The sequence below is a fragment of the Geomicrobium halophilum genome (assembly GCF_014207655.1).
Taxonomy (GTDB): Bacteria; Bacillota; Bacilli; order Bacillales; family Marinococcaceae; genus Geomicrobium; species Geomicrobium halophilum.
In genome coordinates, this window is the sequence record NZ_JACHHJ010000001.1 from 403,701 (window position 1) to 1,326,446 (window position 922,746).

885 protein-coding genes, 6 tRNA genes, 1 other RNA gene, 17 pseudogenes and 4 riboswitches (2 of these 913 running past the window's edge) are annotated in these 922,746 nt (G+C 42.9%); of the genes and pseudogenes, 588 read left to right on the forward strand and 321 right to left on the reverse strand.

Annotated elements, in window-relative coordinates; translation table 11 throughout:
* Positions 1 to 3, reverse strand: partial view of a TAXI family TRAP transporter solute-binding subunit gene (locus HNR44_RS01925; RefSeq protein WP_184402435.1) — the beginning only. The gene continues 1,098 nt to the left of window position 1, outside the view; only the first 3 of its 1,101 coding nucleotides appear in the window; it begins with the start codon at positions 1 to 3; its stop codon lies off the left edge, out of view.
* Positions 4 to 548: 545 nt separating this feature from the next.
* On the opposite strand from HNR44_RS01925, the gene HNR44_RS01930 reads away from it, so the two are divergent.
* The 6 genes from HNR44_RS01930 to HNR44_RS01955 all read left to right on the forward strand — a co-directional run bounded on the left by HNR44_RS01930 (position 549) and on the right by HNR44_RS01955 (position 4,885).
* Positions 549 to 1,637: an AI-2E family transporter gene (locus tag HNR44_RS01930; protein ID WP_184402436.1), complete on the forward strand. Its 1,089-nt coding sequence runs from the start codon at positions 549 to 551 to the stop codon at positions 1,635 to 1,637.
* Between the two features lie 25 nt (positions 1,638 to 1,662).
* Positions 1,663 to 2,025, forward strand: a complete 363-nt coding sequence (locus HNR44_RS01935) for a rhodanese-like domain-containing protein (RefSeq protein ID WP_184402437.1) — start codon at positions 1,663 to 1,665, stop codon at positions 2,023 to 2,025.
* 98 nt (positions 2,026 to 2,123) lie between these two features.
* A complete protein-coding gene (rbsK, locus tag HNR44_RS01940; protein ID WP_184402438.1) occupies positions 2,124 to 3,005 on the forward strand; it encodes a ribokinase in 882 nt (293 codons plus the stop codon).
* 196 nt (positions 3,006 to 3,201) lie between these two features.
* Positions 3,202 to 3,528 (forward strand): hypothetical protein, encoded by a 327-nt coding sequence (locus HNR44_RS01945; protein ID WP_184402439.1) that lies wholly within the window; start codon positions 3,202 to 3,204, stop codon positions 3,526 to 3,528.
* 106 nt (positions 3,529 to 3,634) lie between these two features.
* A complete protein-coding gene (locus tag HNR44_RS01950) occupies positions 3,635 to 4,480 on the forward strand; it encodes a YitT family protein (RefSeq protein WP_343069328.1) in 846 nt (281 codons plus the stop codon).
* A gap of 27 nt (positions 4,481 to 4,507) precedes the next feature.
* The gene (locus tag HNR44_RS01955; RefSeq protein ID WP_184402440.1) at positions 4,508 to 4,885 is read left to right on the forward strand and encodes a BsuPI-related putative proteinase inhibitor; all 378 of its coding nucleotides are present in this window, start codon (positions 4,508 to 4,510) and stop codon (positions 4,883 to 4,885) included.
* Positions 4,886 to 4,962: 77 nt separating this feature from the next.
* Here HNR44_RS01955 and HNR44_RS01960 read toward each other — a convergent pair whose 3' ends face one another.
* Positions 4,963 to 5,415 carry a GNAT family N-acetyltransferase gene (locus HNR44_RS01960; RefSeq protein ID WP_184402441.1) on the reverse strand — a complete coding sequence of 151 codons (453 nt, stop codon included), beginning with the start codon at positions 5,413 to 5,415 and terminating at the stop codon, positions 4,963 to 4,965.
* A gap of 411 nt (positions 5,416 to 5,826) precedes the next feature.
* Here HNR44_RS01960 and ctaG point away from each other — a divergent pair, with 411 nt between their 5' ends.
* From ctaG to fabF, 13 genes are all read left to right on the forward strand, one after another.
* On the forward strand, positions 5,827 to 6,753 hold the full coding sequence (gene ctaG / locus HNR44_RS01965) for a cytochrome c oxidase assembly factor CtaG (protein ID WP_184402442.1): 927 nt from the start codon (positions 5,827 to 5,829) through the stop codon (positions 6,751 to 6,753).
* A 14-nt stretch (positions 6,754 to 6,767) separates the two neighbouring features.
* Entirely contained in the window at positions 6,768 to 7,370 is a 603-nt protein-coding gene (locus tag HNR44_RS01970) for an SCO family protein (RefSeq protein WP_184402443.1), read from the forward strand.
* Positions 7,371 to 7,724: 354 nt separating this feature from the next.
* Positions 7,725 to 8,759, forward strand: a complete 1,035-nt coding sequence (argC, locus tag HNR44_RS01975; RefSeq protein ID WP_184402444.1) for an N-acetyl-gamma-glutamyl-phosphate reductase — start codon at positions 7,725 to 7,727, stop codon at positions 8,757 to 8,759.
* 18 nt (positions 8,760 to 8,777) lie between these two features.
* The gene (argJ, locus tag HNR44_RS01980; RefSeq protein WP_184402445.1) at positions 8,778 to 10,010 is read left to right on the forward strand and encodes a bifunctional ornithine acetyltransferase/N-acetylglutamate synthase; all 1,233 of its coding nucleotides are present in this window, start codon (positions 8,778 to 8,780) and stop codon (positions 10,008 to 10,010) included.
* Positions 10,007 to 10,780: an acetylglutamate kinase gene (gene argB / locus HNR44_RS01985; RefSeq protein WP_184402446.1), complete on the forward strand. Its 774-nt coding sequence runs from the start codon at positions 10,007 to 10,009 to the stop codon at positions 10,778 to 10,780. The genes argJ and argB overlap by 4 nt, the downstream gene beginning before the upstream one ends.
* Positions 10,781 to 10,791: 11 nt before the next feature.
* The gene (gene argD / locus HNR44_RS01990) at positions 10,792 to 11,967 is read left to right on the forward strand and encodes an acetylornithine transaminase (RefSeq protein WP_343069330.1); all 1,176 of its coding nucleotides are present in this window, start codon (positions 10,792 to 10,794) and stop codon (positions 11,965 to 11,967) included.
* 15 nt (positions 11,968 to 11,982) lie between these two features.
* On the forward strand, positions 11,983 to 13,065 hold the full coding sequence (locus HNR44_RS01995; protein ID WP_184402448.1) for a carbamoyl phosphate synthase small subunit: 1,083 nt from the start codon (positions 11,983 to 11,985) through the stop codon (positions 13,063 to 13,065).
* Positions 13,058 to 16,228 (forward strand): carbamoyl-phosphate synthase (glutamine-hydrolyzing) large subunit, encoded by a 3,171-nt coding sequence (carB, locus tag HNR44_RS02000; RefSeq protein WP_184402449.1) that lies wholly within the window; start codon positions 13,058 to 13,060, stop codon positions 16,226 to 16,228. The genes HNR44_RS01995 and carB overlap by 8 nt, the downstream gene beginning before the upstream one ends.
* 5 nt (positions 16,229 to 16,233) lie before the next feature.
* Positions 16,234 to 17,193, forward strand: a complete 960-nt coding sequence (gene argF, locus HNR44_RS02005; RefSeq protein WP_184402450.1) for an ornithine carbamoyltransferase — start codon at positions 16,234 to 16,236, stop codon at positions 17,191 to 17,193.
* Between the two features lie 236 nt (positions 17,194 to 17,429).
* Positions 17,430 to 17,594 carry a hypothetical protein gene (locus tag HNR44_RS02010; RefSeq protein WP_184402451.1) on the forward strand — a complete coding sequence of 55 codons (165 nt, stop codon included), beginning with the start codon at positions 17,430 to 17,432 and terminating at the stop codon, positions 17,592 to 17,594.
* Positions 17,595 to 17,673: 79 nt separating this feature from the next.
* Complete coding sequence (locus tag HNR44_RS02015; protein WP_246406925.1) at positions 17,674 to 17,982, forward strand: penicillin-binding protein; 309 nt, start codon at positions 17,674 to 17,676, stop codon at positions 17,980 to 17,982.
* A 145-nt stretch (positions 17,983 to 18,127) separates the two neighbouring features.
* Positions 18,128 to 19,063 carry a beta-ketoacyl-ACP synthase III gene (locus HNR44_RS02020; RefSeq protein WP_184402452.1) on the forward strand — a complete coding sequence of 312 codons (936 nt, stop codon included), beginning with the start codon at positions 18,128 to 18,130 and terminating at the stop codon, positions 19,061 to 19,063.
* 49 nt (positions 19,064 to 19,112) lie between these two features.
* Complete coding sequence (fabF, locus tag HNR44_RS02025) at positions 19,113 to 20,351, forward strand: beta-ketoacyl-ACP synthase II (protein WP_184402453.1); 1,239 nt, start codon at positions 19,113 to 19,115, stop codon at positions 20,349 to 20,351.
* A 345-nt stretch (positions 20,352 to 20,696) separates the two neighbouring features.
* Here fabF and HNR44_RS02030 read toward each other — a convergent pair whose 3' ends face one another.
* The 3 genes from HNR44_RS02030 to HNR44_RS02040 form a co-directional block, all read right to left on the reverse strand.
* Complete coding sequence (locus HNR44_RS02030) at positions 20,697 to 21,257, reverse strand: M15 family metallopeptidase (RefSeq protein WP_184402454.1); 561 nt, start codon at positions 21,255 to 21,257, stop codon at positions 20,697 to 20,699.
* Between the two features lie 175 nt (positions 21,258 to 21,432).
* The gene (locus HNR44_RS02035) at positions 21,433 to 22,380 is read right to left on the reverse strand and encodes an LCP family protein (protein WP_184402455.1); all 948 of its coding nucleotides are present in this window, start codon (positions 22,378 to 22,380) and stop codon (positions 21,433 to 21,435) included.
* Positions 22,381 to 22,448: 68 nt separating this feature from the next.
* Positions 22,449 to 24,989 carry a CBS domain-containing protein gene (locus HNR44_RS02040; protein ID WP_184402456.1) on the reverse strand — a complete coding sequence of 847 codons (2,541 nt, stop codon included), beginning with the start codon at positions 24,987 to 24,989 and terminating at the stop codon, positions 22,449 to 22,451.
* On the opposite strand from HNR44_RS02040, the gene HNR44_RS18140 reads away from it, so the two are divergent.
* Together HNR44_RS18140 and HNR44_RS02050 are read left to right on the forward strand one after the other, a co-directional pair.
* A complete protein-coding gene (locus tag HNR44_RS18140) occupies positions 24,969 to 25,286 on the forward strand; it encodes a YuzI family membrane protein (protein WP_484494486.1) in 318 nt (105 codons plus the stop codon). The two genes, HNR44_RS02040 and HNR44_RS18140, sit on opposite strands and share 21 nt — an antisense overlap.
* Before the next feature lie 83 nt (positions 25,287 to 25,369).
* Positions 25,370 to 26,119 carry a DUF3603 family protein gene (locus HNR44_RS02050; protein WP_184402458.1) on the forward strand — a complete coding sequence of 250 codons (750 nt, stop codon included), beginning with the start codon at positions 25,370 to 25,372 and terminating at the stop codon, positions 26,117 to 26,119.
* Positions 26,120 to 26,424: 305 nt separating this feature from the next.
* Here HNR44_RS02050 and trpS read toward each other — a convergent pair whose 3' ends face one another.
* Positions 26,425 to 27,402, reverse strand: coding sequence for a tryptophan--tRNA ligase (trpS, locus tag HNR44_RS02055; protein WP_184402459.1), 978 nt, complete (start codon positions 27,400 to 27,402; stop codon positions 26,425 to 26,427).
* Positions 27,403 to 27,524: 122 nt separating this feature from the next.
* The gene (locus tag HNR44_RS02060; protein ID WP_184402460.1) at positions 27,525 to 27,698 is read right to left on the reverse strand and encodes a hypothetical protein; all 174 of its coding nucleotides are present in this window, start codon (positions 27,696 to 27,698) and stop codon (positions 27,525 to 27,527) included.
* 47 nt (positions 27,699 to 27,745) lie between these two features.
* Here HNR44_RS02060 and HNR44_RS02065 point away from each other — a divergent pair, with 47 nt between their 5' ends.
* Positions 27,746 to 28,258, forward strand: a complete 513-nt coding sequence (locus tag HNR44_RS02065) for a peroxiredoxin family protein (RefSeq protein ID WP_184402461.1) — start codon at positions 27,746 to 27,748, stop codon at positions 28,256 to 28,258.
* Between the two features lie 241 nt (positions 28,259 to 28,499).
* On the opposite strand, the gene HNR44_RS02070 is transcribed toward HNR44_RS02065, so the two are convergent.
* On the reverse strand, positions 28,500 to 29,468 hold the full coding sequence (locus HNR44_RS02070; protein WP_184402462.1) for a sodium:calcium antiporter: 969 nt from the start codon (positions 29,466 to 29,468) through the stop codon (positions 28,500 to 28,502).
* A 211-nt stretch (positions 29,469 to 29,679) separates the two neighbouring features.
* Between HNR44_RS02070 and HNR44_RS02075 the strand changes: the two genes are divergently transcribed.
* From HNR44_RS02075 to pepF (HNR44_RS02105), 7 genes are all read left to right on the forward strand, one after another.
* On the forward strand, positions 29,680 to 29,964 hold the full coding sequence (locus HNR44_RS02075; RefSeq protein WP_184402463.1) for a YciI family protein: 285 nt from the start codon (positions 29,680 to 29,682) through the stop codon (positions 29,962 to 29,964).
* Positions 29,965 to 30,033: 69 nt separating this feature from the next.
* Positions 30,034 to 30,312 (forward strand): putative glycoside hydrolase, encoded by a 279-nt coding sequence (locus tag HNR44_RS02080; RefSeq protein WP_343069410.1) that lies wholly within the window; start codon positions 30,034 to 30,036, stop codon positions 30,310 to 30,312.
* Between the two features lie 310 nt (positions 30,313 to 30,622).
* Positions 30,623 to 31,018 (forward strand): transcriptional regulator SpxA, encoded by a 396-nt coding sequence (gene spxA, locus HNR44_RS02085; protein ID WP_184402464.1) that lies wholly within the window; start codon positions 30,623 to 30,625, stop codon positions 31,016 to 31,018.
* A 586-nt stretch (positions 31,019 to 31,604) separates the two neighbouring features.
* The gene (gene mecA, locus HNR44_RS02090) at positions 31,605 to 32,267 is read left to right on the forward strand and encodes an adaptor protein MecA (RefSeq protein WP_184402465.1); all 663 of its coding nucleotides are present in this window, start codon (positions 31,605 to 31,607) and stop codon (positions 32,265 to 32,267) included.
* A gap of 124 nt (positions 32,268 to 32,391) precedes the next feature.
* A complete protein-coding gene (gene cls, locus HNR44_RS02095) occupies positions 32,392 to 33,903 on the forward strand; it encodes a cardiolipin synthase (RefSeq protein WP_343069332.1) in 1,512 nt (503 codons plus the stop codon).
* 198 nt (positions 33,904 to 34,101) lie between these two features.
* Positions 34,102 to 35,247: a competence protein CoiA gene (locus HNR44_RS02100; RefSeq protein WP_184402466.1), complete on the forward strand. Its 1,146-nt coding sequence runs from the start codon at positions 34,102 to 34,104 to the stop codon at positions 35,245 to 35,247.
* A gap of 46 nt (positions 35,248 to 35,293) precedes the next feature.
* Positions 35,294 to 37,126 (forward strand): oligoendopeptidase F, encoded by a 1,833-nt coding sequence (pepF, locus tag HNR44_RS02105; protein ID WP_184402467.1) that lies wholly within the window; start codon positions 35,294 to 35,296, stop codon positions 37,124 to 37,126.
* Between the two features lie 124 nt (positions 37,127 to 37,250).
* On the opposite strand, the gene HNR44_RS02110 is transcribed toward pepF (HNR44_RS02105), so the two are convergent.
* From HNR44_RS02110 to HNR44_RS02130, 5 genes are all read right to left on the reverse strand, one after another.
* Positions 37,251 to 37,421: a hypothetical protein gene (locus tag HNR44_RS02110; protein WP_184402468.1), complete on the reverse strand. Its 171-nt coding sequence runs from the start codon at positions 37,419 to 37,421 to the stop codon at positions 37,251 to 37,253.
* Positions 37,422 to 37,576: 155 nt separating this feature from the next.
* Entirely contained in the window at positions 37,577 to 38,476 is a 900-nt protein-coding gene (locus HNR44_RS02115) for a ClpXP adapter SpxH family protein (protein WP_343069411.1), read from the reverse strand.
* A gap of 21 nt (positions 38,477 to 38,497) precedes the next feature.
* On the reverse strand, positions 38,498 to 38,884 hold the full coding sequence (locus HNR44_RS02120; protein WP_184402470.1) for a globin domain-containing protein: 387 nt from the start codon (positions 38,882 to 38,884) through the stop codon (positions 38,498 to 38,500).
* A gap of 179 nt (positions 38,885 to 39,063) precedes the next feature.
* A complete protein-coding gene (locus HNR44_RS02125) occupies positions 39,064 to 39,756 on the reverse strand; it encodes a lytic transglycosylase domain-containing protein (RefSeq protein WP_184402471.1) in 693 nt (230 codons plus the stop codon).
* A gap of 232 nt (positions 39,757 to 39,988) precedes the next feature.
* On the reverse strand, positions 39,989 to 40,591 hold the full coding sequence (locus HNR44_RS02130; RefSeq protein ID WP_184402472.1) for a CYTH domain-containing protein: 603 nt from the start codon (positions 40,589 to 40,591) through the stop codon (positions 39,989 to 39,991).
* Between the two features lie 83 nt (positions 40,592 to 40,674).
* Here HNR44_RS02130 and HNR44_RS02135 point away from each other — a divergent pair, with 83 nt between their 5' ends.
* From HNR44_RS02135 to HNR44_RS02150, 4 genes are read left to right on the forward strand one after another with little or no spacing between them, the layout of a single operon-like run.
* On the forward strand, positions 40,675 to 41,046 hold the full coding sequence (locus HNR44_RS02135) for a UPF0738 family protein (protein ID WP_184402473.1): 372 nt from the start codon (positions 40,675 to 40,677) through the stop codon (positions 41,044 to 41,046).
* Positions 41,047 to 41,059: 13 nt separating this feature from the next.
* Complete coding sequence (yjbM, locus tag HNR44_RS02140) at positions 41,060 to 41,698, forward strand: GTP diphosphokinase (RefSeq protein ID WP_184402474.1); 639 nt, start codon at positions 41,060 to 41,062, stop codon at positions 41,696 to 41,698.
* Positions 41,699 to 41,715: 17 nt separating this feature from the next.
* Positions 41,716 to 42,510, forward strand: a complete 795-nt coding sequence (locus HNR44_RS02145; protein WP_184402475.1) for an NAD kinase — start codon at positions 41,716 to 41,718, stop codon at positions 42,508 to 42,510.
* On the forward strand, positions 42,503 to 43,447 hold the full coding sequence (locus HNR44_RS02150; RefSeq protein ID WP_184402476.1) for an RluA family pseudouridine synthase: 945 nt from the start codon (positions 42,503 to 42,505) through the stop codon (positions 43,445 to 43,447). Before HNR44_RS02145 ends, HNR44_RS02150 begins: the two co-directional genes overlap by 8 nt.
* Here the strand turns inward: HNR44_RS02150 and HNR44_RS02155 are convergent.
* Complete coding sequence (locus HNR44_RS02155) at positions 43,411 to 43,839, reverse strand: hypothetical protein (protein ID WP_184402477.1); 429 nt, start codon at positions 43,837 to 43,839, stop codon at positions 43,411 to 43,413. The genes HNR44_RS02150 and HNR44_RS02155 overlap by 37 nt on opposite strands.
* 5 nt (positions 43,840 to 43,844) lie before the next feature.
* Positions 43,845 to 44,627, reverse strand: a complete 783-nt coding sequence (prpE, locus tag HNR44_RS02160) for a bis(5'-nucleosyl)-tetraphosphatase PrpE (protein ID WP_184402478.1) — start codon at positions 44,625 to 44,627, stop codon at positions 43,845 to 43,847.
* A 129-nt stretch (positions 44,628 to 44,756) separates the two neighbouring features.
* On the opposite strand from prpE, the gene fabI reads away from it, so the two are divergent.
* Complete coding sequence (gene fabI, locus HNR44_RS02165; RefSeq protein WP_184402479.1) at positions 44,757 to 45,539, forward strand: enoyl-ACP reductase FabI; 783 nt, start codon at positions 44,757 to 44,759, stop codon at positions 45,537 to 45,539.
* Between the two features lie 522 nt (positions 45,540 to 46,061).
* Positions 46,062 to 46,289: a DUF7667 family protein gene (locus HNR44_RS02170; RefSeq protein ID WP_184402480.1), complete on the forward strand. Its 228-nt coding sequence runs from the start codon at positions 46,062 to 46,064 to the stop codon at positions 46,287 to 46,289.
* Positions 46,290 to 46,343: 54 nt separating this feature from the next.
* Here the strand turns inward: HNR44_RS02170 and HNR44_RS02175 are convergent, their stop codons facing one another.
* The gene (locus tag HNR44_RS02175; protein ID WP_184402481.1) at positions 46,344 to 48,023 is read right to left on the reverse strand and encodes an ABC transporter substrate-binding protein; all 1,680 of its coding nucleotides are present in this window, start codon (positions 48,021 to 48,023) and stop codon (positions 46,344 to 46,346) included.
* Between the two features lie 342 nt (positions 48,024 to 48,365).
* Between HNR44_RS02175 and HNR44_RS02180 the strand changes: the two genes are divergently transcribed.
* The 4 genes from HNR44_RS02180 to HNR44_RS02195 are packed head-to-tail and all read left to right on the forward strand — an operon-like array spanning position 48,366 to position 52,312.
* Entirely contained in the window at positions 48,366 to 49,259 is an 894-nt protein-coding gene (locus HNR44_RS02180; RefSeq protein ID WP_184402482.1) for an ABC transporter permease, read from the forward strand.
* A gap of 13 nt (positions 49,260 to 49,272) precedes the next feature.
* Positions 49,273 to 50,193 (forward strand): nickel ABC transporter permease, encoded by a 921-nt coding sequence (gene nikB, locus HNR44_RS02185; protein WP_184402483.1) that lies wholly within the window; start codon positions 49,273 to 49,275, stop codon positions 50,191 to 50,193.
* 59 nt (positions 50,194 to 50,252) lie between these two features.
* The gene (locus HNR44_RS02190) at positions 50,253 to 51,287 is read left to right on the forward strand and encodes an oligopeptide/dipeptide ABC transporter ATP-binding protein (protein ID WP_184402484.1); all 1,035 of its coding nucleotides are present in this window, start codon (positions 50,253 to 50,255) and stop codon (positions 51,285 to 51,287) included.
* A 5-nt stretch (positions 51,288 to 51,292) separates the two neighbouring features.
* The gene (locus tag HNR44_RS02195; RefSeq protein WP_184402485.1) at positions 51,293 to 52,312 is read left to right on the forward strand and encodes an ABC transporter ATP-binding protein; all 1,020 of its coding nucleotides are present in this window, start codon (positions 51,293 to 51,295) and stop codon (positions 52,310 to 52,312) included.
* 188 nt (positions 52,313 to 52,500) lie between these two features.
* On the opposite strand, the gene HNR44_RS02200 is transcribed toward HNR44_RS02195, so the two are convergent.
* Entirely contained in the window at positions 52,501 to 52,590 is a 90-nt protein-coding gene (locus HNR44_RS02200) for a YjcZ family sporulation protein (protein WP_184402486.1), read from the reverse strand.
* Between the two features lie 366 nt (positions 52,591 to 52,956).
* Between HNR44_RS02200 and HNR44_RS02205 the strand changes: the two genes are divergently transcribed.
* A complete protein-coding gene (locus tag HNR44_RS02205) occupies positions 52,957 to 53,613 on the forward strand; it encodes a CotO family spore coat protein (protein WP_184402487.1) in 657 nt (218 codons plus the stop codon).
* Positions 53,614 to 53,628: 15 nt separating this feature from the next.
* On the opposite strand, the gene HNR44_RS02210 is transcribed toward HNR44_RS02205, so the two are convergent.
* Positions 53,629 to 54,147 (reverse strand): CotY/CotZ family spore coat protein, encoded by a 519-nt coding sequence (locus HNR44_RS02210; RefSeq protein WP_184402488.1) that lies wholly within the window; start codon positions 54,145 to 54,147, stop codon positions 53,629 to 53,631.
* 238 nt (positions 54,148 to 54,385) lie between these two features.
* Between HNR44_RS02210 and HNR44_RS02215 the strand changes: the two genes are divergently transcribed.
* On the forward strand, positions 54,386 to 54,619 hold the full coding sequence (locus HNR44_RS02215; protein ID WP_184402489.1) for a hypothetical protein: 234 nt from the start codon (positions 54,386 to 54,388) through the stop codon (positions 54,617 to 54,619).
* 130 nt (positions 54,620 to 54,749) lie between these two features.
* On the opposite strand, the gene HNR44_RS02220 is transcribed toward HNR44_RS02215, so the two are convergent.
* Positions 54,750 to 55,172, reverse strand: a complete 423-nt coding sequence (locus HNR44_RS02220) for a GNAT family N-acetyltransferase (protein ID WP_184402490.1) — start codon at positions 55,170 to 55,172, stop codon at positions 54,750 to 54,752.
* A 13-nt stretch (positions 55,173 to 55,185) separates the two neighbouring features.
* The gene (locus HNR44_RS02225) at positions 55,186 to 55,914 is read right to left on the reverse strand and encodes an alpha/beta hydrolase (RefSeq protein WP_184402491.1); all 729 of its coding nucleotides are present in this window, start codon (positions 55,912 to 55,914) and stop codon (positions 55,186 to 55,188) included.
* A 162-nt stretch (positions 55,915 to 56,076) separates the two neighbouring features.
* On the opposite strand from HNR44_RS02225, the gene HNR44_RS02230 reads away from it, so the two are divergent.
* Positions 56,077 to 56,259 (forward strand): hypothetical protein, encoded by a 183-nt coding sequence (locus tag HNR44_RS02230; RefSeq protein WP_184402492.1) that lies wholly within the window; start codon positions 56,077 to 56,079, stop codon positions 56,257 to 56,259.
* 38 nt (positions 56,260 to 56,297) lie between these two features.
* Here HNR44_RS02230 and fumC read toward each other — a convergent pair whose 3' ends face one another.
* Positions 56,298 to 57,686, reverse strand: coding sequence for a class II fumarate hydratase (gene fumC, locus HNR44_RS02235; protein WP_184402493.1), 1,389 nt, complete (start codon positions 57,684 to 57,686; stop codon positions 56,298 to 56,300).
* Positions 57,687 to 57,860: 174 nt separating this feature from the next.
* On the opposite strand from fumC, the gene HNR44_RS02240 reads away from it, so the two are divergent.
* The 3 genes from HNR44_RS02240 (at position 57,861) to HNR44_RS02250 (ending at position 59,111) form a co-directional block, all read left to right on the forward strand.
* Complete coding sequence (locus HNR44_RS02240; protein WP_184402494.1) at positions 57,861 to 58,421, forward strand: NADPH-dependent FMN reductase; 561 nt, start codon at positions 57,861 to 57,863, stop codon at positions 58,419 to 58,421.
* A 275-nt stretch (positions 58,422 to 58,696) separates the two neighbouring features.
* Positions 58,697 to 58,846, forward strand: a complete 150-nt coding sequence (locus tag HNR44_RS02245; RefSeq protein WP_184402495.1) for a hypothetical protein — start codon at positions 58,697 to 58,699, stop codon at positions 58,844 to 58,846.
* 7 nt (positions 58,847 to 58,853) lie between these two features.
* Positions 58,854 to 59,111 (forward strand): UPF0158 family protein, encoded by a 258-nt coding sequence (locus HNR44_RS02250; protein WP_343069412.1) that lies wholly within the window; start codon positions 58,854 to 58,856, stop codon positions 59,109 to 59,111.
* 138 nt (positions 59,112 to 59,249) lie between these two features.
* On the opposite strand, the gene pdxK is transcribed toward HNR44_RS02250, so the two are convergent.
* Positions 59,250 to 60,083, reverse strand: a complete 834-nt coding sequence (pdxK, locus tag HNR44_RS02255) for a pyridoxine/pyridoxal/pyridoxamine kinase (RefSeq protein WP_184402496.1) — start codon at positions 60,081 to 60,083, stop codon at positions 59,250 to 59,252.
* 141 nt (positions 60,084 to 60,224) lie between these two features.
* Between pdxK and HNR44_RS02260 the strand changes: the two genes are divergently transcribed.
* From HNR44_RS02260 to cobA, 9 genes are all read left to right on the forward strand, one after another.
* Entirely contained in the window at positions 60,225 to 60,707 is a 483-nt protein-coding gene (locus tag HNR44_RS02260; protein ID WP_343069334.1) for a glutathione peroxidase, read from the forward strand.
* Positions 60,708 to 60,896: 189 nt separating this feature from the next.
* A complete protein-coding gene (locus HNR44_RS02265; protein ID WP_246406929.1) occupies positions 60,897 to 61,514 on the forward strand; it encodes an SCO family protein in 618 nt (205 codons plus the stop codon).
* 293 nt (positions 61,515 to 61,807) lie between these two features.
* On the forward strand, positions 61,808 to 62,821 hold the full coding sequence (locus HNR44_RS02270) for a class I SAM-dependent methyltransferase (RefSeq protein ID WP_184402497.1): 1,014 nt from the start codon (positions 61,808 to 61,810) through the stop codon (positions 62,819 to 62,821).
* Between the two features lie 128 nt (positions 62,822 to 62,949).
* A complete protein-coding gene (locus HNR44_RS02275; RefSeq protein ID WP_184402498.1) occupies positions 62,950 to 63,303 on the forward strand; it encodes a DUF1516 family protein in 354 nt (117 codons plus the stop codon).
* A 217-nt stretch (positions 63,304 to 63,520) separates the two neighbouring features.
* Entirely contained in the window at positions 63,521 to 64,288 is a 768-nt protein-coding gene (locus tag HNR44_RS02280; RefSeq protein ID WP_184402499.1) for an alpha/beta fold hydrolase, read from the forward strand.
* 156 nt (positions 64,289 to 64,444) lie between these two features.
* Complete coding sequence (locus HNR44_RS02285) at positions 64,445 to 65,182, forward strand: phosphoadenylyl-sulfate reductase (protein WP_184402500.1); 738 nt, start codon at positions 64,445 to 64,447, stop codon at positions 65,180 to 65,182.
* A complete protein-coding gene (sat, locus tag HNR44_RS02290) occupies positions 65,179 to 66,324 on the forward strand; it encodes a sulfate adenylyltransferase (protein ID WP_184402501.1) in 1,146 nt (381 codons plus the stop codon). The genes HNR44_RS02285 and sat overlap by 4 nt, the downstream gene beginning before the upstream one ends.
* Before the next feature lie 27 nt (positions 66,325 to 66,351).
* Complete coding sequence (gene cysC, locus HNR44_RS02295; RefSeq protein WP_184402502.1) at positions 66,352 to 66,951, forward strand: adenylyl-sulfate kinase; 600 nt, start codon at positions 66,352 to 66,354, stop codon at positions 66,949 to 66,951.
* A gap of 54 nt (positions 66,952 to 67,005) precedes the next feature.
* Positions 67,006 to 68,406 carry a uroporphyrinogen-III C-methyltransferase gene (gene cobA / locus HNR44_RS02300; RefSeq protein WP_184402503.1) on the forward strand — a complete coding sequence of 467 codons (1,401 nt, stop codon included), beginning with the start codon at positions 67,006 to 67,008 and terminating at the stop codon, positions 68,404 to 68,406.
* A gap of 26 nt (positions 68,407 to 68,432) precedes the next feature.
* Here the strand turns inward: cobA and HNR44_RS02305 are convergent, their stop codons facing one another.
* The gene (locus tag HNR44_RS02305; RefSeq protein ID WP_184402504.1) at positions 68,433 to 68,966 is read right to left on the reverse strand and encodes a TraR/DksA C4-type zinc finger protein; all 534 of its coding nucleotides are present in this window, start codon (positions 68,964 to 68,966) and stop codon (positions 68,433 to 68,435) included.
* A 280-nt stretch (positions 68,967 to 69,246) separates the two neighbouring features.
* Complete coding sequence (locus HNR44_RS02310) at positions 69,247 to 70,674, reverse strand: aldehyde dehydrogenase family protein (RefSeq protein WP_184402505.1); 1,428 nt, start codon at positions 70,672 to 70,674, stop codon at positions 69,247 to 69,249.
* A 208-nt stretch (positions 70,675 to 70,882) separates the two neighbouring features.
* Here HNR44_RS02310 and HNR44_RS02315 point away from each other — a divergent pair, with 208 nt between their 5' ends.
* Entirely contained in the window at positions 70,883 to 71,353 is a 471-nt protein-coding gene (locus HNR44_RS02315) for a YndM family protein (RefSeq protein ID WP_184402506.1), read from the forward strand.
* A gap of 380 nt (positions 71,354 to 71,733) precedes the next feature.
* The gene (locus HNR44_RS02320; RefSeq protein WP_184402507.1) at positions 71,734 to 73,269 is read left to right on the forward strand and encodes an AbgT family transporter; all 1,536 of its coding nucleotides are present in this window, start codon (positions 71,734 to 71,736) and stop codon (positions 73,267 to 73,269) included.
* Between the two features lie 177 nt (positions 73,270 to 73,446).
* On the opposite strand, the gene HNR44_RS02325 is transcribed toward HNR44_RS02320, so the two are convergent.
* Positions 73,447 to 73,626, reverse strand: coding sequence for a small acid-soluble spore protein H (locus tag HNR44_RS02325; RefSeq protein ID WP_184402508.1), 180 nt, complete (start codon positions 73,624 to 73,626; stop codon positions 73,447 to 73,449).
* Positions 73,627 to 73,744: 118 nt separating this feature from the next.
* Between HNR44_RS02325 and purU the strand changes: the two genes are divergently transcribed.
* The 4 genes from purU (at position 73,745) to HNR44_RS02345 (ending at position 77,979) form a co-directional block, all read left to right on the forward strand.
* The gene (gene purU / locus HNR44_RS02330; RefSeq protein WP_184402509.1) at positions 73,745 to 74,614 is read left to right on the forward strand and encodes a formyltetrahydrofolate deformylase; all 870 of its coding nucleotides are present in this window, start codon (positions 73,745 to 73,747) and stop codon (positions 74,612 to 74,614) included.
* A 120-nt stretch (positions 74,615 to 74,734) separates the two neighbouring features.
* Positions 74,735 to 75,949, forward strand: a complete 1,215-nt coding sequence (locus HNR44_RS02335; RefSeq protein ID WP_184402510.1) for a Bcr/CflA family efflux MFS transporter — start codon at positions 74,735 to 74,737, stop codon at positions 75,947 to 75,949.
* A gap of 165 nt (positions 75,950 to 76,114) precedes the next feature.
* The gene (locus HNR44_RS02340; protein ID WP_184402511.1) at positions 76,115 to 77,047 is read left to right on the forward strand and encodes an alpha/beta hydrolase; all 933 of its coding nucleotides are present in this window, start codon (positions 76,115 to 76,117) and stop codon (positions 77,045 to 77,047) included.
* 203 nt (positions 77,048 to 77,250) lie between these two features.
* On the forward strand, positions 77,251 to 77,979 hold the full coding sequence (locus HNR44_RS02345) for a metallophosphoesterase family protein (protein WP_184402512.1): 729 nt from the start codon (positions 77,251 to 77,253) through the stop codon (positions 77,977 to 77,979).
* An 83-nt stretch (positions 77,980 to 78,062) separates the two neighbouring features.
* Here the strand turns inward: HNR44_RS02345 and HNR44_RS02350 are convergent, their stop codons facing one another.
* A complete protein-coding gene (locus HNR44_RS02350; protein ID WP_184402513.1) occupies positions 78,063 to 78,971 on the reverse strand; it encodes an acetamidase/formamidase family protein in 909 nt (302 codons plus the stop codon).
* A gap of 735 nt (positions 78,972 to 79,706) precedes the next feature.
* Here HNR44_RS02350 and HNR44_RS02355 point away from each other — a divergent pair.
* From HNR44_RS02355 to dinB, 3 genes are all read left to right on the forward strand, one after another.
* Complete coding sequence (locus tag HNR44_RS02355) at positions 79,707 to 81,059, forward strand: GntT/GntP/DsdX family permease (RefSeq protein ID WP_184402514.1); 1,353 nt, start codon at positions 79,707 to 79,709, stop codon at positions 81,057 to 81,059.
* A 24-nt stretch (positions 81,060 to 81,083) separates the two neighbouring features.
* Positions 81,084 to 82,232, forward strand: a complete 1,149-nt coding sequence (gene dgoD, locus HNR44_RS02360) for a galactonate dehydratase (RefSeq protein WP_184402515.1) — start codon at positions 81,084 to 81,086, stop codon at positions 82,230 to 82,232.
* A 112-nt stretch (positions 82,233 to 82,344) separates the two neighbouring features.
* On the forward strand, positions 82,345 to 83,454 hold the full coding sequence (dinB, locus tag HNR44_RS02365) for a DNA polymerase IV (protein WP_343069336.1): 1,110 nt from the start codon (positions 82,345 to 82,347) through the stop codon (positions 83,452 to 83,454).
* A gap of 29 nt (positions 83,455 to 83,483) precedes the next feature.
* Here dinB and HNR44_RS02370 read toward each other — a convergent pair whose 3' ends face one another.
* The 4 genes from HNR44_RS02370 to HNR44_RS02385 form a co-directional block, all read right to left on the reverse strand.
* Positions 83,484 to 84,239 (reverse strand): ABC transporter permease, encoded by a 756-nt coding sequence (locus HNR44_RS02370; RefSeq protein ID WP_184402516.1) that lies wholly within the window; start codon positions 84,237 to 84,239, stop codon positions 83,484 to 83,486.
* Positions 84,236 to 85,087 carry an ABC transporter ATP-binding protein gene (locus HNR44_RS02375; RefSeq protein WP_184403517.1) on the reverse strand — a complete coding sequence of 284 codons (852 nt, stop codon included), beginning with the start codon at positions 85,085 to 85,087 and terminating at the stop codon, positions 84,236 to 84,238. The genes HNR44_RS02370 and HNR44_RS02375 overlap by 4 nt, the downstream gene beginning before the upstream one ends.
* Positions 85,088 to 85,220: 133 nt before the next feature.
* Positions 85,221 to 85,661 carry a YaiI/YqxD family protein gene (locus tag HNR44_RS02380; protein WP_184402517.1) on the reverse strand — a complete coding sequence of 147 codons (441 nt, stop codon included), beginning with the start codon at positions 85,659 to 85,661 and terminating at the stop codon, positions 85,221 to 85,223.
* A gap of 64 nt (positions 85,662 to 85,725) precedes the next feature.
* A complete protein-coding gene (locus HNR44_RS02385; protein ID WP_184402518.1) occupies positions 85,726 to 86,895 on the reverse strand; it encodes a GYF domain-containing protein in 1,170 nt (389 codons plus the stop codon).
* 349 nt (positions 86,896 to 87,244) lie between these two features.
* Between HNR44_RS02385 and HNR44_RS02390 the strand changes: the two genes are divergently transcribed.
* The gene (locus HNR44_RS02390) at positions 87,245 to 87,916 is read left to right on the forward strand and encodes a YkyA family protein (protein ID WP_184402519.1); all 672 of its coding nucleotides are present in this window, start codon (positions 87,245 to 87,247) and stop codon (positions 87,914 to 87,916) included.
* Positions 87,913 to 89,187 (forward strand): putative glycoside hydrolase, encoded by a 1,275-nt coding sequence (locus tag HNR44_RS02395; protein ID WP_184402520.1) that lies wholly within the window; start codon positions 87,913 to 87,915, stop codon positions 89,185 to 89,187. Before HNR44_RS02390 ends, HNR44_RS02395 begins: the two co-directional genes overlap by 4 nt.
* Positions 89,188 to 89,238: 51 nt before the next feature.
* On the opposite strand, the gene HNR44_RS02400 is transcribed toward HNR44_RS02395, so the two are convergent.
* Both HNR44_RS02400 and HNR44_RS02405 read right to left on the reverse strand, forming a co-directional pair.
* Positions 89,239 to 89,442 carry a hypothetical protein gene (locus HNR44_RS02400; protein WP_184402521.1) on the reverse strand — a complete coding sequence of 68 codons (204 nt, stop codon included), beginning with the start codon at positions 89,440 to 89,442 and terminating at the stop codon, positions 89,239 to 89,241.
* Between the two features lie 427 nt (positions 89,443 to 89,869).
* The gene (locus HNR44_RS02405; protein WP_184402522.1) at positions 89,870 to 90,535 is read right to left on the reverse strand and encodes an SOS response-associated peptidase; all 666 of its coding nucleotides are present in this window, start codon (positions 90,533 to 90,535) and stop codon (positions 89,870 to 89,872) included.
* Positions 90,536 to 90,878: 343 nt separating this feature from the next.
* On the opposite strand from HNR44_RS02405, the gene HNR44_RS02410 reads away from it, so the two are divergent.
* Both HNR44_RS02410 and HNR44_RS02415 read left to right on the forward strand, forming a co-directional pair.
* The gene (locus HNR44_RS02410) at positions 90,879 to 91,079 is read left to right on the forward strand and encodes a hypothetical protein (protein WP_184402523.1); all 201 of its coding nucleotides are present in this window, start codon (positions 90,879 to 90,881) and stop codon (positions 91,077 to 91,079) included.
* Positions 91,080 to 91,353: 274 nt separating this feature from the next.
* Positions 91,354 to 91,710, forward strand: coding sequence for a peptidoglycan bridge formation glycyltransferase FemA/FemB family protein (locus tag HNR44_RS02415; RefSeq protein WP_343069413.1), 357 nt, complete (start codon positions 91,354 to 91,356; stop codon positions 91,708 to 91,710).
* Between the two features lie 147 nt (positions 91,711 to 91,857).
* On the opposite strand, the gene HNR44_RS02420 is transcribed toward HNR44_RS02415, so the two are convergent.
* Entirely contained in the window at positions 91,858 to 93,318 is a 1,461-nt protein-coding gene (locus HNR44_RS02420; protein WP_184402525.1) for an alkaline phosphatase family protein, read from the reverse strand.
* Between the two features lie 210 nt (positions 93,319 to 93,528).
* Between HNR44_RS02420 and HNR44_RS02425 the strand changes: the two genes are divergently transcribed.
* From HNR44_RS02425 to HNR44_RS02475, 11 genes are all read left to right on the forward strand, one after another.
* The gene (locus tag HNR44_RS02425) at positions 93,529 to 93,687 is read left to right on the forward strand and encodes a hypothetical protein (RefSeq protein ID WP_184402526.1); all 159 of its coding nucleotides are present in this window, start codon (positions 93,529 to 93,531) and stop codon (positions 93,685 to 93,687) included.
* Between the two features lie 144 nt (positions 93,688 to 93,831).
* On the forward strand, positions 93,832 to 94,389 hold the full coding sequence (locus tag HNR44_RS02430) for a spore coat protein (RefSeq protein ID WP_184402527.1): 558 nt from the start codon (positions 93,832 to 93,834) through the stop codon (positions 94,387 to 94,389).
* Positions 94,390 to 94,550: 161 nt separating this feature from the next.
* The gene (locus HNR44_RS02435) at positions 94,551 to 96,608 is read left to right on the forward strand and encodes a catalase (protein ID WP_184402528.1); all 2,058 of its coding nucleotides are present in this window, start codon (positions 94,551 to 94,553) and stop codon (positions 96,606 to 96,608) included.
* 762 nt (positions 96,609 to 97,370) lie between these two features.
* A complete protein-coding gene (locus tag HNR44_RS02440) occupies positions 97,371 to 98,996 on the forward strand; it encodes a BCCT family transporter (protein WP_184402529.1) in 1,626 nt (541 codons plus the stop codon).
* 196 nt (positions 98,997 to 99,192) lie between these two features.
* Positions 99,193 to 99,813 (forward strand): TetR/AcrR family transcriptional regulator, encoded by a 621-nt coding sequence (locus HNR44_RS02445; protein ID WP_184402530.1) that lies wholly within the window; start codon positions 99,193 to 99,195, stop codon positions 99,811 to 99,813.
* Positions 99,791 to 100,945, forward strand: coding sequence for a thiolase family protein (locus HNR44_RS02450; RefSeq protein ID WP_184402531.1), 1,155 nt, complete (start codon positions 99,791 to 99,793; stop codon positions 100,943 to 100,945). The genes HNR44_RS02445 and HNR44_RS02450 overlap by 23 nt, the downstream gene beginning before the upstream one ends.
* Positions 100,946 to 100,958: 13 nt before the next feature.
* Positions 100,959 to 101,726, forward strand: coding sequence for a 3-hydroxyacyl-CoA dehydrogenase (locus HNR44_RS02455; RefSeq protein ID WP_184402532.1), 768 nt, complete (start codon positions 100,959 to 100,961; stop codon positions 101,724 to 101,726).
* A gap of 18 nt (positions 101,727 to 101,744) precedes the next feature.
* Positions 101,745 to 102,881, forward strand: coding sequence for an acyl-CoA dehydrogenase family protein (locus HNR44_RS02460; RefSeq protein ID WP_184402533.1), 1,137 nt, complete (start codon positions 101,745 to 101,747; stop codon positions 102,879 to 102,881).
* Between the two features lie 76 nt (positions 102,882 to 102,957).
* Positions 102,958 to 104,496 (forward strand): class I adenylate-forming enzyme family protein, encoded by a 1,539-nt coding sequence (locus HNR44_RS02465; protein WP_184402534.1) that lies wholly within the window; start codon positions 102,958 to 102,960, stop codon positions 104,494 to 104,496.
* A 23-nt stretch (positions 104,497 to 104,519) separates the two neighbouring features.
* Positions 104,520 to 105,665 (forward strand): CaiB/BaiF CoA transferase family protein, encoded by a 1,146-nt coding sequence (locus HNR44_RS02470; RefSeq protein ID WP_184402535.1) that lies wholly within the window; start codon positions 104,520 to 104,522, stop codon positions 105,663 to 105,665.
* Complete coding sequence (locus tag HNR44_RS02475; protein WP_184403518.1) at positions 105,665 to 107,266, forward strand: long-chain fatty acid--CoA ligase; 1,602 nt, start codon at positions 105,665 to 105,667, stop codon at positions 107,264 to 107,266. The genes HNR44_RS02470 and HNR44_RS02475 overlap by 1 nt, the downstream gene beginning before the upstream one ends.
* Positions 107,267 to 107,533: 267 nt before the next feature.
* Here HNR44_RS02475 and HNR44_RS02480 read toward each other — a convergent pair whose 3' ends face one another.
* From HNR44_RS02480 to HNR44_RS02495, 4 genes are all read right to left on the reverse strand, one after another.
* Positions 107,534 to 108,448, reverse strand: a complete 915-nt coding sequence (locus HNR44_RS02480) for a manganese catalase (RefSeq protein WP_184402536.1) — start codon at positions 108,446 to 108,448, stop codon at positions 107,534 to 107,536.
* Positions 108,449 to 108,516: 68 nt separating this feature from the next.
* The gene (locus HNR44_RS02485; protein ID WP_184402537.1) at positions 108,517 to 110,085 is read right to left on the reverse strand and encodes a gluconokinase; all 1,569 of its coding nucleotides are present in this window, start codon (positions 110,083 to 110,085) and stop codon (positions 108,517 to 108,519) included.
* Between the two features lie 15 nt (positions 110,086 to 110,100).
* A complete protein-coding gene (gene gnd, locus HNR44_RS02490) occupies positions 110,101 to 111,000 on the reverse strand; it encodes a phosphogluconate dehydrogenase (NAD(+)-dependent, decarboxylating) (protein ID WP_184402538.1) in 900 nt (299 codons plus the stop codon).
* A gap of 83 nt (positions 111,001 to 111,083) precedes the next feature.
* Complete coding sequence (locus tag HNR44_RS02495) at positions 111,084 to 111,932, reverse strand: MurR/RpiR family transcriptional regulator (RefSeq protein WP_184402539.1); 849 nt, start codon at positions 111,930 to 111,932, stop codon at positions 111,084 to 111,086.
* A gap of 283 nt (positions 111,933 to 112,215) precedes the next feature.
* On the opposite strand from HNR44_RS02495, the gene HNR44_RS02500 reads away from it, so the two are divergent.
* Positions 112,216 to 112,350 (forward strand): YfhE family protein, encoded by a 135-nt coding sequence (locus HNR44_RS02500; RefSeq protein WP_184402540.1) that lies wholly within the window; start codon positions 112,216 to 112,218, stop codon positions 112,348 to 112,350.
* 130 nt (positions 112,351 to 112,480) lie between these two features.
* On the opposite strand, the gene HNR44_RS02505 is transcribed toward HNR44_RS02500, so the two are convergent.
* Positions 112,481 to 112,753, reverse strand: a complete 273-nt coding sequence (locus tag HNR44_RS02505; RefSeq protein ID WP_184402541.1) for a hypothetical protein — start codon at positions 112,751 to 112,753, stop codon at positions 112,481 to 112,483.
* Positions 112,754 to 112,971: 218 nt separating this feature from the next.
* On the opposite strand from HNR44_RS02505, the gene HNR44_RS02510 reads away from it, so the two are divergent.
* Together HNR44_RS02510 and HNR44_RS02515 are read left to right on the forward strand one after the other, a co-directional pair.
* On the forward strand, positions 112,972 to 113,748 hold the full coding sequence (locus HNR44_RS02510; protein WP_184402542.1) for a gluconate 2-dehydrogenase subunit 3 family protein: 777 nt from the start codon (positions 112,972 to 112,974) through the stop codon (positions 113,746 to 113,748).
* A 48-nt stretch (positions 113,749 to 113,796) separates the two neighbouring features.
* Positions 113,797 to 113,988, forward strand: coding sequence for an FAD-dependent monooxygenase (locus tag HNR44_RS02515; RefSeq protein ID WP_184402543.1), 192 nt, complete (start codon positions 113,797 to 113,799; stop codon positions 113,986 to 113,988).
* Positions 113,989 to 115,199: 1,211 nt separating this feature from the next.
* Here HNR44_RS02515 and HNR44_RS02520 read toward each other — a convergent pair.
* The 3 genes from HNR44_RS02520 to HNR44_RS02530 all read right to left on the reverse strand — a co-directional run bounded on the left by HNR44_RS02520 (position 115,200) and on the right by HNR44_RS02530 (position 119,211).
* Positions 115,200 to 116,114, reverse strand: a complete 915-nt coding sequence (locus HNR44_RS02520) for a proline dehydrogenase family protein (RefSeq protein ID WP_184402544.1) — start codon at positions 116,112 to 116,114, stop codon at positions 115,200 to 115,202.
* A gap of 37 nt (positions 116,115 to 116,151) precedes the next feature.
* Complete coding sequence (gene pruA / locus HNR44_RS02525; protein ID WP_184402545.1) at positions 116,152 to 117,699, reverse strand: L-glutamate gamma-semialdehyde dehydrogenase; 1,548 nt, start codon at positions 117,697 to 117,699, stop codon at positions 116,152 to 116,154.
* A 138-nt stretch (positions 117,700 to 117,837) separates the two neighbouring features.
* Complete coding sequence (locus HNR44_RS02530) at positions 117,838 to 119,211, reverse strand: sigma-54 interaction domain-containing protein (RefSeq protein ID WP_281381339.1); 1,374 nt, start codon at positions 119,209 to 119,211, stop codon at positions 117,838 to 117,840.
* A gap of 541 nt (positions 119,212 to 119,752) precedes the next feature.
* Here HNR44_RS02530 and alaS point away from each other — a divergent pair.
* The 9 genes from alaS (at position 119,753) to HNR44_RS02575 (ending at position 127,909) form a co-directional block, all read left to right on the forward strand.
* Positions 119,753 to 122,392: an alanine--tRNA ligase gene (gene alaS / locus HNR44_RS02535; protein ID WP_184402546.1), complete on the forward strand. Its 2,640-nt coding sequence runs from the start codon at positions 119,753 to 119,755 to the stop codon at positions 122,390 to 122,392.
* A gap of 103 nt (positions 122,393 to 122,495) precedes the next feature.
* On the forward strand, positions 122,496 to 122,768 hold the full coding sequence (locus HNR44_RS02540) for an IreB family regulatory phosphoprotein (RefSeq protein ID WP_184402547.1): 273 nt from the start codon (positions 122,496 to 122,498) through the stop codon (positions 122,766 to 122,768).
* Positions 122,765 to 123,187 (forward strand): Holliday junction resolvase RuvX, encoded by a 423-nt coding sequence (gene ruvX, locus HNR44_RS02545; protein ID WP_184402548.1) that lies wholly within the window; start codon positions 122,765 to 122,767, stop codon positions 123,185 to 123,187. Before HNR44_RS02540 ends, ruvX begins: the two co-directional genes overlap by 4 nt.
* Before the next feature lie 11 nt (positions 123,188 to 123,198).
* Positions 123,199 to 123,522 (forward strand): DUF1292 domain-containing protein, encoded by a 324-nt coding sequence (locus tag HNR44_RS02550; RefSeq protein ID WP_184402549.1) that lies wholly within the window; start codon positions 123,199 to 123,201, stop codon positions 123,520 to 123,522.
* Positions 123,523 to 123,847: 325 nt separating this feature from the next.
* Complete coding sequence (gene mltG, locus HNR44_RS02555; RefSeq protein WP_246406933.1) at positions 123,848 to 125,005, forward strand: endolytic transglycosylase MltG; 1,158 nt, start codon at positions 123,848 to 123,850, stop codon at positions 125,003 to 125,005.
* Positions 125,002 to 125,640 carry an O-methyltransferase gene (locus HNR44_RS02560; RefSeq protein WP_184402551.1) on the forward strand — a complete coding sequence of 213 codons (639 nt, stop codon included), beginning with the start codon at positions 125,002 to 125,004 and terminating at the stop codon, positions 125,638 to 125,640. Before mltG ends, HNR44_RS02560 begins: the two co-directional genes overlap by 4 nt.
* Positions 125,641 to 125,805: 165 nt before the next feature.
* Positions 125,806 to 126,279 carry a transcription elongation factor GreA gene (gene greA / locus HNR44_RS02565; RefSeq protein ID WP_184402552.1) on the forward strand — a complete coding sequence of 158 codons (474 nt, stop codon included), beginning with the start codon at positions 125,806 to 125,808 and terminating at the stop codon, positions 126,277 to 126,279.
* Positions 126,280 to 126,401: 122 nt separating this feature from the next.
* The gene (locus HNR44_RS02570; RefSeq protein WP_184402553.1) at positions 126,402 to 127,151 is read left to right on the forward strand and encodes a DUF1510 family protein; all 750 of its coding nucleotides are present in this window, start codon (positions 126,402 to 126,404) and stop codon (positions 127,149 to 127,151) included.
* 68 nt (positions 127,152 to 127,219) lie between these two features.
* The gene (locus HNR44_RS02575) at positions 127,220 to 127,909 is read left to right on the forward strand and encodes a 5'-methylthioadenosine/adenosylhomocysteine nucleosidase (RefSeq protein WP_184402554.1); all 690 of its coding nucleotides are present in this window, start codon (positions 127,220 to 127,222) and stop codon (positions 127,907 to 127,909) included.
* Positions 127,910 to 128,136: 227 nt separating this feature from the next.
* Here the strand turns inward: HNR44_RS02575 and HNR44_RS02580 are convergent, their stop codons facing one another.
* Entirely contained in the window at positions 128,137 to 128,760 is a 624-nt protein-coding gene (locus HNR44_RS02580) for an NUDIX hydrolase (RefSeq protein WP_184402555.1), read from the reverse strand.
* 93 nt (positions 128,761 to 128,853) lie between these two features.
* Between HNR44_RS02580 and HNR44_RS02585 the strand changes: the two genes are divergently transcribed.
* Positions 128,854 to 129,048, forward strand: a complete 195-nt coding sequence (locus HNR44_RS02585) for a hypothetical protein (protein ID WP_184402556.1) — start codon at positions 128,854 to 128,856, stop codon at positions 129,046 to 129,048.
* A gap of 36 nt (positions 129,049 to 129,084) precedes the next feature.
* Here the strand turns inward: HNR44_RS02585 and HNR44_RS02590 are convergent, their stop codons facing one another.
* Both HNR44_RS02590 and HNR44_RS02595 read right to left on the reverse strand, forming a co-directional pair.
* Positions 129,085 to 131,064, reverse strand: coding sequence for a S9 family peptidase (locus tag HNR44_RS02590; protein WP_246406936.1), 1,980 nt, complete (start codon positions 131,062 to 131,064; stop codon positions 129,085 to 129,087).
* A gap of 19 nt (positions 131,065 to 131,083) precedes the next feature.
* Positions 131,084 to 131,386, reverse strand: coding sequence for a HesB/YadR/YfhF family protein (locus HNR44_RS02595; RefSeq protein ID WP_184402558.1), 303 nt, complete (start codon positions 131,384 to 131,386; stop codon positions 131,084 to 131,086).
* 399 nt (positions 131,387 to 131,785) lie between these two features.
* Here HNR44_RS02595 and HNR44_RS02600 point away from each other — a divergent pair, with 399 nt between their 5' ends.
* Together HNR44_RS02600 and HNR44_RS02605 are read left to right on the forward strand one after the other, a co-directional pair.
* Positions 131,786 to 132,586: a GAF domain-containing protein gene (locus HNR44_RS02600; RefSeq protein WP_184402559.1), complete on the forward strand. Its 801-nt coding sequence runs from the start codon at positions 131,786 to 131,788 to the stop codon at positions 132,584 to 132,586.
* The gene (locus HNR44_RS02605; RefSeq protein WP_184402560.1) at positions 132,583 to 132,780 is read left to right on the forward strand and encodes a hypothetical protein; all 198 of its coding nucleotides are present in this window, start codon (positions 132,583 to 132,585) and stop codon (positions 132,778 to 132,780) included. Before HNR44_RS02600 ends, HNR44_RS02605 begins: the two co-directional genes overlap by 4 nt.
* Positions 132,781 to 133,245: 465 nt before the next feature.
* Here HNR44_RS02605 and HNR44_RS02610 read toward each other — a convergent pair whose 3' ends face one another.
* From HNR44_RS02610 to HNR44_RS02625, 4 genes are all read right to left on the reverse strand, one after another.
* Positions 133,246 to 134,577 (reverse strand): N-acetylmuramoyl-L-alanine amidase, encoded by a 1,332-nt coding sequence (locus HNR44_RS02610; protein WP_184402561.1) that lies wholly within the window; start codon positions 134,575 to 134,577, stop codon positions 133,246 to 133,248.
* Positions 134,578 to 134,837: 260 nt separating this feature from the next.
* On the reverse strand, positions 134,838 to 136,181 hold the full coding sequence (locus HNR44_RS02615) for a S8 family peptidase (RefSeq protein ID WP_184402562.1): 1,344 nt from the start codon (positions 136,179 to 136,181) through the stop codon (positions 134,838 to 134,840).
* A gap of 268 nt (positions 136,182 to 136,449) precedes the next feature.
* On the reverse strand, positions 136,450 to 137,772 hold the full coding sequence (locus HNR44_RS02620) for a nucleotide sugar dehydrogenase (RefSeq protein ID WP_184402563.1): 1,323 nt from the start codon (positions 137,770 to 137,772) through the stop codon (positions 136,450 to 136,452).
* Between the two features lie 450 nt (positions 137,773 to 138,222).
* Complete coding sequence (locus HNR44_RS02625) at positions 138,223 to 139,368, reverse strand: glycosyltransferase family 2 protein (protein ID WP_184402564.1); 1,146 nt, start codon at positions 139,366 to 139,368, stop codon at positions 138,223 to 138,225.
* 365 nt (positions 139,369 to 139,733) lie between these two features.
* Here HNR44_RS02625 and HNR44_RS02630 point away from each other — a divergent pair, with 365 nt between their 5' ends.
* The 5 genes from HNR44_RS02630 (at position 139,734) to HNR44_RS02650 (ending at position 143,335) form a co-directional block, all read left to right on the forward strand.
* Positions 139,734 to 140,054: a hypothetical protein gene (locus HNR44_RS02630; RefSeq protein ID WP_184402565.1), complete on the forward strand. Its 321-nt coding sequence runs from the start codon at positions 139,734 to 139,736 to the stop codon at positions 140,052 to 140,054.
* A 15-nt stretch (positions 140,055 to 140,069) separates the two neighbouring features.
* Entirely contained in the window at positions 140,070 to 140,285 is a 216-nt protein-coding gene (locus HNR44_RS02635; RefSeq protein ID WP_184402566.1) for a hypothetical protein, read from the forward strand.
* 182 nt (positions 140,286 to 140,467) lie between these two features.
* Positions 140,468 to 141,481, forward strand: coding sequence for a S8 family peptidase (locus HNR44_RS02640; protein ID WP_184402567.1), 1,014 nt, complete (start codon positions 140,468 to 140,470; stop codon positions 141,479 to 141,481).
* Positions 141,482 to 141,787: 306 nt separating this feature from the next.
* The gene (locus HNR44_RS02645) at positions 141,788 to 142,822 is read left to right on the forward strand and encodes a TAXI family TRAP transporter solute-binding subunit (RefSeq protein WP_246406939.1); all 1,035 of its coding nucleotides are present in this window, start codon (positions 141,788 to 141,790) and stop codon (positions 142,820 to 142,822) included.
* 63 nt (positions 142,823 to 142,885) lie between these two features.
* Positions 142,886 to 143,335, forward strand: coding sequence for a sodium:solute symporter family transporter (locus HNR44_RS02650; RefSeq protein ID WP_184402568.1), 450 nt, complete (start codon positions 142,886 to 142,888; stop codon positions 143,333 to 143,335).
* 230 nt (positions 143,336 to 143,565) lie between these two features.
* Here the strand turns inward: HNR44_RS02650 and HNR44_RS02655 are convergent, their stop codons facing one another.
* Complete coding sequence (locus HNR44_RS02655; protein ID WP_343069340.1) at positions 143,566 to 143,967, reverse strand: adenine nucleotide alpha hydrolase family protein; 402 nt, start codon at positions 143,965 to 143,967, stop codon at positions 143,566 to 143,568.
* A 521-nt stretch (positions 143,968 to 144,488) separates the two neighbouring features.
* On the opposite strand from HNR44_RS02655, the gene HNR44_RS02660 reads away from it, so the two are divergent.
* The 8 genes from HNR44_RS02660 to mnhG (HNR44_RS02695) all read left to right on the forward strand — a co-directional run bounded on the left by HNR44_RS02660 (position 144,489) and on the right by mnhG (HNR44_RS02695) (position 151,086).
* On the forward strand, positions 144,489 to 145,046 hold the full coding sequence (locus HNR44_RS02660; RefSeq protein ID WP_184402569.1) for a tyrosine-type recombinase/integrase: 558 nt from the start codon (positions 144,489 to 144,491) through the stop codon (positions 145,044 to 145,046).
* Between the two features lie 229 nt (positions 145,047 to 145,275).
* A complete protein-coding gene (locus tag HNR44_RS02665) occupies positions 145,276 to 147,699 on the forward strand; it encodes a Na+/H+ antiporter subunit A (RefSeq protein ID WP_184402570.1) in 2,424 nt (807 codons plus the stop codon).
* The gene (locus tag HNR44_RS02670; protein WP_184402571.1) at positions 147,696 to 148,145 is read left to right on the forward strand and encodes an MnhB domain-containing protein; all 450 of its coding nucleotides are present in this window, start codon (positions 147,696 to 147,698) and stop codon (positions 148,143 to 148,145) included. Before HNR44_RS02665 ends, HNR44_RS02670 begins: the two co-directional genes overlap by 4 nt.
* Complete coding sequence (locus HNR44_RS02675) at positions 148,145 to 148,483, forward strand: Na(+)/H(+) antiporter subunit C (RefSeq protein ID WP_184402572.1); 339 nt, start codon at positions 148,145 to 148,147, stop codon at positions 148,481 to 148,483. The genes HNR44_RS02670 and HNR44_RS02675 overlap by 1 nt, the downstream gene beginning before the upstream one ends.
* Positions 148,476 to 149,963, forward strand: coding sequence for a Na+/H+ antiporter subunit D (locus tag HNR44_RS02680; protein WP_184402573.1), 1,488 nt, complete (start codon positions 148,476 to 148,478; stop codon positions 149,961 to 149,963). The genes HNR44_RS02675 and HNR44_RS02680 overlap by 8 nt, the downstream gene beginning before the upstream one ends.
* Positions 149,964 to 149,968: 5 nt before the next feature.
* Positions 149,969 to 150,457, forward strand: coding sequence for a Na+/H+ antiporter subunit E (locus tag HNR44_RS02685; protein WP_184402574.1), 489 nt, complete (start codon positions 149,969 to 149,971; stop codon positions 150,455 to 150,457).
* Positions 150,447 to 150,725: a monovalent cation/H+ antiporter complex subunit F gene (locus HNR44_RS02690; RefSeq protein WP_221434192.1), complete on the forward strand. Its 279-nt coding sequence runs from the start codon at positions 150,447 to 150,449 to the stop codon at positions 150,723 to 150,725. Before HNR44_RS02685 ends, HNR44_RS02690 begins: the two co-directional genes overlap by 11 nt.
* Positions 150,712 to 151,086: a monovalent cation/H(+) antiporter subunit G gene (gene mnhG / locus HNR44_RS02695; protein WP_184402575.1), complete on the forward strand. Its 375-nt coding sequence runs from the start codon at positions 150,712 to 150,714 to the stop codon at positions 151,084 to 151,086. Before HNR44_RS02690 ends, mnhG (HNR44_RS02695) begins: the two co-directional genes overlap by 14 nt.
* 534 nt (positions 151,087 to 151,620) lie before the next feature.
* Here the strand turns inward: mnhG (HNR44_RS02695) and HNR44_RS02700 are convergent.
* Positions 151,621 to 151,845, reverse strand: coding sequence for a hypothetical protein (locus tag HNR44_RS02700; protein WP_184402576.1), 225 nt, complete (start codon positions 151,843 to 151,845; stop codon positions 151,621 to 151,623).
* 359 nt (positions 151,846 to 152,204) lie between these two features.
* Between HNR44_RS02700 and HNR44_RS02705 the strand changes: the two genes are divergently transcribed.
* The 7 genes from HNR44_RS02705 to hutH all read left to right on the forward strand — a co-directional run bounded on the left by HNR44_RS02705 (position 152,205) and on the right by hutH (position 161,295).
* Positions 152,205 to 153,671: a helix-turn-helix domain-containing protein gene (locus tag HNR44_RS02705; RefSeq protein WP_184402577.1), complete on the forward strand. Its 1,467-nt coding sequence runs from the start codon at positions 152,205 to 152,207 to the stop codon at positions 153,669 to 153,671.
* 194 nt (positions 153,672 to 153,865) lie between these two features.
* The gene (hutU, locus tag HNR44_RS02710; protein WP_425489436.1) at positions 153,866 to 155,539 is read left to right on the forward strand and encodes a urocanate hydratase; all 1,674 of its coding nucleotides are present in this window, start codon (positions 153,866 to 153,868) and stop codon (positions 155,537 to 155,539) included.
* Positions 155,539 to 156,813: an imidazolonepropionase gene (hutI, locus tag HNR44_RS02715; protein ID WP_184402579.1), complete on the forward strand. Its 1,275-nt coding sequence runs from the start codon at positions 155,539 to 155,541 to the stop codon at positions 156,811 to 156,813. Before hutU ends, hutI begins: the two co-directional genes overlap by 1 nt.
* A complete protein-coding gene (locus HNR44_RS02720) occupies positions 156,810 to 157,796 on the forward strand; it encodes an agmatinase family protein (RefSeq protein ID WP_184402580.1) in 987 nt (328 codons plus the stop codon). Before hutI ends, HNR44_RS02720 begins: the two co-directional genes overlap by 4 nt.
* 48 nt (positions 157,797 to 157,844) lie before the next feature.
* A complete protein-coding gene (locus HNR44_RS02725) occupies positions 157,845 to 159,104 on the forward strand; it encodes a YjiH family protein (protein WP_184402581.1) in 1,260 nt (419 codons plus the stop codon).
* Between the two features lie 135 nt (positions 159,105 to 159,239).
* Positions 159,240 to 159,683 carry a histidine utilization transcription antiterminator HutP gene (gene hutP / locus HNR44_RS02730; RefSeq protein WP_184402582.1) on the forward strand — a complete coding sequence of 148 codons (444 nt, stop codon included), beginning with the start codon at positions 159,240 to 159,242 and terminating at the stop codon, positions 159,681 to 159,683.
* Between the two features lie 112 nt (positions 159,684 to 159,795).
* On the forward strand, positions 159,796 to 161,295 hold the full coding sequence (hutH, locus tag HNR44_RS02735) for a histidine ammonia-lyase (RefSeq protein ID WP_184402583.1): 1,500 nt from the start codon (positions 159,796 to 159,798) through the stop codon (positions 161,293 to 161,295).
* 52 nt (positions 161,296 to 161,347) lie between these two features.
* Here hutH and HNR44_RS02740 read toward each other — a convergent pair whose 3' ends face one another.
* Both HNR44_RS02740 and hisD read right to left on the reverse strand, forming a co-directional pair.
* Positions 161,348 to 162,667: a GntP family permease gene (locus tag HNR44_RS02740; protein WP_184402584.1), complete on the reverse strand. Its 1,320-nt coding sequence runs from the start codon at positions 162,665 to 162,667 to the stop codon at positions 161,348 to 161,350.
* Positions 162,668 to 162,752: 85 nt separating this feature from the next.
* On the reverse strand, positions 162,753 to 164,030 hold the full coding sequence (hisD, locus tag HNR44_RS02745; RefSeq protein ID WP_184402585.1) for a histidinol dehydrogenase: 1,278 nt from the start codon (positions 164,028 to 164,030) through the stop codon (positions 162,753 to 162,755).
* 190 nt (positions 164,031 to 164,220) lie between these two features.
* Here hisD and HNR44_RS02750 point away from each other — a divergent pair, with 190 nt between their 5' ends.
* Together HNR44_RS02750 and HNR44_RS02760 are read left to right on the forward strand one after the other, a co-directional pair.
* Entirely contained in the window at positions 164,221 to 165,222 is a 1,002-nt protein-coding gene (locus HNR44_RS02750; protein ID WP_184402586.1) for a LacI family DNA-binding transcriptional regulator, read from the forward strand.
* Positions 165,223 to 165,583: 361 nt separating this feature from the next.
* The gene (locus tag HNR44_RS02760) at positions 165,584 to 165,847 is read left to right on the forward strand and encodes a hypothetical protein (RefSeq protein WP_184402587.1); all 264 of its coding nucleotides are present in this window, start codon (positions 165,584 to 165,586) and stop codon (positions 165,845 to 165,847) included.
* Between the two features lie 464 nt (positions 165,848 to 166,311).
* Here HNR44_RS02760 and HNR44_RS02765 read toward each other — a convergent pair whose 3' ends face one another.
* The 6 genes and pseudogenes from HNR44_RS02765 to HNR44_RS02785 all read right to left on the reverse strand — a co-directional run.
* A complete protein-coding gene (locus HNR44_RS02765; RefSeq protein ID WP_184402588.1) occupies positions 166,312 to 166,482 on the reverse strand; it encodes a hypothetical protein in 171 nt (56 codons plus the stop codon).
* 38 nt (positions 166,483 to 166,520) lie between these two features.
* Positions 166,521 to 166,766 carry a GntR family transcriptional regulator gene (locus tag HNR44_RS17795; RefSeq protein ID WP_184403523.1) on the reverse strand — a complete coding sequence of 82 codons (246 nt, stop codon included), beginning with the start codon at positions 166,764 to 166,766 and terminating at the stop codon, positions 166,521 to 166,523.
* Positions 166,752 to 167,514 (reverse strand): annotated as a pseudogene (locus HNR44_RS02775) (SDR family oxidoreductase); the annotation flags it as partial. The pseudogene HNR44_RS02775 and the gene HNR44_RS17795, both read right to left, overlap by 15 nt.
* A 92-nt stretch (positions 167,515 to 167,606) precedes the next feature.
* Positions 167,607 to 167,846, reverse strand: a complete 240-nt coding sequence (locus tag HNR44_RS17555) for a cupin domain-containing protein (protein ID WP_246406942.1) — start codon at positions 167,844 to 167,846, stop codon at positions 167,607 to 167,609.
* Entirely contained in the window at positions 167,836 to 168,078 is a 243-nt protein-coding gene (locus HNR44_RS17560) for a cupin domain-containing protein (protein WP_246406946.1), read from the reverse strand. Before HNR44_RS17560 ends, HNR44_RS17555 begins: the two co-directional genes overlap by 11 nt.
* Before the next feature lie 44 nt (positions 168,079 to 168,122).
* Positions 168,123 to 168,743 (reverse strand): annotated as a pseudogene (locus HNR44_RS02785) (SDR family NAD(P)-dependent oxidoreductase); the annotation flags it as partial.
* Between the two features lie 436 nt (positions 168,744 to 169,179).
* Between HNR44_RS02785 and HNR44_RS02790 the strand changes: the two are divergent.
* The 31 genes and pseudogenes from HNR44_RS02790 to HNR44_RS02940 all read left to right on the forward strand — a co-directional run bounded on the left by HNR44_RS02790 (position 169,180) and on the right by HNR44_RS02940 (position 199,002).
* Entirely contained in the window at positions 169,180 to 170,304 is a 1,125-nt protein-coding gene (locus HNR44_RS02790; protein WP_184402589.1) for a UxaA family hydrolase, read from the forward strand.
* Between the two features lie 15 nt (positions 170,305 to 170,319).
* The gene (locus tag HNR44_RS02795) at positions 170,320 to 170,643 is read left to right on the forward strand and encodes a UxaA family hydrolase (RefSeq protein WP_184402590.1); all 324 of its coding nucleotides are present in this window, start codon (positions 170,320 to 170,322) and stop codon (positions 170,641 to 170,643) included.
* A complete protein-coding gene (locus tag HNR44_RS02800) occupies positions 170,640 to 171,797 on the forward strand; it encodes a UxaA family hydrolase (protein WP_184402591.1) in 1,158 nt (385 codons plus the stop codon). The genes HNR44_RS02795 and HNR44_RS02800 overlap by 4 nt, the downstream gene beginning before the upstream one ends.
* Positions 171,798 to 171,839: 42 nt before the next feature.
* Positions 171,840 to 172,551, forward strand: a pseudogene (locus HNR44_RS17565) (SDR family NAD(P)-dependent oxidoreductase).
* Between the two features lie 34 nt (positions 172,552 to 172,585).
* The gene (locus tag HNR44_RS02815; RefSeq protein ID WP_184402594.1) at positions 172,586 to 173,485 is read left to right on the forward strand and encodes a fumarylacetoacetate hydrolase family protein; all 900 of its coding nucleotides are present in this window, start codon (positions 172,586 to 172,588) and stop codon (positions 173,483 to 173,485) included.
* A gap of 22 nt (positions 173,486 to 173,507) precedes the next feature.
* Positions 173,508 to 174,266 (forward strand): SDR family NAD(P)-dependent oxidoreductase, encoded by a 759-nt coding sequence (locus tag HNR44_RS02820; RefSeq protein WP_184402595.1) that lies wholly within the window; start codon positions 173,508 to 173,510, stop codon positions 174,264 to 174,266.
* Between the two features lie 35 nt (positions 174,267 to 174,301).
* Positions 174,302 to 175,330, forward strand: coding sequence for a zinc-dependent alcohol dehydrogenase (locus tag HNR44_RS02825; RefSeq protein ID WP_184402596.1), 1,029 nt, complete (start codon positions 174,302 to 174,304; stop codon positions 175,328 to 175,330).
* 45 nt (positions 175,331 to 175,375) lie between these two features.
* On the forward strand, positions 175,376 to 176,350 hold the full coding sequence (locus HNR44_RS02830; protein WP_184403524.1) for an NAD(P)-dependent oxidoreductase: 975 nt from the start codon (positions 175,376 to 175,378) through the stop codon (positions 176,348 to 176,350).
* Between the two features lie 114 nt (positions 176,351 to 176,464).
* Entirely contained in the window at positions 176,465 to 176,617 is a 153-nt protein-coding gene (locus HNR44_RS02835) for a hypothetical protein (protein WP_184402597.1), read from the forward strand.
* Between the two features lie 417 nt (positions 176,618 to 177,034).
* The gene (locus tag HNR44_RS02840; RefSeq protein ID WP_184402598.1) at positions 177,035 to 177,559 is read left to right on the forward strand and encodes a TRAP transporter small permease; all 525 of its coding nucleotides are present in this window, start codon (positions 177,035 to 177,037) and stop codon (positions 177,557 to 177,559) included.
* An 11-nt stretch (positions 177,560 to 177,570) separates the two neighbouring features.
* Positions 177,571 to 178,851 (forward strand): TRAP transporter large permease, encoded by a 1,281-nt coding sequence (locus HNR44_RS02845; RefSeq protein ID WP_184402599.1) that lies wholly within the window; start codon positions 177,571 to 177,573, stop codon positions 178,849 to 178,851.
* A 102-nt stretch (positions 178,852 to 178,953) separates the two neighbouring features.
* Complete coding sequence (locus HNR44_RS02850) at positions 178,954 to 180,048, forward strand: TRAP transporter substrate-binding protein (RefSeq protein ID WP_184402600.1); 1,095 nt, start codon at positions 178,954 to 178,956, stop codon at positions 180,046 to 180,048.
* A 263-nt stretch (positions 180,049 to 180,311) separates the two neighbouring features.
* Positions 180,312 to 181,325 (forward strand): annotated as a pseudogene (locus tag HNR44_RS02855) (mandelate racemase/muconate lactonizing enzyme family protein).
* Between the two features lie 110 nt (positions 181,326 to 181,435).
* Positions 181,436 to 182,440, forward strand: a complete 1,005-nt coding sequence (locus HNR44_RS02865; RefSeq protein ID WP_184402603.1) for a C-terminal binding protein — start codon at positions 181,436 to 181,438, stop codon at positions 182,438 to 182,440.
* Positions 182,441 to 182,460: 20 nt separating this feature from the next.
* Entirely contained in the window at positions 182,461 to 183,378 is a 918-nt protein-coding gene (locus HNR44_RS02870) for a dihydrodipicolinate synthase family protein (RefSeq protein ID WP_184402604.1), read from the forward strand.
* Between the two features lie 21 nt (positions 183,379 to 183,399).
* Positions 183,400 to 184,653: a nickel pincer cofactor-dependent isomerase, group 22 gene (locus HNR44_RS02875; RefSeq protein WP_184403525.1), complete on the forward strand. Its 1,254-nt coding sequence runs from the start codon at positions 183,400 to 183,402 to the stop codon at positions 184,651 to 184,653.
* A 39-nt stretch (positions 184,654 to 184,692) separates the two neighbouring features.
* The gene (locus HNR44_RS02880; RefSeq protein ID WP_184402605.1) at positions 184,693 to 186,906 is read left to right on the forward strand and encodes a dihydroxy-acid dehydratase domain-containing protein; all 2,214 of its coding nucleotides are present in this window, start codon (positions 184,693 to 184,695) and stop codon (positions 186,904 to 186,906) included.
* A 185-nt stretch (positions 186,907 to 187,091) separates the two neighbouring features.
* Entirely contained in the window at positions 187,092 to 187,853 is a 762-nt protein-coding gene (locus tag HNR44_RS02885; RefSeq protein ID WP_184402606.1) for an IclR family transcriptional regulator, read from the forward strand.
* Between the two features lie 24 nt (positions 187,854 to 187,877).
* Complete coding sequence (locus HNR44_RS02890; protein ID WP_184402607.1) at positions 187,878 to 188,777, forward strand: fumarylacetoacetate hydrolase family protein; 900 nt, start codon at positions 187,878 to 187,880, stop codon at positions 188,775 to 188,777.
* A 76-nt stretch (positions 188,778 to 188,853) separates the two neighbouring features.
* Positions 188,854 to 190,305 carry an aldehyde dehydrogenase family protein gene (locus HNR44_RS02895; protein WP_184402608.1) on the forward strand — a complete coding sequence of 484 codons (1,452 nt, stop codon included), beginning with the start codon at positions 188,854 to 188,856 and terminating at the stop codon, positions 190,303 to 190,305.
* A gap of 90 nt (positions 190,306 to 190,395) precedes the next feature.
* Positions 190,396 to 191,544 carry a galactonate dehydratase gene (dgoD, locus tag HNR44_RS02900; protein ID WP_184402609.1) on the forward strand — a complete coding sequence of 383 codons (1,149 nt, stop codon included), beginning with the start codon at positions 190,396 to 190,398 and terminating at the stop codon, positions 191,542 to 191,544.
* A 116-nt stretch (positions 191,545 to 191,660) separates the two neighbouring features.
* Positions 191,661 to 191,852 (forward strand): hypothetical protein, encoded by a 192-nt coding sequence (locus tag HNR44_RS17570; RefSeq protein WP_246406950.1) that lies wholly within the window; start codon positions 191,661 to 191,663, stop codon positions 191,850 to 191,852.
* A 154-nt stretch (positions 191,853 to 192,006) separates the two neighbouring features.
* A pseudogene (locus HNR44_RS17575) lies at positions 192,007 to 192,592 on the forward strand (enolase C-terminal domain-like protein).
* Positions 192,593 to 192,968: 376 nt separating this feature from the next.
* Positions 192,969 to 193,487, forward strand: coding sequence for a TRAP transporter small permease (locus HNR44_RS02910; RefSeq protein WP_184402610.1), 519 nt, complete (start codon positions 192,969 to 192,971; stop codon positions 193,485 to 193,487).
* Entirely contained in the window at positions 193,484 to 194,767 is a 1,284-nt protein-coding gene (locus HNR44_RS02915; RefSeq protein ID WP_184402611.1) for a TRAP transporter large permease, read from the forward strand. Before HNR44_RS02910 ends, HNR44_RS02915 begins: the two co-directional genes overlap by 4 nt.
* A 132-nt stretch (positions 194,768 to 194,899) precedes the next feature.
* A complete protein-coding gene (locus HNR44_RS02920; RefSeq protein ID WP_184402612.1) occupies positions 194,900 to 195,925 on the forward strand; it encodes a TRAP transporter substrate-binding protein in 1,026 nt (341 codons plus the stop codon).
* Positions 195,926 to 196,154: 229 nt separating this feature from the next.
* Positions 196,155 to 196,451, forward strand: a complete 297-nt coding sequence (locus HNR44_RS17580; RefSeq protein WP_246406953.1) for an alcohol dehydrogenase catalytic domain-containing protein — start codon at positions 196,155 to 196,157, stop codon at positions 196,449 to 196,451.
* 909 nt (positions 196,452 to 197,360) lie between these two features.
* A complete protein-coding gene (locus tag HNR44_RS17585; protein WP_246406956.1) occupies positions 197,361 to 197,561 on the forward strand; it encodes an SDR family oxidoreductase in 201 nt (66 codons plus the stop codon).
* Positions 197,512 to 197,860: pseudogene (locus HNR44_RS17985) on the forward strand (SDR family oxidoreductase); the annotation flags it as partial. The gene HNR44_RS17585 and the pseudogene HNR44_RS17985, both read left to right, overlap by 50 nt.
* A gap of 39 nt (positions 197,861 to 197,899) precedes the next feature.
* A complete protein-coding gene (locus HNR44_RS02935) occupies positions 197,900 to 198,043 on the forward strand; it encodes a hypothetical protein (protein WP_184402613.1) in 144 nt (47 codons plus the stop codon).
* Between the two features lie 5 nt (positions 198,044 to 198,048).
* Positions 198,049 to 199,002: a pyridoxal phosphate-dependent aminotransferase gene (locus HNR44_RS02940; RefSeq protein WP_343069416.1), complete on the forward strand. Its 954-nt coding sequence runs from the start codon at positions 198,049 to 198,051 to the stop codon at positions 199,000 to 199,002.
* An 89-nt stretch (positions 199,003 to 199,091) separates the two neighbouring features.
* Here the strand turns inward: HNR44_RS02940 and HNR44_RS02945 are convergent, their stop codons facing one another.
* The 6 genes from HNR44_RS02945 to HNR44_RS02970 form a co-directional block, all read right to left on the reverse strand.
* Positions 199,092 to 200,258 carry an iron-containing alcohol dehydrogenase family protein gene (locus tag HNR44_RS02945; RefSeq protein ID WP_184402615.1) on the reverse strand — a complete coding sequence of 389 codons (1,167 nt, stop codon included), beginning with the start codon at positions 200,256 to 200,258 and terminating at the stop codon, positions 199,092 to 199,094.
* 45 nt (positions 200,259 to 200,303) lie between these two features.
* Positions 200,304 to 200,753, reverse strand: coding sequence for an RraA family protein (locus HNR44_RS02950; protein WP_281381367.1), 450 nt, complete (start codon positions 200,751 to 200,753; stop codon positions 200,304 to 200,306).
* Positions 200,754 to 200,780: 27 nt separating this feature from the next.
* Positions 200,781 to 200,948: a hypothetical protein gene (locus HNR44_RS02955; protein WP_184402617.1), complete on the reverse strand. Its 168-nt coding sequence runs from the start codon at positions 200,946 to 200,948 to the stop codon at positions 200,781 to 200,783.
* Positions 200,949 to 201,081: 133 nt separating this feature from the next.
* The gene (locus HNR44_RS02960; protein ID WP_343069342.1) at positions 201,082 to 202,161 is read right to left on the reverse strand and encodes a TRAP transporter substrate-binding protein; all 1,080 of its coding nucleotides are present in this window, start codon (positions 202,159 to 202,161) and stop codon (positions 201,082 to 201,084) included.
* Positions 202,162 to 202,315: 154 nt separating this feature from the next.
* Positions 202,316 to 203,260 carry a U32 family peptidase gene (locus HNR44_RS02965; RefSeq protein ID WP_184402618.1) on the reverse strand — a complete coding sequence of 315 codons (945 nt, stop codon included), beginning with the start codon at positions 203,258 to 203,260 and terminating at the stop codon, positions 202,316 to 202,318.
* A 47-nt stretch (positions 203,261 to 203,307) separates the two neighbouring features.
* Positions 203,308 to 204,075 carry an IclR family transcriptional regulator gene (locus HNR44_RS02970; protein WP_184402619.1) on the reverse strand — a complete coding sequence of 256 codons (768 nt, stop codon included), beginning with the start codon at positions 204,073 to 204,075 and terminating at the stop codon, positions 203,308 to 203,310.
* A 213-nt stretch (positions 204,076 to 204,288) separates the two neighbouring features.
* On the opposite strand from HNR44_RS02970, the gene HNR44_RS02975 reads away from it, so the two are divergent.
* The 26 genes and pseudogenes from HNR44_RS02975 (at position 204,289) to HNR44_RS03105 (ending at position 229,863) form a co-directional block, all read left to right on the forward strand.
* A complete protein-coding gene (locus HNR44_RS02975) occupies positions 204,289 to 204,441 on the forward strand; it encodes a hypothetical protein (protein WP_184402620.1) in 153 nt (50 codons plus the stop codon).
* Between the two features lie 267 nt (positions 204,442 to 204,708).
* Positions 204,709 to 205,167, forward strand: a pseudogene (locus HNR44_RS17990) (DUF1670 domain-containing protein).
* A 110-nt stretch (positions 205,168 to 205,277) separates the two neighbouring features.
* Positions 205,278 to 205,669: pseudogene (gene tnpA / locus HNR44_RS02990) on the forward strand (IS200/IS605 family transposase).
* 411 nt (positions 205,670 to 206,080) lie between these two features.
* The gene (locus HNR44_RS02995; RefSeq protein WP_184402622.1) at positions 206,081 to 206,851 is read left to right on the forward strand and encodes a DeoR/GlpR family DNA-binding transcription regulator; all 771 of its coding nucleotides are present in this window, start codon (positions 206,081 to 206,083) and stop codon (positions 206,849 to 206,851) included.
* Positions 206,852 to 206,855: 4 nt separating this feature from the next.
* Positions 206,856 to 208,142, forward strand: a complete 1,287-nt coding sequence (locus HNR44_RS03000) for a four-carbon acid sugar kinase family protein (protein ID WP_184402623.1) — start codon at positions 206,856 to 206,858, stop codon at positions 208,140 to 208,142.
* A gap of 18 nt (positions 208,143 to 208,160) precedes the next feature.
* A complete protein-coding gene (gene pdxA, locus HNR44_RS03005; protein WP_281381341.1) occupies positions 208,161 to 209,168 on the forward strand; it encodes a 4-hydroxythreonine-4-phosphate dehydrogenase PdxA in 1,008 nt (335 codons plus the stop codon).
* 873 nt (positions 209,169 to 210,041) lie between these two features.
* Positions 210,042 to 211,049, forward strand: a complete 1,008-nt coding sequence (locus tag HNR44_RS03010; protein WP_184402624.1) for a 4-hydroxythreonine-4-phosphate dehydrogenase PdxA — start codon at positions 210,042 to 210,044, stop codon at positions 211,047 to 211,049.
* Positions 211,050 to 211,068: 19 nt separating this feature from the next.
* Positions 211,069 to 212,013: a tripartite tricarboxylate transporter substrate binding protein gene (locus HNR44_RS03015; RefSeq protein WP_184402625.1), complete on the forward strand. Its 945-nt coding sequence runs from the start codon at positions 211,069 to 211,071 to the stop codon at positions 212,011 to 212,013.
* A 39-nt stretch (positions 212,014 to 212,052) separates the two neighbouring features.
* Positions 212,053 to 212,559, forward strand: a complete 507-nt coding sequence (locus HNR44_RS03020) for a tripartite tricarboxylate transporter TctB family protein (protein ID WP_184402626.1) — start codon at positions 212,053 to 212,055, stop codon at positions 212,557 to 212,559.
* 36 nt (positions 212,560 to 212,595) lie between these two features.
* Positions 212,596 to 214,098 carry a tripartite tricarboxylate transporter permease gene (locus tag HNR44_RS03025; RefSeq protein ID WP_184402627.1) on the forward strand — a complete coding sequence of 501 codons (1,503 nt, stop codon included), beginning with the start codon at positions 212,596 to 212,598 and terminating at the stop codon, positions 214,096 to 214,098.
* A gap of 201 nt (positions 214,099 to 214,299) precedes the next feature.
* A complete protein-coding gene (locus HNR44_RS03030) occupies positions 214,300 to 214,998 on the forward strand; it encodes a FadR/GntR family transcriptional regulator (RefSeq protein WP_184402628.1) in 699 nt (232 codons plus the stop codon).
* A gap of 129 nt (positions 214,999 to 215,127) precedes the next feature.
* A complete protein-coding gene (gene kdgD / locus HNR44_RS03035) occupies positions 215,128 to 216,057 on the forward strand; it encodes a 5-dehydro-4-deoxyglucarate dehydratase (protein WP_184402629.1) in 930 nt (309 codons plus the stop codon).
* 12 nt (positions 216,058 to 216,069) lie between these two features.
* Positions 216,070 to 217,083, forward strand: a complete 1,014-nt coding sequence (locus HNR44_RS03040; protein ID WP_184402630.1) for a mannonate dehydratase — start codon at positions 216,070 to 216,072, stop codon at positions 217,081 to 217,083.
* Between the two features lie 27 nt (positions 217,084 to 217,110).
* Entirely contained in the window at positions 217,111 to 217,608 is a 498-nt protein-coding gene (locus HNR44_RS03045) for a tripartite tricarboxylate transporter TctB family protein (RefSeq protein ID WP_184402631.1), read from the forward strand.
* 18 nt (positions 217,609 to 217,626) lie between these two features.
* Complete coding sequence (locus HNR44_RS03050) at positions 217,627 to 219,144, forward strand: tripartite tricarboxylate transporter permease (protein WP_184402632.1); 1,518 nt, start codon at positions 217,627 to 217,629, stop codon at positions 219,142 to 219,144.
* Between the two features lie 222 nt (positions 219,145 to 219,366).
* Entirely contained in the window at positions 219,367 to 220,431 is a 1,065-nt protein-coding gene (locus tag HNR44_RS03055) for a tripartite tricarboxylate transporter substrate binding protein (RefSeq protein ID WP_184402633.1), read from the forward strand.
* Positions 220,432 to 220,514: 83 nt separating this feature from the next.
* A complete protein-coding gene (locus HNR44_RS03060) occupies positions 220,515 to 221,258 on the forward strand; it encodes an HpcH/HpaI aldolase family protein (RefSeq protein WP_184402634.1) in 744 nt (247 codons plus the stop codon).
* A 30-nt stretch (positions 221,259 to 221,288) separates the two neighbouring features.
* A pseudogene (locus HNR44_RS03065) lies at positions 221,289 to 222,159 on the forward strand (5-dehydro-4-deoxyglucarate dehydratase).
* Positions 222,160 to 222,211: 52 nt separating this feature from the next.
* Entirely contained in the window at positions 222,212 to 223,954 is a 1,743-nt protein-coding gene (araD, locus tag HNR44_RS03070) for an L-arabinonate dehydratase (RefSeq protein WP_184402635.1), read from the forward strand.
* Positions 223,955 to 224,067: 113 nt separating this feature from the next.
* Positions 224,068 to 224,913 (forward strand): enolase C-terminal domain-like protein, encoded by an 846-nt coding sequence (locus HNR44_RS17595; protein ID WP_281381368.1) that lies wholly within the window; start codon positions 224,068 to 224,070, stop codon positions 224,911 to 224,913.
* Positions 224,819 to 225,160, forward strand: coding sequence for an enolase C-terminal domain-like protein (locus HNR44_RS17995; protein WP_425489445.1), 342 nt, complete (start codon positions 224,819 to 224,821; stop codon positions 225,158 to 225,160). The genes HNR44_RS17595 and HNR44_RS17995 overlap by 95 nt, the downstream gene beginning before the upstream one ends.
* A 21-nt stretch (positions 225,161 to 225,181) precedes the next feature.
* Positions 225,182 to 226,339, forward strand: coding sequence for a mandelate racemase/muconate lactonizing enzyme family protein (locus tag HNR44_RS03085; protein WP_184402637.1), 1,158 nt, complete (start codon positions 225,182 to 225,184; stop codon positions 226,337 to 226,339).
* A gap of 135 nt (positions 226,340 to 226,474) precedes the next feature.
* Positions 226,475 to 227,722, forward strand: a complete 1,248-nt coding sequence (locus HNR44_RS03090; protein ID WP_184402638.1) for a nickel pincer cofactor-dependent isomerase, group 22 — start codon at positions 226,475 to 226,477, stop codon at positions 227,720 to 227,722.
* Between the two features lie 42 nt (positions 227,723 to 227,764).
* A complete protein-coding gene (locus HNR44_RS03095; protein WP_184402639.1) occupies positions 227,765 to 228,715 on the forward strand; it encodes a dihydrodipicolinate synthase family protein in 951 nt (316 codons plus the stop codon).
* Positions 228,716 to 228,870: 155 nt separating this feature from the next.
* Positions 228,871 to 229,176, forward strand: coding sequence for a hypothetical protein (locus HNR44_RS03100; protein ID WP_184402640.1), 306 nt, complete (start codon positions 228,871 to 228,873; stop codon positions 229,174 to 229,176).
* Between the two features lie 423 nt (positions 229,177 to 229,599).
* A complete protein-coding gene (locus HNR44_RS03105) occupies positions 229,600 to 229,863 on the forward strand; it encodes a hypothetical protein (RefSeq protein ID WP_184402641.1) in 264 nt (87 codons plus the stop codon).
* Between the two features lie 39 nt (positions 229,864 to 229,902).
* On the opposite strand, the gene HNR44_RS03110 is transcribed toward HNR44_RS03105, so the two are convergent.
* From HNR44_RS03110 to HNR44_RS03150, 9 genes and pseudogenes are all read right to left on the reverse strand, one after another.
* Complete coding sequence (locus HNR44_RS03110; protein WP_184402642.1) at positions 229,903 to 231,096, reverse strand: hydroxyacid-oxoacid transhydrogenase; 1,194 nt, start codon at positions 231,094 to 231,096, stop codon at positions 229,903 to 229,905.
* Between the two features lie 29 nt (positions 231,097 to 231,125).
* Positions 231,126 to 232,562, reverse strand: a complete 1,437-nt coding sequence (locus tag HNR44_RS03115) for an aldehyde dehydrogenase family protein (protein ID WP_184402643.1) — start codon at positions 232,560 to 232,562, stop codon at positions 231,126 to 231,128.
* A gap of 35 nt (positions 232,563 to 232,597) precedes the next feature.
* Positions 232,598 to 233,587 (reverse strand): annotated as a pseudogene (locus tag HNR44_RS03120) (Ldh family oxidoreductase).
* A gap of 40 nt (positions 233,588 to 233,627) precedes the next feature.
* Positions 233,628 to 234,572, reverse strand: a complete 945-nt coding sequence (locus tag HNR44_RS03125; protein ID WP_184402644.1) for a Bug family tripartite tricarboxylate transporter substrate binding protein — start codon at positions 234,570 to 234,572, stop codon at positions 233,628 to 233,630.
* An 89-nt stretch (positions 234,573 to 234,661) separates the two neighbouring features.
* A complete protein-coding gene (locus HNR44_RS03130) occupies positions 234,662 to 235,078 on the reverse strand; it encodes a gamma carbonic anhydrase family protein (RefSeq protein WP_184402645.1) in 417 nt (138 codons plus the stop codon).
* Between the two features lie 24 nt (positions 235,079 to 235,102).
* Positions 235,103 to 235,900, reverse strand: coding sequence for an enoyl-CoA hydratase/isomerase family protein (locus HNR44_RS03135; RefSeq protein ID WP_184402646.1), 798 nt, complete (start codon positions 235,898 to 235,900; stop codon positions 235,103 to 235,105).
* Between the two features lie 24 nt (positions 235,901 to 235,924).
* Positions 235,925 to 237,142, reverse strand: coding sequence for a CaiB/BaiF CoA transferase family protein (locus HNR44_RS03140; protein ID WP_184402647.1), 1,218 nt, complete (start codon positions 237,140 to 237,142; stop codon positions 235,925 to 235,927).
* Positions 237,143 to 237,261: 119 nt separating this feature from the next.
* Positions 237,262 to 237,912 (reverse strand): GntR family transcriptional regulator, encoded by a 651-nt coding sequence (locus tag HNR44_RS03145; protein WP_246406959.1) that lies wholly within the window; start codon positions 237,910 to 237,912, stop codon positions 237,262 to 237,264.
* 477 nt (positions 237,913 to 238,389) lie between these two features.
* A complete protein-coding gene (locus tag HNR44_RS03150; protein ID WP_184402649.1) occupies positions 238,390 to 239,244 on the reverse strand; it encodes a helix-turn-helix transcriptional regulator in 855 nt (284 codons plus the stop codon).
* 139 nt (positions 239,245 to 239,383) lie between these two features.
* On the opposite strand from HNR44_RS03150, the gene HNR44_RS03155 reads away from it, so the two are divergent.
* The 24 genes from HNR44_RS03155 (at position 239,384) to HNR44_RS03270 (ending at position 264,779) form a co-directional block, all read left to right on the forward strand.
* Entirely contained in the window at positions 239,384 to 240,157 is a 774-nt protein-coding gene (locus HNR44_RS03155; protein WP_184402650.1) for an SDR family NAD(P)-dependent oxidoreductase, read from the forward strand.
* 70 nt (positions 240,158 to 240,227) lie between these two features.
* Positions 240,228 to 240,434, forward strand: a complete 207-nt coding sequence (locus HNR44_RS03160; protein WP_246406960.1) for a hypothetical protein — start codon at positions 240,228 to 240,230, stop codon at positions 240,432 to 240,434.
* Between the two features lie 99 nt (positions 240,435 to 240,533).
* Positions 240,534 to 240,740 carry a hypothetical protein gene (locus HNR44_RS03165; RefSeq protein ID WP_184402652.1) on the forward strand — a complete coding sequence of 69 codons (207 nt, stop codon included), beginning with the start codon at positions 240,534 to 240,536 and terminating at the stop codon, positions 240,738 to 240,740.
* 71 nt (positions 240,741 to 240,811) lie between these two features.
* On the forward strand, positions 240,812 to 241,282 hold the full coding sequence (locus HNR44_RS03170; RefSeq protein ID WP_184402653.1) for an enolase C-terminal domain-like protein: 471 nt from the start codon (positions 240,812 to 240,814) through the stop codon (positions 241,280 to 241,282).
* Positions 241,283 to 241,333: 51 nt separating this feature from the next.
* Positions 241,334 to 242,353, forward strand: a complete 1,020-nt coding sequence (locus HNR44_RS03175; protein ID WP_184402654.1) for a C4-dicarboxylate TRAP transporter substrate-binding protein — start codon at positions 241,334 to 241,336, stop codon at positions 242,351 to 242,353.
* 104 nt (positions 242,354 to 242,457) lie between these two features.
* Positions 242,458 to 242,943, forward strand: a complete 486-nt coding sequence (locus HNR44_RS03180) for a TRAP transporter small permease (protein WP_184402655.1) — start codon at positions 242,458 to 242,460, stop codon at positions 242,941 to 242,943.
* 3 nt (positions 242,944 to 242,946) lie between these two features.
* Positions 242,947 to 244,227, forward strand: coding sequence for a TRAP transporter large permease (locus tag HNR44_RS03185; RefSeq protein WP_184402656.1), 1,281 nt, complete (start codon positions 242,947 to 242,949; stop codon positions 244,225 to 244,227).
* Positions 244,228 to 244,832: 605 nt separating this feature from the next.
* The gene (nikA, locus tag HNR44_RS03190) at positions 244,833 to 246,407 is read left to right on the forward strand and encodes a nickel ABC transporter substrate-binding protein (RefSeq protein WP_184402657.1); all 1,575 of its coding nucleotides are present in this window, start codon (positions 244,833 to 244,835) and stop codon (positions 246,405 to 246,407) included.
* 4 nt (positions 246,408 to 246,411) lie between these two features.
* Positions 246,412 to 247,359, forward strand: coding sequence for a nickel ABC transporter permease (nikB, locus tag HNR44_RS03195; protein ID WP_184402658.1), 948 nt, complete (start codon positions 246,412 to 246,414; stop codon positions 247,357 to 247,359).
* Positions 247,352 to 248,167 (forward strand): ABC transporter permease, encoded by an 816-nt coding sequence (locus HNR44_RS03200; RefSeq protein ID WP_184402659.1) that lies wholly within the window; start codon positions 247,352 to 247,354, stop codon positions 248,165 to 248,167. The genes nikB (HNR44_RS03195) and HNR44_RS03200 overlap by 8 nt, the downstream gene beginning before the upstream one ends.
* Before the next feature lie 12 nt (positions 248,168 to 248,179).
* The gene (locus tag HNR44_RS03205) at positions 248,180 to 248,959 is read left to right on the forward strand and encodes an ABC transporter ATP-binding protein (protein WP_184402660.1); all 780 of its coding nucleotides are present in this window, start codon (positions 248,180 to 248,182) and stop codon (positions 248,957 to 248,959) included.
* Positions 248,959 to 249,705: an ABC transporter ATP-binding protein gene (locus HNR44_RS03210; protein WP_184402661.1), complete on the forward strand. Its 747-nt coding sequence runs from the start codon at positions 248,959 to 248,961 to the stop codon at positions 249,703 to 249,705. The genes HNR44_RS03205 and HNR44_RS03210 overlap by 1 nt, the downstream gene beginning before the upstream one ends.
* Positions 249,706 to 250,159: 454 nt before the next feature.
* Positions 250,160 to 251,251: a 2-keto-3-deoxygluconate permease gene (locus tag HNR44_RS03215; protein WP_184402662.1), complete on the forward strand. Its 1,092-nt coding sequence runs from the start codon at positions 250,160 to 250,162 to the stop codon at positions 251,249 to 251,251.
* A gap of 19 nt (positions 251,252 to 251,270) precedes the next feature.
* Positions 251,271 to 252,536: a nickel-dependent lactate racemase gene (larA, locus tag HNR44_RS03220; protein WP_184402663.1), complete on the forward strand. Its 1,266-nt coding sequence runs from the start codon at positions 251,271 to 251,273 to the stop codon at positions 252,534 to 252,536.
* 12 nt (positions 252,537 to 252,548) lie between these two features.
* Positions 252,549 to 253,367, forward strand: a complete 819-nt coding sequence (gene larE / locus HNR44_RS03225; RefSeq protein ID WP_184402664.1) for an ATP-dependent sacrificial sulfur transferase LarE — start codon at positions 252,549 to 252,551, stop codon at positions 253,365 to 253,367.
* A gap of 10 nt (positions 253,368 to 253,377) precedes the next feature.
* Positions 253,378 to 254,061, forward strand: a complete 684-nt coding sequence (gene larB / locus HNR44_RS03230; RefSeq protein ID WP_184402665.1) for a nickel pincer cofactor biosynthesis protein LarB — start codon at positions 253,378 to 253,380, stop codon at positions 254,059 to 254,061.
* Complete coding sequence (larC, locus tag HNR44_RS03235) at positions 254,058 to 255,299, forward strand: nickel pincer cofactor biosynthesis protein LarC (RefSeq protein ID WP_281381342.1); 1,242 nt, start codon at positions 254,058 to 254,060, stop codon at positions 255,297 to 255,299. Before larB ends, larC begins: the two co-directional genes overlap by 4 nt.
* A 318-nt stretch (positions 255,300 to 255,617) precedes the next feature.
* Positions 255,618 to 257,363 (forward strand): sigma-54-dependent Fis family transcriptional regulator, encoded by a 1,746-nt coding sequence (locus tag HNR44_RS03240; RefSeq protein ID WP_184402666.1) that lies wholly within the window; start codon positions 255,618 to 255,620, stop codon positions 257,361 to 257,363.
* A 173-nt stretch (positions 257,364 to 257,536) separates the two neighbouring features.
* Positions 257,537 to 258,514 carry a 2-keto-3-deoxygluconate permease gene (locus tag HNR44_RS03245; RefSeq protein ID WP_184402667.1) on the forward strand — a complete coding sequence of 326 codons (978 nt, stop codon included), beginning with the start codon at positions 257,537 to 257,539 and terminating at the stop codon, positions 258,512 to 258,514.
* An 85-nt stretch (positions 258,515 to 258,599) separates the two neighbouring features.
* Positions 258,600 to 259,895, forward strand: a complete 1,296-nt coding sequence (locus tag HNR44_RS03250; protein WP_184402668.1) for a four-carbon acid sugar kinase family protein — start codon at positions 258,600 to 258,602, stop codon at positions 259,893 to 259,895.
* Positions 259,892 to 260,887 (forward strand): 4-hydroxythreonine-4-phosphate dehydrogenase PdxA, encoded by a 996-nt coding sequence (gene pdxA, locus HNR44_RS03255; RefSeq protein WP_184402669.1) that lies wholly within the window; start codon positions 259,892 to 259,894, stop codon positions 260,885 to 260,887. Before HNR44_RS03250 ends, pdxA (HNR44_RS03255) begins: the two co-directional genes overlap by 4 nt.
* 804 nt (positions 260,888 to 261,691) lie before the next feature.
* Entirely contained in the window at positions 261,692 to 262,039 is a 348-nt protein-coding gene (locus tag HNR44_RS03260) for a ribosomal eL19 family protein (RefSeq protein WP_184402670.1), read from the forward strand.
* A gap of 939 nt (positions 262,040 to 262,978) precedes the next feature.
* Complete coding sequence (locus HNR44_RS03265; RefSeq protein ID WP_184402671.1) at positions 262,979 to 263,830, forward strand: pirin family protein; 852 nt, start codon at positions 262,979 to 262,981, stop codon at positions 263,828 to 263,830.
* A gap of 340 nt (positions 263,831 to 264,170) precedes the next feature.
* A complete protein-coding gene (locus HNR44_RS03270; RefSeq protein WP_184402672.1) occupies positions 264,171 to 264,779 on the forward strand; it encodes a Uma2 family endonuclease in 609 nt (202 codons plus the stop codon).
* A 355-nt stretch (positions 264,780 to 265,134) separates the two neighbouring features.
* On the opposite strand, the gene HNR44_RS03275 is transcribed toward HNR44_RS03270, so the two are convergent.
* Positions 265,135 to 265,314: a hypothetical protein gene (locus HNR44_RS03275; protein WP_184402673.1), complete on the reverse strand. Its 180-nt coding sequence runs from the start codon at positions 265,312 to 265,314 to the stop codon at positions 265,135 to 265,137.
* Positions 265,315 to 265,503: 189 nt separating this feature from the next.
* The gene (locus HNR44_RS03280) at positions 265,504 to 265,977 is read right to left on the reverse strand and encodes a hypothetical protein (RefSeq protein ID WP_184402674.1); all 474 of its coding nucleotides are present in this window, start codon (positions 265,975 to 265,977) and stop codon (positions 265,504 to 265,506) included.
* Positions 265,978 to 266,320: 343 nt separating this feature from the next.
* Here HNR44_RS03280 and HNR44_RS03285 point away from each other — a divergent pair, with 343 nt between their 5' ends.
* Entirely contained in the window at positions 266,321 to 266,521 is a 201-nt protein-coding gene (locus HNR44_RS03285) for a hypothetical protein (RefSeq protein ID WP_184402675.1), read from the forward strand.
* A 262-nt stretch (positions 266,522 to 266,783) separates the two neighbouring features.
* Here HNR44_RS03285 and pdxR read toward each other — a convergent pair whose 3' ends face one another.
* Positions 266,784 to 268,187, reverse strand: a complete 1,404-nt coding sequence (gene pdxR / locus HNR44_RS03290) for a MocR-like pyridoxine biosynthesis transcription factor PdxR (RefSeq protein WP_184402676.1) — start codon at positions 268,185 to 268,187, stop codon at positions 266,784 to 266,786.
* A gap of 125 nt (positions 268,188 to 268,312) precedes the next feature.
* Between pdxR and gabT the strand changes: the two genes are divergently transcribed.
* The 13 genes from gabT to HNR44_RS03355 all read left to right on the forward strand — a co-directional run bounded on the left by gabT (position 268,313) and on the right by HNR44_RS03355 (position 281,461).
* Positions 268,313 to 269,602: a 4-aminobutyrate--2-oxoglutarate transaminase gene (gene gabT / locus HNR44_RS03295; RefSeq protein ID WP_184402677.1), complete on the forward strand. Its 1,290-nt coding sequence runs from the start codon at positions 268,313 to 268,315 to the stop codon at positions 269,600 to 269,602.
* A gap of 22 nt (positions 269,603 to 269,624) precedes the next feature.
* Positions 269,625 to 271,037 carry an NAD-dependent succinate-semialdehyde dehydrogenase gene (locus tag HNR44_RS03300; protein ID WP_343069417.1) on the forward strand — a complete coding sequence of 471 codons (1,413 nt, stop codon included), beginning with the start codon at positions 269,625 to 269,627 and terminating at the stop codon, positions 271,035 to 271,037.
* Between the two features lie 61 nt (positions 271,038 to 271,098).
* Positions 271,099 to 272,040 (forward strand): agmatinase, encoded by a 942-nt coding sequence (gene speB / locus HNR44_RS03305; protein ID WP_184402679.1) that lies wholly within the window; start codon positions 271,099 to 271,101, stop codon positions 272,038 to 272,040.
* A 50-nt stretch (positions 272,041 to 272,090) separates the two neighbouring features.
* Positions 272,091 to 273,461: a YjiH family protein gene (locus tag HNR44_RS03310; protein WP_184402680.1), complete on the forward strand. Its 1,371-nt coding sequence runs from the start codon at positions 272,091 to 272,093 to the stop codon at positions 273,459 to 273,461.
* Positions 273,462 to 273,534: 73 nt separating this feature from the next.
* A complete protein-coding gene (locus tag HNR44_RS03315; RefSeq protein WP_184402681.1) occupies positions 273,535 to 274,893 on the forward strand; it encodes an APC family permease in 1,359 nt (452 codons plus the stop codon).
* 5 nt (positions 274,894 to 274,898) lie between these two features.
* Positions 274,899 to 276,176, forward strand: coding sequence for an ArgE/DapE family deacylase (locus tag HNR44_RS03320; RefSeq protein ID WP_246406961.1), 1,278 nt, complete (start codon positions 274,899 to 274,901; stop codon positions 276,174 to 276,176).
* A 351-nt stretch (positions 276,177 to 276,527) separates the two neighbouring features.
* On the forward strand, positions 276,528 to 277,106 hold the full coding sequence (locus tag HNR44_RS03325; protein WP_184402683.1) for a TetR/AcrR family transcriptional regulator: 579 nt from the start codon (positions 276,528 to 276,530) through the stop codon (positions 277,104 to 277,106).
* A 59-nt stretch (positions 277,107 to 277,165) separates the two neighbouring features.
* Entirely contained in the window at positions 277,166 to 277,513 is a 348-nt protein-coding gene (locus HNR44_RS03330; protein ID WP_184402684.1) for a DMT family transporter, read from the forward strand.
* 3 nt (positions 277,514 to 277,516) lie between these two features.
* Positions 277,517 to 277,831 (forward strand): DMT family transporter, encoded by a 315-nt coding sequence (locus HNR44_RS03335; protein ID WP_184402685.1) that lies wholly within the window; start codon positions 277,517 to 277,519, stop codon positions 277,829 to 277,831.
* A 202-nt stretch (positions 277,832 to 278,033) separates the two neighbouring features.
* Entirely contained in the window at positions 278,034 to 279,167 is a 1,134-nt protein-coding gene (gene aguA / locus HNR44_RS03340) for an agmatine deiminase (protein WP_184403530.1), read from the forward strand.
* A gap of 142 nt (positions 279,168 to 279,309) precedes the next feature.
* Complete coding sequence (locus HNR44_RS03345; RefSeq protein WP_184402686.1) at positions 279,310 to 279,978, forward strand: adenine nucleotide alpha hydrolase family protein; 669 nt, start codon at positions 279,310 to 279,312, stop codon at positions 279,976 to 279,978.
* Between the two features lie 72 nt (positions 279,979 to 280,050).
* The gene (locus HNR44_RS03350) at positions 280,051 to 280,614 is read left to right on the forward strand and encodes a GNAT family N-acetyltransferase (protein WP_184402687.1); all 564 of its coding nucleotides are present in this window, start codon (positions 280,051 to 280,053) and stop codon (positions 280,612 to 280,614) included.
* A gap of 238 nt (positions 280,615 to 280,852) precedes the next feature.
* Positions 280,853 to 281,461: a DUF3298 domain-containing protein gene (locus tag HNR44_RS03355; RefSeq protein WP_184402688.1), complete on the forward strand. Its 609-nt coding sequence runs from the start codon at positions 280,853 to 280,855 to the stop codon at positions 281,459 to 281,461.
* Positions 281,462 to 281,922: 461 nt separating this feature from the next.
* Here the strand turns inward: HNR44_RS03355 and HNR44_RS17600 are convergent.
* The 3 genes and pseudogenes from HNR44_RS17600 to HNR44_RS03375 form a co-directional block, all read right to left on the reverse strand.
* A pseudogene (locus HNR44_RS17600) lies at positions 281,923 to 282,516 on the reverse strand (2-phosphosulfolactate phosphatase).
* Between the two features lie 24 nt (positions 282,517 to 282,540).
* Positions 282,541 to 283,596 (reverse strand): phosphotransferase family protein, encoded by a 1,056-nt coding sequence (locus tag HNR44_RS03370; RefSeq protein WP_343069346.1) that lies wholly within the window; start codon positions 283,594 to 283,596, stop codon positions 282,541 to 282,543.
* Complete coding sequence (locus HNR44_RS03375) at positions 283,596 to 284,786, reverse strand: acyl-CoA dehydrogenase family protein (protein ID WP_184402691.1); 1,191 nt, start codon at positions 284,784 to 284,786, stop codon at positions 283,596 to 283,598. Before HNR44_RS03375 ends, HNR44_RS03370 begins: the two co-directional genes overlap by 1 nt.
* A 143-nt stretch (positions 284,787 to 284,929) precedes the next feature.
* Here HNR44_RS03375 and HNR44_RS03380 point away from each other — a divergent pair, with 143 nt between their 5' ends.
* From HNR44_RS03380 to HNR44_RS03515, 28 genes and pseudogenes are all read left to right on the forward strand, one after another.
* A complete protein-coding gene (locus tag HNR44_RS03380; RefSeq protein ID WP_246406962.1) occupies positions 284,930 to 286,387 on the forward strand; it encodes a sigma-54 interaction domain-containing protein in 1,458 nt (485 codons plus the stop codon).
* A gap of 325 nt (positions 286,388 to 286,712) precedes the next feature.
* Entirely contained in the window at positions 286,713 to 288,269 is a 1,557-nt protein-coding gene (locus HNR44_RS03385) for a class I adenylate-forming enzyme family protein (protein ID WP_246406963.1), read from the forward strand.
* 27 nt (positions 288,270 to 288,296) lie between these two features.
* Positions 288,297 to 289,052, forward strand: a complete 756-nt coding sequence (locus HNR44_RS03390; RefSeq protein ID WP_246406964.1) for an SDR family NAD(P)-dependent oxidoreductase — start codon at positions 288,297 to 288,299, stop codon at positions 289,050 to 289,052.
* 234 nt (positions 289,053 to 289,286) lie between these two features.
* Positions 289,287 to 290,249: pseudogene (locus tag HNR44_RS03395) on the forward strand (carbon-nitrogen hydrolase family protein); the annotation flags it as partial.
* 258 nt (positions 290,250 to 290,507) lie between these two features.
* Positions 290,508 to 291,881, forward strand: coding sequence for a solute carrier family 23 protein (locus HNR44_RS03400; protein WP_184402693.1), 1,374 nt, complete (start codon positions 290,508 to 290,510; stop codon positions 291,879 to 291,881).
* Positions 291,882 to 292,223: 342 nt separating this feature from the next.
* Entirely contained in the window at positions 292,224 to 292,811 is a 588-nt protein-coding gene (locus tag HNR44_RS03405) for a hypothetical protein (protein ID WP_184402694.1), read from the forward strand.
* Between the two features lie 699 nt (positions 292,812 to 293,510).
* On the forward strand, positions 293,511 to 293,744 hold the full coding sequence (locus HNR44_RS18000; protein ID WP_425489446.1) for a sigma 54-interacting transcriptional regulator: 234 nt from the start codon (positions 293,511 to 293,513) through the stop codon (positions 293,742 to 293,744).
* Position 293,745: 1 nt separating this feature from the next.
* Positions 293,746 to 293,892: pseudogene (locus HNR44_RS18145) on the forward strand (AAA-type ATPase lid domain-containing protein); the annotation flags it as partial.
* A gap of 24 nt (positions 293,893 to 293,916) precedes the next feature.
* Positions 293,917 to 294,072 carry a helix-turn-helix domain-containing protein gene (locus HNR44_RS18150; protein WP_484494490.1) on the forward strand — a complete coding sequence of 52 codons (156 nt, stop codon included), beginning with the start codon at positions 293,917 to 293,919 and terminating at the stop codon, positions 294,070 to 294,072.
* 195 nt (positions 294,073 to 294,267) lie between these two features.
* Positions 294,268 to 295,120 (forward strand): annotated as a pseudogene (locus HNR44_RS03425) (alanine/glycine:cation symporter family protein).
* Between the two features lie 157 nt (positions 295,121 to 295,277).
* Positions 295,278 to 296,825, forward strand: coding sequence for an L-glutamate gamma-semialdehyde dehydrogenase (gene pruA / locus HNR44_RS03430; protein WP_184402698.1), 1,548 nt, complete (start codon positions 295,278 to 295,280; stop codon positions 296,823 to 296,825).
* Positions 296,826 to 296,850: 25 nt separating this feature from the next.
* Positions 296,851 to 298,056 (forward strand): ornithine--oxo-acid transaminase, encoded by a 1,206-nt coding sequence (locus HNR44_RS03435; RefSeq protein WP_184402699.1) that lies wholly within the window; start codon positions 296,851 to 296,853, stop codon positions 298,054 to 298,056.
* A gap of 80 nt (positions 298,057 to 298,136) precedes the next feature.
* Complete coding sequence (locus HNR44_RS03440; RefSeq protein ID WP_184402700.1) at positions 298,137 to 299,414, forward strand: Glu/Leu/Phe/Val family dehydrogenase; 1,278 nt, start codon at positions 298,137 to 298,139, stop codon at positions 299,412 to 299,414.
* A gap of 141 nt (positions 299,415 to 299,555) precedes the next feature.
* Entirely contained in the window at positions 299,556 to 300,962 is a 1,407-nt protein-coding gene (locus HNR44_RS03445; RefSeq protein WP_184402701.1) for a sigma-54 interaction domain-containing protein, read from the forward strand.
* A gap of 244 nt (positions 300,963 to 301,206) precedes the next feature.
* Positions 301,207 to 302,805: an amidohydrolase gene (locus tag HNR44_RS03450; RefSeq protein WP_184402702.1), complete on the forward strand. Its 1,599-nt coding sequence runs from the start codon at positions 301,207 to 301,209 to the stop codon at positions 302,803 to 302,805.
* A gap of 92 nt (positions 302,806 to 302,897) precedes the next feature.
* Positions 302,898 to 304,071 (forward strand): annotated as a pseudogene (locus HNR44_RS03455) (amidohydrolase).
* Positions 304,072 to 304,233: 162 nt separating this feature from the next.
* Positions 304,234 to 304,977, forward strand: coding sequence for an SLC13 family permease (locus tag HNR44_RS03460; RefSeq protein WP_184402703.1), 744 nt, complete (start codon positions 304,234 to 304,236; stop codon positions 304,975 to 304,977).
* Positions 304,978 to 305,022: 45 nt separating this feature from the next.
* Positions 305,023 to 305,523, forward strand: a complete 501-nt coding sequence (locus tag HNR44_RS03465) for a Na+/H+ antiporter NhaC family protein (protein WP_184402704.1) — start codon at positions 305,023 to 305,025, stop codon at positions 305,521 to 305,523.
* Between the two features lie 742 nt (positions 305,524 to 306,265).
* A complete protein-coding gene (locus HNR44_RS03470; protein ID WP_184402705.1) occupies positions 306,266 to 307,285 on the forward strand; it encodes a LacI family DNA-binding transcriptional regulator in 1,020 nt (339 codons plus the stop codon).
* Between the two features lie 138 nt (positions 307,286 to 307,423).
* On the forward strand, positions 307,424 to 308,437 hold the full coding sequence (locus HNR44_RS03475) for a Gfo/Idh/MocA family protein (RefSeq protein ID WP_184402706.1): 1,014 nt from the start codon (positions 307,424 to 307,426) through the stop codon (positions 308,435 to 308,437).
* 49 nt (positions 308,438 to 308,486) lie between these two features.
* Positions 308,487 to 309,317: a TIM barrel protein gene (locus tag HNR44_RS03480; RefSeq protein WP_184402707.1), complete on the forward strand. Its 831-nt coding sequence runs from the start codon at positions 308,487 to 308,489 to the stop codon at positions 309,315 to 309,317.
* A 17-nt stretch (positions 309,318 to 309,334) separates the two neighbouring features.
* Positions 309,335 to 310,159 carry a sugar phosphate isomerase/epimerase family protein gene (locus HNR44_RS03485; protein ID WP_184402708.1) on the forward strand — a complete coding sequence of 275 codons (825 nt, stop codon included), beginning with the start codon at positions 309,335 to 309,337 and terminating at the stop codon, positions 310,157 to 310,159.
* A 109-nt stretch (positions 310,160 to 310,268) separates the two neighbouring features.
* Positions 310,269 to 311,444: a Gfo/Idh/MocA family protein gene (locus tag HNR44_RS03490; protein WP_246406965.1), complete on the forward strand. Its 1,176-nt coding sequence runs from the start codon at positions 310,269 to 310,271 to the stop codon at positions 311,442 to 311,444.
* Positions 311,445 to 311,470: 26 nt separating this feature from the next.
* The gene (gene iolX / locus HNR44_RS03495; RefSeq protein ID WP_184402709.1) at positions 311,471 to 312,487 is read left to right on the forward strand and encodes a scyllo-inositol 2-dehydrogenase; all 1,017 of its coding nucleotides are present in this window, start codon (positions 311,471 to 311,473) and stop codon (positions 312,485 to 312,487) included.
* A 30-nt stretch (positions 312,488 to 312,517) separates the two neighbouring features.
* The gene (gene iolE, locus HNR44_RS03500) at positions 312,518 to 313,441 is read left to right on the forward strand and encodes a myo-inosose-2 dehydratase (protein ID WP_184402710.1); all 924 of its coding nucleotides are present in this window, start codon (positions 312,518 to 312,520) and stop codon (positions 313,439 to 313,441) included.
* Positions 313,442 to 313,458: 17 nt separating this feature from the next.
* Positions 313,459 to 313,743 carry a hypothetical protein gene (locus HNR44_RS03505; RefSeq protein WP_184402711.1) on the forward strand — a complete coding sequence of 95 codons (285 nt, stop codon included), beginning with the start codon at positions 313,459 to 313,461 and terminating at the stop codon, positions 313,741 to 313,743.
* 13 nt (positions 313,744 to 313,756) lie between these two features.
* Positions 313,757 to 315,163 carry a sugar porter family MFS transporter gene (locus HNR44_RS03510; RefSeq protein ID WP_184402712.1) on the forward strand — a complete coding sequence of 469 codons (1,407 nt, stop codon included), beginning with the start codon at positions 313,757 to 313,759 and terminating at the stop codon, positions 315,161 to 315,163.
* A gap of 124 nt (positions 315,164 to 315,287) precedes the next feature.
* Positions 315,288 to 315,701, forward strand: coding sequence for an MFS transporter (locus HNR44_RS03515; protein ID WP_184402713.1), 414 nt, complete (start codon positions 315,288 to 315,290; stop codon positions 315,699 to 315,701).
* A 215-nt stretch (positions 315,702 to 315,916) separates the two neighbouring features.
* Here the strand turns inward: HNR44_RS03515 and HNR44_RS03520 are convergent, their stop codons facing one another.
* Positions 315,917 to 316,678: a DeoR/GlpR family DNA-binding transcription regulator gene (locus HNR44_RS03520; protein WP_184402714.1), complete on the reverse strand. Its 762-nt coding sequence runs from the start codon at positions 316,676 to 316,678 to the stop codon at positions 315,917 to 315,919.
* A 213-nt stretch (positions 316,679 to 316,891) separates the two neighbouring features.
* On the opposite strand from HNR44_RS03520, the gene HNR44_RS03525 reads away from it, so the two are divergent.
* From HNR44_RS03525 to sigK, 21 genes are all read left to right on the forward strand, one after another.
* Positions 316,892 to 318,364, forward strand: a complete 1,473-nt coding sequence (locus tag HNR44_RS03525; protein ID WP_184402715.1) for a CoA-acylating methylmalonate-semialdehyde dehydrogenase — start codon at positions 316,892 to 316,894, stop codon at positions 318,362 to 318,364.
* A gap of 2 nt (positions 318,365 to 318,366) precedes the next feature.
* Entirely contained in the window at positions 318,367 to 319,185 is an 819-nt protein-coding gene (gene iolB, locus HNR44_RS03530; RefSeq protein WP_184402716.1) for a 5-deoxy-glucuronate isomerase, read from the forward strand.
* Positions 319,186 to 319,188: 3 nt separating this feature from the next.
* Positions 319,189 to 320,148, forward strand: coding sequence for a 5-dehydro-2-deoxygluconokinase (gene iolC / locus HNR44_RS03535; RefSeq protein ID WP_184402717.1), 960 nt, complete (start codon positions 319,189 to 319,191; stop codon positions 320,146 to 320,148).
* Positions 320,149 to 320,154: 6 nt separating this feature from the next.
* Complete coding sequence (iolD, locus tag HNR44_RS03540) at positions 320,155 to 322,074, forward strand: 3D-(3,5/4)-trihydroxycyclohexane-1,2-dione acylhydrolase (decyclizing) (protein ID WP_184402718.1); 1,920 nt, start codon at positions 320,155 to 320,157, stop codon at positions 322,072 to 322,074.
* Between the two features lie 51 nt (positions 322,075 to 322,125).
* A complete protein-coding gene (locus tag HNR44_RS03545) occupies positions 322,126 to 322,986 on the forward strand; it encodes a class II fructose-bisphosphate aldolase (protein ID WP_246406966.1) in 861 nt (286 codons plus the stop codon).
* 447 nt (positions 322,987 to 323,433) lie between these two features.
* The gene (locus HNR44_RS03550) at positions 323,434 to 324,756 is read left to right on the forward strand and encodes an extracellular solute-binding protein (protein WP_184402719.1); all 1,323 of its coding nucleotides are present in this window, start codon (positions 323,434 to 323,436) and stop codon (positions 324,754 to 324,756) included.
* 75 nt (positions 324,757 to 324,831) lie between these two features.
* On the forward strand, positions 324,832 to 325,782 hold the full coding sequence (locus tag HNR44_RS03555; RefSeq protein ID WP_184402720.1) for a carbohydrate ABC transporter permease: 951 nt from the start codon (positions 324,832 to 324,834) through the stop codon (positions 325,780 to 325,782).
* The gene (locus HNR44_RS03560) at positions 325,783 to 326,583 is read left to right on the forward strand and encodes a carbohydrate ABC transporter permease (protein WP_184402721.1); all 801 of its coding nucleotides are present in this window, start codon (positions 325,783 to 325,785) and stop codon (positions 326,581 to 326,583) included.
* Entirely contained in the window at positions 326,571 to 327,602 is a 1,032-nt protein-coding gene (locus tag HNR44_RS03565; RefSeq protein WP_425489447.1) for an ABC transporter ATP-binding protein, read from the forward strand. Before HNR44_RS03560 ends, HNR44_RS03565 begins: the two co-directional genes overlap by 13 nt.
* A 697-nt stretch (positions 327,603 to 328,299) precedes the next feature.
* Positions 328,300 to 329,313 (forward strand): Gfo/Idh/MocA family protein, encoded by a 1,014-nt coding sequence (locus tag HNR44_RS03570; RefSeq protein WP_184402722.1) that lies wholly within the window; start codon positions 328,300 to 328,302, stop codon positions 329,311 to 329,313.
* A 62-nt stretch (positions 329,314 to 329,375) separates the two neighbouring features.
* Positions 329,376 to 330,410, forward strand: coding sequence for an inositol 2-dehydrogenase (iolG, locus tag HNR44_RS03575; protein WP_184402723.1), 1,035 nt, complete (start codon positions 329,376 to 329,378; stop codon positions 330,408 to 330,410).
* Positions 330,411 to 332,005: 1,595 nt separating this feature from the next.
* Complete coding sequence (locus tag HNR44_RS03580; RefSeq protein WP_184402724.1) at positions 332,006 to 333,022, forward strand: TAXI family TRAP transporter solute-binding subunit; 1,017 nt, start codon at positions 332,006 to 332,008, stop codon at positions 333,020 to 333,022.
* Positions 333,023 to 333,039: 17 nt separating this feature from the next.
* Positions 333,040 to 335,031, forward strand: a complete 1,992-nt coding sequence (locus HNR44_RS03585; RefSeq protein WP_184402725.1) for a TRAP transporter permease — start codon at positions 333,040 to 333,042, stop codon at positions 335,029 to 335,031.
* A 237-nt stretch (positions 335,032 to 335,268) separates the two neighbouring features.
* Positions 335,269 to 336,417 (forward strand): acyl-CoA dehydrogenase family protein, encoded by a 1,149-nt coding sequence (locus HNR44_RS03590; RefSeq protein ID WP_184402726.1) that lies wholly within the window; start codon positions 335,269 to 335,271, stop codon positions 336,415 to 336,417.
* Positions 336,418 to 336,421: 4 nt separating this feature from the next.
* Positions 336,422 to 338,026: a long-chain-fatty-acid--CoA ligase gene (locus HNR44_RS03595; RefSeq protein ID WP_184402727.1), complete on the forward strand. Its 1,605-nt coding sequence runs from the start codon at positions 336,422 to 336,424 to the stop codon at positions 338,024 to 338,026.
* A gap of 2 nt (positions 338,027 to 338,028) precedes the next feature.
* Positions 338,029 to 338,895: a 3-hydroxyacyl-CoA dehydrogenase family protein gene (locus tag HNR44_RS03600; protein ID WP_221434195.1), complete on the forward strand. Its 867-nt coding sequence runs from the start codon at positions 338,029 to 338,031 to the stop codon at positions 338,893 to 338,895.
* A 15-nt stretch (positions 338,896 to 338,910) separates the two neighbouring features.
* A complete protein-coding gene (locus HNR44_RS03605) occupies positions 338,911 to 339,687 on the forward strand; it encodes an enoyl-CoA hydratase/isomerase family protein (RefSeq protein WP_184402728.1) in 777 nt (258 codons plus the stop codon).
* Positions 339,688 to 339,702: 15 nt separating this feature from the next.
* Positions 339,703 to 340,890, forward strand: a complete 1,188-nt coding sequence (locus HNR44_RS03610; RefSeq protein ID WP_184403540.1) for a thiolase family protein — start codon at positions 339,703 to 339,705, stop codon at positions 340,888 to 340,890.
* A 99-nt stretch (positions 340,891 to 340,989) separates the two neighbouring features.
* Entirely contained in the window at positions 340,990 to 341,835 is an 846-nt protein-coding gene (locus tag HNR44_RS03615; RefSeq protein ID WP_184402729.1) for a 3-hydroxyacyl-CoA dehydrogenase, read from the forward strand.
* 273 nt (positions 341,836 to 342,108) lie between these two features.
* Positions 342,109 to 343,320 (forward strand): threonine synthase, encoded by a 1,212-nt coding sequence (locus HNR44_RS03620; RefSeq protein ID WP_184402730.1) that lies wholly within the window; start codon positions 342,109 to 342,111, stop codon positions 343,318 to 343,320.
* A 482-nt stretch (positions 343,321 to 343,802) separates the two neighbouring features.
* Positions 343,803 to 344,513 (forward strand): RNA polymerase sporulation sigma factor SigK, encoded by a 711-nt coding sequence (gene sigK / locus HNR44_RS03625; RefSeq protein WP_184402731.1) that lies wholly within the window; start codon positions 343,803 to 343,805, stop codon positions 344,511 to 344,513.
* 70 nt (positions 344,514 to 344,583) lie between these two features.
* On the opposite strand, the gene HNR44_RS03630 is transcribed toward sigK, so the two are convergent.
* From HNR44_RS03630 to HNR44_RS03670, 9 genes are all read right to left on the reverse strand, one after another.
* Positions 344,584 to 344,859 (reverse strand): HU family DNA-binding protein, encoded by a 276-nt coding sequence (locus tag HNR44_RS03630; RefSeq protein WP_184403541.1) that lies wholly within the window; start codon positions 344,857 to 344,859, stop codon positions 344,584 to 344,586.
* A 168-nt stretch (positions 344,860 to 345,027) separates the two neighbouring features.
* Positions 345,028 to 345,411 carry a monovalent cation/H(+) antiporter subunit G gene (gene mnhG / locus HNR44_RS03635; protein WP_343069348.1) on the reverse strand — a complete coding sequence of 128 codons (384 nt, stop codon included), beginning with the start codon at positions 345,409 to 345,411 and terminating at the stop codon, positions 345,028 to 345,030.
* Positions 345,383 to 345,664, reverse strand: a complete 282-nt coding sequence (locus HNR44_RS03640) for a Na(+)/H(+) antiporter subunit F1 (RefSeq protein ID WP_184402733.1) — start codon at positions 345,662 to 345,664, stop codon at positions 345,383 to 345,385. The genes mnhG (HNR44_RS03635) and HNR44_RS03640 overlap by 29 nt, the downstream gene beginning before the upstream one ends.
* Positions 345,664 to 346,140: a Na+/H+ antiporter subunit E gene (locus HNR44_RS03645; RefSeq protein WP_184402734.1), complete on the reverse strand. Its 477-nt coding sequence runs from the start codon at positions 346,138 to 346,140 to the stop codon at positions 345,664 to 345,666. Before HNR44_RS03645 ends, HNR44_RS03640 begins: the two co-directional genes overlap by 1 nt.
* A 5-nt stretch (positions 346,141 to 346,145) precedes the next feature.
* A complete protein-coding gene (locus tag HNR44_RS03650; protein WP_184403542.1) occupies positions 346,146 to 347,627 on the reverse strand; it encodes a Na+/H+ antiporter subunit D in 1,482 nt (493 codons plus the stop codon).
* Positions 347,620 to 347,958, reverse strand: a complete 339-nt coding sequence (locus tag HNR44_RS03655) for a Na(+)/H(+) antiporter subunit C (RefSeq protein WP_184402735.1) — start codon at positions 347,956 to 347,958, stop codon at positions 347,620 to 347,622. The genes HNR44_RS03650 and HNR44_RS03655 overlap by 8 nt, the downstream gene beginning before the upstream one ends.
* A complete protein-coding gene (locus tag HNR44_RS03660) occupies positions 347,958 to 348,386 on the reverse strand; it encodes a Na(+)/H(+) antiporter subunit B (protein ID WP_184402736.1) in 429 nt (142 codons plus the stop codon). The genes HNR44_RS03655 and HNR44_RS03660 overlap by 1 nt, the downstream gene beginning before the upstream one ends.
* A complete protein-coding gene (locus tag HNR44_RS03665; RefSeq protein WP_184402737.1) occupies positions 348,383 to 350,794 on the reverse strand; it encodes a Na+/H+ antiporter subunit A in 2,412 nt (803 codons plus the stop codon). The genes HNR44_RS03660 and HNR44_RS03665 overlap by 4 nt, the downstream gene beginning before the upstream one ends.
* Positions 350,795 to 351,126: 332 nt before the next feature.
* Positions 351,127 to 351,264 carry a sporulation histidine kinase inhibitor Sda gene (locus HNR44_RS03670; RefSeq protein WP_184402738.1) on the reverse strand — a complete coding sequence of 46 codons (138 nt, stop codon included), beginning with the start codon at positions 351,262 to 351,264 and terminating at the stop codon, positions 351,127 to 351,129.
* 401 nt (positions 351,265 to 351,665) lie between these two features.
* Here HNR44_RS03670 and HNR44_RS03675 point away from each other — a divergent pair, with 401 nt between their 5' ends.
* The 8 genes from HNR44_RS03675 to HNR44_RS03710 all read left to right on the forward strand — a co-directional run bounded on the left by HNR44_RS03675 (position 351,666) and on the right by HNR44_RS03710 (position 356,779).
* The gene (locus HNR44_RS03675) at positions 351,666 to 352,190 is read left to right on the forward strand and encodes a YqeG family HAD IIIA-type phosphatase (protein ID WP_184402739.1); all 525 of its coding nucleotides are present in this window, start codon (positions 351,666 to 351,668) and stop codon (positions 352,188 to 352,190) included.
* Positions 352,183 to 353,298, forward strand: a complete 1,116-nt coding sequence (yqeH, locus tag HNR44_RS03680; protein ID WP_184402740.1) for a ribosome biogenesis GTPase YqeH — start codon at positions 352,183 to 352,185, stop codon at positions 353,296 to 353,298. Before HNR44_RS03675 ends, yqeH begins: the two co-directional genes overlap by 8 nt.
* A gap of 62 nt (positions 353,299 to 353,360) precedes the next feature.
* Positions 353,361 to 354,206: a shikimate dehydrogenase gene (aroE, locus tag HNR44_RS03685; RefSeq protein ID WP_184402741.1), complete on the forward strand. Its 846-nt coding sequence runs from the start codon at positions 353,361 to 353,363 to the stop codon at positions 354,204 to 354,206.
* The gene (gene yhbY / locus HNR44_RS03690; RefSeq protein ID WP_184402742.1) at positions 354,190 to 354,483 is read left to right on the forward strand and encodes a ribosome assembly RNA-binding protein YhbY; all 294 of its coding nucleotides are present in this window, start codon (positions 354,190 to 354,192) and stop codon (positions 354,481 to 354,483) included. The genes aroE and yhbY overlap by 17 nt, the downstream gene beginning before the upstream one ends.
* 15 nt (positions 354,484 to 354,498) lie before the next feature.
* The gene (locus HNR44_RS03695; protein WP_184402743.1) at positions 354,499 to 355,077 is read left to right on the forward strand and encodes a nicotinate-nucleotide adenylyltransferase; all 579 of its coding nucleotides are present in this window, start codon (positions 354,499 to 354,501) and stop codon (positions 355,075 to 355,077) included.
* A complete protein-coding gene (yqeK, locus tag HNR44_RS03700; protein WP_184402744.1) occupies positions 355,067 to 355,642 on the forward strand; it encodes a bis(5'-nucleosyl)-tetraphosphatase (symmetrical) YqeK in 576 nt (191 codons plus the stop codon). The genes HNR44_RS03695 and yqeK overlap by 11 nt, the downstream gene beginning before the upstream one ends.
* Positions 355,643 to 355,999 carry a ribosome silencing factor gene (gene rsfS / locus HNR44_RS03705; protein WP_184402745.1) on the forward strand — a complete coding sequence of 119 codons (357 nt, stop codon included), beginning with the start codon at positions 355,643 to 355,645 and terminating at the stop codon, positions 355,997 to 355,999. It begins immediately after the preceding gene.
* 24 nt (positions 356,000 to 356,023) lie between these two features.
* Positions 356,024 to 356,779: a class I SAM-dependent DNA methyltransferase gene (locus tag HNR44_RS03710; RefSeq protein ID WP_184402746.1), complete on the forward strand. Its 756-nt coding sequence runs from the start codon at positions 356,024 to 356,026 to the stop codon at positions 356,777 to 356,779.
* A 34-nt stretch (positions 356,780 to 356,813) separates the two neighbouring features.
* Here the strand turns inward: HNR44_RS03710 and comER are convergent, their stop codons facing one another.
* Positions 356,814 to 357,632 (reverse strand): late competence protein ComER, encoded by an 819-nt coding sequence (gene comER / locus HNR44_RS03715; protein WP_184402747.1) that lies wholly within the window; start codon positions 357,630 to 357,632, stop codon positions 356,814 to 356,816.
* A gap of 105 nt (positions 357,633 to 357,737) precedes the next feature.
* Here comER and HNR44_RS03720 point away from each other — a divergent pair, with 105 nt between their 5' ends.
* From HNR44_RS03720 to HNR44_RS03730, 3 genes are all read left to right on the forward strand, one after another.
* Entirely contained in the window at positions 357,738 to 358,361 is a 624-nt protein-coding gene (locus HNR44_RS03720) for a helix-hairpin-helix domain-containing protein (RefSeq protein WP_184402748.1), read from the forward strand.
* 215 nt (positions 358,362 to 358,576) lie between these two features.
* Positions 358,577 to 359,857 carry a homocysteine synthase gene (locus tag HNR44_RS03725; protein ID WP_184402749.1) on the forward strand — a complete coding sequence of 427 codons (1,281 nt, stop codon included), beginning with the start codon at positions 358,577 to 358,579 and terminating at the stop codon, positions 359,855 to 359,857.
* Between the two features lie 11 nt (positions 359,858 to 359,868).
* Positions 359,869 to 362,187 carry a DNA internalization-related competence protein ComEC/Rec2 gene (locus HNR44_RS03730; RefSeq protein ID WP_184402750.1) on the forward strand — a complete coding sequence of 773 codons (2,319 nt, stop codon included), beginning with the start codon at positions 359,869 to 359,871 and terminating at the stop codon, positions 362,185 to 362,187.
* A gap of 50 nt (positions 362,188 to 362,237) precedes the next feature.
* On the opposite strand, the gene HNR44_RS03735 is transcribed toward HNR44_RS03730, so the two are convergent.
* Positions 362,238 to 362,378: a YqzM family protein gene (locus HNR44_RS03735; RefSeq protein ID WP_184402751.1), complete on the reverse strand. Its 141-nt coding sequence runs from the start codon at positions 362,376 to 362,378 to the stop codon at positions 362,238 to 362,240.
* Between the two features lie 431 nt (positions 362,379 to 362,809).
* On the opposite strand from HNR44_RS03735, the gene holA reads away from it, so the two are divergent.
* Positions 362,810 to 363,844: a DNA polymerase III subunit delta gene (gene holA, locus HNR44_RS03740; RefSeq protein ID WP_184402752.1), complete on the forward strand. Its 1,035-nt coding sequence runs from the start codon at positions 362,810 to 362,812 to the stop codon at positions 363,842 to 363,844.
* A gap of 294 nt (positions 363,845 to 364,138) precedes the next feature.
* On the opposite strand, the gene rpsT is transcribed toward holA, so the two are convergent.
* The gene (gene rpsT, locus HNR44_RS03745) at positions 364,139 to 364,408 is read right to left on the reverse strand and encodes a 30S ribosomal protein S20 (RefSeq protein WP_184402753.1); all 270 of its coding nucleotides are present in this window, start codon (positions 364,406 to 364,408) and stop codon (positions 364,139 to 364,141) included.
* 159 nt (positions 364,409 to 364,567) lie between these two features.
* On the opposite strand from rpsT, the gene gpr reads away from it, so the two are divergent.
* The 12 genes from gpr to mtaB all read left to right on the forward strand — a co-directional run bounded on the left by gpr (position 364,568) and on the right by mtaB (position 377,797).
* Complete coding sequence (gpr, locus tag HNR44_RS03750) at positions 364,568 to 365,659, forward strand: GPR endopeptidase (protein ID WP_184402754.1); 1,092 nt, start codon at positions 364,568 to 364,570, stop codon at positions 365,657 to 365,659.
* Positions 365,660 to 366,156: 497 nt separating this feature from the next.
* Positions 366,157 to 366,282: a stage II sporulation protein P gene (locus HNR44_RS03755; RefSeq protein WP_425489437.1), complete on the forward strand. Its 126-nt coding sequence runs from the start codon at positions 366,157 to 366,159 to the stop codon at positions 366,280 to 366,282.
* Between the two features lie 18 nt (positions 366,283 to 366,300).
* Positions 366,301 to 366,567, forward strand: a complete 267-nt coding sequence (locus tag HNR44_RS03760; RefSeq protein WP_184402756.1) for a DUF3679 domain-containing protein — start codon at positions 366,301 to 366,303, stop codon at positions 366,565 to 366,567.
* Between the two features lie 139 nt (positions 366,568 to 366,706).
* Positions 366,707 to 368,530: a translation elongation factor 4 gene (gene lepA / locus HNR44_RS03765; protein WP_184402757.1), complete on the forward strand. Its 1,824-nt coding sequence runs from the start codon at positions 366,707 to 366,709 to the stop codon at positions 368,528 to 368,530.
* A gap of 20 nt (positions 368,531 to 368,550) precedes the next feature.
* A complete protein-coding gene (gene hemW, locus HNR44_RS03770) occupies positions 368,551 to 369,690 on the forward strand; it encodes a radical SAM family heme chaperone HemW (protein ID WP_184402758.1) in 1,140 nt (379 codons plus the stop codon).
* Positions 369,691 to 369,789: 99 nt separating this feature from the next.
* Positions 369,790 to 370,824 carry a heat-inducible transcriptional repressor HrcA gene (gene hrcA, locus HNR44_RS03775; RefSeq protein WP_184402759.1) on the forward strand — a complete coding sequence of 345 codons (1,035 nt, stop codon included), beginning with the start codon at positions 369,790 to 369,792 and terminating at the stop codon, positions 370,822 to 370,824.
* Between the two features lie 62 nt (positions 370,825 to 370,886).
* Positions 370,887 to 371,453 (forward strand): nucleotide exchange factor GrpE, encoded by a 567-nt coding sequence (grpE, locus tag HNR44_RS03780; RefSeq protein WP_184402760.1) that lies wholly within the window; start codon positions 370,887 to 370,889, stop codon positions 371,451 to 371,453.
* Between the two features lie 42 nt (positions 371,454 to 371,495).
* Positions 371,496 to 373,349 (forward strand): molecular chaperone DnaK, encoded by a 1,854-nt coding sequence (dnaK, locus tag HNR44_RS03785; protein WP_184402761.1) that lies wholly within the window; start codon positions 371,496 to 371,498, stop codon positions 373,347 to 373,349.
* A gap of 211 nt (positions 373,350 to 373,560) precedes the next feature.
* Positions 373,561 to 374,679, forward strand: a complete 1,119-nt coding sequence (gene dnaJ, locus HNR44_RS03790; protein WP_184402762.1) for a molecular chaperone DnaJ — start codon at positions 373,561 to 373,563, stop codon at positions 374,677 to 374,679.
* Between the two features lie 67 nt (positions 374,680 to 374,746).
* On the forward strand, positions 374,747 to 375,685 hold the full coding sequence (prmA, locus tag HNR44_RS03795) for a 50S ribosomal protein L11 methyltransferase (protein WP_184402763.1): 939 nt from the start codon (positions 374,747 to 374,749) through the stop codon (positions 375,683 to 375,685).
* A gap of 10 nt (positions 375,686 to 375,695) precedes the next feature.
* On the forward strand, positions 375,696 to 376,448 hold the full coding sequence (locus tag HNR44_RS03800) for a 16S rRNA (uracil(1498)-N(3))-methyltransferase (protein ID WP_184402764.1): 753 nt from the start codon (positions 375,696 to 375,698) through the stop codon (positions 376,446 to 376,448).
* A gap of 5 nt (positions 376,449 to 376,453) precedes the next feature.
* Entirely contained in the window at positions 376,454 to 377,797 is a 1,344-nt protein-coding gene (gene mtaB / locus HNR44_RS03805) for a tRNA (N(6)-L-threonylcarbamoyladenosine(37)-C(2))-methylthiotransferase MtaB (protein ID WP_184402765.1), read from the forward strand.
* Between the two features lie 179 nt (positions 377,798 to 377,976).
* Here mtaB and HNR44_RS03810 read toward each other — a convergent pair whose 3' ends face one another.
* A complete protein-coding gene (locus HNR44_RS03810) occupies positions 377,977 to 378,906 on the reverse strand; it encodes a Na/Pi symporter (protein ID WP_184402766.1) in 930 nt (309 codons plus the stop codon).
* Between the two features lie 215 nt (positions 378,907 to 379,121).
* Between HNR44_RS03810 and rpsU the strand changes: the two genes are divergently transcribed.
* From rpsU to HNR44_RS03925, 23 genes are all read left to right on the forward strand, one after another.
* Positions 379,122 to 379,295 (forward strand): 30S ribosomal protein S21, encoded by a 174-nt coding sequence (gene rpsU, locus HNR44_RS03815; protein ID WP_184402767.1) that lies wholly within the window; start codon positions 379,122 to 379,124, stop codon positions 379,293 to 379,295.
* 367 nt (positions 379,296 to 379,662) lie between these two features.
* On the forward strand, positions 379,663 to 380,982 hold the full coding sequence (locus tag HNR44_RS03820) for an NfeD family protein (RefSeq protein ID WP_184402768.1): 1,320 nt from the start codon (positions 379,663 to 379,665) through the stop codon (positions 380,980 to 380,982).
* A gap of 36 nt (positions 380,983 to 381,018) precedes the next feature.
* A complete protein-coding gene (gene floA, locus HNR44_RS03825; RefSeq protein ID WP_425489438.1) occupies positions 381,019 to 382,026 on the forward strand; it encodes a flotillin-like protein FloA in 1,008 nt (335 codons plus the stop codon).
* A gap of 29 nt (positions 382,027 to 382,055) precedes the next feature.
* Entirely contained in the window at positions 382,056 to 382,601 is a 546-nt protein-coding gene (locus HNR44_RS03830) for a hypothetical protein (protein WP_184402770.1), read from the forward strand.
* 126 nt (positions 382,602 to 382,727) lie between these two features.
* Positions 382,728 to 383,012 carry a sporulation protein YqfC gene (gene yqfC, locus HNR44_RS03835; RefSeq protein ID WP_184402771.1) on the forward strand — a complete coding sequence of 95 codons (285 nt, stop codon included), beginning with the start codon at positions 382,728 to 382,730 and terminating at the stop codon, positions 383,010 to 383,012.
* Between the two features lie 9 nt (positions 383,013 to 383,021).
* Entirely contained in the window at positions 383,022 to 384,224 is a 1,203-nt protein-coding gene (gene yqfD, locus HNR44_RS03840) for a sporulation protein YqfD (RefSeq protein ID WP_184402772.1), read from the forward strand.
* 5 nt (positions 384,225 to 384,229) lie between these two features.
* Positions 384,230 to 385,204 (forward strand): PhoH family protein, encoded by a 975-nt coding sequence (locus HNR44_RS03845; RefSeq protein ID WP_184402773.1) that lies wholly within the window; start codon positions 384,230 to 384,232, stop codon positions 385,202 to 385,204.
* Positions 385,205 to 385,239: 35 nt separating this feature from the next.
* Entirely contained in the window at positions 385,240 to 387,366 is a 2,127-nt protein-coding gene (locus tag HNR44_RS03850) for an HDIG domain-containing metalloprotein (RefSeq protein ID WP_184402774.1), read from the forward strand.
* Entirely contained in the window at positions 387,363 to 387,821 is a 459-nt protein-coding gene (gene ybeY, locus HNR44_RS03855) for an rRNA maturation RNase YbeY (RefSeq protein ID WP_184402775.1), read from the forward strand. The genes HNR44_RS03850 and ybeY overlap by 4 nt, the downstream gene beginning before the upstream one ends.
* 61 nt (positions 387,822 to 387,882) lie before the next feature.
* The gene (locus HNR44_RS03860) at positions 387,883 to 388,206 is read left to right on the forward strand and encodes a diacylglycerol kinase family protein (RefSeq protein ID WP_425489439.1); all 324 of its coding nucleotides are present in this window, start codon (positions 387,883 to 387,885) and stop codon (positions 388,204 to 388,206) included.
* Between the two features lie 28 nt (positions 388,207 to 388,234).
* The gene (locus HNR44_RS03865) at positions 388,235 to 388,627 is read left to right on the forward strand and encodes a cytidine deaminase (RefSeq protein WP_184402777.1); all 393 of its coding nucleotides are present in this window, start codon (positions 388,235 to 388,237) and stop codon (positions 388,625 to 388,627) included.
* The gene (gene era / locus HNR44_RS03870; protein WP_184402778.1) at positions 388,620 to 389,519 is read left to right on the forward strand and encodes a GTPase Era; all 900 of its coding nucleotides are present in this window, start codon (positions 388,620 to 388,622) and stop codon (positions 389,517 to 389,519) included. Before HNR44_RS03865 ends, era begins: the two co-directional genes overlap by 8 nt.
* Before the next feature lie 424 nt (positions 389,520 to 389,943).
* Positions 389,944 to 390,105, forward strand: a complete 162-nt coding sequence (locus HNR44_RS03875) for a YqzL family protein (protein ID WP_184402779.1) — start codon at positions 389,944 to 389,946, stop codon at positions 390,103 to 390,105.
* Between the two features lie 222 nt (positions 390,106 to 390,327).
* Complete coding sequence (recO, locus tag HNR44_RS03880) at positions 390,328 to 391,086, forward strand: DNA repair protein RecO (RefSeq protein ID WP_184402780.1); 759 nt, start codon at positions 390,328 to 390,330, stop codon at positions 391,084 to 391,086.
* 393 nt (positions 391,087 to 391,479) lie between these two features.
* Positions 391,480 to 392,370 carry a glycine--tRNA ligase subunit alpha gene (gene glyQ, locus HNR44_RS03885; protein ID WP_184402781.1) on the forward strand — a complete coding sequence of 297 codons (891 nt, stop codon included), beginning with the start codon at positions 391,480 to 391,482 and terminating at the stop codon, positions 392,368 to 392,370.
* Positions 392,367 to 394,445 carry a glycine--tRNA ligase subunit beta gene (glyS, locus tag HNR44_RS03890; protein WP_184402782.1) on the forward strand — a complete coding sequence of 693 codons (2,079 nt, stop codon included), beginning with the start codon at positions 392,367 to 392,369 and terminating at the stop codon, positions 394,443 to 394,445. Before glyQ ends, glyS begins: the two co-directional genes overlap by 4 nt.
* A gap of 130 nt (positions 394,446 to 394,575) precedes the next feature.
* Positions 394,576 to 395,226: a transcriptional regulator CcpN gene (gene ccpN, locus HNR44_RS03895; protein WP_184403543.1), complete on the forward strand. Its 651-nt coding sequence runs from the start codon at positions 394,576 to 394,578 to the stop codon at positions 395,224 to 395,226.
* The gene (locus HNR44_RS03900; RefSeq protein ID WP_184402783.1) at positions 395,223 to 396,038 is read left to right on the forward strand and encodes a pyruvate, water dikinase regulatory protein; all 816 of its coding nucleotides are present in this window, start codon (positions 395,223 to 395,225) and stop codon (positions 396,036 to 396,038) included. The genes ccpN and HNR44_RS03900 overlap by 4 nt, the downstream gene beginning before the upstream one ends.
* Before the next feature lie 424 nt (positions 396,039 to 396,462).
* Positions 396,463 to 398,394, forward strand: coding sequence for a DNA primase (gene dnaG, locus HNR44_RS03905; protein ID WP_246406970.1), 1,932 nt, complete (start codon positions 396,463 to 396,465; stop codon positions 398,392 to 398,394).
* A 317-nt stretch (positions 398,395 to 398,711) separates the two neighbouring features.
* Entirely contained in the window at positions 398,712 to 399,827 is a 1,116-nt protein-coding gene (rpoD, locus tag HNR44_RS03910) for an RNA polymerase sigma factor RpoD (protein WP_184402784.1), read from the forward strand.
* A 203-nt stretch (positions 399,828 to 400,030) separates the two neighbouring features.
* Entirely contained in the window at positions 400,031 to 400,378 is a 348-nt protein-coding gene (locus HNR44_RS03915) for a c-type cytochrome (protein ID WP_184402785.1), read from the forward strand.
* A gap of 123 nt (positions 400,379 to 400,501) precedes the next feature.
* Complete coding sequence (locus HNR44_RS03920) at positions 400,502 to 401,218, forward strand: tRNA (adenine(22)-N(1))-methyltransferase TrmK (RefSeq protein ID WP_184402786.1); 717 nt, start codon at positions 400,502 to 400,504, stop codon at positions 401,216 to 401,218.
* On the forward strand, positions 401,215 to 402,336 hold the full coding sequence (locus tag HNR44_RS03925) for a Nif3-like dinuclear metal center hexameric protein (RefSeq protein ID WP_184402787.1): 1,122 nt from the start codon (positions 401,215 to 401,217) through the stop codon (positions 402,334 to 402,336). The genes HNR44_RS03920 and HNR44_RS03925 overlap by 4 nt, the downstream gene beginning before the upstream one ends.
* A 229-nt stretch (positions 402,337 to 402,565) precedes the next feature.
* Here the strand turns inward: HNR44_RS03925 and HNR44_RS03930 are convergent, their stop codons facing one another.
* The gene (locus tag HNR44_RS03930) at positions 402,566 to 403,525 is read right to left on the reverse strand and encodes a 4-hydroxy-3-methylbut-2-enyl diphosphate reductase (protein ID WP_184402788.1); all 960 of its coding nucleotides are present in this window, start codon (positions 403,523 to 403,525) and stop codon (positions 402,566 to 402,568) included.
* 108 nt (positions 403,526 to 403,633) lie between these two features.
* Positions 403,634 to 404,095, reverse strand: a complete 462-nt coding sequence (locus tag HNR44_RS03935; RefSeq protein ID WP_184402789.1) for a hypothetical protein — start codon at positions 404,093 to 404,095, stop codon at positions 403,634 to 403,636.
* A gap of 733 nt (positions 404,096 to 404,828) precedes the next feature.
* On the opposite strand from HNR44_RS03935, the gene HNR44_RS03940 reads away from it, so the two are divergent.
* Together HNR44_RS03940 and HNR44_RS03945 are read left to right on the forward strand one after the other, a co-directional pair.
* Positions 404,829 to 406,124: a DEAD/DEAH box helicase gene (locus HNR44_RS03940; RefSeq protein ID WP_184402790.1), complete on the forward strand. Its 1,296-nt coding sequence runs from the start codon at positions 404,829 to 404,831 to the stop codon at positions 406,122 to 406,124.
* On the forward strand, positions 406,121 to 407,032 hold the full coding sequence (locus HNR44_RS03945; protein WP_184402791.1) for a deoxyribonuclease IV: 912 nt from the start codon (positions 406,121 to 406,123) through the stop codon (positions 407,030 to 407,032). Before HNR44_RS03940 ends, HNR44_RS03945 begins: the two co-directional genes overlap by 4 nt.
* Positions 407,033 to 407,172: 140 nt before the next feature.
* Here the strand turns inward: HNR44_RS03945 and HNR44_RS03950 are convergent, their stop codons facing one another.
* Positions 407,173 to 407,427: a DUF2624 family protein gene (locus HNR44_RS03950; protein ID WP_184402792.1), complete on the reverse strand. Its 255-nt coding sequence runs from the start codon at positions 407,425 to 407,427 to the stop codon at positions 407,173 to 407,175.
* A 388-nt stretch (positions 407,428 to 407,815) separates the two neighbouring features.
* Here HNR44_RS03950 and HNR44_RS03955 point away from each other — a divergent pair, with 388 nt between their 5' ends.
* Positions 407,816 to 409,174: a two-component system sensor histidine kinase NtrB gene (locus HNR44_RS03955; RefSeq protein WP_184402793.1), complete on the forward strand. Its 1,359-nt coding sequence runs from the start codon at positions 407,816 to 407,818 to the stop codon at positions 409,172 to 409,174.
* A 2-nt stretch (positions 409,175 to 409,176) separates the two neighbouring features.
* On the opposite strand, the gene HNR44_RS03960 is transcribed toward HNR44_RS03955, so the two are convergent.
* Positions 409,177 to 410,703 carry a Ppx/GppA family phosphatase gene (locus HNR44_RS03960; protein ID WP_184402794.1) on the reverse strand — a complete coding sequence of 509 codons (1,527 nt, stop codon included), beginning with the start codon at positions 410,701 to 410,703 and terminating at the stop codon, positions 409,177 to 409,179.
* Positions 410,704 to 411,033: 330 nt separating this feature from the next.
* Here HNR44_RS03960 and HNR44_RS03965 point away from each other — a divergent pair, with 330 nt between their 5' ends.
* From HNR44_RS03965 to HNR44_RS03980, 4 genes are all read left to right on the forward strand, one after another.
* On the forward strand, positions 411,034 to 411,807 hold the full coding sequence (locus tag HNR44_RS03965) for a metal ABC transporter ATP-binding protein (RefSeq protein WP_184402795.1): 774 nt from the start codon (positions 411,034 to 411,036) through the stop codon (positions 411,805 to 411,807).
* Positions 411,804 to 412,673, forward strand: coding sequence for a metal ABC transporter permease (locus tag HNR44_RS03970; protein WP_184402796.1), 870 nt, complete (start codon positions 411,804 to 411,806; stop codon positions 412,671 to 412,673). Before HNR44_RS03965 ends, HNR44_RS03970 begins: the two co-directional genes overlap by 4 nt.
* Positions 412,674 to 412,728: 55 nt before the next feature.
* Positions 412,729 to 413,163: a Fur family transcriptional regulator gene (locus tag HNR44_RS03975; protein ID WP_184402797.1), complete on the forward strand. Its 435-nt coding sequence runs from the start codon at positions 412,729 to 412,731 to the stop codon at positions 413,161 to 413,163.
* 144 nt (positions 413,164 to 413,307) lie between these two features.
* The gene (locus HNR44_RS03980) at positions 413,308 to 413,751 is read left to right on the forward strand and encodes a DUF308 domain-containing protein (RefSeq protein WP_184402798.1); all 444 of its coding nucleotides are present in this window, start codon (positions 413,308 to 413,310) and stop codon (positions 413,749 to 413,751) included.
* A gap of 58 nt (positions 413,752 to 413,809) precedes the next feature.
* Here the strand turns inward: HNR44_RS03980 and ispG are convergent, their stop codons facing one another.
* The gene (ispG, locus tag HNR44_RS03985; RefSeq protein ID WP_184403545.1) at positions 413,810 to 414,928 is read right to left on the reverse strand and encodes a flavodoxin-dependent (E)-4-hydroxy-3-methylbut-2-enyl-diphosphate synthase; all 1,119 of its coding nucleotides are present in this window, start codon (positions 414,926 to 414,928) and stop codon (positions 413,810 to 413,812) included.
* A gap of 139 nt (positions 414,929 to 415,067) precedes the next feature.
* The gene (locus HNR44_RS03990; protein ID WP_184402799.1) at positions 415,068 to 415,406 is read right to left on the reverse strand and encodes a hypothetical protein; all 339 of its coding nucleotides are present in this window, start codon (positions 415,404 to 415,406) and stop codon (positions 415,068 to 415,070) included.
* A gap of 139 nt (positions 415,407 to 415,545) precedes the next feature.
* Here HNR44_RS03990 and HNR44_RS03995 point away from each other — a divergent pair, with 139 nt between their 5' ends.
* Positions 415,546 to 416,448, forward strand: a complete 903-nt coding sequence (locus HNR44_RS03995; protein ID WP_184402800.1) for a DUF1002 domain-containing protein — start codon at positions 415,546 to 415,548, stop codon at positions 416,446 to 416,448.
* Positions 416,449 to 416,647: 199 nt separating this feature from the next.
* Positions 416,648 to 417,274, forward strand: coding sequence for an NfeD family protein (locus HNR44_RS04000; RefSeq protein ID WP_184402801.1), 627 nt, complete (start codon positions 416,648 to 416,650; stop codon positions 417,272 to 417,274).
* 29 nt (positions 417,275 to 417,303) lie between these two features.
* On the opposite strand, the gene HNR44_RS04005 is transcribed toward HNR44_RS04000, so the two are convergent.
* Entirely contained in the window at positions 417,304 to 418,089 is a 786-nt protein-coding gene (locus HNR44_RS04005) for a DUF1189 family protein (RefSeq protein ID WP_184402802.1), read from the reverse strand.
* A 206-nt stretch (positions 418,090 to 418,295) separates the two neighbouring features.
* Here HNR44_RS04005 and HNR44_RS04010 point away from each other — a divergent pair, with 206 nt between their 5' ends.
* From HNR44_RS04010 to HNR44_RS04105, 19 genes are all read left to right on the forward strand, one after another.
* Positions 418,296 to 419,918, forward strand: coding sequence for a Na/Pi cotransporter family protein (locus HNR44_RS04010; protein WP_184402803.1), 1,623 nt, complete (start codon positions 418,296 to 418,298; stop codon positions 419,916 to 419,918).
* A gap of 63 nt (positions 419,919 to 419,981) precedes the next feature.
* Positions 419,982 to 420,467: a DUF456 family protein gene (locus tag HNR44_RS04015; protein ID WP_184402804.1), complete on the forward strand. Its 486-nt coding sequence runs from the start codon at positions 419,982 to 419,984 to the stop codon at positions 420,465 to 420,467.
* Between the two features lie 70 nt (positions 420,468 to 420,537).
* Positions 420,538 to 420,614 (forward strand) — tRNA-Met (locus HNR44_RS04020).
* Between the two features lie 18 nt (positions 420,615 to 420,632).
* Positions 420,633 to 420,708: transfer RNA gene (locus HNR44_RS04025), tRNA-His, on the forward strand.
* A gap of 3 nt (positions 420,709 to 420,711) precedes the next feature.
* Positions 420,712 to 420,788: transfer RNA gene (locus HNR44_RS04030), tRNA-Ile, on the forward strand.
* A gap of 328 nt (positions 420,789 to 421,116) precedes the next feature.
* Positions 421,117 to 421,725 carry a superoxide dismutase gene (locus HNR44_RS04035; RefSeq protein WP_184402805.1) on the forward strand — a complete coding sequence of 203 codons (609 nt, stop codon included), beginning with the start codon at positions 421,117 to 421,119 and terminating at the stop codon, positions 421,723 to 421,725.
* A 304-nt stretch (positions 421,726 to 422,029) separates the two neighbouring features.
* Positions 422,030 to 423,313, forward strand: coding sequence for an MFS transporter (locus tag HNR44_RS04040; RefSeq protein ID WP_184402806.1), 1,284 nt, complete (start codon positions 422,030 to 422,032; stop codon positions 423,311 to 423,313).
* Positions 423,314 to 423,405: 92 nt separating this feature from the next.
* Positions 423,406 to 425,460 carry a peptidoglycan D,D-transpeptidase FtsI family protein gene (locus HNR44_RS04045; RefSeq protein ID WP_184402807.1) on the forward strand — a complete coding sequence of 685 codons (2,055 nt, stop codon included), beginning with the start codon at positions 423,406 to 423,408 and terminating at the stop codon, positions 425,458 to 425,460.
* A gap of 124 nt (positions 425,461 to 425,584) precedes the next feature.
* A complete protein-coding gene (gene rpmG, locus HNR44_RS04050; protein ID WP_142086354.1) occupies positions 425,585 to 425,734 on the forward strand; it encodes a 50S ribosomal protein L33 in 150 nt (49 codons plus the stop codon).
* A gap of 106 nt (positions 425,735 to 425,840) precedes the next feature.
* Positions 425,841 to 426,392 carry a 5-formyltetrahydrofolate cyclo-ligase gene (locus HNR44_RS04055; RefSeq protein ID WP_184402808.1) on the forward strand — a complete coding sequence of 184 codons (552 nt, stop codon included), beginning with the start codon at positions 425,841 to 425,843 and terminating at the stop codon, positions 426,390 to 426,392.
* Positions 426,393 to 427,154 (forward strand): DUF92 domain-containing protein, encoded by a 762-nt coding sequence (locus HNR44_RS04060; protein ID WP_184402809.1) that lies wholly within the window; start codon positions 426,393 to 426,395, stop codon positions 427,152 to 427,154.
* 370 nt (positions 427,155 to 427,524) lie between these two features.
* Positions 427,525 to 429,093 carry a rhomboid family intramembrane serine protease gene (locus HNR44_RS04070; RefSeq protein WP_184402811.1) on the forward strand — a complete coding sequence of 523 codons (1,569 nt, stop codon included), beginning with the start codon at positions 427,525 to 427,527 and terminating at the stop codon, positions 429,091 to 429,093.
* Positions 429,094 to 429,351: 258 nt separating this feature from the next.
* Positions 429,352 to 429,843, forward strand: a complete 492-nt coding sequence (locus HNR44_RS04075; protein WP_184402812.1) for an LTA synthase family protein — start codon at positions 429,352 to 429,354, stop codon at positions 429,841 to 429,843.
* A 9-nt stretch (positions 429,844 to 429,852) separates the two neighbouring features.
* Positions 429,853 to 430,053 (forward strand): YqgQ family protein, encoded by a 201-nt coding sequence (locus HNR44_RS04080; RefSeq protein ID WP_221434199.1) that lies wholly within the window; start codon positions 429,853 to 429,855, stop codon positions 430,051 to 430,053.
* 35 nt (positions 430,054 to 430,088) lie between these two features.
* A complete protein-coding gene (locus HNR44_RS04085; RefSeq protein ID WP_184402814.1) occupies positions 430,089 to 431,045 on the forward strand; it encodes an ROK family glucokinase in 957 nt (318 codons plus the stop codon).
* A gap of 54 nt (positions 431,046 to 431,099) precedes the next feature.
* Entirely contained in the window at positions 431,100 to 431,993 is an 894-nt protein-coding gene (gene rocF / locus HNR44_RS04090; protein WP_184403546.1) for an arginase, read from the forward strand.
* 19 nt (positions 431,994 to 432,012) lie between these two features.
* Positions 432,013 to 433,422, forward strand: coding sequence for an aspartate ammonia-lyase (aspA, locus tag HNR44_RS04095; protein WP_184402815.1), 1,410 nt, complete (start codon positions 432,013 to 432,015; stop codon positions 433,420 to 433,422).
* A gap of 477 nt (positions 433,423 to 433,899) precedes the next feature.
* Positions 433,900 to 434,535 carry a thiamine phosphate synthase gene (gene thiE / locus HNR44_RS04100; RefSeq protein ID WP_184402817.1) on the forward strand — a complete coding sequence of 212 codons (636 nt, stop codon included), beginning with the start codon at positions 433,900 to 433,902 and terminating at the stop codon, positions 434,533 to 434,535.
* The gene (locus tag HNR44_RS04105) at positions 434,532 to 435,113 is read left to right on the forward strand and encodes a hypothetical protein (protein WP_184402818.1); all 582 of its coding nucleotides are present in this window, start codon (positions 434,532 to 434,534) and stop codon (positions 435,111 to 435,113) included. Before thiE ends, HNR44_RS04105 begins: the two co-directional genes overlap by 4 nt.
* Positions 435,114 to 435,221: 108 nt before the next feature.
* Here HNR44_RS04105 and HNR44_RS04110 read toward each other — a convergent pair.
* Positions 435,222 to 435,296, reverse strand: a tRNA-Gln gene (locus HNR44_RS04110).
* A 131-nt stretch (positions 435,297 to 435,427) separates the two neighbouring features.
* Between HNR44_RS04110 and comGA the strand changes: the two genes are divergently transcribed.
* From comGA to HNR44_RS04160, 11 genes are all read left to right on the forward strand, one after another.
* Positions 435,428 to 436,456: a competence type IV pilus ATPase ComGA gene (comGA, locus tag HNR44_RS04115; RefSeq protein WP_184402819.1), complete on the forward strand. Its 1,029-nt coding sequence runs from the start codon at positions 435,428 to 435,430 to the stop codon at positions 436,454 to 436,456.
* Complete coding sequence (comGB, locus tag HNR44_RS04120; protein ID WP_184402820.1) at positions 436,449 to 437,495, forward strand: competence type IV pilus assembly protein ComGB; 1,047 nt, start codon at positions 436,449 to 436,451, stop codon at positions 437,493 to 437,495. The genes comGA and comGB overlap by 8 nt, the downstream gene beginning before the upstream one ends.
* A 16-nt stretch (positions 437,496 to 437,511) precedes the next feature.
* Complete coding sequence (locus HNR44_RS04125; protein WP_184402821.1) at positions 437,512 to 437,697, forward strand: hypothetical protein; 186 nt, start codon at positions 437,512 to 437,514, stop codon at positions 437,695 to 437,697.
* Positions 437,694 to 437,996 (forward strand): competence type IV pilus major pilin ComGC, encoded by a 303-nt coding sequence (comGC, locus tag HNR44_RS04130; protein ID WP_184402823.1) that lies wholly within the window; start codon positions 437,694 to 437,696, stop codon positions 437,994 to 437,996. Before HNR44_RS04125 ends, comGC begins: the two co-directional genes overlap by 4 nt.
* Positions 437,993 to 438,439 carry a competence type IV pilus minor pilin ComGD gene (gene comGD / locus HNR44_RS04135; protein WP_184402825.1) on the forward strand — a complete coding sequence of 149 codons (447 nt, stop codon included), beginning with the start codon at positions 437,993 to 437,995 and terminating at the stop codon, positions 438,437 to 438,439. The genes comGC and comGD overlap by 4 nt, the downstream gene beginning before the upstream one ends.
* Positions 438,417 to 438,740 (forward strand): type II secretion system protein, encoded by a 324-nt coding sequence (locus HNR44_RS04140; RefSeq protein WP_184402826.1) that lies wholly within the window; start codon positions 438,417 to 438,419, stop codon positions 438,738 to 438,740. Before comGD ends, HNR44_RS04140 begins: the two co-directional genes overlap by 23 nt.
* Positions 438,719 to 439,186: a competence type IV pilus minor pilin ComGF gene (locus HNR44_RS04145; protein ID WP_184402827.1), complete on the forward strand. Its 468-nt coding sequence runs from the start codon at positions 438,719 to 438,721 to the stop codon at positions 439,184 to 439,186. Before HNR44_RS04140 ends, HNR44_RS04145 begins: the two co-directional genes overlap by 22 nt.
* Positions 439,165 to 439,554, forward strand: coding sequence for a competence type IV pilus minor pilin ComGG (gene comGG, locus HNR44_RS04150; protein ID WP_184402828.1), 390 nt, complete (start codon positions 439,165 to 439,167; stop codon positions 439,552 to 439,554). The genes HNR44_RS04145 and comGG overlap by 22 nt, the downstream gene beginning before the upstream one ends.
* A 514-nt stretch (positions 439,555 to 440,068) precedes the next feature.
* Positions 440,069 to 440,143, forward strand: a tRNA-Gln gene (locus HNR44_RS04155).
* A 338-nt stretch (positions 440,144 to 440,481) separates the two neighbouring features.
* Entirely contained in the window at positions 440,482 to 440,670 is a 189-nt protein-coding gene (locus HNR44_RS18155; protein ID WP_484494487.1) for a YqzE family protein, read from the forward strand.
* 109 nt (positions 440,671 to 440,779) lie between these two features.
* The gene (locus HNR44_RS04160; protein WP_184402830.1) at positions 440,780 to 441,022 is read left to right on the forward strand and encodes a DUF2626 domain-containing protein; all 243 of its coding nucleotides are present in this window, start codon (positions 440,780 to 440,782) and stop codon (positions 441,020 to 441,022) included.
* Between the two features lie 36 nt (positions 441,023 to 441,058).
* Here the strand turns inward: HNR44_RS04160 and HNR44_RS04165 are convergent, their stop codons facing one another.
* Entirely contained in the window at positions 441,059 to 441,691 is a 633-nt protein-coding gene (locus HNR44_RS04165; RefSeq protein ID WP_184403547.1) for an MBL fold metallo-hydrolase, read from the reverse strand.
* Between the two features lie 163 nt (positions 441,692 to 441,854).
* On the opposite strand from HNR44_RS04165, the gene HNR44_RS04170 reads away from it, so the two are divergent.
* Positions 441,855 to 442,025 carry a DUF2759 domain-containing protein gene (locus HNR44_RS04170; RefSeq protein ID WP_184402832.1) on the forward strand — a complete coding sequence of 57 codons (171 nt, stop codon included), beginning with the start codon at positions 441,855 to 441,857 and terminating at the stop codon, positions 442,023 to 442,025.
* Positions 442,026 to 442,138: 113 nt separating this feature from the next.
* Here the strand turns inward: HNR44_RS04170 and HNR44_RS04175 are convergent, their stop codons facing one another.
* Both HNR44_RS04175 and HNR44_RS04180 read right to left on the reverse strand, forming a co-directional pair.
* Positions 442,139 to 442,924 (reverse strand): YqhG family protein, encoded by a 786-nt coding sequence (locus HNR44_RS04175; RefSeq protein ID WP_184402833.1) that lies wholly within the window; start codon positions 442,922 to 442,924, stop codon positions 442,139 to 442,141.
* Complete coding sequence (locus tag HNR44_RS04180; protein WP_184402835.1) at positions 442,902 to 444,551, reverse strand: DEAD/DEAH box helicase; 1,650 nt, start codon at positions 444,549 to 444,551, stop codon at positions 442,902 to 442,904. The genes HNR44_RS04175 and HNR44_RS04180 overlap by 23 nt, the downstream gene beginning before the upstream one ends.
* 124 nt (positions 444,552 to 444,675) lie before the next feature.
* A riboswitch (glycine riboswitch) is annotated at positions 444,676 to 444,765 on the forward strand.
* 159 nt (positions 444,766 to 444,924) lie between these two features.
* Between HNR44_RS04180 and gcvT the strand changes: the two genes are divergently transcribed.
* Genes gcvT through gcvPB form a run of 3 tightly spaced genes read left to right on the forward strand, consistent with a single transcriptional unit; the run spans position 444,925 to position 448,898 of the window.
* Complete coding sequence (gcvT, locus tag HNR44_RS04185; protein ID WP_184402836.1) at positions 444,925 to 446,019, forward strand: glycine cleavage system aminomethyltransferase GcvT; 1,095 nt, start codon at positions 444,925 to 444,927, stop codon at positions 446,017 to 446,019.
* Positions 446,020 to 446,034: 15 nt separating this feature from the next.
* Complete coding sequence (gcvPA, locus tag HNR44_RS04190) at positions 446,035 to 447,384, forward strand: aminomethyl-transferring glycine dehydrogenase subunit GcvPA (RefSeq protein ID WP_184402837.1); 1,350 nt, start codon at positions 446,035 to 446,037, stop codon at positions 447,382 to 447,384.
* A 41-nt stretch (positions 447,385 to 447,425) separates the two neighbouring features.
* A complete protein-coding gene (gene gcvPB, locus HNR44_RS04195; protein WP_184402839.1) occupies positions 447,426 to 448,898 on the forward strand; it encodes an aminomethyl-transferring glycine dehydrogenase subunit GcvPB in 1,473 nt (490 codons plus the stop codon).
* A gap of 148 nt (positions 448,899 to 449,046) precedes the next feature.
* Here gcvPB and HNR44_RS04200 read toward each other — a convergent pair whose 3' ends face one another.
* A complete protein-coding gene (locus tag HNR44_RS04200) occupies positions 449,047 to 449,448 on the reverse strand; it encodes a rhodanese-like domain-containing protein (protein WP_184402841.1) in 402 nt (133 codons plus the stop codon).
* 130 nt (positions 449,449 to 449,578) lie between these two features.
* Between HNR44_RS04200 and HNR44_RS04205 the strand changes: the two genes are divergently transcribed.
* Positions 449,579 to 450,415, forward strand: a complete 837-nt coding sequence (locus HNR44_RS04205) for a lipoate--protein ligase family protein (RefSeq protein ID WP_184402843.1) — start codon at positions 449,579 to 449,581, stop codon at positions 450,413 to 450,415.
* A gap of 74 nt (positions 450,416 to 450,489) precedes the next feature.
* Here HNR44_RS04205 and HNR44_RS04210 read toward each other — a convergent pair whose 3' ends face one another.
* On the reverse strand, positions 450,490 to 451,893 hold the full coding sequence (locus tag HNR44_RS04210) for a YfcC family protein (protein WP_184402844.1): 1,404 nt from the start codon (positions 451,891 to 451,893) through the stop codon (positions 450,490 to 450,492).
* A 132-nt stretch (positions 451,894 to 452,025) separates the two neighbouring features.
* Between HNR44_RS04210 and HNR44_RS04215 the strand changes: the two genes are divergently transcribed.
* Together HNR44_RS04215 and HNR44_RS04220 are read left to right on the forward strand one after the other, a co-directional pair.
* Positions 452,026 to 453,201: a M20 family metallopeptidase gene (locus HNR44_RS04215; RefSeq protein WP_184402845.1), complete on the forward strand. Its 1,176-nt coding sequence runs from the start codon at positions 452,026 to 452,028 to the stop codon at positions 453,199 to 453,201.
* Between the two features lie 48 nt (positions 453,202 to 453,249).
* Positions 453,250 to 453,750: an alpha-hydroxy-acid oxidizing protein gene (locus tag HNR44_RS04220; RefSeq protein WP_246406973.1), complete on the forward strand. Its 501-nt coding sequence runs from the start codon at positions 453,250 to 453,252 to the stop codon at positions 453,748 to 453,750.
* Between the two features lie 210 nt (positions 453,751 to 453,960).
* On the opposite strand, the gene dat is transcribed toward HNR44_RS04220, so the two are convergent.
* Positions 453,961 to 454,818, reverse strand: coding sequence for a D-amino-acid transaminase (dat, locus tag HNR44_RS04225; protein WP_184402846.1), 858 nt, complete (start codon positions 454,816 to 454,818; stop codon positions 453,961 to 453,963).
* 174 nt (positions 454,819 to 454,992) lie between these two features.
* On the opposite strand from dat, the gene mntR reads away from it, so the two are divergent.
* Positions 454,993 to 455,412, forward strand: coding sequence for a transcriptional regulator MntR (gene mntR, locus HNR44_RS04230; RefSeq protein WP_184402848.1), 420 nt, complete (start codon positions 454,993 to 454,995; stop codon positions 455,410 to 455,412).
* Positions 455,413 to 455,582: 170 nt separating this feature from the next.
* Here the strand turns inward: mntR and HNR44_RS04235 are convergent, their stop codons facing one another.
* Positions 455,583 to 455,720: a YjcZ family sporulation protein gene (locus HNR44_RS04235; protein WP_184402849.1), complete on the reverse strand. Its 138-nt coding sequence runs from the start codon at positions 455,718 to 455,720 to the stop codon at positions 455,583 to 455,585.
* A gap of 189 nt (positions 455,721 to 455,909) precedes the next feature.
* Here HNR44_RS04235 and HNR44_RS04240 point away from each other — a divergent pair, with 189 nt between their 5' ends.
* The 3 genes from HNR44_RS04240 to HNR44_RS04250 all read left to right on the forward strand — a co-directional run bounded on the left by HNR44_RS04240 (position 455,910) and on the right by HNR44_RS04250 (position 458,214).
* Positions 455,910 to 456,116 carry a hypothetical protein gene (locus tag HNR44_RS04240; protein ID WP_184402850.1) on the forward strand — a complete coding sequence of 69 codons (207 nt, stop codon included), beginning with the start codon at positions 455,910 to 455,912 and terminating at the stop codon, positions 456,114 to 456,116.
* Positions 456,117 to 456,334: 218 nt separating this feature from the next.
* Positions 456,335 to 456,874, forward strand: coding sequence for a spore coat protein (locus HNR44_RS04245; RefSeq protein ID WP_184402851.1), 540 nt, complete (start codon positions 456,335 to 456,337; stop codon positions 456,872 to 456,874).
* Between the two features lie 455 nt (positions 456,875 to 457,329).
* The gene (locus HNR44_RS04250) at positions 457,330 to 458,214 is read left to right on the forward strand and encodes a patatin-like phospholipase family protein (RefSeq protein WP_184402852.1); all 885 of its coding nucleotides are present in this window, start codon (positions 457,330 to 457,332) and stop codon (positions 458,212 to 458,214) included.
* Between the two features lie 43 nt (positions 458,215 to 458,257).
* Here the strand turns inward: HNR44_RS04250 and HNR44_RS04255 are convergent, their stop codons facing one another.
* On the reverse strand, positions 458,258 to 458,572 hold the full coding sequence (locus HNR44_RS04255; RefSeq protein ID WP_184402854.1) for an SA1362 family protein: 315 nt from the start codon (positions 458,570 to 458,572) through the stop codon (positions 458,258 to 458,260).
* A gap of 21 nt (positions 458,573 to 458,593) precedes the next feature.
* Positions 458,594 to 459,547, reverse strand: a complete 954-nt coding sequence (locus HNR44_RS04260) for a DUF1385 domain-containing protein (protein ID WP_184402856.1) — start codon at positions 459,545 to 459,547, stop codon at positions 458,594 to 458,596.
* Positions 459,548 to 459,687: 140 nt separating this feature from the next.
* Here HNR44_RS04260 and HNR44_RS04265 point away from each other — a divergent pair, with 140 nt between their 5' ends.
* The 26 genes and pseudogenes from HNR44_RS04265 to steA all read left to right on the forward strand — a co-directional run bounded on the left by HNR44_RS04265 (position 459,688) and on the right by steA (position 482,941).
* Positions 459,688 to 460,164, forward strand: a complete 477-nt coding sequence (locus HNR44_RS04265; protein WP_184402858.1) for a YqhR family membrane protein — start codon at positions 459,688 to 459,690, stop codon at positions 460,162 to 460,164.
* Between the two features lie 69 nt (positions 460,165 to 460,233).
* Positions 460,234 to 461,301, forward strand: coding sequence for a M24 family metallopeptidase (locus HNR44_RS04270; RefSeq protein ID WP_184402859.1), 1,068 nt, complete (start codon positions 460,234 to 460,236; stop codon positions 461,299 to 461,301).
* A 16-nt stretch (positions 461,302 to 461,317) separates the two neighbouring features.
* The gene (gene efp / locus HNR44_RS04275) at positions 461,318 to 461,875 is read left to right on the forward strand and encodes an elongation factor P (protein WP_184402860.1); all 558 of its coding nucleotides are present in this window, start codon (positions 461,318 to 461,320) and stop codon (positions 461,873 to 461,875) included.
* A 329-nt stretch (positions 461,876 to 462,204) separates the two neighbouring features.
* Entirely contained in the window at positions 462,205 to 463,131 is a 927-nt protein-coding gene (gene spoIIIAA, locus HNR44_RS04280; protein WP_184402861.1) for a stage III sporulation protein AA, read from the forward strand.
* Positions 463,128 to 463,640, forward strand: coding sequence for a stage III sporulation protein SpoIIIAB (gene spoIIIAB / locus HNR44_RS04285; RefSeq protein WP_184402862.1), 513 nt, complete (start codon positions 463,128 to 463,130; stop codon positions 463,638 to 463,640). The genes spoIIIAA and spoIIIAB overlap by 4 nt, the downstream gene beginning before the upstream one ends.
* 55 nt (positions 463,641 to 463,695) lie before the next feature.
* Positions 463,696 to 463,902, forward strand: a complete 207-nt coding sequence (gene spoIIIAC, locus HNR44_RS04290) for a stage III sporulation protein AC (protein ID WP_184402863.1) — start codon at positions 463,696 to 463,698, stop codon at positions 463,900 to 463,902.
* A gap of 4 nt (positions 463,903 to 463,906) precedes the next feature.
* Complete coding sequence (gene spoIIIAD / locus HNR44_RS04295) at positions 463,907 to 464,302, forward strand: stage III sporulation protein AD (RefSeq protein WP_184402864.1); 396 nt, start codon at positions 463,907 to 463,909, stop codon at positions 464,300 to 464,302.
* A gap of 14 nt (positions 464,303 to 464,316) precedes the next feature.
* Entirely contained in the window at positions 464,317 to 465,561 is a 1,245-nt protein-coding gene (gene spoIIIAE / locus HNR44_RS04300; protein WP_246406975.1) for a stage III sporulation protein AE, read from the forward strand.
* A gap of 27 nt (positions 465,562 to 465,588) precedes the next feature.
* Positions 465,589 to 466,191, forward strand: coding sequence for a stage III sporulation protein AF (gene spoIIIAF, locus HNR44_RS04305; protein WP_343069418.1), 603 nt, complete (start codon positions 465,589 to 465,591; stop codon positions 466,189 to 466,191).
* Positions 466,188 to 466,832 (forward strand): stage III sporulation protein AG, encoded by a 645-nt coding sequence (gene spoIIIAG, locus HNR44_RS04310; protein ID WP_184402866.1) that lies wholly within the window; start codon positions 466,188 to 466,190, stop codon positions 466,830 to 466,832. The genes spoIIIAF and spoIIIAG overlap by 4 nt, the downstream gene beginning before the upstream one ends.
* A 16-nt stretch (positions 466,833 to 466,848) precedes the next feature.
* Complete coding sequence (locus HNR44_RS04315) at positions 466,849 to 467,559, forward strand: SpoIIIAH-like family protein (protein ID WP_184402867.1); 711 nt, start codon at positions 466,849 to 466,851, stop codon at positions 467,557 to 467,559.
* Between the two features lie 612 nt (positions 467,560 to 468,171).
* Positions 468,172 to 468,543: a hypothetical protein gene (locus HNR44_RS04320; RefSeq protein WP_184402868.1), complete on the forward strand. Its 372-nt coding sequence runs from the start codon at positions 468,172 to 468,174 to the stop codon at positions 468,541 to 468,543.
* A gap of 15 nt (positions 468,544 to 468,558) precedes the next feature.
* A complete protein-coding gene (locus HNR44_RS04325; protein ID WP_184402869.1) occupies positions 468,559 to 468,972 on the forward strand; it encodes an Asp23/Gls24 family envelope stress response protein in 414 nt (137 codons plus the stop codon).
* A 102-nt stretch (positions 468,973 to 469,074) separates the two neighbouring features.
* Complete coding sequence (gene nusB / locus HNR44_RS04330; protein ID WP_184402870.1) at positions 469,075 to 469,476, forward strand: transcription antitermination factor NusB; 402 nt, start codon at positions 469,075 to 469,077, stop codon at positions 469,474 to 469,476.
* Positions 469,477 to 469,483: 7 nt separating this feature from the next.
* Positions 469,484 to 470,344, forward strand: coding sequence for a bifunctional methylenetetrahydrofolate dehydrogenase/methenyltetrahydrofolate cyclohydrolase FolD (gene folD / locus HNR44_RS04335; protein ID WP_184402871.1), 861 nt, complete (start codon positions 469,484 to 469,486; stop codon positions 470,342 to 470,344).
* A complete protein-coding gene (gene xseA / locus HNR44_RS04340; RefSeq protein ID WP_184402872.1) occupies positions 470,334 to 471,704 on the forward strand; it encodes an exodeoxyribonuclease VII large subunit in 1,371 nt (456 codons plus the stop codon). Before folD ends, xseA begins: the two co-directional genes overlap by 11 nt.
* Positions 471,694 to 471,939, forward strand: a complete 246-nt coding sequence (xseB, locus tag HNR44_RS04345; RefSeq protein WP_184402873.1) for an exodeoxyribonuclease VII small subunit — start codon at positions 471,694 to 471,696, stop codon at positions 471,937 to 471,939. The genes xseA and xseB overlap by 11 nt, the downstream gene beginning before the upstream one ends.
* A gap of 2 nt (positions 471,940 to 471,941) precedes the next feature.
* Positions 471,942 to 472,835 carry a polyprenyl synthetase family protein gene (locus HNR44_RS04350; protein WP_343069353.1) on the forward strand — a complete coding sequence of 298 codons (894 nt, stop codon included), beginning with the start codon at positions 471,942 to 471,944 and terminating at the stop codon, positions 472,833 to 472,835.
* Positions 472,836 to 473,078: 243 nt separating this feature from the next.
* Complete coding sequence (dxs, locus tag HNR44_RS04355) at positions 473,079 to 474,968, forward strand: 1-deoxy-D-xylulose-5-phosphate synthase (protein WP_184402874.1); 1,890 nt, start codon at positions 473,079 to 473,081, stop codon at positions 474,966 to 474,968.
* Positions 474,969 to 474,971: 3 nt separating this feature from the next.
* Positions 474,972 to 475,784, forward strand: coding sequence for a TlyA family RNA methyltransferase (locus HNR44_RS04360; RefSeq protein WP_184402875.1), 813 nt, complete (start codon positions 474,972 to 474,974; stop codon positions 475,782 to 475,784).
* A gap of 76 nt (positions 475,785 to 475,860) precedes the next feature.
* The gene (gene ahrC, locus HNR44_RS04365) at positions 475,861 to 476,310 is read left to right on the forward strand and encodes a transcriptional regulator AhrC/ArgR (RefSeq protein WP_184403550.1); all 450 of its coding nucleotides are present in this window, start codon (positions 475,861 to 475,863) and stop codon (positions 476,308 to 476,310) included.
* 317 nt (positions 476,311 to 476,627) lie between these two features.
* On the forward strand, positions 476,628 to 478,343 hold the full coding sequence (recN, locus tag HNR44_RS04370; protein ID WP_184402876.1) for a DNA repair protein RecN: 1,716 nt from the start codon (positions 476,628 to 476,630) through the stop codon (positions 478,341 to 478,343).
* A 167-nt stretch (positions 478,344 to 478,510) separates the two neighbouring features.
* Positions 478,511 to 479,752, forward strand: a complete 1,242-nt coding sequence (gene spoIVB / locus HNR44_RS04375; protein ID WP_184402877.1) for a SpoIVB peptidase — start codon at positions 478,511 to 478,513, stop codon at positions 479,750 to 479,752.
* A 113-nt stretch (positions 479,753 to 479,865) separates the two neighbouring features.
* Positions 479,866 to 480,752 (forward strand): annotated as a pseudogene (locus HNR44_RS18005) (IS91 family transposase); the annotation flags it as partial.
* Positions 480,753 to 480,895: 143 nt separating this feature from the next.
* On the forward strand, positions 480,896 to 481,681 hold the full coding sequence (spo0A, locus tag HNR44_RS04390; protein ID WP_184402879.1) for a sporulation transcription factor Spo0A: 786 nt from the start codon (positions 480,896 to 480,898) through the stop codon (positions 481,679 to 481,681).
* Between the two features lie 189 nt (positions 481,682 to 481,870).
* On the forward strand, positions 481,871 to 482,941 hold the full coding sequence (gene steA, locus HNR44_RS04395) for a putative cytokinetic ring protein SteA (protein WP_184402880.1): 1,071 nt from the start codon (positions 481,871 to 481,873) through the stop codon (positions 482,939 to 482,941).
* A 185-nt stretch (positions 482,942 to 483,126) separates the two neighbouring features.
* On the opposite strand, the gene HNR44_RS04400 is transcribed toward steA, so the two are convergent.
* On the reverse strand, positions 483,127 to 483,384 hold the full coding sequence (locus tag HNR44_RS04400; RefSeq protein WP_184402881.1) for a DUF2627 domain-containing protein: 258 nt from the start codon (positions 483,382 to 483,384) through the stop codon (positions 483,127 to 483,129).
* Between the two features lie 209 nt (positions 483,385 to 483,593).
* Here HNR44_RS04400 and HNR44_RS04405 point away from each other — a divergent pair, with 209 nt between their 5' ends.
* From HNR44_RS04405 to HNR44_RS04455, 11 genes are all read left to right on the forward strand, one after another.
* On the forward strand, positions 483,594 to 485,675 hold the full coding sequence (locus HNR44_RS04405) for a sigma-54 interaction domain-containing protein (protein ID WP_184402882.1): 2,082 nt from the start codon (positions 483,594 to 483,596) through the stop codon (positions 485,673 to 485,675).
* A 434-nt stretch (positions 485,676 to 486,109) separates the two neighbouring features.
* Entirely contained in the window at positions 486,110 to 487,198 is a 1,089-nt protein-coding gene (locus tag HNR44_RS04410; protein WP_184402883.1) for a Glu/Leu/Phe/Val family dehydrogenase, read from the forward strand.
* Between the two features lie 18 nt (positions 487,199 to 487,216).
* Complete coding sequence (gene lpdA, locus HNR44_RS04415) at positions 487,217 to 488,641, forward strand: dihydrolipoyl dehydrogenase (protein ID WP_184402884.1); 1,425 nt, start codon at positions 487,217 to 487,219, stop codon at positions 488,639 to 488,641.
* A 3-nt stretch (positions 488,642 to 488,644) separates the two neighbouring features.
* The gene (locus HNR44_RS04420; RefSeq protein ID WP_184402885.1) at positions 488,645 to 489,646 is read left to right on the forward strand and encodes a thiamine pyrophosphate-dependent enzyme; all 1,002 of its coding nucleotides are present in this window, start codon (positions 488,645 to 488,647) and stop codon (positions 489,644 to 489,646) included.
* Positions 489,647 to 489,662: 16 nt separating this feature from the next.
* Positions 489,663 to 490,649 (forward strand): alpha-ketoacid dehydrogenase subunit beta, encoded by a 987-nt coding sequence (locus HNR44_RS04425; protein ID WP_184402886.1) that lies wholly within the window; start codon positions 489,663 to 489,665, stop codon positions 490,647 to 490,649.
* A 12-nt stretch (positions 490,650 to 490,661) separates the two neighbouring features.
* A complete protein-coding gene (locus HNR44_RS04430) occupies positions 490,662 to 491,888 on the forward strand; it encodes a dihydrolipoamide acetyltransferase family protein (protein ID WP_184402887.1) in 1,227 nt (408 codons plus the stop codon).
* Positions 491,889 to 492,186: 298 nt separating this feature from the next.
* Positions 492,187 to 492,612, forward strand: a complete 426-nt coding sequence (locus HNR44_RS04435) for a BrxA/BrxB family bacilliredoxin (protein WP_343069355.1) — start codon at positions 492,187 to 492,189, stop codon at positions 492,610 to 492,612.
* A 57-nt stretch (positions 492,613 to 492,669) separates the two neighbouring features.
* Positions 492,670 to 493,029 carry a hypothetical protein gene (locus HNR44_RS04440; RefSeq protein WP_184402888.1) on the forward strand — a complete coding sequence of 120 codons (360 nt, stop codon included), beginning with the start codon at positions 492,670 to 492,672 and terminating at the stop codon, positions 493,027 to 493,029.
* An 86-nt stretch (positions 493,030 to 493,115) separates the two neighbouring features.
* A tRNA-Arg gene (locus HNR44_RS04445) sits at positions 493,116 to 493,190 on the forward strand.
* A gap of 379 nt (positions 493,191 to 493,569) precedes the next feature.
* Positions 493,570 to 494,604 (forward strand): aromatic acid exporter family protein, encoded by a 1,035-nt coding sequence (locus HNR44_RS04450; protein WP_184402889.1) that lies wholly within the window; start codon positions 493,570 to 493,572, stop codon positions 494,602 to 494,604.
* Positions 494,605 to 494,606: 2 nt separating this feature from the next.
* Positions 494,607 to 495,167 carry a L,D-transpeptidase gene (locus HNR44_RS04455; RefSeq protein ID WP_425489440.1) on the forward strand — a complete coding sequence of 187 codons (561 nt, stop codon included), beginning with the start codon at positions 494,607 to 494,609 and terminating at the stop codon, positions 495,165 to 495,167.
* A gap of 152 nt (positions 495,168 to 495,319) precedes the next feature.
* Here the strand turns inward: HNR44_RS04455 and prli42 are convergent, their stop codons facing one another.
* Entirely contained in the window at positions 495,320 to 495,451 is a 132-nt protein-coding gene (gene prli42, locus HNR44_RS17800; RefSeq protein WP_343069356.1) for a stressosome-associated protein Prli42, read from the reverse strand.
* Positions 495,452 to 495,503: 52 nt separating this feature from the next.
* On the opposite strand from prli42, the gene mce reads away from it, so the two are divergent.
* The 5 genes from mce to asnB all read left to right on the forward strand — a co-directional run bounded on the left by mce (position 495,504) and on the right by asnB (position 500,083).
* Positions 495,504 to 495,938, forward strand: a complete 435-nt coding sequence (mce, locus tag HNR44_RS04465; protein WP_184402891.1) for a methylmalonyl-CoA epimerase — start codon at positions 495,504 to 495,506, stop codon at positions 495,936 to 495,938.
* 63 nt (positions 495,939 to 496,001) lie between these two features.
* Positions 496,002 to 496,442 carry a YaaR family protein gene (locus HNR44_RS04470; protein ID WP_184402892.1) on the forward strand — a complete coding sequence of 147 codons (441 nt, stop codon included), beginning with the start codon at positions 496,002 to 496,004 and terminating at the stop codon, positions 496,440 to 496,442.
* A 10-nt stretch (positions 496,443 to 496,452) separates the two neighbouring features.
* Complete coding sequence (locus tag HNR44_RS04475) at positions 496,453 to 496,920, forward strand: low molecular weight protein-tyrosine-phosphatase (protein WP_184402893.1); 468 nt, start codon at positions 496,453 to 496,455, stop codon at positions 496,918 to 496,920.
* The gene (locus HNR44_RS04480; protein WP_184402894.1) at positions 496,911 to 497,747 is read left to right on the forward strand and encodes a fructosamine kinase family protein; all 837 of its coding nucleotides are present in this window, start codon (positions 496,911 to 496,913) and stop codon (positions 497,745 to 497,747) included. Before HNR44_RS04475 ends, HNR44_RS04480 begins: the two co-directional genes overlap by 10 nt.
* 497 nt (positions 497,748 to 498,244) lie before the next feature.
* A complete protein-coding gene (gene asnB / locus HNR44_RS04485; protein WP_184402895.1) occupies positions 498,245 to 500,083 on the forward strand; it encodes an asparagine synthase (glutamine-hydrolyzing) in 1,839 nt (612 codons plus the stop codon).
* A gap of 116 nt (positions 500,084 to 500,199) precedes the next feature.
* On the opposite strand, the gene HNR44_RS04490 is transcribed toward asnB, so the two are convergent.
* Both HNR44_RS04490 and HNR44_RS04495 read right to left on the reverse strand, forming a co-directional pair.
* Positions 500,200 to 501,717: a SulP family inorganic anion transporter gene (locus HNR44_RS04490; RefSeq protein WP_184402896.1), complete on the reverse strand. Its 1,518-nt coding sequence runs from the start codon at positions 501,715 to 501,717 to the stop codon at positions 500,200 to 500,202.
* 2 nt (positions 501,718 to 501,719) lie between these two features.
* Complete coding sequence (locus HNR44_RS04495) at positions 501,720 to 502,301, reverse strand: xanthine phosphoribosyltransferase (protein ID WP_184403553.1); 582 nt, start codon at positions 502,299 to 502,301, stop codon at positions 501,720 to 501,722.
* Between the two features lie 70 nt (positions 502,302 to 502,371).
* Positions 502,372 to 502,471: riboswitch (purine riboswitch) on the reverse strand.
* Between the two features lie 63 nt (positions 502,472 to 502,534).
* On the opposite strand from HNR44_RS04495, the gene HNR44_RS04500 reads away from it, so the two are divergent.
* Entirely contained in the window at positions 502,535 to 503,071 is a 537-nt protein-coding gene (locus HNR44_RS04500) for a PTS sugar transporter subunit IIA (RefSeq protein WP_184402897.1), read from the forward strand.
* A 114-nt stretch (positions 503,072 to 503,185) separates the two neighbouring features.
* Here the strand turns inward: HNR44_RS04500 and HNR44_RS04505 are convergent, their stop codons facing one another.
* A complete protein-coding gene (locus tag HNR44_RS04505) occupies positions 503,186 to 504,007 on the reverse strand; it encodes an undecaprenyl-diphosphate phosphatase (protein WP_184402898.1) in 822 nt (273 codons plus the stop codon).
* A gap of 56 nt (positions 504,008 to 504,063) precedes the next feature.
* On the opposite strand from HNR44_RS04505, the gene HNR44_RS04510 reads away from it, so the two are divergent.
* Complete coding sequence (locus tag HNR44_RS04510) at positions 504,064 to 504,585, forward strand: TlpA family protein disulfide reductase (protein ID WP_184402899.1); 522 nt, start codon at positions 504,064 to 504,066, stop codon at positions 504,583 to 504,585.
* On the opposite strand, the gene mciZ is transcribed toward HNR44_RS04510, so the two are convergent.
* Positions 504,570 to 504,707 (reverse strand): Z-ring formation inhibitor MciZ, encoded by a 138-nt coding sequence (gene mciZ / locus HNR44_RS18010; protein ID WP_184402900.1) that lies wholly within the window; start codon positions 504,705 to 504,707, stop codon positions 504,570 to 504,572. The genes HNR44_RS04510 and mciZ overlap by 16 nt on opposite strands.
* Positions 504,708 to 504,821: 114 nt before the next feature.
* Between mciZ and HNR44_RS04520 the strand changes: the two genes are divergently transcribed.
* The 16 genes from HNR44_RS04520 to lysA all read left to right on the forward strand — a co-directional run bounded on the left by HNR44_RS04520 (position 504,822) and on the right by lysA (position 519,548).
* The gene (locus tag HNR44_RS04520) at positions 504,822 to 505,361 is read left to right on the forward strand and encodes an NUDIX hydrolase (RefSeq protein WP_184402901.1); all 540 of its coding nucleotides are present in this window, start codon (positions 504,822 to 504,824) and stop codon (positions 505,359 to 505,361) included.
* Between the two features lie 76 nt (positions 505,362 to 505,437).
* A complete protein-coding gene (spoIIM, locus tag HNR44_RS04525) occupies positions 505,438 to 506,085 on the forward strand; it encodes a stage II sporulation protein M (protein WP_184402902.1) in 648 nt (215 codons plus the stop codon).
* 121 nt (positions 506,086 to 506,206) lie between these two features.
* Complete coding sequence (gene fur / locus HNR44_RS04530; protein WP_184402903.1) at positions 506,207 to 506,692, forward strand: ferric iron uptake transcriptional regulator; 486 nt, start codon at positions 506,207 to 506,209, stop codon at positions 506,690 to 506,692.
* 203 nt (positions 506,693 to 506,895) lie between these two features.
* On the forward strand, positions 506,896 to 507,123 hold the full coding sequence (locus HNR44_RS04535) for a DUF4227 family protein (RefSeq protein WP_184402904.1): 228 nt from the start codon (positions 506,896 to 506,898) through the stop codon (positions 507,121 to 507,123).
* Positions 507,124 to 507,138: 15 nt separating this feature from the next.
* Positions 507,139 to 508,032 (forward strand): site-specific tyrosine recombinase XerD, encoded by an 894-nt coding sequence (xerD, locus tag HNR44_RS04540; RefSeq protein ID WP_184403554.1) that lies wholly within the window; start codon positions 507,139 to 507,141, stop codon positions 508,030 to 508,032.
* A gap of 150 nt (positions 508,033 to 508,182) precedes the next feature.
* The gene (deoB, locus tag HNR44_RS04545) at positions 508,183 to 509,391 is read left to right on the forward strand and encodes a phosphopentomutase (protein WP_184402905.1); all 1,209 of its coding nucleotides are present in this window, start codon (positions 508,183 to 508,185) and stop codon (positions 509,389 to 509,391) included.
* Positions 509,384 to 510,214 (forward strand): purine-nucleoside phosphorylase, encoded by an 831-nt coding sequence (locus HNR44_RS04550; protein ID WP_184402906.1) that lies wholly within the window; start codon positions 509,384 to 509,386, stop codon positions 510,212 to 510,214. Before deoB ends, HNR44_RS04550 begins: the two co-directional genes overlap by 8 nt.
* Positions 510,214 to 511,056: a purine-nucleoside phosphorylase gene (locus HNR44_RS04555; protein ID WP_184402907.1), complete on the forward strand. Its 843-nt coding sequence runs from the start codon at positions 510,214 to 510,216 to the stop codon at positions 511,054 to 511,056. The genes HNR44_RS04550 and HNR44_RS04555 overlap by 1 nt, the downstream gene beginning before the upstream one ends.
* Positions 511,053 to 512,354 (forward strand): pyrimidine-nucleoside phosphorylase, encoded by a 1,302-nt coding sequence (locus HNR44_RS04560; protein ID WP_184402908.1) that lies wholly within the window; start codon positions 511,053 to 511,055, stop codon positions 512,352 to 512,354. Before HNR44_RS04555 ends, HNR44_RS04560 begins: the two co-directional genes overlap by 4 nt.
* 481 nt (positions 512,355 to 512,835) lie before the next feature.
* On the forward strand, positions 512,836 to 514,035 hold the full coding sequence (locus HNR44_RS04565; RefSeq protein ID WP_184402909.1) for a D-alanyl-D-alanine carboxypeptidase family protein: 1,200 nt from the start codon (positions 512,836 to 512,838) through the stop codon (positions 514,033 to 514,035).
* A 115-nt stretch (positions 514,036 to 514,150) separates the two neighbouring features.
* The gene (gene spoIIAA / locus HNR44_RS04570) at positions 514,151 to 514,504 is read left to right on the forward strand and encodes an anti-sigma F factor antagonist (RefSeq protein WP_184402910.1); all 354 of its coding nucleotides are present in this window, start codon (positions 514,151 to 514,153) and stop codon (positions 514,502 to 514,504) included.
* 2 nt (positions 514,505 to 514,506) lie between these two features.
* Positions 514,507 to 514,947 carry an anti-sigma F factor gene (gene spoIIAB, locus HNR44_RS04575; protein WP_184402911.1) on the forward strand — a complete coding sequence of 147 codons (441 nt, stop codon included), beginning with the start codon at positions 514,507 to 514,509 and terminating at the stop codon, positions 514,945 to 514,947.
* 11 nt (positions 514,948 to 514,958) lie between these two features.
* Positions 514,959 to 515,708 carry an RNA polymerase sporulation sigma factor SigF gene (gene sigF / locus HNR44_RS04580; RefSeq protein WP_184402912.1) on the forward strand — a complete coding sequence of 250 codons (750 nt, stop codon included), beginning with the start codon at positions 514,959 to 514,961 and terminating at the stop codon, positions 515,706 to 515,708.
* Positions 515,709 to 516,079: 371 nt separating this feature from the next.
* Positions 516,080 to 516,694 carry a stage V sporulation protein SpoVABEA gene (spoVAEA, locus tag HNR44_RS04585; protein WP_184402913.1) on the forward strand — a complete coding sequence of 205 codons (615 nt, stop codon included), beginning with the start codon at positions 516,080 to 516,082 and terminating at the stop codon, positions 516,692 to 516,694.
* A complete protein-coding gene (locus tag HNR44_RS04590) occupies positions 516,636 to 518,129 on the forward strand; it encodes a spore germination protein (RefSeq protein WP_184402914.1) in 1,494 nt (497 codons plus the stop codon). The genes spoVAEA and HNR44_RS04590 overlap by 59 nt, the downstream gene beginning before the upstream one ends.
* Before the next feature lie 102 nt (positions 518,130 to 518,231).
* A complete protein-coding gene (gene lysA, locus HNR44_RS04595; protein WP_184403555.1) occupies positions 518,232 to 519,548 on the forward strand; it encodes a diaminopimelate decarboxylase in 1,317 nt (438 codons plus the stop codon).
* Here lysA and HNR44_RS04600 read toward each other — a convergent pair.
* A complete protein-coding gene (locus tag HNR44_RS04600; RefSeq protein WP_184402915.1) occupies positions 519,532 to 520,566 on the reverse strand; it encodes an NAD(P)H-dependent flavin oxidoreductase in 1,035 nt (344 codons plus the stop codon). The two genes, lysA and HNR44_RS04600, sit on opposite strands and share 17 nt — an antisense overlap.
* A 295-nt stretch (positions 520,567 to 520,861) precedes the next feature.
* On the opposite strand from HNR44_RS04600, the gene HNR44_RS04605 reads away from it, so the two are divergent.
* From HNR44_RS04605 to HNR44_RS04700, 20 genes are all read left to right on the forward strand, one after another.
* Entirely contained in the window at positions 520,862 to 521,224 is a 363-nt protein-coding gene (locus HNR44_RS04605) for a GNAT family N-acetyltransferase (RefSeq protein WP_184402916.1), read from the forward strand.
* Positions 521,225 to 521,409: 185 nt separating this feature from the next.
* Positions 521,410 to 522,174 (forward strand): segregation/condensation protein A, encoded by a 765-nt coding sequence (locus HNR44_RS04610; protein ID WP_184403556.1) that lies wholly within the window; start codon positions 521,410 to 521,412, stop codon positions 522,172 to 522,174.
* On the forward strand, positions 522,167 to 522,733 hold the full coding sequence (gene scpB / locus HNR44_RS04615; protein WP_184402917.1) for an SMC-Scp complex subunit ScpB: 567 nt from the start codon (positions 522,167 to 522,169) through the stop codon (positions 522,731 to 522,733). The genes HNR44_RS04610 and scpB overlap by 8 nt, the downstream gene beginning before the upstream one ends.
* A 160-nt stretch (positions 522,734 to 522,893) precedes the next feature.
* Positions 522,894 to 523,691: a superoxide dismutase gene (locus HNR44_RS04620; protein ID WP_184403557.1), complete on the forward strand. Its 798-nt coding sequence runs from the start codon at positions 522,894 to 522,896 to the stop codon at positions 523,689 to 523,691.
* Between the two features lie 183 nt (positions 523,692 to 523,874).
* Positions 523,875 to 524,387 carry a YhcN/YlaJ family sporulation lipoprotein gene (locus HNR44_RS04625; RefSeq protein WP_184402918.1) on the forward strand — a complete coding sequence of 171 codons (513 nt, stop codon included), beginning with the start codon at positions 523,875 to 523,877 and terminating at the stop codon, positions 524,385 to 524,387.
* A gap of 7 nt (positions 524,388 to 524,394) precedes the next feature.
* Positions 524,395 to 524,874, forward strand: a complete 480-nt coding sequence (gene spoVAC / locus HNR44_RS04630; protein ID WP_184402919.1) for a stage V sporulation protein AC — start codon at positions 524,395 to 524,397, stop codon at positions 524,872 to 524,874.
* Positions 524,874 to 525,887 carry a stage V sporulation protein AD gene (gene spoVAD, locus HNR44_RS04635; RefSeq protein ID WP_184402920.1) on the forward strand — a complete coding sequence of 338 codons (1,014 nt, stop codon included), beginning with the start codon at positions 524,874 to 524,876 and terminating at the stop codon, positions 525,885 to 525,887. Before spoVAC ends, spoVAD begins: the two co-directional genes overlap by 1 nt.
* On the forward strand, positions 525,884 to 526,234 hold the full coding sequence (gene spoVAE / locus HNR44_RS04640; RefSeq protein WP_184402921.1) for a stage V sporulation protein AE: 351 nt from the start codon (positions 525,884 to 525,886) through the stop codon (positions 526,232 to 526,234). Before spoVAD ends, spoVAE begins: the two co-directional genes overlap by 4 nt.
* A 130-nt stretch (positions 526,235 to 526,364) precedes the next feature.
* On the forward strand, positions 526,365 to 527,483 hold the full coding sequence (locus HNR44_RS04645) for a D-alanyl-D-alanine carboxypeptidase family protein (protein WP_184402922.1): 1,119 nt from the start codon (positions 526,365 to 526,367) through the stop codon (positions 527,481 to 527,483).
* Positions 527,476 to 528,072: a nucleoside recognition domain-containing protein gene (locus tag HNR44_RS04650; RefSeq protein WP_184402923.1), complete on the forward strand. Its 597-nt coding sequence runs from the start codon at positions 527,476 to 527,478 to the stop codon at positions 528,070 to 528,072. Before HNR44_RS04645 ends, HNR44_RS04650 begins: the two co-directional genes overlap by 8 nt.
* Positions 528,073 to 528,609: a spore maturation protein gene (locus HNR44_RS04655; RefSeq protein WP_184402924.1), complete on the forward strand. Its 537-nt coding sequence runs from the start codon at positions 528,073 to 528,075 to the stop codon at positions 528,607 to 528,609.
* Between the two features lie 126 nt (positions 528,610 to 528,735).
* A complete protein-coding gene (locus HNR44_RS04660) occupies positions 528,736 to 529,455 on the forward strand; it encodes a pseudouridine synthase (RefSeq protein ID WP_184402925.1) in 720 nt (239 codons plus the stop codon).
* Positions 529,456 to 529,726: 271 nt separating this feature from the next.
* Complete coding sequence (gene resB, locus HNR44_RS04665) at positions 529,727 to 531,385, forward strand: cytochrome c biogenesis protein ResB (protein ID WP_184402926.1); 1,659 nt, start codon at positions 529,727 to 529,729, stop codon at positions 531,383 to 531,385.
* Between the two features lie 37 nt (positions 531,386 to 531,422).
* Positions 531,423 to 532,616, forward strand: a complete 1,194-nt coding sequence (gene ccsB, locus HNR44_RS04670; protein WP_184402927.1) for a c-type cytochrome biogenesis protein CcsB — start codon at positions 531,423 to 531,425, stop codon at positions 532,614 to 532,616.
* A gap of 102 nt (positions 532,617 to 532,718) precedes the next feature.
* On the forward strand, positions 532,719 to 533,441 hold the full coding sequence (locus HNR44_RS04675) for a response regulator transcription factor (RefSeq protein WP_184402928.1): 723 nt from the start codon (positions 532,719 to 532,721) through the stop codon (positions 533,439 to 533,441).
* Positions 533,438 to 535,216 (forward strand): ATP-binding protein, encoded by a 1,779-nt coding sequence (locus HNR44_RS04680; RefSeq protein ID WP_184402929.1) that lies wholly within the window; start codon positions 533,438 to 533,440, stop codon positions 535,214 to 535,216. The genes HNR44_RS04675 and HNR44_RS04680 overlap by 4 nt, the downstream gene beginning before the upstream one ends.
* A gap of 35 nt (positions 535,217 to 535,251) precedes the next feature.
* Entirely contained in the window at positions 535,252 to 536,205 is a 954-nt protein-coding gene (locus HNR44_RS04685) for an ABC transporter substrate-binding protein (protein ID WP_184402930.1), read from the forward strand.
* The gene (locus HNR44_RS04690) at positions 536,189 to 537,226 is read left to right on the forward strand and encodes a FecCD family ABC transporter permease (protein ID WP_246406981.1); all 1,038 of its coding nucleotides are present in this window, start codon (positions 536,189 to 536,191) and stop codon (positions 537,224 to 537,226) included. The genes HNR44_RS04685 and HNR44_RS04690 overlap by 17 nt, the downstream gene beginning before the upstream one ends.
* A gap of 11 nt (positions 537,227 to 537,237) precedes the next feature.
* Positions 537,238 to 538,548 (forward strand): ABC transporter ATP-binding protein, encoded by a 1,311-nt coding sequence (locus tag HNR44_RS04695; RefSeq protein WP_184402931.1) that lies wholly within the window; start codon positions 537,238 to 537,240, stop codon positions 538,546 to 538,548.
* Between the two features lie 89 nt (positions 538,549 to 538,637).
* The gene (locus HNR44_RS04700) at positions 538,638 to 538,820 is read left to right on the forward strand and encodes a hypothetical protein (protein ID WP_184402932.1); all 183 of its coding nucleotides are present in this window, start codon (positions 538,638 to 538,640) and stop codon (positions 538,818 to 538,820) included.
* Positions 538,821 to 539,025: 205 nt separating this feature from the next.
* Here the strand turns inward: HNR44_RS04700 and serA are convergent, their stop codons facing one another.
* Both serA and HNR44_RS04710 read right to left on the reverse strand, forming a co-directional pair.
* On the reverse strand, positions 539,026 to 540,624 hold the full coding sequence (gene serA, locus HNR44_RS04705; RefSeq protein ID WP_184402933.1) for a phosphoglycerate dehydrogenase: 1,599 nt from the start codon (positions 540,622 to 540,624) through the stop codon (positions 539,026 to 539,028).
* A gap of 94 nt (positions 540,625 to 540,718) precedes the next feature.
* Positions 540,719 to 540,967 carry a ferredoxin gene (locus tag HNR44_RS04710; protein ID WP_184402934.1) on the reverse strand — a complete coding sequence of 83 codons (249 nt, stop codon included), beginning with the start codon at positions 540,965 to 540,967 and terminating at the stop codon, positions 540,719 to 540,721.
* A gap of 250 nt (positions 540,968 to 541,217) precedes the next feature.
* Between HNR44_RS04710 and HNR44_RS04715 the strand changes: the two genes are divergently transcribed.
* Positions 541,218 to 541,487, forward strand: coding sequence for a hypothetical protein (locus tag HNR44_RS04715; RefSeq protein ID WP_184402935.1), 270 nt, complete (start codon positions 541,218 to 541,220; stop codon positions 541,485 to 541,487).
* A gap of 62 nt (positions 541,488 to 541,549) precedes the next feature.
* Positions 541,550 to 541,981 (forward strand): DUF2663 family protein, encoded by a 432-nt coding sequence (locus HNR44_RS04720; protein ID WP_184402936.1) that lies wholly within the window; start codon positions 541,550 to 541,552, stop codon positions 541,979 to 541,981.
* A gap of 52 nt (positions 541,982 to 542,033) precedes the next feature.
* Here HNR44_RS04720 and HNR44_RS04725 read toward each other — a convergent pair whose 3' ends face one another.
* A complete protein-coding gene (locus HNR44_RS04725; RefSeq protein WP_184402937.1) occupies positions 542,034 to 542,246 on the reverse strand; it encodes a hypothetical protein in 213 nt (70 codons plus the stop codon).
* Between the two features lie 191 nt (positions 542,247 to 542,437).
* Here HNR44_RS04725 and HNR44_RS04730 point away from each other — a divergent pair, with 191 nt between their 5' ends.
* The 50 genes from HNR44_RS04730 (at position 542,438) to HNR44_RS04975 (ending at position 590,417) form a co-directional block, all read left to right on the forward strand.
* The gene (locus HNR44_RS04730) at positions 542,438 to 543,124 is read left to right on the forward strand and encodes an SIR2 family NAD-dependent protein deacylase (protein WP_184402938.1); all 687 of its coding nucleotides are present in this window, start codon (positions 542,438 to 542,440) and stop codon (positions 543,122 to 543,124) included.
* Positions 543,125 to 543,764: 640 nt separating this feature from the next.
* Positions 543,765 to 544,382 (forward strand): adaptor protein MecA, encoded by a 618-nt coding sequence (locus HNR44_RS04735; protein WP_184402939.1) that lies wholly within the window; start codon positions 543,765 to 543,767, stop codon positions 544,380 to 544,382.
* A 116-nt stretch (positions 544,383 to 544,498) separates the two neighbouring features.
* Positions 544,499 to 545,776, forward strand: a complete 1,278-nt coding sequence (locus HNR44_RS04740; protein ID WP_184402940.1) for a Glu/Leu/Phe/Val family dehydrogenase — start codon at positions 544,499 to 544,501, stop codon at positions 545,774 to 545,776.
* A 58-nt stretch (positions 545,777 to 545,834) separates the two neighbouring features.
* Positions 545,835 to 546,830 carry a YpdA family putative bacillithiol disulfide reductase gene (locus tag HNR44_RS04745; RefSeq protein ID WP_184402941.1) on the forward strand — a complete coding sequence of 332 codons (996 nt, stop codon included), beginning with the start codon at positions 545,835 to 545,837 and terminating at the stop codon, positions 546,828 to 546,830.
* 10 nt (positions 546,831 to 546,840) lie between these two features.
* Positions 546,841 to 547,812, forward strand: a complete 972-nt coding sequence (locus HNR44_RS04750; RefSeq protein WP_184402942.1) for an asparaginase — start codon at positions 546,841 to 546,843, stop codon at positions 547,810 to 547,812.
* Positions 547,813 to 547,884: 72 nt separating this feature from the next.
* Positions 547,885 to 548,052, forward strand: a complete 168-nt coding sequence (locus HNR44_RS04755) for a hypothetical protein (protein WP_184402943.1) — start codon at positions 547,885 to 547,887, stop codon at positions 548,050 to 548,052.
* A gap of 395 nt (positions 548,053 to 548,447) precedes the next feature.
* Positions 548,448 to 548,553, forward strand: a riboswitch (SAM riboswitch).
* A gap of 205 nt (positions 548,554 to 548,758) precedes the next feature.
* On the forward strand, positions 548,759 to 549,880 hold the full coding sequence (locus HNR44_RS04760; protein WP_184402944.1) for a methionine biosynthesis PLP-dependent protein: 1,122 nt from the start codon (positions 548,759 to 548,761) through the stop codon (positions 549,878 to 549,880).
* Between the two features lie 26 nt (positions 549,881 to 549,906).
* On the forward strand, positions 549,907 to 551,742 hold the full coding sequence (locus tag HNR44_RS04765) for a bifunctional homocysteine S-methyltransferase/methylenetetrahydrofolate reductase (RefSeq protein WP_184402945.1): 1,836 nt from the start codon (positions 549,907 to 549,909) through the stop codon (positions 551,740 to 551,742).
* Between the two features lie 152 nt (positions 551,743 to 551,894).
* A complete protein-coding gene (sleB, locus tag HNR44_RS04770) occupies positions 551,895 to 552,866 on the forward strand; it encodes a spore cortex-lytic enzyme (protein ID WP_184402946.1) in 972 nt (323 codons plus the stop codon).
* A 15-nt stretch (positions 552,867 to 552,881) separates the two neighbouring features.
* Entirely contained in the window at positions 552,882 to 554,294 is a 1,413-nt protein-coding gene (gene ypeB, locus HNR44_RS04775) for a germination protein YpeB (protein WP_184402947.1), read from the forward strand.
* Positions 554,295 to 554,539: 245 nt separating this feature from the next.
* Positions 554,540 to 555,223, forward strand: a complete 684-nt coding sequence (cmk, locus tag HNR44_RS04780; RefSeq protein ID WP_184402948.1) for a (d)CMP kinase — start codon at positions 554,540 to 554,542, stop codon at positions 555,221 to 555,223.
* Positions 555,220 to 555,810, forward strand: a complete 591-nt coding sequence (locus HNR44_RS04785; RefSeq protein ID WP_184402949.1) for a lysophospholipid acyltransferase family protein — start codon at positions 555,220 to 555,222, stop codon at positions 555,808 to 555,810. Before cmk ends, HNR44_RS04785 begins: the two co-directional genes overlap by 4 nt.
* Before the next feature lie 82 nt (positions 555,811 to 555,892).
* Entirely contained in the window at positions 555,893 to 557,047 is a 1,155-nt protein-coding gene (gene rpsA, locus HNR44_RS04790) for a 30S ribosomal protein S1 (protein ID WP_184402950.1), read from the forward strand.
* A 113-nt stretch (positions 557,048 to 557,160) separates the two neighbouring features.
* Positions 557,161 to 557,775 carry a YphA family membrane protein gene (locus tag HNR44_RS04795; RefSeq protein ID WP_184402951.1) on the forward strand — a complete coding sequence of 205 codons (615 nt, stop codon included), beginning with the start codon at positions 557,161 to 557,163 and terminating at the stop codon, positions 557,773 to 557,775.
* A gap of 79 nt (positions 557,776 to 557,854) precedes the next feature.
* Positions 557,855 to 559,171 carry a ribosome biogenesis GTPase Der gene (gene der / locus HNR44_RS04800; RefSeq protein ID WP_184402952.1) on the forward strand — a complete coding sequence of 439 codons (1,317 nt, stop codon included), beginning with the start codon at positions 557,855 to 557,857 and terminating at the stop codon, positions 559,169 to 559,171.
* Between the two features lie 50 nt (positions 559,172 to 559,221).
* On the forward strand, positions 559,222 to 559,863 hold the full coding sequence (gene plsY / locus HNR44_RS04805) for a glycerol-3-phosphate 1-O-acyltransferase PlsY (RefSeq protein WP_184402953.1): 642 nt from the start codon (positions 559,222 to 559,224) through the stop codon (positions 559,861 to 559,863).
* Between the two features lie 19 nt (positions 559,864 to 559,882).
* Positions 559,883 to 560,926, forward strand: a complete 1,044-nt coding sequence (locus HNR44_RS04810; protein WP_184402954.1) for an NAD(P)H-dependent glycerol-3-phosphate dehydrogenase — start codon at positions 559,883 to 559,885, stop codon at positions 560,924 to 560,926.
* A 225-nt stretch (positions 560,927 to 561,151) separates the two neighbouring features.
* Positions 561,152 to 561,412 (forward strand): stage VI sporulation protein F, encoded by a 261-nt coding sequence (locus HNR44_RS04815; protein WP_246406983.1) that lies wholly within the window; start codon positions 561,152 to 561,154, stop codon positions 561,410 to 561,412.
* Between the two features lie 223 nt (positions 561,413 to 561,635).
* Positions 561,636 to 561,839 carry a DUF2768 domain-containing protein gene (locus HNR44_RS04820; RefSeq protein WP_184402955.1) on the forward strand — a complete coding sequence of 68 codons (204 nt, stop codon included), beginning with the start codon at positions 561,636 to 561,638 and terminating at the stop codon, positions 561,837 to 561,839.
* A 51-nt stretch (positions 561,840 to 561,890) separates the two neighbouring features.
* Entirely contained in the window at positions 561,891 to 562,625 is a 735-nt protein-coding gene (locus tag HNR44_RS04825; RefSeq protein WP_184402956.1) for a hypothetical protein, read from the forward strand.
* Positions 562,626 to 562,849: 224 nt separating this feature from the next.
* Complete coding sequence (gene spoIVA / locus HNR44_RS04830) at positions 562,850 to 564,331, forward strand: stage IV sporulation protein A (RefSeq protein WP_184402957.1); 1,482 nt, start codon at positions 562,850 to 562,852, stop codon at positions 564,329 to 564,331.
* Positions 564,332 to 564,576: 245 nt separating this feature from the next.
* Positions 564,577 to 565,140: a GTP cyclohydrolase I FolE gene (gene folE / locus HNR44_RS04835; protein WP_184402958.1), complete on the forward strand. Its 564-nt coding sequence runs from the start codon at positions 564,577 to 564,579 to the stop codon at positions 565,138 to 565,140.
* A 16-nt stretch (positions 565,141 to 565,156) separates the two neighbouring features.
* The gene (gene mtrB / locus HNR44_RS04840; RefSeq protein ID WP_184402959.1) at positions 565,157 to 565,375 is read left to right on the forward strand and encodes a trp RNA-binding attenuation protein MtrB; all 219 of its coding nucleotides are present in this window, start codon (positions 565,157 to 565,159) and stop codon (positions 565,373 to 565,375) included.
* Between the two features lie 142 nt (positions 565,376 to 565,517).
* Positions 565,518 to 566,306 (forward strand): heptaprenyl diphosphate synthase component 1, encoded by a 789-nt coding sequence (locus HNR44_RS04845; protein ID WP_184402960.1) that lies wholly within the window; start codon positions 565,518 to 565,520, stop codon positions 566,304 to 566,306.
* 28 nt (positions 566,307 to 566,334) lie between these two features.
* Positions 566,335 to 567,060: a demethylmenaquinone methyltransferase gene (locus HNR44_RS04850; protein WP_184402961.1), complete on the forward strand. Its 726-nt coding sequence runs from the start codon at positions 566,335 to 566,337 to the stop codon at positions 567,058 to 567,060.
* Entirely contained in the window at positions 567,057 to 567,920 is an 864-nt protein-coding gene (locus HNR44_RS04855) for a UbiA-like polyprenyltransferase (protein WP_343069361.1), read from the forward strand. Before HNR44_RS04850 ends, HNR44_RS04855 begins: the two co-directional genes overlap by 4 nt.
* Complete coding sequence (locus HNR44_RS04860) at positions 567,917 to 568,513, forward strand: UbiX family flavin prenyltransferase (protein ID WP_184402962.1); 597 nt, start codon at positions 567,917 to 567,919, stop codon at positions 568,511 to 568,513. The genes HNR44_RS04855 and HNR44_RS04860 overlap by 4 nt, the downstream gene beginning before the upstream one ends.
* A complete protein-coding gene (locus HNR44_RS04865) occupies positions 568,514 to 569,371 on the forward strand; it encodes a menaquinone biosynthesis protein (RefSeq protein WP_184402963.1) in 858 nt (285 codons plus the stop codon).
* A 16-nt stretch (positions 569,372 to 569,387) separates the two neighbouring features.
* The gene (hepT, locus tag HNR44_RS04870; RefSeq protein ID WP_184402964.1) at positions 569,388 to 570,362 is read left to right on the forward strand and encodes a heptaprenyl diphosphate synthase component II; all 975 of its coding nucleotides are present in this window, start codon (positions 569,388 to 569,390) and stop codon (positions 570,360 to 570,362) included.
* 187 nt (positions 570,363 to 570,549) lie between these two features.
* Complete coding sequence (gene ndk, locus HNR44_RS04875) at positions 570,550 to 570,945, forward strand: nucleoside-diphosphate kinase (RefSeq protein WP_184402965.1); 396 nt, start codon at positions 570,550 to 570,552, stop codon at positions 570,943 to 570,945.
* Positions 570,946 to 571,194: 249 nt separating this feature from the next.
* The gene (aroC, locus tag HNR44_RS04880; protein ID WP_184402966.1) at positions 571,195 to 572,367 is read left to right on the forward strand and encodes a chorismate synthase; all 1,173 of its coding nucleotides are present in this window, start codon (positions 571,195 to 571,197) and stop codon (positions 572,365 to 572,367) included.
* Positions 572,367 to 573,488 carry a 3-dehydroquinate synthase gene (gene aroB, locus HNR44_RS04885; RefSeq protein ID WP_184402967.1) on the forward strand — a complete coding sequence of 374 codons (1,122 nt, stop codon included), beginning with the start codon at positions 572,367 to 572,369 and terminating at the stop codon, positions 573,486 to 573,488. Before aroC ends, aroB begins: the two co-directional genes overlap by 1 nt.
* Positions 573,451 to 573,834: a chorismate mutase gene (gene aroH / locus HNR44_RS04890; RefSeq protein WP_184402968.1), complete on the forward strand. Its 384-nt coding sequence runs from the start codon at positions 573,451 to 573,453 to the stop codon at positions 573,832 to 573,834. The genes aroB and aroH overlap by 38 nt, the downstream gene beginning before the upstream one ends.
* Positions 573,835 to 574,058: 224 nt before the next feature.
* Complete coding sequence (gene trpE / locus HNR44_RS04895; RefSeq protein WP_184402969.1) at positions 574,059 to 575,585, forward strand: anthranilate synthase component I; 1,527 nt, start codon at positions 574,059 to 574,061, stop codon at positions 575,583 to 575,585.
* Positions 575,554 to 576,576, forward strand: a complete 1,023-nt coding sequence (gene trpD, locus HNR44_RS04900; protein ID WP_184402970.1) for an anthranilate phosphoribosyltransferase — start codon at positions 575,554 to 575,556, stop codon at positions 576,574 to 576,576. The genes trpE and trpD overlap by 32 nt, the downstream gene beginning before the upstream one ends.
* A complete protein-coding gene (gene trpC, locus HNR44_RS04905) occupies positions 576,569 to 577,339 on the forward strand; it encodes an indole-3-glycerol phosphate synthase TrpC (protein ID WP_184402971.1) in 771 nt (256 codons plus the stop codon). Before trpD ends, trpC begins: the two co-directional genes overlap by 8 nt.
* Complete coding sequence (locus HNR44_RS04910; RefSeq protein WP_184402972.1) at positions 577,336 to 577,989, forward strand: phosphoribosylanthranilate isomerase; 654 nt, start codon at positions 577,336 to 577,338, stop codon at positions 577,987 to 577,989. Before trpC ends, HNR44_RS04910 begins: the two co-directional genes overlap by 4 nt.
* Positions 577,970 to 579,163, forward strand: a complete 1,194-nt coding sequence (gene trpB, locus HNR44_RS04915; protein WP_184402973.1) for a tryptophan synthase subunit beta — start codon at positions 577,970 to 577,972, stop codon at positions 579,161 to 579,163. The genes HNR44_RS04910 and trpB overlap by 20 nt, the downstream gene beginning before the upstream one ends.
* Entirely contained in the window at positions 579,160 to 579,957 is a 798-nt protein-coding gene (trpA, locus tag HNR44_RS04920) for a tryptophan synthase subunit alpha (RefSeq protein ID WP_184402974.1), read from the forward strand. The genes trpB and trpA overlap by 4 nt, the downstream gene beginning before the upstream one ends.
* A 222-nt stretch (positions 579,958 to 580,179) precedes the next feature.
* A complete protein-coding gene (gene hisC, locus HNR44_RS04925) occupies positions 580,180 to 581,274 on the forward strand; it encodes a histidinol-phosphate transaminase (RefSeq protein ID WP_343069419.1) in 1,095 nt (364 codons plus the stop codon).
* Positions 581,275 to 581,283: 9 nt separating this feature from the next.
* Entirely contained in the window at positions 581,284 to 582,414 is a 1,131-nt protein-coding gene (locus tag HNR44_RS04930) for a prephenate dehydrogenase (protein ID WP_184402976.1), read from the forward strand.
* A gap of 12 nt (positions 582,415 to 582,426) precedes the next feature.
* Entirely contained in the window at positions 582,427 to 583,719 is a 1,293-nt protein-coding gene (gene aroA / locus HNR44_RS04935; protein WP_184402977.1) for a 3-phosphoshikimate 1-carboxyvinyltransferase, read from the forward strand.
* 305 nt (positions 583,720 to 584,024) lie between these two features.
* Positions 584,025 to 585,293, forward strand: a complete 1,269-nt coding sequence (locus HNR44_RS04940; RefSeq protein ID WP_184402978.1) for a tetratricopeptide repeat protein — start codon at positions 584,025 to 584,027, stop codon at positions 585,291 to 585,293.
* Between the two features lie 103 nt (positions 585,294 to 585,396).
* Entirely contained in the window at positions 585,397 to 585,870 is a 474-nt protein-coding gene (locus tag HNR44_RS04945; RefSeq protein ID WP_184402979.1) for a YpiF family protein, read from the forward strand.
* 184 nt (positions 585,871 to 586,054) lie between these two features.
* The gene (locus HNR44_RS04950) at positions 586,055 to 586,555 is read left to right on the forward strand and encodes a Rieske (2Fe-2S) protein (RefSeq protein ID WP_343069363.1); all 501 of its coding nucleotides are present in this window, start codon (positions 586,055 to 586,057) and stop codon (positions 586,553 to 586,555) included.
* Between the two features lie 14 nt (positions 586,556 to 586,569).
* Positions 586,570 to 587,241, forward strand: coding sequence for a menaquinol-cytochrome c reductase cytochrome b subunit (gene qcrB / locus HNR44_RS04955; protein ID WP_184402980.1), 672 nt, complete (start codon positions 586,570 to 586,572; stop codon positions 587,239 to 587,241).
* Between the two features lie 34 nt (positions 587,242 to 587,275).
* Positions 587,276 to 588,136, forward strand: a complete 861-nt coding sequence (locus tag HNR44_RS04960) for a menaquinol-cytochrome c reductase cytochrome b/c subunit (protein ID WP_184402981.1) — start codon at positions 587,276 to 587,278, stop codon at positions 588,134 to 588,136.
* A gap of 87 nt (positions 588,137 to 588,223) precedes the next feature.
* Positions 588,224 to 588,820 carry a DUF1405 domain-containing protein gene (locus HNR44_RS04965; RefSeq protein WP_484494488.1) on the forward strand — a complete coding sequence of 199 codons (597 nt, stop codon included), beginning with the start codon at positions 588,224 to 588,226 and terminating at the stop codon, positions 588,818 to 588,820.
* A 70-nt stretch (positions 588,821 to 588,890) separates the two neighbouring features.
* Positions 588,891 to 589,673: a sporulation protein YpjB gene (locus HNR44_RS04970; RefSeq protein WP_184402982.1), complete on the forward strand. Its 783-nt coding sequence runs from the start codon at positions 588,891 to 588,893 to the stop codon at positions 589,671 to 589,673.
* Positions 589,674 to 589,733: 60 nt separating this feature from the next.
* Positions 589,734 to 590,417, forward strand: coding sequence for a zinc metallopeptidase (locus HNR44_RS04975; RefSeq protein ID WP_184402983.1), 684 nt, complete (start codon positions 589,734 to 589,736; stop codon positions 590,415 to 590,417).
* 50 nt (positions 590,418 to 590,467) lie between these two features.
* Here HNR44_RS04975 and HNR44_RS04980 read toward each other — a convergent pair whose 3' ends face one another.
* Entirely contained in the window at positions 590,468 to 591,340 is an 873-nt protein-coding gene (locus tag HNR44_RS04980; protein ID WP_281381353.1) for a YitT family protein, read from the reverse strand.
* A 100-nt stretch (positions 591,341 to 591,440) separates the two neighbouring features.
* On the opposite strand from HNR44_RS04980, the gene HNR44_RS04985 reads away from it, so the two are divergent.
* The 15 genes from HNR44_RS04985 (at position 591,441) to HNR44_RS05055 (ending at position 609,789) form a co-directional block, all read left to right on the forward strand.
* A complete protein-coding gene (locus HNR44_RS04985; RefSeq protein ID WP_184402984.1) occupies positions 591,441 to 591,797 on the forward strand; it encodes a nucleotide pyrophosphohydrolase in 357 nt (118 codons plus the stop codon).
* Positions 591,784 to 592,575: a 4-hydroxy-tetrahydrodipicolinate reductase gene (dapB, locus tag HNR44_RS04990; RefSeq protein ID WP_184402985.1), complete on the forward strand. Its 792-nt coding sequence runs from the start codon at positions 591,784 to 591,786 to the stop codon at positions 592,573 to 592,575. Before HNR44_RS04985 ends, dapB begins: the two co-directional genes overlap by 14 nt.
* A 4-nt stretch (positions 592,576 to 592,579) precedes the next feature.
* Complete coding sequence (mgsA, locus tag HNR44_RS04995) at positions 592,580 to 592,993, forward strand: methylglyoxal synthase (protein WP_184402986.1); 414 nt, start codon at positions 592,580 to 592,582, stop codon at positions 592,991 to 592,993.
* Between the two features lie 17 nt (positions 592,994 to 593,010).
* Complete coding sequence (bshA, locus tag HNR44_RS05000) at positions 593,011 to 594,144, forward strand: N-acetyl-alpha-D-glucosaminyl L-malate synthase BshA (protein ID WP_184403564.1); 1,134 nt, start codon at positions 593,011 to 593,013, stop codon at positions 594,142 to 594,144.
* Complete coding sequence (locus tag HNR44_RS05005; protein WP_184402987.1) at positions 594,141 to 595,277, forward strand: tRNA nucleotidyltransferase/poly(A) polymerase-related protein; 1,137 nt, start codon at positions 594,141 to 594,143, stop codon at positions 595,275 to 595,277. The genes bshA and HNR44_RS05005 overlap by 4 nt, the downstream gene beginning before the upstream one ends.
* Positions 595,267 to 596,277 carry a biotin--[acetyl-CoA-carboxylase] ligase gene (locus tag HNR44_RS05010; protein WP_184402988.1) on the forward strand — a complete coding sequence of 337 codons (1,011 nt, stop codon included), beginning with the start codon at positions 595,267 to 595,269 and terminating at the stop codon, positions 596,275 to 596,277. Before HNR44_RS05005 ends, HNR44_RS05010 begins: the two co-directional genes overlap by 11 nt.
* Positions 596,252 to 597,103: a pantoate--beta-alanine ligase gene (panC, locus tag HNR44_RS05015; protein WP_343069364.1), complete on the forward strand. Its 852-nt coding sequence runs from the start codon at positions 596,252 to 596,254 to the stop codon at positions 597,101 to 597,103. Before HNR44_RS05010 ends, panC begins: the two co-directional genes overlap by 26 nt.
* A gap of 178 nt (positions 597,104 to 597,281) precedes the next feature.
* Positions 597,282 to 600,104 carry an ATP-dependent DNA helicase DinG gene (dinG, locus tag HNR44_RS05020; RefSeq protein ID WP_184402989.1) on the forward strand — a complete coding sequence of 941 codons (2,823 nt, stop codon included), beginning with the start codon at positions 597,282 to 597,284 and terminating at the stop codon, positions 600,102 to 600,104.
* Entirely contained in the window at positions 600,101 to 601,396 is a 1,296-nt protein-coding gene (locus HNR44_RS05025) for an amidohydrolase (RefSeq protein WP_184402990.1), read from the forward strand. The genes dinG and HNR44_RS05025 overlap by 4 nt, the downstream gene beginning before the upstream one ends.
* Positions 601,397 to 601,568: 172 nt before the next feature.
* Positions 601,569 to 602,054, forward strand: a complete 486-nt coding sequence (locus HNR44_RS05030) for a hypothetical protein (protein WP_184402991.1) — start codon at positions 601,569 to 601,571, stop codon at positions 602,052 to 602,054.
* Between the two features lie 101 nt (positions 602,055 to 602,155).
* On the forward strand, positions 602,156 to 603,340 hold the full coding sequence (locus tag HNR44_RS05035; protein WP_184402992.1) for a pyridoxal phosphate-dependent aminotransferase: 1,185 nt from the start codon (positions 602,156 to 602,158) through the stop codon (positions 603,338 to 603,340).
* Positions 603,341 to 603,355: 15 nt separating this feature from the next.
* Entirely contained in the window at positions 603,356 to 604,645 is a 1,290-nt protein-coding gene (gene asnS / locus HNR44_RS05040; protein ID WP_184402993.1) for an asparagine--tRNA ligase, read from the forward strand.
* 94 nt (positions 604,646 to 604,739) lie between these two features.
* The gene (locus tag HNR44_RS05045) at positions 604,740 to 605,438 is read left to right on the forward strand and encodes a DnaD domain-containing protein (RefSeq protein WP_184402994.1); all 699 of its coding nucleotides are present in this window, start codon (positions 604,740 to 604,742) and stop codon (positions 605,436 to 605,438) included.
* A gap of 27 nt (positions 605,439 to 605,465) precedes the next feature.
* Positions 605,466 to 606,128, forward strand: coding sequence for an endonuclease III (gene nth / locus HNR44_RS05050; RefSeq protein WP_184402995.1), 663 nt, complete (start codon positions 605,466 to 605,468; stop codon positions 606,126 to 606,128).
* 172 nt (positions 606,129 to 606,300) lie between these two features.
* Entirely contained in the window at positions 606,301 to 609,789 is a 3,489-nt protein-coding gene (locus HNR44_RS05055; RefSeq protein ID WP_184402996.1) for a dynamin family protein, read from the forward strand.
* A gap of 125 nt (positions 609,790 to 609,914) precedes the next feature.
* Here the strand turns inward: HNR44_RS05055 and HNR44_RS05060 are convergent, their stop codons facing one another.
* Together HNR44_RS05060 and recU are read right to left on the reverse strand one after the other, a co-directional pair.
* Positions 609,915 to 612,641: a transglycosylase domain-containing protein gene (locus HNR44_RS05060; RefSeq protein ID WP_184402997.1), complete on the reverse strand. Its 2,727-nt coding sequence runs from the start codon at positions 612,639 to 612,641 to the stop codon at positions 609,915 to 609,917.
* A gap of 74 nt (positions 612,642 to 612,715) precedes the next feature.
* A complete protein-coding gene (recU, locus tag HNR44_RS05065; protein WP_184402998.1) occupies positions 612,716 to 613,300 on the reverse strand; it encodes a Holliday junction resolvase RecU in 585 nt (194 codons plus the stop codon).
* A gap of 144 nt (positions 613,301 to 613,444) precedes the next feature.
* Here recU and HNR44_RS05070 point away from each other — a divergent pair, with 144 nt between their 5' ends.
* From HNR44_RS05070 to HNR44_RS05080, 3 genes are all read left to right on the forward strand, one after another.
* Positions 613,445 to 613,696: a DUF370 domain-containing protein gene (locus HNR44_RS05070; RefSeq protein ID WP_184402999.1), complete on the forward strand. Its 252-nt coding sequence runs from the start codon at positions 613,445 to 613,447 to the stop codon at positions 613,694 to 613,696.
* 208 nt (positions 613,697 to 613,904) lie between these two features.
* On the forward strand, positions 613,905 to 614,375 hold the full coding sequence (locus HNR44_RS05075; protein WP_184403000.1) for a MerR family transcriptional regulator: 471 nt from the start codon (positions 613,905 to 613,907) through the stop codon (positions 614,373 to 614,375).
* 16 nt (positions 614,376 to 614,391) lie between these two features.
* Complete coding sequence (locus tag HNR44_RS05080; protein WP_184403001.1) at positions 614,392 to 614,751, forward strand: DUF1798 family protein; 360 nt, start codon at positions 614,392 to 614,394, stop codon at positions 614,749 to 614,751.
* Between the two features lie 136 nt (positions 614,752 to 614,887).
* Here the strand turns inward: HNR44_RS05080 and HNR44_RS05085 are convergent, their stop codons facing one another.
* From HNR44_RS05085 to HNR44_RS05095, 3 genes are all read right to left on the reverse strand, one after another.
* Entirely contained in the window at positions 614,888 to 616,558 is a 1,671-nt protein-coding gene (locus tag HNR44_RS05085) for an ABC1 kinase family protein (protein WP_184403002.1), read from the reverse strand.
* A gap of 96 nt (positions 616,559 to 616,654) precedes the next feature.
* Entirely contained in the window at positions 616,655 to 616,972 is a 318-nt protein-coding gene (locus HNR44_RS05090) for a phasin family protein (RefSeq protein WP_184403003.1), read from the reverse strand.
* A gap of 119 nt (positions 616,973 to 617,091) precedes the next feature.
* A complete protein-coding gene (locus HNR44_RS05095) occupies positions 617,092 to 617,271 on the reverse strand; it encodes a hypothetical protein (protein ID WP_184403004.1) in 180 nt (59 codons plus the stop codon).
* A gap of 236 nt (positions 617,272 to 617,507) precedes the next feature.
* Here HNR44_RS05095 and ilvA point away from each other — a divergent pair, with 236 nt between their 5' ends.
* From ilvA to HNR44_RS05140, 9 genes are all read left to right on the forward strand, one after another.
* Positions 617,508 to 618,776, forward strand: coding sequence for a threonine ammonia-lyase IlvA (ilvA, locus tag HNR44_RS05100; RefSeq protein ID WP_184403005.1), 1,269 nt, complete (start codon positions 617,508 to 617,510; stop codon positions 618,774 to 618,776).
* A 346-nt stretch (positions 618,777 to 619,122) separates the two neighbouring features.
* A complete protein-coding gene (locus HNR44_RS05105; protein WP_184403006.1) occupies positions 619,123 to 619,881 on the forward strand; it encodes a DUF3891 family protein in 759 nt (252 codons plus the stop codon).
* Position 619,882: 1 nt separating this feature from the next.
* Positions 619,883 to 620,443, forward strand: coding sequence for a type 1 glutamine amidotransferase domain-containing protein (locus tag HNR44_RS05110; protein WP_184403007.1), 561 nt, complete (start codon positions 619,883 to 619,885; stop codon positions 620,441 to 620,443).
* Between the two features lie 228 nt (positions 620,444 to 620,671).
* The gene (locus tag HNR44_RS05115; RefSeq protein WP_184403008.1) at positions 620,672 to 620,983 is read left to right on the forward strand and encodes a thioredoxin family protein; all 312 of its coding nucleotides are present in this window, start codon (positions 620,672 to 620,674) and stop codon (positions 620,981 to 620,983) included.
* A gap of 12 nt (positions 620,984 to 620,995) precedes the next feature.
* Entirely contained in the window at positions 620,996 to 621,421 is a 426-nt protein-coding gene (locus HNR44_RS05120; RefSeq protein ID WP_184403009.1) for a TlpA family protein disulfide reductase, read from the forward strand.
* A 97-nt stretch (positions 621,422 to 621,518) separates the two neighbouring features.
* Entirely contained in the window at positions 621,519 to 622,655 is a 1,137-nt protein-coding gene (locus HNR44_RS05125) for a conserved virulence factor C family protein (RefSeq protein WP_184403010.1), read from the forward strand.
* Positions 622,656 to 622,669: 14 nt separating this feature from the next.
* On the forward strand, positions 622,670 to 622,885 hold the full coding sequence (locus tag HNR44_RS05130) for a hypothetical protein (protein WP_184403011.1): 216 nt from the start codon (positions 622,670 to 622,672) through the stop codon (positions 622,883 to 622,885).
* A 19-nt stretch (positions 622,886 to 622,904) separates the two neighbouring features.
* Positions 622,905 to 623,387, forward strand: a complete 483-nt coding sequence (locus tag HNR44_RS05135) for a PH domain-containing protein (RefSeq protein WP_343069366.1) — start codon at positions 622,905 to 622,907, stop codon at positions 623,385 to 623,387.
* Positions 623,350 to 624,912, forward strand: a complete 1,563-nt coding sequence (locus HNR44_RS05140) for a PH domain-containing protein (RefSeq protein WP_184403012.1) — start codon at positions 623,350 to 623,352, stop codon at positions 624,910 to 624,912. The genes HNR44_RS05135 and HNR44_RS05140 overlap by 38 nt, the downstream gene beginning before the upstream one ends.
* 75 nt (positions 624,913 to 624,987) lie before the next feature.
* Here HNR44_RS05140 and HNR44_RS05145 read toward each other — a convergent pair whose 3' ends face one another.
* The 4 genes from HNR44_RS05145 to HNR44_RS05160 all read right to left on the reverse strand — a co-directional run bounded on the left by HNR44_RS05145 (position 624,988) and on the right by HNR44_RS05160 (position 629,023).
* Positions 624,988 to 625,947: a DUF2777 family protein gene (locus HNR44_RS05145; RefSeq protein WP_184403013.1), complete on the reverse strand. Its 960-nt coding sequence runs from the start codon at positions 625,945 to 625,947 to the stop codon at positions 624,988 to 624,990.
* Between the two features lie 81 nt (positions 625,948 to 626,028).
* Complete coding sequence (locus HNR44_RS05150) at positions 626,029 to 626,976, reverse strand: MBL fold metallo-hydrolase (RefSeq protein WP_184403014.1); 948 nt, start codon at positions 626,974 to 626,976, stop codon at positions 626,029 to 626,031.
* A 37-nt stretch (positions 626,977 to 627,013) separates the two neighbouring features.
* Positions 627,014 to 627,934 (reverse strand): hypothetical protein, encoded by a 921-nt coding sequence (locus HNR44_RS05155; protein ID WP_184403015.1) that lies wholly within the window; start codon positions 627,932 to 627,934, stop codon positions 627,014 to 627,016.
* A gap of 24 nt (positions 627,935 to 627,958) precedes the next feature.
* The gene (locus HNR44_RS05160) at positions 627,959 to 629,023 is read right to left on the reverse strand and encodes a toxic anion resistance protein (protein ID WP_184403016.1); all 1,065 of its coding nucleotides are present in this window, start codon (positions 629,021 to 629,023) and stop codon (positions 627,959 to 627,961) included.
* A gap of 452 nt (positions 629,024 to 629,475) precedes the next feature.
* On the opposite strand from HNR44_RS05160, the gene gltB reads away from it, so the two are divergent.
* On the forward strand, positions 629,476 to 634,047 hold the full coding sequence (gltB, locus tag HNR44_RS05165) for a glutamate synthase large subunit (protein WP_184403017.1): 4,572 nt from the start codon (positions 629,476 to 629,478) through the stop codon (positions 634,045 to 634,047).
* 30 nt (positions 634,048 to 634,077) lie between these two features.
* Positions 634,078 to 635,565, forward strand: a complete 1,488-nt coding sequence (locus tag HNR44_RS05170; RefSeq protein WP_184403567.1) for a glutamate synthase subunit beta — start codon at positions 634,078 to 634,080, stop codon at positions 635,563 to 635,565.
* On the opposite strand, the gene HNR44_RS05175 is transcribed toward HNR44_RS05170, so the two are convergent.
* Positions 635,548 to 636,621, reverse strand: coding sequence for an FUSC family protein (locus HNR44_RS05175; protein ID WP_184403018.1), 1,074 nt, complete (start codon positions 636,619 to 636,621; stop codon positions 635,548 to 635,550). The two genes, HNR44_RS05170 and HNR44_RS05175, sit on opposite strands and share 18 nt — an antisense overlap.
* A 187-nt stretch (positions 636,622 to 636,808) precedes the next feature.
* Here HNR44_RS05175 and kapB point away from each other — a divergent pair, with 187 nt between their 5' ends.
* From kapB to HNR44_RS05200, 5 genes are all read left to right on the forward strand, one after another.
* Positions 636,809 to 637,171 (forward strand): sporulation phosphorelay system protein KapB, encoded by a 363-nt coding sequence (gene kapB, locus HNR44_RS05180; RefSeq protein WP_184403019.1) that lies wholly within the window; start codon positions 636,809 to 636,811, stop codon positions 637,169 to 637,171.
* Between the two features lie 115 nt (positions 637,172 to 637,286).
* Positions 637,287 to 638,462 (forward strand): cystathionine gamma-synthase family protein, encoded by a 1,176-nt coding sequence (locus HNR44_RS05185; protein WP_184403020.1) that lies wholly within the window; start codon positions 637,287 to 637,289, stop codon positions 638,460 to 638,462.
* A 22-nt stretch (positions 638,463 to 638,484) separates the two neighbouring features.
* Complete coding sequence (locus tag HNR44_RS05190; protein ID WP_184403021.1) at positions 638,485 to 639,519, forward strand: homoserine dehydrogenase; 1,035 nt, start codon at positions 638,485 to 638,487, stop codon at positions 639,517 to 639,519.
* 287 nt (positions 639,520 to 639,806) lie between these two features.
* Positions 639,807 to 641,237 (forward strand): aldehyde dehydrogenase family protein, encoded by a 1,431-nt coding sequence (locus HNR44_RS05195; RefSeq protein WP_343069368.1) that lies wholly within the window; start codon positions 639,807 to 639,809, stop codon positions 641,235 to 641,237.
* Between the two features lie 25 nt (positions 641,238 to 641,262).
* Entirely contained in the window at positions 641,263 to 642,435 is a 1,173-nt protein-coding gene (locus HNR44_RS05200) for a M24 family metallopeptidase (RefSeq protein WP_184403022.1), read from the forward strand.
* Here the strand turns inward: HNR44_RS05200 and yidD are convergent.
* Together yidD and dapA are read right to left on the reverse strand one after the other, a co-directional pair.
* The gene (gene yidD / locus HNR44_RS05205) at positions 642,432 to 642,671 is read right to left on the reverse strand and encodes a membrane protein insertion efficiency factor YidD (RefSeq protein WP_184403023.1); all 240 of its coding nucleotides are present in this window, start codon (positions 642,669 to 642,671) and stop codon (positions 642,432 to 642,434) included. The two genes, HNR44_RS05200 and yidD, sit on opposite strands and share 4 nt — an antisense overlap.
* A 50-nt stretch (positions 642,672 to 642,721) precedes the next feature.
* Positions 642,722 to 643,609: a 4-hydroxy-tetrahydrodipicolinate synthase gene (gene dapA / locus HNR44_RS05210; RefSeq protein WP_184403024.1), complete on the reverse strand. Its 888-nt coding sequence runs from the start codon at positions 643,607 to 643,609 to the stop codon at positions 642,722 to 642,724.
* A gap of 194 nt (positions 643,610 to 643,803) precedes the next feature.
* Positions 643,804 to 643,982: riboswitch (Lysine riboswitch) on the reverse strand.
* A 183-nt stretch (positions 643,983 to 644,165) separates the two neighbouring features.
* Between dapA and HNR44_RS05215 the strand changes: the two genes are divergently transcribed.
* Positions 644,166 to 644,843 (forward strand): YhcN/YlaJ family sporulation lipoprotein, encoded by a 678-nt coding sequence (locus tag HNR44_RS05215; RefSeq protein WP_184403025.1) that lies wholly within the window; start codon positions 644,166 to 644,168, stop codon positions 644,841 to 644,843.
* Positions 644,844 to 644,885: 42 nt separating this feature from the next.
* Here the strand turns inward: HNR44_RS05215 and HNR44_RS05220 are convergent, their stop codons facing one another.
* From HNR44_RS05220 to HNR44_RS05230, 3 genes are read right to left on the reverse strand one after another with little or no spacing between them, the layout of a single operon-like run.
* Positions 644,886 to 645,761: a diacylglycerol/lipid kinase family protein gene (locus tag HNR44_RS05220; RefSeq protein ID WP_184403026.1), complete on the reverse strand. Its 876-nt coding sequence runs from the start codon at positions 645,759 to 645,761 to the stop codon at positions 644,886 to 644,888.
* 17 nt (positions 645,762 to 645,778) lie between these two features.
* The gene (locus HNR44_RS05225; RefSeq protein WP_246406986.1) at positions 645,779 to 646,681 is read right to left on the reverse strand and encodes a YegS/Rv2252/BmrU family lipid kinase; all 903 of its coding nucleotides are present in this window, start codon (positions 646,679 to 646,681) and stop codon (positions 645,779 to 645,781) included.
* Positions 646,671 to 647,288, reverse strand: coding sequence for a lysophospholipid acyltransferase family protein (locus tag HNR44_RS05230; protein WP_184403027.1), 618 nt, complete (start codon positions 647,286 to 647,288; stop codon positions 646,671 to 646,673). The genes HNR44_RS05225 and HNR44_RS05230 overlap by 11 nt, the downstream gene beginning before the upstream one ends.
* Before the next feature lie 147 nt (positions 647,289 to 647,435).
* Between HNR44_RS05230 and HNR44_RS05235 the strand changes: the two genes are divergently transcribed.
* The 3 genes from HNR44_RS05235 to lgt all read left to right on the forward strand — a co-directional run bounded on the left by HNR44_RS05235 (position 647,436) and on the right by lgt (position 650,818).
* Positions 647,436 to 648,656, forward strand: a complete 1,221-nt coding sequence (locus HNR44_RS05235) for a zinc-dependent alcohol dehydrogenase (protein WP_184403028.1) — start codon at positions 647,436 to 647,438, stop codon at positions 648,654 to 648,656.
* A gap of 44 nt (positions 648,657 to 648,700) precedes the next feature.
* Complete coding sequence (locus HNR44_RS05240; protein ID WP_184403029.1) at positions 648,701 to 649,792, forward strand: class II aldolase/adducin family protein; 1,092 nt, start codon at positions 648,701 to 648,703, stop codon at positions 649,790 to 649,792.
* A 219-nt stretch (positions 649,793 to 650,011) separates the two neighbouring features.
* Positions 650,012 to 650,818: a prolipoprotein diacylglyceryl transferase gene (gene lgt, locus HNR44_RS05245; RefSeq protein WP_184403030.1), complete on the forward strand. Its 807-nt coding sequence runs from the start codon at positions 650,012 to 650,014 to the stop codon at positions 650,816 to 650,818.
* 43 nt (positions 650,819 to 650,861) lie between these two features.
* Here lgt and HNR44_RS05250 read toward each other — a convergent pair whose 3' ends face one another.
* Positions 650,862 to 651,383 (reverse strand): hypothetical protein, encoded by a 522-nt coding sequence (locus HNR44_RS05250; RefSeq protein WP_184403031.1) that lies wholly within the window; start codon positions 651,381 to 651,383, stop codon positions 650,862 to 650,864.
* Positions 651,384 to 651,721: 338 nt separating this feature from the next.
* Here HNR44_RS05250 and HNR44_RS05255 point away from each other — a divergent pair, with 338 nt between their 5' ends.
* The 4 genes from HNR44_RS05255 to HNR44_RS05270 all read left to right on the forward strand — a co-directional run bounded on the left by HNR44_RS05255 (position 651,722) and on the right by HNR44_RS05270 (position 654,753).
* Entirely contained in the window at positions 651,722 to 652,012 is a 291-nt protein-coding gene (locus HNR44_RS05255) for an antitoxin endoai (RefSeq protein ID WP_184403032.1), read from the forward strand.
* A complete protein-coding gene (locus HNR44_RS05260; protein WP_184403033.1) occupies positions 652,000 to 652,398 on the forward strand; it encodes a type II toxin-antitoxin system PemK/MazF family toxin in 399 nt (132 codons plus the stop codon). Before HNR44_RS05255 ends, HNR44_RS05260 begins: the two co-directional genes overlap by 13 nt.
* Before the next feature lie 180 nt (positions 652,399 to 652,578).
* Entirely contained in the window at positions 652,579 to 653,772 is a 1,194-nt protein-coding gene (locus HNR44_RS05265) for an alpha/beta hydrolase (protein ID WP_184403570.1), read from the forward strand.
* Between the two features lie 333 nt (positions 653,773 to 654,105).
* Entirely contained in the window at positions 654,106 to 654,753 is a 648-nt protein-coding gene (locus HNR44_RS05270; RefSeq protein ID WP_184403034.1) for a hypothetical protein, read from the forward strand.
* 46 nt (positions 654,754 to 654,799) lie between these two features.
* Here HNR44_RS05270 and HNR44_RS05275 read toward each other — a convergent pair whose 3' ends face one another.
* Together HNR44_RS05275 and HNR44_RS05280 are read right to left on the reverse strand one after the other, a co-directional pair.
* Complete coding sequence (locus tag HNR44_RS05275; protein ID WP_343069371.1) at positions 654,800 to 656,140, reverse strand: YjiH family protein; 1,341 nt, start codon at positions 656,138 to 656,140, stop codon at positions 654,800 to 654,802.
* 56 nt (positions 656,141 to 656,196) lie between these two features.
* Positions 656,197 to 657,000, reverse strand: a complete 804-nt coding sequence (locus HNR44_RS05280) for an HAD family hydrolase (RefSeq protein ID WP_184403035.1) — start codon at positions 656,998 to 657,000, stop codon at positions 656,197 to 656,199.
* Between the two features lie 827 nt (positions 657,001 to 657,827).
* On the opposite strand from HNR44_RS05280, the gene HNR44_RS05285 reads away from it, so the two are divergent.
* The 10 genes from HNR44_RS05285 (at position 657,828) to HNR44_RS05330 (ending at position 676,457) form a co-directional block, all read left to right on the forward strand.
* Positions 657,828 to 660,671, forward strand: a complete 2,844-nt coding sequence (locus HNR44_RS05285) for a 2-oxoglutarate dehydrogenase E1 component (protein WP_184403036.1) — start codon at positions 657,828 to 657,830, stop codon at positions 660,669 to 660,671.
* Position 660,672: 1 nt separating this feature from the next.
* Positions 660,673 to 661,962, forward strand: a complete 1,290-nt coding sequence (gene odhB / locus HNR44_RS05290) for a 2-oxoglutarate dehydrogenase complex dihydrolipoyllysine-residue succinyltransferase (protein WP_184403037.1) — start codon at positions 660,673 to 660,675, stop codon at positions 661,960 to 661,962.
* Positions 661,963 to 662,226: 264 nt separating this feature from the next.
* Positions 662,227 to 662,640, forward strand: coding sequence for a hypothetical protein (locus HNR44_RS05295; RefSeq protein WP_184403038.1), 414 nt, complete (start codon positions 662,227 to 662,229; stop codon positions 662,638 to 662,640).
* Between the two features lie 169 nt (positions 662,641 to 662,809).
* On the forward strand, positions 662,810 to 663,298 hold the full coding sequence (locus HNR44_RS05300) for a hypothetical protein (protein ID WP_184403039.1): 489 nt from the start codon (positions 662,810 to 662,812) through the stop codon (positions 663,296 to 663,298).
* A 20-nt stretch (positions 663,299 to 663,318) separates the two neighbouring features.
* Positions 663,319 to 663,525 carry a DUF6501 family protein gene (locus HNR44_RS05305; RefSeq protein ID WP_425489441.1) on the forward strand — a complete coding sequence of 69 codons (207 nt, stop codon included), beginning with the start codon at positions 663,319 to 663,321 and terminating at the stop codon, positions 663,523 to 663,525.
* 147 nt (positions 663,526 to 663,672) lie between these two features.
* Positions 663,673 to 664,572 (forward strand): S1C family serine protease, encoded by a 900-nt coding sequence (locus HNR44_RS05310; RefSeq protein ID WP_184403041.1) that lies wholly within the window; start codon positions 663,673 to 663,675, stop codon positions 664,570 to 664,572.
* Between the two features lie 4 nt (positions 664,573 to 664,576).
* A complete protein-coding gene (gene addB, locus HNR44_RS05315) occupies positions 664,577 to 668,101 on the forward strand; it encodes a helicase-exonuclease AddAB subunit AddB (RefSeq protein ID WP_184403042.1) in 3,525 nt (1,174 codons plus the stop codon).
* Entirely contained in the window at positions 668,085 to 671,834 is a 3,750-nt protein-coding gene (gene addA / locus HNR44_RS05320; protein ID WP_184403043.1) for a helicase-exonuclease AddAB subunit AddA, read from the forward strand. Before addB ends, addA begins: the two co-directional genes overlap by 17 nt.
* A gap of 19 nt (positions 671,835 to 671,853) precedes the next feature.
* Positions 671,854 to 673,041, forward strand: a complete 1,188-nt coding sequence (locus HNR44_RS05325; RefSeq protein ID WP_184403044.1) for an exonuclease SbcCD subunit D — start codon at positions 671,854 to 671,856, stop codon at positions 673,039 to 673,041.
* Entirely contained in the window at positions 673,038 to 676,457 is a 3,420-nt protein-coding gene (locus HNR44_RS05330) for an AAA family ATPase (RefSeq protein ID WP_184403045.1), read from the forward strand. Before HNR44_RS05325 ends, HNR44_RS05330 begins: the two co-directional genes overlap by 4 nt.
* Positions 676,458 to 676,762: 305 nt before the next feature.
* Here HNR44_RS05330 and HNR44_RS05335 read toward each other — a convergent pair whose 3' ends face one another.
* Positions 676,763 to 677,644: an SDR family oxidoreductase gene (locus HNR44_RS05335; RefSeq protein WP_184403046.1), complete on the reverse strand. Its 882-nt coding sequence runs from the start codon at positions 677,642 to 677,644 to the stop codon at positions 676,763 to 676,765.
* A 32-nt stretch (positions 677,645 to 677,676) separates the two neighbouring features.
* Between HNR44_RS05335 and recQ the strand changes: the two genes are divergently transcribed.
* The gene (gene recQ, locus HNR44_RS05340) at positions 677,677 to 679,446 is read left to right on the forward strand and encodes a DNA helicase RecQ (RefSeq protein ID WP_184403047.1); all 1,770 of its coding nucleotides are present in this window, start codon (positions 677,677 to 677,679) and stop codon (positions 679,444 to 679,446) included.
* Here recQ and HNR44_RS05345 read toward each other — a convergent pair.
* The 3 genes from HNR44_RS05345 to kynU are packed head-to-tail and all read right to left on the reverse strand — an operon-like array spanning position 679,443 to position 682,615.
* Positions 679,443 to 680,408, reverse strand: a complete 966-nt coding sequence (locus HNR44_RS05345; protein WP_184403048.1) for an MBL fold metallo-hydrolase — start codon at positions 680,406 to 680,408, stop codon at positions 679,443 to 679,445. The genes recQ and HNR44_RS05345 overlap by 4 nt on opposite strands.
* 55 nt (positions 680,409 to 680,463) lie before the next feature.
* A complete protein-coding gene (gene kynA, locus HNR44_RS05350; protein ID WP_184403049.1) occupies positions 680,464 to 681,312 on the reverse strand; it encodes a tryptophan 2,3-dioxygenase in 849 nt (282 codons plus the stop codon).
* A gap of 25 nt (positions 681,313 to 681,337) precedes the next feature.
* Complete coding sequence (gene kynU / locus HNR44_RS05355; RefSeq protein ID WP_184403572.1) at positions 681,338 to 682,615, reverse strand: kynureninase; 1,278 nt, start codon at positions 682,613 to 682,615, stop codon at positions 681,338 to 681,340.
* 299 nt (positions 682,616 to 682,914) lie between these two features.
* On the opposite strand from kynU, the gene HNR44_RS05360 reads away from it, so the two are divergent.
* The 17 genes from HNR44_RS05360 to HNR44_RS05440 all read left to right on the forward strand — a co-directional run bounded on the left by HNR44_RS05360 (position 682,915) and on the right by HNR44_RS05440 (position 698,659).
* On the forward strand, positions 682,915 to 684,087 hold the full coding sequence (locus tag HNR44_RS05360; protein WP_184403050.1) for a betaine/proline/choline family ABC transporter ATP-binding protein: 1,173 nt from the start codon (positions 682,915 to 682,917) through the stop codon (positions 684,085 to 684,087).
* The gene (locus HNR44_RS05365; protein ID WP_184403051.1) at positions 684,084 to 684,731 is read left to right on the forward strand and encodes an ABC transporter permease; all 648 of its coding nucleotides are present in this window, start codon (positions 684,084 to 684,086) and stop codon (positions 684,729 to 684,731) included. The genes HNR44_RS05360 and HNR44_RS05365 overlap by 4 nt, the downstream gene beginning before the upstream one ends.
* 15 nt (positions 684,732 to 684,746) lie before the next feature.
* The gene (locus tag HNR44_RS05370; protein ID WP_184403052.1) at positions 684,747 to 685,667 is read left to right on the forward strand and encodes an osmoprotectant ABC transporter substrate-binding protein; all 921 of its coding nucleotides are present in this window, start codon (positions 684,747 to 684,749) and stop codon (positions 685,665 to 685,667) included.
* 66 nt (positions 685,668 to 685,733) lie between these two features.
* A complete protein-coding gene (locus HNR44_RS05375; protein WP_184403573.1) occupies positions 685,734 to 686,387 on the forward strand; it encodes an ABC transporter permease in 654 nt (217 codons plus the stop codon).
* 128 nt (positions 686,388 to 686,515) lie between these two features.
* Positions 686,516 to 686,671, forward strand: coding sequence for a hypothetical protein (locus tag HNR44_RS05380; RefSeq protein ID WP_184403053.1), 156 nt, complete (start codon positions 686,516 to 686,518; stop codon positions 686,669 to 686,671).
* 114 nt (positions 686,672 to 686,785) lie between these two features.
* Positions 686,786 to 688,531, forward strand: a complete 1,746-nt coding sequence (gene pabB / locus HNR44_RS05385; RefSeq protein WP_184403054.1) for an aminodeoxychorismate synthase component I — start codon at positions 686,786 to 686,788, stop codon at positions 688,529 to 688,531.
* Positions 688,532 to 688,666: 135 nt separating this feature from the next.
* Positions 688,667 to 690,928, forward strand: a complete 2,262-nt coding sequence (locus HNR44_RS05390; protein ID WP_184403055.1) for a DEAD/DEAH box helicase — start codon at positions 688,667 to 688,669, stop codon at positions 690,926 to 690,928.
* Positions 690,929 to 690,942: 14 nt separating this feature from the next.
* Complete coding sequence (locus tag HNR44_RS05395) at positions 690,943 to 692,181, forward strand: ribonuclease H-like domain-containing protein (protein ID WP_184403056.1); 1,239 nt, start codon at positions 690,943 to 690,945, stop codon at positions 692,179 to 692,181.
* A gap of 193 nt (positions 692,182 to 692,374) precedes the next feature.
* Positions 692,375 to 692,707 carry a CotD family spore coat protein gene (locus tag HNR44_RS05400; protein WP_184403057.1) on the forward strand — a complete coding sequence of 111 codons (333 nt, stop codon included), beginning with the start codon at positions 692,375 to 692,377 and terminating at the stop codon, positions 692,705 to 692,707.
* 159 nt (positions 692,708 to 692,866) lie between these two features.
* Positions 692,867 to 693,229 carry a cell division regulator GpsB gene (gene gpsB / locus HNR44_RS05405; protein WP_184403058.1) on the forward strand — a complete coding sequence of 121 codons (363 nt, stop codon included), beginning with the start codon at positions 692,867 to 692,869 and terminating at the stop codon, positions 693,227 to 693,229.
* A complete protein-coding gene (locus HNR44_RS05410) occupies positions 693,226 to 693,636 on the forward strand; it encodes a ribonuclease HI family protein (protein WP_184403059.1) in 411 nt (136 codons plus the stop codon). Before gpsB ends, HNR44_RS05410 begins: the two co-directional genes overlap by 4 nt.
* A 56-nt stretch (positions 693,637 to 693,692) precedes the next feature.
* Positions 693,693 to 694,067: RNase P RNA component class B (gene rnpB / locus HNR44_RS05415), an RNA gene on the forward strand.
* Positions 694,068 to 694,147: 80 nt separating this feature from the next.
* A complete protein-coding gene (locus HNR44_RS05420) occupies positions 694,148 to 695,272 on the forward strand; it encodes a THUMP domain-containing class I SAM-dependent RNA methyltransferase (protein ID WP_184403060.1) in 1,125 nt (374 codons plus the stop codon).
* Positions 695,273 to 695,328: 56 nt separating this feature from the next.
* Positions 695,329 to 695,559, forward strand: coding sequence for a hypothetical protein (locus HNR44_RS05425; protein WP_184403061.1), 231 nt, complete (start codon positions 695,329 to 695,331; stop codon positions 695,557 to 695,559).
* Between the two features lie 90 nt (positions 695,560 to 695,649).
* A complete protein-coding gene (locus tag HNR44_RS05430; protein WP_184403062.1) occupies positions 695,650 to 696,705 on the forward strand; it encodes an ABC transporter ATP-binding protein in 1,056 nt (351 codons plus the stop codon).
* Positions 696,706 to 696,758: 53 nt separating this feature from the next.
* Positions 696,759 to 698,225, forward strand: coding sequence for an ABC transporter permease/substrate-binding protein (locus tag HNR44_RS05435; protein ID WP_343069376.1), 1,467 nt, complete (start codon positions 696,759 to 696,761; stop codon positions 698,223 to 698,225).
* A gap of 20 nt (positions 698,226 to 698,245) precedes the next feature.
* Entirely contained in the window at positions 698,246 to 698,659 is a 414-nt protein-coding gene (locus HNR44_RS05440; RefSeq protein ID WP_184403063.1) for a CoA-binding protein, read from the forward strand.
* Between the two features lie 45 nt (positions 698,660 to 698,704).
* Here HNR44_RS05440 and HNR44_RS05445 read toward each other — a convergent pair whose 3' ends face one another.
* Together HNR44_RS05445 and HNR44_RS05450 are read right to left on the reverse strand one after the other, a co-directional pair.
* Positions 698,705 to 700,414 carry a GMC family oxidoreductase gene (locus HNR44_RS05445; RefSeq protein WP_184403064.1) on the reverse strand — a complete coding sequence of 570 codons (1,710 nt, stop codon included), beginning with the start codon at positions 700,412 to 700,414 and terminating at the stop codon, positions 698,705 to 698,707.
* Positions 700,415 to 700,447: 33 nt separating this feature from the next.
* The gene (locus tag HNR44_RS05450; RefSeq protein WP_184403065.1) at positions 700,448 to 701,218 is read right to left on the reverse strand and encodes a gluconate 2-dehydrogenase subunit 3 family protein; all 771 of its coding nucleotides are present in this window, start codon (positions 701,216 to 701,218) and stop codon (positions 700,448 to 700,450) included.
* A gap of 216 nt (positions 701,219 to 701,434) precedes the next feature.
* On the opposite strand from HNR44_RS05450, the gene parE reads away from it, so the two are divergent.
* The 5 genes from parE (at position 701,435) to HNR44_RS05475 (ending at position 707,890) form a co-directional block, all read left to right on the forward strand.
* Complete coding sequence (parE, locus tag HNR44_RS05455; RefSeq protein ID WP_184403575.1) at positions 701,435 to 703,414, forward strand: DNA topoisomerase IV subunit B; 1,980 nt, start codon at positions 701,435 to 701,437, stop codon at positions 703,412 to 703,414.
* Complete coding sequence (parC, locus tag HNR44_RS05460; RefSeq protein WP_184403066.1) at positions 703,401 to 705,836, forward strand: DNA topoisomerase IV subunit A; 2,436 nt, start codon at positions 703,401 to 703,403, stop codon at positions 705,834 to 705,836. Before parE ends, parC begins: the two co-directional genes overlap by 14 nt.
* Before the next feature lie 31 nt (positions 705,837 to 705,867).
* Positions 705,868 to 706,383, forward strand: coding sequence for a metal-dependent hydrolase (locus HNR44_RS05465; RefSeq protein ID WP_184403067.1), 516 nt, complete (start codon positions 705,868 to 705,870; stop codon positions 706,381 to 706,383).
* Between the two features lie 120 nt (positions 706,384 to 706,503).
* Positions 706,504 to 707,085: a protein-L-isoaspartate(D-aspartate) O-methyltransferase gene (locus HNR44_RS05470; protein ID WP_184403068.1), complete on the forward strand. Its 582-nt coding sequence runs from the start codon at positions 706,504 to 706,506 to the stop codon at positions 707,083 to 707,085.
* A gap of 61 nt (positions 707,086 to 707,146) precedes the next feature.
* A complete protein-coding gene (locus tag HNR44_RS05475) occupies positions 707,147 to 707,890 on the forward strand; it encodes a DUF429 domain-containing protein (RefSeq protein WP_184403069.1) in 744 nt (247 codons plus the stop codon).
* 133 nt (positions 707,891 to 708,023) lie between these two features.
* On the opposite strand, the gene ahpF is transcribed toward HNR44_RS05475, so the two are convergent.
* The 8 genes from ahpF to HNR44_RS05510 all read right to left on the reverse strand — a co-directional run bounded on the left by ahpF (position 708,024) and on the right by HNR44_RS05510 (position 716,322).
* A complete protein-coding gene (gene ahpF / locus HNR44_RS05480; protein ID WP_184403070.1) occupies positions 708,024 to 709,565 on the reverse strand; it encodes an alkyl hydroperoxide reductase subunit F in 1,542 nt (513 codons plus the stop codon).
* A gap of 12 nt (positions 709,566 to 709,577) precedes the next feature.
* Positions 709,578 to 710,141 (reverse strand): alkyl hydroperoxide reductase subunit C, encoded by a 564-nt coding sequence (gene ahpC, locus HNR44_RS05485; protein ID WP_184403071.1) that lies wholly within the window; start codon positions 710,139 to 710,141, stop codon positions 709,578 to 709,580.
* Between the two features lie 1,365 nt (positions 710,142 to 711,506).
* Complete coding sequence (locus tag HNR44_RS17805; RefSeq protein ID WP_281381357.1) at positions 711,507 to 711,629, reverse strand: hypothetical protein; 123 nt, start codon at positions 711,627 to 711,629, stop codon at positions 711,507 to 711,509.
* A 28-nt stretch (positions 711,630 to 711,657) separates the two neighbouring features.
* Entirely contained in the window at positions 711,658 to 712,335 is a 678-nt protein-coding gene (locus HNR44_RS05490; RefSeq protein WP_221434205.1) for a cation efflux transmembrane domain-containing protein, read from the reverse strand.
* Positions 712,336 to 712,576: 241 nt separating this feature from the next.
* Positions 712,577 to 713,368 carry an SDR family oxidoreductase gene (locus HNR44_RS05495; RefSeq protein WP_184403073.1) on the reverse strand — a complete coding sequence of 264 codons (792 nt, stop codon included), beginning with the start codon at positions 713,366 to 713,368 and terminating at the stop codon, positions 712,577 to 712,579.
* Positions 713,369 to 713,379: 11 nt separating this feature from the next.
* Positions 713,380 to 714,255 (reverse strand): fumarylacetoacetate hydrolase family protein, encoded by an 876-nt coding sequence (locus HNR44_RS05500; protein WP_246406989.1) that lies wholly within the window; start codon positions 714,253 to 714,255, stop codon positions 713,380 to 713,382.
* Positions 714,256 to 714,348: 93 nt separating this feature from the next.
* Positions 714,349 to 715,134 (reverse strand): carbon-nitrogen family hydrolase, encoded by a 786-nt coding sequence (locus tag HNR44_RS05505; protein ID WP_184403074.1) that lies wholly within the window; start codon positions 715,132 to 715,134, stop codon positions 714,349 to 714,351.
* Positions 715,135 to 715,146: 12 nt separating this feature from the next.
* On the reverse strand, positions 715,147 to 716,322 hold the full coding sequence (locus HNR44_RS05510; protein WP_184403075.1) for a pyridoxal phosphate-dependent aminotransferase: 1,176 nt from the start codon (positions 716,320 to 716,322) through the stop codon (positions 715,147 to 715,149).
* Between the two features lie 165 nt (positions 716,323 to 716,487).
* Here HNR44_RS05510 and HNR44_RS05515 point away from each other — a divergent pair, with 165 nt between their 5' ends.
* From HNR44_RS05515 to pepF (HNR44_RS05525), 3 genes are all read left to right on the forward strand, one after another.
* Positions 716,488 to 717,414, forward strand: a complete 927-nt coding sequence (locus tag HNR44_RS05515; protein WP_184403076.1) for a ketopantoate reductase family protein — start codon at positions 716,488 to 716,490, stop codon at positions 717,412 to 717,414.
* Positions 717,415 to 717,420: 6 nt separating this feature from the next.
* Positions 717,421 to 719,226 carry an oligoendopeptidase F gene (gene pepF / locus HNR44_RS05520; protein WP_184403077.1) on the forward strand — a complete coding sequence of 602 codons (1,806 nt, stop codon included), beginning with the start codon at positions 717,421 to 717,423 and terminating at the stop codon, positions 719,224 to 719,226.
* Positions 719,227 to 719,400: 174 nt separating this feature from the next.
* Positions 719,401 to 721,191, forward strand: a complete 1,791-nt coding sequence (gene pepF, locus HNR44_RS05525; protein ID WP_184403078.1) for an oligoendopeptidase F — start codon at positions 719,401 to 719,403, stop codon at positions 721,189 to 721,191.
* 44 nt (positions 721,192 to 721,235) lie between these two features.
* Here pepF (HNR44_RS05525) and HNR44_RS05530 read toward each other — a convergent pair whose 3' ends face one another.
* On the reverse strand, positions 721,236 to 721,571 hold the full coding sequence (locus HNR44_RS05530) for an iron-sulfur cluster assembly protein (RefSeq protein ID WP_184403079.1): 336 nt from the start codon (positions 721,569 to 721,571) through the stop codon (positions 721,236 to 721,238).
* A 110-nt stretch (positions 721,572 to 721,681) separates the two neighbouring features.
* Between HNR44_RS05530 and HNR44_RS05535 the strand changes: the two genes are divergently transcribed.
* A complete protein-coding gene (locus HNR44_RS05535) occupies positions 721,682 to 722,317 on the forward strand; it encodes a DNA-3-methyladenine glycosylase (protein WP_184403080.1) in 636 nt (211 codons plus the stop codon).
* On the opposite strand, the gene HNR44_RS05540 is transcribed toward HNR44_RS05535, so the two are convergent.
* On the reverse strand, positions 722,298 to 723,458 hold the full coding sequence (locus tag HNR44_RS05540; protein ID WP_184403577.1) for an aminotransferase A: 1,161 nt from the start codon (positions 723,456 to 723,458) through the stop codon (positions 722,298 to 722,300). The two genes, HNR44_RS05535 and HNR44_RS05540, sit on opposite strands and share 20 nt — an antisense overlap.
* 144 nt (positions 723,459 to 723,602) lie before the next feature.
* On the opposite strand from HNR44_RS05540, the gene HNR44_RS05545 reads away from it, so the two are divergent.
* The 3 genes from HNR44_RS05545 to HNR44_RS05555 all read left to right on the forward strand — a co-directional run bounded on the left by HNR44_RS05545 (position 723,603) and on the right by HNR44_RS05555 (position 726,038).
* A complete protein-coding gene (locus HNR44_RS05545; protein ID WP_184403081.1) occupies positions 723,603 to 723,791 on the forward strand; it encodes a hypothetical protein in 189 nt (62 codons plus the stop codon).
* A 216-nt stretch (positions 723,792 to 724,007) separates the two neighbouring features.
* Entirely contained in the window at positions 724,008 to 725,705 is a 1,698-nt protein-coding gene (locus tag HNR44_RS05550) for a BCCT family transporter (RefSeq protein WP_184403082.1), read from the forward strand.
* 81 nt (positions 725,706 to 725,786) lie between these two features.
* On the forward strand, positions 725,787 to 726,038 hold the full coding sequence (locus HNR44_RS05555) for a hypothetical protein (protein WP_184403083.1): 252 nt from the start codon (positions 725,787 to 725,789) through the stop codon (positions 726,036 to 726,038).
* 112 nt (positions 726,039 to 726,150) lie between these two features.
* On the opposite strand, the gene ytvI is transcribed toward HNR44_RS05555, so the two are convergent.
* The 9 genes from ytvI to dsdA all read right to left on the reverse strand — a co-directional run bounded on the left by ytvI (position 726,151) and on the right by dsdA (position 734,263).
* The gene (ytvI, locus tag HNR44_RS05560; protein ID WP_184403578.1) at positions 726,151 to 727,206 is read right to left on the reverse strand and encodes a sporulation integral membrane protein YtvI; all 1,056 of its coding nucleotides are present in this window, start codon (positions 727,204 to 727,206) and stop codon (positions 726,151 to 726,153) included.
* 216 nt (positions 727,207 to 727,422) lie between these two features.
* Entirely contained in the window at positions 727,423 to 729,045 is a 1,623-nt protein-coding gene (locus HNR44_RS05565; RefSeq protein ID WP_184403084.1) for a catalase, read from the reverse strand.
* Positions 729,046 to 729,188: 143 nt separating this feature from the next.
* On the reverse strand, positions 729,189 to 729,965 hold the full coding sequence (locus tag HNR44_RS05570; RefSeq protein ID WP_184403085.1) for an ABC transporter permease: 777 nt from the start codon (positions 729,963 to 729,965) through the stop codon (positions 729,189 to 729,191).
* Positions 729,966 to 729,969: 4 nt separating this feature from the next.
* Positions 729,970 to 730,665: an ATP-binding cassette domain-containing protein gene (locus HNR44_RS05575; protein ID WP_184403086.1), complete on the reverse strand. Its 696-nt coding sequence runs from the start codon at positions 730,663 to 730,665 to the stop codon at positions 729,970 to 729,972.
* A gap of 210 nt (positions 730,666 to 730,875) precedes the next feature.
* On the reverse strand, positions 730,876 to 731,199 hold the full coding sequence (locus HNR44_RS05580; protein ID WP_184403087.1) for an MGMT family protein: 324 nt from the start codon (positions 731,197 to 731,199) through the stop codon (positions 730,876 to 730,878).
* Between the two features lie 9 nt (positions 731,200 to 731,208).
* Entirely contained in the window at positions 731,209 to 731,514 is a 306-nt protein-coding gene (locus HNR44_RS05585) for an AzlD domain-containing protein (protein WP_184403088.1), read from the reverse strand.
* The gene (locus tag HNR44_RS05590; RefSeq protein WP_184403089.1) at positions 731,511 to 732,239 is read right to left on the reverse strand and encodes an AzlC family ABC transporter permease; all 729 of its coding nucleotides are present in this window, start codon (positions 732,237 to 732,239) and stop codon (positions 731,511 to 731,513) included. Before HNR44_RS05590 ends, HNR44_RS05585 begins: the two co-directional genes overlap by 4 nt.
* 19 nt (positions 732,240 to 732,258) lie before the next feature.
* Positions 732,259 to 732,819: a helix-turn-helix domain-containing protein gene (locus HNR44_RS05595; RefSeq protein WP_184403090.1), complete on the reverse strand. Its 561-nt coding sequence runs from the start codon at positions 732,817 to 732,819 to the stop codon at positions 732,259 to 732,261.
* A gap of 88 nt (positions 732,820 to 732,907) precedes the next feature.
* Positions 732,908 to 734,263, reverse strand: coding sequence for a D-serine ammonia-lyase (gene dsdA / locus HNR44_RS05600; RefSeq protein ID WP_343069377.1), 1,356 nt, complete (start codon positions 734,261 to 734,263; stop codon positions 732,908 to 732,910).
* A 203-nt stretch (positions 734,264 to 734,466) separates the two neighbouring features.
* Here dsdA and HNR44_RS05605 point away from each other — a divergent pair, with 203 nt between their 5' ends.
* Positions 734,467 to 735,330 (forward strand): YitT family protein, encoded by an 864-nt coding sequence (locus HNR44_RS05605; protein WP_184403091.1) that lies wholly within the window; start codon positions 734,467 to 734,469, stop codon positions 735,328 to 735,330.
* A gap of 357 nt (positions 735,331 to 735,687) precedes the next feature.
* Here the strand turns inward: HNR44_RS05605 and HNR44_RS05610 are convergent, their stop codons facing one another.
* From HNR44_RS05610 to HNR44_RS05640, 7 genes are all read right to left on the reverse strand, one after another.
* Complete coding sequence (locus HNR44_RS05610; RefSeq protein WP_184403092.1) at positions 735,688 to 735,879, reverse strand: hypothetical protein; 192 nt, start codon at positions 735,877 to 735,879, stop codon at positions 735,688 to 735,690.
* A 673-nt stretch (positions 735,880 to 736,552) separates the two neighbouring features.
* Positions 736,553 to 737,512: a glycine betaine ABC transporter substrate-binding protein gene (locus HNR44_RS05615; protein WP_184403093.1), complete on the reverse strand. Its 960-nt coding sequence runs from the start codon at positions 737,510 to 737,512 to the stop codon at positions 736,553 to 736,555.
* A 77-nt stretch (positions 737,513 to 737,589) separates the two neighbouring features.
* Positions 737,590 to 738,564 carry a glycine betaine ABC transporter substrate-binding protein gene (locus tag HNR44_RS05620; protein WP_184403094.1) on the reverse strand — a complete coding sequence of 325 codons (975 nt, stop codon included), beginning with the start codon at positions 738,562 to 738,564 and terminating at the stop codon, positions 737,590 to 737,592.
* A gap of 68 nt (positions 738,565 to 738,632) precedes the next feature.
* The gene (locus HNR44_RS05625; protein ID WP_184403095.1) at positions 738,633 to 739,475 is read right to left on the reverse strand and encodes an ABC transporter permease; all 843 of its coding nucleotides are present in this window, start codon (positions 739,473 to 739,475) and stop codon (positions 738,633 to 738,635) included.
* Entirely contained in the window at positions 739,444 to 740,661 is a 1,218-nt protein-coding gene (locus tag HNR44_RS05630) for a quaternary amine ABC transporter ATP-binding protein (protein WP_221434207.1), read from the reverse strand. Before HNR44_RS05630 ends, HNR44_RS05625 begins: the two co-directional genes overlap by 32 nt.
* Positions 740,662 to 741,092: 431 nt before the next feature.
* Positions 741,093 to 741,914: a SurA N-terminal domain-containing protein gene (locus tag HNR44_RS05635; protein WP_184403097.1), complete on the reverse strand. Its 822-nt coding sequence runs from the start codon at positions 741,912 to 741,914 to the stop codon at positions 741,093 to 741,095.
* 114 nt (positions 741,915 to 742,028) lie between these two features.
* The gene (locus HNR44_RS05640; RefSeq protein WP_184403098.1) at positions 742,029 to 742,976 is read right to left on the reverse strand and encodes a dipeptidase; all 948 of its coding nucleotides are present in this window, start codon (positions 742,974 to 742,976) and stop codon (positions 742,029 to 742,031) included.
* 189 nt (positions 742,977 to 743,165) lie between these two features.
* Between HNR44_RS05640 and HNR44_RS05645 the strand changes: the two genes are divergently transcribed.
* Together HNR44_RS05645 and HNR44_RS05650 are read left to right on the forward strand one after the other, a co-directional pair.
* Positions 743,166 to 743,546, forward strand: coding sequence for a hypothetical protein (locus HNR44_RS05645; RefSeq protein WP_184403099.1), 381 nt, complete (start codon positions 743,166 to 743,168; stop codon positions 743,544 to 743,546).
* Positions 743,543 to 743,878, forward strand: coding sequence for a YppG family protein (locus HNR44_RS05650; RefSeq protein ID WP_184403100.1), 336 nt, complete (start codon positions 743,543 to 743,545; stop codon positions 743,876 to 743,878). The genes HNR44_RS05645 and HNR44_RS05650 overlap by 4 nt, the downstream gene beginning before the upstream one ends.
* Positions 743,879 to 743,917: 39 nt before the next feature.
* Here HNR44_RS05650 and HNR44_RS05655 read toward each other — a convergent pair whose 3' ends face one another.
* From HNR44_RS05655 to acnA, 10 genes are all read right to left on the reverse strand, one after another.
* Positions 743,918 to 744,274 carry a cyclic-phosphate processing receiver domain-containing protein gene (locus HNR44_RS05655; RefSeq protein ID WP_184403101.1) on the reverse strand — a complete coding sequence of 119 codons (357 nt, stop codon included), beginning with the start codon at positions 744,272 to 744,274 and terminating at the stop codon, positions 743,918 to 743,920.
* 116 nt (positions 744,275 to 744,390) lie between these two features.
* The gene (locus tag HNR44_RS05660) at positions 744,391 to 745,578 is read right to left on the reverse strand and encodes an EAL-associated domain-containing protein (protein WP_184403102.1); all 1,188 of its coding nucleotides are present in this window, start codon (positions 745,576 to 745,578) and stop codon (positions 744,391 to 744,393) included.
* A gap of 34 nt (positions 745,579 to 745,612) precedes the next feature.
* Positions 745,613 to 746,446, reverse strand: a complete 834-nt coding sequence (locus HNR44_RS05665; protein WP_184403103.1) for an alpha/beta fold hydrolase — start codon at positions 746,444 to 746,446, stop codon at positions 745,613 to 745,615.
* Positions 746,433 to 747,341, reverse strand: a complete 909-nt coding sequence (metA, locus tag HNR44_RS05670; RefSeq protein WP_184403104.1) for a homoserine O-acetyltransferase MetA — start codon at positions 747,339 to 747,341, stop codon at positions 746,433 to 746,435. Before metA ends, HNR44_RS05665 begins: the two co-directional genes overlap by 14 nt.
* A gap of 43 nt (positions 747,342 to 747,384) precedes the next feature.
* On the reverse strand, positions 747,385 to 748,206 hold the full coding sequence (nadE, locus tag HNR44_RS05675; RefSeq protein WP_184403105.1) for an ammonia-dependent NAD(+) synthetase: 822 nt from the start codon (positions 748,204 to 748,206) through the stop codon (positions 747,385 to 747,387).
* A gap of 19 nt (positions 748,207 to 748,225) precedes the next feature.
* On the reverse strand, positions 748,226 to 748,531 hold the full coding sequence (locus HNR44_RS05680) for a hypothetical protein (RefSeq protein ID WP_184403106.1): 306 nt from the start codon (positions 748,529 to 748,531) through the stop codon (positions 748,226 to 748,228).
* A gap of 8 nt (positions 748,532 to 748,539) precedes the next feature.
* Complete coding sequence (locus HNR44_RS05685; protein WP_184403107.1) at positions 748,540 to 748,974, reverse strand: YbgC/FadM family acyl-CoA thioesterase; 435 nt, start codon at positions 748,972 to 748,974, stop codon at positions 748,540 to 748,542.
* A gap of 160 nt (positions 748,975 to 749,134) precedes the next feature.
* Positions 749,135 to 749,254, reverse strand: coding sequence for an FbpB family small basic protein (locus tag HNR44_RS05690; protein ID WP_184403108.1), 120 nt, complete (start codon positions 749,252 to 749,254; stop codon positions 749,135 to 749,137).
* A 44-nt stretch (positions 749,255 to 749,298) separates the two neighbouring features.
* The gene (locus HNR44_RS05695; RefSeq protein ID WP_221434208.1) at positions 749,299 to 750,018 is read right to left on the reverse strand and encodes a DUF421 domain-containing protein; all 720 of its coding nucleotides are present in this window, start codon (positions 750,016 to 750,018) and stop codon (positions 749,299 to 749,301) included.
* A 382-nt stretch (positions 750,019 to 750,400) separates the two neighbouring features.
* Positions 750,401 to 753,130: an aconitate hydratase AcnA gene (acnA, locus tag HNR44_RS05700; RefSeq protein WP_184403109.1), complete on the reverse strand. Its 2,730-nt coding sequence runs from the start codon at positions 753,128 to 753,130 to the stop codon at positions 750,401 to 750,403.
* Between the two features lie 164 nt (positions 753,131 to 753,294).
* Here acnA and HNR44_RS05705 point away from each other — a divergent pair, with 164 nt between their 5' ends.
* Positions 753,295 to 753,705 carry a DUF2621 family protein gene (locus HNR44_RS05705; protein ID WP_184403581.1) on the forward strand — a complete coding sequence of 137 codons (411 nt, stop codon included), beginning with the start codon at positions 753,295 to 753,297 and terminating at the stop codon, positions 753,703 to 753,705.
* Positions 753,706 to 753,741: 36 nt separating this feature from the next.
* On the opposite strand, the gene HNR44_RS05710 is transcribed toward HNR44_RS05705, so the two are convergent.
* The 5 genes from HNR44_RS05710 to HNR44_RS05730 all read right to left on the reverse strand — a co-directional run bounded on the left by HNR44_RS05710 (position 753,742) and on the right by HNR44_RS05730 (position 758,166).
* Complete coding sequence (locus HNR44_RS05710; RefSeq protein ID WP_184403110.1) at positions 753,742 to 754,254, reverse strand: CcdC family protein; 513 nt, start codon at positions 754,252 to 754,254, stop codon at positions 753,742 to 753,744.
* A gap of 494 nt (positions 754,255 to 754,748) precedes the next feature.
* Positions 754,749 to 754,973 carry a YneF family protein gene (locus HNR44_RS05715; RefSeq protein WP_184403111.1) on the reverse strand — a complete coding sequence of 75 codons (225 nt, stop codon included), beginning with the start codon at positions 754,971 to 754,973 and terminating at the stop codon, positions 754,749 to 754,751.
* 99 nt (positions 754,974 to 755,072) lie between these two features.
* The gene (gene sirA, locus HNR44_RS05720; protein WP_184403112.1) at positions 755,073 to 755,510 is read right to left on the reverse strand and encodes a sporulation inhibitor of replication protein SirA; all 438 of its coding nucleotides are present in this window, start codon (positions 755,508 to 755,510) and stop codon (positions 755,073 to 755,075) included.
* 144 nt (positions 755,511 to 755,654) lie between these two features.
* Positions 755,655 to 757,649 carry a transketolase gene (tkt, locus tag HNR44_RS05725; RefSeq protein ID WP_184403113.1) on the reverse strand — a complete coding sequence of 665 codons (1,995 nt, stop codon included), beginning with the start codon at positions 757,647 to 757,649 and terminating at the stop codon, positions 755,655 to 755,657.
* Positions 757,650 to 757,932: 283 nt separating this feature from the next.
* A complete protein-coding gene (locus HNR44_RS05730) occupies positions 757,933 to 758,166 on the reverse strand; it encodes a DUF896 domain-containing protein (protein WP_184403114.1) in 234 nt (77 codons plus the stop codon).
* A gap of 467 nt (positions 758,167 to 758,633) precedes the next feature.
* On the opposite strand from HNR44_RS05730, the gene lexA reads away from it, so the two are divergent.
* From lexA to HNR44_RS05750, 4 genes and pseudogenes are all read left to right on the forward strand, one after another.
* Entirely contained in the window at positions 758,634 to 759,266 is a 633-nt protein-coding gene (lexA, locus tag HNR44_RS05735; protein WP_184403115.1) for a transcriptional repressor LexA, read from the forward strand.
* A gap of 1,511 nt (positions 759,267 to 760,777) precedes the next feature.
* Positions 760,778 to 762,737, forward strand: a pseudogene (locus HNR44_RS05740) (beta strand repeat-containing protein).
* Between the two features lie 122 nt (positions 762,738 to 762,859).
* Positions 762,860 to 763,957, forward strand: coding sequence for a tetratricopeptide repeat-containing glycosyltransferase family 2 protein (locus HNR44_RS05745; RefSeq protein WP_184403583.1), 1,098 nt, complete (start codon positions 762,860 to 762,862; stop codon positions 763,955 to 763,957).
* Positions 763,958 to 763,976: 19 nt separating this feature from the next.
* Complete coding sequence (locus HNR44_RS05750; protein WP_184403116.1) at positions 763,977 to 765,626, forward strand: glycosyltransferase family 4 protein; 1,650 nt, start codon at positions 763,977 to 763,979, stop codon at positions 765,624 to 765,626.
* A gap of 59 nt (positions 765,627 to 765,685) precedes the next feature.
* Here the strand turns inward: HNR44_RS05750 and HNR44_RS05755 are convergent, their stop codons facing one another.
* Positions 765,686 to 766,585, reverse strand: a complete 900-nt coding sequence (locus HNR44_RS05755; protein ID WP_184403117.1) for a GT-D fold domain-containing protein — start codon at positions 766,583 to 766,585, stop codon at positions 765,686 to 765,688.
* A 682-nt stretch (positions 766,586 to 767,267) separates the two neighbouring features.
* On the opposite strand from HNR44_RS05755, the gene HNR44_RS05760 reads away from it, so the two are divergent.
* From HNR44_RS05760 to HNR44_RS05775, 4 genes are read left to right on the forward strand one after another with little or no spacing between them, the layout of a single operon-like run.
* A complete protein-coding gene (locus tag HNR44_RS05760) occupies positions 767,268 to 767,579 on the forward strand; it encodes a hypothetical protein (protein WP_343069379.1) in 312 nt (103 codons plus the stop codon).
* Positions 767,580 to 767,603: 24 nt separating this feature from the next.
* The gene (locus tag HNR44_RS05765; protein WP_184403118.1) at positions 767,604 to 767,897 is read left to right on the forward strand and encodes a hypothetical protein; all 294 of its coding nucleotides are present in this window, start codon (positions 767,604 to 767,606) and stop codon (positions 767,895 to 767,897) included.
* Positions 767,898 to 767,931: 34 nt separating this feature from the next.
* Positions 767,932 to 771,612: a multicopper oxidase domain-containing protein gene (locus tag HNR44_RS05770; protein WP_184403119.1), complete on the forward strand. Its 3,681-nt coding sequence runs from the start codon at positions 767,932 to 767,934 to the stop codon at positions 771,610 to 771,612.
* On the forward strand, positions 771,605 to 772,444 hold the full coding sequence (locus HNR44_RS05775) for a hypothetical protein (protein ID WP_184403120.1): 840 nt from the start codon (positions 771,605 to 771,607) through the stop codon (positions 772,442 to 772,444). Before HNR44_RS05770 ends, HNR44_RS05775 begins: the two co-directional genes overlap by 8 nt.
* Before the next feature lie 96 nt (positions 772,445 to 772,540).
* Here HNR44_RS05775 and HNR44_RS05780 read toward each other — a convergent pair whose 3' ends face one another.
* Entirely contained in the window at positions 772,541 to 773,023 is a 483-nt protein-coding gene (locus tag HNR44_RS05780) for a hypothetical protein (protein ID WP_184403121.1), read from the reverse strand.
* Between the two features lie 240 nt (positions 773,024 to 773,263).
* Between HNR44_RS05780 and HNR44_RS05785 the strand changes: the two genes are divergently transcribed.
* Entirely contained in the window at positions 773,264 to 773,425 is a 162-nt protein-coding gene (locus HNR44_RS05785) for a hypothetical protein (protein WP_184403122.1), read from the forward strand.
* 672 nt (positions 773,426 to 774,097) lie between these two features.
* On the opposite strand, the gene glnA is transcribed toward HNR44_RS05785, so the two are convergent.
* From glnA to HNR44_RS05810, 5 genes are all read right to left on the reverse strand, one after another.
* Entirely contained in the window at positions 774,098 to 775,453 is a 1,356-nt protein-coding gene (gene glnA, locus HNR44_RS05790) for a type I glutamate--ammonia ligase (RefSeq protein WP_184403123.1), read from the reverse strand.
* Positions 775,454 to 775,597: 144 nt separating this feature from the next.
* Positions 775,598 to 775,954, reverse strand: coding sequence for a MerR family transcriptional regulator (locus tag HNR44_RS05795; RefSeq protein ID WP_184403585.1), 357 nt, complete (start codon positions 775,952 to 775,954; stop codon positions 775,598 to 775,600).
* Positions 775,955 to 776,101: 147 nt separating this feature from the next.
* Positions 776,102 to 777,358 (reverse strand): methionine gamma-lyase family protein, encoded by a 1,257-nt coding sequence (locus HNR44_RS05800; RefSeq protein ID WP_184403124.1) that lies wholly within the window; start codon positions 777,356 to 777,358, stop codon positions 776,102 to 776,104.
* A gap of 19 nt (positions 777,359 to 777,377) precedes the next feature.
* A complete protein-coding gene (gene hflX / locus HNR44_RS05805; RefSeq protein ID WP_343069421.1) occupies positions 777,378 to 778,619 on the reverse strand; it encodes a GTPase HflX in 1,242 nt (413 codons plus the stop codon).
* 33 nt (positions 778,620 to 778,652) lie between these two features.
* Positions 778,653 to 779,561, reverse strand: coding sequence for an AAA family ATPase (locus tag HNR44_RS05810; RefSeq protein ID WP_184403126.1), 909 nt, complete (start codon positions 779,559 to 779,561; stop codon positions 778,653 to 778,655).
* Between the two features lie 105 nt (positions 779,562 to 779,666).
* On the opposite strand from HNR44_RS05810, the gene HNR44_RS05815 reads away from it, so the two are divergent.
* A complete protein-coding gene (locus tag HNR44_RS05815; protein ID WP_184403127.1) occupies positions 779,667 to 780,650 on the forward strand; it encodes a tyrosine-type recombinase/integrase in 984 nt (327 codons plus the stop codon).
* Positions 780,651 to 780,757: 107 nt separating this feature from the next.
* Here the strand turns inward: HNR44_RS05815 and hfq are convergent, their stop codons facing one another.
* The 101 genes from hfq to smc all read right to left on the reverse strand — a co-directional run bounded on the left by hfq (position 780,758) and on the right by smc (position 891,146).
* Positions 780,758 to 780,982 carry an RNA chaperone Hfq gene (hfq, locus tag HNR44_RS05820; protein WP_184403586.1) on the reverse strand — a complete coding sequence of 75 codons (225 nt, stop codon included), beginning with the start codon at positions 780,980 to 780,982 and terminating at the stop codon, positions 780,758 to 780,760.
* Positions 780,983 to 781,042: 60 nt separating this feature from the next.
* Entirely contained in the window at positions 781,043 to 781,987 is a 945-nt protein-coding gene (miaA, locus tag HNR44_RS05825; RefSeq protein ID WP_184403128.1) for a tRNA (adenosine(37)-N6)-dimethylallyltransferase MiaA, read from the reverse strand.
* A complete protein-coding gene (locus HNR44_RS05830) occupies positions 781,944 to 782,771 on the reverse strand; it encodes a class I SAM-dependent methyltransferase (protein ID WP_184403129.1) in 828 nt (275 codons plus the stop codon). The genes miaA and HNR44_RS05830 overlap by 44 nt, the downstream gene beginning before the upstream one ends.
* Before the next feature lie 295 nt (positions 782,772 to 783,066).
* A complete protein-coding gene (gene mutL, locus HNR44_RS05835; protein ID WP_184403130.1) occupies positions 783,067 to 784,941 on the reverse strand; it encodes a DNA mismatch repair endonuclease MutL in 1,875 nt (624 codons plus the stop codon).
* A gap of 21 nt (positions 784,942 to 784,962) precedes the next feature.
* A complete protein-coding gene (gene mutS / locus HNR44_RS05840) occupies positions 784,963 to 787,554 on the reverse strand; it encodes a DNA mismatch repair protein MutS (protein ID WP_184403131.1) in 2,592 nt (863 codons plus the stop codon).
* A 111-nt stretch (positions 787,555 to 787,665) separates the two neighbouring features.
* Entirely contained in the window at positions 787,666 to 788,331 is a 666-nt protein-coding gene (cotE, locus tag HNR44_RS05845) for an outer spore coat protein CotE (RefSeq protein ID WP_184403132.1), read from the reverse strand.
* A gap of 159 nt (positions 788,332 to 788,490) precedes the next feature.
* The gene (locus HNR44_RS05850; protein WP_184403133.1) at positions 788,491 to 788,970 is read right to left on the reverse strand and encodes a Dps family protein; all 480 of its coding nucleotides are present in this window, start codon (positions 788,968 to 788,970) and stop codon (positions 788,491 to 788,493) included.
* Positions 788,971 to 789,352: 382 nt separating this feature from the next.
* Positions 789,353 to 789,763, reverse strand: coding sequence for a YlbF/YmcA family competence regulator (locus HNR44_RS05855; RefSeq protein ID WP_184403134.1), 411 nt, complete (start codon positions 789,761 to 789,763; stop codon positions 789,353 to 789,355).
* The gene (gene miaB, locus HNR44_RS05860) at positions 789,760 to 791,361 is read right to left on the reverse strand and encodes a tRNA (N6-isopentenyl adenosine(37)-C2)-methylthiotransferase MiaB (RefSeq protein ID WP_184403135.1); all 1,602 of its coding nucleotides are present in this window, start codon (positions 791,359 to 791,361) and stop codon (positions 789,760 to 789,762) included. Before miaB ends, HNR44_RS05855 begins: the two co-directional genes overlap by 4 nt.
* Positions 791,362 to 791,495: 134 nt before the next feature.
* Complete coding sequence (locus tag HNR44_RS05865; RefSeq protein WP_343069383.1) at positions 791,496 to 793,187, reverse strand: ABC-ATPase domain-containing protein; 1,692 nt, start codon at positions 793,185 to 793,187, stop codon at positions 791,496 to 791,498.
* A gap of 205 nt (positions 793,188 to 793,392) precedes the next feature.
* Positions 793,393 to 793,653 (reverse strand): stage V sporulation protein S, encoded by a 261-nt coding sequence (locus HNR44_RS05870; protein ID WP_184403136.1) that lies wholly within the window; start codon positions 793,651 to 793,653, stop codon positions 793,393 to 793,395.
* A gap of 90 nt (positions 793,654 to 793,743) precedes the next feature.
* Entirely contained in the window at positions 793,744 to 794,538 is a 795-nt protein-coding gene (locus tag HNR44_RS05875) for a TIGR00282 family metallophosphoesterase (protein ID WP_184403137.1), read from the reverse strand.
* 450 nt (positions 794,539 to 794,988) lie between these two features.
* Positions 794,989 to 796,560, reverse strand: a complete 1,572-nt coding sequence (rny, locus tag HNR44_RS05880; protein WP_184403138.1) for a ribonuclease Y — start codon at positions 796,558 to 796,560, stop codon at positions 794,989 to 794,991.
* Between the two features lie 654 nt (positions 796,561 to 797,214).
* Complete coding sequence (gene recA, locus HNR44_RS05885; RefSeq protein WP_184403139.1) at positions 797,215 to 798,267, reverse strand: recombinase RecA; 1,053 nt, start codon at positions 798,265 to 798,267, stop codon at positions 797,215 to 797,217.
* A gap of 204 nt (positions 798,268 to 798,471) precedes the next feature.
* Complete coding sequence (locus HNR44_RS05890; RefSeq protein WP_184403140.1) at positions 798,472 to 800,079, reverse strand: DEAD/DEAH box helicase; 1,608 nt, start codon at positions 800,077 to 800,079, stop codon at positions 798,472 to 798,474.
* 2 nt (positions 800,080 to 800,081) lie between these two features.
* The gene (locus HNR44_RS05895; protein WP_184403141.1) at positions 800,082 to 801,320 is read right to left on the reverse strand and encodes a competence/damage-inducible protein A; all 1,239 of its coding nucleotides are present in this window, start codon (positions 801,318 to 801,320) and stop codon (positions 800,082 to 800,084) included.
* A gap of 35 nt (positions 801,321 to 801,355) precedes the next feature.
* Positions 801,356 to 801,931 carry a CDP-diacylglycerol--glycerol-3-phosphate 3-phosphatidyltransferase gene (gene pgsA, locus HNR44_RS05900; protein WP_184403142.1) on the reverse strand — a complete coding sequence of 192 codons (576 nt, stop codon included), beginning with the start codon at positions 801,929 to 801,931 and terminating at the stop codon, positions 801,356 to 801,358.
* Positions 801,932 to 802,463: 532 nt separating this feature from the next.
* The gene (locus HNR44_RS05905; protein WP_184403143.1) at positions 802,464 to 803,354 is read right to left on the reverse strand and encodes a helix-turn-helix domain-containing protein; all 891 of its coding nucleotides are present in this window, start codon (positions 803,352 to 803,354) and stop codon (positions 802,464 to 802,466) included.
* A 16-nt stretch (positions 803,355 to 803,370) separates the two neighbouring features.
* Complete coding sequence (locus HNR44_RS05910; RefSeq protein WP_184403144.1) at positions 803,371 to 804,144, reverse strand: DUF3388 domain-containing protein; 774 nt, start codon at positions 804,142 to 804,144, stop codon at positions 803,371 to 803,373.
* 210 nt (positions 804,145 to 804,354) lie between these two features.
* Positions 804,355 to 804,603 (reverse strand): DUF3243 domain-containing protein, encoded by a 249-nt coding sequence (locus tag HNR44_RS05915; protein ID WP_184403145.1) that lies wholly within the window; start codon positions 804,601 to 804,603, stop codon positions 804,355 to 804,357.
* 77 nt (positions 804,604 to 804,680) lie between these two features.
* A complete protein-coding gene (ymfI, locus tag HNR44_RS05920; protein WP_184403146.1) occupies positions 804,681 to 805,403 on the reverse strand; it encodes an elongation factor P 5-aminopentanone reductase in 723 nt (240 codons plus the stop codon).
* Entirely contained in the window at positions 805,400 to 806,689 is a 1,290-nt protein-coding gene (gene yfmH, locus HNR44_RS05925; RefSeq protein WP_184403147.1) for an EF-P 5-aminopentanol modification-associated protein YfmH, read from the reverse strand. The genes ymfI and yfmH overlap by 4 nt, the downstream gene beginning before the upstream one ends.
* Positions 806,689 to 807,966, reverse strand: a complete 1,278-nt coding sequence (gene yfmF / locus HNR44_RS05930; RefSeq protein WP_184403148.1) for an EF-P 5-aminopentanol modification-associated protein YfmF — start codon at positions 807,964 to 807,966, stop codon at positions 806,689 to 806,691. The genes yfmH and yfmF overlap by 1 nt, the downstream gene beginning before the upstream one ends.
* Positions 807,967 to 807,990: 24 nt before the next feature.
* Positions 807,991 to 810,306, reverse strand: a complete 2,316-nt coding sequence (locus HNR44_RS05935) for an FtsK/SpoIIIE family DNA translocase (protein WP_184403149.1) — start codon at positions 810,304 to 810,306, stop codon at positions 807,991 to 807,993.
* Positions 810,307 to 810,501: 195 nt separating this feature from the next.
* A complete protein-coding gene (locus HNR44_RS05940; RefSeq protein WP_184403150.1) occupies positions 810,502 to 810,708 on the reverse strand; it encodes a YlzJ-like family protein in 207 nt (68 codons plus the stop codon).
* Positions 810,705 to 811,445: a ClpP family protease gene (locus tag HNR44_RS05945; RefSeq protein ID WP_184403151.1), complete on the reverse strand. Its 741-nt coding sequence runs from the start codon at positions 811,443 to 811,445 to the stop codon at positions 810,705 to 810,707. Before HNR44_RS05945 ends, HNR44_RS05940 begins: the two co-directional genes overlap by 4 nt.
* Before the next feature lie 305 nt (positions 811,446 to 811,750).
* Positions 811,751 to 813,418, reverse strand: a complete 1,668-nt coding sequence (locus HNR44_RS05950) for a ribonuclease J (protein ID WP_184403152.1) — start codon at positions 813,416 to 813,418, stop codon at positions 811,751 to 811,753.
* A 278-nt stretch (positions 813,419 to 813,696) separates the two neighbouring features.
* On the reverse strand, positions 813,697 to 814,920 hold the full coding sequence (gene dapG, locus HNR44_RS05955) for an aspartate kinase (protein ID WP_184403153.1): 1,224 nt from the start codon (positions 814,918 to 814,920) through the stop codon (positions 813,697 to 813,699).
* Entirely contained in the window at positions 814,917 to 815,969 is a 1,053-nt protein-coding gene (gene asd, locus HNR44_RS05960) for an aspartate-semialdehyde dehydrogenase (RefSeq protein ID WP_184403154.1), read from the reverse strand. The genes dapG and asd overlap by 4 nt, the downstream gene beginning before the upstream one ends.
* A gap of 108 nt (positions 815,970 to 816,077) precedes the next feature.
* Complete coding sequence (locus HNR44_RS05965; protein ID WP_184403155.1) at positions 816,078 to 816,671, reverse strand: dipicolinate synthase subunit B; 594 nt, start codon at positions 816,669 to 816,671, stop codon at positions 816,078 to 816,080.
* Positions 816,672 to 816,673: 2 nt separating this feature from the next.
* Positions 816,674 to 817,555, reverse strand: a complete 882-nt coding sequence (dpsA, locus tag HNR44_RS05970; RefSeq protein ID WP_184403156.1) for a dipicolinate synthase subunit DpsA — start codon at positions 817,553 to 817,555, stop codon at positions 816,674 to 816,676.
* A 226-nt stretch (positions 817,556 to 817,781) separates the two neighbouring features.
* Positions 817,782 to 818,018 carry a YlmC/YmxH family sporulation protein gene (locus HNR44_RS05975; RefSeq protein WP_184403157.1) on the reverse strand — a complete coding sequence of 79 codons (237 nt, stop codon included), beginning with the start codon at positions 818,016 to 818,018 and terminating at the stop codon, positions 817,782 to 817,784.
* Between the two features lie 71 nt (positions 818,019 to 818,089).
* Positions 818,090 to 819,340, reverse strand: coding sequence for a M16 family metallopeptidase (locus HNR44_RS05980; protein ID WP_184403158.1), 1,251 nt, complete (start codon positions 819,338 to 819,340; stop codon positions 818,090 to 818,092).
* A complete protein-coding gene (locus HNR44_RS05985; RefSeq protein ID WP_184403159.1) occupies positions 819,319 to 820,356 on the reverse strand; it encodes a polysaccharide deacetylase family protein in 1,038 nt (345 codons plus the stop codon). The genes HNR44_RS05980 and HNR44_RS05985 overlap by 22 nt, the downstream gene beginning before the upstream one ends.
* A 442-nt stretch (positions 820,357 to 820,798) precedes the next feature.
* Positions 820,799 to 822,880: a polyribonucleotide nucleotidyltransferase gene (locus HNR44_RS05990; RefSeq protein ID WP_184403160.1), complete on the reverse strand. Its 2,082-nt coding sequence runs from the start codon at positions 822,878 to 822,880 to the stop codon at positions 820,799 to 820,801.
* A gap of 272 nt (positions 822,881 to 823,152) precedes the next feature.
* Positions 823,153 to 823,422: a 30S ribosomal protein S15 gene (gene rpsO / locus HNR44_RS05995; RefSeq protein WP_184403161.1), complete on the reverse strand. Its 270-nt coding sequence runs from the start codon at positions 823,420 to 823,422 to the stop codon at positions 823,153 to 823,155.
* A 143-nt stretch (positions 823,423 to 823,565) separates the two neighbouring features.
* Positions 823,566 to 824,519 (reverse strand): riboflavin biosynthesis protein RibF, encoded by a 954-nt coding sequence (gene ribF / locus HNR44_RS06000; protein WP_246406995.1) that lies wholly within the window; start codon positions 824,517 to 824,519, stop codon positions 823,566 to 823,568.
* A 26-nt stretch (positions 824,520 to 824,545) separates the two neighbouring features.
* Complete coding sequence (truB, locus tag HNR44_RS06005; protein ID WP_184403162.1) at positions 824,546 to 825,472, reverse strand: tRNA pseudouridine(55) synthase TruB; 927 nt, start codon at positions 825,470 to 825,472, stop codon at positions 824,546 to 824,548.
* A gap of 191 nt (positions 825,473 to 825,663) precedes the next feature.
* Positions 825,664 to 826,011, reverse strand: a complete 348-nt coding sequence (gene rbfA / locus HNR44_RS06010) for a 30S ribosome-binding factor RbfA (protein WP_184403163.1) — start codon at positions 826,009 to 826,011, stop codon at positions 825,664 to 825,666.
* Between the two features lie 19 nt (positions 826,012 to 826,030).
* Positions 826,031 to 826,306 (reverse strand): DUF503 domain-containing protein, encoded by a 276-nt coding sequence (locus tag HNR44_RS06015; protein ID WP_184403164.1) that lies wholly within the window; start codon positions 826,304 to 826,306, stop codon positions 826,031 to 826,033.
* Positions 826,303 to 828,486 (reverse strand): translation initiation factor IF-2, encoded by a 2,184-nt coding sequence (infB, locus tag HNR44_RS06020; protein ID WP_184403165.1) that lies wholly within the window; start codon positions 828,484 to 828,486, stop codon positions 826,303 to 826,305. Before infB ends, HNR44_RS06015 begins: the two co-directional genes overlap by 4 nt.
* 12 nt (positions 828,487 to 828,498) lie before the next feature.
* Complete coding sequence (locus HNR44_RS06025) at positions 828,499 to 828,801, reverse strand: YlxQ family RNA-binding protein (RefSeq protein ID WP_184403166.1); 303 nt, start codon at positions 828,799 to 828,801, stop codon at positions 828,499 to 828,501.
* Positions 828,798 to 829,070 carry an RNase P modulator RnpM gene (gene rnpM, locus HNR44_RS06030; RefSeq protein ID WP_184403167.1) on the reverse strand — a complete coding sequence of 91 codons (273 nt, stop codon included), beginning with the start codon at positions 829,068 to 829,070 and terminating at the stop codon, positions 828,798 to 828,800. The genes HNR44_RS06025 and rnpM overlap by 4 nt, the downstream gene beginning before the upstream one ends.
* Entirely contained in the window at positions 829,067 to 830,245 is a 1,179-nt protein-coding gene (gene nusA / locus HNR44_RS06035; RefSeq protein WP_184403168.1) for a transcription termination factor NusA, read from the reverse strand. The genes rnpM and nusA overlap by 4 nt, the downstream gene beginning before the upstream one ends.
* 284 nt (positions 830,246 to 830,529) lie before the next feature.
* Complete coding sequence (gene rimP, locus HNR44_RS06040) at positions 830,530 to 830,997, reverse strand: ribosome maturation factor RimP (RefSeq protein ID WP_184403169.1); 468 nt, start codon at positions 830,995 to 830,997, stop codon at positions 830,530 to 830,532.
* 227 nt (positions 830,998 to 831,224) lie between these two features.
* Positions 831,225 to 835,526, reverse strand: coding sequence for a PolC-type DNA polymerase III (locus HNR44_RS06045; protein ID WP_184403170.1), 4,302 nt, complete (start codon positions 835,524 to 835,526; stop codon positions 831,225 to 831,227).
* Positions 835,527 to 835,581: 55 nt separating this feature from the next.
* Positions 835,582 to 837,276 (reverse strand): proline--tRNA ligase, encoded by a 1,695-nt coding sequence (locus HNR44_RS06050; RefSeq protein WP_184403171.1) that lies wholly within the window; start codon positions 837,274 to 837,276, stop codon positions 835,582 to 835,584.
* 273 nt (positions 837,277 to 837,549) lie between these two features.
* On the reverse strand, positions 837,550 to 838,806 hold the full coding sequence (gene rseP, locus HNR44_RS06055) for an RIP metalloprotease RseP (protein WP_184403172.1): 1,257 nt from the start codon (positions 838,804 to 838,806) through the stop codon (positions 837,550 to 837,552).
* Between the two features lie 19 nt (positions 838,807 to 838,825).
* Positions 838,826 to 839,968, reverse strand: a complete 1,143-nt coding sequence (gene dxr / locus HNR44_RS06060) for a 1-deoxy-D-xylulose-5-phosphate reductoisomerase (RefSeq protein WP_184403173.1) — start codon at positions 839,966 to 839,968, stop codon at positions 838,826 to 838,828.
* Between the two features lie 241 nt (positions 839,969 to 840,209).
* Positions 840,210 to 841,004, reverse strand: a complete 795-nt coding sequence (locus HNR44_RS06065; protein ID WP_184403174.1) for a phosphatidate cytidylyltransferase — start codon at positions 841,002 to 841,004, stop codon at positions 840,210 to 840,212.
* A 12-nt stretch (positions 841,005 to 841,016) separates the two neighbouring features.
* On the reverse strand, positions 841,017 to 841,769 hold the full coding sequence (gene uppS, locus HNR44_RS06070; RefSeq protein WP_184403175.1) for an undecaprenyl pyrophosphate synthase: 753 nt from the start codon (positions 841,767 to 841,769) through the stop codon (positions 841,017 to 841,019).
* Positions 841,770 to 842,006: 237 nt separating this feature from the next.
* Complete coding sequence (gene frr / locus HNR44_RS06075; RefSeq protein WP_184403176.1) at positions 842,007 to 842,564, reverse strand: ribosome recycling factor; 558 nt, start codon at positions 842,562 to 842,564, stop codon at positions 842,007 to 842,009.
* Positions 842,564 to 843,283, reverse strand: a complete 720-nt coding sequence (pyrH, locus tag HNR44_RS06080; protein WP_184403177.1) for a UMP kinase — start codon at positions 843,281 to 843,283, stop codon at positions 842,564 to 842,566. Before pyrH ends, frr begins: the two co-directional genes overlap by 1 nt.
* An 83-nt stretch (positions 843,284 to 843,366) precedes the next feature.
* Complete coding sequence (tsf, locus tag HNR44_RS06085) at positions 843,367 to 844,248, reverse strand: translation elongation factor Ts (protein WP_184403178.1); 882 nt, start codon at positions 844,246 to 844,248, stop codon at positions 843,367 to 843,369.
* 101 nt (positions 844,249 to 844,349) lie between these two features.
* Positions 844,350 to 845,093, reverse strand: a complete 744-nt coding sequence (rpsB, locus tag HNR44_RS06090; RefSeq protein WP_184403179.1) for a 30S ribosomal protein S2 — start codon at positions 845,091 to 845,093, stop codon at positions 844,350 to 844,352.
* Between the two features lie 637 nt (positions 845,094 to 845,730).
* Positions 845,731 to 846,495: a FliA/WhiG family RNA polymerase sigma factor gene (locus tag HNR44_RS06095; protein WP_184403180.1), complete on the reverse strand. Its 765-nt coding sequence runs from the start codon at positions 846,493 to 846,495 to the stop codon at positions 845,731 to 845,733.
* 212 nt (positions 846,496 to 846,707) lie between these two features.
* A complete protein-coding gene (flhA, locus tag HNR44_RS06100; RefSeq protein ID WP_184403181.1) occupies positions 846,708 to 848,744 on the reverse strand; it encodes a flagellar biosynthesis protein FlhA in 2,037 nt (678 codons plus the stop codon).
* Between the two features lie 21 nt (positions 848,745 to 848,765).
* Positions 848,766 to 849,851, reverse strand: coding sequence for a flagellar biosynthesis protein FlhB (gene flhB / locus HNR44_RS06105; RefSeq protein ID WP_184403588.1), 1,086 nt, complete (start codon positions 849,849 to 849,851; stop codon positions 848,766 to 848,768).
* Positions 849,851 to 850,627: a flagellar biosynthetic protein FliR gene (fliR, locus tag HNR44_RS06110; RefSeq protein WP_184403182.1), complete on the reverse strand. Its 777-nt coding sequence runs from the start codon at positions 850,625 to 850,627 to the stop codon at positions 849,851 to 849,853. The genes flhB and fliR overlap by 1 nt, the downstream gene beginning before the upstream one ends.
* A 17-nt stretch (positions 850,628 to 850,644) precedes the next feature.
* Positions 850,645 to 850,914, reverse strand: a complete 270-nt coding sequence (gene fliQ, locus HNR44_RS06115) for a flagellar biosynthesis protein FliQ (protein ID WP_184403183.1) — start codon at positions 850,912 to 850,914, stop codon at positions 850,645 to 850,647.
* Positions 850,915 to 850,938: 24 nt separating this feature from the next.
* On the reverse strand, positions 850,939 to 851,622 hold the full coding sequence (fliP, locus tag HNR44_RS06120; RefSeq protein ID WP_184403184.1) for a flagellar type III secretion system pore protein FliP: 684 nt from the start codon (positions 851,620 to 851,622) through the stop codon (positions 850,939 to 850,941).
* Positions 851,622 to 852,257 carry a flagellar biosynthetic protein FliO gene (locus tag HNR44_RS06125; RefSeq protein WP_184403185.1) on the reverse strand — a complete coding sequence of 212 codons (636 nt, stop codon included), beginning with the start codon at positions 852,255 to 852,257 and terminating at the stop codon, positions 851,622 to 851,624. Before HNR44_RS06125 ends, fliP begins: the two co-directional genes overlap by 1 nt.
* A 15-nt stretch (positions 852,258 to 852,272) precedes the next feature.
* Complete coding sequence (locus HNR44_RS06130) at positions 852,273 to 852,635, reverse strand: response regulator (protein ID WP_184403186.1); 363 nt, start codon at positions 852,633 to 852,635, stop codon at positions 852,273 to 852,275.
* A gap of 24 nt (positions 852,636 to 852,659) precedes the next feature.
* Positions 852,660 to 853,847 (reverse strand): flagellar motor switch phosphatase FliY, encoded by a 1,188-nt coding sequence (gene fliY, locus HNR44_RS06135; protein WP_184403187.1) that lies wholly within the window; start codon positions 853,845 to 853,847, stop codon positions 852,660 to 852,662.
* Positions 853,844 to 854,836, reverse strand: coding sequence for a flagellar motor switch protein FliM (gene fliM, locus HNR44_RS06140; RefSeq protein WP_184403188.1), 993 nt, complete (start codon positions 854,834 to 854,836; stop codon positions 853,844 to 853,846). The genes fliY and fliM overlap by 4 nt, the downstream gene beginning before the upstream one ends.
* Before the next feature lie 460 nt (positions 854,837 to 855,296).
* Positions 855,297 to 856,085, reverse strand: a complete 789-nt coding sequence (gene flgG / locus HNR44_RS06145; RefSeq protein ID WP_184403189.1) for a flagellar basal body rod protein FlgG — start codon at positions 856,083 to 856,085, stop codon at positions 855,297 to 855,299.
* 302 nt (positions 856,086 to 856,387) lie between these two features.
* Positions 856,388 to 856,867, reverse strand: coding sequence for a flagellar hook assembly protein FlgD (gene flgD / locus HNR44_RS06150; RefSeq protein WP_184403190.1), 480 nt, complete (start codon positions 856,865 to 856,867; stop codon positions 856,388 to 856,390).
* A gap of 13 nt (positions 856,868 to 856,880) precedes the next feature.
* Positions 856,881 to 858,140, reverse strand: coding sequence for a flagellar hook-length control protein FliK (locus HNR44_RS06155; protein ID WP_184403191.1), 1,260 nt, complete (start codon positions 858,138 to 858,140; stop codon positions 856,881 to 856,883).
* A 58-nt stretch (positions 858,141 to 858,198) separates the two neighbouring features.
* On the reverse strand, positions 858,199 to 858,759 hold the full coding sequence (locus HNR44_RS06160) for a MotE family protein (protein ID WP_184403192.1): 561 nt from the start codon (positions 858,757 to 858,759) through the stop codon (positions 858,199 to 858,201).
* Between the two features lie 8 nt (positions 858,760 to 858,767).
* Positions 858,768 to 859,208: a flagellar export protein FliJ gene (gene fliJ / locus HNR44_RS06165; RefSeq protein ID WP_184403193.1), complete on the reverse strand. Its 441-nt coding sequence runs from the start codon at positions 859,206 to 859,208 to the stop codon at positions 858,768 to 858,770.
* Positions 859,205 to 860,527 carry a flagellar protein export ATPase FliI gene (gene fliI, locus HNR44_RS06170; RefSeq protein WP_184403194.1) on the reverse strand — a complete coding sequence of 441 codons (1,323 nt, stop codon included), beginning with the start codon at positions 860,525 to 860,527 and terminating at the stop codon, positions 859,205 to 859,207. The genes fliJ and fliI overlap by 4 nt, the downstream gene beginning before the upstream one ends.
* Positions 860,527 to 861,291, reverse strand: a complete 765-nt coding sequence (fliH, locus tag HNR44_RS06175) for a flagellar assembly protein FliH (protein ID WP_184403195.1) — start codon at positions 861,289 to 861,291, stop codon at positions 860,527 to 860,529. Before fliH ends, fliI begins: the two co-directional genes overlap by 1 nt.
* Positions 861,284 to 862,297: a flagellar motor switch protein FliG gene (fliG, locus tag HNR44_RS06180; RefSeq protein ID WP_184403196.1), complete on the reverse strand. Its 1,014-nt coding sequence runs from the start codon at positions 862,295 to 862,297 to the stop codon at positions 861,284 to 861,286. Before fliG ends, fliH begins: the two co-directional genes overlap by 8 nt.
* Positions 862,298 to 862,307: 10 nt before the next feature.
* The gene (fliF, locus tag HNR44_RS06185) at positions 862,308 to 863,888 is read right to left on the reverse strand and encodes a flagellar basal-body MS-ring/collar protein FliF (protein WP_184403197.1); all 1,581 of its coding nucleotides are present in this window, start codon (positions 863,886 to 863,888) and stop codon (positions 862,308 to 862,310) included.
* Positions 863,889 to 864,164: 276 nt separating this feature from the next.
* Positions 864,165 to 864,500: a flagellar hook-basal body complex protein FliE gene (gene fliE / locus HNR44_RS06190; RefSeq protein ID WP_184403198.1), complete on the reverse strand. Its 336-nt coding sequence runs from the start codon at positions 864,498 to 864,500 to the stop codon at positions 864,165 to 864,167.
* Positions 864,501 to 864,512: 12 nt separating this feature from the next.
* A complete protein-coding gene (flgC, locus tag HNR44_RS06195; RefSeq protein WP_184403199.1) occupies positions 864,513 to 864,974 on the reverse strand; it encodes a flagellar basal body rod protein FlgC in 462 nt (153 codons plus the stop codon).
* A 1-nt stretch (position 864,975) separates the two neighbouring features.
* Positions 864,976 to 865,368, reverse strand: coding sequence for a flagellar basal body rod protein FlgB (gene flgB / locus HNR44_RS06200; RefSeq protein ID WP_184403200.1), 393 nt, complete (start codon positions 865,366 to 865,368; stop codon positions 864,976 to 864,978).
* Positions 865,369 to 865,677: 309 nt separating this feature from the next.
* Positions 865,678 to 866,457, reverse strand: coding sequence for a GTP-sensing pleiotropic transcriptional regulator CodY (codY, locus tag HNR44_RS06205; RefSeq protein WP_184403201.1), 780 nt, complete (start codon positions 866,455 to 866,457; stop codon positions 865,678 to 865,680).
* 25 nt (positions 866,458 to 866,482) lie between these two features.
* Positions 866,483 to 867,889, reverse strand: coding sequence for an ATP-dependent protease ATPase subunit HslU (gene hslU / locus HNR44_RS06210; RefSeq protein ID WP_184403202.1), 1,407 nt, complete (start codon positions 867,887 to 867,889; stop codon positions 866,483 to 866,485).
* 34 nt (positions 867,890 to 867,923) lie between these two features.
* Complete coding sequence (gene hslV / locus HNR44_RS06215; RefSeq protein WP_184403203.1) at positions 867,924 to 868,463, reverse strand: ATP-dependent protease subunit HslV; 540 nt, start codon at positions 868,461 to 868,463, stop codon at positions 867,924 to 867,926.
* Positions 868,464 to 868,477: 14 nt separating this feature from the next.
* Entirely contained in the window at positions 868,478 to 869,383 is a 906-nt protein-coding gene (locus HNR44_RS06220; protein WP_184403204.1) for a tyrosine recombinase, read from the reverse strand.
* Between the two features lie 302 nt (positions 869,384 to 869,685).
* Entirely contained in the window at positions 869,686 to 871,758 is a 2,073-nt protein-coding gene (topA, locus tag HNR44_RS06225; protein ID WP_184403205.1) for a type I DNA topoisomerase, read from the reverse strand.
* Positions 871,759 to 872,134: 376 nt separating this feature from the next.
* A complete protein-coding gene (dprA, locus tag HNR44_RS06230) occupies positions 872,135 to 872,989 on the reverse strand; it encodes a DNA-processing protein DprA (RefSeq protein ID WP_184403206.1) in 855 nt (284 codons plus the stop codon).
* A 141-nt stretch (positions 872,990 to 873,130) separates the two neighbouring features.
* Complete coding sequence (gene sucD, locus HNR44_RS06235) at positions 873,131 to 874,042, reverse strand: succinate--CoA ligase subunit alpha (RefSeq protein ID WP_184403207.1); 912 nt, start codon at positions 874,040 to 874,042, stop codon at positions 873,131 to 873,133.
* Between the two features lie 18 nt (positions 874,043 to 874,060).
* On the reverse strand, positions 874,061 to 875,221 hold the full coding sequence (sucC, locus tag HNR44_RS06240; protein ID WP_184403208.1) for an ADP-forming succinate--CoA ligase subunit beta: 1,161 nt from the start codon (positions 875,219 to 875,221) through the stop codon (positions 874,061 to 874,063).
* Positions 875,222 to 875,534: 313 nt separating this feature from the next.
* Positions 875,535 to 877,349 carry an ABC transporter ATP-binding protein gene (locus HNR44_RS06245; RefSeq protein ID WP_184403209.1) on the reverse strand — a complete coding sequence of 605 codons (1,815 nt, stop codon included), beginning with the start codon at positions 877,347 to 877,349 and terminating at the stop codon, positions 875,535 to 875,537.
* 27 nt (positions 877,350 to 877,376) lie between these two features.
* Positions 877,377 to 879,119: an ABC transporter ATP-binding protein gene (locus tag HNR44_RS06250; protein WP_184403210.1), complete on the reverse strand. Its 1,743-nt coding sequence runs from the start codon at positions 879,117 to 879,119 to the stop codon at positions 877,377 to 877,379.
* Between the two features lie 184 nt (positions 879,120 to 879,303).
* A complete protein-coding gene (locus tag HNR44_RS06255) occupies positions 879,304 to 879,672 on the reverse strand; it encodes a thiol-disulfide oxidoreductase DCC family protein (RefSeq protein ID WP_184403211.1) in 369 nt (122 codons plus the stop codon).
* Positions 879,673 to 879,756: 84 nt separating this feature from the next.
* Positions 879,757 to 879,945, reverse strand: a complete 189-nt coding sequence (locus HNR44_RS06260; protein WP_184403212.1) for a hypothetical protein — start codon at positions 879,943 to 879,945, stop codon at positions 879,757 to 879,759.
* A gap of 193 nt (positions 879,946 to 880,138) precedes the next feature.
* Positions 880,139 to 880,906, reverse strand: coding sequence for a ribonuclease HII (locus tag HNR44_RS06265; protein ID WP_184403213.1), 768 nt, complete (start codon positions 880,904 to 880,906; stop codon positions 880,139 to 880,141).
* A gap of 39 nt (positions 880,907 to 880,945) precedes the next feature.
* A complete protein-coding gene (ylqF, locus tag HNR44_RS06270; RefSeq protein WP_184403214.1) occupies positions 880,946 to 881,800 on the reverse strand; it encodes a ribosome biogenesis GTPase YlqF in 855 nt (284 codons plus the stop codon).
* Positions 881,801 to 881,893: 93 nt separating this feature from the next.
* Positions 881,894 to 882,238 (reverse strand): 50S ribosomal protein L19, encoded by a 345-nt coding sequence (rplS, locus tag HNR44_RS06275; protein ID WP_184403215.1) that lies wholly within the window; start codon positions 882,236 to 882,238, stop codon positions 881,894 to 881,896.
* A 106-nt stretch (positions 882,239 to 882,344) separates the two neighbouring features.
* Positions 882,345 to 883,082 (reverse strand): tRNA (guanosine(37)-N1)-methyltransferase TrmD, encoded by a 738-nt coding sequence (gene trmD / locus HNR44_RS06280; protein ID WP_184403216.1) that lies wholly within the window; start codon positions 883,080 to 883,082, stop codon positions 882,345 to 882,347.
* A complete protein-coding gene (rimM, locus tag HNR44_RS06285; protein ID WP_184403217.1) occupies positions 883,079 to 883,612 on the reverse strand; it encodes a ribosome maturation factor RimM in 534 nt (177 codons plus the stop codon). The genes trmD and rimM overlap by 4 nt, the downstream gene beginning before the upstream one ends.
* Positions 883,593 to 884,021, reverse strand: coding sequence for a YlqD family protein (locus HNR44_RS06290; protein WP_184403218.1), 429 nt, complete (start codon positions 884,019 to 884,021; stop codon positions 883,593 to 883,595). Before HNR44_RS06290 ends, rimM begins: the two co-directional genes overlap by 20 nt.
* Before the next feature lie 75 nt (positions 884,022 to 884,096).
* A complete protein-coding gene (locus tag HNR44_RS06295; RefSeq protein WP_184403219.1) occupies positions 884,097 to 884,327 on the reverse strand; it encodes a KH domain-containing protein in 231 nt (76 codons plus the stop codon).
* An 8-nt stretch (positions 884,328 to 884,335) separates the two neighbouring features.
* Positions 884,336 to 884,608 carry a 30S ribosomal protein S16 gene (gene rpsP, locus HNR44_RS06300; protein ID WP_184403220.1) on the reverse strand — a complete coding sequence of 91 codons (273 nt, stop codon included), beginning with the start codon at positions 884,606 to 884,608 and terminating at the stop codon, positions 884,336 to 884,338.
* 128 nt (positions 884,609 to 884,736) lie between these two features.
* A complete protein-coding gene (gene ffh, locus HNR44_RS06305; protein ID WP_184403221.1) occupies positions 884,737 to 886,092 on the reverse strand; it encodes a signal recognition particle protein in 1,356 nt (451 codons plus the stop codon).
* An 11-nt stretch (positions 886,093 to 886,103) separates the two neighbouring features.
* The gene (locus tag HNR44_RS06310; RefSeq protein ID WP_184403589.1) at positions 886,104 to 886,409 is read right to left on the reverse strand and encodes a putative DNA-binding protein; all 306 of its coding nucleotides are present in this window, start codon (positions 886,407 to 886,409) and stop codon (positions 886,104 to 886,106) included.
* Between the two features lie 108 nt (positions 886,410 to 886,517).
* Positions 886,518 to 887,513, reverse strand: coding sequence for a signal recognition particle-docking protein FtsY (gene ftsY, locus HNR44_RS06315; protein WP_184403222.1), 996 nt, complete (start codon positions 887,511 to 887,513; stop codon positions 886,518 to 886,520).
* Between the two features lie 33 nt (positions 887,514 to 887,546).
* Entirely contained in the window at positions 887,547 to 891,146 is a 3,600-nt protein-coding gene (gene smc / locus HNR44_RS06320; RefSeq protein ID WP_184403223.1) for a chromosome segregation protein SMC, read from the reverse strand.
* Between the two features lie 171 nt (positions 891,147 to 891,317).
* On the opposite strand from smc, the gene HNR44_RS06325 reads away from it, so the two are divergent.
* Entirely contained in the window at positions 891,318 to 891,548 is a 231-nt protein-coding gene (locus tag HNR44_RS06325) for a DUF1128 domain-containing protein (RefSeq protein WP_184403224.1), read from the forward strand.
* 76 nt (positions 891,549 to 891,624) lie between these two features.
* On the opposite strand, the gene rnc is transcribed toward HNR44_RS06325, so the two are convergent.
* The 12 genes from rnc to HNR44_RS06385 form a co-directional block, all read right to left on the reverse strand.
* The gene (gene rnc / locus HNR44_RS06330; protein WP_184403225.1) at positions 891,625 to 892,389 is read right to left on the reverse strand and encodes a ribonuclease III; all 765 of its coding nucleotides are present in this window, start codon (positions 892,387 to 892,389) and stop codon (positions 891,625 to 891,627) included.
* A gap of 80 nt (positions 892,390 to 892,469) precedes the next feature.
* Positions 892,470 to 892,700, reverse strand: a complete 231-nt coding sequence (gene acpP, locus HNR44_RS06335; RefSeq protein WP_184403226.1) for an acyl carrier protein — start codon at positions 892,698 to 892,700, stop codon at positions 892,470 to 892,472.
* Between the two features lie 89 nt (positions 892,701 to 892,789).
* Positions 892,790 to 893,536 carry a 3-oxoacyl-[acyl-carrier-protein] reductase gene (gene fabG, locus HNR44_RS06340; protein WP_184403227.1) on the reverse strand — a complete coding sequence of 249 codons (747 nt, stop codon included), beginning with the start codon at positions 893,534 to 893,536 and terminating at the stop codon, positions 892,790 to 892,792.
* Positions 893,537 to 894,481, reverse strand: coding sequence for an ACP S-malonyltransferase (fabD, locus tag HNR44_RS06345; protein WP_184403228.1), 945 nt, complete (start codon positions 894,479 to 894,481; stop codon positions 893,537 to 893,539).
* A 3-nt stretch (positions 894,482 to 894,484) separates the two neighbouring features.
* The gene (gene plsX / locus HNR44_RS06350; RefSeq protein ID WP_184403229.1) at positions 894,485 to 895,477 is read right to left on the reverse strand and encodes a phosphate acyltransferase PlsX; all 993 of its coding nucleotides are present in this window, start codon (positions 895,475 to 895,477) and stop codon (positions 894,485 to 894,487) included.
* 29 nt (positions 895,478 to 895,506) lie between these two features.
* Positions 895,507 to 896,055 carry a transcription factor FapR gene (gene fapR, locus HNR44_RS06355; protein WP_184403230.1) on the reverse strand — a complete coding sequence of 183 codons (549 nt, stop codon included), beginning with the start codon at positions 896,053 to 896,055 and terminating at the stop codon, positions 895,507 to 895,509.
* A gap of 81 nt (positions 896,056 to 896,136) precedes the next feature.
* Positions 896,137 to 898,179 carry an ATP-dependent DNA helicase RecG gene (gene recG / locus HNR44_RS06360; RefSeq protein ID WP_184403231.1) on the reverse strand — a complete coding sequence of 681 codons (2,043 nt, stop codon included), beginning with the start codon at positions 898,177 to 898,179 and terminating at the stop codon, positions 896,137 to 896,139.
* Positions 898,176 to 899,063, reverse strand: coding sequence for an L-serine ammonia-lyase, iron-sulfur-dependent, subunit alpha (sdaAA, locus tag HNR44_RS06365; protein ID WP_184403232.1), 888 nt, complete (start codon positions 899,061 to 899,063; stop codon positions 898,176 to 898,178). Before sdaAA ends, recG begins: the two co-directional genes overlap by 4 nt.
* 10 nt (positions 899,064 to 899,073) lie before the next feature.
* Positions 899,074 to 899,736 (reverse strand): L-serine ammonia-lyase, iron-sulfur-dependent subunit beta, encoded by a 663-nt coding sequence (sdaAB, locus tag HNR44_RS06370; RefSeq protein WP_184403233.1) that lies wholly within the window; start codon positions 899,734 to 899,736, stop codon positions 899,074 to 899,076.
* A gap of 15 nt (positions 899,737 to 899,751) precedes the next feature.
* Positions 899,752 to 900,624 (reverse strand): DegV family protein, encoded by an 873-nt coding sequence (locus tag HNR44_RS06375; RefSeq protein WP_184403234.1) that lies wholly within the window; start codon positions 900,622 to 900,624, stop codon positions 899,752 to 899,754.
* Positions 900,625 to 900,642: 18 nt separating this feature from the next.
* Positions 900,643 to 902,310, reverse strand: coding sequence for a DAK2 domain-containing protein (locus HNR44_RS06380; RefSeq protein WP_343069388.1), 1,668 nt, complete (start codon positions 902,308 to 902,310; stop codon positions 900,643 to 900,645).
* 28 nt (positions 902,311 to 902,338) lie between these two features.
* Entirely contained in the window at positions 902,339 to 902,701 is a 363-nt protein-coding gene (locus HNR44_RS06385; RefSeq protein ID WP_184403235.1) for an Asp23/Gls24 family envelope stress response protein, read from the reverse strand.
* Positions 902,702 to 902,860: 159 nt separating this feature from the next.
* On the opposite strand from HNR44_RS06385, the gene rpmB reads away from it, so the two are divergent.
* Positions 902,861 to 903,049, forward strand: coding sequence for a 50S ribosomal protein L28 (gene rpmB, locus HNR44_RS06390; RefSeq protein WP_184403236.1), 189 nt, complete (start codon positions 902,861 to 902,863; stop codon positions 903,047 to 903,049).
* Between the two features lie 201 nt (positions 903,050 to 903,250).
* On the opposite strand, the gene spoVM is transcribed toward rpmB, so the two are convergent.
* The 14 genes from spoVM to HNR44_RS06460 form a co-directional block, all read right to left on the reverse strand.
* The gene (spoVM, locus tag HNR44_RS06395) at positions 903,251 to 903,331 is read right to left on the reverse strand and encodes a stage V sporulation protein SpoVM (protein ID WP_090397371.1); all 81 of its coding nucleotides are present in this window, start codon (positions 903,329 to 903,331) and stop codon (positions 903,251 to 903,253) included.
* 209 nt (positions 903,332 to 903,540) lie between these two features.
* On the reverse strand, positions 903,541 to 904,185 hold the full coding sequence (rpe, locus tag HNR44_RS06400; protein WP_184403237.1) for a ribulose-phosphate 3-epimerase: 645 nt from the start codon (positions 904,183 to 904,185) through the stop codon (positions 903,541 to 903,543).
* A 2-nt stretch (positions 904,186 to 904,187) separates the two neighbouring features.
* The gene (gene rsgA / locus HNR44_RS06405; protein WP_184403238.1) at positions 904,188 to 905,051 is read right to left on the reverse strand and encodes a ribosome small subunit-dependent GTPase A; all 864 of its coding nucleotides are present in this window, start codon (positions 905,049 to 905,051) and stop codon (positions 904,188 to 904,190) included.
* 37 nt (positions 905,052 to 905,088) lie between these two features.
* A complete protein-coding gene (pknB, locus tag HNR44_RS06410) occupies positions 905,089 to 907,029 on the reverse strand; it encodes a Stk1 family PASTA domain-containing Ser/Thr kinase (RefSeq protein ID WP_184403239.1) in 1,941 nt (646 codons plus the stop codon).
* A complete protein-coding gene (locus HNR44_RS06415; protein ID WP_184403240.1) occupies positions 907,026 to 907,775 on the reverse strand; it encodes a Stp1/IreP family PP2C-type Ser/Thr phosphatase in 750 nt (249 codons plus the stop codon). The genes pknB and HNR44_RS06415 overlap by 4 nt, the downstream gene beginning before the upstream one ends.
* Positions 907,776 to 907,779: 4 nt before the next feature.
* Positions 907,780 to 909,138 (reverse strand): 16S rRNA (cytosine(967)-C(5))-methyltransferase RsmB, encoded by a 1,359-nt coding sequence (gene rsmB / locus HNR44_RS06420; RefSeq protein WP_246407002.1) that lies wholly within the window; start codon positions 909,136 to 909,138, stop codon positions 907,780 to 907,782.
* Positions 909,122 to 910,072 carry a methionyl-tRNA formyltransferase gene (fmt, locus tag HNR44_RS06425; RefSeq protein WP_184403241.1) on the reverse strand — a complete coding sequence of 317 codons (951 nt, stop codon included), beginning with the start codon at positions 910,070 to 910,072 and terminating at the stop codon, positions 909,122 to 909,124. Before fmt ends, rsmB begins: the two co-directional genes overlap by 17 nt.
* Before the next feature lie 51 nt (positions 910,073 to 910,123).
* Positions 910,124 to 912,523 carry a primosomal protein N' gene (gene priA / locus HNR44_RS06430; RefSeq protein ID WP_184403592.1) on the reverse strand — a complete coding sequence of 800 codons (2,400 nt, stop codon included), beginning with the start codon at positions 912,521 to 912,523 and terminating at the stop codon, positions 910,124 to 910,126.
* Entirely contained in the window at positions 912,495 to 913,721 is a 1,227-nt protein-coding gene (coaBC, locus tag HNR44_RS06435) for a bifunctional phosphopantothenoylcysteine decarboxylase/phosphopantothenate--cysteine ligase CoaBC (protein WP_184403242.1), read from the reverse strand. The genes priA and coaBC overlap by 29 nt, the downstream gene beginning before the upstream one ends.
* A gap of 143 nt (positions 913,722 to 913,864) precedes the next feature.
* Positions 913,865 to 914,065 (reverse strand): DNA-directed RNA polymerase subunit omega, encoded by a 201-nt coding sequence (gene rpoZ, locus HNR44_RS06440; RefSeq protein ID WP_184403243.1) that lies wholly within the window; start codon positions 914,063 to 914,065, stop codon positions 913,865 to 913,867.
* Positions 914,066 to 914,067: 2 nt separating this feature from the next.
* On the reverse strand, positions 914,068 to 914,682 hold the full coding sequence (gmk, locus tag HNR44_RS06445) for a guanylate kinase (protein WP_184403244.1): 615 nt from the start codon (positions 914,680 to 914,682) through the stop codon (positions 914,068 to 914,070).
* A gap of 160 nt (positions 914,683 to 914,842) precedes the next feature.
* Positions 914,843 to 915,103 carry an extracellular matrix/biofilm regulator RemA gene (gene remA / locus HNR44_RS06450; RefSeq protein WP_184403245.1) on the reverse strand — a complete coding sequence of 87 codons (261 nt, stop codon included), beginning with the start codon at positions 915,101 to 915,103 and terminating at the stop codon, positions 914,843 to 914,845.
* A gap of 22 nt (positions 915,104 to 915,125) precedes the next feature.
* Positions 915,126 to 915,998 carry a YicC/YloC family endoribonuclease gene (locus HNR44_RS06455; RefSeq protein ID WP_184403246.1) on the reverse strand — a complete coding sequence of 291 codons (873 nt, stop codon included), beginning with the start codon at positions 915,996 to 915,998 and terminating at the stop codon, positions 915,126 to 915,128.
* A 254-nt stretch (positions 915,999 to 916,252) separates the two neighbouring features.
* A complete protein-coding gene (locus HNR44_RS06460) occupies positions 916,253 to 918,955 on the reverse strand; it encodes a cation-translocating P-type ATPase (protein WP_184403247.1) in 2,703 nt (900 codons plus the stop codon).
* 95 nt (positions 918,956 to 919,050) lie between these two features.
* Here HNR44_RS06460 and HNR44_RS06465 point away from each other — a divergent pair, with 95 nt between their 5' ends.
* Both HNR44_RS06465 and HNR44_RS06470 read left to right on the forward strand, forming a co-directional pair.
* Positions 919,051 to 920,754, forward strand: a complete 1,704-nt coding sequence (locus tag HNR44_RS06465; RefSeq protein WP_184403248.1) for an Rqc2 family fibronectin-binding protein — start codon at positions 919,051 to 919,053, stop codon at positions 920,752 to 920,754.
* Positions 920,755 to 920,913: 159 nt separating this feature from the next.
* Entirely contained in the window at positions 920,914 to 922,062 is a 1,149-nt protein-coding gene (locus tag HNR44_RS06470) for a dicarboxylate/amino acid:cation symporter (protein ID WP_184403249.1), read from the forward strand.
* Between the two features lie 243 nt (positions 922,063 to 922,305).
* Here HNR44_RS06470 and pyrE read toward each other — a convergent pair whose 3' ends face one another.
* A protein-coding gene (gene pyrE, locus HNR44_RS06475) for an orotate phosphoribosyltransferase (protein ID WP_184403250.1) crosses the window boundary here: on the reverse strand, positions 922,306 to 922,746 show its 3' portion. 210 nt of this gene lie beyond the right edge of the window; only the last 441 of its 651 coding nucleotides appear in the window; its start codon lies beyond the right edge, outside the window; it ends in the stop codon at positions 922,306 to 922,308.

The following is a 922,746-nucleotide window of genomic DNA, read 5'->3' on the forward strand; positions in this document are numbered from 1 at the left end:
CATACACGAATTTCCCCCTTTTCTTCTGATACATTAGTTCTTTTTTATTGAACCAAAATGTAAGACTATTGTCAAAGGTTATGATAATAGCGTCAATATCATGCAAACAATGTTTATTAAAGTGGTGGTTCAATACGTCCGGGAAAACTTCCTCGAAAAAGAAAAGCACTTTTTCATCGTGTGAAGTGACGCTTACGAGGCATCCAGTGGCGCTTCACTCTTCGGAAAAGAACCCCCTTTTCTTTCGTGAGAAGTGAATGCTTTCGTGGTGCAAGCAGGATGCTCGAGACGGGCTTCTTTGCTCTTCAGAGAATAAGAAAATCCAGACTTGCCATTTTGGCGGTAAGTTAACATTTTTTAAACCTCTCGTCCGCTCTTTTTGTTCTCCTTTTTGAACACGCACTTAAAGTGTAAATGATGAACGTTGTGATTAGCGCCGTTCATGCGTATAATAAAGGAAGATTATGGGGATTTTTCTATTGCAGGGCAGTTACATTCCCCGATATAAGCATCGCAATTTAATAATGTCTGGGAGAAGTGGTTATGATATGCCCCAAGGGAAGTATTTTAAGTTTGGCTACGCCATCGCTTTGCTCTTATTGATCGTTTATCTGGGTACGCTCGTTGACTTTATCTTTACACCGATTGTCATATTCTTACAGACCGTTTTTGCGCCAATTGCCCTCGCTGGGGTACTGTTCTATTTATTCCGTCCGATTGTGAAGCTATTAAAGCGTTGGATGCCAAGAAGTATCGCAATTTTACTTATTTATTTAGCGTTTCTTGGTCTGCTTACACTCGCTGCCTTTCTAATTGGACCTGAAATTCAGGAACAATTCCAAAGCCTTGTGAATCGGGCACCGCAATTTTATATGGAGATGCAAGGTTGGTTCAATACCATTATACAAAGTGATCTTGTTCAAAACTTCCTAGAAGAACAAGACATTAATTTAGAAGAAATCGGTCAAACTGTGGGGAATTATATAACAAACTCTTTAGGCAATATCGGCAGTAATATTGCAGGTATTGTCGGAACGCTTACGAGTGCAGTTATTGTCATCATTCTTGTTCCGTTTGTTCTTTTTTATATGTTAAAAGAGGGGGAGAAAGCACCCCAGCAAATTCTACGTCTGTTACCACAAAAACAAGAAGATGAAGGGAAGCGTATCTTAAGCGATATGGATACAGCACTTGCTTCCTTTATCCAGGGGCAAATTATCGTCAGCTTTTGTGTAGGGGTTCTGGTTTATATTGCCTATTTGATTATCGGGGTTGATTACTCACTCATTCTCGCGCTCATCGCGATGGTGACGAATTTAATTCCTTTTATTGGTCCTTGGATTGGAACAGCTCCCGGTGTGATTGTTGCTTTATTTGATTCGTGGGTAACAGCTTTATTGGTGGTTGGGGCTGTTGTTATTATCCAACAATTTGAGAGTATTTTTATTGCACCTCAAGTTCATGGACACAATCTAAAGCTTCATCCGTTAACAGTGATTTTCGTTTTACTTATTGCTGGAAATTTTGGCGGTTTTCTCGGTTTGCTTTTGGCCGTTCCTGCTTATGCTGTCGGTAAAGTGATCGTTATGCATACCTATCGTTTGATCCGCTTGCGTTACCAGGAAAATGAAGATTAAAATGAGTGAAAGGAGATGTTACGATATGAGAAGTGAAAAAGATGGAATTGCCCAATGGGATCAAGAAGAAGTGGCAAAGAAACTCGATGACGAGAGCATAACCTTTGTAGATATACGCGAGCCAGAAGAGTACAATGAGGGACATATCCCAGGAGTCCCGCTTTTACCAATGGGTGAAGTGCCGGACCATATCGATGGAATGGACAAAGAAAAGACCCACGTATTTATTTGTCGGAGTGGTACACGCAGTCAAAAAGTAGCCCAATATGCGAAACAGCAAGGGTTAGATCGTGCTATCAACTTTGATGGGGGGATGCTTTCCTGGGATGGCGACACGAAGACGGGTGAAGAAAAACGAGTACAAGAAACATCCGATATCTATAAATAAGTGACGTTATGACCCTTTATATGAGAAGCCGCACACTCTGTTAGAATGTGCGGCTTTTTACGATTGAATAGTATAGTACAAAAGAGGCGGGGATTTAAATGATTACTGTCATTGGCAGCATGAATATGGATTTGGTCGTCAAAAGTGAAGCACCTCCTTTACGTGGTGAGACCATTCTTGGTGAATCGTTTGATACACACCCTGGGGGGAAGGGAGCTAATCAGGCTATTGCGGTTGCTAAGCTAGGCGGCGAGGTGCAAATCGCCGGTAAAGTAGGGAGTGATACATTTGGAAAAGAAATGATTGCTAACCTCCATGATCATGGAGTGGATACACAATACGTACAAAAAGTACCCGATACAACTTCAGGTGTTGCGCTGATCACTGTTGCAGAAAATGACAATTCAATTATTGTCGTCCCGGGTGCGAACTATCTTTTTGAGCCCGGAGAAGCAAGTGCACTACGTACACTCATTCAATCCAGTCAGATGCTTATCGTACAGTTAGAAACCCCGCTCCCTTTTGTGGAGATGTTGGTTTCGATTGCCTTTCACGAAGGCACGCCCGTTGTTGTGAATCCAGCTCCTGCCCAAACATTAAATATTTCTTTTATTCAACAGGCAACGTATGTAACCCCGAATGAAACGGAGTGTGCGATATTGTTTGAGGAGCCCATCGAAGAAGCGATTGCCAGGTACCCGAATAAGCTGATCGTCACACAAGGAGTCAAGGGTGCGCTTTATCATGATGGGGCCAATCCTGTACGAATTGAAGGCTTCCCAGTACAGGCCATCGATACCACAGGAGCAGGTGATACGTTTAACGGAGCCCTTGGATTGGGCTTGGCAGAAGGAAGGAGTTTAACAGAGGCTGTTCGTTTTGCTAATGCTGCTGCTTCATTATCGGTGGAACATTTCGGGGCCCAGAGCGGCATGCCGAAAAGAGAACGTGTGGAAAGAAGGCTGAGAACGGGCGAATAACAATAGCAACGTATCGTCTGTAAGTCCTGCAACTGCAACCGAAGCTTAACTTTAAAAAGCAAATCATAGAATGTTGACACTTATTATCATCATTCATTGGCGGAATCGTCTCCTTTTTTCTGCTTTTTATTTGATGTTTAATTTTCCAATTAAGGGGAAAGGTTAATTGTAGTTATGTTTCAGAAAGGGGAAGAGAATGATGGCAAAAGGTAAAATTATTTGGGGCACAGTGGCCGCAGTGGCTGCGGGTGCAGGTTATTTAATAAAAAACCCGGATCAACGAGCGAAGCTGGTAGGAAGTACGAAGAAACAGTGGGCAAAGATTTCCGATATGGTAGGTGAGAAAGAAGAAGAGGTTCCATTGGAACAGCGAATCGGGCATCCTGATCCTCTGGACATCAACGATAATGAGATGGTCGCTGAAGGGTCGACGTATTCCGTAGATTATTATAATAAGGAACATGAAAATGAGGACACTTCCACGTCATCTCTTGACAATACTGAAGTACAACGCCATCATTAAGAGTAGAGAATAGACACAGGGTTTTAAGCAAGGGGTTCCTCCCTTGCTTATTTACATTTAGAATTTAACCCGATTTATATCATACATCGCACGAGGTGTTGTTAAGGTGATAACAAGACAAACTACGCTTTGGATGGAATTACAAAAAATAGGCATAATCATCTTTGGCGCCTTCATTGTGGCGATCGGGCTTAATTTTTTCCTGGATCCGGCGAACATATTCGCGAGCGGGATGACCGGGATTGCTCAGCTAGTTTCTAATTTTAGCCCAGTTTCCACGGGTGTGATGCTGCTTTTACTTAATATTCCTGTAGCCATTCTTGGCTGGATGAAAGTCGGTCGTTTATTTACGTTTTATAGTTTTTTGCATGTAGCGTTAACTACGTTCTTTCTGGAAGTTGTTCCATTACAAACCCTTGCCGAGGATTTAATGCTGAATGCCGTATTTGGAGGGATTATTACTGCTGTGGGGGTTGCGCTTCCGCTAAGATTTGGCGCTTCAGCAGGCGGTCTAGATATCATTGCGCTTGTGCTGGCAAGGATGAGTGATCGGCCGCTGGGTGTTTATTTTTTCGGTTTAAACGCGTTAATTGTTATTGCGGCTGGCTTTGCTTTTGATTGGGAACAGGCATTGTTTACACTTGTTTCGATCTATGCAACATCGAGGATCATCGATATGGTACATACGAGACACGTGAAGTGTACCGCGTTTATTGTTACTAAAAAAGCGGATGAGTTACGGGAAGCCATTCATTCGCATGTAACACGTGGAATCACGCGTATGCCCGCTAAGGGAGGGTATGACGAAGCTGAAAAAGAAGTACTTATGATTGCGATTACCCGCTATGAACTTTACACATTACGACAAGTTACAGAAGCCAGTGATCCCGAGGCGTTTACAAATATAGTGCCTACAAGTGATATTGTTGGTTCTTTTAGAAAAGATGATTAATACTGATGGATCGAGGGGAGAATTGTTATGGAAGAAAACCTTAACGTTCAAGTCTCAGCTACGTATGAGGACCACCGTGTTTTTGTAAAAGCAACACTTTCTAACACAGGAAAAGACACGGTAGAGCTCTTGTTTAGAAGCAGTCAACGTATAGAGGTGCGGCTGTATGAAGAAGGGGATTCGGAACAATTTGTGTATCGTTCCTCCCGTATGATGATGTATAGTCAAGTGGTTACAACGTTGTGGTTGGATCCAGAAGAACAAGTCCATTTTACCGAGGAGATTGCACCGTACTATTTTAAGAAAGGAAAAACGTACGGTGGTAATGTTTCCGTTACAATCGATCGTGTTAATGGCGAGATCCCTTTGTCAAAGCCTTCAGACTCTTTTACCGTAAATACGTAATTCAAAAAGGAATGCACTCGATCGGTGCATTCCTTTTTGAATTACCAGAAGGGTACTACGAGTTAAACGAAAGCGATTTAAAACTGAAAACCATATCTTTTCGATACTACATCATAAAACCCAAGAGAATTATAAAGTGCTTTTGTCGCTTGGTTATTCACACCTGTTTCTAGTTCAATTCCTTTCATATCATGCTGTTCAGCCCAATGAATCACATGGAGGAGCAATTTCTTTGCAATACCCCGATTTCTATGATTAACGTCAACGTACAAATCATTGAGCCAGATAAATTTCCCGCCCTTATCCAGGCTTTGCTGGACATTTAAAAAAGCTGCACCCAGCACTTTGCCTTCATGAGAAGCGACAAACATATGTGCATGAGCACTTTCTTCCATCGATGCACGGATCACAGTAATCAATTTATCGTAGGCGTTCGGTCCTCCGATTGAAGCCATTTGACCCATAAGGAGATCAGCTGTTTTGTGGATATCTTCCTCGGTATGTTTATTCGTTAATTCGTATATTTCCATTTTGAATCGACCTCCTTAGAAGCTTACTTGAATAGTATGAAGATACATCCAAAGCATTGATAAAAATAACTGTTGTATTTCTTTTGTGGCAGGACGCGGCTAAATGATCACGTGACAACATCGACGTTAGTGCTCCGTGCGCGTCGCATGTAAAACTTAGCCTCAAAAGATGTTGTTTACAAAGCGACAACTTGTAGGCTTAAGTCTTATCGAAGGACTTGGTTCTTTTTCTCCTCCTGTTTAAACACGTACTATATGGAAACAATAATTTATGATAGCATGGCTTTGCAAGTTTTATGTACTGGATTGAGCAAATAGGATGCAGTCATTAAATGGTAACATCTTATTCAAGAATCATGCTGCTTCAATGTGGTATGATGAGAATTGAAATGTATATAGGGAGGTCTTTGGATGGGTGAACTGTTCGAAACGTTAACCTTTCGAGCGCTATGGACACCTGAACTCATCTTTGTATTAGCGATCGTAGCCATCCTTTATTTATTTCTTACGCGCAAATGGTACGTACGTTTTGAAGATGGGGAAAAACCGCGGGTGAAACAGGATTTCATGTTTGCTCTTGCGCTTCTATGCCTCTACTTAGGGTGGGGGAGCCCATTATACAGCGCGGGGCATATGACAATAACGATACACATGCTGCAAATGGTCTTTGCGTATTTTTTTACCGTCCCGCTTATGATTTTGGCTTTGCCGAAATGGTTCTTACGAGCAGCTTATGAAGGGTTCGGAAAATATGCTCGTCCGTTAAGAAATGCGATGTTTCATCCCATTGTCGGATTAATTATGTTTAATGGCCTGTTTTCTTTTTATCATATACCCGTTGTTTTTGATTATATAATGCTAAATCCGGGGATACATAGCATTTATCAGATGATCTTATTCATAACAGCGTGGATGATGTGGTGGCACATGCTTGCCCCGCTTCCGAGTGAACAATACCTTCATGATTTTAGGCGGATTATTTATATTTTCGGAAACGGTATTTTAATTACTCCAGCCTGTGCCTTAATTATCTTTTCAGGTGGAGCGGTTTATAATACGTATACGGATATGCAATACTGGGCAAGTGTAATGTCCTACTGCCTTCCAGCGGGCGCAAACGTGCCCTCTTCGATGTTTGGGGGTATTGGCTTCTTAGGCGGTTTAGACCCTTACAGCGATCAACAGCTTGCCGGTGTTCTCATGAAAGTTGCTCAAGAACTGGTATACGGAACTGCAATCGGATGGGTTTTTAAACAATGGTTGCAAAAAGAAAGTCATCAGGATGGGGAAGCAACGATTAGCGACATCCCTGCAGATGTTAAAATGGGGGACCGGTGAGGAGGTACAAGCTTATGAGGTATAAAATAGCGACACCATTATTGGCCGCTATTCTCCTTTTATGCAGCGGTTGCGGCTGGTTATATGAATCGGGGAGCGCGGAGAATGGAACGGATTTAGTGGAAGCTGATTTACAAATCAACGACTTTTCCTATACGAACCAGCACGGGGAAACGGTGACAAATGAAGACTTGGAAGGCGAATACTGGTTGGCCAACATGGTATTCACTCGTTGTCCGACCGTTTGCAACACATTAACCCCGAATATGGCGAGTTTGCAAGGGGATCTCGAAAGTGAAGGCGTAGACGCGACGCTTGTTTCTTTCACCGTTGACCCAGAATTCGATGATCCGGAACAACTTCAGTCTTACGGGGAGAGCTATAACGCTGACTTTTCAAACTGGCATTTTCTCGGGGGATATGAAGAGGAAGAAATCCAGCAACTTGCCGGAGACTCGTTTATGAGTCCTGTTGAAAAAGCCCCAGAGCAAAACGATATCATTCATTCTACCAACTTTTTCTTAATTAATCCCGAAGGACAGGTTATCCGCCAGTACGATGGACTTGACAATGATGTAGATAGAATTATTGACGATATCGAAGCGTTGCAGAGCTGACCTATTTTAAGGTCAGTTTTTTTATGTCTGTGTTTCCAGAATATGCAGCTCCGGTTTTTTAACGAACATTTCGACGATCTTTCTCGGCATCCACGATCCAATCCCTGTACGGCTGCTGATTTCCTGTTGGAGATTAGACTTCAACGATTAGCTCTGACTTTCACACCCCTCTGTTACGAGATGACCATCGTCGCCGTTCGGATAGCATCTTTACCAAGAGGTGCTGTTACTTAATGAAGGAGTTGAATCCTCAAAATATGGCTGCCCGATTATAAAAATACACTTGAATTAATGTTTATTCATCGTTATAATAAATAAAAGAAATTGCATAAATATTAAGCGAGGTGCAACATTATGAGAGTGGCGATTGTCGGGGCAACAGGATATGGAGGAGTTGAACTCATTCGGTTACTGCGTCAACACCGGCAAGTCACTGAAATCTCGGTGTTCTCCTCCTCGCAGGCTGAAGAATCTTTAACATTAACTTACCCTCATCTTCAGGACGTATATAAAGGCGTTTTACAGACGATAGATACGAAAGTATTAGCCAGTGCATATGACGTTGTTTTTTTATCAGCGCCTCCAGGAGTGGCAGCGACGCTTGCAAGCGGGCTGTTGGAAGGATCGGCAGCAATTGTGGATCTTTCTGGTGACTTCAGAATAAAAGAGGCGAGGATCTATGAAGAGTGGTATGGGCAGAAGGCGGCTCCTGCAGACCTTAGGAAGCAGGCGGTATACGGGCTATCGGAATGGAATGATGAAGAAATTCGAACAGCAAAACTCATCGCAAATCCCGGCTGTTATCCAACGGCCATATTGTTGGGGCTTGCTCCAGCCGTAAAGCAAGGAGCTGTTAATATGAATTCCTTAATCATTGATGCGAAAACCGGTACAACCGGAGCAGGGAAAAACCCATCGGCCGTTACACACTTCAGTGAAATGAATGAATCTATGAAAATATATAAAGTAAATGAACACAAGCATACCCCTGAAATTGAACAATTACTCGCAGAATGGAATAAAGGTGCGGGGCCAGTCACGTTCACCCCCCATCTTGTTCCTATGAGCCGTGGAATTATGGCCACAATGTATGTGGAAAGCACCGGTGGGTTAAGTCACGATGATTGGTTGCAATTATATAAGGATGCATATGAAAGCCATCCATTTGTACGGGTTAGAAAAAATGGTTTCCCGGCAACAAAAGAGGTGAGTGGCAGTAACTACTGTGACATTTACCTTGATTATGATGCCCGTACCAACCGGGTGACGATTGTCTCAGTCATCGATAACCTCGTCAAAGGAGCCGCAGGGCAAGCGATTCAAAACGCAAATATAATGAACGGTTACAAAGTAACAGAAGGTTTAGACTTTATTCCAGTCTATCCATAACAGAAGGGGGCTATAAAAATGAGCAGCACAACGGTGAATGGGTGTATGAAACAGGTGACGGGCGGAAGCGTTCATACACCCGCAGGCTTTAAAGCAACCGGACTGCATACGAAGGTGAAAAGAAAACGAAAAGATTTAGGGGTTATCGTGTGTGATGAGGCTGCTTCTGCCGCAGCGGTATATACGCTCAACCAAATTCAGGCTGCACCACTTGCCGTAACGAAAGAAAGCATTGCTGCCGGGGGGACGTTGCGGGCAGTAGTTGTAAATAGCGGTCAGGCAAATGCTTGTACAGGAAAAGCGGGGATGGAAGATGCCTATGAAATGCAGAAAAAGACCGCTGATACGTTTGGATTATCACCTTTAGACGTTGCTGTTGCCTCGACGGGGACGATCGGGGATCGTATTAAAATGGATAAAATCTTACCCGGGATTAAAGAGATGAAACCGGAAGCAGAGGCATCCGGATCCGATGCTTTTGCCGAATCAATATTAACGACTGACACTGGGACGAAACAAACGTGTTATGTGACAGAGATCGATGGAAAGGCCGTCCACATTGGGGGGGTTGCTAAAGGCTCAGGTATGATCCATCCGAATATGGCCACGATGCTTGGATTCGTAACAACAGACGCAAACATTGCCCCTGAACATTTGCAACAAGCATTATCGGAAATCACTGATCGTACGTTTAACCGCATTACCATTGATGGTGACACCTCAACCAATGATATGGTATTGACGCTTGCCAGTGGAAAAGCAGGAAATGAACCTTTACACGAGGACCACCCGGATTGGATTCCATTTATTCAGGCTTTGCAATCGGTATGTGAAGAACTTTCTAAACAGATCGCTCGTGATGGAGAAGGAGCGACAAAACTTATAGAAGTTCAAGTTCATGGAGCGCCATCGGATGAAGATGCAGGTAAAATTGCAAAGCAGATTGTTGGATCTGATCTCCTGAAAACAGCGGTATACGGAACGGATGGAAACTGGGGACGGATCATCTGCGCGATTGGATATAGTGGTGTAACCATTGATCCAGATACGATTGATATTTCTATAGGACCCCATTCAACGCTCTTGAATAGTGAACCAGTGGACTTTTCAGAAGAAGCAGTAACCAATCATTTGAAGCAGGATGAAGTATTCATTGCGGTGAATCTTAACCTTGGAAACGGCAACGGAAAAGCATGGGGCTGTGATTTGACGTATGATTATGTGCGTATCAACGCGGGGTACCGAACATGAGTCGTTCTTATGTAGTTGTTAAATGCGGTGGGGCAGCAGTTGATGAGCTATCCAAGGAGTTTTATGAGCGCATCGTACACATGCGAGAGAGCGGGAAAATACCTGTGATTGTTCATGGCGGCGGCCGTTCCGTAAATGAAATGCTTGAGAAGATGCAAGTAAAATCAACTTTCGTAAACGGTTTGAGGCGAACGTCAAAAGAAGTGTTAGACGTAGCTGATATGGTTTTTAACGGTAAGGTGAATCCGATGATATGTTCGAATTTACAAGGAGTGGGCTTAAAGAGTATTGGGCTATCCGGTTGCGATGGACCGATGATCCAAGCCGAATTGCTTGATGAAGAAAACCTGGGCCTTGTTGGTAAAGCGGTGAGTGTCGATTGTTCGCTCATTGATCAAGTCACTTCACTCGGTCTCACGCCGGTGATTTCACCGTTAGTTGCCGGTGAAAATGGGGCGCGGCTGAACATGAATGCCGACACTGCAGCTGCTCATTATGCGCAGGCACTTCAAGCAGAAGAAGTGATGTTCGTTACGAATGTTCCCGGTATTTTGAAAGATGAAAAACAACTAGATTATGTAACAGACCAAGAAGTAAAGGATATGATTACTGATGGCACGGTGTACGGCGGAATGATTCCAAAAGTGGAAGCAGCCCTTCAATCACTCGAGGGATCGGTTCAAAAGGTGACGATCATTGGCGGAGAAGAAAAACAGACAGGACACAGTGGAACTACGATTGTTAAGACAATGGCTTCTGTCCATTCATAGAGGTGATGATAGTGGGAGACACGGATACGCATATTTTTCCGACGTATAAGCGCTGGGATTTAACGTTTGATCATGCAAAAGGAGATACGATTACGACGAAAGAAGGTCATGATTATCTCGATTTTATGAGTGGCATTGGGACGGTGAATATGGGGCATAGCCATCCTGACATCGTTGCAGCTGTGGAAAAACAAGTACAGAAGGGGTGGCATGCTTCAAATTTTTTCCACTATGAAGAGCAAGAACGGGTCGCTTCCCTGTTAGCCGAAGCAACAGGGCTGGATTTTGTTTTTTACGGTAATAGCGGTTCGGAGGCAAATGAAGCCGCGATAAAGCTAGCTCGAAAAGCGACGGGAAAAGAGAGCGTTGTCTCCTTTACGCAATCGTTTCACGGGCGGACGTACGGAAGTTTAGCAGCCACGGGTCAGTCGAAAATTCAGGAAGGTTTTGATCCGCTTCCATCAGGTTTTACGTATGCCCCCTACAATGAAGTTGATGAGCTTGCAAAATATGTAGACGATCAGACAGCTGCTATCATTCTTGAAGTGATTCAAGGTGAAGGTGGCGTTGTCCCTGGGGAGAGGGGTTTTTTAAAACAGACAGAAGCATTGGCAAAACAGCACGGAGCCCTTCTCATAATTGATGAAGTACAAACGGGGATGGGAAGGACCGGCTCGCCTTTTTCATTTCAAAAGTACGGATTAACCCCGGATATCGTTACAGTTGCAAAAGGATTAGGGAATGGCTTCCCTGTTTCTGCGATGATCGGAAGCACACATCTAAAAGCACATTTTGGACCTGGGAGTCATGGTACTACATTCGGGGGAAATCCACTTGCAATGGCGGCAGTAGAAGCGACGCTCCATGTTTTAAATACACCATACTTTCTGGAAGACATTCATGAAAAAAGTCAGCAAGCGTTTCAGTTATTGAATGAGGAATTAAGGGGTCTCGACGATGTCGTTGACATCCGCGGGGACGGATTAATGATCGGTATTGCTTGTAAAGGGCCTGTAGCACCTATCCTTACAAATTTGCAGGCGAAAGGGTTGCTCGCGCTCCCGGCTGGGGAGAAAGTGATCCGGCTGCTCCCGCCTTTAACGATTAGTCAAGACCGGTTAATGATAGGATTAAAGATTGTAGTTGAAGCAATTAAGGAATCAGCGAAAACGACGGCTTCTAGATAAAAGGAGATGGTTACGGTGAAAGGGTATATAGTATTAGAAAATGGTGAAGTATTTCCTGGAAAATTTATGGGTGAACCGCCTGCAGATCTATTCGGTGAAGCAGTATTTTTCACAGGGATGACAGGGTATCAGGAAGTGGCCACTGACCCTTCTTACCGGGGACAAATTGTTGTCTTCACATACCCGCTCATCGGTAACTATGGGGTTCACCCTGATAAGGATCAGAGTGAAGAGTGGCAGCCGCGGGCGTTGATTATGGGGGAGTGCGCTGAAGATGGCTATCACTACCGCTCGGAAGAAACGTTAGCCAATCAGGCTGAAAATGCAGGGATCCCCATCTTAACAGATGTTGATACTCGTGCCCTTGTAAAGCAGATAAGGACCATGGGGGCGATGGGGGCGGTGGTTACAACGAATACTGAGCATGTCGTTTGGGAGGACTACCAACCACCAGGTGACCAACTGCTCGTACAGGAGGTTTCTACCAACGAAATTCAAACGTATGGGACGGGTGATATCCATATCGTATTACTGGACTTCGGCCATAAGAAGGCAATGGTAGAATCCCTTTGTGAACACGGCGCAAAGGTGACAGTTGTTCCTTATGACACAGATGTTTCCACCATTCAAGCGTTGGATCCAGATGGTTTGCTGCTATCGAATGGGCCTGGGAACCCGAAACAGTTACAGGCGCAGCTGCCGAAGATAAAAGCAGTGGTCTCCCAGTACCCTACGTTTGCCATTTGTCTCGGGCATCAACTGATTGCTCTCGCATTTGGTGGCGATACGGTGAAGTTGAAGTTCGGACATCGTGGTGCCAATCAGCCTGTCATTGATAAGAGAACAGGACGCGTGGATATGACCGCCCAAAACCATAGCTATGTCGTCGACGGTCAATCGCTCGATGGAACAGAATTAGAGGTAACACACGTAAACATCAATGATGACTCCGTTGAGGGGCTGGCCCATCAACGATTGCCGATCGTGACGGTACAATATCACCCTGAAGCCAACCCCGGACCTGAAGATAGTCATCATTTATTTAATAATATATTTCACATGATTGAAAAAGAGAAAGAAGTGACCCTCCATGCCTAAGCTAACACATCTAAGAAAAATACTCGTGCTCGGGTCAGGGCCGATTGTCATCGGGCAAGCAGCTGAGTTTGATTATGCTGGTACGCAAGCTTGTTTAGCCCTTCGTGAGGAGGGGTGTGAAGTTATTCTTATTAATAATAACCCGGCCACGGTTATGACCGACGAAACATGCGCAGACAAAGTGTATTTTGAACCACTCACGATTGAAACGTTGGAAAATGTTCTTCAAGCAGAGCAGCCGGACGGTTTGCTCGCTACGATGGGCGGACAAACAGGATTGAACCTCGCACTTGCAGCCTTTGAATCAGGGCTTTTGGAAACGTATCATGTTGAACTCATGGGTACACCGATGTCTTCCATTCAACAGGGGGAAGACCGTGAGGCCTTTCGGACTTTGATGCAGGAACTGAACGAACCAGTCCCGGAAAGTACGATCGTAACAACTGAGGAAGAAGCATTGTCATTCGCCGCAGACGTCGGTTATCCCATTATCGTGCGCCCGGCCTATACGCTCGGAGGTGGTGGCGGCGGGATTGCGAACGATCAAGGCGAATTAGAAGAGATCGTTTCCGGCGGGATCGCTGCCAGCCCTATCGATCAATGTCTTGTAGAAAAAAGCATTTCCGGGTTTAAGGAAATCGAATATGAAGTGATGCGTGATGCAAACGATACTTGCTTAACCATTTGTAATATGGAAAATATCGACCCAGTAGGGATTCATACTGGTGATTCGATCGTCTTGGCCCCCTCACAAACGTTAAGTGATCGTGATTACCAAATGTTACGAACAGCATCAATAAAGGTCATTCGTGCTCTTGGGATCATCGGTGGTTGTAACATTCAATTTGCCCTTGATCCGTATAGCGATCAATATTATTTAATTGAGGTTAACCCGCGTGTGAGCCGTTCTTCTGCCCTTGCTTCCAAGGCTACCGGTTACCCCATTGCACGCATTGCGGCAAAATTAGGGATCGGCTATGGGCTGCATGAATTAAAAAATCCTGTCACAGCTCACACGTACGCAAGCTTCGAACCTGCCCTCGATTACGTAGTTGTTAAGTTTCCGCGCTGGCCATTTGATAAGTTCGTAGACGCCGATCGTACCCTTGGTACACAAATGAAAGCAACCGGTGAAGTTATGGCTATTGAACGGAATATGCAAGCGGCACTGCAAAAAGCGGTTCGTTCATTAGAAATTAAGCTCGATGGATTAAAATGGCCAGGGGTAAGTATGGTAGAAACCCCAGCGTTAGAAGCAGCGCTGCAAAAAGCGGATGATCGCCGTTTTTTCTATATCCTTGAATTAATGAGACGTGGGTATTCCAGCAGCCAAGTGGCCTCTCTTACGCATATTGATCCTTTTTTCCTTGATCATTTTCAACGGTTAGTTGCAAATGAAAAAATTGCAGAGGCTACAACATTTACCGATCTCGATCGTGAAACGCTGGGGCAACTGAAAAAAGCAGGATTTAGCGATCGCTGGCTCGCCGCATGCTGGGGTATTGAAGAAGCGAAAGTGCGAAATTATCGGTTTCAAGAAGGATTGACTCCTGCGTATCACTTCGTTGACACGTGTGCTGGTGAATTTAGCGCGGAGACCCCTTATTATTATTCGACCTATAGTGGAAAAGTGGAACCTGCTGAAAGTGAGAAGCCGGGAATCCTGATTGTCGGATCCGGACCGATTCGAATCGGTCAGGGGATTGAATTTGATTATTGCTCTGTAAATGGTGCACAAGCGGTGCAAAAACTTGGCTATGAAGCCATCATGATGAATAATAACCCGGAGACGGTAAGCACTGACTATGAGACGGCTGATAAACTTTATTTCGAGCCGCTTACGGCTGAAGATGTGATTAATGTCGCCGAACGGGAACAGGTGGAAGGTGTTCTATTACAACTAGGGGGGCAAACGGGCATCGCCCTTACTGAAGAACTTGAAGCCGCTGGCCTGAAACTTTTTGGCGCCTCCTTTGATGTTATCGATCAATTGGAAGATCGTGCCCGCTTTTATGAGTTGATGCAAACGACAGGTATTCCTCATATCCCAGGGCAAACAGGTGTTGATGCCTGCGATACAATCGAAAAGGCAAAAGACATTGGTTACCCTGTCTTACTACGCCCCTCTTATGTGATTGGCGGGCAAGGAATGGCGATCTTCACATCAGAAAAAGAGTTAAAGACTTATTTAGCGTCCAACGATCGTATTGTTTCCTATCCGATTTTAATTGATGGTTATTTTGCCGGTAAGGAACTTGAAGTGGATGTTATTACGGACGGAACGAATGTTTATATTCCAGGAATATTTGAGCATATCGAAAAAGCGGGCATTCATTCCGGTGACTCAGTAGCAATCACACCACCCTACGATCTTTCAGAGCTTATCAAGAATCGCATCGTTAGCTATGCAGAAAAGATTGCTCAACAAATCGATTTTATAGGAATTTTTAATATCCAATTTGTTTTGTCAGAAGATGTGCTCTACGTTATTGAAATTAACCCGAGGGCATCCAGAACGGTTCCGATATTTGCTAAAATCAGCGGCAATAATCTGATCGATCATACGGTCCAGTTACTGCTTGGATATAACTGGAGCGAAGTTTTAGGTGAAACAACAGGATTAGCGAAAGAAACATCATTTTATGCTGTGAAGGCACCTGTATTTTCAACAGATAAATTACCGGGATTAGATCCATTGCTTGGAGCAGATATGAAGTCGACTGGTGAATTGCTTAGTTTTGGGGAAAGCAAAGAAGAGGCAATGCAACAGGCGTTTGCTTGGAAAGATGACCAAGTACCGGCGATTTATCAAGAAACATCAGGAAGCATCTTTTGTCATATAGCCCCCGAACAACTGGACGTTTGTCAGTCAGCGCTTACTCAATTAAAAGACGCAGGGTTTACGCTTTATGGTTTACCTCAAGCCGGAGAAGAGGAACCTTCCTTTACCGAATGGCTAGAACGTGAGGATGGCAAGCTTTATATCAGTATTCCGTCAACAGGGAGCCGGATGTACGAATCCGAGCGTTTGCGAGCAGCAAACAGCCGTAAAATGATCGTTTCCGCACCGGAAACGTTGCTGGAGTTGGTAGCAGCTCGCGGCTGCGAGCATAACATTTGTTCAGCAGAAACATGGAAATGTATAGACTTGCAAAGGACGTGACAGAAATGAACAGTACATCGGAGGTTCTTGAAGAACGTTTACTCAAAGGTAGAGACGTATTGACATGGGGGGACTATACAAGTTCAGAGATTGAACAGTTGTTGGAAAGTGCAGCACAACTAAAAGAAAAGCAGCAAAAGGGCATCCCTCATCAACCTCTAGCTGGACGTTCTCTCGGCATGATTTTTGAAAATGCCTCAACACGAACGAGGGTGTCATTTGAGGTTGGGATGACACAACTTGGCGGTCATGCATTATTTTTAAGTAGTGCTGATTTACAAATTGGTCGCGGGGAACCGATCCAAGATACAGCGAAAGTTCTCTCCCGTTATATAGATGGTCTCATCATTCGTGCGAATGATCACGAAAAGGTAAAACATCTCGCTGAATCAAGTGATGTTCCGGTGATTAATGCTTTAACCGATCTTTACCATCCGTGTCAGGCACTGGCAGACATGTTAACCATACAGGAACATAAGGGAAGTCTTAAAGGACGTAAAATCGTATATGTAGGTGATGGCAACAATGTAGCACACTCACTTATGATCATTGCAGCTAAACTTGGTCTAAACATTACTCTTTCTACACCGGAAGGGTATGAAGGCACAGAGAGTATATGGACGGAAGCGAAGAAAATTGCGATGGAAACCGGGAGTAAGGTCGAGCATGTGGTTAATCCTAAAGAGGCCGTGAAAGATGCGGATGTGATCTATACAGATGTATGGGTGAGCATGGGGGCGGAAAAAGAAGAAGAGGAACGCGGCAAGGTATTTGAACGTTACCAAGTGGACGAAACATTAATGTCACTTGCAGATACAGAAGCGATTTTCATGCATTGCTTACCTGCTCATCGCGGCGAGGAAGTGAGTTCGGCGGTGATTGATGGCCCTCATTCTGTCGTCTATGAACAAGCGGAGAATCGTCTGCACGTGCAAAAAGCGATACTACAGGCCGTTTTTAAATAGAAGAGGATTCAAATGTTCAAAATAAGATCTATTAGTAGGAGCTTTATCACGACCGGTGCCGAGGCTCCACTGCTTAAAGAGCGCAGCTTCTCGACGACTTGCCTTTTTTGCTGAATATACACAAAAGGAGTGTCCCTTCCAGGTTATGGCGGGGATCTTTCTTTTGGCAAAATAAAGTGGCGCGATGATTATCCTTTTCTGATAAAATGAGTGTAATCTAGGAAGGAGCGTATCATATGCACCTCGTTTTTGGGCTACTCATTTTTACGGTTGTGGCCCTAGCCACTTATATGATGATGGCCAGTTATACCGAATTATCTGAGACAGTGGTGGTTATTTTAGCGCTTGGGTTTGCTTTTGTTGCAGAATATACATATATGAAGCTGCGGGCGGATTCTTAATCATGTTTTGAATGGACAGTCTCATCGACAAGGGGGCATTCATAGGATAGGTATTAGCCTTGTATGAAAGGAAGAGACTATGCATCCTATTTATCCGTATCGAAATAAGGCTTATGGATCTTATCCCCATAGTGTAGAAGATAATGGAGAAGAACGAGTCGGTTTTTTCCTGCCATTCGTAGCAGGGCTGGCGGCAGGGCCATTGATTGCAGGAGGATATGGGGGCGGCTACGGTGGAGCGCCCATCCCGCCAGTGAGCTATGGACCTCAGTATGGACCCAGTTACGGGCCAAATTATGGGCCAAGTTATGGACCTCAGTATGGACCCATTTACGGTCCTCCGGGTTATGGTCCTTATCCTCGTCCTCGCCCCTATGGTCCTTGGTAAAAAAAGAAGATCATAAAAAAACCGTGCCATTTATTCAAATGAGCACGGTTTTTTTAGTTGCATAAACGACACCAGTGGTATAAAATTAGTACTAGGTCATAATACTAACTTTTAAGAAATGAATTACGTACAGGAGGGGATGCACATGCGCCAAGCAGGCATTTATGGAATTGGCAATTATGTAGAGGGACGAGAAGTCACCAATAAAGAACTCGAGCAATTTCTGGAGACAAGTGATGAATGGATACGCACCCGAACGGGAATTGAACGACGTATCTTTACCGATGAAAATGTAAATACTTCAGATATGGCATATTTTGCGGCTGTACGTGCACTTGAACATGCGGAAGTTAAGGCAGAAGAGCTGGATTTAATTATTGTGGCTTCCGTAACAGGCGATTACCCTTTCCCTTCTGTATCCTCATTAATACAAGAACGTTTAGGTGCAAATCATGCGGGGGCCATGGATATTGGTGCGGCCTGTGCAGGCTTTGTGTACGGCGTTGCAACTGCCAGTCAATTTGTAGCTACCGGTAATTATGAACGAATCCTTGTCGTAGGGGTAGAACAATTATCCAAGCTGACGGATTTCGAAGATCGTAACACCGCCGTTCTCTTCGGGGATGGAGCAGGTGCTGCTGTAGTAGGCCCCGTAAGTGAAAATCGCGGTCTTCTGTCCTTTGAGTTGGGCTCTGATGGCAGCGGTGCTATGCATATTAAGGCTGATCCCAAAATTTATATGAATGGCCGGGAAGTCTTTAAGTTTGCCGTAAGGCAAATGGGAGATACATGCATAAATTTACTTGAAAAAGCCAACTTGAAAAAAGATGATGTCGACTTTCTCGTCCCACACCAAGCAAATATCCGTATTATGGAGGCGGCTCGACAAAGACTAGAGTTGCCAAAAGATAAAATGGCAGCGGTTGTTCATAAATATGGCAATACATCTGCGGCTTCGATCCCGATTGCCCTTGTTGAAGAGTTAAATCGTGGTAAAATAAAGGATGGAGATTTGGTAGTGATGGTTGGGTTCGGTTCTGGCCTTGTATGGGGCGGTATTGCTCTTCGCTGGGGGCGATAGTCTATCACTACATGTTAAGATTGAAAGTAAATGATAGAGGGGAGAATGAATGATGAGTCGTGTCGTGGTCACAGGCATGGGAACGGTTAACCCACTAGGAAACAACATGAAAAACTCCTGGGAACGAGCGCTTGAAGGGGAGGTCGGGATCGGCCCATTAACCATATTAGAACAAGATATATTTCCAATTAATGTGGCTGGAGAAGTAACAGATTTTCGTCCTGAAGATTACATGGATCGTAAAGAGGCCCGGAAGATGGATCGTTTTACGCATTTTGCAGTTGCTTCTGCTTATATGGCCCTTGAGGATGCTGGCCTTCAGATTAATGATCAGAATGCTGACCGCGTCGGAGTTTGGATTGGCTCCGGTATCGGAGGAATGGGGACATACGAGCAACAATTTCGACAATTTATAGACAAGGGTCCGCGGCGTGTGAGTCCATTTTTCGTGCCGATGATGATTCCGGATATGGCGTCAGGACAAGTTTCGATCCTTACCGGTGCAAAGGGTATAAATTCTTGTACTGTCACCGCTTGTGCATCGGGTACGAATTCTATTGGTGATGCGTTTAAAGTCATTCAAAGAGGCGATGCTGATGTCATGATTACAGGCGGTGCGGAAGCACCGATTACAAATATGGCGATGGCTGGTTTTTCCTCTGCAAAAGCGCTCACTACATCAGATGATCCTACAACCGCTTCCTGTCCATTTGATGCTGAACGGGATGGGTTTGTCATGGGTGAAGGAGCTGGCATTCTTATCTTGGAATCACTCGAAGCAGCACAAGCCCGGGGGGCACATATTTATGCAGAAATTCTCGGATATGGAGCGACAGGGGACGCTTACCATATGACTGCACCAGCCCCTGAAGGTGAGGGAGCCGTAAGAGCGATGGAACATGCGCTTTCAGACGGGAACATCGAGAAAACAGAAGTTGGGTATATTAACGCCCATGGAACCAGTACACCTTACAATGATAAATATGAGACAAGTGCGATCAAGCAGGTATTTGCAGATCATGCCTACGATCTCATTGTAAGCTCTACAAAATCCATGACGGGGCACTTGCTGGGATCAACAGGTGCAGTTGAGTCGATTTTTACGGTTCAGTCACTCGTCGATCAAATGGCCGCTCCAACGATGAATTTAAACAATCCTGATCCCGACTGTGATTTAGATTACGCTCCAAATAAAAAGAAACCAATGAACGCAAAAATTGCACTCAACAATTCGTTTGGGTTTGGCGGACACAATGCAACATTAGCTTTCCGAACGTATGAAGGATAAAACAGACAAAGGAATGTCCCTATATAAAAATGGAGTGATAGAGATTTGGCCTCTCACTCCATTTTTGTTCATTTCATGCTTATTTTAGTACAGGGGGGTGTTAAGCGCTACTGCAGAGCGTCTGAAATAACCCCCCTTTAGAGGATGTTTTAATGAATGGCTTGATGAAATTCGCTGGTAAGATAAAGAATAATCTCCCAATAAGGTAAGAAATGGGTTTATGACACCCCAAATATCAAAGATGGGTCAATATGAGGTGTCGTGGAGAGATGATTTACCCAATGATGACCGAGAATTGTTGATGTAACCATCATTGGCGTAAATGGCTGATTCAGCTATCGTGCACTAGACGTCATTGTTTTGTTCAGCCTTTTGCTGTGCTTCTTGTAGTTCTGCAATTAACAATCCAAAATCCATTTGCAGATGGGAGTAATCTCTGTTCCCTTTCCAATCTCCTCCCCAGTCAAATCCAAGTTCCTTTCCGATCGCAGCAACTTCAAACCAATCAGGCTCCCCGCTCCCATTACCGTCATATTCAATATCCCAGATGACCCTGCCTTCACTGTTTTCAATGGCAAAATCAATCGCTAGGCCATAGTTATGATAGGACTCGCCCCCTTCAGCGTTTGTCACAATGTCACCAGATGTCGTACGACCTTGATCATAGAGTTCGTCCTGTCTTTCGACTGAACGATACCCTTCTGTTATGACGACGGTGATCCCGATTTCATCAGCACGTTCGATTAACGTGTTTTTTTGTTCTTCTACATAGGGATGTAAGCCGTCAACCTCCACAATCTCTTCGGCAAGTGCTTGTTGTTCAGATTTATAATCGTGGAGAGAATCTAGGTTTAGTGCTGCGATGAAGAGAATCGATAGTATCAGAATAGTAAATAATAGTTTCATAAAATATGAGAATCCCCTTATCGTTCATAATAGGGGGCGTAAGTTCCTATCATCATCTATAGCACAAAAGTCTGTAAAATTTCACTTTTCTCGTGTGAGTTTTTGTTTACGTAGTACTGAGCAGTGCCTCAGTACCTTGCACGACTCAACCCGTTGTAACATGGAGTATAACAAACTACTCGTCCAAAAACGAGGAAAGTGTTTCTTGAACTTCCTCTTCATCGAATTCGATAATCTGCCCAGTATGACTGTAATTATTATATTCCAAGCTGTCCTCATGAGGGAGGGTTAACGTTTCAATTTCACTTTCATTATTAAACAAAGTGTTTGCCATTGATATTAACTTCCCTGTAGGAATATCCGTATCAATATGAGAAGATAAGGAACTAACGAGTTGTGGAACATAGGCTAGCGTTTGTGAGGATAATAATTCTTTTCTGAAGTGGGTGAGAACTTCTTGTTGCCGTTCAACACGCTGTTGATCTCCAGGGGCGGCTTCTCGATAACGCATATAATCAAGGATCTCCTCACTGTCCAGTGTTTGCTCGCCGGCTTCGAATGAAATGTCACCATCTCCCGATAAATCTTCTTGGTGCATATCATATTCAATATCTACCGATACGCCTTCGGGTGCGATAATATTTGTAATTTCCTCAAAACCTTCGAAATCAGCAATGGCGTAGTGATCCACGTAGACTCCAAAATTTTCAAGTAATGTGTCTTTGAGTAGATCGACTCCTCCTTTTTGATAAACGGTTTTTAGCGTATGGTCTTGATGCTCTGGAATCGATACATAATTATCGCTGAGAAAGGAAGCGAGTTTGATCTTACCGCTTGGATCGATTTGTGCAACCATGATTGTTTCTGTTGTTTCCGGAAAACCATCACTTTTTCCCAAGAGTAAAACAGTCCACGAATCTTCCATTGACGTTTCAAATGGATGTACGTCGTCCTCAGTAGCATTCGCACGTATGTTTTCTTCTCTTGGTTCTATAGGTGAAGCCGAACGTTCGGTGTTCTCAACCCAGGAAGAACTCCCGTAAGCAGTGCCTATAACAGAAATAATAATGATAATAATAAGAACGAAATAGCCTCTTTTTTTATATAAATTCATTTTGGCCATTCTGTCCCCCCTTTTATACCATCATTGATTATAGCAGATTTTTATGATTTGAACATACCTGTGTTTGGTTACTTAACGCGAGAATGGAGCCATTGAAGGGCTTCTTCGCGGTTAGAAATTTTTCCTTCGATCCATAGACATTCACTTCTTAATAGATAATGCTTGTATTGTGGACCTGGAGTTAAGTTTAATGCCCGTAAATCATCGCCTGTTAATAATGAAGGGATGTGGTGCCGCTTCTTTCGGTATTCCTTGATGAGAAGTGCAAAGTCTTGATTTTTCGAGATCTCTACATATTTTTCAAAGATCAAAAGAGGTGTATTTTCGATATCGTGAATGTTCTCATGCAGGGATCCGAGGGAAGACAATGTTGGCTCGTTCAGTATCTTTAGTCGTGAAAAAGAATTTAATAATTGATTTTCAGATTTCGTCAAGGCAAAACGGGAAAGATGTTGAAGTTGGCCTTGAAAAGCGAATAACGGAATGAATAGGGCAACGTCAGGGATATTTCCCATAGATGCCCTGTTCTCCAAATTCTCCAACATACGTTTAGATGACAAGGACCAGGAGGCAAAAGGGATGAATGCTGATAAAAGCTCCAGTTCGTACATACGTTGAAACGTAGCGACTGCAGTTACTTCCTCAAATAAACGGGTACATTCAGCTTTAATACGATCAGTAGATAAACGGATGATCGCTGGTTCGGCTTTCTTAGCAAATCTTAGAGTGTCTTCGGAAAGAATATAGCCAAACTTTTGTTCAAAACGAAGGGCTCGTAAAATTCGAGTAGGGTCTTCGATAAAGCTTAAGTTATGAAGAACCCTGATTTTCCCATTTGTTAAGTCTTTCTCTCCGCCAAATGGATCTACGAGTGTTCCGAATGATGCTTCATTGAGATGGATGGCCATGGCATTGATCGTGAAATCTCTGCGATAAAGGTCTTCGCGCAGGTTCGATCGTACGACTTTCGGAAGACTCGAGGGAGCGTCATAATATTCAGCTCGTGCAGTTGCAATATCGATGTGTTGCCCGGAAGAGAGAACAATTTTAGCGGTTAGAAAGGAGTCATGGGTGTACAGTGAGCCTCCCAACGTCTTTGCAGCCGCTCGAGCAAATGCAATTCCATCCCCCTCAATCGTGATGTCGATATCTTCATTTTTACGGTGGAGCCATAGATCGCGTACAACACCCCCGATTAAAAAGGCGTTAACATTCATTTCATCCGCAATGTGTCCAATGGTTTGAAGCAACCGATTCTTGTCCGCCGGCAGAAGCTCAACCATCGTATCAATTAGGTTTCGTTTTTCCTTTTGTTTTCTTTCATATTGTTTATCATGTAGAAGTTGTAAAAGATCAGATCGGGAAATCATTCCCATTAGTTCGTCGTCGCTGGTCAAAACCGGTAATCGTCCAATATCATGATCCATCATCAATTGCTGCACCGTTTCACTTGTAGAGTCAGCGTCACACGTAATGACTTTTTCTGTCATATGACCTTTGACCGGTGCATGGCCGAGCCCGTGGTGGGCAGCTTTATCTACATCGCGGCGTGAGATCATGCCGACGAGTTTTGATTCCTCTACGACGGGAAACCCGGAGTGGCCGTAGCGCAAAATCTTATTTTTTACCTCGTCGATGGAAGTGCTGGGATGGACGGATTTAACCGGGTAGCTCATCATCTGCTTAGCGAGAAGTGCTGGTTTCACAGCTAACGATAGATGGGAGTGGATTTCGTTCTCGATCTCTTTTGGATCGCCGTTCTTGATGGTCGCAGCTGCCGCTTGCTGGTGTCCTCCACCACCGATAACACTTAATACCCTGGATACATCGATCCGGTCATTACGACTTCGTGCTGTTACGAAGACTGTTTTTTTCATTTTGGCAATTGAGATGCAGGCATCAGCATTTGAAAAGTCGAGCCACTGCTCTACGATGTCGTTCAAACGACCGATAAACGTGTCGCTTGCGATTGTTCCTATCATGATTGTTAATCCATCCATTTCGCAAGGCTTTCCTTCCTGTAGCAGGTGCATGAAAAGGTCTTTTTGTTCATTGGAAAACGATAATTGGTAAAATTCTTGGACAACGTCAAGTGAAATGCCTTGTTCAAATAAGTAGAGAAGGGCGTACAAGTCCCGGCTCGTGGTATGTCCATATGTCAAGGAACCGGTATCTGTATAGATTCCAAGGGCAAATAAAGTCCGTTCCCAATCACAAAGCTCAATTTCTTTTTCTTTCAAATGTTCGATCAGAATCGTTATCGTTGCGCCAACTTCTGCCGTTTCTCCATGGGCTCCTTCAGGAAGGGATAGGCTCTCTGGGTGATGATCGTAAATGGTCATTGTGTGTACCTGAACATCTTCAAGTACGTTTCCGGTATGGGATGGATGAGACGTATCGACGAGAATGACTTCATCGATATTTTCATTTGTCAATTGCTGTTCTTCTATATAAGGAAATTGGTTTCGATATAAGGCTAAATATTGTTTAATAGCAGGTTGAACGTTTGTTGGTAGTAAAATTTCCGCATTTGGGTGTAATTTTTTTGCAGCAATGAGGGATGCGAGTGCATCAAAATCTGTATTTTTATGGGCAGCGATGATTTTCATATTTTCTCCTTCTCCTTATACCAGCATACTTGTGACCCGTATGAATACAATGAACTAAGGGCTATCAGGGGGGAGATCATCATTGTATTCCGGGTGGCTATGGCTTTAATAGGCATTATAATCTCTGCAATCGGAGGGATTGGGGTGATTGGCTATTCAAACTTAGTCGTATCTGGATATAGCATGTACGAGTATTGGTTTTTCATTATTACAAGAGTTGAATTGTACTTATTTGCAGGCGGCTTATTACTGGCAATGATCAGCCTCACCCGTTTCCCTCGTAAAAGAAAAAAGTAATTCGAACAGCGAAGGGTGGAATAAAATCCCTCATTCCCGACTATACTGTAGGTACGATTTTACGTGAGGAAGGGGGATTCCTAATGGCCCGGATTAGGGATGTATGGGTAAATTGGTTTGAAGGCGAGGAGAATGGATATAACGTCTGTCCATTCCATGAATGGCGAAGTGATGACCGCATTGAAGTGCTCGATATCGTAGAGGTGATAAAAGTCACTGATCATCTTTACTTACAGTTAGAAAATAGCCTGGACACGATCCCTCAACCATTACTGGAAGCTGTGTATCGAAAAAGTGCACTTCGTAAAAATATGTCTAAGCTTCCCCTTGATTATTGCTTTATCGCGACAAATGGGACGAGCACAATTATAGTGGATACACTTGGATATGAAACACCGGTTCGTAAGAGTCGTCTAACACCGCGCCAGGAAAAGCTGGCACTTGAGGCAAGTGAACAGTCTGAAGACCCTAGGTTTGGAGATGAGAGAGAGGTAGAAGAAAAAGAATACCACATTCTTTCTCCTCATCCTGAGTACATGCAAGGATTAACGCGCAAGGAACGGCAATTAAAACAACTACTATTTATGATTATTGACCAATTGGATACCTCAGGTCAAGATGCAGAAATTCGATATTGGTATACGGAATGGTCCCCGGAAAACTATATGGCCATTCAGATGATGAGCGGAGATGAAGCGTTACATGAATTGTTCAAAGAAGTACGCGTGGGGTGGGGCAAAGATCATTACGAGCTTTGTGAAGCAATGGTGAAGGGACAACCTTTCTTTGAGAAATTATGGGATATGCAACACGAGAGCGAAATGCATAAATAAAGGACGTTCGTTCATACTCCATTTACACCCCAACATTTCTTCTTTATAATAGAATCAGTATTGGGGCGAAGGGAGGCTTCAAATTGGACGGTTTAGCATATCTCATTATGCAAGTTTTCACCATCCTAATCGCTTTTGGGTCAATCTTCTTTAGCGTTTACATTGGCCATGTCTGGAGAAAACAGAAGAAAGAATACTAAGGAAAAAGCACTGAACCCATTCCATTGCAGGGGCAGTGCTTTTTGGTTATACGGCAAGATGAGTAGGAAAGCGGGGCTGTCTCTCCAATGATGGGACAGCCTTTTTTAAGTTCGATGCAATCCCATTGCCTCTTCTGCTTTTTGGAGAAGTGTTCGAGCCTGCTTGTTTGCTGTGTCGCTTCCGGCGTCTAACACATTGTCCACCTCATCGGATTCATAGAGTTCATAAAAACGTTTTTGGATGGGGGTGAGTACGGAGACTGTTAATTCGGCAAGGTCGGATTTAAACGCTCCATAGCCTTTGCCTTCGTATTCCTTTTCAATGGAAGACACCTCCTGAGTGCTAAGGAGTGAATAGATCGTTAGCAAGTTGCTAATCGCTGGTTTATTTTCTACATCGAACCGAACATCTTGATCGGAATCAGTCACTGCACTCTTGATTTTTTTCGTAATCGTTTTTTCATCGTCAAGCATGGATATGAAGCCTTTAGTGTTAGCGTCAGATTTACTCATTTTCTTTTCTGGGTTTTGTAAGGACATAATTCTGCGGCCAAGAATCTTTGTCTCGGGTAACGTAAAAATATCGGCATATTGACGATTAAAGCGATCGGCAAGTGTTCTTGTTAGCTCTAAATGCTGCCTTTGGTCATCGCCGACTGGAACAATATCTGTGCCATATAGAAGGATATCTGCAGCCATTAACGGCGGGTAGGTTAACAATCCTGCCGAAACGCCGTTTTTCCCTTCAGATTTGTCCTTGAATTGAGTCATTCGCTCTAATTCCCCGATGTAGGACACGCACTGCATCATCCAAGCTAATTGCGCATGCGCAGGAACTTCCGACTGTATAAAAATGGTTGATTTATTGACATCGAGACCAACAGCCATGTAAAGAGCAGCCAGCTTACGCTTATGATCCCGGAGCTCATCTGGATCTTGTGGGACGGTAATCGCATGTTGGTCTACGATACAAAACATGCATTCATAATCATGCTGGAGGTCAACGAAATGTTTCATTGCTCCCAAGTAGTTCCCGATCGTAAGTGTTCCGCTAGGTTGAATACCTGAGAAAATTTTCTTCATGATTGGTTCGGCTGTCTATGCAGCCTGCACTTCCTTTCTGTCTGATTTGGATAACCCTAGTCCTATGTATAGGTCATGTATATGATAGCTCTATTTTAGAGCATCATAATGGTGGAGTAAATTTAAGATTTGCTGCGCTCCTTTCTTCGACGCCAGAAGTCATAGACAAAAAGCGGCACGAGCAGTAGAAGGATCATATGGGGGAGAAATCCTGTAGATGTCCCGGTCCGATGTTCAAAAAGAATAAGTAGAGCCAGGGCAGCGGCTAAAAAGATCGTCAGCATCCTTGCGATCATTCTCACCCCCTTATCAAACAGTATAACAAAAAGTGGAGGGGAATCGTTTGCAGAGATATCTTATCAGCGTAATCCTGTTATTTCTATGTACTGTAATGAATATGCCGAGCGAATCATTGGCAGAGACAAAGGGATGGGAGGATACAATCCCAGTTAGTCAAGCGGTTAACTTTGATGCAGAAGACCTCGAGGGCAACGCCATCTCCCTTCAAGACTATGCTGGAGAAAATATATTACTTGTATTCTTTACGACTTGGTGTGAAGTTTGTCAGCAAGAACTCCCGATGCTCTCAGAGAATTATCACTCGTTGCAATCGGAGGGAATTGAAGTGCTCGCTATTAATATGACCGCTTCAGAGCGGAACGAAACGGATATTCAGCCGTTTGCAGAGGAGTTGGAAATGCCTGTGGTTATCGATCGTGACGGTCGTATATCAAAAAGCTATGGGGTGAAAGGCATCCCAACAACATACGCCGTTGACAAAGAGCAGCAAATCATTCAAACCTTTTTCGGTCCATTGAACAAAAACGAAGTTCTGCAGGCATTTGAGGGGGAATGATAAAAGTAGTGCGCCGGGATTTGCGCACTACTTTTAGGTTATAAGAGGTTGTGCAAAAAGTCCGGGAAAAATAGCTTTCGTACGCTTCGCCGTTTGCTTCTGCGCTCTTCACGCATGAAAACCATATCCTCGACAGAGAACCCCCTTACCTCTGTGAGAAGTAATGCTTTCGTGGTGCAAGCAGGATGCTCGAAGCTAGGTCTCCTCCATCTACTCGCTCTTTTTATTTATCCTCCGCATTTTAAAAATAATAAAGCCAGGTCATCGTGGCTAGGTAAAAAAGCAACATAAACGAGGAGGGCAGCGTATAGAATCGGCGCTTTCCATTCACAAAAACGGCATAACAAACAAGGGAGCTGTTAATGACTAGAAAAATCGCAGTCATCGTGTGGCTCATTGATGCTGATTGCAAAATCGAACCTGCGTAAAAAAGATCACATAAACATAAAATAATCATATTAAATAAGTTACTTCCGAAGATAGAAGCGGCTGCCAAATTTTCATTATTTAACCGTAGGGCTGTTAACACCGTAATCGCTTCGGGAAGAGATGTAGATGTCGCAATAAGGAAACTGCCGACAAAACTTGAACCGAGTCCTGTAATAACGGCGATCTCATCCCCGGTCAAGGTAAGAGCGGTACCAGCGATAAATATGATGATGGCTGTAATGATGAAGCCAATAACCGCATGTTTCAATGTATACTCCTCTTCGTTCGGTGTCTCGCTATTTTCCTTCTCCTCTTTCGAGACCGGAGTTCGTTGAATGATCCATAAACTTAATAAGTAAAGAGCGATGATCATAAGGGAGTCAATGCCCATATTAAGAAACGGAATTTCAATCGTTGTGAATAGCGCTACTGTGACGATGAGTGTCATAAATACGCCAAATAAGGCTGTATAACGTTGTTGTTTGTGTAAATGGGAAAGCATCTTCCGTTTTCTAAACACAAGATCGAAAACGGCTAGAATGAGTATGTTGAAATGGTTACTGCCGAGAATGTTTCCAACAGCCAGATCAGGGTTATCTAAGTAGACGGCAGTCAAGCTTGTTGTGATTTCTGGCAGAGCGGTAGCACCCGCTAGCAGAAATGTTCCGATCAGCAGAGCCCCCATCCCGGATAAGCGGCTAATAGCATCTGCGTATGTAGAGAGTTTGTGAGCAGTAATGACCGTGACGATCACCGCCGCTATAAATATGACATATACCATTGCAATCATCCTTTTATAACTGCATGACTATCGATTTTTAGTATTTATTAAAGACTTCTGTTTTATCCAGCATGGCATATTTTGTGAAGAAATAGCAAAAACAATAGCATATGTTGACACGGGCATGTTACCGTAGATGATATAGTATTGTGTAGCGCAATTGAAATAATCGGACGAAAACGGAAAGTTTAAAAGGAGTGTAAGGATATAAATGCCTGCATTTGCAGTTTTATTACCTATGAAGAGTCAGAAATTAACCGAGGAATATCGTTCAGCGCATCTTGATTTTTTAGAGCGCTTACAAGAAGGAGGCCATGTTCTTGCAAGAGGCCCATTTGTGGATGGAACAGGCGGTCTCGTCATTTATCAGGCTCCATCGGCAGAGGCAGTTGAAACGTTAGTGAAAGAAGATCCATATGTAGAACATGGTGCACGTGATTATGAGATCCATGAGTGGGCGATGGTTTCCAATCGTTGGGATTTGCCTGGAAGTTAATGCAGAACGATACGGCGAAAGAATAGAGGAAGGGCCTACGAGAACGAGGGCAGGGGTTATCATTTCGGGATTGATGCACCGGATAAGGAAATTTATCGTTTAACGGAAGCGTACGCTAAAGCGGAGAATGAGCGCTTGGACGAGCTCGACAACCCTCCGGTAACAAGGCCATGGATTCAGGATTTCACCGCTTCGTGGTTAGGTATGGGGAATTATATTCCGTATGGTCCAGGCGCAGTCGAAGCACAGATCCAAGCACTTAATGACAACGGAAGTATTGACGGATACTTAATATGGAACGCCGGTAACAATTATACAGAGGGTATCGACTTTACGCCGATTGAGTAATGAAATGTCGGAAGTCAAGAGGCAGAGGGCTTTATGTTGTTGCTTAATAAAAGTATGCGTAATTGAGAAAAGCTTCATGATTTTTATTAACGAGTTTAACTTTTCTTCGATCTGGGTACATATACTTTAGGTGCTACGTATATCCACTTCGTAAGATTTTGTGAAAAGTTATACGAGCGCTTGTTAGATTAGAACCATTATTGTATAATTATAGATATGGTTAGTGTGTAGAAAATGTATTTTGAATATAGATAGGATAGACATGGATAGGGGAACAGAACGTGAAATGTTTTGAAGGGAGAGGGTCTAGATGGTGACGTTACTAACATCGCCGAGCTGTACTTCTTGTCGGAAAGCAAAAGGGTGGTTGGAAGAACACAATATCCCTTTTACAGAAAGGAATATTTTTGCTGAGCCCTTATCAGTTGAAGAAGTGAAAGATGTCATTCGAATGACGGAAGATGGCACGGATGAAATTGTATCGAAGCGCTCCAAGATTTTTCAGGAATTAGATATTGATGTCGATACCTTATCTCTCCAGCATCTTTTCGAACTGATTAGTGAACACCCGGGATTATTAAGAAGACCGATTATTTTTGATGATAAACGTCTGCAGGTAGGCTACAATGAAGCGGAAATCCGGCGTTTTTTACCGCGAAAAATCCGCACCTACTTTTTACAAGAGGCACAGCAGCAGGTAAACTGACAACGAAAAAACTTCTATCCGCAAAGATAGAAGTTTTTTCTTTAAAGAGCGTGTTCAAAAAGCCGAGAAGTTAGAAAATGTTCTTCTCTTTTCGCCAAATGACGAAAGCTTAAATTTTCTTATGCTCTGGAATACAAGAAAGCCCGTCTCGAGCATCCTGCTTGCACCATGAAAACATTCACTTCTCACGGAGAAAAAGGGGTTTCTTTTTCGAGGAAAGATTTCCCGGACTTTTTGAAGATCCTCTTAAAAAGTAAGCACCGCAGTGCATATCAGCTTCCTATATTTTATACAGTAGAAAAAGAACTTATAAAATAAAACCAAACGATTGACATTACGATTGACAGTGAGTGGAGTCGCCAGCTAGTAATCCCGAGGGCTTTTTCTCATCCACATTTATAAATGTGGATGAGAAAATGACAATTTGAACAACCTTAAGGATGGCATTCTCATCGCAGAAAATGGTACACTTGCCCTTAACAGGGATGATGAATTCGTATAGAATGGACTTAAGAGTTGAAAGCGACGCTCGATAAAAACAAAACAGCGTGCGGTTAGTCCACTTTAACCCGAGGAGGGAGAAATCGTGGAAATTGAAAGAATTAACGATACGACCATTAAGTTCTATATCACTTATGCAGATATCGAGGATAGAGGCTTTGACAGCGATGAAATTTGGTATAATCGCGAACGTGGTGAAGAGTTCTTCTTTGAAATGATTAATGAAGCTCATGATCATGAGAATTTTGAAATTGAAGGTCCTTTATGGATTCAAGTTCAAGCGTTTGATAAAGGGCTGGAGATTGTCGTAACACGTGGTCAAATGAATGATGGGAATGTAAAACTGGAAATCCCTGTGGGCAAAGATAAAGAGGATAATGAAATTGACGATAATATCGTTGATATGCTAGATGAGCAATTGCGCTCAAGACAAAAAGATCGGGATTCTTTAACTCCAGAAGATCCATTAAGCATTGTCATCGCTTTTCAAGATCTGGAAGACTTAATTGCTCTAAGCAAAGCGGTTAAACTGGAAAATGTTAAAAATGAAATATATTCATTAGAAAATGTATATTATCTTCACATTGAGTTTGATGATTACTACGATGAAGATGAACAAGATAACATGTTAAGCCGCGTCTTAGAGTACGGGGATGAATCAGATGTTTCTATCCATCGCATTCGCGAATATGGAAACACGATTGTACCGGATCACGGTGTAGAAGTATTATCCTCTTACTTCTCATAACCATTAAAACGAGCGCTGGGGTCCTAAATGGGACGACCGGCGTTTTTTAATACATAAAGAACACCATCGTATTTGTTTAGGTGCTCAGGTTACTAAAAATGAGCTTGGGCAGGAGGCGAAATAGGTGAATAAACAGATCAATATTTTTTTCATTATTATTCTCTTTTTATCAGTGATCTATACGATGAGGGGATTTTTAGATGAACAGTTGAGAATTATTATCACCATAATATATTCGATTGCGATTGCATTGGTGATATTTGTCATATTCATGGAAAAACGAAACCCTACGAGGACGTTAACATGGGTGATTGTGCTAGTTGCTTTTCCCGGTGTTGGTTTTATTTTTTACTTAATATTTGGCCATGCATATCGACATCAACGTTCATATACAAGGAAAGCTTCTGAAGATGAACAAGCCTTCGAGAGTGTGACTCGACATCGTAGTTTGATGCAAGCAAATGGCCAACACTTGATGCCAGGTCGAGAGAAATTTTTCCACTTGGCTTTAAAATTAGGTTCCCCTATTTCATTTAATACGGAAACAAAGGTGTTAGCAGATGGACGGGAAACTTTTGCACATATGCTATATGCACTTGAGCAAGCCGAACATCATATCCATATTGAATTTTATACGATTCGACATGATGATATTGGGAACCAGTTCAAGCAAATCTTACTTAAAAAAGCACGGGATGGTGTAGAAGTCCGGGTTTTGTACGATGCCGTTGGCAGCTGGCAGTTACCGAAAGCATACAAAAATGAGCTTCGTCAGGCGGGTGTGGATATAAAGGCTTTTGCCCCCGTAAGAATTCCATTATTAAATCATCGAGTGAACTACCGAAATCATCGCAAAATTGTAGTCATCGATGGTCAAATTGGCTTTACCGGAGGCTTAAATATTGGCGATGAATACGTGGGTAAAGGCAAATTGTTCAGACATTGGCGTGACTCGCACCTCTATATGAAAGGAGAAGCCGTCAGGGATCTCCAGTTAACGTTTTTGCGTGATTGGTCGTTTATGACCGGGGAGACAAAGATGGATCCTGTTTATTTATCCCCGGAGCATCGTAATTCCAAGATCGACGAAGGCGGTGTTCAAGTTATTGCGGGAGGCCCTGATCAACAGTGGGAGGTCATTAAAAAGCTTTTCTTTAAAATGATCACAAACGCGAAAAAGTCAATATGGATCGCTTCTCCCTACTTTATTCCTGATGACGATATATTGTCAGCGCTCAAAATTGCAGCCCTCAGTGGCATTGATGTCCGTCTCTTGATGCCGAGTAAACCAGATAAGAGAGTCGTTTTTCACGCTTCACGTTCTTATTACCCTGAACTGGTAGATGCCGGTGTTGTCATTTATGCGTATGATCATGGATTTATGCATAGTAAATTTATGATTGTGGATCAGGAGATTGCTTCTCTTGGGAGTGCAAATATGGATATGCGGAGTTTTCACCTTAATTTTGAGGTTAATGTCTTTTTGTATGAAACATCCAGTGTTTCTCGTTTAGTAAGTGATTATGTTCTGGATATGGAACATTCGAGTGTAATCTCAGCAGAAGCCTTGAAAAAGAGGCCGTTTCGATCCCGGATGATGGAGTCTTTTTCTCGTTTGCTATCTCCATTATTGTAGTGGAGGCCGCCTTGCATATGTACGCGCTGGCGTGCTGAATTCTTAAAGACTGCTCCGTCATTGTAGAGGTTGTCCAAATATGAATGGTTTTTTTCTCTAAAAACTTTTTTAGTGAAAAGCAGGAATAAGAGTGATAAATGTAGAATGAAGATTAGGTGAATGTTCCCTCGTTTCATTTCCCTGAAAGGGTGTTGCCTATTGTTCACTGCTATATCTCTTTCCGGACGAACCGTATCCCTTTTAGCTGGAAAGGATAAAGCCTATATTGCCTCCCAATCTCAATGGTTTTGTCCTGTATGTAATGAACGCCTTCGATTAAAAAAAGGAAGGAAGCGCAGGTCTCATTTCGCTCATGTTGCATACACAAATTGCCCTTCAACAACTGCAGAGTCAGAACATCACCTGGAAGGAAAGGCTTTTCTATATGAATGGTTGAATAAACAAGGAGCAGGGGTCTCGGTAGAGGCTCAAATTTTTGAGACGAATCAACGGGCAGATCTTCTCGTACATGGAAAAGAACAGACCCTTGCGATTGAGTACCAATGTTCAGCCATTGACCGTGAGAAGATTCGCGCTCGTACCGTGTCATATCAATCCGTAGGGATTCAAACGATCTGGGTGCTCCCGTTTTATCGGTTAAGAAGAAAAGGGAATACGATTCGTCTTCAAGACTGGGAATGGGAGGTCACTGATCATTCGAGGTATGTGCCGCGTATCTACTTTTTGCAAGCCCCCTCAACGTTATGGATCGCACATCTGGGTGCATACTTATCCCCGCAAAAAGCATACGCACAGGTGCTGTCATATCCCCTTTTAACCTCATCATTCGAAGATGTAAAAGAAACAAACCCTTCTATAACGAACTCCAGTAAAGCCATGCTAACTTACAAAAAAAACTGCCGTTATGGTAAACGACTCCCGCCAACCCCATTCTCCATTCAAGTCCAAGAGCTGTTACTCCGGCATAAACTCCCACTCCATCTTCATCCTGCAGAAGCAGGTTGGTTTCTTCCTTGTCAAGCTTGGGTTAGGGAACCGCCACTCCTCTGGCAATCGTGGTTATTCATTCAACTCCTTTACCTTCTTAAACGTCAAACGTACATTTCTCCCAAGATGCTTGATCAACATCTACAATATCTCTCCAGACATCTACAACTTTCAATGGAACGAACTCAGGTATTGATGGATCAGTACTTAACTCTTTTAGTAAACTTTGATGTTTTATATAAACGTAATGGGGGCTTTGTACTGGCCCAACGCATCCGATTTCCTCAATCGGCTGATGAAGGGTATGAGATGGATCAGCGGTATGCATACAAGGGGTCCTCGATGGTTACAAATTGATTGACATGTTCTTTTACCTTAAGATGGAAAGTAAGGAGGGAGAATCATGTCCAATCATACAGGTACACGAGTCCCGGATCGTTCGGAAATCCCCAATGAACGAAAATGGGATGTAGAAGCGATTTTTACAGATGCTAATGAATGGGAGCGAGCTTACACGATCCTAGAAAATCAATTGCCAGAGCTGGAGGCCTTTCAGAATAAACTTGTAGATTCAGCGGAGATGTTATATACAGGCTTACAAAAACGGGATAACATCAGTATGGAATTGGAGCGTATAGTCGTCTATGCCCATCTGAAAAACGATGAAGACACATCCAACAGCTTTTACCAGGGGTTATTTGATCGCGCACGTTCATTATTAGCTCGTTTTAGTGCAGCGGTTTCGTTTTATGAGCCAGAGATTTTATCTGCTTCTAAGGAAACGATTGAGCAATACCTTAGCGAATATGAACCCTTGCAATTGTATCGATATGAATTAGAGTTATTAAACGAACGCAGACCCCATATTCTATCGAAAAAGGAAGAGGAGTTACTCGCCAAAGCTTCTGAGGTTACCGATCAACCTGAACAAGCATTTTCGATGCTTACGGATGCGGACTTAACCTTTGAATCAATCAAAGATGAAGAGGGAAATGAAACGGCTGTAAGCAATGGTCGATTCATCCAGCTTCTACAAAATGAAAACCAAAGAGTTCGCAAAGATGCTTTTCATTCGTTGTATCGAGCGTATCGTGGTCATGAAAATACACTTGCAAGTATGTTGAATGGACAAGTGAAACGTAATCAATTCTATGCAGATGCGAGAAACTATTCATCCGCACGTGCTCAAGCCCTTCATACGAATCATATTCCCGAAAAAGTGTATGATCAATTGATTAAGGTTGTTAATGATCATCTTCATCTTTTTCAGCGATATTTACGCTTACGGAAAAAGTTGCTTAACCTCAATGAGCTCCATTATTACGATTTATACGTTCCACTGGTGGAAAGCAATGATTTTGACGTTGACTATGAAGAGGCCAAAAAAGAAATTATTCAGGCGTTAAAGCCGTTGGGGCAAGATTATATTCGTGTGATGACTTCAGGATTAGAAGAAAATGGATGGGTTGACGTTTACGAAAATAAAGGGAAATCGAGCGGGGCATATTCCTCTGGAGCCTATTTAACGCAGCCATATATTTTAATGAATTGGCAAAGCAATATTGACGCGATGTACACGCTGGCTCACGAGCTTGGACATTCCATGCATAGTTACTATACCCATAACGCTCAACCGTATCCATATGGCGACTATACCATCTTCGTAGCAGAAGTGGCTTCTACGGTAAATGAAATGTTACTTTCCCATGCATTAGAACAAAAAACAGAAAGCAAGGTCAATAAACTTTATTTACTCAACCAACAACTTGAAGGGTTTAAAGGCACGATTTTCCGACAAACGATGTTTGCTGAATTCGAGCAGCTGATCCATCAGTTTGCTGCGGAAGGAAAAGCGCTGACTCCAGAGAACCTTAAGGCAGAATATCTTGATTTGAATCGTAAATATTTTGGAGATGAGATGGTTTATGATGATGATATTTCTCTTGAATGGTCCAGAATCCCCCATTTCTATATGAACTTCTATGTGTATCAATACGCTACAGGATACAGCGCGGCCGTCGCTCTAAGCAAAGGCATTCTTGAAGAAGGGGAGCCTGCAGTGAAGCGCTATTTATCCTTCTTGGAAGCCGGGGATTCAGACTATCCCACTGAAATATTGAAAAAAGCAGGGGTAGATATGACTGAACCTGCCCCGATTGTGGCAGCCATGACCCAATTTGAACGGCAATTACAAGAAGCCGAGCAATTGGCCGAGGAGTTATTCAAGGATATTTAAAAAACCCTCAACACGAGGGTTTTTTTACTCTAAGAGGATGTTCAAAAAGCCTGGGAAAAATAGCGGTCGAATTTCTGCGTCAGCTTGCTTCCTCGACCTTCTCGGCTCTTTTTGAACACGTACTTTAAGAAAAGCCTTTAAAACGGCTGCGTTCGTTTAAAAAGTGTACACTGATGACAATGGAACCGAAGAATATCGGGGCGGCAATAAACAATGGAAATAAACGCAAGGCAGCTACCAAAAATAAGAGGTAGCCAATCGATACAGCAATAATACTGAGAATAAATTTTTGCATTGGCAAACCCCCTTTCTCATTTTCCCATTCGTGCAACGGGTTTTATTCAAAGGGAAAAGGCAAAGTTCATCGGGAAAGTTCGGAGTCCTATAATTCAGTATATGATGAACTTGTCTTTTTTCATCACTTCAAAAATAAAAAATGACCAATGCTGGTCATTTTTCGGGGGGGATAGGCTGCCAAAAGGTTCCTCTTTTTACCGGGATCGATTCGACTTTTTGTTGGAGCTGTAATGCTTTTAGACGGGCATTTGCTTCTTTCATGGATAAATCATATACTTCTGCTACTTCTTGGGTGGCCACAAACTGATACGTTCGCACAAATTCGTCAATGTCCATTTTTTTACGGGCCTGAGGATAATCACCTAACATTTTCGCCAGAATGTCTTCGTACACATCATAGCTGTGCAGTCCAGAGACCTTCAGTCCGGCATCTTCGATCCGATCGTTGAAGAAGATCATTGTTGGTACTGCTTCCGCATCCATTTCGTGAGTGGTATTCACGTCAGATTCTAATGCTTTCCTGGCTAAATCAGAATTAAGGTCTTTCCGAAATTCCTCAAGATCTAATTGAGTACGTTTAGCACAAGAAAGGAGAATTTCTTCATTAGAAATGTTTTCTTTTTTAAGGAAAAGAGCTTCGCGCAACCTTCGGAGATAAAGTATACCATATTGGCGGCCCTGCATTTCAGCAGCTTTTACAGCAATGGCAGGTGCTTCTGAATGGGAGAGTGGGTTCTCATGCCAAATATCACCATCACAACACATTCCTGTACGAGTGGCGGTCGTTTCCCATAGATCCACTAGAGATTTTTGATTTTGTTCATTTACACACCAGCTGGCGGCTTCAGGAACGATAAAAAAACGCATTTTAAATAAATGGCCGTACTCAAGCTGTATTTTCTTTAGTTTCGGTTCCATTCCCCAGCAAGCAGGACAAAGGGGATCTGTAAAGACATAGATTTCCAACTTAAAATGATCATTTGTTGGTTTATCTCCTTCTTCCATCCCACATACGCCAAGAGTATCATCACAGCCCCGTTCATTTGTCTTCACCAAGGTCATTCGCTCCTTTCCTTAAACCGACGTGTTAACCATATGGTGCGCGGTTAATGTTAATCTTCGATATAATTCATGGACTGCTTCTTCATCTTCAAGCTGACTGGCTGCCAGTGCCTTTTCCATACAATCTAACCAGGCTTGGGCTCTTTTCGGTGTAATTTCAAAAGGCAGATGACGAGCACGTAATTGCGGATGTCCATGTTCTTCAGTATATAACGGGGATCCCCCGCAAAATTGTGTTAGAAATTGTTTTTGCTTTCTTACTGTTTCACTCAAATCATCGGGAAACAATGGTTTCAAGTCAGGATGCATGTGTACTCTTTGGTAAAATTGTTCCGTAATCGTTGAAATCGCCTGTTCTCCACCGAGAGCCTCATACAATGTTCGTTTCTTTTCGTTCATCTTAGACCCCTTTTTCCCGGACTTTTTGAACAACCTCTTGAGAGGGATTTTGAATAATCATATTGTAGCAATGCTTACGAGAACCTTCAAATACTATGCATCGGCTCTTAGAAAGGCGATAAAAGGTGAGAGCATATCCCCGCTACAGAGATATGCCCTCGCCCCATCTGAATATAAAATTATGCCAAGCTTTGATAGGTATTGAATACTTTTGGAACATAAGCTGTTGTTTCATCAAAAGGAGGAATGCCTCCATACTGATCGACATTACCAGGACCGGCATTATAAGCAGCTAGAGCTTTTTGAACGTCATTGTTGTAGCGGTCAAGCATGTCACTTAAATAACGGGTGCCGCCATCAATATTTTGAGCTGGATCGGTAGCATCGGTAACGCCTAATCCGCTTGCAGTTCCAGGCATTAATTGCATCAAGCCCATGGCCCCGGCATGGCTCTTGGCATTTGGATTGAAATTAGACTCATGTTTAATAACCGCGTAGATTAAGCCGGGATCTACCCCATGTTTTTCGGCTGCCGCTTCAATATAATGATTATATGGAGAATCTGGTAAAGTGCTACTGGTAGTGGTAGATATAGGGTTTTCCGTTACTTCCGCCACCTCTTTGAAATGGGGAGAAAGAAGGTGCGAAGTCACTTGCGGCTCTTGAACGGGGTTAAAATAGAGCGGCCTGTCTCTAGATAAGTCCAATGGGAATGTTCGCTGGCTGCCGTTTGATGTTTCATGTAGTACTTGAGCATTAGCGAGAATTGAAGCAAAATCCTTGATTGGCTCCCCATGTGTACGATTTGAATCCGGTATCGAAAACGGTGAAAGTGTTATCCGATTGAGTAACATTGGATAGAGTTCATTCATAGCGAGCCGCTCCTCAATTATAGTATAATTCGACTATAGCAGAATGAAGAGCGAAAACAACAACCTAAAATAAAAAAGATGAAAGTCCTATATCAAGCTCCCCATGAATAAGGCAGGGGAACTTCAAAATGGTAGTAAAAAAATAGACAAGACACAAGCCCGAGTCGGAATGAGGTTCATATGACGATAAAGTAAATTTTGGATGATAAGAGGGGGCAGTAAGCAGGGGGGGTTATGTCTTCTTTCGCATTTTCGCTGAAAAAAAACGTTGAATTTTCGGAGGTGGTTCTGGCGCCTCTTTCGCCATTCCTATTTGTTCAACGATTTGTGATAAGACGTTACGGACATGTTCTCGAGACTTTCCTTCATATTCTAACTCAAAATCCACTTCACCAAGGTAATGGCTTTCATCAAGAGCAATGAACCCGCCATCATGTCCCCATTCAGCCCGCCAGGTAGATAACTTTCCTAAGTATTGAAGGGCTTCAAATGGAATCCCCCATTCTTTTTCTATGTAGGTTTGAATGGAGCCTGGAGATACCTTTGTAAGGGCGGTTTGTTCTGTCCATTCATTTTTCTCAAGACGTTGATGTTTCTCGGTCACACCTTCACCATTTCGCACCTTCAATGTTAAGACATTGGCTCCGTCTTTATAACGAATACGTAATGCAGCGTTTCGTTCTTTTAATTGAAAATCGGATGTGTCAAAATAGTGATTGTGCTGGATATGGAATTCCTCCGGGTGTAATTGAAAATACCCGCATATTTGATGGAATTCAGTTTCGGTTAGTAAACGCTTGCTTTCAATTTCCAGTTCTTCAAATTCACGATCCATGCAATCATCCTCCTGCCTTTATTATGGCATAGACGATGTAGAGCTACAACGTGATTTGGATAAAGAAAAGGGGTAGAATAGACGTGACTGTAATAAATGCAAAGAAAGCCATACATAGAAACGACGGTCTCTATCTCGTGACAGATCGTTCGACACATTCATCATTCACACCAACGAGCCGCCTGCTGGCCGATTCCGATAATTTTGCTCTTGTGTATATTTTTGAACAGGATGATGAATTTGTACAAATCCATATTCATGAAGACTTATGGCCGGCGATCAATGAAATCTATCGAAAGCGAAAGCCAATATTTCTTGATGAGCCTGATGTTGAATTTGAAGATATCCATGAGGAATTAGACATGTTACTGGATGTCATTCAAGGAAATAACAATTATGGAGCTGAGATGGTTCGTACTGTTGAAAAGCATTTCCTAGATCCAGCGAACGATTGATGGAGGTGTTCGAATGAGAACTTGGCCTATATTTTTATCACCGTACCAACAAGCCGTTGAAGAATTAAAGGTAAAATTTAAAAGTCTCAGGGAACAATATCAGCAATCTTCGAAACATACACCTATTGAATTCGTGACAGGGCGTGTAAAACCGATTACGAGTATTCAAGAAAAAGCAAAACGTAAAGAGATTCCTTTAGAAAAGCTGGAAACGGAAATGCAAGATATAGCTGGCATCCGTATCGTTTGTCAGTTTGTAACAGATATTGACCCGATCGTAAATATGTTGCGGAGCAGAAATGATATTACTGTCATCAGTGAACGAGACTATATAAAGGAAAAAAAATCCAGTGGTTATCGTTCCTATCACATGGTGATTGATTACCCTGTTCACACCGTAGAGGGTACAAAGCATATTCTCGTAGAAATTCAGGTGCGCACGATGGCAATGAACTTTTGGGCAACCATCGAACACTCGCTCAATTACAAGTATAGCGGGGAGATTCCCCAAGACATTAAGCTCCGGCTCGTTCGAGCAGCAGAAGCTGCCTACCAGTTGGATGAAGAGATGTCCAAGATCCAAGGAGAAGTGCGTGAGGCTCAATCGATTATTACCAAACTTCAAGAAGAAAATCGGGGGACCTATAAGTAAGAGGAGGAAAGTAGCTGATGAAGTATGATGTAACTTCGCGGGGGGATGAAGCTTCGAATGAGATCGCCTCCCGTATATGCCGGGAGCTCGGCAAACATTCACTTACATTAGATGAGGAGGAACCAGAAATCGTCATCTCTGTTGGGGGAGATGGCACGTTGCTCGAAGCGTTTCATTATCATAAGCATCGTCTGGAAGATACATGTTTTGTCGGGGTTCATACTGGACATTTAGGTTTTTATGCTGACTGGATGCCTGAAGAGGCCAACCAATTAATTATCCACATTGCGAAAACCCCTTTTCAGGTCGTCGAATACCCTTTGCTTGAAGTTGTCGTTCGTTATCAAGGAGAGAGTACTCCGGATCGTTATCTGGCTTTAAATGAATGTACAGTGAAAACGACCGAAGGTTCCCTCGTCTGTAATGTTGACATAAAAGGAGAAACGTTTGAAACGTTTCGCGGTGATGGGCTTTGTATCTCTACTCCATCGGGGAGTACCGCTTACAATAAGGCATTGGGAGGAGCAATTCTGCATCCTTCGTTATCATCGATGCAAATTTCAGAGATGGCTTCGATCAATAATCGTGTATATCGAACGATTGGTTCACCGCTCGTCTTACCTGAGCATCATACTTGCTTATTACGACCATTAAACGATGTCAGCCTGCAGCTTACGATCGACCATAAATCCGTTGTCAATAAGGATATTGAGTCCATCCAATGTCGTGTCGCTGAAGAGCATGTTCGTTTTGCTCGCTTTAGACCATTTCCATTTTGGAAACGTGTGAAGGAGTCATTTATCGGTGAGTAATTGGACATCAGCCTGGACATGGAGTGTAAATGCACCTCTTTCGATTGATGATTTCTTGAAAATAGAAAAAAAGATGTCTACACGTATGATAAAAAAGATCAGGCGTTTCGGTGAATTACAAGTAAATGGAAAGCCTGCAGTAAAGCACCAGGAACTACTTCCAGGGGATGTCGTTTGTGTTGTACCTCCCGAGGAACAGTTCCCGGCCCATTTTCAAAGGTACTCCTATCCGCTATCGGTGATCTACGAGGATGCCCATTTGCTCATATTAAACAAGCCGGCACCAATGGCAACAATGCCGGGACACGGAGAAAAAGGGGAGTCACTTGCAGAAGCGGTGATGGCTTATTACGAGACAAAAAAGTTCCCAGGCTCTTTCCACGCAGTAGGTCGTCTCGATCGAGGGACTAGCGGAATAATGATCGTCGGAAAACACGGATATGCACACGATAAGCTCACACGATTCACTGAATATCGGCCAAATAAAAGGTATGTAGCCTTCGTAGAAGGCTCCTTTCCGGATGGACGACAAGTCATTGATGACCCGATTCAACGTCATCCTGATTCGTTGATCGAAAGGCAGATCGGGGGCGATAAACCAGCCATTACAATTGCTGAAAAACGAGGAGAAGGAGGAGGGGTGAGTCTCGTGGAGCTCACCCTCATTACAGGGCGAACGCATCAATTGCGTGTGCATCTTGCGGCTAGAGGGTACCCGATTGTAGGGGATACGCTGTATGGAAGCTCATCCTTATGGATCAAGCGCCAGGCGTTACATTCCATTCATACTCGTTTCCAACATCCGATCACAGAAAAAATGTATCACCTAACAGCACCCTTTCCGCGAGATCTTCAACCTTTATTTTCTAAAATGGGTGCTGATATTCTCGACGAACTCCATCAGGCCTCAACGACTTCTTCGAATGTGAAGCGGTAGACTTCCTCACTCTCGTTCGTGATAACGGCATCAACGCTCCCACTGAGGCCTTCGGGTTCCAACGGTTCGTTAAGGAAGAACGTTTCACTTATCATATAACGATCACCCCCGCCAATAGAAAAGGGTTCCCCCTCATCGCTTTGGAGGAGCTCAGGCTCACTTAAGGACTCTAGAAGCTTTTCGTCATTCACCTCCCAATGGAGAAGCAGTTCCTCAGCAGGCCGTTCTGATGTGTTGGCTATTAATGCGTTAAATGAAACCGATGATTCATCTCCCTCGCTCGATAGCACAATTTCCGATTCATCTTCGATATGACTAATCTCCGCCTGAGGTGCACATGCAGATAATAAAAATACGAAGATCATGAGACTAACGAATACGGTACGATTCATTTTTTTTATTCCTTTCTATAAGAGCCTAGAGACTCTTGTTTTTCATAAGTACGGAATTTTTCCGACTGCTTTTCTTGTCGTGAAGGTATCGATATGGTTGTAAGTTCAGGATAACGAAAGGCAGTGAGCGCACCACCAAAGACGCATCCGGTATCAATATTAATAGTACGCCGGTAGACTCTGGGGGTCTGTACAGGTGTATGGCCGTAGACAATCCAGGGTGGCTGGTTCCTTTCGTTTAGCACCCAGTCCCGCCGCTTCGGTACTTGACCCGGTTGCTGCTGTTTGCGGTCCACATCTCCGTATAGGACGAATGCACGAACCGCTTTGTTGGTTTTGCCAATATCGTGTCTTCGGATACCTGCGTGTGCGGCAACTACATTGCCTTCATCTAGTGAAAGGTATAATGGTGATTGTTCAAACAGCTGCATAAACGTTTTTCGTATGTTATGATAGGATGGTTTTGTGAGCTCCTTAAGTTCAGCAACGGTCGTTTCCAAGCCATGCTGAATTTTTACCGGACGTCCAAGGAAATAGCGGTATAGCTTGTCACAGTGATTTCCGGGTACATAATAAGCCAATCCTTGGTCTACAAGGGGAGTTACATCTTCAATGATACCCAGCGAATCAGGACCGCGATCGGTAAGGTCCCCGATGAAAACAAGTTTTCGCTGATGAGGATGTACATAAGAGCCTTGCTTTTTTTTATATCCTAGTTCTTGTAAAAGTTGGGAGAGTTCTGATCGGCAACCGTGAATATCACCGATAAAATCCAAGCCTTTTGTCATTGTCATCACCTTCTGAAATCATAGCAGATGAACACCTATGATTGAAAGTATATGAACAGTGACCGTTCTGTAAAAAAATGCTATACTGAAGGACAAGAAGAATATAGGCATAGAAAGGAGCTTAAGAAAATGAGTTTATCATTAGAAGGACATACATATGTTGTCATGGGGGTAGCAAATAAAAGAAGTATTGCCTGGGGGATCTCTCGTAGCCTCGCTGATGCCGGGGCAACGCTTGTTTTTACATATGCTGGAGAACGCCTTGGAAAGAACGTACGTGAGCTTGCAGACACCTTGGAAACCGATACATATGTGTATCCATGTGATATTACGAGCGATGAAGAAATCCAATCAACATTTAGCCAAATTAAGGAAGAAGTGGGAACGATTGATGGACTTGCCCACTGCATCGCTTTTGCGAAAACCGAAGATCTCGAAGGTTCGTTCGTAGAAACGTCCCGGGAAGGCTTCCAATTGGCCCATGACATTAGTGCCTATTCGTTAACCGCTGTCGCCCACGCTTTAAAGCAGAATGAACTAATGCCTGAAGGTGGATCTATTTTAACCATGACCTACCTTGGCGGCGAACGCGTGGTGCAAAACTACAATGTGATGGGAGTGGCCAAAGCGGCATTGGATGCAAGTGTCCGTTACCTAGCAAATGATTTGGGCGAAAGCAATATCCGGGTAAACGCGATATCCGCCGGACCCATGCGTACCTTGTCGGCAAAAGGAATCTCCGGATTTAACACCGTGTTAAAGGAAATGGAAGAAAAATCTCCGTTAAAACGAACCGTCACACAGGAAGAAATCGGAGGCACTGCACTCTTTTTAATGAGTGACTTATCCAAAGGCATGACCGGTGAAATTCTTCACGTCGACGGGGGTTATCACATTATTGGGATGGGATAAAGGATGAAGGCTGTCTATCGGGCAGCTTTTTTATTTTGACAGGATGTTCAAAAAGTCAGGGAAAAATGGCCGTCGAATTTCTGCGTCAGCTTGCGGGGTGAAGGAGGCCAGCGTGTCTCTGAAAGTGACACGCTGGCACTAGCACCTTCGGCGCGTTGCACGTACCAAAAGCGTATCCTCGAAATCGAAAACCACTTTTTCATCGTGTGAAGGAACGCTTACGAAGCAGCCAGCTGGCGCTTCGCTCCTCGGAAAAGAATCCCCCTTTCCTTCGTGGTACAAGCAGGATGTCAAGACGCGTTTCCTTGCACTCCAGAGCATAAGAAAATCTAGACCCGCCATTTTAGCGATCAGCTAATATTTTCTAAAACTTCTTGGCTCTTGTTGCCCTCCTTTTCGAACACGCACTTTAATGGTAAATATAACGAAAACGGCTATATTTTTACATCTATTCGGAGATGCTACAAGTACGTCTTCAATTCGACCTATAAAGCATCTATATGAATGGAAGGTAGTGATCACTTGTATTCTGTTGTAGCCGAAAGACTCGTACGGTTAGTCCTCAAAGCAGACTACCGTGCACTCACGGAAAGTGAACAATCAGAAATGGATGAAAGCAAGAAGTTCTTAAGGAACTTTTATTGGGAAAAGGAGAAACTCTCTACGATGTCCTATATCGCCTATACGACAGAAGATCATGAATGGCAACATGAAATCTGTTCAGCAGTTGAAAAATTAAAAGGGGAATGACCTATCTAGATAAGAAAAGACCCACGTGATTGCGTGGGTCTTTCTACGGGTGGCTTAGTAGCCGCCGCCTTCTGCTTCTTCGGTGATATAGGTTTCAGAGAGATCATAGGTGTCGTTTGGATGATGAATAAGGTTCTGTACTGAATCAGAAACCCCGGCCCGAACATCATCAAAGACGGTATAAATCATTGGAGCTTCCTCTACAAGGATTTCCTGAATTTCACCATAAAGCTCTTCACGTGCTTCTTCATCATCTTCTTGACGTGCTTCCTCAAGAAGTTCATCTACTTCTTCATTCTCGTAGAATGAACGGTTACCGGGGGCCCCGTGATTATCGGAATGGAAGAGAGAGTACATACCGTAATCAGCGTCTGCCGTTACAGTGTTCCAGCCAAGGATAAACATCTCATGCTCGCCTTCAGCTGTCTGATCAAGGTAAGCACCCCATTCAACGTTTTGAATGGACACGTCAACTCCGATATCTGCAAGCTGATCCTGAATAAGCTCAGCGGTTTGTTCCCGCATTGGGCTTTCGTTATTCGTCCACAACGTCGTTTCAAATCCATCTTCATAACCTGCTTCTGCGAGTAGTTCTTGAGCCTCTTCAGGGTCATAACCGAGCTCATCTAAATCTTCGTTATAGCCAAAGACAAGATCGTTAATCGGTCCGTAGGCTGGTTCTCCGTAACCTTCATAAATCCCTTCCACGAGAACCTCATTATCGACAGCCATGGTAATGGCTTGACGGACAAGTGGATCATCGAAGGGTTCTTCTTGGGTGTTAAAGCTAACATAAGTCATGCTCAAGCTCGGCCCTGACATCAGCGTAGCGTCTTCCAGTGCCTCAACCTGGTCCACTAACGCGGGTTCCACATCGTCGGCCACATGGGTTTCGTTATTTTCAAGCCTTCCGATACGGGTAAGATTCTCATCGATAATTTCAAATGTAACGCTATCGAGGTAGGCATTGTCACCCCAGTAATCTTCATTTTTATGGAACGTAAGTGAACTTCCCTGATTCCATTCCTCGAATACAAATGGCCCTGTACCAACGCCTTCGGTATCGAGGTTAAGATCTTCGCCCTCTTCCTCTTCTTCGATGGCCGCTTCACTCATAATACCCGCCGCATTATGCGCGAGGTGTGCAGGTAATGGAGCAAATGGAAACTCAGTCGTAAACTCGACGGTGTACTCATCAACTGCTTCAATATTGTCAATCATTTCAAAAAGGAATGCAGCTTCTGAAGCACGCTCTTCTTCAAGCACGCGTTCAAATGTGGCCACCACATCATCAGCGGTTAGCTCTTCACCATTATGGAAGTTAACGCCTTCACGTAGTTCAAAAACAAACGTGTCGTCATCTGTTTGTTCGTAGGATTCCGCTAAACCTTCGGTCTCAATCTCGAGTGTTTCAGGATCTTGGGTAACAAGTGTTTCATACATTAATGTACGTGCTTTCGCAGAGGGGTTGTCATTCGAACCGTGAGGGTCCATCGACTGCGGTTCCCCTGCCATCGAAATCATGAAGTCTCCGCCTTCCTGTGGTTCCCCAGCGGTTTCTCCGTCTCCTTCGTCTTCACCATCATCCTCGCCATCTTCGACGTCTTCTCCAGTGTCCCCGTTATCGCCGGCATCGCCGCCATCTACATCTGAATCATCGGTGCAAGCGGTAAGCACAAGACTCGTTGCAAGTGCAGCTCCTACAAGATATCCAGACCTTTTGTAGCGTTTCACCCATAATTCCCCCTTAATATGATAATAAAAGCTAGGCTTACTATATCCTACGAATTAAAAACTTTCAATACTATTTTTTCAATTAAATAAAGATTAGCTTTGACAAAAAATTACGATTTACAACAAATTAGAGCATGTTGTAAGCTGTTAACAATCGATAATACTTACAAAATTGAGAGAGGAGGGTGAAACTACAAAAGAATTAGGGAAAACGTTACATATATATCGAGAGAAAAATCGAATCAAAGATTTTCTCGTACTTTATTGTAAAACGTAATAAGATTGCTATAATAAAACAAGTAGTTTGCTAGTTCAGTTTGTACAGAAGGGGTTGAGCAGAGGATGGGGTCAACCGTTAATCAAAAACCGGCTCGTGAAGAAGAAATTGGCGCGCCGGAATCACGGTGGAAGTCATTATTTAAAAAATTAATACGCAATAAGTCCTCATTAATCGGTTCATGTATTCTTATATTTTTCTTGCTAGTCGCTGCATTCGCACCATTTTTAATGACGCATGATCCAAATTCTACCGATTTATTAAATGATTTTGAAACACCATCGTCGGAAAATTGGTTTGGGACCGATCATAATGGTAGGGATATTTATAGCCGAATTGTTTATGGTACACATTTAACTTTATATGTAGGAACGGTATCTGTTGCGATTGGAGCCGCTGTTGGGATTGTTCTCGGATTATTTGCAGGGTATTATGGCCGTTTTGTTGATACGGTTATTATGCGCGTGGCCGATGTATTGCTTGCTTTCCCAGGAATCTTATTGGCACTTGCCATTGTTAGTGCTCTAGGTGCGAGCTTAAACAACGTAATCATTGCCTTGTCGATTTATAACATCCCGGTATTTGCCAGAATTGTCCGAGGTTCTGTCTTAGAAGTGAAATCCGTTGAGTATATCGAAGCGATACGAGCGCTTGGCGCGAAGGATGGGAAAATCATGTTTCAACATATCCTTCCTAATGTGAGTTCCCCGGTGATCGTACAAGCTTCATTACAAATCGCGACCTCGATCCTTAGTGCTGCGGGCTTATCCTTCCTCGGTGTGGGAGTTCAACCGCCAACGCCGGAATGGGGAGCGATGCTTAACTCAGGAAGAAGTTACATGTGGGACTCCCCCCATCTTACGCTTTTTCCAGGTATTGCGCTCGTTCTCGTCGTCCTTGGTTTCAACCTATTGGGTGATGGATTGCGCGATGCGCTAGATCCAAAATCAAAAAAGTAAGGAGGCGTTAAGTTTGTATATTTTTATCATTCGCCGTTTTTTACAACTTATACCGGTCATTATCGGCGTAACCCTCGTTGCTTTTTTGATCATACAATTGATCCCGGGGGATGCAGCGCAAGTTATGGCTGGAGAAGCAGCTTCTGAAGAGCAGTTGGAGCAGATGAGGGAGAATCTTGGATTAAATGAACCTTTATATGTACAGTATGGAACGTTTTTAGCTGATCTTGTTCGTTTAGATTTGGGTCAATCTGTACGTACGGATCAACCGGTGATGGAACTGGTCGCCCCGCGCTTTTGGATCACATTGGAGCTTGCTTTTTGGGGACTGGTTGTAGCCGTTGTTGTGGGTCTTCTCGGTGGAATTTTAGCCGCGACCAAACAAAATTCTTACCGTGACCTTGGTACGATGATGTTTGCGGTCATCGGACTTTCGATGCCCAACTTCTGGTTAGGTCTTATGCTCATGTATTTGTTTTCAATTGAACTCGGATGGCTGCCTACATCGGGCTGGGGAGATTGGCAACAGATATTCCTGCCTGCAATCACAATGGGAACGGCAGGTGCAGCTATTATCGCCCGTATGACACGTTCAGCGATGCTTGAAGTGCTTGGCGAAGATTACGTACGAACGGCGAGGGCGAAAGGTGTAAAAGAACGTTTAGTTATCTATAAACATGCGTTACGAAATGCACTGATCCCCGTAGTTACCGTTATTGGTTTGCAGTTTGGCTACTTTTTGAGTGGAGCTGTATTAACAGAGTCTGTGTTTAGTATCAATGGTTTAGGGCGGCTTGTTGTTGACGCAATTTCGCAACGGGACTTCCCGGTTGTTCAAGGAACAGTGATTGTGCTCGCGCTGACCTTCGTGTTAACAAACTTCATTGTCGATATCCTCTATCGTGTCTTGAACAAACGAATCGAAATAAATTAAGAATTAGCATACGGGAGGGAATGAAGCCCCCTCGCCTATAGAAAAGGAGGTCATGAGCGGTGGCAGCAACGGATAAGACACCTATTTTAAAAGTCGAGGGTTTACAGACGTCTTTTTTCACTCATGACGGGGAAGTGAAGGCCGTTGATGGCGTTGATTTCGAAGTAGGGGCGAATGAGACGCTTGGGATTGTCGGTGAATCAGGTTCAGGAAAGAGCATCACCTCATTGTCCATCATGCAGCTTGTTGAATCTCCCGGAAAAATTAAGGGAGGAAGCATTAACCTTACGGGTGAAGATTTACTCAAAAAATCCAAGTCCCAGTTTGCAAAATATCGCGGAAATCGCGTCTCGATGATTTTTCAAGAACCGATGACTTCGTTAAACCCTGTATTTACCGTCGGTCATCAAGTATCCGAGGCACTACGAATTCATAAAAAACTAGGCAAAAAAGATGCCCGTCAAGAAGCCATCCGCATGCTTAAACTTGTTGGAATCCCTGCACCGGAAGATCGCGCAAAACGCTATCCCCATGAATTGTCCGGGGGGATGCGCCAACGTGTAATGATTGCAATCGCGCTCTCCTGTGACCCTGAGTTATTGATTGCCGATGAACCAACGACGGCTCTCGATGTAACGATTCAAGCGCAAATTCTTGAATTGATCAAGAACTTGCAGGAATCCTCCGGGATGGCTGTTCTCATTATTACCCATGATCTTGGGGTAATCGCAGAAACCGCCGATAAGGTCGCTGTCATGTATGCCGGTGAAGTCGTCGAGCAGGCAGATGTGAAAACGTTATTCAAACGCCCCTTGCATCCTTATACAAAAGGGTTAATGAACGCCATCCCTCGACATGATGTGGATATGGATGAATTGGAAGTGATCAAGGGGACGGTCCCCAGCTCCGCGGAAATGCCAAGTGGATGTCGCTTTATGAAACGTTGCCCATATGCCTCAGAAATTTGTGAGACCCATCCATCATTAGCAACACCAACCCATAATTATGGTGTGGAAGATGATAGCGGGGCGGTACGCTGCTGGATATACACTGAGGAATGGGACACAGCTACTAAAAAACAGGAGGTGCAGTAAGAGCAATGACCACACCTCTCTTTGAAACGAAAAACTTAAAAAAATACTTTCCGGTAAAAGGCGGGGTCTTGAACCGGAAAATGACGGATGTAAAAGCGGTAGATGATGTTTCTTTTGCCATTCATTCGGGCGAGACTCTAAGCATTGTTGGGGAATCAGGCTGTGGTAAGTCAACGACTGGGCGTGCGATTCTTCGATTGGAAGAACCAACAGACGGGGAAATTTATTTTGATGGGGAAGATTTTCGTAAACTGAGTAAATCTCAACTTCGAAAAAGGCGTAAGGATATCCAAATTATTTTTCAGGATCCGTATGCATCCCTCAACCCCCGGCAAAAAGTGAAACAGATTCTTGATGAAGCAATGGCTATTCAAGGGGTTGTCCCGAAAAAAGATCGTCCGGCACGCATCCGCGAGTTAATGGAAGTCGTCGGCTTACGCCCTCAACAAGCGGAAAGGTATCCCCATGAGTTCAGCGGAGGGCAGCGTCAAAGAATCGGAATTGCACGTGCCCTTTCCGTTGATCCAAAACTCATCGTTTGTGATGAGGCTGTATCAGCTCTTGACGTTTCAACCCAGGCGCAGGTGCTCAACTTACTCAAAGACTTGCAGCGGAAATTTGACCTTACATTTTTGTTTATTTCCCATGACTTAGGGGTTGTTCGCCATATTTCCGACCGTGTGGTCGTGATGTATCTTGGGAAAATTGTTGAGATAGCCGATAAGAAATCACTATTCGACTCCCCACATCACCCATACACACGGGCATTACTTTCGGCTATTCCGGTTCCGGATCCTGAAAGAAAAACAGAGCGTATCGTTCTTGAAGGCGATGTGCCTTCTCCGATGAACCCGCCAAGCGGCTGTCGTTTTCACACGCGCTGCCCATTTGCAACGGAAATTTGTAAGCAGGAAGAGCCTGAACTCCGAACCGCAGGTGATATGGTCGATGGACATCAAGCTGCGTGCCATCATATGGAAGAGATCGTTGAACAATATGGAAAAACACCTTCGGTACAGGAATAATGAATGGGGCTGCCCAAAGGGCAGCTGCTGCATTCGATGGTTCATTTCTCCTTTTCGGCGGGAGGATCCACTATTTCGGCGCTACGGCTAAGGTTCGGCGAAAATGCGGTCATCGGTGCAAATATTTTTGAGACATCCCCATTTAGTATGAAAAAGAATCATCCCGTTAGGAGGGATGATTTATTTGTCTAACAGTATGCTGCTCCCACAATGATGAGAAGGATGAAGAGAACGACGATAAGCGCAAATCCTCCGCCGTAACCAAATCCAGCTGACATGTTGCATTCCTCCTGAAACCACGATTCGAGAACATTTTACTTTGTTCTCCCTATACATTATGCAAGCAGTTATAGACGGGTGAACTAACCGTTAAAACCGGGCACTTGCCCAAGAGTGGGACATATCATCAAGAACATACGCCGTTTCCTTTTTCCTAAACCTGCGTATTCTATTCTTAAAAGGGGCATAAGAAACGTTTCTTTCCTTTGGCGAGGAATGGATTCTATAACACTAGCTTAACCCCGGTAAAGCTACTTGTCTGCCTTTTTGAACATCCTCGTAAATATTTCCTTTTCATTCAATCATAGCTTGTTATATTCCGAATATAATGGAGCAAGACGTTGTCTGATAAGGAGGAGAAGCTATTGAGTTCTCGAAGACGTATGAAACGTGTCCAGCCGCTTTTATATATTGATAATCCTAATCATGAACCGCCTTCCCATGGCAGAACTGAAGTAGAGGTATTATACAAACGTAGTCGATTACAACGTAGTCAATCTACAGATTCCGAAGAAGAGGTGCCAGAAAATAAAAGTGAAGAAATGGAGGAATCCCCTGAGGAAGAGTCAAAAAGGAGACGTTCATTTAATTTATCCAGGCACCTGGGCTATGATTGGCAAGGGGGAAATGGAGCAAGACCCGGAACAAGGACGACCGAACAATTAAAATCGACATTAGAAAAACAAAATACGAGAACTAGAAATCGTACAACAAGGCGTCGTGCAGGTGAGCACCAAATTCAGCCTGATTCTCAGGTTAAGAACAAGGATGAAGGGAAAAAAGAAGAGAATTCACTGACATTTGCAGACAAAACTGTAAAAGAAAAAACAGATTTTCTTGTTCGTATGCGTCATCGTTCACCGATTACATGTATATGTAAAACAAAAAATCAAACATGGGTCGGCATCGTTACTGCTGTAGAGGAACAGCAGTTCACGATGCAAACCCAGCAAGCCCCTTATCTGGTAACGATCAACTACGATGAGGTCACAGAATTATCTCTCGGTGATCTCATGGGGTGATTAATATTTTGTGTCTTATTTCTTGTCGACTGGCATTTTATCCTTTCTGTCTTTTGGAATAGGATTATCCACCAAGCCAGGATCTAAACACTGAATGGCACAGAAGCAGTTCAAATCAACTTCTATACAGAAGTGCGTTTTCTCAAGCGAGCAGACATTGGATAGCGACGTCGGATCAACACAGCAGTTGTGGGTAAATAATATCTCATCGGTTGGACGAAGTAATGATAAAGTGGCGCAGCATGAATTTTCATCGATGCTTTCTACTCTGAAAAATACGGTTTCAAATACGTCTGGATAGTCCGCAGTTAATCCACCTGTTGCCCAAAACATGTTGGCCTTTTTATCTTTAAGAATAAACGGGATGGTATCCTGAACCCGCCCTGGCTTTCTTGGATTCAACAAGTTTGTAAAACAACTGTTGTCACAGTTTCCTCTTTTTCGATCGTCAACGGCATCTTGTGCTTCCTGTATTGACAGTACCGCATCGCAGACGCAGTTGCCTGATTCAAATTCTTTGCGACCGCAACTCACATTGATCACTCCTTTAGGATTCCTTCATGGTTTCGATATATCGTATGTACGTTTATCCTAAAGCGTGTATGTTTCCTGTGATAAGCTTTTAATCCCGTAATATCAAGGGGGTTGAACGATTATCAACTGCAATATTATAGAGATGGCATACTTTTTTTCATTGGGGGTATAGAGTAGTAAATAACCCTGACGTCGAGCATCATTTGTTTTGTCGTTGATAAATGAAAGGAGCTGACCATTGGGCTATATTCCGATGCAAGCCAATGATATTGCTTTACAGTATGGAAGTCGTATTCAGTCGGTCCAGCCACTCGTAAAGGCGAATCCGCGTGTTGAGGCGATCACTGCACGAAACTACCGAAAGCGAAGGTACCAGTCCCTCCCATTAATGGTTTATCATGATGGGCGTAAGGTACATGAAATCGAACCGTATTCGAACGGAAAAGGCCAGCGTTTTGAGGCATTGGCATAAGAAGGTGAACCCTGGGCATACCATTAATCAGTGGTGTGCTTTTTTTCAGGTGAGAATTAAACGGAGAAGGTGACGTTGTGGCAAAAACATTAAGAACGGGCCACCCAATGATGATTGGACAGCCCCAACTCTACAAACGTTTTTCCATTACGACGTGGGGGATACCAGCGTCCAAAAATTCATCGGAAGTAACCTTGTACCCCAGCCGCTCATAGAAAGCAGTTGCGTGTGTTTGCGCGTTCAAGATCACCCCATATCCTCCTTGTTTAGCAACGTAAGCTTCAAGTGCATGCATAATCTCTTTCCCGAGGCCGGTGCCGCGAAATTCTTTTAAAACGCAGATGCGTTCTGCTTTTCCAAGGCCTTCATGAAAACGGACTCGACCTGCCCCCGCTCGTTTTCCGGACACCTCAGCAAGAAAGTGAACACTATCTTTTTCATATTCGTCCCACTCTTCTTCAGGTGGAACATTTTGCTCATCGATGAAAACCTTCGAACGGATCTCTCGGACACTTTTTATCTCTTCGTCGTTGTCTGCAATTTCTACCTTCAATGTTTTCCACTCCTTATCCGTGTTGAATAAACATAAAATGTAAGGCTTTATGGAGATCAGGTTCCCAAGTTCTCCATGTATGGTCCCCATTCTCAAAAATTTTATAGCGATAGTTTGAAACCTTATCCACGAGTTTGGCATGAAGATTTTCGTTCATGGTAATAAAATCCATGATCGAACCATCTGTTCCTTTCACTTCCTCCTCCTTAGAGCCGACTGTGTGGTAAATGGTAAGCCGCTCAAGTTCTGCGCTAGCATCAATCGTATTCAATAGCGTATCGTTCACATAGGGAGAATGCATCGCCGCGCGCGTAAAAGTGTCTGGGTACTTCAAGCATGCAAGAAGGGCTAAGGAGCCTGCTAATGAATCTCCCAACAACGTACGCCCGTCGGCTTCTTCCTGAAGTGAGAATTCACGTCCAAGATAGGGGAGAAGCTCTTCCGTTAAAAACTGTAAGTATTCGCCAGTCGCTTCACCGTCAGGGTGGTACCATTTGCGCCGTGCAGCTATACGTGGATAAGGAACACCAACAACAATCGTTTCCGGGCCTGCTTCATCTAAAATAAGGGTCTCTATTTTACGTCCGATTTTTCCAAGTTTAAAATAATCTTGTCCATCTTGCGCAATAGCCAGATGATAAGCTACTCCATCATGATAATTCGGAGGAATGTAAACAAAAAGTTCAAATTCGGTATCTAAAATGCTGCTTGAAAACGTGAGTGAGCGAATTTCTCCATCCATTTCAAATCCTCATTTCTATCAGTGTAAAAGATAATCTCGGTGGTATTGTATCATAGAAGCTGGAAACTCTGCGGAGATGATTGAATATGTTACCATGGGTAGTAATGCTTAATGAGTGCTTTTACATTGAAAATGCAAGTGAGATAAAAGGGGAATTCATATATGTCTACACCACGTTGGATATACTGGAAACAAACCTTCCGGTCCAAATTTCAAGCCGGATGTGTGAAGGCTAAATTGGAAGAAAACTGGAATAATGGGTATGAGATCGGTCCACTCGTTGAAATTATTCAATTAAAAAACGAGAAATACGTCGTTCGTTTTACGTATGATGAGTATATGTAAAGCCCCGCGGTCAGCCATTATGACCGACGGGGCCTTGTTTATTCGGAAGGATGAACCATTTTTGATGGATCGACCCATTCATTAAATTGTTCTTCGGTCAATTCACCGCTATGAATCGCTGCTTCTTTTAGCGTTAAGCCTTCTTCGTGAGCTTTTTTAGCGATGGCCGCTGCTTTTTCATAACCGATGTGCGGGTTCAATGCGGTAACGAGCATTAAAGAATTTTTCACGTGTGCCGCGATGTTGCCTCTTTCCGGTTCAATACCAACCATGCAACGGTCGTGGAAAGATTGCATGGCATCGGTAAGCAATTGGGTTGACTGTAAGAAGTTGTAAATGATCACGGGTTTGAAAACGTTCAGCTCAAAATTCCCCTGACTGGCAGAGAAACCAATGGTAGCGTCGTTCCCCATGACTTGAGCACTAACCATGGTAAGTGCTTCACTTTGGGTCGGGTTTACTTTTCCTGGCATGATGGAACTTCCTGGTTCGTTTGCTGGAATTGTCAACTCGCCAATTCCAGAGCGGGGCCCGCTTGATAACCAGCGAACATCGTTGGCAATTTTCATTAAGTCTGCGGCAAGTGCTTTTAAAGCACCGTGTGCATAGGTAGTATCATCGTGACTCGTTAAGGCATGGAATTTATTAGGGGCGGATCGAAACGACAAACCTGTTTCTTCGCTAATGAATGCAGCTGTTTTATTACCGAATTCAGAGTGGGCGTTGATGCCTGTTCCAACGGCCGTGCCCCCAATGGCCAGATCATTTAAGTGAACGATGCTTTCTGAGATCATTTTTTCACTTTTACGCAACATTTCTTCCCAACCGCTGAATTCTTGGCCGACCGTAAGTGGGGTGGCATCTTGCAGGTGCGTCCGCCCAATTTTAATAATGTCTTGAAATTGCGCTGCTTTCTCAGTAAGCGTGTTTTTTAAGGTTTGTAAGGCAGGGAGGAGCTTGTGATTGATTTCGGAAACAGCGGCGATGTGCATCGCTGTAGGGAACGTATCGTTCGAACTTTGGGAACGATTCACGTCATCATTGGGATGAATAGCTGCATCTTTTCCTTTTTCTTTCAGAATCTCCGTTCCGCGGCGTGCAAGAACTTCATTCATATTCATGTTCGATTGCGTTCCGCTTCCGGTTTGCCATACGACGAGCGGGAAATGAGAATCCCATTCACCAGCTATCACCTCATCGGCAGCCTGAGCAATGGCTGACGCTTTGTCATGATCTAAATTGCCGAGACTTTCATTGGCACGTGCAGCTGATTTTTTTAATATGGCGAAGCCGTATACAACTTCCTGCGGCATGTGTTCTTTACCGATTGGAAAGTTACGCAAACTTCTCTCGGTTTGTGCACCCCAATGCTTGTCTGCAGGTACTTGCATTTCTCCGAGTGTGTCTTTTTCAATACGATAATCCATGAACATCTCTCCTAGAATTTAGCGTAAGTATGTGCCCCCTTCTAATCATAAACCACTTTCAATCTGTAAAAAAGGTTCGAAACGCTTGAAAAGAAAAATACAATAAACATAGATTTGTTTTAAAGGAAAGAGGGTAGGGAAATATAGGGATAAATAGAGAGGAGAGTGATGATATTGACAAGACAATTCAACATATTGGGGATTAGTGGAAGCTTACGCCGGAACTCTTTCAATCGTCATATATTAAAAGCAGCAACAGAAATGAGTGAAGACCATGTAACCATCCATACGTATGACTTATCGGTTTTACCGCTTTTCAATGGAGATTTGGAAACGGGTGGGGATCCGGAGGTCGTTAATGCTTTTAAACACGCACTCACTGAAAGTGATGGCCTTTTCATCGTGACCCCCGAGTATCATCAAGGTATGCCAGGGGTCTTGAAAAATGCAATTGATTGGGCAGGGAGTGACGCTAACCATAACGTACTTAAAAATCTTCCTGCAGCAGTCACTGGTGCCTCTCCAACCATGCTCGGTACCGCTTTTTCACAACAACAGGTGAAACAATCGCTCACTGCTGCCGGCTCTTTGGTCATGCAGAAGCCAAGCGTATTTATATCATTTGCAAATCAAAAAATAGGGGAAAATGGTGATATCACTGATGAAGATACAAGTGCGAGGGTCAAATCGTCGTTGAGGTCTTTTACGAAGTGGATTGATGATAAGGGTAAATAATAGAAAGCTGGGCGAAAGTTATTCTAGCGCCCAGCTTTCTATTATTAAATCAAACTAAGAATAAAGCTAATGACAACAATAGCTCCAATGATCATGAGTATAGTTCTGATCAATTATGACACCTTCCCTTAATGGTTTTTATCATCTTTTTCCTTTTTCAGACCTAACTTAAACGGATCACAATGAAATTGAGGCGAATGGCAGAGTTCGAACGTGAAAATCTATATTTTTTATGCTTGAGGATGAGTTTTACTAAGTATAAAGGAGAATATAAATTGAAAAGTACTGTCAATTTGAAAGAATTAGCCATTGCCACCGATTTTGACTCCGATGAAGCGAAGCAATTTGTTAATAGGAAGACGGGGGAAATTGAAGTGGTTTTTGAATCGACGTTAGGAAAAGCTGAAAAACGAAGAACCGCATGATGAAGAGATAGAATGGCACAAGGAAGAACGGCAGTTAGAGGATGCCATCATCGACGATTTTGATACGTATGTCCCTGTACCAGAAGGATTTGAAATCAACGACTATCATCTAATGGAAACGTTCATAGCTACACTGGAAAGCGAGCACAAGCAAGAGAAATTAGCGCGGACCATCCAGGGAAAGGGAGCATTTCGCAGGTTTAAAGATCTTGTTATTGAATTGAATGTGGCAGATGAATGGTACGATTACCAAGAACAACAGTAGATCCAGTTGCCAGACAGTGGTGTGAAGATAATGATATTTCCTATAGAGAATAAACAAGGAATATGAGAAAGGTAAACGAAGATCAGCTTCAACGCTCTTTGAAAGAAAGATGCCGCCCTTTTTTCAGGACGGCATCTTTCACACTTCCTGTTTTTGAATTTTCGTTTCATTTCCGTATTCACGGTATGCACCGTGCCAGACAGCGCCTACGTACTCATTCATTCGCCATCCGTGGGTGATGGCGGCTGTGACGAATTGTTTGGCGGTTTCGATGGCGTCGTGTACATTTTTGCCTTTGGCGAGTTCAGCTGTAATCGCCGCTGCAAACGTACATCCGGCGCCGTGGTTATAAGTGGTATCAATTTTTTCTGTTTCAAGCCGTTTAAATTCCTTGCCATCGTAGACGATATCAATGGCCTGATCATGTTCAAGCTGCTTGCCGCCTTTGACAACCACGTACGTTGTACCGTTCTCATGGATGCGTGCGGCAGCTTCTTTCATCCCGTCGATGGTGGTAATCGTTTTCATTTGTGCAAGCTGAGATGCTTCAAATAAATTCGGGGTAGCGATGAGAGCTTTTGGGACGAGTACTTCTCTCAAGGCATCAGCGGTTTCAGGATGGAGAACTTCATCCTCTCCTTTACAAACGAGGACAGGGTCAATGACGGTTTGTTTTAAATCATACTCTTCGATTTTTCGGCCGGCCAATTCTATGACATCAACGGAGGCGAGCATGCCGGTCTTCATGGCATCAACACCGATCGAAAGGATCGTTTCCAGCTGTGCTTCAACCGTTTTTACATCTTGTGGAAACACTTGATGATCCCAACCTTCGGGTTTCATGGCAACGATGGTCGTTAATGCATTCATGCCATACACGCCAAGATCCTGGAAAGTTTTTAGATCTGCTTGGATACCGGCGCCACCACTTGAGTCAGAGCCGGCTATCGTTAACGCTCTTTGAATGGACATCTTTATACTCCTCCTTGAACGCCTCTCGTGAATAGGACGTTGTTTCTATTTTTCTCTATTATAAGCCTAATATCCATCTTTGGACAACTTACAGTGATTGATGAGTAATACGTACGGGTATGAGTTACATAAGGAGGCTGAATGATGAGTATTTATGATATGAAAGTTGAATCCATGGATAAAGGTAAACATTCTTTACGGCTGTATGAAGGAAATGTCCTTCTTATTGTGAACACGGCGAGTAAGTGTGGATTTGCCTCGCAATTGAATGCTTTGCAAACATTATATGAACGTTATCAAGAACAAGGTTTCTACGTTTTAGGGTTTCCGAGTAATCAGTTTATGAATCAGGAACCATTAAGGGATGAAGAAATACCCGAGCATTTTCAAGAAAAATACGGAGTGACCTTTCCTTTATTTAAGAAAACAATGGTCCGCGGTAAAGACATTGACCCTTTATTTCAACATTTAACGGAGGAATCAAAAGGTGTAGGTTCAAATAAAATAAAATGGAACTTCACAAAATTTCTCGTTGGACGTGACGGAACGGTATTAAACCGTTACTCACCAAAAACCGATCCAGATAAAATAGAAAGTGACATTCAAGAAGCAGTAAACCGCTGATGGGAGAGAGTCCCGCGGCGGTTTTTTTGTTCGGCACTGTTTTCTGCGATTCAAAGAGATGGCTTTTCTCCAAGAATATAAATATTCTTGTCCGTAAACAGACATAGTTGCCAAGCATTTGCATATTCCTCAAAGTAAAGACCCGTCTACATTTTGCAAATAGGGAATACAATCAAAGGAGGAAGTCACTTGCAAAAAAGGACATGGATGTGGGTGTTCAGTATCGTCTTGTTAATAACGGTGTCGGGGTGTGGTTGGCTGGATCAAGCGACTGAAACGGCTGCAGAGAATGGAGATGATCTACAGGAATATGGATTAAATCTACATGATTTCTCGTACACCAACCAGTTCAATGAGGTAGTCACGAACCAGGATTTAGAAGGGGAGTATACGCTCGTCAACATGATTTTTACTCGTTGTCCAACTGTTTGTAATTTAATGACTCCTAATATGACACAGTTACAGACTGATTTGGCTATGGAAGATATTGATGTTAACCTTGTTTCGTTTACCGTAGATCCAGAGTATGACACACCAGAACGGTTAAAGGATTATGGAGATCAATACGAAGCTGACTATTCGAACTGGAATTTTCTTACGGGTTATAGCTATGGGGATGTGGAAGAATTTGCAACCAGCACATTCAATAGCACTGTCGTTCCAGCAACTGACGAGGAGGACATCGTCCATTCCACCGACATCTTTTTAGTAGATGATACAGGGCAGGTTATTCAGCGATATGATGGATTAGATGTAAATACCGATCCGATTTTGGAAGATTTAAGAGCTTTAACAGGAAATGAATAAAGACGAAAAAAGAACAGCCAGTTGTGGCTTGTTCTTTTTTTGCAGGTAAGAAAGTATAAATCAACTTTCTTACCTGCATAAGTGCAACTAAGGCTTTCGCCATAAAAGCTTGGCGAAAAGCCAAGTTTTCTAACAAAGGAGCTCGAATGTAGGGTTTAAGAATTTCAGTTTAATATCAACCAAGGCAGTGATGAGAAGAGAAAACACAATCCAGGATTTTTAAAGTGTCAAAGGAGTAAAAAAACACTCTAATACTCATATATATAGGTTGGATTTCAAAAAAGGGGGACGTGATGATCAATCACTATTCGACGCTCAAACCTTCGTATCGCGAAGATCTTCGAGAGTTTTCGAAGAAAGAGTATAACAAATTCGTATCTTTAAATACGGTGAATGATTGGTCACAATTGAGGTGGAAAAATGTCGGCAATCCTTATATCGTCCATTCGTTTGCACAAGAGAAAAAAGATTGGGAGAAAGAGCATAACGAGGCATTGCCTGTCTACACGTCCTGGACGATGTTCAATCGTTCGTTCCATTCCTGGTTTGTAAAAGATGTTCCTGCTGAGATGAGTGCAGCGAAGAAAGAATTTATACGGAGTTTGGGTTCGTTTCATCCTAACAAGGTAAAAGCAGCATTAGGGAATATCTCCCGTATTCATCTTTGGAACTACGTACATCGAATTCAAGATGGTATCTGGGATCCGCGTGGAAAAAGAGCCTTATTTGAAGGACTTGATGTGAAAAAGCCAAGAATTCTTTTTCTTGGTGCAGCAGAGGGTTATGAAGCGATGCAACTGGCAGCAATGTACCCGGGTGGGGAGATTGTATTCGTAGATTATGATCCATTTTGCAAAGACACCCGATTTGAAGAATTTCCTAATTCTTATCCATTTTTAGGGACGAACGAACAGACCGGTGGATATCGTATCTATTACAAAGAAGATTTTCACACGACATATCTTGTCGAAGACATTCGCAATCTTTCTTTCGGACGTGAGTTTGACATTGTTCTCAGTGTGGGAATGCTGGAACATTTTCCTGATGAGATGAAACCAGAGGTTGTGGGATGGCACCGGAAGTATTTAAAACCGGGAGGTTATATCATAATGACGACGCCGCGCGTGCAGCTTCGATCTAAATTGTATTACGAAATCATGGCAGATGTAATGAACCATACGTATCGTGAGTTGATGACAGTTGAACAGATGGGGCTCTACATGTATGAAAATGGCTTGGACATTAAGCGGCACGGATATATCAAAGTCCATAATGGGATAGTGGCTCAGGAAAAATCTGTAATCTGATCATTGTTCATACACCGTTCATAAATCCTTTCTATACTAAAAGGTAAATCATGTGTAACATGAGAATAGACAGGGTATAAGGAATGGGTATCCTGTAATTTTTAGGAATTTCAGAAAGGGTGACAAGTATGTTCGATATGTTATTCGCCTCACACCAGGGGTCATGGGCATTTGTGCCTATTTTGTTTCTGATCGCGTACTCTTTGTACCGGGCAGGCAAGAACACGGGTGGTAGAATCCTGCACATCATATTGTATCTATTTTATCTCATTATGATTGTAACCGGGGTTGGCCTTCTCATTGAATATAACTTTATGGCCATGTACATTGTCAAAGGCATTTTAGCTATTCTTCTTATTGGATTTATAGAAATGACTCTTGCCAAAACGAGACGGGGAGAAAAAACAGCGGTTGTGTTTACGCTCGTTGTCATTACTCTTATTCTGGTGGTATTACTTGGTTTTGGTGTTATTTCATTTTAAGAAAAAAAGCCGTGTGGATGTTAATGTTTCCACATGGCTTTTTTTATCTCTTCCTTTTCCAACATCGCAAGATTAGTATCCTTGCACCAGCTATGAGATGTGCGCTTTGTGTCACAGGTCGTTTAACTTCTGGTTTACCTTCTCGTGTAATATCCTAAATCTAATTAGAGCTAGCGAAGAGTGTAACGTACAAACATGAAAAAGAGGGGACGAAGTCATGCCATATTATAGCGTGAACGGGACTGATATCTATTACAGTATGCGTGGGAAAGGGCCAGCTCTTATTTTTACACACGGTGCTTCTTGGAATCATGAACAGTGGGTAAATCAAGTGAAATACTTTTCAAAAGGGTATAAGGTGATTGTTTGGGATCTGCGCGGGCATGGATATTCTAGCCTGCCGCAAGGGAGGGTGGGTCATTCAAGTTTCAGCCGCGACCTGATTGCACTTTTAGATCATTTACAGGTGGAAAAGGCGATATTGTGTGGTCATTCCCTAGGTGGGCATATTTCCTTACAAACCGCGGTGAAATACCCTGATCGAGTCGAGAAGCTTATTTTGATTGGAACGCCTTTTACCAATCGTTTTAATCTTTGGGAGAAATTTTCCTTGCCCTTGAGTCGGTTATGGCTTCAGGTTCTTTCGATGAAAAGGATCGGCAAAATGAAGGGAAAAAAACAATCCACATTGAATCCTAACAATCGTTTCTATATTGAATCAGCTACAGCTATGATCCCCAAACAGGAATGGAAGCGGGTATGGCAAGCGGTCATACAGATGGAAAGCCGGGACGATCTAAAGAAAATTTCCTGTCCTACTCTCCTTCTTTGTGGAGATCAAGATAGAATGATGCTTCGCCAACAAAAAATAATGGTGGATGAAATCCCTAAAAGTAAGTTCATTTTGATCAAAGACGCACAGCATGGCACAAATCTTGATCAATCAGATGCGGTTAATGAGTCTATCATTCAATTTATCGAGTAAATTAGGATAAATGTGTATTGACTTTTATGTTATTTCTGCATAAAATAATCACATAGATTCTTATAAATCCGATGAACTTAGTTAGTATTAAATGAATCTTTACTTTTCAGAGGATGGAGACGTCGGTTTTTCAAAAGATCGAAGGGGGCATGGAACATGCTTACGATTTCGACACTCACCGATCAAGACATTCAACATTTAAATGATCAGGTATTAATGGATAAAAGTGCAAAAGATGTGTTGACCTGGTCTTATGAAACGTTTGGGGATGAGCTCGTTTACTCTTGTAGCCTGGGAGCAGAAGGAATGGTGCTTCTTGACTTAATTGAGCAAGTTCATCCAGGGGCAAATGTCATTTTCCTCGATACCGGTTTGCATTTCAAGGAAACGTATGCGTTGCTTAATGACGTCCGGGAACGCTTTTCTACGTTAAACATAAAGGCGTTGCTTCCTGAAAATACCGTTGAGGAACAAAAGGAGAAATACGGGGACCGTTTATGGGCGCGGAATCCGGATCAGTGCTGTGCTATGCGTAAATTTGAACCGCTTCAAAAGGAGTTGTCTAAATACACTGCCTGGATTTCCGGGTTGCGGCGGGCGCAGTCACCGACGCGGGCACATACTCCATTTATAGGGAAGGATCATCGTTTTTCTTTGTTAAAAATCTGCCCGCTTATTCATTGGACACAAGATGAGGTCTGGGACTACATCTATAAAAATAACTTGCCCTACAATCCATTACATGAGGAAAATTATCCAAGTATTGGCTGCGCTCCTTGTACCGCGAAAGTTCTTGATGGGGGCGATGAGCGAGCCGGAAGATGGAGCGGCATGGAAAAAACGGAATGCGGACTCCATTGGCCTGCAGAAAGTGAAAGGGAGGATGAAGTATGACAACAAGTATTCCACATGGAGGAACATTGGTAGATCGACGTCAGTATGGGGGCGAATTACCCGAAAACGCGATTCATATTCCGCTAGATGATGTGGCATTAGCAGATCTTGAACTAATTGCAAATGGGGCCTATTCGCCCCTTACTGGATTTATGACCCAGGCCGACTACGAGCAAGTGGTATCATCTATGAAATTGGAAAATGGTCTCTTATGGAGCTTACCGATTACTTTACCCGTTACAGAATCTCTGGGATCCGAATTAACCATTGGGCAACCAGCAGTTCTGGAAAAAGATGGCGTGCCGTATGGCTGGATCAATATTGCTGATATTTATCGCCCCGACAAAGAAGTAGAGGCGGCACAGGTCTATAAAACAAGTGACGACGCACATCCCGGGGTGAATCAAGTCTACACACGACCAGAACTCTATGTAGGTGGGGAGATCACTCTAACACGCCCTGTAGAACATGGATTATTTGAAGCAGAAGCCCTGTCACCTGAGGAAACAAGGGCAGTATTTGTCGAGAAGAATTGGAAAACGGTTGTTGGTTTTCAGACTCGTAATCCTGTTCATCGTGCCCATGAATACATTCAGAAAACCGCACTTGAAACGGTCGATGGTCTGTTGTTGCACCCCCTCGTAGGAGCGACGAAGAAAGGTGATATTCCTGCGGATGTACGTATGAAAAGCTATAAAGTGCTCCTGTCTCGATATTATCCACAAGAACGCGTAAAACTTTCAGTATTCCCAGCGGCTATGCGCTATGCTGGTCCACGCGAAGCGATTTTTCATGCGCTTGTCCGAAAGAATTACGGTTGTACACACTTTATCGTTGGACGTGACCATGCGGGTGTCGGCGATTATTATGGAACATACGAAGCGCAGGAAATGCTTAAGCAATTTTCCGTTGAAGAGCTCGGAATTTCTCCGCTTTATTTTGAACATAGCTTTTATTGCAAGGCTTGCGGACAAATGGCAACGGCAAAAACATGCCCACATTCGAATGAAGAACATGTTATTTTGTCAGGGACAAAAGTAAGAGAAATGCTCCAGAATCAAGAAGCGCCGCCAAAGGAATTTAGCCGCAGAGAAGTTGTGGAAGTTCTTATGGATGCGTACAAATCAGAAGTTCCTCAATAAACGCCGTCATAGAAAGGAAGTTATACATTGGCTAATTCAGATATCGTTTGGCACGAGACGGCTGTCACAAAAGCAGAGAGAGAAAAGCAGAACGGGCACCCTGGCTTTGTGCTATGGTTTACAGGCTTATCTGGCTCCGGAAAATCAACACTAGCCAATGCGGTTGACCGTTATTTCTATGATCGTGGATACCGCAGTTACGTTTTGGATGGAGATAACATTCGCCATGGATTAAATCAGGATCTTGGTTTTTCTGCCGAAGATCGTGAGGAAAATATCCGTCGCATTAGTGAGGTTGCCCATTTGTTTGTGGATGCCGGCACGATCGTAAGTACGGCCTTCATTTCCCCTTATGAGACAGATCGAGCTAAAGCTCGCGAGCTGCTTCCCGAAGGACGCTTCATTGAAGTCTTTGTTGAATGCCCGCTTGAAACGTGTGAGGATAGGGATCCGAAAGGCTTATATAAAAAAGCACGCAGTGGAGAAATTCCATCATTTACTGGGATAAGTGCCCCTTATGAACTGCCGCGTAACCCGGAGGTAACATTAAGAACCGGAGAGCGTACAAGCGAAGAAAACGTACAAGATCTCATCGAAAAGTTAGCCCCACTGCTGCAGAATGAATGACAGGCGTCGCCTTTCAATAGGCGGCGCTCACTGTCTTATAAGGAGGTGCACGATATGGAAGGTAATGTAGCGATTGTTGGAGCCGGTCCTGGGGATCCGGGTCTGATCACGGAAAAAGGGAAGACATTATTGGAAAAGGCTGATGTGATTGTATATGACCGCCTCGTGCACCCATTGTTGTTAGAGCATACAAAGGAAGAAGCAGAACGAATTTATTGCGGAAAAATTCCTAGAGGGAAGGCCGTTCGGCAGTCTCGGATTCAAGAAATGCTTATGGATTACGCTCATCAAGGGAAGCGGGTGGTTCGCTTGAAGGGCGGAGACCCTGGGGTATTTGCCCATCTCGGGGAAGAAGCAGAAGAATTGAGTCATGCAGGTGTCTCTTACGAAATTGTCCCAGGTCTTACTGCGGGGCTTGCAGGTGCTGCCTATGCTGGCATTCCAGCCACCTATCGTTCTTTAAGCACGAGTGTTGCTTTTGTCACTGGCCATTGCCGAAAAAATGTGCCTTTGTCTGAAGTCGTCATCCCACAGGCAGACACGTTAATTTTTTACATGGGGATGCACAACCTCCCCTATTGGATGGAACGTTTGATCGCTGAAGGTTGGGATCCCGCAGGTTCAGTGGCCGTCGTTCAATGGGGAACAACGCCGAAACAGCGGGTAATCAACGGCCAGATTCAGTCGATCGCAAATGACGTAGATGAAAAAGGGATCACCAATCCGGCGCTTGTCATTGTGGGAGAGACGGCGAAAATGCATTTACATTTACAGTGGTTTGAACAGTTGCCCCTTCAAGGAACAAGCATGATGTGGGCAAGTAATGGGCAAGAAGGTGCAAAAAATGAAATGAAACGTTTAGGGGCACATGTATTTTCATATCCAAAGGAGAATGTAACGATCCGCCCTCCTAAGCTCCCCCTTGCTTTAACGGCTTATCAACGTGTGCATTTTGCAGATAAAGAAAGTGTTCCGTTATTTTTACAATATTGGAAGAATCAAGGATATGACTTTCGCATGTTGCCATCTTATGTAACAGGAGAAAATGAGGGGACAAATAGAGCGTTGGCAGCGAATGGTCTCCCTCCTGATGATGGAGAGGGAGAAGTAGAGCTAACGATTGAAAGTAAAACCGGGGCCGATGTGATTGGTGAACACTGGCAGATCGCTAAACGTGAGTCTTCTGTTGTCAAAGAAGAGGTGTTTGCACGTCTTGAAGAGGGAGAATGGATCAATACGATCTTGTTTACATCTTTCCAGGAAGTAGACACATTAAATCAACATCTGAAAGGCGGCCTGGCGAGATGGTGTGTCGATAAGACGGTTGTTGCAGCTGGTAAAGATACGGCTGATGCTCTACAAGCTCAAAATATAAACATTGACAGGCAAACGGACGGTACAAGTACGGAAGAATTAATATCTGTGCTTATGGCCCGTACATTGCAGACGACATAACCCGAGAGGAAAGCCCCCTCGGGTTTTTAATGATCTTTGTTATTATTGCTATAATCTATATTTGATTCTGGCAAATCTGAAGGTGTTTGCGACGTTCCATGCTCGCTCACAGTATCCCATGTATCCTCATCATCAAAGACCACTGACTCAACGTCATTAGCTGCTTCTGAAGCCCCCATATAATCTTCCTCTACCGGTCTGTAGGCATTAGACGTTTGATCTGCATGATGGACACATCTACTCGTTTCTGGAACTGCCTCTAATCGTTCATAAGGGATTTTTTCGCCGCAAATTTCACAACGCCCGTACGTTCCTTCATCAATCGCTTCTAAAGCCTGATTAACTTGTTGGAGCTGTTCTCTGGACTGATTTTCTAACGCGACGTCTTTTTCCCTTTCATGAAGCTCAGTTCCTTGGTCACCAGGATGATTATCAGCATTTGAAAGTTCTCCTGTTTCTTCGTCTGTTCTGTTTTCTTCTCCAGGTAAATGTGATTCATGTTCTTTTTTCATTTCGAGCAATCGATCCTGAAGTTTATTGATCTGATCTTTGGTAAGCATATTATCCCTCTCCATGTGCTGTTTTGCTTATCATTAAACAGCTTTGGTGATTATATTCTTCTAAATGCCCGTCTTTCCGCGTACTCTAAACACTTTTCACAGACGACGGCTTTTTCATTATTCTCATCAAAATAATTTCGCATATAAGGAGTTGTCATCTTACAAAAATAACAGCGTTTTTTCTTGAACGCATCGCGTAATTTTTCAAGCATATGATCACCTCATGAAAAACTTGCCCAACCTCATGGTTAGGCAAGAGAAGGGCTTTTTGGAGGCACTTTTATGACGGCATTCCCAGGATGGATTTCACCTCAAGGTATTCATCAATACCGAAGTCCCCCCATTCACGGCCAATGCCAGATTGTTTATAGCCTCCAAATGGTGCAGAGAAGTCCATTTTGGGATTGTTAATGGTGATACTACCTGCATCAAGGCGGTGAGCAACGTCTTGTAAGGTCTCTTCGTCACCCCCAAATACATAACCAGCTAGACCATAGATCGTATCATTGGCAATATCGATGGCTTCATCGAGGTCATCATATGCAATCACAGACATGACCGGACCGAATATCTCTTCTTGAGCAATGGTCATATCGTTTTTAACATCGGTAAAAACAGTCGGTTTAACATAGTAGCCTTTCTCAAGACCTTCGGGTTTGCCGGTACCACCTGTCACAAGGTTGGCTCCTTCTTCAATCCCTTTTTCAATATATCCTTGTACACGGTCCCACTGCTTCTGAGCAACAAGGGGGCCGACGAAATTACTGTCATTTTGCGGGTCACCGACTGGGAAATGCGGTAGTACCTCTTGAACAGCTTCTATAAAGTCATCATGCATGGATCTTGGGATAAGTGTACGAGTAGCCGCTGTACAAACTTGCCCAGTGTTCATAACGACATTGGAAACCGCATTTTTAGCAGCTGCTTTTACATCAGCATCATCCAGAATGACGAGTGGCGATTTTCCGCCAAGTTCAAGAGCCACTTTTTTAATGTCTTTAGCTGCGTTTTCTGAGATTTTCGTACCAACGCCGCCAGAACCTGTAAACGATACAAAATCAATGTCTGGATGGGAACTGATACCGTTTCCGATCGTTTCACCTGTACCATTCACGAGATTAAAGACTCCTTTGGGTACCCCGGCATCTTCAAAAATTTCGGCTAAAAGAATGGCCGCATATGGAGTAAGTTCGGCTGGTTTAAGAACAACTGTACTTCCTGCTGCGAACGCACCTGCGAGTTTTGTTGAGGTTTGATTCGTTGGGAAGTTCCACGGTGTAATTAATCCACTGACGCCTATCGGTTCTTTTTTAATTAGCGTATCTCCGCGCCTTTCCGTGAATTCAAATTTCCGAAGCTGCTCTGCAGCCTGTTTAAAGTGCTGTAAGCCCATATTATAATGAACTTTTTCTGAAAGTTTAACAGGTGCACCGAGCTCCTCGGTCATGACCTCGACCAATTCGTCTTTACGTCTTTCGTATTCTTTAGCAATTTTTTCTAGTAGATCCGCGCGATATTCCCTTGATGTTGTGGAAAACGAAGGAAAAGCATCACGCGCTGCTCGAACCGCACGATCCAGATCCTCTTGCGTGCCTAAGCTGATTCGACCTGTCGCTTCTTCCGTTGCCGGGTTGATCACGTCCATTGTCTCAGTGCTCGTAGATTCCACCCATTCGCCATTAATATAATGTTTTGTATAATTGCGCATGTTTATATCTCCTTTATTTGAGCTTATATATATTTATGTACCCGAACGGGTGCTAAGTTTAAACACAGGGTTCAATAGGTTTCTAAACATACAAGTAAATGTCATAATATTGCCAATACCTTCGACAAGGGGTAAGGGCAAGGAAAATGGACAGAATAATAAGGCAGAATGTTGTGATGCGGAAACAATAAAGGGGGGAGAAAACAGGATGGACGTAATAAAAGCATTGCTCCTTAAACTGGTCATCATTACAGTTATATTATCTATTGTCGTGGGAGCTTTTTTCGGACTGCCGTTTACGGATGTTTTGATTTTAAGTGTCATTTATACGGGACTTTCATTTTTGGGTGATATGTTTATATTACCACGAATTACAAATGTCACGGCGACGATTGCAGATTTTGTACTTGCGTGGATAGGCGTGTACGTATTAGGGTATTGGCTATTTGGCCCATATGAAGGGCTGTGGATAGTCTCATTAACCGCCGCCTTTATTATTGCGATTGGAGAGTACTTTTTCCACAGGTATATGAAAAAACAAGTATTTAATGAATCGCGTACAACTTCAGAAGAACGCCCGCCGCCTGAAAGAGGAGGAGATATGCAAACGGAGTTTGGAGAAGACTTAGAGGAAAGATTAGCGACTAAAGATCCAAAAAATATGAAAAAACAGCAGTAGAAGAAGAAATTCTCAAGCTACCCCCTTAGCTTGAGAATTTCTGTCATAAAGGAAGACGATGCCCTCGATCTCCGGTGTTAGAAAAGCGCGAAATCGTTACGCCTGAAGAATTGCCAGATGTCGCATTTTGTTAAACATCAACGAGCCATTTTTTCACTTGCTTCCCCTTCTTCCGAAGAGGCAATAGAACGAGGAACCGTCCGCGAAAAATTGAACATACTTATTTGATGTTATCATTCAGTACCATAATCCTCTGCTTTTTTCGTGAGATTTCCATAGATTTTTTGCTGAATTTGCAATTAAGGTGTGATAAACTCTACCCGTTCGTTATGCATTTATCATCGTTCAAAAATATCTGAATAGAAAGAAGGGACATGTGTATGGCTGAGACAGTCGAGAAAAAGGGCTTGTTTCAACGATTTCTTGATGTAATCGAGAAAGTCGGGAACAAGCTTCCGCATCCTATTACATTATTTGCGATTTTAGCTATACTTGTGATGATTGCTTCAGCTATTGTTGCGAGTTTCGATGTAGTTGTTGAGGATCCAGCAGAGCCTGGGGAAACGTTAGAAGTATTTAACTTACTCTCCAGTGAGGGGATAGAGTATATTTTCTCTAGCATGGTTGATAACTTTATCGGCTTTGCGCCGCTCGGAGTGGTCCTTGCAACGATGATTGGGATTGGAGTTTGTGAACGCAGCGGTTTGATTAGTGCAGCCTTGCGGGGCTTCGTTCTCTCCATCCCCAAACGGCTTTTGACAGCTGGTTTAGTCTTCGCAGCGATTATGTCCAGCGTTGCGTCAGACGCTGGTTATGTTGTTCTCCCGCCACTCGGCGCGGTATTATATGCTGCTCTTGGCCGCCATCCACTTGCCGGGCTAGCGACAGCGTTTGCTGGGGTTTCCGGAGGTTTTAGTGCCAATTTATTCCTTTCTGCGACTGATCCTATGCTTGCGGAACTTACAACTCAAGCTGCCGCAACCATTGACCCTGCCTATGCGGAAACGATGAACATCGCGATGAACTACTGGTTTATTATCGTTTCTACGATTGTGTTAACGTTCGTAGGTACATGGGTATCAGAAAAAATTGTGGAGCCGCGTTTAGGCACTTATAAAGGAGATTACACCGGTGAGCTAGAGAACGTAAAGCCGATTGAGAAAAAGGGTATCCTTTGGTCTGTACTATCTTTACTAGTAAGCGCAGGTTTAATGAGCCTGCTAGTCGTGCCGGAATGGGGGCCAATGCGGGGAGAAGGACCGCAGCCAATTATTGACTCACCATTCATGGATTCACTCGTTGTTGTATTACTCTTTTTATTTTTGATCCCCGGGCTTGTGTACGGGATTGTCACAAAAGAAATTAAAAGCGATAAAGATGTCGCCAATCAGATGACCGACACGATGGCATCAATGGGAATGTTCATCGTTCTTGCGTTTACCGCCGGTCAGTTCGTTGCCTATTTTAATGAAACCAACTTAGGAACGATTATTGGCATTTACGGCGGAGAACTTCTAAGCAATCTGAATCTAGATGGCTTCCCAGTTCTTATCGGCTTCATTATCCTGGTCGCTTTAATTAATTTGTTAATCGGCAGTGCGTCAGCGAAGTGGGCAATGCTGGCTCCGGTCTTTGTTCCGATTATGATGCAGATTGGATATTCCCCGGAACTTACTCAGGCTGTTTATCGCGTAGCTGATTCAGCAACGAATATCATTACGCCATTAATGACGTATTTTGCCATTATTATCGCTTTTGCCCAGCAATACGATAAGAAAGTGGGCATCGGGACCCTTATTTCGACAATGTTACCATTCTCGATTTTCTTCTTAATTACCTGGACAATTCTCTTATTTGTATGGATATTTCTGGGTATTGACCTTGGCCCGAACGCTCCGATTTATTACAACCCTTAGTTTTAATGAAAAGACCCCAGAGCTTAGCTGCTAATCAAGGGGTCTTTTTCGTTTGAAATTCGTGAATCCGGATTTTAGGTATGTTTAAAAATCATTAGCGCTTGTGCTCACATTCAAGGTATAAGCAGGTGAATTCGGTTCAACCGGAATCACTCTAGTCTTTATTCAACTGTTTACTCAATGTTCCTCTAAGCTGTCTACTGATACACTTTGCTCCTGCTCAGGTTGGTCCAGGGGGTAAATTCGGGCTGTGCTATTTTCTGTGTCCACATGTTGAATATAGATCGGGGTCCCTTCATAAGTAACATGTTTCATATCCGGGGAATTCGCGATTGCTTGGGCTCGCTGTTCATCCATTTTTGTTCCCTCCTTTTTCTGTTTTTTGTAGTATAAGCATAACGACATGGATTATGCTGTAGAGTTAAGAAGGGAATTGTAGTAAACTCTATATAAATGAGACTGGAGGTTGAGCCTTATGTATTCAACGACGAGTAAAAACCGTGCCGTTTTATTACTTTCTTGTCCAGAGCATCCAGGGATCATTTCCGCGATTACGAATGGCTTGCTACATAATAAAGCAAATATTGCCCATGTGGATCAGCACACCACCGATCCACGTGAGGGGATTTTCTTTTTTCGTGTCGAATTTGAACTGGAAGATTATGATCATTCCTTTGAGAATTTAAAAAGGGATTTAGAAATAATGGGTGAGGAATACTCCATGAATTGGAGATTAAGTAGCTACAGGAAGACAAGTCGGATGGCCGTCTTTGTTTCGAAAATGGATCATTGTTTGATGGAGCTTATATGGAGGTCTAAATCAGGGGAAATTCCGGTTGAAATACCGATGATCATTAGCAATCATCCGGATTTCAAAGATGAAGTCGAAGCGTACGGCATCCCTTATTATCATATCCCTGTGACACCGGAAACAAAAGATGAGGCGGAAACAAAGGCGTTACAGCTGTTGGAAGGAAAAGTGGATTTTATAGCATTGGCTAGGTATATGCAAATTTTATCCCCTGAATTTGTCTCTCATTATGAAAACCAAATTATAAATATCCACCATTCGTTTCTCCCGGCTTTTATTGGGTCGAATCCCTATCATAAAGCGTTTGACCGCGGAGTAAAACTGATTGGAGCTACAGCCCACTATGTAACCAACGACTTAGATGAAGGGCCCATTATTCAGCAGGATGTTAAACGTGTAAATCACCGATATACAGCAGATGATTTGAAGATTGCAGGCCGACATGTAGAAAAGAGTGTGCTTGCACAAGCGGTTGCCTGGCATGTAGAAGATAAAGTGATGGTTCATGGAAATAAGACGATTGTGTTTGCGTAAAAAGGATGCAGGGGGACAAGTGGCTATTGTGGCTGCTTGTCTTTTTCAGAAAAGATGAATGGATGAAGTGGAGCCGCCTTATTTTACAGACAGTTCGAATCTATGAAAGGTCGTTTTCATGTGTTACATAACCCTACAGGAATACAACGTATTGGATTAGCGATATTACTTGGCATGCTGGCCGTGTTGGGCCCCCTAAACATTGATATGTACTTACCAAGCTTTCCAGAAATATCGGATGATTTGGAGGCACGCGCTTCGCTTGTGCAGTTGAGCTTGACCGCCTGTTTAATTGGTCTTGGTGTCGGTCAGGTCTTTATTGGTCCGATTAGTGATGCACAGGGGAGACGGAAGCCGCTCATTATTTCCATACTTTTATTTGCGTTAGCTTCTTTTCTGTGTGCACTTGCCCCGAATATTACGACATTAATTATTGGCCGTTTTCTCCAAGGTTTTACAGCCGCCGCCGGGATCGTAATTTCGCGTGCGGTTGTGCGTGATGTTTTTAGCGGGACTGCTTTAACGAAGTTTTTTGCTTTGTTAATGGTGATTAATGCGGTAGCGCCTATGCTGGCCCCGGTTGCTGGCGGTGGGATTTTATTGATTCCGTTTGCGGACTGGAGATCCATTTTTTACTTTCTTAGTTTCTTGGGGCTCATGATTGTTACCATCATTTCATGGAAGCTAGAAGAAACATTGCCGGTTGAAAAGCGAATGCCGAGCAATCTCGGGCATACGGTTCGAACGATCGGTAATTTGTGTAAAGATCGTTCATTCATTGGATACGCACTTACCCTAGGGTTTATTCACGGGGGAAGTTTCGCGTATGTTGCAGGAACGCCCTTCGTTTACCAGGATATCTATAACGTTTCTCCGCAGGCGTTTAGTATTCTGTTCGGGATAAATGGAGCAGCTATTATTATCGGAAGTTTCCTAGTGGGTCGATTTTCAGGGGTCATCCAAGAACGAACATTTCTGCGTACCGCTGTGATCACTGCTACATGTGCAACGGCTTTGTTGCTTATGATGACAGTTATTGAAGGTCCGCTTTTTATGATTGTGGCTCCTATTTTTATCTATATGACTTGTATGGGGATGATTTTAACAACGTCTTTTACGCTAGCGATTGCCAAGCAGGGACATCGCGCTGGAAGTGCCAGCGCATTGCTTGGAATGTTGCCGCTATTGATCGGCGCGGGGGTTGCTCCGCTCGTTGGCATTAATGAAGAAACGGCTGTACCGATGGGCGCAGCCATGTTTATTACTTGTCTCGCTGGCATGGTTTCGTTCTTTAAGCTGGCACAAAGTGAAGAAAAAATGCAAGAAGCAGCTTGAAATCGAGAATAAACGTTCTGTAATGTTGATGTATATGAAAAACGATTTGAAGTGAATGCGTGAATCTGCTCACCCGTATGATATTGTCTGATACGGGTGAAAGGCAATAAATCTCAAGATGCAAATATTGAGTGATGGGTGTACATCTTGGAAGGGGAGAATAAAATGAACATTGATGCAACGATGAAAGAAGTTCTCCAGTACGCTGATATGAACGTTGGTCTTGACGACGTTAAACGAACGCCTCATTTGCTTCGCGAAGGTATGCGGAAAAGTTTAGAACAGATGCCAAACGGCGAATCTGTGGATCGGGTTGAAGACCACACACTTGCATTGAAGGGCAGGAATATCCCTATTCGGATGTATCGCCAAGCTTCTGAGGAACCGTTACCAGCTATTATTTTCTATCATGGTGGTGGATTTGTGATAGGCGATATTTATACTCACGATTCGGTGTGTCGTTCGATTGCCAATCGCGTGAAAGCAGCAGTCATCTCTGTTGACTATCGACTAGCTCCAGAGCATCCATTCCCAGCAGCGGTAAATGATGCGTATGATTCTTTTGTGTGGATTTCTGAGCACGCGAACGAGTTAGGAATTATTAAAGAAAAAATTGCTGTTGCAGGAGACAGTGCTGGGGGGAACTTAGCGGCTGTTACAACTGTAAAATCCATTGAAAGCAGTGAACCTTCCGTGTACTTTCAGCTGCTGATTTACCCGTCTGTAGGGAATGAAGAAAACAGACCAGCTTCCCATAGAGATAATGAAAAGGGACCTGTTTTAACACCTGAATTAATGAAATGGTTTTTTCGACAGTATATAACACCGGAAACTGATCCACGAAATCCCGATGTATCACCATTGTTTTCGCCCCTTTTAGCAAAGCTTCCTAAAACCCATATTGTCACCGCCAAGTATGATCCTCTTCTTGATAGTGGTAAAGATTATGCCAGGAAGTTACAGGAATTAGGCGTAGACGTTTCCTATAAGATGGAAGAAGATATGCCCCATGGATTTGTTAATTTTCACCAGGTTGTTCCACGAGCCCAAGAAAGCTTAGATGAAATGTGCGCTGAGTTGAGAAAAAGCTTAACCTAGTCTTCCTTTTTAACAACCTTCAGGTTTGATAAAGTAAAAGAAAGATTTTATCCCGGTGGTAAGCGCTCGTAAAACCCCCGCTTCAACCCCGTAAGAGGGAGTTTTACGGGCGACTAACACCCTGATTCGTTCAACTAACCATCAGAAGGGATGAAGAACCCCCCTCTGATGGACGTTTCATTTTATGAAAGGAGGCCTTTGAAATGAAAATGGCATTTATTTCGGACATTCATGGGAATGCGGTTGCCTTAGACGCCGTGTTAGCCGATATTGAGAAACATAATGTGCAAAGTATTGCTGTAATGGGGGATATATGTTTTCGAGGTCCTGAGCCCAAAAAAGCATTGGATCGAATCCGTTCATTAGACAGTCCGGTACTAAAAGGGAATGCTGACGAATGGATGGTACGAGGGGTAAAAGAAGGAGAGGTCCCTGATCAGGCACTCGCTATGATGAATAACGAACGGGACTGGTCCGTATCTCAAATGGATGAAAACGACTTGAATTACCTTAAGGAACTCCCTACGCAGTTTCATTGGGAGTTAAACTCACACTTGAAATTGCACACTTTCCATGCTACACCTGATAGCTTATTCCAAGTGGTTCTTCCGCATGCTGAGCCGGCCCATATAAGAGAAACGATCTTCAGTCAAAAAGAAGCAGATTTATACTTATACGCCCATATTCACCTGCCATATGTACGCTACATCGATGGAAAGTGTGTGGCAAACCTGGGTAGTGTTGGCTTGCCCTTTGATGGACAAACGAAAGCTTCCTATCTTTTAGTAGAAATAGAAGAGGATCGCTATCGAGTAAGCATTGAGAGAGTCCCTTATGATGTACAAAAAGTCGTTCAGCAATATGTAGATCAGGATTATCCGAATACAGACGTAATGAGCAAGGTGATTCAGGAAGCGCGCCCCCCTTCTTAAAGAGGGGAAAAGCCTTTGGAGAGGGTTCAGGTATGTAGGGGCCCCGCATGGTTGGGCTACAATTATGCGGGGTTTATATCGTCTTAATTAAACGTATCAATTCCGAGCCCCTCAAGTACTTCGTGATTGATAAAGCAGCGGCAGGTTTTTAAGGGATCGACGACCTGACTGATTTCAAGGGATCCTGCAGCACTTAACACCATTGTGGTTTCTTCGATTGTTAAATCAGGCTGCAAGGAGATTAACAATTCTACCATTTCTTCAACGGCAGCGGTAGCTGCTTCGTCAAGCGTCTTTTTTGACACGAGGGTCGCGATCCCTTCTTTATTTTCTAAAAGAGGGTAGTTTAATTGAAAACGTTGATGTGCGTCTACATTGACGGTAATATCAGCAGATACCTCAACACCGGATACACATACTTCCCCGTCCCCCATGGCTGCATGGACATCACCCATTGCTAGTAGAGCCCCTTCTTGAAAAACAGGAAAATGTACGGTTGCGCCCTCTGTGATTAATCGTGTATCCATGTTTCCCCCATGAGCATCCGGCGTGCCACATGGCACGCCTTCATTTGCAGGGGCTACACCAATGACACCGATCATGGGGTGCACTGGAATTGTTAGTGTATCATTAAGATGGACATTATTGTTTGCGATCTTGACCTTCTTAATTGAAAACCCTTCCAGCCGATGCCCCATGGCTCCAAGCTCTTCCCCTGTCACAATTGTCCCTTCGTCCTGAAAGAGGATACGTTCAATATCCACTTGCAAAATATCCCCTGGCTTTGTGCCCTTCACATAAAGCGGTCCTGTCGCAGGATTTACCTTTTCCCAATCAATTGTTGTCATTTCGCTATCCTCGGAGGTGATTTGATTCAAAAACGCATCGTATGTCTGGAACTGGACATTTGCACCCTGTAGGGTACTTAAAGCCGGTGGATGAGCCTTGTTCATGTCAAATATGTAATGTTCACGTCCGATACGATCAGTCATGTCTTGGTTACCCCTTTCTATGTTTGTTCATATTTTACCGAAATTCTCTGAATAAATAAAGTGAGAGAGGGGGCAAGTGTATTGACATACTAGTGCACAATGGCTGAATCAGCCTCTCACGCCAATGATTGTTACATAAACAATTCTCACTTCATCATTTAGAAAAATACCCTTCATGACACCTCATATTGACCCATTTTCGATATTTATGGTGCCATGAGTCGTCTATGACATCTTTTTTGATCAATGATTCCTCTAAGTGATGTCATGAAACCAATTTTTACGTTTATTGTTAAATTACTCCTTGCAGAGCATCTCATCATATCGCCCAGTCATTCATTGAATCTACAAGGAGGCCCACTTCCAATGGTGACCTTTTATTTCAGACGCTCTGCACTAGTGCAATGTTTGAAAAGTCCTTGGGCGAATGATCGAGCGCGAGTGAAACGGGATTCGGCGCGGATGGTGGTTTTTTCGGCGCAGCAACACGTTTATTCGGCGCACGACCTAGATGATTCAGCGCACCGGGCATCTTATTCAGCGTTTGAGGAACTTTTTCGGCGCGGCGCGGAGAACTAGCTTCAACCCCCAAGATGTCAGCGAGTAAATTAGAAAAGTAGTTGATATATTTATTAAAAAAAATTTCTTGTAAAATATGTTTATATGAAATATTATTTAACAAGGATTTCTATTAATGAAACCGCTTCATTTTTTCTCGCTGAAAGGGGCTATATTATGACGACTTCCGCACCATGGTTAATTACGGTAGCCGTTTTGGGTGTTGTTGTTTTACTATTTCTTGTGATGCAAACCAAGCTTCAAGCTTTTATTGCATTGTTAATCGTCAGTTTTCTTGTCGGTATTGCCGTTGGAATGCCACCAATGGAAATCATTGAAACTGTTGAAGAAGGGATGGGCGGCACACTCGGATTTATTGCGGTGATCATCGGGTTAGGGGCCATGTTTGGTGAGATGATCCGTGTATCAGGTGGAGCTGACCGTTTAGCTTATACCTTGGTCAATAAATTCGGTGAAAAAAATTCTAGTTGGGCTCTGGTATTGACAGGTTTCATTGTTTCGATCCCAGTGTTTCTGGATGTGGCATTGATACTTCTTATTCCCGTTATTTACAGCCTAGTTCAGAAAACGGGCCGATCTTTGCTCTATTATGGGATTCCCTTAGTAGCTGGACTTGCTGTTACCCATAGTTTTATCCCGCCAACCCCTGGTCCGATATCAGTTGCCTCTATTATTGGTGCTGATTTAGGGTGGGTCATCTTATTTGGTGTAATTGCTGGTATCCCTGCTGCAGCTCTTGGTGGTCCGATCTTCGGGAAATACATTGCTAAGAAAATCGATGTTGGAGTTCCGGAGTATATGCTTCAACAAGTAGAAGAAACCAAATACGAACATGAACTTCCGAGTTTCGCAAGCGTTGTTTCTGTTATCACCCTTCCGCTGGTTCTGATTTTGATCAATACGACTTCAGATTTGGTACTAGAGGATGGAAGCACCTTACAGGAAGTGCTAACGTTCATTGGGCACCCGTTTGTGGCACTTACCGCAGCGGCATTGCTTGCGTTTTATATATTTGGAACACGTCGGGGATATACTCGTAAAGAAATTCAGCAGATCACGACAAAAGGATTGGAGCCTGCGGGCATTATCATTCTAGTAACAGGTGCGGGGGGCGTTTTTGGTGAAATGCTGATTCAGTCCGGTGTCGGTGATGTGCTTGCGGAAACGATGCAGGGCATCCAGATGCCAATGATTGTATTTGCTTTTATTGTAGCAATGCTTGTCCGAGTCGCGCAGGGCTCTGCAACAGTTTCTATGATCACTGCTGCTGGATTAGTAGCACCCCTGATTGAAGTGTATGGAGCGAGCGAGCCTATGCTTGGTTTACTTGTGATCGCGATTGCCTCTGGTGCAACGGTCTTTTCCCACGTTAATGATTCAGGATTCTGGCTCGTTAACCGCTATTTCGGTCTAACTGAAAAACAGACACTACAGTCTTGGACAGTGATGGAAACGATTATCGGTTTTGTAGGGTTTGGTGTCGCACTGTTGTTTAGCTTTTTCGTGTAGCATAACTGGAAAGGATGAAGCTTGATGAAAATTACGTCATATGAATTATTTCAGGTGCCGCCTCGCTGGTTGTTTCTAAAAGTAGAAACGGATGAAGGAGTGACCGGTTGGGGAGAGCCAGTGATCGAGGGAAAAGCATATACGGTGAAAGCTGCGGTCGAAGAATTGATGGAAACGATGATTGACAGCAACCCGTTGCACATCGAAGACCATTGGAACAAACTGTATCGATCGGGTTTCTACCGGGGAGGCCCGATTCTCATGAGTGCGCTGGCAGGGATTGATCAGGCACTATGGGACATTAAAGGAAAATATTACGGAGCCCCGATTCATGAGCTTATGGGCGGTGCCTGCCGTGACAAAATAAAGGTTTATTCCTGGATTGGCGGCGATCGTCCAGCTGATGTGGGAAAAGCGGCAAAAGAAGCGGTTTCGAAAGGCTTTAAAGCGATTAAAATGAACGCGACCGAAGAGATGCAGTATGTCGATAGCTTTGACAAAGTCGAGGTCGCAGCAGAACGGGTCGCTGCGGTGCGGGAAGCCGTAGGAAAATCCGTCGGTATAGGGATAGATTTTCACGGACGGGTTCACCGTCCCATGGCTGGGTTACTGACGAAGGAAATTGAGCCTTATCATCCTATGTTTATCGAAGAACCGGTACTTCCGGAAAACCAAGAAGCTCTTCGGGAGCTCTCTTATCAGACGCCCATACCTATCGCATTGGGTGAGCGAATGTATTCTCGCTGGGACTTTAAGCAAGTGTTAAAGGACGGAACCGTTTCAATCATTCAACCCGACCTTTCTCATGCAGGCGGAATTACAGAAGTGAAAAAAATAGCGTCAATGGCAGAAGCATATGATGTAGCACTTGCACCGCATTGCCCGCTTGGACCCATCTCACTTGCTGCCTGTCTCCAGGTTGATGCCACGTCCCACAATGCTTTTATTCAGGAACAAAGTCTTGGCATCCATTATAACCAGACGAATGACCTTCTTGATTACCTTGTTGATCATCGGATTTTCTCTTACGAGGATGGCCATGTTGATATTCCGGCGGGTCCGGGACTAGGCATTGATATTAATGAAGACTACGTCCGGGAACAGGATAAAATCGGACATCAATGGAAAAATCCTATCTGGCGTCACAAGGACGGAAGTATTGCTGAGTGGTAAATGATTGATCGAGCATCCTCTACAGTGTAGGGGGCTCTTTTTTATTTGAATATAGATCGTATGTTCGCTATAATGTAGTCAAGACTACATCGATTAGAAAGGAAAAGCGGACGTGCCTAATCAAGAGTTTCAACTGCCTGAACCCTATCGAGATACGTCGCGTAAAATCATTCATATTGATATGGATGCTTTCTTTTCTTCCGTTGAAGAGCGGGACAATCCATCTTTAAAAGGGAAGCCGGTAATTATCGCAAAACATCCGAAAAAGACCGGAGGTAAAGGGATTGTATCAACGGCAAATTATGAAGCAAGAAAATACGGTGTGCACTCGGCGATGAGTGCCTATAAAGCGTACGAGTTATGCCCGAACGGTATTTTTATAGATGGTAATTATCCTGCGTACAGAGAAGCTTCCCATCAAATTAGAGAGATTATGCAAAGGTACACGACATTGGTTGAACCGGTATCGATCGATGAAGCTTATTTGGATGTAACTCATAACAAAAAAGAAATTCCTAGTGGAACGATTATTGCAAAACAAATTCAAAAAGATATTTGGAATGAAACAAGACTGACAAGCTCTGCCGGGGTTTCCTATAATAAGTTCATCGCCAAAATTGCATCTGATATGGATAAGCCAGCTGGTCTAACTGTCATCCCTCCAGAAGAGGCACTTTCGTTTTTAAGGCAACTTTCTATTGAAAAGTTCCATGGGGTGGGACCGAAAACAGCTGAGAAAATGCACCGATTAAACATCTTCTCAGGTGAAGACTTGTACCAGATGGAACAGATGGATCTCATTTCAAATTTCGGGAAGGCAGGGATTTCATATTATAATCGAGTTCGAGGCATTGATAATAAACCTTTATGTATGAAAAGAGAACGAAAATCTGTCGGCAAGGAGCATACGTATTTTAATAACCTTACGACAGACCAAGAAGTATTAGACGAGCTTTGGCAGTTAGCCAAAGAAGTGGTTCGCTCATTGCAGCGTGTACAAAAACATGGAAAGACAGTGATCATGAAAATCCGATACCGCTCCTTCGAAACGGTAACGAAACGCATGAGCGTTCCCTATTACTTAGACGAACCTGAGGAGATCTTTAATCAGGCGGCAAGCCTTTGGGAAGAAGTCGGCACCATCGAAAAGGGCGTGAGGTTGTTAGGTATCACGATCACAAACCTGGATCCTATTGAATATAAGCCGATTACATTATTCTGAATGGGTAATGGACAAGTCTCGCCAACAGTCTATACTACATCCCGATATTGAAAAATCAGATGAGCGAGGAGCAGAAACACGACGGCGTGAATACCGATAAAACCAACGGAAAGCCAGATGTTTTCAAATGGAGGCCCTCCACCCATACCGGCGTAGTTTTGATACACATCTAAATGGGTGAGTACGAGCCAGTGGGACCAGTCGTATAACATAGCTATTGCACCAATAATATTTCCAAAAAAATACGGGAAAAAAGTAATAACGAGTGTAAGAGCAGTGCTCCTTGTTAAAACAGCCATCAGCGTTGCCAAACTTATGTAGAAAACGAGCCTGGGTAGTTGATAAAGTGCAAGTATGAACGCTTCATAAATCATAGCAAAGAATGATTCACCGGAAGTAAAATAGACCTGATCAATCACTAACAGCGCGATGGTCAGAATGAAGATTAGAGCTGTTGCGATTAACATCGTAATCAACCATTTGGAGAGCAATAACTGCTCTCTCGGAACCGGACGGATCAACTGCTGTTTCATGGTGCCATTTCCGTATTCACCGGCAATTGCGGTGGTTACAAGTACGACGGTGTACAGGTTTATGAAAACGTTGAGCGAAACAAGACCAGGTTCAACGAACTCCATTGGTCCAATGGAAAATCGCCCGACTGAATGTATAACCGCAGCAAATGCCCATCCTAATATAAGAAAAACGAACATCGCGATAAGAAACATCCATATTTTCCGACCGTACCATGCTTTAACCCACTCATTCTGCAGTAGCCCATTCATTTTATGCCTCCCTTTTCCCTTGTAAGAGAGAAGTAGGCGTCTTCTAGTCTTCGTTTATAGGAAAAAGCATATACGGAGATATTGGCGTTAGCCAGTGCTCTCGTTATTTTTGGAAGAGTATTGTATGTTTGTGAAGTTAACTCCAGGTATTGATCGGTGTCCATGACTTCACCGAAAGAAGAAAGAACGCTTATCGCTTCCGCTTTTGGTTCAGCTTCAATCACTACAGTCAACTCATCTTTATTTTTACCAGTCATATGCATGTCCAATTCACCCATAACGGACCCTTCCTTAATGACAATCGCCCGGTCGCAAAGAATTTCTACTTCGCTTAACTGGTGACTGGATACCAGTAATGTGACACCGTCTTCTTTCGCAAGCTTCTGTAAATCGTTTCGAAGCTGGCGGATTCCGTTGGGATCAAGACCGTTCGTAGGCTCATCTAAAATAAGAACGGAAGGGTGGTGTAAAATAGAAACAGCGATCCCCAACCGTTGTTTCATCCCGAGAGAATAGGCTTTAACCTTTTTGTGAATCGCGTGTTCCAGATCTACGAGTTTGACGACTTCGTTGATCCGAGATTGGTCAATCGCATCCACACCTAAATTTGCAAATTGTTTAAGGTTTTGTTCGCCGCTTAAATATTCAAATAACCCAGGATTTTCGACGATGGCCCCAAGGTTTTTCAAGGCTTTCTCCCGGTTGGTTTTTGTGTTATACCCGTTAATCGTGATCTCTCCATGATCAGCTGCAACTAAGGTACCGATCATTCGAATGGTTGTTGTTTTACCTGAACCGTTTGGGCCAAGGAAGCCATAGATTTTTCCACGTTCTAGTTTGAATGACATGTTTGAAATGATTGCTTGATCAGAAATTCTTTTGTTAAGCCCTTCAACAATGAGAGGGTGATCGTTGTGATTAACGCACACGATGATCTTCTCCTTTTTCGATGAGGATAGATTCGACAGGATAGGAAGTAACCTACGATTGCAATAAGTCTTTAAAAAGTTTCCTGAAATGCGCGCGGTCTTCGGTTGTGAACGGTTTAGGACCTTTCGTTTTTTGTCCGCTTCTTCGTATTTTGGAATGGGCATGGCGATTGGTAAGTAATTCATCAATGTTTTCATTGGTGAATAAAAATCCTTTATGGTGGGCGACTGCACAATTTTTTGCCAGCCCTAGTGCCGCCAGCCCGTAATCCTGTGTGATAATGACATCCTTTTCTTCCGCTAATTCCATAATCCGATAGTCGACGGAATCTGCACCTGTATCGACATAAATGGATTGTACACCCGCCGGATCATCCTCAGGAGAAAAATGAGCATAGCTTTTCACTAGCACCACAGGGACACGTACCTTCTGTGCCTCTTCAATGACAACGTCCTTGACCGGGCAAGCATCTGCATCAACGTAAATCCACATGTGTAACCTCCGTGTAAAAATGGGAAAGGATGGTTCTAGTGTAACACTAGAACCATCCTTTCGTTTACATTCCTTTCGATTTTGGCATTCCATATGAGAAATCTCTTTGTGATAGTTGTTGTAGGCCTTCCTTTATAATCATGAAAATAAAGATCCAGGCAGTAATGGCCAAAATGATATGGCTCAAGAAGAAATGCCCGAAAAGAAAGATAGAAGTGTTCCACATCATATGCAAAGCGATTGTTACTGAAAAATATTTTAAAAATACCGGGTTCGTAAAATGTCGCCTCGTTAATCGTTCGTTCCCTTTTACCAAAGAAAGGGCGCCTCCAGTAATCGCTCCCCAAGCCGTATGAGAACCTACCGACATCCAGCTTAGGTGGAACAATACATCACGCATCGCCTCACCTCCATCTGCCTGAAAGACGTTCAAGGCATAACCTAGGTTTTCAAAACCTGAAAAAGCCGCGCCAATAACCGTTCCAATGAGCAAGCCGTTGACCACGAAACGAGCATTTAACCGGTAAATAAAATACGCAATAGCTATTAACTTCCCAAGCTCTATAAAAGCTCCCGTCGTCATTGCGTTGAAAAAACGTAAATCTGTAATCGGAAGCCAGCTGAATAAGAACGAAAGCACGCCGCCCACAAAAAAGATTTTGATTACTTCAATAAGACGAATGCTGTGTGAGGCATTCATTTCCCAAAAAAAGATGATCAACAAAAAAGGGATCGTAAAAGCACTCACCATCATCAAACCGGGTAAGAAGTTAGGATGATAAAAAAGGTTAGCGCTAGTAAAGAGGACAATATACGTGATCATTAACACGAGGAAGACTCGTGAAAATAACCATGGTTTAGGCCAATCTTCATTAACGTTTGAGGAGGCGGTGGTCATACTAGCGATGAATAAACGTTCGCCTTCCTCTTGTGAATGCTTTTTAAATATTTCACCGTAGACAGCGCGAAGATAAGTATTAATCGTACTATTGTTCCTCTTCTTTCTATTCATTCTAGTAACTTCAGGTTGAGAGTCTTGATTTACATTTGTTTTTTCTATGGATGGGTCTTTAAATAGGCGGGACTCTCGAAAATAGACCCACTCAGTCATTTCCTCTTTCCAGACGTATGTCTCACTATGGATTTTTTCCTCACTATATAACTGAACCATTTCCTGCTCTGAAAATGGTCCGATTTGTTCTCCATCATCCACTAGATAGTACCATTCTTGCATATCCTGCCTCCTACACTTCACATTCTTAATTACCTAACTATGATTATATTAACGTATGTCGACCATTATTCAATATAAAATCGTAAAAAAGAATGGTGGGTATGAAGAAACCCTTAAATGATCGTTAGGAAACTGTTATACTAGTAAAGAACTGTTAAATTTATCATTTTTAAGTCTTTTGTAGTAGAAAATCTCACTTTTTACCTTTGAGGGGGTGCTTCAAGCACTGACCCTAAATTGCAAAAAAATAATGTCTTTTGAGAAAATCACTTCAGTCTTTTTTCAGTTTGTTCGTAAAGTTAGGGGTTTCCTGAGGGCAGAATTATAACAAAAATTGGGGGCATGTTAAATGAAAGGGCCAACAAAGGTAACGGTGTTAATGGTGATGGCAGGTACATTGGCTGCAGGTTGTAATGAATCTGCCGGCATCGAGGATGCGACAGAAGCGGTTGATAAAATCCAGGCTCAAAAAGAAAATATTGTGTCTCAATTTAATGATATTCTTTTATTAGAGGAAGAAATGCAAATCGAATTAGAGGAAGATTTGGCGGAAAATGAAGCTGCACTTTTTGCTAATAGAGAAGCTCGAGTATTTACGAGTTTAGATGAAAGGCAATCGTTACTTAATGACATGAATGATGCATACTTAACATTGGAAATAGAACATGAACTGCTTGAAACAGTCCTGGAAAATGGGGGTGAAGAAGAGCTGCCGGTCAATGAATTGAGCGGTCTTCAGGATCAAGCCGCATCGTTACATAATGAAGTTGGGACCTATATTGATCAATATCAATCAGAATTAAACACACAAGAATCCTTTTTTAACGATTTAGGGGCAGAAGATGCAGATTTTGAATTTCTTGTTAATGGCATTGAAGCGATTAACGATGCACAAGGGGATATTCGCGACCAAGCCCATGTGGTTCATGAGGAATTAAAGGCAGCGGAAACCGCGATTGCTGCTGTTCAAGCGAATGAGCAACCGGATGAAGAGACGGCGCTTCATAAGGAGGGATCATGATGAGGACAAAATCTTTGATTTTTCTTCTGGGAGGTATGATGTTTTTTGGCAGCTATGATTCCCCCTTACTTGCAGAGCAGACAGGGGGGGATGCTGATGAAGAAGCATCAAAAGTTGAAAGAAGTGAGGAAGATCGGTATTTTTCGGTGAGTGATGAGGATTTACTCACATTACCAAGAGTCATCCCTGATCGATTAACTTATGATAGCGGGGTAGAGATTGAATACCCTGAAGACGGTGTAAAAGGCATTTTCGCTACTGCCCATTCAATCGGCGGGGATAAAGCTGACGAACTTTATGACTTGATCAATGAGACGGCATTAAATAGTATGGTCGTTGATGTCAAGGATGACGACGGGTATGTGACCTTTGAAACAGAATCGGAGAATGAAAGGGTTCAAGAAAACACATACGATTATATAAATGATGTCGATGCAATGATGGAGGATTTTGAGGATGCTGATATTTATCCGATTGCCCGTCTTGTTGTTTTTAAAGATACAGTATTAGCCAATGAAGAACCTGAACTCTCTTTTTTAGAAAAAGGGGAAGTATGGTCAAATAATAGAGGAGAATCTTTTGTCAATCCGTTTTCAAAAGATGTGTGGGAATATAACGTTGAAGTGGCCAAAGAAGCAGCGAAGGCTGGATTTAAAGAGATACAATTTGACTATGTTCGTTTCCCTGAAGGATTTGAAAACCGCGACGAGGATCTTGAATATACGGAAGGCGATTACGAAGAATCCGGGGAAGACAACATCCAAAACCGGGTAGCAGCCGTCACAGATTTCGTTGACTATGCCCGGGAAGAATTACGGCCTTATGGGGTGAAAGTTTCTGTCGATATTTTTGGATACGCAGCAACAATTCCGGAGGCTCCGGGAATTGGGCAGAACTTTAGTAAAATCTCCGAAAATGTTGATATTATTTCTTCAATGATTTACCCAAGTCACTGGGGCCCTTATTTTGATATCCATAAACCTGATCTTGAACCCTATAATCTAGTGAATGAGTATGCTCAGGTCGAAAATGAACTGTTGGACAGTTTGGAAGAGCCTCCGATTTCCAGACCATGGTTACAAGATTTCACCGCTTCTTATTTGCCAGATGGAGAATGGATGGAGTACGGTGTTGATGAGGTTGAAGCACAAATTCAAGCCCTCTATGATAATGACATCTATGAATTTCTCCTATGGGATGCGACGAATAATTATACCGAGGGTGTGAACTACGAACTCGATGCTGAACAAGATATCGTTAGACAGGAATAAAATTTGACCCCTTCTTGATTTAGGAGGGGTCAAATGTTGAAGAAGGGAAAATTAGGGAAGGTTTAAATAAAGTGTTTTGTTTGTTTCATCTGCGTGGGTGTTTAGCTCAGAAATGTCTTGTTTCATCGTCATAATGTCCTTCTTCATATTGGAAATATCATTTTTCATAACGTCCATATCTTTTTGTAGTCCTATCACATGACTACTTACTTCTTTTACAGCGATCATTAACTGTTGATATTGACCATTCGTCATTTTATCACCTTATCTATCTTGTTTTTTATTATAGACAAACTTTGCTCGTTAGGAAATAGATAATGTTCATCCATTAAAATGGAAGATCATCATCTGAGATATCATTCGAAGACCTCGGCGTGCTTGGATTCACTTTCATTCGCATTTTCTCCACATTTCGGACAGGCGATATATTCTTCATGAAGTGGAAATCCAATATAGCCATGGGTCAGTTCTTGAATGTCTAGAATCGTATATTGATCCACCTCAAAGTCAAGCCCACAATGGATACAGTCAAATGAAACACCCCCAAGTCTGGCTCCTTGCTTTGTTTTCTGCGCTTAGATGTTTTTCCCACTTGTTACACTCCTTTTCCAATCTTCAATATCAATAACATTTGTAAAAAGACCGGTAATTCAATCAAGGAATAAAGGAGAAGTAATAGATTTTAGAGAGAATTGATTAGCTCTTTGTGATTATTTTTCGGGCGATTAACGTCTGTTGAAACAGGATAGGCTTTCATCTGCCTTGAATCATAGGGTCTGAGTTGTTTTTCCAATTCTTGAAGATCATTCTTTCTTGGATCCAGCCATGCTGATTCATTTTCGGGTGTAAGGATAACGGGCATCCGGTCGTGAATATCGCTCATTAAATCATTCGCGGATGTTGTAATAATCGTACAAGAAAAAATCGCTTCGGCTCCATCGTTCCACTTCTCCCATAAACCCGCAAAGCTAAACAACTCCTCATTTTGCATTTGAATGTGGTAAGGTTGTTTTTTTCGATCTATCGTTTTCCATTCATAAAAACCATTTGCTGGAATCAAACAGCGGCGACGTTGGAATGCGTATTTAAAGCTATTTTTCTCTGCAATGGTTTCAGACCTGGCATTAATCATTTTATAACCGACGTTTATATCCTTTGCCCAAGGAGGGATGAGCCCCCAGCGTAAACGTCCCAATCGATTCTGCTCTCCATCACTTACGACCGCCAGTATCGATTGACTGGGGGCGATATTGAAACTGGATTCTAAATCGTCAATGGTACTCACTTCTATCCCAAAACGCTTTTGAATGTTTTCGATTTGGTCATATAAAGTAAACCGGCCGCACATGAGGGGACCTCCTTCTATGTATAAGTTCTGAAAAATGAAAGTTTAACCATTATAACATGTCGTAATCTCTTTACTCACGTATGGTCAATATGAGACATTCCCACCATTTATTGAAGAAGGGAAGGAATACTGATAATGTAATTACATACCTTTTGTTAAAATATAAAATGAGGCACAAAGAAATAAAGGATCAAGCGTTTAAATATAAATATTCTACATAAGTGTGGGAAAAGTAATTAAGTACAAAGGTGGGTTGATCATTAAATTCAGGCATTACATCAATGAGATAGGACTTCTAAGGCGCAATGATCATTACGGACGCTTATGGTGGAGAGAGGTAAACATGAACGATGCATGGCAAGTGTTGAAGCAAGATAGTATTAAAGAAATTAAGAAGAGGGTTCATCTGCAAAATACAAATGCGCAAAAAGTATATCTACAAGCGATTGATGAATACATAATTGAATGTCGACGTTATTTGTCTGTAAAGCAAGCGGATGAATTAGAATCCTTTTTACTGAAACGTTTCGGTTTGAGATCGTAAATGAGAAGATCTAGGAGTAAAAGATCGTGCGGATATTTATAAACATTCGTAACAGCTGGTGACAGTCGTCTGTACAACCACCAATCAGCACATATTTGATTTTTATTATTAATATGAATATTCACGGAACTATTTTCGCGCCACCATTAAGATTCACTCTTACCCATATAAGGGTTAAAGGAATAATGTTAATATCATTTAGAACGAATCGCTACACATTTTTCCCTCTTAATCATATGATGAGATAAATACCTAGTTGGAAGCCAATGAGGTGATGTTGATGAGGGGGGGACGAAGACCATATCAGGGGGTACCTCCAACCCCAAGGTCAGATCAAGATTCTGAGTCACTTATAATAAAGCTCGAGTACTTTGGCCAATTATTGGCGACCGTCGGTGAATCGCTTCAGTTCCTAGGTGCGAGTATTGCATTTCGAGAACTTCAACAAGAGCAAGTTCAAGAACAACTACAATCAGACAATGCTGAGATCCCTCTCACTTTAGGTCTTGATGAGGCTAATAATAATCCAAATCCCGATTCTCATTCGATATCAGGTCTGCAAGAGCAGGTAGAGACTCTGCAACAACAGATTACGGAGCTTGAACGGCGAATACAAGATGGAGGTTCATGAGAGTTTTTCCAGCGTGTAGCTACGGAACGCTCTCATTGGATTGGACAGGCATTAATAGTAAAAGGTGCTTGTGAATCTTCTACAAAGGTTTTAAATCATCGACGACTTTACTGTCCCGTAGCGTAAAACCAACTATAATCTAATGAATTAGTCATTGGTTAGTAAACGTAAAATCCAAGGTTTAACATCTACAATCCTTTCATATTGCGGGTATATGTTTGTACCGGCCACTATCATAGGAACCGATGATTCTTGCTTGTGCAATGATCCATGTGCCGCACCGTCCACATGGATAGGGGACCCCTTTTCTTTAAATTCATATCCAGGTTTTGCAGTGGCTACAATATAGTTTCCTTTGTGTGATCGTAAGCTGCTGGAAAGCCGTGCAAGTGCATCTGGATAATCCCCATAATGGAGGTGGTTATTTTTTACCGTGATATCCAGCAGTTTTTCATTTCCTGAAATTGCCCATGTTTGCTTGTACTCATCGGAGTAATGTCCCCCTCCTTCAAATGAAAAAAGCCCTTCCATTTCTCCGGATACAACGTGGGTTTGTCCATACTCTTCCCATGCTATGATATCAATGCGTTGATCTTGTTTTAATCGCTTGATTACGTTCGTTCTATCAACACCGTTACCGAGACAATATACAAAGGCTGTTCTTTGATTGACGGCAAGTGCGATTTGATCTTTGTGAAGAACGGGTCTCGTATCTTTCATAATCGAAAAGCCTTTAAAGACCTTTCTCAGGTTAATGACATAATGCTTCCTGTTATTACCCATGGAAGCGTGGCCATTATCTGACAGTATGATCCATGTACATGCCTTAATCGCCTCGTCCCAACTTGAAAAAAGCCCAAAAAGCTTTTGTAATTCACGGTCTATTTTTTGTATTCCTGCTATGTCCATAGGACCTTTTATATGGATACGTAGATCAAGGTCTTGGATGCCGCATATCGTAAAAGCTGGAAGCTTACGCTTTTTGATTAAATGCTTGATTTCACGGATACTTGCTTTATAGTTCCCGGAAAATGTATGGGGAGTTCTAGTGAACGGACTAAACTTTGAAAAGGAACCTAGGGACCATAACGGTGGCGTATGGATTTCCCATGTCTCTTTACCCTTGGTCATCATTTGTAACCTTTTAGGAAGAAGTAGTTGCCTTTGTGTATTCCCACGATACACAAAGGTATTGATCGAGGCACTTGTAAGCCCTCTTCCTGCTAACTCCTCATGGATCGTGTTTACGTTCTTACTTAAATGAACATTGTTTAATTCAAAAAACATATCATTTATAAATTGTGAGACCCCTGTCTTTAAGATTTCTTTTACACCAGTCCCATAGTTTACGATTCTCTTTTCATCTTCATGATACCAAAGGAGTGCAGGTAAGCGATGTTGATCAGCGTACACCCCAGTCAATAACGTGCTTTCAATATTAACGGACATTGTCGGAAAGGAGCTGACCATTTGGGGAAAGTACCTGCCTCTTTTCATGAGATACTGAAGGGCTGGAGCAAACCCTGTTTGAACAGCTTCCTCTAAAGGGGTAGACATTAATGTATCAATAATTAAAAGAATGACTGGCTTTGAACTTTTTTTCACCATAATCCCCCGTACAAATCATTTTTTGTTTAGCATGAAGGAAATAGTGCAATTTATGCATAAAATAGGGAATAGGCGCCGTGCTGAAGTTTTTCAAGCTCTTACTATATCTTGAAAAGAAGAACCCATGAATTTATATGCTTTTTCAGTGATATTTTTATGTATATTCTCTCATCACAGGGGCACCGTAACGAATGTGGAGGTGATTAAAAGATGACAAATCAAAACCAGCAAAACAACCAGCAGAACAATCAGCAAAACAATCAACAGAACAACCAGCAAAACAACCAACAGGACAACCAGCAAAACCGCAACCAACAAGATCAGCAAAACCGCAACCAGCAAAACCAGCAAAATAACAACAATCAGTAATCTTACACAAGCGGGAGCCTCCTTGGGAGCGCTCCCGCATTTTATGTCGATCCAACCTCATCGAGAAAGCTTTCCATGAATAATCCATGTTACGGAGGAGATGCTAGGTTTGGAAAATAAAATAATGATAGGAGGGCATAAAATATGCAATTAGCCGGACATGAATTCCATGAATTAACGGAACTAACGATGGGGTGTTATAACACTGTGCACTGTATGTCTACCTGGATCCAACAGGCACAAGATCAGGAATTACAGCAACTTCTTTCCGAACATTTTCCTAAACACGTAGAAGATTATAACTTGAAAGTTGAATTTTTACAAAATGCCGGTACACCCGACATTACCAAATTCCAACCTTCAAGTTTACAGCCCAATTTAGCAAGCTACACCCAATCGCCAGTCGAGCCTCTTCCGTCGGTGGAGCTAAGAATCCAAGAACAACAACCGAATGATCGAGAAATTGCGACTGCTTATTTACTTAATCAAAAAGCTGCTGGTACAAATTATGCGAAAGCAACGTTTGAATGCGCAAATCCTGACCTTAGGACCTTTTTGGAAAATGCATTCCTTAATAGCAGCCACCATGCCTATGATATATGGCAATATATGGTGACGAAGGGTTATTATCCACTTGCCCCTGCACCAGCGATGGAAATCCAAAAGGTCGGGGGAGTCTTTCCAATCTTGCAAAAGAAGTAAGGATGTAGCGCAAGCGCCAACGTTGCTTGCGCTTTCATTGTATGGTGGACCGTTTGCTTTTGGCTAAAACGGGTGAAAAGCCAAGTCTTTCTAACATAAAGGAAGGATTGATTAGTGATAATAGTTTGAAGAGAAATCCATGAAGTAAGGGAGTGACGTGCGTGAATGATGAAAGCAAGAAAGTAAACGAAAACAGTAAGAATGAGCAATTGGAGCAGTTTCGTAGCACAGATAATCAAGATAAAGAATTAACGACGAATCAAGGGCTAAAGATGTCTGAGGATGAGTTGTCGTTAACCGCCGGAGAACGCGGCCCGACATTAATGGAGGATTTTCATTTTCGGGAAAAAATGACTCACTTTGACCATGAACGAATTCCGGAACGCGTCGTCCATGCACGTGGTTTCGCGGCTCACGGGGAGTTTGAAGTTTATGAATCGATGAGACCCTTTACGAAGGCTAAATTTTTACAAGATCCAAAAGTAAAAACCCCAGTCTTTGTACGATTTTCAACGGTAGTTGGTTCACGCGGCTCAAAGGATACACCTCGGGATGCTCGTGGTTTTGCGACAAAGTTTTATACGGAAGAAGGAAACTATGACTTAGTTGCGAATAACATTCCTGTCTTTTTTATTCAGGATTCAATTAAGTTTCCTGATGTTGTACACGCGATTAAACCGGAGCCCCATAATGAAATGCCTCAGGCAAGTGCCGCTCATGATACCTTTTGGGATTGGGTCTCGCAAAATCAGGAAACAGCTCATATGGTGATGTGGTTGATGAGTGACCGTGCGATTCCACGAAGTTTTCGCATGATGGAAGGGTTTGGGGTGAATACCTTTCGTTTCATTAATGAAGAAGGAACGGCTTATTTTGTGAAGTTCCACTGGAAGCCTGTTTTAGGAACGCATTCCCTCGTTTGGGACGAAGCCGAAAAAATTGGCGGAAAAGACCCTGATTTTAATCGTAGAGATTTGTGGGATGCGATTAATATGGGCAATTACCCGGAGTATGAGCTGGGGGTTCAAATGATTGAGGAAAAAGATGAATTTGCGTTTGATTTTGATATCCTCGATGCGACCAAGATCTGGCCCGAAGAAGATGTTCCTGTGTGTATCATTGGGAAAATGACATTGAATCGTAATGTGGATAACGTATTCGCAGAAACCGAGCAAGTGGCTTTTCATCCCGGTAATGTTGTCCCAGGGATTGACTTTTCCAATGACCCTCTTTTGCAAGGTCGCTTGTTTTCTTATTTAGATACTCAGTTACTCCGACTCGGCGGGCCAAACTTCCACGAACTACCGATCAACCGTCCGGTTTGTCCGTTCAATAATAACCAACGCGATGGATTTTCGCGTCACATTATTAATAAAGGTCAGGTCGCCCACCACAATAATGATTTAGCGAATAATTCACCATATACCGTGAGTGAAGCTGAAGGCGGCTATGCTCATCACCAGGAAAAAGTGGAAGGAAGCAAGATTCGCTCCCGGAGCGAGAGCTTTAAAGATCATTTTTCCCAGTCGTCGCTATTCTGGAATAGTATGAGCCCAGCAGAAAAGCAGCATATCATTGATGCCTTTAGCTTTGAGCTAGGAAAGGTAAAAAGCAAGGATGTGCGACAGAAAGTGGTTGATATGTTTGCAAACGTGAATATGGAAATGACAACAGCGTTTGCTGTCAATATTGGCGCAAATCCTCCGCAACAAGGTGGGGAAGAAGTGACAAAATCATCCCCTGCGTTAAGCCAGCAGAATACACCGAAAAAGGCCATGTCTCGGAAGGCTGCTGTCCTTGTAACGGAGGGGTTTGATGGAGCGAAAGTGAAGGCTATGGTAGAGGCGTTGCAGGCAGCCGGTGTGCAGGCAGCGATTTTAAGCGATAAACTAGGTGTGATTACAGGAGCGGACAGCAGTAAGGTGGAGGCAAAGCATACATTTCTCACAGATGGGTCCGTTGCTTTTGATGCTGTTTATGTTGATGGAGGAAAACATGCCAGCCAAGCTTTTGAAAAGGAAGCAACCAAGTTTATGCACGAAGCTTTCATGCACTATAAGCCGATCGCAGTAACGAATGATGGAGGAAAATGGTTAGAAAATGAAAAGTTGGATAATGCTCAAGGTGTCATCATAGGAAAGGACAAGAATAATGACTTCACTACTTCGTTTGTTGAGGCCATTGCTGTCCATCGACACTGGGATCGAAAAACCGTATAGTCTTTTTAAAGCTCCCACTACCATTAGTGGGGGTTTTGATGAATTTACTCAAACCTTCCACTGTAACCGTTGAATTCACCTTTATATTAATCGTTCCTACAATGAGGACGAGAATAAATAGAAGCACAAATGTTTTTGTCCCTTTTTGATCTTTGTCAATGATGCAAAGTAAAGATCGGGCAAAGCGGAAGTGATTGGGAACTGTGGAATGGGGGTTAGAAATCTCTTTGTAAAGGGCTAGATTTCTCCTTTTTCACAAACCTATCTTGTAAGATGAATATTTAAGGTAACGGTAGGTTACTACTACATCTACAGCGGTGGGAATAAAACAAAATGGAGAGCGCTGGAAAAGTCTATATTAAGATGACAAAATGATATTCAAAATGTCCGGGAAAAATAAAGTCATATCTCTTCGTCGTCTTGCAGCTCAGCTCCTCACGTATGAACGATATCCTCGAAAAAGCACCACTTTTTCTTCGTGCGAAGAGTCGCTTGCGAGGATGCCAGCTTACGCTTCGCTCCTCGGAACCAATCTTTCCTTCATGAGAAGTGAATGCTTTCGTGGTGCAGGCAGGGTGCTCCAAGCTACGACTCCTCGACCTACTCGGCTCTTTCTGTCCTTCTTTATGAATACGCTATAATATTAATATATTTATTAATAATTTGTATGCTTTGATATATCCCTTGAAACCTTATGATAGCATGTTATACTGTCAGTTGTAGGTTTTGTCACAAGCCTAGATCTAGGAGGATTTAATATTTATGAAGAAGTTAACAGTGGTTTTTTATGTAGCATTAGCCATTTCTCTCGTATTCATCGCTTGGGGCTTCTTTGCGCCAGATCACGTTGGCTATGTTTTGGGTGGGATTAATGATTTTATATCGACCAATCTTGGCTGGTTTTACTTATTTGCCACGACGGCTTTTGTAATCTTTGCGCTGTTTTTGATTTTTGGTCCTTACGGTAGGATACGACTGGGAAAACCGGATGAGAGACCAGAATATAGTTACTTTACCTGGTTTGCCTTTCTTTTTACGGCAGGTATGGGGGTAGGTCTTGTTTTCTTTGGTGTTTCAGAACCATTAGCTCATTACTACGAACCTCCTTCTGCAGAACCGGAAACGGTGGCAGCTACAGCAGAGTCGCTTCAGTACACATTATTCCATTGGGGTTTTCATCCATGGGCTACATATGCTGTCGTCGCTTTAACACTTGCTTATTTCAAATTTAGGCATCAAGCACCAGCATTAATCAGTTCTGCCTTCACCCCATTATTGGGTGATCGAGTCAAAGGTGGGTTAGGTCATACGATTGATGTATTAGCGGTCTTCGCCACGGTTTTTGGAATTGCCACCTCTCTCGGCCTAGGTGCAAGTCAGATAACAGCAGGTTTAAGTTTCACTTTCGAGGGGCTGGAAAGTAATACTACTACTGAGCTGATTGTGATTCTTGTCGTTACTGGCCTGTTTATATTGTCAGCGTCAACTGGATTAGATAGAGGAATTCGCTATTTAAGCTGGACAAATATTGTGCTCGCTATTGGTTTAATGCTTTTTGTATTAATTCTTGGACCGACTGTACAGATCGTAGAATCCTTTTCTACCACAATAGGAAATTACTTGCAAAATCTTCCAAGTATGACGTTTAGCACAAACGCGTTTACTGGAGATCGTGAGTTTCTTGATGCTTGGACAATCTTTTATTGGGCTTGGTGGATCGGATGGTCGCCTTTCGTCGGTACATTTATTGCTCGTGTCTCTAGGGGAAGGACAATTCGGGAATTTGTGATCGGTGTATTGGCTGTTCCTATGCTATTTAGTGCGATTTGGTTTGCCGTATTTGGTTTCTCTGGTATTAGTATGGATAATCAAGAAGGCGGTGCTTTATATGCACTTATGTCAGAGGTAGGAGAAGAAGGTGCTTTATTTGCCTTCCTTGAATCACTCCCATTAGCTTCGATTGTTATTGGAATTACAGTTCTACTCATTTCATCGTTTTTCATTACATCTGCTGATTCAGCTACATTCGTTCTTGGAATGCTGACGACAGGTGGAAGATTAAACCCCTCTTTGAAAGTTAAAATAATCTGGGGTCTAATCCTAGCCGGAACAGCTGCTGTTCTCTTGTTTTCCGGCGGTTTGGAAGCTTTAGAAACTGCAATGATTATTGCTGCCTTTCCGTTTACCTTTGTAGTAATCGCCATGGGGATATCACTTGTGAAGGCCTTGAGTAGTGAGTATGATATCTTACTTCTTGAGAGCAAACAACGCGATTATGACCCTGAATACCAAAGGAAATCAAAACGTACACTTGAAGAAAAACGTAAGGAATTCGAAGAAAACATGCCTGATGAGGATGTTGAAATAGAGGACGAAGAAAAGCAATAAGCTTTTCGTGTGGTATGCAGCCCCAAAACGGGCTGCATTTTTTCTTCCGTTCAGAAACGATACAATTGTCGACGCTATATTTTTTTAGGTCTTGATATTATGAAGAGGATTTTAAATGATCAAAAAATTAACTTGTCAGTATGAATTTGACCTGATAGTATAATTTGTAACGAATAGGCTGAAGGAAGGGGTGGCGATGTCCACATTACGGAAACAGAAAGCATCGAAGAAGAAAGCTGATATTCTCCGGTCAACATTAAATATCCTCTCTAAAAAGGGGTATCACGGTACAACTGTAGAGGAAGTGGCTGCGGAATTAATGCTAACGAAGGGCTCGGTCTATTATTATTTTAAGAGTAAAGAAGAACTCATTTATCAATGCAATCGTTTGGTCCTGGAAGAAAGCATTGAAAAAGTGAAAGCGACTTCAAATGAACATGAATCAGCTTCTGCTAAATTATGGAAAGCAATGCAATCGCATATTGAGTATGCGATTCAGGAAAAGACATTATTTATGATGATGTTTCAGCCTGAAACTACATTTTCAGGTGAGCGGTTAGCAGAAATTGTCGATTTGCGCGATTGTTATGAAAGTTATTTTGATACGTTTCTAAAGGACGGGATCACTGAAGGTGACTTTGTTTCCTTGGATCAGAAAATATCGCGCATGATTATTTTAGGAAGTATGAATTGGGTGGTGGAATGGTTTACACACCGTGGTGAAAAAAGCAGCAGTGAAGTGGCAGGTACGATGTCGGATTATTTATTAAGGATGGTCAGGAAGGGTGAGGGGAATGCGGGAAGCAGTGATCGTTGAAGCAGTTCGAACACCAGTCGGTAAGAAAAAAGGACAGCTAAGTCACATGCGCGCGGATGATCTAGCTGCTAAGCCTCTAAAGGAAATTGTTCAAAGAACGGGTATTGATCCCATTGAAATTGAAGACATCATCTACGGATGCGTATCTCAAGTAGGCGAGCAAGCATTTGATGTTGCACGTGTGGCGTCGTTAATCGCTGATTATCCTATGGAGGTTCCAGGTACAACCATTGATCGTCAATGTGGGTCCAGTCAACAGGCCGTTCATTTTGCTTCCCAAGCAATTATAAGTGGAGACATGGATGTAGTGGTTGCTGGAGGCATCGAAAATATGTCACGTGTTCCTATGGGTTCAAATATGCAGGGAGTCAGTTTAAGTGATGAGCTAACCTCTAGATATGAGATGATCAATCAGGGATTATCAGCGGAAAGAATCGCTGATGAGTGGAGCATCAGCCGGAGTCAACTGGATGAGTTTGCACTTGAAAGTCACGAAAAAGCGGTTGTGGCTCAAAAAGAAGGCCGTTTTGATCAAGAAATCATGTCATTGAAAACGCCCATGCCCGCTCCTTTAAAAGAGGAAGAGATGACTTATGACGAGGGTCCCCGCGACAATACGAGTCTGGCAAAATTGAGAGAATTATCCTCCCCATTTCGTGAAGGGGGAAACATCCATGCAGGTAATTCCAGTCAGATTAGTGATGGTGCAGCAGCACTTTTATTGATGTCGAGGGAAAAAGCTCATAAATTGGGGTTAAAACCTCGTTTTCGCGTGCTTGCTCGTTCAGTTGTTGGCTCAGACCCAACGCTTATGTTAACGGGTCCCATTCCCGCTACCGAAAAGGTTTTAAAAAAAGCAGGCCTCACTATAAAGGATATTGACTTTTTTGAAGTCAATGAGGCGTTTGCAAGTGTGCCCTTAGCCTGGTTAGCCGAAACAGGTGCTAGACCGACAAGGCTGAATCCTAATGGAGGCGCGATCGCTCTTGGCCATCCGCTCGGTGCTAGCGGGGCACGGTTAATGACGACATTAATTCATGAATTAGAACATACAGGCGGCCGGTACGGATTGCAGACCATGTGTGAAGGTCATGGAATGGCAAATGCGACAATCATCGAACGAATCGATTAGAGGAGGAGAAACGATGAATCCAGCAGATGTGAAAGCAGTAGTAACAGGAGGAGCTTCAGGTCTAGGGGAAGCCACGGTTAAAGAAATCATAAAAGAAGGCGGTAAAGCAGCTATTTTAGATATTAATAATGAAAAGGGGGAGCAGTTGGCCGAGGAAATTGGGGAACAGGCATTGTACATCAATACAGATGTAACAGATGAAGAAAGTGTAGAAAATGCATTCGCTCACGTGGTTGATACATTCGGTCATTTAAACACAGTCGTTAATTGTGCAGGTATTGGGTCTGCTGAAAAAACAGTGGGAAGTAAAGGGCCCCATGATTTACAAACGTTTTCAAAAGTGGTTCAAATTAATTTAATTGGCTCCTTTAATATCATTCGCTTAGCTGCGGAACAGATGATGAAAAATAATGAGAATGAAGAAAAAGAGCGTGGGGTGATTATTAATACCGCATCGATTGCTGCGTTTGACGGACAAATTGGTCAGGCTGCTTATAGCGCATCTAAGGGTGGAATTGTTGGAATGACGCTTCCAATCGCCAGAGATCTTTCAAAACATGGAATTCGGGTTATGACAATCGCACCGGGGCTATTTGAAACTCCGCTATTCGCATCGTTACCCGAAAAGGCTAAAAATGCGTTAGGGGAGATGACTCCGTTCCCATCTCGACTCGGGAAAGCTGAAGAATTCGCTCGGTTGGCAAAATCAATTGTGGAAAACTCCATGCTCAATGGTGAAACCATTCGTCTAGATGGAGCGGTACGAATGACACCGAAATAATGGGTAAGAGGTGAAAAGATGGGAGCTTATGTAACGGAAACACATCATATTTTCAGACAGTCATTACGTAAATTTTTGGAAGCAGAAGCGGTTCCATTTTTTCAGCAATGGGAAGAAGATAAACAAGTGCCTCGATCCTTTTGGGAGAAAATGGGAGAGGAAGGGTTTCTTTGCCCATGGGTTGATGAATCGTATGGGGGTTTGAATGCGGATTTTGGCTATTCGGTGATCATTACGGAGGAATTGGAAAGGGTAGGAACCGGCCTTATTGGAATTGGGCTTCATAATGACATTGTCATGCCATACATCGGTCACTATGGTACAGAGAAACAAAAACAGCGCTGGCTGCCAAGGGCTGTTAACGGTGATATCGTTTCAGCGATAGCAATGACAGAACCAGGGGCTGGTTCAGATCTTGCAAATGTGAAAACGACTGCCAAGAGAGACGGAGATTTCTATATTGTAAATGGAGAAAAGACTTTTATAACCAATGGTGTACTCTCTGATTTTGTGATTGTTGTCTGCAAAACCGATCGCTTTGCTGGTCATAAAGGGATTAGTTTGCTCGTTGTCGAGGAAGGAACTGAGGGCTTCACAAAGGGAAAACAACTAAAAAAAGTCGGACAACATTCTCAAGATACGTCGGAACTGATTTTTGATCAGGCTAAAGTTCCTGCTGAAAATTTGCTTGGCGAGGAAAATAAAGGGTTTTATTATTTAATGGAACAATTACAGCAAGAACGGCTTACCATTGCAATTGGAGCCATTGCTTCTCTGGAGCGAATGCTTGAGATTACTGTGGATTACGTCAAAGAAAGACAGGCATTTGGCCAACCGATCAGTCAGTTTCAACATACGCAATTTAAAATTGCTGAAATGGCTTCGGAAATTAAAATCGGTCGTACGTTTGTCGATGAATTGATCAAAAAGCATATGGATGGAGAGCAAATCGTGAGCGAAGTTTCAATGGCAAAATGGTGGACGACCGACTTGCTGAAAAAAGTGGCTGATACGTGTATGCAACTCCACGGCGGTTACGGATACATCGAGGAATATGAGATCGCGAGAAGATTCCGTGACGTCCAGGTCGCTTCGATTTATGCCGGTACGAATGAAATTATGAAAGGGATTATTGCTAAGAATATGGGTCTTTGAGCTTTTATACTCCGAAGGTGGATAGCTGTTACCAGTGGCCTGGCCACTGGTTTCATTAAAAAAGGAGGAGAATGGCATGAATGTCATTTCGGTTTTTGTTCAAAACGTTCGCCGTCACCCAGAGAAAATGGCGTTAATCTACAATGAACGCGAGTACACGTATCGTGGACTGAACCAACGTATCAATCAGTTTGCCAATGGCCTGATGAAGCAAGGGGTTCGCAAGGGAGAAAAAGTGGCCTTAATGATGAAAAATTCCGATGATTTTGTTATATCCTTTTATGGGGCAGCGAAACTTGGCGCTGTACTTGTTCCGATTAATTTTCGACTTGTTGTAAGTGAAGTTCAATATATATTGCAACAGTCGGATGCGGTCACAGTCATTTGTGACGATGAGTTCGAAACGCTCATTGAAGAAGCGACAGCTTCCATTCCAGGGATTCGTGATGTTATCTCCGTCCCAGCAGCAAAAGTGACGAAACACTTGTCATTCAAAAACATTTTTCATGATTCTGATATGGAACCTGATGTGAAAGTCAGTAGTGATGACGATTTTGAAATCCTATACACCTCGGGGACGACAGGACGCCCGAAAGGGGCCTTATTCGATCATCAACGGATTTCTTACATCTCCCAAGGGGTCACGGGATTGCTCGGTTTGCATGCGAACGAAACACATCTTCATGTTGCACCGTTGTTTCATTCGGCACAACTTAATCTCTTTTTGTTGCAAGGGCTTTACGTAGGTGCAACGCATGTGATTCTCCGTGATTTTGAGCCGCAAACTGTGTTAAAAATGATTGAAAAATATCGTGTGACTTTTTTCTTCGGGATTCCTACCATGTATTCCTATTTGTTGCAAGCACCGAATGCAGACAAATATAACCTTGATTCGATCAAATTATGCGGGTATGGTGCTGCACCTATGGCACCTGAAATCGTACGTCAAAGCATGGAACTATTTAACACGGATCAATTTTATAACCTATGTGGCTTAACGGAGGGCGGCCCGAGCGGAATCGCACTTTTCCCGGAAGACCATAAAAAACATATTGGAAAGTCCGGGCGCCTTCCGATGTTGTTCGTGGAGTGTAAAGTGGAAAGTGAAGGCGTGGAATCAGCCGACGGAGAAGTCGGGGAACTCCTTCTACGTGGGAATCCAATTATGAAGGAGTATTATAAGAAGCCGGATGAGACAGCTGCTACTATCGTAGATGGGTGGCTTCATACAGGGGATTTGGCAGTTCGTGACGAAGAAGGATATATTACTCTTGTTGATCGCAGCAAGGATATGATTATCTCGGGCGGGGAAAACGTCTATACCGTGGAAGTGGAGAATGTACTGTATGGTCACCCAAAAATATTGGAAGCAGGTGTTATAGGTACGCCAGATGATAAATGGGGGGAGGTTGTAACTGCAGTGGCTGTAATTAAACCAGGCGAGGGTACCCTTGACCTTGAAGAGTTACAAACGTTTTGTCGTGAAAAAATGGCTGGCTTCAAGATTCCGCGAAAACTACAGCTTGTAGAGGAATTGCCACGAAATGCATCAGGAAAATTGCAAAAATATAAAATGCGAGAGGCGTTAAAAAACACATATAACCCTCATTTGTGAGCATGTTCAAAGAGGTGGCCCAAATGACATTAGATGATATACGTGTGCTCGATCTTACACGGCTTTTGCCAGGTCCTTATGCAACAATGATGCTTGCTGATTTTGGGGCGGAAGTGATCAAAATTGAAGAGCCCCAAAAGGGGGACTATGCTCGGTCAATGTCTTCAGACTCTACGAAGGATAGCCCTTTCTTCCATTCATTGAACCGAAATAAAAAGAGTGTCACACTTAATCTAAAAGAATCAGAAGGAAAAGAAACATTTTTGAAAATGGTAGAAACTGCGGACGTCGTCATTGAATCGTTCCGCCCTCATGTCATGGAAAAACTGGGCATGGGCTATGGGACATTAAAAGAGATCAACCCCGGCCTTGTCTACTGTGCGATTACCGGTTACGGTCAGACAGGCCCCTATGCGAACCGTTCCGGTCATGACATTAATTATCTCAGTTACGCAGGGATCTTACATTTAATGGGGGGAACGAATCAAAAACCTACGGTTCCTTCCGTCCAGATTGCGGACTTGGGAGGTGGGGCACTTCCCGCCGTGGTTGGGACGCTGCTTGCCCTCTTAGAAAAACGGAAGACAGGGCAAGGGCAGTTCGTAGATGTTTCCATGCTTGATGGAGTCCTTTCCTGGTTACAAACTATACTGCCTGAATATTTTGTCAATGAAACTTCCGTGCAGAAAGAGGAGTTACCGCTTTCCGGCGGAAAAGCCTGTTATGAAGTGTATGAAACAAAAGATGGGCGCTGGTTATCCGTCGGTGCCCTTGAACCGAAATTTTGGCAAGCATTTTGTGAAGGGATAAAAAAAGAAGCATGTATCCCACTTCTCCACGCACCAGTGGCAGAACAGCACCGTTTGAAAGCAGAAATTCAAACGGAGATTTTGAAGAAAAGTCTTTCGGAATGGATGGAAGTGTTTAAAGACAAAGACGCTTGTGTTACACCGCTGCTGACGTTAGGTGAGGTCACACGTGACCCACAAGTAATGGAAAGGGGGATGATTCAAACGGTCGATCACCCAACTGGGGCCATTAAACAAATAGGGTTTCCTATTAAGTTATCAGAAACACCGGCGTCAATAAGGACGCATGCACCTAAACTAGGGGAGCATACTGATCAATTGTTGGCTGAATTATATACAAAAGGAAGGAATGATGGATGATGATGAACACACAATTAACTGTCGCGCCGATGTTAGAGCGTGCGGAAAAGTACTTTTCGAAAAAAGAAGTAGTCTCTCGTACATTCGATCAGATGCACCGGTTGACATATAAGGAAGTCGGGCGCCGAACAAGGGCGTTATCCAGTGCACTAGAAAAACTAGGCGTTCGTAGAGGTGAACGTGTGGGGACATTTGCGTGGAACCATCATCGGCATCTGGAGGCATATTTCGGCGTCCCTGGTATGGGAGGTGTTTTACACATGATCAATATCCGCCTCCCTAAAGAACACCTCGTTCATGTGATTAATCATGCTGAGGATCAAGTACTTCTTATAGATGAGGACTTGCTGCCTTTGATCGAAAATGTCAAAGATCAATTAACGAGTGTTCATACATTTATCGTCATGACCGATAAGGATGAACTTCCGGCAAACTCTTTTGAAGTGGTTTATTCGTATGAAAAACTGATCAGGGAAGGCGACGACTCCTATCTTTTTTTACAAGATATTGATGAAAATGAGCCGGCAGCGATGTGCTACACGTCTGCAACAACTGGAAAACCTAAAGGCGTGGTGTATTCGCATAGAGGTATTGCATTACACAGTTTATCGCAGGGCCTTACGGATTCAACAGGGGTCTCTGAGGAAGATGTCGTTATGCCAGTTGTACCGATGTTTCATGCCAATGCGTGGGGAATGCCTTATACCGCGACGTGGTTTGGTACAACGCAAGTGTTGCCTGGACCAAATTTCACACCAAAATTGTTGGCTGAACTGATCCAAAATGAAAAAGTAACGATGACAGCAGGTGTACCAACCATTTGGCTAGGGTTACTGCAGGAATTAGAACAAGAGGTTTATGATACGAGTAGTTTACGGGCCGTTATTTGCGGCGGATCTGCCGCACCGAAAGGGATGATTCAGAAGTTTGAAAGAGATTTCAATGTTCCTTTCATTCATGCTTATGGTCTGACCGAAACGACTCCCCTTGTCACATTGGCTCGCTTGAAAAGTTATCAAAAGAAATTAGCGGAAGATGATCGATTGGATATCCGAGCGAGCCAAGGGATGGCCGTTCCTGGAATTGACATTAAAGTCATGAACGAAACTGGAGAAGTGGAGTGGAACGGGGAGGATATGGGTGAGTTGCTCATCCGGGGCCCTTGGATCGCTGATCAATATCATAATGATGAACGGAGCAAGGAGGCATTCCAAGATGGTTGGCTTCATACGGGTGATGTCGTCACCGTCGATGAAGAAGGATCGATTAAAATTGTCGACCGAACGAAGGATTTGATCAAAAGTGGTGGAGAGTGGATTTCTTCCGTGGAGCTTGAAAATGCGATTATGGCCCATGATGCTGTAAAGGAAGCTGCTGTTGTTGCGGTTGCTGATGAAAAATGGCAAGAGCGTCCAGTAGCCTGTGTTGTAGTTAAAGAGACCTATCAAGCATCCACGTTAAAAAATGAGATTATCGAGTTCTTAAAACCTCAGTTTGCTAAGTGGTGGCTCCCTGATGAGGTTATCTTTATGGATGAAATCCCGAAAACGTCGGTAGGGAAATTTTTGAAGCGGGCGTTAAGGGAGAAGGTGCAGCAGTAAGATTGACGGGGGGCCTAGCTGTAGGAACTGAGCGAAGTTAGTTAAAAGGTGCAAGGCAAAAAGGATCCCCTCAAGCAACTTTGGTGAAGAATCAAGGAAGGTAAGCGATTTACGAGTATGGACCAATGTTGAGTAAAAGGATATAAGCCGTAGGCTTAATTCCAAAATAATCCCGTATCACTTTGAGAGTGGTACGGGATCGCTTGTTTCAAGGTGATTGTAACGATCAAGGTCAAAAATGACTTTTTTGACACTCCTGCCAATCGGTTATTCATCATTCTCTTCTCTATCATATTTATGTTCATAATATTTATGATGCTCATGATGTCCGTGATGTTCATAATGGATATGTTTTTCTGGTTTCACCGGCGTATTGTAGAGTTTTGGCGATGTCGGTTTTAAGTGGGGTTCTTTTCCATAGGCGACCGGACGATCGACGTATTGAAATTCACCTCTGCTATCGAGGCTCGGGCCACTTGCCCATCTTCCTTTTTTACTCGCTTCACCTTCTGAAAAATTGTAAAGTTTATACGCGACTTCCCCAAACTCTTTCTCTCTTGGGAATGTTGTCGGCACCACTATGTCATCTTCTCTCTCTTCTAACTCTTTGATCGCAGCAAGCCACTGGTTTTGATGATAGGTATCTCGAGCGATGAGAAACGATAACATATCCCTGACCCCAGGGTCATCGGTCATTTGATAAAGGCGAGTAGCCTGGAGCCTTCCTTGTGATTCAGCGTTCAAGTTCGCACGAAAATCAGCTAATAAGTTCCCGCTAGCAATGGTATATCTTGATACCCATGGGTAGCCAACGCTATCGGTAGCCTGTGCACCAGCTCCGGCGACGATATAATGTTGAGGGTTCTCTCCGGACATGACCGCTTGGACCGCGGGATTGCTTTTATACGCTTGTTCTTGATCCTCTACGGATGCGTCATTCACCAAGCGTGCGATCATGGTTGCAAGCATTTCCACATGGGCGATCTCTTCCGTACCAATATCAAAGAGGAGATCTCTATACTTAGGGTCGGCTCGACAATTAAATCCTTGAAAGAGGTATTGCATCATCACACTAATTTCACCGAATTGACCACCTAAAATCTCTTGTAACTTTTTTCCATAAGCTGGGTCTGGCCTTGACGGCTTAGAAGGATATTGCAATTCCTTAAAATGATAAAACATGGCACAACCTCCCGGGAAAAATCTCTATCCCTAGAGGTTATTGTAGGAAGATTGTCCCTATGCACGATTTATGTTCTAGGGTGTACGGGGTTTTTACGACTTTCACCGTTTAACCTCTGTTGCATTTCCGTTAATCGTTCATAGTGAGGAGCCAAACTCCGGGAAAGGTCGAGATAAACAGACATGAGTTCTTGATAGGTTTTGACGTTTTCCGTGTTCGGTTCTATTTTTTCTTCAATCAGTTGCTGATTTTTAAAATGATGCAAGTCTTGAATGTCCTCGAGTGCGTACATCGCAAGAACTGCGGCACCGAAAGTTGAACTCTCGTACGATGTTGGAAAATAAAGCGGCTGATCAAAGACATCAGCGACGATCTGTTTCCAGGAAGATGAACGTGAAAAACCTCCCGAAGCATAAACGGCTTGTGGCACTCCGATCAATTCTTGCAAAGCGAGCAATACGCTGTAAATGTTGTAGGTGACACCTTCGAGGGCAGCCCGGACCATGTCTTCACGTGTATGAGCGATGGACAATCCTAAGAATGCAGCCCGGGCATCTGGATTCCATAGCGGCGCTCGTTCACCGGTTAAAAAGGGAAGAAAGAAAAGCCCATTGGCGCCGGGCGGAACATCCTTTGTGTCATGCATGACCGTATTAGTGGCTTCTGCCAAGCCAATGCTTTGATGCTGCTCTTTGACAAACTCTTCAACGAGCCACTGTAAAACAAGTCCTCCGTTGTTTACGGCCCCTCCTATAATCCAGTGATCTTCTGTGAGCAAGTAGCAGAAGGTTCTACCTTTATCGTCAATGTGAGGAGTACGGCTTGCGCTTCTGACCGCTGCGCTCGTCCCAATCGTTAAGGCCACTTCACCATGGTTGATGGCCCCAACGCCAAGATTCGATAATACCCCGTCACTAGCACCAATCACAAATGGGGTATCAGGGGATAAGTTGAGGGAGCGGAGTGAATCACGCTGTTTCTGATCCTTAGAATGGAAGGCTGCTGTCGTTTTTACTAAATCTGGTAGTTGTGAAGGGAAAAGCCCAGCTGCTTGCAGGGCGGTTTCATCCCATTCAAGCGAGTGAATGTTCATGAGTCCAGTAGCACTTGCAAGCGATTCGTCCATCACTGTTACATCAAATAATCGAAAGAAAATATATTCCTTTATACCAAACGCCATTGCTGTGTTTTCAAGCAGTTGCGGTTGTTCTTCCTGTAACCAGCGAAGTTTGCAGAGTGGCGACATTGGATGAGTCGGCGTTCCGGTTTTTTCGTAAAGGGTATGTCCGGTACCATCTGCTTGCCAGCGTTTAGATACATGTGCGCTCCGTTTATCTGCCCAAGTAATTAAAGGTGTGAGAAGGGCGCCGCTTTCATTCATGCAAACAAGGCTGTGCATGGCGGAGCTAAAACTCACACATGCCACTTTATTTTCGCAGTGTTCGGCTACTTCCATGATAACAGCACGTGTTTTTTCATAAATTAGCTCCGGGTCTTGTACGGCAGTATCTGGAGTGGGCGTCTCCAAAGGATAGGTTTCATGAGCCTTGAATTGTTCATTTCCATCTTGATCAAAAGCGATCGCTTTGACCCCCGACGTGCCGATATCAACGCCCATGTATAAGCGTTCATTCATATTACGTTCCTCCTCTTACTCCTTTGACTGCACAGCATGCCCGCCAAATTGATGACGAAGGGCGGCGACGACTTTTCCATGGAAGGGGTCATCGTCAAGGGAACGGTAGCGCATCAACTGGGAAAGGGCAATGACAGGAGCGCTTACCTGGTATTCAAGGGCAGCTTCTACGGTCCATTGACCTTCGCCTGAAGATTGCATTTCACCTTTGATACTTTGCAGCTTGTCCTCTTCTTTAAAGGCTTCTCCCATCAGTTCCATTAACCAGCCTCGGATCACGGAGCCATTATTCCATACGCCTGCCACATGTTCATAATTGTATTCAAACGGTCCTTTTTCCAACAGTTCAAATCCTTCGCCAATACTTTGCATCATACCGTATTCAATTCCATTGTGAATCATTTTCAAATAATGACCGCTCCCGACCGGGCCAGTATGTAAAAATCCGCCAGGAACTGTGATTTCTGTAAACAACGTGGTTACGCGTTCTTTCGCTGCCTCATCACAACCAACCATCGCGCACAATCCCTCTCGTGCTCCAGATATTCCACCGGACGTACCACTATCCGCAAACAGAATTGCCCGGGATTGTAACTGTTCATGTCGGCGAAGGGTATCTTTGTAGTGGGCGTTGCCGGCATCAATGATCAAATCTCCTTCGTCGAGTTGAGGGTACAATGCTGTTAACACGTGGTCTGTGGCCTCACCTGCTGGGACGAGGAGGATGATCGTACGCGGTTTCTCAAGTTCAGCTACAAACGCTTCTAATGAAGAAGTGGTGGTTCCCCCTTGTTCATGAAGCTTATGTAAAGATTCGGATTGTTGATCCACTCCTACAACGTCAAATCCTTTATCAAGCAGCTGCAAGGAGAGAGGGAATCCCATTTTTCCTAAACCAATCACGCCTATCTGCATTTTATCGACCTCCAATATTCATTGATTCTATCTTATAAAAATAATTTTCATAAGTAAAGAATATGAAGAAAAATTATTTCTGATTAATACCGTTTTGCGGCGATGGCCTGTCGAATGGCTTCCAGGTTCTCCAGAGTTGTTGATTTCATTTGCATAGCCGCCGTGACATAAAGAAGGTCGATCACCGCGAGTTGAACGATTCTGGAAGCCATCGCTTCCGTGCGAAACAAGGACTCTCGCGCGCTTGTGGACAGGGTATAATGAGCGGCTTTTGTGAGCGGAGAGAAGCGGTTATTAGCGATCGCAATGGTTACTGCCCCTTTATCCCGTGCGGTTTGTATAGCGTCAACGACATCACGATTGCTGCCGCTATTGGAAATACCGATCGCCACTGAGTTTTCCTTTAAAAGAGCGGCAGACATTAATTGCTGGTGATCATCAGTAAATGCTTGAGTGGGAATCCCAAGGCGCATGAACTTGTGATAGGCATCGGAAGCAACAACGCCCGAACCACCTGAACCATAGATGTCAATCCGTGTAGCTTGGGTCATGTGCTTGACGACTCCATCGACGGTTTCTTCTTTAATTAATGCTACCGAATCGTCCAATGCCCGTTTGTGCTCGTTGAAAATTTTTTTCGTAATGGTGTCGGTGTCATCTGTTTCTTGCACCACTTCGTGAATATTGGCTTCCGGCTTTACAATTTGACGGGCCAAGGCAATTTTTAATTCTTGAAAGCCTTTGTACCCCACATGTTTGCTAAAACGAAAAACCGTTGCTTCCGCTACTTCGCTAGCTGATGCAAGCTCTGAGATCGAAAAATAAATCACTTTGTGGGGTGAACCCAATATAAAATCGGCAATCCGGCGTTCCTTTTCCGATAAGAGACTGTAATGGGCCCGAATTGCCTGTAAGCATTCATTCGTCGTCATAAAGGACCCAGCCTTTTTGTTAAGATATATCTTAATTATGAACGATGGAATGAAAAATTCAAAGCTTGAACGGATGTGAAGCACCTGTAGGCATCCCCGCGCGGGCGGCGAGCATGTTTTAAGGGCGGTAATCATTAAGGTTATTCAGGAATTCAGAATCTTATCTCGGAAGATGAGACAGGGGAAAAGCTTTTCCATTGGTTTCCGGTGATTGATAACGTTTAATGCATCATGTAGACGGAAAAAATGGGTGTGCACAAAAAGGGAAGGGGGGTGGGGGATAATGGAAGAAAACAAAGAGCCGCACAAACAAATGACGGACAAAAATAACGGGCTAAACAGTGCTCAAGAAGTTACGTATAGCGAGGAATTTAAAAAAGCGGATAAAGCAAATAAGGATAAACATGAAAAGAAGTAAGGCAGCAATGCTGCGCTTGCGTTATCTTTCCTAAATGAAAAGAGGCTGCCATCGGGAACATGGCAAGCCTTTTTATCTGCAAATGGATATAAAATCTTCTAAGCTCCTCGAACCCGAGTAGTAACAACTGCTAGTTACTATAAATTTCTTCTTCATTATCTTGGTCATCACCAGTTTCTTCTTCTACATCCTCATCCCCCTCCTCATTGTCCCTATCGATCCCCTCACCTGTCTCGTCGTCTTCGATATTCTCATCTTCAACGTCTTCATCGAGTTCTTCTCCACCATTATGCTCCATATCGTCATTCATGTCACTGTCATCCATCCCCTGCCCATTACAAGCTGTTAGTAGGACTAAGGTGAATATTCCACAAAGAGCTCCGTACATCATTTTCTTATTCATGGTCAATTCCTCCTTCACCATTTTAATCTGATCTATGTATCACATTTTGCCCTTCATCATTCAGGCCATGCTCTTTTCTATAAATGAATTGGCTGAAAAAAATTCCATTAGTGGATGCATTTTTATAACCATTCCAATTCATACTACAACTGAAGTTTAAATGTTAGTCATTGCATTCACAGTCTCACATTTGAAATCAATCGAAAGGGAGTGGGAGTATGGCTGATAATGACAATAATGCAAATGCAGGAAATTCTGACCAAGGCATTAGCCGGCGTACGTTTATAAAAAACACTGGGCTAGTTACCGGGGGGATCGTTGGTGGTGGCCTCCTGGGAAGTATTATCGGGAACCAATGGCAAGTAGGGGGCGCGGATACTCAGGAGAATGAGGATGAAGCAGACCAACATACCAATCGTTTTGATGAAGCTCGAATATTTTTTAGCCGTGATGAGGACTTTGAGATATTAAGTGCCGCGACAGAAAGAATCTTCCCTGAAGATGACAATGGGCCAGGGGCGGTTGCCTTAGGTGCGCCATATTTTATTGACAAACAATTGGCAGGCCAATGGGGATTAAATGCCAAAGAATATATGCGAGGTCCTTTTCAAGAAGGAGAAGCAGAACAAGGTTATCAATCGAGTATGACGAGAAGCGAAATCTTTACACAGGGAATTCGAAAAATTGATGAAGTGAGTACTGATCAATTTGATGAGAAATTTTTTGATTTGGAAGAAGAGCAACAGGTTGAGGTTCTTAATGCCTTTGATACTGGAGATGTGGACATGCGAGGCGTTTCTTCCTCAACCTTTTTTTCATTGTTAAGACAAGCCACGATTGAAGGCGTTTACTCTGACCCACTTTATGGTGGAAATAAAAATATGGATGGTTGGCGTATGAAAGAATATCCAGGTGCCCAGCCTGCCTATATTAACGTCATAGAGTCAGAAGAGTTTGTGGAGATGGAGCCTACGAGTCTACGAGACCACCATTAATCATTTCAGGAGTTGGATAGTCACTATACTTTATTTAGGTGGGATAAAATGCCAGAACAATTAGATAAAGTCGATGTCGTTGTCGTCGGTAGCGGCTGGGCGGGTGGAATTGTCAGCGCCGAAATGGCTAAGGCTGGCTATGAAGTGGTCTGTTTAGAACGGGGTGCAGAAAAATCCGTCGAAGATTATATGCACGTTAAGGATGAACTGCGTTTCTCGACAAGGTATGAAATGATGTAGGACTTATCCAAAGAAACCGTAACTTCACGTTCACGTAAAAGAAGCGAATTAATGATGATAGATTTGCTTTTTTTGTATGTGTGTCGCAGGTTAGTAAAGCAAGAATGTCTTCTTTTTAATCCATAGCAGCTAGCTTTTTTATAACGGGCAAACCCCATGCATTTAAAAAAGACATTCCAATGATAAATAAGGTCGGAATCGGGATGTTTATGACGTATATATATAATTGGCCTGAGTACAGGAAATAGGCTGTAAAATAAATACCGACAAATATAGAAAATCTCCTCGTTAATTGACTGAGGTTTACCATAAGATTCAGCTCCATTTATCTTTATCACTGTAAAATGATATTGCCCAAAATAAGGAGTTTTTATTCAGGCTAGCGTAGAGCGTCTGAAATAAACGGTCACCATTGGAAGTGGGTCTCCTTGTAGATTCAATGAATGACTGGACGATATGAGATGCTTCAGTAGGAGCAATTTAGCAATAATCGCAGAAAATGGTTTCATGGAATCACTTAGAGGAATCATTGAACAAAAAGAGGTGTCATGAAGGGATATTTTAGGAGAAGATACTCAGTCGCAAATTCTTTTGAGTTTCAGTGTGGGAGATCTGAAGTGAAAATGAGAGGTGAAATAATTTTCATGTTTTGGCACAATTGGTAGGGTTATAATAATAGCGGTGATGGCCGGGGTTTTACCATGACATGGCTGATGGCAAGGGCTCTAAAGCAATCGTTGAACTAGATACCTCGTAAAGTCGTAGCGAATTTTTCTACAAACATGTAAGAAGACGAGGTCGATAAATGTAGCGGTATACATAAAAGAGGCCAATCACTAACTCTACGGAAGAAACATGAAAAGTGAGAGAGGGAAACTCTTTTTCCGCATATTCTTTAAAATCACTAGCTTTTTCCTCCGTACGATTAAAAATATGTACGTTTTTAATAACGTGTGCAACAAGCGCTGACTGTAAACAGAAGTGCGAAGGGTTTAGCGCTACGTAAGCCATCCTTCGCACGAAAAAAGAAAGTAGGTCATGGTTTTCATACGTCCAACGTGCAGGAGGCATAAGTGTCGATGTTTCCACAGGGTGTGTCCGTCTAACCGGCTTACTTAAACAACCCACAAGTTCCCAAGTTTTTGCATAAATTCTATTTAGTAAGGTAATTATCAAAAATGGGACTACCGTCTAATCACTTTTAAAGGCCCTTACTTTGAAAACATTCCCCGTACGGCAAAGGTGACATTTTGCGGCCGTTCTGCCAACCTGCGCATAAAATACCCGTACCAATCTTTTCCAAACGGAACGTAGGTCCGGAAGCGATAGCCTTCATCGACGAGGGACTGTTGCAAATCATTTCGAAAGCCGTAAAGCATTTGAAACTCGTACATTTCTCTAGGAATGTGATTCTTTTCTGCAAATGATTTCACGTCTGCAATGATATTATGATCGTGTGTTGCGATTGCAGTGTAACTTTCATTCAGCAAATGGGTTTGTATCATCGTTAAAAAATTGCGGTCAATCTCCGCTTTATTTTGATAAGCGACGGTCGGTGATTCTTTATAGGCGCCTTTTACGATCCTAAGAGGGGTCCCTGCTAATTGTTCAACATCTTCGAGTCCGCGGTGTAAATACGATTGCAAGACGGTCCCAACGTTGTCATATTTTTTTCTCAATTCATTCAACATCACGAGTGTTTGGTCATAATGAGCGTAATCTTCCATATCGATGCGAATGAAATTATCGTATTTGGCGGCGTGCTCAACGAGCATGGTAATGTGTTTCCGACAGAGATCTTCGTCGACATCCAGGCCGAGTTTGGTTAACTTCACCGATAGGTTGCAGTGAACCCTGTGTTCATGAAGAACATCAAGTGTATGCAGACCAGCTTTCATCGCATCTTCCGCTTCTTGCTTATCGAAGACGAACTCCCCGAGATGATCCAGAGTGGCCATCCTGCCGCTGTCGTTTAAATCTTTAATCTTTTCAACGGCGTCCTCAACCGTCACTCCCGCGACCACCTTAGCAGCACCGAGTTTTAGCCCCCAACGTTTTGCGCTTTTATTTAAAAGTTTATTTTTTGATAAGGAAAGAAAAAAATTACGGGAAACTTTTTGCATCATACAGTCACCTCCTTCAGGGGGCATAAAAGCCCCCGGTTTAAAATTGGTCGCATACCGTTTTTGGATCCATGAAATGTAATAAATAGCCTGGTCCGCCGGCTTTGGAATCGGTACCGGATAATTTAAAACCGCCAAATGGCTGATACCCTACAATAGCCGCCGTACATCCGCGGTTGAAGTAAAGGTTCCCTACGTGGAATTCTCGACGTGCCTTCTCAAGGTGCGCGCGGTTATTCGAAATAATCGATCCTGTCAAACCATAGTCGGTGTTGTTGGCGATATCAATCATTTCTTGAATGTCCTTTGCTTTTGTAAAGGCTACGACAGGTCCAAAGATTTCCTCTTGCATAATGCGAGCATCCGGATCTGCCTCCGCGAAGATCGTAGGTTGAATGAAGTATCCTGTTTGATCATCGCCTGTTCCGCCAGTGACAAGGCGAGCCTCATTTTTACCGATTTCAATGTAATCCAGGATTTTTTGATAAGCTGCTTCCTCACACACTGGCCCCATATACGTATCCCTATTTTCCGGATTTCCAACTGTGAGCTCTTCCGTAAGTCTGGTCACTTTATCAAGCACTTCATCATAGACGTCCTCATGGATGACAGCGCGGGAACAAGCAGAACATTTTTGGCCGCTGAAACCGTAGGCGGATTGCACAATAGATTCGGCAGCGAGATCAAGATCAGCCTCATTATCAACGATAATGGTGTCTTTCCCGCCCATTTCAATCGCTGTTTTCTTTAGAAATTTTTGCCCTGGCTGCACTTTTGCGGCCTTCTCATAAATACCAATCCCTACTTCTTTCGAACCGGTAAAGTTCACAAAACGTGTTTCTGGGTGCTCAACGAGGTAATCGCCGATTTCTCTTCCACTGCCTGGAATATAGTTCACAACACCGTCTGGCATCCCGGCTTCTTCAAGCACCTCCATAAATTTGTACGTAATGACAGGTGTCAGGCTAGCAGGCTTAAGCAATATCGTATTTCCCGCAACCATTGGACCAACGGTAGTGCCTGTCATAATTGCAAACGGCAAGTTCCACGGAGAAACAGTAAGGCCCACCCCTAAGGGTTGATACGTATACTGGTTATGCTCAAACCAACGGCTGTTCACCGGTTCACCGTCTTTAAGTGAAACCATTTGCCGTGCATAATATTCCAGAAAGTCAATGGCTTCAGCAGAGTCAGCATCCGCTTCTTTCCACGTTTTCCCGATTTCATAAACCATCCAGGCAGAAAACTCATGCTTTCGGCGCCGAGCAATTGCCGCAGCTCTAAAAAGGACATTGGCACGAGCCTCAGGATCCCAATTGCCCCATTCCTGAAAGGCTTCTTGCGCTTTTTCCATCGCTTGTTCCGCAAGGACTTGGTTCGCTTTTGAGATCGTACCAACGATTTCAGATTTATTGGCCGGATTAATGGAAGTAATTTTATCCTCTGTTGTTACACGTTCGCCCCCGATAATGAGTGGATATTCTTTTCCAAGTTCGCTTTTCACATAGTTGAGAGCATTCTCAATGTCCTCCTTATTGCTACGATCGCTAAAGTTCGTGAAAGGTTCGTGGGTATATGAGACGACCATTTAGATCACTCCTTAAAATATTTGTCGATCGACCTCATAATAATGCAAATGTTATGCCAAAAATAAAAACGGCTATTCAGGAGGTTATGGGGGTGACAGCGATCAAAAATGAAAAATAACTTGCGGTTTAGCGCAAAATTATTTTCGGTATTTTTCTAACTTGTATTGCAAACGCTGTCGGCTAATGCCTAAAATTTTTGCGGCCTGGGTGACGTTTCCGTTCGATTGTTCGATCGCTTGATGAATCATGTCTTTTTCAATAATGGCAAGCCGCTCGGGCAAAGATTCTTCTTTTTGCAGCTGTATGCTCGTAACTTCGGAATCTGAACCCGTTTGTAAATACCGTGGCAAGTGAGTCAGGTCCAATACGGTTTCATCAGTGAAAAAATTCATCGCTCCTTCAATCACGTGTTCTAACTCTCTTACATTTCCCGGCCAATGATAGCCTTCTAATGCTTCAATGGCATCCTCAGAAAAGCGATCTACTTTTAAATGGAAACGGTTATTATATTTTCGTAGAAAGAAATGCGCAAGCATTTTTGCATCCTCGTATCGTTCCCGTAATGGCGGGATGAATAAACTGACAACGCTTAAACGATAGTATAGATCTTTGCGTAAACGGCCGTCCGCAATAGCTTCGATAGGGTCTTCATTCATGGTGGCCATAAAGCGGACATCGAAGGGACGCTCTTTCGCTTCACCGACCCGCGCGACTTTCTTTTCCTGCAACACCCGCAAAAGTTTTGGCTGTAGATGGATAGGAAGGGCATTAATTTCATCTAAAAGCAAGGTGCCTCCATGGGCTTGTTCGAATAACCCGGGTCGGTCAACTGCACCTGTAAACGCTCCTTTCGCTGTGCCAAAGAGAATTCCTTCCACAAGGCTTTCGGGGAGCGCAGCGCAGTTTTGAGTGATGAACGGTTTTTTCTCTCGATTACTTTGATGATGAATACTTTGTGCAAATAGTTCTTTTCCCGTTCCAGTTTCACCGATGATGAGCACAGAAGAAGAGGTTCGAGCGGCACGCTGTGCCTGCTCCACAACTTCGGTAAACGCCTGAGACTCGCCGAGTAAATCTTGAAATTGATAACGGCTGCCTTCATCGTTCGTCCGTTTATCACGAAGAATACGTTCCATTTGGCTGACATCTTTTGCAACTTCAGCTGCCGCCATTACTTCCCCGTCTTGGACAAATGGGTACGTGTGATTGATCGTCGTAATCACTTCGCCTTTATTGTTGAAATAGGTTTGCTTTTTGTTCTCAATGGAACGGCCATCTTTCAATGATTGCAGCAGTCTGCTTTCCTTTTCATTTCTGAATTGAAAGACATCAATAAATGATTGTTCTGTTAAATCAGCAAATGTCATGGACTCAATCGCCCGCATTTTCGAATTGTAGACCAGCGGATGAGCAGCATGATCAATCACGCGAATACCGATGTCGAGCTTATCAAATAACTGTTCATAAATGGATAAACGCGTCTCAAGCGACATTTGAGAAGCTTTCATCATGAATCCCTCCGTTCATCAATTATGAGATCCCGGAAACCCCGGGAAGGGAACGATCTAACATATAGCAGGAACTTCCAAACCCAGAGCGAGAAGTACCTAATATCGCACAAAAGTACCTGGGCAATCCCCAATCTTCGGCTACCGTTCGGGCTGTATGTCTTTCTAAGAATAGCAAATTTTTTGCAATTGACATAGAAGAAGAGAAAAATTTTTTGCGGAGAAAAGCTGCAACCACTGGTATGAAAAACTTGACATGACAATCAAAATTCGATATAAAAGAAGAAATTATAACGTGCACAGAAACGATGATGGAACGAGTAGGTCATCTCCAGTTATACAGAAAAAGGTTCCGCGGCTGAGAGGATCTTAACATGGGTTGATTGAACGCTATTCCGGAGTGCAGCTAAACCCTGCCGTTAGCCGCGTTAAGGCGCTTGAGTGGAACTGTTTGTTCAACAAGGGTGGTACCGCGAGTTGTTAGCCTCGTCCCTTTATAGGGATGGGGTTTTTTATGTGCTCAAAAATCAAGGAGGAAGATACGATGAAGCGTTTAACCGCAGCTGACGTACGTCAGCGATTTCTAGATTTTTTTCAAGAGAAAGGACACGATATTGAACCGAGTGCATCGCTTGTCCCCCATGAAGATCCTTCCTTGTTATGGATCAATAGCGGTGTAGCTACACTAAAAAAATATTTTGACGGCCGCATCGTGCCGGAGAACCCAAGAATTGTAAACGCACAAAAGTCCATTCGTACGAATGACATTGAAAACGTCGGCAAAACCGCTCGCCATCACACATTCTTTGAGATGCTCGGCAATTTCTCGATTGGCGATTATTTCAAAAAAGAAGCAATTGAGTGGGCTTGGGAATTTCTGACTGATGAACGGTGGATTGGGTTTGATCCAGAGCTGTTATCGGTGACTGTTCATCCGGAAGATGATGAAGCTTACCATTATTGGAAGGATAATATTGGTCTTCCTGAGGAGCGCATCATCCGGTTGGAAGAAAACTTTTGGGATATTGGCGAAGGCCCGAGTGGTCCCAATGCTGAGATCTTTTATGACCGCGGACCTGAATATGGAAGCGATCCGAGTGACCCTGAACTCTATCCTGGCGGGGAGAATGAACGGTATCTGGAAATATGGAACCTTGTTTTTTCCCAATTTAATCATAACCCAGATGGAACCTACACACCTCTGCCAAGCCAAAATATTGATACGGGTCTAGGACTCGAGCGTCTCGTTTCAGTCATTCAGGAAACAAAAACGAACTTTGAAACTGATTTGTTCATGCCAATTATTAAAGAAACCGAAAATCTGACGAAAACCTCTTACGGTGAAAACGACCACTATGATTCGGCTTTCAAGGTGATCGCCGATCATGCTCGTACGGTTTCTTTTGCAGTCGCTGACGGTGCCTTGCCGTCCAATGAAGGAAGAGGTTATGTTCTGCGCCGATTGCTACGCCGTGCGGTCCGGTATGCTCAATCGTTGGATATTGAAGATGCGTTTATGTATAAATTGGTTCCAACCATCGCTCATATCATGGAACCTTATTACCCGAACGTCAAAGAAAAAGAAACGTTCATTCAAAAAGTGATTCGCAATGAAGAAGAGCGTTTTCATGAAACATTAAGCGATGGATTAGCGATTTTGAACAACTTAATTAAATGCGCAAAGGAATCCGATCAGAGCCAGATTCATGGTGACGATGTCTTCCGTCTTTACGACACTTATGGGTTCCCCGTTGACCTAACGGAAGAATATGTCGTGGATGCTGGTTTATCTGTGGACCTTGAAGGCTTTGAACAGGCGATGTCTGCGCAACGTGAACGGGCAAGGGCTGCACGGAAAGAAGAAGATTCCATGCAAAGCCAAAGTGAAACCCTTCGTTCTCTGCATGATGCAAGCACGTTTGTGGGGTATGATCAAACAGAAGCGGTGTCAGCCGTACAGGCCATCGTTACTGGAGATGCTCGTGTCAATGAAATTCACGAAGAAGAAGAAGCTTTTGTCGTGCTTAAAGAAACCCCCTTTTACACAGAAAGCGGCGGACAAGTTTCTGACAAAGGCTGGTTATTGGCAGATGGCTTGTGCGTCGAGGTCACCGATCTGAAACAGGCACCAAATGGACAGCCCCTTCACGTCGTACAGGTCAAAGAAGGTACGTTGGAATTGAACCAGGAAATTAGCGCTATCATTAACAAGAGCGATCGTAATGCCATCACCAAAAACCACACGGCGACACACTTATTGCATCAGGCTCTCAAAGATGTCCTTGGTGATCATGTCAATCAAGCAGGTTCTTATGTAGGGCCCGATCGACTTCGCTTTGACTTTTCTCATTTTGGGCCGGTCACAGCTGACGAATTACGAGAAATTGAAACGATTGTTAATGAAAAAGCGACGGCTGCCCAGAATGTGTTTATTGAAGAAACTACACTTGAAGATGCAAAAGAAAAAGGAGCGATGGCACTCTTCGGTGAAAAATATGGGAGCCAAGTGCGTGTCGTTCATATTGGTGAGTACAGCATTGAACTATGCGGGGGATGTCACGTAGCGAACAGTGCTGAAATTGGCATATTCAAGGTCACTTCCGAATCTGGTATTGGAGCAGGGGTTCGAAGAATTGAAGCTGTGACAGGCCAGAGTGCATACAAGTATGTAGATGATGAAATACAGTTATTGGAACAAGTGAAAGGGCAATTAAAGGCAAAATCGAGCGCGGATGTACCGGTAAGAGTAGAGCAATTGCAACAAGATTTACGGGCAAAGGAAAGAGAAAATGAATCAATCGCAGCAAAGTTGGGGAATATGGAAGCTATGCAGTTATTAAACGACGTTCACGAGGTGAACGGAATCCCCGTCTTGGCAGGTCAACTTGATAACAGCGATATGGACACGCTCCGAACAACAGCAGACCAATTAAAACAACAACTTTCCACAGGGATTATCGTGCTCGGAACTGCAAGAGAGGGGAAAGTGAATATTGTTTCAACCGTGAGTAAAGATTTAGTAGAAGATGGTTTTAAAGCGGGGGACATTGTCAAACAAGTGGCTGCCATTTGCGGCGGCGGCGGCGGCGGGCGCCCGGATATGGCCCAAGCGGGCGGAAAAAACCCGGAAAAACTCTCAGAAGCGATCGCTGCGGTAGACGAGATCATTGCTTCCATTTCATAATATCCTTAAATCATGTACAATAGTGGAAACGTATATATGGACGAATGTGTAATGGAAGCGATCGTTTCGTTCTGTGGATTTTAAGAAGCGAGGTGGACCTATAATGGGCTCGAAAGATAACACGATGAAATTTAATGTGCAGGAAGAAGCGGCTAACGTCGATGTTAAAGAAGTGTTGATGAGTGTTCATAATGCACTTGATGAGAAAGGGTATAACCCTATTAACCAAATCGTTGGCTATTTATTGTCCGGAGATCCAGCCTATATTCCAAGGCATAACGATGCACGCACGCTTATTCGTCGCCTTGAAAGGGACGAGCTCATCGAGGAACTGGTTCGCAATTATTTACAACACGAAAAGAATAATGCAGAATGAAAGTTCTCGGGCTTGACGTTGGAGACAGACGAATCGGTGTAGCCGTGAGCGATGCCTTGGGTCTTACGGCCCAAGGTCTTGAAACTGTCGCTGTCAAAGGTCATGAGGCAACGGTTGATCGTATTTTACAAATCGTCGAGGACCATGAGGCACAACGCATCATCGTTGGATTACCGAAGAACATGGATGGGAGCATCGGCCCGCGTGCTGAGAAGTCAAAGCAATTCGCCGCCTTGCTTGAAAAGGGCTCACGGGTACCTGTACAATTCTGGGACGAACGTTTAACGACGAAAGCTGCAGAAAGGACATTAATTTCGGCAGATGTTAGTCGAAAGAAACGTAAAAAAGTAGTGGATAAAATGGCTGCCGTGCTTATTTTGCAAGGATTTCTTGATCATGCAGCCCGCCATTCTAAATGAGGTGAAAAAATATGGCAGAAGAAGAAAATGAGCGAATCATTATTCCTGATGAAGATGGGAATGAACATGTGTTTGAGGTTCTATTTACTTTTGATGTAGACGAGACAGAGAAGTCTTATATGGTTGTAACTCCTGTTGAAGATGAGGAACAACATGAAGGGGAAGAAGTTGAGATCTTCGCCTTTCAATACGAAGAATCAAGCGATGAGCCTTCTGGCTTTTCCCTTCATGCCATTGAATCGGACAGCGAATGGGAAATGGTTGAAGAGATGATTGCGACGATGTTGGACGATGATGAAACGCTGCACGTTGAAGGAGAAGATCATCAACATTAACGTTTAAGCGACTGAGGCCCGGCCGTGGCATGACGCGGACCGGGTATCATTTTATTGCATATTACTTAGAATTGAACCATTATACTTGAATTCCTAAAGGTGTGTGTAATAAAGGGGACAAGAAAGCCGAGTCCATTCGAGAGAATGCAGCCACAGCTTGTTATTTAGGCATACACTCTTCACGAAGAGAGTTCCCAGGAGCGAAACGTTAGCTGGCTGCTAGGTAGCTAATCCCTCGCACGAACGAGAGAAAGCTTTTTCGTTTTCGAGGAAGCTTCCCAGGCGTTCATCCTCTGATAAGGAGATGGGAAGAGGGGGTATATCATTGAGTGATGAACATAGGCAGGATGAAATCAGTAAGACGAAAAAAGATCGTGTGCAAACGTCACGAAAAGTACGGCGAATTGTGCTCGTGATGATCCTGGTTCTTATTGGTTTAGTCCTGATCGGAGTTCTATCCGGGTTTTTATATGTTCGTGCGGCTGTCAGCCCTATGGATGAAAACGATGACACTCCAATTAAAATCGAAATACCGAGTGGCGCGACGATTTCTAGCATTGGGGAAACGTTAGAGGACGAAAATCTGGTTACAAATAGCACTTTTTTCCGTTATTATGCCCGTTATCGAAATTTCACAGGCTTCCAGGCAGGTACTCATGAATTGAACAGAACGATGGATATTGAAGAAATTATGGAATCACTGCAAGAGGGGACTTCCGCTCGAGAATATGAACTTTCATATCTTATACCTGAAGGTTGGTGGCTAGAGGATATTGCCAATACGATCGCGGAAGAATCCAATCATAGCATGGAAGATGTCATGGCTTTGCTTGATGATGAGGAATACGCGGAAGGCTTGGTAGAAGAGTATAGTTTGTTAACGGAAGATATTTTAAATGAGGACATCCGTTATCCTCTGGAAGGTTATCTTTTCCCTGCCACTTACGGATTTGTTGAACAAGACACACCACTTAATGAGATCGTCGAATCGATGCTTACGCAAACGTTTGACGTCTACCGGGGAGTGTTACAGAACGTTGACAATGAAGAGGATCTAGGTCTCCACGAAGTGTTAACGTTAGCTTCGATCGTGGAACGGGAAGCCCAAACACCGGAAGATCGCCGTCTGATTTCTGGTGTCCTGCATAACCGTCTTGATGAAGGCATGCAGCTTGAAGTTGATCCAACGGTGGCATATGCACAAGGAGAACACCTATATATGACCTCTCTTGAGGATACCGGGATCGATGACCCTTATAATACGTATCAAAACTCAGGGCTTCCGCCAGGACCCATCGCAAGTCCGGGTGAGGATGCAATTCTTTCCGTGTTTGAACCTGAAGACAGTGACTACCTTTATTTCTATGCTCGTGTACACGGAGAAGTTATCTACTCGGAAACGTTTGAAGAGCATAGCGCTGTTCATGAAGAATACCGTGACGAATGGATTGAGGCCCGAGAGGAAGAGGAATCTGAAAGATGAAAGATCGCAACCTGGAATACTTGCAATCATTAAGGAAAGATACACCCATTTTGCAGGTTGAAAAGATGCGTGCATACGCAGAAAAAGAAAACATTCCAATTTTAGAAGAAGAAAGCATGGAGCTCTTATTACAAGTTATGGATCTTGTAAATGCCCAGCATGTATTGGAAATCGGAAGTGCCATCGGTTACTCTGCGTTGCGAATCGCAGCAAGCGGAAATGACAGAAGGGTGACAACCATCGAACGTGATGCCGATCGATACCATCAAGCCGAATCATTTTTAGGTGGTACGTGTTATAATGACGACATCTCGCTTCTATATGGAGATGCCTTTGATTTTGAGAAGGTTCTAGAAGAGCACAAACCTTACGATGCGTTGTTTATTGACGCATCCAAAGGGCATAATCAAGCGTTTGTAAATACATTTTCTCCCATGTTGAAGACTGGGGGAGTGATGGTTATTGACAACGTATTATTTAAAGGATGGGTGGCACGCCCTGAAGAGGCACCTCCCCGGTTGCAGCCGCTCGCAAGAAAACTTCGGGACTTTAACGAGTGGCTTTTGGAGCACCCCCATTTTTGCACGCGCATTCATCCAATTGGGGATGGGATAGCCATTAGTATCAAGCGATAATTGAAAGGCAGTTTTTCAAAAAAAGAATTGTATTTTTAACATTACCTGCGTATGATATAAGGCAGATAATGGGATAAGTCGTAGATATTGGGAGGAAAGTGAGGGAATCCCTTGCTTTCTTCTTCCCTGTAGGTAAGTATTGTAGACTCTAGAGGAGTGAGAAAAATGGCGGAAACCAAAAAGTATTATATGACACAAGATGGCCTGAAAAAGTTAGAAGAAGAGTTGGAATATCTGAAAACGACGAGACGTCAGGAAGTCGTGGAACGTATAAAAGTTGCCCGTGATTTCGGGGATTTATCCGAGAACTCGGAGTATGATGCAGCGAAAGATGACCAAGCATTTGTAGAGGGACGTATCGGCCAAGTCGAGAACATGATTCGTAATGCGGAGATTATTGAAGATAATGGTGATACGAACGAAGTGAACTTAGGGAATTCCGTAACCTTTAAAGAGCTGCCTGACGGGGATGAAGAAGTTTATACGATCGTTGGAAGCGCTGAATCAGATCCATTAGAAGGAAAAATTTCCAACGATTCTCCAATGGCCCAAAGTCTGATAGGCCGGCGTGTCGGAGAAAAAGTGACTGTTACAACACCGGGCGGGGACATGGAAGTTGAAATTGTTGGCATTGAATAGATGCTGAATAAGTAATAGAATGTAAGCCAATGGAACCTATCTTTTTATGTATAAAAGTGATATTCTCCATAATGTTAGGCTAGAAACTTAAAATTTAATTATAGACCAAAAAGGTGATTGTAATGGATGGTCCAAACCCTAATTTTCAAATGGAGAGTCGTAAAGATTTACGCAAACGTAAAACGATGAATCGTGTGCTGAACATTTCAATTGGTGTTGTAGTTGTACTCATTGCCTTCTTTTTGTATGCCTTACTATTTGGAGATGACGGCGAACCTGTCGCGGATGAAGATGCGGTTGAAGAAGATAATGTGGAAGACGATGAGAGTGAACAAGACGAAGATGGGTTTGAGGTTGACTCGGATCAAGAGGCACCAGCTCCAGAAGAAACGCCTGATATAGGTGGTAATGAGGAAGACGAAGAGAACGAAGGCGTAAATGATGACCAAAATGGCACTGAATCGGAAGAGGGAGACGAAGGCATAAACGATGGTCAAAATGGCACTGAACCAGAAGAGGGAGATGAAGAGGAAGAAGGACAAGAAGAAGAGCAAGAAGAAGAGCAAGAAGAAAGTACCGGCTTATCACCTCCACAATCTCCTCCTGAAGACGGTGACTTTGAACCGATTGGTACTGAGCAGGAAAACTTCGTTGATAATTTTGACTCTGATAGCCAGAACTGGACAGAAATGGTAATGGCAATGGAGTATGCCACGGGTGTTCCTGAAGAAGATTGGTCACATATCGAATGGTTGGGCGGAGACGGCCCTGGTGGCGCTGAAGGGACATTTCAGCATGAAGACGGCTCTGAGTATACCGTGACAATGGAATGGGTAGACGGCGAAGGCTGGATGCCGACGAATGTAGAATAAAGAGACAAGAAAGCCTGAGAGCCGACTGCGGTCTCAGGCTTTTCATTAGTTTGGAGGAATCAAAGAGAATGAAATATGGAATTATTGGTGCAATGAAAGAAGAAGTGGAAACCCTCGCCAGTAAAATGAAACCAGTTTCAGAAGTAGAAAAGGGCGGCTGTGTTTTCTATGAAGGGCTGCTTTTCGGTCATGAAGTTGTTCTTATGCTCTCGGGCATTGGAAAAGTAAATGCGGCCATCGGTACAACCTTAATGATCGATAACCATCAACCGGATGTGATCATCAATACAGGTGTAGCCGGTGGATTTGATGAAACGATGAGTATAGGAGATCTCGTTATTTCTACTGAGGTTTGCTACAACGACGTTGACGCTACGGGTTTTGGGTATGCATTTGGGCAAGTTCCTGCGATGCCGGCGGTGTACAAAGCCGATGAACAGGTGATTAAGAGAGCTGAAGCAGCTGCGAAGCGGGCGGCGTTTGAAACACGCAGCGGCCTCGTCCTTTCCGGTGACTCATTTATAAGTGATGAATCGCTTGTTGCGGATCTGCGAACGACGTTTCCTCATGCGAAGTGTTCAGAGATGGAAGCTGGAGCAATTGCACAAGTCTGCTATCGCTTTCAAACTCCTTTTGTTATTGTACGGGCACTCAGTGATATTGTCGGTAAAGAAGCCTTAGAGTCCTACGAAAGGTTTCTTGAAAAAGCAGCAGATCAATCAGCGGATATGGTCATTGCTTTTCTCGATGAAACATAAAATATTTCTATTCTTTTGGTGCTCTGATAGAAAGAGTAAAAACAGATGGAGCCAATGCAATGGAGCGATGCTATGAAAGATGGCTGATCCTATTTCAATATAACGAATGATTTTCCTCGGTGGAACCGAATAGACGAAGAGTTCGGCTCCATGAGGGGCATCTGGCTTCGGTTTCACCTTACGTGTCAAGTGAACGAAGGAGCAGCATAAAAGCAACAGCAATGAGATTATGTTGCTAAAGCGCCTACGCGTAGAAAATGTTGGAGAATGCGCGCAGTAAGCCCCCAAATGTGTTTCCCTTTGTATTCATAAAAAATTTCCGGTAACCGGGTCTGTCGGAATGGGTAGTCTTTTCCACCCGGAATTTTTTCATAAGGAAAATCCTCAGGTAATTCCGCTTTCGAGGAAATCGTATACACTTCCGGTTTTTGATTGAGGAGCGCATCGATGGGAACGGTAAACAATTCCTCCACCTCGTCATTAGGAGCGAATGAAGTATCTGTAAGCGAGAAAACATGAGGATGAATAACAATTCCATAAGGCATCATCCATTTATCCAGGGAAGCAATATGAGTGGCATCGAGACGTTTAATCCCCGTTTCTTCACACAGTTCCCGGACGGCAGTTTCTGCTGAATTCAGATCTTGTTCTTCCATTTTCCCGCCGGGAAAGCAAATATCTCCTGGTTGATTTTTCAAATGGTAGCTCCTCGTTTGAAAAAGCAAGGAGGGTTTCTGATTTTCAAGGACAATAGGTAATGCGACTGCGGAATGTTGCGCCTCACTTTCACCAATAATTCCACCTTCATGCTTTTTTAATCGGGCAAAAATCTGGTTTATTTGTTCAGACATCGTAACGTTCACCCCTTCTTTTTTTAGTGTAGCACTTCTTCAAGTTTGATGTTCGTCGATTTGTGGAACAATCATAATAAAGAGGTGATCAATATGAACCGGAAAAATCGTAAGGAACATGATCCGTTAAGAGTTGAAGGAGAAGGAAAGGCAAAATTTAAGCCCGGGCCTGAAGAGGATACCGATGATATGCTTGAGGACCCAATTCCAGATGAGGAACTTAAATATAATGAGCGTGAGGAAAAAGACAAGCGAAAATCAAAAAATGACTCCTTGTCAGAGGAGTAATACGGAAGCGTTGCGTGATTGCGCAACGCTTCGCGTTTATAAATAGCGTTGAAACCAAGCGACCATCTCATTCAATCGGGCCTTACGTAAATGGGGCGGCCCGTTGCGGCTGAGCTCATGATTGGCTTCGGGAAAGCGTACGAACTCGACTTCCTTATCGTTATATTTAAGCACTGTGAACCATTGCTCCGCTTGCTCAATCGGACAGCGAAAATCCTTTTCTCCGTGTAATATTAGAAGCGGAGTATCCACTTCACGTGCATATTTTAATGGAGAATGGTCCCATAACTTTTGAGGGTCATCAAGTAAATGTTCACCGATTTCCCATTTTGTAAAATAATAGCCAATATCACTTACTCCATAGAAGCTGATCCAGTTGGCAATGGAGCGTTGGGTAATTGCGGCATGAAAACGATTCGTATGAGAAATGATCCAATTCGTCATGAAACCGCCATAACTTCCCCCTGTAACCCCCAATCTTGATTCGTCGATGAACGCATAATGTTTAATCGTTTCCTCTACAGCATTCATCAAATCTGAGTAATCCTTGCCTCCATAATCTCCACGTACAGCATCAACAAACGTTTGTCCATATCCGTGGCTTCCCCGAGGGTTCGTATACAGCACTGCATATCCAAGACCTGTTAACACCTGTAATTCATGAAAAAAGGAATACCCGTACATCGCGTGCGGACCGCCATGAATTTCCAGGATCAGCGGGTATTTATCACCAGGTTGATAGTGATAAGGGTACATAAACCACCCCTGCACTTGCCAACCATCCCTCGAGGTAAAGGTCATGATCTCTGGTTCTTGAAGTTCAACTTCTGATAAGTAAGAAGCATTTGCATCTGTCTGTTTTTTAACCTTACCATCTTTTAAAGAGATCATGTAGAAATTTCCTGGATCCGTTGGTTTGCTGATTCCCGCGATCAGTTTGTTCGACTCGGCATGCAGGGAAAAGCTATAGATATGTTGGTTTTGATCGAGCACAGTTTCAACGTCCCCATCTAAGGTTGTTGAAAATAAGCCTGTACGTCCTGCCTGACTTGCTGTGAACAATAATGTCTGGTCATCTACCCATACAGGGCCGGGGTTGTGCTGAGCTGATTGAAAGTCACTGATCATGGCATCTCCAAGTTGTGCATCAAAGCCAGGGGTGAGTGACGTTTTTTCCGCAGTTTCGGCCTCAAAGGTCCATAATTGATTTTGCGTTGCACCATCATGCGTGAAGGTATGGCCCAAACAGGCCAACTTTAATCCGTCGGGGGACCAGTTGAGGGAATGGTAGGTTCCTTCAGAGCCGGTCAATGGTCTTGGGTCATCGTCTATATCAATGGATCGAATAAAAATATCTTGGCCGATATGATGATCGCCATTTACGTTTGCGGTATAGGCAAAGGTACGGCTGTCTGGGGCCCAACCACCAACAGTGTGATCGACATCATTTGTGGAGAGCTTCTTACATGTTTGGTTTTGAACATCAAAGAGAATCAGCTGCTGCGTTTGATCGTCATGCAACCCTTGTGCATCAGATTTATATTTAAGTCTTTGAATTCGCAACGGGCTTGCTTTGTTCTGTTTCTGATCCTGATCCTTTTTCTTTTCTTTAGAGGGATCCTCGTCGTGCTTATAGACAGCTGCAAATAAAATGTAGCGGCCATCTGGAGACCAATGAGGTTCTCCGGCTCCATGTTCTAAGTACGTTAACTGTTTTGGGGCGCCCCCTGTTGTTGACATGCTCCACAATTGGTTCACTCCGCTGCGATTGGACAAGAACACGATGGTTTGGTCATCTGGCGAGAATCGGGGGAAGCGATCTTTCACGTCCCCGAAGGTCCATTGGTGAGGAGTGTCGTTATACAGGTCTTGAACGTATAAATGTTCATTGTATTCCTGTTCTTCATTAATGATCGTTCCCGTAAATACATACATCTTTCCTAGATGACCGATCTGCGGATCGGAATATTGCTCTAATAGGGATAAATCTTTAACCTTTACTGCACGTTTTCCCATGATCATAGCTCCCTTTCATTTATTCGTTTTGTTCAGACGTTAATGAAAAGACAATCTCTTCTTGTTTTCTGCTATATTTAATCTCCAGTTTTTGATCTTTGAATAGCCATAAGTCTTGCTGTGCAATAAAAAAAGACAGTCCGTCTATTTCTTTCTTGATATCTTGAGCCTTTGGCTGATCAATCGAGATTCCGATTGAAAAACCGTTAATCACCTGGTTCAGACCTCCATAACGAGCAAAAATACGAATGGATTTACCCTTATTTAGGTCGAATTCTTCGTGAAAATAACGGATGGCTGGTTGGGTTATATGAATTTGCATAGATGTTTGACACCTCTATTCTTCGCGGGAGTAGTTTCTACGTGGATGACCCGTCCATCTATATACCCCAAAATTAAAAAAAATAATCTTAAAGAGGATGTTCAAAAAGTCCGGGAAAAGAAACCCACTTTTTCCTTCGTGAGAGTGAATACTTTCGTGGTGCCAGCAGGATGTTCGAACCTACGTCTTCTCGACCTCCTCGGCTCTTTTTTGTCCTCCCTATTTGAACACGCACTTACAACAACTCTCAACGAAAAGAATAATTAGAGTATATTCCTAGTTCGTGTTCATTGAAAATAGGTGGAAATAGCTAATTTGTAGCAAAAGAAAAGGAACTTTTTTAAATTTGTTGAAGATAATACCAATTATCATCTTTATTATATAAGAGGGGGGATCGTTATGGCAGGGATAGAAACCATCATTCTTGAAGCTATGGATCGATTTCCAGATTGGGTCTATGCGATTGCTGGTGTGATTTTTATTGTTGGCGGCGTTATTCTTATCTTTCAAGTGACAAGAATCTCCAATAAATTTGCGAAGGCAGTGGGGAGAGAGGATCGTATCGGAACATTAGCCGAAAATAATTCTCAATTACAAACTGAACTTAGAACGTTAGAAAATATGCGCGATCAATACGATTCTGCATTAAGCGAATTAAGTATTTTTCTTGAGGAACTCCGAAGTATAAAGGAGTCTGGAGATGAGAAATTTAATTTATCTGTGCATCTCATCAAAAAACTCGTAAATTCCATTCCTAGCAATATAATGACAAAAAGAGGTTATAATCACCGCTGTGCATTATGGATGTACAATTCGACAACGGAAGAACTCGAATTCTTCAGTGGAAGTGCGCAATTTCCCAACGATTATAAGGATGGCGGTCGTACATTGGACATTAATGATACAGCGGGAGGGAGGTGTTTCAGAAAATCAGAAAGTTTATTTATCGATGATGTTCAAGGTGATGCTGATTGGACACCAAATGATCAATCAAGGAGTCATTATAACAGTTTAGTATGCATACCGATATTGAACTGGGGCATCATTACGGTTGATTCTTTGTCACCTTTTGAGCCAGAAATACGTAATATAATAAAAGTCTATACAGATTTAATTACACTTGTTATTCTAGAAATGTATGATGGAGCTATTCGTTCAACAGAAACTGCCTCAACTAATCAAAAAAGGTGGCGTTTATGAAAATTGAAGATGTAAATATGAGAATAAGCGTTTTGCAGGATGCGTATCAAAGAAATATGGTGGATGAATATCAGTATAGAAAAAAGATGAATGATTTAGAAAAAAAGCGTACAGAACTCACACAACAAAAATTAGAAACAGATCAGTTAATGGAACGTACAAAAAAATGGATGAAATGGCAGTTGATACATTAAGGTTCCTTCATAACACAAATAAGTGATTAGAAACCTCTTAATAGAGGATGTTCAAAAGTCCGGGAAAAATAACCGTCGTATCTCTTCGTCGTCTTGCTTTGTGCTTCTCACGTTTGAACCTTATCTTTGAAAAAGAACTACTTTTTCTTCGTGCGAAGAATCGCTTGCGAGGATGCCAGCTGACGTTTCGCTTCCTTTTTGAACACGTTCTTAGTGAACATGCACAGAAGCTGCATTGGATCTGGTAGCATCCGTAAATCTTCCTTTGAAAAGGAAGATCACGGATTAAGGAGATCACAAACACCGGAAAGATTCATGTTCATTTTCGCTAGGGTTTTCTCTTCATCGTAATGATCATTCGTGTTATGGGGTATAAGAGAAGCATTAAAAACATAGAAATATTTTTTGAACAGAAAAATTTCTGATTGTTAAAAATTGTTAAGAATGGTAAATCGCTTTTGTCCTTTACATCTCCAGTTCGTTTAATATCGATTCCAGCTCGTTGATAGCAGCTTCAACCATTCGTTCGTATAAATCTAAAATTGATTGACCATACTGATCTCCAGGAACAGCCCATTTACCATTTAAGTCTACCCACGTCGGAGCACTACCCCTTTGTACAAGGTCAAATCGTGGATCAGTAAACGGATATTTATCCGGTAATGTTTCTGTAGAAGCGTAGGCAAACAAGTGTTGGAGGTGAGCAAGAACCCCGTTTCGAGGAGTATCGAAACTCGCACCGGGTTCATTGGGCCCTGTGGCACCAATGCCTGCATAATTGTTTTGCTCTGGTTCTACAACTCCTGTAAAACGAAAGTAATCTGTTTCATGTAATGCCTGGGCGAAAGCTACATCTCCCTTTATTCCATAGTACTCTCCAAGCGTTAAATAATATCGTCCTAACTGGGGAGCATCGGGATTAATGGCTTGAACATAACGATCCATTTGTGCCGGAGATAACCAAACCGGACCTTCAATTGAATATTCTTCTACAGCATTGGTGGCATCCTGTTCAATAATAAATCCATCGTCAATTCCGACTTCCTCTAATTCCGCCAAACGTTGCTCTGCATTTTGGCGGCTTTCAAAAGCGCCGGCTTGAACACGATACCAAACCTCCCCTGACAATTGGGTAGAAACTATAAATGATTCAATCCCATGGGAAGCTAGATGTTCGACTCGCTGTTCAGCATTGGCCTCCTGTTGAAAGGAACCGGCAATCACTCTATAAATTGTGCCAGAATGATCTCTACGCTCAAGATTAAAGGCCCTTTCCAAGCCATTGACATGTCCCCTGGCTACCGCTTGCCTCCACGAATCATCTTGCATTAATGCAGCATCACCACTATGATCAATAAAGCCATTCTCCGTTAATAAGGCAGACATTGTAGTTTCTCGTAAAACGTGGAAGTTCGCTTTTTTTCGCCCCCTGTCAGAGAGGTTATTCTGCTTCATAATCTCATCATGGAGTATCTCTTGATACACTGCAGTTTGTGAAGTGTCAGAAAGACTGCTGTGAATATAGTCTTCATAACCATTAGCTGAGCCATTAAAAGCGTTGCAATGAATGGATAAAAAATAATCCGCACCCCATGCGTTAGCTTCACTCGTTCTTTGCCCTAAACTTACAAACGTATCAGTGGTTCGACTCATGTTTACCTCTACATTGTTATAGGCGCTGAGTAAAATATCACGGATGCGTAAAGCAATATCAAGCACGATATTCTTTTCTTGCAAGCCATTTCCGGTTGCCCCCGTATCATTTCCTCCATGTCCTGGATCCAAATATAATTTCATAAAATCACTCCTTCAGATATAAAATTTCTGCCGGCTGAACTCAAAGAGGCCGGTTGTGATAACAATGAAGCGGGGATGTTTCAAACGCCGATGAAAGCATTTTCTCCGAATTCCTTAGCCGGCAGCGCCGAATCATCGTTCCGTGCGCTGAATTCTCAGGTGATTCCGCCGAAATAGTGGGTCCTCTCGCCGAAAAGGAGAAAAGGAGCGTTGAGTCCAGAAGCTGCCCTTTTGGGACAGCCCCTGCTTTTATAAAACTTTTAATTGCTAGTATCTTCGTCGTTGGAATCAAGATCTGCACTGGCAACAGCATCCAGGGAACCTTGGCCTTGGGTATTCGCTTCCAGACCGAGGTCTTCTGCACCTTCAAGTAAACGATTTTTAACTTCATCAGGTTCCCATTCACTGTGTAACTCTAATAGTTGGGCACAAACGCCGGCACAAATCGGTGTAGCCATAGAAGTACCTGACATCGTCACATAGTGATCATCCACTCGATCGGACTTTAACATTTTGTCTAAAAACGTATTGGGAGAACGTAACGAAGTAATATCGACGCCGGGGGCTAGAATATCTGGCTTGGTGTTTCCGTCTATCGTTGGACCTCGACTTGAGAAACTAGCGACATCATCATCGGATCGATCAGGCGTGCCTTGTTCGTCTAACGCCCCTACGGTGATCACTCTTTGACTAATTCCTGGAGATGCAATGGTTCCTTCACTCGGGCCTTCATTTCCGGCAGCTACACATACTACCATTCCTTCCTCCCAAGCTTGGTCTACCGCTTGCACTACGGGATCGTCTTCTTCAGGTTGAGAAGCCGGACTACCTAGGGAAAGGGAGAGAATATTAATGTCATAACGTTCTTGATTTTCTATACACCAGTCGATCCCGGCAATGATGTTCGATAACGAACCAGCACCTAATTTGTCGAGAACCTTAACCCCGACGATATTTGCTTCAGGTGCAGGGCCACGGTATTTACCGTCAGATAAATGACCATTACCGGCGGCATCACCTGCACAATGGGTCCCATGACCATTATCGTCGTATGCTTCAGAGCGTGCATTGATAAAGTCTTTAAATGCAACTATTCGATTGTTCGGTTCTGTTAAATCCGGACTTGGTTCAACCCCCGTGTCTAAAATAGCGATGGTTTTCCCATCCCCGTTTGTCCCACTTTCCTGCAGAACATTAGCACGTGTCGTTTCGGTAGCTGTATTAAGCAGTGCATTAAAAGAGCGGTCTAAATAAACTTTTTCAATATCATTGCAATCATTACAGAGTGTTTCAATGGCTTGAGCTGTAAGAAATCCACTTTGGGATGAAAAGCGTGGAAACGATTGGTGTAATGTACAGCGCATATGAGTTTTCGTGATATTTTGAAAAGTCATGCTCCCTCTTTGATAGCATTGATCTCCTTGTTTATATTTGATAAAAACCGGAAATGCTTTCAGTTTACGGATCCAGTGATCAGTAAATTTTTGCAAGAAGCAGGGTGTGAATCTTAAGGGTTGGATGGCGCCAACAAGTGCATGCCTAAGATGATAATCAATCAAAGGACCGTACGTACGGGCCACCTTCACAGTAGAGAAGTGAAACATCTATAAAGACCCCTTTCATGCTTGTTTTCTAGCAGAATATGCAAGGGAAGCAAGCATTGAGGCGGTTCTTGCGTAGATTAGAAGATAATGGGCTTAAATTAATATAGAGGTCTACTTATCTATACGTATATTTAGTAATGGTTACAAGTTGCCGGTGACAGCAGAGGTAGGTAGAAGATGGAATCATCGTCTTTTGTTTCCTGCCATTTTTAGATGACAGTTGTTCTACACTCAGCCCCTCTCGCTTTTCCATCAGTCATCAAAGCGATCATCGGTCACCTCCTCCGCCCAATTTAACAACTTTGGCCTTTCCTTCCATGTCGCTTGTCGCATTTCTTGTGTCATATACAAGTTTTGCATGGTTTAATATTTTTTGGATAGGCAAGTTGGAGTGGTTTGTTAGGATGACAACAACATCCGCTTGCTCTAATAATTCTACGGAGAGCGACATGCTCTGGTATTCGTGGTTATCGATCATAATATTAGATACAAAAGGGTCGTAGTACATCGTATTTGCACCCATCTGTAGAAATTGATGCATGATCTGTACGGGAGGGGAGCTTCTTACATCATTGGAATCTTCCTTATATGTGATCCCGCATAATATGATGTTTGCATTTTTGATGCTTTTCATTTCTTCGATTTGTTTTTTAACTTGATTAACGACATAGGAGGAAATTTGGTCATTCGTTTGTTCTGCTAAAAATAGAAATTGGTTGTGAAAATCATGCTCTTTTCCTACCCAATATAAATATAAAGGGTCGACCGGAATACAGTGCCCGCCTATACCTGGCCCGGGGTAAAAGGCTTGAAAACCATAAGGCTTTGAACTGGCAGAAGCAATGACTTCCCAAATGTTAATATTTAAGTGGTCACAGAGCATGGCCATTTCATTGATGAAAGAAATATTAATAAAGCGATAACTGTTCTCCAATAGTTTGGAGATTTCAGCGACTTCAACTGATGAGACAGAAACAATTTTCTCAAAGATACTGTGATAAAAGCGTGAAATAAATAATCGGCAGTTTTCCGTGACCCCGCTAACTACTTTTGGGATCTTCTCTACGTTTAATGTTTTATTCCCTGGGTCAATGCGTTCGGGAGAATATCCTAAATACAAATCCTTTCCAACCTTTAATTTACTTTTTTCCAAGATAGGTTGAATGACTTCACGAGTAGTTCCTGGATAGGTGGAGCTTTCCAAGATGACGAGTTGATTTTTGTGAAGTCTTGGGTACAGCTCTTCACTTACACTTTTTAAATAACGTAAATCTGGCGTCCTATCATTCTTTAATGGGGTAGGGACAGATATGACGATGATATCAAGTGTTTGTATGACGTCATAATCACTTGTGAAGGTTATTTTTCCTGATGAAAGAGCTGTCTCTACCTCGTCATTTGTTACATCAGGGATATAACTCGAACATGTAAGTAAATCATTAATTTTACTTACATTAATATCTATACCAGTAACTTGATAATCTTTTTGTGAAAATAACAAGGCTAGTGGTAACCCTACGTAACCTAAACCGATTACCCCGACTTTGGTTTTCGCAGGCTTATAGATGGGTGTCCGTTTATTATTGTCCAATGTTTGGCTCCTTTCTTTGTATAATTCTATACTCCGTGTTTTTGTATTTTATTAGCAATCTCTATATTTGAAACGGCGATTATCTGCTACCTGTGGCTTCTAGTACTTTCATGGAAAAGCGCGATTAGTCGTTCTTTTCTGACATCTTGTGTGTATAAGTCCTTCATAGAACGAAATGGTAGGATGATATCTGATAAAAGGAATAAGCAAATCGGTTCGCATTTTTAGCATGTAACAGCTTCCTGTTTACCAGCGAGGAGTTTTACTTTTTTCTGACGTATTCTATGACGAGTAGTATTTCGATGACATGGACAAAAGTAAAAAACAGTTGAAAATAAAGTAGAAGTACACATTTGGGGGCAAAAAATGTAGGTTGCGGAATTAATCGCAAAGAATGGGCTCATGCTTGTAGGGGAGTACCATGAACCAGAGGAGTGCGGGGGGGTTTTTTTATCGTTTCAAATATTTCAAAAAATCATTCCACTTAGAGAGATTTTGTTTACTAATACTGGCATTATGCTCCCGCACGTTGTAAACCGTAAAATCTTGATAGGAAAATGAACTTCTTTTGAGTAATTGCATGAGAACACTAACGTCTTCATAAAGCCATCCATTTTCAAAAGAGATAACAGGGAAGCCACCTGCTTGTTTTAAAGAACAAGTACGATAAATCCTTGGTCCCAATGGAAAGCGATAGGATAACAGCTCATTTTCTGTTTTGACGGCTTTTCCTTTAGCGATGCCTTTAAACATCACGTCACCGGAGGACATTTGCTTCCATTTTCTAAGGTTCCCATACAATACGGAGACATCTTTCGGAAGCTGGCGGAGTTTTTCCTTGATCGTTGAGAGGGCATTAGGATCCAGCCAGTCATCGGCATCCAATTCCATGACAAAGTCACTTTCGACATGGGGAAGTAAATCATTGAGTGCTCGTGCTTTCCCTTGATTTTCTTTTTGAAACAGTGTCACTTGTTCATGTTCTTGCCATTTTTCCATTTGATGATAAGAATGATCATTTGAGCCATCATCGATCATTAGCAGCTGATCAACAGGGGTGTTTTGCAGAATACAGGATGCAATGGCGGCTTCAACGTATGATTCCATATTGAAATTGGAGAGGATAACGGAAACGGTTGGGGACGCTGTAGCTATTGTATAGGATTCATATTTTTTTAAGAAATGTAACTTTTCAAGTTCTCTTACTGAACTATTTTTTTGAGGTTGTTTCACCCATTCTTGATCGATCGAACATACATGCTTATGATTGATTGTACTTAGCCAGGATGGTAGAAGAGCCTTTTGAAAGGGAAGTTGACTTTTCGTAAAAAACTTTGTTTTTTGTAAAAGAGTCGTTTTTACGAAAAAAGGTTGATGGAGAACAAGATTACGAAAGTAGCGTGAATCAGTCATCACAAATTTTGGATGACTCAAAGCTAGTGTTGATGGTTCGATATTTGAAGATAGGTATTCTTGGTCTTGTAAAAACATTACGTAGTTACTTTCGATTTTATGGAGTGTTTGATTTAAAGTTTCTCCTAGGTCGTTGTTACTCATGACGATTGACCAGGTATTTCCTATTACATTGTCATTCATATTCTTTCTTTTTAGACTCGAGTTGGCTGCATGTATAATCCATATAGCTTTGATACGCTTTTGTATTTTATACAAGGATGATAAAGCTTTTTGTATAGACCTGTAATTAGAATAATTGAGAAGTAAAACCGTAATATCTTTCAACTTTATTCCCCCCAATTGCTTTAACCTCATAAAGCTAATTCTTTTCCATGAACTGAAATATCCTCTCATATAATCAATGCTATTATTTAAGGAAAAGTGTATATATATGACGCGGACAACCGTGGATTTTTGAAAAACTAGGCTTATAAAAAGTGAGTCCCTCCTATACAGCCAAGAAAATATTGCATTTAATATAAGTAAACAATGAAAGGAGGATTATAATGGCAAACGGAGAATTATCCACCTCAGTGGATTTACTCAACAGTCTTATTGAATTGAGGCTTTCTAAACGAATTAATTTAGATGGTGAAGAAAATGGTGAAACCCCACCAAATGGTGAAACCCCTGAAAATGGTATAGCAGATTCACTGGAAGAATTGTTGCGTAGTCTAGTGACTGAACAAGTACAGATTGCTACTGCTTTTGGTGTAATTGAAGGTACATTGCTGGCAGTTAGGGCCGACTATGCTGTTTTGGTTGATAACACTGGATCTCAAGTCCTTGTGCCTTTAGAACAAATTGAAACTGTAACCGAACTGTAAAGGAGTGAAAATACCTTGTTTGAACAATTTTTTAGTGCTGAGTTAGCTAATCGCTTGGGGGCAAGTGTTGAAATAGCGACAGACAACAACCTGATTGAAGGTATACTCGTTAGTGTCTCAGCAAACCTTGTCCTCGTAATTGGAAGTGACGATTATGGTCCAGGAAATCGGGTGTTTATATCGGTTAATTCGATTAACTTTGTTCGGTTTCCAGGAGAAGCAGCAGCTTAACCGTTTATGATCAAAGTACTGTCCTTTTGAGGCAGTACTTTTGCTTTTTCATTGCCAAAAATATAAGAGATAAAACAGGAGTAGTAATTATTTCCTAAAATAAAATTTATTCAAATATTTGGTTTTATTGAAACGGAAAAAGGGGAGAAATCTATAACTCGTCGTTTAAGGAGGGGAAAGTTATGAAGAAGGCTCGTCTGATTCCTTTTAAGCGTGAAAGAGTCGTTAAAACGTCATCTGAAGTACCGCCAGGGATTGAAATGGTAGAAGCTCCCACATTATGGGAGTCTGGTGAAGAGGGTGAAGGTCAAGTCGTCGCGGTCATTGATACAGGGTGTCAAATGGATCACCCTGATTTACAGGAAAGGATCATTGGAGGAAGAAACTTTACAACTGATTACAATGGGGATGAGACCAATTATTCGGATAATAATGGTCATGGAACGCATGTGGCAGGAACAGTTGCTGCTACGCAGACGGGGAATGGAGTTTTAGGCGTCGCTCCACGAGCAGATCTTTTCATTTTAAAAGCTTTGAGCGGTGATGGCAGCGGCCAAATGGAGTGGATTATTGAATCGATTCGATATGCAGTGGATTGGAGAGGGCCAAATGACGAACGAATTCGGGTGATAACCATGTCGCTCGGCGGCCCTGAAGATATTGAACAACTCCATGAAGTGATTCAATATGCGGTGGAGCAGGAGATTTCTGTAGTGTGCGCGGCAGGGAATGAAGGAGATGGTGAGGAGAGCACGGATGAGTTTGCATATCCCGCAGCATATAATGAAGTGATCGCTGTTGGAGCCGTCAACTTTGATTTGGAAATTACTGAATTTACGAATACGAATGATGAAATTGATCTCGTCGCTCCTGGTGTTAATATCTTATCCACGTATATCAATGGAGAGTATGCGGAACTAACAGGCACATCGATGTCTACGCCCCATGTTGCGGGTGGTGTAGCGATGTTAATTAACTTGGCTGAACGTGATTTTAACCGCTCCCTTTCAGAAGCGGAAATATATGCACAGTTAATTCGACGGACAACCCCAATTGGTTATACCAATCAAGCTGAAGGAAGTGGTTTCTTAACACTCGGGCTTGTAGATCGAGTTGCTGAGCGATTTGCCGGTCAACGAAAGGAGCAAGCGAATAAAATAGGGAGAAGGTCTAGTAAACAAGAAAGAAAATCTTGATAGGAACCCACTATTTTATGTAACTGATAAGGCGTATCACTCTATGGGGTACGCCTTTCAGCTTGTCATGAACACGCAATCTATTCCCTGGGGGATAACCCTAAATAGCTGGCTACAGCATTCGCATGTTCATGAGCTACCGTTTGAGATAAAGGCTGGATCTTTTAGCAAATCAGCGTTTGCAGCGTTATCAATAAATAGTGTACAGATATTGATAAAAAGATTTATCAAACATATATAGCATTGACAATTATCTAATAATTCAGTGAAATAATTTTACTATTTCACGTTGGGAGGAGATTTCAATTGAAAAAGATTTCTTTACGATTTATCACTATGTCATTGGCTATGACCATGATCCTTACTGCTTGTAATGATGATGCTGACATCCCTGAAGTGGAAGAGGAGGATATGGCTGGTAGTGACGAGGTAGATGAAGGGGGAGACGAAGACGAAGAGATTTCAATTCAACTAGGAACAGGCTCTACTGGAGGGACTTATTACGCACTTGGTCAAGAAATGGCAAATGTAATGAATGAACATGTGGATGTAGATGGCTTTCATGTGAGCTCAGTTGCTACAGAAGCTTCGGTAGAAAATATTGCACGTGTGTCGAATCAAGATTTGGAATTAGGAATGACCGTACACATTCCTGCATTAGAGGCTCTGGAGGGGGAAGGGTCATTTCAAGGTGAAGTGTTTGATGACTTTGGTTTTATGGGCTACATTTATCCTGAAACCAACCAGCTTGCAGTCGCTGCCGATGCTGGAATCAATTCGATTCCAGAACTAGAGGGGATGAGCATTAACACTGGGCTCCCGAATTCTTCATCACAAGATGCGACCGAAACGGTACTTGAAGCACATGGATTGTATGAAGATGATTACGATGTCTTTGAAGAAGGGTTTGGTGATGCGGCCAGTTTCCTTCAAGATGGGAACGTTGATGCAATCTCAGGTTTACTCGGGCTGCCGGCAAGTAGTATTACAGAGCTGGCTTTACAACGAGATATTGACTTGTTATCTATCGAGCCAGAAGCTTTAGAAGATATTGAAGAAAACACCATGTATGAACATATTCTTATTGAAGCGGATGGTTACGATTTTCTATATGAAGATGTAGATGCGATCGGAGCTTACGCGGTTTTGATCGGTTCGACAGAGGATATTGATGAGGAACTAGGTTATGAGATTGTCAAAGGGCTATATGAAAATATTGAAGATCTAACGCATGATCAAGCCTCACACATGACAATGGATGACATGATGACCGGTTCCGAGGGCTTACCGCTTCATCCTGGTGCCGAAAGGTATTTCGAAGAGAATGGTTTATTAGATTAATACTGACTGGACCTTGGTGTCCAGTTATTTTGGTGAACAAGCGATTAGAATAGGGTGAGGAAGATGGATTGGTTTGCGGATATGCATGGCGTGCTTCTTTTCGGTCTTGCTCCGATTGTCCAAAAGGGTGATATGGATGCTGGGCTCATTTATATTGGAATCGGTCTCGTTTTTCTCATTATGACTGTTTTTGGTATTTACTCTTATATGAAGACTAAAGGTCTCATATTTTTCTATGATGCAGCACGAGCAGGGTGTTGGTATTTAATCACGGGTTCACTATTTGCTTCAGGGATTAGTGGCGCCACTTTTCTTGGTATGGTGGCATGTTTTTATGATTTTGGGACCGGTACGATGTGGATCGCTGTTGGGATTGCTTGGAGCTATTTTATTCTTCTTTTTCTAATTGGTCCAAAATTAAGACGTTTTGGGCAGTTGACCGTTTCAGATTATTTGGCTGAGCGTTTTGACAGTCCATTACTGCGTCCTGTATTTTGTGGGAGCGTTTCTTGACGTCATCGGCCGTAATGGCGATTTCTCATTCTGGGTTTATGGCTGCTCGTGATCGGGATTTCCATCATCGTTTTCCGCGCGCTCCCGAAACCCAAACCTCAACGCTCCCGGGAAGAATAACAACTTTGGTTTTCTCAGTATAAAAAAGATCTTCCGAGAACGCCGTTTAACAGTCGTTTTCGAAAGATCCTCTCGTTGTGCTATTTGACAGACGCAGTGATGCTTACATTCTACAATTCCTTAACGTAATCATCTGTGACGTGAACCTGCATTGCCTCCCCATCTTTCAGAAATTTAAATATACCGTTGTTGAAATCCGTGCCCAGTTCCTTGAAGAACAAACCTTCATGCTCACTATCCGCTGTGTGATTGAAGGAGAGGCGGTGATATTCCCACTCCCGGACTAAATAGGCACGGCCACCTTTCTCAAAATGGCCGTGTTGATCCTCCAATGTACGAGCAACTGTGACGAGGTGGAGATCAATGAATGGGATTTCTTTTAAAAGCGATTTAATCAACGATTCTTTCGCGAGTTCGCTCAAACGCCTCTGGGTCGTCTGGTCGAGAATAATCTGGGTGATATGCTTTTCTCGAGCAACTACCCCGATCACTTTTGGAACAGCGCGCTTCATTATCCTTGATGATAAGTTCATCGATGCCGTATTTACTCACCCACTTCTTCCAACGATCAACGTAATCCACTTTCTCAGCGTCCAGTTCATCGAGTGGGTTTGAATCGATCGTCAAAATGTCTAAAGGGCACCCGAGCATGTCCGCGATTCTGCAACCGCGCTGAATAAGCTTCTCACTGTTCGCTCAATAATACACAGATACCATAATTCTTTCATCTCATGACCTTCGTTTTTTTCATAGTGACCTCCCCTCACAACTATTTGTCCTATCTCGTTACGTGCGTGGTTCGCGAGATTCGGTAAGATCGTCTGCTTTCTCAAAGCGCACTAGTTCGACAAATACAGTCTAAGTTTTTTATCATATAATGGATCCATCCAAGTATTATCAGTCTTTGTTGCAGCGCCTTCTCTTTTAACTTTTCCGCATATCCCTTTATGTTAAATGGGGAAGGACGCTCGTTTTTTTTGCTATCATATGTTTAATATTTCCAATCTTATGCACTGCTAATGGGGAGGTAACTATGGAATATGTAGAACCGATTCGTGACCTGGATCAAATACGGGGGATCAAACAGAGCTTAAAAAAACGTTCACTTCGGGATTATTTACTTTTCACTCTCGGGATCAATACTGGGTTAAGAGTCAGCCATTTACTGGAACTGCGGATGAAACATATCACGGATGAGAAGGCCCAGCCTAAAGAGTTTTTGGTGATTTCCGATAACGAACCGGCTATTTATTTAAACAAAAGCGCGAAACAAGCCATCCGTAAGTATATCAAAGAAAAAACAACCATTCGCTCGGAAGAACATGTCTTCCTTTCAAATTACAACCACCAGGCCATCACACGGCAGCAGGCATATCGAATCATACGGAGGGCAGCTACCGATGTCGGTATCCATGGTCATATCGGAACCCATACACTGCGAAAAACATTCGGTTATCATGCGTTCATCCAGGGCGTTTCCTTATCTTTGCTTGAAGAACGTTTCCATCACGCAACACCTTCGGAAACATTACACTATATCGGCGTAAAACAGGAAGAAATCGGACCCCCGCTTATTGATGTCGACTTGTGATGGAAGGATCGGTTTTACCTGATGATAAATCGTATGAGTTGATTGGGTTACATAATCATATGTTATCATATTGTTGTGTAACCCAGAGAAAGTGAACAGGAGCTGTTCTGATAATACCAGCACACCCTGTGAATACGTTGATGCCTGCACATTGTTTCGGAAACGAACGATTGTGATCAATCATCGTATGCTTCATTACGATACATTCAAATCATCAGGAGTGATTTTTTTGTCGTTATTACATTGGATTATTCTCATTCCTTTCCTGGCGGCCGTTTTTGTGCCTTTGTTAGGAAGAGTGTTTCCTCGCGTACATACAGGATGGTTTGTTCTTTTTGTTCCGCTCACCCTCGTGGTTGTGAGTTGGGTTAGTTACTCATCCTTGATTGCCGATGGAGAGTCTATGCTTCATACGGTTCCCTGGGTACCCATGCTCGATATCAATTTCTCCGTCTATATTGACGGGCTCAGTTTTCTGTTTCTTCTTCTCATCACAGGTATCGGGGCGTTAGTGGTTTTATACTCTATCTATTATCTCGATAAAAAGAAGGAACGTCTGCAGAACTTTTATGTGTATCTGCTCATGTTTATCGGTGCCATGCTGGGTGTTGTTTTGTCGGACAATCTTATTGTCCTCTATGCGTTCTGGGAATTAACAAGCCTGGCATCCACCTTGCTGATAGGTTTTTGGTTCATTCGGAAAAAACCAATGTTCGGAGCGCAGAAGTCGATGCTCATCACGGTATTCGGCGGTTTTGCCATGCTAGTCGGATTTATGCTTCTTTATATCATGACCGGCACTTTCAGCATCAGGGAAATAATTGGTGAGGCAGATGTAATAATGGACCATGCTCTGTTCCTCCCCGCCATGATTCTAGTCCTTCTCGGAGCATTTACAAAGTCGGTTCAATTTCCGTTCCATATATGGCTGCCTGACGCCATGGAGGCCCCCACACCTGTCAGTGCCTATCTGCACTCCGCAACGATGGTGAAAGCGGGCATTTACCTCGTTGCCCGGATGATGCCCATTTTCGGAGGTTCAGCAGAATGGTTTTGGATTATTCTCATAACCGGGCTGTTCACAATGTTCTGGGGTGCTATTTCTGCTGTCCGGCAAAAAGACCTTAAAGCGATTTTGGCTTTTTCCACCGTCAGCCAATTGGGACTTATTATGTCTCTGCTCGGTGTGGGTTCCGCCGCTCTGTACGCACAAGATCCAGAGTTGGAAATGATGTATGCCGGCGCCATTGTTACGGCTATGTTTCACTTAATTAACCACTCGACCTTTAAGGGAAGCCTATTTATGGTCGCCGGCATTATCGACCATGAAACCGGAACACGAACTCTTTATAAATTGGGCGGCCTAATGACGATCATGCCGGTCACATTCACCGTCTCTGCGGTAGGCTTGGCAGCAATGGCGGGGATCCCCCCGTTTAACGGCTTTATCAGTAAAGAGATGTTTTTCGCAAACATGATTGAAGTCACCGATCTGCCCTTTTTCGGCATGGGCGATTGGTCCATTATCATTCCGATGATAGCCTGGATAGCCAGCATTTTCACATTCATCTACTGCGCGTACATGTTCTATAAAACATTTATGGGCAAATACGACAGGGCAAATTACTGGGTCGATGTGCACGAGGCATCACCGGGTCTGCTAGTCAGTCCCATTTTACTCGGCGGTCTCGTCATTATCCTCGGTTTGTTTCCGAACATTTTAACCAATGTCTTGATTCACCCTTCGGTGACGAGCATTCTTACAGGGATCTCCGTTGAACTGGAACCTTATTCCTTAACTCTTTGGCACGGTTTCGAGATCGAACTGTTTATGTCCATTGGGGTCGTCGCTGTAGGTGTCATCGCGTTCTTATACCACAACAAATGGACAGAGTGGGAGATTTACAGTAAGGATCGGGATGTGGTCAACATATTCTATGATCAAGGGATAGGCAAGTTGCAAGACGGTTCTCAGTGGATTACACGTTTGCAGATGACAGGTCGCCTTCGTGATTATTTCGTGTATATGCTTGTGTTCATCGTTATGCTGCTCGCCGTAACCATGTGGCGATCCGGTTCATTCCAAGACCTTCCTGAAGGAATAGCGTCCACCATGGACACGCCGTTGTATATGTACGTGGTCATGTTCACCTTGGTCGGAGCCGCGGCCGTCCTGCCGTTTATCAAATCACGGATCACCTTTATCATCACAATCGGTGTTCTCGGGCTGATGGTAGCGTTATTTTTCACCATCTTTAGTGCCCCGGATCTGGCTTTGACGCAACTGCTCGTGGAAACCGTGCTGCTCATCGTCCTTATGCTCGCTTTCCGGCATTTGCCTGAAATGACGACAGAGACCGAGAACCGGTCCTATAATACCGTGAATGTTCTCATAGCCGCCAGTGTAGGAGCGCTTGTTACCATGCTTTCGATTAGTGCCTACGCGTTAAGGCTTGATTTGGACTTTACCGCCATATCCGATTACTTTATCGAAAATGCCGTTCCTCTTGGCGGCGGATATAATATCGTCAACGTGACGCTCGTTGATTTCCGTGGCTTTGACACGGTTCTGGAAGCCTTGGTGCTCGGCATCGTCGCACTGGCGATTATCATGTTGGTTAAACACCGGTTCAAGGGAGGGGAAGATATATGAAGTATTCACGGTCCCATGACGTGATGCAACAGGTACTGTTAATAACCACGAGCTACTTCGTCCTTGCCTTCTCGCTTTACTTTCTTTTCGCCGGTCATAACAACCCCGGCGGAGGTTTTATCGGAGGGCTGACAACAGCATGTGCGCTCGCATTTATCTACCTTGTATTCGACCGGGATAAAGCCAATGAATATATCCGTTTTACATTTCCTGGTTTAATATCAATTGGTCTAGTATTGTCTCTGGGCACTGGTGCCATTGGTTTTTTCACCAATGACGCTTATCTAACCCAGTATTTCGATTACTTTGATTTTCCGTTTTTCGGTGAAATAGAACTGACAACCGCCCTGCCTTTTGACTTGGGAATTTATTTTGTTGTGGTCGGGGCAGCTATGGTTATTATGTTGCAAATTGCCGGTGATGAAGAGGAGGAAGATGAGAACTAATGGAATATTTAATATTCATAGGGATCGGAGTCCTTTTTAGCGTGGGCACATATCTCTTGCTTTGCAGAAGTTTGCTTAGAGTTATAGGCGGATTCATGGTCATCTCTCACGCTGTTCATATGCTCATCCTCACTATGGCTGGTTTAAACACAGGTTCAGCCCCTCTCGTTGATTTGAGTGGCAGCGACTCCACCGATCCTTTACCGCACGCCGTCATTCTGACAGCGATCGTCATCGGATTCGGTTTGACCTCTTTCCTTATTGTTCTGGCATATCGAACGTACAAAGCCCATAAAACAGACGACCTGGAAAAATTGAGAGGTGCTGATAATGAGTAATATAGTCGTACTGCCTATTCTGATTCCTGTGCTTGCAGGTGCACTGCTTATATTGCTCGTCAAGCGACACCGCCTTCAACGGTTTATGAGTGGATTATCAGCGATAGCGACATTGGCCGCATCTTTATATCTGGCCGTTTACACTTATAATAATGATGGGATTGCCACCTTGGAACTGGGAACATGGCCCGCGCCATTCGGGATTGTGATGGTGGCCGACTTATTGTCTGTTACCGTCGTTGCTGTCTCCTCGCTGGTCGGTGTCTGTTGTCTCTTTTTTGCTTTCAGGACACTGCACCCGGAAAGGGAAAGATACTATTTCCACCCGTTGTTCTTCTTCCTTATCACCGGTGTGAACGGAGCGGCATTGACTGGCGACATGTTCAATATGTTTGTGTTTTTTGAAGTGATGCTTCTTTCCTCCTATGCACTGATTGTCATCGGGGGCACTAAATTTCAGCTGCGTGAATCTTTCAAGTACGCGATTATTAACATCTTCGCATCCATGCTGTTTCTGGCAGGAATTGCCTATCTGTACGGGATCACAGGAACGTTGAATATGGCCCATATCGCCGAGCGCATCGATGGGCTTGAAGAAACAGGGGCATTGCCGGTTGTTGCCATTCTCTTTTTCATTGTATTTGCCATGAAAGGGGCATTGTTCCCGCTTTATTTCTGGCTTCCTCGGGCCTATTACGGGGCACCGATAGCCATTACAGCCCTGTTCGGCGGTCTCCTGACCAAAGTAGGGGTGTATGCGATTATTCGTACGTATACGCTCATCTTTACCCAAGATGTGGCATTCACCCATCACTTCCTCATCCTTTTGATCGCCGGTTTCACCATGCTTATTGGTGTTCTGGGCGCGGTATCATCATTCGATTTAAAAAAGATACTGTCTTATCATATCATCAGCCAGCTTGGCTACATTGTTATAGGAATCGGTCTTTTTACACCACTGGCTCTGGCAGGAACGATTTTTTATTACTTCCACCACATTTTTGTAAAAACGTCACTACTTCTGTTTTCGGGTGTCGTAGAACGGATAACGGGAACAACCGACTTGAAAAAAACCGGTGGTATACTGAAAACACATCCATCTTTGGCGTGGTTGTTTCTGATCCCGGCCTTATCCATCGCCGGAATTCCCCCGCTAAGCGGGTTTTTCGGGAAATTTGCGTTGGTTTTGGAAAGTTTGCAGGAAGCGAGCTATCTCATCGCGTTTGTGGCCATGTTTGTCGGACTGCTGACGCTGTTTTCCATGCTGAAAATCTTCATCAATGCTTTCTGGGGCGAACAGAAACATTCCAATAAGCAGGGTGAGACACCTATAATGGATGTTCTTGCACCTGTGCTGCCTTTAGTCTTCCTCACGATCACAATCGGTTTGGGAGCGCAATGGTCCTTCGGTTTTTCAATGGAAATTGCCGAGCAGTTGTTGGACCCTTCCATCTACATCGATTCTGTATTAAAGGAGTAGAACACATGGCCTTTCAACTATTCACAAATATTTTGGTAATGTTTGCCTGGATGCTCTTCTTCAACAGATACACAGTACAAGATGCTGTTTTCGGTTATGTTATAGGAGCGGTCGTTGTCCGGGTTCTCGCCCATTTTATGAGCGCGGAGTTTTACCTGAGAAGAGCCGCCTTCTTGCTCAAACTAATTGTAGTGTTTTTCAGAGAGCTCATTTCCGCCAATCTTTATGTGATGAGAATCCTTGCCAGCGTCAACATGAAGATTGCGCCCGGTTTCATCGCCGTACCGACCCGGCTGGAATCCAACACGGAAAAGGCACTGTTTGGTGTGATGATGTCATTGACACCGGGAACCATGGCGATCGAATTCTCAGATGATAACCACTATGTTTACGTACATGCACTGGACATCAAGGACAAACAAGTTGTTATCAACAGGGTGCAGACCATTTTTGAGAAAACCATTCTGGAGGTGACCCGGCCACATGATATTTGAAACGATTATGATTATTTTCCTATCTATTAAGTCCCTGGCTATCTTTCTCTGTTTCATAAGGGTCCTTTTGGGCCCAACCATGGCGGACCGGGCTTTGGCCTTGGATACTGTTGGGCTGCTTCTCATCGGTTTCGTCGGAAGCATCATGATCATTCATGAAACCATTGCCTATGCAGACATCGTCGTCGTTATTGCGATTCTTGCCTGTCTCGGATCCATAGCTATCGCCAAGTACCTGGAAAGAGGTGTTATCTTTGACCGCTATTGAAGGGATCATTGTATTGCTTGCAGGAGCGGGAACGATTTTCAGTCTATTTGCAGCCTTCGGGCTCATGCGTTTTCCCGACGTCTATGCGCGCATGCACGCCACTGGGAAGAACGCGACAGGCGGAGTCATCATGTCCATGTTAGCCACCTTTTTCTTTTTTCTCCTGCAACAGGATATTTTCCTTGGTACCCTGCTTCTTGTCATCTTGTTCGTATTTCTCACTACGCCAATCGTTACGCTCACCGTTGCCCGCTCCGCCTACCGCACCGGCGTACCCATGGACAAGATTGGCATCGAAGACGAACTAAAGGAGGAATACGCAAAAAGAAGACAAAGCCAAACAAAAGAAAATCAATCATAATGTCTCAAATACTCTGTTATACGCCAGAAAAAGGAAAAAAGCTCCCTATTTAGGGCGCTTTTTTTTACTCATATTGCGGACTGACGACAATTCTGGTTCCGTCCCACCGATGTGGGCGAAAATCCCTTCTTTCCCGACCAGCTCGCTGGTTGAATTTGGTTTGTACATTCGTTGGAAACATGCCCTTTTTGAGTAAAAGAGACGCGTGTTTTCTTTAAGTGTGGTCAAAAAGAGCCGAGAAGCTTTAGAAAATGTTAGCTTGTCGCCAAGATGGCGAGTCGATGAGTATTGCGTATAGATTGAGCCAGTAAGTGCGGAAAAGGGAGCCACTGGTTAGTAAATCACAAAATAATGAACTGCCATTGGAATGGTACTGTTCCAATGGCAGTGTATCTTATCTGAATCTTTTATCCTCTGATTGCTTATCAATAATCTCAATGGCCCAACGAACGAGTTCATCATGATCTAAACCCTTTTCCTTAGTCTATATACAGGTGGGTAATAACCTATCTTCCACTTTCACCATCACTGTCCTCAATCAACTGGGAAGTAACCTTTCTCAATAGCTTGTATCTCTGGAAAGAGAAACGCTTCTAGCCATGAATTGGTCATCGTATCGTTCGAACTTACAACACCAAGTTTCTTGGCGCGATGAACGACATCAGAGACTGTATTCCTTGAATGTCCAGTGCTAGAACTAATGGTTCTTTGACTGACTCCTTCAAAATACAGTTCCAGAATCTTACCGCAATGAACCATAAAAAACCCCTGTATAGTAGTTTCATGCTTGGTTGTCTGCATGTAACTTTATTATCCAAGAGGTTATTTTATTTATAGTAATGGCTCTATATTCTGCAAACCACGGCTCATAAATCCGCATAAGTGGCTCAATTCATCCGGCTAATAATCAGTCTAGACTTTCTTTATGCTCTGGAGTGCAAGGAAGCCCGTCTCGAGCATCCTGCTTGCACCACGAAAGCATTCACTTCTCACGAAGAAAAAGTGATTTTCTTTTTTTCCCGGGCCTTTTGAGCAACTTCTTTAATATTAAAATAGAATATCAAATCAATACAGGATATAATAACTTTACGATATCCATAAAAGATAAGAGGGAAAAAATGTACAGACTATTACTCTCAGACCGGGATAAAGAAGAACTTCAAGGGATTCAATGGTTCATTTCCAAATATTCATTGCCGATTACGACGATTGAAACGGCTGAGGATTTAACGTCCGCGGTTGATGATTTAGAGAATGGTTCTCCAGATATTGTTTGCTTTGAGTTGGACATGGTTCCAAATGACAAATGGGAGGTCATCAAGCCCTATATTCAGAACTTTTCTAAACAGGTGATCGCGATAACCGCTGAAGCCACGTTTGAACGTACGATGCAAGCGATGGACGTGCAGGCAGTGGATGTATGGGTGAAGCCGATCTCTCCCTCCCGGGTGAAACAGGCATTGCAGCAGGCTCTCAAAAATATAACCATCTTTTCTGAAGGGGAGAACTCCTCTTCCCTTAGACATAAGGTGAGTTATGAATCTTTATTCATTGAAGATCAACAACCGTTTCCGTATGCGGTTTATTTATTAAAAACAGAGTTTGCCGCTGATTTACCTCATTTACGGAAGTTTATTGATCAATTTGATTTTTATCACACGCCATCCATGTTTTCCATGAGCGATCGCATCGTACTTGTGTTTCATCATGAAATGATTGAGTCGGTAAGACAAGCGAAGCGTTTTTTACGTGAATGGGAGCGGACTTTTGTGAGTCCTTTAACCGTAGCTGTCCATTCGCAAAGCAAGGAAGAATCGTTACATCAGATTTACATAAAACTGCGCCAGGTCATGGAAACAACGTTTTTCACCGGGTACAAACAAGTGTTAGAAGCAAGACAGGCAGACCATGTTGCTTGGAAAGATATTGATCCTTTTCTAACGATGGAAGAGCAACGAAAATGGGTATATATGCTAGAAGAGGGTGAAAGCAAAGAAATAAAAACGTGGATGTATGAAGAATTTTTCAATCTGGAGCCTCCGTATCCTGAACCGGGCTTACTGCGTACGCGTTTAACAAGTATTTTAGCGCAGATTCGTCGCTTCATGATTCGCAACGGATTGGATTCTCATGAGTGTGAGGACTCTTATAAAAAAACGTTCGATAAGATTTTATACGGTCCCGTTCTTTACCGCATTGTACAGGACATGTTTCTTTTTTGTAATGAGCTTATTCAATCAACCGAACGGACAGGGAACATTAAAAGGAAAGATGTCGTCGAAAGCGCGATTTCATATATGGAAGAACATTTCACTGACCCAGCTATTGATTTGGTACAGGTAGCTGGCCATGTCGACCTGAGCGCTTCATACCTCAGTCATTTACTTTCGAAAAATTATCAGCGTTCTTTTCGCGAGATGCTGCTCTCCATCCGCCTTCAAAAAGCTAAGAAACTACTTGTTTCTTCAGACGAGAGCATTCAAAATATTTCCAATTCTACAGGGTTCAATAATCCCAATTACTTTAGCCGGGTGTTCAAAAAACACACGGGGAAAACCCCTAAAGTGTATCGACGTTCTCATTAAAAGGGGAGAAGGATATTATTTTTATAAAATGAACAAAATCTAATCGAAGTGCAAGAAAATGAAGGTTAAATATGCGAAGGTTTCATAATGATCATTGATTTTTATCTAAATTCGAAAATTTATGTTCTGTTATTTTCGTCAGTCCATTGCTACGATTGAATTATCAAACATTTCGAGTAGGAAGGATGACTAGGATGACAGGTCAAGATATCCAGCAATACAGCGGCTCATCATTGAATACAAAAGGGTGGGTGCAGGAAGCGGCGTTGAGGATGTTGAATAATAATTTACATCCGGATGTCGCAGAAAACCCAGAAGATTTAGTGGTCTATGGGGGGATTGGAAAAGCCGCACGTAACTGGGAGTGTTATGAAGCGATTGTAAATACATTGAAAACGCTTGAAGACGATGAAACCTTGCTTATTCAATCCGGGAAGCCGGTGGCGGTTTTTTCTTCCCATAAAGATGCGCCAAGAGTACTGATCGCAAACTCTAACCTGGTACCTGCATGGGCGAATTGGGAGCATTTTCATGATTTAGATCAAAAAGGCTTAATGATGTATGGGCAAATGACGGCAGGAAGCTGGATTTATATTGCAAGCCAGGGCATTGTCCAAGGAACGTATGAGACTTTTGGAGAATGTGCCAAACAGCATTTCGATGGTGATTTACATGGAACCATCACAGTGACAGCCGGACTCGGCGGAATGGGTGGTGCTCAACCGTTAGCAGTAACATTAAACGGTGGAGTGTGCATTGCAATTGAGGTTGATTTCAAGCGCATCCAGCGTCGATTAGATACGAAATATTTGGATATTTCGACCGACCGTTTAGAGGAAGCAATAAGCTTAGCATTAGAAGCTAAAAGAAAGAAAAAACCCCTTTCCATTGGTCTATTAGGCAATGCCGCGGAAGTACTGCCAACCATGATCGGGCAAGGGTTTACGCCAGATATTTTAACGGACCAAACGTCATCTCATGATCCTCTAAATGGTTATGTTCCTGATCATATAGATCTAGAGACAGCAGCTGAATTTCGCAAAAAAGACCCTGAGGCTTATACAAAACATTCCCGAAAAAGTATTGCCGCACACGTGGAGGCTATGTTGCAAATGCAACAGCAAGGGGCAGTCACTTTTGATTACGGCAATAATATTCGTCAAGTCGCCAAGGATGAAGGTGTAAAAAATGCCTTTGATTTTCCGGGGTTTGTGCCGGCCTATATTCGCCCCCAGTTTTGTGAAGGGAAAGGTCCTTTTCGTTGGGCAGCATTATCGGGAGATCCAGAAGATATTTACAAAACAGATGAAGTGATTTTGAAAGAATTCAGTGAGAATAAGCATTTATGCCATTGGATTCGAATGGCGCAGGAAAAAATCAGCTTTCAGGGCATGCCCGCGCGTATTTGCTGGCTGGGCTACGGCGAACGGGCGAAGTTTGGAAAAATCATCAATGATATGGTAGCGCGGGGAGAATTGAAAGCTCCGATCGTTATCGGACGCGATCACCTTGATTCCGGTTCTGTTGCCTCGCCCAACCGGGAAACCGAAGCGATGAAGGATGGGAGTGATGCTGTTGCTGATTGGCCGATTCTGAATGCATTGATCAATAGTGTTGGTGGAGCAAGTTGGGTGAGCGTTCACCATGGTGGTGGTGTTGGTATGGGTTACTCCTTGCATGCTGGAATGGTAATCGTTGCAGACGGAACGAAAGAAGCTGAAGAACGTCTGGAGCGAGTGTTGACGACGGATCCCGGGTTGGGTGTCGCTCGTCACGTTGATGCTGGCTATGGCCGCGCGGAAAAGACAGCGAGAGACAAGGGTATTCGTATTCCAATGCTTGAGCTTGAGAAAGGAGGAAAAGCGTAATGACAAAATCGCTTTTCATTACAAATGCAGCACAATTAATCACAATGGCGGGTCATACAGATCAACCCGCGAAGAAAGAAGCCATGTCCGAAGTGGATCTTATTGAAAATGGAAGTCTCTTCATTGAAGACGGAACCATCATTGAAGCAGGTAAAGAAGAAGATCTTCGTCAGAAATATAGTGATCGTCTATCATCTGTTAAACACATTGAGGCGAGAGGGAAAGTCGTTGCCCCAGGCCTCATTGATCCTCACACGCACCTCGTTCATGCAGGAACCAGGGAAAATGAATATGCGATGAGGCTGCAAGGCCAAACCTATATGGAAATTATGAATGCAGGCGGAGGCATCCATGCTACGACAAGAGCGACCCAGAAAGCAAGTGATGAGCAATTGTATGAAGAATCTAAAAAGAGGCTGCAGCAATTTCTTCTTCATGGCGTTACAACAGTAGAAGCAAAAAGTGGGTATGGCCTGACGCTTGAACACGAGTTAAAACAACTTGAAGTCGCAAAACAATTACAGGCAGACCATCCTGTAGATATTATTTCGACTTTTATGGGCGCCCATGCCATACCGATGGACGAAAAAGAAAACCCTGAACCTTTTGTTGACCGCGTCATTGAAGAAATGATTCCGGAAGTGTCAAAGAAAAAATTGGCTAAATATAATGATGTTTTTTGTGAACGAGGAGTCTTTACACCTGAACAATCCAGAAAGATTTTAGAAGCCGGTAAAGAATACGGCCTCATTCCGAAGATTCATGCTGATGAAATCGAACCTTATGAAGGCGCGGAATTAGCAGCTGAAGTTGGAGCTATTTCCGCGGACCATCTGCTAAAAGCATCGGATAAAGGGGTCAAGGCCATGGCCGATGCTAATGTGGTCGGGGTGTTATTACCTGGAACGGCCTTTTTCTTAATGGCTGAATTTGCCGATGCCAGGAGAATGATTGATGCCGGCTTGGCTGTTGCTTTATCGACTGATGCGAATCCAGGCTCATCTCCTACGATTTCGCTCCCATTCATCATGAACCTGGGATGCTTGAAGATGGGCATGACCCCGGAAGAAGTGCTTACAGCCACAACGATTAATGCTGCTCATGCTATTGGATGCGCTGATAAGGTGGGGAGTCTTGAGCCTGGCAAAAAAGGCGACGTTACGATTTTTGATGTACCGAATCACCTCACTTTATCGTATCAATATGGAATGAATCATGTAGATACGGTAATCAAAGAGGGCCAAGTACTCGTGACAGGTGGACAATTGCAATGAGTTGCTATCCTTACCCAATGCTGGATAGACCAAATATGATATGGACTCGTCAGACGGATCAGAACGAAGACCTGAAAGTACACGAATGGATTGAAAACGTGGAGGATTCCGTTCCTGATTGGAATACGTATGATATTACTATACTCGGTGTTCCTCTCTCTAAGTCATCGATCAGTACTTCTGCTGCAAGTGAAAATCCTGAAGCGATGCGTCAAGCCTGGAAATCGTTTGGGACGTACAATTTAGATGAAGATGTCGATTTAGCGCAACTAAAAGTGGTTGATCTGGGAAATGTGAAACAGCACGTAACAGATATCGAACAAACCCATCAACATATTCAAGATGCGATGGAGGCTATGCGGAAACATCATCCTCACACATTGCCGATCTCCTTTGGAGGCGATCATTCGATTACAGCGATGCTAGTAAGAGGGTGGAAGCAAGCCCATCCAAATGAAACCATCGGTATCATCCAGTTGGATACTCATTTTGATGTAAGAGATCCGAAAACGTTAGGGCCTGCGAATGGCACACCAATCCGACAATTGATTGATAGTGGCATTGTTCAAGGTAAGCATATCCACAATATTGGTTTACATGGTTTTTTCAATGCAAAAGAACTAAAAATGTACGCAGATCAAAAAAATATTCATTATACAACGATGAAAAAGGCTAGAAAACGAGGCGTTACGAATGTGATTAAGAACGCGCTCCATCAATTAGAAGCTAAGGTGGATACCATTTATTTAACGGTCGATATGGATGTGCTGGATATTGTCCATGGACCAGCAGCACCAGCCGCCACCCCTGGGGGGATGTACACTGAAGAATTGTTCGAAGCGGTTCAAATCATTGGGAAACATCCGACAGTCAAAGCCATGGACATCGTTTGTCTAGACCCACGAAAGGATCTCGGACAACAAACGATCAAAAGTGCCGTGCACACCATGCTTTCATTTTTAACGGGTTATTGTAAAAGGTGAGGGAGAGACTCTCTCACCTTCTTTTAGACAAGCTGGGGAGGTAAAAGCATGGAACTTAAACCAAATCCTCAACGTTCTTCAGAGCCGGTAACAAGAAATTATCTTGTGAAGTTTCTTATATTTAGTTTGATCGGAATTTTCGCTTTTTTTGTTCCTTTTTACATTTTGGCCGTGATTCTTATGGGAGCAGTATACCCATTTTATAATCGTACCTGGACTAAGGATATAACACATGGAATATTATCATTTTTTAAAATTATAGGCGCTTTAGTGATGGTTATGTTCTTTTTCCAAATGGGTCCTCAGTGGTTATTTCATCCTGATATGGCACCGTATCTGGTTGAAAATTTGGTCATCCCGGTAGGTTTGCTCGTTCCGATTGGTGCCGTGTTTCTCGCTTTTTTAGCAGGGTATGGTTTGCTAGAATTCATTGGTGTGATGATGCAGCCAGTGATGAGGCCACTATGGAAAACACCTGGGAAATCGGCTATTGATGCGATGGCTTCTTTTGTAGGGAGCTACTCTATAGGTCTTTTGATCACAAATCGAGTGTTTAAAGAAGGGAAGTATACGGTTCAAGAAGCATCGATCATTGCAACAGGTTTTTCTACGGTTTCCGCTACTTTTATGATCGTTGTGGCAAATACGCTAGGGTTAATGGAATTCTGGAACCTGTATTTCTGGGTAACATTATTTGTAACTTTTACGGTTACAGCGATTACTGTAAGAATATGGCCTCTGAATAAGATGAGCACTAAATACATCCATAAAAACATTGGCCAACCGGAAGAAAGAATTAGGGAAAATCGAATAAAAGCAGCTTGGACACAAGCGATGGAAGCAGCGGCGTCCTCCCATGGGGTTGGCAAAACCGTTTGGTTAAACCTTAAAGATGGCTTCATCATGACAATGTCTATTCTTCCCACCATTTTGTCTATAGGGATACTGGGGCTCTTTTTAGTTGAGTATACACCTGTTTTTAATGTTTTAAGTTATCTATTTCTACCGGTTACATGGCTTATGCAAATTCCTGATCCCTTGCTAGCAGCAGAAGCGACGGTCATATCTATCACAGAAATGTTTTTACCGGCAGTTCTTGCTGCAGAAGCCCCGTTGGTGACAAGGTTTATCGTAGGTACTTTGTCAGTTTCAGCAATATTGTTTTTTTCTGCTTCAATACCAGCGATTTTAGCTACTGACATCCCAATTAGTATCCCGAAATTAATGATCATCTGGGTGGAGCGCTCGATTTTAACGCTTGTACTTGTAACACCCATTGCATACCTGTTTTTTGGATTCGTGTTGTGAAATAAATGAGCGAATTGAGTGGAATCAAGAATAAATTGACATTATGGAGTCATACGCTTACAATAAATTGATGAATGATATTTAGTGATTAGTTAGTAGTATGTGTCATTCATTTCAATGAAAGAGTTGTTCTGTATGACTTTAAATCGAGATGCGCGCATTGGCCGCTCTGCTCTTTTGCTATTATTAAGTGAAGAGAAAGAGTACCAGGAAGACCTTATTTCGAATACGAATTGGAGCTTTTGTGAAGGAAAAGTAGGCTCTATGGAAGCTCAGAAAGTCGTCGCTGCGATCGAAACAGCAGCCAAAAATAATCATATTATTGACAAAGATCTTTATCGAGAAGGTCATGCATTGTATCACGCCATCATTGAAGCCCTCCATGGTGTCACAAGAGGCGAGGTGCAATTAGGTTCAGTATTACGGACCGTTGGGTTGACCTTCGCTGTGTTACGAGGATCGCCTTATGAGAACAAAGCAGAAGGTGAATGGATTGCTGTTGCCCTTTATGGAACTATAGGGGCGCCAGTAAAAGGTGCGGAGCATGAAACGATCGGATTAGGTATTAATCATATATAATGGCCCGTAGTTTTTAGCGAATAGGGGGCTATATCAAGGGACTCTTTTTGAGTTTCCTGATATAGCCCCTTTTTATGTTTTAACGGGATAAAGAAAGCGAAGGTGAATGGATATGTTGAGTTTAGACGGACAATCTCTTCAGATTGAAGATATTAAAAAAGCTTTATATGAAAAAGGAAAAATCTCAGTTTCTGCAACAAGTCTGAAAAAAGTGGAAGAAAGCAGAAAAGCTGTTGAACAAATCGTTGCAGAAGGCAGGGTCGTCTACGGGATTAACACAGGGTTTGGGAAGTTTAGCGACGTTCTCATCGACAAAGAAGATGTGGAAGAGCTGCAGCAACATTTAATTCACTCCCATGCTTGCGGGGTTGGTGAACCTTTTCCAGAAATCGTATCACGAGCCATGATATTGCTGAGAATAAATGCTTTACTTAAAGGGTATTCAGGTGTTCGTCCGCGTCTCGTTCAACAATTATTGGATTTGCTTAATGCGAACATTCATCCTGTCGTCCCGCAGCAAGGATCGTTAGGAGCTAGCGGTGACCTCGCTCCGCTTGCTCATTTAGCACTAACTGTCATGGGTGAAGGAGAGGTTTTTTATAAAAAAGAAATCGTCCCTGCATCCACCGCTTTAATGAAAGAAAATATGGAGCCGTTAACGTTAACAGCGAAAGAAGGATTGGCCCTTATTAATGGCACCCAAGCCATGACTGCCATGGGGGTGGTAGCTTATATCGAAGCAGAAAACGCCGCTTATTATGCGGACTTCATATCGTCGATCACCATCGAGGGCCTTCGAGGGATCATGGATGCCTTTGATGAAGATATCCATCGGGCACGCGGTTATCATGAACAAAGCGAAGTTGCGGCTAGGGTCCGGAACTATTTACAGGATAGCCGGCTTACAACGAAGCAAGGGGAGTTGCGCGTTCAGGATGCTTACTCTATACGATGTATACCACAAGTGCACGGAGCGACATGGCAAACGCTTCATTATGTCAAAGACAAATTAGAAATTGAAATCAATGCTGCAACGGATAACCCCCTTATTTTTAATGGAAAGGTGATATCAGGCGGTAATTTCCACGGGCAGCCGATCGCACTTGCCATGGATTTTATGAAAATCGCGATCGCGGAAATCGGTAATATTTCGGAACGAAGAGTGGAACGATTGGTGAATCCCCAGCTCAATGACTTGCCCCCATTCTTAAGCCCGGAGCCAGGATTACAATCCGGGGCAATGATCATGCAGTACACAGCAGCTTCTTTAGTTTCTGAAAATAAGACCCTTGCCCATCCGGCAAGTGTGGACTCCATCCCTTCTTCAGCAAACCAAGAGGATCATGTAAGTATGGGGACGATTGCTGCCCGCCATGTTTACCAGATCATAAAAAACACGAGGAAAGTGTTAGCGATCGAAGCCATTTGCGCAATGGAAGCCGTGGAACATCGCGGAGTGGAGCATATGGCATCCAGTACGTACAAGTTTTTAACAAAAGCACGGAAATTTATCCCACCGATAACAAAAGATCGAATGTTTTCCAAAGATATTGAAGATATGGATCATTGGTTAAGAGATACCCCATTCCAATATCGTAAAGTAACGTCTTAATGAAAGAAAAAATCAAAGCCCCGTACTAAAGCGAGGCTTTGATTTGCATGAATTAGATGCCAACTCCTAAAGAGAATAGAAGAATAGATAGGAGAACACCTACCATAGGAACAACGACCGTGACGGCAGCAACCGCTGGATAGGCTGATTTATGCGTTTCTCCGCAAATGACTCGAATCGTTGTTACTGTATAACCGCCGTGAGGCAAGGAATCCAATGCTCCGGACGAGAGAACGGTGACACGATGTAGAGCTTCAGGATCAACCCCTTGCTCTAAATAACCTGGGGCGATATTAGGCAATGCAATCTCTTGCCCGCCGGAGGCAGAGCCTGTGAGTGCCACGATCACGATGACAGCGATGGCTGCCCCGATTAACGGATCTCCCGGGACATTCGTCATTGCATCAACAGAAGTTTCAAATGCGGGTGTTGCTCCTGCAACGGTGCCGAATCCAACGACCGCTGCGGTGTTGGCGATAGCCATAATTCCCCCGTATGTGCCGTTTGAAGCTGATGTCCACACATTTTCAAGATACCGACGGTTGACGAGCCACGCGGTGAACACCCCGCTGGATAGGGCAATGATAAGCGCAGAAGTGCCAAGGGTGTCATGAAAAATAAATGCCATGCCCAGAACGGCGAGTAACGGAAGACCGGAAAGGAGAGGATTTGGTAATTCTCTATCTGTTTCCTCGGGGTCTCCTTCGCGCTCATCAAATTGTTCGCCTTGATTAACCGCGCGGTTGATCATCCATTTTAACCACATATAGCCGGTAATCATCATAAATATCGCTACAATCAGACTGACTTCCCAAGCGGCATAAGGGCTCGTTCCCAGATGGGGGATCGGAATCCAGTTTTGGATTTCAGGGGAGCCAGCTGAAGTCATGGTGAAAGTAACGGACCCAAACGCAAGCGCTGCCGGGATAAAGCGACGAGGTAAATTCGCTTGTCTAAAAAGGCTAAGAGCAATGGGGAATACCGTGAATCCTACAATGAATAGGCTTACACCACCATAGGTTAAAATCGCACAGGCAACAACCACAGTTAGAACGGCATATTTAAGGCCGAAACGGTCGACCACCCATTTTGAAACACTGAGCGCTGAACCGCTGTCGTCCATGACTTTTCCGAAAATAGATCCGAGTAGAAACATCAAAAACCAATTAGCAACAAATCCAGAGAAGCCCTCCATATAATCTCCGACAAAACTCGCTTCCCCTTCACCGGCAAGTTCGGGAAAGACGGGAAGTCCGCTTAAACCAGCTAAAAACAAAGCGCTAAGGGGCGCGGCAACTAACAAATTCATGCCACGCATGGTAAGGATAATGAGTAACGTTATCCCTCCGAGTAAGCCAATCATGCTCAGCATAAAAATTCTCCTTTTAAGAGTACGCTTTCAAATGGATGGTGGAGTGTAGGAAAGCCGAAAAATGCATTTCCGACTTTCCTTATTTTCAAGAGTTTTCGTAACGACGAACACGCAGGGAAGCCTGTTCTTTATGCCCCATAAACCCTTCTAGTTCACATAAACGTTCGGCATATTTGCCAATTTCTACACTGGCTTCTTGGGTGACTCTTTGGTACGTGCAGTTTTTCAGGAATTTGCCAACCCAAAGCCCGCCTGTATATTTTGCTGCTTGTTTTGTAGGGAGCGTATGGTTCGTGCCAATGACTTTATCCCCGTAAGCAACGTTTGTCTCAGGCCCGAGGAATAGGGCACCGTAGTTCGTTAGATTATTTAAGAAATAATCCGGATCTTTTGTGAGAACTTCGACGTGTTCAAAGGCGAGTTTATCGGCTTCATGGACGGCCTCTTCATCGTTTTCGACAACAATAATCGTCCCGTTGTCTCTCCAGGCAACTTCTGCAACGTCCGCCGTTGGTAATGTTTGTAATTGCCGAGAAATTTCATCTTCCAGCGATTCAGCCAAGGATTGGGATGTGGTGATCAATGCACCTGGAGACGTAGGTCCGTGCTCGGCTTGTCCAAGAATATCGGTTGCGACCATTTCCACATCGGCTGTATCGTCAGCAATCACGAGTGTTTCTGTAGGTCCTGCTAACAAATCAATACCGACACGTCCAAAGAGTTGGCGCTTCGCTTCTGCAACAAAGGCGTTTCCAGGACCCACGATCATGTCAACCGGTTCGATCGTTTCTGTTCCTACTCCCATGGCTGTCATAGCTTGTACGCCGCCAAGCAAGTAGATTTCATCGGCTCCAGCCATATGCATGGCGGCAACGGTAGCAGCCGGAATTTCTCCATTTGCTGGAGGTGTGCAGGCGATCACGCGATCTACACCGGCTACTTTGGCTGTCACAATACTCATGTGAGAAGAGGCCACCATCGGATAACGCCCCCCTGGGATATAGCAGCCTACGCTGTTGACGGGAATATTTTTATGTCCGAGGTATACACCTGGGCGGGTTTCTACTTCAATATCCTGAATCGATTCGCGCTGATGCTTAGCAAAATTTTCAATTTGCTCTTGCGCGAACTTGATGTCATGAATCACATCATCCGGTAACTCAGCCATCGCGGTTTCAATCTCTTGTTGGGAGAGACGAAAGCTTTCAGGAGACCACTGATCAAACTTTTCCGAGAGATCTCTAACAGCTGAATCGCCGCGTTCTTCAATATCCTGAATAATGTTACTTACCGCTTGTTGAACCTTTGTATCAGCCTCTTGTTTTTCCTGATCTGTTTTTCCGTGTTTTAGAAAGGTCGCCATTAATCTATGCACTCCTTTTTTGAACATATTTTGAATACGTATTCATTATAATTTAAAGTTTTCTTTTTTGTAAACGATTTATTTATGAAGGATATTATTTGAAATATCCGGTTATAACATTGACATACAAAAATAAAGCGCTTACGATAAAGGTGAATACGTATTTAAAAGCGGGAGAAGGTATGTAGAGATGGTCTCGTCTAAAGAGGTCGCAAAAGTAGCTGGAGTTTCACAGCCTACGGTTTCTCGAGTGTTAAATAATCCAGAAAAAGTCAATGCAGAAACTGTAAATAAAGTAAAGCAGGCAATGGAAAAATTAAACTATCGTCCCAATTCAATCGCGCGAAGCTTGAAACAACAAAAAACCAAGTATATAGCTTTAATCTCCGGCCCACTACATAATCCATTTTTTGTTGATAGTACAACAACAATTGTCAATCATGCCAAAGAACATGGATACCACACGCTTGTCTATTTCGAGGACCAAGGTGATAATCTTTCTGTCTACGAGGAAGTACTGAGACAACAGGTAGACGGCATTATTTTATCTTCGATTTTTATGGAGGATCCTATTTATAAAGAATTGGTGGCCTCTGAAGTACCTTTTGTTATGTTTAACCGCCGGTATCAAGCGGGGGGGAACTATGTAGAGATTGATAATGAAAAAGCCGGGCAATTAGCGACCAACCACTTATTGAAGTTAGGTCATACAAAGATTGCATGGATCGGGGGCCCTACCTATACGTCAACGTTTCAAGGAAGATTGGCAGGGTATCAGAAGGCGATGGAAGTGACGAATCATCCTGTGAAACCAGAATGGGTGAAAGCAACCGATACGACGGAAAAAGCAGTGGTTCAAGCTATTGATGAGCTATTGTTACTGGATGATAAACCGACAGCGTTTTTTGCGGCTACGGACTCTATGGCTCTCTATTGTCAAAATTATTTACTTCGAATGGGGTACCGAATTCCCGATCACTTTAGCATCTGCGGTATGGATAATATTGACATCACTGCCCATGCGGCGATTCAAATGACTACCTTGACCCATGAATCTAATAAACCATTGGGACTGCATGCGATTGAACATCTGATTCATATGATGGAAGTTGAAAGTGAAGAACGAAAAATCATGCAGTTAACTTTAGAGCCTAAGCTAATCATCCGGGGAACTACTGGACCTAAGCAGTAAAAACCAATGTTGATAGAGGGGAGTTTTTTCGGAAAATAATCTATATAGATGGCAATTAAGATTTTAATGTTGGACACTTATTCGTGTGAACATGAAGAATATTCGTATGCCCTCGGGGGGGGGGGTTAACGATTAAACCCCTACATTTTTTTGCTTTTGTAAAAGATGCTCTACAACGCATTGTTGAAATCTATCAAAGCGATGAGGTCTCTGCCTATATTGAAGAAGAGTACGCAGGCGCCCATATCCCAGTTGCTGTATCTTTTAGAAGAATTAAATGACTATCCTAGGTGAAGAGAGACGTGAACAATCCCATTGAGTGGTTAAACGAGATTTTGTGTGCGAAGGGCAGTCGTGCCGAATGCCGAATGTTCACAAGAAAAGTAGACTTGCGAATACTGACAGCGGTCACATTACTGAGGAAAATACGAGCCGAGAGTCCGGAAAAGGAATTCCGTATCGGAAACTGAAATCTCCTACGCAATGTTGTGAAACCATTTCTGAAGACCCTGGTGCAAGAAATCCGCGCGCCAGGGTCTGTGGGGGTTTAGGCCACCAATGGGTGGCCATTCTACCCGGAGGTAGCCATGAAAGTGGTTACCCTACTCTATTAACAAGTTCGTGAGGTTTCGAAGATTGCATGCCATGGCAGGGGGACGACCCGGAATCTGAAGACAGTCGGAGGCAGTCTCTGCCCTTAGGCACACACATGAACATCATTAGGCGGGTTTTTAGGCTGTTAGGCAAGGCGAAGTCCTAGTTGGTACGCTAAAACAATCACTGGTACTGCAAGGATGAGTGAGAACCGCCCATAGATGGCGAAAATATCGCTTATATGGTTACCCGCTGTGTTTGACCTGTTTAGAAAGATAAACCGGACAAGGTTGGATATGGCTCGAGGCATCACCTTGTTATTCTTTTCATCGAGATATGTTTGCAGAATATCTACGGTCTGGAAGTTCGAGCAATGGTTTGAGACAATTATTGTGCACCTGATCAGCGCACTATTGTTTGTTCGAGAGTGTGACAGGTATTTTCATTTACTTGGTTTCATTACCGTATTTATCCTATAAATTTTGGAGAGGATCTTTACGTAAATTTTACCGCAGCCTTTGCGGTTAGCCTCAAAAAAGGTTCCGCAATACGTAACTTTAATTTTTCATCCGCACAGGATGCTTCATTTTCTAATTTTTCGATGAGTGAAAGAGGGATTTCAGGTAGTGCAAGTTCAACTGATAATTCCTCTAAAGCCCTTCTCAAGTCATAAAGATCTTCAATATCTTTTCGTTTCGGTGTGTTTACAAATGTCCCTGACCTTGGCTTAATTGATTTACAGCTTCCCTTAGGGGCATTCGGCTAACATTCAACTCATTAGCCAACTGTTCGTAATTAATCCTTGTACCAGGAGCCATTTGGTTTTGAACAATTTGGTTTCTGAGATAATCATAAATACGTTCGGTTAGACTGCTTTTATCTAACAAAAATGTTTCATTATTCTCATCCTTATACGGATACTTTGAAGCTATCAATAGAGCTTTAACCATACCGCCTTCTACCAATAAGCTTTGTCCTGTCACGTACGTGTTGGCGAAGGATGCGAGATAAACAAGGAATTTGGCAAATTCATCAGGTTCCCCGTAGCGTCCTATCGGAATCTGTTTTAACTTCTCGAGTTCTATGCTTTCTGTGGAGGTTCTCGCTTTTTGGGCGTTGACCTTGTCTATTTCGGAAACTCTGTTTGTTTTTATGATCCCCGGCCCAATCGTATTAATCAGAATGTTATCTGTAGCAAGTTCACTAGCGAGTGATTTTGCTAAACCTGCAATACCATTCCGAAATGTGTTGGACAAAATTAAATTATCTATCGGTTGTTTGATAGAAGATGACGCGATGTTAATAATCCGTCCGCCTTTTTGTTTTTGCATATAAGACAACACTTCTCTAATTGATCGAATATAGCTAAGTAACTGAAGTTCAAAGGATTGTTGCCAATCATCATCTGTAAAATCTTTAAATGTACCAGCAGGCGGCCCGCCATCGATGCTCCCGAACTTTTCAGCTGTCGTTCTCACTAGAGCTTCGATATCTTCTTTTTTAGATACATCTGCAGGAAAATAATCAACCTTTCCACTAGTTGTTTGCTCTATCTCCAGCCGTATTTAATTTGTTTTAGTTACGGCTGGATATTATCACTTGTGCCCCTTCAGAGGCAAATTCCAAAGCTGAAGCTTTTCCTAATCCGTCGCTTGAAGCGAGTATAATAGCAACTTTATTAGTAAGTTTTAAATTCATTTTCCTTCACCCTTACTTTTACTATGATGCAAAACACTGCCCCAGCCAATAAATAGAGGGGTATGACAGGGGGCAGTGCGTATATAATTAGATTAATAAACCAGATTTTGTTCTTTAACGCCATGTTCTTGACAATAGTTCAAGTATAGCTGATATTTGCTGAAAACATCGTCTTGATAAGTCAATTCATCTTTATCATCAATATACTGAACACTACCTTCTAACATAAAAAGTGTGATCTTCGGCTCATCTCCATCAACTGTTAATGTATGGATATCGCCAGGTGGTTCATATACAAAAGTTCCGGGTTTAGCTACCCAATCACTTTCCAAGTACCCGCATTGACCTTGGAGAGTGTAAGCGAGCACTTGTATGTCGGTGACGATTGACAATACCACCAGGTTTAACATATAACAAATTAATCCATTTACCGCTTTGTAAGTCAAAGCGCACAGGCTTAAACCATACACGGTCGCTTTGAGGAACCCAAGGTATTTCCTCAAGATCGATGGCCATATCGGGCAATCCTACTTTTTCTGCACTAGCATTTATATCGGTGGACATGACACAAAGCTCCTTTAAAAATGTATTTACTGAAGGTGCAATTCTTAAGCAGGAGGATACAATGATGGGTCTCCCGCTAATATGCCGCCATCAATAGGGATGTCTGCTTCGGTGACGAAACTGGCATGGTCGGAAAGACAGAAAGAAACTACAGCTGCGACTTCCTCGGGTTTTCCAAATCGCCTTTGAGGCGTCCGGGATAATATTCGTTCTTTAAACATAGGACCTTTCGTTGCCCCATGTGAAAGATTGGTTTCGATATAGCCGGGGCTGACAGCGTTTACTCTGATATGGTGTTCAGCCCAATCAACGGCCAGCGATTTTGTTACTTGTGCTATAGCGCCTTTAGAGGCGGCGTAGGGCAACAAGTTTTTACTCCCATAATGTGAAAGCATCGATCTGAAATTCACAATCGCCCCTTTCTTTTGCTGACTCATATACTTAAACACAGCTTGGCACGCGTATATAGTACCGCTTACATTCACGGTCATAATATCTTTTAGATGCTGTTCTGTCACATCAATGGCATTTACACGGTTAATAATGCCTGCAGCGTTAACGAGGTAATCAATACTGCCAAAGTGCTGATAAATCTCACTAACTGTCGTGTTTATTTGTTCTTTATCTGTAACATCTACTTTCTTAAAAGTAATTGCATGCCCCTGTGACGCAAGTTTTTAAACCGCATGGTTACCTTCTTCTGATTTGATGTCGAGAATAATAACCTGAATATTCTCGAATGTAAGCCTTTTGGCAACTGCAAGCCCTAAGCCCGAAGCGCCAATATATTAGATGTTCGATATATGTTTATCAAATGTAATCTATAATTCGTATAATCCGTTTACACATACTTACAAAAGAAGTTTTTGTTTACCATGTATGCGATTTCATGTATAATCAGAATATACACGAACTGAATTTTATAATATAAAACTTTATGAGCGTTTTGACATATAAGTATATTGGAGGCGATTGTATTAATTCAGTGTAACCTTTCCTTATAAAATATAACATTCCTAACGGCTGTATGGGTGACGGTTCGCCACTAAATAGAAAATGACTTATTACCAATATAATTTGATCGTGAAAGGAGAGTCATTATTGACCTATACATTTGAAGGCTACCAAAGAAGTGACGGAACGGTAGGAACGAGGAACCATGTCGGCATTGTCTCTTCCGTGATCTGCTCGAGTGTTGTTGTTCGGGAGATTGCCGAACATGTGCCTTTGGCCATTCCTTTTGTGCACGCGAATGGCTGTGCTCAATTAGGGGATGATTTCCAATTAACCAAAAACATTCTCGTTGGGGTGACAAAGAATCCGAATCTTTACGGCTCATTAATTGTGGGATTAGGTTGTGAAACGAATCAGGTTAGCGGCATGCTGAAAAGTATTCCAAAAACAAAGCCTACTAAGGGTATCGCCATCCAAGAACTCTTCGGTGGAAAAAATACGATTAGCGAAGGGGTGAAGGCAGCTGAACAATGGGCTGAAGAAGCTGCTTCAGAAACCCGGAAAACCTATCCCCTATCAGCTATCAATGTAGGGATCATGACGGTGGACCCGGATGAATCATCTCTTCATCAGACAGCTCCTGTTATCGGTAAGGTCGTTGACAGGTTAATCGATAATGATGTGAACGTGATCATGGGAATGTCAAAAACATTAGAACCTGCAGGACAAATTTTGTCGAAACGCGCACCAAATCCGAAAGTGAAACAGGATCTGCATACCTTGTCTGAGGGTATGCGACGAGGACGTTGGGAGAAAGTTCAGGACAAGACCACAGGTCTGCACGAATGGTCGGAAGAAGAAACCGATCTCGCGAACCTCGAAGCACGATTAACCGGCACAAAATCGATTGACGGATTATTAGATTATGGGTCCTATCCGGAGGAGCAGGGGCTTAATCTAATGCGTGTGCCCAGCAACATTGTGGAAGCGTTATCTGGATTAGCATCCGCTGGTTGCGCGGTGGTACTCATGGTAAGCAGCCGCGGAGTTTTCACCGGTTCTGTAGCGCTTCCGAGTATGACGGTTGCTCCGCAAATAGAAGGCGATTTTGAGGATGAGCTTGTGGATGTCGCTGTTACCAATAATGATGCCGATCAGCAGGCCGATCAAGTAGTACAGAAGATTATTGACATTTGTTCAGGTCAGGAATCCAAACTGGAAGAACTTGAACTTGGAGAATTTTCGATATCGCATTCAGGAACGACATATTGAGTTGGGAGGCAGGGCATGAGTGAACAAACCTTTAATTCATTGAAAATGCATGCGGAAGATAACGTGGTCATCGCGCTTCGGAATTTAAGGGCAGGGGAAGCACTGTCTGTCCAGGGAGGTTCTACGAATGTTCAAGTCCAACAGAATATCCCATTCGGGCATAAAATCGCCACTGACTTCATTCCCAAAGGTCAAAGCGTTCTAAAATACGGGGAGTGGTTGGGTATTGCTACCGAAGACATAGCCATTGGCCACCACGTGCACGTGCACAATGTTCGTGGATTAAATGAACAGGAACGGTACGATGCTCGTTCTGGCAAAGAAAGGAGCAAAATATGAAGACGTTTAACGGTTATCGCAGAAAAAATGGGACGATCGGGGTTCGGAACCACGTGATTGTCATGAACACCACCGGTGAACTGGCAGGGTTGACAAAAAAGCTGGCGAATCTGGTTCCCGGAGCGGTTCCGGTTACCCATCAAACGGGACAAATGCAGTACCCTGAAGACATTCAACAAATCTACCGGACGTTAAAAGGAACGGCTGGTCACCCCAATGTTAGTGCCACGCTATTTATCGGTATGGGTCAAAATGATCCCGCTGAAACGATCGCTGAGGAACTTCAAAAGGAAGGACACCATGTCCATGCTCTAACCGTTCAGAAAAGCAAACCGATTTCGGTGGTATTAAACGAAGGGAGACAATGGTTAGCGGAGGCGGTCAAACGCAGTCATCTTGAAAAGAAGGAAAAGGCTGATGTAACCGAGTTAACGATTGGGCTTGAATGTGGTGGTTCTGATGCTTGGTCAGGGGTGACAGCTAATCCATCGATTGGAGCGTTCTCGGATGCAATCGTTGCTGATGGGGGCACTAGTATATTAGCTGAGACTCCTGAAGCCATCGGTGCAGAGCATATACTGGCAAAACGTTCGGTCAGCAAGGAAGTAGGCGAGCAGTTTTTAAAGATTGTTGACGAATATGAATCGCGGGCTCAAGCAATCGGTGAAGATGTCCGATCGGCAAATCCAAGCCCGGGGAATATTACCGGAGGGCTCACGACGCTAGAGGAAAAGTCCCTGGGATGTATAAAAAAAGGAGGAACCGCTCCTTTAGAGGAGGTAGTTCCTTATTCCGGAAAACCCGAGAAAAAAGGGTTCATTTTTATGGACACCCCAGGATATGATGTTGAATCTGTAGCCGGAATGGCTGCTGGAGGTGCGCAAATCGTTTTATTTTCCACAGGAAAAGGCTCTCCAACCGGTTCCCCGATTGTTCCAGTAGTTAAAATCGGTACGAATCCAAAACTATATAAAAATATGCCGGAACATATTGATGTGAATGCCGGTAAAATTTTGGAAGGCACGCACAATATTAACGATATTGGGATGGAAATTTACGATCTGGTGATGGAAGTGGCCAATGGTGAGTTGACAGCTTCCGAGAAAAACAACCATCAGGAATTTGCCATTTGGAGATTAGCTGAAACAATGTAAGAAAAGTGGGGGTACAGTTGTGAGTGAAGAAAAGCGTGTGGCATTGGTCACCGGAGGAGGAAGCTCGGAAAAGCGATAACTCTACACCTCGCTAGTTCAGGTATGGATGTTGTTGTCAACTATTCGCAATCTGAGGAAGAAGCGAGTGCAACTGTAGATGAGGTTATCAAAGATGGCTATGAGGCTATGGCTGTCCAGGCTGATGTTTCTTCAAGTAAACAAGTAGATGAAATGATGGAATCAATCATTGAAAAATTTGGTAGGTTGGATGTTGTCATTGCCAATGCAGGTACAACTGTTTTTCGTCCATTCGAGGATTTGGATGGTGTAAGCGAGGACGACTGGGATCATGAATGTCAATGTTAAAGGCATATGGTTGATTGCAAAGGCCGCTGCCCCTTATCTAAAAGCTCATAAAAAAGGCCGGCTTATCATCACTTCATCCATTGCAGGAAATAGACCAACGGGGAGTTCTTTGCCTTACTCTGTCTCTAAAGCTGCGGTCAATCATTTAACTAAAGGTTTGGCTAAAGCATTAGGGCCGGAAATATTGGTGAACGCGATTGCTCCGGGAATCCTCGATACGAGATGGACTAGAGGGCATAGTGACTCTACGGTACAGCAATTTATCAAGAATTCCCCTTTGCATAAAATACCGACGGTCACTGATTGTGTAAAGCAAGTTCACACTTTGGTAGAAACAGATACTATGACCGGTACAATCGCTACAATTGATTCCGGAGCTTCATTATAAAACTTTTACTAAAAACTTGGGGAGGATGTAAAAAATGAAATTGTGCACATATCAACTAAATGGTGAGCGTGTCTTGGGAGTAGCGGTAGAAGAAGGGATTGTCAACGTGAAAGCAGCACTGGAAAATCAACCTCAGGAAGGTATTCCTACCCGTTTGGAAGAATTATTATCAAGTGATGGGGGCAATTTATTGGAAAATTTAAAGCAATATATTTCCAAGCTTTCGCTTTCGAATCAATCTCAATTGCTATTAAATGAAGAAGACGTAAATTTCGGGGCTCCTATTGGGAACCCTGAAAAGATCATTTGCGTTGGTTTGAATTATCAACGACACGCTGATGAGACAGGTTCCCCGTATCCCGAAGTGCCTATTCTTTTCAATAAATTTAATAATACGTTGACAAGTCACCGGTCAGAAATAGAAGTGCCAAAGGTTACCGATCAAATGGATTATGAAGTTGAACTTGCTGTGATTGTTGGTAAAGAAATGAAAGATGTCCCAGAAGATCAAGCTCTTGATTACGTATTCGGATACAGTACTGCCAACGACTTATCAGCCCGAGACCTTCAGATCAGAACACCGCAATGGCTGTTAGGGAAAACATGCGATGACTTTAGCCCAATCGGTCCTTACGTTGTCACATCGGATAAAATCAAGGATCCGCAAACACTGGATTTAAAGACAACCGTGAATGGAGAGGTTCGTCAAGACTCTAACACTTCAGACATGATTTTCTCTTGTAAATCAATTCTAAGTTATATTTCCCGTCATATGACGTTGAAACCCGGTGACATCATTTTGACTGGCACCCCGGAAGGTGTCGCTTTAGGGATGCCTGAAGATAAGAGAGAATTTTTGAAGCCGGGAGATGAAGTGACCGTGGAAATTGAAAAACTGGGTTCATTAACAAATAGATTCATAGAAGCTAAGTAATAATCAAAGAGGAGGAGATATTTTGGAGTCTTTTGATGGCAAAATTGCATGGGTGACCGGCAGCAGTACGGGAATTGGCAGAGCAGCTGCCTTACGTTTGGCAGAAAAGGGTGCAAATGTGATTGTCCATTGCAACCATAGTTTGGAAGAAACAAAAGAACTCTCGAAAGAAATTGAGCGATTGGGAAGACAATCGCTCATTGTTCAGGGAGATGTGGCTGATAAAACACAAGTTGATCAAATGGTAGAACAAGTACAAAATAAATTCGGACGTCTGGACATTTTGGTCAATAATGCAGGGTCGATGGTGGGAAGAGCCCGGCTGGAAGATCTCAATGAAGATTTGTGGGACCGGATTATGAATGTCAATCTCAAATCCGTCTATTTCGTGACGAAAGCAGCGATTCCTTTATTGAAAAGACAGGACGTAGGAAAAGTAATAAATGTGACTTCTGTTGCCGCCCGCAACGGAGGAGGCTTAGGCGCCTTAGCTTATGCCGCTTCCAAAGGTGGAGTAAGTACGTTGACCCGTGGTATGGCAAAAGATTTGGTGGAATACGGCATCCGGGTCAATGCCATTGCCCCGGGAATCATTACAACTCCGTTTCATGAACAATTTACATCCCCGGAAATGATGGAAAAAATGGTCGGTCAAATTCCGTTAGGTCGGGCTGGTACACCGGAAGAAACCGTCGGCTCAATTTTATTTTTGGCATCGGATGAAGCGGACTATTTAACGGGTGAAATCATAGAAGTCAACGGCGGGCAATTAATGGATTAGATCATATCAGGTTTTCGTCGTAGGAGGAGAACGTAATGAAAGCAATCAGGAAAATAGAAAGAAAGCATGGGGGTATCCGTGTAGATAACATTGAGCCGCCTACACCTAAGGAAGACGAAGTACTGGTGGAAATCAAAAATGCTTCTATATGCGGTTCTGATATTCATGCCTACCATTTTCCTCCCACGCACCATTTTATTCAGCCCCCTGTGACAATGGGACATGAATGCTCGGGTCAAGTTGTAGAAGTCGGTAAAAATGTTACGGATTATATACCGGGAGATCGTGTGGTCATAGAACCGATCGTGAATTGCGGAAAGTGTGAATCCTGTCTTAAGGGAAATTATTATATTTGTAACAATTTTAACATCAGAGGAATGCATAGAGATGGCATTTTTACAGAACGGGTGGCCGTTAACCCTAAATCTCTACACAAGATTCCCGATACACTTTCCTTTGAAAAGGCATGTTTAGTTGAACCCACTTCTGTTCTAACACATGCGATATTGGATCGAAGTGATATTAAAGCGGGGGATTTGGTTTTAGTCACCGGTCCCGGACCCATTGGTCTTTTAGCGGCGCAGATGGTGAAAGTTGTTGGCGCAGAGCCGATCGTTGTTGGGGTTGATTCTGATGAAGACGTACGTCTTCCCTTGGCCCGAGAATTTGGTTTTCAAACGATTAATACAAGTGTGCAAACGATACCGGAAGCCTTAAATGAAAAGCATGGCAGAGAAACAGTTCATGCCGTCGTTGAATGTTCCGGTGCCCCTCCTATTTTTCAAACAACTCTGGAAGTGGTTGTCAAAGGGGGATCTATCACCCTTGTAGGCCTATTTGCCAATCCTGTGGAAGCGAATCTTTCTAATGCCGTTCGTAAAGAACTTTCCATTTATACTAGCTTTTCACAAGACTGGGTGAATTTCGAACGTGCAATTAAATTATTGGATGAAGGAGTCATCCAAACTGAAAAAATGGTCGCCTATTATCAACCGGAAGATGCAGTGGATGCATTTGAAGATGCTATTGCCAAGAAGGTGCCAAAACCTGTTTTTTCATTCTAGGCAAAAATCTAGGCAAAAATGATCGACAAGTAAGGAGGAGCTACCATTAAACCTAAAGTTTATATTGCTGCACCTGTTCCGGCAGAAGTGGAAACGTATATTGGACAACATTGTGAATACCGGAAATGGGATGGCGAAGGCCCCGTTTCGGACGAACGCCTGATAGCGGAAATTTCTGATACAGAAGGCCTGTTAATCACCGGAAAAAAAATCGATGATTCAATACTTAATCAAGCGCCTAAGCTTAAAATCGTCAGCAATGCGTCTGTTGGTTACAACAATTTTGATATAGAGGCAATGCGAAAGCACAATGTTATGGGGACGAATACGCCGCATGTATTGGATGATACGGTCTCCGATTTAGTTTTTGGCTTAATCTTAAGCGCTGCCCGCAGACTTCCCGAATTAGACCATTACGTGAAACAAGGTCGCTGGAAAAAAGGGGAGGGGGATAAGAAATTTTTTGGCATAGACGTTCACCATGCAACGCTCGGTTTGATAGGTTTGGGAAGAATTGGAGAAAAAATTGCCAAACGAGGAAAATATGGGTTTGACATGGATGTCCTATATTACAACCGAAGTCGTAAACCTGACGTCGAAAAAGAACATGGTTATACGTATGCCTCTTTAGAGTATTTGCTGAAACATTCAGATTTTGTCGTGTTAATGACGCCTCTAAGTCCTGAAACGGTTCATTTTATAGGAAGAGATGAATTCAAATTAATGAAAGAATCTGCCGTGTTTGTGAATGGTTCACGAGGACAAACGGTTGATGAAGACGCCATGGTTGAGGCGCTGCAAACAGGAGAAATCCGTTCAGTTGCTTTGGATGTTTTTCAACAAGAACCGGTCGACCCTGAACACCCGTTATTAAAGATGCCTAATGCAGTCACTATCCCACATATCGGTTCAGCTACAGTTAAAACACGGTTTGATATGGCAAAACTTGCTGCCGAAAATCTGATGAAAGGTATTAATGGAGAGGAACCGCCAAATATTGTCAAGGAGTTTATGGATTAAAAAAAGCGATACTATATAACCCATTACTAACTACGTAGATTCAGGCCATAAACTGCTTATGTGTTTGCCATATTGGCAGTTCCGGTTGTTGGTGCTCTTTGCGGATGGGCCTTTTTGGGGAAAACGTTGTCATTGGGAACTTTGTTCGGAATACTACTTGTATTATCCGGCATCGCGGTTGTGAATATGAAAGACATTAAGCAACTCAGGCGTAAGGTAGATTATGATCATGCCATACCGGATCAGAAAGAAAAAGGTTCACTTTAATGCATCTATTATATACCCTGCTCATTTTCATTTATTTAATCAATGTTTTTCTGAAACACCTCAGGTTTATCGACAGTGATGGCCGGTCCATTCAATATTACCGTGACGCTGACCGGGAATTTAGTGAAGGAAAATCCATACCGAATCGACTGGGGGAACATCGCTTTTGCGTTCATGTTTAGTGGGACAGGGACTTTAATGGCACTCTTCCTATTATAGAATCTTAAGATTTACACTAAAGTTTATATTTTTGTTTATATTGTATGCGCTTTCATATATAATGAGATTCACATACTAAGAACATCATTTTACATTACAAAACAAAGGAAATGAAAAGGTTAACAATTGTAATTTCAAGCAGGAAAATTGGAAGGGCTAAATGGAAAAAGAAATGGTCGTTACAAGGAGGATTAGTCATTGAAGATTTTACGCTGGTTAGATAAACATTTGGAAGAGTATATTCTAGTCTTTCTAAGTGCGCTGGCGACAGTGGTCGTATTGTATAACGTCTTTATGAGATTTGTTATGAATGATTCTTCAAGTTGGGCAGAAGAATTGGCGAGGTTTTCTTTTATATGGTTAATTCTTGTCGGGATTAGTTATGGCGTGAAAACTCAGCGACACATATCTGTAGATGCCTTGCTCATGGCATTTAAAGCAAAAGGGAAAGTTATTATAAACATTATTGCTAACGTTTTATTTTTAATTTTTGCTATCACGATGGTTTACTTTGGATACGACGTTGCTTCTACAACCCTTGACCGTGGACAAGTGACTCCGGGCTTGCAAATCCCTATGGGAGTCGTCTACTTAGCAGCACCCGTAGGTATGTTTTTAACGTCCATTCGACTTATTCAACATATTTGGGGGCAAATTAGTCGTTTGAAAACCGGTGATTTTGAAGATGTTGAAGAAGAATTTAGTGAACAGATGAAGCAATAGGAGGGCGAATAATGACAGCTATCATCTTATTTGTATCTTTTTTCATACTACTAGCATTAAGTGTCCCAATTGGAATTTCTCTTGGGTTGGCGACTATGATTTCGCTCTTGTATTCGGAAACAATGTCGTTAAATTTTATTGCACAAAGTTTGGTAACAGAAACGGATTCTTTTCCATTAATGGCGGTACCTTTCTTTATTCTTGCAGGGGAGCTTATGGGGAGAGGGGGTGTTACCAACCGTTTGTATAATCTCGCTTACGTGATGGTTGGGGGATTCACAGGTGGCTTTGCTATGGCTACTATTGTTGTATGCATGTTCTTCGCGGCGATATCTGGTTCGGGTCCTGCCACCGTTGCGGCGATTGGTGCTATCATGATTCCGGCGATGGTGGATATGGGGTATGATAAAAAATTTGCGACGGCTACCGTCGCTGCTGCCGGTACCATTGGGGTTATAATCCCTCCAAGCATCCCTATGATTGTCTATGGGACCTCATCACTGACTTCGATTGGCGATATGTTTATTGCTGGTATAGTCCCAGGCATTCTTATTGGGATCATACTTATGATATGGGCATATATCTACTCTAAAAAGCAAGGGTATAAAGGCCGGGAAGAAAAAGCAACATTTAAAAATTTTATCAAATCGATTTGGGATGCCAAATGGGCTTTAATTATTCCAGTTATTATTCTGGGAGGAATTTATGGAGGTATTTTTACCCCAACCGAAGCAGCGGTTGTAGCAGTAGCAGTTGCCTTGATAATAGGCCTTTTTCTCCACCGCGAATTAAAATTCAAGGATTTATTTGGCGTGTTTCGTGATGCAGCGTTAACGACAGCTACCATTTTAATTATTGTTGGGGTTGCTGCGGCCTTTGGGCGCTTGCTAACAATCGAGCAAATACCTACTCAGGTGGCAGTGCTTATCACAGATTTATCCACAAACCCAATCATCATTCTCTTGTTGATTACTTTATTGCTACTTATCGTTGGTTCATTTATGGAAACGGTAGCTGCCATCATCATTATGACTCCAATTTTAATGCCAATCGTTACGGAGTTAGGATTGGACCCAGTACATTTTGGAATAATGATGGTCGTCAATTTAGCTATTGGATTTATTACCCCTCCGGTGGGCGTTAATCTTTTTGTCGGATCGGGGATTTCGGGCATTCCAATAATGACCTTGGCCAGAGCGGTTGTGCCATATTTAATTGCTCTGATTCTCAGTTTATTGATAATTATATTTGTTCCACAATTATCGACTTTTCTTGTCTCTTTGGGGGATTAGTTTTCCTGTAATAAATATAAGGGGGTGGTAATTATTTTTACTAGTTCGTGATAGTGTCGGTAGGATAATATCATTAATCATTATTTAGGGGGGAGTTAGATTATGAATAAAAAATTGTTGTTACCATTTTTTTTGTCATTTGCGTTGTTGCTGATGTTAGCCGCTTGTGGAGGGGAGGAAGTTGATGTAAGTGAAGATGAGCTCGACAATGAGGATGAGGCGGAAGCAGAAGATGGGGGAGGAGCAGGGGGAGTAATTGAATCGGATAACCCTGAGGAAGCGCAAACTTTGCGCATCAGTTTGGGGCTCAATGATCAGCACCCTCTTTATGAATCGGCGGTGCATTTTGGAGAGCTTTTGACAGAAAAGACTGATGATTTTAATGTAGAAGTGTACCATTCCGAGCAAATTGCAGGAGACCTTGTAGCTACAGAAATGTTACAGAATGGGGATTTGGAAATCACTATACCATCGACTTCCCCATTAATGAACATTATGCCCGAGTATGGCGTATTTGATTTACCATTTGTGATTCCTGATCATGAGGCCGCAGATGAGGTATTGGATGGACCCTTCGGTGATCAGATGCTAGATATGTTGGAAGACCAGGATTTAGTGGGTCTGGCATGGTGGGAAAATGGTTTTAGAAATTTAACTAACGATATAAGGCCGGTAGAAAGTATAGATGATCTTGATGGGCTAACACTTCGAACGATGGAAACAGATATCCATTTGGATGTTTGGGACGCTTTGGGTGCTAACCCAACTCCTATGTCTATGGGTGAAGTGTTCACAGGTTTACAACAAGGCACAATAGATGGCCAGGAAAACCCATACCCTACTATAGATCTTGAAGGTTTTGACGAGGTAAATGATTATCTATCTGGCACTAACCATGTTTACACACCGTTTGTCTTCCTATTCAGTAAACCAATTTGGGATGAATTGGACGAAGATCAACAGGAAGCAATTGCTGAATCCGCATATGAAGCGAGGGAATTTAATCGTGAACGGACACGCGAGGTAGAAGAAAGTAGTTTAGAAGATATTCAGGATCGCATGGAATTTTCAGAAATCACTGATGAAGAATATGAAAGATTCCAAGAAGCCGTTGAGCCTGTGATTGAAGATCATTCAGTAACAATTGGGGAAGATATTGTTAACGATTTTATGGAAGCGGTAGAGGCTACTCAATAGGAATTGGAACATTTCTCTTCTATTTTTATAAATGAAATATCATCAAATGGGAAGGTTCTCAATATGAAGATAAAAGATATACAAACCGCTGTAATAGAAGCTAATTATGATTGGACCATTATTAAGGTAATCACAGATGATGATGCGGTCGGATACAGGGAAGCCTTTTTCCTCCGGGTCTAACTGCAGTCATTGCTGAACTAAAAGTGGTTTTAATTGGAGGAGATCCGCGAAATCTCGATTATGCCGGTGGCCTAACCGGAATGACACTGCATGCAATTACAGGAATTGAAACCGCCCTGTTTGATATCGTCGGCAAGAAATTGAACGTACCCGTTTATCAATTGCTGGGTGGAAAATATCGGGACAAGATTCGAATATATGCAGATTGCCATGCAGGTGATTCTTTGGAAAGCATTTCCCCGGTATTGTTAACGCGCACGCCCCATTGGGATAAAAACGCTAACGTAGAGGAAGAGCAGGAATTAAGCATGAAGTTTCACGGTGGCAAGCGCTCAGAAGCGGGGATGATCAATCCGGAAAATTATGCAGAGCAGGCGAAAAAAATGGTCGCGAAAGGTTTTACGGCTTTAAAATTTGATATCGATGTACCAACGCCCTATTCCATGGATGATTACAATCTTTCGTTGACGAGGAAAGAAATTAATTTCATGGTCAGTTTAGTAGCAGCCGTCCGTAATGCAGTAGGCGATGACGTCGATATCGCCATCGATTGTCATTGGAATTATAATGCTAATGATGTCATTAAATTGGCTCGGGCCTGTGAACCTTATGATTTATTATGGTTAGAGGACCCAACGCCTCCGGAAAATATCGATGCTTTGCGTTGGGTCACTCATGAAACAAAGGTGCCAATTGCATCCGGTGAAAATCATTATTTGCGCCATCAATTCCCGAGATTTTGAATAAGCAAGCTGAACATTGTTTCCCCAGATTTTCAAAAGGTTGGGGGGTTAATGGAAGCTCGTCGGATTGCGGATTTGGCAGATATGCACAACGTGGTTTTGGCACCTCACAATATTAGCAGTCCCATCGGGACGATGGCAGCGGCCTACGTATGTGCAGCAATTCCGAACTTCCTAGTGTTGGAATGGCATTCAGCAAGCGTTCCATTTTGGGATGATCTTGCTAAACTATCCTCACCCCTTATTCAAGAAGGATATTTGATAATCTCTGACAAACCCGGTCTTGGGGTTGAGCTTGATGAAGATGTGGCCTATCAATATCGCAAACATGGTGAACCCTTTTTCAAATAAAGAATAAAACATTAATTGTTGAAATTAAAAGCGCTTTCCTGTAAAGTATAAAATATAATATATAGTAAAACTTAGTTTTATATTATAAAATAAAGGAGGTTGACATTTTCATGGCAAAGTGGAAGGTAGTGATCAGCGATTATGAATTTCCCTCATTACAACCTGAGGAAGAGGTGCTTTCCCATGGGGACATAGAATTTATTAAAAAACAGTGTCGCACTGAAGACGAGGTTATCTCCGCCTGCCAAGAGGCAGATGGCATTATAACTCAATATGCTCCATTCCCAAAAAAAGTTCTCGACGCATTGCCAAAATGCAAAGTGATCTCACGATATGGTGTAGGGGTCAATACGATTGACGTGGAGGTAGCATCTAAACATGGGATTGTCGTTAGCAATGTGACCGATTACTGTATGGATGAAGTTTCTGATCATGCGTTTGCACTAATTCTTGCTGCAGCCAGAAAGGTTGCATTTCTTGATCGTACAGTAAAAAAACGAGTTTGGGACTTTAATGAAGGTCGGCCCATCTATCGGTTACGGGGCCAAACATTAGGGTTATTAGGTTTTGGTAAAATTCCGCAAACACTTGCTTTAAAAGCCCAAGCATTTGGATTAAATATTATTGCCTATGATCCGTACGCCGATGATCGGAGCGCTCGTGATTATAATGTTGAACTCGTAGATCTTTCGGAACTTTGCCGGCGTTCCGACTTCATCTCGGTTCACGCACCATTAACGGAAAGCACACGTGGCATGATTAGCACAGAACAATTTGAACAAATGAAAACAACAGCATTCATTATTAATACAGCTCGTGGACCAGTCATTGATGAAAAAGCATTAGTTGTTGCTTTAGAAGAAAATCGAATTGCCGGTGCTGCCCTGGATGTTGTTGAAGAAGAACCGATATCTCCCCAAAGCCAGTTGCTGGATATGGATCAGGTCATCCTTACTCCCCATATTGCCTGGTACTCTGAGGAATCACAAGCTGAGTTAAAAAGAAAAACGGCTGAAAATGTTTTACGTGTGTTGAGCGGCAGAAATCCTGATTATTTCTTTAATCAACATTTAATTGGATCACCCCGAATTAAACTTTCGGAAAGCCATGTATAAAATGGTGAAGGAGTGGAGTTATGACTAATCATAACTGGGAAGGTATCATTCCTCCTGTCGTGACTTTGTTAAAACAAGACGGCGGTCTCGATGTTCCCGCTATGCAAATACACATAGACGAACTCATTACAGCAGGCGTAAACGGATTGTTCTTTATGGGCACCGGCGGAGAATTTGGATATATGTCCCTCCATTTACGTAAACAAATGGCGTTTGAAGCGGTGGCTGCCGTTAAAGGCAGAGTACCGGTGCTTATAGGCACTGGGACAGCTTCTTACGAGGAAACCAGGGAGCTCTCCCGGCATGCGGAGGATATAGGAGCCGATGGTATTGTCGTCATCCCTCCTTACTTTTGGCAAGTAAATGACGCCAATTTAATTTCGTATTACAAACAGTTGACAAATGACACTCATTTACCTATGCTTCTATACAATTTTCCGGGAGCAGTAGGGTATGACTTAAATCCGGATCTGGTCACAAAGCTTGCTCTAGAAGTTCCGTCCATTGTCGGTATTAAAGAAACCGTGGATGAAGCGGGACATATCCGGGAAATGATTCTCAAGACTAAAGAGGTAAGGCCTGGGTTTAAAGTTTTTTCCGGCTATGATGACCATCTGTTAAATACATTGATGTTAGGCGGGGATGGTGCAATATCGATGGGTGTTAATATTGCACCACATTTGCAAATCGGCATTTATAAAGCTTTTCTGGAACAAGACTTTGAAGCAATGATGAATTTGCATCGAAAGCTTGCCTACCTTCCTTTACTCTATAAATGGGATGCACCTCCGATAAATGTTGTAAAAAAAGCAATGAGAATGGTTGGAAAAGAGGTCGAACCGTATGTATTTTCACCGGGAAACCCCATGGATATGGAAGATCATCAACCTTTAAAAGAGATTTTGCAAAAAGCCGGTTTGTCTATCTTCGATTCGTAGGAACCTTAGGAGGGGTAAATGATGAGTATTATCAATGAATTGCTGGACCCGATCCCGTTACCGGATATGGTTCAGGTTGAGCAATCGTTCGATGTGCCTATCGTTCAGGATGTTGCGAAGGAAGTTCAGCGGGTGATACAGAAAAGAGATGTTCTTCAAAGAATCAAACACGGCGACCGGATTGCCATAGCAGTTGGAAGCAGGGGAGTAGCAGAACTGCCGGTCTTGACTCGGGAGACCGTATCAGCTATAAAAAATGCGGGAGGCGCCCCCTTTATTGTGCCGGCAATGGGAAGTCACGGTGGAGCAACGGGAGATGGGCAAAAAGAAGTGTTGGCTGAACTGGGGGTAACAGAAGACAGCATCGGTGCTCCTATTGTTGCCAGCATGGATGTTGTGAAAGTCGGAGAAATTCATGACGGAATGTCGATTTACACGGATAAGAACGCTTATGAAGCAGATCACATTATTGTGATCAATCGTATCAAGCCCCACACTGCTTTTCGGGGAGAGGTGGAAAGTGGATTGACCAAAATGGTGACGATTGGATTAGGTAAACAAAGAGGAGCAGAAGCTGCTCATATCTTAGGTTTTGGCCATATGGCTGAACACGTTCCTGAAATGGCAAGGATTGTATGTCAAAATGCACCTGTTTTATTTGGGCTTGGTACAATTGAAAATGCTTATGACGAGGTAGCTAAAATTGTTGCGATCCCAGCAGCGCGGTTTGCGGACGAAGAGCCTGAACTGTTGCTTGAGGCCAAGGATATGATGCCAAAACTTTTTATCGATCCTATAGATGTACTGATCGTTGATGAGATTGGAAAAGACATTTCAGGTGACGGAATGGATCCGAACATAACAGGCAGATTCGGCACTCCTTATGCAGAAGGAGGGGCGAATGCTATAAAGGTTGCCGTTCTCAGATTGACATATAAAACGAGTGGGAATGCCAATGGGATTGGCCTCGCTGATGTAACGACACGTGCTGTTTTTGAACAAACGAAGCTGGAAAAAGGTTATGCAAACGCGCTTACGAGCACCGTCTGTGAGGTTGTAAAATTCCCCATGTTTATGGAATCGGAAGCTTTAGCCGTAAAGGCAGCCATCAAAACCTGTCATAACCCTAATTTTGATCAAGCCAGAGTCGTAAGGATTAAGAATACGCTTGATATTAAGGAAATTCAAGTATCTAAATCACTTATCCCGGAAGTGGAAAAACATTCGCAGTTACGGGTGCTCTCAAATCCGGAACCGATAGCGTTACAGGTATGAGTTCAATGCCGGTATTAAAATGAAAAGGAGTGGTGTTTTATGAGCAAATTTCCTTTGATTGAAAATGCATATAACCCTTATAGGGATAACGTACAGGGAAAAGCGAATGAGCCCATTACAGTTGCGGGATTGTTAGATCGCTCCAAGCAAACCCTCGGCCAATACTATGATGGGGATGCCCCTGATTGGACATTGGAAGAGATTTACGATCGACTTGAAAAAAATGCTCCTCGAATTGCTATTATTGGTGGTTCTTCTGATCATCCTGCACATATTATGGATTTTCAAACATCATCAAGAGCGGCGATTCGTATTTGGCAAAATGGAGGAGTTCCGTTTTATTTCTCTACCCCTGTTATGTGTGATGGTACAGCGCAAAGTAATCAAGGTATGAGTTATTCACTGCAAAGCCGAAATGCGGTCGCGCAAATGATCGTAAATCAACTTGAAGCCCACAATTATCATGCAGCCTTTGTAATTCAAGGGTGTGATAAACAGCCACTTGGTGTCGTTAGCGGGCTGGCTCACTTGGATCGATTGCGACAAGAGCGAGGAGAAGCACCGTTTCCTGCCACATTTGCTCCGGCTCATGTTCTCCAAGGGGGAACAATCCCCGAGCCGCTATGGAATGAACTGGAGGATATCACGGATCGGGCGAAGAATCAAGGACTTCCTGATGTCGCGGATGATTTGCATGATGCTATGTCATACATTCTTCAATGCTCTTCTAACACTTCATTTCAAGGTGTTTTTGAAAGAGCGGTGGCACATGAAGTGATTAGTGAAGAAGAACACAAGTATTTTGAAAAACAACTGGCGGTGAACACGTGCGATGGCCAAGGTGGCGTTTGTGCCTTTAATGGAACCGGTAATAGTTCTCGCCACATTGTTGCCGGCTTTGGACTAGTGCATCCTTCATTGGAACTATTAACAGACGCTCCCTCTCAACAAGCAATCAATGAAGCCATTGATCAGTTTTCAGTCATGTTAAATAAAGAAGAGTATGGGGTTTCTAAACTTGTTGCCGCTAATATCAGAAATGGCATTCGGATCCATAGTGCTTCCGGTGGATCAACTAATCTGATGATGCATATTGTGGCGGCAATGCTATACGGGGGCTATCGTTTTACCCTTGAAGACCTTGATAAACTTCATCACGAAACACCCGTTCCGGATTTATTTAATTATAGTCTTACGGAAGATAGGGATATTTATCAACTAGCGATGCAGTGTTGTGATAGTTCAAGCCGTGGGATGGAAAGTTTGTTCTATGAGTTGTTGCAAAATGGGGTGCCGATGGATGTAAATGCTCTGACCGTAGAAGGACGGACATGGGCTGAGCGTTTAGGGAATAAGACGGCACTTTCTGCTGAGAATGTAAAGGAAAATCGCGTTATTCTCTCGAAACCAAAAAGAGCTTTCAGTGGTGTAGATGTTTTACGAGGGAACTTCTTTGAAAGCGCAGTGGTAAAAATCAGTGGAATGCCAACCCCTCACCTCGATATGTTTGATAAAAAAGTTGCGCAGGTTTTATATTTTGAAAACGAAGATGAAGCCAATAAACAACTATTAAATGACAATCTTATTGAAGATCTAAAAGAAAGAAACGTCTTTAATCGAGATCACCTCCTCGTTCAGTTACGGGAAAATCATCCTGAGTCATTTTCTGAATGGAAAGACCAAAGCTATTCCATGATTTTTGACCATATGGTTGAGGTGGACGCGCTGAAAATTGCAGTGGTAATCGCCGGGCAGGGGCCGGAAGCGTTTGGGATGCCGGAAATGTTCACCCCAATGCAGCATATTAACACGAATCGCAAAATGAAGCGATTAGCCACAATCATTAGTGACGGCCGATATTCAGGCGTGACACTCGGAGCAGCGATTGGCCATATGACACCTGAAGCCCACAATGACGGAGCCATTCTCTATTTACAAACCGGTGATCTACTTTATCTATCATTAAGGGAAAAACGTATTGATTATATGGATGCCGGCTACCATGAAGACTTGAAGATTAGTGATGATTTTAGTAAGGTCCGGAGACAACGGGAAGTATTGGCTGAAACTCGGCGTAAAAGCATGAGCAAACGACAAAAGAGAATCGCAGCCTCAAACCGAATGCCTTATCATTCTGATGCTTCGAAAGGTGTTGTCCCTTATGAGATTTTGGATGAGGCATCAGATGATTATAAGCCATTGCTTACAATTTCAGCACTTACAAGTGAAGATCAAGACTTTGTGATACAGTAAACTTTGTGAAAAGAATTGCGATATATGTTAAGTTCAAATTTGAAGGAACTATAGGAAAAGAGTGTGCGTTAAGTGTCTGGCACAATGGTTAGTAAAAGCATGAAAATCCTCGAACCTCTTACCTATAGCCTTAATAGGAACTACAAAGAATGGACTCGACCGGTAAGAGTAAAAGGAGGAACAGCATGCCTATCATTCAATCAGTAGATCGAGCAATGAAGATTCTGGATCTCTTTGATGAACATGAAACAGAACTCAAAATTACTGATATTAGCGAGCGTTTATCGCTTCATAAAAGCACCACGCACTCTCTGTTGAAAACTTTGGAAAAGCATGATTATATTGAACAGAACCCGGAAAACGGAAAATATCGCTTGGCACTTAAACTGTTTGAACGAGGAAACATCGTCATATATAGCCGGGATATACGTACTGTGGCAAGGGAGTATTTGCTTCAATTGTCAAAGGAGTCGGGACACACGGTTCATTTGGTTATACAGGATGGTAAGGAAGGGATTTATATAGATAAAGTGGAAAGTGCGTCCGCTACCGTTTTCTATTCACGAATTGGAAGGCGTGTGCCATTGCATTGTAGCGGGGTTGGTAAAGTACTCGTTTCCTTCCAATCAGATACTGAGATAGAATCTTTGCTGAGTTCCTATGAGTTTGTCAGACGAACAGAAAACACCATTACCGATCGGGGAACCTTCATGAAGGAGATCCAACAGATTAGAGACCAAGGTTTTGCTGAAGACAAGCAAGAAAATGAACCTGGTATTCATTGTGTGGCCATCCCTGTTTTTGATTATACCGAAAAGGTTATCGCTGCCATCAGTATTTCGATGTCAGCCATGCGGATTTCTGAAGCGGAAGTTACTCGATTTGTAAAACTTTTAAAAGAAGCAAGCGGAGAATTATCACAAAAGTTGGGTTATGGCTATATATAAATTAAATACTACGGGAGTTGTGTTATGAATATATTTTGTTACGAAAATGAAGAAAGACAAAAAACATTAGCTGTTTTAACGGATGAAAATGACTGTTATCATCTTCCCTACGAAAATTGGAATGAACTAATAGCAGAAGCTGAAAAGCAAGATATATCTCCGTCTAGCCTTGTTCAGCAATCTATTAATAATGGGGAAAAGCTTTCAGATCCTTTTGATTCATTACAGTTGCTAGTACCGGTCGAAGCACCCGAAGTATGGGCAGCGGGAGTCACCTACCAAAGAAGTCGTGAGGCAAGAAATTATGAAGCTACAGAAGGGGAATTGGATAGCGGGACCTTTTATGACAAAGTGTATGATGCTGAGCGGCCTGAAATTTTTCTTAAATCTACAGCTGCTCGTACGGTAGGTCCAGATAGTCCTGTATGTATTCGCTCTGATTCCAACTGGCAAGTGCCTGAACCTGAATTAGGGCTAGTACTCACCTCGGTCGGAAATATTGTCGGGTATACGATAGGGAACGACATGAGTTGCCGGGATATTGAAGGGGAGAATCCATTGTACTTGCCTCAAGCAAAGGTATGGAAAAAATCGTGTTCCATCGGCCCAGTCATTAGACTGGCTGACACAGTCGTTGACCCATACGATTTGGAAATTCGATGCACAGTTTTTCGAAATGAATCGCCAATTTTTGATGGAGATGGAAAGGTGGGTCAACTGAAGCGAAGTTTGGAAGAACTCGTTCAATATTTGGTGAGGGACAACGATGTTTATGATGGAACTGTCTTGCTCACCGGTACGAACATTGTTCCTCCAAATGATTTCACGTTACAGCAAGGGGATCGGATTGAAATCGAAATTTCAGGGATTGGAACATTGCGCAATACGGTTGAACAAGTAACCGGAAAAACAGTTGCATCTTAATAATGTGAAAAGCTCTACCAAAAGATCGGGTAGAGTTTAAATACAAACATTTATATTTTACTAGGAGGATTAACTAATGTCAGTTACATCTCAAGTTTACGAAGCTTATAGTGTTATTAATGGGAACCAACAGGATGGAGAAGCAACAACGATTTACAACCCTTCAAATCTATCCGAACAAGTAGGTGTTTACCATGAGGTTTCTAATAGTGCCGTTGCAGAAGCTGTTGAAGCAGCAAAACAGGCGCAACGAGAGTGGGCCTCTCTTTCCGGATTGAAAAAAGGGGCTACATTAGAAAATATGGCGATCAAATTAGAAGAAAACAAAGATGAAATCGCTACATTAGCCAGCTCTGAAATGGGGAAACCGATCAAGGAAATGAAAGGAGAAGTGGCCAGGGGTATCCAATTATTACGCTACTATGCTGCAGAAGGCAGTCGCTCTGATGGAGATGTCATTCCGGCTGCAAATCCTCAAGTTCACCAGTATTCAAAACGAGTACCACTCGGCGTTGTTGGGGTCATTACACCTTGGAATTTCCCCGTAGCTATTCCCATTTGGAAAATGGCTCCTGCATTAATTTGTGGAAACGCTATTGTTTGGAAGCCTGCCAAACAGGCTGCACTCACAGCATCCAAGTTAATGGATGTTTTCCAAGAGGTATTACCATCCGGTCTAATCAATATGTTGATTGGATCCGGGAGTCAAGTAGGAAATACACTCCTTGAAAAAGCTAACATTGATGCCCTTAGCTTTACAGGATCGACGGAGACGGGCATGCATGCTGCGGCGATTTGTGCATCGCGCAATATTAAATATCAGACAGAAATGGGCGGTAAAAATGTGGCTGTAGTGCTTGATGATGCGGATCTTGATCAAACCGTATCGGCCATCCTCAGTGGATCCTTTACATCCGCCGGTCAAAAATGTACGGCTAGCAGCCGAATTGTAGGGGATAAGAAAATTATGCCGGCCTTAAAAGACAAACTGAAGACAGCCGTGGCGGATCTACGCGTCGGAGAGGCGCTTGACGAAAAAGCTTTCCTTGGCCCAGTATCTTCAAAAGACCAATATGAAAAGATTAATGGGTACGTTTCATTAGCCAAAAAAGAAGCGAATGTGGTGGCTGAAGCGAAAACCATTGCCAGTGATTATGATGGGTATTATATTCAACCACTCATTGTCGATGGCGTGGATGCTAATCACACGTTAGCCCAGGAGGAAGTGTTCGGACCGTTTGCGGTTTTATTGGAAGCTCAAAGTTTTGACGAGGCTATTGAGATTGCTAACAATACCGATTACGGTTTGAGTGCATCTATTTTCACCAATGATTTGAGCCGCTCACATCAGTTTTTGGAACGTTCAGAGGCCGGGATGGTACGTGTGAATCTCGAAACTGCAGGGGTCGAGTATCAGGCACCTTTCGGGGGCATGAAAATGTCCAGTTCTCATACTAGGGAACAAGGACAGGCGGCTTTGGAATTCTACAGTGAGACCAAGACATGTGCTATCAGACACAGTTTTTAATTTATTAAACGGATCGAAATGAGCTTGTTGGTTCTTTGAAAATATCAAAGGACCAACAAGCATAACTTTTACATAAGGAAGGGAAAATTCATGAAAATCATAAATTATAGATTATATGAAGTCCCACCAAGATGGTTATTTTTAAAATTGGAAACTGATGAAGGTATTGTTGGTTGGGGAGAGCCCATATTAGAAGGAAAAAGCAAGACTGTAGAAATGGCAGTCAAAGAATTGATGGAACTCCTCATCGGTAAGAATCCACTGCATATTGAGGAACATTGGAACGTTATGTATCGCGGCGGGTTTTATCGTGGCGGGCCGATATTAATGAGTGCTATCTCCGGAATAGACCAAGCACTGTGGGATATTAAAGGGAAATATTATAAGGCACCTATACATGAGTTGCTTGGTGGGGCAACCAGAGACAAGATTAAAGTGTATTCCTGGATTGGCGGAGATCGTCCTGAGGATGTGGCGCAAGCGGCAGCGGCTGCTTTTTCCAATGGTTTTCAGGCTGTGAAAATGAACGGAACGGAAGAAATGCAGTATATTGATTCCCACGACAAAGTGGTAAAGGCCATAGAAAGAATAGCCTCTATAAGAGAAAAGGTAGGTTGGAAAATAGGTATTGGTGTTGACTTTCACGGACGTGTACATAAACCAATGGCTAAGGTACTTGTCAAAGAACTAGAATATTTTAAGCCAATGTTTATTGAAGAACCTGTTTTACCAGAACATAATGAAGCTCTGAGAGATATCTCCAACCATACGGTTACTCCCATTGCTACAGGTGAAAGAATGTACAGCCGTTGGGATTTTAAACCGTTGCTCATTGACGGGTATGTAGACATTATTCAGCCTAATTTATCACATGCCGGCGGAATTACTGAAAGTAAGAAAATCATGTCTATGGCAGAGACGTTCGATGTTGCGGCTGCTCCTCATTGTCCACTGGGGCCTATTGCACTGGCATCATGCCTGCAAGTAGATGCTACCTGTCATAATGCTTTTATACAGGAGCAGAGTATGGGTATTCACTATAATATGCAAAATGATATCCAAGATTATGTGAAGGATGTAAGCGTATTTCAATTTGAGAACGGTTTTGCTAATATTCCGGGGCAACCTGGGTTGGGTATTGAAATTGACGAGGCAGTTGTACAGGAAAGAGCTGAGAATGGTCATAACTGGAAAAATCCAATTTGGCAGCATGAAGACGGCACAATTGCGGAGTGGTAACGTATTGAGGCGACACTGCGTGCTAGTCTTGATTAGTATCCCGGGTCGACAAAAAGCGTTTTTGGAATCTCTTAAACAATACGGAATAATCGGCAGAAATAAAGGAGCCTATAATAATGGCAGGTGCTAGAAACATTGTAGAAGTATTAACTGAGTATTACCGTGTTCCTTTGCCCGAACCAATAGGAGATGCCAAGCATAGGGTGCATACTCATTTTGAATTACCTATTGTAAAAATTATTTTAGAAGACGGTTCCGAGGAGGTGGGTTATACTTATACAGGCGGTGTTGGTGGTCTAGCTATCTAAAAAAGCAGATGAACCACTATGGACACTCCTTGGAGGATCAGGTAATTCAACTAAATGTTATGCAGGAGGCATTGATCTTAATTTTTCATTATACAAATTATTAAATAATGTTCAAAACTACCTTGATCAAGGGTTTCAAGCAGTAAAAATTAAATTGGGACAGGATAAGTTAGATGAAGATTTAGAACGTGTTGAAGCCGTTCGAAAAAAATCGGGAAAGATGTAGCTTTTATGGTTGATGCGAATATGAAATGGACAGTCGAAACTGTTATTAAAGTAGCCAAAGAGTTAAATAAATTTAATGTCTTATGGCTGGAAGAGCCTACAATTCCGGATGATTACGATGGCTATGGACGAATTTCAAAAGAAGGTGGTCTCGCTATAGCCGCTGGTGAAAACCTTCATACCATTTATGAATTTCAAAACATGATATCACGGGAAATATTGTCCCTCAACCAGATGCTTCTAATATAGGAGGAATTACTGGCTTTCTGAAAGTTTCTCATTTTGTATTTGCAAATAATTTACCGATTTGTACGCATGGGATGCAAGAGCTCCATGTCAGTTTAATGTCAGCTATGCCACATGCATCATATTTAGAATTTCACAGTTTTCCGATAGATCAGTATATAACGAGAGCATTAGCTATTAAGAATGGCCGCGCTGTGGCTCCAGATACAACTAGGAGAGGTGCTGAATTTGATTGGAACCTTTTAAGTCCATTTAGATCATCTTTTTAATTTCCAATAACTTGTCCTCCTCATTACCCTCATCCTGTCGATATTTCGAAAGGTCCGTGATGGCAACTGAATAAGTTGGGGATAACTTGTTCGGTACATCTTGTTAGATATAAATTCAACAAAAGAATAGATTAGAATACAGTTAGACGGATTAATTTGACAAAATCGATAATTGAGTATTGATTTATTAAAGCGGCTTCATAAATATTTATTTACAAATTTTACTAAAGATTTTCTATTAGATAGATGTTAAAGGAGTAGTATTTTCTGTGTAATCAACAATCAGATTTTAGATTTTGAAGTACCGAAAAAAGTATTTATTTTCTGAATAGTTGCACATAAACTCAGTTTTATATTATAGAAAAGGGGTGTGAAAATGGGTACTGTTGGGCGGATTCTTAATGGCTTATTAAATTGGACTATATCGATCTTTTTTATAACAATGGTTATTCTAGTGTTTTTTAATGTGGTCTTACGCTATGGATTTAGTTCTGGCATTACTTGGTCCGAAGAGATGGGCAGATACTTATTTGTATGGATTGTTTTCCTGGGAGCGATTGTTGCTTACAAGGATAAAGCGCATTTAGGAGTAGACATCGTAATTGGTGCGCTACCCCGTGGGCCACAAAAAGTTTTATATACTATTAATAATCTTATCGTTATTGCAACACTGGGATTGTTTATATACGGCGGTGTACAGATGTTCGAAATCGCTTCTAATAACCATGGACCTGCAACCGGTATACCTTTATCATTCTTGTATTCGGCAGGATTAATTTCAGCTATTACGATGCTTATTCTTGCTATTATTCAAACAATTGAATTCGTAGTATTTAACAAGAATGCCCCTCCTTGGGCGAAACCATTAAATGACGAAGGAGACGACGAGGCATGATCTGGATATTTTTAGGTGTTTTGTTTTTCTTTCTTTTCCTGGGTGTTCCTGTAGCATTCTCGTTGTTATTGAGTGCGATTGCAATGACGATTGTTCTAGGTATTTTTGATCCGCAAATTATTACACAGAATCTCGTTAATGGTGCAAATAATTTCCCATTGATGGCGATACCTTTCTTCATTTTAGCGGGAGAAATAATGAATGCTGGCGGGATTTCGAGGCGAGTCGTTCACTTTGCTTCCACTTTGGTAGGGCATATTAGAGGAGGATTAGGTTACGTAGCGATACTAGCCGGCGTCATGTTTGCAGGTCTTTCCGGTTCTGCAGTTGCAGATGCAGCTGCGTTGGGTGCAATTATTATCCCAATGATGGCTGCACAGGGATATGATATAAAAAAATCCTCAGGGCTTGTGGGGTCTTCGGGGATTATTGCTACTGTTATTCCTCCGAGTATTCCTCTCATCTTGTTTGGGGTTATAGGCGGAGTGTCAGTTACTCAATTATTCATGGCAGGGATTGTTCCAGGTTTGCTAATGGGCATTGGTTTAATGATTGCATGGTATATTGTCGCTAGAAAAGGCAACTTTGAATCCATGGAGAAATCGACCGGTAAGGAAAGGATGAAAGCATTCTATCAAGCAATTTGGGCGTTGTTATTACCGGTCATTATCATTGTAGGTTTGAGAGGTGGGATATTTACACCAACGGAAGCAGCTGTAGTGGTCGCTGTCTATGCCTTCATTTTAAGCTTTACAGTTTATAAAGGCGACTTGGCGTTTAAAGAAGTTCCTAACATCTTGGTGAACGCTGCCAAAACCACTGGTATCGTAATGTTTCTAGCGGCATGTGCATTGGTGACTTCATGGGTGATTACTGTAGCTCAAATACCTACAGAACTCGTGACTACAATATCGGGTATCACTGAAGATCCAATGCTGATGTTATTGATAATTATGGGCTTTCTCCTATTAGTAGGACTTGTCATGGACATGACACCAGCGGTACTTATTTTCACTCCAGTGTTGTTGCCAGTAATTGAAATGGCTGGTATTGACCCGGTATATTTCGGAATTTTGATGGTCATGAACTTATCCATTGGTCTTATTACCCCTCCTGTTGGTACTGTGCTATTTGTTGTAAGTGGTATAAGTAAGCTCAGTTTACTTGATATTACAAAAGGAATTTGGCCATTTTGGCTCGTTTATATAATCCTTATAGTTATTTTTGTGATATTCCCAGAGCTGATTACTACACCATTAGAATGGTTATATGATGGGTAGATTAAAGGAAGCTTTGAAAGAAAAAATTCATTCTGGGGGGAGAAGGTGTAATTATGTGAGAAGATGAAACCTTTATCAGACAAGCTTCGGTGAATAAATGAAAGACTATTTATATTAAAGGGAGGCATTTCAATGTTAAGGAAATGGTTGAGCTACGGTATGGTCGTGTCAATGGTGGGATTGGTCGCTTGCGGAGAAGGGGAGGAAAGTGCTAGTTCCGAAGTAGGTGGTGAAGGGGAACAGACAATAAAAGTGGCACATTATTTCGCTCAAGACCATCCTCAGAATGTTGCTTTAAATGAAAAATTTAAACCCCTAGTAGAAGAAAATTCTAATGGTAGTCTAACTGTAGAAATTTATCCGGACAGCCAACTGGGTGCAGAGGAAGAGTTTTATGCAGGCGTGCAATCAGGGACTACCGAAATGGGGGTTCCTGGAATGATTATGCAAGATGAAGTAGAAAAGATTGCAGTTGCGGAATGGCCTTTTCTCTTTGAAGATTATGATCATGTACAGAATGTCCTAAATGGAGAAATAGGAGATGAATTAACCGAGGATTTAGAAGACATTCATGGCGTAAAGGCACTATCATGGAGTGCAAATGGGTTTAGGATGCTCTCCTCTAACCAGACGATAGAAAGTATGGAAGATTTAAATGGTTTACGTGTGCGTACTCCAAATATCCCTAATTATATAGAACTTTGGGAACGGATGGGCACAACTGTTTCGCCCCTTCCTATTGATGAGATTTTTACTAGTTTGGAACAGGGAGTTGTTGACGCGCAAGAGAACCCTGTAGCATCTGTTCGTGCCTCTGGTTGGTATGAAGTACAGTCCGATATTCTCGAATCAAGGCATATGTTTAGCCCCAATATGTATGTAATCAATGCACAATTTTATGATGGGCTAAGTGAAGAGGAGCAACAAATTGTTGAAGAAGCAGCTATTGAATCTGCTGAATACCAATTTGAATTGATGGAAAACAGTTATGAAGAAGACAAGGAGTATTTGGAAAGCGAGGGGGTAAATTTCACGAACCCGAGCGAAGAATTTCAGGAACAGATGATTGATGCAGCGGAGCCGATGTATGAAGATTTTTATGCAGAGTTCGATTGGGCAGAAGACATAGTACAAAGGATTGAGGAAGAAGCTGAGTGATAGAATAGCCAGTATTATAAACGCTTTATATTTATTATATTTTACAGGTGTGGTGACAGACGAATAATTTTGGAAAAGGCTTGTTCATTGGTTAGTGCAGTTTCCATGTGAATGTATGAATCCACTTTAGGCAAGCCTCCTTCCATTTTTTTAATGCTCTAATACTAAAGAAAACGAGGCCCTATTTAAACCATACTACTCAGCAGAAGATACCAGGGGGAGGGGCGAAATGAAAGCAGGTCTTTATTTTTCAGAAAGAAATGTTGTGGTTAGCGAGATATATAAACCGAAATTGAGTGATGGTGAAGCGTTAATTAGAGTCTCTTATGCCGGGATCGGCGGTACCGATATGATGATCTATCCCGGTAAACATCCCACAGGGCGCAAGAATCTCTGGTTATGGGGCATGAATTTAGCAACTATGTTGAAGAGCTCAGCTGGGAATCTTCATTTTCTATTGGTTGATAGTGTTGTCATTGAACCAACGCTTAGTTGCAGACACTGTGAGGCCTGTGCAGCAGGCTAAAATCATGTATGTAAATCGCTTAGACTCATAGGTATTGATAGAAATGGTGGATTTGCGGAGTATGTCGCTGTACCATTAAATCGGTTGCATGTAATTCCACCCGACTTGGATGGTTCGGCGGCAGCATTTGCAGAACCTTTAGCTGTGGCCGTTCATACCATCACGGAGGTCACGATTAAAAGTGGGGATCATGCTGTAATATTGGGGGCAGGGGCCTATTGGGCTATTAATCGGCTTAATGGCCAAACAGGCAGGTGCGAGTCAAGTTTTTATTTCTGAAATCAGTCCCTACGTTTAAGAAAAGCTAAAAAATTCGGGTTACAAGCGTTAAATGCCAAAGATGTTGATGTTACCCAAGAAGTGTTGCATTTTACAAAAGGTATTGGTGCAAATATTGTTTTTGAAGTGGCTAGGGTCCAGAGCACAACGGATCAAATGGTTGATTTAGTGAGCATCAAGGTGAGGTAGTTGTAGTCAGTCTTTATAAACAGGCACCGACCGTTGATCTAGCAAAAATGCACTTTAAGGAAAATACACTTACGACCACACGGTGCTTATAGCAGTAGTGACTTTAAAGTGGTTGTTGAGATGATGAGTAGTGGTCAGTTTGACATTTTCTCTATAATTTCGCATCAACTATCTATACAGGAAATTGAAAGAGGATTTTCATTTATGGAAAACCCTGATGAAACGCTGAAAGTACTATTTAAATATTAATAACAGGAGTTGTCGTATGACGTTAAAACTTTTTGATTTCTCAATGGAAAAGTTGCAGCGATAACAGGTTGAACGAGAGGGATCGTACGATCAATGGCTGTTGCGTAAGCCCGTGCAGGCTGATATTGCTTTGTTGCAGCGTAATTCAGAGCAACTCAATGTGAAAGAAGATATTGAAAATATCGGTGTTGCATGGAAATCATTCCATGTGATCTGGAAGATGACACTCAAGTGAAAGCAGCAATCCCAGCGGTCGTATCTACGTTTGAAAAAATAGATATATTGGTCAATAAAGGCGGTATACAACGGAGGTCACCATCGGTTGATTTTCGGAGAGGAATAGGGAAAAATTATCAATGTCGCCTCACTGATTTCCTTCCAAGGTGGGATTAAAGTCCCGGCATATGCCGCGTCAAAGGGAGGCGTTGCCAATTGACTAAGGCTCTCTCGAACAATGGGCACAAGACAATGTTCAAGTAAACGCGATTGTCCCGGGCTATGTTGCAACAGACATGAATGTTGACCTAGTTCAAGATGAAAACCGAAATCGTCAAATACTGGAACGGATTCCGGCTGGACGCTGGGGAGATCCTGATGATTTTCAAGGAACTGTCGTTTTTCTTGCTTCAGAGGCCTCGAATTATATAAATGGCCATTTGTTGGCCGTTGACGGTGGGTGGTTGGGGAGATAAACCAATCCTGTATTTCTCCTTTGGGACGGTGTCGAAAAATTGAAAACCTTTGCGAAAAGCCGAGAAAACATTCAAATGAACAGCATTCGTGACATTATGAATATCGCGGAAGAGATGTCAGACGTGATCCCATTGCAAATCGGAGAACCGGCTGTACAGACCCCCGGCCATATAAAACGATAAAAGCCATCGAGGACGGGTTTACGCTCTATACAGAAAATGCTGGAATGGCCTCTGTTAGAGAAGCAATATCCAGAAGAATGAAACGGGATTACAATGTTAACGTACCGATTAACAGAATTTTGGTTTCGGCAGGAGCAGTATCTGCGCTTAATCTGGCACTATTATCAATCGTTGAGATTGGTGAAGGAGTGCTTTTACCTGATCCGGCTTATCCGAACTATGAATCTTTAATCAGGATGCAAGGGGCGATACCTGTTTTTTATCGGACGAAAGCGGAAAATGACTTTTTACCTGATGTTTCGGATATTGAAAAGCGAATAACACCTTTTACAAAAGAAATCATTATTAATTCACCGAGTAATCCTACAGGAGCTGTATTCACAGAAGAGAAGTCGCAACAAATCCTGCAACTCGCGAAGGAACATGAGCTGTATATTATTTCTGACGAACTTTATGATGAACTCATCTACGAAGGCAAGCACATTTCTCCATTGTCCGCTGATCCTTCCATGAAAGATCATATCATAAGTATCTTTGGGTTTTCAAAGGTGTACGCGATGACAGGATGGCGGCTTGCTTATGCGATTGTACCGGAAAGATTATGGGGTGTAATGTGTAAATTACAGGAACCTGTCACCACCTGTGCCCCTTCCATTTCTCAAAAAGCGGGTGAAGCAGCTCTCGATGGATCCAAGGACTTTGTAAAAGAAATGCTCGACATTTACAAACAACACAGAGATATTGCTTGTGACCTTCTTAAACAATATCATATGGATTTTATCACACCCAAAGGCTCTTTTTATATTCCGATCGATATTGCATGTACCGGAATGTCAGCCAAGGAGTTCGCGATGGGGCTTTTAATGAAACAAAAAATCGTCGCCGCTCCCTGTGATACATTTGGACCTTCAGGAAAAAGCCTCATTCGCATTTGTTTTGCCGGGGACATTGAGCAGTAAAAGAAGGGATAAAAAGGATGGGTGAGTTTTATCAAAAAAAGTAAATAGCTAGAAAGGACACCCCCATTATGGAGGAATGTACTTTTTTCTTATTGAGTAGTATAATGATGAAATTTACCGGTAAAAGCGGCATCATAGATTCTTTCAACATCTGTTTGATTAACCTCGCGTGCATTAATTGGTATGTTCCCACTTTTGAAAGTGTCTTCTACCATTTGAGGGATTAAGCCTTGATCCACATTCAATTCCTGAAAGGATTTTGGGATACCTAATTGTTCATTCATCTTAATGACTGCTTCAACACCTGCCTGAGCGGTATCAACAGCACTTCCTTGACAATCAACGCCGAATTCTCTGGAAAAAAGCGCGTGCTTTTCCGGTTCTCCAACCAGGTTGAAATTCAAAATGTAGGGAAGTAAAATTGCATTCGCCAAACCATGGGGGACATTTGCGATTCCGCTTACGGGGTGCGACATGGCATGAACCAAACCTAGACGAGAAAGACTAAATGCAATGCCGGCCAGACTGCTGGCATATAGCATTTCACTAAGAGCACCCTTATCCTTGCTGATGGTTGCTTGCTTAATATGCTCGCCTATCATGCGAATGGCTTTTATGGCACATGCATCAGCCAACCAGTTGTCATTCTTATTGGTCAATGCTTCAACAGCATGAGTTAACGAGTCCATGCCGGTCGAGGCGACTAAATGGCTCGGTAGACTAAACAGAAGTTCAGGATCAAGGATGGCTACAGTTGGCATGAGGTGTTCTGAAACAAATGGATATTTGAAATGGTGTTCATCGGTGATCACCGTCACGTTGGTCACTTCAGACCCGGTTCCACAGGTTGTGGGTATTGCGACTAACGGTGGTAGGGGATGATGAATGTTATCGACGCCTGCATAATTCATCACAGGTTCGGTGTTTGTCACCGATAGACCAGCACCCTTGGCAGTATCAATGGAACTGCCGCCGCCAATGGCCAATATTCCATCACATTGTTCATGAATATAAAAGTCGCGAGCTTGGTATATACATTGAACATCCGGATCAGGAATGACTTGGTCAAAAACGGCAAAAGCAACTGCTTCCGCATCCAAATGTTGGATAAACGTATTTAAAATGCCGGAGCTTACAATCCCTTCGTCACAAACAATCATTATTTTTCGGCAGCCTAAATCATGAAACTCATGACCAATGTTCGCACTAAACCCTTCACCAAATTTAATGCGTCCAGGTAGATAGATCGAAGACAAGTACTTTCAACTCCCTCTTTTTCTTGTGAAAAATTTAGTTATTTTTTAAAGTGCGTCATATTTTTTATGTGCTTCGATGATACCCATCCCTTTCTTTAATTCTTCTCTCATTTTATTCTCTGCCTCCACCTTTTGCAAAGCTTTCTCGAACACCTCTTCTCTGTGGGCTTGGGGAATCACGACTATGCCATCAAAATAGGCAAAGACCAAATCACCGTTATGAACCTTGACTCTCCCGCATTCAATCGGAACTTTATAATCAATGACATCTAAGCGACCTTTAGAGTCATAAGGATGAAATCCACTTGTGAAAGTAGGGAATCCCAATTCAATGATAGGTCTGCTATCTCTTGTAAAGCCATCAATCACTACACTTCGGGAGCCTTTTTCTATGGCTACCGTGCTGAGAAGTTCTCCCCAAAAGCTGCTATTAGTAGAACCATTTGTCGTTACAATCATAACATCATCTTTCTCAAGGGCATCTACCGCTTCCAGTTCTTTCTCATACGGGTTCTCAGGCTCTTAATAAACATCCGTAGCGAGGACTGTCAGTGCTCGCCCTACAAATTTAAAAGAGGGGTCAATCGGTCTAATATGATGTTGCATCACTTGGTTTCGTAACCCCATCGAATCTAACGTATCAGCGATGACTCCTGTAAATAATTGCTCTTCCAATTTATTAAAGTTCATTTTAATCTCTCCCTCGTAATAATGAAATTTAAGAAATTAAATGTACAGAACAACAATAGGACTTCCTCTAATTACATGCACATAGAGGAGGAAGATTACTCCTTCCGCAGCTATATGGCGGTCAATATCACTTCTAGTCAGAGGCTTTCTCTACTGCTGACAAGAAATCATCCACGATATCTTCCCCAATAGTGGCTGAATGGTTCTCAATAACTGGCTCAACGGCTTCCTGAAATCTTTCATATTCTTCGTTAGTGATTTCTGAAAATTCCATGCTACTTTGAAGTTCTTCTAAGCTATTTTGGGCTTCATCCCGTGTAATTTCACGATTGTATTCCCGGGTCTCATAAGCGGATTCTGCAATCGCTTCTTGTTGTTCCGGAGTCAATTCATCCCATATTTGTTTACTGAATAAGAAAATGTAAGGTGTATATACATGATTTGTGGCGGAAAGATATTGTTGAACTTCATGATAACCTTCAAGATTAATAATTGGGTAAGGGTTTTCCTGCCCTTCAATCGTCCCCTGTTGTAAACCGGTATACAATTCGTCAAAAGCCATCGGTGTCGGATTGGCCCCCATTTCGGACCAGGAATCCAAATGGATATCCGTTTCCATGGTACGTAGCGTTAGGCCTTCGAGATCATCGATACTTTCTACAGGTCTGACATCGTTTGTTAAATTCCTGAATCCATTTTCCCACCAAGCCAAGCCAACCAGATCCTGATCTTCCAATATGTCTAACATCTGATCACCGAATTCCCCATCCAACACTTCGTCGGCAACTTCTTCGTCAGGGATTACGAATGGCAAGTCAAAAACGCCATATTCAGGAATATTGTTCATTACAGGGGAAGTAGACGTTATTGTAATATCCAAGTCACCGTTTTGCACCATTTCTGTGGCGACAAGGTCAGCGGCGATTTGAGCAGAGTGATAAACTTCAACATTAAAATCATCCGTTTTTTCAGTTAATAATTCTCCAAAATGTATAGCAGAATCATATAGAGGATGTTGATCGTTTATTCCCACACTAATACGTAAGGTTTGTGCATCAGGGTTATCCGCTTCCACTTCTTCAGCATCTAAATTTTCATCCCCACTGGTATCCTCGCTTTCTACATTAACTTCCTCCCCGCTACAAGCCACAGTAAGAGCCAACATTAAGGAAAAAGTTGAAAAGATGGAGAATTGTCTTAAATTATTGTTCACTTTAGAATCTTCCCCTTTCAATAAAATAATATTTTCTTCACACTATAATTCATCTTGAGTCCTCCTTGGTTCCTCTAGTTATTACTCTTGTACTATACCAAGGGGACTCATTTCAGTAACTTCCTAAGGTTTTACACAGCGATCTTCAGTCAATTTACGGGTTATTTGAAAAAACTTTCGGGATTCCTAACCCTTCCGCTCCTTTTTTTGAGGTGATCGCATCGGGAGCATAACGTTGGACCATTTCCGCTCCAATTTTGGCACGATGCACACGCTCTTTTGCGAGTTCCAAATTTTGCGCTTCCAGATGTTTCCCAGACGGATAGACGTCAGGGTGATTCCTTAACCCAAACTTAATGTACACCGGCGATAAAATCCGAATCAATTCTGGAATTTCATAATATCTGAGAAAACCGCCAAAATTGTCCGGAACCTCAACGTATAAATCTATCGGAATATCAATGGTTTCCCGAATAGCAGCAAGTTTCGGCAAGGTAAGTGCCGTGGGGACATTGTATGTGTCCGCTCCGATATCTTGCATCAAGCGAACCGAAACCGGATTAGCAGCCATCATTTGCACCGATACTTTAACAACAAAATCTTGCGGAAGTAGCCCATCCTCCTTCATTTTCTTGGTCATAAGGAGCAGCCCTTCATCGGCGACAAGTGCGCCTCTTAACCCTAATTCAGCGCCGCGACGAAGGTCTTCCATAGCATATAAGAGTTGATCTGCTCCTTCATGACGCAGTGCAATGACTTGACCCGCAGGTGTTAACGGTTGTGCACTCACATCAAAAGTTCCTCGAGGCCCAACAAATAGGCTTAACTCCATTTGATTTTCAGCAGCGAGCTGATTCATTTGTTGGATTTCTTCGTCTGTCAGTAACATAATGCCACTACCTTGAGAGACTCTGTGAATAAGGACATCATGACGCTCAATCTCATCAAGGGTCACCTTTAATGCTTCGGGTCCTTCAACACTTGGAAGTTCAACGCGATACTGTGCCCCGTCCGGAAAACGTTTCCGGGATGAAGGCAATGCATAGCGATCTGTATCCGGATATCCATGATCTCGCAATAATTTTTTCGTCTTTTCCATAAGTCATTTCCCCATTTCTTTAAAAAGTAATAAAAACGCTTACATATTTAAATTTTATCTGCATAACCCGCTTGCTGCGAGAGCCTGCGAGCTAACTGCACAATTTCTGTAGTGGCCTCTTCTCTCTTCGTAGCCCAGCTGGACTTTAACATTGTAAAGCTTATCCCAGCGATGATTTTCCTATTATGGTTCATTACCGGAGCACCAACGCAATAGAAATCGAGCGCTGATTCCTCTGCTTCTGTGATATATCTTTGGTCTTGAGCGGTTTGCAAATTTTCGTAAAGCATGTCCACGGTTGAAAGTGTATACGGCGTTTTTGGCTCTAGGTTATACCGTGGGTACAACATTAAGAGCTCTTCTTTAGAATAGTTCAGAAGTTGTGCTTTGCCCAAGGAAGAAGCGTACGCCGGAAATTTCATTCCAGGATTTGTAATTAGCTGTACACGAGATTCCGATTGCATTTTACCAAGGTAAAGCACATCACCACCTTCCAATATACCGAGTTGCATTGCTTCTTGAACCTTGTTGAATGAATCAGGTGCTTCGCGGTAAAAAGCCTCTACTATGTCAAATTGCCGAAAATAGCTGGAACTCCACTTGGCAATGCCAGGGCCGAGCATATAAGTATCTTCCTTATCCTTACTTAAAAGATTGAGATGTTCTAGCGTGTTCAGCAATGAGTACATTGAGCTTTTATTTACTTCTAATTGTTTGGATAAATCGATCAATCTCAACTCTTGGGGGTGCTCTGAGACAAGGTCAAGAATAAGACTTGCTCTCTCTATGGCGGGTACCCAATATTTCTGTTTCATATTTCACCCCCTCTTGTTAGTTTCTTATAATAAAACAAGTTTATTATTTTAATCGTACCAGTATTTTTGTTAGTGAACAATAATTATAAAAAAATTTCAGATGTTTTCGCCCGAATTGTAAATTTAAATGAGGGCATTTGTCCGCCCAAAATGACGTTCGACACTTCCGGACAAACTTACTAAACTAGTAAGTAAGCAGCGGGAGTTGAGAACATGGGAGGGCAAATAAGATGGAATAAGCCGTTTACAAGCGTCTTGAAACAAAATCAAGAGACAGCCAATTGTTTGAAAACGTTAACGCATCAATTTGAATTTCCCCCCAAGACCGCCGAAGCGTTTATGGAAACAGTGAAAGGGGAAGTATAAACTTCATCGTCGGGATCCTGACCGAGACACAGATCCCGGCCAAGTCAGCCGGTAAGTGATTTGCGAATTGCGGGATGAATTTTACCTGACGCGCCATGAAACAAGCTTTGGCAATCTGACATGGATCACCGCCTCCTCCAGTAAGAATGAAAAACCGAAACCCGATAAAAAAATTGAAAAGCCCAACGCATCGAGACTTCCCACTGGTGACGGAAAACGACCTCAAAAGTAGCGATACAAGCACGCACGAAACGGGATCAAACAAAAATTTTCCGGTTAATTAATAACGCTTTTGAACAAGGCGGGCTGCTCACGCTCGAAGATCTTTCCGTCATGGTCAATCGATCGGTGCTCACCCTCTCCAAACGCATTCAAGAATATCAAGAGGAGGAGCATCAGATCATCCTTCCGCTCAAGGGCAACCATATATATAGGACCCTGGATTGACGCACAAGAAAATCATTAGTGAGCTCTATGAACAACGTGCCGCCCCCTGATATCGCGAAACGCACGCATCACAGCCTGAAGGCTGTGGAACGGTACATCAAGGATTACGACAAGGTTAAGTTCCTTGTCCGGAGAAACATCGATCAAGACGATATCATCCACCTCACAGGGCGTGGAATGAAGGTTATTGAGCAGTATATTGAGATTTTGAAGAGACATCATCCCAGCCTATTTGCGGACAAATGTCCAGAATGTAAAACTTACACTTTTAAGTTATAGAAGCGAGTTCTACCTCCACCTTCTTTAGACGGTATAAGCTTTTAGCCTTGCTTTTGAATGACTGAGGTGAGAGTGGACGGTTACAAGGATGTAGTCATGCGGTCTATGATATCAAATATCATGTTATATGGGTCACGAAGTATAGATATCCTGTGTTACGTGGTGACTTTGCCCGGCGAGTAGGTGAACTTCTCCGACAAGGATGTGAAGCAAGGGGAATCACGATATTGCAAGGGAGTGTAGGCAAAGACCATCTACACCTATTATTATCGTGTCCACCAAGTATTGCTCCGAGTAAAATCATGCGGTACCTGAAAGGGAGATCATCAAGATTCATCCAAGATGAAGGTCTTGAGCTGAAGAAAAAATATTGGTGTCAGCCCTTGTGGGCAAGAGGTGATTTTTGCGCTACAGTAGGTATGTCACGGAAGAAATCATCAGAAACTATATAGAGCATCCATCGAGCGACAAAAGGAACGACATATTCCGAATCGACGATTGAGTTCCAGTTTAATTGAGTATGCTTCAGCTTAGGATCTTCAGCAGACTTCAGTCTGAAGGGTCAGTCGCGGACATTTATGGTCGTTTAAGCTTCTCATATGTCGGAGCTAGAAACACAGGTAAACTTTTAAATCTCTCATTACTATAACGACCCATCTTTTAATACCTGACTGATAAATATATCCTCGTCTGTTAATTCGCGAGTATCGGATCGCTTCTAACAGTTTCGAGGATATTTCTTTTGATTTTTTTAGCTTTTTAAGTAAGGCTCTCTGATTTTCCCCATTTACCTCATCTAACAATTTCTCACGAGAAGTAATGTAACTTTTAAACATATAGTATTGACAAAATGATACATTTAAACAATAATGTCTTTAACGATGTTAATAATAAACGTTTTGTGAGGCGAACAATGCAAGCGAAAATAAGACAACAAAGGATTATAGATGAAACCATAAATAAGCAAAGAGTTGAGATCGAACAATTATCATCTGAGCTAAATGTGTCCACAATGACTATCCGCCGGGATCTTACCGAGCTTGAAAAACAGGGGTATTTAATTCGTGTCCATGGTGGAGCAGTAGCTGCGGAAAGTTTGGTTGCTGAGACTCCCTATTTCAATAAGGCTTCACATCATTTGCAGGAAAAGAAGGCGATTGCAAAAGAAGTGCTTCAAATCCTTCCTGAGAATTCGCGAATATTGTTAGATTCTGGAACTACTACATTAGAGATCATTCGTTTACTCAAACATCGTGAAGATATAACTGTTCTCACAAATGATATTAAGTTGGCAGTAGAATGTCTGGAGGGACCCTTAAAGATTATTCTCACAGGCGGGGAACTTCAAAAAGGAATTGGATCTTGTACAGGTCCTAGCGCAGAAAAATTGCTCTCATCGGTGCATGTAGATTTATTTTTTCTTGGTGCTCATGCGATTGATCCTGAAGGAGGTATAACTGCGCCTACATTAGAAAAGGCAAACATTAAACGTGTAATGATGAGAGCGGCGGAAAGAACCATTCTTGTTGCCGACTCCACAAAGTTCAGCAAAAAATCTTTCGCCCGTGTTTGTGGTCTTGAGGAAATTAGTCAAGGATATACCGATGCCAAATTGCCGGAACATGATCGGGATATGTTTAACAAATACATGCCTATAAAATATATCTCAACGGAGGTATCTTGATTCGATGGACATTGCAGTAATTGCAGACGATTTAACAGGGGCTAACGCCTGTGGTGTGCGTCTTGCGGAATTAGGGGTTCGAACCATGACAAAGTTTCATTGGTCCAACCATCAGCATTACACGAACGATACCGAAGCAACCATCATTGATACGAATAGTCGCTACCTTGCCGAAACGGCTGCTAAGGAACGATTGCGAAGTGTTATCGATGAATATAGACATATCGGCGTTCGGGATTTCGCAAAGCGAATTGACAGTACCATGCGAGGGAATGTTGGAGCGGAAGCGGAGGAGTGGATCCGTGCTTTTAATAATGAAACGATTGCGGTCATTGTTCCTTCTTTTCCAGATTCGAACAGAACTATGATTGGCGGTTATCTATTAGTTGACGGCATATTGCTTCAACAGACAAATTTATCAAAAGATCCTTTAACACCGATGACCAAATCCTATGTTCCAGATCTAGTTAGAGCAAAAACAACTCTTCCCGTAGCACATATTGCTCTCAAAGAAGTTGAGCAGAATGTCAGTGACTTAAAAAATTGTTTCCATCAATGCATCGCTGATGGATTTAGGATTCTTGTTGTTGATGCAATCACAAACGACCATATAGAAAAAATTGCTACAGTTATGGTTGCATCAAAATACCGGATGAACCCTTTTGATCCCGGCCCGTTAACGACGGCCTATATGAACAGGAAAATGAAAAACTTGAACCGGGATGATAAAATCATCATTTCTATTGGAAGTGCCAACGAACTGGCAGAACAGCAAACGCAATATTTCATTGAACGACGCAATGTTTCTCCTATAATTGTGGATCCAGAAAAGTTCATTGATCCAACAAAAAGCATGGAAGAGATTAGTAAAACCATAAAAAAAGCTTCCGATCATTTGGAACAAGAGAACATCGTGTTAATAACGACCATTAAACCCAATCAGAAAAGGCTGAACTTTAGACAATTAGAGGAAGAATTGGACACTTCAGTCAACAGTATCGCCCAACGAATAACTGAAGGACTTGCAATGATTACAAAAGAAGTCATTCAACAAAATCCGGGGGTGAAAGGATGTTTGACAAGTGGTGGTGATGTGACAGCATCACTTTGCTCTTTTACTAATGCAAATGGAATTGAACTACTGGAAGAGATCAACCCATTAGTAGCCTATGGTAAAGTAAATGGCGGCGATCTTAATGGTATAAAAATCATGACAAAGGGGGGATCAGCTGGCAATCAAAATACCCTTGACTATTGTATACGTGCACTTGAAACGCGAATCATAAATTAATTCTAGGAGGTTTTAACTTTGAGTAAACCAGTCATTGCCATCCCTATGGGGGATGCTTCCGGAATTGGTCCGGAAATTGTAGCGAAATCAGTTGCAGAGGACGAAATACAAAAGCTTTGTTATCCATTAGTTATTGGAAATAAGAATGTGATGGAACAAGCGATTGCTCAAACGAGTGCTGATCTTTCTATAATGACCATTGCACACCCGGAAGAGATACAAGACCAATCGGATACATTATATTTAATCCATATGGATAACATTGATATTGAACAGCTCCAGAAAGGTGAAGTACAAGCTCAATGCGGTCAGGCAGCTTTTGATTATATCGATAAAGCTGTTGATTTAACAAAAGAAGAAAGAACAGCGGCGCTGGCTACCCCCCCTATTAATAAAGAGGCATTAAAGGCTGCGAGAGTGCCTTACATTGGTCATACGGAAATGCTTGGCGCAATGGCAGGAATCGACGACCCTTTGACCATGTTTGAAGTCCATGATTTGCGTATTTTCTTTTTAACCCGTCATGTTTCTATACGAGAGGCGATTAATCAAATGACCAGTGATCGTGTCTACGATTACCTTGTTCGCTGTGATCGAGCTTTGCAACATTTAGGCATTGAAAATAGAAAAATAGCGGTTGCCGGTTTAAACCCGCATAGCGGAGAAAATGGTCTTTTCGGTACAGAAGAGATTGATGAAATCAATCCGGGAATTCAACGGGCGAAAAAGGCGGGAATTGTAGTGGAAGGTCCTGTGCCTGCAGATTCTGTCTTTTATCAGGCTTTAAATGGTAAATATGATGCCGTCCTTTCTTTATATCATGATCAAGGGCATATAGCAGCGAAAATGACCGATTTTGAAAAAACCATTTCAGTTACCAATGGCTTACCATTTCTTAGAACTTCAGTTGATCATGGTACAGCTTTTGATATTGCCGGTACTGGGAAAGCCAGTGCAGTCAGCATGAAGGAGTGTATTAAGCTTGCAGCACAGTACGCTCCCTATTTTATAACGAATCAAAAGTAAAGTTCTACAATATCAAAAAAATTCATTAAAAATTGACCCTTAACTATTCCCTTGGTACACTTCTATTTAAATAATTTCGATATAAAAACTAAGTTTACTATTTAAAACCTGGAGAAGGGATCAAAAATACTTTGATTTTATCGGGAAGTAGTTTTATCTTTGTATAGGATTCAAGAACATATACGACCTGGGATATTACAAGGAGGTGATGCTATTCTTAGGGACATTGGAGTCTGATACACGGGTACAGTTGATTAAAAAACACGAGAATGAGGTTCCCGGCCTATGCGTCTTATAGGTAAAGCTCAACTCCCTAATTCAGAACTCATAGGCTTTCCAGACAAGCTGGTTAGATCGATTAAAATAACTTAAAAAATGTAAGCGCTTAAAAAGTTGTTTTAAGAGAGAATGTTGATACATGGAAGAATTAAAAGAACCCCCGATGCTGATACTTATGACTTACCGTCATCAGAAAAACGTTTTCTAGTTGAGCTCAATATTCGGGAAGAACTTTCGAGCGTAGAAGGACCCAATGCATTGAAGCCAACGTTGGAAGAAATTGAACATAATATTTTAATTGCGCACAGAGTTTCCAGGGTAGTTGAATTATGTTACTGACAGATGAGAAATTCTAGAAATGTGCCAATTTTCCAAGGGAAGTGGAAGGGAATTAGGCCTGTTTGTTGGACCACGCGGAACTTGAGGTGTAAGCGCCTAAGTGTTAACATAAGCCGGCTAGGTTATTATCTTGCGCCATGAAGGCATGGGTCAACTCCTGTATTCAAGCTTATTACTCAGAAAAAAAGGGGCAAGGATTTAGATAGCCCAAAAGAAACTTATAAACTAAAAATTTATAATTGAGAGGTGTAACGGATGGATAAACAAACCATTACATTAACATTAGGAGATTCATCAGGGATTGGACCTGAACTTGTCGTTAAGGCATTGAATGATATGGACCTTCGTGATAGTGCTAATTGGATTATTGTTGGAGACGAAGAAATTTTTAACAAAGGAATGAAAATTGCCGGTAAGACTTTGACCTATAATAGGATTTCAAACATCGAGGAATTTGACCCACAGGCAGGAAATCTTTGGTTTATTGATTTAAATAACATGAATGCAAGCGATTACAATATCGGAGAACTTTCGGCTGCTTCAGGTAAGCAATCGGGAGAGGCGTTGAAATACGCAATGAATATTGCATTAGATAACTACGCAGATGCTGTCGTGTACGGTCCATTAAATAAGGATGCTCTTCATAAGGGAGGTTTTAATTTTCATGATGATCTACACTTTTTCGCAGACTTATTAAATTGCAAGGAAGGGTTTGGCGAAGTTAACGTGATGGACGACCTATGGGTGACTAGGGTAACTTCTCATATCCCGTTGCGAGAAGTGAGAGAAAACATTTCTGAGGAAAGGGTGAGAAAAACAATTGAGTTTGCTCATGGCATCTTAACACAAGCGAATATTGAAAATCCAAAACTCGCTGTATCAGCTTTAAATCCCCATGCAGGCGATAACGGTCTTCTTGGTGACGAGGAGTATGACATTATCAAGCCGGCAATCGAGAAAGTTCAGAATAAAGGGATTAATGTAGCGGGACCCTATCCTTCAGACACCATTTTAAACGAGAGGAAGAAGCTTGATTTCGATTGTATGATCGCTATGTATCATGATCAAGCCCAAATTGGCATGAAGTTATTAGGTTTTAACCGTGGAGTGACGATTAGTGGTGGGTTACCAGTTATTTTGACGACACCAGCTCACGGAACGGCTTTTGATATAGCTGGAAAAAATAAAGCAGACGAAGGGGCCATGATTCATGCAATGAGAAAAGCACAAGATCTAATCAGCAAGGAAGTTACTCAAAAATAATATACGAGGAGGTATTTTTATGAAAGGGAAAGTGCTGTTATTGGCTTCTATCGGGTTGTCAGTTTTTCTAACTGGTTGTGATGCAGTAAGTTCAGAGAGTGTAGAAGACTATCCTTCAAGAGACATCGAAATACTTGTCGGCCATGGGCCAGGTGGAGGAACAGATGTTTTCGCAAGAACAGTTGGAGATTTATTAGAAGAGGAATTAGGCGTCAATATTAATATCGTCAATATGGAAGGCGCAGGTGGAGCGACAGCCAAAAATGAGGCAGGAAGCCGGCCAGGTGACGGTTATACACTGGTTGCTAGTTCTGCATTTGCGCCAGCTACTGCTCAGGGGAATATTGAAGGTTTAGATGATCTTCGACCTGTAGCAAGAATGCAGTCAGATGTTTTTACTGTTTTAGCAAATCCGGAAGTATACGAAGATTTTGATGAGTTTGTAGAAGCGGCTGAAAACGAGGGTGTTGAGGTTGGTGGTGTCGGAGCAGGTGATATGGATGAAATCACTGCAAATTTACTAATTGAAGAAACTGGCCTTGATATCAATTATGTTTCTTTTGAAGGAGCCGGAGATATGCATGCAGCTGCGTTAGGCGGCCATATTGATGCAATGATGGAGGAGCCTGGCCCTGCTGTTGAGTATATTTCATCAGGGGATTTAATACCTCTCATAGCATTTAATGATGAACGATTGGATGATTTCGAAGATATACCTACCACAGTAGAAAAAGATATTGATCTCATAGATGGTGTTGAAAGAGGATTTGTAGCGCCTGCTGATACACCGGATGAAATCGTCTCCGAAATTGAGAGCGCTTTACAAAACGTTTATGAAAGCGAAGAATACCAGCAGCATGCTGAAGATCAATATTTAACATACCGGGAAGGTTGGCTAGGTTCTGAAGAATATGAACAAAAATTAGAAGAAGATATTGAAAGAATTTCTGAAGTCATTGATTAATGCCATATATATGGGATAACAATCGGGAGGGGGGTAAAAATGGCTGCTAGTAAGCTTACACCCATTATTTGGATTATCTTTGCACTGACATTTATTGCGTTTGGTTTACAACTGCCTATTATCGAGTCTGGGGGGGCAGGCCTTGGGCCTGGCGGATGGCCGATTATTGTGCTTTCAATCATGCTTGTAGGAGCCATTGTTCTTTTAGTTCAGGAAATTCGTTCCAATGATAAGCCGAAAGAAACAGAATCGGATGAAGAAGAAAATATGTTAGAAGGAGAAGTAGTTCGTGCGAATAATCATTGGCACCTGCTAAGCAGCTTAATTGCTTACTTGATACTTGTTCCAATATTAGGTTTTGTTTTAACAACAATATTCTTTATTCTTTTTGTGATCTGGAGAATGGGCTCAAAAAGTTGGTTAAAGAACATTGGTGTATCATTGATAACGACTGCTCTATTTATCTTCGTATTCGGCAATTTGCTTAACATTCCGTTACCTAGAGGGGCCGGAATCCTAAGGGAACTAAGCTTTCTTTTATACTAAAAGTTCGGGAACACATTTATAATGGAGGCATCCATCATGATTGAAAGTTTACTCATGGGGATTGAAACTGTTTTTCAACCCCTCAACCTATTAATATTGTTCTCAGCCGTATTTATTGGTTTTTTAGGTGGCGCCCTCCCCGGTATCAGTGGAACAATGCTCGTCGTTATATTGCTGCCGATCACCTATGGTTTTGATACCACGAGCGCCTTTCTGTTGCTGACGGCGATATATGCAGCTACTGTTTTTTCAGGAATGATCAGTGCAATATTATTTAGAACCCCGGGTACACCAGAGGCAGTAGCAACAGTTTTTGACGGTTACCCGATGGCTAAAAGTGGACATAGTAGCCGAGCACTAGGGATAGCCATTGTTAGTTCTGGCATAGGTGGGATATTCGGGACCTTAGTGCTGATCTTTCTGACGCCAGTTCTCGCAAGTGTTGCTTTAACATTTTCTTCCCCCGAATTTTTCGGACTGGCATTATTAGGCTTGACAGTGGTCGCATCCTTGAGTGCAGGTCAACTCTCAAAAGGGATTATCGGTGTGGCTTTTGGGTTGTTTATTGCCACTATCGGCATTGATCCTTTATCCGGAACTCAAAGATACACGTTTGATATGAATGGTTTATCGGCGGGAGTGGAATTAATCCCCGTTTTAATCGGTTTGTTTGCTGTTGCTGAAGTATTAAAAAAAGGACGAGAGAACACAAAAGAAAAACAGGAAGCATCAAATACTAAAATAAAAATATTTGAAAAAGAAATCTTTAAGAAGATTTATAGGACCATTACAAGATCATCCTTAATGGGCACATTTATCGGAATTCTTCCGGGTGTTGGTGCCACTACCGCTTCCATGCTTAGTTATAGTGAAGCTGTACGTTGGTCAAAAAACCCTAAAAAATTTGGGAAAGGCGCTCCAGAGGGGATTGCAGCACCAGAATCGGCTAATAACTCTGCTGCTATGGGTGCTTTAGTTCCTTTGCTGGCTTTAGGTATACCTGGAAGTGCTACAACGGCCGTCCTTATTGGGGCATTTATTTTGCATGGCCTGCAACCCGGACCGAATTTATTAGAGACCCAAAGTAACTTGGTCTATGCTATTTTTATCGGGTTGCTTATCGTGAATACACTAATTATTGTTTGTTCAAAACCATTTATAAAATTATTCACAAAGATCATGAATATCCCTTATTATATCTTAGGACCAATTATTCTTATGTTTTGTATCATTGGAACTTTTGCGGTTCGAAATTCTGTCTTTGATGTATGGGTTATGCTTATTTTTGGGGCATTAGGATATTTGTTTACAAGGATAAATTTCCCTGTGGCTCCAATTGTTTTAGGTGTTGTATTAGGCCCCATTGCTGAGGATGAATTTAGACGCTCTCTGCAATTGTCTGGTGGCAATTGGTTTGTCTTTTTCGAACGTCCGGTTAGTGCGGGATTGATTATAGTTGCTGTTTTGTTTTTAGTATATCCGTTAATTAAAAAGCTTTTTAAGAAAAGCAAGTCATCGTTACAATCGGAAGCTGGGTGACATTTACAGTAGTATAGAAAAAATAGTGCTTAGACTGCAGGTTATTTATCTGCAGTGTTTTTGTGTTTAGCGGACAAAGGTAGAGACAGCTAAATAACTTGACGAAATTTTATAATTGTCATACATTATAAACATAAGATCAATTCTTCAATTTACTACAAATGTTATACAAACACTGTCGGAAAGGAAGATAAACTAAAGATGAACGAAAAAGCAAACTTAATCGATAATCCTTTGAGTCGAAAGACATTGTCAAAGCAAGTAGAGGAGAGAATTGTAGACCTTTTGTTAAGTAATAAATTAAAGCCCGGAGATAAGCTTCCTCCGGAAATGGATCTCATAGAAATGCTTGGCGTAAGCCGCCCAGTATTGAGAGAGGCGATGAGTTCATTAGAGTCATTAGGAGTGATAAGACGAAAGGCAAGGGACGGTACTTATTTTGCTGAAAAGATTGGTTTTAAACCTTTTTCAACAATGCTCTCTATCGTTAACGATAATATTGAGGCGATTATTGAAGCGCGTATGACGGTAGAACTAGGTATTGTTACACTGGCTGCAGAGAAAATATCGGAGACTGATTTATTGAGACTCAAGGAAACAATAGAATCCATTCGTTGCAGTGAAGATAATAACTATGGAGAAGCTGATATAAACTTTCATCAGATTATTGCCTCAAGTGTTGAAAACCCAATTTTACAAGGAATGATTGACTCACTTATACTCACACATGCGAAAGTAAATGCTCAAATCCCACACCGAGAAAAAGAAAAGACCGTTGCCCATCATGAAGCAATTTACGATGCACTGGAACAAAGAAACCCTGAGGCATCGTTTAGACAAATGTATAAACATTTAGACTTTGTACGCGATAAAATACTTAATCAAAGAGAACAAAACTAATTTTTTGTCAAATTAGGTAAAAAACTTTTTATGTATGACAAATAAAAGAATATTGACTACTATTCATAATTGTCTTACAATAAAATATAATTAAATATTTGAATGGAATTAAGAGAGGAGAAATGTTGTATGAACAGGAGAAGACAAATTCCAAAAGGGATTCTTGGATTTCCGGTTGCGCCATTCACGGAACAAGGGTGTATTGATGAGAAAGCGCTTAATGAAAATATAAACTTCTTAGTAGATGAAGGACTTGAAGCGATTTTTATTGCTTGCGGTTCAGGAGAATTTCATGCATTGAGTATGGATGAATATCGTCAAATGATTGATGTGGCGATAGAAACCACGAAAGGGAGGGTGCCTGTTTACGCGGGTGTTGGTGGTAACATCACTGCTGCGCTAGAGCAAGCGCGGATATCCGAAGAGAAAGGAGTTGATGGCTACCTAATTCTACCACCTTATTTAATTGCGGGTGAACAAAAAGGACTTATCGATTACTTAAGTACAATTATAAGCAGCACGGATCTGAATGCAATTGTTTACCAGCGAGATAACGCAATCCTAGAATTGAAAGCGCTTCAAAAATTGTTGGGTTTTCCTCAGTTGGTCGGTCTAAAAGATGGAGTTGGCAATAATGAACAAAATATTCTCTTTACCCAGAATATTGGTGATCGGTTAACGTGGTTAAATGGCATGCCTATGGCAGAAGTAACCATGCCCGCGTATCTTCCATTAGGTTTTAATGGTTATTCGTCAGCTATTTCGAATTATATTCCGCATATCTCAAGGTTATTTTATACAGCATTGATTGAGGGAGATAAAAAAACTGTAAATGAACTACATCGAGAAATAATTCTTCCAATTAATAAAATTAGAAATAAACGAAAAGGGTATGCCGTGTCATTACTAAAAGCTGGAATGGAGATTGTTGGCATGGATGTTAAAAATAAAGTGCGTCCACCTGTTATACCTGTTGAAAGAGAGGATTATGAACAACTTGCGAGTATTATTGAATATGCCTATGACAAATACCCAAGAGCTAGTAAGCAAGAACGATAAGGGGGATTAACAATGAATGTTTCTATCACTGTAAATACTACAGATTTGACTGACATTGATTTAAAACAATTAAGTCAACTAGGTGTCGACTATGTGGATTTTGGCAATGGCGCTTCCTTTAAAGGTGTAAAGGAGCAAGGGCATCCCGATATAGATGCATTGTTAAAACTAAGGAAAAGAATTCAATCGTGGGGACTGGATATTAATCGAGTGACTTTACCTAATATTACAAAAACATTTATGGAGGATAATGAAAACAATGAGATCGAGGTTGAAAACTCTCTACAAGCTATTCGGGTTTTTGGAGAAGCGGGTATTAAAATAGTAAGGCAGCGATTTGCGGGAGATACATATGCTGGAGTGACGAAAGATTATTCCGCTTTGCAGCGGGGTGGCGCTTACTCAAGAGGTGAAAGTCTGCATTTTAATAAAAATCCGGAAATCACACGAACTGTAGAGGAGCATAATGCTTGGTGGGAGTCATTTAGTAAAGCTTATCAAAAACTTGTGCTTAAATCTTTGGATCACGACATGAAACTCGCGATGCATCCATCCGATAGCCCAATCCCAGGCACCCCTTTTGATAGTGTAGGTTACCATCGGATCATTGATCAGTTTCCGAATAAAAACGTTGGCTATATCTATTGTGTGGGGACAAGAGCCGAGGCGGGCGGCACACCTTTGGTTTTAGATGAAATAAATCACTATGGAAGAAAGAACCGTATCTTTCTTGTCCATTTCAGAAATGTCAAAGGCACCTTCCCCACTGCGGGAGCATTCGAAGAAGCGCTATTGGACGATGGAGATATGAACATGTTCAAAATTCTTCTGGAACTTCGCAAAGTAGGTTTTAATGGCTGTCTGAATCCAGATCATGTTCCTTTAATGGAAGGGGATAATCCTGATTTGAACAGCAATTGGTCGAATTCTAATATAGGATGGACGGCATCGAGCATTGGATTTGCCTATTCCATTGGGTACATTAAAGCCATGCTGGCTGCGTTGACGGAGTTTGAAGGACGATAATGGTAAACGTGGACAAGGAGGGAGTAGATGATTGAAAAATACGGGGATCTCTACGCGAGTGTATTTTTCTTAATTTTTGCTATTTTCATGTATATTGCTACCTTAAACTTTCAGCAATCAGACCTGGTTGTACTCACGATTGGTTCCGAATTTGTACCACAGCTGGCAGCAGGAGGTATATTTATTTTCGCCTTTCTCCTGCTTATTAAAGGCATAAAGACAGCAAAAGCTATGAACAAAGACGAGGCCGCTGACGTTCAGACATCAAAACCTTTCCATAAAACCAAAGTGTTCACTGTCGGAGCCACTATACTATTAATCGTTCTCTATGTGACCTTAATTACTCAGATCGGCTTTTTAATCACGACAGTGGTCTATCTTGTGTTACAGATGTATGTTTTGGCGGAACCCATTAAGAGGAATCTCTTCTTATTCGTAAGTATTGCGATTATTACTTCCGGATCGGTATATTTTGTTTTCAGGGAGTTCTTCAATTTATTTTTACCTTCAGGCATTCTCGGCTAAAGGAGGGGTTAGAAACATATGTTTGAAATGGTGCAAGAAGCTTTTGCTACTGTATTCACTCTCGAAACGTTATTTCTAATTATCGGTGGCACCGCTCTGGGGCTTGTTTTTGGTTCAATACCAGGGTTAACCGCAACAATGGCAATTGCCATTTGTTTGCCTTTGACTTTTGGAATGGATCCAGGTAATGGGATGGCTTTACTGATGGGATTATATATTGGGGGTGTTTCAGGTGGACTTATTCCCGCAATCTTGCTGAATATTCCGGGGACACCATCAAGCGTGTCGACTACATTTGATGGCTATCCCATGGCTCAAAACGGGGACGCAGGCAAAGCATTTGGCTTCGCAATTGTGTTTTCATTTTTAGGGGGATTATTCAGCATCCTCATATTAATGTTCCTTTCGCCAGCTTTGGCAGATATTGCTCTCGGTTTTGGTCCTTTTGAATTTTTTGCGGTAACGATATTTGCATTAACCATGATTGCCAGCTTATCAGGGGACTCGATCATCCGTGGCATATTAAGTGGATTTGTTGGGCTTTTCTTAGGTTTTGTTGGTTCTGCCCCTATCGACTCTTACCCTAGGTTTACGTTTGGTTTCGACCAATTGGATGCGGGTTTTGCAATTCTACCGGTATTAATTGGTTTGTTTGCTATCTCGGAAGTGTTAAAAAACGCGGAGCAGAGAGGTAGCGGGGTTTCCAATACAAAGAAAATCCAATATAAAATAAAAGGTTTGGGATTTTCACTTGCCGAGTTTATCCAGCAGGGGTGGAACGGTTTAAGATCCTTTGTTATTGGCGTTGGTATTGGGATTTTACCAGGTGTCGGTGGGGGAACAGCGAATATTATTGCCTATGGTACAGCAAAGAATCGCTCCAAATATCCAGAAAAATTTGGAACAGGGATCAATGATGGTGTTGTCGCTTCAGAAGGCTCGAACAATGCAGCTATTGGTGGTGCGCTCATCCCGTTAATTGCTCTTGGAATTCCGGGTGATACGGTGACTGCCCTTCTACTTGGGGGGTTAATGTTACATGGTCTAAATCCCGGTCCACTTCTCTTTGAACAAAGCGGGGATGTTGTTTATATCATTTTTGCATCATTAATTATAGCAAATGTTATTATGTGTCTCTTTTTGTTCTTTGGGATGAGAATGTTTGTGAAGTTACTGAGTATTCCCCAGCACATTTTACTGCCTATTATAATAGTTTTGTGTGTGGTAGGAGGGTTTGGTGTGAACAATAGGATATTTGATGCAGCTGCATTGGTATTCATAGGTCTTCTGGGTTATGCACTGATTAAATTCAAATTCCCAATTGTTCCGATTATCATTGGTTTTATATTGGGACCGATTGCCGAAACGAATTTAAGCAGGGGTCTTATGCAGTCGCAAGGAGATTTCTCACCATTCTTCACACAGCCCATCGCGGCTTTTTTCCTTCTACTTACATTTGTATCTGTCGGTATTAAAATATGGCAAAATTTTAAGAAAAAAATTAAAACAGATGATTCCACTACAGCGTCATTATAATGTGATACTTCAAATTAAGGAGGGTTAAACACCGATAAAAGGAGTTGAATAATCGGTTTTGCGCAGTCAATCAAAGGGAGTGAATTTAAGGCTCAACCAGTAGAATTATTTATTAGGAAGAACCTATTAAATATAATATAAATTTAAAGGGGGATTTAATATGGATAGAAGTAGTTTTGTGACATGTTAAATGGAATATAATTTTATGAGGAGGGAATTAGTATGAAGATATTCAAACCTGTTTTGTTTTTTGGCTTTTTTACGGCGATTTTGATGGGGTGTTCAGCAGAGGAAGAGCCGGTAGAAGGAAATGATGCAGCAAATGAAGGCGAAACGGAAGAAAGTGCGGATGACAGTGCCGATGAAGCGGATGAAAAAACAAACGGGGAAAGCGATGTAGATTACCCGATGGAAACAATTGAAGTCGTTGTTCCGGCAGGCCCCGGTGGGGATACAGATATGAATTCAAGAAATATATCTGAACATCTGCAGGAAGAATTGGGTGAGGATATCATTGTGAGAAATGTTGAGGGTGGAGGCGGAACAACGGGAAGCAGTGAAATATTGAATGCGGAACCTGACGGCCATCAGGTGTTGTTTTTCCACAATGGAATGTTAGTTAATGAAATCTTAGGTCTTGCCGATTATGGTTTTAGAGATTTCGAACTTGCAGGAATTCCTGTTATGGATGAAGGGAATGGCTTCTTCGTTAGCGGGGACTCACAATTTGATGATGCTGAAGACTTTATTCAGCACGGCCAAGAATACCCTCGGGAAGCATCAGTTGCCACAGAGGTGGGGAGTTTTACTCATGTACAGCTTCTTGCAATTGAAGATGAAACGGGTGCTGATTTCAATATTGTAGATGTAGGTGGTGCTTCAGATAAAATAGCCGCTCTACTGGGTGGACAAATTGATGTTGCCCCATTCCAATATGGTTCAGCGGTAGAGTATATTGAATCTGGGGATTTTAAAACCTTAGGTATCCTAGCTGAGGATAGCGTGGATTTAATGCCTGATGTACCAACCTTTACAGAACAGGGCGTAGATGCCTCCTTTGAGAAATTTTTCTTCTTCGGCTTTCCGCCAGAGACGCCTGATGAAATTGTTACTACATTCTCAGAGGCCGTAGAAACTGTAGTGGAAGAAAATGAAGAATATCAACAGGCATCTGAAGATTTTTATGTTTCTCCTGATTTCCATGATCCGGATGAAACCTATGATGTAATGAGTGAAGCTTACGATTATTATGAACAATTATTGGAGGGTGTAGAAGCGGATCAATAAAGATAAACAATGAAAAATCGCCCATAGAACATATCAGTTTTATGGGTGAATCGCTTACAATTCATTACATAAGGGATGAGATTATGAAGCCACTAAAGTTAAACCAAAATAATATCGGCTGTTTTATAAATATTCCATCACCTGGGTTGGCAGAAATGGCGGCTCTTTCAGGTTTTGATATGATCGTTCCGGATATGGAACATGGAGCTTTTACTTGGACAGATCTTGAAAATATGATTAGGGCGTGTGAAATAGCGGAAACCCCTTGCGTCGTTCGGATCCCTGAACGGAGAAGAGAATATATTTTAAAAGCTCTAGATAGTGGGGCTTCAGGCATCCAAGTGCCGATGATCGAAACAAAAGATCAAGCTGAAGAAGTTGTCAGTATGGCCAAATATCCGCCTATAGGTAAGAGGGGGGTGTCATTTGGTCAAAGGGCCGCTAGGTACGGGACTTTCAGTGAAAAAAGTTTATATATGGAAAAAGAAAATAAAAGTACGGCAGTTATTATTCAGATTGAGAGTTTGCAAGCGGCTGAAAATATCGACGAAATTTTATACGTAACGGGTGTTGACGTCATTTTTATTGGACCAACCGATTTAGCCGTCTCAATGGGATTTGGTCATGATTTACAAAACCGTAAAGTTATAGAGGTGATACAAAAGGTAAAAATGAAAGCATTGTTAGCCGGAAAGGTCGTAGGAATTTTGGGAGGAAGTGCGGATTTACTAAGGAGATATAAAGATGAAAATATAAACTACTTGTTGACCTCTATCCAAACGATTGTGAACAAAGGATCAAACGAATATAACCTTATTAAGGAGTGAGTCAACTTATGGGAAGTAAAAAAAGAAAATATACCATCAGGGATTTTGGGTTTTCCTGTAGCGCCCTTTAATTCACGAAATGTCTTGGACGAGAACACGTTTAAAAAAATGTGAAATTTTGATGAATCTTTGTAGGGGCAGGGTCAGCTGAGTATCAATCATTAAGCCCTCAGGAATATGAAGCCATGTTAGAAATTGCTGCGTCTGAAGTCAATGGCAGAGTCCCGGTTTATTCAGGAATTGGTGGAATGTCAAGTCCGTTGTTGAACTTGCAAAACTATCTGAAAAGCATGGGTTGGATGGATTTATGGTGAACAGGATGGACTGCTCAGCTATTACCAATCAATTATTGAAAGCACAGAACTGAATGCAATTTTATATCAAAGGAATAATGCTGTTTTTTACTGTTGAAACTGTCAAAAAATTAGCTGAACACCCACGAGTTGTTGGTTTGAAAGACGGATTTGGCAATATGGAATTAAATATAGAGTTAGTAAAAACCATTGGTGATGACATAAGTTGGATGAATGGTATGCCGTTTTAAGAAGTCACACATCCAGCTTACCACTCAATAGGGTTTGATTCTTATTCATCTGCCATTTCTAACTATATTCCGCATATTTCGAGAATGTTTTATAATGCACTAAAGGATAACAATCAGGACACGATCAATGAATTATACAAAGATGTAATCCTTCCACTAAACAACGTTAGAAAAAAAAGAAACGGCTATGCGGTCTCTTTGCTTAAAGCCGGAATGGAGATTGTTGGATTACCTGTTGGCGGATATGTACGTCCTCCGCTTATTCAAGTTGAAAAAGATCACTATGATCAATTGGAAACGATACTGAAAAAAGTATTTGAAAAATATCCTGTACCAACTAAATCATCTACTTATTAAAATTGTTGAGCAACTATTGGGAAAATACCACCAAATATTTGGAGGAGTTATCATGACTGAAAATAATAAAAAAACACCTGAAACACTTCGGAGCGCACGATGGTTAGCAGCGAATGACTTTCGAAGCTTTAATCACCGGTCCCGAATGATGCAAATGGGTTACGGAAAGGAAGACTGGGAAGGTGCACCGATCATTGCAATTTTAAGCACATGGTCAGATTTGAATCCTTGTCATCATCATTTTAAAAATCGGATTGAAGATGTGAAAAGGGGGGTTACTATGGCTGGCGGTCTGCCGGTAGAGCTGCCCTGTTTGTCACTCTTTGAAAATTTCGTAAAACCTTCGGCTTTACTATACCGCAATATGTTAGCGATGGAAGTAGAGGAATTATTACGGTCAAATCCGATTGATGGCGTTATATTAATGGGGGGGTGTGATAAGACGACTCCGGGGTTGCTTCTTGGAGCCATCAGTATGCAGATCCCCACGATTTTTATTCCTGCAGGACCAATGCTCAGAGGAAACTACAGAGGAGAAACCCTCGGTTCAGGCTCCGATGCTTTTAAGTATTGGGATGAATATCGGGCTGATAATATCTCATCAGAAGAATTGGAGGGGATATGTGGCGGGATCGCACGGAGTGCGGGAACTTGTATGACAATGGGGACTGCCAGCACGATGACAGCGATCACTGAGGCAATTGGACTGTCTTTACCCGGTGCATCATCCATTCCGGCTGTGGACACAAGTCATAATAGAATGTGCGCCAGATCAGGAAAACGAGTGGTTGAAATGGTCTGGGAAGACATTACACCGAAGAAAATTCTAACAAAAAACTCTTTTAAAAATGGAATCTCAGTTGCAATGGCGATGGGATGTTCGACAAATGCCATTATCCATTTAATCGCTCTTGCAAGAAGAGCGGATTGCGATATTAATCTGGTCGATTTTGATAATGTCAGTCGGGAAGTACCGGTTATTGCGAATGTACGCCCGAGCGGCGACAATTATTTAATGGAAGATTTCTATTATGCGGGCGGTATCTTAGGATTGATGAATCGTCTCAAAGATTTTCTTTACCTTAACGCTGAAACCGTCTCAGGGAAAACAGTTGGGGAAAATACTCGTCCCGGAGAAGTTTATAACAATGATGTCATCCGTCACTTAGATAACCCGATCTATAAAGAAGGCGCGCTCGCCGTTTTAAAAGGGAACTTAGCGCCAAATGGCTGTGTGATAAAGGCGAGTGCTTGCAATCCGAAATTTTTGCACCATTCCGGCCAGGCGATCGTATTTGATGATTACCCTTCCTATAAATCTTTTGTTGATAATGAAACAATTGATATTACAGAAGATCATATACTAATACTCAGAAACGCTGGTCCGAAAGGCGGCCCTGGTATGCCTGAGTGGGGAATGCTGCCGATTCCTACGAAATTAGTCAAACAAGGTGTTCGGGATATGCTGAGGATTTCTGATGCGCGAATGAGCGGCACTAGTTATGGCGCATGTATTCTTCACGTTTCTCCGGAATCTTTTGTGGGCGGGGCACTGGGGCTCGTACAAACCGGGGATACCATTACCGTTCATGTTGAAAATCGATCCATCGATGTTGAAGTTTCAGATGAAGAGTTAGAAAAAAGAAAAGAAAAATGGGTACAGCCGCCTGCCAGATTTCAACGCGGTTATGGATGGATGTATACGAATCACATTCAACAGGCCGATAAAGGATGCGATTTTGATTATTTAGAAACGAGCTTTGGAGAGCCTACTGGTGAACCGGCTATTCATTGAGTGGATGGGAGATTTCTTTAAATATGAAGATCACAAAAATAGAAACGTTCCGTGTACGTGAACACCCCCGCGAGCTTATTCTAAGAATTCATACGGATTAAGGTTTTATCGGTCTGGGGGAGACAAACGCCAAAACAGGACCTGTTGAGGAAATGATTCATAGTGTCTGTGCAGATTTATTAATGAGGGGAGGTCCCCGCAATATTGAACATATTTGGTTTAAATTGTTCCGTATTTTTAATCACCATGGGTATGCTGGCACAGAAATGAGGGCGTTAAGCGCGATAGATATAGCCCTTTGGGATATTTTAGGTAAAATATCTAACTTGCCTGTATATCGCTTGTTAGGCGGAGCGTGCAGAGATGAAATTAAAGTTTATAATACATGCGTAGGTTATATCGATAACGATGATCGCAATAAATTTATGACAGAGCCGGAAAAATTAGCGGAGGAATTATTAGAAAAAGGCATTCGTGTCATGAAAATTTGGCCGTTTGATGAATTAAGCGCAGATTTTCAAGGTCAATATATATATCCTGAGATGATTAAAAAGGGCATCGAACCATTCCGGAAAATCCGAAACCATTTTGGAAACGAAATCGAACTCGCCTTAGAAGGACATGGACGCTGGAATCTTCCGAGCGCAATAAGAATTGCGCAGGAACTGGAAGAATTAAATTTGCTTTGGCTGGAAGATATGATGCCAGTGACAAATGTTGAAACAATAAAGCAACTAAAAGATGCGGTGAACACCCCGATAGGGGCGAGTGAGCGGTTATTTACGCGATATCAATATCAATCCTTGCTAAATATTTACGGAGCAGATAGCCGCTTGGATGGGAGGCATTACGGAAACCAAAAAAATTGCAACATTAGCGGAAGGGTACGCCCTTCCTTTTGCTCCTCACAATTGCGGCGGGCCTATATTAAATGCAGTGAATGCTCATATTTGTTATAACATTCCTAATTTATGGCTCATGGAGACCGTACGCGCATTTATGAGACGTATTATACACATATTATTACTGGGTCGCCCGAAGAATGGAAGCGTAAAACCACTGGAAAAAGCAGGATTAGGCGTTGAATTGAAAGATGAGTTTCTTCAGCGAAGTGATCTAAGCTACAGAGTATCTGAAAGCGAGGCCTTAAATAGAGAAGAGAAGGTTTATACAACTTCAGCAATCGGCGATCCTTGGAAAACATAATAGATACGAGGGGATGAAAAGATGAAAATTACTGATGTAAAATTAACAGCCATAGGGATGCCGCGCTTAACAGGATTCGTAAATAAACATGTCATGATTCAATTGTTGACAGATGAGGGGGTTGATGGGATAGGGGAAATGTCCGACTTCTCTCACCTACCGAAATACACCATAGATATCGTGGACCTGGAGAGGACGTTACAGCAACTACTTATTGGGCAGAATCCGTTTAATATCGCGTCGATCAATTTGGATTTAAGCAATAATTTTCCAGAAGCAATGTATTATTATGAGAAAGGAAGTTTCGTTCGAAACGGAGTTGATACCGCCCTTTATGATGTATGTGCCAAATTTTTAGGGGTATCCGTCTCCGACTTCATAGGCGGGCGGCTCCGTGAAAAAATTAAAGTATGTTATCCAATTTTTAGACACCGATTTATGGAGGAAGTAGAAGAAAATATTGAGGTCGTACGTAAACAATTTGAAAAAGGATTCGATGTATTCCGCCTTTATGTGAGTAAAAACGAAGAGGCGGATGAACAATTTTTATACCGAATTAACGAAGAATTCGGAGGCAAAGTAAAAATTAAATCATTGGATTTCAGTCATTTACTTGATTGGAAACAAGCGTGGAGAATTGCGAAAAGACTTACGAAATATCCTGTTGATCTTATCGAGAGTCCCGCGTACCGCAATGACTTTGAAGGTTTAAGAAACTTCCGGATGAAGTGTGACCTTCCGGTTAGTGAGCATGTTTGGAGTTTAAGGCAACAATTAGAAATGATCAAACATGACTCCGTAGATATTTTCAATGTCTCCCCAATCTTCATTGGAGGAATAACATCCGCTAGAAAAGCTGCCGAAACTGCAGAAGTAGCGGGAAAGAGTTTGCTGTTGGGTACTACGCAGGAATTATCCATTGGTACTACTGCTATGGCTTACTTTGGGGCGGCGCTCGGTAACCTTGACTATATATCTGATCCAACAGGTCCGGAGCTATACGTTGGCGATATAGTGAAAAATAAAGTGAAATACAGGGATGGCTATCTGTATTTACCTGATCGTAAATCAACAGGCCTAGGGATGGAAATTGATTGGGGATTAGTGGATAAGTATCGTATTAAAGATTTATCTTGGGAAGATGTAACTGTTCATCAATTACAAGATCGAACGTCATAAACTGCAAAGAAGTAAATGGAAATGGCCATTAGTAATAATTAATTCAGCCAATACGCTACGCTAGCTAGTGTAGTGCCAATTTTGTCAACGTTGATGGTCTTAGTAACTATCAATAAACGAAGACAGGTGATAAGCATGAGTGTGATTAACACAATCCTGGAAGATATCCCCGTACCGAAAATGATTAAGGTTAAACAGAACTTTTATGCTCCGGAGGTTCAAAACATTGTTTCTGAGATGCATGTATCCATTCAGCAGGCGAATGTCCTGTCCAGAATATCTAAAGGCGATCGGGTAGCCATTGGAATAGGGAGCCGTGGACTTGCAGATCTCCATATTCTGACTCGAGAAATGGTCAATGCGGTTAAATCCGTTGGGGGAGAGCCATTTATTTTCCCTGCGATGGGAAGTCATGGAGGAGCAACCGCAAAGGGACAGCGAGAAGTGTTAGAAAACTTGGGTATTACCGAAGATTTTATTGGAGCGCCGATTAGTTGTAGTATGGAGGTTGTCGAAATAGGCAGATTACCTAATGGGTTAGCGGTCTACCTGGATAAAGAAGCCCATCAAGCAGATAAAATTATGTTTATTGCGAGAATTAAACCTCATACAGCATTTCGTGGTCCTTATGAAAGTGGGCTTGCAAAAATGATAACAATCGGGTTTGGTAAGCAAAAAGGAGCAGAATCTGCACATGCCCATAGCTTTAAATATATGGCCAAACATGTTCCTGATATGGCAAAAATGGTAATAGATAAGGCTCCTATAATATTTGGGCTAGGTACGATTGAAAATGCTTATGACCGCATAGCAAAGGTTGTGGCAATACCCGCGGAAAAAATATTAGAAGATGAACCAGATTTATTGGAAGAAGCCAAATCTCTCATGCCACGTATTCTGTTTGATCCTATTGATGTACTCGTCATTGATGAGATTGGAAAAGACATTTCCGGAAGTGGGATGGATCCAAATATTACAGGAAGATTTGCTACCCCATACGCAAGCGGTGGCCCGGAGGTTAATAGTATTGCAGTTTTAGACCTTACGAAAGAAACACAGGGAAATGCTAATGGAATTGGTAATGCAGATATAACTACTAGGAAATTGTTTGAAAAAATTGAATGGGAAAAAGGATTTGCAAATGCGCTGACGAGTACAGTTTCCAAAACCGTAAAGCTCCCAATGTTCCTAGACAGTGATAAATTAGCAGTGCAAGCAGCTATAAAAACCGCTGCACTTGAAGATTCAACGAAAATTCGTTTAATCTGGATAAAAAACACTCTTCAACTTAAAGAGATATGGATTTCAGAAGCACTTCTGGAAAATGCAAAGGAAAACAATGACATTGAAATATTGGGTGAATCTGAGTATATGGCTTGGTGATCAAAGAATAATTTTAAATATTGATAAGAGAGTGATGATATTATGAATTATAAAGAAATAAGTAAGAAACTAGAAACAGTTTCTGCTATTAATATGTTGCCATTTGACGAACTAACAAAAGATATCAATTGGGAAGGCTTGAAGGAAAATATTCACTTTCTGCTTAATCATGGTGCAGAAGTAATAGTTCCGAATGGAAATACAGGTGAATTTTATGCTCTCACTCTCCAGGAGGCAAAAGCAGTCAACAAAAAGGTAGTAGAATTGGTAGATGGTCAAGCAACTGTGGTTTCAGGAATTGGTTATTCGGTAGATACAGCCATTGAGCTGGGGGAAGCGGCAGATAGGGATGGTGCAGACTGTGTTATGATTCATCAGCCTATCCACCCGTATATTACAAATAAAGGTGCAGTTATCTATTTTAAGAAAATAATTGAAAGCTTAAACCTCCCCTCTATTATATATTTTAAGGATCCAGATTTAAGTGATGAGGTAATAAAGGAATTGGCCCCACTGGAAAAGCTTGTTGGGGTGAAATATGCCATAAATGATCTTCCGAGATTAACGAAGGTCATTCGTGATGTTCCAAAAGAACATAATATTGCTTGGATTTGCGGGACTGCAGAAAAATGGGCCCCTTTCTTTCATAATTCGGGTACAGTGGGATTCACATCAGGTCTTATTAATGTCCATCCTGAAAAGTGTTTTGAAATGCTTCACGCCCTGCGTAATGAAGATCATGCGAAAGTATGGGAAGTATGGGAAGAGATACTAGCGTTTGAAGATTTACGATCAAAGTATAATAATGGGAACAATGTAGTTGTAATTAAAGAAACAATGGAACAATTAGGTATGCTTGGTGGTGTTACCAGGGAGCCTGTTTCTCCATTAAATGAGATAGATAAACAAGAAGTTAGTCAGATCATCCATGAGTGGAAATCAACGATGCAGCCAGCTTCAATGAATCATTATCTATTAAATACCGTAGATTAGTACCATTTCATTGAAACCTAATAAGATCCTTGGTTAATGTAGAAACCTTTATCACTTTAGGGGTTTGCTAATATGAAAAATTTAATTCGTTTTACGGGTATTAACTGGTCTACGTAGTGTTGCATGTTCTCACTTCTTTCTTGGAAAAGAATTGAATGTTGAACTTAATGAGTGTTAGCGGATTGGCAGCTTTACTACTTGCTCTGCCCCACTTAAAACCAAGATATGGACCGGTACCTTATTTTCTAACAATCGCCTCGCTGGTCATTGGCTATTTTTCCTTGGAAAATGAGTTATGGGCACAAATATGGGATGGGGTTAGAGAGATGAGCAGCATCATTTTGCTGCTCATTATTGTTCCTCTTATTAGTTGGGTGCTGCGCGAAGAAAACTATATTGAAGCGTTAATCATTCTGCGAAAAATCTATTTAATACAAGTAAGCGTTTCTATGCCGGTCTAATGTTTATTACTCAATTCGTGGCCTACTTCCTCTTGTTTGGCGCGATTCCAATGTTGTTTCAATCTTTGCAGGTCTTACTTGGTGACAAAAAGGGAGAAGACTGGGAGTATTTCAAAGGCACAGCCCTATTACGCGGCTTTGGTTTGAGTACAATTTGGTCGACGATCTATTATATAGTGAAAAAAGAAATCCCTTCGTTTAATCGGTCAAACTAGTGAATACTTGCGAAAAGGAATGATTAATAAATCTCAAGAACTAGGTAATTATGCTCTCAGCGGGAATGCTGATTAACATTGTCCATACGACCGGGGTGGGAATGTGGGCCGTGGACACTATATTAGCAATATCTGCGTCTACATTTATCCATATGTTTTGGATTTTTCCTTTTCTTGTAATTTTTTTAGGTTTTATAGGACTTGGCCATTGACAGTAATGGTCTTAGTCGGAGGAATATTGCAAGGCGCCCAATTGCCATGTCCACCCGAGTTAATTGTCCTATGTCTTACTGTGGGGAGTGCGATTACTGTCTTCTTGTCCCCGTTCATTTTACCGATCATCGTATTAGGTCAATCAAATGGATTGAGCATGTGGAAAAACGGTTTTAACATCGGATATTCGATTGCTTTTTATATAGTCGTTCAGGTTTATCTAATGATTATGGTTAGAAGTCGCAGTATAATAAAATAACCGGTGGAGCTACATGTCCACCGGCATATTCTCTTTAGCTTAGTAAGCTTTTTGAAGTAGTTCCACTAAATTTTCTTTTCTAGGTGTCTTTGGATTATTGCGAGCCAAGCGTTCAATGTGAACAGTTTTGCTCGCGATTTCTTCTAAATCTTCTTCCTTAATTCCAAGACTTGAAAGTTTTGTTGGAAGATTAATATCTTGTAAAAGCTCTTCAACAGCGTCTGCTGCAGCGTATATTGCTTCAGGTTTTTCATTATGCGGGGAGAAGATCTGAGTAATTTTCGCCATTTTATCTCGGGAGACTGAATAGTTATAGCGCATGACATAGGGTAATAGAAGTCCTGTAATCTCTCCATGTGGAGATTTAACTTTACCCCCTATGGGATAGGCAAGCGCATGAGCCAAGGCATTACCGGCATTCGAAAAGGCCATACCCGCGAGAAGACTTCCCGCAAGCATATTTTCGAGAGCTTTTAGGTTGTTGCCTTGGTGAACGGCCAAAACAAGGTTCTCACGAATAAGTTCAATAGCTTTTAATGCCAAAGCATCTGTTATTGGAAAAGAGCCTTGGAATAGTATATCTCCCGAGGCATTTATATGTTTATATTCCAGGGCTGTATATGATTCAATGGCATGTGATAAAGCGTCAATGCCTGCACATGCTGTAACATAAGGAGGTAATCCTATTGTCAATTCCGGATCAAGTAAAGCAACTGCTGGACGTAAATAATTATCAGAAATCCCTACTTTCAAGTTATTTTCTGTATCATTAACTACAGCAACTGAAGTGACTTCAGAGCCCGTTCCGGCAGTGGTAGGTATCGCTATTAACGGAGTAATGGGGCCCGGTACATTTCCTTCTTCAAAGTAATCTCTTGGATGGCCTCCATACTCAATCAATAAAGCAACTACTTTTGCTAAATCTATACTGCTGCCTCCACCAAGGCCGATAATAACATCCGGATTAAGTTCATTCTTTGAAAAGCTGTACGCCTCCAAAACGCTGGAAATAGGAGGTTCAGGAGTTGCTTGATCATATATCACAAATTGATAGTCATGGAATTTTAGATGCTTCAACAATTTCTCCAAAATCCCTGCTTGAACAATGCCCTGATCTGTGATTATAAACACATTTTTTGCATTATAACGTTTTAGGAGCTTATCTATTTTTTGTATGGAACCATTCCCGAAAATTATATTTCTTGTAGAAAAATATTCCCAAACATTTCTCATACTGTCATAGATCCTTTCCTTTTTATAATCTATAAGTGCATCGTAATTACCTTTTCATTCGTCATTTCTTCAATAGCGCTGCGTGGGCCTTCTTTTCCAATACCGCTGTCTTTTATTCCTCCGTAGGGGAGAATATCTGCACGGAAAGTAGAAACATCATTAATATTTACTCCGCCAAACTCCAATTTTTGGGCCGCTTTCATCGCAATGTGAAAATTAGAAGTAAACAGACCTGCTTGCAATCCAAATCTCGAATCGTTCACTCTTTTGAATACTTCATCAATCTCATCATACGGGACGATACTAATCACTGGTGCAAATACTTCTTCACACATGACTTTCATATTTTCTGTTACATTGGTTAAAATGGTGGGATAAAACAGAGCCCCTTCTCTTTGACCGCCAGTTGCTATATGAGCTCCTTCTTCTAAAGCTTCCTTGACCCAATTTTCTGCTCTTTCGGCTTCATCAATACTAATCATTGGTCCTATATTTGTCGTTTCTAACTCTGGATTTCCGACAGTGAATGATTCAGCAAGTTTTGTTGCCTCTTCAATGACTTCATGATATATAGAACGATGAACATAAATACGCTGCACAGAAATACATGCTTGACCAGAATTTGAATAACCTCTTGATATAACTAATTGTACTGCTCTCTTTAAATCCAGAGTGTCATGATGAATAATGTTTGGAGAATTACTACCTAATTCAAGAGTTACTTTTCTTATCCCGGAATTGTTTTTAATCTCTCTTCCAACATTCGGGCTCCCTGTAAAAGTAAACATTGCAATTCTCTTATCTTTTAAAAGCATAGGGCCTGTTTCTTTTCCAAACCCATTTACTACATTGATGTACCCGCTTGGCAAACCGGCTTTTAACATTATTTCAGCTATTTTAATAGCGGTAACCGGTGTTCTTTCAGCGGGTTTTAAGACAATTGTATTTCCAGCGGCAATCGCCGGAGCAACTTTATGAGCCGTTAAGTTAAATGGGAAATTAAATGGCGTAATTGCACAAATTACTCCAACCGGAACGCGAATGGAAAAGGCCATTTTTTCATCGTTTCCAGGTTGTCCATGAATGGGCAATCCTTGTCCGGATATTTGCTTTGCTTCTTCTGCTGAAGCTATAAAGGTTTGAATGCCACGATCTACTTCAGCTTTTGCATCATTGATAGTTTTTCCCGCTTCTCGGCAAATTATCATCGCTATTTCATCTTTTCGTTCTTTAAACAGCTCTGCGGATCTTATGAGAATATGGTGACGATCAGTAGCTGTAAGCTTTACATTTTGGAAGGTATCATATGCACTCGTTACTGCTTTATCAATAAGTTGTTTGTTAGCTTTAGCAACATGGGCGAACGGTTCATGGGTATATTTATTTTCAACTAAAAAGGTTTCTTCGCTTTTAATCCATTCACCGTTGACCAGATTTCCTTGTTTGTTCGACGTTTGTATAGTCATTGCATGTTCCTCCTTATCAACCTTTCATCACACAGTCATGAACTCAGAAAATCATAAACAGAAGATGGGATCGGGATACCTTCTTTAAATCTTTTTTCAGCTAGATTTTGTTCGGGTTTACCATGCACGAAAACATTCGCAAATCCTTCAGCGGGTGTCGATGAATGTAGTTCGTCAATCATTTGATCAACTTGTTTATAAAACATACTTTGTGGGGTAAACAATCCAGGGTCTATGACAAAAATAAAATGTCCAAGCTCTCGAAATTGTCATACATAGGAGTGATATGGGGCCTAAAATTTGAACCTGTTAAAATACCAGAGAAGATGTCCACCATCATGCCAAGGCCATATCCTTTTGGACCTCCAAACGGGAGCATTGCTGCAACTTCATTCGGATCTGTAACCGGAATTTTATGATCGTTTACACCCCAATCACTGGGGATTTGTTCCCCGATTCTCTTGCTTTTAACACTTTGCCAAACGCTGCGTTACTTGTGGCCATATCAAGTATAATTGGTTTATGTTGTAGCGTCGGCACCCCAAAGGCGATCGGATTAGTGCCAAAAAATGATTCTGCTCCGCAAAAAGGTACAATATATTTATCGGTGTGAGTCATCATCATGGTAATTAAACCTTTTTCGGCAGCTCGCTGAACAAAATAGGAAAGAGCGCCACAGTGACTACTGTTTCTAACTCCGACTATACTGCTGCCATACTCTTTAGCATTTTCAATGGCTATGTGTCCATAGTCTCGCTTGCAATCACATGACCTAAACCATAATCGCCATCAAAAAGAAGTGTATGATGATTCTTTTTTTGAGTAGAAAAACTTGGGTCGGTTTTAATTCCTCCTGCGTGTATTCGCTTACAATAATGTTCTGTTCGTAGTGATCCGTGTGAGCTGACTCCGCGCAAGTCAGCATGCACAAGGATTTCTGCAGTTATTTCAGCATGTGATTGCTGAACCCCCTCCCTTGATAATCGATGTGAAACTAGTTGTTGTAATTCTTTGTGATGATAAATTTATTTTTCATACTACCCTCCTACAATACATGCTAAACATTTATTCAACTATTTCAGTATAATCTTCTATATCCTCTGCCAACTCTTCTTCATATTCATCAGCACCTAACCAACCTTCCCGATACGTCAAGTATTGGTCTTCTGCATGCTGTTGGTATTCTTCGGTCTGGTATACCTCAGATAAAGCGTCTTCAAGTACGGATACAATTTCATCAGGGGTATCTGTAGGTACAACCATACCTCTCTCGATACCATTTGTGACGTCAATATCGTTCTCGACAGTAGTAGGAACATCTTCAAAATCGTCCAGCCTTTCTTCATTCAACACAATAAGGGGGTGGAGTTCTTCTGATTCGAGATAATCGACAACAGGCCCGATTTCTTCAAAAATTGCATCTATATGCCCCCCTAATGCGGCCGCATGCATATCTCCCGCTCCTTCAAAAGCCACATAATTAATGTCGAGGCCTGTCTCTTCAGCCAATATTTCAACAATGACTTCGTCATTGCCACCTGCTCCTGTGCCTCCAACCTCAATACCAACGTTTTCAGCAGCTTCCACAAACTCATCATAATCTTCATATACTTCGGGATTAGCCATAATGGTTCCGACATCGTGTTGCATCCTAGCCAAAGGTCGCAAGCCATCTAACCCTTCAGCATAATTCCCGTTTGCAGTTGTGATGGCGAATGCAGATATAGCGGCCATTGTATATCCATCACCAGGTCGGTTGGCTGCTTCGCTTTTACCCGTCGCTCCACCAGCACCCTCCATATTAACGACATTAATATTCACGCCTAACTCATGTTCCAGTAAATCGGATACCGTTCTTGCGTAAACGTCTGTTCCACCACCGGGACCATGTCCAACGATCATTTCGATATCTCTTGTTGGATAATCCTCTGCACTTTCAGAACTTTCTGCGGAACAACCGGCCAATAGTGTTAAGAATCCGACAGTGGTAAACAATAATTTTGTTCTCAAAATAAGTCCTCCTTTATTCCTTCTTCATGAAAACGTTTACTATTGTTTTTATAGAATCTACACCAGCTTCAATATTCTCTTTTAATTGACTAGATACCGATTTTTAACTCTTTTGCAAGAACACCTGCAGCAATCGTCTCTTTCGCTATGATTTTATTTTCACCTACAACAGCTCCTTTTTTGATATGCGCGCCGTTGAGTACTACAGCTCCCATTCCAATCATTTTACCTTCTTCAATTGTGCAGCCATGAATAACGGTACGATGTCCAATGGTAACATTCTCGCCAATAACAAGAGGGTATCCGGGGTCAACATGAAGAATACTCCCTTCTTGTATATTTGTTCCTGTACCTACCTTGATTGGCTCATTATCTCCTCTTAATACAGAAGTGAACCATACAGAGGTATTTTTATGGAGTTCTACTTGACCGATAATATAAGCCCCAGGGGCTATATACGTTGTAGGATCGATTGAAGGTTCATGTTTGCCTAGATTGTAAATCATCTTTAACCATCCTTATTACAGCCGTTATGAGTATTTGAAATTCGCTTTTCGCTTATCAAGAAAAGCATTCACACCTTCTTGATAGTCTTCTGATACAAAAGAATCGAGAATAAGTCGAGCAGTTTCATCTGAATCTTCTGTAGCTCCTTCTAAAACCTCATTGACAATACGTTTAGAACCTCGTACAGCGAATTGGGCATTATCACAAATAGTACGAGCATAAGATTTCGTTTCTTCTTGAATGTTTTCACTACTGAAAATCCGATCAATGAGGCCGATATTGATAGCTTCTTCGGCATTTAATAAACGACCCGTATATAAAATATCTTTAGCTTTAGCTGGTCCAACAAGATCAACAACATTCTTTGTCCCCGGTGTGTTATAGACGAGCCCTAAACGAGCGGGTGTAATACCAAATTTTCCTTTTTCATCACTAAAGCGGAAGTCGCAAGCAACGGCAATTTCACACCCACCACCAACGCAAAACCCTTGAATCATGGCAATCGTAGGCTTGGAAGCATTCATAATGGCTTTTTCGGCAATCATAGTTTGTTCATTATAATGAGCCGCACTCTCTGCTGTATAGCGGTGTGTCTTAAACTCACTAATATCTGCTCCTGCCGAGAAAGCCTTTTCATCAATGCTTTGAAATATAATCACTTTTACATTCGGGTTGCTGTCACATTCATTGATGATTTCAGGGATTTCTTTCCATATTTCATAGGTGAGAGCATTTCTTTTTTGGGGACGATTAAAATAAATAGTGGCAATCTCGTTGTTAACCTCGTAATAAATATCTTTTTTGGTTTTAGTTTCTTCCATGGATATTTCACTCCTTAGCACATTTTAATTTTGGGCAGAAATTTGTCCAGTGTAAGAATGGACAGCCCCTTCATTTTCCAAGTGTTTAATGGCTTCCAAATCGTAACCAAGTGTCTGTAGCACCTCTTGCGTGTGTTCGCCGTGTAAGGGTGCGGGGGTACGGACGGAACCAGGGGTTTCTGAGAATTTTGTAGGGATCCCCATCATCTTCATATTCCCGATTACGGGGTGGTCAATTTCCATTATCATTTCACGTTCGATATAATGAGGATCCTGAACAGCTTCTTCAAAGTTATTAATAGGACCTGCAGGCACCCCTGCATCCTCGCATTTATCCACCCAATATTGTTTATCCTGTTGACTGAAAATCGCCTCTAAATCATTCTCCAGTTCATCAATATTTTCTTTTCTTAAGGAATTTGATTTGTATCGTGGGTCTTGTATCCATTCAGGTTTTTCTAATACGTTCGTACATAAACGCTCCCATGTTTTTTGGTTGGCACAACCTAGCATCATATAACCATCTCGGGTTTGGATAGCTTGATAGGGGGCAGAAACTCGGTGTCGTCCCCCTGTTGGCTGTGGGATTGACCCTCCCGCAAAATAAGCCGCAGCTTCCCACGTGAACCAAGGTAGCCCAATTTCAGCAAGTGATAAGTCGACATTTTGTCCTTCACCCGTTTTTAATTTATGAATATAAGCTGCCATGATCGCATAGGCAGCCGTAATACCGGCGCCAATATCATAAACTGCAATCCCGGATTTCATCGGTCTGGAGTCAGGCTCTCCTGTCATACTCATTAATCCGGACATCCCTTGAGCGACGAGGTCAAAAGCCCCTTTATGGGAGTAAGGTCCGGTTTGTCCATAACCTGATATCGAACAGTAAATAATATCCTCCTTTAATTGTTTCATGGAATCATAGTCAATTTGTAACTTTTTAGTAACACCGGGTCTAAAGTTTTCAACTATTACATCTGCTTTTTCAGCAAGTTTGTAAAATGCATCAAGCCCTTCCTGACTTTTCAGATTCAATGAAATGCTTTTTTTGTTTCGATTAATTTGAAAAAAAGAAGTCGATTCTCCGTGTACATAAGGCCCCATTTGTCTCGAATCATCGCCACCCTGTGTCTTTTCTACTTTGATCACTTCAGCCCCAAGGTCAGCAAGCACCATTGTACAGTATGGACCTGCCATAATTTGAGAAGCGTCTAAAACGACTAGCCCGTTTAAAGGTCCCATTATTTCACCTCAAATATAAAAAATAATTTATACATGTTGATGGCTCTGGTACAATAAAATTGAAGGTTATATTTCAACAATATCTGTGTTCTGGTCAACACGATATTCCCTTATTCTTTTTATAAGTCGATCACTTTTTTCCCCCTTTCTACGTCATTTTTGAGATGGTTTTCAAATTGTTTAATCACATCTTGAATCCCCCCCTTTTTTAAACTTTCTAATATTTGGCGATGTTCGTTTATAATTTCTTTATTAAATTCGTGGTTGTGTAAAATTTTAGCCCTATAAATCAAAAGAAGCGAACGGACTTGTTGTACAAACTGAATTGCTCGTTTGTTTGGGCATGCCTTAAGTAAAGTGTCATGGAAATCCGTATTTAACTGAAGTAATTCTAAATACTCTTTGTTTCCCAACGCATGCTCTGCCTTATCTAGAAGCTTTTCCACTGTCATGAGCAGTTCTTGATTCACCACTTTAGTAACCGTTTTCATAACTTCCTTTTCTAAAGCTATTCTACAGTCATAAAGTTCTATAAAATCTTCAATATTAAGTTCAATGACTCGTAATCCAGGCCCATCTTGGACTAGTAGCCCTTCATTTTGTAATTGTCTCAAGGCTTCCCGCATGGGTGTGCGGCTAATGTTGTACTGCTTAGCCAGTTTTGTGACCACCATTTTTGACCCTGATTTTAACTCACCGGTTAGAATCGAGCTTTTTAATGATTCATATAGTTGCTGATATAACGGTTGAGATAACATCAACTTCTGCAATGAATTCATCTCCTTGGGAAATGTTAATAACAGTATCCTGTATCCAGGATACTGTTATCATATTTGAATATTTCAGAAAAGTCAATATTGCTTGTGATATTTTTAGGTATAACTATAATTTCGTTTGTGTCACAATAAAATGCTGACGTTAACTAATGACAGAAATAATCCATCATCATTCCAGTTGAACGATGATGGATTAATAGCACTTGACCTATCCACAGGCCGTTTTAGATTTTAGATCTCTTTTTTAGCGAGTGTTTAAAAAAAGGGACAAAAAGATCCGAAAAGTTTAAAAATTATTCGCTTATCACATGATGGCGCTAGCTTGCAGCTTCATTAGCGATACTTCGCACGAAGAAAAAAGGGTTTTTCTTTTTCAAGTAGAGGGATTTTCTACGTGAAACGGAGAAGCATGCTGGCGTGTTTTGACTGTGATTTTTCCGCACTATTTGAACAACTCTTTATAATAGTTTTTTATTGACACACTCTTGTTCGATACTGATGGGGAGTATCATGTACATGTTTTCTAAATGTACGATAAAAATGTGGCATGCTGTTATAACCGCATCTTCTGGCTATGGTTTCAATTTTATCATTGGAATAGCATAGCATGTCCTTTGCGCGTTTCATTCGCTTTGTAGTGATATATTCGCCCAAAGTTATTCCGATGGTTTGTTTAAAGATTTTGCTGAGATAGGTGGGGGAAACAGTTGCATGCTGAGCCATTTCTTCCAAATTTAATTGTTGGTACAGGTTTTCCTCTATATAAGATAAAAGTGATCGAATCCATTCCTGACCCTGACCCGACTGTCGTGTTTGGGCATAAAAGCAGTGGCGATTCAACATTAACAATAATGTATGTAGATGTATCGTCAGAAATTCAAAGCGATCATTTTTATTAAGATGGTTTTCATTATTCATTTTCTCCAGTTGCGATTCAAATTTAAGCAAAGGGTTCAAGTCCATTCGGTATCGGTATTCTCTCTTTGTTTGGGATTGCGTGTACAGTTTTAGAAAAGTATCTGTAGGATTAAAATGGTGGTGTTCTGTGATTTCAGATGAGAAATATAAAACTGTAGTAATCATATACTTATAGTCGTCTATAATGGCTCGGTGGATAGTATTGGGAGGCACAAGAATGATATCTCCCGGTTTAAGTTTGTAAAAATTTTGATCAATAAAAAACATACTGTCCCCTTCATTGATATAAATTAATTCATACCAATCATGAGTATGATCCGGCAGTTCTTCATGATTGCTTTTTTTAGTTTTGTAAAACAACGATAACGGGGTAAAAGTATTATTTGTATTTGTAAATTTTCCTATCATAATTTAACGCCTCCTCGGTATAAGATTAGCAATATATTGTGTAATATAAGCAATATTTATACCTTTTAATTTATGATACACTAATAATAACATAATATGATAGCGGTTACATCTTATTTTAATATAGGAGTTGGGAAGAATGAGATTAAAAGAAAGGGTAGCTTTAGTAACCGGTGGCGGTTCCGGTATTGGCCGTTGCACTTGTGAACTTTTTGCACGAGAAGGTGCAAGCGTCATTGTCAATGATACGAATGATGAAGCAGGGAATGAAACTGTACAGCGTATTGAAGCAGAAGGTGGAAATGCACTATTTTTAAAAGCGGATGTTACAACTGAAGGTGAGATTCAAAGTATGGTTGAACAAATTCATCAAAGGTTTAATCATATTGACATTCTTTTCAATAATGCTGGAATTAGCAGGGTAGGAGCTCTTCATAAAATAGAAACCGAAGATTGGGAAAAGGTTGTAGATGTCAATTTAAAAGGTGTTTATCTCACAAGTAAGCATGTCCTTCCAAATATGATAGAAAGACAACAAGGTTCGATCATCAATATGTCTTCTTGTATTGCGGAAATTGGTTTGGCAGATCGAGCGGCTTATGCAGCTACAAAAGGTGCGGTGCTTTCATTGACAAAGTCCATGCAAGTTGATTACGCGCGTGACAACATTCATGTTAATGCACTTTTACCTGGGACTGTCTATACGCCTTTTGTAGAAAAATATCTAAAAGAATCTTATAGTAACCCTGAACAAGCAATTGAAAAGCTTAAGGAGAGGCAGCTAAGTGGGGAATTAGGTACCCCGGAAAAAGTAGCAAAGGCTGCGTTGTTTTTGGCTTCGGACGACTCTCAATTAATGTTCGGATCTCCATTATACATTGATGGCGGTGTTACATTTGGGAAAAATGCTTAATCTACCAAATTTGTGCAGAAGGCAAGGTGGAATAACATGAAAATAACATCTGTAGAAACCTATCTTCTCGATGTGCCCACTCAAACAAAAGGCAATTACCGACTCCCAAACCAAGTTGGAATCCGTGGAGTTCATTGTTGTTCGTTTGGACACGGATGAAGGCATTACTGGCTGGGGCATTAATTGGAATTATACGAAAGGCACGAGAGCAGTGAAAACAATCATTGATGAGACTTATGCTCCGAACTTAAAAGGCAGAGATCCTTTGTTCTATTAAAACATTTTGAATGATCTACACTACACCAATCATTTTATCGGTCAGGTTGGTGTTACTAGAGTCGGTCTGTGTGCCGTTAATTTAGCGTTATGGGATATAATGCTTAAAGTAACAGGGCTACCTTTATGGAAATATTTAAGGCCGGTCAAAGATAAGGTGAAGGCATATAACACAGATGGAGGCTGGCTACAAACAACTACTCGTGAGCTGTTATCAGATATGGGAAAACTAGTAGAGCGTGGGTTTCATGCGATGAAAATGAAGCTAGGCCTTCCTGATCCGCGAGAAGATTATGAGCGGGTGTAGACAGTTAGAAACAATCTGCCTGATCATGTAAAATTAATGGCCGATGTAAACACCGTCTGGGACTTGAAAACATGGGAAAGAAACTGGAAGAGTTTGATATTCATTGGCTTGAAGAACCGATGAATCCGTTTAACAAGAAAGATCATGCTTCACTGGCAAAAGCGATTAACATTCCAATTGCGGTTGGAGAGACGATTTATACACGCTATGATTTCCGGGATTATATAGAGATGGGTGCTGTAGATGTTGTGCAAGCTGATGCAACGAAATTATCCGGGATAGATGAATGGCTGGAGGTTGCAGCGCTTGCCAGGAGTTACGATTTAGAAGTGATTCCCCATACAAACTTTCAACAAATTCTTCACGTACAGTTGGCAGCTGCCTGTTCCAATGTACCGATGGTGGAATGTTGTTACGAATCGATTATGGATATCTGTGAATCTCAGATAGCAGTAGAAAACGGTTATTATACATTGCGTGAGGAACCGCGACTAAATTGCAAATTTAATGATAAGATATTATCAGATTTTAGAATTGGATAAACTATCTTTGAAATAAAATAGTATAGTTGAAAACAGGGAGGCTAAAGATTCATGAAAAAGAATTGGGGAATAAAAGGCGTTCTATTCATTATGTTAGTGAACCTATTAGCAGCATGTGGCAACGGGAGTGCGGAAGGGGGAGCATCCTCGAATGGCGAGGAAGTTTATGAAATTAGTCTTGCTCATGGTAATCAACCGGGTGAACCTGTAGCTGAGGTTGCCGAAAACTGGACCGAGTTGGCAGAAGAGAAAAGTGACGGAAGACTTGAACTAACCGTTTATCCGAGTTCACAGTTAGGCGCTGAAGGTGAAGTGGTTGAGCAAGCAATGGCTGGGAATAATGTAATTATCATGACCGGATATGATTATTTAATGGACTATGTGGAAGATTTTGGGATACTAACCGCTCCCTACTTGACAGAGGATTTTGAGGAATTGATCTATTTAACAACGACAGATTGGTTTGATGGATTACACGATGATTTAAAAGATCAAGGACTTGAAATTGTGGCAACTAATAATGTTTATGGTGAACGCCATTTAATGACAAATGGCGAAGTACTAACACCAGATGATTTAAATGGGATGATTATTCGTACACCGGACAACAATATGGCAATTCAATCTTTTGAGGCGATGGGTGCGTCACCAACGGCTCTTTCACTGGATGAATTGTATACTTCACTACAACAGGGCGTTGTAGACGGTGCTGAGAATCCAATTCCGGTGTTAGAAGGCACGAACGCACATGAGGTAACGAATTACCTTGCTTTGACGGGGCATCAAAAATTTATTACTCCTTGGGTGTCCGGTACGACGTTTATGGAAACGCTTCCTGAAGATTTGAAAACTATCTTGCAAGAAACAGGGGAAGAAGCTATGGCTGATTCGGAGCACCTAGTTGAAGAGGCAGAGGTAGAAATATTGGAAATGTTTGAAGAAGAAGGAATCACCATTAATGAAGTAGATCAGGAGCCTTTTGAAGAAGAAGCGATGACTTTGTATGATATAACAGACCAATGGTCGGAAGATTTATATGAACAGGTTCAACAACTTCTTGAAGAGCGTTGAGGGATATTGAACTTGGATCATTACTTACAGTACTGAGGGCAAGTGAATGTGCGATGCACTTGTCCTGTGATCTTTCAAGATAAAAACGAGAAGGTGAAATTCTCATGAAGTTAGTAAAGCTATTGCGCAACATAGATGATTATATCATTACCATTGCCATTTCAGGTACTATTATCGTCGTCAGCGCAAATATATTCTTCAGATATGTATTAAATAGTCCAATCACATGGACAGAAGAAGTAAGCGTGGCTTTTTTTACACTTGTGACCTTTTTTGGAATGAGTTCCGCTATGAAGCGAAACGAGCATATTGGTATCGACTACTTTGTCCGTAAACTGCCTGATCCAATATCCTATTTATTTCAATGGATCAGACTTATCGCGATCTTTGGTATCATACTTTTTGTATTCATTTACTTGGGATTTCAATTGGCGTTAGACTCTAACGCGCAGACATCCATACTAGGAATCAGCTATATATATATATATTTATCTATCCCGCTAGGAGGCCTATTAGCGCTCATCCATTTGACTTACGTTATAGTGACTAGGAATAAAGATTTTATTAAATACAACAAGGGAGCTTATTAGTCGATGGAACTGCTCATTACCATTCTCATCTTACTGGTTAGTATTTTATTGAACATCCCCGTTGCCTTAGCTCTTATAATTAGTTCAGCGTATTATGTATTTACATCTAATATTCCTAATGGGATTATTGTTCAACAAATGGTAGAAGGGTCAGTATCATTTACTTTACTGGCGATCCTGTTTTTCATAACTACCGGTAATTTAATGAACTATACCGGCATTACAACAAGGATCTTGAATTTTGCACAAGTCATCACCAGACACACCATTGGCAGGCTTGCCAAAGTCAACGTAATTCTAAGTACTTTTATGGGTGGATTGTCGGGGTCAAACATTGCCGATGCGGCGATGAACTCGAAAATCCTTGTCCCCAGAATGGAAGAAGAAGGGTATGATAAAGGGTTTGCAACAGCGCTAACGGCTGCAACATCCCTCATCACACCTATTCTGCCGCCGGGGATTGCCTTGATTTTGTATGGATTTGTAGGCAATGTCTCGATCGGAGACTTGTTTGTTGCCGGTGTAGTACCGGGTCTTTTGTTAGCATTTCTAATGCTTGTGCTGAGTCATTTTATATCGAAACGCCGAAACTTTGAAGTCGAAAACAAAAAACCGATGGCAAGGCCCAAAGAGGTGATTGTTGCTTTAAGGCCTGCATTGCTGGCAATTTTGCTGCCGGTTATTATTATAGGCGGTATTCGGCTTGGGGTTTTCGGGCCGTCAGAAGCAGGTGTTATTGCTGTTCTCTACGCGTTATTTCTCGGGTTAATTGTTTATCGTGAAATGAAGCTCCCTAAGCTTGCTCACGCATTATTTGAAAGTGCCCAGACAGCGGCAATAGTCATGTTAATCATTGCAGGCGGATCAGCTTTTGGCTGGGTCTTGACAGTAGAACAAGTCCCACAACAGTTAACAGAAGTTGTAAATAGCTATATTGATAATCCTTTCATGTTTTTTATTGTAGCCTTGATTTTCCTCCTTTTAGCGGGCATGTTTGTTGAAGGAAACGTCTTGATCATGATTTTGACACCACTTTTTATGCCGATGTTGAATACCTTTGGCATTGATCCGGTTCATTTTGGTATATTTTTTGTATTGGCGGTCAGTATTGGTACGTTAACACCCCCAGTGGGCACGGTTTTGTTCACAACCAGTTCCATTACCGGTGTATATATTGAAAAATTAATTAAGGAAATGTTACCGTTTTATCTTATCCTTATTATTGCTGCTCTACTCATCGCTTTCATACCTGCCATCACCCTATGGTTGCCAAATATATTATAGAGATTAACAATAATAGTGTTATTACACGATATATTAGTGTACTATGAAAAAGCATGCTTTGGATTAACATGTACAGCTTATGATTTATAAAAATTTAAAAAAGTTTAAACGGAATTTGTAAATGGGGCCTAATGGGTCCCCTTTGTTGTATTTCTAGTTTAACGAGATATTCGATTTGTATGTTAATATACAAAGGGATGGTTACAGTGAATAAATGGACTTTTTTGTGTCAACTCAACGTCCGAGATGCTCCGTAAGCGGTGCCTAATCGTCACCTAACAATTTGCTTGGAGATTAAACGCACAGACTTTGTATTTGCAGGACATGATGGGCTTAACCAGCATCATTTATCGATACACATCAACGTGTACTGTGTTACTCGCGATAACTGGATCAAACGATTTCAACAAACATCCAGGAAGAAAGTTCTGCTGGAGCACATCAGAAGTGACCACACGACAATTTATGTTATTGAAAAGAAAGGTGTGGTGGAAATCCCCATTAACCTACAGACGTTAGTATTGGGCGGATGGGTGTGCAGGCGCTGAAATAGATCATTGCTGATAGGGACGAACGCCGACTAAGCAGTACAAAGGGGTCTTTTTATGAAAAACTTAGTATCATTTATTTTTGTAATTACTGCACTTATGATTCTCACAGGCTGCCAGCAACAGCTATCTGAAGCAGGCAGCAATAATAAGGATAGACTTGTGATCTCCTGGCCCCAAGATGTAGGTCCTCTCGACCCGCATAGTTATGGTGAAAACCAGATGTTTGCTCAAAACCTTGTTTATGAATCACTTGTGAAACACGATGAAAAGGGAGAAATACAACCCCATTTAGCCGAGTCATGGGAGATATCAGAAGACGAAAGAACTTATACCTTCTTTTTACGAGAAGGTGTGAAGTTCTCGGATGGCTCCAAATTTAACGCGAAGAATGCTAAAAAGAATTTCGATGCAGTATTAGCGGCGCCTGATGACCATGCCTGGTTGGAATTGACCAATCAAATCACCCAAACGGAAGTGATTGATCCCTATACATTTGAAATCACACTGGAAGATACATATTATCCGCTGCTTGAGGAATTGGCACTTGTGCGGCCTTTCCGTTTTCTTGGAGACGCCGAATTTTCTGAAGATCGGCAATTCAAAGATCCGGTCGGTACGGGTCCATGGGTGCTTCAGGAGTACCGTAAGGATGAAGAAGCCGTATTTCATCGCAATGAAAACTATTGGGGCGAAAAACCAGAGATGGAAGAGCTGGTTGTGCGCGTGATTCCTGATGGTGATGCTCGTGTAATGGCTTTTGAAAACGAAGAAATTGATATGATTTATGGGGATGGTTTAATCAGTTTAGATGCATTTGATCATTTACAAAGCAACGAGAATTATGAAGTAGGTACCTCCCCGCCGCAAGCGACACGTGCATTGGCTTTAAATTCTAATCGAGGAGCCACTGAAGACCACCATTTCCGGCAAGCGCTTAATCATGCATTCGATGCACATAGTTTTATCGAAGATATGCTCCACCAGACAGAAGAGCATGCTTTGAGTCTCTTTCCTGATGACACGCCATACCAGCCGGATGATTTAGACCCCTATGAGTATGATCCTTCGAAAGCTGAATCACTGCTGGAGGAATCTGGTTGGGAACAGGTAGATAATAATGATATTCGAGAGAAAAATGGCGAACCGCTGCAGCTCACCTTTGTATTTGATGCAAATGATAAAGTTCAAACCATTTTGGCAGAGTATATGCAAAGTGAACTTCGTGCCTTAGGGATCGATATTGTTCTTTCCGGCGTGGACAACCAATCTTTTCTTGAAGCACAAAAAAGCGGGGATTTTGATATCATCTACAATGAGACATGGGGAGCTCAGTATGATCCACATGCAATGTTTTCTTCCATGAGGGTTCCTTCCCATGCAGATTATCAGGCGCAGCTGGGGCTAGCTGATAAGGATGAGCTTGATGAAAAGATTAGTCAGGTGTTAGTTGAAACAGATGAGCAGCAAAGGGAAAAACAATATGAAGATATAATAAGTACACTGCATGACGAAGCGATTTATTTGCCGGTTTCCAGTCCATCCACAATCGCCGTGTACCATGATGACATTGAAGGTGTACAATATTCTCCCATACCCTATGAATTTTCTCTGGAGCAAGTAAGGAGATAGGGACATGGCCGCTTTAATCGCTCGAAGAATACTCATGCTTTTTCCATCTTTGCTGTTTCTCTCGATGTTTATATTTTTACTTATGCAATTGATCCCGGGGGATCCGGCTCAAGCCTATCTGAGATTATCTCAAATTCCGCCTACGGATGAGGCGATCACAGCTGTAAGAGAGGAATTAGGATTGGATCTTCCCCTTTATGAACAGTATTGGAATTGGCTCATTTCTGCACTGCAGCTTGATTTCGGGAGATCCTTTTTAACGGGCGAACGTGTTCTTGAGGAAGTTTTGTATTATTTTCTCGCAACTTTACAATTGAGTCTCACTGCTTTTTTATTGACGATCGTCATAAGTGTAGTGATCGGCATTTTTGCCGCTCGTTACCAAAAGCGTTCGTTTGACACATTCAGTCGGCTATTCTCGGTGGGGGGGTCAGCCATACCCACTTTCTGGCTTGGCTTTCTTCTTGTATATTTTTTCTCTTATCAATTGGGTTGGTTACCGTCAGGGGGGAGAGGGGATTGGAGCAGTTTAGTGTTACCGGTGCTCACCCTTTCCATCCCCTACATTGCATTATTCAGCCGTTTATTAAGAACTAGCTTGCTGGAAGTGAGTAAGGCTTACTATGTCACGTATAGTCGTGCCCGCGGTCTTCGGGAACCATCCATTTTTAGAAAGCATATTCTCCGCCACGCGCTTTTGCCTCTTCTTACAGTATCGGGTGTAGCACTAGGCTACCTATTGGCAGGTACTGTCATCGTTGAGAGTGTGTTTTCCTGGCCAGGTATGGGGAGATACATGGTGACGGCAATTACGAACCGTGATTACCCTGTGATCCAATTTTACATCGTTTTCATGGCTTTTATTTTCTTAGTCGTTAACATGATGGTCGATTGGTTGCAAGCGTGGGTAGATCCGAGGTTACGCAGGCGGGAAGGGTCGCGCCATGTTTAGTGTGTTATGGAAGAAAAAAGCGCTTATCTTTAGTAGCTCTATACTTTTGTTGGCGTTCCTATTTGCTTTGTTTGCGCCGTTCGTTGTGCCTGTTGATCCGTTTGCTGGTGACACTTCACGTCGTTTACTGCCACCTTCTGCTGAATACTGGTTTGGTACAGATCATCTAGGTCGTGATGTGTTTTCGCGATTATTGTATGGGGCGCGCTATAGTTTTCTCGGAGCGCTCGTTGTGGCCATTATAGCCGCCATACTTTCTATTGTAATTGGTACAATAGCTGGGTATAGGGGTGGGTGTTTGGATCAAATATTCATGCGTATCAGTGAATGGATGCTTGCATTTCCGAGCCTGATGATAGCCCTCGTCCTTGTCGGTATATTTGGCCCCGGGATGCTTAACTTAATGTTTGCGCTCATTCTTGTCTTTTGGATGCCGGGTGCTCGACTTGTTCGGAATATGATTGTGCGCTTAAAAGAGGAACGATATGTGCACGTAGCCAGGCTTCATGGGGGTTCTTCGTTTCGAATCATTACGCGCCACCTACTGCCTTTCGTGTTACCGCATGTCCTCGTACTGGCGACGCTGGATGTAGGAAGTGTGCTGTTACATATCGCTGGATTTTCATTTCTAGGCCTCGGCATACAACCTCCTCTCCCGGAATGGGGCGCGATGTTGAATACAAGCAGTGATTATTTTTATAGCTCTCCCTGGCTAATGATTTTTCCCGGGTTAATTATTTTTGTCATTGTTCTCTCATTTAATATCCTATCCGATCATTGGAGAGAAATTTTTCATATAAAAAAGTAGAGGTGATGGGACATGCTGAACGTTGACCGATTAAGCATCTTTACGCCAGAGCAGCAACCACTTCTGCAAAATATATCTTTTACGCTCTCAGCTGGGAAAACATTAGGAGTGATCGGGGAGAGCGGGGCAGGGAAAACTATGCTCAGCCTTGCCCTTATGCGATTGTTAGATCCAGCATTTCACGTAAGTGGAGGGATTTATTTTCAAGGAAAGTCGCTCATGGCATTAACGCTGGAAGAAGTATCTCGTGTACGGGGCAAGGAGATCGGTTTTTTAACTCAACATCCCCTTTCTGCCTTTGACCCGATTTTTACAGTGGGAAAGCAGATGCTCGACACGGTCCGAACGCATTTTACCTGTACGAAAAGAGAAACTCGTAGTGTAGTCATTCGTATGCTGGACAAGATGGCTTTTGAAGACCCTGAGTGGTTGTTGCGACGCTATCCGTTTGAGTTGAGTGGGGGAATGTTGCAAAGAGTAATGATTGCTTTAATGATGGCATTAAAGCCTAAGCTGATGATTGCAGATGAGCCTACGACGGCGTTAGATACCGTAACCCAGCAGCAAGTACTTCATCAATTGGGTTCATTGAGAAACGAGGGGACCGAGGCGATGTTACTTATCACACATGATTTAGGCGTATTGGCTAAACTTGCTGAGGAAGTACTTGTAATAAAATCAGGTTTAGTTGTCGAACGGTTGTCTGTCAAGAAACTTTTTGCAGGACCTGAACATACTTATACGAGAACTCTACTCAGATCTCACTTGAAGTTTCATGGAGTGAATGCATAATGGTTGTGGAAGTGAAAAAAGTGGCGAAAAGTTATGGGAAAAAGAACGGGAGCCGGGTATTGCGAGACGTTTCTTTACATATTGAACGAGAGGCATGTGTAGCGCTGTTGGGTGTGAGCGGTGTTGGTAAAAGTACGTTAGGGCGTATTGTGGTCGGCCTGGAACGTGCAGATCAGGGCAGGATATTCATCCAGGGCGAACGAATTCTGGTTGGTAAGAACAAACGTTTCAGAAATAAGGTTCAGATTGTCTTCCAAGACCCGTATTCCGCTTTTAACCCCCGATTAACGATGGCACAGAGTCTGGCTGAGCCTTTATTAATCGAGCGGGTCAAAAAGCGGGAGCGCTATGAACGAATCAACGCAATATTAGAAGATGTTCAACTCGATCAGGAATTGTTGGATCGTTATCCTAAACAGTTAAGCGGGGGACAATTACAGCGAGCAGCCATTGCACGTGCCCTCATTTGTCGTCCATTATTTATTGTGTTTGATGAAGTTGTCAGTAGTTTAGATGTAGTCCAGCAGCATCATATTCTTACATTACTTCATAGATTGAAAGAAACTTATGATCTCTCTTATTTATTTATTACGCACGATTTTCAGGCAGCTAAGTATATCGCTGATCGTATTCTTGTCCTCCATGCCGGTGAAGTGGTTGATCAGGTTGAAAAAAATGGCAATGGAAGTTGGCAGCATTTTAAGCATCCGCAAGCGATACGACTACAAGAAGCGGTGTGGTCGTAAGAGTACAAAGAGGGCCGAGATACTCTAGATGTGGGGCCTGGATGTCTAATGTAGGTTATAGAAACGCGGGCGCTTTTCTCAAGCTTTTTATAGCCTCTTATCATAGTTTTTGTTTATTACTACTGTATTTTTCTGTATAATTAAGATTAGAAAATGGGTGTAAACGCTTGCTGATATTATTATTATATTCCTAATGATTACTTGTTGACAAAAAGAGTCGATGTCGGAAAAGTTAGCGACGTCCTTTTGCAAACCCGACACGAGGACGTGCGTCCGTCTAGAATAGGAATTTTAATAATATATCCTAAATTCTGTGTTCGACACAGGACCTTGCAGATCTTAACAGTAGTTCCTTTTTCGCCGAAGCTCCTATTGAACAAGCTTTCCCGGACTTTTGGACAATCCCAATCAAAGACAGCGTTGTGAAGTTTCCATCAAGAGGAGGTCACAAGAAATGCGGATTAAAGATAATATTGAAAAAGTACCGGGAGGTCTAATGGTTGTACCGCTCATGTTAGGTGCAACGTTAAATACGATAGACCAACTTCAACTCCCTTTTATTGTGGAATTTTTAAGAATATTAGGCGCGCCTGAGCTGGAAAATGGAAATTATGAGTTTTTGAGAATTGGGGGATTTACCCAGGATTTATTTAAGGATGGGGCTATGGTGCTGATTGCTTTGTTCCTCTTTTGCGCGGGTAGCCAAATGAATTTGAAAATCGGTCGAAAAGCACTCAAAATTGGATCTATTTTATTAGTATCGAAATATTTCTCAGGTCTGGCAGTAGGTCTTCTCTTTGGTTATTTCTTTGATCCGATGGATGGTTTGCTTGGACTATCGATGGTTGCCATTATTGCGGGGATGACAAACGGAAATGGTGGCATGTATGCGGCGTTGACAAGTCAATATGGACGTCGCTCTGATGTCGGCGGTGTGGCCGTGCTATCATTAAATGATGGCCCGTTCCTTACCATGATTTCACTCGGTATTATTGGTCAAAGTTTTCCTTTTATCTCTTTTATAGCAGTGTTGCTTCCAATTGCAATTGGAATGATTCTTGGGAATCTAGATGAGAAGATGCGTGCTTTTCTAAAACCGGGAGAAATTCTCCCTGTACCGTTCTTTGCATTTGCACTTGGTGCAGGGATGGATTTAACGTTATTTTTCAACCCTGAAGTCGTAGGAGCGGGTGTTGCACTTGGTTTAATGACAACGATTGTAACTGGTTTTGCAGGGATGTTTGCATTTTGGATTTTTCGCGAACGTAGTTATATCGCACCTTGGGCAGAAGCTTCTGCCGCAGGGAATGCAACAGCAACGCCTGCCGCTATCGCATCCGCCGCCGCTGTATCAGGGGGAGCAGGTGCTATGCTACAAGCAGATGTAGAAATGTATGAAGCGCTTGCTCCGATGGCTACTGCTCAAATCTCACTTGCGGTCATCGTAACTGCGATTCTCTGTCCAGTTGCTGTCATTCTAATGGATCGTTATCAACGTAAGCGAGGCATTGATGGGCGTTTAGAAGATGATGAAGTAGAAAAATAGAGAAAGGTTTGATTCCCTAATGAAACAAACATTATTATATGGTCGAGATGGTTTAGACATTCAGGTTCCGGAGGACACAGTCGTAATTGAGCCAACGAATATTCCAGCACTGGAAAATCAGGAAGAAGCGGTTCTGGAAGCCATGAAAGCACCTATCGGGACACCATCGCTTAGAGAGATGGTGACAGATACGGATACCGTGGCAATAGTGATTAGTGACATAACACGACCAACGCCGAACGATATCCTCGTACCCGCCATCATTAAAACACTTGGCAATATACCATTAGAAAATTTTGTTATTATTAATGGCACCGGTACACACCGCGATCAAACAGAGGAAGAGTTTGTGGAAATGCTCGGGCAATGGATTGTAGACAACATCCGTATCGTTAACAACCATTGTCATGAAAAAGATGAACTCGTCAAAGTGGGGCACAGTTCATACGGTTGTGACGTCTACTTAAATAAAGAATATGTAGAAGCCGACTTTCGCATTAGCACAGGCTTTATTGAACCACATTTCTTCGCTGGTTTTTCCGGTGGACCGAAAGGGATTATGCCGGGAATTGCAGGTATTGAAACGATCATGACATTCCACAACGCCCGCATGATTGGGGACCCCCGCTCTACCTGGGGGAATATGGAAGATAATCCATTGCAAAATATGACGCGTGAGATTAATCGCATGTGCAAGCCTGAATTTATGTTGAATGTGACCCTCAATAGAGAGAAGCACATTACGGAGGTTTTTGCCGGTGAGTTGCATGAGGCCCATGATAAAGGCTGTGAATACGCAAAAGAGCACGCTATGGTGCGTTGTGAGGAACGTTTTGATGTCGTGATTACCTCGAACTCCGGCTATCCACTTGACCAAAATCTCTACCAAGCAGTCAAGGGGATGAGCGCCGCCCAGAAGATCGTGAAAGAAGACGGGAGCATCATTGTGGCGTCCGAATGTTCCGATGGATTACCAGGCCATGGAAATTACGCCGACATCCTTAAAATGAAAGATACACCCCAACAATTGTTGGGCATGATCGAGGATCCGGAGTTCAAGATGTTTGATCAGTGGCAAGTACAGAAACAAGCGGTGATCCAAGTCTGGTCAGATGTATATGTATATTCTAAGTTAAGTGATGAGCAAGTAAAAACAGCGATGCTCAAGTCAAGCAAATCGATTGAAGAGACGTTAACTGACCTTCGTGGAAAATATGGTGAAGACATGTCGGTAGCCATTTTACCTCTCGGACCCTTAACAATTCCTTATGTAGAAGTGAAATAAAGGGGAGATACAATGAAACAAGAAGAAAAGCTACACGAACTCCAAGACTTATTGGTGGAGCTAAAAACGGTTGTAGTGGCTTATTCTGGTGGTGTAGACAGCACATTCTTGTTGGCGGTCGCTTTGAAGACCCTGGGCCAAGACAACGTGCTGGCGGTAACGGCAAATTCTGAAACGTTACCTGAACGGGAACTTGAGGAAGCGAAGGAATTCGCAACCAGCCTAGGTGCTCACCATCAAGTCATTGAAACGTCAGAATTAGCCGTTGAAGGCTTTGATGATAACTTGCAAAACCGTTGCTATTTGTGTCGGGATAATCTGTTTGAGAATTTACGGCCGATTTTAGAAGGAGAAGGCTTTGAAAATATTATTTTTGGATTGATTACCGATGATATGGGTGAGCATCGCCCTGGCGTCGTTGCGGCCAGAGAACATGGGGTGCGAGGGCCCCTTCAAGAAGTAAAATTATACAAAGACGAGATTCGCGCATTATCGCAAGAGATGGGACTCAGTACATGGAATAAGCCTTCCTATGCCTGTTTGGCATCGCGCATTGCTTATGAAGAAAAGATTACGATTGAAAAGTTGGAAAAGGTGGATAAAGCAGAACAATGTGTACAATCCTTTGGTGTCCATCAAGTGCGTGTGCGAGCTCATGAGCAGATTGCCCGCATTGAAGTGGAGACCGGAGATATGGAGAAGGTGCTCAATCATAATGATGAGATTACTAGGCAGCTACGTGAACTAGGTTTTGTTTACGTAACGCTTGATTTAGCAGGCTACAAGAGCGGCAGCATGAACGCTGCCTTAGCAACAGAAAGCGCAAAGTGAGAGGGACGATATGACAAATTTTGAAGAACTCGGATTTAGTAAAGTGGATTATGATCGGGAAGAACGCACGGGTTTCCCGGAAATCGTGTATGGTATGTCAAAGACAGGCGAACAGGTACAGAAAATCGTGGAAAAGCTCATTTCGAAGCATAACAAGACATTAGTAACACGTATTAGTGAACAGAAGGCAACGGATGTGCTGGCGTCAGTTCCCGGCGGTGATTACTGTGCACATTCACAAACGCTTGTTTATGGAGGAAACGAACCGATAGCGAGGGGGTATGTATTGATTGCATGCGCGGGTACATCGGATTTGCCTGTCGCTGAAGAGGCTGCGCGCACGTGTAAATGGATGGGGTGTCGGGTGGAGACATTATACGATGTCGGTGTTGCTGGGATTGATCGTTTACTTGCGCATCGCGCACTCATTCAGGAGGCAAGCGTGGTTATTGTAATCGCAGGTATGGAGGGTGCGCTCGCAAGCGTGGTCGGAGGTCTAGTAAAGCGCCCGGTTATTGCGGTTCCAACATCCGTGGGATACGGGACGAATCTTGAAGGGCTCACGCCACTTTTGGCTATGCTAAATTCCTGCTCATCAGGCATGAGTGTCGTTAATATTGACAACGGATTTGGTGCAGCTTACCAAGCGACACTTATGATGAAACTAGCAGTTGATGGAGGGCATTCGAATTGAAAATCCTATATATAGACACAGTATCTGGAATTGCCGGAGATATGACACTGGCTGCGCTTGCAGATTTGGGAGTAAATCTGGAACAAGTTGCTGCTCGTTTGCGGACATTACCCATCGATGCGTTTTCGATGGATACCAAAGATGTCATCAAGAAAGGGATATCGTCAAAGCAATTACTACTTACGTTTGATGAAGAGCATGGACACCATTATCTTCATGATCACGTGCATAACCATGGTCATCACAACGATCATACACACAACCATGACCACCACCATCGCAGAGCATCCGACATTCTGGAAATGATTTCAGATAGTGAACTTCCGGAGCGTGTAAAGCTCCGAAGCACCAAAATATTTGAAGTCATTGCCGAGTCTGAAGGCAGGATCCATGGGATGGACCCAAAAGATGTTCATTTCCATGAAGTGGGTGCAATGGATTCCATTATTGATATTATCGGCGTTTGCCTGGCACTAGAGCAGTTAGATGTTGATCAGATTATAGCTTCACCTGTGCCTCCAGGCTCCGGCAAGTTGAATATGGCACACGGACTTTACCCGATTCCAGCACCGGCAACGACTGATTTGTTAAAAGGAATCCCTTTAGCATCTCTCGATGTCAATGGTGAGCTCACTACACCGACCGGTGCTGGGATTCTGAAAGCACTTAGCGCTCATTTCGGCTCTATCCCCGCTGGAAGGATCCTCGGTATTGGTTATGGCGCCGGGAAAAAGGATTTCCCTCATCATCCCAATGTTTTGCGTGTACTGCTCATGGAGGATGTCCCCAGTCATCAAAACCAGGAAAGAGTCCACATCCTTGAATGTCAAGTTGATGATATGACGGGGGAAGCGCTAGGTTATACGATGGAGAGATTATTTGAAGCTGGTGTACTTGATGCGTATTACACCCCTGTTCACATGAAAAAAAACCGACCTGGGACATTGATCACTGCGCTAGTCGATACAGTCCATGCTGAACAGGTAGAAAACTGCCTATTACAAGAAACGAGTACATTTGGAGTAAGGCGTACAGAGGCCAAACGACGTCCTTTAAATCGTAGGGTTGACACCCTTTCAACCCCTCTTGGTGAGGTTAGGGTAAAAGTAGGATATGATAAAGATAAAACCTATCAAACTTCGTTAGAATATGAAGATATTAAACGCATTGCTGAACGAGAAAATAAACCTTTTGGTCAAGTGTATAGAGAGATATTGTATGAAACCTATGATAACTAGAAGCCGTCCAACAAATAAGACGGTTTCTTTTCATGTTGTAATCCTCATGTATAGGGGAAAGTCTCTCGGTTGAGGACATCGAAGTGGAAGCGCGGATTTATTAAATTAAAGGAAAACCAACTACATATTGTTCACGTTTGTAGTTTATTATGCAGAATTACTAAAAACGGGTGAACGTGCCACGTTTAGAGCTTGGTCTTTTCATTAACAAACTTTATTGCAAATGTATGGTATTGTGCTAATCAAAAAAAGCCAGAAGCGAATCTGACGTCGATAATGGAGATCTTAATACTATTCGAAACATAGGGGGATAAACAAATGCCCATTAAAATTGGTATTATTGCGCCTTACCCTGGTTTAAAAACATTGGCTGAAAATATGGCTAAAGAATATTTGGATTTTGAGGCTACTGTACAAGAAGCAGATTTACATGAAGGGATACCTGTTGTTCAACGGTTTGAAAAAGAAGGTTATGAGATAATTATCAGTCGTGGGGGGACGGCTAATATTGTTCGTCAGCATACCTCCTTACCTGTTGTGGAAATTGATGTCTCTGGTTATGATATTATGCGGACATTGATGCTCATTAAAGATTATCAATGGCAGGTAGAGATGGTTGGTTTTCCGAATGTTTGTCAAGGGGTTATTGAAGTATCTCGATTGATGAACATTGATATCCCATACACGGTCATTTATGAGCCGGGAGAAGTCGGCGGTGCTGTGATAAGGGCAAAAGAAAAAGGAGCGAGTGTAATTATCGGAGATACAATCGCGATGAAACAGGCTGAGATTCACGGTTTACAGAGCGTTATGATTACCTCGGGTCGGGAATCTGTGACCAGTGCGTTCCAGCAGGTAAGACAAATGTATGAAATGAAGCAACGAAGGTTGGAACAAGAGCGAGCCTACCAGTCTTTATTGGAGAATGTTGAGGATGGTGTCGTTTTATTCAATCAAGACCACCGAATCATCTATCAAAATAAGGCTTTTTCATTGTTGTGGGGGGGAGTGGAGAAGCCAGAGTGGCTGGGTGAATGTGACGACCAATTAACAAAATGGGCATATGAGGTGAAACAACGGAGTGGATGCCTTTATGAGCACATGCAAATGGGTGGAAGCACAGCAGAGATCGAAGGTGGTTTCTTTCGTGATAACAATTTTTCAACCCAATACTATTTTCGTATGTCTATGAAACATTATGCCAATCAAGAGGTAGAAGTGAGGCCTCTTGAGAGTTCCATTTATTCTTTTTCTCAAATGAGTGGAGACCACCCAGCGCTTCGAACAGCAATCCAGCAGGGACAGATCTATTCCCAAAACAAAAAGCCGATCGCGATCTATGGTGAATCGGGTACGGGAAAGAAGGTGTTGTCCAGTGCTATCCATTATTGCAGTTTCCTTAAAGAAGAACCTGTGTATTGGGTGATCTTTCATGAAGACGGTAGATCTGTACGATCCAGATGGACAACCTTAATGAATGAAAAAGGTACGCTTATTGTTCAGGGCTTAGAAAATTTGTCCTATGAACACCAGCAATATTGCTTCGATGGACTTGAAAAATTTGCGGGGCGATGTATTTTTCTTTTTTCTCAATCTCCGGAAACGCTTGTCAATAATCAAAAGCTCCATCATCATTGTTATGATCATTTGAAAGATCAAGTGATTCATCTCCCTCCATTAAGAGAACGAATGGATGATTTAGAAGATTACATACGATCCTTTATTGCTCAGAGTAATGTCAAATATGGTAAGCAAATGGTTGGCGTGATTCCAAGTGTACTGGGGTACCTACACCAACAAGAATGGCCGGAAAATATAAAACAATTAGAAGAAACCATCGCTCAGCTTGTTAAACATTCAACAGAGCCCTACATTGAAGAGGATGTATTAGAAAACATATCCGGCGATGTAGAACAAAAATTAGCTATTGATTTAAATCAGTCACTAGCTAATATCGAACAGCAGGTCATTCGCAAAGTGTTACAAGAAGAGGATAACAATCAAACGAAAGCTGCTCGCCGATTAGGCATTAACCGATCTACTTTATGGCGCAAATTGAAATAAATACAAAAACAGGTAGCGTTGCAAAAAGCAACGTTATTTTAATTTTGTTATGAAATTTTAATAAATGTATTGTGAAAACGTTTTATATATTTTATAGTGCAACTATGAAAGCGATTTAATTAATGTTCTCTTTGAATTGTTGCATATTTAAATATTTATCAGGAGGGGTTACAATGAAAATTAAAGCTGGTATGGAGAAAATCCCCGGAGGAATGATGGTTGTTCCTCTGTTATTGGGAGCACTCATTAATACGTTTGCGCCAGGATTATTGCGGATCGGTAATTTCACCGAGGAATTGTTTGTTGATGGGGCTTTGACATTAATTGCTTTATTCCTCCTATGTGCGGGTGCGCAAATTAATTTGAAGAATGTAGGGGTGACGGTTGGAAAAGGTTTCACGTTGCTTTCAACAAAATGGCTGGTCGGTGGTCTATTTGGTTTTATTGCTTATGCATTTGCAGGGGCGGATGGTCTATTTCTTGGGCTGGCTCCGATTGCCATTATTGCTGCAATGACGAACAGTAACGGCGGTTTATATGTGGCTTTGGTTGGTCAATACGGAAAAAGTGATGACCGTGCTGCTTATTCCATTTTGGCTTTGAATGATGGGCCGTTTTTGACAATGGTTGCTTTGTCTATTTTTGGGGCTATGGGATTTGTGGAAGGGTTATTTTCCATTGTTGACTTTGTGGCGGTTTTACTCCCAATTATCATCGGAATGGTATTAGGAAACTTAGATGAAGAAATGAGAGAGTTCCTTGGCAAGGGTAGCGATATGTTAATTCCTTTTTTTGCTTTTTCACTCGGAATGGGCATTAATTTTGCTGACATTATTACAGGTGGGTTGGCCGGAGTTGCTCTTGGTGTAATGACGGTGATTTTCACAGGTGGAGCCGGCTATTTGGCCTTTAAAGCGTTTGGCTGGAACCCGATTGTCGGTGCTTCTGAAGGTTCGACAGCCGGAAACGCAGTAGCAACACCAGCAGCGATTGCTTCAGCGAATGCGGCTTTCGCCAGTATCGAAGGAATTGCGACCGTGCAAGTAGCGGCTAGTGTGGTAACAACCGCGATTCTACTGCCTCTCTTTATTGGATTACTGGTCAAACGGCTAGAGAAAAAAGGGAAATATGAAGCGTATATGGGCCGGTGAATAGGACGATTTTGAATGATAACAAGGAGTTCAGATTAAGACGCCCATAACCTGGGCTCCTTATCAGATTGAGGTGTAAAGAAAGATGCGAATCAGTATATTAGCGGATGATTTAACAGGAGCTAACGACAGTGGTGTGCAATTAGCCCGTCATGGCTTAAAGACTTCTGTATTGTTAGCCCCTGTGACAGATTCATTGGCCGAAGTCGAAGCGGCTGTATTTGATACCGACAGCCGGTCTATCTCAGCTAAAGACGCTTATCAAAAAGTAAAGCAGACAGCAGAAAATATACGTAGTGAAGGTTTTGATCTTGTTTATAAAAAGATAGATTCTACACTGCGTGGCAATATAGGAAAAGAAATTGACGCCATGTACGATGTGTTTGCACCTGATTTTGTCATCATTTCTCCGAGCTATCCGAAAAACAAACGTCAAGTGATTGATGGTGTTCATTATTTAAATGGAGTTCGATTGGATGAGACGGAATTTGCGCAAAATCCGAAGGACCCGATAACAGAAGCTTATTTGCCTAGTTTAATACAGCAACAAACGGAAAGAGCGGTAGGGTTTGTGGGCCGGGAAGACTTAAAGATGGGAAGCGATCATGTACAGCATAAGCTTGGGGTGTACCACAATGACGGTATCCCATATCTTGTTTTTGATGCGGAAGCAGAGGAGCACTTACGCCAAACGGCAGCTTATATATTCGAATCGAACTACCGGGTTTTATGGGTAGGTTCTGCTGGATTAGCGCATCATCTGCCGGCTGTATGTGGTTTTGGTAAGCAAACAGCGTCTTTTTCTGTAGCGAAAAATAATCAATCTGTATTGTTTGTCATTGGAAGTGTCAGTGCGGTCTCTCGCAAGCAGCTTGAACGTTTATTGCAAGAGCCAAAAGTGGAAGGAGTTCGTATGCAACCTGATCGGGTTATCAACAGTTCGGTCGAAAAGAATGAAGAAGTTCAACGCATGATTGATGCTGGCAAAAGGGCGCTGGATAATGGGCGACATGTTGCCCTTTATTCATCCGCATCAAAAAGCGATATTGAACAGGTACAAAAGATAACGGCAAACGTAGGAATAACACCGCATGAAGCAAGTATAGATATCGTCTCCGCTCTGGGAGAAGCCGCTGTTCCACTTATGGACGAAGAGAAAGTGAGCGGAGTCGTAATGACCGGTGGAGATACGGCCAAACAAGTATGTACGCATGTTCAAGCTGAAGGATTCGAGCTGTTGGACGAGATGGAAACAGGTATTCCTCTTGGACGTTTTCTAAGCGGGAAAAGTATGTACGCTGTCACAAAAGCAGGTGCGTTCGGTAGTGATGAAACATTTGTTAAAGCCATTCACAAATTACAAGGAGCAGATCGATTATGAAACCAGTCGTGGGTATTACAATGGGAGATGCAGCAGGCATCGGTCCAGAAATTATTGTCAAAGCTTTACAGGATGAAACGTTATATGAACAATGCCACCCTGTGGTAATTGGAGATGCGAAAATACTAGAGCGAGCCAAACAAGTGGTACAGGCTGATGTGACGATTCATTCTGTTCATTCTGTTAAAGAATCAGTGTTTCAGCATGGAACCATCGATTGTTATGATATGAATTTAGTATCCAAGGATTTACCATTTGGTCAAATTTCTCCTCAAGCTGGGGATGCAGCTTACAAGTATGTAGCAGAAGGGATAGCATTGGCGAAAAGCGACGACATTCAGGCGATTTGTACAGCCCCTTTAAATAAAGAGGCCATGCACAAAGGTGGACACCTCTACCCAGGGCATACAGAAATATTAGCTGATTTGACTGACACAAAGGATTATTCCATGATGTTATCCGGGCCGAATTTGAAGGTAATCCATCTGACCACTCATGTCGGATTGCTACAAGCAATCGAAAATATTAATCCTGAGCGAACGTATACCGTGGTGCGCCTGGCCCATGAAACGCTGCTTCGTGCCGGAAATGAAAATCCTAGCGTGGCTGTGTGTGGAATCAACCCCCATGCTGGTGAAAATGGTTTGTTTGGTAATGGCGAAGAGGAAGAAAAACTGATCCCTGGAATTGAAAAAGCGCAACAGGAAGGCATTCAAGTCGAGGGGCCTTATCCAGCAGACACATTATTTTTTCGAGCGGGTCGAGGAGACTTTGACATCGTGGTAGCTTGTTATCATGATCAGGGACACGCTCCTGTAAAAGTACTCGGCTTGGAAGCGGGTGTAAACATTACGGTAGGATTAAAAGGCGGTATCATTCGTACTTCAGTCGATCATGGCACCGCCTTTGATATTGCCGGAAAGAATATTGCCGATGAACAAAGTATGCAAGAAGCGATCCGGGCTGCTTTGGATCTTGCTCCTAAAAAGTAAAATCACTTTTCCATTGAAATCCTGTTTTTGAAAAGGCCGATCTGTTACCGCTCCTTTTTCAAAACTGGTTTTACAACAGTTCAAGAATAAAGTGATGGAGGAGACCCCCTATCGTCAACCTTTAAATCAGAGAAAGCATATAATTTTTAGGGTGAAATGCCAGGCCTCTGACATTTCACTCCTTTTTGTGTTGTATCGAGTCGAAGAACTGCTGAGTTATTGGAAACTATACGCACTGACTTCATCCTCATAGAGTTGCTCCATTCGGGTAATACCCGGGCGCTACGCCGAAAAAGTTTCTAAAGCCCTGAATCAAATGTCCAGCGCGCCGAATAATGAATCCCTTGCGCCGAAAAACCTGTCTGGCAAAATGACCAATCATTGCCCAAAACTTGAATCACCTCAAAAAAATAGCCCCAGTTACCGTATAAGGGGGTCAGGGTGGTTTTCTACAGTATTGTCTGAGTTTTACTCATATAAAAAAGTACCTTCATGAATGAAGATTCCTGATCATTGACATCACAAAAAAATAACTTTGAAAGTAGAATGAAACCTTGATATTTTTCTCCATTCGTAGAGCTTTGCACTGTTTGGATAGGACAACTATATTAGATGTCATCTTATATCGATGGCACACAGGAGCACATTCAAAAATCTAAGGTGCATGTCAGGGGATCCAGGGTTGTTTTGAATTGGCCAACGATTGCTATTCTATCCAAAATAATAGGCAATAGTTATTGGCGAAGGAACGAATGTTCTGTATTGTGGAGGCAATATATAGGAATAGGGATAGGGGGGATTTTGATGAGTGAAGAGCGTTTAAACAAGTTGGAAGGTTATATGGAGCAATTAATAAGAATGGTAGCCGATAACAACAAGATCGTATCAGGATTGCAACAGGAAATGAAGGAAGAACGAAAGTTGAACCAACAGCGATATGACGAATTCCGGGAAGAAAAGCATTTGAATCAGCAAAGATACGAAGTGAATGAACAACGATATGAAGAATTTAAGGAGGAAAGACAATTAAATCAGGAGCGTCACGAAGTATTGTTGACAGAATTAAGAAAGCAGAATGTAGATACTGAATATCTTCGTAATCAAGTATCCAAGCATGACTTGGAAATCCATCGAATTCAAATGATGAAGTAGTAAAGAGAGGAGATCTAAAAGGGAACAAACGGATCATGCCCAATTATGATTTTCCTGGAAATTGAAATTCATCCTTATTATCTTATCAGATTTTTATTGGAATGGTTTTTCCCAAAAATCTTCCCTAATACGATATGCATGGCACTTGGTTTGATTTCTTCATCTCCAATACTTGCCCCCTTCAAAACATAAAGTTCCCTTTGAGGAAAATGAGGCTGTTTGCGTACATCATAAACATCCATGATCGTGGCATTCATCATGAGCCGCTTTTTAACTATTGAAGCCCGTCTTGAAAAGAAACAGGAGGGCGGGTAACCTATGAACTCCTCAGTGATCCTGATAACAGCTAAAGAGTGTTTTACATCCCCAAAACATATAGACGTGTAGGTTGCTTTAAAATCTTTTCCTAGTCATTCATTTATTTTCCTAAGTATGGTATTAAATCAATTCGTCCTCCCCCACATTGATGATTTTTCTATGTAATATCGGTGCTTCTGCCGCTAATATATTCGCGGAAACAACATTATCGATATGCGTCTGATGCTTCTCCATAGACCAATCCTATAAAATCGCTTTTATAAATTTAAGGGCTACTACTGCATATTTAGAATGAGGATCTTGTTTGGGTCTGGAAACATTTGTAACGTTGATGTTAACGATGGATGTGGAACAGGAAACCAATTGTTCCTTTATGTTGATACGATTAATTGTGTCAGTTTACCGGTTGGTCTAACTTACCGAAACGAGAGCGTTTAAATAACATAGGCGATGTGCAAAACATTATCATGGAGTCAAATCATCATGGTAAAGTGAAAGTACAAACAAATAAAAGGCTGCTTCGGCATTAGAACTGCAGATAATGGGTAGAAAGAGAGGGAGCACGGAGAAAAAATAAACATAGACTTTTGTTTGTTTTGTAGTTATAGAGGGAGGATGGACATGACAAATCAACAACGAACGATTGCTGAAGTGAGAGACGTAATCCTTCGCAAAAATAGTGACATTCACACGGCCGGTCCTGTCGTGGCACCGGGAAACTGGGCAAAAAGTGACCCATTCCTGCTGCTGATGGAAGATAAATTTCAAGCGGGAGCCTTTGACAAGCACCCGCACCGGGGAATCGAAACTGTGACATACGTTATTGATGGACAGATTGAACATTATGATAGTCATTCCGGAGACAGCGGCGTTCTCGGACCGGGGGATGTGCAATGGATGACCGCCGGCAGTGGGGTGATCCATAATGAAGTACCATCCGAAGGGGTCACAGCCCATTCGCTTCAACTATGGGTCAATCTTCCTCGCGCTAAGAAAATGATCACCCCACGTTATCAGAACTTAAAAGGGGAGGACATGCCAACACAGGAATTGGAGGGAGCGACCATTCGTGTATTTTCCGGGACTTCCAATGGGGTCACCTCTCCTACACTAAATCACGTTCCCGTAACGATGGTGGAAATGCTCATCGATCCTGGGGCCACTGTTTCCCAAGCGTTGCCGGGGAGCTATAACGGATTTATGTACATCCTGGAAGGAAACGGGGTGTTTGGGGTGAATGAGGTGAGAGCCTCCAAAGGTCAAATGCTCTGGATAGGCAACGGGGAAGCTGAAGAAGGAGAAATACAGATCACAGCTGCCGAACCATTAAGGCTGGTATTATATGCAGGAGCTCCCCTTCATGAGCCGGTTGTAGCGAACGGACCGTTTGTGATGAATACAGAAGAAGAGATTAAGCAGGCATTTCTTGATTATCGAGACGGGAGGTTTTTGAAAGACCCTCAAGCCGAGTAGAAGAATTTCACGAGAAAAATTATAGCGGCTGTGCGTTTGCTTCTTTCCCAAAGCGAAAACAACAGCCGGCTTTTTTGATGTCGGATTCTTGTTATTGATTGTAGCACTATGTCATACATAAACGGATTCGTTACGGTCTGACTTTTTACACGGTAACTTAGGTAAAAATAACACTAAGTAGGAGGCGACATGAAAACACAAAGATTCACAAAAATAAATCGTTACGCACGCATTTACTGCTGTTAGGCGGAAAAGGATTTTCTGCAACACCCTCATAGCCCATACTATGGTATGATAACGGTAACAATGACTTGAAGCCAGAGGAAGGAGGGTGATGTATATGTGTCCACGAGATTCTTTCGACACGAATTCGAAAATAGTAAAAGAGCAGCCGGAGTCTTACACTGACTCAAAGGATCCGTATGAAAGTCCGCTTATTGAAGAAAGATATGAAATTATCAACGGTATCCGCTATGATTTAAAACCTTCTCCCGGGCTTGATCATCAGCTTTTGGTGTCGAAGATATTGAACATCATATATGACACTTGTCGGCCCAAAGGCATTGTCATTGTATCTCCGATGGACATATATTTGGATGAGGACAATATTTTACAACCCGATGTCATTTTTATATCCAATGAAAATATGCATATTATCCACGATCAAAAAATTAAGGGCGCTCCTAACCTTGTGGTAGAGATCTTGCCTCCGCAATCGGGAAAGCACGATAAAATACACAAAAAAGAGGTATACGAACGGTTTGGGGTGCCAGAATTTTGGGTTGTTGATCCTCAACATGAAATCGTTGATCAATTCGTATTAAATAGAGAAAAGTACCAATTACAAGGAACGTTCAGCGAAGAACATTTACTAACCTCTCCGAACTTGGATTGTATTCATATCGATTTAAGAGCATTGTTTCAGGAGAAAATACAATACCGTCAATGACCACTATTTTTGGTCTGTGATAGATCTTCTTGATATGCAGGTCTATTTTTTTGTATCGGCCTGAAAGGAAATTTTGGATGATCATAACACATCTTTCCTTCAGCACATCAGGATGCCCCTCCGGTTCCCTATTCACCGGCATTCCATCAATGTAGGCATAAAATAGCGCGATGAACGGCGTTACGTGTATTTAGCTCGCTGGCGCAAATTATTTAGCATGAAGGGAAAACCTCTGCCCATTAGCATCACTCGTTTTTAGATGTAGATAGTCAAATGGAACGACTTCACAGTAACAAGCTTGCATTGTTGATCTCTTTTTTGAAATCTGAATGTTTTTATTTGTCGTGAAACTTCGTTACAAATTGACGTCCTGCTTGCACATCCCCTGATTCGCCAGCGTCTTGGCCATCGCAACCCAAATTCTGGCCGCTTTATCATAGTTTCCTCGGTATTTATTGCTAACAATGGCGTCTACTCTGTCCTCTGTTTCCTTTTCAAACCATTCAAAGTAAAACTTTTCTTGTTCGTCTGTCAAATGAAGGCTCTTTTTAACGCGGTCAATGAGTTTCATATATTTGTCTATATTTAATTCCTCAGAACCATAATCCCCTTGGATGAGAGCATATCGCCATTGATTATGAAGAATTCTGGAATATTTGTCGTCCTTCGATAAGAGCTCCAGGAAAAATGAGATCATCATGGGTTTAGGATTTGAATTGAATGTTCAGCCAAGGGGATCCTTGCCTTCACACATATGAAATACTTTTTCATAATTCCCACCTAAAAGATGGGTGTAATAAAAAACTTTTTCATTAAATGTCGCCCTTTTCCTCTCGATATCCAGAAGCGATGCACTATTTTTCCCCTTATTTTTTAATTCGATCATTCTTTCTTCAACTTCCTCCCGAATCTCATCGAAGCAGCCTTCCTCATGAGCTGTCATATACAGATCCAGCAAATACTTCATGGAAGGGTTGAAGTAAAAGCCTTCTCTGAATCCTTTTAATTTGAGTTTAAGATCCCCGAGCTCCTCACCAATTTCTGATAACTTTTCGGCAACTTCTGCCCTCGCCGTATAATGGCTCGGAATCGTAGACAATCCTTCTATGGTAGCCTGGAGAACTGATTCTCTTTCTCCTTCCATTTCCAATGTTTTTATCCAATCCATATAAGCTTTCGGAAATTGATCTACATACACACGGGCAAATTCCGAGATTGCAGGAATCCCTCCCTTAAGAAAATGCAGGGAGCCACTCGAAGGGCTTTCTTTGACAGCTGTGCCCGCTTCCGCGTTTCGCCGGGTGGGGATAGGCCCCATCGCCGAATTGTGTGAAGCGGTGGGTTCGTGGTAAACTTCGCATGCGGCTGATGACTTTTTGAACTTTTTTCACCCAGCGGCCATCAGATGCACACCACGAACCCAAACAGCTGTCAAAGGTGGCGGATATCGCTAGACAACCCATCGGAAACAACGCTTCCTAAGCCCAAAGTTTTTCTGTCCACTTTCTTGACAGAAGTCCAGTTGAAAGCAGGGATTTTCGATGAATATAGGATTAATAGTATTGTTATTGCTAGGTGCCGGTTTGATCATAGGGATTACGCTTGCCATCGCGAAAAATCCTGGGGATAAAAATTACAGCATTGAATCCAGTTTTAAATTAATGAGTGTCATGTATATGGTTGTCCTCCCTATCATTTTGGTTATTGTTGTCATTATTGCAGCTATCCTCCCCTTTATGTAGCGAGAATACGCAGCCGGTAGGGGGGAGAAAGTTGCCTCTTGGGGTGAAGGACCGCTCCATTCTTTTCCTTCAAGAAGACCCTATTTCGATCAATGCTGAAGCAGAGAAGAGCCCGGTTTTTCCGCTCACTCTCCCCGTGTTTCGGCGTGTGTACGTCCATCCTTATGAGAAATACCTGTTATATTTGATTTCCATTTTACCGTCTTTAAAAATTTAACCACCCTAAAAAGAATATCAATAGAAATCTGGGGCGCCTTACTAACTATGAATCAGGAAAGCAACATCTATATAACTCCTCTACTGCCTCGGTAATCTCCTCTGGTTTTAACTTCGCAAAGCCGATAATTAACGTGGGCGACGCGTCTCTAAACGGCTCATGTAAGAAACGTTGGATGGAGTATAGTTCGATATCCATTCTATCTGCCCGTTCCAGAATCCTTTCGATCGCTTCCTCTGTATCAAGATGTAACAAAAAATGAAGGCCGGCTTTTTCCCCCTCCACTCGAGTCAATGAACCGAAACGATCTTGTAACGCCGCTATCGTCTTTTCTCTGAGATCTTTGTAATAGTTACTCATGCGTTTAATGTGTTTATCGTAGTCGCCGGTTTCTAAAAATTGGCTGAGCACAAGTTGTGTGAGCACTGAGGTCGTTTGCATAAAATGGAGGCCCTTTTCCTTAAACCCGTTGATTAACCCCAATGGTAATACCATGTAACTCATTCGAAGGTCAGGGAGCAACGATTTCGAAAAAGAACCAATATAAATCACTTTTTCGTTAACATCCAGGCTTTGTAAAGAAGGGATCATGTCCCCCTCGTATTTAAATTCGGAATCATAGTCATCTTCGATGATATAACGATTCTCTTTTTCATAGCTCCAATGCAATAATTCGGTACGGCGAGAGACGGGCATAATCGACCCTGTCGGCATTTGATGAGAAGGGGTGACAATCGCAATATTTGCCTGTGTTTCCCGTAATTTGTCTACCTGCATGCCAAGATGATCTACAGGAACATGATCGACGGGGTGATCCATCGTTTTTAACAATGCACTTAGTCGGTGATACCCCGGCTCTTCCATGGCAAATGGTTGATCTTCTGCGTTGACCAGTAGGAAAAGTTGTAATAACCATTGAGTGCTTGCTCCGATCACAATTTGTTCCGGTTCACAGATCACTCCTCGGGTATGTCGGATTTTGCTGGCCAGAATTTCTCGTAATTTGTAGATCCCTTGGGGATGATTAATATCCGAAAGAATGTCTCCTTCTTTCTGGATGGCTTTTTGTTCACAATACTGCCAACGCTGAAAAGGGAAAAGTGAAGCTTCTACCCCCATATGCGAAAAGGAGTAACGATACGCTTTCGGTGGTTTTTCTATTAAGTGAGCATCGAGCTCTTTTTGTTCTTTCTGCGGCCTGATCGGCTGGATGGGTTCAACAAAATAACCGCTACGTTCTTTTGTATAGATGTACCCTTCTGCTATCAATTGATGATAAGCGGAAAGGACACTATTTTGACTGACACCTAGAGACGAAGCGAGCGTTCTTTTCGAGGGAAGTTTCGTTCTTGCTTCCAATCCTCCTTGTAAGATTTCATTTTTCATCCAATGATAGATTTGCTTATATACCGGGGATGAGTAGTTTCGATCAATCGGAATATGGAACATGTTAACCTCCAACTGGTACTATTGATTTTTTTCGTCTGGTACTATCAAGGATATCAAAAAACGCTTACAATGACGAAAAACATCATTGATTGTAAGCGTTACCGGAAAAAAAGGGAGGTTTTCTTATGGGAAGCAATCATTGGCAAGAAAAAAGAGACCAGTATGTTCCAAGAGGAGTAGGGAATGGCAATCGGGCGATCGCTCGTTTTGGCAAAGGAGCGACGTTGTATGATGAAGAAGAAAATGCCTACATTGATTTCGCCGGAGCTATAGGCACGATGAACGTCGGCCACTCCCACCCGAAAGTCGTGGAAGCTGCAAAAGAACAAGTGGAAAAAGTTTCACATCCAGGATTTAATGTCATGATGTATGATGGCTATATTGAGCTGGCCGAACGTCTTTGCTCGATTACGCCGGGTGATTTTGATAAAAAGACGCTACTCTTAAATAGTGGAGCCGAAGCAGTGGAGAACGCGGTGAAAATCGCTAGAAAAGCCACAGGGAGGCAAGCTGTTGTTACGTTTAACCGTGGATTTCATGGACGGACAAATATGACGATGGCGATGACAGGCAAGGTCAAACCGTATAAATTTGGTTTTGGCCCTTTCGCTTCTGAGGTCTATCACGCCCCCTATCCTTACATGTTTCGAAAGCCGGAAGAGCAAAGCGACGAAGCATACGTACAATCTGTCATTGACGATTTTGATGTATTTTTGAAAACCGAAGTAGCGCCCGAACAAGTGGCGTGTGTCGTTATGGAGCCGGTCCAAGGAGAAGGTGGTTTCATTGTACCGCCCAAGGCCTTTGTTGAACACGTGGTCAAGCGTTGCCAAGAACACGGGATTCTTTTCGTAGCTGACGAGATCCAAACCGGTTTCGCACGTACCGGCGCATGGTTTGCCAGTGAACATTTTAGCATTGCACCTGATTTAATCACCATGTCGAAATCGTTAGCGGCTGGATTTCCATTAAGTGCCGTCGTTGGAAAAGCCGAAGCTATGGATGCTGCTAGCCCCGGTGAATTAGGTGGAACGTATAACGGAAATGCCGTTGCTTGTCAAGCAGCGCTTGCTGTTTTGGATATCATTGAAGAGGAAAACTTAAATGAACGTGCGGAAGTCGTTGGTCGTCAAGTTGAAAACAAGGCTCATGAGTGGGAAGAGCAATTTCCATTTATTCGAGGATTTCGCCGTATTGGAGCAATGGCCGCTTTTGAAGTGGTCAAAGAAGATGGAAAGAAGCCAGATCCGAAAAAAACAGCTTCTATTTTACAAGCAGCCAATGCTTCCGGATTGTTATTGCTTTCCTCCGGGGTGCACAGCAATGTGATCCGTTTTCTCGCTCCGATTGTAATTACCGATCAAGAATTGGAGGAAGGTTTTCAAATTTTGGAAGGCGTATTGAAACAGCAGTAAGGGGGATTCCATGATACAAAAAATCTATATGAACGGAAAATGGCAAGGGGAGGACCTGGACCATTTCGAAATCGTCAATCCTGCAACGAAACAAGTCATCGGAGCTGTACCCAAAGGTGGCAAGAATGAGGCCGAACAAGCGGTTGAAGCTGCTCATACTGCTTTCGATTCTTGGTCAAAATTGCCGGCTCAAGAACGCAGCAGGCTTCTAGCTGCCTGGCACCAATTAATAGAAGAGAATAAAGAGGAAATCGGAAAAATCATGATCCTAGAACAAGGGAAACCTTTACAAGAAGCAATAGGTGAAGTTAGTTATGCCAACGGTTTTATCTCCTGGTACGCCGAAGAAGCCAAACGCATATACGGAGAAACCATTCCCGCTTCTCATACGAATAAGCGTATATTCGTGCAAAAACAACCCGTTGGGATGGTGGCAGCCATTACTCCATGGAACTTCCCGGCAGCGATGATCACCCGTAAGGTTGGCCCTGCGCTTGCAGCAGGGTGTACCGCTGTCGTCAAACCAGCAGAGGAAACCCCTCTTACAGCACTAAAACTAGCCGAACTTGCTGAAGAGGCTGGCATTCCTGCAGGGGTGGTAAATGTCATTACAGGGGCTCCTCAAGAAATCGGAGAAACTTGGCTCCAAGATGAACGTGTACGAAAAATCACTTTTACGGGCTCAACAGAAGTTGGAAAACGATTAATGGAAGGAGCCGCTCAAACGGTCAAAAAGATTTCCCTTGAACTCGGCGGACACGCGCCATTTATCGTTATGGAAGATGCAGATATAGATAAAGCCATTGATCAGTTAATTGGATCAAAGTTTCGAAATGCAGGCCAAACGTGCATTTGTACGAATCGCGTATATGTACAGGAATCTATTTTGGAAACGTTCCACGAAAAATTCAAAGCGGCGGTTCAGAAATTAACAACCGGAAATGGGCTGGAAGAAAACGTGGATCTAGGCCCCTTAATTAATGAACAAGCGATAGAGAAAGTTCAAAAACATCTAGATGATGCAATATCAAAAGGTGGCAGAATATTGAGTGGTGGAAACAGTTTCGAGAAAAACAAAGGTCTTTATTTTGAACCTACGATTTTATCTGAAGCCACCGACGACATGCTCTGCATGAATGAAGAAACCTTTGGCCCCGTAGCACCGGTCGCTGCTTTTCAAACCGAAGAAGAAGTCATCCAACGAGCAAACAACTCACCCTATGGTCTAGCAGCTTATGTATTCTCGGAAAATATCGGGAGAGCTGTACGCCTGAGTGAAGCATTGGAATACGGCATTGTAGGTGTGAACGACGGCCTTCCTTCGGTGCCGCAAGCCCCGTTCGGAGGAATGAAAGAAAGCGGAATAGGTCGAGAGGGTGGGCACCATGGGATCGAAGAATATTTGGAAGTGAAATATATTTCGTTGGGGATATAATGCGTAACGCATAAGGCGAATTAGAACAACCGAAAATAACCTCGCACAAGGAGGAATATTGATGTACCAACCTAAAGATTCATCCCAATCCCCACGCTTCGTAGGGTTGCGAACGTTCATGAGATTGGAAGCAGTAGAAGCAACAAATGTTGATTTTGTCGTTGCGGGTGTTCCTTTCGATACTGCAACATCGAATCGAACAGGTCAAAGGTATGGACCGCAACATGTACGAAATTTTTCTATACTCTTAAGACCATATAATCCGGATCAAGATATCAATATTTTCGATTATTGTTCCGGTGTAGATTATGGAGATTTTGATATTGTTCCAGGCAATATACACAGAACCTATGAAAATATCGAAAAGTCTCTGGAACCGATTTTAGATCATTCCATTACGCCCATTTTAATGGGAGGTGATCATTCGGTTACGCTTGCTCATTTAAGAGCATTCAAGAAAAAATATGGTCCCATTGCATTAGTACAATTTGACTCCCATGGGGACACCTGGGATGACTACTTCGGTGAAAAATACATGCATGGTACCGTTTTTCGGAGAGCAGTGGAAGAAGGTCTGATTGACGTTGATCACTCGATTCAGGTCGGAATGCGCGGTCCGTTGTACGGACCTGAAGATATTGATAATGCAAGAGATCTTGGCTTTGAAGTCCTAACAATGAAAGAAGTACGTAAACTTGGCCAGGAAAATGTCATACAGCGAATTCAACAAAGGGTAGGAAATCAACCTGTATTTGTCACCTACGATATTGATTTCTTAGATCCTGCGTATGCACCAGGTACTGGAACCCCAGAGGTAGGTGGTCCAACGAGCTACGAAGGCCTTGAATATGTGAGAGGTCTGGATGGTTTAAATGTTGTTGGTTTTGACCTGGTGGAAGTACTTCCCGATTATGACAGCGGTGAAATTACCGCTGCTGCAGCCGCTACGATTATGTACGAGATGATCACGTTGGTGGCTCTAAAGAAAAGAAGAAATAGCTAGCGCCTATATTGAAGTTTCCCCATCAACTGAGGTGCAAAGGGGGAGTAACGTTGCAATTAAATTCGAAGAAAAACATTAAGGATAATGAATTAAAGTATAAACTTCAATTCATTATTGTTTCACTCATCGGGATTTTATTATTTCTTATACCTGTCCCGGTGGGTGAAGAAATCACTATTGGCGTAGGAATCATGGCGACTTTCGTACAGGAAGCGTTTGCGGATTATATTCCCCAAGTGATGACAATTATCCTTATATTATCAGTACTCCTGTCTGTGATCACAAAGATATGGAAACCTAACCTTGTATTGGAGAAGCCTTTCTGGCGAGGATTATTGGATGTTAACTGGGTGTGGTTGACATTTCGTATACTAGGTGCCCTGATTGCGGTTTTGACTATTTTTGAATGGGGACCGGAATGGATATGGTCAGAAACTTCAGGCGGAGAGGTTTTGTATTCCTTGATTCCTGTTTTGGCGACTTGGTTTTTTTTCGCCGGTTTACTTTTGCCTGTGTTAATTGAATTTGGGTTAATGGAGTTCGCTGGAACTTTACTTCGAAATTTTATGAAACCATTATTTACGATTCCCGGACGTTCATCGATTGACGCGCTTGTTTCCTGGATGGGGAGTGGCACAGTAGGGGTTCTTGTCACAACACAGCAATATGAAAATGGGTATTATACGCAAAGAGAAGGGACGGTTATCGCCACCAATTTCTCTATTGCCTCCATCGCATTCAGTATACTGGTCGTTCAGTTTTTGGATGTCAGTCATATGTTTGTACAATTTTACTTTACCGTTTGTGTCGCAGGACTTATTACAGGAATGATTGTCCCGAGAATACCGCCTCTTTCAAGAAAAAAAGAATCTTATCATGAAGTTTCCGGAAAACAAATTGACGAAGGGAATCCCCAAGGAATGTCTTATGTAAGATGGGGATATGAAAGGGCCATTGCAAAAGTCAAAAGAACAGAGAATTTTTCAAGTTTAGCTAAACAAGGGGTTAAAAATGTAATTGATATCTGGGTAGGACTCATTCCATTGGTGATGGCATTGGGCACGATGGCATTAATGTTAGCGGAATTCACCCCTATCTTTCATTGGATTTCTTACCCATTTGTTCCTCTATTAAATATTTTGCAAATTCCAGAAGCGACAGATGCGGCAATAGCCGTCGTCGTTGGTTTTGCAGACATGTTTTTACCTGCTGTCATCGGGGGAGGGATTGAAAGTGAGCTGACCCGCTTTGTTATCGCCTGTCTTTCCATGACGCAGCTTGTTTATATGTCTGAGGTTGGGGTTTTACTCTTACGTTCGAGTCTGCCATTAAATTTATTCAATCTTTTCGTCATTTTCCTTCAACGTACACTTATTAGCCTACCGATTATAGCAGTAATGGCTCATGTTCTATTTTTTTAAGGGGCTATAATTAAGAAACTTCTTACGTCAGTCTGACTTATGTATGGATTCACTAGAGGAGGATTGATCATAGATGGAAGATAGGGAAGGAAAGCTGAAGAAAGTATTATCTAACTGGGATGTGTTTCTATTATCCTTCGGAGCCATGATTGGCTGGGGATGGGTTGTTTTGTCCGGCACATGGATCACATCCGCAGGTTCCCTCGGTGCTGCACTAGCTTTTGTTATCGGCGGAGTGCTTGTTGTTTTCGTAGGGTTAACCTATGCCGAACTTTCATCTGCGATGCCTTTTGTAGGTGGAGAACATGTATATGTGGGACGTGCCCTCGGCAATAAATCGACATTTATTGCTTCTTGGGCGATCACTTTCGGTTACGTTTCGGTCATAGCATTTGAAGCGGTTGCATTACCGACGGTGATCACTTATTTATTTCCAAACTATGAAGTAGGGTATATGTGGACCATCGCCGGTTGGGATGTTTATGCATCATGGGTGATCGTAGGAATGGCTGGCTCTATCATTATGGCAGGGATTAACTATTTCGGGGTTAAACCGGCAGCGAAAGTACAGATCATTTTGACGTTGAGCATTTTTATTGTGGGTATCTTACTTATCACAGGTTCAGGTTTTGGTGGTAGTATTGCAAACATGGAACCCTTCTTTGTGGACGGCGCAGGGGGAATTATGGCTGTGCTCGTATTGGTACCTTTTTTATTCGTTGGTTTTGATGTCATTCCACAAGCGGCTGAAGAAGCAAATATTTCACCTCGAAAAATTGGCAGGTTACTCATTCTATCGGTCGTTGGTGCTATTCTTTTTTACATCGGTGTGACGCTTTCCGTAGGCCTGGCATTACCTGCAACGTCATTGGAGGGTATTGAACTTGCTACAGCTGATGCGATGGCCGCAGCATTTGGTTCTCAGGCATTTGCAAATATTCTTATCTTAGGAGGGGTTGCCGGGATTTTAACAAGTTGGAATGCTTTTATCGTTGGGGGTACGAGGATTATTTATGCCATGGCCGAATCAAGAATGTTGCCTTCCTGGTTTGGTAAGCTTCATCCAAAATATGGAACACCCTCTAATGCAATTATTTTTATTGGCGTTTTATCTGTGTTAAGCCCTTTACTTGGAGAGCCGGCTTTAGATTGGTTTGCAAATGCAGGTGGGTTAGGTATTGTGGTTGCTTACTTAATGGTGGCCATCTCATTTATCATCTTACGTCGCCGTGAGCCGGATTTAGAAAGGCCATATAAGGCTGGAAACAGTCAATTTGTAGGAGTTGCAGCGGTTGTGTTGAGCTTAGGATTTATTGTTCTCTATATGCCTGGCATGCCTTCTGCTTTATTTAACATCGAATGGTTGATTGTGCTTGGTTGGTCGTTGCTTGGCTTGGTATTTTATCTTAATTTTTTAAGCAAAAAAGGATGATCAACATGACAGATCTAAGAATGCAAATCAAAGAAAAGATCGATGAACAGTGGGAAGAACAACTTGAATTTCTACAAATGATTGGAAGATTTAAGAGCACCTTAGGGAATGAAGGTGCTCTGCAAAATTATCTCGCGGATTATTTTCAAAATGAAATGCAATTGAGCACGGAAAAAATCATCCCTGACATCAAAGAAATGTCCAAACATCAAGGCTTTTCTCCTGTAGAATGGGGGTACGAAGGACGTCCGGTTGTGGTAGGCACATGGTCGTCAGCCGGAAAGAAAAAAGGGAAGAGTCTGATTTTACAAAGTCATGTTGATGTTGTTCCCGAAGGGCCGCATGAAGATTGGCGCTATGATCCGTGGGGAGCGACCATCGATGGTAACCGCATGTATGGTCGTGGTATCCAGGATATGAAATCAGGAATGGCAGCCATGGTATTCGCTGTGCGGGCGTTGCAATCGTTGGGCATTAGGCCACAGGCGGATGTTTATCTGGAAAGTGTGCTGGAAGAAGAAATTACGGGAAATGGGGCACTGGCTACGTTACTTGCCGGATATAAAGCCGACGGAGCTTTAATTCCGGAACCGCTGGGGCAGCAAGCATTAATTGGCCAAGTGGGGGTCATCTGGATGCGTGTGCGCGTGAAAGGGGCAGCCGCTCATGTTGAGCGGGCATCGGCGGCCGTTAGCGCGATCGAAAAAGCATATGTACTAATTCAAGCGATTCAAGAATATCGAACCTATACGAATGAACGTCCCAAACATTCGTATTTTAAAGACCATCCCCATCCCTTAAATGTAAACGTAGGGAAAATTTACGGAGGCGATTGGGCGTCAAGTGTAGCCGCCGATTGTACATTCGAGGTCAGGGTTGGCCTGTATCCGGGTGAAGATCCGCAAGCAATCAAAGATGAAGTAAGCCAATGGTTAGTGGATGCAGCAGCAAAAGATGAATGGTTAAAAGAGGAACCGCCTGAAATTACGTATTACGGCTTTCATGCAGATGGGGTCGCCCTTGAAAAAGATTTGGATGTTTTTAAAACGCTTGGAAAAGTGCACAAGCAAGTTACTGGCGAAGAGATGCAATTTTCAGCAACAACAGCAACAACCGATGTACGTTTTTACAGTGTTTACGATGATATTCCTGCCACTTGCTATGGGGCTGATGGCGGCAATATGCATGGACCAAACGAATGGGTGGACTTACCGAGTGTGAAGCGTGTCACCGAAACGTACGCGAACTTTATCCTTGATTGGTGTCAAGCAGAGAAAATATAGCTCAAGCTCTTTTCTGATACCACATATAGCTTCGCAGTAGGAAAAAAGGCTAAAAAAGCGGTCAGGAGCTTATACTACTGGCCACTTTCTATGGCTAATCTAAGAGAAAAGAAAATGTTGGCTGGGGGAGGGAAACACCTCTATATTGTCAGTCCTAGTTTACCCGAACAGTCTTTAAAATTCGATGTAAAACAGAATAAGCGGAACATTGTAGCAGTACGTGCGCAAAGAATACCGAATCGTTAAAGCCTACAGAGAAAATGCTGATACATACCTTTTTCTTTAGGATTTGACAAAAGATAAAACCTTCTTTATAATGAATGATAGTCAGTCATTATTGGGGGTTGAGAGATGGACAAGAAGGAAAAGATTGTTCACGCTGCGATCGAGGTTTTTCGTGAGAAGGGCATTGAAAAAACCAAAGTGTCCGATATTGTGCAAATCGTGGGTATTGCTCAGGGTACTTTTTATTTATACTTTCCATCGAAGCTATCTGTGATGCCGGCCATTGCTGAGGTGATGGTTGAAAAAATGATGGATGAAATGAAACGTCATGTGCAGGAACATGCACCTTTTCAGGTTCAAATGGAAGAAATTATCGAGGTCGTTTACAACTTGACCAAAGAGTACCCTGATGTGTTTGCTCTTATTTATGCAGGACTTACCCAAACCGATTATTTAAAAGAATGGGAGGCCATCTATGCTCCTTTGTATGAGTGGATGAACGAGCTTTTAGATCAAGCTAAAGCTTCAGGAATCATTCGTCATTCCCTGCATACTGAACGGACAACAAAAATGATAATCGGATTAATTGAGTCAACAGCTGAACAGGTTTATTTGTACGACGACTGTAAGCAAGAAGAAACGGTTCGTCTGCAAAAACAAGAATTGTTAGAGTTTATCAGCCATGCACTGGGGCTTCATCGTTAAGCGTGGAGCTCATTTTATCAAAAAATGACTGAAAGTCAGTCAGTAAAGGTGGATATAGAATGAATAAAGCTTGGATGTACGTTTTTTTAACATGTTTATTTGAATTATTTTGGGTGTTTGGCTTTAATGTTGCAACGGCTTGGTGGCATTGGGGGATCGTCGTGATCATTATTCTTATCGACTTTTACTTTCTGTCCAAGGCCTGTGAACATTTGCCAACCGGGACGGTCTACGCCATATTTGCAGCAGCAGGGACCGTTGGCACAGCTTTAATGGATGTATTTATCTTTGGAGGTGCATTCAGCATCATGAAAGCGATCTTCATGGGGATTCTCATTACGGGTGTCGTAAGTTTAAAACTAGCTGATAATAAAGGTGAAGAACAATACGCGAAAGGAGTTGCTTAAATCATGGGGTGGTTACTTGTAACGTTAGCAGCAGCCTCTGAAATCATCGGTGTTATGGGTTTAAAAATGTTTAGCCAAAATAAAACGTTGCAAAATATGCTGATTTTTGTAGGGGGATTTGGAGTTGCCTTTGGGCTCCTATACGCCTCTTTTAACTTCTTGCAATTAAGTATTGCGTACGCGGTGTGGCTCGGGACCGGCACTGCCGGTGCTGTATTGGTGAATATGTTGTTCTTCGGGGAATCCAAGAACATGGGACGTATAATAAGTCTCGTTATTATTGTGGTTGGTGTAACAGGGTTAAAAGCTGTGTCTTAATCGTTATAAGCGTTCGGGCCAGCTATCTGTTCTTGGCACCAAGTAATGCTAAAAATATGGGTTGTAGCGTATATCAAATGTTTTCATGATATGGGGGAATGCTCATATACCGAGGGAAATACACACCCCATCATATCGATATGTCACCATTTGTCCATGCGTTACACGTTTGATGACAAACCTATTGGAGGTATATAAAATGATGAAAACTTACAATCACACACCGAAATCCGATGGTTATCGCATGCCTGGTGAATTTGAACCCCATGACGGGACTTGGCTGCTTTGGCCAGTCCGTCCGGATACATGGCATTCTGGGGCAAAGCCTGCTCAACGAGTGTTTACAAATGTTGCCGAAGCGATTGCCAAGTTTGAACCGGTAACTGTTTGTGTGCCGGCTGATCAATACAAGCACGTACGCGCGGTTTTATCACCTGAGATCCGTGTGATTGAAATGTCTTCGAATGATGCCTGGATGAGAGATATTGGTCCTATCTTTTTAACGAATGATTTCGGTCATTTATCTGGTGTTGATTTCCACTTCAATGCTTGGGGAGGACTTGAAGGAGGGCTATACTTCCCTTGGGATCAGGATATGCTTGTTAAACAAAAGGTATTCGATATTGAACGGGTGCCACGATATGACGCCACGGATTTGACCCTTGAAGGCGGAGCGATTGCTGTTGATGGAGAAGGAACGGTGATCACAACGAAAGAATGCCTCTTAAATTCCAACCGTAATCCTGATTGGACACAAGAGCAGGTAGAAGAAAGGTTAAAAGAAACATTGAACGTGAAAAAGGTTATCTGGTTGGATCAAGGCATGGTAGGGGATGAAACCGATGGCCATATTGATGAAGTCCTCTGCTATATCCGCCCAGGTGAGGTAGCCATGAGCTGGACAGATGATCAAGATCATCCCCAATATCCGGTGTTAAAACAATGCAAGGAGCAATTACAACAAGCGACTGATGCTATTGGAAGAGCATTGACGATTCACGAAGTATCCATTCCGGAACAACCCGTTCTACAATGGGAGGAAAGCCAACAATTGGACCAGACAACGGATAGTTATGAACGTAAAGCGGGTGAACCATGCGTTGCTACTTACGTTAATGGTTATATATGTAATGGTGCCGTGATTTTACCGGCATTTGATGACCCAATGGATCAAGAGGCGGTGAACTTATTTCAGCGCTTATTCCCGGAAAGAGAAATTGTGCCGGTACAATCAAGAGAGCTATCCCTCGCTGGTGGAAACATTCACTGCATTACGCAACAGCAACCACAAGCTCGTGTATCAGAGGCCGACACGCAAGAGACTTCCAAAAGTTAAGATTGCATTTTGTATGTCATGTAGTTTATAAAGCTATGGATAAGCCTATTCAGGGAACTTGTGTGCATTTAGAAAAAACCTATGAGAAATTTAATTTCTATAAATCAAAGGATAAGCTTTAAATATGGAAGGAGGAATGGATATGCCCTCGGAGCAAACGAATGAGCGAATTCTCGTATGTGTCAACTACGGGCACCATGGTGAGCGGTTGATCAAACGTGGAGCAAACATTGCCAATCAATTACGTTGCCCCCTTTTTGTTCTTGTGTTTGATGCCTTACCAGAAGAAGAATACAAACACGACAAAGAAGTAGATATGTCGATTTTCCAGGAACTTGCAGATGATTACAATGCCAAGCTTATTATTGAAAAAAGCCATGCTCACGATATTACGAAGATTATTCAAAAGACAGCTACCAACGTTGCAGCTACACAAATCATGATCGGGCAAAGGATCGAAAGTATTTGGACCAATCTGATCGGAGGATCTGTCATCGATATCCTTCTCCATGACGTTCCCTCTGCCGATATACATGTCGTTCCAAAATCACGAGCGGATGAACCTGAGGACTGGGGGTTCGATCGTGGTGTGAAAGGATACCTCTATCAAAACACGAACGGCACTTACCAGCTTCGTTTTGACTCTGGTAAAGAAGCTGATTATGAAGGCATCTTTTTTAAACATTTACACACGGATTTCAACAACGGAATATTTTCGTTTCATTACGAAAATAAAGTGTATGAGGTTCGTGTAACAGGGGGGACCGTAAGCTCGCTTGTCGATATTGATGAAAATACCGATCGTTTTTGATCACGCTGTTTGCCACAATTATAACTAGGGTAAAATGCCCATCCTTTTTAATAAAACAAAGGAGTTAAAACTGTGAACATTCGTCAAGCAACTGTCCATGATGTTAAGCAAATCGAGCCATTATTACAAGGGATTTTATCACCTCATATCGTAAATTGGCTTGGTGATGTAGAACAAAAGGAACGATCAGCATTTATCCGCTCCTTTTTAGAGATAGATCATAATGCTCTGAGTTATCAATATTGTCATGTTTATGAAGTGGACTCTTTGGTAGCAGGCGTTATTTCACATTATCCTGGACATCAAAATCAACAGCTGTTTGAACCTATACTTGATTTTTTAAAGAAACACTATCCAGAAAGAAACGATGATTTCTTTGAAGATGACGTAGATCCAGACGACTACTATATCAATTTGCTTTCTGTTTCATCTCAGTTTAGGGGCCGGGGCATAGGGAATCAATTGATAAGTTTCGCGGAGGACAATGCTAAGGTTAACGGATACTCAATAGTTTCATTAAACGTTGCCAATAACAATTTACAAGCTCAAAAGTTATATGAACGTTTAGGCTATTGCTATCGAAAAACGAGTACATCGGATGGAGTGCCATATCGATACTTGGTAAAAGAAATCTAATCGTAAGCATGATAAAGGATCAAGTAATAGTAAGGCTAGAATGGAGTTGATTTAAGTTCCTTGAATTTAAAAAACTATCCACATGAGAAGGCTCATAGGATAAATCTAGTGACCATTCATGCCTTTTTTGATGTTGACCTACTATTGGAGTGTGACCGTATAATTCGACCATCTTGCACTAGTCACTATTCTCTTTTACGTTGATTGCTCATATGTATGCGTTAGGGAGAGTGATAACGTGAACATTTCGGCTTTGCCGGTAGGGATTGTTCCTTGGCATATCCAGGAAAATCTGGTGGATATGTATTATGCAGAAGTGTCCGGTTGGACGAATCCTCAGGCGGAAGCTAGCATGAATGCCGCTATCCAGCAACAACTCCGACAGCTGCTTCAGACCCAAGGGTATGGTGATGGCGTTTCAGAGCTGACGGGTGGCTTTGACCTGAAATCCAATCAACAGCATGTATTAAGCTTGACCCATAGCGTGTATTCGTTTGCCGGCGGCGCACACGGAATGACGGTCCAACGGGCATTGACGTTTGATTCGCGAATGGGAAGGGCTTATACATTCACGGAGTTATTCGCGCCGGGGGCAGACTTTATTCCAAGATTAAATGCGATTATCCAGGCTCAATTGGAGGAGCGAGGTTGGTTCGAGAATGTTCTCGGCCCGTATGAAGGGGTCACTCCCGATCAGCCGTTTTATGTGGCTGACAAAACGCTCGTTATTTATTTTGACTTGTATGAGCTGTTGCCCTATGTATATGGCATCCCCTATTTTCCGATCTCTATCTATTCGATCGTGGATCTGATCAATGAGGATGGGCCGCTGGGCTGGATGCTTTAGTTGAATGGTGATAAGTGGGTGAGCAGCCGCTCCGGTGGAGTGCGGCTGCTTTCGAATAACAAAAGCCAACGGAAGAACAAGCAAAGCCACATCAAACCAAAACTGCCATGTGCCCCGATGTGTGAAGGACCACCAATAGTCGATCTCCTATAGAAAGCTTCCAGGAGCTTACCCCCTGGAAGCTCAATTAATGGATGAATAGTAACAAATTTATGATGTAGACTGGAAGCATTTCTACAGGATGCATTTCGCCGGATGCCACAGCCTCCTTATGCCATGTAATCAAATCATCCATCTCATTAGGTACGTTTAAAAACGAAGTTATATGATGAGATGCCCCTGTATTAATACTTCTTGTGCACGATAAATTTCCGCATTTGAGGAGTCAATTCCTCTTAGTATCAATATGATGAAGCTATCTCATTCTTTCTGTAAGAAATCTTTTTATAATTTGTGAACGGTTACAGATAGCAATTGTGAATTCTTACTAGTGTTTGTTCATAAAGAGCTTCAGCAGCATTAGCACTGTCGGAAAATTTCCATGATGAAATGGTTTCTAATTGACTTAAAGAGGATAATAAAGCTCCGGCCGTTAGAAAATCTTCGATTGTAAATTGTCCATGATTATCAGCACAAACGATCAATTATCGAGTAGTTAAGATCTTTTTTTGAAAAACATCTAAAGTACTTTTTATAGTAAACGGGGAAACTGGGACTACAAAAGGGGAGCTCTGAACATCATTTAAAGCAACGGTTCCATTCGTTGTAAAGAAGATTATTGGTTTTTCTGACACGTTTGCGTTAAGAAACTTCACTGAATTAGGTTTGAAAAAACCGTCAATTTCATAGCCCAAGTATTCTCCAATTAAAAGGGTATCAGGATGGGAAGCTTTCATTTTAAAAGCTTCCCTATGAGTGGAAACAGGATAGATGTCTTTAGCTCTATATTCTTCAAACAGTATTGAAATTATAGTCGTTGCTAGAAGTGTATCCACAACAATCACACTGAGGTTACAAATTTTGTTTACATCGATATCCTCTTTTCTTGTCAGCAAATGGATGGAAGGAATATGGACATCCTAAATGATTTCATTATTTTTCGTGCGGAATGAAAGGTTGATTAGATTCTGAATCCCGCTATCTAAGGAAGCGAAACGTTCGTCTTCTATCTCTCCCTGTTTCCATCGCAAATAAATCTGTTGTAAGATAACGGAAATTTTAAAGAAGGCAAAAGATAGATAGTAGGTCATGTTTGATACATCTCGGCCGGTTTGGTAGGCATAACGATGAATGAGCTCTAGTCTAGAAAGAAACGCACCATTATCCGTTACCGAGGAAAGCCCTGTGTATCCTTCTCCGGGCTCTTTCCAATAAGCAATACTACTAGCTAAATCAGACAAAGGATCTCCCACTGTGCAAAGTTCCCAATCAAAGACAGCTGTTACTTTTTCTGGATTGTTTGGGTCTAACATCATATTGTTTAATTTCATGTCATTATGGACGACAGTAGATTCGGGATGTTCTGGAATTTGCTCAGTAAACCATGAAGTTAATGTTTCAATTTTTTGATGAGGGGTTTCAACGGATTGATGGTAACGCTTAATCCATCCAAGAACTTGCCTTTCCATATACCCTTTGGGTCGACCAAGTTCTGTTAGACTATGTTTGTCTATATCAATCGCATGAAGAGAAATAAGAGCGTCTATCATCGCGTGAGAAGCACGGGTACCATAATCAGAAAAGGCAGAGATTTCCTCTGGAATTTGATCATCGAGTACCGCTCCTTCTTTCTTCTCCATCACATAAAAGTGTCGATTCATGATCGTTTTATCCTCCTCATACGTGTAAGGTGCAGGGGCGTAAGGAAAAGGGTGCTCTAACAATTGAAGCACCCGATATTCACGTTTCATATCATGGGATTTTGGTGGAATCTTACCAAATGGAGGTCTCCGCATGATTAAGTCTTGATTTGGAAATCGAAGTAAATAGGTGAGGTTTGAATAACCTGCCGTATATTGTTTGACTTCCATTTGAGTTGTATCTAAATGAGGTAACTCTCTTTGAAGAAAGTCGCCTAATCTTTCCCAATTTATTTCTTGTTCAGAAAAAGGCTGAACGTCTGTCTTTATTTTCACTATCGTTCCCCTCCATTCTGAAAAGCTTTAATCAACGAGCGAGCCACGACGAAACGGTGTACTTCATCAGGACCGTCGTAAATGCGAGCAGTCCGAGCTTCACGGTAAAAACCTTCTAAAGGTGTATCGCCAGTTACTCCCAATGCCCCATGAACTTGAATCGCTCGATCGATGACATCATGAAGGACTTTTGCACCGTAGAATTTAATCATAGAGATTTCTTTACGAGCTTCCGATCCCTGATCGAGTAGCCAAGCAGCATGCAGTGTCATGAGACGGGCAGCCTGAATTTCTGCAGCAGAATCAGAAATGAAGTTTTGAATGCTTTGGTATTCACTTAACTTCCGACCCCTTGTTTCCCGATAAGAGGCACGTTCGAGCATGAGCTCCATACTGCGATGACATACCCCAAGCCATCGCATAGCATGTGTAATACGGCCTGGACCAAGGCGAAGCTGAGCCAGACGAAATCCATCACCACGTTCTCCGAGCATGTTTTCATTTGGAACTCGGCAGTTCGTGTACCGTACTTCACAATGTCCTCCAATGTAATGGTCACCAATAACTGGAATCTCTCTTTCGATTTCAAAGCCCGGATTATCATTATCGACAATAAACAAGCTGGTTTTTTTGTGTGGTTCAGCATCTGGGTCTGTGACCGCCATCACAATGGAGAAAGAGGAGCCAATCGCACTTGTTGTAAACCACTTATGAGCATTGATTACCCATTTATCTCCATCTTTTTCTGCGGTGGCTTGAAGGGTTTTCGGATCTGAGCCTGAAACCTCTGGTTCGGTCATAGCAAAACACGAACGTATTTCTCCGTTGGCTAACGGTTTTAGGTAGGTTTCTTTTTGCTTTTCGTCCGCTGCGTGAACAAGAATCTCTCCATTTCCAGCATCCGGTGCCATGGATCCAAAGATATACGGGCCTATTGGACTGCGACCAACAACTTCTGATAATAAACCTAGACTCACAAAACTGTTTCCCATTCCACCATATTCTTTTGGTAAATGGCCTGCCCACAAGCCTAGTGACTTTACTTTATCCTGCAAAGGTTTTAAGATTTCTTCCGGCAATCCTTGATGAGGCACTATATATTCTTCATTCGGATACACATAATCTTTCAAAAATTGATCTGCTTGATCGATCATGTCTTGTTGTTTTGGGGTTGCTGTAAAATCAAACATGAATATCCCTCCTATTTGCTTTTACGTATAAAATGCAAAATTCATTCCAAAGTTTTAGATCATTTTGACAAAATAAAAAACTTGCGAAATAATAAATACAAGGTATCTTCTTCGCATTTATTTGTGGAAAGGATAGATAAAAGATGATGGATCAAGAGTACGGATTTGTAGGCAAGAAAAAACCGTCTAACGAGCCCCAATATTATTCTAAATTGCTCGATTCGATCATTCAGTCAAGTTACGATGGCATTTATGTCGCTGATGCTTATGGAATTGGATGGACAGTCAATGATGCGTATACTCGTATTACCGGTGTTAGAAAAGAGGAACTTATCAATAGGGACTTGAGAAGCGTTGTTAACGAAGGGATCATATCTGAGTCGGTCACATTTAAAGTTTTGAAAGAAAAGAAATCGGTTACAATCATTCAAAAGGTTAAAGACACCGAGATTCTGGCAACTGGAAGTCCTGTTTGGGACGATAGAGGTGCAATAACACATGTGGTGACGAACATCCGTGATCTCAGTGATCTTAATTTTCTGATGGAGGAGCTGAATACTTCTAGAGCCTTCACGGAAAAAATCCTTGCCGAGGTTGATGAGTTAAGACAAGTGGAGAATACAAAATGGCTGTTAAATGGCGTGATTGCTCAAAGTAAAGAGACCATGAAAGCCGTGTCAGTATCACAAAAAGTCGCGAAGGTAGATTCTACTGTTATATTAACTGGGGAATCGGGTGTCGGAAAAGAAGTATTTGCAAATATTATACACTTGGGAAGCCATCGAGCTGACAAGCCCCATATAAAGGTAAATTGTGGAGCAATTCCAGCACAGTTACTTGAATCGGAGTTATTTGGATATGAGAAAGGCTCATTTACCGGAGCTGAAAAAACAGGGAAAGCAGGATTATTTGAAAAGGCGAATGAAGGTACAATTTTTCTTGATGAGGTAGGAGATATCCCATTAGACTTACAGGTCAAATTATTGAGGGTGCTACAGGAATTTGAAGTGGTTCGAGTAGGAGGTTATCAGCCAAAACCAATTGATGTTCGTGTGGTTGCTGCCACAAACAGAAATTTAGAGGAGCAAGTGCAAAAAGGTGAGTTCCGAGAGGATTTGTTTTATCGTTTGAATATTGTGCCCATTCACATACCATCATTACGAGAAAGAACTGCTGATATTGCGCCGTTGATGTATTATTTTCTGAATAACGTGAATAAAAAATATGAATTAAACAAAAGATTCCAAGCTGGTGTAATATCTGCTTTAGAAAGTTATCAATGGCCAGGGAATATACGGGAGATGAAAAATGTTATCGAACGGGTTGCTGTTACGACCGATCACGATGAAATTGATATTTATGATTTTCCAGATCAATTCATCGATAATTTTGATCCCAAAGATCAGAGAAAAAAGACATCTTATAAAAATAAGGGACTAAAAGAGGCTATCATGGATGTAGAACAAGAAATGATAAAGAGCAAGATACAGCAGGGAAAAACAACAAGAAAAGCAGCGGATGATCTAGGAATCAGTCAATCGTCCCTTGTTAAAAAAATGAAAAAATACCAACTCTCGGTGGATGCCTACATTCATGAATAAACAGAATCCACCGATTAAATATTGTCTAACTGATTCCATAAAGAATCAATCGATTCTTTATGGAATCAGTTATTATAAAAGGAATCGTTTTGAGATTACCTTTAGGTGATAATTAAAAGCGATTATGGACTTCAATATAAGGGGAAAGTTAGCATTTGCGCCCACTTATTAAGAAATTTATTTAATTGGCATGACCTTTGCATAAATAATATGGAAAGAATTTTATAAAAAGTTTGAAGGGCAAGTATAATGGAAACGTATGTAAGCGTTATCATTTATGTCCTATCAGTCTTTGAACAAGAAACCCAGACGAAGGAGGGGCATTATGCAAAAGGGTAAAATGTTTGGGCGTGATGTATTTTTATTTGATTCTCGACCAGAGACCGTAACTTCAATGTTCAAACAAACAGTTTCTAGGTATCCAGAACGTGAAGCAATCGTATTTGATGATCTTCGTTGGACCTATCAACAGCTTCACGATAATGTAAATGTGATTGTTTCTTATTTTCATCATCAATGCAACCTACAAAAAGGAGATCGGATAGCTTTATTAGTAGGAAATCATCCAGCATTCATTCAGGTTTTTTTAGCCTGCGCAAAGCTTGGCATTATTGCCATTCCGCTAAATGTAAAATCATCAAAAGAAGAATTGTTATTTATGGTACAACAGGCAGATGCACAGCTTGTTTGTGCGGAGTCTGGATTTGAAGAATTACTGAGGTTATGGAAAGGAGAGAAGCGCCAACTTTTAACAGTTGAAAATTCGAATGAGTTTAACAACTTGCAGAACGTTTTACAATCCCCCTCAAGAAACAGTCATTTGATAACCCCCGAATTGAAAGAAGAAGATCCACTGTACATTATGTATACGTCAGGAACAACAGGACAACCGAAGGGGGCGATTGGAAGTCATGGCAATGTAATTCATAGTGCGATGAGTTACAAAAATGTGCTTCAAGTATCAGATCCTGCACGGACATTACTAGCTGTACCCATGTATCATGTGACTGGTTTGATCGGTCAATTCATTTATATGCTTTTGATTGGTGGAACAACAGTTTTGATGAAAAGATATCAAACTCTTCCTTTCCTTAAATTAATTGAAAATGAAAAAATTAACTTTCTATTCAATGTACCGACAATTTATATCATGATGATGAATCACCCAGAATTCAGAAATTTATCGATGGATTCTTTGGAGGTAGCAGCTTATGGAGGGGCTCCTATGGCAGAAGAAACAATTGAAAAATTAATGAAAGAACTTCCCTCTATAAATTTACACAACGCATACGGAGCAACAGAAACTTCTTCACCAGCAACGATTATGCCCAAAAATAGTGAATTGTCCAAAATGGCTTCAGTTGGAAAAGCTGTTCCCGTTGGTGAATTGAAAATTGTTGGGGAACAGGGGGGAGAATTAGAGCCAGGTGAAGTTGGTGAATTATACGTGAAAGGGCCGATGGTCGTTAAGGGATATTGGAAAAATGAAGAGGGGAATCATTCTTCATTTGAAGACGGATATTGGAAATCAGGAGACATGGCGATGAAAGATGATGACGGATACATTTACATTATGGACAGGAAAAAAGATATGATTAATCGTGGAGGGGAAAAAATCTTCTCGGCCGAGGTTGAAAATGAATTATATAGTCATCCGGAGGTTTTAGAAGTGGCAATTGTAGCCGTTCCGGATGAAGTCTTTGGGGAACAAGTGAAAGCATTTATCGTGCCACAAGATGCGACTCAACCGAAAGCAGAAGATATTCAGTCGTTTTTAAAAGAGCGTATCGCTGATTATAAAATACCAAAATATGTCGAATTGATAGAAGAACTCCCGAGAAATCCTGGTGGAAAAATCTTAAAGAGACAACTTACAAAATGAGCCGAAAATACGGAAAAAGGGGGATGTATGATGTTTAGGTTAGACGGACAAGTTGCAGTAGTGACGGGCGGTAGTAAGGGTATAGGATTTGGTATGGCGCAAAGTCTTGGACGTGTAGGTGCTACTGTAATTATTGCAAGCAGAGGAAAAGACAGTCTTATTCAAGCCGCTGAACAATTAGAATCTGAGGGGATTAATGTAGCGTATTATTCCGTGGATGTAACGAAAAAGCACGGTGTTCAACTATGGATTGAAGAGGTTATCCGTGATTTTGGAAGAATAGATATTTTAATTAACAATGCCGGAAAAAACATTAGAAAGACACTCCTTGATATAGAAGAAGAGGATTGGGACACGGTGATGGATACAAATTTAAAAGGAATCTTTTTTGTAGGGCAGGCAGTAGCGAGGCAAATGATTCAACAAGAATATGGGCGAATGATTAATATATCATCCATTTTTGGCGGCATTGGGGGGAGTCATCAAACGAGTTACGCAGCTAGCAAAGGGGGGATTAATCAACTCACGAAAGTATGGGCTGAAGAAATGGCAACGAAAGGAGTAACCGTAAATGCGATAGCGCCAGGTTATATCCAAACGCCTATGACCGAAGGTTGGCTGTCTAATGAAGACAGGTATAACAACATTGTGAATCAAACAATGATGAAGCGAGTAGGAACATTAGCGGATATGGAGGGGCCTGTTGTATTTCTTTCATCAGAGGCTTCTAGGTATATCACGGGACAGACCATTTATGTTGACGGAGGGTGGACGGCAAAATAATTATAATTTTAAGTACCACCTTATGAAAGGTGCGATAACACTATATAGGAAACTTAAATCTTCAAATAATGGAAAATATTCTTATAGTAAATATTAATTTGGTGTGCGTTAATAGTTAACCGTTTGTCAAAGAGGTGAAAATAAGTAGTAGCATAAGGGGACATGTCCAATGCATAACCAAACGGTGAGAGCTGCAGCCGTCCAGGTTCTCCAGAATTACCCTTTAACAAAAACAAAACGGTAGCGAAAATGTGTGATCTAATTGCGGAGGCGGCAGATAATGGAGCGAAACTAATTGTATTCCCGGAGGGATTTATACCAATGTTTCCGAATTGGACACTTGACCTGAATGAAAACCCTTCGGATTGGGAGTTCCACCTCAATGAATTTATGGATCAATGTATTCTTCTTCCGGGGCCTGAAACTGACAGAATTGGAGAAGTGGCTAAATCCAAAGCCATTCACGTGGTATTTGGAGCAAATGAAGTTGAAAAAAATTATGATGGCGTCCTGTATAATTCATTGGTTTTTATCAGTTCAACGGGCGCTTTTCTAGGCAAACATCGTAAGTTATTTCCAACGAGCAGAGAAAAAATCTTTCATGCCAGGGGAGATGCCTCTGGATTGAAGATATATGAAACGCCAATTGGGAGATTGGGGGGATTAATCTGTTACGAACATTTGCAGCCGTTATTAAAATACGCATTAATTGGCCAGGGAGAACAAATTCATTGTGCATCATGGCCAGGGTGGCCCAATTTTCCTCAGGGACGCTCGAATAGGAATGTGTTTGATGCAGCATCTAAAGCCTATGCTCTGGAAGGTCAATGTTTTGTTATAGCGTCATCTCTTTATGTCCCCCCTTCTACCGGCGATCATATTGACCTCGGTAATGCAAGTTGGACGTTTTTTGGAGGAAGTGGGATTATTAATCCATCAGGGGAATATATCGCAGGGCCTCTATATGATGAAGAAGGAATTGTATATGGGGATATGGATTTAAGTTTAATCCCGCGGCGTAAAGCTACTGTAGATACTACAGGAAGAGATAGCGCCTGGGAGACGATTAATATGAATATCGACTTGAGTTCAAGGAAACCTATTCATTGGAATCAGGATGATAATTTAGAGGAACTGTTCGAAAAGATAGATATGTTAGAGAAAAAATTACAACAATATAAAAATATTGATTCTTAATCGTAATTGTCAAGCTTGTTGTAAGTCAGAAAAAAGGAAAGAAAATTTATATATATCTGTATTTTGTGATAATTAATTGATAACTTACGATGCATGTAAACATCTTTTTCCGTCCCATTACCTGCCCCCTTTATTTCTACTGAACAATTCTAGTAAGTTACCTAGACGTGTCGAACTTACTTTCGAAGGGTGAAAATCTTCATATTTAGTATCACGAGAAAACTCTTGTTTGATTGAATATACAGGGGAGGGATAAGGGTGCCGATATACCAAAGAAAAGAAGGGGAAGAACAGCCTTATTGGCCGTTAGGACCTTTTAAGGTAAGATTACCATTTGTTCATTATAATTTAGAAAGTGCAGAGTTTATTCAAGGCCTTATCATGATGATTGTCAGTATAAGCCTTATTCCCACTCTTCAAGAGTATTTGGGATTGCCCTATGATGTTGCTCTGGCTTTTGTAGTTGTTTATCAAATAGGATTATTGTTACCAGCCTTATTAGGTTCACCTATTGTTGGAGGTTGGATAACACCGGCGATACCTTTGGTTTTGACATATTTAGGTGATTTTGAACCAGGACCAGAAGCGATAAGGGCAATGGTTGCCCTTCAACTTATTGTATTTCTGATATTTTTCTTATTGGGCATCACAAAACTTGGAGGGAAACTAATAAGAATTGTTCCTGCTTCATTAAAGTCAGGGATTTTAATTGGAGCGGGATTAGCCGCTTTCATAGGGGAGATTGAGCCTGAAGGACGGGTAATGGAGACTCCCATTTCTCTGATAACTGCAGGGATCTTACTTGCTTTTACAATGTTTTCTTTGACTTTTCAGAGAATGCGGGAGCGTTATCGATGGGCTAACTTCATTTCCAATTTCGGAATGATGCCGCCTTTGATCTTTGCGATCTTTGTGGGATGGGCTGTAAACGAATTCCCATTACCTGATGTTGAGTGGGGTATTACTTCTCCTGCTTTCGGAGAGGTTTGGGCATATTTACCCTTTAGTGTAGGCTTACCTGACATAAACATTTTTTTATTGGCGATTCCTACAGCCATTGTTGCTTATATTATTGCCTATGGGGACATGATTGTTGGTGATGAAATATTAAAACGTTCTGATGATAAACGAAAAGACGAGAAAATAGATAATGATATGAACCGCTTGCACTTAGTTACTAGTATTAGAAATTTGATTCAGTCATTTTTTGGACCTTATACAGGTTTATCAGGGCCAATTTGGACGGCGATACAAGTTACTGTAGCGGAGAGATATAATTATGGAAGAAAAGCGATGGATTCTTTTCACGGAGGAGCAGGTACTTTCACGATTGCTATGATGGTAGGATTATTCATGCTTCCAATCGTAACCTTTTTTGAACCGACTCTTGAGGTCGCATTGTCTACAACCCTATTAATTACAGGCTATGTGTGTGTGCAAGTAGGGATTGAACAAGTGAAAAACTCTTCCGCAACTGAAATAGGGGTAGCTAGTCTTACAGCCATGGTTTTAGCTGTACATGGAGCGGAATATGGCCTTATGGCGGGGGTTATCATGTACTTCATAGTACAAAAAAATTATAAAAGTAAAAATGATATATCAAAGAAAGAAAATGTTGATAAATCTGTATGAACCTTTTTGCGTCTTCCTCACAACACTCCGGCCGTTGTTAACCCTAACAGAATTTAGGATACTAACTTTAAAAATCAAGCAGAAACATCGGTATAGCAGTCATTACGAGCACCTGGTGTGTGTACTAAACGCTTTTTTTCACCAGGGTGCGTAGATTTTTTCAATTTTTGGATCTGTTTCTTCCAACTGTTCATGCGTCTTTTCTTCCAAGTGAGTATTGCATTCAACTTGTACCACTGTTGCAATCTTTTTTACCACCAAGTGCGGAAGAGTTTACCACCTTTTGCGGAATCCTTTCCCAGTTCACTGCCTCCTGTATACTTAATGGGCATGCCAACCGGCATGACATTAGGAATACAGCAGGTTTTTTATGTTCCCATATCGACAGATGCTGGAATTACATCACAAGAAAGGAGCTTGCGAAGTATCGCGGCCATGACTCGCCATTCACGGCAAAAAGTAACGGAAGTTATACGATTGGCGGAGAAAAGAGGGCTGAAGTGTCCATTAGATGAGGATATGACAGATGCTTGGATTGAAGATTTTCTCTATCCAGAGAAAAAGTTGGAAGCTTCTGTACGGCAAGTGATTGATGTTGATTATTTACATGAGGAGTTGGCCAAACCCCATGTCACATTAATATTGCTTCATGAGGAATACCATCACTTTGCCGAGAAATATAAAGCAACCATGAGAATTAGACGGAAACCAGGGGAACTGTTAGAAGTCGATTGGGCAAGTTCTACCTTATTTATCATTGATCCCGATACCGGGGAAAAAGTGAAAAATGAAAATCTATGTATTTGTGGCCGCCTTATCGTGTCCTCAACTTTCCTATGTGGAGGGTTCTTTGTCCACGGATTAAGCTTCATTAACACGCGTTTGAATACATGGGGGGCACCACCCAAATTATTGTTCCCGATAATTTAAAGATAACCAAGCATACCTCCAAAGAGCTGGTGTTAAACAAGACGTACGTAGAAATAGCCTGCCACTATCAATCCGTAGTCATGCCAGCACGCGTACGTTCATCAAAAGATAAAGCCTCTGTAGAAAGTTCGGTGAATACGGTCTCGACGTGGATTATTGCCGCATTAAGGAATGTCCAATGTTTGTTGGGAAATGAACTGAGAGATCCGAAAGAAGCTAGAGGAGTTTAACCACCGACCCTTCACGAAAAAAGAAGAGTCTCGCTGGTCAGCGTTTATGGAAGAAGAGAAATTCGCCCTCTCCCCCTTCCCGTTAAATCATACCAGATGTCTGAATGGCGAACCGCCAAAGTACAGCCTGATTATCACATCTCTGTGAAAAGCATGTTTTATTGTGTGCACGTGTGAGGAGGATAAGATTGGTTTGAATGGTTAATTCAACTATTATGCACTAGTGCAACGTTATTTTTTACAAAATTTCTTACCCATTGAAAAGTCCTTGAGCGAATGATCGGGTGTGAGCAAAACGGAATTCGGCGTGGGGAGTGGTTTTTTCGACGTAGCAACTCGTCTATTCAGCGCACGACCTAGATGATTCGGCGCGCTGGGCATTTTATTCAGCGTTTGAAGAACGTTTTTTTGGCGCAGGGCGTAGCATTAGCCTAATGGAGAAAGAACTTCTCACACGGTGGACTAAAGAATTGGCGGTAAGGAAAATATTAGCTTAGACATAAGAGTGATTTCAGCAACGAATGAAAAGCCGGATGTCTTACTTGCCGAGAAAAGATTGAGAGAAGATCTATTCTATAGGTTGGGGGTCGTCCAGATTGATTTGCCTAATTTAATGGAAAGAAAAGAAGACATTGACCTCCTACTGGAATACTTCATTCATTTTTACAACAATCATATGAATATATTGATTAACGGGATTTGAGCCTGATGCTCTGAATTGTTTGAAAAAATACAACTGGTCCGGAAATATTAGAGAGTTAAAGAATGCTGTCGAAACAGCTTATAACTATGCTTCTTCAAATGTAATAACGATAGAAGATATTCCTGAAAGAATTCCTGAGTACCAAGGAAAGCCAGCTGATGAGGAATCTTCGATCGATTCTTTAAAAGAATCTGTTGATCGATATGAGAAAGAGATTATTAAACGAGAATTGGAAACGACAGACAGAAGAGTATCGGAAACAGCGAGACGATTAGGGATTTCCAAACAATCATTGCAATATAAATTGAATAAGTATAAGTTAAGGTAAAAAAATCTTTACGAAGGAGAGGGGAGTTTTCTCTCTCTCTCTTTTTTTGTTTGATTATAACAACGATCCGCATCAGTTGTTTTGTCAGGCTATTTATACATAGAAAGCATCTTCTTGTTTTTGGCATGTAATTTGCTAGGTATTTAGGGGGGACAGTCCAATTCCATTGCCGGAGCGGTCAACGGATCCTTTAATATTCCGAATGTTGTTACCGGGGTTGTTCTGGCAGGTTTGGTCATGGTGGTCATGATTGGTGGTATCAAGGCAATCGGAAAGTTTGCTGAGAAATTTGTCCCCTTAATGGTGGTTATTTACGACTGCCGGACTCCTTGTAATCTTGTTCAATATTGATGCAGTGCCAAATGTTTTCTATTTAATTTTTGCCAATGCTTTTACACCGATGTCAGCAGTGGGCGGCTTTGCAGGAGCCGCGCTCGCTGAAATTATCCGGTGGGGTGTAGCAAGAGGGTTGTATTCTAACGAAGCCGGAATGGGAAGTGCTACCATTGTCCATTCCAGTGCAACCAATGAACATCCTGCTACCCAGGGATTTTGGGGGGTTTTTGAAGTATTTGTGGATACGATTCTTGTTTGTTCGGTAACTGCATTTTTGATTTTAACTACAGATGCTTGGATGACCATTGGAGGAGACGAAGCTTCCAACATGACTGCAGCTGCGATGGCTGATGTGTTTGGAAGCAGTCTTGCCGGTATGATTGTGACAATTTCTCTCTTTGTTTTCGGTTTCACCACGGTTTTGATGGTCACCTATTTCGGAGAAAAACAGGCTGAATATCTCTTTGGCCACGCTGCATCCATTGCAGCACGTTATATCGTAATTGCTGCCATATTTTTCGGTGCCATCGGTAGTTTGCTGTTCGTATGGTCGCTTTTGGATATTATGCTAGCTTTAGTGGTTATTCCTAACCTGATAACACTTGTGTTACTAAGCGGAAAAGTTAAAGAAGCAACCACGGATTATTTCAAAAATCAATTTCGACAGGGCCATGAAAAAGTTACAGAGAAACAAGATCGTTACTACCAATAACATGAATGCGAAAAATTATTAATCGGTGCAAACGAATATGGCACCATTAATGGTTGATTTTCTGATCATATGCGCTTTAAATCCACTTCCATATTGGCATGTTATTTGCAATATTAATGTAGTGAACAATAAAGATACATCTATGGGAGGGGTTAAAATGGTTACACCTTACAAACACGAACCATTCACCGATTTTTCAGTAGAGAAAAATCGAAAAGATTTTCGGGAAGCCTTGCAAAAAGTAGAAGCCGAACTGGGTCAGCACTTTGATCTTCTTGTCGGCGGGGAAAGAATTCGAACTGAGGAAAAAATCATATCGATAAATCCTGCCAACAAAGATGAAGTGGTTGGTACGGTATCGAAAGCGGACCAAGAAATTGCCGAGAAAGCGATAAACAAAGCTGAAAAAGCCTTCCATACGTGGAAAAAGTATAGCGCTGAACAACGTGCAAATGTATTGATGCGGGCGGCAGCAATTGTACGTCGTCGTAAACATGAGTTTTCCGCCTATCTTGTTAAAGAAGTAGGCAAACCATGGAAAGAAGCAGACGCTGATACAGCAGAGGGGATCGATTTTCTGGAATATTATGCTCGTCAAATGATCGAGCTTAAAGACGGTAAGCCCGTAAACAGCCGCCCAAATGAACACAATCGCTACTTCTATCAACCGATGGGGATCGCTCTTGTTATTCCTCCGTGGAACCTTGCCTTTGCCATCATGTGCGGCACCACAGTAGCTCCTCTTGTGACAGGGAACGCGGTTCTGCTTAAACCGGCAAGCAATAGTCCTGTCATTGCTGCCAAGTTGGTGGAAGTTTTGGAAGAAGCGGGTGTCCCGGAAGGTGCTCTGAACTTCATCCCTGGAAGTGGCTCAGAAGTTGGCAACTATTTAGTAGACCATCCGAAGACAAATGTAATTAGCTTTACTGGCTCTCGGGATGTAGGCACTAGTATCTATGAACGTGCGGCACAAGTAAAGGCGGGTCAAAACCACTTAAAGCAAGTGATTGTCGAAATGGGTGGAAAAGATACGGTTGTTGTCGATGAGGATGGAGACCTTGACCTTGCAGCCCAAGAGATTATCACCTCAGCCTACGGATTTTCCGGTCAAAAATGTTCTTCCGGTTCACGTGCCGTCATCCATAAAGACGTCTATGATGAAGTGTTGGAGAAAACAAAACAATTAGCTCGGGAGTTAACCGTTGGTGAGCCAAACAGTGCTGACGTATTTATGGGACCTGTTGTTGAGCAAGCCGCCTATGACAAAATTATGGGTTATATGGACATCGGGAAAGAAGAGGGGCGCTTGATTACAGGGGGCGAAGGAGATGATTCGCAAGGATATTACATCCAACCGACGAGCTTTGCTGATCTTGATCCTCACTCTCGCTTGATGCAAGAAGAGATATTCGGCCCCGTTGTCGCGTTTTGTAAAGCGGACGATTTTGATCATGCGATTGAAATTGCAAACAATACTGAATATGGACTCACAGGTGCGGTCATTACGAACAATCGCGCTCATATTGAACAAGCGACGCATGACTTTCACGTTGGAAACTTATACTTTAACCGTAACTGTACGGGAGCAATTGTCGGTTACCAGCCATTCGGTGGATTTAAAATGTCTGGAACGGATTCGAAAGCCGGTGGTCCTGATTATTTAAAATTGCATATGCAAGCAAAATCAGTGTCTGAAATGTATTAAAGGAAGCGAAGAGGAGGAAACACACATGACAACAGAAACTTCCACGCATAGCGTGATCGAACAGACAACACAGTATGGCGCCAATAACTATCACCCATTGCCCGTTGTTATTTCAGAAGCAAAAGGAGTTTGGGTGAAGAATCCGGAAGGACAGACCTATATGGATATGTTAAGCGCATATTCTGCCGTCAATCAAGGTCATCGTCATCCGAAAATCATTCAGGCTCTACAGGAGCAAGCAGGTAAAGTCACGCTGACTTCACGAGCCTTTCATAATGATCAGCTTGGGCCTTTTTATGAGAAAGTATCTGATTTAACCTCTAAAGATATGATTTTACCGATGAACACAGGATCTGAAGCCGTTGAAACAGCGGTTAAATCCGCGCGCCGCTGGGCTTATGACGTAAAGGGGGTAGCAGGTAATAAAGCTGAAATCATCGCCTGTGAAGGGAATTTTCATGGCCGTACAATGACAGCTGTTTCCCTTTCTTCCGAAGCAGAAAATCAGCGTGGTTTCGGCCCAATGCTCCCAGGTATAAAACTCGTTCCTTATGGTGATATAGAAGCTTTGAAAGCCGCGATTACACCGAATACAGCAGCATTTTTGCTGGAGCCGATTCAAGGTGAAGCAGGCATCAATATCCCGCCGGAAGGGTTTTTAAAGCAAGCGGCACAAGTATGTGCAGAACAAAATGTTCTCTTCATCGCTGATGAAATTCAGGCGGGTCTGGGGCGTTCCGGAAAAACGTTTGCATGTGACTGGGAAGATGTTGAGCCGGATATGTACATTTTGGGTAAGGCCCTTGGCGGAGGTGTATTTCCCATTTCGTGTGTAGCGGCAAACAAAGATATCTTAGGTGTGTTTAACCCGGGATCGCATGGTTCAACTTTTGGAGGCAATCCACTTGCAAGTGCAGTTTCCGTGGCTGCTTTAGAAGTGTTAGAGGAAGAACAGTTGGCGGAACGTTCCCTTAAACTGGGAACCTATTTTCAAAAGAAGTTGAAAGCCATTGAAAGTTCGGTCGTTAAAGAAGTACGTGGAAGAGGCTTGTTTGTAGGTGTAGAACTTGATGTACCTGCCCGTCCGTATTGTGAACAGTTAAAAGAAGAAGGTTTGTTGTGTAAAGAAACACACGAAACGGTCATCCGTTTTGCGCCACCACTCGTCATTTCAGAAGAGGATCTTGATTGGGCGATTGAAAAAATCGAAAAAGTTTTAGCCCAGAAATAAGTATAAAACAGGATAGAGAACAGGGGGGAGAAGGGAACTTCTCCTTTGCTTTTATCTTTTCGTAAAATTGAGGTGAGAAGATGGTTGCAACCGATATCATTACTGATAAAACAAACCAAGAGGAACCACTGAATTTAGTTACGTTAACACAGGTCATCATTAAAGAGGCTTTAGAAAAGCTAGGTTATTCCGACGAGACATTCGATTTGTTAAAAGAACCAGTAAGAATGTTGACCGTTCGTATACCCGTGCGTATGGATGATGGATCGGTGAAAGTTTTTACAGGTTATCGCTCGCAGCATAATGATGCTGTCGGCCCTACCAAAGGCGGCGTGCGCTTTCATCCGGAAGTGAAAGAGGAAGAAGTGAAGGCACTTTCGATTTGGATGAGCTTAAAATGCGGTTTGGTTGATTTACCTTATGGTGGGGGAAAGGGCGGTATCCTGTGTGATCCGAGACAAATGTCTTCTCGCGAGTTAGAACAATTAAGTCGTAATTACGTGCGTGCCATCAGCCAGCTTGTCGGACCAACAAAAGATATACCGGCCCCTGATGTATTTACGAATTCGCAAATTATGGCTTGGATGATGGATGAATATAGCCGTATCCGTGAAACAAATTCTCCGGGTTTTATTACCGGAAAACCTGTTGCATTAGGCGGTTCACACGGTCGTGAAACTGCAACTGCTCGCGGTGTGGCTATTTGTATTGAAGAAGCAGCTAAGATCAAAGGGATTCCATTAAAAGGAGCCGTCATTGTGCAAGGATTTGGTAATGCAGGCAGCTTTTTGGCTAAATTTATGCATGATGCCGGCGCAAAAGTGATTGGCATTTCCGAAATATTGGGGGCACTATATGACCCAGAAGGGCTGGATATTAATTATTTATTGGACCTGCGTGACAGTTTCGGAACAGTGACGAATGCTTTTCAGAATACAGTCACGAATCAAGAATTGTTAGAGTCAGAATGTGATATTCTTGTACCAGCTGCCATTGCCAATCGAATGAAAGCAGATAATGCGGAGCACCTGAAGGCGTCCATTGTCGTTGAAGCAGCTAACGGGCCTACCACATTTCAAGCAACAAAAATTTTAACGGAGCGGGATATATTGCTTGTTCCGGATGTACTAGCCAGCTCCGGCGGTGTTACCGTCTCTTATTTTGAATGGGTACAAAACAATCAGGGATATTATTGGACGGAAGAAGAGATTGCTACAAAATTACGTACCGCTATTATAAATGCTTTTCATAAAGTGTATAATACCTCACAAACACATGGAGTGGATATGCGTTTGGCTGCTTATGTAGAGGGTATCCGGAAAATGGCAGAGGCCTCTCAATTAAGAGGATGGGTGTAATGGATGAACATATCGCTAATGCATGACGGGCTTTCGGGAAAGAACTCTCGAAAGCTTTTTTGCATCATATTCAGGATTTGATTACGATGAAATGGAATACACATTTAACAAGGAGTTTTTGTAGTGGCGGGAGACCACCATATGGATATACCAAACGTAAAAAGAATGAATGATTTGTACAAAAGATTAATGGATGAGATTGATATTGGAGTGCACGTCATCGATGAGCAAGGGAAGACGATTATATACAATCGTAAAATGATGCATATGGAGGCGATGAACAGCGAGGAAGTGTTGGATAAAAAATTAGGGGATGTGTTCAAGTTTCATGACCAACAAAACAGTACACTGTTAAAGGCTCTCCAAGAGGGAGTAGCAACGAAGAATGTCAAACAAACGTACTTTAATAATAAAGGGCGCGAGATTACGACCATCAATGATACTTTTCCCATTCAAGAAGATCAGCGTATAACAGGAGCTATGGAAATAGCCAAAGACGTCACTCAATTGGAACGTGTTATTCAGGAAAATGTCGTAAAGAAAAAGAATACGAAATATACGTTTGATCAGCTGATTGGGAATAGTGCCGCTCTTCAGGAAGTCGTGGAAGAGGCCAAAAGATCCACTCGTACATCATCCTCTGTTCTTATTGTGGGGGATACAGGGTCAGGAAAGGAACTGTTCGCTCAAAGTATCCATAACGGAAGTAGCCGTTCCGGAGCCCCTTTTATTTCACAAAACTGTGCAGCTATACCTGATAGTTTAATGGAAAGTCTATTATTTGGAACGAAGAAAGGAGCCTTTACAGGAGCAACCGACCGTCCTGGATTGTTTGAAGAAGCAGAGAAAGGGACGCTTTTATTGGATGAAATCAACTCTTTAAACCCTTCTTTACAGGCCAAACTATTAAGAGTGCTACAAGAAAAGTCCGTTCGTAGACTTGGGGACACAGAGGATAAAACAGTGGATGTCCGTATCATTACTACCCTTAATGAGGATCCTCTTGATGCCATCGCGAATCATAGACTCCGCAAAGACCTTTATTATCGATTAAGTGTTGTGTCTTTATTTATTCCGCCATTAAAAGAAAGACGAGAGGATATTGCACCATTAGTGAGACATTTTATCTATAAATATAATACTTTGTTCCAAATGGACGTACGGGACATTGATGAGGAAGTTCGGGACTTGTTCGATCAGCATGATTGGCCCGGAAATGTGAGGGAACTTGAGCATGTGATTGAAGGAGCCATGAATGTAGCTGTGAATGCAGAAGTGATAACCCCTCGTCATCTTCCGATGCGTTATCGAAAAAACACTTCGAAGGACTCCGCAACCCATCAATACATGCAGGGAGCAGGTAGTTCAACCAAACCGGTGCATGAGGAAGAGAATATGACCTTAAAAGAGAAGATGAACGCTGTTGAGCAAAACTATATTAACAAGGTTCTCTCCAAACACGAGCATAATATATCACAGGCTGCAAAAGAGCTAGGGATAAGTAGACAAAGCCTGCAGTATCGTATAAAAAAATTTCAGTCATCGTAAACGGGAATAGGCTCAGTGTCTGAAATAGTGAAAAAATTTGTACGTTGTAAAAATATATTTACGAATAAGGGGGAGATTTTCTCGCTTCTTTTTTGATCAATATAGATCAACGATCTGTATCCGTTGATTTGCCAGGCCATTATACGTAACACGCATCTTTTTGGTTTTGGCATGCAATTTGCTAAATAATAAAAGCGAAAGCGTAGTCTTCAAATTCATATTTAAAGAAAGGACTTCGTAAGAGATGAACAAAAAAAATAATCGTATATTCTTTAACGGATGTATTTTCACTGCGAACCCGGAACAACCGTATGCCAACACCATGGTTGTGCAGGAGGGAAAAATTGACTGGATTGGTGATCAAGGTGATTTAGAAGGAATCTCTGGTGAATGGATGGATCTTCATGGTCGTCGAATCCTCCCAGGCTTTATCGATGCTCATTTGCATCCATTGTATTTGGCCGATGCAGAAAAACAGATTTCATGTACACCTCCGCTTGTGAATTCCATTGAAGATTTACTAGACCAAATCCGCAAACAGACAGAAGGGCAAGAGAATAATACTTGGATTCAAGGTTGGGGCTATGATGAAGGAAAATTGAGAGAAGGCCGGGCTCCCACACGCTGGGATTTAGACAGGTCTGCCGTAGATGTACCGGTGATCATCACTCGAACATGCGGTCATATTGTGACTGTGAATAGTGTGGCCCTAGAAATGGTTGGAATTACGAAGGAAACACCAAATCCAGAAGGTGGTCAAATTGATAAAGATGCAAACGGTGAACCTACGGGTATTTTACGAGAAAATGCGCGAGATCTGGTTCATGATGTCATGCCAGTGCCGACCCTTGAGGAAAGTGCTGATTCTCTTGCTGCGTTAAGCCCGAAACTTCTGGGCCATGGAATCACTGCGATCACCGAATTAATGGCCAGAACAGAGCCGGTTGATTATTTGGATATCTATGGTGAAGCTCGGGATAAGGGATTGAAGCCGCGTACAGTGCTGTATTATAAATGGGAAGATTTAGCAAACAGCTCCATATTAAATGAAGAAAATACGAATAATGAAACCCCTCTTCATATCGGAGGGATCAAGCTGTTCTCCGATGGCAGCGTTTCCGGACAAACCGCATGGGTGAATCCCCCATATTCAGGAGGGGAAAATACGGGAATTCCAATGACCTCAAAGGAAACGTTGATGACAGCTGCTAAAGCCGCAAAGAAACACCGGGTACAATTGGTTGTACATGCCATGGGTGAAAAGGCGATCGATCTTATTATTGATACATTTGCTGGTCAAAAAGGCTGGCTCGATGATGCACCTTCGATCAGAATTGAGCATGCTGCCATGCCGACAAAGCGAGCGATTGAACGAGCAGCTGAAATGGGGATTGCCTTTGTACCACAACCGATTTTCCTCTTTGCAGAAATCGAAAGCTACCATCATAACTTAGGACCCGAGCGAACGAAGCAAGCTTATCCGATTCAATCAATGTTAGAGACCGGAATCAAGCTTGCCTTTTCTTCCGATGCACCTGCTACACCGTGGGCCGATCCGGTGAATCCATTTGTCGGGATTAAAGCAGCTGTTACACGCAAAGCTTATGATGGTACGGATACCGGTCAAGATCAGCGCGTAGATGTAGCAACAGCGATTCGATTATACACAAGTGCTGCACAACAAATCACACGGGTGCCACGGGTAGGGCAGCTGACAGAAGGCTATTATGCTGATTTTATGGTATTGGACCAAGATATTCTGAACATAGACGTAGAAGACATTGATCAAGTTCAAGTGGAAGAAACCTATATGAGCGGTGAGAAAGTCTATCAAAAGCAATGAAGGTATAAATGTTCGAATGAGCCACATGCTTCCATTCGTTGACATAGCATCGAATGGAAAGCAGGCTAAACATTTTACGGGGAGGGGAGCTTATGGCAAAAACGATGATAAATCAAGCAGTAGAAGGGATAAACGAAGAAGTGATTGAGTGGAGACGTTATTTCCATCGCCATCCAGAGCTATCTTACCAGGAAGAAAATACGTCCCAATATATATATAATACGCTTCTATCCTTTGAAAATATAGAAGTAAGCCATCCTACAAAAACCAGTGTTATGGGACGGTTGATCGGCAATCAAACGGGTAAAACAGTGGCCATCCGGGCTGATATAGACGCTCTGCCGATTGAAGAAGAAAATACGTTTGATTTTGTTTCGCAAAACGAGGGAGTCATGCATGCATGTGGCCATGATGGACATACTGCGATGTTGCTCGGAACTGCCAAGGTTCTTTCCGGTTTGAAAGATGAAATCAATGGGGAAGTACGCTTTTTGTTTGAACATGCAGAAGAATATTTTCCGGGTGGTGCAAAAGAGATGGTCGAAGCCGGGGTATTAGAGGACGTGGATCATGTACTTGCAGCCCATCTTATGTCCACGATTGACGTGGGAAAAATTGGGGTGACATACGGACCGATGACAGCGGCTGCTGATGCATTTTGGATTTCAGTGAATGGAACAGGCGGCCATGGAGCTATGCCACATGATACGGTGGACAGCATTGTCGTCGCCTCGCACGTCGTATCAAATCTGCAGCAAATTGTCTCCCGCAACGTTGATCCGCTTGATAGTGTTGTCCTAACCGTCGGCAATTTTGTTGCCGAAGAAGCTGGCAATGTGATTGCGGATCGAGTAAAAATCAGCGGCATCGTCCGTTCTTATGATCCTAAATACCGAACGTCCATCCCCAAACGAATGGAACAAATTGTGAAGGGATCAGTGAGGCACATGGTGCGACGTATTCGTTTGAGTACCAGCATGGTTTTCCTTCCATTCACAATGATGAATACGTAACAAAACGGGTTGAAGAAACCGCACAAGCGCTTTATGGAGAAGAGGCGATTACACATCTAAAACCTACAATGGGGGCGGAGAGCTTCACCTATTTTTCTCAGGCTGCGCCAAGCACGTATTTAATATTGGGGCACGCAATGAGGAGAAGGGGATCATCTACCCCCATCACCATCCACGATTCACTATTGATGAAGGCTCCTTGGATGATGATGTGAAAATGTTTGTGAATATAGTATATAAAATTCTTACATAAGGTGCGCGGGGTACATAAGGGGAGAGAACGATCATGGGGATGAAACAAGAAGAATTGGAGGTACGCAAAGAAGCCATAAAGAAACGTCCAAAAACGCAATTTAAAATGCCGCATGTTTATGTTGTGATGTTCGTAATGTTTCTCTTTGTATAAGTACTTACTTTGCTTATACCTCAAGGAGCATTTGAAAGGGAAGAACTCCCCGATGGAACTTCCACTGTCGTTCCGGGGACATTTTCATTTATCGATGCAGGCAATCTCGGTTTTTTCGATTTGGTTTTCGCCATACCCAATGGTATGGTTCAGGCAGCTCCGTTGATTTTAGGCGGCATTTGGATTGGCGGTTTGTTTGCAATTATTGAGAGAACAGGGTTGCTTGATATTGTGGTTCAGTCTATCATAAATGTTTTTCGGTCCAAAAAGATGCTGGTCATTCCGGCAATCATGATTCCGATAGCTGCTTTTTTTGCCCTTACAGGAGCTTTGGAGATGATGCTGATTATTATTCCGGCGGTCATCCCTTTGATGCTTAAATTGGGCTTTGACCGGTTCACGGGGTTTGCGACGGCTATGGTCGGGGGAATTGCTGGTTTTACTGTAGCACTGACTGCTCCGGCGACTGTAGGAGTGGCGCAATCGATAGCGGAGCTTCCTTTATATTCCGGACTTAGCCTTCGATTGATGCTGATCTTCATTATTTTATCCGTTGGTATTTGGTATGTGTGGAGGTATGCCCGTAAAGTGATGCGAGATCCAACGTCCAGTTACGTCTACGGGGATGAGTTAGATGCAGAGTTTTTGAATCATGAACAGTTCCGGAAGACAGATTGGAGCACTGATTTTTCTGGCGTTTGGATTCGGAGTGATGATGTGGGGGCTTCTGACACAAGGGTGGTATTTTATTGAACTTGGCGGCTGGTACGCATTTATGGGGGTTGTGCTGGGGCTCATATGCGGAATGACCCCCAGTATCATTGCGGAAACTTTTATGAAGGTTTCAAAAAATTTATCGTTGCAATCGTTATCATTGGTTTGGCCAACGCCATCTCAGTTGTTCTCGAAGAAGGTCAAATCTTGGATACCATCATCTATGCTTTCGGTGAATTTGTTAGCTTTGTGCCAAGCCAGATTGCAGCTGTGATGATGATGGTTGTACAGGCTTTGTTTAATTTTCTGGTTAATTATGGAAGTGGGCAGGCCTTGATCACGATGCCGATCATGGCCGGTTTGTCTGATTTATTAGGTGTGACACGCCAGACATCTGTATTGGCCTTCCAGTTGGGGGATGGAATCGCGAATTTAATTTATCAAATTGGATTGCTTTTAGCATTTTTGGCTATTGCAAAAATTCCTTATGGCCAATGGCTTCGCTTTATTGTTCCATTGGTGTTGATATGGTATGTAATTTCATTCATTGCCCTCATGGTCGCGCAAACGATTGGCTGGCAATAATCAACAAAAGGGCGGCGGGGAAATTGCGTGTTAGAAGCGTCGAATATTGGAACCTATTTAGCACCGCCCCCCTTTTTTTAGACCATGATGAACTCGTTCGTTGGCGGATTGAGATTATTGATGGGCAGTTAGAGAATAAGATTTAGATAGAATACACAGCCATTGGAACGAAAGCTATTCTAATGGATTTTGCACTTTACCAAGAGTGACTTTCTTTCCTGCGTTTATTGGCTCAATGATCCACAAACAGAGAGGCTCAAACTACTGACAATACTAAGTGCTGGTAAGCACATTGGCATAATCGGTAAATTTTCTTGGCGAATATTAGTAAATTACATGTCATTGGTGGTGAAATCTAGTGGCTGAATCAGGTTTACACAGACGCCGCCGTAGGGCCGAAAATGCTCCCCGCGATTGGCTAACATGTGGCGAGCATCGTTTCGAGTCTAGGCAACATTTGGATAATTCTTCGCTCCATAGTAGGTTTTCGTGCGTACAGGCTGATGGATTTCCGATAATTGAGGAGGGACGGGAAAGTATTATCTTGTGACGGAGGGCTAATTTTATGGGAGAGAATCTTTGTTTTCTTGTTATATGTAGTCGATGGTGACAAAACTTTATAAAATATAAGTTCGTTGGTGTAAACAAGCTATTAGCAGTTCTGATAGGTTTGTATAAATATGAACGTGTTGCATGAATATGATATCCTAAAGTGAATTCATGATGAAGACAGGTGAACCGGATGAAAAAAACAATTTATGATATAGCAAAGCATGCTGGTGTTTCAATTGCTACTGTTTCACGAGTGATCAATAATACTGGACGAATGAGTGACGAGACCAGGAAACGAATACTTAGGATCATGGAGGAATTTGATTATCTTCCGAATATGCATGCTTCAGCACTCACCGGTAAGAAAACTAATTCCATTGGTGTTATTGTTCCTGACGTTTCCAACCCCTTCTTTGGCGAAATAGTGAAATTCATTCAGCTTTTTGCCGAAGAACAAGGGTATACAGTTATTATTGGAAGTACGGATTATCACCCGGAAAAGGAAGCCAATTATTTTTCACTCTTAAAGCAAAAAAGTGTAGACGGACTAATTATGGCAACTAGTGTTGATAGTGACGAAAGCTTAGAGCGATTACAAGAAATTGTGGACGATAATGTTCCTTTAGCTATGCTTACCCATGATCGTATGCCATTTCCAATGGATGTAGTAACTATTGATGATAGCATGGGTGGTTATATTGCTACAAATCATTTACTTGAATTAGGCCATAAGGATATTGTTTTTGTAACAGGTAGTCAAACCATGACATCATTTCGAGATCGTATAAAGGGGGCTAGACAATCATTAGAACATAATGGCGTAGAGTTTCATGAATCTCAAATAATAAAAAGCCATTTTTCTATTGAAGGAGCTAAAGAAGATATTGGCCAATATTTAGAGACCCATTTACCAACTGCTATTTTTGCTGTGAATGATGTTTTCGCGTGTGCAACCATCCAAGCAGCTAGGAAGCGGGGAGTTAAAGTGCCTGAGGATTTATCGGTGGTTGGCTTTGATAATACAGTGTTGGCAGAGGTCACAGACCCTCCATTAACGACCATCTCCCAGCCCAAAGCTGATATGGGAAAACAAATCGTTAGAATGTTAGTTGAAGCCATTGAAGGAAAGAAAACTTCTAAAAGTAAAATAATACTATCGCCAGAATTAATTATAAGACAATCAACAGTAAAACCAGAAGCACAAGTCTGAGTACAAAGTAGTTCATGATAGCTTTGCACTGTTTTCAGTCTCAATATTATTACTGTTTTACGGTTGATTTTTTAAAGAAAATATGTAAAATAAAGTTAAGTAAGCGCTTACTCAAATATATATTTTGGGGGGTTTCCTTTGTCTAAGGTTCATGTTGGAATTCTAGGGGCAGGGTTTGCTGCTTCACTTCATTTAGAAATTTTAAATCAAGACAAACGAGTAGAAATTATTGGGATTGCAGACATTTTTACTGAAAAAGCTGAAGCATTAGCTAAGTCAATTAATAAGAATGTGAAAGTAGTGAGTAGTTTAGAAGAACTATTAAAGCTTGGGGTCGATACTGTATACGTCACGACGCCAAACACAATGCATGCTGAGCCTGTACTTAAATGTTTAGGTCATAATGTAAATGTGTTTAGTGAAAAACCTATGGCGACTTACCTAGAGGAAGCTGAACAAATTCTCGAGGCGACCAGAAATTCAAAAGCGACTTATAATTTGGGGATGAACCGGCGGTTTGCGTATACACACAAAAAAATTAAGTCCTTGATTGATGAGGGTCGGATGGAACCGTATATGGCTCATGTTAAATTAAACCGTGGAGAGTTACTTCACCCATCATGGACGGCGGATCCTACAAAAACGGGCGGTTTTCTATACGAAACGACAATCCATCAGTTAGATTTATTAACGTATTTCTTTGGTCCTATCAAGACGCTCAAGTGTGAAGCGCGCCAAAATATTTCAGAAATAGAATTTGATGATTTTGCCATTCTTTTTACATTTGAGTCTGGAATGATTGCGACATTTGTTTCCTCTGCTCATTCCGGTTGGTGTTTTCCATTTGAATCGGTTGAAGTATATGGTAAGTACTCCACGGCTGTAACAGAAGAGCTGGATACCATTAAATTTTCGCCTGGATTAGAAAAGCATATTGAACTAGAGAATTACACACAAGTACCTTTTAATAAAAAGGGCGGCTATGTAGAAGAAGATGAACTTTTTATAGACGCGCTCGTTAATGGTACAAACCCTCCTGTGTCAGCGGAAGAAGCGTATCGCTTAACCCACTTAATAACCAGTATTTATGAAAGTGCTAAAATCGGAAAAGAAATCAATTTTTCTAATGCATTAAACATTAAAAATACCTAATCATTTATCTATAGGGTAAGCGATTACTCTTAAAAAGGAGTGTTTCCACGTGAAATTTTCAATTTGTAGTTGGACATTTGGGGAGAAACCCATTGAGGACATCATCAAGTTTGCGTCCAAGGTAGGTTATGATGAAATTGAAGTTCACGCGGCTGTAGATGCCTACGATTGGAATTATTTAAGGGAAAAAGCCAAGGACGAAAACATTGATATAAGAGGGTTAAGCGGTGATGCCGAGTGGCTACAGGAAGAAACGGATATGGCTCATTCTGATCCAAAGAAGAGGAGACTGGCAGTTGAATATTTCAAAAAACAGGTGGAAGCAGCTGAAATTGTTCAGGCTGAATACATTGTGGTTTCTCCCTCGGCTCCAGGAAAAGCAGTACCATTGGGTAATGGGGAAGAAGATTGGGTATGGGCAATCGAATCCATTCAAGAATTGGCCCCCTTCGCTCAAACAAAAGGAGTCGATTTGATTATAGAGCCTTTAAATCGATACGAAAGCTGTATATTAAATAACGCCAAACAGGCCAAGGCTTTTGTAGAGGAAGTTGCTGCGCCAAATGTGAAAACAATGCTCGATACTTTCCACATGAATATTGAAGAAACAAACCTAACCACCCCCTTTGTGGAATTAGGCGAGGCTTTAGGTCACATTCATGTGGCTGATACGAATCGAAGAGGATTGGGACGAGGCCGTTTACCATTTGATGAAGTGGCAGAAGGTATTAAACAATCCGGTTATAATGGGACGATTACCGTAGAGTGCTTAGCCCCTGGACCTGATCCGTTCGAAGCAAATAAAACAGAGGAGAGTATGGAGTGGATCTATACGTATGCGGAAGAAACTTTGCATAAGCTTCATCAATTTTTTAAGTAGATAAGGAGCTATCAATAATGAAATTAGGTCTTAATGGATCAACAACTGATCAGTGTACGCTGGAAGAAGATATCGCCGTTGCAGATCAGGCAGGGTTTGATGTATTAGAGCTTCGGACATACAAAATTAGTACGTATCTCGAAAAGCATTCTCTTAAAGAACTGAATAATCTCTTCAGTCGGACAAATATAGAGCCTTATGCCATTAATGCTATTGAATTTTTTAATCTGAAAACCAGAAAGGGCAAAGAAAATATCCTAAAAGAGACGGAATATTGGTGTTATGTGGCAAACGCCATTAATTGTCCGTACGTTATTGCTGTGCCAAGTCAGAATCAAAATGGTGCAGGAGAAGAAGAAATTTTTGCAGACACTGTACAGATGTTAGAAGAAATGGCTGATATTGCAAATCGGTTTCACGTCAATTTGGCTTTTGAATTTATAGGGTTTAAAGAATTCTCAGTCCGAACACTATCAGTAGCCAATCAGATTGTTCAAGAAGTTAACCGTGAAAACATTGGTCTGGTGATTGATACTTACCACTTTTATAATGGCGGTTCGAGTTTGAAATCAATTGAAAAAGTGGACAAAAACAAACTTTTCATTTTTCATATCAACGATGCGGAAGATGTAAGTAAAGAAGAACGTACTGAAGCGCACCGCATATTTCCAGGTCTAGGTGTTATTCCCTTAACCGATATTTGCAAAGCTTTAAAAGAAATTGGATATGATCATATGGTAAGCTTGGAGTTATTTAGACCTGATTACTGGGAAATGGGAAAGCAGCATTTAGCAAATGATTCTTATCGGTACGTAAAGCACGCTATAGAGAAGGTCTTTTAAAAAATAAGGTCGAACAATAAGCACTTTCATTACAAATTCTATACAAGTACAATACTACTCAAAGGGTAAGCCCTTACTCATTTTCTCATCTATTGAAGGAGAAGATACAATGAAAAAACAACTACGGGTTGGAATGGTTGGCTATAAGATGATGGGACGAGCGCATAGCAATGCGTATCGAGCTCTTCCCTTTTTCTTTGATCACGATATAAGTCTAGTTACCGAAGCTATTGTTGGAAGAGATGAAGCAAAAACAGCCGAAGCTGCAAGGAAACTTGGATGGAACTCTTATGAAACCGATTGGCGAAAGCTGATTGAAAGAGATGATATCGATATTATTGATATTGTAACTCCAAATGACACCCATGAAGAAATAGCCATAGCAGCTGCAGAAGCCGGGAAACATGTTATTTGTGAAAAACCGCTGTCATTAACCCTTCAACAATCGAAACGTATGCTAACTGCTGTAGAAAATTATGAGGTCATGCATATGATTTGTCATAATTATCGTTTTTCGCCAGCGGTTCAGTTTGCGAAGAAATTGATTTCAGAGAATCGGTTAGGAAAAATTTATCATATGCGAGCGACATTCATACAAGATTGGTTAATGGATCCCGAGTTTCCACTTGTTTGGCGCTTACAACAAAATGCTTCAGGTTCAGGCACACTGGGTGATTTAGGTTCTCATATTTTAGATTTAGCCCGATTCTTGGTTGGAGAATTTGAGGAAGTCATTGGAATGACTGAGACATTTATCAAAAGACGTCCTCTTGGAGGAATGGGCGCTATGCTTCAACCTGAACGTTCACAAACAAAAGAATACGGAGATGTGACAGTGGATGATGCAGCTGCCTTTTTGGCTCGTTTTGAAAACGGTGCCATGGGGAATTTTGAGGTGAGTCGCTTTGCCAGGGGAAATCGAGCGGGGAATCGTTTTGAAATTAACGGGGAGAACGGTTCGATTCGATGGGATATGGAAAATTTAAATAATTTACAGGTGTACCTCGAAGAAGATGAACCAGGTCTCCAGGGTTTCCGAACAATAAATTGTACAGAAATGGAGCATCCATATGCATCTGCTTATTGGGGAGCAGGCCATATCCTCGGCTATGAACACACCTTTATCCATTTATTAGATGAATTTGTAAGAGCATTCGAAACAAAGAACAATCCATCTCCCGATTTTGAGGACGGTGTTAAGAATCAGGCCGTTTTAGAAGCGGTAGAAAGGTCAATTGAGACCAGGACATGGTCCAATTTTACAGATATTTTGCAATCGATTTAAAATAAAAAATGAAAGGTGATGTTTAAATGACTCAACAAGTGCGGTGTGCAGTACTAGGCCTCGGTCGTCTTGGTTATTATCATGCCAAAAATATGATAACAGCAGTCACAAGTGCTTCGCTTACCATTGTTGTTGATCCCATGCCTGGTAGAGCAGAACAAGTGGCAAGTGATTTGGGAGTTGAAAAATATTCAGATTCTCCTTCGGAAGTAATGAAGGACCCAGATATAGATGCTGTTATCATTGTAACTCCGACTAGTACACACGCTAAAATGATCACACTAGCTGCGGAGCATGGTAAACAAATTTTTGTAGAAAAGCCTTTAACATTAAATGTAGAAGAATCAAAAGCTGTCTCAAAGGTCATTGAAGAGACAGGGGTGATTTGCCAAGTAGGATTTATGCGACGCTTTGATCCAGCATATGCAGATGCTAAGAAACGCATTGATTCCGGTGAAATTGGTGATCCAATTTATTTTAAAGGCTTTACCCGTGATCAAGGTTCCCCCCCTGCTGATTTTATTAGGCACAGTGGTGGTTTGTTTGTAGATTGTTCGATCCATGATTATGACATTGCCAGGTACTTAATGGGATCAGAAATCACGTCAGTAAGTGGCCATGGGCGTATTTTAAAATATGAATTTATGAAAGAATGCAATGATATAGATCAAGCGCTATCTTATATAGAGTTTGAATCAGGTGCAGCTGGAGATGTTGAAGCAAGTCGAATCTCCCCTTACGGTCACGACATTAGGGCTGAGATTATTGGAACAAAAGGAAGTATTTTTGTGGGGACACTTCGTAATCAAGATGTAACCGTACAGACTGCGGCTGGCAGCACCTATGAGATTATTCCGGACTTTCAAACACGATTTCATGATGCATACTGCCTTGAACTGCAACACTTTGTAGAATGTGTTCAAAACAAAACGAAGCCTATCGTCAATGATGTAGACGCTACGATTAATTTAGAAATTGCTTTGGCAGCAACGGAGTCATTGCATAGTAGAAGACCTGTATATTTTAAAAAAACAACTGTATAAGAAAAGGAAAATGAATTGAGGAGGGGTATTATGACACATAATGAAATAAAACTCGGAATTGCACCAATTAGTTGGACAAATGATGACATTCCTGAACTAGGAGATCATTTTACCATTGATGCTATTTTTTCTGATCTTTCAAAGATAGGGTATTCAGGAACTGAAATGGGGAGAAAATTTCCTACTGATCGTTCACTTTTAGAAACTACGTTGAATAAATACGGAATTGTAATGGCGAGTAAGTTCATTATCACGTACTTCTCGTATCCTGAAGAATTGGAAAATGAACTTGAGTCGTTCCGTAAATGGCTGGAACTTCTACAGCCGCTAGGAGTAAAGGAAGTCATTGTATGTGAGATGGGTGGCTCTATGCATTGGGACATTGGGGAAGGTAAGGATGATTTAAAGATTCGTATGCTGAATGAAGAAAGATGGCAGTCTCTGACCGATGGATTGAATCGGGCCGGTGAAATGAGCCAAACTTATGGGATGGAACTTGTTTATCATCAACATGCGGGAACGGTAATAGAAAAACCTGCTGAACTAGCAGAATTAACGAAGCGAACAAACCCGAATTATGTTTCCCTACTCTATGATACAGGTCATATCTATTACGGCGGAGGGGATCCTTATCAAGAGCTTGAAACATACATCCATCGCATAAAATATGTTCATTTAAAAGATGTCCGAAAGGAACGATTAGAACAAAGCTTTAAAAAAGGTGAAAACTTCCGCCAGCAAGTCTTAAGCGGTGTTTTTACAGTTCCGGGAGATGATGGATGTATTAATTTCAAGCCTATCATTGATCGACTTATCCAACATGAATATAAAGGTTGGATCGTTGTTGAAGCAGAACAAGATCCAGATGTTTATCCACCATATGAATATGCTTTTAAAGCGAAGAAGTGTGTTGATGAGTTGCTGAATAACGCTTATGAAAATGTAAAAAAATAAAATGAGAGTCCAAAGAAATGGTTAAGCGCTTAATCATATATTTTTATACTAGATATTGCCAATTAGGAAGGATCAAGCACTTTCAAAATGAAGTGCTTGATCCAGTAAAAGCTCCGTTAAACGATAAAAATTACCGAAAATTCCTTGAAGTACTTCATGAAAAAATTAAAACTTATAAAACGGCTGTGCAGGCTAAAGCATCTCGGAAGAAAGTGGAGAGTTATTTTGAAGGAATAGAGACTATACCGTGGTTGCTGGTAAGTCGAACGGGCGACGGTTTATATCAATGGCTTCCAACTTAGGAGTGAATAAGTAATGAAAAGTAATATTGGCTCTTATACGATCTCTGTCGTATTAATTGCATCATTAGGTGGCCTACTTTTTGGATATGATACAGCGGTAATATCCGGAGCTGAACAATCAGTGCAAAGATATTTAGTAGATAGTTTAGGGTTAGGATCTTTTGTTCATGGAGTAACGGTATCCAGTGCTTTGGCCGGATGCATTTTTGGCGCTCTCATTTCAGGATATTTATCTAATAGAATTGGAAGAAAAAATACTTTGGTGATAGCTGCTTTTCTATTTTTTATTTCTGCATTAGGCTCAGCTTATCCAGAAATGATCTTCTTTGAGAGAGATAACCCAACTTTAAGTTTATTAATAATGTTTAATTTTTATAGAATAATTGGTGGGGTTGGTGTTGGTTTTGCCTCAGCTATTGCACCTATGTACATTAGTGAAATGGCACCTCAAAATAGTAGAGGTAAACTAGTTGCTTTATATAATCTCGCAGTTGTTATTGGTCAATCGGTTGTATTTGTGGTTAATTGGTTGATTGTATCCGGGCAAACCTCGACTTGGGTTGATAATGTTGGTTGGAGATATATGCTTGCGTCTGAAATGATTCCTGCAGCAATGTTCTTTCTACTACTATTTTTTGTGCCGGAGACTCCTCGTTACCTTGCTTTAAAAAATAGAGAGACTGAGGCATTTAGCATCTTAGAACGGGTCAATGGGTCAAAACAACGAGCAACAGAAATTTTAGCAGAGATCAACTATACATTAAAAACACACACGGAGAAAGTTAAGTTGTTTTCTTATGGAAAGCTCGTTTTATTTACAGGGGTTCTTATTGCCATATTCCAACAATTGATTGGAATTAATGTCATTATGTATTATGCTCCACGAATTTTTGCAGAGATGGGAGCAGGTCAAGTGGCTTCGATGTTTCAAACTGTTATAGTAGGGATCATCAATGTAATATTTGTTGCAATAGCTATAAAATATGTTGATAACTGGGGAAGAAAGCCATTATTAATAGTTGGTTCTATTGTTTGTTCCATAAGTTTATTTGGAGTGGCTGTATTATCACTTTTTGACATATTTGGAGTAAGTACGTTGATATTTATTTTACTATATGTGGCATTTTTTCAGATGTCTTGGGGAGCGTTGGCATGGGTGTTGCTTTCTGAAATATTTCCGAATAAGATTCGAGGACAAGCAATGTCTATTGCTGTAATGTGCTTATGGGTTGCTAACTTAATAGTATCATCAACATTCCCTCTATTGAATGACATAATGGGAGGAGCGACATTTGCAATTTATGGTATCATAACTGTTATAGCGATGTTGTTTGTTTGGAAAGTGGTACCCGAAACAAAAGGGAAATCCCTTGAAGAAATAGAAGAATTTTTTACTTATAACAAACATACAGCTTCGTGACACTGTCTTGTAAAATTAATTCTACAAGACAGTGTCTACAATAAAGGGTATACTTCGTTTCCTTTTATATGGCTTCTAGCCTAAATATGGACAAAAGAATATCATGGAAAGCACGTTATGATGCTTGGCTATCAATCGGTTTGTAGGTATTTTTGGAATTTCTACACTCATATTTATTATAGCATTTGTAGCTTTTTTCCAATTATCATGGGGTGTTGTTACATGGGTTATTGTTTCTGAAATCTTCCCAAATAAGATTCGTGGTCAGGCTATGTCTGTGACGGTAGCATTGCATTGGTTAGCCAACCTAACGGTTTCATCAACGTTCCCTCCATTAAACAGTGCACTCGGTCCCATGGCATTTTTAATTTACGGATCACTTAGTCTTTTATCAATCTTCTTTGTTTGGAAGCTAGTTCCAGAAACGAAAGGAAAAACATTAGAAGAATTGGAAGATATATGGAGGAAAGAAACTTTTTCGGATATACCTCAAAAACAAGGAGAAGTCAAAGTGACACAATCTATAAAAGGGAATTAGATTCGTCCTCAGATTGAACCTGAGGGTGGACACTTTGGCTTCAGCTAACGATTATAACGGCCGTCACCGTTCGAGACTTGAACTCTAAATAGCGTGTGCAATAATGAATCCACGCTTCTAAACTGGAAGTGTGGATTTGACAGTGGTGTACGCCCATATTCTGTTCGTTTACAGTTTCATGCAAATCCCCCATTTAAAAACCTTGCTTGTTTTTCTTATGCTATGACAATGGTTTTGTTTGCGTTTTTAATGTAGTCTACATAGGAGTTATCGACGCTGCTGTCCGTGACAATGGCCGAAATATCTTTCAGGTGACAGTACGTAAACAAGGAGCTTTTGCCGAATTTGGAAGAGTCGATTAATAAATATACTTCGTTCGCTCGTTCGCGGACAGTTTTTTTGATTCGGTTTTCCGAAAAGTCGGAGTTGGAAGCGCCATTATTAATAGAAAAAGCGGTGGCGGACATAAATGCTTTATTGATGTTGAATTTCGTGATGGTTTCATCATCCGTGATTTCCGTAAAAGACTTTGTTGATCTCTTATACGTTTCCCCGATAATCATTAAATGAATGTTGGGATAAGAAACCGCCTTATTGACCACTTCTAAACTGTTGGTGATTAATGTAAATTCAATCTCCTGCGATAGAGAGTCCAGCACAAAATGAGTAGTCGTCCCTGAATCAATATACACAATATCGTGTTGCTCAATATACTGGTTACAATACTGGCCTATTTTCTTTTTTTCCTCATAGTGACTGATGTTTCTTTCCTCATAAGCTGTCGTATTGGAACTGCTATTATTATTATAAACTACACCTCCATATACTTTATTAATAATATTCGACTGTGCCAGTTCGTTGATATCACGTCGTATCGTGTTCATCGAAACATTAAAATGATTTTTCAATTCTTCCAGAGATACTTCTTGTTTTTCCTCCAGATATTCTTCTATTTGGCTTAATCTTTTTACTTTCATTCAATCACCTCCTGATGCCCTGTGCGGGGTGACATCATTCCAACAGATTTGAACATATTTTACCACATTCACATGCTAAACACATAATTTTTTGAGTTAATTAACCAAAAGTTAATCAAAATATAATTAATACTTGACTATATAATGGTAAATATATAAAATTAAATCATGAATTATCCAATGTCATGTAAGCGGTTGCGAAGGAGGATGAAGATGTCTGAAATAAAAACATTGAAAAATTATGTGAACGGCGAATGGGTGGAAAGCAAAAGCACAGAGTCAATTAACGTTTATAATCCTGCGACTAAAGAGGTCATGGCAAAAGTGCCGCTCTCTACAAAAGAAGAGTTGGACCAGGCAGCTGAACTAGCCCAGGATGCATCTGATGAATGGAAAAACACGGCTGTTCCGAAGCGGGCGCGGATCTTATTTAAGTTCCAGCAACTGCTCATGGAAAACAAGCAGGAACTGGCAGAAATTATTACGAAAGAAAACGGAAAAAGCCTGACAGAATCATTAGGAGAAGTACAAAGAGGCATTGAGAATGTGGAATTTGCAACCGGTGCACCGAGCTTAATGATGGGAGATTCCTTATCATCGATTGCGACAGATATTGAAGGGACCAACTATCGTTATCCTGTTGGAGTAGTCGGGGGGATTACGCCATTTAATTTCCCCATGATGGTTCCTTGTTGGATGTTCCCGATGGCGATTGCTACAGGAAATACATTTGTATTGAAACCATCTGAAAAAACCCCGCTTTTGGTTGAAAAGCTAGTGGAGCTGCTTGAAGCATCCGGACTACCCAAGGGCGTGTTCAATGTTGTGAATGGGGCTCACGATGTGGTGAACGGTATTCTGGAAAATGAACATATTAAAGCCGTGTCCTTTGTTGGATCCAAACCGGTTGGGGAGCATGTCTACAAAAAAGGAACAGACAACTTGAAAAGAGTGCAGGCGCTAACAGGTGCAAAAAATCACACCGTCATTCTCGATGATGCAAATGTGGATCAGGCTGTGAAAGAAGTGATTGGCGCCGCGTTTGGATCCGCCGGTGAAAGGTGCATGGCGGCAGCGGTTATCACCGTTGAAGAGGGCATTTATGATGAGTTTATTCAAAAGTTAAAAACGGAAACAGAAAATATCAAAATGGGGAACGGTCTTGATGATGGCGTATTTTTAGGGCCTGTAATCCGGGAGCAGAACAAAGAAACGACTATCCAATACATTGAAAAAGGGGAAAAAGAAGGAGCTAAACTGCTGTTGGACGGACGCGAAAAGACATCGGATGATGGCTACTTTATTGGCCCGACGATATTTGAAGATGTGCAAACAGACATGACCCTTTGGCAGGATGAAATCTTCGCGCCTGTGTTATCCATTATCAAAATAAAAGATTTAAAAGATGGCGTCCGCGTTGCCAACCAGTCAGAATTTGCTAATGGCGCCTGCTTATTCTCAGACAGTGCATCAAGCATTCGCTATTTCCGCGAAAATATTGATGCCGGCATGTTAGGTATCAATCTCGGTGTGCCTGCTCCGATGGCCATTTTTCCATTTTCCGGCTGGAAAAATTCTTTCTTCGGCTCTTTACATGCCAACGGGAAAGACGGAGTGGAGTTTTATACTCGTAAAAAGGTAGTAACCGCAAGACACCTTGAACCTGACTTTTCTGGGGAGGCGTAAGCATGGCTGATTTATTATATAAAAAAGGCAATTCCGCATTGTTTGAAGGCGTAACGTTGATTCAGGATATCAATCAATCAAACGCCGGCCTGGAATACGTTCAATTTAAAGTCATTGAAATGGAGGAAGGTTCCAGATACGAAGAAAACCTGGAAAATATCGAATTGTGTGCCGTTATCCTCACAGGCAATGTTGATGTGTCAGTGGAAGGGGATCACCACCCCAATCTTGGCACAAGGGAGTCTGTGTTTGAAAAGAAACCGACGGACAGTATTTATATTCCTTCTATCAAGCATTTCAATATTAAAGCTAACAAGCCAGCAAAAGTGGCGCTCTGTTACGCTAGTTCCAGCAAAATGCTGGAGACGAAAGTTATCAAAGCGACTGACATTGCTAAAGAACGCCGCGGCAAATACTCGAACCAGCGGCTGGTGCATAATATTTTGCCGGATGATGTGGATATTCCCGAAAACTTATTAGTGGTGGAAGTCTATACAGACAGTGGAAATTTCTCAAGTTACCCTCCCCATAAACACGACCAGGACAATCTGCCGAAGGAATCAATGTTGGAAGAAACGTATTATCATGAAATCGATCCGCAGCAGGGATTTGTGTTCCAACGAGTATACACAGATGATCGGTCATTAGACGAAACCATGGCCGTGGAGCACCAGGATTGCGTTTCGGTGCCAAGAGGGTATCACCCTGTAGGGGTTCCTGACGGGTACGATTTGTATTATTTGAATGTTATGGCCGGTCCGAAGAGAAAGTGGAAGTTTCATAATGATAAAGACCATGAATGGATTCTGGAGAGGGATTAAAGGATGAGCAAAAAGAATTTAATAACGTTCGGCAGAGCAGCAGTTGACCTGAATGCCACAGAATATAACCGCCCCATGGAAGAAACGATGACGTTTTCGAAATACGTAGGGGGTTCGCCTGCAAATGTGGCCATCGGAACCTCAAAACTTGGCCTCGACGTCGGGATGATTGCGAAAGTGTCTGACGACCAGCACGGCAATTTCGTACTGGACTACATGGATAAAGCAGGAGTGGACACCAATTATATCACCAAAGATATAGAAGGAAGAAAAATCGGGCTAACGTTTACGGAAATTAAAAGCCCGGAAGAATGCAGTATCTTAATGTATCGTGATAACGTAGCGGACCTTTATTTAAGCGTTAATGATTTTGATGATGAGTACATCCAATCTGCGGAAACATTGCTTGTTTCCGGAACTTCGTTAAGTCAATCTCCTTCTAGGGAAGCTGCCCTACATGCTATTGATACAGCGAAAAAGCATGGTGTAGAAGTCATTGTTGAATTAGATTACCGCCCTTATACGTGGAAAAGCAAAGAGGAGACATCCATCTACATGACGGCGGCAGCGAGAATGGCAGATGTCGTGATAGGCACAAAAGATGAATTTGATGTGCTCGAAAACGCGGGCGGCCATTCCGATGAAGAGTCTGTTAAGAAACTATTTAACCATTCTCCTCAGTTGATTGTCGTAAAGCATGGTGTGAAAGGGTCAAAGGCCTTTACCAGAGATGGGGAAGTGATCGAAGGTGATGTGTACAAAACGCAAGTGTTAAAAACATTTGGTGCAGGAGATTCCTTCGCCTCCGGCTTTATTTATGCAATGAAGCAGAAGAAAGGGATAAAAGAAGCATTAAAGTACGGCAGTGCCGCAGCTTCGATTGTAGTTTCCAAACACAGCTCATCGGAAGCGATGCCGACCGTCGAAGACATTGAAACGTTAATTAAGAAACATGGAGGGTGAGGCGTTATGTCCAAAACCATAAAGTTAACCACTTCCCAGGCCCTCATCAAGTTTTTAAACAACCAGTACATTTATTTTGACGGTGAAGAAACACCGTTTGTTGAGGGGATTTTTAATATTTTCGGCCATGGGAATGTGCTCGGGATTGGCCAGGCGATGCAGGAAGATACCGGGGATTTAAAGGTTATCCAAGGGAAAAATGAGCAGGGTATGGCTCAGGCAGCGGTGGCATTTGCGAAAGAAAACTTCAGTAGGAAAATTTTTGCCGTTACTTCCTCTATAGGCCCGGGATCTGCCAACTTAGTAACAGCTAGCGCAACCGCACTTGCTAATAATCTTCCTGTATTGTTTTTGCCAGGAGATACATTTGCAATTCGACAGCCAGATCCGGTGCTTCAACAGATTGAACATTTTCACAGCCAGAAAATTACGACGAATGATGCTTTGAAACCGGTGTCTCGTTATTGGGACCGGATTGAACGACCGGAACAGCTGATGGCCGCGTTATTACGGGCGTTCGAAGTGATGACCAATCCGGAAACGGCCGGGCCGGTGACTTTGTCAATTGCCCAGGATGTAGAAGGAGAGCCCTTTGAATACGATGAAGCTTTTTTTGAAAAACGGGTCCATTATGTAGACAGGGTAATTCCATCCGAAGAAGCATTACATCGAGCGGCAGATGTACTCAAAAAGGCAGAAAAGCCATTAATGGTGATTGGCGGCGGAGCGAAATATTCGATGGCGGGTAAAGAAATTGCGGATTTCTCCCAAAAATACGGGATAGGGATGGTGGAAACACAGGCTGGGAAATCTACCGTCTCTTCTAGTCACCCTTACAATCTGGGCGGGGTAGGCGTGACGGGAACGTTGGCTGCCAATAAAGCCGCGAAACAAGCTGATTTGATCATCGGAGTCGGCACACGCTATACGGATTTTACCACTTCTTCCAAAACCGCTTTTAGCTTTGAGGAAGCAGCTTTTATTAATATCAACGTCAGTCGGATGCAAACCTATAAGTTTGATGCGCTCCAGCTGGTGGGAGATGCCAAGGTCACCATTCAAAAGCTTCACAGATTGTCAGGAAACAAGAAAAAAGCGTTCGCCGACGAGTTAATAGAGTATAAACAAGAATGGGAGGACGAGAGAAATCGGCTCGCTGAAATCCAGGTGGATTTAAATGAAGAGAGCTATCAGCCAGAAGTGCAAGATGCTTTCGGACGTGAACAACTAAAAGCATATGCGGAAGCTTTAGATACGAAGTATGCCCAAACAACCGCGTTAATCAAGGTGAATGAAATCATCGACCCATCGAGTTATGTGGTTACTTCGGCCGGATCCCTGCCGGGGGATATGCACCGGATCTGGAATCCTACAATAGATAACACCTATCATGTCGAGTATGGATACTCTGCTATGGGCTATGAGATTGCCGGCAGTTTAGGCGTGAAGATTGCTCATCCGGATAAAGAAGTGTACAGCATGGTAGGGGACGGCAGCTTTTTAATGCTCCATTCAGAAATGATAACGGCTCTTCAATACAATCACAAAATCAATATTATTTTGTTCGACAATTCCGGTTATGGCTGTATCAACAATCTCCAAATGGGCCACGGCAGTGACAGTTACTGTACCGAATTTACCAAGACAGACGGTAGCATTCTCAACATCGATTATGCCAAGGTGGCTGAGGGATACGGCTTGGATACATTTACGGCCCGGAACAATGAAGAACTGGAACAAGCGTTAGAAGCATCGAAAAAGAGCACAAAGTCCACCCTTATTCAAATCAAAGTACTGCCTAAAACGATGACGGACGGGTATGAAAGCTTTTGGAACGTCGGCATCTCGAAACATTCTTCAAACCAAAATGTGATGTCCAAAGTACCGGAAGTAGAAGATATGAGAAGCCGTGCCAAACAATATTAAAATGTGCGAATTATGATCGACAAGCAAAAGGTGCAGTGGAGAAAGGGGACCATGAATTTGGGTGATGAGATGTACAATATTTTAGATGATGCATTAAAAAAAAAATATGCTGTTCCGCAATTTAATATGAACGGGTTGATTTGGCTAGAGTCGATATTAAAAACCGGAGAAAAATGTGGGGCCCCTGTAATTGTAGGGACGACCGATAAAATTGTTGATCAATTAGGTGGTTTCAATCTACTGGCCCAAACATTTAAAGTGATGAAAGAAGAATTGGAAATAACGGCGCCTGTCGTACTGCATTTGGATCATGGACAGAAGATAGAAAGGTGTTTTCAAGCTATTGACGCAGGTTATGACTCAGTCATGTATGACGGCTCCAAGTTGCCGATTGAAGAAAACGTAGAAAACACAAAAAAGGTAGTAGATTATGCCCATGCTCAAGGCGTCACCGTAGAAGCGGAAGTCGGTAGCGTCGGGGGGACAGAGGATGGAGTTTATAGTGATTTACTCTATGCAAGCCTGAATGAATGCATTCAACTCGTAAAAAACACGGGCATTAACAGTTTAGCGCCAGCTTTAGGATCTGTCCATGGCAAATACAAGGGTGAACCTAACTTGGGTTTTAAAGAAATGGAAGAACTTCGCTCTTTTGTTGACATTCCTTTTGTCCTTCATGGTGCTTCCGGCATATCGGATACCGAACTGCAAAAGACGATATCTTATGGACATGCTAAAATCAACTACAATACGGAATTAAATATTTCCTGGTCCAAAGCTTTACGGAACAAACTCACGGAAGACACAGAATTGTACAATCCAATGGAAATTTTAAAGCCAAGCAAAGAGGCATTAAATAGCACCATTGAAGAAATTATTCAGCGAACTGGCGCTTGGAAGCAAGCAAAATAATGAAGACGTTGGGGGCATGGGAGTTGCCCCTTTAAGGATTTTGAAGGAGATAGCGGAAAACTTAATGGTTGGATGCAATTTTTTCTAAGCCCATAACGCATTTTACAATAATAATCATAAAAAGATTACGACGAAATTTCCCTATTGTTAAAGTTTTTGGAATTTTATTTCATTAACGGGTCGTAAAGAAAGCGCTTACTAAAATTACATTATTATTGCTGATTTTGGTAACGAGTAGGGTGATAATGACGTACGAAGGGGGTGGATTCTTCAGCTTTATCTGGATAGATTTTAAATGGAATATGATATTTTATAAACCGGTTGCTATATAATTTGAAAAGAGCGAGAAGACTTATGGTTGGAACTTGAATGAGGAATATGGCTCAAATTTTGAAATCATTAAATTTGAAAGTAAACGCTTACTCTATTTTACGAGGAGGTTCCAATATGAAAAGGTTATTTGTAGGAACTTGTTATGCTTTATCCTTGTCATTAGTTCTAGCAGCATGTGGCAGTGGTGACGATTTATCAGAAGAAACAGGAGCCGAGGGCGAGGAGGCTCCGGATTCGATATCAGTGGCTATGGTTGCTGGTCAAGAATCCGCTGCTATGCGACCAATTATTGCAGAATTTGAGGAAGAAACCGGTATAGAAATAGAGTGGAATGAATTTGATTATGACACGTTATATGAAAGGATTTTCAATGATCTCCAAAGCGGGTCAGGCACCTACGATGTCATCTTTGCTGATGATCCATGGATGCCTATGTTTGCAGGGGGAGGTTATTTAACACCATTAGATGAATTTGACTATGAAATAGATGAAGATTTTATGGAAAGTTCTAGGGCTCTTACTACATGGCCTCCTTCTGAAGGACCAAGGATGCCGGATATTGATCCTGAAGAAGAGCCGCGGCATTATGGTATTCCGCAAGTGGGAAACGTGCAATTGCTTTTCTGGCGCAAAGATATATTGGGCGATGAAGCACCGGAAACCTGGGAAGATGCAGCTGCCATGCTAGAAGAGCATGAAGATGAAACAGACTATGGCTTTGTGCCACGTGGTGCCCGGGGAAATGCGGTAGCTACGAATTTTAACGCTTTTATGTGGTCCCACAACGGCGATTTTTTTGATGACGATTGGAATGTGACTGTCAATGATAGTGAGGTTCATGAAGCGCTTAATCGATACACAGAACTGGCTGAAACGGGGCCATCCGGTGTGGCTAACTATGGCGCAGATGAAGTTGGACGGGCAATGTCTCAGGGTGATACATTGATGGCCATCGTTTGGCCTGTATGGGCTGAAACGATGGAAAATGAAGAAGAGTCCGAAGTTGTTGGAGATATAGGCTATGGATTAGTGCCACGTTCGGAAGATGGGGAACACGCCCCGCAAATTGGAAACTGGGTTTTTGCTATTCCTGAAGCGAGTGAAAATCGAAGAGCAGCTTTCGATTTTATTGAATGGGCTTCTTCGGAAGAGATTCAACTTCAAATGGCTCAAAACGGTGGTTTACCGACCAGAGAAAGTGTGTTGCTGAATGAAGAACTTAATGAAGAAATGCCTTATTTAGAAGCCGTTCACGAGGGGTTGGAAAACGCTGAAATCCGGCCAAGAACGCCATCCTATTCTGAAGTAGAAGAAACGATTGGAACCTATTTAAATCAAGTCGTAGCCGGAGAAATGAGTGAAGAAGACGCTTTAGAAAATGCAGCCTCTGATATTGAAGACATCATGGAGTCAGCTGGTCATTACGATACAGAGTAATAGGGCCTAAATGTCTAGAGTGCCACTCCTTGGTACTCTAGGCATAAACACCGGGAAAGGGGGAGGCATTCATCCATGAGCACACAAAGAGAAGTAGGCAAAACGGATCCTAATCAACATCCACGGATGACTAAAAAAACGAAAAAGTCGATTTTCAAACACAAACATATGCTGCCTTATTGGTTAATTCTACCTACCTTACTTCTAATCGGCCTTTTAACGATCGTTCCGCTCGGTTATTCCATCTATGTCTCTTTCCAGGATTTTGATACGTTTGGGAACCCTGCAGGATTTACAGGATCTAATTATGCGGATGTTCTTACGAGTGGCACTTATTGGAATTCTATGGGCATCACGTTTGCCTATACCTTCGGCGTCGTTGCGATTGAAATGTTTTTAGGATTGGTCTTAGCGTTATTAGTATCTAAAGACAGTAAAGTGATGGGTTATCTGCGCTGGGTGCTTATTATTCCCATGATGGTGTCCCCATTAGTCGTTGGGATTATCTTTCGGTTAATGTTAAACGCTGATATGGGCATTGCCAATTATATGTTAAGCGCCATCGGGCTTCCGGAGATTAATTTTTTGGGGACTTCTTTGAACGCCTTCTTATCGATCATGTTAGTTGATATTTGGCAGTGGACGCCGATGTGCTTTTTAATTATATTGGCTGGATTGCAATCCTTACCGCAAGATCCTTACGAAGCAGCTAGGTTAGACGGTGCGTCTAAGCTTCAAGTTTTGAGAGATATTACATTACCATTATTGAAACCGATCATTGTGGTTGCGCTTGTCATTCGAACGATGGATGCGCTACGGATGTTTGATCAAGTCTTTGTGTTAACACAGGGAGGTCCAGGGAGAGCGACAGAGGTCATAAGCTTTTTGATGTATCGCGTTGCGATGAGGTTCTCGGACTTCGGTTACGCTGCAGCCGGGTTATTCATTTTACTAGTATTCACTATTTTATTGTCTTATATAATGGTGCGAACGCTTAATCGTAATCAAAAGGAAGGAGGGGTTTAAATGGAGAACGCAAAAACCGGGATGAAAGCGAAGCGGTTAAGGGGAGAAATTATCCGATATATCACATTGTTTGGCATATGTCTGATTGTCTTGTTTCCGATATACTGGATGATTATAACTAGTTTCAAGCCCGCAGGGGAGTTATTTGCATCTGATCAAACGTTTTTCCCGCAAAATTTCACGCTTCAGTATTACATCGATCCCATTGATGGCGTAGTGAGTAGCGGCAGTCCATTTATAGGATTTTTCCTCAACAGCATGATTGTTGCAAGCGTTTCCATGATTATTTGTTTAGTGATTGGTTCATTGGCCGCTTATAGTTTGGCCAGATTTGAACTTAGGATCAATAAAAATGATCGCTTATCCTTTGCCATCCTTACCGCACGTATGCTGCCTCCAATTGTTGTGATTGTCCCTATGTATTTAATCATGCAATCACTGGGGCTTCTGAACACCCATTGGGCCATGATCATTGTTTATACAGGGTTTAATCTGCCATTTGTCGTTTGGATGATGAAGGCGTTTTTTCAAGAAATACCACCGGATTTGGAAGAATCTGCGATGGTAGACGGAGATTCAAGGATGAAGGCCTTTTATAAAATTGTCCTCCCATTAGCAGCGCCTGGCTTAGTGGCCACTTCGATTTTTACGCTCATTTTAACATGGAATGAATTTTTATTCGCGATGTTTTTATTGAACTCGGCAGATATGATGACCCTTCCGCCGGGGATCGCCACTTATATCACCCAATATGAAACGAACTGGGGAGAATTGACGGCAGCAGCTACATTAGCCGTTTGAATTTAACCATTAAGGACGGTGAATTTTTAGTTTTATTAGGCCCGTCCGGATGCGGAAAATCGACGGCGCTACGAATGTTGGCCGGTTTGGAAGATCCTTCATCAGGCGAAATCTATATCGGTCATCAACCGGTTACGGATATGGATCCCAAAGAAAGAGACATATCCATGGTTTTTCAAAGTTATGCACTGTACCCACACATGAGCGTGTATGAAAATATTACGTATCCGCTTAAAATCCGAAAAACCCCCAAAGCGGAAAGGAAAAAGAAGGCGGATGAAATCGCGGACATCCTGGAAATTGGTGATTTATTAAATCGAAAACCAAGAGCACTTTCAGGCGGGCAACGGCAACGTGTCGCTTTAGGGCGATCATTGATTCGGCAACCGAATGTATTTTTAATGGATGAACCACTCTCGAACCTTGATGCTAAATTACGGGTTCATATGCGTGGGGAAATTAAAAGGCTTCATAGTGAGCTTGGGATTACAAGCTTGTATGTCACGCATGATCAAACTGAAGCGATGACGATGGCCGACCGGATAGCCATTATGGAAGGAGGTCACTTACAACAACTTGCGCAACCTAACGAAATTTATCACAAGCCGGCCAACAAATATATCGGTGGGTTTATTGGTAGCCCTGCCATGAATATGGTCAGTGGTTATTGGAAAACGAAAGAGGGGAAAATCGATTTAGACGCCTTTGTTTGGGATATCGATCGAGAGTGGCAAGAAATTTTAGAGAAACAACTCTCCGGAGAGAATATGTATTTAGGTATCCGTCCTGAAGATGTCGAAGTGAGCGCATCCCCTATTTCTGAGGGCATTGAAGCTGAGGTTTATGTTGTAGAACCGTTAGGAAAAGAAATGATCGCGATTATGAAGGTGGGGGATCATACGATAACCGCGATAGTAGAACCGGACATGCCTTTGGATATGAACCAAAAAGTATGGTTAACGTTTAATTCAAATAAAGTACATGTGTTTGACGGGAGTACGGAGAAGAAGGTTGTCTAGTGAAATCAATTCATATAATCGTTTTAATTAAAGATCGCCGTCTCCTTTTCAAAGGGAGATGGTGATTTAGAAATATTGGGGATTAGGTAAATCTCTATAATAAACACGCTGTTGCTTCCGTTTCAATTAAGAAGTCGTGCGGCTTCGCGGACACGGATACGTTTTAAGTATTCAGAAGGTGAGCCCCCATAAATTTGATTAAAACAGAAGCTGATATATGAATGATTATAGTGCAGGGATATTTTCCAGCTTCGTTTTTTATAAAGACGAGATTCGAGAAAATAAGCGACTTCCTTGACGATTTATTGTTGAGATGTGGGAGTGTTACTTTCTTGTATTGGCTCATTTGCAAGGAAATACTGTGCAAGCGTGCTAATGAAGTCGGAAAGACGTGCATGCAAACTGCGGAGTGGAATAGCTTCAAAGTAATCATCTTGTGTGAGATGGGGCGTTTTTTGCTGGTGAACACAACTTAGAACCGATTTTCCCCTCCTCATTAACAGAAACGTTTGCAACAGAAATTGACTCCTTTATTGAATCAATTCAGAACAACTACGCTGCATGCTGCTCTGGTAAGGATGGGGTTGCATCTCTCTTTATTGCTGAAGCGGCAGATAAGTCGTTTAAAATATGTAAATGCGTATTTTTATAGGAATCATAATTGATAAAATTAAGAAAAGAAGGAGATGATGGAACAGTGACACAAATAGTGAAGTGGGGTGTTCTTAGCACAGCAGAAATTGCGATAAAGCAAGTGATCCCTGCAATTCAGAAAGCGGAAAATGCAAACATTGAGGCAATAGCCAGCGAAAGTGGAAAGGAAATTGAAACCGCAAAAGCCTTTTCCATTCCTAAAACGTTCACAACTTATCAAGGTTTGCTTGAAGACCAGGAAATTGACGCTGTCTATATTCCACTACCCAATGGTCTTCACTCAAAATGGGTCAAAGAAGCTGCCGAACGAGGGAAGCATGTGCTCTGTGAGAAACCGGCAGCGTTAACTGCAGAAGAGGCGGATGAAATGACGAGCTTCTGTGAAGAGCATAATGTTTTATTTATGGAAGCATTTATGTATCAATTTCATCCTCAACATGCTCGCGTAAAAGAAATGATTAATGCAGGTGAAATTGGTGAAGTGAAACATATGAATTCGAGACTGTCCTTCGTTCTTCATCAACTGGAAGGTAATATTCGAATGGACCGGCAACTTGGTGGTGGCAGCCTGTATGATTTAGGATGTTATTGTATTCATGCCATCCGTATGATTACCAATTCGGAACCTTCCCGTGTCTATACTATTCAAGATAAGCATGACCTTTATAATGTTGATATGTCAGCTTCCACCGTAATGGAATTGGAAAATGGCGTTCATGCTTCTTTTGATTGCAGTATGGGTATAGCAGGTCGTCATTCATATGAAGTCGTAGGAACCGAAGGGAGGATTGAAGTGATGAAAGCTTATGTACCTCAACTAGATGGAGAAGGTATTATTCACATTGAGAGGGAAGATGGCCACCAACGAACAGAGAAAATTATAGGCTATTACTATCCACTTGGTATCGAGCATTTCTCGACATCAATTCTTAACGGGTCGGAGCCAATCTATTCAAGGGAAAGCACCGTCGAAAACATGAAAGTTCTTGATGCCTGCCATCGCTCTATTGAGACCAAACAAGTCGTAGATATAGCGACAGTTGATAATCGGAATTGATCTTAGGTGGTCCCATTCCAAATGAATGAATATTAATGGATCCAAAGAGGAGGAGAATAACTATGAAAACTTTAAGCGTAGGGATAATTGGTGCAGGACGTATTGGACGGCTTCATGCGGAGAATATCTTGCAATCAAATAATCTTCACCTAAAGGCTGTTTGTGATATAAATACTGAACATTTGAAGGGAAGTTTTATAGAAAAAAATGTTCCTATTATAACAACAAATGTATCCAAGTTACTTTCTGATGACGATATTGAAGCAGTGATAATTTGCTCTTCAACGGACACCCATTCCCATTACATTAAAGAAGCTGCAATTTCAAATAAACATATCTTTTGTGAGAAGCCTATCAGTAAGAATGTAACAGAAACCGAGGAAGTATTACGTGTCATAAAAGAGAATGGCGTCAAGTTGCAAGTAGGTTTTAATCGTCGTTTTGACAAACACTTTCGGAAAGTACAGCAAACGGTTCAGTCTAAACAAATTGGCACACCTCAATTAATTAAAATCAGCTCTCGCGATCCAGAACCGCCTACACTTGAATATGTAGCGGGGGCAGGCGGAATGTTCATGGACATGACAATTCATGATTTTGATATGGCTCGTTACCTGGCGGATTCTGAAGTGGTTGATATTTCGGTCAACGCAACAAATGTGATTAACCCACAGTTTTCTATTTACGATGATGTAGATACTGCTATCATTACCATGACTTTTGAAAATGGTGCTTTGGGGGTTATCGATAATAGCAGGCAGGCTGTATATGGCTATGATCAGCGTGTGGAGGTTTTTGGAGACAAAGGAGTTGTCTCTGCTGATAATGAAAATGAAACTAATGTAAAAATTGCAACACAAGAAACCGTCAGTATGGATCACCCAAAGTATTTTTTCCTCGAGCGCTACCATGAAGCATATCGTGAGGAATTAAATGAATTTGCTAACGCTATTATTAGAAATAAGCCGTTGCTATGTACCGGTAATGATGGATTTCAAGCAGAAAAATTGGCTTTTGCAGCCAAAAAATCTAAAGAAGAAAATCGTACAATCTGTTTATCAGAGCTCAACAATTTGTTTCCTACTACAGATAGGTGAAGGGATACAACCCGTAGAAAATAGGCCTTGTTACTGATAGTATAGGTCATTTGCTTTTTGACGCAATGTTAGGCAGATGTGAAGATCTCGGAATCAGTGAAGTCGAATTAGGGTGCGGTAATTGACCTGAGGTACCGCATATAGAGCTGGATGAGTGGTTAGCAAGTAAGAACAAAAGAGATGAAATCATTGCTCTGCTCGACCAGCACAATATGCATATTTCTGCGCTTAACTGTTCTGTAAATCCTCTATTCCCAGGAAAAGAAGAGATAAAGACCGAAACATGTTCAGACGACATTTGCTCTCGCAGAACTCCTTAACGTACACAAAGTCGTGATGATGTCTGGGCTCCCTGGTGCGGGTCAAAAAGATGAATATCCTAATAGTTCTCCGTGATTGCAAACAACCGGAGGCCCTATTTTAAACAGATTTATCATTGGGCTCATATCATTATTTTAGCTTCAGTTTTTTGCTTTTAGCTTGCGATTTATATACGTACCCATCTTTAGCTTATACCTTGCCCCTTGAGGTTATTCAATTTCCATATCAATCAATCGGCATCATCCTCGGCGGTTATGGTGTAATGCAAATATTGCTACGCTTTCCGTTGGGGATTCTGTCTGATCGATTAAAACACTTGCGAAAAATACATCGCTGCCATTAACGTGCTTATTCTTGTGCTGTTTTAATCTTATATGATGATTTTCATCGGACGGCTGCCATGTGGGTAATGGCAACGATTATGTACGCGCAATATTATAAGTCTGAGAACTCAGGCCGAGCTATGGGCGGGATGCAATTTCTAACCGTTATGTCACAGTTCTCCAGTATGATTACCGCCGGTTTTAATCTACGATAGCTGCGTGATTAATGAACCGACTTCGGCATATAAGTCCTCCATTTACTTCTCAGATGTCCCCTTTCTATGTACCTTTTTGTTTGGTGCATCTTTTCCAGAACCGTTTCCGCCACTGTTTTAACGGATTGAAATGGATCCCGTGCTTATTAGCAATTTATTGTAGGGCTTCCCCCTCTCTGAACATTTCCAATACAATTTTAGAAGATTTAAACTAAGAAGGATAACTTTTTCGTTTTATATACCTACTTTAATACCTCCCTTTTATGTCTCCATTATAACCACCACTACAAGGCCAACAATGAACCCTGTAAAATCATTGTATGATTTTAGTTTATTTGCCTCGTAGTATTCGCTCCCGCCACAATAATTGTAAGAAATAAAAGAGGATTGGTTATCGGGATGGCAGAACCTCATTTATGCAAGTAGTAATAGAAAGGGAAAAGGGGAGCGGCATGGGAGTCCTATTTTTTATTCATAGGTGTTAACTGAATAAAAATCTATGAACCTTCGTTATTCGTCCACTGAATAAATAAAAAACGATCCCCCATTCTCATCATTCATATTTGTATTATTCATACATGAGTGAATGATATGATCTATAGGCGTTTTATTACGTGACTGTCCATAACCCTTCTATAGAAACACAATCATTGGCATCATTATTGCATTAGATAAAAGGACAGGACAATGAGCGAAAAGTCGTTATCAATGAAGTACATAATTTGGAGGGGTAACTTTGGAATTCCACAAAATAAGAAAACGTTTAAACTTGTTAGGAATCCTTTTATTGTTAGCTGTCATATTAACCTCCTGCAATAATGAAGCTGCAGACAATGATTGGCAGCATGCCCATATTTCCGGGCCGACGAATTCAGGGTGGTATCCACTTTCAACGTTATTTTCCGACATTTGGATGGATGAATTGGAAGAGGTGGATGTGACCGTTGTTGAAGGCGGGGCGATTGGAAACATTCGCGAAGTGAATACAGGGATCGATGTGCAGACCGGATTTGCTTTTGCCTCTGACTTTGTTGATGGAATGAACGGTGAAGGTGCGTTTGAAGGCGAACCTCAAGAGAATGTGAAGGCCATCGGAGCTTTTTATCCTACTTTTTGGAACATTGCGGTTTTGGAAGATAGTCCCTATGAATCCCTGGAAGATGTGGTCGAATATGGTGCAGATGTGATCCCCGGGAATCCCGGAGATGCAAGTGAAGCAACGTTTCACCGCATTTTTGAAGCCATGGGTTATGACGAAGAGGGTTTGGAAGAAGCGGGGGTTTCCGTTGATTATGGCGGTTATGGAGATGCTGCTAATCAGATGAGGGATGGGATTATTGATCTTACTGTTCAGGGAGGAGGTCCGTATGTTCCTGGTTTGACGGAAATTGACGCCACCCAGTCTGTGCGTCTTTTGTCGGTTCCAGAGGAAGTGAGGGATGAGTTGGATGAGCAAGGGTATGGATACACCACTGACTTGGAGATTCCCGCTGAGAGTTACAGCGGTCAAACCGAGGACACTCCAACGATTGCAAGCTGGGCGATGATGATCGTAAACGAGGATATGGATGAGGAAGTCGTTTATGAACTAACCAAGGCCATTTGGGAAAATGTCGATCGTGTGGAGGATGAACAACCAACACGGGGTGTATGGTTTGACCCCGAAGTGGCTTATGAAGAAATTGAAGATCCTGCAGAAAATATTCACCCAGGTGCGTTACGTTATTACGAAGAAATTGGTGTAACTGACTAGAAAGGGGGGAGTGCGCAATGGAGAAACATACGAGCGAACAATCAAGTGAAAAAATTGATTTAACAATCGCAGAAGAAAAAATGAATTCTTCCATAGAAAAAGCTTTGTATAACCCGGAATGTTGGTCATTTTGGAAGCGGTTACGGCAATTGATGATTGCCATCATTGCGATCATTCTTGCGATTTATGTGATCTACTTTGCGGCTGCCGGTGGTTTGCCGGCCTGGCAGCATCGCGCAGTTTTTACATCCATTGGATTGATTCTTTGTTTTAGTACATTTTCCTACCATAAAAACAAAAAACCTGGGCACCTTTTATTTGATGTTGTGCCTTTGACCTTGTCAATTGCCCTGCTCGGGCATGTGTTTCTTTCATACCCGGAAATTGCTCTTCGGCAGGGAGCTTCTACTCTTTTTGATCAAATGGTAGCTACGGTCACGATTTTGCTCATTATTGAAGGGGTCCGAAGAACGATCGGGCACGCGATGGCGATTTTGGCGTTGTTTTTCTGGCTGTATATTTTTATTGGCCCAATCTTTCCGGGAATCTTAGGACATCAAGGTTTTAGTTACGGCCGGATGACGGATGCCCTCTTTATTACGACAAATGGAATCTTCAGTGATCCTATCTATGTAGCTTCCACCGTGCTTATTCTATTCCTTATCTTTGCCGCATTTATGATGCGCACGGGGGTTGGACAGTTTTTTATTGAGTTTGCATTTTCATTAACTGGACGTATTCGCGGCGGGCCGGCTCTCGCTTCGGTGTTATCAAGCGGGTTGTTGGCAACGGTGAGCGGAAATGGAGCTGCGAATGCCTCCATGACGGGGCCGTTTACGATTCCGCTTATGAAAAGGGTCGGTTATACGAAAACATTTTCCGGTGCCGTGGAAGCGGTTGCTTCACAAGGTGGGCAGATTATGCCTCCGATTATGGGCGCTGCTGCTTTTGTTATGGCGGAATACACGGGAATACCTTACATTGAAGTTGCCGCTTTTGCGCTCCTTCCTGCTACTTTATTTTTTACCGTCGTTGGGGTTGTGATTTATTTTCAAGCTCGTCGTTTAGGTTTGGAAGGAATTCCGGGATATCAACTTCCAAACTTCTGGAAACTTATCGCAGGTAAAGGGTATTTAATTCTCCCATTAGTGATCATCATTATATTGATGGTCATCGGTTATAGCCCTATGAGAGCCGGAATGTGGGCATTGCTCTCCGTATTTATACTAAGCTTGTTTAAAAAAGAGAGCCGCTTGAATCTGATGGCTATCTTGGCTGCCTTGGAAAAAGGGATTCGCAATGCCGTGCCGACGATTATGGCTTGTGCAGGGGCCGGTATAATTGCCGGGTCTGTGATTATGACGGGACTTGGGATGAGCTTTTCCCGGTTCGCAGTCGAAATGTCAGGCGGACAACTGTTGCCGCTATTGTTGCTGATCATGATCGCATCCATTATTTTAGGAATGGGCATGCCGACGGTGTCAGCATATGTCATTCTCGCAACTGTTGCAGCAGGGGCATTAACCGAATTAGGCGTAGAGATGATTGTTGCCCATTTCTTTGTTTTCTATTTTGGCATCTTTTCCGGAATTACACCACCGGTGGCGATCACATCGTACATTACAGCAGGAATCGCGGGAAGCAATCCATTACGCACCGCCGTCTATTCCCTTCGAGTGGGGATGGCTGGCTTTATATTGCCGTACATGCTCGTCTATAATTCTTCGCTTTCCCTTGAAGGTAGCTTCATTTCGATCATTTTCGGCATTATGACAGCTCTATTGGGACTTGTGGCATTTGCCGGATTTATTGAAGGATGTATGTTGAAAATAACGGCTGTTTGGGAGCGAATTTTTCTATTAGTTTCGGCCATTCTATTGGTCTCGGATCATATCTGGACGGATTTCCTCGGTCTCGCGCTGCTATTGTTCATATTTATCTATCAATGGAGCGCTAAGGATAAACGAACATTAATGGATATTTCATCAGTAGAAAGAAAAGGACTGTGAAGATGGGTCGATATTCTACCTTGAGAGAGTGAAAACAAGGGGGGAGTATCCAGTGAATGCCCCCATTGACACCGGTTTCAATGTGAAGCCGGTTTTTTAATGTCCAGGATACAATATTAAATTAAATCATACATATTTGATTTTATTACGTGTCAAGAAGGCCCTTGAAAACCTCATAAAACATGGCATGCTTCTTGCATTTTTAATGGGAGAGTATACATCTGGAGGAGGAAAAGCATGAATTATAATATCAGCGAAGAAAATGAACAAATGCGGATGATGGTGAAAAACTTTGTAGAAAACGAAGTAGAACCTTATGCCCAGGAGATTGAAGAAGAGGATGATATCCCGCAGCATCTTGTCGATCAGGCCAAAGAGCTTGGGCTTTTTGGATTGAGTATTCCTGAGGAGTATGGGGGAATCGGTCTCGATACGGTCGGAAAGTGCATCGTGTACGAACAGTTGGGGCGTACGCACAATGGCTATGTCTCTCTCATTGGCGCCCACACCGGGATTGGGACTACGGGACTTGTACGGCTGGCTTCGGAGCGGTTAAAACAGAAATATTTGCCGGATTTAGCAGCAGGAAAGAAAATTGGCTGCTTCGCGCTTTCGGAACCAGGAGCAGGGTCGGATGCCACCAACCTTGGAACAACAGCGGAGAAAAAAGGGGATAAATGGATCGTAAACGGGACCAAACATTTTATTACAAATGCACCAATCGCCGATGTTTTCACTGTGTTCGCTCTGACTGACAAAGAAAAAGGAGCCAAAGGCGGCATCACTGCTTTTGTCATCGAAAAAGATTTTCCAGGGGTTACAGTAGGGAAGCCAGATAAGAAAATGGGCTTAAAAGGATCTCATACAAGCCAGGTAGTCTTTGAAGATTGTGAGGTCCCTGAAGAAAATGTGATTGGTGAAGTTGGAATGGGATATGTATCGGCGCTCACCATCTTAGGTGAAGGGCGTGTCGGATTAGCAGCCCGTTCTGTTGGATCATCGAAGAAGCTCATAGATCTTTCCATGGAGTATGCGGAAGAAAGGAAACAATTTGGAAAGCCGATTTCAAAACAGCAAGCGATTCAGTGGATGCTGGCTGATATGGAAACGGAAACAGAAGCTGCCAAAACGATGACCTATCGGGCTGCATGGCTGATTGATCAAGGTGAAAAAGCGATTAAAGAAAGTTCAATGGCAAAACTTTTTGCAACGGAAACGTACAACAATGTTGCTGATAAAGCGGTGCAAATCCATGGCGGGATGGGTTATATGGCTGAGTATCCGGCTGAACGATTTTACCGGGATGCCAGAATTACGAAAATCTATGAAGGTACCAATGAGATTCAGAGACTCATTATTTCCAAAGAAATGTTGAAAGGCTCGTGAGGCTATGGAACGCATTTGGCTCGAGCATTATCCTGAAAATGTGCCGGCGGACATTGAGGTTCCGAACCTTTCCGTCTACGATTTTCTGGAAAGGACGGCAGAAGATTATGGTGAGGTTCTCGCGGTCATTGATGGTGAGATGACTTACACGTATGAGGAATTGAGAGAAGAAGTGCAACGTTTCGCATCTTCTCTCTCGAATATCGGACTTCAAAAAGGGGATCGTGTCGCTTTAATGCTGCCAAATAGTGTTGAATATATCATGAGCTATTTTGCGGTCCAGCGTCTCGGCGGCATTATTGTCCAAGTGAACCCGATGTATCAAGAGGGGGAACTTGAGCATATTTTCCAACAAACGCATCCCTTGATGCTCATCGGGGAAGCAAAGCAAAAAGAGAAGATACAAACGATGAAAGGTCCAACATTTTCTATTTTTCATGGCCCCACAACTTTAGGGGAGAATGAATTTCATTTACACGATCTCCTTGACCAGGAGGATAGGAATATCCCTAAGACGATGATTGACTCCAAGGAAGATCCAGCGTTGATCCAATTTACAGGTGGGACAACCGGAACACCCAAAGGGGCCGTTCTTTCCCACTACAATTTAGTAGGAAACGTCTACCAAACGTTTGCATTCACATCAAACACCCTGCAAAGACCCGGTGAGGTTTTCCTTGGTGCTGCCCCTTTTTATCATGTAATGGCAATGTCGAGTGTTCTCAACCAAGGGGTTTTTGCTGCCGCGACAATCATTTGTATGAGGAAGTGGACGGTGGAAGAGGCCGTGGATATTATCGAACGTTATCGCCCTACCTATTTCCCCGCTGTACCAACGATGTACATTGGATTATTACGTTATGCAGAGAACTATCCTATTTCCCTTGATTCGATCAAGATGATGACGAGTGGAAGCGCACCTTTACCTGTCGAAGTAATGCGAAAAGTTGAGCAAATGACAGGAGGGATAATCTCCGAGGGGTATGGTTTGTCAGAAACTTCTCCAACGACACATCGAAACCCATTCCGAGGAAAACGGAAGACGGGGAGCATTGGACTTCCATTACCGAGCACTCAATGTAAAATTGTTGATATCGAAAGCGGTGAACAACTATCAGTTGGCCAGACCGGTGAATTGTGGATTAAGGGGCCACAAGTAATGCTCGGCTATTGGGGATTACCGGAAGAGACAGAGGAACAGATTCAGGATGGTTGGTTTGCTACCGGGGACATTGCTGAAGTTGACAGTGAAGGTTACTTCTATATTGTAGGTCGAAAAAAAGAAATGGTGATTGGCAGCGGCTTTAATATTTACCCGAGCGAAGTAGAAGGAATTATATATGAACACTCGAGTATTCATGAACTCGTCGTTTACGGGGTGCCGGATCCTTATCGTGGAGAAACGTTAAAAGCATCTATCGTCTTAAAAGAAGGAGAAACGCTTTCTGCAGAAGAATTAACGGCTTGGTGCAAAAACCGAATGGCAAGCTATAAGGTTCCGAAGATCATCGATTTTCGCGATTCGATTCCGAAAACGAGCGTGGGGAAAATATTGCGCCGGGAACTCGTTCAGGAAACGATCGATCAAATGAAAAAGGAGAGGAGTTAATAATGGTTCAACCCGTCAAAAAAGTTGCAGTTATTGGGGCAGGTGCGATGGGCTCTCAGATTGCAGCCGTATGTGCCCTCGCCGGCTTTAATGTACGGATCCAGGATATCCATGAGCCCACATTTGAAAAAAATATGGAAGAGATCAGTCAACGTTTGCAACGGAAAGTAGAAAAGGGAAAGCTGTCTCAGCAAGAATTGGATGATCGTTTTACACGGCTTGTTTTTGAACCTGAGATTGAAAGCGCTGTCGCTGGCTGTGATTTTGTTATCGAGGCCATTGTGGAGGATATTCAGACGAAACGGAAAGTTTTTCAAGAAGTGGATTTACATGCACCGAAAAACGCGATTTTGGCGACCAATAGCTCAACGATTGTAAGTTCAAAGATTGCAGATGTAACGTCTCGTCCGGATCTAGTGTGCAATTTTCATTTTTTTAACCCGGCGCTCGTCATGGAACTCATTGAGGTTGTCCAGGGACCGCATACGTCAGACGAAACAGCACAGACAGCGATGGAATTTGCACGAAAAATCAATAAAACACCAATCTTGTTGCAAAAAGAACTCAGCGGATTTGTAGCTAATCGCATGCTTGGCAGTCTTATGGATGAAGCATTGGATTTATATGAAAAAGGTGTCGCCAGCCATGAAGATATTGACCTTGCTTGTACGAAAGCCCTCAATCACCCGATTGGTCCGTTTCAATTGATCGACTTAACAGGGATTGATGTGCATTATCACGTACGGATGCAGCGTTATGAAGAATCGGGGGATGAATCCCAAAAACCGGCTGAATCGGTGAGGGAAAAATACAAAGCTGGTGAACTCGGACACAAAACCGGTAAAGGTTTCTACACGTATAATTCTTAAAAAGGGGAGATGAGGATGGATGGGGAGCTGATTCAATTAAAAATCGAAGAGCGCTGGGCGACGGTAACGATTAATCGGCCGGAAGTTCGAAACGCGATTAACACACAGGTGCTAGAGGAAATTGAGTACGCGCTGGATGAAGTGGGCAATCGTTCAGATGTGAATGGCGTTATTTTCACAGGAGCAGGTGAAAAAGCATTTGCTGCAGGCGCAGACATTCAACAGCTTCAAAATAAGGAAGCCATAGATGCGTTATCTCCGGGGATGCAAAGTGTGTATGATAAATTAGCAGACTTTGAAAAACCGACGATTGCCATGATTAATGGTGCTGCTGCCGGTGGTGGTTGTGAATTGGCCTTGGCCTGTGATATTCGTGTAGCAAGTTCAAAGGCAAAGATTGGACTTCCTGAATTGAATTTGGGCATTATTCCAGGTGCAGGCGGAACGCAACGTTTAACCCGCTTGGTTGGGAAAGGAAAAGCCGTTGAGATGATTTTACGAGGAAAACTTATCGATGCCGATGAAGCGCACCGCATCGGCCTTGTGAATGCAGTGGGTTCTCCGGAAGAGCTCGAGGGGAAAGTTCGGGAGATCACAGAAGATATTTCCGCCAAAGGGCCTCTTGCTGTCCGCCTTGCGAAGATGGTCGTGACTCGGGGAGCGGATTCGAATCTTGAAACTGCTGAGCTTCTGGAAAAGCTGGCACAGGCGGTAGCTTTTCAATCAGGGGATAAATATGAAGGCACTAGTGCTTTTCTGGAGAAACGAAAGGCAAATTTTCAAGGAAAATAGAAAGGAGGAAAAATGATGAACATCCGAAATAAAGAAATTGTCATTGCGAGCGCTGTGCGAACAGCAGTAGGACGTGCCGGGGGTTCCCTTCGGAATGTAGACAGCGGCCACATGGCTAGTACAGTGATTAAAGAAGCAGTATCAAGAGCAGGGGTTGAAAATGGTGATGTGGATGAAGTCATTTTAGGGGAAGTACGACAAACCACGGCTTCGTCGAATGTAGCACGGGTGGCCGCTTTGCGGGCAGGGATCCCGGAAAGTAAACCGGCGTTCACGGTGAACCGTCTTTGTGCTTCGAGCATGCAAGCCATTGGTGCCGGTGTCCAACAAATCTTGTTTGACCAGGCGGATGTGGTTGTGGCCGGTGGAACAGAAAACATGAGTCAGGCCCCGATGTATCTGCGCAATTCCCGCTACGGGGAAGGGTCACCGACACTCGTGGATTCTAACCTGGAAGCCGGGCAGCAGCCAAAAGAAATTTACGGCGATAAGCTTGGCATGGGGACAACCGCTGAAAATGTCGCGGAGCGGTACAACGTGTCTCGTGAAGATCAAGACGCATTTGCTTTTGAAAGCCAGCAACGAGCCAAAAAAGCGTTAGAAAATGAAATCTTTGCAGAGGAAATTGTGCCTGTTGAAGTCAAACAGCGAAAACATGCGTTCACGTTTTCTGTCGATGAACATCCACGGGACACGTCTTTGGAGAAACTTGCCTCTTTAAAATCGGCGTTTAAAACTGATGGTTCAGTAACGGCGGGAAATGCCTGCGGGCGAAATGATGGGGCATCTGCGCTTGTACTTATGACGAAAGAGAAAGCGGATGCCTTCGGGATTGCACCAATGGCCACCATTGTGGATTGGACGAGTGTGGGTGTCGATCCGGAGATCATGGGTATTGGTCCTGTTCCAGCCGTGCAAAAGCTTTTCGAAAAAACCGGTAAACGCAAGGAAGATATCGGGGTTTGGGAACTCAATGAAGCATTTGCGTCACAATCACTCGCAGTGATTCGTGAGCTAGGTTTGCCACAAGAAGAAGTTAATCGAAACGGGGGTGCCATCGCCTTGGGGCATCCACTTGGAGCAACAGGCGCGCGGATTACAACATCGCTCCTCTATGAAATGAAGCGTAAGGATGAACAGTATGGAGTTGCCACTTTGTGCGTAGGCGGTGGCCAGGGAATGGCCCTAATGCTCTCACGTTAAAAATGCTTAATTTCGTAATAAAGTATAAGCAAAACGACGGGTTTTGTCAGACTTGGCGATTAGCCAAGTTTTTCTAAAAGTTAGAAAGAGGTGAACGTCGTGAAACAAATCAGTGTAGTTGGAGCCGGCACGATGGGGCGGGGCATTGCTTATACGGTTGCCCTTAGCGGTTTCAACGTGAATCTCCATGACATCGATGAATCTAACCTAAATCAAGCGAAAACATCGATCGAAGAATTGTTGCAAAAAAGTGTAGATAAAGGGTTTATCGAGGTGGAAAAGGCAGAAGCAGCGAAAAATCACCTAACCTATGAAAATAATCTGCAGCAAGCTGTTCGGGAAGCAGATGCGGTTATTGAAGCGGTGTTAGAAGAAATTCCGTTAAAGATAGAGGTTTTTCAAAAGCTTGATCGCTATTGTCCAGAACATACCATTCTCGCGACGAACACGTCTACGTTAAGTCCAACAGAGATTGGGGCCAGCACGAACCGACCGGAGAAAGTGATTGCCATGCATTTCTTCAATCCTGTTCATAAAATGAAGCTCATTGAGATCATTAAGGGTCTTGATACTTCCGAGGAAACGGTGCGGATCGTTCAGGGCCTGGGAGAGAAGATGAACAAGGAAACGGTGGAAGTCAATGAGTTTCCAGGCTTTGTCACAAGCCGTATGAACTGCCTCATCGGAAATGAAGCAATGAATATGTATATGGAAGGTGTTGCTTCTGCGGAGGACATTGACAAAGCGCTCAAGCTTGGTTTAAATCACCCGATGGGCCCTCTTGAATTGGCCGATCTCGTCGGTCTTGATAGCCGCCTTCGGAACATGAATTATTTATATAAAACGTTAGGGGAAAAATACCGTCCCTGTCCGCTTCTTATCAAGTATGTAAAGGCCGGTAAAGTCGGACGTAAATCAGGATCAGGTTTTTACGAATACCGCTAGGCTTGTGTCTGGCGGTTCACGGCTCCAGTTAAGTCTGTCGCTTGCAGGTAAAGGCACTTTCGCTTGGTTGTAGGACTGAATTGTCGTGCCGTCTGTTGAGTCCTTTGTTGCTTCCGTGGAATTATCGAGTATCCCACGGTGAAATATTAGATCTGACCGTCGAAAAGCTGAGTGAGCAGCGGCGCGTGGGAGCGTGCGTTGCAGCATTTTTATCTTCTTTAAGCTGGGCCAGGCCAGCGATTTGTTTAATTTTTTAAAAGGAAGTGTGTTGTTATGGCTTATACGTATTTATCTCACTTGTATTGTCCAAGATGCGAAAATCGTTATTCTGCTAATGAACTTTATAATCTTTGTTCATGTGGCTCTCCGTTACTCGTGGCGTACCATTTAGAAAAGGCGAAAAAAGAATGGCATTATGAGCAATTACATAAGCGCTTGCCATCGTTATGGCGTTACCATGAGATGTTACCAGTGACTGACCCTGAAAATGTCATTTCTTTTGGTGAAGGAATGACTCCGTTGATTGATATGCGAGCCATTGGTGATCACTATGACATATCTTATTTGCAAATGAAAGACGAAGGCTTGGTGCCAACGGGCTCCTTTAAGGCACGTGGAGCGGCTGTTGGGGTCTCGAAAGCAAAAGAGCTTGGGGTTGAGGCCATTGCGATGCCTACCAATGGAAATGCGGGTGCTGCATGGTCCCTTTATGCCAGTCGAGCGGGAATCGATGCCCACATTGTCATGCCGAAATCAGCTCCGCCCATAACCCACAAGGAATGCCAAATAGGAGGAGCGCGTGTTTATATTGTTGACGGTTTAATCAGTGATGCCGGACGAATGGTAGCTAAAGCTGCACATAAGTACGGATGGTTCGATGCGAGTACGTTAAAAGAACCATATCGCATTGAGGGGAAGAAAACGATGGGATATGAAATTGCAGAGCAATTGAACTGGCAGTTACCGGATGCCATTGTATACCCAACTGGTGGAGGCGTTGGATTGATCGGTATCTATAAATCGTTGCAAGAGCTTCGGGGTCTTGGGTGGATTGAAGAAGACCAAGCATTCCCACGTCTTGTGGCTGTTCAGGCTGAGAATTGCGCTCCGATTGTGAAAGCATATGATGAAGGGAATAAAGAAAGTGAATTTTGGCCTGATTCGGAGACCGTTGCTTTTGGAATTAATGTTCCGAAAGCATTGGGGGATTTTCTCGTTTTAGAAGCCATTGAACAAACAAATGGGTGTGCCGTCGCAATTTCGGACGATGAAATTTTAAAAGAGCAAGAAAGAGTAGCTGATTTGGAAGGTGCTTTTATTTGCCCGGAGGGTGCAGCTACGTTGTCGGCGGTTCAGCAGTTACGGGAGGAAAAATGGTTAGCCCGCGATGATCATGTCATCTGTTTAAACACGGGGCTCGGCTTGAAATATCCAGAGACTGTCGAAACACCCCATACTGTATTGGCACCTGATTATGAAATTTAAACCAACTATGATTGATGAGCTTGACTTGTGTTCACAAGTCCCTAGAAGAGGTTGTTCAAAAAGTCCGGGAAAAATAGCTTTCATATCTCTTCGTCGTCCTGCTTCTAAAGCTCTTCACGTATAAAAACCATATTCTCGAAAAATAAACCTACTTTTTCTTCGTGCGATCTATCGCTTATGTAGAGACGAGCTTGCGTTCCGGTACTTGAAGCTACGTCTCCTCGACCACCTCGTACTCAGTAGGGGGTCGCAAAGCGTTCGTCAAGCTTGTTTTTGCCTCTTTTTTGATACGCACTAGCAGTAAAGACACCGATATGTCCTTTGATTCCGTTATCTATCGTATCTCCATAAGTTTTTACTTATGATCCATTCCACTACCTACGCTCCCTCTTCTGAATGAATACAATTTCTCCCTCTAATCCTGCACCATCCAAGCCCACTCTCGCATAGGATATAAAAGATGGTCCTGGGAGGGGTTATACATGTCGGGAATATTCACTGCTTTTGCCTACTTTGTCAAGGAAATGATGATGTTCATCTCCTATGTAAAAAATCAAGCCTTTCCGCAACCTTTATCCAAAGAAGAAGAACAATTATACCTAGAGCGCATGAAAGACGGGGATGAACACGCCAGAAACATGCTCATCGAGCATAACTTGCGCCTCGTAGCACATATTGTTAAAAAATTTGAGAGTACGAATGAGGACACGGAGGATTTGATCTCCATCGGAACAATTGGATTGATCAAGGGCATTGAAAGTTATTCTGCAGGGAAAGGTACGAAACTTGCGACGTATGCCGCCCGTTGTATTGAAAATGAGATACTCATGCATTTACGCTCCCTCAAGAAAGTGAGCAAGGATATTTCGATTTATGAACCAATCGGAGCAGATAAAGAGGGGAATGAGCTCAATTTAATGGAGATTCTCCAAGACGAGGGGCCCGATATTGTCGATGCTTTGCATTTAAAAATGGAGAAAAAGCAGATCTATGAATGCATTCACGTATTGACAGAAAGAGAACGTGAAGTCGTGGTGGGTAGATTTGGGCTTGGGGAGGACGAAGAACGTACGCAAAGAGAAATCGCAAGGGACTTAGGGATTTCTAGAAGCTATGTTTCCCGTATTGAAAAACGAGCACTCTTGAAACTTTTCCAGGCGTTTTATAAACGGCAGAAGGGCGAGAGCTATTAAATCTCATTAAGAGTGACCACAGTGGATAGAAGAAACTGTGGTCACTCTTATGTATCGCATTCATCTTTCCTTACTCATTAACAGCGTCTTTGAGTTGCTTTCCAGGACGGAAGGCTGGATTTTTCGTTGCTGGGATTTCAATTTCATCTCCTGTTTGCGGGTTACGTCCTTTACGGGAGGCGCGTTCGCGAACTTCAAAGCTTCCAAAGCCAACAAGTTGAACCTTGTTACCATCTTTTAAAGTTTCAGTAATGTTGTCGAACACAGAATCTACAGCTTTAGATGCTTCTTTTTTTGAAATATCGGCTTGTTCAGCCACAGCATTGATCAAGTCTGTTTTGTTCATCATCAAAACTCCCTTTCTTAACTAGTGTATGCTATTGCTTATACATACTAAATTTACTCTTGAAACCCCTGCTGTGTCAAGTGTTCCCAGGTAATTAAGCGAAATAGATCGGTAAAATTCATGAATTTCCACCGATAAAGAGCTTCAACGTATTCCAGATGGTCTTCCTTACGGTTGGTCTGCTTTTTCATTATCCCGTTCTGGTTCGAGGTGCTCCGGATAGCTTTCCATAAGCTCGTCGTGTTTGGTCCTTCCCCATAATTCGACTCCATTTCGATGAGCGGAACGGGAGATGATCATGGCAGCTACTGGAGCAGTGAGGAAAACAAAAGCAATGGTGAAGAGTAATTGAAGAATAAAGACCCCCTCGCTTAAAAAGAACACAAAGCTGCCTGATATCAAAAAAACAACCCCCAGTGTTGCACTTTTTGTGGCTGCGTGCATACGACTGTATATATCGGGTAAACGAATAATTCCCAGTGAACCAATCAAGCTTAAGAAGCTGCCGATGAGGACGAGGATGCTAATGAGAATCTCGGTCAATGACAACACCTCTTTCTAAAAACTTTGCCAATGCTACGGAACCAACAAAGGCTAAAATCCCTAACACTAAAACAACTTCAGCGTAAGCCTCCGTATTTTGAAGGATCATGAAAATACTAATAAAACCAATGAGGTTTAAACCAAAAGAGTCAAGGGCCACTATTCGATCCGATAATGTCGGCCCCATCAAGGCCCGCGCGATACACAACATCAATGAAACGGAGAGAACCAGAAGAGCAACAATCATTATGACCTCAAACATTACTTCGTCACCTCCACAATGGCCCGCTCAAAGTGATTGCGAATATCGTCAATGACTTCTTGTTTTTCCTCTACGTGAATGGAGTGAATATAAAGGGTGCGGCCGTCTTCAGAGTAATCCATCGTCATCGTCCCTGGTGTTAGCGTAATGCACATGGAAAGGATCGTGACCTCCCAGTCAGTATCCAAATACGTCGGCATAGCAATAATCCCAGGAGTCACCTTTAACTTTGGTTGTAGCACGATACGTATCATCTGCAGGTTGGCCACCACTAGTTCCTTCAAAAACAAACATAGGAGCTTCACGATGGCCCAAACCCTTTGCATATAAAAAGTCTGAGGCAAAGAACCACGCAGAAAATAGACGATGGCAATTCCTATCACGTACCCGATAACAAAATCAAAGCTTGTATAGCTATTCTGAAGGATCATCCAAAAAAAAGCGATGGTGAGGTTTAAAAGAATTTGAAAAGCCATGGCATCTACTCCCCTAGCACAGATTCAATATAGATTGAAGGATCAAGGATTTCATGGGCAACATCTAGTAAATAGAAAAAGATCGGCTCTGCGGCAAGTCCCATTACAATAGTAAGTACAACGAGCGGTGCAATCGTAATGAGTAAACCTCCCGTTTTTATATTTGCTTGAGTTGATGAATGTTTCTGCCTCCCCCAAAAGGAATGGGAAAAAATCTTCATCATCGAAAATAAAGTTAATAAACCAACGAAAAGTGAAACAGCTACGACGACGTAGTGGGTTTCCTCCAAGCCTGGCACAATTAAAGAAAACTTACCAAAAAAGCCAGCAAGGGGTGGAATACCAGCTAAAGACATGGCGGTAATAAAGAACAGCCAGGAAAAAGCTGGATGTGTTTTTAAAAGTCCCCCCATGTTTCTGATATCTGTCGAACCGGTGATCTTTTCTGCTACACCGGAAAATAAGAATAAAGCAGCCTTTACAATACTATGGTGTACCATGAAATAAATCGCACCTGCTAACGCAAGAGGTGAAAAAATCCCTAATCCCATTACCATGTATCCGACCTGGCTGACACTATGATAGGCTAGAATCCCTTTAAAGTCATACTGAGCTACAGCGCCTAATACACCAAATAACATCGTCAGGCCGGCCAAAACCAATATGAAGTGATGTGTAAATGATAGATCATGGTGAAAAATGACAGTAAACACGCGAATGATGGCGTAAATACCAACTTTCGTCAGCAAACCTACGAAAAGGGCCGAAATGGCTGCCGGTGGTCCGGTATATGACTTAGGGAGCCAAAAATAAAGTGGGAATAAGGCGCCTTTCGTTGCAAATACAAAAAGTAGAACCACTGCGATCACATTAAGAACGCCATCCTGTTCAAGTTCAGCTACCCGTCTCCCTATATCAGCAATGTTTAAGGTTCCCGTAGCTGCGTATATATAAGCAATACCAACCAAAAAGAACATGGAGGAAAAGACGTTGATCGCAAGATATTTAAATGATTCCCGTAACTGAAAAGCGGTACTGCCGTGAACGATGAGAATATAGGAGGCAAGTAGTGTAACCTCAAAGAATACAAAGAGGTTAAATAGATCCCCTGTTAGAAAAGTACCGTTCACCCCAGCAATAAGGAAAAAATAGAACGGGTAAAAATAAAATCGCTCACGGTCTGGATGAATGGTGCGAAACGCAAAAAATAAACAGCAAACGCCAATAACTGCCGAGAGAAGGACCATTACCGTTGCGAACATGTCGGCAACAAGAGGAATGCCATACGGAATCGGCCAGTCCCCTAAGGCGATTACCCTCATTCCATTGTTATAGACATCTATAGCGAGCCATATTGAAGCAATAAGAATCGCTGTCATCGCGATTACACTTATAAACCGTTGTATCTGTTGACTTTTTGAAAAGAAAACGAGAATAGCACCAATCATTGCAGGTAAAATGATTGGCAGGATAATAAGATTATTCATCATGGGAACCCCTTAATTGATCAAGATCATCGGTTTTGTTCACTTTGTAAGTTCGATATGCTAATACAAGCGTAAATGCGGTAATCCCAAAACTGATTACGATCGCTGTGAGAATGAGCGCTTGTGGCAGAGGATCACTAAACTCTGTTTCCCCGCGATTAAGCAGGGGAGGTGCGCCGGTTTTAAGACCAGCCATCGTGAGTAACAGTAGATGGGTCGCATGTGACAAAAGGTTTATGCCAATAACAACCCGAATCAGACTCCGGGTCATGAGCAGGTATGTCCCCACCATAAAGAATACACCGACGACAACGGACATGAGTAATTCCATTATTGATCCCCCGCAATCGTTAAGATAATCACAAGGGCAGAGGCTGCTACACCTAAGTAAATGCCTACATCAAACAATACTGCCGTTGCCAGTTCAAATTCACCAATCCAGGGGAGAGTGAAATAATCAAAATACTGGGTAAGGTAAGGATCACCTATAAATAGTCCAATAAAACCTGTACCAAACGCGATGAGAAGTCCAGCAGAAATCAAAGAAACATAGTCAATGGGCAGCATTTCATCGATTTTTCGTTTGTCAAATGTTAAATACAGCAATAGGATAGATGAGGCGGTCATTAAACCGCCAATAAATCCGCCTCCAGGATCGTTATGACCGGCAAAGAACAGATAAATCGAGAAGGCTAAGATCAGAAAGGAGACAACACGCGTGACATGAATAAATAGCAGGTTATTTGTTTTCCACTTCATACATCATCCCCCTCCTTTAATTTCAACCGAATGACGGCAATTACCGCGAGTGCCGCGATCCCTAATACAAGCACTTCCAACACCGTATCTAACCCCCGGAAATCAACAAGGACAACGTTTACCATGTTATAACCGCCCGCGAGGTCAGCAGAATTTTCAATGTAGTATTCCGAGATCGGAGAAAAGTCGTTTTCCTGCCCAAAAGTAAATGCACTGAACGCAACTAACGTGACCATTAATCCAACACCAAACGAAATAAGGGCATTGGTCCAATTGAACGTTAGCCTCTTCGTTTCTTTTCTAAGCTCAGGTAAATGGTAAAAAGCGAGCATGAATAGAATGACGAGAACGGTCTCGATCAAAAGCTGTGTAAGTGCAAGATCGGCGGACCGTAAGTTAACGAAAAAGAGCGCAATCAGGAAGCCGATAAAACCAAGCATTACGATAGCTGCCACTCGCTGCTGAATAAATGGCAAAGAAAGGACAGAAACGAGCAATAGAACAACAAGTGCCACTTCGAAGCTGTTGACTTCACTTATATATTGCAAATCGATAGCAAAGGCATCATATCGAATCATAGTCCAACCGACCACAATCAGAAAGAAAACAGAAATGTAAGCGAAGTAGTCCCGTAGACGACCGGTCATTTGAACGTTGGTGATCTTCTGTGAGCCTTTGATGAGACCAGAAATGGAAGAATCGTATAATGGGGAAAATACGTCCTCGGATTTTTTATAAATCGACAATTCTTTCCATTTTCCCATGCTTACATAAATTAAGCTTCCAAAGGCGATGACACCGATAGTCATAAATAACTCCGCACTAAATCCATGCCAATGTTCAATGTCAACGGCAAATGCTTCATTATCCATGGGCAGGCCGTTTAAAATTGAAGCCATCGAGGGTTCAATAATGGATTGTGATAGAAGGTTGGGGAAGAGTCCCACAGTGATAACGATTAACCCAAGAATTGCAGGACTAATGAGCATCCCAACAGGTGCTTCATGAACCGTTTTAGCAAATCGGTCAGCGTTGAATGGACCTGCAAATGTTTTAAAGAAAAAGATACAGCAGTAAACGAACGTAAACACACTAGCAACCCATCCGATGACTGGGAAAAGCATTCCGGCCGTTTCCATATTAAAGATCCCGTACTGTGTGGCGTCTGTAATCGCCATAAAGAAATGTTCCTTACTCAAAAACCCATTAAAAGGCGGAAGCCCGGCCATTGATGCAGCACCAATTAAGGAGATCGTGGCTGTAGCAGGCATCACTAACATAAGCCCACCCAGGGATCGAATATCGCGAGTCCCCGTTTCATGATCCACAATTCCGGCACACATAAAAAGGCTGCCTTTAAAAGTGGCGTGATTAAATAGATGAAAAACAGCAGCCAGAATCGCGACTGTATATAATTCGTTCGCCTCATCGAAATACAGGGCAGCAGAACCTAAACCGAGTAAGCACATGACCATACCCAGTTGACTGATCGTTGAATAGGCGAGCAATCCTTTAAGGTCTTTCTGTCGGATGGCGGAAAGTGAACCCCAAAGAAGCGTAAATAAACCAAACCCTGAAATCACCCAGAACCATTCAGGAGCTCCGCCGAACACCGGGGTAAACCTGGCAACAAGATAAATCCCCGCTTTTACCATTGTCGCGGAGTGCAAATAGGCACTAACCGGGGTTGGGGCTTCCATCGCATCTGGTAACCAAATATGAAATGGGAATTGCGCGGACTTTGTAAAAGCTCCTAGCAAAATCAAGATCATCGTTGGCAAAAATAATTCATGATTAATCACGACGTCAGCTTGTCCAATCATCTCTTGGATGCTAAACGTTCCTGTGATTACGTAAAGAAGGGCAAATCCTGCAAGCATGGCAAATCCGCCAAACACCGTAATATTCAACGATTTTTGTGCACCTGCGATCGAGGCATCCCTTTGAAACCAGTAACTAATCAGCAATGTAGAAGATAAGCTTGTCAGTTCCCAGAATACATATAGGACGATCAGGTTATCGGAGAGAACGACTCCGAGCATGGCTCCCATAAATAGCAATAAATACACATAAAAGTTATGAATCGCCTCATGCTTTTTATCTAAATAATAGATTGAATAAAGGACAACAAGTGCCCCAATTCCAGTAATTAATAGGACAAATAATAAGCTCCATCCATCCAAAAAGGCGGCAAAGTCAATCCCTAATGAAGGGACCCAAGGAACCGCTTCATAAAACGTCTCGCCATTTGCAATTGAAGATATGTAAGGTAGAAAATAAAGAAACAAAACGGTTGGTATAATAAGGACAAACCATCCTGTGTGAACAGGGCGGATGTACTTATACAAGATCGGTACGAATATAGCAAAAATAAAAGGGAGTAGTATTGCCCAATGCATTAAACTCATATTTCAATCACTCCTAAATACGACATCAAATACGAAAGTAACCGTTCGTTCGAGCTCCGTCAATGGCTTGGTATGTAAAAGTATAACGTATTAACACGTGTATTGCATGATTTGAAAAAAGTTCACGTGATTGTAACTAGTATGATTAAATAGGAAAAGATTGTTGCAAAAAAAATAAAATTAGGTATTTAGGACTATTATAAAAAAGGGGTTACAGATGGAATTCACAAACCATACAAAAAAAAGACCCCGCTCTCGGAGTCGTTGCCATTCTATTTATGGGTTACAACCTTGATAAGTGTATGTACCATTCTTGCCGGTTAGCATTTACTTCAACTGATAGGTTGAGTTACGGATAGCCGACGTCTTTCCATTTCTGATCTGATGATGGCAATGAAGTCATCATTTAAACTTAACGTTAAGGCTTTTTCATAAGCTTCTATTAGCATTTCATCGGAAAGCTCCCGCATGTTTATCCCGCAAAAGCGCGGCTCCACCTCCTTGGAGAATCATCATTGCCGTTGTTGTTGCTGTCTTAATGAAGTTGTATACTGATCCTATCATGAACGACCGTGCGGAACAACCGTTCGTTTATCCACAACAAAACGTGGATAAAATGTGTACACATCTTTTAAATAATTGTTTAATACTGAAACGGCGGGAAGCTCGAAGTGGATAAAACTTATCCACAACAGTGTCAGTAAATAATTTGTCGATAAATAATTATATTTTTTTGCATAAAAATAGCATGATCAACATAAGCGCTTTTTTTCCAGTTAGTAGCTTCTTGATTGAAAAAAGGCGCTATCATCGGTATACTTTCAGTTTAGCGATGGTGTTCGTAGAAAGTCGATCAAGGAGGCTCGAAAGTATGTTGGGTTCGATGGTGCCAGATCAGTTCGCCGAAAGTATATATGATATCGATCTAGAGGAGCTACGTGAGTTAGGGATAAAAGGAGTGATTACGGACCTCGATAATACGCTCGTTGAATGGGATCGTATCGATCCAACTCCAGAACTGCAGAAGTGGATCGATGATCTCCAAAATGAGGGATGGAAAATTACGATTGTCTCCAACAACAAGAAAAAAAGGGTACGTACCTTTTCAGAACCAACTGGCGTCTCCTTCATACATTCTGCCAAAAAACCATTAGCCCGGGCCTTTCGACGAGCGACGAGGGAGATGGGGTTAAAAAAAGAGGAAGTCGCCGTTGTCGGTGATCAGATCCTTACAGATGTCCTCGGGGGAAACCGGGGGGGTTATTATACGATCCTTGTCGTTCCTGTATCTGAAACCGATGGCTGGATGACGAAAATGAATCGCCGAATTGAACAGCGAATTATGCGTAAACTTGATGATAGAGGAGTCATTGGAGGCGAACGATCAAATGAATGAAGAAAAAATCATCTGCTCAGGGTGTGGAGTACCGATCCAAACAAAAGATTCATCACAAATGGGATATGCACCTCCCGCTGTTCTCGACCGTAGTGTGATCATTTGTCAGCGGTGTTTTCGTCTAAAACATTATAATGAAACACCAGATGTACCACTGGAAGCTGAAGATTTTCAAAAGATGTTAACAACGGTTGGCGATACAGACGCATTGATAGTCATGCTAGTGGATCTGTTTGACGTGGAAGGAAGCTGGCTTTTACAAAGAGACGATTTGAAAAATAACAAGCTACTTCTCGTCGGAAATAAGCTTGATTTATTACCTCACTCTGTTAACGAGCGAAGACTGAAAACCTGGCTCAAAAAAGACGCCCTTCAAAGAGGGTGGAAACCATCAGACGTATTGCTGATGAGCGCTTCTAAAAGTGGAGATGTAAAAAGGATCGCTTCTCAAATTGATGAGAAGAGAAAAGGGAAAGATGTCTATATCATAGGAAGTACGAACGTAGGTAAGTCGACTTTTATTAATCAGCTGATCAAGATGTTTGACGGCGATGAAGAGCAGCTGATCACAACATCTTCTTTCCCGGGGACGACACTTTCATTTATTGACCTTCCTTTAGATGATGGAAGTAAACTTTATGACACACCAGGGGTGATTAACCCGAAGCAAATGCTTGCGCAGTTACCTCAGGCAGAAATGGCATCACTCCAGCCAAAGAAGGAAATCAAGCCAATCGTCCATCAACTTCAAACGGGACAAACGTTATTCTTTGGTGGGCTTGCCCGTATGGATTTCATTGACGGGGAACCATCCCAAAATCATTTTGTCTGCTACTTTCCGTCGGAATTTAAACCACATCGAACAAAATTGAATAACGCAGCTGCATTATATGAAAAACATGCCGGAGGAGAATTGTTGTCACCTCCTGGGAAAGATGCACTAGCTGTAATTCCCAACCTTAAACAACAGTCTTTTTACATTCATCAGGATAAAACAGATATTGTTATTCCTGGTTTAGGTTGGATTACCGTCGGGAAAGCAGGGGCTGAAATAGATATTTACGCTCCCGAACATGTAGAAGTGACGACACGAGAGGCGATTATTTAAATTATGCCCGGGCTCTTTCTTGAACTTTACTCTGAATTGAAAACTTTAATGGGGGAATGTATATGGAAAACTACGCGGTGATCGGTCATCCGATTAAACAGTCAAAATCCCCGATGATTCATAATAAACATTTTGAAGCCATTGGTAGGAACGCCATTTACACAAGTTATGAGGTTTTTCCTGAACAGCTTGACTCGACCCTTAAAGCATTTAAAACCCTAGGCATTACTGGGTTTAATGTCACGATTCCTCACAAAGTCAATATTATCCCCCTCCTTGATGTGGTCGATGATGAAGCTTTGGAGATTGGGGCAGTGAATACGGTAGTGAATCTTGAAGGGCGGTGGCATGGATATAATACCGATGGTCGGGGTTATTTGAATGGTCTATTGGAGATGACAGGGGAAGCATTAAAAAATATGAACGTTTTGGTGATTGGAGCAGGCGGTGCTGCGCGGGCGGTGACAACTGTGTTGGCAAAATATGGCGTAGAAAAGCTCGCGATGACCAATCGTACGACTAGCCGGGCTGAAGAAATAAGAACAAGTAATGCCCATTGTATGCAACTTGAAGTGATTAATCGGGAAACGGCAGTGCAAACGCTTGATCAATTTGACCTCATCATTAATACAACCTCTTTAGGAATGAAGGACGGGGATGCGCTGCCTATCGAGATCGAAAGAATGAACCCGAATGTTCATCTCAGCGACCTCATTTATAATCCATTGGAAACCCGCTGGCTTCAAACAGGGAAGCTGAAAGCAAAAGCGATTCAAAACGGTCTTCCCATGTTTATTGAGCAAGCAGCACTAGCCTATGAAATTTGGACGAATGATGAGGCTGACCGCCAGGTGATGAGCGAGAGGATTCGTAAGGAGACAGAAAAGAAAAATGAAATTAACCAATAAGCAATTAAAATATTTACGATCTGAAGCACAAGGACTTAACGCCATTTTCCAGGTAGGTAAAAACGGTGTGAATCCTAATCTTGTTACCCAAGTCCGTGAAGCACTTGAAGCTCGAGAACTGATCAAAATTTCGATCTTGCAAAACTGCCCGGAAGATAAAAAGGTGGTTGCGCAAAAATTATCCGAACGAAGCCAGTCTACACTTGTTCAGGTTATTGGCTTTACGATCGTATTGTTTAAGCCCGCGAAAAAAGATTCAAACTACTCGCTGCCATAGGATAAGGGGGTCATTATGGGGAAAAAGATTGGGATCTTAGGAGGCACGTTTGATCCACCGCACATCGCTCATTTGCTGATTGCACAAGAATCCCTGGATGCTTGTGAACTAGATGAAGTTTGGTTTATGCCTACAAACGTTCCGCCGCATAAGCAAAATGAGGATATGGCTAACTCTAGCGATCGTGTGGAAATGACACGATTAGCCATTTCTGACCATGGGAAGTTTCGACTTTGTACGGTCGAATTAGACCGACAAGGGCCGTCGTATTCAATGGATACGATGGAGATTTTGCAAAATCAGCATCCAAACGTTCAGTTTTACTTTATCGTTGGGGGCGATATGGCGGTGAGCCTGCCCACTTGGCATGGCATAGAAAAATTAAGAAAACAGGTCACGTTCATTGTTACAAGCCGCCCTAACTATCCCGATGATTATCCTTTTGAAGAAGAGTTGATCTCCGTGAATATACCGGAAATGGAGATTTCTTCGTCAGACATTCGGGAAAGAGTAAGTAGAGAGGAGAACATTCGTTATCTTGTACCTGAAGCAGTGAGAAAGTATGTAGGGGAGAATCATTTATATGTCCGTTGAACATTTTCAAGAAAAAGTACAACAGACATTGCCTCAAGAACGCTATCATCATACCCTTGGTGTCATGAAGACAGCCGTTACATTAGCCAAACAAAACGGTGTAGATGAAACAAAAGCGGAATTAGCGGCATTATTGCATGATTATGCTAAACCTTTTTCAAGGCAAACACTTACGGAAGTGTTGAAAAGACAAGAACCCCATGAAACGTTTTCCGAATATGGCGGTGTATTATTGCATGCACCTGCTGGTGCCTACATCGTACGGGATGAATTTGGTGTTGATGATGAGGAAATTTTTCAAGCCATTTATTGGCATACGACAGGACGCCCGGAAATGAGCTTATTTGAAAAGATCATTTTTCTAGCTGATTATATTGAGCCGGGTCGTTCGTTCTCCGGAATCGAGGAAGTACGAAAACTGACCGAAATCGATCTAGATGCTGCCCTTCTTGCCACGTATAGAAATACGATTCAACATTTGGTTAGAGGCGGGAAAATGGTCCATCCAATGACGTTAGCGGCCTATAATGACGCGATTAAGCAAAAAAATAAGAGAGGTGCTTAAATGATCAATAAAGACCAGGTGCTTGAGACAACCGTCCAAGTGGCCGATCAAAAGAATGCCCAAAACATTGTCGCCTTAGATATGCAAGGAATTTCCATCATCGCTGATTATTTTGTCATCTGCCATGGTTCTTCGGTAAAGCAGGTTCAGGCCATTGCCAATGAAATAAAAAAAGAAGCGCAAAAAGCCGAAATGACTGTAAAACGTATGGAAGGATATGAAGATGGAAAGTGGGTTTTGCTGGATCTCGGGGATGTTGTTTTTCATATCTTCCATGAAGACGACCGGGAGTATTATCATTTAGAAAAACTGTGGGGAGAGGCAAACGAGATCTCCCTTGATCACGTACTGACGTGATGATGAAAAAGGAGCCAGAGATCAATGTATGTAAACGGGGCAGGGGTGTACGATCATTTGATGGGTGAAGCCCCTTATGAAGAGTGGCTTAGGTGGACAAAAAGGTATTTGGAAAAAGAGGGCATTACAACCCCAACGATTGCAGATATAGGTTGTGGAACGGGCACGCTTATGTCGATGCTTATTGCCGAAGGGTACGATGTTCAAGGGATAGACGTCTCTCAAGAAATGCTCGCGATTGCTGATGAAAAAATACGAGCAAACAACGGTGTATCCCCTCGCTTACGTACGCAAAACATGGCTGCATTACAATTGGACGAGCCCGTTGACGTAATGATTGTGTATTGCGATGCATTAAACTATTTACTAGAAGAAACAGAGGTTGTCGAAGCCTTTCACGCTTTTTATCAAAATTTAAAAGCTGGTGGCGGATTGCTTTTTGACATTCACTCGTTATATAAAATGAAGCAGGAATTCCCCTATTTTAGTTATGGAGACGGGGGAGAAAATGTTGCTTTAATTTGGAATAGCTTCCCCCTTGAAGACATGTCAAATGCGGTTGAACATGAATTAACGTTTTTTGAACGACAAGTCAATGGACACTATCTACGGTACGATGAATGTCACCAACAGCGGACGTTTTCCATTTCTACGTATGAACGCTGGCTTCAATCCGCTGGTTTTAAGGATATTGAAATAACCGCTGATTTTGAACAGAAGACACCAACAGCGACGAGTGAGCGTATCTTTTTTACGGCTAAAAAAGCCTTTCATAATTAAATTGTGGGAAGGGGTTCATTGTGGTATACTAGTTTTACTTCTTGAATAGTTCTTGGAGTTTTTGTTGATCTTCCTCAAATTTTTCATGTGTGGCGGTAAATAGCTCATCGAAGACCCCTTCGGTTGATTCTAAAACGTCAAGCCCCACTCCGGTGACCCCTCCAGGTACTCTCACTTTTTCCTGTAATGTTTTTAAACTGTATAATTGTTGTGAAAATAAGCTCGCCATTCCGATAATCATTTCCTCGGCGAAACGCTCTGCCTCTTCTTTTGTTAACTCCGTTTTTCGTTCGGCAGATTTTGTCATTTCATCTAGTAAATATCCAAAAAAAGCAGGTCCGCAACAGACAATGTCAGAACTCACCCGAATGGCCTCTTCTGAAACAATATGAGGCGTGCTAAATTGACCTAGCCAGTTTTCGAACCATTCCTTATCTTTCACTGTCCATTTGTTGCCATATGTGAGTAAGGTGGAACCAGCATGACTGCGGTTCGTAATGCTGGGAACCGCCCGAACAACTTTGCAAGAAACAGAATCTTCCAATTGCTGGAGTGTTACGGGGCTTGTAATGGAAACGACGATGTCTTCTTTACCTAGAAAAGGACGAATGGTTTGTAAAATGTCCGGAAATTGCGGAGGGCGTACACATATAAAAATGAGCTCACATTCATGGGCTAACCGTGTTACATTTGCTGTCACTTTTACTCCAGTATATTGCTGACGGAGGTTTTCGGCTTTTTGCAAATTGCGGTTCGTGATCCAAAGCTGTTCTTCAGGAGCAGCACCAGAAGTGATCAGTGTTTCTGCGAGCATAGTGCCCATATTACCTGTACCGATAATCCCAATATTCATGAAAACCCCTCCAAGGCGATTGCTCTTACTGTTATATGTAAGGAGAGCACGTATCATAACTACGAAAATTAAGGTTCTGAACTATATGTAAAGGTAGGAATAATTATGAATCAACGTTATCTTCTTTATGGTGGCAGTGCCATTGTTGTACTCATTACACTCTTTGGCGGGGTGTGGATGCTTAAGCCTAGTAAAGACGTAGGGCTAGATGCCGATGATGAACGGTTGTTTGCAGAAATGGAGAACGAAAATCATGAAGAATTGGAAAAGGAACAAGAAGATATGCAAGAAGAAGAGGGAAGTATTTTCGTCGATGTGAAAGGGGAGGTAGCAAATCCCGGCATCTATGAATTAGAAACAGAGAAACGGGTCGATGATGCCATCCGAATGGCAGGAGGCATTTCGGAACAGGGAAATAAAAATGGCATCAATTTTGCCGAAAGAATTCAAGATGAGATGGTGATCTATGTTCCCCACGAAGAGGAGGAAGATGTAGACGTATGGGAAACTCAGGCACAAGAAGGTGACGAAGGGGAACCGATTAATCTTAATGAGGCGGATGAGAACACTTTGCAGCAGTTAACAGGGGTGGGCCCCAAGACGGCGGAAGCTATTGTGCAGTTTCGAGAAGAGAATGGTCATTTTCAACAACCAGGTGATATTCAAAACGTGAGTGGAATCGGAGAGAAGACGTTTGAGCAACTTAAAGACGATATTGTTGTGAAATAAAGGTTGTACATTTCAGAAAGCCGGGGAAACATCCTCGAAAAACGTGTGAAGAATGGTTAACGCAGGGAGAAGATGGATGATCGAACCTGCGTTTTTTAGAAGATCCAGCCTTTTTGTCATTCTTTGAATAGCCAGTAAAATTGACAATCTTTCCAACATTACGTAATATAATGGGAAAACATAGTATTACAATAAGATTTATAAGGAGTGATGACATGGAAGGTCAATGGAAGTTAGAAACGAGTGCTGTTCATGCAGGACAAGAGGTTGACCCAGCAACGAATGCTCGGGCTGTACCCATTTATCAAACAACCTCCTATGAGTTTGACGACCCGGATCATGCAGCAAATTTATTTTCTCTTACTGAATCAGGGAATATTTATACAAGAATTATGAATCCCACCACGGACGTGTTTGAAAAAAGGGTTGCAGCTCTAGAGGGGGGTGTAGGTGCACTAGCAACGGCGAGCGGAAGTTCTGCTATTCACCTAGCGATTCTAAATCTGTGTGAGGCAGGAGATGAGATTGTCTCTTCCAGCTCATTATATGGGGGGACATATAATTTATTTGTACATACCTTGCCGCAAATAGGGATTAAGGTTCATTTCGTTGATTCGGACAAGCCGGAAGCGTTTCAGGCAGCGATTACTGAGAAGACGAAGCTGGTTTTTGCTGAAGTCATTGGAAATCCTGATGGAAAAGTGCTAGATACACGAGCAGTTGCTGATATCGTTCACGAGAATCATATTCCTCTCCTCGTCGATGCAACGTTAGCCACACCCATCCTTAATCGCCCTATTGAACAAGGAGCAGACATTGTCATTCATTCAGCGACAAAATTTATGGGCGGTCATGGAACGACGATCGGTGGGATTATCGTTGATAGCGGGCAATTTGACTGGGCCTCAGGAGATTTTCCCATGTTTACGAAACCAGATCCAAGCTATCACGGTGTCGTTTTCACCGAAGCTGTTGGTGAACTTGCATTTATTATGCGCGCCCGAGTACGTCTTTTGCGTGATATTGGGCCGGCGCTTTCACCGACCAATGCCTTCCAGTTGCTCCAGGGCCTTGAGACGTTACATTTACGGATGGAAAGGCATAGCGAGAATGTCCAAAAGGTGGCGGAGTACTTAGAGAAGCATCCAGGTGTTGAGTGGGTGAGCTATCCTGGCCTTCCATCTCACCCTAGCTATGAGTTGGCACAAACGAATTTTCCCAAAGGGCAAGGGGCAATACTGACCTTTGGGATTAAAGGAGGCATGGAGGCGGGGAAAGCCTTTATAGAGAACGTAACACTTCATTCTCATGTGGCAAATGTTGGAGATGCGAAATCACTCGTGATCCATCCCGCCAGTACTACGCACCAACAACTTACCGGCGAAGAAAAACAAAAAGCCGGTGTTTTACCTGAGCTCATCCGCTTATCCGTTGGTATTGAGCACATTGATGATATCATTGCCGATTTGGAGCGCGGCCTGCAAAGCAGAAGGTAGAGGGTGAGGTCTTGCGAGGTCATTATTATCTTTTGGCAGTGGCAGCCGGTTTTGGGGTTGCCATTGCCCTTTCTTCCCATGAGTTGTGCCTCACGGTTTTAGCAGTCTCCGTGTTTGTTTACTTGAGTTATAAGTATCGATCGAAGCTTACGTTTGGCTTACTGATTTTGGTTACTTTTGGTGTATTTTTATGGGCGTTATTTTATGATGGAAGAAACGAGACGGTATTGTCTGACGAAATCGATATCGTTCAAGGAAATGTAACTGATGTTCCTGTATTAGATGGCGACCGCGTTTCTTTTCTTCTTCAGCTGCAGGAGCGAAAAGAACGAATCCGAGTCTCCGTACGGGTCACAGAAGAAGAAGCACTCTCCTCGTTTCGAAATCTAAAACCCGGAAGTGAATGTATCATTGAAGGGGAGATCCAACCTCCGCTAGACGCTAGGAATTTTAACGCGTTTAACTATCGAGAATACTTGTACGAGCAGCATGTTCATTGGACGTTTCACCACGTTCAAGGTGAAAATGACATGAGTTGCCACGCTGTTTCAGGTACGGTAAGCTCCTTCCTTAAACAATGGCGGCACAGCGGGATTCGTATGATCGAGGAGGTTTTTCCTCAGGAGTTGCAAGGATTAGCACAAGCTATGCTTTTCGGGGAGCGTTCCAATATCGAAAGCGATACGTTGGACGCCTATCAAGATTTAGGAATTATTCATCTTCTTGCTATTTCAGGGTTGCACGTAGGTATTGTTTCTGGTGTTTTCTTTTTTCTTTTGATTCGAATGGGGATCAGTCGTGAACGTGCTTCTGAAATTCTGATGTTTGTATTACCGGTATATGCGCTGTTGGCAGGAGCCGCTCCTTCCGTATTAAGAGCGGTACTCATGAGCTGTTTTGTATTGTTTTGTTTTCGTTTTCGCTTCCGACTTCATCCCGTTGATGGTCTTAGCTTCGCTTTTTTTGCTCTTCTCATGTATAACCCGTACCTTCTTTTTCATGTCGGATTTCAACTCTCCTTTACGATATCAACAGCTTTGATTTGCTCGGCAACAATTTTTAAAAGATTGAAGACCCGCCTGCGTCAATTTTTAATGGTATCGATCCTCGCTCAAGTTATTTCTTTTCCGCTCATTGTTTACCATTTCCATACATACTCCCTTATAAGCTTGCCTCTGAATATTTTTTATGTTCCTGTAATTTCTATACTCATTTTGCCGATGGTTTGGATTCTCTTTTTCCTTTCCATGCTTTCGCCATTTATATCTTCGATTTGGCTTTTTTTTCTCGAAAAAGCTATCCGGGTCTTTCATACCTTCTTCACCTTTATCCATCAAAATCACGGGGGCATTCTTACATTTGGACAAGCATCGGGATATTGGGTGTTCTTTTCTTTCCTTTTCATACTTCTCGCGCTGATGTTATTTGAAAAAAAACAGAAAACTGCAGCATTGGCAGCGGCTCTCGTTTTGATGCTGGCGGTTTATCAATATATGACCCCCTATTTGGACGGTCGATTACGTGTGACGTTCATAGATGTAGGACAAGGAGACAGTATTTTGATTGAGCTGCCTTATAAGCGTGCTGTTTATTTAATTGATGGCGGCGGGACGGTAATGTTTCCACAGGAAAGCTGGCAAGAACAACGGAGGGAACCGGATCCAGGCAGGCAAACGGTCGTTCCTTATCTTCAATCTCTAGGGATAAAACGGCTTGATAAAGTCATTGTCACTCATGGGGATTATGACCATTATGGTGGTTTGGAAGTGGTTATTGAAAAAATGAACGTGGATCTCGTTTTATATCCCCGAGTTCCTATTGAAAAACCGGGTGTAGAAACATTCCTTCGAAATGTCATTGATCAGGGGACCCGTATTGAATTCGTGCATGAAGGGATGCAATGGACAGTCGATGAGCACGCCTTTCGTATTCTTAACCCAGAACAGGAAAGTAGAGGGTTATCAGATAATGAAGACTCCATTGTTATTGATGCAAATGTTTATGGAAAAAAGTGGCTGTTTACCGGTGATCTGGAAGAAGAGGGGGAAAAGCGGTTGGTACAGGATTATCCTGAGCTTCGGACAGATATTTTAAAAGCAGGTCACCACGGTAGTCAATCTTCAACGACAGCGCCATTCGTTCAGCATATTCAGCCTGAAGTGTCGATTATATCTGCAGGAGAAAATAACCGTTTCAATCATCCTCATCCTGATGTGATTGACACTCTTGAACGAGAAAATGTTCATATATTTCGAACCGATCGTCAAGGGGCGATTCGTTTTTATCATCATGAGCAAGAGTGGTACGTAGAAACGATGATTTCAGACTAAAAAAGTCAAGGCGCAATACCTTGACTTTTTTATTTGAACTTGTGCTGGATTTACAGGCTTCCGATTAAATCAATGACTACCGCCACGGAAAATATGGCTGCAAAAAATACGAATGAAACGACAAATGCTACCGCCGCGTCAATAAAGTCATTACGTTTACTTTGTGTATCCTTTTCAAATTCATTACTCATGCTCCGTGACCCTCCTTACTCTCGTCTCAGTATAAGACAAACAGCCAAAAAAATCTACTCATATAAATAAAAATGCCGTTTCTTTCTAAGTAGAACTCCAAGCATTGCAGCTAGCACTTCCAATGAATGTGCTGCGCCCGTTTTTTGACGCAGCCCTCCATTTTCTTTCAGGCTCCGGTAATTTTGTTAAGAGTTGTCACCCATAATTCCTGTACGCATAGGATATGACTAATAATGAACAGGCAAAAACCGTTGATGCGCAGATTCCTAGGCCTTCGTATCAACGTTTATATAAATTCAGGGCGGCGTTATGATATAGCGCCGTCCTCGTGCTGATGCAAAATGTCCATTTTATTGCAAAAAGGGGAGACTTTCATTAGTATGGGATGAGAATACATGGAATATGCATACAATTAGAGAGAGGAAACGCTATGGGTACATATATGCAAGTAAAAAATGACATTAAAGCTGAAAAATTTACTTCAGTTTATCTCATTTACGGTACAGAAAGATATATTATCGACGACCTTGTTAAGCACATTGGTACGTATGCACTTAGGGAAGAGGAAAGAGCGTTTAACCTTTCGCAACTAGACATGCGGGAAGTTCCTGTACAAGAGGGGATCGAAGAGGCTGAAACGGCAGCATTTTTTGGGCCCAGAAGAGTAATCATCCTTCATCATGCCCGTTTTTTGACGGGAGCAAAAGATAAGGATATGCCTGCTCATGATGTGAAAAGAATGGAGCGTTTTTTAGCTGAACTACCTCCTGAGCATATTGTGATTATTACGGTTGAAGCTGAAAAATTAGATGAACGAAAAAAAATTGTGAAAAAGTTAAAAGCTGCTGGTGAGACCGTTGAGGCCGCACCTTTGAAAGGTGAAGGACTTAAGGAATGGATTACAGGACAAGCTCATGATCGAGGAGTAACGTTAACAGCTGGAGCGATTGAAGAATTGCTGGGGCGCTCCAATTCAGATCTATTAACGTTAGAGAAAGAAATCGAGAAATGTGCACAATATCTTAATCATTCAGGAGCGATCGATGAAGATATCGTGGATGCCCTCGTCCCAAGAAGCCTTGAGGATAATATTTTTCAACTTATTGATGCGGTGAGTGATAAACAAACGGCATATGCGCTGCAAGTCTTTGATGATTTATTACGAAATGGTGAGGAACCGATTAAGATCATCACCCTCCTCGGTAGACAGTTCCGGATGATGGGGCTTGCTGCAGAAATGGAAAGACGTGGATACAGTCAACAAAAAATGGCTGGACAGCTGGGTGTGCCACCGTTTGTCGCAAAGCGGCTTCGTCAGAAAGCGAAATATACAAAAGGGGATTCCATCGCCCGTGCGCTTTCGTACATTGCCGAAACCGATTATAAAATGAAGCAAGGAATGATGGAAAAGAAAAGTGGAGTCGCGCTGTTAATCGCCCGTCTCCCTCATATACTTTCCACTTAAGAGGTGGTTCAAAAAGTCCGGGAACAATAGTTTTCGTATCTCTTCGACGTCTTGCTTCTACAGCTCCTCACGTATGAAAACCATATCCTCCTCGGAAAAGAAACCCCTTTTGCTTTGTGAGAAGTGAATGCTTTCGTGGTGCAAGCAGGATGCTCGAGGCTGCGTCTCCTCGACCTCCTCGGCTCTTTTTGCCCCCCCTTTTTTGAACACGCACTGGTTTGTCATTTTTTTATCTTTTGCCCCAATAAAAAAAACGACTCATCATGAGCCGTTCTCGTCTTAAAGCAAACGTTATTAGCTAGCGGTTGCTTGATTTAATTTCCGCTCCATTTGTGACTTTTTACGGGCAGCGGTATTTTTGTGAATGAGTCCTTTGCTGACAGCTTTGTCCACTTTTTGCTCTGCGAGTAAAAAGACAGCTTTTGCGCCTTCCACATCTTGATTATCGAGTTTTTTCTCGAATTCTTTAATCGCTGTACGCATCGATGATTTGAACGCTTGGTTTTTCACGCGCTGTTCTTCATTCAAACGTACACGTTTTTTTGCGGATTTAATATTAGCCAATGCTTTCACCTCCTGAGGATCCATTACTGCTTACAAGCATCATAACAAAGAGGATTGTACCAAATACAACACGTACGTGCAAGATATGACTTACATAAATGCAGGAGCAATAGGAAAAGTTATGAGGAAATGGATGATTATTTATAAAGGATGAGTGAAATGAAAAAGGAAAATCAAGAAAGCGAATGGTTTGAGGTTCGAAGTGATCTCGCTGTCGAAGATGAAAATATCCTTCCCGAACAAGATAACAATGGAATTATTGTAAAAGAGCGAGAAGTGGATGACATTACGATTGTACATGTAAATATTGATGAAGAAGGAGCAAGCAAAACGGGTCGGCTTCCGGGGCACTATTTAACCCTTGAAACCCTTGGCATCCGCCAAAAAGACACTAAAATGCAGTCAACGTTAATTCGCATTTTGAGTGAAGAATTGAAGGCTTTTTTAAAAGATACAGGGGTAGGGGAAAATAGTAGCTGTCTTGTTATCGGCCTAGGAAATCGGGATATCACACCTGATGCACTTGGACCCAAAACCGTGGAACAACTGGTGGTTACCCGCCATTTGTTTGAACTTGGTCGTATCCAGGATGAAGAAGGATATAGGGAAGTTTCAGCGATGTCACCAGGCGTCATGGGGGTCACGGGCATCGAAACAAGTGAAATTCTTCATGGAATCGTTGAAAAAACCGACCCTGACTTTGTCATCGCGATCGATGCGTTAGCGGCGCGATCAGTCGAGCGTGTGAATGCGACGATCCAAATTTCCGATACGGGAATTCATCCCGGCTCGGGGGTTCAAAATGCCCGTAAACAGCTGAATGAAGATACACTCGGTGTTCCAGTCATTGCCATTGGTATTCCAACGGTTGTAGACGCGGTTTCAATTACAAGTGATACGATTGATTTTTTATTCAAGCATTTTGGTCGGGAAGTTAAGGAACGGGAAAAACCTGCAAGTGCGTTAACACCTTCAGGAATGATGTTTGGGGAACGAAAAAAGTTAAACGAAGAAGATTTGCCGGCTGAAAGTGAGCGACAAAAATACTTCGGCATTGTTGGGACGTTAGGAGACGAGGAAAAACGTCAACTCATTCAGGAAGTGTTGAACCCGCTTGGGCATAATCTTATGGTTACTCCAAAAGAAGTGGATACGTTTATGGATGATATGGCCAACGTCATTGCTGAAGGGTTGAACATCGCCTTGCACGAAACGATAACGATCGAATCCAGCGGACACTATACGCATTAATGATTTTAGGGAAGTTCATAGAAACGTCATCTTGCTTCTACGCTCCTCCCATGTGTTTTGATATTCCTTTGATTCTTTGCCCTTTTTGAACACGTAGATTTCAAAAAGTCTTCGATCCCCGCCAATACCGAAGCATCAAAGTTTTTCTGAAGATAATGCTTCTAGTAAAAAAGATTTGCTCATAGAATAGTGTCGTATAGAGGGGACAGGCCCTAGCGTCGCCCAAGATATTATAGAAACGTTTTTTCAATGTCGAAGACGAATATGCAAGCCATTTTTCATGGCAATCCCAGCTTGGGTATCGTACTGACCTTTCTTAATTGATGTTGACAACGTCAGGAAATCATAGCCCCTTTTCATCGTCAGCGCTCCATGATGGGACAGGGCAAATCGAAAGCGACTGGTGCTGGTTTGTTCATAATACTTTGGGTTGAGAATCGCTACTACATTAGATGCATTCGTTGGGGTCTCTTCCCCAAATCTGACAACTACGATCTTTGTCGAATGAAGATCTTTCTCCAAACTCGATGTTGATAGAGTTCGGAGGAGTCGAGAATACATTGCAGGAAATGTATCGTAGTGCAGACGCGGTTGCCGAGGTTTTACAAGCATATATTTCATGAGGAAAAGGAATGATACCTATGAAACGAGCTTTCTTTAGCATAATGACGGCACTCGTCTTGTTTTTAACAGGCGTTTTATCAGGCCACTATTATGCTTACCATCAATGGGGGCAAATCTATCAGGAAGAACAGGAGAGCGTGTCCCCTCAAACGGAGCAAGAAGCCGAAACGGAAGTAGATATCGTGGAGGATGACCTTATTGAACGACAAGAAAACGTGAGGGAAAGCGGGGAGCAGAATTTCTTTTCCCAGCTTGGACAAACACTTGGCGGTTCTCCCCGCTAAGTGTTTTTTCATCAGGGAGAAATGAAAAAACCCCCTATCAATCTCATCAAAGAGAAATATCCGTTGCTGTCAGTGTGATGGATTGCTATAATGTAGGGTAGTTTTCATCGACTGACCGCGTTGATGGAGGAGTGATCGAATGAATAGTGAAGAACTGCGTGAGCGGCAGAAGCGCATAAGAAATTTTTCTATCATAGCCCATATTGACCATGGAAAATCTACATTAGCTGATCGAATTCTTGAACACACAAAGACGATCTCTGAACGAGAGATGCAGGATCAGCTCCTGGATGCAATGGACTTGGAGCGCGAGCGGGGCATTACCATTAAGCTGAATTCATCTCAACTGCGATATGTCGCTAATGATGGTGAGGAGTACATATTTCACTTAATCGATACCCCGGGCCATGTTGACTTTTCTTATGAAGTATCGAGAAGCTTGGCTGCTTGTGAAGGGGCGTTGCTTGTCGTCGATGCGTCTCAAGGCATTGAGGCCCAAACACTTGCAAATGTATATTTAGCTTTGGATAACGACTTGGAAATTTTGCCGGTCGTAAATAAAATTGATTTGCCTAGTGCAGAACCTGACCGGGTAAAACAGGAAATCATTGATGTTATTGGACTTGATCCCACCGAGGCCATCCATGCTTCCGCGAAGAGTGGGATCGGTATCGAGGAGATTTTAGAGCAGGTAGTGGAAAAAGTTCCGCCTCCTGCCGGAGATCCAGAGTCTCCATTGCAAGCTCTCATTTTTGATTCACTTTACGATCCCTACCGCGGGGTCATTGCCTACATTCGTGTTGTGGAAGGAACGATCAAAAAAGGCGAGAAGATTAAAATGATGGCTACGGGTAAGGAATTTGAAGTGAATGAAGTAGGTATTTTCACCCCACAAGCGATCGCCGCTGATCAATTATCGGTCGGTGATGTAGGTTTCTTAACGGCATCGATTAAAAATGTCGGCGATTCCCGTGTAGGGGATACGATCACGAAAGCGAACAACGAAGCCTCTGAACCGCTTCCAGGGTATAAACGGATGAAGCCGATGGTCTTTTGTGGTTTGTATCCGATTGATGCCAGTAATTATAACGGTTTGCGCGATGCACTTGAGCGTCTGGAACTGAATGACAGTGCTCTGGAGTATGAAGCAGAGACGTCACAGGCACTAGGATTTGGTTTTCGTTGTGGTTTTCTCGGACTCCTTCATATGGAAATTTTACAAGAGCGTATTGAAAGAGAGTACGGCATCGATTTAATAACAACGGCCCCTAGCGTAATCTATAATGTCTATCAAGTTGATGGCAGTGTACTCGAAATTGATAACCCTACAAATATGCCCGAGCAGCAAGCGGTTGAAGAAGTAGAGGAGCCGTTTGTAAAGGCAACGGTGATGGTCCCAAATGATTTTGTTGGTCCCGTTATGGAATTATGTCAAAAGAAGCGCGGAGAGTTCATTGATATGGCATATCTGGATGAGAATCGCGTTAATCTCACATATGAATTACCTTTAACCGAGATTGTTTACGACTTTTTTGATCACTTAAAATCGAGTACGAAAGGGTACGCGTCATTTGATTATGAACTCATCGGCTATAAAGCTTCCAATCTGGTGAAGATGGATATTTTACTAAATGGCGAAAAAGTGGATGCCTTATCGGTGATTGTTCACCGTGATATGGCTTACGAGCGCGGAAAAGCCATTGTCGAAAAGCTAAAGGATCTCATCCCAAGACAGCAATTTGAAGTCCCGGTGCAAGCAAGCATTGGGAACAAAGTGATCGCTCGGGCCACGATCAAGGCAGTACGGAAAAATGTGCTTTCTAAATGCTACGGCGGAGATATTACTCGAAAAAGAAAACTACTTGAAAAACAAAAAGAAGGAAAACGCCGCATGAAAAATGTCGGCAGTGTTGAAATTCCTCAGGAAGCCTTTATGTCTGTACTGCGTATGGATGACGATTAAAAAGGGGAGGAGGATGCCGAATGAAAAAAGGGGCATACATTCATATTCCTTTTTGTCAGCACATCTGCCATTACTGTGATTTTAATAAAGTGTTGATTAAAAACCAGCCCGTCGATCAATATATACAAGCGTTGCAAGACGAAGGGAAGAAGCGGTTAAGTGGCTCTCTACAACATCTGGACACCCTCTATGTCGGTGGTGGTACACCAACGTCCTTGTCCGCAGATCAACTTCGTACCTTATTTACAAACCTCCAAGAAGCTGGTTTATCATGGAGTCATCAGAGTGAAGTAACGGTAGAAGTCAATCCGGATGGTGTGGATGATTCCCGGCTGTACGCCCTTAAAGATGCGGGTGTGAACCGTCTTAGTATTGGCGTCCAGACATTTGATCCCGAACTTCTTGAGACCATCGGTCGTACACATGATGCGGGCGATGTTGCTCTAACGGTCAAACGGGCAAGAGAGCTTGGTTTTAATAACATTTCGATTGATTTGATGTTTGCCTTGCCTGGACAGACCCTTAAGCAGTGGGAAGCAACGATTCAGAAAGCGATCGAACTAGAGCCTGATCATATTTCAGCCTATGGGTTAAAGATCGAAGCGAAAACCCAGTTTTACAATTGGCTGCAGGCGGGAAAGCTAACCAAGTTAAGTGAAGATGAAGAAGCGGATATGTACGATTTATTGTTATCTAACCTGGAAGATGCGGGTTACAATCAATATGAAATCAGTAACTTTGCGAAAAAAGGAAAAGAAAGCGAACACAACCTTTTGTATTGGCGCAACCAACCTTACTTAGCATTAGGAGCGGGGGCACATGGATATGTAGAAGGGGAGAGGTATGGAAATCTTTTACCGATTCCCCATTATTTAAAGACTGTACAAAAGGGAGAGTTACCCGAGCGAACGAGACAAGCGGTCCCGGTTAAAGAACAAATGGAGGAAGAAATGTTTCTCGGATTGCGCCTGCAAGAAGGTGTGTGTATGGACCGTTTTAATCATAAATTCAGCACCTCATTTCAAAACGTATATGGAGATACATGTGCACAGCTTATTGACGATGGTTTATTAACGAACGACAACGGGCAACTGAAGCTAACCGAAAAGGGAAAATATCTTGGGAACGAAGTTTTTGCCTCATTTTTAATTGATGCGTAATCCTTTTGGCTTCTTCGTTGACAAACAAAGAGCCATTTGATAAGTTATCAATAGTATTAGCACTCGCCATCTAAGAGTGCTAACAGAGGTGATGGACGAATGTTAAGTCGGCGTCAACTGTTGATCTTGCAAGCCATCGTCGATGATTATGTCCAAAGCGCTGAGCCTATAGGTTCAAGAAGTATTTCCAAACGGACAGATATCCCCTTTAGTCCAGCCACCATCCGTAATGAAATGGCGGATCTGGAAGATATGGGTTATCTTCAAAAGCCTCATAGCTCTGCGGGAAGGGTTCCATCCAATAAAGGATATCGATTGTATGTGGACCATTTATTATACCCGGAGCCCGTTGAAGAGCATGAGATATTAGATATGGAAAAAATGTTTAGCCAGCGTATATCTGAAGTAGAGGCAGTGATGAAGAAAACGGCTGCTGTGCTATCAGAGCTAACAAGCTATGCATCAATTGTTCTTGGGCCAGAAATGGATCGTACACGCCTCAAACAATTACAAATGATTCCACTCACATCGAAGCAAGCGATCGCAATCCTGGTCACGGATACGGGTCATGTAGAAAATCGCACGTTTGATATACCGGAAAAAATGAACGTGGCTGACCTGGAAAAAGTGGTCAATATCCTTAATGATCAGCTCGTTGATACTCCTGTTGGTCAATGGGAAGAAAAGCTGATGGCTGAGAGTACACGATTGCTCAAGCAGCATGTCCGCCATTATGAGGATATGTTTGGTGTATTGCGAAGTGCATTTAAGCCTGAAAAAAGCGACCAGGTTTTTTATGGCGGTATGATGAATTTATTGACGCAGCCGGAATTTAAAGATGTCGATCGTGTGCGAATGATTTTTGAGTGGTTAGATCACAGCGAAAACGTACACACGCTTCTTTCCAACAGCCAGGAAGGATTGAACGTCCGAATTGGCAAAGAAAATAACATTGAAGCATTTGCTGACATGAGCATGATTACAGCGACGTATTCGATTGGTGGCCGTACCGTTGGATCATTAGGGGTGATCGGGCCGACCAGAATGGAATATGAACGCGCGATCCGGCTCATCCGTCAACTCGCTAATGGACTATCAACGTCATTGACGAAAATATATCGTCACGATATCTAATTGGGGAGAGATCATCTCCCTTCTCTTATGCAACGAAGAAATTGGAGATGGAGGTGAACGCAATGAACGAAAAAGAGAATACAGAACATGTAGAAGAAGAGGTCGAAATCCTCAATCCTGAAGAAGATTCAGTATCCCCTGGTGAACATCAAGTGGCAGAATCTGTAGATGAAGATCAAGAACAAGATACTGCAGAAGAAGCACTTAGAAACGAGTTGGAAGAATGGAGGACAAAGGCTCACCGCATTCAGGCCGATTACGATAATTTTCGCAAAAGGAGCCGCGCTGAAAAAGAGGCGGCTGCACAGTATCGTGCTCAGCCATTGATGGAGTCTTTGCTCCCTGTTCTTGACAATTTTAGCCGTGCTCTCGATTCAGAAGCTGAGGATTCCTCTTCACTTTATAAAGGTATGGAAATGGTGTATAAACAATTTCACGAAGCTCTTGAATCGGAGGGGCTGGAAGAGATTAAAACCGAAGGTGAAACCTTTGATCCCAGTGTGCACCAAGCGGTGATGCAGGTAGAGGAAGAAGGGTTTGAATCGGGTCAAATTGTGGAAGAACTGCAGAAGGGATATAAACTGAAAACTCGCGTTCTAAGACCAGCAATGGTAAAAGTGAACGCCTGACAGTAATAGTGAATTGTTTTAGAGGATCAAGGAGGAATAGAAATGGGAAAGACAATTGGAATTGACTTAGGAACAACAAACTCATGTGTGGCAGTTATGGAAGGTGGCGAACCTGTTGTTATCCCGAACCCTGAAGGGAACCGTACAACTCCATCTGCTGTTGCATTTAAAGATGGAGAAAGACAAGTAGGTGAAATCGCTAAGCGCCAAGCGATTACGAATCCGGACACTATTCTCTCCATTAAACGCCATATGGGTACAGATTACACGGTAGAAGTGGATGGCAAGGATTATACTCCTCAGGAAATCTCCGCCATTATTCTTCAAAAGCTGAAATCTGATGCAGAAGCTTATTTGGGCGAAGACGTCACGAAAGCTGTTATTACAGTTCCGGCTTATTTTAATGATTCCCAACGTCAAGCAACGAAAGACGCAGGTACGATTGCCGGTCTTGAAGTAGAGCGAATCGTGAACGAACCGACAGCGGCTTCTCTTGCTTACGGTTTGGAAAAAGAAGAAGATCAAACCATTCTTGTTTACGACCTTGGCGGCGGTACTTTTGACGTATCTGTACTTGAGCTGGGCGAAGGCTTCTTCGAAGTTAAATCTACATCAGGGGATAATGAACTTGGTGGTGACGACTTCGACCAGGTCATTATCGATTACATGGTTTCCGAGTTTAAAAAAGAAAATGGCGTTGACCTCGAAAAAGACAAAATGGCGATGCAGCGCTTGAAAGATACAGCGGAAAAAGCGAAAAAAGAACTTTCTGGTGTGACTCAAACCCAGCTTTCATTACCATTCATTACGGCGGATGCATCCGGTCCAAAGCACTTGGAAATGAGCATTACAAGAGCTAAGTTCGATGAACTTTCCACCAATCTTGTTGAAAGAACAATGGCACCAGCACGCCGCGCCATTCAAGATGCGGATATTAACGCTTCTGACATTGACAAAGTCATCCTCGTTGGTGGTTCTACACGAATTCCAGCTGTGCAGGAAGCGATTAAAGGGCTCACAGGTAAAGATCCTCACAAAGGGGTTAATCCTGATGAGGTTGTTGCTCTTGGTGCAGCAGTACAGGCAGGTGTACTAGCTGGAGATGTTAAAGATGTGGTTCTGCTTGATGTGACTCCGCTTTCTCTTGGAATTGAAACGATGGGCGGCGTTTTCACGAAATTGATTGACCGGAATACAACGATTCCGACAAGCCAGTCTCAAACATTCTCAACAGCTGCAGATAACCAATCTTCGGTTGATATTCATGTCCTTCAGGGCGAACGTGAAATGGCTGCTGACAATAAAACACTCGGTCGTTTCCAACTTACAGATATTCCAGCTGCCCCTCGTGGCGTACCACAAATCGAAGTAACCTTTGATATTGACGCGAACGGTATTGTTAACGTCCGTGCGAAAGACAAAGGTACGAACAAAGAACAGTCGATTACGATTACTTCTTCCTCTGGTCTGTCAGAAGATGAAATTGAAGATATGGTTAAGCAGGCAGAAGAAAATGCCGAGGAAGATAAGGCGAAGAAAGAAGAAGCCGAACTCCGCAATGAAGCTGATCAGCTTATCTTTACCGTTGACAAAACGATCAATGATCTAGGTGAGAACGTTGAAGAGACGGAAAAACAAAATGCTGAAGAAGCGAAAAGCAAGTTACAAGAAGCATTAAACGGTACAGACCTTGAAGCGATCCGCACAGCTAAAGATGAACTTGAACAGCTCGTCCATTCCCTCTCGCAGAAAATGTATGAGCAAATGGCTCAGCAAGCACAAGCCGAGCAGGGAGAAGGGCAAGAACAAGAACAATCTGCTGATGAAGATGTCGTAGATGCTGATTATGAAGAAGTGGATAACGACGATGATCAGCAGAACAAAGCAAACGGATAAGGAACGTATAGGTGAAAACCATCGATGAGAACGGTGCGTATGCTCACACTCCGTGACTGCGCCCGCGACTCATGGATAAATGAAAAGTCAAAGTCAGGATTTCTTGGCTTTGACTTTTTCACTGGATACACAAACTTGGTCGAAAAGCGGCCTGCAGCAATCCCATGTATGATTAGTGTCATGCAGGAATGGAACGGGAGTGAAATGGAGAATGGCAAAACGAGACTTCTACGAAGTACTTGGTGTGGATGAAAACGCATCCGGGGATGAAATCAAAAAAGCGTACCGTAAACTTGCGCGTAAATATCACCCGGATGTAAATAGCGATTCCGGCGCTGAGGAAAAGTTTAAGGAAGTAAAAGAGGCCTATGATACGCTGAGTGATCCGCAAAAGAAAGCCAATTACGATCAATTCGGACATGCAGACCCCAATGAAGGTTTTGGCGGTGCTGGTGCAGGAGGATTTGGCGGCAGCGGATTTGGAGATATATTCGATATGTTCTTTGGTGGTGGAGGGCGCCGCGACCCGAATGCCCCACGTCAAGGTGCAGATTTGCAATATACGATGACGTTGGAGTTTAAAGAAGCGGTATTTGGAAAAGATACAGATATCGAGATTCCTCGTGAGGAAACATGTGAAACATGTACAGGGTCAGGGGCTAAACCAGGGACAAACCCGGATAAATGCAGCAAATGTGGAGGTAGTGGTCAATTAAATATTGAGCAAAATACTCCTTTTGGACGTGTAGTTAATCGCCGTGTATGTGATCGCTGTGAAGGTGCAGGGCAAATCATTAAGGAAAAATGTAATACATGCGGCGGTGCAGGAAAAGTCAAGAAAAGCAAGAAAATCCGCGTAAATATCCCTGCTGGGATCGATCACGGAATGCAAATGAGACAGGCCGGACATGGGGAAGCCGGTGCGAACGGCGGGCCACCAGGTGATTTGTTTATTGTGGTCAACGTTAAACCACACGAGTTTTTCGAGCGTGATGGTGACGATATCCGCTGTGAAATGCCACTGACATTTTCTCAGGCTGCTCTTGGTGATGAAATTGAGGTTCCAGCCTTGGAAGGAAAAGTGAAGCTAAAGATTCCTGCAGGTACACAAACCGGACGAAGCTTTCGTTTGCGTGGAAAAGGAGCAGCGAATGTCCACGGCCGGGGCACTGGAGATCAAATCATTAGCGTACGTATAATCACACCAAAGAAACTTAACGATCGCCAGAAAGAGTTATTGAAAGAGTTTGCGGATGAAAGTGGAGAGGAAGTTGATGAGCATAGTGATAGCTTTTTTAATAAAGTGAAACGTGCTTTTCGTGGTGAATAAGAAGTTGAGGCTTTCCATACGTGGGAAGCCCCTTTTCTGTATAAAGGAGATCATTGGAGGTGAAGGTGTGAATTGGACAGAATGTCAGGTACATACCACCCAGGAAGCATCTGAAGCAGTGGCGAATCTACTCATTGAACAGGGGTCAAATGGAGTTGTCGTAGAAGACGCAAGCGATCGGAAAAATCAGCAAGCACGTGAATCAGATGAAATCGGCCAACCAATGACCGAACATTTACCAAATGAGGGTGTTGTATTAAAGGCTTATTTTCCAGCGGATGAGGTATTGGCACAAAGAATGGAAAGTGTTCGTTTAAGGTTGGATGATTTACGACATCGCTCTGGGTGGGAAGTTGGAAGCATATCCATTTCGACCGCAGAAGTTAAAGAAGAAGACTGGGCACAGGCTTGGAAAAAATACTATAAACCTGTTCAAGTATCACCTACCCTGACGATCGCTCCTTCATGGGAGGATTATCAGCCTAAACAGGGAGAAACAGTGATCGAACTTGATCCAGGGATGGCATTTGGTACAGGCACCCATCCCACAACGCTTCTTTGTTTACAAGCCTTGGAACGAATTGTGCATAACCATAATAAAGTCATCGACATCGGCACTGGTTCCGGTATATTAAGTATCGCTGCAGCAAAATTCGGGGCAGCATCGGTGTATGCTTATGATAATGACGCCGTAGCGGTTCGAGTCGCGAATGAAAACATGAGGATCAACAACGTTAATAACCGAGTGAGCATCGTGGAAAGCGATTTATTTTCAAATACAGAAGAAAAAGCTGATATCGTTGTTGCGAATCTTTTGGCTGATATCATTATTCGCATGGCCCCATCGGTTCAAACACACCTTCGCCCGGCTGGATATCTTCTTGTATCTGGAATTATTCAGAATAAGAAAGAAGACGTGCGTGAAGCATTGGAGCAGGAAGGCTTTACCGTTGCAGAGGTGTTAGAGATGGAGGATTGGGTTGCACTATTATTAAAGGTGTCATAGGAGGAGTGAAATGCAAAGGTATTTCGTACCGGATGAGCAATGGTCAGGACAAAAGGTAACACTGAAAGGGGAGCAGGCGCATCATATCGCACGTGTGATGCGTAGGAACGTTGGAGATGTTATCATTTGTATTGATGAACATGGTAAAGGTGCTTTAAGTCGCCTGAACCATATTCATCCTGATGAGATTACCTGTCACGTAGAAGAATGGTTAACGGCGGATACTGAACTCCCTGTACATATTACGGTTGCACAAGGAGATCTTAAAGCGGATAAATTGGAATGGGTAGTTCAAAAAAGTACGGAAATGGGCGTCTCCAAACTGATAAACTTTCCCGCTGCTCATTCTGTTGTCAAGTGGGACGAAAAGAAAAGCGCGAAAAGAAAAGCACGTTTTCAAAAAATAGCCCGGGAAGCCGCGGAACAATCCGAACGTTTTATCATCCCTGAGATCGATCGAAAGGAATCACTCAAACAGATCATAGAAAAAGCATCAACTTATCAGCATAAATGGGTTCTTTCAGAACAAAGTGCAAGAAATGGGGTACATCATGGTTTGAGCACTCACATCCACACGGTGCAAGATGCAGAGCAAATTTTTCTCGTATTTGGTCCTGAAGGCGGGTTTTCTGCTAATGAACATGAGGAATGTCTCCGTGCAGGTTTTGTACCTATAAGTTTAGGGCCTAGAATTGTACGAGCAGAAACGGCACCAGTGGCGGTACTCGCCATGTTGGTTTATCAATTTGAATTAACGAGGTGAAAAAAATGTCTACTGTTGCTTTTCATACCCTTGGATGTAAAGTGAACCATTATGAAACTGAAGCCATCTGGCAGTTGTTTAAAAAAGCAGGGTACGAACAAACAGAATTACGGGCAGACGTGTACGTGATCAACACCTGCACAGTTACAAACACCGGGGACAAAAAAAGCAGGCAAGTGATTCGCCGCTCGATCCGTCAAAACCCGGATGCTGTGATTTGCGTCACGGGTTGTTACGCGCAAACCTCCCCGGCAGAAGTTATGAATATCCCGGGAGTAGACATCGTGGTGGGCACGCAGGATCGTGCAAAGATGATTGATTATATTGAGGAATTTAAGCGTTCCCGTGAGCCGATCAATGGTGTGAGCAATATCATGAAAACACGCGTCTATGAGGAATTGGACGTCCCAGCATTTACGGATCGGACGCGAGCAAGTTTGAAAATACAGGAAGGATGTAATAACTTTTGCACATTTTGTATCATTCCATGGGCTCGCGGTCTATTGCGGTCCAGGCAACCGGAAGACGTATTGCAGCAAGCGCGGCAACTCGTTTCTGCCGGATATAAGGAAATTGTTCTTACCGGGATTCATACGGCCGGATACGGGGAAGACTTTAAAGATTATAACTTCGCGGCTTTACTGCGTGAACTCGAACAGCTAGAAGGGCTCAAGAGGCTGCGGATTTCTTCAATCGAAGCCAGTCAAATCACCGATGAAGTGGTGGATGTGGTACGTAACTCTAATACAATTGTGAACCATTTCCATATTCCTCTACAAGCTGGATCAGACACCGTCCTTAAACGGATGAGAAGGAAATATACAACGGCTTACTATTATGAAAGGGTACAACGCTTGAAAGACATCTTTCCAGATCTTGCTATCACGACTGATGTTATTGTTGGCTTTCCAGGCGAGACTGATGAGGAATTTAACGAAACATACGATTTTATCCAGAACTTGCAGTTTTCCGAGATCCACGTATTCCCCTATTCAAAACGTACAGGAACGCCAGCTGCCCGCAGGGAAGATCAAGTCGACGATGAAGTGAAAAAGAAACGCGTCCATCAATTAATTGCCTTGTCTGAACAGCTGGCTAAAGATTACGCATCTGAACATGAAGGTGAAGTCGTGGATATGATTCCAGAAGAAATTGATAAGGAAGATCCGGATAGCGGTATGTATACCGGCTACAGCAGCAACTATCTTAAAATTAAAGTACCAGCATCGGACGATTTGATCGGAAAAATCGTACGTGTAAAAATTACAAAGGCTGGATATCCCTACAATGAGGCTGAATTCGTTCGCGTCCTTGAAGGGGCGGATGAAGCAAAGAAAATACAGGCATAGTCCCCAAAACGTCGGGGAAAGTTTCTCGAGAGAGGATTAATGCTTTTCTAGAGCAAATCCGCTTATGCCCTTACACGCGAAGCTACATTTTTTCAAACGACTCCGCGCTTTTGAATACACCCGCGTCATAGAAGAGCAACAAGGCATGAAGTCTTGTTGCTCTTATTTTTTAAAATCACTTATGCGGAGCGTCCCGTCAGCCGTTCGACAAATGTTGCAAATGGATTCACAAATGGTAATAGCAATAATGAACAGACAAGATTGAAAACGACTGACGCATGGGCCACCTGTGCGGCCGGATCAGCGGTTAACGCCATGATTGCAGTTGAAAAAATGCCTATGACAGGAACAAAAAGCAAGACCCCGCCAATATTCAGGAAAACATTTGCGAGTGCTGTTTGCATCGCCCCGCGTTTTGCGCCAAGCGCTGCAAGGACAGCTGTTAAACAGGTACCAATATTTGCCCCCATCATGATGGCAATCGCTCCGTCTAAATTAATGAGGTCATTTACGTACATTTGAATCCCAATCGCCACTGTCGCTGTACTTGATTGAATAATAGCCGAAATAATCGTTCCACCCAAAACAGCTGTACCGACTGGCAATCCATCGCGTTCCAGCAACCATTCAGCCCACCCCTGGCCGGTAAGCTCTTGGCCCCAGGTGCTCATACCGTCCATAGCAAGGAACATGCAACCTACACCACAGAAAATCGTACCTGCCAAAAATAGCTGCTTCCATCGGGTGAGTAAACAAATGACGCCTGCACCGATCGATAGAAGGCCAAGGGTCTCTCCGGAAAACACAAGAATTTCTAATGTCAATGTCGTGCCGACATTACTGCCGAGCATAACGCCGATGGTTTGCCGGAAAGGGATAATTCCTGCGGCCACAAGACTCACCGCAAGTACCATAACGGCGGAACTGCTTTGTAACAATGCCGTTACGATGAAACCGATGATAAAGCCGGCAAATGGATGAGATGTGCTGTTCATAATCATGGTACGAACATGTTTGGGTGGAGATTGCCCAAGGCCTGCCCGAATCAGCGCAACCCCGAATAGAAATATAAAGATGTACACAATCATAATTAATAATGAATAATCCATCGCTCGTCCCCCGTGATCCATATGTATGGTTGTCTTTCTATACTTATGTTTAAAAAGCGTTCAAAGTATCGAGGTTGGAAATGGAAAAGCAGATACACCTTGCATTTTTTCAATCTTTGTTTTACAATTTCTTATAAATGAGCTTACTTGAACTTTCATAGGTTTGGACAAGGTAAGTCATGATTGTGAGCGGTTGTGCGGAGGGAGGGATTCAAATGGCTGAAACTCGTATACGTAAAAATGAGTCACTCGATTCAGCTTTGCGTCGTTTTAAGAAAGATGTTTCTAAGGACGGCACACTGGCGGAAGTCCGCAAACGTAAACATTATGAAAAGCCAAGCGTAAAACGAAAGAAGAAATCAGAAGCAGCCCGTAAACGGAAGTTCTGATTTTATTTATGCAGGCATATCACCCTCGGGACTAATCCCGGGGGTTTATTTGTTTGGCGTATTCCCCATTATCTACTGAAACTTCATCAGCTCACCATTCGTACATAGAAAAGAAATACTTTTCAGTTAAGCAGAAATGTATTCAAGTTTATTTTCTTGTACACACTCCATAATTTTGATTTAATGGAGGTAAATAGGCGGATGACAGCGTTTTGTGTAAAATGATGTTCGAAGATAAGACCTCTATGAGGAGGATGTTCAAAAATCCGAGAAAAATGGCGGTTGTAAAGCGCTCCAAACACTATATTTATTCGAACGCCTCGGATCTTTTTGTGTCCTTTATACGAATTAGAAGGGAAGTGAATGAATGGGGAAAAATGTACGGATCGGTTTTTTTCTGCTGTTAATGATTGCGGCAGCAGCCATGATGCCGCTTTTTTCAAGTGCGCAAGGGCAAGATTCCGTTCATTTCATTCCTGTTGAGCAGACGGTTGAGCGTGGATTGGAGGCTTTTCTTGATCGTTCGATTGATGAAGCGGTAGAAGAGGGTGCCGATCATGTCGTCCTTGAGATTGATACACCTGGGGGAGCGGTGGATGCAGCAGGGAACATCGCTGAAATCATTCAGAATGCGGAGGTCGACGTTACAGCATATGTTACCGGTGATGCGTCCTCTGCAGGTGCATACATTGCACTCAACGCAGACTATATTGTGATGGATCCAGGCGCGTCAATGGGTTCTGCTTCAGTGGTGGATGGTTCAGGAAATGCAGCAGAAGATAAAGCACAAGGAGTCTGGATTTCGAACATGGAGAACGCCGCTGAACGGAATGATCGGGACACGGAATACGCGAGGGCAATGGTAGACCCCTCTGTGGATGTTGAGGAAGGAAGGGAGGGCGGTGTGTTAAACCTGACGGCGACTCAAGCTATGGATGTCGGCTATGCGGAAGCAATCGTCGATGATCGCGATGAATTGTTAGCTTTAGACTTCATCGACATGGAAGGCGCTGAACAAGTGGAAGCAGAAGTAAGTCTTGCTGAACAGGTGACACGTTGGATTACCAACCCCATGGTTATCCCTCTCTTGCTAAGCGTGGGAGGCATTGGTCTCCTTTGGGAGCTTTTTTCACCGGGATTTGGGCTCCCTGGACTCGTCGGGTTAGGCTCTTTAGGTTTGTTTTTCTTCGGTCATATGTTTGCCGGCTTTGCAGGGATGGAAGCGATTATTTTACTCATTTTAGGATTGATCTTAATTGTCGTCGAAGTCGCTTTTACAGGATTTGGTTTATTTGGATTGCTAGGGGTGGCATCCATTATCGGAAGTGTATTTTTAGCATCGTTCGATACAACCCAGATTTTGGTTTCTGTCTTCATTGCCATGGTGCTTGTCTCGGTTGCTGCCGTTTTACTATTTAAGTATTTTGGTAAAATAGGGTTTATGCAAAAGTTAGTATTGAGTGACACGTTTGGTACAGACGAAGGATATATTTCGAGGAGCGAGCGACAGGATCTTGTCGGACAAATCGGTCGATCATTAACCCCCTTGCGGCCTTCGGGGCTGATGTTTATTTCTGGAGAGCACTTCGATGTTGTTACTGAAGGAAATTACGTAGAGGAGGGAAGCGATGTTAAAGTGATTTCCGTATCTGGCTCGCGTATTGTGGTCAGAGCCGTGGACCAGTAGAATGTAAAGGAAGGTAAGTAAAAGGAGGAGTTTTTGTTGCCAACAGAAATTATTATTGTTATAGCGATAGCGATAGGAATTATCGTTTTAGGGATATTATTTACATTTATCCCGATTAATTTGTGGATTGCTGCCCTTGCAGCGAATGTAAAAATCGGTATCTTCCAGCTCGTCGGAATGCGTTTGCGCCGGGTTGTTCCTAGACGCGTCGTTAACCCACTGATTAAGGCGAAAAAAGCAGGCTTAGATTTACACCTGAATAAGCTGGAAGGCCATTACCTTGCAGGCGGGAATGTTGATCGTGTGGTCAATGCACTTATTGCGGCGCACCGTGCCAATATTGAGCTGAGCTTTGAACGCGCAGCAGCGATCGATTTGGCTGGCCGTGATGTACTCGAAGCTGTGCAGATGAGTGTTAATCCAAAAGTCATTGAAACGCCTTTTATAGCTGGTGTGGCAATGGATGGAATTGAAATCAAAGCAAAGTCACGGATTACCGTACGTGCAAATATCGATCGCCTCGTTGGGGGTGCAGGTGAAGATACAGTGATTGCCCGTGTAGGTGAAGGGATCGTTTCAACGATAGGTTCCAGTGACGATCATAAGGCAGTGTTGGAGAATCCGGATATGATTTCACAGACGGTTCTAAGTAAAGGACTCGATTCGGGCACGGCTTTTGAGATTCTTTCCATTGATATTGCTGATATTGACATCGGTAAAAACATTGGTGCCGAGTTACAGACCGATCAAGCCGAGGCAGATAAGAAAATTGCACAGGCAAAAGCAGAAGAACGTCGTGCAATGGCTGTAGCCAAGGAACAAGAAATGAAAGCAAGCGTTGAGGAAATGCGTGCTAGAGTTGTGGAGGCAGAAGCCGAAGTACCGATGGCAACGGCAGATGCACTGCGTTCTGGAAACATCGGCGTAATGGATTACTATAATATGAAGAACGTGCAAGCAGATACAGATATGAGAGATAATATTGGAAAAGCGACGGATGATAATGAGGAAAACGAAACGCCCCAAGATCCCTCCCGACGCTAAGGACTCGAGGTAAGAAAGGGGGCTAAGCCTTGGATTTTGTGTTTCTTATGATTCTTATTTTCATTGCTTCTGCCATTTTTAATGCGATTAATAACTCGCAGCAAAAAAAAGGCTCAGAGGATGAAAAACGATCACGACCGGGGACGGGATCGCCCGTTTCCCCTTCATCCAATGAAGAGAAGGAAGGTCAAGACCGGCCGTGGGGTGATCTTCGAAAACAGTTTGATGATATGGCGGAGCACCCAACCAAACGAATGCCGAGGGCAGAAGCTGAAATTCACCGTGAAGAACAAAATTCCAATGACAATGAGATGAGTAACGCTCATTCGGAATATGAACAACAAAAAGAGAGAATGCAACGGAAAAAAAGAGAAGCGGAAAGGCGGTTGCAGCAAAATACGGATGTTTCCACACCTTCCTCCGAGAATCAAAATCGACATCGTCAGGAACTGCAAACAACGTCATTTCAGGATCTATCCAGCAATGATGTTGTCAAAGGTGTGATCTGGTCCGAAGTTCTAGGTGAACCAAGATCCCGTAAGCCGCATAAAACGAATCGTATGGCACGTAGGTGATGAAGGGCGCGAATTCCGCGCTCTTTTTTTAATGCCTGCTTTGATAAAATTTTCAACATTCGAAAATCTCCGTTTCCCGTGATAGAGAGCGAAATCTGTACATAGGTATAGACGAGGAGGGATCCCATGAAGCGACTATCGAGACGAGTCAACAAGTGGCTTACAAGAGGAATGGAGGTTCCGGCAGATGTCACGATGGGTGTCCCAAGGGTAACCATGATCGGACATCTCCATGTTTATATAGAAAATCATCGAGGGATTCTTTCTTTTTCTCACCAGCGTGTTCATCTTCGTCTTGCCGAAGGAGAGCTGGAAGTTACTGGGGAGAACTTGATTATTAAAGCGATCTTGCCGGAAGAGTTGATCCTCGAGGGGACGATTCAGCAAGTTACACATAAAGGTGGGGAGTGAGGGGGCTTTATGTTTAAGAAAAACCCAGACTGGCTAGGCTTAGTAGAGATGAAGGTTGAAGGGGATCATCTTGAATCATTTATAAATCAATGCGTAGCAAATAAGGTCGTTTTATCAGAAATCAGGCGGACAAGCAGAGGAGATAAACTGCAGGCAACGATACGAATCTCAGATGTAAAATCGTTACGCAAGGTTGCAAAAGAGACGAACGTGTCCGTTCGTTTTGGTAGACGCAGAGGATTTTATGTCATTCGCTGGTTGGGACAGAGGCGATTTGGCTTTGTTTTTGGAGCCCTTGTCTTTTGTGTACTTCTTATTTTACTCTCTCAAATGGTGTGGCGAATTGATATTGAAGGGGCTTCCCCTGGAATTGAACATGAAATCAGGGAATGGGCTACTGAAGTAGGACTGGAGCCTGGACAACCCCAATGGCAGCTGCCCCCAGAAGCTGAAATCCAGCAGAGAGTGACTGAAGAAGTTCCTGGAGCGACGTGGATTGGAGTGGAAAGGCGGGGGACATCCTATCACTTTCACGTAGTTGAACAGCACTTAGCTGAGGAAGAAGAGCACGTCGATCCCCGGAACCTGGTAGCTGCGAAAAACGGGGTGATCCGTGATATATTCGTTGAACACGGGTCTGCTGAAGTGAGCCTGAATACGTACGTAGAACGAGGTGACGTTCTTGTTTCTGGACGGATTGGACGCGAGGAGAGTGATGAAGACGAAAGGGAAGAAATCGCGGCGATCGGGGAAGTACGTGCGGAAACATGGTATCGCGGGACCATTGCGTTACCGTTTAAGATAAGTGGAGAAGTTTTTACTGGAGAGCGCACTCGAAGCCTTGCATTACAAATGTTTGGAGAGGAATGGTTGTTTTGGGGACAGAATGCAGAAAGATTGTATGAAAATTATGAGTCAGAAACGACCCAATTGTACATTCCGTTATATTTTGTAGATATTCCATTACCGATTGAACGTACAAGCTATGACGAAAAAGTGATTGTTGAACGATCATATGAGGAAGACGAGTTAATAGAGATCGCTAAACACCTGGGTCAACGACAATTACTGCGATCCCTTGCTAGTGATGCAGAGGTCATTTCCGCAAATATTTTACAGGAACAAACAGACAATGGTAAAGTAAAATTGTCGATTCATTACGAAGTAGAAGAGGATATCGCTATAGAAGCGCCTATCACACAAGGAGATTGAGTAATGTGACAGATCGAAAAGTCATTGATTTACACGTGCAGGATACGGCTGAACTCCAAACGCTCTTCGGCCCTAATGATGTTCATATCAAGCGTGTGGAAGAACTATTGCAAGTCTCCATTGTTATTCGCGGAGAAGCTCTTGTTGTAAGTGGAGATGAGGAAAGCATCGCAACGATCGAGCGCGTAGTTGCACAATTAGTGCAACTCGTTCGTAGAGGAACTGCACTGAGCGAACGCGATGTGATCTACGCCATTCAGCTGGATCAGCAGGGGCAGCTCGACAAGTTGTCCCACATCTATCAGGAAACGATTGCTACGAACGTAAAAGGAAAGCCGATTACAGTCAAAACACTGGGGCAACAAAGCTATGTCAGTGCGATTCGTAAATACGATATGGTATTTGGGATTGGTCCAGCAGGGACCGGTAAAACGTATTTAGCGGTTGTCATGGCAGTTGCCGCTTTAAAAGCAGGGGATGTACAACGAATTGTACTTACCCGTCCAGCGATCGAAGCAGGCGAGAATTTAGGTTTCTTACCTGGTGATTTAAAGGAAAAGGTTGACCCTTATTTACGTCCTTTGTATGATGCACTCCATGATATTTTTGGCAGTGAACATACAGGAAGGCTAATGGAGAGGGGGACCATTGAGGTGGCGCCTCTTGCATATATGCGGGGACGTACACTTGATGATGCTTTTGTTATATTAGATGAAGCCCAAAATACAACACCGGAACAGATCAAAATGTTTCTGACAAGACTAGGGTTTGGGTCTAAAATGATCATCAACGGGGATTTGACACAAATTGATTTGCCGAAAGGTAAAACATCCGGGTTGAATACTGCTATTAGTACGGTTGAGGATGTGCGTGATATCGCAATAATCTACCTGCAAGGGGCTGATGTTGTCCGTCATACGCTTGTCCAACGTGTGTTGGAAGCCTATGAAAAACATGAGGACAACCCCTCTTCCAAGTAGGGTGAAGAGAGTGGAAGAACAGGAGTTGAAACCAAGTGGCAGAATATACATCAAAAAATAAGACGAAACGCTGGTCTTTCGGTAAGAATCGTAATACTATGCGCCTTTGTTTATTTTTGTTACTCGGTATTATCCTGTATGCATCTATGTTTGACAACATCCAGCCAGAGGAGCTGGATGTTGCCGTCTCCGAACCTGCCCCTGAAGATATTCGTTCCCCGGTCACTGTTGAGCATGAGGCTCAAACCCAAGCCCGCGAACAAGAAGCATTGGAATCACTGGATCCCATCTATGTTCATCGCAATGATTATGCACAAATACAAATAGAGAAAGTGAATGCCATTTTTGACATGGCTTTAGCCCTTCAAGAAGATGCAGATGTAGGTACAAACGATCAAGTATCGTACATGCAGGACGTGATTCATCAGGACGTGGAGCAGACGTTATCAGAAGAAACGCTTGAAACATTGCTTACAATCAGCGAGGAACAGCTTTTCATGGGTCGTGATGTTGCTCGAAATGCTGTAAATGAAGTGATGTCTGAGGATATCGCTGTTGATGATGTTCCTGCTGCCAGGGAGGAAGCAGAGGAGAGAATTTCTCGGTCCATGGGAAGTGCAAGGATGCAAGAAGCGCTTTCTGAGATTGTGAATCATATTATTACCGCTAACTATATTTATGACGATGAAGCAACGACACAGCGGCAGGAAGAGGTGCTCGACGAGGTTGAACCTGCGCTAATTCGAGAAGGAGAATTACTTGTTCAAGAAGGGGAAATCGTTAGTCATGAAACCTATGATCAAATCAGTGCTACGGGCTTACTAGATGAGGACTCTTCTTGGTATCCTTATATGGGACTGTTCATGTTTGTCGTTATAATGGTCGCTATGACGGCCCTGTACGCAGAACAATCGAGTACTCCGCTTAGATATAGCAACCGGACGCTTCTCCTATACGTTATTGTTTTTTTTATCACATTGGCTACGATGAAATTAGTGAGTGTCTTGCAACTGCTTGAGATTGATGGCATTCTTTGGGTTACCCCTATAGCGCTGGGGACGATGTTACTCGCCCATTTACTTGCCTATCGGGTTGCTATCTTTTCCAGTGTTTTGTTTGCCTTGGCAGGCAGTGTAATTTTTAATGATGCAGCTGCTGGTACTTTTCATGCAACATTTTTAAGCTATGCGTTGTTCAGCGGGCTGGCAGGTGCGTTTTTCATTGGAAAAATCCCTCGTATTTCTAAGGTTTTACAATCGGGCGGATTTATTGCGATCTTGAATGCGGCTACCGTTACAGCTTTTCATTTTTTCAGTAGCTCTCAGTTTGAAGCATCCAGTTATGGGCTTGAAGTGAGTTTTGCATTAGGTTCGGGAGTTCTAGCCGCGGTTTTAACGTTAGGGTTGGTCCCATTTTTCGAGACCGGGTTCAATATTCTTACGCCTACCAAGTTAATCGAACTTTCGAATGCTAACCATCCTCTGCTTCGAAAGGTATTATTAGAAGCCCCTGGCACGTATCACCATAGTGTCATGGTTGGTAACTTATCGGAAGCTGCGTGTGAGGCGATTGGGGCAAACGGTTTACTGGCCCGCGTAAGTTCCTACTACCATGATTTAGGGAAAACGAAACATCCGCTGTATTTTATAGAAAACCAACTACAGACTGAGAATCCTCATGATCGTCTATCACCTGAGGTGAGTAAGCGCATCATTATAGATCACCCTTACGACGGGGCAAAAATACTTCAAGATCACAATATGCCTAAAGAGATCATTGACGTTGCAAAAGAACATCACGGGACAACGCTTTTGAAGTATTTTTACCATAAAGCAAAAGAACAGGGGATGGAACCGAAGGAAGAGGATTATCGGTATCCTGGGCCTAAGGCGCAGTTTAAGGAATCCGCGGTCATTGGGATTGCTGACGGTGTTGAAGCGGCTGTTCGCTCCATGGGGGCCCCAACAGCAGACAAAATCGAGAAACTTGTGAACCACATTATTCGTGAGCGGTTGATTGACGGCCAATTTGACGAATGTGATATTACATTGAAAGAGCTGTCAATAGCAGCGGGCACAATGTGTGAAACGTTACAGGGAACATTCCATTCACGGATTGAATACCCAGATGACGAAGATGAAAAGGAGAAAGATTCGATATGACGATTGATGTTCATGATGAAACGGGGGAGATGACAGAAAAACACGTAACTCTTGTGACTATCGTGTTACAATCAGCTCAGGATCGTCTTCATCTCCATAAGGATACGGAATGTTCGTTGTTATTTGTCGATCAAGCAACTATACAAGCGTTAAACCGGGATTATAGAGGTAAAGATAAGGTAACGGATGTTCTGTCTTTTGCATTGAATGATGAGGACGGTTTTGAAATCGCCCAAGATGAGCACATTCTTGGCGATATTGTTCTATGTGTAGAAAGGGCACGGGAACAGGCAAGGGAATATGGACATTCATTTGAGCGTGAGCTTTGTTTTTTAGCGATTCACGGCTTGCTGCATTTAATCGGGTATGATCATGGAACAGCCGAAGAAGAACAGGAGATGTTCACGCTTCAGGAGGATTTATTAAAGGCTTATGGGTTGGAGAGGAAACCGTAAACGAAGAGGAGCAAGGCGTTTACTTTGGTCATTTATATTCGCCGGCAGGGGCCTATGGTATGTGGTTAAATACGAACAAAATATGGCGATACATATGTTCATCACCATCGTGGTTTTCATTCTCGGTTTCATCGTCGGTTTAACACCGGTAAAATGGGCCATTCTGTTAATGATCATCGGTGGAGTGATTGCGTTGGAAATGGTGAACACGGCGATAGAAAGGGTAGTAGATATGGTTAGTGCTGATTACCACCCACTCGCTAAAGTCGCCAAGGACGTGGCTGCTTCTGCCGTTCTTATTTATAGTATGATCGCAGTTATCGTTGGTATTCTTATTTTTTATGAACCTATAATGACCATCTTTGGATTTTTAACGCGAGGCTGAATAATCTCTACGAAGAAAGGTGAGACGTATGGAACGATTGGTAGAGAATGCAAAGGAAGCACGAACATCGGCTTATGTCCCTTACTCAAATTTTCAAGTTGGTGCATGTGTAGAGACGGTAGATGGAACGATTTATGGAGGTTGTAATATCGAAAACGCCTCGTACGGGTTGTCAAACTGTGCCGAGCGGACGGCCATATTCAAAGCAGTCGCAGCGGGGGAGACCCACTTGAAGAGGGTAGCGGTTATTGCTGACACAAAAGACCCTGTATCTCCGTGCGGTGCATGCAGACAAGTCATGATGGAATTTATGGATAAAGATGCTGAAGTTATTCTTACAAACCTCAGCGGGGACATCAAACAAATGACGGTAGCGCAGTTGCTCCCTGGTGCATTTGAAGCGGGGGATATGGATGAGTGAAGAATATCGTTCTGGTTTTGTCGCTTTAATTGGGCGTCCAAATGCTGGAAAATCAACATTATTAAACCAGGTTCTGGGCCAGAAAATCGCGATTATGAGTGATAAAGCACAAACAACACGAAATAAAATTCAAGCGGTACATACCGAAAAGAATGGTCAAATTATTTTTGTCGATACACCGGGCATTCATAAACCGAAGCATCAACTTGGAGACTTTATGGTAAAAACAGCGCTCGATTCATTGGCTGAAGTGGATCTCATCCTCTTTTTCATCGATGCATCCGAGCCTTTTGGCCGAGGCGAACAGTTCATTCTCGATGCTTTACAAAGTGTCAATACCCCGGTGTTTCTAATCATGAATAAAATTGATAAAATCCATCCAGATCGAGTGCTTGAACGCATTGATGAATATCGGCATTACCATTCGTTTGCCGAAATCTTTCCGATATCCGCATTGCAGAATCAAAATGTAGAACCGCTTGTAACCAGCATTTACAGCTATTTACCGGAAGGCCCGCAGTATTATCCCGAAGATCAAATCACCGATCATCCTGAACGTTTCATTATGGGTGAGCTCATCCGGGAAAAAGTTCTTTGGCACACCCGTGATGAAATCCCTCATTCCATTGCAGTCATCATTGATGATGTAAAGGAACGTGAGAATCGTAAAACGTATGTACAGGCTACAATCGTCGTTGAGCGGGATTCACAAAAAGGAATTATCATCGGACGGAAAGGTTCAATGTTGAAGACCATTGGTGAGAAAGCAAGAAAAGATATTCATGTCCTTCTTGGCACGGATGTTTATCTGGAATTATGGGTGAAGGTGCAAAAGGACTGGAGGAACAAAGGTCGCTTCCTTCAAGAACAGGGGTATACGGATAAGGAATAGCTTTCCCCTAAACGATCATAGCGGCGCATCACGATTGAGTGAAGCGCCGCTTATTTTAGTTCCAATGGGTATGGTAAAAAACCGACGATGATACCGACTCCTATCGCGATCAAGGCTCACACTTTTTGAGGTGTAGCCAGTGCAATCAATTAGTATGGTAGTGAAAATTGCAAAGTATATGCCTGGAGGTTCAGTTTAGGCACTACTATTGTTGTATTTGCGCGAAACAGCAGTGATCTCCCCGAAACCATTGAGTTTTTCAATTCTGCACATTATAGTCAAAGAAGAAAGAGATTGTATATTCCAACAGAAGAACATACAAGAAAGCCTTTAAATTCCATAGAAAATTTTCTCTGTTATGAGTGGACGTGTATTTGCTCATTCTAAAGAAAGAAATAAACAATTAATGAGAGGGGAACTACAGATGTTAAATTATTATTGGAAATTATTTTCTCTCACTGGTGACCTTGATACGTATTTAAAACATAAGGAATATGAACGTATGAGTGAAGACCCACTACAACAGGTGGAAGATGAATCGTTAAAAGATTACAGGGTTTCTGGACAAGAAAGTCCGCGGCTATAGCCGCGAAGCAAAAGAATGGCTGCCCAAGAGTTTGCATCCTTGATTGACTGTAGTAAAGCAGCTCATGAGGAATGAGCGAACATCCCTAATTGGTATAAAATTCGGAAAAAAAAGCAATGCCCTGCACTTGGAATCTCTAAAGAAGACCTCTTCTTACGTTTAAGATGGAACGGTCGTATGATATGATAAAAGAGAGATACGACGTTCGGAGTGTGCATTTTTATGCTTGAAAAAACCGAAGGCATTGTGATCCGCACGGTGGCGTATGGTGAATCCCATCTCATACTCACTGTTTTTACGAAAGAGCGAGGGAAATTAGCCTTAATGGCGCGCGGAGCTAAAAAAACGAAAAGTCCATTTGCTGCAGTTGCTCAATTATTTTCATATGGACAGTTTCAATTCCATTATCGCTCGTCCATGAGTACCCTTTCCCAAGGGGAAGTCATAGAACCCTTCCGACAAGTGCGGGAGGATATTGAAAAGACCGCCTTTGCAGCTTACATTTGCGAGCTGTTAGATGGCGTAACCATTGAGCGTGAGGCGAGTCCCTCACTATTTACTCTCGTCCTCACCCTCCTTCGTTTTTTTGATAAAGGCGAAGAGGACCCTGAAGTGTTACTGCGAATGTTTGAGTTAAAAATGACGTATCCGGCGGGCATCAAGCCTGAGTTAGATCGCTGTGCACGTTGTAGAAAAACAGAAGGGGATTTTTCTTTTTCTGTAAACGAAGCTGGTTTTCTATGCGAACAGTGCAGTGTTTTTGATGCGCACCGCTTTTCGCTGGAACCTAAGCATGTACGGTTGCTCAGGCAATTGTATTATTTGGATCCAGAGCGGCTGGGGCACATTTACGTAAAAGCAGAAACAAAAGCTTTGCTGCAGGAGATTCTTCAGGCTTATTATGATACATACTCAGGGTTATATCTTAAATCGAAACACTTTCTTGATCAGTGGCAGAATTGGAAGCCAAAAGGATCGTGAAGGTTGACAACAGCAGTTGTTTTACAGTATGCTTTTGCTATCAATTAGGATAAGAAGAAAACGTGACAAAGCTGTTTTTGATATACACTAAAAATAGAATGAACATCGATACAATGAAGAAGAGTAGTACTTGGATATCGGCAGAACATAGCGATGCGGGATGGTGAAAGCCGCAGCTGCCATTCTTTGGAAGGCACTTCGGAGTATAATAAACAAAGAGGTATTCGTGTGGGGAGCACGGATACAATTAGGGTGGAACCGCGGGAAAAACTCCCGTCCCTACGTTCGTCTTTCGATGAGCAGGGATGGGAGTTTTTTCGTGCGATCAAAAGGAGACAAAGACGAAGGCTTTGGTTTTCGATATTCTTTCACAAAATTGAAGGGAGATTCTACATGAATGTACAAGAAGTAATTCTACATTTGCAGGACTATTGGGCCAAGAAGGATTGTTTTATTATGCAGCCATATGATGTTGAAAAGGGTGCAGGGACGATGAATCCGATGACTTTTTTGCGTAGTATCGGACCTGAGCCGTGGAATGTGGCGTATGTGGAACCATCCAGGCGCCCTTCTGACGGAAGATATGGAGAAAATCCGAACCGCCTGTACCAACATCATCAGTTTCAGGTGATTATGAAGCCGTCTCCGGATAATATTCAAGACTTGTACTTGGAAAGTTTACAAGCATTAGGGATTAAACCGGAAGAACATGATATTCGATTTGTTGAAGATAATTGGGAAGATGCGACCCTTAACGCCTGGGGATTGGGCTGGGAAGTGTGGCTCGATGGTATGGAAATTACGCAATTTACCTATTTCCAACAAGTAGGTGGACTTGATGCGGACCCCGTCGCGGTTGAACTTACGTACGGGATCGAGCGGCTCTGCTCGTATATTCAAGACAAGGAAAATGTGTTTGATCTCGAATGGCAAGACGGGTTTACGTACGGTGACATTTTTTATCAACCGGAATATGAACATTCCATGTATACCTTCAACATTGCGGATCTCGATATGTTAAAACAATTATTTATTACGTATGAAAAAGAAGCAGGACGTGCATTGGAAGAGGGACTTGTTTTCCCAGCTTATGACTATATTTTAAAGTGTTCTCACACGTTTAATTTGCTTGAAGCCGGGGGAGCGATTTCAGTAACCGAACGAACGGGTTATATAGCAAGAGTACGGAAGCTGGCAAGAAAATGTGCGTCTATCCATTATGCAAATCGCGAGAAACTCGGGTTCCCGCTCTTAAAAGAGGCAAAGGAGGATGCAGGATCATGACAAATCCTTTTCTACTTGAGATCGGTGTTGAGGAAATGCCGGCAAAGTATATTGATGAAGCGCGTGAGGAACTACGTGCGAAGCTGGAACAATGGCTGAACGATCATCGTTTGTCGTACGGCCAGGCCCATGCGTTTTCAACACCGAGACGTTTGAGTGTGATCATTGAAGAATTAGCTGAAGAGCAGGAGAATATGGTTGAGGAAGCACGGGGCCCTGCCCTTTCGATTGCAAAAAATAATGAAGGGGATTGGACGAAAGCAGCGATCGGTTTTGCTCGTGGACAAGGGGTTGACGTCAGTGATCTCGTCGAAAAAGAAACCGAACAAGGAACGTACGTCTTTGCACAAAAAGAGAAAAAAGGCCAGTCGACAGCTAATTTGCTTTCGAATGCGGTCGCGCTGTTAACGACACTCACTTTCCCAAAAAGCATGCGGTGGGGGAGTGAACGTCTGCGTTATGTCCGGCCGATTCGCTGGATTGCTGCGATGTATGGAGAGGCGGTCATTCCTTATGAGGTTGCCGGTGTTCAAAGCGGGCGGCAGATCGAAGGACATCGCTTCTTAGGAAATACAGTAGTACTTGACCACGTCCATGATTATGAGCAGGGACTGTTGCGTGAGCACGTGTTGGTTGATCCTGAAGTGCGAAAAGAAGCGATTCGTGACCAACTTAACATGCTTGAGGAAGAAAAAGACTGGAGCATTGAAAAAGATGAGGATTTACTGGAGGAAGTGAATAACCTTGTTGAGTATCCAACGGTTTTAAACGGTACGTTTGACGAACGTTTTTTAACGCTTCCTGCAGACGTATTAATTACGACCATGCGTGAGCATCAACGTTACTTTGCTGTGCGGGATAACGAGCAGAACATCCTCCCCTTTTTTGTCACTGTACGTAATGGTGATCATCGACATTTGGAAAACGTGCAGAAAGGAAATGAAAAAGTATTACGCGCTCGTCTCTCTGATGCTGTCTTTTTTTACCAAGAAGATCAAAGGCGGTCGTTGGAACATTTCCTGGAAAAGCTTGATCACATCGTTGAACACGAGAGTATTGGAAGCCTTGGCGACAAGCGTAAAAGAACAGCTGGTATTGCGCGAAAACTTGCCCTTCGTGCTGGCTTTCATGAACAGGAAGTTAGCGATGGAACGCGCGCAGCCCATTTGTTAAAGTTTGATCAGTCCTCTCATATGGTCGATGAATTCCCGGAGCTTCAGGGAATTATGGGAGCGGATTATGCATTAAAACTAGGAGAAAAGGAAACAGTGGCGAGTGCCATCAAGGAGCATTATTTGCCTCGTTTTAACGGCGATGATCTGCCGAGTTCGGACGTGAGTGCGCTTGTAAGTATGGCAGATAAGTGGGATACAATCGTTACGTCTTTTGCTATCGGGCTTAAGCCAACCGGTTCACAAGACCCTTACGGCTTGCGGCGCCAGGCAGCTGCGATTGTACAAATGGTTGATCATTATGATTTCCCCGTATCTTTCGAGGAGATGCTCTCTGTTGTCATTCAAGAAGTCGAGGAAGCAGGTTTCAGTGTGAATGTTTCCGAGGTATTCACAGACGTGAGTGATTTCTTCTCCCTGCGATTAAAGGCATTGTTGTCTGAGAGAGGGATCGCCTACGATGTCATTAACGCTGTGCTATTCAAGCCTTATGGTCGTTTGGACACGTTACTTGAAAGAGCAGTATTTTTACAGGATATGTATGATTCTAGTGAAATGAAAGAAGTAGCAGAAGCGCTCGGGCGGGTAAATAATATTGCTAAAAAGGTCGATGCCCCCAACGTTTCAGCCCCAGAACCTGAAGTGTTTGAAAAGGATGAGGAAACAAAGCTCTATCATCATTATGAGGAACTCAAAGAGGACTTTTCTGATTTACTAGAGAAAAAGGAAATCACAAAAGCATGGGAGAAATTAGTGGCTCTAGTCCCTGTAATTCACCATTACTTTGATTGCATTATGGTGATGAGTGATAATTCACGATTACGGGAGAACCGGCTGAACCAAATGGCACATCTATCCATGGAACTTAATCGGTTTGCCCGTTTTCAAGAACTTGTACTATAGGGGTGTTTTGATAGTATAAAAAAACGAGGCTTCCGCCATAAAGATCTTATGGGAAAGCCAAGTTTTTCTACTATTTTCCGCTTAAAAGTTCGACTAAGGTTAATTGGGGGAATAAAGGCGGTGAGAAACGATCGAATTAACTGGACGGCAAGAACGCATTCTAGAGATTGTTAAAAATGAAGGGCCGATTACCGGGGAACAGATTGCTGAGCATCTTTCATTAACAAGAGCAACGTTACGCCCTGATTTAGCGATTTTAACGATGGTCGGTTTTCTTGGGGCAAGACCGCGAGTTGGATATTACTACACAGGGAAAACTGGCACGGAAGTTCCAATGGAACAAATTAAAGAGCTGAAAATAAAAGAATATCAATCCATTCCTGTTGTTGTCGGTGAATCTGATTCTGTTTATGATGCCATCAGTGCGATGTTTCTTGAAGACGTGGGGACGTTATTCGTCGTTGATGAATCCTCTCATTTGGCAGGTGTACTGTCGCGAAAAGATTTACTGCGGGCAAGTATTGGAAATCAAGATTTAGAATCCATGCCCGTAAGTATTATAATGACGAGAATGCCAAATATTACGGTTTGTAAAAAAGACGATTTGTTAATCGAAGTTGCTAGCCATTTAATTGAACGACAAATTGATGCGATTCCGGTAGTGAATGAAAAAGAAAACAATCGTTACGAAGTGGTTGGACGTGTGACCAAAACAACAATGACGAAAGTACTCGTTCATCTCATTCATTCGGAACTGCCACAGGGAGGTAAACGTTCATGAATACTTTTCAACAACACCCGATTGTCTATGTGGTTTCCGATTCGGTGGGGGAAACGGCTGAACTTGTAATTAAAGCTGCTGCTAGCCAATTTGGAAATACTTCGATCGAGGTACGCCGTATCCCTTATGTGGAAGATAAAGCAACGATCAACGAAGTGGTGGCTATCGCCAAGGATGTTGGGGCTATGATTGCTTTCACACTCGTTGTCCCTGAAGTGAAGAACCACTTGATTACAACAGCGGAACGAAAAAAAGTTGAAACGGTAGACATTATGGGTCCGATTCTTGATAAATTAACAAGTCTTTTAGAATTACAGCCTAAATATAAACCGGGTCTCGTCTATCGTTTGGATGAGGAATATTTTCGTAAAGTAGAGGCCATTGAATTTGCAGTTAAATATGATGATGGAAGAGATCCCCGGGGCGTATTAAGTGCGGACATTGTCCTTATTGGCGTATCTCGTACTTCAAAAACCCCACTCTCTCAATATTTGGCACACAAAGGCTTAAAAGTGGCCAACGTTCCTATCGTTCCCGAGCTGGAGCCGCCAGAAGAATTGTTTCGCATTATGCCTGAAAAATGTATCGGGCTTCAAATCAGTCCGGAGAAATTACATGAAATACGCTCCGAGCGTTTGAAATCATTAGGGCTGAAAAAAGAAGCCAATTATGCGAGTATGAAACGTATTCATAACGAATTAAGTTATTCAGACAAGATCATGAAAAAAATCGGCTGCAGCGTGATCGATGTCTCCAACAAAGCCGTTGAGGAAACGGCAAACGTGATTTCGAATCACTTTACACGGAAATAAGCTTGAAAAATCTCAACCTAAACTTATTTTCAAAAAACATCATCAGTCATAAATGGATGTGAAGGCTGAACGACATTACAAAGCTTTTCTCGTTTGCTCATCCATTCCTGTTTATGATGCTTCTTTTTCATTTAGAGTCGTTATTATTGGTTTCTTAAACTCAAAATAAATGTATCGACATTTATTTGCACTTTTTGATATAATCATATAGTCAGTCTACGATAATTTTGTTATACTAGCTAAATATGTTATTTACATTGCACCTTGAAAAGAATCGAGTCGTTTGAGGAGATGCAGAAAAGTTTCCCTAGTACCATTGAACATCTCTATAAAGGGTTTTGCGAACTTGTAGAAAATGTTTGCCGAGCCGTTTCATAGGGAATGTGATGGAGAAGAGGATCATTTTGGCAATAGAATGTACTTTTTGTCGTACTTTTCTTTTTGGGGACAAGCATTTTTTGGTTATTTTTCTTACCATCATTCAATATACGTTAAGAATGCGGTGGTGATTCCTCTGGCGCAAAAGTCAATCCCTGAAGAGAAAGTCGAAAAAATTCGCAGACAGGCGGACATTGTCGACATTATCGGGGAATCGGTTCAACTCCAGAAAAAAGGTGAATATCGTTACGCAGGATTATGCCCTTTCCATGATGAAAATACGCCTTCGTTTTCGGTATCTCAGGATCGTCAGCTCTATTATTGTTTTGGCTGTGGTGCTGCCGGAAATGTGATTACGTTTGTCATGGAGCATGAGCAGGTGCCCTTTTTAGAAGCCATTGCAAAGCTGGCTGAGAAAACAAATATTGATGTAGAACTTCCGGCTAGTGACGGGTCTACTACAAAAAGCGGCAGCTCCATGAAAGAAGGGATCGCCTTAGCATCACGCTTTTACCATCACTTGCTTATGCATACAGAGCAAGGGCGAGAGGCTTATGAGTACGCTCGCCATCGAGAAGTGAGTGAGGAAGCCTTACGCCGATTTCAGATTGGTTTTGCCCCCCGTGAGCGAGAAGCACTTTCATTGTTATTAAAGAACCGCGATTTTGATCTTCGAGAAATGGAGCAAGCAGATTTGTTGCAAATTCCGGAAGATGGACACAGCCCTTTTGATCGCTTCAGCAATCGACTCATATTCCCGATATGGGATCAAAATGGCAAGGTGATTGCATTCGGAGGCCGGGCTCTTGATGAACAGTCTGCTAAGTATTTAAACACCCGGGAGACGCCAGTTTTCAAAAAAAATGAAGTTCTTTATGGGTATCATCTTGCACGTGCAGCTATTCGGAAACAAAATTTTGCGGTTCTATTTGAAGGATATATGGATGTTGTCTCAGCTTGGATGGCTGGTGTGGAGAACGGAGTTGCAACACTTGGTACTTCTCTAACAAGTGGGCAGGCAAACTTGATTCAACGATTGTCCAATCATGTGACGATTTGTTATGACGGGGACGCTGCAGGTCAGAAAGCTGCCATTAAGAATGCTGAAACTCTGGAAGAGAATGGCTGCCAAGTGAAAATTGCCCCGATGCCAGCCAATAAAGACCCTGATGATTATATTCGTGAAGAAGGACCTTCTGCATTTATGACGAATATGATTGAAAGTGCACAGTCAGTTATTTCCTTTAAAATGAGTGCATATCGAAAAGAGAAAAACCTGAAACGGGAAGGAGATCGTCAGGCCTATATCGAATGGGTACTTGAGGAGCTAACAACGGTACGTAGTCCGGTGGAGCGTGAATTTTATCTGAAGCAGTTAGCAGATGAATTTTCAGTATCGATGGAGGCATTAAAACAAGAACAGTATCGTATTTATCAAAGGGTACGCAGAAAAAATGCCTCTCAAATCGAACCTCTACAGGAGAAACGGTCTGATAGCATATCTTTCCAGAAGAATCTCCCCCCTGCGTTTCATAATGCTGAACGCGCACTTATACAAATGATGATGGAGGATAAGGAGTGGGCAGAAGATGTGAAACGTGAGATTGGCGGGAATTTTAACGTTGATGAATACGCGGCAATTGCAGCTTTTTTATATGCTTATTATGGGGAAGGATATCCAGCCGGAAGCGCCGGGTTTTTGGACTATTTACCCGATCAAACACTTGTACCGATCGCAACGGAAATTGCGATGCAATCCGTAGGTGAGATAACCCCTGAAGTGTTCGCAGATTATATTTATCAGGTTAAGAACTATCCAAGTTGGGTAGAAATAGAACAAAAAGAAAATGCGCAGAAAGAAGCAGAACGAAAAAACGATGCTGAAACAGCTTTAAAACTAGGGCAGGAAATTATTGCATTGCGAAAAAACCTTGGGCACAAAACGATGCGGCCCCGGCATTTGCGTGCGAATCTGTAAACATGTGTCTCAAAAAGAAACGTGAAGATTCACCAGAAATTTTTCCTATACTTTTTGAGCGCTCTCTAAATAGTGCATGTTCAAAAGGGGGACAAAAGGAGCCGAGCCGTTCGAGGAGACTTAAACCTTGAGCACCGTATTGAGGAGCGAAGAAGCAAGTCGACGAATAATACGGTAAACTTAGACTCCGCTTCCTAGAATCATCCTCGGAAAAGAAAAGTTACTTCTCTTTCGAGGAAGTTTTTCTGTACTTTTTGAACATCCTTTATAAAGGATCGTTGTTTTTCTGTTTTTGGAAATGGAAGGAGGGAGATCGAATGGCAGAGAAACCCGCTCGTTCATTAGCGGAAGGTGAAATGTCCATCGATCAAGTAAAAGAACAGCTCGTGGAATTAGGTAAAAAGCGCGGGGTGTTATCATACGCGGAAATAACCGAAAAGCTTGCCCAGTTTGATCAGGATTCTGAGCAAATGGATGAATTTTTTGAGTACCTTGGTGAACAAGGTGTTGATTTACTCAATGAAGGTGAAGAAGTTCCTAGTATGGAACAAGTCGAAAAGGAAGATGATTTTGATCTAAATGACCTGAGTGTCCCACCAGGTATAAAGATTAATGATCCCGTACGTATGTATCTAAAAGAAATTGGTCGTGTTCCTCTTCTTTCAGCCGAGGAAGAAATTCATCTTGCCAAGAAGATTGAGGAAGATGACGAGGAGGCAAAACGGCGTTTAGCTGAAGCAAACCTGCGTCTTGTCGTCAGTATAGCCAAGCGCTATGTCGGTCGCGGCATGCTGTTTCTGGATTTGATTCAAGAAGGTAACATGGGGTTAATTAAAGCAGTGGAGAAATTCGATTATAACAAAGGGTTTAAGTTTAGTACGTATGCCACCTGGTGGATTCGTCAGGCAATTACACGTGCGATTGCCGACCAGGCACGGACGATACGTATTCCCGTTCATATGGTCGAAACCATTAACAAATTAATCCGTGTCCAGCGTCAATTACTTCAGGACCTTGGCCGTGAGCCGACTCCAGAGGAAGTTTCTGAAGAGATGGATCTAACTCCAGACAAAGTACGTGAGATCTTAAAAATTGCTCAAGAGCCCGTATCGTTAGAAACGCCGATCGGTGAAGAAGATGACTCTCACCTTGGTGACTTTATCGAGGATCAGGAGGCATTGGCTCCTACGGATGCAGCTGCTTATGAATTACTAAAAGAGCAACTTGAGGACGTACTCGATACGCTAACCGATCGGGAAGAAAATGTTTTACGTTTAAGATTTGGGTTAGATGACGGCCGTACACGTACACTGGAAGAAGTAGGGAAAGTGTTCGGTGTAACCCGTGAGCGCATCCGTCAAATTGAAGCGAAAGCATTGCGCAAGCTCAGGCATCCAAGCCGCAGTAAACGTCTTAAAGACTTTATGGAGTAAGGATCCGCGGGTTACTTCTATCGGGAGTAACCCGATTCTTTATAGGTTTATATTATCGAGATTCATGACAGATTGCAAATGCGCCCATTTTAAATAACGACAATTTGAGAAACTCAGCTGAAATTGCTTTTCATTACTTGGTTTTTCATATAGAATATAGGACGAAACCGCCTGAATAACTAAAATCGAGGGGGGGAGATTCGGTGAAAGGACAACCTTTAATTCCGTTTTTACTGATTGGCGTTGCTGGTTTATTTCTCATGCTGGTTCTTTCGTTTGTTGGATTATCGCAACCAGGTGAGGAGGATGAAAACGGAGACGAAAACGGTGAAGAAGCATCCGTGGAGATGGGGGCTGAGCTTTACGAAGAGAATTGCTTAAGCTGTCATGGTGATGATATGGAAGGGGAGACTGGTCCTGCAATTGCCGGAGATGATCCAGATACAGTGTTGAGTGCGATTGAGGAAGGTCCAGGAACAATGCCAGAAGACTTGGTCACTGGTGAAGAGGCTGAGGCTGTGGCTGAGTACGTCTCCGAAGGAGGAGAATAGTACATAAATTTCGCACGATGGTGTGTATTTGGGTACACAAGATGTATGAAAAATAGTTACGAAGGAGGGCGCCCAATTGGCGCTCCTTTTTCGTAATCATGGTAAGAAAAGAGGGGAAATAAAGTGGAACAAGTGCAACAGTTATCTTTGCGCTTGCAAACGATTGCGCGTGAAGTCCCATGTGAAACGCGGCTGGCCGATATAGGAACCGATCATGCCCGCCTACCTATAGCCCTTGTGGTTGACGGACGTATTAAATCAGCGGTCGCAAGTGACGTTAACCCCGGCCCGTTTCAAACAGCTTTAAGGAATGTAGCAGCGAGTGGTTTATCGGAGCAGATTTCCGTGCGACACGGAAACGGATTGCATACGCTAACTGAAGCAGATGACATCGACACCATTGCCATAGCAGGTATGGGTGGGAACTTAATTACAGATATTTTGACACACGATAAAGGAATACTTAAAAACGTGGAGTCTCTGATTCTCCAGCCCAATGTAGCCGCTGATATTGTACGCAAATGGTTATATACTAAGGGGTGGCAATTAAAGGCAGAATATGTTATCCAAGAGGATGAACGGTTTTACGAAGTGTTAACAGCGGTTAAAGGAAGCCCGGATCAAGCTTATGAAAATAAGGATTGGGAAGCCGCTCTTATGTTTGGACCCAAACTATTGGAAAATAAAACGAATACATTTCGAACGAAATGGCAGCATGAATTGGAGCACTTACAGCGAGTGTTGGAACAGATGAACGCAGCCCATGAACGCAGGGATATTGTATCAGAGCGCGAACGTCTTAAGGAGCGGATTAAAAAAATTGAGGAGGTTTTAACATGAGTACGATTCCAAGTGCAAATCAAGTGATTAAGTTGCTTGAAAGCTGGTCTCCGCAACGTTTCGCTATGGAAAGCGATAGGGTTGGACTGATGCTCGGGTCATTGGAAAGGCCTGTTAAAAAAGTTTTGGTCACCCTGGATGTGACGGAGGCAGTCGTACAGGAAGCGATTGAACAAGACATTGATTTAATCATCAGTCATCATCCGCTTTTGTTTAAGCCGCTTACTGAGGTAGACACAGATACAGCGAAAGGTCAAGTAATTCAAAAATGCCTGCAACATGAAATCACTGTTTATGCGGCTCATACGAATCTTGATATAGCCCCAGGCGGCGTAAACGACTGGATCGCAGAAGCGATCGGCTTAGAGAATACGTCTGTACTCGTCCCGCAAAAAACAGATGCTCTGCAAAAACTCGTTGCTTTTGTACCGGAGGAAAACGTTGAGTACGTGAGAAAAGCGCTGGGTGACGCAGGAGCTGGTCACATTGGCGACTACTCCCATTGCACGTTCAATAGTGATGGAACAGGAACGTTTATCCCAGGGGACGGTACAGATCCTCATATTGGAAATCGTGGGGAAATGACGTTTGTTTCTGAGAAAAAAATCGAGACTGTTGTGCCGGATTCCAAGTTGGCACATGTGCTTAATGTACTAACAGATGTGCATCCTTATGAAGAACCTGCGTATGACCTTTATCCTCTCGGTCTAGAAGGGGAAAGCATAGGCCTGGGGCGGATAGGGGAGCTTCCGGAAGGGATGCCATTGGAGACGTTCGCACATGCACTAAAAGACGTATTCGCAGTAGATGGCTTGAGGGTATCCGGAGATTTGGGCAAGACGGTTAAAAATGTCGCTGTATTAGGTGGAGCCGGTGAAAAATATTGGCCGCAGGCACTTAAAGCAGGTGCAGACGTATATGTAACCGGTGATCTTACGTATCACAACGCTCAAGATGCACAAGCAGAGGGACTATCCCTCGTTGATCCTGGCCACCATATCGAAGAGATTATGAAAAAATCGCTCGCATCCCGCTTAACAAACGAAGCCGATTCTGCAAATGTTCAAGTTTCGTTCAAAGCATCTGCTGTCAGTACAGAACCGTTTAGATTCCTGTAAAACGTTAAGTAGTAGCCCGTCGCCATTTAAGGTTGTGGCGGGCGATGTTCTTTTAACCCCTTTTCCATGATTGCCATAGCTTTAAAAGGTCCTAAAATTTAGATATCTTCGCTTTATTTAGCCCCTGATGAATGTATTCATTTGCTATTCCCCCGCTCATCCTATCGATACATCATTGCGATCAAAAAACGAGTAAAAGGGCTTTTTCCTTTTACTCGCTCATTTTACATTATCGTGCACGTGATTTGGAATTTTTGCGTAAGGGAGGTAAAATCTTGGTTCCTAATGCTTTTCGTTCTGTTTTCCACGTGGAAGGGTCTTCCGGGTCGTATTGGTCTAAAAAGAGAATTACTTCACGCGCGATGGCGGTTGGTGTAGATGCACCGGCCGTAACCGCTACTTTTTGAATCCCCTCAAGCCATTCCAATTTTAATTCACTGACATCGGCAATCCGATATGCATTCGTATGAGCGATATCCTTAGATACTTGCGCAAGCCGGTTGGAGTTATTGCTTTTAGGGTCTCCTACAACGATGAGTAAATCTGCATCTGTTGCCTGATCCCCAACAGCTTCCTGACGAACTTGAGTAGCTTGACAAATTTCATTATTAACCTCTGCATGTGGAAAGCGTTCCAACGTACGATCCATTATATCAGAAACATCCCACTGACTCATCGTTGTCTGGTTGGTAACGATGACTTTGTCCCTCTTTAAATCAAGGTTTTCAACATCCTTGACGGTTTCGATAAGGTGAACATGATCGGGTGCGACACCTATAGCTCCTTCTGGCTCAGGGTGGCCTCGTTTACCGATATAAACAATATCATACCCTTCTTCTTTTTTTTCAGCAATTAAATCATGGGTATGTGTCACATCTGGACAGGTGGCATCAATCGTTGTTAAGCCTCTTTCGTCGGCCAATTGCCGGACTTCTGGCGATACGCCATGGGCGGTAAAAATCACGGTTCCATTTTCTACCTGTCTAAGAATCTCAAGTCGATTAGGTCCGTCTAGAGAGATAATTCCTTCTTCTTCAAATGCATCTGTTACGTGTTTATTATGAACGATCATTCCGAGAATGTAGATAGGCCTCGGCAATTCCTTATCTTCTGCTGCTTGGCGGGCTACGACCATAGCATCTACAACGCCATAGCAATAACCTCTAGGGGTAATTTTCTGAACTTCCATAGCCAAGTCCTCCAATGTTTGTAGGCTATATACAATTATACAGTCAGAGAACATTTTCGTAAATGAAAAGGGGTAAATTGCAGCCCTCCCTATCCTTTCCCCGGTTCATTAGACGTAAAGTTTTGGAGGTGGTTGTTCACCCTCTTTCATCTCAAAGGTTGCCATCGGTTTGATCTTTTCAGAAAATACCTCCTCAGAAGAGCCTGATTCTAGTTTCTGCTCCTGCTCGTTCTTTGTTTCTGAAGCTGGTGCAGGAGGGAGCGCAGGCTTAGAAGCAGAGGGGCTCTTGAGCATTTTTCTCACTTGATTTGCCTTTTGTAACATGGGCGGGATTTGTTTAACCATGGGCCCATATTTTTGGATCATCGGAAGCCACTTTGCAGAATTTTGCAGCATAGGGATTAATTGACCGACCGAACCGAGGGATGGAGCACCTTGGGCGAGCGCTGCGCCTCCACCAGCAGCAGATGGCAATCCTCCTCCCATCATGGGTAAAGCCGCTGATCTAGCCGCCATCGGCCCAAGAGCAGATGGCACAGCTGGGGGCACCGGCATGGGCATTGGCATCATTGGGGGTGGTCCTAACATCTCAATCACTTCTTTCTGTACTCAAAATATTATTTCAAAATTAAAGTAACCTGCTAAAGACCTTCCGTTAAATATTGCCATGTTCTGTGAAGTGGAAGTTGTCACCTCCTATGAAAACAAAGGCTAACGAGCTATTTATGAACGATGATTAGATGGTAAGGGATAAACGTTATAATGAACATGCCATTCATTGTTATTTTGCGTGAAAACAGTAATTTTGAGCCAATTTAACTTTTATCCGGTATGGGTATAGGTGTCTAATATCATTTTTATGTCAGCATGCCTGAAACGTTCCTATTCATCTTGATATTATAGGCCTGCTTCCGTTTTCTTTATCTGAAGCTCTCTTGTGTTTTTTAGCTAGTAGAAACGAAAAATTAAATCATTCTTTTTCTTATATATGTGCTAGCCAAAAAGGGGAATAGACATAAAAGGAGATGAAAGTACGAAGGGAGGATGATGTATATTATGGGAACTTCCTAGCGGCGAGTTGACTCCTTTTGCTTCCTGTTTTTCGCACGCCCATAGAGGCGTATTTTTTGACGAGAATGATGGATGGCATGGGGCTATATTCTATGCCTTGAATTTCGAAAAAATAGCGTTTTTGTGATTTATGACCTTTTCGATTTCTATCGGGTAATATATTATGATAAAATGTGTCAATGTGTACTTGCCCGTTCATTTGGTCAAGCAGCAGTTTAAGAGGAGTGTTAAAATGTCAGGTTTTCAACGTTTAGAGATCGATGACCGCTTAACAAGACATTTACAAATAAAAAAAATTGAACGGCCGACAGAAATACAAGAACGTATCATCCCAGCGATTTTAAGAGGAAAAGATGTGATTGGCCAATCACAAACGGGCACCGGGAAGACGCTTGCTTTCGTACTGCCGATATTGACCAATATTAACACGGAGAGTCATAAGGTCCAGGCAGTGGTTACAGCTCCGACGCGTGAACTGGCCGAACAACTGTATCAAACGTTTCAGATGTTTATAAATGATGGGGAACTCCCTATGGAAAATGTGCGAATTCGCCGTGTAATCGGAGGAACGGACAAGGAACGAAATATCGCGGACTTGAAAAAACCACCCCACATTGTCATCGCGACACCGGGAAGATTGCACGATCTCGTAACGAAGTCAAACGTGCTTGACGTGCATCAGGTAGAAACGTTCGTCATAGATGAAGCCGATCAAATGCTGGACATGGGGTTCATTGAACCGCTAGATCAAGTAGCAAGCCGTATGCCCGATGACTTGCAAATGCTGGTTTTTTCTGCAAGCATTCCAAAAAGTTTACGACCTTTCCTGAAAAAATACATGAATCAACCGCGTCATGTGCACGTAAAGCCTGAGGAGCCCTCTCCTCAAAAATTAACCCACTATCTGGTTCCTCTTAAGAGCCGAGGCCGGGAGCAATTAACATTAGAGATGGCTTCTCTTTTACGACCATACCTATGTTTGGTTTTTGTGAATACGAAGGTAGAGGCCGAATCACTTACGGATTTATTCATTGCAAACGGCATTGAAACCGAATGCATTCATGGTGGGCTATCATCACGGGCACGAAAACAGGCAATGCGCAGTATTGAGCGAGCCAAAACTCCGTTCGTCATTTGTACGGATCTCGCTGCAAGGGGGATGGATATTAAGGGGATTTCCCACATTATCAATGTGCAATTGCCGAGTGATTTACAGTATTATTTGCATCGGGCTGGACGAACAGCACGAGCAGGTGCTTCAGGAGAAGTGTATACGATTGTAGAAAAAGACGATTACCCTGCCCTTCATCAACTACAGAAACAACGTTTTTTCTTTCATTATCTGGATATCAAAAAAGGGGAATGGCGTGAAATTGAACAATTGGGTAGCGGATATGCTCCTGGGAGAGATCGCTTTCGAAAACAAGCACCTTCCTCTTCGAGTGGTAAGCCAAAAAAAGTAAAACCAGGTTATAAAAAGAAAATGAAAAAGGCAGCTAGAGGCAATCAGAGGAGGAACAAATCATGAGCAAACACGACACCCCGCTTTATCTTGGCTCTCACGTATCGATGAGTGGAAAAAAAATGCTGCTCGCCTCAAGTGAGGAAGCAGCTGGATATGATGGGACGGCGTTAATGATTTATACCGGCGCCCCGCAGAACACTCGCAGGAAAGCGATTGAGGATTTGAATATTGAGGCCGGCAACACTCATATGAAAGAGAACGGGATTGAAAAAGTTGTTGTGCACGCGCCGTATATCATTAATATCGCGAACACACAAAAGCCGGAAACATTTGACCTGGGCGTTCGTTTTTTACGTTCCGAAATTGAACGTACAGAAGCGATTGGTGCGACGCAAATTGTTCTTCACCCCGGTTCCCACGTTGGAGAGGGGGCAGACAAAGGAATCGCGAAGATCATCGAAGGACTGAACGAAGTCATCGCAAAAGAACAAAATGTTCAAATTGCGTTAGAAACAATGGCTGGGAAAGGCTCTGAATGTGGCCGTTCCTTTGACGAGCTGGCACAAATCATTGATGGTGTAACCCATAATGAAAAGCTATCGGTTTGTTTTGATACTTGCCACATTCATGATGCTGGATATGATATCGTCGATGACTTTGATGGAGTAATGAAGACATTTGACGATATCGTTGGTCTTGAGCGATTAAAAGTGTTACATCTGAATGATAGCAAAAATCCCCAAGGAGCCAGAAAAGACCGCCACGAAAACATCGGTTTTGGACATATTGGGTTTGATGCTCTTAATAAAATCGTTCATCATGAAACGGTTGCCCACTTACCAAAAATTTTAGAGACCCCGTATGTTGGAGAAGACAAGAAGAATAAGAAACCTCCGTACAAACGTGAAATCGCTATGTTACGCGAAGGGACCCACGACGCACAAATGAAAGATAAGTTAATGCAAGCTTAATATCAGAGGTCGTTTAAAGAGCCTTTTAAAAGTACCGATTCGATTTCCTTCTGCGCTTCGCACGTAGGAGCGTGGGATTGTTTAGAAATCGTTGCACCCGCTTTCTCGAAGGTTCCATCTTTTGAACGAATGGCCTGCTATTATAAGAACCCTCCGTATTGCGCATACAAATCATGAAGCAACATCGCGTGTTCCTTTGATGTTGCTTTTTCAACTTTGTTAATGAATGCATACACGGAGGCCTGATCGGAAACATCAACATGCTCGGTTTTCACAAGATAAATGAGTGTTCGCACTTCTTCTTGAGTAAGAAATACGCCTTTGCTGTAGGCAAGGGATTGTAATTGTTCAGGAGTCATGCTATTGATATACTGTTGGATCATTCCATAAAACATTAACCATCACTTCCTTTGAAAGATGTTCAGAAACTTCAGGGAACATAGTGGTCTGTAGTACTTGCGGACTTCGATTAAGCCGCCGAAGGGACCATGCGCAGAAGCCTGTCGACCTGTAAGCGTGAGGGAGCTAGATGTCACGCTGAAGTTAATTCCTACTGCCCGTCTTCTCACAAATGTAAACATCTATGTCCTCTGTCAGTGGAGGGGTTCTTACATCGTAACAGGGCCTTTGCTACACTCTGCACCTTCTCATTCGATATGCTTAGCTTATGCAAGTATGGGGTTGCATTGTTCCTAAGTGATTAAACAGTACTAGGAATAACAAAAGGATTTTAGTATAATAAGCACAAACGAAAAAGATATGAGCAGGAAATGGGGATTTTATATGAATGTTCCAATTCCAGATCATCGATATGAGCATTTCTCCATATTTGATGACCTTAGCCAGGAATTACGTTTGGTAGCGATGTGTAACGGGAAAATCTTGAGTAAGAACGAAGAAGCCACTCAGTTTCTAGGGGATAACAATCAATTCTTTCAAACGTTACACAGGTCTGAAAAGGAAAGGGCTAAGACTTTTTTTAACCAGATGTATGACACCGGTGAACGGTGCTGCTTGTCGATTACCCACCATGTATATGGGTTGAGGAAGCAAATCCTTTATCACGGTTGTTATCATAAAGGTTATATCTATTTAAGCGGAAAAGTCCAGTTAAAAGAAGAGTGGAAAAACATAGAGGAGCTCTTTAAAAGTCTTCCTTGCGGTTATGTCCGAGTAAATCATGAATTAGAAATTGTTGAAAATAATCGAATGTTCTTTGAATTTGTTTTTCCTAAACTAACGAATCCTGATTCAAGTCTGGGGTTTGAGCGTCTTCGCCTTGAATCATTGCCGGGAGCCTGTATTTATGAGACTGTTATGGAAGCGCTTATTAAAAGATCGTCGAGTGAACGAGTAACAGGAGATGAAGAAGAGGCCAGCATGCGTTTAAGAGCGATTGCGCTTTACGTTCCCCAATGTCAGGAAGTCATTGGTTTACTATTCGACGAAAGTTCACAAATGAAGTATGAACATTTACTTGCATACAAACAGCAAATGGAGTCAGTCTCCCATCTGGCTGCTGGTGTTGCTCATGAATTGAGAAATCCCTTATCTGTGATTCGGGGCTTTTTACAATTGTCGGAACTGACGAATAGCTTTCATAAATATTCACAAACCATTTTCGGTGAGGTTGATCGCATGAATGTGATCATTGAAAATTTTTTGTCTATTTCCCGAAAAAGGTTTGAGATACAAGCGCAAAATCCAATGGGAGTCATTCGATCCGTCGAGGATATTATTCGCTCTGAATGTTTGTTAAATGATGTCCACTTCGAAGCGAGCTTATCCGAAACGAATCGAACGATTCAAATGAATGATACGATGATCAAACAAGTCATCTTAAATTTACTTAGAAACTCTATGGAGGCCTATCCTGAAGGGATGAGCTATAAATTATTCTCTTTAATCACTAAAGAATTTGAGAAAGATTATGAAATCACGGTTAAAGATAATGGGGAAGGAATACCTGAAGAAATTTTGGATAAACTTGGAGAACCGTTTACGACGACGAAAGAGAAGGGGACCGGTATCGGGATTTCCTTATCAAAGAAAATTATCGAAGACCATGGAGGGAGCTTTCGGATTGAAAGTGAAAAAGGGAAAGGCACAGCTACGATTATGACTCTCCCTTTTGAGGATTAATATTATTTAAAAATGAGCGTAAAACGAGTGTGCAAGGCTTTTTCTAATTGCCCAATGTCCTTTGAAGCCTGTATTTCTTCAAAGTATTTGCCTTTCCCTTTTGTATAAATGAATATCTTATTTTTACGTCCACGTGTAGATGATTGGATTTTGATGTTATCGACAATGGAACGACCAGTGGTAAATAGCCCATTTGAAAAGCGTAGAATAGCTCCGAGCTGCTCATAGTTCTTTAATACCTTTCCATTTAATAGTCGTTGGAATTGGGAAGCTTTTTTACGTAATTGTTTACAAGTAGTAAAAGAAGCGATGAGTGCAATCGCTATTTGTTGTTCGTGTGTAAATCCATCCAGCGAACGATTGGTAAGTACAGAGAACGTATGCTCATGGGATTGCTCCTCATCGATATAGGCACCAAGCCCTTTTAAGTGAGCACTGTAGAAAAGGAGCATCTGATCACGAGCGTTGTCGGCGCTATTAGGCTTTGGATGTAATGCCTGATACAGCTTGGTCGCAACCCTGTACACTCCAGTTCCAAATGGTTCATAAAGGTTATATTCCTTACGCAATTGCAGAAGTGTTTCCTCTTTGACAGTAGGAAGCGTTTGGTGCTTTTTTCGCATGGATTCAAAAAGCAATCCATCCCTGATCCCTTTTTGACTAATAATAAGACTTGTGGCTTGTATATGCCGTAGCAATTCAGCAATAAAAAGGCCGGCAGGGACGATATAATCGGCCCGGTCTTTGGATAGGCTTGGAACTTTTCCCCGTTTCGCTAAAGGGATTTTACGCAAATAGTGGTACGTATCCCTGAGTTCAGCTGAAGTCATCTCATATTGGTGGAGTCCTAGAAATGGGTCATTTCTTCGATGCTGATGAACCGCAGCAAGTTGGCGTACACTCCCGCCTACGCCGATCGCCGGCACTTTCATATTTTTTAGCCAAGGTTGGCTGCTGAACATTTTCGCGGCTAGCTTTTTAATTCTTTTTGTCGAGGCATTGACTGCGTTTTCATCCCAAAGTTGCAAGAGCGTTAACGTACCGATTGGAAAGCTGTAGGCATGGGTTAACCTCTTACTTTTCATCGCAGCAACCTCCGTACTCGACCCTCCCATATCAAAAATCAGCCCATCTTCAATATCGATCGAGTGAATGGTAGCAAGATAGCTATAGTAGGCTTCTTCTTGTCCTAATAAAACTTGGAGTTCAATACCAGTCTTTTCCCAAACATAGGAAAGAATCTGTTCGCGATTTTTCGCTTTACGAACAGCTGCAGTTGCAACCGCTCGGACTTCTTGAACTTGATGAGCTTCTAATACGGCTTTAAAATGAGAAAAAATTTCTTCTAAAACTGCAAAACCTTTAGCGGTTAGAAGTTGTGTTTCTTCATCGAGATATTGGCTTAATCGGGCGGCTACTTTTAAATTAAAAAGAGAGCGGTAGCGTCGGTGTTTCCCAACTGTATAAATGACAAGGCGAATTGAATTTGAACCGAGGTCAATAACTCCGATCCGTTCCGTTTCATGCATAAATATAACCCCCATTTACCGATCATTTACAAAAGGAGTACGATACGTTATACTACAAAGGTCAAATCGTAATCATTCTGTTTAAGGAGCTTGTTCAAAAAGCCCGGGAAAACTTCCTCGAAAAGGAACCCGCTTTTCCTTCGTGAGAAGTGAATGCTTTCATGGTCAAGCAGGATGCTCGAGACGGGCTTTCTTGCACTCCAGAGCATAAGAGAATCTAGACTCGTCATTTTGGTGATAAGCTAACATTTTCTAAAACTTCTCGGCTTTTTGTTCTCCTTTTTGAACACGTGATGGTCACGGATTCGTCTCCAAATGGGAGGTCCTTGTATGTATAAAAAAAGCGAAGCTGTTATTGATATTCAACAGATATCATATCAATACGAGAATTCACCTGTCTTAAATCGTGTTAGCCTAAATGTTCAACCAGGATCATTTCTTGGACTCGTAGGACCAAATGGATCTGGGAAATCTACACTCATTAAGTGTATACTCGGGCTCTTAAAACCGCAAGCGGGAACGATTCATTTATTCGGCACCGACGTAAATCATTTTACAAAGTGGGGAAAAGTCGGTTACGTTTCACAACGAGCGAATCGTTTTAACGCCGGTTTTCCTGCGACGGTTTTCGAGGTCGTTTCGATGGGGTTGTTTGGTCAACTTGGCTTATTCCGTTTTCCTAAGAAAAAAGATCATCATCGCGTTTATGAGGCGCTTGAAACTGTGGGGATGAGTGCCTACGCCAAACAGTCGATCGGGCGCCTGTCAGGTGGCCAGCAGCAACGGGTATTCATCGCGCGCGCGCTTGTGAGCGAGCCAGAATTACTTATTCTTGATGAGCCGACGGTTGGTGTTGACGCTAACTCAGCGAGACATTTCTATGATCTATTGGGAAATCTAAACCAATTTCATGGTCTTACGCTCTTACTTGTGAGCCATGATGTCGGGACAATGACACGATACGTTTCCGACGTTGCCTGTTTAAATCAAACGTTGCATTTTCATGGAAGTACCCGCGATTTTGAAGCGAATAAAGATTTGTCTGCGCTTTATGGTTATGATGTCCAACATGTCATTCATGAACACGAGGAAATGGCACGATGATTGACGTTTTTTTTCAATATGATTTTCTGCGAAATGCTTTGTTCTCAGGAATGTTGATTGGACTTGTCGCCCCGTTGCTGGGCGTATTTCTCGTAGTGAAACGGATGTCACTTGTCGCGGATGCCTTGTCCCATATTACCCTTACAGGTATTGCTTTCCACTTTCTGCTTGCGACGGTTTTCGTCGGGCTTGCCGGTGTTGATCCTTTATACATGGGGATGGCCTTTGCCATTATCGGTGCGTTATTTATTGATCAACTGAGAAAAATTTACAGCCACTTCAAAGAATTAGCGATCCCCATTATTTTATCCGCCGGTGTCGGTCTTGGTGTTGTGTTTATCTCCATTGCTGATGGTTTTAATACGGATTTATTTGCATATCTGTTTGGAAGTGTAGCCGCTGTCGGGCAGACGGATTTCTATATGATCACCATCGTTTCCTTGCTTGTAGGTGCTCTGCTGATTCTTTTTTATAAAGAATGGTTCTTCCTCTCTTTCGATGAAGAACAAGCAAAAGTCTCCGGTTTGTCAGGGAAGTGGCTTGACTTAATTTTTACGGTGCTTGTAGCTCTTGTCATTGCTGCCGCGATGAGAATCGTAGGGATTTTACTCGTGTCAGCGCTAATGGCACTTCCGGTTGCCGCCGCGATGCAATGGGCAAAAAGTTTTAAACAGATGTTTTTTTATTCCGCTGTTTTTGGAGAAATTGCTGTCCTTGCCGGCATCATTTTGGGCTTTTATTTAGATTTGGCTCCAGGTGGTGTCATTGTGGTCGCTGCAGTGTTGATTTTACTCTTGAGCATCTTTTTGCAAAAGTTAAATCGGAAATCATTTCAGACTAAATATGCAGAACCTGACGCTGGATAGTTTTTTTTGATACAATGACGACGGATCCGTCAAAGAAAACGGAGGGAATCCAATCATGGATGTTCATACGGCTATGTCCAGGTTAAAAGATAAAGGGTATAAATACACGGATAAAAGACAGGAAATTCTCGAATATTTAGACAAGCAAAATGGGTACGTGCCGGCAAAACAAGTGCTGGCGTTTATGCAGAAGCAATATGATGGGCTGAGTTATGACACCGTGTACCGAAACCTTTCCTTATTTGCTGAAATAGGCATCTTGGAAGCAAGCGAATGGGAAGGTGAGAAGCGGTTTCGTCTCAGCTGTGCAGGAAGTCACCATCATCATATGATTTGTTTGGCATGTGGAACAACGAAGCATATTCCTGCTTGTCCTATGGAAGAATTAAATTTAGGAGAAGATGATTTTAAAGTAACGAGCCATAAGTTTGAAATTTTTGGTTACTGCCCTCCTTGTCACCAAGAGCAAGAGGAGACTGCTTTAAGCTAAAAACCGTACCTGGTCAAGGGTACGGTTTTCATTTTTATAACCAGTTCATGGAGATACATACAATAGTTGTAACCGATAATTGGGCGTGTATCCAGCCAAACTAGAAATACCCGGGGATAAACCGGGCAAGGGGGGAGATCAGGTTTGGCGGATCAATATCGTAGCGATCAAAAGAATGGTCAGCAATCGGAAGAGAACACTCAACCAGAAGAACGCCCAGTCATGGTTGATCCACTGATTGATAGCTACAATGGGAAGTATATGGAAGAAACCTCAACAGAAGTTGCTTCCCCAGGTGTTACGGGACAAGGTCAAGATCCCTCACGGGATGACCTAAATGAATCTGATGAACCTATGCAAGGGGAAGATCCTGCGGTTAATGATGATTCCCTGGGAATGGGACTTGGAACGGCTGCGATTATCATGTCGCTTGTATCGCTTTTTTTCTTGCCGGTCATACTAGGTGCAGCAGGAATTATCACAGGTTTCTTTGCACGTCAAAAAGGTGCTTCCGCCCTCGGTTGGTGGGCCATAGGTATTGGGGCTGTTTCCATCCTCATGACCATTTTTTTCGCGCCTTTTATGTAGAACAAAAAAATGCCCGCTCCACAGATGAGCGGGCATTTACTTATGAGAGGCCATAAGTTTATTGGGTAGTTTCAGCTTTCTCTTCCTCTAGTTTGGCAAAATGTTCCTCAGCAAGCTTATCGACTTCTTTTTTCAGTTCATCCACCATTGTCTCTTCTGGAACTTTACGGATAATTTCTCCGTGTCTAAAGAGGAGACCTTCCCCTTTAGCACCAGCAATCCCAATATCTGCTTCACGTGCTTCCCCAGGGCCGTTAACAGCGCAACCGAGGACAGCTACTTTGAGGGGAGCTTTAACTTCGGAAATATATTCTTCGACGTCATTAGCGATGCTGATCAGATCAATTTCGATTCGTCCACAAGTCGGACAGGCAATTAATGTAGCGGCATCTGAAGCAAGGCCAAAGGTTTTCGTGAGTTCACGAGCAACTTTTACTTCTTCAACCGGGTCGGCACTTAGTGAGATACGCATTGTATTTCCAATGCCTTTTTCCAAAATCGCTCCGAGACCAGCAGAACTTTTAACGGTACCGGCAAATAAGGTTCCGGACTCCGTAATTCCTAAATGGAGAGGGTAACTAAATGCTTCTGCCGCTTTTGTATAAGCTTCAACAGCAAGGTTAACATCGGATGCCTTCATGGAGACGATAATGTCATGGAAATCTAGCTCTTCAAGAATAGCGATATGGTGCAGAGCACTTTCGACCATCGCATCTGCCGTTGGGTATCCATACTTTTCAAGGAGATGTCGTTCAAGGGATCCAGCATTTACACCAATCCGAATGGGTACCCCTTTTTCTTTGGCAGCTTTAACGACCATTTCCACCTTTTCACGAGAACCAATATTTCCTGGGTTAATACGAATTTTATCCGCACCGGCTTCAATCGCTTTTAAAGCAAGTTTATAGTTGAAATGAATATCGACGACGAGTGGGATATTGATACGCGATTTAATTTCAGGAAGTGCATCGGCAGCTTTCTCATTTGGGCAGGCTACCCGTACGATATGACAACCGGCTTCTTCCAAACGTGAAATTTCTTCGACAGTTGCTTCGACATCCTCGGTTTTTGTAGTTGTCATACTTTGAATGATAACTTCATCGTTACCGCCAATGACAAGGTTGCCAACGCGAACTCGTCTTGTGTTTTTGCGATGGGTAATTTCGCTCATCTGTATTTTTCCGCCCCTTTACATGACGCTGATTATGACCATACGTATGCGTTTATTATTCAAAAAAGTCGTATCACATACTGATCTTATTGTAGCAACGGGGTTGTAAAATTGGCAAGTCATTGGGGTTTGTTTCAACAGATGGTCAAGATTCATACAAGGGGAATGTATAGACTTGTCCATGTTCAAGCTGTTCAGGCGGCTGCCCCTCATTTAAATGTATAAAATCTTCCTTAATGGTTTCAATGGCAACGGGAGTTCCTGTTTCATGGAGTTCTTCGACGACGGTTAATAAAGATTGGCCGGGTTCGATTTCAATATCAACAGTTCGATCATATGCTAATGAACCATTGGTCTCCTCGACCTGTAGATCATCTGTTACCTCTGACGATACATCCATCATTGGAAGGGTACCACGTGAAACATCATAATATATAGCAAAGCCAACGGTAGCAATGGCGAGAATCCATATCCATTTTTTCATGTTATCTGCTCCTTTCCCTACATGGTATGCTTGTCCTGTAAAAAAATGCTTATAAAATAACAAAAACTCTATAATGTTCTTTTCTTTTACAGCTTCGTATGGTAAGAAATAAGGGGAAAGTAAAAGAGGAGGAGTCCAAATGAAAAAAATGGGTGCATGGATCGCAGCCACAGCATTGGTTAGTGCAAGCTTTGCTTTTTTACCACTCAAAGCAGATGCTGATGCTGCCCCAGGGGATGTCATTATTACCCTTGGCGAGGATTTAAGCGCTGACGAGCGGGAAATGATCTTATCTGAAATGGATAGCGATGAAAATAACACGATTATAGAAGTAAGCAATGAGGAAGAGCATGAATATTTGGCAGAGTTTATACCTGCAGGAAAAATTGGGAGTAATGCCATTTCATCTTCAAAAATCACGATAAAAGAGCAAGATACAGGTCTTGATGTGGAGACGAATAATATTGATTACGTCTCCGAAGGAATGTACGCCAACGCACTCATTACCGCAGGTGTAGAGGATGCCGACATCTATGTAACTGCGCCGACAACTGTCTCCGGTACCGGGGCATTGACAGGGTTGCTCAAAGCTTATGAAACGGAAGCGGATGTTGATATTTCCGAGGAGCAAAAACGAGTAGCCAACGAAGAGATGGTACAAACAGCGGATTTGAGTGAAAGAATCGGTACAGAAGAGGCCACGGAGTTAATGGCGAGTATTAAAGAAGCGATCGCTGAAGAGAATGTGGAAACGGAAGAAGATTTACGCGCTTTGATCGAGCGCATTGCTGATGAAATAGGGGTAACGTTAAGCGAGGAAGAGATGGATGGTCTTGTATCTCTCTTTGAACGTATGCAAAACTTGAATATCGACTGGGGGCAAGTCCAAAACCAGATTGATCATATTCGCGATAATTTTGACGATTGGATCAACCGAGAAGATACGCAAAACTTCCTCCAATCTGTACTTGACTTCTTTAGCGAATTGATCGACAGTGCCCAAGGCTGGTTCGATGGCGGTACGGAGTCTGAATCATCCTAACGTTCGTTTGAAACTCACGATGGAACTTCACATCGTGAGTTTCTTTTGTGTGTCGTGGTCAAATAAGCTTAAGTATCAAAGCGTGTGGATTTATTGATTTTAAAACTTTTGCTACAATGAACATAGATAGATATGAAACCGTTACGATCGTTTGTACGTAAAGATTAAGAGGCGGATGATGGGAAGGGGTGCGATTAACATGGAATGGTTAGACATTAGCATGTTTGGTTTTCTTGTCGTATTCTTGGCTACGATGTTTTTTATTGGGGAGTTGGTTGTTAAGGCAAAGGGCATTTTCGGGATTATCGGTTTTTCGTTAATTACATTATACTTCGCTCACCAGATTGGAGATACATCTGGTTTATGGGTAATTATCCTTTACGTAGCTGGGTTGTTATTGATTTTAACCGACGGCAAATTGCTAGGAGACGGTCTTCTTTCGTTCTTTGGTGTCCTTTTGATGATCGTTGGTATTGCTGTGCCCGCTCCCAATCTTATATACGCGGTGATGGTTGGTAGCGCGGTGATCTTTGGAGGATTCGCGGCCTTACTCTTTATGAAAGTCTTCCCGCGCCGGGATTTATGGTCGAAAATGACTCTTACCGAGAGTATGACAAGTGAAGAAGGGTATAACTCCATGAATGAAAGCTATGGAGAGCTTTTAGGTAAAGAAGGGAAGACACTTACGGACTTCAGGCCGATTGGTACTGTGGAGATTGAAGGTAAAACGTACAGCGCAACAACAGGAGCTGTATGGCTTGAAAAAGATACAGATATTAAAGTAACGTCTGTGGATGGCACCCGTATTGTCGTTACTCCACGGTAAAAAGCGCCCTTTTGTTTAGGGCGCTTTTTCTATTGATGAGGTTTTTGCTTCGGAAGTGTGCGTAGAACAAGAATAAAAATCACAAGGACCATGAGCCAATACAGGATAAAAGAGAAATCGTTAAAAAGCCAAGTATCGATTTCGGGAATGAACGTATCGAGTAAGGCACCAACAACGGTTGGCAAGGTGGCGATATAAGCGCTCATTACCCAAATATGCCGATATTGCAAGCGGGTGGGTCTGATTTTTTTTAGCAGTAACCCAATGCCTGAAATCGCGAACACACCTAAAAATTTCACCCCTGATGCTAATAAGTATAGGAGGAGCAAAGCTAATGCAGTATAAGCAGGGAGAAGTTCCAGAAAGCTGGCTGTTGCTTCTTGTAGTTCCTCTTTGGTAAAACTAAATTCTCCATACGCAAACTCGTTTTGTTCACCTTCATCCATCACGAGGACACGATCATCAAGAAGTGCAGTGACATCTGTTTCCCCAGCTACATCGTCAGGAGTCACTTCCCCAGTATCATCCAGAATGATGACTGTACCGTCTGTTTGTGTCATATAAGGGGAAGAGCCCTCCTCGACTGAAATTGAACCTGAACCAATACTATAATCAGGGATTTCATCTGAAAGCACTAGCTCCAACCGTTCTCCAGCCATATTAATGGTAGAGCTGATTGAAATGGCTGCGGGAATACTCGTAATCAGCACGAGTAGGAAAATATATAAAATCGTTCTCCCGATTTTCTGCATACGAAAACGACCGATCATGGTTGGTGAATATAAGCTATAAAAAAAAGATTTCCAAATACTCACAGTGACTACGCTCCTCTATTATGTTAGGTTATTTACGGTACGTGTTGATGCGAGAAACAAACACACATGCATCCGACACTTTGTCGATTATAACAGAAAAATCGCTACATATTCTTTACAAACCATTGAGCTTCGTGAATAATAGACAAGGGTAATCTATCATCATTAATATTGTTATTATTACTTTTCGAAGGGATGAGTTGACTTTGGACTTGCAAGAGCTCCTGTTTGCGTTTTTCGGGGGTCTGGGGATTTTTTTGTTTGGCCTCAAATTTATGAGTGACGGCCTTACGAAAATTGCCGGTGATCGTTTACGTGAATTGCTTGATCGCTTTACCTCTAATCCAATTAAAGGTGTGATTGTAGGGATTGTGGTAACGGTCTTGTTACAGTCAAGTACAAGCACGACTGTATTAACGATTGGCCTTGTAAATGCCGGCTTTATGACATTGCGTCAGGCTATCGGGGTCATTATGGGCGCAAATGTAGGAACGACCGCCACCGCGTTTATTATTGGAATTGACATTACGGATTACGCCTTGCCGATTATATTCATTGGGACATTCTTAATTTTTTTCTTTAAAAATAGGCAGGCGAACAATTTCGGGCAAGTGATATTTGGGTTTGGGGCCTTGTTTCTTGGTTTAAGTATTATGGGAGACGGGGTAGCCCCGTTAGCGGATAGCCCTGTGTTTGAGGAGCTTACCGTCAGCATGAGTGATAACCCGATTTTAGGAGTAGTGATTGGAACTGCCTTTACAGTCATTGTACAAAGTTCCACAGCAGCGATTGGTTTATTACAACAACTTTATGATGCAGGGGCTATCGATTTAAATGCTGCTCTTCCTGTATTATTCGGTGACAATATCGGAACAACGATAACCGCGGTGTTAGCTTCGATCGGTGCATCTGTCGCCGCCAAACGAGCTGCACTCAGTCACGTTATTTTTAACTTAATAGGGGCGGTCATTATCCTGATTTTATTACAGCCATTTACGGCTTTGATGATGATGATTGAAGAGAATTTTAATCTCGTTCCACCGATGACTATTGCTGTTTCCCATGGTTCTTATAACCTCGCAAACCTACTCATGCAAGTATCATTTATTGGGGTATTGGCAGCCATTGTTACTAAGCTTATCCCCGGAAAGAACGATGAAATTGAGCACAAAGCAAAACACCTTGATCCTTCCTTCATTCAACGGGCACCGGCGATTGCTTTAGGTCAGGCGCGCGCTGAAGTTTTACGAATGGGAGAATTTGCGAAAAATGGTCTGAAGGAAGTGAATGAATATAGGGACAATCGCCATCGAAGAACTGCAGAACGGATCGTTCAATATGAAGAGGCCATTAATAATTTGGATCGTACGATCACAGATTATTTAATGCAACTCTCCAACCGGTCTTTATCAAATGAAAATTCCTATTTGCATACGATGCTCTTTGATACGGTACGTGATATCGAACGGATTGGGGATCATATGGAAAACATCATGGAACTCATCGACTACCAGATGAAAAACAAGGTCGTGATCTCTGAGGAAGCAAATCAAGATCTTGATGAAATGTTTTCATTAACGCTTCATACGTTGCAAGATGCCATTTATGCACTCGAACATCATGATTTAGATGCAGCCCGCGCAACCGAACAACAAGAAGACGAGATCGATAAAATGGAAAGGAAAATGCGCCGCAAGCATATTTTGCGTATGAATGAGGGGCGCTGCTCAGGATCTGCTGGTGTCGTCTTTGTTGATATCGTAAGTAATCTTGAACGTATTGGTGATCATTCTGTAAATATTGCAGAAGCGGTTTTAAACGAAAAATAACTGCCAAGGACCGCAGATGCATGAAAATGTGCGTCTGCGGGTTGCCAGGGGGGGTCTATACTCGTGGATGTCATATGGATCGGCTTAGCATTTATTGCTTTTGCTCTTGCCATTATTGGAGCGGTTTACCCCATTGTCCCGAGCGGACCTATGTATATTCTTTCGATTGTCTTTTTTGGATTATATATAGGGTTTGGGACCTTTGGGATAGGTTTCTGGATCGGGCAGCTGTTGATCGTTATCCTCTTGTTTGTCGTTGACTTTTTAACAAGTTATTTCGGGATCACACGTATTGGCGGTTCTAAAGCAGCTGTATGGGGAAGTGTCATCGGACTTGTCATTGGTCCGTTTATCATCCCTGTTCTAGGGATCATTATAGGAGCGATAGCTGGTGCAATTATTGGAGAATTGATCGCTGGAGGGAGAACCGTTAAGTCGCTTGCTAAAATTGGCGTAGGTTCCCTACTCGGCTTTTTGGCCGGAGTCGTATGTAAGTTCATCTTGCTGTTCATCGGTCTTTTAATGATAGGATTTAGTTGGTGGTTTTAACGTAAAATGAAAGAAAATGGTTGCTGTCCGATTTGTTATATGGTATATTATCCATTGTCGCAGCACTGATGGCGGTGTAGCTCAGCTGGCTAGAGCGTACGGTTCATACCCGTAAGGTCGGGGGTTCGATTCCCTCCGCCGCTACCATGATTAATAGAGAATGTGGCGGTTGTGGCGAAGTGGTTAACGCACCGGATTGTGGTTCCGGCATTCGTGGGTTCAATTCCCATCAACCGCCCCATAAGGACCCTTAGCTCAGTTGGTCAGAGCAGACGGCTCATAACCGTCCGGTCGTAGGTTCGAATCCTACAGGGTCCACCATATCATCCGTTATAACGCACCCAATGGGGTGTTTTTTTATATTATAATAATCTCTAATTATCGGATTGTCGCATAAAAAAACGATGGCTGTGCAGTAGAAACGTTTTTTCAAACATCGTAAATGATGAGCTACAAGTATAGACAGATGGCAGATCCCCATATATCCTCGGAATTTACTATTCTTTTTTCAATAAAAATCTATATAAATTATAAAAAAGAGGTTTAAAGTCTATAACACGCGGGAACACCTAAACATAGAGAGGTTGATTACCTTTAAAAGCAGCATACAAATCCAATCAAAATTACACCCACATAGGAGGCGGTTTATATGGCTAACTATCAACTTCCTGATCTTCCATATCCAACAGATGCATTGGAACCACACATTGATGAGGAAACGATGAAAATCCATCATGGCAAGCACCATAATACGTATGTAACAAAACTAAATGATGCGCTTTCTGGTCATGACAGTCTTGCAAAGCAAAGTGTTGAAGATCTCGTCACGAATTTAGAATCAGTACCTGAAGATATCCGTACCGCGGTTCGTAATAATGGCGGCGGTCACGCCAATCACTCGCTTTTTTGGCAAATTCTTAGTCCAGACGGTGGCGGAAAACCATCTGGTGATTTGCTTTCAGCGATTGAGAAGAAATGGGGAAGCTTTGACCAATTCCAGGAAGAATTTACAAACGCGGCACTTGGACGTTTCGGATCAGGATGGGCTTGGCTCGTCGTTAATAATGGTGATCTAGAGATCCAAGATACACTCAACCAAGATTCTCCACTCACAGAAGGAAAAACACCGGTTCTTGGCATTGATGTTTGGGAGCATGCTTACTATCTTAAATATCAAAACCGTCGTCCAGAATATGTAAAAGCATTCTGGAACGTCGTAAACTGGCCAGAAGTAGAAAGACGTTATAAAGAAGCGTAAGAGATTTTACCCTCAGAAGGATGCATCCTTCTGAGGGTTTTTTAATGAATGCCCTCAAAGGACAGGGGTGCTTGCGTACTGCGCTAAAACTTTCATCCTTCGTGAAACGTTTATGGTTGCGAAGTGACAAACTACTCCGGCTATATTGTTCTCAAACAACTCGTTTCTTCTTTTTGTCCCCCTTCTTTAACCCCCTCTGTATAATCATCCATCTAAAAGGAATTTTTTTCTAAGGGAACGGATATTAACGAATAGAAGGAGAGTAATTGCACACGCTAATCCCAAGGCAAGGGTGGTGTGTGCGATGTTATCTGCGTTGTTGAAGCGGTTATTGCCAGAGAATGTTGAGGCAACGAAGGACTTCAAGCTTTTATTATTGATTGGTGGCTTATATGCGCTAAGTACGGCGCTTTCAAATACATTTGTTAATGTATACATATGGAAGCAATCCGGTGAGATCACAGCGATAGCCCTGTATCACCTGATCACCGTTCTCTTTCAACCACTCGCGTTCTTTTTTGCTGGTCGTCTTGTGAAGCGAATGGATCGAACAAGTGTGTTAAGAATTGGTGTTATTTTGCTGGCACTTTTTTATTTTGCCGTACTTTTTGCCGGCGGGGATGTTGAAGATCTGCTGCTATTATTAGGGATGTTATTAGGGCTAGGTTTTGGTGTTTATTGGCTTGCTTTTAATGTACTTACTTTTGAAATCACATCTCCGACATCGCGAGATGCATTCAATGGTTATCTAGGTCTATTTACGTCTTTTGCCGGAATGATTGGACCTTTGGCTGCCGGGGTTATTATTGCTTGGTTTCCAGGCTTTAGCGGCTATCAAACCATTTTTACAATTTCTCTATTGTTTTTTGCCGTCGCGGTCATACTGAGTTTCAAGTTTAAAAAAAGATCATCGTCAGGTATTTTTCGCATTAGTAAAGTATGGCAGCGCCGTCATGAAGATTTCGATTGGCGTCGAATCCTTTTTGCTCATTTTTTTCAAGGGTTACGAGAAGGTGTATTTACATTTGTGATTGTGTTATGGGTCTATACCACAACACAAAGTGAACTGGCTTTAGGGATGTATGGTCTGATTACGTCAGCGGTATCTTTTTGTTGTTATTTTATTGTTGGACGTTTTCTCCCTGTCCGCCTACGAAAACGGGTTATTCTTATTGGTTCTTTAATGTTGTATTTTGCTCTTTTCTTTATCGTTCCGGAGGCAAATTATTTACGACTGCTCTCCTATGGAATTGTTGTATCTGCCGCTTATCCGTTAATATTTGTTCCATTTGTATCCATGACCTACGATATTATTGGAAAAGCATACAAAGCAGCTTCTATGCGTGTGGAGTACTTAATTGTCAGGGAATGGTTTGTAAATGGAGGAAGGGCAGCATCAATTATCGGGTTTCTGATCGTGGTTCGCTTATTTGGAGATGAAAAAGGGATCCTCTTTACACTGTTAGTATTTGGGGCAGGTCATCTTTTCTTATATCTTGCGATACGAAATATTGAGCCTTCTGAAGGAAATCTTCCCGATGATGAATTTTCCAGTAAAAATCTAGATGAGCAGGAACGTCAAACATAGTTTAAATTTTTGCTGTGTATTGTACAGAGGGCTATGCTACAATGAGATCGTATAGGAAGACTCACCGATTTCGTGGGGAGAGGAGAGACCATATGGTGAGAGAAAAGCGGAAAAACCATATTCCGTTTCGTTTAAATGTGCTTTTTTTTGCTGTGTTTGCCCTGTTTTCTATATTGATTTTACGACTCGGTTTTATCCAAATCGTTGAGGGCGATGAATACGAAAGTATGTTAAATGATGAAGGCGAGCAAACGGCGACTGTTGATGCCCCCAGGGGATTAATGTTAGATCGGAATGGGAATACCGTCGTCGATAATGAGCTGCAATTATCGCTCACTTATACCAATCGTCCCGGTAATGAAGAAGAACGAATCGCTATTGCTGATCGTTTGTCCAGTTTTTTAGATATCACTGAAGACGATATTGACGATATTACTGAACGTGAATGGCAAGACTATTGGCTGCAAACGAGAGAAGATGAGGCTGAGCAGTTAGTTAGTGAACAAGAACAAGCTGAGTTGGAAGATGAGGAAGTTTACCAGTTGCAGCTTGATATGCTTTCACAAGATGAAATTATGGCTGATATGGACGAGGATGAAATGGAGGCAGTAGCCATTTGGACTGAAATGCTCAGTGGTTACAATTACTCTCCGAACCGTATTGCAGAGATCGAGGAGGAGACGGCTCATGCGATTGGTGAGTTGTTACATGAATTACCAGGAACAGACATTATGCGTGATTCGGTTCGCTTTTACCCCTATGGTGAAAGCTTTTCGAGGTTTCTGGGTCAAACAGGTTCCATTCCTTCTGAAAATCTGGAGCAGTACATAGGCGAAGGATACGAACGGTCCGATACGATCGGAACTACTTTCTTGGAAAATGAATATGAGGACGTGCTGCGTGGAGAAAAAGCCGAGATGACTACAGATGCAGACGGAAATGAAACGATGGACCCTGGAAAAAGGGGAAATGATCTCGTCTTAACGATCGACATGGCTTTACAACAAGAATTGGACAGCATTATTCAGGGAGTCATCGATGGCGCAAGCGGGGATACATTTTTGGACGATCGAGAAGCTTATGTCGTCATGATGGAGCCAGATACGGGTGAAATTCTCTCGATGGCAAGCTATGGAGATCACCTTGGTACGGTAACAAACGCATTTGAGATCGGTTCAACAATAAAACCTGCAACGGTACTCGCTGGTTATACCCATGATGTGATCGATCACGGAAGTACCTACAATGATCGGCCACTGACATTTCCGGGAGATGCTCGTTCGGTGTCTTCATGGCGTAATATGGGGACTGTGGATGACATCGATGCCATCAGGATGTCCTCGAACATTTATATGGCGGGAATTGCCATGGAAATGGCGGATTATGAGTATGGGGCAAGTGGCACGGACTGGTCAGGTGCCAGCACTGCTTATCGAATGTTGCGTAATCACTATCGTCAATTTGGGCTTGGTACGGAAACGGGTATTGATTTACCGTTTGAAATGACGGGAATCGAAGGAACTGAGAATCCCGAAAACCTTCTCTTTATGAGTTTTGGGCAGTTTGATACGTATACACCGCTGCAGATGGCGCAATATACAGCGACATTGGCCAACGATGGCGATCGTATAAAACCGAAGCTTGTGAAGGAAATTCGTGAACCGGCGACAGGCAGTGAAGAGACAGGGGCTGTCGTTCGTCAATTTACCCCTGAAGTCTTAAATTCAGTGAATAATACGACTGCGGATTTTGACCGTATGCACGAGGGAATGCGGCAAGTGATGCAAACGCCAGGGTCGAACGGAACTGGCGGGACTGCTTACAGTGATTTTAGTGGAGCTGATTATTCTCCAGCAGGGAAAACGGGTACGGCTCAGGTGACAGTTAACGGGCAGAACGGAAACAATCAGGCAATGATTGCATATGCCCCCCATGATGATCCGGAGGTGGCTATTGCCGTGATTGTGCCTAATCTCTCCACGGGTGATAATGCTTCAGGACTTGCAAATAACATTACGCGCCAATCCCTTGATGCATATTTCGAAATGCAAGAAGGTCAGCCTGAACCTGAGGAAGTCAAAGATGAAGATGAAATGTATCAAGATCAGCAGGGGGATGAGGAAGAAGAAATCGATATGGAAGGATAAAAGACACGATCAAGTCATTTGCCCTTCCCTAGAATTTGGATAAACCCCGGGATCTGTATTGATTTATACTCATAAATCTGTTAGTATAATCAGGTATGATTGCTCATGAAGAGGAGGGATAGCTATGCGCGTTCAAGTAACACTAGCGTGTACGGAGACTGGAGACCGAAACTATATTACATCTAAAAATAAACGGACGCATCCCGAACGGATGGAATTGAACAAGTTTTGCCCAAGGCTTAACCGCTATACGCTTCATCGTGAAACGAAGTAAGCAGCCGGATCATCCAGCTGCTTCTTTTTTATCAGCAAATCGCAGGCTTGAGATACTTCAGAAAATCTAGTAAGTGTTACCGATAGCGGAATGGGGGGAGGCGGCGATGAGAAAGAAAAAGGAGATTCGAACGTATATAGGTCAACATTTCCAAACGATGACTAGTGACGAAAGAGAGAAACGCGGCCGTTTATTACATGAGGAGTTATATAGTGATAAAATCTGGAAAGACGCAGGTGTGATCGCAACCACGATTGATACATACCGAGAAGTCCCTACACGAGACTTGATCGAAAGGGCATGGGCGGAGAATAAGCAAGTGGTCATACCAAAAACAGAAGTAAAATCCCATGCACTTATGTTTTATTCACTCTCTTCTTTTTCGAAACTGAAACAGATGGGTCATGGCCTTTTGGAGCCAGATCCAGCACGATGCGCGTTTGTGCCCGAGGATGAACTTGATCTCGTTATTGTACCAGGAGTTGCCTTTAACGTTGCTGGGTATAGAATTGGGTTTGGCGGGGGCTATTATGACCGCTTTCTCGGTTGCTACAAAGGGCCAACTGTTTCTTTTGCGTTTTCCTTTCAAATGTTTTCACGCCTTCCCATTGAAAGCCACGACATTCCAGTTCAGCGAATCGTTGCGGAGAACCCATAAATGACTACCTTCTTAACAGTACTTGTTGCAACCGTGGCATATCTCGGTTATCGCTTACAGTCATTATCTGTCGGGGGAGCGATCACAGCTTTTGTTGTTGGTGTAGGAATTTTAATCTCCTTTGGTTATGAAGGTTTACTAGTTCTAGCCATATTTTTTGTAAGCAGCACGTTGCTCGGGCGAGTGCCAACTCGGAAGTTTAAACGGGAACATGAGGTCCGTACAGTTGGACAGGTGTTTGCAAATGGAGGAGTGGCCACACTAGCTGCTTTATCTTCTCTTTTATTTGTTGATGATGAGCTCGCCATGATCCTTTTTATTAGTGCATTTGCCGCTGCGAATAGTGATACTTGGGCAACTGAAGGCGGCAGGCGTTGGGGAGGAAGACCGTATCATCTAAGAAAGCGCGGTCGTGCATCGATAGGCAGATCTGGTGCAATTACTGTTGTAGGAACGCTTTTCAGCTTTGTGGGGAGTGCATTAATCGCGTTAAGTGGTAGTATACTCATGTTAGACGGAGAATGGGCATTATTAATGACTCTTGCTGGGTTTACAGGCGCACTGGCAGATACCTTGATTGGCGCTTTTATTCAGGAAGAGCGTAAGTGCATTCATTGTCAGTCGATGACAGAAGAAAAGCGGCATTGCGGCAGCAAAACGAAAATCTCGCGAGGGGTGCTAGGAATCGATAATAATATCGTGAATACGGTAAGCACGATGGTAGCTCCTTTGCTTTCTCTTTTTATTTTCCTTCTCGTATAGCGGCTGAACCTTTCAGCCAAGCTAAGAAAAAACGGGAGGGATTTATTGTGCAAAAAATATTTATGTGGATCATCATTACCCTGTTTACTCTGCTTATGTATCGTTATCGCCGTTATTTCCTGCGTCTATTTCTGAAGAATAAAACAAGCCGTCGCGTATTAATAAAAACTGTGATGGAGATCCCGCCATTAAGGCGAAGATTTTTAAGGCGTTATTCCCCTTTTGCGATGTAAACGTATAAGTGATAATGATTTGGCCATCGGTAAGACCGAATTATTCGCATTTCATCACCCTTGTCGATTATCATAGAGAGTAGAAATCCTCTTGGCCGATGGCCACATGAAAAGGGAAAATCAAAAGGATGAAATCGATGGAAGTTAGGGACCAGGACGTGCTGTTCTGGGAACTCGCCCATCATCTTGTGGTGGGAAACGAGTTCCGTGCAGCTCACGTCAGTAAAGATCGAAAACAACTATGGCTTGAAAAGGAAACAGATAACGAACAAATCATCATCTCTCTATCTAAAATTGATATGGCTTGGAGTCGTGGTCTTGAAAATTATATTCAAGAAAACGCCCGTCAGTTTCAATCATTTAAACGTTCGTTTACCCGTAAAGATGTTGTCTATCACAATCTGTATATTACTTCGCTGGCCCCCGTGGACGACTGGAAAAAAAAGACTGGGGAGATCATTTATACAGATGCTGCCAAGCGTAGGCCCATGCATACATGGTTGTTTGCGGCCGCCATTGGAGCCCATAAGAGTGATGATATCGTCAGATTTTTAGGTTTGTTGGGTGCAGAGGCAAATTGGCCGAGCAAAGAAGAGATGCTCATTGAGGATGAAGATTTGCGCGCACAAAAAATGACGAGGCAACGGCAGGCAGTTATAAAAAAGATTGAGGACGAACAGGAAGAAGCTATTAAGGTTTTTACATACGGAAAACCTCGATTTACCATAGCTTTACTTGCTTCGATTTTAATTATTTTTGCCCTGATCGAAATGACAGCAAGTACAACGGATGTATTAGCACTGATTGATTTTGGAGCGAAATATAATCCAGCGATTGATGAGGGCGAATGGTGGCGCATCATTACTTCTATGTTTTTGCACATAGGGTTGTTGCATTTATTAATGAATTCTATGGCGTTATTCTTTTTAGGGATGGCTGTAGAACGGATCTTCGGAACATCAAGATTTATTTGGATCTATTTAATTGCTGGAATTGTGGGCTCTACTGCAAGCTATGCTTTTACCGATCAAGTTTCAGCGGGAGCCTCAGGCGCAATCTTTGGCTGTTTCGGTGCTTTGGTTTACTTTGGAGTGATTCGCCGCCGACTTTTTTTCCGGACCATTGGGAAAAGTGTAATTGTGATTCTTGTGATTAACATTATTTTTGGGACGGTCGTTCCGATGGTGGATAACGGGGCCCATATGGGAGGACTGGTTGGTGGATTTCTAGCTGCTGCTACAGTAGGAATGCCGGGCCACAAATTCAAGATCAGGCAAACAAGTATTGTTGTTGCTATTGCCGCTTTAATTGCAGGTCTATATGGTTACGGATATTACGGAGAAAGTATGGGTGGGGCATCACAGCCACTCGTAGAAATTCAACTGAGCCAGGAGTTTTTGGAAGAAGATGAGTATGATGAAGCTTACCAAACGATGGCTGAGGTGATCGATGATACCGATATGCCCGAGGCCTATTTTATGATTGGGACAGCCGAGTTAGGTCGTGAAAACTATGAGGAAGCCGAGGGTTATTTTCTAGAAGCGATAGAAGAGAATCCAGATTTCCACGAAGCTTCTTATAATCTCGCGCTTGTCTACGCCGAGATGGGTGAAGAAGAACAAGCATATGAATACGCGGAACGAGCTGCAGAGCTCGATCCAGAGAATGAACAGTACGAGGAATTACTGGAAAATCTAAGTGAATGATAAGCGTATTGCCGCCTTGATAATGATCAAGGCGGTGAACTGTGAGCAAAAAACCTATCTAAAAGCGTTTGTTTGTTCCCGTACATGTATCGAATGTTACAATTCTTCTGGCCTTACTTTTTTCTTTATTTTGAAAATAATTTCCTTAAAACCGGTAGCAGGAAGAGTAGCATTTTTCGGTGGTTCATGGACAGCCCTTAAATTGCATACGTTTCTTGTAAGGTTGTACCGAACGTAAAAAATAAAGGTGGGGACAATATGCTTTCTGCATTCGCCATTGCGGTAGCCATTGGGGCACTTTTGTTTCACCAACGTGTTGTTGATCTGGAGAAGTGGATGCTGCTTTTTGCTGTGCTTTTTGCAGCGGTGGGGTATTTAGGGTTTGCCGTCAGCAATGGTCATTTGAATTTCGTAGCAGATGGGTGGATTCAAGGATTCTGGTTTACGAGTACAGTTGCGTTCATCGCTGTGGCCATTCTGTCATATCATCCATTTTATGGTTTTTTTGGTCGCCGGGATATACGAATTTGGGTAAGCATCATCGTGATGTTTTTTTTGACCGGAGCTCTTGTAAATATATGGATATCTATCGTGTTTACCTATTTAATTCTCGTTGTCGCTTTTGTTGCCGGTTTGTTCATTGGATTTTTAGTCCAAAGCTATTTATTTTCCTATTGTTCACGATTCCAATGGCTGCCCTACGTACCATTATTATTTCTCGTTTTCGCCTCGACAGGAAAGTTGCTATAATAGTAGAGTATGAATATTAAAAGTGTGCATGACGTGCGTCAGCTGTTGTTACGGTTTCACTCGGTGATTTACACGCAAGATCGTTTGACTGATTTGATTTTGATGGAAGACGAATTATCCATGTTACAGCAATCAGGGTTGCTGGAGAGGGAGGATTATTACGCTTGTAAACGGATTTTACAAGTGGAGCAACGGAAATTAGAGAAATAATAGACGTACAGAAAAGTTTTGAGGGGGGTTTAGGAATGGCAGAATACATTGTAGGCATCGATGTTGGTGGGACAACGACAAAATTTGGCATACTGACCACCACAGGAGAAAACATCGGCAAGTGGAAAATCCATACACATACGGAAAATGACGGAAAAAATATTTGTTCCCATATTAAAAGCAGTATTCAGGAATATTGTAGAGAGAATCAAATTCCTAAATCTAAGCTGGCAGGAGTAGGTGTCGGAGTTCCTGGTTTTGTGGAAGAAGGGTCTGGTATGGTGAACAATGCCGTTAATATTGGATGGAAAGATTATCCGTTACAATCAACCCTTGAAGAATTGCTCGATTTGCCTGTGTTTATCAATAATGATGCGAACCTTGCGGCGGCAGGTGAATATTGGCAGGGAGCAGCAAAAATGGAAACGTCTACATTATGTATAACGCTTGGCACAGGTGTAGGCGGCGGCGTGATCCTTAATGGTGATGTCGTCACTGGACCAAGCGGTACAGCAGGAGAGATCGGCCACTTCCTTGTCGTACCTCACGGTCGTATTTGTACGTGCGGACGGGAAGGCTGTTTAGAAGAGTATGTCGCTAGCAAAGGATTACGGAGGAGTTTGCTTGACCATTTGCGCAATCCTGCTGAAAGTACCCAGCTGGATAAAAGTAGTGAAGCTATAGATATATTTAAGGCAGCCGAAGAGGGGGATAGGCTTGCAAATCGGATTGTCAATGAAGCTACCTATTATTTGGCGTATGTGTTGGCAAATACAGTGGTTCTTTTTAATCCGGAAAAGATTATTATTGGCGGCGGTATGTCAGCGGCAAAAGAAACGTTATTACAGCCGTTAGTCGCTCATTTTAAACGTTTCGTGTTAACAGAGGCTGATCAGCATTTATCCTTTGGGTTCGCCCAACTTGGAAATGATGCCGGCATTTACGGTGCATCCTGGCTTGCTGCAAAACGGCTGGGCTATATCGACGATTAAGTTGGGGGTATTTTTATCATCTAAGGATAAAATGGGGAGGAGTACATAATCGTGTTGGATAAAAAAATATCAATGGTAGGTGTACCGTTAGATTTAGGACAGAACCGTCGAGGTGTTGACATGGGGCCAAGTGCTATTCGTTATGCGGGGGCCTTCGAGCGTCTGAAATTACTTGGATACGATGTTTGTGACCATGGAGATTTAACCGTACCTGTGCCTTATGTTTCAGCATCGGAAGAGGATTTGAAATATCTATCAGCTGTTGTGGATACGAATCGAGTCCTCGCAGCCAAAACGGATCGCATCGTAGCAGCGCAGGAATTTCCGCTCATTCTTGGAGGGGACCACAGCATTGCAATCGGTAGTCTTGCTGGTATATCCAAGCATTATGAGGAGCTAGGAGTAATTTGGTATGATGCCCACGGGGATTTGAATACGGCAGAAACTTCACTGACCGGAAATATTCATGGTATGCCTCTTGCTGCCAGCTTAGGACTGGGCCATGAATCCTTAACAGCAATTTCTGGAGACACTCCAGCGATCAAACCAGAGAATATTGTCATTATTGGAGCTCGGGCACTTGATGATGCTGAAAAAATGCTCGTTCGAAAATCAAATATGAATGTATTTACGATGCATGAAGTTGACCGGCTCGGCATGAGCGAAGTGATAAGGCAAACGATTGGATACTTGAGTCATTGTGATGGTATTCATGTCAGCCTTGACTTGGACGGGCTCGACCCCATCGATGCTCCAGGCGTTGGCACACCAGTCGTTGGCGGGATCTCATACCGGGAAAGCCATTTGGCGATGGAAATGTTACATGAAGCAAATCGGATTACATCTTGCGAGTTTGTGGAGGTCAATCCAATCCTCGATGAAAAAAATAAAACAGCTGAAGCGGCCGTTGCGCTGATGGGTTCTCTTTTTGGAGAAAAATTAAAATAACAGGAGATGATTGACACCTATGGAACAGCGTATAGAAAAGGATTATTTAGGAGAAAAGCAAGTGCCTGCGGACGCCTATTATGGAATCCAAACCGTGCGGGCACAAGAAAATTTCCCTATTACTGGCTATCCTCCCCATCCAGCTTTAATTCAGTCTTTCGGTTTCGTCAAGAAGGCAGCGGCCATGGCTAACCGGGACGTTGGAAATTTAAACGAAACATTAGCAAGTGCCATCGTAAAAGCGGCAGAGGAAGTTATCGAAGGGAAGCATAACAAAGAATTCGTTGTAGACGCCATACAAGGCGGGGCAGGAACTTCTTTTAATATGAATGCAAACGAAGTCATCGCCAACCGCGCGATTGAAATTTTAGGGTATAAAAAAGGAGATTACAGTCGATTAAGTCCTAACACCCATGTAAATATGGCCCAATCCACGAATGATACTTTTCCTACTGCGATCCATATTGCAGCCTTAAAACTTGCAAAAGGATTGCAAAATGTACTTGATGAAACGATTGACACACTTAAAAAGAAAGAAAAATCATTTGATGAGGTTATCAAGATGGGGCGCACCCATTTGCAAGATGCTGTCCCCATTCGTCTCGGTCAGGAAATTGGGTCCTACCGCCGCATGTTAGAGCGAGATCTCGGGAGAATTGAACGGGCTCTTAATAATTTAAATGAGGTCAACATGGGTGCCACGGCTGTTGGGACCGGTTTAAATGCGGAACCAGAATATATTGAAACCGTCACAAATTATTTATCCGAGATTACAAATCTGAAGTTAACGGGGGCCGATCACTTAGTCGACGCCACACAAAATACAGATGACTATACAGAACTCTCGGCATCTTTAAAAGTACTGGCGATTAACCTGTCCAAAATGGCGAACGATTTAAGACTTATGAGCTCAGGGCCGCGAACGGGTCTCAATGAAATTAATCTTCCAGCCCGTCAACCGGGATCTTCCATTATGCCTGGAAAAGTAAATCCTGTGATGGCGGAAGTCGTTAATCAAGTTTCTTTTCAAGTCATTGGAAACGATCATACCATCAGCCTTGCTTCTGAAGCTGGGCAATTAGAGTTAAATGTGATGGGACCTGTCCTTGTTTTTAATTTATTACAATCGTTATCGATATTAGAAAACGGATTGTGTGTGTTTAGACGGCACGCCCTTGAAGGGATGACGGCCAATATCGAAAAAACGAAGGAAATGGTGCATAACAGCGTAGGAGTTGTTACTGCTATTAATCCTCACGTGGGTTACGAAGTCGCTTCACGTATCGCGAAGGAAGCTTTGAATACTGGCAATTCGGTGAAAGACATTTGTATCGAACGTGGGATTTTATCGGAAGAAGAGTTGGAGGAAATCCTTAAACCGCAAGAGATGACCAAGCCAGGCATAGCGGGATCAAGATTTTTGGAATAGGAACAAGCGGCTTTTAGAATCCAGCCGCTTATTCAATTGCTTTCCAACATGATCAAAATTCCCGAGTTTAATCTACAAAGGTTTCATTTGTACTTACAGAATAGATTTCAAATGCGTGATTCTGTAAAACAGGAAAAGGAATTGATTCATTAACATCACCACTGAAAAGTCCTCTAAAAATACCTTTCATCTTGGTTGGCGGTCAGCACTGATCGCTTAGAGACTATAATACTTCATCATAAATGAGTTTTATATTTTCCCGGCTTTTTGAACACCCTCTTCATTCCTAACTTTGACGAATATCCCTATGTAGCAGTTATCCATTTCTGTCGACCGCTTTTTAACCTCTTGTTTAAACATCATCCAGTCCTTTTATGTATGATTTTAATATGAGCACAATTTATTTGTGTGAAATTACTAAAGGCGGTACACTGCCAATAGATAAAAGAATCGTGAATAAGTAGAGGGGGGCTCGGTGTGTGGACATCAGGATTGTATGTTATCTCCGCGGAACATTTACATCCAGAACGAACATTGGAATCGGTAATGGAAGCAGCTTTACAGGGTGGGGCTAGTGCCATTCAACTGCGTGATAAGGAAAGCAGCAAGGAAGATTTAATTAAAAAAGGCCGAAAGTTACAGCAGCTGGCCTCACGCTTTGGCGTGCCTTTCATTATCAATGACCATTTAGATGTCGCTTTAGCGGTAGATGCGGATGGTGTACACTTTGGGCAGGGGGATTTTCCGCTCTTGGAAGCACGTACCTTATTAGGAAGGGGTAAGCTTATTGGGATTTCCACTCATACAAAAAAAGAAGCCATTGAAGCCGAGCGGGACGGGGCCGACTATATCGGTGTTGGGCCTGTCTACCAAACGCGTTCTAAGGAAGATACGGAAGAAGAGGTCGGGCTGAGTGGATTGCGAGACATTTGTGAACAGGTTTCGATTCCAACTGTTGCGATCGGAGGTATCAAATTGAACAATGCCGCGGCGGTTGCTGCTACAGGTGTGAGTGGAATTGCTGTTATTAGTGAAGTTGTCATGAGTAATGATATCGAAAAAACATGTGAACGTTTTACAGGGATATTGAATGATAGTTACGGGGGAGAATGATGTTCAGAAGTAGTAATAAATGGATGATTATATTGCCAGGATTACTTATGATTTTTTTATTTGTAGCCGGAGGTCTTTATGTTACAGAATCCGATGAAGTTGGGCACGAAGAGCTCAAGGATCATGTGCAGCTGGATGCTGCCATAGCAAATGATCAACTTAAGGCCGAGTGGGAGTGGGCAGCCCTACCGGAAGGAGAGCTAGAAGGCGAAGATTATATCGGCATTATCGCCTATGAAAATGGAGAAGTCCTTCCCGGTTATGAATTTGAGGAGAACGAGATACAATTATTGCAAGGTGACGAGGTCATCTATGAAGACGAAGCGATGGTCGTCGATGAAGGATTGATTTTTGAATTTCCAAATCGAATTGAAATGAATGAAGTCTACGGCCCTATAGGGTCAGTTTCTGTGCAATTACCAGAGAAGGCTGAGGAAACAGAGGTCCATTACCTCCATACATGGCTAGCACATGCGGGGCAAGGTGGTGAAGACCCGGCATTTACTGATCCACCATTTCCGGGAATGGAAGATTATGATAACTTCTGGTGGGTCGTGAGTGAAACAGCGAGTGAATAATCATAACGGCTCTTGAGTCATTGTACTCAAGGGTTTTTGTTTGATGAGGTATCCACATACAGACACCCGCGTCGTTTCACGCGGGTGTCTGTATGTGATCCTATGTAATGGTTGGGATGGCAGGATTCGAACCTACGCAACATGGAGTCAAAGTCCATTGCCTTACCGCTTGGCTACATCCCATGCTACACCCAGTAGTATGGGCACGTAAAAAAAGATTATACTTTTTTACGAAAAAGGAAGGAAAAAGACAGTTACTGTCGAATAGTAATATGTGTGAGAGAGCCCCCTTTATAAAAAAGGGAGGTGCCAAATTGACCACAACACAAGAAGAATGTACAAAACTCTTCTGTTTAGCCCACGAACATCAGGCCACTGACGTTCACTTCCATCCTTACCCCGACTATACGGCAGTATTGTTTCGAACAGAAGGTGATTTAAAAGAAACTAGACGCCTTTCACGGACGTATGCCGACAAAATGATTGCCCATCTTAAATTCCAATCCGGTATGGACATTGGGGAACGACGTCTTCCGCAAAACGGTTCCTTGTCAATGATCCAAGGTGAAAAATCACTAGCAATTCGGCTGTCAACCATCCCAATTGCTGAAGGAGAACGATTAGTGGCTCGTCTCTTGCCAGCGAATGATCATCTCAAATTGTCACAATTACCACTTCTTGAAAGTTCCTCACGTAAACTTCATGATTTAGCTCAACTGGATCATGGCCTGATCATTTTTACCGGTCCTACTGGATCCGGGAAAACCACGACGATGTATGCCCTCCTCCAAGAGATATCCAGGCAAACGATTCGCCATGTCATTTCTGTTGAAGATCCAATCGAAAAACCACAGAAAGCTTTTACACAAATGCAAGTGAATGAACAGGCTGGGTTATTTTACACAGATGCATTGAAAGCCGCTCTCCGTCACGATCCGGATGTTCTTATGGTTGGAGAAATTCGTGATGAGAAGACGGCTAAAATGGCAGTGCGGGCTGCGATGACCGGGCATCTCGTCTTAACAACGATGCATACGCGCAATACGAGCGGTGCCCTTGTTCGCTTACTAGAATTTGGTGTCCCTGCCAATTATATATATGAAAGTACAGCAGCTGTAGTGGCACAGCGCCTCGTGCATGTAAGAGAAGATGACCCTGATCGTATACAAGAAAAACGAAAGGCGATTTTTGGTTTTTTGGCGGATGAGCCTTTGCAATCACTCTTGGACGACTGTGTACAAAATATTCCGCTTTCCTATGATGACGGTCTGGAAAGCCAACGTCTCGAAGGGATGGCACTTGGATATGATGCCGCTAAAGAGGAGCGCCACAGCCATGTTTAATCGAAAAAAAGATAAATGGCAGGCGAAAAACAAAGCTCGCTTTTTTCTCAATGTCGGCAGGTTGTTGCAAAGAGGGTATACATTGAACCATGGAGCAAAACTGATGATGTACGGAGAGCCCCCTTATGCAAGAGATACCATTCATTCGTGGATTGGTACCTTGCAAGATGGAAAAGCCTGGGCGGAGTCGTTAGAGCTATTGCGAATTCCTTCTGATATTCGTGCCTACCTTTATTTTTCTGAACGTTATGGCATGCTTTCCCAAGGGTTTTATTTTGCAGGTCGTATGCTTGAACAAAGGGAACGATTGAAAGAGAAAGTACGTATTCTTGCTCGTTATCCAATTCTCCTCATTTGGATCATTGCTACCCTTTTTCTATTCATGACGTTATTTGTTTTTCCCCAATTTGAACAGTTATTTGCCACGATGGATATTGATTATCCATTAATCACGACCTTCACATTTTCGGTTTTTGAAGGGCTCCCCTTCGTATTTGCCGCTTTGGTGATTAGCGTCACCGCTTTGTACTTCTATTATCAGCTCTGTTTTAAACAACTGACTCCCTTTACACAAATTCAACAATTATCAAAGATACCCGGCTTACGCCGTTGGTTACATTTGTATATCACTTATACGGTGAGTCTACAGATGAGTCAATTATTAAAAGGCGGCCTCAGTGCCCACGATGCCTTACAAGTCTTTATCAAACAAGAACAGATGATGTTTTTGAAAGCGGAAGGAGAACGGTTACAAGCACAATTAAATGAAGGGAAACAATTGGGTGCAGCAATTGAAAACGCTCCATATTATCAAAAAGAGCTACCCGATGTAGTGAGACACGGGCAAGCCGCAGGTCAGTTAGCTGAAGACCTTGCCCATTATAGTGAAATGCTTTGGGAAGAGATTAACGAAAGGGCGAAAAGAGCAACGACAAAGATTCAGCCGATTTTGTTTTTAGTCATTGGCAGTTTCATGTTGATGCTGTTTTTATCAATCTTCATGCCGATCTTTCAATTAATTTCCTCATTAGATAACTGAAATAAGGAGAAGAAATATGAAAAAGCCTGATGAACTACTAATGCTGCGCATTCAGCATCTAGAAGAAACCTTCAAAAAAATGGATTTGCGTATTGATGATCTAGAGTCTCGTGTCAAATGCCTCGAATATCAACAAAACGATGATACAAAAAAACTCGTGAAGCTTGTCTACAATCGCAATCAGAAAGGAGATATACAATGAAGAAAAAGGACGGGGGCTTTACACTTATTGAGATGATGATCGTACTCCTTATTATCTCCATATTATTGCTCGTTGCGATTCCTAATATGGTAGAAAATAGCGGCGTTGCCCAAAGTAAAGGGTGTGAAGCTACTGTAGACCTATTGCAAGCAGCCGTAGGGAGTTATCACGTGGAGCATGGTAGTATGCCAAGTGACTTATCCGTTTTAGAAGAGGAAGGTTATGTGGATCGTATTACCTGCCCGGATGGATCTGACTTGTCGTATAGTGAGAGCAGTGGAGAAGTCAGCCAGGAATGATGAAAAACGATAGGGGCCACACGCTGATTGAGCTTATGGTTGTTTTGCTTATTTTCTCGATTTGCTTAGCGATTCCAACCTTGTATTATGTTAATCGAGACAGCGGGCAGGATGTGAAGGCATTCATTGAAGAATTTGAGCAAGATCTTTATTACAGTCAGCAGCAAGCAATGGGGAAAACCACTAATGCAAGGATCAATATCTTTAACGGTAGGGGTTTTTATCAAGTCTCAGTAGACGGTAAGCACGAAAAGACTGTTCATTTTCCGGAGGGATTACGTTTTCAACGAGGCTCAATTGCCGTCCCGACACCGATCTTTTTTTATCCCAATGGCAATACAAACGTTGCTGGCAGATTCGCGATACAAACACCGGGAGATCTTTATTGGGTAAATTTTCGTGTAGGTTCGGGGAGGTTTTATGTTGAAAGACTTCATTCGTAACCATCAGGGAGGATTCACTTTAGTTGAGGTCATGACGGCACTTTTGATCTTATCGATCGCAGTTGCAGGAATTATTCCCTTGCTTTCGATCTTATATACCGAAAGGGCGGAAGTTCAGGTGGAACGTGAAGCGTATCGGCACCTTGATCGGTATGGATACGAACTCATGGAGGGGGAGGTAGAAACGATACAATCTGAAGTGACCTCCTTCGTTCTACGTAATCGTAATGGAGATGTCTGTATCCATTGGGTTGGGCCTGCAGGGAGGGAGAAAGAAGTATGTCTCGTGTTTCCATCATAAACGACCGCGGCTTCACGCTTTTAGAAACTGTAATCTCCATGTTTATTTTATTTGCCGTAGTGGCAGTTCTTCCTCTCTTTTTACACAGCACAAAACCTCCGGATTCAGCCCTTTCCCACAATGAGCAAGAAATTCACATCTGGTTTCAGGAAATGGAGCGTGAGTCAAAGTATGCCCGTGATTATTCGGTAGAGCAAAATGCGCTCGTAATCACCGATATCCAGGACACTAAACGATTGTATAGAAAGGCAGGGGACCGTCTGATTTACCGTACAGTCGACGGGGGACATGTAATTGTTTTGCAAAGTATTGAAGACTTTCGTGCTCAACCTGTTGAGGACGGTGTGGTTATTACTGTCATCGCAGATGGAAAGCAATATGAGAAAAAATTGCGTCACTCCCAGGCGCCTGAGGAGGAAGAAATTTGGATCAGAAGGGAGCTGTAATGCCGTTTGTCCTAATAATTTGTCTTATCCTCGCCGGTCTTGTCAGTCATCAGGCTTCACTATTGGTAGCTGAGCGGGAAGGTCTACAGGCTCAGCAGAGATTCCTGATAGCAAACGTGTTGCTTGCTAAAGGAGAGGCCAATTGGTGGGAGGAATATCGAAGAGGTCGTACATCATCACATGGATCGTGGAAATTTAAAGAAGGTGAGGTGCATTACCATACGTTACCAACCTCAAATGGATATAAATCAGTGCACCTAAAGGCTGAGACGGAAGAAGGGGGAACGCTTCAGCATTATTATTACGTAAGGAAAGCCGGAGTTGAATCAAGATCAGTAACGGCTGAAGATAAAGATAATGAAGGATGAAAGAATGAGAAAGAAGAGGTGATTCTGATCGACGGAGCTGACCATATGTTGGGGTCAGCTCCCTTATTTTAGAGGATGTTTAAAAAAGTCCGGGAAAATAGCGGTCGTATTTCTTCGTCGACTTGCTTCTGCACGCCTCACGTATGAAAACCATATCCTCGAAAAAGAAAACCGCTTTTTCATCGTGTGAAGGAACGCTTACGAAGCAGCCAGCTGTCGCTTTGCTCCTCGGAAAAGAACCCCCTTTTCCTTCGTGAGAAGTGAATGCTTTCGTGGTGCAAGCAGGATGCTCGCTTCATCTTCACGAAACTCCTCGGCTCTTTTTACCTCCTTTTTGAACACGAATTTTTAGTTATTTTTTTATCACCCGCTTTATGCTAGGAAACATCAAAAGGATACAGAAACTAATCTCGAGTGTAGCCCTAGACTTCATTTGTGAGCAAAAATTTGTCTCTACTTTTTCTGTAAAAAAAGTATAATCTTTTTTTACGTGCCCATACTACTGGGTGTAGCATGGGATGTAGCCAAGCGGTAAGGCAATGGACTTTGACTCCATGATGCGTAGGTTCGAATCCTGCCATCCCAACCATTACATAGGATCACATACAGACACCCGCGTGAAACGACGCGGGTGTCTGTATGTGCAGGTATCTTATCAAGATTCTGATTAAAGACCGTTCATCTACAGGTTTTTCAAGTTTTACCCGAGGCGAGCAGTGATGATTCTGTCTTTGATCTGACAGGCTTCCCATATAGGATTCGCGCTTCGGAGGCAGTACTTCCTTGAACTGTTGGGTTTTTTGAACACACAGTTAAAAATATTCGTACATTTCAGATGGAGTACATTCCTACGGAAGCAGAATAAAAAAGAAAAAGATGGGGAAGGATCTATAATAAAGATTGGTTTAGGAGGAGGCAGGTATATCCATGAATCCCAATCCTTATTTCAAATATCTCATTGAATCCTTTTTACGAAAGATTGACTCGTTTGCCGCGCCTCAAGAGGTGAGCCGAAAGGAACAGCGAAGACTGAAAAAAAAACGGAGATTACGCCTGTTTACTGTCTTCGGTATGATCCCTACGGCATTAAAAATTAGTATGCGCAAATCCAAATGATGCTTTTGTGTTCGGCTATCATCGAAAAGTAATTTACAAGGGGTACATCCCTCATATATAATAAGGATAGCATCCCTGAGGTAGAAGCAATGGTAGAGGAGGAAAAAAAATGAGTCGCATGTACCGTGTGATGGGTTTTTGGACAGGGGTCTTCGCAGTATTATTTTTCGTAGGTGAAATGTATGAAGTATCTCTGTTGTTCTTTGCGCAAACGGCTGCGTTTGTTGGTTTAGGTTTTATGAACCTTCATGAACGAACGTATGTCTACATATTCGGTGCATATTTAACTTTGTTTATGGTTAGCTTTTCCTATTATACGATGTTTATTATGGAACCAACCATTGGTCATTAAAACCCAGGCGGCCAATGATTAACCGCCTGTTGTATTCTACAACCCACTCAGAAACGGGTTTTGGTCCATTTCATTTGCAACGGTTGTTTCAGGTCCATGCCCGCAGGCAACCGTTGTGTCTTCAGGTAGTTCTAACAGTTTAAGGTGAATGCTGTCGAGCAGGGTTTTTTCGTCTCCATAAGGGAGGTCCGTTCGTCCGATACCAGCCTGGAATAAGACGTCACCGGAGAAAACAGTACTTGTTTCTTCGTGATAGAAGGAGACACTTCCAGGTGAATGACCCGGAGTTTCGTAAATCTGAAACTCAAATGGACCCACGCGCAAGCGATTTTCCCCTATGATTAAATGATCGGCAGGTCGGGCGGTGAAACCTTGGGGAGTCATGTTAATGGAGAGGTTTTTTGCTGGATCAGAAAGCCAGCTTTCTTCTGCTTGATGGAGATACACAGGGATGTTGAATGCATCACGAATGTGATCAACAGCGCCAATGTGATCAAAATGGGCGTGTGTTAAAAGGATCGCTATAGGCTTTATATTTTCCCGTTGTAAAGCAGATTGAAAGGCTTCGCCATCTCCCCCCGGATCAAAGATCACTGCCTCTTTGTCTTGATTATAAAGTACATAGGCATTCGCTTGTACTGGACCTAATGGGACTTGTTTCCAATTAATCATCGTGTTCAGCTCCTTAAACAATGTTTAGAATATATTCCCATTGTACAGGAAGTAAAAACGAAAGAAAACTCGACAAATGTGCGGCTATTTTACTATGAACAGGCATGTAGCTATGGGCGCATAAGATTTTGAATCACCTTTTAGAAGGAGAGAAAAATTCATGGCATTAGGGACAACTTTATTGGCAGTTGCAATCCTCTCAGTCATTTCTTTTTTCCGCGAACTAAAGCGGAGGAATTTTGTCGGCGTCGGATTTTCAGTGATCAGTATTCTCGTATTTGGATTCTTTTCAGTCATGACTTTATTCGTAAGTGGTGCACCAGAAGCTTAGAAAAACCACTCGTCATCCCTTTGGCGAGTGGTTTTTGTTATTAGAACTCCAAGCCTGTCAACATTGGCTCAAGTCACCAGTCATTCAGTTGGCTTTTGTCGAATTTATACGTACTAAAATAAGGTTCCCCTTTCTTTACTTAGGTAAAAAAGACCGCCGTTGATGAATGTGAGCTGAATGGTTGGTTGATATTGATGTTGAATCGCTTCTTTTTCTGAGTCATAGTCAGTATCTTCCTCCTCGCGGGCTTCGTAAAAGCGGTCGAGTAATTGTAAATCAGCGTTCATACGCTTCGTTGCTTCATCTGCCCACGTATGCTTTTGGCTCCGAATATCGTCAAGGAGGTACTTCTTGATTCTTTGCACTGCGCTTAGCGGTTTGATCAGATTTGCCATCGTAAAAGTGTAGTCGGGGATGGCGGGTACAAGCGGGAGTGGTGAGAGACGTTTCATAAAATGGTCGATGGTCTCTCCGCTGATTAATTGCACGCCGAAACTACGAATGTCATCGCGTCTACGGTGGCATGTGTAAGAGATGCGCATATTTAATCCGAGCCATGGATAGAGGGGGGTTTGGTTTTTTTGGTAAGTTTGTTCGTACAACCGAGTAACCGCACCTTTTTCAACAGCTGAGGAGAAAATTTGATGGAGGCGCGGAGAGCCGAAGTGGATCTTTTCATTCGTTTCTGAGTGCATATCCGTTGATAGGTTCATTTTCAATGGCTTGGGTTCGCCCCCGGTTTTTTCAAGATAATGCCAGTAGAAGGGACGGTTCATGAGCTCGAGATCGAGCGTTTTATTAAGCTGTACTTCGAGATTAGGCGGCCTAGTATGTAACAGTTCTGCACCGGCGGCGTAAAAGTAGCGACGAAGATAATTATGAACTTCTGCCTGTTCCATCTTGTCCTCCCCCTTTGTTTTCTTGATTCATAAGTTCGCTCAAATGATGAAGCTTTACCCGTGTTTCCCCCTCGGTGTCCGAATCCAAGGCATCCTCGACGTATTTTTCCAATTCCTGACCGGAGTAACGCTCGAGGATATCATCCAGGCGGCCGATAACGCCTTCGAACATGGCAATCTTATCGTACAGAAGGTTGAGAATTCGTTGTTCGACGGTATTGTCGATCGCATAGTTGGTAATGTGTACATCTTCCTTTTGGCCAAGACGGTGGATTCTACCGATTCGCTGTTCGACACGCATAGGATTCCATGGCAAATCATAGTTAATCATGTGATGACAAAACTGCAGGTTCAATCCTTCCCCCCCTGCTTCAGTTGCGATCATCACTTGCGCGTGGTCCCGGAACAACATTCGCATCCAATCTTTTTTGCTCCGTTTAAATCCACCGCGAAACGGAACGGAGCGAATCTTGTGTTGGGAAAGAAACCACTGTAAAAACAGCTGAGTGGCACGGTATTCTGTAAAAATAATCGTTTTTTCTGAGGAGGCCTGCAATTGTTTCAATACCTGCTCGGCTTTTGCATTTGTTTTTACGGCTTGCATAGCTTGAACGACAGGGGTAGCTTGTTCTTCACTTAAAATCCCTTTCTTCATCATATTGGAAAGTGTGACACCTAACGCTTCTTTGCTAGAACAAGCTTCTCGTTGAAGTGTTGTTAATGAAAATCCATGTAGCTCCTGAACCGTTTGCTTCAAATTGCAAACCGCGTCATACATGGCGCGTTCTTCGTCTGACATTTTTACATGATTATTTTCCACGTGCCTTTTTGTCCAATTGACATTGGTGTTATCACGGCGGTTGCGAACCATTACGTTTTGAACAAGTGCCTGAATATCTTCGTTCGATTGGTCGCCCTTATATTGATCTTTAAAACTTTTCTCATCGCCGAGATGGCCTGGCTTTAAAATCGAAACGAGATGAAAAAGTTCCTCGATTCTATTTTGCACAGGAGTAGCGGTGAGGAGTAGGCAGAATCGTTTTTTAAGCGATTTGATGAAAGCATAGTTTTTTGTCTTTGTATTCTTTAATTTGTGAGCTTCATCGATGATGATCATATCATAGGGTTGTTCCAGTACAATATCGCGGTGGGGAGATCGTTTAGCTGCATCCATAGACGCAACAACTACATCACACCGTTCCCAAACATACGACTTTTTTTGCGGCACAGCGGGGATATTAAATTTTTCATTCAACTCTTGCGCCCATTGATTGACTAGAGATGCGGGGGCAAGGATAAGAGCTTTCTTGACGAGCCCCCGAATCATATATTCCTTTAACACAAGTCCTGCTTCAATCGTCTTCCCGAGTCCGACTTCATCGGCGAGAATAGCTTTGCCGTTCATATCCTCGACAACACGTCGTGCTGTCTCCCATTGATGATCATATAAGGAAAGCTGCGGCAAATGTGACGTCGCAACAAGCCCGTCAAAAGAGGGGACGGCTTTATGCTTCTCAGCTTCATAGGCGAGGCGATACATCTCCCATGAGGACCAGGGCCCCTCGTCATCTAATGCTTTTTTGAACTTTTCTTCCCAATCTGTAGAAAAATGAATATCAATGTACATAATGGCTCCTTAATTTTTAAAAAAAAGATTGGCAGTGAGGTTGTGTAATGCTAAACTAGTGTTAACGCAAGGAACGTTCATAGTATGTGAATGTTGCTTTCTTTTATACAATTGCATAATGCGGATGATGACAGAGGGAGAGATCGTTTAAAGCGACGCCGAAGGAGCAAGCCGGTAAGGTGAATCTCTCAGGCCCAAGTACTTCTGTTTGACGCAGCTCTGGAGAGTGCCACAAGGCCACCCACGAAGACATCCTTTGCCTACCTGGGCAAAGAGGAAACTTTCTGGTATATGGACAGAGCTTTTCAACGTGAGATGTTGAAAAGCTCTGTCTTTTTTTACATCTAAAAAATGTAGGGAGGAAGATATTTGTATGGAAAATCAACGAACCATCCTTTATGACAAGCATGTGGCATTAGGAGCAAAAATTGTGCCCTTCGGCGGATTTGAAATGCCTGTACAGTACTCGTCGATTAAAGAAGAACACCGGGCAGTTCGCGAGGCGGTTGGCCTCTTTGATGTTTCCCATATGGGGGAGGTTATTCTAGAAGGGGAGTCAGCACTTGAATCCCTTCAAGTTCTTTTGACAAATGATGCTTCCAAGCTAGAAGTTGGAAAAGCACAATATTCATTAATGTGTAATGAAAGCGGGGGAACGGTGGATGATTTCCTCGTGTATCAACTGGATGTAAACAAGTATATGGTGATTCCGAACGCTGCCAACCGGGAAAGGGATAGGAAGTGGATTGAACAGCACGTAAGACCCGGGACGACGGTTACGGATGTCTCTGATGATTACGCGCTTCTCGCATTGCAAGGTCCGAAGGCGGTGGACGTCTTACAATCTCTGACAGAGGTGGATGTTAAGTCTATAGACATGTTTCGCTTTAAAGCGGATGTGGAGATCGCAGGTGCCCATGCTATCGTGTCACGAAGCGGCTACACAGGTGAAGACGGATTTGAAATTTATTGTGACACAAAAGATGCCGGCACGATTTGGGACGCCTTACTTGAAACCGGGCAACCTGAGGGAATTTTGCCCTGCGGCTTAGGAGCTCGGGATACACTTCGTTTTGAAGCACGTTTGCCGTTGTACGGGCAGGAAATTACCGAGACAATCAGTCCGTTGGAGGCAAAATTAGGTTTTGCTGTCAAAGTGAATAAGGACACTGATTTTATTGGAAAAGAAGCCCTTGCTTCCGAAAAGGAAAATGGCCCGTCTAGGAAACTCGTCGGCATTGAAATGCTTGAAAAAGGGATCCCACGTACTGATTATCCTGTTTATAATCAAGATGAAAAGAGAATCGGACATATTACATCAGGAACGCAATCTCCGACACTCGGAAAAAACCTTGGTCTTGCGCTTGTGGAGGCAGATTATGCCGCCCTCGGTACAGAAGTAATCGTGGGGGTTCGCAAACGAAAATTGAAAGCGAGCGTTGTTCGAACGCCGTTTTATAAACGATAATTGGAGGGGATCATAATGACTCATCGATATTTACCTATGACAGAAGATGATCGTCGAGAGATGCTAGAAACCGTGGGTGCTAGTGACGTTTCCGAATTATTTTCAGATATTCCGAAAAGTGTACGTCTGGACCAAGGATTAGATGTCCGGAAAGCTTTATCGGAACCTGCGCTTATCGAATATTTTCAAACTTTAGCAGCTAGAAATGACTCCATAAAAAAATACCCCTCTTTTCTGGGAGCAGGGGTCTATGATCACCACATTCCATCGACGGTAGACGCTGTCATTTCCCGTTCGGAATTTTATACCGCATACACCCCGTATCAACCGGAGGTTTCGCAAGGAGAATTACAGGCGGTTTATGAATTCCAGAGCATGATTGCCACGTTAACGGGTATGGAGATTGCGAATTCTTCTATGTACGATGGGCACACCTCGCTGGCTGAGGCAGCGTTAATGGCGGCTACCCAGAAGCGAATGAAGAAGCAGACCATTTTGATCTCGGAAACGGTACATCCGGAAGCGCGTGATGTCGTACAGACGTTTGTAAATGGACCAAGGCTCAATCTAGAAACCGTTCCGAGCGAAAAAGGCGTGACAGACGTTCAGGCGTTAAAAGAGATGATAAGTAGTGATGTAGCCGGTGTCATCGTACAATATCCAAACTTCTACGGAACGATCGAAGACCTTACTCAGCTCCGTGAAGCCGCAGATGAGGTTGGGGCGCTTCTGATCGTGAAAAGTAATCCGCTGGCTCTTGGTGTACTCACTCCGCCGGGAGATTTTGGAGCTGATGTCGTCGTCGGCGATACGCAGCCATTTGGGATTCAAGGCCAATACGGCGGCCCGCATTGTGGATATTTTGCCACAAAAAAAACGTTCATGAGAAAAGTACCTGGAAGACTCGTCGGAGAAACCGTTGACGAAGAAGGTCAGCGCGGATACGTATTAACGCTGCAAGCTCGGGAGCAGCATATCCGCAGGGATAAGGCAACGTCGAATATTTGCTCTAACCAGGCCTTGAATGCACTTGCGTCCTCGGTGGCTATGTCAGCTTTTGGTAAAAAAGGGGTCAAAGAAATGGCCGTACAAAATGTACAAAAGGCCCATTATGCAAAAACATCGCTTAAGGATGCTGGCTTTACGATCGTGCATGACGGTCCGCATTTCAACGAATTTGTCGTTGACGTTGGGCGTCCGGCGGTTGAGGTGAATAAGGAGTTATTCTCCGAAGGCATTATTGGCGGTCTGGATCTCGGACGTTTTTCCCCTGAGCAAGAGCAGCATATGCTTGTCTGTGTGACCGAGCTGCGCAAAAAAGAAGAGATTGATCAGTTTGTTGCAGCGCTGAAAGCAAAGAAATAACTAAATTTTTATGCGAACAGAAAGGAAGTGCAAGCTGCTTTATGAAACGTGAAGAACAAAGGCTCATTTTTGAACTGAGCAGACCTGGGCGAAGCGGCGGATCGTTGCCGGAAAATGATGTCCCAGAAATAAACGTCAACGAATTATTTTCATCAGATTATATTCGAAAAGATGAACCAGAGCTGCCGGAAGTATCAGAGCTTCAGCTCATTCGCCATTATACAGCGTTGTCCAATCGCAATTTTGGCGTTGATTCTGGATTTTATCCGCTGGGATCTTGTACGATGAAGTATAATCCAAAAGTTAACGAGGGTATTGCCCGTATGGCTGGTTTTGCGCACATTCATCCGTATCAACCGGAATCACAGGTCCAGGGTGCATTGCAAATGATGTATGAATTGCAGGATTCGCTTGCTGCCATTACAGGCATGAATACGGTCACTTTGCAATCCGCAGCCGGTGCCCAAGGTGAGTGGACCGGTCTCATGATCATCCGGGCCTTCCATGAAGCGAACGGGGATCACCAACGGACAAAGGTGATTGTTCCGGATTCCGCCCATGGAACGAACCCGGCTTCGGCGAGCGTGGCCGGATTTGATCCCGTAACGGTTAAAACAGATGAACGGGGGCTTGTTGACCTTGAGCATTTACGGGAAGTAACGGGTCCAGATACAGCTGCACTCATGCTTACGAATCCAAATACACTTGGATTGTTCGAAGAGGATATTGTGGAGATGGCCGAGATTATTCACGATGCAGGCGGAAAACTTTATTATGATGGTGCAAATTCGAACGCGATTATGGGAAAAACAAGCCCGGGGGATATGGGCTTTGACGTTGTCCATTTGAATTTGCATAAAACGTTCACCGGCCCGCACGGGGGCGGTGGACCGGGAAGTGGACCTGTAGGAGTGAAAGAAGAGCTGGTTCCTTACTTGCCGAAACCATTACTTGTCAAAGATGGTGAAGATTACACATGGAATTATGATCGTCCGGAAGCGATTGGACGCATTAAGCCGTTCTATGGGAACTTTGGTATTAACGTACGTGCTTATGCTTACATTCGCACGATGGGACCTACAGGGTTACACCAGGTTTCCGAGAATGCGGTCTTGAACGCGAATTATTTGATGAAGCGGTTAGAACCTTATTATGACATCCCATATCAACAGTATTGCAAGCATGAATTTGTTCTCTCAGCGAAAAGACAGAAGAAACTCGGTGTGCGTGCTCTCGATATCGCTAAGCGCCTACTGGATTATGGTTACCATCCTCCAACCATCTACTTCCCGTTGAATGTAGAAGAGTGCATGATGATCGAGCCAACGGAAACTGAATCAAAAGAAACACTCGATGAATTTGCAGACGCGATGATCGCGATTGCCAAAGAGGCCGAAGAGGAGCCAGATCAAGTACTTGAAGCGCCTCATGAGACGGTGATTTCACGGCTTGATGAAACACAGGCAGCCAGAAAACCGATATTGAGATACGAAAAAGCAAAGGAAGAGCAATAAATAAAGCCCCCGGAATGGGGGTTTTTTCGTATCTTATGAAGAATGCCAAAAAAACGAGTTGTTAAATACCATTTATATTAACAGTAACTTTATTATGTAAACTTATAGGTGTAAAAACCCTCCACATAAAAGTAAAGGGTTCATTCTCTTATTTCTTTTTCTTCTTGATCTTCCCGGTCCATTTTTTAAATCCTTTTTTCAAATAATGGAGACCTTTATTGCCGTTCTTTTTCTTAAGAAGACGGGCGGCTTGGCGACTGCGCATCCCGGAATTATCATAAAGATAGACGTCTTGGTCTTTACGTACCTCCGAAAGACGGTGTTTGAGTTGAGAAAGTGGAATATTACGTGCACCTAAAATGTGACCGCCCTCATATTCCCGCTGTTCGCGCACATCGATCAATTGTGCCTTCCGGTAGCCTTTAATAAATTCCTCTTGGGTAAGGGGTGTAAGGTATGAAGGTGTTGCCAGGCGGCGAAAAAGCATGACGAGTGCAAAGGCGATGAGTCCGCCCCAGAGAATGTATGAAATGATTGTAAGTACATCCATTTTTATCGTTCCCCCTTTTGTGTCCACTCCATATTATAAGCAACATGTCCAGTGGACGCAAAGCAAAAATCTTTATGTTTTCTCCCAATGTAAGGTTTGATAAACTAAAAAGAGAAAGGTAGTGTCAAACATGGAAAAAGAAGAATGGCTGTTGATTGATTCAGGGGCTTGTTCACCTGCGTATAATATGGCGTTAGATGAGATGCTTTTAACCTGGCACAGCGCTGGTCTGATTCCACCGGTGATTCGCTTTTACGAATGGGAGCCAGCAACGCTATCCCTTGGTTATTTTCAAAAGGTACATAAAGAAATTGATCTGGAAGCGGTCCAACGTCACCAACTAGGACTTGTTCGCAGGCCAACGGGTGGTAGAGGGGTTTTACATGATCGAGAACTTACGTATAGCGTCATCGTTTCGGAGGAGCATCCACGGATGCCTGCGACTGTCACAGAAGCGTATCGTGTCATTTCCACGGGATTACTCGAAGGATTTAAATCTCTTGGGTTAGACGCGTATTTTTCCATTCCCTCATCAAAAAAAGAACAAGACGAGCTCAAAATGCCAAGATCCTCTGTCTGTTTTGATGCGCCCTCCTGGTATGAACTCGTCGTCGAAGGGAGAAAAATCGCCGGCAGTGCGCAAACACGTCAGAAGGGCGTGATTTTACAACATGGCTCGATCATTATTGATCTGGATACAGAACAGCTCTTCGACCTTTTTAAATATCCGAGTGAACGAGTAAGAAGACGTATGCAACAGGCGTTTGCCAAAAAAGCAGTCCCGATTAACGATTTAACCGAAGACAAGGTAGATACGCCTCGCGTTCGTGCTGCATTTAAAGAAGGGTTTGAGCGGGGACTGGATATTCAGTTATCCCCTTACACTTTTACCCCACAACAGGAACAAAAGGTGCAGGAGCTGGCGAAATCGCGCTACGAAAATGACGAATGGACCTATCGCCGCTAGGGGGTGCTTTAGACGCATTCCCCTTTTTACATAGTTCTAGATGGAGCTCGGTTCAAACAACCACAGTATCCAAGTTAAGAAACACCAATAGCCACAGCGATAAGTAAAGCAATAATAGCGATGATGATCCAGGCAACGACAAGTTTCCAAATAAATTTAACCCAGCGTGTATAAGGGATACCTGCAATCGCTAAAAAAGCCAAAAGCGATGCCGAGGTAGGGTTAATGATATTCATGATGCCGTCCCCATACTGAAAAGCGAGAACCGCGACTTGACGTTGAATGTCCAGCAAGTCTGCAAGAGGAGTCATTAAGGGCATCGTCGTGGCCGCTTGTCCACTTCCAGACGGAATAAAGAAGTTAACAAAAAGCTGAAGCACAAACATACCAACCACAGTCAGCGCACTAGGCACAGCACTAATAAAATTCGACAGCGAGTATACTAACGTGTCCATCACTTGTCCCTCTTCCATGACCACGAGAATCGCACGAGCGAAACCGACAACAAGCGCACCGAATGCAACCATCTTCATCCCATCTGTAAAGGCTGAAAACATGCCATTCACACCAAGACCACCAAAAATCCCCGCAACAAATCCGATAATAATAAACATCGCAGCCATCTCTGTTAAGTACCAATCCCATTGAAAGACCCCGTACATATTTAGCGAAAACCCAATACCAACGACGAGCAGTACAAGTACATGTCGGTACTCAAATACAATCTTTTCAGGAGCGCCGCTCACCCCTTTCTCATCAAGTCCATGCATATAGCTAAGCTTGGGGTTCTTTTTGACACGGTTTGCATAACGTAATAAAAAAAACATAGCGGCAGCTAAAAAAACGAGGTAGACAGCGAAACGAAAACTAATCCCGCTGAATAGCGGTACTTCGGCAATTGACTGCGCTACTCCTACCGTAAAGGGATTCATCATGCCGCCCACGAATCCAGTCATTGCACCAAGGCTCACCATTGCGGTTCCTGTAATCGTGTCATAGCCAAGTGCTTTGGCAACGGCAATTCCAATCGGTACAAAGATCATGATTTCTTCAGACATACCGATCGTAGCTCCGGGAACCGAAAAGACGATCATCATAATGGGGATCAGGAGAACCCCTTTACCTTTTAACTTGCCAACAAGACCATAAACAGAGGCGTCAATCGTCCCTGTTTTCATAATAACGCCGAACGTACCACCTACTAAGAATATATAGAAAATGATTTGTGCAGCTTCCACCATACCAAGAGGAATGGCTTGAAACATTTCAAAAGCACTGACGGGAGCTGATGCCACTTGCTGATAACTGTTTTCAACAATCTCCGTTTGCCCGTCTTGTTCTACACGTTCAAATTCGCCAGGAGTGATGAAATGTGTAGCGAGCGTCGCTAGCATAATCATCGCAAATAAAATCCCGTACGTATGCGGGACTTTTACCAATTTTGCAGGTTCTAATTCTTTTTGTTTGCCTGGTTTCAAAATACTCTCTCCTTATCACAACATTAAAATGGATATTTATACATTTAAATTAATATTTATCTCCATACAAATATAAAGTATAATAAGTAAATGTCAAGGAGATTTAAGGAATTTTCGGCGGAGGGATCACAAATGAAGCTTTCCATTCAACAATCGATTGACAAACGAAAAATGAATTTTTATGAGATCAGTCAGTATATTGGAAATAACCCGGAACTTGGCCATGAAGAGTATAAAGCTTGTGAAGTTTTAACGAGGGAATTAAGAGAAAATGGGTTTACAGTTACTGTAGGGACTTGCGGACTCGAAACGGCATTTGAAGCGGTTTACGATAGTGGAAAGCCAGGGCCGAAGATCGCGTTTATGGCTGAATATGATGCACTTCCCGAACTTGGACACGCGTGTGGTCATCACTTAATCGGCACAGCCGCTGTTGCTGCAGGCATCGGTTTAGCACAGGCCTTATCTGAAGCGGGGGGCGCTGTCTACATATACGGAACACCGGCAGAAGAAACACGGGGCGGAAAAGTGACAATGGCAGAGAACGGGGTGTTCGATCATCTAGATGTGGCCATGATGGTTCACCCTTATTCCAGGTATGAAGAGAGTGGTCTTTCACTCGCAATGGACGCAATTCAATTTGATTTTCATGGAAAAGCGGCACACGCTGCAGCGAACCCGCATGAAGGAATCAATGCATTGGATGCCGTGATCCAGACGTTTAACAGCATTAACGCGTTACGGGAGCATGTGACAACCGACGTTCGTATTCATGGAATTATTGCGGAAGGTGGACAAGCGGCCAACATTGTTCCTGATTTTGCACGAGCGCAGTTTTATGTACGCGCAGCAACAAGAGCAGCGCTTGATCCCGTTTTGGAAAAGGTGAAAAACTGTGCGAAAGGGGCCGCAATAGCCACAGGGGCAGAGTTAGAAACGTCGTTTTATGAACTTTCGTATGACGATATGAACACCAATGAAACGCTTTCGAAAATATATATTGATAATATGATCAAACTGGGAGTTGCAAGAGAAGAGATCCATCCAAAGCAGGGAGGGGGGTCGCTTGATATGGGAAATGTGAGTCAAGTGGTCCCTTCGATCCATCCTTATGTGAAAATTACGGATGGGGGGCTTGCTTGTCATACACATGAATTTCGAGAAGCCGCACTAAGTGACCAGGGATTTGAAGGACTATTGGTAGGAGCCAAAACAATGGCTTTAACAGCCTATGATATTCTCACCAATGCTGATTATCTTCGTAAAATTAAAGAGGAATTTGCCGAATGGAAGCTGTATCAAGCTTGAATGAGAAGCCGCCCAGAGTTTAAGAGCTCAGGCGGCTTTGATACACCAATGATGGCTTGGCGTGAATATGATTTAAAAAATGTGTATTTACCGTTTATAGCCGGGGAAGGGATGGGAAAGTATTTCTCGGATCCTGCCTTTTGTCCACTCAAACAGTCACCAAAAGATGATCCAGCGGTAGCGATCATGCATTGGTCGCAAGTATTTGGAAATGCGAGCTTAACATGGAAAGACATTGCTTTTTTACAAGAGCATACAAGCCTCCCCATCCTATTAAAAGGAGTCTTGCACCCAGAAGATGCAAAATTAGCATTAGAACATAGTGTTGATGGGCTTACTGTGTCGAATCACGGGGGCCGCCAAGTCGATGGTGCTTTAGGGGCTCTTGAGGCACTACCTCGACTATGTGATGTCATCCAGGAAGAAATTCCTGTGCTATTGGATAGCGGGATCAGACGTGGTTCAGATGTTCTGAAAGCTATGGCTCTTGGTGCAAATGCTGTGCTTGTGGGAAGGCCCTGCATGTATGGATTGGCTGTGGCAGGATAATAGGGGGTGTAGGAAGTTTTGCAAAACTTATTGGCCGATGTAGATTTAACGATGGGACTTGCCGGAGAACGATCCGTGCGTGCATTAACGAAATCTATACTGATGGAATCGCAATAGAATTTAAAACAAACCCCGCGCACATTCAAATGTGGCGCGGGGTTTTGTGCTTAACCAAAGAATGATTTATGATCCTGTCTTCCCAAACTACTTTCATTCCCCATTTCGTGTTTTTGCAATATCTTCTCGCATCATGTTTTGTAATTGCTTGGTAATAGGTCCGATGTTTGTCGTCCCGTGCCTTGTCCCCCGCCATTCTCGAATAGGGGTAACCTCATTGATTGTACTTGTAATAAAGGCTTCGTCTGCTTCTAGTGCTTCATCTATAGTGAACGGAGTGTAATTAACGGAGAGTCCTTGTTCTTCAGCAAAATCGATGACAACTCTTCGGGTGATACCATTGAGGATTAGGTTGTCGGCAGGATGAGTTTGTAAATGTCCGTCTTTGACAATGAAGATATTGGAAGAGGAACCTTCCGTTACCGTTTCTCCGCGGTGAAGAATCGCTTCCTCGCAATCGTGATCTGCCGCTTGTCTTTTTGCCATGATATTGCCGAGAAGGTTGACCGTTTTTATATCACAGCGCAGCCAGCGAATGTCTTCGCTAAGGTAAACCACGGCCCCCTCATCCTGGGTTTGCTCAGGGATGGCCATTTCTTTCGTAAAGGCAAAGGAAATGGGTTCAATATTACGTTCGTAGAGATGATCGCGGACAGCAGCACCACGGGATACTTGGATATAAACGAAGCCATCTTCAACGAGTTCGTTTTCGCTCAGGAGTTCTTGGATCGCAGATTTTAACGATTGCTTCTGTGAGTTAGAGTAAGTAATGTCAAGTTCTTCAGCGCTTCTTTGCAGTCGCTGCAAATGCATTTCTAGTTTATAAGGGTAACCGCTGTACACTCGAATGACTTCATAGACGCCATCGCCAAAGTACATACTGCGATCATCAAAAGAGAAGGAGGCTTCGTCTCGGTTGATCAATGAGTTATTCATCAGGACCTTTTCCATTATCTTACATCCCTACCTTTTTTCTAGTAATGTAACTTCTATATTAACATGTTTTTAACGTTTCAGCAGAGTTTGTTGTCGCTCGTGAACGATTTGTGTACAATAATAAGTGCATAATCAACGACCTGACCGTTTGTGTCGCTCGATCGGCATGAAAAAATTGGAGGAGTTTAGATGGCGGCGACGGCTAGTATGGAAGATTATCTGGAATGTATCTATCAACTGATTGAAGAGAAGGGCTATGCCCGGGTATCAGATATTGCAGACACGCTTGAAGTGCATCCATCTTCAGTAACGAAAATGGTTCAAAAACTTGATAAAAGCGAATATCTTGTCTATGAAAAATATAGAGGTCTGGTATTAACAGCGAAAGGCAATAAAATTGGCAAACGACTCGTCTATCGCCATGAATTGCTAGAAGAATTTTTACATATGATTGGCGTTGATGATACTTATATTTATCGCGATGTCGAAGGAATTGAACATCACCTGAGTTGGGATGCGATTGATCGGATCGGGGATCTCGTTCAGTATTTTAATGAAGATAAGAGTCGTCTAGAAACATTACAGGAACATCATAAAACTACAGAATAAGCAAAATCGAGGCAGCTATCTTGTCGCTTTTTTTACAATTGTATGCCGAGACATACTGGACCTTTGCTTAAACTCAAGGGCTTCCTCAACTTAAAAACAACCCGTACTCCTTAAAAGAGATACGGGTTGTTTTTTATTACGGACGGGATTGCATTTTCAGGAACGAAGAATTAACAAAATCCTCCGCCATAACCATATCCTCCGTGACCTCCACCGTACGCAGAGCCGACGATGATCAGAAGGATAAATAAAACCACAAGAAGCGCAAATCCTCCGCCAAAGCCATATCCACCTTTTCCAGCTGACATGTTATCTTCCTCCTTTCATTAGTAGGGTATGCGGGGAAAAAAGATAATGTTTGGGCTTCAGGCTCAGTCGAGGCAACATATTTCGGGGTGAAAGGCACCTATTTTCCACCCTTCCCCCTCATCTCCCCAGACAAATGGTGGTGCAGGCGCATATGATATGAGGAATTCTAATGGATAGGAGGAATTTCTATGGAAATGCAAAATCTCATGAATCTGTTGGTGGAGCGTGTATTAGCGAAGCACAATATAACGAAGGATTCTGTGAACCTTTCAGAAGAAGAAAGCAAGCGTCTTCGTGAGATTGTCAGAAATATTGAAAAAGAGGCAAATGAGTTCCTGAATGATCAAACGACGACGGTTACAGAAGATGAAAATACGGACTCAAATTCGGATTAAAGAAAAAAAATAGGTGGAATGAGTAGCAAAAACTTGTTAGAGGGTGTTTACAAAGCGTGATAAACTTCCTCGAAAAAGAAAATCACTGTTTCTTTTTCGAGGAATTGAACACCCACTTGTAATAAAAATAAACGATTTTATCATGTAACTCAGTCCACGCAAATGAGAGATGATTGTCATACAGTGTAGTAAGACAACAAAAAGGAGGTAAAAAATCAATGCATTTAGGTCAAGATCGCTATTCTCGAAGAGGATTTCAAGATCAATGTTATCAAGATCAATGTTATCAAGATCAATGTTATCAAGATGATAAGCGCTGGAGTGCACTATACGATGGGAAGAACCAACATCCAATGGCGTGCTTCTCCAACGATGATGATATTACACAACAAGCGACTCAAGCCAATAAAACCATTCAAACTTCAGAAGATTTTATGATGATTAAAGACTCTTGCGATGTAACGGTCACGTCCACCGACACCCAAGCAGCTGTCAACTTGCAATTAGCCATACAAGCAGCGATAGTCTTAGTGGTTAGAATTGCTATTGGTAGTTCATCACAAGCAGAGGATATTACTCAAGAATTATTACAAACGTCGAAAATGAAACAAAGAACATCCCAGAAAACGATTGTGGAAAATTCCAGAAATATCGATGTCTCTTCAACTGATACGCAAATTGCGTTGAACATTCAAGTCTTGGTTCAACTGTTAGTTGCCATCGTCGTAGCCTTGGATATCCTGAGTGCGAGCGCTTAATCGGAACATGTAAGACTAAATGGACTATGCCAGGCATATGGTTTGGCATAGTTTCCTTTTTAGTAGTGACAAAAAGCGATTATCATGCAAAATTTACTGCAAATGGGCAATGAATACTCAGGTATCGAACCCGTGGGTGGTCTTGGATATACTTAAGATATTCATAAGGGGGCTAAAGTGGAACCCTTAAATTAGAAACGATGCTAGCCCGTGAAAGGGGCTGGCATCGTTTTGTGATGAAACGAAGGCAAACAAACGAACTTCATGAGTGAGGGATCTAGCTACAACTGGATAGAAATGTACGACATTAGGGTGATCACGTGAGTAGGCTCAGGCATGTTAAAAAAGTTTGAACCTAGATGTAAATCTGAAGAAAGCGCGACCTGTAATTACGTTGGACAACACGCAATCACTCCGCGCCTGCATATGGTAATGGTGTAGGAAGGTGATTAATCGTGTTGATTGATGGCGTGTTTGCAGGTGGGGGTGTAAAAGGATTCGCTTTTATCGGCGCACTTGAAGAATTAGAGCGAAGGAATTATCATTTCTCACGCCTCGCTGGAACGAGCGCAGGTGCGCTCATGGCAGCCCTCGTACAGGCGGGGTATACGAGTGGGGAATTGAAAGAGCTTATGGATGATTTGGATCTGCAAACATTTCTAGATCCGACCCCGATGACAAAGCATTTCCCTTTATTGCTTAAATGGCTCGGTGTGTATTGGGGGCTCGGTTTGTATAAAGGGGCTCAATTGGAAGAATGGGTAGGAGAAAAATTGGCAGCCAAAGGGATCCGGACATTTAGCGACTTAAAACCGCAATCGCTTCGGATCGTAGCGTCCGATTTAACCCGGGGACAGTTACTCGTTCTCCCTGATGATTTGCATGGTTACGGTATCATTCCGGAGACGTTTCCAATCGCCCGTGCTGTTCGCATGAGCTGCAGTTTACCGTTTTTCTTTCAGCCGGTCAGACTGTTTGATAAAAACGGGGAGGGAGCACTTATCGTTGATGGCGGAATTTTAAGCAATTTTCCAATGTGGCTGTTTCAAAAAGAAGAGCGAAGGAAACGTCCGGTGCTAGGATTTCAATTGAATCCTGAGCCTGATGAAACGAGGAATAAGATCGATAATGCCTTAGATCTTTACAGTTCTGTATTCGGTACCATGCAAAACGGCCGTGATTCTCGTTACGTCGAAAAGCATAAGCAGGATAACGTAGTATTTATACCTGTAGACAGGATCAAAACGACCTCTTTTTCTATTACGAATGAAGATCGGCTTAGGCTGATACGACTCGGACGACGGGCGACGGAAAGCTATTTACGAAGATGGAGCGGCTAATACGAATAAGAAACGGGAAACGTGAAGTACACGTCGCCCGTTTCTACTTTTTCTTACGGCCATCAACCACTTTTAAGTGAGACTTCCGTTTCTTTTTGTTTCGTTCCTCAGGTGCTTTTCCTTGTTGTTTCTGGCGTCCTTTACTTTGTTTTAGGGCTTTCCGGTAATTTTTGTCCATTCCGCTGCGTCTTGGCATAATCACTTTCGTCATTAAAAAGTAAAAACCGGCTGCGATGAGCGCAGCAATCATGAGTGTGAGGAAGAGTCCGCTTGGATTCGTAAATAACTGGTAAATGACCCCAATCACTGCCAATAACAAAATGACGAGAATGACTGGGTGACGGATCGAGTTGGACAAGTCATACACCTCTCTTAAAAATTAAACGATACGTCCGCCTACTTTTTCTTCGTCTTCGATCGCTTTTTCCCGTTCTAACATCTTTTCAAATGAGGAGATCGACACTTCTACTTGATCATCTTTAGGCTGTTTTGTTGTGAGCAATTGTAGCCATAAACCGGGCAATCCCAGCCATTTGAGAAATGGAATATCCCGTAGCTTGTTTGTGCCCTGCAATACTTCATAGGAGACCCCAAGGACAACAGGAATGAGCAAGAGACGATGGATGACACGCTCAATGATGTTATCAAAGGGAACGAGCAAATAAATCATCACGCCAATGATAACGGTAAAGAGCATAAAACTACTGCCGCAGCGGTAGTGAAGGCGGGAGTGTTCCTGTACATTGTCAACGGTTAATGCCTTTCCTGCTTCATAGGTGTTAATGACCTTGTGTTCGGCTCCGTGGTATTGAAAGACCCGTTTAATCAATGGAGTTAACGAAATCAGATAAATGTATCCGACGAGAATGATAAACTTGAAAAAACCTTCAAGTAGGTTTTGTGCCACATGCCCAGGAAAAGCAAACGCGAACATTTCTGCGATAAAAACCGGAATCGCCGTAAATAGAAAATTTCCGAATAAAAATGCGAATACGCCGACCGCGGCAACTCCGAAAAACATCGTCATTTTGGAACGATGCTCTTGCGGCTTAATCTCATCATCGTTGTCCGGATGAACGTCATAGCGATCTGAGGCGTAATTTAAATGTTTACTTCCGACTGCGGCAGCTTCGATTAAGGCAACGGTTCCACGTACAAAAGGAATTTTTTTTAGCTTTTGCAGGATAGGGCGGTTAACCTTACGCTCTTCATAATATTCAATGTTGTTATTTTTTCTCCGGATCGCAGAAACAGTGATACGCTTCCCTGCGAACATCACTCCTTCTATAATCGCTTGTCCGCCATACGCGGGTTTTTTGGGTTGTTCGCTCATACCTGACACCAGCCAATCTATGGTTATCCATTACCATTTTACACGAAGATACGCTGTATCTCCATCTTTTGTGTGTTGTTTCCAACATTTTTAGCATGATCGAAGTGGTAGAGGCTCATACTATCAAGCGAGGTGATCATATGGCAAGCAGACATAAAGAAGTAAAAGATTGGCCTTACGCTGTAAAAACGCTAGTTACAGGAATTGTCGGCGGTTTATTTTGGAGTCTCATTTGGTACTTAGCTTATTTTTTCAATTTCACAACGGTTGGGCCTGCTCTCTTTTGGATGGCTTGGTCCGTAGGGGATTGGAAAGAACAACCTGTTGGACAATGGACCGCTATAGGCATTTTATCGCTCGTTTCAATTATCATTACCTTTCTTTATCGCTATATTCTTGCTCGTGTGAGAGGGATGTGGATGGGCATTTTCTTTGGTGCGATTTTATGGTTTTTGATTTTTTTCGTTGCCAATCCTTTCATCATTGGACTTGAACCCTTGTTTGATATGGAAGGGACAACGATTGTCACCACGCTCTGCCTATTTATTTTGTATGGGCTCTTTATCGGCTATTCCATCTCTTATGAACACGAATTGCAACAATATGAGAGCAGTTAGGGAAGCAGTGGTTGCTAAAATATGCTAAAATGAGATAGCGTATATAGTAACAATTGGGGAGGGAAAGCTATGAATCGTTTCGAGGTTATACGTACGCAGTTTGAACAAAACGGCATCGATGCACTTCTCGTTGAAAGTCCTACAAACCGGCGTTACCTGACTGATTTTACAGGAACAGCTGGGGCTGTACTTCTGACGAGCGAAGATGCCTTTTTTATTACGGATTTTCGTTATGTTGAACAGGCAAAAAGTCAGTGCGAAGGTTTTAAAGTTGTTCAGCATGGAGGGGCGATGAGTGCCGAAATTAAAAAAATACTGGACAGTCATAACGTAAAATCCCTTGGATTTGAAAAAGCGTACACAAGTTTCCAAACGTATCAACTGTATCAGGAAACGTTTGATGCTGAGCTCGTTCCAGTTGCCGGTATCGTCGAAAACCTGCGTCTTTTTAAGAGTGAAAGCGAGCTGAAAACGATCAAAAAGGCATCTGAAATAGCAGATGCAGCGTTTTCGCATATATTGACATACATAAAGGCAGGTGTTCGCGAACGTGAGGTTGCCCATGAACTTGAATTTTTTATGCGGGAACAGGGAGCGGAATCCTCATCATTTGATATTATTGTAGCTTCTGGAGAACGTGGTGCACGACCTCACGGTGTGGCAAGTGATAAGAAAATCGAAAAAGGCGATCTCATCACAATGGATTTCGGCGCCTATTATAAAGGGTATTGTTCTGATATTACACGTACAGTGGCCCTCGGGGAGCCATCGGAGGAACTACGTCATATCTATGATACGGTTTTATCCGCTCAACTCAAAGCCGTAGAACAAATAAAAGCAGGAATGACGGGAATCGAAGCAGACGAAATTGCCCGGGAGATGATCAACGGTAAAGGTTATGAAGGGCATTTCGGTCACGGTCTCGGCCATGGGTTGGGAATGGAAGTTCATGAAGAACCGCGCTTGTCGCCGAAAGGTAATTTAGTTTTGGAACCGGGGATGGTTGTCACTGTTGAGCCTGGTGTCTACATACCAGGAAAAGGCGGCGTACGCATTGAAGATGATATCGTCATTACAGAAGATGGTAACGAACGGTTAACGACGTCGGATAAGGACTTAAAAATCATTGAAGCATAAAGGGTGAGTACAAAAAATGATATCGGTGAACGATTTTCGAACAGGCTTAACGATTGAAGTCGATAATGACATTTGGTCTGTTGTGGATTTCCAGCATGTCAAACCGGGAAAAGGGGCAGCCTTCGTACGTTCTAAACTACGTAGCCTGCGTACAGGAAACATTCAGGAAAAAACGTTTCGCGCTGGTGAAAAAGTGAATAGGGCACATATCGAAAAAAATCGTATGCAGTATTTATACGCAGATGGTAATGCACACGCATTTATGAATATGGAAACCTTTGATCAAATCGAGCTTACGGGAGATCAGATCCAGTATGAGCTTAACTTTTTAAAAGAAAATATGGAAGTACAAATCATTTCCTATGGAAATGAAACGCTAGGTGTTGAGCTTCCTCATTCTGTTGAATTAGCGGTAACTAAAACAGAACCTGGTATTAAAGGGAATACAGCATCGGGCGGGACAAAACCAGCGACGCTGGAAACAGGTTATACGGTGCAGGTTCCACTTTTTGTAAATGAAGGTGATGTTCTCGTCATTGACACTAGTGAAGGAAAATATACATCTCGAGCGTAGAAAGAAGCAAGGCTTCGGGTTTACCGAGGTCTTTTTTTGTGCTTTCATTCCGGCAACAACACACCGACTCCGTCCATTGTCTGTTCTTTTTAAAATACACTTTTAAGTATAGGTAATTGGCCGCTTGTTAGTGATAATTAAATTTCACATACCGTAATGTAATCAAAAGTATTAAAAAACTGAAAAATACTTAGTTATCCCTTTCTTATCTTGAGAACATTTTCTATTTGGGTTCTAAACTCCATGAGTAGACATACATTGTACAAGCAGACCTGAATAACGGGTTTGTTATACGATTACCATCAAGGGTCCGTTGGGGTTGATGATGTATGGCCTTCACAGAAGTAAAAAAGAGTAAAGTCGTTTCAGAGCGTACGATACTCGCTCTTATTCCTCAAAGGTTTCGGGAGAAGACAAGTGAAGCCCTTGAGAAAACAGAGCTTGAAGAAATTCGCTTGCGAGTCAACCGTCCCCCTGAGTTTATTTATCAATGGGGGCATCAATTCATGAAAAGTGACCCTTTTACTAAAAGTGAAGCCAGTTTCGTTATGAACCAGTTAAGTCAACATTCAGTGTATGCCTTTGAAGAAGAGCTTAGAAATGGTTTTCTTACGCTTTCAGGCGGTCACCGGGTGGGGTTGGGCGGTGAGACGGTCGTTGAAAAAGGACAAGTGAAGACGCTCAAGCATGTATGTTCTTTCAATATACGGATTGCCCGACAAATGAACGGGGTGGCTGAGCGATTTTTACCAGAATTGTTTCAGGAACAGTGGCGCAACGTTTTGATCGTCGGGCCTCCACAATCAGGAAAAACAACACTTTTACGCGATATCGCACGAACAGCTAGTTATGGTCATCCAACTAAAAAAATTCCCCCGCGGAAAGTGGCCATTGCAGATGAACGCTCAGAAATCGCGGCTGCTTTTGAAGGAATACCGCAGCATGATCTTGGTCCACGTACGGATGTGCTCGACCGCTGTCCGAAGGCAGAGGGGATGATGATGCTAGTAAGAGCAATGAGTCCCGATATTCTCATTGTTGATGAAATTGGTCATGAGCGGGATAAGGCTAGTTTGAAAGAAGCAATGAATGCTGGTGTAGCAGTGATCTGCAGCGCCCATGGGCGTTCGATGGAAGATATGCAAGAACGTCAACTTTTACGAACCGCATTAGGACGTCCGCTTTTTGACCGTATTCTTCTCCTCAATGAAAACAAGCACGGAACGCTCATCGTCCAAAGGAGTGTGCAAAAGTGAGATGGTTTGGCGCCATTTTCATCCTTCTTTCCATGACGGCTATTGGTTTTGAATGGGCACGCCGTCTGTCAGGACGATCACGGCAAATTCGGCAGTTAACGACGGCTTTGCAATTGCTTGAAGCTGAAGTCATGTATGGGCATACCCCTTTACCTGTGATTGCACGAAAACTAGAGCGGACCTTTAACCAACCGCTATCACTCTTATTTTCCACTTTTGCAAGTGATTTGGAACAGGAAAGTATTGATGTGAAAGAAGCCTGGGCAAAAAGTATTGAGGCCAACTGGTCATCAACAGCTTTACGCCATAAAGAGAAAGAAGCACTACTTCAATTTGGGCAAACGCTCGGACAACATGGGCGCGATGAACAGCAAAAATATATTCAATTGACACTGGCTCACTTACGTGCAGAAGAAGTGGAGGCCCGTGAAGAACAGCGAAAATATGAAAGGATGGCAAAATCACTCGGTTTTCTCGGAGGACTTTTGGCGATTATCGTCATCATCTGATAGTAACATACGATTAAGCGATTCACTGTTTGCGCTTCTGAAGGGGGGAAATGCGGTGGCATATGATGTGGATACGATTTTTCAAATTGCAGGAATCGGCATCGTTGTGGCTATGATTCATACTGTTCTTAAACAGATGGGGAAAGAGGACTGGGCGCATTGGGTAACATTGATCGGATTCGTCGTCGTTCTCTATATGGTGGCTACGATCGTCGATGATCTTTTCCAAAGAATTCGCAGCGTATTTCTCTTTATAGGGTAGTCCAATGTCGTTAGATATGATCCAAATCGTTGGATTTGGCTTGGTCTCTGCATTTTTAGCGATGATTGTTAAAGAACAGAAGCCGGCATTTGCTTTCCTTTTAACATTGTTTGTCGGTGCGATGATCTTTTTATTTCTTATTGACCATATCGTTACGGCTTTCCAACTGATTGAAACTTTAGCAAATCAAGCCAATATCAACATGGTTTATTTAGAGACGATGCTTAAAATTATCGGTATTGCTTATATTGCTGAATTTGGTGCACAAATTGCACGGGATGCCGAACAGGGTGCGATTGCACAAAAAATAGAGCTCGCCGGTAAAGTACTGATTGTCGTCATGGCAATCCCGATTTTCAACGTTTTAATCGAAACCGTCATTTCCTTGATTCCAGGGTGAAAGAGTGGGTCAATATGAAAATGCTTTGGGCAGTCTTGTGCATGAGCGTCATTTTTTTAATAGGGGGGGATCCCCCCCTTCTGTCCGCTGAAGATGGCGATGAAGGAATGGAGCAAGGGCTGCCCATCGAAAATGAAGAAACGGACGTAGAGCCATCTGCGGAGGATATGCTGGAAGAGCAAATGGACGAACAAATGGACAGGCTTGGCTTTTCAGAGATTGAATCGTTTTGGGAAGACATCCGCGGGGAGTATGAATCGTTTTTACCTGAAAGTCAGAGAGGGCAGCTGAATGACTTTATTTCAGGAGAACGCCAATTTGACCCCGTTGAATGGGGACAGGCACTTCTCCGCTTTATTTTGCATGAGATTACAGCCAATATCACCTTACTTGGCACCTTACTGCTTCTTACCGTTTTCACAATGGTGCTTAGGGCATTACAGAATGCTTTTGAACACGCAGCCGTCAGCCGAATTGCTTACAGTGTCTCATTTACGGTTCTGATTATTATTGCAATGAATAGCTTCTACGTTGCTATGTCTTACGCACAAGAAGCGGTACAAAACATGGTTCATTTTATGATTGCGCTTTTACCCATGTTGCTTGCTCTGCTTGCCATGACCGGCGCTGCATCTTCAGCTGCCCTGTTTCACCCGTTAATCGTCGTTCTTGTTAATACGAGTGGATTATTAATTGAACGTCTCGTATTGCCTTTATTATTCGTCTCTGCACTGATCAGTGTCATCAGCACAATGAGCGATAAGTTTCAATTGTCGAAACTTGCGACCCTTATTCGTAACGCGGCCATGGCTGTATTAGGCGCGTTTTTAACCGTATTTCTGGCTGCGATCTCTGTTCAGGGGGCAACGGCTGCTGTCACAGACGGGGTAACGGTAAGAACTGCCAAATATATTGCTGGCAACTTCGTACCTGTGGTCGGCCGGATGTTTACGGACGCCACTGATACGGTAATTGGTGCTTCGCTTTTATTAAAAAATACCGTAGGCGTTGTAGGACTTGGGATTCTTTTTACAATCATTGCCTTTCCTGCCCTCAAAATTCTAGCACTTGCGATTATCTTCCATTTATCTGCAGCCGTGATGCAGCCGTTGGGAGGAGGGCCGATCGGAACGTGCCTAAGTTTATTTGCAAAAACAGTCCTCTTCATGTTCGCAGCTGTTTCCGTCGTAAGCTTAATGTTTTTTCTAGCGATCACAATCATTATAACTTCCGGCAATTTATCATTAATGGTGAGGTGAGCACTCATCGATTATTTTAATGAATGGATTACGACGTTGATTGTTTTTTTACTGATCGCCGTCATTCTTGAATTGCTGTTGCCAACAGCAACGATGAAGCGATATGCCGACCTTGTTCTTGGCTTGATTATGATGATTCTCATCTTACAGCCGGTCTTTGATTTACTGAATCGAGATCCCTCTACATGGTTTGAGTGGGACGAGATTCAGGTCACGGAGGGGGTTGATAAAATGGAATCTGAAATTGATGAAAAGAAAAGTGAAATACAAGCCAGTCAAGATGCATATATTTCTGAACAAGTAGCTGCTCGTCTCAGTAGTGAAGCTGAACCTGTGTTGGAAGAGGACTTTGATCTTTTTCTTCAGGACATTGCCGTTTCAGATACTCCGGGCTTGGAAATTTTCGTAGAAGCCGGAGAAGAACCAGAAGAGCAAGAGCATGAGGAAGAAGAACCAAGTTCTGTACCACCTGTTGAAGAAGTTTCAACAAATACTACTGAGGCGCCAGATTCCACACGTCCTAACCAGGATAGTAGTAATACCGAGGAGGTGCGAGAACGTCTTGCTGAAATTTGGGAGGTCGATGAAAGTATTATTGACGTCAGCCTCGAGGAGGAGGGGGCTGAATGAGTGATTCGAATACACCAGAGAAACCGCCGTTTTCCAAATGGCTGCCTTCCGGTGATGGTCCACGAAAGATTCGCTGGTACTATTTAGGAGGATTACTAGTTGTTGGCTTCATCCTCATGTTTGTTGGTACGAATGGAGATGACGGAGAAGATCCTTCGCTCACTACAGAGACCGAAAACGAAGAAGAGGATCAGTCGACGTTTCTAAATAATAACGAGGACCGAAGAGGAAATCTTGGCGACCTTGCTGATCTAGAGCGTGCGTATGCAGGGGAAATGGAAGGGGCATTGGAATCGATTAACGGAGTTTCAAATGTTGAAATTGTCGTTAATCTAGAATCAACGGAAAGTAAAGTGTATGAAAAAGATACAAACATTCGCGAACAAACCACGGAAGAAACAGATACGGAGGGCGGCAACCGTACGCTCGAAGAAAGCACAAATGAGGAAACGACCGTGCTCGTACAAGAAGGGGACAGCGAAGAACCGCTTTTGATCAGAACAGAAAAGCCTGATGTCACCGGCGTCCTTGTCGTCGCCGAAGGTGTTGATCAACTCGATCGTAAAGAGTGGGTAATTGAAGCTGTTACACGCACCCTTGATGTCCCTGCCCATCGTGTATCGGTATTACCTAAACAGTAACGAAAGGATGAGTGATTTGGTTTTGAAAAAACAAACGGTTTGGCTTTTAACGATGTTAAGTCTTGTCGCAGTTCTCGGGGTTTATTTTTTCACGCCAGACGGTCCGACAACCAATGAAACGGCACTTGTTGATGAGGGGGAATCTCTTGAAGATTTTGAAGGCGAGCTTTGGGAACAATTTCTAGAAGAAAATCCAGATAGCGCTGTTGTTGTTGAAGAATGGGATGAAGAAGATGGTGACCCGGCAGAAGAGAGCAATGAAGAAGTTCCGGCACGAGAAGAAGATGAAGACCCACCTGCTGAAGAAGACCCGCCTGCAGACGAAGAATCAAGTGAAGACATTGAGGTCGCCGCTGACTCTTCTGATAGCAGTGACTGGTTCAGTGCCTTAAGGATCCAGCGTGAAGAGAATCGCAGCGAATCAAGGGAAGAATACACAAATACACTTGCCTCAAGTGAAGCGACAACTGAAGAAAAAAATGAAGCCCAAGAACAACGAGAAGAGCTGCAAGATACCGCCGATCTGGAGCAATCCTTAGAGCAACTCATCCAATCGCAAGGCTACAACGATGTCATCGTAATGGCTCAGGATGACGAAGTACGGATCCTCGTGGAGGCAGAAGAACTCTCCAGATCAGAAGTTGTAGAAATTAACCGATTGGCTAGTGAACAACTTGGCAACCAGCCTGTGGCTGTTGGTTATCATCATGAAGAAGGTGACGAATAGAAAATGGAGGACCCCGGGAGTGGGTCCTTCTTTGCTGTACCCAGTGTACAAGGTGGTGAAAATCTACTGCGGGTTTAGTAAATCTGACGTCGGCATGCCTGATTCAGTATTCTCAAGTTAAGAAGACACCATCCTCCCGGTACCTTTACAAAAAATGCTTTATTTTTTCGGCGAAGTTTTCCCGTAGGTTTTAAACACACACTTAAAGGATGAAATCACCCCATCTACGTGCTATAATCAACATAAGTTACAAATGGATGTAAAAGAGGGATGTTCAAAAAGTCCGGGAAAATAGCGGTCGTATTTCTTCGTCGACTTGCTTCTGCGCACCTCATGTATGAAAACCATATCCTCGAAAAAGAAACCCACTTTTTCGTCGTGCGAAGGAATACTTACGAAGCGGTCAGTTGGCGCTTTGCTCCTCGGAAAAGAATCCCCCTTTTCCTTCGTGAGAAGGGAATGCTTTCGTGGTGCAAGCAGGATGTTCGCAGCTACGTCTTCTCGAACGACTCGGTTTTTTTGTCCTCCTTTTTGAACACGCACTATAAGTGAAATTCGTACGTTGCGCATGTATTTTTCGATTGATACGGTAATAAGGAGAGTTCTTTGAAAATGGAATGGAATGATTTAACAGAAGGTGCAAAAGCAGTTCTGGAACAAACACGTAATCTAAAAAACGATCATATTCAAATTGTTGAATTTGAAGTTGGTTATGAGGAAGAGGTCTCAGAAGAGAATCCTCATCCGATTTCGATTCAAGAAGAAGATTACCAAAACCTCAAGAGGTTTACTGAAGAAAATGAGTATGAGGATCGCTATCATATGGCTCGTAACAAAAACATGGTAAAGATCATTTTATTAGAGGATAATAAGATTCCGGATAATTTATCGGAGTTCCCGGTTTTTCGGCAATATCGCATGGATCGTTTGCGGGAAGAACAGGCTAGGCTTGCCGAGGAATATAAGCAGGAAAAATCTGACTAGCAGGGGGCATTGACAATGAGTGAGTATCAAATGCTAGATCTTGAAGAGCAAGAAAATGATTTAGGTAAAGTGGAAATATCTCCAGAAGTGATTGAGGTGATCACAGGTATTGCTACTTCTGAAGTGGAAGGTATATCAGCACTTCGAGGGAATTTTGCAACTGGTGTTGCCGAGCGTTTTGGTAAGAAGAATCATGGAAAAGGTGTAAAAGTGGAACTGGGAGAAGATGGTGTTGTTATCGATGTTTCCATCGTTGCCTTTTACGGAGTCTCAGTGCCTGAAGTCGCAAATCAAGTGCAAAGAAATATTCAACAAACATTGGCGACAATGACATCCATTACAATAGATCAAATTAATATTCATGTCGTCGGCATTCACTTTGAGCAGCCGGAAGAACAAGAGCTGCAAGTAGAGCGCTTGTCAGAATAAAAACCACAGCAAGACACGAGGATGTTACGTATCGGATGAGATCCGGAATATCTTCCTCTTATTTGAATCTGAATACAAGAAGAGAAGTAAAGGGATGAAGGCATGAATCGTAGATGGGCAAGAATAAGAGCAGTACAAGCCCTGTATCAGGTAGAAATGACAGATGTAGATTGGGATCAGGCGCTTGCAGCTGCGTTGGACGAAGAAGAAGCAGCAGACGATTACCTTGAGGATGTAATCCCTGGAACGATTGGGGCCCTTTCGGAAATCGACAAGCGTATTGTCAATCATCTTGAAAATTGGTCATTAGAGAGAGTCGGAAACGTTGATCGGGCGGTCATGCGTCTGGCTGTTTATGAGTTGCTATATCAAGATGATATTCCACTGCACGTAACTTTAAATGAAGCCGTCAACACGGCAAAGGCATTTGGCGGTGATGAGGCCGGCAAGTTTGTCAACGGTGTGTTATCAAATGTCTTGAAAGAGCATAAAGAAGGAAAGTAGGCAGAAAATGACAGCGACGTTGATTAACGGAAAACAAATTGCAACACAATTGAGAAGTGAACTGGCAGAACAAGTTACCGAATTGGTGTCCAAAGGCGTTCAACCCTCACTAGCGGTGATATTGGTCGGGGATGATCCAGCTTCTCATAGTTATGTAAGAGGTAAAGAAAAAGCTTGTGAAAAGGCAGGGATTTTATCGATTGTTAAAAGACATCCTTCTTCTTTAAAAGAGGATGAACTCCTTGCCGAAATTGATACTTTAAACGAAGATTCAAGCGTTCATGGTATTCTTGTACAAATGCCGTTACCGGATCATATTTCTGAGAATGCCGTTTTAGAAAGAATAGCCGTAGACAAAGACGTGGATGGATTTCACCCTGTTAATGCCGGCCGTTTAATAACTGGCAAAGACTCGTTTAAACCGTGTACACCCTTAGGGATTATGAAAATGTTGGAATTCAGTGGTGTGGAACCTAAGGGGAAACATGCTGTTGTCGTCGGACGTAGTCACCTCGTTGGCAAGCCTGTAGGTCAACTTCTTTTAAACCAGGACGCCACGGTTACTTATTGTCATTCTAAAACGAATGATCTCGCTTCGATTACGCGGCAGGCAGACATTCTCATAGCAGCGGTGGGCCGTGTTAATATGATTGGTGTTGAACATGTAAAACCCGGAGCAGCAGTTATTGACGTAGGGATTAACCGTCTAGATAACGGCAAACTTTCTGGGGACGTACAATTTGATGAAGTACAAGAGAGGGCAGGCTGGATCACCCCGGTCCCAGGAGGCGTAGGACCGATGACGATTACGATGCTCCTATATAATACGGTAGCAGCGGCGCGGGGGAAGATGTCCAATGAATCCTGAAGAGCGTTATCTTTCCGTCACACAGCTAACAAGGCAAATCAAGGGATTGCTTGACCAGAGCCCCCTATTGAATGATGTATTTTTACGTGGAGAGATTTCGAACTTTAAGCATCATAGCCGGGGTCATATGTATTTCACGATTAAAGATGAAAAGGCGCGAGTGTCGGCCGTTATGTTTGCCGGTAACAATCGCGCCTTACGTTTTCGGCCCGAAAGCGGGATGAAAGTTCTCGTTCGCGGCAATGTTTCCGTCTATGAACCGTATGGCCAATATCAATTATACGTACGTATGATGGAACCTGATGGAATCGGTCAATTATATTTGGCCTATGAACAATTGAAGAAGAAATTAGAGGCAGAAGGGATGTTCCATACATCCAGAAAACAACCACTGCCGAAATTTCCGGAAAATATCGCGGTGGTCACCTCAAGGACTGGCGCGGTCATTCGTGATATTTATACAACGGTGAAAAGAAGGTATCCACAAGCGGCGATTTCACTATACCCTGTAGCCGTTCAGGGGCCGGATGCAGTACCAAGCATTGTGCGTGCCCTCAAGCAAGCAGATGAAGATGGAAGCGATGTTATGATTGCAGGAAGAGGGGGTGGCTCGATTGAAGAGCTTTGGTCTTTTAATGATGAACAAGTGGTGCGAACCGCTGCTTCATTAAAAACCCCGCTCATATCCGCGGTTGGACATGAGACAGATGTGACTTTAATGGACTTCATTGCTGACGTGCGGGCGGCCACCCCTACAGCAGCTGCCGAGATAGCTGTCCCTTCCCTGAGTGAGTGGCAGGAAAAGCTCGACACGCATAAAGCCCGTTTGCAACAGGGGATGCAACAGAATCTAATGAGCCGAAAAGAGAAGCTGTCTTATTTGAGGAACGCCTACGCTTTTCGTTATCCGGAGCAACTAGTCAAGCAAAAAGAGCAGGAACTAGATCGAAATCTCGATCAACTCCATCGCAGTATGCAAACGAGTATGCATTTACGCAGACAACGCTTGAATGAGCAGCGCCGACGCATTTCTTCACTCAAGCCCTCCTACTTGGTTGAACAAAAAAGGCAGACACTTGAAACCAATACGAAGCAGCTGCGAGGAGAATTTCGTCGCTTGCTCACTAATAAATCCAATAACTATGACCAATTGCTCTCTAAGCTTACGATTTTAAATCCATTACAGACGTTGAAGAGGGGCTACACCGTCGCATATCATGGAAACGAATTGCTTAAAATGGCAAATGATGTTGACATTGCTGATGAAATAAAGGTTTATTTTCAGGATGGGTCGATCAAAGGTAAGGTCATTGAAAAAGAAAGCGAAACGTTTGAAGGGGATGGAGAAAATGGCAAATGAACAAGAAACAGAGAATAAGCAAACGTTTGAAGCTGACATGAAAAAACTTGAGCATATTATCAATCAACTTGAAGAGGGCGATGTCCCGTTAGAAAAAGCCATCGATATGTATCAGACGGGCATGCAACTATCCAAGCGCTGCCATGATCAATTACAGCGCGTAGAGAAGCAAATGGATCGTATTGTGAGTGAGACAGGGGAAACGGTTCCTTTGCAAGTTGAAGAAGGTGAATAAGAGTGACAAGAGAAGGAATCAATCAACTGGTTGAAGAGCATGTACCGAAACTCGTGGAGACGATTACTACTCATATAGAGACGCTTACGGCTCCCCAACGCTTGAAAGAAGCAATGCTTTATTCAATCAACGCCGGCGGCAAACGGATTCGACCGCTTTTGCTCATCGCGACTGCTGGTAGCTACGGAAGTGTTACAAATGCTGCTTATAAGCTGGGTGCTGCCGTTGAGATGGTACACACGTATTCACTCATCCATGACGATTTACCAAGCATGGATGATGATGATATAAGGAGGGGGAAGCTGACGAATCATAAAGTGTATGGAGAGGCGATGGCGATTTTAGCCGGAGACGCCCTCTTGACTGAAAGCTTCTCCTTAATTACAGACATTTCCGAGCAGGACTTGGCTCCACGGGATGCGCTATTTTTAAGCAGCCGCCTTTCCGAAGCGAGCGGGGCGTTAGGAATGGTTGGGGGGCAAGTGGATGACTTGGCTGCAGAGAATTGTTCACTTACGCTGGATGAACTTGAATCCATTCATCGCCGCAAAACCGGTGCGTTATTAGCTTTTGCCGTTGAGGCAGGTGGCCTGGTAGGAACTTCACCGAAGGAAGATCTTACGCATTTACGGAAATTTGCTGAAGAAATCGGCGTTGCCTTTCAAATCAAAGATGATATTCTTGATGTCGAAGGAGATGAATCAGCAATTGGTAAGCCGATAGGAAGTGATGTTGATAATAAAAAAAGCACTTACCCGAGTCTGCTTTCTATCACTGAAGCGAAACGTAAATTGCGAAATCATATCGAAGCAGCAGAAAATGCATTAAAATCTCTTTCAGTACCTGCACCAGCTCTTTTTTCAGTCCTTTCTTATATTGAATTAAGGGATCGCTAAAAGTGTTGGCTTCGAAAAAATGTTTTCTTCGCGTGAGGTGATTGCTTACCTAGTGACAAGCAACCCTGGTGGCTGCACCCGATCTACTTGGCTTTGTTTGCCCCCTTTGTGAACAGTCACGTTTGTTGCTACCTTTTGGTAGCATTTTTAGCTTATTGTAAGTAAAATGAAGGGAACACATTTTTTGAGAAGTTATGGGAAACTATAACTTTATAGATTTTAACGAAAGAGGGGGTTTGCCGCATGGATTTAGAAACCATTCAGCATCCCAAGTTCCTAAAAAGTTATTCACATAAACAATTGGACGAGCTTGCAAGTGATATTCGCTCATTTCTCATTTCAAAGCTATCGGTAACCGGTGGTCATTTAGGACCGAATCTCGGAGTTGTTGAGTTGACATTAATGTTGCACAAACTGTATGACAGCCCAAAAGATAAAATGATTTGGGATGTAGGCCACCAAACGTACGTCCATAAGATTTTAACTGGACGAGCCGATCAGTTTGACACGTTAAAACAATTCAAAGGCTTGTGCGGATATGCGAAGATGGATGAAAGTGAACACGACGTTTGGGAAGCCGGACATAGTTCCACATCGTTGTCTTCTGCGATGGGTATGGCTACCGCTAGAGATTTAAAAGGGGAAGACTTCAATGTCATTCCAATCATTGGCGATGGGGCATTAACCGGTGGAATGGCTCTGGAAGCCATGAATCATATTGGCCATGAGCAAACCGATTTGACTGTGATTTTAAATGATAACGAAATGTCTATCGCTCCAAATGTAGGTGCAATGCACAATATGCTTGGGCGCTTACGAACGACAGGCGGCTACCGTCGAACGAAAGAAGATCTTGAATATCTGGTGAAGAAAATCCCGGCGTTTGGCGGAGTTCTCAGTTCAACGGCAGAACGTTTAAAAGACAGCCTCAAGTATATGCTCGTTTCTGGTATGTTTTTCGAGGAAATGGGATTCACGTATCTTGGGCCGATTGATGGGCATGATTTCGACGAATTGCATAGTAATCTGACGTATGCAAAACGAACAAAAGGCCCTGTTTTAATTCATGTAGTTACAAAGAAAGGAAAAGGCTACAAGCCTGCTGAGGATGATGCAAGCGGTGCATGGCACGGCCCAGGTCCTTACAAAATTGAATCCGGTGATATGGTTAAAAAAGCAGGTCCACCCGCTTACAGTGCGGTGTTTAGCAACACCCTATCGAAGATTGCAGAGAAAGATGAGCGTGTTGTCGCCCTGACAGCAGCCATGCCAGGCGGAACCAAACTAGATCAATTTGCGAAGAAATTTCCAAAGCGCATGTACGACGTCGGGATTGCAGAACAACATGCAACGACAATGTCAGCTGGCCTGGCCACTCAAGGGATGAAACCTGTATTTGGTGTTTACTCGACATTTTTACAACGCGGCTATGATCAACTCGTCCACGATGTTTGCCGGCAAAATCTAAACGTCGTTTTTGGTATTGACCGCTCCGGCCTCGTAGGTGGAGATGGCGAGACTCATCAAGGCGTGTTTGACATTGCGTACCTTAGACATTTACCGAACATGAAGATTGCTATCCCTAAAGATGAAAATGAACTACAGCACATGATCAACACAGCCATTGCTAATGATGATGGTCCCATGGCTGTTCGATTTCCACGAGGGAATGGAATTGGGGTGGAGATGGACGAGACGTTAAAAGTTCTCCCTATCGGTGAATGGCCGGTTGAAAAAGAAGGCAGTGATGCCGTCATTCTTGCATTTAGCACGATGCTGCCTATTGCAAAAGAAGCAGCCTCCCAACTACAACAGCGAGGGATATCTGTCCGGGTTGTAAATGCCAATTCTGCGAAACCATTAGATGAAAAACAACTGGATGAAATTGCTAAAGAAAACATCCCTGTCCTTACAATGGAAGAAGCCGTTTTAAAAGGTGGATTTGGCAGTGCTGTTCTTGAACATTTTAACGATCATAACCATATCGGCGTACAAGTAAAACGCATGGGGCTTCCCGATCGTTATATCGAACACGGAAGCCCAGGCCAGTGGTATGAAGAGCTTGGTCTAACGGCTTATGATGCGGCAAAAGCCATTTACGATATGGTGCCAAGCCAAAAGCAAAGGGCATAACTCATGAATAAAAAAGAACGGGTAGATGTCTTACTCGTAGAAAAAGGGTTGTTGTCTACAAGGGAAAAAGCAAGGAGGTCGGTGATGGCCGGCCTCGTTTATACGGATCATGAACGGATTGATAAACCGGGAATGAAAGTGGACAGGCAAACGCCGCTTTATCTCAAAGGTGAAATCAACCCCTTTGTTAGTCGAGGGGGGCTCAAATTACAAAAAGCTTTAGAGGTTTTTCCACTCGTAATGAAAGGCAAAACAGTCCTTGATATTGGAGCATCCACGGGTGGCTTTACCGATTGTGCCCTTCAACATGGTGCGAAACATGTGTATGCTGTTGATGTGGGTTACAATCAATTAGACTGGCGCTTGCGTTCTGACGAACGGGTGCATGTGATGGAGAGGATGAATTTTAGGTATGCGAAGCCTACAGATTTTATCTATGGCATACCTAACATAGCTGTTTGCGATGTTTCGTTTATTTCCTTAACACATATTTTCCCGGGGATATCGGCGATTTTATCTGAGGATGGAGAAGCTTGTGTATTGATTAAGCCTCAGTTTGAAGCTGGTCGTCAAGAGGTCGGGAATAAAGGCATCGTTAAAGATTCTTCTGTTCATCGCCGTGTGATTGAACGGGTGCTGGAAATGAGCATAAACGAATGCTTACAACCTGTGGGTCTTGACGTGTCCCCCATTACTGGTACAGGAGGAAATATCGAGTTCTTGCTTTATTTAACCAAGTCTGAAGTACCCACTATGCTTCGATCTGATGTCATCGATGAAAAAATTGCAGCTGCGAAAGCACTCTTAAAGGATTAACGTTGTTTAATTATGCATATAAGGGTATAATCAAGGTGCACTCAACGTGAAAACTTCCTTTAAGGGAGGCCTTATGATGACAAAAGGACAACGACATGTAAAGATTCGAGAACTGTTAAATGAACAAGATATAGATACGCAAGAGGAACTCGTTTTTCAATTAAGGGAAGCCGGTTTCAATGTCACTCAAGCAACCGTTTCCCGGGATATAAAAGAACTACACCTTGTCAAGGTTCCGATGATTGACGGACGCTATAAATACAGTTTACCAGCCGACAAACGGTTTAACCCTGATGAAAAACTCAAGAAAAACCTTTTTGACAGTTTCGTTAGTATTGATTACACGGATCACTTAATTGTTTTAAAAACATTGCCTGGAAATGCTGATGCAATCGGTTCGTTGATCGATCATTTAAATTGGGAAGAAATTATGGGGACTATATGCGGAGATGATACCATTCTCATTATTTGTAAAGAGATACAACAAGCCCCTGCAGTTACAAATCGCCTGCTAGAGATGCTTTAAGTGTGTGTTCACAAAGGAGGACAAACCACGAAAGCATTCATTTCTACGAAGGAAAAATGAGCTTCTTTTCCAACGAGCCCATATGGTTTGAATACGTGAGGAGATCAGTAGAAGACGATGAAGAGATACGAAAGCTATTTTTCCCGGAGAACCACTTCTTGCATTATCTGTTTTAAGGAAGTTCGCTATGACCGTATACGCTCTTCTCAAATACGTGGCTCGTTTATCCTCCTTATTTGAACATGCTTTTAAGATTACTTCCGATGCTAATGGACCTAGGGTAAATTTGCTCCCCATTAACGAGGTTGGTGTTGTAAATGCTTGAAGAACTTACGATCCGAAATTTTGCGATCATTGAAGAACTAACCGTCCCCTTTACCTCCGGATTAACTGTGCTTACAGGGGAAACAGGAGCGGGGAAATCAATGATTATCGATGCACTTGGATTGTTGGCAGGCGGTCGCGGATCTGCCGACTTTGTCCGTCATGAAAGTAAGAAAGCGGAAATCGAAGGCCTATTTACCGTTCCTGATGATCATTTGGCATCAGAACGGATGGCTGCTTCCGGAATTGATGGTGAAGAAGAGGGGATGATCATTTTACGAAGGGAGATCACCCACAAAGGAAAAAGCATTTGCAGAATAAATGGTCAACTCGTCACTTTGACGACCTTACGATCGATTGGACAAACATTGGTGGATATTCATGGGCAGCACGAACATCAGGAATTATTACAAATGGACAAGCATAGCGGAATGGTCGATACATATGCTGCCTCAACATTATTTTCATTAAAAGCCGATTATGAACATCATTTTGACCAATATATGTCGATTAAAAACGAATTACAACGCTTGCGAAATAGTGATCGGGAAAATATGCAGCGTCTCGACCTCATTCAATATCAATTAGGGGAGATCGAGAATGCTGCTTTACATGATCCTAATGAAGACCGTGAGTTGGAACAGGAACGTTATAAATTAGCGCATGCCGAGAAATTGTATGAACTTCTTCAGTATGCATATACAAATTTATACGATGAAGGAAAAGGCTTAGAATGGCTTAGAAGCTCTGTCAACCATCTAGAGGATGCAGCTATTATTGATCCGGCATTAAAAAACACAAGTGAACAGGTAGCATCCAGTTTTTATACCATTGAAGAATCGTCGTATGCCATTAGAGAACATATCGATCAATTGGATTTTGATTCTGGACGTTTAGAGCATGTAGAAAGCCGCCTGTCAGAGATTGAACAGTTGAAGCGAAAATATGGGTCATCGATCTCAGAAATTCTTAATTTCGCTGAGGATATATCACAAGAGCAGGAAACCCTTTTGCATAGAGACGAGAACATCCGGCAATATGAGTTACGGCTGGATGAAATGGCTGGACACCTATTCAAGGCAGCTGATACTTTAACCGCCGAGAGAAAGAAGGCAGCCGAAGCCCTCGCGATTGATGTGGAACAAGAATTGGCTGATCTTTTTATGGAGAAAACACGATTTTCTGTTCGATTTCAAGCACACAGTCAAGGAGAACGTGTAATTGTGAATGATGAAGAGCGGACGCTCACAAGGGAAGGGCAAGAACGTTTGGAGTTTTATATGTCACCGAATATGGGCGAACCGGAAAAGGCACTTGCCAAAATTGCTTCAGGCGGTGAAATTTCCCGGATTATGCTTGCCTTAAAGCGCATATTGTCGAACGCCTCCGACCGGACGGCGTTAATATTCGATGAAGTTGATACAGGGGTTAGCGGTCGTGTGGCACAAGCAATCGGAGAAAAGATCTTTGCGATTGCAAAAGAAGCACAAGTTCTTTGTATTTCTCATTTACCTCAAGTCGCTGCGTTGGCGTCTACCCATATGCATATTGCTAAGCATGAAGAAAGAGAACGCGTCCAAACAACCGTTACGACTTTACAGGAAAATGACCGTGTAGATGAACTTGCACGGATGCTTTCCGGTGCAGCGGTTACGGCGAAAACGCGGGAAAATGCACGGGAGCTTTTAGAATTTGCAACCGTTAGGTGACTCTCCAGAACCTGTCAGTATATCAGTAAAATATCCAGAAAATCTAAAAGCCGACCATTTCAGGTCGGTTTTTTTGTTTACGACAAGTTATAATCAAGCTTCACCAAGGCAACATTATAAGTACGTACTTGATGATGTGCGGGCGGGAGTGAGGAGTGTGAGCGAGGGTGAAGTCAAGTAAGATAAGAAAGACGATTGGTGTCATTTTACTCATCGGTCTTGTTAGCTTATGTTTTTTTAAACCAGTGCAGTCTTGGATACAGTTGCCAGATCAATTAACGATGATGCCGGGTGAGGCGACATCCGCCTTGGAAGACTTAGAAGATCAACTTCCTTATTTTTTTTCGATCGAGGATGAAGAAAATAGTGATGTAATACAAGTAACGGCGGGCTCCAAGCCAATTAAGCATATAGAGAAAGAAAAAGTCCCGAAGGTTGAAGTTATACCAGGCGGCCAGTCCGTAGGGGTACGTTTAAGTTCCAAAGGGGTCATGGTCGTAGGTTTCCATCTTCTTAATACCGAACAAGGACAGAAATCTCCGGCTGAAGCAGCAGGGATCCAAAAAGGAGATATTATTGTAAAGATTGATCAACAGCCAGTGGAAGATATGACGGGAGTTACCTCTATCTTAAAGTCTCCAGTTCAAGACAAAGAAATGCAAATTGAACTTATCCGTAATGGAGAAAAAATCGTGAAAAACGTACAACCTAGTGTTACCGCCTCTGAAAATTCAAGGCAATTAGGGATGTACATTCGCGACTCAGCAGCCGGGGTGGGGACAATGACATTCTTTGAACCAACCAGCGGCTCCTATGGGGCTTTGGGGCATGCCATATCTGATGTTGATACAAAACGTCCAGTAACGATTCATGAAGGTGAAATCTTACGCTCCGCTGTCAAATCGATTGAAAGAGGAGGGAAGGGGATGCCTGGTGAAAAACAGGCTTCATTATTAAATCACCAGGATGTTCTCGGTACAATTACGAAAAATAACACATTTGGGATTTATGGGAAATTAAATCAAGGGCACGATTTGATGAACGAAGGACAAGAACCAATGCCCATCGCATATGCGGAAGAAGTCGAAGAAGGACCCGCAAAAATCTTAACAGTAGTAGAAAACGAAGAGGTTGAAGAATTTGATGTTGAGGTTATTCGATCTTCTCCCCAAAAACATGCAGCAACCAAAGGAATGGTGATTAAAGTCACTGATGAACGATTGCTTGAAAAAACGGGGGGGATCATTCAAGGAATGAGTGGAAGCCCGATTATTCAGGACGACAAAATCATTGGAGCCGTTACACATGTCTTTGTGAATGATGCCTCCGCAGGATATGGCTCACATATTGAATGGATGCTCGAGGAAGCGGGAGTGGATACGATGAGAGAGGAAAGAAAGGCAAGTTAATATGCTGCCTTTCTTTTTTTAATAGGAGAAAGTATACATTTTGGATTCTTCTATGCCGAGGAGTGTGTTAGGGTCGAGATATGAACCCAATATTCTTCGACGTATAATCACGTATAATCTTTGATTACCATCACATGGGGGACAATTTGTCGAAAAACATGGGGGTCGCATCCGTTCCTTTGTCTATAAAAAGTGGGAAAATTCGGCATTAAAGAAATCCTAAGAACGGATTTAAGGTCTTTGTATCCGAAGGATGCCACAAGACCCGAAAAGTTCCCTATAGCTTTAAAGGTCGATTTTGTACGACCTGTTCGGTCGGAGAGAGCGAGGAATGGAGTCGTCTGCTTATGGAAGATGTGTTCCAGGTGAACCATCGTCATGTGATTCTGACCATCGATGAGGGCCTGCGTGCGAGACGTGTTTCTTCTCCACCAGAATGATTGAAAACGTTGATGGATAAGGTGCACGGCTGATTAAAGAATACTTCGAGAAGAAAGGCAAAGTGACCCCGGGGAACATTGTAGGGCTACATACATTTGGTTCGCAAGTCAATTTCAAGCCCCATTCACATGCTGATGACGATGGGCGGGATGACGAAGAAGGGGGAATGGAAATCGCATGATTTTATCCATTTCAGGATGCTTCGCAAACAATGGCAAACCGTCGTTTTGAAACTCATTCGCAAGCATTTGTAAGCAAGCCCGTCTTCAAAAGGCGTTCTTTTAAAATGGGGAAGGCTTCTATATCTATGCCCCTAAACAGAAAGTGTAAGACCAACTCCGATATATGGGCCGTTATATGCGTCGACCCGCCATCGGCATCAATCGATCGAGGCTTATGACGGAAAAATGGTCACGTTTAAATATCACGATAAAGGGATGGAAAAGAGAAGCATGAAACCATTTCCGTTGAGGCTTTTATCATGCGGCTGATCCGGCACATTCCGGATAAATGTTCTTCAACATCCTTTTATAAAGATTTTTCGACAAAAAGAAGGAAAATGGATCGTAATAAGTAGAATGATGACAAATCTTCATGGATAATAAATTAAATTTAGTTATTTGGTTGATTTTATTCTCAATTCATGGATAATCACAGATATAGTTGCCATAAGCCATGACGAAACAAGAGGAGGCATATCTTTTGAAACCTACTAAAGTATGTATTGCAGATGATAACCGTGAACTTGTACAAATGGTGAAAGAATATGTATCAGCCCAAGAGGATTTAGATGTAACTGGTGTTAGCTATAATGGCAAAGATTGTTTACAACTTGTTGAAGAAACAAAACCTGATGTACTTATTTTGGATATTATTATGCCCTATTTAGATGGACTAGCTGTATTAGAAAGATTACAAAAGAGCGAACATATGCCAAAAGTGTTAATGTTAACAGCATTTGGCCAAGAAGATGTAACGAAGAAAGCTGTAAATCTTGGTGCTTCTTATTACGTTCTAAAACCATTTGATATGGAGGTGCTCATGGATACGGTACGGGAACTTGCCGGACAGCCTGCACCACATATAACGGTATCAAGCTCTAATAAAGAAAGCGGTAGTGGAAAAGAACAAGGTGTCAATCTAGATCAGCGAATTACGAGCATTATCCATGAGATTGGTGTTCCGGCACATATTAAAGGGTATATGTACATGCGGGAGGCAATCACGATGGTATACAATAACATTGAATTGCTCGGTTCGATCACGAAAGAGTTGTACCCGGATATTGCCAAAAAATTTAACACAACCGCGAGTCGTGTTGAGAGAGCGATCCGACACGCCATTGAAGTAGCCTGGAGCCGGGGGAATATCGACTCCATATCCCATTACTTTGGATATACCGTCAGCATGTCGAAAGCGAAACCAACCAATAGCGAATTCATCGCGATGGTGGCTGATAAGTTACGGATTGAACATAAAGTGAGTTAAGTGTAAATTCGATGTATAATTACAAAAATGGCAAAAATTTTGGCGCAGCTCTGTCGACAGGGCTGCGTTTTTTTGAAAGATATTCTCGTTTTCTGGACATACTAAGAGGTAAAAGGGATTGTTGGGCTAGACGGCTCTTTTTGTCTTTCTTTTTAAAACATAACCTATGGTATGAAAGGAGCAAGAAATATGCGTATTGGGGCAATCACTGGTACTCTTCACCATTTAAAACATGAATGGCGTGCATCGAATAAAGGGAAGGTTATCGTCGCCAACCAGGAGGATTTATCTGAAAATTATCTGGAACAAATGTTGCGCCGGGGCGTTAAAGCGGTGGTGAACGGTCAAACATCCATGACCGGTCATTTTGATCACCGGGGGGTCCAGCGTTTATTGGAAGCTGGTATTCCTGTATTTGATGTAAAGTCAAGCAATGGTTTGATGAACCTTCATCAGGGACGGAAAGCGCGTATCACAAATCACACTCTTTATATGAGAGACGCCTATGGTGTATGGAAGCCTGCTGCTTCTCTAACCGGGTATGATCATGAACGTGTGGAACGTTTAAAGCAGCGGGCCGCTTCGCTTAGATCAAACACGTTTAAGGATTTTTACAGAAATTCGACTGACGAAGCTAATAAACAGCTTTCGACTTTTTTAAAATTAATGACGCAAGCAGGAGCTACTGCTATTGGGAACCGGCCTCTCCTTATTGTTGCCCCGACAAGCAATGTTGAACGGGTGCTTTTATATACAAAGCGATATTTTAAACGAATCAAGCCTTTTATTATCGCTGTTGATACTGCATGTCGTAAAGTTTACCGTGCGGGTTTAAAGCCGGATGTTATTCTCGGAGACTTCACATATGTAGATGAACAAGACTTAACATCGGATTCCCTCCTTGTTATTCCTACTACTCCAGAAGAGAAGCATCATGCTTCCGTAACGAAACTGCAGCGATTACAATTATCTTATACGACATGCTCAGGCTTTGGCGGGTTGGAAGAGACTGCAATTTTATACGCTCGTTCTGTCAGCAATGGGACGATTTTCATGTTAGGAAGTGGAACAAACATGGAAGAAGCAATGGGACAGGGGAGGTCGGAAATCGGGGTTCAGGCACTTATGCACTTATGGTTTGGCTCAGAGATTGTTGACGTTAAAGGTGTATCCAAATTCATGGACCCATCCATCAACCCTCATAAACTGGACTGGTTAGCTACACGGCGAACGACATCCGGTGCTGATGGATGGCTGTAAGAGGGTGTTCAAATGAAAAATAACTGCCTGTTTTAAGGAAGGGCGGCCAACACTGAAGTTAGGGTTGAGCTTCTGCTCCTCGAAGAAAACGACTTTTCCTTCAGGGGGCTTACCTTTCCGAAGGGCCGAGCTCGATGCTCTTATTTCTTTTTGTCCACCTTTTTGAATATGTCCATGATGCGTGGTTAACCTTCATCGGTTGCCTGTCCATTTTTCTTTTGAAAACGTGGGGCGACTTTATTATTTTTTCGATCTCGGTGAAAAATAAATCCACCAACGAACGCGAGTCCGGCAATAAACAATATGAATCCACTGGCAAACTGTAAGGCATAATTGGGGAAAGGATCATGTAGGACGGAGAAAAGGACGTCCCTCATCCACTTAATGCCTACCCCTGCCAAAAATACAGGAATCAATAATACAATGAGTGCAACTAGACGCATGCTTCATCCTTCTTTCGGTGCCCCTTGTCACAGGGTATGATCAATCATTATTTTAGCACATTCTTCTCACTCGTCATAATGTTGTACTTGCATCTAACATAAAGATTGGGGATAGTGGTAGGATGGGGATGGAAGTTATATAAGAGTACCGGGGGTTTTGTACTGGAAACAGCGGTTGAGAATGCCAATCATTGAAAGTAGGTGGGAGATTGAAAGAGGCGATTATCGTTGGCGGTGGAAAAGGGGGAACAGCGCTTCTTGAGATGATGATCAGACATGACCATTTGGAAGTTGTCGGTTTGGCTGATCCATATTTACAGGCGGAAGGTATGCGGCTTGCAAGTTGGTATGGTTTACACACGAGTGCTGATGCGTTTACGCTATATGATCAAGTTCGTCCGGATATCGTTTTTGAAGCAACAGGTAACGAATCAGTTTTTGCCCAGCTGCAGAGACATGTTCGTGTACAAACCGCAGTGATACCGGCGCACGTCTGTAATCTGCTATACAATCTTCTCATTGGAAAAGATGAACTCATTGAAAAGCTCAGCCACCAGGAACGCTTACACCGAACGATTTTACAATCTACACACGATGGCATGATTGCCATTGACAAAGATGAAAAAGTATTATTATTTAATCGTGCGGCTATGCGCATGACCGGTATTGATGGTGAAGAAGTAGCAGGCGAAAAGATTCAGGATGTGATGCCAAGCAGTAAACTTCCCCGGATCCTAAAAACGACAAATGTTGAGTATAACCAAAAACAAACGTTCGAGAACGGTCGCCAAATTGTTACGACGCGTATTCCACTCTGGATTGATGGGAAGTGTATCGGTGCATTAGCTGTGTTTCAGGATGTCACCGATATGATAGAAATGACAACCGAGGTTACGAATTTAAAAAGCGTACAGCAAATGCTTCAGGCCATTATCCATTCCTCTGACGAAGCAATTTCCGTAGTGAATGAAGAGGGAAAGGGGTTAATGATTAATCCTGCGTACACACGTCTGACAGGCTTAGAGGAACAGGAAGTGATCGGAAAGCCGGCAACAGAGGATATTTACGAGGGAGAAAGCATGCATATGCGTGCGATAAAAACTCGCCAACCTGTTCGCGGGACGCATATGAAAGTAGGGGCTCATAAAAAAGATGTCATCGTAAACGTAGCTCCTATTCTGGTAAACGGGGAACTCAAAGGGAGCGTCGGTGTTTTACATGACGTATCTGAGATTCGGACGCTCACAAAGGAGTTGGAAAGGGCAAAGCGGCGCATTCGGACGTTAGAGGCAAAGTATACGTTTGAGGATATTATCGGACAGTCGCCCGCGCTTACATTCGCAAAGGATCAAGCGCGTAACAGTGCGCAAACTCCGGTAGATGTTCTTCTTCACGGGGAATCCGGGACTGGGAAAGAGTTATTTGCGCACGCGATACATAATGAAAGTAACCGAAGGTATGAACCATTTATACGAGTGAATTGTGCGGCGCTCACACCTTCGCTTTTGGAAAGTGAACTGTTTGGATATGAAGATGGCGCATTTACAGGAGCAAAACGTGGAGGGAAGCGGGGTCTGTTTGAAGAAGCAGATGGCGGGAGCATCTTTTTAGATGAAATCGGCGAAGTCCCAAAAGAAACCCAAGTCAAGCTGTTACGGATCCTTCAGGAAAAAGAGATTACGCGTGTAGGTGGGGCGAAAGCGATCACCATAAACGTACGTATTATCGCTGCAACAAATGTTGATTTGGAAAGCGCGATGCAAGATGGGCACTTTCGTGAAGATTTATTCTACCGGTTGAATAAAATGCCGATTTTCATCCCTTCTTTACGGGAGCGACAGGAAGATATTCCAGAGCTTTGTGACTATTTACTACATAAGATTAACCAGGAATATGGGCGTTCAGTCACAATTATTTCTGAGCATGCATTACAGCTTCTCTTGCGTTATCACTGGCCTGGCAATGTTCGTGAGCTTGAAAATATTCTCGGACGAGCGGTCATTCATATGAGTTACGGGGCAAAAGAGCTGAAAGCCAGTCATTTGCCGCCCCTGTCCATACACAATGCAAGCGATAAACGTTCACCTCTTCATGGAAAGCAATCAGGGACGCTCGCAGAGCGAATGGCTATTTACGAACAACAGGAACTGCTTGCCGCTTTGAAAGAAAATAACGGCAATAAAACGGCAACAGCACGATCGTTAGGCATTTCCGTTCGGAACTTATATTATAAATTGGAGAAACATGAGGTTGAAAAAGTTGACACGCAAAAAGTTTCACGGTATGAATAGAATTGCAGCAGTGAGCGGTTCCCCCTTAATAGAGGATGTTCAAAAAGTCCGGGAAAACTTCCTCGAAAAAGAACATCATTTTTTCTTCGCGCGAGGAGGATTCGAGGAAGAGGATTCTAAAGCCGTCGAATATCTGAGTCATCTTGCGTGGTAAAGGGGCCAGCGTTATTATTTTCAGTGACACGCTGGCACTAGCGTCTACGACGCATTGCTCCTCGGAAAAGAATCCCCCTTTTCCTTCGTGAGAGGTGAATGCTTTCGTGGTGCAAGCAGGATGCTCGAGACGGCCTTCCTTGTACTTCTCGGCTCTTTTTGTCCTCCTTTTCGAACACACACTTATAAATAGAAGCCAGATCAAACTTTTCATTTGGCATATGTTTTGCATGATTATAGTCATAAAACAGCAACAGAGATAAACTCTTAGGGGGGCAATCATGGAATTATTTGAGCAGATGGCAAAAGAAAATTATGAACAAGTTATCTTTTGCCAGGAAAAGACCGCAGGTCTTAAAGCGATTATAGCGATTCACGACACTACCCTCGGTCCGGCACTGGGCGGAACGAGAATGTGGAATTATGAAAATGAGGAACAAGCGCTCATTGATGTGCTCCGTCTTGCCAAGGGAATGACCTATAAAAACGCTGCAGCCGGCCTTAATCTAGGCGGAGGTAAAGCAGTAATCATAGGTGACTCCCGTCATGATAAAAACGAGGCTATGCTAAGGGCGTTCGGACGTTATATCCAAGGATTAAATGGACGCTATATTACTGCAGAGGACGTCGGGACATCGGAAATGGATATGGATACCATTCATTTGGAGACTGAGTATGTCACCGGCCGCTCTCCTGCTACTGGTGCGGGTGGAAATCCTTCTCCTGTCACAGCTTACGGCGTATACGTCGGGATGAAGGCGACGGCTAAAGAAGCGTTTGGATCTGACTCATTAGCAGGTAAAACCATTGTGGTTCAAGGGGTAGGAAACGTTGCTTATCACCTCTGTGAATTTTTATATAAAGAAGGGGCAAAGCTTGTAGTTACTGATATACACAAACCATTGGTAGACCGGGTGGTTGATGCATTTGAGGCTAAGGCCGTTGAACCTGATGCGATTTACGATGTGGAATGTGATATTTTTGCCCCATGTGCCCTGGGCGCGACCATTAACGATGAAACGATTGATCGTATTCAGGCACCTGTGATCGCTGGTGCCGCCAATAATCAACTTAAAAATCCATACCACGGGGATTTACTCCATAATAAGGGGATCCTCTATGCTCCGGATTATGTGATCAATGCAGGCGGTGTCATTAATGTTGCTGATGAGTTGCAAGGATACAATCAAAAACGTGCGATGAAGAGTGTTGAAAATGTGTTTGAACAAATGACGAAAGTTTATGAGATCGCACGAAGAGACGAAATCCCGTCCTACCAGGCCGCCAACCGCTTAGCTGAAGAGAGAATTGCAAGTGTAAAAGCGGCACGAAAACCTTATGTGAGAAATACCAAAAACGTTTTAGGATAAAAGAAAGGAGGGACGGTTATGCCGGAGGAATATGACCTCGTCGTAATCGGTGCTGGAACCGGTGGATATGTGGCAGCTATTCGTGCAGCGCAACTCGGGAACCAGGTCGCGCTTATTGAGAAAGGAGAGGTGGGCGGCACTTGTCTCCATAAAGGATGTATTCCGAGCAAAGCCCTGTTACGCAGTGCCGAAGTCTACAGTGAAGCAAAACGGGCGGAAGAGTTTGGCGTTCATACAGGGAAGCCCCAGCTTGATTTTACAAAGGTACAGTCACGTAAACAGACTATTGTTGATCAGCTGTCTAGCGGTGTCCAACAGTTATTGAAAAAAGAAGGCATTACCATCTATGAAGGTCATGCACGCATCCTGGGCCCTTCGATTTTTTCGCCGAGAGCAGGAAGTATATCGATTGAAAAAAATGATGGCAGTGAAAATGAAGTATTGGTACCTAAACACGTCATCATTGCCAGCGGATCAAAGCCAAGACAATTACCCGGTATCGATTTCTCTCAAGAAAATGTAATGACCTCTGATGATGCCCTTTTTATGGAAAGTTTGCCTGCGTCCATCGTTATCATCGGAGGCGGTGTTATTGGAATCGAATGGGCGTCTATGCTCGTTGATTTTGATGTCGATGTGACCGTTTTAGAGGCTCAGGATCGCTTACTTTCAGGGGAAGATGAAGCGATTTCCAATGAAATGCGTAAGCAGTTAGAAGCTAGAGGTGTTCAAATCGTTGTAAATGCCGACGTACGAACGGAGGATTTAGACGTTAACAAAGAAGGAATTTCGTTATCAGCAGATGTAGGTGGAAAAACGCAAAACTATCATGCTGATCGTTTGCTCGTCTCAGTCGGCCGTGAAGCGAATATTTCAGATATTGGACTTCAAAACACAGAGATTGAGACCGAGCGTGGAAAGATCGTAACAAATGGCTGGGGGCAAACGAAAGAAGCGCATATATATGCGATCGGTGATGTCGTACGCGGTTTTGAACTTGCTCACGTTGCTTCTCATGAAGGGGTAACAGCGGTTGAACATATGAATGAAATGCAGCCTGCCAAATTGAACGCTCATCCTATGCCAAGGTGTACGTATAGTCATCCTGAAGTTGCCTCTGTAGGGTTGAGTGAGGCGGAAGCAAAAGCGCAGGGATTTGACGTGAAAGTCGGGATCTTTCCGTTACAGGCGATTGGTAAGGCCCTCATTCAAGGAGACAAAGAAGGGTTTTGTAAATTCGTCTCAGATGGAAAGACCAATGATTTGTTAGGTGTTCATATCATTGGGGCGAAAGCGACCGAATTAATCGCTGAAGGTACACTCGCTATGCTGCTTGATGCTGCCGATTGGGAGGTTGCTGAAACCGTACACCCCCATCCGAGTTTATCAGAAGTGTTTAAAGAAGCTGCTCTTCAAGCCGATCAACGTGCCATTCATATCTAGGAGGTGGGCAAAATGAGCGAACCAAAACACGAAGCGCTTGGTTTAGAGCGTGATCAATTACTTTCCATGTTCAAGACGATGCTTACAGCTCGTAAAATTGACGAACGCATGTGGCTGTTAAACCGGGCCGGAAAAATCCCATTTGTTATTTCTTGTCAGGGACAAGAAGCTGCGCAAATAGGTGCTGTCACTGCATTAAATACAGAAGAGGATTATATTCTCCCCTACTATCGGGACTTGGGAATGGTGCTTCATTTCGGAATGACGATCCAAGATTTAATGATGTCCGGGTTTGCCAGATCTGAAGATCCAAATTCAGGAGGAAGGCAAATGCCTGGACATTTTGGCAGTAAAAAGCACCGAATCGTGACAGGTTCATCTCCGGTTACAACTCAAGTTCCTCATGCTGTTGGTTTTGCCCTAGCGGGTAAAATAAAAAGGGAAAATTTTATTTGCTTGACGTCGTTCGGTGAGGGTTCTGCCAACCAGGGGGATTTTCATGAAGCGGCAAATTTCGCTGGGGTACATGATTTACCGGTCATCTTTTTATGTGAAAATAATAAGTACGCGATCTCTGTTCCAGTTGATCGCCAACTTTCCTGTGAACGTGTATCAGATCGTGCGCAAGGATATGGAATGCCGGGAGAAACCGTAGATGGCAATGACCCGCTGGCGGTTTATGAAGTGGTAAAGAAAGCAGCGGAGCGAGCGCGTGAAGGCTCTGGCCCTTCCTTGATTGAGACCGTGTCATACAGGCTCACTGCACATTCCAGTGATGACGATGACAGGTCATATCGCGGGCGTGAAGAAGTAGAAGAAGCAAGGCAAAAAGATGGGATCGTAACATTTGCCAAATATTTAAAAGAACACGATCTTCTTAGCGAAGATGAAGAAAAAGATATGCATAACAGTATACAAAAAGAGATCGATAAGGCTACGGATTTAGCAGAATCCGCAGCTTATGCAGAGGTTGAAACCACATTTAATCACGTCTACGATGCATAAAGGGAGGAGGGTCCCTATGACGACCATTAATTATATTAGCGCTGTGACCCAGGCATTGGAAGAAGAGATGGAACGTGATGAAGGAGTTTTCGTTCTCGGTGAAGATGTTGGGGCAAGAGGCGGCGTATTCCGAGCTACTGAAGGTCTCTATGAACGATTTGGGGAAGAACGCGTCTTGGATACTCCTCTCGCTGAATCAGCGATTGCAGGGGTTGGTATCGGTGCTGCCATGTACGGAATGCGCCCGGTGGCTGAAATGCAATTTGCTGACTTTATTTTTCCTGCTGTGAATCAAATTGTTTCTGAAGCAGCGAAAATTCGTTATCGCTCCAATAATGATTGGGAAGTTCCGCTTACGATCCGTGCGCCATATGGAGGCGGTATCCACGGGGCACTTTATCATTCTCAATCTGTTGAAGCGATGTTTTCAAGTATTCCTGGTTTAAAAGTCGTGATTCCTTCTACTCCTTATGATGTAAAAGGGCTTTTAAAAGCTGCCATCCGTGATAATGATCCGGTTTTATTTTTTGAGCATAAAAAAGCGTATCGTCTGATTAAGGGTGAAGTTCCGGAAGGGGACGATTATACGGTACCGATTGGGAAAGCTGATGTAAAACGGGAAGGGGATGACGTGACGGTCATTACATATGGACTTTGTGTCCATTTTGCCCTTCAGGCGGCTGAAAAACTGCAAGAGGAAGGTATCTCCACTCATATTCTCGACCTCAGGACGATTTATCCAATGGATCGGACGGGCGTCGTTGAGGCTGCTCGCCGGACCGGGAAAGTTCTGCTTGTTACCGAAGATACTAAAGAAGGAAGTGTGCTGAACGAAGCAGCAGCAGCCATCGCCGAAGAGTGTCTATTTGACCTGGATTCACCGATTGAGCGCCTTGCAGCTCCTGACGTACCGGCGATGCCCTATGCACCCCCGCTTGAGAAAACTTTTATGATGAATGAGGACAAAGTTGAAAGTGCCATACGTGAATTGGCTCATTTCTAGGAGGTCGTGTCGATGAATAAGGAGATTACTATGCCTAAACTTGGTGAAAGTGTCACAGAAGGCACGCTCACTCGTTGGCTTGTCAGCCCCGGTGATTTGGTGAATAAATATGAACCCATCGCAGAGGTGGATACGGATAAAGTAAACGCTGAAGTTCCTTCTTCTTATACGGGTACGATGAGTGAGCTGGTTGCCAGTGAAAACGATACCGTTCAGGTCGGGGATCTCATCGCTTATATCGAAACTGATAGTGCTCCAAAAGAAGATGATAAAAGGCAAACATCAGCAAATCATGAAAAACCCCAAGTGGAAAACCAAGAAGATCATTCGTTGAAAAAGCGCTACTCTCCTGCTGTGCTTGCCTTGTCCCAAAAGCACAATATTGATTTAGAGCAAATTTCCGGATCAGGGAGGGGTGGACGCATTACTCGTAAAGATGTTGAAAAAGAAATTGCATCGGCATCGGACCGAAGCACATTGACAGAACTCGGCCAGCAGCTAAAACCGGCGGTCGCTGAAACTGAGAAGAAAGCCCAACCGGAAGATGACATTATCCCTGTCACCGGGGTCCGTAAGGCGATTGCTTCGAATATGAGTAAAAGTAAACAAGAAATACCACATGCTTGGACGATGGTCGAAGTGGATGTTACAAATATTGTCCGCTATCGTGATCAAGTGAAAGATGAATTTCGTGAAAATGAAGGGATTCCATTAACGTTTATGCCATTTTTTATGCAGGCTGTGGCTTCCGGACTTAAGAAATATCCAGAACTTAATGCCACTTGGCAGGGCGATCGTATCGTTCGGAAGAAAGCCATACATCTATCGATGGCGATTGCGACGGAAGAAGCCCTCTACGTCCCAGTGATCCAGCATGCGGATGAAAAGAATTTAAGAGGGATGGCACGGAGTCTGTCTACGCTTGCTGACAAAACCAGAAAAGGTCAACTAAATAGTGATGACATGCAAGGAGGAACCTTTACGTTAAACAACACAGGTTCCTTTGGGTCTGTTCAATCGATGCCGATTATTAATCCTCCCCAAGCAGCGATTTTATCCGTTGAGTCGATTGTGAAGCGCCCAGTCGTTAAAGAAGATGACATGATTGCGATTCGTCACATGGTCAACCTTTGCCTCTCTCTTGATCACCGTGTGCTAGATGGACTGATTTGCGGACGGTTTTTAGCCTATGTCAAAGATCAGCTAGAAAATTTCAATGGAGAACGCTCAGGAATTTAATCATTTCTTCGTATCAAAAATGTAGTAACCCTCTTGCGAAACAATGTATTTGTGTTTTTCGTTTGGAATCGTTACAATATAGGTGCAATCCAACAACATAAAAGAGGATGTAAAAAAGTCCGGGAAAAATTTCCATGAAAAAAATACCCTTTTTACGTGCGAAGGGTTGCTAACGTAGCGACAGTCTTTTCGCCCCGCTTTTAGGAGTGATAAGCTAGTGTTTGAAGCTACATGCTTTCAAATGACCCGGTTCTTTTTGTCCTCCTTTTTGAACACAAACTAGAAAGGAGTAATCTTTGTGGAATTCAATTATTTTATGAATGATGTTGTACAAGCGGCACGTGATGAAATGTCAGAAGCCGGTTATGAACATCTTAGAACTCCGGAAGAAGTAGATAAAACGTTAAAAGATAAAGGAACAACGCTAGTTATGGTTAATTCTGTATGTGGTTGTGCCGGTGGCATTGCACGTCCTGCAGCAGCTTATATGAAAAATTACGAAACGAAACCAGATCGTTTCGTAACAGTTTTCGCCGGACAGGATCGGGAAGCCACCGACCATGCTCGCGAATACTTCCAAGGATATGGACCGTCCTCGCCGTCGTTTGCCCTTATGAAAGACGGAGAGATCAAATCGATGGTTGAACGCCATGAAATTGAAGGACACGAGCCGATTGAAGTCGTTCAAAAACTTGAAGAGGCTTTCGATTCCTATTGTTCTTGAGGCCGCTAACAAGCGGCTTCACGCATTTTTAGAACGTACATAAGAGGTGTAAGAGAAATGAATGAGTTGTATAAACAAGTACAGATTTATTTAAATATGGAAGGTGAAATTGATTTTAAGGAATTTCAACAATACTACAAGAAGGTCATGGACTTTCTTCAAGAACAAGGACATGATTTAGAAGAAGAGCAAATTTGGCAGGGGCTTCTCGTTGTTGAAAGCATTGCCTCCAATTCTGAAAATCGTTATAAGGAAAAGCGAAAAGGACCTGAAGCTAAAAAGTACAAGCGGATGCGCCAACGTGGGAAATTATGGGCACAAAACTTTACGAAACGTTTACAGTCTCTTGGTTACAGTGATGAACAAATCAACGAACACTTCCATGCCATGTTGGAAGAGGAACCTGAACAACAATAAATCAATTTTTCACCGAAAAAATATTGACAGGGCGTCCTGGATCCTCATATAATAGTATTTGTCTGTTAGGAAAATATGGTGTAAGGGCGCCTATGGTGAAATGGATATCACGCGAGATTCCGGTTCTCGTATTTCAGGTTCGAATCCTGATAGGCGCGCCAATGATTTTTAATCACTCTCCAGTTGGAGAGTTTTTTATTTTTATCGTATGTTTACCAATTCCCTTCCTGCTGTGTTGAAGAGGGTGAAGGACCTACAGCCATTGAGCGAGAGGGAATGATGTGTAGTGTTACATTTGATGCCATCTACGAAACCGGCAAAAAATTTTGCGGTAATGGCTGTGTGATTGATGATGTAAGCACAGATCAGTGAGGAAGATGGATGCAAATCGCAATTTCTGAACGAACACGACCGGTAAATAACCTCTAAAGAACTGCGGTGAGCCAGCCGCAGTTCTTTAATATTAAGGGTGATCATCGGTACATGTTATTGCGTGTGATTTGTTAATATAAAAGGAAGATGAGGAAAAGGGGAGGACAAATGTTCTTTGGATATCGAACATTTAAAACGGCAGTAGGAGCAGGGATCTCTTTATTTATTGCACAATGGCTGGAGCTTGATTTTTTTGTATCTGCAGCAATAATTACAGTTCTCTGTATCACTGTTACGAAAAAAGGGTCGGTGAACAAATCCTGGGAACTGTTTCTTGCATCATGTGTGGGTCTTCTTTTTGCGGCCGTTATATTTGAGACGTTAGGATATCATCCATTATCCCTAACGGTGTTTCTATTATTATTTATTCCGGTTTTACAAAAAATCAAAGCGTTGAAGGGGATTATTACCAGTATAGTGATCGTATCCCATTTGTATACAGGAGGCGAGGTCACCGCCGGAGTCCTTTTCAATGAATTTCTTCTAATTGTCATCGGCGTAACAGTTGGATTGATTATGAATGTGTACATGCCGAGCGTTGACGAACATTTATATCAGGATCAGCTCAATCTGGAAGAGAAATTTTCACGAATTTGGAAGGAGTATGCCCGTTACTTACGTGATCAGCGCATTGATTGGGATGGACGTGAGATTACTCAAGCAGGCAATATCATTGATGATGGGAAATCGAAAGCCTTGCGAAGTATTGAAAATCACTTCTTGCGACATGATAACTATTTTTATCGCTATTTTGATGTAAGAGAGCGTCAATTTGCAATTATTGAACGGATTTTGCCGTTTGTATCTACATTGGATACAGTAGAAGAGGGAAAGCATATGGCCAATTTTATGGAGGGGCTTAGCAGTGCCGTTCATCCTGGAAACACCGCAAGCTATTATTTAAAGGAATTGTATGAGTTAAAAGAGACTTTTGCTGAGCGTCCGCTCCCGGAAACAAGAGCCGAATTTGAAGCTCGTGCATCTTTGTTTTATATTCTTCATGAATTGGAACAATACTTATTAATTAAAGAAATGTTTAAGCCCGACCATGATCGAACCCTTACTTTAAAAAGGAAAAAAAGAGCGTATATACGTAAGAGAAAAGAGAAAGCTAATGAAAAAGGAAGGCGAGAGGAGGAGTAGCATTGATATACAAACTCCTAGTAGTCGTTATACTTTTTGCACCGCTATGGCCTATGAATGTTGAACCATTTCCTGGTGAACCTTATGTAATGATCAATAAATCTACAAATGAGCTGGGCTGGGTTGAGGATGGAGAACTCGTCGACGTATACAACGTGGCGACTGGAAAAGAGGCAGGGGCAACCCCGGAGGGGGTTTTTACCGTGAGTGTTAAAGCAAAAGAACCTTACTACCGCGCAAAAAATATCGAGGGGGGCTCCCCGGATAATCCTCTAGGAAGCCGTTGGATTGGTATTGATGCCGCAGCTTCTGATGGGCGTACATACGGTGTTCATGGCACAAATGATGATGAAAGCATTGGGAAAAATGTTTCCCTTGGTTGTGTACGTATGCATAATGAAGAGGTGAATCGGCTCTACGATCAAGTACCACTTGGAACCAAAGTGTGGATTGGTACAGAGCCAAAGAAAGATATGATCGATATTGCGGCGGAGAACGGTGTACTTCATCTTCCATTTGGTCTTTTTGGTTTACCGCCCGCTCAGGTTGAGGAAAGCAAGTAGCCAAAAAACGAGAAGGGATGGGCCCTTCTCGTTTTTAAGAAGTTATTCAAAAAGTCCAGGAAAAATAGTGGTTGTATTTCTTCGTCACTTGCGTCTACGCTACGCTTTCTCGAACTACTTGGCTTTTTTGTCCTCATTTTTGAACGTCTCTTTTAAATAAAGGAGGCAAAGCCTGCGAGAAACGTGCCTACCACTAAAACGAAAATCATGAGATAAATAATGGTTTTCTGAAATCTCCGAGGCATAAAATCGTCCCTCCAACGTTCGTATTCAGTAGATTCCATTGTACGAGGTTTTTTCGATTTACACAAGACCTTTCATAAAGGAGATTAATAGATGAATGACCCCCCGAAAAAAATCGACCATATCGGCATTGCTGTTCGTTCAATTGAAGAACGTTTGCCGTATTACGAACAAGTATTAGGACTTCCTTTTCTCGGTATAGAGTCTATTCCAAGTCAACGAATCAAGGTGGCGTTCTTATCGGCTGGAAATGTGAATCTAGAACTTTTGGAAGCGACGGATCATCATAGTACAGTCGCACGTTTTATAGCTAAGAAAGGAGAGGGAATCCACCATATTGCCTTTCAGGTCAACCATATCCAGGCACGTATTCGTGAACTAAAAAAACAATCCGTACACCCCGGATCCCTAATAAACGGTGCTCACGGCCAAACCGTCACCTTCTTGAATCCAAAAGTTTCAGGCGGGGTTTTAATTGAACTTTGTGAACAAACAACCCTTCCCAATGAAAATGGACGAAATCGTTGAAGCCAACCGGATTCTCATTCATAATGGAAGACGAAATCCTTTACGGATAAGGGAGAGATCCAATTGAATATAGAACGGTCTGCAAAGATGAGCCTCCCCCTTCACATTCTTAAAAAGCCTGCACGTTCGGTTTCCAATGGCCAAAACCAACCTTCATTTAAAGAAATAATGGATCAACAGCGTCAAACTCAACATTTTGACCGATTACAGGCCATGATGAATAAAATTGAAGACCAAGGAAAATTATTGGCTGAATTTCGAACTATAGAGGAACTGCGTAAATATAAAAAATTGGTGAAAGACTTCGTGGAGGAGACGGTCCAAAAGGGATTTTATGTAAAAGACCGTTATGGAATGAATCGACGGGCGTATAAAGTGGTTGATGAAGTAGATACAAAGCTCATAAAGCTCACGACTGATGTGATTGAAAATGAAACGAACCATTTGCAAATTTTAGAGCAAGTTGGCGAAATCCGTGGGATGTTAATGAATTTATATATTTAGAGGTGATTTTTTGGTAAACGTATTGTTTGTTTGTTTAGGGAATATTTGCCGTTCTCCAATGGCAGAAGCGGTTTTCCGGCAAAAAGTATCTGAAAGTGGTTTGGCAGAAGACATACATATTGAATCGGCAGGAACCGGTCATTGGCATATTGGGAACCCTCCTCACGAAGGGACGTTGGATATTTTATCTGAAAAAGAAATCAATGCAGATGGATTAATCGCCCGCCAGGTAGAAAAGGAGGATTTGGACAAGTTTGACATTGTCGTTGCCATGGATGCAGAAAACCTTGGGTCTATACAAACGTTACGAAAGCCGAATCAAAAGGTGGAAGTTGTCCGTTTGCTTGATTTTGCTGAACAGGCAGAGGATAATGACGTTCCTGATCCATATTTTACCGGTAATTTTGATGACGTTTATGACATGATTGAAACAGCATGCGAATCCCTCCTTCAAGAGGTGAAAGAAAAGTGGCTTTAAGTTTAAAAGAAGCCGGAGTTGACGAAAATGCGGAAGTCATCCCGATTAGCGGCGGGGATATTAATCAGTCTTATCACGTTCGTAGCGAGAATACCGAGTACTTTTTAAAGTGGCACGATGATCCACCGCCTTTATTTTTTCAAAAAGAAGCCAAACAGTTAACGATACTTGAAAATGTTTCAGGTGTTCATGTGCCAGAGGTCATTCGCTCAGGCGATCGATATTTGTTATTGAGTTGGATTGAAGGGAGCCAAACTTCAACAACAGAAGAGAACCTCGGGGCATCGATTGCTGCGCTTCATCAGGAAGAAGGAACTTATTTTGGTTTTGCAGAGGATAATTTTATCGGTACGATGCCGCAATACAATGCAGAGAAGAAAAGTTGGGTAGAGTTTTACGGAGCATATCGACTGCTGCCGCAAATCGAAGAAGCATGTCAACGGGGGAAAATGCCTAAAAAGCGGAGAAAACAGGCCTTTCATCTCCTTGATCATCTTGATCAATGGCTTCCGGAGCCTAATTATCCCGCATTATTGCATGGAGATTTGTGGGCAGGGAATTGGATGGTCGGACAAGAAGGGGTTCCATATTTTATTGATCCGGCTATTTCTTACGGGGATCCTGCTTATGATCGAGCGATGATGGCATTGTTTGGTGGTTATTCTTCTAGGACGATGGATCGTTACTATATGGAAGTAGAACGCCCTAGTGAGGAAGCGTCGATTATTCCTATTTACCAGCTGTATTTTCTGTTTGCACACTTGAACATGTTCGGGGAAATGTATGGGCCAAGTGTGGATCGGATATTAAACAAGTATAGTTCTTGACACTCCTACAGTTAAAGCAGCGGGTTCTGAAGTATATAACGTTCGCCATCCATGAGCGCATCAGTTCGGGGCTGTGTCATCAGTCCGTTCTGCTTCGTTCGATGCATCGACGATGCACCTCTACCAGGGCAGGCGGTGTCGCTTGCGGTTTGGTGGTTTTTTTCGACCCTTCGGCTCATGGCATGAGCCGTATTTTCCAGGATGTATAGAAAGAGATGACGGCAGCGGTTTTTCTGTGTGTACATATCCGCATCTTCATTGCTTTGCGGTTGAACGGACTCAACTGCAACCCCCTTTTAGCTTAATATTCAATCAATTATGCATTTTTTTATCCAATGGACCTCTTGTTCGTTGGTACATTCGTTTCCTATGCCATTTAAGATTCAACAAGTCGTTCGTAGATGATTCGGTATTTCAAAGAAGTAAACGACTTACGTAAGGATTCTCGCCTGCATATGCTAAAACGTAGCCAGGAGTTTTAACGAGGGGGATTCGCGATGTGCGGCATTACAGGTTGGCTCGATTGGAAATATAATGTACGAAATGAACAGGAACAGATTCAGAAGATGACCGACACCCTCAAGCATCGGGGTCCCGATACACAGGCAACATGGTTACAGGATCGTGTGGCCTTCGGGCATACGAGGTTGGCGGTTGTTGATCCGGCAGGCGGTCAGCAGCCGATGACACGTTCTGTTGGAAAAAAGAAGGCAACCATTGTTTATAATGGAGAATTGTACAATACGAAAGAACTTCGTGATGCGTTAAAAAAAGAAGGGGCTGTCTTCAAATCCCATTCGGATACAGAAGTTTTGTTAAATGCATATCTCGTTTGGGGCCAATCGTGTTTAACACATTTAAATGGGATTTTCGCTTTTGCCATTTGGGATGAAGATGAAGAGCGCTTGTTTATGGGGCGGGATCGCCTCGGTGTTAAACCGCTTTTCTATGCACGAACAGAGGCAGGATTATTATTCGCCTCAGAAATTAAGGCCTTACTCAAGCATCGTGATATATCCGCGGCAGTTTCTGAGACAGGGATCACGGAAGTGATGGCGTTATCACCTTCACGAACGCCAGGATTTGGAGTTTTTGAAGATATCGAAGAATTGCGCCCGGCGCATATGCTTACGTTTGATAAGAATGGAATAAAAGTAAGCCGCTATTGGCAAGTCAAGAGCTTCGAACGTGATGCTGACGTAGAAGAAAGCGCGGAAGTCGTTGGCGAGATGTTAAAAGATGCAGTAGAAAGGCAGCTTGTCGCCGATGTTCCCGTTTCCTCATTTTTGTCCGGTGGCGTTGATTCCAGCGCGTTGACGGCATTTGCGGCAGGTTATTTTCCTAAAGATCAACCTTTACACACTTTTTCCATCGATTACGAGGATAATGAACAATATTTTCAGCGTAATGATTTCCAACCGGATGATGATAATGTTTTCATTGATGAAATGTCAAAAACGTTCAATACTTCGCACTATCGCAAAGTGATTAATGTTGATACGTTAACAGAAACGCTTGGTGAAGCGGTGAGAGCAAGAGATCTTCCGGGGATGGCCGATATTGACGGTTCATTACTCTGGTTTTGTAAAGAAATTAAAAAAAGCTCGACCGTAGCATTATCTGGAGAGTGCGCAGATGAAATTTTCGGCGGGTATCCTTGGTTTCATAAAAAAGAACTGCTTGAACGCCCAATGTTTCCCTGGATGTCATCATTATCGCTTAGGCAGGAGTTGTTGAATAAGGAGCTGCGTAGTCGTATAAATCTTGAGAGCTACGCACACATGCGCTATCAGGAATCCGTGGCAGAAACGCCACACCTTGAAGGAGAGACGCAAGAAGAGCGGCAGCGTAGAGAAATGTTTTATTTGAATATGATCTGGTTTATGACAACGTTGCTCGACCGAAAGGATCGTATGAGCATGGCCGCAAGTCTTGAGGTAAGAGTTCCATTTGCAGACCATCGGCTCGTAGAATATGTCTGGAATATCCCGTGGATACAAAAACAATACAAGGGGCGGGAAAAGGGTCTTTTGCGTAAAGCATTAGAACCTACATTGCCTCGCAAAGTTCTCTATCGTAAAAAGAGCCCTTATCCGAAAACCCATCATCCTCGTTATACGGAAAGTATCGTGGAGATGTCTAAACAAATCCTCGATGATCGGAGTGCACCTTTACATGACCTCATTGATCGTAATCGCTATCAGGCACTCGTAGATTCGAAAGGAAAAGATATACAGACTCCTTTCTTCGGGCAGCTCATGTCTGGTCCCCAATTATTGGCCTATCTATGGCAAGTGAATGAATGGATGCAAGCGTATAACGTACACATCCGTTAAAAGAACCTGGGGAAGTGAGGAATGCAGCTAACGCAAACGTTAAAATAGGTAAGAAAAAAGAAGAAGTTCAGGAGAATAAACCTGAACTTCAGCCAAGACAAAAGTCTTATAACGCGTCAGCGGCTCGACTCTCCCGCTGGCGCGTTTGTCTGTTTGAGCGTCATTCTTGCATAAAGCGCGTAATACCCGAATAATAGAGTTAGGAGTAAGTAGGCAAATGTGAAAGATGGTGCTGCGTTTACCCCTAATTCAGGAGCATGGGTAAAGCCGAAAAAGGAGAGAAGCATACCGATCCCTGCATAAATGGCAGCGTAGCCGAACTTGTGGTCAATGATGAAGACAGTAAGTGCCCCGAGAATAATTCCGGTAAACATGGCACCTTCTCCGAGCGGGATGAGACCAGATGAGACGTCGTTAAGCAGGTGAGTCCCTTCTCCTTCAAATTGAGTCAACATGTAATTAGCCACGTAAGGCAATAATGCGATGGCAACCGCAGGATAGTATTTTTTCTCATTTGAATGAAAAGCGGTGGCCAACAACGATAGACCGGCAAATACGAGTGTTGGAGCGACAGCAGCTGTAGGAATGATCGTTGCTAAGGATCCGACCAAGCCGAATAATGCAGCGGTAGTGAATACCATACCATTCAATAAGCTGTAACCTCTGCCGGCACCCATCCATTTTGCCCCGATGGAGGCGACATAAACCGTTGTAGGGAAGAGACCGCCAAACAATGTACCAAGGATCGTCCCGGTTCCGTCAACGGCTTGGCATTCACGAACATCATAATCATCACCTTCAGCAGCCATTGCTGAGACATTGTTCATCGTTTCAATAGCGTTATATAGCGTAATAGGTAAAATGACGGCTAATAAAGCAACAAACGTTCCGAAAAGATATGAAAATCCACTAAAAACTTCTAGGCTGGGAAGAAAAGGATAAAAACCTATTTGTTGCAAGGCTTCGTTGAAGCTTGAGATTTGCACCTCACCGATGACAAACGCGAGGGCGGTCCCGATGATAATCGCAAGCAATGAAGCAGGAATCCTAAACGGCATTGCCATTTTCCCTAATGTACCAAGCAGAATGATCATTAAAGCGACAAGTCCAACGCTTGGAACAGCAAAAATTTCAAATAACATCTCGCCTGCAATAAACGTTAATCCAACGCCTGCTAAGGCACCTAGCATTGCGGCCCGCGGTAAATGATGGGTGATCCAGTTCCCGCTAAAGGAAACGAGAACTTCAATTAACCCGCTTAAAAAACAAGCAGCTAGTCCGACTTGAAAGGCGAGTATTGGATCACCTGTGATTTGTAACGCAGGCGCCAACACACCAAATAGAAACACAAACATGACAGGTGTGCTAATCCCATAAGCTAAAGCAGTCACGTCGGTACGTCCTTCTTTGGCTGCCAATCGTTTTGCTTGAAAAGCATAATAAAGATTTCCGGCCATGACAGCAACAGCGGCACCTGGAATCACTTTGCCGAACACTAGAGATGCGGGGAAGCCAAGGCTAAGCATCGTGGCCGATATAATTACAAAGTTCGCGAGGTTATTTTGGAAAAGGGTAAAAAACGCATCTGTATCCTCTTTTTTATATAGGGGGTATGAGGTACTTGCAGCAGCCATAATTATGTTTTTTCCTCAATAAACGTAATTTCGCCATTGTTCAAAGATGCAATACGAGCGAGTGATTCAACACGATAATTTTTTTCCAATAATTTTTGTCGACCCGGTTGAAAAGATTTTTCAATGACAATGCCGATCGCTGCAATCGTTGCACCACTCTGTTCTATAACGTCACAAAGCCCGAGTGCTGCCTCGCCATTCGCAAGAAAGTCATCAATGATCAAGACATGATCCTGTTCAGTTAGGAAGCTTTTGGAGATCGTAATCGTATGGCTCAACTTTTTCGTATACGAATAGACGTCAGCGGTATAAATTGAATCGTCCATCGTAATGGATTTTTTCTTGCGGGCAAAGATCATTTCGACCCCGTATAGTTGGGCAAGTATTAATGCCGGAGCAATTCCGGAAGATTCCAAGGTGACGATTTTGGTGATTTTTTCATCACCTAAGCGCCGTTTCCATTCCTCAGCCATCGAAAGCATAAATATTGGATCTACCTGATGGTTTAAAAAGGTGTCTACTTTCAGTACATGGGTATCAATCACGCTGCCTTCCGCGCGCATTTTTGCTTTTAACTGTTCCATCATTGCCTCCTTGTAAAATAAAAAACGTCTGCCATTCACGTAGAGTGAATAACAGACGTCGCTCCATAACTTGACGCTGACATTCACTCGTAGTCGGAAAATTACGGTTCTCCGGTAGAAACTTGCAAGCCAATCCTTGCGATTATACGAGTGTCGAATATTGAAAAATTATAACCGATGTTGAACGAATTGAAAACCCATATCTTCGAATATAACACGAAAGGGTGAACGCATTGATCAAAAGAATTCTATCAAAACTATTTGAACGCAGTGGATATATTGACGTACTAGCCATTGCCAACGGGTCATTTATTGAGTTGGCTGATGTAAACAATTCTGCGATTTCACATGAAAAACTAGGTCCTGGATTTGCCATAGATCCAAAAGATGGGAATTTTGTTTCCCCTGTTAAAGGGACGATTACAAGCGTATTTCCTACGAAACATGCTGTGATCATCCAAACCAAGGAAGGGTTAGAGGTGCTTATCCATGTTGGTTTGGATACCGTTTATATGCAAGGGGAAGGGTTTCTCATTCACGTTGCGGAAGGTGACACTGTAAAAGTTGGGGACCGGCTGATAACGGCAGACTTGGATAAGATCCGTGACAAAGGAATAAGCCCTATCTCAGTGGTGATCTTTTTGGAGCCAAAGCAGCTGGACGAACTCTCTACGATTGATGGGAAAAGCCATCTAGTAGCGGCTGAAACGATTGCAGCAGAAATAAAAATGAAAGAAGAATCTGAGGAAAAGAGTGTGCCCATGAACTGATCATGAGCACTTGCGCCTGCGAACTGCAGAAAGAGGAATTTAATAACAAACTCTTTTACTTAAGAGTTTTGACAATGTTTGTTAGCCCCTTTAGAGTAGGGGAGGTGAACATGGTTATACAACAGCTGGATCAAGGAAAAAGATGACAATAAATCCGAGGATAAAGCAATAAATGGCGAAATAATAAAGTTTGCTTTTTTCCAGCCATTGAATAAGCCAGCGAATCCCGATAATCGAGAATATGAACGTAACGATAAACGATAGAATCAGAGCAGCAACATTTCCTTCCGCAAATCCACCTTGGGCAATGTCGCCGATGGCTAAGAGCGATGAACCTGCAATCACTGGAATGGACAACAAAAAGGAAAAACGAACGGCGGTTTTACGCTCAATCCCAATCGCGAGCGCTGTGATTAACGTTGTACCAGAACGCGAAGCCCCCGGTATGACTGCAAGTGTCTGAGCGAGCCCGACGACGAAAGCATCAAGCATAGTCATTTCGTTTGCTGAGCGGGTATATTGGTAGTTGATGCGTTCGATAATTAATAAGAACAATCCGGTTAAAAGTAAGGCACCCCCGATGACAATAGGTGATGATAGAAAATACTCTGCATGTCCTTCTACAAGGATTCCAAGTGCACCTGTAATCGCAGTCGCAACGATTAAGTAAAGACCGAATAAAAAGGCAGCGCGCTCACCTGTATCTTTATGTACGAGAAAACGGAACATTCCGCGTATAATTGCATACACATCGTGACGAAAATAAAGAATCACCGCGAGTACAGAGGCGACGTGTAAAATAATTTCAAAGGTAAGCCCTTCGAAATCGGTGCCAAAAAGCCACTGCAAAATAACAATATGGGCGGTGCTGGAAATCGGTAAAAATTCGCTTAACCCTTGTACGATCCCGAAGATAATTGCTTCGAAGATATTCATAAACGTAAAAGCTCCTTCCTAAATGCAAAAACTGATCTGTTTGGGGTGGTAAAAAGATGGTTCGCAAAGTGATAAGTGCTATCGTCATTTTGGTCGCGGTGACTGTCATTGGAAGTATCGTCTATCAAACTGTATCTTCTCCTCCTGTTGGTGTCAACCAGGGAGAGGAGGCTCCAGATATTGAATTGATGCGGGCAGAAGGCGAAAGTATGAGTCTTAGTGATCAGCGTGGAGACTTTGTGATTATGAATCTATGGGCCTCATGGTGCGAACCTTGTATACGGGAATTCCCGATGCTGGATGAAGTGCATCAAGATTATCAAGACGAAGGCATGCAAGTGATAGCCGTGAATATGACGTCATACGAGCGCACTCCTGATGAAGCGGTGGAATTTTTAGGTGACCATCCGGTTTCTATGCCCATTTTATTTGATGAAGAAGGAGAAGCGGCGGATGTCTATCTAGATGAAGGGCTGCCGACGACATATTTCATTAATGAAGAAGGTATTATCGTTGATACGATCGTTGGTGAAGTAACAAGAGATATGGTGGAAGAGAGAATTCAGCCCTTCTTATGATTGGTGTCATCGGTCAACGCCTGTAAAGTTGGGTAATGTTTGCGATAAAATTTTAACATGTGCATAACCTCCCACGCCTTGCCCTGAATCACTAATTTGTCCGGGGATCGATATATTTTCATAGTAAATATGCACTCCTTTTCTCGATGTGCTACAGTTCTATGTGTATGTGGATCCTTTTATACCTGCAATCGTTTTTGCAATCGTTTTTGAATATGAAAAAGGAGGACCTGTCTATGGCCGTCAATCATGAACCTACGCTTTCAAAACAAACGATCTATGATGGGAAGATCTTTAATGTAGAACTGCATGAAGTCGAACTGCCGGATGGAAATGCAAGTAAGCGCGAAGTGGTAAAACATCCCGGTGCGGTTGCAGTTGTCGGTATGACAGATGATGGGAAAATTCCGCTTGTCCGCCAGTTTCGTAAAGCGACGGAAGAATTTTTATTGGAAATACCAGCAGGAAAGCGCGAAGCAGGTGAGGAAGCAATAAGTACAGCCGTTCGTGAATTAAAGGAGGAGACAGGCTATACAGCAGGACACTTAGAAGAAATCGCACAACTTTATACTTCACCTGGTTTTGCCAATGAATTGATCTCTATCTACATCGCAAGCGACTTACAAGTAGGCGTTCCGCAAACGGAAGCAGACGAATTTTTAACAGTAGAAGAGTGGACGTTAGAAGAAATACGCGCCGGCCTGAATAAGCAATCGTTTCGTGATGCGAAAACGGCTTTTGCAGTTCAGACATTGCTTGCCCGTGCAAATAGCTGAATCTAGTAAATGAGCATATCAGGAGTTTCTCTCTCATACGTTGGACTATCAGGACAAGCGCAGGGAGGAACTCGTTGTGAAGTTGAAACCATTTTTAGAACGTCAAGTCTATTTGCATGTAGCAGAATTTCGTTCATTATATATATTCTCGACCGTTCTGTTTTTTACAGGAATTATTTTCGGTGCTATTGTCGTGAACAGCTTAAGCCTCTCACAAAAAGAAGATTTGTTCGTCTACCTTCAGCAATTTTTTGGACAAGTAGGGCAAGGGCAGCTCACGAGCGGAAGTGATCTGTTTTGGCAGAGCTTTAGTTATTATGCGAAATATATGGCCCTTATGTTTATTCTTGGCCTTTCTGTTATTGGTTCGCCGGTGATTTTACTATTGCTATTTCTAAAGGGGCTTGCAATTGGATTTACCGTCGGTTTTCTCGTCAATCAAATGGGTGTACCCGGATTTTCATTATCGCTTGTATCGGTCCTTCCGCAAAATTTGCTCATCGTACCGATATTGCTTATCGTTTCTGTCCTCTCTGTTGCGTTCTCATTGCGATTAATCCGTCAGCAATTTATAAAAGTTGGTCAAATGGAACCGATATTTCCAGTCTTTATTCGTATATGTTTGTTTATGGTGGTTGCGTTGATGGTTGTTGCCCTTGCTGCCATCATTGAAGCGTTTATCTCTCCGGTTCTATTGGAATTGGTGGTTGATTGGCACATGTGAATGACTGATCCCCATTCTCAAATTAAAATTATTATCACCTAATAACGATAATGATTATTGACAGCTTTTCGCGCGGATTTTATAATACATTTATGCCTCATATTAAAGGAGGGCGGGACGCATGAAAGAACGCATGGATCAGATTAAGAAGGAATTACATGCCCAAAGTTATAAATTGACTCCGCAACGGGAAGCGACTGTTGAAGTCCTGTTGGAAAACGAAGAGGATCATTTGAGTGCAGAAGACGTATACTTATTAGTGAAAGAAAAAGCCCCAGAGATTGGACTTGCGACGGTTTACCGTACATTAGAGCTGCTAAACGAATTGGAAATTGTAGATAAAATTAATTTTGGTGATGGCGTTTCACGTTATGACCTTCGAAAAGAAGGAGCGGATCATTCTCATCACCATCTCGTCTGTATTCATTGTGGTTCTGTATCGGAGATTGAAGAAGATTTACTTGGAGATGTAGAAAAGAAAGTCGAACGTGACTGGGCATTTAAAATCAAAGATCACCGCCTCACCTTTCACGGCGTCTGTGTCAATTGCCAAACAGAACATGAAGCATCTGATGAAGCCCCAACACTAAAGGCCGCTCATCCCTAAATCTCTGTCAGTGATAAGCTGAGAGGGATTTTTTTTGCCATCGGCTAAGAGGAATGGCAAAAAAGTCGTGTATTCGCACATGAACCTCCACTTGTTGCTCATGAGTATACCGTCATTAAATCACGATAACCTGCATGTATAACCTGCAGAGATTTGGGCATATCCTGTTAGTAAAAGAAAGCCTGAAATCGGGAGGGAAAACAATGCGGGCTGCGTTGAGTGCATGTTGGAACGGTTTAAAAATTTTTTTAGTGTTTGCTTGCTGCACTGGACTCTTTTACTATGGTATTCTATTTATAATAGATGAATATCAAGGAGATGAAAGATTTGAAGAGCCGGAGGGGAACGCGATTAAAGTGTTCGATCAAGAAAGTGATTCAGAATTCTCCTTTCGAGATCGATTATGGTACCTATGGCAACAAGGAGAGTAACCGGCAGTGAATAAGCTGACGGTACATATTGATGATTTCCTTCATTATGGACTCGTGGAAAGAGGGTTTTCAGACAATACGTTGGAATCATACCGAAGAGATCTATACGGATACACAAATTATCTTGTAAAAAAAGAAAATATTGGCGGATGGGATGTTGTTAGACGCCATCATATTTTAAATTATTTGTACGAGCTTAAAGATGAAGGAAGATCTGAGGCAACACTGGCACGTGTGACTTCTGCGATTCGCATCTTCCACCAATTTTTATTACGGGAACAAACTGTTGTTCATGATCCGGCTGATCTGATTGAAACCCCTAAATCAAAAAGAAAATTGCCTATTGTTTTATCGATTGATGAAGTAGAAACATTGCTTCAGGCGGCAGAAAAAGGAAATGATGTTTACGCCCTTAGAGATACAGCCATGTTCGAACTTATGTATGGCACAGGCTTACGTGTATCCGAATTGTGTGAACTAACCCTTGATGATGCTCATCTGGAAATGGGCTTTGTCCGCTGTATTGGAAAAGGGGATAAAGAACGGATTATCCCGCTTGGGTCGAAAGCGATTAGTGCTCTGAATATCTACCGATCACAAGCACGCCCCAAACTGATGAAAAAACAATCGCATGATATTCTGTTCGTCAATCGGTTAGGGAAGCAACTGAGTCGGCAAGGATTCTGGAAAGTTCTCAAAAAGAATGTCGAAGAAGCGGGCATTCGCAAATCGGTTACGCCCCACACACTTAGGCATTCGTTTGCCACTCATTTAGTGGAAAATGGTGCCGATCTTCGTGTTGTTCAAGAAATGCTAGGTCATGCCGATATTACGACGACCCAAATATATACTCATATTTCGAGGCGTCATCTCAAGCACGTGTATCACACGTATCACCCACGTGCATAATGAAGAGGATGTTCTAAACGATCAGGTTAACACTTTTTCTTCATGAGGAGTTCGCTGCTTATGAAGTAACAATCCGGTTGCCCGGAGACTTTGCTCTTTGAAGACTCGACTCGACTCGTTTTAGAACAGGAAAGGTGGCTTAATTTTATTATGACTGATTATCATTTTCCCCGTATTTTTTTGATCGTAATGGATTCCGTTGGCATTGGAGAAGCGATAGATGCTCATGAATATGGTGATGAAGGAACGGATACGCTCGGTTCGATTGCCCATTACAATAACGGGTTGCACATTCCACACCTTAATCGGTTGGGGATGGGCAATATCAAGCAAGCACCTGGTATCACAGAAAATGCTGAACCGCTTGCTTTTTACGGAAAAATGAACGAGAAATCCAAAAGTAAGGACACGATGACCGGTCACTGGGAGCTTATGGGCCTCTATGTTGATGCGCCGTTTCGAACGTTTCCGGACGGGTTCCCAATGGATTTAATCGAACAGCTGGAAAAAGAAACAGGCCGACCTACCATCGGAAATATAGTTGCATCAGGCACAGCTATTATTGATGAGCTTGGGGCAGAACAGATGGAAAAAGGCGCGATCATCGTATATACATCCGCGGACTCGGTTTTGCAAATTGCTGCCCATGAAGATGTGGTTTCTGTGAATGAATTGTACAGCATTTGTGAGAAAGCGCGTGCGCTCACGTATGAAGACCCCTACATGTTAGGGAGAGTGATTGCCCGTCCATTTATAGGGGGGCCCGGTTCATTCGAGCGTACTTCCAATCGTCACGACTATGCGCTAAAACCATTTGCTGAGACAGTGATGAATGCATTAGAGGACGCGGGATTAACATCGGAGGCCATCGGTAAAATTGATGATATTTTTGATGGTGAAGGGGTTACGGAATCGGTAAGAACGGAATCGAATATGGACGGTATGGACAAGCTATTACAATCGGTTCGACGGGAGTTCCAAGGATTATCATTTCTTAATCTCGTAGATTTTGATGCTAAATTTGGGCATCGCCGTGACCCTGTTGGTTATGGAAAAGCGATAGAAGCATTCGATGAACGCCTGCCGGAACTGCTCGATGAATTGCGTGACGATGATTTACTTATCATTACAGCCGATCACGGCAATGATCCCACTCATACCGGTACAGATCACACTCGTGAACAAGTTCCTTTACTTGTCTATACAAAGGCAAAAACCCCGGGTGAAACGCTTGGTACTAGAGATACGTTTGCAGATGTCGGCGCAACGATTGCAGACAATTTCGGTGTGAGCAACCCTCTTCATGGTAAAAGCTTTTTATCGACGTTAGTGGAAAAAAGGGGAGATCACGATGAATGAAAAGATAAAAAACGCCGTTGACCATATTCAAAAAAAGACAACCATTAAACCAAAAGTGGCGATCATTCTCGGTTCAGGTCTAGGTGGCCTTGCAGATGAGATGGATGCACAGGCAACGATCCCGTACAAAGATATTAAAGACTTTCCCACTTCGACTGTTGCTGGGCATGCCGGGGAATTTGTCATCGGTCATTTGCAAGGGGTTCCGGTGATCGCTATGAAGGGGCGTTTTCATTATTACGAAGGTTACCCGATGTGGAAAGTTGTCTTGCCCGTACGGGTAATGTGTGCCATGGGTATAGAGACGCTCATTGTGAGCAATGCCGCAGGAGGCATTCACAAGGATTTTTCACCGGGAGATTTAATGTTGATTCGTGATCATTTAAATCAAATGGGGGATCATCCGTTAATTGGACCGAATGATGAAGAAGTTGGCCCTCGCTTTCCAGACATGTCAACGGCTTATGATGAAAAGTTAGCAAGTATTGCTCATGAAGAAGCAGAAGCGATGGGATTTGAGTTACAACATGGTGTATATGCAGCAACAACCGGACCTACGTACGAGACGCCTGCTGAAGTGAGGATGTTTCGTACCCTTGGTGCCGACGCTGTTGGGATGTCCACGGTACCAGAAGTTCTTGCCGCCCGTCATGCTGGGGCCCGAGTGCTTGGGATCTCCTGTATCTCAAATGCAGCTGCTGGGATTCTGGATCAGCCGCTAAGCCACGAAGAAGTCATTGAGACGACCGAAAAAGTCAAGGTTCGTTTTCTGGAACTCGTGAAACGTACCATCGAAAGGATTGGGAAAGGAGACCACCAGTGATGACGACACGTGTACAGATCAAAGAAGCAGCCGACTATATCTTAAAACAATTGAGCAATCAACAAGTGGATGTTGGTTTAATTCTTGGCTCTGGCCTCGGCGACCTTGCTGATGAGGTTGAGCCTGCGGTTCGCATTGATTACGAGAAAATCCCCAGCTTCCCGACATCAACAGTGGAAGGGCATGCTGGCCGGCTTGTCATCGGTGAACTGGAAGGAAGAAATGTCGTTGCCATGCAAGGACGTTTTCATTTTTATGAAGGATACAGTGCCCAGGAAGTAACCTTTCCGGTACGTGTGATGAAAGAGCTAGGTGTACATACGCTCATCGTGACGAATGCTTGCGGGGGGATGAATCCATCGTTTCGTCCTGGGGATTTGATGCTTATTACGGATCATATAAATATCACAGGTACAAATCCGTTAATTGGTCCGAATGATCATGAGTTAGGGACGCGTTTTCCTGATATGAGCCAGGCGTATTCGCAGTCGTTGATACATTTAGCAAAAACAATTGCACAAAAAGAAGATGTAACCGTCCATGAAGGAGTATATACGGGAATTTCCGGCCCCAGTTTCATGACGACGGCTGAACTTTCGATGTTGAGGAACCTCGGGGGGGATGTAGTAGGGATGTCCACGGTTCCTGAAGTTATCGTCGCTCGTCATGCTGAAATTCAGGTTCTTGGAATATCTTGTATCACTGATATGGCAGTAGCAGATGATCATAGCGGCGTCAGTCATGAGGAAGTCATGGAAACGGCTGCCAAGACAAAGCCGAAGTTTATCAATTACGTGAGACATATTTTAGGAGAATTACCAGAAGGGGTTTCACATCGATGAGAATGGTAGACTTGATTGCACAAAAAAGAGATGGAGAAAAAGTAGATATCGAAGATATTGAAACTTTTGTACGTGAATATACCGACGGAAACATTCCTGATTACCAGGCCTCGGCGCTTGCAATGGCCATCTATTTTCAAGGGATGCATAAAGAGGAAAGTTCTGCTTTAACAAAGGCGATGGCCGCCTCCGGAGACCAGCTTGATTTATCTGCCATTTCTGGGACGAAAGTTGATAAGCACTCCACGGGAGGTGTTGGGGATAAAACCACGTTTATTCTTTCGCCTCTCGTCGCTGCGGCGGGCGTTCCCGTTGCTAAAATGTCGGGAAGAGGATTGGGCCATACCGGTGGCACCATAGATAAGCTGGAGGCTTTTCCAGGGTTTCAAACCGAACTAGATCAAGATCATTTTTTACAGCTTGTGAATGATTATAAAATCGCAATCGCCGGGCAAACGGGGAACCTTACTCCTGCTGATAAGAAACTTTATGCGCTTCGCGACGTAACGGCAACGGTAGACTCCATGCCTCTGATCGCCAGTTCAGTGATGAGTAAGAAAATCGCAGCCGGCGCAGATGCCATTGTGCTTGATGTCAAGATCGGAAGCGGCGCATTCATGACTGACCTTGATTCTGCCAAGGAATTGGCGACAACAATGGTGGACATCGGAAAATCGCTCGGGCGTCAAACGGTAGCGGTGCTATCCGATATGGACCAACCCCTGGGAAACAAGGTTGGAAATTCGCTTGAAGTACAAGAAGCCATCGACGTGTTACGGGGAGAAGGCCCAGAAGATGTACGAGAACTCAGTGTACGTCTAGCCGCTCACATGCTCGTTTTGGGTGGCAAGGTTGAGGATGTCTCTGCTGGAGAAGCACTTGCTCGAACTTATCTTCAAGATGGAAGAGCGCTGAAAGTGTTCCGTGATTTTGTAGAACGCCAAGGTGGGGATCCTGCTTTGGTTGATCAACCTGAGCGTCTTGGACAGGCCTCCTTCCAAATTCCTGTGAAGGCCACGAAATCAGGATATGTGACCCATATTCATGCTGCTAACATCGGCCAGGCAGCCGGCAGATTAGGTGCAGGCAGAATGACAAAAGATGATGACATCGACTATCATGTAGGCATTGAACTCTACCGCAAGGTAGGGGAACAAGTTCAAAAGGGAGATCCGATTGCTGTTCTTCATGCGAACGAGGAATCAGTAGAGGAACTTGTTCAATTTGTTCGTGATAGTTATGAAATTAGCGAGTGGAGCGCGGAACCTCGCCCGTTAATTTTTTCAGAGATGGAGTAATAGAAAAAACTCGAAGCCGCCATAGGTTTCGAGTTTTCTAATCCTATAAGTGATCGTTTCAAAAGTAGAAAAATGGCCAAAATGGTGAACCTTAGATTTTCTTGCTCTGAATGCAAGGAAATCCATCTCGAGCATCATACTTGCACCACGAAAACATTTGAAAAGTGGGTTTCTTTTCCGAGGACACGTTTTTGGCGCGAGAGGAGCACAGAAGCAAGCTAACGCAGAAATTCAAAGCTATTTTTCCCGGGCTTTTTGATTGAATATCCTCTATAGGATGAACTTGGAGGAGCCTAGAAAAAGTGTGGTTAAGGAGGAAGGGAAAAGCTGGGTCCTCTTGGCTTACCAATTCACGAACGATTTAGTTCCATTCGCCCAAAAAACAATTCTTTGCGGTAACTAGCGTTTTTCGTCATAGATGAAAAGGTATAAATAGAAAAAAAGATGGTGAGACTAAAAGAAAAAATGGAGGCTATGAATCATGAACAAAAAAGCTGGAGCGATTATGCTTTCATCGATTCTTTTACTCTCACCACAACTGGCTCTTGGAGAAGAAAACGAAGACTCGAGGGAAATGGCTGAGGAAACGGGTTCTGCAATTTTAATGGAAGTGGATACGGGGCAAGTGCTTTTTTCTAAAGATGAGCACGAATCGTTACCTCCAGCTTCGATGACGAAAATCATGACGATGTTGTTAATTATGGAGGACTTGGCAAGTGATGATCTAACCCTGGATGAAATGGTAACAACAAGTGAACGAGCAGCTTCTATGGGAGGATCGCAGATTTTTCTGGAAACCGGAGAAGAAATGTCAGTTCGGGATATGTTGAAGGCTATTGCGGTTGCTTCTGGAAATGATGCTTCAGTTGCTATGGCTGAACATATGGCTGGGTCTGAGGATGCCTTTGTTGAACGAATGAATGGAAAGGCTGAGGAGCTTGGGCTTGATGACACGACATTTTATAACTCAAATGGTCTACCTGTAGATGGGCATGAATCAAGTGCTCATGATCTTGCCGTTATGTCGCAGGAACTTTTAAAGTATGAAGAAATTACGACGTTTACAGGGATTGAAGAAGATTACTTACGGCAAGGTACGGATGATGAGTTTTGGCTCGTCAATACGAATCGCATGTTGAAGTTTTTCGATGGACTTGATGGCTTGAAAACTGGATTTACGAATGAATCCAAATATGGACTAGCAGCCACTGCTAAAAGGGATGATATGCGTCTCGTAGCTGTTGTTATGGGGGCTGAAACGCCGAAAAAGAGAAATGCAGACATCGCCGAACTTTTGAATTATGGTTTCGCTAATTATCAGGTTGAGCCGATGTTCGATGAAGGGGCAGCGGTGACGTCGGTTCCGGTTGAAAAAGGGACGCATAGTTCGGTGGTAGGACGTTTAGATCAAAAAATCAGTTTGCTGCTTAGTAAAGAAATGTCATCGGATAATGTAACTGAGCATATCGAACTGGAAACGTTGGAAGCGCCGATTGAAAAAGGGGAAGTGATCGGAAAATTCCAGGTGCAGCGAGAAGGAGAACCTGTGGCTGAATCAGATATTATCGCCGGGGAAAATGTGGAAAGTGCTTCCTGGTGGGAGTTATTCAAACGGTCGACGTTAAGAATTATAGGAATTGAACCGGGTACGGGTCACCCATCGACGGGTGACGAAACGTAAAAACTTTCGTAGAAGAAAGACTTATTTTGTCAGGAACAAAGGATCTGTTTCGGTCACAGCGAATGCTTAATTAGAGAGAGGAAAAGCAACCAGCAGGAGAAACGGAGGAATGTACATGAGTTTTCATGTGGAGACTGAGCAGAAGAATAGCGTCTTATGTGTGAGGTTACAGGGTGAGTTGGATCATCATACAGCAAGCGCAGTACGAGACAAGGTAGATGAAGCGTTAGCAAATCCGCAGATCAAGCATATACTTCTAAACGCTGAAGGCTTGACGTTTATGGATAGTTCAGGAATCGGGGTTATCCTGGGCAGGTATAAAAAATTACAGGCAAGGGGAGGAGAATTGGTCATCTGTACGGTTTCTTCTTCCGTGTATCGCCTGTTGGAGATGGCGGGATTGTTTAAAGTTCTGCGTCTGGAAGAAGGGGAAGATCATGCATTACGGACATTGGGGGAGGCCGTATAAAAATGAAAAACGAAATGCAAATTCAATTTTCAGCACTTAGTCAAAATGAGTCGTTTGCCCGTGTAAGCGTAGGTGCTTTCATTGCACAGCTTGACCCAACGATGGATGAACTAACTGAAATTAAAACGGTCGTTTCTGAGGCGGTTACGAATGCCATCATCCATGGCTATAATGAAAATCCTGCTGGTACTGTACAGCTCATCGTTGTGCTTGAAGACGATACCGTTGCGATTACCATCCGTGATGATGGAAAAGGAATCGGAGATGTTGAGCAAGCGCGTGAACCATTGTATACCTCAAAACCAGAGCTTGAAAGGTCTGGTATGGGATTTACCATTATTGAAAATTTCATGGACGAATTGACCATCACTTCTGGAGATCAAAAAGGAACAACCGTCTATGTCAAGAAACAGCTGTCCAAGAATAAAGTGGTCTCTCATTAAGGGGCGGTGTTATGGAGACTAAAATAAGGAAAGGAAAACAACCATCCGATCAGACGATACGAAAGTGGATTGAAGAAAGTCAAAAAGGGAGTCAAGCATCAAGAGATCAACTCGTCGAAAACAATACCCGTCTAGTTTGGTCAGTCGTTCAACGTTTTCTAAATCGCGGGTATGAAGCTGAGGATTTATTCCAGATTGGCTGTATCGGTTTAATGAAATCGATTGATAAGTTTGATTTAAATTATGAAGTAAAATTTTCAACTTATGCAGTTCCTATGATCATCGGGGAAATCCAACGATTCATTCGTGATGATGGGACCGTTAAAGTCAGCCGATCTTTGAAAGAATTAAACCATAAGATTCGGAAAGAAAAAGAAGAACTAACAAAGAAAAATGGAAGAATGCCAACGATTCATGAAATAGCTGAAGCTTTAGAAATCACCCCTGAAGACGTTGTTTTCGCTAACGAAGCTACGCGCTCGTTATCATCACTGAACGAAACGGTGTACGAAAACGAGGGTGATCCAATTACACTTATGGATCAACTTTCGGATGCTGACGAAACGAAATGGTTTGAAGAGCTGGCGCTTAGAGATGTTGTGCATCATCTTGAACATAGGGAGCGCCTGATTGTATACCTGCGTTACTACCGTGACCAAACACAGTCAGAAGTAGCAAAAAGACTCGGAATCTCTCAAGTCCAAGTCTCTCGATTGGAAAAGAAAATATTAGATAAAATACGTCAAGAGATGGTGGAATAATATCCACTATCTTTTTTTTCGCCCAAGTATGATGACAAGACTAATTTAACCTTAAGCGAATGTGTTCGCATAAAAACCGAAAATTAAGCTGGTCATTTTTAAAATAAATGCATGAATACCATTCATCCGTCTCATAATAGAGGATGTTCAAAAGCCCGGGATGGAAAGCTAAAAGAGGTCAGTTGAAAAAAGATATTTCCTGTGGTCTTTCTACGTGCCGTACGGATGGAATCATATACTCACAACCGGTACTCTAGGTTATGCAATTCGGCCCTTTTCCCGTCTTTTTTGAACTCAAGAATCTGAAAAAGTGATCGAGTGTTTGAGTCATTACGTGGCATCACTCTCACTCGTGAAGAGGAGTGACCGCGATGGTTAAACGAATCATTTGTGTAACAGATGGTGATGGAGTTGCAGTGAAAGCGGTTACAGCTGCGACAAGGGCGTTAGGGCTTGGTTGTGTGTTGCAATCGGCCGGAAATCCAACGGATTGTACATATGATCAATTACTGGAAAATGTAATGAATAGTCAATATGAGGTGACGGTCATACTGTTTGACGATGCTGGGCAGCCATATGAAGGACGTGGTGAAGAGTACATGATCCGGTTGACCTATGAGCACGAAATTAAAATCATAGGTGCACTCGCTGTTGCTTCAGCCGAGCGTTCAGGCGACTGGACTAAGGTAGATATTTCCATTGATCGCTACAAACATTTAAGTGAGTGGGGTGTAGATAAAGAAGGGTTTCCTGATATTGAAGAAAATCGCATTCATGGAGATACCGTTTATAGTCTGGATCAATTACAAATCCCGTACATCGTCGGGATTGGTGACCTAGGAAAAATGGGCGGTCGAGACGATCCTAAAAGAGGTTCTCCTGTCACACAAACAGCCTTGCAGTTGATTCTTAAACGGGGGGATACGAATGTCAAAAACGATCGAGCACTCAGAGAAAACGTTAACACGAAGTATAAAAAAGAATGAAAAGATATTTAACGACCGTTTAAATATTGACGCAAGTTTTGATGTTGGTGTAAGAAAATTATGGGTACTTGGGAAAGAGCTGCAATTATATTTTGTAAATAGTTTAAGTGACGAAGTTATCGCTACTCAAGTATTAAGGGAACTTATGGCTCTTGAAAAATTTGATACCAAAACGGATTCTCTAAGGTATTCTCTGGATGATCAGGTGAAAAACCATCTTGCTCATATTCAAGTGGATCAAACAGATAAGGTAGATGATTGTATCTTTCACTTGTTATCTGGACTGATCTTTGTATTGATCGATGGCGAAAGCGAAGCCTTTATCGTTGACGTTCGCCAATACCCCGGGCGGGAGCCGCAAGAACCGGATACCGAAAGGGTTACACGTGGTTCGCGGGACGGCTATACAGAGAATATTATTGAAAATGCCGGTTTAACACGCAGACGTGTCCGTGATGAGCATTTAAGAAATGAAATTATACAAATAGGCGAGCGCTCGCACACCGATATCGTTATATCATATGTTAATGGTATTACAGATCCAGATTTGGTAGCGGTCATTAAAAAAGAGCTTGAGAATATTAAAGTGGACAGCTTAACCATGGCCGACAAAGTCGTAGAAGAATATATCGTGAATCAAGGTTGGAACCCCTTCCCGCTTGTCCGTTACACGGAACGACCGGATGTAGCAGCCACTCACTTATTAGAAGGCCATGTTCTTGTGATGGTAGATACTTCGCCAACGGTCATTATTTTACCGACAACATTTTTTCACCATGTTCAACATGCGGAGGAATTTCGGCAGTCGACAGCTGTAGGAACCTTTTTACGTTGGATTCGTTTCATTGGCTTGTTAGCGGCGATTTTTATCGTACCGCTTTGGCTTTTACTCGTCTTACAACCGGATATGATTCCGGAAGTGATTGATTACGTGGGTCCTTCGGATGATTCAAATGTGCCGATATTCGCGCAGATGCTTATTGGAGAATTCGGTGTTGAATTAATCAGAATGGCGGCGATTCACACTTCGGCACCCCTCGGAACTGCACTTGGGTTTGTTGCGGCATTGCTGGTCGGTGAGATTGCGATTGATGTCGGACTTCTTACCGCAGAAGTCATCCTTTATGTGGCCTTAGGGGCTGTTGGGATATTTGCCTCGCCAAGTCACGAAATGGGTGTTGCCTTAAAAATGGTGAGGATCCTGTTTATTCTTGCTACTGGCCTATTTATGTCCTATGGATATGTTATCGCCATTACGATTGTGATCATTCTGATGGCACAAATGAAACCTTTGAATAAGCCATACCTGTGGCCGTTTCTTCCTTTCGATCCGAAAGGGATGTGGCAAATACTTGCACGTGTAGGTGTACCGAACATGCGCTTACGGCCAAGAATCGTTGACCCCAAAGATCCTGTTAGACAGTCCAAATCATAATTTCAGCCCATTTTTTAAGAGATATAAAAAGCCTAAGCCTTCTGTTTATACATGATCAATGATACAATAATGGGCATGAACGTGGAGGAGTGAGACATGTCCATGATAGTAACGATGAAAAAAAGAAATGAACAAGGACAATTAATGATTGGCAACATAAATGCTGTAACGTTAACCGAACACTACGGGACACCGCTGTATGCGTATGATGTCTCGCAGATTAGGGATAAAGCACGTTCGTTTAAACAGGCATTCGAAGAAGCGGGTACTGAATATCAAGTTGCCTATGCGAGTAAAGCTTTTAGCTGTATCGCTATGGTTCAACTCGCTCACGAAGAAGGATTGAGTCTCGATGTTGTTTCCGGCGGTGAGCTTTATACGGCTCAGCAAGCAGGTTTTCCAATGGAAAGAGTTCATTTTCATGGAAATAATAAAAGTCGACAGGAAATTCATGAGGCGTTAATAGCTGGTATCGGTTGCTTTGTCGTCGATAATTTCCATGAGATGGAGATTCTTGCAGAAGAAACTCGTAATATGGATGTAGAGGCTCGGATTTTATTACGAGTGACACCGGGGGTGGAAGCTCATACTCATGCCTATATTTCTACAGGCGGGGAAGATTCAAAGTTTGGGTTCGATCTCCAAAGCGGACAGGCGGACGCTGCTGTAGAAAAGGCCCTTGACCATTCCGGTCTCCATCTTCTTGGGGTACATTGTCATATAGGGTCTCAAATCTTTGAGACAACAGGATTTGTTCAAGCCATCGCCACACTATATCAATATTTAGGTCACTGGCATACGGTGTATGGATTTATACCCGAAGTTGTTAATACGGGAGGCGGCTTCGGCATTCGTTATACGAGCAATGATCGGCCGTTGGAACCAGGAGCGTTTGTGGAAGCGGTCGTCAAAGCCGTTCGTAACGAGAGTACAAATCATCATATGCCCGTCCCGGAAATCTGGATCGAGCCAGGGAGGGCACTCGTAGGTGAAGCGGGTACGACACTATATACCATCGGCTCCCAAAAGGAGATTGAAGGAGTTAGACATTATATCAGTGTCGATGGCGGAATGACCGATAATATACGCCCGGCGTTATACAACGCGGTATATGATGCAGAGCTTGCCAACCGTACAGAAGGACAAGAAGAAAAGACTTATGCCATTGCCGGTAAAGGTTGCGAAAGCGGCGATATGCTCATGTATGATTTACCCTTGCCAGAGGTAAGCCCTGGAGATATTTTAGCTGTCTATTCAACAGGAGCCTATGGGTTTTCGATGGCGAGCAATTATAACCGTTTACCCCGTCCTCCTGTCGTATTTGTAGAAAATGAAAGGCATCAGCTCGTCGTTGAACGGGAAAGTTATGCTGATCTTGTTCGTAACGATCTTCCTCTTTCCTCTAATGAGTTGAGGTGACTATTTCCTCCTTAAACCAGGTGAGTAATTCGGAAGCCGTCTGGGAGGTCGTTTTCCTCCAACCGCTGCCAGCCCAAAGAGACATGGCACTAGGGTCATTCTGATCCCCTGCTGCTTTTCGAATGGGCTTAGTGATGTGGTGAACTTCAGGGTAAATAGCGGGGGCGGCATCTTCGTATGCTTCAATAAAACGATTCTTCAACCCGCGTGCCCGTTTCCCTGTGAAAGCGCGGGTGACCCTCGTTTCTTGCTGTGGGTCTTTTCTAGCAAGGATAGAGGTATGAGCAGATGAGGTCCCGCTTTCCGGGCAGCGTAAAAAAGCAGTTCCAAGTTGTGCGGCCATTGCTCCTTTGTTCAATACTCGCTTAACGTCAGCTGGGGTCATTAATCCCCCGGATGCGATTAAAGGAAGAGCCGTTTGTTGACTCACCTGCTCAAGCAGGGAATCTAATGGCCAATCCTCTTCTCCATCTGAAAAGGAAGCGCGATGACCACCGGCTTCAATGCCCTGTAAACAAAGAATATTTACCCCAGCTTCTGCGGCGATATGAGCTTCATGCGGTGTAGTAACGGAAACGATCACTTTCGCCCCATTTTGCTGTATTTCCCTGATTGTAACCGCTTCAGGGCAGCCGAAAGTAAAGCTTACAAGTGGTACTTCTTTTCTTTTAACGATTGTTAATTTTTCCTCCCAATCGTCATCGTCATAAAAAGGATTTCCGACACTTGTACCCCATTGTTGAGCTTCTTCCTGAAGACGTTTGACATAAGGGAGGCATTGAGTGTTGCGATCTCCGCCGCCCATCGTTGGCTTAGAGGGGACAAAAAGGTTTACACCAAAATGTTCAATATTTAATTCCTGAAGTTTTGTGATTTCGTTTTCAAGTTGCGATGCTCTCTTATATCCTCCGGCGATAAAACCAGTTCCGCCGCTATTTGTAACTGTTGCTGCTAGTTCTACCGTAGAGATACCACCAGCCATCGGCGCTTGTATAATTGGTAATTGATGTAATCGCATGTCATCGCCCCTTTGAATGTTGAACTTAAATTAAGGATATCATAGATCGTAAGTACATATGAAAAATTTCATTAGAAAACTTGGCTGACTGCCAAGCCCGTTTTTCTTTTATTATCTCCTTTGCTTATGCCTTGATGATTATACAAATTCAATGTACACTTAGAAATCGGTAGCGGAACGTGTATATAGCCCAAGCATGTTTCTCATTTACTTTTTTGGGGATAATATGGGTATAGCCTTCGAACACTTCGAAATCATTCAAAAGGATCTCTTGTATAAGAGAGGAGCTAGGCAGATGATTATGAAATACAAGCCAGCCTATAAAAAAATCGCAATGGGCTTACTGTCGTATATGCCGAACCTTAAAGATGTTAAAATGTTACAAGAAACGATACAGCAATATGAAAACGATGAAACGATGAAACTTTATTTATGGAAAAAAGAAGATGATGTTGTCGGGGTTCTTGGTTATCAAGAACAGGACGGAGATCTTATCCTGAGGCACGTCTGTGTGAACCCTTCTTACCGAGATGAAGGAATCGGATCAACGATGGTGTCGACAGTGGAAGAAAGACAAGGTAAAACATTAAGAGGTTCAAGTGAAACCCTAGGCTTTCTGCAAAGTTGTAAACGTTTGAATAAAGAAAATGGAATGTAGAAGTATTAAGCGCTAGCTATCGTTGTCTAGTGCTTTTTTTTCTCGTTTTCATGTTATAATACATTCGGTAGATCGAGAGACTTAAGCTTAGAACTAGTCGCTGCGTAAGAGGAAGTTATCTTGGGCTTTTTTGAACGACTTCTCATAGAAAAAATGGATATAATTGGAGGATGCTCATTTTGCAAGTGGAACGGTACAGTGTAAAGCTGGATAGCTTTGAAGGTCCTCTGGATTTACTTTTACATCTCATCCAGCAAGCAGAGGTTGACATTTATGATATTCCTGTTGCAAAAATTACTGAGCAATATATGACCTATATACATACGATGCAAGAGTTAGAATTGGATGTCGCCAGCGAATATCTTGTTATGGCTTCGACACTTTTAGCCATTAAAAGCCAGATGTTGCTGCCAAAGCAAGATGTTTGGGCTGATGAGGATTGGGAACTTGAAGATTGGGGAGAGGAAGATCCACGTGAAGAGTTGGTCGCTCAGCTTGAAACTTATCTTCAGTACAAGGAGATCGCCTCAGAATTAAGGGAGAGGCACGTAAAACGGAGTCATCTCTTTACGAAACCACCGAGTCGAATCAATACTGAAAGCAAGGAAAATATGGAGCACACAACGGATATAGAAGCTTCCTTGTCGGATCTGTTACAGGCGTATCAGCATGTATACCAACGTCTTCGTTTCGAAAGACCGCATACAGCGACAGTAGAAACACAACGATGGACGGTTGAGAGTAAAATGGAAACTATTACAACGCTTGTATTAGAAAGAAAACAAGCTGTTCCTTTTTTAGAGTTATATAAAAAAGGACAAATCAATGAACAAGTAACAACTTTCATGGCGCTATTACAATTAGTAAAGGATGGATCTGTGATCTGTAAGCAAGAGAAAAACTTCGCAGATATCTATATTGAACCACGAGGGGATGTGGAGTATGAATGAAGATATCGATCTCATTCTTGAAACGTTATTGTATGTAAGTGGAGATGAAGGATTGGAAGTCCGTCGGGCTGCTGAAGCCGTAGGAATTGATAAATCCAGAGTTATCACCGAGCTAGAGAGGATTGCCTCTCAATATGAAGAAGAGGGGCGCGCCCTCTCCGTTCAGCAATTTGGAGAAAGCTTCAAAATGGTCACGAGAGCAGAATTTTCGGAGTATGTAGAACGATATGCTTCTCCTCCGCAGCGTGGTACCCTTTCGCAAGCGGCGTTGGAGACATTGGCTATTGTCGCTTATGAACAACCTGTCACGCGTTTAGATGTAGAGGAAATTAGGGGAGTTAAGGTCGATCGTGCCATGACGACTTTGGTTGGAAAAGGTTTAGTTGAAGAAAGCGGTCGAGCGAAGGGAGTGGGACGAGCCATTTTATACAAAACGACACCGCGATTTTTGGATGTGTTTAATCTGAGCTCCCTTGATGATTTACCTACGATAAATGATAATGAGCAAACCGAACAAATGGACCTATTTATGTCGAGCTATCGAGAACAACATGAATAAAATTTATGAATAGCACGAAAAGGTCATGAGGACAATCAATCTTTCCATATAAATGATCAGTGAGTGCGTTTTATTTTTGAGGGAAAAGGAGTGAACACTGATCAATTGGGAAGAATATAAAGATAAAGTGACAAGCTGGTTGGACGAAGTGGAAACGTATATGCAACAGCCTGAAGCAGACCGTTCCCTTGATCCATCCAAGATCGAAGAGAAAATCTCAACGCTTCGCACGGAAATGGATCGTTTTACTGAATCTGAGACTGACCAAATTGTACAGATGGTTGATGAATTAGCCGATGAGTTTTCGGACCGGTCCAGTAAAGGTAAGGGTTCCGTGAGACCTGGAGATCATGAATTGCCCCCACTTCCTTATGATTATGATGCCCTTGAACCGTATATTGATGCTGAAATCATGTATTTACACCATGATGTCCACCATCGGGGCTATGTCGAAGGATTAAACAAAGCAGAGGTAAAGATGGAAAAAGCACGCAAGGATAATAAATATGACCTGATTACCCATTGGGAACGGGAAGCTGCCTTTCATGGTGCCGGACATTATTTACACACTATTTTCTGGAACATTATGGATCCTCGTGGAGGTGGGACACCGAAAGGTGATCTTCTCTCCATGATTGAGCGGGATTTTGGTAGCTATCAACGGTTTCGCGCTCATTTTACAGCTGCCGCTGAAAAATTATCTACACCTGGTTGGGTGATTCTCGTTTGGTCACCGCGTGCCCATCGTTTGGAAATATTAACTGCTGAACTTCATCATTACTTGACTCAATGGGACGTTATTCCGTTGCTTGTGCTTGATATTTGGGAGCACGCATATTATTTGCAGTACAAAACAGAAAAAGCTGAATATGTAAAAAATTGGTGGGAGGTCGTCAACTGGCCGGCCGTACAGCGTCGGTTAGACGTAGCAAGACAAGTGAAGTGGAGCCCGGCTTAAAAGGGTAAAAAACTGTTTCCAGTTTTGGGAACAGTTTTTTTATGTTTATGATTTCCAATTCTACCAGGGAGAGAACGTTGCTGAGCGGTAAGAACCAAGTTTTTCTAATGATAAATCTGCATGTGTACCTGCGCACAGATCATACTAACAGTACGATATGTTTGGGAAAGGAAGAAAGATGATATGGTGAGTGGTCAATTTTCAAAGGTCATAAAATGTTTATGTTTGATGCTGGTTCTCTTATCTGCTTGCGGATCAGCTGTTGGAGAAGAACCCGAGGAAAAAAAACGTGAAGTACCCCATCATTCGGGCGAGGCTCCAAATGAGATCCAAGAAACGTCAAAGTACGCGCAAAATGATCCCAAACAAGAACAAGCGTTGGCTGACGAAGCCAAAAAGCACGCCACTGAAATGGAACAAGTTACTGATGTTGAGGCCGTTTCTCTTGATAATCATGTGTATGTATCACCGGAAGTTAAACATCGTACGCGTTGGAATTTGAAAGGGTTCCGTGAAGAGGGGCGAAATTATTTAAGCGAAACCATGCCGGATGATGTCGTCATTCACTTTGCAACAGATCAAAAAGTGAATATGGAGTTGGAAAGGTTAACAGATGATATTAAGGCGGGAATGGTCAATGGCGAAGAATTAGACCGTCGTTTGGAAAAAATAGAAGAACTTATGATGAAAGGATAGGAGAAAGATGGCGAATTCTACATCGAAAACGAGTATGGAAACCGAAGAATATAAACAGATAGCAAATCGCATGGAGCCTAAGCGACCTCTGGGGATGAATTGCCTAAAAGCCTTCCTTGTCGGGGGGTTTATATGCGTAATTGGGCAACTGATTCAAATGTTTTATATGATGACTTTCAATTTCAATGAACATACGGTAGCGGATCCTACCGTTGCAACTCTCATTTTTATTGCAGTACTGTTAACAGGTTTCGGAGTTTACGACAAGTTTTCCCAGTTTTCAGGCGGAGGAACGATTGTCCCGGTGACCGGGTTTGCAAATGCGATGTCTGCAACGGCAATTGAATATCGATCTGAAGGATATGTCCTTGGGGTTGGAGGGAATATGTTTAAGCTGGCAGGGTCTGTTATTGTTTTTGGGACGGTTGCTGCTTTTGTCATTGGGATTATCTACGCAATTGTCACGCAACAGTGGGAGGGAATGTAATGTTTACCGGGCAGCAAAGTTGGGCATATCCCACTTACCCTTGCATTCTTTCTTCGGGTGTAGTGACAGGTCCGTTTGAAGCAAAGGGTCCTTTACGGGATACTTTTGATAAAGTGTATGATGATCTGTATATCGGCGAGAATACGTTTGAAAAAGCTCAGAAAGTTTTAATGGAAGAAGCATGTCAACAAGCCCTGCAAAAAGCTGGAAAATCCACGACTGATGTTTCCTTTCTGTTTGGAGGCGACCTGATTAACCAAGATACTGGGACAAGCTTCGCCGCACGGACGATAAACGCTCCTTATTATGGATTGTTTGGTGCTTGTTCCACGTCAATGGAAGCTTTGTCTCTTGCTGCCCAGGCAGTGGATCAGGGAGCTCCACTCGTTTTGGCAGGTACGGCAAGCCATTATGCAGCGATTGAAAAACAATTCAGGTATCCTGTCGAATATGGAGCCCAACGACCACCGACCGCACAGCGAACAGTGACTGCAGGAGGTGCAGCCCTAGTTGCTCCCAATGGTTCTGACGTTGTCGTTACGAAATCAACTATCGGGAAAGTCGTTGATCATGGAATTAAGGATCCTTACAATATGGGCGGTGCTATGGCACCTGCAGCCGTCGATACTATTCTTGCTCACTTTAATGATTTTCAAGTTGATGAAAGAGATTATGATTTGATAATAACGGGAGACCTTGGGAATTTAGGACGTTCGCTAGCACTAGAATGGTTTCGGCAAAAGGAACATCCTATGCCTGAGGCGAAATTTCAAGATTGTGGATTGCTTATTTATGATGATGCTCCAGAAGCAATGTCAGGTGCGAGCGGCACAGGTTGTTCAGCTGCTGTTGTGTTCGGAAAGGTGTTAAATGATCTAAAAAACGGTCGCCTGCAGCGTGTATTGGCTGTTGCTACGGGTGCACTATTATCTCCGCTTACCTACCAACAACAAGAATCCATTCCTTGTATAGCACATGCTGTCACCTTAGAAACGAAGGGAGGATTATCATGATATTCTTCTGGGCTTTCGTCGTTGGTGGATTGATTTGTGCCATTGGACAGCTGCTTATGGACGGTTTAAAGCTCACTCCCGCTCATACATTGGCTGCTTTTGTGGTTTCGGGTGCGATTCTGGATGGCCTGGGCATCTATGAACGATTAATCGACTTTGCAGGTGCCGGTGCTACTGTACCAATCACGAATTTTGGGAGCTCCCTCGTTCATGGCGCATTAACCGAAGCTGACAATTCTGGACTTATTGGCGTGATTACCGGGATCTTTGAAGTGACGAGTTCAGGGATTTCTTCTGCGATTATTTTCTCATTTATTGCTGCCTTGATTTTTAAACCGAAAGGATAAGAAGTGTTCCATTCCCTTTTTATTGTAAAGGGAATGGTTTTGTTTTAGGAATCCCTGCATAACTTGTCTTTGTTTGCATACATTTTCTTAAACCCTAGATTGGACAGCCAGTATGGGAATGAGGTGAGAAATGAGACGCCGGCTTATTTTACTCATAATGGTCGTTTGCCTATGTATACCGCCTTTGCCTGGGAATGCTGAAGAATCCATTACGGTATCCGCTGAGGCAGCTGCGTTAATTGAAGTTGAAACGGGACGAGTCCTTTGGGAAAAAGACGCATTTAGCGAGAAGCGGATTGCGAGTATTACGAAGGTGATGACCGCAATGGTTGCTATTGAACAAGGAGAGTTGGAAGATTCTGTTGTGATTTCGACAAATGCTGCTGGTACAGAAGGTTCTTCCTTATACTTACAGGCAGGCGAGAAAATGACATTGGAAGATTTATTGTATGGATTAATGCTTCGCTCTGGTAATGATAGTGCGGTTGCGATTGCCGAGCATATTGGTGGGAGCGTTGATGGTTTCGTCTATCTCATGAATGAAAAAGTTCAAGAACTCGGCTTGACGGATACCGTTTTCGCCAACCCTCACGGCCTTGATGATCATGAAAATCATTTCTCCAGTGCTTATGATATGGCAATGATTATGCAGGCGGCGATGGAAGATGACATCTTTCGAACGATATCTGCGACAGAAGTGCACCGAGCGCCTAATCAAAACGAAAACTGGGAGCGGGTCTGGAAAAATAAAAATCGTTTGTTAACTGAACGTTATGAATATACAACAGGGGGGAAAACGGGGTACACCGAAAGAGCACGTCGCACGCTGGTCACTTCAGCCGAAAAAGAGGGGATGGAGTTAATAGCAGTAACGTTAAACGCACCTTCCGATTGGGATGATCATATTCGGCTCTTTGAATACGGATTTGATACCTACGATATGTATTCATTGATCCAGGAAGGCAGTCTGGAGCGGACAGGAAGCGAGACATTTGATCACTTAGAAGTACGATCATCTTCCAACTATCCTTTGACAGAAGATGAATATGCACGCGTAACACCAAATATTGAATGGATGAATGAGGGTACACTACCTTTTGCAGGTCATTTACAATTTAAATTAGATGGTGACATTATTTCTGAATTACCGCTTTATTATATAGAAAAAACGGAAGAAGAAAATGAGGGCCTTTCCTGGTGGGAGCGGTTGAAAAATCGTTTCGGGTTTGGAGTGACGGTACATGATTAATTGGATCTGGATGTCAATGCTTATCACTGGTCTGATTTTTGCAATGTTTACAGGCAGGATGGAAGAAGTGAATGAAGCGATTTTTCAAGGTGCTGAAGAAGCGGTTACTCTCTGCTTAGGAATGATCAGCATCCTTGTTTTTTGGTTAGGCATGATGAGGATTGCTCAAGAAGGAGGGCTTCTCAAATTGCTTTCCAAATTCTTGTCACCGGTTATTCAACGTTTATTCCCGGAGGTCCCGAAGGATCATCCGGCCATGGGGTATATTTTATCAAATATGACTGCAAATATGTTTGGGCTTGGTAATGCGGCTACACCCATGGGCATTAAAGCGATGGAACAGTTAAAAGAATTAAACGGTGGGAAAGATGAAGCTAGTCGTTCTATGGTTACTTTTCTCGCAATAAACACAGCAAGTTTAACCTTGATTCCGACGACAGTCATTGCGATTCGAATGACGTATGACTCTGCCAACCCTGGCGAGATTATCGGAACTACGATCGCAGCCACGGCTGTAGGAGTCGCCAGTGCGATATTCATAGACAGAATCTTTCATTGGCGCCGCACGCTGCGGGCGAGGGTGAAATAAATGACAGTTTTATCAGTGTTATCCATGTACATCATCCCGTTTTTGCTTTTTGTCATCCTCCTTAGCGCTATCATTAAACAGGTGCCCGCCTATGAAACGTTTATTGAAGGAGCCAAGGATGGCTTTCAGATGGCCGTATCCATTATTCCTTATCTCGTTGCCATGTTAGTAGCCATCTCTGTGTTTCGTGCTTCAGGGGCGTTGGATTTTTTACTAGAAGGTTTGCGGCCGGTTTTGACTTTTATTGGTGTGCCTGCTGATATCGTCCCTTTGGCTGTCATGCGACCTCTTTCAGGAACAGGTGCCCTTGGAGTGATGAGTGATTTACTCGCTGTCCATGGTCCGGACTCATTTATCGGAAGATTAGCCTCAACGATGCAAGGGAGTACAGATACTACTCTTTACGTCTTGACCGTTTATTTCGGCGCTGTTGGGATTAAAAAAATCGGGGATTCGTTAAAGGTCGGCCTTCTTTCTGATCTTTGCGGGATCGCGGCAGCGATTGTGTTCGTCACACTTGTTTTCGGATCAATGTGAATATTGAATGACCTAAGACGTTTATCGGATGACGGCTTAGGTTTTTTTGTAGCTTTTAAGGGATAAAATTCACTCGCTTGAGAAATGATGACAGGGAGCGTATGATGGATGCTGAGGTGAGAACAGATGGAACGATTACAGAAAGTGATCGCGCGCGCCGGGATAACTTCTCGTCGAAAAGCAGAAGACTATATCGTAGACGGCCGCGTTGCAGTCGATGGGAAACGCGTACAGGAATTGGGCACAAAAGTATCGGAGAAAGCGGTTATTGAAGTAGATGGAGTACCCATTCAACGCGAAGAACCGGTTTATTTTTTATTGTACAAGCCAGGAAAAGTGATTTCGGCTGTGAAAGATGATAAGGACCGGGCGGTTGTTACTGATTATATCGAAGACACGGAGGCACGAATCTTTCCAATTGGCCGGTTGGATTATGATACATCCGGATTATTATTGCTAACAAATGACGGTGATTTTGCCAATTTAATGATGCACCCTAGGAGTAAAATTAAGAAAACGTATATTGCAAAAGTCAAGGGGAAGCCTTCCAAGGATACATTACGTAAACTTTCCCGTGGTGTAGAACTCGAGGATGGGAAGACATTACCTGCAAAAGCCTCTTTTAAATCCGGGAACAAGCAGAACGACACATCGATTATAGAACTTGTCATTTCTGAAGGCAGGAATCATCAAATTCGCAGAATGTTAGAATCTGTCGGGCACCCCGTTTTAAAATTAAAGAGAGAAAGATATGCTTTTTTGACTCTTGAGGGATTGCAGCCTGGAGATTTTCGTAAGCTAAAGCCGGTGGAAGTCGCACAACTGCGGGAACTTGCTGTCACATAACCGTCATAAAAAATACATCTTGATGGAAGTAAACATTGGCTTTGACCGTTATAATAAACATTGGAGAATACCTTAGGAGGATATTCGGAAAGTTAGGGGAACAATCTGTGTGTGCTCGTATGAAGCCATATCTAGGAAAACACATCAAACTGCACCTCCTTTTCTAAATGATACATTTTGCCATGAGGTGCTCCTCTAAAACTTCCCGGGCTTTTTGTTCTCCTATGGAAACATGTATCATGAGTGTTTGTTGTAAATTGGGGTGATCTTTTTGAAAGAAATAAAATGTGATAATTGTGGACATATCAACCCTTATGGTACAGAAGTATGCGGATCATGTGGGAAGCCATTTGGTAATGAAGATTCTAGTCGTTTGCTGAACATGCGTTATGAAGGAGCTGCCCGGCGTTCACAAACGTATAACAAGTCCATTATAGATAAAATCTGGAATTTCTTCTCTTCAGTAAAAGTCGGGATAGGAATTATTATCGTTACGCTAATTGCATCATCGATTGGAACCATCTTCCCTCAAGAGATGTTTATCCCTCCAGGAGAAGATCCTGCAACTTTCTATGCAGAAGAGCATGGTGCCTTAGGTCAAATCTATTATTCCCTCGGACTGCATAACTTGTATGGATCCTGGTGGTATATGCTGTTGATTGCTGCCCTTGGGACTTCCATAATTATTGCAAGCATTGACCGCTTTTTTCCCTTATATAAGGCGCTAAAACATCAACGTGTGACGCGTCATCAAAGTTTCATGAAACGCCAGCGTATATTTGGAACAAGTAACGTCAATGAAGTCGATACTACGATGGAAAAGGCACAAGGGATTCTGAAAAAAAAACGATATAACGTCTTTGAGGAAAACGGGAATATCCTTGCGGAAAAAAATCGTTGGGCACGATGGGGACCCTATGTAAACCACATTGGACTGATCATCTTCTTGATCGGGGCATCTCTTCGTTTCTTCCCAGGGATGTACATAGATGAGAACGTCTGGGTGCGTGAAGGTGAAACTACTGTCATTCCGGGGACATCAGGGGATTATTACATCGAAAACCTAGCATTTACGGTTGATTTCTATGATGAAGATGATGAACGGTATCAAGCCGTAATGGAAGAAAATGACGAAGAGCACATCGAGACTTTTCACACGGATGCTGTTCTCTATACCCCTGCGGAAGGATCTACTGTCGGTTTAGATCAAGAGTTAGAGGAAGTTGATCGGCATGGAATTGAGGTCAACGATTCCTTCGACTTCGATGGTTATTCTCTCTATCAAGTGGATTATAAGATGAATGAGTTAAAAGAAATGAGTTTTGAAGTTGAGGATAGAGAAACCAATGATGTTTTAGGCTCTTTTACTGTTGATTTAAATGACCCTGACGATGGCTACACACTTGATGATGAGCAGGTTCGGATTCACAGTTATTTCCCTAACTTTGTGATCAATGAAGACGGGGTCCCTTCAACAGAAAATAATGTCCCTGATAATCCAGGGTTCATTTTTGAAATGGAAGACCCGGACACCGGTGACTTAGAACATACATTTCTTGGAATTCAAGCGAACTATGACGTAAGTCCAGATGATGAAGAGAACCGTTACGAATTCTCATTTGACGGGATTGAAACTAACAACGTAACCGGATTGACAGTGCGTAAAGACAACACACTTCCATTTCTCATTGTTGGCGGATCCATTTTCCTTATTGGCCTTGTCCAAGGTTCCTATTGGCCGCACCGCCGCATTTGGTTACAAAGAAAAAATGATGAGGTTTGGCTGGCTGCTCATACGAATAAAAACTGGGAGTCATTGAAGAAAGATATTGACGCAATATCAGAAGAGACAGAAGTGACGACACCGCAAGATCAAACAGATGAAGAACATGAAAAGAGTGAAAGTCAAGAGAATAACCTTCATTCTTAACCCCTCTGCAGGGGCATTGCTTAGGAGGTAAATGAAAATGGAGCAATTGAGCATGAATCTGCTCGCAGTGGCATTCTTCCTTTATCTAGCTGCTACAATTTTTTATGCTGTTTCGGTAACAGGTGGAAAATGGCGCAATAAAGAAGGTCGAATGACCGGGAACAACTGGGGGAAATTTGGTTATATTACAGCCATCTTGGGCGTAGTGACTGCTTTGGGGTATTTCTTTGCAAGATGGGCGGTTGCTGGACATGCTCCGGTCAGCAATATGTTTGAGTACACTGCGTTTTTTGCGATTACACTAAGTCTTGCATTTGTAATTTTATACGGCATTTACAGAGTGGACGTACTCGGGGTAATTACAATGCCGATCATAATGCTCATGATTGCTTATGCTTCCGTGTTTTCAACAGAAGTACAACCTCTTCAGCCTTCTTTACAATCACACTGGCTAGAAATTCACGTAATTACTACGGCTATCGGGCAAGGAATTCTTGCTATTAGTTTTGGGGCGGGATTAATTTACCTTCTCCGTACGATTGATTTGAAAAGTAAAAGCATGACGAAGAAAACATTTGGCGTTGAGTTTATTATGTACGCATTAATGAGCACGCTTGCTTTTGTCATCGTCACCAATGCTTTTTCAGCTTTCGATTATGAAGCAAACTTTGCTTATATTAATGAGGATGGAGAGCCAGCTGAAAAACTTTATGAACTTCCCCCGCTCTTTGGTCCTAATGAAGGTGAGCTGCTCACTGAAGAGCGTATGCAGCCATGGGTGGAAATGCCGGATTGGATTGTAAGTGATGATCTAAACACCGTTTTTTGGGCATTAAGTTCCGGCTTAATTCTTTACGGGCTTGTTCGTTTGCTTACGAGAAGACGTGTCGGTGCCTTATTACAGCCTCTTTTTAAAGGTGTAAAACCACATACGGTGGATGAGATCAGTTATCGCTCCATTGCCATTGGGTTTCCCGTCTTTGCCTTAGGAGGCTTGGCGTTTGCCATGATCTATGCCCAAATTGCCTGGACAAGGTTTTGGGGCTGGGATCCAAAAGAAGTGTGGGCGCTTGTCACATTTCTTTTCTATGCCGCCTATCTACACTTAAGGTTGAATCGAAATTGGCATGGTGAGCCTTCAGCATGGCTTGCAGTGATTGGTTTTGCGATTATTATATTTAACTTGATATTCGTAAACCTTGTGATTGCAGGTCTTCATTCGTACGCTTAAGATAAAAGGGGCGTTGTATAACGTCCCCTCTGTTAGGGTCGGCATGTCGCAGGAGGCAGACTTAGCCGGCTCCATTCTTATAATCGGAAAGGAGTGCTAGAGATGGACCATCAATCTAAAATTCTTGTCGTCGATGATGAAGAACGTATCCGCCGATTGTTACGGATGTATTTAGAGCGGGAAGATTATGAAATCCACGAGGCTGAGAACGGGGAAGATGCACTTCAAATGGCTGAAGAAGTGGATTACGACCTGATTTTGTTGGATTTAATGATGCCTGGTATGGACGGGATCGAGGTCTTAAAAGCTCTTCGTAAAACGAAGGCTACCCCAGTCGCAATATTAACGGCAAAAGGAGAAGAAGCTGAAAGGGTCCAAGGGTTTGAAGAAGGCACTGATGATTACATTGTAAAACCTTTTAGCCCGAGGGAAGTTATCTTACGGGTGAAAGCCTTATTGCGCCGAACCTCTTCGACGAAGTATCTACAAACTGATACGCAGGCAAAAAATATACTTTCTTTTAAGCATGTCACTATCGATCATGACGCCCACCGAGTGACCGTAGATGATGAAGAGGTTATGTTAACACCGAAAGAGTATGAATTACTGCATTATCTTGCAAGTAGTCCTGATAAAGTCTTCTCAAGGGAAAAGTTACTCAAAGATGTTTGGGAGTACGAGTTTTTTGGTGATCTTCGGACCGTTGATACTCACGTCAAGCGATTGCGTGAGAAATTAAATAGTATTTCCGAAGAAGCAGGGGACATGATAACGACAGTATGGGGTATAGGCTACAAATTTGAAAATAACCAGAAGCAACAATGATCTGGAGAAGTGTCGTTGGTAAGCTTTGGCTTACCATTTTACTGCTCGTTTCATGTGTTCTCCTTATTCTAACGGTTTTATTGTTTCAGTTTTTTGAGAATATGCATCTGAGCCAAATTGAAGATGAATTAGGTAACCATGCATCATACATCGTCTCCATCCTTGAAGGCGAAGAATCTCTCGATGGTATGGAAACAGTCCGCCAGCTCACAGAGACCTCAGGGACACATGCAACCATTTTTCGTGGGGATGTCCCTTATTGGACCTCTTTTCAAGGGGCCGTAGAAGAAGAGGTGTATATCCCCCCGATGCAATTAGCGCAATACGAGGAGTTATCCTTGGCTATCAGAGGGGAAGAATCTGTCATTACACAACTTTCGTATGAAGACAGAAACCAAAATGAGGCGGAATTTATCGTTGTGGCCGCCCCTTTTGAAATGGCCGATGGGATGAATTATACGTTATTATTATATCAATCATTGGCGGCTATGGAAGAGACGACACAGGAGACGAAACGATTAATTTTCCTGGCGGCCGGGATTGGTTTTATAATGACAACATTTTTTGCGTTTTTCCTTTCCTCAAGGATAACTGCACCGTTACGTAAAATGCGTCAATCTGCTTTAGAGGTTGCAAAAGGAAACTTTGATACTCCGGTTCCGATGATGACACGCGATGAAATTGGACAATTAGCGATTGCATTTAATCGTATGCGCCGTCAGTTAAACAATAACATCGAGGCCTTAAACCGGGAAAAGGAACAACTGGCACGAGTATTAAGCAGTATGGCTGATGGGGTTATTACGTTGAATCGTATGGGGGATCTGTTAGTGAGTAATCCTCCGGCAGATCGATTTTTGCGTAGTTATGGCTATGAACATCAAGGTACGGAGCTTGGAGATTGGATTCCCGAAGAAATCCAGGAATTATTTCGAACGGTTGTGGCTCACGAGCAGGAAGAAACCGCAGAAGTGACCGTCCAAGGAAGAAGTTATGTCGTTTTAATGTCGCCTTTATATGACGCATCATTTGTCCGGGGAGTCGTGGCCGTCATTCGAGATATGACAGAAGAACGTCAAAATGATAAGCTACGAAAAGACTTTATTGCGAATGTCTCCCATGAACTGCGTACACCAATTTCCATGTTACAAGGCTATAGCGAAGCAATGATCGATGATGTTGCCCAAAGCCGTGAAGAGGAACGAGAGATGTCGCAAATTATTTACGATGAATCGTTACGAATGGGAAGACTTGTCAATGAGTTATTAGACATGGCCAGAATGGAGACAGGCCAGTTACCCATGCAATTTGAATCTATAGATCTGTTTGCTCTCTCTGAAAAGGTTTTTCGTAAATTTAAACAAATGGGTGAAGAAATCAATGTAAATTTAAATTATGAAACATTTGGGTCCAATCCATGGGTTGAGGCTGATGCTGATCGTATTGAACAAGTATTGACGAATTTGATGCATAATGCTTTACGGCATACGAGCAACGGAGGCAGTGTTACCTTACATGTGATCGATGTAAAAGAAGGTATAAAAATCGAGGTAAAGGATACAGGTTCCGGCATACCGGAGGAAGATCTACCTTTTGTTTTTGAACGCTTTTATAAAGCGGATAAGGCAAGGACAAGGGGCCAAAACAATGGCGGAACGGGACTTGGGTTAGCAATTGCAAAAAATATTGTCGAGAATCATGACGGTGAGATATCTGTACAAAGCATCGTCGACAGAGGATCGACATTTATGTTCTTTTTATATCGAAAATCGTGAACACGTTATAGTTGTAGAGGGAAAGAGGGGATTTGATGGGAAATATTCGTTCACTCCTCTTCGTCGTAGTGTTCATTATATTGTCCGCATGCAATGGAGAGGGAGCAAGGGAAGACTCAGACCAAAAGACCACAGGCTCGGAAGACGATGAAGGTCCATATCCAATCGAAGTTCAAGATGCCTATGATAACCGTATAGAGATTGAGGAGGAACCTGAAAGGATTGTAAGTCTAATGCCCAGTAATACCGAGATTGTATTTGCACTAGATAAAGGCGGGGATCTCGTTGGGGTGACGGATTTCGATGACTTTCCCGAAGAAGTGCAAGAAATTGAGACGGTAGGTTCAGGGCTTGAATTTGATGTTGAGCGAGTACTGACGCTTCGGCCTGATCTTGTACTTCATCATGCCTCAAGCGGTGATGCTGCAAACGAAGGGATACAACAACTGGAAAATGCAGACATCGATGTTCTAACTGTTGGGGAGCCAACGTCTTTAAGTGAAGCTTATGAGGCGATAGAATTGGTTAGTATGGCGGTGGATAGGCAGCCTCAAGCGAAAGAAATTATCGGCGATATCGAAAATAAAGTTGAAGAAATCCAGGAGACCATCGATCATATCCCCGAGGATGAACGTCCCCACGTATGGATGGAAGTATCTTCTGATCCAGAGCTTTATACGACAGGAGAAAATACGTTCATGGATGATATGTTAACAGCTGTCGGTGCGAAAAATGCAGCTGCAGGAAGTGAAGGCTGGGTACCCTATACAGAAGAAGAGGCGGTTTCCTTAAATCCAGATGTTATTATTACGACCTATGGGGATGAAGAAATGATTATGGAAAGAGAAGCTTGGCAAGAAGTGACAGCTGTACAGGAAGAGAGGGTATATAGTCTGGATGGAGACCTGCTGTCCAGGCCAGGTCCGAGGCTTGCTGAAGGACTGAGGTTACTTGCTTCCCATATCTATGAAGATGAACGTACAGAATAGAAAGCGCCGTCCATTATTCGTTTATGTCGTCGCTTTTCTTTTTTCCATGATTATGATTGTTATGGGTATCTCAGTTGGGAGTCAAGCGATCCTGCCCAGTGAAGTAATGAAGATCTTCAATGCTTATTTTTTCGATATTGGTTCGGTGGATCCTATACACGCTCAAATTGTTATCGATATTAGGCTTCCCCGTACGCTTCTCGCTTTTCTCGTAGGAGCTGCTTTATCTGCTGCAGGTGTTGCTTTTCAAGGGTTTCTGCGTAATCCACTCGCTGATCCTTATACGCTGGGGGTATCTTCAGGGGCAGCCTTGGGAGCTGTAATTGTTATTTTTTTTCAATTATCGATTCCTCTTCTCGGAAATTTCACCTTACCAACGATAAGTATCGGAAGCGGACTTTTGACCCTTTTGTTTTTATTATGGTTTGCCAGAGCGTTGCGCCGCTCTCTCTCAGCAGAAACCATCATTTTAATCGGCATTATTATCAGCGCATTTTTAGGGGCTTGCCTATCTCTTTTCATTGCACTTGCTGGCGAGGAATTGAGGCAAGCAATTCAGTGGCTGCTCGGCAGTGTCGGTATGCGTGGTTGGGACTATGTGTATTTAATGATTCCTTTTTTCCTGTTTGGAACCATTTTGATTGCTTCCTGTCTAAAAGAATTGAATGCTTTTGCCTTCGGACAGGATTTTGCACGCCATATTGGTGTAAGTGTGCAAAAAAGAGGTGTCGTGATTTTAATTGGAGCTGCGATTTTGACAGGCACTGCAGTAGCCGTAGCGGGTACGATTGGTTTCGTAGGACTTGTCGTGCCACATTTTGTGCGGATGTTAATCGGTCCCAATCACGTTCATCTCTTACCTGTTTCTATGTTGACCGGGGGAGGGTTTTTAATTGCAGCAGATATTTCTGCCCGGACATTACTTGCACCCATGGAATTACCCCTCGGTGTGATCACAGCGATTATTGGCGCTCCCATTTTCGCTTATTTGCTTTTTGTCCAACAACGTCGCAAGAATTAAGGAGCTAACCGTTGCTAGATGTAAAGAATGTCACCAGTGGTTATGGCAAAAAAACCGTTGTGCAAGATGTTTCTTTTAGTATTAACAAGGGAGAAATATTTGGAATTATCGGCCCTAACGGAAGTGGTAAATCGACATTATTGCAGCTATGCTCTGGGACAATGCCGTTAATGTCGGGAAAAATAAAACTAAATGGAAGGCATTTACACCAATATAAGGATAAAGAACGGGCACGTTTGTTGTCGGTTGTGTCGCAGCAAGCATTTATTTATTTTGCTTACTCGGTAAAGGAATTTGTGGCACTTGGACGTTATCCTCACTCACGAACGTTATTTTCGGCTGATCAAAAGGAAGATGCAGAAGTCATCTCGAAAATCATGAAAGAAATGGATGTATGGAAACACAAAGATCAACTTCTTCAGGCTTTAAGTGGTGGTGAACGTCAGCGGGTATTTTTGGCAAGAGCGCTCGTACAAGATCCTGCTATTATCATGCTCGATGAGCCGACCAATCATTTGGATATCTCTTATCAAGTTCAGTTTTTAAATCGCTTACGGGCGTGGACTCTAGCCAACCACCGAGCAGTAGGAATTATTTTTCATGACCTGAATTTAGCTTCTCTTTATTGTGACCGAGTTCTTCTTTTAAAGGACGGTAAACGAAAAGCTGTTGGCACCCCCCAGGAGGTTTTGACAAAGGAAAATATAGAGTTGCACTACCAAACACGCGTCGATGTTCACATTCATCCCAGTATCCCTAAACAGCAGGTTTTAATATCTCCAGAGGTGCAAACGAAGCAGACATTCAACCATGTAGAAGCATTCATTACAGCAAAGGAAATGGTCTGGAAAACACCATTTCAATTAAAAGTGTTTTCCAGTAAAGCGGTCGAAAGCAGTTATACATGGGCCGAGGACTTGAGGCTTTCTCTCCCATATGAGGAAGCCGGGGAAAAGTCGATCCATTGGGAAAACGGCCCTATAAAAGCAGCGAGGGGTACCGTTCTAAAACAAGTAGAATTTCAAGAGAAAGCATTTTTAGGAGTAACCCTTAACAGAGCAAGAAAAGGGGAGGTAATCATCCTTATCTTTGCAAAACTTCAAGAAGTCGAGTATATCGATTTGTTCATGGAGGTGATGAAAGGGTTAACGGATTTCTTATCGAAAAAAGGGGAGGATTTAGAACTAAGAGCGGTGACCATCGGAAGTGATCATCGAGAAAGAGCAAAAAACCCTTCTCATTTTTATGATTTAAAGAGAAAAACAGTTACGGAATTGCAATCAATGTTTAACCTGCTTATCGGTGATGAGAATAAAGGTTAAAGAAGCCGTTGGTAAAGGACAGGCCTGTTCTATACAGCCAACGGCTTACATATGCTCATATAAAAAGTGAAATGAGGAAAGCGAGGCACTTGAAGCGGATGTTGGATTATATGAAACGTTTTGGTGTTGTATTGCTGTTTTCACTAGTGTTATTAACGGTTATGAATGTATTGACAATTGCGATAGACACAGACCAGGAAAATATGACGACATGGGGGATGAATATCGTTAACCCGATATTTAGCAGCGTCTCCTCGATGATACTAAACTAGTGTAGATGGTTTCATGACACCACTTAGAGGAATATTTCACCAAATAATGAAGTGAGAATTGTTGATGTAACAAACATTGTCGTGAGTGGTCGCCATCGTGCACTAGATTCTTTATGGTAATCGCTAGGAAAATTGCTAAGATAAATTCAGCCATGCTTTTGTAGAAAAAGCAGCCGCTTTCCCTTTATGGCGGCTGCTTTCAATATTATAATTCAATCATGTCAGCGGCAAGGATTTCGTCAAACGTTGATAGATCATTAATGACCTCGGGGGAAATTTCCTTATCAACCGCGAGCATCATAATCGCTTCGCCGCCTTCTTCTTTTCTTCCAACTTGCATCGTCGCAATGTTTACATTGTGTTGACCAAGAAGCTGCCCCATTTTACCGATCACTCCCGGTTGATCACTATGCCGAATATAAATTAAATGCCCCGTTGGAAATAGATCGACATTAAACTCATTGATTCTTACAATGCGCGGACCGTAGGCCTCGATATATGTCCCTTGTACAACAAATTCACCAGCATTTCCATGAACCGTTGCTTGTACAAGATTGGCATATCCGTAGGACTCAGAGTTGTGAGCTTGACTGTAGGAAATTCCCCTTTCTTCAGCAATTACACCGGCATTAACGACATTTACGGGTGCATCCACACGTGGAGATAAAAAACCAGCCATAAAACTGCGTGCAATGACAGTGGTATCTTCTCTGGAAATGGAACCGCTAAATGAGACATCAATATGCTGGACCGGCGTTTTCACGCATTGACTGACGAAATTTCCCATCGTATTCGTTAGTTCATAATAGGGACGTATTTTTTCGTACAATTCTTCAGATATAGCAGGCAAGTTAATCGAGTGAGCAGCAGGTGCACCTTCCAGTACACTAATCACTTCCTCTGCGACTTGTGTTGCCACACTTTCTTGGGCTTCTACTGTAGAGGCAGCGATATGAGGGGTCACAATTACTTGCGGTAGGTCAATCAGGCTATAATTCGTTGCCGGTTCATGTTCGAAAACATCAAGAGCTGCTCCGGCTACATGTCCATTTTCAATGGCTGTCTGCAAGGCCTGTTCATCGATGATACCTCCGCGCGCGCAATTTAAGATGAAAACACCGGGTTTTGTTTTATTCAGATTTTCTTCATTGAAAAGATTCTTCGTTTCTTTTGTGAGTGGAGTATGGACGGTGATTACATCAGCTGCTTCCAATAATTCTTCAAAAGATAAGAGAGTTACTCCTACTTTTTTGGCTCGTTCAGCAGTCAGAAAGGGATCATAAACGACAACGGGCATTTGGAAAGCCGCTGCACGCTTGGCAAGCTCCGAACCTATGCGGCCAAACCCGACAATCCCCAACGTTTTACCGCGAAGTTCGGTTCCCTGAAACGCTTTCCGATTCCACTCGTGAGCCTTAACAGAACTATACGCTTGCGGAATATTACGGCACAGTGACATCATCATGGCGAACGTATGCTCAGCCGTTGAAATCGTATTACCATCGGGTGCATTGATGATAATAACCCCATGTTTTGTCGCTGCATCTAGGTCGATATTATCTGTACCTACGCCAGCCCGGGCCACAATTTTCAAGTTCGGCATCTGCGCTAGAAGAGCAGCGTCCACTTGCGTAGAGCTTCGTACGAGAAGCGCTGAAAAACGGTTCAAATCATCCCGTTCACTAGGTTTGGCACGAACTACTTCGAAATTTTCCTTGTTCAACAATGGCGACAGACCATCGTCGCTCATCGCGTCGGCAACTAAGACTGCATGTGCTGTATCAACATTCGCTGCAATTGTCATCGCTCCAACTCCCCTTTTTTACTATAAAGTATAAAAGCCCTGTTATGTAAAAATCCCCCAAGAGGGGGCGGCTTCTAATCATTACCTGTCACTCTTATTCAAACCTATAGGGATCGCCTTCAAAAGGTTTAGAGGCTATTTTTATAGAATCGGTCGGACATCCTTCGAGCGCTTCCTCCATATCTTCTTCAAGAAGGTCAGGGACACTAATGATACCTTGGTTATGATCTAGTAATCCTTCAGCCAATCCTTCATCATCATAATCGAATAAGCTAGGAGCGCTTACACCACATGCACCACAAGCAATACATGTATCTTTATCGACGATCGTATACGTATTCATCCCATATAGACCTCCAATGAATATCATCCCTATGTTCATATTGTATGACTTGGTTACACACATTTCAACCGGAAGAGTAAGAGTTTTGTAATGATAGTGTCAATCATTAGTTAATTGTAGTTCTCTAAATTCTTAAGTTGTAAAAAGAAATCATAGCATGAGTGGGTTGGAAAAAGATGATAAAATATCAGTTGTCAAAGTGTAACTGTTCAGTTAATGTACAGGTAGAGGAAGTCGGGAGTGATGTATTATGGTTGATATACAAAAGGAAAAAGAAGATATGAACAGAAATGAAAACAACACAGAAGAGGCAGCGGCTACATCTTTACCATCAAGGTTGGATAAACATGGAACTCGAAAAAAGCAAAAAAGTTTGCAGCCTAAACGGGCAGAACAAAAAAAGGAAAGCTTCCATGTAGAGGCAAAGGATTACAATAAAAGCCCGATGATTGCAAATGTGCTGCTCATTCTTTTTATCATGCTCGTGATGATAATATTTTCGTTCGCGCTTAGCCCATAAATGATTGAGACAAGGAATGCCTGAGTTTGAGTATACATACATATCCTTATGGAGGTGTATGTATGAAAAACGATAAAAAGCAATACATGACGCCGTTTGCTGAACGAATCATTCGCGAATTAATTAAACGGAAAAAAGAGGAAAAGAAGAGGGAAAGGTTAGTTAGGATCAGTGGTTGGATAACGACATCGGCATGTGCCCTTATCCTTATATCCTTGCTCACAATCGGGAGTTCGAACGATGAAATCACTTTATTTCAAATGTTTACATCGAACGTTGGGTTCATTGTAGTTGCTATTTGCATATCTGCTGCTGCGTTCCTCGTTTTTGAAAAGAAAAAACTTGACGAAGCGGAAAAAGAGTATCAGGAACTGAGAAATGAAGTTGTCGATCGGTACGAAGAAATTTGGCATACCGAGCAATTACGCAAGCAAAGTTATATCCTTTATGATTGGTTGGAAAAGGAACACGATGTAAATTTGTTTCACCGTTAAGGTAATAACAGAAAATTGAATATAATCAAAAGATGGATGGAAAACCACCCATTCAACGTCTGATATCAAGCGTCGAGGTTTGATTGGGAAAAGCTTCCTCTGTTAAAGGTTCCGCGATGATAAGTCCAATAAAACAAAGGACAACCCCTATCCCCATAAAGACAAATGGAGCTGTCAGCTTTTTTTTAAAATAAAGCAGAAGCAATAATAAAATAAAACCCAATCCAAAGAAAGCAGCCCCCGAAACAAATATGATGTAATCCATAACTTCACCTCATTGGATTCAATAATGCATGTAGACTCTAATTCGGATGTCAATAAGATGGGAAAGAAAGGAAAAGCCAGCCCCAGTTTAGTAGTTGCAACGGATATTAATGATCCCCTAACATTATAAATAAAATATTTGTCGGTTGCCATTATTGTCTATGGCAATTTGTCGAACTTTGGAGGTTTTCCATGAACACTTATCCCAAACGCATAGCCATTTTAACAGGTGCAGGAATGTCAACAGAAAGCGGTGTTCCGGATTTTCGCTCTCAAACTGGCCTGTGGGCAAAACATGACCCGATGAAAACAGCGACAGTAGAGGCTTTAGAGAACGATTATGAACACTTCCATGAGTTTTATAGAAATCGTATTGAAAGCCTGAAATCAATTGATCCCCACCAGGGGCACGAAATCATCACAAATTGGCAAAGGGCCGGGATGATTTCAGTGATAGCGACACAAAATGTAGATGGACTGCATCAGAAAAGTGGGAGTCAAAATGTCGCTGAACTCCATGGAAACCTCCGTGAGTTCAGGTGTTATGGTTGTGAATCTACCTTGGAGGAAGCGGATTTTATCTCGAAAAAAAGCTGTGAACACTGTGGTGGTAAAATTCGTCCAAATATCGTATTATTTGGCGAGCAGTTACCCATTGATACGTGGGAATATGCGATGGAAAAAATACGTGAATCGGATGTTTTAGTCGTTTTAGGGACAAGCTTGCAAGTGTCACCTGTTAACCAACTGCCTGACCTTGCTCCTGCGGAAAAAATATACATCAATGATGATCTCCATACAGACATTCACTTTACACGTACGATTCAGGGGAAAGCAAGCGAAGGGTTGAGCATTTTATCCCGAGAGTGGGGAGTATAGGTTAAGGAATAAGACAGAATCACTAGAAACGAATGTTTACATCATCCTTACAATCGTATATTTCCCCCTGCCGAGAACGTTTGTCATAAGAGCAAAATTCTCGGCGCACATGTTTCAACGAGTATAGAAGAAGATTGATGTGCCAATGATCAGCGGGTACTTTTCGGAAATAGGAAAGAAGTCAATGACAAATATGAGCGGAATGGATCGTTCATTTTCTGTTTACATATACGTATTTATTCCTGCCGCAAAAGAAGATTCGGTTCATCTTCTCGCATGACCCTTCTTATCCTTTAACAATTCCACCACTCAGAAGTATGATCTCATCTCACGGCACAATTCTAGTGGAGAATAGTTAGGCATATGACCTGAAGGTGCTTTTACCAAGAATGGTCGGAGTTGTAAGCAAAGAGGTGGGACAAGATCGCTCTGCTTCGTATAGGTGCGTATCCAAATCCACGTTATTACTTGAAGGAGTGACGGTTTTGAATAATGACTGAAAAAGGGGCAGGAGATATCAAGTTTTTAAAGAACACGATAAGGATTCGTTGAATAGCGTATAGAAACGACCAGTATTTCAGCAGGTGATTAAGCCACCTGCAAAGCTGGGTCCCACAAGGACAAAAAAGGAGGGGCGGTTATGCGTCTGGAACGGATTGCCGCTAATAAAATTAAAGTGTTTCTCACCTTTGACGATTTACAAGAGCGTGGTTTAACGAAAGAGGATCTATGGCTGGATCGCCCACGGGTACACCAATTATTCCGCGACCTTGTCATGGAGGCAGACACTTCATTGGGCTTTAAGGCTGATGGGACTTTGTCTGTTGAAGTGTTCGCATTACCTGCACAAGGAATGGTCATCCATATATCGAAAAATGAGACGGAAAATGAAGAAGATGATATGATAGAAATGGATATTACTGTAGATGAGCGATTGGATTTATTTTATAAATTCCAGGATTTCGAGGCGGTCTTGCAACTTGTTGCCATATTTACGCGTCTTGGCGTAAAAAGCGGGAAGTTAATGTCTATGGACGGTTACTACTATCTCCATTTTCCGGCAAGGATACGTTACGATTTAGGGTATGATCGTTGTGTTGCGCTTATTTCAGAATTCGGGGAAGCCTGTCCACATTCCCCGGTTGTTGTCGAAGAACATGGTTCGATATTAATTAAGAAACAAGCGGTTACTAAATTAGCATCAGCTTTTAGTCTTCGTAAAGAAGCCGAAAATGTGGAAAAAGAAGCCGATTTTTAATATAGTTAAAGGGAGACGATTCAAGCGAGAATCGGAAGAATGAAATGTTAACTCATTGGGTTTGGGTTGTAACATCTAAACCCGAATCCAATCGAACATATGGAGGTGTCCCTTACATGGGGGAGAACGGAAAAGAGCAAGCGGTGGCTGATTCAAAAGGTCATCGTCATGAATTTACAAAAGCGCAAGAGGTTATCCATTATGCGTTAGAGCAATGGGGTTACCCATTTGAAGTCTATGAACTATTACGTGAGCCACTTCGAACATTAACCGTCCGTATTCCAGTGAAGATGGATGATGGAAGGACTGAGGTATTCACGGGCTACCGTGTACAACATAATGACGCTGTAGGTCCTGCCCTTGGAGGTGTTCGTTTTCATCCAGAAGTGATGGAAGATGATGTTAAATCTGCCGCGATATGGGCGTCTCTGCAATCAGGGCTCGTGGATATTCCCTACGGAGGCGCAAGCGGCGCGATCGTATGTAATCCAACGAAGCTTTCATTCCGGGAGTTGGAAGCTTTGAGCCGCGGTTATATTCGGGCGATTATCCCATCCATTGGCTCAACGAAAGACGTAATCACCCCGGACGCTGTTACGAATACACAAGTGATGGCATGGATGCTTGATGAATACAGTCAGTTCAGTGCGTTGGACCCCTCAGGTTTCATGACTGGAAAACCCGTTCTAGGCGGATCTTTAGGACGGGAAGTTGCGCTCGCTAAAGGGGCCGCCATCATAGCCAAAGAAGCAGCAAAACAGGAAAACATACAGTTAAAAAATGGCCGGGTCGTCATCCATGGCTTTGGGAATGTAGGTACTTATGTGGCCAAGGAATTAGTAGAGCAAGGGGTAAAAATCGTCGGTGTTTCCGATGGGTATGGAGCTCTGCATGATGAAGACGGGTTAGATGTTGATTACTTACTGGATCGTCGTGATAGCTTTGGTATGGTTACAAATCTGTTCAAAAACTCGATCTCCAAAGAACAGTTGCTCGGTGTTGATTGCGACCTGATCATTGATGCTTCAAGGGATCGCGTAATGACGCCAAAAACGGTTAAATCAATAAAGGCTGATCTTCTCGTGGAAACGGGCAAACGCACGATTTCTGAAGAAGCTTCTGCACAGTTGCATGAGCAAGGAACAACTGTTATTCCTCATGTTCTTACGAGTGCTGGTAATAAAGTGCTTTCTTACTTGGAAGGTGTACAAAACCACCAAGGATATTACTGGATGGAAGAAGAAGTGAATGAGAAATTACAACAAATAATGGAAAATGCATTATCTGTGGTCTATGAGCATTCACGTAAACGCAAAATGGACATGCAACAAGCTGCCTACATGATTGGCATTCACAAACACGCTGAATCCTGCCGTTTACGGGGATGGATCTAATTTTATTAGGTATATTGTATGGTGATCTTGGAGATCGTAAGGGTTGGAGGAATCAAACTTGATACACGAAAAAATCGTCATTATCGGTGCCGGTCCCTGCGGTTTAGCAGCAGCAATTGCATGTAAGGAAAAAGGATATGACCCGTTGGTCATAGAGAAAGAAAATGTCGTTTCCGCGATTTATCACTATCCGACACATCAAACCTTTTTCAGTACTGCAGCTAAATTGGAAATCGGTGACGTGCCTTTTATTACCGTTGATCGCAAACCGAGACGTAATGAGGCACTTGCGTATTACAGAGATGTGGTGGAGCGTAAACAATTACGTATCCACACGTATGAAACCGTTAAGGGTGTACAAAAATCAGCCGATGGGACGTTTGAATTGTATACAACTACGGCTAAAGGAGAGCCGAAAGAATACTTTGCAACGTATGTCATTATGGCGACCGGATACTATGATCACCCTAATAAACTTGGATGTGAAGGAGAGCACCTTCCACACGTTTATCATTATTTTAAAGAAGCCCATCCTTTTCATCATCAAGACGTTGTCGTGATTGGTGGGAAAAATTCAGCTGTTGATGCAACACTGGCTTTGGAGAAAGCAGGAGCAAATGTGACCGTTTTATATCGTGGAGGTACGTACTCATCGAGTATAAAACCATGGATTTTACCAGAATTTGAAGGACTTGTACGGAAGAATAACGTTGATATGATCTTTGATGCTGAAGTCACAAGGATCACCAAAAATAAGGTATATTACGAGAAGAATGGGGAAAAGGCCGATATCGACGCTGATTTTGTTTTTGCCATGGTTGGTTATCATCCCGATCACTCTTTTTTATCTGCAGCTGGTGTAACGATTGACCAAGAAACGGGGAGACCGCACTATGATCCTGAGACCTTAGAAACGGACATATCAGGATTATTCATTGCCGGAGTATTGGCCGCTGGTAATAATGCTAATGAAATCTTTATTGAAACGGGAAGATACCACGGCAGCCGCATAGTTGAAGCGATCAAATCCGCTGAAAACGTCCAGCAGACGTAAGGGGCACAAAATGAAAAAGATTGCACTAATCACTACCGGAGGAACGATTGCGAGCAGGGAAACGAAAGAGGGTCGTTTACGCGCAGGAGAACGATCGGGGCAAGAACTTATTGAGAAGTGTGACGTCCCTTTTGACTTGGATTTAAAGGTTATTTCTCTTTTAAATAAGCCATCCGTTCATATTGCTTATGAAGACTTATGGTTGTTAAGATCAACGATAGTGGACGTGCTCCATCATAAAGACATTGCCGGTGTTGTTGTTACATCAGGAACGGATACACTTGAAGAAGTGGCCTATTTTCTGGATTTAACTATAGAAAATAAAAAGCCCGTGGTGGTGACTGGTTCCCAACGGGGGCCAGACCAAGTGGGTAGTGACGCATTTGTTAATTTACGAAATGCAATGATCGCTGCAGCTGATGAACGGGTGACCGCGCTTGGACCAGTCGTGATTTTTAATGAACGTATTTTCTCAGCAAGGTATGTACGGAAAGCCCATGCTTCCAATGTACAAGGATTTAATACCTTAGGGTACGGTTACTTTGGTATTATTGATAACGATCGTGTTAACCTTTATCAGCGCCCACTGTCCCGCGATATATATGAACCAAAAAGTGAAATCGCGAAAGTCCGTCATCAAGTGGAAATTATAAAAGTACACTTAGGAACCTCACCTTTTCTGTTAGAACACCTTTTACAATTAGAGACGATTGACGCTATAGTCATTGAAGGGTTAGGCAGGGGACAAGTCCCTGCTACTTTCATGCCGGCAATTGCAAATGCGCATATCCCTATTGTGATTACAACGAGCGCTGAAGAGGGAAAAGTATATCCAACGTATGATTATGCTGGCAGTACTTATGATTTGCTTAATCATGGGGTGATTTTAGGAAAAGACTACAGTAGCCGAAAAGCAAAAATAAAACTGTATGTATTATTAGAAACCGGTGAAACTAATTTCCAAGAAGCATTTCAAAGATAAGTTTCTATTCGGATTACACGCCACTGGCTGGTGATTAGTTGCAGTTATAGAGCAATAAAGGAGGGAGTCTCAATGCCAACGGATACGAGGTATCGCATCGTGATTCGTTGCCCGAATTGTGGAGAGAAGTATATCTTGCGTGGCCGGCAAAAAGGAAATGGAGAATATGAAACAGGATTTAAACAATGTGTATGCGGGAATGAAGATCAACTCGTCGTTGAAGCTTCTCCGGAGACATGATGATGTTTAAGTTGGAAAAGGTGACTCTGTAAGGGCACCTTTTTGTACTATAGGAAGTTTAACTACGTTTCAGGGTTCAAAAAGTCCGGGAGAAATAGCTTTCGCACCTCTGCGTCGTCTTCTATCCTCGATCTACCCGGCTCTTTTTCTCCTTCTTTTTGAGCAAGCACTTTAAGGAGAAAAAAGACTATGGCTTTCGCTATTTTGCGAAAGCCGAGTATTTTTAATGCCTAGAATTATTTAAATACTATTAACCATCTTCTAATGACTATTTATTTTTGGTGAAAACCAAATCCTGCAAATCTATCCTACCGTAAGTACAGAAACAAAAACGGTTGATAGAATTTTTATTTTCCTGTATTGTTAATGAAAAGTAAAAACTTAGTCAAATGTATTTCTTATCTAGAGAGACTGAGGGAAAGGGCCCTAAGATGTCTCAGCAACCAGCTCTTTTGAGTCAGGTGCTACTTCCTGCGGAACGATGGTTCCGAAAGATAAGAAGAGGCTCTCATGCAGAATGCTTTCTTCTTACGATAGGGAGGCGCTAGGGTAGCGTTATAAAGGAATGACGCTTCTTAGAGTTACTTTCGATAAGGAGGAGGCTTTTTTTATACGATAAAAAATATTTCATGACAGTATAGATTACACGGCTAAGTTTTTGATGTTAGGCATGTCAAGAAAAGGCAACGAGAGGAGAGAAGGTCATATGGAACGAAACTATACAAGAGAGACGAGGCTCGTGCAAGCTGGCAACCGAAAGGATCCACGTACGGGAGCGGTCAACGCGCCTATTTATATGAGCACAGCTTTTCAACATACAGGGGTTGGAGAATCAACAGGATATGACTATGCCCGGACAGGGAATCCGACGAGGGAAGTCCTTGAAGAGACCATTGCTGATTTAGAAAACGGTCGTTTCGGGTTCGCCTGTAGTTCTGGTATGGCTGCTATTCAGGCTGTGTTCAGTCTGTTTTCCCAAGGAGATGATGTGATTGCTTCCGTTGACTTGTATGGAGGTACATATCGGTTGTTTCGTGAGTACTGGCCGCAGTGGGGGATAGATGTTCGTTATCAGGATCCCAGAGACCTTGAATCTGTCAGGGCTTCGATCAAGGAAAACACAAAGGCTCTCTTTATTGAAACGCCGACGAACCCATTAATGCAAGAAGCAGATTTAGATGCGCTTGGGAACATTGCAAAAGAGCACAATTTGCTCATGATTGTTGATAATACATTTTACACCCCTTTATTACAGCAACCCCTTGAACAGGGTGCCGATATCGTGATTCATAGCGCTACCAAGTACTTAGGTGGGCATAATGATCTCGTTGCCGGATTGGTGGTTACGGATGATGAGAAGTTAGGGGAGCGGTTATTTCATATCCAAAATGGGATTGGCATGACACTTGGTGCGTTTGATTCCTGGCTTTTAACCCGAGGAATGAAAACTCTATCTCTGCGGATGGAGAAACATCAGCAAAATGCTGCTGCTGTCAGCGAGGTGCTCTCCACGCATCCACTGATTACAGAGGTCCTTTATCCCGGAAAGGGAGGAATGCTTTCGTTTAAGGTGCAGGATGAACGCCTTGTTGACCCTTTACTTCGACATTTACAAGTGGTCACATTTGCAGAGAGTCTTGGTGGTGTGGAAAGTTTAATGACATACCCATCCGTTCAAACACATGCGGATATTCCTGAAGATGTAAGAATCGCAAATGGTGTCACGAATGAGTTAATGCGATTGTCCTGTGGAATTGAGAACCATGAGGATATTATTTCTGACATTAAGTTAGCCCTGGAGGAAGCGGAGCGAACGATTCAAACATAATCGAAGTAAGGAAAGGAGAGATGAGGGTGAACTTCCTAGAAAGGATTAAGAATGATATTTTAATTGCTGATGGAGCGATTGGTACCCTTTTGTATGCTCGGGATATAACAGGATCGATTGAGCATGCTAATCTATATGCGGAGGACAAGGTAATTGCTGCTCATAAAGAGTACATCAAAGCGGGTGCAGATTTTATACAGTCGAACACATATGCAGCGAATGCGCTTAAGCTCGAACGTTATGGATTAGAGCAGGAAGTAACGACAATTAATCGCCGCGGAATGCAGATGGCTAAACAGGCTGCGGTTGGAGAAAATGTGCATGTAGCGGGTACCATCGGGGGAATCAGGGATGGAAGAGCCACCCAATTTAGCAATGATGAAGTAAAGGCTGCTACAGAAAAGCAAGCAGAAGCGCTTTTGTCAGAAGATCCCGACGCAATCCTTTTGGAAACGTATTATGATCTCCAAGAACTTGTGCAGGCGTTAAGGATCATTAAGCGACTATCTCCTGAAATGCCAGTCGTCAGTAATGTTTCTCTTGGAGATGTAGGTATATTGCATGGAGGCATACCGATTAATCATGCACTTGTGCGGCTTTTAAACGAAGGGGCTGATGTCGTTGGTATCAATTGCCGGATGGGGCCCGCACAGACCATTGCATCACTGGAGGAAGTTGCTCTACCCGAAGGCGCCTTTCTCTCCGCATATCCGAATGCAAGCTTACCAGGCATTCAGGATGGCCGACTTGTCTATCAATCGAATCCGGATTATTTTAAAAATAAAGCAGAAGCGTTTCAAGAGCAGGGTGTACAGTTGTTAGGCGGTTGTTGCGGAACAACGCCTGACCATATTCGTTCCTTTAAGGAAGCGCTGAAAAACAAGTCTCCCAAACGAAAAACACATGCGAAAGTTTCTAATGTCCAACAACAGCAGGAAGCGGAAATCGGGCATACCATTAGCCTGGATAAAACAGATCCATCCGTTATCGTAGAGCTTGACCCTCCGAAATCGCTAACAAAAATGGACAAATTTTTAAAAGGGTCCCAAGCACTTCATGATGCAGGGGTTGATGCGGTCACGCTTGCGGATAACTCCCTTGCTACTTCGCGGGTGGATAATCTAGCTTCTGCCACAATGATTAAGCAACAGTCGGGGGCGCACCCGCTTTTGCACATTGCTTGTCGTGATCGTAATTTAATTGGGATGCAATCCCACCTTCTCGGTCTGCATGCTTTAGGGATGCGAGACATCCTCGCGATTACAGGTGATCCAACCAAGGTAGGCGATTTTCCAGGAGCGACGTCCGTGTATGATTTGACCTCTTTTGATTTGATCAGATTAATTAAGACGATGAATGAAGGTTTCAGCCATTCCGGGCGTCCACTAGGATTACAAACTCAATTTACCGTCGGAGCAGCATTTAACCCAAATGTTAGTTCAATGGAAAAAGCGGTAAAACGTTTAGAGAAAAAAATTGTAGCAGGAGCAGATTTTGTAATGACACAGCCGATTTACGATGTTGGGACATTGGAGAGGTTGAGGGAAGCAACTAACCATTTGGATATCCCGATTTACGTAGGTATTATGCCTCTTATTAATGGGAGGAATGCTGAATTTCTTCATAATGAAGTTCCGGGTATACAACTTACCGATCAAGTATTGGCGAAAATGGCAGCTTGTGGGAATGATGTCCAAAAGGGAGAAGAAGAGGGGATCGCTATTGCGAAAGAATTACAAGAAGCGAGCTTAGATCTTTTTGGTCGTTTGTATCTCATTACTCCCTTTTTACGCTATCATATTACGGTATCATTAACGAATGATGCCCTTGTTTACAATACTAAAAAGTCCTTCACCTCTTAATAACACAAGTTATTTGCTTTTTTCATACCGGTCTACCCTAAAAAAGGGTAGACTTTTTAGTTTTTTACGTATAAATTCTCGTTTTCATCTAAAAATAAAGGCAATGAAAGACATTCCTTTCAAAACGAGTTAGAAAAAAGGAGGTAGGGCAAATGAGAAGTGGCATCCGATACTTATTTACTGCCACTATCGTATCGTGTGGCGTTCTTGGGTTTGCCACTCAGAGTGGTGAAGCCTTTAGTGATCAAGTGATCCAACAAGGTGCCACAGGCGATGATGTTGTTGAACTACAGGCTAGGCTTCAATATATTGGTTATTTTGATAATACGATTGATGGCGTATTCGGATGGGGGACCTATTGGGGAGCCCGTGAGTATCAGGAAGAATTTGGGATGGAAGTTGATGGGTTGGTTGGTTCAGAGATGAAAGAAAAACTTGAACAAACGACGGAGTACGATCAGGAGCACGTACAGGACGCATTAGAAAATGCCCGTGAGTTTACGCATTACGGAGACACACCGAAAGAGCAGCAAAAAGGTCCAAAAGGAAGTGCTGATGAAGAAGGGCAGGAAAGAGGACAAGATGGTGAGGAACAACAACCTGCCGAACCAGCACCACCCGAAGGTGAACAACCAGAAGCAGATCCCGAGCAAGCACAAGAAGAGGCTCCTCAAGAGGGTGAACAGCCGGATACAGGAGAAGAAGTTCCCGATGATGAACAAGGGAATGAACCAAATGTACAAAAAGCAATGAATACCCCTGATGGCTATTCAGATAACGACATTCAAATTATGGCAAACGCAGTTCATGGTGAAGCTAGAGGAGAACCTTATGAGGGGAAAGTGGCGGTAGCGGCGGTTATTATTAATCGTACTGAGGACGCAGAGTTTCCTGATACCGCCAACGAAGTCATTTTCGAACCAAGAGCTTTTACAGCTGTGGCGGATGGACAGATCTATTTGGAACCTGATGAGGAATCACGAGAGGCAGTTCTTGATGCTATTAATGGTCAAGATCCGTCGAATGGAGCCATTTATTATTACAACCCGGTAACAGCTACTTCTGAATGGATATTCTCTCGTGATGTTCATACAGAAATTGGAAAACATTTATTTGCAGATTAACTAGGAGGTGATTCGATGATTCGGTCGATTATCATTGCAGTACTGTCGGTTGCGTTGATAGGCACGGCTGTATTTGCATACAATGAACACCAGGAAAAGGAGAATTTGGGTCAACAAGGTGAAGGTTTTAACCAAGAACAAGAGGGTTTCGATCAAGAACAGTTGGCGATCAATAACGAAAATAATTATCAAAGGTCGTTTAACCAATTAGCCTTTCATTTAGACCATATGCAAGATGAATTAGGCGCATCTTTAGCAACGAACGGATTAACCAATATGACAGGTTCTTTAGCTGAGGTGTGGCGTATTTCTTCAATGGCTCATAGTGAAATGGGGCACCTCCCCCTTGGGATCGTTCCCATTAGGGAGACAGAACAATATTTATCAAATGTTGCCGAGTTCACCCACGATGTGGCCATACGAGATCGAGCTGATGAACCGTTAACGGATGAAGAGTATGAACAGCTGGAAACATTTTATGAGCAAGCAGGCGAGATCTCTCAGGATTTGCGTACTGTTCAAGCAAAGATGCAATCTGAAGATATTCGTTGGACAGATATTGAGGCTGAACTTGTCAGTAACACGGATCCTGGTGAAGGGACAGCGATCGATGGCCTGCAGGGAATTGATGAAAAGGCAAAAGGATTTTCCGAGAACAACTGGAATGATGACACCGGTTTTCCCGAGGATGTAGAAGATCGTATCGCAAGTGTAGTGGATGATGAAACAGCTTTGGATGAGGAGGAAGTTGTCGAAAAGGCGAAGGATTTTCTTAACCTCTCGGATGAAGCAGATGTAGAAGTTGATCGATTGGGCGAAGGGTTACCATATGAGGGTTATCAAATTATGGTTGACGATAATGACGGGGAAAGCAAGTACAGATTGAATATGACCGAAAAAGGCGGGCTGCCAATTTGGGCTTTACAGGATCGCCCCATATCGGATGAAGTTAACGTCAGTTTAAATGAAGCTTCCGATATTGCGGCAGATTTTCTAGAAGATAAAGGATTTGAAGATCTGCAACTCGTTGATAGTAAACAATACAACTCGGTTGGCACCTTTCAGTTTGCTCCTACCGCTAACGATGTTCGTTTATACCCTGACGCTGTGGTCATGGAGGTTGCTCTTGATGACGGCGATATCATTGGCTATAAAGGGTCTGACTATATAGCTAATCACCGCGAGCGGCATGACCTAGAGCCAGAAATAGATCTTGAGGAGGCGCTTGATGAGGTACACGAAAACTTAGAAGTAAGAGAAGATCATATGGCTGTCATTGAAAATCAAAACGGCGATGAAGTCTTGACCTATGAACTGTATGGAACGATGAACAATGACACGTATCGCCTCTATATCAATGCAGAAGATGGTACAGAGGAAGAAGTAAAGCGTATGCAAGAGGCAGAACCCATCTATCATACAATGTGAATTAAAGCCAGTGAATAGTGACCCTGTTCGCTGGCTTTTTCTTTTTATAAAGTATGGAGCAAACCATAGCCATTCTTTGCGAGCAAAAAACGTTTTTACAAATTTTCCTAAAAACAAGATTCATTTTTCTTTTTTTGACTAATGGTCTTTGAACGTTTGTCTTGTACACCTTATTATGGTAAGCTTTAAGCAGTGTTCGGGTTGCCCTGACATATCCATACCAGTTTCTACATACGGGGTGTAATATGCACAAGATCAACATCGCCATTGATGGACCAGCAGGTTCAGGAAAGAGTACGGTCGCAAGAAAAGCAGCAGAACAATTATTTTATTTATATCTCGATACGGGCGCAATGTATCGCTTTCTTACATTTCGTGCATTAAGAGAAGGAATTCCTGAACACGATGAAGAAGCCCTTCTCCAATTATTAACGAATATAGAATTTTCGCTTGTCAATGAGGGCGAAAAAGGGGTAAAATTGAGTGTCAATGGAGGACCGCTCGGAGAGGGAATACGGTCTCAGGCGGTGACTGAAAAAGTTTCTGCAATATCCGCCCATGAAAAGATTAGAAAAGAGATGGTGACAAGGCAACAGCAGCTAGCAAAGGAAAAAGGGGTTGTTCTCGACGGCAGGGATATTGGTACCTTCGTATTACCGGAGGCTGAGTTGAAAATATATCTGTATGCATCTGTTGATGAAAGATCGAGGCGAAGATACTTGGAAAATCTTGAAAACCATCGGCCCTCCGATATTGACGTGATTAAAGAAGAGATTACAAGAAGAGATCACCTTGACAGTACACGGCAGATTGCACCGCTCACACAAGCAAAGGATGCTTTCCCCCTGGATACAACAAACCTGACAATTGAAGAGGCAGTTGCCCATATTTGTCACCTCGCACGGGAAAAGGAGAAAAAAGGGCAATGATATACAGGATCGGTCAATTTATCTGCCGCATTGTATTATCGATGGTTTTTTTCGCTAAGATAGAGGGAAAAGAACATATACCGGCAAATGGGCCCGTCATTATTTGCAGCAATCACAAAAGCAATTTTGACCCACCGTTACTCGGTTCTTACATTAAGCGTCCGTTGCGATTTATGGCAAAGGAGGAATTGTTTACCTCCAAATGGTTTGGTCCTTTAATTACAAAGTTGGGAGCTTTTCCTGTTAAACGAGGAACCGGTGATCGCGGCGCTTTACGGAAAGGTACCCAAATACTTCGTGACAACGAAGTATTGCTGTTATTTCCGGAAGGAAACCGTAGTAAAACAGAAGAAATTGAGGATGGACTCGCTGGGGCAGGGTATTTTGCATTGAAAAGTAGTGCGACTGTTATTCCTGCTTATATCAAAGGGAAATATAAACCTTTTCGTAGGGTCACAGCCTTCTATGGGCCGCCGGTCCCGTTGGATGACTTGAGAAATGAGAAAGCATCATCTCAAGAGGTAACGGATCACATTATGACCCATATTCGCATGCTCCGGGATGATGTGGAAGAGAACAATCGTTAACAACATTCTTTCATCATTTGTTGAAAGAGTTTTGTATAAAAAATTGAGTAATGTTCCAGAAGGGTAAGGAGGAAAATGGGCAATGGTTGAAGATATGAATAACGAAATGGCCAATGTCAAAGAATTCCATGTTGATGATATCGTCAGTGGAAAAGTGACGAAAGTAGAGGAAAAGCAAGCGTTTGTAGACGCTGGTTACAAAGTAGACGGAATTATTCCGATAAGTGAACTATCAAGTCTGCATGTAGAAAAGGTAAGCGATGTATTAAACGAAGGTGACGAAGTGGAGCTGAAAGTGATTAAAGTTGAGGATGATGAGCTCGTTCTCTCACTTCGTGGTGCGCGCGCCGAAAAAGCTTGGCAGTCGTTACAGGAAACATTTGAATCAGGAAGCTTAATCGAGGCAGAAGTTGCTGAAGTCGTTAAAGGGGGACTTGTCGTCGATGTAGGTGTACGCGGTTTCATTCCGGCTTCCCTCGTTGAGCAGCATTTTGTTGAAGACTTCTCGGACTATAAAGGGAAACAATTGGAATTAAAAATTGTTGAAATCGACCCTGAGGATAACAAGTTGATTCTTTCAAGACGTGCCGTTCTTGATGAAGAAGCGGAACACAAGAAAAAAGAAGTCCTCGAAAACCTTGAAGTAGGTTCTGAGGTATTGGGGACTGTTCAACGGTTAACTTCGTTTGGTGCCTTTGTGGATGTGGGCGGAGTGGATGGCCTTGTGCACATTTCGCAAATGGCTCATCATCGTGTTGAATCACCGGGCGAAATTGTAAAAGAAGGTGAAGAAATCAACGTGAAAATCCTCGCGGTTGATTCTGAGAATGAGCGTGTTTCATTATCAATTAAAGATACACTTCCAGGGCCTTGGACCGTGATTGAAGGTCAATTTCAGCCAGGAGATGTCATCGATGGGCAAGTAAAAAGACTTGTATCCTTTGGCGCTTTTGTCGAGGTTGCCCCTGGCGTTGAAGGACTCGTTCATATTTCACAAATTGCAAACCGTCATATTGGCACCCCTGATGAAGTACTTGAAGAAGGACAAGCGGTGCAAGTTAAGGTACTTGATATCAATCCATCTGAACAAAGAATTTCCTTGAGCATTCGTGAACTTGAAGATGAGGCTACACCCGAAAACAAAGTACAGCGAGAATATGAAGCTCCTGAAGAAGATCACTCCGGGTTCTCCCTTGGAGATATGATTGGGGATCAGTTAGATAAATATCGCAATTAAGGAGTATGAACAATCGGCGAATCCTGCGATTCGCCGATTGTTTTCCGCTCATACGTTTGTGTAAGTATGAATGTTCTTGTCTATACTGTTGAAGAATAGGCAGGAGGGTTCGTATGGATTATTTATTATTTTTCTGGTTTGCTTGGATGCTTTGGGTTGTGGTTACATTCTTATGGCAGAAAACGGTTCGTCAAGTATCACTTGCAGTAACCATATTGCTAATCGTCATAGGTGCGCCGATCACTTTAAACGGGGATGGTTTTGAAATCTCGTTGGCTTACGGGTTTGTTTTATTTTTGGCTTGTGTTTGGACAGGTTCGTTCCGAATGAAGCGAAAGTGGAGCATGGCTCTGTCAGTTATTGCACTCACGTTTTTGTATGCGAGCTTCCAGCTGATGGTCTGGTATAGTCCAGTTATCTTTTTACTTGGTGATATATGGGTTCCTGTAATTGTGATTGCATTTGTGACTGTTTTCATACATCGTCATACCGAAAGCCGTTATCCGCTTGTTCTGCTGGCATGTAGTTTTGGCGAAGTGCTAGCGGCCATCACTATTTTACCATTAACAGGTGGGCTGTACGTGGGCGATGCTTTATTTTATAATGTTTTGGCTGCTGCGATGGTTCTGATCTTGTTATGGCAAACATTGGAGCAAGCAACGAAGAAATGGGCGAATGCGTATGGAGCCACTCGTTACAAGCGAACAACCGGGAGACTTTCATTATAATGAGGAGGCCTTTTTTCGAAGGCTTCCCATATATGTTAATACATACATAGATTGAACAGATAGGGGGCATGTATACCACATGTCGAAGCCAGTTGTTGCCATTGTTGGCCGCCCAAATGTAGGAAAATCAACGATTTTTAATCGCTTTGTCGGTGAGCGTATTGCCATTGTAGAAGATATCCCTGGTGTAACGCGCGATCGCATATATGGCGAGGCAGAATGGTTGAACCATATGTTTAATGTTATAGACACGGGCGGAATTATGATCGGTGATGAACCATTAAGCGAACAGATGAGGGTTCAAGCTGAAATCGCGATTGAAGAAGCGGATGTGATTATTTTAATCGTGAATGGCCGGGATGGATTAACGGCTGCTGATGAAGACGTTTCGAAAATTTTGTTACGCTCTAATAAACCAGTAATTGTTGGCGTAAACAAAGTGGATAACTTAGAAATGGAAGAGCAAATTTATGATTTTTATTCGTTAGGGTTTGGTCAACCTTTTCCGATTTCTGGTTCTCACGGACGTGGGACTGGTGATCTTCTGGATGAAGTTTTTAATCATTTTCCTTCTGATGCTTGGGATGAAATTGAACCGGATACGATTCACTTTGCTGTAGTTGGGCGTCCGAACGTCGGAAAATCTTCATTGGTCAACTCCATACTCGGGGAAGAACGGGTGATTGTAAGTGAACGGGCAGGAACGACACGTGATGCTATTGACACGAGCTTTGTGAGCGATAAACAAAAATATCGTATTGTCGACACGGCTGGTATGAGAAAACGGGGAAAAATCTACGAAAACACGGAGAAGTATAGCGTGTTACGGGCGATGAGGGCGCTTGAACGAGCGAATGTCGTCCTTGTCGTTCTTGATGGAGAAGAAGGCATCATTGAACAGGATAAAAAAGTTGCCGGCTATGCCCATGAGTCAGGCCGTGGTGTGGTCATTGTTGTGAACAAGTGGGATGCTGTAGAAAAAGACGATCGTACAATGAACGAATTTACAGAACGCATCCGTGAGGAGTTCAGTTTTATTGCCTACGCGCCGATTATCTTTGTATCTGCTAAAACAAAACAACGGGTTCAAAAGGTGCTCCCTGTTGTAAAACTTGTATCAGACAACCATCAAATGCGAATGCCGACGCATGTAATTAACGATGTAATTATGGATGCCGTAGCGATGAATCCTACACCTACAGCGTCTGGGATGAAACGATTGCGCATTAATTATGCAACACAAGTAGCGGTGGCTCCACCAACATTTGTCGTGTTTGTAAACGATCCAGAGCTTCTCCATTTTTCATATCGCAGATATTTAGAAAATAAATTAAGAGAAGCTTTTTCATTAGAAGGATCACCTTTGAAGGTGATTGCCCGTAGAAAGAATGAATGAAAATTTGCTGAGCTGATCATCGTTTCAGACTTTGGGGAGAGGAGAAACCGATGGATGTACTTATTGCTGGCTTGTTAGCCTACCTACTTGGGTCGATCAGTTTCAGTTATGTGATCACAAAAAAAGTGAAAAAGATTGATATCCGTCAACATGGAAGCGGTAATGCAGGGGCAACAAATACGTTAAGGGTTTTAGGTAAAGGCCCTGCGATTGTTGTCCTGGCTTTAGACAGCCTCAAAGGGGTCATAGCTGTATGGTTTGGTTTTTGGTCGGAATCAATGTTTATGGGTACAGGTCTTGCTCTATTCGAAGGATATCCAGGCTGGGCTCCAGCTATCAGTGGTTTATTGGCAATTTTCGGGCACAATTGGCCCATCTATTACCGGTTCCGGGGTGGAAAAGGGGTCGCGACCACAGCTGGTGTCATCGGAGCTTTAATCTTTTTCCCAGCAATCTACATTGGTATTGTTGCGATTTTAACTGTTGCGATTACTCGCTTTGTATCGTTAGGATCCCTTATTTTTGCAATTACAACCCCTTTTCTTGTCTTATTAACATTAGATCATTATGGTCATCCGTGGCCTTATTTTTATTTAGCATGCGTGGTTGGAGGAATGTCTCTCTGGCGACATCGTACGAATATAAAAAGGTTGATCCAAGGTAATGAAAGTAAATTAGGGCAAAAAGATTAATATCCAAAGGAGCTGGCTTATGGAGAGAAAAAAACTAGCAGTTCTTGGTGCGGGAAGTTGGGGGACGGCACTTTCAATCGTTTTGGCAGATAACGGACATGACGTAACCATTTGGGCACGCCGAGAAGCTCAAGCAAGGGAAATGAATGAAGAGAAAACGAATGAGCATTATTTGAGTGATATCCGTTTACCTGATAACATCACCGTGACGAACCGTTTGCATCAGGCTGTCGAGGGATGTGATGCGCTACTCATAAGCGTACCGACCTCCAGCATTCGAGAAACAGTACAGCTGTTGGCTCAGTCTGATGTCCACATTCCACTCGTTATTCATGCGACAAAAGGAATTGAACCAGATACGCTCCTGCGCATTTCAGAAATGATGGAAGAGGAAAATGTCTACAATTTTACATCAGATGTCGTGGCATTATCAGGCCCTAGCCACGCCGAAGAAGTAGCCAGGAGGCAGCCAACGACCGTAACGGTATCCTCCCTGAGTAGGGAGGCTTGTGATCGTGCGCAGGTATTGTTTATGAACGAAAAGTTCCGTGTGTATACGAGCCAGGATATTGTCGGGGTGGAACTAGGGGGCTCTTTAAAAAATGTGATGGCGCTCGGGGTGGGATTAACCGAGGGATTAGGGTATGGAGATAACGCCCGTGCGGCTATTATGACAAGAGGTCTGGCGGAAATGACGCGTTTAGGTACGAAACTAGGAGCTGACCCGCTAACATTTGCGGGTTTATCAGGTTTAGGAGATTTGATTGTTACCTGTACGAGTGAGCATAGTCGAAACTGGCGTGCAGGTTATCAACTAGGTCAAGGCATTCCACTTACTGAGGTACTTGAACAAATGGGGATGGTCGTTGAAGGTGTGAAAACGACGCAAGCTGTTGCCCAGTTGGCGAAAAAAGAGGGCATTGAAGTACCGATTACAATGGCCATATATGACGTACTTTTTAATGGACAATCGCCCCTTCAAGCAGCAGAATACCTAATGGGGCGTGTTCGTAAGCACGAAGCTGAACAACTCAACTTCACAAAAGTACAGAAAAAGGATTAAATTCAAAAACTGTTCTGACAGATACCTTCTGAAGGATTCTTGCTTACTGTTATCTATATCTGAATAATGATTCGTTTGGGTTCCGAGGTTCGAAGGGCTTTGCCCCTATTCTCAGCTTTCTTTGATATATACTTAAGGAATAAAAGCTCTCTTGCTTCTCTAAAAGGCACATCTTTTCTGATCAGTCATAGAATACATGTGAGCACAGATTTGAAAGGGTGAAAAATGATGAGCTATAATGATTCAATCTTCGATCATATTCAAAAGAAGGCAAATGTCAATCAGGAAGACTTGCAGGATCTTGCTAATTCAGCGGAGGGTGCAAACTTCCAGGATGAGGAAACCGTTCGTCAGCTTATTTATGATGTGGCCCAAATGGCAGGTGTCCATGTCTCAAGAGAAAAGGAAGAACAGTTAGTACATTCTATAACTAACAATCAAATCCCCCTTGATTTTGCATCATTAAGCAACCTATTCCGAGAATAGTTGCTGCAAGCTAGGCTATCGCCAGCGCGTTACGGCTAAGTGACGCATAGAATATGGAGAGCCAGATCCAAGAAAGGTACCACCTTATTTTTGGAAGAAAGGTTTAGTCACCGGAGGTTTTCACCTCCGGTTTTAACGTGATTTTTCCTAGGGTTCTCCGTTCTCAATATTCCTTCATGCGTACATGCTATGCTATAATGAAGGGTGTTTAGAAGGAGGGTAAATGGTGAGTGCACTTGATATGATGTGGCTTTCTTTTTTGGGCATATTCCTGATGTTTGTCTCGGCCATTACGGCATTATTTGGCCGTGAGAAATTGTCGGGATTTATAAGGTTTATAGTACTTTCATTTTCATTTACCTGTTTAGTGGTTGCAGGCCTTATTGTGTTGTTTGTCGTTGTGCCAGGTCCAAGAGCTGATTTATAAAATCAGTTGGATGAGGTGTTGTCATGGATTAAAGGAGGACGAGCTTGAGAGGTGTTGGATTTGCTACGAAGCCTGAGGCTATGTTTAACCACTGGTTTTTTATTGATCGTACTAACAGGTTGTCTTTACCCCCAAGATTCGGGTACAGACCCCGGAGGGCATCCTCATTCGGAACAGCTGCAATCTGTGCAAACAGCTGTTGATGAATATCAACAGCAATACGGAGTTCCGCCGATTCAGGATTTTGACGAGCATACCAATCTTTACGAACGTTACCAGGTAGATTTTCAGGAATTGATTCCCGGATTTATGCAAGAAGCGCCTTCAAGTGCGTTTGAAAATGGCGGCGAATATTACTATACATTGATTAACGTTGAAGAAGACCCGGAAGTACGTGTTATAGATGCAACCATTTTGCAGGAAGCGCGGGATTTTGAACGTGATATCCGAGAATATAAACGTTCGAATGAATTTCCCCCGATTGATGATATGGTAGGCCCCGGTGTATTTTCAATAGATTACGAACGCTTGGGATATGAGGATCAGCCTACGGTTGAGAGCCCTTATTATGCCACGAGCTTACCGTTGTTCCTTGATGAGACTGGACAAGTGATAATTGATTACAGCAGTGATTTAAATCGGATCCTTCAAGAGGTGAATCCGAATATCGAGGACGAAGAGGATATCCGCTCGATCTTAACCGATGAATTTGTCGTTGTTCCTGTTTTATCAAGGCCTTATACGATTGAAAACGGAGAACCGGCCTTTACAGATGTAAGAGAATAGTTCTAAACCTCTTTTTTTCTATCTATATATAGAGAGAAAGGGGTTTTTGTATGACCGCTGATAATCTGTAATGAAAGGAATTAACTACGCTTATGCCATTATATCTTGGCTATAAGCTAGGTTTTTCTCATGGAAAGCGTCATAAAAATATGGACAACATCATACGCTGTAGCGATCACACTCAAATGTAACGATAGCGTCAATTATAGAACGGAGGGGATCTCGTGGAAAAAGTGGATATCTTTAAAGATATCGCGGAACGCACAGGAGGGGATATTTACTTAGGCGTTGTCGGCGCTGTACGTACGGGGAAGTCAACGTTTATTAAAAAGTTTATGGAACTAGCTGTTATCCCCCATATGGACGATGAAACCAGTCGAATCCGGACAAAGGATGAACTACCACAAAGTGCTGCCGGGAAACAAATCATGACCACTGAACCCAAATTTGTACCTAATCATGCAGTAGAGCTCAACGTTGATGAAGGGCTAGATGTGAACGTAAGGCTTGTAGATTGTGTCGGTTATGCCGTGTCCGGAGCGAAAGGATATGAAGATGAACATGGGCCCCGCATGATTAATACCCCATGGTATGAAGAGCCGATTCCATTTCAGGAAGCTGCTGAAATCGGTACCCGGAAGGTGATTCAGGAACATTCGACTTTAGGGGTGGTGGTAACTTCAGATGGTACGATTGGGGAACTCCCGCGCGAGGAATATGTGGAGGCAGAAGAACGGGTGATTGAAGAGTTAAAAGAGGTCGGCAAACCTTTTATCGTCATTGTAAACTCCGTTCGTCCTCACCACCCGGATACGCAAGCTCTTCGAAGCAGTATTGAGGAAACCCATGACGTTCCTGTAATCCCGTTAAGTGTAGAAAGTATGACTGAACAAGATATTCATCGCGTACTAAGAGAAGTTCTGTTTGAATTCCCAGTTCATGAAGTAAACGTCAACCTGCCGAGTTGGGTGATGGTTTTAAGGGATAATCACTGGCTTCGTAATGAATATGAACAATCAGTAAAAAACACGGTAAAAGATATCAAAAGACTCCGTGATGTTGATCGAGTCGTGGGTCAATTTGGCCAAGATTTTGATTTTATTGACTCGGCTTCACTTGCCGGAATAGAAATGGGGCAAGGGGTCGCGGATATCGATTTGTATGCCCCTGATGACCTGTATGATCGAATTCTTAAAGAAGTTGTCGGCGTTGATATACGCGGTAAAGATCATCTTCTGCAATTAATGCAGGATTTTGCTCACGCAAAAAGAGAATATGACCAAGTATCCGATGCCTTAACAATGGTGAAACAAACGGGATACGGGATTGCTGCCCCTGCGTTAGAGGATATGAGCTTAGATGAACCAGAGATCATTCGACAAGGATCACGTTTTGGCGTCCGACTTCGGGCTGTCGCTCCCTCGGTTCATATGGTCAAAGTCGATGTTGAATCTGAATTCGCCCCGATTATTGGTACGGAGAAGCAAAGCGAAGAACTCGTGCGTTATCTCATGCAAGATTTTGAGGAAAATCCTCTTTCCATTTGGAATTCGGATATATTTGGAAGGTCTTTAAGTTCCATTGTTCGGGAAGGGATTCAGGCGAAGATCTCGCTCATGCCTGAGAATGCACGCTATAAATTAAAAGAAACCCTTGAGCGTATTATCAATGAAGGTTCAGGTGGATTAATTGCAATTATTCTTTAATTGCGAGCCTCCGTTATTCGGGGGTTCGTTTTTTATTTCAGCATGTGCTTCAAAGTGGGTAAGTCCCTAAGCTTCGGTGCTTGAAGGATACATCTTCCTGAGGTATAAAAGTAATTCTAAGTGTATATTCAACTTCATTTAGACTTTAGATGTTACACTAGATAAGAGTGCTCATACATTGCTTTTCAGCAGGCGCTGTGCTAAAATTTCTAGCGATTCATATAGCTGGACAGGGGGTTCAACTAGTGACTAAACTAGATCATGATAAAATACAATCCGCAGTTCGTCAATTGCTTGAAGCGATAGGCGATGACCCAGATCGTGAAGGCGTCCAGGATACGCCCGCCCGAGTCGCGAGAATGTACGAGGAAGTATTTAGCGGACTGAATGAAAATCCAGAAACCCATTTACAAACGATTTTCGGCGAAGAGCATGAGGAACTTGTTCTTGTTAAGGATATTACGTTTTATTCCATGTGCGAGCATCACCTTCTTCCTTTTTTTGGGAAAGCACATATCGGTTATATTCCAAGAAACGGGATCGTTACAGGTCTCAGTAAGCTGGCGCGCGTAGTAGAAACGATCTCACGAAAGCCACAGCTTCAGGAAAGGATTACATCAAGTGTCGCCAATGCACTCGTCGAGACGCTCAATCCGCATGGTGTGATCGTCGTGGTTGAAGCTGAACATATGTGTATGACCATGCGCGGGATTCAGAAACCGGGAAGCACGACAGTAACATCAGCTGTACGTGGCGTCTTTGAACACGATGCTGCATCGCGGGCAGAAGTATTGTCTTTAATTCAATAAGGGAGGGGATCCATTCGTGCGTGAAAATGATTTCTTTGTGATCAAAGCCGAGGAACAAGGTGTGAATGTCATTGGACTTACGAGGGGAGATACCACACGTTTTCATCATTCTGAAAAGCTTGATGAGGGCGAAATCATGATTGCCCAATTTACTGAGCACACCTCTGCTGTTAAGGTCCGCGGAAAAGCGACGATTCAAACGAGTCATGGCGAAATTAAAACAGAAGGTTCATGAAGAATTGGGATCGTCTTAACCTATAGCTAAGAACAATATCGCTGTATTCAAGAAATATCTATCACTCGTGTTTTTCGAAGTTAGAGGTGATATATGCTATAATGGACAAGATGATCCCTTTTCAAGTTCGGGGGGAACAAGTATGGAGAGTGTGACTACAGAACGAAAACAACTCGAATGGGTCGTGGATCAATTTAATGAAATTATTCGTCATCGATTTCTGGCTAAATACGTAAGTAAACCAAAGTTTGATGAAGATAAGACGGTTTTTTTGATTCATGCACTCCGGACACCGAAGCTTGATGAAACCGAGCAATTGGAACGGGTAACTTCTGCTTTGCTCGTTGATGCGGCACTTACCACTCATCAATATATTCCTTTACATAATGACCAGAGCTATGATGGCAAACAAGAACAACTTACGGTTCTGGCGGGGGATTTATATAGCAGTTTATACTATAAAAGGCTGACGAAAATGGCGGATATTCCGCTTATGCGTGTGTTTAGCGAATCCATTCAGACGATGAATAACGCGAAAGTGCGATTACATAATCGTGATTGGAACACTATTGAAGAGTTGGAACAATTAGTAGCTGAGATGGAATCGATGCTCATTACTAACCTTGCTGCCTTTTATCAGCAATCCCTCATACAGCGAATCGCTTCTGTGTTTTTGACGTTAAGGCGAATAAGGTCTATATTATTTTCGATGGAGAGTGGTCAGGAAAGTTGGGGATCGGCCGTGCTATCCCCGATGTTAGCGAATGAACCTTTGGATAAATCTCCGGAGGAAGAGAAACAACTCCTAGCCGATCATTTACGCCAGCTCATTAAGAAAAAACAGGTAGAGTTGCAGGATATTTTAAATGAAGTGAAAGGCACACTCCCTGCTCCACTCATGGAACGTCTAAAAACCGTTATCGATGAGTAAGAAAGCAGTATAAAAAGGGTGAAGCCGAATGAATACTAGAAAAGAAAAGCGCGTCCACGAAGTGTTTGAATCGATTTCAAGCCATTATGATCGTATGAATGGCGTGATCAGCTTTAACATGCATAATCGCTGGCGGAAAGACATGATGAAGCGAACGAATTTAACCCGTCATGCGAATGTATTAGATGTTTGTGCAGGTACTGCTGATTGGACAATCGCCAATGCAAAGCAAATTCAGGAGGGAAGTGCGGTCGGACTTGATTTTAGCGAGCGAATGCTTGAAGTTGGACGTGAAAAAATCAAGAACGCTGGATTAAACAATGTACAATTGATACAAGGAAATGCGAATGCATTACCTTTTGAGGACCATTCGTTTGATGTTGTAACGATTGGGTTTGGGCTTAGAAACGTTCCTGATCCCCACTGTACACTTGAAGAGATGATACGTGTGCTTAAACCAGGTGGACAAGCACTCTGCTTAGAAACCTCTCAGCCGGAAAACGTGTTATTTAAACCTGTATATCATCTCTATTTTCAACATGTCATGCCTAGGCTTGGGCAATGGTTTGCTAAAAGTGATAAATACCGGTGGTTGAATGAATCTACAGTTATGTTCCCGAACAAACGAAAGCTTGCTCACTGGTTCGAAGTTGCGGGATTCGAAAGGGTCGGTTATTGTAGTTATGCCGGCGGAGCGGCCGCAGGCCATTGGGGGTTTAAACCGAGTGAAGGTGCAGGGAGGGGAATGCTGTGATACGTAAAATTCGAATCATCATGGAAATGATAAAGTTTGAACACACTATTTTTGCGTTGCCTTTTGCTTTTTTAGGTATGATTCTTGGCAGTTTTGAAATCAATGGAACCTGGCCTACGCTTTCCCAGTGGATTTGGATTACAGTTGCCATGTTTGGGGCAAGAAGTGCAGCAATGAGTTTGAACCGACTCATTGATGCTGCCATTGATAAGCGTAATCCCCGTACAGCTGAGCGCGCCATACCTGCTGGATTGATTACATACGCCGAAATCACGATTTTTATTATATTGTCTTTTGCCTTGCTGTTTCTAGCCGCGTTTCAGTTGAACATGCTAGCTGTTTATTTACTCCCGGTTGCGGTTTTCTTTCTCGTCATATATTCGTATACGAAAAGGTTTACATGGCTTTGCCATTTCATTTTAGGGATGACAATTGCGATTGCCCCCTTAGGCGGGTGGGTAGGCGCAACCGGCGGTTTGCAGCCGGAAGCATTTCTCCTTTTTCTTGTTGTTATGTTTTGGACCTCGGGCTTTGATATTATTTATGCAACCCAGGATGCTGAATATGATAGCAACGTAGGGTTGTATTCAATCCCTGCCCGCTTTGGAATCGCGAGAGCTTTGCAGGTAGCAAGAGGCAGTCATATTGTTAGCGTTATCTCGCTTTTTACGCTCTTTTTCGTCTCTGAATTAGGTCTTATCTATTTTATCGGGGCATGTATATCAGCAGTGATTATGATCTATGAACATTCCCTTGTTTCTGCAAATGATCTATCAAAAGTAAACGTCGCTTTCTTTCCGATGAATGGAATTGTAAGTATGGTTATGCTCGTATTTACGATTGGGGATTTTATTATATGAGGAAAAATCAACTCGTTTATACGGTAGCTATGACAGGTGCAAGCGGTGCGGTATATGGTGTTCGGCTGGTACAGGCTTTATTAAAACGTGGGGTGAAAGTTCATTTCTTGATGTCAGGAGCAGCCTGGCAAGTTTTTGAGCAGGAGCTTCAACTGGATACAACAGATCAAGAGGCCTGTTTACGGTATTTATTTCCGGAGGGAGATTTGCATATTCACGGATTGCGAAATTTTTCCGCGCCGGTAGCAAGCGGTTCATATCGCAATGATGGGATGATTATCGTCCCTTGTTCAATGGGGACATTATCAAAAATCGCGAACGGTAATTCTGGCAGCTTGTTGGAACGAAGTGCTGATGTTGCTTTGAAAGAAGGACGAAAATTACTGATTGTTCCTCGAGAGACGCCGCTACATTCCATTCATCTTGGTAATATGAAGACGGTATCGGAAGCAGGCGCCATTATTATTCCGGCGATGCCCGGTTTTTATCACATGCCAAAAACCATGGACGATCTCGTGGATTTTGTTGTCGGTAAAATATTAGATCGATTGGAGGTCGATCATGAGCTATTTACACGCTGGGGAGATGATTAGATGGTTCGAATCGGTGAGATTTTGTATACCAATGTCCACCCCTTCTTTTTCTACATTGATCGGGAGAAATTAAGTGCACATAGCCGTTTCATCCCAAGCATTCCTGCACGGTTAAATTCAGCTATGGCAAATGGGGACATTGACGTTGGAGCAATTTCATCTTTTGCCTACGGAAAAAATCACGAAGATTATATTCTGATGCCTGATTTAGCTGTTGCTTCTCAAGGTTCTGTTGGGTCGATTTTTCTGTTTTCGAAGATACCGATTGAACACTTGGATGGCAAAAAAATTGCGCTCACCCATAGTTCTGCGACGTCTATTCATCTTTTGAAGATTATTCTCCGTCGTTTTTATGGTCACTTGAATATTGAGTATACAACAATGGCACCCGTGTATCAGGAAATGCTGAAGGAGCATGATGCCTGCCTGCTCATTGGTGATGATGCGATCCAAGCACGTTGGCGCGAACGAGATAACATGTACATTTATGATTTAGGAGAAAGATGGTATCATTTCACAAGGCTGCCGATGACATTTGCTGTTTTTGCTATACGCAAACAGGCGCTTGATGAGGAACCCCAAGCATTAAAAGAGCTTCACCATGACTGGAAGAAGAGTGAAGAGCGTGCACGTGCGAACGGATACAATCAACTTGCGCGTACCGTTGTTGAAGACCATGGCGGGGACAGCATCTTTTGGCAAGCGTACTTTCGGAATTTGCGGTACCAGTTTAATACAAAAGAACAACAGGGGCTTCTGTATTTTTATCAGCTCGCCTATGAAGAAGGATATTTAGATACACGCGTCGATCAGTTAAATATCTGGGATATTGGCGCAGACATATACTCCATAAATTGAAGGGAAAGGACCGGTCATGAAGTTAACGGACCTTTACATGTATTTACGAGGGGACATTCACCAAATCGAAAAGGAAATGCAGAATACCGTTTCAGATGCACATCCTGTGCTTCAAGAAGCGACTTTGCAGCTGCTTCAAGCAGGTGGAAAACGCATCCGTCCTGTTTTTGTGCTGCTTGGGGCGAAATTTGGAGACTATGATATTCAAAAGCTCAAACACATTGGTGTCACTCTGGAGATTATACATATGGCATCACTCGTTCATGATGATGTGATTGATAACTCTGAAATGCGGCGTGGCAAGCTAACCATTAAAGCAAAGTGGGATAACCGGGTTGCCATGTACACGGGTGATTATATGTTGGCAAAGGCGATTGGTACTGTTGCTTACTTTGATGATCCAGCGATTCACGAAACAATGTCACGGGCGATTCATGAAATGGTGGTTGGTGAAATTGAGCAAATTCGTTTTCAATACCAATGGGAACAGAATATAAAAACGTATTTGAGGCGGATTAAGAGGAAAACGGCCGTTCTCATCGCTTGTAGTTGTGAAATGGGAGCTCAAGCAGCTGGTGTTCCCCGTGAACATCAAAAAGCTCTTTATCGTTTCGGGTATCAAGTCGGAATGGCCTTTCAAATTACGGATGACATATTAGATTTTACCGGTTCTGAAGAGGATCTTGGAAAACCTGCAGGGGGTGATTTATTACAGGGAAACGTCACGCTTCCTGCTCTTTATGCTATGAAACAAAGGCCGGAATTAAGGGGAGAAATAGAAGCTGCATTTAGCGATGGAAGAGTTCCGTCTCAAGAGCATCTAGCTCGATTGCTCGAAACAATTAACACTAGCGGTGGTATTGAGTACGCAAAGTCCATAAATGACCGTTATTTAAAAAAAGCCTATCAAACGCTTGAAACGTTGCCTGATATTCCCGCTCGTCGCTCCCTTTATGAAATCGCGGCGTATATAGGTGAGCGGCATTATTAATATACCCACTCCGTGAAAGTGCATGTTCAAAGAAGAAGACAAAAAGAGCTGAGATGTAAGCTGAGGTATAGATTCGACTGCATTTTCCCTTGAAATTAAGTTTCGACAAGTGGACAAAGGATGATATACTAACAACGGGTAACGCCTGAGAATATTAGGAAATGACGAAAAGAGGAGTGCAAAAATCATGGAAAAAACATTTATTATGGTTAAGCCAGACGGCGTAAAACGCCAATTAGTAGGAGAAATTGTCTCACGTTTTGAAAAGCGTGGATATACGTTAGCTGACGCGAAATTGATGACCATATCCCGTGAAACGGCAGAAAGCCACTATGGGGAACATAGCGATAAACCATTTTTTGGCGAATTGGTAGATTTCATCACTTCTGGACCTGTTTTTGCAATGGTTTGGGAAGGTGAGAATGTAATTGAGAATGCACGTACAATGATGGGTGCAACGAATCCTAAGGATGCTGCTCCTGGGTCAATCCGTGGGGACTATGCGGTTAACGTTGGGCAAAATATCGTTCATGGTTCGGATTCACCAGAAAGTGCTGAAAGAGAAATTGCTTTGTTTTTCTAAACCAGAATGACCGGCCAGGGATGGTCGGTCATTTTTCCATAGGTGGTAAATCTATCATATATCTTTTGGTGGCAGTTGTTTGTCGACATTACTAAACAAATGATTCAAGCGTTTTGAATATGAGGACATATTTTAATCGGAAGAAGTGAAACATTCGTTTATCTTCACGGAAAAGATGATATATGATACAATTTACTGCATAAAAGCGATAAAGGAAAAAGTATAAAAAGTATTTTGGAGGGGAGCCGTATGCGTTATCTAACTGCCGGTGAATCTCACGGTCCCGGTTTAACAACCATTATCGAAGGGGTGCCAGCCCATCTATCGTTATCGACTTCTGATATAAATAATGAACTTCAGCGCCGTCAAGGCGGATACGGTCGCGGAAGACGTATGAAAATTGAAAAAGATCTCGTTGAAATTACAAGCGGTGTTCGTCACGGATTAACAACAGGGGCTCCTATTGCTCTTTCTGTAACCAATGATGATTTTAAACACTGGACAAAAGTCATGGGTATTGATGCTTTGCATCCAGAAGATGAAAGAAGTGTTCGTAACAAGACCCTTACCCGTCCACGTCCAGGCCATGCTGATTTAAACGGAGCGGTGAAGTATAATCATCGTGATATGCGAAATGTACTTGAGCGTTCGTCAGCAAGGGAAACGACGATGCGGGTGGCGGCAGGCAGTGTAGCAAAAAAGCTTTTAAAATCGTTAGGGATCACCGTTGGGGTTCATGTACTAAATATCGGCGGTGTGAAGGCGAATGCTAATTACCGTGATGTCCATGACCTTATTGAACGAGCAGAAGCATCTGATGTTCGTTGCGTGGATGAAACGGCTAGCGAGAAGATGAAGGAAGCGATTGATGAGGCGAAGAAAAATGGGGATTCCATTGGTGGTGTCGTACAGGTTGTTGTTGAAGGCATGCCTATCGGTGTGGGCAGCCACGTTCACTATGACCATAAGCTGGATGGTAAACTCGCTGGTGCAGTGATGAGTATTAATGCTTTTAAAGGCGTTGAAGTGGGGATTGGATTCGAAGCTGCTAATCTGCCGGGCAGCCAGGTTCACGACGAAATTACATGGGATGCGAATAAAGGATTTTATCGGAAAAGCAATCGTCTTGGCGGTTTTGAGGGCGGGATGACGAATGGCATGCCTCTCAAAATTAATGGGGTAATGAAACCAATTGCTACCCTTTATAAACCGTTGGAGAGTGTAGAAATCGAATCCAAAGAAACAGTATCAGCCTCTATTGAGCGTTCTGATAGTTGCGCCGTTCCTGCAGCCGCAGTGGTTTGTGAAAATGTCATTGCATTTGAGGTCGCCAATGCGATCGTTCATATGTTTGGGCATGACCGATTTGACCGTATTCAAGAAGCCGTTGAGCGCCACCGTACAGAAGCGAGGGAGTTTTAATGAAAACGGTCAAGGTCAAATCTTCCTCTTATTCTTATACGATCACGATTGGCCGTCACCTCCGCAAAGACCCCTGTCGATATTTACCAAATGGGTGGCTTCAGAAAAAAAATTGTGTGTTCATCATTACCGATGAAAACGTAGCCCCGCTATATTTAGAAGATGTACAAACTTCATTTAGTGAAGCGTGTACTGTGAAGACGTTTACGATCCCTGCGGGTGAACAATCGAAATCATTTTCAATTTATGAAAAGGCATTGACGGCATGCCTTCGTGCCGGACTTGATCGAAACAGCGCGATTGTTGCTCTTGGGGGCGGGGTTGTTGGGGATTTGGCCGGCTTTGTGGCAGCTACATATATGCGTGGAATTTCATTAATTCAAATGCCAACAACGCTACTGGCGCATGACAGCAGTGTCGGTGGAAAAACCGGTATTAATCACCCCGAAGGAAAGAATATGATTGGTGCCTTTCATCAACCCGATGCTGTCTTATATGATGTGGGTATGCTTGACAGTCTTTCAAGAAAGGAATGGCTGTCAGGGCTTGGAGAGGTAATTAAGCATGGGTATATTGCAGATCAGACTCTCATTAAGCAGATTAGACGAATGGAAGATTTCTCACCGGAGTCATTGACAATTCCAGAGTCACTTCTCGCGTCATCGATTGTTGTCAAAAAGGAAATCGTTAATCAAGATGAAAGAGAGAAGGATGTTCGTGCCTATTTGAATTTTGGGCACACACTGGCTCATGCGTTGGAACAGACGGTTGGATATGGTGTTCTTACGCATGGAGAAGCCGTCGTGAATGGAATGGTGTTTGCCCTGTATGTCGCAAAAAAACTCGGATACAATGGTCCCGACGCGTTTGAGGAAATAAAGTGGCTGCAGCGCCTCGGCTATTCATTTACTGCATTAGAGAACATGGAGCCATCACAGATCCTGTCAGTGATGAAAAAAGACAAGAAAACAAGCGCGGGAAATATTCGCTACGTCGTACTTACAGAGATTGAAAAACCAACGATCGTAGCCCTTGAGGATGAACATCTGTTAACTTGTATGGATACGTTCAAGGAGGAACTGCATGTCAATGAGAGGAATTCGCGGAGCAACCACCATTGATCAAAACGAAGCTGAACATATTTGGGAACGAGCGAAGCAATTATTGATAGAAATGATTGATCAAAACGATGTAGTACCTGACCAAGTCGTTCATATCTGGTTCACAGTTACCACTGATATTAATGCTGCATTTCCGGCGAAAGCCACTCGGATGCTCTCGGGAGACTGGTCCGTCGTACCGGTGATGTGTGCCACGGAAATTCCAGTACCCAACAGTTTGCCGAACTGCATACGAGTGATGATGACCGTAAACACAGAAAAAACTGCCGAAGAAATTCAACATGTCTTCCGTGAAAAAGCAGTGCAGTTACGACCAGATTTAGTTATTGACAAAACACGTAAATAAGGAGTATTCTTGAACTAAGATTAGAGAGTTTTATTTGAGTTAGAGATCACTAGAGTTGAGTGGAGAAGAGCAGGAGCAGAGAAGAGCCTAGCTGACGTATATGGATATCCACTCATCCCAAAGCAATGGGGTGAGTTTTATATTTTATATCTCCATCGTACCCCCCTTCTATCCATCTTCCTGATCCTCCAAAGCTTCTCCCAGAGGAGAGGAGTATCAAACCTATGGCGACTTCCTTTGATTCCTTTGTAGAAGAAACCAATGACTACCGACTCGTTCCTGTTATTAAGCGTATTTTTGCAGACACGACGACACCCATCCAAATTTTTCAGCAATTAAATGAAGATGCAGTGTGTTTGCTCGAAGGGAATGATCATACGTCGGAGTGGTCGCGCTATTCCTTTGTTGGCTTACACGCCGCTTATGAATTGAAAGAAAGTGATAATGGTTTTGAGTTAACAACTTCTGATGGAGAGACCGTTGTTAACGCGGCCGATGTACAAACGGCATTTCAACGGACTTTTGAGACCTTAAAGCCTTCTCCGGCGGCAGAAAGTGATGTCCCATTTCCGGGAGGTGCGGTCGGTGTTATCCCCTATGATGCGGTTCGTCATCAGGAAAAAACGATTAAGTTAGATAAAGGAATTACGCCGGATCCTGTTCATTTTCTCTTTTGTGAAACGATGATTGCGTTTGATCATAAACAGTCAACAATGACGATTGTTCATTATAAAGATTGCAGAGACAAAGAAGCTGAGGACGTATATAAAGAAGCATTGGACTATATCGATGGGCTCATCATGCGTATGGAAGAGCGCGTTGCTGTAAACTTTTCGAATGAGATGCCCGAGCGCAAAGAACCAAATTTTGCAAAAGTCCATTCGAATTATACAAAAAGTGAGTTTCAAGACGCTGTTAATAAAATCAAAGCGTATATTAGGCAGGGGGATGTTTTTCAAACCGTCATCTCTCAACGGTTTGAAGCAGAGATTGAGACATCGGCATTTATGATTTACCGAGTGTTAAGGCGCCTGAATCCTTCTCCGTACATGTTCTTTTTGAAGCTTGGAGAAAAGGAAATTGTGGGCAGTTCTCCAGAACGTCTCGTAGAGGTGAAAAACGGGAAAGTTGAAGTTCATCCAATTGCGGGAACGAGAAAAAGAGGGAACTCGGCTGAGGAAGATGATGAACTCGCTGAAGAAATGCTCGCTTCCCCGAAAGAACGGGCAGAACATCAAATGTTAATTGATTTAGCGAGAAATGATGTTGGCCGTGTTGCCCGATATGGGACAGTCCAAACCCCGAAATTCATGGAAGTGGGGAAGTTTTCCCATGTCATGCATCTCGTTTCAAAAGTTTCCGGTGAATTACAACGGGACGTTCCCCCTTTAACGGCTCTCCTTTCTGGCTTTCCAGCAGGGACGTTATCAGGAGCGCCAAAGGTGAGGGCCATGGAAATCCTTCAAGAACTTGAGCCAACCCCCCGGGGCATATATGCGGGTGGAATTGGCTACATTGCATATAATGGACACATCGACTCTTGTATCGCGATCCGAACGATGGTTATCGAGAATAATAAGGTCCGTGTCCAGGCTGGAGCTGGTGTTGTCGCTGACTCTGTTCCAGAAGAAGAATATGAAGAAACGATCAATAAGGCAGCTGCTCTTTTTAGCGCCATTGAAACAGCAGAAGAGATGAGTGTAGAGGAGATGAGAAAAGATGATCAAAAACGTATTGAGGTCAGTGATTAACGGGGAGACACTCTCCGAAGAAACCTCAGAAGCGGTCATGAATGAGATTATGCGTGGAGAAGCAGAGGAGAGCCAGATTGGCAGCTTGCTAACAATACTGCGGTATCGAAACGAGACAGTCGAGGAGTTAACAGGTTTCGTTCGTTCTATGCGAAAACATGCAACGGCTGTATCCCGTCCTAAACATATACCATTACTTGACACGTGCGGGACGGGAGGCGATCAGTTGTCAACGTTTAACATTTCCACCGCGGCAGCTATTGGGGTGAGTGCGTGTGGTGTCCCCGTTGCCAAGCATGGCAATCGTTTCGTCTCTTCAAAAAGTGGAAGCGCCGACGTGTTAGAACACCTTCATATTCCCATCGACACTGATCCGGTAGAATTGGAGACAGTGATCAATGATTATGGTCTTTCCTTTATGTTCGCTCCCCTTTACCATAGTGCGATGAAACATGTAGTCAAGACGCGAAAATCATTGGGCTTTCGAACGATCTTTAATGTACTGGGTCCTTTGACGAATCCTGCCAATGCTGATTATCAGGTTGTCGGTGTATTTAACAAAGAGTATGGAAAAATGATGGCTGAAGTGCTGCGAAGATTGGGCACAAGGCGTGCCCTATTTGTTACGGGTGAAGATGGCATTGATGAAATTACGATTACCGGGAAAACGTATGTGACAGAATTGAACGGAGAAGAAATAAAGTCTTATACGATCGATCCAGAAATGTTTGGCATTCAAAAAGGGAAGCTTTCTGACATTCAAGTGAATTCAATTGCCGAAAGTGCAACGATGATTCATAATATATTTAAGGACCAAGCTTTAGAAAGCGCAAAGCAAATCTTTTTGCTTAATATGGCTGCCGGCTTGTATGTGAGTAGCAATGAGAGCTGGGAAGAAGCCTACAAGCGTGCATGTGAAGCATTGGAAGACAGAACGGTCTTAACACACTTTCATCAGTTGCAAGGAAAGGCAGGAAAAATTTATGCTTGAAGAAATTGTGAATCGAAAAAAGACGGACTTGAAATTTTTCCAAATGCCCCGCCAGGAATATGTTCCTCATTATTCATTGCAAAAGTCGCTCGCGTTTGCTGGTATTCATGATGGTATTGGCTTAATCGCCGAGATTAAGCGAGCATCTCCGTCGAAGGGGGAGTTTGCCTCGGATCTTGATATCATCTCGAGAGCAAAGGCATATGAAGCCGGGGGTGCCGATGCGATCTCGGTACTTACAGATCAGCCTTATTTTCAAGGAGCGCTCACCGATTTAATTACCGTTAAAAAAGCCGTCGGGTTGCCGGTTCTTCGAAAAGATTTTATTATTGATGAAAGACAAATTGAAGAAAGCGCGCGAATCGGTGCCGATGCGATCTTGTTAATTGCCTCAATTCTAGAACCCAATCAAATATTGGAGTTTTCCAAGCTTGCGAAAAATTATGGTCTTGAAAGTCTGGTGGAAGTGCATACTAAAAACGAACTTGATCGTCTATTAGATGTTTATGAGCCGCCGCTGATCGGTATTAATAACCGTAATCTGAAAACATTTAAGACGGATCTAAACCAAACCATTGAATTGTTCAGCCATGTTCCTGAACAAAGCCTTGTCATTAGTGAAAGTGGGATTCATACAGCTGAAGATGTTTCGACCATTACACGTGCTGGAGCAAAAGCAATGCTAATGGGAGAAAGACTCGTTACGGATGGTGATCCCGAAACGGTTATTCCCGAGCTTAAGAAAGGTGCGCAATTGGCATGATTGATATCAAATTTTGTGGGCTTCAATCAGATCAAGATGTAAGGAATGCGGTAAAAACAGGTGCGGATACACTCGGCTTTGTATTTGCAAGGAGCAAACGAAAAGTAGCCCCTGAAGCCGTACAACATTGGCTTGCCTCCGTTTCTTTAAATGAACATCAGAAAACCGCTGCGGTAATGGTTGATCCAAGTCATGAGGACATTCATAATCTTTTAGAATCGGTATCTTTAGATATTCTGCAATTTCATGGTAATGAATCACCGCAATTTTTATTGGAAGTAAAAAAGGCGACTGGAAAACAAATCATCAAGGCTTTGCGCCATCGCAAAGGGACTTTGGATCAGTTGAGTGCATTTTCTCCCTTTGTTGATGGTTTCATTGTAGATGCCGGTAGTGAAGAGCAAAAAGGTGGTACCGGCCGACGTTTTAATTGGGGCACGGTGCCCGTGTACATTCATTTCGCCCGGCAGTTAAACCGTCCATTGTGGATTGCGGGCGGCATCTCACCCGAAAATGTGGATGAGCTTCTCGCTTATAATCCCGATGGAATCGACGTTTCAAGTGGAATTGAGAATGAAGGGTGTAAAGATCAAACAAAAATGGAAGCAATCGTAAAGCAGGTGAGCAAAGATGAGTACGTCCTATCCTGATACCCGCGGTCGTTATGGAGCTTTTGGCGGGAAATATGTTCCAGAGACAGTGATGGCTGCACTTGAAGAGCTTGAAGCAGGTTTACACGAAGCATTGGCAGATCCGGATTTTATGCAAAATTATCGTGAAGCACTTCAAGAATATGCAGGCAGACGCACGCCACTAACGTATGCAGATCGTTTAACGGAACATGTCGGTGGTGCCCGCATCTATTTGAAAAGGGAGGACCTTCTGCACACGGGCGCTCACAAGATCAATAATGCGATTGGTCAAGCACTTCTTGCAATTCGAATGGGGAAGAAAAAAATCGTTGCAGAAACAGGTGCGGGTCAGCATGGAGTAGCCACCGCTACAGTGGCTGCAAAGTATGGATTGGAATGTAAAATTTATATGGGTGCCAAAGATATGGAAAGGCAGCGTCTGAATGTTTTTCGGATGGAGTTGTTAGGTGCTGAGGTGGTTCCGGCGAAAAGTGGCAGCCAAACATTAAAAGATGCTACTAATGAAGCGATTCGTTACTGGGTGTCTAACGTTGATGATACGGTATATTTGATAGGGTCAGTTGTTGGTCCTCACCCATATCCGCTAATGGTACGAGAGTTTCAGCGCGTGATCGGAGATGAGGCGAAAGGACAATTAGAAGATCAACCAGATGCGGTCGTCGCCTGCGTAGGCGGCGGGAGTAACGCAATGGGAATCTTTACTGCATTTCTTGAGGATGAGGATGTTTCTTTGTACGCAGCAGAGGCAGCAGGACATGGTATTGATACAGATGAGCATGCCGCAAGTCTTGCAAAAGGAGATCCAGGTGTCATCCATGGTGCGCTTACCTACTTGCTTCAAGATGAGTCGGGGCAGATAACGGAGCCATATTCGATCTCTGCTGGGCTTGATTATCCGGGAATCGGACCAGAACATGCGCATTTATCCGATTCTGAGCGAGTTAGCTACGAAGCAATCAGCGATAAAGAGGCGCTGGATGCTCTTGTACTGTTGACGAAAACAGAGGGGATACTGCCGGCACTGGAAAGCGCACATGCGCTTGCATTGGCTGTTAAAAAGGCAAAGACCATGACCCCTTCAGATAACATTCTTCTTTGCTTGTCAGGGCGCGGGGATAAAGATGTGGAAACGGTGAGGCGTGAACTAGGTGGAAAGGAAGAGCAGTCATGAAGAGAGTAGAAAAAGCTGCGCGCGAAGCGGGAAATCACTTGTTTATTCCATATATGATGGCCGGCGATCCGTCTTTTGATGCAGCTGTTGATATTGCTGTGCAACTTGAAGAAAGCGGTTCTCATATTCTTGAACTAGGTGTTCCTTACTCCGATCCTTTAGCTGATGGCCCTGTCATTCAGGAAGCTGGTCTACGAGCTCTGAATGAAGGGATGACGCTAGAAAAAACGTTTTCACTCGTACGAGCGATTCGCGAGCGGGGGGTAACGATCCCGATTGTTTTGTTTTGCTATATGAACCCACTCCTTCGATATGGTGTTGAGGAAGGGATTGAGGAAGCTGGAAAGGTTGGAGCAGACGGTTGGCTAATTCCTGATCTGCCGTATGAAGAGAATGATGAGGTACGAACGAGTTGTCACCGTCATGAGCTCTCCCTTGTCTCTCTCGTTGCTCCTACATCCAATCAACGTATACAAACGATCGCCAGTCAAGCGGAAGGGTTTTTGTATTGTGTATCAAGTCTGGGGGTCACAGGTGTAAGGAAAAATTTTGATGAGCGGTTGGACGAATTTCTCGAAAAGACTGAGGCCTATAGTAAGGTTCCATTAGCAGTAGGATTTGGTATTTCTACAAATGAACAGGTAAATATTATTCATGCAAAGGGATACGGAGCTGTGGTGGGAAGTGCGATTGTTCGAGAAATTGGAAACCTCCAAGAAAGTCTTCTTGATCCTTCATCACGCCCACAGGCGATAAGGGACATAAAAGCCTTTGTCGAGACGCTTATTTCGTAGCAAGATGGTCACACATCATTAACTAAAAGATAATGTTCAAAAGGCTGGGACAATAGAAACGTAGATCTTCCATTAAAAAAACCATCAGATCCTGTGCATCTTATACGCCGCTCCCTCTACGTATCGAAATGAAAGGTCTCTCACGGAACGTCGCTTTTTTAGCCGCCTTCGTCTCTTTTCACCCTCCTTTTTGAACATTCAGTAAAAGGTGATTCTATGAATATTAAGTTTAAACCCGTTGTTCACGGGTTAAAACCATATGAACCGGGAAAACCAATCGAAGAAGTGAAAGCGGATTTTGGCCTCGAAGAAGTGATTAAATTAGCTTCTAATGAGAACCCATATGGTTCCTCGTTAAAGGTGACAAAATTACTCAATCAAACAGGAACACAACAATTGTACCCAGATGGCCATGCCAGTGCATTGCGTAAAGAACTGGCTCGCCGCTTGCAGGTGAAAGAGGAACAATTACTATTTGGTGCTGGCTCTGATGAAGTGATTTTACTCGTATGCCGAGCTTTACTTTCGGAAAACACGAATACGGTGATGGCGACTCCCACATTTTCGCAATATAAACATAACGCTGTTATCGAAGGAGCCGAAATTATAGAAGTGCCTTTACGGGATGGTTTACATGACCTGAAAGCGATGGCTGATCATATTAATGAAAATACGCAGATCGTTTGGGTATGTAATCCGAACAACCCTTCTGGAACATATAACAATGCTGATGATTTTGTGCGCTTCATGGAACGAGTACCAAGCGACGTACTGGTCGTAAGTGATGAGGCATACATGGAATATGTAGAAGCAAGTGATTATCCAGACACTCTTTCGATGCTAAAGACGTACGATAACTTGTTAATATTACGTACATTTTCCAAAATGTATGGATTAGCGGGCTTAAGAATAGGGTATGGGGTTGGAGCGGAATCCTTCATCTCTAAAGTTGAACCGTTGAGACCCCCCTTTAACACTACGAAGTTGGCTCAAGAAGCAGCGCTTACAGCCCTTGATGATCAAACATTTATTAACGATTGTTATGAAAAAAACTTAACGGAAAAAAACAAACTGGAAGTATTTTTTCATGAGAACGGCTGTATTTGTTACCCAAGTGAAACGAATTTCATCCTTGTTGATGTAGGAACTAGCGGGGATGATGTGTTTAACGCTCTCATACGCCAGGGGGTCATTGTACGTTCTGGTGAAGCACTCGGTTTTCCACATTGTATACGAATATCTGTCGGGACCGAAAGTGAAAACGCAGAATTAATGCGTGCCTTTACTCGCTGGAGTAAAGATCAGGTAAAGGTATAGGTGAAAGATATGGTGCAACCATCAAACAAGACAAACGTTTCGAAAAAAGTCGTCGTTATTGGCTTGGGCTTAATTGGCGGTTCAGTCGCCCTAGCCATTCGTAATTCCCATTACGTGCAGATGATCGGCATTGACGTTCATGAACCATCTTTAAAGATGGCAACATCTTTGCAAATTATCGATTATGGAGATACGAGTGCGGAAGAGAATGTAGGGGACGCAGATGTCATTATCATTGCGACCCCGGTTTCTAAAACGTTAGAGGTTTTAGAAATTCTGGCTCAAGAGCCTTTAAAGCCTGGAGTCATTATTACTGACGTTGGCAGTACGAAGAAAACGGTATTATCAGAAAGTGAACGTTTGCTTTCTGAAAGAGAAGTCAAGTTCATTGGTGGACATCCGATGGCGGGTTCACATAAAAGTGGTGTTCAAGGTTCGAGAGCTGATCTATTCGAAAATGCTTTCTATGTTTTAACGACCGGCGTTGGTGCTGACTCAGCGGATGTGGAAGAATTAAAACGGTGGTTGATTGGTACGAACGCTCGTTTCATTGAATTAGATGCCAGTCTGCATGATTTATTTGCAGGCAGTGTTAGCCACCTCCCGCACATTGTGGCAGCTTCACTCGTTCACCAATTATCGCGATTGGGACAGCAGTACCCCCTTATCGGTGAGCTCGCTGCTGGAGGTTTCCGGGATATCACCCGTATAGCCTCTGCCAACCCTGTGATGTGGCGAGATATTTTATTGCATAACAAAGATGTACTGATTCCAATGATAGAGCGTTGGCAATCGGATATGCAGAAGGTACAGGGCCTGATTGAAGCTGAAGATGATCGTGGTTTGCAATCATTTTTTTCTGATGCGAAGCAATACCGTGACGGCTTGCCATCCAAAAAGAAAGGAGCAATTCCTGCCTTCTATGACTTGTTCGTGGATGTTCCGGATCGCCCAGGTGTGATCTCGGAGGTCACGGGAATACTTGCGAATCATAATATTAGCATTACAAATATCCAAATTATAGAAGCAAGGGAAGATATTATGGGCGTGCTTCGGCTTTCGTTTCGAAGAGAGACCGATCGTCAACGAGGTCTTGACTGCTTAGAAGCCGAACAGTTTAGTACATACATTAGTGAGTGAGGGGGGCAGGGCATGGATAAAGAAGCAATCGTTGCTAGTGGTGCCCTACAAGGAAGCACGACAGTTCCAGGAGATAAGTCTATTTCGCATCGTGCGGTCATGCTTGGAGCAATAGCGAAAGGGAAGACAACAGTAAAAGGGTTTCTGGACGGTGAGGACTGTAAACAAACCATTCGCTGCTTTCAGAAAATGGGAGTCTCTATTTACCATGGTCAAGAGTCGGTTACGATCGAGGGGTGTGGCTTAGATGGTTTGAAAGAACCTTCGGAAGTGCTTGATGTCGGAAACTCCGGAACGACGATCCGTCTTATGCTTGGTATTATGGCAGGGAACCCGCACTTTAGCGTTGTCTCCGGAGATGAATCGATCGCGAAACGACCGATGGCAAGAGTCACAAATCCGCTTATGCAAATGGGGGCGCGCCTATGGGGCAGAGAGAACGGGAATCGCACGCCCATTGCCGTCAACGGTGATACGAAACTTACAGCCATCGATTATCGCTCCCCTGTGGCGAGTGGACAAGTGAAAAGCGCGCTGTTGCTTGCTGGATTGCAGGCGGAAGGAAAGACGACGGTTCAGGAACCTTACCGTTCAAGGGATCATACAGAACGAATGCTAAGCGCTTTCGGTGTAGATGTGGACGTTTATGAAAATGGAGTCGCGATTACCGGGGGTCAGACCTTGTCCGGGCAGAACGTGGAGATACCGGGCGACATCTCTTCTGCTGCATTTTTACTTACAGCTGCAGCCACCGTAAAAGACAGCCATCTACGTGTTAATAATGTCGGTGTCAATCCTACACGTACGGGCGTTATTGACGCTTTGCTTGCCATGGGAGCGGATGTATCTCTACAAGAGGAACGAATTGTGAACGGTGAACCAGTCGCTGATATTGTAGTGAAAGAAAGGCCGCTGCACGGGGCTGTAATTTCTGGTGCCCTGATTCCACGCTTAATCGATGAGTTGCCTGTACTAGCGGTCGTTGCCACCCAAGCCAAAGGAGAAACGGTCATTAAGGATGCAGTAGAGCTTAAATATAAAGAAACCAATCGCATCGATACAACAGTGAATCAATTAAAGCAACTAGGAGCGAATATTAGAGCTACAGAAGATGGCATGGTGATCACAGGACCGACACCACTTACTGGCGGAGAAGTCAATAGCTTTCAGGATCATCGAATAGGAATGGCCTTTACCATTGCGGGACTCATTGCCGATGGAGAAACCGTTATTCATGGTGCTAAAGCCAGCGACATTTCTTACCCAGGATTTTATGAGAAACTGAAATCATTAAGTCAATCATAGTTACATGATATAAGTATATAGGAAGCGTTTGGACGACGCTTCCTTTTCTCGGCTGAAATTTTCTTTTTATATTTTTATGAAAAAACCTTGACGAGAAATAGAAATGATTTATAATAGTATTTAGCGTATGGTTTCTCTCCACTCCTATCCATAACCTTAGAGCGATTTTGCTCGACCTGAATTGTAAGCGTTTACGCGCGTTGCATTCAGGTTTTTTTATTTTTTTAGAGCGTTTTGCTATACTAAAATAGCGTATGGAGATGTGGATACGTTAACTAAAAAATTAGGCAAAAGGAGGTTTCGCTATGCCTGCTGATATAGAGCAAGCCATGAGTCTTATTGAGAACGGGGATGTTAAGGCAGGTTTGGACAAGCTCGAGGAAATTGAGAAGGTTGCAAGCGACGATGAAACCCTTGAACTCGCCGCTGCTTATCAATCTCTTGGTCACCCCCATGAGGTGATTAGAATCGTTGATCGCCTTTTGCAGTCGTACCCCAACGAAGGCAGTTTGCTCACTTTAAAAGCGGAAGCGGCAGTTGATTTAGATCGAGAGGAAGAAGCTATTGATTTGCTTGAATCCGTGACTGTTGAGGATGAGTCTTTTTTAGAAGCACAGATGTTACTTGCTGACCTTTACCAAACACAAGGGTTAGAGGAAGTGGCGGAACGGAAATTGTTTATGGCACTCGAGCAAGCACCGGATGAACCGATTTTATTAGCGGGTCTTGGCAGTTATTACGTGGAACAGGGGAATTATCAAAATGCCATTCCCTATTTAAAGCAGGCCATTCAACAAGGGTTTGATCCTTCTGAGGCAAATGTAAATGTACTGCTCGCGGAAGCCTATAGTAATACAGGGGCTTTTGAGACGGCGATCCCTTATTATGCTGAAGCCGTAGAAGAAGACGAGGACCCGCGAGCGCTTTTTGGATATGGTTTCACTGCGTTGCAGCTTAACGACTACTCGACAGCAATAGAACAATTAGAAAATCTGAAAAAGCTTGATCCAGAATATAGCAGTCTGTACTCGCCTTTAATCGAAGCATATGAAGCTGAGCGGCAATTTGAAAACGCCTTACAAACAGCAGAAGCAGGGCTGGAGGTGGATCGTCATAATGAGCACCTCTACGCTGAAACGGGACGCCTCCAACAAGCACTCGGGCAATTTGAACACGCGGAACAATCCTTAAAGCAGGCTCTTGAGTACCATCCTGGAAATCTAGGTGCCAGTGCTGCGCTGCTTCGCATGTATGCGGATGAAGAGCGAAGTGATGATATCAAAACGTTAATTGACCAGTTACGTGCAGCTGGAGAAGAAGATCCATTATTCACTTTCTATGAGGGAAAAGCTCATTATATCGACGACGAAGTCGAGGAAGCGTTACCTTTCTATGAACAGGCATATGCATATATAGAAACAGATGGGGGAGCCTTGGAAGAGTATGGTCATCTTTTACTGGAAAATGGAAGGCAGAAAGATGCGAAGATGATCTTCAGCCGGGCAGCCCAATTACAACCGGAGAACCACGAGCTTCAACTGTTTGTAGAAGAATTACAATCTCGTGAACAATAACTTCTTTGGCGATTGGAACTGGCTTTTTTTAGCTAGATTCCTTATAATGTGGGAAGGGTTTGTCTCCTTCGATTAGAAGTATATGGGGAAAAGGAGTTTTTTTATGCGGTGGCAAACAACAGATATTGATACGTACCAACAATCCCAAAGTTATGTCGATACCGCCCTCATCCCCCTTTTACCTGTATCACTTGGGGAAGAGATGAAAATGAAAGTGGCAATGGGGGAATACATATCGTTGATTGCAATGGAAATGGAAAAGCAATTTCGCGGAAGAATGATGCAGCTCCCTCCCCTTAGTTATCCTCAAAATGAAGGGGTGGAAGAGCTTCTTCAACACTTAAATGCCTGGGTAGAAGAGCTAAAAGCCAACGGAAAAAACCACATCATCTGGCTAACTAGCGATCCTATGTGGAAAAAATATGAAGATGAAATCCCGGGTGGTTTGCTATTATGGCTCCCGCATTTGCCGATCGAGCACTTGGACCCGCAATTACGGCAAAAAACCATCAATGATCAAATGAAAGAAATTTTGCCAACTATTATGAAGGAGTGGCGACAGGATAAAGGTTCATAAAATACCTTTGCAAAATGGCAGTCTTGAAAAGATTGACATGCTCTGAACCGCTAGGCTATCATATATATGTCTTAGTTTTGTTTGTCTATTCTTTGCGGTTCTACAAAATAGTTGCAAAAATTCAACCGCTGTTTCAGAGAGGTCTTAATACAAGAGTGATTTTTTGAGGTAGGAGGAGAGTGTAGTGGAAAAAAACCACAACGTATCTAGAAGACAGTTTCTAACGTATACATTAACCGGCGTTGGCGGTTTTATGGCAGCGGGGGTCGTTATGCCAATGGTGCGTTTTGCCGTTGACCCGCTCTTGCAAGCCGATGCGGCAGACGACATGGTTGATGTTGCGGCTGTCGATGAATTAACAGAGGTGCCACAAGCCTATGATCTGGAGTATGAGCAAGATCAAGGCTGGCACATAGAACAAGTCAGTGAAACGGTTTGGCTCTTTTTAGAGGGGGATGAAGTCGTAGCCTTATCTTCTGTGTGCACACATTTGGGTTGTACGGTGAACTGGGGGACGGATCCGGATAACCCGGAACAATTCTTTTGTCCTTGCCACTTAGGACGATTTGAAAGAGATGGTAATAATGTGCCTGGCACACCACCGACCGAACCGCTTCATCGTTACCCACTCGAAGTGCGAGACGGCAGGGTCTTTCTCGGCACGAATGCACAACCACAAATCTAGGAGGGGCATTGATCATGTTACAACGTATCTACGATTGGATTGACGATCGTGTAGATGTCACACCGCTTTGGCGCGACGTGGCTGATCATGAGGTGCCCGAGCATGTAAACCCAGGGCACCATTTCTCGGCATTTGTTTACTGCTTTGGCGGTTTGACTTTTTTCACGGTTGTTATCCAAATATTATCTGGCATGTTTTTAACGATGTATTATGTACCGGATATTGTGAACGCCCACGCATCTGTGGAGTACTTACAAAGTGATGTCGCCTATGGAATGATTGTTCGAGGCATGCACCATTGGGGCGCCAGTGTCGTCATTGTTATGGTTTTCTTACATACCTTAAGAGTATTTTTTACCGGTTCTTATAAGAAGCCCCGTGAGATTAACTGGGTAGTAGGTGTACTTCTCTTTTTCATTATCTTAGGTTTAGGCTTTACCGGATACTTGCTGCCGTGGGATATGAAAGCTTATTTCGCCACACAGGTCGGTCTGGAGATTGCCGAAACTGTTCCCGTCATTGGGGAGCTGCTATACACCTTGCTAGCTGGAGGAGAATTTATCGGTGCACAGACGCTTACCCGCTTCTTTGCGATTCACGTATTCTTCCTGCCAGGGGCATTGTTAGCTTTAGTCGCTGTTCACTTTATTATGATTCGTAGACAAGGCATTTCTGGACCTCTATAGGGTCTAGGATTGCCTCACCTTAGGAGGGGAACCGATGCGTCGAGGAAAAGGAATGAAGTATGTTACCGATTCCAGGATACCTGCGCGCGAACATCGCATGCAGAATATACCTAAAGATTACTCGGAATATCCCGGCAAGACAGAAGCTTTTTTTCCGAACTATTTGCTGAAAGAATGGCTTGTCGGTGCGGTATTTCTTATTGGCTTTCTTTGTTTAACGGTGGCCCATCCAGCCCCACTCGAACGAGAAGCTGATCCAAACGATACAGGATATGTTCCATTACCAGACTGGTTTTTCTTATTCCTTTATCAGTTACTTAAGTATGAATACGCTGCTGGTGATTACGTTGTTTTGGGGACGGTTGTGCTTCCTGGACTTGCATTCGGGGCGTTACTACTCGCTCCATGGCTTGATAAAGGCCCGGAACGGAGACTATCTCAGCGCCCAATCGCGACCGCTATGATGACTCTGGGTGTCATCTCCACGATCTATCTTACCTGGGAGTCTGTTGAACAGCATGACTGGGAAGCAGATGCGGAACAGGCAGCAATGGATGATGAGGATATAAGGGAAGTCGATCAAAGCCACGAGGGTTATGAGATCTATCAGGAACAAGGCTGTATATCATGTCACGGTGATAATCTAGAGGGGAACCCGGGTGTACAGGGACCGGACCTTTATGATCTGGCATACGACGTTGAAGGGGTCGCTGAGATTTCTGTAAACGGGATTGGAGAAATGCCAGGGGATATGTTTGATGGCACTGAAGAAGAACTTCAAATCTTATCTGAATACATCGTAGCTGGCGGCGGTGCTAATGAAGATGAAGATGTAAATGGAGACGACGAAGAAGAAACTGAAGAAGACGAAGAAAATGATGAAGAGGATGCCTAAGAAGAATAATACGGTGATGAAAAAAGCTGACTGTTGTCAGCTTTTTTCATACTCAAGGTATCAATGCTCTTTAAAGGAGTGGCTGCTGTGCGAATGTTCGCTGAATTTTTAGCTCGACCCTCGATATTGTGGGCGCTGTTATTGGTTAATGGCGCCGGCACGTTATACGGGTTTTATTGGTATGAAGGCCAATTAGCTCAAACCCCTGTTATTTTTCTTCCGTTTGTTCCCGATAGCCCTACAGCAAGTTTATTTTTTACAGGGGTACTTGCGGCTTTTCTTTTGAGAAAAAATATAGGTTTGCTTGAAGCATTCGCAGCAGTTACGCTTATTAAATATGGAGTGTGGGCCGTTGTCATAAATCTCGGTCAAGACATTTTGGGGGGGCAGGTCGGTTGGCAAAATTACATGCTTATCGCATCGCACTTTGGAATGGCTTTACAGGCTGTGCTGTTCTTGCCTTACTATCGTATCAAACCTTGGCACCTTGTCGTTGTTGGGATTTGGACCGTACATAACGATATCATTGATTATGTGTATGGGATGCATCCGTGGGTAAGTCCGGTACTCGAGCCTTATATTGATCACATTGGTTATTTCACATTTTGGCTCGGCATGGCGGCGATCGCGATTGTTTATTTCTACAACGTTCGCCATAGGAAATATCGTCTAGACTTGCCATGATGAATGATGGTCTACTCTTGTCCTTTTATTCATAGGCTTGGATTAAGAGGACAAGGGAGGAGGCTGTTCGGTGCGTGGCTGGTTGATATTGGTTATGGCTATAATCTTTTTAATAGGTCTCGCTGCAGATCAAGAAGAGCGTGAAGAAGAAGTTTGGGCACACATCGATGCCGAAGCCGGTGAAATTCTGCAGCTCGTACAATCTGGAAAATATGAGGACGGGCGTGCACGCCTGAGGGCGCTCACGGATGAACTTACGAGCGCAAATTATCAGGTGATGGATTTAGATGTTCATGATATGGGAACGATTATCATGAGTTACGAGCGTCTGTTAGGAGCATTGACAGAAGCATCAATGGAACATGATGAACGGGTCAGGGAAGCGATGCGTTTTCACTATGTGGTGGATGCAGTGATGCATACAGAGCGCCCAAAATGGAAAGAAACAGAAAATGACGTCAAAGAACAATTACAAGAGTTAAGAGAATCAGCTTCCGAGGGCGGGGCTTCCTTTCAACATGCTTGGAATGAATGGAAGCGAACTTTTGAAATGATTTACCCGGCAGCAACATTGAAGCTATCATTGCCCGAGCGTGAAGAACTTCGCTCCCTTGTTAACTTTATGAGCGAACACAGCCATCGTTTAAAGGACGAAAATGAAGCTCGGCCGTTTTTTGATGCTTTGGAATTCGAAATCGATCGTTTATATGATGGAGAAATGAATGAAAATGACCCTTCACTCATGATCGTCATTGCGATCATAAGCGGATCGATTTTATTGTCACTCTCTTACGCTGGTTGGAAAAAATACCAGGGTGAGAAAAAGCGTGCCCGGGCAAGGCGTGAGCGTTGACGTAGACGCCATGATTCAATAAAATAGATATAGAGTAGAGAGAGGTGTGGAGGTGAAATTATGAGTTTAACGGCATTTTTGATCTATTTTGCGTTGTTGATGATTATCCCGATTTGGGCACAAATGCGTGTGAAATCCACGTACAAAAAATATTCTCAAGTAAGTAATAGCTCGGGAATGACTGGCGCTCAAGTGGCAAGCAAGATCATGCAGGATAACGGTATCCATGATGTGAATGTGGAGCCGGTAAAAGGGCAATTGAGTGATCATTATGATCCTCGTTCGAAAACGGTACGTTTGTCCGAAGATAACTACTACGGGAGTTCCGTTGCTGGAACTTCGGTGGCGGCCCACGAAGTTGGGCACGTCCTTCAAGATGCGGAAGATTATAGCTTTATGCGTTTTCGCAGTGCTCTTGTTCCAGTAGCGAACTTTGGATCGAATGCAGCTATTTTCTTGATTATTGGCGGCGCACTTATGCAATTAAGTGGCCTGATGCTTTTAGGGATTATTGCGATGGCAGCAGCTGTATTATTTCAGCTCGTAACCTTGCCTGTGGAATTTAACGCAAGTAACCGGGCCATGACGCAAATGATTTCAAGCGGAATTATTCGTAATGATGAGGAAAAAGAATCAAAGAAAGTGCTGAACGCTGCAGCTCTCACTTATGTCGCAGCTGCGCTCGTAGCCGTACTTGAACTCGTCCGCTTCATTTTAATGTATGTGATGGCCAACAATGATTAATCGCAAAAAAAGCGCTCTCGAGCGCTTTTTTTGGCTTTCATTAAAGAATATTATTGCAGTGGTTTTTGTTCATCGTCGAATGTAAATCCTTCCCCTGCAACGTCTTGGACGTTGGAGATCGATACGAACGCGAGCGGATCCACTCTCTCGATTAGACCTTTGAGACGGGCAATTTCATGACGACTGACAACACAATAGAGGATTTCCTTATTGGAACCGGTAAAAGACCCGCGGCCACTCAGGATCGTCGCTCCGCGCTCCATTTCAACCTGTATGGCATCTGCAATCGCGCTTGTATTTTCGGATATGATAAAAGCAGCTTTACCGGAGTACGCTCCTTGCTGAATAAAGTCGACGACACGTGCAGCAACAAAAACAGCCACGAGCGTGTACATAGCCTCACGGTAATCCAGATAGATGAGCGAAGATGTTATGACAATGGCATCGATCAAGAATAGCGTGCGTCCGATGCTGATGCCAGAGTATGTAAACATGAGCTTGGCGATAATGTCAGCTCCGCCAGTTGTCCCCCCAAAGCGAAAAACGATGCCCAGGCCTGATCCGATAAAAACACCGGCAAAAAGTGCAGCAAGGGTGAGATCATCTTGTAAAGGGACATTGATGAGCCGGTATTCCTGAAAGAACCAAAGGAAGAAGGAAAGCCCAAAGGTTCCGATTAATGTATAAAAGAAAAGCGATTTCCCGAGAATGCGGTAACCAATAAAGAACATGGGGATGTTAAGAACAATATTAGAAATGGCAGGGTCAATCGAGAAAATAAAAAATAGAATAAGAGTAATCCCTGTAAATCCACCATCCGCAAGATTGTTTTCCATGTTAAAATAAACGAGACCGAACGACATAAACGCGCACCCTAAAAGAATAAAGAACACGCGTTTCGTGCTTTGAAGAAAATGTACCAACAGCGTTCCTCCTCTATCCGTAGGATAAGCCTTACATATTATAGGCTAAAAATGTAGTTTGAGCAAATACAGCAGGAATAGATCGAAAGGAGTAGACGTAATGCAAGATCAATCGATGAAAGATATGCAAAAAGAGGTTGACCAATATATTAGTCAATTTAAGGAAGGGTATTTCTCCCCGCTATCAATGCTCGCACGTATGTCAGAAGAAGTGGGAGAGCTTGCAAGGGAAGTCAACCATACCTACGGTGAGAAACCTAAGAAAAAGGATGAAGAGGAGAAGAAGTTAGAAGAAGAGCTTGGAGATCTTTTGTTTGTCCTTATTTGCTTCGCCAACTCTCTGGATATTGATTTAACGGAAAGCTTTGGACATGTTATGGATAAATTTGAGACAAGAGATCGGGGTCGTTGGACACTGACTCAGGAAGGAGAGACAGAAGAAAATGTCAACACGTGAGATTCGCATTATTTTAGCTGGACCTCGGGGGAAAATGGGGAGTGCTGCCCGTCAATTAATTGCAAATACAGCACATTTTCAACTTGTAGCTTACCTTGACCGTAAGCAAGAATCGGAAACCGGTTTCTCAGATGGGCAGGTTCAGGTTTATACGGATGTTGAACAGTGTTTATCTGAAGTAGAAGCTGATGTGTTTATTGATTTAACAACGCCAGATGCAGCGAAAATTAATTTAGAAAAGGCACTTGATCACCATGTCCGCCCGGTGATTGGTACGACAGGATTTTCAGAAGCAGAAATTGAACGCCTTCGTCAAAAGTCGGAAGACAAGTCGTTAGGGGTGATGATTGTACCTAACTTTGCCATTGGCGCTGTATTGATGATGAAATTCTCGCAAATGGCCGCACGCTACTTTGATGATGTTGAAATCATCGAACGGCACCATGACCGTAAACTTGATGCCCCTTCAGGAACAGCTTTGAAGACGGCGAACATGATCTCGGAAGTACGTAGTGAAAAAGCCCAGGGTCACCCAGAGGAAACAGAAACGTTGGAAGGTGCACGCGGGGGGAATGTTGATGGTATGCCGATTCACAGTGTACGGTTACCAGGTCTTGTTGCTCATCAAGAAGTGGTTTTCGGAGGCAGCGGACAAACATTAACCATTCGCCACGATTCCATTGATCGCGGCTCCTTCATGCCCGGTGTCAAATTAGCCGTAGAAACGGTTATCAATGCCAAAACGCTCATTTATGGTCTTGAGCAGATCATGGAGTAATGCTATGAATATTGCTCTGATTGCCCATGACCGCAAGAAAAAAGAAATTGTCGACTTTTCCATCGCTTACAAAGGGGTTTTATCGACACATACGCTCTTTGCGACTGGAACGACCGGAAATGAGATTGCTAAAGCAACGGGCTTACCGATCACCCGCTATTTATCCGGACCACTCGGGGGTGATCAGCAATTGGGAGCACAGGTGGCTGCTGGAAATATGGACCTCGTTCTATTTTTTCGGGACCCTCTACAAGCTCAGCCCCATGAGCCGGATATTACCGCGCTCATTCGCCTGTGCGATGTTCACAATGTGCCGATCGCTACGAATATGGGCACTGCGGAAGTACTCATTTCAGGTCTTAAGAATGGTGCTTTCAGTTTTCGCAAAGTAGTGAAATCACCGGAATCAAACGATTGAAGTGAGGCGAACAGATGATGAAAGGCTTAAAAATTGGAATTACCTGTTACCCTACTGTTGGCGGCTCGGGGATCGTGGCGACAGAACTCGGGAAACGATTGGCTGAAAAAGGACATGAAATCCATTTTATTACTTCCAGCTTGCCTTTTCGACTGCAGAGTGTCTACCCAAATATCATTTTTCATGAAGTCGAGGTAAACCAATATCAGGTCTTTCGTTATCCCCCTTACGATCTTGCGTTGGCGAGTAAAATGGCTGAGGTAACCGAGATGCATGGGCTAGATCTTCTTCATGTCCATTATGCAATCCCTCATGCCGTTTCTGCTGCCTTGGCCAAGGATATGACCGGTGGAAAGTTAAAGGTGATGACTACGCTTCATGGTACGGACATAACTGTACTCGCTCAAGATCCTTCCTTAAAAAACATTATTCGTTACGGTATTGATCGTTCCGATGTCGTTACAGCGGTTTCCCATTTTCTTATTAACCAGACGAGGGAACAACTTGGAGTTCGACGGGGGATGGAGAAGATCTATAATTTTGTGCCACCAAGCGTGACGATTGATCAGGATCAGCATGCAATAAAAAGAGGATATGGAATTGAACGTGATGAAAAAGTACTGGTACATATGTCAAATTTTCGCCCTGTAAAAAGAGTTGAAGATGTGATCCGTGCTTTTGCGATTATTCGTCGGGAATATAAGAGCAAATTATTATTAATCGGCGATGGACCACAACGTCATTCCCTTGAAAAACTTGTGTATGAACAGGGCCTTCAAGAAGAAGTCTTATTCCTTGGCAATCAAAGTCAAATTTATGAACTAATTGGCCTTGCTGATGTAATGCTCTTACTTTCAGAAAAGGAAAGCTTTGGGCTTACCGCGCTAGAAGCCATGGCTGTTGGTGTTCCCGTCGTTGGTACAAATATCGGAGGTATACCTGAAGTTATTCGTGACCAGGAAACGGGAGTAATTTCTCCTGTGTACGATTATGAAGCGGCCGCACAAGCAGCACTTTCCATTCTCAGGGATGGATCATTGCATCAAAAAATGGCAGCTGCTGGAAAAGCGCGTGCGTTTTCCCAATTCAACAGTGATACGATTGTCGCCCAATATGAACAACTCTATTTGGAAATGCTTCGCTCGTCATGAAGAAAAGTACATTGCAACTCGGTTATGCGTTGTTAAATACAATTGGCGACAATGGACACGAAGCTTATATCGTTGGCGGCGCTGTCCGTGATACTTTCATGGAAAAAGAACTTGTTGACCTGGATATTGTAACTTCGGCTGATATGAGTGAAATCATAGCGATTTTTCCACAGGCAACTGCCATTCATACGACGGTACCGTTGGCTTCAATGGTCATGAATGGGGTACACGTAGAAATCAGTGAACTTAATGGGCAACCCATAGTAGAAAATTTAGCGTTTCGTGATTTTACCGTGAACGCGATCGCTTTAAATGCAGAAGGAGAGAAGATCGATCCTTTTCTTGGAGAACAAGATATACAGGCAGGTGTTCTACGCCTGATTGATCCCGTTGCGATCACTCGAGATCCCCTACGCATTCTCCGTGTCGCCCGCTTCATGGCTGTTTATAATTTAAGACCAGATCAAAAGTTAAATGATACGTGTGAAGTGAAGCAAAAGCTTTTGCATGAGGTGTCTCCAGAAAGAATAGGTCAAGAAATGAACCGGTTATTGTCTTCCGATGATGCGTCTAAAGGGCTTATCTGGTTATGGAGACGCGGTGTAATCGCTGAATTATTTTCTGGGACAAGGATGAGCCCTTCTCCTTCATTTGCTGCTGTGGCAGAAGCAGAGACACTTTCGGAAAAATGGGTTATATTTTTATATATGATTGGTGAAAGGGATGTTCGTGAAAGTCTACGCAAATGGCGATTATCGAAAAAGTGGATAAAAAATGCGGAGCGCCTGTTTTTTTATATGAAAAAGCGATTATCATCTGTATGGAGTAAACACAGCCTTTATCATGCAGGGGTAGCGTTGGCTGTGCAAGCGGAAAGAACTGCTCATATGTTGTCGGATACTGTGCCTGGAGGAAAGCTGGATGTGGAAAGGTTGATAGCTTCGTTACCGATTCAAAGTCGACAGGAAATTGCGGTGCATCCTCTGGAAGTTAGTTCTTATCTGAATAAAGAGCCAGGTGAGTGGCTCGGGAAAATTTTACATGAACTTGAAATAGCCATTATAGATGAACGTATAAGCAACGAGCGGGAGGCTTTATTAGCTTGGGTGAAGGAGCGATTGTATGAAACATGATTTATTACATGTACTTACAGAAATGAAGGATGATTTTGTTTCCGGTCAACAGTTAAGTGATCGACTCGGCGTGAGCCGAACAGCAATATGGAAGCATATGGAAAATTTACGGCAGGAAGGATATGTCATTGAAGCGGTCCCACGAAAGGGTTATCAATTAAAACGTCGGCCTGAGACGTTAAGTGAAGCCGAAATTAAAGCGGGTCTCCCCACGCGGAAGATTGGTCAAACAACGATTTATAAAAAGTCGGTACATTCTACACAAACGTTGGCTAAAGAAACATATCGAGAGGGAACTCCTCACGGTACAACTGTAGTAGCGAGTGAACAAACCGGGGGACGAGGCCGTATGGAGCGACCATGGCAATCCCCTGAAAACACAAGTATTAGTGTGTCGATCATTGTGAAACCAGATATCTCCTTACGGGAAGCCCCTCAGTTAACATTAGTTACAGCCGTTGCGATTTCGGACGCCTTAGAGACCATCAGTAAACTCCCTGTACAAATCAAATGGCCCAATGATATTTATATTAATGATTGCAAAGTTGCGGGTATTTTAACAGAAATGCAAGCAGAGTCCGATCAAATGCAAATGATGGTGGTGGGTATCGGTTTAAATATTAATCAAAAAAAAGAACAGTTTCCTGCCGATCTACAAAATAAAGCAACATCGCTGTACATCGAAAGTGGGCAGGAGTGGTCACGAACACAGATTTTGCAAGCGCTTTTTGTTTCTTTTGAACAATGGTATGACTTATGGATCAAGGAAGGTTTTACACAAATAAGGAAGATGTGGGAGCATTATGCCGGTGCTTACAACCAACCGGTTAAGGTGATCCAAGGTAATGACACGATCGTCGGCCATATGTTAGGGATTAATAACGAAGGGGTTTTGCAGTTACAGGATCAAAATGGTCAAGTTCATTTGATTTATAGCGGGGATTTAGGCTTATTGCGAAGAGGAGGCCATCAAAGTGAACATATGCCGAACGAGAAATGAGTGGGTAGACTGCCGTGGACAATTAGAAGGGCGGGGTTCGATTGCCCTTATACCTACGATGGGGGCATTACATCGCGGACATTTGCAATTAGTGGAACAAGCAAAAGCAGAATATGATCACGTCGTAATGACAATTTTTGTAAACCCTTTACAATTCGGAGAAGGGGAGGATTACGAACGTTATCCTAGGGATGAGGAAGGGGATATTGAAAAGGCGCGAGAGGCAGGGGTGGATGCAATCTGGATTCCAGCTATTCAAGATGTATATCCGCGCGAACCAGCGATCACCGTTCAAGTTGGAAAGATGAGTGAACGGTTATGCGGTCGTCACCGTCCCGGTCATTTTGATGGAGTAGCCACTGTTGTTATGAAGTTCTTACAGATGGTGCGTCCGGATGCTGCATATTTTGGAAAAAAAGATGGGCAACAGTTGGCGATCTTAAAGCGTATGTGTGAAGACTTCCATATCAATGTTTCAGTTGTTGGCGGAGAGACGGTTCGCGAAGAAGATGGACTTGCCGTATCATCAAGAAATGTATTTTTAAATGAGGAAGAACGAAAGGAAGCTCCTTTTTTATATGAGGCTCTAAAACAAGGATATGAACGTTTTAGAACAAAAGCAGAAACAGCACCGCTCATTGAACGCACACTAGAAGAACAGTTGGCACAGAACTTACAAGCCTCTATTGATTATGTGGAATTAGTAACGTACCCGAGCCTGGAACCATTGCCAGAAAATAATTCTGATAATCACCTGATTCTTGCTGCTGCCGTTCGTTATCCACAGGCACGGCTTATTGACAACATTATTTTTAAGCGATCGTAATCTGCGGCTGTTATGTGTTCGGACATATAACATTAGGGCAGACGTATGTTTGTCATGACGATCAATAGGGGTTATGATAAAATCGTTTGTAGACGAGTTCAAAGAGGGAGAAAAAGAGTTGAGTTAGCTTGAGGGCACCCTTTTTGACAAAACAGACGAAGTAAGAAGTGATGATACCATGACGATAGAAAAGGCGAATAAATTTGTCGTTATCGATGTAGAGACTACCGGGAATCGTCCGCATTATGAAGACCGGATGATTGAAATTGGTCTTACAGTAATTGAAGATATGCAAATCACAGAAACGTTTTCATCGTTTTTACACTGCGAACGGGAGATTCCAACATTTGTTTCTCAGCTTACTGGTATCCAGAATGAAGATCTTGTTGATGCTCCTGCGTTCTCTGCATTGGCAGCCAATATTTTACAACATTTAGATGGTGCCTGTTTAGTCGCCCATCATGTCGATTTCGACTTGCAATTTTTGGATAGTGAACTCGAGCGTGCAGGATATAATCATTTCCAAGGACCGGTATTAGATACGGTGGAAATGGCGCGTTTATTTTATCCTTATCTCTCAAGTTATCGGTTGCAGGCACTTGCCGAACACTTTTCCCTCACTCACGAAAATCCCCATCGAGCTGGCAGCGATGCTGAAGTAACGGCCAGGCTGCTATTGTTAATGATTGACAAGTTATATTCTCTGCCGCCTGTAACCTTAAAGCAACTTGAACCTTATACCCGTTACATGAGAACGGGGCTGCATGATTGTGTTTATGTAGCAATGAAAATGGTAAGGCAGCGTCATCAGACATATGTGCAAAATTATGATATCGAGATCGAGCGAGGCCTGGCTATAAAAAAGCAGACAGCTAAGCCTTCGGAGACCTCTACCGATTCCATTTCTTTTTCAGCGGAAGATTTTTTTGGATGGAACGGAAAATTAGCGAGGGTGTCTCCATCATTTGAATATCGAGAGGGTCAAGTAGAGATGGCCAACAACGTACACACTGCATTTGTTGGCGAGAATCACCTACTCGTAGAGGCAGCAACTGGTACCGGGAAAACGTTAGCCTATTTGTATCCGTCTATCAAAATAAGCAGGGAAACGAAACACCCGGTTGTGATCGCTACTGAAACGATCGCCCTTCAGCAACAAATCAAAGACCGGGATGTCCCCCTCTTAGAAAAAGCGCTTGGAATTCCAGTGAAGGCAGCTGTTTTAAAAGGACGGAGTCATTACTTATGCCTGCAAAAATTTCAACATTTTCTTGAACGAATCTCATCTTCATATGATGAACAATTAACAGCTGCTCAGCTCCTCGTTTGGTTAACGGAGACAGAAACGGGTGATATCGAAGAATTGAATTTACCAAGCGGTGGTTACGCTCTTTGGGAAGAATTGAAAAGTGATCCTGATTCCTGTACACCAGAAAATTGCTCGTTTTTCTCCCGATGTTTTTATCAACGGGCAAAAACAAACGCAAGGTATTCAGATGTAATCATTACCAATCATGCTCTGTTGTTTACGGATCATTTTGAGGATACCCGTATAATACCCTCGTATCATTCTGTCGTCGTTGATGAAGCCCACCACTTGGAGGAAACGGCGGGCCGTCACTTAGGAGCAAGCAGCAGTTACCAGCATTTTATGCGCTTGTTCAATCGTTTTGGGATCCAGGAAAGTTCAGGCTTATTTTCCAACATTGAAGTATTGATCGACGTAAGAAAGATGGCGTTCTCATTAGAATGGTTGAGCGAGCGGAAAGCTGAGTTACAATCGTTGCAATATGAATGGCACCAATTGTTTATTGCACTGCAAACTACAATTGTAAAAAAACAGAAGAAAAACGACCGAAAAAGTCATACGTATGATCCTAAAAACCTAGGCAATCTTGTTTATGATACATGGAAACGTGTAGAAATGATCGGGAAGGATGTTAATTCCTCCTGGCGTACTTTTATTGAGCAGGCACAAGAAAAACCGCTTACCCCAGCAGAAGAGACATTAGTGCAAAAAATCTCGTCCCTATGTAATGATCTTGAGGAAATCCATCGCACCCTCTACTCCTTGATTACAGCGAGTGATGAACATGAGGTGTATTGGACAGAGAGTGATGCGGAGGGACGTCCGGATCGGCTGCGTCTTTATCGTCGACCAGTGAACATTGCTGAAAGGTTGGAGAATGAATTTTTTCCAAAAGCGAAAAGCATGGTACTCACATCAGCGACGCTGACTGTTAAGGAATCGTTCCAATATATGATTGACCAGCTCGGATTACAAAATTTTGAACCAAAATGTCTGCATTTGGTTTCTCCCTTTTATTATAAAAGGCAAGCAGAGCTTCTCATTCCCGAAGACTTTCCGGAAATCCGCCATGGTGGAGAAGGTCCATTTATCTATGCAGTTGCGGAATTAGTATCATTATTAATGGCTGCTGTTAAAGGGCGAATACTCGTCTTGTTCACGTCTTATCAAATGTTAAAAGAAACGTATCAAACCATAAAACCTTGGATGGCGGACTTGGATTTTGCTTTGTTTGGACAAGGCATGCACGGAGACAATCGCTCGAAACTTGTTAAACAGTTTCGTAACCGTGAGCGCGCGGTATTGCTTGGTACGAGTACGTTTTGGGAAGGGATTGATTTACCCGGAGATGACGTCCGTGCCCTTATTATTGTTCGTTTGCCGTTTGCTCCGCCGGATGACCCGGTGTATAAGGCAAAGGCTGAACAAATCGAGGCAAACGGGGGGAACCCTTTCATGCAACTTGCGATACCGCGGGCTGTTCTCCGCTTTAAACAGGGATTTGGGCGATTAATCCGTACGAAAAACGATCGGGGACTCGTATTTGTTCTTGATAAACGACTGATTAAAGCCCGCTATGGAAAAATGTTTTTACGTTCGTTACCAGAAGTGCCGACAACGTATGCGAGTACGAATGAACTTCTTGATCGTGCAAGTGATTTTTTTTCACAAGAAGGTGACGAAGATAAATGAATCAATTCGTAGTACAAAATGTAACGATTATTGATGGAAAACGAATCATCCCCGATGGATTCGTTCAGGTGAAAGACAAATGGATTGTTGCTGTCGGTAGCGAATGGATGGATAACCATGAGGAATGTGAATGTATTGACGGGCAAGGGAAAATCCTGATGCCCGGACTTGTCAATACCCACGGACATACACCAATGACGTTGCTAAGGGGGATCAGTGATGATTTGCCCCTTGAACGTTGGTTGAAAGAGAAAATCTGGCCTGCGGAAGCTGCATTAGACGAGGAGACGGCTGCAGCAGGTACCGCACTGGCACTCGTTGAAATGCTGCGCGCGGGGACGACATGTTTTGCTGACATGTATCATCTGAACCGGGAAGGTACTGCGCTTCTTACTGAAGAGTCAGGAATGAAGGCATCGCTTTCACGTGGAATGATCGCTTTTGGATCGAAAGAGGCTCAAAGAGAGAAACTAAACGAGGCTGTTACATATGCAAAAGCTTGTGATGCATCTTCGAGCGGACGCTTGCGAGGAGCGATCTTTCCCCATTCTCCTTATACGTGCTCCTTGCATTTTCTACAGGAAGCCAAAGCAGCTGCTGATGTATCCTCTCTGCCTTTCCAGATTCATATTGCAGAAACAAGAAAGGAAGTCAGGGAGTACGAAAAAGAACAGGGAAAACGCCCCATTGCCCATCTGATGGAGAAAGGGATCCTTTCGAATGGTTCCCTTGCGGTTCACAGTGTCCATGTAAATAAGGCCGAAATTTCAGCACTAAGTCATGCAGGTGTGCATGTGTCTCACAATCCCCAGAGCAATTTAAAACTAGGATCAGGAATTGCACCGCTTCCGCAGATGTTGAACGAAAATATCCCCGTTTCTCTCGGCACCGATAGTGCGGCTTCAAATAATACATTAGATTTGTTCGTTGAAATGCGGCAAGCGGCGATGATTCATAAAGGCAACGAAGAGAGAGCAGAGGTGACGAATGCACAAGAGATCGTGAACATGGCGACGTACACTGGTGCCCAAACTCTAGGTTTTCCAAGAGCCGGGTTGATTAAAGAGGGTTATGAAGCTGACTTCATTCTCATCGATACCCGACAGCCCCACCTTACTCCGCAGCTCAATGGCTACGGAGCTCTCGTATATGCTGCTTCAGGTAGAGATGTCACCGATGTCTTCGTAGCAGGCTGTGCATTGATGCGGGATCGCAGGCTTTTAACACTGGATGAGGAAAAAATCCGCAAAGAAGCAGCACTTGCGCATGAAAAATGGAAGGCTGCACAATAGCAGCCTTCCTGTGCGGGCGTAAAGATTGATGTTCTTTCTCTCCGAAGAGAGTAATGTTAGTATGACCTTTGGAGACTGGGTTGTTACGTAGAAAATGTCGGTAAATCAAGAAAGTATGCCTTGCGCCTGGCCTGGCTAATACATTTAGCATAGAGATAAGGGGGAAGGCGCTATGCGTCTTTGGTTAAGTCTGGGAATTGTTCTGCCTGTGTTTTTTTTGGGTGTGGGAGTATTTAGTTTTTATCAAACCATAAATGCACCAAAAAATGAACAGCAAGAAGCAATCGAACATCTCGTGATGAATGAAGATGAAGCAGTGGAGGTTGAAGATTTTCATATGTTTTTTGGGATCGATACGATTTATGTAGCGACCGTAAGCCAAGATAACGGGGAGCTTTATTATTGGTTTTATAATGACAGTTATGACAGGATTGAGCGCGTTCCTCATGCAGATTTGGTTGAAGCGGATACGTTAAAAAATGAAGTCCTTGAAAGTGTTGCAGGGGCCGAGTTACGTGATATAGGCGTCGGATACGAAGAGGATGAAGTGGTTTATGAGCTCGTATACACAGATCAAGATAACACCCTTTATTATGATTATTACACGGCTACAGATGGAGGTGGAGAATTATTAAAGCAATTTCGGTTATCTCCATAAAAGTTGATGTTAACAAAGCATAGAACACCTTAAAAAAATATAGAAGCCTTGCCATTCGTGATTTCATTTCGTACACTTAAATATAAGAAAGGGAGGACGACATGAAACTAGCCAAACGAGTCAAAACATTAACACCGTCATCAACGTTAGCGATTACAGCAAAAGCTAAAGCGTTGAAAGCAGCAGGTCATGATGTCATAGGATTAGGAGCAGGGGAGCCGGATTTTAATACCCCGTCTTTTATTATTGATGCAGCAGCACTTTCGATGAAAGAAGGGGAGACGAAGTATACCCCATCTGGAGGTTTGCCAAAATTAAAGGAAGCGATCATTGAAAAGTTTAAACAAGATCAGGACCTTACATATACACAAGAAGAAATTATGGTATCTTCAGGAGCCAAGCATGCCTTGTATACCATTTTCCAAGCAATTTTGGATGAAGGTGATGAAGTCATTGTCCCTGCGCCTTATTGGGTAAGTTATCCTGAGCAAATTAAACTCGCTGGTGGACAGCCGGTTGTTTTGCCGGCACAGGAAAAAAATGAATTCAAGATTACTAAAGCTGAATTATCGGCCGCGGTAACATCCAAAACAAAAGCGTTTATTATTAATTCTCCGAGCAACCCTACAGGAGGATTGTATACGAAAGAAGAACTGCAAACGCTTGGAGAGGTTGCAAGCGAGCATGATTTAACCATCATATCTGATGAAATATACGAAAAGTTGGTCTATGATGAGGCGAAGCATTATTCAGTTGCGAGTGTATCCGATGAGTTGAAAAAGCGTACAATCATTGTGAACGGCGTATCTAAATCTCATTCGATGACAGGTTGGCGCATTGGGTATGCTGCAGGCGATAAAGAAGTGATTGAAGCAATGTCAAGTCTGGCGAGCCATTCCACATCGAATCCAACAACCCCCGCACAATACGGGGCACTTGCAGCTTATAATGCAGATGAAAGTGCGGTCGAAGAGATGAGACAAGCCTTTGAAGAACGTCTCAATAAGGTTTATGAACAGCTTCTTGAGCTTCCAGGTGTAAGCTGTGTTAAACCGAAAGGCGCTTTTTACCTATTTCCGAATGTCAAGGCGGCAGCTGACGCTGGTGGGTTTGCTACGGTGGATGATTGGGCCGCTGCGTTACTGGATGAAGAAAAAGTTGCAGTTGTTCCAGGAAGCGGATTCGGAGCCCACGAAAATGTACGTTTGTCATATGCCACCTCTTTATCGCTGTTGGAGGAAGGATTAGAACGGATCAAACGATTCATTGAACGGACGACGGCATGAAAGGAGCATTTTCACTTGAAACCAACCATATCAACAATTGGAAATTATGAAGAGCAGACCATTACAATCGGATGTTGGCTCGACAATAAACGCTCGAGCGGAAAAATCGCCTTTCTACAATTGCGTGATGGTACTGGATATATTCAGGGCGTTGCCGTTAAGAATGAACTCGGAGATGAACAATTTCAAGCGGTGAAGAATATTGGACAGGAAAGTTCGCTGTATGTAACGGGAGAGGTTCGCAAAGATGATCGTGCTCCTTCCGGCTATGAATTAGCCGTTCGAAACGTTGAGGTTATTCACGACACCATTGATTATCCAATTACACCCAAGGAACACGGGACGGAATTTCTCATGGATCACCGTCACTTGTGGATTCGTTCCAGCCGTCAGCATGCGATCTTAAGGATTCGCGATGTTATCATTCAGGCGTCCTATCGTTTTTTTCAAGAACATGGTTTTACAAAAATTGATCCTCCGATTTTAACCGCTAATTCAGCGGAAGAGACGACCGACCTATTTCATACAAAGTATTTTGATGAAGACGCGTACTTGTCCCAATCCGGTCAATTGTACATGGAAGCGGCGGCGCTGGCCTTCCAACGGGTATTTTCATTTGGCCCTACCTTTCGTGCGGAAAAATCAAAAACCCGGCGTCATCTCATTGAATTTTGGATGATCGAACCTGAAATGGCATTTTGTGATCATGAAGAAAGCCTTGAAATTCAAGAGGCGTACGTTACAGCCATTACCCAAGCGGTTTTAAAAGAAGCAAAAGCAGAATTACAAACCATCGGTAGAGATACATCGCAGCTGGAAAAAATCGAGCCTCCATTTCCACGCATCCGTTACGATGAAGCGATTGAACGTCTGCAGGCGAAAGGCTTTGATATCTCCTGGGGAGAAGACTTAGGGGCACCTCACGAAACAGAAATTGCAACTCAATTTGATAAACCGGTATTTATTACCCATTATCCGCAAAAGATTAAAGCCTTTTATATGAAGCCAGATCCTGAAAATAAAGAACTTGCTCTTTGTGCCGATCTAATTGCACCTGAAGGGTATGGAGAAATTATCGGTGGAAGCGAACGAATTGATGATTATTCGTTGTTAGAAGAGCGTTTTAAAGAGCATCAGTTGTCCGAAGAGGCTTATCAATGGTATTTAGAGCTTAGACAGTACGGAAGTGTTCCTCATTCAGGATTTGGATTAGGGCTTGAGCGTACCGTTGCTTGGCTGAGTGGTACAGAACATGTGCGTGAAACGATTCCGTTCCCACGCTTATTGAATCGCTTATATCCATGATCGACAACGCGAAGCTCATCTCCCCATTGCTAGCGGAGGTGAGCTTTTCAACGAATAGAAAAAGTTCCTATATATGAAAGGAAGGTGGATACGTATGGAACGGGACGTTACGATCCAGCTTTTGGAACAAGGTCAGTTGTCGATTCCTGTCGTATTACTTGATTATTATGATGCCCTTGGCTTAGATGAGAAAGATACAATGCTGTTATTACATGTCCATCGTTATGTTCAACAAGGACAAACCTTTCCCACCCCTGAACAATTAGCGAGGAAAATGACATTAACTGTAAAAAGTTGCCAAGAAGGGTTAGGGCGATTAGTGAAAAGAGGCGTTTTACGTATAGAGGAAAAAGAAGATGATCAAGGGATTCTGTTTGAATCGTACAGCCTTCGCCCTCTATATGAAAAGATTGTCGCCTATGTTGAAACAGAGCATGTTCCTAAACAGCAAACAACAGATGAAGATGCAGGAGAGCTGTATCGTTTATTTGAAAACGAATTTGGCCGTCCGCTTTCGCCAATTGAAGGCGAAACACTTTCCATGTGGCTAGATCAGGATCAGTACACATTTGCCTTGGTGAGGGCGGCACTTAGAGAAGCTGTTATATCAGGAAAGTTAAATTTGCGTTATATCGATCGTATTCTTTTTGAATGGCAAAAAAATGGGATCAAAACTCCCGAAGAAGCAAGTGCTTATAGTGAGAAATTCCGTCAAAATAAAGGAGGAAAATCAGCCTCAACTGCGAAATCGGTGCAAACCTATCCCAATTACAATTGGTTAGAATCTGATTAAGAAGTGAAAAAGGTGGCACGTAGAATCATGTTATCAAAACGAGGCACCGTTAACGCATTGGAAACGATGGAAGAGATGTTTCCAGAAGCAAAATGTGAACTTTGGCATCGAAATCCGTTTGAATTGCTTGTCGCTGTTATTCTTTCTGCACAGTGCACCGATGCACTTGTCAATAAAGTTACCCCCGGTTTATTTGAAAAGTATACAAAGCCTGAAGATATCGTCGCTGTAGAGCAAGAACAATTAGAGCAAGATATACGTTCCATCGGTCTTTTTAGAAGTAAAGCGAAAAACCTACAAAAGATGAGTGCCTCTCTTATATCCCAATACGGTGGAGAGGTTCCAGCAGACCGTGATGAATTAATGAAACTTGCCGGAGTCGGCAGAAAAACAGCAAATGTCGTAGCTTCGGTCGCCTTTGATCTACCGGCGATCGCGGTAGATACACACGTAGAAAGAGTGTCGAAACGCCTGGGTATATGTCGTTGGAAAGATAGCGTTCTGGAAGTTGAAAAAACACTCATGCAGAAATTACCTGAAGAAAAATGGTCAATCAGCCATCACGTGCTCATTTTCTTCGGCCGTTATCACTGCAAATCCAGGAATCCATCTTGCCCTGATTGTCCTTTGTTGGATATATGCCGAGAAGGGCAGAAACGTATGAAGAAACGGGGAGAAGATGCAGGCTAACCGATCGCTTAATATTAATCTGGCCTATAGTCAATGTGGAGTGGAATGACTCCTGATAGGTTTCGTACACATACTCGTATGATGAAATGGCTGCGTTGATGCTCAAGCTTATACGTTTGGCATTTTAATAGCCCAATTCAACGTTTAAAGAATTTAAGAGGAGGACAAAATCGTGACGGTAGGAACCCTAACCCCTTTTGAAGAAATCAAACGTCAGTTGCCGTTTGGAAAAAAAGAACAAGAAAGACTTGAAAAACTCGATTTGAAGTTTGGTGAGGGGCCTCCGTTCTCAGTTGCAGTTTGCGGGCATTTTTCGGCAGGTAAATCGACGCTTTTAAACCGATTGTTGGGTGCTGATTTGCTGCCTTCAAGCCCAGTTCCAACGACAGCGAACATCATGAAGATTGTGTCGCGGCCCACCTCCGGCTTGATTGCCAAGGCTAATGATGGGGAAGAGCGTTCGTTTGAAGGTCATATTCCGTGGGAAGAATTACAGTCGTTTGCACGTGATGGCAAATACATTCGTGACATTAAGTTAATGCTTCCACTTCCATATTTACCTGCAGGAGTTACGCTTAGTGACACCCCCGGTGTGGATTCGACAGATGAATCGCATGAAGCCTATACGACTACGGAATTATTAGCTACAGATGCTGTCATTTATGTGACAGATTATAATCATGTTCGATCCGAGACAAACCTTCGATTTTTAAGGCAAATGCAGCGAGAAAATAAACCAATTGTTCTTGTCGTGAATCAAATTGATAAACACGATGAGAAGGAGCTGCCATTCTCTATTTTTGCCCATGGTTTACGAGATATGCTTCAACGTTTTGGGATCCATCCTGTGCGGTTGTACTTTACGTCTTGTCATGAAGAAGATCACCCTTATAATGAACTTGGCAAGTGGGTGAGCGAGATGCGGTCTTGGTTTTATCATGCTAAATCCCTGAAAGAACTTTCCAGAGAGCGTATGGTACAAAGTGCGGTTGCCGGGCTAAAAGAACGCTTATATCTCGATCGCGAGCAAGAAACGAATGCTATCGAAGAGACATTAATGGCACGCGGTTTCTCCAAGGGTGACCATCAGGCTTTGAGACAAGCCCATGAATGTTTATCCCAACTTGATGAGGAAGAAGCAGAAGCGGTACAACATTTACGTCATCAGCTAGATCAATTTTTTAAACAAACGTATCTTTTCCCCCATGAGACAACAGAACTTACAAAAGCTTGGCTCGAATCTTTCAAGCCTTCTTTTAAAGTTGGTTTTTTTGGATCCAAAAAGAAGAAACAAGAAGAACAGGAGCACCGGGAAAAAGAACTCATAGCAGAGTTAAAAAGACGTTGGGAAACAGAAGTTCGTCTATATTTAAGCGAGCGCTTGAAAAAAGAACCGCTCAATGAATGTCTTGCACATAAAGCGCAGGAAGCTATTGACACTATACCCTTTCACGCGGAAAAGCCAGGCTGGCTGCGTTCATTTTTAACCGCTGGGGAGAAAAATGATCAATATGTCTATCAACTGACTGCAAAGATGAATCAGGCGCTTATGCAGACGGTCAAACAAACGATTGAGCCGTTGTTCATTGAAATCGAAGAAGATTTTAAAAAACGAACCTTTCAAGAACGCAGCCAACTGGAAGAAAAACTTGCCCACTACGAAGAAGTCGCAAACATCGAAGCGGAAAATGAATGGAAGCTAAAGAGCATCGATAAGGCGATTGAACAGGTATGTGAGTATATTCCGGAAAAAGATCAACGTTACGAAGACGCGATCTCTACATGTATGGAACGAACACCCAACCTAGAAGGGGTCAGTGACCACATTGAAGTAACGGAGCAAAACGAACAAAACGAGCGCGTGACGCCTCAATTTTCAATGCCCCTTGAAGATGAACTTATCTATGAAGATGATCCTCTGGGAGATCTTTTTGGACTGGAAAGTATGCTGCTGGAGAATAACAAAAATCCGTATGCAGAAGAGGCCCGATGTCGACTGCTCGCCACGATTGACAAGGCAAAGAACCATCGATATACGTTTGTCATGTCAGGAGCTTTTAGTGCTGGAAAATCAACTTTTCTAAATGCGCTTGTCAAAGAAGAGATCATGCCTGTTTCTCCCCATCCGACCACCGCGTCTCTAACAATTGTGCGTTATCCAATGAATGACTATCAACATGGTGATGTATCTGTGCGTTTAAAATCCGAAGCAGCATTAGATGCGGAAATCCAGGATGTCGCCTATGAATGCGGATACTCTTTTAATCTATCGCGATTAAAAAAAGCAGAAGGTCTATCCATTACGAAAACCAATACGCTGGATGAGAAACAACGACTGGAATATTTACGAGCGTTACAATCAGGAGTGAAAAAAGAACAATATACGTTTGGACAAACGTACAATATGTCTCTTACGGAGTGGCAAGAGATTGCTGCAAAAGAAGATCATGCTTGTTTAATAGAGATGTCAACGGTGTACTTTTGTTCGGATATTACTGCTGAAGGCTGGTCGCTTGTCGATACTCCTGGGGTTCAATCGGTGAATGAACGACACACGAGGCTTGCCATAGAGCAAATAAAAGAAGCAGATGCCTTTTTTTATTTAACCTATTATCATCATGCATTTTCACAAGCAGATCAAAGCTTTATTGATAAAATTCGCTCTATCCATCCCCCGGATTATATGTTGATAAATGCTGCTGATTTGGCAAAAGATGATCGTGAAAGTAGATATGTATTAAAGCACGTGAATGAACAGTTAACACAGACAGGCTGCCAGAGTACTGAAACGTTTGCTTTATCAAGTAAAAGAGCTCTCACTTCCGCGGGGGATAAAGGATTTTCCGATTTGAGCAATCACTTGGAAAAAGTAATGAAAACAAAATTACAAATAAAATCGAAAGCAAAGATCCAAACGCAATTGCAACAGCTGATCAATGAGTTACAATCAGTGATTCATACGATGGAACGTCCATTGTCAGAGCGAGTGAAGGTTGCTGAGAAAGAAAAGCGTAATTATAGGTCAATGGAACCAAATTTCGATAAAATGAAAGCGAATGATGAAGAAATACACGTTTGGAAAGGCTATGTGGAACGTCGAATATTACTCCAAATGGACGATGCTTTTAAAACAGTCGTAAATGCAGCGGCGGTTTATGGTAATGATAAAAACGAACGTAAAAACAATTTGATGAAAGCATTAGAGACATTTCTTCAAAAATGTGAATATATTTGGAGCCAAGAGATGGATACATTATCAAGACAAGTTCAGGAATCTTTGGAACAAAGCTTGAAGAGTATGGGTATCACTCTACAGGATTTCCTAACCAATGAAGTGGAATTCAACTTTCTGCTAGTGTCATTACAACCGTTGGTAAAAGCCCGAAAATGCAAGAAATCGTTTTTCTTCGATGGAGAATATGATGCGATGAAAGAAGAAGTTTTTTCGTTAATGAAGCCACACGTGCGTAACAGAATAGAAATAGCTGCAGAAGAAATGCATAAGACTAGAAATAGGCACGTTGAGACTGTCAAAGAAGATGTTCACCAACGAATGCTAGAAGAAAAAGAACGCCAAGTAGAGAGGTTACAGTTCCTTCAATCCGAAAGTCCGGATATAGAAGGGCTGAAAAATGAAATTCAACAATTAGAACAGTGGTGACCCAAGGTATGAAGAAAAGCTTAAGGCGTTTGTCTATCGGTATCACCCCTTTTCCTGGATTTTATGCTTTACTTTCTAACCGAACAAAGAAGGAGCCCCCAGCTTAGGGAGCTCCTTCTTTGTTATTATTCTTCTGTATCAATTTCTTCGTCATCACCATTGCTATCATTATCATCATCGTTATTGGCGTTATCAATATTTTCGCCGTTCTCATCGCCACCATTACCGTCATTGTCTATATCATCGTTGCCCTCATCGTCACCAGTACCATTATTCTCATTCATATCGTTGTTCCCATCGTCACCGTTACCGTCATTCTCATTCATATCGTTATTCCCATTGTCGCCATTATCGTCATTCCCATTCTCATCTTCGCTTGGCTCTTCAGGTGATTCTTCTTCAGGCGTTTCCTCTTGATCTCCTTCTTCACCTTCTTCTGGACTTTCCTCTTCCTCTAGATCTCCTTCCCCACCTTCTTCTGGGCTTTCTTCTTCCTCGAGATTGATTTCATCTTCCTCTTCTTCAACAGCTTCTGTTACTTCTACACTAACCTGCGCTGTATCCACTCCCGAGCTATCATCCAGGGCTTCAACCTCAAAAGTGTGAGTGCCGGGTTCAGGGTCAGTGAGGATATATTGAAGGTCTGAACTTTGAGCCACTTCACTCATTTCGTCTCCCGTACTATGGCGTACAGAAAATGTAGCATCTTCTGGGAAGTCCCAGCTTACAATAATTTGATTGTCATCTTCCTGATAAGTGGCGGATAGATCTGAAATCGATTCGTCCATCTCTTCTGTGTCATCCTCATCATTATCAGGCTCTTGAATAGGTTCATTGCCGCAAACATACAGTTCGCCTCCAGTATCACCACACACAGAATCAGGACGCGTAAAGTCTGGAACTTCTCCTCCCTGATGAACGTTTGCCATAATGTGGCGGAAAATGTCTTTGGCGATTTGTTGTTCCTCGCCGCTGGCCAAATAACCGTTACCACGTTCGCTAAATCCAGTCCAGACGGCAGCTGTATAACGGGTCGTATAACCGTTAAACCAGATGTCTGGTACACCGCCTTCAGGTATGCCAAAATCCTGTCGTTCATCTGGTGTGAAATTCGACGTACCAGTTTTTCCGGCGAGCGGCAAGCCATCAACATTTGCACGTTGCCCGGTGCCATCAGAATCTGTAAGCACGTCTTTAAGCATATCGCTCATCATGAAGGCTGTATAGTCATTCATTGCCCGTTCCGACTCATCAGGAGTGAGGTCAATCTCACGTCCATCTCGAAATTCGATTGTACGAACACTGTAAGGTTCATTGTAAACACCGTCGTTACCGAAAGCCGCGTAAGCACCAGCCATGTCCAGACTTGATACCCATTCGCTAGTACCCCCTAATGCATATCCTTCGCTGATATTATCGAAGTTAAGACCAAGGCCTTCTGCGAAGTTTTGCGCATTGTCAAGACCAACTTCTTGCAACGCTTTTACAGCAGGAATGTTTAAAGAGCGTACAAGGGCCTCGCGCATTGATACGTTCCCGCTATAGTTGTTGCTATAATTCGTAATCGGCTCTCCATTTGAGTATTGATGCGGTTCATCTTCGAATTGTTTCCCAGTTGACCATTGCAAGGTGTCGATCCCCGGCCCATAGTCAAGCAATGGTTTTATTGTGGAGCCCGGGTGCCCACTGCCCGTTGTCGCGTAATTCAATCCTCTTGCTACTTCACTTTCTTCTCGATTGCCCACCATTGCCCTTACTGCTCCGGTTTCTGTATCAAGGAGGGTAAAACCAACTTGGAAATCTTCGTGATCCGGGTATTGATGAATATATTCATCACTTTGAATTACATTTTGGGCGTGATCCTGTGCCCCCGGATCAAGGGTTGTATAAATGTCGAATCCGGCTGCATATAAGTCTGATGGTTCGATTCCCTCAATATTCTCAACTTCATCCATCACATGATCAATAAACGATTGATAGCCGATATCGTCTTCTGCAGGAGTGAAATCCAATTGATCTTCAATATTCACAGCTTTTGCTTCAGAAGCTTCTTCGCTTGTAATTAATTCCTGATCTTCCATTAAGGAAATGATTAAATTCCTTCTTTCTTCATTGGCTTCCGGGTTATTTTCCGGATTGTAATGTGAAGGACGTCGCGGGATCGCTGCTAATACGGCAGAGTCAGCAATCGTTAGTTCGCTAATGTCCTCTTTATTAAAATATCGAATGGCGGCTTCTCCGACACCCCAAGCACCGCTGTCGAAGTAACTGATGTTTAAATACATTTCCAAAATCTCATCTTTGGAATATTGCTGCTCCATTTGTATAGCCAGCCATTGTTCCTGTACTTTTCTTTTAATCGTTTGATCTGGAGATAGAAAAGCTTGTTTTACCAACTGTTGTGTAATCGTGCTTGCACCTTCTGCACCAAATCCACCGGTGATATTAGCTGCGATGGCACCGCCGATCCGCCAGAGATCTATCCCTGAATGATCATAAAAACGGTAATCTTCAACAGCAATAAAGGCATCTTTAAGGTGTTCAGGCATTTCATTAATATCACGATAAGAGCGATTTTCGCCACCTTGTAAAGTGCCTATCTCATTGTCATTCATATCAAGGATCGTTGAACCTTCTGCAATCATCAGTTCATCGGGATCTAGTGGAGGAGCGTCCCGAATCATTGCCACTGCAGTAGCTGTTCCAGCAGCGGTACCGATCAGCATAACGATGAGTATGCTGATCATTATCTTTTTAAAAGTGGAACGTCCATTTTTTCCTTGCTTATTTTTCTTGTTTCTTTTTTGTTCCTCAGCGTGACGTTTTTCAGCCCGCGATCGGTATTCAGACATCAGGTTTCCCCTCATTTCTCGATTCAAATACTACCTTTTATATGTCGTTATTTCACTAATAAAGTTACATATTCTCAAAAAAATAACTGGTCTACAGCAGGTAAAAAATCAATCGGTGGAGTATACGTTCTCTTAATGGATACACTATGAGCAGCTATGACACTTTTTTGCAGTGATTTTCGGGTGCTTTCTTCTTTTAGTTGTAAAAATACATCGGCTTTTATTACAAAAATCTCTTCTGATTCGACAAATTGAAGAATCAGAAAAGCACATCCGCCTTGATCAGAAATAGCTGCTAAGTGATTCAGTTGATGGTCGTGAAAATTTTTAAATGGAAACGATTGCTTTTGCCTTGTTTCTTTAGCCTCGAAATCAAGGTGATATCCACGATAAATCCCATTGTAGTCGGTGGTCGATGCTTGTCTAAAATAAGCTTCTGTAATTTTTGCCCGGCTTCTCGCAGGGTAATCAACATTGACGATTTGCACCGGGGTTGGTTTTTTATGAATGACTGCTGTTTTTCTGTTGCGGTAATAGGAAATTGAATCATTGATGTCGTCTTCAAGTCGCATCCCACGATTTCCCCGATTTGTGGGGCGAGGAGAGGGTGCATGCTTGGCAGCAGTATATAATTTTCCATTTGGGTACCGAAAGCTCAACCTTCCCCATCCTTCCTTCATCGTTAGTAACAATCTAATCAACACTAAATAATATCATAAATAAGTGATGACTAGAAGCATCTTTCTCCTTATCTTGTGAAATGTTATACTGAACGTTAAGCACTTATAGAAAAGAGGCATAACATGAGTGATAAGCCATTGAATATTGGATTTGGAAATATTGTCCCGTCTGGACGAATCATTTCTATTGTTCAAGCCGATTCAGCCCCGACTAAACGAATGATTCAGGAAGCTCGTGAGCGTCACATGCTCGTTGATGCTACAAATGGTAGAAAAACAAGAAGCATTATTCTCGTCGATAGTGACCACATTATATTGTCGGCAATTCACCCGGAAACCATCGCGCAAAGATTACATACTTCAGAGAAAGAATAATGTTACTAATGTAATATCAAACATCTTAGAGGTTGAAAGTCTGGTTGCTCAAGCTCTGGAATAGGTCTTCTAGAATACAAAATCCCGTTGAATAAGCGCGGTTTTTTAGAAGTTTTGCCGAATACGAACTTCTTTTGTCAAGCTTGAAGGTTTCTCTTGTTTATAAGAGAACTCGTTTATCAAGCAGACAAAAAGGAGGCGTATTGGAATGACGACATTAGTGAAAACGAAAAGTGTCGCGGAAACCTTAAGGGTGGCTCCAAAGACGATTCAAACATGGGTAAGAAAATATAAAATTCCGGTACAAACGAATGATCGTGGCCATTATTTGTACGACCAAATGGCCATTGAACGTTTGCAAACTGTGAAATCTACGCAAATGCCAGATGAAATTGAAGAAAGCGATGACGTAAAAGTTGCGACACTCGAAGCAGAAAAACGTATGGATGAAATACTACAAAGACTCGATCATTTAGAAAAAATGATTGAAAAGAAAGCAGATGAAGTCGTAAGCTTTCAACTGCTTAAACATCGACAAGAATTAGATGATGTCCAGCGTTCGATTACAACAATTGAGGACCATTTAAACGAATTAAATGACGCTACAGATTTGACAGAATCAGTAGAAGAAACCCCCAAAAGGGGCAAACTGGCAAGCATGTTTTCATTTTCAAGTTAAAGAAGAAGGGTTATATATGTGTAAGGAAATTCTAGAACTTAGCGAACGTTTAAGTACAGATATGGAAAAAGCCAAACATTATCACGAAAGAGTGGGGGAGGGCGAGAAGTTTTCCTTCACCGATGAAATTGTCCCTTTCGTTGATGACGTACAGGCTCGCGCTGAAGAGTGGCGAGCGAGTGTCCAGGGATTGCTTTCAGAGGATACACTTGGGGTATTGCATCCCAATCAAGTGGAGCACACATATGAAAATATGTACGTATTGGTGACGGAATCGTTTCAATATCATGTACAAGAACAGCGTTATCAAGAACGGTTACAAGCGGTTGATTACATTTTAAATCTATTGCAACAAGAAATTGAGGAAAAACAATAAAACGGCAAGAGAAGGGCTACCCTCTTTTGCCGTTTTATTTAAGTGATATTCAAACGGTTTGAATATCACTTAAACGATGAAACGTTTCATTAAAGGATTTTCATTTAAGAGCGCTTGGCGGTAAGACAAGTTGTTCTTAAAAACGTCCGGAACGAAATATGGAAAAAATGAGGAGCAAAAACATAAAGAAGGAAACGATAAAACTGATTTCAATGACCGGGAGTTGGACTAGAATGGACGAAGAATCCCCGAAAGTGGAGCCGATAATTAACCCCACCATAATGATGGCAAAAGCGAGAACCGTTACACTAAAGGAGATTCGATTGCTAATGCGGTCGAGTTTGTTCAAGAAAATGTTGATTTTGGGGGCTCGAACCCCAATGGATAGTTCTTCACTATTGACTTTATCTAGCGCCGCTCTCATTGATTCTGGTAATTTCAGCAATGTATCCCCTTGCTTTTGAGCCTCCCTCCACCATTTTTTGGACCATTTTTTCGGGTTTAATCGTTCCCGGGCAAGAAGGCGGCCATACGGCTCAGCAATTTCCACGATACTTAGGCTTGGATCAAGTTTTGCGAGAATACTCTCAATCGTAATGACAGCTTTTGCAAGAAGAGTGTATTCTTTATAAATCAGTATATTATAGCGATGGGATGCGGAAAAGATATCGTTAATAGCTTCCCCGACCCGTACTTCTTGAAACGGACGTTGATAGTATTTATCTAGCAAAAAATCGACTTCTTCTATGAATTCTTCAAAGTCTACATCGTCCGGTACATCAGCCATATTATAAATCGTGCGAGCAACCTCCTCAGGGTCTCGTTTGGTCATGGAAATGACGTACGTAATAAACTCATTTCTCATCGTCCGGTTCAGACGTCCAATTTGCCCAAAATCAAGTAAACATAATTTGTTTTTGCCTGTAATCAGGAAATTTCCCGGATGGGGATCACTGTGAAAAAAGCCATCGATTAAGATTTGATGTAGGAAAGCGTCCGCAAGCTCTCGTGCTAGATACGGGCTATGTCCATCATGATTTTCTTCCCACTTCGATAGCTTATCTCCTTGGATATAGGACATCGTGATCATTTTTCGAGTTGAATACTCCCGGAATACTTCAGGAATTTCAATATAATTGAATTTCTGCATATTGATATGCATTTTCTCTGTATTCCGTAATTCCAGCGTGTAATCAGCTTCATTACGAATGGCGTCAGAAAATTCATCGGCAATTTCTTCAAGACGATAATATCTGGCCCATTGAAAACGTTGGGAGAGAAGTCTTGTGAGATCATGAAGGATGTCCAGATCTTTCTCGATTATTTCTTTAATATGAGGTCGGGCGACTTTTACTGCAACCATTGTTCCATCGTGAAGCTCAGCTTGATGAACCTGACCAATTGATGCTGCTGCCAGCGGCTCTGGGTGGAAATTATTAAACGCTTCTTCTATAGGGCATTGCATTTCTTCTTCGACGATTTTTTTCACTTGTTTATATTCAAAGGACGGAACATCATCTTGTAACTTTTCCAATTCCTCAACGATAAACGGTGGAAATAAGTCTTTACGCGTGCTGATCATTTGCCCTAACTTGATGAACGTCGGTCCCAGTTCTTCTAGGACGTTACATATTCTTTCTCCAATTAAACGATAATTGGGATCTTTCGGGTTCGTAGATAATCGTTTGGGCAAAGACAATACGTGAAAGAGACCGACTTCATGCAAAACATACCCGAACCCGTGACGAGCCAGGACGGTGGCAATCTTTCGGTAGCGATTCGCGTGTTTTAAACCGGTAGAAAGCAATGGACATCTTCCTTTAGGATTGGATCGTAGGCTTTTTATCACATGAGAAAAACGGGTTACTCACCCGTCTCTTATAGATAAAGAACTATCCGATGATTAGGTGTCATTCTTGTTTGCTTCTTCTTTAAGCAATGATTCCAAATGAGTTATTTTAGCTTCGAGGTTTTCAACATCATCTCGTGTGGCAAGTCCCATATCATGAAACATTCCTTTTACACGATCTTTTGAAGCTTGACTCCATTCCTCTTCTTTGGTTTCACCTTTATGAATGAGCTCATCGGCAAATTGTTCAGCTTCTTTCGGTGTAATGCGCCCCTTGGTAACTAGGTCATCCAAATATGTTTGTACTTTTTCTTTACCAGCGACCGCAGCTCCTAAGCCAAGGAAAAATCCATTTTTTAGCCATTCATTCATGATTATCGCTCCTGTCGTTAGTCTTTATCCGATAAGAATGAGAGAGATCCGTCAATTATAGCGACAACTACGCTTTCCCACTTATTTTCCCAAAAGAACAGTTCTTTAATCCCTTAACATTAACTGTTGTCCTTAAACATCGAGACGATGAAATAGACAATGGTTATAAATGAAAGCACTCCAAGTGAAATAACGACAAAAGGATCACCCTCGTGAGGAGTAGTTGCAGGACCAGTGTCAATACCAGTCCCAATAAATCCAGGAACAAATGTAAGAACCCATGTCATAAATGATGTCATGTACAAGCCTCCTTCATTTACACTATCACGTTCATTATAGAAGTTCAGGAAAGGTTTTTCAATTCCCTTCTAAGGCCTAATCTCCAATTGGAGGACGTACAAGTAATCATACAATAAATGTTCATCAATTTTGAAAGCTCTCGTACATTTGCGTGGTATAATCCCATATACATATGTTACATTAAAAGGATAACGTATAGGATAACTAAAAAACGATCAAAGGCGGTCAAAATTCTATGATGCGAAAGGAAGCAACATTAAATACATTGCAAATTGAAGATGTAATCATCGCTTATCAAACGTTAAAAGATGTTGTCAAACATACCCCGCTACAAAAAGATGATGTTTTGTCTGAACGTTATAATGCAAATATTTATTTAAAACGGGAAGATTTGCAGCTTGTACGTTCGTTTAAGCTTCGCGGTGCCTATTACTTAATGAAGAGTTTGCCAAAAGAAAAGCTCGAAAATGGTGTGGTTTGTGCAAGTGCCGGGAACCATGCACAGGGGGTGGCCTATTCTTGTAAAGCGTTAAAAGTACCGGGCAGGATCTTTATGCCTACGACAACTCCGCGCCAAAAAAGAGATCAAGTCAAGCAATTTGGCAGGGAGTTTATTGAAGTAGTTATTACTGGAGATACATTTGATGATTCTTATGCTGAAGCGATGCGTTACAAGGAAGACCATGACATGGAGTTTATTCATCCATTTGACAACGAAAAAATTATTGCCGGGCAAGGAACCGTCGGTATGGAGATTATGAATGATATTGATGAAAATATTGATTATCTGTTTTCATCCGTTGGTGGAGGAGGATTGATTTCAGGAATAAGTACGTATGTGAAATCGATTAGTCCGGATACGAATATTATCGGCGTTGAGCCGGCAGGGGCAGCTTCGATGAAACAGTCATTGGCAAACAAAGAAGTTGTAGAATTACAAGAAATGGACAAGTTTGTAGATGGCGCCTCGGTAAAGCGGGTTGGAAACCTTACTTATGATATTTGCAATAATCTTATTGATGATGTGGTGCTTGCCCCGGAAGGTAAAATATGCACAACAATTTTAGAACTTTACAATCAACATGCGATCGTAGCTGAACCAGCTGGTGCCATGCCTATTTCAGCATTAGACTTTTATAAGGACGAAATTGCGGGCAAAACGGTCGTATGTGTCGTTAGCGGCGGGAACAATGATATCGGCCGTATGGCAGAAATGCGGGAACGTTCGATGGTATATGAAGGGCTGCAGCACTATTTTATCGTCAATTTTCCTCAACGCGCAGGTGCACTGAGGGAATTTCTCAATGATGTGCTTGGGCCTGATGATGACATTACCCGTTTTGACTACACGAAAAAAAATAACAAATCAATTGCGCCGGCACTTGTAGGGATTGAATTAAATTCTGCGAGCGATTATCCAGTTCTCATGGAAAGGATGCGCGCAGAAGGGTTTATCGTCGATGAAATCTCAGCACAGGACAATATGTTCAACTTTGTATTATAGAACGTGTTCAATAAGGAGGAGAAAAGCCGATCAGGTTGAGGAGAAACAGCTTCGAGCATCCTGTTTGTGCCCGCGAAAGCTTTCACCTCCATGAAGCAAAAGTGGGTAGCTTTTCCAACAAGGAGCGGAGCGCAAGCTGGCATTCTCTTAGCGCTTCTTCCCTTTCTACAGAAGCAAGTTGATGCGGAATTTGAGAGCTACCTTTGAAATAGGGAAGTAGTTTTCTTCGAGAGACGTTTATGCCTGAGAAGTGACCATTTGTGTGCTCGAAACCACTTTTTTACAAAACCCCTCCTAGTCCTTTTTTGTCCGCCTTTTGACACGAATGATAAAATGGAGGCTTGCCATGATTATCAGGGATGAAGATACACATTGGGTTTGTACTCAACAAGACGAACATGCCCGGCTAAGTGCCCAGATTTTTAAAGCATGGGGGGATCCTGATCTTCAGAAGAAGAAATGGAGAATCAACCTTCATACTGCGATTGCTGAACATGACCGGGCGTGGATCCCCCTTGACCAGCAACCGATATGGAATGACGACGAAGGGGCTCCCTACGATTTTACCAATTACCCTGAAGCAGAGAAGATTGCAGCATATGAAACAGGGATTAACGAAGTGGAAATGATGGACCCAAACGCAGGATTGCTTGTAGGTCGCCACTTAGAATCATTTTTTACCTCGATAACCACTGATGATGCTGAACGTTTCAAAAGAAGAGAGCAAACCCGATTTACTCGGCTGAGAGGTTCGATGGAAAGTGAATTTGAAAAAGAGGCTCTGCCCATATTGAAAATGTGTGATGAGCTTTCGTTGTTTGCCTGTATGAATCGACCAGGTGCTGCAAAACAGGATGAAGTTTCCTGGTTTCGCCAGGGGTTTTCCATGCGCTTTTCATTTTTAAATGATGAGATCATTCTGCCTTCATGGAAAAATAATACTGTCATTGCTCTTGAACCTTCACCGCTTCATAGCGACGTTCATTTCCCGCTGAAACAACGTCGGATCCTTAAAGAAAAGGTTAAAAGTAAGGGATTATTCAACTCCTATCATGAGACGGTGATATCAACGCAGATTGTTACTTTTACCAGTCAGGGAGGATAATATGTCATTAGATAAGATGAAATTATTAACCGTGGTCGATCACGAATTTGAAGACTTGGAATTATGGTATCCGCTGATCCGCTTAAGAGAAGAAGGCATCTCGATGCTTGTTGCCGGTAATGGCAAGGAGACGACGTATGTTGGGAAGTACGGAGTCCCGGTAGAAGCTGATCTCACATTCCAAGAAGCAAGAAAGGAAAGTTTCAATGGTATTCTCGTTCCTGGCGGATGGGCTCCCGATAAATTAAGGCGGGATACAGATGTATTAGAAATGGTACAGAAAGCGGATCATGAGGGTGACTTGATCGGGCAAATCTGTCATGCAGGCTGGGTCCTTGCATCTGCCGGCATTTTAAAAGGAAAAACGATGACAAGTACCCCGGGCATCAAAGATGATGTGATAAACGCCGGTGCAACCTGGAAAGATGAGCCTGCGGTTATTGACGGTAATCTCGTATCAAGTAGGCGACCGCCGGATTTGCCGGCTTATGGACAGGCTTTGCTTGAAACAATAAAAAGGGTGTCTAAAAGCTCCGGAAAAATGGCGGGTTCTTTTGAATGACAGGCTGCTACATCAAATGTGAACGGCGGCACTAGAACCTCTTGCGCCCTCACGAATGGATAAACTGGGGCTCAGGCTTATGGTTGCTTAAAAGACTTCAGGGATAACATCCGTTTTACATCGGGAGGTGTAAATTCGGGTGTTTTTTTTCGAGAATGCGTTGAGTTGTTTCTGCGAGGAATAATCATGTAAGATGAAGACAGGTATTGAAGAAGGGTGTGTCATTTTTTGTTAACCGAAATCAGTGCCCATGACTGGAAGAATAATTTGAGAGGGTACACGGCTCTATTCATTTCTTCTCCTTTCTGCCAGACGTGCGCACTCGCGGAACAAATGGTCGAACAGGCGAGAGAAATCGAAGCAAAAACAACGATTTATAAAATTAATCTCCAACTCGCCCCGGAGATAGCTACCGAATACAAGGTACAATCCGTGCCAATGTTGCTTCTATTTTACGGGCATCAATTGGTCGCGCGATTGTCCCCTTTAAAACACACTGGACATATTTTACATTTTCTTATAAACAATCGAGACGAATAGAGGTGTTAACGGATGAAACAGGCGCCCGTCTTTTCTTTGTATGATCTATATGAAGGACAGGAAGTTACGAGTGAACAATATAAAGGGATCCCCCTTATGCTCACCTTCTGGACCTCGTGGTGTCCTGATTCCCAAAGGGATCTTCAAAAGAAGGAAATCTTATATTCAAAGCTTGATGACCAGACACTTGCCATGCTAAATATCAATGTCATTGGTAGGGAACGTAAACCCCGTGCAGGTCAGGATTATGTGAACGCTCATCAGCTGTTGATTCCAATGGTAGAGGATCAGGGGACAGACACATACGAACGTTTTCGCTGTCAAGGCGTCCCCACGACGGTTCTAATTACAGCAGATGGTGAGATTGCACAACAGTTTGGAGATAAAACCACTTTTGAAGAAATTATGAAACATGTAGCACCGCTCCTTCAAAGTTAATTGATATGTTTCGTATTTTACTACCCGATTAAGGATTTACGGAAGTTCTTATGTTAAAATGCGAACAGGATGTAGGAAGAAGAGGAGGCAAACGATCATGAGAATTACCGGTATTGAACCTACCCCGAGCCCCAATACAATGAAGTTAACGTTAAACGAAAAGTTACCTGGGGGACAAAGCGGGAATTATACAAAAGAAAACAAGGAGGAGGCCCCTGAACAGATTCAGCAATTATTTGAGATTGATGGAATTAAGGGAGTCTACCACGTTGCTGATTTTCTCGCATTGGAGCGGGAACCCAAGGCAAATTGGGAACAGGTGTTGAAGGAAGCGCGAGAGATTTTTGGTGAACATACAGAGGGGGAAGACGGTTCTGTTCAGTCAAACGCCGAGGATATTGATCATTTCGGTGAAGTACAAGTACAGGTCCAAATGTTTAAAAACATCCCTATGCAAATTAAATTGCTAACAGGGGATGAAGAGAAGCGAATAGGCTTACCCAATCGTTTTACGGAAGCAGCGTTCGCAGCAGCCGGTGAACAAGAAAATATTGTCTTTGAACGGAAATGGGAGGATCGGAGTGCCCGCTACGGAAATGATTTGGAAGCCATTGGCGAAGAGGTAGCTGAGGAAATTGCCGCGGCCTACAGTCAAGAACGGCTTGATCAGCTTGTCAAATGGGAGGACTCTGAGCAAAACGCTAGTCGTCCACAGCCGCTTACGGTAACGAAAGAAATGATGGAAGATCCTGATTGGAGAAATCGGTTTGCTGCTTTAGATCAAATGGATCCAAGCGAAGAAGATTTACCAGTGCTTGATATCGCCTTAAATGATGAGAAGCAATCGGTACGGCGGTTAGCAACAACTCTAATCGGGATGATAGAAACAAAAGCAACCTTGCCTTACCTGTACAAGGCACTTAAAGATCGTGCAGTAACGGTACGTCGAACAGCCGGTGATGCTCTTTCAGACCTTGGTGATCCACAAGCAATGGATGAAGTCATCGAAAGTCTTAATGATAAAAGCAAGCTTGTTCGCTGGAGAGCTGCCATGTTTTTGTATGAAGTTGGTGACGAAAGGGCGATTGAACCGCTAAAAGCAGCAACGGGTGATCCGGAATTTGAAGTTGATATGCAAATTCAAATGGCGCTCGAACGAATCGAGGGGGGCGAAGAAGCTAAAGGTTCCGTTTGGAAACAAATGACAGAATCCGTTCGCGCCGATCGTTCATAAAGGGGGGATAAAGCATGAACAGAGATGAACTCGTTAAGACATTAGAAGCCAAAGGCATGGATGAAGCTCTGGAGCTTATAGAAGAAGCAGACAATGGAGAAATGGATGAACTTGAGCTCCTCCCTTCATTAGGATTACTGCAGGATCAAATGTTAAATGATGCAGTGCTCCAGTACCTTGAGTCCAAAGGGGTAACAATTATATATAACGATGGAACAGATGACTCGTAAAAGCTGAAAAGGGGATAGAATGATGAGAGATGCACCAGCAAGGCGCCTTTCAAAAAAGGCGCTTCCTGTCTGGCGAATCGCTGGTTTTTTTGAAAGTTTATTTTATTTGATCATCCCGATAGGGTATGGAATCTTGACCATTTTATTTAATTGGCCTTTATGGATTTTATATGTTTTAATCCTTCTTTGGGTGGGCGTCACTTTATTGCAAAGTTTACTTGTGCCTACGATTCGCTGGCGCCGGTGGCGTTATGAAGTATATGATGAGGAAATTGATTTGCAGTACGGTGTGTTTATTATTCGAAGAACGTTAATCCCGATGATCCGTGTTCAACATGTCGATACAGAACAGGGCCCAATCTATCGCCATTACAATCTCGCAGCGGTATCGATTTCAACGGCTGCTACCGTTCATCAAATTCCGGCTCTTACTGAAGAAGTAGCTTCGGAGTTGCGAGATCAGATTGCCGTTTTGGCACAAACGGCTGATGATGATGACTGACGGAAAGCGCTTGCATGGCGCCAGTGTCGTCATTATGATTTTAAGTCGATTACGGGATTTTATTATCCCTATTATTATTGCATTTGTTATTGGCAGTACAGGTGGTGGGCCGGGACTTTTCTTTATGTTAGCTTTACCGATATTACTCGTTTTTTCAACGATATATAGCTTTTTATATTGGCTGACGTTTCGGTATCAAGTGAAAGATCAGGAGCTACATGTAAAACAAGGAATTATCATTAAAAAGGAACGGTTTATCCAGAGAAGCCGTGTGCAAAGTTTTGATATGTCGGCAGGGATTCCACAACGAATATTCAGTTTAGTAAAGGTTCAAATTGAAACCGCGGGCGGGGGCGGTGAACCAGATGTAGAGCTGATTGCTCTTAGACGAAGTGAAGCCAATCGATTGAAGAAAAAACTGCTAGCAAAACCGGAGCCGCCAACGACAGAAGAGGGTAGCGACGAAGAGAGAGAGCATATGGTTGAAGCTGAATCGGAAGAAGATGAGTCCTTTGATGTAGATGAAAAAATTGAGTCATCATGGGAACTAGGATTTAAACGATTGTTATTTGCTGGAATGACTTCTGGAGGAGTAGGACTTGTTCTATCAGCGGTGTTAGCGCTCTTTTCCCAAATTGACGTTTTTTTGCCTGAGGAATTTTATGAATCAACGATCGGGTTAATTCTCTCATCAACATTGACGCTGTTAGCGATTACCATTTTTTTAATCGCAGTTTTTGCGTGGCTCATTTCCATCGTGATTACAATTTTTAAATATGGCCAGTTTACAGTTGTAAAACGTGGAAATGACCTTGTGATTTCTCGGGGATTGTTAGAGAGAAAGCAGCTAACATTGAAAATCCACCGGATTACAACCGTCCGTTATGTCACCGGCATTTTACGACAACCATTTGGGTTTACGACCCTTTATGTTGAGAGTAAAGGGGGCGGAAGCGCAGATGAACAACAATCAACTATTCTCGTCCCCTTGATCAGACGAAAAGAAGCCCGAGAGGTGCTGGAAAAATTTTTACCGGAGTTTGTCTGTGATAGGGAAGAAGCGCTCTACCCTTTGCCAAAACGGGCCATGATCCGTTATATGATTCGAGCGGTTGTCCCCATTTTAATCGTGACCGTGCCGATAAGTATATTTGTTCCATTTGGTGCCTATGGTTTACTGTTCATTCTGCTGGGTCTTTATATTGGCTGGTTGAGGTATCGTAATGGTGGTGTCCAGGTTGACGGGAAGACGTTAATTCTACAATGGAGGTTGTTTAATTTGAATCGGGCTGTTATTCCCCGTAAATGGATTCAGGCGGCAGATGTTTTTCAGTCACCATTGCAAAGGTGGCGTAAACTCTCGACATATTCCGTATCAATCCTCTCGAGTATGTCAGGAAAAAGCTTTGAAATTAGAGATGTAGAAGCTGATCGCGGAGAAGATCTTCTCGCCTGGTACTCCAGGGAAGTGGAAACACCCGATCTTCATAAGAAGAACGATAATAATGAAAAATCCCCATTATGATAAGGGGATTTTTTTGCGCTATAGGATTTCAATGCTTACGACTAACTCTCCAAGTGGGGTTATGCACTATTCGTTTTATCTTGAGGTTTGCATATTCGTGTAGGTGATGACCTGTCGTTCATTGAACTCAGTTGTACATTCAAAACGATCATAAATGTAGTCGTCTTGATCGCTGTGAAGCGTACGCTCATAACGATGTTGGATGACGAGAAAGGATGTATCCTTTTGAAAAATGATGAAGTTTACGCCACTAAAGTGTTGATCCTCTTCCGCGTGCAGTAATTCTTTAAGCAATGTATTCTGGCATTTGACTAGGTGCTTACGTTGAAAACCATAGTAATGCATAAGTCTTGCTAAAGATTCCTTAGCCGGAGCTTCCAATTCATTGATTAAAATTTGGAAAGGCTCAAATTGTTCTTTATGAATGCGTATCATATCTTTTTGATGTAATTGGATGTTGTTTCCTGACTTCGTCGTAAATTTCCAATCCTTATCATGAATAACACCCGTCCAACTTTTGGTTTTAGGATCGTACCATTCCATTTCAAATGGGCAGCCTTCTAAAAGCATCTTTTCATTTTGAGATTGCTCTTGTAAAAGGATTTCTTCATTTTCATTGACCAATGAAAAATATAAAAAAGGATCTTCTGCCTTGCCGCGTTTATTTCGTAATTGTAAGCGTAAATCCTGCAATTGTTGTTTTTGCTCTTCAAGTTCGAGAAGTGATCTTGTTGTATCTTTTTCCAAGGATCCAATCGCTTGCAGGAGAGAAGCACGATAAGAGCGGGCAAGCTTTCCTGTAAATGGCTGTATTTTTGAACCAGCAACCTGAACTTTCTCACCATCATGATAAGGGGGATTATAGGCGGTTTTGGCATTACTAACGCTATAAATGCCTTTTATCGTAACCGTTCCTTGCCATATTTTATTTTTCGGTGTTTCAATATCTGTTAATAAACCGTAGCATACACACTCTGGATGATTATGGACCAGAACGATGTGTCCTTTATACTCAAATGCTTCTTTCCGATTCATGGAGACCCTCACTTTTCGCATATAAACTGGTTCTATTATATAATGATGAATCTATTGGGGCAACTCTGACGAAGGTGTATATCAGTAGAGCCTCCCTTTGATATGAGCATGATATAAACCTAGAGCTGATACTTGACAATCCAGTTTCAATGCTTCCCATGCGGAGTGATCATCAGGGTGTTCTGTATGTTCAGCATGAGCATCGTAGACGGACTGGAATAAGTGATTGCTAATCTCCTCGGGAGTATTTCCATTTTCCGCGGCCTCTTTTGTCATTTGTATCCATTTCTCTAACCAGTAAGCTGTTGATTTAAAAATTTCAGATACTTGGTCGCTCGATCCAAAATGACCGAAATAGATGCGATCAGGGTTTAAGGACTTGATCCTTTCCCAAGAGGTTTTCATGCTCTTGGGATCAAATTGTGATGGTGATGTGGACGGTAAAAAGAGTGGGGTGTGATGACTAAGTCCTTGATAATAAATACCGACAGTATCCCCAGTAAAAATGCCATTGGTTTGATGATCGATGATTGAGAGATGATGGAAAGCGTGACCAGGGGTATCAATAAAAGTCAGCTTTCGGTCATCTCCAATTTCCAGGTGATCACCATCTTTGCATGCTTTTGTACATTCTTCCGGAATAGGGACAATAGGGTTGAATAACGAATCAAAATGGCTGCCATACACTTCTTTTGCCCCTTGTACAAGTTTCTCCGGAGAGACCAGATGCTTTTGCCCTTTTGGGTGTACATGTACGGTAGCTTGGGGTGTTTCTTTTAACAATTGCCCGCATCCCCCTGCGTGATCAAGATGTACATGCGTTACAATAATATGTTGTATATCGGCAAGTGATTTTCCTAATTGTTTGAGTCCTGATTTGATTTGTGGGTAGGAAAGGCTGGGGCCTGTTTCAATCAACGTTAATTCCTTTGCATCAAGCACGTAGATTCCTGTTCTTTCTGGCAGATTTAAATCGTACCCGTCAATCATATATGTCTCTTTTGCAAGTTGTTCCACTTTTGCTTCCATTCTGAAAACCCCTTTCATGGTAAAAAAAGAAGATGCCTTATTGCGGCGGATCTTCTCTATTCGAATAGCGTTTCTCGTTTAATTTTAACAAGTATTCAAATCGATCGTGTTTTGCTTGATGATCATGTTCTTGCAAATGTTGTAACGTAATTTCCATTTTTGTTAACGCTTCATATAATCGTGACATTTGTGCAGATTGCGAGTCTTCATCCAGATCTTGGTATGCCTCAAGCAGAAATGGAATATCCTCGTTCACCATCCGTTTGATTTGGTGCCGGTCTTCAATAGACAATAAATGTAATGAAGGAATGAGCGAAGATAGTTCATCCAAAAGTGTGTCCAAACGATTTGCAAGAGCTTGGGGGAGATCAAAACCGTGATGGGACAGGGAGCGAATTGCTTGTTCATATCGTGCTTGTTCACTCTGCTGATTTTTACTCGGTGAATCAGTCTCTAAAGTGGCTGAAGTTCCCCCTGTTACCATCGTTGGGGCATGTCCATCAAGTGCACTATCCAATTGTAACAATTTCTCGGTAATACCATGAAAAAATGGAGATTTTTGGATACTCCGCACATGGGATTTTCCATTTTTCATGTAGTAAACGAGCCCTTCTTTCATTAATTTTCCATTCGGCTTATAGGAGTGTTGGCGGGCGATTGTAATCACTATACGCTTTTTAATGGCAGAAGGAGAAAGATGGGTATCAAAACACATTAAGCTCAAGCGTTTTTGACTTACTTTTAAGCGTAATTTAAAAGTCCGTCCGTTTTTTTTATACACTTGTGTGCCTTTAACCGGTCCATTTTCAAGTACGCGCGTGATGATTTTCTCGATCACCGCTTCACTCTCTTTTATGAGTGATAAGCCATTCGGATCAGAAAAGATGTGATCATCAACGGCCCGCAACCGCTCTGGTAAGAAAAATTCATGCCAAGAACTTCCGAACCAATCTTTCACCACCATCAACACCTTCAACATGGATTATTCAGGTAATTTCTTTCGTACTTCTCGATTTAGCGTATCAAGTTCTGCGATAAACGCTTTGCCTGATTTTACGATACGTTCGTTTGATTGCTCAGTGATGTCTATAGCTGCCTGTACATCCTCATATGCCTGGCGAAACGACTCGATGGCAACCGCAGGTTCTTCTAATGTCTTTAACGTTTCTTCTGTGTTTGAACGCAATGTTTTTGCATTGCTTAAAATCATATCTTCAGTCGCTTGATTGACATTTTGGACAGCATCAATCACATTTTTCTGATTGCCAAGAGCGAGCTGTATAGATGCCGTTACGGTAATGACATTTTTTGTCATCGTGATTGCGTTAAAGATCGCTTCTTCAAGTTTTTCGTTGTTCTCTTTAATAAGGTCAACGGAAGCAAGTGATTGCTGCAATACCATGATCGCTTGAGACATGTTTTTGATGCGTGTAACGACTTTTTGTTGCCCCTGCTGCAGGGGAGTGGGGTTATCCCGCCATTCTTCTGCTGTCATTTCAGCTTCCAGCATTTCATTTAGCTGTTTTCCCGTTTCAATTTGTTTTTCCAGATTATGAATGCGCTCGTTAGCTGTGTCGCGTAACTGATCAAGCATGAGATTATCTTCTTGCAATTTATCCTTTCCTGCAAGTAAAGACTCAATAATGTTTTCTACTTGCCCCTCAACGGTTCGATATTTACGGGCGTATTGTTCAACTGGATCTCTACGAAGTATTTTATTGAGTGTTTTTTGTAAACGACCTTCCTTAAGGTGTTCGGGCTCAAGACTTGAGACTTGCTGTCGTAAATCATACAATCGCTCGGGGAGCTCATTGTTCTTTTGCTCCAGCATTTCTCCAACCGGGCGCTTCAAAGCTTCCAGAGAATCTCCCGCCAATTTTTGTTCGTGTTCTCCTAAATCGCCAAGTTGATTAATAAGATCTGTTGCATCATCACTATTTTTAAATTTATCCATATAATTCTGAGCAGCTTTTTCTGCTTCGTTTTTCTCTTCTTGAGGGAGCTCAGTCTGTATATCCTCATTTTCAATCGTGTTATTGTCAGCCATGAATGATCCTCCCTTTATATGCAAATTTCGAAGAAAACATATGGTGTAGTTGTATCCCTATTGTATCATCTTATCAAGCTTTCGTCGCCACACCACGATCGAAGACCACACATATACGAAAATAAAGGCCGAATAGGGTTCATTTTCAAATGACCGTAAGCTTCGGTATTCGGTCGTAAAAAAATCTTTGTAAGATTTTATCCCATTGTCCCGATAGATTAAGCGTTTTCAATTCCTGGGATAAAGATTTTCACAATTTGCCGACGCTCCATTTAAGTGATAAACTTTTGTTTACTACTAGAAGATGTTCAAAAAGTCCAGGAAAAATAGCGGTTGATTTTAGCGAGGAGCCCTGCGCCCGTCAGTCTTCTCGAACGATTCGATTCTTTTTGGACACACACTACTAAATAAGGCATATTTCAGTAGTGAATGGGAAAGAGGTGAAAAGCATCATGCTTAATCAAGACGTTAAGAATCCCGGTCTTTATCGATCGGATTTTGAGCATGACAATTGTGGTATTGGCTTTTTAGCTAATATGAAAGGTGTTCCTTCCTATACCATCGTCAGAAGTGCTCTGGATTTATTGTGTAACCTTGAGCACCGCGGGGGAGCAGGTGCGGAAAAAAATTCTGGGGATGGAGCAGGAATCCTTTTGCAAATTCCCCATCCATTTTTTGAGGAACAAGCAAAAAATGAAGGATTTTCACTTCCGGGACAAGGTGAGTATGGCGTTGGCATGTTGTTTTTACCTACGGATAATGACCAACGGCAATTATGTAAAACAATGATTTCAAATATATGCACTGAAGAAAATGCAGAAGTGCTAGGCTTTAGAAGTGTCCCTGTAAATGAAGAGGGAATTGGACGTATCGCCCTTAGCGCAAAACCATATATTGAACAGGTGTTCATCCGGGCAAACGGATTAAGTGGCACAGGGCTAGAAAGAAAATTATATGTAATCAGAAAACGGTTAGAGAAGGAAGTGCGTTCCTGGCTTCCAGAGGATGAGCCATTTTATTTTGCAAGTTTGTCTACACAAACCATCGTGTATAAAGGCATGCTAACGACTGATCAGCTTGGCAGCTTTTATCTTGACCTACAGAAGAAAAATTTTAAAAGCACGATCGCGCTCGTCCATTCTCGTTTTAGTACGAACACTTTCCCGAGCTGGGAACGTGCGCACCCAAATCGCTATTTGATGCATAACGGGGAAATAAATACGATTAAAGGAAACGTTAACTGGATGCACGCCCGTGAAGCTGTGTTTAGTTCTCAAGCCTTTAAAGAAGACCTCAAAAAAGTACGGCCGATCATTGATGGTAATGGCAGCGACTCTTCTATGTTTGACAATGCATTCGAATTTTTGACACTAGCCGGACGTTCACTCGCACATTCCGCGATGATGATGATTCCTGAGCCTTGGCAGAATGCCCATGGCATGGATAAGGCCAAAAGAGCCTTTTACAAATTTCATAGCTGCTTAATGGAGCCATGGGATGGGCCAACAGCCATCGTCTTTACAGACGGGAATCAAGTAGGAGCTAGCTTGGATCGCAATGGTCTACGTCCTTCTAGATATATTGTTACAGAAGATGATATCGTTGTAATGTCTTCAGAAGTCGGTGTTTTGCCTGTAGCACCTGAGAAAATTGTCAAGAAAAGCCGTTTGCAGCCAGGGCAAATGCTGCTTGTTGACCCAAAAGAAGGTCGTATTCTCCCCGACGAAGAAGTGAAAGAAAGCATTATTCATGAAGAACCATATGAAGAGTGGGTAAATGAACAAATGCTTACACTCGATGATATTCGAGAAAATCCGTATTTTAATGATTTGGAAAAGGAAAGTACAAAATTACAACAATCGGTATACGGCTATACAATTGAGGAAATAACAAAACAAATTCTCCCTATGGTAAAAGAAGGTGCAGATCCTGTTGGCTCTATGGGTTATGATAATCCTTTAGCTGTACTTGCAGAGAAGCCCCAATTACTATATAACTATTTCAAACAACAATTTGCTCAAGTAACGAATCCTCCCATCGATGTGATTCGTGAAGAAACAATTACAGCTGTTGGAACAACAATTGGACGAGAAGGAGATTTACTGCATCCGGGGCCAGAAAACGCCCATCATATTTATTTGAAGACTCCAATTCTAACGAATGAAGAAATGGCAAAGCTCCGCGCTTGTCATGTAGATGGATTAAAAGCATCGACCTTATCCATGGTTTTTGCAGTTTCTGAGGGCGAAGAAGGCTTAGATCAGGCGTTAGAAGGTTTATTTAGGGAAGCGGATAAAGCCATCGCGGATGGGTCAACCTTACTGGTGTTAAGTGATCGTGATATGTCCTCTAAATGGGCACCAATTCCGACATTACTGGCGGTTTCCAGTTTGCATCACTATTTAATCCGAAGTGGAAACCGTACACAAGTTAGCTTATTGGTTGAATCTGGTGAACCAAGGGAAGTACACCATCTTTGCCTGTTGCTAGGGTATGGTGCTGAAGCGATTAACCCTTATCTCGTTTTTGATACATTTGATGAGTTGACGAAAAATGGAGAACTAACTTCACACTCTTACGTGGAAGCTGTTGAGCGCTATATCAAGACAGCTACGAAAGGGATTATGAAAGTTCTTTCAAAAATGGGGATTTCAACGATTCAAAGTTACCGAGGAGCACAAATCTTCGAAGCTGTCGGCATCAATGAGAAATTGATTGATCGACATTTTACATGGACAGAATCCCGTATTGGTGGTGTTGATCTAGACACCATCGCACGGGAATCTCTTGAGCGCCATCAAAAAGCTTATGAGCTTGCCAAAAATGATGAATTAGAGCTTGAACCAGGAGATGACCACCAATGGAGACGCAACGGGGAAGAACATCAGTACAATCCCCACACAATTCATATGTTACAACAAGCATGCCGCACCGATGATAAAGAAATGTTTACGAACTATACTCGTTCGATCGATGAACAGGAGAAAAGCCAAACCACACTTAGAGGGTTATTCACCTTTAAGAAGGATCGGCCGTCTGTTCAGATCCATGAAGTCGAGCCGGTGGAAGAGATCTTTAAACGGTTTAAAACAGGAGCAATGTCATTTGGTTCGATTTCCAAAGAAGCTCATGAAGCTTTAGCAATTGCTATGAATCGTATAGGCGGGCGATCGAATACAGGTGAAGGCGGAGAAGATCCTGATCGTTTTACAAGGGATGAGAATGGTGATTTACGCCGAAGCGCGATTAAACAGGTGGCATCTGGGCGATTTGGCGTTACGAGCCATTATCTAGTTAATGCAGATGAAATTCAAATTAAAATTGCACAAGGCGCTAAGCCTGGTGAAGGTGGACAGCTGCCTGGAGGAAAAGTGTATCCATGGGTAGCGAGTGTTCGAGGAACCACCGCGGGTGTTGGGTTAATTTCACCACCACCCCATCACGACATTTATTCGATTGAAGACTTGGCACAACTGATTCATGATTTAAAACATGCAAATCCAAAGGCGCAGATTAGCGTTAAGCTCGTATCTGGTACAGGAGTTGGGACGATTGCAGCTGGGGTAGCAAAAGGACGAGCGGATGGCATTGTCATAAGCGGCTATGACGGCGGAACCGGAGCGGCGGCTAGAACATCAATTAAACACACCGGTTTACCGTGGGAAATTGGTCTTGCAGATGCTCACCAGACACTTGTCATGAACGGATTAAGGCAGCGGATTAGACTGGAAACAGACGGCAAATTAATGACGGGGAAAGATGTAGTTTTTGCAACATTACTCGGGGCTGAAGAATATGCATTTTCAACAGCGCCGCTCGTCGTTCTCGGGTGTGTCATGATGCGAGTATGCCATATTGATACATGCCCCGTAGGTATTGCAACCCAAAATCCTGAGCTGCGAAAGAAATTTGGAGGAACTGCAGATCAAGTCGTACGTTTCATGACCTTTGTGGCTGAGGAAATTCGTGAAATTATGGCGGATCTAGGCTTTACGAAAATCGATGATATGATTGGGCGTACTGATCTTTTAGAACAAAGAGAAGATGTTAAAAACCCGAAAGCAAGGCAAGTCGATTTACGTCCACTTTTATATAGACCAGAAGCTGAGAATCAAGATGCCCATGTAGGAAATGGAAAACAACAACATTTAGTAGAGGAATCTTTGGATAAAGAGACCTTACTAGAACGTTGCCAGCCTGCACTTCAAGACCGTGAACCTGTACAGGAATCCTTTAAGGTGTGGAGTATTAACCGAGCAGTTGGGACTGTTTTAGGAAATGAAGTTACTAGCATTTACGGTGAAAATGGATTGCCGGAAAACACAATCGATTTAACGTTTAATGGATCTGCCGGTCAAAGTTTCGGGGCATTTATCCCGAAAGGGATGACGCTTCGACTCATCGGCGATGCTAACGATTATATCGGCAAAGGCCTGTCAGGTGGTAAAATCATAACGGCTCCTCATCCAGATGCGCCTATAAAAGCTGAAGAGAATATTATTGTCGGCAACACCGCATTTTATGGCGCGACGAAAGGCGAAGCATATATTTCCGGGGTTGCTGGTGAGCGTTTCTGTGTCAGAAATAGCGGAGCGGATGTCGTCGTAGAAGGTGTTGGCGATCATGCACTTGAATATATGACCGGCGGCCGGGTTGCGGTATTAGGTACGACCGGCAAGAATTTCGCAGCAGGTATGTCAGGTGGAGTCGCCTACGTATATAATCCAAACGGGGAGTTCGAGCAATTTTGCAACCGGGAATTAGTAGAAATCGATCAAATAATGGGTCAGGATGTTGAAGAGCTAAAAAGTCTCATTGAAGCTCACGTACAGCACACAAATAGTACACTGGGTACGCGTTTACTTTCCAATTGGGAGGAAACGGTCACCCAGTTTATGAAAGTGATCCCGACAGACTACCGCAAAATGTTACAGGCTGTCGAAGACTCCATTAATGAAGGGTTCGCTGAAGAAGAAGCGGTGATGGCCGCATTTGATAAAAGCCAGCAAAAACAACCAACGTAAAGTAAGGATTGAGAGATAAGGAGGGGTATGATGGGAAACCCAACTGGTTTTATGGAAATTAACCGCAAAACCCCCGCAAAAAGGGAACCAAAAGAAAGGGTCGAAGATTGGAATGAGTTTCAATTGACGCCTCCGGAGGAAGAGATCGAGGAACAAGCCGCGCGTTGTATGGATTGCGGGATCCCTTTTTGTCAGGCAGGAACGAATATGCCAGGATCAGATGAGATCGGTTGTCCAGTTTATAACCTCATACCGGAATGGAACGACCTTGTCTATAAAGGGCAGTGGAAAGAAGCTTTGCAGCGATTGCATAAAACGAACAATTTTCCAGAGTTTACAGGCCGGGTCTGTCCCGCACCTTGTGAAGGATCATGTACGGTGGCTATCGATGCCGAACCGGTAACTATTAAATCGATAGAACTGCAAATCGTAGAAAAAGGGTTTCGTGAAGGTTGGATTACCGCTAAACAGCCCCTTCGTCGTACTGGGAAAAAAGTAGCGGTCATCGGCTCCGGCCCTGCAGGCTTGGCGGCAGCTGCCCAGTTGAACAGAGCTGGCCACCATGTGACTGTATATGAAAAAGAGGATCGCATTGGTGGTTTACTCACCTATGGTATTCCAGATGTCAAATTACCATTCGAAACGGTGATGCGACGCATCCATCTTCTTGAAGAAGAAGGTATTGAATTCAAAACGAATGTTGAAATCGGATCGACGATCACCTGGAATGAACTACGGGAAGCTGTCGATGGTGTTGTACTTTGCACAGGTGCTCAAGTACCAAGAGGCGTCGAGGATATCCCCGGCCATGATTTAAACGGGATCGAATACGCCATGAATTTTCTTACACAAAATACCAAAGCATTGCTCAACCATAACCTTCGTAATGATGATTATATCGACGCAAAAGATAAACATGTTGTCGTCATCGGCGGTGGCGATACAGGAGTGGATTGTATTACAACTTCTGTTCGCCATGGGGCCAAATCCATTACCCAATTTGATATTAACGTGGAAAAACAAGAAGAGCGTCCGGAAAATAACCCATGGCCATTATTCCCGATGACTTATAAACAGGAAGAAGGCCATAAAGAAGCGGAGGCTGTTTACGGTCAAGACCCTCGCGCTTATCAATGGTTAACGACTGAATTTATAAGTGATGGGAACGGGAACCTTACAGGCTTGAAAGCTGTCCAAGCTGAAACGGTCTACAACAATGGTAAAAAAGAAAGAAAACCGATCCCAGGAACCGAGCGTGTATGGAAAGCTGATCTGGTATTGCTCGCGATCGGTTTTACCGGGCCTGAGCGTGAATTACTCGAGCAAATGGGTATTCAAACGACAAAACACGGTACGGTGTCTGCTGAATACGGAGAATATGCTACCAGCGAAGATGGTGTTTTCGCAGCTGGTGATAACCGTAGAGGCCAAAGCCTTGTCGTTTGGGCTATTCATGAAGGACGGGAAGCGGCAAGGGAATGTGATCGTTATTTAACCGGTTCAACGATCCTCCCATAGAGACGAGACCCCCGTTCGTTCTAATGGGTAGATAGGGACTTGCAGAGCAGGGAGATCTTCTCCTTGCTCTTTTTGTTTCCAATGCTGACTGATTGTCATCGTTTGTATACAGGCCATGATAACTTCATGTAATTGTGGGGCATTCCTTTGATCGACCATTAAACGCTCGTTTTTGCGTAACAGGAAATCATTGAACCATGCCTGTAGGCGTTCTGTACCTTGTTCCTCCATGGCTGGAAGCTTTCTAGGGAGACGAACTCCCCTTTTGAGAATGAAAGGAATCGGTGTTTTAACCTGCTCCTTAATGTCTGGTGGGCGCAGTAGGTTCATATGATCAAGAAGGCGATTCATCGTTTGTATGTGCTCTTCGATCAAATCCAAATCTTTTTGCTCCATCAGTGGAGCAGGGTGTAACTTCCACTGTCTTCGCTGATTTTTTGCAATCCGGTGCAAACGCTGTAGTTTAGCATGAATAGCATCATATTGAGACCAGCAGACTGCCTGGGAGATGTTTTTTGTTTGATTCGTTTCATGATCGATAATGACAGTAATAATGTGTAATACCTGTCTCCAGTATTGCTCTATCATCTTAAACAATAAAGGTGTGTGATTCGGAAGTGAAATGACTAAATTTACAATAGTAGAGATCATGATACCGATTAAAGTGCTCATTACCCGGCCTATATATTCAATAATATGATGGCCAAACATGGTAGGTACCATGGAGATAGCTGTAATTGAAGCAATGACGGTAAAACCTCCAATTTTAAAATATTGACAAGCTGCTAATATACTTACGAGCGTACAAATGTAAATGATCGGATGGGCTCCAAGAGTATAGAAAAATACCAAAGCAAATAAGGCACCAAAACATGCAGCCAGTAAACGACCCCAACCACGTTGCATAGCATCAATAGCCGTAGAGTCAAACGCGAGTAAAGCTGTTATAAGGGCAAAAGTAGGTGACAATTGTAATTGGATACATAGGGCAATACTAATACAGGCACTTAAACTGACCTTAAACAGCTTTCCACTGATTAATGTTAGGTTGATCAAAGCTTTTCACCCTTAACATAAAAATTTCACGTACCGTAATTTTTATACTATCATAGCTTAAGATTTCACATCATAAAGAAATTATTCATGAAAATCGAAAATGTTGAAGACTCCTTGTATATTCACGTATGATAAAGATGAAATAAATTTTTTAAGCAACAATCAACACCAAAAGGAGGGTGCTGAAATGATCGTACAAGGAAAATATAAAACTGGAGTTTATATCGGAGAAGAACTGGAACAAAAAAATGACCAAACCTTGGTAAAGGTATTAGCGGTCCTCAAGCATCCGCTTCAGGGAGATTTACATCAAGGTTTTCAGACGGATGTCCCCATATTTCATGAGAGAAAGGCGCTTGCCAAGTACGAGAAAGCATGGATTCCTACGGTGACGATTCAACCGTATGAAGAAGAAATCCCCAATTATAATGAAAGTTTACGTTCAGCATGGGACGATGAATTTGTCAAAATGAAAGCACGGGATGATGAATTTGGCAAAGCAGCAGTTAAGCGTTTAGAAATGCTTAAAGATAGATATAAATTTGCTTAGCAGGTCGTATAATCGCAAGAGGGGAAGAAACTTCAAATAAAAGTTAAAATTACGGATGCTAAAGAGGGGAGATGTTAAATCATCCTCTTTTATTATGAATTAAGGGGGAAAGCAAGTGAAAAGAAAAGCTGACATTTCAACTGAAGCAGTTTGGGCTGGGGAGAAAAGTTACAGAGTACATGGTGCCACTCAGGTACCCGTTGTTAACAGTGTTGCGTATAATTATAATGACCTCGACGATTGGTATGAAGTAGCCATCGGTAATGCTGATGGACATATTTACGGACGTAACACAAACCCTACTCTTGCCTCTTTTGAAGACAAGATACAACAATTAGAAGGGGCAGAAGCTGCTACGAGCTTCTCGACAGGAATGGCAGCCATTAGTAATACGTTACACACATTTTTAAAGCCTGGCGATCGGGTGGTCAGCATTAAAGACACTTATGGCGGAACTAATAAAATTTTCAGCGAGTTTTTACCACGCTTGAATATCGATATTTCCCTTTGTGATACAGGTGACCATGACATTTTAGAAAAGGAAATTGAGAAAGGCTGTCAAATTGTCTATTTAGAATCACCGACAAATCCGACGGTGAAAGTTACGGATATTAAGAGGATTGCAAGAAAAGCAAAAGAACAGGGAGCTTTAGTCATCGTAGATAATACATTTGCCACTCCGATTTTACAGAATCCGTTACAATTAGATGCTGATCTTGTCATCCATAGCGCTACAAAGTTCCTTGGGGGGCATGCAGATGCACTCGGCGGAGCTCTTTGCGGTGCCAAACACCTGGTAGAGCAAGTGTTTCATTATCGAGAAATCAACGGGGCTACCATGGACCCCATGGCAGCGTATTTATTATTAAGAGGGATGAAAACACTCGACTTAAGGATTTGGAAACAAACTGAAAATGCTGAGAAGCTTGTGGAATTTTTATCAAATCATCCGGCCGTTGAAGATGTATTTTATCCTGGTTTAAAAAATCACCCCAATCATGAGATTGCTAAGCAACAAATGAAGGGGTATGGTGGCATGTTTAGTTTCTCATTATACGGGGGAATGGACGCGGTAAAAGAAGTGCTACCAAGGCTTCAGTATGCAAATCGAGCAGCCAATTTAGGAGCTGTTGAATCAACGGTTGGTCCAGCACGAACGACCAGTCACGTGGAATCGACCCCAGAAGAGCGAGCTAAATTGGGAATTCCTGAAAGTTTAATTCGTTATTCTGCAGGTATTGAATCCTTCGATGATTTAAAAACAGATCTAGAAAACGCATTGAAGTCTTAAGTATAGAAGGGAAGGACAAAAAATGAAACATAAAGTGGCTATTTTAGGTTTTGGAGGCGTAGGCCAAGGTTTTTTTAATATCGTAAAGGAAAAGAACAATTCCATACAAACCTTACATGATCAATCCATTGATATCGTATCCATTGCAGATTTATCCAAGGGATCCTTACACAATGATAACGGATTAGACTTTTCCAAAATTAATTCCAGCTTAAAAACAGATGGTACACTGCATCATTATAGTGATGAACCTGGTTTAGTGAGAGGCTGGGACGCTAAAACAACGATAGAGAACAGCAATGCAGATGTTGTCGTAGAGCTAACTTATACGGATGTTGAGACCGGCCAACCTGCAATTGATCACTGCAAGGCTGCTATATCGAGAGGAAAACACGTCGTTATGACGAATAAAGGGCCTGTCGTTAAAGCTTATCAAGACCTAGAAAAACTCGCAAAAGAAAACGGAGTTCAGTTTTTATTTGAAGGGACGGTCATGAGCGGAACACCAGCATTAAGGATGCCGTTACAAACATTAATGGGCAATGATATCAGTCAGATACGAGGTATTTTAAATGGTACGACGAACCATATGCTTTCACAGATGAGCACGGATATTAGCTACGAAGATGCCCTTACTGATGCACAATCAAAAGGCTATGCAGAAGCGGACCCAACAAATGATGTGGAAGGATACGATGTGCAGGGGAAAGTCATCATCCTTGCGAACGTTCTTCTAAGAGGAAATTTAACGAGAGAGGATGTACCATGCCAAGGTATCTCTGATTTAACAAGCAAAGATATTCAAGAAGCAGCCGAGGAAGATAAAGTATGGAAGCTTCTTGGTGTCATAGAAAATCACGAAGGCCGCGTAAAAGGGTACGTTCGACCTGAAAAACTAGAAAAAACCGATCCACTTGCTCAAATCACAGGTCCTACAAATGCCATCACGTATAATTGTGATCTTTCCGGTGAGATTACGCTCGTAGGCGCAGGGGCAGGTATCACGGAGACTGGTTTCGCGGTCCTCATTGATATTCTTACGATCGGTCGATCGTAGAAGGAAGACCTTTTAAAGTGTAAAATTTGATCATAAAGGGTAAATAGCTATAGCTCCTCAAAGAGTTGAGAAAAAGGTCCGAAAAATTTGAGGCTTTACGCATTGGAGTAATTAAAACCATACCTTCCTTTATGAAAAACCGTCCGTTCTCCGAGTCATCTATACGCCAAGTGCACCATAGAAAAAGGATACTTTTGGCGTTCGTTTAGGTTGTCAACCACCATATATAAAGATATAAAGACTTTTTTAACTCAAAATTCCAGATTCTGCAGAAAGGGATGATGTTCATGATGAAAGAACAAGCAATGCTTATAGCAGGAAAATGGAAACATAAAGAGCAGGTCATTCAAGTTGACGATCCAGGTACTGGAGAAGTCATTGGCAGTGTTCCTAATGGAAGTTCAGAAGACATGGAAGAAGCATTAGAGAGTGCCCTGGAAGGGAAAAATATTGCTTCATCTATGTCGATTCGGGATAGGATGAACATTCTTACCAAAGCTGCCGAGCTTGTGGATGACAATCATGAAGAGATTTCGCAGCTTATTTCTTCTGAAGGAATTAAAACGATTACTGAAGCGCGATCAGAAGCAACCAGGGCTGCTGAAACTCTTCGTCTCTGTGCAGAGGAGGCAAGGAGGTTAACAGGAGAAACGATCAATTTTGACCAGATGCCTGGGAATACGGATCGTCATGGATACACGTACAGATTTCCTTTAGGAATCATCGGTGCAATCACCCCCTTTAATGATCCATTCAATCTAGTTGTTCATAAAATCGGGCCCGCGATCGCAGGTGGTAACGCAGTTATTCTAAAACCAGCCACCCAAACCCCTTTATCAGCATTATGGCTTACTGAAAAGCTGCTTGAGGCAGGGTTACCCGAACGGGTGATGAGTGTAGTAACAGGAAGTGGCGGGGAAGTTACTCCTCCTTTAGTAGAAAGTTCAGAAGTACGGATGATTACCTTTACAGGTGGCTTGCCTACAGGGGAGAGGATTGCAAAAACAGCTGGCTTAAAAAAATTAAGCATGGAGCTCGGGTCAAACTCACCTTTTCTAGTTTTCAACGATGCCAATATTGATAAAGCAGCAGAGGCTGCTGTAGCAGGTTCTTATGGAGCCGGAGGACAGAACTGTTTAAGCGTGCAAAGAATTTTTGTCCAAAAGGAAGTAGAAGAAACCTTTACTCAAAAGTTTCTCGAAAAAACCGAACAATTAATCACCGGAGATAAAAAGAGTGAGGAAACAGATATAGGTCCGGTTATTTCAGAGAATGTAGCCAAAAACATCATCGCAGATATTAGAAACGCTGAAGAGAAGGGGGCAGAGATACTATGTGGCGGAACTCGTGATCATTGTTTCGTCCAGCCCACACTATTGCGTAACGTCCCTAAAAGGCACAGTTTATATCAGGAAGAAATTTTTGGTCCTGTAGCATTACTTCATACATTTTCCAGCTATGAAGAGGCCATCGATTTAGCAAATGAAGTAAATTTCGGCCTACAGGCAGGAGTCTTTACTAATCATTTGCAAACGGCGCATCAGACAATTGCCGACCTTCATGTTGGAGGCGTAATGATTAATGACAGCAGTGATTTTCGCATAGACGCTATGCCCTTTGGCGGTGTAAAAGGATCTGGTATTGGCCGTGAAGGACCTCACACAGCACTTATGGATATGACTGAGCCAAGGGTCGCCTGCTTTAAAATGGACGGATAAATGATGGATGAAAAGGGGTGGAGAAATGTTCTCATATGATGAATACGAGACTAGAATGAACAAAACAAAACAAAAAATGTTGGAATATGGGGTAGAAGTCTTAGTGATTTCTAACCCCTCCAATATGTGTTATCTCACAGGTTATGATGCTTGGAGTTTCTATGTACATCAAGTCGTGCTCGTTTTTATTGATGAAGAAGAACCGGTTTGGATTGGGAGGGAAATGGACGCTGAAGGGGCAAAAATGACCACCTGGCTTAGTGACTCTCGGATCATTCCCTATCCAGATGAATTTGTGCAATCAACAATCAAACACCCCATGGACTTTGTGGCCCACATTCTAAATGATCTTGGACAGGGGACGAGAAAAATCGGGGTTGAAATGGATGCCTTTTACTATACGGCGATGTCTCACGAACGTATTCAGTTAGGATTACCAGACGCTGAGTTTAAAAATGCAAGCAGTGTTGTAAACTGGGTGAGAGTGATTAAAAGCGATGCTGAAATTGCTTATATGCGTAAAGCCGCCTATATCGTTGAGAGCGCGATGCAAGCGGCTTATAACAAAGTTGATGTGGGTGTAAGAGAAAATGAAGTTGCAGCTGCCATTTATCATGCTCAAATATATGGTAGTGATGATTTCGGAGGTGATTATACATCGATCGTACCGATGATTCCATCCGGAAAATATACAGCGAGTCCTCATTTAACCTGGACGGACAAGAAGTACAAAAATGGCGATTTTTTAACACTCGAAATTGCTGGGTGCTATCATAGATACCATACACCGATGGCTCGTACGATGGCGCTTGGTAAGGCTCCTGACTATGTACTGGATGTCGGTAAGGTGGTAAACGAAGGAATTGCTAAGACACTTCAGCATATGAAACCCGGTATTACAGCAGAAGAAGTCGAGGATGTTTGGAGTCAAACGATTGCTAAACATGGCTATGTCAAAGGTTCAAGGCTCGGGTATTCCATTGGCATGAGCTATCCTCCAGATTGGGGCGAACATACGATCAGTTTCCGAAAAGGGGATCGTTCGATATTAGAACCAGGGATGACTTTTCACTTGATGCCGGGGATATGGTTTGACGATTTCGGGGTTGAAATCACAGAATCTGTACACATAACCGATGAGGGGGTGGAAACGTTCACATCATTCAACCGCGAGATTTATGAAAAACCAGTCAGTTAACGACGGGAACGATTTTTTTTGTTCTCAGGTACTGGATCGAATCCCCCGCGGTGGAAAGGATGGCATTTACTAATCCGAATAATCGCAAGTATTAAACCTTTAAGAGCACCATGATTTTCAATAGCCTCAATGGCATATTGTGAACAAGTCGGCTGAAAACGACACGAGGGTGGAGTAAAGGGAGAAATAAATCGACGATATAAACGGATAGGAAAGAGCAAAATTTCACGCAGCATACCATTCACCTCACAAATAGAGCGACCATATTTATGGTCGCTCTTTCCTCTTAACTAACGAAAAAAGTTGCGCTTGGTTGAAGTATCCGATACAAATATTGATTTTCTTCTTCATTTAATCGGATCATCGGTAAACGAACATTACCGGAAATAATACCTTGCATTTCTAAAGCTTCTTTAACCGGAGTAGGACTAGGAGCCATAAACATTGCCTTCATGATTGGTAATGTTTCCCGGTGTTGTTTAGCGGCTAATTGTACATGTCCTTGTGCAAAATTCTGCATCATTTGCAGCATGCTTTTACCGATAATATGTGAAGCGACTGAAACAATACCGCTGCTTCCAACGGACATAAGCGGCAATGTTAAGCTATCGTCTCCCCCATACAATTTAAAGCCTTCCTGCGCATTTTCAATAATAAAGGAGGCAGCATCCGCATCTCCACTAGCCTCTTTTACAGCTTGGATATTAGGGATGTGGGACAGGCGAATAATGGTTTCTGGTGTTAAGCTTACGGCTGTCCTTCCAGGCACATTATACAGCATAATCGGTAAGTCTGTAGAGTCTGCAATCGCTTGAAAATGCTGATACATTCCTTCTTGAGAAGGTTTACTGTAGTAAGGCGTCACAAGCATAATTCCGTCAACACCAACATCTTCGGCAGCGCGCGTTAGGGCAATGGATGCACGGGTGTCACTGGTCCCTGTCCCTGCAATAACGGGAATTCTCCCATTAACTACTTTAACTGTATGCTTAAATAAGGAAATTTTCTCCTCTTTCGATAATGTTGGTGATTCACCTGTGGTTCCTGCGACGACAAGCGCTTCCGTACCGTTTGCGATCAGATGGTTCACTAATTTTGTGACGTCGTGATAATCAATCTCGCCTTTACCATCAAATGGAGTTACCATCGCCGTAACTAATCGTCCTAATTTCATGTTTACCACCCTCGTGTTGAATTTTTTTACGTAAATACTGATACATGAGGGGCCTGACACAAGTTAGTTTATGTGCTCTGGGTAAGGGAAGTGCAGGCAGATGCCCTGTAAGCAATAGAGGTTTTATACATAAAAAACAGCAATGAGCGCTCTCATTGCTGCATGAACACTTCCTGATAACCGAAGCACTTCATGCGTGAGATAGCCCTCCATATAGCATCGCTATATGACAGCCCTACATTTATTCAATGTAAGACCAGCCGCGAATACGTGAGTAATTCTTAGCTTCGGCAAATTCCCCTTTCCGTAAACGTCTTCGGATCTCACGCTCCTACGCATACGTACTAATGGTTTTTGCTCCTCTACTCCCACTTCAGAAGAAGCTGGATGTATTTTGTAATTTTTATTGTAGCAAATACTTATTGTGTATGCAATCACTTATCTTCACTTTTTATAAAATATGCAGGATCCTAATATTTGGTCATTATATCTAAAATTCCCGGATTTTAAACCCTGACAAACGGTCATCCTAATAAAAAAGAGAGGAGGGAGCCACTTGAATATGAAAATGCCGGTTTTTCTGTTCTTACTGCTCATATTGTTAACCGGGTGTGTCCAAGATAGTAATGATATGGGTCTTTCCACCGACTATGATCCGGAACATGAGATAGGTGTTAATCCCATCGATCATCTAGGGCCCGCCTCAGACTTAATGGTACCAGATCATAGCCCGGGTCAGCTTACAAGAGATAATACTCAGGATACGGACAGCCAGCGTGATTATGGCTGGCATAAGAATCGATTAAACTCCGTTCGAACCGGACGCGTCAAGGATAGTCCGCACTTGCGTGATGATCCGGAAAATCTTGCCCGGCAAGCGGAAGAAATTAATCAACAGTACGAAGACGGACAAGAAGATACTGCACTTACAATTAAGGACAAAATTGAAATGTTAGACGCCGTTTCCCGTGCTCACGTGGTTTCTCATGATGGCCAAATATATATTGGAATTGAAGGCGAATCAATAAACGAGGATCACATGGAAGATGCACTCTCGACGATTGTCGACGAAGAAGGAGATCAAGACTTTGTATGGCATACCGATCGAAGATCGGTAAATCGAATTAGAGCAGCAGAAAAAATTGCAAACCCCAATCATGAAAGAGGCCTGCATGAATGGTTTGAAGATGTTGAATACGAATTACAACAAACAGGTGATGATTGGAATAATTAAAGTCCTTGGACGAGTGATGAGGAGCGTTCTGCTATTGTAATCTTAAACAACATGTAGGGCGTTTTCCTCAATATTTATTTTAATAGGAGTTTGTCCAATAATTTCTCCGTCACCATGAACGACCATAGCTGGTGTTGAATCGATCTCAATCTGTTTTCCTGATAGCATTTTAATTGAAGGGTGGGATATATGATTGCCTTTAAACACGCTCGGGAACACTCGTACAAACTGAAGCTTTGACATTCCATGGACAATGCACAGTTCTAATAAGCCGTCGCTTCCTTTTGCATTTGGGCAAATCACCATTCCACCAGCATAATATGGGAAGTTTGCAACTGCAATCAACCAAACATTCTTCATTACGATTTCCTGATGATCAACTGAAATCGTCATATCAACCGGTTTAAATCCAAACAAAACCTTGAAAACACTGATAATATACTGCAGCTTTCTTAAACGAAAAACATTTAGCCACTTTTTGTGTTTAGAGTCGTTCACAATTTGAGCCACTTGACCGTCAAATCCAACCCCAATTACTGTCACACAGTATTCACCACCGATTCTGCCGATATCAACAGCTTTTGATTTTCCGCGTAAAATCCGATCCAAAGCTTCCCGGTAATCCTTTGGGATCTTTAAAGCTCTTGCAAAGTCATTTCCCGAACCTGCTGGTATAATGCCCAAGGGAATATCAAACCCAACTAACCCATTGATGACTTCATGCACCGTACCATCGCCCCCTATAACAATAACTGCTCCTTTTTTTAAATTTTTGACGATGGCTGTTGCATGCTTAGGTTGGGCAGTAAAAAATACCTCGTAATCAATCTCTCTTGTTTCCAAAACCTTACGAACCTCGCTCCAAATAGCACATGCTTTCCCGTTGCCGGAAACTTTATTGACAATGAAATAGTACATATAAAACTCCACCTCGTTTACTCAGCTTCCACTGTAAAGACCTTTAAATGATTGGGGAGAACTTGAAACTTTCGTTCCAATACAGTTTTGCGTTCCCCATCCATATTTACAAACATGTTCTCGGGTAAATGAACCTCAGACGAGGAAATTTTTTGATGTTTGATCAGTGAGGAGGGATTTCCAACCCTCAATGCTGTGATTAGTAATACCGTGAATAAATGTAGTCGATTCCGAATGTTGCATGTTACTAAATGAAAAGCCCCATCGCTTTCATTGGTTTGAGGAATGAACTGTTCAAATGGACCTACAGAATTTCCGTTCATGATGAGAAAAAACGAAAGGTCGGAAATATAAGTATCTGGAAAAATTTGAATGGCAATTTTTTCGCGTGATCTTTGTTGAAACAGTTTCTTAATAAAACAGAGGGCATAAGCAAATTCACCCAAATAAGATTTAAGTTTCTTTGGCGTCTCATAGGTAATATCTGTTAACCAACCTGCTGCTGCAATGTTAGCAAAATACTGTTGACCAAGCTTTCCGATGTCGACGTAAGCGGTATTCCCCTTTTCAATAATGGAAAGTATCTTGAAGACGTTATGGGGAAGACCGATGACTTGTGCAAACTCATTACTCGTACCAAATGGAAATACACCAACCTTTGGCCGGTAAAGCTCTGGAGACAAAGATTGAAGCACATTCTGGATGGTCCCGTCTCCCCCTGCTACAAAAAGAGCTTCCCATTGTTGCCTGCACGCACGTTTAATCAACGATGACAACTCTTGAGCATCTTCCTGTAACTGAAAGATGCTGATTTCATAACCCATATCCGTTAGTTTTTCTACGATAAGCGGAAAGTTTTTATGGTTTCGCTTCTTACCTGAAGAGGGGTTATAGATCATCAAGGCCCGTTTAGTGAGCATGTTCAGATGTTCCTCCGATCATTTGAATCGTGGAGTGTTGTTCACCGAGTTCTTTAATACGTGTCATCACAAACTGGGACAAATCATCATAATCGAAATCTGAAAAACGGGAGGGGTCTATAGGTTCCCCAATAATGATTTTTATGGAGGTTCGGTATCGTCCCTTCCCCTTTCTAACGATAGCAACCGGCAGGATCGGAGCACCGGTTTTACTTCCAAAAAATGCCACCCCTTTTTTGGGCTTTACATTTTCTCCAATTTTACATCTTTTTCCTTCAGGAAAAATACCAAAGATATCACCACGTCGGATAATTTTTATAACATGCCGAACCGGGCGAATCACAATACCACTGCTTCGATCAACAGGAACAGCATGAAGTTTACGCAAAAACCAATTTGAAAAATGATTGCTAAACAGTTCGTTTTTTGCTAAAAAATGAATTTTTCTACTAAACGTCCCGGAAAGGATGATCGGATCATAACTGCTGATATGATTGGCCGCAATAATGACAGCACCGGTTGGCATCCGCTCCTTACCAACCATTTCAATTTTAAAAGTACAAAGAAGAATCATTTTTGCAATGGGTTTCATCAAAAGATATATCATGGTTATCAATTCGCCCTCAGTTTAATTTCTTACCTTTATTATCCCTCGCTATACGTTAAAAATTCTCCCGGAAAACGTATATTAACTCTTTTTACGGTTACATTATAAATGATATTTTTTCCAAATTTCGTTAGCAGGTGATGTCTGTTGGAATCATTACAATTTGATTTCAAGCCCTCTCGTTACCTTATCAGCAAAACTATTGGGAGGTTTTCGAAATCCTTTTACTGGTCAGCAAAAACTTCATGTTTTCGGTTTGCTCAACTACCAGATCCAGAACTTCCTAATGAAAATTGGGTGAAGATAAAAGTAAAATACGGTGGAATTTGTGGAAGTGATTTAAATATCATTTTCCTAAATGAGAGTCCGGCAACTTCTCCGTATACTTCCTTCCCTTTCACGTTTGGACATGAATCCGTTGGAGTGATACAAGAAGTTGGCAAAAACGTTGACCAATTATCAGCAGGCGACCGGGTGGTGATCGACCCGATCTTATCTTGTACTACAAGAGGAATTACTGAACTATGTTCTGCCTGTCAGAGGGGAGATTACAGTTTATGTGAAAATATGACCGACGGACATATCTCTCCAGGCCTTCTAACGGGAACGTGTCGGGACACAGGGGGGAGTTGGAGCTCACATCTCGTGGCTCATCAAAACCAGGTTTTTCATCTTCCAGATGAGGTTGCTGATTTTAACGGGGTTATGGTGGAACCGTTTAGCTGTGCCCTTCATGGGGTTTTACGGAATCCTCCACGTGAAAACGACACTGTGCTCGTTATTGGGGGAGGAGTGATTGGGATTTGTGTCATTGCTGCCCTCCGGGCTTTACAATTTTCTTGTAAAGTTGTGGCACTCGTGAAACATGATTTTCAGGCTAAGTGCGCAAAAGAATATGGTGCCGATCAGGTCATTCAATTAGGTGGAAATTATACAAAAAGAATGAGTGAAGCATTAGATACGAAAAGATTGAAAACACTATTTGGTCCGGAAGTGATCGAAGGTGGAGCAGACTTGGTATATGAATGTGTAGGAAAAAAGCAAAGTGTCAACGATTCCTTACGGTTTGCAAACAGTGGGGGCAAAGTTATTCTGCTTGGACTAGCTGGCATATTGGACAGTATTGATTGGACGGCCGTCTGGTTAAACGAGCTCGATGTCAAAGGAAGCTTTGCTTACAGTTCGGACGAGTATAAAGGGGATAAAATACGAACGTTTGATATCGCGCTCGAACTCATGCGTTTGGGAAAAGTAGATTTGTCCCCGCTTGTTACGCATCGATTTCCAATCAAAGAATATCGACAGGCGCTCACCACTGCTTCCAGCAAAGCGAACGGAACAAAGATGAAGGTTGTGTTTGAACCTTAAGAGCCATTATTTTCTGCATTTATGCATCAAGGAGGATGGATCTAATGAAAAATTTCACGGTTAATGGAAAAGCAGATAGTCCGTTTTTAACGTGGCTGACTGAAGGAGTGATCCGTGAATTCCAAACGGAAGGGTACCAATTCCAGGAAGAACCAGGGGAAGATATAAAGCTGGTTCTTAATGTCATTGAACCTGAGCGGCCGCGTCATTTTCGGAGAAAAGCACAGTCTACTTTTGTCGTTACCATTGTGGAAACAGAAGAAGAACCGGAGGAAGTTTTTAAAGCCGCTTATCCACTTTTAATTCGATCGCTGGCGAATCATTTAATGTTTGTATCCCATAGTGACGAAAGATCGATGGTTTCCTTCCTTACCCCGGAACAGGGGATTTATCAAATGACTTACGACCCTGAAGAAGATGAAAACCTTTTTTTCCAACGTATTTACGAGCGTTTGGAACCATTAGCTTCTTCACAGTTGGTCATCAATAACGATTTTTACGATGACCTTTATGAAAACCTTGTGAACGGAAACGGCATAACGAAACAAATGTTTTTATACGGAAAAAAGCTTGATGATTTAAATTTATTGCCAGCACCTTTTCCGCTCGAAGAGTATTTGTCTTCACGTGATATGCGTCATTTAAAAAAATTGTACGGTCTTGGAGGATTAAGTTACGGAAATCTCAGCAGCCGCGAAAATACAGATCATTTTTGGATGAGCGCTAGTGGGATTGACAAATCTAATATGAAAGATATTGGAAGAGATATCCTCTACATCACCGGATATGATGAAGTCAATAATTCAATGAAAATTCGTATCCCGCCAAAAACAACTCCGAGAAGAGCATCGGTGGATGCGATTGAGCATTGGATGATTTACAGAGAACATCCTGATGTGGGAGCTATCGTTCATATTCATGCTTGGATGGATGGGATCGAAGCCACGCAAACGAATTATCCGTGTGGAACGCTCGAGCTTGCTGAGACGGTTGCAGAGTTGGTTCGTCAATCCGAGGACCCGTCAAGAACAGTTATTGGACTAAAAAACCATGGGCTCACCATCACTGGCACCAATTTGGACGACATATTTGAACGCATTGAGGGGCGGGTAATCCCGCAAATCCCGATGCTGTAAAAAGCTCCCCCCTGAAAAAGAGGGGGCTTTCTTTAAAATAAGGCAAAGGGTGTGATTTTACTTATGAAAAAGATTGTTAAATATATGGGCCAAATCATCGTCGATGCTTTAATTTTGCTTTTCGAACATGAATATGAAGATCTCCTAAAACCCCATCAGTCACGACGAAAAAACAACAGATAATCAGTTGAATTCTGTTGATATGAGGAGTTGAAATGAATGGAAATGATTAACCCAGTGGCCTTTGAGATTGGTCCTATTCAACTTTATTGGTATGGAATTATTATTGTTGGCAGCGCTTTCCTTGGGTTGTGGCTAGCGGTTCGTGAAAGCGAACGTCGCGGTCTGCCGAAAGATACCTTTGTCGATCTCGTTTTTATTGGGTTTCCCGTATCCGTCTTATTTGCCCGCCTTTACTACGTTCTCTTTAGTTGGGAATATTATTCTGCCAATCCTGAGAAGATTATTGCGATTTGGGAAGGCGGGCTTGCCATGCATGGTGTGCTAATTGGGGCTGTGTTAACCGTTATTGTTTTTTCCAGAGTACGAAATATTTCCTTTTGGCAGTTGGTGGATATTATGGCACCAAGTTTAATTTTGGCTCAAGCCATTGGAAGGTGGGGAAATTTCATTAATCAGGAAGCGCACGGGGGACCTGTAACCCGGGAATTTCTTGAAAGCTTATACTTACCTGATTTTATTATCAGTCAGATGAACATTAACGGTACGTTTTATCATCCGACTTTTTTATATGAGTCCATATGGAATTTTGGCGGATTTATCGTGTTGATGCTGCTGCGACGGGTAAATCTAAGACGCGGAGAATTGTTCTTAACCTATATTATTTATTATTCCATCGGTCGTTTTTTTATCGAAGGATTAAGAACGGATAGTTTAATGCTAACCGATCATTTACGGATGGCACAGGTCGTCTCACTTTTGCTTATCTTTATTGCCTTGTTAATGATTGGGTATCGCCGGAAGAAAGGACATGCCAATGCCCGTTATTTAGATGAAGGGGCATAAGCGTAAAAAGAAGGTAGTACATAACCACCTCCTCTAAGAATCATCATGAGACAAGACCATAATCCGCCAGCTTTGCTTCATAGGTGTATTCCATGGTTCGTAAATATTCAGTTATGTTTTCAGCATGAATACGCATGAGATCACAATCGTCCTGATCACCGTTATCTGAACAACGATTAGTATACTCTTGAACCCTGTATAATTCCACAAGTGAACCTAAAGTTACATCCCTGAGATCATAATATTCGGGTGGTGTAGGACGATTAGAAATTTCATCGACTAAATCGATCATTCGTTCTACAGACTCCTTTGTACTTTGTTCATCAACATCATCAACATGATCATAAAGGGTATGGAGCTCATCATAATAATCATCTAGGAAAGCACCATAATAATCACTATATCTTTCAATGTCCTCATTCGCTTCTGAACTCTGATTTCTTACGTATAGTTCATTGGGTTCTACATTTCTGTACGTGTCATAATGCATTCTCGCTAAATCTTCATCAAGATCTTCTGCACCCTCGCTGCCACAGCCGACAATTGTAAAGATTAACCAAAACATTATAATGGATCCTTTAAGGAAACGCATGTTGCACCATCACCCTCCTGATACGTGATTCATCTACGTTAAGCTTTAGTATGCAGTAGAGTGAAAATATCTATGCATGAAGGAAAGAAGATCGGGCTACCCTGAGAATGAACATTTATATCCGTTATTGGTCCTTTATAACAATAATCTGCGAAAATAGTGTATGAAATGGATATTTCCTCGTTAGATCGCTTTCCGGTACTAAAGCCCGCTTCCTTGTTTGGACAACGGACTTTTACCGAAAAATCTTTAATCCATTAAGGTTTTCGCTTATAATGGTTAGGGAATACACCTCTGGGGGGCACAAGGGCATGCATTCAGAAAAAATTTCTGTACCAATTACTGATGAACTATTTAGTGAGATCAAACATTTATCTGAGAATGGACAGAGCCGTTTTTTCTACCAGCTGGTTCAACATTACATTGAGAAAAAAAAGAAGGAATATATCCGTGCTGATTTAAAGCAAGGGTATATCGAAATGGCGGAAATTAATCGTTCCATTGCCGAAAGCTTTGCTCATGCAGAGTGGGAAGCGTTTCATACTTCAGAATTACGAAAACATATCATCCACTATGGCCAAGGAGGTGAATGGATGAGGTGAATAATCCGAACCAATCTCAGCAACCAGCTGCAAAGAAAAGTGTCAAACGCGGCGATGTTTTCTTTGCAGATTTATCTCCTGTAGTCGGCTCGGAACAAGGTGGCGTCCGCCCAGTTCTCATCATCCAAAACGACATTGGTAACCGCTTTAGCCCAACCGTAATCGTCGCAGCGATTACAGCCCAAATTAAAAAAGCAAAATTACCAACACATGTAGAGATCGATGCCGCACAACATCGATTTGATCGTGATAGTGTCGTTCTTCTTGAACAAATCCGAACGATTGATAAACAACGTCTTACGGATAAAATTACTCATTTGGACGATGAGATGATGAAAAAGGTCAAAAATGCCCTAGAAATTAGTATTGGCCTTAGTGATCTTTAGCTACATAATGGATAAAACGCCAGCCCGCCCCCCGGAGCTGGCAACTTTCATTAGTAAATATGTGAAATTATGATAAAATTTCAAAACAATATGTAACAACTAACATAGAATGTGATACAATGTAAAAAAAGATGAAAGAGGTGGAGGGCGCCAGCCTATTGTAATATGGTTAAACGAAAAATGTTTTCTTTATCCTTTAAAATTATGATCGGTTTCTGCATCATACTATCGAGTTTTGTTAGTGGCTGGTCAACGACATCAGAAGGAACTCTTCCTTCTAAAACTGCTGTCGTCCTCCACGCGATTAATAACCAATTGGTTGTTCCAAATGAACAACTGACCCCGCCAGCATTTTTAACGGGCAACAGCAGCTCTGGTAATGTTACTTTTGAACAAAAGTCATTGGAGATTCCAGTAAGTGACGGTTCACTGATTCCCGCCCGCATGCATAGACCTATAGGAGTAGAAGATGCCCCGATCATATTATATTACCATGGCGGAGCATTTATGGAAGGCTATGGCAGTATCCATACCCACGACAACATCGTACGCGCTTTGGCTTACCGTTCTAATGCCATTGTTATTAGTGTTGGGTATAGACTTGCCCCCGAACACATTTTTCCAAAAGCGGTTGATGACTCCTATGACGCTTTGCTCTGGGCGCATGAGCAGGCGGAAGAACTCGGAGGATCTAAGGAAAAAATAATCGTTGCCGGAGATAGTGCCGGGGGAAATATTGCCACTGTAACAGCGATGCAAGCACGCAATAAAGGTGGTCCAGAACTACAAGCGCAACTATTGTTTTATCCACTAACAACTTTTCATGACCGTTCTCTTGAAACCCGTAACAAGTACGACAGTGGGCATTACTTGCTATCCAGAAAAGTGATGGAAAAAGCGAGAGACACATATACTCCAGGGGAAGAAATGAGGAAGAACCCATATGTATCCCCACTGGATGAAGGAGTGGCTGAAGATTTACCGCCAGCATTTATTGCCACTGCTGAGTATGATCCTTTAAGAGATGAAGGAGAACTCTATGCTCATAAGCTAAATGACGAAGATGTACCCGTTGAAGCCATTCGTTATGAAGGCGTCATGCATGGATTTTTATCCTTTTATGAGGTGATGGCGACCGGTAGCCATGCCATTGATGACAGCCTGGATTTCCTGGATCGCACCTTGAATGATGAACCATTGCAAACGGCTGGATTTCGAATTGTTGAACGTGGGCAGCCATCGGGGGTTGAGAGGATAAGAGAAGAAACAGAAGCTCATTTAGCTGCTGTTTATTTACTTGGCCTACATGCTGAACGTAGATTTAATGATTGGGTGGAAACAACCTTACTTGCGGATTCAGCGAAAGATAATTGATAGAGCTTAAAAAAATGTAATGCGGCCGCTAGTAACTCAAGCTGGTGGCGTCTTACCTGATGAACCTTGAATCAATAAAGGATTCAAGGTTTTTTAGATCATTTAATAAAATCAAAAACGCCCTTCAGAATGAGTTCTTTTGTATATATTGATAAAGAAAATAAAGTGATTTATAGGCATATATCTTATTTAGAGACGAATAATATTGATTTTACCCGTTTATTTTCCAAATTCTTTTCTTTTCTCTATTTTATTTTCATAACGGCTGTGATACACTACTGAAGGATTACAAAAACAGAGAGAGAAAGATAGTAGTGAAAGGGGGCCTTCCTGATGCTAGCAGGATGGAAACAGCGCATGCAGGCGTTTACAAGAAGACGCCGTCAGATGAATGTCCATGAACGTATTAAAGAAAACGAAATGGCTGCAATCCTTGAAGATGAGATGCCTCGTTTTATAAAAATGACAAAACCAACCTTTTTTTTACGTCCAGAAATGGAAAGATCCCTTCATCAATTTTTACAAACGGGCGGGGGACAACGAAATTACGCAAAGCCAACGTTAACCAAAGAAGCACGCCAGTTGGCTCTCTTTTACAATAAAGAACTTTCACTTTTTATCAAGTACTTGCAAAAACAAGGGTTTCAGCTAAAAGGAAATGAAGCCCTTTTTGCACACATTTTCCTTAACCATGTAGCGATCATTAGTTTTCAACAGCTGCAAAAACGATATGGGACTGTCGCATTGCGTAACGAACACATCTCAACCGTGTTTGATCGATATTTGCATATGGTCGATGAAGAACGCTATTACGATATCGATCATCTCGAGTATTTACGTCAAAATTTGATCAGCAAGCGTATCGTGCCTGTTACGATGAACCTGTATAGACTGAAACGCCAACTCAAGCAATATGAAAAAAATCATGAAGACCATCAAATCAACAAATTTAAAAGACGTCTACAGGAAAATATCCATTAGAAAAAGGCTTTCCAGTTAAACGGAAAGCCTTTTTCTTTATATTAATCTAAAAGATGACATGGGCACATAAAACAATGATTGGTAAGGTAATAATAGTTCTTAACAAGAAGATCACTACGAGCTGAAAGAAAGAGATCGGGATTTTCGAACCGAGGATCATACCGCCAACCTCTGACATATAGATGAGCTGTGTAATTGAAAGACAAGCGATAATAAACCGAGTCATCTCACTTTGTATATCGGCGCCAATAATTGCCGGAAGCAACATATCGGCAAATCCAACTAACATCGTTTCTGAAGCAGCCTGAGCTTCAGGTACTTGCATAAGTTCTAAAAGCGGAACAAAGGGAAGGCCAAGCCATTGAAAAACGGGAGTATGTTCAGCGATAATAATCATCACTGTACCTACAGCCATAACGATAGGAATGACAGCAAACCACATTTCGAGGACGTTTCTTAATCCACTACGGCCAGCCCCCCCTGCACTTGCATGTCTAGCTCGGGTTAAAGCATTTTGCCAGCCTCGATGAAGTGCTGGTTGATCAGACTTTTCGTCACGTGGCTTTGGCTTTGTACCTGGATAATATTCTTCACTTTTTCTCGAAAGTGGTGGGATTCGCGGCATAATTATCGCAGCGGCAAATCCAGCGATGATTATCGTTACATAATAGGGAATAAACATATGAGTGAGTTCAATGTACTCTAAAACGACCACCGTAAAGGTAATGGAGACAATATTAAATGTCGTCCCTAAAACTGCCGCTTCCCGTTTTGTATAATACCCTTGTTCATATTGTTGATTTGTGAGAAGTACACCTATCGCTGCATCTCCAAGCCATGAAGCCAAACTGTCAATCGAGGAACGGCCCGGCATCGTAAATAACGGGCGCATAATGACGTGCATTAAAGAGCCTACAAACTCTAAAAGACCAAAATTCATTAACAGAGGTAAAAAGATCCCCGCGAATAAAAAGATCGTGATGAGTAAGGATGCTAGACCTAAAATTTCCCCACCTGTCGTTTCTCCCCAAAGCCATTCAGGCCCCCATTCAAAGAGGATAGCAATGGCGAACAAGAGACCTACAATCCGAACAATAAACCAAAAAGTAGTGACGGAAAATAGTGCCTCAAAAAACGGGCGCTGAATCCAAAGAGGATGTAGATAACGATAAATAATGGTCCCTGCTACAGATAAGGCTATAAGGATGACGATAAGTTCACCTAAGATAGGATCGAGCCATCCCCCAAGTGTATCAGCTAGCCAGGCAATCGGGATGGTCATCTCGTCACCGATTGTGATCGGCATGATAAAAATAAAGAGCCCAACTAGAGATGGGAGGATAAATGTTAGAATATGGCGGACGTTATCTTTTTTTTGCGAAGACACTTGCTCACTCCCAGACGTAGAAAAATGATATTATTGATAAACGAATACTGTTACTTTTACTGTGATTGACCATTTAATGAATCGAGTGTATTTCCGAGCTCTCGCAAGTGATTAATTTCTGCGTTCGGAATGATAGCTGAATCGTTTTGTTCTTGATCTCTATTGAGCCAAACAGACTTGATTCCAGCGCGATTTGCCCCAAGAATATCCGTATGAAGATTATCCCCGATCATTACGGCTTGATCTTTTTTTGCCTCAAACTGGGCAAGGGCATGTAAAAAAATCGACGGATCCGGTTTTCCAATGCCAAATGATCCCGAGATAACCACGCGGTCAAAATGGGGAATTAACGCTTTCGTCATCTCCAACTTTTTAATTTGCAAGCTTGGCGCCCCATTTGTAACAAGAGCAAGTTGATAAGACTTACTCATCCTTGTTAATACTTCAAACGTTTCTTCGTAAACGTAAGGGAGGGTTTCTCGATATTCAATAAAACGTCTCGAAAGTTCCCGCGCTAATGACAAATCTTCATTGCCTACTTTTCGAAGAGCTTCCATCCAAACATCAAATTGATAAACCCGAATATTTGCTCCCATTTCTCGAAAGCGAACGTCATGAATGTCATCGAAGGTTCCCCATAATCCTTCAAATGGATTAATGCCAAGCATGGTTGTTAACGGGTAAAACGATTGCTCTTCATAAAGGGAAGGAGCCACCGCTTTCACCGCCTCCATGAGTTCACTGCTGTCAACCCCAGCTTTCCGTGATGCATCATTACAAGTAGCAAGTAAAGACTCAGATATACTTTTTTTGTCCCATAATAACGTGTCATCAAGGTCAAAAAGAAGCGTATGTACCATTTTGCCCATCCTTTCCGCTGATAACCGTACTTTATTATGACATTATTGTAGCACATAGAAGAAGCGTTCTAACAGTAATTATCGATAAAATTCCCATTTGCATTGATTATCTACAAAGAATTCAAAATAAAATAAGATGATTATATTCACATTTTTCCGGAATGCCTATTCTACAAGATTTTGGAGATCCTTCCATTGGGAATGGAATTGGCAACAACTATAATGCTATAATCAACCTGGGATTCTTAGCTCTTTTAAAAGTGAACTTAGCTTGATACCCTTATTATAATGCTATATGAACAAGGCGCCATGGGCAGATAACATTGACATTTAGCATTTCGATATAGGTAATGTTTTCTACATATGTGTTTCATTTAAGAAGTGAAGTTGATAAAAGAGAATTCTCTTCAGCCGGAAATTCGATAAAATTATCGCTAACTTTTGTATCCTCTAAGAGGGCATGTTAAAATAGTGATGTGAAGGAATCAGGACTTTAATGAGCGCATTTTCATACGTTTATGTATGGTTCAACAGCTACTTACTCGGGTGAAAGAATGATACCAATGAGACCTTTCACTTAAATAAAAACGAAATCGATCTTTGATTTAATGAAATCGTATGAAGTGTCGTTGAAGTTATTTACACCAGTCTATACCAGTCAAATTTCCCATTTCTTATGTATGATATGTGAAAAATGACGGAAGAAGAGACGAGGATAGTGATGACACCGGGGAGAAGGAAATTAAGGAAATTCCGGTCACATTAAAGTATGGTTCAACACAGCCCAGCATTTAGACGCAAACAAGTGTAGTTGGAGGTAGTAGCAGATGGACAGAAACGTTTCCAAGCCGGAAAAGTCTTGGGAAACATTCCACGGGCCTAACTTAGGTTACGTGATGGACATGTATGAAAAATACAAAAATAATCCGAACGATGTAGAACCAGATTTGCGTGAATGGTTTAAAAACTATGGCGCACCGCCATCCACTCAGTCAACGCAGCCATTAGATGGACATTCGGATGCAGAATCAATGAAAATGTCTGCTTCAACGATGCATAAGATTTCGAAGGCCATTAATTTAGCAGATAACATTCGTACATTCGGCCATATTCTTGCGGATGTTAACCCGATCGAAGAGCCTAGTGAAGAATCTCCATTGTTAAAGCCTGAAGAAAACGGACTAAGTGAAGATGATTTAAGATCGATGCCAGCAGACTTGCTTTGTAAAGATGCACCAAACCATATAGAAGATGGATATGATGCTATTGTACATTTAAAACAAATGTATACGAAATCCATCGCCTTTGAGTTTGACCATGTATACGATCTTGAAGAACGTAACTGGTTAATAAAAATGGTTGAGTCCGGTGACATTTACGAAGATTTATCCAATGAAAAACGTCAAACAATACTTGAACGATTGACAGCTACGGAAAAGTTTGAACAGTATTTGCACAAAAATTTCGTAGGTCAAAAACGCTTTTCCATCGAGGGGCTTGATTCAATGGTCCCTATGCTCGAAGAAATGGTGCAACACTTCATCCACGAAGGTGCAAGTAATGTCATGATTGGAATGGCACATCGCGGAAGATTGAGCACTCTTGCGCACGTCCTCGGAAAACCTTACAACCTCATCTTTTCTGAATTTAAACATGCGCCGAACAAGGAAACCGCACCTTCTGAAGGTTCAACAACATTGAATTACGGCTGGACAGGTGATGTGAAGTATCATTTAGGTGCTGATATGCAAGTTAATAAAGAATCAAACTATACTACGGTGAGCATAGCCAATAACCCCAGCCACCTTGAATTTGTTGACCCTGTTGTCGCCGGTTATGCACGAGCGGCACAAGAAGATCGTGAAAAAACAGGGTTTCCGGATGTTGAACTGAACAAGGCAGGAGCGATTCTTGTACACGGAGATGCAGCATTTCCTGGTGAAGGTATTGTAGCTGAAACGCTAAATTTAAGTCGGCTAAAAGGATACCAAATCGGGGGGACACTCCATATCATCGCCAATAATCTTCTTGGTTTTACAACCGAAAGTCACGATTCAAGATCAACGACCTATGCCAGCGATTTGGCAAAAGGGTTTGAAATCCCCATCATCCACGTCAATGCGGACGATCCAGATGCGTGTATTGCAGCCGTAATTTTGGCTTGTGAATATCGACGTCGTTTTCATAAAGACTTCTTGATTGATCTTGTTGGCTATCGTCGTTTTGGGCATAACGAAATGGATGAGCCTGCAGCGACTCAACCTCAACTTTATGAACAAATTCGCGCTCATGACACAGCCAGAACTCTTTATGCTGAAAAGCTTCAGCAAGAAAATGTGATCGATAAAGATCAAGCACAAGCTATGATCGATGAAGCACAAAATACACTAGAAAAAGAATATGAAAAAGTATCGGGACGGAGTCAAACACCAGGTGAAACAGAACCACCCGAAGTTATTGAAAAAGGACTCCCTGATGTTGAAACCGCTGTGGATTACAGCACATTAAAACAGATCAATGAAGAATTGTTACAATACCCTGAAGGATTTACCGTCTTTCCTAAGTTGGGACGAATTCTACAGAGAAGGGAAAAAGCCTTTACTGAAGGAAACATTGATTGGGGACATGCAGAAGCGCTCGCGTTTGCCTCGATCCTTTCAGATGGCACTCCGATCCGGATGACTGGGCAGGATTCAGAACGCGGGACTTTCAGCCACCGCCATCTTATCCTTCACGATGCAGAAAACGGGGATATCCATTCTCCAATGCATACCTTATCTACAGCAAAAGCCTCCTTTGCCCTTCACAACAGTCCATTGTCTGAAGCTGCTGTTGTAGGATTTGAATACGGATATAATGTTCAGGCTCCAGATACATTAGTTCTTTGGGAAGCGCAGTACGGGGACTTCTCCAATGCCGCTCAAGTCATTTACGACCAATTCATTTCAGCTGGTCGGGCTAAATGGGGACAGCGTTCTGGATTGGTTCTCCTTCTGCCGCATGGCTATGAAGGATCAGGTCCAGAACATTCTAGTGCACGTTTAGAACGCTTTTTATCGCTTGCAGCCGAAAACAATTGGAACGTCGCAAATGCTACGAATACGTCCCAGTATTTCCACTTACTGCGCCGGCAGGCGGCCACACTAGAAATGGATGAAGTTCGACCGCTCGTATTAATGACACCGAAGAGTCTTCTACGAAACCAAACAATATCTAATAGCTATGAAGCGTTTACAGAAGGTAAATTTCAAACAATCATCGAGGACCCAATAACCGGGAACAATGCCGATGACGTTGATACGCTTATCTTCTGTAGCGGAAAAGTTTCCATTGATCTACATGAGAACATCGACGAAAACACGAATACGGATCAATTGCACATTGTCCGGGTCGAAGAGTTGTATCCATATCCTAGAAAAGAAATCGAAGATGTTCTTTCCCGTTACAAAAATGTAACGAGCGTGAAATGGGTACAGGAAGAACCTAAAAACATGGGAGCTTGGGGCTATATTCAACCTTACCTTCTTGAAACCCTACCTGAAGGTATTGACCTTCAATATATCGGGCGAAGGCGCCGTTCCAGCCCATCTGAAGGGGATCCAAATGTACACAAAAGAGAGCAGCAAAGAATCATTGATGAAGCGTTGAACCGGGAAGAAAGGGGAAGCTAGAATGGCAGAAATTAAAGTACCAGAACTTGCAGAATCAATTACAGAAGGTACAATCGCCGAATGGATGAAAGAGCCAGGGCAATACGTGGAAAAAGGTGAAGCGATTGCTGAGCTTGAAACAGATAAAGTAAATGTTGAACTTAACTCCGAGTACTCAGGCGTATTGCAAGAGTTATTAAGTCAAGCTGGAGATGAGGTGTCTGTCGGTGACGTCGTTGCTACGATTGACGAAAACGCGTCAGAAGGAACAAGTTCAGATGCTGGTTCTTCATCCGGTGAGAAGGCTCCTGAGGACAGCCAGGACGAGAAAAGAGAACCAGAACCCTCCCAACAACAGGAACATGATGAAAGTGACGAAGCTACGGATGCAGAGCAATCCGATCACATTGTTGCCTCTCCTGCGGCTCGTAAGCTGGCAAGGGAAAAAGGGATTAATCTTGACGAAGTCCCCGTGCGTGACCCACTTGGCCGGGTTCGAAAAGAAGATATCGAATCCTATGAGTCAAACAAAGCCAAAAATCAACAGCAGCATTCATCACAACAAAGTACCACTGAAAGTAAAAAGGATGCAGATGAATTTGGTGGAAAAACGGTCGAACGCGAGCGTATGTCCAGACGTAGGCAAACAATCGCAAATCGTCTTGTAGATGTACAACAATCTACGGCCATGCTTACTACATTTAACGAAGTGGACATGTCCGCAATCATGGATTTAAGAAAGCGTAAAAAAGAATCTTTCCAGGAAAAACATGATGGAACAAAATTAGGGATGATGTCCTTTTTTACGAAAGCTGTAGTTGGCGCACTCAAACAATACCCGCTCTTAAATGCAGAGATTCAAGGCAATGAAATTGTTAAAAAGTATTTTTACGATATCGGCATGGCCGTATCCACTGACCAGGGGCTAGTTGTACCAGTCATTCGCGATGCGGATACAAGAAGCTTTGCCGGAATTGAGCAAGAGCTAGGAAGACTCTCAAACAAGGCCCGAGACAACAAACTAAGTCTTGAGGATTTACAAGGCGGTACATTTACCATTACAAACGGCGGTGTATTTGGGTCATTACTATCGACACCAATTTTAAATACACCACAAGTTGGCATTCTCGGCATGCATACCATTCAGTGGCGCCCAGTAGCCATCGATCAAGAGCGAATGGAGAACAGACCGATGATGTATATCGCCCTTTCCTATGATCACCGGATTGTAGATGGAAAAGAAGCGGTAAGCTTTCTCGTAACTCTGAAACAATTGCTTGAAGAGCCAGAAGATCTTTTATTAGAAGGTTAACGAAAGAAAGAATGTCCTCCCGAAATCATTCGGGAGGTTTTTTCATATATAGGATAAAAGAATGATTTTAGCTTATTAGCTTTATAAATATGAAAAATCTTAAAATTTATGGTTTAAAAACACAAGAATTGTGTTATTATATTTCTATCTACAATGCATTCTGGGTATTGTAGGTTTTATTTTCTGAGTCTCACATTTTTAGTCGCATTCGTACAATGCACATGTGAATTGCAACATGCCTAAATTTTCTGAGGAGGGATTTACATGCCTGTACAATCAAAAGCGCGTGAACTCTGTGCGGCTATTCAAATGCGGGGCTGGTCGAACACCCAACTGTTTCAAAATCAACATCAGGATATAATCTTGAACAGCCGAACAGGGTGCCGTTCTTGGAAGGGTACAAAATGGGGGTTTATTTCTGCAGGAACCCCGGATCATTTAAATATCAGCATCGATTTACCAAGAGATCATTTTCAAATTGAGAATATTTCTTTGAAATTAGAAATGGATATTATTAACTGTAGCGATGTTGATATAAGTGGTGTTTATTTAGAACATAAACACGATCGTGACACGTTGCATATTTTGCTTTGTCAGGAAGAGTTAGACAATGCCGAATTTAGTGATTCGGCTCTCGTGGATTTACTGAGTGAGATTCGTAGGTTAAATTGTTTGTAAAAGTATCCGATAGCAACCGGCGCAACTACGCGTCCGGTTGTTTTTGTTTTGAATCCATTTCCGTATATCTGTTTTTTTCTGCATTTACACATGGTATAATAACGATAATCAATCTCGTTTAGCTTTTAGCTAAACCTCGTTGTTATTAGAAATAGGAGGGGGTTTCATCATGAATAGCAGTCGCAAGTGCTATTTTTACCTTCGATCCTTGCATCATTCCCTTGAACCCATGAATTGGCCAAGAATTAAAGAAGCAGGTTTCGATTTGAACATAAAGCGCGAAGACGTTCCGTTTTTCATCACGTTCTTCCGTGAACTTACCGCTTACTATGATAATAAAGCTACACAAGCTCCCGAGCCATATCAAAATTATATCAAAGAGGTTGCCTCATTTTTCCGTGAGCAAGTACGGGAAATGAGTGAGTGTACGTCCTTTCAAAATGACACGGCTATTTATGTGATTCCGTTTAGTGACTTTGTTGCTTCGTTCATGCTAGCCGACGAAGCATTCGACCAGATTTTCAATGATAACGCAGAAATGGCTCATTATTTTGATAAAGCACTTACGTATTACAAACGTTTTAACTTACTGGCCGATCCAACAAAAGCCCAATTTATTTTGGACCATTTGCCAGAACTCTGTTTTCACTATGATTGATGGCAGGTTGAAAGGAGGAAATGTGGTTGCTGCACCTCGATTGGCAGGACAAGGAAACGATTAAAACCATTACATGTGAACACGCTGATGCAGCGAAATATAAAGTCGACCGTGTGCTCACACCAGGAAAAAATTACGACGTAAAGAACGAAACGAATGAGTTCTACTTCATTATCGATAATTCCGGAAAAATAGGCGGATTTAAAAAAGATTACTTTCGGGAGTAAAGGAAAACGGCTGCAATTAAGCGGCCGTTTTTCTTGCGATTTCAAAAAGGACGTGCTACTATAAAATAAAACATACGTTCCCTTCTATAATCCCATTTCCTTCCGTGATATTATAAGATCAGCAAAGGAAAAGGAGACGTTCTACATATGGGACGGAATGGCAGCCATCACGATCGTAACCTTAACAAGGATCATCGCAAAGATGATTTCCTTGTTGATATAGATGATGAAAGTAAGGATTCTTTTACTGAAGTTAATGATGATTGGGACGATATTCCACCGGAAGAACCGCCACTTGAAGATTTTTTACGTGACGAACCTGAGGATGAAGCAACCATTAAGAAAAAAAGAGGGAAGAAGCGCTGGATGAAGATCGGTATAGTTTTTGTGTCTTTCCTTCTTGTAGCCCAAGGTATCACCACTCTTTTTCAATTGTTTCAGCCTAATGTTGTAGACTTCCTAACTACTTCTTATGAATTATCCCAAGATGAGGATGTATCCGAGTGGAGAGAATCCGTCGTTACATTACAAGTAGAACAACCAGGATCTTCCATACGTGGAACGGGATTTTTTATCAATGATGAAGGACTGATTGCCACAAATCAGCATGTGGTGGAAGATGCTTTCCAAATTGTGGCCTCATTACATGATGGCTCTGCCTACGAAGCAACATTAGTAAGTGAATCAGAAACAGTAGACCTGGCTTTTATTAACATTGAGGAAGACGTTTCCGTGAATTCTCTACCCCTTCAATCTAAAGGAAGCGAAACAGAGGAAGGGACAAATATTACCATCATCGGCAACCCTCTTAATTTTACCGGAATAGCTAATGAAGGAGAAATTATCAATACGGGAAACCCTACAACAATCTCAGCTCCAACATACCGTGGAAACAGTGGGAGCCCGGCTATCAATGATGAAGGAGAAGTAGTTGGTATCATATTTGCAACGAGGAACCCTCCCCCTGGTGAAGGTGAACGAGTCGGCTTGATGGTTCCTGCTGACGAAGTATGGAATCATTTGCACGAAGAAAGAAAGGAAGGGTAACGATATGAATCTACGATTTTACATTGGTAGAAGTGGAAGCGGGAAAACAACGACGCTTTTGAATGAAGTAGAGAAAATGTTAGTTAAAGATCCTGTTGACGGGCCACCCATCCTTTACCTCGTTCCAGAGCAAATGACTTTTCAAGTCGAGTATCAACTGACGAAACAAACCGGCGGTATATCCAGAGCTCATGTCATGAGTTTTTCGCGTCTAGCCCTGCGTGTCATGCAGGAAACAGGGGGGAGTGCCAGAGATCGATTGCAACGTGCTGGTGTGCATATGCTGTTACGCAAAATTGTAGAAGAAGAGAAGAAGAACTTTCGCGTATTTAAAAAAGCAGCGGACACCGATGGATTTATTAGCGAAATGGAACGGATGATGACGGAATTGCGCCGACAAGCCCTTACACCGGAATTGATTACTGAAGGGCAAGCGCAACTAGACGGAGATGGAAAATCAGCGACCATAACGGATAAGCTTCATGATATTGCCCTCGTTTTTGATCGATTTGAAGATGTGTTTCACGGTACATACATGAACACAGAAGAAGCGCTAAAATGGCTTGTACAACAGCTACCAGATTCAGATTGGCTCAAAGGGGCTACCGTTTTTATTGACGGCTTTCACGATTTTAGCCCACAAGAGTTACAAGTCATTGAATCTTTATTCTCCAAGATCGATAAGCTAGCGATTGCTCTCACACTTGATCACATTCCAACTAATGAGACATCCCCAAATGAACTTGATCATTTTTACTTACCTGCGAAAACGTATACGAAATTGACGACCATGGCGAAGGAACATGGCTATGGTTGGCACGTGAATACTTTCTTTTCATCCAAAAGGTTTCAAGAGAAAGGCCTCTCGCTCTTAGAACAAAAACGTGACACACAGCCAACGCCCCAGTCCGAATCAAGCGGTGACGCCATTCAGGTCTATGAGGCTGTGCACCGGCGGGCAGAAGTAGAAGGAGTGGCACGTACAATTATAAACCTAGTTCGTGATCAAGGGTACCGATATCGTGATATTGCATTGCTTCTTCGGGATTCAGGTCCGTATAATGATTTAATCAAACGTGTGTTTTCTCGCTATGAGATTCCGATTTTCCTGGATGAAAAACGAGCGATGATGCATCACCCTGTCGCTGAACTAATTCGATCAACACTTGAAATCGTTGAAAAAAACTGGCCTTTTGAAGCGGTTTTCCGTGCCTTAAAGACGGACCTTTTTTTCCCGCGATCTGGATCATGGGAAATTTGGCGCGAACGTGTGGATGAATTAGAGAACTATGCGCTGGCACACGGCATTTATGGCTCTCAATGGAAAGATGGTTCCCGTTGGTCTTACCGCCGTCACCGCAACATTATGGACAACCCAGTGCAAACCGATGCAGAAAAAGAAATTGAAGCGCGTATCAATCACACGCGCGATCAGTTAATTACCCCGTTATTAACCTTTGAACAACGCCTGAAAAAGAGCAGTAATATAAGAGAGCGTTGTAAAGCTTTGTATCTGCTTTTAGAAGAACTGGAATTACCGATTAAAATTGAAATGATACGGGACCAAGCGGTTGCTGATGGGGCGTTGGAAAGTGCCAGTGAACATGATCAGGTATGGGAAAATGTCATTAATCTACTCGATCAGTTTGTTGACGCTGCTGGTGAGGATGAACTATCTCTGTTTTACTTTAACCGCATGATTGATTCTGGGTTGGAAAGCATGCAATTTGCGATTGTACCGCCGGCCATTGATCAGGTAACTATTGCTGATATGGAGCGTTCACGTCTCCCGGACATTCGCGCAACATTTATTCTTGGCTGCAATGAGGGAATAATTCCGGCAAGACCTGAAGAAGATGGATTGATTCGTGATCGTGAACGTGATCAACTCGAAAAAGTTGGGATTTCTGTCGGACCATCTGCCAATGAACGGCTTTGGAATGAACCCTTTTATTTATACATGGCCGAAGCAAGCCCTGCCAATAGGCTGATTTTCACGTATGCGCTAGCGGATGAAGATGGAAAAACCTTACTCCCGTCGCCGATTATCGAACGCTTGTTGACCCGTTTTCCAGACATCCAGAAGTATTTGTTCCAATCGGATGCCACAAGCGTGGCATCCAGTGAACAATCATCATTTGTGAGCCACCCGGAACAGGCGATTGAAGAGCTCGCATTACAGTTTAAAAACTGGCAGGGTGGTGAGAAGATACCGCTGATCTGGTGGGAAGTATACAACTGGTTTACGAGAGAACCTGAGTGGCACGATCGTTTGAGGACAGCGATTGGCAGTTTATTTTACAAAAATCAGGCTGCCGGATTAGAGCAAGAGACGACGAGAGCACTTTACGGCAAAGATATCGAAACGAGTGTCAGCCGTATGGAGATGTTTCAACAGTGCGCCTTCCGCCATTTCAGTACGTACGGCTTAGGTTTACAGGAACGAGAAACATATAAACTGGAAGCTCCAGATATAGGGGAGCTATTTCATGCTGCTTTAAAAGATGTTTCTAACGTCGTTCAAGAAAACAATCTTACTTGGATGGCACTCACTGATGACGATTGCCGACGTATCGCTCAAGAAACTGTACAACGGATCTTGCCCTATATCCAACGAAATATTATGTTCAGCTCCCACCGTCATGCCTATTTGAGTAAAAAACTGGAAGAAGTCATTGTGCGCACGACTTCGACGCTACGAACTCAAGCTAAATCTTCTAGTTTTGTACCCATCGGTCTTGAAGTTGAATTTGGGAACAAAAAGAAAGATATCCCATCGCCTCAATTCCAGCTTGCAAATGGAATCAACATGTCACTTAGGGGACGTATTGACCGCGTGGATCGAGCCGAAAGTGATCATGGCCCCATACTACGTATTATTGATTATAAATCAAGCGAGCAAAAGCTTCGTTTATCCGATGTTTTCCATGGGATTGCGCTGCAGATGCCGGTCTACCTTGATATTGCCTTAAACGGGGCAAACGATTGGCTTGGGGAAGATGCTGATATTGGCGGAATGTTTTATTTTCACGTCCATAACCCGGTAATTAACGCTGAGGAAAATATGGACGAAGAGAAAATCTCCCGTGAACTATTTAAACAGTTTAAGATGCAGGGGTTTTTACCTGCGGATCAAAATATCGCTTCCCTCATGGATCAGGCCCTTGAAAAAGGAGGGGGGCCATCTGCGGTAATCCCCGCGGAGATTACTCAAAAAGGCACGTTTTCAAAGCGATCTTCATCGGTCATGAAAAATGAGGATTTTGAATCTCTGCGAGACTATTTACACACCAAGATGCGGGCAATTGGAGAAGAAATGACGAATGGAACGATTTCAATAAACCCTTATCAAAAGGGTAAGGACGAAATTGCCTGTACGTATTGTCCCTTTCAATCGGTTTGTCAGTTTGATCCAACCCTTTATAGCAATGATTATCGATTTTTACCGAAGCTTACTCCTGAAGAAACAATCGAGTCGATGAAGAAAAATTCCTCGCGAGGGAGGGAGAATCGTGAGAACTCACAATAAAAATTGGAAATTAGATCAAAAGCCTGCCGATGTACACTGGACCGATGATCAATGGAACGCGATTTCTTTGCGGGGAGGAAATATTCTCGTATCAGCAGCTGCCGGGAGTGGAAAGACGGCAGTGCTTGTTGAACGCATCGTACGTCGTGTCATTGATCAAAATGACCCAGCTGACATTGATCGCTTGCTCGTGGTCACGTTCACCAAAGCAGCTGCAGCTGAAATGAATGTACGTATTGGGCAGAGAATCGAAGACGAACTAAGAAAACAACCCGGATCCTTGTACCTACAACGGCAACGGCAATTGTTGAACCGGGCGAACATTTCAACATTGCATTCATTCTGTACCGAAGTCATTCGTCATTATTATTATGAAGCAAACGTCGATCCAAACGTTCGAATCGCGAATGATACCGAGCGGGAAATTCTAAAAGAAGAAGTACTGGACGAAGTGCTGGAAGAATATTATGGCTCCGAAGACTCCCTATTCTTCGAAGTAGTGGATGCCTATAGCGGTGATCGCAGTGATGAGCGCTTACGAAAGTTACTGTTGCAATTCTATTCACGCGCACGTGCCCACCCTGACCCGAACGGCTGGCTTGAGGAGACGGCGCAAATGTACGAACAAGAATATCAATATGTAGAGGAAACCCCGTGGGGTTCCTCAATCCAGGTACAAGCGCTTGATCAATTGCAAACCGCCGCTGCATCCTTGAAGAAAGCTTTAAGCTTAGCCGAAGACCCAGAAGGGCCGGCTAAATATATTGATATACTAACCCGAGAGCTACAAACCTTGGAAATGTTGATTGAGAACCCTTCCTGGCAGCATTGGCACGAGACATTAAACTCCTTTACATTTGGCAAGCTTCCACAAAAAGGAAAAGATGTAAGTGCAGAACTTGCTGAGAAAAGTAAGAACCACCGCAATGTAGGGAAAAAGATCGTTGAGGATATAGCGAAAATATTCGCTCCAGATCCCAAATACCATTTGCAAAAAATCAGCCATATGAAAAGGCATGTGCGCTTACTCGTTACCCTCGTTCAACAATTTGATACGCATTATACAGAAGTAAAACGGGAAAAAGCCCTCGTGGACTTTGAAGACTTAGAACACTTAACGCTGCAAATATTAAGTGAGGATACTGTTGATCAGCCGTCAGCTGTGGCAAACGCTTATAAAGAGCACTTCGAAGAAATTCTCACCGATGAATATCAAGATACAAACCGTGTTCAAGAAGCTATTCTATCATTGGTTTCGACTGGATCTAATCGGTTTATGGTTGGGGATGTAAAGCAAAGTATTTACCGTTTTCGCCTTGCAGAGCCTTCTCTTTTTCTAGAAAAACAGGGAAGTTATGAAACGTTGAAACGTAATACGCAGGCACATGATGTTCGTATTGACCTTTCTGAAAACTTTCGAAGCCGCAAACAAGTGCTTGACGGTGTGAATTACGTGTTTAGGCAAATGATGGATGAAACCGTTGGTGATGTTCCCTATGATCAGAACCACGAGCTGCACTATGGGAATATTGATTACGACCGTTCTGCCACAGGGTATGAAAACGAGATAGTGCTTTTGGATCGCACCTATCAACCGGGTGAGAATGAAGAAGAGGAAGAGCTGCAAGTGGCGGAAAAAGAAGCACGTTTTGTAGCTGAGAAAATTCGCTCGCTCATCGATTCCCAATATCCTGTATATGACAAAACACTTGGTCAGACGCGTCCGGTGACATACGGTGATATTACTATTCTCATGCGATCCATGTCTGCAGCATCAACGTTTATGGATATTTTTAAAGAAGCAGATATCCCGGCGTATTCGGAACAGTCGGGGGGATATTTTCGTCGTGTGGAAGTACAAGTCATGATGGCGCTATTGCGAGTGATTGACAACCCATATCAAGATATCCCTCTTGCTTCAGTTTTACGTTCCCCAATAGTGGGACTTCGAGAAAATGAATTAGCTGAAATACGTTTAGCCGGAAAAGGTGTTCCTTTTTATGAAGCGATGAAAAAAACGGTGGAACAGCAGCCGGTTTTATCTCCGGAAGCGAAGCTATCTTTCCTTGAAGAGAAACAAAGAGAAGGCGGTGATTGGCGGAACCGATTAGCGGCGTTTTACAATCACCTCCAAAAGTGGCGATCAAAAGCTCGCAGCCAATCCCTTTCGCTATTGATCTGGGATTTGTTCCGTGAAACTGGTTATGACTCATTTGTCGGTGGACTTCCAGGCGGGAAAGAGCGGCAAGCAAACCTTCACGCTCTTTATGACCGGGCTCGAGCATACGAACAAACATCCTTTCGAGGCTTATTCCGTTTTCTACGTTTCGTTGATCGAATGGAAGAGCGTGGGGATGACCTTGAAGCAGCTCGTACACTCGGTGAACAGGAAGATGTTGTTAAAATTATGTCGATTCATAAAAGCAAGGGTCTTGAGTTTCCGGTTTTATTTGTCGTCGGCATGATGCAGAAGTTTAATTTTAGGGACGCGCATAAGTCTATACAAATTCATCAATCTCTTGGCTTCGGTTCCAAATATACCGACATCGAAAAGCGAACGTCTTACCACACACTGCCAGAGATCGCGATTAAACAAGAAGTATTAAAAGAGCAAATGTCAGAAGAGCTGCGCATCCTCTATGTGGCAGTTACGCGTGCAAAAGAAAAAGCTTATCTTGTCGGAACGGCCAAAGATCGTGAGAAGACCATTGAGCATTGGTTAGAGCAAGCTGAAACCGAGAACGAACGCTTGCCCCTACAAACTCGGACACGTGCGAAAACATTTTTTGACTGGATGGGTCCTGCCATCATTCGACATCAGGCAGGTAGAAAATTTCGGGAAGGATCCTTACCTTCAGAGCTTCCAGATGTGTCTGAATGGCACATTGAGCTTGCCGATATTCAGGGTTTTTCCGAAAGTGAAAAAAAACCTGATGAACTAAAAACAACGTTAGTAAGCTTGAAGAATTTAAAACCAGTGGAGATCTCAGAAGCAGACGAAGGTGCTTCTTCCTTGATCAAGAAAAGACTCGATTGGCAATATGACCACCGAGAAGCAACCACTCATTTCGCAAAGCAAAGTGTTAGTGAATTAAAAAGCCAACGTGACAATGAGGATCCTTATGCTTCTAAACCAATGCAAGAACTCCATTTTCAATCTGCAAACGCGGAACGCCCACGGTTTATGCAAGAAGAAAACCTTACCCGTGCAGAGATCGGGACTGCCATGCATGCAGTCATGCAACGAATCTCTTTGTATGATCACACCGAAGAAAGTATTAAAGAAAAAGTCGCTGACATGGTTGAAAAAGAACAAATCACATGCGACCAAGCGAAAGTCATTGATGGTGCGGCCATCGTTGAGTTTTTGCAATCAAATATAGGGACCCGATTAAGAGAGGCAAGAAGGGTTTTCCGGGAGATTCCTTTTACATTTGCAAAACCTGCAGATCACATCTATACGGAATGGACAGATGAACAACGTGAACTGATTCTGATCCAGGGTGTTGTAGACTGTATTTTTCGTGATAAACACGGAAATCTCGTTTTGATTGATTACAAAACTGATCAGATTAGCAGTCATTTAGACAAAGCAAATGTTGAAGCGATTCTAAAAGAACGGTATCAAGAGCAGATTCATCTATATGCAGAGGCGATCGAGTATATATGGCAAACGAAGCTGCAAGAGCGTTACCTGTATTTCTTTAATGGCGGTTATGCTGTCTCTATATAAGTGAAAGGGGGAGGTTATAATGCGCATTTTACACACAGCGGATTGGCATTTAGGACGAACATTAGAAGGAAGGGACCGAATGCCGGAGCATGAGGCATTTATTGATGAACTTGTCGAGATCGTTGATGAATATGATATTGATGCTGTTCTCATTGCTGGGGATATTTTTGATAGTACAAACCCTCCCGCAAATGCAGAACGTTTATACTATGAAAGTATGAGCCGCCTTTCGGATCAGGGGAACCGTCCAATTGTCGCTATTGCCGGCAACCATGACCAGCCCGAACGTTTATCTGCTGCTCTCCCCCTTGTCCAGGATCAACAAATTCACCTTATTGGATTGCCGCAAACGACCAGTGTTAAAGTGCCTATTACCCGTGTAAATACGCATTTACATGTTGCCGCACTTCCTTATCCATCAGAATCGAGATTAAAAGAAAGTTTTTCCGGCACTGACGTATTTTCAGGAGATGATCATGCTTATCAAGCAGAATATGATGCCCGTATTGCTCATTTATTCCAACAGTTAAGCGATGGGTTTACTGATGATAATGTGAACATGGCAATGAGTCATGTCTTTATGGCCGGAGGTGCTGCTTCTGATTCAGAACGGCCCATAGAAGTGGGGGGAGCATATACCGTGCGACCAAGCAGTATTCCTGAAAATGCCGCCTACACGGCTTTGGGCCATTTGCATCGCCCTCAGTGGGTAAAGCAAACAAAAACACCAGCCCGTTATGCCGGCTCTCCACTAGCCTTTTCATTTAACGAAACAGGAGTCACAAAGTCCGTTACGATCATTGAAGCCCACCCTGGTGAAGAAGCAAACATTACAGAAGTACCGCTATCAAGCGGGAAAAACCTTACTCGTTGGAAAGCAATTGATGGTCTCTCTCAAGTCTATCAATGGTTAGAGAAAGGACGAGGAACGGATGAGTGGATTGAGCTTTCCATACACAGCGAGCGCACATTAAAGCCAAATGAAATTCAGGCTATTCGCCGTGCTCATCCGGGGATCGTTACCATCCGTACCATTTTGCCGCATGAAGAATTCAAAGAGGTGGAAACGCGCAGGGATTTACCGGTAGAAGAATTGTTTCGGCAATTTTATGAGAAGAAAACGGGCGGAGCAACGCCTGACCCTGAACTTACCAAATTATTATTAGAGCTTCTGGAAGAAGAAAAAGAGGAGGTGAATCCAACTTGAGACCATTGACGTTAAACATCCGTGGCTTGCATAGTTTTCGAGAATCACAGACAATTGATTTTAATCGTCTGTGTTCTGGCGGGGTATTTGGAATATTTGGCCCTACAGGGAGCGGGAAATCCTCGATTCTTGATGCCATGACATTCGCGCTTTTCGGGCGGATCAGCCGATCGGGTGCAGCAAGTGTAAGTATGATTAATCAATCAGAATCAGAAGTTGCTGTCTCTTTTTCATTCCGATTGGGGCATCGATCATTTACAGCAGAAAGACGGGCAAAACGAAAAGAGAACCAGTTGAAAACGACGCGTTCGCGTTTTATTGAGACGACGAATGAACCAGTTGTTCTCGCCGAAAAAACTGGAGATATGAATCATCACATTGAAAAAATGTTAGGTTTGAAACTGGATGATTTTACGCGCACGGTTGTTCTTCCTCAAAACAAGTTTTCCGAGTTTCTCAGCCTAAAAGGGACCGAAAGAAGTGAAATGCTGCAGCGACTATTTGATTTACACAAGTACGGCGACGAGCTAAACGAAAAAATAAAAACAAATCTCACGCATGTGTCCGCTAGGAAGGGTGAGATTGAAGGAGAACAGACCGGTCTTGGCGATGCTTCTAAAGAAGCATTATCGAATGCCAAGCAAGCCGTCGTACAGATAGAAAACGAGCTACATAAGGAGACCGAGGTAAAGGAAGAACTCGAAAGACGCTTCCAGGAAGCCAAAGAAACGCGAAAACAACAACAGTTTCATAAAGAACTCCTGGATGAGCTCCACAATTTAGACAGAGAACGTCCGGCCCATGAAGGACGATTGCAAGCGCTCCATCTGAGTAATTCAGCAAGTCGGCTCCTTCCCTATATTGAAGAAAAAGACCGCACAGAACAGGCAAGGAGCGAAGCCGAAGAGGCATTCGCAGCTAATAAAAATAAAGTTGAAAAATGTGCAAAAGAAGAACGCAATGCTAAACAAATCTTTACATCTGCACGAGAAAAACGCCAAGTAGAGGAACCGCAACTTACGGTACGTATTTCGCAGCTCGAAGAAGCGAAAACGATAGAAGTGCAATTACAAACTTCCGAAAACCAACTCGAGCGTGAACGTAAAAACGAAGAAGCATTACGTAAACAACAACGAGCTGCAAACGATCAACTTGCACACGCAAAAGAAGAAGAAGCTGCAGCCAAGCAAGTCTTGCAGGAAAAAGAAAATAAGGTTTCAACACTTGATCAAAAGCAGCCAACACACGAAAAAATACGACAGGCTTATGAAAAAGCAACAGCTTTAAACGAGCAAGCCAAAAGGCTGGGGGAGGAGCAGGCTTCTGAACAGAAGGCCATCGAGAATATGCAACAACAGGAAAGGCAAATGCACGAGGAAAAGGAAAAAGTTGAACAATTCAAAGAAAAACTGCAAGCCTCGCAGGCGAACCTTACCCGTTGGTATTTTGATTTAAGCGAAGCAAGTCGGGAACAACATTCACTCATCCAAATTATTAAAGAAATGACATCAAATCGAATTAATACCCATCATGCAGAGATCATTCGGACACTTGCAGCCCAGTTGGAAGATGGAAAAGCTTGTCCGGTATGCGGTTCTGATCATCACCCATATCCAGAAGACCCCTCTGCTCTTGAGGGAGACACAGATGATGAATCACTACGAGAAACCTATGATCACCTGCAAACGGACCTAAGGATTGAACAGTATCTTTGGAAGCTTGATCAGGTATCTGCACAAATATCTATGTTTCTTGACACAGATGCCACTGCACTGGGTTTACCGGAAACAAATGAGAAAACAGGCCCATCCCACCCGTTACTAAGAAGTGAAGCACCGGGTATGTTACAACAACGTGTCCAACGGTTCATCCGTCAACTCGATGCAAAAACAAGATCATTGGATTCGCTCTTGGAGGATACAAACCGACAGCTTGAAAAATTTCAGCAACATCATTCACGGGTGAAAGAAGACGAGATACGTTACGAACAAACGAAATTACATTATGAAGAAGCAGATGCACGAAAAACAAGGCAGAAAGAAGTGTATCAAACGATAGAAAAAGAATGGTACGAAGCATTCCCTGATCAGTCATTAGACAACATTCATAAAGCTTGGGAAATGGCACAACATGAGCAAGAACAACTGCAGTCACTACGTGCAGAAGTCCGTGATCATCAAAATAAACTTGAATCCTTACGCGAAAATATGAAAGAAGCAGAATCACGGCAAGCGAATATACAAATGCAGCTTGTTCAAAAACAAACAGAGCGCAAGCAACATGAACAACAGCAAAGACAGGAACAGGAAAAGCTTGGTCAAATGCTTGGGGAATTTGAATCTGCAACAAAGGCCTTGAGAGAAGCTGAGGATACGTTGCAAACGATGCAAAAAGAAGAGAAAAGGGCCGAAGAAACGTTTCAAAACGCAGCCGCTCAGCTCCAGAAAGCTGAACAAGAGCAATCAGCAGTTGAGAAACAACGAACAACAGCCATTCATCAACATGAACAGGCCATGGAGCGTTGGAAGCAACAGCAAAATAGTGAAGCGTATCATGAAGTCACTCATCTAATTACGAAGAGTGATCATACTGAGATCACGAGTGAGGATATCAAGAAATGTTGCTTAACAGAGAAAGAAAGAAAACGATATGAAGAAGAAACCACGGATTTTGAAACACACTTATCCAATACAAGGTACCGTTTAACCGAAGTAGAAAAAAATCTGGATGGCAAATCAATTACCGATGAAGAATGGCAAACCCTCCATGAATCATTTCAACAAAAACAGGATCGAGTTGACCAACTCAAGGAGGAACGAAGCGTTGCCCGTTCTAAATGGGAGGAACTCAAAGAAAAACACCACCGATATCAAACACTTGAAGAAAATAGACAAGAGCTCGCCACCCAGATTGGTCACTACAAAGAATTGGAACGCGTTTTTCGTGGGAAAGCTTTCGTGGAGTTTATCGCTGAGGAACATCTCGTCCAAGTCACTCGCAGTGCTTCGGAACGCCTGCATACTCTTACCCAAGGGAGATACGCTCTCGCCCTCGATTCAAATGGTGGTTTTTTAATCGCTGATTATTTTAACGGAGGAGAGAAACGTCCACCCTCTACGCTGTCAGGAGGAGAAACGTTTTTAACGTCACTCGCATTAGCCCTCTCTCTTTCTGCCTCCATTCAATTGAAAGGGCAATATCCATTAGAATTCTTTTTCCTTGATGAAGGATTTGGAACGCTGGACGGGGAAACGCTTGATACCGTTGTTACCTCACTGGAACAGCTTCAAACGGAATATCTCGCCGTCGGGGTAATCAGTCATGTACCTGAATTACAAGAACGTTTGCACAAGCGCTTGCTCGTTGAAGCACCTACGCCTGAAGGTACTGGCAGCCGCCTTACCATCCAAAATTGAAAACCGCTCCATTACGGAAGCGGTTTTATTTTATAGATGAATTAACAAGCTTCGTTACAGCGATTGTTTACAGAAGAAGATGTGCAAAATATCAGCGAGATGACGAAAGATTTCATTCCGGTCTATAACAGTTATGAAAACGTCTGGACCGAGGACTTCCCAAATCCTATTGTGCCAGCATTAATTGACAGAAAACTTGATTACTCAGTTGATTAACGAAAAAGCCTGGTGTCCCTTGTATCCTTGTACAAAAAGACTTGGAACTGGAAGAATGTGGTTCAAAAGCGGAATCAATAACCAAAGTTTCAAAAACCTCTACTCGCAATCTCCCTTTCACTCCATTCCCAAAAATCTTTAGCAAGTTGCGTATTCAAGGCTCTTGATTTTAAGTCTTGCCGCTTCTTCTTGTAATAGTAACCACCATTGACTAGTTCCCGTGAGGAGGCTAAATGAATACTTGTTTCTGCGCCTTCTCGGGCATTTTGAAAGAGGGGGCGTAATACAGCATGGATTTGTTTTCCAAAACCAGTTTCCCGGTGAACACCTAATTGTGTACTGACAGCACCGGGGTGAACGCTTACCACATTGAGAAAATTCGTTTTCAAGCGCTGCGCAAGCTCAACCGTGAACAAGACGTTTGCGAATTTTGATTGCGTGTACCCTTTCCAAATGCCGAAATTTTTCTCTAAGTGGGGATCAGAAAAGTGAATACGTCCGGATTTGTAAGCTCCAGAAGCAAGGGTGATAATCCGGGCTTCCTCCGTTCGTTCAAGCAAGGGGAGAAGCTGTGTTGTTAAATAAAAGTGCCCAAGATGATTAACACCGAGCATCATTTCAAATCCGTCTTCGGTCGTTTCCCGTTTTACCGTGACCACACCAGCGTTATTAATTAAGGCGTAAAGTTTATCGTGCTTTGCTTTAAAGGCTTGAATAAATGTTTGAATGCTTTCAAGAGAGGCAAGGTGGCAACAATGAACATCGATGTTTGCGTATGGAATACGGGTAAGGATATCTGTCCTCGCTTCTTCGCCACGTCTGATATCTCGGCTTGCCATCGTCACATGTGCACCTCTTGCAGCTAATACTTCCGCGGTTTCTTTTCCAATACCTGAATTAGCACCAGTTATAACGATATTTTTACCTTGCACAGAAAAGTTTCTCTCGCTATGATTAGATGGTAGATACATTTAATCGCACCCTTTCGAGGAGGAACCTTCGTATGATAGATCAGGCGCGCCAACTGCTCCATACTTATTACGGTTATGATTCGTTTCGACCAGGGCAGGAAGCGCTCGTGACCTCGATATTAGATGGAAAACACACAATGGGCATTATGCCGACGGGCGGGGGTAAGTCCGTTTGCTATCAATTGCCTTCATTACTTTTGAATGGTTTGACGATTGTCATTTCTCCTTTGATTTCTTTAATGAAAGATCAAGTTGATGAAATTCAGGAACTTGGGATTTCAGCGACATACATAAATAGTTCACTTACGTATGAAGAAACCATAAGCCGGCTAAAAGCTGTGCAACACGGAGAGTTTCGTTTGCTTTATTTAGCTCCTGAACGGCTGGCTGCCCCTCATTTTTTATCACGGATTCAATCACTAGATATAGCCCTTATCGCGATCGATGAAGCCCATTGTTTATCCCATTGGGGGCACGATTTTCGCCCCAGCTACCTGGATATTCCCCATTTCATCCAACAACTACAATCGGAACCATCCGTATTAGCCTTAACGGCAACGGCTACCCCAACGGTTGCTGAAGACGTTTGTCAGACGCTTGGGATTCCAACAGAAAATATGGTTAAAACAGGCTTTGCACGTGAGAATCTTACGTTCTCTGTGATAAAAGGACAGGATCAGACAGCTTATTTAACCGATTATGTTCAAAAAAACCAAAACGAGGCCGGTATTATCTACGCGACGACCCGAAAAGAAGTGGAACGGATCACGGCGAAGCTAAAGGCCAAAGGAATCGATGCCGGGCAATACCACGGGGGGATGGATGCTCAAGCCCGCGCCCATAGCCAAGAACGTTTTGTTTACGATGAAGTGAGGGTCATGGTTGCCACAAATGCTTTCGGGATGGGGATCAATAAGTCAAACGTTCGTTACGTGATCCACGCCCAAATCCCGCGAACAATGGAAGCTTACTATCAGGAAGCAGGCAGAGCCGGCCGCGATGGAGAAGAGAGCGCTTGTATCCTTTTATTCTCCCCGCAAGACATCCAAATCCAGCAATATTTACTTGAGCAATCCCAGCTCAATGAAAGAAGAAAGGCGCATGAATTCCGTAAACTTCGTGAGATGGTTAATTATTGTCACACCGAATCTTGTTTGCAAGCGTATATTCTCGAATATTTCGGTGAATCCAACCCGAAGGATTGCAAACGTTGTTTACATTGTACCGATGACCGGGAAGTGATCGATGTCACGAAAGAGGCTCAAATGGTGTTTTCATGTGTGAAAAGGATGAAAGAGAAATTTGGGAAAACGCTCGTTACCCAGGTTCTTACAGGATCCAGTAATCAAAAGATTAAAGATCTTCGTTTTCATCAACTATCTACGTACGGCATTTTGAAAGGAGAATCTCAAAAGAGAGTTGCAGCCTTTATTGATTTTTTAACCGCGCATCATTATTTAACCTTAACCCAAGGACAGTATCCTGTCTTGCAATTAGGGGAAAAAGCGGTTGCGGCCCTCAAGGGAGAGACAAAAGTGATGAAAAAAGAAGCAGCCGCCGCTAAAACCCAGGTAGCAAGCGATGACCCCCTCTTTAACCGTATGCGTGAACTCCGCACTGCACTCGCAAAGGAACATCAAGTAGCTCCTTATATGGTGTTTTCTGATCAAACCTTAAAAGAAATGTCTAGTCATAAACCAGTGACAAAATCAGAAATGCTTGCGATAAAAGGCGTAGGTGAACATAAATATACGGTTTATGGAGAAGCATTTTTACAAGTGATTGCAGAGGCCAGCGGCTAGATCGTCGTTGCCTCTATAAAAAACTCACTGTACTTGGGATCAGCCATATGATAGGAAATAAACGATTGATAATGATCTTCGTAATATGGATTTTGTTTTGCTAGTCTTTTTAAATGCTTGGCAATGCCCATGATCTCAAAACGTAAAAAGTTTGGATCAGCAGCAATATTTCGATTTAAGTAAAACACTTCACGATGGATCAAATCTCCAATCGCTGTCCCTTCCTTGAATAATTGAATGATTTTTCGTTCACGTTTTTCAACAATTGCTAAATAGTTGTCGAGGGCAATTTCGTACTCCTTACGTGAAAATATACCTTTATGATGAGAAGTTACATAATAATCCGCATCGATGTTTAAGGTCATTTCACCTGACGTGATCAATTGATCGATGTCAGAGTCCGCGTTGTTGTACCAAGGGCCAAAGGAAGTTAAATCATAGTCTCCAACAACCAAAACGCCCTCTTCCGGAAAGTAGGGGCAGCAAAACCCTTCACAATGTCCAGGTGCATGAAGCATCTGGATTTTTCGTCCTGCAAGTGTGAACGTTTCATCATAAGGATAGATTTCTTTTTCTCTCGCGAGCACATCCTGGTAAGAATGTCCTTGGTTGCTAGCGTTCAGCCACTTGTCAAGCTCTGATTCACCCATAAGTGCTCGTATCCCCATGGCTTTTGCTAACCATTCAGGGTTATTCAATTTCGGTGCATCGATGCGGTTGACGAATACTTTTGCATTTGGATAATACATCGATCCCCATACATGATCAATATGGTAGTGAGTAAGAAGAAGATGTTGAATGTCGTAATAGTCATTCAGGTATGAAAAACCTTCTTCACCCGTCCCGCAATCAATGAGACCATCTGCTTCATTGCCTTTCACTAGGATACTTGTAGAAAAGGGCACTTTACTGTTTCGTTGTCCCTTGATGACTTCAATGGGCCCAATTTTTTGTATGTCCATGAAGGTGTTCCTCCTCTTTGTTGTTCATTTGCCTTCGTTTAGGTAAGTCACTACTTTAAATTTTAGCCCGTATCGACCAAAGTTCTGGGAAAAAGTATTGATCGATAACTTTTTTCAAATAATTAACGCCTGAAGATCCACCTGTTCCTGCTTTACTCCCGATGATTCTTTCCACGGTTTTCATATGACGGAATCGCCATTGCTGAAACCAATCTTCAAGATCAACGAGCTTTTCCGCGAGCTCATAAAGTTCCCAGTATGTATTGACATCATTATACACCGCCAACCAGGCAGCTTCTACACTTTTATTTTCCTTATAAGGTTCACGGACGTCTCTATTTAGAATTTCTTCGTCGATCGCTAGCCCTGCCCTTGCCAGTGCCTGAATAGATACATCGTACAAACTAGGGGATGAGTAAGCTTTTGAAAGCAGATGATAGATCTCTGGTTCTTGTTCATAAATCTTTAGGGCATGGGTTGTCTTATACCCGAGTGCAAATTCTATCAGGCGGTATTGATAGGACTGAAAACCCGATGCTTTCCCGAGAGAATCACGAAATTTAATGTATTCAGCGGGGGTTAACGTGGAAAGTACGTCCCAGCCGTGAATAATTTGCGATTGAATTTTCGAAACCCGTGCCAGCATTTTAAAGGCGGGGGCCAACTGCTGCTCCGCTATGGATGCCGTGGCCGCTTCCAATTCATGGATAATCAGTTTCATCCAGAGTTCACTGACTTGATGAATGATGATAAATAACATTTCATCATGGTGATCGGATAAGCGATACTGACTTGATAAAATCGATTCCAGATCAAGGTAATCCGTGTAAGTCATTTTCTCACGAAAATCAGTCTCGATTTGTTTTTCATTCCGAAAAGCTTTCAGGTGTTGATGATATGTCATCAGTACGATCCTCCTTTATTTCGGGTTAAGATACGACTCCCCGTCCGCGTTCATATTGCTCGTAACTCTTTTCTTCCATAATCTTTTTTAACGTTTGTACCGTTTGCCAGATCTCTGCGAACGTATTGTACAACGGAGCTGGAGCCAAGCGAATTCCGCTTGGAGGCCGCAGATCAGGAATGATGCCTTCCGCTTTTAAAGCTTTACAAATACGGACAGCTTCAGGATGTTCAAGAAATAAATGACCGCCTCGCGCTTGTTCACCTCTCGGATTGCTGATGGTCAAACCAAAAGATGTAAGTTCATGATCGATCAAAGTCATGAAATAGTCAGTCATGCGAAGAGAGCGCTCGCGTAAATGTTGAATACCTGCCTGGTTTAACATTTCCAGACTGGAAAGCAGTGGAGCCGCACTTAGTACATGGGGTGTACCGATCTGGTAAGCGCCAACATCACCTGCAAACGTTGGTTCATGCTCCATGTCAAATTGCTTCTTCTTGTCCGAACCAAACCATCCAGACAACCCGGGCGTCTTACCGAAGTGCTTAGCATTTACGTATAATCCCCCGACACTGCCCGGGCCGCCATTCACATATTTATAATTGCACCAAAAAGCAAAGTCTACCCCCCATTCGGAGAGTTCATGGGGGAGAGCTCCGATCGAATGGCATAAATCAAAACCGATAGGAATCCCCCGTTCATGAGCAGCAATCGTTAGCGCTTTCATATCTAGCACTTGCCCGCTTCGATACAATACGGAAGGGAGAACAATGAGTGCAACCTCTTCATCCATTTCCATGATAATTTCCGTTTCATCCAAGGTTAATCCATCTTGGCTTTTCACTTGTTTCAAGTGGATCGAAGGATCATATCCTTGCATTTTTAACTGACTTTGCAATGCATAAATATCCGAGGGAAAAGTTAGCTCATCCGCAAGAATTTTTGTACATTTGCCTTTAGGTTTATAAAACGTTGCTACCAGCTGATGCAAGTTCACAGTAGTCGACCCGGTAACCACAACTTCATCCTTTTCAGCACCAACGAGCGGGGCACTTGCTTTACCTAATTGTTCTGATAAATAAAACCAAGGATGATTACCTGATGTCCAGCCGTCAATGCCGTATTTTTTCCAAGAGTTCAACAGCTCATAAACATTTGCCTCCGCACCTCGAGAGAGCAAACCTAAAGAGTTACCGTCAAGATAGATCGTATCTTTATCATAATAGAACTCTTCTCGAAACGACGATAGCGGATCTTTTCGGTCTATCCTCACTGCCTCTTCATATGTATACACGAATGAGATCACCTGCTTTCAAATATCCAAATGAGATAACAAGATGATTCTACCGCGTATTCGTCTACGCGTACAACTTTTATCGGTATTTTACCATTGTTCATCCATGTCTCATACACAACAATCGACAAAAAACAACAAAAGTTGACGATATTCGCAGCAATTGTTCGTATATATACGATAATCTTTATATGGATTATATAAAATACATTAAACAGAGAAATTCAGTTAATACACAATTTTAATTAAAAATACACATCCACTATACTAATAATGTTGCCATAACATAATCATGGAGGTTATAGCCGTTGTTGAAATTTGAGAACGTATCAAAGATATATAGTGGCAATCACTATGCGGTTCAAAATCTTTCTTTCGAAGTGGAAAAGGGAGAATTTATTGTCTTTATCGGTCCCAGTGGGTGTGGGAAAACAACGACGATGAAAATGATCAACCGTCTTATTGATCCTACCGAAGGGGTCATTAGTATTGATGATAAGGATTCAAATCTACAAGATACCGTACAATTACGAAGAGATATCGGTTATGTCATCCAACAAATTGGCTTATTCCCACATATGACGATTCAAGAGAATGTCACCCTTGTGCCAAGGTTACTGAAATGGTCAAAAGAAAAAAGAAAAGAACGGGCAAAAGAATTACTTAAGCTCGTTGATATGGGGGAAGAATACTTAACACGCTATCCGAACGAACTTAGCGGGGGACAACAGCAAAGGATTGGAGTGCTTCGAGCACTAGCAGCTGATCCACCGCTGATATTAATGGACGAGCCTTTTGGGGCGCTGGACCCAATCACGCGTGACACATTACAAGGTGAGTTTAAAGATTTGCAGCAACGTTTAGGGAAAACGATCGTGTTTGTTACCCATGATATGGATGAAGCTCTTAAGCTCGCCGACCGGATGTTGATTTTAAAGGACGGTAAACTTGTACAAATAGGTACTCCAGATGAAATATTAACGGAACCTGCCAATGAATTCGTCGAAGAATTTATCGGCAAAGAGCGGCTTATACAAATGCGCGCGAATGTAGAAACCGTCGAACATATGATGAACAAACATCCAGTAACTATCCATGAATCCGCTTCCTTATCCGTAGCGATTCAGGTGATGCGTGAGAAGCGGGTCGACTCTTTATTGGTTACTGACAGCGAAGGCTATTTGAAAGGGTATGTGGATATAGAAATGATTGAGTCCAATCGTAATAATAATAAAACCATTGCAGATATCCACCTCACCAAAATCCATACGGTTCATAAAAAAGCCCGGTTACGTGATTCAATCAGTCGAATTTTGAAACTTGGTGCTAGTTATGTTCCTGTTGTTGATGATGACATGCGCTTACTTGGTATCCTCACTCGAGCCACACTCGTAGATGTTGTGTATGATTCGATTTGGGGCCATGAAGATCCTGGAAAAGAAGATCAGATCGCTGCCACCGTTGAGGAGTCGGTTCTATGAACACTTTAATAGAATTTTTAGAAGTACATGGTGGGGAAATGATCTACCTCACATGGCAGCACCTTTATATTACATTGAGTGCTCTCTTCCTTGGCACTATTGTAGCTGTCCCTCTAGGGATTTTGTTAAACAAAGTTCCAAGGAAATTCGGCCAATTCATTATAGGAATCGTTAGTATTATGCAAACCTTTCCGAGTTTGGCAATCTTAGCATTCGTAATACCATTTCTTGGAATCGGCCAAGGGCCAGCGATTTTTGCCTTATTTATCTATTCCCTACTACCGATTTTACGCAATACTTACGTAGGCATTCGCGGGGTTGACCCGGCCCTCAACGAATCGGGTAAAGGAATGGGAATGAGCGCATGGGAACGCGTACGCCACGTTGAACTGCCTCTCGCAACCCCTGTCATCATGTCCGGAATCCGCCTTGCAAGTGTTTACCTTGTCGGTTGGGCTACGCTTGCTTCTTATATTGGGGGTGGAGGTCTTGGGGATTTTATTTTTAATGGTTTGAACCTCTATCAGCCTGAATTTATTTTTGCAGGGGCGATCCCTGTCACACTCATGGCATTATTATTTGAGCTTACCCTTTCAAAGATGGAAAAGGGAATGACACCGAATGGTCTGAAAGCAGCCGCTTAAGAAGGAGGAAAGCTTATGCTTACAAAAAAAATAAGGCATCGCTGTTTGGCCGCTTTACTGGGCGTCAGTATGATAAGCGGATGTTCTCTTCCTGGATTAGGTGGTGGTGGGGGAGATGAATCGGTTACGATCGGCACCCAAGACACATCGGAATCACAAATTATTGGCCATATGCTGCGGATCATGATCGAAAGAAATACGGATGCGGACGTTGAAATTATTAATAACCTGGGGACTTCCATCGTCGTACACCAAGCTATGATGAACGGTGATATCAATATTTCTTCCACCCGTTATACGGGCACTGATATCGCTGGTGCCCTTAACGAAGAACCAATCATGGACCCAGATGAAGCTCTGGATCACCTCATGGAAGAATTTGATGACCGTTTTGATCAAACCTGGTTCCCGTCCTACGGTTTTGATAACACCTACGCGTTTACCATTCGTGAAGACTTGGCTGAAGAAGAAGGAATTGAAAATGTATCAGATTTAGAAGCGATGGCTGATACAGTCGAAGTAGGAGTTGACAATAATTGGCTTACTCGCGAAGGAGACGGATACCCTGCGTTTCAAGAACATTATGGATTTGAATTTGATCACATTACTCCAATGCAAATTGGTCTTGTTTACGATGCACTCGCCAGTGGAAACATGGATGTCGTGCTTGCCTATACTTCGGATGGAAGAATTGCTGCTTATGATCTTTTCTTATTAGAAGACGATCAACAATTTTTCCCCCCGTACGATACATCGGCAGTCGCTACCAATGACGTTTTGGAAGCAAATCCAGGTGTTGAAGAAGCGATCCGTCAATTAGAAGGGCAAATTAGTACAGAAGACATGCAAGTTTTAAACTATGAAGCAGATGCTGAATTAAGCGAACCTGCCACTGTCGCTGAAAATTTCCTGGAAGAAAATAACTATTTTGAGTAAACATGAAGCTTTTAAATCGGGGGTGATCCTTTGTTTGAAGTCTTAAGTGATGTCATTCAGTATTACATGCAAAATTTTTCTTATATATCTCAAGAGTTTTTCCGTCATTTCCTTATGGCTGCGTATGGGGTATTATTTGCAGCCATTGTAGCGATTCCATTAGGCATTACGATTGCTCGATTTGGTCGGTTAAGCAATTGGGGAATCCAGCTTGCAAATATCATTCAAACGATCCCACACCTGGCCATGCTCTCCATTTTTATGATTGCCATGGGTTTAGGTGCGAATACCGTTGTCGTAGCGCTCTTCTTTTACTCGATTCTACCCATCGTCAAAAATACCTACACGGGGATTGTCAATGTTGATCAAGTGTTGCTAGATTCGGGTAAAGCCATGGGGATGACAAAAGGACAGCTGTTACGGATGGTAGAAATACCGCTCGCTCTTTCCGTTATTATGGCAGGACTTCGTAATGCGCTCGTTATCGCGATCGGAATCGTCGCGATCGGAGCTTTCTTCGGAGCCGGTGGTTTGGGAGACATCATCATTCGAGGGACAAATGTAACAGATGGCACAGCCATCATCCTGGCAGGGGCTATTCCAACAGCCTTAATGGCCATTATCACTGACTTAATTATGGGTACGTTGGAAAAGCTCCTTCACCCTGTAAAATCGGTGAAAGATGATAAAGAAAACGTTGATCATGCTGCGCCGGCATAAAATCATGGATGGAAATCAACCATGAACAAGAGGAGCTTCGATGTGATTTTTAAAAAAATAACTTCTAGTTATTGAATATTTCTTTCTTTCAATGCATAGCATAGAACATGGTGAAGGAGGGGATTTGATTGCAACGTTTGACACGTGCAGAGATGATCCGTCTATTGGTCGAACTATGTGGAATTCCGAAGCCATTTCTAGAAAAAGTAGATGAGAATACGATTCAAAAATTGTTTGCCGAACGGCTAGGGGGACGAGAACAACCACTAGATAAAGAAGCATGAAAAATGTAGTCTCCATATTTCGCACATATAAAGAAGCGCTGCCGGTGGGTAGCGTTTCTTTTCTGTTTCCATTAAAATAGGCGAAGAATACAGATGAAGGATGAAACGAGAGATATGAATAAAAAACACGAACCTATAGATATACAAATGGATTTTGGCTATGATTCTCCGCTTTATTTCCGTAATCCAGATTCAATTATTCAAACGGATCAAATGGAAGAAGTAGAGGCATGTATGCGTAAGGTTCAGCACGCTGTAAACGAAGGGTACTATGCGGTGGGCTATCTCTCTTACGAGGCGGCGAAAGGGTTGAGGCCAGAACTTGCCGTACATACTGGGGCAGAGATGCCGCTTGTTTGGTTTGGCATTTTTGAATCACCCGATACTTCGCCAAGACAAAGCGATAAAATCCCGCAGGCTTTTAAGCTAGCTGAATGGGAATCTTCGACAGATGCAGCTGATTATGAAAATAATATTGAACGAATTCGTCAGGCGATTGCCGAGGGAGAAACCTACCAAGTCAACTATACGATGCGGATGAAGGCTAATTTTTTAGGCCATGCCCGCTCCTTGTATGAACAATTAAAGGAAAAGCAACAAGGGATGTACAGCGCCTACTTGAATACCGGAGACTACCAAATCCTGTCCGTATCTCCAGAGCTGTTCTTTGAACGTAAAGGAAATCAATTGCGAACAAAGCCTATGAAGGGGACATATGCGCGAGGAAAGACAGATATAGAAGACCAAACACATTTCCAAAGGCTTCTTGAGTCTCAAAAAGATCGAGCTGAAAATGTGATGATTGTAGATCTGCTTCGTAATGACCTAGGGATGATCGCTGCTACAGGAAGCGTAACTGTCTCTGATCTTTTTGCGATTGAACCTTATCCAACAGTATGGCAAATGACTTCCACAATCACTGCGCAACTCAAAAAAGACGTCGACATTGTTGAAACATTTCGTGCCTTATTTCCTTGCGGTTCAATTACAGGAGCCCCAAAGAAAAAGACTATGGAAAAGATTACTTTAATGGAAGACGAACCGCGCGGCGTCTATTGTGGGTCCATAGGCTATATCACGCCGACAGGAGATTGTGTGTTTAATGTTGCCATCCGTACAGCTGTTATTAATGCAGAAAAGGAAAAAATCACCTATGGCACAGGTGGTGGTGTAACCTGGGACTCAACAGCAAAAGGGGAGTACGAAGAAGCTGTCTTGAAGAGCCAAATTATCACAGGATTAAATACTGATTTTTCTTTACTGGAAAGTTTGCGTCTCGAAGAAGGTCACTATCCTTTTCTATCTTTACATTTGGAGCGCATTCAAGCATCCGCTAATGATTTGGATTGGTCTTTTTCTAGCGAAAAAATGCAGGAACTCCTTTATTCATATGCGAAACAGCATCCATATGGAAAATATAAAGTTCGCCTGCAATACCATCCAGTACAAGGGTTCTCGATAGACGGATCGATCGTTCAGGAGCTGCAAGAACCTGTTTCAGTGGAGTTGGCCAAAGAGCCCATCCGTATTAACGAACCATTTTCCTTTCACAAAACGACAGCTAGAGGAGTTTTTGAGGAACTACGTTCTTTTTCTTCAGAGAAAACATTTGACGTTCTCCTCTATAATGAGAACAATGAGCTGTTGGAATTTACCATTGGCAATATCGTTTTGGAATGGGATGGCGTATATGTAACCCCCCCTGTTTCGCTAGGATTGCTCCCGGGGGTTTACCGCCAACATTTACTTGATAGAAACATCATTCAAGAAAAAGTCCTAACCATTTCAGATATCGCTACATCCAAACGATTTTGGCTCATCAACAGCGTCCGAGGATGGGTAGAAGTTGTTTTTACATGACTCAAGAGATGTGTCATAGTCCTTCCTTCACCGTCAAAAGACTGGAAAGCATTTACCAAGAAAAGCAGGTTAAAGTATGTACGTACAAACGTTCCTGTGTGATATAATATAAAAAAAAGGGGGGGGGGGAGAGCTGTGAATCAAAAACAAGACCTCCAAAGCTTAATAGAAATATTGAAAGAGGATGAACATGTTGCTCATTGGTATGAGCTTCCTGAAAAAGAAGCCCGTTACGACGCTCTGCCCTTCACGTTAAGCGATCAATTAGCCAATACACTTGAAAAACGCGGGATAGAGGCTTTATATACACATCAACGATCCGCTTATGATGCCATAGAAGCAGATAATAACATTGTTACCGTGACGCCCACAGCTTCTGGGAAGACTCTTTGTTACAATCTTCCCGTGTTGAATGCAATTACTGAAGATCCTGAGGCTCGTGCCATCTATTTATTTCCTACGAAAGCACTTGCACAAGATCAAAAGAATGAAATGGCGGAATGGATTGAATCAGCGCACCTGAATATAAATAGTTACACGTATGATGGTGATACAGCCCCTGCCATCCGTCAAAAAATTCGGCAGGCCGGCCATATCGTGATGACGAACCCGGATATGTTGCACACGTCGATTCTGCCTCACCATACGAAGTGGGTGTCGTTATTTGAAAAGTTGCGTTTTATCGTTATTGATGAGCTGCATACATATCGAGGCGTATTCGGAAGTCATGTAGCGAACGTCATTCGCAGGCTCTTACGTCTCGCTCATTATTATGGAAGTAATCCCCAATTCATTACAACCTCCGCAACAATTAAAAATCCAAAGGAACTGGCTCAACAGTTAACAGGGCGCCCATTTTCACTCATTGATAATAACGGGGCCCCTCAAGGGAAAAAACATCTTGCGCTTTATAACCCACCCGTTGTAAATGAAAACCTAAATGTTCGCCGCAGCGCTTCAAAAGAAGTCCGTACGTTGGCAAAGAGATTTCTAAAGGCAAATACGCAAGTCATCGTTTTTGCTCGGAGCCGTGTTCGCGTGGAAGTAATCTACAACGATTTACAATCGTTAACCAAAGGTGACTACGGTTCATCTCCCATTCGAGCTTATCGAGGGGGTTACTTGCCGAATGAACGGCGAGACATTGAACGGGGATTACGTGAAGGTTCCGTCCGAGGTGTTGTCAGTACAAACGCACTTGAGCTAGGTATGGATATTGGTCAGCTTCAGGTTTGTATGATGACTGGCTACCCTGGCTCCGTTTCGAGTCTATGGCAGCAAGCCGGTCGTGCCGGCCGTCGGCAAGGAGAATCACTTGTGATTATGGTGGCCGGGTCAACGCCAATGGACCAATATATCATGAAGCACCCGGATTATATTTTGTCGTCACCTGTAGAAGAAGCAAGAGTGGAACCAAATAATTTGCTTATTTTAATGGACCATTTAAAGTGCGCAGCCTACGAACTCCCTTTTAAAGAAGAAGACACGTTTGGCGGTATTGAAATCACAGATTTGATGGATTATTTAGTTGAGGAGCGAATCGTTCATAAACGTAAAGGCTCGTGGTACTGGATGAGTCAAGCGTTTCCTGCGCATGATGTCAGCTTACGATCGGCGTCACAGGAAAATATTGTCATCATTGATATCACAACGACAGGAGATACGAAAGTGATCGGAGAAATGGATCGTTTTAGTGCGATGACACTTCTACATGAAGAAGCGATCTATCTTCATCAAGGTCTGCAATATCAGGTTGAAAAGCTAGACTGGGAAGAAAAGAAAGCTTTCGTTCGTCTGGTGGATGTTGAATATTTTACCGATGCAAGCTTAAATGTAAAGTTAAAGGTAATCGAACAAGATGAAGTTAAGCGAAATAAGCACCATCATGTCGGTTTTGGGGATGTAGCGGTTACAATTATGCCCTCCATTTTTAAAAAAATGAAACTCTCGACCTATGAAAATATCGGATCAGGACCCATCCATTTGCCACAAGAAGAAATTCACACTGCAGGAACGTGGATAAATTTCGAGGAAGAATGGCTTATAAAATTTGGGCAGCAACGGTTTGAACAAATGCTGATAGCATTTTCCCAAGTGATTCACCATTTAGGTGCAGTTCTAACGATGAGCGACCGCAGTGACATTCATGTTGCTACACAAATCAAAGCTGATCATTCCGAAATGCCAGCCATTTTTATCTATGATCATTATCCAGGCGGGATCGGCCTTGCTTCCCAGTTGTATAAACGAATGGACGAGCTCATCGAACGCTGCCAGCAATTAATTCGGGATTGTCCGTGTAGAGACGGCTGTCCGTCTTGTATTGGTTTCAATGAGCAGCAAAGACTCAAATTCGATGTCTATCAGTGGTTATCATCGTTAGCAAAAACCGAATGAGGAATGTGTAATCGATGGATATTCAGAAAAAATTACAGCGGCTCAAGCCGCACCTGCATCGTTCTCAACCCGAAGTAAAGGTATCAAATCAGAACACAGAACCTGAAATGATGTGGAAGGACATGGAAGGGGAGGTGCTGTTTTTTGAGGATAGCTATGCGTTCCGAAAGAGACGGTGTTATCCGCTTTCTTACGTCCATGGAGGCCATGCTTTTAAAAGATTAAGAACGATGGTTAATACTTGGAAAGAAGCAGGTATTGAGGAACACCCACTTGCTCCTGGTAACAATATTGACCCTGAAGATCTGATTTTCCTCGATACCGAAACAACTGGGCTCAGTCATGGCGCAGGAAATATGATTTTTATGATTGGAACGGCGCAGCTATGTGAAGATGAGATGATCGTAGATCAATTTTTCTTACCAGGGCCCGAACATGAAATTGCTTTTTACCATCATTTTTTAATGAACAAAACCTCTTTACACGCACTTGTGACGTATAATGGCAAAGCCTTTGACTGGCCGCAATTAAAAACGCGGCATACGTTGTTGCGTGAAGAATTGCCGTCGCTGCCCGCTTTCGGGCACTTCGATCTTTTACACGCAGCCCGGCGCTTGTTCAAACATGAACTGGATTCTTGCCGCTTGAAGCACGTTGAACGAGAAATTCTCGGATTTACCCGCCAGGAAGATACTCCAGGTTATTTGGCTCCCATGCTTTATCAGGATTTTCTCACCGAAGGGGATCCAGCTCACGTTCAAGGAGTCTTCCACCATAACGAACAGGATATTCTGTCTCTCATCACCCTTTATGTTGAACTTTCAGAGCGGATGTTAAACGGTGGTATGAATGCTGGGGAAGCCTATGAGGTTGCCCGCTGGTGGAGAGATACAAAACATCTACATCGAGCAAACCAGGTATATGCCACCGTTGATGAATCAAGTAATTATTACGAACGGTCCCTTTACGAACGCGCACGCCTTCTTAAAAAAATTCATCACTACCAAGAAAGCCTAGAACTTTTTAAAAACATTTGGAGACGCCAAGGGTATTGGGCTCCTCAGGCCGCTGAAGCCCTTGCCATCTGGTATGAACATCAGGAAAATGACTACGTACGGGCCAATCACTATACTAAAGAAGGATATAGTCACCTTAAATATCAACACCGCATACAAAGAAAAAATGTAAGTGATGCTGAGCACCAAGCATGGAAGCACCGGCTGCAACGACTCGAACGTAAGCTTGAAAATTAACCACCATTCCTCCATTAATTATTTCCCGGGGAAGCGCAACCTTCCCCAATTTTTTTGCGATGATCATTTCATTCAACAATTGTCGCCAATTCTGTCGGCTGCCTATGTAAAAATAGGTGGTTGAACGAGTACCTTAGCCCCCGTCTCCACATAAGGTAGTATTAGCCCTAAAGAAAAAGGAGGAATTGGTGTTATGGGGTATAATAATTGGAACAATTGGAATAACTCCAACAACTGTAACAACAATGACAACAACAACCATTGGAATCATGATCAGTGCAATCCTTGCCATCAAGGACCTCAGGTATTACCACCCATTGTTCACCCACCACATTGTCATGTCATGCACAGTAAACAGGAATATATCGTTCCGGAAGTGCATCCAACGCATACAACACACGTAAATCATCATCAATGTAATCACGTGCACAGTTACCCTCATAGTTGTGACATGGTTGAAGAAACTCACACGGAGCACTACCATTGCCCACCACAAATGCCTGGGAACTTCCCGCGTCCTTGGTAAATGATCACCACCTTCCATTCCACCCGGCAGAAATTCCATCTGTCGGGTTTACTAATCTACTTCATACATTTGATACTACACGTTTAGCAAATTGACATTTCATACGTCTTCTGAAACAATATATATAAAACTTGAGATTATTAGCGCGGGGTGTGTGTAATGCCAGCAAACGTTCAATTAGAGGCGAAAAAAATTCTTGATAAAGAATTCAAAACGAGCATGAAAGGATACAATAAAGAGGAAGTCGACCAATTCTTGGATACAATTATACAAGACTATGAATTATTCCAAGAACATATCAATAAGTTGGAGAAGGAAGTTGAACAGTTGCGGAAAATGCAAACCTCCTCAACGGTAAGTCAGCGTACTCAACGTTCACAAACGGCGGAACCAACGAATGGAGACGCGGCTGAAAATTCAGCACCGGCAACAGCCACATCTTCTGGATCCACGAACTACGATATATTAAAACGAATTTCCAATCTTGAAAAAGAAGTCTTCGGGAAAAAATTATCGGAATGACACAGGATGCAGTCGTTCATATGTATGTTGATGCAGCCTGTAAAGGTGACCCCGGTACATGTGGGTATGGCCTTTTTATGAAACATCCCGACGGCCAAGTAGATCGAAAAATTCTTTCTTCCGATTACACCCATATTCATGAGGCAGAATTTCACGCCCTCTATGAAGGAATGACATGGGCTCGACACTTCAGGTATCATCATGGACGCTTTTTCACTGATTCCCAACTGGTGGCTGACGCTGTAAATCAAGGGAAAGTAAAACGGCAGGCTTATCGGGTGATTTTAAATGATATTTTACTGCTGAGTGCCGATTTTGATTTATTTTTTGTGACCTGGATTCCGACACGGAAAAACAAGGAGGCTGACCGATTGGCCAAAAAGGCCATTCATCAGCGAAAAGAATAACCTAGTTGTAAAAAAGTGAAAATCACGTTATAATACAGCTTGCGTACATGCTAGAAATGTTCGGGCAATCGCTCTGCTCCTTTAGAGCAGAGAGGAAAGTCCATGCTCGCACAACCTGAAATGGTTGTAATGATCGTGCCTGACGAAACGATAAGTCAGGGCAGCTCGATTTTTTGAGTTGACGGCGCAAGGGAGACCTACGTTCGTAAGAATAGGGTTCACCTTCTGAAAGTGCCACAGTGACGAAGTCTTCGTGGAAACACGTAGAGTGGAACGCGGTAAACCCCACGAGCGAGTAACCCAAACTATGGTAGGGGCACTTTCCCGACGGAAACGGAAGGGAAAGGCGATTGATTTCGCAGATAGATGATTGCCATCGCTATGTAAGGTGAAGAGCCGCAGCACAGCGATACAGAACATGGCTTATAGAAGATTTCTAGCCTCTGGAAAGGACCCCGTATACGGGGTTTTTTTAACATTTAATTTATAGTTCGAGACAGGAGATATCTTGATGGGAACATACACATATATTGCAACAGCTACCATGGGACTAGAAAGTCTTGTAGCTAAAGAAATTCAAGCACTTGGGTATGAAACCACCGTTGAAAACGGAAAGGTCACCTTCGAAGGAGAGGCCGAAGCACTTTGTCGCACGAACCTTTGGTTACGAACTTCCGACCGTGTCAAGCTTAAAATCACAAGTTTTAAGGCAACCACTTTTGATGAATTATTCGAAGCAACAAAAGCATTACCATGGGAAGATTTTATTCCTGTATATGGTGAATTCCCCGTCGTCGGTCGTTCGGTGAAATCCCAGTTATACAGCGTTCCTGATTGCCAAAAGATTGTAAAGAAAGCTGTCGTGGAGCGGTTGAAACAGACGTATAATCAATCCTGGTTTAACGAAGATGGGCCTCTGTTCAAAATCGAGGTTGCTCTACTAAAAGATGAAGTGACCCTCACCCTTGATACAACGGGGGATGGTTTACATAAGCGTGGCTATCGTCGTCTTCACAGTGAAGCGCCGCTTAAAGAAACGTTAGCTGCTGCCATGATTAAACTTACGAATTGGCGTTTTGACACCCCATTTCTCGACCCCTTCTGTGGATCAGGAACAATACCGATTGAAGCAGCGATGATGGCTAAAAATATCGCCCCGGGGTTAAAGCGAGGATTCGTATCCGAACAATGGCCGCTGGTTAGCGAAGAATTATGGCAGCAGACCCGTGAAGAAGCACGTGACCTTATCAAAGACATTAAACCTGCCGTATACGGATGCGACCGTGACCCCCGCATGACAAAACTATCCGCTGATAATGCAGCATTGGCTGGTGTAGACGACATTGAATGGAAAACGAAAGATGTGAAAGACCTCAACCCACTAGCGGAACAAGGGGTTCTCGTTTGCAACCCTCCATACGGAACCAGGTTGGAAGACCGGGAAAAAGTAAAAAAAATGTACAAAACACTTGGGCTTGTCTCGCAAAAACAATTTCAAGGATGGTCCGTGTACGTACTCACCGCGAACGAACAGTTTGAGGAATTTTACGGGCAAAAGGCCACGAAGAAAAGAAAGTTATTCAACGGGAATATTAAAACCGATTACTATCAATTTTGGGCAAAGAAAAAAGCATAAACCCTCAAATCTGTGCGTACAATAGCGTTGTTAAACAAATTCGAGGAGGAAAACGTTTGTACGCACAGATTTGTTTTAAAGAAGACTCTCATACGTATGCCCAAGTTCAACGTATTCAAAAAGCGGTTCAACACATAGGAACGCAACTTGATAAAGCTTCCGGTAAGATGAGCAACGATGATTATGAAAGAGCGAGAGGAGCCGTCCGCGATGCTCACTTTCATTCACACCAGGCGCTTTTTTTTGAAATAGGAAATACCATTATGCATCCACAAAAACTGTCGTAACTTGGCAGTTTTTGTGTTTAGAAGAGCTGAAACTCGGGAAGTAAATAAAGGATCAAACCTTCGGTTGTTTTGAAGAAGCAGGTGAACATCATGATTACATTCAATAATGTCTCAAAAGCATATACAGGTGAGACAAAAGCCGTGAAGCATGTCAATTTACAGGTGAATAAAGGAGAGTTTTTTGCCCTTATTGGCCCGAGTGGCTGCGGGAAAACGACAAGTTTGAAAATGATCAATCGACTCGTGGAACCTTCTGAAGGATCCATTTACATTGAAGGCAAAGATATTCGCACATTTAATCGCCATAAGTTACGTTGGAATATCGGTTATGTCTTACAACAAATAGGCTTGTTCCCGACGATGTCGGTGGCTGAAAATATCGCCATTGTACCTGAAATGAAAAAATGGGGAAAGAAAAGGACGGCGAAACGAATCGATGAGCTCTTAGAAATGGCGGGGATGAACCCAGGTGCGTATCGAAACCGTAAACCCAGTGAGCTTTCAGGCGGGGAAAAACAACGGGTAGGGGTCATACGGGCACTTGCGGGAGATCCGGAAATCATATTAATGGACGAGCCTTTCAGCGCACTCGATCCAATCAGTCGTGAACAGCTGCAAAAAGACCTAGCCTCTATACAGAATGCGATTCAGAAAACGATCGTTTTTGTTACGCACGACATCGGAGAAGCAATGAAAATGGCCGATCAAATTGCCGTAATGAAAGAAGGCAAGGTTGTACAGATCGGTAGTCCATACGAGTTAAAACATACACCGGCTGATGAATTCGTGAAGACGTTTATAGGTGATAGTGGAAAGAACGTTTGGGATATCCCTGTGAAGGATGTGATGGAAACCCATAGTAAACATATGGCTCAAGAAACAACCATTCAGTCTTCCTATATAGTCCCTTTGTATGTTTTTGGGGAGGAGAACCGCTTTCTTGGCAGGCTTGAACCGTCCGGAATGGTTTCTCACAAACTGATAGTTTCACCTGAAATTCCGCTTCGAGATGCCATTACCACGGTAGAGGCTTCAGATTATGGAGTAATACCCGTTGTCTGTGGTGAGAGACTTATGGGGATCTTGAGCTATCGAAATATTGTAAAATATATACACGCTCATCGCGCAGAAATGGGTCAGCCTTGATGGAAGCAATCAATGATTTTTTTGCACTATTCATAGACCAGCAGGACACACTCTTGACTTCATTATGGGAACATGTACAAATGTCTTTAATCGCGTTAATTTGTGCGATCCTGATTGCTGTACCGCTAGGTATTTTGCTTACACGTACACAGCGGTTTGCTGAACCTGTCATTGGGATGGCAGCGGTTTTGCAAACGATCCCGAGCTTGGCCCTTCTCGGATTTATGATTATTTTTATCGGTATCGGGTCCATCCCGGCGATCATCGCATTAACGGCCTACGCTCTTTTGCCGATTCTCCGTAATACGTATACAGGGATTCGCGAAATTGACCCCGCTATCAAAGAAGCTGCCACAGGGATGGGGATGAGCCCAGCCAGAAGACTTCATAAAATTGAATTGCCTATGGCTATGCCGGTTGTTATGGCTGGTATCCGGACGTCTATGGTGCTAATCGTAGGTACCGCAACCCTTGCTGCACTCATCGGGGCCGGAGGTTTGGGCGACTTGATTATGACCGGTATTCAACGAGCTGATCAAATGTATATATTGCTAGGGGCAATACCGGCAGCTGTTTTAGCGCTGACATTTGATTTTCTTTTTCGTTGGACTGAAAAAGCGAAGCGTTCGTTCCTCGCTTTTATCACCGTTTTAACTTCCGCTCTGCTCATCGTAACTTTGCCAACGCTGATTCCGGCGCAGCAGAGCGACCTCACCATTGGCGGAAAATTGGATGCCGAACCTGAAATCCTAGCAAATATGTATAAACATTTGATTGAAAGCACAATGGATATGAATGTTGAAGTCGAAGCGGGATTAGGGGGCACGGACATTGTTTTTGATGCCTTACTCGCCGGCGATATCGACATGTACCCTGAATTTACTGGAACAGCGTATGTGGAACTTCTTGGACAAGATCCATCGGATATGAATGAAGAAGAAGTGTATGAAGCGACAAAAGAGGGTATAGAAACAACATACAACTTGGTATATCTTGAGCCGATGGCTTATAACAATACGTACGCATTGGCAGTAAGCAAATCAATCGGTGAAGAATATGATTTAGAAACCGTATCAGACTTGGAGTCGTACCAAAATCAATTGACCGCCGGCTTCACGTTTGAATTTCTTGATCGTCCTGATGACGGATATGCCGCACTTAAAGAGACATATGGATTTGAATTTTCGGATGTGAACGGGCTCGACTCGGGACTTCGTTCACAGGCAATCGAAGAAGGGGAAGTGGAAGTGATTGATGCTTATTCCACAGACGCTTACCTCGTCGAGTATGATATGGTTGTGTTAGAGGATGATGAAGAACTTTTTCCGCCTTATGAAGGGGCTCCATTGCTACGTGAAGAAGTATTAATGAAATACCCGGAACTGGAAGGAATTCTAAACACACTTGCAGGTGAAATTACTGATGAGGAAATGCAAGAGATGAATTACCTTGTTGATTATGAAGACATAGACCCGGAAGCAGTTGCTCTCCATTATTTACAGGATAAGGGATTGTTATAAATAAAAAAGGAGGATTTTATATGACCACCATTACGAACCCATCTCAAGAGGAGATCAAAAATATTTTAACAGATGCCAAATGGATTGCTGTGGTTGGTTTATCCGATGATCCGTACCGTACGTCGTACAGCGTATCTCAAGCCATGCAAGATGCGGGCTACAAAATTATTCCTGTCAACCCCAAGGTTGATGAAGTGCTCGGCGAAAAGGCCGTTCCCTCACTTTCTCATGTGGAGGGACCAATTGATATTATTAATGTGTTCCGCCGCAGTGAGTTTGTACCGGAGATTGCCCAGGAAGCTGCTGATACAGATGCAAAGGTCTTCTGGACTCAACTTGGAGTTGTAAGCGAAGAGGGGTATGAAACGATTAAAGAGAGCGGTAAAACCGTGGTTATGGATCGTTGTATAAAGGTGGAACACAGTAGGATGTAGCAGTAAAAATATCCGTTGAGAAATCTCAACGGATATTTTAGTGAATTACGCTAATGGCCCTGGATTTTCATAATAGTCTTTAATACCCTCAGCTGCTCGATACGATAAAGCACCGACGGTAGGTGTAGGATTATATCCACTATTATGAGCAAAAGCAGAAGCCCCTACAACGAACAAGTTTTCACAATCCCACATTTGTAAATAGTTATTTACCGCTGAAGTTTCAGAGTCTCCCCCCATAATTACTCCCCCTGTGTTGTGCGTGGTTTGATAAGGCATGATGTTGTAATCCCCGATGTCTGGGTTGGCAACAACTTCGTTCGCACCCATTTCCTCCATTATCTCCGCCATTCGTTGGGTTTGATGGGCAGCAAGGTTCCGATCTTGTTCTGTGAAATTATAGGTCATCCGTAATAAGGGATCCCCGAAATTATCAGTATACGTTGGATCCAAATCAAGGAAATTATAGCGATAAGGCATGCTAGCTCCCTGAGAACCAAGGGATAACGTTCGATAGAAATATTGTGCCTTTGCTTGCTTAAATTCGCTGCCCCATTGTTTCGTACCTGGAGGTACAGGATTGGTATTGATCGGACGTATCCCTGTTTGTGTAAGTTGGATCGTTCCCCCATGGATAAAATCTAGATCGCTATGATCAAAATTATCACCGTTGTAATCATCCACCTGACCAGCTAATGCGCCAGCTCCTGCATACAAGTTAAACTGACGGTCAAAGAAGCCTTGAGCGTTGGCCATGATTTGATAGCAATAATTTTTTCCGATAACCCCCGTCTGAGTATCCGGATCATAAGGTGTTCCAATTTCCGAGTGTAACAATAGACGAGTATTGTTCATAACATAAGCCGTTAAAATCACGATGTCTGCAGGCTGGAAAAATTCTTCCCCTGTGCGGGTATCAACAAAATAAACCCCGTCTGTTCTCTCTCCATCATAAGAAATTCGTCGTACGTTTGCATGGGTTCGCAGCTCAAAATTTCCTGTTTCTTTTGCAGTTGGAATTACCGTAATGATTGGATCTGATTTGGCTTGGTAATCACAGCCGAACCGTTCACAAAAGGAACAGTATTGACACTGTTGAATCGTTTGCCCGTCAGGATTTGTATAAGCTTCCGATAGGTTTGCTGAAGCTCCATGATATGGGTGTAAACCGAAATCGCTTGCAGTTTCTTTAAATAAACGAATCGCAGGTGTTTCCTTCATCGGCGGCGTCGGGAATTCCGTTGATCGCGGCGCCGTCATTTCGTTATCTTCTCCTGATGTCCCGATCGTTTCATCAAAGCGGGCGAAATGTTCTTCCATTTCATCATAACTAATGCCCCAATCCTGAAGAGTCATATCATCAGGGATCTTTTCTTCACCGTAACGATCAACCGTTTGAGAACGGATCTCAAAATCATAAGGCAAAAAACGCGGGCATTGACCGTTCCAATGAACACCAGCCCCGCCAAGGTCAGTACCTAACAAGAATGAACCCATTTGTCTCATCGGTAAAGATCGCATATCACGGTCGTTACGGAAGGTAATCGTCTCTTTTGATAAATCTTGCATAAGGTCATAACGGACCGCATACCTTAACTCATCCTTTTGCATGATAAAATCGTCAACGGTTCGCTCGCCACCACGTTCTAATCCAACAACTTCAATTCCGGCTTTCGTTAATTCAGAGGCGATAATTCCACCGGACCAGCCAACACCAATAATTGCCACTTCTTTTCTAGGTAGCTCTGTTACCATTCATAGACCTCCTTTATATGTAGATGATAGTGATTATTCATGATGATCATGTAAACTGACCGGATCCATATCCACAAATTCTTCCTCTTCAATGACATCAATGTATGCCATTTGACTACCTGGGTATTGAATTTGGCGCCAGCCATCCATATTTAGATTGCCGCCATAAACTGGATCAGAGTATGCCCCTTCCAGGGTGGCCATTCGAAACATTTGAAAGAATTCATCGGACATAATCCCGGTCATTTCAACTTCGCCTTCTTCAAATTGCTCCAAAATTTCATCCTGGACTTCCGGTTCAAGGTCAAAGAAAGATTCGTCATATTCATTCTCAGCAATATTTTGCATCATACGAATCCCGTACAGAAAAGCACCTCTTCGAAGTAAACCCGTTTGCGGCCCTTGAGTAGGCGCGCCTTCGTAAAAGGGACCTTCCATGTATTCCCGGGAATTAAATCCATATTCCCCGGCTAATTGTTTATCAATGAAATAGGGGATTGCTAGACTAATCGCACCAGGACCTGCATCATCTTCAGGGAAAATTCTTTCTACAGCTGCACTTAACACATCAAAATCTTCTTGTCGTTTAAAAAACATTCGTGCCTGAGTTAATTGCTCCGGGGAATCGGTTTCTGTCTCTTCATCAACCGTGTCTGGAGCATCGGCTGTCCCACCAAAATTCTGCGTAAATATCCCGCCAAGGAGACCGCCGCCAACAACCCCACCAACGACAAGACCACTATTTTTAAGAAATTCTCGGCGTGAAATACCGTTCGATTGACCCTGCTTATTTTCGTCTGTCATTTGTTAATCCCTCCTTTATTTATACAGAGAATATCCTTTTTCTTTTGCCCAAAACTGGTGTATATTACTCAACATTAGAGATTTTTTATTGAAGAATGAGGAAAAAAACCACAGTTTTACTTGAAAACATACGTTCCATACCTGTATGGTTATAGAAGATAGTGTGAGCGAAAGTGCTGGATGTATGCGAAAGGTGGCATAATTGTGAGTCAAAATATGAATCAACCACTAGAATATAATGACGATGCTATTCAAGTACTGGAAGGGCTTGAAGCGGTTCGTAAACGGCCAGGTATGTATATAGGAAGCACCGATAATCGAGGGTTGCACCATCTGGTCAATGAAATTGTCGATAATGCCGTCGATGAAGCGATGGCGGGCTTCGGTGAAAATATATATGTAACATTGCACAACGATGGAAGTGTATCCATACAGGATGAAGGGCGGGGGATGCCTGTAGGAACACATCGAACAGGACGCCCAACCCCTGAAGTCATTATGACGGTTTTACATGCAGGTGGAAAATTTGGTCAAGGTGGGTATAGTACAAGCGGAGGTTTGCACGGCGTTGGTGCATCCGTTGTGAACGCGTTATCTTCATGGCTTCAATTAACCATTGATCGTGAGGGCCACCGCTACGAGCAACGATTTGAAAACGGTGGCGTCCCGGTAACAACACTTGAGAAAAAGGGGAGGACAAAGAAAACCGGGACCCGTATACGTTTTCAGCCAGACGTTCAAGTTTTGCAAGCTGTTTCCTTTCATTACGAAACGTTAGCCGAGCGCTTGCGTGAAGCAGCTTTTCTTCTAGGTGGAACGGCGATCACACTTACAGATGAGCGTAAAGGTAAAGAGCAAAGTGAAACGTTTTGTTATGAGGACGGCCTAGAAGCTTTTGTCTCTTATTTAAATGAAGATAAAGAAACGTTACATGATGTCATTTCTATAGATGGCAGTCAGCAAGATATAAGAGTAAGTTATGCATTCCAGTTTAATGATGGTTACACGGAGAACATTTTATCCTTTGTGAATCACGTACGCACGATGGATGGGGGGACGCACGAATCTGGTATGAAAACCGCCCTTACACGTGCATTAAACGAGCATGCCCGGAAGTTACAAATGTTAAAGGCCAAAGATAAAAACCTGGACGGCAATGATATTCGGGAAGGCTTGACGGCGGTATTATCCGTCCATATCCCGGAATCACTGCTGCAATTTGAGGGACAAACAAAGAGTAAATTGGGGACGGCGGAAGCCCGTTCGGCAGTGGACTCGATTCTATCCGAGAAACTCGTCTACTTTTTCGAAGAAAACCCAAAGGTTAGTACGATGTTGATTCAAAAAGCGATTAAGGCTCAACAAGTACGGGAGGCCGCGCGGAAAGCCCGTGAAGAAGCAAGAAGCGGGAAGAAGAATGGCAAGAAAGATGCACTGCTGAGCGGCAAATTAACCCCTGCCCAGTCTCGAAACCCACGAAGAAATGAATTGTATCTCGTCGAAGGGGATTCCGCAGGAGGTTCTGCAAAACAAGGTCGTGATCGCAAATTTCAAGCGATACTTCCTTTACGCGGAAAAGTCATCAATACAGAGAAAGCAAAGCTAGATGATATTATGAAAAACGAAGAAATCCGTACGATTATTTATGCACTTGGGGCTGGAGCAGGTACGGATTTTTCCCTTGATGAGTGCAATTACGATAAGGTCGTGATTATGACAGATGCAGATACTGATGGAGCCCATATCCAAGTTTTATTACTAACCTTCTTTTATCGCTATATGCGTCCGCTTGTAGAAGCAGGCCGAGTGTTTATCGCCTTGCCGCCTCTATATAAAGTAGAAAAAGGCAGTGGAGCAAAGCGTAAATTGCAATATGCCTGGGATGAAGCGGAATTATCGACTGCGATAAAAAACGTCGGAAAAGGCTATACAGTACAACGATATAAAGGTCTTGGAGAGATGGACGCCACCCAGTTGTGGGAAACGACTATGAATCCGGAAAGTCGAACACTCATCCGTGTTAATATTGAAGACCTTGCGCGTGCCGATAAACGTGTCTCCACGTTAATGGGCGACAAAGTTGAACCACGTCGAAAGTGGATCGAATCCCACGTCTCTTTCGGGCTCGACGAGGAAACGAATATAATGGATAATGACTTGATAGCAGAGGAGGAAGACATACGTGCCAGAAGCTGAAAAGTATCTTGATTTACCGCTTGAAGAGGTGATTGGAGACCGTTTTGGGCGCTACAGTAAATACATTATTCAAGAGCGGGCACTCCCTGACGCAAGAGATGGTCTTAAACCTGTTCAACGACGGATCCTTTACGCCATGCTGAAAGACAATAACACTGCTGATAAACCATTCCGAAAATCAGCAAAGACTGTCGGTAATGTGATTGGGAATTATCATCCGCACGGGGATTCGTCCGTCTACGAAGCCCTCGTAAGGATGAGTCAAGCATGGAAAATTCGACATGGTCTTGTGGAAATGCACGGAAATAACGGTTCAATCGATGGCGATCCACCAGCGGCGATGAGGTATACAGAAGCGCGCATTTCCGCCTTAGCCCAGGAAATGCTTCAGGATATTGGGAAGGGCACTGTAGAGTTTATTCCCAATTTCGATGATACAGCAGAAGAACCTGTCGTTTTACCTGCTCATTTTCCAAGCTTGCTTGTAAATGGCTCGACAGGGATTTCTTCAGGATACGCGACTGATATCCCGCCCCACAATTTAGGAGAAGTCATCGATGCCGCGATTCAACTTCTCGACCATCCAGATAGTCCTTTAGAAACGCTTCTCTCCTTCATTAAAGGTCCGGACTTCCCGGGGGGCGGTACGATTCAGGGCGTAAAGAACTTGAAACAAGCTTATGAGACAGGAAAAGGAAAGATCGTTTTACGTGGGACAGCTAACATTGAAACGCTGCGCGGCGGGAGAGAGCAAATTGTCATTTCCGAAATTCCCTACGAAGTTGTAAAAGCGAACCTCGTTAAGCGTATAGATGAAATCCGTTTTGATAAAAAAATCGACGGCATTGCTGAAGTTCGGGATGATACGGATCGTTCCGGTTTACAGGTCGTTGTAGAGTTAAAAAAAGAAGCCGATGCGCAAAGTATCCTTAACTATCTTTATAAAAACACCGATTTGCAAGTTACCTATAATTTCAATATGGTTGCGATTGCTGAAAAAGCCCCACAACTGCTTGGTTTAAAGTCATTGTTGTCTGCTTATATTGACCATCAAAAGGAAGTGGTCATTAACCGCAGTCGATATGAACTAGATCAAGCAACAAAGCGGCAGCACATTGTTGAAGGATTAATGAAAGCAATCAGCGTTCTTGATGAATTAATCTCCCTTATTCGACAATCTAATGACAAGGGTGATGCGAAACAGAACATCACCCAAGCATTTGGCTTTACTGAAGCACAAGCTGAAGCAATCGTAAATTTACAACTTTACAGATTAACGAATACAGATATCGAGACACTTGAAAATGAAGCCGAATCATTAGAGCAAACAATTCAACACCTCAACGAAATCTTAAATAGTCCTAAAAAACTTGTACAAACCATCAAAAAAGGCCTGAAATCAATCAAAAAGACATACGCTGATGAAAGACGAACGAGGATAGAGGATGAGATTGAAGAGCTGAAAATTGACTTACAAGTGATGATCCCTTCCGAAGAGGTATTTGTGACAGTTAGCCGGGATGGGTATGTAAAGCGCACGAGCACACGTTCATACAGCGCTTCTAACGATGAACGACCGGGGATGAAAGATACGGATGATCTACAATTTTTTCAAGAAATGAATACGACCGAGACATTACTTGTATTCACGTCACATGGGCATTACGTATATATTCCCGTACATCAACTCCCTGACATCCGATGGAAAGACAATGGGCAACATATCGGCAACCTTGTGTCCCTTGATCAAGATGATCATATTGTACGCGCCATTCCTATCCGTTCATTTAGTGAGGAGCAGTATTTGATTTTCTTTACGAAAAATGGGATAGCCAAACGTTCCTTGTTAAAGGATTATCAAGCTCAACGCTCTTCACGAGCACTGATTGCTGTCAAGTTAAAAGAAAAGGACACCCTGATTGATGTTGTATTGACCGATGGAACTCATGACATCTTCTTCGCAACAAAACAAGGTTATGGGCTTCGTTTTGCAGAAACAGATGTTAATGTCGTTGGACTACGAACTGCTGGTGTCAAAGGAATTGCTTTAAAAGATGGAGATGAAGTGGTTTCTGCTTTTACAGCTTCCCAGGAGGAAGAGGGATATCTCTATTCCGTTTCTCAACGGGGCGCGGTGAAAAAAATGAAATGGGATCAGTTTCCTAAAAGCAGCCGTTCGAAACGTGGTCTAACTATGTTACGGGAACTGAAAAAAAACCCCCACGTCTTAGTAGATATAACGAAGGCGACTACCCAAGACGTGTTAATGCTGCAAACTGAGGATGAAGTGATCCATGCCATTTCAGGCAAGGACATTCGTAATTATGATCGCTACCAAACAGGAAGTTATGTGTTAGACACTGATACCCACGGTGCAGTCAAGCACATGTGGCGATATGTAGATCACGAAACGACAGAATAAATGATATGCATCGATGAAAGGACGAAGCGTTATGAAAGCCGGCACGCATCTCGTCGGCGCACTAGCTGCGGCCAGTGCTTCTGACATGCTCGCCCCTGGCTCTTTAATATCAAACGGTGGCTGGGGGTGGGAAACTGGCGTTTTTTTTGCGGCCTCACTAATCGGAGGGCTGCTTCCTGATATTTGCCACCCACAATCGAAAGCTGGCAGGCGGGTCCCTATTTCTTCACGGATTATCCGGAGAATCTTTGGTCATCGTACTTTTACTCACAGCCTGATTTTTCTTATATTAGTTGCTGTCCTCACCGGACTTATTCCGGGAACGGCGGGAGAAATGTTCCAGTCAGGGGTTTTTATCGGAATGGTGAGCCATTATATATTGGATATGCTTACATCACGAGGAATTAAGCTCTTTTACCCTGTAGATGTAACGATCCGATCCCCTTTTCATACTCGTACAGGTTCATGGCTAGGGGAGGGGAGTGTAAATTTACTTTGTCTCGTTTGGATTAGTTACTATGGTCTTTCCGTAACAGGGTTAAGTTAGTTAAAATAGCATTAGCAAATCTCTGGGTCTCATTCGGGAGACCCTTCCTTATGCATTATGAATTCCCTCAGCGATCTCCGATCATCCTGCTGAAGTTATAGTGATTAGAGGGGGAGGACTATGAGCAACCAGGAAAAAGAAATTAAAAACTATTTTGACTATGTAGACCGAAGCTTCTATATGGATAAAAACAAAGAGATGGCTCGCCAAAACCACGCAATATCGATCGGGCACGGGCAAACCATTTCCCAACCATCACTTGTTTTAAAAATGACGTTAGCATTAGACCTTCAACCTGAATCCAACGTTTTGGAAATCGGTACGGGATCAGGGTTTCAAACGGATATACTGGCGACTTTTTCGGACTCGGTATATACAGTGGAACGAATTAAACCCCTGCAAGAACGAGCGAAAGAGAAATTGGAAGCAAGAAACATCTCTAACGTTCAATTTAAACTAGGAGACGGGAGCGTCGGTTGGAAAGAATACGCTCCATATGATCGGATCATGGTCACCGCCGCTGCCTCAGAAGTTCCCGATGAACTTATCGAACAATTGAGTAACAAAGGCAAAATGTTAATCCCCATAGGGAGTTCGTTTGACCAAGATTTAACGCTTATACACAAAGATGAAGACGGGAAGATCACATCAGAATTTATCGAAAAAGTGGTTTTCGTAAGGCTTCATGGAAAGTATGATTAAAAACATTGAAGATCGAAGCACAAACACATGACAACAAATTGGTGATGAGGGGAGTTTGAAAGTGAACCAAAAAGTGATGGGGATCGGTTGGGATGTCGGAGGATGGATGGGAAGTAATCATGGTGTGGCTATTTGTGAATGGGAACCAAAAACGAATGTCGTTTATTGGAGAGGAGCACCTACTGAAATTTCGATTCCCAAAAAAGGTTGGCTATCCCTGCAACAATTGGTTGACGTAGTCGATCAAACGATTAATATTCAGTCTAACAAAAACATCGTAATAGGAGTGGACGCACCACTAGGCTACCCAAAAGAATTTGTGCGGCTATTACATGGAAAAACAAAGTCAATGCAAAAGCCCGAAAAGGAGATATACAACCCACTTGCTTACCGATATACAGATCAAGTCATTTATAGTCGCTTAGGAAAAAAACCATTATCTGCTGCTTTTGACCGTATTGGAAACAATGCATCTGTCGCCATGTTCCATACACAATTATGGGAAAAAGAACATAATTTCAAAATTGAGCCCTTTGGACATACGGACAATAACCATGATCGTTTCATTATAGAAACATATCCTGCATTGGCAAAAGAAACCCAACAGTCTGCCGTCAATAAAAGCTTAAGAAAGTATTTACCTTCCTATGTAAAAGTAGGAACAGATGCTTATGATGCTTGTATATGTGCCCTTTATGCCGTCGCTTATCGTACAGATGGAGCGCTGTTACCTAAACTGGAACACCCTCCAGAACATGCAAAACAAGTGGCAAAAGAAGAGGGTTGGATCTATTATTTTTCCTGAATCCGAATAGGGGAGGAAATACACAGATCATAACGTTTTAGCTACTCCAGGAATCGTGTGCGATACCTTCAATGTGAAAGAAAAGAAGCCACTATACCAGTGAGTGGTATTATAGTGGCTTCTTTATTGGGGATTAAGCATTTACAGGGTTTCGAATAAGATGATCGAAAGCAGACAAAGATGCGTTCGCGCCTTCTCCCATCGAAATAATAATCTGATTGTATGGAACGTCTGTGCAGTCGCCTGCTGCAAACAATCCTGGCACATTGGTAGCACCATGCTTATCTATCACAACTTCACCCATGTGATTAAGTTCTACTGAATCGTCTAGAAAATCAGTGTTCGGAAGCAGGCCGATTTGAACGAACACACCTTGTAGTGCAATGTCTTTTTCCTCACCAGTATTACGATCAATATAAGTGAGGCCATCAACATTGTCTGTGCCTGTGATTTCTGTTGTTTGAGCGTTTGTAATAACATCAACATTTGGCAAGCTGTGGATTCGATCTTGCAATACATCATCTGCTTTAAGTTCCGAGGAGAACTCGAGGACCGTCACATGCTTGACGATACCTGCAAGGTCGATGGCCGCCTCAATACCGGAGTTACCGCCACCGATCACAGCGACGTCCTTTCCTTCAAAGATTGGGCCATCGCAGTGTGGACAGTAGGCGACACCTTTGTTTTTGAATGCTTCTTCGCCCGGTACACCGATATTTCGCCAGCGTGCACCTGTTGAGACGATCACTGTTTTACTCTGTAACACAGCGCCGTTTTCTAATTCAACTTCGAATAGATCCTTTTTTCTAAGGTCAATGACACGCTGTAAATTCATGACATCAATATCGTAATCTTTCACGTGTTCTTCAAGACCCGCCGCAAATTTAGGGCCTTCGGTCTTTTTGACACTGATGAAGTTCTCAATATTTAATGTGTCAAGAACTTGCCCACCGAAGCGCTCTGCAACAATGCCTGTACGAATTCCTTTGCGTGCTGCATAAATGGCGGAGCTTGCTCCGGATGGACCGCCTCCGACAACGAGAACATCGAATGGATCTTTATTTGACAGTTCAGAGGCATCTAATCCACTGCCCAGATTATTAAGGATTTCTTCCATGGTCATCCGACCACTGCCAAAGGATTCACCGTTTAGATAGACCGTTGGTACTGCCATGACGTTATTGCTTTCTGCCTCTTCTTTATAAGCAGCTCCGTCAATCATCGTGTGCGTAATCTTCGGATTGAGTACACTCATGGTATTAAGTGCTTGTACCACATCCGGGCAATTGTGGCAGGAAAGACTGACGTAGGTTTCAAAGTGGTGTGTCTCATCGATGTTTTTAATCTGATCAATAAGATTCTCATCAATTTTTGGCGGTCGACCACTAACTTGCAGTAATGCAAGGACTAGCGATGTGAATTCATGACCTAAAGGAACACCAGCAAACGTTATGCCAGAATCTTCTCCCACACGGTTGACAGAAAAGCTTGGTGTTCTTGATAGCGCTGCTTTCTCAACGGAAATCTTCGAAGACATAGCAGACAGCTCATCAAGAAGCGACAGCATTTCAGTAGACGTGTCGTCTGAACCTGCATTGACCTTAATAACAATATCGTTTTCTAATAGCTGCATGTATTGGTCTAATTGTGATTTAATATCTGCTTCAAGAACCATTGGTTGCACTCCTTAGATTTTACCTACAAGATCTAGACTCGGCGTAAGTGTTTCAGAGCCTTCCTCCCATTTTGCAGGGCAAACTTCACCTGGGTTGTTGCGTACATATTGCGCAGCTTTGATTTTGTTAACAAGTGTGCTTGCGTCGCGGCCAATGCCGCCTGCATTAATTTCAACCGTTTGAATGACGCCGTCTGGGTCAATGATGAAAGTACCACGATCTGCAAGGCCACTTTCTTCATCTAGTACTTGGAAGTTTCGGGAAATCGTTTGCGAAGGATCACCAATCATCGGATAAGTGATTTTACCGATTTTTTCCGAACTGTCATGCCAGCCTTTGTGTACAAAATGCGTATCAGTTGAAACAGAGTACACTTCAGCACCAAGCGCTTTTAAGTCTTCGTATTGATTTTGCAGATCTTCTAACTCTGTTGGGCATACGAAACTAAAATCTGCCGGATAAAAGCAGATAACATTCCATTGCCCTTTAAAGTTCTCATCTGTAACCTCGATGAATTCACCATTTTTATATGCTTGTGCAGTAAATGGTTGTACCTCTGTACCGATTAATGACATTGTGCATCATCCTCCTAGGTGTTTTAGTCTAAAATGAAGTGTGAACTCTAACAATAACTATTATAACCACATAATCATTATTAAATCAACATTATAAACAGATTTTGTGATCGTTGCTTTTACACCATAGCAGTGACCCATTCATCTGAAACGTGATTGGCACTCACACTCTTTCTAAATAGGGATTGTAGAGCATTAAGGTATAAAATGCAAGAAAGGTGCTCGGTAGCCCTAATGGAGGCGCTACCAGATTATTTTTTCACCATATTTTAAACATTATAATTTTTTTAGAGCGCCTTCATTATCAATTGACCGCACGATTTTCTCAATTGAAGCGATAGAAAATAAAAAATCAAACATACATGTAAAGAAGCGGAACATTTAAAGATGTTGGAATTCAGGTGAGTTGCCGATAAGCACATAATAGCGGAGCCGGACACAGCACTAACTATGAACAAAATGGGAAGAAAAGATTACCTCGAACATTATTGGACTGGTAGCTTTTGTAAGGCTTGTCAAAGGAGGACGAGAGATGAGAGTAAGGGCGAGAATGTAAGAGTCGATTCCATCGATCAAGAAATTTTATCGATAATGAAAATCATTGTTGATAAAAAACAAAAGGTTCAAAAACTCATAACCAAAAATTGATTTGAAATTTGTAAGGACCCTTAGAAATGTATGGTTTGATCGAGTGAGATATTTACTATATACAAATTTATACGGAAGTTGCGTCCTGGGAAATTACAAACCTTCAGAAACAAGTGGAAGGTGAAAAAGGATATGATCAGTCAACAGATCGAATAACTATGCGAAAACGATCGTTGACGATCCCGCCTCCTCCGATTTTTAATTTAAGTTAACATAATATATATTATCGGAAGTTATAATTTCGATGTTATCGCTTTGCTAAACTCCCTCTGCATGTGATTCTTTCTATATGTAAATACATACTCTCCTCCTCCCCCCCTCCAATCAGCTAACACTGATTTTTTCAGCAACTCTATACATATTTGTGTTAACAAAAACATTGCCGTGCCTTATGCACGACAATGCTCGTCTTTATCACCTGTTAATTTCCCAAAAAACAAATCTTTCTTTCGTAACATCGACCACGACGAACTCAATACAACGAAAGCCCTTCCTTCTCTTTCGTCATTGCGGCTCCGATGACCGCGCCATTTGAATTGAGTTTGCGTATCTTCCATTATTGAAGTATTATGAGCGTGCATTTTAGGTGGGAATGGAAGCGGAAAATGAGAGGTGATTTTCGAAGGCATTGGTATACGGGGAGTATAATATACCAATATATAAAGGATACAGAACGGAAAGTAAAAAGTCAAACTTTGTTTGAGGGATTAAAGTTGATCATAAAGCCCATTTTCGATCTTTTGTAAAAGAAACAGAAAGCCATTTCAGATGTGCATCAACATCAAGTTGCCCATTTAATTCTTCCCTGACCCTGTCAAAATCATCTACGCTCTGTGTCATTGTGGCCTCATTTAAAACAAAGTCAATTTCAATAAAAAGGGTTAGTTTTTCCTACCTTCGTTACCCTCGTAAATTCTTCATCAATGTTGTGTTTATCCTTCACTCGTTGTACAACTTTTTCTATATGGTTTTGAATATGAGTGTAGGGAGCCATCCATAACAACTCTCTGGCATTTCTCATTAGCATTCGAGAAGGGATTTTTAAAAAATAAAGTGATGCTAGCATGACCATGACCGGGTCAATATATAGAGATAGGAATGAAAACGTCGTCTGATTCAGCAAGAAGGCAATAATAAATCCTGAGAAAACAGCTACACTCAATATCATGTCCATTAACCATTCAGCAGTTTCGGCTTTCAAAAGTTCAGAATTACCGTGATTGTTCCTAATAATGATATAAATAAATCCGCACAAAACAGTGGTAACTAAACCATAGATGACACTATGACCTATAGCAACATCTCGACCCCCTCTAAACAAATCAATAACTGAAGTCGAAATGGCGAATAGACACATCGTTATAATAGCACTTGACTTGAATGTAATAACCAGGGGTTCAATGACATCCTTTCCAAAATGAAATCGCTCTTTGTCTTCTCTTAGTATGTAGGAATTAGCAGCTAATGACAATAACGTTAAACCAATGCTAATAAACGAATATAGCCCATCAAAAATGATCATTTTTGATGGGCTACAATCCCCCAAATAATCCCCATGACAGCAAAGATCACAGAACCTAGAACGGATATTTTTAATATCTTAGAATTTTGATTTTTGGTTCGCATACTCAGCCCTTACTTTCTTATTAATCTCACGGGAATTGTTATTTAGGATAACCGTCTCCGATACTTTTATTCTAGCAGTAAAGATCTGAAGTACATTAGAGCTCTCGTCAACGCAAATTGACGGCCGCCTCAGTTTCAGCACGCCGCCATATCATATTTAACTACAATGCTTTAACTAGCCCGCCATCGACAAGGAGCGCCTCACCTGTTACATAACTATTCGCTCCTGAAGCTAGAAAGGTAACCGTTTTTGCGAATTCCTCTGGATTTCCATAACGGCCGGCAGGAATGTTATCTTCTGACTCTTTTCGTACCGCAGCTACATCTTTACCCTGTTTATTCGCTTTTAATTCATCTAAGGAAGCGACACGATCGGTTGCAATTCTACCGGGACCGACCGTATTAACGAAAATGTTATCACCCGCATACTCAGAGGAAAGACTTTTCGTTAATCCTAGGACGCCCGCTCTAAAGGTGTTCGAGAGTACCATACCATCAAGTGCTTGTTTTATTGAAGAAGAAGTAATATTTACGATACGACCGTTCTGGTGTTTTTTCATATAAGGTAAAACAGCTTCGGTGGCGCGTACATAACTCAGCAAATTTAACTCATAGGCATGTTGCCAATCGTCAGCATTTACATCCTCAAATCCACCAGCTTTTGGTCCCCCGCTATTATTAATCAAAACGTCGACGGACCCGTACTGATCAACGGTTTTTTGTACAGCGGCCTTGATGTCCTCTGCTTGAGTTAAGTCACAGAGTGCATACTGCACGTCTCCCCCACCCGTTTCTTTACGTATCTCCCCTGCTGTTTTTTCCAATTGCTCCTCATCACGACTTGCAATGATCACATTCGCTCCTTCTCGTGCCAATTCGGTTGCGATGGCTCGTCCCAAACCTTTGCTGCCTGCTAAAACAAGTGCTGCTTTATTTTGTAGTCGTAAGTTCAATTAAATGCCTCCTAATTTTTAAGATCTTTTACTGGATTTTCAAGCGCAGGAAATCCACTGATTTCACAACGAACAGTATCGCCGTCTTTTAAATGAACAGCTCCTGGTGTGCCTGTTGAGATAATATCCCCCGGCTCAAGCGTCATCACTTGCGAATGAAAAGAAATGAGCATTTCCGGTTTGAAAGTCATGTTGGCAACAATATTTTTACGATGGAGTTTTCCGTTAATCAGCGTTGAAACTTCCAGGTCATCTATAGGGCCTGCCTCATCCGGTGTCAGTAATGCCGGGCCAAAACTGAAAAAGGTATCAAAACTTTTGGAACGAGTTAAATAGCGGGGATTTTTTTCTAAAATGTCCTCGGCTGTCATATCAATAACCGTTGTAAAACCAGCTACTACAGACAATGCATCAGCTTCTGATACATCTTTACAACGTTTTCCGATCACGATGCCAAGTTCCGCTTCACCGGTCGTGCGTTCGGATTGAGGTGGAATTTGGATTTCGTCACCCATTCCAATTACCGTTGTTGCTGGCTTCATGAAACTGGCTGGTTCAGTATTGGGGGCGGTTTCATGTAAATCAGCAGCATGGTCTACATAGTTAAGGCCAATTCCCCAAATTTTTGGCGGTTGGCGATATAACGGGGCGAATGTGACCTCACTTTCATTTATCGCTTCTGGCACATGGTTTTTCAATTCTTTAAGACTTTTTTCTTTGAACCATTTGTGCAAATCCTTCATCCGTTCCATTTCGATAAGCAATTGTAATGTAACCGGAAAATCCAATTTATAATGATGATTCAAGGCTTCCATTGGAAAAATATCATGATCAACCCAAATGCCTAACCTCTCATTCATGCCTTTACGGTAATTGATGAGTTTCATCAGCGGATACTCCTTTTCGAGGATGATCAAAAAAGTTTGGGAAAGTTACTCAAAAAGAGAAACGCACTTGCCTCTTTTTGAACACTCATTCTTTTAATAAAGTGACGGTTCTCGGCTTTCAAATGTAGGTACAGCTGTACGAAATTCATTGACTTCCGTTAAATCAATATTAGCTATCAGTGTTTCTTCCTTTTCTGCATCGGCTAGCTCGATTATTTTTCCCCATGGAGAAATCACTGTGGAATGCCCCGAATAATTCGTGCCGTTATGACCGCCGACAGCTCCAGCAGCTACGATAAAGCATTGATTTTCGATTGCACGGGCCCGGAGTAGCGCATCCCATTGCTCACGCCTTGCAGCCGGCCATTCACCCATAACAACGATGACTTTCGCTCCTTGTAAGGCTAATGTACGGGAAATTTCCGGGAAACGTAAATCATAACAAATTAACGAACCCATGGTTGTGCCATGTAGATCATATGTCGTCACTTTCTCTTTCCCCCCTACTAAGTAGCGAGGTTCGTCTAACATCGGAACTAAATGAATTTTATCGTACGTATGAATAAGCTCCCCTTTTTTGGAAATTGTAAGTGCCCGGTTCACAATCCCACCCTTTGTTTTGACGGCGATGGAACCAGCAATGATATCCATCTTATATTCTTTTGCAAGCGGCTTTAAAAAGGTTAACGTTTCGCCAAATTCATCGTCAGCAATTTCCTCGAGATCTGGAAGCGCATAACCCGTCGTCCACATTTCCGGCAATACCGCAACATCTGGACGGTGCTTCACCGCAACTTCACGGAGCCAATGTTGTACCTTTTTACGGTTTTCGTCAGGCACTCCCGCCTGAACTTCCATCTGGTAAATCGCTAGTTTCATGTCTAAGTCTCCTTATTTAAAAACATTTAATTTCGCAACACGATCCAATGCTTCTTCGATACGTTTCTCCTCATTAACAAGCCCCAATCTTATATACCCTTCTCCGTGCTCACCAAACCCTCGACCAGGGGCTACTGCTACATGGGCTTCGTTTAAAAGTTTGCTTGCGAATGTATCGGAATCATATCCTTCGGGGCACGGAAACCATGCGAAAAACGAACCTTGAGGGGTCTTGCCATGCCAACCGATGTCCCCTGCTTTTTCCATAAGCAAATCTCGGCGTCGTTCATACATATTAATCAGATCATCCACGTGTTTTTGCGATTTCGTCAACGCATCGGCTGCTGCTCTCTGTACCGCTCCGAATAAACTGACGTATAAGTGATCTTGAATGGTATTGAGCATTTTAATTACAGATGGATTCCCTACTGCGAATCCAACCCGCCAGCCGGCCATATTATATGTTTTTGATAATGTATAAACTTCAATACCAGTCTCTTTAGCGCCCGGGACTTGTAAAAAACTTTCATGCTGTTTTCCATCAAAACTAAGGGCTCCGTACGCAAAATCATGGACAACACAAATGTCGTTATCACTCGCAAAATCAACGGTTTTCTCAAAAAATGATCGGTGGGCAACGGCTCCCGTCGGATTGTTTGGATAATTTAAAAACAGCAGCTTCGCCTTTGCTTTTACTTCTTTAGAAATCTCCTCGTATTGCGGTAGAAACTGATGTTCCGCCCTAAGCGGCATCATCTCCATCTTTGCATTAGCAAGCGCAACGCCTGACCAATAATCGGGATAGCCGGGATCTGGGACAAGAGCGACATCCCCTTCATCAAGCAAGCATTGACTGACCTCGACGAGCCCTCCTTTCCCTCCAAATAATACGCAAACTTCTTCGTCGGGATCCAGGTCGACGTTAAAATGATCTTTATAATACTTAGTAGCTGCTTCTTTTAGAAAACGAAAGCCCTGAAACGGTGAGTATGTATGATAGAGTGGCTCCTCTGCTGCTGTTTGTAACGATTGAATAATATGTTTTGGGGTTGGCTGATCAGGGCTCCCTTGCGCGAGGTTAATAACATCATACCCTTGGTTTTTAAGCGAAAGGATGCTTTTTTCTAACGTTGAAAAATATTGATCCGGTAACCTTTGAATCGCTTTTGAAGCTGTAAATGTTTTCATTCATGATTTCCCCTTTTTTCCCATCTTCTTTTATCAGTTTATCATGTTCCTTTGCAGACAACTATACTGATTTCATTAGATTTTCGAAACAATTCAACGATTGTATTTTTTATTCTCTCCACTTTCGATATACTGGAGTTTGAGAAGGTAAAAGGAGGAAAAGTCATGGGAGTTAACTTTCTTGTCGTCGGTGCTGGTGCTGTCGGAGGATATTTCGGTGGACGTTTGCTTGAAGCTGGTGAAGATGTCACATTTCTCGTCCGCAAAAAACGCAAAGAACAACTGGAACGTACTGGACTTGTCATAAAAAGCGTCAAGGGGGATGTTACATTTAATGATCCTCCTCTCATTGAAAAAGGAGATAGCGGGAAGTTTGACGTCATTTTATGCAGTACAAAAGCATATCAACTGGAACATGTTCTTCCAGACCTTACGTCTTTCATGCATGAAGATACCGTGATTATACCGCTTTTAAACGGGATTCAACACCTTGACATGCTCACCCGCTCTTTCAAGAAAGAAGCGGTCCTCGGCGGACTCTGTTTTATTGAATCAACACTCACTCAAGAAGGCTATATTCGACATACAAGCAGCGGTCACCGCCTCACTTTTGGTGAGATCAACGGGGAAATGACACCGCGCGTTCAAATGATAGCCAAAACCTTTGAAAGCACCAATGCAGATGTAAGAACGAGCACTCATATTATGGAGGATATGTGGCGGAAGTACTTATTTATTACTACGTTATCAGGGGTTACCACCCTCTTTAATACATCCGTCGGCCCCATTCGAAATAGCACTGAGGGATTGGCATTTACCCGTCGGTTGATCCAGGAAATTTCAAGTGTGATGCAGCATAGCGATACAACGAATTCAGGCCATTTTGAAGAAAAAGCCTGGAAACAATTCATGAAGCTTTCAGATGAAACAAAAGCCTCCATGCAAAAAGATTTAGAGAAAAAATTACCCGTAGAAGCGGATCACTTACAAGGCTACCTTCTTCAACTCGCTGAAAAGCATCAAGTCAATACTCCGTATTTGAAAGCCGTATATACAAACTTAAAGATTTATGAACAAAGCCGGAAAGGATGACGAATTATGTCTGTTGATGATTTAAAACAACGCAGCGAAGTTCACGAAAATGAAACATGGAAAATCGAAGACCTATTTTCTAGTGAAGATGTATGGAAGGACGCTTACGAGGATCTACAAAAACGTATTCCCGAAATAACCATTTATAAAGACCGCCTGCACGAAGGCGGGGACGTTCTCCTTTCCTGCTTGCAAATGGATGAACAGCTAAAGGAAAAGCTGATTCCCATAATCACCTATGCTCAGCTGCAACTGGCGACCGATGGGACCGATCCGTTAAATCAAGCAAGACAAGGACAAGCACGGGCATTAATAGGCGAATATCAGCAAGCTGTGGCTTTTATCACCTCTGAAATTATCGCCCTATCAGAAGAAGCCATCACTTCATACTTTGAACAAGCGCCTGATCTTCATGACTACGAAACACCCATTCAGGAAATATTAAAGAATCGACCTTATGCCCTTTCGAAAGAAACCGAAGAAACACTAGCAGCACTTGGTGAAGTGCACGATGCTCCTTTTACCATTTATCAACAAAGTAAATCTTCCGATTTAACCTTCTCCCCCTTTCGGGACGATTTAGATGTGGAATATCCGCTTTCTTTTGCTCTTTACGAAGATAAATACGAGTTTTCTGAGAAAACAAGCGTTCGGCGAAACGCGTATGAAAAATTCATCGAAGGTTTGAGTCGCTACCAAGATACGTATGCGAGTACATACGCGACTGAAGTGAGAAAACAGGTGATAACTTCCAGGTTGCGTGGATATGAATCGGCGACTGATATGCTGCTTCATAACCAACAAGTGTCCCAGGACGCTTACCACCGGCAAATTGACACCATTTATCATGAATTGGCACCCCATATGCAACGGTTCGCAAAATTGAAGAAGCGGGTACTTGAATTGGATTCGATGACGTTTGCTGATTTAAAGGCACCGCTCGATGCTGATTACAACCCGGAAATCACGTACAATGAATCGGCAGAGACCATCCTTGAAGCCCTGAAAGTAATGGGAAATGAATACGTATCAGTGATGGAGAAGGGATTATATGAACGTTGGGTAGACCGTGCCGATAATATCGGAAAACGGACGGGCGCCTTTTGTTCTAGCCCTTACGGCTCTCACCCTTATATCCTGATTACGTGGACGAATATGATGCGCGGCACATTTGTGTTAGCCCATGAACTTGGACACGCAGGTCATTTTTACCTAGCGAACAAGCACCAGCGGGTTGGCAGTGTACGTCCTTCCCGCTACATGATTGAAGCTCCGTCAACGATGAATGAAATGTTGCTTGCCCAACATTTAATAGCAAAATCAAAAGACAAAAACATGAAACGATGGGTCATACTTTCCCTACTAGGCACATATTATCATAATTTCGTTACTCACCTGCTCGAGGGAGCATTCCAACGTGAAGTGTATAAAACTGCTGAAACTGGAATAACAATAACAGCGCAAAAACTAAATGAATTAAAATATGACGTCCTCGCGGGTTTTTGGGGAGATTCAGTTACACTTGATGATGGCGCCGCTCTTACGTGGATGCGCCAACCTCATTACTATATGGGATTATACCCGTACACCTACTCTGCCGGCCTTACCGCTTCCACTATTGTCTCACAGAAAATTGCCAGGGAAGGCAAACCCGCTGTAGATAAGTGGTTGTCAATGCTTAAAGCTGGCGGTACACTTGAACCTATCGAATTGCTGAAACAAGGCGGCGTTGACATGTCCACTTCCGAACCAATTTCCCAAGCTGTTAATTATGTAGGTACGCTCGTTGATGAGTTAGAAAAAAGTTTCTAAGATAACGGGCAGTTTCCCGAAAATGAGAGTCGGCAGCCACCTGGCTCTCCTCCATAAATAATATGATTAAACACGTGTAAATGGAGAATAGGAATAAGTGTAGACATAAGATGGCTAATTCAGTGAAAAACTACCCCCAAGTATTAAAATTCAGATTAAAGCAGGTGTGTACTGATGGCAACGACTTATGAAACGCGAAAAGACGTTCCAAAAGAAGAAAAATGGGATCTTACTGATCTTTATGAATCCGAAGACGATTGGCAAAAAGACTTAGATGATGCTTTGACAATTGCAAATGAGCTTCAGGAATATGATGGAAATATTAACGATGGTTCTTCTCTCCTCGCCTATTTAAAAAAACAAGAAACATTAAAGTATAAACTGCAACATGTATTTGCTTATGCCATGTTTTTATCCGACATTGATACGCGGGATTCCCATGCCCAACAATTGCAGGCAAAAGCCTCGCAAGCAGCCGTAAAAGTGAATGAAGCGACAGCTTTCTTTATGCCTTACTTATTGAGCCTTGAAGAAGATACTTTGAAGAAATACCTGCAGGAAGAAACGGAACTTGATTATTTTAAAGATCATCTTTGGAAATCCTTTCGCTATAAGCCATATGTACTCTCAAAAGAGAAAGAGGAATTGCTTTCTCAGCTGGGTGAAACGCTTTCCGCTCCTGCGGATACGTATAACATGCTCAATAATGCGGATATCCAATTTGGTAACGTCACAGATGAGGATGGAAGTAAGGTGCAAATGACACGCGGGATGTATGCCAAGAGGATTGAAGATGAAGACCGTGACGTTCGCAAGGAAGCGTACTTTGCTTATTACAAACCTTACGTGGAATTGAATAACACGATTGCCACCAATTTGGCTGCAGAGATTAAAACAAACGTAACGCTTGCTAAAATCCGCGGGCACGATTCCGCACTTCGTGAATCTCTCTTTGACGATAATGTTCCAACAGACGTATATGATAACCTGCTCGCTTCCGCAAAGGCAAACGTTCAACCGTTACATGACTACACAGCTTGGCGAAAAGAGGAATTAGGTGTTACGGAGTTACGTCAGTATGACTTAAATGTCCCGCTGGTCCCTGATATGAAGGTCGATATATCTTATGACGAAGCCTATGATACGATGCTTAAAGCATTAGCCCCCCTTGGGGAGGAATACATCGCCGTCCTTCGTGAATTCAGGGAACAAAGGTATATCGACGTACGGGAGACGCCAGGGAAGAAATCTGGAGCATATAATATGGGAGTTTATGGGGTTCATCCGTTCGTGTTGCTGAATCACCATGACGATCTTAACAGTCAATTTACGCTTGTCCATGAAATGGGTCATGCAATGCACAGTTATTTTTCAAGTAAGCATCAACCCCAGATTACCGCTAATTATCGTATTTTCGTAGCTGAAGTGGCGTCGACTGTCAACGAAGTTTTACTTATCCAATATTTGCTTAAGGAAACGACAGACTCCAAAATGCGTAAGTATCTGCTCAATCACTTTATTGAACAGTTCAAGGGTACGTTTTTTACTCAAGTCATGTTTGCTGATTTTGAAAAACAGGCGCATGAGCGCGCGGAAGCAGAGAAACCGCTGGATGCAAACAGCTTGAATGAACTTTATGAATCGTTATTTCGTACGTATCATGGGCCAACTCTTGTTTTTAATGATGAAGTGAAGTATGGGTGGTCACGTATCCCCCACTTTTACCGTGCCTTTTACGTTTATCAGTATGCAACGGGCTTCGTATCGGCTATTCATATTGCCATGCGCATCCTGGATGGAGACGAGGAAACGCTGAAAAATTATATGAACTTTTTACGTAGCGGCAGTGAAGACTTCCCTCTTGAATTACTAAAAAAGACCGGTGTGGACCTAACAACAGCGGAACCTATTGAGAACGCAATGAAAATGTTTAGCGAAACCGTTGAAGAGTTTAAAAAGGCATAAATAAAAAAACGGTTGAAGGTTCTTGTGCCTTCAACCGTTTTTTATTAATCAGCAACCCCAAGGGCAATTTTTGCATAGCGGGACATTTTATCTTTTGTCCAAGGTGGATCCCATACAATGTTGGCTTCGACCTCACCGATTTCATTTACTTCTTGCAAACCTGATAATGCATTTTTTATTTCTGACTGAATCATACCAGCAAGTGGGCACCCCATGGAAGTGAGGGTCATGGTAATGGTAGCATTCTTGTCAGCATCCAGATCAACCTCATATACTAGACCCAGGTTAACAATATCTACACCAAGCTCAGGGTCAATCACGTTTTCAAGTTCTGCCCATACGCGATCTTTTGTTTCCTGGAAATCTTGTTCTTCTGCCACTAAAATCACCTCTTTTAATTGGTCTATAATGTCATTGCTGTAATATTATTTTACTTGAATTTACGTTCTCACACAATCATGATACTTCAATCATGATAAGGAGGAAAACCATGTACGAAAAAATACCCCGAACCTTTTTTCAACAACCTACGCTAAAAGTCGCTGCATCACTTGTCGGTAAACTTCTCGTCATCCAAGGTGATATGGAAAAGATTGTCGGGAAAATCGTTGAAGTTGAAGCTTATAAGGGGCCCGATGATCGAGCAGCGCATACATATGGTGGCCGTCGTACGACAAGAAATGAAGCGATGTTCGGTGAAGCGGGCCATGCTTACGTCTATATTATTTACGGGATCCACCATTGTATTAACTGCGTTACTGTTGGCCCCGATTATCCCGAAGGAGTTCTTCTACGCGCGGTCGAACCGTTAGAAGGCTTGGAAACGATGGCGCAAAATCGTTTCCAACAACCTTACGAATCGTTAACCAACCAGCAACGCCTACAATTAACGAATGGGCCTGGTAAACTCAGCCAAGCTTTTGGCATTACGAAACATGCATACAACGGACATGATTTACAAAGTGATACGCTCTTTATTGCCGATAGTGATCGCCATACACACCCGGTGTTAACTTCACCACGCATCGGTATTGACTCGAGCGGAGAGGCAAAACATTACCCATGGCGCTTTTACGAAAAAAATCAGATATACGTTTCCAAAGCTCCTAAACCGAATGACGAGTAACGAACCTTTCCAGGCGATTACAGGCTTCCACTAAATTGTCCATGCTATAAGCATAGGACAACCGCACGTATCCTTCTCCATATTGCGAAAAAGCTGTTCCAGGCACAACTGCTAATTTATCCTCGAATAAAAGTTTTTCCGCGAATGAGTAAGAATCAAGTCCTGTTTTTGCAATCGATGGAAACAAATAAAAAGCACCTTCAGGCTTTTCTACTGGAAGTTCCATCTCAAGCAATCGCTCAAGCATATAATTACGTCGGTTTTCATATTCTGCGCGCATGGCGGCTGCATCATCTTTCCCAACAGTTAAAGCTGATAGTGCGGCGTGTTGAGAGATGGAACTAGCACAAGAAATATTATAACTGTGGACTTTGAGCATATGTGTAACCAATTCAGCAGGGGCAAATGTAAATCCGATACGCCAACCGGTCATACTATGAGATTTCGATAATCCATTGATGACAACGGTTCGCTCCTTCATCCCGGGAAACATCGCGATCGATTGATGCTTGTGATCATAGACAAGCTCACTATAAATTTCATCACTAACGATAAACATATCTTCACCTTGAACGACGGAGGCGATTTCGGCCAGTTCCGTTTTAGACAGCACCACTCCAGTTGGGTTTGATGGATATGGAAGGATCAATGCGCGTGTCCGCGGGGTTATTGCCTCTTTCACAGCCTTTTTTGTGAGCTTAAAGTTCGTCTTGCTCGTATCAATATAAATGGGCTTTGCTCCATTCAAACGAATAAGCGGTTCATATGCTGGATAAGCGGGTACAGGTAATAGTACTTCATCCCCGTGCGAAAGTAGTGTTCTCAGTGTAATATCAAGCGCTTGGCTCGCACCGATTGTAGCGATCACTTCACTTTCCGCTTTATAATCCAACCCATATTTTTCCTGCATAAAATTCGTGGCAGCCACCTGAAGTTCCGGAATTCCCCCGTTAGGTGTATAGGTCGTATGATTCTCATCAATCGCTTGCTTAGCAGCTTCTTTCACATGATCAGGTGTACGAAAATCCGGCTGCCCAAGCGTAAGCTGCACAGCTCCATCCACTTGGGCTACTTTATCAAAAAATTTCCGAATGCCTGAGCGTTGTATATGAAAGACATCTTGATTAATGAGCGAATCGATATTTTTCATGATTTCATCACCCTTCTTTCATAATAAAGTTATCATACCTATCCCCGAAAAAAAATGGGACAAATTCTCATCTTTAGCATAGCATCTCACCTTGTTCTTCGTTACAATATTACGTAAAGGAAAGAGGTGATGATTATGGCAAGACCAGATGAACGCGTTCTCATGACCATTGACGGCTATCAATTCAAAAAAGCGCGCAGCCAAAACCAAGTTTTTATTACCTCACCTCAAGGGGTCAATATTACAATGGATATCGATGTCTTAAAATCGTTTATAAACCAGTTGGAAAATGACGCAAACACTGCTAAACAATTCGGGCTATAGCTCTGTCTCGAATTGTTTTTGTTTTCTTTAACTAAAGCAGCTGATTTACAGGAGATTTCAATCTAAAAGAGCTTAGCTTCTCGAACAATTTAATATTTACGTTAATATTGTTAAAAAACAGGGTAATATCCTTTATAAAGGTCAATAATAATCTTTACTCCGAATTATCGGAAGAGAGGAGGAGATTGTAGAGGTTTAAGGAACCTTTACGTCGTTATGGCTAAACATTATACATATCAGACCAAGCGCCCGAATATTGTATTCGGTATATCTGCTATTTTAGTTCTGCTTTTTGTACTTTGGGGGGCCATTAACCCAGAATCACTCGAAGCGGCTGCCAATACAGCCTTGAATTTCACCATTGAAAACTTCGGCTGGTTTTACATGCTGGCGACCGCTTTCTTTGTGGCTTTTTCGGTGTTTCTCGTTTTTAGTCCGTTTGGACGCATCCGTTTAGGAAAAAGCGACGACCGTCCTGAATACCCATTTTACACTTGGATTGGGATGATTTTCGCAGCGGGGATTGGAGTTGGCTTTGTTTTTTGGGGTGTTGCCGAGCCGGTTCTCTATTATTTAGATCCTCCGGAAGGAATCACTCCAGAAACTGCTGAAGCAGCTGAGGCTGGACTTCGCTATGGTTCCTTTCACTGGTCTTTACATGTATGGGCCATCTTTGGTGTCGTAGGCCTAACCCTCGCGTATGTCCAGTTTCGAAAGGATAAACCAGCGCTAATCAGTTCTGCTTTCGCATCGTACTTTGGTAAACAAATGGAAAAATGGCCTGGAAAGACGATTGATACCTTTGCTGTTTTGTCAACAGCAATGGGTGTAGCTACTACATTTGGGTTGAGTGCATTACAAATGTCCGGAGGGCTGTCTTATATCTCGGATATTCCTAATAATTTTGCAACCCAATTCACGATCATTGCAGTCATCACAGGTTTATTCATGATATCTGCGGCGACAGGTGTGAATCGAGGAATCAAGTATTTAAGTAACGTGAACCTAGCAGTGGCTGGGGTTTTACTGCTTTTCGTGATTATTGCTGGTCCAACGCTTTTAATCGCTGAAAACTTCCTGACAACCCTTGGAAGCTATGCATCTAATATTGTTCCCATGAGTTTGGAATTAGCACCTTACTCAGAGAGTGAAAGTGACTGGCTTGGTTCCAATACAATCTTTTTCTGGGCATGGCATATGTCTTGGGCTCCTTTCATCGGATTGTTTATCGCTCGCATTTCCCGCGGCCGCACCGTTCGGGAATATATGATGGGTGTTCTCATTATTCCTTCACTTGTTGGGGTCATATGGTTTACTTCTTTTGGCAGTACAGGACTATTTCAGGAAATGGAACTCGGGACTGGAATTTCAGAACTGGTGACTGCGAATGCAGAAGTAGCACTCTTTGAAATGCTATCAAACATGCCTATGGCCTTAGTTATGAGTGCTCTAGCCTTTATTCTGATCGGTATTTTCTTTATTACATCAGCAGACTCCGCATCTTATGTGCTAGGTGTAATGACCTCACAGGGTGGACTAAAACCAATGTTCTCGGTTAAGCTTATCTGGGGAGTACTCATTGCCGGTACTGCCAGTGTATTACTTTTATCCGAGGGGCTGGAAGGGCTCCAAACGGCGGCGATCGTATCAGCCCTACCTTTCGGGGTTATTATGATCAGTATGGTGATCGTCGTTCTGTTGATGATGATAAAAGATTTGAAAACCCAAAGAAATCTAGAGAGAGAAGAACGCGATGAAGCATTAAAAGAAGATATTCGAGAGGAAATGTACGATGAAATGAAAGATGAAGTGTACGATAAAGTCAAAGAAGACGTACACAAGCAAGTACAAGAAGAAATGAAAGAGGAAGAACGCGGAAATCATGAACAAAATGAGGATAAAGGTCGTTCTTAAATCATCAACGGGGTGCCCACACCCATTCTCGAACACCGTTTATAATAATTGTAGTGATTAGCAATAGCAGGAGGATGAGGGATGAAATATTATGAATTCGATTCCCCATTTTATGCCTTAATAAAAGCTCCCAACGAAAGGAAGGCAAAAGCGATTTATAAAAAATATATCTGGGCAGCCGGATGTTATAATTGTAAAGAACGATCTCGAGATTACGCATTGATGAAATTTGCCATGGCTCACGACAGCAAAACAAATGACGTTATTTTTAAACTAAATCAATTTCTTGAAGAAAACAGCGATGTTCTTTTAATCGATGCCAATACTGGATAATTCCATCGTGCAATGACAACCGCGTGTTGAAACTCATCAACACGCGGTTTATTTGTCTAACACGACACCAACTTATGTTCGTTGTTGCTCCTTTGCACGTTGAGGTAATCATTCAAACCTTAAAATCAAGCTTTATAATTCCTGCTTCCTTGGCGGAAGTAAATGCAATCACAATTAATGGACCAATAACAAAACCTAAAATACCAAATAGCATGAGTCCAATATACATGGATATCAGAGTGGCAAGCGGGGATAATCCAATGTGCGTTCCCATCACTTTAGGCTCTACCGTTCGCCTAATAACTAAACAAATGACCCCTAATATTAATAATTGTGTCCCTGTAGCTAAATCTCCAGCGATAAGTTGAAAAATCCCCCATGGAGCCAATATCGCAATAGACCCAATAATAGGGATAAAGTCGATCACCCATATAATGAGAGACATGATAATCGCTACTTCAGGGGCTATCAACAACAATCCAACAAGTGATACTACGAAGATAATAACGCTGACAAGAAACTGAGCTTTCAAAAAGCCAAAAACAACATAAGATAAACGTGCGGTCATAAAATTAACACGTTCTTCTGTTTTCTCTGTGAAATAAGTGAATACTTTCTCTTTTAAACGTGGCATTTCTAATAGGAACAGAAATAGGGCAATCAAATAGACAAGAAAGGAAACTAAGTAACCAGGGATACTTGAGACGATCGAAGTAACCCGAGAAATTAGATTCAACTCGCTAATGTAAGCGCCAAACTCATTCAATGCTGCTGTAACCTCCCGGTTGATCGCCTGCACGAAATCTGGAGGAAGATTATCATTCTCTCCGATGGTGCTTTGGAAATCTAGCCACGCCCGATTCACTTCACTAATATACAGTGGAATGTTTTCCACTAATTGCGTTCCTTGGGTTACAGCAGTCGTTATTACAAAGTATGTTGTAACACTTATGATCAACAAAAACATGCTGAAAACAACCATGACCGCTAAATGATGCTTCAATTTTGTTCTCTCTACGAGAAATTTAACAGCAGGTAGCAGTAATAGTGCAGTTACAAAGGCTGCTATTAAGGGGATCGATACAGGCAAAACAAAATAGCCAATGACTGTAAGTATAAGTACAATGATAAATAGTTTTATATTTCGTTTTGTAAAAATATTACTCACGTTCACGGGAAACCTCTTTCTAGCAGTATTTATTTCCTTTATATTATTATAGTACGTTTTCCTTCCTAAAAATAGAATCCTTTTGTAATTTCTTGGTGACTTTTTAAATGCTTATAATATATTGGGAAATATTACGGTACGTGAAATTTCAAAGCGTGGGAATCTATCTTCTTCATATTAAAAAAACCGCCTTCCTGAGGCGGCTTGTGATGTTCATTAATATGGATCAGAGACGTCTCCCATGCGTTCAGCATCATGAACAGCATCTTCCTGTTTATCATTCATATTCGTATGCGCGTTTTCGATGCCTTCTTTAAGGCGTTGTCCATATTCCGAATCTGCTTCTGTCATGTGCTTGATCATTTGCTTTTGTATAGATTCGTCTGCATCAGAGAGTGCAGAAACGAGGTTTGAAATCAAATCGTCCTTTTCCCTATCATTAAATCGTCGCCATGTTTCCCCAGCCTGTCCAAAATCATTTTTGTGCTCTATTGCTTCGCGCTTCACTTCCCCACTCACATAAGGTTCATGAGCTTTACCCTTTTCTTCTGCTTCTTTCAATCCATCCATCATTGATGGTTCATAATTAATGTGAGGATCGCTACCTGGAGGATTATCGACATAGTACGCCATTTGCCCATCCCGTTGATTGGTACCGAGATGCTTTTTCGGCGCATTGATCGGTAGCTGCAAGTAATTAGGACCTACTCTGTACCGCTGTGTATCGGAGTAAGAAAACGTACGACCTTGTAGCATCTTGTCATCGGAAAAATCAAGCCCATCAACGAGAACACCTGTACCAAAGGCGGCTTGCTCGACCTCGGCAAAATAATTTTCCGGGTTTTTATTCAAGGTCATTTTGCCGACTTTATACCAAGGAAATTGATCTTTATACCAAAGCTTCGTATCGTCAAGAGGGTCAAAATCCAACTCAGGGTGTTCTCCATCTTCCATGATCTGAACATAAAGCTCCCACTCCGGATAATCGCCCTTTTCAATGGCTTCATACAAATCCTGAGTCGCGTGGTTAAAATTTTGTCCCTGAATGTGGTCTGCTTCCTCCTGCGTAAGGTTTTTGATCCCTTGTAATGGTTCCCAGTGATATTTAACCAACACCGCTTTTCCTTCTTCATTGATCCATTTGTACGTGTTTACCCCTGAGCCTTGCATCTGCCGATAATTAGCTGGAATCCCCCACGGTGAAAATAGAAACGTAATCATATGTGTCGATTCAGGTGTGCTTGCCATAAAATCAAAGATACGTTTTGGATCTTGACGATTGGTGACTGGATCTGGCTTTAAGGAATGTATCACATCTGGAAACTTGATTGCATCACGGATAAAGAAAATCTTCAAGTTATTTCCGACCAAATCCCAGTTTCCGTCTTCTGTATAAAACTTCACGGCAAACCCTCGTGGATCCCGCTGCGTTTCTGGGGAGTGAGCCCCATGTATAACTGTGGAGAAGCGCACAAAAACCGGAGTTTGCTTCTCCGCATTCGTAAACACTTTAGCCCGCGTGTACTTGGAAATAGGGTCGTCGCCAACCTTTCCATATGACTGAAAATACCCATGAGCACCAGCACCTCTGGCATGCACGACACGCTCTGGGATCCTTTCACGATCAAAATGACTGATTTTCTCAAGATAGTCGTAGTTTTCGAGCGTCGAGGGACCGCGATTACCGACAGTCGTTAAATTCTGGTTGTCAGTTATAGGATGCCCTTGCCGATTCGTTAGCGTATCTTCTTTTTCGTTTTCAGCTTTGCGTCCATCTCGTGCATCTCCTTCACCGGTCACGTTCGTTCCATATGAAGGTTTTTCATTGTCTTGGTTCATTCAAATGTTCCCCTTTCAAAATAGCTTGGCGTTTTACTTAGCATTTCCTGTAAATGGGGAACTATGCATAGCGAAAAAAGTATTTCAATCGGAATATAAAAGGCATAAGCTTAGCCATCGCTAGCATATGCCCGTTACATCGGTTACGACTCTTCTATTTCCATATTAATAAGTTGCATATTCCGATTAAAAAAGAAGCGATAAAAAATAATTGTCACAATCATCGCCGCTATTGAAACGGAAGTGAAAATGCTTAACGAAATCACAATTTGGTAACGAATAGCTTCAATCGGTGCCACGCCGCCTAAAATCAGTCCCGTCATCATGCCTGGCAATTGAACCAGGCCTATCGTTTTTAAGCCGTCAACATTTGGTATCATTGCCGCTTTAACGATTTTTCGAATCAGAATGGTAGACGCCTGCTGGGGTTTCGCCCCTAACGCCAATGCAGCTACGATTTTTCCTTTCGATTCCTTGAATTCACTTTTCATGCGCTCTAACGCAAGGCCTATCGCCACCATACTATTTCCAATGACCATTCCACTCATAGGAATTACTTGGTCTGGCTGAAAATCGATCATATCAAAACCGAGCCACATCGCCAATATAAGAAGGGCAATACCGACAATGACAAGAAAAATAATTGGGCGAGCGTAAGGAAGCTCTTCACCCTTTTTACTGGCATGAAAAGAGGCTACAGCGATCATGACAGCGAGCATTAAACTAATTCCGATAAGGGGTGGTAGAGAGAATAAATAAGTGAGAACATAGCCGATCAAAAATAATTGGACAATTCCTCGAAAGGACGACCAAATAATTGATTTGCTTAAGCCAAGAGCATATATGTAAGATAATGACACGGGAATAAGGACGAAAAAAATTAGAAAAAACATCGACACATTCGAAATTTCAGGGGCCATGATTTTACTCCTTTAGGAAATACTGCAGTTGTTCAGTTTGGGGGTTGTCAAACAAAGTTTGTGTCTCCCCTTTCTCAATCACTTCCCCTTCCTCCATGAAGAAGGTTCGATCTCCTAGCCTTCTTGCTTGATTAACATCATGGGTAACCATGAGGATTGCTCGCACAGAAGTTGGAACCAAACTCACTAAAAATTCCTCGATGAGTTCAATATTACGCAAGTCCAGGGCACTCGTTACCTCATCAAGCAGTAAAATTTCCGGACGGTTCGCCAGTGTTCGTGCCAAAGCTACCCGTTGTTGTTCACCACCAGACAGCTCTTCCACATTACGGTCAAGGTAAGATATGGGGAGCTGCACATTTTTTAGTAACTCTTCTCCCATCTGTTCTTCCCATTCCTGAAATATTTTCGGTCCGTATGCAAGGTTATCCCGAACCGTTCCATCGAATAGAGATGAAGTTTGAAAAACCATACCCATGGATTTTCGTAAATATGTGATTTGATAATTTTGGAGACTCTTACCACGGTACGTGATCGTTCCTTCATCAGGGTCGTTAAGACGATTGAACAACATAAGCAAGCTGCTTTTACCAGATCCGGAAGAGCCGATTAAGGTAATAATTTCACCTTTCTTTACATCAAGTGAAATATTTCTCAGTACCGATGTACCAATATTTTCCATTTGAATAAGCGTTTCCATATTTTTCACCCAGCTTTTCTCTGAGATTATAAAGAAGGATTAGCAAACAATAGAAAGGATGAGGGGATTTATATGGACGATTTACTTTGATCCTTCTTTCTTAACTATATCCCGCTATACGTTTAGGTATTTCCACATTTAGTTACTTGGATCCATTCGATTTAGCGTACCTACATTTACATTATAGGAGTATCCCAATCGAATGATAAATCATCCATCATCTGGTCCCGGCCACACGTGATGCTCCATGTTCACTTTTCCTTCTTGGTCAAAAGTCACCCCTTCTTTTTCTAACCAACCACGTTGGAAGTCTTCGCCGCCAAAAACACCCGCATGTGCAAGGGTACCATCTTTTTTCACCACACGATGAGCAGGGATACCGCTAGGGGCCGCGCGCAGTGCCCATCCTACAGCGCGAGAAGCTCGCTGTGATCCAAGCCAGTGGGCGATTAAACCATATGTTGCAACTGACCCTTTAGGAATTTGACGGACGATTTTATATACGTTTTCATAAAAAGAGGTATCATTCGTCATCTCAATCACTCAATATAACAATATTTGCAAAAGATAAACAGTTACGATCGCAGCTATAATGACAACCATGATATGACCTTTAAAATAAGCGATGAGTACTGCAACCATCCCTCCGATCGCTCCTGCAAACGGGGCTCCGGGTTCAACCGTAAAAATGCCTGGGATAATCAATGCGCCTAACGCGGCATAGGGAATCGCATGTAACCACTTCTTCACCCAGCGGGGGAAATGAATCCGCTCCATTAAAAACACCGGCAACACCCTCGGTATATATGTAACAATGGCCATGCCAATAATAATCATGATTAGTGTCATTCATCTTCCTCCTCGAGCACGAACACACCGGTAAGGCTACCGATGACTGTTGCCAGCACAATTGCCCAACCTTCGGACAAAAACAGAGAAAACAGTACACAAAGGCTTGCACTTGCCGAAGCAACGACTCCAATTTTCCAATACTTACGAATCGCAGGTACAAGTAAACCGATGAAAAGAGCATAGAGAGCGATTCCCATGCTGGCACTTAAAGCTTCAGGCACTATATTTCCGACTAACACACCGATGAGTGTTCCGATTAGCCATGTCCCGAATGCTCCTGAAAACATTCCTGTATAAATAGCTGTTGAAGGAGTGCTTCCGAGCGATTTGCGCTTAAGGGAAGCAAGCGCGAAGCTTTCATCAGTCACCCCGTGGGCAAGAAGCGTTTGCCATCGTATCGGTATATGTTGCAAGTGACTAAATAAGGATATGCTCATCACAAAATGCCGGAGATTCAATATGAATGTTGCTAGCACGATTTCTAATCCAACTGTCCCAATCGCGAGCATATTTAAAGCCATAAATTGACTGGCACCAGCATAGACGAAAAAGGACATTAATAATGAATGAAACAACGGAATACCCGTTTGGATTGCTAACACTCCGAAGGAAATTGCAATGGGCAAATATCCTAGCATAACTGGTACAGCCATCTTCAACCCTTGCCAATAATCTTCGGTAAACGTAGGGGTGTGCATTTCATGTAGATGTTTTTCTTCCATTCGCCCCATCCCTTTTTTCTCAAGATTCATCGGAATAATACATGAGCACTTGTAACCTCGTTTCTGTATTTGTTAAATTCTCATATTGATGAGGAACGGTTGCCATAAACTGAAGGCTCTTTTTTTCATTTAACATATACGAATCTTGATCAATCATCATATGCAGCTCTCCGGAAGTTACAGAGATGTACTCGCGCACACCTTCATGATGCGGCAGGGAAAGATAATTTGCACCCGGGCTTAAGATCATCGTGTAGAGCTCAAATTGTGTCTCAGGGTCAAATGGAAAAATAAGAAATAAGCGGCAACGCCCTTCATCTTCCTCAAGATCCGGAAATTCTTTTCGCTCGACAACGGAAACCACTCGATCGTCCTGTTTAATCAACGATGAAAAAGAAACATTGAGTCCGGTTGCAATTTTCCAAACAGTAGTAACCGTTGGCTGGGTCTCCCCTTTTTCAATTTGATATAACATCCCTTTACTGACGCCAGTAGCCAATGCAATTCTTTCGAACGTTAACCCTCTCCTCTTTCGCAATCGCTGTAAATTCTGGCCAACTCTTACATGAATCGCAGACAAATAACCCCTCCATTCATTATAATGAATATTAACATAATATATTGAAAATTAAAAGAGGAAAATCCCCTTTAGTTCAAGAGGTTTCCTATTATCTTTTCTTTGCCGTTTCGTAATCATTTTGTTGAACCATAGGCGGAACCATATTGCCTCCAGTCCCCCAAACGACATGATTCCCATTCGCCAGTTTTTGTTGATCAATTCCCTGTTTTTTACAATACGCTTTACCTGCTTCTGTGCCGATCAAGTTGTATGGCCCTGGAAAACCAGCAAGAGCTGATGGTTCAAGATAAATGCCTTCTTCATTCCATAAATGGTGTAATAATTGATAAAGGTGCTGATCGTTTACAGTATAAACTCCGCTCACCATCGCTTCCACCATTTTTCCCACGACTCCAGAAGGCCTTCCGACGGCGAGTCCATCTGCTGCCGTTTTATTGCTTAAGCCAAAATCACCGACGGCAATTTTCTCATGTAACCCTGTCATTAAACCGAGAAACATCGCAGGTGACTCTGTAGGTTCGGCAAAAAAACAGTGAACGGCATCGCCAAACACTTGTTTTAAGCCAAATGTCACTCCACCAGGTCCTCCACCAACTCCGCAAGGTAAATAAACAAACAAAGGATGCTCCTCATCTACTCGAATATTCGCATCATCCAGCTGTTTTTGTAGTCGAAGTGCCGCAACCGCATAGCCGACGAATAAATCATAGGACCATTCATCATCAACAAAATGTAGTTCAGGGTTAATCGCTGCTGCTTTTCGCCCTTCACTCACAGCTCGACTAAAGTCTTCTTCATGCTCAACGACAGTAGCGCCTTCACTTCGTAACTTTTCTTTCTTCCATTCTTTCGCATCGCTTGACATATGAACTTCAACATTAAATCCAATCTTAGCGCCCATAATCCCAATACTTAACCCCAGATTCCCTGTGGAACCGACCACAATGCCATATCGATGAAAGAACGCTTTGTTCTTCTCGCTCGCCAACGTACGAATATCCGTATGCTCATCAAGCAAACCATTTTCTAGAGCGATCGTTTCCGTCAACTTTAATACTTCATACACACCGCCTCGAGCTTTAATAGAGCCAGCTATCGGCAGCTTGTGATCACATTTCAACCATACGTTTCCTGTTAAATTTATATTATAATCCCTGGACAAATAGGTTTGCATATGCGAAAGCTGTACAATTGCTGATTCAATTTCTCCAACTTGAGAGACCGTATCCGGGAATAATTCAGCAATTAAAGGTTGGAAACGATCGAAACGTTCTTCTGCCCTTCTAATATCTTCGTGCGTAAGATCAAGCTGATTCATGATATTTGCAAACGCTTCATGTTTCGGATTCAGCCAAATCACTTCTTCTGCGTTCATTATACGGTTTAATACGGGGTATCTATCTTTCCATTCTTTCAGTGTATAGCCTTGAACTTTTTTGTCCACTGAAACGCTCTCCTTCCTTTAAATAGTGAATATTCATTCATATTAGCATGATGAAATTGAAAATACAAAGTCGGCGTAATGCTGCTCCTCTGAAAAGGGTCGTAAATAAATAGAAAAAATCTGGCATGTTTGGACGTGCCTAACGATATGTTAATAGAGAAAGGCTTGTCTATAACTCTGGAATGTTTGCGAGGTTGTCGACTATGTTTTCAGCAAAACGAAAAGAGAGCATGGCCCGCTTGGCTTACCGTTGTATTATGGTCACAAGTGGTGCTGCATTAACAGCTATTGCCATTCAACTTTTTTTAATTCCTAATGCTGTCATTGACGGCGGTGTCATTGGTGTTTCTTTGATATTAAATGAACTGACCGGCTTAGGTTTTGGTATTCTCGTACTCGTTATTAATCTGCCTTTTCTAATATTTGGTCTTAAACAGGTCGGTAAAAATTTCTTTTTAACCTCTTTGTACGCGATTGTCATCTTAGCGATTACAGAACAACAACTCCATCATTTTGACTCTTTTATTCATGAACCTTTAATTACAACTTTGTTCGGTGGATTTATTCTAGGAGCAGGGATTGGTATCGTCATTCGCCACGGAGGTGCGCTTGATGGGACGGAAATCCTTGGCATTCTACTGACCAAGAAGTTGCCATTTTCCGTGGGTGAATTTATTATGTTTGTAAATATCTTTATATTTACATGGGCGGGATTTGTATTCGGATGGGAACAGGCAATGCTATCCATTATTACCTATTTCATTGCGTCAAAAACGATTGATGCGGTGATTCAAGGAATCGATGAAACGAAAGCTGTCGTCATTGTTTCCAATAAACATACTCAGCTAAGTTCAGCAGTCGTGCACCGCTTGGGCCGTTCATTGACCGTGTTAAACGGTCACGGAGCATTCACCCATAGTGATAAAGAAGTTCTCTATATTGTCGTAACGCGACTGGAAATTATGAAACTAAAATCGATGGTTTTCGAAATTGATAAAGAAGCGTTTATAACAGTCATGGACGCACAAGAAGTTCACGGGGGAAAATTTAAAAGCGACATTCATTAATGGTGAGAGCCAACTATAGCGTTCAGCAAATGCTGCGACGTACAAGTCATCGGATCATTACCCTCAGACGTTAATGAATTCAACCGGAACGAATTGACACCTATCCCATCTGCATTCGTTTCGATTCCATGTATACAGTTTTATGAACGACAGATCTCACAGGTGAACCGATCACCTTGTATTAAGTACGAGTAAACGATGGTACGTACGCGGATTATAAAAATGACATCGACAACTGGCAACCACTTGCTCGCCTTGCAGGTGATATGCAACCCTCACACCTGCCTCCCTCTATACGGAAGTGGGAACAACGAAAAAAGGCCCCGTTCGTTGGATGAGGTTCCGGGGCCCTTTTCTTTAACCTATTCTTTCAGCCTTCCCTTTCTTTATGACAATACGGCGAAAAGGAAATTCTTCCTCTCGATCAGGAATAGGAAAACGATTAAACTCAGCAACGATTGTACGCTCATACTCAGCGATCACTTTCAACTGTTCTCCTTCGTATTTAATATTTTCACCGATCACAAACAGTTTTTCTTTCTCTTCCATGATTTATCTCTCCTAGCCTACTCTGAAAATCACTGGCCTCTCCCCATTTTACCATAGAAATTATACAAAGAATAACGAAAAACGCGCAGGTTCTTTGTTCCCTGCGCGTTTTTCGTTTGAATAGTTATTATCCATGGTAGTCGTTGATAAGCTCGATGACTGATTTCTGTTCTGGTACAGACTTTTCGTTCTGCTCTTTTGTTTCCTCACGTTTCCTCACATCCATCAATCCCTTCCAGCTTTATTTAAGTATATTGTAATCGATTGTTATAATACAGTCAATAAAAAATCATGATTTTATATAACAATTGTGCTTTTGTCCTAATGATTTAAAAACGCTCCCTCAGCGAAAAGAAATGCAGTCTAACTTTCTCACCTAACATATCTATAGAAATATGGTTATACTTACCAATGGGGTTAAACATTTTTTAAACAAGTAACAACATTATTACGCACGCACTCACCCCCTTTAAATTAATGCGAATTATATATATTTTTAAAATAATACCTCTATAAGGCAAAAGGTCAAGTGTAGCTTATCACTGGGTCCTGACAAGTAAGAATAGCTCCTGTACCACAACACCTCTACATATGTTATTCACGCTTAAAACATGAAGGTCGCAAACGACCAAAAGACCCAAGGTTAAATCTCTCCTTGAGTCTTCATTGGTTTTTACCCTTCATCTTTTAGGTCTTCAATAGAATCAATATCCATATATTCTGGTACAACAAGACCGAGAGCAGCTTCACCTTCCATATTTGGGCCTAGATCCTCGATATCGTCTTCCACTTGTTCATAATACAACTCATGCGTACCTGGCAGCCAAGACCCAATCATGGCATCAGCATCCCCATTCGCGATGGCTGTATACATGTGGTTCGCTTCCACTAAGGTCATATCGACATCATAACCCATATCTTCAAGAACAAGTGCTATCATGCTTACCGATGAGAGGTCCGTTTCCCATTGACCATGTACAATTTCAATCGGATCACCATCTACTTCATCTACACCCTCGGTCCAGCTTGAAACCACATCCTCGTTTTCGTCAATCCAATTTTGTGCCGCTTCGAATTCATCGACCCCTTCGTTTAATTCGTACATAATCTCTTCCATATCTCCAGCTGTCCAATGGAAGTTGTCCAGGATTTCATAGGCTTCTGGAAAGTCATCTTGAAAGCCTTCTCGAACGAGGGTATGAATGTCTTCCGCCTCCCCAAATGAAAGCTCCGGATCATCTAGGTATTTGAGGTCATGGGAAATAAATTTCCAGTGCGGGCTCCATCCAGTCACAACAATCGGTTCTTCGTTTTCAATCGCTTCTTCCAATGAGGATATCATAGCAGCTTCGGAACTTGATTGTAGGTTCCACTCATCAAGGTCGTAATCTTCCATCATTTGTTCAGCATTGCCCATAATCCCTGCACCTGGATCAATCCCTACAATCTCGTAATCCATTTCTTCTGCATAGTCCATTGATCCAGAAGCTTCCTCTTCCGGATCTGCCTGACCATTTTCTCCTGTATGAGTGGTATCATCGTCCTCACCTTCATCATCTACACTACAGCCAGCAAGAACGAGGGTAAGGGAAAGTCCAGCTACAAAAATGACGGATTTTTCATGCTTCATCATCGTACTCTCCTTTGATTTCATTGTTCTTTACAAAAAAAGCCCAGGGGCAGTAAACCCTGGACTCTTATAATGGTCAATTATTCCTGAAGATCTTCGATAGACTCAATGTCCATATATGCCGGAACAGTTAAGCCAAGTTGAGCCCCTTCGTCCAGGTTTGGACCTAGATCTTCATAATCTTCTTCGTAATCTTCATGGTAATCTGCATGTGTATGCGGGAGCCAAACAGCAACCGACGCATCAGCATCCCCACTTGCAACAGAGCTAAACATGAAATTCGCTTCCACTAAGTTCAAATCGACTTCATAACCTAGGTCTTCAAGAACTTGCGCCACTACATTCGTTGAAGCAATCTCTGTATCCCAAGCAACGTAGGAAAGACTAATAGACTCACCATCTACTTCATCTACACCATCGGTCCATTCAGAAACGATATCTTCGTTTTCGTTAATCCAGTTTTGGGCAGCCTCTGTTTCGTCAACACCATCTTGGACCTCAAGCATGACTTCTTCCATATCTTCAGGCTCCCATTCGAAGTTATCCAGCAATTCATACGCTTCTGGCTGCTCATCTTCCAGGCCATCACGGGCGATCGTATGAATACTTTCGGCTTCACCATAAGAAAGTTCAGGATCGTCAAGGATCTTTAGGTCAAATTCCTGAAATTTCCAGTGAGGGGTCCAACCTGTAACAAAAACTGGGTCCTCATTTTCATAAGCATTTTCTAATTCCTGGATCATGGCCGCATCTGAACTTGTTTGTACATTCCAATCATCTAGACCATAATCTTCAAGGGCTTGTTCTGTTGATTGGACAACACCAGAGCCTCCGTCAATACCGACGATGGTATGAGCAACATCTTCACCATAATCAGCCGCTGCTTCACCATCACCTTCATCGTCGGCTTCAGCATCTTCATCGGCTTCTTCCTCAGTGTCACCATTGTCGTCTGTTTCAGTATCAGGTTCTTCTTCATCTGCACCGCAGCCAGCGGCAACAAGTGAAAGTGAAAGCCCAGCAGCAATGCCCATGCGTTTCCAATGTTTAATCATGTAAGGCACTCTCCTTTATGTTTAATTGACCCCCCCTACGCGCTGCCAACGGCAGGGGAGTTTCTTTATTATTTTTTCTTTTGTTTAAGTTGGAATCCAGAGGTTAAACGGTCAAGGATAATAGCCACGATCACTATTGCTATACCTGCTTCAAAACCGGAACCTACATCATTTCGGCCAACAGCAGCGTAAACAATATCTCCAAGGCCGTCTGCACCAATCATCGAAGCAATAACAACCATGGACAAGGATAACATAATTGTTTGGTTAACCCCGGCCATAATGGTTGTACGAGCCATGGGCAGTTGTACTTTATACAATTTCTGCGATGGTGTTGAACCAAACGCATCTGCCGCTTCGATTACTTCAGTAGATACTTCACGTATCCCTAAGTTCGTTAAACGTATCGTTGGCGGCATTCCGAAAATCACCGAAGCGATGACTCCCGGCTCCATTCCGATTCCGAAAAACGCAACAGCTGGAATCAGGTAAACAAATTGTGGTAGCGTCTGCATGAAGTCAAGGATCGGTTTCATGATCATTTCAACCGTATTACTCTTCGACATCCAAATTCCAAGAGGGATACCTACTACTACGGAAATAATCGTCGCTGCTAAAACGAGCGATAACATGATCAACATATCTTCCCAAAATCCAAGGTTGTCAATAAGGAATAAACCTAAAAAGACAAATATCGTTAGTCCAATCTTACGTCCTGCAAAGAAAAACGTCAGGAGCGGAATTCCAATGATAAAAACAGGAATAGGAACAACTTCCATAACCGTCTGTAAAGCAGTCAGTATGAATGAGATCAGCATTTCAATTGCTTCAAACAATAAATCTGCATTCGTTAACCAATCAACAAGTGCCTCCACCCATTCAGCTAGAGGTAGACTCGGAAATAGTTTCATCGAGATTCACCTCTTTTCCTGATAGTGCACTAAGCACTGAACTACGTATAATAATGCCCCGAAGTTTGCCGTCTTGAACGACAGCCGCTGGCACCGAACTATCTGTAATAATGTCGATGACTTCGGATACAGGCGTATGAAGTTCGACTCTCGGCACATCTGTACGGATGACTTCACTGAAATCATCTTTACCTTCATCCACAAGTTTGGATAGTTCACTTGCGTGTACAATCCCTAACAATTCCCGGTCACGCCTAATCGCATATATACTGGAAATACCGCTTTGACGCATCCTTTGCAATGCTACACGAGGGCCTTCACGTTCAGGTTGGACGCTCTCGGGCCGTGCCATTACATTTTGAGCAGTATACACTTTCGAACGATCCACGTCTTCGACAAATTTCTCCACGTAATTATTGGCAGGATTGGTAAGAATTTCTTCTGGTGTTCCGATTTGAACAATAGCCCCATCCTTCATAATCGTAATTCGATCACCAATACGCAGAGCTTCATCCAAATCATGCGTGATAAATATAATTGTTCTTTTCATCGTTTGCTGCAAATCGAGAAGCTCGTCTTGCATGTCTTTTCGAATCAACGGATCAAGTGCGGAAAAAGCCTCATCCATGAGTAGGATTTCCGGGTCATTAGCTAGAGCACGTGCGAGTCCGACCCTTTGCTGCATCCCTCCTGACAACTCATCAGGAAGCATATTTTCATAGCCTTCCAAACCGACAAGTTTCAAAGCCTCTATTGCTTTTTGCGTTCTTTCTTCTCTACCTAAACCTTGAATTTCCAAACCAAATTCAACATTGCTTTGAATGGATCGGAAAGGGAAAAGTCCAAAATTCTGGAAAACCATACTCATATCTCGGCGGCGAACAGTACGTAATGTTTTCTCATCCATCTCCGCCAAGTTTTTGTCATCTAAATAAACAGCGCCTGAAGTTGGTTCAATCAGACGGTTCAGAAGTCGAACCAGTGTCGATTTTCCACTCCCTGATAACCCCATAATGACAAAAACTTCACCTTCATTAACATCAAATGATGCTTTGTTGACACCTACAGTAAGTCCTGTTGCTTCAAGGATCTCCCCCTTTGTTTTATTTTCTTTTAAAAGAGAGAGTGCTCGTTGAGGTTTTTTACCAAAAACCTTTGTTAAGTCTTCTACCCTAATCTTTGTCAATGCATCCACCCCTTTGTGCGTTGCTCCTTCTGTCTATTTGAAAAATGCCCAAAAATCCTGAGTAAACGTTAAAAGCAGATTAGCATTTTTATTGCTGCAGTTCATAAAATTAAGCCAAGAAGGTATTTATATCATTGACAAATGTTTAAATATCGGCCCTCTCTGAAATTCTTTAAGAACAGGCAAAAAAGTAATAGGCTTTATTTATTTCTTTTTTTGAGCATCACCTTTCAATACTATACTCTTTTTTAAAAACTTATACAACTAAAATAAGCAGTACACAAAACGTATTTATAATAAATAATTTAAAATTAATTAAATGATCACCTTACTTCTTTTTTTTTCTCTCTATATCTTCTTTTTTCGACGTATATAACCCATAAAAAAGAAGAATGGATACATCCATTCTTCTTTAATACTTTTATATTAATTTATACGTGAATTTCAACCGTTGCTTCTTCTTCAAGTTCATCCGTCAATGCTGCCCTATTCTCTTCCATTTGTTGTGATTCTGCTTCCATACGAAGTTGCTCTTCCATTTCCTCATCCATATCTTCGAACTCTGGCATGTCACCTTCCATGCCTTCTTGTCCTTCCATCATGGCCATCTGTTGTTCATACAGTTCTTCAATGTCTTCATCGCTCACTTCGACTTCACCGAATTCTTCAGCGAGTAATTGCTCCACTAGAAGTTCTTCCTCTAACAAGTCGCGCACTTCATCCTCTGACATCCCCTGCTGTTCCTCTAGGAGTTGAAACAGTTCTTCTTCCGACTCAGCGCCCGCAAGTTCCATTTGCTCTTCCAACTCTTCGTCTACTTCTTCTTCGTCTACTTCAATTCCTCTTTCCTCTGCTGCTTGTGTAAGTAATGTTTGAGCCACAAGCCCTTCTGCAACTTGCCCGCGGAACTCCGCTTCCTGTTCCTCATCTTCTGTGACGTCCATTCCATACATGGCCATCTGTTCGACCGAAGAAGTATACATTTGCTCAAATTCAGCTTTATCGATACTTTCTCCATTTACTTCAGCAACGGGATCAGGAACGTCTTCTAAATCAATATCTGGTTCTGGCATTTCCATTTCTTCTTCATCAGGAAGCGCATCGCTCGCCTGGTCTTCACCTTCTTGTGATTCACCCTGTGCCTCTTCACTATCGTCTGCTTCTCCATTTTCCTCTCCATCACCGTTACATGCCGTAAGCCCGAGTGATAATGCAAAAGCTAGACTCGTTGTTAGCATTATACGTTTTTTCACTGATAAACTCCTTCCTTCAAAGAGATGGGTGCATTATAACACATGAACAGGGACAACCTACAAACCTAATAAGATTTATAACTTATTTGACAAGTGTGACGATGCATTGACACTCTAGGTTCTGCCTCGCCGAACATGCATGGAATTTCTCTCAATATGCCGATTGTAAAATTGCTGGAAATTACCTCCTACCCATTTTTTTACATCTTCTTCTTTGTAACGTTTCAATAACCATTCGATAAATAAAGGAAGTTTTTCCGGCCCTTCCAATCCTTTTACCGGTGAGGTAATCCCATCAAAGTCAGAACCAAACCCTATATATTCACCCCCTATCAAACCTGCGATATGGTCAATATGATGGGCAAGGTCGTCGAATGTAGCTTCATTCTTCCCATTGATAAATGTTGAGTAAAAGGTTAGACCGATGATGCCATCCTTTTCTTTGATCATCCGTAATTGTTCATCACTTACGTTCCTTACGTGCTCATGCACTTGACGGGCATTTGCGTGGCTGACGAAAAATGTTCCGCAGCGTTCCACCGCTTCAGCGAAAGAATGCTCATGAAGATGGGCTCCATCCAAAATAATACCTTCTGATGTAAACCAATCGACTACGGCCCGTCCTTTGTTGGATAAACGACTTCCCATTTTTTCATAGCATCCAGACGCAAGAGTATTTCCTTCATTCCAAGTTAAACCTACGCTTTCAATTCCTAGCCGCTTTAACAACCGCCATTTCATCCAGTCATCGGAAATGGCATCCGCCCCTTCTAGTGCAACAATCGCCCTTGTAGTTGTACTTTCCGTTAACGCTTGCCCCGGCATGTATTCGATTTGCTCATGGGATCTCACTTTCTTATGAAACAGGTCCAATTGACGCAAAATGGTGGAGAAACCATCATCACGTTTGAGATACACCGGATCAAAAATAGCAAACAGCTGTGCCTGCACACCACCTTTCTGCAATGTCTTCCCATTCACGATTGTATCGTTTGTAAAATCTTTATCAGGATCTCCCCATAATTGTAACAATGCATCACAATGTGCATCAGCCCTAAACATTTTTCCACCTCTTTCGATTCCTAGAAGTACATTACAATGAATGAGATAAACTTGTCACAACACCTCTACCAAGGAAGAAGCCTTCGCATTGAACCCTGTTAAAATGTAATGAGTATTAAAAGCCCAGTCACCTTCAGCTTCTTTTTCATAGGCTATCATACCGACCATTAGAAAGAAGGGACGGACAATATGCAAGACCCAAACTTCCCAATGAAAGTGTTTAGCCGTTGGTTCACCAATGACACATGTTTTGTACCCTCTGCCCTAGAACCAGTTAAAACGAGGGAAAAGGACTATTGGATGATTCGTTTTCCAATCCGGCACATGACAGAGGACAATATCATTAGCTATACAGATGGGCATCACCTATATTTACGATTTCAGCAGATGGTTGAGGAAAAGCAAAAGGACTCAACAACAGGTTCAACGTCTGCTTATCAAGCAGTAGCCCAATGGACGACATATACGCCCCTCCCTCAAAATATTGATGAGGAAAATTATGAAATTTTTTGCAGTGCTGATTATGTTGACGTGTATTTTAAAATCCTGAAAGGAGATGATTTTCAATGATGGCTTCCCCTCATCCGCAAGCACGCCCTCCATATTATGAAGATGCTTATATGTATCCGCCTAGACCGTATCCACCTTCTTTACCACCAGTATCCAAACCTTACCCGGGTAACTTTTTACAGGCGCCTCCACCTCCGCATTTCTATGAAGGAGGTCCAGGAAAAAATCAACATCCCCCTTCTATGATAGGAGTTTTGAATGGTTTTACAGATGAAAACGGTCAAATTGATATTCAGAAAACAATGACAACAGTGGATACTGCAATAAAAACGTACCAACAAGTTTCTCCTATGATTAAACAATTATCCTCGATGTTTTTAATGAGAAATTAAGAAACCGGTCTCTGTTTAGGCCGGTTTCTTATAAATATTTTATCCAACTCCACCACTGGCAGGAGAATAGAGAGGCAAAGGGCGGTAATAAATTTGGACGTTAGGAGGAAATAACCCGTCATTTTTCGCTCCTGTAAGCGCTTCATACATCCTTTTTCCCTTAGTAGCATTCGCTGAGTGTATCGTGATTCGATCTGCATAAATATGGTTTTCAATCATATACGTAACGACAGCGTATCCACTGGTATTCTTACTACCTAAGTCATGATCAAGGGATATGTGCCCAAAGGTGTTATGGTTTTTTAGAAAATCAATGCAGTCTTCGGCAGAGCGGACAAGGCAGTGGTCATTAGGGCATGTTCGAATATCATCCAAAAACACATTTTTCTTTTCCAAACCACTCACCCTTTATTATAAAATTGATGGTTCCCCTTGCTAAAGAGACTATATGTTAAGAATAGCACACAAAGATAGATCTAAAAACCTGACTTTGTTCCTTGAAAATCGATGATTCACCCTAAAAAGTCCCGTTCATAAAGATATGAAAACGGAATATCCACAAATATATAACGACCATCTCCAGCAGGATATGAGTAAGTCCGTATCTGTTCGTGGCGGTGTAAATCCATATATAGCTCCGATAATATACCGCCCCCGTCTACGTGCATCTGCACGATGTTTTCCAGAAAAAAAGGCCTCCAACTCCAATTTTGCCTCCGATTTTCTTCATAGATTTCCCACTGATCCGATTGATGTTTTACAGCATTACCAGATAGTTGGAATCCTTCACCATCACAAATGTACACCCGAAAACAAATATCTTGTAACGATCGACCAACGTATTGGGCAAGTGTATCGCTATCCATATGGACAACACGACCCGAAATTAATTTTTTCATACGTTCGCTTAAAAATCTTGAGAACTGAAGGCTTGCCCGTTTTTTTTCCCTTTCATAGTTAAGAAAAGATCGGAAATTTTTCACCAACTTCTCTTGATTATTATCGATCATAGTAGGATGAGGGAGTGCTAAATAATCTCCCTGTAAATAGAGAGCTCCTTGCCGCCATGCGTCACTTAGTTGTTGAAATCCCTTTATATTCTGGAACAATAAAGAAGCGCCAATTTTTCCGGCCGCTATTGAAAACGTATGTAATAGTTCGCGGTGAACATTTACATTTTCGCGCTCGACATCTCCAATATCTATCTTGATAATATCAGGTTTTACTTGAACAATGTCCATCATTGTGATTTTCGCATTTTTTGTTTCTTTCATTGCGACGCGAATCTGACTATTTTGTAGAAACTGGACGAAGTGCCTGAGTGTATACCATTTCACCGTTTCATCCGATAGCGAAATGCTTAATATCATCTCTGTAGACTCTTCTGCCAATTCAGAGATCAATCTATCTCCAGGGGATCCATCATATAAAGAAGGGTTTATATTGTAAAACAACCACATATGCGCTCTTGTTTTTTGGATTTCAAGTGCCTGCTTCCGAATATATCGATCAATCTCCAGGCGATATTCTTCAGGCACAAGGCTGTCATAGAAAAAGTCGGTCAAATCATACTCATGCTCTTCAATCCTTAAACGAGGTAGAACTTCGTAACCGACCACTTCATGTTTGCCAGCTACAAAGATCGGTTGAAATAGTGGATACGTCCGCTCTTTGTGCATCATCACTTCCAATGCATCCATGTCCCTCACCCCTTCCTCTAAGACCTGCATTACATTAATTTTCTACAAACAACGATATCGCTCTTGCAGTCTCCACAGGCATTTCTTCAGGAAGTAGATGACCTTTGCGAGGATAAACGACAAGTTTTGCATCAGGCAATCGATTCACAAGCTTCTTGCCCACATAGAGCGGCACAATCCGATCTGCTTTTCCCCATAACAATAAGACCGGGACATTTATATTTTTAAGAGTACCCTCGTCCAAATCGTCTTCACGATGACGAATGAACTTAGCCAATGCTCGAAACATGGAGTGTTCTTGTAAAGGTTTTTGATAAGAAGCCACTTGCGCCTCAGTAATGGAGGACTCATCATAAATCACCTGAGCCAAAACTTTTCGAACATCCCTTCTTCGAACATAACGAGAAAGCCACCAAGAAAAAAAAGGAAGAAATGTTGCAATACGGAGCCAGGATGGACTACGACTCATTCCATCTGAGCTCGCAAGCAACACGAGTCTTTTCCTTGTATCTGGCATGAGCAGTGCCAAACGAAGGGCTACCTGACCGCCCATGGAATGGCCAACAGGTATGACCATTGTATATTCTGAAGCAAACTCATCAATGACTGCTTTTACCGTCTTAGCATATTGTTCATAGGAATACCGGTATTTCACCTTTTTCACGCTTTCCCCAAAACCCGGGAGGTCCAAGGTGACAACCTCCCCGAAACCTCTCAATTCTGGGATTAACAAATGGAAGCTATAAGAAGAAGACATAAACCCATGAATGAGGACAAATAACCGATCTTCCACCGCTTGATTTCTTGCTGTAAAATGCTGGACATTGAGATCTTCAGCTGCTAAGGGGTATCGATTAACGGAGTTCATAAGGCGTTTCTTGATAAACGTAATAATTAAGCCAATTGGAAAAAAGTAAATGAGAATGGGCTCTCCAAAGTAACGGTGGGTGCTGATCTGTATCTCCGCTTGGAAAATACCCTGCGGGAATTTTTGTATCAAGTCCTTGTTCTTGATCACGTCTATATTCATCTCGAAGCGTTGTTGCCTCATATTCAGCATGCCCGGTTACGAACACCTTGCTGCCTTGCAAATCTGAAACAAGATAAACACCAGCATCTTTTGATTCAGCAAGAATCACGAGGTTATCTTCTGCTTCAATATCTTCTTTAGCCGTTGTCGTGTATCGAGAATGCGGGACATAAAAAATATCATCAAACCCACGCATAAGGGGGCTATTCATCGCTTTAATCTCATGCTTGAAAACGCCAAATTGTTTATGGGTCAGCTCATGTTTAGGAATCTGATAATGATAATAAAGCGCCGCCTGCGCTCCCCAACAAATGTGCATGGTTGATGTCACATGAGTTTTGCTCCATTCGAGCACCTCAATGAGTTCATCCCAATAGTTAACTGCCTCAAATGGAAGACGTTCAATTGGAGCTCCTGTTACAATCATACCATCAAAATATTGATCTTTTACTTCTGCAAAACTTTTATAAAACGCTGATAAATGTTCAGCAGATGTATTCTTGGAGCGGTGGGTGGTCGGATGTAAAAAGGTTATTTCCACTTGCAGAGGTGAATTCCCTAATAAGCGTAGAAGCTGTGTTTCCGTCGTTTCTTTCACCGGCATCAAATTTAAAATAACGATATGCAAGGACCGAATATCTTGTGTATACGCCCTCTTTTCATTCATGACGAATATATTCTCTTGTTGCAGTACATTCGTTGCTGGCAATTCGTTTGGTATTTTAATCGGCATTGTTCTTCACCCTACCACTGAAATTTCGACCTTTGCTCATGTTTTAAAGTTTCTTCCACCAGTGATCTTGAGGAGATACGGGCGTTTGACGTTTATGCTCAGTTGTTTTGTAGTACCTGATCAACTTCTGTTCAACTTCAGCGCTGACATTTTTTCCTTCTAGAAAATCGTCAATCTGTTCATATGTCAACCCCAGCGCTTCTTCATCGGAGAGACCTGGACGATCATCCTCAAGATCAGCTGTCGGAGTCTTCTCAAATATAGATGGAGGAGCATCAAGTGTACGAAGGATCTCTTTTCCTTGACGTTTGTTCAACCCAAACAAGGGCACAATGTCACAGGCTCCGTCTCCATGTTTTGTAAAAAAGCCTGTAATCGCTTCGGCAGCATGATCGGTACCAAGAACGAGCAAGCCGTATGCTGCAGCTACATCATAGTGCACCTTCATTCGTTCTCGAGCTTTATTATTTCCTTTGTCAAAATCCCTCATGTCTTGATCTAACGCACGTTCGAAGCTTTGGACAGCAGCTTCTACAGCTGGTTTAATATTAATGGTGACCGTCCGGTCAGGTTGGATAAAATCAATCGCTTTTTTGGCATCATCTTCATCGTATTGCTCTCCGTGCGGGAGACGTAGAGCAATAAATTGGTAATGGGGATCTTCTCTGCGAAGCTCCTCTACAGCATCTTGTGCCATTTTTCCAAGGAGCGTGGAATCTTGTCCTCCCGATAACCCGAGAACGAACCCGTTAGCCTTTACATTTTTTACATACGATTTTATAAACTCTTTTCGTCTTCTGTATTCTTCGTCAGGGTTAATGGCCGGCTGCACTTCTAAATCGCTTATAATGTCCTCTTGCTGCATGGTTTCCCCCTTGTTTTGTTTACTGATTTTGTAAAAATTTATAGCGTTGTGTATCTAAGCCTTCGTGCTCTAACACACGTTTCTGTATATCACCAAAGAGATCAAAATGGGATAGACTCCCCCGTTTGTGAATCCACTCTGGTTTTAAGCCATAAACTTTTCCCCATTGTACCAGTTTTTCTTGATCCGCACAGGCCACTTTTGTTACAGAATCACATCTAGGGAAACGCTCGTCCAGCCAATAATGAGTAATGATTGCGATCTTCCCTGCTTGTGCTCGCTGTTTCCAACTTTCCAATTCGCTTCTGCTTATCCCAAATGCCATTTGCAGGCTTAGCCTCTTTCTTCATTTTGTTTCTTTTCCCGCTCATATACTTCGTGCCATTCTGGTAATTGTTTCTTCATTGAACGTGGACGAAAACTTTGACTGTCAACAATGACGTGTGTGGTTGTTCCACTCACACACAACCGATTATCCTCATTATAAATCTCATAGCCATAAACAGCGCGTAGCCCATTATAATCATCAATCCACGTGTCAATACGTACAGTTTCTCCGTATCGAACCGACCGTTTATAGGATAGGCTCACGTCGATTACAGGAGCTAAAACACCGCTTTCTTCTAATTTTGCGTATGAAAACCCTAACAATTCTATAAGGTCAGAACGCCCAATCTCGCACCAAATTAAATATTGAGAATGATGAACAACGCCCATCTGGTCGGTTTCTGCATAACGGACTTGTACATGAGTGGTTGCTATTTTCACATGTATACGCCTACTTTCACTATTATACAATAATTCCTATATATAAGAATAATAAACAAATGTTCTCAGATCAAGTTGTACGTTTGTAAAGCAAATAAAAAACCCGAGCGAAAGATATATTTTGCCCGAGTTCATATACTCGTTCGTATTGAGCTGTGCCTTATTTTCTTTTTGCATCCAACCGTTCTTCGATTCGATTCATGGCGTCACGGTCATTAAGAATCGCTTCCCGATTGTCCCGTAATAAATCCACAAATCGAACATTCTTAATTCTTCTCATTCAAAACGCCTCCTTTTCTATATTATTGGAAAAAATCCTCAAACTTATACACGTAAACGCGGGCTAAGATACCATTCACCTGCATTGTTGACTGTCAATAGGAAAATATCTTCGATCGAGGTATAACCCTGAGCTTTTAATCCCTTTTCTAACTCTTGTCGGGTCATAATCTTCTTCATGTTTTTAGAAATTAATTGACCGTCGGCAATAATTACACTTGGATAACCAGTGTTTTGCGGGTTTAATCCAATGTCTTGTGCGGTTGCAGCATTATAAGGAGCTTTCTTGATCACACTAACCTGTCCATTCGGTTCCAATACTGCGTAATCAATTTCATTTAAATTAGAAGCATCATTTTGTCGAAGTTCCATTAATAATTGCTCAATGGTAACATTGCATTTCTTGAGCATATCATCGAGAATTTGCCCTTTTTCTATAATGATAAACGGTTCATTTTCAATGACTCTCCTAAAAAGGGGCAATTTCAAACCCACATATGTTAGGAACCAATGCATAAATGCAATGACAGCAGCACCTGCAAAAGGGCCCCCAATATCTGTATCCCCGCTTGAGACCGTTTCCCCTAAAATATCACCTATAACGATTCCAAAAATAAAATCAAGGGGATCAATGTTGGCCATGGATCGCTGGCCAATAATTTTCACCATGATAAATATGTACACGTATACGACCAATGCACGGACGAGAAATCCATAAATCGGTAATTGCTCTGCACCTGTCCAAATATCCGTAATGAATTGCATTATATCCCATCCTCTATATCATGTCGTTCTTTATAATTTCAGTTTTTTATTGAATTATTCACATTACGGTACGTGAAATTTTTATGTTAAAAAAGCGATATTTTTTAAGGACAGCACGCCTCTTATTAAAATGGCGGGAGTCACACCATACGTTTGAGGGTTAATGGCCCATGCTGATCTTTCGATCTTTACATTCCCTTAGTTTCCTCTTTTCTGATCTTTTAGGGAGATTTTTATTCCCCTAGCATTTATGTAAGCCATTACTCAACACTCTTCTTACTATAAAAGCAAGGAAAGGTAAAGTCGGTGCCCTGCGCAAGTGTGAGACTGTCCATCGTAAAAAAACCAGCCAACAATGGCTGGTTTTAAAGTTACACTTTTATTATTTCGGTACTGTTTCAGAAAGTTTGTTACGAAGAACCATCGGCAAGATTCCACCATGGCGGTAGTAATCAATTTCGATATCACTATCAAAGCGTACGACTGCTTCAAATGTTTTCTTGTTGCCTTTGGTATCTTCTGCTGTAACAGTTACCTTTTCATGGGGTTTCACATCTTCGCCAATCTTTACATGGAACGTTTCATCACCGCTTAAGCCTAGTTCTTCAGCACCTTCTCCATCTTTAAATTGAAGAGGAAGAACGCCCATCAGGGCTAAGTTACTACGGTGAATACGTTCAAAGCTTTTCGCGATGACCATTTTGATTCCAAGAAGTGTCGTACCTTTGGCAGCCCAGTCACGTGAACTCCCCATCCCATAGTCATCACCGGCAATAACCACTAAGCCTGTGTTTTCTTTTTTATATTCCATCGCTGCATCATAGATGGCCATAACCTCTCCGGATGGCCAGTGCGTCGTAAAGCCGCCTTCTGTGCCTGGAGCTAATTGATTGCGGATACGAATGTTCGCAAATGTACCGCGCATCATTACTTCATGATTCCCACGGCGAGAACCATAAGAGTTAAATTGCGCCGGGGTTAAACCTTTGGAGATTAAATACCGGCCTGCGGGGCTATCTTTTGCAATGGAGCCTGCAGGTGAAATGTGGTCGGTCGTAACCGAATCCCCAAATTTACCAATTACTCTTAAACCATCAAGATTTTGAATCGCTTGTGGCTCTTTTGACAAGTTTTCAAAGAAAGGTGGATTTTGGATATATGTTGAATTCTCATCCCAATCATAAAGAGACGCATCTTCTGTCGATTGCAGTTCATTCCAACGTTCATTGTTATCAAATACGCTGCTGTATTCTTCTTTAAAAAGCTCTGGAGATACATTCTCCTGGATGAATGTTTGAACCTCAGTTAGGCTTGGCCACAAATCACTGAAGTAAATATCTTGTCCATCTTGATCTTTCCCGAAAGAGTCTTTTCGGACGTCAAAGTTCACAGTTCCAGCGAGGGCATACGCGACAACGAGTGGTGGTGATGCTAAATAGTTCGCTCGTACAAGTGGGTGAATCCTTCCTTCGAAGTTTCGGTTCCCGCTAAGTACTGATGAAACAACTAAATCATTGTCAGCGATCGCTTGCTCCACTTCTTCTGGTAATGGACCGCTATTACCGATACAAGTCGTACAGCCATAGCCCACAAGATTAAAACCAAGTTCATTCAGATAAGGCATCAAGCCTGAGTCTTCAAGGTAACGTGTGACTACTTTAGAACCGGGGGCGAGTGATGTTTTGACATATTCAGGAACATCAAGACCTTTTTCGATCGCTTTTTTAGCGACAAGGCCGGCTCCAATCATCACGGAAGGATTGGATGTGTTCGTACAACTTGTAATCGCAGCGATCGTAACCGCACCGGTTGTAAGTGTAGATGTTTTTCCATTCGGATGGGTAATCTCTACCTCTTTGTCGAATTCTTTGGCATTTAAACCAAAACCATGATTTCCTTCAGGTCCCGTTATTGCTTCCTTGAAAGATTGCTGCATGTCATCAAGTTCGATGAGGTCTTGCGGACGCTTCGGACCGGATAATGCCGGCTCGATTTCGTCAAGATTTAATTCCACAACTTCTGAATAATGTGGCTCTGGAGCATCTTCGCTATAGAAAAGTCCATTTTCTTGACAATAAGCCCTAACAAGCTCGATTTGTTCTTCACTCCGGCCAGTTAGACGCAGGTAATTAAGCGATTCTTCGTCCACCGGGAAGAAACCACACGTTGCCCCGTATTCCGGTGCCATGTTCGAGATAGTAGCACGGTCAGCAAGGGACATAGCACTTAAGCCTGGGCCGTAAAATTCTACAAACTTACCAACCACGTTTTTCGAACGCAGAAGCTGTGTTACTTTTAACGCCAGGTCGGTTGCTGTTGCTCCGTGTGGAAGGCTGCCTTCCAGTTTTACCCCTACGACTTCAGGTGCTGGAAAATAAGAAGGCTGCTGCAGCATACCGGCTTCGGCTTCGATACCGCCAACGCCCCAGCCAAGTACACCGATGCCATTAATCATCGTTGTATGTGAGTCTGTACCAACGAGTGTATCTGGATAGGCAATTTTTTCCCCTTCCTCATTTTCTTTCACATGTACCACATTGGCAAGGTATTCCAGGTTCACTTGATGAACGATCCCTGTTGCTGGTGGAACAGCACTATAATTTTCAAATGCTTGCGTTGCCCAGCTCAACAACTTGTAACGTTCTTCATTTCTTTCAAATTCCAAGTTCATATTGCGGGTTAATGAGTCGCTCGTCCCAAACTGGTCAACTTGAACCGAATGGTCAACAACGAGATCGGCTGGGATCGCAGGATCAATAGAAGCTGGATCTCCACCTAAATCTGCCATTGCTTTTCTTAGGGATGCAAGGTCAACAACAGCAGGTACTCCTGTGAAATCCTGAAGGATGACACGTGAGGGCTTGAATGGAACATCTTCGTTCCCGCCTTCTTTACTTCCCCAGTTAGCGAGACTCTCTACGTGTTCAGATTTAATCACTTTGCCATCTTGCTGCCTCAACAAAGATTCCAATAATACTTTAATGGAATAAGGCAGTTTTGAAACGTCCCTCACACCTGCTTTCTCCAAAGCAGTGAGGTCGTAATAATGATAGGTTTCATTACCTACGTTTAGTGTTTTTTTCGCCTGATACATGTCATTGGTTTCTCCCATGTATACCCCTCCCTTAACTCTATCTTATAACAAGAACAGAAAAATGTCGAAGCATAATTCATCATTTTTGTTAGGCTCAAAGACAAGTCAATTTGGTAGAAATGTGATAAACTAGAAATAGAGAATCATACACAGAGGTGAACAACTTGAGTACAGATTTATTTATGTGGCTAATCGTTTTCTGGTCTGTGTTCATGGCAGTCTTTATGTTTATTGGCGGATTTTTTATGTTTCGTAAGTTTCTCAAAAGACTCCCAAAAGCAGATGGACATTCCATACTTGATTGGCAAGACCATTATATACAAAAAACACGCCATCTTTGGACAAAGCAGCAAAGCGATCTATTAGAAGAGCTTGTCTCCCCTGTGCCCGAGTTGTTCAGAGATGTTGCTAGAGAGAAAATTGCTGGTAAAATCGGAGAGTTGGCTTTAGACCAGCGTGCTGATCGAATTACCGAGGACTTAATTATCCGCGGCTATATACTAGCTACCCCTAAACGTGACCATAAGTTTTTACGAAAAAAGCTGGATGAAAAAGAGATGGATTACAGCCAATACGAGCAGCTATTTTATTAGCCATAGGTTAACGGCTCCCTAACATGGGAGCTTTTTTTACGTTCGCTCCCCACCTGTCACGTTCCATACCGCACTTTTTAATTGTTGTGCCTCTTTCCGGTATAAAATGAGCATGGCGATGCGCCAGGGGGCAATCATCCCATAAGCAAGGAGGAAAAACATACCAGCCAGTTGCGGCAACTGGATTTGTTCTCCGATCACGAGCTTAACGATGACACGAACAATCAATAAACCGGCCAACAAAAAAATGAAGAGTTTTGATCTTTGCATATAAATATCGCCGTCACGAATTTCAAAATGTGACGTCCGAATCAATAAATAAGAACAGGCAATTCCTAAGAGCAAAGGAGCAACAATTTGAGGGGCAGGGAGTTGGGCAGGCTCATATAAAAACATGAGAAAACCAGTGCTCATCATAATCGGGGGGATAATGATTTTCTTCACAGAAGCTGGCTTCTCGATAGCCTTCATTCTTATAAAAATGGCTAACGTCCCCATCCCAACCGCACCAATCGTTGTAAGTATGAATAGAAATGTCGTCTCTGACATGAGGTTCACCTCCACGGTCCTTCAAAGAGGGACAAAAAGTGGTTTTTCAGGAAATCCATATAGGCTATAAAATGATCCGTTAGCTTGTCCAGCTACTTCCTATGACTTTTTGTAATAACCTCTTAAAGGCATCATTACCATTTATCATACACTTCCAGGCCAAATTAATGCAATCTTATCTACAAAAAGGGAGGACTAAACAAACATGATGCTTTTCGACACCCCACTGAGCATAAAAATGAATCGCTAGTGTCACCATTCCTTTCACAAAAAAGAGACGAATAGGTCGAGAAGACGTAGCTTTGAGCAACCTGCTTGCACCACGAAAGCACTCCCTTCTCACGAAGGAAAAAAGTGGGATTCTTTTTCGAGGATATCATGTTCATACGTGAGGAGCTTTAGAGGCAAGACGACGAAGAGATACGAATGCTATTTTCCCGGACTTTTTTAACACAACCTCTATAAGAAAAAAACACCTCAATCGAGGTGTCTAGTCATTTTTTATCTTGCTGCTTCTGCATGGCCTTCATCATCTGGTTGATTTTCTTTTGCGATGGGTTTTGTCCCATTTGCATCATCATCACGCGCAGCATCTGTTCATTAATAGGTGGATTCTTTTTCATATAATTCATCATCGTCTTACGAGCAATGAAGAAGCCTCCAACTAGTCCCAGAACCAAGGCTGCTAGTGCTATTAAAACAACCCAAATCGTACTCATGAGATTCGACCTCCTTACGTCGATAACACGGTATCTGTGTGATTCGTAAGCAAACATTAGTCATTATACCGTATCCATCACACGTTGAAAAGACCGCTCTCATGAATGATGAAGTTGGGAATGGATCTTCATTGGTTTTAACCATCCATATTTTTCACGTTGAATATCACAAGCGAAAAAATAAGGGTCGTACATTTGTAATTGATCGAACCAAATCCACTCATTTTCCAGCCCAAGCATACTAAAAATTTGAACCCTTCTTTCACTGACTGTTACCTTAACACCTTTCTCCCCTTGCAAGGAGAAAAAGTATCGTTCGCTATCGCTTTCATTTTTGTACATTTGTAACGAGGAAAACCACTCCACTAAATGCTGGATGGAAATCGGTCTGCATATATAGTCGACTTGTTTTTGGAGAATAGATTGTATAGAACGTATGGTTTCATACTCTTTAAATAACTGGAATAATTTGATTTCCATTTGAAAATATTGATGAGCAATCTCTGGCCTTAATAAATAAATGTCATAACGGTGCAAGCGCTCGTCCTCCTTTGTACGCCTGCCCCTACTGTAATATCTGGCAGAAAAGAAATTTGTCAATATTTGCACGATTTACATCGTTATTTATCGACAAAAGGTTGCCCCCGATGTCTTCGTGGACGGGGCAACCTTTCATGCTTATTACTCTTCTCGGCCTAGAAGTGCTTTCACTTCAGCGACTACGTTTTCATCGTGAAAACCATACTCTTTCATGACGACATCGCCAGGGGCAGATGCACCGAAACGATCAATTCCAATTTTCTTGCCATTCACTCCTGTATATCGATCCCATCCGAAAGTGGTGCCTGCTTCGAGTGAAACCGTTGGGATCGCAGGATCAATCACAGATTGTTGATATTCCATCGTTTGATTTTCAAAACGATCATGACTTGGCATGCTAATCACTCGGACAGCAATTCCATCTTCAGATAACTTCTTTTTCGCGTCCATCGCGAGTGATACTTCAGAGCCCGTAGCCACGATCGCGACCTCCGGCTTTTCTGCATCAGATAAAACGTATGCCCCTTTTCGCACTTTCTCATACGCCACATCAGCTTCTACAAGTGTAGGTAACCCTTGACGTGTTAAAACAAGTGCGGTTGGGTGATCGTTTGCTTCCAATGACAGTTGCCAAGCTGCGATCGTTTCATTTCCATCCGCTGGTCGAATTACTGACAGATTTGGGATGGTTCGCAATGAAGCAAAGTGTTCGATCGGCTCGTGGGTTGGGCCGTCCTCACCAACAGCAATGCTATCGTGGGTGAACACATACGTTACTGGAACCCCCATCAAGGCAGAAAGCCGAATAGCCGGGCGCATATAATCCGAAAACACGAGGAAGGTAGCCCCATACGCATGAAGTCCGCCATGCAACGCGATCCCATTGACAGCTGTTGCAGTTGCAAATTCCCTTACACCGAACCATACATTCCGACCTGCGCGGTTATCTTTTGTAAAGTCCTCATATTTATCCATCAAGGTATTATTAGAAGATGCTAGGTCGGCAGATCCTCCAAATAAGCCATTCACTTGTTTAGAGATCGCCTGTATTGCTGCTCCTGAAGCTTTACGAGTAGCAAGATTGTCTTCACCAACTTTATAAGCCGGTAATTCCTCTAAGGTTTCTGTTTTCCAATCGCGGGCAAACGCGCGGTTGAGCTCTTCAGCTTTTTCAGGATGTTCTTTTTGATAAGCTTCATAGAGGTCAACCCACTCTTCATAATCGCGGATGGCTTCCTTTTTCTTGTTTTCAAAAAAGGAACGAACTTCTTCTGGAATGTGGAACGGTTCATGCTCCCACTGATAAGCTTCTTTTACCAGTGCAGCTTCCTCTTCACCTAATGGCTTCCCGTGAGCATCATTTGTACCCGACCGATTCGGTGAACCATAACCGATCACCGTTTTCACTTCAATGAAACTCGGCCTAGGGTCATGTTTAGCTTCCTGAATCGCCTGATCGATGGCTTCTACGTCATTACCGTCCTCTATATAAATCGTATGCCAACCGTAAGCCTCATAACGCTTGCATACATCTTCTGAGAATGCACGGTTGAGATCCCCATCTAGGGAGACATCATTTGAATCATACAGCACAATCAAACGACCCAGCTTCTGATGTCCAGCAAGAGAAGCAGATTCAGAAGCAACTCCTTCCATCACATCCCCATCACTGCAAATCACGTACGTATAATGGTTAAAAAGCTTGAAATTTTCTTGATTGTATGTGGCAGCAAGATGCGCTTCAGCCATCGCCATTCCTGTCGACATGGCAATCCCTTGTCCTAACGGTCCAGTCGTTGCATCAACACCCGCTGTATGCCCATACTCTGGATGACCCGGAGTCTTGCTCCCCCATTGTCTAAAGTTCTTCAATTCGTTCAAACTCAAATCATATCCGCTTAAATGCAATAAACTGTATAACAGCATCGAACCATGGCCAGCGGATAATACAAACCGATCACGATCCCACCAGTCTGGTTTGTTAGGGTTATGCTTGAAATGCCTCGTCCATAATGCAAATGCCATTGGCGCCGCCCCCATTGGTAAACCTGGGTGACCTGCATTTGCTTGATTGACACTATCGATTGATAATGTACGTATTGTATTAATGGCTTTTTGTTCTATGTCTGAACTCACTTGGTCCCATCCTCTCTCTATTACAAATGGTTTCTCTTATTTATGATAAACGCTTTCAGTGTGTAAAACAAGAAGCTCTGTAGAAATCTGTCTTTTACTGATTTTAAAAACGCTTCCCTATTAAATAAGGGGCAGTCTCCAAAGTCATTTAAGGAATTTTAATCCCTAAAATCACTTCCAAAAAAGCGACCCCGCACCACTTTTAAAGTGATACGGGATCGCTTTTTTGGAATGAAGCCAACTGCTTATATCCTTTTGGAACAGCTCCTAGAATCTCAAAGCGTTAGTGAGAACGGCGCTTTTTCTTCGCGTCCCGCAATTTCTTTGGTGTTACTTCTTTCCCCTCTTCATCCATAACCGTCACAGTTTGAATTTGCTGATTAAAAGAAGCTCTAAAGTTATTTAAATATTCCTGCCTTAGATTTTTTTGCTCGTCCTCTTCATCGGGCGTCAAGCCTGTGGTTTTTTCTCTTTTGGCCAGCTCGTTGATTCGATCAAGCTTTTCGTCAGATATCAATAAGTCTCCTCCTTGTCATTGTTTTAACTTATTGTAACTATAACCCTAGTATCTGGATGAGATCAATGCTTAAAACTTTATTATATCACGATAAATATCGATTTAAAACAAGTTGTAATTGTTTTTTTAACGTTTCCTCTATATTCCTTTTGTTCTTTCATCCATTTAATGACTCCCTGTTGCAGGACCCATCTAAAGTGTATAGTGGGCAACCATTGTTAACATTATTACGGATAAAGAAAATAAAACCATTAGAATTCGTTCCTCTGACCTTTGCTTTTTTTGCTTTCTTGATTTTTGTTGACTCATGCAATGACCTCCCGGAACATTTATTCGTATTAAGGATATATATACTGTACAATAAGAACTATTGTTCGTGCAAGATTTTTTAGAACTAGTGTTTGCAAACATTTGTTTTGTATGCTACGATCTTTTCAAGAACTTAACTTAAGCGAGAGGTGAAAAGAGTGGCGAAACTTTCTGAACGCCAAGAGACAATTCTTTCCTATATAACAAAAAATGTGAAAAAAAAGGGATATCCTCCATCTGTGCGTGAAATCGGTGAAGCTGTCGGACTAGCCTCAAGTTCAACGGTGCACGGGCATCTGGCGCGACTTGAAAAGAAGGGATATATTAGACGTGACCCTACGAAACCAAGGGCTATTGAAGTTCTTCACCTTGATGAACAAGGCGTTGAGATTTCTGAAGCAGATAAACCTGATGCTTCCTATGTCCCCGTCATCGGTAAAGTTACTGCCGGTCAACCGATAACAGCAGTAGAAAACATTGAAGAATACGTTCCATTACCCGAGCACTTTGTCGGTAGCGATCAAATTTTCATGCTAACAATCGAAGGGGACAGCATGATTGACGCCGGCATCCTGGATGGCGACCAAGTGATTGTTCGGCAACAACCGACTGCAAATAATGGCGATATCGTTGTAGCCATGACAGACGAGCAGGAAGCGACAGTCAAACGCTTCTTTAAAGAAGGCGATCACTTCCGTTTACAACCGGAAAACCAAACTATGGAACCTATTATTATTAGTAATTGCAAAATTCTAGGGAAAGTAAGCGGTGTTTTTCGAACCATCCATTAAGTTGACGCAAACCCTGCCTTTCATTCGGCGGGGCTTATAAATTTACATAATATATTTATAATAAATTAAAACATTATCGGCTTGACCCGTTATTTATAAATCCTTCCTTGCTCATTTCCATTGATATAAAACTATACGTAAAAGAACTACCATTTATGCTAAAAGAACCCTTACTTTTTACGTCGACGCCTTTTCCCCTTGCAGTAACGCCCCGCTGTATATAGCATCGCTAAAATCAATAAACCAGGCATTGAAACGACTAACGTTAAAAATAAACCGATTTCTAACACGTCCTCACCCCATTCTGCTATATTTCCCTCGTTCGTTAGTTTATTGACAGAATCCTCGAAGGTGAGTGCCAGGCTTGTTTTTTAATCCCCGAAAGCAATAGAGCTAAAATGCTAAAAATAAAAGGCCTTTAGTCGTACGCATAAAAACCTCTGCTTTATAAAAATCCTATGACTCCAAAGAGTGTATACAACATAATTTTTGTTTTCAAAACCTTTCAATAACAACTCGTTTTCATGTAGACCACAGTTGTGGTCATAAGCTTAAAGAAACTAGAAAAACCCCTGAGCATATCATATTTCAGCTCAAGGGTTTCCGCTTTTTAATACGTTGACATGTATTGCTCTCGCTCCCAAGGATGAACTTGCACGCAGAACATATAACAGGGGTTTATAACGTATCATAAACACTGTTAGATCCCTGATAAATCAACACTTCCATTTTATTTCAACTTATCATTTTTTATGATATTTTTTCATGATTTTGTGACATTTTCGTGATCTTTCTCGTGATGTTTTAGACGCTCCAAAAATCACTGCCCTGTTTTCCTCAGCACAACTAAATCTACTAGCGTCATTCTGAACATATTGTCCGTGCGGCTTGCAAAATACGATAGGTTTCAAACGACAGAAAATTGGCACATATATTACATCATGCCGCCCTTATCTCAAACCATATCCTCCTGTGTTCATAAAGTTCTCCCCTTGTGTGAGTATATATTCTCTCGCAACTATAAAGAATTTACATTTGTTTTATTTCATCAATGAACGCTTTAAATGAGCAATCACTTAACTTAATTTAAATCAACCAAGACAACCATCCAGCCAATTTCATTCCACTGCTAATATACTAATGGAAAAACAAGAATGCTTCAAGGGAGTTAAGTTATATTGATATGTATTGAAGAAAAGAACGGGCTTTTTTTTCTCCGAATAACTATAAGTTTTGAAGAACCCTTAACATTGCGAATAAGGATATCGGCAAACAAGGCACTCAAATTGGGAATCATAGGGATTCCGATTTGTCCTCCACCGGTAAAAGGACCCACGGGAGCGACTGGTGCCACTGGAGCTACAGGGCCCACGGGTGCTACGGGATCCACAGGAGCGACGGGTGCTACTGGTGCTACAGGGCCCACAGGAGTTACGGGTACCACTGGAGCGACGGGCAGCGCTGGGGCTACAGGACCCACAGGACTTACGGGTGCCACTGGAGCGACGGGCATCGAGGGTCCCACTGGTCCCACGGGAATCACGGGTACCACTGGAGCGACGGGCAGCGCTGGGGCCACAGGACCCACCGGAGTTACGGGTGCCACTGGAGCCACGGGCAGCGCTGGGGCTACTGGGCCCACAGGAGTTACGGGTACCACCGGAGCGACGGGCAGCGCTGGGGCTACTGGGCCCACGGGAATCACGGGTACCACTGGAGCGACGGGCAGCGCTGGGGCCACAGGACCCACCGGAGTTACGGGTGCCACTGGAGCGACGGGCAGCGCTGGGGCTACTGGGCCCACAGGAGTTACGGGTACCACCGGAGCGACGGGCAGCGCTGGGGCCACAGGACCCACAGGAGTTACGGGTGCCACAGGAGCCACGGGCAGCGCTGGGGCTACAGGGCCCACAGGAGTTACGGGTACCACAGGAGCGACGGGCATCGAGGGTCCCACTGGTCCCACGGGAATCACGGGGGCCACTGGAGCGACAGGCAGCGCTGGGGCTACAGGACCCACAGGAGTTACGGGTGCCACAGGAGCGACGGGCATCGAGGGTCCCACTGGGCCCACGGGAATCACGGGGGCCACAGGAGCGACAGGCAGCGCTGGGGCTACAGGACCCACAGGAGTTACGGGTGCCACAGGAGCGACGGGCATCGAGGGTCCCACTGGGCCCACAGGAGTTACGGGTACCACCGGAGCGACGGGCAGCTCTGGGGCTACAGGACCCACCGGAGTTACAGGTGCCACTGGAGCGACGGGCAGCGCTGGGGCTACTGGGCCCACAGGAGTTACGGGTACCACAGGAGCGACGGGCATCGCGGGGGCTACTGGGCCCACAGGAATCACGGGTGCCACTGGAGCCACGGGCAGCGCTGGTCCCACGGGAATCACGGGTGCCACTGGAGCCACGGGCATCGCTGGGGCTACAGGGCCCACAGGAGTTACGGGTGCCACTGGAGCGACGGGCATCGAGGGTCCCACTGGTCCCACGGGAATCACGGGGGCCACTGGAGCGACAGGCATCGCTGGGGCTACAGGACCCACCGGAGTTACGGGTGCCACTGGAGCGACGGGCATCGAGGGTCCCACTGGTCCCACGGGAATCACGGGTACCACTGGAGCGACGGGCAGCGCTGGGGCCACAGGACCCACAGGAGTTACGGGTGCCAACGGGCATCGCGGGTCCCACTGGTCCCACGGGAATCACGGGTGCCACTGGAGCAACGGGCACCGCCGGTCCCACTGGAGCCACGGGGATCACGGGTGCCACTGGAGCGACGGGCATCGCGGGGGCTACTGGACCCACAGGAGTTACGGGTGCCACAGGAGCGACGGGCATCGAGGGCCCCACTGGACCCACAGGAGTTACGGGTGCCACTGGAGCAACGGGCATCGCTGGGGCTACAGGACCCACAGGAGTTACGGGTGCCACTGGAGCAACGGGCATCGCCGGCCCCACTGGTCCCACGGGTGCTACGGGTGCCACTGGAGCGACAGGTCCTACTGGGGCTACGGGGCCAACGGGAACTGTTTCTACCGCTTACGGTTACACTTTTAATACAGGAGCACAAACGGTTGCTGCGGGTGGAGATGTCGTATTCAGTACAAATGGTCCTTTTGCTGGTGGGGTGGCTCACACGCCTGGAACAGCACCCGTTACAGTAACAAATGGAGGAGTCTACGAGGTATTGTATGATGTCGCCTTTACTACTATTTCTGGAGGGAACGTTTCAGGTACCTATGCAATTGTTTTAAACGGGACGGTTCAAGCATCAACCAGATATGGTCAAATCGGTTCAGGCAATAATACAACGAGAGTTATTATAGGCCCAGCTATTTTAACGATCCCGAGCGGATCCACATTAACAGTCCGAAATATTGGAAACACGGCTGATACCCTCGTAGTAACAGCAGACGGAGCACCCTTTGTTAATGCGTCATTTCGGTTAGTGATGCTGAGTTAATGATACAGAACATGGATACTCTTCCTCGGAGTATCCATGTTCTATGAAACATAGCAAGGAACATAAGAGCTTTTAGGAGAATAACCTGTTAATGACTCATTAAATATAAAGGAGTGATGAATCTGGTTACAATAAGCCTTTGTATGATCTTAAAAAACGAGGAAGATGTTATCGGCAGATGTTTGGATTCCGTACAAGATTTGGTTGACGAAATTAACATTATTGATACCGGCTCAACTGATCAAACGAAAGAAATCGTTTCTCACTATACCAATCGAATTTTTGACTTCACGTGGATAGATGACTTTGCAGCCGCACGAAATTTTGCTTTCAAACAGGCAACACAAGACTATATTCTTTGGCTTGATGCCGATGACATATTGCGTGTTCAAGATCAGGAGTTGCTAGATCTCCTTAAGCGCAATTTAGCCCCCTCCGTAGACGCTGTTTCTATGCATTATAACTTGACATTTGATTATCAAGGAAATGTATCACACAGCCTTCGCAGAAATCGTTTAGTAAAAAGAAGCAACCATTTTCAGTGGCATGGTGCTGTTCATGAATATTTGGCCGTAGGTGGGAATATTCTCCAAAGCGAGATCAGTGTTACCCATCTTGGCAAACCGCATGAGCCTGAGCATAGTGATCGAAATCTCCGCATCTATGAACAGCAGATCGCTAAAGGAATAACGTTTACACCAAGAGATCTTTTTTATTATGCCAATGAGTGCTTTGACCATCGGTTATATCAAAAAGCCATAAGATATTACAATCAATTTTTAGATACTGAAAAAGGCTGGAGTGAGGATTGTATTTCAGCCTGTGGCAAAGTTGCTGACGCTCATCTGGAATTACAAGAAAAAAACAAAGCTGTCGAGTTCGTGTTAAAGTCTTTTAGCTATGACACCCCACGGGCAGAAAACTGCTGTCGATTAGGATTAATTCACCTGACACATGGAGAAATAGAACAGGCTGTTTTTTGGTACGATTTAGCGACAAAACTAGATCATAAGAACATTCAAGATAAAAGCGGCTTTATCAATAACAGCTGTTACACCTGGGTGCCTCACGTTCAATTATGCGTTTGTTACGATCGATTGGGGAAATATCGATTGGCCAAAGAACACAACGATAAAGCCAAAGCATACGATCCGCAAAACCCTGCTATTCTGCACAACGAAGATTATTTGAACACCATACTGTGGGAAAAGAAAAAGTGAAGGATTTGGAGGAGAAATAATGCCTACGAGCTGGTATCAAGTTATTCCGGAAATAATTGATCAAATACTGGTTGACCAACCGCAATCGATTTTGGATATGGGAATTGGGTTCGGAAAATACGGTGTTTTACTTAGAGAGGTCTTTGATATTCCTTATGAGCGATATGAAAAAAATAGCTGGTCCGTCAAAATAGATGGAATAGAAGGTTTCGAACGTTATCGAAACCCGCTTCATGATTATGCCTATAATCATGTTTATTACGAAAGTATTGATGACCTTCTTCATAAACTTCCGGTTTATGACACCGTTCTATTGATTGATGTATTAGAACATTTCGAGAAGGAAGCAGGCCTTTCATTGATTAAGAAACTGTTGCAGCATACCAACAAATCCCTACTCATCTCAACACCGTTGGATCCGGCACCACAACAAGAATATATGGGCAATAAACTGGAACATCACAAAAGCAGATGGAGCATTCCTGACTTCCGATCTTTTGATTTTCAATATAAATTTGTCCCCATCGGAGAGAACGGCGCGCATCTAATTAAGGTATATCCCCCATCCACTCAAATAAAAACCACAAAGCCAGAGATTCTTGATTTCCCCGAACGGACAAAAAGGTTGAAGATCGGGTACGTCCTCCCACATCGGGAATTGACGGGGGGACTTAAAATGCTTATACAGCAAATGGAAAAACTCAAAGCTAGAGGACACGAAATCCACGCCTTTTTACGGGGGGATCCCGAATCAAAAGTATTGCCTGATTGGGCGGCATTAGCGGTGAATCAGGAAATAGCGATTCCAGCAGGAGAATTGTATATAGACTATGTGGAAGATTGCGATATTGTTGTCGCCGGCTGGTATCAGCAAATTCCAGAACTAGAATGCATCAAACCTCCACTATTTTATTGGGAACAAGGACATGAATCGCTGTTCGGGGACATTCCGAATCTTCCAGACGTGTTTCCAATCAGAGAAGAAATGAAGCGTGCTTATCAAAGTTCCATTCCTATTGTCAGTGTTTCTGCCTTTGTTTCTGATGTAATTAAGGCTCGCTTTTCGAAAAGTACGGCTGTGCTTACAAACGGAGTAGATTCCGATTTGTTTTTTAATCACGGAGTGGAAACTTCCGCTGAAGGTAATGTGATCTTGCTTGTCGGCAACCCGGCCCTAAGATTTAAAGGTTTTGATTCAGCCCTTGAAACCATGTCACGTGCATGGCATAAGGGTTACCGTTTCCAGGTGAATTGGGTGTGCCAATATTATCCGCAAATTCGTGAAGTTACTTTTCCTATTCAATTTGTCATTAATCCGAACCAGCATGAACTGGACAGCTGGTACCGTATGTCCGATATCCATTTATTTACTTCCATGTATGAAGGATTCGGTATGCCTCCTTTGGAAGCGATGGCTTCAGGCGTTGCTGTCATTGCAACAAGGTGTGGAGGTGTTGAAGAGTATGCCAAACATGGGCAAAACTGTCTTCTTGTTGAACCGCAAGATATACCGGGAATGACCGCTGCGGTTTGCGATCTTCTTGACTCTCCCGAAAAAAGGAATCGTTTAGCTGCAGAAGGAAAGAAAACAGCTCTTCATTTCAGCTACGACAAGATCATTGCCAAGCTAGAGTCCTTTATGATGAGACTGGCGGAAGATGAGGTTTAGTTTTGATAATAGAGAAGATTTTTCTGATAGTTTATTTTGCTGTAAACTGTTCCCCATTGTTAAGGTCTTTGATTGAAGTTGGTTATCCCATTACTTAACCAATCCATAAGATGGCCGAAGTCAATGGCTATTTTTCCTTCTTGTGCTAATTCTACGGCTATCAAGTTTGCGGCAATCCCTGCTGAAATAAATGCAATGTCAAATTCGTGTTTTCTGATTTCTGAAAGTGTCTGCTCAACGGAACGAATTTTATCAACCGTTACGGTTCCTACTATCGAATCATAGCCAAGATTTTCAAAAAAGGACTTCCCTTCTCTCGATTTGTTCCCAACGAGCAATACTTTCTGTGTGGAGAGTAATTCGTGAAATAAAAAGGTTTCATCATTTAATTCATAGTTGATAAGCGATGTTGCCAGGTTCAATTCTTTCAAGGGCCACCCGTGAAAATCCGCTAATTTGTTGAACAAACGCTGGTAAGTGGGAAAGCGTGACTCAGGAATTCCCACCAAGTCAGCTTTTAACATATTTTCCGTCAACTGTTGTCTTCGTTCATGATCCGGATAGTTGAATCCACCCATGTTCATGGCGTAGTTTAGCTTCGGATCGTTTCTAATTTCTTCTGATGAAATGAAAATATCATGGGCCATGGCGAGCAATTCTCCGTCACCAACACGAATCAACGCATACCCTTTTTTCCCGACTACTACGGCGCGGATATCTTTAGCAATTTGATTTGCCGGCTTTAATTGAATTATATCTTGAGATAGTACTTTCATCCCTTCATCAATGACCTCCTCAAGGTTATGTGGTAAATACTGCTTGTTTTTCAGACGACTCTGAATGAGTGCTTCTCCCCCTCTGTACATGGCCTCGGATACTAATGCATAAACATTCCAATCTCCTGGATTTCCCGCACGTTTTATATGTTCCCACTCTTGTTCATGAAGAGAGAAAGACATGAAACATTCTCCTCTGTCAGTCCGCTTTAAACCATTATATTTTTTCAGAGATTTTTATATGTAGCTCTTTTTGCCGAAAAAACTTATATAAGCCAAAGCCATGTTGGATTGATTTATTTAGAGTAGTGTCTGGGAGAGTTCTAACCCGGAAGATCTCATACGATTAACTTTGTTTGATTGTAAAGACTGATTAAAAAAAGCCTCTGATCATTAGAGTGAACGAAGATATGCATTTGTCACAATGGTTTATGGTTCACAATTAGCTTTTCATAAAAATCCTCACATGTCTTCACCTATGAAATTTATCCGCATCAGTATCTGTGTATGAATCATAACTAAACTTTTTGTTAAGAACATGAAAAACAGATAGCCTCTTAGATTTATTATTAAGGAAACCCCACCCGATCCCCTGATATATTTAACAGAATTTTTTCAAAAGTGCTTCATACCTTCCACGGAGACATGCCGCCCTACTTAAAAAACGTGCCCATTACGGAAATTATCTATAAAAATTATAAAGATACGCGAATGTTAATAAGTTTATATAGGGGTTGCATAACTCAAGTTTCAAATACATACATATTGTGTGGAAAAGTTATGGTGTAAAGCCATCCTCACCAAATTTCGTCAACCCAACCGGTTTGTATTCTGTAAGCTTCCAAACGAAAGAGGTGAAGATAACGTGAAAAAAAATAATCCTCCGTCCTTAAATGACGATATAGTACGTGGGAATGAATTATTTGATGAGGTTTTCGGAAGGGAAATTTTAATCACAACATCTGCAGATCAACTGAATATTTTAGGGCAAACCTTTCGGCCGATTTTCTGTGGTAAAGTGGTCGAAGTCACCAATGGGTATCTAACCATAGATCCAGCCATTATCAAAATGAGCAATGCTCCCTTTTACCAGTTCCCGACCCCTTTAATGATTCCACTGGAAAAAATAACAACATTTGTGCCGTTCTCCTGTGATACAAGAATACCTCTTGTGTAATGTTTCCTTAAGGAGTTGAATGACATGGAGAAACATGATCGATCGCAATTATCTGAAACACCCATTAATGATATTCGCCAGGCTGTCGTAACTGAAGCATTCGCCAATGCAGAGGGGGAACGTGCCTTAATACTTATTCCACAATTCCCTTTTCTAATTATTGGTGACATTATAGAGGTGGACAGTGATTATGTGGTTATTGATGTGGAAACGGCACACATTGCCGAACTTGAGGAACGCTCCATCCGTATCCATATCGATGACATTGAGGTCTTTGTTATTGAGGACGACGATACAGAGATTCCGAGTATCCGTTAGGGATGGATGGTCTATAGGAAAGGAGTGATCAAGTTTGCTGAGAAAATTCCATATCGTCGCAATTCCGATTCGTATTGTCATGAACAATTTTGGTGACCATGATCCGAACGGGATGATGTATGTCTTAAAAGAAAACGAAAAAACAGTCAAGGAACAAGTGGCTTGTCACCCATTTACGCCTGTTGATCTGGTTCAACCTTTAATTATTAGAGCCAATGCAGGCGATGATATCGAAGTGCTATTTGAAAATCAATTGCCGTTTGACACTTCCATGCACATCCAACAAGCGGAGTATAATGTACAAACCTCGGATGGAGCTTTTGTTGGTTGTAATAAAGATTCAACCGCTCCCCCTTGTCCACCTGGAAAAACACAGCTCTATCGTTGGAGCGTATTTCAAGAGGGAAGCCATGTCTTTACCGATTTAGGAAATTCACTTTCAAGTGAACTTGGGAGTAATGTTCACGGTTTGTTCGGGGCGTTAATTGTGGAACCGAAAGGATCATCATGGAGCGATCCTGTCACAGGAGAGAACATGAACAGCGGACTTTATGCAGATATTCATAACCCCTTATTACCATCATTTCGGGAGTATGCGTGGGTCTTTCATGATGAAATGGAGACCGATGACTTAACGAGGAATACGCCGATCAACCCTCATACGTTTCAGCCTGACATGACTCATTTAGTCAATTATCGCTCCGAACCAATGCGAAACCGGATGAAACTGATGCACGAAGGGGTTGTTGGTCCGGATTGCGAAGGCGAAGAGGTTCATCATGATTCATGGGTATTCGGGGATCCGGCTTCGCCGATTCTGCGCGCTTATGTGGGAGATCCGATCAAGATTCGTCTCATCCACGGCGGGGTTCAGGAAACCCATGTGTTCCATTATCATGTCCATCAGTGGCTTTTTGAGTCGGAAGACCAGGACTCAGAGATCTTAGATTCCCAAGCCATATCACCCCAAAATTCCTATACCATTTCCCCCTTATACGGAGCAGGAAGTTTACAAGAAGCCTTTGGTGATGCGATCATCCATTGTCATCTTTACCCACACTTTCATGAAGGCATGTGGGGCATGAATCGGATTTTTAACACGTTACAAGACGGCAGGCAATGTTATCCAAATGGGGTCCCCATCAAAGCACTGCAGCCACTGCCAGACCGTCCATGTCCACCGGAACCAACACCAGAGTATCCCGGGTTCCCAAATTTTATTCCGGGCATCAATGGTTGTAAAGCTCCTCGTCCTCCCCTTGGGATCATTGGAGGGCGTCAATCAACAGAACTTGAAGAAAATCAATTTGCACGGAATGCGAGACCCGGGGCGGTATTTGCGAACCCGTGTGAAGAAGGTGTTACCCCGGTTCGTGAGTTTAACGTTGTTGCTATCCAACTACCCATTACTTATAACCGTGAAGGTTGGCATGACCCCGAGGGACGTATATTTGTATTGGCTGAAGATGAGGAAGATATACGGGCTGGACGCAAGCACCCCGAACCTCTCGTAATACGAGCAAACGCGGGTGAGTGTATACGAATCATCTTTACGAATAAATTCCCAAATACGATAGGGGGAAACGCGTTTCAACTTGTCACTCGCACTTATGAAGCAGGCATGCATGTACACTTTGTAAAATTTGATCCCCTTGTGGCCGATGGTGCCAATGTGGGGTGGAATTATGATTCAGGAGTCTTGCCCGGTCAGACCATTCACTATCAGTGGTTTGCGGATGTAGAATTAAAAGCCACATTTTGGCATGATCATTTATTTGCTAATGAGCATCAATTACATGGGGTATTTGCTGGGATTAATATTCAAACGCGAGGGTCAAATTTTTTAGATATGTTCACTGGAGAAGAAGTGGATTCGGGAACACAAGCGATGATTGTGAATCCTCTAGTCCCAGATTTTAGAGAAATGACATTGTTTGTGCAAGATTTTACGCTATTGTTTGACAAAGATGGTTGTCCATTAAATCCTCCTCCCTTCCCAGGTTCTCATGAAGATCCAGGGGTGATGGGAATTAACTATAAAAACGAACCACTCCAATTCCGATTGGCCAAACCAGATTGTGATCCAGCTTATGTATTCAGTTCCTTTATTCACGACGATCCGGTAACACCGATGTTTGCGACGTATAACGGTGATCCAGTTCGAATACGCTTGCTTCAAGGCACGCACGAAGAATCACACAGCTTTAATTTGCACCGGCAGCGTTGGCAGCAGGAACGACGAGACCTTGATTCTGAAATTATACAGCAGCAACATATCGGAATTTCTGAACATTTTACATTGGATTTCGCCATGGAAGGTAACGGAGATTTTGATATGCTCTATCATTTCGGTTCCATCGATGATCTTTGGCTTGGAAACTGGGGGCTGATCTCTTCATATAAAGAAAAAATCCCAGAATTGTTACCACTACCAGATCGCCCGTGCCCGCCCGAAAGAAAAGAACCGCTGCCCTGTGTAAATGGCGAAAAACCGCCAATGGCCATCGACCCGGGGCATCCGGGACCATCAGATGCCCCTATACGTAAATACGAAGTTGTAGCGTTACAGACCGATATCGTGTACAACAAAGATGGCGATCACGACCCATATGGTATTATCTTTGCGTTAGCCGAAGATGAAAAAGCGATCAGGAAAGGCCACTTAAACCCAGAACCGTTGATCCTTCGCGGTAATGTTGGAGATGTTATCGAGGTCACGTTATACAATAAATTAGATCCTAATTTCCACAATAATTTGAGTCATGGTTATCCATTTGTACCCGTCGCAGCACCTTTTCCCCCCTCACTACGAATTTCTATGCACCCGCAATTGTTAGCTTACGATGTGCAAGGTTCTGATGGCGCAACGGTGGGTTTTAACTATGATCAAACCGTTGGTCCTGGCGAATGCATCACCTATCGATGGTATGTGGATACGGATGTAGGGTCTTGTAACCTATGGGATATGGCCGATGTAAGAAATCATCGCCATCACGGGGCCTTCGGTATATTCATTGCCGAACCTAAAGGATCAATCTATCTGGATCCGATCACACGGAAACCAACAACGACCGGTAATCAGGTAATTATCTCAAATCCAATCCTTGGGGAATTTCGAGAATTTGTCCTGTTGATGCATGATGGTGTACGACTGTTGGATAAAGAAGGAAACTTAATTCTTGATCCCGAACCGGCCCTCTTTCAACCGGAAGACCTTAAACTAGAAGATCTTGAAGATCAAGGTTCACGTGGCTTTAATTATCGGGCTGAACGATTTAGAAATCGTTTAAAACGTAATATAGATATTTCTGCTGTTTTTAATTCAAAAATACACGGTGATCCATCAACACCGTTGTTCCTTGCTTACCCTGGTGACCGTACAACGATTCGTTTTGTGTTCCCGGCTGATAAACCAAGAGCCCATTCTTTCACAATACATGGTCACCTATGGCGACGTAGTGGTGATGACGTCCGTTCTGAAGCCATTGCACTTCGTGGTCAAAATACGGTAGGGAGCGCTGAAGATTTAGAATTATTTTACGGTTTAGGGGGATTGTTAGCACTCCCGGGCGATTATATGTATCGGTCTGGAAACATTCGCTGGGATATTGAGCTTGGTCTTTGGGGAATTATACGTGTGCTACCAGAAACAGATCGGTGCCTGGCACCTTTAAAAACGGTCGTGGACGATAAGGATGGTGGGGCGGATGACTAATTCTCACGATCATTTCAACCAATTATGCAGTGATCCTATTATTCGTCATCAACATCAGCAAGCATTCCACTGTCCTGAATGTTTGCCCGCATCTAAATATGATGACCGGTTTGGATCACCGCATGACTGTCCGGAGATCCTCCCTACCCATCGTTTTTCATCTCCAACCACAGAGCTTTCAACAGAAGAATTTGAGAAGCTAAAGGCGTGTATCCATGAAATTAATGATCTGTTGCTCACATTAGGGGTTCGAGAAGACGAGACTCATGTACAATTAAGGATGCGTCTGCAACAACTCCATAAGCAATTTGTTCGTATAACAGTCAAATGTGAGGGGGAGAAAATAAAGTTCCTCGGGGGATTGAAAAAGGCTGGAAGAGATTTCGTTCATCTTAATACGTTAGATGAAAACATTCTTATTCCCAATAAAAGGATCTGTTCGATCGACCATGAGCCTAATCATGATCAACACGGTCACGAGCCGGAATTGATTAACATTGATCGATGTTTCAGGCGAGATCTCGTTCTTCGTTTTGGCGAAGTCGTTTCCGGTGACCCCTCTTTAATTAATCTGTTCTTCGGTATTTCATTAAGCCTATTCCTCGTTAGTTTTATTGGGTGTGATATTCAAGTGTCCATTAATGAAGAGGAAGACACCGGTAAAGAAGATGAAAAGCAAAAAGATCGGGTTATAGAAAGTGAAGAACATCAGATACAACAAAAAAGAATCATGGGTTGTTTGATTGAATCAGAAGAATCCGCAATCCAAGTGAAATGGGGCAATGAGATACAACGAATTCAATTTGAGGACATATGTTTTATAAAGCTTTAACCTGCACAGTTGTGCAGGTTTTTTCTGCCTTTTCATTATAGAGATTTCGAACATTCAACTCCCAAAATTCATCGAGTAACCATCACTTCCTCCTTTTTATGACGAGCACTCAATAATCACTTCACATCCTCTTTTTCGTAAAAATTGAAAGTTTAAATTATCCGTAAGGCCGGAAAGACGTAATTGAATCCTATGGTCACACACCGGAATTGAATGATCATGTAAGCATGTAAAATGATGGCCACAATGATGATCATGACAACAACAGTCATGATGCTCACAGTGCAAACAATCGTCTACCCCTAGTAAATGGTGAAAACGGAACCTACAGTGATGGTGATGACAATGATCATGATGCTTAAAGGGGTCATCGATACATGGATTATCGCAGTCTAAATCATCTAGCCATTGAATCTTTCGAATGGAGTCCTTTAGAACTGTAACCATTGAACAATCATCCCGTAGAACGTCAACAAAATCGATACCAGAATTACAAATCATACCTTTAATTTTTTTCTCGTTCACCTCATCAACATGGCCCTCTACATGTTCTTGTTGCGATCTGTCCGCTTTCTTCATTCTTCTCTCCTCTCCTCTCTGGTGCTGATATCAGTCTATGTCAAAAGCCCAAATCCGTTCTTGCGCATTCAATGTTTTCCCGTTTTCGGTAAGTAACGTCACAAGTGCCGCTACATTTGATCGGACCAGCTAATAAAATATAGAGATCTTGAAAAGGAGGAGGGATATCCTTGTGTAGGCATCACTTCGACGATTGCTGTGGATGTAAGAAGCACCAGCACGGTTGTCATAAGATTAGGCATGACTGTGAGAGAAAAAAATTTCATTGTGGTGGTTGCCCGAAACATGTTCATAACCATTTCAAAAGACATCATGACTGCTGCTTTAGGCATCATAGATGCTTTGGCTGCAAATGCTGCTGTGCTTGCCACAAATGTCATTAATGACATCAGACTAGTATAAAAGATGCGTCGATTTTCATGGGTCAGTTTGGGAAAAGCAGCAATTACTAGATCAGTAAGGAGATCTGCTTTTCCCTTTATTCATATTAATACGTACGACAACACAATCTGGCCCTATCCACCGTATTCTAAGAACTTCTTTATTGTATCAACTACGGATTCTTAGAACCATAAATCAAAAATCTCCTTTTCCATACATTCGCATAATTCTCAAACTAAAATAACACCAACACGCTCAAAGTATTGGTGTATCAGGAGGAATTATGATAATAATGTCTATGGTACCTGAACCCACACAAGTTTTTGGCTCCGCTATTCTTTAAAGTCATTAACAAATCATTCGTTTTGCAAAGACTGACAACTGCACCGAATATCGTATTTTCAGGCACTTCACAAAGAGGAACATAAATAAAAAGCAGCTTCCCCAAAAATGATTCAGGAGATCTTGGGACATGGATTCATGCAGATCACAGCGGACGCGTACAACCATGTAAGCAACCGGATTGAACGTGACTCACTGGGTAAACACTAGAAACGTTTTCAGTTCGTGATTTTATCACCGTTTTTTTATTTCGTGACGTTTTCGTGATTTTTCACGTGGCGATCGGTTCATACAACACAAAAAATCACGAAAAATAAACCCTCAATCCTAATGGATCAAGGGTTCCCACTTTTAATACGTTGACATGTATTGCTCTCGCTCCCAAGGATGAACTTGCACGCGGAACATGTCCCATTCAATTTCTTTTTGTTCAATGAAGTGTTCGACCGCGTGTTCACCGAGGGCTTCAAGAAGAACATTATCTTTTTTCAATTCTTCAAGTGATTCTTTTAAGCTTGGAGGAAGAGCTTGGATTTCTTCTTCTTCACGCTCTTTTTCATCCATAATATAAATGTTACGATCCGTTTCAGGCGGCGCTTGTAATTTACGTTTCACCCCATCAAGGCCGGCTGCAAGCATAGATGCCATAGCAAGATATGGGTTTGCCGCAGGATCTGGACTTCTTACCTCGATTCTTGTACTTGCTTTACGAGAAGATGGAATGCGAACAAGCGGACTCCGATTACGAAGGGACCATGCAATATAAACTGGAGCTTCATAGCCTGGAACAAGACGCTTATATGAGTTTACAATCGGGTTTGTAATTGCCGTGAATGCTTTTGCATGATCCAATATACCAGCGAGGAACTGCATAGCAGTTTCACTTAATTGTGTTTGTGTATTTTCATCATAGAAAGCATTTTTCTCTTCCTTAAACAAGGACATATTACAGTGCATCCCTGATCCGTTCACACCGAACAGCGGCTTCGGCATGAATGTTGCGTGTAAGCCATGCTGGCGGGCAATGGTTTTAACGACGAGCTTAAACGTTTGAATGTTATCACAAGTCGTGACAGCATCCGCATATTTAAAATCAATTTCATGTTGCCCTGGAGCAACCTCATGGTGAGAAGCTTCAATTTCAAAGCCCATGTCTTCAAGTTCTAAAACGATATCACGACGGCAATTTTCACCCAAGTCTGTTGGAGCAAGATCAAAGTATCCGCCCTTATCATTTAATTCCATGGTCGGTTCGCCTTTTTCATCATTCTTAAATAGGAAAAATTCCGGTTCAGGGCCAATGTTGAAATCGGTAAATCCAAGATCTTTAGCTTCTTGAAGAACATTTTTAAGAACACTACGAGGATCACCAGCAAATGGTTTTGGCTCACCTCCAGGTTGTTGAGGCGGCTCATAAATGTCACAAATTAAACGAGCAACTTTCCCTTTTTCTGGTGTCCAAGGAAAGATCACCCATGTATCCAAATCTGGGTATAAGTACATATCCGACTCTTCAATACGAACGAAACCTTCAATGGAAGAGCCGTCAAACATCATTTGGTTGTCGAGTGCTTTTTCCAATTGGTCAGTTGGTATTTCCACATTTTTAACCGTTCCTTGCAAGTCTGTAAACTGCAAGCGAATAAACTTGACATTTTCTTCTTCAACTAACCTTGTAATGTCTTCGCGTGTGTACGACTGTGCCATCTTTTAGCCTTCCCCTCTATAAAAATAAAATGATTTTCCTACAAATTTCTACTTGACCATCAGGACCAACTCGTCCTGTAGTCGTTGAAAATTTGTATGATTTATGTGTGACTTTCACCAAAAAGGCGAAAGGTACCACTATAACTAATGAAAAAAATGGGAGAGCTGACCTTGAATCATCGATGCTTTATAGGCATTCCCTTGGTGGAGTGCCTCCCATTTAATTTTTTCATGCACACGTTTTGATTCTTCTCTTTCCTGTTCGTTTTTACGCTCCTCTTTACGGCGGCTATCGAGCATTTCCTTAATGCCAGCCATATTAACCCCTTGTTCGAGTAACTGTTTTATATCAAGTAAACGATCGACATCCGCAAAAGAGAACAGCCTTTGATTTCCTTCAGTTCTCGCCGGTTGTACAAATCCATGGGATTCATAGTAGCGAATTTGTCGCGGTGTCAAGCCAGTTAAATCTTTTACGATGCGAATGGAGAACAAAGGCATGTGTAAACGATCACTTTGTTCCACGGTTCCTCCTCCTTTCATTCACATCTAAACGCTTATTACTAAATCTTCAATCTGCTTCATATTCTAAGGGATATATTTATACATGTCAACTTCTTTTACTTGAATATGTTAATTTTTTTAACATCAAATGGAAAGCATCTCATCTAAAGCGTACGTAACGGCAAGTTTTACGTGAACAAATGAGAGCCCACCCTGTATATAGGCTATATATGGAGGTTTCACTGGGCCGTCAGCACTAAGTTCAATACTGGCTCCCTGGACAAAGGTACCCGCAGCCATAATGACATCCCCTTCATAGCCTGGGAGCGGTCCTGGAATCGGCACAGCGTGTGCATTCACCGGTGAATGTTTTTGGATGCTTTGGCAGAAAGCAATCATCTGGTCACGATCTTGGAACGTCACCGATTGAATAAGATCTGTTCGAGGGGTAAAGGGTTTCGGATTTGTTTGGAAACCTGCTTTTTGTAAAAGTGCTGCTGTAAATTGGGCGCCTTTCACCGCTTCGCCTACGACCATTGGGGCTAAAAAAAATCCTTGAAAGGCATTGTCGAGAAAGCCCCCCGTAGCCCCCGCATCCATTCCGATGCCAGGTGCACTTAGTCGGGAAGCTGCCGCTTCGACAAGCTCTTTGTTTCCAGCGATATACCCGCCTGTCTTTGCCAGCCCTCCTCCGGGATTTTTGATTAACGATCCTGCCAATAAATCTGCGCCAACGTTTCCTGGTTCTTTTTCTTCCACAAATTCTCCATAGCAATTATCAATAAATACGTAAATGTGGGGCCAGTGGTTTTTTATGTAGTCAATTTGTCTTTTAAGTTCCCGAATCGGAATCGACGGACGTTCATCATATCCGCATGAACGCTGCAATACGATCCATTTCGTTTTTGAATTCACCATTTCCCATAACTTTTCAAGATTAACTTTACCTTCTGCAGTTAAGGGAAGGATACGGGTATGTATATGATACTCTCTAAAATTTCCAGGGCTGTGTCCAACAAGCCCAAGAACTTCTTTCATCGTATCATACGGATTTCCACTCGCATAAATGATTTCATCTCCGGGACGAAGATTCCCGAATAAGGCTGCGGTGATCGCATGGGTGCCGGAAACGAATTGCGGCCGCACGATTGCAGCTTCGCTCCCAAGCGCATGGGCGTAAACTCGCCCAAGCGCTTCTCTTCCTTCATCATCATAGCCATAGCCATCTGAACCTTGCAAATGATGAGAGGAGATCTTTTCTCGTTGATACGCTTTTAACAATTTTCCTTGGTTAATTTCAACGATGTTATCGATTTCCTGGTGGATTGGATTCAGCTCTGTTTTTATTTCCGAGAGCCACTGACGGATGAGTACTGGGTGATTCAGTTCTTCTATATTCATGCCTTTAAAACTTCCTTCTTTATTCATTATCTTTCTTTTTGTATCGCCCGATTTGTGGGTGATCGCTAAATGCATAGCCTTCAAGCTTGTACATTTCTGTTTCCTCTTCGAACACCTCGTTCTGAATGATTGTCGTCTGCCGTAAGTTATGCAATGTACCGCCATCACTTGCCGGTATATGAATGGAGTAATAAGACATTTGTTCGATTAACTCTTTCTCCATAAGAGCGAGAAGTTCGTCAATATTATCGTGGTCTTTCGCACTAACATACACCCATGGTCGTTTAACGTTTACCGCCGGTATACTATCTGCTTCGAGATTTTCTGTTTTATTCAATACTGTAATTATCGGGATTTGTGTTGCGCCAAGTTCAGAAAGTAACTGCTGAACGGTTTGTTTTTCCGCTTCTGCTTCATGACTTGTACCATCAATGACATGAAGAAGTACATCTGCATCGGCTACTTCTTCCAGGGTGGCACGGAAAGCAGCGATTAATGTCGTAGGCAGGCCACGGATAAACCCTACTGTGTCACTCACTCTAACCGATAATCCTGAAGGCAAACGAAGACCCCGCGTCAACGGATCCAAGGTTGCAAACAGCAAGTCTTCTGCCCGAGCTTCTTCATTCGTTAAAGCATTTAACAATGTGGTTTTTCCAGCATTTGTATAACCGACAAGTGTGAATTGCGGTTGGTTTTGTCTTTCCCTTTGATGACGGATCGTTGCGCGGTGTTTTCGAATTTGTGCTAGATCTTTTTTTAATTCGTCCATTCTTCCCTGGATATGACGTCGATCCGTCTCCAATTTTGTCTCGCCAGGCCCTCTCGTTCCGATCCCGCCCCCGAGCCGTGAAAGGGCATGCCCTTGTCCCCGCAACCTTGGAAGCAAATAGGTCAACTGCGCTAACTCTACCTGTATACGACCTTCTTTGGTACGCGCACGATCAGCAAATATATCGAGGATCAACTGAGTGCGGTCGATGACACGAGCATCCGTCCTTGTCGTTAGCGACTGTCCTTGCCGCGGGGACAACTCCCCGTTAACAACGACCACATCCGCTCCCCACTCTTCAACGAGCTCTTTAATTTCAGTCACTTTCCCTTTTCCAAAGTATGTTGAAACATCAGGGGATGGACGGTTTTGGATTGTTGTTGCCATCACCGTCCCTCCCGCCGTCCTTACAAGACTTTTGCACTCTTCTAAAGAAGCGTACGCAGATGCATAGGTCTCGTCTTCACTGATCACGGCTGTGATGATCACTTTTTCCAAATAACATTCCTCCTGTGGTATTGTTTATTTAAAATCAACGTCAGTTAATGTACGGAGTGCATCTTTATTATCTTCATTCTTTTCACGCATCGTTCGAACAGCATGATTCCGTATCGCCTGCTCAACTAAATTTCGGATGTAACGACCATTACTGAAAGGTTGAGGGTTCAAATGAGCCTTTTGCTCCTGCACTTGTTTTCGCAATCGCTCTTTCGCTTCCATTGTCCAAATGTAATCACGGTCGACAAGCATATCTTCTGCGATCTTCATCAGTTGAGCTACCGTAAAATCAGGAAACTCAAGTTGGATAGGAAAACGAGATGGAAGTCCGGGGTTCATATGGAGAAAGCGGTCCATCTCGGTTGAATAGCCGGCAAGTATAAGCACAAATGGATGGAATTGGTCTTCCATTGCCTTTACAAGGGTATCGACCGCTTCTTTCCCGAAGTCTTTTTCTCCACCTCTAGCAAGGGCATAGGCTTCGTCAATAAACAGAATGCCCCCTTCTGCTTTTTGTACTAACTCCCGCGTTTTTTGGGCAGTTTGCCCGATGTATTCCCCGACGAGATCCGCTCGCTCAGCTTCGATAAAATGACCTTTCTCTAAAAAGCCTAATTCCCGAAACATGTCTCCGAGCAAACGTGCGGCTGTTGTTTTGCCTGTTCCAGGACTCCCTTTAAAAATCATGTGCATGGATTGTTGCTTCGTTTTTAATTGATGTTTTTCACGACAACGGTTAATATGAATCCAGGCATAGACTTCACGAATAAATGTTTTTAACTCAGTGACTCCTATAAGCCTATGCAATTGTTGTTCCGCTTTCTTTAATACATAGTGATCGGGATCATCTGCTATCGATTCTATATTTTGTTGCTCACGATCCTTAAACAACACACGAATACGCGATTTTGATTGTATTTGTTGTGCGCTCATGCGGATCCCCTCCGTTAAATATATATCAGGGCACTTGCCCATAGTTTACGCAACAGAGGGTGAAGATGTGAATATATATCTCATTTTAGGAAAGGAAAGTCCGTTATGCATCCGCAAGGGGAAAAATTGCCAAAAGAAGCTCAGCATTTTCTCGATTTCTTAGCTTCTCGAGGTCGTAAGCCATCCACGTTACGAAGATACGCATATGACCTCGCTGATTTTTACAGCTTTGCATTCATTCATGGAGATCAGAAAACCGCATCAAATGATTTATTAGATCCTTCTCTTCTCGAAGATTATTTTGCATTCATGATCGAAAGGCGTAAATACAATCATAAGACAACGAAAAGAATAGCTGCCGTTTTGAAGCGTTATTTTTATTTTCTTTCACAAACATATGGTCTTGGCTCCAATCCGATGGAGAGCGTTACGCTGCCACCAGCGGATGACGAAAAGATCACTCAGGATCATTTATTAAGCGCTGGTGAAATCCGGCAATTATTGACGAGCATCGAATCGGATCTCGGTTTAAGTGAAGAACAGGCACAAGCACGCCCCCTTCTTGCCCCGCGCAACAAAGTGATGATACAACTGCTTCTACATCAAGGCTTGCGTCTTCAAGAATTGCATGGACTGAGCCTGGATGATGTAAATTTTGGTACGGGTACGATGACTGTTTCACCGGAAGACGGAGAAGTAAAAAAAAGGGAAATTCAGCTTTCTAAAAACGATCGTCGTGATCTCCATCGTTATGTGCAGATGATACCAAAGCCTGTTCGCCCTTATCCAGGCGAAGGGCACCCCTTGTTCGTTTCCTTTGATTTCCAGAAACAAACCTACCGCTGGTCTTATGAAGATGATGAGCCAAAGCGGTTAACGATCGTCGCTATGCAAAAAATGATTCGTGAAGAATCAAAGCGAGCGGGCCTAGCCCCCGGAAAAAGCGCCCAGCATTTTCGTCACACTTATATTGTTTCTGCCCTCAAGCATGGACATACACTCGAAGAACTTCAAGAAAAACTCGGCCTTCACTCTGAGCTTGTTTTGCTGCGTTATCAAGAATATGTAAACCACATTCGCTCAAAGTAGATGTTCAAAGGAGCTCATAACAGTCGATTCGCCCGAGTTTCTTGAAAAAGTTTCCCGAGATGCCTAAAACAAAACTCCGTCCCAATTGGGCGGAGCTGCTAATCCTACTATTCATCATTAGGTTCCAGCTGGAGTTGCACGTTTCGCTGTGGAGCAAATGTAGAGATGGCATGTTTATAGATAAGTTGCTGCTTACCGTCCGTATCAATAACGATCGTAAAGTTGTCAAAAGCCTTCAAAAAACCTCGAATTTGAAAACCGTTCGTTAAAAAAACGGTGATTGGTATATTATCCTTTCGTAGCGTGTTTAAGAATTGATCTTGTTTAAGAATTGATCTTGAATATTAATATTTTTCATAATCGCGCTAACCCCCTCTGGACTCTCTCATCCTCTACTCTTTCGACATGCTTGATAATTTTCCTGCAAGCTCTCTACAAATTCCCTCAAAAATTTCTTTCTCCTTACCTAATTCCATATTAAACCAACTTACATTCTCTTTGTTTCGAAACCAGGTCAGTTGCCTTTTCGCAAATCTTCTTGAGTTTGTTTTTAATTGTGTAATGGCTTCTTCAAATGTACTCTCACCATCAAAGTAAGTAACGAGTTCTTTGTAGCCAATACCCTTCATCGCTTGCGTGTAGCGGATCCCATTGTCATATAAGGTACGCACTTCCGATAGTAATCCTTCGCCTAGCATTTGCTCGACGCGCTCCTCAATACGGGCGTACAATCTCGTACGTTCCATGGTCAATCCAACTAAGACCATCTCATATGGGCGGGGTTGTTGGTTTGTCTGAACTACCGGTTCTGGTGTTTCTTGTCCTGCATATAAAAGTTCAAGCGCGCGGATAACTTTACGGATATTACGGGAGTGGATCCGTTTGGCTGCTTCCGGGTCAAGTCTACGCAATTCTTCGTAAAGGCTGTTTTCGCCCCCTTCTTGCGCAGAGCGTTCTTCCAATTGTTTCCGCAGCTCAGGTTCAGCTGGAACTTTATTAAACGTCCAATTCGCCGTTATCCCTTTAATATACATCCCTGTACCGCCAACGACAATAGGCAAATGGCCGCGATCGTGAATCTCATTGATTTTTTGGAATGCATCTTTCTGAAACTGTGCTGCTGAATACGTTTCTGTTGGATCTAAGATGTCTAAAAGGTGGTGGGGAATACTTTCCTGTTCTTCGGCAGTTATTTTTGCTGTGCCTATATCCAGGCCTCGATATACTTGAAAGGCGTCACCATTAATGATCTCCCCTGAAAACCTTTTCGCCACTTCAATGCTTAACGCCGATTTACCAACGGCTGTCGGTCCCACGATGACGATCACAGGCTTCATCGTTACAACCACCTTTCTCGTATATGACACCGTAACTAATCGAACGATGATTCTCCTGACTTTCAAAACCCAACTGGGAAAAGAGTAAACTTCCCCGCTCAGTTTTAAGAACCACCGCATGCCTGGCCACTCTTTTTGCTTCCTTAACTACCGTTTCTGTCATTACCCCTTCTTCTACAAAGGGACGAAGCGGTGCTAAGTGATTAGAATGTAATCGTGGGTTTTTAAACATCGGGTCTGCATAGACCACATCAAACGAATTGTCCGCTGTTTTTTGTAAGTATTGCAGATGGTCGCCTTCCACTACTGAAATCCGTTGCATTGCCGCTTTTAATCCCGGCACTTCTTCTTGCCAATACGTAAGCCCTCTGGCAACAATCTCTGCAATATAGGCGTTTTTCTCTATGCCGACGATAGAGCCGTTTTCTCCAGTGACGTGAGCCGCTACGATGCTATCAGCACCGAGCCCAAGCGTTAAATCAAGAAACGAATCTCCACGCCTTAGTCTAGAAATCGACACGAGCGGATCAAGTTCCCCACGCAACATTCGTTGAACACGTACCTTTGCCATACTTGGATGAAAAAAAAGCGGCTGATCGCTATAGGCAGAATACAGCACATCCCGTCCATGTTTTCCAACCATGTAAACGCTATCCGATTGTTCTAAAAATGAGTGGATCGTACGTCTGTAACGTTTCTGATAGACTCCGGAAAAACGTTCACTCAACTGCAGTCCCCGTTCAACCATTTCCGATGTCGGATTGCGACTTGTTGTTATTATCATGAGCCATTCACCTATTTTCCTTGCCCTAAGTGTACATGGATTTTTATTTTTGCACAAATAAAAAAGGTGCAGTTGACAGCGCCGCACCTTTTTTATTCTTTAATTTTTATCCGATTTAGCAAACGCGAATAGCCCAATCGCCATAATAACCGCGATTAAAACTGCTATAAATGAAATACCGAGCACCGCGAGCCAGTCCATTCCTGTCAATTGGTTTCTCCCCTTTTCTCCTCTTTTATCTTCATTTTATCAAAGTATGGGACATGTAGCTGTGACGAACTGTTGACGATTTAGCCTACATGACCCGTTTAAACATCTTTTCCAGTTCGTAGCGGGTAATGTGGACGTAGATCGGCCGACCGTGGGGACAGGTAAAAGGATCCTCACACCCCCGTAAATCTTCCAAGAGCGCAAAAATTTCATCCTGCCTTAAATGCCGATTCGCTTTAATTGCCGCCTTACATGAGATTAATGCAGCCGCCTCTTCTCGTAAGCGACCGATATCAGGCTTCTCTATGGTGAGGATCTGTGCGATCAGCTCTCGAATCGTTTCTTCTTCCAAGCCTTTAGGAAACCAGGATGGGTGATCTATAATCCGAAACGTATGCACCCCGAACATTTCTAAATTTAGTCCGATTTGATCTAAGGCTGGAGCTAGCTCTTCAATGCGTGCAGATTCCTGCGGAGTAAACGTCATGGTAAAGGGAACCAATAGTGATTGGCTAGTTTGTTCAGGCTGCCCTAGTTTTGTCCGGTAGTATTCATAATTGATTCGCTCTTGCGCTGCATGTTGATCAATAAGGTAGAGCCCGTCCTCGTTTTGCGCCAAAATATAGGTGCCATGCAGCTGGCCAATTGGATACATTACAGGCACGCGCTCTCGCTCACGATCATTTTCCGCCAAACCCAAATGATGTTCATCCATCAGTGGCCGCTGTTCTTCATCTGCTGGATCTTGTTGTTGTTCTAATGAATCAGATCGTTGACTGCCTTTTTCCTTTTTAACAGGGTACTCTTCAATATCGGATTTCCCCTCTTGTATAGATTGCCCTGAAGCTGGTGATGATACACTAGTTGATGTTACCTCTTTTACTTGTGGGGCAAATGTGAGCGGCAATTCTTTAACTTCCTGCACTGGTTTGGATGGCGCTGAAACATCTTTTTCTTTCGTTTCCGGAATAAGCGTCTCTTTTTGTAAACGCGTTCGTATCATTTCACTTATTTCATGAAGTAACTCTTCTTCCTTACTTAAACGTACATCCCATTTCGATGGGTGAACATTGACATCAACCAACATCGGATTCATCTCAATAGCGATAACCACAATGGGGTAGCGGTGAATGGGTAAAAGGGTTTGGTAAGCTTTTTCGATCGCTTTCATAAATGGAAAATGTTTAATGTACCGACCATTGATAAAAACGCTTATATAGTGCCGGCTTGCCCGGTTAATATCTGGCTTAGCGATAAACCCGGAAATCTCAAAGTCCTGAGAATCGCGGGAAACAGCGAGCATATTTTCTGCTACTTGTTTACCGTATACAGCGTAAAGGACATCTTGTCGGTTTCCCTTCCCGTTTGTAAAGAGGAGTTGTTTTCCATTATGAACAAATCGAAACGAAACATCTGGACGTGCTAAAGCCGTTCGATTAATAATATCTGTAGCATTGCCAAGTTCCGTATTGACCGTTTTCATGTATTTCAAACGAGCGGGGGTATTGAAAAAAAGCTCTTCTACAACAATCGAAGTTCCTTGACGCGCCTTAGCCTTTGTACGGGCGATCAAGCGCCCTCCCTGATAACGAAGCTGAATCCCCGCTGCATTATTTTGAGCAGTCTCCACCGTTAATTTTGAGACTGAGGAAATACTTGGAAGTGCCTCTCCCCGAAAACCGAGTGTTTTAATTTGATGAAGGTCGTCTTCATTTTGAATTTTACTCGTTGCGTGCCGCAAGAACGCCTGTTCAACCTGATCAGGAGCGATTCCGGTTCCGTTATCTAATACATGAATTCGCGAAAGGCCGCCTTCCTCTAATTCAATATCAATACGAGTACTTCCAGCATCCAACGCGTTTTCCACGAGCTCTTTCACTACCGAGGCCGGCCGTTCAACCACTTCACCAGCTGCAATTTTATTGGAAAGCGTTTCTTCAAGAGTAACGATGGCATTCATTAGTCAACCTCCTCATGTCAATCACTTCGAAGAACGAAGCTGTTTTTGCCATCCTGAGATTGCTTGCAGAGCCTCAATTGGCGTCATATTCAACACATCAGCCTCACGTACGTATGTAGCAATTTCCTCAATTTCAGAATCAATGCCCTTTCTGGAGGTCTTAGCCGGTGGTCTTTCTTCATACGTAAAGAGTGGCAACTGCTCATGCTGCAGTTTTAATTCAGCTTCTGATTGCTGCTTTTCTTGAGGCTTTTCATACTCCGTTAATAGCGTTCTCGCCCTCTCAATTACGGAATTAGGAAGATTGGCCAACTGAGCGACATGAATACCATAACTTTTATCCGCCCGTCCTTCCTCTATTTTATGCAAGAAAACGACCTCTCCGCCTTCTTCCGTTGCTTTTACGTGGACATTCCATAACCGTTGCAGATGTTCTTCCAAGACGGTTAATTCATGATAATGAGTGGAAAATAACGTTTTTGCGCCGACGTCTTCATGAATATATTCAATAATGGCTCGAGCAAGCGCCATTCCATCGTACGTGGAAGTCCCCCTGCCAATTTCATCCAGCAGGATAAGGCTATCCGCACTTGCCTCTTGTAAGGCATGCTTTGTTTCGACCATCTCCACCATGAATGTACTTTGACCGCTTACCAGGTCATCCGCAGCACCAATGCGTGTAAAAATCCGATCAAACATCGGAATTACAGCTTCATCTGCAGGCACGTAACAACCAATTTGTGCCATGACAGCTATAATGGCAATTTGTCGCATGTATGTGCTTTTTCCAGCCATATTTGGACCTGTAATTAACAGCTGTTCACGATCTTGGTCCATATAGACATCATTATCGACATATGCGCCACTCTGCAATGTTGTTTCGACAACAGGATGGCGGCTTCCTTTTAACATCATCGTTCGGTCATGAGAAAACTGAGGACGAACATACCGTCTTTCCTCACTCACACGAGCAAAGCTTTGCATAACGTCAATATAAGCGATCATTTTTGCAAGTTGTTGTAGCTGCGAAATATAGGCGTTAGTTTCTTCTCTGACTTGCTTAAAAAGATTCAGTTCAAGTTGTTCCATTTTTTCTTCCGCTTCCAAGATCCGATTTTCCATATCTTTTAAATCGGGTGTGGCAAAACGTTCAGCGTTCGTTAGTGTCTGTTTCCGTTCAAAGCGGTCGGGAACGTTTGCTAACTGCGCTTTAGAAACTTCAATATAGTATCCAAACACACGGTTAAAACGTACTTTTAAATTTTGGATGCCCGTTTTTTCACGCTCTTCCTGCTCCAGGTTCGAAAGCCATGTTTTTCCATTTTCACTTGCTTCTCGATATTCGTCCAATTCCTTGTCATATCCGCTGCGAATCATGCCCCCTTCACGTATCGTAACCGGAGGCTCGTCTACAAGAGCAGCTTCCAATCGTTGAAGTAACGGCTCGCATCGGTCGACCTCTTCTGTTAGATGTGTTCCCTCCTCCCCAAGGAAAGGCAAAATCTCCAAAATCCCGGGGATTTGACGTAAAGAATTTCTCAATTGGACGAGTTCACGCGCATTCACATTTCCGTACGCCACACGTCCTGCTAATCGTTCAAGGTCATAGACGTCTTTCAGTCTTTCCTGCAATTGTGCACGGGAAAGCACCTCATCAACCAATTGATTGACAAGTGTTAACCTGCGTTCAATATCCGTTTTCCTCGCTAACGGCTGCTCAAGAAAACGTTGTAATAGACGGCCTCCCATCGCTGTACTCGTATGATCAAGGAGTTGGTAAAGAGAACCCTTTTTTTTCCGCTCTTGAAGCGAAGCGGTGAGTTCCAGATTACGTCGAGTATGTATATCCATTTGCATATACTCTTGCATAATAACCGTTCTCAATGGCTGCAAGTGTGCAAGTGCCCGTTTTTGCGTACGACCCAAGTAGTTGAGCATTTGGCCGAACGCTTTTTGTATTTGTAGATTGGAGCCTTCGTAAAGGTGTTCATAATTTGAAGGGATCTCCTGGTTTTTTTCATAAGAAACAGTAAAAGGCGCGGCATTCTTCCATTCCTTCCATTCAGGAAGAAGATCATCCTCATTTGGAAAAATCACTTCATGCAACCCGTCAACCATGAGTGCCCGTTCAATGTCAATGACTGCAGAACCAATCACACCGCCATCTGTTTCTCCAGTCGTTAGGTCAGTGCGAACATAAGCGGTATACCCGTTCTCATTGTTCGATAACGAGGCAATGTAGTGATTGTTGTCAGCCTTTAGAGCCTTCTCTTCCATGATGGTCCCAGGTGTAATAACACGAATGACCTCACGCTTAACGACTCCTTTTGCGCTTTGTGGGTCTTCAACTTGTTCACAGATAGCAATTTTATATCCCTTTTCAATCAACCGGGTAATATAATTTTCTGCCGAATGATAAGGGACCCCACACATCGGGGCCGCATCTTCCCCCTTGCCCCGTCTAGTTAGTGTAATCTCCAGTTCGCGCGCAGCTAATTCGGCATCATTGAAAAACAGTTCATAGAAATCACCAAGTCGAAAGAATAAAAAAGCATCTTCATATTGGCGTTTAATATCATAGTATTGCTGCATCATTGGTGTGGTTTTTGACACAACGATTCCTCCACTATCAAACTACTACATAAAATTATATCATAAGAGAGACACTATTCGCTCGATGAAACATCATATGACGTGAAAAAACCAGAGGATGTCGTCCCCTGGTTAATCTTTCTTATCGCTATAATCCGGTTCCCTTTGTTTCCCTTCCTCATAATGATATCCTTGATCTCGATCTGAATGAGAACCATACGGGAAATCAAAATCATGAGGACGTCTTCCCAGAAAATCTGGTTCAATCTCGTCTTTTAGCTCTTGATCAGATACTTGCTCCTCCCACTTAATATCACGGTAATATTCATCTTCCTTGTCCGGATGGATAAGAATGCACACTTTTGTTTCCCCAACGACTTCGGCAGCAAATTCTCTTTCCACTTCGACGCATACTTCCTTCTCTTTCTTGTCAATGGATGCTTCAAGTGTATTCGGTTGTTTTGTCGCCCTTGCAATCACATCTAAATCATCGGTCATCACTTCATCTGAGCGCATCGTAAGCGGAATAGTTTCTTTATAAGATACTTTTTCAGTCGCTACATCGGTTTTCGTATTATTATCATACGAATACCAGACATTAATATCATAGTCTCCATTAATTTCGACACTATCTCCTTTTCGTTTAGCGTCATACTTGTGGTTAATCACCCAGCAGCCGAGGATGCTCGTCGGACGATGGTTGGGCTTGATCGAATGAGTCGTTTTCGAGAACTTTTTTCCCTTTCCACAAACTGCTTTTGTAATGATTTCACGGTAATGCTCCTTATTTGTAGCCAAGTGACGGTCCCTCCCTTAGTATTCGTCTTGGCGGCGTGTTCATGCCTCTTCTTCATATGTATGAGCAGTTTTCCTGTTCATGCCCCCTGATTAGAAAAACTTAGCTTACCAAAAGCATATTAAAAAAACCCGCCGACATCGGCAGGTTTTTGATCAGAGTTATTCTTTTCCGGAATAAGCCCGTAGCATCCAGGCATCTTGTTGATAATCGCGGGCGATATCTTGTACGGCATCGGCAAGGGAAAGTGCTTTGTTGTCTTCAAGGTTTTCCACAAGTTCTAGTAATTGTGAGCTGAGCGCTTCTAAATCTGCGGTTAATGTCTCCACCATTTCATCCTTGTCTTCCGTACCGGTTGCCTCATCGATGGTGGCCACAGATAGATAATCCTTCATCGTTGCTAATGGCTGTACTTTGATCGCGAGCATCTGCTCGGCATAATCATCGATAAAACCTTGCGTTTTGTTATACAATTCCTCGAATTTCTGATGAAGGGAGAAGAAATTCGGCCCTTTTACAAACCAATGATAGTTATGCAATTTTATAAACAACACGTTTAAGTTCGCAAGTTCCCTATTTAAATCTTTTTCCAATACGCGTGCACCTTGTCCTTTAATTTCAGTTGTTGTACGTTTTGCCATGCGTATGACCTCCTTATAAAGTACGGCTGTTTCATGATTACAATGACTATTATATTATAATCATTATAATATAACAACCATTATTAATAAATCTGCGTTGCTACTTATCTGTTTCCCGGATGTTGGCGATTATATGCCTCTTTTTCGTAAAAAATTTAAAAAGAATACAAAACACCCCTTTACCGCTTGTGGCAAAGGGGTGTTCAGGATCAATCGCATAGTTCTAAAAAAAATGAAGTTAATAACGCCTCGATGCTGTCTCCATAATTTCCGCCAAGTCCTACAACGACTGCTTTTATACCTTTCACCTTCTACAACTTTTCTGTATACCTTGATGTAAAAAATAGCTGACCATGGAAGGTACATGGCAGCTATTCGTATTTTATCCTATTACATTTTGATTCTCTGTCTCGGATTCTTTACCGTTTCGATCAGTAATTTCGTTTGTAACCGCATTGGATATGGTCGTTGACACGAGCTGAAGCACTTCATTGACATCAGTTTGGCTTTGCTTAAACTCTTTTACAAGCGGTATCTCATCAATTTCAGCATGCAAGGCATTGATTTCTGCTTCCTTCTTCTTGACACCTTCTGATTTATTATAATGCTTTAAGTTTACAAGCTCTTTTTGCTTGGATTTAATTTCGTCAATGAGTGATTGTATCTTTGTATTTTGATTAATCTTTTCCTCAGCCTTGATAAAAAAATCAACTTCTTCGGTGTCAACGATCATTTTTCCAAGGTCTTTTGCCTTATCAAGAATCTCATCCTTCGTATACAACCGCTCGTTCATACGTTTTGCACCTCACTGTATTCGACCATTTGAGCATCTAGAGACCACGTCTTTACGTCAGTAATCTTTACGTTTACAAGTTCACCTATGGAACTTTGGGGAGCACGTACATTCACCAGTTTATTCGTGCGCGTTCGCCCTGCCAAAACTTCAGGGTTTTTCTTACTTTCCCCTTCAAGGAGCACTTCTACAGTTTCCCCTCTCAATTTCTCATTGCTTTTCGCCGATAAGTCGTTCACCACTTCATTTAATCGCTGCAGCCGATCACGCTTAACATCTTGAGGCACGTTGTCCTCCATACGTGCAGCTGGGGTTCCTTCCCGCGGGGAATAAATATACGTAAACGCACTATCGTAATCCATCTCTTTGACCAATGATAACGTATCTTCAAATTGCGCTTCTGTTTCATTCGGGAACCCGACAATCAAATCCGTCGTAAACGTCGCGTGCGGCATAGCTGTTTTAATTTTACGAGCAAGTTCCACGTATTCTTCCCTTGTGTATTTCCGCCCCATTAACTTCAAGATATCACTATTTCCATGTTGTACCGGTAAGTGGATATGTTCAAGGAGATTATCCCCTTTTGCGAGTACCTCAATCAAGCGATCATCAAAATCACGGGGGTGGCTCGTCGTAAAACGTACACGCGGAATATCGATTTTGCGGATTTCATCCATTAAGTCACCGAGTCCGAAACCATCTTCCAAATCCTTCCCATACGCGTTTACATTTTGACCGAGCAAAGTAACCTCTTTATACCCTTGTCTAGCAAGATCACGGATTTCATGAATAATGTCTTCAGGGCGTCGGCTTCGTTCTTTGCCACGTGTATAAGGAACGATGCAATACGTACAGAACTTGTCGCATCCGTACATTATATTTACCCATGCCTGTATATTTCCTTGGCGACGACGGGGCATATTCTCTATAACATCCCCTTCTTTCGACCACACTTCAACGACCATTTCCTTACTGTGGATCGCATCCTTTAATAAGTTAGGTAAACGATGAATGTTATGTGTACCAAACACTAGATCAACATGTTGATGTTTTTGCAAAATCCGGTTGACGACATTTTCCTCCTGGGACATGCAGCCGCACATACCGAGAACAACCTCGGGACGTTCTTTTTTTAAATGTTTTAAGTTCCCAATCTCACCGAAGACCTTATTCTCCGCATTTTCCCGGATGGCACACGTGTTTAATAAGATGACATCGGCATCATCAGTGGAATCCGTTGCTGTGAACCCGAGTTCTTCAAGGATTCCGGACATATTTTCTGTGTCATGAACATTCATCTGACAGCCGTACGTGCGAATGTAGTAACGCTTGCCGCGGCCAATATTTTGCATATCCTCCGGGATGCTGAAATCATAGTGAAATTCAACATCTTGACGCCGGCGCCGTTGGCCCTTTCGATAGTTTGGCTGGTCATTGATTTTAATACTACGACCGCCAATACGCATGACTTCCTGACCTTCCTCGTTTTCTTCAACCGTTGCATTGGAGAAGTCAAAGTACTTGCTGTAATCTTTATTTACACTGCTTTTTGCAGTTTGTGATTGGGTTTGTTGTTGACGGCGTTGTTTTTCGTTCATAAGCCATCCCCTTTCCTACATTCCTACCCTTTAAAATTATAAAGCTTCCAAGACGTTAAAACAACCTCCCGCAACCACGATATGCTTTTCAGATTTCCCACATTGGGTCTTATCACAAAATCTTGCGGCCCCTTTTATTCACGATGATTTGTTTCTAATGTTCGTAAACGATTAATAGCAGCTGCGATTTCAAAACGGCGAGGCCTTGCCAAATCCCCAGGATGTTTACCTTTAAATGGAGATAAAACATCAAGTCCAGAAGCCGTTTCTTTTTCATAGATGTCGAGTAGTTCACCTAGGGATGTATTTCCATCCATATACTTCTTTGCCAGGAAATCAATCGCACGAGAAATAGCCCTTGTCTGACTGGGATCAATACATTGTTCAACTGCGCTTAGATCAATGGTTTCCCTACCATAAAGAATGGTATCCTTCCCACGAGCGTCTACTTTTTCCTTTTTACCGCGACGTGCATCAAAACTGTGGGACTTCGGAGACCGTTCACTTTTCGTCGTAAAAGGTGCTGCTTCATGTCTGATACGCCTGCTCTCGTCCTTCTTTACAATTTCCTTAGCTTTTTCAGTGACATCAAAAGGCTGGTATTCATCCATCATAGTCACAGTGTCAGCAACATCAAAATAGTCCCCCGTTCCGCCAACGACTATAATCGTTGAAACACCTTCGGTTTCGTAAAGATCCCTTACGCGGTCTATAAAGGGTGTAATCGGCTCTTTATCTGGGGCAACCAGCTGCTGCATGCGATAATCCCGAATCATAAAATTCGTCGCACTCGTATCCTCGTCAATAAGTAATAACCGGCTGCCGGCTTCAAGAGATTCAATGATATTTGCGGCTTGTGAAGTGCTTCCGCTTCCATTTTCAGTGTTGAACTTCTTCGTGCTTTTCCCGTTTGGCAATTCACCAATAAATGGAGAGATGTTGACATCGGTCACACCGCGGCCATCTTCAGCACGAATTTTGCATGCACTTGAGGCAGTCACAATATATGCGCGTCCATCTCCATCGACATGATTATAAATTCCATGTTCCAGCGCTTGTAGCAATGTACTTTTTCCATGATAACCACCGCCAACGATAACATGTACTCCTTTGGGAATGAGCATTCCTCGTATCTCTCCGTAATGGGGGAGACTTACGCGGGCTGCTCTGCTCTCCGGGCTGGAAAATGGAATGGCGTTTTCTTTATCAAGGGGACGATTTTCGACTCCACTTGCGCGAGGCAGGATCGAGCCATCTGCGATGAATGCAAGAGCATCTTGCTTTTCTACGAACGTGCGCAGTGTTTGTTGATCATCGCTAAGCGCTACATGTTTTCGTAATCCCTTCATATCGATATTAAACAAGGCCTGTTCAATTACTTTTGGAAGTTGCTGGGTCAACAGTTTTTTTGCCTGTTCGCCAAGGATGGTTCTTCCGCGTGCAGGTAAATGGATAGAAAGTCGAACCTCTAGCTGATTATGATCACATACAACCGCGGTGCGTTCCAAAATTTCTTGCCCCGGTCGATCAATATAGATACTTTTCCCTGCATTTTGTTTTCGAATTTCTTTTCCTATGGAACGCGCCACAAAGTCAGTAAAGGCAACGTTTCGATGACCACTTTCGTATAAATCTCGTTCCATTTTTAAACGATCATTTTGGACAACAATCCGCGCCCGTGATGGGCTTGCATAAGGATCTGCCTGAATATGATCCATATGTAATTGAAATGTTGGAAAGGAGAATGTTCCTCGAATATCATTGTAAGCTTTATACCCTTTCCGATCGATGCGTTGTAATTGCTGTTTTAAATTTTCCATCATCATTTTCCCTCCGGTTGTTATGCTATTGTATCAAGGAAAGTTCATTGTATTTACCCTTATAATGGGGAAAAGCTCAGCGTCTATTCGCTGAGCTTTAGATGGAGTGTAGTCCTAGAAATCTTCACTATTGCCCTGTAAGTTTCCAATTTCATAGATTCGACAACACTTGACTTACCCTTCCTTAAATGTCTTGGAAGGCAATTCCACGTTAACGGGGCTCAACGATGAGTTTAATAGCTGTCCTTTCTTCACCGTCGATTTCAATATCTGTGAACGCCGGGATACAAACAAGATCAATTCCACTAGGTGCCACAAACCCTCTTGCAATTGCAATTGCCTTGACTGACTGATTTAGTGCACCGGCCCCAATCGCCTGGATTTCCGCCGCTCCTCTTTCACGGATCACACCCGCCAGGGCACCGGCGACAGAGTTAGGTGTTGATTTTGCTGATACTTTTAATACTTCCATGATTAGCCCTCCTATAATTGTGGAATGCCACCGTTATCCCTAACTATATTCACTGAAAGTCTCTCTATTCCCCGAGTTTTTCTACAGCTTCTACTCGTAATAAGGGTGATCATCGTTAATCATAATCCTATGGATCTTCAAGGCTTTTCCTGTTCGGTGATCAAGTTCTAAAAATACCCCATTTAACTGACTTCTTCCATTGGCTACCTCAAACTTTGCCGGAAGCGACGTCCGGAACTTTTCAATGACTGCTTCTTTTTCAACGCCGAGAATTCCATCGTAAGGACCGGTCATTCCTACATCTGTCAAGTAAGCGGTCCCGTTTTGAAGGATTCTTTCATCAGCCGTTTGTACATGGGTATGAGTTCCTATAACTGCGCTGGCACGCCCATCTAAAAACCAACCCATTGCTTGCTTCTCACTTGTTGCTTCTCCATGAAAATCCACAAATACAAACGGTGTTCGTTCTCTAGCTTGATCAACTGCTTTGTCCAATGCTTGAAAAGGGCAATCAACATCATCTAGAAATGTACGCCCCAAGGCATTAATAACGACAAATTCTTGTCCGTTAACGTTGACAGATACCTGCCCCTTTCCCGGAGCTCCAGGGGGGTAATTTAACGGGCGGATAAGGTTGGGCTCTTCATTAATAAATGAGAAGATTTCATTGCGGCCCCACGCATGATTTCCCAGGGTAATGACTTGAGCCCCGTTTCCTAAAAAATTCTTATAAATCTTTTCCGTAATGCCTTTGCCACTTGCTGCATTTTCCCCATTTACAATCGTCACCTGTGGTCTTAATCTTCGTTTTAACTTTGGTAAATATGATTCCACCATATGACGTCCTGGACGCCCAACGACGTCTCCTACAAATAATAGTCGCATATGAAATAAGTCCTTCTTTCTATCATTCAACGACTACGCTTATTATACCTATACCCTTTTTAAGTACTGGTTAAACGTATTCTGGGATATCAAACGCTCGACATTTGAATTCCAGATTTTAAGCTTTCGTTGATGAGTTATAAGTAAGCTGTGTTTATTAAATGTTTTTATTTTAGAGTATGTTCAAAATAGAATCAAAGAACTCAGTCGCTCGAAAGACACTAACTTCGAGCACTCCGCTTGTCACTTCATAAACATAAATCCCTCACGGGGGAAGAGGGTTTTTCTCTTTCGAGGAAAGAGAGGCAAGCGAACCGTTACGTAAACCATACCGCGCAAGTATCGGTCTTTTTCCGGACCATGATAGTCAAACACCCTTTGGTAGCATGCACAATCAAAGCATCGCTTATCACTCGGAAAGAAAAATAAAGCAGCACATACTGTGCCGCCTTACTTCGCATAGTCAACTGCCCTCGTTTCACGAATAACGGTAATTCGTATATGACCAGGATAGTCGAGTTCATTTTCCACTCGTTTTGTAATGTCCCGTGCTAACCGATGTGCTAACACATCATCGATCAAGTCTGGTTTCACCATAATACGGACTTCGCGTCCCGCTTGTATGGCATACGTCTTTTCAACACCATCAAATGATTCTGCAATCTCCTCAAGTTTTTCTAATCGGCGAATGTACGTTTCAAGTGTTTCACGTCTTGCTCCTGGCCTGGCTGCAGATAAAGCGTCTGCTGCGGCGACGAGCGTGGCGATAACCGATGTTGCTTCAGTATCACCGTGATGGGAAGCAACACTATTCACGACGACCGCGTTTTCCTTATATTTTTTCGTGAGTTCGATGCCGATTTCAACGTGACTGCCTTCAACTTCGTGATCAATCGCTTTCCCTATATCATGTAACAATCCCGCACGACGGGCAAGTTGTTCATCTTCCCCAAGTTCTGCCGCCATCAGCCCTGTTAAGTAAGCCACCTCTGTGGAATGCTTTAAGACATTCTGACCGTAACTTGATCGGAAATGCAATCGACCTAAGATTTTAAGCAAGTCAGGGTGGAGATTATGAATCCCCATTTCAAACGTCGTTTGTTCCCCATATTCTCGTATACGTTCATCAACTTCCCTACGGGATTTATCGACGGTCTCTTCAATACGAGCAGGATGAATACGGCCATCTTCAACAAGTCTTTCTAGTGCTGTTCGTGCAATCTCCCTGCGAATAGGATCGAAGCCTGAAAGGATGACTGCTTCAGGTGTATCATCAATGATTAAATCAATGCCTGTTAACGTTTCGAGCGCGCGAATATTTCTGCCCTCACGCCCGATAATCCGTCCTTTCATTTCATCGTTCGGCAAATGAACAACAGAAACTGTCGTTTCAGCAACATGATCTGCTGCACATCGTTGAATTGCTAGAGAAAGGATATCTTTTGCTCTTTTATCCGATTCCTCTTTAATTTTATCCGTGTTCTCCTTAATCATAACTGCCGATTCATGCTCGAGTTCCCGTTCGGTTTCAGAGCGGATCATTGCACGGGCTTCTTCCTTTGTTAAACCTGATATACGTTCCAGCTCTTCGCGCTGATCGGCAATTAATTGTTCCACTTTGCTATTCATCGTTTCTGTTTCTTCTTGCTTCTCAGCGAGCTCTTTTTCCCGGGTCTCCAATGATTCTTCTTTCTTATCAATTGTTTCACTTTTACGATCAAGCATTTCCTCTTTTTGCAAAAGACGGTTCTCTTGTTTTTGGATCTCGTTTCTCCGTTCGCGAATATCGTCTTCGGCTTCAGAGCGCATGCGATACGCTTCATCTTTGGCTTCTAAAATCGATTCTTTCTTGCTAGCCTCCGCACTTCGTCTAGCTTCTTCGAGCATCTTTTGTGATGCATATTCTGCACTGGTGATTTTAGCTTCCGCAAATTTTTTACGGATAATATAGCCAATAAACCCGCTTAAAACAGCAACGACAACAAACAAAATGGAGATGATCAAGATGTCTGTTCCATCCATCTCGGGTACACCTCCTTTGCTATGCGATTGTTACTTCAAGTTGACATGAAAAACATTGCGGGCTTGCCTCACGAAAAACGGAGATGGCAGGCAGGATCCCTCCTGCTGTCATAGGTTGGTGTTGATCCATTATCACTTGTAAGTTGCTCAAAAAATCCGGTGAATCGTCCTTCTTAATTTGAACACACTATGAAACTGACGTCTCCTGAAAGACGCTTTCCGGTCGGTTGTTACCGGCCGGGAGCCTGTTCCATGCTCTTTCTTTTTGTTATGAATGGTCTCATAGACGATAAATACCGCGCCCATTTCATTCACACTTAATTGTATACTTGGAATCATTAATATGTCAATAGTACCCCAGGCAGACCGCTCTTCTCTTTCAGACTGTAAACGAAATAAGGGACCAGTATTTCGGACTCCTAAAGGCTCATTTGCGTTTCACTCGTTTATCCGTGAGAGGTGCAGGGAAGGTAGAAACTGAATTGGGATTTACATTCATGGTGGTAAACTTGAAGAAATACACCGCCATGAGCAGAAATCATCCAACAGATAATGGAAATCAACCAAAGAAAAAGGTGTCGATCATCGTTTTTTGATGATCGACACCTTTTTTAAGTTCTTTTTGGTTAGTTTTGTCCCAGACCCTTATTTCGTTTACGATTCTTGAGATGATATAGTATCAGCGTCTTGCTCGGACTTCGCTTGTTCCTGATGGTTGAGATCCGGCAGTTCGTGATGTTCGCGAATGCGAGATTCAATTTCAGCTGCAACCGCTGGGTTCTCTTTCAAGTAGTTTTTCGCGTTTTCACGACCTTGACCGAGTCTCTCCCCTTCATAAGCATACCAAGCACCGCTCTTTTGCACGATTTCTAAGTCTGTAGCAATATCCAGAAGGGACCCTTCTCGGGAAATACCTTCCCCGTACATAATATCGACCTCTGCCTGACGGAAAGGCGGTGCCACCTTGTTTTTGACAATCTTTAAACGCGTTTTGTTTCCAACCGTTTCATTCCCTTGCTTCAACGCCTCCGCCCTGCGTACTTCAAGACGAACGGAGGAATAGAATTTCAAAGCACGTCCTCCCGGTGTCGTTTCGGGGCTTCCGAACATAACGCCGACCTTCTCACGAATTTGATTAATAAAAATCGCGGTAGCGTTTGTTTTACTGATCGCACCCGATAGTTTCCGGAGCGCCTGGGACATGAGGCGTGCTTGCAAACCGACGTGGGCATCGCCCATATCCCCTTCAATTTCGGCTTTCGGCACAAGAGCCGCTACGGAGTCTACAACAATAATATCAACGGCACCACTACGAACGAGGGCTTCGGCGATTTCCAAGGCTTGCTCGCCAGTATCCGGCTGCGAGAGCAAGAGCTCATCTGTGTTCACACCAAGCTTTCGAGCATAAACAGGGTCAAGCGCATGTTCTGCATCAATAAACGCCGCTTGTCCCCCGTCACGCTGCGCTTCAGCAATGGCGTGAAGCGCAACGGTCGTCTTCCCTGAAGATTCCGGGCCGTACACTTCAATCACTCTTCCCCGCGGGTAACCACCAACGCCAAGCGCAATATCGAGGGCGAGCGTTCCACTTGAAACCGTAGACACACGATGCTCCGCTTCTTCCCCTAGCTTCATAATCGAGCCTTTTCCAAATTGCTTTTCAATATTCCTCAAAGCTTGATCAAGCGCTGCTTTTCTATCACTCATGGAATACATTCCCCTTTATTTATAACAAATTTATCATTTCTATTTGATCGTTTCCCCTTTATTCATCATATCGCTTTTTTATCCGTTTGCCAAGTGAAATACGAACATTCATTCTATTTTTCTCAAGACATACGAAAAATCCCCTCCATAGACATTTTTGTCTACTATAAGGGGATCCTATCATCTTGAGCTTATTCAAAAATCTTAAGAACGGGTGGCTTTCGACGGGCGTTGATCCCGTTTAGGCCTAGGTTTTGCTGGCTCCAAATTCACACGAGCGCCATTGATCCGAGAGTGACGGAGCCCTTCATAAACAAATGGGGCTACATTTTCCGGAACTTCTACAAACGTAAAGTTCTCAAAAATATCGATCTTTCCCACTGATTTCTCGGGGATTCCAACGGCATCCGCAATCTCCTGAACAAGTATTTTCGGGCTCATATTAACATTACGGCCTACATTGATAAAGAAACGAACCATTCCTTTTGCGCCACCGGTATCTCCAAAATGATAACCTTCCTCAGAGATATTATTTTCTGTTTGATAATTCATCTTTAACAAGGCATCAACAACTTCTTGAGGGCGATATTGTTCAAGTAGTTCGTTCGTTAAATCATCAAAAATAGACGTTTCTTCACTATGATCAATAACATGGACGATTTGATTCCGCCACGCATCTTGCTGTTTCTCCACGACCTCTTGGATCGTCGGGATATCACGAGTGGGGAGCGACATTTTGATTTCTCTTTCAATCGAGCGAAGATGCTTCATTTCCCGGGGGGTGACAAGTGTCAATGCCTGTCCGCTCTTCCCTGCTCGTCCTGTACGCCCGATTCGATGGACATATGATTCCGGATCTTGCGGAATATCATAGTTAATCACGTGGCTTACGTTTTGCACATCAAGGCCACGGGCAGCCACATCCGTTGCCACAAGGAACTCAATGTCACTTTCTCGAAACCTTCTCATAACAGCATCCCGTTGTGATTGATTCAAGTCACCATGCAGACCATCTGCAAAATATCCCCTTGCCTGTAATGCCTCCGTTAAATCGGCAACTCCCTTTTTCGTTCGGCAAAAAACGATAGCAAGTTCAGGGTCATAGCGGTCAATGACGCGGCAAAGTGATTCCAATTTATTACGTTCGAGCACTTTAAAATAAATCTGTTCAATCGAAGGTGCGGTGACATCGCTTTTACTGATCGATACCGTTTCCGGTTGGTGCATGTATCTCCTGGAAAGTTTTCGGATTGGCGCGGGCATCGTTGCTGAAAAAAGCATCGTTTGTCGATCTTCATTCGTTTGCTTTAAAATCGATTCAATATCTTCGATAAAACCCATATCAAGCATTTCATCTGCTTCATCGAGTACGAGTGTATTGACTTGATCGAGCTTCAACGTTTTTCTACGTAAGTGATCTTGTACACGACCAGGCGTCCCAATAACGACCTGTACTCCTCGTTTTAAAGCTTTGATCTGGTGACCAATTGATTGCCCGCCATAGATAGGTAACGTTGTCACATTTAGATGATTGGAAAGCTTTTGCAGTTCCCCAGCAACTTGAATGGCGAGTTCACGTGTCGGTGTCAGGACGAGCGCCTGTACTCGAGAAGACTCATCAAGCTTGGTTAACAGCGGGATTCCAAAGGCCGCTGTTTTCCCAGTACCTGTTTGCGCTTGTCCGATCACATCTTTTCCTTCCAACACTTTCGGTATTGCTTTTTCCTGGATAGGCGAAGGTTCCTCAAAGCCCATCTCCTTAATGGCGGTTTTTACTTCTGGCTTAATCTTTTTATCATCAAATACATTCATTCTTAATCACCTTTTTCCTCATTCAGTAACCAGGCACAAGCTTCTTTGACTGCACGGCGCCGAATCGTTTCGCGATCACCCGACAAGTGCCGTTCATAGACTCGATTCATATGGGGATAACTTATGCCAATAAACAGCGTCCCAGGAGGATGCCCTTCCTGATCATCCGGACCAGCAACACCCGTCAGTGAGATTCCCACATCAGACTGATAACGGGACCTCACACCCTCGGCCATTTCTCTCGCACAAGCCTGACTCACAGAACCGTGCTGTTGAAGGGTGGCAGCATCCACATTTAACTGCTTTTGTTTTGATTCGTCACTATAAGTAATGGCTCCACCTTGATAGACCTCGGATGCTCCCGCTATATCAGTGATCGAGGAGCCAAGTTGTCCTCCGGTCAAGCTTTCAGCGGTTGCCAGGCTCCATCCATTAATTTTTATATGCTCGATGACTTTTGAAAACAGCGTATCATCATCATAACCGTATAAAAATTCTCCACAGTATTTGCATATTTCGGCTTCCATGTTATCAAGTTGTTTTTCAGCATTTTTACGATCGGTATCCCTTACTGTCAAACGCAAGGTGACTTCATCCTCCCCAGCTAGAGGGGCAATCGTCGGGTTCGTCTGTTCAACAATCAAGTCATGAACACGTGCTTCCAACGCCGATTCTCCAATGCCGTAGAAACGAAGGGTTCGCGATAATAAAAACGCATATGTGTCGTCCTGTGCAGCAAGAAAGGGGTCAACCTCTTTTTCAAACATTGTTTTCAATTCACGGGGTGGGCCCGGCAACAGTATAAACATGGTATTTTCGTGTTTATACACCATTCCGCACGCAAGCCCTGTGTGGTTTTGAAAAACCTGCGCTCCCTGCACATAAAGCGCCTGACGGCGGTTGGCATCACTGGGCTGTTGGTTTCTTTCTTGAAAAAATGACTCTACTTGTTGAAGTGCTCTCTCATCGTAAACAAGATCTAAATCATATTCTTCTGCAAGTGCATTTCTTGTGACATCATCTTCAGTAGGACCAAGACCTCCAGTAATAATGACCATATCGTTGGCCTTCGCCGCTGCTTGAATCGCCTGCCGGATCCGTAACAGGTTATCACCAACTACGGTATGCTTATAAACGTTCACTCCATGATGTGTCAGTTGTTTCGAGAGATACTGACCATTGGTATTGGAGATTTGGCCAAGCAGAAGCTCAGTACCTACAGCTATGATTTCAGCATTCATCGTTCGGACTCCTTTCCAGGGCCCTTCCCCGTTTTTCAAGCATCATTAAATACATGTTTATTTTTCACAAAATAATCGATCCCGGAAAGCACAGTCAAAATAACAGCTATCCACATGAGCATCGTCGCGACGGGAAGGCCGAGCTCGTCAAAAGGGACATTGTGAACGATAAGAAAAAAAATCGCTACCATTTGAAACACCGTCTTCCATTTCCCAAGACCGCTAGCGGCAATCACTGTTCCATCTGCTGCTGCTACAAGCCGCATTCCTGTAACGGCAAATTCACGGGTGAGGATGATTACACCCATCCATGCCGGTAAAAGGGCGAGCTCAATCAACGATAATAACGCTGCTGTTACGAGTAATTTATCAGCAAGGGGATCTAAAAATTTTCCGAAGTTGCTAATAAGATTTCGACTACGTGCAATGTATCCATCCACCCAATCGGTAGCCGCTGCAACGGCAAATAAAAGCCCGGCAACAGCATGATTCATAGGCACTTCAGCCCCTGCAAGATCAAGTGTCCCCCATTGAAATGGATAGAGGAAAATCACCATAAATATTGGTATGAATCCGATACGAATCAGTGTTATCTGGTTAGGCAGATTCACATAAAGCCTCCCCTACAGCAGTATCTTTTATTTTAACAAAAATCGTTAGCAAGCAAAACGCCAGTGCGATGTTTATGAAGGAATCTGTACGTCTTAGTCTACCAGAGTTTTACTTTAAAAAGCTACTTTGAAACCCTTTTAGAGGATGTTCAAAAAAGTCCGGAAAAATAACCGTCGAATTTCTGCGTCAGCTTGCGGGGTGAAGGAGGCCAGCGCCTCCGGCGCGTCGCACGTACCAAAAACGTATCCTCGAAAAGAAAAACGCTTTTTCATTGTGCGAAGGAGCGCTTACGAAGCAGCCAGCTGGCTCTTCGCTCCTCAAAAAAAGAAACCCACTTTCCCTTCGTGAGAAGGAAATGCTTTCGTGGTGCAAGCAGGTTCTCGAGACGGGCTTCCATAAGAATATCTAGACTCGCCATTTTGGCGATAAGCGAACTTTTTTTCTAAAACTTCTTGGTCTTGTTGTCCTCCTTTTTGAACACGCACTTTAAATGAAAAAGCCCTTCACACCCTACGTGTGTCGGACTCAAAATTAACCATTTTGTTCAATGGTGATATTTTGTAAATCTCTTTCCTCAGGATCAACTGCATATTCCAGCTCTTCACTATTAACATAGATCGTAAGCGAAGGGGTATATCCGGCGTTGATCGTAATCGTATCGTATTCGCTAAAATCATACTCCTGTTCTAAAGCTTCAGCTGGGGGATCAGCGACCTCAATAATAGTCCCTCCGACTTCTTCCCGGAAATCAACATAACTGTCGATTCCTTCTTCAAACACAAGTTCAATCTCTAGTGAAGCACTGTCAACAGTATAGATAGAGTTATAATTGCCAGTTGTTTCTTCGTATGAAAGCCCTCCACTTTCGTCTTCCTCGTGATTCCCATTATTACCCTGACCTTCTTCAGTACCGTTCACTGCTTCTGTTTCGCCATCACCTTCATTATTCCCGCTTTCCTGGGGTTCATTTATAATTTCTACCTCTTCTTGATTTGGACTCCCTTCTTCTTCATCAGAAGCCACATCTCCATTTCCTATATTTAAAAACCATATAATACCCACGATCGCAACGAGAAAAGAAATCACCAACGCAGCGGGCAGGACGGTCGTGCTTTTTTTGCTTTCCGGCGAACGTTTCGTCTTTGCACGCTCCACTCTTGAAGGAAATTCAATCGCTTCTTTGCTTGGCTTTGGTAAATCATGATCAAATTCCGAAAATACCTCTTCAGGGTTAAGGCCCAAAACCTCGACATAACTCTTTATAAATGCCCGCGCGTAAAAAGCCCCAGGAAGTTCATTGTATCTACCGCCTTCAATGGCTAACAAATAGCGCTTTTGGATTTTTGTATGCGCTTGAACCTCTTCGATCCTCCAGCCTTTCTCCTCGCGCTTTTCTCTTAAGAATTGACCCAATTCAGCCATGCTAAACACCTGCCACCTAGCTAATATCAAAGGAGGAAAAACCAGACTCCACCATTTCATAAGTAATTTTTTCGTCTTCATTATTTCGTAGTTCAATTATGCAATCGAAGTCCTTTAATGTATATGCCGTCTCCCGCACAAAAATATCCGGATGCTCAACAACTTTTACCGACGATAGACGCATAATTTCGCCTACAAGGGTCCGGTGTTTTTCTGAGGCACGCATTGTCGTTACAATCCCATCGATGATATAAACCAAGTCCTCGCCGAATTCGTCTTCTGCAAGGGTACTTCTAATCGTCTGACGTAACAACGTGGATGAAATGAAGGACCAATGTTTATTTGCACAAACACTCGCCGCAACGATGGATTCCGTTTTGCCTACCCTCGGCATCCCACGAATCCCTATGAGATAATGCCGTTTTTCTTTAAGTAATTCGGCCAAAAAATCAACGAGCAGCCCCAGTTCATCCCGGACAAAACGGTACGTTTTCTTGTCATCAGCATCCCTTTCAATATAGCGGCCGTGCATCACTGCCAAACGATCACGAAGCCTTGGAATCCGGAATTTTTTAAGAGAAATGGCTTCCATGGTTTCCAATATATCACGTAAACGTGTAATATGATCGTCACTGCTGCTCCGAATCAACATCCCCCGCCGATCGTTTTCGATCCCATTGATCGTGACAATATTAATCGATAGCATGCCAAGCAACGAGGAAATATCCCCCAGTAAACCAGGCCGGTTTTGATGGATTTGATATTCAAAATACCATTCTTTCCTCTCCATCCCCGTTCCCCCCTTAATTGTCGATTCACGTGTATTGATGTTATTTTACGTTATTTCTAGTCTTTTGAATAGGGTCATCCGTTCTTTTCGAAAAATTCACTTGAAACTTTAACATTAAAATAAGCCGATCTGAGCGAAAAGAAAAGCATCCTTCTCGGCAACAACCTTCCTCACGTTGTTTCCTTTAGGATGCTTCACTTTACGGTTTAGTTATTTTTGCTGAACAAGTTTCACCATCAGATTTGCAATCGCATGTTGTTCTGATTCATTCGCCACATGCCATAAGTCAGAAAGTACACGCTCTTGATCATTTTGAGGCTCCACTTGATTCGCTAAATAATCACCGATTTGATACGCCACATCCGAAGCGACTTCGTCATTCATTCCTTCATTTTCAGCATGTTGAAGATTTTCACCTAAGAACGATTTCCATTGATCCCAATTGTCCAGTACTGACATATGTTGTTTCCTCCTTGTAAAACTATAGTTTTTACGCCCATAGTTTAACTGCAGGAGTCAAAAATTATACACGTTAGTTAGCCGCCCCAGGCACCATTAATAGATAGAACATGTCCATTGACATATCCAGCCTCTTCGCTCAGGAGATACATACAGGCATTCGCGACCTCATCAGCTCTCCCAAAACGACCAGCGGGAATCGCTTCTGCAAGAGCCCGCACATCGTCCTGATGATAGGTGTCCATCATTTTTGTGTCAATGACACCAGGTGAAACGCCGTTCACCGTTATATTTGAGGGCGCCACCTCTTTTGCCAGCGCTTGGACAAATTGATTCAACCCTCCCTTAGCCGCTGAATACGCTACCTCACAAGAAGCGCCGACCTCTCCCCATATAGAGGAAATCGCGATGATTCTTCCATATTTTTGAGTGATCATCCTGGGGAGAAAGTGCTTGACGATTTGCATCGGCGCGGTTAAGTGTATATAAAGGATTTCAATTAACGTCTCATTATCTATGTCGGTGAACAGCCCATATTGCTCGCGGCCATGGGCAAAAACGATTCGATCTAAAGGATCATCCACCTCTGAACATAGCGTATCGATTTCTGCAGGCTCCTGAAGATTTGCGGAAAGTAAAACGGTATTTGCTCCATGCGCTTCACAATACCTTTGTACCTCTCGAACCTTGGTTTCCCCTCGAAAATAATGGAGGTAAAGTTTCTCCCCTGGAGCCGCAATCTTTCGGGCAATGGCTGCACCGATCCCTCCGCTGCTTCCAGTAATCAACGTTCTCATCATGACTCTTTAGGAATCACTTTTGTGACCGCGCTACGTTCGGGTTGGAAGTGACGTTGTAGTACAGTTTCTAAATCGCTCAAGGTCACCTTCTCAATCGTCGGAATCACCTCAAACAACGAATCTCCATTCATCTCATAACGCGTAAATTGCGTAGCGATAAATTCAGGGCTGTTTAATTGTTTCATGAACGTCCCGATTTTTCTTTTCTTCGCGATATTGATTTCTTCTTCATTCAACGGTTTCTGTTTATACGTATGAATCGTTTCTTCCAGTTGGGAGACGAGCCTTTCCGGATCTTTTGTATCTCCACCGAGCGCCGAGAACCCAAATGAACGCTCCATGGTAAAATCGGCGGAAAAACTGTTATCAATTAACCCTTCTTTATACAATTGTTCATAGGTACTTGAACCACTCCCAAACATCACATCCAAGAGAAGTTGTACCGCTAACTCATACGTTAGTCCATCCAGAGGATAGTGGTCATTCGGCGGCTCTTTAAATCCGAGCAGGCATTTAGGCGTCTGGACATTCATTTCAATGGTTTTATGACGTTCTCCACTTTCCGTTGGTTCGTTTCCATAAAATCTCTTGATTTCGTCCACTTTAGGAAAATCTTTTTGATCCTGATTGTCTTTAACTAACTGAATCGTTTCTTCAGGCTCGACTGGTCCGACGACAAATAACACCATATTCGAAGGGTGGTAAAACGTTTGATAGCATGTGTATAATAAATCCTTCGTAATTTGATCAATAGATTGAACAGTTCCGGCGATATCAATGCGAACCGGATGTTCTTTGTAAAGCGATGAAATCAATCCAAAAAATAAACGCCAGTCAGCATCGTCGTTATACATATTAATCTCTTGGCCAATGATACCCTTTTCTTTTTCAACGCTTTCCTCTGTAAAATACGGATGCTGAACAAAATCGACGAGCGTTTCCAGATTTTGATTCAATTGGGTTGTACTTGAAAACAAATAAGCGGTTCTTGTAAAACTAGTGAATGCATTCGTTTGCGCCCCACGTTGGCTAAATGTATGAAATGCATCACCTTCCTCATCTTCAAAAAGTTTATGTTCCAAAAAGTGGGCGATGCCGTCAGGGACATGCAATGGTTTCTCCTGATGCAGGGGGGTGAAGATTTGATCAATCGAACCATAGTCCGTCGTAAAAACCGAAAACGTTTTGTTATTACCAGGTTTTGGCAATACATATACCTTTAACCCATTGGCCAATGTTTCCAGATAGATGGTTTCATCAATCTGTTCATAATACTTCTTTTCCATTAGGCTGTTTCCTCCTCAGTGGTTAACAAGTAGATCGTATCTAATTGAATTGTTTTCGCAATTGAAATGACCATTTCTTTATCAACAGCTTCGACTTCTCTTAAACGGTCTTCCGAAGTTCGCTTTTTATCACTCAATACATTTTGATAGCTCATTTCAATCGCGCCGCGTGCACTATCCATTTGTTCGAGGATCTGATTTTTAAGCATCTGTTTCGTCGTACTCAATTCCTCATCCGAAATATCTCCGCGCTTCAACGCTTCCACCTGTTCTTTTATGATTGTCACTGCCTTATCATATTGTTCGGGGGCAATTCCTGCCATCGCGAATAAGATCCCTTTATAAGGCTCAAAACGTGAAGCTGCATAATAAGCGAGGCTTTCTTTCTCGCGCACGTTGACGAACAATTTGGAGTGTGGATATGCACCAAGGATACCATTTGTTACAAGAACCGAAGTATATTCATCCGCATCAACCGTGTAGGGGAGTCGAAATCCAAGGTGCAATTTTGCTTGTTGAATCGGTTGCCGCTCTACCACTTCATTCACTTGCGAAGGGATTTTGTTTTCCGTCGGCTCTGCCTTGATGATTTCACTATCTTTCAATTCTTTTGCGGCTGATTGCAGTACGCCTTCGATTTCTTCTTTAGAACCCGGCCCTGTTACCAACAAATCAAATTGATCATAGGCGCGCATATGTTCATAGGTTTCATAAAGAACTGATGGATCAATGGCTTCTACTTCTTCAACAGAGCCAAACGGATGTAACCCAAAAGGTTCATCCGCGCACATTTCTTCAAGTAAACGAATATTTGCATAGCGGGTTTTTTCGTCAGCGATATTACGAATACGTTGGCTAAGCGCCTGTTTTTCTTCTTTTACAATCGCTTCACTAAATCCTCCTTCTACAAAATACGGCTTTTGTATAACCGAAAGTAAAAATTCTAAGGCTTTTGGAACGAGTGGAGATTCATTGCGTAAATATTTCTCAGAGGCAACTTCCATGACAAAACTGATGACATGGTTCTCTCCTTTTTTCCCTACATCCGCATAAAAGCTGGCTCCATACAAATCGTCGAGAAAATGCCGGATTTTCCGCCTGCTCGGAAAGCTCGCCGTACCTGACTGCAGCACATGAGCGAGTAATGTGCGCGGTGCTGCTGTTTTCGCTTCTAAAGGCGCCTTTATATGCAAAACGATCGTCGTTGTTTTAAATTTCTGGTTGGGCTGCCAGTGTACGCGCAGCCCGCCTACGTTAAATTGTTCCGCTTCCGCCATGAACATCACCTTTTCTTTTTTTGTTTATTTCACGTCCGAGATATCTTCGGGAGGTTGATAGAGTACTTCTCGTGGTTTTTTCCCTTCATATGGCCCGACAATCCCTTGAGCTTCCATTTCATCAACAAGGCGGGCCGCCCTTGTATAACCGATTCTAAAACGCCGTTGCAACATGGAGACAGAGGCAGAGTTCATCTGAACAACAAGTGATACAGCATCATGATACAGCTCATCTTCAGGTTCAGTGGTTTGTTCAGGCACTTCTTCTGGCATCATCTCTTCTTGATAGGATGCTTTCTGTTGCTCAACAACATCAGCGACCACCGCTTCTACTTCCTCATCGGAAATAAAGGCTCCCTGAATCCGTGTTGATTTATTCGCACCAACAGGGACAAATAGCATATCCCCGCGCCCCAGTAATTTTTCTGCCCCAGCAGCATCCAATATCGTACGAGAATCCGTTTGGCTAGAAACACCAAAAGCAATTCGCGACGGAATGTTTGCTTTAATGACCCCAGTAATAACATCTACAGATGGGCGCTGTGTGGCGATAATCATATGAATTCCTGCAGCTCTTGCCATCTGTGCCAAACGGGTGATGGCATCTTCCACATCACTTGAAGCGACCATCATTAAATCTGCCAACTCATCGACGATGACAACAATGTAAGGCAGCTTTGGCTGGTCTTCTGTTTCTTCCTTCTCATTTTGCTTCCGTATCATTTCATTATACCCTTCGATGTTTCGGCTGCCACTGTGGGAGAATAAATCGTAACGCCGTTCCATTTCAGCGACAACTTTTTTCAGCGCCTGAGCTGCTTTTTTAGGTTCGGTTACTACCGGTGTTAACAGATGGGGGATACCATTATAGACATTAAGCTCTACCATCTTCGGGTCAATCATCATTAATTTAACTTCATTCGGTTTCGCTTTCATGAGTATGCTTGTCACGATCCCATTAATACACACACTTTTCCCGCTCCCTGTGGCACCAGCGACGAGAAGGTGGGGCATTTTATGAAGATCTGCCGTCATCGGTTCACCGGAAATATCCCGTCCTAGACCGACGGATAATACATGGGACTGCTGTGCTTTTTCGGTTTCGAGCACCTCCCTTAATGTAACCATTGATATATCTTGATTGGGAACTTCAATTCCAACCGCAGATTTACCTGGGATCGGTGCTTCAATTCGAATATCTTTAGCAGCTAATGCTAAAGCGATGTCATCAGTAAGGCTGACAATTTTACTTACCTTAACACCTGTGGCTGGCTGCACTTCGTACTTCGTAACCGCGGGTCCTAAATGAACTTCGTTCACTTGTGCCTGCACACCAAAACTCTGCAATGTATCCTCCAGTTTCTTAGCGTTCGAAGACACATGACTACGGTCATTCGTCTGTTTATTCTGGACGGGAGTGCTTAGAAGTTTCAGCGCCGGCAAACGGTAGTCCTCGTTCGAGGTCGCAGTCGTTAACAACGGACTCATGTCTTCGTCATCGTGACCTTCAGCGGAGCTATTCGCTTTCTCTTTTGCCGCTTTCGGGGTATCTTGATATACCTGCTCTTTAAAATTATGAATCACAGGTCGCTCATCTTTACTGGCCGTCTCGTTTTGCAGGTTATCCGCAGGATTTTTGGCACCAGAATTTTTTTGCGCCACTTCAGCCGTCTTCTCTTGTCCGGGAGAACTTGTTGACTGCTCTTGTTTGCGCTCTTCTCGAAGTTTCTGTAACGCCTGCAGAATGGATTGCGGCACTCTTTTGATACGGCTCCACACCCATAAGCCACTGTCTGTTAACGATTTTCCGCTTATAAGGATAAAGCTGATCACCACAAGCAGGAGCGCAAAAATCTGAGTACCCGCGACATCAAATAAAAATGTGCCCGTAGCGTACCCTAGTGCGCCGATCATTCCGCCGCCGAGATCATCAGCTTGACCGGTTAAATCCAATGTATATAGCTCAAACGTATTCATGATGACCGAGCCATCTTGAAAAGGGCCGCTCATCGCAAGATTTTCAAATAATCCTAGATGACTATGTAAAAGAACCGTAAACATTAACAAATAGATGCCTGCTAACCGGCGTGACCAAAAACTTACAAATGTACGTTGGAATATAAGTGTAATGGCAAATGCATATAATAAAGCCGTTAAAAAATGATGCCATTCTCCAGTAAAAAATCGGAACAATTGGATGATTATCGTTCCAACCGGCCCGTAAGTGAATGTAGCAATTACAGCGAGGGTAAGGAGAACCAAGCCTGATAATTCAAACTTTAGCTGGCTTGTCCATTCTTGTTGTTTCTTTTTTTTCCGCTTTTTCTTCTTGTTCCCCATTATCAATCCCTCCTTCCTAAATTCCTTCCATCATAACGTAAAAAAGACAATAGAAATGTCACTTCCTGCGATAAGTTCAACCTTAACAATACCTTTCTATTATAACATAATCATGGATATTTCTTCATCGCACGTTTACGAATATAAAAAGACATCATAAAGGCTGGCTGTGCCAATCCTGAATGATGTCTTTTTTCATTGCTCTTTCCACCGTGTACCTGGCTGATAATCATCGTGTAAAAAATCGTTTGGGTTAGAACTTACTAGACGATCTACAATCCAAGCCCCCTCCTCGTTCTTTTGTAGTTTGACCGTTCCGGAGGTGGTCTCTTTATATTTCACTTCAATATCATTATCCTCAGCTAGGACATCTGAAAGTGGAAGTGGGGTATAAATAATCATTGGAGCATCTCCCCTTCGTTTTGCTGAATGAGCATGTTCAGTTTACGAATTGCCTGCCCTACGCCGCCAACTTCATTAATGAGGCCATGATCGACGGCATCTTTACCGATGACGTTCGTACCGATATCCCGCTGTAAATTCCCTTTTGCAAACATCAGCTCTTTAAATTCATCTTCAGTAATATCGGAATGACTCGTTACAAACCGAATGATGCGATCCTGCATTTCCTCAATGTACTCAAATGTCTGCGGTACACCAACGACCATCCCGTTAAAACGAATGGGGTGGATGGTCATCGTTGCAGTTTCTGCAATAAAAGAATGATTTCCTGCTGCTGCGATCGGGACACCAATAGAATGACCTCCACCAAGAATGATTGTTACAGAAGGCTTATCCATCGTCGAAACCATTTCCGCAATGGCCAATCCTGCCTCCACGTCTCCACCGACTGTATTTAATACGAGTAAAAGTCCTTTAATATTCGGGTTTTGTTCAATGGCTACCAGTTGGGGAATGATATGCTCATACTTTGTGGTTTTGTTTTGAGGCGGGAGCTGCATGTGCCCTTCAATTTGCCCAATTACAGTAATCACATGAATATCTGAGTTCCCCGCTTTAGGTACATTTGTCTCCCCAAGTTCCCGAATCTTTTGGACAAGCCCCTGGGCATCATCATTAGACGGCTGCTGATTGGGTTGGTTCGGCTGATTCGGTTGATTCGGCTGTTCTTCATTCATCGTAGCTACCTCCTTATGGCTTTTAGTATTAGAGGAAGCACGCGGAATCATACATTGGTAAAAAATTGCCCTAAAAGAGGATGCTCTAAAAGTGCTTTAAAAAGAGAGTGATCGAGGAGACTTAAGCCTAGAACACGGAGCAAAGGGCTTACGGTGGGGACAGCTAACGTTGCCATTGCAGCAGGATGCAACAGAATGCAGCCGAAGGTCCGTATACTACAATTCCTTAGGGTAGTTAAAAATCCCTATAGCAAAAAAGCTGCTTGGCTCGCAAAACCATGCAAGCAAGCAGCAGCTTCATCCGTTCACACTTCCATAATGATCGGTAAAATCATTGGTCTACGTTTTGTTTTATCATAAAGAAAGCGACTAAGAACATCTCTTACGTTACTTTTCAATGATGACCATTCATTCACATTATCGTTCATACACTCGCGTAATGTGTCGGTTACTTTTTGTTTGGCTTCATCTAATAGTTCCTCGGATTCACGCACATATACAAACCCACGTGAGATGATATCTGGTCCTGATACGAATTCATTGGATTTTTTATTCAGTGTTACAACAACGACGAGGATACCGTCTTTTGATAACAAGCGGCGATCGCGTAATACGATGTTCCCAACATCTCCGATGCCCAGTCCATCAATCAGCACATTTCCGGCTGGAACCTTCGTACCTTTCGTCGCATGTTTATCTTCGAATTGCAGCACTTCGCCGTTGTCCAATAAGTGAATACGATCAGGATGAACACCTGCGGTGTGTGCCAATTCTCCATGGGCAAACTGCATACGATATTCACCTTGAACAGGTACAAAATGACGTGGTTTCATAAGATTAAGCATAAATAAAAGTTCTTCTTGACTTGCATGCCCGGACACGTTCACTCTTTTATCGGAATAAACGACTTCAGCCCCCACTTTATAAAGAAAGTCCACCACTCGTCCAATTGACTTTTCATTCCCCGGTGTTGGACTTGCTGAAATAATCACGGTATCCTTTGGCATAATCGAAATCTGACGATCGGTCCCTTTTGCCATACGGTGTAAAGCTGATGTCGGCTCCCCTTGGGTCCCCGTTGATAATACAGCAATCTCATGCCCTTTATAATCAGACAAATCTTCTACTTTGATTAATAAATTTTTGGGAACACGAAGATGACCGAGACGCTTGGAAATTTGAATAACTTTTTTCATGGATTCCCCAACGACAGCAACTTTCCGGTTCGTTTCACTCGCAGCATCAATCACTTGTTGTATTCGATAGACGTTTGATGCGAAAGTACTGACGATCACGCGGCCCTCGGCTTCGCGAAAGATAGCTTTTATGCCCGGTTCGGTTGCTTTTTCAGATGGTGTAGTCCCGGGCACTTCGGCGTTCGTACTATCGGATAGTAAACAAAGCACTCCTTTTTTTCCAAACTTAGTCATCCGCCCCACATCGGAAAACTTGCGATCCGCAGGTGTCTGATCAAATTTAAAATCACCTGTATATACGACATACCCTTGCGGAGTCTCAATGGCCACGCCCACACAATCAGGAATGCTATGGCTCACTCTAAAAAATTCCACTTTCGTTGTGCCAATATTCAAGCGATCCCCAGGAGAAATTTGCTTTATGTTCGTTTTTTTTCTTAAGTTTTGCGATTTCAACTCATCCTCAACGAGCCCAGTCGTCAGCTTCGTACCATAAACGGGCACCTGTAATTTCCTCAAAACATACGGAAGTGCACCGCTGTGATCCTCATGGCCGTGTGAAAGAATAATCCCTTTGACACGTTCACGATTTTGCACCAAGTACGAAATATCTGGGATCACCACATCAACGCCGAGCATATCATCTTCTGGAATCATTTGACCCGCGTCTAAAACGATGATTTCGTCGTTTACTTCTACTACGTACATGTTCTTGCCCGTTTCACCGAGTCCGCCCAGGGCATAAACACGTACCTTACTTGTCTCTTGCTTCGACAATATCAGTTCCTCCTATTTTGTTTATATCTATCGCTTCCCCCGATGGAAACGATTTTCATCCTTTTCTTTTGCAGGGATTACAACCGAACGAATGAACTGATAGTTAGTATACCCTACTTGTCCATACCAAGACAAGTAGCACATCTAGAACATATGAGCAGAGATTTGGCATTAATACCTTGGAAACCGCATCAAACGAAGGTTTTTGTCCTTTGTATTCACTGGTTGCATACAAAAACCGAGGGAAAGGTAACAACCATTCCTCTCGGCTCATTGCGTTACTCGTGTTCTGCAAGCTGAAAGGCCTTGTGAAGGGCGTTGACAGCGCGGTTCATCTCTTCCTCACGCACGAGGACCCAGATGGTCGTATGAGAGTCTGTAGCCTGCAAAATATCAATTCCGGCTTGATTTAATGCCAAGGTGATACGCGAAACAACCCCCGGTACACCAGTCATCCCGGCCCCGACGGCTGAAACCTTTGCACAACCTTGAACAAGCATCGGCGAATAACCGATCTCTTGTAGCTGCTGTTCCACAAGTTCGGTTTTTTGTTCGGGGATGGTAAAGACAATAGATGTAGTTCCAATGTTAATAAAATCAACGCTGACCCCTTTTGACGACATGCTCTCGAAGATAAGTGATGCGGCTTCTAGATCGTTTCGTTCCTTTGGAACAACCACTTGGGTAATCCCCCGTAAATGAGCAATTCCGGTTACTAGACGCTCCTGAATATCGCTTCCGGGAACATGGGCATGTGATGCCGAAATGAGCGTTCCACCCGCTTTTGAAGAAAGTGAGCGAATGCGTATGGGAATCTCCGCGTTCATGGCGATTTCAACTGCGCGGGGGTGGATCACTTTAGCCCCTTGATACGCCATATTGCTCACTTCTGTATAGGTTAACGTTTCAATCGCGCGGGCATCAGTAACGATACGAGGATCAGCTGTCATAATTCCATCAACATCTGTGAATATATCTACGGTCTCCGCCTGCAAACTAGCGCCGAGAGCTGTCGCAGAAGTATCACTCCCCCCGCGTCCAAGCGTTGTCGTTTCTCCATTTCCTGATTCTCCTTGAAAACCGGCGACAACCACGACATCTACCTCTTTCAGATGATCTTTCAAGGGCTCGGTTTTCATTTGTGTAATCCGTGCTTCACCAAAATCATCTGTCGTACAAAAACCTGCCTGTTTGCCGGTGAAAGCCGAAGCTCTTAATCCTTCAGAAATTAGCAAGTTTGTAAATACAACCGAAGAGATCACTTCTCCACAGGCTTGAAGCATATCTCGTTCACGTCCGGGCAATTGCGATTTATCTTCCCTAGAAATTAAGCTCAACAGAGTATCTGTAGCGTATGGGTCATTCATCCTCCCCATCGCCGAAACGACGACAACGACTTTATACCCTGATTGTACGGCGCTTTTAACATGATCAACCGCTTTTTGACGCAAGCTCTCGGATTGTACAGACGTTCCTCCAAATTTCTGGACCGTTATTTTCATTGCTTAATGAGTCCAAGCTTTACGAGACTTTCGGCAATCTGTACGGAATTATAAGCTGCGCCTTTCAATAAATTATCCGACACAACCCAGAGGTGATAGCCGTTTTCCGTGTCAAGGTCCTGACGAACACGTCCGACAAAAACGTCAGGTAGGCCCACCGATGTTGTTGCGAGCGGATACGTTTGTGTTTCTGGATGGTCTTGCAGTGTTATGCCGGCACCCGCTTCCAGAACACCCTGAAGATCTTTTACTGTAGCACCGCCTTTTTCGGTTTCTACATATACAGACTCCGAATGTCCGGTTTCTACAGGCAAACGTACGCATGTGGCTGCCACTTGTAATGCTTGATCATCCAAGATTTTCTTCGTTTCATTGATCATTTTCATCTCTTCAAACGTATAACCGTTTTCTTGGAAAACGTCAATTTGGGGAACAGCGTTAAACGCGATTTGATAATGCTTTTTATCTCCTGATACCGGTAGCAATTGCGGATTAATCTCTTCTTCATTTAAAATTTGCTGCGATTGTTCATACATTTCATCGACCGCGTCCAGTCCAGCACCAGATACTGCCTGATATGTGGAGACAATCACTTTTTTCAAGCCGTAAGCTTTCTTAATCGGTTCAAGTGCTACAACCATCTGGATTGTTGAACAATTTGGATTGGCAATGATCCCTTGATGGTTGTAAAGGGCGTCCTCGTTAACTTCAGGAACAACGAGTGGTACTTGGTTATCCAATCGATATGCACTCGTATTATCGATAACAACGGCTCCTCGTTTAACCGCTTCTGGCGCCAATTTCTTCGATATTGATCCACCAGCTGAAAAGAGTGCAATTTGCACACCTTCGAATTGCTCAGGGCTCGCTTCTTCAACCGTAAGTGTTTCCCCTTTAAATTCGATTTCCTTTCCAGCTGAGCGAGATGATGATAATAATTTTAGTGATCTGATCGGAAATTCTTTGTCCGCGAGCGTTTTTAGCATTTGCTGCCCAACGGCTCCCGTCGCTCCGACGACAGCGAGATCAAATCCTTGTTCATTAACCATTATTTGGTACCTCCTAAATTGTTTTGCCACAAAAAAGCTATATTTATTGTTACATACTCTTCTTTAAAAATATAGGAGTATTAGGATTTTAGCAACTAGAATGAGCGACTAATCATTAAACTTTTCAATGAATAACGGTTGATATTGGCGACCACGTAGCGCTGCTTCAATTGTTGATGGAATATCTTCCATTCTGGCTACGAGAGAGGTTGGTTTTTTATAAGGATTATCCTGGCCAAGCGGAACAAAGTAGACATGGTGCATTTGCAATAGAGTTGCCAAGTTTTGAGCATTGAGTCCGAGGGCATCGTTTGTAGAAATGGCCAGCACGACCGGAGCACTATTTCGCAGCGTTGCTTTTGCAGCCATTAGGACAGGCGAATCGGTTTGTGCATTGGCAAACTTGCTCATGGAATTTCCCGTCATAGGGGCAATGAGCATGGCATCTAACGGTGTTTTTGGACCATAAGGTTCCGCTTTTGGCATCGAATCCACTGCTTCACAGCCTGCTGCCTTTTCGATCGAATTAAGCCAATGATTCGGGGTTCCAAATTTTGTCTCCGTCGTTTGTACCGTAAAACTTACAAATGGAATAACTTCCGCCCCTTCATCCTTGAGGGCATTAATGACCGGGATTACTTCTTCCAATGTACAATGGGACCCCGTTAAACCAAAGCCGATCCGTTTACCGGATAGCATCATCTTTATCTTCCTTTCTTAATTTCAGAATTCAATACGGCTAAAGTGACTTGAGCCAAAATCTCTCCGGCCGTTTCAGGAGCCACTTTCGCGGGCAGCCCAGGCGCTTTTTCAGCGGCAAAACCGAGTTGTTTAGCTCGTTCTACGTCAACCCCTCCAGGGGCGCTTGCAATATCAAGAATGTAGCATGCTTTTTTTATTTTCTGTAAAATGTTCCCCATAATTACCGGAGCAGGGATGGTATTTATACAAATATCAGCCTTGGAAAGAGGTATTTCCATTTGATGAAGTCCTGCAACCAGATGACCCTCCTGATGAGCTCTCGCCTTTTCCACTTCATCGTCTGTGATCACCGTCACCGTCGCACCTACTGCTTTTAACAGATGGGCAATGGTCAGGCCACAGCGGCCAAACCCGAGCACAGTACAAACAGCACGGTGAATAGTATGCGGCGTGTTCTGCATAGCGAGCATGAGTACACCTTCTGCAGTAGGTACAGAATTATAGATCGCCACATCATCTCTCTCCATCCAACAAACCACATCCCGGATAACTTGAGGGTTACGAAGAAAGTCGGTCATGATTCCAGTGAAAATTTTACAACCAGTTGCTCTTGATGTAAGCATTTCCTGGGTCACTTTCAACGTCTCCTCACAGCTGGATTCTACTGTTCCATCTTGATCTACTCCGCTTACCGGGAAAAGGATCGCAGTGAGTCGTTTCCATGGGACTTCAGATAGTTTACAAGTGGTAACATTAGCAGCCGGGAATGTTTGTTGATCAAAACCAACGACTGAAATTTGATCAACACATTTTTCCATCATATTCACAAGTTGAATCTGTCTTCGATCTCCTCCAATAATAGCGACATGCTCGATTTCCCCCACCTCCTTCTATCCCAGTGCTCTATAGGTTATGTGCGGAGGGAAAGTTGCGTGACGCCCCCTAAGAAACTTGATTCTATATTCGTCACGTTAGGAAAAAAGAGCCAGGTCGAGGAGACATAGCTTCGAGCTTCGAGCATCCTGCTGCACCACGAAAGCATTCCCTTCTCAAGAAAAGGGGTCCTTTCAACCTCTTAATGGTAAAAAAAAAGACCCTGTGGGGTCCTTTTTACACCGAGCGGTTGACGATAATCATATCCTCACCAATCGTATGAATATGGTGCCAATGGATTTCCAATGTTTCCTCATTTTTTTTAAAAGGGCTCCACCTTGTCGTCGGAAACAAAAAAGCTTCAATTTCTCCGGTAGATGCATTCACACGAGCATCCAGGCGTCCGGGAACACCTAACCGCTCTCCTTGTTCAAAATCAACAATTTCCTTTGCACTCATTTCGCTTAACCGCATGCCTTCCCTCCCCGTGACAAATTGACTCAAGCCATCGGTGCTCTACGATCCTCCTTATGAATATATGCAAATCATAAAGGATCAGAACAACCTCTGGGCAGTCGTCCATCCGGACTAATAAGGGAAAGAGCATAGTCATGCTCATAAATATCCCCTGCGATTGACTGAATATCCTCGCTCGTGACAGCATCAATTCGATCGGTCAGCGCTTCGGGTGAGCGGTGAAACCCAAGACTAAGTTCATTTTTGCCATTTTTACTCATTCTACTCGTCGTACTCTCTAGTCCAAGTAAAAGGCTGGCTTGCACCTGTGATTTCACATTCTCCATATCATTCTCACTCACCCTTTCATGGGCAAAACGATCAATAATCGACAACATCGCTTCTAAAACCTCATTGACTTTTTCGGGCGCTGTTCCTGCGTAGATCGAGAGCATCCCACCATCGCGATAGGCAATATGATGGGAAAAAATAGCATACGCAAGCCCTCGCTCCTCACGAATCTCCTGAAACAAACGGCTACTCATACTCCCCCCTAGTAATTGGTTCAACAAAGCCATAGGAAACAATCGGTCATCATCAACAGAAACTCCGTTAAAACCTAGGCAAAGGTGTGCTTGTTCAACACTTTTTGCACGAGCTGCTTTATGGGCGATTAATGCATGAGGCGTTTCTTGTTGGGAAGGGAATTCGTTTGTTGAAAACTGGGCAAATTGTGATTCCACGAATGATAAAAGCGAGTCATCTATTTTTCCTGCTATTGAAACAACAATATTATCGGGCCGATAATGTTTACTTATATAATCGTATAAATGATCTCTATTAAATATAGGAACTGTTCGTTCTGTACCAAGAATTGGTAGTCCCAATGGGTGATTACCGTAAGCAGCATAATCAAGATCATCATGCACAATGTCATCTGCCGTATCCTCAACCATACGGATTTCTTCAAGCACGACATCACGCTCTCTTACAATCTCCTCTTCATAAAAGGTTGAGTTGAAAAACATGTCACTTAAAATATCGATCGCTTCTCTCGCATGCTTATCAATAACTTTCGCGTAAAAACATGTATATTCTTTTGCTGTAAAGGCATTAACAGAGCCTCCGATTCGGTCAAACGCCTCTGCAATCTCCATCGCTGAACGCTCTTTTGTTCCTTTAAACAACATATGTTCAAGAAAATGGGTAATTCCATTCTCCTCACGCTTTTCATCCCGAGAGCCCGTATAGACCCAGATACCAATAGATAACGATCGTACATGTTCCATCGGCTCATAAACGACACGCAATCCGTTCTTTAATTTTCTTCGTTGTACCAAAATTTATCCCCCTCCCCTTCGTCTTCATTATCTTCTGTCGTCTGTGAAGGTGCCACGCGGTTTTCATCCATAGCCGATGAAATGGTCCCTATCTCTAATCCCTGTTCCCGAATTTGTTCGATGATATCACCTATACCTTCAGCTGTCGGTTGAGTAGGGTGCATCAAGATCATCGCGCCTGGATGAATATTATTTACTACTCGATCCACCATAGCATTCGTATCAGGATTTTTCCAATCAATGGTATCTACAGTCCACAACACCGTATACATATCGAGCTCATGGGCGATTTCTACTACCTCTTGGTTGAAGCTCCCAGAAGGAGGTGTAAACCATTCTGGTTGTTCGTTTAACGTTGCATCAATAATTTCATTCGTATCCTCCAGCTCACTTCTGATTTCTTCCGGAGAGAGAGCTGCCATGTCCGGATGAGAATAGGCATGGTTCCCGATCTCATGACCTTCTTCTTTAATCATACGGGCAAGACGCGGCTGATTGCGCACCCATGACCCATCCAGAAAAAACGTCGCGCGTACCTCTTGTTCATTTAATTCATTCAATATATCCGGAAGATGCTCATTTCCCCAGGCAACATTAATGACAAAACCAACCATCGGCTTATTCGGATTTGCTTTATAAAATGGCGTCGGCGGTAAATCTTCGTACTCTACCTCAGGGGAAACATCTTGAAAAACGAGTAACTCTTCAGCATAATGCCCTTGTTCCTGCATATTTTCATACGATGCACGAACATCAATTAACCGGCCATTATATCCAGGAATTCCTTTCCATACATCATCTATAACGGCATCTACAGGAGGTTCATCCAATTCCTCTTGAGCCTTTTCTATTTGCTCGCGAATATCTTCTCCGCTTTCTTCGGTTTGTAAAATTTCTGCCTCCTCTGTCCATGTATCAACGGTATCATCCGGCATATGCGGAAGCTGCCAGGCAGAAAAACCGACAATAATAACGATAAGTCCTATGAATAATTGCAGAAACCTGCTCTTAAACATCAATCTCCTCACCCCCTCGTCCATGTTTATGCAAAACTCGGAACGTAAGAACCAGTAATCTAACTTGAAAATGGGGGAGAGATATGATTCTATTTAAAAATGTTATCAGTACGTGTTCACAAAGGAGGGCAAAAAGAGCCGAGAAGTTTTAGAAAATGTTCGCTTATCGCCAAAATGGCGAGTCTAGATTTTCATATGCTCTGGAGTGCAAGGAAGCGCACCTCGAGGACCCTGCTTGCACCACGAAAGCATTCACTTCTCACGAAGGAAAAGGGAGTTTCTTTCCGAGGAGCGGAGCACCGGCTGGCTTCTTCGTAAGCGTTACCTCGCACGAAGAAAAAGTGATTTTCTTTATGGGGAGTTTTCCCGGACTTTTTGAACACCCTCTATCAAAAAGCAACCTAAGTAAAAAAACTTGGTAGGCTACCAAGTTTCCTGGAAGTTATGCATCGTCGCTTAATAGGACTTTTCGTGATAGGTTCACACGCCCCTGATTGTCAATCTCAGTAACTTTAACTTTAATGACATCCCCAATTTTAACGACGTCTTCGACTTTATTTACTCGTTCTTTCGCTAATTGAGATATATGAACGAGACCATCTTTGCCTTTAAACAATTCGACAAAAGCACCGAACTTCTCTATTCGTTTCACTGTCCCGTCATAAATTTGTCCAACTTCAACTTCACGAACGATATCTTCGATCGTTTTCTTCGCTTTTTCGTTCGCATTTGCATCCGTTGACGAAATATACACGGTACCATCTTGTTCAATGTCAATTTTCACACCTGTATCTTCGATGATCTGGTTAATCATCTTTCCACTTGGTCCTATGACATCCCGAATCTTGTCCGGTTTAATGTGCAATGTTTGAATTTTCGGTGCGTACTCAGACAGTTCCGGGCGTGAACTACTCATAACATCGAGCATGCTTTTTAACACGTGCATCCGTGCTGTACGCGCCTGATCTAGGGCTTCTTCGAGAATTTTCCGAGTGATGCCCTGAATCTTGATGTCCATTTGCAGAGCCGTCACACCTTCTGACGTTCCGGCTACTTTGAAATCCATATCTCCAAGTGCATCTTCCATTCCTTGAATATCCGTTAGCACACTCACGTCTTCGCCCTCTTTGACAAGGCCCATAGCAATCCCTGCAACCGGAGCTTTAATTGGTACCCCTGCATCCATCATTGCTAGTGTACTTGCACAAATACTTGCCTGGGATGTGGAACCATTGGATTCCAAGACTTCAGAAACGAGGCGGATTGTATACGGGAACTTGTCCTCATCAGGAATAACTCTTTCCAAGGCTCGTTCACCAAGTGCACCATGTCCAATTTCACGACGTCCAGGCGCACGCATCGGCCCTGTTTCTCCAACGCTAAATGGTGGAAAATTGTAATGATGCATGAAGCGTTTTGATGACTCTTCACCTAAGCCATCGATGATCTGAACGTCACCAAGTGCGCCAAGCGTACAGACACTAAGTGCTTGCGTCTGTCCACGCGTAAATAATCCTGAACCATGTGTACGCGGCAGCAATTGAACTTCAGAACCTAGTGTTCGAATATCGTCGGGACCACGACCGTCCGGGCGAATTTTCTCTTTAGTAATCAAGCGACGAAACTCTTCCTTGACGAGGCCATTTAAAACCTCTTTAACGTCCTCATGCAATTCTTCGTCGAAATTCGCTGTAACGTCTTCCTCAACCTCTTTAATGGCTGCATCGCGATCTTGCTTTTCTTTTACAAGCACAGCTTCTTTTAGCTGTCCTTCTGCCAGATCACGAACTTTTGACGTTAAATCTTTATCTGTTTGCTGTAATTGAACTTCCATTTTCTCTTTGCCGCATTGAGCAACTATTTCCTCTTGAAAAATGACGATTTTCTTGATTTCTTCATGAGCAAATAATATTGCTTCAAGCATTTTTTCTTCCGGCACTTCATTGGCACCAGCTTCGACCATGTTAATCGCATCTTTTGTACCCGCAACCGTTAAATCCATTTCGCTAGCCTCTGCTTCTTCGCTCGTTGGATTAACGATGAATTCACCATCCACTAAACCAACATGGACGCCAGCAATGGGGCCTCCAAAAGGAATATCAGAAATCGAGAGCGCAAGAGAGGAACCGATCATTGCAGCAATTTCTGTTGACGCATCCTGATCCACACTCATGACTGTACTCACAACTTGAACATCGTTTCGGAAGCCATCTGGAAACAATGGCCGAATCGGACGGTCAATTAATCGGCTCGTAAGAGTCGCCGCCTCTGAAGGACGCCCTTCCCGTTTTATAAACCCGCCTGGGATTTTTCCTGCAGCATATAGCCGCTCTTCGTAATTCACCGTTAAAGGAAAGAACGGTAAATCCTTAGGTTCTTTTGAACCAGTAGCGGTTGTCAATACGACACTGTCACCATAGCGAACGAGTACGGCTCCGTTTGCCTGTTTGGCCAGCTTGCCGACTTCAAATGACATCGTCCGACCACCGACATCAAATGAAAATGTCTTCTGTTCTCCTTCCATATAAAGACCTCCTTTGGTCATATGCACCTATGTTAGAGGTTGTTCATTTATAAATGAAATCACGAGAAGATTATAAACAATGGTTTCGTACATTCCCGCTTTCGTTTTGAACACTCGAACTGTAAATATTTAGGTGTGAAAAAAAGCGGGAATGGCCTCCCGCTTTCTCTTTCTTATCCCGGTGATAATATCCGTTACTGTTCACGGATAATAGCACCCTAATTCGTACAACGATCCGTTAGAAGTAAATCTCCTATGACGAAAGTTGCACCTTATCGACGTAATCCAAGCTTGCGGATAATGTCGCGGTACCTTGTAATGTCCTTCTTACGCAAATACGTGAGCAAGTTACGGCGCTTCCCGACCATTTTAAGCAACCCACGTCGAGAATGATGATCCTTCTTGTGCGTGCGCAAGTGCTCGTTTACCTCGTTGATTTGCTCCGTAAGGATAGCGATTTGAACTTCTGGAGATCCAGTGTCTGCATCGTGCGTTTTGTACGTATCGACAATCTCCTGCTTACGTTCTAGACTTAAAGCCATCCTTTCCACCTCCTTTATTAATTTCACCACTTCCCTAGCTTACCGCCGGTGGTACGCGTAAGCCAAGCAAATGGTTGTGCAGTCAGGTAAGACAGACTACAACGAATAGAATACCTGTTTTTCCAATACAATGCAAGGGGTAATCAGCTTTCATAGTCAAAATAACGAATGGCAAAATTTTTATCTGTTTCAATTTGTGCTTTGAGCACATCGATAGAAGCAAATTTTTCCTCTGGACGGATCATTTTTAACCATTGCAACTCGACTTTTTTTCCATACAGATCCCCATCAAAGGAGAGCAAATGCGCTTCAATATTAGGATCCGCTTGCTGCTCATATATGGTAGGGCGATATCCAAAATTACAAACCGCTGGATAAAAAGCTTCATCAATCTTTACATAAACACAATAAACACCGGCAGGCGGTAGTACATAGTTTTCTTTCAACTCAATATTAGCAGTTGGAAAACCGATTTCGCGGCCGCGTCTATCGCCTTCAACGATTTCTCCCTGTACAGCGTGCGGCCTTTTTAATAGTGTTTTTGCCTTTTCCAGCTCCCCTACCTCAATACATTGTCGTATACGTGTGGAACTTACCTTTTCTCCCTCATGCTTCCACTTCGTTACGGTTGTGCAGTCAAACTTTCCGCGGGAATGCAGGGGCAGCGTCTCCATGTTCCCTTTTCCGTACTGACCATATGAGAAGTCAAAACCAGCGACCGCATGCACCACATGGAGAGGAATCAAATAAGCATCGACAAATTGCTGGGGGGGAAGCGAAGCAAGCTCTTGATTAAATGAGATCACATACAGCCTGTCTACCCCTAATGATTGAATGCGTTTTTGTTTTTCCAGTAAAGGTGTCAGTTCCGGATATTTTTTGCCTTTATGATCTTTAGAAAGAATCGTTCGGGGATGAGGATTAAAGGTAAGAACCGCAGTTTCAACGTTTCTTTTCCCCGCTTCCTTCTTCGCTTCTTCGATCACTTTTTGATGACCTTCGTGAACCCCATCGAAATATCCAAGTGCCATCACTACAGGGGGACGAGTATCACGTTCAACAGCTGCTAAACCCGTTGTTAGATATTCGATTTGCATAGTTTTCCCTCCTGCCCTGTTCCATTCTAGGTTTCATTGTTTGCAGGGACGGCAAGCATCACATCCGGTTTAATCATCCCATGCTTTCGCGGATGAGGTACATAGATCGCGATTGGTTGTTGATTATGGGTGAAGACAAGCCGATTCGCCTCCGGGTACTCACGCGCACGTAATACAGCTCCGTTCGTGATTTTTGTGGCCTGTCTCTCGTTGACTTCATAATGCTGGAAATGACGGAGTACATGGTCAACAGAAAGCAATGATTCAAAAGCGCGCTCTTCACTTGCAAGGCGGTCCATCTCTTCGACGCTATAACATTGGTTAAGTTCAACGCCAGCACTTCTCGTCCTCAAAAGTGTAAAAAGATGGGCGGGGTATCCTAATTTATTTCCTGTTTCCACCGCAAGTGTTCTCACATACGTTCCTTTGGAACAAGCAACCGAAAACGGAATCATCAGGTGCTGCTCATCTTCAGACCAAAAAGGGGCTCCTGTGCGGTGCAGGGAATAGATCGATACACAACGTGACGGTCGTTCAACACTTTCTCCTAGACGAGCATACTCATAAAGCCTTTTGCCATTGACTTTAACCGCCGAATACATGGGCGGTACTTGTTTCAATTCACCAGTCAACGCTTGCAATGCTTCATCGATATTCGCTTCAGCGATCTGTGTTTGCACACGCTTACGGTCGACAACCTCCCCGCTTGCATCTTCAGTTGTTGTTGCACTTCCGAGTGCAATCGTGCCTTCATATGCTTTTGACTCATCCATTAAAATCGGCACTAATTTTGTCGCCCTTCCAACACACAGGGGGAGAACACCTGTAACCTCCGGGTCAAGTGTCCCCGTATGTCCGACTTCGCTCGTCTTTAACCAGCGGCGGGCCATAAGTACACAATCGTGCGATGTTACGCCCGCTGGTTTATTTAACGGCAGAATTCCGCCATCCATCTACCCTTTCCTCCTGACCAATCAAGTATCTTTTAAGTGCGTGTTCAAAAAGGAGGACAAAAAGAGCCGAGTAGTTCGATAAGACGCAGCTGCGAGCACCGGAGCGTATGGTTTTAATACGTGAGGCGCGCAGAAGCAAGTCGACGAAGAAATACGACCGCTATTTTTCCCGGACTTTTTGAACATCCTCTTTAATCATCCTTATGAAGATCTTTAAGCAACCGCTCGATACGATTCCCATAATCGATGGACTCATCAAATTCAAATTCAATATTCGGCGTTTTACGAACTTGAATTCGTTTGCCAATTTCTGAGCGGATAAACCCTTTGGCTTTGCGAAGGGCTTTTATAGTGTCCTCTTGTTCCTCAGGCTCTCCAAGCACTGTCACATAAACCGTCGCCTCCTGAAGGTCTCCGGTTACATCGACTCCGGTTACAGTGACAAATTCCACACGGGGGTCTTTGACTTCCCGCATAAAGATGTCACTTAGTTCTTTTTTCATTTGCTCCCCGATTCGTTGTGCTCGCATTTGACTCATCGTTTACACTCCTTCATTGCTACAGCCATTCATATTGAATCGAATGGCACTCAATTCCATCGCTATGATCAATGATCTTAAGAACATGATCGAGTTCTTTCTCAATGACTTGACGACTGCTATTGATGCAAGCAAAAGAAAGGGCTGTTTTTTGCCATGCATCTTGATCATCCATTTCCGATATAGAAACATTCAAGCGGCGCACACGGGTAAGTAAACTTTTCAGAACCGCACGTTTATCCTTCAACGAATAGCTTGCCGGTAAAAAGCATTGACAGTGAACGGCCCCAATCATGTGCGCGGCACTTCTTCCATTACGTAAGCTTCGAGCATATCGCCTTCTTTGATGTCATTAAAGTTTTCCAACGTAATCCCACATTCGTAGTTTCTGCTTACTTCCCGAACGTCATCTTTAAAACGTTTCAATGCATCAACCTGCCCGTCATGAACAACAACACCGTCACGAACAACACGGACGTTAGCATGACGTGTAATTTTTCCATCCGTCACATAACTCCCGGCAATCGTTCCGATCCGTGATACTTTGAACAGCTGCCGTACTTCTACGTGACCAACGATTTTTTCCTCGTATTCTGGGTCAAGAAGTCCTTTCATCGCAGCTTCAATTTCTTCAATAGCATTGTAGATCACGCGGTGGAGACGAATATCAACGTCTTCTACTTCTGCTGTACGCTTCGCATTCGCCCCCGGGCGGACGTTAAAGCCAATCACAATCGCATTAGATGCAGATGCAAGAATGACATCTGATTCTGTAATCGCCCCAACACCTGTATGAATAATATTGACTTTCACACCAGCAACATCAATTTTTTCAAGGGAACCTCGAACCGCTTCAACCGATCCTTGAACGTCAGCCTTAATAATAATATTAATTTCCTTGATTTCGCCCTCCTGGATTTGATGGAACAAATCATCCAGGCTGACACGTGACGTTTGCTTACGTTCCGCTTCTTTGGCCCGGTTGGCGCGTCCTTCCCCAATCTGTTTTGCCTTTTTCTCGTCGGCGAAGACGAGAAACTGATCTCCGGCTTCCGGTACGCCGTTTAAGCCTGTAATTTCCACTGGTGTCGATGGGCCCGCATTTTTTACGCGTCGTCCAACTTCATTTGTCATCGCACGAACACGACCATACGTATTTCCAACAACAACGGGATCACCGACATTCATCGTTCCACCTTGAACGAGCAGGGTGGCGACTGGACCCCGGCCTTTATCCAACTCTGCTTCAACAACGGTCCCTTGTGCCCGTTTGGCCGGATTGGCTTTTAACTCTTCCACTTCTGCAACGAGTAAAATCATTTCCAAAAGTTCATCGATACCGTCACCTTTAACAGCTGAGACATTTACGAAAATCGTTTCCCCGCCCCATGCTTCAGGGACAAGCTGATACTCTGTTAGCTCTTGCATAACACGATCAGGGTTAGCATTCTCTTTGTCCATCTTGTTAACAGCAACGATTATCGGAACTTCAGCCGCTTTGGCATGGTTTAGTGCTTCTACGGTCTGCGGCATCACGCCATCGTCAGCGGCTACAACGAGAATGGTAATATCGGTTGCCTGCGCCCCGCGTGCACGCATCGTTGTAAAGGCTGCATGACCAGGTGTATCCAGGAACGTTACTTTTTTGCCATTCTCTTCTACTTGATAAGCACCGATGTGTTGCGTGATTCCACCCGCTTCTGTGTCTGTCACCTTTGTTTTTCTGATGCCATCAAGCAATGTTGTTTTTCCATGGTCTACGTGTCCCATAATCGTAACAACAGGAGCCCGTTCTTCAAGCTTATCTGGGTCATCATCAGGATCTTCATAAAGTTCAATATCGAGCTGATCAACGATTTCTTCTTCTTCCACTGTGACCCCGTAATCATTAGCAATCAATTCAATCGATGTCTTTTCGAGCTCCTCGTTTTTCGTTGCCATAACGCCAAGGGACATTAACTTTTTAATAATCTCACTTGTATCCTTTTTCAACTTCTCAGCCAATTCCGCCACTGATAAGCTTCCAGAGAATGTGATTTTTTCAGGGGTTTTTGGAGCTTCTTTCCCACGCCTTTTCTGGTTCTTATTGCTTTTTCCTCGTTTACCAGGTCCGTGATTACCACGAGCCTGCGCCGGATGCTGTTTCTTCTGCTGCTGGTTGTTATTCTTTTTATTCCGCTGCTGGGGCTGCTGGCCTTGATTTTTCCCTTGCCGATGATTTGCAGGCTTGGATTTCTGTACGCCGGCCGACTCGTTTGCTGTTTTTTTCTGGGATTGCTTTTGATTATCCGATTGCGCCATGGTCCCATCCTTTTTCTCAATTGTTTTCCCTTGTTCTAGCTGTTTGATCTGTTTGTCATCTATGACGGACATATGATTACTTACCGCTATATTGTTTGCCTTTAAATCTGCGACAACTTCTTTACTAGACTTATTCACAGACTTGGCATATTCATACACTCGCATTTTCGGCATATACACAACCTCCTATTCATCCAGCATTAGGATGATTTTATCTGAGAATCCTTCGTCAGTAATGCCAAGTACCACACGCTCGTGTTTTCCAATTGAAGTACCGAGATCTTGCCGTGTTCCTGTCTGACGGAGAGGAACTTCGTAGTAACGGCACTTATCTTCAAACTGTTTTTTTGTATTTTCCGATGCATCACTAGAGATAAGAACGAGATAAAAACGTTTGCTTTTGATGCCGCGGATAACAGTATCTTCTCCACTAACGACTTTACGTGCCCGGGCTGCCAGACCAAGGAACTGATAAAAGTTTTGATTCATACGCGTAATTGAAGACGTTCAGCCTCCAGCCTTTCATAGGTTTCTTCATCTACAGACACTTTTAAATGACGTGCTAACAAATTTTTCTTTCTTGCTTCCGAAAAACATTCTGAACTGTTGGTCATATAAGCACCGCGCCCATTTTTTTTGCCTGTAGGATCTACAGATAAATAACCTTCCGGGTCACGAACAATTCTCACAAGCTCTTTTTTTGCTTTCATTTCACCTGTGACAATGCACTTGCGCAAAGGAGTTTTCCGCTTTTTCATTCATCCTTTCCCTCCGAAACACTGTCTTCCCATTCCTCGTCGAACGCTTCTTGATCGATCCATTCTTCCTCATTATGAACCTTCGTAATTTCTTCATCTTCACCGGGAACGCGCGCGGTTTCCGGATCGTAAATCCCTTCTTCTTCTGCCTCAGAAAGGCTTTTAATATCGATTTTCCAACCTGTGAGTTTTGCTGCTAGCCGAGCGTTTTGACCCCGCTTGCCAATCGCAAGTGAAAGTTGATAATCCGGGACGATAACTAGAGTGCTTTTGGCGTCTTCGTCAACTTGGACATCAAGTACATTTGAAGGGCTTAATGCGTTGCCGATGTAGTTCACAGGGTTATCAGAATGATGAACAATATCGATTTTTTCACCTTTCAATTCATTTACAATCGCCTGTACCCGCTGTCCTCTTTGACCTACACAAGACCCTACAGGGTCAACATCAGGATCTTCGGCATATACGGAGATTTTAGAGCGATCTCCTGCTTCACGGGCAACGGATCGAATCTCTACCGTTCCATCATAGATTTCTGGAACTTCAAGTTCAAACAACCGTTTTAAAAGTCCCGGGTGCGTACGCGAAATCATGATTTGCGGGCCTTTCGTCGTTTTTTCCACTTTTGTTATGAATGATTTAATTCGGTCATTATGCGCATATGTTTCATTCGGCATTTGTTCACTTTGCGGAAGGATCGCTTCCACCTTTCCTAAATCAACATAGATAAAGCGATGATCTTGACGTTGAACAATCCCTGTCATAATATCTTCTTCCCGGTCGATAAAATCCGAATAGATAATGCCTCTTTCTGCTTCACGAACACGTTGCGTTACCACCTGTTTGGCGGTTTGAGCTGCAATTCTTCCGAAGTTCTTCGGTGTTACCTCGATCTCGACAACATCATCAAGCCCATACTGCACACTCAATTCCTGGGCGGCTTCTACTGAAATTTCCATCCGGGGGTCGAAGACTTCCTCGACAACTTCTTTACGTGCAAACACCTTAATTTCTCCATTATCACGGTTAATATCAACACGTACGTTTGGTGCCTGACTAAAATTACGTTTATAAGCCGAGATTAAAGCGGCTTCAATGGCTTCAAGAACGATTTCCTTTTCGATGCCCTTATCTTCTTCAAGTGTGGTTAAGGCATCCAAGAAGTCGCTGTTCATAATTCCTTGATCCCCTTTCCATTCATGGCGTTGGAGTTGTGGTTTCGCCTGTCACTATTAAGAGGTGGTTTAAAAAAGTTCAGGAAAACTTCCTCAAAAAGAAGAACCCTTTTTCTTCATGATGAGGATAATTTTCTAGGAAGAGGATTCTTGAGCTATCATAGGTTTAAAGATCTTCGACTCAAAACCGGAATGCCCTGCGCCGAAGTCCCATAAGACGCGGAAGATCGCTTCTTGGCTCCCTGAACTACTTGACTCTTTTCGTCCTCCTTGATTAAACACGTCTATAATACAGATAGCCGTGCATTAGCGACAATTTTTTCCGGTACATGAAATGCTTGTGTACGTGTCTTATCACGAATGTTAATCGTTAAATACCCTTCTTCGTAGGCGGTGAGTTGTCCTTCAAACGTTTTTTGGCCGCCAATTTTCTCATACGTCTTTACGTACACGTTCCTTCCAACAGCCTTTTGAAAATCTGCCGCATTTTTTAAGGGCCGTTCCGCTCCAGGCGAGCTTACTTCTAAATAATAAGCGCCTTCAATCGGATCTTCTTCGTCCAGTTTTTCACTTACCCGTTCACTAACAAGACTACATTCTTCGAGGCCGACCCCATCAGGGTGATCAATTAAAAGGCGTAAAAACCAATGTTTACCCTCTTTTTTATATTCAATATCCACAAGCTCCATGTGAAGATCTTCCAAAATCGGAGTTGCAATCATTCTCACATTATCCTTAACGTTCTTTGACATACTCTCCCTCCTAACATTAATTTTTATATGACATAAACAAGCAAGAAAGAGTGGGGTTGCCCCCACTCTTTCACGTACGTATAAGTGTCTTCACCACAGTTAAAATATCACAATTCCTACGCTTTTGCAAGTTATTTTCCACTTCCTACCGACAGGATCCATAACCATGCTTTACCGTCTAGTGTCCCCTGCACTGCCCGTGTTTAAACGTCGACAAGAGATAAAATTTAAAATAAGGAAAGCTGGTTAGAATCCGGAAGCCCTTCTAGACAGCCATTTGCATCTAAATGCTGAATTACATTTTTCGTTGCTTTACTTCGCTGCTGCAGGTCTTCTTTGGATAAAAACTCTCCCTTCTCGCGTGCATCAACAATGTTTTGGGCAGCATTCGCGCCTACACCTTCCAATGCACTAAACGGCGGAGTCAATGTATCTCCATCTACGATAAACGTACGTGCCTCAGAGCGATAGAGACTAATATTTCCAAACGAAAACCCACGCTCAGTCATTTCCAGCGCCAATTCGAGTACGGTAACAAGACTTTTCTCTTTAGGGGAAGCATCAAACCCTTTGCCCTGAATATCCGTAATTCGAGCCCGGATGGCTTCGCTCCCTTTTTGCATCGTCTCAAGTTCAAAGTCACTGGCTCGCACACTGAAATACGTTGCATAGAACAGAATTGGATGATGAACCTTAAAATAAGCGATTCTTATCGCCATTAACACATATGCAGCCGCATGTGCTTTTGGAAACATATACTTGATTTTCAGACACGATTGAATATACCAATCCGGTACATCGTGTTTTTTCATTTCATCAATCCACTCTTGTTCCAATCCTCTCCCCTTACGGACAAATTCCGTAATTTTAAAAGCAAGCGACGGTTCAAGACCTTTATAGATAAGATTAACCATTATGTTATCCCTAAGGCCAATCACGTCTTTTAATTCACAAGTTCCATCTCGAATTAATTCATCGGCATTCCCAAGCCAAACATCAGCCCCGTGGGAAAGGCCTGAGATTTGCAGAAGCTCAGAGAACTTCTGAGGTTTCGTTTCTTCCAACATTTGTCTGACAAACCGGGTACCAAACTCCGGAATTCCGTACGTCCCTGTTTTGCACATAATTTGTTCAGGCGTCACACCAAGAACTTCAGGTCCTTCAAATATCCGCATCACCTCTGGATCGTCAAAAGGAATGTCCTTTGGATCAATCCCACTTAGATCTTGCAACATACGAATGACTGTCGGATCATCATGGCCAAGAATATCCAGTTTCAATAAGTTATCATCAATCGAATGAAAATCAAAATGCGTTGTCTTCCAACTTGCATTTTTGTCATCCGCTGGATACTGAACCGGACAAAAATCATGAATATCATAATCATCGGGGACAACAATAATCCCGCCCGGATGCTGACCTGTCGTCCGTTTTACACCTGTACACCCGTCGACGAGCCGATCAATCTCAGCCCCGCGTATATGGGAGATATTGTGATCGTTCTGGTACCCGCGCACAAAGCCATACGCTGTTTTTTCCGCCACTGTTCCGATTGTACCCGCACGGAACACTTTATCATCCCCGAATAACTCACGAGTAAAATCATGGGCACGTGCCTGGTACTCGCCGGAGAAATTCAAATCAATATCCGGGACTTTGTCCCCTTTAAAACCAAGGAACGTCTCAAAGGGAATATCATGCCCTTCTCGAATATAATAGGCACCACACTGTGTACAGGCTTTATCTGGCAAGTCGTAGCCAGATGCAACGGTTCCGTCATCGAAAAAGATGGAATGACAACACTCCGGACATACATAGTGAGGCGGTAAAGGGTTCACTTCGGTGATATCAGCCATCGTTGCAACAAAGGACGAGCCGACCGACCCACGGGAACCTACGAGATAACCATCTTCGAGGGAACGTTTTACGAGTTTATGAGAAATGAGATAGATAACTCCAAACCCATGCCCAATAATGCTTTCCAATTCATTTTCGAGACGATCTTCAACAATTTTCGGGAGTTCAGATCCGTAAATGCTTCTTGCCTTCCCATACGTCAGTTCACGCATCTCTTCATCTGCACCTTCGATATTGGGCGTATACAAGTCGCTTGGAATCGGTGCAATGTCTTCGATGTTGTCCACCAAGGACTTCGGAGTATCGACTACGGCTTGCCGTGCTTTCTCCTCACCAAGAAATGCAAAGGCTTCAAGCATTTCTGCCGTCGTTCGAAAGTGCACTTTTGGCATGGTTTGCTTATTCAGTGGGTTGGCCCCTCCTTGAGATGAGACGAGAATTTTACGATACATATGGTCTTGGGGCTCCAAGTAGTGAACATTGCCCGTACCTACTACTGGAAGATCCAAACGTTCACCAACATCGTTTAACTTTCGCAGGATATCGAACAATTGAGCCTCACTTTTGATGATATCCTTTTCAATCAGGTGGAAGTATAGTTCCGGCGGCTGAATTTCGATAAAGTCATAGAATCGAGCAGCTTTTTCGGCTTCTTCAGGCGACTTTTGCATCATTGTTTCGAATACCTCGCCCTTGTCACATCCTGAACCGATAAGTAAACCTTCCCGATGCTGAACAAGTTTTGATCTAGGAATCCTAGGTGTTCGAAAGAAATATGACATATGTGACATTGAGACCAAGTTATATAAGTTTTTTAACCCGGTTTGATTTTGCACGAGAATCGTACAATGGGAGGGGCGATTTTTATAAAAATCCCCTTTCCCCATATTTTCATTGAGATCGTGATGATATTCGATTCCCTGATCAGCAGCATCACGAATCATTTTCATAAATAGATAGGCCGTTGCCTCCGTATCATAAATCGCTCGATGGTGGCTGACGAGTTCAATATCCATCGCTTTACATAGAGTGTTAAGCCTGTGGTTTTTCATGTTCGGATATAAAAAACGTGCAAGTTCCAACGTATCTACGACTGGAAGTTTAGTCTCCGGCCAGCCCTGATTTTTGTACCCGGCATTAATAAAACCGATATCGAAATTGGCGTTATGCGCAACAAGACCACTATCACCAACAAAATCCCTAAACTGCTGTAAAACGTCACTCACTTCTGGGGCATCCTCTAGCATCGCATCGGTGATACCCGTAAGCTCAGTAATTTTTGCTGGTAACGGCACATGGGGCTGAGCGAACGACTCAAAGCGATCTACAACCTCACCGTTTTCAACTTTTACAGCTGCTAGTTCGATAATCGTATCATAAACGGCAGATAAGCCCGTTGTTTCAACGTCAAATACGACAAACGAGGACTTTGAAAGATGACGATTACTTTCGTTGTATGCAATCGGCACCCCGTCGTCAACGAGATAAGCTTCCATTCCATAAATCATCTTAATACCGTATTTCTTGGCTGCTGAAAATGCTTCCGGAAACGCCTGTACAACTCCATGATCAGTGATCGCTACTGCCTCATGGCCCCAACTTGCAGCTTTCTCTACAATTTCAGAAGCAGATGCTACTGCATCCATTTGGCTCATCGTCGTATGGGCATGAAGCTCGATACGTTTCTTACCTTCCAGAGCTTCATCCATACGTTTGCTATGCGAAATTTCCGAGATGTCATTGGCCATCATTACAAGATCTCTTACGAACGTGTCATTTTGAATGCTTCCACGCGCCGTAACCCACATCCCTTTCTTGACAGCATTGAGCAAGGGGATGTCCTCTTTGTCACGTGAAAACATTTTTATGAGTAGGGAATCGGTATAATCTGTAATTTTACATGTCAAAAGCACACGCCCGCTTCTTAACTCGCGGGTTTCAACATCAAAAACGTATCCTTGAATTGTGACGCGCCTTTCTTCATCTTGAATAGCGTTAAGAGGGAGCGCTTCATCCTTGATCGGATATCCAATTTGCAGTTTTTGAACCGTAGCTTCTGTTTCCGCTTTTTGCTCCTGTTTTTGTCTTTCCATCATTGCTTCGATGACTTTGGATTGTTCTTCTTCCTTTTTTTGTTCAAGAAAGCGCGTTTCTTCCTCCGTGGCTACATCAACTTCAGGAGAAAATGTGAGCGATTCGAAACCACAAGAGATTATCGCTTGCTCAAGTGCCGGACCTGCTTGTTTTGAAAGTGAATGAGCCTCTGCCTCGCTATGACATCTCAGAACAAGAAAACGCCCGTTGACGGTCGGTTGTGAGCGTTCGAGTTTCATCGCAACATGATCTGGTAAATCCGCCGCCTTGCTAATGATTACTGGCCAATAATCAGCAATTTGATCTGAAGAAAGCGCACCCTCGTCATAGAAAATAGAAAAATCAATCGTAGCAATGTCTTGAAAGCCTGCTTGCAGTTTTTCTTGTAACAGCTGAATTACCAACGCGCTTAGTGGTTGACCAAAGCCAAATGTAAAATGCCACTTACGTACTTCACGGTAAATTTCCAATTTATATATACGCCCAGATTGCAGCTCCGCGTGTTTCAGATCCTCAGGGATCCCAATTTGTTCTAATAAAAGTTGAAATCGTTCATAACGAACGGCATTATCATTCACAAGCAGCCCTCCTTCTCGGTGAAAAAGGGAGCGGACTCAGGGGCCCCTCCCAGTTCTATTCAACCTCTTTTAAGTACGCAGCTAAATCTTGTGCCTGCACTTCGGTCATCTCACCTGTTTTGCGATCCTTCACTTCAACGATGCCTTCGCTTGCTTTTTTTCCAGCAGCAATACGAATCGGCAATCCATACAAATCCGCATCTTTAAATTTAACACCTGCACGCTCTTTGCGATCGTCATATAGGACATCAAAGCCTTCCGATTGCAAAACTTCGTAAAGGTTCTCAGCAAGCGTCAGCTGTGCTTCATCTTTTGGATTTATCACAAGCAAATGCAGATCAAACGGCGCAATTGCTTTCGGCCAGATGATCCCGTCGTTATCATGGTTTTGTTCGACGATAGCCGCGAGTGTACGGCTAATCCCAATCCCGTAGCAGCCCATCTGCATCGGTGCACTTTTGCCATTTTCATCAAGAAAGCTTGCTCCCAAGGCTTCTGAATACTTCGTTCCAAGCTTAAAGACTTGTCCGACTTCGATCCCTTCCGCAAATTGAACGAACCCCTTGCCGTCAGGAGATGAATCTCCTTCCTGAATCATGCGTATATCAGCGAAGGCCTCTACTTCGAAATCTCGCCCATGAGCGACATTTGTATAAAACAGCTCACGCTTATTGCCACCACAAATTGCACTAACAAGAGGCCGAATCGCGTGGTCTGCGATGATCTTTACATTTGCCGGAGCATCTACCGGCCCAATAAACTCGGCACTTGCTCCAAATTTCTGCTCGATTTCACGGGGCGTTGCTTCTTTGACATGTAAAGTGTCAAAGAAGTTCCCGACTTTCACGTCACTAATTTCGTGATCACCACGGGTAAGTATAAGAACGGGAGCTTCCTCAATGTAAAATAGACGTGCATGAATCACTGTGGGAACGTCCTGATCCATTCGTAATGCTACCTCATCAGCTGAAGCCGCTCCATTTTCTGTATTAAGAGCTTTCAAAGTTCCTTCCTGTTTTTCAGATGGTTGAGGGGTAGGAGCGATCTCAACATTCGCTGCGAACTCCGATTGGTCCGAGTACGCAATCGTATCTTCACCAATGTCAGCAAGTGCCATAAATTCATGGGTTCCCCCTGTGCCCCCAATAGCACCAGCATCAGCTTCTACTGCGCGAAAATCAAGTCCACAACGTTTAAAAATATTTGTATACGCTTCATACATAACATTATACGTTCGATCAAGCGCTTCTTCTGATGGTTCGAAGGAATAGGCGTCTTTCATAATAAATTCCCGGCCGCGCAGGAGTCCAAAGCGCGGGCGACGCTCATCTCGATATTTTGTTTGAATTTGATACACATATAAAGGTAGTCGTTTGTATGAATGGACCCCATCACGAATTAAAGATGTGATTACTTCTTCATGGGTCGGACCTAGCACAAAGCGGCGCTCATGCCGATCATTGAGTCTCATTAATTCCGGGCCGTAGTCATCGAGACGTCCGGACTCTTCCCAAAGTTCAGCAGGTTGGATGGCAGGCATAAGTAATTCTTGTGCGCCGGTACGATCCATTTCTTCTCTTACAATGGCTTCAATCTTTCTTAACACCCGAGTTCCAATCGGCAAATATGAATAGATACCGGCAGCTGTTTGACGCATCAATCCCGCGCGGATCATGAGCTGATGGCTTTTTGACTCAGCATCCGCAGGAATGTCCCGCATTGTTGGACTAAAAAATGTTTGTTGTCTCATTACTATAAAGCCTCACTTTATAAAGGAGTTCTTGATCATTATTTTTACGTATTCCCCTATTAATGCGTGTTCAAAAAAGAGGACAAAAAGAGCCGAGTAGGTCGAGAAAACATAGCTTCGAGCATCCTGCTTGCACCACGAAAACGTTCACTTCTCACAACGAAAAAGTGCGCTTCTTTTTCGAGGATATGATTTTCATACGTGAGGAGCGTAGAAGTAAGACGACGATGAGATACGAAAGCTATGTTTCCCGGACTTTTTGAACAACCTCTATTACATGAATAGCCGATTAAGGTCATTCCACGTTACCATGAGGACAAGCAACATGAGCAGGGCAAAACCAATAAAATGCGCGATCCCTTCTTTGTTTGGATCCAAAGGCTTGCGCCGTATAGCTTCAAGTCCTATAAAAATCAGTCTTCCGCCATCAAGGGCTGGTAATGGCAGTAAATTAACAATTCCAATGTTGACACTCAAAAGCGCTGCCCATTGAAACAAATTAAGCATTCCCATTTGCACTACATCACCTGTGTAATCATAAATCCCAACAGGCCCCGCTAAATAATCCAGCGAAAACTCTCCAGTGAAAATAAGTTGCAACGTCTCAAAAATTAAGACCACTACATCTTGAATTTGAGAAAAGCTTTGCTGTATGGACTCCAGGAATGAATGGGACATGACGGGCTCAACGCCGATAAAGCCAATCTCTTGATCAACCGTTTCCTGATAGACGCCTTCAACGACCATTGAAATCGATTCAGTACCGTTTTCACGATTCACAAGCATAGTGATTTCTTCATTCGGGCTTTGTTGAATCGTCTGTAGCATATCCGTCCAGCTGTCGATGGACTGACCATCGATCGATAAAACTTCATCCCCCTCGGTTAACCCTACTTCTTCGGCTACACTATCTTCCTGGACATTTGAAACCATCGGTTGAGGTACACCCTGAATTGAAAAAAAGACGGCAAAGAGGATAAGAGCAAGCACAAAATTCATTGCCGGGCCTGCTACAATGGCCACAGCTTTCTGCCATGGCTTTTTTGATCCATACTGTCGATCCCATGGGGCGATTTGATTTCGTTCCTCATCAACAATCATATCGGCCTGTCGATGAACATCGTAGCGGACAAGCCCCTCTGCATCATCACTGTATCCTTCAATAAAGAGACCATGCTCAAGGTCTGCACGCTCAACGGAAATGATTTTTGCATCTGTATGTTTAGCCTTGTTATTTACGATAATCTCTTTTACAGTGTCGTCTTCATTAAATGTTAAACCTACTTCGTACCCCGGTTTGATTTGCACGGTCTCCGGGTCTTCACCGGCCATTCGAACAAATCCCCCCAGGGGCAGGAGACGTACAGTATAGACGGTCTCGTTCTTTTTCTTTGAAAACAGTTTCGGACCAAATCCAATAGCAAACTCACGGCAAAGGATCCCCACTTTTTTGGCAAAATAGAGATGCCCCCATTCGTGTATGGCGATGATTAATCCAAATATGACAATGATGGCTATGAGCGTTTGCACATGCTTCCCACCTTCGCTTTTATCCTGTCATCATGCGTGTTCGGGTTTCTTCATCAATCTCCAACACCTTCTCAATTGAAGGGTGATCGATCACTGTATGTTCGGAAAGTGCTTTTTCTACAACGGTTGCAATTCCAGTAAATGTTAGTTTCCCTTCGAGAAACATTTGAACCGCCACCTCATTGGCTGCGTTTAATACAGTAGGTGCGGATCCTCCAGTTTTCCCTGCCTGATAAGCCATCATCAAGCATTGGTGCTTTAAGGGATCGATTTTCTCAAAATGAAGGGTCCCGACTTCCCATAAGTTTAACCTTTCCGGACCATTAAGTTCAAGCCTGTCCGGATAAGCCAGTGCATACTGAATCGCAACCTTCATATCTGGGGTTCCTAGTTGCGCGATCATACTTTTATCTTGATATTCAACTAGGGAGTGAATAATGCTTTCACGATGAATTAAAACATCAATGCTTTCATAGGGCATATTAAACAACCAATGAGCCTCTATGACCTCTAATCCTTTATTCATCATTGTAGCAGAATCAATCGTTACCTTTTGGCCCATAGACCAATTCGGATGTTTTAATGCATCTTCCGGGCGCGCATGTTGCAATTCTTCAGCGCTCCAATCGCGAAAGCTCCCACCGGATGCGGTAACAATCAACCGGCTGATTTCTTCTCGTTTACTTCCTTCCAGACTTTGTAAGATAGCAGAATGTTCACTATCGACAGCAATCAATTGCGCTCCATAGTGATTACATGCTTCTGTCACAAGGTGACCGGCAGTCACAAGTGTTTCTTTATTGGCAATTCCAATGGTTTTCCCAGCCTTAATCGCTGCCATTGTCGGCTTAAGGCCCTGGCTGCCAACTATTGCATTCATAACGAACGATGCATTTGTCTTAGCGATCTCTTCCAATAATGCTGTTTCACCTGCTACAGCTTTCGTTCCCGTTGGTAAATGGGCCTCCAACTTAATAAGATCCTTCTCGTCACGAATCACGACAACTTCCGGGTGAAATTCAGCAATCTGTTGCTTCAATCGCTCAATGTTTGTACCACAAGCCAGTAAACGAACTCGAAACCGATCCTGATGTTGGCGGATAACATCGAGAGTTTGGGTTCCGATAGAACCTGTTGAACCGATCAGCGCGATCTCTTTCATTCTATTCACCTTCCTTCCATCCAAACCCTTTTACGTGCACATCAAAAAGGAGAAAAAAGACCCGAATCGTATTAAAAGACAAAGCTTCAAGCACCTATATTGTCACTTCGTTAACATAAACTCTTCATACTGGAAAAGTGTTTTCTTATCCAAAGAGCGAAGCGTCATCACGTAAGCCACCCTTCGCAAAAAGTATTCTTCTTTTTGAGGTCGTTTTCCCGGAACTTTCTAGACATCCTCTTTAAGAGGTGAAAAAAACCGTTACCACATAAAGAAGTGGAAATACGAATATCAAACTATCAAAACGATCGAGCACCCCTCCATGTCCGGGAAGGAGTCGACCTGAGTCTTTTACGTTGTAGTAGCGTTTAAATGCAGACTCGATGAGATCCCCGCATTGACCAGCAAGGGAAATCATGATGATAAGTGCGATTGTCACCCCTAAATAGTCAAAAGGGGACCAAATTAAAGCATAGATCGTGCCTGCTACGAGCGCTAGGATGATTCCACCCAGAGCACCCTCTATCGTTTTTTTTGGTGAGATGGCTGACCACAGTTTATGCTTACCGAATTTACGTCCGAATACATATGCTCCGGTATCTGTTGCCCATACAGTAATAAGTACGAAAAAAACATATTCGAGCCCGTTATGTAATCGAGCTGCAAGGAAAAAATGAAAACCGATACCTACGTATATAGCCGCAAACGCAATAAAAGCTATCGCGCCAAAGTGATAACGGTTATTGGAAAAAACCATCGTTAAAAGAAGAAGCCACACTACCATTACCAATATAGCAAAGGTTACCTCATTTGATAACATACCTGCGGCTGGGCCTGCGTATAAGAGCAAGAGGGAAACAATGCCCCCTAAAAATGCCGGAAATGATACAATCGATATTTTATTCATTCTTAATAGTTCTATCAAACCAGCGATCGTCATGAGTGTCACCAATGCACCGAAAATTGGACCGCCGAGGATAAGCGGAATAAGTAAAACGATAAGCCCAATCAAGGCTGTAAAGATTCTTAATTTCATTCGATCGACCCCTTACACGCCTCCATATCGGCGTTTCCGCTTCTGATAGACTTGGATCGCTTCCACAAAATCTTCGGTACTAAAATCCGGCCACAATACATCCGTGAACCAAAATTCACTATAAGCCATCTGCCAAAGCATGAAATTGCTTAATCGCAGTTCCCCGCTTGTGCGAATCAACAGGTCGGGATCAGGTAGCTCTTTTGTGAACAAATGCTCAGAAATCATTTCTTCATTGATATCTCCGGGGCGAAAGTTCCCTTGTTGGACCTGCTCACATACTTTTTTCGCAGCGCGAACAATATCTGATCTGCCGCCGTAATTAAGGGCAAGATTCAACATTATGCCGTCGTTCCCTGCGGTTTCCTCAGCCACACGATCGACAGCTTTTTTCGTGTGAGCGGGTAATTCATCAACTGCTCCCATCAATCGCACCTGTACGTTATTGGCCTGGAGTTTTGGCAGCTCACTCGTCAGAAATCGCTCTGGCAAGCGCAGAATAAAATCGACTTCCGTTTTTGGACGCACCCAGTTTTCTGTTGAAAAAGCGAACAACGTGAGCACTTTCACACCCATCTCATTTGCAGACTCAGTAATTCTATGAATCGTTTTCATTCCCTCACGATGTCCTACATTCCGTGGCATCCCTCTTTTTCGCGCCCATCTTCCATTGCCATCCAGTATAATGGCAACATGTTCAGGGACTTCAGTATGGACATCAACTGGCTGTGTTCCATTCTGCTTATCTAAAAAACGATCCAACATGGTTAAGCACCAACCTCTTGTCAAAAAATCCGGATGGTATCGCTACTTTCATTGGCGTATACCTCTTTCTGATCGTATAAAAAACACTGCTTTAGAGGATCTCACTTACCGTTGGCAATGAAACACCCCTCAATGTTTAGAAGGAAGAAGTTTCACATCCAGTTCATGGAAAGAGATAAAACCCCCTTATTTAGCAGAGGGTTTTATCCTAATGTCCATATTTTACACATATTGACGTTAAACTTCCATAATGTCCTGTTCTTTTTCATCGGCAGTTTTGTCGATGGTTTGAATATGTTCATCCGTTATTTTTTGAATCTCATCCTGTTCTCGCCGTGAGTCATCTTCTGCGATGTCCCCGCTCTTCTCCTGCTTCTTAATTTGATCATTAGCATCACGGCGAATGTTGCGAACAGCAACGCGGGCCTCTTCTGCGTATTTATTAACAAGTTTAGCCAATTCTTTGCGCCGTTCTTCAGTGAGTGCTGGGATCGTAATTCGAATGACTTGTCCGTCATTATTAGGAGTGAGGCCGAGATCAGCTTTTTGGATACCCTTTTCAATATCAGCAATCGTTGATTTATCAAAAGGAGCCACAACGAGAAGGCGGCCCTCCGGAACTGAAATAGATGCTAGCTGATTCAGAGGCGTGTCCATACCATAGTAATTAACAACAACTTTGTCTAAAATCGAGGGGTTCGCACGACCCGTACGAAGAGTGGCAAGTTCTCGATTTAATGACTCCACAGCTTTTTGCATTCGGGTTTTTGCGTCTTTTTTAATCGATTCCGTCATTATGAGTTCCCCCTTACAACGGTGCCAATGTCATTGCCTTGGACCGCTCGTTTAATGTTTCCTTCTTCTGTAATTGAAAAGACAAGTAACGGGATATTATTATCCATACACAAAGAGGAAGCAGTAGAATCCATAACCGCTAACCCATCTTTTAAAACATCAAGGTAGGAAAGCTCCCGATATTTCATCGCATTTTCATTGACAAAAGGATCCGAATCGTAAACGCCATCCACTTTATTTTTCGCCATTAATATTACGTCTGCTTCAATTTCCGCTGCCCGAAGAGCCGCGGTTGTATCCGTGGTAAAATAAGGATTACCCGTTCCAGCCGTGAATATAACCACACGCTTTTTTTCAAGGTGACGGATGGCTTTTCGGCGTATGTATGGTTCAGCAACTTGACGCATTTCAATGCTCGTTTGCACGCGGCTTTCAACACCGATGTCTTCAAGACTATCTTGTAAAGCCAGCCCATTCATAACGGTCGCGAGCATCCCCATATAATCAGCGGTCGCACGATCCATCCCTTGTGAACTTCCAGCCATTCCACGCCAAATGTTACCTGCACCGACAACAATCGCAATTTCTGTGCCCAGCTCTGTAACTTCCTTGAGTTGCGAAGCAATGGATTGAATCACATTCGGGTCAATGCCATACCCCTGTTCTCCAGCGAGTGCTTCACCACTTAGTTTTAGAATCACACGTTTGTAATTGTGCATCTTGCGCCTCCAGTTTCCTGTGCTACACTCATCCTTCTTCATGTTTTTGAAAAAGAGGGAACACATCGTGTCCCCTTACCTGTCTACTCTTTGACTTGAGACATCACTTCATCTGCAAAGTTGTCCTCTCGTTTTTCAAGTCCTTCTCCAACTTCAAAGCGGATGAATGAAGAAACGCTTGCATTCTGACTGTTCACATATTGCTCCACCGTTTGGTCACTGTCTTTGACAAATTCTTGATCAAGCAAGCACACTTGCTCGAAGAATTTCTTCATACGACCTTCGACCATTTTCTCCACAATTTTTTCCGGTTTGCCTTCATTAAGCGCTTGTTGTTTAAGAATTTCACGTTCGTTGTTTGCTTCTTCTTCCGGTACTTCATCACGAGAAACATAGTTCGGTTTGATGGCGGCCACATGCATGGCAATATCTTTTGCTAGCGTTTCGTCCGTTGTTCCGTCAAGCACAGAAAGAACACCAATCTGTCCGCCCATATGAAGATAAGCACCAAATGCCTGATTATCTGTTTTATGAACAACAGCGAATCGGCGCAAGGAAATTTTTTCACCAATGGTAGCAATTTGCTCGTTGATGTAATGTTCGAGTGTATTTCCACCTTCAACGGTTTGAGAAAAAGCGGTGTCTAAATCAGCAGGTTCATTGGTGAGTAAATGATGAGAAACTGTATCCACCATTTTTTGGAAATTCTCGTTCTTCGCCACGAAATCCGTCTCCGCATTAATTTCGACGATGACAGCTTTGTTGCCTTCAGTTTTTACGTTGGTGAGTCCCTCAGCTGCAACGCGATCTGCCTTCTTCGCCGCTTTCGAGATCCCTTTTTCACGGAGAAAAGCAACGGCTTCTTCCATATCTCCGTCCGTTTCTGCAAGTGCTTTCTTACAATCCATCATGCCGGCACCGGTTTTTTCACGCAATTCTTTTACCATTTTTGCACTAATCGCCATTTGAAAATGCCTCCTTGTTAGTTTCTTGATCTAATACACTTGTAAACTTGTAAAAAGGTGACAAGGGTCTTGCCCTTGTCACCCCTGTTTCATCATACATATTATTCTTCAGCGCTTGTCGCTACTGCTTCTTCTTGTTGGTCTTCTGCGATTTCCTCTTCTTCTCCTTGGCTTGCTTCAACAACAGCATCTGCCATCTTCGATGTAAGCAAGCGAACCGCACGAATCGCATCATCGTTGCCTGGAATCACGTAATCAACTTCATCAGGATCACAATTTGTATCTACAATGGAGATAATTGGAATGTTTAATTTACGTGCCTCCGCCACGGCAATACGTTCTTTACGAGGGTCAATGATAAACACCGCATCAGGTAAAGTGTTCATATCTTTAATGCCGCCGAGAAACTTCTCAAGACGGGTCTTTTCTTTTTGCAAGAGAATAACTTCTTTTTTCGGAAGAACATCGAATGTACCGTCTTCCTCCATTTTTTCTAGATCTTTTAAGCGAGCGATCCGTTTTCTAATCGTTTGGAAGTTAGTTAATGTACCACCTAACCACCGCTGGTTAATATAGTACATGCCGCACCGTACGGCCTCATCACGGACCGACTCCTGTGCTTGTTTTTTCGTTCCAACAAATAAGATCTTACCGCCATCAGCGGCCAAGTTGCGAACGTACTTATACGTCTCATCTACCTTTTTCACCGTTTTTTGCAAATCGATGATGTAGATACCATTCCGTTCTGTGAAAATGTAACGATCCATCTTCGGGTTCCAACGCCTTGTTTGATGCCCGAAATGAACACCTGCTTCAAGTAACTGTTTCATTGAGATTACAGCCATCGTTTTTCTTCCTCCTTCGGTTATTTTCCTCCGCTTCACCTCATTTTCGAACAAAACCGCATCAAACCAGTCGGCACCGTTGCTCGAATCAGGAAGCGTGTGTGTTAACACCGTCAATAAATATACCATAGGAAGCAGGGGGTGGGCAAGATATTTCGTTTACTGCAGCTGAATTTTAGTTCGTCATTCCTTTTAGACGATTTCAGCTTGGCTTGTTGTTCATATTATCGTTTAGATTTGATTTTTGTAGCAAGCTGCTCATTTCTTCATTTGACTGAAATACATCGAAGCATAATACTGACAAAAAAGCTGAAAAAGAATTCATAAGATTTCGGTCGTTCCTTTATATTTTGTACGTTTAAATCTTCCGAAATACCATTTAAGCACACTTCCTTTCCCGGATGAGTCCTTGAAGTACGTGTTCAAAAAGGAAGACAAAAAGGAAAAGTAGTTCCTTTTCCAAAAGCGGAGCGCAAGCTCGTCTCTACGTAAGCGATACCTCGCACGAAAAAAGTGAGTTTCTTTTTGGAGGATATGATTTTCATACGTGAGGAGCTTTAGAAAGCAAGACGACGAAGAGATACGAACGTTATTTTTCCCGGACTTTTTAAAACAACCTCTTTAACATGTCTCAGGGTTATCTGGTCATTTCTTTTTGAAACGCCTGCTTCAATCGAAATAATGCCTTTGAATGGATCTGCGAAATTCTTGACGTCGACAACCGTAACGCAGCTCCAATCTCTGTAAGGGTAAGTTCTTCATAATAGAAAAGGGAGAGGACGAGCCTTTCCTGCTCTGAAAGTTTGGTTATGAGTGTTTGCAATTGTTTATGTACTGCTTTTTTTTCAGCTTCTTCATGCGGGAGAGGCGCTTGGCGGTCTTGAACTGCTGATAGAAAAGAATCTTCGTTGTCTTCGTCGTGTGGCCCTCCATCAATGGATAACAAGTGCGACATATAGCTTTCTGCAGTCGTTTTTAACACTTCTTCTACAGAGATATTGAGCTCTATGGCCACTTCCTTCTCTGTAACATGTCTTCCTTTTTTTTGTTGGAGAACCTCGGTGGTTTCCTCAATTTTCTTTGCTTTTTCTCGTATAGAACGGGGAAGCCAATCTTCCTTACGAAGCCCATCGATGATCGCCCCGCGAACACGAAAAGAAGCGTACGTATCAAATTTGAGTTCACGTTTATGTTCAAACTTGTGCAGTGCATCGAATAAGCCTATCATGCCATGAGATCGAAGTTCATCACGATCAACGGTGCGGGGCAGTGCCGTACTGATCCGCTGAACATGATAGTCAACGAGCGGCGAATAGGCAGCCATTAACTCTTCTTCTGCATATCGATCCCTATGATTGATCCAACGTGCCCAAATTTCCCCCAAGCTTGCTGTTGTCCGCATATCGTCTCCTCCTTTACATGCCCCATTAATAAAATTTGTACCTTTTTAAATGGTACAGACAATTAACGACTAAACCTCTCAAACATTGAATCGTCCGTCCTTTGTTTCCTCTGTTTTGGCTTTTATTAGGATGTTTGCTCCTATCAAGAAAAGTGAAAGCTTCCTTCTTAGGTGTAATTTTTAGTGCTTGTTTCATCGTTTTGCTCGGGCTCTCAAGGTAAGTCCACCACACCAACACTTTGAACTTCAACGTTTGGTTCCAGCTCATTGTAAGATAACACCGGAACTTGTGGAAAATAGCGTTCAATGAGCTGACGGATATGCATACGAACCGCGGGTGAACAAAGAATCACCGGCGTTTGCCCCATATCTGACAATTTTTCGGCTTCTTTGCTGATGGTTTCAACCATTTTCTCGGCTTCATCGGGCGCAAGCGATAAGAACGTACCGTGCTCTGATTGGTGTAAGGCATCCGCAATTTTTTTCTCAGCAGCCCCTCCGAGTGTTACAACATACAACGGTCCGCTTGGCGGAACGACCGCTTTTGTAATCTGCCTTGATAGATTTTGTCTTGCGTATTCAGCGATTAACCTCGGATCTTTGAACATCGGTCCATAATCGGCTAACGTTTCAAAGATAGCTGGCAAATTACGAATGGACACTTTTTCTTTCAAGAGCGTTGCTAAAACTTTTTGAATATCCCCAAGGGTGAGCGGGTTCGGAGTCACCTCTTCCACTAGTGTCGGGTGAGTTTCTTTCAAATGATCGACAAGCTGTTTGGTTTCTTCTCGACCTAATAGTTCATGGGCATACCGTTTCATCGTTTCCGTTAAATGTGTAGAGACGACCGAAGGCGGATCAACAACGGTATAGCCCGAAATTTCCGCGCGGTCTTTTTGATCTTCATCCACCCACAATGCTGGCAGGCCGAACGCGGGTTCAACTGTCTCAATGCCAGTAATGGTTTCATCATCGACCCCCGGGCTCATCGCCATATAGTGATCAAGAAGTAACTCCCCTCGGCTTACTTCATTCCCGCGCAATTTAATTACATACTCATTTGGCTGCAGCTGGATGTTATCACGGATACGAACCACGGGTACGATGACCCCGAATTCCAGTGCCAATTGTCTACGAATCATGACGACCCGGTCGAGCAAGTCCCCTCCCTGATTCGTATCAGCAATCGGAATTAATCCGTAGCCAAATTCGAATTCGATTGGATCAATCGTTAGTAACTGCGTGACATTTTCCGGGGTTGTAACGTCTTCATTGGCTGCTTCCTCCTCTTGTAAAGATTCCTTTGGTACAGAAGAATCTTTTTGACGAGTGAGTACCCAGCCGGAAGTCCCTAGAACTGCTGAAATCGGAAATGTGACTAGATTTGATATTGGCGTAAACACCCCGAGTAAAATAAGCGCACCAGCAGCAATATAGAGCAACTTTGGATAGGCAAACACCTGCTCACTAATATCATAACCGAGCGACCCATTCGAGGCGGCACGCGTCACAACGATCCCCGTTGCCGTCGCAATCAAGAGGGCAGGAATCTGTGTCACAAGCCCATCTCCGACGGTTAGTAATGTGTACGTACCCGCTGCTTCTGTAAAACTAAGATCGTGTAGAAGCATCCCAATTATGAAACCGAAAATGATATTCACGAGGACGATGATAATCCCGGCGATCGCATCCCCCTTCACAAATTTGCTGGCCCCGTCCATTGAGCCGTAAAAATCCGCTTCCTGTTCAATTTTTTCTCGGCGTGTTTTTGCTTCCTGTTCAGTAATTAACCCAGCATTTAAGTCAGCATCGATGCTCATCTGCTTTCCTGGCATTGCATCGAGGGTAAAGCGCGCACCTACTTCGGATACACGTTCAGCCCCCTTGACGATCACGATAAACTGGATCACAACAAGGATAAGAAAAATCACAAAACCAACAAGTGCATTCGATCCAACGACAAATGAACCAAACGTATCAATGACACTCCCTGCCTCTGCCCGACTTAAAATGGCACGGGTCGTTGATACGCTTAAGCCGACGCGGAACAATGTCGCTAGCAAAAGGACAGTAGGAAAAATTGAAAAATCAAGCGGTTCTCTCATGTTCATAGCGACAAGAATAATGAGCAAAGAAAGAGAGATATTCACCATGATCAGGACATCAATCATGGGTGATGGCAACGGGAAAATGAGCATGGCCACTATTAAAATGACGCCTATTAAAATGACTAAATCACGTGCTCGCATTTTACATCTCCTCTTCTTCAATCATGTCGCTTGTGTCCGCTGAAGCCGGTAAACATAAGCGAGAACTTCAGCTACAGCTCTAAATAAATCTTCAGGCACTTCTTGTCCAATCTCCGCACCATCATAAAGACCTTGTGCGAGTGGTTTATTTTCTACCAATGTAATCTTGTTTAACTCGGCTACTTGTCTCATACGAAGTGCTGTGTAATCGGTGCCTTTTGCAATAATGGTTGGTGCTTGCATCACTTGGTCATCATAACGAAGCGCAATGGCATAGTGTGTAGGGTTAGTAATCACGACATCCGCTTTCGGAACTTCCTGCATCATTCGTTGAGTGGCCATTTCCTGGGCGCGCTGCCTGCGCTTTGATTTAATACGCGGGTCGCCTTCCATCTTTTTAAATTCATCTTTAACATCTTGTTTAGACATTCTGATTTGCTTTTCATGATCGTACCGTTGATAGATGTAGTCTGGAACGGACAGGATGAGAAGTAAAAGCGAACAGGAAATGCCGATGATCCCCGTTAACCATGAAACCATGTAAAAGCCAGTTCGAAAATTAAGGAGAGCTAGATGAAGAAGGTCATCAACATAGATCCAAATAATCCCAAATGCGGCGAACCCCACGAGAATGATTTTCAAAAATGCCTTTATAAGTTCTACCAAGGCACGCGCTGAAAAAATCCGTTTGACTCCTTTTATCGGATTGATTTTCGACATTTTTGGCTTAATGGCTTGTGGTGCGAATAGAATGGATACTTGCAACATGCTTGCGATCACACCGGCAAGCAAAGCCACAAGCATAATGGGCAATAACACTATCGCGATCTCAGAAAGAAGAGAGGCAAACATTGACATAACATTTTCGACGTTCATCTCCATCGTCGTATTATGCAAATACATTTTGATGAATAGATGATGCATGAATTCGCCTGGAACCTCTGCGTAGACAAAAAGAAAGATAAAGACGAGCAATAAAATCACAGCAGTATTGATGTCACTGCTCTTTGCTACTTGGCCTTTCTTCCGCGTTTCCTGGCGCTTTTTTGGCGTCGCTTTCTCTGTCTTTTCCTGGGCAAAATATTGTAAATCCATTCGCACGCCCATCATTCTCCTCCAAATAATTGCAATAGCGTTCGCATCGTGACCACAATCTCGTCAACGAGATTGGATACAAGCCAAAAGAACCCCGGTAACGTCAGCATTATTACCGGTAACCCCAGAAAAATTTTTAGTGGTAAACCAACAACAAACACATTCATTTGCGGGACCGCTCGTGACATCACCCCGAGTGCCACATCCACGAGAAAAAGCGTACCTACAATCGGAAATGACATTTGAAACGCAATAATAAACATTGTTGAAAACGCTTCGACAGCAGTTTTCATTACCGATTCACTTCCAAAGTTTACTCCCATTTCATTAACGGGTATATATGTATAGCTGTAGAAAATCCCATCTAACAACAGGTGGTGTCCGTCGGTTACAAACAGTATCAGGACAGCAAACGCATAGAGAAATCCTCCTGTTAAAGGGCTTTGTGCTCCGGTTTGGGGATCAATCACGTTTGCCACGAGAAAACCAATTTTCACATCAATAAAGGCTCCAGCAACCTGAATCGCATAAAATAAGATCGCCGCAACCAGCCCGATCAAAAGACCCATCAACATTTCCTTAATGATCAGTAAAAAGAAAGTCGCATCAATGTCAAGTTCTGGTACATCCAACGTAAAAAAAATGATAGAGGCAAAGAAAATTGCAAAAGAAACTTTAAATATATTCGGTACATTGCGATACGAGAATACAGGGAGCGTGGCAAGAAAAGCCAGAATACGCACGAAAACTAACAAAAACACCGGCAGTTGATTGATCCATTCCAACATATGCATCGATCCCAATATCAACCAATAAAGTTATGCAAATTCGTATAGATTTCTTCTGTAAATGTGATGAGTTGCCCAAGCATCCACGCACCAAAAACCACTAAACCGGCGAGAACGCCGAGGATTTTCGGAATGAACGCGAGCGTCTGTTCCTGAATTTGTGTCGTCGCTTGAAAAATCGCAACCGTTAATCCTAGCACGAGTGCCAATACTAGCAGAGGGCCAGCGACGAGAAAAATTACCGTAACGCTGTGCTCAGCCATGCTTAAGACCGTTTCCTGACTCATATCATCCTTCCTTTACAACGTAAGCTAAAAGCTAATAAGAAGTGACTCAACCACGAGATGCCAGCCATCTACGAGTACAAATAGTAACACCTTAAAAGGAAGAGAAATCATTACAGGCGGTAACATCATCATCCCCATCGACATAAGGACACTGGCAACAATCATATCGATAACGAGAAACGGAATGAATATAAGAAAGCCGATTTGAAATGCGGTTTGTAATTCACTAATCGCAAATGCAGGAACTAACGCTGTCAGTGAGATATCATCTACGGTCTCGGGTGCATCCAACTCAGCGTAGTTTAGGAACAGCGCAAGATCCTTTTCTCGAGTATGATTCGCCATAAATTCCTTCATGGGAGAGACTGCAATCTCAAAGGCTTCTTCCTGGTCCAACTCCCCTTCCAGAAACGGGGTAACCGCTTCTTCATTCACCTCTACCATAACTGGTGACATAATGAAAAACGTAATAAAAAGTGCCAAACCGATGAGCACCTGATTAGGCGGCATTTGTTGAGTTGCAAGTCCCATACGCACGAAAGCGAGCACAACGACAATTCTCGTGAAACTAGTCATCAGCACGAGAATGCTCGGAGCAAGCATCAATATTGTTATGAGGAGAATAAGACGCAACGTCGTGGCTACAGCATCTGGGTCATCGTTGAAAAAGTCACCAATCGGAACACCTGGTATGATGGCTGAAGTCATCAATTCCTCCCTTCTGAACGGTCAAATCCAATCTCTCCTTCATTCTTTGTATCTCGTAAATATACGTCCAGCTGCTCATGAAATGAACCATAGGTTTGATCGTGATGATCTCTCTTTGTCTTTTCTCTTTTTATTAACGCAAAAGCTTTATCTGTAAAATCTGTAGTCGTGCTGCTTTCTGCCAATGCCATTAATGAGCGGGCTTCCTTCTCATCGCTGATCTCCTGCAGTAACTGAATCGATTGGCCGACGCCAACGACAAGCAGGCGGTCCCCAACACGAATGAGCTGCACAGACTTTTGCTGACCGAGTCCAATCCCTCCAAGGTTCTGCATCGTTTTCGTGGATTGAAAGCGATTCGTCCGTTTTGCTAAAAGCTTCAGTAAAAAGAACATAACGAAAATAACAGCCCCAAGAGCGAGACCCAATTGGAACAAGACATTCCACATGCTCTGACCGTCACTTGCAGAAGCTTCTATGTTACTACTTTCTTCATCTATATGTACGCCTTCGATTTTTTCCTCATGGTTTTCTATCGAATCCAATACAGATGTCTCAGCATGCATGACAGCTGAAGTCGAAGATACCCATAGGATAAACGTAATGATTGCAATCCGCACTTTACATATTTTCATAAAAAGACTCCTAGATTAACATAGTACTTTATTTACAGCATCTAGCACCCGATCAGCCTGAAAGGGCTTTACGACAAAGTCTTTTGCTCCTGCCTGGATCGCTTCGATGACCATCGCTTGCTGTCCCATCGCTGAACACATAATTACTTTCGCCCGGGCGTCGTAAGCCTGAATTTCCTTTAACGCCTGGATGCCGTCCATTTCCGGCATTGTAATGTCCATCGTCACAAATGCCGGCTTTAATTCTTTGTATTTTTCAACCGCCTCTTTTCCATTTTCTGCTTCACCCACGATTACAAAATCATTTTTATCGAGGATATCTTTAATCATCATACGCATAAAAGACGCATCATCTACGATTAGTACACTACTTGCCATTACGGTTTTCATCCTTTACCCATGTTATAAATGTTGCAATCGTTGTTCACGACTTATTATATCGGTCACCCTTACCCCGAAGTTTTCATCAATAACCACAACCTCTCCTTTAGCGACAAGACGCTGGTTCACGAGAATATCCACCGGGTCCCCAGCCAATTTATCCAGTTCGATAATCGAGCCTTGTGTGAATTGAAGAATATCCTTAATGGAACGTCTTGTCCGTCCCAACTCCACTGTTACTTCAAGTGGAATATCCATCAGCATACTTAAGTTACGGGATTGATTTACACTAAGGGGAACATCGTCAAAATCATTAAAAGTGACCGGCTGGATATCACGGTCTACTACTTGCTCATTGGTCCTTGAATTTTTCACACCCTCCTCTAGCGGCGCATTTGACGATGGTTGAGGATTTGGGGAAGGTTCAGGGGGTTCTGTGTTCCCCAATTCCTCAGCTAAATTTTCTTCACCTTTTGGATTCGGGGCCATTAATTGGGCGACCATCTCTTTTGCGAACCCTAAACTTGCTAACTGCATAATGGAGGAGTCGATTTGATCTCCGATTTGTAAACGAAAGGATGTTTTTACGAGTGTATCCTCTTGCGGTATATACTCCGTTCCTGAACCTTCATCTATATTGAGCATATCGACAGCAGGTGGTGAAATATCGACACGTCGATTAAAAATAGTTGACAAAGATGTCGAGGAGCTCCCCATCATTTGGTTCATCGCTTCCTGAACCGCACTAATGTACATATCGGTAAGTTCAGAAGGGGGTGAAGTCCCATCTCCACCGAGCATGAAATCTGCAATGACTCGTGCATCTTCTTCTTTAATGACAAGCAGGTTCGTACCCTTGAATCCGCTCATGTATTTTACATGAACCGCCACATGTTGTTTCGGGAGCTCCTCATACAACAGATCGGATTGAATGGCCTGTACCACGGGTGTTGTGATTGACACCTTTTGATTTAATAGCTTTGATAGCACCGTCGCTGCGCTTCCAAACGAAATATTTCCAATTTCACCAATCGTATCCTGTTCAATCGTCGTTAAGTACTGGCTGACATCTAACCCAGCTTTCGTTGTGGGAGGCGGATAGCCATCTTCTTCTACGTTATTGCTCGTTACTTTTTGCTCATCATTTCCATCTTCTAAACCTTCAAGCAATCCGTTTATTTCCTCCTGGGAGAGAGAATCGTCATTCATCTGTCTTCTTCTGCCTCCTTTATTTTCTCAATGACTTGTACAGCCAACCGCTTCTTTTTCTTTCCGGCTTGAACAAAGTACTTCGGTTCCCCGCCGACATAAGCCACAAACGGATCATTGACTGGCTGGGAAAGCTCGATAACATCATCCTGACGCAAATGGAGAAGTTCCTCTACGCTGATTTGTGAATGACCAAGCAATGCCTGGAACGTCAAATTTGCCTGACGAACAGAACTTTCCAATCGCTGTTCTTCACCTTCATGGCGAGATTTATTCGTCTTCTCCATCCAGTAATGCCTAGATAGTTTTGGCAAAATCTCTTCAAATACAACATAAGGTAAGCAAACGTTAATCATCCCTGTCGTTTCACCGATCGTTGCGGAAAGGGAGATAACCACAACTGTTTCATTTGGTGCTACCATTTGCATAAATTGTGGATTGATTTCCAAATGTTCCAAGACTGGCTCAATTTCAATCACTGAGCTCCATGCCTGTTCAAAACAATCAAGTATGTATTGGGTCATTTGTGAGAGTATTCTCGTTTCAATTTCAGTCAAATTTTCAATCTTGTTATAGCTTAAACCCTCTCCCCCTAAGATACGGTCAAGCATGGAGTAGCCGATTTGAGGATTTATTTCAATCAATAATCGTCCCGTAAGCGGCTTAGCGTCAAACACATTCAGCAACGTCATTTTGGGAATTGAACGGATAAATTCTTCATAAGACAATTGTTCAACAGAAGCTACTGATATTTGTACGAACGTACGTAATCGGGCAGCGAGTGCTGTCGTCAACAGACGTGCAAAGTTCTCATGGATACGTGTCAAGGAACGTATTTGATCTTTAGAGAAACGAACGGCCCGCCTAAAGTCATAAGTCATAATTTTATTTTCATCGATTTCTTTGCGTAATTCGTTTGCATCCATTTCACCCGTCGATATCGCTGACAGCAGGGAGTCAATTTCTCCTTGTGAAAGTACATCAGTCATGATTTCACCTCAAAGCTCAACCTCATCAGCATGCAAGCAAGAGGTTATGAATATCCAGGAACAAGTCTTGTTCTAATGTGAGCAACCCTCCGGACCTTCTAAATCCTTAGCAACATCTCTTACAAGCGATGAATAACCACATTTTTGATACGTCGTCAGCATCCTTTAGATACATCATTAATTCTTCAGTGTCCCACGAACGTATAATGACTTCACCAATACTTAGAACTTCTAAGGACTTCGGATGCAGCTCAACTAATTAAAAGTTTTCGGTTTCTATCAGTCGGCTACCATCGTTGGCAGCTACAAGGGGATGACCTGACTGTCCTTTATAGAGTGTGTTCAAAAAGAAGGACGACAAGAGCCGAGTAGGTCGAGAAGACGTAGCTTCGAGCACCCTGCTCGCACCACGAAAGCTATTTTCCCGGACTTTTTGAACAACTTCTTATAAGAGACAAGATTACTTCATATTCATAATTTCTTGTAATACCTCATCGGACGTTGTAATAATTCGAGTATTCGCCTGTAACCCCCGCTGCCCGGAAATCATCTCCACAAATTCTTCAGAAAGATCGACGTTGGACATTTCAAGTGTACCCACGGCAATTTCACCGGAACCATTTTCCCCTGGAACTAGATGATTTGGTTCTCCGGAATTGACCGTTTGTCCATACAAACTCCCACCTTGCTTTTCTAGCCCTTCAGGGTTAGAGAATGTTGTTAATCCTATCGTTTGTCCTACTTGAGCATCCCCATCGATGATTTGAGCGACGCTGCCGTCCCTTCCAATATTATAACTGGACGCATCTTCATCGATTTGGATTTGTGCGCCATCATTTCCTAGTACGAAATAACCGTCTTCATTGACGATGTTTCCATTATTGTCTAACGAAAAGTGGCCAGCGCGGGTATAGAATTCCCCGCCTTCGGGATTTTGAATTCTGAAGAATCCTTCTCCGGCAATACCGAGATCAAGCTCCCGGTTCGTCGGCTGCAAGGCCCCTTGGGTATGATTGGTATTGATTGAGCCGGATCGGGTTCCGAGCCCCACCTGCATAGGGTTTGTCCCACCCTGATTCGCTCCACCTTCGGTCGCTCCCCGCATCTGTTGACTCATCATATCCTGAAAAGAGAACTGTTCTTTTTTAAAGCCTGTTGTATTTACGTTTGCAATATTATTACCGATGACTTCAAGTTTCGTTTGGTGGTTTTGAAGCCCGGATATACCGGAATACATGGATTGCAGCATGATCAATATCCTCCTTATAAGCCTTCGCTTTTATAATAGGTTTCATTCCTATACTCACGGGGCGTACCTGTATGTTTGGCGACAAATCTTAACCTTTGGCCAATCTTCAGTAGACACTTGCGTCTGCATGGGTTCGTCAGCATATATTTTGCATTTCTGATCAGAGTCCCCAAAACAACAATGGATCTATTTAAACTTTGCGTAAATGGTCATTTTTCGATCAAAGAATGGATGATAGCAGCTGGCGATAAAATGAGCAGTTCCTCGATCCTTACACCGATCAGCCGTCTTCTTCCGACTCATCAGTTTTCGAAAGCCGGATCGAGGCCGATTTTCACGAGCTGACTGCTATCAATCCAACGCTCATTATCAAGAAGCAGCTTAATGGTTCCTTCAGAGGTCTTCCGCACAGATAAGACTTCATTCTCTTGGAATTGCCCTTCTTCTCCATCACTAGCTTCCACTTGAATTTCCCATTTCACCGGTGTTCCGATCAATTCACTAAACTGGACAAGAGAAAGACGTTCTTGAGTGCTCAAAAACCGTTCCATGGCATTATTTATGTTCGTCATTTGTTCCAGTGAAGAGAACTGCGCCATCTGGGCGATAAATTCCCGGTCATCCATCGGATCGAGGGGGTCTTGATTTTGCAATTGCGCAATCAATATTTTTAGAAAATCATCTTTAGCAAGCATAGAATTCTCCGGAGTTGTTACATCTACTTCATTCACTACCTTTTCTCCAGGAGAAGATGAAGCTTGTGAATGCATACCTATATTCATCGTGATCACCTCCTTATATTTCTTCATCCATCGTTAACCGTAGCCATTCTTCAAATGTATGGATCTGTAAATGATCTTGTTCATTACCTGTCTCATCGTCATGCTGACTCTCATCTTCACGAGCAGGTGGTTGGTCCCCCTTGCCTTCTCCAGGGGGAAAGGTACCTGCTTGTTCAACGATAATTCGATCTACTGCTAGTTGCTGTTGAAGGAAAGCGTTGCGAAGCTGTGGTAACTGTGCCTCCACTAATTCACGGGTGGTATTTGTTGTCGTCAGCATCCTCGCTTGCATTAGGCCATTTTCCCGAGTAATCTGGACATCCACACGACCAAGGGTCTCTGGATGAAGTTTTACTGTCAATCGCTGAACTCCATCCCCATTCATCCGTAAATGGCCTTTACGAATTGCCTGCTGGAACTGTTTTACAAATTCAATGGCTCGAGCATGGTTAGTCTTATGCCCGCCAAGATGGATGAACAGCTGTTGCCCTTGATTTAATGGTTGTGCCGCTACTGTTTCAGTAAAGAAATGAGCAGGCGCCAAATTTTGGACAGGGATCAACCTTGGTAGAGCTGCCCCTTCCCATGCTCCGTTTCGGTTTATCTCTGTTCGATGTAAGTTCGCAAGCACTCCCCGGCTCTGTATTGAATCCAGGTACGAATACCCCGAAAACAGCCTGAGGGGGTGCTCTTGTAATTTATCCCTAAAGATTTGTACGTTTTCCGACCCATGTACTTGCAAATAATGAGACAGCCGGTGGCGCAGTGGTTCTATACGCTCGCTTTCTCCATTGCGAACTGCAAAAGCAAGAATAGCAGCTAGTGTAGGAATCACTTCCATTTCGGTTTGTTGAGCTATCTCTTGATCTACATGTTGTGCCTCCTGCTTTATATTGGTCATGATCTGTTCTAATAGAGCATCAATTGAAGGATTTTCTGTGCTTAACGTTTTAATGGAATTCAGTAAATCCTGCTCATTCCCATTTAAGCTCTTGAATTCTCGCACAGTCTCTTCAATGATTTTAGCCGCCAGCCCCCAATCCTCTTCTGATAAAAATTCTTTAATAGATGGAAAGAATAATTTCCAGTCACTTAACGCCTTCGTATGATCCAATAACGACCCATATGACCCATTCTCCTGCTGAAATAACCCTCCGGTACGGTCTTGTATATGGGTTAACAAATGGTTGAACAAACTGTTCCCATTACCGAAAGATTCTTCCCCCACCATCTGGAATGAACCATTACTTCCTTTGTTAGCTGAGTGTGTCATAACATTGGCAAATAATCCTGGGGCAATGATCCTGCCTCACCTCCTTTGATCCAAAAGCTTAATTTGCAAGCAACGTTGTGATTTCTGCTGCCCGATTTGGATCCATGTTTTGTAATATATCGGAACGGCTATCATCATTCATTTCCGACATGTGCATTAAAATTTCCTCATTTGGAAGTTCTCCCATAATCTCTGCTGCTCTTCGTGGATTCATATTTTCATAAACGTTTGCGATACGACTTAATTCTTCCTGGGTATCTATATCCCCCGCATCTTGATTTTCATTGCTCAACGCCTCTAATTCTTCGTATTGGGCCAGTTCGATTTGTAAATCTTCAATCGTGGACTCCGCTTGCTGAAGTTCATATTCCAGGTGAGCAATCTGCTCGTCTTTTTCTGCCAACCTTGGTTCACTTTCTTCTTCCTTTTCATCTTCATGGACCCAATCCGATACAACTGGAATACTGCTCACCGTCGACTTTATTTGATCAATAGGATTCACTACTCCGAATATGGTTAATACCACCCCTACCAGCACAATGATGAGCGTACCAGGTATAACAATGAGGAATAAAAGCTTTTGAAACCAGTGGGGGTTATCATTTTTGTTTTTTGCCATTCCTCCACCTACTTACGCAGTAGAACTTGTCGAGACGCAAGCTCATCCATGAGTGTTTGTTCTTGTTTATTCATATCTTGTATGTACTCTTCCCATTTGCGTTCTTTCATTCTCTCTATTTTTTTTATTTCAATCTCAGCTGATTGCCATTCTTTTTTTCGAGCTGCCATCACATTGCGAGCCGTATTTGCTTTCTTTTGAGAATGTTTAATTCTGTTTTCAATATTTTCTCTTGCCAGTTGTTTTGTTTGAATCAAGGCCACAGTCGTTCCCTGTATACACGCGTGTTTATGCTTTTCATCCAGATTTTCCCGCGCCTTTAACCATTGGTATAATTCATACCCCGCAGCTTCAAAATGACGGGCTGCATCTTCATAACTATTTCTGTGCTCGACAACTTCACGTTCTTTCACTTCTAGTAATTTTTCAAATGGAAACGTAAAAGTCATCGCGCATTACTTCCTTTCTTCGCTAACGTTTGTAAATGTTCAATAGTCGTCATAAAATTTGTACGTTCTTCTGTTCCTTGCCTGAGAAATGCTTGGATCTCTGGATGGATGTTAACGGCTGCATCCACTTTTTCCGAGCTTCCTCGTTTGTATGCCCCAACCTGAATCAGATCTTCAGTGTCTTCGTAAGTGGCTAAATATTGCCGAACTATTGCAGCTGCTTGCATATGTTCTTCTGATACAATCTGATTCATCAACCGGCTGGAACTTTTTAAAATGTTTAAGGCTGGATAGTGCCCTTTATTCGCAACGCTTCGGTCAAGGATAAAATGCCCGTCCAGAATCCCCCGAACCGCATCCGCGATCGGCTCGTTCATATCGTCACCATCTACAAGGACTGTATAAAAGGCGGTTATCGTCCCCTGTTCACTTGTCCCTGAGCGTTCCAACAACTGAGGCAAGAGGGCAAACACCGAAGGAGGATAGCCTTTCGTTGTTGGCGGTTCACCAGTGGCAAGTCCAACTTCTCGTTGTGCCATAGCAAAACGGGTAACAGAGTCCATCATTAAATTCACCGTTTTCCCTTGATCGCGAAAATATTCCGCAATCGCCGTGGCTGTCTGAGCACCTTTAATGCGAACGAGGGCTGATTGATCGGAAGTGGCGACGACAACGATGGTCTTTTTCAAGCCATCTGGACCAAGATCTTTTTCTATAAATTCCTTAACCTCACGCCCCCGCTCCCCGATCAGTGCTATGACATTCATATCGGCTTTTGAGTATTTCGTAAACATCGCCATTAATGTGCTTTTTCCGACGCCGCTACCGGCAAACAATCCGACTCTTTGGCCTTCTCCCACACTCAACATACTATCAACCGCACGGACACCAAGAGGAAGGGGCTTTGTAATTCGAGGTCTGCTAAGAGGGTTGGGTGCCTTTCGCTCGACCGGGACCTTGTATAACCCTTTAGGCAATTCGCTTCCATCAAGCGGACGTCCTAACCCATCTATAACCTTTCCAATCAACCCGGTACCCACTTCGATTTCCAATGGCTTACGTGTACTCTCTACAAGAGATCCAGGGTAAATTTGCTCCGTTTGAGAAAAAGGCATCAATACAATCACAGATTCCTTGAATCCAACGACTTCTGCTAGTACAGGAGCTCGTTCATGCGCCGGATAGATCCGACAAATTTCCCCTACAGCTGCTTGTGGGCCCTGTGCTTCGATCGTCAAGCCAACAACGCGAGTGATTTTCCCTAACCATTTCAACGGGTTTAAATATTCGATTTCATTGACAATCTCCGCTGCCCTCATCACGACCTCCCCGAGGCAAGCAAATCATGAAGCTCCGTATGTAAGGTACCTAGTTGATCCTCCAGAGATACAGCTAAACGTCCAACAGGGGTTTCGAACACGCAGCCATTATTGTCCAGGTTTGTGTCGGGAATAAAGCGAAGGTGCTCGGCATGCGTAAGTAACGCTTGCCATTCTTCACGCTGCTGAACCGTTTCTTTGTAACGATCAGGGTGAATATAAACAACAACTTCTGTATGATTTTTGACTTCTTGAAGCGCCTCTTTTATGAATTGCAGCCAGTGATCTTCCATTTCAAGTTTTTCTCCTAATATTTTTTTCGTAAGCATGATAGCAAGGTCAATGATCACTGGCTCAGCAGCGTTTAAATATTGCTGATAATCTTCTTTTGCTGCTTCCACCACATGAGTAGCTTCAGCGATGGTCTTCTGATAGGTCTCGTACCCTTTTCGTTTCCCTGTAAGGTATCCCTCACGTTCCCCCTTGGTCCATGCTTCTTTGTATTGTTCTTCTATTTTGTTTTCAAATTCAGCTCGGGAAGTCTCCATCTCTCTATAGATCTTTTCACTTTCTGCCCGAGCCTCTGTGATCATCGCATCTGCCTGCTCCCTGGCACTTACGAGTAATTGTTGTTTCGCTGATTCTTTAGTTTTAGTTTCTTCTTTGTCATCTTTACTACGCTCTGTTCCTACAGGCTGCACAAGAATAGAATGAGGATGGTTTGTTGGTGATTTTGATTTTTCTGCTTTAATAACCCTAGACAATAATATCGTCCCCTCCACCACGGGCAATCACAATCTCCCCCGTATCTTCCAGTGTGCGAACAACCCCAACGATTCTCATTTGAGCTTCTTCAACATCTTTCAATCGAACGGGGCCCATATATTCCATTTCCTCTTTGAACGTATCTCCCATGCGTGTTGACATATTGCTGAAAATAATCGTTTTCACTTCTTCACTAGCCACTTTTAAGGACAGCTGTAAATCTTCATGATCTACATCACGGATAATACGTTGAATCGATCGATTATCAAGCGTAACGATATCTTCAAAAACAAACATTCGTTTTTTAATTTCATCAGCAAGTTCCGGATCCTGACTCTCCAATGAATCAAGGATAGTGCGCTCAGTACTACGATCGACGCTGTTTAATACTTCCACAACCGATTCGATGCCGCCCGCTTCTTTATAACCTTGGGGAACGGCTGAAGAGAGGCGCTGCTCAAGAATCGATTCCACCTCATGTACGACTTCAGGAGAGGTACTATCCATTACTGCGATTCGTTTGGCGATATCGGCTTGCAGCTCAACCGGCAAATCTGAGAGAATTTGTCCCGATTGCTCAGAATCAAGATAAGACAAGACGAGCGCAATCGTCTGCGGGTGTTCATTTTGAATAAAATTCAAGATTTGCATGGGATCAGCTTTCCTCGCAAAGTCAAATGGGCGTACTTGCAAAGTTGACGTAAGTCTAGTAACGATCGACATGGCTTCTTCTTTACCGACTGCTTTTTCTAATACATTTTTCGCATAGCCAATACCACCTTGTGTCATGTAATCTTGAGCAACTGCAAGCTGATGAAATTCATCAATAATCTTGTCCTTCGTCGAACTCTCCACTTTGCGTACGTTCGCAATTTCAAGCGTTAGCTGCTCAATCTCTTCTGGTTGCAGATGCTTATATATGTTTGCTGAAACATCAGGACCCATAGAAATGAGAAGAACGGCGGCTTTTTGCTTTCCCGGGATTCTTTTTTGAACTCTTGCCATACGCTCCCCCTTAATCTTCCGATAACCAGGTGCGAAGAAGTTTGGAAAACTCTTCTGGTTTTTCTTTGGCTAATATTTCCAATCGCTTGAGCTGTTCCCCTTCCATCGAGTGGTTATTATCTGGAATATCCTCAACTGAAAGGTTCTCTTCCTCAAATTCCTGTTCTTCGTCTTCATAAAAATGACGTCGAAGGAGTAAAACAGCAGCTACAATCGCAGCAATGCCCACAATCGCTGATAAAACATACACCCACAGAGGAAGACCTGTAGTTTCAGGCTCTTCCTCAAACTGGTTGCCGATGAAAGGCTGTGCAGAGACGAAGATTTTATCGGCAACATCCCCGTCGTCCATTTCTTCAAGATATGTTTCGTCAATACTGGTGGAAACGACGGTTTCCAAAATGGATTCAATATCGTCAATGGTTTCAGCAGGTAGGGATAGGATATCTTCGTGGTCTGGAGGTTCAACAGCAACCTGAATACCCAAATCTCGTAATTTATAAGGGCTTTCCTGGATATGACGATGAATACGGTTCACCTCGTTGTTCACACGCTCTTCCATTCGTTCATAATCTCCATCTCCGGCTGCGCCGACTCCAGGATAGTTGGCAACATCATTGTCACCTGTCCCAGCGACTCCTTCTTCTGGAATCTCTTCGCCTTCATACGTTTCTGTGATCGACTCGGCGCTAACCTCAATGCCTTCCATATTCTCTTCATCCACTGGCTCTACCAGTTCTTCTTCACGGGTCTCTTGTGTAAAATCAATATCACTAGTAACTGTTACCATCACTTTATCCTGACCCATCATGATTCCTAGCATTTGCTGAAGTTGCTCTTGAATATCATTTTCGATATTCCGTCTGATTTCACGGTGTTGGTCATAAGCTTGCATCGCCCCATCAACGGCATCTTTATTTTCATAATGATATTGATTCGCTTGGTTATCCGTAAGCGTAATGTTGTCAATCGGGAGATCCGGAATACTTCTGGATGCCAAATGGTACAACGCTTGTACATTCGCTTGCTCCATTTGATAACCAGTAGATAGCGTGAGGACGATTGAAGCATTGGATTCTTCCTGATCATCACTGACCCATACGGTTTCCTCCGGAAGGGTAATCATGACATCTGCCTGACTAACACCATCCATAGTTTCCATGAGATTACTTAATTCTGTTTCCAATGTTGCTTTTTCCATGAGAGAAAACTCATTATCTGTCATCCCGAATCCAAGCTGATCTTGAAAATCTTCATAACCAATCGAACCACTTCGTGGAATTCCCTCAGCTGCTAATTCTACTTTGAGTTGATCAACGCTTTCTTGAGGCACTAGAATGGTAGTTCCACCGTCTGTAACCTCCGATGGGACTCCTCTGTTATCAAGATTCTCCTTGATGCTTCCCGTTTCTTCTACAGACAGATCATTATATAGAGGTGCATAATTCATTCTTGTATTGAAAAAGAGGAGGAGTAAAATCAACACGATAGGTAACAGCAATGCTCCTAGCAGAAAATATTGCTGTTTTTTGGATTTTGCGCTCCAGAATTGCCGGACTCGATCCTTATATATATGTATTTTTTCGTTCATTTGTTGCTTGCCCACTTCCTCATGGAATTACCTAGATGTACATGTTCAAAAAGAACTTCCGTACGCTAAGACTTACACCTACGTTCCAGAGCGGAGAACTTGTCACTAAGAAAGTTAACCTTCACACGAGAAATAGTGTTTTATGCGAAAATATAGTTTTCACGCGTGTGTAGCGCAGGAAAATCGAAAACTAGAGCAGGGGTGTCACAGGACGTGACGGAATTTAGTCTAAGGTCTTAGAATCCACTCCCGAAGGCTTCCCTTCGGATTTGATTATCACAACGTCATCCTCATCACTTTGTCATAAGCTTCCATCACTTTATCACGAACTTCGACAGTTGCCTGAAGGCCGATTCCCGCTTTTTCAGAAGAAATAATCACGTCATGGAGATTATCCACTTCCCCCGTTAGTAACTTTTGGGTCATCTCTTGAGATTCTTTTTGATACATATTTACGTTATCGAGTGCACTCTTAAAAATTTGACCGAAAGAGTGTTGAGCTTCTGCCCCACTTACTGGATGTTTTTTATCGTCTGCCGCTCCAGATGAATGACTTGCCGCTGCTGTCGGTGGAATAGGCACTTGCATGTTTGTTGTGATTTCCATCATCATCACTCCTTCCCTCTATGATCGCCCGATTTCCATTGTTTTCATCATCATCCCTTTATGGGCATCGAACACAGTAGCATTTGCTTCGTACGATCTCGTTGCCCCCATCACATCAACCATTTCTTTCAACGGATCGACATTTGGTAATTCGAGATAACCTTCTTCATCGGCATCAGGGTGTTCAGGTTGGTATGTGGTTTGAAAAGGCGTCCCGTCTTCAACAATACCGCTCACCTTGACACCAGCGGCTCCTTGTGAATCTTCCTGTTCCGCGCGTCGTAACTGGGAGGCAAAAGAATGTTGGTTTTCTTGAGGCGCCATTGTAACGATTCTCCGTCGATACGGTTCCCATTCTCCGTCCACCATTCGACCTCTCGTTGTTTCGACATTTGCCATATTGCTGGAAGCTGCATCCATTCGAAGACGCTGAGCGGTTAATGCAGAAGCTGTTGCGTTCATACCCTCAAATAACGACATATCAGTTCCTCCCTCCAAGAGCTGTCTTCAGACTGCTAAATTGCCCATTCATTCGATCAGTAAGGGCAGAATGATAGATCTGATTGTTTGCCATAGCTGCCATTTCTTTATCTATATCCACACTGTTTCCGTTGTGCTGATACATTCGTTCTGGGTTGATAGATGTATACGCACCTCGTGCTTTCTCTCCTCTGAATTCAATGTGCCGTCCATCTGTCTTGTGTGAAAGAAAATTTTGCTTAGCTTCTTCTAACGTATGTTGAAAATTTGTCTGTCGAGCTTTATAGTTCGGAGTATCTATATTGGCAATATTGTCTGCAATCGTTTTCTGCCGAAATGCGGCACCATCTAAACCATTTTGTAAATTTTGGATGGTTGATGAAAACAAAGTCATATACTATTATCCTTTCGATTTAAATCTTTAGACTTAGATATGACCATTTTATTACTTATGTAGGGTTCTATTGGTCCTCTTGATTGTATAAAAAAGCTTGAATGATGTCTAATATATAATTAAAAAATTTTATATCAGTAACATTTACCCATTAATTTAACTGAATCAACAACAAAAACAGTTGTTAATACCTAAATAAGATCAACATTTACTTACAACGTGCATAATATTCGGTTTATTTATAGTTGCCCCAACCAAAAAACCGCACCCGATGATGGGTGCGGCAGGAATGCAATCTCTTTATTCACTTTATTCGTCACGAAGGCGCTCTAATTCGATTAGAAACTTGTTATTAAGCACTTTAATATACGTCCCCTTCATTCCCAGGGAACGAGATTCGATTACGCCTGCACTCTCAAGTTTACGTAGGGCATTGACAATGACGGAGCGAGTAATTCCAACACGATCAGCAATTTTGCTAGCGACGAGCAGCCCTTCTTTGCCATCCAGCTCTTCAAAAATATGCTCAACGGCCTCTAACTCACTGTAAGAGAGAGAACTAATCGCCATTTGTACCACTGCTTTACTCCGTGCTTCTTCTTCGATTTCCTGTGCTTTTTCATGCAGAATTTCCATTCCCACTACTGTTGCACCATATTCAGCCAGTACGAGGTCATCATCGCTAAAAGATTCATTGAGGCGCGCCAAAATTAATGTACCTAAACGCTGGCCGCCGCCAATAATCGGCACGATCGTCGTCAAACCGGTACGGAATAGATCACGGTTCTCTACAGGAAATGCTGTGTACTCGCTATCGATATCCAAATTCGGTGACGTTTCATTCACATTGAATATTCCGGCTGTGTATTCTTCAGGGAATTGTCTCTCCTCGAGAATTCGATCAATTTTATCATGCTCAATTTCCTGTTGGATAGAGTAACCGAGCAGTTTACCCCGACGGCTTACGACAAAAATATTTGCCGTTATGACATGGCTCAACGTTTCTGCCATATCCTTAAAATCAACATGCTGCCCTGTTGTTTTTTGCAACATATCATTAATTTGTCTCGACTTTGCTAATAGTTCCATTTGTTGAAAATCCTCCTATTCGTAGTTACAAAATAAAGTGGCTGGTATCTTCATTCCCGGCAACGTCTGCGAGTTTTTCTTCCACATATGGAGCAGTGATTGTAATTTTCTCTAATGAAATATCAGAGGCTTCAAATGAAAGCTCTTCTAACAACCGTTCCAACAGTGTGTGTAAACGGCGCGCGCCAATGTTTTCAGTCTCGCGATTTACATGTTCAGCTAAAGCAGCCAACTTTTCAACAGCATCGTCAGAAAATTCTACGATTATACCTTCCGTTTCCAAAAGAGCTGCATATTGTTTAAGTAAAGCGTTATCTGGCTCCCGAAGAATTCTGATAAAGTCATCCTTTGATAAATTCTCAAGTTCGACTCGAGTGGGAAAACGACCTTGAAGTTCAGGAATTAAGTCGGAAGGTCGTGACATATGGAAAGCACCGGCGGCTACAAAAAGGATATGATCAGTGTTAACGGCTCCGTACTTGGTCGTTATAGTAGCTCCTTCCACAATGGGGAGAATATCACGTTGAACGCCTTCTCTGGAAACATCCGCACTACTGCCCGATTGTTTTCCAGCTACCTTATCGATCTCATCGATAAAAATCATACCGAGTTGTTCAGTCTTATTGATTGCTTGTTGGCTGACTTCTTCCATGTCCACCAGTTTTTGGGCTTCGTCTTCAATGAGAACGGCGCGCGCTTCTCTCACGGGCAGCTGACGCTCCTTCTTTTTCTTCGGCATCATATTCCCGAGCATTTCCTGCATATTCATACCCATCTGATCCATACCTGAGCCTTGGAACATATCCGAAAAAGATGGGGCTTGCTCTTCGACCTCTACAGTTACTAGGTGTTCTTCAAGTTCTCCTAGTTCAAGTTGATGCTTTATCCTTCTTCTTCGTTCTCGGTTACTCTCATGTTCTGCTTCATTGCCTTCATCAGGCTCAGGCTCTTCGCCTGATTGTGACTGGAAAATCATTTCAAAGGGATTTTTATATTGTTGGTTCTTCTTTTTGGAAGGGGCCAGTAGTTTAACAAGCCGTTCATTGGCCTGCTTTTCCGCTTGAGGACGAACCTTTTCCATTTTCTCAGCTTTTACAATTCGCACCGCACTGTCAACAAGGTCACGCACCATCGATTCAACATCGCGACCAACATAACCCACTTCTGTGAATTTTGTCGCTTCTACCTTCACAAATGGCGCCCCCATGAGTTTCGCTAAACGACGCGCAATTTCGGTTTTCCCTACACCTGTTGGGCCAATCATGAGAATATTCTTCGGAGTGATCTCATCTCGCATATTCTCGGGAACTTGACTGCGCCGATAACGATTACGAAGTGCAATTGCCACCGCACGTTTGGCTTCTGTTTGACCAACAATATATTGATCCAACCGATCAACAATTTGACGTGGTGTAAGATGGGTGTATTCCAACAGTTATCACCTTTCATATCCCTTTTTAGGAAAGTTACATTTCTTCAATCACCCGCTGGCCATTGGTGTATACACAGATTTCACCAGCTGTTTTTAACGCTTCTTCAGCAATTTCACGTGCGCCTAAATCAGAATGTCTAACGAGCGCCCGACCAGCTGCCAATGCATAAAAACCTCCTGATCCAATCGCTAGCACCCCGTCATCAGGCTCAATGACTTCGCCAGTACCTGCGATTAGCAAGAGCTGCTTGTCATCCATAACCAATAACATCGCCTCTAATCTGCGCAGCACTTTGTCACTTCGCCATTCTTTAGCCAATTCAACAGCTGCTCGCTGCATTTGTCCCCCATATTCTTGCAACTTTCCTTCAAACATTTCAAACAGGGTGAACGCATCGGCAACCGAGCCTGCAAAACCTGCAACAACTTTACCGTTATAGATTTTACGTATTTTCTTTGCGTTATGTTTCATAACTGCTGCTTGGCCAAAGGTTACCTGACCGTCGCCGGCCATCGCACCCTTGCCTTTATGACGAATAGCAAAAATCGTTGTTGCGTGAAATGAATTTTCCAAAATTCCTCCTCCTTTCAGGCACGAGGATGGGCTCCTTTATAAATCGTTCGCAGACGCTCTGTCGTTACATGTGTATAGCGCTGTGTCGTCGATAAATGCTCATGACCGAGCAGCTCCTGAACTGCACGTAGATCGGCACCTTCATTCAACAGATGTGTGGCGAATGTATGCCGTAAGCTGTGAGGAGAAATCTGCAGCGTATGTGAAGCTTCACGTACACGTTTATGTAATACGTGTCGCAATCCACGGTCGGTTAATCTTCCTCCTCTGAAATTCAAGAAAAGAGCAGAGGTATCATTCCCGCCACGCTTCGCCAGTTTACTTCTCCCGTCTTCCAAATATCTTTCTAAGGCCGCCAACGCGTATGTGCCAATCGGAACATAGCGTTCTTTTTCACCTTTACCGATAACATGAACCGTCTCTGTACTGAAGTCAAGATCATCACAAAGCAAAGCGCAGGACTCAGCAGCACGAATTCCTGTCGCATAAAGCAATTCGAAAAGTGCCAGATCACGCTGCTGAAGCGGATCGTCCCCTTCACATACATGTAAAAGTGCCTGTAATTCATTCGTATAAAGAAAACGAGGCAATCGGTTAGGCTGAGTCGGAAAATGGGTGAAGGTCATGGGGCTTTCCAAAACTAAGGATTCCCTCTTTAAGAAGCGATAAAACGTTCGAATAATGGAAAGGTCTCTCGCAATGCTTGTTCTTGCCATTCCTTTTTCATGCAAATGAGTGATGTATATTCGTATATGCCTATGAGTAGCATCTAAAGGCCCTATCCGTAATTTTTCTTGTAAAAAATGTTTCCAGGCTTCTAATTGACGTTTATAAGCAATCATCGTATGTTCAGAAACATTTTTTTCCACTCGTAGGTACTGAAAAAAAGCTAGATAAGAATCTTGCGCAGCAGAAGACATAATTATTCACCTCGATAAGCGAATAAAGTTTAACACATTTGCAGACCCTGAAGCAACCTTTGTTCATAAAATTCTGAATCGATTTCAAGTCATCTTTCCCTTAGCTTTCTTTCAGTGGATTCTCTGACCCAAACGACAACCCCTTGAAGATTGTACAAATCCATGGATTTGGTTGCAACTCTTACGCCTTCATTGGTGTGACCGAATTTCAACGATATTGTGAAGAGGGGTCAAAATCTCAGCCATTAAGTAACAAAGGATAAGGAAACCCCTTTATGAGGTTTCCTATTCTTTGAAAGGCTTTAATTAGGATCTTCACGATAATCACAAGTGGAACACTGCACCCGTACTTCCTTCTTGGTCTTTTTCTCTACGAGAAGACTCTGACATTTAGGGCAAGGACGTGCAATTGGTTTATCCCAAGAGACAAATTCACATTCCGGGTAGCCATCGCAACCGTAAAACGTACGCTGTTTTTTACTTTTTCTTTCCACAATATTCCCTTCATGACAGCGTGGGCATTTCACCCCAATCGGCTTTACGATTGCTTTGGTATTACGGCACTCCGGAAAATTGGAACAAGCCATGAATTTTCCGTACCTTCCCATCTTGTACACCATTGGATTACCACATTTCTCGCAATCCTCACCAGCGGGTTCGTCTCTAATTTCGACTTCTTCCATTTCCTGCTCCGCAACATGGAGGCGTTTTTCAAAATCTTGATAGAAGTTATCGATGATCGCAATCCAATTTTCTTTGCCTTCCTCCACATCATCAAGTTCCGTTTCCATCTGAGCTGTGAACTTCACGTTCAAAATTTCCGGAAAGAATTCAACAATTAAGTTTAACACAATCTCCCCGAGTTCTGTCGGTACGAAACGCCGATCTTGAAGTGCTACATAACCCCTGCGCTGGATGGTATCGAGCGTGGGGGCGTAAGTAGAAGGACGGCCTATACCGAGTTCTTCCATGGTTCGCACAAGACGCGCTTCGGTGTACCTTGGAGGGGGCTGTGTAAAGTGTTGTGTTGGTTCCAACTTTTCTTTTTTAGCCGTTTCTCCTTCGACTAGTGCCGGAAGAAGCTTTTGGTCTTCTTTTTTGTTGTCATCATTACCCTCGACATACACTTTCATAAAACCTTGAAACTTCACCTTAGATCCGGTAGCTCTAAAAATCATTCCCCCATTTTCAAGGTCAACCGACATCGTATCCATGACGGCGGGAGCCATGCGGCTCGCCAACATCCGTTCCCAAATCAGACGGTATAAGCGTAATTGATCACGTGATAAATTTTCTTTAATCGACTTAGGCGAGCGGGGAATGACAGTAGGACGGATCGCCTCATGAGCGTCTTGTGCACTCTCATTTTGACTGTTCGGCTTCTTGTCTTTTCCGACGTAATCTTTGCCATATGTTTCTTCGATGTAAGTTCTGGCTTCCGCTTTCGCAGTATCTGAAATTCTCGTGGAATCTGTACGCATATACGTAATTAAACCTACAGTGCCTTCTTTGCCAAGGTCAACACCTTCGTATAATTGCTGGGCAACCATCATCGTTTTTTTGGCACGGAAATTAAGCTTACGTGCCGCTTCCTGCTGAATAGAAGATGTAGTGAACGGTTGTACTGGGTTACGGCGGCGTTCTTTTTTGCTGACCGATTGAATATTAAAATCATCACTTTTAATATTCCCGAGAACCTCATCCACGTCTTCTTTCGTTTTCAGCGAATGTTTTTTATTTCCTTTTCCGTAATACTGGGCTTCAAACGATTCTTTTCCGTACGAAAATTCTGCTTTAATATTCCAATACTCTTCTGGTTCAAATTGCTGAATTTCTTTCTCCCGATCGTTAATCATTTTTACAGCAATAGATTGGACACGACCAGCACTAAGTCCCTTTTTAACTTTTTTCCAAAGCAAAGGACTAATGTTGTAGCCTACAAGGCGGTCGAGAATCCGACGTGCCTGTTGGGCATCAACCAAGTCTGTGTTGATCGCACGTGGATGTTTGAATGCTTCTTTGATCGCGGGCTTCGTAATCTCATTAAATACGACACGACATGGAGAGTCTGCATCAATGTCCAAGCTAAATGCTAAATGCCAGGCAATGGCTTCACCTTCTCGGTCAGGGTCAGCAGCAAGATAGACTTTCTTTACTTTCTTGGCTGCTTGTTTTAATTCTTTTAAAACTGGACCTTTTCCGCGAATGGTTATATATTTTGGATCATAATCCTGATCAACGTTCACACCCATTTGTGATTTTGGCAAATCACGGACATGTCCCATAGATGCTTTCACCATATACTTTTTTCCTAAATATTTTCCTATGGTTTTCGCTTTAGCGGGAGATTCAACGATTACAAGGTAATCTGCCATCTCTAGAGTTTCCTCCCCCTTGTTAAGGTTGTTTCAAAAGTCCGAAAGAAAGCTTCGGTTCCTTTTGAACTCGTACGTAATGTAATTTAAAACCTTCCCTATTATTAAACAACATTTTGCAGTTTGTCAAACGACCATGCTTTTTCAAGGGAAAGTATATGACAGGGCAGGGATATCCATGACCTTGTCAATTGTGTACAAAAAGGCCAAGTTGGATTTCGCTTCCTCAGACACTGTAGGGACTCGAGTCTAGAAAGGGGGATCCTTCGTGCAGCGGAGTGTAAGACGAGTAGCTCCTTTAGCCACTTCTCATTCGAAGAAAAAAAGTTTTTCTATTGTGTGGGATTTTTTCGGGATTGTTAAGAATTTTGGGAAGTTATAGATCTGAAGGGCGCAGGACCATTGAAGCGCCTTGTTCGATTAAACGATTGGTCCCTACGGATGTTTTGCTATAAATAGGTCCCGGGAGTGCACAAACATCCCGTCCCTGTTCTAATGCCTGATCTACAGTGATGAGCGTTCCAGAACGTTCACCAGCTTCAACGACGAACAAACGCTCACCAAGGGCACTAATGATTCGATTACGTTCCGGAAAATGCCATTTTTGGGGACGAGTATAAGGAGGATATTCGGATAGAAGGAGATGATCTTTAGCAATGTGTGAGGCGAGAGATTGATTTTCACGTGGATAAATATGATGAAATCCACCGGCAATAACGGCGATAGTTTTACCTTTAGCAATAATAGCGCGCTTATGAGCGATCGTATCAATTCCTTTTGCTAAACCACTCACGATGACTCGACCTGATTGAACGACAGGGGATAGAAGTTCTTCAACTGCTCGTATACCATATCTGCTCGGTTCACGCGTTCCGACAACCGCTAATGTGTCTTGATTGCATAAAGCAATGTTCCCTTTACAATAAATGATCCATGGTGGATCTAGCATTTGTTTTAAGCGCCTAGGGTACGAAGGGTCATCGATCGTTAAAGGGGTAACCCCTTCTAATTCCATTTTTTGTTCTTCTTCTACAATAGATGACGTCTTCCAATAAGAAGACCAACGGTTTGCAGTTTTGGGATGACACCCAGTGACTTGTACTAATTTTTCTGGAGAATAAGTGAGAGTTGAATAGAGACGAGGTTGATCAGTATGAAGGCGATGAAGAGCCCTCCAAGTCATGCCAGGGGCGAATTGAGCGTGGATTAAACGTTGTCTGTACGTAACCATGCTTACTTCCTTTCTATACTGTTGTACGTAATTACCTTAAGTTTGTGTAAAACTGCCTTTAATAAAAATTTTCTGTATTCTATACGATCAATCATACGACGAACGATCAACGCTCAGCGGATCGTTCGTCGTGGATAACAGTTATTTAGGGTCATGCGTCAAACATGCTTCATAAAGGTTATTTTCTTTTAATGTCTCAATTAATGTTTCCCCAATTACCGCCGGTGTCTCAGCAACAGAGATGCCACATGATTCCATTGTTTTTTTCTTCTCCTCTGCTGTTCCTTTACCGCCGGAGATAATGGCACCAGCATGACCCATACGCTTTCCTGGAGGGGCAGTGGCGCCACCAATAAAGCCAACAACAGGTTTATTCATATTGGCTTTCACCCATTCAGCAGCTTCTTCTTCAGCGGTTCCACCGATTTCACCAATCATAACGACCGCTTTTGTATCTTCATCTTCATTAAACATCTTTAATGAGTCGATGAAATCTGTTCCGTTAACAGGGTCACCGCCAATTCCTACTGCCGTTGATTGCCCAACACCTGCGTTCGACAATTGATCAACGGCTTCGTACGTAAGCGTTCCAGAACGGGAAACCACGCCAACATGCCCTTTTTGATGAATGTATCCAGGCATAATTCCAATTTTACATTCGTCCGGTGTAATGACACCCGGGCAGTTCGGCCCAACGAGGCGAGTTTTTTTGCCTTCCATATACCGTTTCACTTTCAGCATATCCATTACAGGGATCCCTTCAGTGATGCAGATGACAACATCAAGCTCTGCATCTACGGCCTCAAAAATCGCATCGGCAGCAAGTCCTGGTGGAACATAGATAACTGAAGCAGTGGCTCCTGTGGAAGCTACAGCTCCTGAGACCGTGTTAAAAATAGGGACACCTTCGATTTCAGTTCCACCTTTTTTCGGTGTAACGCCTGCAACGATTTGAGTACCATATTCGATGGCCTGTTTTGTATGAAAAAGACCGGTTGCACCGGTAATCCCTTGTACAATCACTTTCGTATCTTTATTAATTAAGATACTCATAGTAGAGTGCCCGCCTTTCTATTTTACTAAATCTACAATTTTTTCCGCGCCATCTGCCATTGAATCTGCAGCGGTAATATTTAAGCCTGACTCTTCAAGAATCTTCTTGCCTTCAGCCACATTCGTACCCTCTAAACGGACGACAAGCGGCATCGTCAAGCCGATTTCTTTCGTAGCGGTTACAACACCTTCAGCGATGACGTCGCATTTCATAATTCCCCCGAATATATTTACATAAATGCCTTTCACATTTTCATCTTCGAGGATAATTTTGAATGCGGCCGTTACTTTTTCTGCGGTTGCACCGCCTCCTACGTCGAGGAAATTGGCCGGTTCGCCGCCATTATGCTTAATAATATCCATCGTTGACATCGCCAGGCCAGCGCCGTTGACCATACAACCGATATTTCCATCTAAAGCAATGTAACTTAGGTCGTACTCGGATGCTTCGATTTCTTTAGGATCTTCTTCATCAAGGTCACGTAATTCTTGAATGTCTTTTTGACGAAATAGGGCGTTAGAATCAAAATTAAGTTTAGCATCAAGAGCGAGAACGTCGCCTTCTTTTGTTGTTACGAGGGGATTAATTTCTGCAACAGAGCAATCTTTCTCCACAAATACTTTGTAAAGCCCGCTCATAAACGCAACCGCTTTACCGAGAGAATCCTTCGGAATGTTCATGTTGAACGCGAGGCGGCGCGCCTGGAAACCTTGTAGACCAATGGCAGGGTCAATAAACTCTTTGAAGATTTTTTCGGGAGTTTCTTCGGCTACCTCTTCGATCTCAGTTCCACCTTCTTCAGAACCCATCAAAACGATGCGAGAAGTACTACGATCAAGGACTAAACCAATATAAAACTCCTTGTCAATGTTGCATCCTTCCTCAATTAACAATCGTTTAACCTCTTTACCTTCTGGTCCGGTCTGGTGCGTGACGAGGGTTTTGCCGAGAATCTCATCGGCATATGTACGCACCTCATCTTCGTTTTTAGCGACTTTTACACCGCCGGCTTTTCCGCGGCCGCCAGCATGTATTTGCGCCTTAACGACGCCCACATCTGTGCTGAGTGAACGAGCTTTTTCAACGGCTTCATTAACAGAAAAAGCTACGTGCCCATTCGGTACAGCTACGCCATACTGTCTGAGTAAATCTTTACTCTGGTACTCATGAATATTCATGATCTTTCCATCCTCCCTATGAGTACATTCAGTTCCTTAACATACGGAAACATCCGCATGCCATATGATCTTTACACACATTTTTTATGATACCAGTCTTCCAGAAAAGAATAAAGTACAAGATTCGCGAAAGGTCCACACCTTTTTTGAATAACATAACCTACGAAAGCTGTAATGGACAGGAAACACGTTGACTGAACTTTCGCGATAAATCGGATCTATTTGCTATCCCGTTTTACTTAATTAATAATAAATTTTTTATGTAAACAAATGGTGGTTAGCTATGGCAAGGTACTTCCATAGCTAACCACCATTACGTCACATCCAGAGCTTGGAACTGGCTGATCACTAATTCGTAATATTTGCCTCGTTCTATCATCAGCTCGTTATGGTTTCCTTGTTCTATAATATTTCCTTGTTCAAGGACGATAATATGATCAGCTTCACGAATCGTGGATAAACGGTGGGCAATCATGACTGATGTTCGATCCTTGAGGAGCGTTGCGAGCGCCTTCTGGATTTTCAGTTCCGTTTCTGTATCAATACTCGCTGTCGCCTCGTCCAGGATAATAATTTTCGGATCAGCGAGCAATGCACGGGCAAAAGAGAGTAGCTGCCGTTCTCCGACGGATAGAATGTTCCCCCGTTCCTCCACTTCTGTTTCAAACCCATTTTGTAGATTTAGAATGAAATCATCAGCACCAATAGCCTCAGCAGCTCTTATTACTTCCTTATCACTTGCATCAGGTCTGCCGAAGCGAATGTTTTCCATAATGGTTCCCGAAAAGATAAAGGTATCTTGTAGGACCGTACTCACTTGTTCCCGTAATTCGTTCAGCCGATAATCCCGAATGTCTTTCCCATCGATACGCACAATTCCTCCAGTAGGATCATAATAACGCGCGATAAGATTGGCAACCGTTGATTTCCCAGAACCAGTGTGACCAACGAGGGCAGTCGTTTGCCCTGGTTCCATTCTTAAGGAGACTTCGTTCAACGCTTTCCGGGAGGTGTCATAGCTAAAAGACACCTCGTCAAACTCAATTTCGCCATTCAAATTTTTAGCGTGGGCTCCGTCCTTTTTATCGACAACATTTGGTTCTTCGTCTAAAAACTCGAAAATCCGTTCTGAAGAAGCCATAGCCACAAGCAATTGATTATATACTTGCCCAAGCCTGGAGATTGGCTCCCAAAACATTCCAAGGTAGAATGCGAAGGAGACTAGTACCCCAAATCCGATCGTCCCTTGAGAAATTAGGTATGCACCATACCAAATTAAAACGGCTGAACCTATAGCATTGGACATTTCAACAAACGGCCGGAAAAAAGCACTTTTCCGGGATGCATCATTCCAGGCATTAAAGTTTTCCTGATTGATTCCATTAAAATAACCTTTGTTCGCTTCTTCTTGGCTAAAAGACTGGGTCACCCGGATGCCCTGAATACTTTCATTCAAGTGTGAATTGAGTTTTGACTGTCGAATGCGCACAACCTGCCAGGCACGCCGAATACGTCTCCTCAATTTTGTAGAAATGAAAAACATAAGGGGTAAAACAATAAGGACTGCAAGTGCAAGCGGTGGACTTAACACAAAAAGAATGATGATAATACTAACGAGCATGACCACGTCCATTAAGAGGTTAATAATCCCATTTGTAAACAACTCTTGTAATGAATTGATATCATTAACAACCCTTACTAGGATGGAGCCAGCTGACCTCGTATCAAAGAATCGATTTGAAAGGGTTTGAATATGATTAAACAATCGTTTCCTAAGCGCGAAAATCGCATTTTGACCAATTTCATTCGTCCATTTAATTCGAAAATGATTCGCAACTAAAGAAAAAATATACAAAAGCAATGCAAAGACGGACAGTTGAAACATTAAGCCATAATCTTGATTGGCAAGCGCTACATCTAAAGCCCATTGTCCAATGATGAGCGGCACAACGAGTCGTACTCCCGTTGTAATCATCATTGCGACAATCGCCTTGGGAATTAAGCTTTTGCTTGTTTTCATATAAGCAAACAACCGAATTAATTTTCCCCAATTGAATGGTTTCTCAATGGCCGTATCTTTACTGTAATGAAACCGCTTCAAGATACGCTCACTAAACTCTTGCCCCATGAATTGATTCTCCTCTCACCTGGTCAATTATGCGTTTATCGCTTCTAAATCTTGATACTGAATATCATAAATACGGCGATACAATCCATCGTTCGTTAATAATTGCTCGTGTGTGCCCCTTTCAGCAATTTGTCCATTCTCTAACACGAGGATGGTATCCGCATGCTGAACGCTTGAAATTCGGTGGGCAATAATGAACGTTGTCCTCCCGCGCATAAGTTCACGGAAAGCTGCTTGAATTTTGAATTCCGTTTGCATATCTACTGCACTAGTGGCATCATCAAGCACGAGAATGCTTGGGTTAATTAAAAGTGCACGTGCGATCGAAATTCGTTGCTTTTGTCCTCCAGATAATCCCATTCCGCGTTCACCAAGCACTGTATTATAACCATGAGGTAAGGCTTCAATGAATTCATGGGCCTGGGCACGTTTTGCAGCATCCATAATATGTTCCATCGTCACATCCGGTTGTCCGTAAGCGATATTGTCACGTATGGTTGAACTGAATAAGAAAGGCTCCTGCAGTACAAAACCGATTTTTTCCCGCAGGGAACGGAACCTATAATTTCGGTTATCAACGCCGTCAATGAGCACCTCGCCTTCTGTCGGCTCATAAAAACGGGCGATCAAATGCGTGATGCTCGACTTCCCTGCTCCTGTCGCCCCCATAAGACCGATCACTTCACCAGCGCGAGCTTGAAAGTTAATGTCTTTAAGTGCCATTTTATTCTCACCGGGATAGAGAAAGTTTACCTTTTTAAAAGTTACCTCACCGCTCATATCCTGGGCAGTAATGGAATTTTTACGGTCATAAATATCTTCTTCCTCATTTAATATTTCAAGTAAACGTTCGCCAGATGCTTTTGACTGACTAAACGTATTAATGATAAACCCTAAATTCGTAAGCGGGCCCATGATATACCAGACCAGACTGAAGAAAGCCACAAGTTCTCCGGGCATTAACGTCCCGTAGATCGCAAGATATCCACCATACGCAAGTAATAAAACGACTGCCATATTACCGATGAACTCCATCACGGGAAAATAACGAGCCCAAATGCCAGACGTATATAAATATTTATCACGGTAGTCCATATTTTTTTCCTCAAAGCGGCCCATTTCGAAATTTTCCCTCGATAAAGATTTTACTGTGTTTATTCCGCTTACATTTTCCTGAACACGAGTATTCAAACTCGCCATTGAAAGGCGAATATCATAAAAAGCCGGATGAACAAATTTATCAAACCGATGGACAGTGAAAGCTAGAATTGGCATCATCAACATGGTAATAAGCGCGAGCTGCGGTGAATAATAAAACATGACCGACAAACTAAAAGCAACAATCATAACAAAGTTAAATAACTGGGCGAAACCAAAAGAAAGAAAATGACGAAATCCCTCCACATCCGCAGTCAAACGCGACATCAAGTCACCTGTCCGCGCATTATCATAAAATCTAAATGGAATAAATTGCAGTTTGTCATAAAGCACCTGCCGAAGTGAATATACCGTTTGAATGCCGAATAGATCCCCTAAGTATTGGTTAAAATAGGCTGCAATCCCCTTAAAAAGCATAATAAAAATGAAGCCAATGGAAAGCAAAGGGATAATGGAGAAATTTTGGTTAACGATTCCTTCGTCAATGGCAAGTTGCAAAAATATTGGGTAAACAACGGTCAGTCCTGTTACAAACAATAAAGACAAAATGGAGCCAAAAAAATAACGCCGATAAGGCCAATAGAATCGGCTTAATTGTTTGAATACTTCCATGTAAAGTTTCCCTCCATTCCTCAATTACATAGCAGCTTATAATATATCGTGTTTCGAAATAAATGACTATTGCTTTGTTTGCTTAAAATTTCGATTTAATCGAAATAAGCTCTTATATAACGTTCGTATTGCCCCATTTCACGTGATTGCTTCGATTTTCTTTTTCTATTTACAGAAATACCGTTCAGTTTCCTTTATAAGACACCCGCCCAAACCATCGATATCGTCGTATGGAAACAAAACGATAAATGGGCCTTCCAAGAACAATAGCGCCCGGAAGATAAAGAAACAAAGCAAAGGGAAGGGTAACAGGGAAAATAGAAAGAAGCTTACGGACCGTATTGTAACCTGTCAAAACTTTTTTGTCTTTCGTCAACATATATATTTCATCGTACATATTTTTATAAGCATTTGCCTTCTCCAGTGTATTTCTACTTACCCTTTGGACAGGGAACCAGGCAACATCGTTTTGCCAGTCCAGTTTTTGCAAGACAGCTTTAACACTGCGGCATAAAGGGCATTCCGCATCGTAAAAAACAATATGTTGATCCATAGGTATCTCCTCCCTTATGTACGATTTCCTAGTAATAGTACCAGGTAAACATCAAAGCAGGTGCATATACACCTGCCCATCATGTTAACAACTCTCATCTTTACTGTCATCTTGATCTTTTTGTTTCCTTACCTTTTTTGTCATATCCTTAGCCATTGCATCGGTTTGCTGAATCGCGTGAAAGACCCCAAATTCGTTGGCCATTTCTTCTTTATAGGTATCGACAACTTCTTGGCTAGCCTCAATGTCTAATAAATTTTTTGGTTTGGACACACGTACACCTCCTTAAATTTAGGATCATTTTAGTGTGTCCGGTTTTAGAATTTTTCTTTCATTCGATTCTTGATGGGCGTATCGATTCACGTGCTAGGATCATGCTAATATTAGTGTTTGCGGCCCACCAAATTCTGCTCGGTTGTCATCCAAAGATTTCAGTCTTGCAAAACGAGTACGCAGTGCCTTTTCATTACGCATGTCTTTTCGATACAGGCTGAAAAGAACGACGATGCTCTGGACAGGGTCCGTGCTTATCTAAAATTTGTAAATGCTCCTTCGTCCCATAGCCAACATTTTGATCAAATCTGTAGGCCGGATACTGTTCGTGTAGCGTTTTCATATATGTATCTCTTGTTACTTTCGCAACAACAGAGGCAGCAGCAATGCACGCGCTTTTCGCATCACCTTTAATTAAGGATGTTTGGCGAATGTCTAGCGGGAGATCCATAGCGTCAACCAGGAGATGATCCACCCGTGTTGAAAGGTCTTCTACGGCACGAGTCATCGCGAGGCGTGAGGCATAATAAATATTCATATTGTCAATTTCCTGTGACGACGACGTGCCGATGCCAACATCCCCGTTGGCCATGATCTCATTATAGAAATACTCCAGTTTTTTGGCATTCAACTTTTTAGAATCTGTAAGCCCTGCCAACTCAAGCGAAGCAGGTAAAACCACAGCAGCTGCTACCACTGGACCTGCAAGCGGCCCCCGTCCCACTTCATCAACCCCTGCCATTTGCGCGCCCGGAAAGCTAAACTTCTGCTCAAAGAATCGCATATCCCTAAATTGTTGCAGCTCTTGGGCTTCAAGTTCACGCATCCGGTCATAACGATCCATTAAATCTTGAACACCTTTCCGTGTATCTGCGCGCAATTCTTGAAGCCATGTATCCGAGGGTGTAGTTTCAGTAAATAGTTTTTCTTTAATTTTTACAATGGGGGTTTTTTTGACCATCTTCACACCTCTTTATTTATCTCGGGAAGTTTCTCATGTTTAATAACTATCCATAGGTGCTTCCAATGAACAGGAACCCAGTTTTTGAGAACGAAAATCACGTAGAACGATTTCAGCCGCCTTATCAAAATCCACATCGCCACCTGCGATTAGACAGCCGCGTTTACGACCAATCGCTTCGAAAATCTCTACACCTTCTTCTGGAAGTTGTGACAACTTATAGCGTGCTTCCAACGCTTCTGGGTAGCGTTTGTGCAGCTGTTGAATTAAATAGAGAACCACGTCTTGAAAAACGAGACGCTCGTCTTTAATTGCTCCAGTAATCGCAAGTTTATATCCAACCTCAGGATCTTCAAATTTCGGCCACAAGATACCGGGGGTGTCAAGCACTTCCATTTGCTTGCCCACTTTTAGCCAACGATTGCCCTTAGTGACCCCTGGCTTGTCCCCAGTATCTGCTTGGTTTTTGCCAACGAGGCGATTGATCAATGTTGATTTCCCCACATTTGGGATTCCCACAATCATTGCCCGTATTGCCCGGTTTTGAATCCCTTTTTTTTGCAATGCTTCCATCCTTGGCTTTGCAAGCCTTTTGACTTCCTGAACAAGTTTGGATACGCCTTGATTATGCTTGGCATTAACCAGGACGACACTTTCGCCGTTTTGGGAAAAATGTTGTTGCCATTCTTTTGTAACAACGTCATCAGCCATATCCTTTTTCATCATTGCAATAACCTTCGGTCGACCCGAAAGTACTTCATTTAAAACGGGGTTACGGGAAGCCTCGGGGATACGGGCATCCGCAAGTTCAACAACAACATCTACACGTTTAATATATTCTTCAAGTTCACGCGTTGCTTTTGCCATGTGACCCGGGTACCATTGAATCGTCATGATTGTAATGTCACCTCCTTGTTAAACCTTTCAAATCGTAGAAAAAGAGCTTGGTAGGATAGAGGGCCCCCAAGCTCTTTACTAGAATGATCATTAACGAAGTTCCTTGACACGTGCGGCTTTTCCTTGCAACTTCCGCAAGTAGTAAAGTCTAGATTGACGAACTCGGCCACGACGTCTAACTTCGATTTTGTCAATTTTAGGTGAATGAACAGGGAATGTCCGTTCAATACCAATTCCTGACGTCGTTTTGCGAACCGTAAACGTTTCGCTTACCGAACTGCCACGACGTTTTAAGACAACGCCTTGAAATACCTGGATACGTTCACGTGATCCCTCAACAACTTTTACGTGAACCGCTACTGTATCTCCAGGGCGAAAGTTAGGTACGTCATCTTTCAGTTGAGATTTCGTTACTTCCTTTAGTAAATGACTCATGAGATCTTCCTCCTTTCTTCTCGGATGCTCTTACGGGTTTTCCGAAGCGGAACATCGGATTCAAAGGCTTCTGCCACAACGTACATCATAGCATAACAAGCATTTTTCAGCAACGTTCATTTTCTTCAAATTCCTGAATCCACTCTTTTTCCTGCTGATTCAAAATACGTTCTTGGAGTAAATCGGGACGCCGAATCCACGTACGACGCAACGATTCCTTTCTTCTCCATTCCTCAATATGAGCATGATTTCCGGATAACAGAACCTCGGGCACTTCCATACCCCGGAAGACAGCAGGGCGTGTATAGTGAGGGTGCTCCAGCAAGCCTGTTGTAAACGAATCCTCGTGTGCAGACGTATGATTCCCAAGTACATCCGGCAACAAACGGATGACGCTATCCGCAACGATCATCGATGCAAGTTCACCGCCCGTTAGGACATAATCCCCAATGGAGATTTCATCAGTGACTGCAGTACGCACCCGTTCATCATAGCCTTCATAGTGCCCGCATACGAAAACCAGATGCTCTTCTTTTGCGAGGGACTCGGCTTTCTGTTGGGTAAAGGGAGCGCCTTGAGGAGAAAGCATGATGACGCGGGAGTGGCTCCGCTCTTTTCTTTTTACATCTTCAATCGCATCAAACAGCGGTTGTGCGCGTAAAACCATTCCAGCACCGCCCCCGTAAGGGTAATCATCCACCTTATAGTGTTTATTGTCGGAATAGCTCCGAAAATCAATCACCTCATAGTTGACAGCACTTTTATCAGATGCTTGCTTCCAAATCGAGGAAGATATGACTCCGCTGAACATGTCAGGAAATAGAGTTAGAAAATTGATCTTCATTCATCTAACAACCCTTCCAACAAATGAACCGTTACGAGCTGATTTTCAACGTCTACTGATTGTACTACCTCTGATATATAAGGAAGCAATAGATCCTTTGCATGGCCATGTCTTCGGACGACCCATACATCATTTGCTCCCGGTGTTAATATTTCACGAATGGTTCCGAGTGCTTCACCCTCATAGGTATAAACGTCCATACCTATAATTTCACTGTAGTAAAATTCGTTTTCATGCAATGTTTCACGCATGGATTCATGGACTTCGAGACTTGCCTCTTTTAATTTTTCTGCAACCGTTCGTGATTCATACCCTTTAAAAATAAGTAAATGAAATTGTTTATGCAATCGATGGCCCCGGATTTCAAGCATTTCCGTTTCACCATTTTTTTTCACGGCTCTTAATTCTGAACCGAGCGCAAAACGCTCATCCGGAAAATCTGTTGTAGCCATTACACGAACTTCTCCATTAACGCCATGTGTATTTACAATTTTTCCAACATGATAATAATTAGTGTTGGAGGCTGTCATCCTCGTCTTCTCCTTTAGAACGAATTTCGCGAACAACGCCATCTTCGATAATAATTTCATCTTCTAAACGGTGAGAAGCCCAACGGTCTCCCACTTGAACATCTGCGAATCTTTTGACGGTTTCAGCCGTGACTAGTGACCCCGACGGCAGTGATTTTACTTTACTTTCCCTAAAGTTTAAGCTTTCCAATCGTTGTTTACGCTTGTTGATTTCACCAGTATATTTACTCTCTACAAGGTTTTTATTCCGAGAGTCTGATTGCTCTTTCAGCTGTTTTTGATACTGGAAGCGCAATTGTTCCGTTTCCGTTTGCAATCGTTCTTTTTCCGAGGCCATTTTGTTTAACAGTTTCTCACGATAATCTTCGGTAAGGACGTGGCGGACAAGTACTTTTTTTTCAATTCTCATTTATTCACCTCATTTTTGAGTACAAAAGGAGAAGTATCAAAAAAGGAAGGGAAAGTCTCCCTTCCCGCATATGAATTAATCAGCAATATTGAGCCGGATTTTTCCCCGATCTTTACTCGCAGCTGTTAGTACGGCCCGGATGGCGCTCGCGATCTTTCCATTCTTACCGATGACTTTTCCCACATCATCCTTATGAGCCGACAAAGTAATAACGGTGACACCGTCGACTTCTTCCTCAGTCACATTTATCTCCTCAGGATAGTCTACTAGCGCTCGGGCAATGGTTAAAACGAGTTCTTTTTGCATCGCTGCCCCTACTTGCCGTTTTTAGCTTCATGGACTTTAGTCATAATTCCCCGGTTCGAGAATAGACTGCGTACCGTATCAGATGGCTTCGCGCCTTCAAGCATCCATTTGACCGCTTGCTCTTCATCTACACTAAATTCCGTTGGTTCAGCAATTGGGTTATACGTTCCAATTTCTTCAATGAAACGTCCGTCTCTTGGTGCACCCGTTTCTGCGACAACAACACGATAGAAAGGCTTTTTCTTGGAGCCCATTCTTTTTAAGCGAATTTTTGTAGCCATTTTCCATTCCTCCATATTGTTTTATATTCAGGATTTGTACAGTTTTGTTTTGCACATTAGCCTATTATAAAGAAGTTGCTTTTACGTGTAAAGGGTTTTTCCTTTAAACCATAATCATGAATCTTACTTTAGCGCATGAATGGCAGCTGCATGCCGCCTTTTCCTTTCCCTTTCTTTTTCCCGTTCATCGAAGACATCTGCTTCATCATTTTTTTCATGTCTTCAAATTGCTTGAGCAGTTTGTTTACATCTTGCACAGTAGTACCGCTTCCTTTTGCAATTCGCCGCTTGCGGCTTGCATTCATCAATTTCGGATCCTGTTTTTCAGCTTTCGTCATCGAACGAACGATGGCTTCCACGCGACCGATCTGACTTTCATCGACTTGCATGTTTTTTAAGCCTTTCATCTTTCCGGCACCTGGAATCATGCCAAGAATGTCTTCAAGGGGACCCATACTTTTGACTTGCTCTAGTTGCTCCAGAAAATCATCAAAGGAAATATCGGCATTACGCATTTTCTTTTCTAATTCCTTAGCCCGCTCTTCATCAACATTGGTCTGTGCTTTCTCAATGAGGGAAAGAACGTCTCCCATTCCGAGAATACGAGAGGCCATTCGTTCAGGGTGAAACGTCTCGAGCTGGTCAATTTTCTCACCCATTCCTGCAAACTTAATCGGTTTCTCGGTCACAGCACGAATCGAGAGTGCCGCCCCACCGCGAGTATCACCGTCCAACTTCGTCAGCACGACGCCAGAAATCGATAATTGCTCGTTAAAATGTTCAGCTACATTCACCGCATCCTGACCGGTCATCGCGTCGACGACAAGAAGGACTTCATCCGGCTGAACTGCATCTTTCATTCCCTGTAATTCTTCCATCAGCGTCTCATCTACATGAAGACGTCCTGCCGTATCCAAAAGCACATAGTCATGATTTTCTGCTTTTGCCTGCTCAACCCCTTCGCGCACAATATCGACGGGGTTTGCTTCTGTACCCTGGGAATACACCGGCATATTCAACTGTTTGCCGAGCGTATTCAATTGGTCAATGGCCGCCGGCCGATATACGTCGGCAGCGACAAGCATCGGGTTGCGGTTTTTTTCCTTACGTAGATAATTGGCAAGCTTCGCAGCGGTGGTTGTTTTCCCAGAGCCTTGCAAGCCAACCATCATAATAACAGTGGGGGGTTTTTCAGCTTGTTCAAGCTTACTTTCTTCTCTACCCATTAAGTCCGTCAGTTCTTCATTGACGACTTTGATGACTTGCTGGCCAGGGGTTAAGCTTTTCATGACCTCTTGACCTACTGCCCGTTCTTTTACACGGTTGACAAATTGTTTAACGACCTTAAAGTTCACATCGGCCTCTAATAACGCTAAGCGGACTTCCCGGGCCATCGTTTTTACATCCGCTTCACTAACCTTTCCCTTGCCTTTGATCTTTGACATTGTCTCTTGCAATCGTTCTGCTAAACCTTCAAAGGCCATTTGTCTGCCCCCTATTCTTCGGATTGTTCCAATTCCTCAATGATGGAAAGGAGTGGTTCTGACCCAGCTTCTTGACGCAGTTCTTTATACAGCCGCTGACGCCAGCGATAGCGGTGATACAACAACAACTTTTCTTCATACTCCTCCAGCATTAACTCGCTTCGGCGGATGTTATCATATACCGCCTGGCGACTGACAGCAAAGCTCTCGGAGATTTCCCCGAGAGAGTAGTCATCAGAATAGTAAAGCTGTAAATAGTTTCGTTGTTTATCGGTTAAAAGAGGGTGATAAAAATCAAAGAGCGCATTCATCCGCATCGTTTTCTCTAGCAATGGTTCCACCCTAACTGTTAAGTCTATTACCTTTACAAGACAAGCATACAAGGAAGCTCTAGAGGTGTCAAGGCGCCCGACGGTTAAAGCCTCTTACTCAGCTTTATGATCACCAGCTTCCACCAGTTCTTGGAATAACCCATAAGTAAACTGCTCAGCGTCAAACGGTTGAAGGTCATCGAGTCCTTCTCCCAATCCAACAAATTTAACCGGGATATTAAGCTCATTACGAATCGCGAGCACAATCCCGCCTTTTGCCGTTCCATCAAGTTTTGTTAGTGCGATACCGGAAACATCCGTGAGCTCTTTAAAGGTCTTTGCCTGTGTCATTGCATTTTGGCCGGTTGTCGCATCGAGAACGAGCAACACTTCATGGGGTGCTGACGGCACTTCCCGGCTGATCACCCTCTTTACCTTTTCTAATTCCTTCATTAAATTCACTTTATTTTGCAAGCGTCCAGCTGTATCACAAAGCAGTACATCGGCCTTTTTAGATCGCGCAGACTGGATAGCATCATACATTACCGCGGCCGGATCCGACCCCTCTGCTTGTTTAATGACATTGACACCGACACGCTCTCCCCAAACGGCCAGTTGTTCAATAGCTCCTGCTCGGAAAGTGTCACCAGCTGCCAACACGACATTTTTGTTCTCAGATTTAAATTGATGGGCCAACTTTCCGATCGTCGTTGTTTTCCCAACGCCATTCACCCCAACGAATAGAATGACCGTCATTCCCTCATCGTTCATATTCAGTTCATAATCTTCACCGCTATAATCGAGCTTAGCAACCAATTTTTCACTAATGACGGGGAGCACATCTTTAGGCGCTTTCACATTTTGACGCTTCACTTCTGTACGGAGTTCCTCCGTCAATTCCATAACGGTATGGACCCCTACATCAGCAGAAATCAATAGTTCTTCTAATTCCTCGAAAAAATCTTCATCCACGGTTCGATACCTTGCCGCCAAGTCATTCATTTTCTCCGCAAACGAGCTACGTGTTTTTTCTAAGCCATCTTTAAACTTGGACGTAACTGTATCGGTTTGAGCTGTTACCCGATCTTTTAATTTCTTGAAAAAGTTCATTCAGTATCGTCCCCTCTAATGTATACATATAGACTACCCACCGGTTTCCAGTGCCTCAGTTTCTGGATTATGGGTATAGTGGGCATATTCTTCTAGCTTCACAGACACAAGACGGGATACTCCCGATTCCTCCATTGTCACTCCGTATAAAATATCGCTTGCCGTCATCGTCCCTTTCCGATGTGTAATTACAATGAACTGCGTGCTATGGCTAAACGTTTGTAAATAATTTGCAAAGCGTGCCACATTCGCTTCATCCAGGGAAGCTTCTACTTCATCAAGAACGCAAAACGGTACCGGACGCACATTCAGGATCGCGAATAAGAGAGCAATCGCGGTGAGCGACTTTTCCCCGCCTGAAAGAAGCGTGAGGGATTGTCGTTTCTTGCCGGGAGGGCGGGCATAAATCTCAATCCCCGATTCCAATAGATCATCAGGATCATCCAAAAGCAGGTCCGCGTCTCCCCCGCCAAACATGGCCGTAAACGTTTCTTTAAAATGTGTGCGGATCAACGCAAATGTTTCCCGAAACTTACGGGTCATTTCTTCATCCATTTCTTGTATCGCTTCTACGAGTGTATCTTTGCCTGCATGAAGGTCTTCTTGCTGTTCTGTTAAAAATTGGTATCGTTCGGATATCCGCTCGTAATCATCAATGGCACCAAGGTTTACACTTCCGAGTTCATCTATACTTTTTTGCACCAGCTTAAGGCGCTTACGCGCTTCTTCCACGGTTCCTTCGAGTGAGGATCGCTCTTTTGCAGCTTCAAAACTAATCGAATACTCCGATTGCAGGCGCTCAAGCAATTGATCTAACTCCATATCCAGGCGATTTTGTAATAGTTGAGCGTTATAACGCTTTTCCTCTGTATCGGCCATACGCTTTTCGAGGATAGAAAGCCGGTGTTCTTTCGTTTCAATCACTTTTTGTTGTTTTTCACGTTCATCTTTTAAGGAAGATACCTGCTTTTCAAGGTTTATTTTACGATTCTGCAACTGTTCAATTTTTTCATCCAGCGTGTGAGAACCTCCTGCCACTTCTTGCAGTCGCTCTTGTAAACTTTCTCGTTCTTTCCGCGCCGATTCCAAATCTTTTTGCTGTTGGGCAACCTCGTTTTGTAGACGCTCAACGGTTTGCTTCTGACTGTCGAGTTGTTCTTTCTTCGTAGCCCTTTGAATCCGCAACTGGGTGAACTTTTCCTGAAGGGCTTGTTCAGATTCAACTTGTTCTTCTTTTTCCTTTTCCTTGGTATTTATTTTTGACTGTACATGATCAATTTCTTCTGCCTCGCTGGCTGCTTTTTGCTCAAGTTCGTGGTACTGATCCTCCCACTGTTGTTGCTCCGTTTCAAGCGCTTGCTTCTCTTTCATGTATAGGGAGAGTTCTGAGTCAATTTTACTCGCCTGGGCATTGCTTTGAACGAGCGTTTGTTTGGCATCTGTTAACCGGGCCCGAACATCCTCCACAGCTTGCCGGTGATCTTTAACTTCTTGTTCGGTTTGATCTACCTTCTGCTTTACTGCCGCCACTTCTTGCTCGAGCCAAGTATTCTCGTTTTCGAGTTGCTTTTGTTTATTTTCCAGTTCCTCTTGTTCCCGTTGGCGGCTTAATAGTTCAAGCCCTTTTCGTTTATCACTGCCACCTGTCATTGATCCTCCAGGATTGATAATTTCGCCATCAAGCGTAACGATCCGGTTCCGGTATTGAGTGATCTTAGCTAATTGATTCCCGTACTTTAGATTCTCAGCAATAATCACGTGACCAAGCAGATTAGCTATGACATTAGAAAAACGTTCATCAACAGTAACAACCGTAGAGGCGGGACCGCAATAGCCCTCCTCGCCACGCAAACGTTCTTGGACAGATGGATTTAAAAAGCGAGGTTTCATGACGGTACGAGGTAAAAATGTGGCGCGTCCCTGCTTGTTCATTTTCAAAAATTGAATGGCTTGGCGCCCATCATGTTCAGCTTCCACAATTACATGCTGCATCGCTGCCCCGAGCGCTGTTTCCACTGCTTTTTCATATTGTTTTTCCGTTGAAATCAGTGAAGCTACAGCACCATGAATACCTGATAATTTACTTGCTTTAGCAGCTTGCAGTACAGCTTTTACACCTTGATAAAAACCGGCATGTTCATTTTCCATCCGATTTAACAACTGTAAACGAGCGCGTGTATCTTCAAAGTTACGATAACCGTTATACAATTTCTGCTCAACTTGTTGTTTTTCGGCTTGCACTTCAGAAAAACGTGTTTTGGATCTTTCGTAAGCCTCATTTTCTGATTGCAATTGGCTTTTTAGATCTTCATATTCTTGCTTCGCTTTTTCTTCTTTTTTGACTTGATCGTTCAGCCGGTTTTGATTGCCTTCATTCTCAGCAATCAAACGTTCCAACCTTCCTTTGATCCTTTGCGATTGCTCTTTCGTATAACGCATTTCATTATTACTCGCTGCCTGAGCATTCAAAAGATCAATGTATGTCCCCTTCAGTGTTTCTAGCTCTTCTTCTACATCCGTTTTCGTTTTACTCATATTTTTTTCTAGATCCTGAAGTTGCTCTTTAATTCGCTTTTCAGCATCTGAAGTAGACTGCAAGGTTTCTGCTTCATGATCCAGCTGTCTGCTTTTTTCTTCCCACGTATGCTGGAGGTCGCGAATCCTTCTTTCCAATTCGTCTAACCGCTCATGGGCATTGCTTCCTCGCTCAGCCATGAGGTTTCGGTGTCCTTCCTGCTGTTGCAGGGTTTCACTTGTTTCGAGTAACTGAGCTTGCATGGATTCTAGCCTTGTTTCCAAACGGGCCAAGGCTTCTTTTTCCTGGCCAAGGTCTTGTTGTTCATCGTCCAACTCTTTTTTTTTGCCTTTCAGATCCTGCTCAATTTCAACAAGCGACTGGTTCCCCTCTTCCCATGCAGCATGTTTTTCTCCAATATCATGACTGAGGATCGCTATATCTAAACGTTCAAATTCCTCCTGATGTTGTAAATATTCTTTAGCGGTGGAAGCTTGCCGCTCTAACGGTGCCAATTGTTCCCCCAGCTCGTGTAATATGTCTTGAACCCGGTTGAGATTGTCCATCGTCTCATGTAGTTTCTTTTCCGATTCTTGTTTCCGTGATTTATATTTCAGCACGCCTGCAGCGTCTTCAAACATCGCTCTTCGATCTTCAGGTTTCGATGACAAAACCTGCTCAACTTCCCCTTGCCCGATCATGGAATACGCTTCTTTTCCTAAACCGGAGTCAATAAGCAGATCAACGATGTCTTTTCTTCTGCATGCTTTTCGATTTATAAAATATTCACTTTCACCTGTGCGATATAAACGACGGGTCAAGCTGATTTCACTATACTCACTTGCCATATAACCGTCTTCGTTATCAAGAATGAGCGATACTTCAGCAATGTTCACTTTCTTTCTTGAATCGCTCCCAGCAAAAATGACATCTTCCATTTTTGCTCCCCGTAGTTTTTTTGCAGACTGTTCTCCTAGAACCCATCGAATACCATCCGAAACGTTGCTTTTTCCACTTCCGTTTGGGCCTACAATCGAAGTAACCCCTTTATGAAAGTCAACTTCCAAAGGAGCTGCAAATGATTTGAATCCAGTCACTTCCAGGCGTTTTAAATACATAGGCGCCCCCTAACTACAAATGCTACAATCACTTTTCATCTTTTTCACCAGGTCACAACCCACGATGCCCTCAACCGGGCATTTCTCCCGAATAATTTAAACAACTTTATACAATACCTTTTCAAACATGCTAAACCCTTTTACAATAGAGGGTAGAAAAGGAGGTCCCCAATGAACCTTAACGAAGCAACAGGAGAAAATCTAAATTACATTTTTAGTAAACTGCAGGAACGATTACAAGTCGTCAACACAGCCATTCTCGATCCGGACAATTACAACATCCAACAATATGATGATATCAAGGAAATCTATGATTACGTCGAAGGAAATGACAATATCAGTGTAAAAGAAATGGATGCACTCGTCTCAGAATTAGGACGGATTAAAACCCAAAGTTCATAATCTGTATGAAATATCGTCTATGTTTTATATTCCTCAAACAAACCCCTGTGTCCCATGACACGGGGGTTTTTCATCATTATTCCCTGACCTCTTCAGCACTTAAGCGCATAAGCGCATTTTGTGCCGCATGTTGTTCCGCTGCTTTTTTCGTCTTTCCTGATCCTTCCCCTTGATGATCTCCTCCCACAAAGACACGGGCAATAAATTCCCGGCTATGAGCTGGCCCTTGTTCAGATGCAATCTCGTACGTAATTGCTCCTGAAAAGAATCGTTGTACAAACTCTTGTAACTGGCTTTTAAAATCCATCACATCCGTATAACTGCCGTTTTCAATTTTACGATAGACGGTATCTTCGAGAAATGAATGCACAGCATCCATCCCTTGATCAAGGTAAAGCGCACCCACGAAAGCTTCAAACACATCCGCAAGCATACTCGGTCGTTTTCGACCACCTGTCTTATCTTCCCCTTTCCCAAGAAAGATTAAGGGGCCGAAATCGTATTGATGAGCAAGATCAGCTAATGAAGGTTCACATACGACCGCTGCGCGCAATTTCGTCATTTGCCCTTCTTGCATCGCCTGAAAGCGTCTGAAAAGATATTGAGAAACCGATAATTCCAAAACAGCGTCTCCTAAAAATTCAAGACGCTCATTATCCTTGTAATCACGGTGCCTCTTTTCATTGACATATGATGAGTGGGTAAAAGCCTGATACAACAGTTGATCATCAGTAAAATGTAATTGAAATCTATTTAATAACGTTCTAAACTTCTGTACATGATCTTTATCTACGTGTAATCTCTTATTACGTCCTTGACGATATTCTTGAGATGGTTTCATTATTTACACCCCATAGTACTGACCCTTTTTTCTGTAATGAGCAAAGCAAGCTTCACGAGGGAAGCTTGCTGCAACTTTCTTCACTGACTATCTATGTAGTTTACAACGTCAGCGACCGTCGAAATTTTCTCCGCTTCCTCATCAGAGATTTCCAGATCGAACTCATCTTCAAGTTCCATCACTAATTCAACAACATCTAATGAATCCGCTCCAAGATCGTCTTTAAACGTTGCTTCCATTTTCACCTCTGATTCATCGACACCTAAACGATCTACCACGATTTTTTGTACACGTTCTAATGTTTCTGCCATGATTTTTTCCTCCTCAATCGATCCTTTTTTGAACTTATAAATCCTCTTGCTTATTATAGAATATTCATAGGAAAATGACCAGTACTGACTTATGGCATATACATACCGCCGTCAACATGGAGCGTCTGCCCAGTCATATAACGACTTTGATCACTAGCAAGGAAAGTGACCGCTTCTGCCACATCTTCTGGACGTCCCAGTTCCCCAAGGGGAATTTGTGATAGCAAGTCTTCCCTTTTGTCATCTTGGAGCACATCGGTCATTTCTGTATCAATAAACCCCGGGGCCACAGTATTCACACGAATGTGACGTGTAGCAAATTCACGTGCAAGTGATTTCGTTAAGCCAATAACTCCTGATTTGGCAGCTACATAATTCGCTTGCCCAGGATTGCCTAGAACCCCAACAACAGAAGCAATATTCACAATGGCACCAGATCTCTGTTTCATCATAGGACGTGCTGCTGCTTTTGAACATAAGAATACACCTTTTAAATTTGTATCCACGACACTGTCCCATTCATCTGCTTTCATACGCATAACCAAATTATCCTTCGTAATCCCGGCGTTGTTAATGAGTAAATCGATGCGTCCAAAGTGATCAGTTACCGTTTTAAATAGTGTTTTCACTTCTTCTTCTTCCGATACATTTGCCTGAATAGAGAAAGCGTCCACACCATAAGCCTGGCAATCCTTCACAGTTTCAGCAGCCTTCGCTTCATTGCCGGCATAATTAATGGCAACATCAGCACCGTTCTGCGCAAGATGAAGAGCGATTGCCCGCCCAATCCCGCGAGAAGCTCCGGTGACGATAGCCTTTTTTCCTTTTAATAACATTCAAATGCCTCCTTTTATGCCTTCAATGCATGCCGCAACATCTTCCTGGTTTTCAACAGAAAACACTTGTATATTTCGGCGCTGAATTTTTTTAACGAGCCCTGAAAGGACTTGTCCACTTCCGACTTCAATAAATGTATCAACGCCGGCATCAAGGAGATAACGTACAGTATCTTCCCAAAGGACAGGGGCCGTTACTTGTGTAATGACCGAGTCTTTCAATATTGTAGCACTCGTTGTCGGCTTTGCGGATACATTCGGGATGACGGGAAATTTGCTGTCTTGAAAAGGGATACGTTTTAGTACTTCTTGCAGCTGTTTACGGGCAGGTTCCATCAGTTGAGAATGAAAAGGACCGCTTACATTTAGCGGAACGACACGGCGTGCTCCATGCTTTTTTGCCCGTTCGCTTGCCTTGTCCACTCCGCTGGTGGAACCGGAGATAACGATTTGCGGCCCATTTAAATTCGCCAATTGAACCGGTGAACCTTCCTCCGTTACTTCTGATACGACCTTTTCTAGAATGGTTCTTTCCACTCCCATTACAGCCGCCATAGCTCCTTCTCCAGAAGGAACCGCTTGTTCCATAAACTCTCCTCTTTTACGGACAGAAGCCACTGCATCCTTAAAACTCATCGCTTCCGCTGCCACAAGTGCACTATATTCGCCTAAGCTATGACCTGCCGTAAAATCCGGACGGATATCTTCTGCTTGTAACAATTGCAGTGCTGCTATGCTCGCCGTTAATAGTGCAGGCTGCGCATTCTCCGTTTGTTTTAAATTCTCATCAGGACCGTTTTCCATCAGCGCAGAAAGGTTAAAGCCCAAAGTCTCATTCGCTTGGTCGATGATCGTTTGCGCTTTCTGACTGTCCCGAGCTGCTGCCATGCCCATTCCAATCGCTTGCGATCCTTGTCCTGGAAATAAAAAGGCGATCTTCCCCATCCATTATTCACTCCTTTGCCTTTGTAAATCGGTGGCAATCACATCTGCTACCCCTTCACTCACCATTTGCCTGGCTTGGCGTATGGCATGAAAGACAGCCGTATGATCGGATGAACCATGGGCTTTTACGACAGGAGCTTTCAAACCAAATAACCCGGCGCCCCCATAATGGGAATAGCTTAGTTTTTCCTTAATATTTTTGAACGACGGCTTTAAAATGCCAGCTGCCATTTTATTCATCATCGTGGAAGTCAGCTCACTTTTTATAATCGAAAACAGTGATTCTGCCGTCCCTTCAATCGATTTTAATAAAATATTTCCAGAGAAACCGTCACAAACGACAACGTCACAGCCCCCGTTCATAACATCCCGCGCCTCTATGTTTCCAATGAACTCAAAGTCTGCCGATTTCATTCGCTCATACGCTTGTTTCGATAAATCATTGCCTTTCCCTTCCTCGGAACCGACATTAAGCAATCCTACTTTCGGTTGCTTACGATTTTTCACCTGCCGCATGTAGACGTCGCCCATCACACCATATTGAAATAAGTGTTCCGCACGGGTATCTACATTCGCTCCGACGTCCAAAAGGAGGAAGCCCTCCCCGTCAAGGGTGGGTAACATCGGGGCAAGTGCAGGACGCTCAAGACCATTGATGCGTCCGATTTGCATTAAACCTGCCGCCATCAACGCACCCGTATTCCCTGCTGAAATACAAGCATCTGCTCGTTTTTCACGAACGGCCTTTACAGCAAGCATCATTGATGAATCTTTTTTCTTACGTATCGCCTGTGTTGGCGTTTCATCATTTGTTATCACACTAGGGGTATGCACAACATCAATACGGTCATGCGCCGACAAGTGCGGGGCAATCTTTAATTCATCTCCGAGGAGCGTAATCGTCACATCCTCAAATGAACGTACAGCCGCCAGTGCACCGGCTACCTGAGCTTTCGGGGCATGATCTCCCCCCATCGCATCGATGGCAATTTTCATGTTGTTTCTTTCTCCTTTATCACGTAATTTCATCCTCGAGACATTACAAATTCGCCCTTAAAGACCAAAGCTTGATCGACATAACTGTTTACAGTGATTACTGGCCAATCATCACTTTTTTTTGTGACGCTGGCTTTAGCTACGACCCGTTCACCAGCCTGTACTTGACGCATGAATCGTACATTCGCACGTCCTGTAACCGCGAATTCATCGTTGATAATAGCGACTGCAAGCGAATTCGCTTGCGCAAAGAGATGGTGCCCTCTGGCGATTCCGCTTCTCGTAAACACTTGGTCTTCATGAATGTCGAGGATCGATATTGCGGTTTCATCCAACTGCAAATCAATGATCTCCCCGATAATTTCCTCGTTCGTCAATGCTTTTACATCATCATGATTTGTTTCTGCGACCTGTTTAATTCGTGTACGTAACTCCGGAATTCCCAACTCCGAACGATCCAAGCGAATCGTCTGCACACTCACGCTAAATCTCTTCGCAAGCGCTTCATCCGTAATAAAAGGGTTATTTTCTATCGTCTCTACCAGGTCTTGTTTCCGTTTCTGTTTTGATTGTTTCATTCTTGCACCGCTTTTCTTATGACTAGCTGCTAATCGTAGTGTGAATGACTATCCCTTGAAAATCAAGTCAAGAATCATCTGTTAATCCAGTTTTTTCCCTGACATTGCCCCTTGCTCTTTTATGTGATCTCGAAGCGGTTGATAATCAGCGTCTTGCCAAAATGTATCTGATTGAAGCAGCGCGTGAGCGTCATGCCGTGCCGTTTCTAATGCGCGGTAGTCATGGATAGGGTCAGCTAAATGAAAATCAGGCATGCCGCTTTGTTTTTGACCGAGTAAGTCCCCAGGACCACGCAGCTTTAAATCTTCTTCAGCTAAAATAAATCCATCGGACGTTTCCGTCATAATCCGCATGCGCTCTTTTGCCGTTTCTGATGAAGGGTCGCTAAGTAAAATGCAATACGATTGCAGTGCGCCTCGCCCTACACGCCCTCGAAGCTGATGAAGCTGGGAAAGACCAAACCGATCAGCATCGTAAATAATCATCACCGTTGCATTGGAGACGTTCACACCTACTTCAACGACCGTCGTAGCTACAAGAACATCAATGTCTCCCCGTGTAAAGGCCTCCATAGCCTCTTCTTTCTCTTCATTTTGCAGACGACCATGCAATAAACCGACCCGAGTTTCGATTAAAATAGATTGCAACTGATCATAGATGTCAATCGCATTTTGAACATCCAATTGTTCAGACTCTTCGATAAGGGGACAAATCACATATGCCTGTCGGCCTGCAGCGGTTTCTTTTTTAACGAAATCAAGCACACGATCGAGCATATCGGGCTTGCTCCAATACGTTTTGACTGTTTTTCGGCCACGGGGTTGTTCATCGATTCGAGAGACGTCCATGTCTCCATAAGCTGTAATCGCGAGCGTCCGAGGGATGGGGGTTGCCGTCATAAAGAGCGAATCAGGATTCCCTTTTTGCCTTAAAGCCCTTCGTTGACTAACGCCAAAGCGATGCTGTTCGTCAATAATGGCAAGACCGAGCTCCTGAAAAGGAACTGTCCCTTGTATCAACGCATGGGTACCCACAACTACAGAAATACTGCCCTGTTCCAGGCCTTCATGAACTTTTCTTCTGTCCGAAGCTTTTGTAGAACCGGTGAGCAGAGCAACATTTATACCATACGGTTGAAAAAGTTCCGAAAGACTTTCTGCATGCTGACTGGCAAGAATTTCGGTTGGAACCATGAGAGCGGCCTGTTTCCCTGCACTTACAACTGCAAACATGGTGCAGGCAGCCACCACTGTTTTCCCCGATCCAACATCCCCTTGTAAGAGCCGGTTCATTTTATAACCTGCTCGTAAATCCTCATATATTTCTTCCAACGAGCGATGTTGGGCATTGGTTAACGAAAAAGGAAGCCCGTCCACGAAACGTAAAGTTTCTTGTTCATTAAACTTCGTTGGCTCCGTCCGTTCGTTTTTTCTTAACGTTTGTTTATACGCCTGCATTCGTAATTGAAAGCGTAAAAATTCTTCATAAACGATACGGCGCCGAGCGTGCTTCAGTGCATTCGCCGTTTGTGGCTGATGGAGTGTGGTAAGAGCTTCAACAATCGTCGGCAGCTTATATTGCTGTCTGAAAGACAAAGGAAGCATTTCCTGGGGAAATACTTCTTGTTGGATCACCTGTTTGACCCATTGCTCGATTTGACGAACCGTTAGCTTTCCAGAAATAGTGTATACGGGAGAATACGGGCGCATCTCTTCCGGTTTTCCAATATCAAGACGCTGAGCGGTGAGGACAGCACGGTGACGGTTCCATTTTCCCGTCACCGTTACCGTCATATCCGGTTGAAGTTTCTTTTGCAAAAACGCTCGATTAAAAGCCACGACTTGAAGGAGATGACCGTCCACAAATAAACGAAAAGAAAGACGGTTTTTTTTACGTCCGTAATAATTCACATTTGGTGAACCCTGAACGCTGCCTACAATCGTTGCCTGAGCATCATGCTCAAGTTCTTCCACAGGACGAATGGCAACATTCTCATAACGGTGCGGCAAATGCCATAGTAAATCCTCACATGTAAATATACCCATACGGGCAAGATCCTGTTTTGTCTCAGGGCCAACACCTTTTAATGCCTCTACACTCGCTTCTGGTTGTAAGCTACTCATGACCGCTCTAAGGGGATATTAAAGATTTTCGTTTCCAGTTCTCTCCCCGTTGGAGTTGCTGCTAAACCACCTTGGGCCGTTTCTTTTAAGGCCGTTGGCATCGTTTCTCCAATCCTGTACATAGCATCAATGACTTCATCACAAGGAATACGGCTTTCTATCCCCGCAAGAGCCATGTCAGCGGAAACCATTGCAGTAGACGCACCAGCGGCATTCCTTTTCACGCAAGGGACCTCCACAAGGCCAGCAACTGGGTCGCAGACAAGTCCCAGCATATTTTTCAGCGTAATCGCCATCGCCTGGGCTGATTGGGCAGGGGTACCACCAGCCATTTCAACCGTTGCAGCCGCTGCCATACCAGCAGCCGAACCAACTTCAGCCTGGCAGCCGCCCGCTGCTCCAGAGATCGAAGCATTGTTCGCCACGACAAGCCCAAAAGCGCCGGAAGTAAGTAAATAACGCACCATATCCTCTCGGGACGGATCTAAGCGATCCCGCAAACTAAAAAGTACCCCTGGGACAACCCCAGCCGAACCGGCCGTTGGCGTGGCACAAATCGTCCCCATGGCAGCATTCACTTCATTTGTCGCCATTGCGCGGCTTACGGCGTGAAGCATCGTATCTCCACTTAATCCTTTTCCTTCAGCGATATACTGTTCAAGTTTCAGTGAATCTCCACCGGTAAGTCCAGAAACAGAACGAATATCTTCTTTTGAACCACGCTCTACCGCTTCTTCCATGATCGCTAACTTCTCGTCCATATCACCGTATACAGCTTGCCTTTTACGACCTGTCTCTTCAACCTCCTGTAAAAGCATAATTTCGGAGATCGAGAGTTGCTTACTCTCGGCAAGGTCTACCAATTCAGCAGCATTTCGAAACATGCTCTCACCTCTAATCGTTAATTTTCGCCACTTGTATTACATGTTCAAGCCCATTCAAGGCCTCTAAAATCCCTTGAGATACAGGCTGATCCACTTCAATGACCATTAGGGCTTCCCGACCCTTATCTTTACGTGAAACTTCCATATGGCCAATATTTAACTCGTGTGAAGCAAGGAGATTCGATACGTTCGCGATCACTCCATAACGGTCGGTGTGTACGACGAGAATCGCTGGATGGTGTCCAGATAGATTTAGGGGAAAACCGTTCAGTTCAATAATTTCTATTTTTCCGCCCCCTACCGAAATCGCTACCATTTCCATCGTTTGTGATGCACTCTCGAGACGAAGCTTCACCGTATTAGGGTGGTCGGTTAATGCTTCCTCTTCGTGAAAGCGAACACGCATCTTCATGTCTTTGGCATGCTCCATTGCTTCACGAATTCGTTCATCGAATGTATCAAAGTCCAGTAATCCCCCGACAAGTGCCACATCCGTTCCATGCCCCTTGTATGTTTTCGCAAATGAGCCATATAAGTGAATATTGACTTTTTTTGGCTGCTCAGAAAACAACAACCGTGCTAGTCTTCCAATACGAGCGGCCCCAGCGGTATGGGAACTGGATGGTCCTATCATCACTGGACCAATAATTTCTGAAACACTTCTAAACTTCATACATTCAACCCTCTCTCATTCACTTTCCTGTGCCGGAGCAGCGATCACTGCAATCGTTCCAGGACCTACATGCGAACCGATAACAGCCCCTATTTCTGTTGTCACCTCAGAAGTCACGTTAAGTTTGCTGCGAATATCCGTAAAAATCGTTTCAACAGCTTTCGGTGCAACAGCATGAGCAACCCCGACGTGGACCGGTTGTTTTCCGTAGGTTTCTTCGAGTTGAGAGACAATCCGTTCAAATGCTTTTTTACGTCCACGTATTTTCTCGTAGGGATAAACTTCTCCCTTTTTATTAAGAGAAAGAATAGGCTTCATTTTTAAAAGAGAACCAACCAACGCTGAGGCTTTTCCAATCCGTCCGTTTTTTTGTAAATATTCTAGCGTATCCACTATAAAATAGACGCTTGATGCCTGTATTAATTGTTCGAGCCTCTCCCTGCATTCATCCCTGTTTGCCCCACGTTTAGCGAGGCGTGCGATATCAGTCACAATGATGCCAAAGGAATAACTGGCTCCTTTCGAATCAATCACTTCTACGTTTGCTTTTGATGAAACTTCTTCAGCTGCAATCGATGCTGCCTGATAAGTACCGCTCAATTGAGAGGATAAATGAATGGAAAAAATCACAGTGTCCTCTTCTAAGCTATCCGCCAAGTCGCTATACAATGTTTCAAAGTCATAGGGGGATGGTTGTGACGTCGTAGGCATAACATCACTTTCCTGCAACTTCTCGTAAAACCCGGATGGGGTTAACTTTTCCCCATCCTTGTACGTTTCTTTCTCACCGAAATTTACGTTTAGTGGAATAACTGTGATGTCCAGTTCTTCAACCAAATCTTCCGGGATATCTGCAGTACTATCGGTGACCACTTTTACACTCGTCATACGTATCCACCTCCCTTTTTATTCTGCAGCGATAATATAATGATAAAGCGGCTGTTTACCATCATGAACTTCCGTCTCGACTTCATCATAATGATCATGAATATGAGTAACGAGAGCTTTTGTACTCTCCTCATCTGCTTCTTCACCGGCAATAATCGTGATCATTTCAATGTCTTCTTCAACCATAGAATCTGTTACTTTTTGCAAAGTTTTCAAGAGCGACTCGCCTGCACTTACAATTTGATCTTCCACAATGCCCATGAAATCGTTTTCTTTGATATCGATTCCGTCAATCGATGTATCGCGTATGGACTGGGTTACTTGCGCGCTTTTGACGGCTGATCGTCCAACCTTCATATTCTCTTCATTCGTTGTGACATCTTGTTCTGCATTAAACGCAAACATAGCCCCTAAACCTTGAGGTACAGACTTCGTTTCGATGACACGAACGTCTTCTTCTTCGAAAACGTCCGCTGCCTGCTTAGCAGTCAAGACTATATTTCCGTTATTCGGGATCAAAAAAACATGTTCAGCATTTGTTTTCTTAATCGCTTCAATAAATTGCTCTGTGCTCGGGTTCATCGTTTGTCCGCCTTTGATAATCTGATCGACACCAAGACTTGTAAACAACTCTTCAACCCCGCTTCCTATCGTTACTGCAATGACGGCATACGTTTGTTTTTCACTTGCAGGTCCTTCGTGAGTCTGACTGTTTGAAGAAGAGAGTGCTGCATGCTGCTCACGCATATTTTCAACTTTAACGTGAACGAGCTCTCCATATTTTTGTGCTTCATTCATGACGTATCCAGGGTACTCAGCATGAATATGTATTTTAATGAGATCTTCATCACTTACGACCAAAAGAGAGTCCCCGTACTGGCTCAACGTATTTCGAAAATTCTCTTCCCGGTAAGGATTTTCAGCTATTTTCTCATCGTCAAAACGAACCATAACTTCCGTACAATACCCAAATTCGATATCTTCTGCCGACATTTCGCCTTGAATGTTATGATGTTCAACCTGAACGAGCTCTTCCATAGAAGCCTGCTCTGGTTTCCAATCCGCTGTTGATTCACCTCTAAGTGCCGCGAGCATCCCCTCATAAATATGGACAAGACCTTGACCACCCGAATCAACGACACCTACTTCTTTCAAAGCAGGAAGTAATTCTGGGGTCCGTTTGAGAGAACGTTTGGCTTCTGCTATGGTCTCAGCGAGAACACTATCGACATCGTTGTTTCTACGGGCTTCTTTTTTCGCTGCTTTGGCCGCGTCCTTTGCAACTGTCAAAACTGTACCTTCCACAGGTTTCATAACCGCACGGTAGGCTGTACCCACCCCTTTTTCTAAAGCATTCGCAAGAACGCTCCCATCGATCTGATCGTTCTCTTCAACCCCTTTTGCAAACCCGCGGAACAATTGGGAGAGAATTACTCCTGAGTTCCCGCGAGCTCCCATGAGAAGTCCTTTTGAAAAGCGTTTAGCAACTGCTGAGGCGCGCATATCCCCCTCTTGTTTCATTTCTTTGACACCAGAACGAATCGTCAGGCTCATATTCGTACCCGTATCACCATCTGGTACTGGAAAGACATTCAATGCATCTACCCGTTCAGCATGCTGCTCCAGTACATGTGCACTTTCAGCAAACATCGCCAAAATCATTTCACCATCTATCTTTGTTGCCACGTGTCATTCACCTCACATTTGCCTTCACTTAAGGATTGCTTACGCGAACCCCTTGCACAAAAATATTTACGGAATCTACCGAAAGGCCGAGCATTTGTTCAAGTTGATATTTTACTTTCGTTTGTACATTATGGGCTACTTCTGATATTTTCGTGCCATAACTTACAATAATGTACATGTCAATATGAAGATCTTCTTCAATTTCACGGATCACAACACCACGTGAAAAATTATCTCTTTTTAACAGTTCGGATAGTCCGTCCTTGATTTGTTGCTGTGAAGCCATTCCCACAATTCCATAACAATCTGTTGCTGCGCCTCCTGCGACGGTAGCAACCACTTCTTTTGATATATCAATCGATCCTAGTTGAGAATTCATTTCAAGGGCCATAACCATCCTCCTTAACATTGTGCAGATTTACTACCGCTATCTTACTATATTTTCGCTGTTTTTCAAACAAGTAAACGCCATAAAAGGATTGATTTTAGTTGGTGAGATGTGCTACGATGATCGAGTGTACAAAGCGGAGTGGATAAAGGAGGTTATCTTATGTCAAGAAAGTGTATCGTAACAGGACGCGGCCCTAAAGCAGGCAACAAGCGCTCTCACGCTAACAATGCAACGAAACGCCGTTGGGGCGCTAACGTACAAAAGGTACGCGTTATGGTTGATGGGAAGCCTAAACGAGTATATGTTTCCGCAAAAGCCCTAAAAGCCGGCAAGGTCGAGCGCGTTTAATGCGCTGACAGCCGGTTTTTTATTTTGGTAAATACATTGTCAAATCGAAGAACAAAAAAACGGGCAAGTGAGTCGCTAAGTAGAAAGCGTTCGAGTGCGAAGAAAAGGTGACTTTCAGCTTTAGAATGTTGTTCTTCCAGGCTTTTTGAATATCCTCTATAACGAAAAAAGCACCGTAAGCCGGTGCTTTTTTCTTGGTTCTTATTCTTTCTTAAAAGAACTTAGAACCGCGCGGACGACCCCTCCTAAAAATTTCGGCAGCTTAATCGTATAAAATTTCATTACTATTCCTCCTTGAAGGCGAGCTTTAAGCAAGGATAAAGGATGACGACACATACGGATTCTTCTATATGTATATTCACCCAATGAGAAATAGTACATCATTTTTTCATGTTTTTTATAGCTCGTAGATAAAAAACCCAACTGCTATCATTAAAACTAGAAAAGACCGCCCCCTCCATATTTGCTGCTAAGGGGCAGTACTTATCCTTTTATTCCCGTAGTTTTCCAATCGCTTCACCACGGTCTGTATGTTTAAATACATATGATCCTGCAACGAGAAGGTTTGCCCCTGCCTGAGTGCACAATGGAGCTGTCCTTTCGTCCACGCCACCGTCCACCTCGATCCATAGATCTTTTTTCGTGTTTTCACTCATCACTTTTACAGCTTCAATTTTCTCCAGCACACTATGAATAAAAGATTGACCGCCAAAACCGGGATTTACCGTCATTAATAATACGAGGTCAATATCTTTAATGATATGTTTTAGAATATCCACCGGTGTGTGGGGATTGATCGCTACCCCTGCTTGAGCTCCATTTTCTTTTATCAAATGAATGGTTCTATGTAAATGAGGACAAGCTTCCGCGTGGACGGTCACGATATCCGCACCCGAATCGATAAACGCGGGGATGTAGCGATCCGGTTGTTCTATCATAAGATGTACGTCCAATGGCAATGTCGTTGAGCGCTGACATGCTTCCAAAATAAGGGGACCAATGGTGATATTAGGTACAAAATGTCCATCCATCACATCCACATGGATCATATCTGCACCCGCGCCTTCCACGGAGTGAATCTCGTCTGCTAACGATTTAAAATCAGCCGCCAATAAAGACGGTGCAACTTTCACCATGACTAATACCTCCTGTTTTTTTCAATTTCATCATAAAATTGCATATAGTGTTCATGACGAGTAGAAGCAATTTCGCCGCTTGCCGTCGCTTCTTTTACCGCACAACCGTCTTCTTTACGGTGGGTGCAGCCCCGATACTTACAGGCCGCTCTAACTTCCCGGATTTCCCGGAAACAGTCCTGAACCAGCTCAGGCTCAATTCCGGTAAAATCGAGCGAACTAAAACCCGGCGTATCGGCAACGCTTCCACCCGCGATGTTTAAAAGTTCAACTTGTCGTGTTGTATGCTTCCCTCTCGCCAACCCTTCCGAAATTTCCCCCGTTTCCAGGGAAAGATTGGGGTCAAGATGATTGAGAAGTGTTGATTTCCCAACTCCTGATTGCCCAGCAAGAACGGTTAAGCGTCCTTTCAAATAAGGAAGAAGAGCCTCGCTATTTTCACCCTTTTGTCCTGAAACGAAAATCAACGGATATCCCAAACCCTGATAAATGTCTTGATACTCTCTAAACGCGGCGAGTTCTTCCTCAGTTGCAATATCTTTTTTCGTGACTACAATGACTGCATCTGCTTCAATCGCCTCCACATGAACAAGCATGCGATCCAATAAGTAAGGGGAAAATGCAGGCTTTGTCATTGAAAATACGAGGAACGCCTGATCAATGTTGGCCACCGGAGGACGGTGCAACTCGCTGTCACGCTTGAGTACAGCTTGAATATAATGATGTTCAAACTGGACGAAATCACCAACCAATGGCTTGATCTTTTGCTTTCTAAATAAGCCGCGTGCACGACAGCGAAACACACCTTCTTCGTTTTTCACTTCGTAAAAACCGCCTACCGCCTTTACAATTTGCCCTTCTTGCAATGGGACCTCCCTCGAGGCAGATCATTGCCTCTTATTTTTATTCTTCATAGGAAAAAGAGTTCGCTTGTGCTTCTTCACCATTGACATAAAGCGTATAAGAGCCCTCCGTATCCGGAGTGACTTCAAGTGGCACACGGTACGTCGTTGACGTCGTAATTTCCTCTTCTACAAAAATGGCGGGCTCATCGGTTGTAGCATCTTCATAAACGATTTCAATATCGTAAACGGATTCGTTATCCTCCTGCTCAGAAACTTCAACGGGTATGACCGCTTCCACCGTTTGTACAGGATCGTCCTCTTCTTCCTCTGGTGCCGGGCCATCCGAGACGACAAAATTAATTTCACTTCCTTGTGAAATCGTTTCATACGGAGCAGGATCATGAGAAATGATATCACCTTCAGGCACAGTGTCCGAATAAGTGCTTTGAAATGATCCGGTTAAATTGTTCGTTTCTAAATAATTATTGACACCTTCTTGGGAAGTGCCGGTTAAATCTTGCAGCGTAACTTCCGGGGTTTCACTATAGGTAAGCCGAACCCTCGTTTCATCTGCGATCACTTCCTCATCCGCAGCAGGCTCCTGGTCAACGACTAAATTCGATGCAACCTCATCTGTTTGTTCGGAAACAAGTTCAATATCCGAGAAAACTTCCAGCTCCTCTTCCGCCTGTTCAACATCCAAACCAATAACGTCAGGCATCTCCATGGTTTCCTGTCCTTCGCTTATAGAAAGGGTTACTGTTTGGTTTTCGAGCATCGTCCTTCCTGCAGCAGGATCCTGGTAATAGACCTCCCCTTCTTCCACCTCGTTATGAAATTCAAATTCCGTTTCTACCTCGAGGGCAGATGCATTCATCGTTTCGATCGCTTCTTCCTCTTCTAAACCGACAACATCTGGTACCTCAACTTCATCCGGGCTTAAGAGTTCAGGGATAATGGTAAAAGCCGCGAAAAATCCCAGGATAGGAAGTAAAGCGACACCTAATATTTTCCAAATTCCCCATTTCTTTTGCTTCTTATCTGGTGCTTCATTTTCACCCTCTTCTTCAGGAACACCTGACCCACGTGTATCTTCCATTTCAGCGCCTGTATGAATCGCTGGAATCGGTTTGGTCTTTTCTTCATCCTGGTTATCAACAAAAATTGGCTCTTCATTTATGCGTTCCGGCAATAATGCTGTCTCTGTCTCAGCATATATTTCCTCCACATTCTCGTATCGCTGTAAAGGATCCTTAGCTGTAGCTTTTCGGATCATATTGTTGATACTCTCGGGTAAATCAGCACGAAGATCTTTCGCATTCGGAAACGGGTCCTGCAAATGTTTCAACGCAATTGACACAGCTGAATCAGCATTATAAGGAAGGAGACCTGTTACCATTTCATAGAGAATGACACCAAGAGCATAAATATCGGTTTTCACTGTAACCGCACCTGCACGTGCTTGCTCTGGTGACAGGTAATGAACAGAACCTAGCACGGAATTCGTATGCGTAATCGTCGCTGCCGACGCAGCGCGCGCAATTCCAAAATCAGTGACTTTTACCGTACCGTTTTCATCCAGTAATATGTTTTGCGGTTTTAAATCCCGGTGGATAATGCCCTGTTCATGCGCATAGGCGATAGCAGCTGTTAATTCCGAAAAAATGTTCATCGTTTCCGGAAAGGAGAGGGCACCATTATTTACAATTTTATCCTTTAATGTGTTCCCACCTACATATTCCATTACAATGTAAAAAAGGTTATGATCCTCACCCACATCGTAAATGTCGACAACATTTGGATGCACGAGACTCGTAGCCGCCTGCGCTTCCAGGCGAAACCTCCGCACAAACTCATCATCATTTACGTGATGAGGCTGGAGCACCTTTACAGCAACATCTCGTTCGAGAATGATGTCACGAGCATGATAGACGTACGCCATGCCGCCTCCTATATACGACTTGACTTTATAACGCCCATCAATGCGTTCTCCAATCATGGATGACCCTCCCCATCCACGTTGTGATAAACGAGGAGGACAGTAATATTATCCTCCCCCCCGCGCTCAAGTGCTTTTTGCACCAGTGCATCGGCCGATCCATCAATCTCTCTGTCGCCAAGCAGCGTTTCTTCTATATCTTTTTCCAGTAGTTTATCAGACAGGCCATCGGAACAAAGCAATAACGTGGACTGCTTTGGGAATTCGTAATAACCGACCTCAACTTCAACTTCGGCTTGAGTTCCAAGCGCGCGGGTAACTACATTTTTCCTTGGGTGATTTTCGGCTTCTTCCGGTTTTAATTGCCCAGACTTTACGAGTTCATTAACTAGAGAATGGTCACTCGTTAATTGAACCATTGAAGGAGGTTGGAGACGATATGCACGACTATCCCCGACGTGACCAATTACCAATCCCCCTTCATAGATGACAGAAGCCACCAATGTCGTGCCCATCCCTCTATAAGACTCATCTGCTATAGATTTTTGAAACACTGCATCATTTGCCCGTTGAATTTCTTCTGTTAACCAACGCTTGATCGCACCATATTCATTTTTAGGGGGGTGATGATCCCAGGCGTCTTTCAAGGCTTTCACGGCCATTTCGCTCGCCACATCTCCGGCACGATGCCCCCCCATCCCATCAGCGACAATGGCAAGGATCATATCTTCTTTATAAAAAAGATCACCTGCGTCTTCATTGTGTTCACGTAATTTACCCACGTCTGTCCTGAACACCGCTTCCATGCTTTCACCCCTGTTCATCCCTCTTCTTTAAGGCAGCAATGTAAAATCCATCACTATTAAACTGTTGTGGTAAAATCAGCCGTTGACCACGTCTTGTACTCCTCAGGCCTATACGTGAATCCAGTGTTTCATCAAGCTCAAAAGATGACCCATATTTTTGTAAAAAATGAGCCACTACCTCTTCGTTTTCTTCCGGCATAACCGTGCACGTACTATAAACAAGTATCCCGCCTTTCCTCAAAAGACGAGCCGCTTCCTCTAATATGCGTAATTGCAATTCCGGAAGTTTTTCAATCTCTTCTTTCTTCGTATGCCATTTAATATCCGGTTTGGCTTTCACGACTCCAAGACCGCTGCATGGAGCATCAACGAGAACACGGTCAAACGTTTCGCTTTTATAGGTGTTGGTGAGTTCTGCTGCATCACCGGTGCGTGACGTTACACTCTTTAGACGAAGACGCCCTGCTTGCTCATCAATTAACGTCTGCTTGTGAGGGTGAATGTCATTGGCTATGACTTGTCCATTATCGGCTAAACGTTCCGCAATATGACACGCCTTTCCTCCAGGGGCAGCACAGGCATCGAGAACGTTCATACCTGGACGTACATCCAATGCATAGGTGACAAGCATAGAACTCTCATCTTGAAAAGAGAATGCCCCATTCGTAAATGATGAGCTCTTCTGTGCCTGCCCCCCCGTTACAATTAAACTGTCTGAGGTAAGGTTACCAGGAGTGGTCTCTATACCTTCGTTCTGCAAATCCACCTGCAAATCATCACGACACGTTTTCAGGCGGTTGACACGCAGCATCGTGTAGGCACGTTTTACATTTGCTTCACACATTGCAAGTGTATTCTCTTTACCATAAGCTTGTATCCATTTGCGAACAAGCCATTCAGGGTGTGAGGTAGCAAGGGCTATTCGTTTGACAGGATCTTCGATTTCTGTAAAATCAGGAATCCCTTGGCGGCCAACTGACCTTAGCACACCGTTCACGAATCCTTTCAAGCCTTTCCTTCCCCATTTCTTGGCGAGCTCAACGCCTTCATGGATGGCAGCACGATCGGGCACACGGTCCATATAAAGCAATTGATAGGCACTCATACGAAGAATGGTTTGTACGCGTCGATCCGCTTTTTTAAACGGTTGCTTCATTGAACTACCAAGAATATAGTCAATGGTATTTAAACGTTTGATCGTGCCGTAAACAACTTCCGTAACAAAACGTGCATCCTTTTCAGGAAGTTGGCGATCCCGTAACGCCTCATGCAAAGCAAGATGACTGTATGCATGTTCAAAACAAATACGATCAAGAATTTTTGCTGCATGCATGCGCGGGTTCGTATTAGTCGCTTTCACCATTACCTAGTACCTCTCCTACTGTTAATGATTGTCCGCGTCCGTGAATAAAATCTCGGATATCCATTTTTTTCTTTCCGGCGGGCTGAACTTCTTGCATGATTATTCCGTATCCGTCACCGCAGGCAACAACCACACCTTCATTAGAGATTCTCACAATTTCTCCCGGCGTTTTACTTCTGTACTGTTCATTCTCAATACTAGCACTCCAGATTTTTAAACGGTCTTCATTCCAATTCGTAAAAGCAACCGGCCATGGATTCATGCCACGGATCTGGTTATAAACAGCTTCGGCAGATTTACCCCATTCAATACGTTCCCTCCCGCGGGATAAATTCGGTGCAAAAGTGACATGGTTTTCATCTTGCGGCACTGAAGTAACTGTATTTTCTTCAATGGCCGGTAAGGTATTACGCAGCAGCTCAGCTCCAGCCTCACTTAATTTGGTATGCATCGTCCCTACGGTATCTGTATGTTCGATGGGGACTTTGACCTGAGCAAGCATATCCCCTGCATCCAACTGTTTTACCATGTACATAAGGGTCACGCCAGTTTCTTTTTCGCCGTCAATAATGGCCTGATGAATAGGAGCCCCCCCGCGGTATTTTGGGAGTAAGGATGCATGGACATTCACACAGCCAAAGGGAGGCGCTTGTAATATCGATTCGGGAAGAAGCTGCCCATAAGCGGCTGTCACGATCAAATCTGGTTGCGGTTGTAGCGTCTCCTCCACTGCACTTCTAAGCTTTTCGGGCTGTAAAACATGTAGGTTCAACCGTTCTGCTTCTTCTTTTACCGGTGACTTCGTCAGTGTTCGCTTCCGGCCTTTCGGGCGATCCGGCTGAGTAAGTACTTTGAGGATCGTATGTCCCTCTTCCACGAGCATTCGCAAAATCGGTACGGCAAAATCAGGGGTTCCCATAAAGACAATCTTCATATAACTCTCGCCTCCTAAATCAACGCCGTGTAAAAGCCCCCGTAACGGGGGCTACATAAACATGTTCGGGTGGCGGTCAATCGTAATAAAGCGTTGATCCTGTTGAATTTCCTTTTGAAAATACGTGAATAGTTCACGCAGCAACTCTGTTAACGCTGGCTCATCCTTGTATTTTACCATGCATTGGCAGCGATATCTATCTTTAATACGGGCGATCGGTGACGGCGTCGGCCCAAGAACGATCGCATCCTCCCCGAGATTTGAACGCAGCACTCGCCCCGCATGTTCACCCGCTTTCATTGCAGTCGCATAGTTCGGGTGGGCAAACGTAATTAGTGTCAAATAATAGTACGGTGGATACCCGGCCTGTTTCCGCTGTCCTAGTTCCTTTTTAAAAAAGGATAAGTAATCATGAGATTGTGCAAGTTGTATTGCGTAATGTTCAGGGTTATACGTTTGTATCACAACCTCACCCGCTTTCTCATCACGACCGGCACGGCCACTTACTTGTGTGAGCAATTGAAATGTTCGCTCTTGCGCTCGAAAATCAGGTAAATGTAAAAGTGTATCCGCCGCGAGTATACCCGCGAGTGTGATGTTCGGAAAATCAAGTCCTTTTGCGATCATTTGTGTTCCAAGAAGAATGTCTGCTTCTCCTGCACCAAAGTTTTTGAGCAATCGCTCGTGGGCACCTTTTTTTCTCGTTGTGTCGTTGTCCATGCGAATAATGCGCGCTTCAGGGAGGAGTTGTTGTAGTTCTTCTTCCACCCGTTGCGTCCCTGTTCCAAAATAGCGGATATGTGCACTTTCGCAGCTCGGACAACGCTCATACAACCGCTCCTCATGCCCGCAATAATGGCATTTCAATTGCCCATCACGCTGGTGATAGGTGAGCGAAATCTCACAATGGGGGCACATCCCAACATACCCGCAATTGCGGCACATGACAAACGTAGAAAATCCACGCCTGTTTAAAAAAAGAACAGACTGTTCACCTTTCTTTAAACGGTCGCGTAATTTTTCAAGCAGCGATGTTGAAAAAACGGAACGATTGCCTTCGCGCATTTCTAAACGCATATCTACAAGCTCAATGTCCGGAAGCGGTTTTTGATTGACACGTTCAGGAAGTGAAAGCAACTCGTAGACTCCTTTGGCTGCCCGAGCATAGCTTTCCATCGATGGGGTGGCGCTTCCTAGCACCACCGGACAATCGTGATAGCGGCTCCGCCACAGAGCCACCTCACGAGCATGGTAACGCGGATATTCTTCTTGCTTGTAGCTACTTTCGTGCTCTTCATCGATAACGATGAGACCGAGATTCGTAAACGGTGCAAAAACGGCAGATCTTGCCCCCACCGCTACTTGCACCCTTTTTTCCTGAATTTTTTTCCATTCATCGAAACGCTCTCCAACGGACAGGGCACTATGGAGAACAGCTACATTGGCACCAAACCGTTTTTTAAAGCGTTCAACCATCTGAGGGGTTAACGAAATTTCCGGTACGAGAACAATTGCCTCTTTTCCCGCTTCCATTAATTGATCAATCGCCTGTAAATAAATTTCAGTTTTCCCGCTTCCTGTCACCCCATGTAAAAGCATCGGGGTTGCTTGTGACTGGGTAATATTTTTCTTCACTTTGGCAAGAACATCCGTTTGATCAGAGGTGAGTGTCGCTTTTTCTTCGTTCCCGTCTTCTTCTGCATCAGTGTACGGGTTACGATCAATAACGATTTCTTTTTCCTGTAAATAGTCATTTTTTATGAGCGTATTGACGACCGACCTCGAAATGGCCGCTTGCTTCATTAATATCTGGATCGCGACAAGCTCTCCTTCGCCGTATTGCTCAGCCATAAATAAAAGCGCCTGCTTTTGTTTTTCAGTCGCAGGGGGGGTTTCATAACGTTGGATCACAACAGCTTTCACTTTCCTATGTTTCGCTTGATCCTTGAGTGCGTACTTCATCGTCAAGTGCCCTTGCTCAGCTTCATTACGGATATCTCGCAATAAACGAGCGTCTGCGGGTACCTGTGCCCAATCAACCTCATCAGCTTGCCCAAACAACGCTTGCACGTTCATCGGTAGTTTCTCCCGTTTCGACAGCAGTGAAAGTTTTTTCATAGCCTTAGCCCGCATGGCTGCTGGAATCATCGACTGAAATGCGGTAATCTGGAAACAGATCGTTTCAGTCGCTAACCATTCCCCTAATCTCAAAAGTTCGTTATTCAAAACAGGCGTAAGATCAAGGAGTTCAGAGACACTTTTCACTTTCTCAAGCTTCGTTTCACTCACAATATCAACGATAAATCCTGTTAATTTCCGCTGACCAAAAGGAACGAGTACCCGCATTCCTTTGCTGGCATTTTCTGCAAGGGCTTCCGGCAAGTAATAGTCGAACGGGCGATCCGTCCCCCCGGTCGGAACATCAACGATTACTTTCGCGTACACGAGCATCTTCCCCTTCAAACAACGGCTGAATCTCCTCTAATAAAAAATAAGCAAGCTCTTCCTTGCCTTTTTTATCAGATTTTACTAGTTCATGATCACGACGAAGGATTGTGATCTGATTATCATCGCTTGCAAAACCGACTCCAGTATCATTTACGTTATTTGCAACAATCATGTCCAAGTTTTTTTCTTTAATTTTTGCCTCGGCATATTGGTTGAGATTTTTGGTTTCTGCAGCAAAGCCTACAAGTATTTGCTTGTTTTTTCGTGCGCCGAGTTCAGCAAGAATGTCTCTTGTTCTCTCCATTTTTATATACAAATCTTCGTCGCTTTTTTTCACTTTATGCCGAAAGGTTTCTTTCGGTGTGTAATCCGCGACCGCGGCTGTTTTTATAGCCAAATCCACCTCTGAAAATAAAGGAACAACTACCTCCCACATTTCTTTGGCAGACACTACATCAATCCTTTTTACCCCTGGAGGGGTATCGAGTTGAACAGGTCCACTCACGAGCGTCACGTCAGCGCCTTGATCCTGAGCCGCTTGCGCAAGGGCAAAGCCTGTTTTTCCTGAAGAACGATTGGAGAGAAAACGAACAGGGTCGATCGTTTCACGAGTAGGGCCGGCCGTAATCAGTACTTTTTTTCCTTTTAAATACGGCAATGCCGGTTTTTGTTCTTTCGATAGGAACCTAAAGATGTCTTCGGGCTCAGCCATCCGTCCTTTCCCTACCCATCCGCAGGCAAGATAACCATCTCCAGGTTCAATAAAGGTAACACCTCGGGAGTCGAGGGTCGCAATGTTATCAAGAACGGCTGAGTGCTCGTACATATTTACGTTCATTGCCGGCGCTATGTAAACAGGGGCAGTGGTTGCAAGCAATGTCGTTGTGAGCATATCATCAGCAATTCCGTGCGCGTATTTTCCGATAAAATTGGCTGTCGCCGGTGCGACTATGACCATATCTGCCCAATCGGCTACGTCAATATGAGCAATTTTTTCAACATCTTCTTCAAGAAATGTATCTGTATAGACCCGCTCCCGAGTTAATGCTTGAAAGGTTAAAGGCGTGATAAACTCGCGTGCTCCTGCACTCATGATCACTTTTACATTTGCCCCGGCCTGGCTGAGTGTAGAAGCAAGAGCTGCGGCCTTAAAGGCAGCCACTCCTCCGGTTATGCCGAGAAGGATGTTCCTGTTATTCATTACAATCCCCTTTCCTTCCTCTCTTTTCGTGTTAATGGTGATTATACCATTCCTGCTTTCAAAAAACATAACTGGCGATCGGCAAAGCAGGGCCCCTTATTACATATAAAAACCCGTGCTGCATAACAACACGAGCTTTATCACTAATCTTTCTTAATGGTTAACTTACCATCCTGGATTTCTTCAAGTGCCACACCTACCAGTTTATTGGATACCGGCTTATGGAGGGAGGAATCGTAATCCTCTTTTTCCTGAAGCTCCCGTGCCCGTTGGGCTGAAATTGTTACGAGCGAATACTTGGAATCAATTTTATCTAACAACGAATCAATGGATGGATAAATCATCGTTATTTCACCTCCGCTAGTTGTCGGTAATGCTCAATGACGCGGTCTTTTCGACAATGTTCAGCTTCAACGATCGACTGGATTCTTTGTACTGCTTTCTCCACTTGATCGTTTTCAACAACATAATCATATTGCGCCATCATTTCAATTTCTTCTTTAGCAACGGTCATTCGTTCATTGATCAAATCGAGATTTTCCGTCCCCCGCTCCTCAATCCGTTTGCGAAGCTCTGCAAGGTTCGGTGGTGCCAGAAAGATAAAAATCCCTTCCGGGTATCGTTCTTTTACTTTGGCAGCTCCCTGTACTTCAATTTCTAAAATAATGTCAGTACCAGAGCCCACGGTATCGTGGACATATTGAAGCGGGGTTCCGTAATAATGATTGACATACTTCGCCCATTCAAGCAATCGGTCATTGGCAATCATTTCCTTAAAGGTGGATTCACTTTTAAAAAAATAATTTACACCGTCTTTCTCACCTTCGCGTGGTGCTCTTGTGGTTGCGGAAACGGAATAGGCAATCGAATCATCGACGTCGCGTAGTGCATTACATACCGTTCCTTTTCCAACACCTGCCGGGCCAGAGAGAACTATCAGCAATCCGTGATCTTTCTTCACTATTCTTCATCCTTCCATCGGTGGTCTCCATGATATAAAAAAGAACCGGGTAGTTCAATAAGGTACAGCTTTGAGGAGCTCTAAAGTGTATTTCCGCAAGAAGAACTAAAGCCAGTGTTGTCACTAGCAGCCCCAGGACTTTTTGAATCTCTCGTGGAGACTAATCATCATCGTTATCATCTTTTGTCGTCAAACGTTGGGCAACAGTTTCTGGTTGTACAGCTGATAAAATAACATGATCACTATCTACAATAATAACCGCCCGTGTACGCCTTCCATACGTAGCGTCAATGAGCATATTGCGATCACGTCCTTCTTGAATGATGCGTTTTATCGGCGCAGATTCAGGACTGACGATGGAAATAATCCGATTCGCAGATACAATATTTCCAAAGCCTATGTTGATCAGTTTAATACTCAAAGATACCCCTCTTTTCACAACTCTATTCGATATTCTGCACCTGTTCCTTTACCTTTTCAAGCATACTTTTGATTTCAACGACGCATTTTGAAACCTCTTGATCGTTCCCTTTGGATCCAATCGTGTTTACCTCACGATTCATTTCTTGAGTGAGGAAGTCAAGTTTACGACCGATAATCCCAGTGTCGTGCAAGGTTTCGTTAAACTGTTGTAAGTGGGAACGTAGCCGTACCAGCTCTTCAGTAATATCACTTTTTTCTGCAAAAATGGCAACTTCTGTGAGTAAACGCTCCTCGTCGACCGTCCCCAAGAATGCTCGTATTCTTTTCTCCAATCGTTCCTGATACCGACGTTGTGCCTCAGGAATGTACTTATCCAGGTTTTGTAGCAACAGGCTTATATCCTCGAAATGCTTTTGTAAATCTTGAAAAAGCAAACGTCCCTCTTGTTTTTTCATATCTGTTAATTTCAAACTGGCATTTTTCATGGCTTTTATAAAAGCATGAAAGGCATCGGTATTTTCCGAGGCTTCTTCCTGAATGGAAACGATATTAGGATTAAACAGAAAATCTTTGAGTAATAGTTTCTCATCAAAGACGCCTAAGGCTTTAAATTGTTCTGCCTCTTGTAAGTATTGGTCTAATAAAGCCCAATCCGTTTGTAAATTTCTCTCTACACCGGCACCTCCGGAAAGAGTCACTGTAATGTCCACTTTTCCCCTAAGCGCTCTTTCGCTCACAATCTTCCGTGCCTCTTCTTCCAGTCTACGTAATGTGGCAGGTAAATGAAACGAAACATCTAAAAAGCGATGATTGACGCTTTTGATTTCTACGCTCACTCGCTCTTTTCCATACGTTTCTTCTGCGTATCCATAGCCTGTCATACTCGTTACCATCGATCATCACATCCACTATCCCTATTTTAACCAATTTTTGCGTTGACAACAAGTATTGTACGGCTGGGTGGCGTTTGGAAGTTATCTTACGAAATATAAACCTCCGTATCTATTTGAACTTTTCCTATCATGATTTAAAAGACTGAGGGGTTCACGCCGATGATAGTGATTCGGATAGTAAGCCTTACATTAATGAACACATAAACCCGAACAAGAGATTTTTAAAACATCTATTGTTCGGGTACGTTCAACTTTTATGATTTTCTGCGAACTCCTGACCAACTTAATGCTACCGTGGGCAGTGCTGATAGTCCAAGAATTAATAACCAATCCTGAACACTCAGTGCAGTTGTATAAAAAATCGGCTGTAACACGGGTACATAAATCACAACAAGCATTAATACAACCGAGGATAAGACGGCGATGAGCAAAGGCTTATTCCCAAATGGAGAGCGATGAAACACAGAATATTCACTGCGACAGTCAAACACGTGAATCAGTTGTGCCATCACAAGCGTCGTGAAAGCGACCGTTTGCGCGTGGGTAAGTTCCGGAACCCCGGTTCCATATAATGTAATTACAAACGCAATTAGCGTCACAATGCCAATGAATAAACCGCGCGTGATCACCTTCATCCCTAGACCGCGGGCAAAAACTCCTTCCCTTGGATGTCGGGGGTTTCGTTTCATCACATCGCTTTCTGCACGATCAACACCAAGAGCCATTGCTGGCAGACCATCCGTCACCAGATTGATCCAAAGAATTTGAATCGCTACAAGCGGCAAGGGTAATCCGAGCAGCAGGGCAAATAACATAACAAGGATTTCGCCAACGTTGGAGGCAAGCATGTAACGAATAAATTTACGAATGTTATCATAAATATTCCGCCCTTCTTCAATGGCTGCCTTAATCGTTGAAAATTTATCATCGGCAAGAACAAGCGCTGCTGCTTCCTTGGCCACATCGGTACCGGTACGCCCCATCGCCACACCAATATCTGCAGCTTTTAAAGCAGGTGCGTCGTTTACGCCATCCCCAGTCATGGCCACTACATGTCCTTTTTGTTGCACTGCCTTTACAATTCGAAGTTTATGTTCCGGAGTTACGCGGGCAAAGACATATGTCTTACCGATCATGCTTTGCAATTCATGGTCTTCTAACTGATCTAATTGCTGACCGGTCATGACCTCACCATGCTCCGGCAGCATATCAAGGCTCCTTGCTACCGCTCTGGCCGTCTCTACATGATCTCCTGTAATCATTACGGTTTTGATACCAGCTTCCCGACACTCTCTAATCGCTTCTTTCACATCAGATCGAGGGGGGTCCATCATCGCCTGTAAGCCGAGAAGTGTCATTCCCTGCTCTACATCGGTAGCTCTATAATTCCCCTCATTGGGGAGAGGTTTGATCGCAATCGCAATCGTTCGTAATGCTTGTTTTGCCATACGGGAAACCGCCTGTTCCCATTGCGCCTTCATCTCCGGGGTAATCGAAAGTGTCTCTCCATGAACACGCGCGCTTGTACATTTGGAGATTAAAACATCTGGAGCCCCTTTCATAACAGCATATCGACGCCCGTTCTGGTCTTTCACAATGACTGTCATTCGTTTTCTCGTGGAATCAAACGGAAGTTCATCGAGACGTGTATAAGAACCTTGAACATGTTCCGGGAATAACCCTGCTCTTACAGCCGACATCATAAGAGCGGCTTCAGTAGGCTCGCCATTAATCCCAATATCTCCTTGCTGCTGAATTTTCCGATTACGCAATTGATCATCATCACGGATCATTTCTGCATTATTACAAATTAACCCGTTCAAAAGAAGGTCGTAGACACCCTTATCGTTCCCGGGATCACCTAAGCGTCCATTATGTGAAAACCTCCCGGTGTTTCCTTCACCCTCGACATCCCATTCTGCTGTCCACGTCCAAATCTTTGTAACGGTCATGTCATTTTTCGTAAGGGTACCAGTCTTATCCGAACAAATGACTGATGCACAACCTAGCGTCTCCACGGCTGGCAACCGTCGTACAATCGCTTTATGACGAATCATGCGCTGAACGCCAAGCGCAAGCGCTACGGTTACAATTGCAGGCAGCCCTTCAGGAATGGCTGCGACAGCTAATGATACACCGGCGAGAAACATTTGGTAAATAGGCTGTCCCTGGATAATGCCGAGAAAAACGACGAGTGCCGTTAATGCAATCGCACCGGCAATAAAGATCTTTCCAAGCTGATCTAGACGTCGCTGCAACGGTGTCATCATTGATTCAGTGGATTGCAGCAAATGGGCGATTTTCCCCATCTCCGTTTTCATGCCTGTTTCCACAATAATACCTTTGCCCCGGCCTCGGCTGACCATCGTTCCGGCAAATGCCATATTCGTTTGATCAGCAAGGGGGATCGAACCTTCAGCAAGTGTATGGGCTTCTTTTTCAGCAGGGAGGGATTCTCCAGTGAGCGATGATTCCTCAATGGCTAGTCGCATCGTCTCTACAAGCCGAATGTCTGCACTGATCCGATCGCCATTATCTAACTGAATGACATCCCCAGGAACCGCCTCTGTAGATGGGATGCTTAACCACCTTCCACCGCGCAACACCTTCACTTCCGGTGCCGATAACTCCTTGAGTGCATGTAATGATCGTTCCGCTTTCCGTTCCTGAGCAAAGCCAAGAAGAGCATTGACGAAAACGATGCCGATAATAACAAGCGCATCGATATATTCACCGAGCAACCCCGATATAAACGTAGCCACAAGTAGAATAATCACCATGAAATCCTTGAACTGCTCGAGAAAAAGAATCGCCAAAGGTGTCTTCTTTTCTTCCAACAGTTTGTTAGCCCCATGCTTTTTAAAACGGCGATCCGCTTCTTGTTGATCGAGGCCCGTGCTAATATCCGTATTTAAAGACTTGTACAATGCAAATGGATCGATTTGATGCCATCTCATCTCTTCCCACCCCACAGCTTGGACTTCTCGTCTCATCCTATTCAGCGGGTGGGGGAAACATGCTATACTATTAGAGGTTAGAAAGGGTGAATAACATGTCCTATGATGGATTCGTCCTGCGCGCCGTTCTCCATGAATGGAAGGAAACGCTAAAAGGCGGACGTATTACAAAGATTAAACAACCTACAGCTACGGATATATATATGACCATTCGAAATGACGGGCGTAACTATACGACCTTATTATCCATACACCCAAGTTTTGCACGTCTTCATTTTAGCCCAAAAGCAGAAACGGGCCCTGCAGAACCGCCAATGTTTTGCCGAATTCTTAGGAAAAATCTCGAAGGCGGCTTTATTCGCGACATTGAACAAGACGGACTTGAACGAGTCGCAACCCTGCATATTGAAGGAACAGACGAAATTGGAGATCGTGAAAATAAACGGCTCGTCATGGAACTAATGGGAAAACACAGTAATTTATTACTCATCGATAACGACGACAAAATTGTAGACTGCATGAAGCATATCTCCGCTGCCGTTAATCGATATCGTACCCTCTTGCCGGGGCAAACGTATGAAGCTCCTCCCGATCAACATAAACAAAATCCGCTAGAGGCAGACGAAGAAGCAGTGCTCCGCACCCTTGATTTCAATCAGGGGAAGATCGATAGGCAGCTGTTTCAAAACTTCACCGGCATGTCTCCGCTCCTTGCTAAGGAAATCGTTCACCGTGCCGGTATCGGCCCTAAACAGCAGCTCATCGATCATTTTATGAACATGATGAAGCTAATGAAAAGTTGCGACTTTCAACCAACGATTGTGCGCGAAAAGAAAAAAGAGTTCTTTCATATTATTGATCTTACTCATTTAGATGGGGAAAAGGATAGATATCAAACGAGTAACGACATGGTGTTGTCATTTTATGAAGGTAAAGCCGATCGCGATCGTATTAAACAGCAAGCCTTCGACCTTGAACGATTGATTCGCAACCAACGAATCAAAAATGAAAAAAAGCTGGAAAAATTACAAGAAACAGCTAAGACGGCCGAAAAAGAGTTGCAAAATCAAAAGTTAGGCGAGCTGCTAACAGCCCATATGCACCAGATCCGCATGGGTGATAGTGTCGCAGAAGTCATTGACTATTACGATGAAAGTGCGCCAACGATTCAAATCGATCTCGATCCGGAAAAATCACCAGCTGACAATGCTCAAGATTATTTTCACCGCTACAATAAAGCAAAAAATGCCGGGAAAGCAGTTAAAAAGCAACGACAACACGCAAAACGTGAAATCGAATATTTTGAGAGCCTTCTACAACAATTGGACAGCATTGAAGCGAAAGATATCACCGAAATCCGGGATGAGTTAGAAGAAGGCGGCTATTTAAAAGCAAAAAAAACAAAGAAACGGAAAAAGAAAAATAACAAACCGTCACTCGATCGCTATGTATCGAGTGACGGTGTTGAAATCTACGTCGGAAAGAACAATAAACAAAACGAATACTTGACGAGTCGCCTTGCCAGGCGCTCAGATACGTGGCTGCACACAAAAGATATTCCAGGTTCCCATGTCGTCATCCGCGCGGATGAGTTCAGTGAAGAAACATTATCAGAAGCCGCCGAACTCGCTGCTTACTATTCAAAAGCCCGCGAATCAGGTTCTGTCCCCGTTGATTACACCCTTATCCGACATGTAAAAAAGCCGAATGGGGCCAAGCCTGGATTTGTGACGTACGATGAGCAGAAAACCCTGTTCGTAACGCCGAAGGAGTCAACTGTTAAGCAATTAAGACAGTAAAAAGTGAGAATGTACGGGGTGGAAGAGTGCTCTTCCATCCTGTACATTTCCTATTTCTATGGAATCCCTATCATTCATCATAGTCAATAAGATGAACTGCTGTTATGATAATAGAAAATCAAAATTTGCCAGAATATAAAGTTGTACGGGAGGACGCAAATGAAGCTGATTCTAAAATTATTAGCCGGTGTTATCGCAGGTATTGTCATCGGTTTCATCGTAAATGAGACAGTCATGGAATACATAATGACTTTCCAGGTGATCTTCGGTCAATTTCTTGAGTATATCGTCCCTTTTATTATTTTATTCTTTATCACTAGCGGTGTAAGCCGAATGGGTAACGATGCCGGTAAAGTTCTCGGTTTAACTGCCGGATTTTCTTATGTATCAACCATTGTTGCAGGTATAATGGCATTTATCATCGCGATACTCATTATTCCGCTATTTATAGACGGATCGGTTCCTGCGATTGATGATGAAAATGGATTTTCCTCACTTTTAGAATTAGAAATACCACCAGCTATGGACATCATGACGGCCCTTTTTACAGCCTTTATATTCGGAATTGGAATTGCGAAGACCGGGGCAAATACGTTGAAATCCTTCTTTAATGAAGGGAAAAATATTATTGAAAAATTACTATGGGTTGTCATCATTCCGCTTTTACCTTTTTATATCGCGAGTATATTTGCTGAATTATCTGCGGAAGGGACGGTTTGGGAAACCCTTGCTTCCTTTGGACTTGTACTTCTACTTGCTTTGGGGACGCACTGGCTTTACCTTATTGGCGCTTTTACGATCGCAGGGGGAGTAACAAGGCGGAACCCGTTTACTTTAATAAAAACAATGTTACCTGCTTATTTCACAGGAATTGGTACAATGTCCAGTACCGCAACCATCCCTGTAACGACCGAACAAGCGAAGAAGAATCATGTAGACACCAACTTGGCAGATTCCATGATTCCATTAGGAGCGAATATCCACCTCGCTGGTAGTACCATTACCATTACAATGGCCTCAATGACCGTCATGATGCTATTTGGGGAATTACCCTCCCCAACGTTCGAGTTAATTCTTCCGTTTATTCTAGGGCTCGGTGTGATCATGATCGCCGCTCCTGGTGTACCAGGTGGAGCAATTATCGCCGCCTCTGGCCTTTTAACTTCAATACTGGGCTTTAATGAAGCAGCCGTCGGTATTATGATTGCGCTTTACATGGCACAGGATAGCTTGGGAACAGGCTGTAATGTCACTGGCGACGGAGCAATTGCTCTTATAGTCAACCGACTTGTATCAACAAGTGATTAAAAAAGCTGAGGAGTACCCCAGCTTTTTTAATTAAAGGATGGGATTACAAATCGGTTAAAATGTATACCGTACGCGTAACCCCTATGTTCTCTTCAAAAAATAAACCGTTTCCGATTCGGCTCTCTTTTTACCCCACAAGCAAACGACCTTCTGGAATGACCTCGTTTTCTAGTTGGTCGTTGCCATTTTTAATGTCATACCTGTCATCAAAATGATAGTGCCTATTCGTCCAGGAAGGGATAGCTAGTTATGGCCGTCCTTTACGGGAGCTTTCCATATTTCCGGATCTTCCTGCCATGCCTGCAATACTTTTTGGTCGTCTTCATCTATTGTGCCGTTTTTCACCGAGGCGGTAATAAGCGTATCGAAATCCGTAAGCGTTTCTAGTTGAAAGTTAGCCTCAGCAAGGTTATGCTTTCCGATTGCAAGTCCATAAGAAAAAATTGCGATAATGCCTAAAACGTCTGCCCCCGTTCTTTCTAGTGTCTTTGCAGCATCGATGGCGCTCCCTCCCGTGGAAATTAGGTCTTCAACGACTACGACCTTCTGTCCGTCCTCGACGTTTCCTTCGATCTGATTTTGCTTCCCATGTCCTTTTGCCTTCCCACGAACATATACCATCGGAACCTCCATTCGATCAGCAACAAGAGCTGCATGGGGAATCCCCGCAGTGGCCGTCCCTGC

Bases quoted from the DNA above. Each gene is read 5' to 3' on its own strand.
- HNR44_RS01930 (WP_184402436.1), top strand. From the start codon at position 549: ATGCCCCAAGGGAAGTATTTTAAGTTTGGCTACGCCATCGCTTTGCTC.
- HNR44_RS01935 (WP_184402437.1), top strand. From the start codon at position 1,663: ATGAGAAGTGAAAAAGATGGAATTGCCCAATGGGATCAAGAAGAAGTG.
- rbsK (WP_184402438.1), top strand. From the start codon at position 2,124: ATGATTACTGTCATTGGCAGCATGAATATGGATTTGGTCGTCAAAAGT.
- HNR44_RS01945 (WP_184402439.1), top strand. From the start codon at position 3,202: ATGATGGCAAAAGGTAAAATTATTTGGGGCACAGTGGCCGCAGTGGCT.
- HNR44_RS01955 (WP_184402440.1), top strand. From the start codon at position 4,508: ATGGAAGAAAACCTTAACGTTCAAGTCTCAGCTACGTATGAGGACCAC.
- HNR44_RS01960 (WP_184402441.1), bottom strand. From the start codon at position 5,415: ATGGAAATATACGAATTAACGAATAAACATACCGAGGAAGATATCCAC.
- ctaG (WP_184402442.1), top strand. From the start codon at position 5,827: ATGGGTGAACTGTTCGAAACGTTAACCTTTCGAGCGCTATGGACACCT.
- HNR44_RS01970 (WP_184402443.1), top strand. From the start codon at position 6,768: ATGAGGTATAAAATAGCGACACCATTATTGGCCGCTATTCTCCTTTTA.
- argC (WP_184402444.1), top strand. From the start codon at position 7,725: ATGAGAGTGGCGATTGTCGGGGCAACAGGATATGGAGGAGTTGAACTC.
- argJ (WP_184402445.1), top strand. From the start codon at position 8,778: ATGAGCAGCACAACGGTGAATGGGTGTATGAAACAGGTGACGGGCGGA.
- argB (WP_184402446.1), top strand. From the start codon at position 10,007: ATGAGTCGTTCTTATGTAGTTGTTAAATGCGGTGGGGCAGCAGTTGAT.
- carB (WP_184402449.1), top strand. From the start codon at position 13,058: ATGCCTAAGCTAACACATCTAAGAAAAATACTCGTGCTCGGGTCAGGG.
- argF (WP_184402450.1), top strand. From the start codon at position 16,234: ATGAACAGTACATCGGAGGTTCTTGAAGAACGTTTACTCAAAGGTAGA.
- HNR44_RS02010 (WP_184402451.1), top strand. From the start codon at position 17,430: ATGCACCTCGTTTTTGGGCTACTCATTTTTACGGTTGTGGCCCTAGCC.
- HNR44_RS02015 (WP_246406925.1), top strand. From the start codon at position 17,674: ATGCATCCTATTTATCCGTATCGAAATAAGGCTTATGGATCTTATCCC.
- HNR44_RS02020 (WP_184402452.1), top strand. From the start codon at position 18,128: ATGCGCCAAGCAGGCATTTATGGAATTGGCAATTATGTAGAGGGACGA.
- fabF (WP_184402453.1), top strand. From the start codon at position 19,113: ATGATGAGTCGTGTCGTGGTCACAGGCATGGGAACGGTTAACCCACTA.
- HNR44_RS02030 (WP_184402454.1), bottom strand. From the start codon at position 21,257: ATGAAACTATTATTTACTATTCTGATACTATCGATTCTCTTCATCGCA.
- HNR44_RS02035 (WP_184402455.1), bottom strand. From the start codon at position 22,380: ATGGCCAAAATGAATTTATATAAAAAAAGAGGCTATTTCGTTCTTATT.
- HNR44_RS18140 (WP_484494486.1), top strand. From the start codon at position 24,969: ATGGGCAGCGATGATTTTCATATTTTCTCCTTCTCCTTATACCAGCAT.
- HNR44_RS02040 (WP_184402456.1), bottom strand. From the start codon at position 24,989: ATGAAAATCATCGCTGCCCATAAAAATACAGATTTTGATGCACTCGCA.
- HNR44_RS02050 (WP_184402458.1), top strand. From the start codon at position 25,370: ATGGCCCGGATTAGGGATGTATGGGTAAATTGGTTTGAAGGCGAGGAG.
- trpS (WP_184402459.1), bottom strand. From the start codon at position 27,402: ATGAAGAAAATTTTCTCAGGTATTCAACCTAGCGGAACACTTACGATC.
- HNR44_RS02060 (WP_184402460.1), bottom strand. From the start codon at position 27,698: ATGATCGCAAGGATGCTGACGATCTTTTTAGCCGCTGCCCTGGCTCTA.
- HNR44_RS02070 (WP_184402462.1), bottom strand. From the start codon at position 29,468: ATGGTATATGTCATATTTATAGCGGCGGTGATCGTCACGGTCATTACT.
- HNR44_RS02075 (WP_184402463.1), top strand. From the start codon at position 29,680: ATGCCTGCATTTGCAGTTTTATTACCTATGAAGAGTCAGAAATTAACC.
- spxA (WP_184402464.1), top strand. From the start codon at position 30,623: ATGGTGACGTTACTAACATCGCCGAGCTGTACTTCTTGTCGGAAAGCA.
- pepF (WP_184402467.1), top strand. From the start codon at position 35,294: ATGTCCAATCATACAGGTACACGAGTCCCGGATCGTTCGGAAATCCCC.
- HNR44_RS02110 (WP_184402468.1), bottom strand. From the start codon at position 37,421: ATGCAAAAATTTATTCTCAGTATTATTGCTGTATCGATTGGCTACCTC.
- HNR44_RS02120 (WP_184402470.1), bottom strand. From the start codon at position 38,884: ATGAACGAAAAGAAACGAACATTGTATGAGGCTCTCGGTGGAGAACAG.
- HNR44_RS02125 (WP_184402471.1), bottom strand. From the start codon at position 39,756: ATGAATGAACTCTATCCAATGTTACTCAATCGGATAACACTTTCACCG.
- HNR44_RS02130 (WP_184402472.1), bottom strand. From the start codon at position 40,591: ATGGATCGTGAATTTGAAGAACTGGAAATTGAAAGCAAGCGTTTACTA.
- yjbM (WP_184402474.1), top strand. From the start codon at position 41,060: ATGAGAACTTGGCCTATATTTTTATCACCGTACCAACAAGCCGTTGAA.
- HNR44_RS02145 (WP_184402475.1), top strand. From the start codon at position 41,716: ATGAAGTATGATGTAACTTCGCGGGGGGATGAAGCTTCGAATGAGATC.
- HNR44_RS02155 (WP_184402477.1), bottom strand. From the start codon at position 43,839: ATGAATCGTACCGTATTCGTTAGTCTCATGATCTTCGTATTTTTATTA.
- prpE (WP_184402478.1), bottom strand. From the start codon at position 44,627: ATGACAAAAGGCTTGGATTTTATCGGTGATATTCACGGTTGCCGATCA.
- fabI (WP_184402479.1), top strand. From the start codon at position 44,757: ATGAGTTTATCATTAGAAGGACATACATATGTTGTCATGGGGGTAGCA.
- HNR44_RS02180 (WP_184402482.1), top strand. From the start codon at position 48,366: ATGGGGTCAACCGTTAATCAAAAACCGGCTCGTGAAGAAGAAATTGGC.
- HNR44_RS02195 (WP_184402485.1), top strand. From the start codon at position 51,293: ATGACCACACCTCTCTTTGAAACGAAAAACTTAAAAAAATACTTTCCG.
- HNR44_RS02200 (WP_184402486.1), bottom strand. From the start codon at position 52,590: ATGTCAGCTGGATTTGGTTACGGCGGAGGATTTGCGCTTATCGTCGTT.
- HNR44_RS02225 (WP_184402491.1), bottom strand. From the start codon at position 55,914: ATGGATGGAGAAATTCGCTCACTCACGTTTTCAAGCAGCATTTTAGAT.
- HNR44_RS02230 (WP_184402492.1), top strand. From the start codon at position 56,077: ATGTCTACACCACGTTGGATATACTGGAAACAAACCTTCCGGTCCAAA.
- fumC (WP_184402493.1), bottom strand. From the start codon at position 57,686: ATGGATTATCGTATTGAAAAAGACACACTCGGAGAAATGCAAGTACCT.
- pdxK (WP_184402496.1), bottom strand. From the start codon at position 60,083: ATGTCCATTCAAAGAGCGTTAACGATAGCCGGCTCTGACTCAAGTGGT.
- HNR44_RS02260 (WP_343069334.1), top strand. From the start codon at position 60,225: ATGATGAGTATTTATGATATGAAAGTTGAATCCATGGATAAAGGTAAA.
- HNR44_RS02270 (WP_184402497.1), top strand. From the start codon at position 61,808: ATGATCAATCACTATTCGACGCTCAAACCTTCGTATCGCGAAGATCTT.
- HNR44_RS02275 (WP_184402498.1), top strand. From the start codon at position 62,950: ATGTTCGATATGTTATTCGCCTCACACCAGGGGTCATGGGCATTTGTG.
- HNR44_RS02280 (WP_184402499.1), top strand. From the start codon at position 63,521: ATGCCATATTATAGCGTGAACGGGACTGATATCTATTACAGTATGCGT.
- HNR44_RS02285 (WP_184402500.1), top strand. From the start codon at position 64,445: ATGCTTACGATTTCGACACTCACCGATCAAGACATTCAACATTTAAAT.
- sat (WP_184402501.1), top strand. From the start codon at position 65,179: ATGACAACAAGTATTCCACATGGAGGAACATTGGTAGATCGACGTCAG.
- cobA (WP_184402503.1), top strand. From the start codon at position 67,006: ATGGAAGGTAATGTAGCGATTGTTGGAGCCGGTCCTGGGGATCCGGGT.
- HNR44_RS02305 (WP_184402504.1), bottom strand. From the start codon at position 68,966: ATGCTTACCAAAGATCAGATCAATAAACTTCAGGATCGATTGCTCGAA.
- HNR44_RS02310 (WP_184402505.1), bottom strand. From the start codon at position 70,674: ATGCGCAATTATACAAAACATTATATTAATGGCGAATGGGTGGAATCT.
- HNR44_RS02315 (WP_184402506.1), top strand. From the start codon at position 70,883: ATGGACGTAATAAAAGCATTGCTCCTTAAACTGGTCATCATTACAGTT.
- HNR44_RS02320 (WP_184402507.1), top strand. From the start codon at position 71,734: ATGGCTGAGACAGTCGAGAAAAAGGGCTTGTTTCAACGATTTCTTGAT.
- HNR44_RS02325 (WP_184402508.1), bottom strand. From the start codon at position 73,626: ATGGATGAACAGCGAGCCCAAGCAATCGCGAATTCCCCGGATATGAAA.
- purU (WP_184402509.1), top strand. From the start codon at position 73,745: ATGTATTCAACGACGAGTAAAAACCGTGCCGTTTTATTACTTTCTTGT.
- HNR44_RS02340 (WP_184402511.1), top strand. From the start codon at position 76,115: ATGAACATTGATGCAACGATGAAAGAAGTTCTCCAGTACGCTGATATG.
- HNR44_RS02345 (WP_184402512.1), top strand. From the start codon at position 77,251: ATGAAAATGGCATTTATTTCGGACATTCATGGGAATGCGGTTGCCTTA.
- HNR44_RS02350 (WP_184402513.1), bottom strand. From the start codon at position 78,971: ATGACTGATCGTATCGGACGTGAACATTACATATTTGACATGAACAAG.
- HNR44_RS02355 (WP_184402514.1), top strand. From the start codon at position 79,707: ATGACGACTTCCGCACCATGGTTAATTACGGTAGCCGTTTTGGGTGTT.
- dgoD (WP_184402515.1), top strand. From the start codon at position 81,084: ATGAAAATTACGTCATATGAATTATTTCAGGTGCCGCCTCGCTGGTTG.
- HNR44_RS02370 (WP_184402516.1), bottom strand. From the start codon at position 84,239: ATGAATGGGCTACTGCAGAATGAGTGGGTTAAAGCATGGTACGGTCGG.
- HNR44_RS02375 (WP_184403517.1), bottom strand. From the start codon at position 85,087: ATGTCATTCAAACTAGAACGTGGAAAAATCTATGGCTTCCTTGGCCCA.
- HNR44_RS02380 (WP_184402517.1), bottom strand. From the start codon at position 85,661: ATGTGGATTTACGTTGATGCAGATGCTTGCCCGGTCAAGGACGTTGTC.
- HNR44_RS02385 (WP_184402518.1), bottom strand. From the start codon at position 86,895: ATGCAAGAATGGTACTATCTAGTGGATGATGGAGAACAAATCGGACCA.
- HNR44_RS02390 (WP_184402519.1), top strand. From the start codon at position 87,245: ATGAAAGGGCCAACAAAGGTAACGGTGTTAATGGTGATGGCAGGTACA.
- HNR44_RS02395 (WP_184402520.1), top strand. From the start codon at position 87,913: ATGATGAGGACAAAATCTTTGATTTTTCTTCTGGGAGGTATGATGTTT.
- HNR44_RS02400 (WP_184402521.1), bottom strand. From the start codon at position 89,442: ATGACGAATGGTCAATATCAACAGTTAATGATCGCTGTAAAAGAAGTA.
- HNR44_RS02405 (WP_184402522.1), bottom strand. From the start codon at position 90,535: ATGTGCGGCCGGTTTACTTTATATGACCAAATCGAAAACATTCAAAAG.
- HNR44_RS02410 (WP_184402523.1), top strand. From the start codon at position 90,879: ATGAACGATGCATGGCAAGTGTTGAAGCAAGATAGTATTAAAGAAATT.
- HNR44_RS02415 (WP_343069413.1), top strand. From the start codon at position 91,354: ATGTTGATGAGGGGGGGACGAAGACCATATCAGGGGGTACCTCCAACC.
- HNR44_RS02420 (WP_184402525.1), bottom strand. From the start codon at position 93,318: ATGGTGAAAAAAAGTTCAAAGCCAGTCATTCTTTTAATTATTGATACA.
- HNR44_RS02425 (WP_184402526.1), top strand. From the start codon at position 93,529: ATGACAAATCAAAACCAGCAAAACAACCAGCAGAACAATCAGCAAAAC.
- HNR44_RS02430 (WP_184402527.1), top strand. From the start codon at position 93,832: ATGCAATTAGCCGGACATGAATTCCATGAATTAACGGAACTAACGATG.
- HNR44_RS02440 (WP_184402529.1), top strand. From the start codon at position 97,371: ATGAAGAAGTTAACAGTGGTTTTTTATGTAGCATTAGCCATTTCTCTC.
- HNR44_RS02445 (WP_184402530.1), top strand. From the start codon at position 99,193: ATGTCCACATTACGGAAACAGAAAGCATCGAAGAAGAAAGCTGATATT.
- HNR44_RS02450 (WP_184402531.1), top strand. From the start codon at position 99,791: ATGCGGGAAGCAGTGATCGTTGAAGCAGTTCGAACACCAGTCGGTAAG.
- HNR44_RS02455 (WP_184402532.1), top strand. From the start codon at position 100,959: ATGAATCCAGCAGATGTGAAAGCAGTAGTAACAGGAGGAGCTTCAGGT.
- HNR44_RS02460 (WP_184402533.1), top strand. From the start codon at position 101,745: ATGGGAGCTTATGTAACGGAAACACATCATATTTTCAGACAGTCATTA.
- HNR44_RS02465 (WP_184402534.1), top strand. From the start codon at position 102,958: ATGAATGTCATTTCGGTTTTTGTTCAAAACGTTCGCCGTCACCCAGAG.
- HNR44_RS02470 (WP_184402535.1), top strand. From the start codon at position 104,520: ATGACATTAGATGATATACGTGTGCTCGATCTTACACGGCTTTTGCCA.
- HNR44_RS02475 (WP_184403518.1), top strand. From the start codon at position 105,665: ATGATGAACACACAATTAACTGTCGCGCCGATGTTAGAGCGTGCGGAA.
- HNR44_RS02480 (WP_184402536.1), bottom strand. From the start codon at position 108,448: ATGTTTTATCATTTTAAGGAATTGCAATATCCTTCTAAGCCGTCAAGG.
- HNR44_RS02485 (WP_184402537.1), bottom strand. From the start codon at position 110,085: ATGAATGAACGCTTATACATGGGCGTTGATATCGGCACGTCGGGGGTC.
- gnd (WP_184402538.1), bottom strand. From the start codon at position 111,000: ATGCAGATAGGCGTGATTGGTTTAGGAAAAATGGGATTCCCTCTCTCC.
- HNR44_RS02495 (WP_184402539.1), bottom strand. From the start codon at position 111,932: ATGACGACGAATGAATGCTTACAGGCAATTCGGGCCCATTACAGTCTC.
- HNR44_RS02500 (WP_184402540.1), top strand. From the start codon at position 112,216: ATGGAAGAAAACAAAGAGCCGCACAAACAAATGACGGACAAAAATAAC.
- HNR44_RS02505 (WP_184402541.1), bottom strand. From the start codon at position 112,753: ATGAATAAGAAAATGATGTACGGAGCTCTTTGTGGAATATTCACCTTA.
- HNR44_RS02510 (WP_184402542.1), top strand. From the start codon at position 112,972: ATGGCTGATAATGACAATAATGCAAATGCAGGAAATTCTGACCAAGGC.
- HNR44_RS02515 (WP_184402543.1), top strand. From the start codon at position 113,797: ATGCCAGAACAATTAGATAAAGTCGATGTCGTTGTCGTCGGTAGCGGC.
- HNR44_RS02520 (WP_184402544.1), bottom strand. From the start codon at position 116,114: ATGATGCAAAAAGTTTCCCGTAATTTTTTTCTTTCCTTATCAAAAAAT.
- pruA (WP_184402545.1), bottom strand. From the start codon at position 117,699: ATGGTCGTCTCATATACCCACGAACCTTTCACGAACTTTAGCGATCGT.
- HNR44_RS02530 (WP_281381339.1), bottom strand. From the start codon at position 119,211: ATGATGAAAGCTTCTCAAATGTCGCTTGAGACGCGTTTATCCATTTAT.
- alaS (WP_184402546.1), top strand. From the start codon at position 119,753: ATGAAGCGTTTAACCGCAGCTGACGTACGTCAGCGATTTCTAGATTTT.
- HNR44_RS02540 (WP_184402547.1), top strand. From the start codon at position 122,496: ATGGGCTCGAAAGATAACACGATGAAATTTAATGTGCAGGAAGAAGCG.
- ruvX (WP_184402548.1), top strand. From the start codon at position 122,765: ATGAAAGTTCTCGGGCTTGACGTTGGAGACAGACGAATCGGTGTAGCC.
- HNR44_RS02550 (WP_184402549.1), top strand. From the start codon at position 123,199: ATGGCAGAAGAAGAAAATGAGCGAATCATTATTCCTGATGAAGATGGG.
- HNR44_RS02560 (WP_184402551.1), top strand. From the start codon at position 125,002: ATGAAAGATCGCAACCTGGAATACTTGCAATCATTAAGGAAAGATACA.
- greA (WP_184402552.1), top strand. From the start codon at position 125,806: ATGGCGGAAACCAAAAAGTATTATATGACACAAGATGGCCTGAAAAAG.
- HNR44_RS02570 (WP_184402553.1), top strand. From the start codon at position 126,402: ATGGATGGTCCAAACCCTAATTTTCAAATGGAGAGTCGTAAAGATTTA.
- HNR44_RS02575 (WP_184402554.1), top strand. From the start codon at position 127,220: ATGAAATATGGAATTATTGGTGCAATGAAAGAAGAAGTGGAAACCCTC.
- HNR44_RS02580 (WP_184402555.1), bottom strand. From the start codon at position 128,760: ATGTCTGAACAAATAAACCAGATTTTTGCCCGATTAAAAAAGCATGAA.
- HNR44_RS02585 (WP_184402556.1), top strand. From the start codon at position 128,854: ATGAACCGGAAAAATCGTAAGGAACATGATCCGTTAAGAGTTGAAGGA.
- HNR44_RS02590 (WP_246406936.1), bottom strand. From the start codon at position 131,064: ATGGGAAAACGTGCAGTAAAGGTTAAAGATTTATCCCTATTAGAGCAA.
- HNR44_RS02595 (WP_184402558.1), bottom strand. From the start codon at position 131,386: ATGCAAATTCATATAACCCAACCAGCCATCCGTTATTTTCACGAAGAA.
- HNR44_RS02600 (WP_184402559.1), top strand. From the start codon at position 131,786: ATGGCAGGGATAGAAACCATCATTCTTGAAGCTATGGATCGATTTCCA.
- HNR44_RS02605 (WP_184402560.1), top strand. From the start codon at position 132,583: ATGAAAATTGAAGATGTAAATATGAGAATAAGCGTTTTGCAGGATGCG.
- HNR44_RS02610 (WP_184402561.1), bottom strand. From the start codon at position 134,577: ATGAAATTATATTTGGATCCAGGACATGGAGGAAATGATACGGGGGCA.
- HNR44_RS02615 (WP_184402562.1), bottom strand. From the start codon at position 136,181: ATGTTTCACTTCTCTACTGTGAAGGTGGCCCGTACGTACGGTCCTTTG.
- HNR44_RS02625 (WP_184402564.1), bottom strand. From the start codon at position 139,368: ATGAATGACAATGTAATAGGAAATACCTGGTCAATCGTCATGAGTAAC.
- HNR44_RS02630 (WP_184402565.1), top strand. From the start codon at position 139,734: ATGGCAAACGGAGAATTATCCACCTCAGTGGATTTACTCAACAGTCTT.
- HNR44_RS02640 (WP_184402567.1), top strand. From the start codon at position 140,468: ATGAAGAAGGCTCGTCTGATTCCTTTTAAGCGTGAAAGAGTCGTTAAA.
- HNR44_RS02650 (WP_184402568.1), top strand. From the start codon at position 142,886: ATGGATTGGTTTGCGGATATGCATGGCGTGCTTCTTTTCGGTCTTGCT.
- HNR44_RS02655 (WP_343069340.1), bottom strand. From the start codon at position 143,967: ATGAAGCGCGCTGTTCCAAAAGTGATCGGGGTAGTTGCTCGAGAAAAG.
- HNR44_RS02660 (WP_184402569.1), top strand. From the start codon at position 144,489: ATGGAATATGTAGAACCGATTCGTGACCTGGATCAAATACGGGGGATC.
- HNR44_RS02670 (WP_184402571.1), top strand. From the start codon at position 147,696: ATGAAGTATTCACGGTCCCATGACGTGATGCAACAGGTACTGTTAATA.
- HNR44_RS02675 (WP_184402572.1), top strand. From the start codon at position 148,145: ATGGAATATTTAATATTCATAGGGATCGGAGTCCTTTTTAGCGTGGGC.
- HNR44_RS02680 (WP_184402573.1), top strand. From the start codon at position 148,476: ATGAGTAATATAGTCGTACTGCCTATTCTGATTCCTGTGCTTGCAGGT.
- HNR44_RS02685 (WP_184402574.1), top strand. From the start codon at position 149,969: ATGGCCTTTCAACTATTCACAAATATTTTGGTAATGTTTGCCTGGATG.
- HNR44_RS02690 (WP_221434192.1), top strand. From the start codon at position 150,447: ATGATATTTGAAACGATTATGATTATTTTCCTATCTATTAAGTCCCTG.
- HNR44_RS02700 (WP_184402576.1), bottom strand. From the start codon at position 151,845: ATGGTTCATTGCGGTAAGATTCTGGAACTGTATTTTGAAGGAGTCAGT.
- HNR44_RS02705 (WP_184402577.1), top strand. From the start codon at position 152,205: ATGTACAGACTATTACTCTCAGACCGGGATAAAGAAGAACTTCAAGGG.
- hutU (WP_425489436.1), top strand. From the start codon at position 153,866: ATGACAGGTCAAGATATCCAGCAATACAGCGGCTCATCATTGAATACA.
- hutI (WP_184402579.1), top strand. From the start codon at position 155,539: ATGACAAAATCGCTTTTCATTACAAATGCAGCACAATTAATCACAATG.
- HNR44_RS02720 (WP_184402580.1), top strand. From the start codon at position 156,810: ATGAGTTGCTATCCTTACCCAATGCTGGATAGACCAAATATGATATGG.
- HNR44_RS02725 (WP_184402581.1), top strand. From the start codon at position 157,845: ATGGAACTTAAACCAAATCCTCAACGTTCTTCAGAGCCGGTAACAAGA.
- hutP (WP_184402582.1), top strand. From the start codon at position 159,240: ATGACTTTAAATCGAGATGCGCGCATTGGCCGCTCTGCTCTTTTGCTA.
- hutH (WP_184402583.1), top strand. From the start codon at position 159,796: ATGTTGAGTTTAGACGGACAATCTCTTCAGATTGAAGATATTAAAAAA.
- HNR44_RS02740 (WP_184402584.1), bottom strand. From the start codon at position 162,667: ATGCTGAGCATGATTGGCTTACTCGGAGGGATAACGTTACTCATTATC.
- hisD (WP_184402585.1), bottom strand. From the start codon at position 164,030: ATGGCGACCTTTCTAAAACACGGAAAAACAGATCAGGAAAAACAAGAG.
- HNR44_RS02750 (WP_184402586.1), top strand. From the start codon at position 164,221: ATGGTCTCGTCTAAAGAGGTCGCAAAAGTAGCTGGAGTTTCACAGCCT.
- HNR44_RS02760 (WP_184402587.1), top strand. From the start codon at position 165,584: ATGCCGAATGTTCACAAGAAAAGTAGACTTGCGAATACTGACAGCGGT.
- HNR44_RS17795 (WP_184403523.1), bottom strand. From the start codon at position 166,766: ATGGTTAAAGCTCTATTGATAGCTTCAAAGTATCCGTATAAGGATGAG.
- HNR44_RS17560 (WP_246406946.1), bottom strand. From the start codon at position 168,078: ATGTCCACCGATATAAATGCTAGTGCAGAAAAAGTAGGATTGCCCGAT.
- HNR44_RS02795 (WP_184402590.1), top strand. From the start codon at position 170,320: ATGAGTGAACAAACCTTTAATTCATTGAAAATGCATGCGGAAGATAAC.
- HNR44_RS02800 (WP_184402591.1), top strand. From the start codon at position 170,640: ATGAAGACGTTTAACGGTTATCGCAGAAAAAATGGGACGATCGGGGTT.
- HNR44_RS02815 (WP_184402594.1), top strand. From the start codon at position 172,586: ATGAAATTGTGCACATATCAACTAAATGGTGAGCGTGTCTTGGGAGTA.
- HNR44_RS02825 (WP_184402596.1), top strand. From the start codon at position 174,302: ATGAAAGCAATCAGGAAAATAGAAAGAAAGCATGGGGGTATCCGTGTA.
- HNR44_RS02845 (WP_184402599.1), top strand. From the start codon at position 177,571: ATGACAGCTATCATCTTATTTGTATCTTTTTTCATACTACTAGCATTA.
- HNR44_RS02850 (WP_184402600.1), top strand. From the start codon at position 178,954: ATGAATAAAAAATTGTTGTTACCATTTTTTTTGTCATTTGCGTTGTTG.
- HNR44_RS02865 (WP_184402603.1), top strand. From the start codon at position 181,436: ATGGCAAAGTGGAAGGTAGTGATCAGCGATTATGAATTTCCCTCATTA.
- HNR44_RS02870 (WP_184402604.1), top strand. From the start codon at position 182,461: ATGACTAATCATAACTGGGAAGGTATCATTCCTCCTGTCGTGACTTTG.
- HNR44_RS02875 (WP_184403525.1), top strand. From the start codon at position 183,400: ATGAGTATTATCAATGAATTGCTGGACCCGATCCCGTTACCGGATATG.
- HNR44_RS02880 (WP_184402605.1), top strand. From the start codon at position 184,693: ATGAGCAAATTTCCTTTGATTGAAAATGCATATAACCCTTATAGGGAT.
- HNR44_RS02885 (WP_184402606.1), top strand. From the start codon at position 187,092: ATGCCTATCATTCAATCAGTAGATCGAGCAATGAAGATTCTGGATCTC.
- HNR44_RS02890 (WP_184402607.1), top strand. From the start codon at position 187,878: ATGAATATATTTTGTTACGAAAATGAAGAAAGACAAAAAACATTAGCT.
- HNR44_RS02895 (WP_184402608.1), top strand. From the start codon at position 188,854: ATGTCAGTTACATCTCAAGTTTACGAAGCTTATAGTGTTATTAATGGG.
- dgoD (WP_184402609.1), top strand. From the start codon at position 190,396: ATGAAAATCATAAATTATAGATTATATGAAGTCCCACCAAGATGGTTA.
- HNR44_RS17570 (WP_246406950.1), top strand. From the start codon at position 191,661: ATGGCAGGTGCTAGAAACATTGTAGAAGTATTAACTGAGTATTACCGT.
- HNR44_RS02910 (WP_184402610.1), top strand. From the start codon at position 192,969: ATGGGTACTGTTGGGCGGATTCTTAATGGCTTATTAAATTGGACTATA.
- HNR44_RS02915 (WP_184402611.1), top strand. From the start codon at position 193,484: ATGATCTGGATATTTTTAGGTGTTTTGTTTTTCTTTCTTTTCCTGGGT.
- HNR44_RS02920 (WP_184402612.1), top strand. From the start codon at position 194,900: ATGTTAAGGAAATGGTTGAGCTACGGTATGGTCGTGTCAATGGTGGGA.
- HNR44_RS17580 (WP_246406953.1), top strand. From the start codon at position 196,155: ATGAAAGCAGGTCTTTATTTTTCAGAAAGAAATGTTGTGGTTAGCGAG.
- HNR44_RS17585 (WP_246406956.1), top strand. From the start codon at position 197,361: ATGGAAATCATTCCATGTGATCTGGAAGATGACACTCAAGTGAAAGCA.
- HNR44_RS02955 (WP_184402617.1), bottom strand. From the start codon at position 200,948: ATGAACTTTAATAAATTGGAAGAGCAATTATTTACAGGAGTCATCGCT.
- HNR44_RS02965 (WP_184402618.1), bottom strand. From the start codon at position 203,260: ATGGAAAAGACGAAAAAATTATTGCGAGATCATGGATATCCGGATACA.
- HNR44_RS02970 (WP_184402619.1), bottom strand. From the start codon at position 204,075: ATGAAACAGAAATATTGGGTACCCGCCATAGAGAGAGCAAGTCTTATT.
- HNR44_RS02975 (WP_184402620.1), top strand. From the start codon at position 204,289: ATGGGAGGGCAAATAAGATGGAATAAGCCGTTTACAAGCGTCTTGAAA.
- HNR44_RS02995 (WP_184402622.1), top strand. From the start codon at position 206,081: ATGCAAGCGAAAATAAGACAACAAAGGATTATAGATGAAACCATAAAT.
- HNR44_RS03000 (WP_184402623.1), top strand. From the start codon at position 206,856: ATGGACATTGCAGTAATTGCAGACGATTTAACAGGGGCTAACGCCTGT.
- HNR44_RS03010 (WP_184402624.1), top strand. From the start codon at position 210,042: ATGGATAAACAAACCATTACATTAACATTAGGAGATTCATCAGGGATT.
- HNR44_RS03015 (WP_184402625.1), top strand. From the start codon at position 211,069: ATGAAAGGGAAAGTGCTGTTATTGGCTTCTATCGGGTTGTCAGTTTTT.
- HNR44_RS03020 (WP_184402626.1), top strand. From the start codon at position 212,053: ATGGCTGCTAGTAAGCTTACACCCATTATTTGGATTATCTTTGCACTG.
- HNR44_RS03025 (WP_184402627.1), top strand. From the start codon at position 212,596: ATGATTGAAAGTTTACTCATGGGGATTGAAACTGTTTTTCAACCCCTC.
- HNR44_RS03030 (WP_184402628.1), top strand. From the start codon at position 214,300: ATGAACGAAAAAGCAAACTTAATCGATAATCCTTTGAGTCGAAAGACA.
- kdgD (WP_184402629.1), top strand. From the start codon at position 215,128: ATGAACAGGAGAAGACAAATTCCAAAAGGGATTCTTGGATTTCCGGTT.
- HNR44_RS03040 (WP_184402630.1), top strand. From the start codon at position 216,070: ATGAATGTTTCTATCACTGTAAATACTACAGATTTGACTGACATTGAT.
- HNR44_RS03045 (WP_184402631.1), top strand. From the start codon at position 217,111: ATGATTGAAAAATACGGGGATCTCTACGCGAGTGTATTTTTCTTAATT.
- HNR44_RS03050 (WP_184402632.1), top strand. From the start codon at position 217,627: ATGTTTGAAATGGTGCAAGAAGCTTTTGCTACTGTATTCACTCTCGAA.
- HNR44_RS03055 (WP_184402633.1), top strand. From the start codon at position 219,367: ATGAAGATATTCAAACCTGTTTTGTTTTTTGGCTTTTTTACGGCGATT.
- HNR44_RS03060 (WP_184402634.1), top strand. From the start codon at position 220,515: ATGAAGCCACTAAAGTTAAACCAAAATAATATCGGCTGTTTTATAAAT.
- araD (WP_184402635.1), top strand. From the start codon at position 222,212: ATGACTGAAAATAATAAAAAAACACCTGAAACACTTCGGAGCGCACGA.
- HNR44_RS03085 (WP_184402637.1), top strand. From the start codon at position 225,182: ATGAAAATTACTGATGTAAAATTAACAGCCATAGGGATGCCGCGCTTA.
- HNR44_RS03090 (WP_184402638.1), top strand. From the start codon at position 226,475: ATGAGTGTGATTAACACAATCCTGGAAGATATCCCCGTACCGAAAATG.
- HNR44_RS03095 (WP_184402639.1), top strand. From the start codon at position 227,765: ATGAATTATAAAGAAATAAGTAAGAAACTAGAAACAGTTTCTGCTATT.
- HNR44_RS03100 (WP_184402640.1), top strand. From the start codon at position 228,871: ATGTTGAACTTAATGAGTGTTAGCGGATTGGCAGCTTTACTACTTGCT.
- HNR44_RS03110 (WP_184402642.1), bottom strand. From the start codon at position 231,096: ATGAGAAATGTTTGGGAATATTTTTCTACAAGAAATATAATTTTCGGG.
- HNR44_RS03115 (WP_184402643.1), bottom strand. From the start codon at position 232,562: ATGACTATACAAACGTCGAACAAACAAGGAAATCTGGTCAACGGTGAA.
- HNR44_RS03130 (WP_184402645.1), bottom strand. From the start codon at position 235,078: ATGATTTACAATCTAGGCAAACATGAACCTTCAATCGATCCTACAACG.
- HNR44_RS03135 (WP_184402646.1), bottom strand. From the start codon at position 235,900: ATGGAAGAAACTAAAACCAAAAAAGATATTTATTACGAGGTTAACAAC.
- HNR44_RS03140 (WP_184402647.1), bottom strand. From the start codon at position 237,142: ATGGGACCTTTAAACGGGCTAGTCGTTTTAGACGCTTCTCAAATTATG.
- HNR44_RS03150 (WP_184402649.1), bottom strand. From the start codon at position 239,244: ATGATAGGAAAATTTACAAATACAAATAATACTTTTACCCCGTTATCG.
- HNR44_RS03155 (WP_184402650.1), top strand. From the start codon at position 239,384: ATGAGATTAAAAGAAAGGGTAGCTTTAGTAACCGGTGGCGGTTCCGGT.
- HNR44_RS03160 (WP_246406960.1), top strand. From the start codon at position 240,228: ATGTGCCCACTCAAACAAAAGGCAATTACCGACTCCCAAACCAAGTTG.
- HNR44_RS03165 (WP_184402652.1), top strand. From the start codon at position 240,534: ATGCTTAAAGTAACAGGGCTACCTTTATGGAAATATTTAAGGCCGGTC.
- HNR44_RS03170 (WP_184402653.1), top strand. From the start codon at position 240,812: ATGGGAAAGAAACTGGAAGAGTTTGATATTCATTGGCTTGAAGAACCG.
- HNR44_RS03175 (WP_184402654.1), top strand. From the start codon at position 241,334: ATGAAAAAGAATTGGGGAATAAAAGGCGTTCTATTCATTATGTTAGTG.
- HNR44_RS03180 (WP_184402655.1), top strand. From the start codon at position 242,458: ATGAAGTTAGTAAAGCTATTGCGCAACATAGATGATTATATCATTACC.
- HNR44_RS03185 (WP_184402656.1), top strand. From the start codon at position 242,947: ATGGAACTGCTCATTACCATTCTCATCTTACTGGTTAGTATTTTATTG.
- nikA (WP_184402657.1), top strand. From the start codon at position 244,833: ATGAAAAACTTAGTATCATTTATTTTTGTAATTACTGCACTTATGATT.
- nikB (WP_184402658.1), top strand. From the start codon at position 246,412: ATGGCCGCTTTAATCGCTCGAAGAATACTCATGCTTTTTCCATCTTTG.
- HNR44_RS03200 (WP_184402659.1), top strand. From the start codon at position 247,352: ATGTTTAGTGTGTTATGGAAGAAAAAAGCGCTTATCTTTAGTAGCTCT.
- HNR44_RS03205 (WP_184402660.1), top strand. From the start codon at position 248,180: ATGCTGAACGTTGACCGATTAAGCATCTTTACGCCAGAGCAGCAACCA.
- HNR44_RS03210 (WP_184402661.1), top strand. From the start codon at position 248,959: ATGGTTGTGGAAGTGAAAAAAGTGGCGAAAAGTTATGGGAAAAAGAAC.
- HNR44_RS03215 (WP_184402662.1), top strand. From the start codon at position 250,160: ATGCGGATTAAAGATAATATTGAAAAAGTACCGGGAGGTCTAATGGTT.
- larA (WP_184402663.1), top strand. From the start codon at position 251,271: ATGAAACAAACATTATTATATGGTCGAGATGGTTTAGACATTCAGGTT.
- larE (WP_184402664.1), top strand. From the start codon at position 252,549: ATGAAACAAGAAGAAAAGCTACACGAACTCCAAGACTTATTGGTGGAG.
- larB (WP_184402665.1), top strand. From the start codon at position 253,378: ATGACAAATTTTGAAGAACTCGGATTTAGTAAAGTGGATTATGATCGG.
- HNR44_RS03240 (WP_184402666.1), top strand. From the start codon at position 255,618: ATGCCCATTAAAATTGGTATTATTGCGCCTTACCCTGGTTTAAAAACA.
- HNR44_RS03245 (WP_184402667.1), top strand. From the start codon at position 257,537: ATGAAAATTAAAGCTGGTATGGAGAAAATCCCCGGAGGAATGATGGTT.
- HNR44_RS03250 (WP_184402668.1), top strand. From the start codon at position 258,600: ATGCGAATCAGTATATTAGCGGATGATTTAACAGGAGCTAACGACAGT.
- pdxA (WP_184402669.1), top strand. From the start codon at position 259,892: ATGAAACCAGTCGTGGGTATTACAATGGGAGATGCAGCAGGCATCGGT.
- HNR44_RS03260 (WP_184402670.1), top strand. From the start codon at position 261,692: ATGAGTGAAGAGCGTTTAAACAAGTTGGAAGGTTATATGGAGCAATTA.
- HNR44_RS03265 (WP_184402671.1), top strand. From the start codon at position 262,979: ATGACAAATCAACAACGAACGATTGCTGAAGTGAGAGACGTAATCCTT.
- HNR44_RS03270 (WP_184402672.1), top strand. From the start codon at position 264,171: ATGTGTCCACGAGATTCTTTCGACACGAATTCGAAAATAGTAAAAGAG.
- HNR44_RS03285 (WP_184402675.1), top strand. From the start codon at position 266,321: ATGAATATAGGATTAATAGTATTGTTATTGCTAGGTGCCGGTTTGATC.
- pdxR (WP_184402676.1), bottom strand. From the start codon at position 268,187: ATGTTCCATATTCCGATTGATCGAAACTACTCATCCCCGGTATATAAG.
- gabT (WP_184402677.1), top strand. From the start codon at position 268,313: ATGGGAAGCAATCATTGGCAAGAAAAAAGAGACCAGTATGTTCCAAGA.
- speB (WP_184402679.1), top strand. From the start codon at position 271,099: ATGTACCAACCTAAAGATTCATCCCAATCCCCACGCTTCGTAGGGTTG.
- HNR44_RS03315 (WP_184402681.1), top strand. From the start codon at position 273,535: ATGGAAGATAGGGAAGGAAAGCTGAAGAAAGTATTATCTAACTGGGAT.
- HNR44_RS03320 (WP_246406961.1), top strand. From the start codon at position 274,899: ATGACAGATCTAAGAATGCAAATCAAAGAAAAGATCGATGAACAGTGG.
- HNR44_RS03325 (WP_184402683.1), top strand. From the start codon at position 276,528: ATGGACAAGAAGGAAAAGATTGTTCACGCTGCGATCGAGGTTTTTCGT.
- HNR44_RS03330 (WP_184402684.1), top strand. From the start codon at position 277,166: ATGAATAAAGCTTGGATGTACGTTTTTTTAACATGTTTATTTGAATTA.
- HNR44_RS03335 (WP_184402685.1), top strand. From the start codon at position 277,517: ATGGGGTGGTTACTTGTAACGTTAGCAGCAGCCTCTGAAATCATCGGT.
- aguA (WP_184403530.1), top strand. From the start codon at position 278,034: ATGAAAACTTACAATCACACACCGAAATCCGATGGTTATCGCATGCCT.
- HNR44_RS03345 (WP_184402686.1), top strand. From the start codon at position 279,310: ATGCCCTCGGAGCAAACGAATGAGCGAATTCTCGTATGTGTCAACTAC.
- HNR44_RS03375 (WP_184402691.1), bottom strand. From the start codon at position 284,786: ATGTTTGATTTTACAGCAACCCCAAAACAACAAGACATGATCGATCAA.
- HNR44_RS03380 (WP_246406962.1), top strand. From the start codon at position 284,930: ATGATGGATCAAGAGTACGGATTTGTAGGCAAGAAAAAACCGTCTAAC.
- HNR44_RS03385 (WP_246406963.1), top strand. From the start codon at position 286,713: ATGCAAAAGGGTAAAATGTTTGGGCGTGATGTATTTTTATTTGATTCT.
- HNR44_RS03390 (WP_246406964.1), top strand. From the start codon at position 288,297: ATGATGTTTAGGTTAGACGGACAAGTTGCAGTAGTGACGGGCGGTAGT.
- HNR44_RS03405 (WP_184402694.1), top strand. From the start codon at position 292,224: ATGACATTAGGAATACAGCAGGTTTTTTATGTTCCCATATCGACAGAT.
- pruA (WP_184402698.1), top strand. From the start codon at position 295,278: ATGGTTACACCTTACAAACACGAACCATTCACCGATTTTTCAGTAGAG.
- HNR44_RS03435 (WP_184402699.1), top strand. From the start codon at position 296,851: ATGACAACAGAAACTTCCACGCATAGCGTGATCGAACAGACAACACAG.
- HNR44_RS03440 (WP_184402700.1), top strand. From the start codon at position 298,137: ATGGTTGCAACCGATATCATTACTGATAAAACAAACCAAGAGGAACCA.
- HNR44_RS03445 (WP_184402701.1), top strand. From the start codon at position 299,556: ATGGATATACCAAACGTAAAAAGAATGAATGATTTGTACAAAAGATTA.
- HNR44_RS03450 (WP_184402702.1), top strand. From the start codon at position 301,207: ATGAACAAAAAAAATAATCGTATATTCTTTAACGGATGTATTTTCACT.
- HNR44_RS03465 (WP_184402704.1), top strand. From the start codon at position 305,023: ATGCGGAATGACCCCCAGTATCATTGCGGAAACTTTTATGAAGGTTTC.
- HNR44_RS03470 (WP_184402705.1), top strand. From the start codon at position 306,266: ATGAAAAAAACAATTTATGATATAGCAAAGCATGCTGGTGTTTCAATT.
- HNR44_RS03485 (WP_184402708.1), top strand. From the start codon at position 309,335: ATGAAATTAGGTCTTAATGGATCAACAACTGATCAGTGTACGCTGGAA.
- HNR44_RS03490 (WP_246406965.1), top strand. From the start codon at position 310,269: ATGAAAAAACAACTACGGGTTGGAATGGTTGGCTATAAGATGATGGGA.
- iolX (WP_184402709.1), top strand. From the start codon at position 311,471: ATGACTCAACAAGTGCGGTGTGCAGTACTAGGCCTCGGTCGTCTTGGT.
- iolE (WP_184402710.1), top strand. From the start codon at position 312,518: ATGACACATAATGAAATAAAACTCGGAATTGCACCAATTAGTTGGACA.
- HNR44_RS03505 (WP_184402711.1), top strand. From the start codon at position 313,459: ATGGTTAAGCGCTTAATCATATATTTTTATACTAGATATTGCCAATTA.
- HNR44_RS03510 (WP_184402712.1), top strand. From the start codon at position 313,757: ATGAAAAGTAATATTGGCTCTTATACGATCTCTGTCGTATTAATTGCA.
- HNR44_RS03520 (WP_184402714.1), bottom strand. From the start codon at position 316,678: ATGAAAGTAAAAAGATTAAGCCAAATAGAAGAATATCTGGAGGAAAAA.
- HNR44_RS03525 (WP_184402715.1), top strand. From the start codon at position 316,892: ATGTCTGAAATAAAAACATTGAAAAATTATGTGAACGGCGAATGGGTG.
- iolB (WP_184402716.1), top strand. From the start codon at position 318,367: ATGGCTGATTTATTATATAAAAAAGGCAATTCCGCATTGTTTGAAGGC.
- iolC (WP_184402717.1), top strand. From the start codon at position 319,189: ATGAGCAAAAAGAATTTAATAACGTTCGGCAGAGCAGCAGTTGACCTG.
- iolD (WP_184402718.1), top strand. From the start codon at position 320,155: ATGTCCAAAACCATAAAGTTAACCACTTCCCAGGCCCTCATCAAGTTT.
- HNR44_RS03545 (WP_246406966.1), top strand. From the start codon at position 322,126: ATGAATTTGGGTGATGAGATGTACAATATTTTAGATGATGCATTAAAA.
- HNR44_RS03550 (WP_184402719.1), top strand. From the start codon at position 323,434: ATGAAAAGGTTATTTGTAGGAACTTGTTATGCTTTATCCTTGTCATTA.
- HNR44_RS03555 (WP_184402720.1), top strand. From the start codon at position 324,832: ATGAGCACACAAAGAGAAGTAGGCAAAACGGATCCTAATCAACATCCA.
- HNR44_RS03560 (WP_184402721.1), top strand. From the start codon at position 325,783: ATGGAGAACGCAAAAACCGGGATGAAAGCGAAGCGGTTAAGGGGAGAA.
- iolG (WP_184402723.1), top strand. From the start codon at position 329,376: ATGAAAACTTTAAGCGTAGGGATAATTGGTGCAGGACGTATTGGACGG.
- HNR44_RS03585 (WP_184402725.1), top strand. From the start codon at position 333,040: ATGGAGAAACATACGAGCGAACAATCAAGTGAAAAAATTGATTTAACA.
- HNR44_RS03590 (WP_184402726.1), top strand. From the start codon at position 335,269: ATGAATTATAATATCAGCGAAGAAAATGAACAAATGCGGATGATGGTG.
- HNR44_RS03595 (WP_184402727.1), top strand. From the start codon at position 336,422: ATGGAACGCATTTGGCTCGAGCATTATCCTGAAAATGTGCCGGCGGAC.
- HNR44_RS03600 (WP_221434195.1), top strand. From the start codon at position 338,029: ATGGTTCAACCCGTCAAAAAAGTTGCAGTTATTGGGGCAGGTGCGATG.
- HNR44_RS03605 (WP_184402728.1), top strand. From the start codon at position 338,911: ATGGATGGGGAGCTGATTCAATTAAAAATCGAAGAGCGCTGGGCGACG.
- HNR44_RS03610 (WP_184403540.1), top strand. From the start codon at position 339,703: ATGAACATCCGAAATAAAGAAATTGTCATTGCGAGCGCTGTGCGAACA.
- HNR44_RS03620 (WP_184402730.1), top strand. From the start codon at position 342,109: ATGGCTTATACGTATTTATCTCACTTGTATTGTCCAAGATGCGAAAAT.
- sigK (WP_184402731.1), top strand. From the start codon at position 343,803: ATGTCGGGAATATTCACTGCTTTTGCCTACTTTGTCAAGGAAATGATG.
- HNR44_RS03630 (WP_184403541.1), bottom strand. From the start codon at position 344,859: ATGAACAAAACAGACTTGATCAATGCTGTGGCTGAACAAGCCGATATT.
- HNR44_RS03640 (WP_184402733.1), bottom strand. From the start codon at position 345,664: ATGTTTGAGGTCATAATGATTGTTGCTCTTCTGGTTCTCTCCGTTTCA.
- HNR44_RS03645 (WP_184402734.1), bottom strand. From the start codon at position 346,140: ATGGCTTTTCAAATTCTTTTAAACCTCACCATCGCTTTTTTTTGGATG.
- HNR44_RS03650 (WP_184403542.1), bottom strand. From the start codon at position 347,627: ATGAATAATCTTATTATCCTGCCAATCATTTTACCTGCAATGATTGGT.
- HNR44_RS03655 (WP_184402735.1), bottom strand. From the start codon at position 347,958: ATGGAATTACTCATGTCCGTTGTCGTCGGTGTATTCTTTATGGTGGGG.
- HNR44_RS03660 (WP_184402736.1), bottom strand. From the start codon at position 348,386: ATGAAGTGGAAAACAAATAACCTGCTATTTATTCATGTCACGCGTGTT.
- HNR44_RS03665 (WP_184402737.1), bottom strand. From the start codon at position 350,794: ATGAGTTTAATGCATTGGGCAATACTACTCCCTTTTATTTTTGCTATA.
- HNR44_RS03670 (WP_184402738.1), bottom strand. From the start codon at position 351,264: ATGCGGGAGCTTTCCGATGAAATGCTAATAGAAGCTTATGAAAAAGCC.
- HNR44_RS03675 (WP_184402739.1), top strand. From the start codon at position 351,666: ATGTTGGGTTCGATGGTGCCAGATCAGTTCGCCGAAAGTATATATGAT.
- yqeH (WP_184402740.1), top strand. From the start codon at position 352,183: ATGAATGAAGAAAAAATCATCTGCTCAGGGTGTGGAGTACCGATCCAA.
- aroE (WP_184402741.1), top strand. From the start codon at position 353,361: ATGGAAAACTACGCGGTGATCGGTCATCCGATTAAACAGTCAAAATCC.
- yhbY (WP_184402742.1), top strand. From the start codon at position 354,190: ATGAAATTAACCAATAAGCAATTAAAATATTTACGATCTGAAGCACAA.
- HNR44_RS03695 (WP_184402743.1), top strand. From the start codon at position 354,499: ATGGGGAAAAAGATTGGGATCTTAGGAGGCACGTTTGATCCACCGCAC.
- yqeK (WP_184402744.1), top strand. From the start codon at position 355,067: ATGTCCGTTGAACATTTTCAAGAAAAAGTACAACAGACATTGCCTCAA.
- rsfS (WP_184402745.1), top strand. From the start codon at position 355,643: ATGATCAATAAAGACCAGGTGCTTGAGACAACCGTCCAAGTGGCCGAT.
- HNR44_RS03710 (WP_184402746.1), top strand. From the start codon at position 356,024: ATGTATGTAAACGGGGCAGGGGTGTACGATCATTTGATGGGTGAAGCC.
- comER (WP_184402747.1), bottom strand. From the start codon at position 357,632: ATGAATATTGGGATTATCGGTACAGGTAATATGGGCACTATGCTCGCA.
- HNR44_RS03720 (WP_184402748.1), top strand. From the start codon at position 357,738: ATGAATCAACGTTATCTTCTTTATGGTGGCAGTGCCATTGTTGTACTC.
- HNR44_RS03725 (WP_184402749.1), top strand. From the start codon at position 358,577: ATGGAAGGTCAATGGAAGTTAGAAACGAGTGCTGTTCATGCAGGACAA.
- HNR44_RS03735 (WP_184402751.1), bottom strand. From the start codon at position 362,378: ATGAGTAATGAATTTGAAAAGGATACACAAAGTAAACGTAATGACTTT.
- holA (WP_184402752.1), top strand. From the start codon at position 362,810: ATGGGTACATATATGCAAGTAAAAAATGACATTAAAGCTGAAAAATTT.
- gpr (WP_184402754.1), top strand. From the start codon at position 364,568: ATGAAAAAGGAAAATCAAGAAAGCGAATGGTTTGAGGTTCGAAGTGAT.
- HNR44_RS03760 (WP_184402756.1), top strand. From the start codon at position 366,301: ATGAAACGAGCTTTCTTTAGCATAATGACGGCACTCGTCTTGTTTTTA.
- lepA (WP_184402757.1), top strand. From the start codon at position 366,707: ATGAATAGTGAAGAACTGCGTGAGCGGCAGAAGCGCATAAGAAATTTT.
- hemW (WP_184402758.1), top strand. From the start codon at position 368,551: ATGAAAAAAGGGGCATACATTCATATTCCTTTTTGTCAGCACATCTGC.
- hrcA (WP_184402759.1), top strand. From the start codon at position 369,790: ATGTTAAGTCGGCGTCAACTGTTGATCTTGCAAGCCATCGTCGATGAT.
- grpE (WP_184402760.1), top strand. From the start codon at position 370,887: ATGAACGAAAAAGAGAATACAGAACATGTAGAAGAAGAGGTCGAAATC.
- dnaK (WP_184402761.1), top strand. From the start codon at position 371,496: ATGGGAAAGACAATTGGAATTGACTTAGGAACAACAAACTCATGTGTG.
- dnaJ (WP_184402762.1), top strand. From the start codon at position 373,561: ATGGCAAAACGAGACTTCTACGAAGTACTTGGTGTGGATGAAAACGCA.
- HNR44_RS03800 (WP_184402764.1), top strand. From the start codon at position 375,696: ATGCAAAGGTATTTCGTACCGGATGAGCAATGGTCAGGACAAAAGGTA.
- mtaB (WP_184402765.1), top strand. From the start codon at position 376,454: ATGTCTACTGTTGCTTTTCATACCCTTGGATGTAAAGTGAACCATTAT.
- HNR44_RS03810 (WP_184402766.1), bottom strand. From the start codon at position 378,906: ATGGATTATTCATTATTAATTATGATTGTGTACATCTTTATATTTCTA.
- rpsU (WP_184402767.1), top strand. From the start codon at position 379,122: ATGGCTGAAACTCGTATACGTAAAAATGAGTCACTCGATTCAGCTTTG.
- HNR44_RS03820 (WP_184402768.1), top strand. From the start codon at position 379,663: ATGGGGAAAAATGTACGGATCGGTTTTTTTCTGCTGTTAATGATTGCG.
- yqfC (WP_184402771.1), top strand. From the start codon at position 382,728: ATGAAGCGACTATCGAGACGAGTCAACAAGTGGCTTACAAGAGGAATG.
- yqfD (WP_184402772.1), top strand. From the start codon at position 383,022: ATGTTTAAGAAAAACCCAGACTGGCTAGGCTTAGTAGAGATGAAGGTT.
- ybeY (WP_184402775.1), top strand. From the start codon at position 387,363: ATGACGATTGATGTTCATGATGAAACGGGGGAGATGACAGAAAAACAC.
- HNR44_RS03865 (WP_184402777.1), top strand. From the start codon at position 388,235: ATGGAACGATTGGTAGAGAATGCAAAGGAAGCACGAACATCGGCTTAT.
- era (WP_184402778.1), top strand. From the start codon at position 388,620: ATGAGTGAAGAATATCGTTCTGGTTTTGTCGCTTTAATTGGGCGTCCA.
- HNR44_RS03875 (WP_184402779.1), top strand. From the start codon at position 389,944: ATGTTAAATTATTATTGGAAATTATTTTCTCTCACTGGTGACCTTGAT.
- recO (WP_184402780.1), top strand. From the start codon at position 390,328: ATGCTTGAAAAAACCGAAGGCATTGTGATCCGCACGGTGGCGTATGGT.
- glyQ (WP_184402781.1), top strand. From the start codon at position 391,480: ATGAATGTACAAGAAGTAATTCTACATTTGCAGGACTATTGGGCCAAG.
- glyS (WP_184402782.1), top strand. From the start codon at position 392,367: ATGACAAATCCTTTTCTACTTGAGATCGGTGTTGAGGAAATGCCGGCA.
- HNR44_RS03900 (WP_184402783.1), top strand. From the start codon at position 395,223: ATGAATACTTTTCAACAACACCCGATTGTCTATGTGGTTTCCGATTCG.
- rpoD (WP_184402784.1), top strand. From the start codon at position 398,712: ATGGCAGAGAAACCCGCTCGTTCATTAGCGGAAGGTGAAATGTCCATC.
- HNR44_RS03925 (WP_184402787.1), top strand. From the start codon at position 401,215: ATGAGTACGATTCCAAGTGCAAATCAAGTGATTAAGTTGCTTGAAAGC.
- HNR44_RS03930 (WP_184402788.1), bottom strand. From the start codon at position 403,525: ATGGAAGTTCAGAAAATTACCCCTAGAGGTTATTGCTATGGCGTTGTA.
- HNR44_RS03935 (WP_184402789.1), bottom strand. From the start codon at position 404,095: ATGATGCCAATGCCCATGCCGGTGCCCCCAGCTGTGCCATCTGCTCTT.
- HNR44_RS03940 (WP_184402790.1), top strand. From the start codon at position 404,829: ATGTCAGGTTTTCAACGTTTAGAGATCGATGACCGCTTAACAAGACAT.
- HNR44_RS03945 (WP_184402791.1), top strand. From the start codon at position 406,121: ATGAGCAAACACGACACCCCGCTTTATCTTGGCTCTCACGTATCGATG.
- HNR44_RS03950 (WP_184402792.1), bottom strand. From the start codon at position 407,427: ATGTTTTATGGAATGATCCAACAGTATATCAATAGCATGACTCCTGAA.
- HNR44_RS03955 (WP_184402793.1), top strand. From the start codon at position 407,816: ATGAATGTTCCAATTCCAGATCATCGATATGAGCATTTCTCCATATTT.
- HNR44_RS03960 (WP_184402794.1), bottom strand. From the start codon at position 410,703: ATGCATGAAACGGAACGGATCGGAGTTATTGACCTCGGTTCAAATTCA.
- HNR44_RS03965 (WP_184402795.1), top strand. From the start codon at position 411,034: ATGTATAAAAAAAGCGAAGCTGTTATTGATATTCAACAGATATCATAT.
- HNR44_RS03970 (WP_184402796.1), top strand. From the start codon at position 411,804: ATGATTGACGTTTTTTTTCAATATGATTTTCTGCGAAATGCTTTGTTC.
- HNR44_RS03975 (WP_184402797.1), top strand. From the start codon at position 412,729: ATGGATGTTCATACGGCTATGTCCAGGTTAAAAGATAAAGGGTATAAA.
- HNR44_RS03990 (WP_184402799.1), bottom strand. From the start codon at position 415,406: ATGAAAAAATGGATATGGATTCTCGCCATTGCTACCGTTGGCTTTGCT.
- HNR44_RS03995 (WP_184402800.1), top strand. From the start codon at position 415,546: ATGAAAAAAATGGGTGCATGGATCGCAGCCACAGCATTGGTTAGTGCA.
- HNR44_RS04000 (WP_184402801.1), top strand. From the start codon at position 416,648: ATGGAATGGTTAGACATTAGCATGTTTGGTTTTCTTGTCGTATTCTTG.
- HNR44_RS04035 (WP_184402805.1), top strand. From the start codon at position 421,117: ATGGCTAACTATCAACTTCCTGATCTTCCATATCCAACAGATGCATTG.
- HNR44_RS04040 (WP_184402806.1), top strand. From the start codon at position 422,030: ATGTTATCTGCGTTGTTGAAGCGGTTATTGCCAGAGAATGTTGAGGCA.
- HNR44_RS04045 (WP_184402807.1), top strand. From the start codon at position 423,406: ATGGTGAGAGAAAAGCGGAAAAACCATATTCCGTTTCGTTTAAATGTG.
- rpmG (WP_142086354.1), top strand. From the start codon at position 425,585: ATGCGCGTTCAAGTAACACTAGCGTGTACGGAGACTGGAGACCGAAAC.
- HNR44_RS04055 (WP_184402808.1), top strand. From the start codon at position 425,841: ATGAGAAAGAAAAAGGAGATTCGAACGTATATAGGTCAACATTTCCAA.
- HNR44_RS04060 (WP_184402809.1), top strand. From the start codon at position 426,393: ATGACTACCTTCTTAACAGTACTTGTTGCAACCGTGGCATATCTCGGT.
- HNR44_RS04070 (WP_184402811.1), top strand. From the start codon at position 427,525: ATGGAAGTTAGGGACCAGGACGTGCTGTTCTGGGAACTCGCCCATCAT.
- HNR44_RS04075 (WP_184402812.1), top strand. From the start codon at position 429,352: ATGCTTTCTGCATTCGCCATTGCGGTAGCCATTGGGGCACTTTTGTTT.
- HNR44_RS04080 (WP_221434199.1), top strand. From the start codon at position 429,853: ATGAATATTAAAAGTGTGCATGACGTGCGTCAGCTGTTGTTACGGTTT.
- HNR44_RS04085 (WP_184402814.1), top strand. From the start codon at position 430,089: ATGGCAGAATACATTGTAGGCATCGATGTTGGTGGGACAACGACAAAA.
- aspA (WP_184402815.1), top strand. From the start codon at position 432,013: ATGGAACAGCGTATAGAAAAGGATTATTTAGGAGAAAAGCAAGTGCCT.
- HNR44_RS04105 (WP_184402818.1), top strand. From the start codon at position 434,532: ATGATGTTCAGAAGTAGTAATAAATGGATGATTATATTGCCAGGATTA.
- comGB (WP_184402820.1), top strand. From the start codon at position 436,449: ATGTTTAATCGAAAAAAAGATAAATGGCAGGCGAAAAACAAAGCTCGC.
- HNR44_RS04125 (WP_184402821.1), top strand. From the start codon at position 437,512: ATGAAAAAGCCTGATGAACTACTAATGCTGCGCATTCAGCATCTAGAA.
- comGC (WP_184402823.1), top strand. From the start codon at position 437,694: ATGAAGAAAAAGGACGGGGGCTTTACACTTATTGAGATGATGATCGTA.
- comGD (WP_184402825.1), top strand. From the start codon at position 437,993: ATGATGAAAAACGATAGGGGCCACACGCTGATTGAGCTTATGGTTGTT.
- HNR44_RS04140 (WP_184402826.1), top strand. From the start codon at position 438,417: ATGTTGAAAGACTTCATTCGTAACCATCAGGGAGGATTCACTTTAGTT.
- HNR44_RS04145 (WP_184402827.1), top strand. From the start codon at position 438,719: ATGTCTCGTGTTTCCATCATAAACGACCGCGGCTTCACGCTTTTAGAA.
- HNR44_RS18155 (WP_484494487.1), top strand. From the start codon at position 440,482: ATGAATCCCAATCCTTATTTCAAATATCTCATTGAATCCTTTTTACGA.
- HNR44_RS04160 (WP_184402830.1), top strand. From the start codon at position 440,780: ATGAGTCGCATGTACCGTGTGATGGGTTTTTGGACAGGGGTCTTCGCA.
- HNR44_RS04170 (WP_184402832.1), top strand. From the start codon at position 441,855: ATGGCATTAGGGACAACTTTATTGGCAGTTGCAATCCTCTCAGTCATT.
- HNR44_RS04175 (WP_184402833.1), bottom strand. From the start codon at position 442,924: ATGGAACAGGCAGAAGTTCATAATTATCTTCGTCGCTACTTTTACGCC.
- HNR44_RS04180 (WP_184402835.1), bottom strand. From the start codon at position 444,551: ATGTACATTGATATTCATTTTTCTACAGATTGGGAAGAAAAGTTCAAA.
- gcvT (WP_184402836.1), top strand. From the start codon at position 444,925: ATGGAAAATCAACGAACCATCCTTTATGACAAGCATGTGGCATTAGGA.
- gcvPA (WP_184402837.1), top strand. From the start codon at position 446,035: ATGACTCATCGATATTTACCTATGACAGAAGATGATCGTCGAGAGATG.
- gcvPB (WP_184402839.1), top strand. From the start codon at position 447,426: ATGAAACGTGAAGAACAAAGGCTCATTTTTGAACTGAGCAGACCTGGG.
- HNR44_RS04200 (WP_184402841.1), bottom strand. From the start codon at position 449,448: ATGGATGTACTTACAATCATTTCATACATTCTCTGGGGCGGACTCATC.
- HNR44_RS04205 (WP_184402843.1), top strand. From the start codon at position 449,579: ATGGAAAAAGAAGAATGGCTGTTGATTGATTCAGGGGCTTGTTCACCT.
- HNR44_RS04215 (WP_184402845.1), top strand. From the start codon at position 452,026: ATGAAGCTTTCCATTCAACAATCGATTGACAAACGAAAAATGAATTTT.
- HNR44_RS04220 (WP_246406973.1), top strand. From the start codon at position 453,250: ATGATGGCTTGGCGTGAATATGATTTAAAAAATGTGTATTTACCGTTT.
- dat (WP_184402846.1), bottom strand. From the start codon at position 454,818: ATGGAAAAGGTCCTGATGAATAACTCATTGATCAACCGAGACGAAGCC.
- mntR (WP_184402848.1), top strand. From the start codon at position 454,993: ATGGCGGCGACGGCTAGTATGGAAGATTATCTGGAATGTATCTATCAA.
- HNR44_RS04235 (WP_184402849.1), bottom strand. From the start codon at position 455,720: ATGTCAGCTGGAAAAGGTGGATATGGCTTTGGCGGAGGATTTGCGCTT.
- HNR44_RS04240 (WP_184402850.1), top strand. From the start codon at position 455,910: ATGGAAATGCAAAATCTCATGAATCTGTTGGTGGAGCGTGTATTAGCG.
- HNR44_RS04245 (WP_184402851.1), top strand. From the start codon at position 456,335: ATGCATTTAGGTCAAGATCGCTATTCTCGAAGAGGATTTCAAGATCAA.
- HNR44_RS04260 (WP_184402856.1), bottom strand. From the start codon at position 459,547: ATGAGCGAACAACCCAAAAAACCCGCGTATGGCGGACAAGCGATTATA.
- HNR44_RS04265 (WP_184402858.1), top strand. From the start codon at position 459,688: ATGGCAAGCAGACATAAAGAAGTAAAAGATTGGCCTTACGCTGTAAAA.
- HNR44_RS04270 (WP_184402859.1), top strand. From the start codon at position 460,234: ATGAATCGTTTCGAGGTTATACGTACGCAGTTTGAACAAAACGGCATC.
- efp (WP_184402860.1), top strand. From the start codon at position 461,318: ATGATATCGGTGAACGATTTTCGAACAGGCTTAACGATTGAAGTCGAT.
- spoIIIAA (WP_184402861.1), top strand. From the start codon at position 462,205: ATGGCCTTCACAGAAGTAAAAAAGAGTAAAGTCGTTTCAGAGCGTACG.
- spoIIIAD (WP_184402864.1), top strand. From the start codon at position 463,907: ATGTCGTTAGATATGATCCAAATCGTTGGATTTGGCTTGGTCTCTGCA.
- spoIIIAE (WP_246406975.1), top strand. From the start codon at position 464,317: ATGAAAATGCTTTGGGCAGTCTTGTGCATGAGCGTCATTTTTTTAATA.
- spoIIIAG (WP_184402866.1), top strand. From the start codon at position 466,188: ATGAGTGATTCGAATACACCAGAGAAACCGCCGTTTTCCAAATGGCTG.
- HNR44_RS04320 (WP_184402868.1), top strand. From the start codon at position 468,172: ATGGAATGGAATGATTTAACAGAAGGTGCAAAAGCAGTTCTGGAACAA.
- HNR44_RS04325 (WP_184402869.1), top strand. From the start codon at position 468,559: ATGAGTGAGTATCAAATGCTAGATCTTGAAGAGCAAGAAAATGATTTA.
- nusB (WP_184402870.1), top strand. From the start codon at position 469,075: ATGAATCGTAGATGGGCAAGAATAAGAGCAGTACAAGCCCTGTATCAG.
- folD (WP_184402871.1), top strand. From the start codon at position 469,484: ATGACAGCGACGTTGATTAACGGAAAACAAATTGCAACACAATTGAGA.
- xseA (WP_184402872.1), top strand. From the start codon at position 470,334: ATGAATCCTGAAGAGCGTTATCTTTCCGTCACACAGCTAACAAGGCAA.
- xseB (WP_184402873.1), top strand. From the start codon at position 471,694: ATGGCAAATGAACAAGAAACAGAGAATAAGCAAACGTTTGAAGCTGAC.
- dxs (WP_184402874.1), top strand. From the start codon at position 473,079: ATGGATTTAGAAACCATTCAGCATCCCAAGTTCCTAAAAAGTTATTCA.
- HNR44_RS04360 (WP_184402875.1), top strand. From the start codon at position 474,972: ATGAATAAAAAAGAACGGGTAGATGTCTTACTCGTAGAAAAAGGGTTG.
- ahrC (WP_184403550.1), top strand. From the start codon at position 475,861: ATGACAAAAGGACAACGACATGTAAAGATTCGAGAACTGTTAAATGAA.
- recN (WP_184402876.1), top strand. From the start codon at position 476,628: ATGCTTGAAGAACTTACGATCCGAAATTTTGCGATCATTGAAGAACTA.
- steA (WP_184402880.1), top strand. From the start codon at position 481,871: ATGCGTATTGGGGCAATCACTGGTACTCTTCACCATTTAAAACATGAA.
- HNR44_RS04400 (WP_184402881.1), bottom strand. From the start codon at position 483,384: ATGCGTCTAGTTGCACTCATTGTATTATTGATTCCTGTATTTTTGGCA.
- HNR44_RS04410 (WP_184402883.1), top strand. From the start codon at position 486,110: ATGGAATTATTTGAGCAGATGGCAAAAGAAAATTATGAACAAGTTATC.
- lpdA (WP_184402884.1), top strand. From the start codon at position 487,217: ATGCCGGAGGAATATGACCTCGTCGTAATCGGTGCTGGAACCGGTGGA.
- HNR44_RS04425 (WP_184402886.1), top strand. From the start codon at position 489,663: ATGACGACCATTAATTATATTAGCGCTGTGACCCAGGCATTGGAAGAA.
- HNR44_RS04430 (WP_184402887.1), top strand. From the start codon at position 490,662: ATGAATAAGGAGATTACTATGCCTAAACTTGGTGAAAGTGTCACAGAA.
- HNR44_RS04440 (WP_184402888.1), top strand. From the start codon at position 492,670: ATGAATGAGTTGTATAAACAAGTACAGATTTATTTAAATATGGAAGGT.
- HNR44_RS04450 (WP_184402889.1), top strand. From the start codon at position 493,570: ATGTTCTTTGGATATCGAACATTTAAAACGGCAGTAGGAGCAGGGATC.
- prli42 (WP_343069356.1), bottom strand. From the start codon at position 495,451: ATGGAATCTACTGAATACGAACGTTGGAGGGACGATTTTATGCCTCGG.
- mce (WP_184402891.1), top strand. From the start codon at position 495,504: ATGAATGACCCCCCGAAAAAAATCGACCATATCGGCATTGCTGTTCGT.
- asnB (WP_184402895.1), top strand. From the start codon at position 498,245: ATGTGCGGCATTACAGGTTGGCTCGATTGGAAATATAATGTACGAAAT.
- HNR44_RS04490 (WP_184402896.1), bottom strand. From the start codon at position 501,717: ATGGCTGCTGCAAGTACCTCATACCCCCTATATAAAAAAGAGGATACA.
- HNR44_RS04495 (WP_184403553.1), bottom strand. From the start codon at position 502,301: ATGGAACAGTTAAAAGCAAAAATGCGCGCGGAAGGCAGCGTGATTGAT.
- HNR44_RS04505 (WP_184402898.1), bottom strand. From the start codon at position 504,007: ATGAATATCTTCGAAGCAATTATCTTCGGGATCGTACAAGGGTTAAGC.
- HNR44_RS04510 (WP_184402899.1), top strand. From the start codon at position 504,064: ATGGTTCGCAAAGTGATAAGTGCTATCGTCATTTTGGTCGCGGTGACT.
- mciZ (WP_184402900.1), bottom strand. From the start codon at position 504,707: ATGAAAATATATCGATCCCCGGACAAATTAGTGATTCAGGGCAAGGCG.
- HNR44_RS04520 (WP_184402901.1), top strand. From the start codon at position 504,822: ATGGCCGTCAATCATGAACCTACGCTTTCAAAACAAACGATCTATGAT.
- fur (WP_184402903.1), top strand. From the start codon at position 506,207: ATGAAAGAACGCATGGATCAGATTAAGAAGGAATTACATGCCCAAAGT.
- HNR44_RS04535 (WP_184402904.1), top strand. From the start codon at position 506,896: ATGCGGGCTGCGTTGAGTGCATGTTGGAACGGTTTAAAAATTTTTTTA.
- deoB (WP_184402905.1), top strand. From the start codon at position 508,183: ATGACTGATTATCATTTTCCCCGTATTTTTTTGATCGTAATGGATTCC.
- HNR44_RS04550 (WP_184402906.1), top strand. From the start codon at position 509,384: ATGAATGAAAAGATAAAAAACGCCGTTGACCATATTCAAAAAAAGACA.
- HNR44_RS04555 (WP_184402907.1), top strand. From the start codon at position 510,214: ATGACGACACGTGTACAGATCAAAGAAGCAGCCGACTATATCTTAAAA.
- HNR44_RS04560 (WP_184402908.1), top strand. From the start codon at position 511,053: ATGAGAATGGTAGACTTGATTGCACAAAAAAGAGATGGAGAAAAAGTA.
- HNR44_RS04565 (WP_184402909.1), top strand. From the start codon at position 512,836: ATGAACAAAAAAGCTGGAGCGATTATGCTTTCATCGATTCTTTTACTC.
- spoIIAA (WP_184402910.1), top strand. From the start codon at position 514,151: ATGAGTTTTCATGTGGAGACTGAGCAGAAGAATAGCGTCTTATGTGTG.
- spoIIAB (WP_184402911.1), top strand. From the start codon at position 514,507: ATGAAAAACGAAATGCAAATTCAATTTTCAGCACTTAGTCAAAATGAG.
- sigF (WP_184402912.1), top strand. From the start codon at position 514,959: ATGGAGACTAAAATAAGGAAAGGAAAACAACCATCCGATCAGACGATA.
- spoVAEA (WP_184402913.1), top strand. From the start codon at position 516,080: ATGGTTAAACGAATCATTTGTGTAACAGATGGTGATGGAGTTGCAGTG.
- HNR44_RS04590 (WP_184402914.1), top strand. From the start codon at position 516,636: ATGTCAAAAACGATCGAGCACTCAGAGAAAACGTTAACACGAAGTATA.
- lysA (WP_184403555.1), top strand. From the start codon at position 518,232: ATGATAGTAACGATGAAAAAAAGAAATGAACAAGGACAATTAATGATT.
- HNR44_RS04600 (WP_184402915.1), bottom strand. From the start codon at position 520,566: ATGCGATTACATCAATTACCAATTATACAAGCGCCGATGGCTGGTGGT.
- HNR44_RS04605 (WP_184402916.1), top strand. From the start codon at position 520,862: ATGATTATGAAATACAAGCCAGCCTATAAAAAAATCGCAATGGGCTTA.
- scpB (WP_184402917.1), top strand. From the start codon at position 522,167: ATGAATGAAGATATCGATCTCATTCTTGAAACGTTATTGTATGTAAGT.
- HNR44_RS04620 (WP_184403557.1), top strand. From the start codon at position 522,894: ATGCAACAGCCTGAAGCAGACCGTTCCCTTGATCCATCCAAGATCGAA.
- HNR44_RS04625 (WP_184402918.1), top strand. From the start codon at position 523,875: ATGGTGAGTGGTCAATTTTCAAAGGTCATAAAATGTTTATGTTTGATG.
- spoVAC (WP_184402919.1), top strand. From the start codon at position 524,395: ATGGCGAATTCTACATCGAAAACGAGTATGGAAACCGAAGAATATAAA.
- spoVAD (WP_184402920.1), top strand. From the start codon at position 524,874: ATGTTTACCGGGCAGCAAAGTTGGGCATATCCCACTTACCCTTGCATT.
- spoVAE (WP_184402921.1), top strand. From the start codon at position 525,884: ATGATATTCTTCTGGGCTTTCGTCGTTGGTGGATTGATTTGTGCCATT.
- HNR44_RS04645 (WP_184402922.1), top strand. From the start codon at position 526,365: ATGAGACGCCGGCTTATTTTACTCATAATGGTCGTTTGCCTATGTATA.
- HNR44_RS04650 (WP_184402923.1), top strand. From the start codon at position 527,476: ATGATTAATTGGATCTGGATGTCAATGCTTATCACTGGTCTGATTTTT.
- HNR44_RS04655 (WP_184402924.1), top strand. From the start codon at position 528,073: ATGACAGTTTTATCAGTGTTATCCATGTACATCATCCCGTTTTTGCTT.
- HNR44_RS04660 (WP_184402925.1), top strand. From the start codon at position 528,736: ATGGAACGATTACAGAAAGTGATCGCGCGCGCCGGGATAACTTCTCGT.
- ccsB (WP_184402927.1), top strand. From the start codon at position 531,423: ATGGAGCAATTGAGCATGAATCTGCTCGCAGTGGCATTCTTCCTTTAT.
- HNR44_RS04675 (WP_184402928.1), top strand. From the start codon at position 532,719: ATGGACCATCAATCTAAAATTCTTGTCGTCGATGATGAAGAACGTATC.
- HNR44_RS04680 (WP_184402929.1), top strand. From the start codon at position 533,438: ATGATCTGGAGAAGTGTCGTTGGTAAGCTTTGGCTTACCATTTTACTG.
- HNR44_RS04685 (WP_184402930.1), top strand. From the start codon at position 535,252: ATGGGAAATATTCGTTCACTCCTCTTCGTCGTAGTGTTCATTATATTG.
- HNR44_RS04690 (WP_246406981.1), top strand. From the start codon at position 536,189: ATGAACGTACAGAATAGAAAGCGCCGTCCATTATTCGTTTATGTCGTC.
- serA (WP_184402933.1), bottom strand. From the start codon at position 540,624: ATGACAATTGCAGCGAATGTTGATACAGCACATGCAGTCTTAGTTGCC.
- HNR44_RS04710 (WP_184402934.1), bottom strand. From the start codon at position 540,967: ATGAATACGTATACGATCGTCGATAAAGATACATGTATTGCTTGTGGT.
- HNR44_RS04715 (WP_184402935.1), top strand. From the start codon at position 541,218: ATGGTTGATATACAAAAGGAAAAAGAAGATATGAACAGAAATGAAAAC.
- HNR44_RS04720 (WP_184402936.1), top strand. From the start codon at position 541,550: ATGAAAAACGATAAAAAGCAATACATGACGCCGTTTGCTGAACGAATC.
- HNR44_RS04725 (WP_184402937.1), bottom strand. From the start codon at position 542,246: ATGGATTACATCATATTTGTTTCGGGGGCTGCTTTCTTTGGATTGGGT.
- HNR44_RS04730 (WP_184402938.1), top strand. From the start codon at position 542,438: ATGAACACTTATCCCAAACGCATAGCCATTTTAACAGGTGCAGGAATG.
- HNR44_RS04735 (WP_184402939.1), top strand. From the start codon at position 543,765: ATGCGTCTGGAACGGATTGCCGCTAATAAAATTAAAGTGTTTCTCACC.
- HNR44_RS04740 (WP_184402940.1), top strand. From the start codon at position 544,499: ATGGGGGAGAACGGAAAAGAGCAAGCGGTGGCTGATTCAAAAGGTCAT.
- HNR44_RS04750 (WP_184402942.1), top strand. From the start codon at position 546,841: ATGAAAAAGATTGCACTAATCACTACCGGAGGAACGATTGCGAGCAGG.
- HNR44_RS04755 (WP_184402943.1), top strand. From the start codon at position 547,885: ATGCCAACGGATACGAGGTATCGCATCGTGATTCGTTGCCCGAATTGT.
- HNR44_RS04760 (WP_184402944.1), top strand. From the start codon at position 548,759: ATGGAACGAAACTATACAAGAGAGACGAGGCTCGTGCAAGCTGGCAAC.
- sleB (WP_184402946.1), top strand. From the start codon at position 551,895: ATGAGAAGTGGCATCCGATACTTATTTACTGCCACTATCGTATCGTGT.
- ypeB (WP_184402947.1), top strand. From the start codon at position 552,882: ATGATTCGGTCGATTATCATTGCAGTACTGTCGGTTGCGTTGATAGGC.
- cmk (WP_184402948.1), top strand. From the start codon at position 554,540: ATGCACAAGATCAACATCGCCATTGATGGACCAGCAGGTTCAGGAAAG.
- HNR44_RS04785 (WP_184402949.1), top strand. From the start codon at position 555,220: ATGATATACAGGATCGGTCAATTTATCTGCCGCATTGTATTATCGATG.
- rpsA (WP_184402950.1), top strand. From the start codon at position 555,893: ATGGTTGAAGATATGAATAACGAAATGGCCAATGTCAAAGAATTCCAT.
- HNR44_RS04795 (WP_184402951.1), top strand. From the start codon at position 557,161: ATGGATTATTTATTATTTTTCTGGTTTGCTTGGATGCTTTGGGTTGTG.
- der (WP_184402952.1), top strand. From the start codon at position 557,855: ATGTCGAAGCCAGTTGTTGCCATTGTTGGCCGCCCAAATGTAGGAAAA.
- plsY (WP_184402953.1), top strand. From the start codon at position 559,222: ATGGATGTACTTATTGCTGGCTTGTTAGCCTACCTACTTGGGTCGATC.
- HNR44_RS04810 (WP_184402954.1), top strand. From the start codon at position 559,883: ATGGAGAGAAAAAAACTAGCAGTTCTTGGTGCGGGAAGTTGGGGGACG.
- HNR44_RS04815 (WP_246406983.1), top strand. From the start codon at position 561,152: ATGATGAGCTATAATGATTCAATCTTCGATCATATTCAAAAGAAGGCA.
- HNR44_RS04820 (WP_184402955.1), top strand. From the start codon at position 561,636: ATGGTGAGTGCACTTGATATGATGTGGCTTTCTTTTTTGGGCATATTC.
- HNR44_RS04845 (WP_184402960.1), top strand. From the start codon at position 565,518: ATGGAGAGTGTGACTACAGAACGAAAACAACTCGAATGGGTCGTGGAT.
- HNR44_RS04850 (WP_184402961.1), top strand. From the start codon at position 566,335: ATGAATACTAGAAAAGAAAAGCGCGTCCACGAAGTGTTTGAATCGATT.
- HNR44_RS04860 (WP_184402962.1), top strand. From the start codon at position 567,917: ATGAGGAAAAATCAACTCGTTTATACGGTAGCTATGACAGGTGCAAGC.
- HNR44_RS04865 (WP_184402963.1), top strand. From the start codon at position 568,514: ATGGTTCGAATCGGTGAGATTTTGTATACCAATGTCCACCCCTTCTTT.
- hepT (WP_184402964.1), top strand. From the start codon at position 569,388: ATGAAGTTAACGGACCTTTACATGTATTTACGAGGGGACATTCACCAA.
- ndk (WP_184402965.1), top strand. From the start codon at position 570,550: ATGGAAAAAACATTTATTATGGTTAAGCCAGACGGCGTAAAACGCCAA.
- aroC (WP_184402966.1), top strand. From the start codon at position 571,195: ATGCGTTATCTAACTGCCGGTGAATCTCACGGTCCCGGTTTAACAACC.
- aroB (WP_184402967.1), top strand. From the start codon at position 572,367: ATGAAAACGGTCAAGGTCAAATCTTCCTCTTATTCTTATACGATCACG.
- aroH (WP_184402968.1), top strand. From the start codon at position 573,451: ATGTCAATGAGAGGAATTCGCGGAGCAACCACCATTGATCAAAACGAA.
- trpE (WP_184402969.1), top strand. From the start codon at position 574,059: ATGGCGACTTCCTTTGATTCCTTTGTAGAAGAAACCAATGACTACCGA.
- trpD (WP_184402970.1), top strand. From the start codon at position 575,554: ATGATCAAAAACGTATTGAGGTCAGTGATTAACGGGGAGACACTCTCC.
- trpC (WP_184402971.1), top strand. From the start codon at position 576,569: ATGCTTGAAGAAATTGTGAATCGAAAAAAGACGGACTTGAAATTTTTC.
- HNR44_RS04910 (WP_184402972.1), top strand. From the start codon at position 577,336: ATGATTGATATCAAATTTTGTGGGCTTCAATCAGATCAAGATGTAAGG.
- trpB (WP_184402973.1), top strand. From the start codon at position 577,970: ATGAGTACGTCCTATCCTGATACCCGCGGTCGTTATGGAGCTTTTGGC.
- trpA (WP_184402974.1), top strand. From the start codon at position 579,160: ATGAAGAGAGTAGAAAAAGCTGCGCGCGAAGCGGGAAATCACTTGTTT.
- HNR44_RS04930 (WP_184402976.1), top strand. From the start codon at position 581,284: ATGGTGCAACCATCAAACAAGACAAACGTTTCGAAAAAAGTCGTCGTT.
- aroA (WP_184402977.1), top strand. From the start codon at position 582,427: ATGGATAAAGAAGCAATCGTTGCTAGTGGTGCCCTACAAGGAAGCACG.
- HNR44_RS04940 (WP_184402978.1), top strand. From the start codon at position 584,025: ATGCCTGCTGATATAGAGCAAGCCATGAGTCTTATTGAGAACGGGGAT.
- HNR44_RS04945 (WP_184402979.1), top strand. From the start codon at position 585,397: ATGCGGTGGCAAACAACAGATATTGATACGTACCAACAATCCCAAAGT.
- qcrB (WP_184402980.1), top strand. From the start codon at position 586,570: ATGTTACAACGTATCTACGATTGGATTGACGATCGTGTAGATGTCACA.
- HNR44_RS04960 (WP_184402981.1), top strand. From the start codon at position 587,276: ATGCGTCGAGGAAAAGGAATGAAGTATGTTACCGATTCCAGGATACCT.
- HNR44_RS04975 (WP_184402983.1), top strand. From the start codon at position 589,734: ATGAGTTTAACGGCATTTTTGATCTATTTTGCGTTGTTGATGATTATC.
- HNR44_RS04985 (WP_184402984.1), top strand. From the start codon at position 591,441: ATGCAAGATCAATCGATGAAAGATATGCAAAAAGAGGTTGACCAATAT.
- dapB (WP_184402985.1), top strand. From the start codon at position 591,784: ATGTCAACACGTGAGATTCGCATTATTTTAGCTGGACCTCGGGGGAAA.
- mgsA (WP_184402986.1), top strand. From the start codon at position 592,580: ATGAATATTGCTCTGATTGCCCATGACCGCAAGAAAAAAGAAATTGTC.
- bshA (WP_184403564.1), top strand. From the start codon at position 593,011: ATGAAAGGCTTAAAAATTGGAATTACCTGTTACCCTACTGTTGGCGGC.
- HNR44_RS05005 (WP_184402987.1), top strand. From the start codon at position 594,141: ATGAAGAAAAGTACATTGCAACTCGGTTATGCGTTGTTAAATACAATT.
- HNR44_RS05010 (WP_184402988.1), top strand. From the start codon at position 595,267: ATGAAACATGATTTATTACATGTACTTACAGAAATGAAGGATGATTTT.
- dinG (WP_184402989.1), top strand. From the start codon at position 597,282: ATGACGATAGAAAAGGCGAATAAATTTGTCGTTATCGATGTAGAGACT.
- HNR44_RS05025 (WP_184402990.1), top strand. From the start codon at position 600,101: ATGAATCAATTCGTAGTACAAAATGTAACGATTATTGATGGAAAACGA.
- HNR44_RS05030 (WP_184402991.1), top strand. From the start codon at position 601,569: ATGCGTCTTTGGTTAAGTCTGGGAATTGTTCTGCCTGTGTTTTTTTTG.
- HNR44_RS05035 (WP_184402992.1), top strand. From the start codon at position 602,156: ATGAAACTAGCCAAACGAGTCAAAACATTAACACCGTCATCAACGTTA.
- HNR44_RS05045 (WP_184402994.1), top strand. From the start codon at position 604,740: ATGGAACGGGACGTTACGATCCAGCTTTTGGAACAAGGTCAGTTGTCG.
- nth (WP_184402995.1), top strand. From the start codon at position 605,466: ATGTTATCAAAACGAGGCACCGTTAACGCATTGGAAACGATGGAAGAG.
- HNR44_RS05060 (WP_184402997.1), bottom strand. From the start codon at position 612,641: ATGTCTGAATACCGATCGCGGGCTGAAAAACGTCACGCTGAGGAACAA.
- HNR44_RS05070 (WP_184402999.1), top strand. From the start codon at position 613,445: ATGAGTGATAAGCCATTGAATATTGGATTTGGAAATATTGTCCCGTCT.
- HNR44_RS05075 (WP_184403000.1), top strand. From the start codon at position 613,905: ATGACGACATTAGTGAAAACGAAAAGTGTCGCGGAAACCTTAAGGGTG.
- HNR44_RS05080 (WP_184403001.1), top strand. From the start codon at position 614,392: ATGTGTAAGGAAATTCTAGAACTTAGCGAACGTTTAAGTACAGATATG.
- HNR44_RS05090 (WP_184403003.1), bottom strand. From the start codon at position 616,972: ATGAATGAATGGCTAAAAAATGGATTTTTCCTTGGCTTAGGAGCTGCG.
- HNR44_RS05095 (WP_184403004.1), bottom strand. From the start codon at position 617,271: ATGACATCATTTATGACATGGGTTCTTACATTTGTTCCTGGATTTATT.
- ilvA (WP_184403005.1), top strand. From the start codon at position 617,508: ATGATGCGAAAGGAAGCAACATTAAATACATTGCAAATTGAAGATGTA.
- HNR44_RS05105 (WP_184403006.1), top strand. From the start codon at position 619,123: ATGATTATCAGGGATGAAGATACACATTGGGTTTGTACTCAACAAGAC.
- HNR44_RS05110 (WP_184403007.1), top strand. From the start codon at position 619,883: ATGTCATTAGATAAGATGAAATTATTAACCGTGGTCGATCACGAATTT.
- HNR44_RS05120 (WP_184403009.1), top strand. From the start codon at position 620,996: ATGAAACAGGCGCCCGTCTTTTCTTTGTATGATCTATATGAAGGACAG.
- HNR44_RS05125 (WP_184403010.1), top strand. From the start codon at position 621,519: ATGAGAATTACCGGTATTGAACCTACCCCGAGCCCCAATACAATGAAG.
- HNR44_RS05130 (WP_184403011.1), top strand. From the start codon at position 622,670: ATGAACAGAGATGAACTCGTTAAGACATTAGAAGCCAAAGGCATGGAT.
- HNR44_RS05135 (WP_343069366.1), top strand. From the start codon at position 622,905: ATGATGAGAGATGCACCAGCAAGGCGCCTTTCAAAAAAGGCGCTTCCT.
- HNR44_RS05145 (WP_184403013.1), bottom strand. From the start codon at position 625,947: ATGAATCGGAAAGAAGCATTTGAGTATAAAGGACACATCGTTCTGGTC.
- HNR44_RS05150 (WP_184403014.1), bottom strand. From the start codon at position 626,976: ATGGAAGCAAAAGTGGAACAACTTGCAAAAGAGACATATATGATTGAC.
- HNR44_RS05160 (WP_184403016.1), bottom strand. From the start codon at position 629,023: ATGGCTGACAATAACACGATTGAAAATGAGGATATACAGACTGAGCTC.
- gltB (WP_184403017.1), top strand. From the start codon at position 629,476: ATGCTTAATCAAGACGTTAAGAATCCCGGTCTTTATCGATCGGATTTT.
- HNR44_RS05170 (WP_184403567.1), top strand. From the start codon at position 634,078: ATGGGAAACCCAACTGGTTTTATGGAAATTAACCGCAAAACCCCCGCA.
- kapB (WP_184403019.1), top strand. From the start codon at position 636,809: ATGATCGTACAAGGAAAATATAAAACTGGAGTTTATATCGGAGAAGAA.
- HNR44_RS05190 (WP_184403021.1), top strand. From the start codon at position 638,485: ATGAAACATAAAGTGGCTATTTTAGGTTTTGGAGGCGTAGGCCAAGGT.
- HNR44_RS05195 (WP_343069368.1), top strand. From the start codon at position 639,807: ATGATGAAAGAACAAGCAATGCTTATAGCAGGAAAATGGAAACATAAA.
- HNR44_RS05200 (WP_184403022.1), top strand. From the start codon at position 641,263: ATGTTCTCATATGATGAATACGAGACTAGAATGAACAAAACAAAACAA.
- yidD (WP_184403023.1), bottom strand. From the start codon at position 642,671: ATGCTGCGTGAAATTTTGCTCTTTCCTATCCGTTTATATCGTCGATTT.
- dapA (WP_184403024.1), bottom strand. From the start codon at position 643,609: ATGAAATTAGGACGATTAGTTACGGCGATGGTAACTCCATTTGATGGT.
- HNR44_RS05220 (WP_184403026.1), bottom strand. From the start codon at position 645,761: ATGTACTATTTCATTGTCAATAAAGTTTCCGGCAACGGGAAAGCATGT.
- HNR44_RS05225 (WP_246406986.1), bottom strand. From the start codon at position 646,681: ATGCTCACTAAACGGGCCTTGATGATCTATAACCCCTCTTCAGGTAAG.
- HNR44_RS05230 (WP_184403027.1), bottom strand. From the start codon at position 647,288: ATGATATATCTTTTGATGAAACCCATTGCAAAAATGATTCTTCTTTGT.
- HNR44_RS05240 (WP_184403029.1), top strand. From the start codon at position 648,701: ATGAAAAATTTCACGGTTAATGGAAAAGCAGATAGTCCGTTTTTAACG.
- lgt (WP_184403030.1), top strand. From the start codon at position 650,012: ATGGAAATGATTAACCCAGTGGCCTTTGAGATTGGTCCTATTCAACTT.
- HNR44_RS05250 (WP_184403031.1), bottom strand. From the start codon at position 651,383: ATGTTTTGGTTAATCTTTACAATTGTCGGCTGTGGCAGCGAGGGTGCA.
- HNR44_RS05255 (WP_184403032.1), top strand. From the start codon at position 651,722: ATGCATTCAGAAAAAATTTCTGTACCAATTACTGATGAACTATTTAGT.
- HNR44_RS05260 (WP_184403033.1), top strand. From the start codon at position 652,000: ATGGATGAGGTGAATAATCCGAACCAATCTCAGCAACCAGCTGCAAAG.
- HNR44_RS05265 (WP_184403570.1), top strand. From the start codon at position 652,579: ATGTTTTCTTTATCCTTTAAAATTATGATCGGTTTCTGCATCATACTA.
- HNR44_RS05270 (WP_184403034.1), top strand. From the start codon at position 654,106: ATGCTAGCAGGATGGAAACAGCGCATGCAGGCGTTTACAAGAAGACGC.
- HNR44_RS05280 (WP_184403035.1), bottom strand. From the start codon at position 657,000: ATGGTACATACGCTTCTTTTTGACCTTGATGACACGTTATTATGGGAC.
- HNR44_RS05285 (WP_184403036.1), top strand. From the start codon at position 657,828: ATGGACAGAAACGTTTCCAAGCCGGAAAAGTCTTGGGAAACATTCCAC.
- odhB (WP_184403037.1), top strand. From the start codon at position 660,673: ATGGCAGAAATTAAAGTACCAGAACTTGCAGAATCAATTACAGAAGGT.
- HNR44_RS05295 (WP_184403038.1), top strand. From the start codon at position 662,227: ATGCCTGTACAATCAAAAGCGCGTGAACTCTGTGCGGCTATTCAAATG.
- HNR44_RS05300 (WP_184403039.1), top strand. From the start codon at position 662,810: ATGAATAGCAGTCGCAAGTGCTATTTTTACCTTCGATCCTTGCATCAT.
- HNR44_RS05305 (WP_425489441.1), top strand. From the start codon at position 663,319: ATGTGGTTGCTGCACCTCGATTGGCAGGACAAGGAAACGATTAAAACC.
- HNR44_RS05310 (WP_184403041.1), top strand. From the start codon at position 663,673: ATGGGACGGAATGGCAGCCATCACGATCGTAACCTTAACAAGGATCAT.
- addB (WP_184403042.1), top strand. From the start codon at position 664,577: ATGAATCTACGATTTTACATTGGTAGAAGTGGAAGCGGGAAAACAACG.
- HNR44_RS05325 (WP_184403044.1), top strand. From the start codon at position 671,854: ATGCGCATTTTACACACAGCGGATTGGCATTTAGGACGAACATTAGAA.
- HNR44_RS05335 (WP_184403046.1), bottom strand. From the start codon at position 677,644: ATGTATCTACCATCTAATCATAGCGAGAGAAACTTTTCTGTGCAAGGT.
- recQ (WP_184403047.1), top strand. From the start codon at position 677,677: ATGATAGATCAGGCGCGCCAACTGCTCCATACTTATTACGGTTATGAT.
- HNR44_RS05345 (WP_184403048.1), bottom strand. From the start codon at position 680,408: ATGGACATACAAAAAATTGGGCCCATTGAAGTCATCAAGGGACAACGA.
- kynA (WP_184403049.1), bottom strand. From the start codon at position 681,312: ATGACATATCATCAACACCTGAAAGCTTTTCGGAATGAAAAACAAATC.
- HNR44_RS05365 (WP_184403051.1), top strand. From the start codon at position 684,084: ATGAACACTTTAATAGAATTTTTAGAAGTACATGGTGGGGAAATGATC.
- HNR44_RS05370 (WP_184403052.1), top strand. From the start codon at position 684,747: ATGCTTACAAAAAAAATAAGGCATCGCTGTTTGGCCGCTTTACTGGGC.
- HNR44_RS05375 (WP_184403573.1), top strand. From the start codon at position 685,734: ATGCAAAATTTTTCTTATATATCTCAAGAGTTTTTCCGTCATTTCCTT.
- pabB (WP_184403054.1), top strand. From the start codon at position 686,786: ATGAATAAAAAACACGAACCTATAGATATACAAATGGATTTTGGCTAT.
- HNR44_RS05395 (WP_184403056.1), top strand. From the start codon at position 690,943: ATGGATATTCAGAAAAAATTACAGCGGCTCAAGCCGCACCTGCATCGT.
- HNR44_RS05400 (WP_184403057.1), top strand. From the start codon at position 692,375: ATGGGGTATAATAATTGGAACAATTGGAATAACTCCAACAACTGTAAC.
- gpsB (WP_184403058.1), top strand. From the start codon at position 692,867: ATGCCAGCAAACGTTCAATTAGAGGCGAAAAAAATTCTTGATAAAGAA.
- HNR44_RS05410 (WP_184403059.1), top strand. From the start codon at position 693,226: ATGACACAGGATGCAGTCGTTCATATGTATGTTGATGCAGCCTGTAAA.
- HNR44_RS05420 (WP_184403060.1), top strand. From the start codon at position 694,148: ATGGGAACATACACATATATTGCAACAGCTACCATGGGACTAGAAAGT.
- HNR44_RS05430 (WP_184403062.1), top strand. From the start codon at position 695,650: ATGATTACATTCAATAATGTCTCAAAAGCATATACAGGTGAGACAAAA.
- HNR44_RS05440 (WP_184403063.1), top strand. From the start codon at position 698,246: ATGACCACCATTACGAACCCATCTCAAGAGGAGATCAAAAATATTTTA.
- HNR44_RS05445 (WP_184403064.1), bottom strand. From the start codon at position 700,414: ATGGTAACAGAGCTACCTAGAAAAGAAGTGGCAATTATTGGTGTTGGC.
- HNR44_RS05450 (WP_184403065.1), bottom strand. From the start codon at position 701,218: ATGACAGACGAAAATAAGCAGGGTCAATCGAACGGTATTTCACGCCGA.
- parE (WP_184403575.1), top strand. From the start codon at position 701,435: ATGAATCAACCACTAGAATATAATGACGATGCTATTCAAGTACTGGAA.
- HNR44_RS05465 (WP_184403067.1), top strand. From the start codon at position 705,868: ATGAAAGCCGGCACGCATCTCGTCGGCGCACTAGCTGCGGCCAGTGCT.
- HNR44_RS05470 (WP_184403068.1), top strand. From the start codon at position 706,504: ATGAGCAACCAGGAAAAAGAAATTAAAAACTATTTTGACTATGTAGAC.
- ahpF (WP_184403070.1), bottom strand. From the start codon at position 709,565: ATGGTTCTTGAAGCAGATATTAAATCACAATTAGACCAATACATGCAG.
- ahpC (WP_184403071.1), bottom strand. From the start codon at position 710,141: ATGTCATTAATCGGTACAGAGGTACAACCATTTACTGCACAAGCATAT.
- HNR44_RS17805 (WP_281381357.1), bottom strand. From the start codon at position 711,629: ATGACACAGAGCGTAGATGATTTTGACAGGGTCAGGGAAGAATTAAAT.
- HNR44_RS05500 (WP_246406989.1), bottom strand. From the start codon at position 714,255: ATGAAACTCATCAATTACCGTAAAGGCATGAATGAGAGGTTAGGCATT.
- HNR44_RS05505 (WP_184403074.1), bottom strand. From the start codon at position 715,134: ATGAAACTAGCGATTTACCAGATGGAAGTTCAGGCGGGAGTGCCTGAC.
- HNR44_RS05510 (WP_184403075.1), bottom strand. From the start codon at position 716,322: ATGAAAACATTTACAGCTTCAAAAGCGATTCAAAGGTTACCGGATCAA.
- HNR44_RS05515 (WP_184403076.1), top strand. From the start codon at position 716,488: ATGGGAGTTAACTTTCTTGTCGTCGGTGCTGGTGCTGTCGGAGGATAT.
- pepF (WP_184403077.1), top strand. From the start codon at position 717,421: ATGTCTGTTGATGATTTAAAACAACGCAGCGAAGTTCACGAAAATGAA.
- pepF (WP_184403078.1), top strand. From the start codon at position 719,401: ATGGCAACGACTTATGAAACGCGAAAAGACGTTCCAAAAGAAGAAAAA.
- HNR44_RS05535 (WP_184403080.1), top strand. From the start codon at position 721,682: ATGTACGAAAAAATACCCCGAACCTTTTTTCAACAACCTACGCTAAAA.
- HNR44_RS05545 (WP_184403081.1), top strand. From the start codon at position 723,603: ATGGCAAGACCAGATGAACGCGTTCTCATGACCATTGACGGCTATCAA.
- HNR44_RS05550 (WP_184403082.1), top strand. From the start codon at position 724,008: ATGGCTAAACATTATACATATCAGACCAAGCGCCCGAATATTGTATTC.
- HNR44_RS05555 (WP_184403083.1), top strand. From the start codon at position 725,787: ATGAAATATTATGAATTCGATTCCCCATTTTATGCCTTAATAAAAGCT.
- HNR44_RS05565 (WP_184403084.1), bottom strand. From the start codon at position 729,045: ATGAACCAAGACAATGAAAAACCTTCATATGGAACGAACGTGACCGGT.
- HNR44_RS05570 (WP_184403085.1), bottom strand. From the start codon at position 729,965: ATGGCCCCTGAAATTTCGAATGTGTCGATGTTTTTTCTAATTTTTTTC.
- HNR44_RS05575 (WP_184403086.1), bottom strand. From the start codon at position 730,665: ATGGAAACGCTTATTCAAATGGAAAATATTGGTACATCGGTACTGAGA.
- HNR44_RS05580 (WP_184403087.1), bottom strand. From the start codon at position 731,199: ATGACGAATGATACCTCTTTTTATGAAAACGTATATAAAATCGTCCGT.
- HNR44_RS05585 (WP_184403088.1), bottom strand. From the start codon at position 731,514: ATGACACTAATCATGATTATTATTGGCATGGCCATTGTTACATATATA.
- HNR44_RS05590 (WP_184403089.1), bottom strand. From the start codon at position 732,239: ATGGAAGAAAAACATCTACATGAAATGCACACCCCTACGTTTACCGAA.
- HNR44_RS05605 (WP_184403091.1), top strand. From the start codon at position 734,467: ATGTTTTCAGCAAAACGAAAAGAGAGCATGGCCCGCTTGGCTTACCGT.
- HNR44_RS05610 (WP_184403092.1), bottom strand. From the start codon at position 735,879: ATGGAAGAGAAAGAAAAACTGTTTGTGATCGGTGAAAATATTAAATAC.
- HNR44_RS05615 (WP_184403093.1), bottom strand. From the start codon at position 737,512: ATGATGAAGCATGAAAAATCCGTCATTTTTGTAGCTGGACTTTCCCTT.
- HNR44_RS05620 (WP_184403094.1), bottom strand. From the start codon at position 738,564: ATGATTAAACATTGGAAACGCATGGGCATTGCTGCTGGGCTTTCACTT.
- HNR44_RS05625 (WP_184403095.1), bottom strand. From the start codon at position 739,475: ATGAAACTATTTCCGAGTCTACCTCTAGCTGAATGGGTGGAGGCACTT.
- HNR44_RS05640 (WP_184403098.1), bottom strand. From the start codon at position 742,976: ATGTTTAGGGCTGATGCACATTGTGATGCATTGTTACAATTATGGGGA.
- HNR44_RS05645 (WP_184403099.1), top strand. From the start codon at position 743,166: ATGCAAGACCCAAACTTCCCAATGAAAGTGTTTAGCCGTTGGTTCACC.
- HNR44_RS05650 (WP_184403100.1), top strand. From the start codon at position 743,543: ATGATGGCTTCCCCTCATCCGCAAGCACGCCCTCCATATTATGAAGAT.
- HNR44_RS05660 (WP_184403102.1), bottom strand. From the start codon at position 745,578: ATGGATGCATTGGAAGTGATGATGCACAAAGAGCGGACGTATCCACTA.
- HNR44_RS05665 (WP_184403103.1), bottom strand. From the start codon at position 746,446: ATGAACTCCGTTAATCGATACCCCTTAGCAGCTGAAGATCTCAATGTC.
- metA (WP_184403104.1), bottom strand. From the start codon at position 747,341: ATGCCGATTAAAATACCAAACGAATTGCCAGCAACGAATGTACTGCAA.
- nadE (WP_184403105.1), bottom strand. From the start codon at position 748,206: ATGCAGCAAGAGGACATTATAAGCGATTTAGAAGTGCAGCCGGCCATT.
- HNR44_RS05680 (WP_184403106.1), bottom strand. From the start codon at position 748,531: ATGGCATTTGGGATAAGCAGAAGCGAATTGGAAAGTTGGAAACAGCGA.
- HNR44_RS05690 (WP_184403108.1), bottom strand. From the start codon at position 749,254: ATGAGAAGAATTAAGAATGTTCGATTTGTGGATTTATTACGGGACAAT.
- HNR44_RS05695 (WP_221434208.1), bottom strand. From the start codon at position 750,018: ATGCAATTCATTACGGATATTTGGACAGGTGCAGAGCAATTACCGATT.
- acnA (WP_184403109.1), bottom strand. From the start codon at position 753,130: ATGGGAGAAACCAATGACATGTATCAGGCGAAAAAAACACTAAACGTA.
- HNR44_RS05705 (WP_184403581.1), top strand. From the start codon at position 753,295: ATGTGGCTAATCGTTTTCTGGTCTGTGTTCATGGCAGTCTTTATGTTT.
- HNR44_RS05710 (WP_184403110.1), bottom strand. From the start codon at position 754,254: ATGTCAGAGACGACATTTCTATTCATACTTACAACGATTGGTGCGGTT.
- HNR44_RS05715 (WP_184403111.1), bottom strand. From the start codon at position 754,973: ATGAGTACGATTTGGGTTGTTTTAATAGCACTAGCAGCCTTGGTTCTG.
- HNR44_RS05750 (WP_184403116.1), top strand. From the start codon at position 763,977: ATGCCTACGAGCTGGTATCAAGTTATTCCGGAAATAATTGATCAAATA.
- HNR44_RS05755 (WP_184403117.1), bottom strand. From the start codon at position 766,585: ATGTCTTTCTCTCTTCATGAACAAGAGTGGGAACATATAAAACGTGCG.
- HNR44_RS05765 (WP_184403118.1), top strand. From the start codon at position 767,604: ATGGAGAAACATGATCGATCGCAATTATCTGAAACACCCATTAATGAT.
- HNR44_RS05775 (WP_184403120.1), top strand. From the start codon at position 771,605: ATGACTAATTCTCACGATCATTTCAACCAATTATGCAGTGATCCTATT.
- HNR44_RS05780 (WP_184403121.1), bottom strand. From the start codon at position 773,023: ATGAAGAAAGCGGACAGATCGCAACAAGAACATGTAGAGGGCCATGTT.
- HNR44_RS05785 (WP_184403122.1), top strand. From the start codon at position 773,264: ATGACTGTGAGAGAAAAAAATTTCATTGTGGTGGTTGCCCGAAACATG.
- glnA (WP_184403123.1), bottom strand. From the start codon at position 775,453: ATGGCACAGTCGTACACACGCGAAGACATTACAAGGTTAGTTGAAGAA.
- HNR44_RS05795 (WP_184403585.1), bottom strand. From the start codon at position 775,954: ATGCCTTTGTTCTCCATTCGCATCGTAAAAGATTTAACTGGCTTGACA.
- HNR44_RS05800 (WP_184403124.1), bottom strand. From the start codon at position 777,358: ATGAATATAGAAGAACTGAATCACCCAGTACTCATCCGTCAGTGGCTC.
- HNR44_RS05810 (WP_184403126.1), bottom strand. From the start codon at position 779,561: ATGAGCGCACAACAAATACAATCAAAATCGCGTATTCGTGTGTTGTTT.
- HNR44_RS05815 (WP_184403127.1), top strand. From the start codon at position 779,667: ATGCATCCGCAAGGGGAAAAATTGCCAAAAGAAGCTCAGCATTTTCTC.
- miaA (WP_184403128.1), bottom strand. From the start codon at position 781,987: ATGAAGCCTGTGATCGTCATCGTGGGACCGACAGCCGTTGGTAAATCG.
- HNR44_RS05830 (WP_184403129.1), bottom strand. From the start codon at position 782,771: ATGATAATAACAACAAGTCGCAATCCGACATCGGAAATGGTTGAACGG.
- mutL (WP_184403130.1), bottom strand. From the start codon at position 784,941: ATGAATGCCATCGTTACTCTTGAAGAAACGCTTTCCAATAAAATTGCA.
- HNR44_RS05850 (WP_184403133.1), bottom strand. From the start codon at position 788,970: ATGGCAAAACGTACAACAACTGAAATTAAAGGACAAGGTGCACGCGTA.
- HNR44_RS05855 (WP_184403134.1), bottom strand. From the start codon at position 789,763: ATGAACGAGCGGTTGTATACGAAGGATGAGATTCTTGATAAGGCAAAA.
- miaB (WP_184403135.1), bottom strand. From the start codon at position 791,361: ATGAACGAAAAACAACGCCGTCAACAACAAACCCAATCACAAACTGCA.
- HNR44_RS05865 (WP_343069383.1), bottom strand. From the start codon at position 793,187: ATGATGATGGAAAATTTAAAACAGCAATTACAACGCATCGATCGGAAA.
- HNR44_RS05870 (WP_184403136.1), bottom strand. From the start codon at position 793,653: ATGGAAGTATTAAAAGTATCAGCAAAATCAACACCTAACTCTGTCGCC.
- HNR44_RS05875 (WP_184403137.1), bottom strand. From the start codon at position 794,538: ATGCGACTATTATTTGTAGGAGACGTCGTTGGGCGTCCAGGACGTCAT.
- rny (WP_184403138.1), bottom strand. From the start codon at position 796,560: ATGGATGGAACAGACATCTTGATCATCTCCATTTTGTTTGTTGTCGTT.
- recA (WP_184403139.1), bottom strand. From the start codon at position 798,267: ATGAGTGATAGAAAAGCAGCGCTTGATCAAGCTTTGAGGAATATTGAA.
- HNR44_RS05890 (WP_184403140.1), bottom strand. From the start codon at position 800,079: ATGAATGTATTTGATGATAAAAAGATTAAGCCAGAAGTAAAAACCGCC.
- HNR44_RS05895 (WP_184403141.1), bottom strand. From the start codon at position 801,320: ATGAATGCTGAAATCATAGCTGTAGGTACTGAGCTTCTGCTTGGCCAA.
- HNR44_RS05905 (WP_184403143.1), bottom strand. From the start codon at position 803,354: ATGGCTGAATTGGGTCAATTCTTAAGAGAAAAGCGCGAGGAGAAAGGC.
- HNR44_RS05910 (WP_184403144.1), bottom strand. From the start codon at position 804,144: ATGGAGAGGAAAGAATGGTATTTTGAATATCAAATCCATCAAAACCGG.
- HNR44_RS05915 (WP_184403145.1), bottom strand. From the start codon at position 804,603: ATGTCAGTACTGGACAATTGGGATCAATGGAAATCGTTCTTAGGTGAA.
- ymfI (WP_184403146.1), bottom strand. From the start codon at position 805,403: ATGATGAGAACGTTGATTACTGGAAGCAGCGGAGGGATCGGTGCAGCC.
- yfmH (WP_184403147.1), bottom strand. From the start codon at position 806,689: ATGGAAAAGAAGTATTATGAACAGATTGATGAAACCATCTATCTGGAA.
- yfmF (WP_184403148.1), bottom strand. From the start codon at position 807,966: ATGGCGGAAGCGGAACAATTTAACGTAGGCGGGCTGCGCGTACACTGG.
- HNR44_RS05935 (WP_184403149.1), bottom strand. From the start codon at position 810,306: ATGGGGAACAAGAAGAAAAAGCGGAAAAAAAAGAAACAACAAGAATGG.
- HNR44_RS05940 (WP_184403150.1), bottom strand. From the start codon at position 810,708: ATGATTATTTATACCCCACTTCCACTTTCAGATGTCCTAGCTGAGGAT.
- HNR44_RS05945 (WP_184403151.1), bottom strand. From the start codon at position 811,445: ATGAATGAAGAACAGCCGAATCAACCGAATCAGCCGAACCAACCCAAT.
- dapG (WP_184403153.1), bottom strand. From the start codon at position 814,920: ATGAAAATAACGGTCCAGAAATTTGGAGGAACGTCTGTACAATCCGAG.
- asd (WP_184403154.1), bottom strand. From the start codon at position 815,969: ATGGTTAATGAACAAGGATTTGATCTCGCTGTCGTCGGAGCGACGGGA.
- HNR44_RS05965 (WP_184403155.1), bottom strand. From the start codon at position 816,671: ATGATGCTATCCGGTAAACGGATCGGCTTTGGTTTAACGGGGTCCCAT.
- HNR44_RS05975 (WP_184403157.1), bottom strand. From the start codon at position 818,018: ATGCGGTTAAGCGAAATGAGTGCAAAGGAAATTGTTGATTTTGAACAA.
- HNR44_RS05985 (WP_184403159.1), bottom strand. From the start codon at position 820,356: ATGTTTAAGAGCAGGTTTCTGCAATTATTCATAGGACTTATCGTTATT.
- HNR44_RS05990 (WP_184403160.1), bottom strand. From the start codon at position 822,880: ATGGAAGGAGAACAGAAGACATTTTCATTTGATGTCGGTGGTCGGACG.
- rpsO (WP_184403161.1), bottom strand. From the start codon at position 823,422: ATGGCTTTAAGTCTAGAACGTAAGCAGGAGATTGTCGATACGTACAAA.
- ribF (WP_246406995.1), bottom strand. From the start codon at position 824,519: ATGCAAATCGAATATCTAACAACGGGTTTAGCAGCTGTTGAACGTGAT.
- truB (WP_184403162.1), bottom strand. From the start codon at position 825,472: ATGGATGGCGGAATTCTGCCGTTAAATAAACCAGCGGGCGTAACATCG.
- rbfA (WP_184403163.1), bottom strand. From the start codon at position 826,011: ATGAGTCAAATGCGAGCACAACGAATCGGGGAGCAAATGAAAAAAGAA.
- HNR44_RS06015 (WP_184403164.1), bottom strand. From the start codon at position 826,306: ATGATTGGGGCCGTTCACTGTCAATGCTTTTTACCGGCAAGCTATTCG.
- infB (WP_184403165.1), bottom strand. From the start codon at position 828,486: ATGCCGAAAATGCGAGTGTATGAATATGCCAAGTCTGTGAATAAGTCT.
- HNR44_RS06025 (WP_184403166.1), bottom strand. From the start codon at position 828,801: ATGAATCAAAACTTTTATCAGTTCCTTGGTCTGGCAGCCCGGGCACGT.
- rnpM (WP_184403167.1), bottom strand. From the start codon at position 829,070: ATGAAAAAGCGGAAAACTCCTTTGCGCAAGTGCATTGTCACAGGTGAA.
- nusA (WP_184403168.1), bottom strand. From the start codon at position 830,245: ATGAACAGCGACTTCTTGGATGCCTTAACCACACTTGAAGAAGATAAG.
- rimP (WP_184403169.1), bottom strand. From the start codon at position 830,997: ATGTCAAAGAACGTTAAGGATAATGTGAGAATGATTGCAACTCCGATT.
- HNR44_RS06050 (WP_184403171.1), bottom strand. From the start codon at position 837,276: ATGAGACAACAAACATTTTTTAGTCCAACAATGCGGGACATTCCTGCG.
- dxr (WP_184403173.1), bottom strand. From the start codon at position 839,968: ATGAAAGAGATCGCGCTGATCGGTTCAACAGGTTCTATCGGAACCCAA.
- HNR44_RS06065 (WP_184403174.1), bottom strand. From the start codon at position 841,004: ATGAAATTAAGAATCTTTACAGCCTTGATTGGGCTTATCGTTTTACTT.
- uppS (WP_184403175.1), bottom strand. From the start codon at position 841,769: ATGTTGGATCGTTTTTTAGATAAGCAGAATGGAACACAGCCAGTTGAT.
- frr (WP_184403176.1), bottom strand. From the start codon at position 842,564: ATGACGGAATCGATTAAAAAAGACGCAAAAACCCGAATGCAAAAAGCT.
- pyrH (WP_184403177.1), bottom strand. From the start codon at position 843,283: ATGCACAATTACAAACGTGTGATTCTAAAACTAAGTGGTGAAGCACTC.
- tsf (WP_184403178.1), bottom strand. From the start codon at position 844,248: ATGGCGATTAGTGCAAAAATGGTAAAAGAATTGCGTGAAAAAACCGGT.
- rpsB (WP_184403179.1), bottom strand. From the start codon at position 845,093: ATGGCTGTAATCTCAATGAAACAGTTACTTGAAGCAGGTGTTCATTTC.
- HNR44_RS06095 (WP_184403180.1), bottom strand. From the start codon at position 846,495: ATGCGGACAACAGCAAGCTTGGGGGAAATTTGGGCACGTTGGATCAAT.
- flhA (WP_184403181.1), bottom strand. From the start codon at position 848,744: ATGCGAGCACGTGATTTAGTCATTTTAATAGGCGTCATTTTAATAGTG.
- flhB (WP_184403588.1), bottom strand. From the start codon at position 849,851: ATGGGCGTGCGAATGGATTTACAATATTTTGCCCAGGAAAAGACAGAG.
- fliR (WP_184403182.1), bottom strand. From the start codon at position 850,627: ATGTTGGAATGGATCAATCAACTGCCGGTGTTTTTGTTAGTTTTCGTG.
- fliQ (WP_184403183.1), bottom strand. From the start codon at position 850,914: ATGAGTCAGGAAACGGTCTTAAGCATGGCTGAGCACAGCGTTACGGTA.
- fliP (WP_184403184.1), bottom strand. From the start codon at position 851,622: ATGACTTCAGCCATCATACCAGGTGTTCCGATTGGTGACTTTTTCAAC.
- HNR44_RS06125 (WP_184403185.1), bottom strand. From the start codon at position 852,257: ATGAAAATATGTAAAGTGCGGATTGCAATCATTACGTTTATCCTATGG.
- HNR44_RS06130 (WP_184403186.1), bottom strand. From the start codon at position 852,635: ATGGCAAGTAGTGTACTAATCGTAGATGATGCGTCTTTTATGCGTATG.
- fliY (WP_184403187.1), bottom strand. From the start codon at position 853,847: ATGAATGACGATTCTCTCTCCCAGGAGGAAATAAACGGATTGCTTGAA.
- fliM (WP_184403188.1), bottom strand. From the start codon at position 854,836: ATGACTGATGTACTTTCACAAGGAGAAATTGACTCCCTGCTGTCAGCG.
- flgG (WP_184403189.1), bottom strand. From the start codon at position 856,085: ATGCTGCAATCCATGTATTCCGGTATATCCGGGCTTCAAAACCACCAA.
- flgD (WP_184403190.1), bottom strand. From the start codon at position 856,867: ATGAATATAGGTATGCATTCACAAGCTTCATCTTCTCCTGGAGAAAAG.
- HNR44_RS06155 (WP_184403191.1), bottom strand. From the start codon at position 858,140: ATGACACACTCAGCTAACAAAGGAAGTAATGGTTCATTCCAGATGGTG.
- HNR44_RS06160 (WP_184403192.1), bottom strand. From the start codon at position 858,759: ATGGCAAAAAACAAAAATGATAACCCCCACTGGTTTCAAAAGCTTTTA.
- fliJ (WP_184403193.1), bottom strand. From the start codon at position 859,208: ATGACTTTTACGTTTCCATTTGAAAAATTACTAGAAGTGAAAGAACGT.
- fliI (WP_184403194.1), bottom strand. From the start codon at position 860,527: ATGAGGGCAGCGGAGATTGTCAATGAAATCGAATATTTAAACCCGTTG.
- fliG (WP_184403196.1), bottom strand. From the start codon at position 862,297: ATGGCAAGAGTTCAAAAAAGAATCCCGGGAAAGCAAAAAGCCGCCGTT.
- fliF (WP_184403197.1), bottom strand. From the start codon at position 863,888: ATGAACGAAAAAATACATATATATAAGGATCGAGTCCGGCAATTCTGG.
- fliE (WP_184403198.1), bottom strand. From the start codon at position 864,500: ATGATGATGGAAATCACAACAAACATGCAAGTGCCTATTCCACCGACA.
- flgC (WP_184403199.1), bottom strand. From the start codon at position 864,974: ATGTCGTTATTTGAGGGTATGAACGCAACAGCTTCTGCATTAACCGCT.
- flgB (WP_184403200.1), bottom strand. From the start codon at position 865,368: ATGACTTTGTTTTCATCAACCATCCAAAATTTACAAAATGGTTTAGAT.
- codY (WP_184403201.1), bottom strand. From the start codon at position 866,457: ATGGAACTATTAGCAAAGTCGAGACAAATTAATGATATGTTGCAAAAA.
- HNR44_RS06220 (WP_184403204.1), bottom strand. From the start codon at position 869,383: ATGTCTTCTGCTGCGCAAGATTCTTATCTAGCTTTTTTTCAGTACCTA.
- topA (WP_184403205.1), bottom strand. From the start codon at position 871,758: ATGGCAGATTACCTTGTAATCGTTGAATCTCCCGCTAAAGCGAAAACC.
- dprA (WP_184403206.1), bottom strand. From the start codon at position 872,989: ATGGTTACGTACAGACAACGTTTAATCCACGCTCAATTCGCCCCTGGC.
- sucD (WP_184403207.1), bottom strand. From the start codon at position 874,042: ATGAGTATCTTAATTAATAAAGATACGAAAGTGATTGTACAAGGGATT.
- sucC (WP_184403208.1), bottom strand. From the start codon at position 875,221: ATGAATATTCATGAGTACCAGAGTAAAGATTTACTCAGACAGTATGGC.
- HNR44_RS06245 (WP_184403209.1), bottom strand. From the start codon at position 877,349: ATGGGGCAAGAGTTTAGTGAGCGTATCTTGAAGCGGTTTCATTACAGT.
- HNR44_RS06250 (WP_184403210.1), bottom strand. From the start codon at position 879,119: ATGGAAGTATTCAAACAATTAAGCCGATTCTATTGGCCTTATCGGCGT.
- HNR44_RS06255 (WP_184403211.1), bottom strand. From the start codon at position 879,672: ATGGATCAACATATTGTTTTTTACGATGCGGAATGCCCTTTATGCCGC.
- HNR44_RS06265 (WP_184403213.1), bottom strand. From the start codon at position 880,906: ATGGTCAAAAAAACCCCCATTGTAAAAATTAAAGAAAAACTATTTACT.
- ylqF (WP_184403214.1), bottom strand. From the start codon at position 881,800: ATGACGATTCAATGGTACCCGGGTCACATGGCAAAAGCAACGCGTGAA.
- rplS (WP_184403215.1), bottom strand. From the start codon at position 882,238: ATGAGTCATTTACTAAAGGAAGTAACGAAATCTCAACTGAAAGATGAC.
- trmD (WP_184403216.1), bottom strand. From the start codon at position 883,082: ATGAAGATCAATTTTCTAACTCTATTTCCTGACATGTTCAGCGGAGTC.
- rimM (WP_184403217.1), bottom strand. From the start codon at position 883,612: ATGACAGCCTCCAACACTAATTATTATCATGTTGGAAAAATTGTAAAT.
- HNR44_RS06290 (WP_184403218.1), bottom strand. From the start codon at position 884,021: ATGAGAATTGAAAAAAAAGTACTTGTCCGCCACGTCCTTACCGAAGAT.
- HNR44_RS06295 (WP_184403219.1), bottom strand. From the start codon at position 884,327: ATGCAAAAAGAACTCGTTTTAACCATTGCCCGAGCGCTAGTAGACTAT.
- rpsP (WP_184403220.1), bottom strand. From the start codon at position 884,608: ATGGCTACAAAAATTCGCTTAAAAAGAATGGGCTCCAAGAAAAAGCCT.
- ffh (WP_184403221.1), bottom strand. From the start codon at position 886,092: ATGGCCTTTGAAGGTTTAGCAGAACGATTGCAAGAGACAATGTCAAAG.
- HNR44_RS06310 (WP_184403589.1), bottom strand. From the start codon at position 886,409: ATGCGGATGAATGCGCTCTTTGATTTTTATCACCCTCTTTTAACCGAT.
- ftsY (WP_184403222.1), bottom strand. From the start codon at position 887,513: ATGAACTTTTTCAAGAAATTAAAAGATCGGGTAACAGCTCAAACCGAT.
- smc (WP_184403223.1), bottom strand. From the start codon at position 891,146: ATGTATTTAAAACGCCTGGAAGTGACTGGATTCAAATCATTTGCAGCT.
- HNR44_RS06325 (WP_184403224.1), top strand. From the start codon at position 891,318: ATGAACCTTAACGAAGCAACAGGAGAAAATCTAAATTACATTTTTAGT.
- rnc (WP_184403225.1), bottom strand. From the start codon at position 892,389: ATGAAACCATCTCAAGAATATCGTCAAGGACGTAATAAGAGATTACAC.
- acpP (WP_184403226.1), bottom strand. From the start codon at position 892,700: ATGGCAGAAACATTAGAACGTGTACAAAAAATCGTGGTAGATCGTTTA.
- fabG (WP_184403227.1), bottom strand. From the start codon at position 893,536: ATGTTATTAAAAGGAAAAAAGGCTATCGTCACCGGAGCTTCTCGCGGG.
- fabD (WP_184403228.1), bottom strand. From the start codon at position 894,481: ATGGGGAAGATCGCCTTTTTATTTCCAGGACAAGGATCGCAAGCGATT.
- plsX (WP_184403229.1), bottom strand. From the start codon at position 895,477: ATGAAAATTGCCATCGATGCGATGGGGGGAGATCATGCCCCGAAAGCT.
- fapR (WP_184403230.1), bottom strand. From the start codon at position 896,055: ATGAAACAATCAAAACAGAAACGGAAACAAGACCTGGTAGAGACGATA.
- recG (WP_184403231.1), bottom strand. From the start codon at position 898,179: ATGAGTAGCTTACAACCAGAAGCGAGTGTAGAGGCATTAAAAGGTGTT.
- sdaAA (WP_184403232.1), bottom strand. From the start codon at position 899,063: ATGTTTCGAAATGCTGCTGAATTGGTAGACCTTGCCGAGAGTAAGCAA.
- sdaAB (WP_184403233.1), bottom strand. From the start codon at position 899,736: ATGAAGTTTAGAAGTGTTTCAGAAATTATTGGTCCAGTGATGATAGGA.
- HNR44_RS06375 (WP_184403234.1), bottom strand. From the start codon at position 900,624: ATGACGAGTGTAAAAGTGGTCACCGATAGTACTGCAGATATCCCGGAA.
- HNR44_RS06385 (WP_184403235.1), bottom strand. From the start codon at position 902,701: ATGGCCCTTGAAATGAATTCTCAACTAGGATCGATTGATATATCAAAA.
- rpmB (WP_184403236.1), top strand. From the start codon at position 902,861: ATGTCAAGAAAGTGTATCGTAACAGGACGCGGCCCTAAAGCAGGCAAC.
- spoVM (WP_090397371.1), bottom strand. From the start codon at position 903,331: ATGAAATTTTATACGATTAAGCTGCCGAAATTTTTAGGAGGGGTCGTC.
- rpe (WP_184403237.1), bottom strand. From the start codon at position 904,185: ATGGTGAAAGTTGCACCGTCTTTATTGGCGGCTGATTTTAAATCGTTA.
- pknB (WP_184403239.1), bottom strand. From the start codon at position 907,029: ATGATTGGAGAACGCATTGATGGGCGTTATAAAGTCAAGTCGTATATA.
- HNR44_RS06415 (WP_184403240.1), bottom strand. From the start codon at position 907,775: ATGGAAGCGGTGTTCAGGACAGACGTGGGTAAATTACGTGAACACAAT.
- rsmB (WP_246407002.1), bottom strand. From the start codon at position 909,138: ATGGTGAAAGCGACTAATACGAACCCGCGCATGCATGCAGCAAAAATT.
- fmt (WP_184403241.1), bottom strand. From the start codon at position 910,072: ATGAAGATTGTCTTTATGGGAACCCCTGATTTTGCCGTACCGATTTTG.
- priA (WP_184403592.1), bottom strand. From the start codon at position 912,523: ATGCTCGTGTACGCGAAAGTAATCGTTGATGTTCCGACCGGGGGGACG.
- coaBC (WP_184403242.1), bottom strand. From the start codon at position 913,721: ATGAATAACAGGAACATCCTTCTCGGCATAACCGGAGGAGTGGCTGCC.
- rpoZ (WP_184403243.1), bottom strand. From the start codon at position 914,065: ATGATTTATCCATCCATTGATTCGTTGTTAGATAAAATTGATTCCAAG.
- HNR44_RS06455 (WP_184403246.1), bottom strand. From the start codon at position 915,998: ATGGTAACGAGTATGACAGGCTATGGATACGCAGAAGAAACGTATGGA.
- HNR44_RS06460 (WP_184403247.1), bottom strand. From the start codon at position 918,955: ATGAGATGGCATCAAATCGATCCATTTGCATTGTACAAGTCTTTAAAT.
- HNR44_RS06465 (WP_184403248.1), top strand. From the start codon at position 919,051: ATGTCCTATGATGGATTCGTCCTGCGCGCCGTTCTCCATGAATGGAAG.
- HNR44_RS06470 (WP_184403249.1), top strand. From the start codon at position 920,914: ATGAAGCTGATTCTAAAATTATTAGCCGGTGTTATCGCAGGTATTGTC.